The sequence below is a fragment of the Nocardia sp. CDC153 genome, from assembly GCF_035818515.1.
Classification (GTDB): Bacteria; Actinomycetota; Actinomycetes; order Mycobacteriales; family Mycobacteriaceae; genus Nocardia.
The window spans coordinates 755284-1673211 of the sequence record NZ_JAYKYU010000001.1 but is presented as its reverse complement, the minus strand read 5'-3'; the positions used below and the strand labels follow the sequence as shown (position 1 = coordinate 1673211).

Annotated in this window: 839 protein-coding genes, 10 tRNA genes, 1 other RNA gene, 9 pseudogenes and 3 riboswitches (1 of these 862 only partly in view); of the genes and pseudogenes, 378 read left to right on the top strand and 481 right to left on the bottom strand. The window is 67.8% G+C overall.

What is annotated here, in order from left to right; translation table 11 throughout:
* Positions 1-286 precede the first annotated feature (286 nt).
* The 3 genes from VMT65_RS07700 (at position 287) to VMT65_RS07690 (ending at position 2430) form a co-directional block, all read left to right on the top strand.
* On the top strand, positions 287-1072 hold the full coding sequence (locus tag VMT65_RS07700; RefSeq protein WP_326307254.1) for a class I SAM-dependent methyltransferase: 786 nt from the start codon (positions 287-289) through the stop codon (positions 1070-1072).
* Between the two features lie 85 nt (positions 1073-1157).
* Positions 1158-1811 carry a TMEM175 family protein gene (locus VMT65_RS07695; RefSeq protein WP_326307253.1) on the top strand — a complete coding sequence of 218 codons (654 nt, stop codon included), beginning with the start codon at positions 1158-1160 and terminating at the stop codon, positions 1809-1811.
* A gap of 70 nt (positions 1812-1881) precedes the next feature.
* On the top strand, positions 1882-2430 hold the full coding sequence (locus VMT65_RS07690; RefSeq protein ID WP_326307252.1) for a hypothetical protein: 549 nt from the start codon (positions 1882-1884) through the stop codon (positions 2428-2430).
* 143 nt (positions 2431-2573) lie between these two features.
* Here the strand turns inward: VMT65_RS07690 and VMT65_RS07685 are convergent, their stop codons facing one another.
* From VMT65_RS07685 to VMT65_RS07670, 4 genes are read right to left on the bottom strand one after another with little or no spacing between them, the layout of a single operon-like run.
* Positions 2574-2948: a hypothetical protein gene (locus VMT65_RS07685; protein WP_326307251.1), complete on the bottom strand. Its 375-nt coding sequence runs from the start codon at positions 2946-2948 to the stop codon at positions 2574-2576.
* Complete coding sequence (locus tag VMT65_RS07680) at positions 2948-8458, bottom strand: putative T7SS-secreted protein (protein WP_326307250.1); 5511 nt, start codon at positions 8456-8458, stop codon at positions 2948-2950. The genes VMT65_RS07685 and VMT65_RS07680 overlap by 1 nt, the downstream gene beginning before the upstream one ends.
* The gene (locus VMT65_RS07675) at positions 8459-9121 is read right to left on the bottom strand and encodes a hypothetical protein (protein ID WP_326307249.1); all 663 of its coding nucleotides are present in this window, start codon (positions 9119-9121) and stop codon (positions 8459-8461) included.
* A complete protein-coding gene (locus VMT65_RS07670) occupies positions 9118-9486 on the bottom strand; it encodes a hypothetical protein (RefSeq protein ID WP_326307248.1) in 369 nt (122 codons plus the stop codon). Before VMT65_RS07670 ends, VMT65_RS07675 begins: the two co-directional genes overlap by 4 nt.
* Positions 9487-9758: 272 nt before the next feature.
* Here VMT65_RS07670 and VMT65_RS07665 point away from each other — a divergent pair, with 272 nt between their 5' ends.
* On the top strand, positions 9759-12329 hold the full coding sequence (locus VMT65_RS07665; protein ID WP_326307247.1) for a helicase C-terminal domain-containing protein: 2571 nt from the start codon (positions 9759-9761) through the stop codon (positions 12327-12329).
* Between the two features lie 39 nt (positions 12330-12368).
* On the opposite strand, the gene VMT65_RS07660 is transcribed toward VMT65_RS07665, so the two are convergent.
* Together VMT65_RS07660 and VMT65_RS07655 are read right to left on the bottom strand one after the other, a co-directional pair.
* Positions 12369-12445: transfer RNA gene (locus VMT65_RS07660), tRNA-Val, on the bottom strand.
* 135 nt (positions 12446-12580) lie between these two features.
* Positions 12581-13225, bottom strand: a complete 645-nt coding sequence (locus tag VMT65_RS07655; protein ID WP_326307246.1) for a hypothetical protein — start codon at positions 13223-13225, stop codon at positions 12581-12583.
* A gap of 883 nt (positions 13226-14108) precedes the next feature.
* Between VMT65_RS07655 and VMT65_RS07650 the strand changes: the two genes are divergently transcribed.
* From VMT65_RS07650 to VMT65_RS07640, 3 genes are all read left to right on the top strand, one after another.
* Positions 14109-14651, top strand: coding sequence for an RNA polymerase sigma factor (locus VMT65_RS07650; protein ID WP_326307245.1), 543 nt, complete (start codon positions 14109-14111; stop codon positions 14649-14651).
* Positions 14651-15811 (top strand): hypothetical protein, encoded by a 1161-nt coding sequence (locus VMT65_RS07645; protein WP_326307244.1) that lies wholly within the window; start codon positions 14651-14653, stop codon positions 15809-15811. Before VMT65_RS07650 ends, VMT65_RS07645 begins: the two co-directional genes overlap by 1 nt.
* Positions 15812-16790: 979 nt before the next feature.
* Positions 16791-17777: a hypothetical protein gene (locus VMT65_RS07640; protein WP_326307243.1), complete on the top strand. Its 987-nt coding sequence runs from the start codon at positions 16791-16793 to the stop codon at positions 17775-17777.
* Between the two features lie 17 nt (positions 17778-17794).
* Here the strand turns inward: VMT65_RS07640 and VMT65_RS07635 are convergent, their stop codons facing one another.
* Both VMT65_RS07635 and VMT65_RS07630 read right to left on the bottom strand, forming a co-directional pair.
* Positions 17795-18118, bottom strand: coding sequence for a hypothetical protein (locus tag VMT65_RS07635; protein WP_326307242.1), 324 nt, complete (start codon positions 18116-18118; stop codon positions 17795-17797).
* Between the two features lie 275 nt (positions 18119-18393).
* Positions 18394-19065: a GAP family protein gene (locus VMT65_RS07630; protein ID WP_326307241.1), complete on the bottom strand. Its 672-nt coding sequence runs from the start codon at positions 19063-19065 to the stop codon at positions 18394-18396.
* Between the two features lie 408 nt (positions 19066-19473).
* On the opposite strand from VMT65_RS07630, the gene VMT65_RS07625 reads away from it, so the two are divergent.
* The 6 genes from VMT65_RS07625 to VMT65_RS07600 all read left to right on the top strand — a co-directional run bounded on the left by VMT65_RS07625 (position 19474) and on the right by VMT65_RS07600 (position 23891).
* Positions 19474-20163, top strand: a complete 690-nt coding sequence (locus tag VMT65_RS07625) for a DUF3159 domain-containing protein (protein ID WP_326307240.1) — start codon at positions 19474-19476, stop codon at positions 20161-20163.
* Positions 20160-20513 carry a YidH family protein gene (locus tag VMT65_RS07620; protein WP_326307239.1) on the top strand — a complete coding sequence of 118 codons (354 nt, stop codon included), beginning with the start codon at positions 20160-20162 and terminating at the stop codon, positions 20511-20513. The genes VMT65_RS07625 and VMT65_RS07620 overlap by 4 nt, the downstream gene beginning before the upstream one ends.
* Complete coding sequence (locus VMT65_RS07615) at positions 20510-20830, top strand: DUF202 domain-containing protein (protein ID WP_326307238.1); 321 nt, start codon at positions 20510-20512, stop codon at positions 20828-20830. The genes VMT65_RS07620 and VMT65_RS07615 overlap by 4 nt, the downstream gene beginning before the upstream one ends.
* A 55-nt stretch (positions 20831-20885) precedes the next feature.
* Positions 20886-22781, top strand: coding sequence for an alkyl/aryl-sulfatase (locus VMT65_RS07610; protein ID WP_442790185.1), 1896 nt, complete (start codon positions 20886-20888; stop codon positions 22779-22781).
* A gap of 415 nt (positions 22782-23196) precedes the next feature.
* On the top strand, positions 23197-23346 hold the full coding sequence (locus VMT65_RS07605) for a hypothetical protein (RefSeq protein ID WP_326307236.1): 150 nt from the start codon (positions 23197-23199) through the stop codon (positions 23344-23346).
* A gap of 248 nt (positions 23347-23594) precedes the next feature.
* Positions 23595-23891, top strand: a complete 297-nt coding sequence (locus VMT65_RS07600; RefSeq protein WP_326307235.1) for a hypothetical protein — start codon at positions 23595-23597, stop codon at positions 23889-23891.
* Positions 23892-24027: 136 nt separating this feature from the next.
* Here the strand turns inward: VMT65_RS07600 and VMT65_RS07595 are convergent, their stop codons facing one another.
* The 21 genes from VMT65_RS07595 to VMT65_RS07495 all read right to left on the bottom strand — a co-directional run bounded on the left by VMT65_RS07595 (position 24028) and on the right by VMT65_RS07495 (position 35315).
* Positions 24028-24234, bottom strand: coding sequence for a hypothetical protein (locus VMT65_RS07595; protein WP_326307234.1), 207 nt, complete (start codon positions 24232-24234; stop codon positions 24028-24030).
* Positions 24235-24245: 11 nt separating this feature from the next.
* Positions 24246-24572 carry a hypothetical protein gene (locus tag VMT65_RS07590; protein ID WP_326307233.1) on the bottom strand — a complete coding sequence of 109 codons (327 nt, stop codon included), beginning with the start codon at positions 24570-24572 and terminating at the stop codon, positions 24246-24248.
* Positions 24569-24757, bottom strand: a complete 189-nt coding sequence (locus VMT65_RS07585) for a hypothetical protein (protein WP_326307232.1) — start codon at positions 24755-24757, stop codon at positions 24569-24571. Before VMT65_RS07585 ends, VMT65_RS07590 begins: the two co-directional genes overlap by 4 nt.
* A complete protein-coding gene (locus VMT65_RS07580) occupies positions 24757-24963 on the bottom strand; it encodes a hypothetical protein (protein WP_326307231.1) in 207 nt (68 codons plus the stop codon). Before VMT65_RS07580 ends, VMT65_RS07585 begins: the two co-directional genes overlap by 1 nt.
* Positions 24963-25358 carry a hypothetical protein gene (locus tag VMT65_RS07575; protein WP_326307230.1) on the bottom strand — a complete coding sequence of 132 codons (396 nt, stop codon included), beginning with the start codon at positions 25356-25358 and terminating at the stop codon, positions 24963-24965. The genes VMT65_RS07580 and VMT65_RS07575 overlap by 1 nt, the downstream gene beginning before the upstream one ends.
* Positions 25355-25627 carry a hypothetical protein gene (locus VMT65_RS07570; RefSeq protein ID WP_326307229.1) on the bottom strand — a complete coding sequence of 91 codons (273 nt, stop codon included), beginning with the start codon at positions 25625-25627 and terminating at the stop codon, positions 25355-25357. The genes VMT65_RS07575 and VMT65_RS07570 overlap by 4 nt, the downstream gene beginning before the upstream one ends.
* Positions 25624-26226, bottom strand: a complete 603-nt coding sequence (locus tag VMT65_RS07565) for a hypothetical protein (RefSeq protein WP_326307228.1) — start codon at positions 26224-26226, stop codon at positions 25624-25626. Before VMT65_RS07565 ends, VMT65_RS07570 begins: the two co-directional genes overlap by 4 nt.
* 58 nt (positions 26227-26284) lie before the next feature.
* Positions 26285-26623, bottom strand: coding sequence for a hypothetical protein (locus tag VMT65_RS07560; RefSeq protein WP_326307227.1), 339 nt, complete (start codon positions 26621-26623; stop codon positions 26285-26287).
* A complete protein-coding gene (ssb, locus tag VMT65_RS07555; protein ID WP_326307226.1) occupies positions 26623-27102 on the bottom strand; it encodes a single-stranded DNA-binding protein in 480 nt (159 codons plus the stop codon). The genes VMT65_RS07560 and ssb overlap by 1 nt, the downstream gene beginning before the upstream one ends.
* A gap of 173 nt (positions 27103-27275) precedes the next feature.
* Positions 27276-28202: a hypothetical protein gene (locus VMT65_RS07550; RefSeq protein ID WP_326307225.1), complete on the bottom strand. Its 927-nt coding sequence runs from the start codon at positions 28200-28202 to the stop codon at positions 27276-27278.
* Entirely contained in the window at positions 28192-28578 is a 387-nt protein-coding gene (locus VMT65_RS07545) for a hypothetical protein (RefSeq protein ID WP_326307224.1), read from the bottom strand. Before VMT65_RS07545 ends, VMT65_RS07550 begins: the two co-directional genes overlap by 11 nt.
* 29 nt (positions 28579-28607) lie before the next feature.
* Positions 28608-29066, bottom strand: a complete 459-nt coding sequence (locus VMT65_RS07540) for a hypothetical protein (protein WP_326307223.1) — start codon at positions 29064-29066, stop codon at positions 28608-28610.
* Positions 29063-30007, bottom strand: coding sequence for a helix-turn-helix domain-containing protein (locus VMT65_RS07535; RefSeq protein ID WP_326307222.1), 945 nt, complete (start codon positions 30005-30007; stop codon positions 29063-29065). Before VMT65_RS07535 ends, VMT65_RS07540 begins: the two co-directional genes overlap by 4 nt.
* Entirely contained in the window at positions 30004-30867 is an 864-nt protein-coding gene (locus VMT65_RS07530; protein WP_326307221.1) for a hypothetical protein, read from the bottom strand. Before VMT65_RS07530 ends, VMT65_RS07535 begins: the two co-directional genes overlap by 4 nt.
* Before the next feature lie 2 nt (positions 30868-30869).
* On the bottom strand, positions 30870-31508 hold the full coding sequence (locus tag VMT65_RS07525) for a hypothetical protein (protein WP_326307220.1): 639 nt from the start codon (positions 31506-31508) through the stop codon (positions 30870-30872).
* Positions 31505-31681: a hypothetical protein gene (locus VMT65_RS07520; RefSeq protein ID WP_326307219.1), complete on the bottom strand. Its 177-nt coding sequence runs from the start codon at positions 31679-31681 to the stop codon at positions 31505-31507. Before VMT65_RS07520 ends, VMT65_RS07525 begins: the two co-directional genes overlap by 4 nt.
* Positions 31678-33756, bottom strand: coding sequence for a hypothetical protein (locus VMT65_RS07515; RefSeq protein WP_326307218.1), 2079 nt, complete (start codon positions 33754-33756; stop codon positions 31678-31680). The genes VMT65_RS07520 and VMT65_RS07515 overlap by 4 nt, the downstream gene beginning before the upstream one ends.
* Complete coding sequence (locus VMT65_RS07510) at positions 33756-33932, bottom strand: hypothetical protein (protein WP_326307217.1); 177 nt, start codon at positions 33930-33932, stop codon at positions 33756-33758. Before VMT65_RS07510 ends, VMT65_RS07515 begins: the two co-directional genes overlap by 1 nt.
* Position 33933: 1 nt before the next feature.
* Positions 33934-34689, bottom strand: a complete 756-nt coding sequence (locus tag VMT65_RS07505) for a hypothetical protein (protein WP_326307216.1) — start codon at positions 34687-34689, stop codon at positions 33934-33936.
* A complete protein-coding gene (locus VMT65_RS07500) occupies positions 34682-34927 on the bottom strand; it encodes a hypothetical protein (RefSeq protein WP_326307215.1) in 246 nt (81 codons plus the stop codon). The genes VMT65_RS07505 and VMT65_RS07500 overlap by 8 nt, the downstream gene beginning before the upstream one ends.
* A gap of 160 nt (positions 34928-35087) precedes the next feature.
* On the bottom strand, positions 35088-35315 hold the full coding sequence (locus VMT65_RS07495) for a helix-turn-helix domain-containing protein (protein WP_326307214.1): 228 nt from the start codon (positions 35313-35315) through the stop codon (positions 35088-35090).
* 127 nt (positions 35316-35442) lie between these two features.
* Between VMT65_RS07495 and VMT65_RS07490 the strand changes: the two genes are divergently transcribed.
* Positions 35443-36180 carry a 2'-5' RNA ligase family protein gene (locus tag VMT65_RS07490; RefSeq protein WP_326307213.1) on the top strand — a complete coding sequence of 246 codons (738 nt, stop codon included), beginning with the start codon at positions 35443-35445 and terminating at the stop codon, positions 36178-36180.
* Here the strand turns inward: VMT65_RS07490 and VMT65_RS07485 are convergent.
* Complete coding sequence (locus tag VMT65_RS07485; RefSeq protein ID WP_326307212.1) at positions 36177-37475, bottom strand: hypothetical protein; 1299 nt, start codon at positions 37473-37475, stop codon at positions 36177-36179. The genes VMT65_RS07490 and VMT65_RS07485 overlap by 4 nt on opposite strands.
* 172 nt (positions 37476-37647) lie before the next feature.
* On the opposite strand from VMT65_RS07485, the gene VMT65_RS07480 reads away from it, so the two are divergent.
* On the top strand, positions 37648-38748 hold the full coding sequence (locus VMT65_RS07480) for a tyrosine-type recombinase/integrase (RefSeq protein ID WP_326307211.1): 1101 nt from the start codon (positions 37648-37650) through the stop codon (positions 38746-38748).
* Positions 38749-38778: 30 nt separating this feature from the next.
* On the opposite strand, the gene VMT65_RS07475 is transcribed toward VMT65_RS07480, so the two are convergent.
* The 5 genes from VMT65_RS07475 to VMT65_RS07455 all read right to left on the bottom strand — a co-directional run bounded on the left by VMT65_RS07475 (position 38779) and on the right by VMT65_RS07455 (position 41492).
* Positions 38779-39390 carry an AlbA family DNA-binding domain-containing protein gene (locus VMT65_RS07475; RefSeq protein ID WP_326307210.1) on the bottom strand — a complete coding sequence of 204 codons (612 nt, stop codon included), beginning with the start codon at positions 39388-39390 and terminating at the stop codon, positions 38779-38781.
* Between the two features lie 234 nt (positions 39391-39624).
* Positions 39625-39696 (bottom strand) — tRNA-Val (locus tag VMT65_RS07470).
* A 62-nt stretch (positions 39697-39758) separates the two neighbouring features.
* Positions 39759-40223: a peroxiredoxin gene (locus tag VMT65_RS07465; RefSeq protein WP_326307209.1), complete on the bottom strand. Its 465-nt coding sequence runs from the start codon at positions 40221-40223 to the stop codon at positions 39759-39761.
* Between the two features lie 151 nt (positions 40224-40374).
* A complete protein-coding gene (locus VMT65_RS07460) occupies positions 40375-40797 on the bottom strand; it encodes a DUF3052 domain-containing protein (protein ID WP_326307475.1) in 423 nt (140 codons plus the stop codon).
* A 137-nt stretch (positions 40798-40934) separates the two neighbouring features.
* Complete coding sequence (locus tag VMT65_RS07455; protein WP_326307208.1) at positions 40935-41492, bottom strand: hypothetical protein; 558 nt, start codon at positions 41490-41492, stop codon at positions 40935-40937.
* A 205-nt stretch (positions 41493-41697) separates the two neighbouring features.
* Here VMT65_RS07455 and aceE point away from each other — a divergent pair, with 205 nt between their 5' ends.
* The 7 genes from aceE to dctA all read left to right on the top strand — a co-directional run bounded on the left by aceE (position 41698) and on the right by dctA (position 51757).
* Complete coding sequence (gene aceE, locus VMT65_RS07450; RefSeq protein ID WP_326307207.1) at positions 41698-44598, top strand: pyruvate dehydrogenase (acetyl-transferring), homodimeric type; 2901 nt, start codon at positions 41698-41700, stop codon at positions 44596-44598.
* Between the two features lie 45 nt (positions 44599-44643).
* The gene (locus VMT65_RS07445; RefSeq protein ID WP_442790020.1) at positions 44644-45945 is read left to right on the top strand and encodes a PucR family transcriptional regulator; all 1302 of its coding nucleotides are present in this window, start codon (positions 44644-44646) and stop codon (positions 45943-45945) included.
* A 128-nt stretch (positions 45946-46073) separates the two neighbouring features.
* Complete coding sequence (locus VMT65_RS07440) at positions 46074-46988, top strand: ACP S-malonyltransferase (protein WP_326307205.1); 915 nt, start codon at positions 46074-46076, stop codon at positions 46986-46988.
* Positions 46989-47086: 98 nt separating this feature from the next.
* Complete coding sequence (acpM, locus tag VMT65_RS07435) at positions 47087-47392, top strand: meromycolate extension acyl carrier protein AcpM (protein WP_326307204.1); 306 nt, start codon at positions 47087-47089, stop codon at positions 47390-47392.
* An 11-nt stretch (positions 47393-47403) separates the two neighbouring features.
* Positions 47404-48654 carry a KasA/KasB family beta-ketoacyl-ACP synthase gene (locus VMT65_RS07430; protein WP_326307203.1) on the top strand — a complete coding sequence of 417 codons (1251 nt, stop codon included), beginning with the start codon at positions 47404-47406 and terminating at the stop codon, positions 48652-48654.
* A gap of 161 nt (positions 48655-48815) precedes the next feature.
* Complete coding sequence (locus VMT65_RS07425) at positions 48816-50246, top strand: acyl-CoA carboxylase subunit beta (protein ID WP_326307202.1); 1431 nt, start codon at positions 48816-48818, stop codon at positions 50244-50246.
* A 137-nt stretch (positions 50247-50383) separates the two neighbouring features.
* A complete protein-coding gene (gene dctA / locus VMT65_RS07420) occupies positions 50384-51757 on the top strand; it encodes a C4-dicarboxylate transporter DctA (RefSeq protein ID WP_326307201.1) in 1374 nt (457 codons plus the stop codon).
* Here dctA and VMT65_RS07415 read toward each other — a convergent pair whose 3' ends face one another.
* The 4 genes from VMT65_RS07415 to VMT65_RS07400 all read right to left on the bottom strand — a co-directional run bounded on the left by VMT65_RS07415 (position 51758) and on the right by VMT65_RS07400 (position 55236).
* Positions 51758-52216, bottom strand: a complete 459-nt coding sequence (locus VMT65_RS07415) for a hypothetical protein (protein ID WP_326307200.1) — start codon at positions 52214-52216, stop codon at positions 51758-51760.
* 116 nt (positions 52217-52332) lie between these two features.
* Positions 52333-52866 (bottom strand): DUF3145 domain-containing protein, encoded by a 534-nt coding sequence (locus VMT65_RS07410; RefSeq protein WP_326307199.1) that lies wholly within the window; start codon positions 52864-52866, stop codon positions 52333-52335.
* Positions 52867-52988: 122 nt separating this feature from the next.
* A complete protein-coding gene (locus tag VMT65_RS07405; protein ID WP_326307198.1) occupies positions 52989-53801 on the bottom strand; it encodes a serine hydrolase domain-containing protein in 813 nt (270 codons plus the stop codon).
* Position 53802: 1 nt separating this feature from the next.
* Complete coding sequence (locus VMT65_RS07400; RefSeq protein WP_326307197.1) at positions 53803-55236, bottom strand: amino acid permease; 1434 nt, start codon at positions 55234-55236, stop codon at positions 53803-53805.
* A 140-nt stretch (positions 55237-55376) separates the two neighbouring features.
* Between VMT65_RS07400 and VMT65_RS07395 the strand changes: the two genes are divergently transcribed.
* A complete protein-coding gene (locus tag VMT65_RS07395) occupies positions 55377-56567 on the top strand; it encodes a serine hydrolase domain-containing protein (protein ID WP_326307196.1) in 1191 nt (396 codons plus the stop codon).
* Between the two features lie 5 nt (positions 56568-56572).
* On the opposite strand, the gene VMT65_RS07390 is transcribed toward VMT65_RS07395, so the two are convergent.
* Together VMT65_RS07390 and VMT65_RS07385 are read right to left on the bottom strand one after the other, a co-directional pair.
* Positions 56573-57151, bottom strand: coding sequence for a DinB family protein (locus VMT65_RS07390; RefSeq protein ID WP_326307195.1), 579 nt, complete (start codon positions 57149-57151; stop codon positions 56573-56575).
* A gap of 75 nt (positions 57152-57226) precedes the next feature.
* On the bottom strand, positions 57227-58294 hold the full coding sequence (locus VMT65_RS07385) for a phosphotransferase family protein (RefSeq protein WP_326307474.1): 1068 nt from the start codon (positions 58292-58294) through the stop codon (positions 57227-57229).
* A gap of 206 nt (positions 58295-58500) precedes the next feature.
* Between VMT65_RS07385 and pabB the strand changes: the two genes are divergently transcribed.
* Positions 58501-60699 (top strand): aminodeoxychorismate synthase, encoded by a 2199-nt coding sequence (gene pabB, locus VMT65_RS07380; protein ID WP_326307194.1) that lies wholly within the window; start codon positions 58501-58503, stop codon positions 60697-60699.
* Here pabB and VMT65_RS07375 read toward each other — a convergent pair.
* On the bottom strand, positions 60662-61213 hold the full coding sequence (locus tag VMT65_RS07375; protein WP_326307193.1) for a dihydrofolate reductase family protein: 552 nt from the start codon (positions 61211-61213) through the stop codon (positions 60662-60664). The genes pabB and VMT65_RS07375 overlap by 38 nt on opposite strands.
* A 30-nt stretch (positions 61214-61243) precedes the next feature.
* Positions 61244-61729: a hypothetical protein gene (locus tag VMT65_RS07370; RefSeq protein WP_326307192.1), complete on the bottom strand. Its 486-nt coding sequence runs from the start codon at positions 61727-61729 to the stop codon at positions 61244-61246.
* A gap of 87 nt (positions 61730-61816) precedes the next feature.
* Between VMT65_RS07370 and VMT65_RS07365 the strand changes: the two genes are divergently transcribed.
* Together VMT65_RS07365 and VMT65_RS07360 are read left to right on the top strand one after the other, a co-directional pair.
* The gene (locus VMT65_RS07365; RefSeq protein WP_326307191.1) at positions 61817-63415 is read left to right on the top strand and encodes a TerD family protein; all 1599 of its coding nucleotides are present in this window, start codon (positions 61817-61819) and stop codon (positions 63413-63415) included.
* 123 nt (positions 63416-63538) lie between these two features.
* Entirely contained in the window at positions 63539-64321 is a 783-nt protein-coding gene (locus tag VMT65_RS07360; RefSeq protein WP_326307190.1) for an SDR family oxidoreductase, read from the top strand.
* Between the two features lie 78 nt (positions 64322-64399).
* On the opposite strand, the gene VMT65_RS07355 is transcribed toward VMT65_RS07360, so the two are convergent.
* A complete protein-coding gene (locus VMT65_RS07355; protein WP_326307189.1) occupies positions 64400-65167 on the bottom strand; it encodes a hypothetical protein in 768 nt (255 codons plus the stop codon).
* Positions 65168-65278: 111 nt separating this feature from the next.
* Between VMT65_RS07355 and VMT65_RS07350 the strand changes: the two genes are divergently transcribed.
* The 3 genes from VMT65_RS07350 to VMT65_RS07340 all read left to right on the top strand — a co-directional run bounded on the left by VMT65_RS07350 (position 65279) and on the right by VMT65_RS07340 (position 68605).
* Positions 65279-66517, top strand: a complete 1239-nt coding sequence (locus VMT65_RS07350) for an MFS transporter (protein WP_326307188.1) — start codon at positions 65279-65281, stop codon at positions 66515-66517.
* 6 nt (positions 66518-66523) lie between these two features.
* On the top strand, positions 66524-66886 hold the full coding sequence (locus VMT65_RS07345) for an ArsR/SmtB family transcription factor (protein ID WP_326307187.1): 363 nt from the start codon (positions 66524-66526) through the stop codon (positions 66884-66886).
* Between the two features lie 111 nt (positions 66887-66997).
* Entirely contained in the window at positions 66998-68605 is a 1608-nt protein-coding gene (locus VMT65_RS07340; protein ID WP_326307186.1) for a flavin-containing monooxygenase, read from the top strand.
* A 62-nt stretch (positions 68606-68667) separates the two neighbouring features.
* Here VMT65_RS07340 and VMT65_RS07335 read toward each other — a convergent pair whose 3' ends face one another.
* Positions 68668-69672, bottom strand: coding sequence for an alpha/beta hydrolase (locus tag VMT65_RS07335; RefSeq protein WP_326307473.1), 1005 nt, complete (start codon positions 69670-69672; stop codon positions 68668-68670).
* A 236-nt stretch (positions 69673-69908) separates the two neighbouring features.
* On the opposite strand from VMT65_RS07335, the gene VMT65_RS07330 reads away from it, so the two are divergent.
* A complete protein-coding gene (locus VMT65_RS07330) occupies positions 69909-71279 on the top strand; it encodes a serine hydrolase domain-containing protein (RefSeq protein ID WP_326307185.1) in 1371 nt (456 codons plus the stop codon).
* A 95-nt stretch (positions 71280-71374) separates the two neighbouring features.
* Here the strand turns inward: VMT65_RS07330 and VMT65_RS07325 are convergent, their stop codons facing one another.
* Positions 71375-74524 carry a BTAD domain-containing putative transcriptional regulator gene (locus tag VMT65_RS07325; RefSeq protein WP_326307183.1) on the bottom strand — a complete coding sequence of 1050 codons (3150 nt, stop codon included), beginning with the start codon at positions 74522-74524 and terminating at the stop codon, positions 71375-71377.
* Positions 74525-74590: 66 nt separating this feature from the next.
* Between VMT65_RS07325 and VMT65_RS07320 the strand changes: the two genes are divergently transcribed.
* A complete protein-coding gene (locus VMT65_RS07320; RefSeq protein ID WP_326307182.1) occupies positions 74591-75007 on the top strand; it encodes a PaaI family thioesterase in 417 nt (138 codons plus the stop codon).
* A 17-nt stretch (positions 75008-75024) separates the two neighbouring features.
* Here the strand turns inward: VMT65_RS07320 and VMT65_RS07315 are convergent, their stop codons facing one another.
* On the bottom strand, positions 75025-75645 hold the full coding sequence (locus tag VMT65_RS07315; protein ID WP_326307180.1) for a TetR/AcrR family transcriptional regulator: 621 nt from the start codon (positions 75643-75645) through the stop codon (positions 75025-75027).
* A gap of 98 nt (positions 75646-75743) precedes the next feature.
* Between VMT65_RS07315 and VMT65_RS07310 the strand changes: the two genes are divergently transcribed.
* From VMT65_RS07310 to VMT65_RS07290, 5 genes are all read left to right on the top strand, one after another.
* On the top strand, positions 75744-76637 hold the full coding sequence (locus VMT65_RS07310) for a metal-dependent hydrolase (protein WP_326307178.1): 894 nt from the start codon (positions 75744-75746) through the stop codon (positions 76635-76637).
* Positions 76634-77695: a PDR/VanB family oxidoreductase gene (locus tag VMT65_RS07305; RefSeq protein ID WP_442790184.1), complete on the top strand. Its 1062-nt coding sequence runs from the start codon at positions 76634-76636 to the stop codon at positions 77693-77695. The genes VMT65_RS07310 and VMT65_RS07305 overlap by 4 nt, the downstream gene beginning before the upstream one ends.
* 16 nt (positions 77696-77711) lie before the next feature.
* A complete protein-coding gene (locus tag VMT65_RS07300) occupies positions 77712-79235 on the top strand; it encodes a flavin-containing monooxygenase (RefSeq protein WP_326307174.1) in 1524 nt (507 codons plus the stop codon).
* Positions 79235-80161 (top strand): short-chain dehydrogenase/reductase, encoded by a 927-nt coding sequence (locus tag VMT65_RS07295; protein WP_326307173.1) that lies wholly within the window; start codon positions 79235-79237, stop codon positions 80159-80161. Before VMT65_RS07300 ends, VMT65_RS07295 begins: the two co-directional genes overlap by 1 nt.
* A 66-nt stretch (positions 80162-80227) precedes the next feature.
* Complete coding sequence (locus tag VMT65_RS07290) at positions 80228-80776, top strand: hypothetical protein (protein ID WP_326307171.1); 549 nt, start codon at positions 80228-80230, stop codon at positions 80774-80776.
* Positions 80777-80864: 88 nt separating this feature from the next.
* On the opposite strand, the gene asnB is transcribed toward VMT65_RS07290, so the two are convergent.
* Together asnB and VMT65_RS07280 are read right to left on the bottom strand one after the other, a co-directional pair.
* Positions 80865-82703 (bottom strand): asparagine synthase (glutamine-hydrolyzing), encoded by a 1839-nt coding sequence (gene asnB / locus VMT65_RS07285; protein ID WP_326307170.1) that lies wholly within the window; start codon positions 82701-82703, stop codon positions 80865-80867.
* A 76-nt stretch (positions 82704-82779) separates the two neighbouring features.
* On the bottom strand, positions 82780-83682 hold the full coding sequence (locus VMT65_RS07280) for a tyrosine-protein phosphatase (protein ID WP_326307168.1): 903 nt from the start codon (positions 83680-83682) through the stop codon (positions 82780-82782).
* A gap of 255 nt (positions 83683-83937) precedes the next feature.
* Here VMT65_RS07280 and VMT65_RS07275 point away from each other — a divergent pair, with 255 nt between their 5' ends.
* The 3 genes from VMT65_RS07275 to VMT65_RS07265 all read left to right on the top strand — a co-directional run bounded on the left by VMT65_RS07275 (position 83938) and on the right by VMT65_RS07265 (position 85906).
* Positions 83938-84318: a hypothetical protein gene (locus VMT65_RS07275; RefSeq protein WP_326307166.1), complete on the top strand. Its 381-nt coding sequence runs from the start codon at positions 83938-83940 to the stop codon at positions 84316-84318.
* Between the two features lie 29 nt (positions 84319-84347).
* Positions 84348-84575, top strand: a complete 228-nt coding sequence (locus VMT65_RS07270) for a hypothetical protein (protein WP_326307165.1) — start codon at positions 84348-84350, stop codon at positions 84573-84575.
* 137 nt (positions 84576-84712) lie between these two features.
* Complete coding sequence (locus VMT65_RS07265; protein WP_326307163.1) at positions 84713-85906, top strand: MFS transporter; 1194 nt, start codon at positions 84713-84715, stop codon at positions 85904-85906.
* Between the two features lie 308 nt (positions 85907-86214).
* On the opposite strand, the gene VMT65_RS07260 is transcribed toward VMT65_RS07265, so the two are convergent.
* Positions 86215-86288, bottom strand: a tRNA-Ile gene (locus VMT65_RS07260).
* A 116-nt stretch (positions 86289-86404) separates the two neighbouring features.
* Positions 86405-86779, bottom strand: coding sequence for a DUF4234 domain-containing protein (locus tag VMT65_RS07255; protein WP_326307162.1), 375 nt, complete (start codon positions 86777-86779; stop codon positions 86405-86407).
* Positions 86780-86910: 131 nt separating this feature from the next.
* On the opposite strand from VMT65_RS07255, the gene VMT65_RS07250 reads away from it, so the two are divergent.
* From VMT65_RS07250 to VMT65_RS07240, 3 genes are all read left to right on the top strand, one after another.
* Complete coding sequence (locus VMT65_RS07250) at positions 86911-87339, top strand: nitroreductase family deazaflavin-dependent oxidoreductase (protein ID WP_326307161.1); 429 nt, start codon at positions 86911-86913, stop codon at positions 87337-87339.
* Between the two features lie 188 nt (positions 87340-87527).
* A complete protein-coding gene (locus VMT65_RS07245) occupies positions 87528-88568 on the top strand; it encodes a TerC/Alx family metal homeostasis membrane protein (protein ID WP_326307159.1) in 1041 nt (346 codons plus the stop codon).
* 3 nt (positions 88569-88571) lie between these two features.
* Positions 88572-89057: a hypothetical protein gene (locus VMT65_RS07240; protein WP_326307158.1), complete on the top strand. Its 486-nt coding sequence runs from the start codon at positions 88572-88574 to the stop codon at positions 89055-89057.
* Between the two features lie 525 nt (positions 89058-89582).
* Here the strand turns inward: VMT65_RS07240 and VMT65_RS07235 are convergent.
* The 9 genes from VMT65_RS07235 to VMT65_RS07195 form a co-directional block, all read right to left on the bottom strand.
* Positions 89583-91352, bottom strand: a complete 1770-nt coding sequence (locus tag VMT65_RS07235) for an SDR family oxidoreductase (protein WP_326307472.1) — start codon at positions 91350-91352, stop codon at positions 89583-89585.
* Positions 91353-91373: 21 nt separating this feature from the next.
* Positions 91374-92483: a PDR/VanB family oxidoreductase gene (locus tag VMT65_RS07230; protein WP_326307157.1), complete on the bottom strand. Its 1110-nt coding sequence runs from the start codon at positions 92481-92483 to the stop codon at positions 91374-91376.
* A 76-nt stretch (positions 92484-92559) separates the two neighbouring features.
* Positions 92560-93465 (bottom strand): metal-dependent hydrolase, encoded by a 906-nt coding sequence (locus VMT65_RS07225; protein WP_326307156.1) that lies wholly within the window; start codon positions 93463-93465, stop codon positions 92560-92562.
* 97 nt (positions 93466-93562) lie between these two features.
* Positions 93563-95518, bottom strand: a complete 1956-nt coding sequence (locus VMT65_RS07220) for an amino acid transporter (protein WP_442790183.1) — start codon at positions 95516-95518, stop codon at positions 93563-93565.
* Positions 95519-95654: 136 nt separating this feature from the next.
* Positions 95655-96437, bottom strand: coding sequence for an N-acetylmuramoyl-L-alanine amidase (locus VMT65_RS07215; protein ID WP_326307155.1), 783 nt, complete (start codon positions 96435-96437; stop codon positions 95655-95657).
* Between the two features lie 37 nt (positions 96438-96474).
* Positions 96475-96894 (bottom strand): MarR family winged helix-turn-helix transcriptional regulator, encoded by a 420-nt coding sequence (locus VMT65_RS07210; protein WP_326307154.1) that lies wholly within the window; start codon positions 96892-96894, stop codon positions 96475-96477.
* Positions 96884-98260 (bottom strand): MFS transporter, encoded by a 1377-nt coding sequence (locus tag VMT65_RS07205; protein WP_326307153.1) that lies wholly within the window; start codon positions 98258-98260, stop codon positions 96884-96886. The genes VMT65_RS07210 and VMT65_RS07205 overlap by 11 nt, the downstream gene beginning before the upstream one ends.
* A gap of 63 nt (positions 98261-98323) precedes the next feature.
* Positions 98324-99181, bottom strand: a complete 858-nt coding sequence (locus VMT65_RS07200; protein WP_326307152.1) for a hypothetical protein — start codon at positions 99179-99181, stop codon at positions 98324-98326.
* A 16-nt stretch (positions 99182-99197) separates the two neighbouring features.
* Complete coding sequence (locus VMT65_RS07195; RefSeq protein ID WP_326307150.1) at positions 99198-100187, bottom strand: zinc-binding dehydrogenase; 990 nt, start codon at positions 100185-100187, stop codon at positions 99198-99200.
* A 220-nt stretch (positions 100188-100407) separates the two neighbouring features.
* On the opposite strand from VMT65_RS07195, the gene VMT65_RS07190 reads away from it, so the two are divergent.
* The 10 genes from VMT65_RS07190 to VMT65_RS07145 all read left to right on the top strand — a co-directional run bounded on the left by VMT65_RS07190 (position 100408) and on the right by VMT65_RS07145 (position 108286).
* Entirely contained in the window at positions 100408-100623 is a 216-nt protein-coding gene (locus VMT65_RS07190) for a hypothetical protein (RefSeq protein ID WP_326307148.1), read from the top strand.
* 93 nt (positions 100624-100716) lie between these two features.
* The gene (locus VMT65_RS07185; RefSeq protein WP_326307147.1) at positions 100717-101076 is read left to right on the top strand and encodes a hypothetical protein; all 360 of its coding nucleotides are present in this window, start codon (positions 100717-100719) and stop codon (positions 101074-101076) included.
* Positions 101073-101753 (top strand): hypothetical protein, encoded by a 681-nt coding sequence (locus VMT65_RS07180; protein WP_326307145.1) that lies wholly within the window; start codon positions 101073-101075, stop codon positions 101751-101753. Before VMT65_RS07185 ends, VMT65_RS07180 begins: the two co-directional genes overlap by 4 nt.
* Positions 101754-101820: 67 nt before the next feature.
* Positions 101821-102489, top strand: a complete 669-nt coding sequence (locus VMT65_RS07175; RefSeq protein ID WP_326307143.1) for a TMEM175 family protein — start codon at positions 101821-101823, stop codon at positions 102487-102489.
* 193 nt (positions 102490-102682) lie between these two features.
* A complete protein-coding gene (locus tag VMT65_RS07170) occupies positions 102683-104449 on the top strand; it encodes a sensor histidine kinase (protein ID WP_326307142.1) in 1767 nt (588 codons plus the stop codon).
* Positions 104446-104859, top strand: coding sequence for a roadblock/LC7 domain-containing protein (locus VMT65_RS07165; RefSeq protein WP_326307141.1), 414 nt, complete (start codon positions 104446-104448; stop codon positions 104857-104859). The genes VMT65_RS07170 and VMT65_RS07165 overlap by 4 nt, the downstream gene beginning before the upstream one ends.
* Positions 104856-105209 carry a DUF742 domain-containing protein gene (locus tag VMT65_RS07160; protein WP_326307140.1) on the top strand — a complete coding sequence of 118 codons (354 nt, stop codon included), beginning with the start codon at positions 104856-104858 and terminating at the stop codon, positions 105207-105209. Before VMT65_RS07165 ends, VMT65_RS07160 begins: the two co-directional genes overlap by 4 nt.
* Positions 105210-105279: 70 nt before the next feature.
* On the top strand, positions 105280-105810 hold the full coding sequence (locus VMT65_RS07155; RefSeq protein WP_326307470.1) for a GTP-binding protein: 531 nt from the start codon (positions 105280-105282) through the stop codon (positions 105808-105810).
* Entirely contained in the window at positions 105807-107063 is a 1257-nt protein-coding gene (locus VMT65_RS07150) for a cytochrome P450 (RefSeq protein WP_326307139.1), read from the top strand. The genes VMT65_RS07155 and VMT65_RS07150 overlap by 4 nt, the downstream gene beginning before the upstream one ends.
* Entirely contained in the window at positions 107060-108286 is a 1227-nt protein-coding gene (locus VMT65_RS07145; RefSeq protein ID WP_326307138.1) for a cytochrome P450 family protein, read from the top strand. Before VMT65_RS07150 ends, VMT65_RS07145 begins: the two co-directional genes overlap by 4 nt.
* Before the next feature lie 66 nt (positions 108287-108352).
* On the opposite strand, the gene VMT65_RS07140 is transcribed toward VMT65_RS07145, so the two are convergent.
* Positions 108353-108700 (bottom strand): hypothetical protein, encoded by a 348-nt coding sequence (locus tag VMT65_RS07140; RefSeq protein WP_326307137.1) that lies wholly within the window; start codon positions 108698-108700, stop codon positions 108353-108355.
* Positions 108701-109006: 306 nt separating this feature from the next.
* Positions 109007-109207 carry a hypothetical protein gene (locus tag VMT65_RS07135; RefSeq protein ID WP_326307136.1) on the bottom strand — a complete coding sequence of 67 codons (201 nt, stop codon included), beginning with the start codon at positions 109205-109207 and terminating at the stop codon, positions 109007-109009.
* A 636-nt stretch (positions 109208-109843) separates the two neighbouring features.
* Between VMT65_RS07135 and VMT65_RS07130 the strand changes: the two genes are divergently transcribed.
* From VMT65_RS07130 to VMT65_RS07120, 3 genes are all read left to right on the top strand, one after another.
* Positions 109844-110095: a hypothetical protein gene (locus VMT65_RS07130; protein ID WP_326307135.1), complete on the top strand. Its 252-nt coding sequence runs from the start codon at positions 109844-109846 to the stop codon at positions 110093-110095.
* A gap of 333 nt (positions 110096-110428) precedes the next feature.
* The gene (locus VMT65_RS07125) at positions 110429-111109 is read left to right on the top strand and encodes a hypothetical protein (RefSeq protein ID WP_326307134.1); all 681 of its coding nucleotides are present in this window, start codon (positions 110429-110431) and stop codon (positions 111107-111109) included.
* A gap of 116 nt (positions 111110-111225) precedes the next feature.
* Positions 111226-111387 (top strand): hypothetical protein, encoded by a 162-nt coding sequence (locus tag VMT65_RS07120; protein WP_326307133.1) that lies wholly within the window; start codon positions 111226-111228, stop codon positions 111385-111387.
* On the opposite strand, the gene VMT65_RS07115 is transcribed toward VMT65_RS07120, so the two are convergent.
* The 8 genes from VMT65_RS07115 to VMT65_RS07080 all read right to left on the bottom strand — a co-directional run bounded on the left by VMT65_RS07115 (position 111354) and on the right by VMT65_RS07080 (position 124954).
* Positions 111354-112157 carry an IclR family transcriptional regulator gene (locus VMT65_RS07115; protein ID WP_326307132.1) on the bottom strand — a complete coding sequence of 268 codons (804 nt, stop codon included), beginning with the start codon at positions 112155-112157 and terminating at the stop codon, positions 111354-111356. The genes VMT65_RS07120 and VMT65_RS07115 overlap by 34 nt on opposite strands.
* A gap of 46 nt (positions 112158-112203) precedes the next feature.
* Positions 112204-113724, bottom strand: a complete 1521-nt coding sequence (locus tag VMT65_RS07110; protein WP_326307131.1) for a GMC family oxidoreductase — start codon at positions 113722-113724, stop codon at positions 112204-112206.
* Complete coding sequence (locus VMT65_RS07105; protein WP_326307130.1) at positions 113721-115262, bottom strand: APC family permease; 1542 nt, start codon at positions 115260-115262, stop codon at positions 113721-113723. The genes VMT65_RS07110 and VMT65_RS07105 overlap by 4 nt, the downstream gene beginning before the upstream one ends.
* A gap of 39 nt (positions 115263-115301) precedes the next feature.
* The gene (locus tag VMT65_RS07100; protein ID WP_326307129.1) at positions 115302-116801 is read right to left on the bottom strand and encodes an aldehyde dehydrogenase family protein; all 1500 of its coding nucleotides are present in this window, start codon (positions 116799-116801) and stop codon (positions 115302-115304) included.
* A complete protein-coding gene (locus tag VMT65_RS07095) occupies positions 116795-117931 on the bottom strand; it encodes an aromatic ring-hydroxylating oxygenase subunit alpha (protein ID WP_326307469.1) in 1137 nt (378 codons plus the stop codon). The genes VMT65_RS07100 and VMT65_RS07095 overlap by 7 nt, the downstream gene beginning before the upstream one ends.
* On the bottom strand, positions 117922-119061 hold the full coding sequence (gene solA, locus VMT65_RS07090; RefSeq protein WP_326307128.1) for an N-methyl-L-tryptophan oxidase: 1140 nt from the start codon (positions 119059-119061) through the stop codon (positions 117922-117924). Before solA ends, VMT65_RS07095 begins: the two co-directional genes overlap by 10 nt.
* A gap of 5 nt (positions 119062-119066) precedes the next feature.
* The gene (locus tag VMT65_RS07085; RefSeq protein WP_326307127.1) at positions 119067-121487 is read right to left on the bottom strand and encodes a GcvT family protein; all 2421 of its coding nucleotides are present in this window, start codon (positions 121485-121487) and stop codon (positions 119067-119069) included.
* Positions 121488-121684: 197 nt separating this feature from the next.
* Positions 121685-124954: a ferritin-like domain-containing protein gene (locus tag VMT65_RS07080; protein WP_326307125.1), complete on the bottom strand. Its 3270-nt coding sequence runs from the start codon at positions 124952-124954 to the stop codon at positions 121685-121687.
* Between the two features lie 225 nt (positions 124955-125179).
* Between VMT65_RS07080 and VMT65_RS07075 the strand changes: the two genes are divergently transcribed.
* Entirely contained in the window at positions 125180-125443 is a 264-nt protein-coding gene (locus tag VMT65_RS07075; RefSeq protein ID WP_326307124.1) for a GlsB/YeaQ/YmgE family stress response membrane protein, read from the top strand.
* A gap of 382 nt (positions 125444-125825) precedes the next feature.
* Positions 125826-127676 carry a long-chain-fatty-acid--AMP ligase FadD32 gene (gene fadD32, locus VMT65_RS07070; protein WP_326307123.1) on the top strand — a complete coding sequence of 617 codons (1851 nt, stop codon included), beginning with the start codon at positions 125826-125828 and terminating at the stop codon, positions 127674-127676.
* Position 127677: 1 nt separating this feature from the next.
* On the opposite strand, the gene VMT65_RS07065 is transcribed toward fadD32, so the two are convergent.
* Complete coding sequence (locus VMT65_RS07065; protein ID WP_326307121.1) at positions 127678-128655, bottom strand: zinc-binding dehydrogenase; 978 nt, start codon at positions 128653-128655, stop codon at positions 127678-127680.
* Between the two features lie 91 nt (positions 128656-128746).
* Positions 128747-129337, bottom strand: a complete 591-nt coding sequence (locus VMT65_RS07060; RefSeq protein ID WP_326307119.1) for a TetR/AcrR family transcriptional regulator — start codon at positions 129335-129337, stop codon at positions 128747-128749.
* A gap of 160 nt (positions 129338-129497) precedes the next feature.
* Between VMT65_RS07060 and VMT65_RS07055 the strand changes: the two genes are divergently transcribed.
* Complete coding sequence (locus VMT65_RS07055; RefSeq protein ID WP_326307118.1) at positions 129498-131012, top strand: cytochrome P450; 1515 nt, start codon at positions 129498-129500, stop codon at positions 131010-131012.
* Here VMT65_RS07055 and VMT65_RS07050 read toward each other — a convergent pair.
* The 4 genes from VMT65_RS07050 to VMT65_RS07035 all read right to left on the bottom strand — a co-directional run bounded on the left by VMT65_RS07050 (position 130991) and on the right by VMT65_RS07035 (position 134752).
* Positions 130991-131956: a helix-turn-helix domain-containing protein gene (locus tag VMT65_RS07050; RefSeq protein WP_326307117.1), complete on the bottom strand. Its 966-nt coding sequence runs from the start codon at positions 131954-131956 to the stop codon at positions 130991-130993. The genes VMT65_RS07055 and VMT65_RS07050 overlap by 22 nt on opposite strands.
* Positions 131957-131997: 41 nt before the next feature.
* Complete coding sequence (locus VMT65_RS07045) at positions 131998-132612, bottom strand: ParB/RepB/Spo0J family partition protein (RefSeq protein ID WP_326307115.1); 615 nt, start codon at positions 132610-132612, stop codon at positions 131998-132000.
* Positions 132613-132913: 301 nt separating this feature from the next.
* Entirely contained in the window at positions 132914-133921 is a 1008-nt protein-coding gene (locus tag VMT65_RS07040; protein WP_326307113.1) for a GAF domain-containing protein, read from the bottom strand.
* Positions 133922-133936: 15 nt separating this feature from the next.
* A complete protein-coding gene (locus tag VMT65_RS07035; protein WP_326307112.1) occupies positions 133937-134752 on the bottom strand; it encodes an SDR family NAD(P)-dependent oxidoreductase in 816 nt (271 codons plus the stop codon).
* A gap of 205 nt (positions 134753-134957) precedes the next feature.
* Here VMT65_RS07035 and VMT65_RS07030 point away from each other — a divergent pair, with 205 nt between their 5' ends.
* Positions 134958-135782 (top strand): DMT family transporter, encoded by an 825-nt coding sequence (locus tag VMT65_RS07030; RefSeq protein WP_326307110.1) that lies wholly within the window; start codon positions 134958-134960, stop codon positions 135780-135782.
* Here the strand turns inward: VMT65_RS07030 and VMT65_RS07025 are convergent.
* The 7 genes from VMT65_RS07025 to VMT65_RS06995 all read right to left on the bottom strand — a co-directional run bounded on the left by VMT65_RS07025 (position 135678) and on the right by VMT65_RS06995 (position 142677).
* On the bottom strand, positions 135678-136532 hold the full coding sequence (locus VMT65_RS07025) for an isocitrate lyase/phosphoenolpyruvate mutase family protein (protein WP_326307109.1): 855 nt from the start codon (positions 136530-136532) through the stop codon (positions 135678-135680). The genes VMT65_RS07030 and VMT65_RS07025 overlap by 105 nt on opposite strands.
* Positions 136529-137650, bottom strand: coding sequence for a phosphonopyruvate decarboxylase (gene aepY, locus VMT65_RS07020; RefSeq protein WP_326307108.1), 1122 nt, complete (start codon positions 137648-137650; stop codon positions 136529-136531). Before aepY ends, VMT65_RS07025 begins: the two co-directional genes overlap by 4 nt.
* Before the next feature lie 20 nt (positions 137651-137670).
* The gene (locus VMT65_RS07015; RefSeq protein ID WP_326307106.1) at positions 137671-138798 is read right to left on the bottom strand and encodes a pyridoxal-phosphate-dependent aminotransferase family protein; all 1128 of its coding nucleotides are present in this window, start codon (positions 138796-138798) and stop codon (positions 137671-137673) included.
* 29 nt (positions 138799-138827) lie between these two features.
* On the bottom strand, positions 138828-139652 hold the full coding sequence (locus tag VMT65_RS07010) for an EamA family transporter (RefSeq protein ID WP_326307105.1): 825 nt from the start codon (positions 139650-139652) through the stop codon (positions 138828-138830).
* A gap of 2 nt (positions 139653-139654) precedes the next feature.
* Complete coding sequence (locus VMT65_RS07005) at positions 139655-140782, bottom strand: TauD/TfdA family dioxygenase (protein WP_326307103.1); 1128 nt, start codon at positions 140780-140782, stop codon at positions 139655-139657.
* A 6-nt stretch (positions 140783-140788) separates the two neighbouring features.
* On the bottom strand, positions 140789-141583 hold the full coding sequence (locus VMT65_RS07000) for a methyltransferase domain-containing protein (protein WP_326307102.1): 795 nt from the start codon (positions 141581-141583) through the stop codon (positions 140789-140791).
* Positions 141584-141864: 281 nt separating this feature from the next.
* Positions 141865-142677 carry a PhzF family phenazine biosynthesis protein gene (locus tag VMT65_RS06995; protein ID WP_326307101.1) on the bottom strand — a complete coding sequence of 271 codons (813 nt, stop codon included), beginning with the start codon at positions 142675-142677 and terminating at the stop codon, positions 141865-141867.
* 80 nt (positions 142678-142757) lie between these two features.
* Here VMT65_RS06995 and VMT65_RS06990 point away from each other — a divergent pair, with 80 nt between their 5' ends.
* A complete protein-coding gene (locus VMT65_RS06990) occupies positions 142758-143786 on the top strand; it encodes an FAD-dependent oxidoreductase (protein WP_326307100.1) in 1029 nt (342 codons plus the stop codon).
* 73 nt (positions 143787-143859) lie between these two features.
* On the opposite strand, the gene VMT65_RS06985 is transcribed toward VMT65_RS06990, so the two are convergent.
* Together VMT65_RS06985 and VMT65_RS06980 are read right to left on the bottom strand one after the other, a co-directional pair.
* Positions 143860-144210 (bottom strand): ADP-ribosylation/crystallin J1, encoded by a 351-nt coding sequence (locus tag VMT65_RS06985; protein ID WP_326307099.1) that lies wholly within the window; start codon positions 144208-144210, stop codon positions 143860-143862.
* A gap of 68 nt (positions 144211-144278) precedes the next feature.
* A tRNA-Asn gene (locus VMT65_RS06980) sits at positions 144279-144351 on the bottom strand.
* Positions 144352-144538: 187 nt separating this feature from the next.
* Between VMT65_RS06980 and VMT65_RS06975 the strand changes: the two genes are divergently transcribed.
* On the top strand, positions 144539-144784 hold the full coding sequence (locus VMT65_RS06975) for a hypothetical protein (protein WP_326307098.1): 246 nt from the start codon (positions 144539-144541) through the stop codon (positions 144782-144784).
* Between the two features lie 93 nt (positions 144785-144877).
* Here VMT65_RS06975 and dnaG read toward each other — a convergent pair whose 3' ends face one another.
* On the bottom strand, positions 144878-146803 hold the full coding sequence (dnaG, locus tag VMT65_RS06970; protein WP_326307097.1) for a DNA primase: 1926 nt from the start codon (positions 146801-146803) through the stop codon (positions 144878-144880).
* 98 nt (positions 146804-146901) lie between these two features.
* Here dnaG and VMT65_RS06965 point away from each other — a divergent pair, with 98 nt between their 5' ends.
* The 3 genes from VMT65_RS06965 to VMT65_RS06955 are packed head-to-tail and all read left to right on the top strand — an operon-like array spanning position 146902 to position 148748.
* Positions 146902-147492 (top strand): energy-coupling factor transporter transmembrane component T family protein, encoded by a 591-nt coding sequence (locus VMT65_RS06965; protein WP_326307096.1) that lies wholly within the window; start codon positions 146902-146904, stop codon positions 147490-147492.
* A 33-nt stretch (positions 147493-147525) separates the two neighbouring features.
* A complete protein-coding gene (locus VMT65_RS06960) occupies positions 147526-148074 on the top strand; it encodes a biotin transporter BioY (protein ID WP_326307095.1) in 549 nt (182 codons plus the stop codon).
* Positions 148071-148748 carry an energy-coupling factor ABC transporter ATP-binding protein gene (locus VMT65_RS06955; RefSeq protein ID WP_326307094.1) on the top strand — a complete coding sequence of 226 codons (678 nt, stop codon included), beginning with the start codon at positions 148071-148073 and terminating at the stop codon, positions 148746-148748. The genes VMT65_RS06960 and VMT65_RS06955 overlap by 4 nt, the downstream gene beginning before the upstream one ends.
* Before the next feature lies 1 nt (position 148749).
* Here VMT65_RS06955 and VMT65_RS06950 read toward each other — a convergent pair whose 3' ends face one another.
* Genes VMT65_RS06950 through VMT65_RS06935 form a run of 4 tightly spaced genes read right to left on the bottom strand, consistent with a single transcriptional unit; the run spans position 148750 to position 152155 of the window.
* A complete protein-coding gene (locus tag VMT65_RS06950; RefSeq protein WP_326307093.1) occupies positions 148750-149454 on the bottom strand; it encodes a HalD/BesD family halogenase in 705 nt (234 codons plus the stop codon).
* 29 nt (positions 149455-149483) lie between these two features.
* The gene (locus VMT65_RS06945) at positions 149484-150752 is read right to left on the bottom strand and encodes a deoxyguanosinetriphosphate triphosphohydrolase (protein WP_326307092.1); all 1269 of its coding nucleotides are present in this window, start codon (positions 150750-150752) and stop codon (positions 149484-149486) included.
* A gap of 3 nt (positions 150753-150755) precedes the next feature.
* Entirely contained in the window at positions 150756-151415 is a 660-nt protein-coding gene (locus tag VMT65_RS06940; RefSeq protein WP_326307091.1) for a YdcF family protein, read from the bottom strand.
* 44 nt (positions 151416-151459) lie between these two features.
* Positions 151460-152155, bottom strand: a complete 696-nt coding sequence (locus VMT65_RS06935) for an MBL fold metallo-hydrolase (RefSeq protein WP_326307090.1) — start codon at positions 152153-152155, stop codon at positions 151460-151462.
* A gap of 61 nt (positions 152156-152216) precedes the next feature.
* Here VMT65_RS06935 and VMT65_RS06930 point away from each other — a divergent pair, with 61 nt between their 5' ends.
* Positions 152217-154211: a TPM domain-containing protein gene (locus VMT65_RS06930; RefSeq protein WP_326307089.1), complete on the top strand. Its 1995-nt coding sequence runs from the start codon at positions 152217-152219 to the stop codon at positions 154209-154211.
* A gap of 66 nt (positions 154212-154277) precedes the next feature.
* Here VMT65_RS06930 and VMT65_RS06925 read toward each other — a convergent pair whose 3' ends face one another.
* The 8 genes from VMT65_RS06925 to VMT65_RS06890 form a co-directional block, all read right to left on the bottom strand.
* Positions 154278-154883, bottom strand: coding sequence for a response regulator transcription factor (locus VMT65_RS06925; protein ID WP_326307088.1), 606 nt, complete (start codon positions 154881-154883; stop codon positions 154278-154280).
* Entirely contained in the window at positions 154880-156097 is a 1218-nt protein-coding gene (locus tag VMT65_RS06920) for a sensor histidine kinase (protein ID WP_326307087.1), read from the bottom strand. The genes VMT65_RS06925 and VMT65_RS06920 overlap by 4 nt, the downstream gene beginning before the upstream one ends.
* A 45-nt stretch (positions 156098-156142) precedes the next feature.
* Complete coding sequence (locus tag VMT65_RS06915) at positions 156143-156913, bottom strand: ABC transporter permease (RefSeq protein ID WP_326307086.1); 771 nt, start codon at positions 156911-156913, stop codon at positions 156143-156145.
* Positions 156910-157860, bottom strand: a complete 951-nt coding sequence (locus VMT65_RS06910) for an ABC transporter ATP-binding protein (RefSeq protein ID WP_326307085.1) — start codon at positions 157858-157860, stop codon at positions 156910-156912. Before VMT65_RS06910 ends, VMT65_RS06915 begins: the two co-directional genes overlap by 4 nt.
* An 81-nt stretch (positions 157861-157941) precedes the next feature.
* Positions 157942-159399, bottom strand: coding sequence for a molybdopterin-dependent oxidoreductase (locus tag VMT65_RS06905; protein WP_326307084.1), 1458 nt, complete (start codon positions 159397-159399; stop codon positions 157942-157944).
* Between the two features lie 90 nt (positions 159400-159489).
* Positions 159490-172815: a non-ribosomal peptide synthetase gene (locus tag VMT65_RS06900; RefSeq protein ID WP_326307082.1), complete on the bottom strand. Its 13326-nt coding sequence runs from the start codon at positions 172813-172815 to the stop codon at positions 159490-159492.
* Positions 172816-172825: 10 nt separating this feature from the next.
* Positions 172826-173533 carry a DUF6875 domain-containing protein gene (locus tag VMT65_RS06895; protein ID WP_326307081.1) on the bottom strand — a complete coding sequence of 236 codons (708 nt, stop codon included), beginning with the start codon at positions 173531-173533 and terminating at the stop codon, positions 172826-172828.
* Between the two features lie 192 nt (positions 173534-173725).
* A complete protein-coding gene (locus VMT65_RS06890; RefSeq protein WP_326307080.1) occupies positions 173726-175117 on the bottom strand; it encodes a glycine--tRNA ligase in 1392 nt (463 codons plus the stop codon).
* 215 nt (positions 175118-175332) lie between these two features.
* Between VMT65_RS06890 and VMT65_RS06885 the strand changes: the two genes are divergently transcribed.
* Both VMT65_RS06885 and VMT65_RS06880 read left to right on the top strand, forming a co-directional pair.
* Entirely contained in the window at positions 175333-175728 is a 396-nt protein-coding gene (locus VMT65_RS06885) for an ArsR/SmtB family transcription factor (RefSeq protein ID WP_326307079.1), read from the top strand.
* 3 nt (positions 175729-175731) lie between these two features.
* Positions 175732-176145, top strand: coding sequence for a Fur family transcriptional regulator (locus VMT65_RS06880; RefSeq protein WP_326307077.1), 414 nt, complete (start codon positions 175732-175734; stop codon positions 176143-176145).
* Between the two features lie 97 nt (positions 176146-176242).
* Here the strand turns inward: VMT65_RS06880 and VMT65_RS06875 are convergent, their stop codons facing one another.
* Complete coding sequence (locus VMT65_RS06875) at positions 176243-177436, bottom strand: hypothetical protein (protein WP_326307076.1); 1194 nt, start codon at positions 177434-177436, stop codon at positions 176243-176245.
* A gap of 103 nt (positions 177437-177539) precedes the next feature.
* Here VMT65_RS06875 and VMT65_RS06870 point away from each other — a divergent pair, with 103 nt between their 5' ends.
* Positions 177540-178169: a TetR/AcrR family transcriptional regulator gene (locus tag VMT65_RS06870; protein ID WP_326307075.1), complete on the top strand. Its 630-nt coding sequence runs from the start codon at positions 177540-177542 to the stop codon at positions 178167-178169.
* 18 nt (positions 178170-178187) lie between these two features.
* On the opposite strand, the gene VMT65_RS06865 is transcribed toward VMT65_RS06870, so the two are convergent.
* Together VMT65_RS06865 and VMT65_RS06860 are read right to left on the bottom strand one after the other, a co-directional pair.
* Positions 178188-178595 (bottom strand): hypothetical protein, encoded by a 408-nt coding sequence (locus VMT65_RS06865; protein WP_326307074.1) that lies wholly within the window; start codon positions 178593-178595, stop codon positions 178188-178190.
* The gene (locus tag VMT65_RS06860) at positions 178592-179395 is read right to left on the bottom strand and encodes an isoprenyl transferase (protein WP_326307073.1); all 804 of its coding nucleotides are present in this window, start codon (positions 179393-179395) and stop codon (positions 178592-178594) included. Before VMT65_RS06860 ends, VMT65_RS06865 begins: the two co-directional genes overlap by 4 nt.
* A 261-nt stretch (positions 179396-179656) precedes the next feature.
* On the opposite strand from VMT65_RS06860, the gene VMT65_RS06855 reads away from it, so the two are divergent.
* Positions 179657-180079 (top strand): YjdF family protein, encoded by a 423-nt coding sequence (locus VMT65_RS06855; protein ID WP_326307072.1) that lies wholly within the window; start codon positions 179657-179659, stop codon positions 180077-180079.
* A gap of 127 nt (positions 180080-180206) precedes the next feature.
* Here the strand turns inward: VMT65_RS06855 and recO are convergent, their stop codons facing one another.
* The gene (gene recO / locus VMT65_RS06850; RefSeq protein ID WP_326307071.1) at positions 180207-181016 is read right to left on the bottom strand and encodes a DNA repair protein RecO; all 810 of its coding nucleotides are present in this window, start codon (positions 181014-181016) and stop codon (positions 180207-180209) included.
* A 489-nt stretch (positions 181017-181505) separates the two neighbouring features.
* On the opposite strand from recO, the gene VMT65_RS06845 reads away from it, so the two are divergent.
* Positions 181506-182912 (top strand): amidase, encoded by a 1407-nt coding sequence (locus tag VMT65_RS06845; protein WP_326307070.1) that lies wholly within the window; start codon positions 181506-181508, stop codon positions 182910-182912.
* A gap of 77 nt (positions 182913-182989) precedes the next feature.
* Here VMT65_RS06845 and era read toward each other — a convergent pair whose 3' ends face one another.
* From era to VMT65_RS06820, 5 genes and pseudogenes are all read right to left on the bottom strand, one after another.
* Complete coding sequence (gene era, locus VMT65_RS06840) at positions 182990-183949, bottom strand: GTPase Era (RefSeq protein WP_326307069.1); 960 nt, start codon at positions 183947-183949, stop codon at positions 182990-182992.
* 149 nt (positions 183950-184098) lie between these two features.
* Positions 184099-184416, bottom strand: a pseudogene (locus tag VMT65_RS06835) (cytidine deaminase); the annotation flags it as partial.
* Positions 184409-185734: a hemolysin family protein gene (locus VMT65_RS06830; protein WP_326307068.1), complete on the bottom strand. Its 1326-nt coding sequence runs from the start codon at positions 185732-185734 to the stop codon at positions 184409-184411. The gene VMT65_RS06830 and the pseudogene VMT65_RS06835, both read right to left, overlap by 8 nt.
* Positions 185731-186288: an rRNA maturation RNase YbeY gene (ybeY, locus tag VMT65_RS06825; RefSeq protein ID WP_326307067.1), complete on the bottom strand. Its 558-nt coding sequence runs from the start codon at positions 186286-186288 to the stop codon at positions 185731-185733. The genes VMT65_RS06830 and ybeY overlap by 4 nt, the downstream gene beginning before the upstream one ends.
* Before the next feature lie 22 nt (positions 186289-186310).
* The gene (locus tag VMT65_RS06820; protein WP_326307468.1) at positions 186311-187372 is read right to left on the bottom strand and encodes a PhoH family protein; all 1062 of its coding nucleotides are present in this window, start codon (positions 187370-187372) and stop codon (positions 186311-186313) included.
* A 350-nt stretch (positions 187373-187722) separates the two neighbouring features.
* Between VMT65_RS06820 and VMT65_RS06815 the strand changes: the two genes are divergently transcribed.
* Positions 187723-188172, top strand: coding sequence for a hypothetical protein (locus VMT65_RS06815; RefSeq protein WP_326307066.1), 450 nt, complete (start codon positions 187723-187725; stop codon positions 188170-188172).
* Here VMT65_RS06815 and VMT65_RS06810 read toward each other — a convergent pair.
* The 6 genes from VMT65_RS06810 to hemW form a co-directional block, all read right to left on the bottom strand.
* Entirely contained in the window at positions 188156-188896 is a 741-nt protein-coding gene (locus tag VMT65_RS06810; protein ID WP_326307065.1) for a 16S rRNA (uracil(1498)-N(3))-methyltransferase, read from the bottom strand. The two genes, VMT65_RS06815 and VMT65_RS06810, sit on opposite strands and share 17 nt — an antisense overlap.
* A gap of 4 nt (positions 188897-188900) precedes the next feature.
* Positions 188901-190058, bottom strand: coding sequence for a molecular chaperone DnaJ (gene dnaJ / locus VMT65_RS06805; protein WP_326307064.1), 1158 nt, complete (start codon positions 190056-190058; stop codon positions 188901-188903).
* Positions 190059-190093: 35 nt separating this feature from the next.
* Positions 190094-191134 carry a heat-inducible transcriptional repressor HrcA gene (gene hrcA, locus VMT65_RS06800; protein WP_326307063.1) on the bottom strand — a complete coding sequence of 347 codons (1041 nt, stop codon included), beginning with the start codon at positions 191132-191134 and terminating at the stop codon, positions 190094-190096.
* An 88-nt stretch (positions 191135-191222) separates the two neighbouring features.
* Positions 191223-191810, bottom strand: a complete 588-nt coding sequence (locus VMT65_RS06795; protein ID WP_326307062.1) for a thioredoxin family protein — start codon at positions 191808-191810, stop codon at positions 191223-191225.
* A gap of 9 nt (positions 191811-191819) precedes the next feature.
* On the bottom strand, positions 191820-192614 hold the full coding sequence (locus VMT65_RS06790) for an alpha/beta fold hydrolase (RefSeq protein ID WP_442790182.1): 795 nt from the start codon (positions 192612-192614) through the stop codon (positions 191820-191822).
* Positions 192615-192675: 61 nt separating this feature from the next.
* A complete protein-coding gene (gene hemW, locus VMT65_RS06785) occupies positions 192676-193899 on the bottom strand; it encodes a radical SAM family heme chaperone HemW (RefSeq protein ID WP_442790181.1) in 1224 nt (407 codons plus the stop codon).
* Positions 193900-194048: 149 nt separating this feature from the next.
* On the opposite strand from hemW, the gene VMT65_RS06780 reads away from it, so the two are divergent.
* The 7 genes from VMT65_RS06780 (at position 194049) to VMT65_RS06750 (ending at position 200789) form a co-directional block, all read left to right on the top strand.
* Positions 194049-194906, top strand: coding sequence for an immunity 49 family protein (locus tag VMT65_RS06780; protein WP_326307061.1), 858 nt, complete (start codon positions 194049-194051; stop codon positions 194904-194906).
* 105 nt (positions 194907-195011) lie between these two features.
* The gene (locus VMT65_RS38390; RefSeq protein WP_353526446.1) at positions 195012-195104 is read left to right on the top strand and encodes an Ms4527A family Cys-rich leader peptide; all 93 of its coding nucleotides are present in this window, start codon (positions 195012-195014) and stop codon (positions 195102-195104) included.
* Positions 195105-195222: 118 nt separating this feature from the next.
* Positions 195223-197010, top strand: a complete 1788-nt coding sequence (locus VMT65_RS06770; protein ID WP_326307060.1) for a nitrite/sulfite reductase — start codon at positions 195223-195225, stop codon at positions 197008-197010.
* Between the two features lie 15 nt (positions 197011-197025).
* Complete coding sequence (locus tag VMT65_RS06765; RefSeq protein WP_326307059.1) at positions 197026-197736, top strand: phosphoadenylyl-sulfate reductase; 711 nt, start codon at positions 197026-197028, stop codon at positions 197734-197736.
* Positions 197715-198641: a sulfate adenylyltransferase subunit CysD gene (gene cysD / locus VMT65_RS06760; protein WP_326307058.1), complete on the top strand. Its 927-nt coding sequence runs from the start codon at positions 197715-197717 to the stop codon at positions 198639-198641. The genes VMT65_RS06765 and cysD overlap by 22 nt, the downstream gene beginning before the upstream one ends.
* Entirely contained in the window at positions 198641-199960 is a 1320-nt protein-coding gene (locus VMT65_RS06755) for a sulfate adenylyltransferase subunit 1 (RefSeq protein WP_326307057.1), read from the top strand. Before cysD ends, VMT65_RS06755 begins: the two co-directional genes overlap by 1 nt.
* 64 nt (positions 199961-200024) lie before the next feature.
* Complete coding sequence (locus VMT65_RS06750; protein WP_326307056.1) at positions 200025-200789, top strand: sirohydrochlorin chelatase; 765 nt, start codon at positions 200025-200027, stop codon at positions 200787-200789.
* A 7-nt stretch (positions 200790-200796) separates the two neighbouring features.
* On the opposite strand, the gene VMT65_RS06745 is transcribed toward VMT65_RS06750, so the two are convergent.
* The 3 genes from VMT65_RS06745 to VMT65_RS06735 are packed head-to-tail and all read right to left on the bottom strand — an operon-like array spanning position 200797 to position 203648.
* Positions 200797-202038 carry an FAD-dependent monooxygenase gene (locus VMT65_RS06745; RefSeq protein ID WP_326307055.1) on the bottom strand — a complete coding sequence of 414 codons (1242 nt, stop codon included), beginning with the start codon at positions 202036-202038 and terminating at the stop codon, positions 200797-200799.
* Between the two features lie 23 nt (positions 202039-202061).
* Entirely contained in the window at positions 202062-202931 is an 870-nt protein-coding gene (locus VMT65_RS06740; RefSeq protein WP_326307054.1) for an alpha/beta fold hydrolase, read from the bottom strand.
* Between the two features lie 9 nt (positions 202932-202940).
* On the bottom strand, positions 202941-203648 hold the full coding sequence (locus tag VMT65_RS06735; RefSeq protein ID WP_326307053.1) for a TIGR00266 family protein: 708 nt from the start codon (positions 203646-203648) through the stop codon (positions 202941-202943).
* A gap of 137 nt (positions 203649-203785) precedes the next feature.
* Between VMT65_RS06735 and VMT65_RS06730 the strand changes: the two genes are divergently transcribed.
* The 3 genes from VMT65_RS06730 to VMT65_RS06720 all read left to right on the top strand — a co-directional run bounded on the left by VMT65_RS06730 (position 203786) and on the right by VMT65_RS06720 (position 205917).
* On the top strand, positions 203786-204352 hold the full coding sequence (locus tag VMT65_RS06730; RefSeq protein WP_326307052.1) for a hypothetical protein: 567 nt from the start codon (positions 203786-203788) through the stop codon (positions 204350-204352).
* A gap of 37 nt (positions 204353-204389) precedes the next feature.
* Positions 204390-205037, top strand: coding sequence for an HAD family hydrolase (locus VMT65_RS06725; protein ID WP_326307051.1), 648 nt, complete (start codon positions 204390-204392; stop codon positions 205035-205037).
* 118 nt (positions 205038-205155) lie between these two features.
* Positions 205156-205917, top strand: a complete 762-nt coding sequence (locus VMT65_RS06720) for an SDR family NAD(P)-dependent oxidoreductase (RefSeq protein ID WP_326307050.1) — start codon at positions 205156-205158, stop codon at positions 205915-205917.
* Positions 205918-206311: 394 nt separating this feature from the next.
* Here the strand turns inward: VMT65_RS06720 and VMT65_RS06715 are convergent, their stop codons facing one another.
* From VMT65_RS06715 to VMT65_RS06685, 7 genes are all read right to left on the bottom strand, one after another.
* Complete coding sequence (locus tag VMT65_RS06715) at positions 206312-208573, bottom strand: Hsp70 family protein (protein ID WP_326307048.1); 2262 nt, start codon at positions 208571-208573, stop codon at positions 206312-206314.
* 675 nt (positions 208574-209248) lie between these two features.
* Complete coding sequence (locus VMT65_RS06710; protein ID WP_326307047.1) at positions 209249-210832, bottom strand: FAD-dependent oxidoreductase; 1584 nt, start codon at positions 210830-210832, stop codon at positions 209249-209251.
* Positions 210833-210848: 16 nt separating this feature from the next.
* A complete protein-coding gene (locus VMT65_RS06705; RefSeq protein WP_326307046.1) occupies positions 210849-211853 on the bottom strand; it encodes an AurF N-oxygenase family protein in 1005 nt (334 codons plus the stop codon).
* 157 nt (positions 211854-212010) lie between these two features.
* Positions 212011-213030 (bottom strand): Hsp70 family protein, encoded by a 1020-nt coding sequence (locus VMT65_RS06700; protein WP_326307045.1) that lies wholly within the window; start codon positions 213028-213030, stop codon positions 212011-212013.
* Positions 213031-213391: 361 nt separating this feature from the next.
* Positions 213392-215065: an N-acetylmuramoyl-L-alanine amidase gene (locus VMT65_RS38385; RefSeq protein WP_442790180.1), complete on the bottom strand. Its 1674-nt coding sequence runs from the start codon at positions 215063-215065 to the stop codon at positions 213392-213394.
* A 294-nt stretch (positions 215066-215359) separates the two neighbouring features.
* Positions 215360-215821: a QcrA and Rieske domain-containing protein gene (locus VMT65_RS06690; protein WP_326307044.1), complete on the bottom strand. Its 462-nt coding sequence runs from the start codon at positions 215819-215821 to the stop codon at positions 215360-215362.
* Between the two features lie 73 nt (positions 215822-215894).
* Positions 215895-216455: a sigma-70 family RNA polymerase sigma factor gene (locus tag VMT65_RS06685; RefSeq protein WP_326307043.1), complete on the bottom strand. Its 561-nt coding sequence runs from the start codon at positions 216453-216455 to the stop codon at positions 215895-215897.
* 134 nt (positions 216456-216589) lie between these two features.
* Between VMT65_RS06685 and VMT65_RS06680 the strand changes: the two genes are divergently transcribed.
* The 3 genes from VMT65_RS06680 (at position 216590) to VMT65_RS06670 (ending at position 218589) form a co-directional block, all read left to right on the top strand.
* Entirely contained in the window at positions 216590-216970 is a 381-nt protein-coding gene (locus tag VMT65_RS06680; protein WP_326307042.1) for a hypothetical protein, read from the top strand.
* A gap of 46 nt (positions 216971-217016) precedes the next feature.
* The gene (locus tag VMT65_RS06675; protein WP_326307040.1) at positions 217017-217766 is read left to right on the top strand and encodes an SDR family oxidoreductase; all 750 of its coding nucleotides are present in this window, start codon (positions 217017-217019) and stop codon (positions 217764-217766) included.
* A gap of 70 nt (positions 217767-217836) precedes the next feature.
* Positions 217837-218589 carry an alpha/beta fold hydrolase gene (locus tag VMT65_RS06670; protein WP_326307039.1) on the top strand — a complete coding sequence of 251 codons (753 nt, stop codon included), beginning with the start codon at positions 217837-217839 and terminating at the stop codon, positions 218587-218589.
* 5 nt (positions 218590-218594) lie between these two features.
* On the opposite strand, the gene VMT65_RS06665 is transcribed toward VMT65_RS06670, so the two are convergent.
* The 4 genes from VMT65_RS06665 to VMT65_RS06650 all read right to left on the bottom strand — a co-directional run bounded on the left by VMT65_RS06665 (position 218595) and on the right by VMT65_RS06650 (position 222924).
* Positions 218595-219968 (bottom strand): bifunctional lysylphosphatidylglycerol flippase/synthetase MprF, encoded by a 1374-nt coding sequence (locus tag VMT65_RS06665; protein ID WP_326307038.1) that lies wholly within the window; start codon positions 219966-219968, stop codon positions 218595-218597.
* A 144-nt stretch (positions 219969-220112) separates the two neighbouring features.
* Positions 220113-221099, bottom strand: a complete 987-nt coding sequence (locus tag VMT65_RS06660) for a DUF5996 family protein (protein WP_326307037.1) — start codon at positions 221097-221099, stop codon at positions 220113-220115.
* A 29-nt stretch (positions 221100-221128) separates the two neighbouring features.
* Positions 221129-221782 (bottom strand): FMN reductase, encoded by a 654-nt coding sequence (locus VMT65_RS06655; protein ID WP_326307036.1) that lies wholly within the window; start codon positions 221780-221782, stop codon positions 221129-221131.
* Positions 221783-221790: 8 nt separating this feature from the next.
* On the bottom strand, positions 221791-222924 hold the full coding sequence (locus VMT65_RS06650) for an LLM class flavin-dependent oxidoreductase (protein ID WP_326307034.1): 1134 nt from the start codon (positions 222922-222924) through the stop codon (positions 221791-221793).
* A 306-nt stretch (positions 222925-223230) separates the two neighbouring features.
* Between VMT65_RS06650 and VMT65_RS06645 the strand changes: the two genes are divergently transcribed.
* Both VMT65_RS06645 and VMT65_RS06640 read left to right on the top strand, forming a co-directional pair.
* On the top strand, positions 223231-223593 hold the full coding sequence (locus VMT65_RS06645) for a hypothetical protein (RefSeq protein WP_326307033.1): 363 nt from the start codon (positions 223231-223233) through the stop codon (positions 223591-223593).
* A gap of 172 nt (positions 223594-223765) precedes the next feature.
* The gene (locus VMT65_RS06640; RefSeq protein WP_326307032.1) at positions 223766-224407 is read left to right on the top strand and encodes a maleylpyruvate isomerase family mycothiol-dependent enzyme; all 642 of its coding nucleotides are present in this window, start codon (positions 223766-223768) and stop codon (positions 224405-224407) included.
* A gap of 212 nt (positions 224408-224619) precedes the next feature.
* Here VMT65_RS06640 and VMT65_RS06635 read toward each other — a convergent pair whose 3' ends face one another.
* The 5 genes from VMT65_RS06635 to VMT65_RS06615 all read right to left on the bottom strand — a co-directional run bounded on the left by VMT65_RS06635 (position 224620) and on the right by VMT65_RS06615 (position 229958).
* Positions 224620-225567 carry an ARPP-1 family domain-containing protein gene (locus VMT65_RS06635; protein ID WP_326307031.1) on the bottom strand — a complete coding sequence of 316 codons (948 nt, stop codon included), beginning with the start codon at positions 225565-225567 and terminating at the stop codon, positions 224620-224622.
* Between the two features lie 252 nt (positions 225568-225819).
* Entirely contained in the window at positions 225820-226074 is a 255-nt protein-coding gene (locus VMT65_RS06630; protein ID WP_326307030.1) for a hypothetical protein, read from the bottom strand.
* Positions 226071-227534, bottom strand: a complete 1464-nt coding sequence (locus VMT65_RS06625; protein ID WP_326307029.1) for a VWA domain-containing protein — start codon at positions 227532-227534, stop codon at positions 226071-226073. Before VMT65_RS06625 ends, VMT65_RS06630 begins: the two co-directional genes overlap by 4 nt.
* 123 nt (positions 227535-227657) lie before the next feature.
* Positions 227658-228782, bottom strand: coding sequence for an acyl-CoA dehydrogenase family protein (locus VMT65_RS06620; protein ID WP_326307028.1), 1125 nt, complete (start codon positions 228780-228782; stop codon positions 227658-227660).
* 9 nt (positions 228783-228791) lie between these two features.
* Positions 228792-229958, bottom strand: coding sequence for an acyl-CoA dehydrogenase family protein (locus VMT65_RS06615; RefSeq protein ID WP_326307027.1), 1167 nt, complete (start codon positions 229956-229958; stop codon positions 228792-228794).
* Positions 229959-230074: 116 nt separating this feature from the next.
* Here VMT65_RS06615 and VMT65_RS06610 point away from each other — a divergent pair, with 116 nt between their 5' ends.
* Both VMT65_RS06610 and VMT65_RS06605 read left to right on the top strand, forming a co-directional pair.
* Complete coding sequence (locus VMT65_RS06610) at positions 230075-231028, top strand: patatin-like phospholipase family protein (protein WP_326307026.1); 954 nt, start codon at positions 230075-230077, stop codon at positions 231026-231028.
* Positions 231025-231609 carry a QsdR family transcriptional regulator gene (locus VMT65_RS06605; protein WP_326307025.1) on the top strand — a complete coding sequence of 195 codons (585 nt, stop codon included), beginning with the start codon at positions 231025-231027 and terminating at the stop codon, positions 231607-231609. Before VMT65_RS06610 ends, VMT65_RS06605 begins: the two co-directional genes overlap by 4 nt.
* A 12-nt stretch (positions 231610-231621) precedes the next feature.
* Here the strand turns inward: VMT65_RS06605 and VMT65_RS06600 are convergent, their stop codons facing one another.
* Entirely contained in the window at positions 231622-232746 is a 1125-nt protein-coding gene (locus tag VMT65_RS06600; protein ID WP_326307024.1) for an alkaline phosphatase family protein, read from the bottom strand.
* A gap of 373 nt (positions 232747-233119) precedes the next feature.
* Positions 233120-233410 carry a hypothetical protein gene (locus VMT65_RS06595; RefSeq protein ID WP_326307023.1) on the bottom strand — a complete coding sequence of 97 codons (291 nt, stop codon included), beginning with the start codon at positions 233408-233410 and terminating at the stop codon, positions 233120-233122.
* Between the two features lie 162 nt (positions 233411-233572).
* Here VMT65_RS06595 and VMT65_RS06590 point away from each other — a divergent pair, with 162 nt between their 5' ends.
* Complete coding sequence (locus VMT65_RS06590; RefSeq protein ID WP_326307022.1) at positions 233573-233926, top strand: YciI family protein; 354 nt, start codon at positions 233573-233575, stop codon at positions 233924-233926.
* On the top strand, positions 233926-235155 hold the full coding sequence (locus VMT65_RS06585; RefSeq protein WP_326307021.1) for an RNA polymerase sigma factor: 1230 nt from the start codon (positions 233926-233928) through the stop codon (positions 235153-235155). The genes VMT65_RS06590 and VMT65_RS06585 overlap by 1 nt, the downstream gene beginning before the upstream one ends.
* Here the strand turns inward: VMT65_RS06585 and VMT65_RS06580 are convergent.
* Complete coding sequence (locus VMT65_RS06580; protein ID WP_326307020.1) at positions 235119-236567, bottom strand: DHA2 family efflux MFS transporter permease subunit; 1449 nt, start codon at positions 236565-236567, stop codon at positions 235119-235121. The genes VMT65_RS06585 and VMT65_RS06580 overlap by 37 nt on opposite strands.
* Positions 236568-236664: 97 nt before the next feature.
* Here VMT65_RS06580 and VMT65_RS06575 point away from each other — a divergent pair, with 97 nt between their 5' ends.
* Positions 236665-237324 (top strand): TetR/AcrR family transcriptional regulator, encoded by a 660-nt coding sequence (locus VMT65_RS06575; protein ID WP_326307019.1) that lies wholly within the window; start codon positions 236665-236667, stop codon positions 237322-237324.
* On the opposite strand, the gene VMT65_RS06570 is transcribed toward VMT65_RS06575, so the two are convergent.
* From VMT65_RS06570 to VMT65_RS06550, 5 genes are all read right to left on the bottom strand, one after another.
* Positions 237310-238242 carry a DMT family transporter gene (locus tag VMT65_RS06570; RefSeq protein WP_326307018.1) on the bottom strand — a complete coding sequence of 311 codons (933 nt, stop codon included), beginning with the start codon at positions 238240-238242 and terminating at the stop codon, positions 237310-237312. The genes VMT65_RS06575 and VMT65_RS06570 overlap by 15 nt on opposite strands.
* A 55-nt stretch (positions 238243-238297) precedes the next feature.
* A complete protein-coding gene (locus VMT65_RS06565; RefSeq protein ID WP_326307017.1) occupies positions 238298-238594 on the bottom strand; it encodes a hypothetical protein in 297 nt (98 codons plus the stop codon).
* 139 nt (positions 238595-238733) lie between these two features.
* A complete protein-coding gene (locus tag VMT65_RS06560) occupies positions 238734-239201 on the bottom strand; it encodes a hypothetical protein (protein WP_326307016.1) in 468 nt (155 codons plus the stop codon).
* A gap of 46 nt (positions 239202-239247) precedes the next feature.
* The gene (locus VMT65_RS06555) at positions 239248-239559 is read right to left on the bottom strand and encodes a hypothetical protein (RefSeq protein WP_326307015.1); all 312 of its coding nucleotides are present in this window, start codon (positions 239557-239559) and stop codon (positions 239248-239250) included.
* A gap of 83 nt (positions 239560-239642) precedes the next feature.
* The gene (locus VMT65_RS06550) at positions 239643-240284 is read right to left on the bottom strand and encodes a TetR/AcrR family transcriptional regulator (RefSeq protein ID WP_326307014.1); all 642 of its coding nucleotides are present in this window, start codon (positions 240282-240284) and stop codon (positions 239643-239645) included.
* Between the two features lie 109 nt (positions 240285-240393).
* Between VMT65_RS06550 and VMT65_RS06545 the strand changes: the two genes are divergently transcribed.
* The gene (locus tag VMT65_RS06545) at positions 240394-241116 is read left to right on the top strand and encodes an SDR family NAD(P)-dependent oxidoreductase (RefSeq protein ID WP_326307013.1); all 723 of its coding nucleotides are present in this window, start codon (positions 240394-240396) and stop codon (positions 241114-241116) included.
* A gap of 143 nt (positions 241117-241259) precedes the next feature.
* Positions 241260-241910, top strand: coding sequence for a double zinc ribbon domain-containing protein (locus VMT65_RS06540; RefSeq protein WP_326307012.1), 651 nt, complete (start codon positions 241260-241262; stop codon positions 241908-241910).
* A gap of 62 nt (positions 241911-241972) precedes the next feature.
* On the opposite strand, the gene VMT65_RS06535 is transcribed toward VMT65_RS06540, so the two are convergent.
* The 5 genes from VMT65_RS06535 to VMT65_RS06515 form a co-directional block, all read right to left on the bottom strand.
* Complete coding sequence (locus tag VMT65_RS06535; protein WP_326307011.1) at positions 241973-243295, bottom strand: serine hydrolase domain-containing protein; 1323 nt, start codon at positions 243293-243295, stop codon at positions 241973-241975.
* A 93-nt stretch (positions 243296-243388) separates the two neighbouring features.
* Entirely contained in the window at positions 243389-244705 is a 1317-nt protein-coding gene (locus tag VMT65_RS06530; protein ID WP_326307010.1) for a hypothetical protein, read from the bottom strand.
* A 46-nt stretch (positions 244706-244751) separates the two neighbouring features.
* On the bottom strand, positions 244752-246317 hold the full coding sequence (locus VMT65_RS06525; RefSeq protein WP_326307009.1) for a tetratricopeptide repeat protein: 1566 nt from the start codon (positions 246315-246317) through the stop codon (positions 244752-244754).
* A gap of 1 nt (position 246318) precedes the next feature.
* Complete coding sequence (locus tag VMT65_RS06520) at positions 246319-247389, bottom strand: hypothetical protein (RefSeq protein WP_326307008.1); 1071 nt, start codon at positions 247387-247389, stop codon at positions 246319-246321.
* Entirely contained in the window at positions 247386-248981 is a 1596-nt protein-coding gene (locus tag VMT65_RS06515) for a hypothetical protein (RefSeq protein WP_326307007.1), read from the bottom strand. The genes VMT65_RS06520 and VMT65_RS06515 overlap by 4 nt, the downstream gene beginning before the upstream one ends.
* Before the next feature lie 130 nt (positions 248982-249111).
* Here VMT65_RS06515 and VMT65_RS06510 point away from each other — a divergent pair, with 130 nt between their 5' ends.
* Together VMT65_RS06510 and VMT65_RS06505 are read left to right on the top strand one after the other, a co-directional pair.
* The gene (locus tag VMT65_RS06510) at positions 249112-249675 is read left to right on the top strand and encodes a lipoprotein LpqH (RefSeq protein ID WP_326307006.1); all 564 of its coding nucleotides are present in this window, start codon (positions 249112-249114) and stop codon (positions 249673-249675) included.
* Positions 249676-249753: 78 nt separating this feature from the next.
* Positions 249754-250542 carry a hypothetical protein gene (locus VMT65_RS06505; protein WP_326307005.1) on the top strand — a complete coding sequence of 263 codons (789 nt, stop codon included), beginning with the start codon at positions 249754-249756 and terminating at the stop codon, positions 250540-250542.
* Between the two features lie 83 nt (positions 250543-250625).
* Here the strand turns inward: VMT65_RS06505 and VMT65_RS06500 are convergent, their stop codons facing one another.
* The 3 genes from VMT65_RS06500 to VMT65_RS06490 all read right to left on the bottom strand — a co-directional run bounded on the left by VMT65_RS06500 (position 250626) and on the right by VMT65_RS06490 (position 253039).
* Positions 250626-251192 carry a YbhB/YbcL family Raf kinase inhibitor-like protein gene (locus VMT65_RS06500; RefSeq protein ID WP_326307004.1) on the bottom strand — a complete coding sequence of 189 codons (567 nt, stop codon included), beginning with the start codon at positions 251190-251192 and terminating at the stop codon, positions 250626-250628.
* A 46-nt stretch (positions 251193-251238) separates the two neighbouring features.
* The gene (locus VMT65_RS06495; protein WP_326307002.1) at positions 251239-252117 is read right to left on the bottom strand and encodes an alpha/beta hydrolase family esterase; all 879 of its coding nucleotides are present in this window, start codon (positions 252115-252117) and stop codon (positions 251239-251241) included.
* A 94-nt stretch (positions 252118-252211) separates the two neighbouring features.
* Complete coding sequence (locus VMT65_RS06490; protein ID WP_326307001.1) at positions 252212-253039, bottom strand: GNAT family N-acetyltransferase; 828 nt, start codon at positions 253037-253039, stop codon at positions 252212-252214.
* 210 nt (positions 253040-253249) lie between these two features.
* Between VMT65_RS06490 and VMT65_RS06485 the strand changes: the two genes are divergently transcribed.
* Both VMT65_RS06485 and VMT65_RS06480 read left to right on the top strand, forming a co-directional pair.
* Entirely contained in the window at positions 253250-253561 is a 312-nt protein-coding gene (locus VMT65_RS06485) for a hypothetical protein (protein WP_326307000.1), read from the top strand.
* Between the two features lie 40 nt (positions 253562-253601).
* Entirely contained in the window at positions 253602-254261 is a 660-nt protein-coding gene (locus tag VMT65_RS06480; RefSeq protein ID WP_326306999.1) for a TMEM175 family protein, read from the top strand.
* Here VMT65_RS06480 and VMT65_RS06475 read toward each other — a convergent pair.
* Positions 254200-255081, bottom strand: coding sequence for a helix-turn-helix domain-containing protein (locus VMT65_RS06475; protein ID WP_326306998.1), 882 nt, complete (start codon positions 255079-255081; stop codon positions 254200-254202). The genes VMT65_RS06480 and VMT65_RS06475 overlap by 62 nt on opposite strands.
* Positions 255082-255136: 55 nt before the next feature.
* Between VMT65_RS06475 and VMT65_RS06470 the strand changes: the two genes are divergently transcribed.
* On the top strand, positions 255137-255943 hold the full coding sequence (locus VMT65_RS06470; protein ID WP_326306997.1) for an alpha/beta fold hydrolase: 807 nt from the start codon (positions 255137-255139) through the stop codon (positions 255941-255943).
* On the opposite strand, the gene VMT65_RS06465 is transcribed toward VMT65_RS06470, so the two are convergent.
* On the bottom strand, positions 255921-256496 hold the full coding sequence (locus VMT65_RS06465; protein ID WP_326306996.1) for a TetR/AcrR family transcriptional regulator: 576 nt from the start codon (positions 256494-256496) through the stop codon (positions 255921-255923). The genes VMT65_RS06470 and VMT65_RS06465 overlap by 23 nt on opposite strands.
* Positions 256497-256590: 94 nt before the next feature.
* Between VMT65_RS06465 and VMT65_RS06460 the strand changes: the two genes are divergently transcribed.
* Positions 256591-257025 (top strand): DoxX family protein, encoded by a 435-nt coding sequence (locus tag VMT65_RS06460; RefSeq protein WP_326306995.1) that lies wholly within the window; start codon positions 256591-256593, stop codon positions 257023-257025.
* A gap of 3 nt (positions 257026-257028) precedes the next feature.
* On the opposite strand, the gene VMT65_RS06455 is transcribed toward VMT65_RS06460, so the two are convergent.
* Complete coding sequence (locus tag VMT65_RS06455; protein WP_326306993.1) at positions 257029-258012, bottom strand: cyclase family protein; 984 nt, start codon at positions 258010-258012, stop codon at positions 257029-257031.
* A gap of 107 nt (positions 258013-258119) precedes the next feature.
* Between VMT65_RS06455 and VMT65_RS06450 the strand changes: the two genes are divergently transcribed.
* Genes VMT65_RS06450 through VMT65_RS06440 form a run of 3 tightly spaced genes read left to right on the top strand, consistent with a single transcriptional unit; the run spans position 258120 to position 261177 of the window.
* Positions 258120-258554 (top strand): T6SS immunity protein Tdi1 domain-containing protein, encoded by a 435-nt coding sequence (locus tag VMT65_RS06450; protein WP_326306992.1) that lies wholly within the window; start codon positions 258120-258122, stop codon positions 258552-258554.
* Positions 258551-259975: a HEAT repeat domain-containing protein gene (locus VMT65_RS06445; protein WP_326306990.1), complete on the top strand. Its 1425-nt coding sequence runs from the start codon at positions 258551-258553 to the stop codon at positions 259973-259975. The genes VMT65_RS06450 and VMT65_RS06445 overlap by 4 nt, the downstream gene beginning before the upstream one ends.
* A gap of 44 nt (positions 259976-260019) precedes the next feature.
* A complete protein-coding gene (locus VMT65_RS06440) occupies positions 260020-261177 on the top strand; it encodes an alpha/beta hydrolase family protein (RefSeq protein ID WP_326306988.1) in 1158 nt (385 codons plus the stop codon).
* Positions 261178-261198: 21 nt separating this feature from the next.
* Here the strand turns inward: VMT65_RS06440 and VMT65_RS06435 are convergent, their stop codons facing one another.
* Positions 261199-262005: a LysR family transcriptional regulator gene (locus tag VMT65_RS06435; protein WP_326306987.1), complete on the bottom strand. Its 807-nt coding sequence runs from the start codon at positions 262003-262005 to the stop codon at positions 261199-261201.
* A 67-nt stretch (positions 262006-262072) separates the two neighbouring features.
* Here VMT65_RS06435 and VMT65_RS06430 point away from each other — a divergent pair, with 67 nt between their 5' ends.
* Positions 262073-262966: an NAD(P)H-binding protein gene (locus VMT65_RS06430; protein WP_326306986.1), complete on the top strand. Its 894-nt coding sequence runs from the start codon at positions 262073-262075 to the stop codon at positions 262964-262966.
* Between the two features lie 25 nt (positions 262967-262991).
* Here VMT65_RS06430 and hutI read toward each other — a convergent pair whose 3' ends face one another.
* The 5 genes from hutI to hutH are packed head-to-tail and all read right to left on the bottom strand — an operon-like array spanning position 262992 to position 269865.
* Positions 262992-264182 carry an imidazolonepropionase gene (gene hutI / locus VMT65_RS06425; RefSeq protein WP_326306985.1) on the bottom strand — a complete coding sequence of 397 codons (1191 nt, stop codon included), beginning with the start codon at positions 264180-264182 and terminating at the stop codon, positions 262992-262994.
* Positions 264173-265468: a formimidoylglutamate deiminase gene (locus VMT65_RS06420; protein WP_326306983.1), complete on the bottom strand. Its 1296-nt coding sequence runs from the start codon at positions 265466-265468 to the stop codon at positions 264173-264175. Before VMT65_RS06420 ends, hutI begins: the two co-directional genes overlap by 10 nt.
* Positions 265465-266679 (bottom strand): allantoate amidohydrolase, encoded by a 1215-nt coding sequence (locus VMT65_RS06415; protein WP_326306982.1) that lies wholly within the window; start codon positions 266677-266679, stop codon positions 265465-265467. Before VMT65_RS06415 ends, VMT65_RS06420 begins: the two co-directional genes overlap by 4 nt.
* A 4-nt stretch (positions 266680-266683) precedes the next feature.
* Positions 266684-268333 (bottom strand): urocanate hydratase, encoded by a 1650-nt coding sequence (gene hutU, locus VMT65_RS06410; RefSeq protein ID WP_326306981.1) that lies wholly within the window; start codon positions 268331-268333, stop codon positions 266684-266686.
* The gene (gene hutH / locus VMT65_RS06405; protein ID WP_442790201.1) at positions 268330-269865 is read right to left on the bottom strand and encodes a histidine ammonia-lyase; all 1536 of its coding nucleotides are present in this window, start codon (positions 269863-269865) and stop codon (positions 268330-268332) included. The genes hutU and hutH overlap by 4 nt, the downstream gene beginning before the upstream one ends.
* Positions 269866-269948: 83 nt before the next feature.
* Between hutH and VMT65_RS06400 the strand changes: the two genes are divergently transcribed.
* Both VMT65_RS06400 and VMT65_RS06395 read left to right on the top strand, forming a co-directional pair.
* Positions 269949-270872: an IclR family transcriptional regulator gene (locus tag VMT65_RS06400; protein WP_326306978.1), complete on the top strand. Its 924-nt coding sequence runs from the start codon at positions 269949-269951 to the stop codon at positions 270870-270872.
* A gap of 95 nt (positions 270873-270967) precedes the next feature.
* Complete coding sequence (locus tag VMT65_RS06395; protein WP_326306977.1) at positions 270968-271759, top strand: SAM-dependent methyltransferase; 792 nt, start codon at positions 270968-270970, stop codon at positions 271757-271759.
* A 37-nt stretch (positions 271760-271796) separates the two neighbouring features.
* Here the strand turns inward: VMT65_RS06395 and VMT65_RS06390 are convergent, their stop codons facing one another.
* On the bottom strand, positions 271797-272837 hold the full coding sequence (locus VMT65_RS06390; RefSeq protein ID WP_326306976.1) for a hypothetical protein: 1041 nt from the start codon (positions 272835-272837) through the stop codon (positions 271797-271799).
* Positions 272838-272960: 123 nt separating this feature from the next.
* Between VMT65_RS06390 and VMT65_RS06385 the strand changes: the two genes are divergently transcribed.
* Both VMT65_RS06385 and VMT65_RS06380 read left to right on the top strand, forming a co-directional pair.
* The gene (locus VMT65_RS06385; protein WP_326306975.1) at positions 272961-273314 is read left to right on the top strand and encodes a hypothetical protein; all 354 of its coding nucleotides are present in this window, start codon (positions 272961-272963) and stop codon (positions 273312-273314) included.
* 1 nt (position 273315) lies between these two features.
* Positions 273316-274329: an alpha/beta hydrolase gene (locus VMT65_RS06380; RefSeq protein WP_326306973.1), complete on the top strand. Its 1014-nt coding sequence runs from the start codon at positions 273316-273318 to the stop codon at positions 274327-274329.
* Positions 274330-274369: 40 nt separating this feature from the next.
* On the opposite strand, the gene VMT65_RS06375 is transcribed toward VMT65_RS06380, so the two are convergent.
* From VMT65_RS06375 to VMT65_RS06365, 3 genes are all read right to left on the bottom strand, one after another.
* Positions 274370-275875 carry an MFS transporter gene (locus VMT65_RS06375; protein WP_326306972.1) on the bottom strand — a complete coding sequence of 502 codons (1506 nt, stop codon included), beginning with the start codon at positions 275873-275875 and terminating at the stop codon, positions 274370-274372.
* Positions 275876-275954: 79 nt separating this feature from the next.
* The gene (locus VMT65_RS06370) at positions 275955-277388 is read right to left on the bottom strand and encodes an FAD-dependent monooxygenase (protein ID WP_326306971.1); all 1434 of its coding nucleotides are present in this window, start codon (positions 277386-277388) and stop codon (positions 275955-275957) included.
* Positions 277385-277960: a TetR/AcrR family transcriptional regulator gene (locus VMT65_RS06365; RefSeq protein WP_326306970.1), complete on the bottom strand. Its 576-nt coding sequence runs from the start codon at positions 277958-277960 to the stop codon at positions 277385-277387. Before VMT65_RS06365 ends, VMT65_RS06370 begins: the two co-directional genes overlap by 4 nt.
* Positions 277961-278157: 197 nt before the next feature.
* On the opposite strand from VMT65_RS06365, the gene VMT65_RS06360 reads away from it, so the two are divergent.
* Positions 278158-281808 (top strand): arabinosyltransferase domain-containing protein, encoded by a 3651-nt coding sequence (locus VMT65_RS06360; RefSeq protein ID WP_326306969.1) that lies wholly within the window; start codon positions 278158-278160, stop codon positions 281806-281808.
* On the opposite strand, the gene VMT65_RS06355 is transcribed toward VMT65_RS06360, so the two are convergent.
* The 4 genes from VMT65_RS06355 to VMT65_RS06340 form a co-directional block, all read right to left on the bottom strand.
* Complete coding sequence (locus VMT65_RS06355; protein WP_326306967.1) at positions 281774-282730, bottom strand: ketopantoate reductase family protein; 957 nt, start codon at positions 282728-282730, stop codon at positions 281774-281776. The genes VMT65_RS06360 and VMT65_RS06355 overlap by 35 nt on opposite strands.
* Before the next feature lie 122 nt (positions 282731-282852).
* Positions 282853-283980: an alpha/beta hydrolase gene (locus VMT65_RS06350; RefSeq protein WP_326306966.1), complete on the bottom strand. Its 1128-nt coding sequence runs from the start codon at positions 283978-283980 to the stop codon at positions 282853-282855.
* Positions 283981-284141: 161 nt separating this feature from the next.
* Positions 284142-284522, bottom strand: coding sequence for a cyclophilin-like fold protein (locus VMT65_RS06345; RefSeq protein ID WP_326306965.1), 381 nt, complete (start codon positions 284520-284522; stop codon positions 284142-284144).
* A gap of 58 nt (positions 284523-284580) precedes the next feature.
* Complete coding sequence (locus tag VMT65_RS06340; protein WP_326306964.1) at positions 284581-285363, bottom strand: MBL fold metallo-hydrolase; 783 nt, start codon at positions 285361-285363, stop codon at positions 284581-284583.
* A gap of 146 nt (positions 285364-285509) precedes the next feature.
* On the opposite strand from VMT65_RS06340, the gene VMT65_RS06335 reads away from it, so the two are divergent.
* Complete coding sequence (locus tag VMT65_RS06335; RefSeq protein ID WP_326306963.1) at positions 285510-286103, top strand: hypothetical protein; 594 nt, start codon at positions 285510-285512, stop codon at positions 286101-286103.
* A gap of 2 nt (positions 286104-286105) precedes the next feature.
* Here the strand turns inward: VMT65_RS06335 and VMT65_RS06330 are convergent, their stop codons facing one another.
* From VMT65_RS06330 to VMT65_RS06305, 6 genes are all read right to left on the bottom strand, one after another.
* A complete protein-coding gene (locus tag VMT65_RS06330) occupies positions 286106-286441 on the bottom strand; it encodes a hypothetical protein (protein ID WP_326306962.1) in 336 nt (111 codons plus the stop codon).
* A gap of 82 nt (positions 286442-286523) precedes the next feature.
* Positions 286524-287063, bottom strand: a complete 540-nt coding sequence (locus tag VMT65_RS06325; RefSeq protein WP_326306961.1) for a TIGR00730 family Rossman fold protein — start codon at positions 287061-287063, stop codon at positions 286524-286526.
* A 90-nt stretch (positions 287064-287153) separates the two neighbouring features.
* Positions 287154-287495 carry a nitroreductase/quinone reductase family protein gene (locus VMT65_RS06320; protein WP_326306960.1) on the bottom strand — a complete coding sequence of 114 codons (342 nt, stop codon included), beginning with the start codon at positions 287493-287495 and terminating at the stop codon, positions 287154-287156.
* 514 nt (positions 287496-288009) lie between these two features.
* A complete protein-coding gene (locus tag VMT65_RS06315) occupies positions 288010-288339 on the bottom strand; it encodes a helix-turn-helix domain-containing protein (RefSeq protein WP_326306959.1) in 330 nt (109 codons plus the stop codon).
* 25 nt (positions 288340-288364) lie between these two features.
* Positions 288365-289612 carry a glycosyltransferase 87 family protein gene (locus VMT65_RS06310; RefSeq protein ID WP_326307464.1) on the bottom strand — a complete coding sequence of 416 codons (1248 nt, stop codon included), beginning with the start codon at positions 289610-289612 and terminating at the stop codon, positions 288365-288367.
* A 41-nt stretch (positions 289613-289653) separates the two neighbouring features.
* Positions 289654-290289 (bottom strand): TetR/AcrR family transcriptional regulator, encoded by a 636-nt coding sequence (locus VMT65_RS06305; RefSeq protein ID WP_326306957.1) that lies wholly within the window; start codon positions 290287-290289, stop codon positions 289654-289656.
* Between the two features lie 141 nt (positions 290290-290430).
* Between VMT65_RS06305 and VMT65_RS06300 the strand changes: the two genes are divergently transcribed.
* From VMT65_RS06300 to VMT65_RS06285, 4 genes are all read left to right on the top strand, one after another.
* On the top strand, positions 290431-291366 hold the full coding sequence (locus VMT65_RS06300) for a metal-dependent hydrolase (RefSeq protein ID WP_326306956.1): 936 nt from the start codon (positions 290431-290433) through the stop codon (positions 291364-291366).
* Entirely contained in the window at positions 291366-292511 is a 1146-nt protein-coding gene (locus tag VMT65_RS06295; protein WP_326306955.1) for a hypothetical protein, read from the top strand. The genes VMT65_RS06300 and VMT65_RS06295 overlap by 1 nt, the downstream gene beginning before the upstream one ends.
* An 81-nt stretch (positions 292512-292592) precedes the next feature.
* Positions 292593-293378 (top strand): bestrophin-like domain, encoded by a 786-nt coding sequence (locus tag VMT65_RS06290; RefSeq protein WP_326306954.1) that lies wholly within the window; start codon positions 292593-292595, stop codon positions 293376-293378.
* 53 nt (positions 293379-293431) lie between these two features.
* Positions 293432-294412 (top strand): hypothetical protein, encoded by a 981-nt coding sequence (locus VMT65_RS06285; protein WP_326306953.1) that lies wholly within the window; start codon positions 293432-293434, stop codon positions 294410-294412.
* Positions 294413-294433: 21 nt separating this feature from the next.
* On the opposite strand, the gene VMT65_RS06280 is transcribed toward VMT65_RS06285, so the two are convergent.
* The 6 genes from VMT65_RS06280 to VMT65_RS06255 all read right to left on the bottom strand — a co-directional run bounded on the left by VMT65_RS06280 (position 294434) and on the right by VMT65_RS06255 (position 302230).
* Positions 294434-296107: a BTAD domain-containing putative transcriptional regulator gene (locus VMT65_RS06280; RefSeq protein ID WP_326306952.1), complete on the bottom strand. Its 1674-nt coding sequence runs from the start codon at positions 296105-296107 to the stop codon at positions 294434-294436.
* A 207-nt stretch (positions 296108-296314) separates the two neighbouring features.
* On the bottom strand, positions 296315-297301 hold the full coding sequence (locus VMT65_RS06275) for an AraC family transcriptional regulator ligand-binding domain-containing protein (RefSeq protein WP_326306951.1): 987 nt from the start codon (positions 297299-297301) through the stop codon (positions 296315-296317).
* A 57-nt stretch (positions 297302-297358) separates the two neighbouring features.
* Positions 297359-298267, bottom strand: coding sequence for a LysR family transcriptional regulator (locus tag VMT65_RS06270; protein ID WP_326306950.1), 909 nt, complete (start codon positions 298265-298267; stop codon positions 297359-297361).
* A gap of 83 nt (positions 298268-298350) precedes the next feature.
* Entirely contained in the window at positions 298351-300303 is a 1953-nt protein-coding gene (locus VMT65_RS06265) for a serine/threonine-protein kinase (RefSeq protein WP_326306949.1), read from the bottom strand.
* 87 nt (positions 300304-300390) lie between these two features.
* Positions 300391-301971 (bottom strand): AMP-binding protein, encoded by a 1581-nt coding sequence (locus VMT65_RS06260; RefSeq protein ID WP_326306948.1) that lies wholly within the window; start codon positions 301969-301971, stop codon positions 300391-300393.
* Between the two features lie 34 nt (positions 301972-302005).
* On the bottom strand, positions 302006-302230 hold the full coding sequence (locus VMT65_RS06255; protein ID WP_326306946.1) for a hypothetical protein: 225 nt from the start codon (positions 302228-302230) through the stop codon (positions 302006-302008).
* A 283-nt stretch (positions 302231-302513) separates the two neighbouring features.
* Between VMT65_RS06255 and VMT65_RS06250 the strand changes: the two genes are divergently transcribed.
* Entirely contained in the window at positions 302514-303683 is a 1170-nt protein-coding gene (locus tag VMT65_RS06250; RefSeq protein WP_326306944.1) for a YhgE/Pip domain-containing protein, read from the top strand.
* Here the strand turns inward: VMT65_RS06250 and VMT65_RS06245 are convergent.
* Positions 303668-304111, bottom strand: coding sequence for a hypothetical protein (locus VMT65_RS06245; RefSeq protein WP_326306943.1), 444 nt, complete (start codon positions 304109-304111; stop codon positions 303668-303670). The two genes, VMT65_RS06250 and VMT65_RS06245, sit on opposite strands and share 16 nt — an antisense overlap.
* 215 nt (positions 304112-304326) lie before the next feature.
* Here VMT65_RS06245 and VMT65_RS06240 point away from each other — a divergent pair, with 215 nt between their 5' ends.
* The gene (locus tag VMT65_RS06240) at positions 304327-304527 is read left to right on the top strand and encodes a hypothetical protein (protein WP_326306941.1); all 201 of its coding nucleotides are present in this window, start codon (positions 304327-304329) and stop codon (positions 304525-304527) included.
* An 88-nt stretch (positions 304528-304615) separates the two neighbouring features.
* Here the strand turns inward: VMT65_RS06240 and VMT65_RS06235 are convergent, their stop codons facing one another.
* Positions 304616-305956 (bottom strand): ammonium transporter, encoded by a 1341-nt coding sequence (locus VMT65_RS06235; RefSeq protein ID WP_442790200.1) that lies wholly within the window; start codon positions 305954-305956, stop codon positions 304616-304618.
* Between the two features lie 211 nt (positions 305957-306167).
* Positions 306168-306240: transfer RNA gene (locus VMT65_RS06230), tRNA-Ala, on the bottom strand.
* Between the two features lie 175 nt (positions 306241-306415).
* Here VMT65_RS06230 and VMT65_RS06225 point away from each other — a divergent pair.
* Genes VMT65_RS06225 through VMT65_RS06210 form a run of 4 tightly spaced genes read left to right on the top strand, consistent with a single transcriptional unit; the run spans position 306416 to position 311125 of the window.
* Entirely contained in the window at positions 306416-307534 is a 1119-nt protein-coding gene (locus tag VMT65_RS06225; RefSeq protein ID WP_326306939.1) for a serine/threonine-protein kinase, read from the top strand.
* Between the two features lie 9 nt (positions 307535-307543).
* Complete coding sequence (locus tag VMT65_RS06220; RefSeq protein ID WP_326306938.1) at positions 307544-307690, top strand: hypothetical protein; 147 nt, start codon at positions 307544-307546, stop codon at positions 307688-307690.
* 10 nt (positions 307691-307700) lie between these two features.
* Positions 307701-308921: a hypothetical protein gene (locus VMT65_RS06215; RefSeq protein WP_326306937.1), complete on the top strand. Its 1221-nt coding sequence runs from the start codon at positions 307701-307703 to the stop codon at positions 308919-308921.
* Positions 308918-311125 carry a hypothetical protein gene (locus VMT65_RS06210; protein ID WP_326306936.1) on the top strand — a complete coding sequence of 736 codons (2208 nt, stop codon included), beginning with the start codon at positions 308918-308920 and terminating at the stop codon, positions 311123-311125. Before VMT65_RS06215 ends, VMT65_RS06210 begins: the two co-directional genes overlap by 4 nt.
* Before the next feature lie 3 nt (positions 311126-311128).
* On the opposite strand, the gene VMT65_RS06205 is transcribed toward VMT65_RS06210, so the two are convergent.
* A complete protein-coding gene (locus tag VMT65_RS06205; RefSeq protein WP_326306935.1) occupies positions 311129-312460 on the bottom strand; it encodes a putative glycoside hydrolase in 1332 nt (443 codons plus the stop codon).
* A gap of 124 nt (positions 312461-312584) precedes the next feature.
* Between VMT65_RS06205 and VMT65_RS06200 the strand changes: the two genes are divergently transcribed.
* The gene (locus VMT65_RS06200; protein ID WP_326306934.1) at positions 312585-313586 is read left to right on the top strand and encodes a polysaccharide deacetylase family protein; all 1002 of its coding nucleotides are present in this window, start codon (positions 312585-312587) and stop codon (positions 313584-313586) included.
* Positions 313587-313591: 5 nt separating this feature from the next.
* Here VMT65_RS06200 and VMT65_RS38380 read toward each other — a convergent pair whose 3' ends face one another.
* The gene (locus VMT65_RS38380; protein ID WP_442790179.1) at positions 313592-314533 is read right to left on the bottom strand and encodes a ubiquinol-cytochrome c reductase iron-sulfur subunit; all 942 of its coding nucleotides are present in this window, start codon (positions 314531-314533) and stop codon (positions 313592-313594) included.
* Positions 314534-314657: 124 nt separating this feature from the next.
* On the opposite strand from VMT65_RS38380, the gene VMT65_RS06185 reads away from it, so the two are divergent.
* From VMT65_RS06185 to VMT65_RS06175, 3 genes are all read left to right on the top strand, one after another.
* Positions 314658-315707, top strand: coding sequence for a hypothetical protein (locus tag VMT65_RS06185; protein ID WP_442790199.1), 1050 nt, complete (start codon positions 314658-314660; stop codon positions 315705-315707).
* Between the two features lie 74 nt (positions 315708-315781).
* Entirely contained in the window at positions 315782-317155 is a 1374-nt protein-coding gene (locus VMT65_RS06180) for an FtsW/RodA/SpoVE family cell cycle protein (RefSeq protein WP_442790178.1), read from the top strand.
* A gap of 46 nt (positions 317156-317201) precedes the next feature.
* A complete protein-coding gene (locus VMT65_RS06175) occupies positions 317202-318269 on the top strand; it encodes an amidohydrolase family protein (RefSeq protein ID WP_326306931.1) in 1068 nt (355 codons plus the stop codon).
* 88 nt (positions 318270-318357) lie between these two features.
* On the opposite strand, the gene VMT65_RS06170 is transcribed toward VMT65_RS06175, so the two are convergent.
* On the bottom strand, positions 318358-319191 hold the full coding sequence (locus tag VMT65_RS06170) for a DUF559 domain-containing protein (RefSeq protein ID WP_326306929.1): 834 nt from the start codon (positions 319189-319191) through the stop codon (positions 318358-318360).
* A gap of 22 nt (positions 319192-319213) precedes the next feature.
* A complete protein-coding gene (locus tag VMT65_RS06165) occupies positions 319214-319954 on the bottom strand; it encodes a phosphatase PAP2 family protein (protein ID WP_326306928.1) in 741 nt (246 codons plus the stop codon).
* Between the two features lie 85 nt (positions 319955-320039).
* Here VMT65_RS06165 and VMT65_RS06160 point away from each other — a divergent pair, with 85 nt between their 5' ends.
* Complete coding sequence (locus VMT65_RS06160) at positions 320040-320750, top strand: response regulator transcription factor (RefSeq protein WP_326307463.1); 711 nt, start codon at positions 320040-320042, stop codon at positions 320748-320750.
* Here VMT65_RS06160 and VMT65_RS06155 read toward each other — a convergent pair.
* Positions 320676-322073, bottom strand: coding sequence for a sensor histidine kinase (locus VMT65_RS06155; RefSeq protein ID WP_326306927.1), 1398 nt, complete (start codon positions 322071-322073; stop codon positions 320676-320678). The two genes, VMT65_RS06160 and VMT65_RS06155, sit on opposite strands and share 75 nt — an antisense overlap.
* Before the next feature lie 35 nt (positions 322074-322108).
* Positions 322109-322708 (bottom strand): TetR/AcrR family transcriptional regulator, encoded by a 600-nt coding sequence (locus VMT65_RS06150; RefSeq protein WP_326306926.1) that lies wholly within the window; start codon positions 322706-322708, stop codon positions 322109-322111.
* A gap of 113 nt (positions 322709-322821) precedes the next feature.
* On the opposite strand from VMT65_RS06150, the gene VMT65_RS06145 reads away from it, so the two are divergent.
* On the top strand, positions 322822-323631 hold the full coding sequence (locus tag VMT65_RS06145; RefSeq protein ID WP_326306925.1) for a class I SAM-dependent methyltransferase: 810 nt from the start codon (positions 322822-322824) through the stop codon (positions 323629-323631).
* 3 nt (positions 323632-323634) lie between these two features.
* Here VMT65_RS06145 and VMT65_RS06140 read toward each other — a convergent pair whose 3' ends face one another.
* Together VMT65_RS06140 and VMT65_RS06135 are read right to left on the bottom strand one after the other, a co-directional pair.
* A complete protein-coding gene (locus VMT65_RS06140) occupies positions 323635-325116 on the bottom strand; it encodes a condensation domain-containing protein (protein WP_326306924.1) in 1482 nt (493 codons plus the stop codon).
* 255 nt (positions 325117-325371) lie between these two features.
* Positions 325372-326484 carry a cytochrome P450 gene (locus VMT65_RS06135; protein ID WP_326306923.1) on the bottom strand — a complete coding sequence of 371 codons (1113 nt, stop codon included), beginning with the start codon at positions 326482-326484 and terminating at the stop codon, positions 325372-325374.
* Positions 326485-326585: 101 nt separating this feature from the next.
* Here VMT65_RS06135 and VMT65_RS06130 point away from each other — a divergent pair, with 101 nt between their 5' ends.
* Entirely contained in the window at positions 326586-327398 is an 813-nt protein-coding gene (locus VMT65_RS06130) for an SAM-dependent methyltransferase (protein WP_326306922.1), read from the top strand.
* 52 nt (positions 327399-327450) lie between these two features.
* Here the strand turns inward: VMT65_RS06130 and VMT65_RS06125 are convergent, their stop codons facing one another.
* From VMT65_RS06125 to VMT65_RS06110, 4 genes are all read right to left on the bottom strand, one after another.
* Positions 327451-327855: a hypothetical protein gene (locus VMT65_RS06125; protein ID WP_326306921.1), complete on the bottom strand. Its 405-nt coding sequence runs from the start codon at positions 327853-327855 to the stop codon at positions 327451-327453.
* A 32-nt stretch (positions 327856-327887) separates the two neighbouring features.
* Positions 327888-328685: a hypothetical protein gene (locus VMT65_RS06120; protein WP_326306920.1), complete on the bottom strand. Its 798-nt coding sequence runs from the start codon at positions 328683-328685 to the stop codon at positions 327888-327890.
* Positions 328686-328947: 262 nt separating this feature from the next.
* A complete protein-coding gene (locus VMT65_RS06115) occupies positions 328948-329676 on the bottom strand; it encodes a polyprenyl synthetase family protein (protein WP_326306919.1) in 729 nt (242 codons plus the stop codon).
* Positions 329673-331826, bottom strand: a complete 2154-nt coding sequence (locus tag VMT65_RS06110; protein WP_326306918.1) for a terpene synthase family protein — start codon at positions 331824-331826, stop codon at positions 329673-329675. Before VMT65_RS06110 ends, VMT65_RS06115 begins: the two co-directional genes overlap by 4 nt.
* 215 nt (positions 331827-332041) lie before the next feature.
* Between VMT65_RS06110 and VMT65_RS06105 the strand changes: the two genes are divergently transcribed.
* Both VMT65_RS06105 and VMT65_RS06100 read left to right on the top strand, forming a co-directional pair.
* On the top strand, positions 332042-333250 hold the full coding sequence (locus VMT65_RS06105; RefSeq protein ID WP_326306917.1) for a UDP-N-acetylglucosamine--N-acetylmuramyl-(pentapeptide) pyrophosphoryl-undecaprenol N-acetylglucosamine transferase: 1209 nt from the start codon (positions 332042-332044) through the stop codon (positions 333248-333250).
* A 123-nt stretch (positions 333251-333373) separates the two neighbouring features.
* Positions 333374-333721 (top strand): ribosomal subunit interface protein, encoded by a 348-nt coding sequence (locus VMT65_RS06100; RefSeq protein ID WP_326306916.1) that lies wholly within the window; start codon positions 333374-333376, stop codon positions 333719-333721.
* Positions 333722-333777: 56 nt separating this feature from the next.
* On the opposite strand, the gene VMT65_RS06095 is transcribed toward VMT65_RS06100, so the two are convergent.
* Complete coding sequence (locus VMT65_RS06095; RefSeq protein WP_326306915.1) at positions 333778-334638, bottom strand: helix-turn-helix transcriptional regulator; 861 nt, start codon at positions 334636-334638, stop codon at positions 333778-333780.
* Between the two features lie 55 nt (positions 334639-334693).
* Between VMT65_RS06095 and VMT65_RS06090 the strand changes: the two genes are divergently transcribed.
* The 7 genes from VMT65_RS06090 to VMT65_RS06060 all read left to right on the top strand — a co-directional run bounded on the left by VMT65_RS06090 (position 334694) and on the right by VMT65_RS06060 (position 341666).
* Complete coding sequence (locus VMT65_RS06090) at positions 334694-336328, top strand: AMP-binding protein (protein ID WP_326306914.1); 1635 nt, start codon at positions 334694-334696, stop codon at positions 336326-336328.
* Positions 336325-338079 carry an AMP-binding protein gene (locus VMT65_RS06085; protein WP_326306913.1) on the top strand — a complete coding sequence of 585 codons (1755 nt, stop codon included), beginning with the start codon at positions 336325-336327 and terminating at the stop codon, positions 338077-338079. The genes VMT65_RS06090 and VMT65_RS06085 overlap by 4 nt, the downstream gene beginning before the upstream one ends.
* 41 nt (positions 338080-338120) lie before the next feature.
* On the top strand, positions 338121-338312 hold the full coding sequence (locus VMT65_RS06080; RefSeq protein WP_326306912.1) for a hypothetical protein: 192 nt from the start codon (positions 338121-338123) through the stop codon (positions 338310-338312).
* A gap of 79 nt (positions 338313-338391) precedes the next feature.
* A complete protein-coding gene (locus tag VMT65_RS06075; RefSeq protein WP_326306911.1) occupies positions 338392-339312 on the top strand; it encodes an AraC family transcriptional regulator ligand-binding domain-containing protein in 921 nt (306 codons plus the stop codon).
* Positions 339309-340208, top strand: a complete 900-nt coding sequence (locus tag VMT65_RS06070) for an AraC family transcriptional regulator ligand-binding domain-containing protein (protein ID WP_326306910.1) — start codon at positions 339309-339311, stop codon at positions 340206-340208. Before VMT65_RS06075 ends, VMT65_RS06070 begins: the two co-directional genes overlap by 4 nt.
* A gap of 9 nt (positions 340209-340217) precedes the next feature.
* The gene (locus tag VMT65_RS06065; protein ID WP_326306909.1) at positions 340218-341210 is read left to right on the top strand and encodes an AraC family transcriptional regulator; all 993 of its coding nucleotides are present in this window, start codon (positions 340218-340220) and stop codon (positions 341208-341210) included.
* Between the two features lie 264 nt (positions 341211-341474).
* Complete coding sequence (locus VMT65_RS06060; protein ID WP_326306908.1) at positions 341475-341666, top strand: hypothetical protein; 192 nt, start codon at positions 341475-341477, stop codon at positions 341664-341666.
* 29 nt (positions 341667-341695) lie between these two features.
* On the opposite strand, the gene VMT65_RS06055 is transcribed toward VMT65_RS06060, so the two are convergent.
* Both VMT65_RS06055 and VMT65_RS06050 read right to left on the bottom strand, forming a co-directional pair.
* Positions 341696-342208 carry a DUF3558 family protein gene (locus VMT65_RS06055; protein ID WP_326306907.1) on the bottom strand — a complete coding sequence of 171 codons (513 nt, stop codon included), beginning with the start codon at positions 342206-342208 and terminating at the stop codon, positions 341696-341698.
* Positions 342208-342711, bottom strand: coding sequence for a DUF3558 domain-containing protein (locus VMT65_RS06050; protein ID WP_326307462.1), 504 nt, complete (start codon positions 342709-342711; stop codon positions 342208-342210). Before VMT65_RS06050 ends, VMT65_RS06055 begins: the two co-directional genes overlap by 1 nt.
* A gap of 97 nt (positions 342712-342808) precedes the next feature.
* A riboswitch (M-box (ykoK) riboswitch) is annotated at positions 342809-342980 on the top strand.
* A gap of 311 nt (positions 342981-343291) precedes the next feature.
* Here VMT65_RS06050 and VMT65_RS06045 point away from each other — a divergent pair.
* The 3 genes from VMT65_RS06045 to VMT65_RS06035 are packed head-to-tail and all read left to right on the top strand — an operon-like array spanning position 343292 to position 347106.
* A complete protein-coding gene (locus VMT65_RS06045; RefSeq protein WP_326306906.1) occupies positions 343292-344017 on the top strand; it encodes a hypothetical protein in 726 nt (241 codons plus the stop codon).
* Positions 344018-344048: 31 nt separating this feature from the next.
* Positions 344049-345803, top strand: coding sequence for an ABC transporter permease (locus VMT65_RS06040; RefSeq protein ID WP_326306905.1), 1755 nt, complete (start codon positions 344049-344051; stop codon positions 345801-345803).
* A gap of 16 nt (positions 345804-345819) precedes the next feature.
* Entirely contained in the window at positions 345820-347106 is a 1287-nt protein-coding gene (locus tag VMT65_RS06035; protein ID WP_326306904.1) for an ABC transporter ATP-binding protein, read from the top strand.
* Between the two features lie 4 nt (positions 347107-347110).
* Here the strand turns inward: VMT65_RS06035 and VMT65_RS06030 are convergent, their stop codons facing one another.
* Entirely contained in the window at positions 347111-348076 is a 966-nt protein-coding gene (locus VMT65_RS06030; protein ID WP_326306903.1) for a DNA polymerase domain-containing protein, read from the bottom strand.
* A gap of 73 nt (positions 348077-348149) precedes the next feature.
* On the opposite strand from VMT65_RS06030, the gene VMT65_RS06025 reads away from it, so the two are divergent.
* The 6 genes from VMT65_RS06025 to murQ all read left to right on the top strand — a co-directional run bounded on the left by VMT65_RS06025 (position 348150) and on the right by murQ (position 354603).
* Positions 348150-349052, top strand: coding sequence for a TIGR03564 family F420-dependent LLM class oxidoreductase (locus VMT65_RS06025; RefSeq protein WP_326306902.1), 903 nt, complete (start codon positions 348150-348152; stop codon positions 349050-349052).
* A gap of 66 nt (positions 349053-349118) precedes the next feature.
* The gene (locus tag VMT65_RS06020) at positions 349119-350042 is read left to right on the top strand and encodes a BadF/BadG/BcrA/BcrD ATPase family protein (RefSeq protein WP_326306901.1); all 924 of its coding nucleotides are present in this window, start codon (positions 349119-349121) and stop codon (positions 350040-350042) included.
* Positions 350043-350115: 73 nt separating this feature from the next.
* Positions 350116-351645 carry a sodium:solute symporter gene (locus tag VMT65_RS06015; protein WP_326306900.1) on the top strand — a complete coding sequence of 510 codons (1530 nt, stop codon included), beginning with the start codon at positions 350116-350118 and terminating at the stop codon, positions 351643-351645.
* Positions 351645-352805 carry an anhydro-N-acetylmuramic acid kinase gene (locus tag VMT65_RS06010; RefSeq protein WP_326306899.1) on the top strand — a complete coding sequence of 387 codons (1161 nt, stop codon included), beginning with the start codon at positions 351645-351647 and terminating at the stop codon, positions 352803-352805. Before VMT65_RS06015 ends, VMT65_RS06010 begins: the two co-directional genes overlap by 1 nt.
* A 5-nt stretch (positions 352806-352810) precedes the next feature.
* On the top strand, positions 352811-353674 hold the full coding sequence (locus VMT65_RS06005; protein ID WP_326307461.1) for a MurR/RpiR family transcriptional regulator: 864 nt from the start codon (positions 352811-352813) through the stop codon (positions 353672-353674).
* The gene (gene murQ, locus VMT65_RS06000) at positions 353671-354603 is read left to right on the top strand and encodes an N-acetylmuramic acid 6-phosphate etherase (RefSeq protein ID WP_326306898.1); all 933 of its coding nucleotides are present in this window, start codon (positions 353671-353673) and stop codon (positions 354601-354603) included. Before VMT65_RS06005 ends, murQ begins: the two co-directional genes overlap by 4 nt.
* A gap of 453 nt (positions 354604-355056) precedes the next feature.
* Here the strand turns inward: murQ and VMT65_RS05995 are convergent, their stop codons facing one another.
* On the bottom strand, positions 355057-358140 hold the full coding sequence (locus VMT65_RS05995) for an AAA domain-containing protein (RefSeq protein WP_326306897.1): 3084 nt from the start codon (positions 358138-358140) through the stop codon (positions 355057-355059).
* 257 nt (positions 358141-358397) lie between these two features.
* Between VMT65_RS05995 and VMT65_RS05990 the strand changes: the two genes are divergently transcribed.
* The 3 genes from VMT65_RS05990 (at position 358398) to VMT65_RS05980 (ending at position 361836) form a co-directional block, all read left to right on the top strand.
* Positions 358398-358922, top strand: a complete 525-nt coding sequence (locus VMT65_RS05990; RefSeq protein WP_326306896.1) for a hypothetical protein — start codon at positions 358398-358400, stop codon at positions 358920-358922.
* Between the two features lie 548 nt (positions 358923-359470).
* Entirely contained in the window at positions 359471-360175 is a 705-nt protein-coding gene (mobF, locus tag VMT65_RS05985; protein ID WP_326306895.1) for a MobF family relaxase, read from the top strand.
* A gap of 392 nt (positions 360176-360567) precedes the next feature.
* A complete protein-coding gene (locus VMT65_RS05980) occupies positions 360568-361836 on the top strand; it encodes an ATP-binding protein (RefSeq protein WP_326306894.1) in 1269 nt (422 codons plus the stop codon).
* A 73-nt stretch (positions 361837-361909) separates the two neighbouring features.
* On the opposite strand, the gene VMT65_RS05975 is transcribed toward VMT65_RS05980, so the two are convergent.
* Positions 361910-361985, bottom strand: a tRNA-Ala gene (locus tag VMT65_RS05975).
* A gap of 129 nt (positions 361986-362114) precedes the next feature.
* On the opposite strand from VMT65_RS05975, the gene VMT65_RS05970 reads away from it, so the two are divergent.
* Positions 362115-363719, top strand: a complete 1605-nt coding sequence (locus VMT65_RS05970; RefSeq protein ID WP_326306893.1) for a DUF222 domain-containing protein — start codon at positions 362115-362117, stop codon at positions 363717-363719.
* A 100-nt stretch (positions 363720-363819) separates the two neighbouring features.
* On the opposite strand, the gene VMT65_RS05965 is transcribed toward VMT65_RS05970, so the two are convergent.
* From VMT65_RS05965 to VMT65_RS05950, 4 genes are all read right to left on the bottom strand, one after another.
* A complete protein-coding gene (locus tag VMT65_RS05965; RefSeq protein ID WP_326306892.1) occupies positions 363820-364560 on the bottom strand; it encodes a DsbA family protein in 741 nt (246 codons plus the stop codon).
* Between the two features lie 51 nt (positions 364561-364611).
* The gene (locus VMT65_RS05960; RefSeq protein ID WP_326306890.1) at positions 364612-365826 is read right to left on the bottom strand and encodes an MFS transporter; all 1215 of its coding nucleotides are present in this window, start codon (positions 365824-365826) and stop codon (positions 364612-364614) included.
* Positions 365819-367468, bottom strand: coding sequence for a phosphoglucomutase (alpha-D-glucose-1,6-bisphosphate-dependent) (gene pgm / locus VMT65_RS05955; RefSeq protein ID WP_326306889.1), 1650 nt, complete (start codon positions 367466-367468; stop codon positions 365819-365821). The genes VMT65_RS05960 and pgm overlap by 8 nt, the downstream gene beginning before the upstream one ends.
* Positions 367469-367676: 208 nt before the next feature.
* Entirely contained in the window at positions 367677-368021 is a 345-nt protein-coding gene (locus VMT65_RS05950; RefSeq protein ID WP_326306888.1) for a DUF190 domain-containing protein, read from the bottom strand.
* A 271-nt stretch (positions 368022-368292) separates the two neighbouring features.
* On the opposite strand from VMT65_RS05950, the gene VMT65_RS05945 reads away from it, so the two are divergent.
* Positions 368293-369462 carry a lipase family protein gene (locus tag VMT65_RS05945; protein WP_442790198.1) on the top strand — a complete coding sequence of 390 codons (1170 nt, stop codon included), beginning with the start codon at positions 368293-368295 and terminating at the stop codon, positions 369460-369462.
* Positions 369463-369532: 70 nt separating this feature from the next.
* Here VMT65_RS05945 and VMT65_RS05940 read toward each other — a convergent pair whose 3' ends face one another.
* The gene (locus VMT65_RS05940) at positions 369533-371029 is read right to left on the bottom strand and encodes an MFS transporter (protein WP_326306887.1); all 1497 of its coding nucleotides are present in this window, start codon (positions 371027-371029) and stop codon (positions 369533-369535) included.
* Positions 371030-371148: 119 nt separating this feature from the next.
* On the opposite strand from VMT65_RS05940, the gene VMT65_RS05935 reads away from it, so the two are divergent.
* The 7 genes from VMT65_RS05935 to VMT65_RS05905 all read left to right on the top strand — a co-directional run bounded on the left by VMT65_RS05935 (position 371149) and on the right by VMT65_RS05905 (position 377293).
* Positions 371149-371823, top strand: a complete 675-nt coding sequence (locus VMT65_RS05935) for a TetR/AcrR family transcriptional regulator (RefSeq protein ID WP_326306886.1) — start codon at positions 371149-371151, stop codon at positions 371821-371823.
* A gap of 33 nt (positions 371824-371856) precedes the next feature.
* Positions 371857-373155 carry a D-arabinono-1,4-lactone oxidase gene (locus tag VMT65_RS05930; protein WP_326306885.1) on the top strand — a complete coding sequence of 433 codons (1299 nt, stop codon included), beginning with the start codon at positions 371857-371859 and terminating at the stop codon, positions 373153-373155.
* Between the two features lie 70 nt (positions 373156-373225).
* Complete coding sequence (locus tag VMT65_RS05925; RefSeq protein ID WP_326306884.1) at positions 373226-373453, top strand: CsbD family protein; 228 nt, start codon at positions 373226-373228, stop codon at positions 373451-373453.
* 12 nt (positions 373454-373465) lie between these two features.
* A complete protein-coding gene (locus VMT65_RS05920) occupies positions 373466-373729 on the top strand; it encodes a hypothetical protein (protein ID WP_326306883.1) in 264 nt (87 codons plus the stop codon).
* A gap of 23 nt (positions 373730-373752) precedes the next feature.
* On the top strand, positions 373753-375258 hold the full coding sequence (locus VMT65_RS05915) for a BCCT family transporter (protein WP_326306882.1): 1506 nt from the start codon (positions 373753-373755) through the stop codon (positions 375256-375258).
* A gap of 49 nt (positions 375259-375307) precedes the next feature.
* Positions 375308-375703, top strand: coding sequence for a large conductance mechanosensitive channel protein MscL (gene mscL, locus VMT65_RS05910; protein ID WP_326306881.1), 396 nt, complete (start codon positions 375308-375310; stop codon positions 375701-375703).
* 72 nt (positions 375704-375775) lie between these two features.
* A complete protein-coding gene (locus VMT65_RS05905; RefSeq protein ID WP_326306880.1) occupies positions 375776-377293 on the top strand; it encodes an MFS transporter in 1518 nt (505 codons plus the stop codon).
* 6 nt (positions 377294-377299) lie between these two features.
* On the opposite strand, the gene VMT65_RS05900 is transcribed toward VMT65_RS05905, so the two are convergent.
* The 4 genes from VMT65_RS05900 to VMT65_RS05885 form a co-directional block, all read right to left on the bottom strand.
* Positions 377300-377899: a sigma-70 family RNA polymerase sigma factor gene (locus VMT65_RS05900; protein ID WP_326306879.1), complete on the bottom strand. Its 600-nt coding sequence runs from the start codon at positions 377897-377899 to the stop codon at positions 377300-377302.
* Between the two features lie 168 nt (positions 377900-378067).
* On the bottom strand, positions 378068-378778 hold the full coding sequence (locus tag VMT65_RS05895) for a GAF and ANTAR domain-containing protein (RefSeq protein ID WP_326306878.1): 711 nt from the start codon (positions 378776-378778) through the stop codon (positions 378068-378070).
* Between the two features lie 113 nt (positions 378779-378891).
* Positions 378892-379578 carry an ANTAR domain-containing protein gene (locus tag VMT65_RS05890; protein WP_326306877.1) on the bottom strand — a complete coding sequence of 229 codons (687 nt, stop codon included), beginning with the start codon at positions 379576-379578 and terminating at the stop codon, positions 378892-378894.
* Between the two features lie 98 nt (positions 379579-379676).
* The gene (locus VMT65_RS05885) at positions 379677-380969 is read right to left on the bottom strand and encodes a YhgE/Pip domain-containing protein (protein ID WP_326306876.1); all 1293 of its coding nucleotides are present in this window, start codon (positions 380967-380969) and stop codon (positions 379677-379679) included.
* A gap of 76 nt (positions 380970-381045) precedes the next feature.
* Between VMT65_RS05885 and VMT65_RS05880 the strand changes: the two genes are divergently transcribed.
* From VMT65_RS05880 to VMT65_RS05870, 3 genes are all read left to right on the top strand, one after another.
* The gene (locus VMT65_RS05880; RefSeq protein ID WP_326306875.1) at positions 381046-381624 is read left to right on the top strand and encodes a TetR/AcrR family transcriptional regulator; all 579 of its coding nucleotides are present in this window, start codon (positions 381046-381048) and stop codon (positions 381622-381624) included.
* Positions 381625-381701: 77 nt separating this feature from the next.
* Positions 381702-382301, top strand: coding sequence for a TetR/AcrR family transcriptional regulator (locus tag VMT65_RS05875; protein ID WP_326306874.1), 600 nt, complete (start codon positions 381702-381704; stop codon positions 382299-382301).
* Positions 382298-383464 (top strand): DUF4132 domain-containing protein, encoded by a 1167-nt coding sequence (locus VMT65_RS05870; RefSeq protein WP_326306873.1) that lies wholly within the window; start codon positions 382298-382300, stop codon positions 383462-383464. Before VMT65_RS05875 ends, VMT65_RS05870 begins: the two co-directional genes overlap by 4 nt.
* On the opposite strand, the gene VMT65_RS05865 is transcribed toward VMT65_RS05870, so the two are convergent.
* The 6 genes from VMT65_RS05865 to VMT65_RS05840 all read right to left on the bottom strand — a co-directional run bounded on the left by VMT65_RS05865 (position 383440) and on the right by VMT65_RS05840 (position 389671).
* Entirely contained in the window at positions 383440-384897 is a 1458-nt protein-coding gene (locus tag VMT65_RS05865; RefSeq protein ID WP_326306872.1) for an FAD-binding protein, read from the bottom strand. The genes VMT65_RS05870 and VMT65_RS05865 overlap by 25 nt on opposite strands.
* The gene (locus VMT65_RS05860; RefSeq protein WP_326307459.1) at positions 384894-385385 is read right to left on the bottom strand and encodes a VOC family protein; all 492 of its coding nucleotides are present in this window, start codon (positions 385383-385385) and stop codon (positions 384894-384896) included. The genes VMT65_RS05865 and VMT65_RS05860 overlap by 4 nt, the downstream gene beginning before the upstream one ends.
* Positions 385386-385431: 46 nt before the next feature.
* Positions 385432-386091: a TMEM175 family protein gene (locus VMT65_RS05855; RefSeq protein ID WP_326306871.1), complete on the bottom strand. Its 660-nt coding sequence runs from the start codon at positions 386089-386091 to the stop codon at positions 385432-385434.
* Positions 386084-386779: a VC0807 family protein gene (locus VMT65_RS05850; RefSeq protein ID WP_326306870.1), complete on the bottom strand. Its 696-nt coding sequence runs from the start codon at positions 386777-386779 to the stop codon at positions 386084-386086. The genes VMT65_RS05855 and VMT65_RS05850 overlap by 8 nt, the downstream gene beginning before the upstream one ends.
* 101 nt (positions 386780-386880) lie before the next feature.
* A complete protein-coding gene (locus VMT65_RS05845) occupies positions 386881-388254 on the bottom strand; it encodes an MFS transporter (protein WP_326306869.1) in 1374 nt (457 codons plus the stop codon).
* A 211-nt stretch (positions 388255-388465) separates the two neighbouring features.
* Complete coding sequence (locus VMT65_RS05840) at positions 388466-389671, bottom strand: DUF222 domain-containing protein (RefSeq protein ID WP_326306868.1); 1206 nt, start codon at positions 389669-389671, stop codon at positions 388466-388468.
* Positions 389672-389818: 147 nt separating this feature from the next.
* On the opposite strand from VMT65_RS05840, the gene VMT65_RS05835 reads away from it, so the two are divergent.
* The 3 genes from VMT65_RS05835 (at position 389819) to VMT65_RS05825 (ending at position 392667) form a co-directional block, all read left to right on the top strand.
* Positions 389819-390376, top strand: a complete 558-nt coding sequence (locus tag VMT65_RS05835) for an ArsR/SmtB family transcription factor (RefSeq protein ID WP_326306867.1) — start codon at positions 389819-389821, stop codon at positions 390374-390376.
* A gap of 23 nt (positions 390377-390399) precedes the next feature.
* Positions 390400-391809, top strand: a complete 1410-nt coding sequence (locus VMT65_RS05830) for an alpha/beta hydrolase family protein (protein WP_326306866.1) — start codon at positions 390400-390402, stop codon at positions 391807-391809.
* A gap of 63 nt (positions 391810-391872) precedes the next feature.
* Entirely contained in the window at positions 391873-392667 is a 795-nt protein-coding gene (locus tag VMT65_RS05825; RefSeq protein WP_326306865.1) for a VOC family protein, read from the top strand.
* A gap of 114 nt (positions 392668-392781) precedes the next feature.
* Here the strand turns inward: VMT65_RS05825 and VMT65_RS05820 are convergent, their stop codons facing one another.
* The 12 genes from VMT65_RS05820 to VMT65_RS05765 all read right to left on the bottom strand — a co-directional run bounded on the left by VMT65_RS05820 (position 392782) and on the right by VMT65_RS05765 (position 403941).
* Complete coding sequence (locus tag VMT65_RS05820) at positions 392782-393639, bottom strand: fumarylacetoacetate hydrolase family protein (RefSeq protein ID WP_326306864.1); 858 nt, start codon at positions 393637-393639, stop codon at positions 392782-392784.
* On the bottom strand, positions 393636-394808 hold the full coding sequence (locus tag VMT65_RS05815; RefSeq protein WP_326306863.1) for a glycerate kinase: 1173 nt from the start codon (positions 394806-394808) through the stop codon (positions 393636-393638). The genes VMT65_RS05820 and VMT65_RS05815 overlap by 4 nt, the downstream gene beginning before the upstream one ends.
* A gap of 12 nt (positions 394809-394820) precedes the next feature.
* Positions 394821-396599: a glyoxylate carboligase gene (gene gcl, locus VMT65_RS05810; RefSeq protein WP_326306862.1), complete on the bottom strand. Its 1779-nt coding sequence runs from the start codon at positions 396597-396599 to the stop codon at positions 394821-394823.
* A gap of 5 nt (positions 396600-396604) precedes the next feature.
* Positions 396605-397495 carry a 2-hydroxy-3-oxopropionate reductase gene (locus VMT65_RS05805; RefSeq protein ID WP_326306861.1) on the bottom strand — a complete coding sequence of 297 codons (891 nt, stop codon included), beginning with the start codon at positions 397493-397495 and terminating at the stop codon, positions 396605-396607.
* Positions 397496-397533: 38 nt separating this feature from the next.
* Positions 397534-398355, bottom strand: a complete 822-nt coding sequence (locus VMT65_RS05800; RefSeq protein WP_326306860.1) for a hydroxypyruvate isomerase family protein — start codon at positions 398353-398355, stop codon at positions 397534-397536.
* 168 nt (positions 398356-398523) lie between these two features.
* A complete protein-coding gene (locus VMT65_RS05795) occupies positions 398524-399927 on the bottom strand; it encodes a nucleobase:cation symporter-2 family protein (protein ID WP_326306859.1) in 1404 nt (467 codons plus the stop codon).
* Between the two features lie 31 nt (positions 399928-399958).
* The gene (pucL, locus tag VMT65_RS05790) at positions 399959-400864 is read right to left on the bottom strand and encodes a factor-independent urate hydroxylase (RefSeq protein ID WP_326306858.1); all 906 of its coding nucleotides are present in this window, start codon (positions 400862-400864) and stop codon (positions 399959-399961) included.
* Positions 400865-400870: 6 nt separating this feature from the next.
* On the bottom strand, positions 400871-401215 hold the full coding sequence (gene uraH / locus VMT65_RS05785) for a hydroxyisourate hydrolase (protein ID WP_326307458.1): 345 nt from the start codon (positions 401213-401215) through the stop codon (positions 400871-400873).
* Positions 401203-401700, bottom strand: coding sequence for a 2-oxo-4-hydroxy-4-carboxy-5-ureidoimidazoline decarboxylase (uraD, locus tag VMT65_RS05780; RefSeq protein ID WP_326306857.1), 498 nt, complete (start codon positions 401698-401700; stop codon positions 401203-401205). Before uraD ends, uraH begins: the two co-directional genes overlap by 13 nt.
* 117 nt (positions 401701-401817) lie before the next feature.
* On the bottom strand, positions 401818-403203 hold the full coding sequence (locus VMT65_RS05775; protein ID WP_326306856.1) for a nucleobase:cation symporter-2 family protein: 1386 nt from the start codon (positions 403201-403203) through the stop codon (positions 401818-401820).
* A 119-nt stretch (positions 403204-403322) separates the two neighbouring features.
* On the bottom strand, positions 403323-403709 hold the full coding sequence (locus VMT65_RS05770) for a helix-turn-helix domain-containing protein (protein ID WP_326306855.1): 387 nt from the start codon (positions 403707-403709) through the stop codon (positions 403323-403325).
* Positions 403702-403941 (bottom strand): thiamine-binding protein, encoded by a 240-nt coding sequence (locus tag VMT65_RS05765; protein ID WP_326306854.1) that lies wholly within the window; start codon positions 403939-403941, stop codon positions 403702-403704. The genes VMT65_RS05770 and VMT65_RS05765 overlap by 8 nt, the downstream gene beginning before the upstream one ends.
* A 50-nt stretch (positions 403942-403991) precedes the next feature.
* On the opposite strand from VMT65_RS05765, the gene VMT65_RS05760 reads away from it, so the two are divergent.
* Positions 403992-404756 carry an IclR family transcriptional regulator gene (locus VMT65_RS05760; protein WP_326306853.1) on the top strand — a complete coding sequence of 255 codons (765 nt, stop codon included), beginning with the start codon at positions 403992-403994 and terminating at the stop codon, positions 404754-404756.
* A gap of 1 nt (position 404757) precedes the next feature.
* Here VMT65_RS05760 and VMT65_RS05755 read toward each other — a convergent pair whose 3' ends face one another.
* Complete coding sequence (locus tag VMT65_RS05755) at positions 404758-406389, bottom strand: hypothetical protein (protein WP_326306852.1); 1632 nt, start codon at positions 406387-406389, stop codon at positions 404758-404760.
* Between the two features lie 89 nt (positions 406390-406478).
* Positions 406479-406898 (bottom strand): hypothetical protein, encoded by a 420-nt coding sequence (locus VMT65_RS05750; protein ID WP_326306851.1) that lies wholly within the window; start codon positions 406896-406898, stop codon positions 406479-406481.
* Positions 406899-407024: 126 nt separating this feature from the next.
* Between VMT65_RS05750 and VMT65_RS05745 the strand changes: the two genes are divergently transcribed.
* Both VMT65_RS05745 and VMT65_RS05740 read left to right on the top strand, forming a co-directional pair.
* Complete coding sequence (locus tag VMT65_RS05745) at positions 407025-407426, top strand: CD225/dispanin family protein (protein WP_326306850.1); 402 nt, start codon at positions 407025-407027, stop codon at positions 407424-407426.
* 131 nt (positions 407427-407557) lie between these two features.
* Complete coding sequence (locus VMT65_RS05740) at positions 407558-408151, top strand: hypothetical protein (protein ID WP_326306849.1); 594 nt, start codon at positions 407558-407560, stop codon at positions 408149-408151.
* Between the two features lie 5 nt (positions 408152-408156).
* Here the strand turns inward: VMT65_RS05740 and VMT65_RS05735 are convergent, their stop codons facing one another.
* A complete protein-coding gene (locus tag VMT65_RS05735) occupies positions 408157-408882 on the bottom strand; it encodes a GNAT family N-acetyltransferase (RefSeq protein ID WP_326306848.1) in 726 nt (241 codons plus the stop codon).
* Positions 408883-409044: 162 nt separating this feature from the next.
* Between VMT65_RS05735 and VMT65_RS05730 the strand changes: the two genes are divergently transcribed.
* On the top strand, positions 409045-409572 hold the full coding sequence (locus VMT65_RS05730) for a phenolic acid decarboxylase (protein ID WP_326306847.1): 528 nt from the start codon (positions 409045-409047) through the stop codon (positions 409570-409572).
* 42 nt (positions 409573-409614) lie between these two features.
* Positions 409615-410064, top strand: a complete 450-nt coding sequence (locus VMT65_RS05725) for a DUF4352 domain-containing protein (RefSeq protein ID WP_326306846.1) — start codon at positions 409615-409617, stop codon at positions 410062-410064.
* A gap of 186 nt (positions 410065-410250) precedes the next feature.
* On the opposite strand, the gene VMT65_RS05720 is transcribed toward VMT65_RS05725, so the two are convergent.
* Positions 410251-411426, bottom strand: a complete 1176-nt coding sequence (locus VMT65_RS05720) for a helix-turn-helix domain-containing protein (RefSeq protein ID WP_326306845.1) — start codon at positions 411424-411426, stop codon at positions 410251-410253.
* Positions 411427-411534: 108 nt separating this feature from the next.
* Here VMT65_RS05720 and VMT65_RS05715 point away from each other — a divergent pair, with 108 nt between their 5' ends.
* Positions 411535-411894, top strand: a complete 360-nt coding sequence (locus VMT65_RS05715) for a hypothetical protein (protein WP_326306844.1) — start codon at positions 411535-411537, stop codon at positions 411892-411894.
* 143 nt (positions 411895-412037) lie between these two features.
* On the opposite strand, the gene VMT65_RS05710 is transcribed toward VMT65_RS05715, so the two are convergent.
* From VMT65_RS05710 to VMT65_RS05680, 7 genes are all read right to left on the bottom strand, one after another.
* Positions 412038-413342, bottom strand: a complete 1305-nt coding sequence (locus VMT65_RS05710; protein WP_326306843.1) for a phage major capsid protein — start codon at positions 413340-413342, stop codon at positions 412038-412040.
* A gap of 265 nt (positions 413343-413607) precedes the next feature.
* The gene (locus tag VMT65_RS05705) at positions 413608-413898 is read right to left on the bottom strand and encodes a hypothetical protein (protein WP_326306842.1); all 291 of its coding nucleotides are present in this window, start codon (positions 413896-413898) and stop codon (positions 413608-413610) included.
* Between the two features lie 181 nt (positions 413899-414079).
* Positions 414080-414550, bottom strand: coding sequence for a hypothetical protein (locus tag VMT65_RS05700; RefSeq protein WP_326306841.1), 471 nt, complete (start codon positions 414548-414550; stop codon positions 414080-414082).
* Between the two features lie 65 nt (positions 414551-414615).
* On the bottom strand, positions 414616-415143 hold the full coding sequence (locus VMT65_RS05695; protein WP_326306840.1) for a hypothetical protein: 528 nt from the start codon (positions 415141-415143) through the stop codon (positions 414616-414618).
* 162 nt (positions 415144-415305) lie between these two features.
* Positions 415306-416646, bottom strand: coding sequence for an AAA family ATPase (locus tag VMT65_RS05690; protein ID WP_326306839.1), 1341 nt, complete (start codon positions 416644-416646; stop codon positions 415306-415308).
* A gap of 262 nt (positions 416647-416908) precedes the next feature.
* Complete coding sequence (locus VMT65_RS05685) at positions 416909-417115, bottom strand: hypothetical protein (protein WP_326306838.1); 207 nt, start codon at positions 417113-417115, stop codon at positions 416909-416911.
* 101 nt (positions 417116-417216) lie between these two features.
* Positions 417217-417396 (bottom strand): helix-turn-helix domain-containing protein, encoded by a 180-nt coding sequence (locus tag VMT65_RS05680; RefSeq protein ID WP_326306837.1) that lies wholly within the window; start codon positions 417394-417396, stop codon positions 417217-417219.
* Positions 417397-417522: 126 nt separating this feature from the next.
* On the opposite strand from VMT65_RS05680, the gene VMT65_RS05675 reads away from it, so the two are divergent.
* The gene (locus VMT65_RS05675) at positions 417523-418074 is read left to right on the top strand and encodes a hypothetical protein (RefSeq protein WP_326306836.1); all 552 of its coding nucleotides are present in this window, start codon (positions 417523-417525) and stop codon (positions 418072-418074) included.
* Positions 418061-419284, top strand: a complete 1224-nt coding sequence (locus VMT65_RS05670) for a tyrosine-type recombinase/integrase (protein WP_326306835.1) — start codon at positions 418061-418063, stop codon at positions 419282-419284. Before VMT65_RS05675 ends, VMT65_RS05670 begins: the two co-directional genes overlap by 14 nt.
* Before the next feature lie 37 nt (positions 419285-419321).
* Here the strand turns inward: VMT65_RS05670 and ssrA are convergent.
* From ssrA to VMT65_RS05610, 12 genes and pseudogenes are all read right to left on the bottom strand, one after another.
* Positions 419322-419694: a transfer-messenger RNA gene (gene ssrA, locus VMT65_RS05665) on the bottom strand.
* Positions 419695-419808: 114 nt separating this feature from the next.
* Entirely contained in the window at positions 419809-420285 is a 477-nt protein-coding gene (smpB, locus tag VMT65_RS05660) for an SsrA-binding protein SmpB (RefSeq protein ID WP_326306834.1), read from the bottom strand.
* Between the two features lie 32 nt (positions 420286-420317).
* Positions 420318-421004, bottom strand: coding sequence for a slipin family protein (locus VMT65_RS05655; RefSeq protein WP_326306833.1), 687 nt, complete (start codon positions 421002-421004; stop codon positions 420318-420320).
* A gap of 377 nt (positions 421005-421381) precedes the next feature.
* Positions 421382-421454, bottom strand: a tRNA-Glu gene (locus VMT65_RS05650).
* A 112-nt stretch (positions 421455-421566) separates the two neighbouring features.
* Positions 421567-421884 (bottom strand): hypothetical protein, encoded by a 318-nt coding sequence (locus VMT65_RS05645; protein ID WP_326306832.1) that lies wholly within the window; start codon positions 421882-421884, stop codon positions 421567-421569.
* A gap of 15 nt (positions 421885-421899) precedes the next feature.
* The gene (locus VMT65_RS05640; RefSeq protein WP_326306831.1) at positions 421900-422313 is read right to left on the bottom strand and encodes a hypothetical protein; all 414 of its coding nucleotides are present in this window, start codon (positions 422311-422313) and stop codon (positions 421900-421902) included.
* A gap of 397 nt (positions 422314-422710) precedes the next feature.
* A pseudogene (recQ, locus tag VMT65_RS05635) lies at positions 422711-424537 on the bottom strand (DNA helicase RecQ); the annotation flags it as partial.
* 109 nt (positions 424538-424646) lie between these two features.
* Positions 424647-425552 (bottom strand): permease-like cell division protein FtsX, encoded by a 906-nt coding sequence (ftsX, locus tag VMT65_RS05630; protein WP_326306830.1) that lies wholly within the window; start codon positions 425550-425552, stop codon positions 424647-424649.
* Positions 425552-426241, bottom strand: a complete 690-nt coding sequence (ftsE, locus tag VMT65_RS05625; protein WP_326306829.1) for a cell division ATP-binding protein FtsE — start codon at positions 426239-426241, stop codon at positions 425552-425554. Before ftsE ends, ftsX begins: the two co-directional genes overlap by 1 nt.
* 247 nt (positions 426242-426488) lie before the next feature.
* The gene (locus VMT65_RS05620; protein WP_326306828.1) at positions 426489-427349 is read right to left on the bottom strand and encodes a mechanosensitive ion channel family protein; all 861 of its coding nucleotides are present in this window, start codon (positions 427347-427349) and stop codon (positions 426489-426491) included.
* 4 nt (positions 427350-427353) lie between these two features.
* A complete protein-coding gene (gene prfB, locus VMT65_RS05615) occupies positions 427354-428478 on the bottom strand; it encodes a peptide chain release factor 2 (protein ID WP_326306827.1) in 1125 nt (374 codons plus the stop codon).
* Positions 428479-428542: 64 nt separating this feature from the next.
* Positions 428543-429400: a helix-turn-helix transcriptional regulator gene (locus VMT65_RS05610; protein WP_326306826.1), complete on the bottom strand. Its 858-nt coding sequence runs from the start codon at positions 429398-429400 to the stop codon at positions 428543-428545.
* 144 nt (positions 429401-429544) lie between these two features.
* On the opposite strand from VMT65_RS05610, the gene VMT65_RS05605 reads away from it, so the two are divergent.
* Complete coding sequence (locus VMT65_RS05605) at positions 429545-430138, top strand: NADPH-dependent FMN reductase (RefSeq protein WP_326306825.1); 594 nt, start codon at positions 429545-429547, stop codon at positions 430136-430138.
* 59 nt (positions 430139-430197) lie between these two features.
* The gene (hisN, locus tag VMT65_RS05600) at positions 430198-430983 is read left to right on the top strand and encodes a histidinol-phosphatase (RefSeq protein ID WP_326306824.1); all 786 of its coding nucleotides are present in this window, start codon (positions 430198-430200) and stop codon (positions 430981-430983) included.
* A gap of 1 nt (position 430984) precedes the next feature.
* On the opposite strand, the gene VMT65_RS05595 is transcribed toward hisN, so the two are convergent.
* Together VMT65_RS05595 and VMT65_RS05590 are read right to left on the bottom strand one after the other, a co-directional pair.
* Positions 430985-432466: a glycosyltransferase family 39 protein gene (locus tag VMT65_RS05595; RefSeq protein ID WP_326306823.1), complete on the bottom strand. Its 1482-nt coding sequence runs from the start codon at positions 432464-432466 to the stop codon at positions 430985-430987.
* 90 nt (positions 432467-432556) lie between these two features.
* Complete coding sequence (locus VMT65_RS05590) at positions 432557-432811, bottom strand: hypothetical protein (protein WP_326306822.1); 255 nt, start codon at positions 432809-432811, stop codon at positions 432557-432559.
* A gap of 234 nt (positions 432812-433045) precedes the next feature.
* On the opposite strand from VMT65_RS05590, the gene VMT65_RS05585 reads away from it, so the two are divergent.
* The 9 genes and pseudogenes from VMT65_RS05585 (at position 433046) to VMT65_RS05545 (ending at position 440806) form a co-directional block, all read left to right on the top strand.
* Complete coding sequence (locus tag VMT65_RS05585; protein ID WP_442790177.1) at positions 433046-434434, top strand: acyl-CoA dehydrogenase family protein; 1389 nt, start codon at positions 433046-433048, stop codon at positions 434432-434434.
* A 27-nt stretch (positions 434435-434461) separates the two neighbouring features.
* Positions 434462-435691, top strand: coding sequence for an acyl-CoA dehydrogenase family protein (locus VMT65_RS05580; protein ID WP_326306820.1), 1230 nt, complete (start codon positions 434462-434464; stop codon positions 435689-435691).
* A gap of 138 nt (positions 435692-435829) precedes the next feature.
* Positions 435830-436498, top strand: a complete 669-nt coding sequence (locus tag VMT65_RS05575; RefSeq protein WP_326306819.1) for a YdcF family protein — start codon at positions 435830-435832, stop codon at positions 436496-436498.
* Between the two features lie 62 nt (positions 436499-436560).
* Positions 436561-437043 (top strand): NUDIX hydrolase, encoded by a 483-nt coding sequence (locus tag VMT65_RS05570; protein ID WP_326306818.1) that lies wholly within the window; start codon positions 436561-436563, stop codon positions 437041-437043.
* 416 nt (positions 437044-437459) lie between these two features.
* Entirely contained in the window at positions 437460-437648 is a 189-nt protein-coding gene (locus VMT65_RS05565; RefSeq protein ID WP_326306817.1) for a hypothetical protein, read from the top strand.
* A gap of 149 nt (positions 437649-437797) precedes the next feature.
* Positions 437798-437890, top strand: a pseudogene (locus VMT65_RS05560) (hypothetical protein); the annotation flags it as partial.
* A 687-nt stretch (positions 437891-438577) separates the two neighbouring features.
* Positions 438578-439069, top strand: a complete 492-nt coding sequence (locus tag VMT65_RS05555) for a winged helix-turn-helix transcriptional regulator (RefSeq protein ID WP_326306816.1) — start codon at positions 438578-438580, stop codon at positions 439067-439069.
* 69 nt (positions 439070-439138) lie between these two features.
* Entirely contained in the window at positions 439139-439768 is a 630-nt protein-coding gene (locus VMT65_RS05550; RefSeq protein WP_326306815.1) for a flavin reductase family protein, read from the top strand.
* An 87-nt stretch (positions 439769-439855) separates the two neighbouring features.
* The gene (locus tag VMT65_RS05545) at positions 439856-440806 is read left to right on the top strand and encodes a serine hydrolase (protein WP_326306814.1); all 951 of its coding nucleotides are present in this window, start codon (positions 439856-439858) and stop codon (positions 440804-440806) included.
* A gap of 4 nt (positions 440807-440810) precedes the next feature.
* Here the strand turns inward: VMT65_RS05545 and VMT65_RS05540 are convergent, their stop codons facing one another.
* From VMT65_RS05540 to VMT65_RS05530, 3 genes are all read right to left on the bottom strand, one after another.
* On the bottom strand, positions 440811-441617 hold the full coding sequence (locus VMT65_RS05540) for an SDR family oxidoreductase (protein ID WP_326306813.1): 807 nt from the start codon (positions 441615-441617) through the stop codon (positions 440811-440813).
* A 92-nt stretch (positions 441618-441709) separates the two neighbouring features.
* Positions 441710-442084: a PIN domain-containing protein gene (locus VMT65_RS05535; protein ID WP_326306812.1), complete on the bottom strand. Its 375-nt coding sequence runs from the start codon at positions 442082-442084 to the stop codon at positions 441710-441712.
* Positions 442081-442341, bottom strand: a complete 261-nt coding sequence (locus VMT65_RS05530) for a hypothetical protein (RefSeq protein ID WP_326306811.1) — start codon at positions 442339-442341, stop codon at positions 442081-442083. The genes VMT65_RS05535 and VMT65_RS05530 overlap by 4 nt, the downstream gene beginning before the upstream one ends.
* A 185-nt stretch (positions 442342-442526) precedes the next feature.
* Here VMT65_RS05530 and VMT65_RS05525 point away from each other — a divergent pair, with 185 nt between their 5' ends.
* The 6 genes from VMT65_RS05525 (at position 442527) to VMT65_RS05500 (ending at position 450289) form a co-directional block, all read left to right on the top strand.
* The gene (locus VMT65_RS05525; protein ID WP_326306810.1) at positions 442527-443363 is read left to right on the top strand and encodes an SDR family NAD(P)-dependent oxidoreductase; all 837 of its coding nucleotides are present in this window, start codon (positions 442527-442529) and stop codon (positions 443361-443363) included.
* 357 nt (positions 443364-443720) lie between these two features.
* Positions 443721-445382 carry an acyl-CoA synthetase gene (locus VMT65_RS05520; RefSeq protein ID WP_326306809.1) on the top strand — a complete coding sequence of 554 codons (1662 nt, stop codon included), beginning with the start codon at positions 443721-443723 and terminating at the stop codon, positions 445380-445382.
* A 198-nt stretch (positions 445383-445580) separates the two neighbouring features.
* Positions 445581-447242: an acyl-CoA synthetase gene (locus tag VMT65_RS05515; RefSeq protein ID WP_326306808.1), complete on the top strand. Its 1662-nt coding sequence runs from the start codon at positions 445581-445583 to the stop codon at positions 447240-447242.
* Between the two features lie 131 nt (positions 447243-447373).
* Positions 447374-447895 (top strand): hypothetical protein, encoded by a 522-nt coding sequence (locus tag VMT65_RS05510; protein WP_326306807.1) that lies wholly within the window; start codon positions 447374-447376, stop codon positions 447893-447895.
* Between the two features lie 79 nt (positions 447896-447974).
* A complete protein-coding gene (locus VMT65_RS05505; protein ID WP_442790176.1) occupies positions 447975-449450 on the top strand; it encodes a PepSY-associated TM helix domain-containing protein in 1476 nt (491 codons plus the stop codon).
* Positions 449451-449566: 116 nt separating this feature from the next.
* Entirely contained in the window at positions 449567-450289 is a 723-nt protein-coding gene (locus VMT65_RS05500) for a hypothetical protein (protein ID WP_326306806.1), read from the top strand.
* Positions 450290-450382: 93 nt separating this feature from the next.
* Here the strand turns inward: VMT65_RS05500 and galK are convergent, their stop codons facing one another.
* Entirely contained in the window at positions 450383-451504 is a 1122-nt protein-coding gene (gene galK / locus VMT65_RS05495) for a galactokinase (protein WP_326306805.1), read from the bottom strand.
* 272 nt (positions 451505-451776) lie between these two features.
* Here galK and VMT65_RS05490 point away from each other — a divergent pair, with 272 nt between their 5' ends.
* Entirely contained in the window at positions 451777-453312 is a 1536-nt protein-coding gene (locus VMT65_RS05490; protein ID WP_326306804.1) for a GGDEF domain-containing protein, read from the top strand.
* A 69-nt stretch (positions 453313-453381) separates the two neighbouring features.
* Here the strand turns inward: VMT65_RS05490 and VMT65_RS05485 are convergent, their stop codons facing one another.
* Both VMT65_RS05485 and VMT65_RS05480 read right to left on the bottom strand, forming a co-directional pair.
* The gene (locus VMT65_RS05485) at positions 453382-454179 is read right to left on the bottom strand and encodes a DUF6319 family protein (RefSeq protein WP_326306803.1); all 798 of its coding nucleotides are present in this window, start codon (positions 454177-454179) and stop codon (positions 453382-453384) included.
* 200 nt (positions 454180-454379) lie between these two features.
* The gene (locus VMT65_RS05480) at positions 454380-454799 is read right to left on the bottom strand and encodes a hypothetical protein (RefSeq protein WP_326306802.1); all 420 of its coding nucleotides are present in this window, start codon (positions 454797-454799) and stop codon (positions 454380-454382) included.
* Between the two features lie 182 nt (positions 454800-454981).
* Here VMT65_RS05480 and VMT65_RS05475 point away from each other — a divergent pair, with 182 nt between their 5' ends.
* Positions 454982-456949: a molybdopterin-containing oxidoreductase family protein gene (locus VMT65_RS05475; RefSeq protein WP_326306801.1), complete on the top strand. Its 1968-nt coding sequence runs from the start codon at positions 454982-454984 to the stop codon at positions 456947-456949.
* Between the two features lie 3 nt (positions 456950-456952).
* Here the strand turns inward: VMT65_RS05475 and VMT65_RS05470 are convergent, their stop codons facing one another.
* The 3 genes from VMT65_RS05470 to VMT65_RS05460 form a co-directional block, all read right to left on the bottom strand.
* Positions 456953-457834, bottom strand: coding sequence for an SGNH/GDSL hydrolase family protein (locus VMT65_RS05470; RefSeq protein WP_326306800.1), 882 nt, complete (start codon positions 457832-457834; stop codon positions 456953-456955).
* Positions 457835-457944: 110 nt separating this feature from the next.
* Positions 457945-460413 carry an MFS transporter gene (locus VMT65_RS05465; protein ID WP_442790175.1) on the bottom strand — a complete coding sequence of 823 codons (2469 nt, stop codon included), beginning with the start codon at positions 460411-460413 and terminating at the stop codon, positions 457945-457947.
* A gap of 121 nt (positions 460414-460534) precedes the next feature.
* On the bottom strand, positions 460535-461194 hold the full coding sequence (locus VMT65_RS05460; protein WP_326306798.1) for a phosphate signaling complex PhoU family protein: 660 nt from the start codon (positions 461192-461194) through the stop codon (positions 460535-460537).
* Between the two features lie 174 nt (positions 461195-461368).
* Here VMT65_RS05460 and VMT65_RS05455 point away from each other — a divergent pair, with 174 nt between their 5' ends.
* A complete protein-coding gene (locus VMT65_RS05455; RefSeq protein WP_326306797.1) occupies positions 461369-462532 on the top strand; it encodes an AI-2E family transporter in 1164 nt (387 codons plus the stop codon).
* Position 462533: 1 nt separating this feature from the next.
* On the opposite strand, the gene VMT65_RS05450 is transcribed toward VMT65_RS05455, so the two are convergent.
* Positions 462534-463409 carry a DMT family transporter gene (locus VMT65_RS05450; RefSeq protein ID WP_326306796.1) on the bottom strand — a complete coding sequence of 292 codons (876 nt, stop codon included), beginning with the start codon at positions 463407-463409 and terminating at the stop codon, positions 462534-462536.
* A gap of 92 nt (positions 463410-463501) precedes the next feature.
* Between VMT65_RS05450 and VMT65_RS05445 the strand changes: the two genes are divergently transcribed.
* From VMT65_RS05445 to VMT65_RS05430, 4 genes are read left to right on the top strand one after another with little or no spacing between them, the layout of a single operon-like run.
* Positions 463502-464419, top strand: a complete 918-nt coding sequence (locus VMT65_RS05445) for an esterase/lipase family protein (RefSeq protein WP_326306795.1) — start codon at positions 463502-463504, stop codon at positions 464417-464419.
* 59 nt (positions 464420-464478) lie between these two features.
* A complete protein-coding gene (locus VMT65_RS05440; RefSeq protein ID WP_326306794.1) occupies positions 464479-465099 on the top strand; it encodes a TetR/AcrR family transcriptional regulator in 621 nt (206 codons plus the stop codon).
* 58 nt (positions 465100-465157) lie between these two features.
* A complete protein-coding gene (locus VMT65_RS05435; protein WP_326306793.1) occupies positions 465158-466726 on the top strand; it encodes an FAD-dependent monooxygenase in 1569 nt (522 codons plus the stop codon).
* Positions 466727-466782: 56 nt separating this feature from the next.
* Complete coding sequence (locus tag VMT65_RS05430) at positions 466783-467658, top strand: TIGR03621 family F420-dependent LLM class oxidoreductase (RefSeq protein ID WP_326306792.1); 876 nt, start codon at positions 466783-466785, stop codon at positions 467656-467658.
* A gap of 10 nt (positions 467659-467668) precedes the next feature.
* On the opposite strand, the gene VMT65_RS05425 is transcribed toward VMT65_RS05430, so the two are convergent.
* A complete protein-coding gene (locus VMT65_RS05425; RefSeq protein ID WP_326306791.1) occupies positions 467669-468799 on the bottom strand; it encodes a protein kinase family protein in 1131 nt (376 codons plus the stop codon).
* A gap of 49 nt (positions 468800-468848) precedes the next feature.
* Here VMT65_RS05425 and VMT65_RS38375 point away from each other — a divergent pair.
* From VMT65_RS38375 to VMT65_RS05395, 7 genes and pseudogenes are all read left to right on the top strand, one after another.
* Positions 468849-469055, top strand: a pseudogene (locus VMT65_RS38375) (MerR family transcriptional regulator); the annotation flags it as partial.
* 30 nt (positions 469056-469085) lie between these two features.
* Positions 469086-469760, top strand: coding sequence for a hypothetical protein (locus VMT65_RS05420; RefSeq protein WP_326306790.1), 675 nt, complete (start codon positions 469086-469088; stop codon positions 469758-469760).
* A gap of 124 nt (positions 469761-469884) precedes the next feature.
* Positions 469885-470580, top strand: a complete 696-nt coding sequence (locus VMT65_RS05415; protein WP_326306789.1) for a hypothetical protein — start codon at positions 469885-469887, stop codon at positions 470578-470580.
* A 35-nt stretch (positions 470581-470615) separates the two neighbouring features.
* Entirely contained in the window at positions 470616-471998 is a 1383-nt protein-coding gene (locus tag VMT65_RS05410; protein ID WP_326306788.1) for a DUF2252 domain-containing protein, read from the top strand.
* A gap of 153 nt (positions 471999-472151) precedes the next feature.
* Positions 472152-472403: a FeoA domain-containing protein gene (locus tag VMT65_RS05405; protein WP_326306787.1), complete on the top strand. Its 252-nt coding sequence runs from the start codon at positions 472152-472154 to the stop codon at positions 472401-472403.
* On the top strand, positions 472400-474499 hold the full coding sequence (gene feoB, locus VMT65_RS05400; RefSeq protein ID WP_326306786.1) for a ferrous iron transport protein B: 2100 nt from the start codon (positions 472400-472402) through the stop codon (positions 474497-474499). The genes VMT65_RS05405 and feoB overlap by 4 nt, the downstream gene beginning before the upstream one ends.
* A complete protein-coding gene (locus VMT65_RS05395; protein ID WP_326306785.1) occupies positions 474496-474774 on the top strand; it encodes a FeoC-like transcriptional regulator in 279 nt (92 codons plus the stop codon). Before feoB ends, VMT65_RS05395 begins: the two co-directional genes overlap by 4 nt.
* Here the strand turns inward: VMT65_RS05395 and VMT65_RS05390 are convergent.
* Together VMT65_RS05390 and hrpB are read right to left on the bottom strand one after the other, a co-directional pair.
* Positions 474764-475741 (bottom strand): quinone oxidoreductase family protein, encoded by a 978-nt coding sequence (locus tag VMT65_RS05390; protein ID WP_326306784.1) that lies wholly within the window; start codon positions 475739-475741, stop codon positions 474764-474766. The genes VMT65_RS05395 and VMT65_RS05390 overlap by 11 nt on opposite strands.
* Before the next feature lie 72 nt (positions 475742-475813).
* Entirely contained in the window at positions 475814-478279 is a 2466-nt protein-coding gene (gene hrpB, locus VMT65_RS05385) for an ATP-dependent helicase HrpB (RefSeq protein WP_326306783.1), read from the bottom strand.
* A 359-nt stretch (positions 478280-478638) separates the two neighbouring features.
* On the opposite strand from hrpB, the gene VMT65_RS05380 reads away from it, so the two are divergent.
* Together VMT65_RS05380 and VMT65_RS05375 are read left to right on the top strand one after the other, a co-directional pair.
* A complete protein-coding gene (locus VMT65_RS05380; protein ID WP_326306782.1) occupies positions 478639-478857 on the top strand; it encodes a hypothetical protein in 219 nt (72 codons plus the stop codon).
* Between the two features lie 37 nt (positions 478858-478894).
* Complete coding sequence (locus VMT65_RS05375; protein WP_326306781.1) at positions 478895-479389, top strand: carboxymuconolactone decarboxylase family protein; 495 nt, start codon at positions 478895-478897, stop codon at positions 479387-479389.
* A gap of 45 nt (positions 479390-479434) precedes the next feature.
* Here VMT65_RS05375 and VMT65_RS05370 read toward each other — a convergent pair whose 3' ends face one another.
* Positions 479435-481870, bottom strand: coding sequence for an ATP-binding protein (locus VMT65_RS05370; RefSeq protein ID WP_326306780.1), 2436 nt, complete (start codon positions 481868-481870; stop codon positions 479435-479437).
* A 135-nt stretch (positions 481871-482005) separates the two neighbouring features.
* Here VMT65_RS05370 and VMT65_RS05365 point away from each other — a divergent pair, with 135 nt between their 5' ends.
* Positions 482006-483046, top strand: a complete 1041-nt coding sequence (locus tag VMT65_RS05365) for a helix-turn-helix domain-containing protein (protein WP_326306779.1) — start codon at positions 482006-482008, stop codon at positions 483044-483046.
* A 10-nt stretch (positions 483047-483056) separates the two neighbouring features.
* Here the strand turns inward: VMT65_RS05365 and VMT65_RS05360 are convergent, their stop codons facing one another.
* The gene (locus VMT65_RS05360) at positions 483057-483677 is read right to left on the bottom strand and encodes a VOC family protein (protein WP_326306778.1); all 621 of its coding nucleotides are present in this window, start codon (positions 483675-483677) and stop codon (positions 483057-483059) included.
* A gap of 106 nt (positions 483678-483783) precedes the next feature.
* Complete coding sequence (locus VMT65_RS05355) at positions 483784-485004, bottom strand: DUF418 domain-containing protein (RefSeq protein WP_326306777.1); 1221 nt, start codon at positions 485002-485004, stop codon at positions 483784-483786.
* Positions 485005-485243: 239 nt separating this feature from the next.
* Here VMT65_RS05355 and VMT65_RS05350 point away from each other — a divergent pair, with 239 nt between their 5' ends.
* The 4 genes from VMT65_RS05350 to VMT65_RS05335 all read left to right on the top strand — a co-directional run bounded on the left by VMT65_RS05350 (position 485244) and on the right by VMT65_RS05335 (position 487811).
* On the top strand, positions 485244-485588 hold the full coding sequence (locus VMT65_RS05350; RefSeq protein ID WP_326306776.1) for a hypothetical protein: 345 nt from the start codon (positions 485244-485246) through the stop codon (positions 485586-485588).
* 87 nt (positions 485589-485675) lie between these two features.
* The gene (locus VMT65_RS05345; RefSeq protein WP_326306775.1) at positions 485676-486176 is read left to right on the top strand and encodes a hypothetical protein; all 501 of its coding nucleotides are present in this window, start codon (positions 485676-485678) and stop codon (positions 486174-486176) included.
* A 237-nt stretch (positions 486177-486413) separates the two neighbouring features.
* Positions 486414-487082, top strand: a complete 669-nt coding sequence (locus VMT65_RS05340; protein WP_326306774.1) for an MspA family porin — start codon at positions 486414-486416, stop codon at positions 487080-487082.
* A 63-nt stretch (positions 487083-487145) separates the two neighbouring features.
* Complete coding sequence (locus VMT65_RS05335) at positions 487146-487811, top strand: MspA family porin (protein ID WP_326306773.1); 666 nt, start codon at positions 487146-487148, stop codon at positions 487809-487811.
* Between the two features lie 56 nt (positions 487812-487867).
* Here the strand turns inward: VMT65_RS05335 and VMT65_RS05330 are convergent, their stop codons facing one another.
* Both VMT65_RS05330 and VMT65_RS05325 read right to left on the bottom strand, forming a co-directional pair.
* Positions 487868-488962 (bottom strand): sensor histidine kinase, encoded by a 1095-nt coding sequence (locus VMT65_RS05330; RefSeq protein ID WP_326306772.1) that lies wholly within the window; start codon positions 488960-488962, stop codon positions 487868-487870.
* The gene (locus tag VMT65_RS05325) at positions 488959-489684 is read right to left on the bottom strand and encodes a response regulator transcription factor (RefSeq protein ID WP_326306771.1); all 726 of its coding nucleotides are present in this window, start codon (positions 489682-489684) and stop codon (positions 488959-488961) included. The genes VMT65_RS05330 and VMT65_RS05325 overlap by 4 nt, the downstream gene beginning before the upstream one ends.
* Before the next feature lie 411 nt (positions 489685-490095).
* Here VMT65_RS05325 and VMT65_RS05320 point away from each other — a divergent pair, with 411 nt between their 5' ends.
* The 4 genes and pseudogenes from VMT65_RS05320 (at position 490096) to VMT65_RS05305 (ending at position 492754) form a co-directional block, all read left to right on the top strand.
* Positions 490096-490518, top strand: coding sequence for an Hsp20/alpha crystallin family protein (locus tag VMT65_RS05320; protein ID WP_326306770.1), 423 nt, complete (start codon positions 490096-490098; stop codon positions 490516-490518).
* 204 nt (positions 490519-490722) lie between these two features.
* Positions 490723-490944 (top strand): hypothetical protein, encoded by a 222-nt coding sequence (locus tag VMT65_RS05315; protein ID WP_326306769.1) that lies wholly within the window; start codon positions 490723-490725, stop codon positions 490942-490944.
* A gap of 4 nt (positions 490945-490948) precedes the next feature.
* Positions 490949-491170: pseudogene (locus VMT65_RS05310) on the top strand (cold-shock protein); the annotation flags it as partial.
* Between the two features lie 537 nt (positions 491171-491707).
* On the top strand, positions 491708-492754 hold the full coding sequence (locus VMT65_RS05305; RefSeq protein WP_326306768.1) for an alpha/beta fold hydrolase: 1047 nt from the start codon (positions 491708-491710) through the stop codon (positions 492752-492754).
* 53 nt (positions 492755-492807) lie between these two features.
* On the opposite strand, the gene VMT65_RS05300 is transcribed toward VMT65_RS05305, so the two are convergent.
* From VMT65_RS05300 to VMT65_RS05280, 5 genes and pseudogenes are all read right to left on the bottom strand, one after another.
* Positions 492808-494403 carry an ABC-F family ATP-binding cassette domain-containing protein gene (locus VMT65_RS05300; RefSeq protein ID WP_326306767.1) on the bottom strand — a complete coding sequence of 532 codons (1596 nt, stop codon included), beginning with the start codon at positions 494401-494403 and terminating at the stop codon, positions 492808-492810.
* Positions 494404-494618: 215 nt separating this feature from the next.
* Complete coding sequence (locus VMT65_RS05295; RefSeq protein WP_326306766.1) at positions 494619-495185, bottom strand: cytochrome b/b6 domain-containing protein; 567 nt, start codon at positions 495183-495185, stop codon at positions 494619-494621.
* Positions 495172-495408 (bottom strand): annotated as a pseudogene (locus VMT65_RS05290) (molybdopterin-dependent oxidoreductase); the annotation flags it as partial. The gene VMT65_RS05295 and the pseudogene VMT65_RS05290, both read right to left, overlap by 14 nt.
* A gap of 39 nt (positions 495409-495447) precedes the next feature.
* The gene (locus VMT65_RS05285; protein WP_326306765.1) at positions 495448-496278 is read right to left on the bottom strand and encodes an SDR family NAD(P)-dependent oxidoreductase; all 831 of its coding nucleotides are present in this window, start codon (positions 496276-496278) and stop codon (positions 495448-495450) included.
* A 35-nt stretch (positions 496279-496313) separates the two neighbouring features.
* The gene (locus VMT65_RS05280) at positions 496314-497165 is read right to left on the bottom strand and encodes an alpha/beta fold hydrolase (RefSeq protein WP_326306764.1); all 852 of its coding nucleotides are present in this window, start codon (positions 497163-497165) and stop codon (positions 496314-496316) included.
* 215 nt (positions 497166-497380) lie between these two features.
* Between VMT65_RS05280 and VMT65_RS05275 the strand changes: the two genes are divergently transcribed.
* Positions 497381-498235, top strand: coding sequence for an alpha/beta fold hydrolase (locus VMT65_RS05275; protein ID WP_326306763.1), 855 nt, complete (start codon positions 497381-497383; stop codon positions 498233-498235).
* A gap of 64 nt (positions 498236-498299) precedes the next feature.
* Here VMT65_RS05275 and VMT65_RS05270 read toward each other — a convergent pair whose 3' ends face one another.
* The gene (locus tag VMT65_RS05270) at positions 498300-499199 is read right to left on the bottom strand and encodes an alpha/beta fold hydrolase (protein WP_326306762.1); all 900 of its coding nucleotides are present in this window, start codon (positions 499197-499199) and stop codon (positions 498300-498302) included.
* 224 nt (positions 499200-499423) lie between these two features.
* On the opposite strand from VMT65_RS05270, the gene VMT65_RS05265 reads away from it, so the two are divergent.
* Together VMT65_RS05265 and VMT65_RS05260 are read left to right on the top strand one after the other, a co-directional pair.
* Positions 499424-500008 carry an ATP-binding protein gene (locus tag VMT65_RS05265; protein WP_326306761.1) on the top strand — a complete coding sequence of 195 codons (585 nt, stop codon included), beginning with the start codon at positions 499424-499426 and terminating at the stop codon, positions 500006-500008.
* Positions 500009-500087: 79 nt separating this feature from the next.
* Positions 500088-502820, top strand: coding sequence for a helix-turn-helix transcriptional regulator (locus VMT65_RS05260; RefSeq protein WP_326306760.1), 2733 nt, complete (start codon positions 500088-500090; stop codon positions 502818-502820).
* A 9-nt stretch (positions 502821-502829) separates the two neighbouring features.
* Here the strand turns inward: VMT65_RS05260 and VMT65_RS05255 are convergent, their stop codons facing one another.
* Positions 502830-503645 carry an alpha/beta hydrolase gene (locus VMT65_RS05255; protein WP_326306759.1) on the bottom strand — a complete coding sequence of 272 codons (816 nt, stop codon included), beginning with the start codon at positions 503643-503645 and terminating at the stop codon, positions 502830-502832.
* 99 nt (positions 503646-503744) lie between these two features.
* On the opposite strand from VMT65_RS05255, the gene VMT65_RS05250 reads away from it, so the two are divergent.
* The gene (locus VMT65_RS05250; protein ID WP_326306758.1) at positions 503745-506456 is read left to right on the top strand and encodes an AAA family ATPase; all 2712 of its coding nucleotides are present in this window, start codon (positions 503745-503747) and stop codon (positions 506454-506456) included.
* Here VMT65_RS05250 and VMT65_RS05245 read toward each other — a convergent pair.
* A complete protein-coding gene (locus VMT65_RS05245) occupies positions 506449-509184 on the bottom strand; it encodes an ATP-binding protein (protein ID WP_326306757.1) in 2736 nt (911 codons plus the stop codon). The two genes, VMT65_RS05250 and VMT65_RS05245, sit on opposite strands and share 8 nt — an antisense overlap.
* Positions 509185-509369: 185 nt before the next feature.
* On the opposite strand from VMT65_RS05245, the gene VMT65_RS05240 reads away from it, so the two are divergent.
* From VMT65_RS05240 to VMT65_RS05230, 3 genes are read left to right on the top strand one after another with little or no spacing between them, the layout of a single operon-like run.
* Positions 509370-510209: an oxidoreductase gene (locus tag VMT65_RS05240; protein ID WP_326306756.1), complete on the top strand. Its 840-nt coding sequence runs from the start codon at positions 509370-509372 to the stop codon at positions 510207-510209.
* Between the two features lie 54 nt (positions 510210-510263).
* Complete coding sequence (locus tag VMT65_RS05235) at positions 510264-511121, top strand: SDR family NAD(P)-dependent oxidoreductase (protein ID WP_326306755.1); 858 nt, start codon at positions 510264-510266, stop codon at positions 511119-511121.
* Positions 511122-511149: 28 nt separating this feature from the next.
* Positions 511150-511950, top strand: coding sequence for an SDR family NAD(P)-dependent oxidoreductase (locus VMT65_RS05230; RefSeq protein ID WP_326306754.1), 801 nt, complete (start codon positions 511150-511152; stop codon positions 511948-511950).
* Here VMT65_RS05230 and VMT65_RS38370 read toward each other — a convergent pair.
* Entirely contained in the window at positions 511934-512185 is a 252-nt protein-coding gene (locus VMT65_RS38370; RefSeq protein WP_442790205.1) for a hypothetical protein, read from the bottom strand. The genes VMT65_RS05230 and VMT65_RS38370 overlap by 17 nt on opposite strands.
* Before the next feature lie 202 nt (positions 512186-512387).
* Between VMT65_RS38370 and VMT65_RS05220 the strand changes: the two genes are divergently transcribed.
* Complete coding sequence (locus tag VMT65_RS05220; RefSeq protein ID WP_326306753.1) at positions 512388-513596, top strand: FAD-dependent oxidoreductase; 1209 nt, start codon at positions 512388-512390, stop codon at positions 513594-513596.
* 95 nt (positions 513597-513691) lie between these two features.
* On the opposite strand, the gene VMT65_RS05215 is transcribed toward VMT65_RS05220, so the two are convergent.
* The 5 genes from VMT65_RS05215 to VMT65_RS05195 form a co-directional block, all read right to left on the bottom strand.
* On the bottom strand, positions 513692-514654 hold the full coding sequence (locus VMT65_RS05215) for an MBL fold metallo-hydrolase (RefSeq protein WP_326306752.1): 963 nt from the start codon (positions 514652-514654) through the stop codon (positions 513692-513694).
* 43 nt (positions 514655-514697) lie between these two features.
* Positions 514698-515255: a TetR/AcrR family transcriptional regulator gene (locus VMT65_RS05210; protein WP_326306751.1), complete on the bottom strand. Its 558-nt coding sequence runs from the start codon at positions 515253-515255 to the stop codon at positions 514698-514700.
* A 154-nt stretch (positions 515256-515409) separates the two neighbouring features.
* Positions 515410-515541, bottom strand: a complete 132-nt coding sequence (locus VMT65_RS05205) for a hypothetical protein (protein WP_326306750.1) — start codon at positions 515539-515541, stop codon at positions 515410-515412.
* Entirely contained in the window at positions 515538-516482 is a 945-nt protein-coding gene (locus VMT65_RS05200) for an alpha/beta fold hydrolase (RefSeq protein WP_326306749.1), read from the bottom strand. The genes VMT65_RS05205 and VMT65_RS05200 overlap by 4 nt, the downstream gene beginning before the upstream one ends.
* Positions 516482-516910 (bottom strand): hypothetical protein, encoded by a 429-nt coding sequence (locus VMT65_RS05195; protein WP_326306748.1) that lies wholly within the window; start codon positions 516908-516910, stop codon positions 516482-516484. The genes VMT65_RS05200 and VMT65_RS05195 overlap by 1 nt, the downstream gene beginning before the upstream one ends.
* Positions 516911-517040: 130 nt before the next feature.
* On the opposite strand from VMT65_RS05195, the gene VMT65_RS05190 reads away from it, so the two are divergent.
* Positions 517041-519755, top strand: coding sequence for an AAA family ATPase (locus VMT65_RS05190; RefSeq protein ID WP_326306747.1), 2715 nt, complete (start codon positions 517041-517043; stop codon positions 519753-519755).
* 129 nt (positions 519756-519884) lie between these two features.
* Here the strand turns inward: VMT65_RS05190 and VMT65_RS05185 are convergent, their stop codons facing one another.
* The 4 genes from VMT65_RS05185 to VMT65_RS05170 form a co-directional block, all read right to left on the bottom strand.
* Entirely contained in the window at positions 519885-521327 is a 1443-nt protein-coding gene (locus VMT65_RS05185) for an aldehyde dehydrogenase (RefSeq protein WP_326306746.1), read from the bottom strand.
* Complete coding sequence (locus VMT65_RS05180; RefSeq protein WP_326306745.1) at positions 521324-522205, bottom strand: aldo/keto reductase; 882 nt, start codon at positions 522203-522205, stop codon at positions 521324-521326. Before VMT65_RS05180 ends, VMT65_RS05185 begins: the two co-directional genes overlap by 4 nt.
* A gap of 62 nt (positions 522206-522267) precedes the next feature.
* Positions 522268-523722, bottom strand: coding sequence for a dihydrolipoyl dehydrogenase family protein (locus VMT65_RS05175; RefSeq protein WP_326306744.1), 1455 nt, complete (start codon positions 523720-523722; stop codon positions 522268-522270).
* Between the two features lie 18 nt (positions 523723-523740).
* The gene (locus tag VMT65_RS05170; protein WP_326306743.1) at positions 523741-524187 is read right to left on the bottom strand and encodes a VOC family protein; all 447 of its coding nucleotides are present in this window, start codon (positions 524185-524187) and stop codon (positions 523741-523743) included.
* A 170-nt stretch (positions 524188-524357) separates the two neighbouring features.
* On the opposite strand from VMT65_RS05170, the gene VMT65_RS05165 reads away from it, so the two are divergent.
* Both VMT65_RS05165 and VMT65_RS05160 read left to right on the top strand, forming a co-directional pair.
* Positions 524358-524927 (top strand): DUF308 domain-containing protein, encoded by a 570-nt coding sequence (locus tag VMT65_RS05165; RefSeq protein ID WP_326306742.1) that lies wholly within the window; start codon positions 524358-524360, stop codon positions 524925-524927.
* 33 nt (positions 524928-524960) lie between these two features.
* Entirely contained in the window at positions 524961-525743 is a 783-nt protein-coding gene (locus VMT65_RS05160; RefSeq protein WP_326306741.1) for an SDR family NAD(P)-dependent oxidoreductase, read from the top strand.
* Positions 525744-525858: 115 nt separating this feature from the next.
* Here the strand turns inward: VMT65_RS05160 and VMT65_RS05155 are convergent, their stop codons facing one another.
* Genes VMT65_RS05155 through VMT65_RS05140 form a run of 4 tightly spaced genes read right to left on the bottom strand, consistent with a single transcriptional unit; the run spans position 525859 to position 529415 of the window.
* Positions 525859-526410 carry a hypothetical protein gene (locus tag VMT65_RS05155; RefSeq protein WP_326306740.1) on the bottom strand — a complete coding sequence of 184 codons (552 nt, stop codon included), beginning with the start codon at positions 526408-526410 and terminating at the stop codon, positions 525859-525861.
* Positions 526411-526452: 42 nt separating this feature from the next.
* Positions 526453-526860: a hypothetical protein gene (locus VMT65_RS05150; RefSeq protein ID WP_326306739.1), complete on the bottom strand. Its 408-nt coding sequence runs from the start codon at positions 526858-526860 to the stop codon at positions 526453-526455.
* Complete coding sequence (locus VMT65_RS05145; RefSeq protein ID WP_326306738.1) at positions 526857-527981, bottom strand: alpha/beta hydrolase family protein; 1125 nt, start codon at positions 527979-527981, stop codon at positions 526857-526859. The genes VMT65_RS05150 and VMT65_RS05145 overlap by 4 nt, the downstream gene beginning before the upstream one ends.
* 24 nt (positions 527982-528005) lie before the next feature.
* Positions 528006-529415, bottom strand: a complete 1410-nt coding sequence (locus tag VMT65_RS05140) for an APC family permease (RefSeq protein WP_326306737.1) — start codon at positions 529413-529415, stop codon at positions 528006-528008.
* Positions 529416-529520: 105 nt separating this feature from the next.
* Between VMT65_RS05140 and VMT65_RS05135 the strand changes: the two genes are divergently transcribed.
* Positions 529521-530540 carry a LacI family DNA-binding transcriptional regulator gene (locus VMT65_RS05135; protein ID WP_326306736.1) on the top strand — a complete coding sequence of 340 codons (1020 nt, stop codon included), beginning with the start codon at positions 529521-529523 and terminating at the stop codon, positions 530538-530540.
* Positions 530541-530704: 164 nt separating this feature from the next.
* Here the strand turns inward: VMT65_RS05135 and VMT65_RS05130 are convergent, their stop codons facing one another.
* The 7 genes from VMT65_RS05130 to VMT65_RS05100 form a co-directional block, all read right to left on the bottom strand.
* Positions 530705-531703, bottom strand: coding sequence for a hypothetical protein (locus tag VMT65_RS05130; RefSeq protein WP_326306735.1), 999 nt, complete (start codon positions 531701-531703; stop codon positions 530705-530707).
* Between the two features lie 46 nt (positions 531704-531749).
* On the bottom strand, positions 531750-532715 hold the full coding sequence (locus VMT65_RS05125; RefSeq protein ID WP_326306734.1) for an alpha/beta hydrolase: 966 nt from the start codon (positions 532713-532715) through the stop codon (positions 531750-531752).
* An 85-nt stretch (positions 532716-532800) separates the two neighbouring features.
* On the bottom strand, positions 532801-533454 hold the full coding sequence (locus VMT65_RS05120; protein ID WP_326306733.1) for a TetR/AcrR family transcriptional regulator: 654 nt from the start codon (positions 533452-533454) through the stop codon (positions 532801-532803).
* Between the two features lie 46 nt (positions 533455-533500).
* Positions 533501-533902: a hypothetical protein gene (locus VMT65_RS05115; protein WP_326306732.1), complete on the bottom strand. Its 402-nt coding sequence runs from the start codon at positions 533900-533902 to the stop codon at positions 533501-533503.
* Positions 533903-534074: 172 nt separating this feature from the next.
* Positions 534075-534148: transfer RNA gene (locus tag VMT65_RS05110), tRNA-Met, on the bottom strand.
* An 83-nt stretch (positions 534149-534231) separates the two neighbouring features.
* A complete protein-coding gene (locus VMT65_RS05105) occupies positions 534232-535461 on the bottom strand; it encodes a cytochrome P450 (protein ID WP_326306731.1) in 1230 nt (409 codons plus the stop codon).
* 8 nt (positions 535462-535469) lie between these two features.
* Entirely contained in the window at positions 535470-536507 is a 1038-nt protein-coding gene (locus VMT65_RS05100) for a TIGR03617 family F420-dependent LLM class oxidoreductase (RefSeq protein WP_326306730.1), read from the bottom strand.
* A gap of 159 nt (positions 536508-536666) precedes the next feature.
* Between VMT65_RS05100 and VMT65_RS05095 the strand changes: the two genes are divergently transcribed.
* Positions 536667-537362 carry an IclR family transcriptional regulator gene (locus VMT65_RS05095; RefSeq protein WP_326306729.1) on the top strand — a complete coding sequence of 232 codons (696 nt, stop codon included), beginning with the start codon at positions 536667-536669 and terminating at the stop codon, positions 537360-537362.
* A gap of 93 nt (positions 537363-537455) precedes the next feature.
* A complete protein-coding gene (locus tag VMT65_RS05090) occupies positions 537456-540746 on the top strand; it encodes a hypothetical protein (protein ID WP_326306728.1) in 3291 nt (1096 codons plus the stop codon).
* On the opposite strand, the gene VMT65_RS05085 is transcribed toward VMT65_RS05090, so the two are convergent.
* Complete coding sequence (locus VMT65_RS05085) at positions 540730-541494, bottom strand: PP2C family protein-serine/threonine phosphatase (RefSeq protein WP_326306727.1); 765 nt, start codon at positions 541492-541494, stop codon at positions 540730-540732. The two genes, VMT65_RS05090 and VMT65_RS05085, sit on opposite strands and share 17 nt — an antisense overlap.
* Positions 541495-541720: 226 nt before the next feature.
* Here VMT65_RS05085 and VMT65_RS05080 point away from each other — a divergent pair, with 226 nt between their 5' ends.
* Both VMT65_RS05080 and VMT65_RS05075 read left to right on the top strand, forming a co-directional pair.
* Positions 541721-542683, top strand: coding sequence for an alpha/beta fold hydrolase (locus tag VMT65_RS05080; protein WP_326306726.1), 963 nt, complete (start codon positions 541721-541723; stop codon positions 542681-542683).
* Positions 542684-542756: 73 nt separating this feature from the next.
* Entirely contained in the window at positions 542757-544238 is a 1482-nt protein-coding gene (locus VMT65_RS05075; protein WP_326306725.1) for a chloride channel protein, read from the top strand.
* A gap of 56 nt (positions 544239-544294) precedes the next feature.
* Here VMT65_RS05075 and VMT65_RS05070 read toward each other — a convergent pair.
* Positions 544295-544368 (bottom strand) — tRNA-Met (locus VMT65_RS05070).
* 535 nt (positions 544369-544903) lie between these two features.
* Here VMT65_RS05070 and VMT65_RS05065 point away from each other — a divergent pair.
* Positions 544904-545440 (top strand): transglycosylase family protein, encoded by a 537-nt coding sequence (locus VMT65_RS05065; protein ID WP_326306724.1) that lies wholly within the window; start codon positions 544904-544906, stop codon positions 545438-545440.
* 94 nt (positions 545441-545534) lie between these two features.
* Here the strand turns inward: VMT65_RS05065 and VMT65_RS05060 are convergent, their stop codons facing one another.
* Complete coding sequence (locus VMT65_RS05060; RefSeq protein ID WP_326306723.1) at positions 545535-546389, bottom strand: NAD(P)H-binding protein; 855 nt, start codon at positions 546387-546389, stop codon at positions 545535-545537.
* A 242-nt stretch (positions 546390-546631) separates the two neighbouring features.
* Entirely contained in the window at positions 546632-549631 is a 3000-nt protein-coding gene (locus VMT65_RS05055; protein WP_326306722.1) for a UPF0182 family protein, read from the bottom strand.
* Positions 549632-550192: 561 nt separating this feature from the next.
* Between VMT65_RS05055 and VMT65_RS05050 the strand changes: the two genes are divergently transcribed.
* Positions 550193-550801 carry a PPA1309 family protein gene (locus tag VMT65_RS05050; protein ID WP_326306721.1) on the top strand — a complete coding sequence of 203 codons (609 nt, stop codon included), beginning with the start codon at positions 550193-550195 and terminating at the stop codon, positions 550799-550801.
* Between the two features lie 4 nt (positions 550802-550805).
* Here the strand turns inward: VMT65_RS05050 and VMT65_RS05045 are convergent, their stop codons facing one another.
* Positions 550806-551831 carry a YlbL family protein gene (locus tag VMT65_RS05045; protein WP_326306720.1) on the bottom strand — a complete coding sequence of 342 codons (1026 nt, stop codon included), beginning with the start codon at positions 551829-551831 and terminating at the stop codon, positions 550806-550808.
* A gap of 85 nt (positions 551832-551916) precedes the next feature.
* Between VMT65_RS05045 and VMT65_RS05040 the strand changes: the two genes are divergently transcribed.
* From VMT65_RS05040 to VMT65_RS05030, 3 genes are all read left to right on the top strand, one after another.
* A complete protein-coding gene (locus tag VMT65_RS05040) occupies positions 551917-553320 on the top strand; it encodes a zinc-dependent metalloprotease (RefSeq protein WP_326306719.1) in 1404 nt (467 codons plus the stop codon).
* An 80-nt stretch (positions 553321-553400) separates the two neighbouring features.
* Positions 553401-554255, top strand: coding sequence for a TOMM precursor leader peptide-binding protein (locus VMT65_RS05035; protein WP_326306718.1), 855 nt, complete (start codon positions 553401-553403; stop codon positions 554253-554255).
* A gap of 86 nt (positions 554256-554341) precedes the next feature.
* On the top strand, positions 554342-555694 hold the full coding sequence (locus VMT65_RS05030; RefSeq protein ID WP_326306717.1) for an ABC1 kinase family protein: 1353 nt from the start codon (positions 554342-554344) through the stop codon (positions 555692-555694).
* A 221-nt stretch (positions 555695-555915) separates the two neighbouring features.
* Here the strand turns inward: VMT65_RS05030 and VMT65_RS05025 are convergent, their stop codons facing one another.
* The 3 genes from VMT65_RS05025 to VMT65_RS05015 all read right to left on the bottom strand — a co-directional run bounded on the left by VMT65_RS05025 (position 555916) and on the right by VMT65_RS05015 (position 559039).
* Positions 555916-556236: a WhiB family transcriptional regulator gene (locus tag VMT65_RS05025; RefSeq protein ID WP_442789997.1), complete on the bottom strand. Its 321-nt coding sequence runs from the start codon at positions 556234-556236 to the stop codon at positions 555916-555918.
* 139 nt (positions 556237-556375) lie between these two features.
* Entirely contained in the window at positions 556376-556732 is a 357-nt protein-coding gene (locus VMT65_RS05020; RefSeq protein ID WP_326306716.1) for a hypothetical protein, read from the bottom strand.
* 153 nt (positions 556733-556885) lie between these two features.
* Positions 556886-559039, bottom strand: coding sequence for an ATP-dependent DNA helicase UvrD2 (locus VMT65_RS05015; RefSeq protein ID WP_326307455.1), 2154 nt, complete (start codon positions 559037-559039; stop codon positions 556886-556888).
* 90 nt (positions 559040-559129) lie between these two features.
* Between VMT65_RS05015 and VMT65_RS05010 the strand changes: the two genes are divergently transcribed.
* Complete coding sequence (locus VMT65_RS05010; RefSeq protein WP_326306715.1) at positions 559130-560380, top strand: low temperature requirement protein A; 1251 nt, start codon at positions 559130-559132, stop codon at positions 560378-560380.
* Here VMT65_RS05010 and VMT65_RS05005 read toward each other — a convergent pair.
* Genes VMT65_RS05005 through VMT65_RS04995 form a run of 3 tightly spaced genes read right to left on the bottom strand, consistent with a single transcriptional unit; the run spans position 560377 to position 561685 of the window.
* A complete protein-coding gene (locus VMT65_RS05005; protein ID WP_326306714.1) occupies positions 560377-560847 on the bottom strand; it encodes a MarR family winged helix-turn-helix transcriptional regulator in 471 nt (156 codons plus the stop codon). The genes VMT65_RS05010 and VMT65_RS05005 overlap by 4 nt on opposite strands.
* Positions 560844-561266: an EVE domain-containing protein gene (locus VMT65_RS05000; RefSeq protein WP_326306713.1), complete on the bottom strand. Its 423-nt coding sequence runs from the start codon at positions 561264-561266 to the stop codon at positions 560844-560846. Before VMT65_RS05000 ends, VMT65_RS05005 begins: the two co-directional genes overlap by 4 nt.
* Positions 561263-561685: a hypothetical protein gene (locus VMT65_RS04995; protein WP_326306712.1), complete on the bottom strand. Its 423-nt coding sequence runs from the start codon at positions 561683-561685 to the stop codon at positions 561263-561265. The genes VMT65_RS05000 and VMT65_RS04995 overlap by 4 nt, the downstream gene beginning before the upstream one ends.
* A 109-nt stretch (positions 561686-561794) precedes the next feature.
* Here VMT65_RS04995 and VMT65_RS04990 point away from each other — a divergent pair, with 109 nt between their 5' ends.
* Positions 561795-562046, top strand: a complete 252-nt coding sequence (locus VMT65_RS04990) for a mycoredoxin (protein ID WP_326306711.1) — start codon at positions 561795-561797, stop codon at positions 562044-562046.
* A 76-nt stretch (positions 562047-562122) separates the two neighbouring features.
* On the opposite strand, the gene nudC is transcribed toward VMT65_RS04990, so the two are convergent.
* From nudC to VMT65_RS04970, 4 genes are read right to left on the bottom strand one after another with little or no spacing between them, the layout of a single operon-like run.
* Positions 562123-563049 (bottom strand): NAD(+) diphosphatase, encoded by a 927-nt coding sequence (gene nudC / locus VMT65_RS04985; protein WP_326306710.1) that lies wholly within the window; start codon positions 563047-563049, stop codon positions 562123-562125.
* A 23-nt stretch (positions 563050-563072) separates the two neighbouring features.
* Positions 563073-564134, bottom strand: a complete 1062-nt coding sequence (locus tag VMT65_RS04980; protein WP_326306709.1) for a potassium channel family protein — start codon at positions 564132-564134, stop codon at positions 563073-563075.
* A 27-nt stretch (positions 564135-564161) separates the two neighbouring features.
* On the bottom strand, positions 564162-567833 hold the full coding sequence (locus VMT65_RS04975; RefSeq protein ID WP_326306708.1) for an ATP-dependent helicase: 3672 nt from the start codon (positions 567831-567833) through the stop codon (positions 564162-564164).
* A gap of 44 nt (positions 567834-567877) precedes the next feature.
* Positions 567878-571561, bottom strand: a complete 3684-nt coding sequence (locus VMT65_RS04970) for an ATP-dependent helicase (protein ID WP_442790197.1) — start codon at positions 571559-571561, stop codon at positions 567878-567880.
* A 179-nt stretch (positions 571562-571740) separates the two neighbouring features.
* Between VMT65_RS04970 and VMT65_RS04965 the strand changes: the two genes are divergently transcribed.
* From VMT65_RS04965 to VMT65_RS04955, 3 genes are read left to right on the top strand one after another with little or no spacing between them, the layout of a single operon-like run.
* Complete coding sequence (locus VMT65_RS04965) at positions 571741-572526, top strand: alpha/beta fold hydrolase (RefSeq protein WP_326307454.1); 786 nt, start codon at positions 571741-571743, stop codon at positions 572524-572526.
* 1 nt (position 572527) lies between these two features.
* Positions 572528-572830, top strand: coding sequence for an MGMT family protein (locus VMT65_RS04960; protein WP_326306706.1), 303 nt, complete (start codon positions 572528-572530; stop codon positions 572828-572830).
* 57 nt (positions 572831-572887) lie between these two features.
* Positions 572888-573646: a VOC family protein gene (locus VMT65_RS04955; protein WP_326306705.1), complete on the top strand. Its 759-nt coding sequence runs from the start codon at positions 572888-572890 to the stop codon at positions 573644-573646.
* A gap of 49 nt (positions 573647-573695) precedes the next feature.
* Here the strand turns inward: VMT65_RS04955 and VMT65_RS04950 are convergent, their stop codons facing one another.
* Complete coding sequence (locus VMT65_RS04950) at positions 573696-573980, bottom strand: WhiB family transcriptional regulator (RefSeq protein ID WP_326306704.1); 285 nt, start codon at positions 573978-573980, stop codon at positions 573696-573698.
* Between the two features lie 67 nt (positions 573981-574047).
* Entirely contained in the window at positions 574048-574485 is a 438-nt protein-coding gene (locus VMT65_RS04945; protein WP_326306703.1) for a hypothetical protein, read from the bottom strand.
* A gap of 221 nt (positions 574486-574706) precedes the next feature.
* On the opposite strand from VMT65_RS04945, the gene VMT65_RS04940 reads away from it, so the two are divergent.
* Positions 574707-575531, top strand: coding sequence for an alpha/beta fold hydrolase (locus tag VMT65_RS04940; RefSeq protein ID WP_326306702.1), 825 nt, complete (start codon positions 574707-574709; stop codon positions 575529-575531).
* Between the two features lie 29 nt (positions 575532-575560).
* On the opposite strand, the gene VMT65_RS04935 is transcribed toward VMT65_RS04940, so the two are convergent.
* Positions 575561-576361 (bottom strand): MmyB family transcriptional regulator, encoded by an 801-nt coding sequence (locus VMT65_RS04935; protein ID WP_326306701.1) that lies wholly within the window; start codon positions 576359-576361, stop codon positions 575561-575563.
* 353 nt (positions 576362-576714) lie between these two features.
* On the opposite strand from VMT65_RS04935, the gene VMT65_RS04930 reads away from it, so the two are divergent.
* Positions 576715-578463 (top strand): NTP transferase domain-containing protein, encoded by a 1749-nt coding sequence (locus VMT65_RS04930; protein WP_326306700.1) that lies wholly within the window; start codon positions 576715-576717, stop codon positions 578461-578463.
* A 4-nt stretch (positions 578464-578467) separates the two neighbouring features.
* Here VMT65_RS04930 and VMT65_RS04925 read toward each other — a convergent pair whose 3' ends face one another.
* From VMT65_RS04925 to VMT65_RS04905, 5 genes are all read right to left on the bottom strand, one after another.
* The gene (locus VMT65_RS04925) at positions 578468-579250 is read right to left on the bottom strand and encodes an MmyB family transcriptional regulator (protein WP_326306699.1); all 783 of its coding nucleotides are present in this window, start codon (positions 579248-579250) and stop codon (positions 578468-578470) included.
* Between the two features lie 178 nt (positions 579251-579428).
* The gene (locus VMT65_RS04920) at positions 579429-581102 is read right to left on the bottom strand and encodes an ABC transporter ATP-binding protein (protein ID WP_326306698.1); all 1674 of its coding nucleotides are present in this window, start codon (positions 581100-581102) and stop codon (positions 579429-579431) included.
* Positions 581099-581914 (bottom strand): ABC transporter permease, encoded by an 816-nt coding sequence (locus VMT65_RS04915; protein ID WP_326306697.1) that lies wholly within the window; start codon positions 581912-581914, stop codon positions 581099-581101. The genes VMT65_RS04920 and VMT65_RS04915 overlap by 4 nt, the downstream gene beginning before the upstream one ends.
* A complete protein-coding gene (locus tag VMT65_RS04910; RefSeq protein ID WP_326306696.1) occupies positions 581911-582870 on the bottom strand; it encodes an ABC transporter permease in 960 nt (319 codons plus the stop codon). The genes VMT65_RS04915 and VMT65_RS04910 overlap by 4 nt, the downstream gene beginning before the upstream one ends.
* On the bottom strand, positions 582867-584453 hold the full coding sequence (locus VMT65_RS04905) for an ABC transporter substrate-binding protein (RefSeq protein ID WP_326306695.1): 1587 nt from the start codon (positions 584451-584453) through the stop codon (positions 582867-582869). The genes VMT65_RS04910 and VMT65_RS04905 overlap by 4 nt, the downstream gene beginning before the upstream one ends.
* 135 nt (positions 584454-584588) lie before the next feature.
* Between VMT65_RS04905 and VMT65_RS04900 the strand changes: the two genes are divergently transcribed.
* Complete coding sequence (locus VMT65_RS04900; protein ID WP_326306694.1) at positions 584589-586901, top strand: arylsulfatase; 2313 nt, start codon at positions 584589-584591, stop codon at positions 586899-586901.
* A gap of 449 nt (positions 586902-587350) precedes the next feature.
* Here the strand turns inward: VMT65_RS04900 and VMT65_RS04895 are convergent, their stop codons facing one another.
* Both VMT65_RS04895 and VMT65_RS04890 read right to left on the bottom strand, forming a co-directional pair.
* Positions 587351-588892 carry an HNH endonuclease signature motif containing protein gene (locus VMT65_RS04895; protein ID WP_326306693.1) on the bottom strand — a complete coding sequence of 514 codons (1542 nt, stop codon included), beginning with the start codon at positions 588890-588892 and terminating at the stop codon, positions 587351-587353.
* Positions 588893-588972: 80 nt separating this feature from the next.
* Complete coding sequence (locus VMT65_RS04890; protein ID WP_326306692.1) at positions 588973-589413, bottom strand: YdeI/OmpD-associated family protein; 441 nt, start codon at positions 589411-589413, stop codon at positions 588973-588975.
* A gap of 324 nt (positions 589414-589737) precedes the next feature.
* Here VMT65_RS04890 and VMT65_RS04885 point away from each other — a divergent pair, with 324 nt between their 5' ends.
* The 5 genes from VMT65_RS04885 (at position 589738) to VMT65_RS04865 (ending at position 596954) form a co-directional block, all read left to right on the top strand.
* Positions 589738-593424: a nitrate reductase subunit alpha gene (locus tag VMT65_RS04885; RefSeq protein WP_326306691.1), complete on the top strand. Its 3687-nt coding sequence runs from the start codon at positions 589738-589740 to the stop codon at positions 593422-593424.
* A gap of 11 nt (positions 593425-593435) precedes the next feature.
* Positions 593436-595142: a nitrate reductase subunit beta gene (gene narH, locus VMT65_RS04880; protein WP_326307453.1), complete on the top strand. Its 1707-nt coding sequence runs from the start codon at positions 593436-593438 to the stop codon at positions 595140-595142.
* Entirely contained in the window at positions 595139-595819 is a 681-nt protein-coding gene (gene narJ, locus VMT65_RS04875; RefSeq protein WP_326306690.1) for a nitrate reductase molybdenum cofactor assembly chaperone, read from the top strand. The genes narH and narJ overlap by 4 nt, the downstream gene beginning before the upstream one ends.
* Positions 595816-596550 (top strand): respiratory nitrate reductase subunit gamma, encoded by a 735-nt coding sequence (gene narI, locus VMT65_RS04870; protein WP_326306689.1) that lies wholly within the window; start codon positions 595816-595818, stop codon positions 596548-596550. The genes narJ and narI overlap by 4 nt, the downstream gene beginning before the upstream one ends.
* A 98-nt stretch (positions 596551-596648) precedes the next feature.
* Positions 596649-596954 carry a hypothetical protein gene (locus VMT65_RS04865; RefSeq protein WP_326306688.1) on the top strand — a complete coding sequence of 102 codons (306 nt, stop codon included), beginning with the start codon at positions 596649-596651 and terminating at the stop codon, positions 596952-596954.
* Positions 596955-596966: 12 nt separating this feature from the next.
* Here VMT65_RS04865 and VMT65_RS04860 read toward each other — a convergent pair whose 3' ends face one another.
* The 8 genes from VMT65_RS04860 to VMT65_RS04825 all read right to left on the bottom strand — a co-directional run bounded on the left by VMT65_RS04860 (position 596967) and on the right by VMT65_RS04825 (position 604798).
* A complete protein-coding gene (locus tag VMT65_RS04860; RefSeq protein ID WP_326306687.1) occupies positions 596967-597623 on the bottom strand; it encodes a hypothetical protein in 657 nt (218 codons plus the stop codon).
* A 133-nt stretch (positions 597624-597756) separates the two neighbouring features.
* Entirely contained in the window at positions 597757-599298 is a 1542-nt protein-coding gene (locus VMT65_RS04855; RefSeq protein WP_326306686.1) for an alkaline phosphatase family protein, read from the bottom strand.
* A 103-nt stretch (positions 599299-599401) separates the two neighbouring features.
* The gene (locus VMT65_RS04850; protein WP_326306685.1) at positions 599402-600724 is read right to left on the bottom strand and encodes a DoxX family protein; all 1323 of its coding nucleotides are present in this window, start codon (positions 600722-600724) and stop codon (positions 599402-599404) included.
* A gap of 141 nt (positions 600725-600865) precedes the next feature.
* A complete protein-coding gene (locus VMT65_RS04845; RefSeq protein ID WP_326306684.1) occupies positions 600866-602293 on the bottom strand; it encodes an acyltransferase family protein in 1428 nt (475 codons plus the stop codon).
* Positions 602290-602475 carry a hypothetical protein gene (locus tag VMT65_RS04840; RefSeq protein WP_326306683.1) on the bottom strand — a complete coding sequence of 62 codons (186 nt, stop codon included), beginning with the start codon at positions 602473-602475 and terminating at the stop codon, positions 602290-602292. The genes VMT65_RS04845 and VMT65_RS04840 overlap by 4 nt, the downstream gene beginning before the upstream one ends.
* Positions 602472-603404, bottom strand: coding sequence for an SGNH/GDSL hydrolase family protein (locus VMT65_RS04835; RefSeq protein ID WP_326306682.1), 933 nt, complete (start codon positions 603402-603404; stop codon positions 602472-602474). The genes VMT65_RS04840 and VMT65_RS04835 overlap by 4 nt, the downstream gene beginning before the upstream one ends.
* Positions 603405-603485: 81 nt before the next feature.
* Positions 603486-604397, bottom strand: coding sequence for an SGNH/GDSL hydrolase family protein (locus VMT65_RS04830; protein ID WP_326306681.1), 912 nt, complete (start codon positions 604395-604397; stop codon positions 603486-603488).
* Between the two features lie 17 nt (positions 604398-604414).
* Positions 604415-604798: a hypothetical protein gene (locus tag VMT65_RS04825; protein ID WP_326306680.1), complete on the bottom strand. Its 384-nt coding sequence runs from the start codon at positions 604796-604798 to the stop codon at positions 604415-604417.
* A 471-nt stretch (positions 604799-605269) separates the two neighbouring features.
* A riboswitch (cobalamin riboswitch) is annotated at positions 605270-605408 on the top strand.
* A 39-nt stretch (positions 605409-605447) separates the two neighbouring features.
* Here VMT65_RS04825 and VMT65_RS04820 point away from each other — a divergent pair.
* From VMT65_RS04820 to VMT65_RS04790, 7 genes are all read left to right on the top strand, one after another.
* Positions 605448-605660 (top strand): CbtB domain-containing protein, encoded by a 213-nt coding sequence (locus VMT65_RS04820; RefSeq protein WP_326306679.1) that lies wholly within the window; start codon positions 605448-605450, stop codon positions 605658-605660.
* A 22-nt stretch (positions 605661-605682) separates the two neighbouring features.
* Complete coding sequence (locus VMT65_RS04815) at positions 605683-606489, top strand: CbtA family protein (RefSeq protein WP_326306678.1); 807 nt, start codon at positions 605683-605685, stop codon at positions 606487-606489.
* Positions 606486-607058 (top strand): histidine phosphatase family protein, encoded by a 573-nt coding sequence (locus VMT65_RS04810; protein WP_326306677.1) that lies wholly within the window; start codon positions 606486-606488, stop codon positions 607056-607058. The genes VMT65_RS04815 and VMT65_RS04810 overlap by 4 nt, the downstream gene beginning before the upstream one ends.
* Positions 607059-607478: 420 nt before the next feature.
* The gene (locus tag VMT65_RS04805; RefSeq protein ID WP_326306676.1) at positions 607479-608363 is read left to right on the top strand and encodes a helix-turn-helix domain-containing protein; all 885 of its coding nucleotides are present in this window, start codon (positions 607479-607481) and stop codon (positions 608361-608363) included.
* On the top strand, positions 608360-608563 hold the full coding sequence (locus VMT65_RS04800) for a DUF397 domain-containing protein (RefSeq protein ID WP_326306675.1): 204 nt from the start codon (positions 608360-608362) through the stop codon (positions 608561-608563). Before VMT65_RS04805 ends, VMT65_RS04800 begins: the two co-directional genes overlap by 4 nt.
* Before the next feature lie 62 nt (positions 608564-608625).
* Entirely contained in the window at positions 608626-608991 is a 366-nt protein-coding gene (locus VMT65_RS04795) for a hypothetical protein (RefSeq protein WP_326306674.1), read from the top strand.
* A 111-nt stretch (positions 608992-609102) separates the two neighbouring features.
* Positions 609103-609561 (top strand): hypothetical protein, encoded by a 459-nt coding sequence (locus VMT65_RS04790; RefSeq protein ID WP_326306673.1) that lies wholly within the window; start codon positions 609103-609105, stop codon positions 609559-609561.
* Here the strand turns inward: VMT65_RS04790 and VMT65_RS04785 are convergent.
* Positions 609518-609997 (bottom strand): hypothetical protein, encoded by a 480-nt coding sequence (locus tag VMT65_RS04785; RefSeq protein WP_326306672.1) that lies wholly within the window; start codon positions 609995-609997, stop codon positions 609518-609520. The genes VMT65_RS04790 and VMT65_RS04785 overlap by 44 nt on opposite strands.
* A gap of 97 nt (positions 609998-610094) precedes the next feature.
* Here VMT65_RS04785 and VMT65_RS04780 point away from each other — a divergent pair, with 97 nt between their 5' ends.
* From VMT65_RS04780 to VMT65_RS04770, 3 genes are all read left to right on the top strand, one after another.
* Positions 610095-610946, top strand: coding sequence for an aldo/keto reductase (locus VMT65_RS04780; protein WP_326306671.1), 852 nt, complete (start codon positions 610095-610097; stop codon positions 610944-610946).
* A 72-nt stretch (positions 610947-611018) separates the two neighbouring features.
* A complete protein-coding gene (locus VMT65_RS04775; RefSeq protein ID WP_326306670.1) occupies positions 611019-612593 on the top strand; it encodes an FAD-binding oxidoreductase in 1575 nt (524 codons plus the stop codon).
* Positions 612590-613189 carry a TetR/AcrR family transcriptional regulator gene (locus VMT65_RS04770; RefSeq protein WP_326306669.1) on the top strand — a complete coding sequence of 200 codons (600 nt, stop codon included), beginning with the start codon at positions 612590-612592 and terminating at the stop codon, positions 613187-613189. The genes VMT65_RS04775 and VMT65_RS04770 overlap by 4 nt, the downstream gene beginning before the upstream one ends.
* Here VMT65_RS04770 and VMT65_RS04765 read toward each other — a convergent pair.
* Entirely contained in the window at positions 613186-615246 is a 2061-nt protein-coding gene (locus VMT65_RS04765) for a CocE/NonD family hydrolase (protein ID WP_326306668.1), read from the bottom strand. The two genes, VMT65_RS04770 and VMT65_RS04765, sit on opposite strands and share 4 nt — an antisense overlap.
* A gap of 160 nt (positions 615247-615406) precedes the next feature.
* Between VMT65_RS04765 and VMT65_RS04760 the strand changes: the two genes are divergently transcribed.
* Positions 615407-616465, top strand: coding sequence for an AraC family transcriptional regulator (locus tag VMT65_RS04760; RefSeq protein WP_326306667.1), 1059 nt, complete (start codon positions 615407-615409; stop codon positions 616463-616465).
* 5 nt (positions 616466-616470) lie between these two features.
* Here the strand turns inward: VMT65_RS04760 and VMT65_RS04755 are convergent, their stop codons facing one another.
* From VMT65_RS04755 to VMT65_RS04735, 5 genes are all read right to left on the bottom strand, one after another.
* Entirely contained in the window at positions 616471-617250 is a 780-nt protein-coding gene (locus VMT65_RS04755) for an SDR family NAD(P)-dependent oxidoreductase (protein ID WP_326306666.1), read from the bottom strand.
* Positions 617247-619025 (bottom strand): N-acyl-D-amino-acid deacylase family protein, encoded by a 1779-nt coding sequence (locus tag VMT65_RS04750; RefSeq protein WP_326306665.1) that lies wholly within the window; start codon positions 619023-619025, stop codon positions 617247-617249. The genes VMT65_RS04755 and VMT65_RS04750 overlap by 4 nt, the downstream gene beginning before the upstream one ends.
* A gap of 6 nt (positions 619026-619031) precedes the next feature.
* Positions 619032-620693, bottom strand: a complete 1662-nt coding sequence (locus tag VMT65_RS04745) for a class I adenylate-forming enzyme family protein (protein ID WP_326306664.1) — start codon at positions 620691-620693, stop codon at positions 619032-619034.
* A gap of 118 nt (positions 620694-620811) precedes the next feature.
* Positions 620812-621960, bottom strand: a complete 1149-nt coding sequence (locus VMT65_RS04740) for a serine hydrolase domain-containing protein (protein ID WP_326306663.1) — start codon at positions 621958-621960, stop codon at positions 620812-620814.
* 13 nt (positions 621961-621973) lie between these two features.
* On the bottom strand, positions 621974-623356 hold the full coding sequence (locus VMT65_RS04735; RefSeq protein ID WP_326306662.1) for a flavin-containing monooxygenase: 1383 nt from the start codon (positions 623354-623356) through the stop codon (positions 621974-621976).
* A 115-nt stretch (positions 623357-623471) separates the two neighbouring features.
* Between VMT65_RS04735 and VMT65_RS04730 the strand changes: the two genes are divergently transcribed.
* Entirely contained in the window at positions 623472-624113 is a 642-nt protein-coding gene (locus VMT65_RS04730; RefSeq protein WP_326306661.1) for a TetR/AcrR family transcriptional regulator, read from the top strand.
* A gap of 109 nt (positions 624114-624222) precedes the next feature.
* On the opposite strand, the gene VMT65_RS04725 is transcribed toward VMT65_RS04730, so the two are convergent.
* From VMT65_RS04725 to VMT65_RS04695, 7 genes and pseudogenes are all read right to left on the bottom strand, one after another.
* The gene (locus tag VMT65_RS04725) at positions 624223-624438 is read right to left on the bottom strand and encodes a hypothetical protein (protein ID WP_326306660.1); all 216 of its coding nucleotides are present in this window, start codon (positions 624436-624438) and stop codon (positions 624223-624225) included.
* A 143-nt stretch (positions 624439-624581) separates the two neighbouring features.
* The gene (locus VMT65_RS04720; RefSeq protein ID WP_326306659.1) at positions 624582-625430 is read right to left on the bottom strand and encodes a sirohydrochlorin chelatase; all 849 of its coding nucleotides are present in this window, start codon (positions 625428-625430) and stop codon (positions 624582-624584) included.
* Positions 625431-625930: 500 nt separating this feature from the next.
* Positions 625931-627076 (bottom strand): annotated as a pseudogene (locus VMT65_RS04715) (uroporphyrinogen-III synthase); the annotation flags it as partial.
* Positions 627073-627465 (bottom strand): nitrite reductase small subunit NirD, encoded by a 393-nt coding sequence (gene nirD, locus VMT65_RS04710; protein WP_326306658.1) that lies wholly within the window; start codon positions 627463-627465, stop codon positions 627073-627075. The pseudogene VMT65_RS04715 and the gene nirD, both read right to left, overlap by 4 nt.
* A gap of 65 nt (positions 627466-627530) precedes the next feature.
* Positions 627531-630095, bottom strand: coding sequence for a nitrite reductase large subunit NirB (gene nirB / locus VMT65_RS04705; protein ID WP_326306657.1), 2565 nt, complete (start codon positions 630093-630095; stop codon positions 627531-627533).
* 25 nt (positions 630096-630120) lie between these two features.
* The gene (locus tag VMT65_RS04700) at positions 630121-631614 is read right to left on the bottom strand and encodes a nitrate/nitrite transporter (RefSeq protein WP_326306656.1); all 1494 of its coding nucleotides are present in this window, start codon (positions 631612-631614) and stop codon (positions 630121-630123) included.
* Positions 631615-631803: 189 nt separating this feature from the next.
* A complete protein-coding gene (locus tag VMT65_RS04695) occupies positions 631804-632994 on the bottom strand; it encodes an MFS transporter (protein ID WP_442790196.1) in 1191 nt (396 codons plus the stop codon).
* A gap of 182 nt (positions 632995-633176) precedes the next feature.
* Here VMT65_RS04695 and VMT65_RS04690 point away from each other — a divergent pair, with 182 nt between their 5' ends.
* Both VMT65_RS04690 and VMT65_RS04685 read left to right on the top strand, forming a co-directional pair.
* Positions 633177-633860, top strand: coding sequence for a FadR/GntR family transcriptional regulator (locus VMT65_RS04690; protein WP_326306655.1), 684 nt, complete (start codon positions 633177-633179; stop codon positions 633858-633860).
* A gap of 173 nt (positions 633861-634033) precedes the next feature.
* Positions 634034-635494, top strand: a complete 1461-nt coding sequence (locus VMT65_RS04685; protein ID WP_326306654.1) for a nitrate/nitrite transporter — start codon at positions 634034-634036, stop codon at positions 635492-635494.
* Positions 635495-635596: 102 nt separating this feature from the next.
* On the opposite strand, the gene VMT65_RS04680 is transcribed toward VMT65_RS04685, so the two are convergent.
* The 3 genes from VMT65_RS04680 to VMT65_RS04670 all read right to left on the bottom strand — a co-directional run bounded on the left by VMT65_RS04680 (position 635597) and on the right by VMT65_RS04670 (position 638926).
* The gene (locus tag VMT65_RS04680) at positions 635597-636448 is read right to left on the bottom strand and encodes a TIGR02569 family protein (RefSeq protein WP_326307451.1); all 852 of its coding nucleotides are present in this window, start codon (positions 636446-636448) and stop codon (positions 635597-635599) included.
* 155 nt (positions 636449-636603) lie between these two features.
* A complete protein-coding gene (gene moeZ / locus VMT65_RS04675) occupies positions 636604-637788 on the bottom strand; it encodes an adenylyltransferase/sulfurtransferase MoeZ (protein ID WP_326306653.1) in 1185 nt (394 codons plus the stop codon).
* 181 nt (positions 637789-637969) lie between these two features.
* Positions 637970-638926 carry a sigma-70 family RNA polymerase sigma factor gene (locus tag VMT65_RS04670; RefSeq protein ID WP_326306652.1) on the bottom strand — a complete coding sequence of 319 codons (957 nt, stop codon included), beginning with the start codon at positions 638924-638926 and terminating at the stop codon, positions 637970-637972.
* Between the two features lie 290 nt (positions 638927-639216).
* Here VMT65_RS04670 and VMT65_RS04665 point away from each other — a divergent pair, with 290 nt between their 5' ends.
* On the top strand, positions 639217-640623 hold the full coding sequence (locus VMT65_RS04665) for a DHA2 family efflux MFS transporter permease subunit (protein WP_326306651.1): 1407 nt from the start codon (positions 639217-639219) through the stop codon (positions 640621-640623).
* A 27-nt stretch (positions 640624-640650) separates the two neighbouring features.
* On the opposite strand, the gene VMT65_RS04660 is transcribed toward VMT65_RS04665, so the two are convergent.
* Positions 640651-641772: a DUF3152 domain-containing protein gene (locus VMT65_RS04660; protein WP_442790174.1), complete on the bottom strand. Its 1122-nt coding sequence runs from the start codon at positions 641770-641772 to the stop codon at positions 640651-640653.
* 255 nt (positions 641773-642027) lie between these two features.
* Between VMT65_RS04660 and VMT65_RS04655 the strand changes: the two genes are divergently transcribed.
* Positions 642028-642687 carry a TetR/AcrR family transcriptional regulator gene (locus VMT65_RS04655; RefSeq protein ID WP_326306650.1) on the top strand — a complete coding sequence of 220 codons (660 nt, stop codon included), beginning with the start codon at positions 642028-642030 and terminating at the stop codon, positions 642685-642687.
* 124 nt (positions 642688-642811) lie between these two features.
* On the opposite strand, the gene VMT65_RS04650 is transcribed toward VMT65_RS04655, so the two are convergent.
* On the bottom strand, positions 642812-643039 hold the full coding sequence (locus VMT65_RS04650; protein WP_326306649.1) for a DUF3107 domain-containing protein: 228 nt from the start codon (positions 643037-643039) through the stop codon (positions 642812-642814).
* A gap of 101 nt (positions 643040-643140) precedes the next feature.
* Positions 643141-643821: a ferritin-like fold-containing protein gene (locus VMT65_RS04645; protein ID WP_326306648.1), complete on the bottom strand. Its 681-nt coding sequence runs from the start codon at positions 643819-643821 to the stop codon at positions 643141-643143.
* Between the two features lie 185 nt (positions 643822-644006).
* Here VMT65_RS04645 and VMT65_RS04640 point away from each other — a divergent pair, with 185 nt between their 5' ends.
* Positions 644007-645137 (top strand): SGNH/GDSL hydrolase family protein, encoded by a 1131-nt coding sequence (locus tag VMT65_RS04640; protein ID WP_326306647.1) that lies wholly within the window; start codon positions 644007-644009, stop codon positions 645135-645137.
* Here VMT65_RS04640 and VMT65_RS04635 read toward each other — a convergent pair whose 3' ends face one another.
* Positions 645138-646172: an alpha/beta fold hydrolase gene (locus tag VMT65_RS04635; RefSeq protein WP_326306646.1), complete on the bottom strand. Its 1035-nt coding sequence runs from the start codon at positions 646170-646172 to the stop codon at positions 645138-645140. It lies immediately after the preceding gene.
* A gap of 482 nt (positions 646173-646654) precedes the next feature.
* Here VMT65_RS04635 and VMT65_RS04630 point away from each other — a divergent pair.
* The 4 genes and pseudogenes from VMT65_RS04630 to VMT65_RS04615 all read left to right on the top strand — a co-directional run.
* Positions 646655-648184, top strand: a pseudogene (locus VMT65_RS04630) (DEAD/DEAH box helicase); the annotation flags it as partial.
* Positions 648185-649312: 1128 nt separating this feature from the next.
* Entirely contained in the window at positions 649313-650542 is a 1230-nt protein-coding gene (locus tag VMT65_RS04625; protein ID WP_326306645.1) for an Rv3212 family protein, read from the top strand.
* 34 nt (positions 650543-650576) lie between these two features.
* Complete coding sequence (locus VMT65_RS04620) at positions 650577-651194, top strand: acid phosphatase (protein WP_326306644.1); 618 nt, start codon at positions 650577-650579, stop codon at positions 651192-651194.
* Positions 651191-651670, top strand: coding sequence for a GNAT family N-acetyltransferase (locus VMT65_RS04615; RefSeq protein WP_326306643.1), 480 nt, complete (start codon positions 651191-651193; stop codon positions 651668-651670). Before VMT65_RS04620 ends, VMT65_RS04615 begins: the two co-directional genes overlap by 4 nt.
* 141 nt (positions 651671-651811) lie before the next feature.
* Here the strand turns inward: VMT65_RS04615 and VMT65_RS04610 are convergent, their stop codons facing one another.
* Positions 651812-652321: a hypothetical protein gene (locus VMT65_RS04610; RefSeq protein ID WP_326306642.1), complete on the bottom strand. Its 510-nt coding sequence runs from the start codon at positions 652319-652321 to the stop codon at positions 651812-651814.
* Positions 652322-652427: 106 nt separating this feature from the next.
* Between VMT65_RS04610 and VMT65_RS04605 the strand changes: the two genes are divergently transcribed.
* Both VMT65_RS04605 and VMT65_RS04600 read left to right on the top strand, forming a co-directional pair.
* Entirely contained in the window at positions 652428-653366 is a 939-nt protein-coding gene (locus VMT65_RS04605) for a diacylglycerol/lipid kinase family protein (RefSeq protein ID WP_326306641.1), read from the top strand.
* A 258-nt stretch (positions 653367-653624) separates the two neighbouring features.
* Entirely contained in the window at positions 653625-653879 is a 255-nt protein-coding gene (locus VMT65_RS04600) for a WhiB family transcriptional regulator (RefSeq protein WP_011211115.1), read from the top strand.
* Positions 653880-654204: 325 nt separating this feature from the next.
* Here the strand turns inward: VMT65_RS04600 and VMT65_RS04595 are convergent, their stop codons facing one another.
* Both VMT65_RS04595 and VMT65_RS04590 read right to left on the bottom strand, forming a co-directional pair.
* Positions 654205-655719: a sensor histidine kinase gene (locus VMT65_RS04595; protein ID WP_326306640.1), complete on the bottom strand. Its 1515-nt coding sequence runs from the start codon at positions 655717-655719 to the stop codon at positions 654205-654207.
* Positions 655720-655808: 89 nt separating this feature from the next.
* Positions 655809-656030 carry a biotin/lipoyl-binding carrier protein gene (locus VMT65_RS04590; protein WP_326306639.1) on the bottom strand — a complete coding sequence of 74 codons (222 nt, stop codon included), beginning with the start codon at positions 656028-656030 and terminating at the stop codon, positions 655809-655811.
* 84 nt (positions 656031-656114) lie between these two features.
* On the opposite strand from VMT65_RS04590, the gene VMT65_RS38365 reads away from it, so the two are divergent.
* Positions 656115-656189: a 50S ribosomal protein bL37 gene (locus tag VMT65_RS38365; RefSeq protein ID WP_153805149.1), complete on the top strand. Its 75-nt coding sequence runs from the start codon at positions 656115-656117 to the stop codon at positions 656187-656189.
* An 82-nt stretch (positions 656190-656271) separates the two neighbouring features.
* Here the strand turns inward: VMT65_RS38365 and rsrA are convergent, their stop codons facing one another.
* Complete coding sequence (gene rsrA, locus VMT65_RS04585) at positions 656272-656553, bottom strand: mycothiol system anti-sigma-R factor (protein ID WP_326307449.1); 282 nt, start codon at positions 656551-656553, stop codon at positions 656272-656274.
* Positions 656554-656621: 68 nt separating this feature from the next.
* Complete coding sequence (locus VMT65_RS04580; protein WP_326306638.1) at positions 656622-657368, bottom strand: sigma-70 family RNA polymerase sigma factor; 747 nt, start codon at positions 657366-657368, stop codon at positions 656622-656624.
* A gap of 240 nt (positions 657369-657608) precedes the next feature.
* Here VMT65_RS04580 and ybaK point away from each other — a divergent pair, with 240 nt between their 5' ends.
* The 4 genes from ybaK (at position 657609) to VMT65_RS04560 (ending at position 660913) form a co-directional block, all read left to right on the top strand.
* Entirely contained in the window at positions 657609-658103 is a 495-nt protein-coding gene (ybaK, locus tag VMT65_RS04575) for a Cys-tRNA(Pro) deacylase (RefSeq protein ID WP_326306637.1), read from the top strand.
* A 117-nt stretch (positions 658104-658220) separates the two neighbouring features.
* Positions 658221-658772, top strand: a complete 552-nt coding sequence (locus tag VMT65_RS04570; protein ID WP_326306636.1) for a MarR family winged helix-turn-helix transcriptional regulator — start codon at positions 658221-658223, stop codon at positions 658770-658772.
* Positions 658769-660469, top strand: coding sequence for an MDR family MFS transporter (locus VMT65_RS04565; RefSeq protein WP_442790173.1), 1701 nt, complete (start codon positions 658769-658771; stop codon positions 660467-660469). Before VMT65_RS04570 ends, VMT65_RS04565 begins: the two co-directional genes overlap by 4 nt.
* Before the next feature lie 171 nt (positions 660470-660640).
* The gene (locus tag VMT65_RS04560) at positions 660641-660913 is read left to right on the top strand and encodes a hypothetical protein (protein WP_326306635.1); all 273 of its coding nucleotides are present in this window, start codon (positions 660641-660643) and stop codon (positions 660911-660913) included.
* A gap of 27 nt (positions 660914-660940) precedes the next feature.
* Here VMT65_RS04560 and VMT65_RS04555 read toward each other — a convergent pair whose 3' ends face one another.
* Positions 660941-661708: an SOS response-associated peptidase gene (locus VMT65_RS04555; protein WP_326307447.1), complete on the bottom strand. Its 768-nt coding sequence runs from the start codon at positions 661706-661708 to the stop codon at positions 660941-660943.
* A 169-nt stretch (positions 661709-661877) separates the two neighbouring features.
* Here VMT65_RS04555 and VMT65_RS04550 point away from each other — a divergent pair, with 169 nt between their 5' ends.
* The gene (locus VMT65_RS04550; protein ID WP_326306634.1) at positions 661878-663386 is read left to right on the top strand and encodes an aldehyde dehydrogenase family protein; all 1509 of its coding nucleotides are present in this window, start codon (positions 661878-661880) and stop codon (positions 663384-663386) included.
* An 88-nt stretch (positions 663387-663474) separates the two neighbouring features.
* On the opposite strand, the gene VMT65_RS04545 is transcribed toward VMT65_RS04550, so the two are convergent.
* Positions 663475-663765 (bottom strand): hypothetical protein, encoded by a 291-nt coding sequence (locus VMT65_RS04545; RefSeq protein WP_326306633.1) that lies wholly within the window; start codon positions 663763-663765, stop codon positions 663475-663477.
* Between the two features lie 106 nt (positions 663766-663871).
* Between VMT65_RS04545 and aroA the strand changes: the two genes are divergently transcribed.
* The 4 genes from aroA to VMT65_RS04525 are packed head-to-tail and all read left to right on the top strand — an operon-like array spanning position 663872 to position 667024.
* Positions 663872-665173, top strand: a complete 1302-nt coding sequence (gene aroA, locus VMT65_RS04540; protein WP_326306632.1) for a 3-phosphoshikimate 1-carboxyvinyltransferase — start codon at positions 663872-663874, stop codon at positions 665171-665173.
* Positions 665170-666177: a ribosome small subunit-dependent GTPase A gene (gene rsgA / locus VMT65_RS04535; protein ID WP_326307446.1), complete on the top strand. Its 1008-nt coding sequence runs from the start codon at positions 665170-665172 to the stop codon at positions 666175-666177. Before aroA ends, rsgA begins: the two co-directional genes overlap by 4 nt.
* Before the next feature lie 60 nt (positions 666178-666237).
* Positions 666238-666471, top strand: coding sequence for a hypothetical protein (locus tag VMT65_RS04530; RefSeq protein WP_326306631.1), 234 nt, complete (start codon positions 666238-666240; stop codon positions 666469-666471).
* A 28-nt stretch (positions 666472-666499) separates the two neighbouring features.
* Positions 666500-667024, top strand: coding sequence for a nitroreductase family deazaflavin-dependent oxidoreductase (locus tag VMT65_RS04525; protein WP_326306630.1), 525 nt, complete (start codon positions 666500-666502; stop codon positions 667022-667024).
* 33 nt (positions 667025-667057) lie between these two features.
* Here the strand turns inward: VMT65_RS04525 and VMT65_RS04520 are convergent, their stop codons facing one another.
* Entirely contained in the window at positions 667058-669679 is a 2622-nt protein-coding gene (locus VMT65_RS04520) for an AAA family ATPase (RefSeq protein WP_326307445.1), read from the bottom strand.
* A 399-nt stretch (positions 669680-670078) separates the two neighbouring features.
* On the opposite strand from VMT65_RS04520, the gene VMT65_RS04515 reads away from it, so the two are divergent.
* A complete protein-coding gene (locus tag VMT65_RS04515; protein WP_326306629.1) occupies positions 670079-670396 on the top strand; it encodes a hypothetical protein in 318 nt (105 codons plus the stop codon).
* 20 nt (positions 670397-670416) lie between these two features.
* Here VMT65_RS04515 and VMT65_RS04510 read toward each other — a convergent pair whose 3' ends face one another.
* Entirely contained in the window at positions 670417-673038 is a 2622-nt protein-coding gene (locus VMT65_RS04510; protein ID WP_326306628.1) for a helix-turn-helix transcriptional regulator, read from the bottom strand.
* A 348-nt stretch (positions 673039-673386) separates the two neighbouring features.
* On the opposite strand from VMT65_RS04510, the gene VMT65_RS04505 reads away from it, so the two are divergent.
* A complete protein-coding gene (locus tag VMT65_RS04505; protein WP_326306627.1) occupies positions 673387-673806 on the top strand; it encodes a hypothetical protein in 420 nt (139 codons plus the stop codon).
* Between the two features lie 71 nt (positions 673807-673877).
* Here VMT65_RS04505 and VMT65_RS04500 read toward each other — a convergent pair whose 3' ends face one another.
* Both VMT65_RS04500 and secA read right to left on the bottom strand, forming a co-directional pair.
* Complete coding sequence (locus VMT65_RS04500; RefSeq protein ID WP_326306626.1) at positions 673878-674117, bottom strand: hypothetical protein; 240 nt, start codon at positions 674115-674117, stop codon at positions 673878-673880.
* Positions 674118-674417: 300 nt separating this feature from the next.
* Positions 674418-677252, bottom strand: coding sequence for a preprotein translocase subunit SecA (gene secA, locus VMT65_RS04495; protein ID WP_326306625.1), 2835 nt, complete (start codon positions 677250-677252; stop codon positions 674418-674420).
* 461 nt (positions 677253-677713) lie between these two features.
* Between secA and VMT65_RS04490 the strand changes: the two genes are divergently transcribed.
* The 6 genes from VMT65_RS04490 (at position 677714) to bluB (ending at position 684680) form a co-directional block, all read left to right on the top strand.
* Positions 677714-679135, top strand: coding sequence for a WS/DGAT/MGAT family O-acyltransferase (locus VMT65_RS04490; protein WP_326306624.1), 1422 nt, complete (start codon positions 677714-677716; stop codon positions 679133-679135).
* Complete coding sequence (locus tag VMT65_RS04485) at positions 679119-679706, top strand: DUF6912 family protein (protein WP_442790172.1); 588 nt, start codon at positions 679119-679121, stop codon at positions 679704-679706. The genes VMT65_RS04490 and VMT65_RS04485 overlap by 17 nt, the downstream gene beginning before the upstream one ends.
* A gap of 140 nt (positions 679707-679846) precedes the next feature.
* Positions 679847-681010: a ferredoxin reductase gene (locus VMT65_RS04480; RefSeq protein WP_326306623.1), complete on the top strand. Its 1164-nt coding sequence runs from the start codon at positions 679847-679849 to the stop codon at positions 681008-681010.
* 132 nt (positions 681011-681142) lie between these two features.
* Entirely contained in the window at positions 681143-682597 is a 1455-nt protein-coding gene (locus VMT65_RS04475) for a fatty acid desaturase family protein (protein WP_326306622.1), read from the top strand.
* Positions 682598-682692: 95 nt separating this feature from the next.
* On the top strand, positions 682693-683943 hold the full coding sequence (locus tag VMT65_RS04470) for a fatty acid desaturase family protein (RefSeq protein WP_326306621.1): 1251 nt from the start codon (positions 682693-682695) through the stop codon (positions 683941-683943).
* A 68-nt stretch (positions 683944-684011) separates the two neighbouring features.
* The gene (bluB, locus tag VMT65_RS04465) at positions 684012-684680 is read left to right on the top strand and encodes a 5,6-dimethylbenzimidazole synthase (RefSeq protein ID WP_442790171.1); all 669 of its coding nucleotides are present in this window, start codon (positions 684012-684014) and stop codon (positions 684678-684680) included.
* Positions 684681-684769: 89 nt separating this feature from the next.
* Here bluB and VMT65_RS04460 read toward each other — a convergent pair whose 3' ends face one another.
* From VMT65_RS04460 to VMT65_RS04415, 10 genes are all read right to left on the bottom strand, one after another.
* On the bottom strand, positions 684770-685309 hold the full coding sequence (locus VMT65_RS04460) for a hypothetical protein (RefSeq protein WP_326306619.1): 540 nt from the start codon (positions 685307-685309) through the stop codon (positions 684770-684772).
* A 244-nt stretch (positions 685310-685553) separates the two neighbouring features.
* Entirely contained in the window at positions 685554-685847 is a 294-nt protein-coding gene (locus VMT65_RS04455; protein WP_326306618.1) for a hypothetical protein, read from the bottom strand.
* 74 nt (positions 685848-685921) lie between these two features.
* Positions 685922-686368 carry a hypothetical protein gene (locus VMT65_RS04450; RefSeq protein ID WP_326306617.1) on the bottom strand — a complete coding sequence of 149 codons (447 nt, stop codon included), beginning with the start codon at positions 686366-686368 and terminating at the stop codon, positions 685922-685924.
* A 195-nt stretch (positions 686369-686563) separates the two neighbouring features.
* Entirely contained in the window at positions 686564-687856 is a 1293-nt protein-coding gene (locus tag VMT65_RS04445) for an acetyl-CoA C-acyltransferase (RefSeq protein ID WP_326306616.1), read from the bottom strand.
* A gap of 247 nt (positions 687857-688103) precedes the next feature.
* The gene (gene hpf / locus VMT65_RS04440) at positions 688104-688778 is read right to left on the bottom strand and encodes a ribosome hibernation-promoting factor, HPF/YfiA family (RefSeq protein WP_326307443.1); all 675 of its coding nucleotides are present in this window, start codon (positions 688776-688778) and stop codon (positions 688104-688106) included.
* Positions 688779-689006: 228 nt separating this feature from the next.
* On the bottom strand, positions 689007-689672 hold the full coding sequence (locus tag VMT65_RS04435) for a ComF family protein (RefSeq protein WP_326306615.1): 666 nt from the start codon (positions 689670-689672) through the stop codon (positions 689007-689009).
* Between the two features lie 16 nt (positions 689673-689688).
* Positions 689689-691533: an MtrAB system accessory lipoprotein LpqB gene (gene lpqB / locus VMT65_RS04430; protein ID WP_326306614.1), complete on the bottom strand. Its 1845-nt coding sequence runs from the start codon at positions 691531-691533 to the stop codon at positions 689689-689691.
* Positions 691530-693437, bottom strand: coding sequence for an MtrAB system histidine kinase MtrB (gene mtrB, locus VMT65_RS04425; RefSeq protein ID WP_326307442.1), 1908 nt, complete (start codon positions 693435-693437; stop codon positions 691530-691532). Before mtrB ends, lpqB begins: the two co-directional genes overlap by 4 nt.
* Positions 693438-693481: 44 nt before the next feature.
* Positions 693482-694159: an MtrAB system response regulator MtrA gene (mtrA, locus tag VMT65_RS04420; protein ID WP_033090495.1), complete on the bottom strand. Its 678-nt coding sequence runs from the start codon at positions 694157-694159 to the stop codon at positions 693482-693484.
* 78 nt (positions 694160-694237) lie between these two features.
* Positions 694238-694885, bottom strand: a complete 648-nt coding sequence (locus VMT65_RS04415) for a dTMP kinase (protein WP_326306613.1) — start codon at positions 694883-694885, stop codon at positions 694238-694240.
* A gap of 37 nt (positions 694886-694922) precedes the next feature.
* Between VMT65_RS04415 and VMT65_RS04410 the strand changes: the two genes are divergently transcribed.
* Complete coding sequence (locus VMT65_RS04410) at positions 694923-695975, top strand: glycerophosphodiester phosphodiesterase (protein ID WP_326306612.1); 1053 nt, start codon at positions 694923-694925, stop codon at positions 695973-695975.
* Positions 695976-696111: 136 nt separating this feature from the next.
* Positions 696112-696399, top strand: coding sequence for a hypothetical protein (locus VMT65_RS04405; protein ID WP_326306611.1), 288 nt, complete (start codon positions 696112-696114; stop codon positions 696397-696399).
* A gap of 86 nt (positions 696400-696485) precedes the next feature.
* Here the strand turns inward: VMT65_RS04405 and ahcY are convergent, their stop codons facing one another.
* From ahcY to VMT65_RS04385, 4 genes are all read right to left on the bottom strand, one after another.
* A complete protein-coding gene (ahcY, locus tag VMT65_RS04400; RefSeq protein ID WP_326306610.1) occupies positions 696486-697961 on the bottom strand; it encodes an adenosylhomocysteinase in 1476 nt (491 codons plus the stop codon).
* Between the two features lie 116 nt (positions 697962-698077).
* A complete protein-coding gene (locus VMT65_RS04395; protein ID WP_326306609.1) occupies positions 698078-699241 on the bottom strand; it encodes an alkane 1-monooxygenase in 1164 nt (387 codons plus the stop codon).
* Between the two features lie 196 nt (positions 699242-699437).
* Complete coding sequence (locus tag VMT65_RS04390; RefSeq protein ID WP_326306608.1) at positions 699438-700151, bottom strand: response regulator; 714 nt, start codon at positions 700149-700151, stop codon at positions 699438-699440.
* Complete coding sequence (locus VMT65_RS04385) at positions 700148-701704, bottom strand: sensor histidine kinase (RefSeq protein ID WP_326306607.1); 1557 nt, start codon at positions 701702-701704, stop codon at positions 700148-700150. Before VMT65_RS04385 ends, VMT65_RS04390 begins: the two co-directional genes overlap by 4 nt.
* A gap of 128 nt (positions 701705-701832) precedes the next feature.
* Here VMT65_RS04385 and VMT65_RS04380 point away from each other — a divergent pair, with 128 nt between their 5' ends.
* Positions 701833-703200 (top strand): cation:dicarboxylate symporter family transporter, encoded by a 1368-nt coding sequence (locus tag VMT65_RS04380; protein WP_326306606.1) that lies wholly within the window; start codon positions 701833-701835, stop codon positions 703198-703200.
* 80 nt (positions 703201-703280) lie between these two features.
* Here VMT65_RS04380 and VMT65_RS04375 read toward each other — a convergent pair whose 3' ends face one another.
* The 4 genes from VMT65_RS04375 to cofD form a co-directional block, all read right to left on the bottom strand.
* The gene (locus VMT65_RS04375) at positions 703281-703727 is read right to left on the bottom strand and encodes a 6,7-dimethyl-8-ribityllumazine synthase (protein ID WP_326306605.1); all 447 of its coding nucleotides are present in this window, start codon (positions 703725-703727) and stop codon (positions 703281-703283) included.
* Positions 703728-703804: 77 nt separating this feature from the next.
* Positions 703805-703972, bottom strand: a riboswitch (FMN riboswitch).
* Between the two features lie 50 nt (positions 703973-704022).
* The gene (locus VMT65_RS04370; RefSeq protein WP_326306604.1) at positions 704023-704541 is read right to left on the bottom strand and encodes an NUDIX hydrolase; all 519 of its coding nucleotides are present in this window, start codon (positions 704539-704541) and stop codon (positions 704023-704025) included.
* A 10-nt stretch (positions 704542-704551) separates the two neighbouring features.
* Positions 704552-705916 carry a coenzyme F420-0:L-glutamate ligase gene (locus VMT65_RS04365; protein WP_326306603.1) on the bottom strand — a complete coding sequence of 455 codons (1365 nt, stop codon included), beginning with the start codon at positions 705914-705916 and terminating at the stop codon, positions 704552-704554.
* The gene (gene cofD, locus VMT65_RS04360; protein ID WP_326306602.1) at positions 705913-706911 is read right to left on the bottom strand and encodes a 2-phospho-L-lactate transferase; all 999 of its coding nucleotides are present in this window, start codon (positions 706909-706911) and stop codon (positions 705913-705915) included. The genes VMT65_RS04365 and cofD overlap by 4 nt, the downstream gene beginning before the upstream one ends.
* 560 nt (positions 706912-707471) lie before the next feature.
* Between cofD and VMT65_RS04355 the strand changes: the two genes are divergently transcribed.
* Complete coding sequence (locus VMT65_RS04355; RefSeq protein ID WP_326307441.1) at positions 707472-707732, top strand: WhiB family transcriptional regulator; 261 nt, start codon at positions 707472-707474, stop codon at positions 707730-707732.
* Positions 707733-707880: 148 nt separating this feature from the next.
* Here the strand turns inward: VMT65_RS04355 and VMT65_RS04350 are convergent, their stop codons facing one another.
* Entirely contained in the window at positions 707881-708360 is a 480-nt protein-coding gene (locus VMT65_RS04350) for a metallopeptidase family protein (RefSeq protein ID WP_071812126.1), read from the bottom strand.
* A 173-nt stretch (positions 708361-708533) separates the two neighbouring features.
* Here VMT65_RS04350 and VMT65_RS04345 point away from each other — a divergent pair, with 173 nt between their 5' ends.
* The 5 genes from VMT65_RS04345 (at position 708534) to VMT65_RS04325 (ending at position 714019) form a co-directional block, all read left to right on the top strand.
* Positions 708534-708926, top strand: a complete 393-nt coding sequence (locus VMT65_RS04345; RefSeq protein WP_442790195.1) for a DUF3499 domain-containing protein — start codon at positions 708534-708536, stop codon at positions 708924-708926.
* A gap of 197 nt (positions 708927-709123) precedes the next feature.
* Positions 709124-710500, top strand: coding sequence for a phosphomannomutase/phosphoglucomutase (locus tag VMT65_RS04340; RefSeq protein ID WP_326306600.1), 1377 nt, complete (start codon positions 709124-709126; stop codon positions 710498-710500).
* A 73-nt stretch (positions 710501-710573) separates the two neighbouring features.
* Positions 710574-711752 (top strand): tobH protein, encoded by a 1179-nt coding sequence (locus VMT65_RS04335; protein WP_326306599.1) that lies wholly within the window; start codon positions 710574-710576, stop codon positions 711750-711752.
* Complete coding sequence (manA, locus tag VMT65_RS04330) at positions 711752-712984, top strand: mannose-6-phosphate isomerase, class I (protein ID WP_326306598.1); 1233 nt, start codon at positions 711752-711754, stop codon at positions 712982-712984. Before VMT65_RS04335 ends, manA begins: the two co-directional genes overlap by 1 nt.
* 72 nt (positions 712985-713056) lie before the next feature.
* A complete protein-coding gene (locus VMT65_RS04325; RefSeq protein ID WP_326306597.1) occupies positions 713057-714019 on the top strand; it encodes a cation diffusion facilitator family transporter in 963 nt (320 codons plus the stop codon).
* Here VMT65_RS04325 and VMT65_RS04320 read toward each other — a convergent pair.
* The 3 genes from VMT65_RS04320 to VMT65_RS04310 form a co-directional block, all read right to left on the bottom strand.
* Entirely contained in the window at positions 713981-714382 is a 402-nt protein-coding gene (locus tag VMT65_RS04320) for a DUF3052 domain-containing protein (protein ID WP_326306596.1), read from the bottom strand. The two genes, VMT65_RS04325 and VMT65_RS04320, sit on opposite strands and share 39 nt — an antisense overlap.
* A gap of 37 nt (positions 714383-714419) precedes the next feature.
* A complete protein-coding gene (locus VMT65_RS04315) occupies positions 714420-715901 on the bottom strand; it encodes a phytoene desaturase family protein (protein ID WP_326306595.1) in 1482 nt (493 codons plus the stop codon).
* 64 nt (positions 715902-715965) lie between these two features.
* Positions 715966-716547 carry a TetR/AcrR family transcriptional regulator gene (locus tag VMT65_RS04310; protein ID WP_326306594.1) on the bottom strand — a complete coding sequence of 194 codons (582 nt, stop codon included), beginning with the start codon at positions 716545-716547 and terminating at the stop codon, positions 715966-715968.
* Between the two features lie 90 nt (positions 716548-716637).
* Between VMT65_RS04310 and VMT65_RS04305 the strand changes: the two genes are divergently transcribed.
* Positions 716638-717075 (top strand): DUF4267 domain-containing protein, encoded by a 438-nt coding sequence (locus tag VMT65_RS04305; RefSeq protein ID WP_326306593.1) that lies wholly within the window; start codon positions 716638-716640, stop codon positions 717073-717075.
* A 64-nt stretch (positions 717076-717139) separates the two neighbouring features.
* Here VMT65_RS04305 and VMT65_RS04300 read toward each other — a convergent pair whose 3' ends face one another.
* The 3 genes from VMT65_RS04300 to rfbD are packed head-to-tail and all read right to left on the bottom strand — an operon-like array spanning position 717140 to position 720047.
* Complete coding sequence (locus VMT65_RS04300; RefSeq protein WP_326306592.1) at positions 717140-718231, bottom strand: NDP-sugar synthase; 1092 nt, start codon at positions 718229-718231, stop codon at positions 717140-717142.
* Positions 718232-718275: 44 nt separating this feature from the next.
* Positions 718276-719196, bottom strand: coding sequence for a glycosyltransferase family 2 protein (locus VMT65_RS04295; RefSeq protein ID WP_326306591.1), 921 nt, complete (start codon positions 719194-719196; stop codon positions 718276-718278).
* Positions 719193-720047: a dTDP-4-dehydrorhamnose reductase gene (gene rfbD, locus VMT65_RS04290; protein ID WP_442790170.1), complete on the bottom strand. Its 855-nt coding sequence runs from the start codon at positions 720045-720047 to the stop codon at positions 719193-719195. The genes VMT65_RS04295 and rfbD overlap by 4 nt, the downstream gene beginning before the upstream one ends.
* A 118-nt stretch (positions 720048-720165) precedes the next feature.
* Between rfbD and VMT65_RS04285 the strand changes: the two genes are divergently transcribed.
* The 3 genes from VMT65_RS04285 (at position 720166) to VMT65_RS04275 (ending at position 723773) form a co-directional block, all read left to right on the top strand.
* The gene (locus VMT65_RS04285) at positions 720166-721653 is read left to right on the top strand and encodes an LCP family protein (protein WP_442790169.1); all 1488 of its coding nucleotides are present in this window, start codon (positions 720166-720168) and stop codon (positions 721651-721653) included.
* Positions 721641-722357, top strand: a complete 717-nt coding sequence (locus VMT65_RS04280; protein ID WP_326306590.1) for a TIGR03089 family protein — start codon at positions 721641-721643, stop codon at positions 722355-722357. Before VMT65_RS04285 ends, VMT65_RS04280 begins: the two co-directional genes overlap by 13 nt.
* Positions 722358-722459: 102 nt before the next feature.
* Complete coding sequence (locus tag VMT65_RS04275) at positions 722460-723773, top strand: cytochrome P450 (protein WP_326307438.1); 1314 nt, start codon at positions 722460-722462, stop codon at positions 723771-723773.
* On the opposite strand, the gene VMT65_RS04270 is transcribed toward VMT65_RS04275, so the two are convergent.
* Positions 723767-725326, bottom strand: a complete 1560-nt coding sequence (locus tag VMT65_RS04270) for a carboxylesterase/lipase family protein (protein WP_442790168.1) — start codon at positions 725324-725326, stop codon at positions 723767-723769. The two genes, VMT65_RS04275 and VMT65_RS04270, sit on opposite strands and share 7 nt — an antisense overlap.
* Positions 725327-725416: 90 nt before the next feature.
* On the opposite strand from VMT65_RS04270, the gene VMT65_RS04265 reads away from it, so the two are divergent.
* The gene (locus VMT65_RS04265) at positions 725417-725638 is read left to right on the top strand and encodes an FmdB family zinc ribbon protein (RefSeq protein ID WP_326306589.1); all 222 of its coding nucleotides are present in this window, start codon (positions 725417-725419) and stop codon (positions 725636-725638) included.
* Here the strand turns inward: VMT65_RS04265 and VMT65_RS04260 are convergent.
* Positions 725635-725925, bottom strand: coding sequence for a SelT/SelW/SelH family protein (locus VMT65_RS04260; RefSeq protein ID WP_326306588.1), 291 nt, complete (start codon positions 725923-725925; stop codon positions 725635-725637). The two genes, VMT65_RS04265 and VMT65_RS04260, sit on opposite strands and share 4 nt — an antisense overlap.
* 334 nt (positions 725926-726259) lie before the next feature.
* Between VMT65_RS04260 and VMT65_RS04255 the strand changes: the two genes are divergently transcribed.
* The 6 genes from VMT65_RS04255 (at position 726260) to VMT65_RS04230 (ending at position 736955) form a co-directional block, all read left to right on the top strand.
* Entirely contained in the window at positions 726260-729172 is a 2913-nt protein-coding gene (locus VMT65_RS04255) for an SWIM zinc finger family protein (protein ID WP_326306587.1), read from the top strand.
* 2 nt (positions 729173-729174) lie between these two features.
* Positions 729175-730269 carry an ATP-binding protein gene (locus VMT65_RS04250; protein WP_326307436.1) on the top strand — a complete coding sequence of 365 codons (1095 nt, stop codon included), beginning with the start codon at positions 729175-729177 and terminating at the stop codon, positions 730267-730269.
* Positions 730266-732605 (top strand): DUF5682 family protein, encoded by a 2340-nt coding sequence (locus VMT65_RS04245; protein WP_326306586.1) that lies wholly within the window; start codon positions 730266-730268, stop codon positions 732603-732605. The genes VMT65_RS04250 and VMT65_RS04245 overlap by 4 nt, the downstream gene beginning before the upstream one ends.
* The gene (locus VMT65_RS04240) at positions 732605-733771 is read left to right on the top strand and encodes a VWA domain-containing protein (RefSeq protein WP_326306585.1); all 1167 of its coding nucleotides are present in this window, start codon (positions 732605-732607) and stop codon (positions 733769-733771) included. The genes VMT65_RS04245 and VMT65_RS04240 overlap by 1 nt, the downstream gene beginning before the upstream one ends.
* 97 nt (positions 733772-733868) lie before the next feature.
* The gene (locus VMT65_RS04235; protein ID WP_326306584.1) at positions 733869-735176 is read left to right on the top strand and encodes a serine/threonine-protein kinase; all 1308 of its coding nucleotides are present in this window, start codon (positions 733869-733871) and stop codon (positions 735174-735176) included.
* A gap of 468 nt (positions 735177-735644) precedes the next feature.
* Positions 735645-736955, top strand: coding sequence for a carbohydrate-binding protein (locus tag VMT65_RS04230; protein WP_326306583.1), 1311 nt, complete (start codon positions 735645-735647; stop codon positions 736953-736955).
* 83 nt (positions 736956-737038) lie between these two features.
* Here the strand turns inward: VMT65_RS04230 and VMT65_RS04225 are convergent, their stop codons facing one another.
* The 4 genes from VMT65_RS04225 to VMT65_RS04210 all read right to left on the bottom strand — a co-directional run bounded on the left by VMT65_RS04225 (position 737039) and on the right by VMT65_RS04210 (position 744098).
* Positions 737039-739567, bottom strand: coding sequence for an ABC transporter permease (locus tag VMT65_RS04225; protein WP_326306582.1), 2529 nt, complete (start codon positions 739565-739567; stop codon positions 737039-737041).
* On the bottom strand, positions 739567-740340 hold the full coding sequence (locus VMT65_RS04220; RefSeq protein WP_326306581.1) for an ABC transporter ATP-binding protein: 774 nt from the start codon (positions 740338-740340) through the stop codon (positions 739567-739569). Before VMT65_RS04220 ends, VMT65_RS04225 begins: the two co-directional genes overlap by 1 nt.
* Positions 740341-740462: 122 nt before the next feature.
* The gene (locus tag VMT65_RS04215; RefSeq protein WP_326306580.1) at positions 740463-742163 is read right to left on the bottom strand and encodes a serine/threonine-protein kinase; all 1701 of its coding nucleotides are present in this window, start codon (positions 742161-742163) and stop codon (positions 740463-740465) included.
* A gap of 78 nt (positions 742164-742241) precedes the next feature.
* Positions 742242-744098: a serine/threonine-protein kinase gene (locus VMT65_RS04210; RefSeq protein WP_326306579.1), complete on the bottom strand. Its 1857-nt coding sequence runs from the start codon at positions 744096-744098 to the stop codon at positions 742242-742244.
* A 258-nt stretch (positions 744099-744356) separates the two neighbouring features.
* Between VMT65_RS04210 and VMT65_RS04205 the strand changes: the two genes are divergently transcribed.
* The 4 genes from VMT65_RS04205 (at position 744357) to VMT65_RS04190 (ending at position 748718) form a co-directional block, all read left to right on the top strand.
* Entirely contained in the window at positions 744357-745127 is a 771-nt protein-coding gene (locus VMT65_RS04205; protein ID WP_326306578.1) for a deoxyribonuclease IV, read from the top strand.
* A 128-nt stretch (positions 745128-745255) separates the two neighbouring features.
* A complete protein-coding gene (locus tag VMT65_RS04200; RefSeq protein ID WP_326306577.1) occupies positions 745256-746221 on the top strand; it encodes a TauD/TfdA dioxygenase family protein in 966 nt (321 codons plus the stop codon).
* A 356-nt stretch (positions 746222-746577) separates the two neighbouring features.
* Complete coding sequence (locus tag VMT65_RS04195) at positions 746578-747795, top strand: CaiB/BaiF CoA transferase family protein (RefSeq protein WP_326306576.1); 1218 nt, start codon at positions 746578-746580, stop codon at positions 747793-747795.
* A complete protein-coding gene (locus tag VMT65_RS04190; protein WP_326306575.1) occupies positions 747792-748718 on the top strand; it encodes a hydroxymethylglutaryl-CoA lyase in 927 nt (308 codons plus the stop codon). Before VMT65_RS04195 ends, VMT65_RS04190 begins: the two co-directional genes overlap by 4 nt.
* A 12-nt stretch (positions 748719-748730) precedes the next feature.
* Here VMT65_RS04190 and VMT65_RS04185 read toward each other — a convergent pair whose 3' ends face one another.
* Positions 748731-748979, bottom strand: coding sequence for a hypothetical protein (locus VMT65_RS04185; protein WP_326306574.1), 249 nt, complete (start codon positions 748977-748979; stop codon positions 748731-748733).
* Between the two features lie 303 nt (positions 748980-749282).
* On the opposite strand from VMT65_RS04185, the gene VMT65_RS04180 reads away from it, so the two are divergent.
* On the top strand, positions 749283-749783 hold the full coding sequence (locus VMT65_RS04180; RefSeq protein WP_326306573.1) for a hypothetical protein: 501 nt from the start codon (positions 749283-749285) through the stop codon (positions 749781-749783).
* 33 nt (positions 749784-749816) lie between these two features.
* On the opposite strand, the gene VMT65_RS04175 is transcribed toward VMT65_RS04180, so the two are convergent.
* From VMT65_RS04175 to VMT65_RS04165, 3 genes are all read right to left on the bottom strand, one after another.
* Positions 749817-750914, bottom strand: a complete 1098-nt coding sequence (locus tag VMT65_RS04175) for a hypothetical protein (protein ID WP_326306572.1) — start codon at positions 750912-750914, stop codon at positions 749817-749819.
* Between the two features lie 196 nt (positions 750915-751110).
* Positions 751111-752238, bottom strand: coding sequence for an acyl-CoA dehydrogenase family protein (locus VMT65_RS04170; RefSeq protein WP_326306571.1), 1128 nt, complete (start codon positions 752236-752238; stop codon positions 751111-751113).
* A 9-nt stretch (positions 752239-752247) separates the two neighbouring features.
* On the bottom strand, positions 752248-753417 hold the full coding sequence (locus tag VMT65_RS04165) for an acyl-CoA dehydrogenase family protein (protein WP_326306570.1): 1170 nt from the start codon (positions 753415-753417) through the stop codon (positions 752248-752250).
* 161 nt (positions 753418-753578) lie between these two features.
* Between VMT65_RS04165 and VMT65_RS04160 the strand changes: the two genes are divergently transcribed.
* Positions 753579-754370 carry a hypothetical protein gene (locus VMT65_RS04160; protein ID WP_326306569.1) on the top strand — a complete coding sequence of 264 codons (792 nt, stop codon included), beginning with the start codon at positions 753579-753581 and terminating at the stop codon, positions 754368-754370.
* Between the two features lie 62 nt (positions 754371-754432).
* Here the strand turns inward: VMT65_RS04160 and VMT65_RS04155 are convergent, their stop codons facing one another.
* Complete coding sequence (locus VMT65_RS04155) at positions 754433-756235, bottom strand: DEAD/DEAH box helicase (RefSeq protein WP_326306568.1); 1803 nt, start codon at positions 756233-756235, stop codon at positions 754433-754435.
* A 272-nt stretch (positions 756236-756507) separates the two neighbouring features.
* Here VMT65_RS04155 and VMT65_RS04150 point away from each other — a divergent pair, with 272 nt between their 5' ends.
* Both VMT65_RS04150 and VMT65_RS04145 read left to right on the top strand, forming a co-directional pair.
* The gene (locus VMT65_RS04150; RefSeq protein WP_326307435.1) at positions 756508-757311 is read left to right on the top strand and encodes a carbon-nitrogen hydrolase family protein; all 804 of its coding nucleotides are present in this window, start codon (positions 756508-756510) and stop codon (positions 757309-757311) included.
* 44 nt (positions 757312-757355) lie between these two features.
* Positions 757356-757985 (top strand): phosphoribosyltransferase, encoded by a 630-nt coding sequence (locus VMT65_RS04145; RefSeq protein WP_326306567.1) that lies wholly within the window; start codon positions 757356-757358, stop codon positions 757983-757985.
* Here VMT65_RS04145 and VMT65_RS04140 read toward each other — a convergent pair.
* Together VMT65_RS04140 and VMT65_RS04135 are read right to left on the bottom strand one after the other, a co-directional pair.
* Entirely contained in the window at positions 757969-758496 is a 528-nt protein-coding gene (locus tag VMT65_RS04140) for a gamma carbonic anhydrase family protein (RefSeq protein WP_326306566.1), read from the bottom strand. The two genes, VMT65_RS04145 and VMT65_RS04140, sit on opposite strands and share 17 nt — an antisense overlap.
* A 39-nt stretch (positions 758497-758535) precedes the next feature.
* Positions 758536-759252: an alpha/beta hydrolase gene (locus VMT65_RS04135; protein WP_326306565.1), complete on the bottom strand. Its 717-nt coding sequence runs from the start codon at positions 759250-759252 to the stop codon at positions 758536-758538.
* Between the two features lie 390 nt (positions 759253-759642).
* Between VMT65_RS04135 and VMT65_RS04130 the strand changes: the two genes are divergently transcribed.
* On the top strand, positions 759643-763425 hold the full coding sequence (locus VMT65_RS04130; RefSeq protein WP_326306564.1) for a bifunctional RecB family nuclease/DEAD/DEAH box helicase: 3783 nt from the start codon (positions 759643-759645) through the stop codon (positions 763423-763425).
* A gap of 3 nt (positions 763426-763428) precedes the next feature.
* On the opposite strand, the gene VMT65_RS04125 is transcribed toward VMT65_RS04130, so the two are convergent.
* Positions 763429-764607: an amino acid deaminase/aldolase gene (locus VMT65_RS04125; RefSeq protein WP_326306563.1), complete on the bottom strand. Its 1179-nt coding sequence runs from the start codon at positions 764605-764607 to the stop codon at positions 763429-763431.
* 46 nt (positions 764608-764653) lie between these two features.
* The gene (locus VMT65_RS04120; RefSeq protein ID WP_326306562.1) at positions 764654-765136 is read right to left on the bottom strand and encodes a TetR family transcriptional regulator; all 483 of its coding nucleotides are present in this window, start codon (positions 765134-765136) and stop codon (positions 764654-764656) included.
* 446 nt (positions 765137-765582) lie between these two features.
* Between VMT65_RS04120 and VMT65_RS04115 the strand changes: the two genes are divergently transcribed.
* Positions 765583-766317, top strand: coding sequence for a tyrosine-protein phosphatase (locus tag VMT65_RS04115; RefSeq protein WP_326306561.1), 735 nt, complete (start codon positions 765583-765585; stop codon positions 766315-766317).
* A gap of 24 nt (positions 766318-766341) precedes the next feature.
* Here VMT65_RS04115 and VMT65_RS04110 read toward each other — a convergent pair whose 3' ends face one another.
* Positions 766342-767592, bottom strand: a complete 1251-nt coding sequence (locus VMT65_RS04110; RefSeq protein ID WP_326306560.1) for a class I adenylate-forming enzyme family protein — start codon at positions 767590-767592, stop codon at positions 766342-766344.
* A 331-nt stretch (positions 767593-767923) separates the two neighbouring features.
* Entirely contained in the window at positions 767924-768718 is a 795-nt protein-coding gene (locus tag VMT65_RS04105) for an enoyl-CoA hydratase/isomerase family protein (RefSeq protein WP_326306559.1), read from the bottom strand.
* Positions 768719-768789: 71 nt separating this feature from the next.
* On the opposite strand from VMT65_RS04105, the gene VMT65_RS04100 reads away from it, so the two are divergent.
* Entirely contained in the window at positions 768790-769815 is a 1026-nt protein-coding gene (locus VMT65_RS04100) for a glutathione S-transferase family protein (RefSeq protein ID WP_326306558.1), read from the top strand.
* Positions 769816-769840: 25 nt separating this feature from the next.
* Here VMT65_RS04100 and VMT65_RS04095 read toward each other — a convergent pair whose 3' ends face one another.
* Positions 769841-770260 carry a VOC family protein gene (locus tag VMT65_RS04095; protein WP_326306557.1) on the bottom strand — a complete coding sequence of 140 codons (420 nt, stop codon included), beginning with the start codon at positions 770258-770260 and terminating at the stop codon, positions 769841-769843.
* A 4-nt stretch (positions 770261-770264) separates the two neighbouring features.
* On the bottom strand, positions 770265-771104 hold the full coding sequence (locus VMT65_RS04090; RefSeq protein WP_326306556.1) for an AraC family transcriptional regulator: 840 nt from the start codon (positions 771102-771104) through the stop codon (positions 770265-770267).
* Between the two features lie 127 nt (positions 771105-771231).
* Between VMT65_RS04090 and VMT65_RS04085 the strand changes: the two genes are divergently transcribed.
* Genes VMT65_RS04085 through VMT65_RS04075 form a run of 3 tightly spaced genes read left to right on the top strand, consistent with a single transcriptional unit; the run spans position 771232 to position 773715 of the window.
* Positions 771232-771948 (top strand): hypothetical protein, encoded by a 717-nt coding sequence (locus tag VMT65_RS04085; RefSeq protein ID WP_326306555.1) that lies wholly within the window; start codon positions 771232-771234, stop codon positions 771946-771948.
* The gene (locus VMT65_RS04080; protein ID WP_326306554.1) at positions 771945-772889 is read left to right on the top strand and encodes an ABC transporter ATP-binding protein; all 945 of its coding nucleotides are present in this window, start codon (positions 771945-771947) and stop codon (positions 772887-772889) included. Before VMT65_RS04085 ends, VMT65_RS04080 begins: the two co-directional genes overlap by 4 nt.
* Before the next feature lie 40 nt (positions 772890-772929).
* The gene (locus VMT65_RS04075; protein ID WP_326306553.1) at positions 772930-773715 is read left to right on the top strand and encodes an ABC transporter permease; all 786 of its coding nucleotides are present in this window, start codon (positions 772930-772932) and stop codon (positions 773713-773715) included.
* Here VMT65_RS04075 and VMT65_RS04070 read toward each other — a convergent pair whose 3' ends face one another.
* Positions 773716-774246: a VOC family protein gene (locus tag VMT65_RS04070; RefSeq protein ID WP_326306552.1), complete on the bottom strand. Its 531-nt coding sequence runs from the start codon at positions 774244-774246 to the stop codon at positions 773716-773718. It lies immediately after the preceding gene.
* Between the two features lie 118 nt (positions 774247-774364).
* On the opposite strand from VMT65_RS04070, the gene VMT65_RS04065 reads away from it, so the two are divergent.
* Positions 774365-778069, top strand: a complete 3705-nt coding sequence (locus VMT65_RS04065) for an ABC transporter ATP-binding protein (RefSeq protein ID WP_442790167.1) — start codon at positions 774365-774367, stop codon at positions 778067-778069.
* A 112-nt stretch (positions 778070-778181) separates the two neighbouring features.
* Positions 778182-781955, top strand: a complete 3774-nt coding sequence (locus VMT65_RS04060) for a multifunctional oxoglutarate decarboxylase/oxoglutarate dehydrogenase thiamine pyrophosphate-binding subunit/dihydrolipoyllysine-residue succinyltransferase subunit (RefSeq protein WP_326306550.1) — start codon at positions 778182-778184, stop codon at positions 781953-781955.
* Positions 781956-782165: 210 nt separating this feature from the next.
* On the opposite strand, the gene VMT65_RS04055 is transcribed toward VMT65_RS04060, so the two are convergent.
* From VMT65_RS04055 to VMT65_RS04045, 3 genes are all read right to left on the bottom strand, one after another.
* Positions 782166-783122 (bottom strand): alpha/beta hydrolase, encoded by a 957-nt coding sequence (locus VMT65_RS04055; RefSeq protein ID WP_442790166.1) that lies wholly within the window; start codon positions 783120-783122, stop codon positions 782166-782168.
* Between the two features lie 111 nt (positions 783123-783233).
* Positions 783234-785273 carry a M3 family metallopeptidase gene (locus VMT65_RS04050; RefSeq protein WP_326306549.1) on the bottom strand — a complete coding sequence of 680 codons (2040 nt, stop codon included), beginning with the start codon at positions 785271-785273 and terminating at the stop codon, positions 783234-783236.
* Positions 785274-785282: 9 nt separating this feature from the next.
* Entirely contained in the window at positions 785283-785861 is a 579-nt protein-coding gene (locus VMT65_RS04045; protein ID WP_326306548.1) for a TetR/AcrR family transcriptional regulator, read from the bottom strand.
* A gap of 149 nt (positions 785862-786010) precedes the next feature.
* Between VMT65_RS04045 and VMT65_RS04040 the strand changes: the two genes are divergently transcribed.
* Complete coding sequence (locus VMT65_RS04040) at positions 786011-787474, top strand: MFS transporter (protein ID WP_326306547.1); 1464 nt, start codon at positions 786011-786013, stop codon at positions 787472-787474.
* A gap of 9 nt (positions 787475-787483) precedes the next feature.
* Here the strand turns inward: VMT65_RS04040 and VMT65_RS04035 are convergent, their stop codons facing one another.
* On the bottom strand, positions 787484-787606 hold the full coding sequence (locus VMT65_RS04035) for a hypothetical protein (protein ID WP_326306546.1): 123 nt from the start codon (positions 787604-787606) through the stop codon (positions 787484-787486).
* 209 nt (positions 787607-787815) lie between these two features.
* On the opposite strand from VMT65_RS04035, the gene VMT65_RS04030 reads away from it, so the two are divergent.
* Positions 787816-788508 carry a PadR family transcriptional regulator gene (locus tag VMT65_RS04030; protein WP_326306545.1) on the top strand — a complete coding sequence of 231 codons (693 nt, stop codon included), beginning with the start codon at positions 787816-787818 and terminating at the stop codon, positions 788506-788508.
* A gap of 88 nt (positions 788509-788596) precedes the next feature.
* Positions 788597-790093 carry a DHA2 family efflux MFS transporter permease subunit gene (locus tag VMT65_RS04025; RefSeq protein ID WP_326306544.1) on the top strand — a complete coding sequence of 499 codons (1497 nt, stop codon included), beginning with the start codon at positions 788597-788599 and terminating at the stop codon, positions 790091-790093.
* A gap of 76 nt (positions 790094-790169) precedes the next feature.
* Here the strand turns inward: VMT65_RS04025 and VMT65_RS04020 are convergent, their stop codons facing one another.
* The 3 genes from VMT65_RS04020 to VMT65_RS04010 form a co-directional block, all read right to left on the bottom strand.
* Entirely contained in the window at positions 790170-790790 is a 621-nt protein-coding gene (locus VMT65_RS04020; RefSeq protein WP_326306543.1) for a Uma2 family endonuclease, read from the bottom strand.
* Positions 790791-790939: 149 nt separating this feature from the next.
* Entirely contained in the window at positions 790940-792466 is a 1527-nt protein-coding gene (locus VMT65_RS04015) for a molybdopterin-dependent oxidoreductase (protein ID WP_326306542.1), read from the bottom strand.
* Between the two features lie 72 nt (positions 792467-792538).
* Positions 792539-793960 carry an MFS transporter gene (locus tag VMT65_RS04010; protein WP_326306541.1) on the bottom strand — a complete coding sequence of 474 codons (1422 nt, stop codon included), beginning with the start codon at positions 793958-793960 and terminating at the stop codon, positions 792539-792541.
* A gap of 77 nt (positions 793961-794037) precedes the next feature.
* On the opposite strand from VMT65_RS04010, the gene VMT65_RS04005 reads away from it, so the two are divergent.
* A complete protein-coding gene (locus VMT65_RS04005) occupies positions 794038-794937 on the top strand; it encodes a LysR family transcriptional regulator (RefSeq protein ID WP_326306540.1) in 900 nt (299 codons plus the stop codon).
* Positions 794938-794949: 12 nt separating this feature from the next.
* On the opposite strand, the gene VMT65_RS04000 is transcribed toward VMT65_RS04005, so the two are convergent.
* On the bottom strand, positions 794950-795510 hold the full coding sequence (locus VMT65_RS04000) for a CGNR zinc finger domain-containing protein (RefSeq protein ID WP_326306539.1): 561 nt from the start codon (positions 795508-795510) through the stop codon (positions 794950-794952).
* Positions 795511-795597: 87 nt separating this feature from the next.
* Here VMT65_RS04000 and VMT65_RS03995 point away from each other — a divergent pair, with 87 nt between their 5' ends.
* The gene (locus VMT65_RS03995) at positions 795598-796470 is read left to right on the top strand and encodes an alpha/beta fold hydrolase (protein ID WP_326306538.1); all 873 of its coding nucleotides are present in this window, start codon (positions 795598-795600) and stop codon (positions 796468-796470) included.
* A 90-nt stretch (positions 796471-796560) separates the two neighbouring features.
* On the opposite strand, the gene VMT65_RS03990 is transcribed toward VMT65_RS03995, so the two are convergent.
* The 4 genes from VMT65_RS03990 to VMT65_RS03975 form a co-directional block, all read right to left on the bottom strand.
* A complete protein-coding gene (locus tag VMT65_RS03990) occupies positions 796561-798357 on the bottom strand; it encodes an AMP-dependent synthetase/ligase (RefSeq protein ID WP_326306537.1) in 1797 nt (598 codons plus the stop codon).
* Positions 798358-798469: 112 nt separating this feature from the next.
* The gene (locus VMT65_RS03985; RefSeq protein ID WP_326306536.1) at positions 798470-799405 is read right to left on the bottom strand and encodes an alpha/beta hydrolase; all 936 of its coding nucleotides are present in this window, start codon (positions 799403-799405) and stop codon (positions 798470-798472) included.
* Positions 799406-799418: 13 nt separating this feature from the next.
* On the bottom strand, positions 799419-800249 hold the full coding sequence (locus tag VMT65_RS03980) for an SDR family NAD(P)-dependent oxidoreductase (RefSeq protein WP_326306535.1): 831 nt from the start codon (positions 800247-800249) through the stop codon (positions 799419-799421).
* A 30-nt stretch (positions 800250-800279) separates the two neighbouring features.
* On the bottom strand, positions 800280-801830 hold the full coding sequence (locus VMT65_RS03975; RefSeq protein ID WP_326306534.1) for a flavin-containing monooxygenase: 1551 nt from the start codon (positions 801828-801830) through the stop codon (positions 800280-800282).
* A gap of 86 nt (positions 801831-801916) precedes the next feature.
* Here VMT65_RS03975 and VMT65_RS03970 point away from each other — a divergent pair, with 86 nt between their 5' ends.
* Positions 801917-802555: a TetR/AcrR family transcriptional regulator gene (locus tag VMT65_RS03970; RefSeq protein WP_326306533.1), complete on the top strand. Its 639-nt coding sequence runs from the start codon at positions 801917-801919 to the stop codon at positions 802553-802555.
* Positions 802556-802557: 2 nt separating this feature from the next.
* Here the strand turns inward: VMT65_RS03970 and VMT65_RS03965 are convergent, their stop codons facing one another.
* The 3 genes from VMT65_RS03965 to VMT65_RS03955 form a co-directional block, all read right to left on the bottom strand.
* The gene (locus tag VMT65_RS03965) at positions 802558-804102 is read right to left on the bottom strand and encodes an MFS transporter (RefSeq protein WP_326306532.1); all 1545 of its coding nucleotides are present in this window, start codon (positions 804100-804102) and stop codon (positions 802558-802560) included.
* 19 nt (positions 804103-804121) lie between these two features.
* Positions 804122-804649, bottom strand: a complete 528-nt coding sequence (locus VMT65_RS03960; RefSeq protein WP_326306531.1) for a hypothetical protein — start codon at positions 804647-804649, stop codon at positions 804122-804124.
* A 117-nt stretch (positions 804650-804766) separates the two neighbouring features.
* Complete coding sequence (locus VMT65_RS03955) at positions 804767-805693, bottom strand: glycine betaine ABC transporter substrate-binding protein (RefSeq protein ID WP_326306530.1); 927 nt, start codon at positions 805691-805693, stop codon at positions 804767-804769.
* Between the two features lie 318 nt (positions 805694-806011).
* Between VMT65_RS03955 and VMT65_RS03950 the strand changes: the two genes are divergently transcribed.
* The 9 genes from VMT65_RS03950 to VMT65_RS03910 all read left to right on the top strand — a co-directional run bounded on the left by VMT65_RS03950 (position 806012) and on the right by VMT65_RS03910 (position 813627).
* The gene (locus VMT65_RS03950; protein ID WP_326307433.1) at positions 806012-806908 is read left to right on the top strand and encodes an ABC transporter substrate-binding protein; all 897 of its coding nucleotides are present in this window, start codon (positions 806012-806014) and stop codon (positions 806906-806908) included.
* A 14-nt stretch (positions 806909-806922) separates the two neighbouring features.
* Positions 806923-808068, top strand: a complete 1146-nt coding sequence (locus tag VMT65_RS03945; RefSeq protein ID WP_326306529.1) for an ABC transporter ATP-binding protein — start codon at positions 806923-806925, stop codon at positions 808066-808068.
* Entirely contained in the window at positions 808065-808706 is a 642-nt protein-coding gene (locus tag VMT65_RS03940; RefSeq protein WP_326306528.1) for an ABC transporter permease, read from the top strand. The genes VMT65_RS03945 and VMT65_RS03940 overlap by 4 nt, the downstream gene beginning before the upstream one ends.
* The gene (locus VMT65_RS03935; RefSeq protein WP_326306527.1) at positions 808703-809386 is read left to right on the top strand and encodes an ABC transporter permease; all 684 of its coding nucleotides are present in this window, start codon (positions 808703-808705) and stop codon (positions 809384-809386) included. The genes VMT65_RS03940 and VMT65_RS03935 overlap by 4 nt, the downstream gene beginning before the upstream one ends.
* A 103-nt stretch (positions 809387-809489) precedes the next feature.
* Positions 809490-809912 (top strand): CBS domain-containing protein, encoded by a 423-nt coding sequence (locus VMT65_RS03930; protein WP_326306526.1) that lies wholly within the window; start codon positions 809490-809492, stop codon positions 809910-809912.
* A gap of 76 nt (positions 809913-809988) precedes the next feature.
* Positions 809989-810660: a response regulator transcription factor gene (locus VMT65_RS03925; protein ID WP_326306525.1), complete on the top strand. Its 672-nt coding sequence runs from the start codon at positions 809989-809991 to the stop codon at positions 810658-810660.
* A 377-nt stretch (positions 810661-811037) separates the two neighbouring features.
* Entirely contained in the window at positions 811038-812381 is a 1344-nt protein-coding gene (locus VMT65_RS03920) for a sensor histidine kinase (protein WP_326306524.1), read from the top strand.
* A 122-nt stretch (positions 812382-812503) separates the two neighbouring features.
* A complete protein-coding gene (locus VMT65_RS03915; RefSeq protein WP_326306523.1) occupies positions 812504-812836 on the top strand; it encodes a hemophore-related protein in 333 nt (110 codons plus the stop codon).
* 218 nt (positions 812837-813054) lie between these two features.
* Positions 813055-813627, top strand: coding sequence for a GNAT family N-acetyltransferase (locus VMT65_RS03910; RefSeq protein WP_326306522.1), 573 nt, complete (start codon positions 813055-813057; stop codon positions 813625-813627).
* A 91-nt stretch (positions 813628-813718) separates the two neighbouring features.
* Here VMT65_RS03910 and VMT65_RS03905 read toward each other — a convergent pair whose 3' ends face one another.
* The 3 genes from VMT65_RS03905 to VMT65_RS03895 are packed head-to-tail and all read right to left on the bottom strand — an operon-like array spanning position 813719 to position 815835.
* Positions 813719-813973, bottom strand: coding sequence for a hypothetical protein (locus VMT65_RS03905; RefSeq protein WP_326306521.1), 255 nt, complete (start codon positions 813971-813973; stop codon positions 813719-813721).
* Between the two features lie 15 nt (positions 813974-813988).
* A complete protein-coding gene (locus VMT65_RS03900; protein ID WP_326306520.1) occupies positions 813989-814660 on the bottom strand; it encodes a response regulator transcription factor in 672 nt (223 codons plus the stop codon).
* Positions 814657-815835 (bottom strand): sensor histidine kinase, encoded by a 1179-nt coding sequence (locus VMT65_RS03895; RefSeq protein WP_326306519.1) that lies wholly within the window; start codon positions 815833-815835, stop codon positions 814657-814659. The genes VMT65_RS03900 and VMT65_RS03895 overlap by 4 nt, the downstream gene beginning before the upstream one ends.
* A 102-nt stretch (positions 815836-815937) precedes the next feature.
* Here VMT65_RS03895 and VMT65_RS03890 point away from each other — a divergent pair, with 102 nt between their 5' ends.
* Entirely contained in the window at positions 815938-816816 is an 879-nt protein-coding gene (locus tag VMT65_RS03890; protein ID WP_326306518.1) for a sterol desaturase family protein, read from the top strand.
* A 58-nt stretch (positions 816817-816874) separates the two neighbouring features.
* Here VMT65_RS03890 and VMT65_RS03885 read toward each other — a convergent pair whose 3' ends face one another.
* From VMT65_RS03885 to VMT65_RS03875, 3 genes are all read right to left on the bottom strand, one after another.
* On the bottom strand, positions 816875-818083 hold the full coding sequence (locus VMT65_RS03885) for an NAD(P)-dependent malic enzyme (protein ID WP_326306517.1): 1209 nt from the start codon (positions 818081-818083) through the stop codon (positions 816875-816877).
* Positions 818084-818561: 478 nt separating this feature from the next.
* A complete protein-coding gene (locus VMT65_RS03880; RefSeq protein ID WP_326306516.1) occupies positions 818562-820118 on the bottom strand; it encodes an FAD-binding protein in 1557 nt (518 codons plus the stop codon).
* 314 nt (positions 820119-820432) lie between these two features.
* On the bottom strand, positions 820433-821287 hold the full coding sequence (locus VMT65_RS03875) for a PHP domain-containing protein (protein WP_326306515.1): 855 nt from the start codon (positions 821285-821287) through the stop codon (positions 820433-820435).
* Between the two features lie 62 nt (positions 821288-821349).
* Here VMT65_RS03875 and corA point away from each other — a divergent pair, with 62 nt between their 5' ends.
* The gene (gene corA / locus VMT65_RS03870) at positions 821350-822429 is read left to right on the top strand and encodes a magnesium/cobalt transporter CorA (RefSeq protein ID WP_442790165.1); all 1080 of its coding nucleotides are present in this window, start codon (positions 821350-821352) and stop codon (positions 822427-822429) included.
* 80 nt (positions 822430-822509) lie between these two features.
* On the top strand, positions 822510-824141 hold the full coding sequence (locus VMT65_RS03865; RefSeq protein ID WP_326306514.1) for an alpha/beta fold hydrolase: 1632 nt from the start codon (positions 822510-822512) through the stop codon (positions 824139-824141).
* Positions 824142-824182: 41 nt separating this feature from the next.
* Here VMT65_RS03865 and VMT65_RS03860 read toward each other — a convergent pair whose 3' ends face one another.
* Genes VMT65_RS03860 through VMT65_RS03850 form a run of 3 tightly spaced genes read right to left on the bottom strand, consistent with a single transcriptional unit; the run spans position 824183 to position 826263 of the window.
* Positions 824183-824758, bottom strand: coding sequence for a suppressor of fused domain protein (locus VMT65_RS03860; RefSeq protein WP_326306513.1), 576 nt, complete (start codon positions 824756-824758; stop codon positions 824183-824185).
* A gap of 4 nt (positions 824759-824762) precedes the next feature.
* A complete protein-coding gene (locus VMT65_RS03855; protein WP_326306512.1) occupies positions 824763-825254 on the bottom strand; it encodes a general stress protein in 492 nt (163 codons plus the stop codon).
* Positions 825255-825306: 52 nt separating this feature from the next.
* Complete coding sequence (locus VMT65_RS03850) at positions 825307-826263, bottom strand: HpcH/HpaI aldolase/citrate lyase family protein (protein ID WP_326306511.1); 957 nt, start codon at positions 826261-826263, stop codon at positions 825307-825309.
* A gap of 61 nt (positions 826264-826324) precedes the next feature.
* Between VMT65_RS03850 and VMT65_RS03845 the strand changes: the two genes are divergently transcribed.
* From VMT65_RS03845 to VMT65_RS03805, 9 genes are all read left to right on the top strand, one after another.
* Entirely contained in the window at positions 826325-827650 is a 1326-nt protein-coding gene (locus VMT65_RS03845; protein ID WP_326306510.1) for a magnesium transporter MgtE N-terminal domain-containing protein, read from the top strand.
* Positions 827647-828234 (top strand): DUF1003 domain-containing protein, encoded by a 588-nt coding sequence (locus VMT65_RS03840; protein ID WP_326306509.1) that lies wholly within the window; start codon positions 827647-827649, stop codon positions 828232-828234. Before VMT65_RS03845 ends, VMT65_RS03840 begins: the two co-directional genes overlap by 4 nt.
* A 156-nt stretch (positions 828235-828390) precedes the next feature.
* Positions 828391-829821 carry a lytic transglycosylase domain-containing protein gene (locus VMT65_RS03835; protein WP_326306508.1) on the top strand — a complete coding sequence of 477 codons (1431 nt, stop codon included), beginning with the start codon at positions 828391-828393 and terminating at the stop codon, positions 829819-829821.
* A 187-nt stretch (positions 829822-830008) separates the two neighbouring features.
* Positions 830009-830875, top strand: a complete 867-nt coding sequence (locus VMT65_RS03830) for a lytic transglycosylase domain-containing protein (RefSeq protein ID WP_442790164.1) — start codon at positions 830009-830011, stop codon at positions 830873-830875.
* Positions 830876-830925: 50 nt separating this feature from the next.
* Positions 830926-832062, top strand: coding sequence for an Mrp/NBP35 family ATP-binding protein (locus tag VMT65_RS03825; RefSeq protein WP_326306507.1), 1137 nt, complete (start codon positions 830926-830928; stop codon positions 832060-832062).
* A 140-nt stretch (positions 832063-832202) separates the two neighbouring features.
* On the top strand, positions 832203-832790 hold the full coding sequence (locus VMT65_RS38360) for a DivIVA domain-containing protein (protein ID WP_442790163.1): 588 nt from the start codon (positions 832203-832205) through the stop codon (positions 832788-832790).
* Positions 832787-833380, top strand: a complete 594-nt coding sequence (locus VMT65_RS03815; protein ID WP_326306506.1) for a DNA-3-methyladenine glycosylase I — start codon at positions 832787-832789, stop codon at positions 833378-833380. Before VMT65_RS38360 ends, VMT65_RS03815 begins: the two co-directional genes overlap by 4 nt.
* 164 nt (positions 833381-833544) lie before the next feature.
* Complete coding sequence (locus VMT65_RS03810; RefSeq protein ID WP_326306505.1) at positions 833545-833712, top strand: DUF3117 domain-containing protein; 168 nt, start codon at positions 833545-833547, stop codon at positions 833710-833712.
* Positions 833713-833727: 15 nt separating this feature from the next.
* Positions 833728-834879: a methyltransferase domain-containing protein gene (locus VMT65_RS03805; protein ID WP_326306504.1), complete on the top strand. Its 1152-nt coding sequence runs from the start codon at positions 833728-833730 to the stop codon at positions 834877-834879.
* Positions 834880-834897: 18 nt separating this feature from the next.
* On the opposite strand, the gene VMT65_RS03800 is transcribed toward VMT65_RS03805, so the two are convergent.
* Positions 834898-835794 carry a LysR family transcriptional regulator gene (locus VMT65_RS03800; protein WP_326306503.1) on the bottom strand — a complete coding sequence of 299 codons (897 nt, stop codon included), beginning with the start codon at positions 835792-835794 and terminating at the stop codon, positions 834898-834900.
* Positions 835795-835863: 69 nt separating this feature from the next.
* On the opposite strand from VMT65_RS03800, the gene VMT65_RS03795 reads away from it, so the two are divergent.
* The gene (locus VMT65_RS03795; RefSeq protein WP_326306502.1) at positions 835864-836346 is read left to right on the top strand and encodes a GNAT family N-acetyltransferase; all 483 of its coding nucleotides are present in this window, start codon (positions 835864-835866) and stop codon (positions 836344-836346) included.
* Here VMT65_RS03795 and glgA read toward each other — a convergent pair.
* A complete protein-coding gene (gene glgA, locus VMT65_RS03790; protein ID WP_326307430.1) occupies positions 836327-837529 on the bottom strand; it encodes a glycogen synthase in 1203 nt (400 codons plus the stop codon). The two genes, VMT65_RS03795 and glgA, sit on opposite strands and share 20 nt — an antisense overlap.
* Before the next feature lie 147 nt (positions 837530-837676).
* On the opposite strand from glgA, the gene glgC reads away from it, so the two are divergent.
* Positions 837677-838891, top strand: coding sequence for a glucose-1-phosphate adenylyltransferase (gene glgC / locus VMT65_RS03785; protein ID WP_326306501.1), 1215 nt, complete (start codon positions 837677-837679; stop codon positions 838889-838891).
* Positions 838892-838974: 83 nt separating this feature from the next.
* Positions 838975-840159 carry a DUF7373 family lipoprotein gene (locus VMT65_RS03780; RefSeq protein WP_326306500.1) on the top strand — a complete coding sequence of 395 codons (1185 nt, stop codon included), beginning with the start codon at positions 838975-838977 and terminating at the stop codon, positions 840157-840159.
* A gap of 36 nt (positions 840160-840195) precedes the next feature.
* Here VMT65_RS03780 and VMT65_RS03775 read toward each other — a convergent pair whose 3' ends face one another.
* The 6 genes from VMT65_RS03775 to VMT65_RS03750 form a co-directional block, all read right to left on the bottom strand.
* Positions 840196-840687 (bottom strand): hypothetical protein, encoded by a 492-nt coding sequence (locus VMT65_RS03775; protein ID WP_326306499.1) that lies wholly within the window; start codon positions 840685-840687, stop codon positions 840196-840198.
* A gap of 72 nt (positions 840688-840759) precedes the next feature.
* A complete protein-coding gene (locus VMT65_RS03770; protein WP_326306498.1) occupies positions 840760-840978 on the bottom strand; it encodes a hypothetical protein in 219 nt (72 codons plus the stop codon).
* A 305-nt stretch (positions 840979-841283) separates the two neighbouring features.
* Complete coding sequence (locus tag VMT65_RS03765; protein ID WP_326306497.1) at positions 841284-842945, bottom strand: ABC transporter permease; 1662 nt, start codon at positions 842943-842945, stop codon at positions 841284-841286.
* Positions 842942-843877, bottom strand: coding sequence for an ABC transporter ATP-binding protein (locus VMT65_RS03760; protein ID WP_326306496.1), 936 nt, complete (start codon positions 843875-843877; stop codon positions 842942-842944). Before VMT65_RS03760 ends, VMT65_RS03765 begins: the two co-directional genes overlap by 4 nt.
* Positions 843878-843909: 32 nt before the next feature.
* Positions 843910-844551 (bottom strand): TetR/AcrR family transcriptional regulator, encoded by a 642-nt coding sequence (locus VMT65_RS03755; RefSeq protein ID WP_326306495.1) that lies wholly within the window; start codon positions 844549-844551, stop codon positions 843910-843912.
* A 251-nt stretch (positions 844552-844802) separates the two neighbouring features.
* A complete protein-coding gene (locus VMT65_RS03750) occupies positions 844803-845450 on the bottom strand; it encodes an O-methyltransferase (protein ID WP_326306494.1) in 648 nt (215 codons plus the stop codon).
* A gap of 240 nt (positions 845451-845690) precedes the next feature.
* Here VMT65_RS03750 and sigE point away from each other — a divergent pair, with 240 nt between their 5' ends.
* The 5 genes from sigE (at position 845691) to VMT65_RS03725 (ending at position 849820) form a co-directional block, all read left to right on the top strand.
* A complete protein-coding gene (sigE, locus tag VMT65_RS03745) occupies positions 845691-846404 on the top strand; it encodes an RNA polymerase sigma factor SigE (protein ID WP_326306493.1) in 714 nt (237 codons plus the stop codon).
* A 69-nt stretch (positions 846405-846473) separates the two neighbouring features.
* Positions 846474-846812 (top strand): hypothetical protein, encoded by a 339-nt coding sequence (locus VMT65_RS03740; RefSeq protein ID WP_326306492.1) that lies wholly within the window; start codon positions 846474-846476, stop codon positions 846810-846812.
* 10 nt (positions 846813-846822) lie between these two features.
* On the top strand, positions 846823-848394 hold the full coding sequence (locus VMT65_RS03735; protein WP_326306491.1) for a S1C family serine protease: 1572 nt from the start codon (positions 846823-846825) through the stop codon (positions 848392-848394).
* 70 nt (positions 848395-848464) lie between these two features.
* Positions 848465-848902, top strand: coding sequence for a Sec-independent protein translocase protein TatB (gene tatB / locus VMT65_RS03730; protein ID WP_326306490.1), 438 nt, complete (start codon positions 848465-848467; stop codon positions 848900-848902).
* A gap of 81 nt (positions 848903-848983) precedes the next feature.
* Complete coding sequence (locus VMT65_RS03725; RefSeq protein WP_033088195.1) at positions 848984-849820, top strand: hypothetical protein; 837 nt, start codon at positions 848984-848986, stop codon at positions 849818-849820.
* A gap of 92 nt (positions 849821-849912) precedes the next feature.
* Here the strand turns inward: VMT65_RS03725 and VMT65_RS03720 are convergent, their stop codons facing one another.
* The 6 genes from VMT65_RS03720 to dapE form a co-directional block, all read right to left on the bottom strand.
* Positions 849913-850836 carry a glucosyl-3-phosphoglycerate synthase gene (locus VMT65_RS03720; RefSeq protein WP_326306489.1) on the bottom strand — a complete coding sequence of 308 codons (924 nt, stop codon included), beginning with the start codon at positions 850834-850836 and terminating at the stop codon, positions 849913-849915.
* Positions 850833-851705 (bottom strand): dihydropteroate synthase, encoded by an 873-nt coding sequence (folP, locus tag VMT65_RS03715; RefSeq protein ID WP_326306488.1) that lies wholly within the window; start codon positions 851703-851705, stop codon positions 850833-850835. Before folP ends, VMT65_RS03720 begins: the two co-directional genes overlap by 4 nt.
* A gap of 74 nt (positions 851706-851779) precedes the next feature.
* Positions 851780-853549 carry a long-chain-acyl-CoA synthetase gene (locus tag VMT65_RS03710; protein ID WP_326306487.1) on the bottom strand — a complete coding sequence of 590 codons (1770 nt, stop codon included), beginning with the start codon at positions 853547-853549 and terminating at the stop codon, positions 851780-851782.
* A gap of 162 nt (positions 853550-853711) precedes the next feature.
* Positions 853712-854263 carry a TIGR00730 family Rossman fold protein gene (locus VMT65_RS03705; protein WP_326306486.1) on the bottom strand — a complete coding sequence of 184 codons (552 nt, stop codon included), beginning with the start codon at positions 854261-854263 and terminating at the stop codon, positions 853712-853714.
* Entirely contained in the window at positions 854257-855054 is a 798-nt protein-coding gene (locus tag VMT65_RS03700) for a TIGR00730 family Rossman fold protein (protein WP_326306485.1), read from the bottom strand. The genes VMT65_RS03705 and VMT65_RS03700 overlap by 7 nt, the downstream gene beginning before the upstream one ends.
* A gap of 68 nt (positions 855055-855122) precedes the next feature.
* Positions 855123-856229, bottom strand: a complete 1107-nt coding sequence (gene dapE / locus VMT65_RS03695) for a succinyl-diaminopimelate desuccinylase (RefSeq protein WP_326306484.1) — start codon at positions 856227-856229, stop codon at positions 855123-855125.
* A 109-nt stretch (positions 856230-856338) separates the two neighbouring features.
* On the opposite strand from dapE, the gene dapD reads away from it, so the two are divergent.
* On the top strand, positions 856339-857295 hold the full coding sequence (gene dapD, locus VMT65_RS03690) for a 2,3,4,5-tetrahydropyridine-2,6-dicarboxylate N-succinyltransferase (RefSeq protein ID WP_326306483.1): 957 nt from the start codon (positions 856339-856341) through the stop codon (positions 857293-857295).
* A gap of 20 nt (positions 857296-857315) precedes the next feature.
* Here dapD and VMT65_RS03685 read toward each other — a convergent pair whose 3' ends face one another.
* A complete protein-coding gene (locus VMT65_RS03685) occupies positions 857316-857684 on the bottom strand; it encodes a PPOX class F420-dependent oxidoreductase (protein WP_326306482.1) in 369 nt (122 codons plus the stop codon).
* A gap of 33 nt (positions 857685-857717) precedes the next feature.
* Entirely contained in the window at positions 857718-859127 is a 1410-nt protein-coding gene (locus VMT65_RS03680; RefSeq protein ID WP_326307429.1) for an acyl-CoA synthetase, read from the bottom strand.
* 135 nt (positions 859128-859262) lie between these two features.
* Between VMT65_RS03680 and VMT65_RS03675 the strand changes: the two genes are divergently transcribed.
* Positions 859263-860117, top strand: a complete 855-nt coding sequence (locus tag VMT65_RS03675; RefSeq protein WP_326306481.1) for an oxygenase MpaB family protein — start codon at positions 859263-859265, stop codon at positions 860115-860117.
* Positions 860118-860131: 14 nt separating this feature from the next.
* Here the strand turns inward: VMT65_RS03675 and VMT65_RS03670 are convergent, their stop codons facing one another.
* On the bottom strand, positions 860132-860764 hold the full coding sequence (locus VMT65_RS03670) for a TetR/AcrR family transcriptional regulator (RefSeq protein WP_326306480.1): 633 nt from the start codon (positions 860762-860764) through the stop codon (positions 860132-860134).
* A 147-nt stretch (positions 860765-860911) separates the two neighbouring features.
* Here VMT65_RS03670 and VMT65_RS03665 point away from each other — a divergent pair, with 147 nt between their 5' ends.
* Complete coding sequence (locus tag VMT65_RS03665; protein WP_326306479.1) at positions 860912-861775, top strand: oxygenase MpaB family protein; 864 nt, start codon at positions 860912-860914, stop codon at positions 861773-861775.
* On the opposite strand, the gene VMT65_RS03660 is transcribed toward VMT65_RS03665, so the two are convergent.
* From VMT65_RS03660 to VMT65_RS03630, 7 genes are all read right to left on the bottom strand, one after another.
* Positions 861772-862728: a proline dehydrogenase family protein gene (locus VMT65_RS03660; RefSeq protein WP_326306478.1), complete on the bottom strand. Its 957-nt coding sequence runs from the start codon at positions 862726-862728 to the stop codon at positions 861772-861774. The two genes, VMT65_RS03665 and VMT65_RS03660, sit on opposite strands and share 4 nt — an antisense overlap.
* The gene (gene pruA / locus VMT65_RS03655; RefSeq protein WP_326306477.1) at positions 862725-864359 is read right to left on the bottom strand and encodes an L-glutamate gamma-semialdehyde dehydrogenase; all 1635 of its coding nucleotides are present in this window, start codon (positions 864357-864359) and stop codon (positions 862725-862727) included. Before pruA ends, VMT65_RS03660 begins: the two co-directional genes overlap by 4 nt.
* A 102-nt stretch (positions 864360-864461) precedes the next feature.
* Positions 864462-866000, bottom strand: coding sequence for a GMC oxidoreductase (locus VMT65_RS03650; protein WP_326306476.1), 1539 nt, complete (start codon positions 865998-866000; stop codon positions 864462-864464).
* Between the two features lie 281 nt (positions 866001-866281).
* Positions 866282-866355: transfer RNA gene (locus tag VMT65_RS03645), tRNA-Asp, on the bottom strand.
* A gap of 71 nt (positions 866356-866426) precedes the next feature.
* The gene (dapC, locus tag VMT65_RS03640; protein ID WP_326306475.1) at positions 866427-867533 is read right to left on the bottom strand and encodes a succinyldiaminopimelate transaminase; all 1107 of its coding nucleotides are present in this window, start codon (positions 867531-867533) and stop codon (positions 866427-866429) included.
* A gap of 8 nt (positions 867534-867541) precedes the next feature.
* Positions 867542-867865, bottom strand: coding sequence for a ferredoxin (fdxA, locus tag VMT65_RS03635; protein ID WP_040812194.1), 324 nt, complete (start codon positions 867863-867865; stop codon positions 867542-867544).
* Between the two features lie 160 nt (positions 867866-868025).
* A complete protein-coding gene (locus tag VMT65_RS03630) occupies positions 868026-870632 on the bottom strand; it encodes a bifunctional FO biosynthesis protein CofGH (RefSeq protein WP_326306474.1) in 2607 nt (868 codons plus the stop codon).
* A 268-nt stretch (positions 870633-870900) separates the two neighbouring features.
* Between VMT65_RS03630 and VMT65_RS03625 the strand changes: the two genes are divergently transcribed.
* From VMT65_RS03625 to VMT65_RS03615, 3 genes are all read left to right on the top strand, one after another.
* Positions 870901-872364, top strand: a complete 1464-nt coding sequence (locus tag VMT65_RS03625; protein WP_326306473.1) for a hypothetical protein — start codon at positions 870901-870903, stop codon at positions 872362-872364.
* A 99-nt stretch (positions 872365-872463) separates the two neighbouring features.
* Positions 872464-872970, top strand: coding sequence for a PH domain-containing protein (locus tag VMT65_RS03620; protein ID WP_326306472.1), 507 nt, complete (start codon positions 872464-872466; stop codon positions 872968-872970).
* Complete coding sequence (locus tag VMT65_RS03615) at positions 872967-874634, top strand: PH domain-containing protein (protein WP_326306471.1); 1668 nt, start codon at positions 872967-872969, stop codon at positions 874632-874634. The genes VMT65_RS03620 and VMT65_RS03615 overlap by 4 nt, the downstream gene beginning before the upstream one ends.
* Before the next feature lie 7 nt (positions 874635-874641).
* On the opposite strand, the gene VMT65_RS03610 is transcribed toward VMT65_RS03615, so the two are convergent.
* From VMT65_RS03610 to typA, 6 genes are all read right to left on the bottom strand, one after another.
* Entirely contained in the window at positions 874642-875952 is a 1311-nt protein-coding gene (locus tag VMT65_RS03610; RefSeq protein ID WP_326306470.1) for an FAD-binding oxidoreductase, read from the bottom strand.
* Between the two features lie 92 nt (positions 875953-876044).
* Positions 876045-876533: a hypothetical protein gene (locus tag VMT65_RS03605; RefSeq protein ID WP_326306469.1), complete on the bottom strand. Its 489-nt coding sequence runs from the start codon at positions 876531-876533 to the stop codon at positions 876045-876047.
* Positions 876530-876688, bottom strand: coding sequence for a hypothetical protein (locus VMT65_RS03600; protein ID WP_326306468.1), 159 nt, complete (start codon positions 876686-876688; stop codon positions 876530-876532). The genes VMT65_RS03605 and VMT65_RS03600 overlap by 4 nt, the downstream gene beginning before the upstream one ends.
* Before the next feature lie 12 nt (positions 876689-876700).
* Positions 876701-877564 carry an N-acetyl-1-D-myo-inositol-2-amino-2-deoxy-alpha-D-glucopyranoside deacetylase gene (gene mshB, locus VMT65_RS03595; protein ID WP_326307428.1) on the bottom strand — a complete coding sequence of 288 codons (864 nt, stop codon included), beginning with the start codon at positions 877562-877564 and terminating at the stop codon, positions 876701-876703.
* Between the two features lie 35 nt (positions 877565-877599).
* Positions 877600-879333 (bottom strand): ABC transporter family substrate-binding protein, encoded by a 1734-nt coding sequence (locus VMT65_RS03590; RefSeq protein WP_442790194.1) that lies wholly within the window; start codon positions 879331-879333, stop codon positions 877600-877602.
* A 204-nt stretch (positions 879334-879537) separates the two neighbouring features.
* Positions 879538-881433: a translational GTPase TypA gene (gene typA, locus VMT65_RS03585; RefSeq protein WP_326306466.1), complete on the bottom strand. Its 1896-nt coding sequence runs from the start codon at positions 881431-881433 to the stop codon at positions 879538-879540.
* Positions 881434-881602: 169 nt separating this feature from the next.
* Here typA and VMT65_RS03580 point away from each other — a divergent pair, with 169 nt between their 5' ends.
* A complete protein-coding gene (locus tag VMT65_RS03580; protein ID WP_326306465.1) occupies positions 881603-881779 on the top strand; it encodes a hypothetical protein in 177 nt (58 codons plus the stop codon).
* A gap of 40 nt (positions 881780-881819) precedes the next feature.
* Positions 881820-882113, top strand: a complete 294-nt coding sequence (locus tag VMT65_RS03575; protein WP_326306464.1) for a 4a-hydroxytetrahydrobiopterin dehydratase — start codon at positions 881820-881822, stop codon at positions 882111-882113.
* On the opposite strand, the gene VMT65_RS03570 is transcribed toward VMT65_RS03575, so the two are convergent.
* Together VMT65_RS03570 and VMT65_RS03565 are read right to left on the bottom strand one after the other, a co-directional pair.
* Complete coding sequence (locus VMT65_RS03570) at positions 882055-883284, bottom strand: mannosyltransferase (RefSeq protein ID WP_326306463.1); 1230 nt, start codon at positions 883282-883284, stop codon at positions 882055-882057. The two genes, VMT65_RS03575 and VMT65_RS03570, sit on opposite strands and share 59 nt — an antisense overlap.
* Positions 883285-883436: 152 nt before the next feature.
* Positions 883437-884756, bottom strand: coding sequence for a mannosyltransferase (locus VMT65_RS03565; RefSeq protein WP_326306462.1), 1320 nt, complete (start codon positions 884754-884756; stop codon positions 883437-883439).
* Positions 884757-884990: 234 nt separating this feature from the next.
* Between VMT65_RS03565 and VMT65_RS03560 the strand changes: the two genes are divergently transcribed.
* Together VMT65_RS03560 and VMT65_RS03555 are read left to right on the top strand one after the other, a co-directional pair.
* Complete coding sequence (locus VMT65_RS03560; RefSeq protein ID WP_326306461.1) at positions 884991-885743, top strand: Rv1157c family protein; 753 nt, start codon at positions 884991-884993, stop codon at positions 885741-885743.
* A 111-nt stretch (positions 885744-885854) separates the two neighbouring features.
* Positions 885855-886220 carry a hypothetical protein gene (locus VMT65_RS03555; RefSeq protein ID WP_326306460.1) on the top strand — a complete coding sequence of 122 codons (366 nt, stop codon included), beginning with the start codon at positions 885855-885857 and terminating at the stop codon, positions 886218-886220.
* Between the two features lie 27 nt (positions 886221-886247).
* Here the strand turns inward: VMT65_RS03555 and VMT65_RS03550 are convergent, their stop codons facing one another.
* The 4 genes from VMT65_RS03550 to VMT65_RS03535 form a co-directional block, all read right to left on the bottom strand.
* Positions 886248-886976: a DUF1906 domain-containing protein gene (locus VMT65_RS03550; protein ID WP_326306459.1), complete on the bottom strand. Its 729-nt coding sequence runs from the start codon at positions 886974-886976 to the stop codon at positions 886248-886250.
* A gap of 279 nt (positions 886977-887255) precedes the next feature.
* Positions 887256-888476, bottom strand: coding sequence for a hypothetical protein (locus VMT65_RS03545; RefSeq protein ID WP_326306458.1), 1221 nt, complete (start codon positions 888474-888476; stop codon positions 887256-887258).
* Positions 888477-888633: 157 nt separating this feature from the next.
* Positions 888634-889290 carry a CHAP domain-containing protein gene (locus VMT65_RS03540; protein ID WP_326306457.1) on the bottom strand — a complete coding sequence of 219 codons (657 nt, stop codon included), beginning with the start codon at positions 889288-889290 and terminating at the stop codon, positions 888634-888636.
* 92 nt (positions 889291-889382) lie between these two features.
* Positions 889383-893081 carry a BTAD domain-containing putative transcriptional regulator gene (locus VMT65_RS03535; protein WP_326306456.1) on the bottom strand — a complete coding sequence of 1233 codons (3699 nt, stop codon included), beginning with the start codon at positions 893079-893081 and terminating at the stop codon, positions 889383-889385.
* 149 nt (positions 893082-893230) lie between these two features.
* On the opposite strand from VMT65_RS03535, the gene VMT65_RS03530 reads away from it, so the two are divergent.
* The gene (locus VMT65_RS03530) at positions 893231-893707 is read left to right on the top strand and encodes an MmyB family transcriptional regulator (RefSeq protein ID WP_326306455.1); all 477 of its coding nucleotides are present in this window, start codon (positions 893231-893233) and stop codon (positions 893705-893707) included.
* A gap of 10 nt (positions 893708-893717) precedes the next feature.
* On the opposite strand, the gene VMT65_RS03525 is transcribed toward VMT65_RS03530, so the two are convergent.
* From VMT65_RS03525 to VMT65_RS03500, 6 genes are all read right to left on the bottom strand, one after another.
* Positions 893718-894242 carry a hypothetical protein gene (locus tag VMT65_RS03525; protein ID WP_326306454.1) on the bottom strand — a complete coding sequence of 175 codons (525 nt, stop codon included), beginning with the start codon at positions 894240-894242 and terminating at the stop codon, positions 893718-893720.
* A 119-nt stretch (positions 894243-894361) separates the two neighbouring features.
* Positions 894362-895048: a GNAT family N-acetyltransferase gene (locus tag VMT65_RS03520; RefSeq protein WP_326306453.1), complete on the bottom strand. Its 687-nt coding sequence runs from the start codon at positions 895046-895048 to the stop codon at positions 894362-894364.
* Positions 895049-895062: 14 nt separating this feature from the next.
* Positions 895063-895263, bottom strand: coding sequence for a hypothetical protein (locus VMT65_RS03515; RefSeq protein ID WP_326306452.1), 201 nt, complete (start codon positions 895261-895263; stop codon positions 895063-895065).
* Between the two features lie 103 nt (positions 895264-895366).
* Positions 895367-895867, bottom strand: a complete 501-nt coding sequence (locus tag VMT65_RS03510; RefSeq protein WP_326306451.1) for a nucleoside deaminase — start codon at positions 895865-895867, stop codon at positions 895367-895369.
* An 18-nt stretch (positions 895868-895885) separates the two neighbouring features.
* Positions 895886-896965: a redox-regulated ATPase YchF gene (ychF, locus tag VMT65_RS03505; protein WP_326306450.1), complete on the bottom strand. Its 1080-nt coding sequence runs from the start codon at positions 896963-896965 to the stop codon at positions 895886-895888.
* A 61-nt stretch (positions 896966-897026) separates the two neighbouring features.
* Positions 897027-897656, bottom strand: coding sequence for a TIGR03086 family metal-binding protein (locus VMT65_RS03500; protein WP_326306449.1), 630 nt, complete (start codon positions 897654-897656; stop codon positions 897027-897029).
* Between the two features lie 100 nt (positions 897657-897756).
* Here VMT65_RS03500 and VMT65_RS03495 point away from each other — a divergent pair, with 100 nt between their 5' ends.
* On the top strand, positions 897757-898710 hold the full coding sequence (locus tag VMT65_RS03495) for a helix-turn-helix transcriptional regulator (protein ID WP_326306448.1): 954 nt from the start codon (positions 897757-897759) through the stop codon (positions 898708-898710).
* Positions 898711-898733: 23 nt separating this feature from the next.
* Here the strand turns inward: VMT65_RS03495 and VMT65_RS03490 are convergent, their stop codons facing one another.
* Together VMT65_RS03490 and VMT65_RS03485 are read right to left on the bottom strand one after the other, a co-directional pair.
* Positions 898734-899750: a S1 family peptidase gene (locus VMT65_RS03490; RefSeq protein ID WP_326306447.1), complete on the bottom strand. Its 1017-nt coding sequence runs from the start codon at positions 899748-899750 to the stop codon at positions 898734-898736.
* Between the two features lie 56 nt (positions 899751-899806).
* A complete protein-coding gene (locus VMT65_RS03485; RefSeq protein WP_326306446.1) occupies positions 899807-900709 on the bottom strand; it encodes a LysR family transcriptional regulator in 903 nt (300 codons plus the stop codon).
* A gap of 91 nt (positions 900710-900800) precedes the next feature.
* On the opposite strand from VMT65_RS03485, the gene VMT65_RS03480 reads away from it, so the two are divergent.
* Positions 900801-901142 carry an EthD family reductase gene (locus tag VMT65_RS03480; RefSeq protein WP_326306445.1) on the top strand — a complete coding sequence of 114 codons (342 nt, stop codon included), beginning with the start codon at positions 900801-900803 and terminating at the stop codon, positions 901140-901142.
* 28 nt (positions 901143-901170) lie between these two features.
* Here VMT65_RS03480 and VMT65_RS03475 read toward each other — a convergent pair whose 3' ends face one another.
* Genes VMT65_RS03475 through VMT65_RS03465 form a run of 3 tightly spaced genes read right to left on the bottom strand, consistent with a single transcriptional unit; the run spans position 901171 to position 904282 of the window.
* The gene (locus VMT65_RS03475; RefSeq protein ID WP_326306444.1) at positions 901171-902001 is read right to left on the bottom strand and encodes a carbohydrate ABC transporter permease; all 831 of its coding nucleotides are present in this window, start codon (positions 901999-902001) and stop codon (positions 901171-901173) included.
* Positions 901998-902891: a carbohydrate ABC transporter permease gene (locus VMT65_RS03470; protein WP_326306443.1), complete on the bottom strand. Its 894-nt coding sequence runs from the start codon at positions 902889-902891 to the stop codon at positions 901998-902000. The genes VMT65_RS03475 and VMT65_RS03470 overlap by 4 nt, the downstream gene beginning before the upstream one ends.
* Entirely contained in the window at positions 902888-904282 is a 1395-nt protein-coding gene (locus VMT65_RS03465; RefSeq protein ID WP_326306442.1) for an ABC transporter substrate-binding protein, read from the bottom strand. Before VMT65_RS03465 ends, VMT65_RS03470 begins: the two co-directional genes overlap by 4 nt.
* 366 nt (positions 904283-904648) lie before the next feature.
* Between VMT65_RS03465 and VMT65_RS03460 the strand changes: the two genes are divergently transcribed.
* The 5 genes from VMT65_RS03460 to VMT65_RS03440 all read left to right on the top strand — a co-directional run bounded on the left by VMT65_RS03460 (position 904649) and on the right by VMT65_RS03440 (position 909700).
* Positions 904649-906976 carry a carbon starvation CstA family protein gene (locus tag VMT65_RS03460; RefSeq protein ID WP_326306441.1) on the top strand — a complete coding sequence of 776 codons (2328 nt, stop codon included), beginning with the start codon at positions 904649-904651 and terminating at the stop codon, positions 906974-906976.
* Between the two features lie 27 nt (positions 906977-907003).
* Positions 907004-907243 carry a YbdD/YjiX family protein gene (locus VMT65_RS03455; RefSeq protein WP_442790162.1) on the top strand — a complete coding sequence of 80 codons (240 nt, stop codon included), beginning with the start codon at positions 907004-907006 and terminating at the stop codon, positions 907241-907243.
* 80 nt (positions 907244-907323) lie between these two features.
* On the top strand, positions 907324-908850 hold the full coding sequence (locus tag VMT65_RS03450; RefSeq protein WP_326306440.1) for an Ada metal-binding domain-containing protein: 1527 nt from the start codon (positions 907324-907326) through the stop codon (positions 908848-908850).
* Positions 908851-908867: 17 nt separating this feature from the next.
* Positions 908868-909365 (top strand): methylated-DNA--[protein]-cysteine S-methyltransferase, encoded by a 498-nt coding sequence (locus VMT65_RS03445; RefSeq protein WP_326307426.1) that lies wholly within the window; start codon positions 908868-908870, stop codon positions 909363-909365.
* 59 nt (positions 909366-909424) lie between these two features.
* Positions 909425-909700, top strand: coding sequence for a DUF2277 domain-containing protein (locus VMT65_RS03440; RefSeq protein WP_326306439.1), 276 nt, complete (start codon positions 909425-909427; stop codon positions 909698-909700).
* Positions 909701-909909: 209 nt separating this feature from the next.
* Here VMT65_RS03440 and VMT65_RS03435 read toward each other — a convergent pair whose 3' ends face one another.
* Entirely contained in the window at positions 909910-913077 is a 3168-nt protein-coding gene (locus VMT65_RS03435) for an SMC family ATPase (protein ID WP_326306438.1), read from the bottom strand.
* 272 nt (positions 913078-913349) lie between these two features.
* Positions 913350-914492 (bottom strand): annotated as a pseudogene (locus VMT65_RS03430) (exonuclease SbcCD subunit D); the annotation flags it as partial.
* 134 nt (positions 914493-914626) lie between these two features.
* On the opposite strand from VMT65_RS03430, the gene VMT65_RS03425 reads away from it, so the two are divergent.
* Positions 914627-915832: a DNA recombination protein RmuC gene (locus VMT65_RS03425; RefSeq protein WP_326306437.1), complete on the top strand. Its 1206-nt coding sequence runs from the start codon at positions 914627-914629 to the stop codon at positions 915830-915832.
* Between the two features lie 117 nt (positions 915833-915949).
* On the top strand, positions 915950-917122 hold the full coding sequence (locus VMT65_RS03420; protein ID WP_326306436.1) for a DUF6542 domain-containing protein: 1173 nt from the start codon (positions 915950-915952) through the stop codon (positions 917120-917122).
* 147 nt (positions 917123-917269) lie between these two features.
* Here the strand turns inward: VMT65_RS03420 and VMT65_RS03415 are convergent, their stop codons facing one another.
* On the bottom strand, positions 917270-917928 hold the 3' portion of the coding sequence (locus VMT65_RS03415) for a 4-hydroxy-3-methylbut-2-enyl diphosphate reductase (RefSeq protein WP_326306435.1). It continues 343 nt past the right edge of the window; 659 of the gene's 1002 nt are visible here — the last part of the coding sequence; its start codon lies beyond the right edge, outside the window; the stop codon is at positions 917270-917272.

The window sequence follows — 917928 nt, the reverse complement described above, 5'->3', positions numbered from 1 at the left end:
GCGAGTGCCACACCCGCACCGATCACCAATGCCGCGGTCGTACCGAAAACCATGCGCTTCATACCCTCACACCCCTCATCCCCGACCCTCATCAACAAAAACAGCGATTCCGATCGTAGGGTCGAGCCGACCGAGCCGTGGACGGCGCGCGGGAGGTGAATCAGGTTGTGAGAAACGCTATACCGCGGTGCGGCAGCGACTCGGGTTCGACACCCATGTGCGGTCGGCAAGAATGGCGTTGATGACGTGGCTTCGGTAATCGGCGATACGACAGCGAGGAGCGGGCGTGCTGGGTGACGAGCGTGTGTCCAGTGCCTATGCACAGAACGCGGAATTCTGGATCGGCATCATCCGCGACCGTATCGACCCGTATCAAACCCAGCTCACCGATCCCGCGCTGCTGGAGATGATCGGCGACTGCACCGGCCTGCGGATCCTCGACGCCGGATGCGGCGAGGGGTATCTGGCCCGCGAACTCGTCCGACGCGGAGCGGCGCACGTGCACGGTGTGGACACCTGCGAGCAGTTCATCGCCGCAGCCCGGTCCCATCCAGACTTCCGGCCCGACACTACGACTTTCCACCACGCCGACGTCGCGGCGATGCCGGTTGCGGATCACACCGTTGACCTCGTCGTGGCCAACCGACTCCCCAACGGCATCACAGACCCAGCCCGCCGCTTCACCGAATTCGCCCGCGTGCTGGCCCCTTCCGGACGACTGATCCTGCTCGGAATGCACCCCTGCTTCTACGCCGCTCGGGCCGAGCGAACCCCCACCACGCATACCACCGAGTTGTCCATGGACACCTACTTCGGCGTCCGATCCGTCGAACAGAACTTCAATGTCGCCGACCGAGTCTCCCCCGCCCCGTCGGTGCAACATTTCTTCTCCCTCGAGGCGTACATCCGCATGATCACCGCAGCGGGTTTCGCCATCACCGACCTTCGAGAGCCGCATCCCACCCCCGAGCAGCGGCGGGAAAACCCGTGGTGGGACGCGAATTTCGTTCGCCCGCTGTTCCTTCTCCTGGAATGTCGACCATGGCCGAACCAGCCCGGTCTCAGTAGGTGAGTCAGCCCCCGCGCCGGTCGCCTAGTGGATGGCATCCGGCGTGGCTGAACTCGCACAACGTAGTCGGTCTTTTAAAGTCCAGACCATGACCGACGCGTCGACCGAGGACGTCCCCGCTCGGCCGCTGAGCGCTTCTCGGGTGGAAGCGTTCAGCGATGGCATCATGGCCATCGCCATCACCCTGCTGGTAATCGATATCCGACTGCCAGAGGAGCGCGGCGACCTGCTGAAGCAATTGCTGGGCCTTTGGCCGAGTTACCTTGCCTACCTGGGATCCTTCGCCACCATAGGCGTGGTCTGGCTGACCCACCACAGCTTCTTCGCCGGCATCCGGCAAGTGAACGGCCAACTCCAGGTCGGAAACCTGCTGCTCCTGTTCTGCGTGGCCTTCCTACCTTTCCCCACCACGGTATTGGCACACCACCTCGAAGATGGTGGCCGCAATGCCGGTATCGCCACCGCCTTCTATTTCCTCACCGCCGCAGTTCAGGCCGTCGCATGGATCATCATGTGGACCGCAGTGCGCCGAGACCCATCACTCCTGAAGCACGACTGTCCACCCCGCACCTCCCAAACCGAGACCCGCCAAGCAGCCATCGCATGCATAGCCCTCACCGCCATCGCCGCCCTAGGCCTACTCCAACCAATCGCAGCCCTAACCCTCTACTTCGCCGCAGTAGCGACCTACACCTTCACAGGCACCGCATGGCCCCACCGATCCCACCCCCAAACCCCCTGACCTTCCATCCGACACTTCGACGAAGGCTGCTACAAACAAAGACGTCCAAACTCTGGCATGGAGTTTTCGGATGACCGATCGCACAACTGATTTTCAGCCACCGATCCCGTTCATCCCATTGTTCGGACAGTCCTGGTACGAGCGAGGTCTCGGGTACTGGACAAAGCGCGCTCTGATTTCGATCGCTCTCGGACTCCTGCTACTGTTGTCAATTGTCTTCATCTGGGCCGTTGTAGCAACGATCATCGATAAAGCAAATTTGTGGCCTCGAATTGCGCTGCTGCTGCTCGTGTCCGCAGGCATCTCATGGAGTCACTACATTGGCTTCAAACAGGTTCGAGCACGTCGTGTCAGCCAAACGTCGAACCCTGCTGCCAGATCACCAGGACTCATAACCGGTGCCGCCGCATACGGCGGGTCGGGCATAGCCGGAGCTCTCATTCTCATCGGCCAGATTTTTGTAGTCGGATGGGTCACCGCAAATTTCGTTTACTCGCTTCGACGCTACGTGAGCCCCTTCGAGGTTCGCGCGGTTCAGGAGATGCGGGAATGGTACACACAACACCCAGAATTGCCAAACAGCCAACGCCCCAAGCAATTTCGACAGCGCCCAGAATGAATCCCACCACGCCGTATCACTCGAACGCTCGGCAGCGTGTGTTCCGCACTGCATGGCATGAATTCGCACCAATGCCGGACTCACTCTGTTCGTCCGACGACGATCACTGACTATCGCAGTCGACTACCCGGTGGCACCCACGATCAGCTGCGTCGAAGCAGTAGCTGGTAGTCAGCTTGTCGTATGCGATACGGCGCTGCGACCACGTCGAGCCACACTTTCTTGTCACTGTCATTCATGGTATTCCATTTGGGATGCTTCTTTGAATAGCTTCGAACGAACTCAAAGCGTTCAGGATTGTCTAGGACATAGAGATCTTCCCAGTTCTTCGCCCGACGCTCGTCGCCGGATTCGCGATAGTTCTGAATGATCGTATTGAGCAGACCGTGGACACCGTCGGCGAACTGCGGACTGCCTGCATAGAGGTGGGATTCGCTTTGGCATTCGAACTTGAAGACAACCGCGGCCCGCAGTAGAGCCTCGACTGATTGAACAGTCGTAAAGACAGCTTCGATCATTAGAACGGGTTCCTTCCATGGTAGAGGACGTCCCCACTAGGTATTTTCAGACCGCCCTGGTGAATGAATTCGTTGGGCTGTTCTCCTGGCCGGAAGAATGCCCCCTCAGGTTTGGTGAATGCGATGACAAAATCACCCTTTCCGATGTACAAGGGGTTACCGATGAAGATGTTCATTTCGACTTCGGCGGGCGTCAGCATCTCTTGGGTGAAGAACAATTTTCCTACGTCATTGGCAACAAACCGGGCGCCGTTCTCACTCATGATCAAGTGGTAGGTTTCTTCGTTCGTGTAGTGGAAGTATGTGTTGTCATCGAGCTTCTCTATGAGATTCTCGTAGTCTTCACAAGGTGTGAGTCCGAGGGGATCGATCCATACCGTCGGATTATGGGGGTACAGGCTTGGGTTGGGGGCCGGTGCGAGACCGAGCGGATCGAGGGTCAGGAAGCGACCGGTCGCGGGGTCGTAGACGCGGTGCAGGTTGTAGTGCAGACCGGTTTCCGCGTCGTGTATCTGCCCAGGGAATCGGAGCGGCGTGCTGGCGCCGCCGCGCCACGATGTTTGGCCCCACAGGTCGGTTGTCGCCGTGGCGATGGTTTCGCCGGTGTCTGGATTGATCAGGTCGGTCGGGGTACCGACGAGGTCGGTGACGATGGCGTAGAAGGCCCGATCGATCGTGTCCTGATCGTCGGTTTGAGCGATCGGTGCGTACGAGTCGGGCCGGTATTGCCACCGTAGGGTCGAATTGCTCGTGGTCTGCTCGACCAGGTGGGTGTTGTCCCAGGTGTAGTCGATGCGATCGATAATTGTGCCGTCGTCGGCTCGACATACTTTGCTGGTGCGTCGACCGGCGGCGTCATAGGTGTAATGCCACCAGCGGTGATCGGGTGTCTGGACGGCTACGAGCTGGTCGAAAGCGTTGTAGCGATAGGTCCACACACTGGGTTTGCGTGAGATCCGGGTGGTGGTCTTGCGGATCAGGCGACCGGCGGCATCGTAGCTGTAGCGGGTGCGTCCGTCGCGGATAAGCAGGTTACCGCGATACTCGCGACCGGCTGCAGGTGGTGGATTATCTCGAACCGCGGCATCGCCGATGATGTTGCCGAGCGGATCGTACGCGTATGCCTCTGTCAGGTCACCGTTCTCAGTGATGGCGGTGACGCGGCCGACTGGGTCGAGGGCGAAATGCCGGGCTTCGGTTGTCTTGTCGAGACGGGCGAGGGCGTGGTCGACAGGGTAGCCGTCGGGGCGGTAGGTGAAGCTGTCGTGTCTGATCACCTGGGGTGCGGGCCGGGCGAACGAGCTAGATTCGAGATTCAGCGACGAGCCCGGAAAGGCCGTGACGCTTTGGGATATAAGGTTTCCCACCTCGGATCTGGTTCGAGTGATGGCGAGCTCACCAATGCGCCAACCGGTTTGACGTCCGAGTGCGTCATAGTCGAATCCGATGTGGTGCCCGTCGGCGGTCAGCGCGCTCACCCGATCGGCGAGGTTCCATTGCCACGTGGTGGTGGCACCGTTGGGCAGCGTACGGCGGATGCGACGACCGTATTCGTCGTATGCGTGCTGCATTGCGGGCTGATCGTCGAGCTGCTGCGAGGACAGTTGTCCGGACAGGTCGTAGGCGAATTCCAGTGTGTGAATAGAATGTTCGCCGTCTCCTGATATGGCTGTCAGGACGCGACCGAGCGGATCGTGGCGATAGCGCAGCCATTCACCGGTATCGGCCACGATTTCAGTGGTGCGGCCGAGGATGTCACGCCGGTGCCGACGCGTGACCCCGGTTGCGGAGGTGATGGTTGCGACACGTCCGGCCAGATCGTGGCTGTAACGGGTGGTGGCACCATTGAAGTCCGTTTCGGCGATCAAACGCCCCGCGGGGTCGTATTCGTAGACCCAGGTCTGGCCGAGTGCGTTGGTGACGGTAGTGAGGCGCCGTTCGGTGTCCCAGGTGTACCTGGTGGTCGAACCATCAGGATCGGTGCGAGATTCGAGCAAGTCGAACGCGCCGTAGGTGAAGGTTGTGATTCCGTCTGCGCGGTTGATGTGCGCGAGGAGGTTGCCTTCGCCATCCCAGACCCACGATTCGGTGTGCCCGTCGGGATCAATGCGGCACAGCGGTTTTCCCTGCGCAGACCATTCGTAACGGGTGATCGCGCCGAGCGGGTCGGTGACCGTGATCGGTCGACCGAATCCGTCGCGGCCGATTCGGGTGATCGCACCGTAGGGGTCGGTGACGGCGATAGGAAGTCCAGCGGGATCGACTTCGACCACCGTTCGGGCGCCTGTTGCGGCGACCACCGCGGCAACCGCGCCGTTGGAGTGGTAGGCGAATTCTCTGCGCCGGCCGCCAGCATCGACAACGGCTGCGAGGTCGCCGTTCTCATTCCATTCCTGCCGTCGCACACTACCGTCAGCATCGGTAACGACCGTCGGCCGGTTGCCCAGGACATAATCGACCGCGATCGTCGCACCGTCCGGACGCGTGATCTGGGCTACCTCTCCGGTGTCGGTGTAGGCATATGAGGTGGTAGCACCGTCAGGTGCAATAACTTTCAGGGGTTTACGAGCTGCGTTGTAGTCGGTGTGGGTGTGTCCCCCAGAGGGATCGATGATGTCGCGCAGTCGAAGGTCACGATCGAAACCGTGGGTGGTCACTCCGCCCACGGAATTGGTCATCGTGGTCAGATGCCCTGAGCCATCGGGGAAATCGAGATATTCCAGGTCGCAGTTCAGCACCCCGCCGCTGCCGCGTTGGCGAACTACGCGGCCGACTTCGTCGTAGGTGTTGACCATGCTGTTGTCGTTGGAATCGGTCCACGACAGCATCTGCGCCGAGTCGTCGTAAGTGTAGCGGGTGGTCGCGCCGACGGCATTCGTCACCGCGACCAGATTTCCGCTCTCATAGCTGAATTCCCGTACCAGGGTGTGCGATTCTCGGTCTTCGCCCTCGGTGACGACTGTCAGCGCGGTGATGCGCCCGTCGGCAGTGCCGATGTCGACGCGGTAACCGCCCGAGTGGGTCACCGCGGTTGGAATGCCATCGCTGTTGTAGTGAAAGCGCACACGGTTGTGGTTTCGGTCGGTGATAGCAGAGATCGCGAAGTTGCCCAGGCGCGTATCCAGGCCCAGAAGTCCGGGTTCGGGAGCGAAATGGAAGATCAAGTCTCGCATTGGATCCCACAGCTGGTAACCGCCGAACTCGGTGCGGGTCAGCGTCCACTCTCGAGTCCCTGCCACAGGCTCGACCTCGTCTCCGACACCGGCGTGCGGGAAGGCCAACATGACGGTGTCCTCGCCGAGAAAGGCCACACCGTCCTTGTCGATCACCAGACGCATGTCGAGCGTCGCGGACCAGGAGGGACCGAACCAGCGACCGAAGCGATAGTTGGAGCGATGAGTGCGACGCAGAACCAGCCCGAGCACACCGGGTAGCTCGAGGTCGGTCTGCGGGAGCAGGAACGCTCCGGTCGCAATATCGACCGGATCGTCGGTGCACGTCTTGTGCGCGAAATCGCTGGTGTCTTCGGGGTTTCCGGTACGCGCGTGGTCCGGTGCTTGTTGATCGGCACCGGCACGGTCTTCCAACGTGGGATGCGGCCCATCCGGCGCCGGCTCGGGCTTGTGTTCGTGTGACGGGGCTGCATGTTCCGGCTGTGTGTCGTGCTCGCCGGGATGAGTTCCGTTGTGGTCCCCGCCATGCGCGGGGTCGTGCTCGGCTGCGGGCTGCCGATCGCCAGCGGCAGTTGAGTGGGACGGCTCAGGCGTTTCACTGTGCGGTGCAGGAGAATTCGGGTCGCTGCGTGGAGCCGCGGGCGCGTCCGCATCCAAATGCTGATGCGCAGGTGTTCCGTCGCCAGGCGCACGCTCGGTGGCCAATCCTGGTTGGCCTGGCGGGTCAGTCGCAAGGCCCGGCTGTCCCGGCCGATCAGCGTGCGGACCCGCCGAGGACGGATCTCGGGCGGCATCGACAGGCCGGGGATCTGCGGAGGGATTGGGTTGCGCACCATCCCCACCGGGATGCGCCGGTGCGTCCGCGCGCCCTGGCGACGTACCCGATTCCACGGTGCCGGAGTGAGTGTCGGCCGGATGCGGCTGCGGCGCCGCACCGTCTGGATGGGGACCCGCCGCCGGGCCATTCTCGGGCACCCCGACAGAGGCGGGGGCCGCCCCGTCCGGCTTCGGTACCCCCGCACCCGGCGACTGCGGCGAAGTCGCACCCGGGTGCACAGCATCCGGTCGAGCCGCCGACGGATTCCCCGACCCTGGCGACGGTTCCACAGGGCGTTCGACCGCTGGCGCTCCGCGACCGGGCAGCGAGGGGGTCTCGACCCGTGGCAACCCCTTGGGCACCGCCCCAGGAGCGTCCTTGACCACGTCGGTGGCGACCTTGGTGAAACGGACGGCGTTGGTGGCCTCCTCCACCGTCTCGGCGGCAAGTTTCGGCGCGGTGCCTGCACCACCGGTCGCGATCGTGAGGATGATGTTGCCGGTGATCGCGCCGCCGGTCTCGAACGGATTCTTTCGTGCATCCGACAACATGGCATCGACCACCGCGCCGGGATCGGCGGCCGCAGTGACCAACCCTGTGCCCAAATCGGCCATGCTCGAGAAGTACTCGGCCGGATGCGACATGTTGTACGGATCGAGAATGTTGGTCGACCGCGCGAACTGCACGATCGAGGAAAACGAAGTCAGCAAACCCGTTTCGAAACTCAGCTTGCCATGGTCGTAGACGCCCTTCAGGTCGTCGAAGTCCGCACTCAACCGTTTCGACAACGGCGGCTCCGCCGGAGCCTCTTGCGTCTGGGCCTGTAAACCGGACACGACCTGAGAGGCGATGTTATCCCGTTGGGAACGAGCATTTTTCAGGATCGCACGCGCCTCGTTACGCATCGCAGTCCATGTGTCGACCAGCGGCGTAGACTTCTTATCCTTGTCCGACAACGCATTCCACGCTGCCTTCTTCGACTTCTCTTCCTTATCGGCCGCTTCCCACTTGTCGATCGCATCCTGCGCCTTGGCCTGTGCGGTCTCGAGCGCCCAGTACCAGTTGTCCAGGTGCGCAGCAGCTTTGGTGAACGCATCCCCGGCGGTGAACCACGCCTTGGGCTGCTTGTCGAACTCGGTGTGGAACGCGGTGGCGGCCTTGCCGGTCCAGTCCGCGACATCGATCGTGCGGAGCGCGTCGCCGGTCGACTCGATCGATGCCGACATCGACTTCAGCTTGCCGACGACGTCGTGGATGGCCGAGGGCTCGCCGTGGATCAGCTCCTTTTTGTCCTTGGTCTGGCCAAGTTCCTTCTCGACGATCTCCCCGCCGAGCACGTTGGAGATCTGGTCGCCGATCTCGTCGATCGCGTCGGCGATCCCGCCCGCGCCGTGGTCGCGCGCGAAATCCGCGACTGTGTGCGCGCCCCGATCGATGACCGAGCCCGCCTTCGTCTCCACGTCGTCGACGGCGTGCTCGATCGCGCCACCGACATTGTCGATCCAGTCCCCGATCCCCACCTACTTGCCCGCCTTGCCGCCGTTGGCACCGCCTGTCTCGGGAGTCAGGATCTGCGCCGCTTGCTGCAGCGCGCCCGTGTTCCACCCCGGCGCGGTCGTGCCGGGCGCCGGGGCCACGATGGTGGCAGGGTTGGCCAGAGCACTGACGTTGGCAGCGGCCTGCGGTGCGACGGTCTTGACGACCTGGGCGTCCAACTGCATCTGGTTGGACATCTTCTGGAACGACTCGGCACTGTAGTCCGGATGCGCGAGCGCGTTGAAGGGATTGTCGGACAAGGTTTCCGACAACGACCGCTTGTCGATCTGATCCTTGGTCAGGTGCGGGTTGGAAAACAGGTGTGAGTACACCTCTTTGAGCGCATTCTTGGCCTGCTCGTCCATCATCTGGTATCGGCCCGCCGCCAATCCGACCGCCTGGGCCATGGTGTTGGCAGACTGCACCAGCGAGCGCACACCCCACGACCACCGGTTGCAGAAGGTCTCGAAGGTCGACTGCACCGACGCCTTGCCCGCCTCCAACGGCGACAGCGCCAGCAGCGCGAACCCTCGCCCCATCGCGCCAGTCTCCTTGATCCCCAGATCCGACAACTGCCCGATGATCGAATTGATCCCGTTCGCGGCCTGCGTCAACACCGCCGGCTCGACCTTCAGCTCCTCGCTCACGCGCTGACCCCCTCGACATTGTCTTCCGACAATTCCGGCGGGAACGCCACCGGCTGATTCCCTACACAGTCGATCGATACGCCCGTCGGCTCTGATCTCGCACTCGCCCACTCGACCAGGCGGGACCCCAGCAGGCGCTGATACCGGTACGTCTCATCCGCCAGCACCCCACGAGCAACCTGATAGCGGGCGTACTCCTCCTCGCTGGTGAACGCGCATACCCAGTCGATCCCCCGGACACGTGATGTGTAGACCCGACCGCCATCGGTCAACGGCACCAGCAACACTGCATCATCGCACGCCCGACGCAATAGGTCCGGCTGTCCGAATCCGGCATAGAACGCTGCGATCTCCGACCGCAACACGGCCAGACCGTCCCCAATCTCAGTCAACGCGCCCCCTTGAACAGGCAACTCCCCGCTAACAGCAGCACGCCGAGATTACCCGATAAGCCCCAACTTGATCGACTCCTAGAAGGTCGAGCAATGGTTATCTACCTCCCGAGTCACTGTCGATCCACTTGCGCTCGTTGCGGATGCCCCCGCGTCACATCCCAAGGATTCGCCAGTCAAATTCCGCCGGTCACCTGGCACATAAGGGCATTGGCCGCCGGGCACGAGTAGGCGAGACTTGATCAATGACCGAGTTGAATTTCGCAGATCGCCTGGCTGGTCTCGGTTCGAAGCGGTTCTCGATGTTGCGTCCCGCGCAAGCTCACGTACTTCAACGGTTCGCCGAGGTGGACCATGGCGCTACTCCCGATATCGCCGTGGAGCTTCCGACCGGCGAGGGCAAGACGCTAATCGCCCTACTGATCGCAGACTGGGCGCTGGATAAAGGCCTGTCGGTCGCGTACCTGACGGGAAACAGACTTCTTGCCACTCAGGTCCAGACCGAGGCGTGTGCACTACCGGGCATCGACGTGCACAGATTCGAAAGTGGCTACTACCCGGGCGCTCACCTCTCCGACTATCACCAGGCACAGGCGGTCGGCGCGATGAACTACTGGACCTATTTCAATCACCGTCCCAGGGTCGAGCCCGCAGAGCTGGTGATATTCGACGATGCCCACTTGGCCGAGCAACCACTGGCCGACCTCTTCACGCTTCGAATACCGAGGGCAGCGGGCGGCGGAACCAGTCTGTACCGCGAGATCTGCGATCTGATCTTGCAACAGACTTCGGCCGCGTATCCGACGCTGCAGGCACTACGGGATGGAACAACCCCTCCCGGCAGCCCACCCGAACTCATCACGTTCAACGATTGGTCGGTCGTGTCCTCTAGCGCTGCCGACAGTATCGGTCAGTCCCCGATTGTGGCCACCGGTCCAGGCCACTTCGCCTGGCGGAGCATCGGTCCGTATCTCGAACGATGCGGTGTGCTGATCGGACCGACATCTATAGAGATCAGGCCGTACCACCCGCCTACACAGACCATTCCTGGTTACGCGAAATCCAAACTTCGGCTGTACCTTTCGGCCACGATCGGAGAGCCGGGCGACCTGCAGCGGCGCCTCGGAGTGCAAAGGATCACGGCGATCGAAACACCTGAAGAACTTCGGACAGCATCGACAGGTCGCCGCACCTTCCTGATCAGCCCGCTGACCGACGAGCCCTCCGAGAGCGAAGCCATGGAGTTCGCCCTCGACCAGGCGTCAGCCGCCCAATGCGACGGACCTGGTCGCGTTGCGTGGCTGTGCGCCAGTCATTACGAGGCCGACAAGGTCGAATCCCGTTTGGAGACAGAGAGTTCTGCGATATATCGCCTTCGAGCCGGCGATGACACCCAACTCGATGCATGGCGAGCTTCCGAAGGAGGACATCTTGTAACCGCTGGCCGGTTCGACGGCATGGACTTCCCCGACGAGGTCTGCCGACTGGTGATCATCCCCAGCGTCCCAGCCGCCTCAACCGAGTTCGAACGTTTCGTCGTCGCATACCTGAGTGACGCCACGTTCATGCGCCACCGTGTCGGCCAGCGAATAACTCAGGCGCTCGGCCGGGCGAACCGGACCGAAACAGATTCAGCCCTGTACATCGGACTCGACCCTGCCTTCTCGGGTGCATTGGCGGACAGCTCGATCAGTGCATCCTTTGGATCCGATGTCAGGGCGGTTGTCCGTACCGCACTTGATCTGCACGACTCCGGATGGGATGGAGTGAGAGCGGCCGCAGAAGAATTCTGGCGGACACACCGGACAGCCGGGCAACCGCCGCAGGGCAAGTCGGATCCTCAGCGTCGCCGACCGGGGCGAGCAGTCCGCGGAATGCACACCGAAAGCTCCAACGATGAAGTCGAAGCAGTGACCAGTCTTTGGATTGGCGACTACACGGGAGCCGCGCGCCAAGCCGGTGCCGCGGCAGAAGCGCTCGCGGCGTCCGGCGAGTCGGAGCACAGCGCATTCTGGCGCTACGTCCAGGCCCATGCCCTTTTTCTGCAGGGTGGGATTCGGGATGCCGCTGCGGCCATCTCGCAAGCGATGACGGCGGCACCACGAACTGCATGGTTTGTCCGCCTAGCTCGAACCGCTGACGAACTGACAGGCGAAACCCTGGCGCCAACGGTAAACGATGTGCTCTTCCTGCGGTGGGACCAATGGATCCGCGAAGTGGGCGCTGGCAAGCTGCCAGGGCGTGTTGCCCGTGCACGAGGCAAACTGCTCGGCAGCCACGACGAACGAGCCGAGGCACTGGAAGTGCTGGCACCGCTTTGTGGCGCAGAGGGAAGCAGACCAACCGGACAAAGCGCTAGTGATGCCCTGTGGGTCTGGACGACTCCCCGCAAGGGCCATCGACGAGTATGGGAGATCAAAACAGGGACTGGTCCCGACGCCGTGCCGCGCGAAGATATCAATCAGCTACTCGGACAAGTCAAAGCAGAAGAATCCAAGCACCCCGCAGCCAAGGTGATCGGATGCCTGCTGACCGTATTGACCGAGGTCGCTCCAGACGCGGCAGCAGCAAGTTCCGAGCTGGCTCTACTGCATATAGATGCCATCGAGACCCTTTTCGACGAGATGGCTTCCCGATTCACCAACTACGTGTCGGCCTATGGGAGGGGCAGCGCCAAGGAACGAGGTATGGCACGCGACGCCGTCGAGTCGACTCTGCCCCAACATGATTGGCTATCACAACTGCTCTCGCCAAGCCATGGCAAGCTTCGTCGACGCCAGGATGTTGTCGACCTATTCCGGAAAACCCGCGCTTGATCGGTACCGACGACCGCAGCTGCAATAGAACGATTGTTCTGGTGGGCGCAGACGGGATCGAACCGCCGACCGCTGGTGTGTAAAACCAGTTTTGCGACCTTGGTACGACCATGCCCGCTACCACGCGAAATCCGTCCTAAAGTACGTGCAGGTCAACCACTTCGACTACTCGGGCAACAGGGGCAGAAGTGGACTCAAAAACCCGCGTCCAGACACCTGTCTGCCCCACGTTCTGCCCCATGCCCGGCACGCTACTGCCCCACGTCCGATTCAATGAACGGTCCCCCGCAGAGCCCGCAGGAGATCGGACCAGCGTCATAGACGGTGCGGGAGACTCTGATCCTGCGACCGCAATCGCACTCAGCAGACACTCCGTTGTTGTTCGACTTCCGTCCGCCGCGCCGGTCAGGCTCATGTCGGCGATACGCAACGAGCGCAAACGCAAGTTCGTCCAGCTCATCACGGTAGCACTCGCGCGTCATGTCAGGGACAGTGGTAATCGACCATCCGATCTTTGGATGGCGGGCGACGTCGAGCCCGAGCTCCTTGCCTAGTTCGCGGTATCGCTCGTTGTGCCAGCGGCCCTGGCGGCTGGTGTCCTTGATACCGCGCACGACGGCAATGCCGTGGGCCGCCTCATGGAGCAGGGTGCCGAGCACGTCGATCGCGCCGCGCCGAAGCCCTTCCCCGCCGACGAACAGCTCGTGGAGCTCGTACTCACCACGGACCCATCGATTCGGCGCGAAGTGCCCAAGGGTCAAATCGCTACCGCCAGTCGATCCGGCCCCTACAGTGAGCACCACATCGGGTACGTCGGGGTGTCGGAATCGGATTGCCGCCCAGGCGTTTTCCACCGCAGTGACAAGCAGGCCGGTGATGGTGTCGGAGTCGGTCATGATCTCCGCGTCCTCTCGGATGCTTTGACACGTACGTGTCAACCGGCGGCCCAACGGCTTTGACACGTACGTGTCAACAGGAATGGGAGGCCCGGCAGAGCGTGGAATCCCTGGGCGCGCGCCGCGCTCTGTCCGGGGCAGGCCCGCGGCCTGCCCTCACCGCCTGCCCAGGGCGTCCAGGAGGCTCACGCTCAAGGGGCGAATTTCCATCACCGGGAAGAACCTCGAACAACCCAACCGATGGGAAATTCGCTCCTTGACGGGAGGTTGGACGCCCTTACCATGCGGCGCGCGCCCAGAGAATCCGCCTGCCGCACAGTGCTTCCGAGCTACACCCAGCACCGGGCTGGCAACCGCGATCATTTACGCCGGGCTCGGCCACTTCGACACAGCTCCTCACACCGGACAAGACCACCGCGGCGAATACATCCACCCGGGTCAACGATTCGGGCCCTTCGCCATGCACACACGACGTCATCCGGAGGCACGCCGCAGTAGTCCATTGGGCGAGTCGCCACTTATGTCCAAAATTTCGAGAGATTTGTCCGATTCCCGGCTAGGGTCCGGATAATTTCGCGACCATTTTCCGCTGCCAGTTCACGTTCGGAGGATCTGAAGCCTCTATACATACGAACGAAATAGCCTAGCCTGAAGGAAGGCCGTAGATGAGTCTGGTCGTCACAGTATTGACGTACAGCATGCCGACGCTCGTCGGATTGTGGGCGCAACTTCGTTGGCGGACGATCCTTCAACGCAGTCGAAGTCACTACCTCCTTGAACTCGCCCGAACACTTCCTCCGGGTAGCCAGGTCGAGGAGTTTTACTCAGATGGCGCGAATACAAGAATTAGTTTCGGAGCAGGCGCAGGAGTTTAGAGAAAATCGTGACCGCGAACGAACCAACTAAAGATAAGATACCACTTCAATCTAACGAAGATCCAAAAGGAATTGATGCGTACAAAAGTTTCTATCGCGATCACGCACCTTCATTAGTAAGATTTCTGATCTGCCAGGGAGCATCGCTGCCTGATGCAAACGAAATAGCCCAAGAGACGATGACGCTCCTATGGGAGCGCTGGATACAGGTCGAGTATCCCAAAACCTGGACATGGCGCGTCGCACAACGAAAACTGATCAAACGGAGAACCGAAAGACGGGAGAGATTGGTTGCGGAGATTCCAGAACACTCTGTTATTTATCGGGAAGATGCTGAAATAAAAGCTTGGGAGGAGCTATTTGACAGATACAGCGCGCTGGAGACACTGCCTCTAAGACAACGTCAAGTCTTCACTTGGTGGCTGGAAGGATACACCACAACAGAAATAGCCGAACAACTTGACATCTCGGCCGATGCTGCACGGGCAAATCTAGCGAAAGCTCGCCGTAGCTTCGCTAAAAATTGGACTGATATCAATAAGGCGCAATGATGGACTACAGCAACAATGAGAGCGAGCAGCTCTATCCAGAAGGCCCTTCTGACGATCAAATCCGCATGTGGTACCAGTCTCTCCGAGAAGATCTCTCCAAAGTTATCGATTTTGAAGCGAGTTTGAGATACATTCTCATACCCGCTGAGCATGACTGCTTGCTTGAGGGTATAAATCGAATTATAGATTTCGAGGCTGGCCTTGCAGCGATAGTATCCGAAAGCATAGTTCCAACAACCGATGCCGATATCCCAAAAGTTGACCTCGAAAAAGAGTTGAGCATCTTACCATTGCCCACAAAGTTCAGAGTACGCGAGACGTGCCTAAAGCCACTCGAGCGCGCAATAGGGGTGATGCGTCGCGCAACATTGCGATTCGAAGCGCTACTGCGCCGGAAACAACTCTTAACAATCGCGGACCGCATTTCGATAACTAGTGCTGAACCTGATGAAAGGTCCATTGTTGCCGTCCGTCCCGAGCTTTATGTCGCACTCGAAAGAATTACTCACTGCCTTGATGACGCCGTCTTCGACATGTTCCGAGACATAACTGAATGCATTGAACATCAGAAGCCAAACGAACTCGACATAGCTGTTGCCTGGATCAACAATGCCTATGACGAGTACTGGGAAGACGGGTCCGAAATTATCGCATCGATTAGACGCCTTGAGCAGTTCATGGATTTAAACACCGACGAAGTTGCTGAATGGTTCGAAGAGGTGCGTCTTTACTCCGCAATACTACATACCGAACTTATTGATTACACCAGAAGCTTGATGCATCTGGACGAGATCCTAAACGACTTCACTTGCGCCGATCTTCGAGATATTGACCTGGAAGGCGTATCGCTGACCAGGCTGCGCTGGTCCCTGGCAACAAAGTGGCCGCCCGAGCAGTTTGAGAACGTAAGGGTTAACTCAATTCGCATCGATGCAGAGACATTCGAAATCAAGAACAAGGGAGTAACAGCACTTAGCAACGATGAGTGTTTGCTCAATCGAGAGCGGGAAAGAGGGACAAAAGTTCCGAAGGTTCTATTTTGGGAAGGTACACGCCCGTTAGAGAGGTTCGTAGACTCTAAATCCCTTGCGGCAGCACTCCCAGCAGTTGCACGCGAATGGATGAAAGATGACAGTTCGACCAACATAAATTCCACATAATCAGCTTCAAACTACAGCTAGCACCGGACTGGCAATCGCCACCATACGCGCCGGGCTCGTCAACCTTGACGCAACTCCTCGTACCGGACGACACCACCGCGCCAGCGCTCCGGACTTCATCACCTACGCCGCCGTCACGTACGCAACCACCGTCACCCGACGCAACCCCTACCCAACAGCAACGCTTATTACCCAACGTAACCATTTACTTCTTACCCACCGAACCCCTTTACCTACCTGTCCATTACCCCCGGCCCGCCTCCTCATCTACTCAACTGCTCCCCTCGGAAGGATCACCATATACACATTGATGTGTGTATATGGTGATCCTTCCGAGGGGAGCGCATCACCGCTGGCCAGGAGGCGGGGCGGGGTGCAAAACGTGCGGAAAACTAGGTGAGTGATCTGTCAAAGCTTTCTGCACGTATTCCCGCGGTGTGGCGAAAAATCTGCCGGTTTTCTTCGTCGCAGGGCACGTTTTGCACGCATACGGCACGGGTTTTCCACCTCGAATCAGCATGGTCAACACCGGTTTTCGTCGAGCTGGCGTCGAGAACCAGCCCGGCGCATCGCCCTGTCCGGCGGGTCCGTACTGTCCGGGGTGGGATAGGGGCGCGTGATTTTAACGGTGCCGCCGCCCTGTCAAGCACGGCTTCCCGCGTGACGGTCCGGCGATCAGGGTGACGACCCGGAGATCGGAAAGCCGTGCTTGACACGGCGGAACCGCGGCACCAACCCCGGGCAGGTGACGGGCAGGCGGGGCCTGCCCGTCGTGTCCACGCGCCCCCACCCCACCCCTCCGCAAACATTCGGTATTGCCACAAATGCCAGTCATGTGACCTTGCGTGCCAGGTTCGCGAGCCTCGATGTTGCGCAATCGGTTCCGAGTAGGCTCCGGGACAGCGTGATCACCGCACGGTCCGGTTCCGCTCCAGAAGAACCGATCCGGCGGTACCCGGTCGGATCGAAGGGCGAATAAATGACCACGACACGCACATTCTCGGCCCTAGCCGTCCTACCATTTCTCGCCGTCGCCGGGCAGGGCATGGCTACGGCAGCACCAGGTCAGCCGGGCCTGGCGGTACCCGGCGACGGGCAGCCGGGCCTGAGCACCGCTCCCTCCCCTCCTAGTCCGCCCAGCGTCGCGGACTACATTCCGGACCCACCCGCACCTCCGGCACGGCCACGACCGCGCCAGCAGACCAGCCCGCAAGCCGACACGGTGATCCAACAACCGCAGGCCACCGAGCCCGACACCGAACAGCCCGCACCTGAGCCTGAGCCCGAGGCGGTTCCAACCGACCCGCACACCCTGCGGGCAGGCAATACGGTACTGGGAATTCCGGACTGGATCGATTCGAAGACTCGCGACAAGGCCCAGGCATACCTGGATTACACAGAGTGGGTAATCGCCGCCGGATACGACGCGCTGGGATTCTCGCGCGACGAGTCCGACCGGCGCGCGGCCTCGACCATCACCGGCGGGGCGCTGAGCGCGGTCGCGGGCGCGGAAATCGCCTCGGTGCCAGCGGCCGGAATCGGTTGCGGCATAGGGGCTGTCGTGGGTGGCGTCGCAGGCGCAGCGTTCGGTACCGCGGCGGCCGGGGTGGGCATGCCCTTCGGCGCGGGGATCGGGGCGGGCCTCGGCTGCGTGGCCGGAAGCGTGGTGGCTGCCGTACCCGCGCTCGCAGCGGGCGCGACCGCAGGAGCCGTGCTCGGGGGTGCCGCCGCCGGGGCGCTCGGTGGTGGCGTGGACGTGACGAAACCCGATCTGCCGCCGCTACTCGAAACAGCCGCGGCGACACCCGAATCCACCACCCCACCCGAAGACAAGGCCGTCGATCAGCCGCTTCCTGATGCGGTCGCCGTGGTTGGTGATCAGGTCGGCGCGGTCGTGGACTCGCTGCGGGCCGCTATCACCGCGATGCCCCCACTCATCCCGAATCCAGCCCCGGCCGAAAGCTAGACGGGTCTCACAGGGTTCTACGGACTCCGCGCCTGCCGGGACAAGGCCCGGGCGGGGGTCCATTGCCGGGTCTCTATCCGACCACGCTTGTTGGCGGTGGGGATGGCGAACCCGACCAGCCCGACCCACGAACTGTCAGTGCACTGCGCCCAGGCATACAGCAGACCGGGGACGGTCGCGGTCAGGTCGAGCGCACCGGACTTGATCCGCAGTGACACCGCGTCCCTGCGGAACGGGCCGAAGGTCGGAATCGCGACGCTCAGATCGACCAGTACCGGCATCGGCGGATCTACCACGCGCCGCTGCGACGCGGTGAACTCCTCACTCCAGTACTCGAACACGCGTTCGATAATGACACAAACTGGCCGTTCTCATGTCTAAGGGTCAGCCAGTAACGTGCTGCCGAACCTGATCTCTCGTTGCCCACGTCGGGAGTTGACTGATCTTGCACCGGGCACGCTGGCCGTTTCGGTTCGCGCGGTCAGCGGCATTACAGGGCGATGGGTATATCGACGCCTGATCTCGGACTCAGTACTGGGACCATCGGTGAGTCGCAACTGTAATCCCGTAGCTGGCCCCTTAATTGCTGCAGCACAGCGCAATCCACTGGGGCGGATCAGAGCAGGCCGCTGATGCCGTCGCCGAGGGTTTTTGCGCTGAGCAGGATGAACAGGACGGCCATGATGGCGTAGTGGTTGCGGATGGTCCAGTCTTTCCACCGTTGCAGGGTGTGGTGTGCGGTGGGGTGGCCGCTGAAATGCACCAGTAGTGGGATGAGTACGCCCAGGGAGGCGATGGCGACGAAGATGGCTTCGGCGGTGATGCGGCCGCTGGTGCGAGTGATCTCGGAGGCGACGCCGACTGCGCCGGTGGCTATTTGGGTGATGTTCTTCGGATTCGCCAGTGCCAGCACGATTCCCAGGGTGAGGCAGTTCGCGGGGGTGAATTGTTCGAGGTTGCGCAGGCGTGGTGGCAGCGCGCCTTCCTCGGCGGCGGCCGCCAAGCGGAGTTGGCGTAATGCCATGAGAGCCAGCAGGACTCCCAGCACGAGGCGAAACCACGACACCCAGGTGCCGGGGTGTCCGTCGTGGCGCGCACCGGTGCTCGCGCCCACCACGAGCAGCGCCGCGAACACCGCCACGACGGCCAGGATCCAGCCGAGGGCGAACCAGAGCGCGTTGGCGCGGCCACGCGGCGCGGTGAGGATCGCGATCACCGCGACGAGCGCGAGCGGGCTGATCGCGACCCCGACCGCGTGACTGAGAAATTGGCCAACGGCCTCGCCCATGGCATGCCTCCCGGTGTAGTAGCTGGTCGAGTGCTGTCGCCATTGTCGGCTACACGACAGGGCGGAGCGGCGATCTTGGCGGGTGGTTCGCAATCGGCGCACGCAAGAGGTGATCCAGGTCACGCATGAGGCGGTGGGTTGATCGAGTCATAGAGGCATTGCCTGCGGCCGGTCGTCTTTATTACAGTCAGACTGCAATAACGATTCGACGAAAGGCGCTCACCATGAATTTCCCGATCATCAACCTCGGCTCCGCCACTCTGGACCTGGCCGCCACGGTCACTCAGCTGGCGGCGAATGCCACCTACCTGCTGCAGTCCTGGGGCTCGATGTAGATCGAATCGATATCGCGAGTCGTCCACATCCGCGACTCGATCCATGAAAGCCTCTTATAGCTGGGAGATAGCTATGACTCTGGTGACTGGGGTGGCAATGCACGAATCCGAACAGCGGCGATCCACGGCGGCCGAGATGTGGGGAAAGTTCCGGGCGCTGGGCGGGCCGCACCACCTTCTCGACGGCGCGGCACCGGCGATCGGGTTCCTGCTCGGGTACGCCACGGTGAACGCCAAGATCGGTGTGCTGGTCGCGCTCGGGGTCGCCGGGCTGATCTCGCTGTACCGGTTGCTGAAGGGCGATTCGGTCAAGGTGGTGTCGGCCTCGCTGGCCACGGTCGTGGTGTTCTCCCTGTTCGTCGGCATCACCGGGGAGGGGCGGGGTTTCTATCTGCCCGATCTGCTCATCTGCGCGGTATGCACTCTCGCTTTCGCGATCACGCTGCTCACCGGTCGCCCGCTCAGTCATTGGGCGTGTCGGAAACTCGGTCTGGAACGCGGCCGTGAGCACGAGCGAGACGCCCGGGTCAGGTTGCACCGCAAGGTGTCGTTGGCCTGGCTGGTGTTCTGGGCCGCGCATCTGGTGATCATGGTGCCGCTGTATGTCGCGAACAAGGTCGTGGCACTTGGCACTGTCGCCTTGGTGCTCGGCAAACCCGCGCTGGTGGTCATGCTCGCGCTCACCTGGCTGTGGGTCCGCCGCCGGAGCCCGCAGGCGGGGGAACCCTCTCTTGTCACAGCGGACGAACGAGCGATCGGGTGAGCGGCGAGGCCCGGCCTGTGCCGGACGCCCCGGTCGACTACCGGTTCACCCTCGCCAACGAGCGCACCTTCCTGGCATGGATCCGCACCGCGCTCGGCCTGCTGGCCGGCGGCGTCGCTGTCCATACTCTCGTGCAGCCGTTCCATCATTCCGGCGTGCGGCGCGCCCTGGCCTTGAGCTGCATCGCGCTGGCGATCGTCGTCTCGATCGGCGCGTACAAGCATTGGAAGGACATCCGCGACGCCATGAATCGCGGTGTGCCGCTGCGGGATACCCGGATGGTGCCCATCCTGGCAATCGGTATCGCCGTGGTGTCGGTCTTCGCGGCATGGGCGGTGTTGTTCCGGTGACCGCGCCGACCGCGCCCACCTTCGCCGTGGAGCGGACCGCCCTGGCCTGGCGGCGGACCGCGGTCGCCTGCATGGGCACCGCGGCCCTGTTCCTCAATCACGCAGTGAGCAACGGATGGCGCGGCGCGAGCGCCGCACCAGCGGTCGCCGCGCTGACACTGACCGCCTTGGCGTTCATCGCCATGCGGCGCAACCAGATCCTGCTGCACGGACAGATCCGTGACAGCGCACTCCCGATCGCGGCGGTGACGCTGATGGTCGTGGGCGTAGCACTCGTCGCCGCCGCGATCGGCCTGACCGATCCGGTGGCTGTCTAAGAAGATTGTCGATCGCCGGTACCACCGGCGGAACAGGAGGCATGTGGTGAGCACGATGACCGATCCGAGTCAGTACATTCTCGACCAACAGCAGCGGGCCACCGCCGAGCTGCCCTTCGCCGACACCACCGATCAGCAGGACGCCGACCGCGGGTTCCTGGCCGCCCTGGAACCCGGCGTCGTCACCGACGCCGACGGGAACGTGGTGTGGGACAACGACTCCTACGGATTCCTCAACGGCGCCTGCCCCGCGTCGGTGCACCCGAGCCTGTGGCGGCAGTCCGGGCTCAACATCCGCCAGGGCCTCTACGAAGTCACCGAGGGGATCTATCAGATCCGCGGACTCGACCTGTCGAACATGACCCTGATCGAGGGCAAGACCGGCGTGATCGTCATCGACCCGCTCATCTCCGCCGAAACCGCCAAAGCCGGACTCGACCTCTACCGCGCACACCGCGGCGACAAGCCGGTGACCGGACTGATCTACACCCACTCCCACGTCGACCACTTCGGTGGCGCACTCGGCGTGACCACGCAAGAAGACGTGGACGCGGGCCGTTGCCCGGTCATCGCGCCCGCAGGATTCCTCGAACACGCTGTCGCCGAAAACGTCTACGCCGGAACCGCCATGGCGCGCCGCGCCGCGTACATGTACGGCGCGGCCCTGCCCCGCGGCCCCAAGGGACAGGTGGGAGCCGGTCTGGGACAGACCACCTCGACCGGCACCGTCACGCTCATCGCACCGACACTCGACATCACCGAGACCGGGCAGGAACACACGATCGACGGGGTGCGCATCGTCTTCCAGATCACTCCCGGCACCGAGGCCCCGTCGGAGATGAACTTCTACTTCCCCGACCATCGGGCCCTGTGCATGGCCGAGAACGCCACCCATACCCTGCACAACCTGCTGACCCTGCGCGGTGCGCTGGTGCGCGACCCGCACGTGTGGTCGCAGTACCTGACCGAGTCGATCAACCTGTTCGGCTACGACTCCGACGTCGTGTTCGCCTCTCACCATTGGCCCACCTGGGGCACCGAACGTCTGGTGGAATACCTTGCCCTGCAACGAGACCTGTACGCCTACCTGCACGACCAGACCCTGCGCCGCCTCAACCAAGGCTATGTCGGCTCCGAGATCGCCGAGACCATCCAACTGCCACCGGCGCTGAACGCGGCCTGGAGCACCCACGGCTACTACGGCTCGGTCAGCCACAATGTGAAGGCCATCTACCAGCGCTACATGGGCTGGTTCGACGGCAACCCCGCGCACCTGTGGGAACACCCGCCGGTCGAATCCGCCACCCGCCATGTGGAATTCATGGGCGGCGCCGAGGAGGTGCTGCGCAAGGCGCGGGTGGCCTTCGACAACGGCGACTACCGCTGGGTCGCCCAGGTCGTCAACTACATCATCTTCGCCCACCCGACCAACGAGGCCGCGAAGACCTTGCAGGCCAGCACCTTCGAGCAACTGGGCTACGGCGCCGAGAACGCCACCTGGCGCAACTTCTTCCTCATGGGCGCCTACGAACTACGCAACGGCAACATCGGCACCCCCACCAAACCCAACTCCCCGACCATGATGGCCGCCCTGACCATCGACCAGGTCTTCGACGCCATGTCGCTACGCCTCGACGGACCCAAGGCATGGCACGAAAAAGCCGTCAGCGACTGGATTTTCACCGACGAGAAACGCACCCACCGCCTCGAACTGCGCAACGGCGTGCTCATCCACTTCGACCGCCGCGACGGCGACAAACTGCCACCCGCCGACGTCACCTTCACCCTCACCCGCGCCACCCTCATCGGCGTACTGCTGGCCGGTGAGGACTTGGGCGCGGCCGTGCAATCCGGTGCGATCACCATCGACGGCGACGCCCAGAGCTTCGTCAAACTCGCAGGCCTGTTCGACGAACCCAACCCCGACTTCGCCATCGTCACACCCGACTAGCCGCGAAAGTCCTGGTCCCGACCACATTCGGGACCAGGACTCCGACATGACCGGTCACACCGGAACCATCGCCGATACCACTCCACGGACCAGCAAGGTCCTGACGAGCAGGCTCAACTAGCAATCCGCCGCACACTGATATGCACGCATCACCGGTACCGACGGCGCACTTTGGACCTATTCATCTGCACCCGGTTCACGTCCGGCACTCGGCAATACAGGGCGTCGCCAACCGTGCCGAGCTGACGCTGCGTACGGGTGATCGACGGTAAGCCCTGGGGCCGTTTCCGTGAACTGGCTTGTCAAGTGCACAGAAGTTGCGCGTACCCACGCATGGAGCACGCCCCGCAGGCGTCCCGCGAGGTTGAGACCGCGGGTGCGCGCCCGCAGCTAACCGACCGCTTAGGATCAGCCTGTGTCGGACGAACAGAAGATGTGCGGAATCTGCGGCGAACGTCCTGTCGGCGACGGTTACATGTCGCTGATGTGCCCGAAGTGCCGGGCGCAGATTGAGACGCAGAACGCCACCGACCCGTACCCGCTCGTGGCCGTTCGCGAGGACTAGTCCTACAGCAGCAGTTCGACTGCCTTGCGATCGACTGGATCACCGCGCACCAGGTAGCCGAGTTCGACTCTGCACTGGCACAACGCTTTCCCGCCTCTGCCAGAGGAGGAGCGATCATCGGCATTCCAGGGCGTCCTACAGCCGGCCGCCTAGGTGCAGTACTCGAACGTAGAGGGTGCCGGTGGGCTCCGTTAGTGTCTGAATCCGCTGGGGGGCAATCGTTCTCCACGGTGAGACAAGGACGTGTAATGGCATTGATTCGACGGATCGCAATCGTGATTTTGGCGGGGGGCGCGTTGCTGAGCGTCACGGGTACGGCGGGCGCGCAGTCATACAGCCCGGACACGGTCATCATGACCAACGAGAATCACTTCGACATCACCTACGCGGACGCGGTCCAGATGTTCACCCACTGGGCCGACGACATCCGACAGGCCGGAGGGTGCCCGGCATTCATCAATGCCAACATCGGGGCCGCAACAATCTTGCCCGTCGGCATGGAACCGGTCGTTGCCGCCTGCAACGAGGCGATTGCGGGACACTGATCCCGGCCCACGCACGCCGCCGTCGGGGAACCGATACCGCGAAGTGACGTACCTGGTAGAAAAAGGGGCGGAGCCCGTGCCTGGCTGTAACAGGCACGGACTCCGCTTTCTCAATATTCGGTTGTGTCCGGAGTGGTCAGTCGAACAAGGTCAACTGGTTCTGGTGGGCTCTCCGATCACAGTCTTGCCGGTAGAGCTTCGCGAGCTGCTTCACCTTGTACTCCGATAGATCGAAGTCCACGGCGATCACGGCCCAGCGAGCTCCATGGTCGTACTGTTCCTGGATCTCCCGCCCGAGCTTCAGCTTCATTCGCTGACTCATCGGTTTCTTGGCCTTGGCCATGATCGGACACCTCAGTTTCCGTAGGCGTCTTCTCGCTGGCACTCGCCGTTCTGGATCTCGCACCCTGCCTCTGCGCAGTCATCGCACAGGGTCAGCGTGCCGACTGTTCCGACCACGGTGTCGAAGCAGTCCCGGCAGCCGCACCACTGGTAGCCCGAACCGCGCACGGCCGGTTCTTCCGCGGGTTGGCTGTCACCAGTCGTGGGGTCTTCGTCGACGTCCCACGGTTCGTAGTGACCGCATTCGTAGCAGTACATGAGGTACTCGAACGGTGCGTCCTGGGGACGGGCCGGTATGAGACTCATTGGCGTACCGCAGCATTCGAGGTCGATGGTCATGCCGGAACCTCCTGGCTGTCGGTGAACACCGTCCACCGGGCCTGGATTGCCGTCACGATCTGTTCGTCTGCGACATCGATGTCGCCGACGATCACCCCGACCTCACGTAGGTATTCCAGCGCGGTCCCGATCACCGCATACAGCGCCGATCGGTCGATGACGTGAACCTCGGCCATCATGACCATCACGCCCTCCCCTGCGGGCGGGCTTGGTCCCACGTGGACGGCAGAATTCCGCCATTGAACAACCAGTCATCCAGGTCCTCCCACGCTTGGATGAGAAGAAACAACAACCGGTTGACCTTGAGATCCCATGACGGATCGTCCTCTAGGAGATCCGTGTACTCGTCGATGAGTTTGCGGATCTCTCGCACCGCGGCATTCGGGTCCATCACGCCCTCCCGGTGGCCGATTGTTGCGGGCACAGGTCGTGCTGTTGCTGGAGTGCACCGAAATCCCATTGCAGGCACTGCACCTGATCGAGCAGTTCCTTGCAGTGTTCTTTCAGTTCGTCGCGCTCCTTGATCAGCTCGGCCACCCACACCCCGAACGCCTTCCCGTCCGCGACAACCGGGTCGCTGTCGTCGACGGGCTTGCCGTCCTGAAGGGCAAAGGAGATGGCCTGCAACAGATCCGCCGTCCCCGACCGCGGCAGTTCGGCCGACACCGACCGGTACTGCCCGCCCAGGCAGTAGAGGAACGTGAACCGGAACTTCGCGCCCGGCTCCATCGTGATCAGCAGCCGCCCGAGCCGGTCGGACCGCTGGATCATCTGACTGGTGTTCATCGCGACACCGCCTCGCCAGTGGCTTTGGCGCAGAGGGCATCCCAGGTGGGCTGACCGGTCTGGACAGCCCCGCGCCGCTCGGCTTCGAGCAACGCCTCCGAGATCGCGGTGAGCACTCGACTGGCGAGATCCCCGGGGAGATCGGCAACCATGTAGCCGTATGCCTGGCCGTGGATGTAAGCGAGGTGCATACTGCCGTCCTCCTTCATCGCAGCCGCCATCCCGTAGATCTCACGGGTGCAGCGGGCCCGATATTCGGCATCCATCACGCCACCTCCTCGTCCGAGGAGACCGCAGCGGTCCACCCCGGGACGGCCTCATGGCCATCGGCGGGATGAGTGTTATGGACCCACCACAAGTCGATTCCGTCGTCCAGCAACTCGATCGCTCCGCCGCATCGTGCGCACGGCGTGCCCTGAGTCACCGGTTCGTGATCGTTGACCGAATGCGGTTCGTGGGTCCACCAGTAATCGGCACCGTTGAACACCAGCACGATCCGGCCACCGCAGTGACGGCAGTGGATCAGTTCGTTGTTCAGCGCCCGCGCGGTGCCGTCGACGTTGACGGGTACCGTGTCGCTGACTTCGTTGTCGATGACGCTGGAGATGCTGGGTTCGAGGCGCTCGATCGCCGCGGCCAGGTTGTCCCGCAGGGCGCGGGCTTCCCCGATCGAGAGATCGGCGAACATGCCCTCGTGGGCGGGCTGAAGCCGCCAACGGATCTCGATCACCCCGCGGATGTCGTTGACCGGAAGCAGTTCGACCGTGGCATCGGGCATGTTGTGCCAATGCAACTCGATCTCACCGCAGCCGCCACGACCGTAGTTCCCGTTCGAGACCGCTGCCGCTGTGGTTCCCAGATACGCCATGATCAGATTCCTTTCGTGGTGATGTAGTGAATGGCGTTGTGGCGCAGGAGGTTGTTCATCAGAACTCCTGTTCCTGCGGCCACGCTGCGGGTTTGAAGCCCGGCGACTTGGACTGCTGCGGGCCAGGTTCCCGGTCCGTGCCGGAGTCTTTGTCGTCGTGCTCGTTGCTGCGCCTGTGGTCCAAGATCAGCGCCGCAGTGAGGGCGTCGGCCAGTTCCGCGGCTTCGGCCAGCGACAGATACAGCCGTGCGCTCGGATCTCGCACAGGCAGCCAGTCGAGTTCGACTCGCGGCCCGTGCGGGGTCATCAGCAACGACACCTCGGTGTTGCTGCCGTGCCAGAAGAAGCGGCCTCCGAGACCGTCGTGCGTGTCATGCTCGATTTCCAAGCAGGCCATCAGAACGGCACCCCCTCGGAATCCTCTTCGGGCGTGGACGCGGCGAACGGGTCATCGCTGGCCCCGTTGCTGCGCCCACCCGTACCGTTGGGTCGGCCGCCGTTGTTGCGGGTCTTGTTCCGGATCGGCCGTGCCACCGCGTATTTCAGCGACGTTCCCACCTCGTCGGCGACCAGCTCCATGACCTGGCGCTTGACCCCGTCGCGGTCGGTGTATTCGCGCTGCTGCAACTTGCCAACCACGATCACCCGATCCCCCTTGGCCAGGGAATCTGCAACGTGCTGGCCTGCCTCGCGCCACTGGGTGCAGCGCATGAACAGCGCGGCCCCGTCCTTCCACTGCTTGGACTTCGAGTCGAAGACCCGCGGGGTGGAAGCGACCGTGAAGTTGACCACCGCATCCCCGGTGTCGTTCATGAAGCGAACGGTGGGTTCGGCGGTGAGGTTGCCGATAATGGTGAGAGTCGTCTCTCCGGACATGTCATAACTCCTGAAAGTTGTTGAAATAGTTCGGGTTTCCGAGAAACCGGTTCTCGGTGAGGTTGTCCAAGCCTCAAGAATGTGATGTCGAGACATCACGGGCGTTCAGCTGTCGTATTGATTGCTCCTTTCTGTGTTGTTGTTGAAAAACCTTGGGGGCCCAGCCGTTTCGGTCATGCCTCGGCTTGCATCTGGGCTTCGGCTTCGGGCGTGGCCCATGCTTCGTGCCACGCCTGATACATCTGCTCGGCCGCGGTCTGCCTCTGCCCGTTCGGCTGTTCGGGCTCAGCCTCTGCCTGCGCGGCAGAGTCGCCTTGCGTGGCGGCTTCGGCCTGCTGGGCCGCGCTGTTGCCGGGATCGGCTTCGGCCTGCTGACGGGCCTGATGATTGTTGCGAGCCGAACTGTGGCTACTGGCGGCTTTCGCGTTCGCGGTCTGCTCAGGGATCAGCTTGTTGATGCGTTCTTCGAGGACTTCCAGGCGTGTAGCGAGATCGTCGAACCGACGCGTGTTCTCCTGCCGCAGTTTCGTGATCTCCGCATTCGCCGGTTGAGCGGTGGCGTTCGCGGTCTGGGTGAGCTGTTCGCGATGCTGGGCCACCTTCTGCTCACTGGCCGCCGCCGCATACCGAGCCTGCACCGCCGCCCTGCCGCTGAGGGTTTCGAACACGTTGCGCGCCACCGGTTTCGCCGGATCGTTGTCGATGCCGTCGAGGGCTTGCACGACCTGACCGCGTTGCTCGGGCGTGAGTACGGTGTTGTGGATGGTGTGCTCGATGCTGGCGCGCAGCCCGGACAGGTAGGCGGCCGCCCTGGCTTGCTCTTCTGGGGAGGAACCGGCCGCGGCGCGGGCTTTGGCGGCGGCCGATTCGCGCTGATAGTCCTCGGTGCGGGCCTGATACCACGCCCGAGTCGTGGTGATCTCGTGGTTCAGCATCTTTTGGGCGTCGTGCAACTCGGTGACGAACTGCTTGTAGTCGGTGCGGGACAGACGGATCGAGCCATCGGCGCTGGCCCGCTGGATGCGCTGCAACAGTTGGAAAAACAGGGCCATGAGCTGTGGCCAGTTGCGGGCGGCCTCGTCGACTTCATTACCGGACATCGGACTCGGCCTCCGTCCCGGCGGCATGCATGTCCGCGGCCAGACCGCGCAGCATCATGGCCAGCTCGGTCACGATCGGTGGCTTGGCCGACTGCATCACCGCCACCTGTGCCGCGACCTCCGGATCGGTGGCCCACGCGCTCGGCAGCCAATCCGGGTCGACGCGCTCGATCAATTCCGACATCGACCGCGGCGGGCGGACGTCGGGAGCGGTGCAGGCCAGCCTGAGCACGAACGCGCGAGCATCGGCAAAGTACTGCCCCGCGAGATCGCGGGTGTGTTCGTCGAACATTTTCGCGAACTCCGCGGCCATGGCATGGCCGTCCAGGGTCCACAGTTCGTGGACGAATGTCGGGTCAAAGAAGTTGCTGGACATGGTGATTGATTCCTTTCTCGATGGGTTGATCAGGCGATGGTCGGCACCGAGGCGACCTCGGCACGGTCTCGATCACGGGCGGCCCGCCATGCTCGCCAGCGGGCACGTAGGGGCCGTGAATGGGCGAAGCAGAAGCGTGAGGTGGCGTGGAATCCGGCGGTGCCGAGATCGCGGGCGGTGTGGGCGGTGATGCTCCAGTCCGGGCGGCCCAGGCTGATCCACGCCCCGTAGCCGATCCAGCCCGCCAGCCACACCAGCACCGGGGCCACCGCCGCAGCGGGGGCTCCCGAGCCTGCGGTCACCCACATCAATGGCACTGTGATCGCGACGGCGGCCCCGACCGCGCGGGCGCCGCGAATCCGCCGCCATGCCCGCGTCTTCCAGCTCGGGCGGACCAGTTCGGCGAGTTTGATGCCCGAGGACTCCATGAGCATTTGCAGCTCGCCGTCCCAATCGATGCCCTTGCCACCGTTGTTGTTGGTGTTCATGCCGGTACTCCTTCGTGGTTGTCGTGATGGTTGGTTTCGACCGCGGTCAGCCAGTTCGGCGTGAACGGGTCGGAGCTGTCCGCAGTGACCGGGGTGGCCGCTGAGGTGGCCGCGGTCGTGTCCGCCTGGCCGCTGGTGTCCTCGGCGGTGTCCGTGCCCTGGGACAGGTAGCGGCGGACGGTGCGTTTGCTGACCGCGAGTTCGGTCGCGATACGGGCGTGAGTCCAGCCCTGGGCGTGCAACTCTTGTGCCCGCTGGCGACGGGTGGCCGTTTCGATGTCCTCCCCGCTGACCGCCTCCGGGATGACCGTGTCCGCCTGTCCGGACACCCTGGCCACCTCCCCTGCGACCGGGAGGACGGGCTCACCGAGAGCTTCGATCTGCGCCGCGAACGAAATTTCCTGCGGGACCGGATACGCCCGGGCCGTCACTGGTTCTCGGTGCGGTGCTGCGGGATTCGGTGCACTGCGACCGGCCGATTCGGTCGTGCCCTGTGGGGTCAGCGAGAGCAGTGCGAATCCGCACACCACCATCAGCCCGTCGAGGGTCAGTGGCCCGACCTCGGCGGCCGGATGCCCGTATCCCCAGGCCATCAGCACGTCTCGGACGTGGCTGTAGGAGATGACTGCTGATCCGATCGCGACCGTGCCCGCCCCGCCGAAGCGCGCCAGGCTCCAGCCGGGGCCGCGTCGCCAGGCCACTCGGGATAAGACCTCGATGCTCAGGACCAGCCCGATGGGCCAGATCGCGGACCCGAGCCGGGCGGCGATGGCGAGGACTACTCCGGTGGGCATGTGGACGGTCGGTAGGAAGGTGTGCAGGACGTTGGTGGCCACTGAGGTCAGCGATCCGAACACGAACCCGGTCCGGGCCACCGTCCGGCCGCCGATCCCGTCGAGCGTGGTGGCAGGTGTGCGGTCGGTGCCGCGCGGGCTGGTCATTTCGGCTCCGGGAAGGTCGCCACGGTCCATACCCCGCCCTTGGGTCCGGAGATCTTGGCCATTGCGCGGCCTTCGCGGAAGCCGTTCCACGCGGAGATGAAGTAGCCGATCATGTTGCGGTCGGGCACCCTTTGGCGGGTCTTGACAATCTGTTCCAACCGCGACCGCAACGCCCACACTGGCGAACCATCCGGTACCCCAACGGGTTTGAGGAGGCTATCGAAGAACACGTACGCACATTCCGGGTCGATCTGCGCGAGCCGGTAGGCGATGGCCAAGGCCACCGAGGGCGCGCATCCGGTGATGCGCCGGTACCCGCGGGCGGACAGTTCCCGCAGCATGTCGAAGCCGTCGGGGTTGGCCTTGGCCCAGGCCACCACGTCGCCGGTGGTGACGTCGGCGATTTTGTGGTCGATGAACAGCAGGCCCTCGTTCCAGCGGATCAGCACCCGCACGGCGGCGGCGAGGGTTTTGTCGGAGTCGATTCCGGCGATGGTGAGTTGTTCGAACGCTTGCCGTTTCATGCCCTGGTCCATGGTTTCCTGGGCTTCGGGCTCGAGTCCGAACACGATCAGCGCGGGTACCGGGACCGCCGGGTCGGCTTCCACGATCGCCGCGCATCGGTGCTGGCCGTCGCGCATGGTGCCGTGCCGATCGAATTTGATGGCCTCGCCATTGAACTGCCATTGGCCACCGTGCAGGACTCGCACGAGTTCGGCGACCTTCCCGGCGCGGAGGGTGCGGTTACCGATGTTGTGTTCGAGCAGCCGTAGCGCCAGGTAGCCGTCCAGTTCGGCGATGCCGGAATAGATTCCGGTGTACGGCGGGATCTCGACGAGGGGGATGTTTTCGAATTCCATTGCTACTCTCCAACACTCAAGTGGTCGATGACGCGCTGTAGGGCGTCGCGGGCGCGCAGCAGATCACCGAGGTTCATGGCCTCGATCTGGCGGGCGTTCTTGGCGAAGCGGTCATCACGGGTTTGTCGCTCCAGCGACTCGATCGCCTTGCGGGCATTCACCGCCGACGTCCAGAACGTCTCCGGCAACGGCTTGCGCGGCACCTTGCGGGCCTTGCCTTGTTCCCGCTCCGGCTGTGATCGCCGGGCCTGCGGTTCGGGGTAGACCTTGCCGTCCTTACCTAGAACCGGCTTGTCGCTGTGAGGTGCGAGATTTCTCGCACCTGCGAGGTCTTGGCGGACGGTGTGGTCACTGACTCCCGTGGCGGCGGCGATGGCGCGGGTGCTCATGCCGATTTCTCGCATCGAGGCCACGACCTCGGAGCGTTCCTCGCGGGGGATGCGGATGCGGGCACCGTCGAATTCGGTGGCGCAGTAGGCATCCCACGACTCGTAACCCAGCGCGGTCCAGGCCCGGATCACATACGCCTGCTTGATCAGCTCCCACGCTGTTTCGATGTTGGTTCGAATCCGGTCCGTCAACTCCCGCGCCGCTTCGGCGCTGACCACGACCGCGGCCGGGTCGGTGTGTTCGGTGGTCATCGTGTCCACCCCCTGTCCGCCCCGCTGTCCGGGGTGTCCTCGGTGGTGTCCACCCGACTGTCCGGGGCGGTCACACCGTCCGCGCTGGCCTGTCCGGGGCGGTCATTGTCGGTGTGGGAGTGGCCGTTCCAGGTGGCCACGTAGGCGGCCATGGGGCGCAGGTAGTCGGTCATGCGACCTCACCGCCCTCACCGTCGACACCGAAATCGGCGCGGCGCGCCCGCCCGGAATCCAGGTCCCGCACCGCCCGCAACGGCACCCGCGGGGTGGTGTTCGTGGCCCAGCGCTCCGGGTGCGGGTCCGCGGGCAAAGGCGTGATCTCGTCGAGGTCGACCGGGACCACATGTCCCCATTGGGCTTTCAGCGCGTGAACCCACACCACGTCGCCGCGTTCGAACTCGGTGAGCCGGTTCGGGTCGATGAAGAAGGTCTCCCGGTTGCCCAGGGTGCCCTCATCGCCGACCTTGCCACCCTTGGAATGCCGGGAGTTCTCGGTGATCGGGCGGGTACCGAACACCTCGCTGACCTTGCCCGCGCCCTCCTGCACCATCAGCAGGCCACCGGAGGGGCACCCTTCCATCAGACGGCGGCGCTCGTCGGGGGTGTTGCCAAGCCCGTATTGGTTCTGGGCGGCGAAGATCGCCACCACGCCCTGACCCAAAAGCCGCTCGGCGATAGTGAATTGATTGATGCCACCGGTCTTGTCCGAGACCGCCGACATCTCGTCGATGATCAAAATGATCTGCCGGTCATGCTCCCCGCACGCGAACTGCGAGATCAGGGTGGTGATCGCGGCGACCTGGGCTCGGGCGTACTCCCCTCGGACGGTGCCGGGCACGGTCGCATAGATGACATCAAAGGAATCCAGGGGTCGGCCGCCGTCGAATCCCTCGCCAATCGCGTTGAAGATGTTGCGGAACTTGCCCGCCACATCCCCGATCGCGGGCGGCTTGTTCTGCTGAAGATCCTTGATCTCGGCCAGAATCGCAGGATGGTCAACCCATGCCTTCTCCAGCCAATCCAGCGTTAGCCGTCGCAGGAAATCCTCTCGGCTGGTCGGCTTCCCGCACGGGGCCCCCACCGCCAGCTGCACAACCCGGATACGGTTCTGCTTGAAGTGCTCCGCGCCCGCATCGGTGGCCTGCACCGGGTTGATCATCGTTTCCAGCGTCGCGGTCTGATCGGCCTCGTCCATCGCCCACATGTCGAACCGATTCGTGATGGGCCACAACGCAATCCGCTGCGGCAACACCCCCTGCCGATGCGCGATCTTGACCACCTGACGGCCGGTCGCCAACCCCATCTTGCCGCCCTTACAGTCCACGAAGATCAGCAGCGGGCGTTTCTCCCCGGTCCGCACATACCGCCGCCAATACGCCTCGTACAAGCCCGTGCCATAGCGCACCAAAAGGGTTGTCTTGCCAGCCTTCTGGGACTTGCCCAGCACGAACATGTGCCCGAGATCCTCGATCGGGATCTCCAACTTCGCCGACCGCTTCGCCACCAACTCCGTGGTCGTGGTCGGCTGCGTCGCATCCGTACGCTCCGACAACGACCCGAGCACTACGCGGTTCTTCAACCAGCCCGTCACCAGCGGTGCACCGTACTTCGCCGCCCGCCGCGCCGCATGGGCCTGCCCCTGCTGCTGACGACGCAGCAGCCGCCGCGTCTTCCACGGCGAATCCACACCCTCGGTACCGGCCCGGGCCAGGAATCGCGCCCGATACACCGCGGCCACACCCCAGGCCATCGGCAGGCACCCGGCGGTCATCGCCACCAACGCCCCGGACCCGAGCCCGTCGTACACGAGTACCCGCGTGCCCTGCCACCACAGGGACGGGGCCGCGAACCAGGAATTCGCGACCAGCATCGCCCCAAGCGGCAGCACCAGTGTGCCGAGCGCGAAATTGCGGACCTGCCGGGCATCCCAGCGCCGCCAATGCGCGATCCGAATCATGGCCACCGCCAACGCGATCACGAACCCCACACCCAGCAGCAGCGTGCCGAGCCAGCCGAACACCTCAGCCACGCCGGGGATATGTAGGTGCCAGTCCGGGGCACGCCACCCGTTCGGCAGCGAGGAGTTCCCGAACCGATCCGGCGACGGAATCTGCGGCGCAACCGAATTCACCACGACATCCGAAGTCGGCGGCGGCTCGGGCACCGGAACAGTCGAGGTCGGCGTGGACGGGACCGTGGGAGTGGTGCCGCAGTCCTGCGGGGTGATCAGGGGGACGCATCCGTTCATCACTGCACCTCCCCTGCGGGCGGCTGCGGCTGATCGAGCAGGGCCTCCAGAGCAGTGCGGAGTTCGTCGGCGGACAGCATCCACAAGTCCAATGGCTTGGACTTTCCCCACGTCGCCTGTCCCGCGCAGAACAGCTCCAACCTGGCGGGATCGATGGAGAAGTCGAAGAGGTCCATGTCAGCGCACCCCCTTGCGCACCAAAGTGGCGTCGAGGTCATGAATTTCGAAGTTCGGAAGGTGATCGAGATTGCGCTGGTGCGCGATCCGAGTGGCGACACCCTTCACGGCCTTGCGGACACTGTCCCCGCGCACGAAGTACAAGACGCCGGCCAGATCGTTGCGCTCGGCGGCCTCCAGGGCAGCCGTCATGGTGCGCTGGAGACGGCCGTCGCCGAACTTGCGCGACAGCTCCACCTCGATCGCCCACACCTTGTCCGGATCGGTGAAGTCCCGGAACCAGGCATCATGAATATGGACATCGGGGCGGCCGGTATCGGTCTTCAGCCAACGCCGCAACAACCGCTCACTCGTCCACGCCTGCGGGTTAGTTTCCAAGCCGGTCAGCGCCAGCCGCAATTCCGTGACCGCAGTCAGATGCGCCGCCGTCGACGCCTTCGGCTCCCACTCACCAGGGTCGAATTCCAAATAGCCCCAAGCGATTTCCCGGGTCGGGTAGATCCATAACGGACCGTGAGGCACTACGTCGGGCTCATCGAAGGTCTTGGAGTTCCGCCACGGGCCCGACGACCCGTAGTCCACCCGCAGCACATGCGCACGGCCGGTCTTCTTCAACCGCTTCGCGACCTTGTACGCAGCCTTCGCTCCGCGACCAGCCGCCTTGATCAAGGTGTCGAACGACATCCCGTACTGCTGGCAGCTGAACTCCTCAATCAAGGTCTCCCACGGCTGCAACCGAATATCCGGATCACTCATGGCTCACCGCCTCACGCGGGCAGTCCTTCGGCCACACCGCCACCTGCTGCGTCCCCGGCGCAGGGCAGGTCACTACCGTCGACGGCAAGGCTTCGCGGGTGCCGAACAGCAGCACGCCCAGATACAGGCCCGACGCGAACACCAGACCCAGCACGAGCAACACCGCCAGCGCCATCGGGGAAATCGGCACGGCCGCCCGGTCACGGTCGCGGTAGCCGAACATCAGGTAGTCGTTCATCGCCGACCACCCCGCCGACGACAGTCGAACGGACCTCGATAGGTCCAGACAACACCCGCAGCGCCAAGAATGAAGATCGCGACCAGGAGGAACACGGCCACCTGGGGAACGAGGATCCCGATCGCTAGCACGATCCCGATCAGCAGGAACGAAGTGCGGATCATGCCGCACCACCAGGGAAGTTCGCCTCAACGGGCTTCGCGACCGCTAGCAGCTCGTTGCGTTCCACGCGCAGGAGTCGCGGCCCCATCCGGTATGCGGTGAGGTGTCCGCCGTCGATCCAGCGTCGAATCGTCTTGATGTCGACCTGGGCGAACGCTGCGGCGTCTCGCAGGCTCATCAACTGGCTGCTCGGGACTCGGGTGTCCGGAGTTCGTCTCTGTGTCATGAATGTGCCTCCTTGATCTGGCATGGCGTGAAATGCCTTGCCAGATCAGGAAACTCGCGATTGAAGAACGCAAACACGGCACATCGAAGGGCACATCTCGGCTCGACGGCACAAGTAGTCTGTGCAGGTGGCGGACGAACAGAGCTCAGAACCGATGATCAGAGACGCAAGATCGGGGACGTTCCCCCCGGCGCTTCCGGCGTCGCTGTCGGACCGTAGGTCCATCTGCGAGAACGATTGGGAAGCATTTCGAAAAGTCCCGCAGATGATTGATCATTGGGGACGTCGCGACTGGCCCGCCGATCACGAAACGTACTTCTGGTACCTGACGTTTCGCGATCCAGAACTGATCCAGCTAGCGCGACATTGCAATGACACACTCAACCTTAATGATGTGGACTTTGTGCCGCTCGACGGACTACACATCACCATGCTGCGAATCGCAGATCTGGACGAAGTCAAACCCGAGGACGTTGAGGCCATAGCAGATATCGCCAAGCCCAAATTGAACGAATTTGAGCCCTTCAGCCTAGAGGTCGGTCCGCTGGCGGGCTCCCGCGGCGCTATTCGCTTCACTGTGTCGCCGTGGACTGAACTGTTCAATCTGCATCAGATAGTTCGCAAGTCGACACGGCAAATTCTTCCCTCGATTCCCCTTGCAACTACCGAGAACTTCCGCCCGCACCTCGGCATCGGATACAGCAATCGGAAGCAGGATGCCAAACCGATTATCGATCAGATAAGCACAATCCGCGACTTGAAAACCGCTACGGTACAAGTTGATTCGATTAAGATCGTTAAGCTCCGTCGAGAGTCACAAGCATATCGATGGAATGATGCGGCAACCCTGGAACTTGGACGCTAGCTAGCTTTCGCTGGTGCCGAAAACTCCCTGACACGGTCCGACCAGTCACGAAGCACCATGTGATAATCCCGCACCTCGGATGCATCAAACGACTGCGTGGCGGCTCCAAATTCATGCGCACGCTGCCACACAGATCGTATCGGCCGCTCTTCGGAGAACGTCAGCGCCTCAGAGCCCAGGAACACTGCCTGCTCGACGTCCGGGCTGGATGACTTCACCAAGGCGGTGGCAATATCTAGCCTGACCAACGACCGGCTCCACACCGAATCAGACTCATCCACGAGCGATTCCACCTGATGCCCGTATTCGAGAGTCTTCTGGTAATCCCCCGCCGATAGGTAAGCCGTCGCAGCGTTAGCCGCAAACCGCGCATGGCTGTACGGCTCGAATGACAGCGCTGGCGTCAATCCATCTGGTATCGCCAAGGTCTCAGCGAGAGTGTTCGCCCGGTCGATTGCCGCATGGACTCCGTTGAGATCACCAACCTTGCCCAGTGCGCGCGCTAACCCGTTGGACAGCAGGCGAATTGCTTGCGGGCTCTCGGGCGCATAGCGCAACCCTTCTTCAGCCAAGGCAACCGCCATACCGTACTTGCCCATGTAGTACGCACAGAAACTCTCGGTCCCCTTGATCCAAGCCTGTAATTCAAAGTCATCGATCAGACTGGCCACAACCAAGGCCTCCTTGGCGTACATACGCGCATGAGGGAACCGACCACGATTTACAGCCATATAGCTCAGCATCCCCGAGAGCTGGGCCGCTAGACGATACAGACGTTCAAGCTGCTTCGGATGCTGCTTCTGTCGCGTGAGTTCGTCTATCCTGCGGCGAAGCGAAATCACTGCCGGGGAGAGCTTTTGCGGACCTTCAACCTCGTAGCGATCGACAATATCTTCGAGCGCGAAATCGACGATATCCAACACAGAGTCATCGACATCGATCTCCCCAAGGCGCTGAAGCCTTTCGGATATCGAGAGCGGATCTTCAAATGACTCCACGATCGCTAGCGTGGGCTTTTGGTCCAGCTTGATGTCCGGGTAGCCGATGTCCGCAGGCTTCAGATCTCGGCCTACCAATTCGCTCAGGACCTTCAGCATCACAGCACACTGGCGCACCATGGGCTGTCCAGTTGTGCCGTCCCTCCACTTCTGGACGATCGTGTGCGAAGTCTTCACAGGCTTGCCACCGTCGCGGAGGCTGGCCTCCTGCATCCGGTTCGCAAGCCCGTGGTTCTTGATGCCCGCCTCCTCCATGACAGCCATCAGCTTCCGGTTCGGTCGCGTGACTTCCGCCATTGATGGAACACCTCGATCCCCACCGCGAATTGGTCCTTCAAGTCAGTATACGGGCTCAAATGTCCACTGAGGCACCGTTTTTCACGCCCGAGCTGGACATCTTCGGACGATAATGACGAATGAAGTCCGGCTCTGAATTGCCAGCGATCGAGCGTCCAAAAGGGGGCCTGACATGGGATGGGCTGAGAAGCTTCCGAGCGGAAGATACCGCGGCGTCTACCGAGACGAGAACGGCAACAAGCGAAGTGCGGGCATTTACACGAACAAAGATGTCGCCAGGCGGAAGGCCACGGCGAAGGAGGATCGCGAGCGCGAGAACCCGTCGCATCCAGTACCGGCCACCACCTGGATGGAGTGGCGACCTCGCTGGGCGCTGCTGCGCACGGCTGAAGAGGGCACACAGAAGATCGATAACCACCGGATCGACAAGCACTTGGCACCGAAGTGGAATCCGTGGCTTCTGACTGAGATCCATCAACCTGATGTCCAAGAGTGGGTTGTCGAGCTGAGCAAGACCCTGGCGCCGACGAGCGTCGAGAAGTGCTATCGCCTCCTCAGTAGCTCGATGAAGGCCGCCCGCAAGGCCAAGCTGATCACCGAAACCCCCTGCGTTGATATCGATTTGCCGAAGCCTGGCCCATCCCCAGAGCGTCACCTCGAGGACGAAGAAGTTGCGGCACTTCGCGACCCTCTCGAACCCTTCGATCAGTTGATCCTCGATGTGCTGCTCGGTACGGGTATGCGCATGGGTGAGGCTCAGGGACTCCACCGCGAACACATCGACATCAAACGTAAGACGATCTCCATTGAGTGGGCCTGGGACAAGGCCACGAAGCGGATGAAGGCTCCAAAGGACCACGAGCGGCGCGTAATCCCCATCGGCGAGAGCCTGACCAAGATTCTCGCCGCTACGATCAAGAAGAACGGGCTTGGCGAGCCAGCCCCCGTCCGCTACGTGGACGACGGTCGAACGGTCCGAAGCGGCTTGCTGCTGGCGCACACCGACAATCGCCCCTTCGACCAAGACAACTTCAGGGATCGGTTCCAGGCCGCCGCACGAGTCGCCTGGGTCGGCGAAGGCGACGACCGACGGCGACTGGGAAAGGTCCGACCCAACGATCTCCGTCACACGTATGCAAGCCGCCTCGTGCGCGCCAAGGTCCCACTGGATCAAGTTCAGGTGCTACTGGGCCATGCCTCCGTGCGTACTACTCAGCGGTACGCCAGGTTCGGTGATAGTCAGTGGGCCGATGTTCGACGCACTCTCGGCTAGCCCAAGTTCGGACCACCCTCGGTTAGCCAGCTACTCCGTCCAGTCGGTCCAATGGCAGCGGTTGCACTCGATCCTGTAGTACACAGAGTCTGGTTCGTTGTGCGAGCTTCGCGTGAAGTCCCGCTCGCCGCAGTCTGGGCAGAACCCGATTCCAAATATTGGGTCCGGATCATCCTTCAGGTGTTTCTGATAGGCGCGTGCCAGCTGCCGGTAGTCGACCCGAACTAGATGTGTCGCAGCTCCTGAGCGCTGCCATCGGCAGTCAAATGCAAGGTATGGGCCGCCAAGATGGACCTCGGGAAGCACCTGCGCGACCATCAGATCCGGCGAGGAGAACGTCCAAATGACCGGAAGAAGAGGCTCCCCTGTTGTCATCGAGACAGTGACGGCCTTGATACTTCCTGACAGCTGCGCCGACGTCTCGCGACCTAGATGGAATCCTGGATGGAGGTTGCCGTTATCCCTCACTCCAAAAATGACCACACCACCTTGCGACTGACTGCCGAACGCAGCCAGTGTCTTGATGGCCGCTCGGGTGGTCGTGGTGCTGGCCGATTCTTTGAACTCGACCGTTTGCCCTTCACCCCGACCAATCCACTCAAGAACCTGATCTCGTTCCATGAACTCGTCGCCCTTCTTCACCGAGTGGTGGGCAGGTACTTCAGCGGTAGGTGCATGCCCAACGAACTACCAGTTCATCGCCAAGTTGCTTGGTTCTGTGACGTGAGAGCACCTGACGTCACCTATAGCGCTAGACGAGCGTTTCACCAGCTAGCGATCACAGAGCTATTCCCAACTGCCCCACGTTTGCCCCACGAATTCACCCATGGGGCAAAAGAAACCGGCAGATACCGTGTGGTACCTGCCGGTTTGGAGTGGGCGCACGCGGGATCGAACCGCGGACCGCTGGTGTGTAAAACCAGTGCTCTACCCCTGAGCTATACGCCCCAACCGGCCGACTGGGGCCGGGGTTGGATGTCGCCGGTGGACCGGGGAGTCCGGGCGACGGGTTATGAATCTAGTGTGGCTAGCGCTTTTTCCCAAGCCTGCTGGTCACGGGGCTCGCCGGGGCCGTTCATTTCCGAGAAGCGGATGATGCCGTCCTTGTCTATGACGAAGGTGCCGCGGTTGGGGTAGCCGGATTTTTCGTTGAAGACGCCGTAGGACTGGGCTACCGCGCCGTGGGGCCAGAAGTCGGAGAGGAGGGGGAAGGTGTAGCCCTGTTCGGCTGCCCAGATCTTGTGGGTGGGAGGGGGACCGACCGAGATGGCGAGGATTTCGGCGTTGTCGTTCTGGAACTTGGGGAGTTCGTCGCGGACCTTGCAGAGTTCGCCCTGGCAGATGCCGGTGAAGGCCAAGGGGTAGAAGACGATCAGGACGTTCTTCTCGCCACGGAAGCTCGACAGCGTGACGTCCTGGTTGTTCTGGTCCTTCAATGTGAAGTCCGGTGCGACCGTACCGACCTCGAGCGGCATACCTACCCCTCCATCCTCCGGCGCAGCGCCGGGCTCGACCAAGAGCAGCGCCGGACTCGCAAACGAGAGCCCAGCACCGAGCGACCCGTGGTGGAGGCGCGAGGCATCCACCCATGCCACTCGGTTCGAGCTGAAACCTTAGTGGAGGGTCTCAGCGCTGCTTGGAGGGCGTCTTGGGCTGGGTGAGCTTGGTGCCCGTCCAGGTGCCCAGGGAGACCGGTGTGGTCGAGGTGAGACCGGCGGGCGTGGCCGATTCGGCGATTTCGCTCGGGTCCACGTGGCCGGGCTGACCGGTTTTCGGAGTCAGGACCCAGACGATGCCGTCGTCGGCGAGCGGGGACACCACGTCCATCAGCTCGTCGACGAGATCCCCGTCCCCATCCCGCCACCACAGCAGTACGACATCGACGACCTCGTCGGTGTCCTCGTCAAGCAACTCGGACCCGATCGTTTCCTCGATACCCGCACGCAGGTCGTCGTCGGTATCTTCGTCCCAGCCCAGTTCTTGAACCACCATGCCGTGTGCAATGCCAAGCTTCTGAGCGTAGTTCTGCGCGTCCGCCGCGGCGACCACGGTGGTGTCCTCCTCAACTCCCGACAATAGGTAGTTGCAAGCGAACATGGTAAAAGCCCTCAGCGCAAGCCGATCGGCCGAAATCGCACCCTAAATGTCGTATGTGAGACCCGAGGGGCCACTCGGACACGGCGGGTTCACTTGGTCGGGCACGCGTTTCGGACCGCTGTCAGAGCGTCGTTGACCTTCTTGCTCGCGTCGTTGAGCGGCGCGACGGACGACCCCGCGGACATCTTCCGAATCTCCGCGGCCAACGCGCGCGCCGCGGTCACGTAATCGGTGAACTTGCCCGCCAGATCCGCGGGCAGGGCCGGGCCGGAGGCGCTCACCTGAGCCTCGATCGCCTTGGCCGCGTCCTCGAGCGCGCTCGCCGCGGCATCGCGCTTGGCGTTCTGGTCGGCGGCGCTCGCGTCGTGGGCGTCCACGAACTCGTTGTAGCGGTCGACCGCGGTGCCGGTGTTCTTGCGGAACGGATCGCAGTTGTCGGCAGTGGCTTTCGCGATGGCCGCCGCGGCCTTGGACGAGCTGGCCGCCGCCGAGGACGAGGCCACATCGGCCTTGTACGCCGTCACCTGGGCTTGATCCACGGTCGGGGTACCCTCGACCGTGTTGGCACATCCGGCCAGAACCAATCCCGCGGCCACGGCCGCGGATGCGCACACCAATCCGAACCCCCGGGGGTTCAGCAGCTTCACTTGGTTCCTCCCCGATCACAGCCCGGCGGTTCCCTGCGCAACCGTACTGGATTTCCGGCTGACATGATGACCTGGGCCGCATCATCGGCAAGGATGTGAGATGCGCCCCAGACCAATCGTTACGGGTATGCCGCCGACCAGCGGATATCCGGGGTATTGACGCCACACCAGATGTCCCACCCCATGTGTACGAGGAGCAAACGTCTTGACCGACTTGATGCACCCGACTTCGTCGAATTCCGCCAACGGTTCCCAGGAGCCGAACGCCGGATCGGCACGCAAAAGCCCGGCGGGGGGCCGGGTTCGAGTGATTCGCGAGGGGGTGGCGTCATACCTGCCGGACATCGACCCGGAAGAGACCAGCGAATGGCTCGACTCCTTCGACGAGATGCTCACCCGCGAGGGCCCCGGCCGCGCCCGCTACCTCATGCTGCGCCTGTTGGAGCGCGCCGGTGAGCGCCACGTCGCCATCCCCGCGCTGACCTCCACCGACTACGTCAACACCATCCCCACCGAGAACGAGCCGTGGTTCCCCGGCGACGAAGAGGTGGAGCGCCGCTTCCGCGCCTACATCCGCTGGAACGCCGCGGTCATGGTGCACCGCGCCCAGCGCCCCGGAATCGGTGTGGGCGGCCACATTTCGACCTACGCGTCCTCGGCGGCGCTCTACGAGGTCGGCTTCAACCACTTCTTCCGCGGCAAGGACCACCCGGGCGGCGGCGACCAGATCTTCATCCAGGGCCACGCCTCCCCCGGCGTCTACGCCCGCGCCTATCTCGAGGGCCGCCTCACCACCGATCAGCTCGACGGCTTCCGCCAGGAGTACAGCCACGGCGGCCCGGGTCACGGCCTGTCGTCCTACCCGCACCCGCGCCTGATGCCCGACTTCTGGGAATTCCCCACGGTCTCCATGGGTTTGGGCCCGATGAACGCCATCTACCAGGCCCGCTTCAACCACTACCTGCACGACCGCGGTCTCAAAGACACCTCGGATCAGCATGTTTGGGCCTTCCTCGGCGACGGCGAGATGGACGAGCCGGAGTCGCGCGGCCTGATCCAGGTGGCCGCCAACGAGGGCCTGGACAACCTGACCTTCGTCATCAACTGCAACCTGCAGCGCCTCGACGGCCCGGTTCGCGGCAACGGCAAGATCATTCAGGAGCTGGAGTCGTTCTTCCGCGGCGCGGGCTGGAACGTCATCAAGGTGGTGTGGGGCCGCGAATGGGACGCCCTGCTGCAGGCCGACCGCGACGGCGCGCTGGTGAACCTGATGAACACCACCCCCGACGGCGACTACCAGACCTACAAGGCCAATGATGGCGCGTACGTGCGCGAGCACTTCTTCGGCCGCGATCCGCGCACCAAGGAGTTGGTCAAGGGCCTGTCGGACTCCGACATCTGGAACCTCAAGCGCGGCGGCCACGACTACCGCAAGATCTACGCCGCCTACGCCGCGGCCATGGCGCACAAGGGCCAGCCGACGGTCATTCTCGCCAAGACCATCAAGGGCTACGGCCTGGGCAAGCACTTCGAGGCCCGCAACGCCACGCACCAGATGAAGAAGATGACCCTCGACGATCTGAAGGCGTTCCGCGACGTGCAGCGCATTCCGATCACCGATGCCGAGCTCGAGGCGAATCCGTATCTGCCGCCGTACTACCACCCCGGCCAGGACGCCCCGGAGATCCAGTACATGCTGGATCGCCGCAAGCAACTGGGCGGCTACCTGCCCGAGCGGCGCACGATGGCGAAGCCGCTGCCGCTGCCCGGAGACGAGGCCTACCGCAGCGTCCGCAAGGGTTCGGGCAAGCAGCCGGTGGCCACCACCATGGCCTTCGTGCGCCTGATGAAGGAGCTGTTGCGCGACAAGGAGATCGGCAAGCGCATCGTCCCGATCATTCCCGACGAGGCCCGCACCTTCGGCATGGACTCGTGGTTCCCGTCGTTGAAGATCTACAACCGCAACGGCCAGCTCTACACCTCGGTCGACGCGGAACTGATGCTCGCCTACAAGGAGTCGAGTGTCGGCCAGATCCTGCACGAGGGCATCAACGAGGCCGGATCGACCTCCAGCTTCACCGCGGTCGGCACCTCCTACGCCACCCACGGCGAGCCGATGATCCCGCTCTACATCTTTTATTCGATGTTCGGCTTCCAGCGCACCGGCGACGGCCTGTGGGCCGCGGCCGACCAGATGGCCCGCGGCTTCGTGCTCGGCGCGACCGCCGGCCGCACCACGCTGACCGGTGAGGGCCTGCAGCACAACGACGGTCACTCGCTGCTGCTGGCGTCCACCAACCCGGCGTGCGTCGCCTACGACCCGGCCTTCTCCTTCGAGATCGCCCACATCGTGCGCGACGGCATGCGCCGCATGTACGGCGGCGGGCTGGCCAGCGGTTTCCAGGAGGCGCTGCCCGGCACCGATCCCGAATCGCATTCGCAGCACCACGAATTCGGCGGCGAGGACATCTTCTACTACATCACCCTCTACAACGAGCCGTACGTGCAGCCGGCCGAGCCGGAGGGCCTGGACGTGCAGGGTCTGCTCAAGGGCATCTATCTCTACAAGCCCGGCGCCGCGGGCGACCTGCGCGCCAACATCCTGGTCGCGGGCGTCACCATGCCCGACGGTCTGCGCGCGCAGGAGATGCTGGCCAACGAGTGGAACGTGCAGGCCGACGTCTACTCGGTCACCTCGTGGGGCGAGCTGCGCAAGGAGGCCCTGGCCAAGGAGATCGCCAAACTCCGCCACCCGGACCAGGATCCGGGCCTGCCCTACATCACCGAGGTGCTGTCGCGGGCCCAGGGCCCGTTCGTCGCCGCGTCCGACTGGATGCGCGCGGTGCCGGACCAGATCCGCCAGTGGGTGCCGGGCGAGTACATCACCCTGGGCACCGACGGTTTCGGTTTCTCCGACACCCGTCCGGCCGCGCGCCGCGTGTTCAATGTGGATGCCGCGTCCATCGTGGTCGCGGCGCTGCAGGGACTGGCCGCCCAGGGCAAGATCGCGCCCGCGACGGCCGCCGAGGCGGCCCGCCGCTACGCCATCGACGATGTGAACGCCGCGCCGAAGGCGGCACCCGGTACCGAAGGCGGGGACGCGTAGCCCACCATAAATACCGTGGAACGTAAACCGCCGAGGCCGCGCCGGATCAATGAAGAGGGCACCTCTTCGCACGAGGTCTATCTCCCGACCGGCGCGCTCTCCCCGAATCGGCAGACGCGCGACCCGCTTCCGGACACCCTCCTGAAACGGGTCAAGCAGTTCTCCGGTCGCCTGTCGACCGAGGCCGTGGCCTCGATGCAGGATCGGTTGCCGTTCTTCGCCAATCTGGACGCCGCCCAGCGGGCCGGGGTGCAGATGCTGGTGCAGACGGCGGTGGTGAACTTCCTGGAATGGCTGCAGGACCCGGAGTCGGACATCCGATTCAGTCTCGATGCCTTCCAAGTGATTCCGGACGATCTGGCGCGGCGGCTCACGCTGCGCCAGACCGTCGACATGGTCCGGGTGGCCATGGAGTTCTTCGAGCAGTGGCTACCGGCGTTGGCGCGCAACGATCGTCAGCTGGTGGCCCTCACCGAGGCGGTGCTGCGCTACGGGCGCGAGCTAGGTTTCGCTGCCGCCTCGGTGTACGCCTCGGCCGCCGAGTCGCGCGGCGCCTGGGACACCCGATTGGAGGCCCTCGTCGTCGACGCCGTGGTGCGCGGCGACACCGGTCCCGAGATGCTCTCGCGCGCGGCCACTCTCAATTGGGATGCCACCGCGCCCGCCACCGTGCTTGTGGGAACGCCCCCCAAGGATCAGGTGGCCGTTGTCAGTTCCGTACATAGTGTCGCCGGTCGGCACAACCGAAACGCGCTCGCCGTGGTGCAGGGTTCGCGGCTCGTCATGGTAGTCAGTGGACATCTCGGCGACCCGTTGTATCCCTCGCAGTTCCTGGCCGACCTGCTTGCCGAGGCCTTCTCCGAGGGCCCGGTGGTGATCGGTCCGACCATGCGCACGCTGTCGGCCGCGCACGTCAGCTCGGTGGAGGCGATGGCGGGGATGGAGGCCGTGGTGGGCTGGCGTGGCGCGCCGCGCCCGGTGCACGCCTCCGAGCTCCTACCCGAGCGCGCGCTGCTGGGCGACCGGGCCGCGGTGGAGGCCCTGAACGAGCATCTCGTGCTACCGTTGGCCGCCGCCAGCGCCGATTTGTCCGACACCCTGGACGCCTATCTGGACTGCGGTGGAGCCGTCGAGACCTGCGCCCGTCAGCTGTTCGTTCATCCAAATACGGTGCGCTATCGGCTCAAGCGAATCGCCGACATCACGGGCCGGGATCCCATGAATCCGCGCGATGCGTATGTGTTACGTATCGCGGCCACAGTAGGTCGGCTGACTCGAACTCGTAACGAATCGCCCACTCCTGCCACTGATGTGACTCCTGTCACAGACCCTGCCGAGGGCGTGTAACAAGATTCGAGGATCGGGCGATCCGGGCAACCCACTTGGTCTTTTGTGGACTCCTCACAAAAGAGCCAAGCAAGCTTCATTCGCGCCGACATCTCGTGAGAGTGCAGTCACAGTGTTTTCTTAGACCCGTGATCGCATTGCTCGCCCCTGGACAGGGCTCTCAGACACCCGGCATGCTCACCCCTTGGCTCGAACTTCCCGGCGCCGCGGATCGCGTCGCGCTGTGGTCGAAGGCCGCGGGGGTGGACCTGCTGCGTTTGGGTACGACTGCGACCGCGGAAGAGATCGTGGACACGGCTGTCACCCAGCCGCTCGTCGTCGCGGCCGCTCTGCTTGCTTTTGCCGAAATCCCGCAGGACTCGCTGTCCGCGGATACCATCGTCGCCGGACACTCGGTCGGCGAATTCGCCGCCGCTGCCGTCGCCGGAGTCATCTCCGCCGATGACGCGGTGGCCCTGGCCGCCATCCGCGGAGCGGAGATGGCCAAAGCTTGCGCCCTCGAGCCGACCGGTATGTCCGCGGTGCTCGGTGGTGACGAAGCGGAGGTGCTCGCCCGCCTCGAGGAACTCGGACTCGCTCCGGCCAACCGCAATGCGGTGGGTCAGATCGTGGCAGCGGGTAAGCTCGAGGCGCTCGAAGCCCTTGCCGCAAACCCACCCGAAAAGGCCCGCATCCGGTCCCTGCCGGTCGCTGGCGCCTTCCATACCGCGTTCATGGCACCCGCCCAGGACGCCGTTGCGGAGGCCATCGCCAAGATCGCGCCCAACGCGCCGGTCCGGACCCTGCTGTCGAACTTCGACGGTCGGCCGGTCGAGTCCGGTCAGGATGCGATCGACAAGCTCGCTGCCCAGGTCACGCGCCCCGTGCGCTGGGACCTGTGCACCGAAACGATCCGTACGGCAGGGGTTTCCGCGGTGGCAGAGTTGCCGCCCGCGGGCACCCTGGTCGGCATCGCCAAGCGGGAGCTCAAGGGCACCCCGAACCTGGCGTTGAAGACCCCGGCGGATCTCCCCGCGCTCGCCGAACTCACCGCGGCAAGCTAGCTTGGCTCGCGGCCCGCTTCCTCAACGGCGAGGGAGCAATCTGGCCGCAAACTGAAAAACCCAACCCCTCCACCAGTAACAAGAAGGGAGCCACCACAGTGGCCGCTCTGACCCAGGAACAGATCGTCGAAGAGCTCGGCAAGATCATCGAAGAGGTGACCGGTATCGAGCCCTCCGAGGTCACCATCGAGAAGTCCTTCGTCGACGACCTGGACATCGACTCGCTGTCGATGGTCGAGATCGCCGTCCAGACCGAGGACAAGTACGGCGTCAAGATCCCCGACGAGGACCTGGCGAGCCTGAAGACCGTCGGCGACGCGGTGGCGTACATCCAGAAGCTCGAGGCCGAGAACTCCGAGGCGGCCGCCGAGCTGAAGGCCAAGTTCGGCGCCGAGGGCGAGTAGGAACCGACACCGTGACCACTCCTTCCACCTTGAACGGGAACTTTCCCAACGTCGTCGTAACGAGCATGGCGGCGACCACGTCGATCGCCGGTGACGTCGATGCGACGTGGAAGGGCCTCCTCAATGGCGAGAGCGGCATCGACACTCTCGAGGACGACTTCATTGCGGAGTACGACCTTCCAGTTCGAATCGGCGGCCACCTGAAGGTGTCGCCGGACACGCTGCTCGATCGGGTCGAGATCCGTCGCATGGCGTACGTCGAGCGTCTGGCGACCGTGCTCGGTCGCGAGGTGTGGAAGAACGCTGGCTCGCCCGAGGTTGACCCGCTTCGGCTGGGTGTGGCCATCGGCACCGGTCTCGGCGGCGGCGACGCACTGATCGATTCGGTGGACAAGCTGAAGAACGGTGGCTATCGCAAGATTTCGCCGCTGGCCGTTCAGATGGTCATGCCGAACGGTCCGTCCGCCGTCGTCGGTCTCGAACTCAAAGCCCGCGCTGGCGTGATCACCCCCGTCTCGGCGTGTTCGTCGGGTTCGGAGGCCATCGCCAACGCGTGGCGCATGATCGTCATGGGTGACGCCGACATGGTCGTGACCGGTGGTGTCGAGGGCTTCATCGACTCGGTGCCGATCGCCGCGTTCTCCATGATGCGGGCCATGTCGACCCGTAATGACGATCCGAAGGCGGCCTCGCGCCCCTTCGACAAGGACCGCGACGGCTTCGTCTTCGGCGAAGCGGGCGCGCTCATGGTCATCGAGACCGAGGAGCACGCCAAGGCGCGCGGCGCCACCATCCACGCCCGTCTCATGGGCGCGGGTATCACCTCCGACGGGTTCCACCTGGTGGCTCCCGATCCGGAGGGCAGCGGTGCGGCTCGCGCCATGCAGCGCGCGATGCAGACCGCCGGGTTGTCCCCCAAGGACGTCACCCACGTCAACGCTCACGCGACCGCCACCCCGATCGGTGACACCGCGGAAGCGAACGCGATTCACAAGGCTGGCGTGCAGCACGCCTCGGTGTACGCGCCCAAGTCGGCCCTGGGCCACTCGATCGGTGCCGTCGGCGCCCTCGAGTCGGTGCTCACGGTGCTCAGCATTCGCGACGGGGTCGTCCCGCCGACGCTGAACCTCGAGAACCAGGATCCGGCGATCGATCTCGATATCGTGCATGGCACCGCACGCCATCAGGACATCGAGTACGCGATCAACAACTCCTTCGGTTTCGGTGGGCACAATGTCGCGCTCGCCTTCGGCCGGTACTGACGGCGCACTCAGAAGAACCGCGCACTTCTAGAACCGGTCAGTAAGACAAGCGGTCCCGGCAGGGGATCTCGGGTCGAGATCCCAGACCCGTTCCCCTGCCGGGATTTTCGACATTTCGCAGCCGCTTCGGCGACCGCGTTTCCTTCAGAGGAGAGTTTGCGATGACCATCATGGCTCCCGCACACGCGGATACCACGACCGATCCGCGCGACCCGCTGGGTCGGTTGCAGCGGTTCTTCGATCCCGGAACCGTGCTGCCGCTGCACCCGCGCGACAAGTCCGGTGTGCTCGCCGCCATTGGTGAGATCGACGGTGTGCGCACCGTCGCCTACTGCTCCGATGCGACCGTGATGGGCGGCGCCATGGGCGTCGAGGGTTGCAAGCACATTGTCGATGCGATCGATACCGCCATCGAGTCCCAGATTCCCGTTGTCGGCCTGTGGCATTCGGGTGGCGCGCGACTGGCCGAGGGCGTCGAGGCGCTGCACGCGGTCGGGCTGGTCTTCGAGGCCATGGTTCGCGCGTCCGGCCAGGTCCCCCAGATTTCGGTGGTGCTCGGCTTCGCCGCCGGTGGCGCCGCCTACGGTCCGGCGCTGACCGACATCGTGATCATGGCCCCCGAGGGCCGGGTCTTCGTCACCGGTCCGGACATCGTGAAGACGGTGACCGGCGAGAGCGTCGACATGGAGACCCTCGGCGGGCCGATCACCCACGGCAAGAAGTCCGGCGTCTGCCATATCGTGGCCGATGACGAGCAGGATGCCATGCACCGCGCGCGCCGGCTGGTCTCGATGTTCGCCGAGCAGGGCGAATTCGATCTGGCCGCGGCCGCGCACGGCGATGTGGACCTCAAGGCCATGATGCCGGAGTCGGCCAAGCGCGCCTACGACGTGAAGCCGATCATTCACGAGCTGCTCGACAATGTCGACGGCGAAAGCACTTTCGAGGAACTGCAGGGCGGGTACGCGCGCTCGATGGTGGTCGGTCTGGGCCGTCTCGGCGGTCGCACCGTCGGTGTGCTGGCCAACAACCCGATTCGCCTGGGCGGCTGCCTCAACTCCGAAAGCGCCGAAAAGGCTTCGCGTTTCGTGCGCCTGTGCAATGCCTTCGGCATTCCGCTGATCGTCGTCACCGACGTGCCGGGCTACCTGCCGGGCGTCTCGCAGGAGTTCGAGGGCGTGGTGCGGCGCGGCGCGAAGCTGCTGCACGCCTTCGCCGAGGCCCGCGTCCCCCGCGTCACGCTGGTGACCCGCAAGATCTACGGCGGCGCCTACATCGCCATGAACGCCCGCTCCCTCGGCGCCACAGCGGTTTACGCGTGGCCGGGTTCGGAGGTCGCGGTCATGGGCGCGAAGGCCGCGGTCGGCATCCTGCACAAGAAGGCACTCGCGGCCGCCCCGGAGGAGGAGCGCGAGGCCATGCTCGAGCGGCTGACCGAGGAGCACGAGCGCATTGCCGGCGGCGTCGAGCGCGCCATGGCGATCGGGGTCGTGGATCAGGTCGTCGATCCGGCCAAGACCCGCTCCACCATCGCGGCGGCGCTCGCGGCGGCCCCGGCTCGGCCGCAGCACAACAAGAACATTCCGCTGTAGTCTCTTCGACACGGCACCGGCGGGCGGTCTCTTCGGAGGCCGCCCGCTCGCGTAGGTGGGCGTGTACAAAACTTACGAAATTTGGTTGACACGTCCCCGATACGAGGTGGACACCGCGGGTTTCTAGCGTGCGGAGCATGTCAGAGACGCTCGTAGCCGGGGCGACAACGGTCCGGCGAACACCGTGGTATCGGTCCATGTTCGCGCAACTGCTGATCGCGGTGGTCGCGGGGATCGTGGTCGGCAAGTTCTGGCCGTGGCTGGGAATGGATCTGAAACCGTTGGGGGACGGGTTCATCAAGCTGATCAAGATGGTGATCGCGCCGATCGTGTTCTGCACCGTGGTGCTGGGCATCGCGCACGTGGGGAATCTGAAGTCCGTGGGGCGCATCGGGGTCAAGGCGCTGATCTACTTCGAGGTGGTGACCACCTTCGCGCTGCTGTTCGGGCTGCTGGTCGGAAATCTGGTGAAGCCGGGCGCGGGCTTCAGCATCGACGCGCACACGCTGGCCACCGGTGCCGATCAGATCGCCAAGACGACGCAGAAGGCGGAACTGCCGCACACCGTCGACTTTCTGCTGAACATCATTCCGACGTCACTGGTCTCGGCGTTCGCGGAGAACAAGCTGCTGCAGGTGCTGTTCGTGTCGGTGCTGTTCGGGTTGGCGCTGGCCAAGTTCGGGGAGAACGGGCCGCCGGTGGTGCTGGAAGCCATCGATCACGTCAGCCGGATCCTGTTCATCGTGATCGGCTGGATCATGCGGCTCTCACCGCTGGGCGCGTTCGGGGCGATGGCCTTCATCATCGGGCAGTACGGGATGAAAACCCTTGGCACGTACGGGAAATTGATCGCCTGCTGCTACGGGGCGGCGGTGTTGTTCATTCTGGTGCTGGCGGCTATCACGCGGGTCTTCGCGGGGGCGAGTCTGTGGAAGTTCGTGCGCTACATCAAGAATGAGCTGTTCGTGGCCCTGGGTACCGCCTCGACCGAGGTGGTGTTGCCGCGCATCATGACCAAGCTGGTGGACGCGGGCTGTTCCCGCGCCACCACGGGATTGGTTGTGCCGACCGGGTATTCGTTCAACCTGGACGGCGCGACGCTGTATCTGGCGATCTGCGTGCTGTTCCTGGCGCAGGCGCTGGGCGTCGATCTGAGCGTCGGCGAGCAGGTGACCGCGCTGGCCGCGCTCATGCTCACCTCCAAGGGCATGGCCGGGGTGCCGGGCTCCTCCTTCCTGGCGCTGTCGGCGACGGTCAGCGCGATCGGCCACGGCTCGATTCCCGTTGCGGCCGTGGCGATTCTGTTGGGCGCGGATCGGCTCATGGACTCCATGCGGGTGACGGTGAACCTGCTCGGCAACTGCGTCGCCACCCTGGTGGTCGCCAAATGGGAGGGGCAGTTGGACACCGAGCGACTGCGTCTGGTGTTGGATCGGCAGCCGGTGGAACCGCTGGCCGATCCGGACCCCATGGCCGAGCCCGATCCGATGGCCGAGCCCGCGCGGGTGTGATCAGGAGAGCAGGCGGACCTTGTCGGCGGATTCGTTCTGGCTGGCGCATTCCTGGTAGGGGTTCGGGTTGCCTTGGCGCTCACCGCACACCCAGCGGATGGTGTCGACCACGACGGCGATGTCGCCGGTGGATTGTTTGGCGCGCTCGCCGGCGTAGGCGTTGACGACCGAGAGGGCGGTGGGGCAGAAGTCGGCGCCGTGGGCGGTGGAGACGACGACGGCGAGTCCCCAAGGGCCGGTACCGCATTGGACGACGTCGTGGCCCGCGGCGGGGAAGGGGGCCGCGGAGGTCGCGGCGGGCTTGGGTTGGGTGGTGGTCGCCGAAACGCCGGTGGACGAGTTGTCGTTGCAGGCGCCGAGGACCAGGGCGGTCGCGATGACCAGTGTCGCGCCCGCGATTTTCGCTGTCACACCGGCGATCTTGGCCGTGATGCCGGTGAACCTCGCTGTGGTCCGCACGAAACCCTCCTCGTCGGTACCCCTCCCCCCGGGCATTCTGCCCGGTTCGCGATGATCGCGAGGGTAGGCCCGCGTGGTTTGGCGCGCCGCGTCAGTAGCGAGTGGGAACCAGCGGGTCAGCCGACGTCGCGGCGCAGCCAGGTGACCTCCGCGCCGTCGCCGCCGAGGCGGTAGGGGTCGAGGATGTCGTCCCAGGCGGTGCCGAGCGCGCGGTCGATGTCGGCGGCGATCTCGGCGGCCGAGCCGCGGCCGTGAGCGCGGGCCTCGGCGACGATGGTCCGCAGGCGGTTCTCGCCGACCATGATGTCGCCGCTGGCGCTGGTGAGCCCGGACCACAGGCCGAGGCCGGGGACGAAGGAGAAACGTTCGCCGTCGACGCCCTCGCTGGGGTCCTCGGTGACCTCGAAATAGAGGACGGTCCAATCCCGCAAGGCTCTGGCTAATCTGCCGCCGGTGCCGACCGGGCCGAACCAATCGGTGGTGGCGCGCAGGTGTCCCGGGTCGGCGGGCTGGGCGGTCCAGCGCAGTTTCGCGGGGGCCTTGAGGGTGGAGGTGAGGGCCCATTCGATGTGCGGGCACAGCGCGGCCGGCGATGAATGGATATAGACGACTCCAGACGTCGCCTCCGCGAACTGACTAGACGCACGCACCACTGACACCTCCGGCTCGACGAGGGACGTCTTCCCCAACGGCCCCTGACGCGAGCTCGGCGTTGCCCGAGTTTACTGGAGTGCCCGGTGTTGCGTGTGTTACTTAATGCCCGTGTCGAGCATTACGCAAACTCCGCGATTACGGCGTCGCTGAACGGCGGCCACGCGGCGCGGGCCCAGTCCCCGAAATTTTCGTCCGCGAGCGCGAGACACGCCATGCCGACGTCCGGATCCACCCAGAGGAAGGTGCCGGACTGCCCGAAGTGCCCGAAAGTCCGGGGCGAGTTCGCGCCGCCGGTCCAGTGCGGTTTCTTGTGATCGCGGATTTCGAATCCCAGACCCCAGTCGTTGGGGCGCTGCGAGCCGTATCCGGGAAGCACGCCATTGCGATCCGGGAATTGCACTGTGCTTGCTTCGGAAACCAATTCCGCACTCACGACAACCGGTTCCAGCAATTCCTCGGCGAATCGCAGCAGATCTGCGACGCAGGAGCGACCGGCGTGCCCGGCGGGACCCACCAGCGCCGAGGAATTCATGCCCAGCGGCTCGAAAACCGCCTCGCGCAGATACTGGTCGAACGGGATACCCGTCTGTGCCGCAACGAAATCCGCGAGCACCTCGAATCCGGCGCTGGAGTAGATGCGCTTGGCACCGGGCTTGGCCAGCACGTCGGTGGTGTCGAAGGCCAGCCCGGAGGTGTGGGCCAGCAGGTGCCGGACGGTGGATCCGGGCGGCCCGGCGGGCTGGTCGAGCTCGATCGCGCCCTCCTCGACGGCCACCAGAACCCCGTATGCCACAAGGGGTTTGGTCACCGAGGCGAGGGGGAAGACCCGCGCGGTATCACCCTCGGTGTCCACCACGCCCTTGCCGCGGACGACGACACCCACCGCCGCGTTCCGCACCGGCCACTGCCGCATCTGATCGAGAGCTCGCACGTTACGAGCCTAGGGCAACCGAATCCGTGCGTGCGGCCCGGTTCAGCGCCGAGCGGCGGCGACCGTAGCCGAAGTACACGACCAGCCCGACGGCCGACCAGATCGTGAAGGCCAGCCAGGTCACGCCCGGCAGGTGGACGAGCAGCCAGACGCACATGGCGACGCCGATCACCGGCACCAGCGGCACCAGGGTCCGGAACGAGCGCGGCAGGTCCGGCTTGGTGCGGCGCAGCACCAGCACGCCGATGTTCACCAGCGCGAAGGACACCAGCGTGCCGATATTGGTGGCGTTCACCAGTTCTCCGAGCGGAACCAGCGCCGAGAGCACCGCCACCACGCCGCCGACAATGAGCGTGTTGACCGTCGGCACCCGCTGCTTGCCGACCCGCGAGAGGACCTTGGGCATGAGCCCGTCGCGCGACATGGCGACCAAGATTCGGGTCTGCCCGTACAGCACGGTCAGCACCACCGAGGCGATGGCGATGACCGCGCCGCCCGCGAGAATGGTGGCGGGCCAGCCCCGCCCGGTGACCTGTTCCAGCACGGTGGCCAGCGACGCGCCCGAGCTGCTCACCTCGTCGATGCCGACCGCGCCGACCGCGGTCAGCGCCACCGCCACGTACACCAGCGTCACGATGCCGAGCGAAATGATGATGGCGCGCGGCAGATCTCGCTGCGGGTTCTTGGCCTCCTCGCCCGCCGTGGAGGCGGCGTCGAAGCCGATGAAGGAGAAGAACACCATGGACGCGGCCGCGCCGACGCCGGAGACGCCGTAGGGCGCGAAGGGGTGCAGGTTCGAGGAGCTGAAGGCGGTGACGGCCACGCACACGAAGAACACCAGCACCGCGATCTTGATCAGGGTGGTGACGGTGGTGACGCGCGCGCTCTCGCGAATGCCGCCCAGCAGCACCGCGGTCGCGAGCAGCACCACGATGGCCGCGGGCAGATTGAACACCCCGCCCGCGCCGGGCGGCTGGGCCAGCACATCGGGAATGCGCCAGCCGATGGTCGAGCCGAGGAACTCGTTGAGGTACGCGCCCCAGCCGACGGCGACCGCCGCGACGGAGACGCCGTACTCGAGCAGCAGGCACCAGCCGCACACCCAGGCGATGATTTCGCCCAGCGTCGCATAGGTATACGAGTAGGCCGAGCCGGACACCGGCACGGCGCTGGCGAGTTCGGCGTAGGACAGCGCCGAGAACAGCGCGGCCAGTGCGGCGATGACGAAGGAGACGACCACGGCCGGTCCGGCCAGCGGTGCGGCCTCGCCGAGGACGACGAAGATGCCGGTGCCCAGGGTCGCGCCGACCGACAGCGCGATCAGCGGGATCAGGCCCATGCTGCGCCGCAGGGCGGTGTGTTCGCCGTCGGAGGCGAGCTGCTCCACGGGTTTGGTTCGCAGCAATGTCGAAGTAATCCGCTGGATTCCGGGCATGTACGGCCACGCTACCTGGTCAGAAGCGCATTCCGGACATCAGGGTGTCGTGTCGATGGGCATTCGCACTGCTCACAGCTATGCACCGGCGTCGCGGGCCGCCCGCGCCGTCGGTACGCCCGGTTACGATCGGAACCATCATGAGTGAGCAGGTCACGATCCACGGCGAGGTGGATTCGGGTTTCGGTCCGGTCGCCGACGCGTTCCGCCGCAATTTCCTCCGGCACGGCGAGATCGGCGCGGCCGTGGCCGTATTCGACGGAGATCGACCGGTGGTGGATCTGTGGGCCGGGCACCGCGATCGCACGCGGCGGGTGGCGTGGGAGCGCGACACCATGGCCCCGGTGTGGTCCTCGACCAAGGGCATGGCCGCGTTCGCGGTGGCCTCGGCGGTCTCGCGCGGCTGGCTGGACTACGAGGATCCGGTAGCGATGCACTGGCCGGAGTTCGCCGCGCACGGCAAGGAATCGATCACCGTGCGGCAGCTGCTGGATCACCAGGCCGGGTTGGCGGCGCTGGATCGGCCGTTCCGGCTCAAGGACATGGCGGATCTGGATCGCATGGCGGTGGTGCTGGCGGAGCAGAAACCGTTGTGGCGTCCGGGAACTCGGCACGGCTACCACCCGATCACGGCGGGGCTGTATCAGGGCGAGTTGCTGCGGCGGGTGGATCCGCGGCATCGGACGCTGGGGCGGATCTTCGCCGAGGACATCGCGGCGCCGTTGGGTGCGGAGTTCTATATCGGTCTGCCGGACGAGGTTTCGCTCGACCGGGTGGCGACCCTGTCGGCGACCGAGGGTCTCGACATCCTGCGCTACGAGCGAGATCTGCCGGTGCGCATCGGGATTCAGCTCTACAGCAAGCGCGGGCTGTCGTTCCGCGCGTTGAACAGCCCCCAGGTCGGCGCGCCCGCTCGCGCCGCGCGACGCGAATTCCTCTCCGTGGAGAGCCCGGCCGCCGGTGGCGTCGGCACCGCGCGGGCGCTGGCGCGGGTGTACGGCGCGGCCGCCAAGCAGACCGGCGAACTGCCCATCGACGCAACGGTGTTGGACCGTTTGGCCCTCGCCGAGACCGCCGACGATGTCCCCGCCGAGGATTTGGTGCTGCTCACGCCGAGCCGCTACCACCTGGGCTTCCGCAAGTCCCGCGGCAGCTTCCGGTTCGGGACCGACAAGCGCGCCTACGGCACCACCGGCTACGGCGGCTCGTTCGGATTCGCCGATCCGGCAACGGGTCTCGGCTTCGGCTATGTGATGAACCGCCTGGGCATGGCGGTGCTCGACGATATCCGCTCTCGCGATCTCCGGGAGGCGCTGCTGCGCTGCCGCTGAAGGGTTCAGCGCTCGACGTCGTGCACGTGGTGCACCACATCGTGAATGAAGTAGCGGGCCATGGAGTCGATGGTGAATGCCGAACCGTTGCTGCGCAGTGCCGCCCGATCCCGTTCGGCGAGCGGGACGGCCTCGAAGGCGAGGGCCACGGTTTCGGCGGCGGTCGCGAGTTCGGCTGCCACGGTGCCGGTTTCGGCGGCCGCGTAGTTCTCGGCGAGGGCGGTGGCGTCCTGATCCCAGTTGGAGAACATGGGAATGCCCTTGTCCCCCACCGTGACCGTGGTGTCGTAGGCGGCGATGACCGGTCCCGGCCGGGCCGCGCCGGTGCGGGCGATATCGAGGCGGTGGGTGAAGATGCGGCACACGTCGCGGACATGGGCCGCGTACTCCACGGTCGACCAGGTCGAGTCGTCGGGGCGCACGGCGGCGTCCGGTCGCTCCAGGGCGCGGGCCAGGCGCGCGGCGCTGTCGCGGGTCAACCCCGGCACCGCCTCGAAGGCGGTGGCGTCGGGGTCGAATCCGCATTCGGCGCAGGCGCGTTCGAGCACCCAGGTCCAGTCTTTGACGTCAGGAACGATCGGCATGGCAGACAACTTACGGTTGGCGCTAGTTTGCCGTCCACAAATATTCCGCCACTTGCCGCCAAGATGGCGACATGTTCACTCCATGAGCCGGTGCGCCTTCTCGAACAGTTCGAGGGTGATGGCGTGCAGGAAATCGCCGACCTGTTTGGGCGCCTTGCCCGCGAAGGCCCGGGCGTGCGTGCCCTCCAGCACGATCCCGAGCTTGAAGCAGGCCAGCACGGTGTACCAGGTGACGTGGCTCAGGTCGCGGTCGGAGAACTTCCCGTAGTGGGCGATCATCTCCTCGGGGGTCGGCAGGCCGCCGACCGCGCCGAGCGAACCGAGCAGGGCCGCGCCTGTTTTGCCGGGTTCCGGGCGGGTGGCGATCTGCCAGCCCAGATCCAGCAGCGGGTCACCGATGGTGGACATCTCCCAGTCGACCATGGCCACCACCTCGGGGCCGTCGAAGGAGAACATCATGTTGGCCAGGTGGCAGTCGCCGTGCAGGATGCCGGGTTTCGGCTGCACCGGGCGATTGCGGTCGAGCCACTCGCCGACCTGCTGGACACCCGGGATCTCCGGTCCCGGGTAGCCCTCGTTGACGCCGTAGGACTCGAGCTCCTTGAGCCAGCGCGGGACCTGGCGCTCCAGGAAGCCCTCCGGCTTGCCGTAATCGGCCAGACCGAGCGCCTCGTGATCCAGCGAGCCGAGGCGGGCGATGGCCTCGACGGCCGAAAGCCCCATCTGGCGGCGCACTTCCGGGTCACCGGCGTGCAGGGCGGGGAGTTCGTTCTGCGGGTTGAAGCCGCGGATCGGCTCCATGAGATAGAACGACGCGCCGCCGAGGACGGATTCGTTGGTGCAGGCCGCGATCACCTTGGGTGCGCGGATCTCGGTGTCACCGAGCGCGCCGAGGATTCGCGATTCGCGATTGATGACGGTGTTGCTGGCTTTGCGCAGATGCTTGGGCCCGCGCCGCAGCACGTAGTCGCGGCCGCCGCGGCGGAAGCGCAGCATGATGTTCTGGGTGCCGCCGCCGAGCGGGGTCACCTCCTCGAACGGCCCGCCGGGCAAGCCCTGCTCGTCCATCCATTTCCCGACGATCGCGAAATCGACGACCTCACGATCCACCTCGACCGGCTGCGCTACAGACATGCCGCCCATTGTGCCGTAGGCCACCCATTCAACTGAAGGCGGACGCCCGCAGTATGAATCAGCTATCAGTTCGCGGCCCGTCTCGTTCTGGACTGAGTGGAGCGGGGGAGCGAAGCGGAGGAGCGGAGGGAGGGAAGAACGAGACCTCGAGGGCCGCGAACCCGCCCGGAGCGAAGCGGAGGGCAAATTGGACACAGCGTAGTGTTCGTGCTCAAATGCGCACCCTGTTGATCGACAACTACGACTCGTTCACCTACAACCTGTATCAGCTGATCAGCGAGGTGAACGGGGTCGAGCCCGTGGTCGTGCGCAATGACGAGGTGGGGTCGATCGCGGAGCTGAGCCTCGGGACGTTCGACAACATCGTCATCTCGCCGGGGCCGGGGCGGCCGGGCGTCGCTCGCGATTTCGGCATCTCGGCGGAGTTGATCGCCCGGTCGGAGCTGCCGTTGCTGGGCGTATGCCTGGGGCATCAGGGCATTGTGCTCGCCGCGGGCGGGGCGGTGGTCGCCGCGCCGCGAGCGCGGCACGGGTATCCGGATCGCATCACCCACGACGGGCGCGAGCTGTTCGCCGATGTGCCGCAGGATTTCTCGGCGGTCCGGTACCACTCGCTGTGCGCCGCGCGACCACTGCCGGAGGAGCTGGAGGTGACCGCGACCACGCCGGACGGCGTGATCATGGGCGTGCGGCACCGGACTCGGCCGCAGTGGGGCGTGCAGTTCCACCCGGAGTCCATCTCGAGCGAGTACGGCGAGCTGCTGCTGCGCAATTTCGCCGACCTGACCGCCGAATGGCAGCGGCGGCACGGTGTTTCGCGAAAGTCCACCCTCCGTCATTCCGGCATGCTTTTGGCCGGAATCCACCACCCGGCTGTGGATCCCGGCCAAGAGCACGCCGGGATGACGAGTGGGGTGCCTATCCGCTATCGGGTCGAGCAAGTGGTGATCGAGCGGGCCGTCGACACCGAGGCCATCTTCGACGCCCTGTATTCCGCCTCCCCGCACGCCTTCTGGCTCGACAGCGAGCACGTGGAGCCCGGCCTGGATCGCTTCTCCTTCCTCGGCGACGCCTCCGGCCCTCTGGCCGAGGTGGTGCGCTATCGGGTCGGGAGCGGCCACGTCGAGATCGATTGCGCGACCGGTCACCGCACCGTGCCCGGCGGGGTGCTCGACTACCTATCCGGTGAGCTACGTCGGCGCGAGATCGACTTCCCGGACGTGCCTTTCGATTTCGTCGGCGGCTACGTCGGCTATCTCGGCTACGAGATGAAGGCCGACTGCGGCGCGCGGGCGGTGCACCGCGCGCCGACCCCCGATGCGCAGTGGGTCTTCGCCGACCGCCTCATTGTGGTCGACCACGAGGCGGGCCGGACCCATCTGCTCGCCCTGTGCGAACCGGAATCACCTGCCGCCGCACGGGATTGGCTCACCGCCGCCCGCGCCATCGTGGAAACCCTTCCGACGTGGGAGAATCCGCCACCGCTGGAGCTGCACGTGGACGAGGCCGCGGTGGCTCCGCTGTTGACGCGCGGCCGCGACCGCTACCTCGCCGATGTCGCCGCCTGCCAGGAGCAGTTGCTCGCGGGCGAGTCCTACGAGATCTGCATTACCGACAGCGCCTCTCCCCCGGGCGATGCCGACGGCCTCACCGTGTACCGCACCCTGCGCCGCTCGAATCCGGCCCCCTACGCCGCGTTCCTGCGTTTCGCCGACCTCGAGGTGGCGTGCTCCTCCCCCGAGCGCTTCCTCAAGGTGAACCGTTCCCGCACGGTCGAAACCAAGCCCATCAAGGGCACCGCGCCCCGCGGTCGCACCCCCGCCGAGGACGCCCGCCTCGCCGCCGACCTGGCCAGCAGCCCCAAGACCCGCGCCGAGAACCTCATGATCGTCGACCTGCTCCGCAACGACCTGGGCCGGGTGTGCGAGATCGGTTCCGTCCACGTCCCCCACCTCATGGCCGTCGAGACCTACACGACCCTCCACCAACTGGTCTCCACCATCCGTGGCACCCTGCGCCCCACCCTCACCCCCATCGACTGTCTGCGCGCCTGCTTCCCGGGCGGCTCCATGACCGGCGCACCCAAACTCCGCACCCTCGAGATCATCGACACCCTCGAAACCGAGGCCCGCGGAATCTATTCCGGCACCATCGGCTTCCTCGGCCTCGGCGGCACCGCGGACCTCAATATCGTCATCCGCACCGCGATCCGCCACCACAACCGTTGGCGAGTGGGCGCGGGCGGTGCTATCGTCCTCGACTCCGCCCCCGAGGACGAATACCGCGAAATGCTCTGGAAAGCCGCCGCCCCCTTGCGCGCGCTGCCCGGCCTGGGCGTCGCGCCGCGGACCCGGCCCGATCCGTTGGCCGACGAGCTCAGTCGGCGAGGTAGCGCAGCAGCACCACGGTCTTGAAGTGGCGCGTCTCGACCAAGCGGAGTCCGATGCGCTCGGTCAGGGACGGGAACATCGGTGTGCCGCCGCCGAGGATCACGGGTGCGACGTAGACCTGGTATTCGTCGATGAGCCCGTGCGGTATCAGTGATGCGGCGAGATTCGCGCCGCCGACCTCCATGACGCCGTCGCCCTCGGCCTTGAGCCTGCGGACTTCCTCGACCGCGTTCGCGCTGAAAAGCGTGCTGTTCCAGTGGACCTCGGTGAGCGTGCGGGAGAAGACGAATTTGGGCTTGGCCGTCCAGAGCCCGCCGAACTCGCGCATGATGTCCGAGGCGTCCGCGGGCACCTGGGGCCAGAAGTCGGCCATCAACTCGTAGAGCCGACGGCCGTGCAGGGAGATGTCCAGCGCGCGGTACCGGTCGTTGTGGAATTGGTGCAGTTCGTCGTCGGGCGCGGTCCAGTCGATCTTGCCGACGCGGTCATTGATGTAACCGTCCAGGGACACGGTGAACCCGTAGATCAGTTTCCTCATGCTCGGGTAGACCTCCCGGGCGCGCGAAACTCATCGCTTCTCATCGGATTTCTCGCGGCTACCGGCGAGGCGGCCCAGCAGCGAGACGCCGGGGAGTTTGTCCAGGCGGGTGAAGACCTCTTCGCCGAGGGCGGTGAGGGATTCGAGGCGGGTGAGGAGTTTGTCGTAGGCGACGAAGGCGGGTTCGGCCAGGGCCAGGGTGCGGTCGAGGCGGTCGATGGTGGAGTTGAGGCGTTCGACGGCGACCGTGAGGTTTTCGATGAGGTCGGGAAGCTGGGCCGCCAGCTGTATGGAGGCGGGTGGGAGGCGCACGGCGGTGTCGAAGGCCGTGGACGCGGTGACCTGGGCGGAGTCGAGGGCCTGACCGGCGGCGTTCTGGGCGGCTTGGGCGGCCGCCTGGGCGGCGGCGAGGATATCGCCCGCGGTGGGGACGCGCGGGGTCGCCGGTTTGGGGCGCGGGGTGGACGGTTTGGGTCGCGGCTCGGGCTGTCGGCCGGACCCCTTGGGGTTGCTCATGCCTCTACTGTGCAGGACGTTTTTCAGATTCCGATGCAGGGCCGGCCACGATCTTGTGTCGGTGGTGCGTGGCATCATTCGGGCACGATGAAACTGACCAAAGGCGGGCATACGGCGGTTCCGACATCGCTTCTGACGGTGGTGCTTTCGTGGCGGTCGGGGCGCGAGGTGCGGGCGCAGGCGGTGCTGGTGGCGGAGAACGGGCGGGCGCGGTCCGACCGGGACTTCGTCCGCTTCGACGCGCCCCGGCACGTGTCGCAGGCGGTGACGGTGGATCGCGAGCCCGAGCCGGGGACCGCGCGGCTGTCGGTGTCCCTGCCGCGCACCGAGGCCGAGGTGGCCGGGATTGTCGTCATCGGGTCGGTGGCGGGCGGTTTCGCCGAGGTGGAGGGGCTGCGGGTCACCGTCTTCGACCATGATCGGCCGGTGGCCGAATACGACGTGGCCACACCGGAATCGGTGCCCGCCATGGTGTTGGGAGAGTTCACCCGCACCGAGACCGACGACTGGGAGTTCCGGGCCGCGGCCGAGGGCGGCGTCAGCCTGGCCGGACTGGTCCGGGAGTTCGGGGTGCGGATGGATCCCGCGCGGGAGTTCGAGGAGCCGCGCCGCACCGCACCACCGCCGAATCCACAACGGGCGGACTGGCATCCGGACCCGCGCGATCCGGCCCGGCTGCGCTGGTGGGACGCCACCAGCTGGACGGCCGCGACACGCCCTGTGCCCCTGCAGGATTCCCGGCATTGCCCGCGCTGCGGCGCGGTTCGCCGCCGTCGGCTCTTCACGGCCACGAACCTGTGCCGCGAATGTGCCGCCGAGACTGCCGAATACCTCGACACCTGGCGCCCCCGCGCCGAACGCACCCTGCGCCGGGCCGCCCCGTACGACGAGTGGGACACCCTCTGGACCGCCCTGCGCTATCGGCGCATCGACCGTGCCGTCGCCCTCGACCTGCTGCGGCCGCTGGCGCACGAGCAGATGGAACGCCTGGTGGCCTTCGCTTTCGCCGACGGCGTGGTCGAGCAGGCCGATATCGAGGACTTCGAGGACACGGTCGAGGAGCTGTCTTTGACCGAACCGCTCATCGAGGACCTGCGCCGCCGCCTGCACCGCGGCCGCCTGCTCACCCGCCTGCGCTCCGGCGAACTCCCCCTGGCCCCCACCACCGGCCTGCATCTGGACCCCGACGAACGCGTGCACCTCAACCTGCCCGCCGCCCACATTCGACAACTGGCCCGCGGCCCCAAACGCACCGAGGGCCGCCTCATCGTCAGCAACCGCAAACTCCGCTTCACCGGATCCGACGCGGGCACCGAAATGCCCTGGGCCCGTGTCGTTTCGGTGACATCGTCGGACGGCCTGGTGGAGGTCTCGGCCACCTCGGCCCGCGGCGGCGCGCTGCTCGAGGTCGCCGATCCGGACTATGTGGCCGCCGCCATGGAGGGCGCGCTGCGCATCGCCAAACGCCTGGCCCTCACCCCCGGCCGCCGCGACACCCGCACCATCCCGCCGGATGTGAAGGCCATCGTCTGGCAGCGCGACGGCGGCAAATGCGTCGAATGCGGTGCGCGCCACTACCTCGAATTCGACCACATCATCCCGATCAGCATCGGCGGCGCGACCAGCCCGGCCAATCTGCAGATCCTCTGCCGCGCCTGCAACCGCGCCAAGGGCGCGCACCTTTAGCCACATCGACGCGCGGGTATCCACGGAATGTGAGGAATTCGACGGGATGCGATGAATCATGTTGAGGGGCAGTCGGTGTGGTTCTAGCGTCCGAGACAGGTTCGTCACGGAAGGGGATTCGACATGCAGGTGGCGGTTGTCGGGGGCACCGGGACGCTCGGGTCGTCGGTGGTGCGGGAGCTGGCGGCGCGCGGGCATGCGGTGCGCGTGCTGAGCCGGTCGGCCCCCGCGGATCCGGTGCCGGGCACCGAGCATTTCGCGGTGGATCTGGTCTCCGGGTCCGGGTTGGACGCGGCCATGGCGGGCGTGCACACGGTGGTGGATGCCGCGAGTCACCGCGGCGTGCGCAGCGCGCGGGTCATGGTCGAGGGCGTGCACACCCTGCTGGCCGCCGAGCAGCGCGCGGATGTGGGTCACCACGTGGAGATCTCGATCGTCGGCTGCGAACAGGTGCCCTTCAGCTACTACCGCACCAAGGTCGCGCAGGAGCGGGTCGTCACCCAGGGCCCGATCCCGTGGACCCTGTTGCGCGCCACCCAGTTTCACGAGCTCGTCGATGAAGTCCTGGGCGCGAGCGCGAAATTCCGCCTGGCGCCGCGCGGGAGCCTGCGCTTCCAGCCCGTCGACGTGAACGCGGTGGCGGCCCGCCTGGCCGACGCCGTCGAGGCCGGGCCGTCCGGCCGCGTCCGCGATATCGGCGGGCCGGTCGTGCAGACCCTCGGCGAGCTGGCCGATGTGCGTCGTCGCACGCTGCGCCAGACCCTGATTCCCGTGCCGGTGCCGCCGATCGGCCGGGTCGTGCGACGGGTGCGCGACGCTGCGCTGTGCCTCGACTCCGCTGGCGAGGCCGTGTCGTTCGACTATGCCGAGTGGCTGCACCGGCGGTATCCGAAGCCGGTGAGCTGACCTGTCTTCATGCTCCCGCCAGCGATGATCGGCCGGTATCGGGAACTTCCCTGAGGATTCCCGGATTCCACCGCCGCCTCAGCGGCGGACGCGCAGCACGGTCGGCTCGGCGCAGAACTGCGCGGTGGCCTGTTCCAGGCTGAGCCCCGTGCGCGCGAGTCCGCCGGTGTCGGTGACCGTGCACTGGCTGCCGCCGACGTGCCCGGTGCCGTCGTCGAGGAATTGGACCTGGGCGGTGACGAGCGGCTGCAGCTTGTCCGCGTCGAAGGTCCAGAATTCGACCTTCCACAGCTCGTAGCTGTCGCGGGCGGTGACGACGGTGTAGCCCGCCGCCGTGGTGTCGATGCCGATGCCCGCCAGTTCGCCCGCGCGTTGGAAACGCGTGCTGTCACCGGTGGTCCGGTAGATGACGTAGCGAGTATTGGCGCTGGCCAACATGATCGGGATGATCAGCTCGTCGCGGCCGTCGTTGTCGAGGTCGCGCAGTCGCGGCGTGGTGGTGCCGACGCTCTGCTCGGTGAGGCTCTGCACCTGCGCGCCGGTCGGATCGAGCACGGTGATGGACACCGAGGCGCGCTGCCCGGTGCCACTGTGGCGCACCTCGAAGGTCAGGCCCGCCGAATCCCGGGACTGCAGATAGCAGTCGGGAGGCGTTGCGGCGGACGCGATATCGCCGCAGGGCACCAGCGTGGACACGGGCGTGAGAGGTGCGGTGTTGGTCGGCGCGTGCTCGGTGGGCGGCTCGCCGAGATTGCCCGCCGTGGGCGCGGTGGCCGCGTGCCGGGCACAGCCGCCCGTCGCCAGCGTCGCGGCGGCCAGGACACCGGCCGCGAGTTTCCTCCCCATGGCACCGAGGATAGCGACGAATCGCCCAATGACCGCGAGTGGATCCGGGCAATCCAAAATATATCCGACACCATGTGCACAACTGCGCACCTATTGTCTTATAGTGGCGGTGTGCTCGCCGTGCTCCGCCATCCGTCCTTCCGCAAGCTCTACACCGCCCAGGTCGTCGCCCTGATCGGCACGGGACTGCTGACCGTCGCGCTCGGCCTGCTCGCCTACGAGATCGCGGGCGGCCAGGCGGGTGCGGTGCTCGGCACCGCGCTGGCCATCAAGATGGTGGCGTATGTCGCTGTGGCACCGGTGATTTCGGCGCTCACCCTGCGACTGCCGCGCAGGCTGGTGCTGGTCTCGGCCGACGCGGTGCGCGCGGCGATCGCGCTGGCACTGCCGTTCGTCACGCACACCTGGCAGATCTACGTGCTGATCGCGGTGCTGCAGTCGGCCTCGGCCACCTTCACCCCCGCGTTCCAGTCGCTGATCCCGTCGGTGCTGGTCGACGCGGAGGACTACACCCGCGGCCTGTCGCTGTCGCGGCTGGCCTACGACCTGGAGTCACTGCTGAGCCCGGTGCTGGCGGCCGCGCTGTTGACGGTGATCAGCTACCATTCGCTGTTCGTCGGCACCGCGGCCGGTTTCGTGGCCTCGGCGCTGCTGGTGGTCACCACGCGCCTGCCCCGCCTCACCCCGCCCGAGCGCACCGCCCCACTGCTGGAACGCATTACCGAGGGCGCGCGCCTGATGATGAGCCGCCCGGTCCTGCGCGGACTGCTGGCCATGAACATGGTGGTCGCCGCGGCCACCGCGCTGGTGATCGTGAATACCGTTGTGTACGTGCGCGATCGGTTGGGCGGCTCCAATACCGGGGTCGCGCTCGCGCTGGGCTGCTTCGGATTCGGTTCGATGGCGGTGGCGCTGTCGACACCGCGGCTGCTGCGCGTGGTCGCGGACCGCCGCGTCATGCTGACCGGCTGTGTCCTGCTGCCACTCGGCCTGCTCGCCGCCGCCCTGCCGCCCCTGCTCCCCCGCCCCGCCGGTGCGGTCGCGCTCGCGCTGATCTGGGTCCTGCTCGGCGCGGGCACCTCCCTGATCAACACCCCCTCGGCGCGCCTGCTGCGCGCGCAGTCCGAACCGGCGACGCGCACAGCCGTTTTCACCGCCCAGTTCTCGCTGTCGCACGCCTGCTTCCTCATCACCTACCCGATCGCGGGCAAACTGGGCGCGCTGGCGGGTTTGCCGACCACGGCGGTCACGCTGGCCGCGCTGGCTACACTGGCAGCTACGACGGCGGCCCGCGCGTGGCCCGCATCCGCTCCGGCGGGCATCGAGGCGGTGGCAACGGCAGGAAGGTGAGGCGAAGTGAGCAAGGCGAAACCGCTACCCTCCACGCCCAGCCTCACCCACCCCGCCGATCCGGATCAGGCCCGCCTCGACGCGGCCACCGCCACCTTCCGCATGCTCTCGGATTCGACGCGGCTGCACATCCTCTGGATCCTGGCCGACGGCGAGGCCGATGTCACCGCGCTGACCGAGGCCTGCGGCGCGTCCCGCACGGCGGTCAGCCAGCACCTGGCCAAGCTGCGCTTCACCGGTCTGGTCGACACCCGTCGCGACGGCCGCCGCATCATCTACCGGATTCGTGACGGTCACCTGGCCCGCCTGGTCCGCGAGGGTCTCAACCACGCCGATCACATCGTGACCGGCGAACCCGCGCACGAATAGCCGCGCGCTTCCTTCTCCTGGTCAGTGGGACCGATGGTCGCCGACTGCCCGCATTCGCCTCGACGATATGCCTATTCGAAATATCGCTGGACGAATGTTGAGAGGTCACGCATGCATCCCGAGCAGGGCAGCCCCTTCGATGTGATCATCATCGGCGCCGGATTCGCCGGACTCTACGGCGTCCATCGGGCGGCGCGGGCCGGACTGGCCGTGCTCGGCCTCGAGGCCGGGGCCGACGTCGGCGGCACCTGGTTCTGGAACCGGTATCCGGGCGCACGCTGCGATGTGGAGAGCGTCGACTACTCGTACTCGTTCGACGAGGAATTGCAGCAGAGCTGGACCTGGACCGAACGTTTCGCCGCGCAGCCGGAGATCCTGGCCTACATCAACCATGTGGCCGAGCGCTTCGATCTCAAGCGGCACTACCGATTCGGGCAGCGCGTGGTCGCGGCGCGCTTCGACGACGCGGCGGCGCTGTGGACGCTGCGCACCGAAGCGGGGGACGAATTCCGTTCGCAGTTCGTGGTTTTCGCCACCGGCTGCCTGTCCGCGCCGATCAAGCCGAATCTGCCGGGCATCGAAACCTTCGCCGGTGACGAGCTTTTCACCGCGCAGTGGCCGGAGGAGGGCTTCGCCTTCGCGGGCAAGAAGGTCGGCGTGATCGGCACCGGGTCCTCGGGCATTCAGGTCTCACCCATCATCGCGCGCGAGGCCGAGGCGCTGACCGTGTTCCAGCGGTCCGCCAATTTCAGTGTGCCGGTGCCGAATCGGCCGTGGACCGAGGAAGAGCAGGGGCAGATTCGCGCCACCTATCGGGAGCGGCGCGAGAAGTCCTACTACGCCGGGGCCGCCACCCCGCACGCCTCGCTCACCACCAAGGCCCTCGAGCTGTCGCCCGAGGAGCGCGAGCGGGCCATGGAGGAGCGCTGGAACGGCGGCGGCGTGCTGTTCAACAAGGTCTTCCCGGACCAGAACAGCGATCTGGCCGCCAATGAGCTGGTGCGCGAGTTCGCGGTCGCCAAGATTCGCGCCAAGATCGACGACCAGTCGGTGGCCGACGACCTGATCCCCTACGACCATCCCATCGGCACCAAGCGCATCTGCACCGACTCCGGGTACTACGAGATGTTCAACCGGGAGAACGTGTCGCTGGTGAATCTGCGCCGGGAACCGATCCAGGAGGTCACACCGACCGGCATCCGCACCGCAGAGCGGTTCATCGAACTCGACACGCTGGTCTACGCCACGGGTTTCGACGCCATGACCGGTGCGCTGCTGCGCATCGACCTCGAGGGTGCGCACGGTGCGCGGCTGCGTGACACCTGGGCCGACGGGCCGATCACCTACCTGGGCTTCGGCATTCCGGGCTTCCCGAACATGTTCAGCATCAACAGCGTCGGCACGCCCTCGGTGATGGCGAACATGGTGCTGCATTCCGAACAGCAGCTGGACTGGGTGCTGGCTCTGATACAGCACTGCCGCGCCAAGGGAATTCGCACCGCGCAGGCCCGCGAGGACGCCGCGCTCGAGTGGACCGACCACCTGCTCGAGGTCGCCGAGGGCACCCTGTTCGTGAAGGCGAACTCCTGGTACATGGGCGCGAACATCGAGGGCAAGAAGCGCGTATTCATGCCCTACATCGGCGGTTTCGGCAACTACCGCCGCTACTGCGACGAAGAGCGCGACAACGGCTACCCGAACTTCGAGCTCACGGCCTGACCGCACGACGAACGAAACCGGCTCGCTTCCCCTGGAGGCGTGCCGGTTTCGTCGTCACCGGATCAGGCGGGCAGGCCCAGTCCGGTAGCCAGCACCGGCCACGACGCCTTCAGCGCGTCCTGCCAGTAGCCCCACGAGTGGGTGCCGGTGGGGGTGAAGTCGTAGGTGGCCGGGATGCCCAGACCGTCGAGCTTGGTCTCGAGGTTGTGAGTGCAGTAGTTGGTGGCGGCCTCGAGGCCGCCGCCGACGGTCATCTGGTTGATCCAGCCGCCGGTGCCGGGCAGGGTGTGCGGGCCGTCGAGGGTGTCCCACTGGCCTGGCAGGCCGGAACCGCTGGAAATGAACAGATTCAGGCCGCGCAGCTGGTCGGCGTGCACGTAGGGATCGTTGGCGGCCCACATGGGATCGCCCTGGGGTCCGTACATGTTCTTGCTGTCGCCGCCGCCCGCGGCGACCACGGTATTGACGAAGTTGTAGCCGATGGGATCGCTGATCTGCGCGCAACCGCTGTAGGCGGCCACCGACCGGTAGAGCCCCGGCGCGGCGATGGGCAGCTGCAGCACCGAGGTGCCCGCCATGGACAGGCCCGCGATGGCATTGCGCCCGTTGGTGTTCAGCGCCTTGTCGATGAGCGGCGGCAGCTCCTCGGTGAGGAAGGTCTTCCACTTGTTCACGCCCAATGCGGGATCCGGTGCGCGCCAGTCGGTGTAGTAGCTGAAGCCGCCGCCGATCGGCTGCACCACATTGACGTTCTTGTCGGCCAGGAAGTTGAGCACATCGGTCTGCTTCTGCCAGGTCGCGGAGTCGGTGCCGCCGCCCGCGCCATTGAGCAGGTACAGCACCGGGGTGGGCTGGGAGGTGTCGGCGGCGCGCTGCACGTCGACCTCGATGTTCTTGTCCATGGCCGCGGAATAGACCTGCAGCTTGATGGTGCGCGCGTCGCTCACCGTGCTGGAGGCGATCTTGGAGCCGTCGGCGGAGGTGCCCGCGTAGTTCAACGAAGTGCCCGCGTCGGCCGAGGCGGTGCCTGCGGCAATCGGTAGCAGGACGGTAGCGGTCAACGCCATGACGGCGCCGCCCAAGATCTTCGTCGAACGCACGCCGTATCTCCTTCAGCAGGTTGTTTCCGTTTGGTAAGACTCAGCTCACCACCCTGCCGTCGCGCTCTGAGCAATTGCTGGCCCGAAGCTGAGCTCGGCCTGAGAGGCGACGTGAGCTGACTCACCGCCGGTGTCGGCGAGCTGTCGGTGGCTGTCGGCGCACTGTCGGTGGGCTGTCAGCGCGGGTCGGCATCGTCATGGACATGAACGACACCGCACTCACCGACTTCGTCGCCGCCACCGCCGCCAAGTACGACATGCCCGGCATTGCCGTGGGCATCTGGGTCGACGGCCGCGAGATCATCGCCAACTATGGGATGACCAGCACCGAGAACCCGGTGCCGATCACCGAGCACACCATTTTCGCCATCGGCTCGACCAGCAAGACCTTCACCGCCACCGCGCTCATGCGACTGGTCGCCGACGGGCGGGTCGATCTGGACGCCCCGGTGCGCACCTATGTGCCGGAGCTGACGCTGCTCGACGAGCAGCACGCCGCCACCATTACCGTGCGGCAATTGCTCAATCACACCGCCGGTTTGGAGTGGAACATCATCAACAACACCGGCGAGGGTGACGACGGCCTGGCCGCCTTCGTCGCGACCCTGTCGGAGCTGCCGCTCATCGCCGCGCCCGGCGAGCGCGCGTCCTACAGCCAGGCGGGCTTCAACCTGCTCGGCCGCGTCATCGAGAAGGTGACCGGCGAGCCGTTCGAAAAGGTCGTCGCCGACACGGTTTTCGCGCCGGTGGGACTGGAGGAGAGCTTCTACTTCCAGCGCGACATCATGACCCGCCGCTTCTCGGTCGGCCACGAACGCCAGGAGGACGGGACGCTCGCGGTCGCGCGGACCTGGAAGGGCAGCCGCGCCAACAATCCCGGCGGCGGACTCGGCACCACGGTGTCGGATCTCTTGCGCTGGGGCCGATTCCACCTGGGCGACGGCCACACCGCCTCCGGGGACACGGTGCTGCCGACCGAAGTGCTCCAGCGGATGCAGCAGCCGACCGTCAACCTGCGCGCCAGCACGCTGGCCGACGCCTTCGGCCTGTGCTGGATGCTGCGCGAGGTCGACGGCGTCCAGCTGGTCGGCCACGGCGGCTCGGGCTTCGGCCAGTTCGCGGACTTCCAGCTGGTGCCCGAACGCGACTTCGCCATCGTCGTGCTGTCCAATGCCAGTCCCGAGGGCATCCCGGTCAACCAGGCCATCGTCCGCTGGGCGCTGGAGCACTACCTCGGCGTGATCGACAAGGATCCCGAGCCGCTGCCCTTCGACGCGGAGCGCGTCCGGGAACTGTTGGGCGAGTACGAGATCGACGCCATGACCGCGACCTTCCTGGTCGAGGACGGCCAGCTGCTCCTGGACTGCAAGGTCAAGCCCGAGATCCGCGCCGCCGCCCCGGAAGGCGCCATCCCCCAGGACCACCCGGCCTTCCCAATCGGATTGCTGCCCAACGACGAGTACATCGTCACCGAGGGCTCCTTCCAAGGCCAACGCGGCTTCCTGACCCGCGACGACCGCGGCGAGATCACCGCCCTGGACCTGGCGGGCCGCGTCTTCACCCGCATCCCCTGACCCGCTGTACTCGGCCGGAATCCACTTCAGCACAGTGGATTCCGGCCAAAGGCATGCCGGAATGACGTGGAAGTGGGCGAGCCCCCACGCCTGGGTCAGCGGGCGGCCTCGTGGGCGAGGTGGTCCAGGGCTTCGGTGCGGGGGGTCTCGCTGCCGTGGCGGTAGGCGCGGCTGTATTCGGATTTGCCCAGGCGGTCGATGAGTTCGGCTGTGAGGGTGGCCAGTTCGGGTTCGCCGTGGTCGAAGATGCCGCGGAGGACCTCGCTCAGGCCGAGGGCGGTGGCGGCACCGGTTGGATCGTTCTCCAGGAAGCGGAGTTTCGCGAGGAATTCGGCGGCGTGGGCCACGGCCTGGGCGACCGAGGCGGAGTCGCCGTGGAGGAGAGCGCCCTCGATCACCTCGGGGAGGAGGGTGCGGGCGGCGTCGGCATTTCCTTCGGTGAGGCGGTTGCGGAGGCGGGCGAGCGCTATGTGGTTGGCGGCCATGGCTTCCGGGTAGGGCAGGCGGCGCATGCGGGTGGCCAGGTTGTCGAGTTCTCGGTCGGCGCGGGTGATGTCGCCGCGGCGGCGGTGCAATTCGGCGGCCGAGAGCAGGATGACGGCCGCCAGACGCGGGAGGCCCTGGTCGGCGGCCAAGCGCTGGGCGGCCTCGATATCCCGCTCGGCCTCGTCCGGATCACCCGCGCGCATGCGCTCCTCGGCCAGAGCGGTGCGCGCGGCGTACATGTCGTCCTCCGTGCCGAGCTCGGAGGCGAGGGTGACGGCGCGGCCGTAGGCGGCGAGCGCCCGATCGTGCTCGCCGCGCAGCGAGTGCGCGCGGCCGATGGCGAGCAGGGTCATGCCCAGACCCCAACGGTCACCGACGGTTTCGAAGCCGCTCAGGGCCTCACGCCGGGCTTCGGCCCCGGCGGGCAGCCGACCCTGCCCGGTCAGGGCGATATCGCGGGCCAGGTGCGCGCTGGCCCGCACCCAGGGGTCCGGCCAGGCCAGCGCCTGCTCGAGTTGGCGTTCGGCGAGCGGTTCGTCCTCGGCGCGGGCCGCCATCAGCGCGGCCCACAGCGGCATGGCCGGATGGAATTCCAGTCCGCCCGCGCGCACGCAGTCCTCGATCAGCGCCGACAGCGGACGTCCCGTCGTTGGCAGCCAGCCCATCAGCGCGATCACGCGGAATGCCGTGCGCGCCTGCGCCGTCAACCGATCCTCGAATCGCATCACCGCGCTCAACGCGGTCTCGAACTGGGTGCTCATGCCGCGAATTCCCCAGTACCAGAACATCGCTCGAACGATGCGGGACGCGGTGGCCACGTCGGGGTTCGCGGGCTCGCTCAGCGCGGCGCGCAGGGCGGCCGCCATATTGGCGTGCTCGGTATCGAATAGGGCCATGGCGTCGAGCTGTTCACCGGTCCGCAGGCGGGGTTCGAATTCTTCGGCGAGAGAGAGGAAATGGCCGGTGAACCGCGAAGTCAGATCCTCCCCGGAGGTCGCGAGCCGTTCGGCGGCATAGGCGCGAATCGTCTCCAGCATGCGGTAGCGCGGCGGATCCTCCGGCGTGAGAGTCACCAGTGACTTCTCGACCAGGGAGTCGAGCAGATACAGAATGTCGTCGGCCGGAAGTTCGGCGTCGGCGCAGACGGCTTCCAGCGCTTCGACGGTCGCACCCCCGGCGAAGACGGAAAACCTGCGGGCCAAAACCTTTTCGGGCTCCTCCAACAGATCCCAGCTCCATTCCACCAGGGCGAGCAGGGTGCGCTGCCGGGGCAGGGCGGTGCGGCTGCCGGAGGTGAGCAGCCGGAAGCGGTCACCGAGCCGACGCGCCACCTGGTCGACGCCCATGGCACGGAGTTTGGCGGCCGCGAGCTCCAAGGCCAGTGGGAGACCGTCGAGTTGGCGGCAGATCGACACCACCGGGACGACGGTGGTGTCGTCGAGTACGAAGTTCGGACGGATGGCGACGGCACGGTCGAGGAACAGCCGCACCGCCGAAGACCGTTGTGCCGCATCCGGATCCGTGGATTCGGATGGCAGCTCCAGGGGTCCGAGGTGGCAGAGCGCTTCGCCGGTGATGGCCAGGGGTTCCCGGCTGGTGGCGAGGACGCGCAGCTGGGGCAGCCGGTCCAGCAGGTGCTCGGCGAGCGCGGCGGCCGCGGCGATGACGTGCTCACAGTTGTCGAGGACCAGCACGGCGGGGCCGACATCCAGCAGTTCGATCAGGCGGGCCGTCCGGTCGGGGCGTTCGGCGGTGTCACCGTCCAGTGCGCCCGCCACCGCGTCGGCCAGCTGGTCCGGTGCGCCCAGCTCGGCCAGCGGCACGAAGAACACCGCGCCGGAGGCGTGGTGGTCCATCGCCTCGAGGGCCAGCCGGGTCTTGCCCCCGCCGCCGGGGCCGACAATGGTGACCAGCCGGGAATCGCCCAGCAGCCCGGTCAGCTCCGCCAGTTCGTCCTCGCGGCCGATGAAGCCGGTGAGGCGGGCCGGGAGCGCCCTGGTCACGGGTTCCGCACGCGGAGCCGGGATTTCGAGCTCGCCGCGCAGCAGAGCCAGGTGGGTGTCGCGCAGCATCGCCGACGGGTCGATGCCGAGTTCCGCATCGAGTCGCGCCCGCATCTGCTCGTACACGGCCAGCGCGTCCGATTGCCGTCCGGCCGCGGCCAGCCCGCGCATGCGCAGCGCGGCCAGCCGCTCGCTCAACGGATTGTCCCCCGCGGCCGTCTCGAGATCGGTGAGAACGTCGGCGTATTGACCCAATTGGAGCTCGGCTTCGAACCGGTCCTCGATCGCGGACGAGCGCAGATCGTCCAACCGGGTCGCGGTGGCCTGTGCGAAGGGCGCGTCCAACACATCACCCAGCGCGGGTCCCCGCCACAATCCGAGCGCCTCACGCAGGATTCGCGCGGCGGCCTCCGCGCGCCCGGCGCTCAGCTCCCCGCGCCCCTGCCGCACCAATTCCTCGAACCGATCGGCATCCACGGTGATGCCGGGCAGCCGATAGCCGCCGGTCCCGAATTCGACCGTCCCCACCCCGCGCAACGCCCTGCGCAGCCGCGACACCGCCGCCTGCAACGCACCCGCCGCATCCTCCGGCGGCTGCTCACCCCACAGCCCGTCGATGAGCGCCGACACCGGCACATCCCGGCCCGACTCCAAGGCCAGCCGCGCCAAGAGCATCCGCACCCGAAACCCCGGTATCTCCACCGGCGTCCCGTCCTCGGCATGGACCCGAACGGGCCCCAACACACCAACCTGCACGCGCCGAGTCTGCCATTACCCGCGAAGTAATCGACTCCGCTCGTTTCCTCGGGCACTGTTGATCTCATGACCGATACGGAGATCGCCATCGATTCGGTGGGTACGCAGTTGTTCGCCACCATGCCGTTCAGCACCGAACTGGGCATCGAGGTGCTCGAGTGCGGCCCGGAGCGGGTGCGCAGTCGGCTCGAGTGGCGCGAGAACCTCTGCACGCTGGGCGGATCCATGCACGGCGGGGCGCTCATGTCGCTGGCCGATGCGACGGCGGCGGTCTGCGCGTTCCTGAACCTGCCCGACGGTGCGCAGGGCACGACGACGGTGGAGTCCAAGACGAACTTCGTGCGCGCGCTGCGGTCCGGTCACGCCACCGCGACCGCCACGCCGCTGCACAAGGGGCGCAGCTTCATTGTCGTCGAGACCGAAATCCGGGATGACGCGGGCAAACTCGTCGCCAAGGTGACCCAGACCCAGGCCGTGCTCTAGCGCTATCCCGCGATGCTCTAGCGCTGTCCCGCGATCACCGGCACCAGATACGTGCGCGCGAATTCCGCGAGCTCATCGGGTGTTTCCAGGGCGGCCGCCCCGCCCTGGACCAGGATCAGCGAATGCACCACGCGGCAGGCGACTTCCGTGCGGGCCGCCAGATCTTTCGGGGCCTCGAAGATCCCCTGGCGCGCGGCCCGGTCGAAGATGTCCACGGTGGCCGCGACCGTCATGGCGAACACGGTCTCGCCGTCGACGGTCAGTTTGGTGATGATGCGCTCGGGCTCGAGCGCGAGCTGCCGCTCCACCAGCGGATGCGCCCGCCAACCGGTGATGACGGTGACGAAGATGTCCGCGATCAGATCCGCGAGATCGGTGTGGCGTTCCGGCATGCCCGCGAGCTCGGCGAGCAGGTTGGCGACCTCGCGGCTGACGACGGCCTGCACCAGATCGTCGCGTGAGCCCAGACGCCGGTAGACGGTCACCCGATCGACCCCGGCCTGCTTGGCCACATCCTCGATGGTCGTCTTCTTCACCCCGACCTTCTGGAATTGGGCCAGGGCCGCGTCCAGGATGCGGGTCTCGATGTCATCGGCGGCATCCGCGCGGGTCAGCGGGGTCTTCGGCGCGGTCGTCACCGGACCAACGCTAGCAGGCACGACGCCCGATGCAACAATCTCAGCCATTTTGTAGCTGCAACATTGCAATGCGAATTGTTGCGCTGTACGGTTCGTTCATGGCTGACAAGGTCGGCGCGTCGCAGCGCCACTACAGCGATGAAGCACATGCCATTTCCGCGCGCGATGTTCGATTCGATTTCGAATCCGTTCCGCTGCACTACATTCCGGGCGAGGTGCTGGCCACCCACATTGTCGACGTCATGCACCTGGTGCTGCCGGAGGGCGAACGGGCCATGGCGCAGGCGCTGTCGGAGGCCCTGCCCTACATCCGGGACGAGCGGCTGCGGGAGGAAGTCACGGGGTTCGTCGGGCAGGAATCCATGCATGCCAGCAGCCACGAGGCCGCGCGGCGGCATTTGCGAGATCTCGGGCTGGATGTCGATGGATACGTGAAAAGTGTTGCCTGGCTGGTGGATCGAATCCTCGGCGATCATGGGCTGACCGGGCGGGCCAAGGAGGAATGGCTCAAGGAACGGCTCGGACTCTTCGCCGGTATGGAGCACTACACGGCCGTGCTCGGCGAATGGCTGCTCAATGCCGACATTCTCGAGGCCAAGGGCATGCATCCGGCCATGCTCGACCTGGTCCGCTGGCACGGGGCCGAGGAGGTCGAACACCGCAGCGTGGTCTACGACGCCTACATGTATCTGGACGGCGGCTACCTGCGCAAAGCGCGCACGGGTGTACTCGCCAGCCTGACCCTGCTGCCACTGTTCATCCTCTCGGCGGGCTACCTCTACCGAAAGGACCCGTCGCCGAACAAGGGTCGATTCTGGGGCTGGCAGTTCCTGAACGCGACCCGACGCGGCGTGATCCCGAGCTGGACCGTCTTCTTCACAGAAATTCCGCGCTACCTACGCCCGGGATTCCATCCCTCCCAACTGGGCCCGATGGACACCGCCCTGCGCTACCTCGCCCACTCCCCCGCGGCCCGGGCGGCGGCCGAATGAGCATCGAACTTTCTCGAACCGGGCAAGGACCGGCTGGCCCGCCGTTGGGCCTGCGGGTGCTGGGTGGGGCGGTGGATGTCTACAAACGGGTGTTCGTGGCCGGTGCGGCGGCGCATGTGCTGTCGCCGTCGAAACCGGTGCGGCGCAGTGGGTTCGAGCTGGCGACCGTCGTCGAGAAGTTGGAGCTGGTCGCGCCCGATGTGCTTGCGGTGACGTTGCGGGCGGGCGATGGGCGGGCATTGCCGAGTTGGCGGCCCGGGGCGCATGTGGATGTGTTCCTGCCCTCCGGGCGGCAGCGGCAGTATTCGCTGTGCGGGGATCCGAGTGACCGCGAGCGGTATAGGATTGCGGTGCGGTTGATTCCGGACGGCGAGGGCGGGTCGCGGGAGGTCCACGAGGGGCTGTGGGTTGGCGATCGGGTGCGGATTCGTGGGCCGCGCAATGCGTTCACGCTGGTCGATGCGCCGTCGTATCTGTTTGTCGCCGGTGGGATCGGGATTACGCCGATCCTGCCGATGGTGCGGGCAGTCGGGGCACGCGGGCGGTTGGTGTACGCGGGGCGGTCGCGGGAGTCGATGCCGTTCCTGGATGAGTTGCCCGACGCCGAGATTCGGGCCGATGACGAGGTCGGAGCGCCCGATGTGGCGGCGATCATCGCCACGGCCGAGCCGGGCGCGGCGGTGTATGTGTGCGGGCCGCCCGCCATGATCGAGGCCGCGCAGCGGTGCCGGTTCGCGTTGGATCCCACGGGATCGCTGCATACGGAACGCTTTTCGGCCCGGCCGGTGGTCGACGGCCGCGGCTTCGATCTGACGCTGGCGCGCACGGGCCGGACCGTGCGTGTCGGCGCGGCCGAGACCGCGCTGGCGGCGGTCCAACGGGTGCTTTCAGATATCAATTACTCATGCCGCCAAGGCTTTTGCGGTACCTGCAAGGTCGCGGTCCGCGCCGGTGCGGTCGATCATCGCGATCGCCTGCTCACCCCCGCCGAGCGGGCCGACCACATGCTGCTCTGCGTCTCCCGCGCCGCGGGCGACACTCTCGTGCTCGATCTGTAGAACCTCGGGAACATACATGTCGATTGATACGGAAACACGTGCCGCCGAAGCCGATTCGGGTGCGGTCGAACACGTCGGAATCGCGGTCGTCGGGGCGGGTTTCGGCGGTATCGGCCTGACGGTCAAGCTGCGCGAGGCCGGTTTCGAGGATCTGGTGATCCTCGAGCGCGCCGACGACCTGGGTGGGACGTGGCGGGCCAATACCTATCCCGGCTGCGCCTGCGATGTGCCGTCACAGCTGTACAGCTATTCGTTCGCCCCGAATCCGGACTGGTCGCGGACCTATGGCAAGCAGCCGGAGATTCTGGAGTACCTGCGCCGGGTCGCCCACGAGCACGATGTGGTGCGGCACATCCGATTCGGCGCGGAACTGCTCGACGCCCGCTGGGACGATGAACGCACGGTGTGGCGGGTGCAGACCAGCCGCGGTGCGCTGACCGCCGACATCCTGATCTCGGCGGCGGGTATCTTTGCCGAGGCGAAGTATCCGGAGCTGCCGGGGCTGGATCGCTTCGAGGGCAAGGCCTTCCACTCGCTGCACTGGGATCACGAGCACGATCTGACCGGCGAGCGGGTGGCGGTGATCGGCACGGGTGCGTCGGCGGTGCAGTTCGTGCCGGAAATTCAGCCGCAGGTCGATCGGCTGCTGCTGTTTCAGCGGTCCGCGCCGTGGATCGTGCCGCGCCTGGACCGTCCCATTATCGGCCTGGAACGCATGCTGCTGCGCCGGATTCCCCTCGTCCAGAAGGCGATACGCTGCGGCTGGTACGCGGCCATCGAGGGCTTCGGACTGATATCTCTGGTGGACAAGCGCTTTCGTCACCCCTACGAGGCGCTCGGCCGACTCCAGCTGCGGCGGCAGGTACGGGACCCGCGGCTGCGCCGGACCCTGACGCCCGATTACATCATCGGCTGCAAGCGGGCCATCTTCTCCGATGCCTATCTGCCCGCGCTGGATCAGCCGAATGTGGATGTCCTCACCGAAGCCATCGCCGAGGTACGCCCGCACTCCATCGTGCTGCGCGACGGCACCGAGCACGCGGTCGACACCATCATCTTCGGCACCGGATTCACCTCCATCCCGTCGGCCTATCACCGCTACATCGGCCGCCACAAGCTGTCCATCGCCGATCTGTATCACCTGGAGCCGCAAAGCTATCTGGGTGCCGCCGTCGCCGGGTTCCCCAACTTCTTCTGCACGCTGGGGCCCTTCGGCGCGGCCGGGAACCAGTCGGCCATCTACATGATCGAGTCCCAGATCACCTACATCGTGGACGCGCTGAAGACCATGCGCGACAACGGGATCGGCCGCATCGAACTGCGGCCGGAGGTACAGGACGACTTCCTCGACGAGATGGACCGGCGCAGCGCCGACAGCGTCTGGCTGACCGGCGGCTGCCGCGGCTACTACACCACCGCCGACGGCCGCAATGCCGGACTGTATCCGAACTGGAGCTTCGAGTACCGCAGGCGCACACGGCGCTTCGATGCCGAGTCCTACGCCCTCACCCCCGCCGCCGTCACCGAAATGAGCCGTTGATGTCCACCCCGCGCTGCCTGCCCTGCCCGAGCTCCTTCCGGCCCGAGGGCCGGGTCGCGCTGATCACGGGTGCGGGGCAGGGCATCGGGCGCGCGCTCGCCGAGATCCTGTACCGGCGGGGCGCGTCGGTGGCCGTGGTCGATGTGGATGCGGAGGCCGCCACCTCGGTGGCCAGCGCGCTCGGCGAGCGCGCCCTGCCGGTCATCGCCGACGTGTCCGATCGCGCCGCCATGGCCGAGGCGATTCCACAGGTGGTCGCCTACTTCGGGCATCTGGATATCGTCGTCGCGAACGCCGGGGTGGTGCCTCGACCGGCGACCCTGCGGACCATCGATCCCGCCGACTTCGATCGCGTCCTCGATATCAATCTCACCGGCGTGTTCAATACCGTGCACCCCGCGCTGGACGACATCATCGCCGCCCGTGGGCATGTCGTGGTCGTGTCCTCGTGTGCCGCCTTCGCGCCGGGCATGGGCGGCGCGCCGTACATGATCAGCAAGGCGGCGGTCGAGCAGTTGGGGCGGGCGTTGCGGGTGGAGCTCGCGCCGCACGGGGCCTCGGCGGGAATCGCGTATTTCGGGATCGTCGAGACCGAAATGACGCATGCCACGCTCGATCGCGATGACCTCGGCCGTCGGATCGAGGCGCTGCTGCCGTGGCCGCTCAGTGCGCGCATCACCGCCGAGCAGGCCGCGCGCACCGTGGCCGACGCGATCGAAAGGCGTGCGCCGCAATCGATCTCACCGAGTCCCTGGATTCCGTACGCGCTGCTGCGCGGTCTGATCAACCGGGTGCTGGATTTCGGCCTGGCCCACGATCCGCGGGTGGCCGCGCTGCTGCGCGAAGTGGAGCGGCGCAGCCTCGAAAAACCGGTCTCATCAGCGGCTATGGCCATGGACACGGGCCGCGTTCGAGCGCATTATTGATCTCACATCCGGTGCCGTTCGTCGGGGGAACGTCAAAGGAAAACCCCGAACGGATGGGAAAAGGAAATGTTCACCAAGAAGATGATGGCGACCACCGTGTTCGCCATCGCAGCCACCGGAATAACCATGGCCACGGCGCACGGCGAGGCGGGGCTTGCCGATGTCACGGTCAACGGGGTGGATGGTTCGGTCGGATACTCCACCACATTGGCGGCCGACCACTCCAATGCCCTGGTCACCCTGGCCTCCGGCCACTTCGCACTCGCACCGGACTCGGTGCAGGTCGTCGCCGACGACGGCACGATCGTCGGGTCGATTCCGCTGACGCTCACCGCGAATACCGGTCAGGTCCTCCAGGTCACTCCCGCCTTGAACAGCGATACCTCGCTGACGCTCACCCCGGTGGGCGGGCCCACGGTGGCGGCGACCAGTTCGCAGGATCTGCCGTTCATGCACCAGGTCGACGCCGATGAGGGTGGCGCGATATTCGCGGGCGCGGTGATCGGCTGCGTCATCGGAATCATTATCGGCATCTGGTTCTTCCTGGTCGGCGCGATCGTCGGTTGTGCGGTCGGCGCGGTCATCGGTGCCTTCGTCGGCGCGGCGATCTCCTAGTCGCCCGCGCGAATACCGCCACGTCGAGGAGGCATCGGTAACCGGCGGGGCGATGGATCGGCAGCGTCCACCGCCCCGCCGGGCTCGCTCAATTCCAGTGCAGGTCGGGTGAATACAGATCCAGCCAGGTACCGAGATCGATGGCCCGGTCCAGGCCGATGCGGACCTGCGGTGCCATGCGGGCCGGATCCTGTTCCACCGCCAGCAGCAGCCATTCCCGGTCGAGGAGGTCGAACAGCGGCGAATCGTGGTCGGACAAGCGCTCTTTCACGAGTTGCTGAAGATTGGCGGCATAGCCCGGATCCTGCGTGGACGGGTACGGACTCTTCACGCGCTCCACGACCGATTGGGGGAGCACGTGTTTCGCGGCCGCCCGCAGCAGGCTCTTCTCGCGGCCGTCGAAGGTCTTGAGCGCCCAGGGGGTGTTGTACACGTATTCGACGAGGCGGTGATCGCAGAAGGGCACGCGCACTTCGAGTCCCACCGCCATGGACATGCGATCCTTGCGGTCGAGCAGCTGGCGGACGAAGCGGGTCAGGTGCAGGTGGCAGACGGTGCGCATGCGGTGCTCGACGTCGGATTCGCCGGGGAGGTGCTCAACCTCGGCCACCGCCGTGGCGTATTGATCGGCCACGTACTCGGGTAGTCGTAGGCGTGGGCGTAGCTCGGGATTGATGATCTCCCAGCGTGATTCGAGAGTGAGGGTCGGGCTGAAGGCCAGCCAGGGGAAGGTCTCGGCATTCAGGGCGACGCCGTCGTGGAACCAGCGGTAGCCGCCGAAGACCTCGTCGGCGGATTCGCCCGAGAGCGCCACCGTCGAATGCTCGCGGATCGCGCGGAACAGCAGGTAGAGGGAGCTGTCCATATCGCCGAGGCCGAGCGGGATGTCGCGTGCGCCGATCACGGCCCGGCGGACCGAAAGATCGGTGAGGTCGGCGGGATTCAGCACGACATCGCGGTGCTCGGAGCCCACCAGCCGGGCCACGTCGCGGACGAAGGGCGAGTCCGGGGTGTCGCGCATGTCGTCGGGGACGAAGTTTTCCTCCTGGTTCACGAAATCGACCGAGAAGGTGCGCAGCTGTTCGCCCTGGGTGGCGAGTCGGCGCGCGGCGAGGCCGGTGATGGCGCTGGAATCCAGTCCACCGGAGAGTAATACACAGCGGGGGACGTCGGCGATCAGCTGGCGGTCGACGATGTCGGTCAGCAGGTCGCGGACGTGATCGACGGTCCGATCGGTGTCCTCGGTGTGCTCGCGGGCGGTCAGCCGCCAGTAGGTGTGTTCGTGAATTCCCTTGCTGTCCACGGTCATCACGGTGCCCGGGAGCAGTTCCGACATGCCCTTCCACAGGGACCAGCCCGGGGCCTTGGTGAAGGCGAACAACTCTCGCAGGCCATCGGCGTCGACCGCCTTGGGCGCCAGCGGATTGGCGAGGATCGCCTTGGGTTCCGAGCCGAACAGCACGCCGTCCCGCGTCGGGTACACGTACAGCGGTTTGATTCCCATGCGATCGCGCACCAGCGTCAGGGTTTCGTCGCGCTGGTCCCAGATCGCGAACGCGTACATGCCGTTGAGGTGGTCGACCACCTCCCGACCCCATTCCAGGTAGCCGTGCAGCACGACTTCGGTATCGCTGTCCGTGCGGAACCGGTGCCCCAATTCCCGCAGGCGGGCCCGCAATTCGCGATAGTTGTACGCCTCCCCCGAGTACACGATCGCCACGTCACCCCCGAGCGCCGCCATCGGCTGCGCGCCGCCCGGCAGATCGATCACCGCCAGTCGGCGGTGCCCCAACCCCGCGTGCGTTCGGAGGTATGTCCCCCGGTCGTCCGGCCCGCGACAGGCCATGGTCTCGGTCATTGCGTCGACCACGGCCTGCCGCCGCGTCAGATCTTGATCGAACGAAATCCACCCTGCAATCCCACACATCCTGGGACCTCCAGATCGTTAGCAACGAGAACTACTCGTAATTCCGTTGTAACACAGGCGAACCCGTTCAGGGGGCTTACTGGATCAGCTTGTGGCGCAGCTGCTCGATGGTGTGGCCATTGAGGCCCAAACCGTCCTTGAGGTACTTGTCGACCGAGCCGTAATCCGCTGTGAGCTGGTCGATTCCGGCCTGCAGGTAGGTGCGGTCGACGCCCAGCAGCGGGGCGTAGATGGCCGCGGCCTGCTCGCCCTTGGCGGCCTTGATCTGGGCCAGGGTCGCGGCATTGCTGGCGGCCAGGTAATCGTTGCTGAGCAGGTAGTCGCTCATGATGTCGGCGTCGCTCACGCGGGCGATGCTCTGCAGCAGGTAGGCCGTCCAGCCGGTGCGGTCCTTGCCCGCGGTGCAGTGGAACACGGCCGGGCCCTGCTGTTCGGCCAGCTGGGTGAGCAGGTCGGCAAACTTGCCGCGTTCACCGGCGTCGGTGACGAAGGACTTGTTGATGTCCTGCATGAACTTCCGCGCGGCGTCGGGGGAGGTGAAGCTCGGCATGCCGGTCGACAGGTTTCCGGAGAAGATCGGAATGTTCACGTACGCCGCGCCCGCGGGCATCCGGTCGGCCTTCTGCGCGATCTCGTCGGCGCTGCGCAGGTCGAAGACCGAACTCAGGTGCAGGCCATCGAGGGTGGCCAGATCGGCGTCATTGGGGGTCAGCGCGTTCGAGCGGTAGAACACACCCTTGTTCAGGTGGTGGCTGCCCTGCGCCTGGTAGCCCTCGCCCGTTCCGGCCAGATCCCGGAAATTCACCACGCTCTGCAGCCGCGGCGCGTCCGCCGTCTGCCCCTTGACGGGCTTGGCCGACGCGACCGGCACGGCGATCGTCGCCGCATGCTCCGCCACCGCCGAACCCAGGAACGGGGACACGAGCAGACCCGCGGAGACCAGCACGACAATCCCGCTGCGCCGCATTGAAACTGACACCAACAAACTCCTCTTCACGCGTGCGGCACGCTTGTCACCGCGCGCCCCACAAATAGATCGCGAGTCGTTATATCGGCGGGATGTGAACCGGAGGCGATCAACCGGCGAACCTTCGGCGGCCCCCGGGCAACCCCCGAAAATTGGGGGCGATTTCCGAATCGGCGCTCGAATAGGGCATGTGCCCGATATAGCCAGAAGCTGTTATTTGGCAACATGACCGAAGTTCGCTTGAAGCTAACTGAGGAGTCGTTTGAGATGAGCAGTCTTCGGAACTCGGCGTCGGTCGCGGTCCTGCTGTCGGCCGCCGGGTTGATCCTGAACGCGCCGCAGGCGTCCGCCGAGATCGGCACCCAGGTCCTGATCGCCGGAGGCGGCCTGAGCAACGGCTTCGGCACCGGCTGCACCTACTCGGTCATCGCGAACAGCGGTTCCGGCGCGGGCATGAACTTCTTCGACAACGGCGTCTGGTTCGCCCGCACCGACGGCAGCCCGTCCCCGAAGACGCAGGTGGCCAGCTGGACCCCGACCACCGTGGGTACCCACACCATCCTGGTGACCCAGAACGACGACTCCAAGGCCATCGTCCTGACCGTCGGCACCGGCATCAACGGCGGCAGCTCCTGCCTGGTCATCTAGGCCGCTCCACGATTCCGAAAGGCACAACAATGCTCCGCAAGACCCTCCTGACCGCCGCGGCGGCCGTTCTCGTGGCCGCCCCCGCGACCGCGTCCGCCACGCCCCAGCCCGAAATCGCGTCCGCCCCTGCGACATCCGCGCAGAATGTGGCCTTCAACACCGGCTCGGCCGCCGCGGACGCGGTGATCAACGGCCTGATCACCATCATCTTCGGCCCCAACGACCCGACCAAATGCAAGTTCCCCTATTGCTTCTGAGCGGTCGCGAGAATTCACGCGGAACCCCGGGTCATCGACCCGGGGTTCTTCGGTGACGGTCGATCGCCTTCGACACGTGCACGGTAATGTCCAAATCGCGCCAGCCTCACGGGCGGTGGCGTTCGTAGCGTCGGGTCATGGAATCCGAACTTATTGCCGTCGAACGGGTTACCCGCCTGCGGACACCGGTGGTGTGGTTCATGGCCGTCGCCGCCGCGCTGGGCACCGCCAGCATCTATCCGCTGCAGCCCGCCATCGCGGCGGTAGCCGGTTCGCTCGGCACCTCACTCGCGGAGATCGGCACCGCGCTGGCGTGCGGACCGGTCGGCTACATGCTGGGCCTCGCCCTCCTGGTTCCCCTGGTGGACCGATTCCCGCCCCGCACGGTCGTATCGGCCCAATTCTGGTCCCTGGCAGCATCCTTGTCCGCCACGGCAGCAGTCGGCTCCCCCTGGCTCCTCGGCCTCACCACCGGCATCATCGGGGCCGGTTCCGCGGTAGGAGCCCAATTGAGCTCCATAGCAGCCCGATTCGCCGCCCCCACCCGCCGCGCCACCGTCCTGGGCATAGTCACCGCCGGCATCTCCGCCGGCGTCCTCCTGGGCCGCATCCTCGGCGGCTGGCTCACCGAATCCCTCGGCTGGCGCCCCATGCTCCTCCTCCTGGCCGCAGCCAGCACCGCAACCGCCATCGCCGCACGAGCGGTCCTACCCGCCGCACACACCACCCCGGATACCGGCTACCTCTCCCAACTCCGCAGCCTCCCAGGCCTTTACGCCCGATTCCCCGTGCTGCGCCTGGCCGCCACCCGCGGCACCCTATGGTTCTTCGCCTTCTGCACGATCTGGTCGGGCCTACCCGTAGCCCTCTCCGAGCCCCCATTCTCCTACTCGCCCGAACAAATCGGCCTCTACGCCTGCGCCGGCCTCCTCGGCATCCCCGCCACCCGCATAGCAGGCTCCTTAACCGACCGCATCGGCCCCCGCCAAGTAATCCTCACCGGCCTCACCCTCGCAGCCACCCCCACCCTGCTCCTGACCGCAACCCTCTCCAACCCCATCGCCACCCTGGTCTGCCTGGCCCTCTTCGACGCGGGCCTCTTCGCCGCCCAGGTCTCCAACCAAAGCACCGTCCTCGCCATCGACCCATCGGCCCCAGCCCACTTCAACAGCGCCTACATGCTCATCTACTTCCTCGGCGGCAGCGCAGGCACCGCCTTCGGCACCTCCGCCGCAACCTACTTCGGCTGGCCCACAACAACTCTCGCTTCCACCCTCGCCATAGCCGTCGCCACCGCAATCACCGTGTCGACCCGCAAAGCGAAACCTTGACCCTCGCGAGATACAGCTATGGGACCAATGCACTCCCAAACAATGGGTCAATCCCTGCACAAACCATCCGCGATGGACAGCTTTCTGCCAAACATCCCGCAATAGTGCACGTTTCGGCCCATCCTCCACCCGAAGGGCCCATCCAGCGAGACAGTCCACTGCCGCATGCGATATCACCGCACCATCGCGAGTATGAGCAACACGTACTCGCTTTATATCCATTGCGGTGGAGGTGATTCTCGACGCACCTGACGCTCGCCCCGACACCGGGCCATATGGGAGTACTGGTGACACCAGCAGGGAGTGTGTGGGGCGGGCGGGGCTCGAACCCGCGACCAATGGATTATGAGTCCACGGCTCTAACCGACTGAGCTACCGCCCCTGACCGCGGCTACGCGCGGGCGTCGCGATGTTACCGCGACCATGACTGGAATGCCTACTTGGGCTCGGGGAAGACTGTCGGAGTGTCCTGCCCCGGGAGGAGGGGCAGGACATGGGTTAGGCGAGGCGGGTGGCGATCTTGTTGAGTTCGAGCTGGTAGTAGAGGATGCCCAGGCCGAGGATGAAGTTGAGGAGGAAGCCCACCAAAGGGGAGCACGACGGGTCGAGGCCGGCGGATTCTTGGGATTGGCGGATTCGGGTGCCGGTGCGCCAGAAGCTGATGAGGGCGGCTATGCCGGTCCAGGAGAGGAAGAGCATTACTAGGAGGGGGCCGGCTACCGGGGCTTCGGGGTCGCGGCGGAGTTCGGCCATTTCTTTGTGGATTTTGTAGTACCAGACGAAGAAGTAGATGCCGAGGGTGATGAGGGGCCAGACCAGCCAGACGAGGACTGGGTTGCGGGGTTTTATGGGGGTGGTGAGGGTGGTGGTCATGGGTGTGAATCCTTTTGGTGGGGTGTGGGTTTCGCGGGGTGGGTGAGTCAACGCGGCGAAGGTATCCACGAGATCGTGATCGAATCGTGAAGCGTTAATGTTGGGGTGACCACGACGGCAGGAGGCATGGAATGGCGGGCTTGTTCGTGAAGGTGCTCGAGGGGCATCAGTGGATCTACGAGAACAGCAACGGGTTGGTGGGGCACCGGCTGCTGTTCGGTAACCCGACGCTGTTGCTACGGACGGTTGGGCGGAAGACGGGTCAGCAGCGGACGAACGCGCTGACCTATGCCAAGGACGGTGAGGATTATCTGGTGACCGCGTCCAATGGTGGATCGCCACGGCCGCCGGGGTGGCTGGCGAATGTGAAGGCCAAGGGGGACTGTGAGATTCAGGTGGGGACCAAGAGGATTCCGGTGACGGCGAAAGCCACCTATCCCGATGATCCGGAGTATGCGCGGCGCTTCGCGCTGGCCGACAAGGTGAACAAGGGTCGGTACGCGCAGTATCAGAAGATGACGAAGCGGCCGATTGCCGTGGTTGTGCTCACACCGCGCTGACGGACCCCGGCGCGGACGCGTGTCGAGTGGACCGGGCGGGTAAGGGTCGGCTATCCTGTCGCGCAGAGGGGAGTACTTCCCAAGAATCATTCCGGTCAGTACGGGCCGCGCCGTCGCGTCCCCCGGGTGGTTGCCCCAGGACAGGGTGAAGGAGACCTCGGCTGGTTTCCCATGCCCGAGGAGGTCCCATGAGTCCTACCCTGTCCGTTCTCGCGAGTTCCACCACCATCGACACCGTCGGCACGCCCTGGTTGTGGGGTGCGACCATCGCCGTGGTGCTGGCGCTGCTCGTCTTCGACTTCGCGCTCACCCGCCGCCCGCACGAGGTGTCCATGCGGGAGGCGCTCGGCTGGACCGTCTTCTATATCGCGCTGCCCATCGCCTTCGGTTTCCTCCTGTGGTTCCACAACGGCGGCACCCCGGCCATGGAGTTCTTCACCGGCTACCTGCTGGAGAAGTCGCTGTCGGTGGACAACCTGTTCATCTTCATGCTGTTGCTGTCGGCCTTCGCGGTCCCGAAGGCGCTGGCCCAGCGCGTGCTGCTGTACGGCATCGCGGGCGCGCTGGTGCTGCGCGGCATCTTCATCGCCCTCGGTGCCGCCGCCCTGGCCACCCTCGACTGGGCGTTCCTGCTCTTCGGCCTGATCCTGCTGGTCACCGCCGTGAAGCTGCTGTCGGACGCGCTGAGCGGACACGAACAGGACGTCGACGTCTCGAACATGAAGTCGGTGCGCCTGCTGCGTCGCTTCTGGCCGGTCACCGACGACTACCGCGGCACCAAAATGGTGGTGACCGAACCGGATCCGGACCGACCGAACGTCCTGCGCCGCGCCCTGACCCCGCTGGCCCTGGTCGTGGCCGCCGTCATGGCCACCGACCTGGTCTTCGCCGTCGACTCCGTCCCCGCCGTCTACGGCGTCACCGGCGACCCGTTCCTGGTCTTCGCCACCAACGCCTTCGCCCTACTCGGTTTGCGCGCACTGTATTTCGTTCTGCACGCCGCCCTGTCCCGCCTGGTGCACCTGGCCTACGGTCTGGCCGCCATCCTCGCCTTCATCGGCGTGAAGCTGGTCCTGCACTGGGCGCACGGCATCTGGAGCGGCGTCCCGCAGATCCCCACGGCCGCATCGCTGCTCGTGATCGTGGTGGTGCTGGCGACGGTCACCCTCAGCAGCCTGCGCGCCACCCGCGGCCAGCAGGCCGCCGTGGCCGACGCCGAGCTACCGTAAAGCATGCTGCTGCACCGCTTCCGGCGACCGGATATCGATCGGATCAATCGGGCCGCCGACGAGTTGGTACTGCCGGAAGCGGTGTTCAAGACCTGCCCGTGGCAGCCGCGGGAACTGGTGGAAACCGGTCTGCGGCAATGGTTGCGGTGCGCCGGGGCGGCCATGCGCGACGATCAGGTGATCGGGATGCCCTCGCACGCGGTGGACGAGGCCTGGCACGGGCTGATCCTGTGCACGAAGAGATATGCGCGGTTCTGTGAGGGCGCGTACGGCCGGTTCCTGCACCACTTTCCCGATGGGGAGGGCAGCGGATCGGGTGACCCGATGGCCGATCAGCTCGGGCGCACGGTGGTGGCCTGGTCGTTCGTGGCGCGGCCGGGTGAGGACTGCGTGCTGTGGGACCTGGACACCGTTGTGGGAGTGGACCATCCGTGGGGCATCCCCGCGAACCGGGTCCACTCCATCGAGGCGGCGCTGCGGGCGGACTAGCGGAGACTAGCTACTTCCCCCGCAACCACCGCCACCACCGCAGCTGCTCCCGCCGCCGCCACAACTGCTGCTCCCGCCACCACAACTGCTGCTCCCACCGCCGCACCCGCTGTGCCCACCACCACAACCGCTGTGCCCGCCGCCGGAGCCGTGACCGTGGCCGCCGCTGTCGCTGGAACCGCCGCTATCGCTGGAGCCATCGCCGCCGAAGGCCCACCCGCTGCCGCCGTTATCGCTCGAACCGCTGCCCCAGTCCGCTCCGACCGCACCGTGGCCCCAGCTCCGCCGCCGGTCACGGGGAACCTCGGGCGGCTCGTTCCGCATGGCCGCGAGCAACACCGCCACGATGACGGCCACCACCGCCAGAAAGATCAGTACGCCAACCACCGTCGGCCTCCTCCCCCGCCTCGCGGCCCCGCTGACCGCGAGATATAGCGGAAAGCTACGCGGCTCGAGAGCGGTAGGGCAAACCCGATTTCCGGGGGACCCACCCTCGGTGTGAGCCCCCGCGCCGATGGGTACCCGCTACGTCAGCTTGACACGCGCTGCGAAGAATCGGGCCACCGCCGGGGCGAAACGGTTGAACCGGTACTGCAGCCAGGCTTCCGGCGTCACCGGCACGACATCGCGATTGTTCTCGACCGCCTTGACGATCTGCGCCGCCACCTTCTCCGGTCCGTAGCGTCGCGCCGCGTACAGCTTGTCGTAGCGCTGCTGCTTGGCCGCCTCCTCCTCGGCCGAAACGCCCGAGAAGCGCGTGGTGGCAACGATATTGGTGTGCACGATGCCGGGGCAGATGGTGTGCACGCCGATGCCCTTGCCCGCCAGTTCCGCGCGCAGGCAGTCGGAGAACATGAACACCGCCGACTTCGAGGTGGAGTAGGCGGCGAACCCGCGCTGCGGGGTGTAGGCCGCCATGGAGGACAGGTTGACGATGTGCCCGCCCAGTCCGCGCTCGGCCATGGCCTTGCCGAAGGCCCGGCAGCCATTGATGACGCCGTGCAGGTTGATGTTCAGCACCCGGTCGAATTCGGCCGCGGGAGTGTCGAAGAAGTCGCCCGCCGCGCCGACGCCCGCATTGTTGATGAGGATGTCGGGCACGCCGTGGGCGGCGATGACGGCCGCGGCGTGCTCGGTGACGGCCGTCTCGGAGGACACGTCGAGCTGATAGGCGTGCGCCGTACCGCCTTCGCGCGCAATGAGTTCCGCCGTCTCCTTGGCCGAGTCCAGGTTGATGTCGCTGAGCACGACCTCGGCCCCGCCGCGCGCGAACGCCAGCGCGGTCTCGCGGCCGATGCCGCTGCCGCCACCGGTGATCACCAGCAGCTGATTCTCGAAAGTCCGCTGCCGCGAACCGACTTCGGCCCGGCGCAGCGCACGCGAGGTCTCCCCCGTGCGCAGCGAGTCGATGAGCTCGACGGTCGAGGTGGCCAGTAGTTCCGGATGCGAGAACGGCAGCCAGTGCCCGCCGTCGACCTCACGCCGGTACAGGTTGGGCGCGTATTGCTTGGTGTCGTCGTAGCCCGCGGGTCGCACCGCCACATCGCGGCGCGCGATGATCAACTGCACCGGCACCTCGGTGCGGCGCTCGCGCGGATCGGCCATGCGCTGCAGGATGTTCGCGCGGTAGATCCGCATGCCGTCGAAGAAGTCGCGGCGGAATTCCGGCCCGAGTTTGATGTTCTCCGGCGAGGTCTCGTTCATCAGGCCGACGAACCGCGACCACACCTTCTCGGTGCCGAGCGGCTTCAACACCACGCGCGGCACACCCGGGGTCATGAACAGCCCGGTGTACATCGAGGACAGCAGCTGCGTGAGCGGCCCCCACACCTTGCCGCGCGACAGGTTCGACCGCGCCCACGCGCCCAGGTGGTCCAGATTCGGCCCGGACACCGAGGTGAACGACGCGATCCGCTCGGCCGCCCGCGGCTCGCACACCGCCTCCCACATCTCCACCGAACCCCAGTCGTGGGCCAGAACGTGCACGGGCGTATCGGGACTCACGGCGTCGGCGACGGCGAAGAAGTCGGCCGCGAAGTGCTCGAGCCGGTAGTCCTCGGTGCGGTCGGTGCGGGTGGAACGCCCGTGCCCGCGGGTGTCGTAGGTGACCACGTGGAAGCGGTCGGCCAGCAGCGGCACCACGCGATCCCACAGGTGGTTGTCGTCGGGCCAACCGTGCACCAGCACAATGGTTTCGGCTGACGGCTCACCGTATTCGTACACGGCGATATCGAACTCGCCGCTGCGCACCAGGCGCTCCGCGGCCGGGATGACGGTGGGGTGATCGGTCACGATCTTCTCCTCATTGAGACGGCGCTAGAGATCCAGCACCAAACGTTCCCCGCCGCAACGGGATACACAGATGAGCATGTCGCCCGCCGCACGCTCGGCGGCGGTGAGCACGGTGTCGCGATGGTCGATCCCGCCGGAGCGCACCCGCACCACACAGGTGCGGCAGAAGCCCTGACGGCACGAATAGGAGCTGTCCGGACGGACCTTCAGCACTTCCTCGAGCACGGACTTGTCGGCGGGCACGTCGATGACCTCGCCGGTGCGGGCCAGCTCCACCTGGAAGGCGGTGCCGTTCACCACGGGAGGCGGGGAGAAGCGCTCGGAATACAGTTCGACGCCGGGCATTTCGCGAACGCGGTCGGCGATGAGCTGGGTCATCACCACCGGGCCACAGCAATAGACGGACGTATCCGAACCGACCCCCGCGAGCAGATCGGCAGCGGTCGGAATCCCGTGCTCGTCATCGGTGCGCACCGTCACCCGCGACCCGAACGACTCCACCTCCGACAGGAACGGAATGGTGTCGCGAGACCGCCCCGCGTACACCATGCTCCACTCCACGCCCAGCCGATCCGCCATCCGAATCATGGGCAGAATCGGCGTGATCCCAATGCCGCCCGCCACGAAATGCACTCGCGCGGCAGAGGATCCATAACCGGGCAGCACGAACGGAAAAGCGTTGCGCGGCCCGCGCACGGTCACCGAACTGCCGACGGTCAATTCGTCGTGCACCTCGAGCGATCCCCCGTTGCCGTCCGGAATCCGCCGCACCGCAACGCGATAAGCGTGCCGATCGGCCGGGTCCCCACACAGCGAGTACTGCCGCACCCGCCCCGACGGCAACTCCAGATCCAGATGCGCCCCCGGCCGCCACTCCGGCAGCCGCCGCCCGTCCGGCGCGGTCATGAGCAGGCTGATCACATCGGTGTCGTGCGCCTCCACCCGCCGCTCCACCACGACCAGCGGAATCCGCCACTCGTTCACCGGCGCTTCCGGCTCGCGCCGGTTCACGAAAGTGGTCCAGCGCAAACGACTTTCGGCAATGAAGTCCACCACACGGGTCGCCCGGTCCGCGCGCCCCTTGCCGAACAGGTCCTGTGGCGGCGCAGCCGGAATCGGCCGGATCGTATTCACGCCCGCACCTCGCCACACTCGGCTCCAGCGTGCGCGAAGCCTGCCGTATCCATACTCACGAACCTCAGCGCCGTCCTCACGAGGCCATCGCTCGCGCGGCCGGGGACTGCGCGAGGTATGCCACGGCCTGTGCGGTCGAGCCCACGGTCTCCGGGGTGTAGCCGGGCTTGAAGGTGGACAGCGCGCTGATCAGCAGCGAGGGCACCCCGGGGATCGAGCCTCGCCACATGCCCGCGAACACCCGCGCGATCAACATTGGATAACGATGGTTGGGCAGTGACGGATCCGCGTGCACCAGGAACTTGGTACCGCGCAGGATCAGCGCGATGAAGATCGGGAACACCATCAGCATGAGCGCGCCGCGGCGCACATACCCGATCTCGAAGTACTCGGCCACGTCGTGCGCGACCATGCGGTGCTCGACCTCTTCGGCACCGTGCCAGCGGAACAGGTCCAACATCTGCGGATCGGCGTCGAACTGCTCGAGATTCGCATTGAGGACCCAGTCGCCGAGCCAGGCGAAGAAGTGCTCGAGCGCGGCGATGACGCCGAGCCGCTCCACGAGTTGCTGCTGCTGCGCCGCGGGCGTCGCCATCTCGCGCGGGCCGAGCGTCTTGCGGAAGATGAATTCGGTCTGCCGCACATAGGGTTCGACATCGATCCCGTGGGTGGCGAGCACCTCTTCCAGGGCCCCGTTGTGGCTCTCGGCGTGCATGGACTCCTGCCCGATGAAGCCGATCATGGCTTCCCGCAGCTTCTCGTCCTTGACCAGTTCGAGGGCCTCGCCGAAGGTCACCAGGAACATGCGCTCGCCCTCGGGCAGCAGCATGCTCAGGGCATTGAGCACATGCGAGGCGATCGGTTCCTTCTTCATCCAGACCGGCTCGGTCCGGGACCAATCGAATCGCACGTTCCGGGCGTGCAGGGCTACCTCTCCGGGTTCGGTCACCGGTCGGCGGCCCAGCGTCGGAAGTAGCTTCATCGGTACTCCTGGTGTCATATCGCGTTTGCTGCGTGAGCGTAGCAATATTCTACCCATGTATGAAACCAGGAGTTACACCTAGATTTGCGACCCCGAATCAGCTATCGACGTGCACATGTGGCCGCTGCGAGCGGCGCGGGATGGCCCGGCGCAGGATCTCGCGGGTCACCGGCGCGACCTCGCCCTCACCGAAGAACATGAACCGCATCAGGTTGACCAGCGGGTTGCCCTCGGTCCATTCGAAGTACACGTGCGGGCACTCCCCGGTCCGGTCGCGAATGGCGATCAGGATGGAGGCGATGCAGTTGGGCACGGCCGCCGCCTCGACGGTGAGGATGTGGTAGTCCGCCACATCCACCTCGGTCACGTTCAGCGTGGTGCTGAACTCCGAAGGATCCTTGACGATGACCTCGAGGAAGAGAATCGGATCACGCTCGGGAATGTGGCTCTCGCGCCGCTGATCGGCTTCCTTCTCCGCGTACTCCTCGACCGAGCGCCCATCGCTGATGTCGTGGGTGACGATGCGGATCTCACCGTGCTCGGCCAGCAGATCGATCATGGCGCAGGCCTTCTCGTCGAAGATCACGTCCACGGCCCGCAGCTCGAAGGCCCGCCGCACACGGGAGGCGAAGGACACCACCATGATCGCGACCACGAACAGAATGGCCAGGTGCAGACCGGCGGGCTTCTCGATGATGTTGTCGATGGTGGTGTAGACGAAGATCAGCGACACCACACCGAAGCCGACCACCCGCGTGTACTGCTTCTTGCGCCACGCCGAAATCGTCACGGCCACGGCCGCGGAGGTGATGAGCACCAACACACCGGTCGCGTAGGCCGCACCCTGCGCGTCGACATTGGCGTCGAAGTACCAGGTGATGCCGAAGGCGATGAGCGCGAACACCAGTGTCAGCGGCCGAATCTGGCGCGCCCATTCGGGAGCCATGCCGAAACGCGGCAGGTAGCGCGGCACCAGATTGAGCAGACCCGCCATGGCCGACGCGCCCGCGAACCACAGAATGGCGATGGTGCTGACGTCATAGACGGTCCCGAACGCGTTGCCGAGGTACTCGTGCGCCAGATACGCCAGCGCGCGCCCGTTGGCCTGCCCACCCTCCTCGAATTCCTTCTCCGGAATCAGGACGGTGGTGATGAAGCTGGTGACGATCAGGAACCCGCTCATGATGAACGCCGCGCTGGTCAGCAGCTTGCGGGTGCCGACAATGCGGGTGCGCGGGAAGTCCTTGGGGTCGTTCGGATTCCCCTTGATCTGCGGCATGACCGCGACACCGGTCTCGAAGCCGGACAGACCCAGCGCCAGCTTCGGGAACACCAGCAGCGCCACGCCGATCATGGCGAAGATATTGCCGTGCTTGGCCGTCAGCAGATGCGTCCAGTCGGTCACCAGGTGCGGGGCCTGCAGCACCTTCACGATGCCGGTCACGGCCACCACCACATTCAGCGCCAGATACGCGCCGACCAAGGTGACCGCGATGCCGATGGCCTCGCTGAATCCCTTGAGGAACACCGCCGCCAGCAGCGCCAGCAGGACCAGTGTGATGGTCATGTTCTGGTCCTGCAGGAACGAGGGCACGTACGGGTTCTCGACAATGTGCGCCGCGCCGTCGGCCGCGGACAGCGTCATGGTGATGGTGAAGTCGGTGGCCGCGAAGCCCAGCAGCACCAGGATGAAGATCTTGCCCCACCAGTTGGGCAGGAACTTGGCGAACATGGCGATGGACCCGCCGCCGTCGTGACTCTCCTTGGCCACCCGGCGATACACCGGCAGCGCGCCCAGCAGCGTCAATGCCACCAGCACGATGGTCGCCATCGGCGACAGCACACCGGCGGCGAGCGCCGCGATGCCCGGCTGATAACCCAGCGTCGAGAAGTAGTCGACACCGGTCAGGCACATGACCTTCCACCAGGAATGCTGATGCTCCTTGGGAGCCTTCTTGGCCATCGGCCCCTGGATCTGCGAGTGGTGTTCGCCCGCATCCTCGAGTAGCCAGTTCGCGAAGCGCGAGCGCGGCCGTACGTCGGTCGTGGTCAAGGAGTCCTCCCCGGAACTCAGCGGTCCGGTTGCCTGGGGTTGCAGCCCGAAATATTCCGTAAATGACGTGAAGAATGTACTCACGGCAAACCGGGCGCGGATGCACCCCGCGCCGTGAGTCGATCAGTCCGATGTGCTAGCCGAGATAGGCCACGATGGCATTGGCGATGGCCTGCGCGAATCGAGCGCGGCCGTCGGGCGATTCGATGAGCGCGGCATCGCCGGGATCGCGCATATTGCCGCACTCGATGAGCGCGGTGGGCACCTCGGAGAAATTGAGTCCGGCCAGATCGGCGCGCGGGTTCATGCCGTCGGAACCGACATAGGTGGAGGTGGTGAAGCCCGCGCCGACCATGGTGTCGCGCAGGGTGGTGGCCAGTTGCACCGAGGGCCCGGACTGCGCGTCATTGAGCGCGGGCGAGGAGTAGGCGACATGGAAGCCGTGCGCGCCCGCAGACGCGCCGTCGGCGTGAATCGAGACCACGGCCGCCGCGCCGACACGATTGCCGAGGGTGCCGCGCTCGTCGACGCACGGGCCGACACCGTCGTCGCTGTCGCGACTCATGACCACGTGAAAGCCGCGGGCGGCGAGCAGATCCCGCACGCGCTGGCCCACATCCCAGTTGAATTCGTGTTCGGTGTACCCGTCGTTGCCGCTGGTGCCGGTGGTGTTGCAGGGCTTGGTGCCGCCGCGACCGTCGGGTACCTGGGCATTGATCTGGTCGGGATGCGCTGCGCCGCCGCCATTGTGGCCCGGATCGATGACCACGGTCCGTCCGGGCAGCGGAATCACCGGCTGGGCCGGGGCCGGGCGCGGTTCGCTCGCCGAAACCGGTGTGGCGGTGAGGCCTTGGCCGCAGCCCGCGATCAGCAGGGCGCCGCACACCTCCGCCAGGGACTTCCAGTGTCGGTGTCGCACGGGCCCAACGATAACGGTTCAATCACGAACGGGTAAGTCAGTGTTCGAGTTTGCTCAGGATCGTGCGGAGTGTGCGCAGGTCATCCGGGCTCAGGGCGTCGAATTCCGGTGGCGCCGGATCGGGCGTGGCGATGGCGTCGGTGACGACCTCGCGCCCGGCGTCGGTGAGCGAAATCAGTTTGGAGCGACGGTTCGTCGGGTCGATCTGGCGGACCACCAGGCCGCGATCCTCCAGATCGTTGACCGCGACGGTGGTGGCCGGCGCGTCCATGGTGGCGGCGGCCGCCAGCTGCTTGGCGGTGAGCGGACCGTTCAGCAGCCGCCGCATGATTCGAATTCGACTGAACGGCAGGCCGCTTCGATCCACGACGGCCCGTCGCCAGGTATCGCGGGTGTACCACGCGATGTGGCTGAGTTGCCGCCAGACTTCGTCCGGCGTGGGCGTGTCATCCGGCATGGGCGGGGACCTTCTGTTCCAGCAAGGGGGCGATGCGATCTCGCGAACGGTACGCCCAGTCGGTGTTGGCGGCGGCGCCCAGCGCGGTCACGGCCGCGGCGAAACCGGCAATGGTCCACCACAGGCCCGCACCCGTGAGCGCACCACACAGTGCCACACCGAGACTCACGCCGACCTGTCGGCTGGTGGAGGCCACCGCCGCGGCCGCCCCGGCCCGGTCGAGGGGCATTCCGCTCACGGCGGTGGTGGTGATGGGCGCGTTGACCATGCCGAAGCCGATGCCGAACACCGTGAAGGTGATGATGAGCTGCCAGATCGGGGTGTCGGCGCGCAGCATGGTCAGGCCGATCGCGCCCACCGCCATCAGGACCCCGGAGATGAGCAGCGACGGCTTGGTGCCGTAGCGCCCGACCAGGCGACCCGACAGCGGCGAGAAGATCAGCATGCCCAGCGCCATCGGCAGGTAGAGCAGGCCGGTGTGCACGGCCGAGAAGTGCCGTGTCCCTTGCAGATACAGCGACATGTCGAACAGGAACGCACCCAGCGCGGCGAACGAGCAGACCGCGATGACGGTGGCCGAGGAGAACGGGAAGCTGCGGAAGAAGCGCAGATCGATGAAGGGCGAGGGGTGGCGCGCCTCGTGCCAGAGGAATCCGGCCAGCGCCGCCGCCGAGACCACGAAGACCGCGGGTCGCTGCTCGATCAGCCCGAACACCAGGGTGAACAGCACGGCCATGGCCAGCAGCTGCCCGATCGGGTCCATGCTGCGCGGGGTGGCCGACTTCGTTTCCGGCACATAGACACTGGTGAGCGCGAAGGCGACCGCCACGATCGGCAGATTGATCCAGAACACCGACTGCCAGCCCAGGGTGTCGATGAGCACGCCGCCGACCATGGGCCCCAGGGCCGTCGAGATGCCGACCACCGCACCCCACACGCCGACCGCGCGGGCCCGCTCCACCTTGCCGGTGAAGACGGTCGTAATGATCGACATGGCAACGGGATTCAGCATGGAGCCGCCGATGGCCTGCACGAACCGCGCGCCGATGAGCACCTCGATGGTGGGCGCGAGGCTGCACAGCAGCGATCCGGCCGCGAAGGTGAGCAGGCCGATGCGGAAGACGCGCTTGCGGCCGAAGCGGTCGGCGGTCGCGCCCGAGAGCATGAGCAGGCTGGCGAGAGTCAGGGTGTAGACGTCGACGATCCACTGCAGTTTCGACAGTGGCGCGCCCAGATCGGTGCGAATGGCCGGGATGGCGACATTCACGATGGTCGCGTCCATGGAGGAGATCAGCAGGCTCAGGCAGCAGGTGACCAGGATGATCGTCTTCCGGCGCGCGGTCAGATCCTCGACAGTTGTAAGCACACAATAATTGTGGTTTCACAACCGTTCCGAATGCAAGGGGTAGCGCGAGTGGCACAGGTCACGTCAGTGCTTGGGCGGCCGCAGCTCCGCGATCACACCCCACAGCACGCCCAGCACGTCCTGGGTCTGATCCTCGGCGGTGCCGTAGGTGTGCGCGGCCACCGTGAAGCCCGAGCCGAAGGAGGCCGAGGCGACCTCGGGCTCGCCGAGATCCGACCACCCCCATTTGGTGCCGAGCACCTGCGGGAGTCGGGCGGTGCCCCAGTCCTGGCGGGTTCCGTCGGCGGCACGGTCGGCGGGCTCCTCCATCCACGCGAGGATCGGGCTGTCGGGTTCGTTGCGCACCTTGGCGGCGAGGAAATCTGCGACATCGGCGGTGCTGGTGGTCGAGAGTTCCCAGTCGCCCTGGCCGTGGGTGGCGGTGAGGCCGTATTCGGCGGCGATGGCGTCGATGGCGTTCGGGTATTTGACCTGCAATCGGTCGGCGGCGGCGTCGTCGGATTTGCGGATCATGCGCTCGCAGAGGTCGCGGTCGGCGGTGGAGCCGTCGCCGTGGCGGAGCGCGTAGTCGGCGATGTAGAGCTTCGAAATGGATAGGGCCGCACGCTCTTCGGTCTCGTTGGCAGTGCCCCAGCCGACGCCGGGGACCATGGTGCGCACCGAGAGCGAGGTGCGGTCGGGCACGTCCAAGGGCTGGATATCGGTCGGCACGGGCTGGTGTTCGTTGGGCACAGCCTGGTGTTCGGTGGGCACGGGTCGGCGTTCGGTGGGCACAGCCTGCGCGGCTTCCACGATTCCGGTTCCGCCCAGGCAGGTTCCGGCGATCAGTGTGCCGATCACTCCGGTCCGCCAGCCCATCGCCACCTCCATGTCCGATTCCGCCCAGTCCACCTTGCGCCGGGAGACTGGGCGGTTGTTCACGACACGCCGATGAGCATCAGACCGTGAGGATGGTCCGGCCGAGCGCGGTGCGGTCGCCGATGGCGGCATGCGCCGCGGCGGCCTCCTCGAGCGGGAACGATTGGCCGATGACCACTTCCAGGCGTCCGGCCGCGGCCTCCTCCTGGGCCCGGATCTGCAGGGCCAGCCAGTCGGTGTCCGGGGTCGCGATCTCGAACAGCGGAACGACCGTAATACCCTGGGCGGCAGCGGATTCCGCATCGACGGCGGCGAAGCCGCCCGCGGAATTGCCGTAGGCGATGAGCAGTCCGCCGGGAGCCATGGCCGACAGCGCCTGGCGACCGATCTCACCGCCCGCGCCATCGAGGACCACCTGGACTCCGCCGGTGAGTTCACGCACCCGCTCGGCCCAGTCGGATTGCGAGTAATCGACCACCTCGTGTGCGCCGAGCCGTTGCGCCAGCTCGAGTTTCGCCGCACCCCGCGCGGCGGCGACGACCCGGGCACCGGCGGCGCGCGCCAATTGCACGAACAGCGTGCCCAATCCGCCTCCGGCGGCGGTGACCAGCACCGTCTGGCCCGGCTCGATGCCGGCGCGGTCGATCACGGCCAGCGCGGTGCGCCCGTCGTGCGCGACGGCCACCGCCTGCTCGAAGCTCAACCCGTCCGGAATCGGGGCCAGCGTGGCGACCTTGGCCGCCGCCCGCTCGGCGTATCCGCCAATGGGCAGGCCGCCGCCGATACCGCTCGCCGCGGTCGGGGTGGCCACCCGCTTGCCGATCCACGCCGTGTCCACATCCGGACCGACCGATTCGACCGTGCCCGCCACCGCGCCGCCGGGCACGAAGGGTGGCTCGACGGGGAAGTAGTTGACGGCCCAGCCGCTGCGCAGCGTGGTGTCCAGGAACATCACGTCCGCGGCCGCGACCTTCACCACCACCTCACCCGGACCCGCGACCGGATCCGGGGCCTCGGTCACCGTGAGCACCTCGGGCCCGCCGAATTCCTTCGCCTGTACCACTCGCATGTCATTGCCTCCCTGTCGCTTTCGACTCCGCGTCGATGCCTCCACCTTCGAACCTCGACATATGTTGAGGTCAAGCGACAGGGATCGAATTTCTCCCACGGCGAATTTTTGTGTGATTCATTTTCGAGGCAAGCAGCCTTGACTCCGACTCACGAGACCAACTAGTTTGGAAAGCGCGGCGAGACCCGCCGCCCCCCACCGGGACGACGAAAGGTGTGACATGCCGACCCCGCTCCTCGATGAGATCCGCGAAGCGACCCGCGCCCGCGAGGCCGCCAAGCAGGCCGCTCAGGCCGCCGACGCGGTCTGGCGCGACAAGATCAAGGACGCCACCCAGGCCGGTGAGCGCGTCTTCCTCATCGCCAAGGCGGCCGGGGACATCACCACCTCCCGGGTGTACCAAATCCGAGACGGTGTTCGCACCGGAGGTCGCTAGCCCCACCCCCGCTCGGCAATCCGAGACACCACATCAACTCTGAAGTTGTGCGGCGTGTCTCGAAGATGGTTCGGATCGTGCGAGAATCAGCGCGTGCATGATCAGCTGAAACAGTGGATCGAGGAGCTGACGGGCGGGGACAGCACTCGGGCCATGGCGGTGGCGACCGGAATTCCGCAGGCCACCCTCGCGCGGCATCTGGCCCTCGCGACCCCGCCCGTGGAGACGCTGATCGAGATTGCCCGGGCCTACAGCGCCAATCCGGTGGAGGTGCAGGTGGTGGCGGGGATCATTACCGAATCCGAGGCCCAACGCGCCGGATCCGGCAGCGCCATTCGACAGGCCAGCACGCGGCAATTGCTCACGGAGTTGTTGCGGCGGGATAAAGAGGCGGAGGAAACGGCGCGGCGCAAACCCTCCCGCGGGGAGGCCGGCGCGAGGCTGTTCCGGTGAACGATCTCGTGCCGATCCTGGCCGCCGGGTGCGCACTCGCCGCCGCGGTGGCCCGATTACCGCGCTGGAAGGCCGCCGAATCGCGGCCGTTCACCATCGGATTGGCGCTGCTGGCGGTGTGGGCGGTGCTGCGCACCCCGGCGATCAATGGGTCGGCCAATGAAATGAGCCTGCCGAGCGGGCATTTCGAATCCATCCCCGGATTGATCGCGGATGTGGCGCTGGTCGGAGCGGGCGCGCTGATCGGGGTGACGGTCGCCGACGCGTGGGGCCGCGCGCTGCTGAAGCGGGCGTTCTACCTCGGACTGATCGCGGTGGAAGCGGCGCTGTTGCTCACCTACGACCCGCTGCATCCCTCGTATGTGACCATCCAGACCCACAACTGGATTCTGGCGCTGTCGGGTATCGCGGTGAACGGGGCGGTGCTGGTCGCGGCGGTACTGAGTTATCGCACCGTCCCCGCGCCGTTCCGATTACCGTTGTCGCTGTTCATGTTCGGCGGCCTGAGCGGTCTGGCGCTGGCGGTGATCCGGGTGGTGACGCTGTTGCGGCCGGAGGGGCCGCAGGTGAATTCGTGGTCGCCGATGGTGAGCATCCCCATCTTCGGCTTCGCCCTGGGATCGTTGATCGCCAGCGCGCGCATGCGCAAGCACGCGCTACAGGACATCGACGACTGACCGCCCGACTGCGCACGATGGCCGCCCGGCCGTACAGCATGACAGCCCGGCTGCGCACAATGCCGGTATGCACCACCCCGATTCCCTGACTTCCGACGGCGATTCACGCGCGCGCGACACACGGCTGACCGACACCACCCGGGTGGAGGCGTTCAGCGACGGCGTCATGGCCATTGCCATCACCCTGCTGGTCCTCGAGATTCGCCTGCCCGAGACCGAGGGCGGCGACCTCTGGCACGAGTTGACCGGGCTGTGGCCCAGCTATCTCGCCTATGCCGGTTCCTTTCTCACCGTCGGCGTGATCTGGCTGTGCCATCACCGGTTCTTCGCGCGGATTCGGACGATGGACGGGCTGTTGCACTGCGGCAATCTGCTGCTGCTGTTCGCGGTGGCGTTCCTGCCGTTCCCGACCGCGGTGCTCGCGCATCATCTCGAGGACGGCGGGTGGAATGCCAAGGTGGCCACGGCCTTCTACGGGGTGGTGGGCGCTTTGCAGGCCGCGGCCTGGTTCGTGATGTGGATGGCGCTGCGCCGCGATCCGGACCTGTTCGAACCCGGCTACGACGCGGCGTACGCGCGGCGCGAGAGCATGCAGGCCATTGTGGGTTTCGTCGTGTTCGACGTGATCGCGGCGATCGGCCTGCTGCTGCCCGCGGCGGCGTTGCTGCTGTATCTGGTGGCCGTGCTCGGCTACGGCTACACCAGTACCCGCAATCACGTGCTGTCGCGCGCCTGAATCCGTTCCCGGCCAGTGGGACCGGGGTTCGCCAGCGGCTTCGCGCTCGGGTAGCGCGCCCCGGCCGGTGCGCATATGCTCGTCCCGCAGATCCGAATCCGCCTGTCGGGCCGCGCATTCGGCACGGCACGCGGATCCGGTCGGGGGCATCGGGGCGTTCGGCCCCGGTGGACGGAATGCGGAAGTGCGGAGCGTGTCGGAATCAGTGAATCCGCCGAGCGGGGAGCCACATGCCGTTCGGCGTCAGCGCCTGCCGTATCCGATACTGGCGGGCTCGCTGGTGATCTCCGTGAGTGCGGTGGGGGCGGCGGTTTCGTTCGCCCCCACCGGCTTCCGGCTACCACTCGCGATCGGCGGGTTGGTGGTGGCGCTCTTGCTGACCGCCGCGCTGACCGCGGCTGCCTACTATCGGGCCGGAGTCGAGGAGGTTCGGCGGGAGGCCCTGGCCTATACGGCGCGGGCCGACGCACATGTGGCGGCCACGGTATCCGCCGCGCAGGCGCGAATCGTCGAGGCGGAGGCCAGAATTCACAGCCTCGGCGAGCAGGTCAGCGAGCGGGAGCGCGCGGCCAAGGACAGCGAGAACCGCCGGGCCGCCGCGCTGGCCGCCTTCGCCGGGGCGGCGGGGCGCATGCAGGCCATGAGCACCAGCATGTTGGCGGAGCTGCGTGAGATGGAGCATCGGCACGCCGATCCCAAGGTGCTGGCCGATCTGCTCGAACTCGATCACCGCACCGCGCAGGCCGGACGCCTGGCCGACAGCATCGCCGTGCTCAGCGGTGCGCGTTCGGGCCGTCGCTGGGCCAAACCCATTGCGATGGAATCGATTCTGCGCGGAGCCATGGGCCGGGTGGCCGGGTATCAGCGGGTGCGGCTGCGGGCCATCACCGAGATCGCCATCGCCGGCCACGCCGCCGAGGGCATCATGCACGCTTTGGCCGAGCTGCTCGACAATGCCTGCAACTTCTCCCCGCCCACCACCGAGGTGCACGTCTACGCCGCCGAGGTGCCGGCGGGCGTGGTGATCACCATCGAGGACAGCGGCCTGGTCATGAGCGAATCCGCGCTGCGCCGAGCCGAATCCGCCGTCTCCCGCGACAGCGACTCCGACCTCGCCTCCCTGTCCGGCACCCGCCTGGGCCTCGCCGTCGTGGGCCACCTGGCCCGCAAACACGACCTCACCGTCAGCTACCGACCCTCCGCCATCGGCGGCACCGCCGTCGTGGTTGTGGTCCCCCGCGAACTCACCACCCGCCTGGAACGCCAATCCGGGACCCTCAACCGCCTGACCCCGGTGAACACCGGCTCGACCCCGGTGGTGCTCCCGGTGTCGGCAAACGCCGCGACCGCGGCGGCGTATCCCGGCGAGCCGATCGGATCGGCCGATAGACCCTTTGGTGCGGCCCTCCCCACTCCCCCGCCGACGGATTCTCCCCCGCCCAAGGTCTCCCCTACGCCGACGGTCGATCTACCGTCCGCCGCTTCGCCGGAATCGACGGGTCCTGGTGAAACCGCCCAGGGCGCAGTGACTTCCGGCGGCCTGCCCAAGCGCCGTCGCGGTAGCACGCTCGCTGCCGTTCACCCGGATGGCTTGGCCGCGCCCGCCGCACCCGCTCCTGCCCGTCCCGCGTCGCCGCCCTCGGCCATGGCCGCATTCCAGCGCGCCGCCAGCGGTCGCGAAAAACCGGCGTCGCTCACCGAGCAGTACGCCGGACCGCACACGGGCGACTACCCGGGCGTGGCCACGCCCGCGCTCACCAATCTCGGCTCCAAGCCGGAGGACCTCCCCGCCCCCGACGACAGCGGCACCAGCCTGCTGCCCTCCTCCATCGCCGACGCCATCCGCCGTGGCGACCTGCGCCGCGAAAAGCTCAGCGGCACAGCGCCTTCCTCCTCGCCGCGCGAGTACCCGACCGGCGAGTTCCCCGCCCCCGCTACCCCTTGGGAGACCGATCGATGACAGCGTCCGCGACACAGTTGGGTTGGTTGCTGGAGCAGTTGCTGGTGCGTACGCCGCGGGCGCGGCATGCGCTGCTGCTGTCGGGGGACGGGCTGAAGATCTGTCATACGGCGGGGTTGTCGGCCGATAGCGCCGATCAGTTGGCGGCCATCGCGGCTGGGATGCAGAGTCTTTCACACGGGGCGTCGGTGGAGTTCGGGGATGGGCGGGGCGGGGTGCGGCAGTCCATGACCGAGTTCTACGGCGGGATTCTGTTCATTGTGGAGGCGGGGGTGGGGGCGCACATCGCGGTCGTCGCCGCCGAGGACGCCGATGCGGGGCTGGTCGGATTCCAGATGCGTGAGCTGGTCGAACAGCTCGGGGAGCATTTGGCCGCCGCGCCACGGGTTTCGGGGGCGAGCGTGTCGTGACCAGGCCAGACGAGGATCCGGATCGGCTCTACACGCTGACCGGCGGTCGCAGTCGACCGGATTCGGACGCGTTCGATCTGGTGACCCTGGTGGTCAGCGAGTGTGATCCGGTGCGCGGCATGCAATCCGAGCACGTCGCCATCCTCGATATGTGCCGCGCGCCGACCGCGGTGGTGGAGATCGCGGCCGAGCTGCGCCTGCCGGTCGGCATCACCACCATTCTGCTGTCGGACCTGCTGCACGCGGGCAAGATCACGGTGCGTCACCCGGATCACGCGTCGCGGCAATGGAATTGGACCCCCGACACCAACACGCTGGAAAAGGTGCTCGTTGGACTCCGCAAGCTCTGACACCCGATACCCCGCGGACACCCGTCCCGCCCGCGCCGACGCGCCCCTGCACGCCGATGCCCGCCACGGTCTGAAGATCGTCATCGTCGGCGGCTTCGGCGTCGGCAAGACCACCATGGTGCGCTCGATCTCCGAGATCCGGCCGCTGGACACCGAGGCCACCATGACCCAGGTCGGCCGCGGCGTCGACGATCTGGCCGGGCTGCCCGAAAAGACCACCACCACGGTGGCTTTCGACTTCGGCCGGATCACCATCGACAACGAGCATGTGCTCTACCTGTTCGGCGCGCCCGGGCAGGAGCGCTTCTGGTTCCTGTGGGATCGGCTGTTCGCCGGGGCGCTGGGTGCCATCGTGCTGGTGGATCAGCGCCGCATCGCCGACTCCTGGTACGCCATCGATCGCCTAGAGCATCAGGGCACGCCATTCGTGGTGGCGTGCAACAACTTCGGTCCCGGCTCGTCGCTGACCGAGGTGCGCGACGCGCTGGACCTGGACCCGCACATCCCGCTGGTCGACTGCGACGCCCGCGTCCGCGATTCCTGCAAGAACGTCCTGGTCACCCTGGTCGAATACCTCTATCAACCGGAGACAGTGTCATGACCTCGCCCGCGCCCGGCTGCCCCGTGCCCCACGAGGTCGGCGTCGTCCCTTTGAGCGGTCCCCGCTTCCACACCGATCCGCATTCCCTGTACCGCGAAATGCGCAGGGACCATGGGCCGGTCGCGGCGGTCGAGTTGCCGGGCGGTATTCCGGCGTGGCTGGTGTTGGGCTACCGGGAGATGCATCAGGTCACCAATTCTCCGGAGCTTTTTCCGCGGGATGTCGGCCTGTGGAATCAGTGGCCCAATATCCCGCCGGATTGGCCGCTGCTGCCCATGGTGGGATCGCCCATGCCGTCGATCTACTTCACGGCGGGTGCGGAGCACCGGCGGCATCTGGCCATGGTGGAACCGGCGTTGGAGTCGGTGGATCCGTTCGAATTGCGGCGTGTCTGTGAGGGTTTGGCGGATCGGCTGATCGACTCCTTCTGCGGGCGCGGCGAGGCCGATCTGGTGGCCGACTTCGCCGAGCCGCTGCCGGTGCTGGTGCTGGCCTGGCTGCTGGGCTTCCCCGACGCCGAGGGCCCCGGCCTGGCCCGGGCCATGAAGCTGCTCGCCGACGGCGGCGCGGACGCCCAGGCCGCGCATCTGCGGTTCATGCAGTACATGCAGCATCTGCTGGCGCGGAAAAAGGCCGCGCCGGGCGATGATCTGGTCTCGCGCATGCTCGCGCATCCCGCGCCGTTCACCGATGAGGAATACGTCAACGACCTGATGGCGGTCACCGCCGCCGGTCACCTGCCCACGGCGGACTGGCTGGTGAACTCGGTGCGCCTGATGCTCACCGACGACCGCTTCGCCGCCGCGCTGGGCGGTGGCCGCCGCAGTGTGGATCAGGCCATGAACGAGGTGCTGTGGGAGGACGCCCCCACCTCGATTCTGGCCGGGCGGTGGGCGGCGCGCGATACCCGCTTGGCGGACAAGACGATTCGCGCGGGTGACCTGTTGCTGTTGGGGCTGGCCGCGGCCAATACCGATCCGCATGTGCGCCAGTCGGTCGGCAATGCCACCCACACCGGCAACAGCGCGCATTTCGCGTTCAGCCACGGTGAGTACCGTTGCCCGTTCCCGGCGCAGCAGATCGCCGAGACGATCGCCCGGACCGGCATCGAGGTGCTGTTGGATCGGCTGCCCGATATCGATCTGGCGGTGCCCGCGCAGAACCTGGTGCGGCGGCCCTCGCCGTTCCTGCGTGGAATGACTTCTCTCCCTGTTGTTTTCACACCAGTTCGCGCCCTAGGGGGTTTCCAGTGAGTTCCGCATGCCCACACGCCATCGCCATCGATCCGATGGTGGGTGATCTCGCGGGAGAGACCGCGCGCTTGGCCGCCGCCGCGGCCGTCACCCGGATCGAGCTGTTGGGTGTTCCCGCCTGGACGATCACCGATCACACCGTGGCGCGCCAATTGCTCACCGACGCAAGGCTTGTCAAGGACATCAATGCCTGGAAGCTGTGGCGCGACGGTGTGGTGACCCGGCAGTGGCCGCTGATCGGCATGATCGACGCGGGCCGCTCCATGTTCACCGTGGACGGTCCCGAGCATCGCCGCCTGCGCATCAAGACCACCCAGGCGCTGACCCCGCGTCGCCTGGAGGAGTTGCGGCCCACCATCGAACGGCTCACCAAGGAGCTGCTCGACGATCTGGACGAGGCGAGCCGCGACGGCGCGCCCGTGGACCTCAAGCAGGTCTTCGCCTACCCGCTGCCCATGCGGGTGATCTCCGAGCTCATGGGTGTGCCGCGCAGCGATCACGCCATGCTGCTCGACTGGTACAAGAAGTTCTTCTCCATGGTGACCCCGCAGGACGAGCGGCTGCGGATCATCGACGCGATGGACGTCTACTTCACCGAGATGGTCCGCGCCAAGACCGCCGAGCCCACCGACGATCTCACCAGCGCGCTCATTCTGGCCGACGAGGGTGGTGAGCCGCTCACCGAGGAGGAGGTGGTCGGCAACCTCAAGGCCCTGGTGGCAGCCGGCCACGAAACCACCGTCAGCCTCATCCTGAACGCCGTGCGCGCCTTGCTCACCCACCCCGACCAGCTGGCCCAGGTGCGCGCCGGCGAGGTTGAGTGGAAGCAGGTCATCGAGGAAACCCTCCGCTTCGACGGCCCGGTCACCCACCTCCTCATGCGCTTCGCCACCAAGGACATCACGGTGGGCGACACCGTCATCGAACAGGGCGAGGGCGTAGTCATGTCCTACCGCGCCATCGGCCGCGACACCGCCGTCTTCGGCACCGACGCCGACGAATTCGACATCACCCGCCCCACCGCAAGCCGCAACATCTCCTTCGGCTACGGCCCCCACATCTGCCCCGGCGCAGCCCTCGCCCGCCTAGAGGCCGCCATCGCCCTCCCCGCCCTCTTCTCCCGCTTCCCCACCCTCTCCCTCGCCACCCCCGCCGACCAGATCACAAACCTCCCGGTCATGACCCAAAACGACATCGCCGCCCTCCCCCTACAACTGACCTGATCCGAGCGCCATCGATCGACGTACTCCCGCTGGACCTTCACGCAGAAGTACGTCGATCACCAATCGTCAAGCGATCCGTCGCAATCCAGCCAGCAATCGCTTCACCTCGGCTGCGGACACCGCGTAGTCCTGCTCATCCTCGCTGATGCCCTCATCAACCCAGCCCCGAATAAGCGAAGCCAAATCCACACCCCGCTTGGCCGCGATCTCCTCCGCCCTCCGTCGTTGCCTGACGGTGAGCCGCACAGTGGTCACGACAAGGGTGTCATCTGCGGAATCTCGAAGCGATTCGCGCGCAGGCAAGACCGCATCCGCGTCCACCGTTTCGCCGAAAATCAATTCGCCTGCCGCAGCGGCCGCCGCGAGCTCCTCGGCCTGAGCTAGCTCGCGAAACTCGCTGTCATTCATACTCATTGGTTTGCCTCCCATTGCTCGAACTCGGTCACCTGCTCTGACGTCATCGGCGCGGCATAAACAATCTGGTGATCGAATCCGCCCAGCGGTCGCAGGACGACCAGGATCGGCCGACCATCTGGGGTTCGTGTCCAAACAGCTAGCCCAGGAGCTCCTGTCTTGGTGGATACAGTCTGGACCCAGCGTCGGCGCGCATCCAACAGGGCCCTGATCACCATATCGGTAGTCAGGCCCCCGGTTAGGTTGGTCGCCGACGGCAGCCATTCATAACCCATACCCAGAGAATACAGCGAGCATCTCCGCAAGTCAGCAGCTTGCCGAGCTCTCGCAGTCGGTGTATCGTCGCGGCTCGCCCAAATTGCGGCCATGAACAATCCAGCCGGCGTCGTCGCGAGCGGCATCGCCGAACCAGGAGATACCACCTGCCACCATGGTCGCGGCGATGAAGACCCACCAGAACACATACCCGCAGCTACGTGCTGCGTGAAAGAGCTTGGAGCGAGTCATACACGGCAACCTAAGGCATTCCACCCCGGCCGGCGCTCTCCGCCCGTCGCGGGTCGCGAGCGTCGTTCTCGATGCCCGGGTCTGACGCAGATCGAACCGCACCTAACTGCCGCGTGGCGCACTGTTCAAGGCAGTCACGGAGCGCCGTGAACACTCCTCGCTCAGGGGCATTCATGATCGGGCCATGGCAAATGATGCTCCGCGCGACGAGCCGTTTCGGTTACCAGTTGAGGACGTATTTACGCTGACGGGCCGTGGGATCGCGGTCGTGGGACACGTCGAGTCGGGCGTTGCGGGGGTAGGTGATCGGCTCAGGGTGATCCACGCCGACGGTCGGCCAGGTCCGTCGGACACCTGCGTGGGGATAGACATGCCTTGCAAGGTCGGACAGCCACATGACGGATCGGGGCCTATCGGTCTCATCTTCCGCGAGCTTCGAAAGCTGGACTTCGAGCCCGGTGACGTCATCGTCGGCGAGACCCAACGCTCAGAGCCACTGCCCCCAAACTGAATGCGGAGTTCGAATCACGTGGTGCCCCCCACTGATCGGGGCACAGGAACATGTGGCTGGCTCCGGGGCAACGATCTTGGAAGGGTCGGTAGCGCTTTCTATTTCAGCAGAAGGGGATTCATATAATGACGACTGTTCGCACTGCTCTGCGCACCAGCCTGGTGGTCACCGCCGCAGCCGCCGCGATTGTGGGAGGATCCGCCGTCGCCGCAGCGTCGGGCGACGGGGTTCCCCTGGAACTCACCTCGCCCGCGAGCCAGCCGACTGCCGCCCAGCCGATTTACACTCCGGATAGCGGCAGTGCCGTGATCAACATCCTCAACCTCCTCACCGGCAGTGCTGATCGGCCGTGCAACAGCCCCATCACCTGCGGCTGACCCGATCTCGCCACGTGCCGCGCCGACCGACATCGGCCATCGGTAGGAATCGAAAGATCAACGTGCAGCGAACGCACGCTACTACCGCTGACCGCTCGGTTCCGGTCGGCCGCGGCTCCAGCGGACGAACGCACTGATCTGCCAACTTCTTGCGATGGCGCATGGCGGTCGTCCGCCGAGCACTTGGCGCATCCGGAGATGCTGTCCGGAGCGGTTGGAACGACATCGCTGCCCTCCCCCTACAACTGAGCTGAGATCGGTTCGGGCACCCGCGCGGGCGGGTGGTCGACAATCCCTGGCAAACTCTGGCGGGTGATGACCAAGGGAGTACTTGTGTCGGCGGCCGCGTGTGCGGTCGTGGTCCTTGCGGGATGTGGTTCGGGCGGCGGTTCGACCAAGTCCGACAGTGCCCCAAGCACACCGAGAGACCAGTTGGTCCTAGCGGAATCCGAATTCCCCGCAGGCACCAAGAAGATGGACATCCCGCAGGACAAGTTGCAGTCCACCCTCGCCGATCTCAATGGCACCATGGCGAACACGACGGTTAGTCCAGCCGAGTGCAAGGGGCCGCAGGTGGATGTGGCTGCGGGGGCTAAGGATATTTTGTCGAAGTCGACGATCGCGCTGGCTGCGACCGAGGACATGACCATGTATGTCGACTATGTCTCTGGTCAGGTCATGGATCTGTCGAAAATGGTGGAGAACTACGCGAAATGCCCGGAGGTGAAGGCCACCTCGACCGTCAGCGGTCAACAGGTCGACGGGACCACCACGGTCGCCAAGCTCTCCGTACCCGCCGCACTGGCCGGGACCAATGCCATCGCCTACAAGACCACCGGTGTGAGCACGGTCGGCGACGCCCAGCCGATCACACGCACCACCTACGAGGGTTACACCACCCTTCGTGGCCTGACAGTCGGCGTCCGCATCACCTCCATGAGCAACGCCCCCGACCAAGCCGCCTTCGATACCTTCTTCACCACCGCCGTTCAGAAGGTCCAGAACGCCAAGTAATCCAGAACGCCAAGTAATTCCGAGCGGCCCCACCCCGCGCCGCACCACCCGAACCGAAAATGGTACGTTTGAAATCAGACATGGTTCGGGTGCGTGGGGAAAGGGTTGGCGTAGCAATGGCTGGGCAACACAGGCGGTCGGTGGTGAATCCGGTGGTGCGGCGGGTGTTGATGATGGTGTGGGTGCCGTTGAGTTTGGTGGTGGCGATGGCCGTGGGGGTGATGGCGGGGACCCTGCTCGGGGTTTATGCGCCGGGGTCGCTGCCGCTGCCCAATTGAGGGTGATAGCCCAGGCGGCGCGAGATGGCCTGGGCGGAATCCATTGTCTGGCGGGCTATTTCGGGGAAGCGGGTGGCGGGGAGACGGTAGGTGGGGCCGGAGACGCTCAGGGCGGCGATGATGCGGGCGTCGCTGTCGCGGATGGGGGCGGCTACCGCGTTGAGGCCGATTTCGAGTTCTTCCTCGCAGCTGGCCCAGCCGTCGGTACGGACCTGGTGGAGTTGGGCCTGCAGGATCGACAGGTCGGTAATGGTGTTGGGGGCGAACGATTCCAGGCGCTTGCGCAGGCGGGAGCGCAGGTCGGCGGCGGGTAGCTCGGAGAGCAGGGCCTTGCCGCTGGAGGTGGCGTGGGCGGGGCAGCTCTGCCCGACCCAGGTGCGCAGGGCGATGCCCGCGGAGCCGACGGCCTCGGCGACATTGACGATGCGGTCGCTGTCGAGGATGGCGATATTGGTGGTCTCGCCGACCCGGGCGGCCAGGTCGGCGCAGATGTCCTGGCTCTGGCGCGGCAGATCCATGTGGGCGCTGGTGGATCCGGCGAGCCGGACCACGGTGAAGCCGAGCCGGTATTTGCCGCGTTCGGAGAGTTGCTCGACGTAGCCGCGTGCCTCGAGCACGGCCATGAGCCGCGACACCGTGGACTTGTGCACGCCGAGTTCGGCCGCGATCTCGGTGATCCCGGCCGAACCCAGCTTGGCCACGATCTCCAGTGCGGTCAGTGCGCGATCCACCGACTGGACTGGGATGCCGGACTCGGGTTGTTTCGCCATAACACGTCCAGTTTATGCGGCACAGCGTTTTCCGCGCGGCCGGCGTTCACCGGGCACCGCGGATCAGGTCGGCGCACTTCTCCCCCATGGCCATGATGGTGATATTGGGATTCACCGCGGGCAGCTTCGGCATGGCCGAAGCGTCGACCACCCGCAGCCCGCGCACTCCCTTGACCCGGAGTTCCGGATCGAGCACCGCCATCGGGTCGTCGGGCGCGCCCATGCGGGCGGTGGCGGCCGGGTGGTAGACGGTGTTGTGGGTCTTGTGCAGGTAGTCGAGGAGCTCGTCATCGGTGACGGCGTCGGGTCCCGGAGCCAATTCCCTTGCCACCCATTCCTTCAACGGTGCCTGCTCGGCAATGCGTCGGGCCAGGCGGACACCGTGCAGCATGACCCGTTCGTCGTGCCCGTCGGGATCGCTGAAGTAGCGGGGATCCACGCGCGGCTTGTCCCGGAAGTCGCGGGAGCGCAGCCGCACGGTGCCGCGTGAATGCCCTTGCGTCACATTGGGTGTGAGACAGAAGCCGTTCTCCGTGGTCGGATAGCCCCAGCGGACGGTGTTCATGTCGAACGGGACGCTGCCGTAGTGCATCATCAGATCCGGTTGGGACAGACCGGGTTCGGTGGTGGTGAACAGCCCGATCTCCCACCATTGGGTCGAGGCGGTGACCATGGGTCGCGCGGATTCCCAGAACACCAGGCCCTCGACATGATCGTCGAGATTGGACCCGACACCGGGCGCATCGACGCGAACCGGAATCCCCATGTCCCGCAGATGATCCGAGGGACCGATGCCGGACAACATCAGCAGCTTGGGCGTATCGATCGCCCCCGTGCTGATGACGACTTCCCGCCGCGCCCGCACGGTGTCGAACCCGGTGAGATCCGGACGCCGATACTTGGCACCGACGGCCGAATTCTGTTTGTCGAAAAGAATTTCCGACACCCAGCACCCGGTGCGAACCTCGAGGTTGTGCCGCGAATCCAGAATCGGATGCAGGTACGCGTGCGAGGAGGACATGCGCACGTTGTCGGCATCGGCATTGATCTGGAACCACCCGGCCCCATTGGTGACCGTGGTCCCGCGATTGAACGCGACCGTCGGCAGCCCGGCCAGCGCGGCCGCCGCCAGCACCGCGTCCCCGCACGGATCCTTCGGCAGAATGTCCCGAATCTCCACGGCCTGTTGGAGTTTGGGCAGATACGGCAGCAGTCCGTCGGCCCCCCACCCGGTCGCGCCCATGGCCTCCCACTCCGCCAGCCCCTCGGCGGGCGGATGGAACGCGATGCACGAGTTGTGCGAGGAACACCCGCCCAGCACCTTGGCCCGCGCGTGCCGCAGAAAGCTGTTGCCGCTGTCCTGCGGTTCCACCGGATAGTCCCAGTCGTAACCGGATTCGAGCAGCAGCATCCAATCCTCGAGACGCAGAATCCGGTCGTCGCCGACATCGCTGGGTCCGGCCTCGAGCAGGCAGACGGTCACGCCGGGATCCTCGCTGAGCCGCGCGGCCACCACGCATCCGGCCGAGCCGCCGCCGACGATCACGTAATCGAAGGTGTCGCTCATGACGCGGGCACCTCCGCGGCGTGCGCGGCGAGAATGCCGATGACGCGAACTCCGCGCAGCGCGTACCAGATCAGCCCGGCCAGGAAGATCACGCCGATGTAGAGGAACGCGCCCCACGTGTTGTACCAGGGCCCGCCGTAGACCGCCGTGCGCGGCCAAGCCAGGTTGATCGCCATGCCCAGTCCCCAGACCACGGCGACGATGTTCACCGGCAGACCCCAGCGCCCCATCGAGAAGTACCCGTTCGCGGCGAGGTCCGCGGGCGGCCAGCCGCCCTTGATCCGCTGCCACAGCATGGGTCCGGTGACCAGCAGGTACGCCAGGTAGATCATGATGACCGCGATGGAGGTCAGCACCGTGAACACCTGCGGCTGACCGATATTGATCACCAGGATGAGCGCCGAGAGCACCCCGATCACGACCGCGGGAATCACCGGCGACCGGTGCTTCTCGCTGACCCGCGCCAGCTTCTCCCCGAACGGCAGCGCATTGTCGCGGGCCATGGCGAAGGTGAGCCGGATGGCGGCGGTGTGCACGGCCAGCGCGCACACGGTCACCGCGATCACGATGCACACCAGGAACACCTTGCCCAGCCAGCCCCACATGACCTGTTCGACGATGTACTGCAGACCGCCGTCGGCCGTTCCGAGCTTCTCGTCGCCCAGATTCGGCGCGGACATGACCGCGAACACCAGGATCGCCCCGCCGATCACGAAGGACGCCAACAGCGCTCGCAGAATCGCCTTGGGCGCGGTGCGGCGCGGTTCCACGGTCTCCTCGCCGAGCGAGCTGGCGGTGTCGAAGCCGTACATGACATACCCGGAGGCGAGGGACGCGACGAGGAAGGCGCTCAGGTACCCGCCGCTCTGGCCCGCGCCATAGCCGTTGCTGGAGAAGAACACGCTCGGCCCGCGGGTCACGTGCACGCCGAGAATAATGGCGATGAGCACGGCGGCAATGAGTTCGATGAACACGCCCGCGCTATTGATCATGGCCATGAGCCGCACCCCGAACGCATTCACGACCGTGGTGAAGACAATGAGCACGGTGCCCAGCACCACCGCATTGGCGGCATAATCGTGGCTGCCGGTGCCGTCGCCCACGATCTGGAATCCGCTCCAGAGTTTGGGCAGGTTCAGCTGATACGCCAGCACCACCGCCGAGAGCGTGACAATGGACGCGGTGAGCATGAGCCAGCCCGCCGACCACCCGACGACCCGGCTGCCGAGCTTCTTCGCCCAGTTGTAGACCGAGCCCGCGACCGGGTATTTCGCCGAGAGTTCCATGAAGCACAGGGCCACGGCGAGCTGCCCGACGAACACCAGCGGCCACGACCATAGATAGCCGGGTCCGGCGGTGCCGAAGCCGAAATAGAACATTTGAAAGGTGCCGGTGAGAATCGAGATATAGCTGACGCCCGCGGCGAAACTCGAGAATTTCCCGATACTTCGGCTCAGGGATTCCCGGTAGCCGAATTCGGCGACACCGTGGTCGGGGGTGGATGCGCTGGTGGGTGCGGGGGGACGGGTAGTCGTCATGACGGCCCAACTTTCAGAAATTAACGCGCAGAACCATATTCAGTTGTGGGTGAACCAGCCACCGACCGCGGGCGCGGTGTTGAGCCAGATGTGTTTGGTTTCCTGGTATTCGGCCAGCCCGCTGGGACCGAGCTCCCGACCGATGCCCGAGCGGCCGAAGCCACCCCATTCGGCGGCGGGTGTGTAGTAGCCGAAGTCGTTGAGCCACACGGTGCCGTGGCGCAGCGCGCGGGCGAAGCGTTCGGCGCGCGCGGGGTCGGCGGTGCGCACACCGGCCGCCAGGCCGTAGGCGGTGTCATTGCCCAGCGCCAGGGCCTCGGCGTCGGTGGTGAAGCGTTCGACGGTCAGGATGGGGCCGAACGTTTCCTCCTGCACGATGCGCATGGACCGGTGACAGTGGTCGAAAATCGTTGGCAGGTAGAAGCTTCCGGCCTGCAGCGCGGGATCGTCCGGTCGAGCGCCGCCCGTGACGAGCCGCGCGCCGCCCGCGATGCCCAGCGCCACATAGGCTTCGACCTTGGCCCGATGCGCCTGCGACACCAGGGGTCCGGTCTCGCTCGCGGGATCCAGGCCGGGTCCGACCGTGATCCCCCGGGCCCGCACGGCGAGCGCCGCGACGAACTCGTCCGCGATGGACTCATGGACGATCAACCGTGTTCCCGCCGAGCACACCTGGCCCGAATGCAGGAACGCACCGGTCAGCACCGCGTCCACGGCGCTGTCGAAGTCGGCGTCCGGGAACACGATGTGCGGGTTCTTGCCACCGAGCTCGAGCGCGACGCGAGTGATGTGTTTGGCGGCATTCCCGGCGATGATCTCCCCGGTCGCCGCCCCGCCGGTGAACGAGATGAGGTCGACATCGGGGGTGTCGGTGAGCGCCGAACCGACCGTGGCACCGCTGCTCTGAATCAGATTCACCACGCCCGGCGGCACGCCCGCCCGGTCGATGAGCCGAACCAGCGCGATGGTGCTCAGCGGGGTGACCTCGCTGGGTTTGGCCACCATGGTGCAGCCCGCCGCGAGCGCGGGCGCGATCTTCCACGACATCTGCAGCAGCGGATAGTTCCAGGGCGCGATGAGCGCGCAGACGCCGACGGGCTCGCGGACCACCCGGCTGATGATGGCCGGGTCCCCGGTGTCGACGAGCCGATCCGCGCCGGTGGCGGCGAGGTGCGCGTAATAGCGGAAGACCGAGACCACATCGTCGACGTCGATGTAGCTCTCGCGCAGTGTCTTTCCGGTATCGAGGGTCTCGATGCGGGCCAGGTAGTCACGCTCGGCCTCGAGCAGTTCGGCAATGCGCAGCAGAAAGCCGATGCGCTCGGAGACCGGTGTCCGGGGCCAGTCGCCGGTGTCGAAGGCCGCCCGTGCCGCGGCCACCGCCGCGACCGCGTCGGCCCGATCCGCCTCGTCCACGGTGCCGATGACCGTGCCATCGGCCGGATTCACGATGTCGCGGGTCGCGCCGCCGAGCGCGTTGACCCATTTGCCGTCGATGTAAAGGTTCGGCGGACAACAGAGTTCGTCATCGGTCAACATTGCGGACCCTCGATTCGATCCCGGGCCCAGGCGTGGAATTCGGCGATGTGGTGCTCGGCCGGGACCAGCACTCCCCCGTGCCGATACGCCCGCGACGACATGGCGGGCTGGGTGCGCTCGCACGCGGCGAAATCCTGTTCGTTCACCCGATGGAACAGTTCCACCGAATGGTCCAGCGCGCCACCGGATCGCACCACATCGGGCGCGTAGAGCCAATCGCATTCGACGATGGTGCGATCGTGGGCCATCGGGTACATGCGGTGGAAGATGACGTGATCGGGCACCAGGTTCACGAAGACGGTGGGCCGAATGGTGATGGCGAAGTACTTGCGATCCTGTTCCGGCGCGAGCCCCGGCAGCGCCTCGAAGCCCGGGCGGCCGTCGACGGTGAAGCCGTCGATGCGTTCCCCGAAATCCGCGCCGTGCCCCACGAAGTATTGCGCCGCATAGCCTTTCGCGAATTCCGGAAGCACCTCGACCAGTTCCGGGTGGATGCTGGCGCAGTGGTAGCACTCCATGAAGTTCTCGACGATGAGCTTCCAGTTGGCGGCCACGTCGTAGACCACCCGCTTGCCCACCGCGAGCCGCTCCATCCCGTAGTGGTCGATGGCGGCGGGATCGCCGAGTCGGCCGGTGACCGCACCCATGACATCGGTCTCGAAGGACGGTGGCTCATCGGCCAGGCACACCCAGGCGTAGCCGAGCCATTCCCGCAGTGCGACCGGGATCAGACCGTAGGCGACCCGGTCGATCGGCGCGCCCGAATCATCCTGCAGGGTGGCGATATTGGGCGCCGCCACCAGCTTGCCGTCGAGCGCGTAGGTCCACGCGTGATAGGGGCAGCGCAGTGTCCGCCGCACCTGACCCTCGTTCTCGGTGCAGATCAGCGCGCCGCGATGGCGGCACACATTGAGGAAGGCGCGCAGTTCGCCGTCGTGGCCGCGCACCACCAGCACGCTCTCCCGGCCGATCTGGACGCGCCGGAACGCGCCCGGTTCGGCGAGATCGCCGGCGCGCACGGCGCAGAACCACATGCGTTCGAAGACGCGTTCCTGCTCCTTGGCGAAAATCGCCGGGTCGCAGTAGTACTCACCGCCGAGGGTGGGAATCAGAGCCGAACTCACAGGGATACCAGCCTTTGCGGGGCGAACAGGTCGATCGGGTGCGCGGTGGCGCCGGTCATGGCGAGGTCGGCGAGGATCTCACCGACCACGGGCACGAATTTGAAGCCGTGCCCGGAGAATCCGCAGGCCACGGTGACGCGATCGTGGGCGGGGTGGCGGGCGATGACGAAATGCTGGTCGGCGGTATTGGAGTACATGCAGGTGGCGGTGTGCACGGCCTTGCCGACCAGGGCGGGCAGCAATTCGCGGACCCGCGTGCGCATTTCGGTGATCTCCTCCGGATGCACCCGACGGTCGATCGTGTCGGGGGTGCAGGGGATGCCCTTGCGGAAGAAGGCCGTCTTGACGCCGCCTTCGGGGCCGTCGATGGCGGGGAAGCCGTATATCTGTGCACCGGAGTCGTTTTCGGCGATGTAGATGGGGTCGTGCTCGAATTTGGCCGTGCCGACGACCGGGTCGAGCCAGTACATGATCTGACGTTCGATCTCCAGGGCCACACCCAGGTCGGCGAGCAGGGCCGGTGCCCATGCGCCGGGGCAGATCACCAACTGGCCCGCAGTGTAGGTGGCCGAGCCGGTGGTGACGGTGACGCCCGAGCCCGTGTCCCGCCAGGACTCGACGGCCTCGCCGTAGCGCAGGGTCGCACCGTGGGCCGCCGCGAGTTCGAGGTGGGCGGCCACCGTGCGTTCGGGACGGGCGAATCCGGCCATCTCCTCGTAGAGGCCGATGTGATGCGGTTCGGGCGTGAAATTCGGGAAGCGCGTGTGGATTTCCTTCGCGTCCAGGAGATCGTGGGGCAGCGACCATTCCCGGCTGGCGCGGATGCTGCCCGCGACGGTCACGCAGTCGGGCGGTCCGACGTACAGGCCGCCGGTGAGTCGATAGACCTCGTCGTCGGCGTCGCGCGCCAGCTGCTCCCACAGTTCATAGGCACGCAGCAGCAGCGGCACGTAGGCCGGGTCCTCGAAGTAGGACTGCCGGATGATCCGCGAGCCGCCGTGGCTGGAGCCCCGATTGTGGGCGGGCGTGAACTTCTCCAGGCCCAGCACCCGGTGCCCGGCGCGGGCCAGGTGATAGGCGGCGGCACTGCCCATGCCGCCCAGGCCGAGGACGATGACGTCATAGGTTTCGGTCATGGCGGTCACCTCTTGATTCGGGCCATGTCGGGGTCGACCACCGGATCGGTGTGCACCCGTGCGGTGAATGTCTGTGTCAGATAGGCGATCTCGACTTCGTCGCCGGGTTGGACGGTCGCCGGGAGCCAGGCGTAGGCGAGGGTCCGGCCGAGCGTCGCGGAATAGCCCGCGCTCGTGGTGTATCCGACCACGGTGCCATCGACGCGGACCGGCTCCTTCCCGAGGACGACCGCGCTCGCCGCGTCGAGCACGATGGTGCGCAGCATGGTGTCCGGCGGCGGCGCGGATTCCAGGGCCTTCTTGCCGAGGAACTCCGGTTTGCTCATGCGCACCGCGAATCCGAGCCCCGCGGCGGCCGGGGTGTGCTCGGTGGTCATATCGGTCCCCCAGGACCGGTAGCCCTTCTCCAGTCGCAGACTGTTGAAGGCGAGCCGACCGGCCGCGATGACGCGCCGCGACCGCCCGGCCGCCCAGAGCAGATCCCACAGTGCCGCACCGTGTTCGGCGCTGGTGTAGATCTCCCAGCCGAGTTCGCCGACATAGGAGACGCGCAGCATCGTCACCGGGACGGTTCCGAGGTACGTGCGGATCGCCTTGAAGTAACCGAATGCCTTGTGTGACAGGTCATCCGGGCACAGCGGCTGCGCCACCTCCCGCGCCTGCGGCCCCCACAGGCCGATACAGCAGGTGCCGCCGGTGATGTCGCGCAGGACGACACTGCCATCACCGGGCAGGTGGCGGGTGAACCAGTCGAAGTCGAGCGGGCCGTTCGCTCCCACCTGGAAGTGTCGCTCGCCCAGCCGGGCGACGGTGAGATCGCTGCGCACCCCGCCGTTGGCGTCGAGCAGCAGCGTGTAGGTGACCGAGCCGGGTTTCTTGTCGACGTCGTTGGTAGTCAGCTCTTGGAGGAACGCCGCCGCACCGGGGCCCGAGACCTCGTAGCGGGTCAGCGGTGTCATGTCGTACATGGCGACATGCGTTCGCGTCCAGGCGGCTTCGGCAATGGAGATGGGCGAATAGAACCGGGCCGACCAGTCGTCGCGGACCGGGAATTCCACCCCGGTCGCGGCCACCTCGTCCAGCAATTCCGCGTTGGCCTCGTACCAGCCCGGCCGTTCCCACAGCCCGCCCTCGAAGAAGAACGCGCCGAGTTCCCGCTGCCGCGCGTGGAAGGGACTCGTGCGCACATTCCTGGGGGCGGCGCGGTACTGGTGGGGATGGATGATGTCGTAGACCTCGACGAAAGCCTGCACACTGGTGCGTTCGATGAACTCCGGGCTCAGCGCCGCCTCCTCGAACCGGTACAGGTCGGCCTCGTGCAGGTCGATCTCCGTGCCGCCCTGGACGATCCACTGCGCGACCGCCCGGGCCACGCCCGCGGAATGGGTCACCCACACCGCCTCGGCCACCCAGAATCCGGCCAGCTCTCGATGCTCACCGAGGATCGGGAAGCCGTCCGGGGTGAAGGAGAAGATCCCGTCGAAGGCCTCCGACACCTCGGTATCGGACAGTGCGGGTAGCAGTTTCGAGCTCTCGGCCCAGGCCGGAGCGAATTCCGCGGTGGTGAACGGCAGCATGGACGGCATGGGTTGGCCCGCGGTGTCCCGGGTGAGGGCGTCCATGTCCACCGGGCGCGGCGCGTGCCCGTAGTAGCCGATTCCGATGCGTTCGCCGTAGGTGCGGTAGTAGAGGTCGGCGTCCTGATGCCGCAGAATGGGCAGCCGCTCGTCCCCGCCGAGCGCGGGGACCGCACCCGTCTTGGCGAATTGATGCGCCATGGGCACCAGCGGCACCGTCAGCCCGACCTTGCGGCCCAGCCGGGCACCCCAGAAACCGGCGGCGCTCACCACGACATCGGCGGGTATCTCCTGCCCGTCGGCGGTCCGTACCCCGGTGACCCGACCGTCCTTCGACAGCACCTCGACCACTTCGCAGTACCCGATGAAGCGGGCTCCGCGCTCGGCCGCGATCTCCGCCTGCCGTTCGGCCGCGCGCACCGCGTGCGCGAGACCGTCTGTGGGAGTGTGTAATCCACCGAAGATACGGTCGGGGTCGAGCAGGGGAAACAGTCGAACACATTCCTCGGCATCGACCACCCGGGCGTCGATTCCCCACGCCCGCGCCCACCCGTGGCGGCGGTGCAGATCGGTCCAGCGCTCGACGGTGGTGGCGACCTCCAATCCGCCGACCGCGTCGAAGGCGTCCAGCTCACCGAATTTCCGCACGGTGTACCGCGCCAGATCGGCCATCGTCTTCGACGGATTGGTCTGGAACACCAAACCCGGTGCGTGCGAGGTGGATCCGCCGGTGCGGAACAGTGGCCCCCGATCGAGCACGGTGACATCGGTCCACCCGAGCCGAGTGATCTCCTCGGCCAGCCCGGTCCCGACGATTCCCGCACCGATGATGACAACCCGCGGCTGCATACCCGAGCCTCCAGACTGTTGCGTATTGCGCACCATGTGCCGTAATACGCAACTATGCTCCGCCGCGGTCGGACACCTGTCAACCGGAATGGAATTATTCGTATTCCCTTTGTTTCCCAGGTGTTTCCGGTATTTTCCAGCAACGAGAACGGCCCACCGGAATCCCGGTGGGCCGTCGTCGGGTCGGTCCAAGATCGTCAGGGAGTCATGCCGGATTCCGTCCATCGGCGGAAGACTTCGATCTGTTCGGCGGGCCAGGGGCCGTCGCAGGGCATGGTGCCCGCGGCCAGGCGGTCGAGGATCTCGGGGGCGTGTTTGGTGACGTCGTCGAGGGACCACAGGTCGAAGACGAAGCCCATGGAGCGTTGATCCTTTTCTCGGAAAAGGGGTTTGATGTGGGTCGCGAAACTGACGGTCTCGTCGGGGGCCGGGAGGACGACGGGTGTCGGCTCGGCGATCGATTCGGTGGGTTGCGGGGACGGGGTGCCCATCGGGCCCCAATCCCAGTCCGGGGCGGGCCCTTCGGCGGTCGCGGCCCATTCGGCGAAAGCGGCGAAGGCGGAACGGAATTCGGTCTCGGGCGGGAGGCCGGATTCGCGGGCGGCGCGCAGGAGCAGCTGGGTCCAGCGTTCGCGTTGCGCATCGCTCAGGATCGGGCGGATGCGGGGCTCGTCCGGGTTTCGGGGTGCGCCGAAGGCAACGGCCATCCATTCGGCCTCGCGGTCGGCGCGATCGGCGTCGGCAGCGGCGAAAACCGGTGCCAGCAGCTCGTCCTCGGGGATCAGCTTGTCGTAGAGCAGCGCCGTCACTCGACGCAGTGCCGGGTAGCCGCCGGACCATTCGAACAGGGTCGGTTCCTGTCCCGGTGCGGGTACCGGGTCCTGGAAGCCCACATACCAGTGCATTCCGCTGCAGAACGGCTTGTTCTGGGACTGGCCGCAACGACAGAGCGCATAGTGCTCGCGGGAAGCGCCTTCGGCGCGGTCGATATCGGTGCCGTCGGCCGCCGCGAGCGGGATCGAGCCGCGAATGCGGTAGGGGCCGTCCTTGGTCACCTCGATGACCGGTGCGCGGGTGCCGCTCCAGTCGGTGAGGTCGCGAGCCTCGATACCGTCGAAGGCCATACCCAGCGCACCGGACGGGCAGGCGCGGACCGCACGCACGATCTCGTCCATGCGGCCGCCATTGGGCGCGACGAAAGGCTCGGCATTGGTGCGGAACACCGTGGACAGCCGATCGGTGCACAGCCCGGAATGCTGGCAGATACCGCGATTGTCGAAAACCGTGATCTGCTCACCGACATAGGTGTCACGCCGGTCGGCGACCCGCGACGGATCCTTCGCGTCATTGAACCCGATGCGGGCATGACTGCCGTCGCAGAGCGGTTTGAGTGCCGAAGCACCGCAGCGGCACAGCGCGACGGTGGGGCACAGCTCGAGCGGCAGACCGAGGTGATCGACGACCGCCGCATTGGTCACCAGGTAGGGCCCGTTCTTCGCGGTCCGGATCGAGCTGCCCGAATCGGCCTGGAGCCGAGCGAATTCCGCGCGCAGGGCCGCGCGCTCGCCCCGCGGTCGGACCGCGCACGCCAAATCCTGAAGCGCGGCCGTCGCCTCGACGAGCTCGGGCAGGGCGAGGTGGCCGCCCAAACGGGTGGCCGCGGCGGCGAGGGCGCGCAATTGCTCGACCGGACCCGAATCCGCCGCGGCCGCATCGCCGATACCCGCTCTCGCACCCGACGGCTCGCGTCCATCTCGGGCAATCTCGGCGGCGCGTCCCTTCCCCGAGGATTCGGTCGTCGCGGCCCCGGCCTCGAGCCTCACCTCCGGCGGCGGAACCGTCTCATCGTCGCGCCCTTCGGTTGTCGGCTCAGCGTCGAGCCCTTGGCGGAACAGTGCTTCCGACAAGGGGCGCAGCACGCTGTCGGCCAGGCGCGGGAGAACGGCGGCCGGGGTGGTCTGCCGGGTGAGGGCGTAGGCCGCCACGAACAGGTCCGCGAGGTCACCGCGCGCCTCGATGCCCGCGACCCGCTCGGCGAATTCGTCGGCGCGCTGGCGGGCGGCGGCCTGGACGGCGGGATCGCTGCCGAGGATTTCGGGGCGGGCGTGGGCATTCCAGCTCGGGAAGTGGGCGGCCAGGGTGGCCTGAATGTCGCTGAAGGACTTGCTGATCGGGGCGAGCGGCTCCCCCACCGTCGCGGGGAGGTCGGCGCGGATGGCCTCGGTCAAGGCCACCGCCTCGCCGAGGCGCTCGGTCAGCAGTGCCCACGCGGCCTCGCGGTGCGGCATCAAATAGTCTGTCTCGTAGAACAATTCGAAGCTGGGGCCCACGGTGCGGCCGGGGTGGTCGGGACCGGCGGGCAGCGTCGTGATGAGTTCGCCCAGCGGTTGGATGACGCCGAACATGAGCGAGACCGTCGCGTCGGCCAGGGTTTGCAGCTGCGCGTCGGTTTCCTCGGTGTGGGCGAAGAAGCGTTCGAAGATCTGGAGCAGGATCTCGTAGCCGACATTGAACAGGTCGGTGACGCGGGCGGTATCCGGATCGCTGATCAGCGGGACCGGGAAATCCCGTTCCGGGGCACGGACATTCGCGGCCAGCACCGGACGCACCGGATCGAAGTTCGGATTGTCGCGCCGGGCCTGTTCGTACTCGTCGAGGATCTTGACGAACTGGCCGAAGTGGGCGTCCCGCCAGTCGCCGCGCGCGCCCTCGCCCTGTTCCAGAATGGTGTCGATGGCGCGTTTGGCGGAGGCCACATCGGTGACCGCCACCAATTCCGGCCAGCGGAAATGCTTTTGGGTCGCCTGGGCGCGCCGCGGACCGACGAACAGCCACTGCTCGCCGTACTTCTCGGCCAGATGCGCGATGCCGTTCTCGATCGAGCGGTACAGGTGCCCGACGGTGGCGAAATCCTGGAGCCGGGGCACGATCTCACCCTTTTCCATGTGCGCCGCCGCGCGCCCGACATTCGCTATGCCCTCGGCGTCGTCGAGATCCATGCCCTCGGGGCGTTCCAGGAACATGAAGTGCCGCAGCGCCTGTTCGCCGAACGGTAGCAGCGCCAGCTGCACCCCCGCCGGATAGTGCGCGGCCGGGAGCGGCAGATTGGGGCGGGCCATATGCGGTGCCGCGCCGATGGCGGAGAGCAGATTGTGCACCAGCGACAGGTGCAGCATCTCCTGGGTCGCCACATGCGAAACCAGTTTTCGCCAGCGCGTGACCTTGACCAGCTCGTCCGCGCTCAACCCCTCGTCGGCCGAGGTCTTGAGCGAGAATGCCGCGAACAGGTACTGGCACATGATGCCGTGCTCGAGTTCGGCGGCCTGGCAGAGCATGTAGATGAGCGCCTCGCGGTGCTCGATGACGAACGGCTGCTCGGGGGCGGCCAGCCCGCCGCGGGCGGCGATGGTGCGGGCCAGATCACCCTGGCCGCTGAGATTCGGGATTTCGGGCGCATTCTCGGTCATGCGCTGCGCCTTTCGAGGGGGCGGATCAGCAGGACTTCGCGGCCACGCTGCCATCGCGAAGTCGTCCGAAATCCATCATGAACCCGAAACCGGAGCGCCGGCGCACGTTTCACTGCCGGAGAAAGCGGTATCCGCTGTATTGCGACACGGACGCTGCGACACGCTCACCGGCGACCGCAGCCCTGCTACCTTCGACAAGCGGTATCTCAACGCAAGGAGCATGCCATGGGCATCATCACGATGATCATCATCGGCCTCATCGCGGGCGCGATCGCCCGCCTCCTGGTTCCCGGCAAGGAAGACTTCGGCATCATCTGGACCGCGGTCCTGGGCATTATCGGCGGCTACGTCGGCGGCACCCTGGGCAGCCTGGTCTTCGCGCCCCACCACTTCGACGTCCATCCCCCGGTCAAGCACGCTTTCATCGGCGCCATCATCGGCGCGATCATCGTGCTCGTCATCTACAAGTGGATCAGAGCCCGCGTCTGAGCGCCTGAACGCACCCACCGAACCCACCACTCCGGGGCGGGGCCGCTGACCTGCGGCCCCGCCCCCGGTGTGTCGGCGGTCTCGTGCGAGATGAGGGATCGCACCAACCCGCCGCCACGACGCCGGTCCCACGGCGTCCTCGGCCGCGGGTGGTCCACGGCCCGAGCTCTTCTACGGATCTACTTAGTAGATACGTAGAACCCTAGCCGATTGCCGGTTGATTGCGCAAGCGCGGCGGTCGGTGGTAGGGACATCCGCCCCGACCTTCGGATGGTTCCAATCACAGGCGGAGCCACCGTATTCGAGCACACTTTGCCTGCCCGGTTCGAGCAGTGAAAGCTTTTACTGCACACCCGAATTCATTCCGAGTAGGAGTAGGCATATGGTCGAAACCCCGTTCGCCTGTCGATCCGATATCGAGATTCCGCCGACGCTCACGCTCATGGATCTCATCGACCAGCGGGCCGCGGCGCACGGGGACGACGTGGTGTACCGGTACGCGGATTATTCGCGGGCGCTCGAGGGGGAATACCGTGAGCTCACCTGGTCGGAATTCCAGCTGCGCGTCTGCGCGGTGGCGGCGCGCGTGCAGCAGGTGAGCGCGCCGGGTGATCGGGTCGCGGTGCTGGCTCCGCACGGATTGGATTACGTGGTGGCGTTTTTCGGGGCCATCGCGGCGGGAGCCATCGCGGTGCCGTTGTTCACGCCGGACGAGCCCGGACATACCGATCGCCTGCACGCGGTGCTCGCGGACAGCGCGCCCGCGGTGATCCTCACGACGGTGTCCGCGGCGGCCGGGGTGCGGGACTTCTACGGCCGTCGACCGGGCCGGAAACGGCCCCGCATCATCGCGGTCGACGCCGTGCCGACGGTGCTCGAGGCGAGCTGGCGGCGACCGGACGCCACCGCAGATGCCATTGCGTACCTGCAGTACACGTCCGGGTCCACGCGAACGCCCGCGGGTGTGGAGATCACCCACCGCGCGGTCGCGACCAATCTCCTGCAACTGGCCGATGCGCTCGGCCTCGATGCCGACTGCCGGGGCGTGAGCTGGCTGCCGCTGTTCCACGACATGGGGCTGTTGTGCGTCATCCTGCCGATGGTGTGCGGGCGGCACATCACCCTGCTGTCGCCGAGCGCGTTCATTCGGCGGCCCTATCGGTGGATCAAGGAGCTCGGTGCGACCACCGACGGTGGCGGAGTCTTCTCCGCCGCACCGAATTTCGCGTTCGAGTACGCCGCCGAGCGCGGGCGGCCCGCACCGGGCACCCGGCTCGACCTGTCGAAGGTGATCGGCTTGATCAATGGCAGTGAGCCGGTGACGGTCTCGGCCATGCGCAAGTTCACCGAGGCGTTCGCGCCGTACGGGCTGGCTTCGAACGCGATCAAGCCCTGCTACGGCATGGCCGAGGCCACCGTGTTCGTGTCCGCCACGCAGGCCGAGGTGGCGGCGCGGGTCGTGCACGTGGATCGCGAGCGACTCAATGCCGGTCGCATGGTGCCGGTGACACCGGAGCGGGAAGACGCTGTGGCACAGGTCAGTTGCGGCTATCTGGCGCGGGCGCAGTGGGCCGTCATCACCGATCCGGCGTCCGGGCGGGAGCGACCCGACGGCACGGTCGGCGAAATCTGGCTGCACGGCGACAATCTCGGGGTCGGCTATTGGAACCGGCCGGACGAGACCATCAAGACGTTCCGGAACAGGCTGGTGCGCAGGCTGTTCAAGGACAGCCACGCCGAGGGCGCGCCCGCCGATGCGCGCTGGCTGCGCACCGGCGACTTCGGCGCGTACCTGGGCGGGCAGCTGTACGTGACCGGCCGCGTCAAGGATCTGGTGATCATCAACGGCCGCAACCACTATCCCCAGGATCTCGAACACTCCGCCCAGAACGCCAGCACCGCACTGCGACCCGGGTTCATCGCCGCGTTCTCGGTGCCCGCCAACGAACTTCCCCGCCACGCGACCACCGAACGTCCGGTCGAGCCCGACGACACCTCCGATCAACTGATCATCGTGGCCGAACGCGGCACGGGCATCGGCAAACTCGACCCCGACCTGATCGCCTCCCGGGTACGCGCCGCCCTGTCGAGCCGACACGGTGTCCTGGTCCGCGACCTGCTCCTGGTCCCCGCCGGATCCATCCCCCGCACCTCCAGCGGCAAGATCGCCCGGCGCGCCTGCCGCGCGGCCTACCTGGACGGCACCCTGGGCCGCGCGGCGGTCCGCCGCTGACCTAGCCGACCGCGACGGTCATCTTGCCGCCCGCGGTCCCGGATTCCATCACCTCGTGGGCCCGCACGATCTCGTCGAAGGCGAAGGTGCGCACCGGTTTCGCGTGGAAGACGTCCGCCTCGGCCTTGGCGATGAGATCGGAGAACGGGATGGAGGAGAGCGGGAAGTCCGGGGTGCCGAGGGTGAAGCTGCCGAAGAAGGACAGCTGGACGCCGCTGGGCAGATCGGCGATCGGGTTGAAGTCGGCGACCGGAGCCAGGCCGCCGAGGAATCCGGCCTGACAGACGCTACCGCGCGGGCGGACGGTCGCGAGCGAATCGCGCAAGACGGAGTTGCCGACCAGATCGAGAACGGCATCGACGGATCGGCCGTGAGCGTGGATTTGATCCGCGAGCTTGCCATCGTCGATGAGAACCTGTGCCGCACCGATCTTTTCGAGCAAGGCGGCATTTTGTTGCGACCGGGTGGTGGCGATGACCGTCGCGCCGAGGTCGGCGGCGATGTTCACCGCGGCCTGACCCAGCGCCGATGTCGCACCGCGGACCAGAACGGTCCGGCCGGGCTCGAGGGCGAGGTTGTCGTGCAAGGTCATCCACGCGGTCGCGTAGACCTCGGGGACAGCGGCGAGATCCGTCCAATCCAAACCGGTTTCGACCGGCACCACATTGCCCGCCGGCACGGTGACCAGTTCGGCGTACGCACCATTGCGAGTCCGGCCCATGCCGCCCATGATCGCCACGACCGCGGTTCCGGGTGCGAGCCTCCCGGCCGGATCGTCGGCCACGACGCCCGCGGCCTCGATCCCCGTGACCTGGGCGACTTCACCCCATTGACCGGAGCGCATATAGGTCTCGGCGTGATTGAGGCCGAAAGCCTTGACTCTCACCAGGATTTCACCCTCGGCCGGGATGGGGTCGGGTAGTTCGGTAGTGGTGAGCACCTCGGGCGCACCGTAGCGGGAGATGATGATCGCCTTCATGACAGAGCCTCATTCTTGAGTGAGTGTTCAACTATTGAGGAGAAAGAAGGGCCGTCCATACCGGACGGCCTCGCAACGGTTTTCGTCGCGGCTAGGAAGGTGTCAGTCCGGCGAAGGCATTGTCGACGATCGCACGCAATACCTGCTCGTCCGGATTGGCCTTGCCGACCACCATCAACCCCTGCGAGGTGGCTACCAATCCCTTGGCAGCCGCCACAGGATCGGTCGTTTCGCGGATTTCCTTGCGGCGCAGCGCGTTCTGGAGCGCGTCCCGCATGCGGTCCTCCAACCGCCGCAGATGCCCGCGCACCACCGCCGCGGCCGCGTCGTCGGTGGCGGCGTTCTCGATGGCGGTGTTCACCAACAGGCAGCCCATTCGACCCTCGGGCGAGAGCAGATCGGCCACCAGTCCGTCGAAGTAGCCGCGCACCTGTGCCACCGAGGCGTTCGGGTCGTCGAGCTCGCCGAGTTTGCGCGGCACGACGAGATCCGAATACCGGCGCAGCGACGCCAGGAACAGCGCGTGTTTGCCTCCCGGGAACGCGCTGTACAGACTGCCGGGCTTGACCCCGGTCGCCTTGACCAGCTCCTCCACCGAGGTGGCCCGGTAACCACGTTCCCAGAACCGGCGCATGGCGGCTTCCACCACGTCGTCGGGTTCGAATTCACGGGTGCGGGCCATGCGTCCAAGTTACTTGAACGGTTCTTCAAGAATCAAGCGGGAGAATGTGACGCAACCATGACGTCGTGACTCCCCACTCGGCTGCGCGAACTCCTACTGTTCAGTAGCATCCGACCGTAAGCCCTTCGGGGTGAACGACTTTCGATCTCGGGGATGGTCCATGACAGCGTCGGCCACAGGAAGCACCGAACTCCACCCGCCGCGGTGGCAGCCCGCGCCCATGCGCTGGCACAACACGCCGGTCACCTGGGGCGAGTCGTGGCGGCTGGCGCTGGGGCTGCCCAAGCGGGTGCGGGAGCGCACCATCATGCAGTATCTGGCGGCCGATCTGCCCGGACAGGACGATGTGCTGGTGGCCCGGCTGCCGATGGCCAAATTCGTGATCGTGCGCAGCCCGGAACTGGTGCGGCAGATCCTGGTGACCGAGCATCAGAAGTATGTGCGCGGGGCCGAGTTCGACATGCTCGCGGTGGTTTTCGGGCAGGGTCTGGTGACCCAGCGCGACGACCGGCTCTACCACCGCAACAAGCGGCTGGTGCAGCCGATCTTCGCGCGCAGCGCCATCGACCGGTTCGACGTGCCCATGGTGGAGGCCGCGCAGGAGACGGTGCGGCGGCTGCGGGCGGCGGGCGAACCGGTCGACGTGGGCGTGGAGATGACGCGGCTCATGCTGGACATCGTGGCGCGCACCATGTTCGGGACCGATGTGGACGGGCCGATCTCGACGTTCAAACTCGAGCGGCTGCTGAAGTTGTTCGGCGTGGGGGTGGCCACCAATGTGAGCCGCCCGCTGCGCGCCCTGTCCACGTGGCTGGTGCGCCGCACCGAGAAACCCGAGCGGCGGGCGGGCTCACGGCTGCCCGTGCACATCATGCGGCTCGGCTCCTGGATGATGGCCCCGCACATCATGTACGAGCTGCGCGGCATCGAGAAGGCCGTGGCCGGAATCATTTCCGATCACCGGGAAGGGCGCATCACCCGCAAGGACAATCTGCTCGGACTGCTCATGGCGGCCACCGATCCCGAGACCGGACACAGCTACACCGATCTCGAAATCCGCGACGAGCTCATGACTTTCATCGGCGCGGGGATGGAGACCTCGGCCACCGCGCTGACCTGGGTGTGGAAATTGCTCGACGAGCATCCCGAGGTGCGGGCGCGACTCTACGAGGAACTCGACACCGTGTTGTCCGGTCGCCCGCCCACGGCCGCCGATGTGGACAAGCTGGTGTGGACCAAGGCCATCTTCCTCGAGACCATGCGGCTGCACCCGCCGATCATGGCGCTCAGCAAGGTGGCGGTCGCGGAGGACGTGCTGGCCGGATACCGGATCAAGCCCGGGACCACGCTCATGATCAGCATGCACGGGGTGCACGGCAATCCCCGAGTGTGGGATCGCGCAAAGGAATTCGATCCGACACGGTACCTGCCGGAGCACATGACGCGGCCGCATCGCGAGGCGTCGCTGGCCTTCGGGGCGGGCAAGCGCATCTGCATCGCGCAGAACTTCGCGACCATGGAGGTGGTGCTGTCCATCGCCACCATCGCGCAGCAGTTGGATCTGCGGCTCGCCACGAACGAGCCCATCCGGCCGCAGCTTTCGTTCATCGGGGCGCCGGACAAGCCGCTGTTCATGCGGGCCGTGCCGCGTGATCAGGCGCCGGTCGCCCGGTAGGCGGCCGGGGTCGTGCCCCGCTCGAGGCGGAAGGCGCGGTAGAACTGGCGCTCGGTGGCGAAACCGGAGGCGTGGGCGACGGCCGTGATCGGCAGATCCGGTCGGGCGGTGAGCAATTGGCAGGCTCGCTCGATGCGCGTGCGCCGCAGCAGGGTGGCGGGGCCGTCCTCGAACTGCTCGAGCACGCGGTACAGGGTGCGACGCGACACCCCGCAGCCCGCGGCTATGCCGTCGACGGTGAGGTTCGGGTCCGCGCAGTGGCGGCGCAGGAACTCCACCACGCGGCGCATGGTCAGGGCCTCGGCGGTCTCACCCGGGATCGTGCGTCCGGCGGTCAACGCGATCGCGGAGGCCAGCAGGTCGACCGCCGAATTCGCCAGGGTCGCGGCCTGTTCCGGCGCGGTGTTCTGCAGGGTCGCCAGGTCCAGCAGGAAGCTCGAGACCAGGCCCGCCGGGCTGGTCCGGGTCACGGTCGTGGCGGTGGGGATGTCGTGGCCCGTGAGGCCCGCGCGGTCGCGCAGGCGGCCCAGGGTCACCTGGGCGGCGGCCATCTCCCAGTCGCCGTCGAATTCCCAGTGGTAGGGGCGGGTGCTGTCGTAGAACACCATGTCGCCGGGACCGACCTCGGCGACCCGATCGTCCTGGTACAGGCGGCCGCGACCGGAGATCTGGATGCTGGTGTGGAGGAGTTCGATGTCGGTGCGGGCGATGAGGGTTCTGGTTCGATCCACCCGCTGCCGGGTCGCGCCGAGGGTGGACAGCTCGACGTCCTGATACTTTCCGAGCGTGATCCAGCCGCGGAACTCCGGAGCGGTCTTCGGCGAAACCCCCAGCGGCACATACGCTTCGCTGAGTCCGGCTTCCCAGCGCTCGAACACCTCACCGGAGCGTTCGCCCTCCCCCGTGCGGAATTCGAATCGCTCAACCCCCGACAACCCAGCCACTCCAGACACCTTGCACCATGATCGATTGGTGCTTCAGTGTGTCACGCGGGGACGAACCCGTCGTCGGCTGTCCTGGTGGGCATTGACGCGGGGCGACGCTCGGAGCGGGCGCGGACGGGTGCGGCGGCCGATCGCTTGCGGATGCTCGCGACGGCGCGCTCGGACAGGCCGACCTCCTCGGCGAGGGTCCGGTTCGACCAGTCGGGGAAGTAGGACAGGGCCCGTGCGGCGGCGGCCTTGCGCTCGGCGGCCGACAGGGGCAGGCCGGGGCCGGAATTGAGACGGACGGCCAGTAGGAAGGCCTGGGCGTCGTCGCCGTCGAAGTACAGGGCGTCGATCCACTGGCCGCCCGCGGACTGGGCGGCGCGCACACGGTGCGCGCCATCGATGACGGTCATGGAGGGGCGGTGCACGACGACGGGCGGCAGGGCCGCGTAGACCTCGGCCAGGGCGTCGACATAGCGGGAGTTCTCCCCCGAGATTCGGACCGGGTTGTCGATGCGCAAGCGGTACAGCGGGATTCGCACGAGTTCGGCATCGGCCAGTTCCGGTGGCGTGGTGACCTCGCCCGGGCGTAGCAGCCAGTACACGAACCGTTCCCGCACCCTGTCGAACGCGCCGATCCCCCGCGTCGTCCACCGTTTCGGTTCGAACATGACAGCCGCCCTCCGTCCGTCGAGCAGCCCGAATTCCGGTGAACGCCACAGCGTTTCCGGACCAGGGCCTACCATCGACGCGCCAGGCGGCCTCACGGGGAGGACCGACGAGATTCCCGCTAGCGGGTGCGTGTGGGCGGAATTTTATCGGCAGGTTAATTTTGTCGGCAATCGAGCAAATTCGTTGGTCTACCTGGTATTTCGAGCATGATCGACGTGACCTGCGGCGGACGGTGCGCGGGGGTGCCGGCGGTGTTAGAAAGACAACAAACCTTACCGGCGGTTTGTTTGCTGGCCGGGGCTAGTCCCCGTCGGGCTCGCGAATGGTGACCAGGGCCGCCGTCGTGTGCTGGTCGAGGGCCATGAGCACGGCGCGGGCGTGCACGGGTTTCCAGCCGCCGTCCAGCGCGCGCAGCCGCAGGGTTCCGCTCGTGCGCTGGTGGGCGAGGTTGCGGCTCATCGTTTTCGCGATGTCGAGATCCTCCGGGTGGATTTCCGGCTCCGGCTCGCCCGCGAGCGACTGCCAGGCGATCTGCGGCATGGGCGGGCCCATCCAGCGCAGCAGGCGCAGGGTGCGCAGGTCCATGATGGCGCGGAACTCGCCCTCCTCCGCGGCGGCGTCGAGCACCCGGTGCTCGAGGATCACCGGCGGCGGGGCGGCGCTGACATTGGTCGCGTCGCCGATGTCGTGGGTGACGCCGCGGAAGAAGGTCTCCGAACCGCCTGCGGGACCGGGCTCTTCGAGCAGTCGGCAGGAGAAGTGCGCGGCACGCAGCGCGCCGTCGTCGCGGCGGACGGTCCACACCGCCTGGTGTTCGGTGCCCGGGGCCGAGCGGACGATCTTGGCGAGGGCGTCGGACTCGTCGCTATTGGTGATGACGCGCGTGAACACACCCGCGATGGCGTGCTCGCGCGCGCGGTTCTCCGGGGCGACGCCGTAGAGGTCCAGGAGGTCGTCGGACCTGGTCGACTTCGAGGTGGAGAGGTTGAAGTACCACGCGCCGACGGGATCTCGCGGCGGCACCGTCTCCTCGGTGGGACCGGACCACACCAGGACGGCGTGCATGCGCTCCGGGGTGATGAGCAGCGGATGGGTCAGGGTGCGGCGGCGGCCGTCCTCGCTCATCATCTCCACCGGCGCGAGGGCGGCCTGGGTGGCCGCGATCGCACTCCGCAGCGTCGCCAATGTCTCACGCTGCCGGAACATTTGGGCGAGTGGCACGAATTTCCTTGGCGCACTGCCGAGTCCGATCACCGAGGGCTCACCGCCCCCGAAGGTTTCGATCAGCAGCCATCGCGTACCGGCCATTCCGCCTTCCCCTCATCATCCCCTGATCACAAGCCGGAGCAGCCGCTCGTACTGGCCGCCCGCCACCCGGGCGACGGCGTCGGCGAGGATCGCGTCGGCACCTATGAGAACACGACTGTGGCCGCGCGCAATACCGTTCAGGATGATCTCGGCCGCCCTTCCCGGCTGGGTCCGCGCCACCTGTCGATCGAACCGCTCCGCCGCGCGGCGCGCGTCGATCCCCGCCGCCGCCAAGGCCGACCAGGCGATCCCGGTCTTGACACCACCCGGATAGACGCAGCTCACCGCCACATTCGGGTGTGTGCGCAGCTCGGATCGCAGCGATTCGGTGAACCCTCGGACCGCGAACTTGGCCGCCGTGTACGGCGCGGCCCCGGCCAATCCGATCAGGCCGTACGCCGAGGACAGATTCGCGATCCGCCCCCGCTCGGACTTCACGATGTGTGGCAGGAAGGCTCTCGTACTCGCCACGGCCGCACCGAAATTCGCCCGCATCGCCGTCTCGAAGTCGGCCATGTCGGACTCGGCCACACCCCCGTAGAACAGTCGGCCCGCATTGTTGATCAACACGTCCACACCCCCGAACTCCCGAACAGTCTCCCCCGCAACCTCATTCATCCGGTCCGGATCCGCGGCGTCCGCCACCATCGCCAATGCCCGCCCACTCGCGTCTCGAATCTCGCCCGCCACCTCGCCGACCCTCCCCTCATCGACATCCACCAGCACCGCCTTCGCCCCGGCCCGCCCCAACCGCACCGCCATCTCCCTCCCGATCCCGGCCCCCGCCCCGGTAACCACAACAACCTGTCCCGCATAAAAACCCAGATCCATACCCCCGAGTCTGCCTACCCCCCTTACTTTTTCGCGACACGAGGAATGGAACGGACCATGGTTCGGTTATGCGGCGGGACCCTTCGCGTCGGCATGGCGTCGCAGCTGCGTCAGGCGGTAGAATCTTCGAGCAAGATCGGCTCTGAACTTTTCGTTCGCACGCACTATCGGGACGCGAATGCGTCCTCATTGTTCGGCTATATCCGTGAACCGAGCGATTTGGTTGGAACTGGGAGCGCTCGCGGTGGAGCTGCCCGCGTTGATCCGGTGTCCCGGACGGGTTCTGGCGATCGGGCTGGTGCAGTCGACCGCGCCCTTGCTGCTGCTGACCTACGGGCTGCAATTCCTGTCGGCGGGTTCGAGCGCGATTTTGATCGGTTTTCAACCGTTGTGGATGGTCGTTCTGGCTCCCAATGAACGCCCACGCCACCTGAGCGGCCTGCTCGGGCTGGTCATCGGATTCGTCGGGCTCTCAATGGTTGTCGGATTCAACCTCGCCAGTTCGACTGGCGCTCTACTCGGCGGCGTCCTGGTGATCGGTGCCTCGCTCAGCTACGCCCTCGGCGCCCTGCTGGTCGAACGGCATCTGGCCCACATCCCACCCCTGAGCCTCGCGGCCACCACCATGACGATCACCGCAACGATCATGATCGTCCCCGGAATCCACCTGTTCCCCCTGAGCGGCCCACCACCGCCCATCGCCACCGCAGCCTTGCTCGCCCTGGGTTTGATCCTCACCTCCGGCCCTCTGGTCCTCTACTACCACTTGATATCTCGTTCGAACGCGTCGATCGCCGCCTTGGCCTGGTATCTCAGCCCGGCCGTAAGCGTCCTCTTCGGCTGCCTCTTCCTGAGTGAACCCCTCACCCGCCCCACCTTGATCGGCCTGATCGCCGTCTTCACCGGCTCCACCCTCGCCGCCCGCTCAGGGGGTGGTGGCGGGCTGGTCCATGCCGACCAGCGCGAAAAGCTCACCGAGCGAAGCGATTCGCGGCTCCATTTCGCTGGTGGAGCCGACCGCGGACAGTGACTCGAGGACAAGTTCCATGGCTCGCGTCGAGGCGCGGACGAGCTGGTTGGCGTAGACCACGGCGCTGATTCCGTAGGACCACAGCTGGTCGGCGGTGGTGGAGTGGTAGGTGGTCGGAATGCACACCAGCGGTAGGCGGATGCCCTCGGCTCGGACGCGGGCACAGTAGTCGGCCACCTCGGCGGGATCCTCGCGGCGGCTGTGGATCAGCAGCGCGTCGGCACCGGCCTCGCGGTAACGGTGGGCGCGGGCGACGGCATCGTCCAAACCGGCTCCCGCGATCATGGATTCCTGGCGTGCGATCACCATGAAGTCGTCACCGCGCTGCGCCCGCTTGGCGGTCTCGATCCGTCGGACCGCGATATCGGGGTGCTCCAAGTGATTGCCGTCCTGAAAACTGTTGCGCTTGGGGAACTGCTTGTCCTCGATGCAGACCGCGTCGATCCCGGCCTCCTCGTAGAGCCGGACCATGCGACGCACCACGGGGTAGTCGCCGAAACCCGAGTCCACGTCCGCGACGATCGGCAGCGAGCTGGCCTGACGCATTTGCACAGCGGCGGCATGGAATTCGGTCATGGTGAGCAGGCCCTCGTCGGGCAGGCCGTGTACGGCCGAGATGCCCAGACCGCTGGCCCAGGTCCCGTCGAAGCCGAATCGTTCGGCGAGCAATGCGGACAGGCCGTCGTGAGCGCCGATGAGGCGCAGGCGATTACCGGCGCGCAGGCTGTCGCGCAGCGTACTGCGGGTCATGGTATCGGTCCTTTTCGCTGGGCGGTGGTCGCGAATCGTGTGGCCAGGACGTCGGGCGCGGCGCTGCTGGTGGCCCGCGGCGGGGCCTGACCGATCCGTCGGCCGGTTCGGATCGCGGCCAGATGCGGGCCCGGGGCAGACAGCGCCGTTTGCAGGAAGCGCTCCAAATCGCCTGCGGCATGGCAGTTCACCGCCGTGCGGTAGCCCACGGCGGCCGCGACCGCGGCGAAATCCGTGGTGGCGGAGGTGGACGGCTGGCCGCCGGTCGATTCGTGGATTCCGTTGTCCAGCACCAGATGAACGAGATTGGCGGGGGCCTGATGCCCGATCACGGAGAGGGTTCCGAGGTGCATCAGCGCGGAGCCGTCGCCCTCGACCACGATCACCGGTCGATCCGGATCACCTTGGGCGAGGCCGAGACCGATCGCCGCCGCGTGGCCCATCGAGCCCTGCATGTAGAAATTGCCCGGGCGGTCCGCGACGGCGAACAACTCTCGTGCGGTGTAGCCCGTGCTGGCGACGAGCAGGCCGGGCTCACCGGCGGCTTGCGCGGCCGCACGTAAGACTTCGGCGCTGCTCAGCGCGTCGTTGTCCGGTGCCGAGGGCAGCGCGACCGAGCCGACCGCGCCCTTCTCGACGAGGATGAACGCGGGTCTGCCGACCGCGAGTTCGCGCTGCGCCGCATCCAGCAGCGAGCGAAAGCCCGATGGTTCGACATCGGCGCGCATGGTGTCGTGGTGGACGCCCAAGGTGTCCAGCAGGGCGTGCGTGGCGGGTCCCATCACCGCGTGCTGCGGCTCGTCGTGGGCCGGGTCGGGCCAGCCGCGCAAACTGACGAAGGCGAGGACCGGGATCCGGTAGGTCATCGTCAACGAGGTCAGCGGATTGACCAGGTTGCCCAGCCCCGAGTTCTGCAACATGAGATACGGTCGGCCGCCCGCCAAGGCGGCGCCCGCCGCAATCGCAAGGGCCGCACCCTCGTTGGCGGCCGGGATGTAGCGGCCCGCGCCGCTGCCGAGCAGCGCTATCGGACCGCCGAAGTAGGAGCAGGGGACACCGCTGGCCACGGTGAAGCCGCGCTCGTCGAGTTCAGCGCAAAATTCCGCTGCGGAGATCATGTTTCGTGCTTCTTCTCGTGTCAGTCCCGGGCCGCGAGCAGTGCGGCATCGAGCGCGAACTCCAGGGCTTCCAGCCGCTCCCACGGGATTTCCCCGAAGGTGCAGATTCGGAAATGCCCGGCCGCCAGCCCGCCCTGTCCCGCGTAGATGAGATAGCCGCGCTGGGCGAGCTCGTCGTGCAGGCGCCGGTAGGTGACATTCGCCGGAAGCCGCAGGGTGGAAACGGAATTCGCGCGATGCGGTGGATCCACCAGGATCTCGAGGCCGAGGCGCGCGAAGCCGGATCGCACCAGCACGGCGCGCTCCCGGTAGAGCGCGACGCGGGCGCGACGGCCACCGCGCTCGGCGAACTCCGCCAGCGCCTCGTCGAGGGCGTAGCAGATCTGCACCGCCGGGGTGAAGGGCACGTCGCCGCGGCGCTGACCCGCCAGATGGGTCGCGGCGTTGTTGTAGAACCCGCGCGCGGGAGCCTCGGCGATTCGGTCCAATCCTGCCGGTCCGCACAGCAGGAACGAGAGGCCGGGCAGCCCGTGCAGACCCTTGTTGGCTGTGCCGCACAGGATGTCGATGCCCACATCGGCGAGGTTCAGTTCCTCGTTGCCGGTGCTGCTGATCGCGTCGACCACGAACAGCGCCCGATGGCGGGCGACCACCTCGCCGATCTCACGGACCGGGTTGATCAAACCTGTGGTCGTCTCGTGGTGGACGCACACCACCGCGTCCACTCGCGGGTGCGCTTCGAGCGCGCGCTCGACCCACGCGGGATCGATCGGGGTGGTCCACCGGTGCAGTTGCGGGCCTTCGGGTCCCACCTCGTGGGCGGTGATGCCGTGGGCCCGCGCGATGGCGAGCAGTCGCTCGCCGTAGACGCCGTTGCTGAGGACCAGGAGCTCCCGGCCGGACCGCACCGCGCCGGTGACGGCCATTTCCATGGCCGCCGTCCCGGAACCGGTGACGAGCACCGACTCGTATGTCCGCGGAAAGTCCAGGGCCCGTGGCAGTTCGAGCCGCAGCCGATTCAGCAGCTCGGTGAATTCCGTTTCCCGGTGGCAGAGGTCGCCGCGAAGCAGTGCGTTCTTGACGCGCTCGGATGTACCCGCCGGACCGGGATTGAGCAAGACCGGACCGGCCGTTGCATCGCCGTACATACCGCTACGTACCTTCCATTTTCAATGCATCAACTCAGTAGGGCCGCGCCTGCCAGGATCACCACCGAGGCGCCGAGCCGGATCGCCGACAGCGACTCGCCGCGAAACCGCCAGCCGATCAACGTGGCCGCCACCACGCTGGTTTGCCGCAGCGCCGAGATCGGACCGAGCGGAGCGAGCGTGAAGGCCCAGATCACCACCGCGTAGGTGACGATCTGGATCACCCCGGCGAGCACCGCCGTCTGCCACTCCGGTGGATATCCCAGCGGCGAAAAGCCGCGCAGCGCTAGGAATGTCGCGCACATCAGCACACCGAAGACGAGGAAGATCCACACCGTGTAGGCGTGTGGATTGCCCGCCTGCCGGGCACCGATGCCGTCGATCACCGTGTAGAGCGCGATGATTCCGCCGGTGACCACGGCCAGCGTCATGGCCTGCGCGCCGCCGTTGTCCTTGCCGCTCAACATGGCCATGGTGCCGAACGACACCAGCCCAATACCCAGCAGCAGCCGCGGGCTCAGCTCCTCGCCGACCGCGATGGTCGCGCCCAGCGTGACGAACAGCGGGACGCTGCCCCGGATTACGGGATAGACCGAACCCAGATCGGCCACCCGGTATACCCGGACCAGAAAGAGGATGTACAGCACCTGCACCGCCGCGCTGATGATCAGACAGGGCCAGCTGGCCCGATCCGGCAACGGCAGCACGAGCGCGAACGGCACCGCGATGACCGCGGTGGCGATGCTCATCAGGGTGGCCATCCGCAGCCGGTCGCCGCCGCCGTGCAGAAGAGCGTTCCAGCCCGCGTGCAAGACGGCGGCGACCAGCACCAGTCCGACCACACCGGCCGACACCGTCAGCTGATCCGCTCGGCGACGAACCGGGCCCGGGCGGCGAGCTCGATTTCGCTGAAGTAGCCGCCGCGCAAGGTCCGGACGATGCCCGAAGCGCCGAACTCCCCGCGCCCGTGGAAGATTCGCCGATTGTCGAAGACGATCATGTCGCCCGGATGCCAGGAGTGGAAGTAGCACACCTCGTCGCCGAGCAACCCCTTGAACGTCGCGTACGCCCGGTAGAGCGGAATCGTCGACTCGAAGGGCACGGTGTCGAAGTACATTTTCGTCGGATTGTTGACCAGACCGACGACCTCGCCATTGTGGTCGGTACGGATTATCGTCGTCTCGTTCTCGTAGATCTTCTCGGCGGCCCGATATTCGGCTCGATAGGTGACGGGAATGGTGGACAGCACCCGAAATGCCTCGGGATCCGCTTCCCGCAACCGGTGTGCCGCGGCCAATCCGTCGGCGAATCGGGTGCGGCCGTCGGTGGCCGCGGTGGCTGCCGCATTGATATCGAGACCGTACAGGAATTGATAGTCCGGCGGGACGGTGTAGTACGGAATATCGGTGTGCATCGGCAGCTGCCGGGTGCTGAAGGAAATACTGTCCGTGGTGTCGTCGGGTTTGGTTTCCAGGTCGAAATATTCACCGAAATAGGAGCGGTCCACGAATCCGGCCAGGCGAGCGCACAGGGCATCCGAATCGGCATCGGTCTGCCCGTCGATCACCAGGATGCCGTGGCGGAACAAGCGGTCCAGCGCGGCGACCAGCATCGAATCGTCGGCCATGATGTCGCGGTAGGCGAAGCGGTGATCGGCGACCGCGGCGGGGGACGTCCACGGGATCCGACCGTCCGGTGCGGGCGGCCGCGCCAGGCGCTGGGCCTCGCGTTCGGCGAGCCAGCGCATCGGATAGTCGCTGCGATGTCCATCGGGCCAGATGATCTCGACCCTGTCCGCGGTCTGCCGGACGGCGCTGGCCGTGATGTCGGCCGGAATGGTCGCGGAGTCGAAGTACTTCTGCTTGGCGTGAATGTTGCGGCATTCCTCGCACGGGCAGGAGTCGCGCAGCCACACCCAGTGGAAGTGCGCGACGCGACCGGAAGGCAGTTCGGCGGACAGAAATTCGGCATGCCCCGTCGTCATCTCGCCTCACTCCGCGGGCGCGGTCGCCGCGAACAGGCCCTGGGTGAGGGCGCCCGCCGCGATGAAATCGATTTTCCGACGCCAACGTTCGACGACATGCGCGGCGTCCTCCGGCGCGATGGCGGGATCGGCGGCCGCCTTGGCCTCGTAGCGCGCCAGATCCGCGCGCAGCAGCTCGCCGGTCAGCTCGGACAGATCGGCCCCGGTCACATCGGTGAATCCGGCATCGGACAGCATTCGCGTGTATTCCTCGATGGTCGGCAGCGAGTATCCGGAGACGTCGATGTAGGCCTCGAACTCCGGTGTGCGCAGTCCGGCGCAGAAGTCACTGATGTGCAGGCGTCCCCCTGGTTTCAACAGTTCTCGACACCGCGCGAACAGGCTCGGCTTGTCGTGCTCGTAGAGCAGCGAGTCGCGCGAGTAGATGACATCGAACGAGCGCTCCGCCAACTCCTCGGCGAACGCGCTGCCCAGGATGAACCGCACACGGCCGCCCGAGTCGTCACCGGCGCGGCGCTCATCGGCCAGCTTCACCATCACCTCGGACAGGTCCACCCCCACGACCTCGGCGCCGGTGATGTCGGCGACATGGAACGCCGCCCCACCCAATCCCGAGCCGATATCCAGCACCCGCATATCGGCCGAAATCGTCATCTCCGACAACAGGATCTTCTCGAATCCGGCCAGACCACCCGGGCTCTGAAAACCATGCCCGTAAATCTCCTCGGACCGAATAATATTGTGCGGAACGGCATAACGAGCCTGCTCATACGCACGCAATTCAGTATCAGGCGAAACCATATCAACACCCTCGGATCAGCACGAAAATATGCGACTGCACCATTCTTACGCAATGCGAAAGCGCCCGAAATACGGCCGCTGAATTTACTTCCCTCGAAACTCGCCTGCGTCCAACTTGAATGTTCCAGTAACGCTAGCCGAGACGAACTCGGCTGTCCAGACCGGAGTTTGATTACCCCTATTCGATCCTCTAGAACTATGCAAATAGTCGAAAACAAATCCCAGAGAATCCAAGATTCTTTACATACCGCGAAGATCACTCCCCCGTGCGGGCGCGGGCTTCAGGCATGTAGCTCACCGTCGATCACCGTGACCGCTCGGCCGATCAAAAGCACACGGTCACTGACGATCTCGGTTTCCACGAGCCCGCTGCGGGCCGAGACTTGTAGTCCCGTCAAAGCCGACCGTCCGAAGCGGGCGGCCCAGAACGGTGCCAGCGCCGTGTGGGCGCTGCCCGTGACGGGGTCTTCCGGGATGCCCAGTTGAGGGCCGAAACAGCGTGAGACGAACGCGTATTCACCCGTGGGCTCGTCCGCAACGGCGGTGACGATCACCCCCTTGGCCTGCAACCTCATCAACGCCGCCATGTCCGGCTCGAGCGCGCGAACAACCCCCTCGGTGCTCAACTCGACCACAATGTCATCGAGCCCCTGCGCGTCGTAGACCCCCACCGGAGCCGCGCCCAACGCCTCGGCCAGACCCGGTTCGGCATCGATCCTGTCGACCGGGCTGGCAGGAAAGTCCAACTCGATCGCACCATCCGATCGCGGTCGCGCCGTGAGAACACCACTGAGAGTGTGGAATCGGACCATGCCGCCGACCGAGCCCGTCGACACCAGCACATGCGCCGCCGCCAACGTCGCATGCCCACATATCCGAATCTCCTGCGTAGGAGTGAACCACCGCAGATCCCACTCCCCACCACCCCCCGCGAAACTCGGCTTCACAAAAGCCGTCTCGGAAAGATTGACCTCACCCGCCACCGCCTGCATCCACCCCTCCGCAGGCCAAGCACCACCCAACACCAAACACACCCCGGCAGGATTCCCCCTGAACGGCCGATCGGCGAACGCATCAACAACCCGAATCCTCATGACCCAAGCCTAGGCAGCGCCCCGGCACCGAATTACCACCAAAGCCCCACCCACCACGCATGAAGCTAGGAGCACCTCAGATGGTCACGATCATCGGCGGCGGTATCGCCGGAATGGTTCTCGCCGGTTCGCTCGCCCGCCACGACCACCCGGTCACGGTCTACGAACGCCAGTCACCCACCGGCACCGGCGCATTCATGGCCCTCGACGGCCACGCCCAAGACGTGCTGGCCGAGCACGACGTCTCCCCCGACGATCTCACCGCCGCATCGCATCGGATCCACGGCTTTCGATTCCACTACCTGCCCGACAAGAACTACGTCCGCGCCCGCGGCCACCGCCTGTATCGGCGCGCCGATCTGATGCGCGTACTCACCCAATTCGCCTCCGCCACAAAGGCTCACATCCATTACGACATGCCGGTCACCGACATCGATCCCCGCTCCGGAACCCTCTACAGCGGCACCGAGATCCTCCCCAGCAGCGACCTCCTCATCGCCGCGGACGGAATCGACTCCATCGTCCGAGCCCGCATCGAACCCGATCGGACTCCCGAATACGCCGATCAGATAGTCATTTACGGCACCATCGACCACACACTCGACCTGCCCACCGAACCGGAAGTCCTCCACTTCCACGGCCAACTGGGCACCGGATTCCTCCCCACCACCACCTTCGGCCACCTGTGGAACGACACCGCCACCTTCTGGTTCGCCCGCCTCACCCAACCCCCGATCCCCACCTCGGACATCGGTTTCCACCCCGTACCCGCCTGGTCCGACACCGTCCGCGCAGCCGCCCCAGACGCCCCCGACCTCGTCAACACCCTCCTCGAAGCCACCGAAACCCTCCACGTCTCCAACGCCCGAAACGTACCTCTCACCCACGCGGCACCCCCACAACCCCGCGTAATCCTCTGCGGCGACGCCGACCACGCGATCACCCCCGCCGCCGCCCGCGGCGCCCGCGAAGCAATCGACGACGCCGCCGCCATCCACCACGCGATCCAGTCGGGCGACAGCGTCGCAGAGGCCATGACCCACCGCAGGCAACAGATTGTCGCCGAACGCGAAGAAGCCCAACGCACCTACACCCGCACAAGGTCGTAGACGATCCCCACGAATTGGCCCATCGCCCACAACCGCTTTGTGCCGCTATTGCGGTCGGCGGGTTGTTGTTTCGTCAGGGGAAGCGGTGGACGACTGTGATGGTGCCGATGATGTGGGAGTTGAATTCTTCGAGATCCTCTGCGGGGATCCAGTATTCGAGGATTTCTCGGCCACCTACCTGGTGGACCTCGTAGCGGTTCAGGTAGGTGGTGTCGACTTCGAAGCGGGTGACGAAGCCTGCGCCGGAGGCGGGGACGTTCCAGTCGCGGGCGATCATGATCGCGTATTCCTCGGTGAGGACCGGGTAGAAGATCGGCTGGTCGGGGAGACGGGGTGGCCATTCACGCCAACCCGATGCCGCGACCAGATCCAGTTCCTCCGGGCCGGTGGGGCGCCACAGGGTGGTCGTCGGGAGGTTGGTCACGATCGAACTCCGTACCGCTATATGGAATGAGAAAACCCCCGACCGGATGCACCGGTCGGGGGTTTGAGCTCCCCCATCTGGACTCGAACCAGAAACCTGCCGATTAACAGTCGGCTGCTCTGCCAATTGAGCTATAGGGGATTGTTTCCCTGGCTGGCCCTTCCGGACCGGCCGGAGAAAACTTTAGCGTATCGGTTGTACAGTTCCCAAATCGCGGCCCTACCTGCGGGAATAGTGGGGTGGGGCGTACGGGGTGCCGGATCGACAGGTGGGGGTGGGGTCGGGCAGGATGTGGGGGCGGACTTGCCTATGGGAGGAGCTTCTCGGGATGCTGCGGTTGATCATCGGTGTTGCGGCCGGGTATGTGCTGGGCGCTAAGGCCGGGCGGGCTCGGTATGAGCAGATCAGCAAGACGACCCGCGCGATCAGCGAGAGCCCTGTCACACGCAAGGTCGTGATGATCGGTCGCCAGAAGCTCGCGGACAAGCTGAGCACCCAACCCAAGCTGGAACCGATGGTGCCGCTGGACGAGCGCACCACCATCCTCGTGCCGCAGGATCAACTGCGCCGGTGAGGGATTGGGGCTCCGCCCCTTGCCCCCGGTGGGGCTGCGCCCCTACAGCCCTGCCGTAGGGCGGCGGGCTTCGCCGCCTGCCCACTGAGTTGGTCAGGCGGCTGAGCCGGGGCCTGCGAAGTCGCCGGAGTTGCCCATGGCTTGGGTCAACAGGCTCTTGCGGTATTGCTCCAACGCGACCAGGTCGCCGAACAAAGCCATGTAGGCGTCGGGTTGTTCGGTGGAGGAGATGCGCTGGAGTTTGGACTTCAGTTCGGCGATCTGGCGGCCTACCCAGGCTTCCTGGGTGCGGGCGAGGACGCCGGTGACGAAGCGGGGGATGTCGTCGGCGGACTTCACGGGGAGGGGTTCGGCGGCGAGTTCGGAGACCAGGGCGCGCAGGGTGAGGTCGTCGGTGTTGTCGGCGACGGCGCTGACCCATTCGGCTCCGGTGAGGCCCGCGGCGGCGCCGCCCGCTTCGGCGATGGCGGCGCGGACGGCGATGAAGGCGGGGTGGGTGAAGGCCTCGGGTTCGAGGGAGTCGAAGACCGGGCCCGCGTAGACCGGGTATTGGAGGGCCGCCGCCAAGGACTGGCGTTGGGGCAGCAGGGTCGGGTCGGCGGGGTTGGGGCGGGGCGCGGGGGCGGCCGAAACGTCCTGGCGGGCTTGACGTTCGGGGATGCCGGGCTTGGTGCCGGTGCGGGCGCCCTTGCGGGCCTCGTCGCCGACGCGGCGGACGACCTGTTGGATGTCGTCCCAGCCGACCCAGCCCGCGAGTTTGGTGGCGTAGGCCTTGCGGAGGGCGAAGTCCTTGATCTGGGCGACGACGGGGACCGCGCGGCGCAGGGCCTCGACCTGGCCTTCGGGGGAATCCAGGTTGTGTTCGGCGAGCAGGCCGCGAATGACGAACTCGTACAACGGGACTCGGCGGGCGACGAGGTCGCGGACCGCGCCGTCGCCATTGCGCTGGCGGAGTTCGCAGGGGTCGAGGCCGTCGGGGGCGACGGCGATGTAGGTCTGGCCCGCGAGTTTCTGGTCGCCGGAGAAGGCCTTGAGGGCGGCGGCCTGGCCCGCTTCGTCGCCGTCGAAGGTGTAGATGATCTCGCCGCGCCAGAAGTTGTCGTCCATCAGCAGGCGGCGCAGGATCGCGAGGTGTTCGTCGCCGAAGGCGGTGCCGCAGGAGGCGACCGCGGTCTTCACGCCCGCGAGATGCATGGCCATGACGTCGGTGTAGCCCTCGACGACCACGGCCTGATGGCCCTTGGCGATTTCGCGCTTGGCATGGTCGAGGCCGAACAGGACCTGAGACTTCTTGTACAGCAACGTTTCCGAGGTGTTGATGTACTTGGCGGTCATGGTGTCGTCGTCGTACAACCGGCGCGCGCCGAAGCCGATGACCTCGCCGCCGAGATTGCGAATGGGCCAGAGCAGGCGGCGGTGGAAGCGGTCCATGGGGCCGCGCTGGCCCTGCTTGGACAGACCGGCCGCCTCGAGCTCCTTGAATTCGAAACCCTTGCGCAGCAGGTGTTTCGTGAGCGTGTCCCAACCGCTGGGCGCGTAGCCGCAGCCGAACTGGCGGGCGGCGTTGTGGTCGAAGTTGCGGTCGGTGAGGTATTTGCGGGCCGCCTCGGCCTGCGGTTCACCGAGCTGCGCCATGTAGAACTCGTGCGCGGCGGCATTGGCGGCGACCAGGCGGGAGCGGGTGCCCCGGTCGCGCTGGACCGAGGTGCCGCCACCCTCGTAGGTGATCTTGTAGCCGATCTTGTCGGCCAGCTGCTCGACGGCCTCGACGAAGCCGACGTGCTCGATCTTCTGTAGGAAGGCGAACGCGTCACCGCCCTCACCGCAGCCGAAGCAGTGGAACACGCCATGATTCGGGCGCACATGGAAGGACGGAGTCCGCTCATCATGGAAGGGGCACAACCCCTTCATCGAGTCCGCGCCCGCACGCTTCAGGGCGACATACTCACCCACGACATCCTCGATCCGAACACGTTCACGAATCGCCGCGATATCGCGGTCAGGAAGTCGGCCAGCCACGGCACGAAGTCTAGCCTCGCGTAGCCGACACTCTCGACCGGGACGCACGGCTGGACGCCGGACCGAATGACCTTTCCACCGCATGCCAGGATCTATCGGTGCTCAGCCTGTACCACGACGCCCGGACGCCGGTGCATACCGTGCCCGCCGGGGCGAAGCTGCTGGTGTTGGCGGCGGCGGGGACGGCGCTGTTCTTCGTGCCGTCGATCATGTGGTTGGCGATCGCTCTCGCGGTGGTGCTGGGTCTGTATGGGCTGGCCCGGATTCCGTGGCGCACGACCGCGAAGCAAGTAGTCGGGCTTCTCCCGTTCCTCGCGCTGATCATGGTCGCCCAGGTGATCTTCACCGGCTGGCAGTCGGCGGTCCTGGTCGGCGAGCGGCTGCTCACCCTGGTGCTGCTGGCGAATCTGGTGACGCTGACCACACGCACCTCGGCCATGATCGACACCCTCGAGCGGGCGCTGCGGCCGTTGCGACCGCTCGGTGTGCGACCGGAGCGCGTCGGCCTGCTGGTCGCCATGACCATCCGATTCATCCCGGTCATTCGCGAACAGGCCGAACTCGTGCGCGCCGCCCAGCGCGCCCGCGGTATCGAACGCAGCACGGTCTTCCTGGTCCCGCTACTGATCCGCACACTGCGCATGGCCGATGGCGTCGGCGAGGCCCTCGACGCACGCGGCCTGGACTGACCCGTCCGAACCACACCCATTTAGGATGCCCCGGTGCGTAGTAGGGATTCGGCGCAGATCGCGCTGTTCGCGGCAATCATGGTGGTCCTGGGATTCTTTCCGCTGATCCAGCTGCCGGGAGCGTTCGCGCCGTTCACCTCGCAAACTCTCGGCGTCATCCTGGCCGGTTCGATTCTGGGCGCGAAGCGGGGCGCGCTGGCGATCCTGCTGTTCGATGTCCTGGTCTTCGTGGGCCTGCCGGTGCTGCCGGGCGGACGCGGCGGCCTCTCGGTGATCATGGGCCCGACGGGTGGGTTCGTGATCGCCTATCCGATCGGCGCATTGGTGATCGGTCTGCTCACCGAGCGGGCGTGGCGGCATTACAACCTGCCCATCGCCCTGGCGATCAACTTCCTCGGCGGCGCGATCGTGCTGTACGCCATCGGGATTCCGTGGATGGCCGCGGCCGCGCACATCTCGCTGACCAAGGCGTTCACCACGTCGGTGGCCTTCATCCCCGGCGACATTCTCAAGACCGTGATCGGTTCGCTGGCCGCGGTCGCGGTCCGCAAGGCGTATCCGATGATTCCGGCCCGCGCATGATCGAACTCGCGGCCGTGTCCCACCGCTTCGGTGAGCGCGAGGTCCTGCGCGATCTCGATCTGAGCTTGAGCGAGAAAAGGATTGCCGTCATCGGGGCCAATGGCTCGGGCAAATCCACCTTCGCGCGCCTGCTCAACGGCCTGCAGGTCCCCACCGCCGGTCGCGTCACGGTCGACGGCCTCGATACCCGCAAGCAGGGCCGGGCCGTTCGCAAACTGGTCGGATTCGTCTTCCAGGATCCGGACGTGCAGATCGTCATGCCGACGGTCGCCGAGGATCTGGCCTTCGGCCTCAAACACCACGGCGTCGCGAAATCCGAGATCCCGGACCGGGTCACGCGAACTCTCACCGACTACGGACTGGCCGAATTCCGCGATCACCCCGCGCATCTGCTCAGCGGCGGGCAGAAGCAGCTGCTCGCCATCGCGGCGGTGCTGTCGGTCCGACCCGAATACATCATCTTCGACGAGCCCACGACCCTGCTGGACCTGCGCAACAAGCGCCGCATTTCGCGTCTGCTGCAAGAACTTCCGCAGCAGCTGATCGTCGTCTCACACGATCTGGACCTGATCGCCGATTTCGATCGCGTGCTCGTCATCGACGAGGGCCGCATCGTCGCCGACGGCCCGCCCGCGACGAGCATCGCGCACTACGTCGCCCTGCACGAGAACTGACCTACTCCTCGCGCCCGAACAGATGCCGCCGCACATGCGCGTTCAACCGCTGCCCCGGCCGCGAGTTGAACGCCATGTGCACACTCACCCGCGGAATCTCCCCCTGCACCGGCGTCACCCGATGCCGGGACCGCCGCCCGGCGTGCAGCACCAGCATCCCCGGCACGGTCGGCAGCATTTTCACCATGTGCCGGTGCCGCATCGGCAGCCCGCCCCCGCGCTCGATGAAGGCACCCGGCAGTGGAATGTATTCGAGCCCGCCGCCGCGCTCGGGCGCGACAATGTGCAGCATCACCGTGTAGTCCGACATGTCGTAATGCCAGTCCTGCACATCCCCGCTCTCGTGGATCTGCACGGTCATCGCGCCCAATTCGTCGGCCGAACGGTACGCCTGCTCCCCCACCAGCCGGGACACGAACTCCCGCAACGGTTCCCAGTGATAGAGCTGCTTCAGGGGCGAGGAGTCCGGAATCCGGTCGCAAGCCACGGTGTATTCGAAGCGCATGGCGTCGCCGAGCCCGTCGGACAGCACGTCCGCGGCCATCTCGGTGACCGCGGCGGGGCGCAGGAAGTCGGGCAGCACAGTGACACCGCTGACCAGGAAGTCCGCCTGGGACCGTTCGACCACCTCGCGCAGCCGCGCGACCGACCGCCGGTCCAGCGGGTATCTGTCCAGGTCGACTATGCCGTCCACCTCGCGTGTCATCGCGCCCCCTGCCGCTGAATTCGCCGGATTCAGGGTATCGCGGCGGCGACGCGTTCCAGACGGCTCTCGGTGTAGGACGCGATCTGGTCGACGATCACGCGGACCCGGGCGGTGTCGTCGGCCGCGGTCTCCCACCACGGCAGCAGCAACCGGTCCAGCCCGCGCGGCGCGACCGAGAGCAACCGGTCGGCGACCATCAGAATGCGTTCGCGCTGCCCGGCCTGGCGCACCCGGTGGATCGGGTCGGAGAGCACGTAGCGCAGGGCCATGGTCTTGAGCACCGCGACCTCGGCGGCCACGACGCGCGGCACCTCCAGATCGGCGGCGTAGCGCGACAATTGGCGACCGCCCCAGGCCGAGCGGGTGGCCTCGACGGCGGCGGTGGCGAAGCGGCCCACCAGATCGCTGGTCAGCCGCTTCAGCGCGACCGAGGCGCGCAGCGAGCCGTCGTAGCTGAACACGTCGGCGACGACCGGCATCTCGGAGAGCCGCTGCGCCGCGGCCACCAACTCGTCCACGCTCAGCGAAGGATGCTGGCGCGCACCGAGTTCGGCCAGCGCGGCCTGTTCCATGGGATCGGCCAGGGCCCGCAGATCGATGCGGCCCACGATGACGCCGTCCTCGACATCGTGCACCGAGTACGCGACATCGTCGGACCAGTCCATGATCTGCGATTCCAGGCATTGGCGACGGTCCGGCGCGCCCTTGCGCACCCAGTCCAGCCGATCCACGTCGACGTCGTAGGCCCCGAATTTGGAGCTGGGACCCGTTCTGCCCCAAGGGTATTTGATGACGGCGTCGAGTGCGGCGCGGGTCGGGTTGAGCCCGAAGCTCTGGCCCTGTTCGTCGATCACCTTGGGCTCGAGCCGGGTCAGAATCCGCAGGTTCTGCGCGTTGCCCTCGAAACCGCCGTGCTTGTCGGCGAATTGGTCGAGCGCCTTCTCGCCATTGTGCCCGTAGGGCGGATGCCCGATATCGTGCGCGAGCCCGGCCAGATCCACCAGGTCCGGATCACAGCCCAGGCTGTCGGCGATGCTGCGCCCGATCTGCGCGACCTCGAGCGAATGGGTCAGCCGCGTGCGCGGGGTATCGCCGTCGCGCGGACCCATGACCTGCGTCTTGTCCGCCAGCCGCCGCAGCGCCGCGGAATGCAGCACGCGCGCCCGGTCCCGGGCGAACTCGCTGCGCCGCGCCGGACACGGCGACCAGCTCAGTCCGGCGGTCCGATCGGTTTCGGGCACCATGCGCTCCCGATCGGCCTCGGAGTAGACCCGGTCATAGTCGATGCGCGCGTTCATAGCTCACTGATCTGCCGTGTATTTGAAATCCGCCGAGTAGTGGGTCAGCTGATACCAGAGCAGGGCGAAGGTTTCGCGGAAGATGCCGTGCGCCTGGGATTCTCGGGTATAGACGGCCGGTCCGGTGCGGACCGGTGCGGTCCACGCCTTCAGCCCGGCGTCGCGGGCCATGGTGCGGGTGCGTAGGGAATGCCACGGGTCGCTGACCAGCACCACCGAGGTCTTGCCGCGCGCCAGCAGGGCCTGCGAGACCGCTTCCACGCTCTGCAGGGTGTCGGAACCGGTTTCGACGGCCAGGATCCGATCATCCGGCACGCCAAGGTTTTCCAGGTAGAGCTTGCCCGACGCCGCCTCGGTGTAGTTGTCGCCGACCTGCTTGCCGCCCACGGTCACGATCATCGGGGCGATCTGTTTGCGATACAGCTTGGACGCCTGGTCCAGGCGCGCCTGGAACACCGTCGACGGGGTGCCGTCGTATTGAGCCGCGCCCAGCACCACGATGGCGTCCGCGGGCGTGTAGTCGTCGATGCGGGCCACCTGCCAGACCCGCACGGCGGTGCCGCCCACTATCAGAACGCCCATGACGAGCGCACCGAGCAGCAGTCGCCGGGTCCAGCGCCAGGTGCCGCTGACGCACCCGGCCGCGGGGGTGTGGTCGGTCATATCGCGAACCAGCCAATCCGGTTCGGTAGGTTGGCTCCGGAGTTTTACCAACCGCGTCGCCGCCACTCGGGCAACTGTGGGCGCTCGACACCGAGGGTGGTGTCGTCGCCGTGGCCCGGGTACACCGCGGTGTCGTCCGGGTAGCGGTCGAACAGCTTGGTCTCGACATCGCCGAGCAGCGAGGTGAACTGCTCGGGTGTGAGGGTCCGGCCGACGCCGCCGGGGAACAGCGAGTCGCCGGTGAACAGGTGGGTGCGACCCGCGCCGTCGGTCAGGGCGAGAGCGACCGAGCCGGGGGTGTGACCGCGCAGGTGGATGGCCTCGAGTTCGAGGTCACCGACCCGAACCCGGTCGCCGTCGGCGAGCAGCCGGTCCGGCTCGACGGGTAGCGGCTCGGCGTCGAGCGAGTGCGCGGCGGTGGGAATCGCGGTCGCCGACACCACATCCGGCAGCGCCACCCAGTGGTCGCGATGCTGATGCGTGGTGACGATGAGCTCCACGTTGCCGTCGGCCTCCTGACCGATGAGCTCGAGAATCCGGTCCGCCTCGTTCGCGGCGTCGATGAGCAGCGTCGCGCCGGTGTTCGCACACTGCACCAGATAGACGTTGTTGTCCATGCCGCCCACGGACATCTTCACGATGCGCGCGCCCGGAACCTCACGCTGCTGCGGGTTGGAGCCGGGGCTGACATGTCCCGTGTAGGGGGAATCGATCGTGATCACGTCACCGATCGTAGTCATGGCGGCCGACACAGTGTGCGGAAGAAACCGACCCTCCGCGTTCCACAGTTAGATTCAGAGCATGCGGCTACCGAAGCGGCTGTGCCTCGTCCTGACCGGCTTGCTCCTGGCCTTGGCCCTGGTCGGCGGGCGCGCCGTGCCGGCGCTCGCCGAGGACCCGCAGCGGTTGCCCAGCTACGTGACCGACACCGCGGGTGCGCTCGATCGCGGGCAGACCGCGGAGCTGCAGCAGGCCATCGACTCGCTGTATTCGCGCGACCACGAGCGGCTGTGGGTGGTCTACGTGCGGAATTTCGGTGGGATGGGATCGAACTCGTGGGGTGAGCAGACCTCGCGCCTGTCCGGGTTCGGGGATCGGGACGTGCTGCTGTCGGTCGCGGTGGACGATCGGGCGTACGCGTTCACCGGGACGGTGCCGCCCTCGGTCAGTGACAAGGAACTGGATCGGCTGCTCACCGATCAGGTCGAGCCGAAGCTGCGGGCCGGGGATTGGGCCGGGGCCGGGCTGGCCACGGCGAACGGGTTGTCGGAGGCCATGAGCGGTTCCGGCGGCGGTCTCGGGATCGGAACGCTGCTGATCCTCGCGCTCATCGTGGTGCTGATCGCGCTCGCGATCTGGCTGTGGACGCGGCGGCGCAAGGCGCGGCGGGAGCGCGCCGTCATGGAATCCGCGCGCAAGACCGACCCCACCGACACCGCCGCCCTCGAGGCCCTGCCCCTGGTCATCCTGGACGCTCTGTCCAAAGAAGCCCTGGTCGACACCGACAATGCGATCCGCACCAGCACCGAGGAATTGCGTTTGGCCACCGACGAATTCGGGGCCACCGCCACCGCGCCCTTCACCGCCGCCCTCGAGGCCGCGAAAAGGGCGCTCGCCAAGGCGTTCTCGATCCGCCAGCAACTCGACGACGACATTCCCGAGACCCCGGATCAGCAGCAGAGCATGCTCATCGAGCTGATCAGCAGTTGCGGCAGCGCCGATCGCGATCTCGACGCCAAGGTCGGCGAGTTCGACGCCATGCGGAATCTGCTCATCAATGCCGGTGACCGACTCGACGCGCTCACCCGGGACGTCGTGGAATTGACGGCGCGCCTGCCCAAGTCGCAGGAGACGTTGACCCGGCTGGTCGCCGAGCATCCGGCGTCGGTGCTGGCGCCGGTTCGCGACAACGTGACCATGGCCGAGGAGCGCATCGGTTTCGCCGAGCAGACCATCGAGAGCGGTCGTGCCGCGATTGCCAAACCGGTCGGTCAGCAGGGCGCGGCGGTCGCCGACATCCGCTCCGCCGAATCCGCCGTGGACGCGGCCCGCACCCTCCTGGACGCGGTGGACACCGCCGCCACCGATATCGACCAGGCCCGCGCCGGACTGCCCGCCATGATCGAGGAACTGCGCCGCGACCTCGCCGCCGCGGCCGCACTGACCGAGCATGGCGGCACCGAATTGCCAACGGCCACAGCCGCCGCCCGCACCGCCCTGGACCAGGCGACCGCCGACGCCGCCACGAACCCCCTCGGCGTCTTCCGTCGGGCCGTCGCCGCCGACACCGCCCTCGACCAGGCCATCGCGAACGCCACCGACCGCAAACGCGCCGCCGACGAACTCCGCCGCCGCCTCGCCCAGACCCTGACGGCCGCCCGCAGTCAGATAAACGCCGCCGCCGATTTCATCAGCACTCGCCGCGGCGGCATCGACGCCGAACCCCGCACGCGCCTGGCCGAGGCCCAAAGAAGCCTCGACCAGGCCGAACAGCTCGAGGCCTCCGACCCCGGCGGGGCTCTCCAATCCGCCCAGCGCGCAGCCGAACTCGGCTCCCGCGCCCTCCTGACAGCCCAGGCGGCGGTCCGCGACTGGCAGGCGCAGCAGCAACGCCTGACCTCCCCGTCGGGCTCCCAATCCGGCGCGATCCTGGGCGGCATCCTGATCGACGGCATGCTCCGCGGCATGGGCAGCCAATATCGCGGCAGCGGAGGCGGTTTCGGCGGCGGCTACGGCCCCGGCTCCTACGGCGGCTCCGAAGGCTCCCGCCGCATCAGCCGCGGCGGCCGCTTCTAACCCCCACGAGCATGCAATTCGGCAGGCCTCTTCTCGACGTTTGCCTGCTGGATCGCATGCTCGTCGCTAGAGCCAGCCTTGGCGTTCGGCGGCTCGGACTGCTTCGGCTCGGGTGCGGGTGCCGGTTTTGCCTATTGCGGAGGAGAGGTGGTTGCGGACTGTGCCCTCGGAGAGGTGGAGTCGTTTGGCTATCGCGCCTGCCGTCGCGCCGTCGGCGGCGGCCGCGAGGACTTCGCGTTCCCGCGCCGTCAGGGGTGAGGTTCCGGCAGTGAGGGTTTCGGTGGCGAGGGCGGGGTCTACGACGCGCAGGCCCATATGGACTCGGCGGACGGCGTCGGCGAGTTCGCGGGCGGGGGTGTCCTTCACGACGAAGCCGCTGGCTCCGGCGTCTATCGCGCGGCGCAGGAAGCCGGGGCGGCCGAAGGTCGTGACGACCAGGATGCGCACCTCGGGGTGGGCGGCGTGGACCTGGGCGGCGGCCGAGATGCCGTCCAGGCCGGGCATTTCCACGTCCATCAGGATCACGTCGGGCGCGGTGCGTTCCACGGCGGCGAGGACCTCGTCGCCGCGGCCGACCTCGGCCACCACGTCGAGATCGGGTTCCAGGCTCAGCAGGGCGGCGAGGGCGCCGCGGACCAGGGCCTGGTCGTCGGCGAGCAGCAGTTTGATCATTCCGCCTCCTTGGTCGTCGCCGGAAAGCTTGCCAGCACCCGCAATCCGCCCTCCGGGCGATTGGTGAAGGTGAGGGTGCCGCCGGTGGCCCGCACGCGTTCGCGCAGGCCGTTCAGCCCGGAACCGGTTCGGGGCGCGGCACCGTCGGAGTCCTGCGAGCCGCGCATGCCGACACCGTCGTCGGAGACCTCGATGCTGGTGGGCGTCACCCGAACCCAGCAGTGCCGCGCCCCGCTGTGCCGCACCACATTGGTGACCGCCTCGCGCAATACCCAGCCGAAAATCACGTTGTTCCGGACCGGCAGGTCAGCGAAATCCGGGAGCTCGGCCGCGATTTCGGCGGCGCCGAGGGCGGTGCGGGCATTGGCGACCTCACCCGCCAGTGTTACCTCGCGCAGCCCACCGACAGTGTTGCGCACGCCCGCCAGCGACTCGCGCGCCAGCCTCTCGATATCGGCGAGCTCGGCGCGCGCCCGCTCCGGGTCGATATCCAGGAGGCGTTGCGCCAGTTCGGTTTTCACGGTGATGACGGTGAGCGAGTGCCCGAGGATGTCGTGCACGTCGCGGGCCACGCGATTGCGTTCCTCGATGATGGCCAACTCCGCGCGCTGCCGCCGGGCCGTGGCCTGCAGGCGCTGGGCGCGCACCCCCAGCTCACGACCCATCCACACCACGAGCGGGATGAAGGCCAGAAAGAACGGGGGCCCACCGGTCCCGACGGCCAGTAGGGTGGCGGCCAGCATGATGCAGACCATCAGCAGCACGACCACGACGGACTGCCGACTCGGAAGCACAACGGCCGCGACCACGCCCACATAGATGAAGGTCGGGATGCCATTGCCGCCCATCAGCACTGTCATCCCGGTGCTCAGCGCCGTCATGACCCCCAGCAGCAGCCACACCCGCGAACGGGCGGGGGCCGGTCGGTCCTGTTCGATCTCGGGATCGGGCTGCCGGAAGGCGACGAAGGCGAGCACGATCAGCGCACCGAACACCAGTACCGCGGCGACGGCCAGCACCGAGCGGAGGTGGTGGCCCTTCGTCCAGAGCTCGCTGACCGGCGCGATGAGGTAGATCAGCCACGCCATGGCGAGCACGCTGCTGAACAGTGCCCTGCGCATCTGGCTCGGGGCACCCGTGGTGCTCGCGCCGATATCGATCCCCGCGAGCCGGTCCAACGTCCTCGACACCCGTGCGTAGAGAGTGGCTCTCATCCGCGCCCGACCTCGTTCCACCTGTTCACGACCCCGGACGCTACCTCAGCGCGCCGTGTCCCGACGGAACAGCAACGCCGCCCCGCCCGCGAAAACCGCCGCCCACACCAGCACATTTACGATCGCGAGCAGGATCGATCCCGCGCTCGGCTCGGCGAAGGGCGCACGGGCCAACACCGCGACGCCATTGGTCGGGATCACCTTCGACACCGTCTCGAACCAGCCGTGCAGCGGCATGAACAGCCCGCCCGCGAACGACAGCAACGCCAGCACCGGGCCGAGCAGCTGCATGACGTTCTCCGATGGCAGCAGATAGCCCATGAACAGTCCGAAGGCGGCGAAGACCAGCGAGCCGATCCACGCGATGAGGAAGCAGCCCACCCACGCCGAGGCGGACAGGTGTGCGCCGAGGACCGAGCCGACGGCGAAAACCACTGCGACGGAGAAGAATCCGAGCACCATGGCGATAATGATCTTGGTGGCCACATACGCCAGCGGCCGCAGCGGGGTCAGCCGCAGCTGCCTGCTCCAGCCCACCGCCCGCTCGACCGCGACCATCGCGCCGCCGCTGGTGGTGGCCAGCATGGCCCCGTACACGGCCATCGACACCATGACGTAGCCGGTCACATTGCCGGATCCGAAGGATTCGCTGCGGTAGCCGGAGTTGGTGCCGAAGATGACGAAGAACAGCGGCGGCATGATCAGCGAGAAGATGACCGTGCGCCGATTGCGCAGCATGCGCATCAGCTCGATGCGCAGGAAACCGGTGCTCAGACCGCCCGAACGCAGCGCCGGGCGGGTGTCGAGAATGCTCATCGGTGCTCTCCCTCGGTGGTCAGGGCGAGGAACGCGTCCTCGAGATTGTGGGCGGAGATCTCCAGGTCGACGGCCGGGGTGGCGGTCAGCAGGTAGCGGGCGACGACGTCGGAGTCCTTGGCCCGCACAATGATTCGGTCACCACGCTGTTCGACCTGATCGACGCCGGGCAGGGTCAGCAGGTGCGCCGGATCGGCGTCGGGGAGGGTGGCGCTGACCGTGCGGCCCGCGGCCAGGTTCTTGATCTGCGCGGCGCTGCCGTCGGCGACGACCTTCCCGGCGCGCACCAGCACGATGCGGTCGGCGTAGGCGTCGGCCTCGTCGAGGTAGTGGGTGGCGAACAGCACGGTGCGGCCGCGGCTGCTGTCCTGGCGGATAGCGTGCCAGAAGTCGCGCCGCCCTTCGACATCCATGCCGGAGGTGGGCTCGTCGAGCACCAGCAGTTCCGGGTCGGGCAGCAGTGCCAGGGCGAAGCGCAGCCGCTGTTGTTGTCCGCCGGAGCATTTGCCCACCAGGCGGTCGGCGATATCGTCGATGCCCGCTCGCACCAGCACTTCCGAGACCGGTCGCGGGTTCGAGTGCAGGGTGGAGATGAGCCGCACGGTCTCGCCGACGGTCAGATCGGGCAGCAGCCCGCCCGATTGCATGACGGCCGAAACCCGGCCCGCCGCAATGGCATCCGACGGGGTGCCGCCGAATACCCGGATCTCCCCGGAGTCGGGGCGGGTCAGGCCGAGCAGCATGTCGATGGTGGTCGTCTTGCCCGCGCCGTTCGGGCCGAGGAAGGCGACGATCTCCCCCGGCCCGACCGTCAACTCCAGGCCGTCCACGGCCCGCACGGTCCCGCCGGGCGAGCCGAAGGTCTTGACCAGGCGCTGTATTTCGATGGCCGGGACCGCCGCGTGCCGGGCCCGACCGGCGGCGATGTCATGGGCGGTTGCGTTCATACCCCTACTGTCGGCCGCGCGGGCGCCCACCACCTCCCCCGTCCGTCATCACTCGGCCATGACAGATGTCATGGATCGAGGTCAGGCGGTGACGGTCACCGTGTGCAGCCCGCCCGGGCCGAGCGGGAACGGTGGCCGATCGTCGGCGTCCTGGACCTCACCGGAGCGTCCGGTCACGCGGGCCGCGATGGTGTGCGTGCCCGGCGGCAGATCCACGATGGTGCGCCAGCGCCGCCAGGCGGCCGGGGCCAGTTCGGAGCCGAGTTCGACCGGGAGCCAGTCGGTTTCGTCGACGCGGATATCGACGCCCGAGACGCCGTGCGGCGGGGCCCAGGCGACACCGGCCACGGTGAACTTCCCGGTGCCCGAACCGCCGTCATTGGCGACGTCGATGCGGGCCTGCGGGCGCACCCACAACGGTTCGGCGGGCCAGCCGCGCTTCCACCAGTAGTCGACGTGCGAGTCGTCGGCGAGCTCGAGTTCGGTGATCCACTTCGCGCCGGAGTACTGGCCGTAGATGCCGGGCACGAAAACCCGTGCCGGAAAACCGTGTTCGGGCGGCAGCGGTTCACCGTTCATGCCGATGACGAGGTAGCCGGGCCATTCGCCGGTGCGCAGCGGCTCGAGCGGCAGGGAGATGGTGTAGCCATCGACGGCGCGGGTGACCAGGCGGGTGGCCCCGCGCTCGGGGACGGCGTGGTCGAGCAGCGCGGTGAGCGGGACGCCGAACCAGCGGGCATTGCCGCAGCGCCCGGAGCCGACCGTATTGTGCACGCACACCATGACGGCGTCGAATTCCACCGCCTGCTCGGCCAGATCGGCCAGCGACAGGCGCAGCTGGTGGGCGACCTGGCCGCCGATGGACAGCCGCCACTGCCCGGGATCGATGCGCGGCGGACGCGAATTCACGTCCGCCACATAGAATTTGCTCGTCGGTGTGATCAGCGGCGTCAAGCCCGGCTCGATGCCCAGCCCGTCCTCGGGGACCGGGGCGTGCGCGCCCATCGCGCCGACTCGGCGGACGCGTTCCCGGTGCCGGAGGTCTTCGCGGCGGACCAGCGTCTCGGCCGCGGCCAGCAGACCGGTCCCCGCTGCCGCCCAGAGCAATTCGCCGCCGATGCCGGTGGGCCGGCGACGCAGTCCCGCGCGGAGCACGGCGGCCGCGGCGATGCCGCCGAGCGCACCGGGCACCGACCGGTTGGCACTACGCAGGGCGGCGGAGGCGGTTCCGGCACCGAAGCCGACCGCCGCGGGTGTCCACAATCCGCGCGGCAGCAAGCCGATTCCGGCCGCCGCCGCGATCCCGCCCAGGGCGACGCCGAGCCGGGTCATCTCCTTGTCGTGCTCACCGGCCCGCGCGACCATGGTCTCGACCACCTGCGTCGGCGCGTAATCGGCCGCGAACCGCCCCAGCCCGTCGAGCACGGATCCGCCCCGGACCGCGGCGAGCAACTCGCCCGCGCCGAGCGCACCCAGCCCGACCGCGGCCGCCCCCAACAGCCGCTTCTTCTGCATCGACACCCGCCCGTTCACCGCCACTTGCCCGAACCTTCCGTAGTCGACGGGGTTTCCGGGCCCATTGTTCCTCAGATGGCGGGGCGACCACCCGGCATTGCTCCCGGGAGGCCGCTATCGGGCCAGGTAGGCATTGACAGCCGGACCGATCAGGGCGAGCGCCTCGGCGGTGATCATCTCATTGTGACCGTAGGGCAGCGGACGGTCGTGGAGGGCTCCGGCGATATAGGGCCGCCAGGTGGTGACGTTCGGGTTGGGGTCCGGATTGTAGGCGGCGGCGAAGAAGAGCAGGTCGCCGTCGAAGACCTCGTGCTCGTGGGCGGCGATCTGGCGCAGCAGGTGTTGCAGGTCGCTGTAGAAGTTCTCCAGTTCGGTTGCGGTGAACGTGATTCCGGAGGCCGCCAGCAGGTCGGCGGCCTGGGCGGGGGTGAGGTCCTCGAGTTCGGGCGGGATGTCGATGCCGCCGAACTCCGACAGCAGCAGCGACAGCGGCGGCAGGGCGCTGTCGTCGGGCACGGCCACATCGGCGCGCGAATCGATCATGATCAGCGCGGGCACTTCGGCGCCGCGGCGGCGCAATTCGACGGCCATGGCATGCGCCAGCGGGCCGCCCGCCGAGTAGCCGAGCAGGTGATACGGCCCCTCGGGCTGCACACGCCGGATCTCCTCGACATAGCGCACGGCCAGATCGCGCACGGTGCGGTCGGCGGTGCCGCCGTCGGCGACGCCCGGCGACTGGAGGCCGTAGATCGGGCGCGCCCGGTCGATGTACTGCACCAATCCGCCGTAGCACCAGGCCAATCCGATGGCCGGGTGGACGCAGAACAGAGCCGGTGCGTCACCCTGCGGTCGCATGGGCAGCAGGACCCGCAGCGACGGGTCGAGGTCGGGCTGGTCGGCGGCCTCGGTCAGTCGCACCGCCAGGGCGGCGGGGGTGGGGTCGAGGAACATCCATTGCAACGGCATCGGGATTCCGGTCCGCTCGCGCACGAGGGTGACCAGGCGCACCGCGCCCATGGAATTGCCGCCGATATCGAAGAAGTTGTCGTCCACACCGATTCGCGGGGTTTCCAGGACGGACTCGAAGGCCGCGACCAAGGTGCGTTCGGCATCGGTGCGCGGTGCCCGGTAGACGCGACGCGCCGGGGTCGGGCGGGCCCGCACCGCGGCCTCGCCCTGAGGACCCACCGTGAGCGCGGGCAATTCGGCCCCCGACACCTCGAGGTTGCCGACCGCCGCCACGGGGTCGGCACTCGCCGCGTCCAGGAGCGCGAGGAAACCGTCCACCATGGCGGCGGCGGTGACGCGGTCGAACAGGTCGGTGGCGAAGGTGAGGGAGGCGGTCATGCCCGCCGGTTCCCCGGCCGCGCCGAACTGTTCGGCCAGCATCCATTCGAGATCGAATTTGGAGCCGGGTGCGGGAGCATCCAGCGGGCGAATCTCCAGGCCGGGCAGCGAGGTTGTCTCGGTGCCGACATTCTGGAAGGCCAGCAGCACCTGGAACAGCGGGTGGTGAGCCGTGGACCGGGTCGGGGCCAGGGCTTCCACCAGGCGCTCGAAGGGGAGGTCCATATTGCCGTAGACGGCCAGGTCGGAGCGGCGGACGGCGTCGAGGGTGTCGGCGAAACCGGCGGTGGGGTCGAGCCGGGTGCGCAGGACGACGGTATTGACGAACATGCCCACGAGATCGTCGAATTCGCCGTCGCCGCGGCCCGCGACGACCGAGCCGATGGCGATATCGGTGCGGCCGGACAGGCGGGCCAGCAGGACCGCCAGGGCCGTGTGCACGACCATGAACGGGCTCGCGCCGTGGCGGCGGGCCAGGATCTGGACGCGCTCGTGAACCGGTGCGGGAACGGTGAATTCGATGCGGTCGCCGTTGCCCGAGGGTGTGGTGGGGCGGGGACGGTCGGTGGGTAGGGCGTGGACCTCCGGGATGCCGTCGAGCTGGGTGCGCCAGAACTCGAGTTGCCGGTTGGCCAGGCTGTCCGGATCGTCGTCGGAGCCCAGCAGTTCGCGTTGCCAGAGTGCGTAATCGGCGTACTGCAGCGGAAGTGGCGTCCACCGCGGTGCCGTGCCCGCGGCGCGAGCGGCGAAGGCGTACATGACATCTCGGGCCAGCGGGGCCATGGACCAGCCGTCGGCGGCGATGTGGTGCACGGCCAGCGCCAGGACCGTACGTTCGGGCTCGATGCGGAGAACGCAGACGCGCAACGGGGTTTCGCGTGTGATGTCGAAACCGCGGGACAGCTGAGCGAAGATCGTCTCGCCGATCTCTGTTGCGTCGACCTCGATTTCGGTGATCGGCGCTGCGGCGACGGGCAGTATCCGCTGATACGGCTGCCCGTCCGGACCGGCCGGATACACGGTGCGCAGGGTCTCGTGCCGGGCCACCACATCGGCGATGGCGGCGCGCAGCACCGAAACATCCAGCGCGCCCGTGATTTCGAAGGCACCGGGGATGTTGTAGAGCGGTGAGCCCGGGTCGTAGCGGTTGAGGAACCACATGCGCTGCTGTGCGGCCGACAGCGGGATGCGGTCGGGGCGCGGGCGCGGTCCGGGGCGCGGGCGGTCCGATGCGCCGCCGGTGGCGACGAGGACGGCCAGCTCGGCCACGGTCGGGGCGTCGAACAGGGCGCGCACCGGGACGGCGGTGCCCAGCGCGGCACCGATTCTGGCCACGACGCGGGTCGCGATCAGCGAATTGCCGCCGAGGGCGAAGAAATCGTCCTCGCGCCAGACCTGTTCGATGCCCAGGACCTCGGCGAAGGCTCGCGCGACGGCGGTCTCCACGGGACCCTCGGGCGGCTGCTGCGCACCGGCCACCGGCCGCGGGGCGGGCAGGGCGGCCAGGTCCAGCTTGCCGTTGGCGGTGCGGGGCAGCTCGTCCAGCACCGTGATCGCGGTGGGGACCATGTAGGACGGGAGTCGTTGTGCCGCCGCTTTCTTCAGCGACGACGGGTCCGGTTCCGCACCGGGTGCGGCGACCACGTACGCGGCCAGCATGCCGCCGCGACCGTTGTCGCGGACCACGGCGACGGCGCGTGCGACCGCGGGTTCGGCGGTCAGCGCGGCCTCGACATCGCCGAGTTCGATGCGCAGGCCGCGCAGTTTGACCTGGGTGTCGGTGCGGCCCAGGTATTCCAGGTTGCCGTCGCGGCGGCGGACCAGGTCGCCCGTGCGGTACATGCGCTGACCGGGGCCACCGTGCGGGTCGGCCACGAACCTGCTCGCGGTGAGGTCGAAGCGGCCGAAATAGCCGCGGGCCAAGGCGATTCCGCCCAGGTACAGCTCGCCGACGACACCGTCGGGAACCGGACGCAGCCGGTCGTCGAGGACCAGGGCGCGCATTCCGGGGGCGGGGTGACCGATCGTGATCGGCTCGCCGGGGCGCACCGGCGCTCCGGCCGCCCACACCGTCGCCTCGGTCGGGCCGTAGTCGTTGAAGTGCTCGCGACCCGGGGCGGCCCACGCGGTGACCAGTTCGGGCGGGCAGGGTTCGCCGCCGGTGACGATCAGGCGCAGATCGTCGAGGCCGGTCGGGTCCACCGTGGACAACGCCGAGGGCGTCAGCGCGATATGCGAAACCCGTTCGCGAGAAAGGAGTTCCCTGAGTTCCGGTCCGGCGAACGCCGTGGGTGGCGCGACCACCAAGGTGGCGGCCGCGCCCACCGCCATGAGCAGTTCGACCACCGAGGCGTCGAAGCTGGGCGAGGCGACGTGCAGGACACGGGATTGCGAGGTGATCCGATCCCTATCCCGTTGCGCGGCGGCCAGGTTCGCCAGTCCGCCGTGCGAGACCACCACGCCCTTGGGCGCACCCGTCGAACCAGAGGTGAAGATGACGTAGGCCGGATGTGCCGTATTCCTGGGGATTTCGCGGATCGTGGCCGGGGCGTCGTCGCTGTACGGGTCGTCGACGCACCACCAGTCGACCGTGGCGGGCAGCAGGTCGTGTTGCGCGGTCACCGTCAGTCCGAGGCACACCCCCGAGACATCGACAATGCGGGCGATCCGATCGGGCGGATAGGCCGGGTCGATGGGCACGAAGGCCGCGCCGGTGCGCGCCACGGCCCAGACCGCCAGGACCGATTCGATGGAACGTGGAATGCCCACGGCCACCAGGGTTTCCGGTCCGGCTCCCGAGGCCGCGAGCCGTCGCGCCAGCCTCTCGGCACGGGCGTCGAGTTCCCGGTAGGTCAGGCTGCGGTCGCCGCACACCACCGCGACGCCGTCCGGGTTGGCCGCGACCGCCTCGGCCATCAGCTCGGCCAGTGTGCGCGCGGCGGCCACGGGGGCTGTCGCACCCCGCAAGTGGCCGCGCTCCGCGGCGGTCAGCAGATCGAGGTCGCCGACCGGCTTCGCGGGTTCGGCGGTGATCTCACCCAGCAGCCGGACCAGTCGATCGGTGAACGCCGACATGGTCGCGGCGTCGAACAGATCGGTGGCGTAGCAGCAGCGCAACTCCATGCCGTCGGTATCGCCGATGACCGTGAGGCTCAGGTCGAAACGGCTGTGGGTCTGCGGCAATTCGAGCGGCGACACCGTCAGCTCGGGGAGCCGCAGCTCCGGCATGGCCAGGTTCTGGAACACCAGCATGACCTGGACCAGCGGATGCCGGGCCTCCGAACGGGCCGGTGCCAACACCTCGACCAGGCGCTCGAACGGCACATCGGCCCGCTCGAAGGCCGCCAGATCGGTGTCGCGCACCCGATTCAGCAGGGCTCCGAAGCCTTCACCGGGCCGAATGTCGGTGCGCAGCACCAGCGTATTCACGAACATGCCGACCAGATCGTCGAGTTCGCGCACACCACGCCCCGCCACCGGGGTACCGATGACGACATCCCCGGTACCGGCCAGCCTGGCCAACAGCACCGCCAATGCCGCGTGCACGACCATGAACGGGGTCGCCCGATGCTCGCGGGCACACCGCTCGATGGCCTCGGCAAGCCGACGATCCACCCGGGCTGTGCATTCCGCCGCCCGGTGAGAGGCCCGCGCCGGACGCGGCCGATCCGTCGGCAGCTCCAAATGATCCGGCACCCCGGACAGCTGCCGTTCCCAGTAGCCGAGCTGCCGAGCGGCGAGCGATTCCGGATTATCCTCGTCGCCCAGCCGATCCCGCTGCCACAGTGTGTAATCCGCGTACTGCACCGGCAACGGCTCCCACACCGGCATCTCCCCTGCCGCCCGCGTGGCGTAGGCGGCAGCCACATCCCGAGTCAGCGGGGACATGGAGAACCCGTCCGTCGCAATGTGATGGGCGACCAGGATGACGACATGCTCCTCGGTACGCGAGTCCAGGTGGAATACACGGACCCGCAAGGGCACCTCGGCAGTGACGTCGAAGCCACGGCCGATCACCTCCGCGATGGCCTCGGGCAGCTGAGCGTCGGTCACCGGGACCGGAGCGAGGTCGAGCGGGACGTCCTCGGCCGCGAGCACCCGCTGCATGCCAACGCCGTCGATGTCGGGGTAGACGGTGCGGAGGGTTTCGTGGCGGGTGATCACGTCGCGCAGGGCGGCGTGCAGGGCGGCGTGGTCGAGATGGCCCGAAAGACGTAGGGCCACGGGCACGTTGTAGGCCGGGGAGCCGGGGTCGTAGCGGTTGACGAACCACATGCGCTGCTGGGCCGGGGACAGCGGGACCAGGTCGCGGCGTTCGCGTCGGGCGAGCGCGGGAGTGGATGCCTCGCGCTCGGTGGCCGTCAGCCGCACCGCCAGGTCGGCGACCACGGGTGCCTCGAACAGCAGCCGCACCGGGACCGCGTGGCCGAGGTGGGCGGTGAGGCGGGCGGCGACGCGGGTCGCGATGAGGGAATCGCCGCCGAGGGCGAAGAAGTCGTCGCGTGCGCCGACCCGGTCCAGGCCGAGGACCTCGGCGTAGGTCGCCGCGATGGCCACCTCTGAGCCGGTCGGCTCGACGTACTCCGCCTGGGCCAGTCGCGGTTCGGGCAGGGCGCGGAGATCGACCTTGCCGCTCGCGGTCCGGGGCAGTTCCGGAAGGATTTCCAGGCTCGCGGGCATCAGGTAGCGCGGCAGTCGACCCGACGCCCAAGCCAGCAGTTCCGACTCCGAAATGTGCGACGACAGCGCCACATACGAGCACAGGGTCATGGCCCCGGCCCGATTGCGGCGCGCGACGGTCACCGACGCATCCACGTGCGGATGCGTGAGCAAGATGGCGTCCACCTCGCCCGGCTCCACCCGGATACCGCGAATCTTCACCTGGAAATCGCTGCGACCCGCGTATTCGAAACCGGCTGCGGTGCAACGCATCAGATCGCCGGTGCGGTACATGCGCCCGCCGACCGCGAAGGGATCCGCGACGAATCGACTGGCGGAAAGTGGTGCGCGCCCGACATAACCGCGTGCCAGCCCCGGGCCTCGCACATACAGCTCGCCCACCGCGCCCGGGGGCACCGGCCGCAGCCAGCCGTCCAGCACCACCAGGCTCGCTCCCGGTACGGGCTCGCCCAGCAGCGCGGCAGTCTCGGTGGTCATCGGGTCGCCGAAACTCGCTGCGATCGTGGTCTCGGCCGGACCATACGAATTCACCAGTGTCCGGCCCACACCCAGCCGCGCCACCAGCGCGGGCGGGCAAGGCTCACCGCCGAGGACGACCGTGCGCACATCTCGCAAATCGCTCTCGTCCACCGTGGCGAGAACACTCGGGGTACAGGTCAGATGCGTCGCGCCCCCGGCCCGAATCGCCCGCGCCAACTCCGCCCCGGCACTCGCCTCCGGCGGCGCGACAACCAAGGTCGCCCCCGCTGCGAAGGCGGACATCCACACCAACATGGCCGCATCGAAAGCCGGGTTGAGACAGTGCATCACCCGTGATTCACGATCGATCCGCCCGCGCTCCGCCGTGGCCGCAACCATATTCGCGAGCCCGGCGTGCGACACCACGACGCCCTTGGGCGTCCCCGTAGAACCCGAGGTGAACACCACATACGCCGCATGCTCGACCCGCAATGGCGCGAGCCGATCCGCATCCGTCACCGGCTCGGACGACAGCACTGCACAGGCCGCGACCAGGGCTGGATCGTCGATCCGAAGCCATTCGACCTCGTCAATCGAGTCGACCGACTCGGCCGCGGACACCGACGACAGTTCCGCGGTAATCCCCAGCACCGCACCACATTCCGCCGCGATGGCAGCGGTCCGGCCAGCCGGTTGGGTGATATCCACCGGCACGAACGCCGCGCCACTCTTCGCAATGGCCCACACCGCAACCATGGCCGCCACCGATCGCGGCAGCGCCACCAATACGGCCCGCTCCGGCCCCACACCGGCCGCGATCAGCCTGCGCGCCAGCCGGTTCGAAGCAGACTCCAACTCCTCATAGGTCAGCGATCTACCCGACTCACCGCCGTGGATGATCGCCACCCCGTCCGGAGAACCATTGGCGCAGAGAAGATCCGGCAGCAGCTCTGCCTTGCGGGTCGCAGGTCCATGGCGGGTCGCGGTGGTGTCTTGGGTGTCTGTGCCGTGCAGGTTGACGGTTCGGCGAGTGGGGTCGCCGGTCAAGGACACCAGGAGGCGGGACAGCGATGCGGCGAGCGCATCGGCCTGCTGGGCGTCGAAATGGCGAGGGGAGCGGGTGAGTTCGAGGCGGAGGCCGTTATTGGCGTAGGTGGCCAGGGAGAGGGGGTAGTGGGTGCCGTCGTTGGCGCGCAGGCCGGTGATGGTGAGGTCGGCCTGGCGGGTGGCGGCGGTGAGGGTGGCGGCGTCGACCGGGTAGGACTCGAAGACGGTGGACGTGTCGAAGAGGGGGCCGAGGGCGGTGGTGGCCTGGATCTCGTCGAGGCCCACGTGTTGGTGCTCGGCGAGAGCGGCCTGTTCGCGTTGGACGCGGGACAGCAGGTCGGCGACGGGTTCGGCCGGGTCGAGGGTGATGCGGACCGGGACGGTGTTCACCAGCATGCCAACCATGCGATCGGAGCCGGGGAGTTCCGGCGGGCGGCCGGAAACCGTTGCGCCGAAGACGATATCGGTCGAGCCGGTCTGCTCCGCCAGCAGCAGTGCCCAGGCGACCTGGACCAGGGTGTTGACGGTGACCTGGCAGGTCGCGGCCGTACGGCGCAGGGCCTCGGGCAGATCCTCCGGGAGCGGCACCTCGTGGGCCACCGGGGTGGTCGGGGCGTCGGCGCGCGGGGCGGTGGGCGCGATGAGCGTCGGGCCGTCGAGGCCCGCGAGGGATGACGACCAGGCCGCGCGGGCACGGTCGGAATCGCGGGCGGCGAGCCATTCCAGGTGCGTGCGGAACGGGACCGGCCGCGCGAATCCGGTGTCGTCACCGGAGGTTTCGTAGAGACCGATCAGCTCCGCGAACAGCAGCGGCATGGACCAACCGTCGAGGATGAGGTGGTGGTTGGTGATGATCAACCGGACCCGCCGCTCCCCGGCCGCGACGCAGAGGAAGCGAATGAGAGGTGGGGCATCGACCGAGAACGGGGTGCGGAACTCCTCCGCCGCGATGGCGTCGAGCTCCTCGGCTGTCGCGCCGGGAGCCTCGCGATAGGCACACGGCACCACCACCCGCTCCGGAATCACCTGCACCGCACCGGTGTCCGTCGCGACGAATCCCGCACGCAGCACATCGTGGCGGCGGACCAGCGCCGCGGCGGCCGCGGTCAGCCGTTCGAAATCGAGATCCGCTTCGACGTCGATGATCGCCTGCACCGAATAGCCGTCGGGCCCGCCTTCGGCGAGTTGAGCCTGGAACAGCAGTCCACGCTGCAACGGCGTCAGCGGCCAAGCGTCGGTGAGTGGACCGAAATCCCGCTCCCACGAGTCGATTTCCGACTGGGATGCGCTCAGCAAAGGCAGATCCGAGGGTGTCAGCCCACCGGCATCGGGCCGCTGGACCAGCTCCGCGAGATCGGACACGGCCGAAAGCCAGTCCCGCGCCAGCGCTTCCACCGCGTCGGCGTCGATGGCCTCGGCGGCGTACTGCCACACGGCCTTGATCCGCGGCCCGCCCTCGGACTCCAGCACGACCGCATCGATCGAAACCACGGCTGCCAAGGGCATTTCCGGGTCCGCGAGCCCGCCCAGCCGATCCGCCATCGACACCGGCAGCCACTCCCCCTCGGCCGTCACATCGGGAATCTGGCCGAGATAGTTGAACCCGATCTGCGGTTCGGGCAGCGCCGCCAGCTCGGCGGCCGTGCGCGCGTTCAGATAGCGCAGCAGCCCGAACCCGAATCCGCCGCGTGGCACCGCGCGCAGCCGCTCCTTGGTCGCCTTCAGCACCGTGTCGATGACGGAGTCCTCATCGGAATCCCGTTCCACCGCAGCAGGTTCGAGTCGCACGGGCACCTGCGCGGTGAACCATCCCACGGTCCTCGACAGATCGGCTCCCGCCACCGCGGCCTCATCGCGCCCGTGCCGCTCCACCGCCACCCCGGTGCTCCCGACCGCCTCACCGCGCCGAGCCCGCCAGCGAGCCAACGCCAGCGTGAGGGCGGCCAACAGCGCGTCCTCGACACCGCAGCGATGGGTCGCCGCGATCCGGCCGACGAGCGCGGCCGAAACCCGCTCCGGCACTTCGATATCGATGGTTCGGGCGGTACGGCGCGTATCCAGCGCCTGATCGAGCCTGCGCCGCCCGATCAACGCGTCGTCCCGCAGCATCTCGCGCCAGTACGGCAGCTCGCTCACCGGCCAGGTCGCGGCACCGTCCCTAGCGGAACCCGACGCATCGGCCTGGTTCGCCAGGTCCGCCAGGGCGTAAGCCCAGGTGCGCATGGAGGTTCCGGTCTCCCGCACGATGGGCTCCGCGTCGAAGGACGCCTGTGCCCAGGCGGACATGAAGTCGGGCAGCAGGATTCGCCAGGATACGGCGTCACAGGCGAGGTGGTGCAGGGCGATGGCCAAACGACCCGAGCGCCCGGGCCCGGCGTCCAGCCAGGTCAGGGTGAGCATGACGCCCGCGCGTGGATCCAACCGGTCGACGGCCGCGGTCAGGGCACGATCGATCGTCTCACCGGAGATCTCGGTTGCGGTGCAGTCGATTCGGGTCAACAGCTTCGACGCATCGGTGAAACCCGATGGCGGAACCTCCAATTGCAGTCCCTCATCGGTTTCGACCACCCGGGCGCGGAGCATGTCGTGCCCGTCGAGCATCGCCTGCGCGGTGCGCACCAGCGCCTCCGGCTCCGCGCCGATCGGGACCTGCACCACCATGGACTGGGCGAAATGCTTCCACCCCGGCCGGCTCAACAGCCAAGCCGCGATCGGGGTCAATGGCATGCGGCCGACGCCCCCGCCGGGCAGCTCGGCCAGCCGCTGCGGGCGGTCCTCGACCCGCGTCACCACCGCGGCCAACGCGGCGGGCGTCCGGTGCTCGAAGACCTCACGCGCGGAGAAGACCAGACCGGCGGCCCGCGCCCGCGAGACCAGCGTGATGGCCATGATCGAATCGCCGCCGAGGGCGAAGAACGAGGTGTCGGGTCCGACCTCCGCGGTACCGAGCACCTCGGCGAACAGGGTGCACAGCAGCCGCTCGGTCTCCGACGCGGCGGCACGGTGAATCGGTTGCGCCACTACCGGTTCGGGCAGCGCTCGGCGATCCACCTTGCCATTTGCCGTCAGCGGCAGCGCGCCCAGCACGGTGACGGTGCCGGGCACCATGTACGGGGGCAGCCGGTGGCCGGCATGGTCGAGCAGCTCGGACTCGGTGATGTCGTGCCCGGCGTGCGGGACCACATAGGCGGCCAGCACGGTGCCGCCACCGGGGCCCGGGCGCGCCACGGTCACCGCGATCTCGACGGCCGGGTGGGCGTTGAGCACCGCGTCGATCTCACCCAGCTCGATGCGCATGCCGCGCAACTTGACCTGGAAATCACCGCGCCCGACGTACTCGAGCACACCGGATTCGGTCCAGCGCACCAGATCACCGGTGCGGTACATGCGGCTGCCCGCCGGACCGTCGGGCGCGGGCACGAAGCGTTCGGCCGTCAAACCCGGCCGACCCACGTAGCCGCGCGCCACGCCGGGCCCGGTCACGTACAGCTCCCCGGCCATGCCGATCGGCACCGGCCGCAGCCAGCGATCCAGCACCAGCATGCCCGCACCCGGAATCGGATCACCGATCCCGGCGTTCACGCCCGGCACCAGCCCCTTGGTGTAGGTGACCGCCACCGTGGTCTCGCTGGGCCCGTACGAATTCAGCAGCTCGCGCCCGATTCCGAAGCGCGCCACGAGGTCCGGCGGCGTCGGTTCGCCACCCGAGGACACCGCCCGCACACCGTCGAGCGCATCCGGTTCCAGCGTGGACAGCACCGCCGGTGTCGAACACATCTGGGTGATGCCGTATTCGCGCACCAGACCGGCCAATTCCGCGCCCACCACCGGGTCGGACTCGGCCACCACCAGCGTCGTGCCGGAGGCGAACGCCATCAGCCATTCCAGCACCGAGGCATCGAAACTCGGGTTCAGACACTGCAACACGCGCGCACCGGGCTCGACCCGATAGGCGTCCACGATCGCGGCGGCCAGCCCCGACAGACCGGCGTGTGTCACCACCACGCCCTTGGGCACACCCGTCGACCCGGAGGTGAAAACCACGTAGGCGGGATTCTCGATGCGTACCGTCCCACGCAATTCGTCGGCCGTCAGCGGTGCGTCGGACGCCGGTCGACTCTCGGTGACGTCGGACAACAGATCGTCGAGGGTGATCCACCGGATCGAATCGGGCAGCGCTCCTGTGTTTTCCGCGAAGCACAGGCCCAGCACGGCTCCGGATTCGGCCGCGATCCGCGCGACCCGATCGGCGGGCAGCGCGGTGCCCACCGGCACGAAGGCGGCTCCGGTCTTGGCCACGGCCCACAGCGCGACCATGGCCTCGATCGAGCGCGGAAGTGCCAGCAGCACGGTCGATTCCGGTCCGATGGCCGCGCCGGCACGCAAGAGGCTGCGCGCCAGTCGATTCGACGCGGCGTCGAGTTCCCCGTAGGTCAGGCGACGCTCTCCACCCATGACGGCAAGGGTGTCGGGCCCGGCCCGGCGCAGACCGTCCGCGAGAATCTCCGGCAGCAGCCGCGCCGCGGGCGGTGGCGCGCCGTGCACGCCCGCAAGCAGCGACTTCTCGTCCGCCACCGCGTATTCCAGCGCCCCGACCGGGGTGTCGGCATCCGCCTCGAGCAGCGAATCCAACAGCGTGAGGAATCTCCGATGATGCCTGCTCAGCGAATCCTCGTCGTACAGACGCGGATTCGCCGCGAAGTCGACGTGAATCGGCGCGTCCGAACCATGCTGGTAGAAGTTGACGAACAGGTCCTCGATCGGCCCCGACGTCAGCACGTGCAGGCTCGATTCCACCCCGTCGAAATCGATTCCGGCCGGGAACAGCATGATGTTGATGACCGGCCCGATCATGCCGCGGCCGAACTCCGACCGCTCGCTCTCGCCGCGCATGTCCTCGTGGCGGAAGCGCTGATGCCGCAAGGCCCCCGACGCGGCCACCCGCACGGCATCGAGCACCTCCCCCACCCGCCCGGCCCGCGGCACCGGCACGCGCAGCGGCACCACATTGGCGATCATGCCGCCGGAGCGGCGCAGCATGGCGGTGGTGCGGCCGGAGACCGGCAGGCTCAGCACCACGTCCTCGGTGGCGGTCAGCCGGGCGTAGTAGAGCGCGACCGCGGCCATGACCACGGTCGCCGAACTGGTGTCGAAGCGGCGGGCCGCGTCCGCCAGGCGCGCGGCCGTCGCCTCTCCCAATTGCGCGCGAGCCTCGCGACCCAGCGCGCTCGCGGGCGCGGTCGCCGCGACCAGACTGCACCGGTCGGGCATGCCCGCGGTGGCCTCGCGCCAGTAGCGCTCGTCGGTGGCGTACCGGGAGGACTCCCGGTACGCCATCTCCGCCTCGTGCACTTCCGACAGCGAGGCCGCGGTGCCGGGAGGCGCCGTTTGCCCGCGCACCGCGGCGTTGTACAGCTCGGCGACCCGATACAGCATGGTCACCGAACCGAATCCATCGATGAGGATGTGGTGTGCTCTGGTGTACCACAGGTGATGGAACTCCCCGACCCGGATCACCGTAGATACTCCAGCTTTCGCACCGAGCATGTCGATCGGTGCCGCCACATCCGCGCGCATCCACTCCAGCGCGTGTGAAACCGGATCGGGTCGGTCCCGGAAATCCAGGAACCCGATGGCCGGTTCGCTCTCGGGATCGACCACCTGATACGGCCGATGCTCGAGCTCGACGAATCGCAGTACGCCGGAACCGAATTCACGTCCCGCCCGCGCGGCCGCCCGGCGCAGGGCCGGCACGTCCAGTGGTCCGCGCATCTCGATGTACTGGGCCTCCGACAGCGGCACCGCCGGATCCAGTTGCTGCGCATACCACATCCCCAGCTGCGCCGGGGAGAGCGGGAAGGTTTCCTTCGAGACGGCGGTCGATTCCGCCGATAGTTCGCGCGTCATCACGCACTGCCTAACTGCTGGTCGAGCAGGATTCGTCGGGCACCGCCTCGTAGGCGGGCAACCAGGACGCGGGGCGAGATGTCAAGCGCCCCACCATCGCCGAGCGCACGTGCGCGGGCAGCATCGGTGCGAACTTGCGCACGAACGCGTCGGCCCATTCCGGCTTGTCGAGCAGGAACGCGAAATCGGTCGTCATCATGCTGCGCACCACCAACATTGGCAGCGGCGCGTCCAATGGCCGAAAATCCTTGTTCCACAAGCCCGGTTGGTCACAGCCCGGATAAAACTGCCCGAGCATGATGCCGCGTTCGACGAACTTGCTCTTGAATTCCGCGTGTATTTCGTCGATGAGCGTATAATCCTTCAAATTAGGAAATACGGTGATCATCGCGCGCAACACGGAAGTGGAACTGCCGTTCCCCGTGGGCAGTTCGGGATAAACCTCCAATGCGTCCTTGATGATGGCACGCACCCACATCGGACGCGGCTCTGCGGCGGGCACCTGCGCCAGCCACAGCAGATCACGTCGCATGGATGGTCGGACATACGGGCATACCGGCCCGTCTCGACCCAGTTCGTCACTGGGTTGGGTCAAAAAGGAATCAGCCCAAGATCGAAAAGCCGCCACCGTGGACTTGGCGGCGGGGCACGATGATCCGGTGTCCCCCAATGAGACCCATTGCAGCCCCGAGCGGGGGCCGATAACACGCTCGCTCATGACTCACCTCGGATGATCGAGCTACGGCAGAAGAAGGCGCCGTTGCCCATACACCTAAATAGTCCCCCGGTCATGGGCCGTTAACACGAGTAGTGCTGTACCCAATTTCTCTACAGCGCCCCGAATTTCGGGGGCAATGGCATAAAGAAAAGACCGGTCAGATGTTGACCGGTCTTTCCAATGGGGGCTGAATCAGGCGCCGATGAGGCGCGTAGCCAGGTAGCCCTCTACTTGATCGAGAGCGACGCGCTCCTGGGCCATCGAGTCCCGTTCGCGCACGGTGACAGCCTGGTCTTCCAGCGTGTCGAAGTCGACCGTGATGCAGTACGGGGTGCCGATCTCGTCCTGGCGACGGTAGCGGCGGCCGATTGCCCCGGCATCGTCGAAGTCCACGTTCCAGTTCTTCCGCAACTGCGCGGCGAGGTCCTTCGCCTTCGGCGAGAGGTCCGCGTTGCGGGACAACGGAAGGACAGCCGCCTTGACAGGGGCGAGCCGGGGATCCAGGCGCAAAGTGGTGCGATCCTCCACCCCGCCCTTGGCCGTCGGGACCTGCTCGACGTGGTAGGCATCGACCAAAAAGGCCATGAGAGAACGGGTCAGACCCGCCGCGGGCTCGATCACGTACGGCACGAAGCGCTCGCCCGTGGTCTGGTCGAAGAAGCTCAGATCCGTTCCGGAATGCTCGGAATGGGTCTTCAGGTCGAAGTCGGTGCGGTTCGCGACGCCCTCGAGCTCACCCCACTCGCTGCCCTGGAACTGGAAGCGGTACTCGATGTCCACCGTGCGGGTGGAGTAGTGCGAGAGCTTCTCCTTCGGGTGTTCGTAAAGGCGCAGGTTCTCCGGGTCGATGCCCAGATCCGTGTACCAGGCCAGACGGGTGTCGATCCAGTACTGGTGCCACTGCTCGTCCTCGCCCGGCTTGACGAAGAACTCCATCTCCATCTGCTCGAACTCGCGGGTGCGGAAGATGAAGTTGCCCGGGGTGATCTCGTTGCGGAACGACTTGCCGATCTGCGCGATGCCGAACGGCGGCTTCTTGCGCGCGGTGGTCTCGACGTTCTTGTAGTTGACGAAGATGCCCTGCGCGGTCTCCGGGCGCAGGTAGTGCATGCCCTCTTCGGACTCGATCGGACCCAGGTAGGTCTTCAGCATCATGTTGAAGTCCTTGGGCTCGGTCCACTGGCCGACGGTGCCGCAGTCCGGGCACACGATCTTGTCCATCGGGACCGAATCCGGGTCGTCGATCTTGTTCTTCTCGGCGTACGCCTCCTGCAGGTGGTCCTGCCGGTGCCGCTTGTGGCAGTTGAGGCACTCCACCAGCGGGTCGTTGAACACCGCGACGTGGCCGGAAGCCACCCACACCTGACGCGGCAGGATGATCGACGAGTCCAGGCCGACCACATCGTCGCGGCTGGTCACCATGGACCGCCACCACTGCCGCTTGATGTTCTCCTTGAGCTCCACGCCCAGCGGACCGTAATCCCAGGCCGACTTCGTTCCGCCATAGATCTCACCGCTCGGGTACACGAGACCCCGACGCTTGGCGAGATTGGCGACGGTGTCCACCTTCGACTTGGGTGCCACTGAACAGTTCTCCATCCGTGTCCGGAAGATTGAAAGGATTGGGTCAAGACTATCTGGAGCGTGCGAGCCCTTTTACACCGCCGCCCCACCCACTTCCCCTAGCCTTCGCGCCCCGCCGCCACCGCGGCGGGGCGCGAGAACGTCAGAGTGTCATGTTTGACATGCGCAACCTTGCATATAAGAATGGCATCGGTTTCCAATAAGGAGTTGGTTCGATGACCACCGAGAGCGGTGCGCCCCTGCGGCGCTCGCAGATCGCGACGGAGACCCCGGCCGCGATCCCTCACGACCCGTACCCGTACCGGTCACCACAGCCCCCGGCCGTGCCCTCACGCACCATTCTCGACTCCGCCGGAGAGCTACTGCGCGCGCTGGCCGCGCCGGTACGCATCGCCATTGTGCTGCAGCTGCGCGAATCACCGCGCTGCGTGCACGAACTGGTCGACACCCTGGGGGTGACCCAGCCGCTGATCTCCCAACACCTACGGATCCTCAAGTCCGCGGGCGTGGTGCGCGGTGAGCGCACCGGGCGCGAGGTCATCTACGAACTGGTCGACGAGCATCTCGCGCATATCGTGATCGACGCGGTCGCGCACGCCGAGGAAGGGTGATCCGTGGGAACTAGCGAGAAGACCGTCGGGGTCCGCAGCACGCGGCAGCGCAGCGCCATTGCCGCCCTGCTCGCCGACGTCGACGAATTCCGCTCCGCACAGGAACTGCACGACGAGCTCCGCAAACGCGGTGAGGGCATCGGCCTGACCACGGTCTACCGCACCCTGCAGTCGCTGGCCGACGCCGGACTGGTCGACGTGCTGCGCACCGACACCGGCGAATCGGTGTACCGCCAGTGCTCCACCGGCCACCACCATCACCTGGTCTGCCGCCAGTGCGGGAGCACCGTGGAGGTGGAGGGACCGACCGTCGAGGCCTGGGCCGATTCCATCGCCGCCGAACATGGCTTCACCGACATCTCCCACACCATGGAGATCTTCGGCACCTGCAAGGACTGCTGCCACGCCAAGGGCTGAGACCACGCAGAACGACGAGCGCGCCCCCGCGTAATACGCGGGGGCGCGCCCCATTTCGCCATCCCGGCGGCCTCTCGTCATCCCGGCGGGGTTCGGATCACACGGCAGGGAGCGCGTCGGCGGCGGGTGCAACCGCGGCCGGGCGCGAGGTGCGAGCGATGCCGATGCCCAGCAGCGCGAGAGCGGCTGCGGCCCAGCACAATAGGACGGTCAGCGGCCCTGCGATCGAGGCGTCGCCGAAGAAGGCGGCCGAGCGGAGCAGGGTGGCGGCGGCACCGGGCGGGAGCAGCTGGCCGATCGTGCCCCACGGCTTCGGCAGCAGCTCGGGCGCGGACGTGGCTCCGGAGAACGGGTTTCCGACCAGCAGCATGGTCAGCGCGGCCACCCCGATCCCCGCGGGCCCGATCGCGGCGGCCAATCCCGCCACGGTCCCGGCGACCGCGAACGACACCAGCCCGCTGATCGCCGCCATGGTGAGATACGAGCCCGGCAGCAGATGCAGCCAGCCCTGCACGATCGACATGCTCAGCAGCCCACCGACAATCGCGAAGGTGGCCAACCCGAGCACCCGCGCCCGCACCGACGGCACCACCAGGGTGAGCAGCACTCCCCCGGCGATCCCGGACATGACCAGCGGCAGAACCATTGCGCCGAAACCTGTTCCGCGCGGATCATGCGGATCGGCCGCGACCACATCCTGAGCCGGAGCGGCCCGCATCCCGCCCAACTGCTGCGCGAACCCCGAGAGCTGCTGCGCCACAATCGGGCTCGCGGCCGAGGCGATCAGGACGCGGGGCTGGCCGTCGGTCAGGATGGCCCCGTAGACATCTCGGTGCGCGATGGCGTCACGAGCCGCGGATTCGTCTGCGACGGTACGGATATCGAAGCCGCCGGGCTCACGGGCATTCAACTGCTGGGCGACCGCGGTGGCCTGCGGGCCGGTGACGGCAATGGGCAGATCCCGGGGTGCGATGCGGGCGGCGGGCCACGCGAACGCGATCAGCATCAAGGCCTGAATGGCGGCTGCGGCAAGCCCGAGCGCGAGGGCGCGGCGAGCGGCCGACCTCGGGCGAGGCGAATCACCCTGCTGCCGAGCGGAATCCGCGGACGATCCGGCGGATTCCGATACCGGCGGGGTGACATCCCCGACCGGGCGAACCGAATCCGCGAACGAAGACGCGGGACCGGCGGGCAGGGCGTCATCCTCGAGCTGCCTCGTAGCCCCTGCCGGTGGCAGGGCGGAGTTGGCGGCGGGGCGGGGGACTTGGGGTGAGCGGCGCGCTGTGTTCATGGCGAATCCCAAAGAAAGCGAAGGTTCGTTCTTTTAAGTTGGGACAAGGCTGACACCCAGCTGTCACCTTGTCAAGAACGGATATTCGTTTTACTTTGGGCGCATGCCCAGAGTCAGCGAGGAGCACCTGGAACGCCGCAGGCAGCAGATCCTCGACGCCGCCCAATCCTGCTTCGCCCGCAAGGGCCTGCACGCCACCACCATGCAGGACGTCTTCGCCGAATCCGGGCTCTCCGCCGGTGCGGTCTACCGCTACTTCAAATCCAAGGACGAGATCATCGCCGCCCTCACCTCCGAGGTGGCGACCGAACTCCACTCCGCCCTGTACGAGGCGGTGCACAGCGATCCCCTACCCCGCCCCGCCGAGCTGATCCGCACGGTCGCGGAGTCGATCGTCAAGCTCAGCACGCCGGGTGGTCCGGTCCGGCTCATTCCGCAGACCTGGGCGCTGGCGCTGACCGATCCCCAGATCGCCGACTATGTGCGCACCACGCTCGGCGGCGTGCGCCGACTATGGCACGACTACGCCCTGCGCATGCGCGAAAACGGCTGGCTACCAGCCGATTCCGATACCGACGCGGTCGCCAAGACCCTGTTCGGCATTCTGCCCGGCTTCATGCTGCAACACCTGATCATGGGCGACGTGGACCCCGACACGGTGTACCGGGGCATCGCACAGCTCTTCCCGGAGCAGCACGCCACGGCCACCGTCGTGGAAACCACGTCGTCCTGATCGGAATCCGCGAATCCCCTAGGGCAGCAAGCCCTGGCGGGCCCGGCTCGCACCCGAGAGCGTGAGCAGCAGGATGGTGGCGAGGGGCTCGTCCTCGAGTCCGGCGGCGGGGAAGGTGTAGCGCAGGATCACATCGGCGAGCTTTTCGCGGGAAACCACGGTGAGCGTGCCGAACTGGAGCGCGGCATTGCGTTCGGCGACGCGCTTGTGCAGCTGCGGTTTCACCGGACGATCCCAGGCCAGAATGCACATGAGCGCCAGCACATCCAGCCCCGGCGACAGGTTGACCCCGCGCAGCGAGCACAGTGCGCCCTCGTATTCGAAGCCGAGCGCGCCCTCCTCCTCGCGCACTTCCACGCCGTAGCGCAGCAGCAGGGCGCGGGCGCGGTCCTGGAGTTCCTCGGCGGGGGTGAGCTGATCGGTCATTTCACGCCTCCGAATCGGCGGTCGCGCTTGGCGTATTCGAGGCACGCGTCCCACAGGTTGCGGCGATCGAAATCGGGGAAAAGGGTTTCCTGGAAGACGAATTCGGCGTAGGCCGCCTGCCAGATCAGGAAGTTGGAGCTGCGCAGCTCACCGGAGGGGCGCAGGAACAGGTCCACGTCCGGCATATCGGGTTCGTCCAGGTAGCGGGCGACGGTCGCCTCGGTCACCTTCTCCGGATCGAGCTCACCGGCCGCCACCCGGCGCGCGATTTCCCGTGCGGCATCGGCGATCTCGGCGCGGCCACCATAGTTGACGCACATGGTGAGGGTCATCACCGTATTGTCCTTGGTGAGCTCCTCGGCGACTTCCAATTCCTTGATCACGCTGCGCCACAGGCGCGGTCGCCGCCCCGCCCAGCGCACCCGCACACCCATCTCGTGCATCTCGTCGCGGCGGCGGCGGATCACATCGCGGTTGAAGCCCATGAGGAAGCGCACCTCCTCCGGGCTGCGCTTCCAGTTCTCGGTCGAGAACGCGTACGCCGACAGCCACTTCACGCCCATCTCGATGCAGCCCTCGACGGTGTCCATGAGCACCGCCTCGCCGCGCTCGTGCCCGGCGGTGCGCGGCAGCCCGCGCTCCTGCGCCCAGCGCCCGTTCCCATCCATCACCAACGCCACGTGCTTGGGCACGAACTCCGCCGGAATGGCGGGCGGCTTCGCCCCCGACGGATGCGGCGACGGCGGCCGCACGACACGCTGCTCACTGGACGACTTCCGAGTACCGATCACGCCCCCCATCCTGCCCGACGGCCCCAACCCCCGAACGCCCCCCACGGCATTCCCCGCGAACCTCCACATTTCCTCCACCGCGCACCCGGGTTTCGAAAACTCGGTTTCGGATCGCACCGAATCTCACTAGGCTGCCCTCCCGGACGAGCGAAAACACGGTCCGGTCGGTAGTCCGGGCGCTCGCTGTGCGAGTCAGTAACCTCCCTCCCAGGGTGTCCGGTTCGTCCTCTCATCGCGGCATACGCCGCACCACAACCATGGGAGGTACAGATGCCGAGCACGTTCAGCGTGTTCTACGACGGCCAATTCTGGGTCGGGGTCCTGGAGATCACCGACGGCTCATTCGTGCGCGCGGCCCGCCACGTCTTCGGGGCGGAGCCGACCAATGCCGAACTCGAGGAGTTCGCGATCAAGCACTCCGGCCCGCTGTTCGACCGCGCCCTGGCCGCACCCGCCGTCCCCGCCGGGACCCGGCCCACCGCGACGGTGAATCCGAAACGCCTGGCCCGCATGGCCGCTCGCGAGCAGGCGGCCCGCCCCCTCACCTCGGCCGCCCAGGACGCCCTGCGCCTCGCCCACGAGCAGGCCGGACACGAGAACCGCGCCGCCGCCAAACGCCGCCGCGCCGAGGCAGCCGAACAACAGCGCGCGGAGGCTATTCGCAAGCGAAAGGCCAAGCGCCGCGGGCATTGACAAGGCCAACGGCCCGCCGCGCTCACAGCCCCACCGCACTCACAGCCGAATCGGCGGCCTCACCACGCTCGCGGCACAATCGGCGGCCTCACCACGCTCGTGGTCGAATCGGCGGCCCGCCGCGCCGTCAGCCGAGGACCGCTCGGGGCCGCTCGTCGACCGCGGCGCGGTCCACGGCCTCCACCCGCTCGACGGCGGCGTGGGGGCGGGTGCGTTCGATCAAAGGGAGGGTGCGCAACTGGCGTTCGAGGTGCCATTGCAGGTGGGCGGCGATGAGGCCGCTGGCCTGGCGGCGCAGGGTGGTGGGGATGGCCTCGACACCGGTCCAGTCGCCGCGATTGAGGGCGCTCATGTGGTCGAGGACGCCGAGCATCGGGGTGGCCGCGCCGGGCGGGCGACAGTGGACGCAGACCGCGCCGCCCGCGGCCACATGGAAGGCGCGGTGCGGGCCGGGGGTGGCGCAGCGGGCGCAGTCGTCGAGGGCGGGTGCCCATCCGGCGAAACCCATGGCGCGCAACAGAAATGCGTCGAGGATCAGTTCGTGCGGGCGACGGCCGAGCGCGATGGCGCGCAGTGCGCCCGCGGTGAGGGTGTGCAGGCAAGGGGCCGGTGCGCCCTCCTCGCCCGCCAGGCGTTCGGCCGTCTCGAGGACCGCGCAGGCGGTCGTGTAGCGCCCGTAGTCGGCGACGATATCGGCGGCGAAGGTCTCGACGGTATGAACCTGCGTGACGGTGTCGAGATTGCGCCCCGGATGCAGCTGCACATCCACGTAGGCGAAAGGCTCCAGGCGAGCCCCGAATTTGGAGCGGGTCCGCCGAACCCCCTTGGCCACGGCCCGAACCAGCCCGTGCTGCCGGGTCAGCAACGTGACAATGCGATCCGCCTCGCCCAGCTTGTGCTGGCGCAGCACCACCGCATGATCCCGATATAACCGCACCGCAACAGTCTCGCACGCGGGACCGACCGGGCGACGACGAGTCGATGGGCGTGGTGCCGATTAGAAGTTCGTTGGTGCGCGATTGGCGGCGGTCCGCATGCTGGGGACGACCCCGAGACACGGAGTCGGATCCCATTCCTCCGGAGGAGCTCCCGTGCGACAGACCCCCGCATCCCGGTTCCCCCGGACCTCCGCGCCCAGGTCCCTGACCTCGGGCCGGAGTGGGCGGCCCGTCGTGTGTCCTGTCGCCCGACCCCGGAGGGGTGGGCCGGACGACAGGTCGCACGATGGCGGGCCATCCAGCGATACGACCCGACCCTGAGGGCCGCCAAAGGCGCTCGGGCATTGGACACATCGGCCGCGTTCTGCTCTCCGCGGTGCCGATGAGGCGTGATCGGCCACTGCCCGGCCGATCACGCCGTTCCTACGTTGGACGTGTGACCAGAATCGCGCTAGGTTACCCACGGGTACGAAAGAGACGGGATTCACATGACTTTGGCGTCGGTTGGCGAGCTCGGGCTGGGGGAACTCGCGGCGGCACTGGCGGATGGCAAGCTCACCTCGGTCGAGGCGACGACGGCCGTGCTGGACCGGATCGAGGCGAGCCAGGGCGCGCTCAATGCCTTTCGGATCGTGCGCCGCACCGAAGCACTCGCGGAGGCCGCCGCGGCGGATGCCAAACTCGCCGCCGGGGAACGGGCGCCGCTGCTCGGCGTGCCGCTGGCCATCAAGGACGACACCGATTTGGCCGGCACCCCAACCGCTTTCGGCTGCGGCGGCGACTTTCCGGTGAAAACCGAGGACGCCGAGGTGGTTCGGCGGCTGCGCGCGGCCGGGGCCGTCATCGTCGGCAAGACGAATACCTGTGAGCTCGGTCAGCTGCCGTTCACCAGCGGAGAAGCCTTCGGGCACACCAGGAATCCGTGGGGCGCGGACCACACCCCCGGCGGCTCCTCGGGCGGCTCCGGCGCGGCCGTGGCCGCCGGATTGGTGCCCGCCGCACTGGGTTCCGACGGCGCGGGCTCGGTGCGCATCCCGGCCGCGTGGAACAACCTCGTCGGCATCAAGCCCCAGCGCGGCCGCATTTCGACCTGGCCGCTGCCCGAGGCGTTCTACGGCCTCACCGTGAACGGCCCGCTCGCCCGCACGGTCGCCGACGCCGCGCTGCTGCTGGACGCCGCCGCCGGACCCCACCCCGGTGACCTGCACACCCCGCCCGCCCTGCGCGTCTCCGATGCCGTCGGCCGCGATCCGGGCCGCCTGCGTATCGCGCTCTCGCTGCGAATCCCCTTCACCGCCACCAAGACTCGGCTCGATCGCGAGGTCGAGGCCCGCGTGCACGCCACGGCGAACACGCTGCGCCGCCTCGGCCACGAGGTGACGATCGCCGACGTCCACTACGGAATCCTCGCGGGCGCGAGCTTCCTGCCACGCTCCCTGACCGGCGTCGACCAGGCCTTGAAACGCCTCCCCGGCGCGCAGGTGGACCCCCGCACCGTCCACAATGCCGCCGTCGGCCGCCTGCTGTCCCCACTGCTCTTCGCCGCCCGGCAGGCAGAACCGTTGCTGCGCATGCGAATCGGCCGCATCTTCAACGACTTCGACCTGGTCCTGGCCCCCACCACGGCCACCCCGCCCCCGGGCGTCACCGAGATCGACGGCATCGGCAACTGGGCCACCGACGAACTCATCACCGCCGCATGCCCTTACACCTGGCCGTGGAACGTCCTGGGCTGGCCCGCGGTGAACGTCCCCTCCGGCTTCACCGCCACCGGCCTCCCGGTCGGCTCCCAACTGATGGGCCCCGCCAACTCCGAACCGCTCTTGGTTTCGGTAGCCGCCCAACTCGAATCCGAACTGTCCTGGCACAAAACCCGCCCCACCCCCTGGTGGTGAAACGCGAGTGGCACATCATGGAGGGGAAATCGGACAAATCCCCTCCAGGATGTGCCACTCGGCGGATGCTTCGCGGGTCAGAAGCCGAGCTTGCCGAGTTGCTTGGGGTCGCGCTGCCAGTCCTTGGCGACCTTGACGTGCAGGTGGAGGTAGATGCGGGTGCCGAGGATGTGTTCGATCTGCTTGCGGGCGTTGGTGCCGACCTCTTTCAGGCGCGCACCGCCCTTGCCGATGATGATGGCCTTCTGGCTCGGGCGTTCCACGTAGAGAAGGGCGTGGACGTCCAGCATGCCCTCGGTGGAGCGGCGGCCGTCGGTGTCGGTGTCCTCGTTCTCCTCGCGTTCGAGGACCTCCTCGATGACCACGGCGAGGGAGTGCGGGAGTTCGTCGCGCACGCCTTCGAGGGCGGCCTCGCGAATGAGCTCGGCCATGAGGACTTCCTCGGGCTCGTCGGTGAGCTCGCCGTCGGGGTAGAAGGCGGGACCTTCGGGCATCTGGGAGGCGATGACGTCGATGAGCACCTCGACCTGCTCACCCTTGACCGCGGAGACCGGAACCACCTCGGCCTCGGGGCCCAGCAGCTGGGAGACGGCCATAAGCTGGTGGGCGACCTGGTCGCGGCTCACCTTGTCGATCTTGGTGACCACACCCAGCAGGGTGGTCTTGGGCGCCATGGTCTTGACCTGCTCGACGATCCAGCGGTCGCCGGGGCCGATCTTCTCGTCGGCCGGAATGCACACCGCGATCACGTCGACCTCGGAATACGTATCGCGCACCAGGTCATTGAGCCGCTGACCCAGCAGCGTGCGCGGCCGGTGCAGGCCGGGGGTGTCGACGAGGATCAGCTGCGCGTGCTCGCGGTGCACGATGCCGCGAATGGTGTGCCGGGTGGTCTGCGGACGCGAGGAGGTGATGGCGATCTTCTGCCCCACCATGGCATTGGTCAGCGTGGACTTGCCGGTGTTCGGCCGCCCGACGAAACACACGAAGCCGGAACGGAATTCAGGCTGCTCTCGATCGGAACCCTGGCCGCTCATTCGAAAACCTCCGATTCGGTGTCGAGGTCGAACCCCGCCGGGACAGCGCCCTCCCCGGCCACATGGCGCTCGCCGGCCGCGTTGTCGGCCTCGGATCGCAGGGCCGAGATGGGATTCTCGACGCCGTAGGTGTCGGCCGCGTCCAGCACGTCGAACACCGAGCCCTTGGCATCGGTGAAAATGATTCGCGCGGAAGGCGATACCTCACGCACCGCCGAAACACCCGGATCCGACAGTTTGCCCGCGACCACCACGGCCGCTTCGAAACCCTCAGCGCCACTGGAGATCGCGGCCGCCACGGCCGCCTGCAGGGCGGTCAGCTTCAGCGCCGACAGCTCCACGGTCCCGGCCGCGTAGGTGCGCCCGTCGGTATCGCGCACGGCCGCGCCGCCCACACCGCCGGTGCGTCCCATGGCGCCGCGCGCGAGGACCGCCAGCTTGTTGTCCTCGGCATCCAACTCAATCATCGGCCTCTCCATCCTCGTGTGCGCCGCCGACCGGCTCATGTTCCGCGGGTTCGCTTCTCGACTTCTCGGCGGCCTTGCGCACCACCACGGTGTGGATGCGCATGCGGCCCCGGGCGTCGGCCCCGCCCTCCCCCTTCAATTGCAGGCCGTGAATGACGGCCTTGGAGCCGGGCAGCGGCACGCGGCCCAGCGCATGCGCGAGCAGGCCGCCGACGGTGTCGACGTCCTCGTCCTCGATCTGCATGTCGAACAGCTCGCCCAGGTCGTCCACCGGCAGTCGGGCCGAGACCCGGTAGCGGCCGCTGCCGATCTGCTCGATCGGCGCGATCTCGTCCTTGTCGTACTCGTCGGCGATCTCGCCCACGATCTCCTCGAGAATGTCCTCGATGGTGACCAGCCCGGCAATGCCGCCGTACTCGTCGACCAGCAGCGACATGTGATTGCGGCGACGCTGCATCTCGTCCAGCAGCGCGTCCAGCGGCTTGGAGTCCGGCATGAACACGGCCGGTCGCATGACCTGCCGCACCTTCACCTTTCGACTCCGATCCGCATACGGCACAAGGTCTTTCAGGTAGACGACGCCGAGAATGTCGTCGACGTTCTCGCCCACCACCGGAATTCGCGAGTGCCCGGACCGCACCGCCAGCGACATCGCCTGCGCGGCGGTCTTTTCCGCCTCGATCCACACCATCTCGGTGCGCGGCACCATGACCTCGCGGGCGGGGGTGGTGTCCAGTTCGAACACCGACTGGATCATGCGGCGCTCGTCGGCGTCCACGACACCGCGCTCGCCCGCCAGATCCACCACCTCACGCAGCTCGATCTCGGAGGCGAAGGGGCCGTTGCGGAATCCCTTACCGGGGGTGATCGCATTACCGATCAGGATCAACAGTCGACTGATCGGACCGAGCAGCGAGCCGATCGCCTGCAAGGGCAGCGACGCGCCCAGCGCCAGCGAATACGCGTGCTGGCGGCCCAGCGTGCGCGGCCCGACACCGATCACCAGATAGTCGACCAGCACCATGACCGCCGCGGTGATCAGCAGTGCCGGGGCCTCGTCGAGCCAGTCCATGAGCACCGCCGCCAACAGCACCGTCGCCGTGATCTCGCACGTGAGCCGCAGCAGCACCATGAGATTCACATAGCGCGGCCGGTCGGCGATGATGCGCGCCAGCCGCGCGGCCCCGGTGCGCTCGGCGCGCACCAGATCCTCCACGCGCGCGGGCGAAATGGTGTTCAGCGCCGAATCCAGCGCCGCGAAGACACCGCCCGCCGGGACCAGGACGATCGCCAGCAGGAGCAGAACGAATGAATTCACGCCGGGCCCAGCGGATCACCGGTCGAGTCGGTGAATCCGGTCTTGCCCAGCAGCTGCTGATCGCGGTCGGCCAGCTCGGCGCGGCGCATCTCCTGGCGGACATGCTCGTACCAGCCCTCCAGCAGGGAGGCCTGGAGCGCGAACATCTCCTTCTCCTCCTCCGGCTCGGCGTGGTCGTAGCCGAGCAGGTGCAGGACGCCGTGCACGGTCAGCAGCGCCAGCTCGTGATCCATGGAGTGCCCGGCCTTCTCGGCCTGCTGGGCCGCGAACTCCGGGCAGAGCACGATGTCGCCGAGCATGGAGGGACCGGGCTCGGCGGCGTCGGGCCGCCCGCCCGGTTCCAGCTCGTCCATGGGGAAGCTCATGACGTCGGTCGGACCGGGCAGGTCCATCCAGCGCATATGCAGATCCGCCATGGTGTCGAGATCGACCAGCACCATCGACAGCTCGGCCGCCGGATGGACGTCCATCTGACCGATCACGAAGCGCGCGACGCTGACCAGTTCTTCTTCGGATACCTCGATACCCGATTCGTTGGCGATCTCGATACTCACCCGAACAGCCTAGAGTGCGAGCTCAGTGTCGCTCTCCTCGGCTCGCGGCACGTCGCTGTGCGCGATTGCCCGGATAGTGGACCGCCGCCGGTGGCCGCGAGTCCGCCTCGTACCGGTCGTACGCGTCGACGATCGCCCCGACCAGGCGGTGGCGAACCACATCCGCGCTGGTGAGCTCGGCGATATGGATGTCCTCGATGCCGTGCAGGATCTCCGTCGCCGCCCGCAGACCCGAGCGCGAGCCGTTCGGCAGATCGATCTGGGTGATGTCACCCGTCACCACGATCTTCGACCCGAAGCCCAAGCGGGTGAGGAACATCTTCATCTGCTCGGCCGTGGTGTTCTGCGCCTCGTCCAGAATGATGAACGAGTCGTTGAGCGTGCGACCGCGCATGTAGGCCAGGGGTGCGACCTCGATGACTCCGGCCTGCATGAGCTTCGGGATCGCCTCGGGATCCATCATGTCGTGCAGGGCGTCGTAGAGCGGGCGTAGGTACGGGTCGATCTTCTCGTTGAGCGTGCCCGGCAGGAAGCCCAGCCGCTCACCCGCCTCGACCGCGGGCCGGGTCAGGATGATGCGGTTGACCTGCTTGGTCTGCAACGCCTGCACGGCCTTGGCCATGGCCAGATAGGTCTTGCCGGTACCGGCCGGGCCGACGCCGAAGACGATGGTGTGCGCGTCGATGGCGTCGACGTAGCGCTTCTGATTCAGCGTCTTGGGTCGGATGGTCTTGCCGCGCCGGGACAGGATGTCCAGGCTCAGCACCTCCGCCGGGGAATCCGAGGAGCCCTCGGTGAGCATGGAGTAGGTGTGCCGGACCGCCTCGGGGCTGACCACGCGATTGCGCGCGGTCAAGGCCACGAGCTGTGCCACCACGCGTTCCGCCAGCGCGACATCGGCGGGCTTGCCGGTCAGCGTGACGGAATTGCCGCGGACATGGATGTCGGCATCGAGGAGGCGCTCGAGTTCACGCAGGTTCTCGTCAGCGGAACCCAGGAATCCGAAGACCGACTCCGGTGCCAATTCGATGCTGGAACGAACGGTCCGCCCCGCCGGTCCGGAACCGTTGCCGCCGCCCCCGATGGCGGCAGTAGGGATGCTCTGATCGCCGATTTCGCCTGGGTTTCTCAAAAGTGCCTATGGCCTGCTTTCCGGTCTCGATGCCGTTTTCGTTGACAGAAGTTTACCGCCGCCCACCGACACCGCCCAGTGAATAAGCCGCTACCAGCAGGCGAAACGTCCCGACGCTATGCAACTGCCGCACCCCCGAATCCATTCCGTGCCGCAACCGGGCGATGCGCGGCACTGACCGTAGACTCCCGGCAGTGTCGGAATCCTGGATACCACTCCGCCGCGGAGGCGAAAGCAGGTACATCGACTGGATCGCGAGGCGTAGCGGACTCCTGCTGGGAGTGACCGCGACGCTCGGCGGCATGTTCACGCCAGTGTTCGGTGTCGAAGGTGCATGGAGCGACCACTGGTCGTTCACCATGCTCGAACTCGGGCGGGCGGGTGCACCATTCGCGCCCCTGCTGATCGTGGGCGCGGTGGCGATACTGGCGCTGACGCTGCTGCCGGACCGGCCCGACCCGGCGGGATCGACACCGCCGCCAATGCTGATCGGACGGTGCCTGATCGCGCTGGCACTGGCCGAGGTGATCGGTGTGGTGTTGGTCCTGTCCATTGGATTCGCACTGGCACAGTCGATTTACGGCAGTACCGGATATACGAAGAATTACACCTATCACGAACTCCGAGATGAGTTTCCGATCCGGACCACGACCGAGTACCACTTCGGGTTGCTGCTGCTCGCGGTCGGCATGGTGTTGATCCTTGTCGGTGCCTTCGACCGCTGGCGTAAGGCGGCTACCAGCGCGGAGTGAGTGCGCCCAGGGCTCCCAGGGCGACGGCGGCGGCCGTCGAGGTGCGGAGGACGGTGGGGCCGAGCAGGACTATGTCGGCACCGGCCTCGGAGAGGGACTTCAGTTCGGAATCGTCGAGGCCGCCTTCGGGGCCCACGATGAGGATGACTTCCGGGACGTCGGCGAAGGACAGGTCGGTCAGGCGGGATTCGCCCGACTCGTGGAGGGCGGCCACGATCGCGCCGGAAGCCTTGGCGGCGCGGACCAATTCGAGTAGGTCGCGGGTGGTGTGGAGGTCGGCTACGTCGGGGATGTAGGCACGGCGGGATTGGCGGGCGGCCTGCTTCGCCGCAGCGCGCCATTTCTCGACGCCCTTGCGGGCCTTGGCTTCCCAGTTGGAGACGCAGCGCAGGGCCTGCCAGGGGACGATGGCGTCGGCGCCCGCCTCGGTCATCAGCTCGACCGCGAGTTCGGAGCGGTCGGATTTGGGGAGGGCCTGGACCACCGTGACCTGCGGGGTCCAGGGCTCCGCGACGCGCTTGGTCAGGACCTTCAGTTCGAGGCGATCCCTCGCGGCCGCAACCACTTCCGAGTCGGCGAGGGTGCCGTGGCCGTCGGAGAGGGTGATGGGTTCGCCCACTCGGATGCGGCGGACCGTGGCGGCGTGGCGGCCCTCGGGGCCGTCGAGCACCGCGGTCGCGCCCGGCTCGGGGATGTCGTCGAGGTAGAAGACGGTGGCGGCCAAGGGATCAGCGTCCGCTGAAGGACGCGCGCAGGCGCGCGAACAGGCCCGAGTTGTGCTCGGACTGGGCGGTCATCACCTCGGTGTGCTCGTTTATCCGCATGCCCTTGTACTTGCGCAGCAGGTCGGCCTGCTTGGCGTCGAGCTTGGTCGGCACCACGATGTCGAGGTGCGCGATCAGATCGCCGCGGGAGCTGGCGCGCAGCTTGGGCATGCCGTGGCCGCGCAGCACCGACGCCTCGCCGGGCTGGGTGCCCGCGGGAATGGTGAGCTCGACCGGGCCGTCGAGGATGGTGTCGATGACGACGGTCGTGCCGAGCGCGGCGTCGACCATGGGGACGCGGATCGTGCAGTGCAGGTCGTCGCCGTCGCGCACGAAGGTGTCGTGCGGTTGCTCGACGATCTCGACGTAGAGGTCACCGGCGGGACCGCCGCCCGGGCCGACCTCACCCTGCGCCGCGAGCCGCACCCGCATGCCATTGGCGACACCGGCCGGAATCGGCGCGGCGATCTCGCGGCGCGAACGCACGCGGCCGTCGCCGCCGCACTTGCGGCAGGGATCGGGAATGGTCTCGCCCGCGCCACGGCAGGTGGGGCACGGCCGCGAGGTCATGACCTGGCCGAGGAAGGACCGCTGCACGGTCTGCACTTCGCCCGCGCCGCCACAGGTTTCACAGCGCACCGGCTTGGAGTTGCCATTGGTGCCCGCGCCCTGGCACAGATCACACAGGATGGCGGTGTCGACCGTCAGGTGCTTGGTGACGCCGACCGCGCACTCCTGCAACGACAGTCGCGTGCGCAGCAGCGAATCCGCGCCCGGCTGCACGCGTCCGCGCGGCTTGCGGGAGCCGCCGCCGGAGGCGTTCATGCCGCCGAAGAACGCCTCGAACACGTCGCCGAGGCCGCCGAAACCGGCTCCGGAGAACCCGCCGCCCATGCCGCCGCCGGACTCCAGCGGGTCGCCGCCGAGGTCGACGATGCGTCGCTTCTCCGGGTCCGACAGCACCTCGTAGGCGCTGGAGACCTCGCGGAACTTCTCCTGGGCCGACGGATCGGGGTTGACGTCGGGATGCAGTTCACGCGCCAACTTGCGGTAGGCGCGCTTGATCTCCTGGTCGGTCGCATTGCGTGCGACGCCGAGCAGTGCGTAGTAGTCCCGTGCCACGTGCGCTCTCTAGTCCTGTTTCGTCTCGTACTTGCTCACCGTTCGGCGAGTACTTCACCGATGTACCGGGCGACGGCCGCCACCGAGGCGATCGTCCCCGGGTAGTCCATGCGGGTCGGCCCCAATACCCCCATACCTCCGAGCACCGTACCGGGCATCCCGTATCCGGTGGACACCACGGCCGTCCCGCGCATCTGCTCGAGCTTGGTCTCCTCGCCGATCTGCACCGTCACCGTACCCGGCACCTGCGCGGCGGCCAGCAGCTTCAGCACGATCACCTGCTCCTCGAGGGCCTCCAGAACCGAACGCAGCGAGCCGGGGAAACCATTCCCGGCGAAGTCGGCCGCATTGCGGGTGAGGTTGGCGGTGCCGCCGAGGACGAGTCGCTCCTCCGGATGCTCGACCAGGGTCTCGACCAGCACGGTCGAGACCCGGATGAGGACGTCGCGGAGTTTGGGTGGGGCGTGCTCGGGCAGTTCGGCGACCGAGGCGGAGGCGGCGGCCAGGCGCTTGCCCTCCATGGCCTTGCCCAGCATGCCGCGCAGCGCAGCCAGGTCGTCCTCGCTGATCACGTTACCCAGATCGACCAGGCGCTGATCGACACGTCCGGTGTCGGTGATCACGACCAGCAGCAGCCGGGCCTGGTTCAGGGCCACCACCTCGATGTGGCGCACGGTCGAGGCCGACACCGTCGGGTACTGGACCATGGCGACCTGGCGGGTCAGCTGGGCGAGTAGTCGGACGCCGCGGCGCAGCACATCGTCGAGATCGACACCGCTCTCCAGGAATTCCATGATCGCGCGGCGCTCGGCGTTGGAGAGCGGCTTGACCTCGGAGATGTGGTCGACGAACTGGCGGTAGCCCTTGTCGGTGGGAATGCGACCCGAGGAGGTGTGCGGCTGGGCGATATAGCCCTCGGCCTCCAGCACCGCCATGTCATTGCGCACGGTCGCACTGGAAACGCCCAGGTTGTGCCGCTCTACCAGGGTTTTGGAACCGATGGGCTCCTTGGTCGCGATGTAGTCCGCCACGATGGCCCGCAGGACCTCTAGACGTCGCTGTTCGGTGCTCGACATGGCCCCACCTCCTCACTCGCCTTCGGGTTACCGGAGCAATTCACTCAAGTTTAGTGGCCCGTTAGCAAGTTGCTGCGCGACCGCCCGGTCAGGCGCGCGGGGTGACCCAGCCGCCCGGTGCCCCACCCGCTTTCCACTTGATGCCGCATCCGACGCTCGGAGTGTGCGGTTCGGGGACCGGTTGCCCGGCGAGCACCAATTCGACGGCGGCGCGCAGGGACGAGCCATCGACCGGCTCGTCGTTTCCGGGTGTGGCCGCGTCGAACCGGCCGCGGTAGGCCAGGCGGCGGTCGGCGTCGAACAAGAACAGGTCTGGAGTGCACGCCGCCTGGTAGGCCCGGGCCACCTCCTGCGACTCGTCGATCAGGTACGGGAAGCGGAAACCGGCCCGCCGCACTTGATCTCGCAAATGCGCGGCATCGTCGTCGGGATAGTTGACCGTGTCATTGCTGCAGATGGCGACCGTGGCCAACCCGCGCTCGGCCAGCTCCGCAGTGACAGCGGACAACCCGTGCTCGATGCGCCGCACGTAGGGACAGTGATTCGACAGGAACACCACCAGGAGCGCCGGTTCCTTGCCAAAGCTTTCCAGCGAGACCTCGGACCCGTCCACCGCGGGCAAGCTGAATTCCGGTGCGGGCGTACCGATGGGAACCATGAACGATGCGAGCGCCATACCCCATTCTCACCGCCCGGCGGCCGCCTCCACCACCGCGGCGACCTCGGCCGGATGCGACACCAGCCCGGCGTGCGAGGCGTCGATCGAGGAGATGTGCGCACCCATCCGCCTGGCCATATCCCATTGCGAGGCAGGGGGAATCACGCGATCGGCGGTGGAGACGAGATACCAACTCGGCGTGCCCGACCAGGACGGCGCACCGGAGGGTTCGAGATTCGCGGTGAGGGCGAGGGAGTGCTGGCGCGCGGCCATGTCGGCGGCGGTGGCCGGGTCGACATCCTGGGCGAACACATCGTGGAAGCTCGCGGGATCGACATACGCGTCGAGGTTCTTCCCGGCGATGCCGTGCGCATCGTCGACGACCTTGGGCCGCAAGGCCAACGTCAGCTGAGAGCCCGGATACCGAATCGGATTCAGCTCCTCCAACGCGAACTCCCCCTGCGTCGGCGCGAAAGCCGCGATATAGACCAGTGATTCGACCTTCGCATCGTGCACGTTGCTGATCACGGTGCCACCGTACGAATGCCCAACCAGCACAACGGGACCGGAGATGCCATCGATCGTGCGCTGGATCGCCGCCGCGTCAAAAGCCGGGCCGCGCAGCGGATTATCCGGTGTGACAACGTGATACCCGTCGTCACGCAGCCGCGAGACCACGCCGTCCCAGCTGCTGGCATCGGCGAAAGCGCCGTGCACCAGCACGATTGTGGGAAGTGGTGCGCCAGTTGCGGGTACGGCGGCCACCAGTGATCCAAGGACGAGAGCCATCGTCACGACGGCGGCACGCACCAACCGGAACATGGTGGTCAATTCTCCAGGACGTCCGCAACCGTGGAAAGGGCGTTCGGAATCTCCATACGACTCAGCTGAGGAGGGTGCGGACTACTCCGTCGGCCAGGAGGCGGCCCCGGTTGGTCAGGATGAGGTGGTCGTCGATGCCTTCGGCGAGGCCGTCGGCGATGACGCGGTCGGCGGCGCGGCGGCCGGCGGGGTCGAGGTCGGCGAGGGGGAGGCCGGTGCGGAGGCGGACGGTGAGCATGACTCGTTCGGTGTAGCGCTCTTCGGGGGTGAGGGACTCCCAGCCGGCGGCGGGGAGGTCGCCGGTGGTGACTCGATCCGCGTAGCGCGCGGGGTGTTTCACGTTCCACCAGCGGACGCCGCCGACATGGCTGTGTGCGCCCGGGCCCGCGCCGAGCCAGTCGCCGCCATCCCAGTAGCCGAGGTTGTGGCGGCAGCGTCCGGCGTCGGAGGCGGCCCAGTTGGAGACCTCGTACCAGTGCAGGCCCGCGGCTTCGAGGCGAGTGTCGATGCGTTCGTAGCGGGCGGCGAGCACATCGTCGTCGGGGGCGGGGAGTTCGCCGCGACGTACCCGGCGGGCCAGGGCGGTGCCGTCCTCGACGATCAGCGAGTACGCCGACACGTGGTCGACGCCCGCCGAGAGCACAGCGTCGAGGCTCGCATCCAGATCGGCGTCGGCCTCCCCCGGCGTCCCATAGATGAGGTCGAGGTTCACGTGGTCGAACCCGGCCGCCCGCGCTTCCCGCGCGGCGGCCACCGCACGTCCCGGAGTGTGGGTGCGATCCAAGATCTTCAGCACATGCTGGGCCGCGGACTGCATGCCCAGCGAAATCCGCGTGTACCCCGCACCCCGCAGCCGCTCGAAGAACTCCGGCGAGGTCGACTCCGGATTGGACTCGGTGGTCACCTCCGCCCCGGGCGCGAGCGTGAAGTTGTCGCGAATGGCGTCCAGCACCCCGGCCAGCCCGTCACCACCCAGCAGCGACGGCGTCCCACCCCCGACGAACACGGTCTCCACCGGCGGCGTATCCGACGGCAACGCATCGAATTCCCGTGCCGCCGTAGCGAGTTCCCCCTGCAACGCCTCGAACCACGACTGCGGCGAGGACGAACTACCCAACTCCCCCGCCGTATAGGTATTGAAGTCGCAGTACCCGCACCGCGTCGCACAGAACGGCACGTGCACATAGATCCCGAACGCCCCGCCCCCGAAATCACGCAGCACCGGCACGGGCGATTCGTCCGCCGCGGAGGTGCCGGAGGTCCGATCGGGAACAGTCGAGGTCACCCCTCCAGTGTGACCGGTTGCCCCCGTCACAGGTCACCCGCCCGTGCGGGCCCGCCCGCTCACACGGCGCGGCGGCTCGAATCCGGGTACATTCCAAGGGGTTTCGAGGGGCCGGGTGGAGGCTCCGGAGGCGGATTGGGGACGGTCCGATGATCGAGATACCGCGGCATGCCATTGACCCGAGGTCGATTCGGGAGGTGGACGAGGGGTCGGTGGCGGCGGTCGTCGGGCGGGTGCGGGTGCCGCCGCGGCCGGACGGGCCGAATTTCTCGCGGTCGATGGACGGGACGTTGCTGGCTCGGATGCTGATGGCGGATCCGGCGGCATTGCGCTCGCGGACCTGGTATTTCGCGCGGTCGACGGAGCGGACGATCACGCGGCGGTTCCGGGCGAGCGGGATCGAGCACGGGTTCGATCGGCACGATCGGGTGGCGGGGTGGCGGGCGGCGTTCTGGTGGACGCTGATCGCGCGGGACGCGGAGGCCATGCGGGAGTTGATCGACTATCCCGTCGATCGACTACGGGAGTACGGGGACGGGGCGTTCGACGACTTCCAGTACGAGTGGGTGCGGCTGCTGCAGAGCGCCTGGCGGTTCGGGCCGCGGAGCGTGGCGGAGGCGGCGTGGGGGTTGGACACCCGCAGCCGGGTGGGGGCGCAGCAGGTGACGGATCAGCTGATGCGCCCGGCCATCGAGGTGTTCGTGCGGTTGGCCGAGGGGGATTCCGAGGGGTTCGACCGGCAACTGGCCCATGCCCTGCGCCTGCATCGCGGCTTCTTCGACACCGCGACCTGGGGACACGACCCCGAGGGCGTCTTCTCGCTGCCGCTGCTGGCCCTGTCCTGTTGGGCGCGGGACCTGGGCTATCGCACCGCCGTCCGCTCCGAGTACCTACCGGCCGGATTCATCGATCGCCCGGACTGGATGTACTCCCCCGAGTTGGCCGACGAACTGAACCGAATCGAATCCGCCAAGGCGCGCCTCACGTCCAGCACCAGCGATCTATGACACCTGTCACAAAACAGAACATATATCCAGGGGATTTCCCGGGAAACTGAGGAAAATTCGATCCGGCAGTCGGAACGACCCTTCTGACGTGGCACAATAAGCCACATGACTGGACTTGGAGTACGACTCGTGGCGCGTCGCCATGTCGACTTCAAGCGCGTCTGCAGCGCGAGCTGTCTGCCGGAGAGCCTCCGGTAGATCGGCTTCCCTTCCCCGGAATCCAGCGTCCTTCTGACGCTGTAAGAGCCGGTTCTCTGATATCGGAGGCGTGAGCCAGCCCCTCCCGCCTGCCCGCAAGATCCCCAGGAGCGACCCCATGACGTCGAGCACCGACGCCACTTCCGATAACGCTCACTCCACCCGGCCCGAAAAGCCCGCCTCGGAGCGACGTGTGCGTCCGGACCGTCCGCGCTCGGAAGCGCCCGTCGCCCCGCGCGAGCGCACGGCCCGTCCGGTCAAGCGCAAGTCGGAGGGCCAGTGGGCGCTCGGCTACCGCGAGCCGCTCAATGCCAACGAGCAGTCCAAGAAGGACGACAACCCGCTCAATGTGCGGGCACGCATCGAGAACATCTACTCCAAGGCCGGATTCGACTCCATCGACAAGAGCGATCTGCGCGGCCGCATGCGCTGGTGGGGTCTGTACACCCAGCGCGAGCAGGGCTACGACGGCACCTGGACCGGCGACGAGAACATCGACATCCTCGAGGCCCGCTACTTCATGATGCGGGTGCGCTGCGATGCCGGCGCCCTGAACCTGAAGCAGCTGCGCACGCTCGCCGAGATCTCCACCGAGTTCGGCCGCGACACCGCGGACCTGTCCGACCGCGAGAACATCCAGTACCACTGGATCGAGATCGAGAACGTGCCGGAGATCTGGCGGCGGCTGGAATCGGTCGGCCTGCAGACCACCGAGGCGTGCGGCGACTGCCCGCGCGTGGTGCTGGGTTCCCCGCTGGCCGGTGAATCGCTCACCGAGATCATCGATCCCACCTGGGCCATCGAGGAGATCGTCAAGCGCTACATCGGCAAGAAGGAGTACTCCAACCTGCCGCGCAAGTTCAAGACCGCCATCTCCGGCCAGCAGGACGTGGTGCACGAGATCAACGACGTCGCCTTCGTCGGCGTCGTGCATCCCGAACACGGTCCGGGCCTTGACCTTTGGGTCGGCGGCGGCCTGTCCACCAACCCGATGCTGGCCCAGCGCGTCGGCGCGTGGGTGCCACTCGAGGAGGTGCCGGATGTGTGGGAGGCCGTCGTCTCGCTGTTCCGCGACTACGGCTACCGCCGCCTGCGCACCAAGGCGCGCCTGAAGTTCCTGGTGAAGGACTGGGGCATCGAGAAGTTCCGCGAGGTGCTCGAGACCGAGTACCTGAAGCGCAAGCTGATCGACGGCCCGGCCCCCGAGCAGCCGAAGCGGCCCATCGACCACATCGGCGTGCAGAAGCTGCGCAACGGGCTCAACGCGATCGGCTTCTCCCCCATCGCCGGTCGCGTCTCGGGCACCATCCTGACCAAGGCCGCCGAGGCCATCGAGCGGGCCGGTTCCGACCGGGTGCGGTTCACGCCGTACCAGAAGCTCATCGTGCTCGACGTGCCCGACGACAAGGTCGAGGAGCTCATCGCCGAGCTGGAACCGCTGGGCCTGCACGCGCGTCCGTCGCACTGGCGGCGAAACCTGCTGGCCTGCAGTGGCATCGAGTTCTGCAAGCTGTCGTTCACCGAGACCCGCAAGCGCTCGCAGGCACTCGCGCCGGAGCTCGAGCAGCGGCTGGCCGACATCAATGCCGAGCTGGACGTGCCGATCACGATCAATATCAACGGCTGCCCGAACTCCTGCGGTCGGTCGCAGATCGCCGATATCGGCTTCAAGGGCCAGCTGGTCGACGACGGCAACGGGAATCAGATCGAGGGCTTCCAGGTTCACCTCGGGGGCAGCCTCGGTTTCGATGCCGCCTTCGGCCGGAAGTTGCGCCAGCACAAGGTGACCGGCGAAGAGGTCGGCGACTACATCGAGCGCGTCGTGCGCAATTTCGTCAAGAACCGTGACGAGGGTGAGCGATTCGCGCAGTGGGCTGTTCGTGCCGATGAAGCAGATCTGCGGTAGGTAGGGGAATCAGCAATGACTACAACGAAACTCGCGGAAGACGAGCTGCGCGCCCTGGTCGAGAAGGGCAATGCCGAGCTCGGCCCGAACGCCACCGCGCAGGAACTGCTGCAGTGGACCGACGACACCTTCGGCTCGAACTACATCGTGGCGTCCAACATGCAGGACGCGGTGCTGGTGCAGCTGGCCGCCCAGGTCCGCCCCGGCGTGGACGTGCTGTTCCTCGACACCGGCTACCACTTCGCCGAGACCATCGGCACCCGTGACGCGGTCGAGCTGGTCTACGGCGTGAACATCGTGAACGTGACGCCGGAACACACCGTGGCCGAACAGGATCAGCTGCTGGGCAAGGATCTGTTCGCCCGGGACGCCGGTGAATGCTGCCGCCTGCGCAAGGTGGTCCCCCTGAAGAAGTCCCTCGTCGGATACAACGCCTGGGTGACCGGCATCCGTCGAGTGGAGGCGCCGACTCGCGCCAACGCACCCCTCATCTCCTACGACGAGGGCTTCGGCCTGGTGAAGATCAATCCGATCGCCGCCTGGTCGGACGACGAGATGGCCGCCTACATCGAGGCCAATGGCATTCTCGTCAATCCCCTTGTGGAAGAGGGCTATCCCTCCATCGGTTGCGCTCCGTGCACGCGGAAGCCGGAACCGGGATCCGATCCGCGATCCGGCCGCTGGGCCGGCCTCGCCAAGACCGAATGCGGGTTGCACGCGTCATGACCTCTCTCGAGACAGAATTCGACACTCTCGCGGCTCTCGAGTCCGAGTCCATCCACATCTTCCGCGAGGTGGCGGGCGAGTTCGAGCGGCCGGTGATCCTGTTCTCCGGCGGCAAGGACTCCACCGTCCTGCTGCACCTGGCGATCAAGGCGTTCTGGCCCGCGCCGCTGCCGTTCGCGCTGCTGCACGTGGACACCGGGCACAACCTGCCCGAGGTGCTCGCGTTCCGCGACAAGGTGGTCGAGAAGTACGGGCTGCGACTGCATGTCGCGTCAGTGGAGGACTACCTCGCCGACGGGCGACTGCAGGAGCGACCGGACGGCATCCGCAACCCGCTGCAGACCGTGCCGCTGCTGGACGCCATCAACGAGAACCGCTTCGACGCGGTCTTCGGTGGCGGTCGCCGCGACGAGGAGCGTTCGCGCGCCAAGGAGCGGATCTTCTCGCTGCGTGACGCGTTCGGCCGCTGGGACCCGAAGCGGCAGCGTCCGGAGCTGTGGAACCTGTACAACGGCCGCCACGCGCCCGGCGAGCACGTGCGCGTGTTCCCCATCTCCAACTGGACCGAGCTGGACATCTGGCGCTACATCGCCCGCGAGGACGTGGAGCTGGCCAGCATCTACTACGCCCACGAGCGCCCGGTCTACCAGCGCGACGGCATGTGGATGACCCCCGGCGTGTGGGGCGGCCCGGCCGAGGGCGAGGAGCTGCTGGTCAAGTCGGTGCGCTACCGCACCGTCGGCGACGGATCCACCACCGGCGCAATCATTTCCGACGCCGCCGACAATGACGCGATCCTCGCCGAGGTCGCCGCGTCCCGGCTCACCGAACGTGGCGCGACCCGCGGCGACGACCGCGTCTCCGAGGCCGCCATGGAAGACCGCAAGCGAGAGGGTTACTTCTGATGTCCGACCTATTGAGACTGGCCACCGCCGGATCGGTCGACGACGGCAAGTCCACCCTGGTCGGGCGGCTGCTCTACGACACGAAATCCGTGCTGGCGGACCAGATCGACGCCGTGACGCGCGCGTCGGTCGACAAGGGTCTGTCCACCCCGGACCTGTCGCTGCTGGTGGACGGCCTGCGCGCCGAGCGCGAGCAGGGCATCACCATCGATGTGGCGTACCGCTACTTCGCCACGCCCAAGCGGTCTTTCGTGCTCGCCGACACCCCGGGTCACGTGCAGTACACCCGCAACACGGTGTCCGGCGCGTCGACCGCGCAGCTGGTGATCCTGCTGGTCGACGCCCGCAAGGGCGTCATCGAGCAGACCCGCCGCCACGCCGCCGTCATGGCGCTGCTGGGCGTGCCGAAGCTGGTGCTGGCCGTGAACAAGATCGACCTGGTCGATGATCCGGCGGGCGTCTTCGAGAAGATCAAGTCCGAATTCGCGGAGCTGACAACAAAACTCGGCTGGGCGGCCGAGGACGTGCAGGAGATCCCGGTCTCCGCGCTGCACGGCGACAATGTGGCCTCGCGGTCGGAGAACACCCCCTACTACAGCGGTCCCTCGCTCATCGAGCACCTGGAGTCGGTTCCGGTGGACGCGGATGCGCACGGCCGCCACCAGGTCGGGCTGCGCTTCCCCGTGCAGTACGTGATCCGGCCGCGCACCGCCGAGTACCCGGACTACCGGGGTTACGCGGGACAGGTTGCGGCGGGCGTGGTTTCGAAGGGCGACGAGGTCGTGGTGCTGCCGTCGGGCACCCGCACCACCGTCGAGCGCATCGACACCCCGAACGGTGAGCTGGTCTCGGCGCAGCCGGGCCGCAGCGTCACGCTGATCCTGGCCGACGATGTCGACGTCTCGCGCGGCGATGTGATCGCCGCCGCCAAGGACGCCCCCGAGCCCATCGACACCTTCGACGCCACCGTCTGCTGGCTCGGCGACAAGCCACTGCGCCCGGGCGCGCGCCTGCTGCTCAAGCACGGCACCCGCACCACCCAGGCCATCGTGGGCGCGCTCATCGAGCGTTTCGACGAGCAGCACCTGTCGGCGGACCCGAACCCGGAATCGCTGTCGCTCAACGACATCGGCCGTATCTCGGTGCGCGTGGCCGACCCGATCGTGGCCGACGACTACAGCGTCAATCGCCACACCGGCTCGTTCCTGCTCATCGACCCGGCGGGCGGCAACACCCTGGCCGCGGGCCTGGTCGGCGACGCCCTCACCGCGGTCGAGGTCGGCACCGAGGCCGAGTTCGCCGCGGAAGCCGGGGTCTGAGATGAATCCGCCCGGCAACGGCGCAGTTCCGGCCGTCGCGCCGGTCGGTTCGATCACTCCCCGCATGCCCGTCTGGCGAGACGCCCCGGCGCTCATCGCCGTGGCACATGGCAGCCGTGACCCGCGCTCCGCTGCAACCATGCGGGCCGTGGTCGAACTGATCGCGGCGCAGCGCCCCGATCTCGATGTGCGACTGGCCTTTCTGGACCTGAGCACCCCCTCGGTGGATCAGGTCGTGGATGCCGTTGCCTCCGACGGGCATACGCACGCGATCGTGGTTCCGTTGCTGCTGGGCAGCGCATTCCACGCGCGGGTGGATCTCCCCGGCCTCCTGGACGAGGCCCGCTCTCGCCATCCGCGCCTGCGCCTGACCCAGGCCGATGTCTTGGGCCCCGATCCGCATCTGATCTTCGCCCTGCGCGATCGGGTGCTGGAAGCGCTGCGCGGCGACGCTGCCGCTTTCCATCCCAGCATGGCGAGGGGGTTGGGCATCGCGGTCGCCGCGGTCGGCTCCTCCTCCCCCGCCGCGAACGCCCGCACCGGCGATGTCGCACGCCTGCTCACGACCCTGACCGGCTGGGACACCGAAATCTGCTTCGCCACCACCGATCCCACACTCGACAAGGCGTTCACCCGCCTGAAGGCCCGGGGTGCGGAGCGGATTCTGGTCGCGCCCTGGTTCTTGGCTCCGGGTCTGCTGACCGACCGGTTGCGCGACTCGCTTCCGGATCTCACGCATGCCGAAACCATTGGCGCGCATCCGCTTCTGGCCGAGGTCGCCCTCGACCGCTACACCACGGCGACCCTGCCGCTCGAGCTCTCGGCCTGAGCTCGCATCAGTTTTCGACGGCGGGATAGTCCGGCAGCGGGTATTCGGCCTGCTTGCCGATCAGGCGAGTCAGCAAGGCGCGCAGGGGAGACAGGGGCCGCGACATCAGGGTCTCGATGAGGATGTGCATGATGGCGACGCCGCGGCGGGTTTCGGGGTGGCGCAGGCGGACCTGGGTTTCGGTGCCCTTCTGGATGGTGGTGACCAAGGGGCGCAGGAGTTCTTCGTAGCGGTCGAAGGCCCTGGGAAGATCGGTTGGGGTGGTCGCGATTTCACCTGCCAGCAGGTACGCGCCGATGATGGCGAGCGCGGTGCCCATGCCGGTCATGGGCGATCCGCAGCAGGCCGCGTCGCCGAGCATGACGACCCGCCCCTTCGACCAGTGCGGCATGCGGACGCGGGCCACCTCGTCGAAATAGAAGTCGGGAGCGTCGGGCATGGCGTCCAGGATGTCCGGGATCACCCAGCCGTATCCGGTCAGCCGTTCGCGGATGAGCCGCTGTTGCGCTTCGAGGTCGCCGCGCAGCGCGGGGTCGGCGGGGATGCGGGTGGAAATGATCGCCATGGAGGTCGCCGGATCCGGGTCCGGGCGCAGCGCGACCGTGCTGCCGGGAACGGGATACACACCGACCCAACCTGTTTCGACATTGGTACCGGGTGGGGTGGGGATGGTGAAGAACCCGATGTACGCGCCGAGGTACTCCACGAATTGCTCGCGCGGTCCGAAAACCTTCTCGCGCAGTGCGGAATTCAGTCCGTCGGCGCCGATCACGACATCGAACTCGGCGGCCGCGCCGGAGGCGAAGCGCGCCTTCACCGTCTCGGCGTCCTGATCGATGTCCTCGACCCACTCGCCGTAGCGGTAGTCGAGTGATCCAGATTCGGCTGGGAGCCCGGCGATTTCGTCGAGCAGGACCTGATTCAGTTCGCCCCGCGCGATCTCGATCTCGGCGACGAACCCCTCGCCCCCGAACATCTCGGCGGGCATGCGCGCCCGGCCGCGGCCGCGCTCGTCGATGAACACCATGCCGCGCTCGTGGAGCTGCCGCTTGCGAATGCCGGGCATGAGACCCATCCGCTCGGCCACCTTGCGACTGGGCCCGCGCAGGTCGACGGCCTGCCCGCCCGGCCGCGGCGCGGGCGCGCGTTCGACGACGGTGGTGTCGATCCCGGCCCGCAGCAGTTGGAGCGCGACGGCGTTGCCCGCGATGCCGCCCCCGCAGACCAGCACGCGAATCGGTCGAGACATGGTGAACCTCCGTGTTGAGCCGGTCAAGCCTGCAGAAATCGCGACAGCACATCCGTGGTGCGGCGCGGGGCTTCCTCGGGGAGGAAGTGTCCGCAGGGTAAGGCCGTCCCGGTCACCGTGTCACACCATTTTCCCCATACCCGCAGCGGATCTGTTGCCCCGTCGGCGATCCCGCCGGTCTCGCCCCAGAGCACGAGGGTGGGACACTCGATCTTCCGAATGCCCCGGTCGGCTTCGTCGTGCTCGCGATCGAGCGTCGCGGCGGCCCGATACTCCTCGCAGATGGCGTGCACCCGCTTCGGATCCCGGAACTGTGCCAGATACGCGGCGCGCACCTCGTCGGAGAACACTCCCGGAGTGCTCGACCACGAGTCGAGCATGTGATTCACCAACACCTCGGGAGAACCCGAAATCAGTTGCTCCGGAACAGGTTCCGGGGCAGCCAGGAACGACCACACCCAAAACCCGCTACCGAGCTCGGCCCGGAAAACCTCCGCCGTGGGGATCACGTCCAGTACCGCCAGCCGCCCGATCACCCCAGGATGGTCGAGCGCCATCCGGTAGGCGCACCGCGCGCCCCGATCGTGCCCGACCACCGCGAATCGTCGATGTCCCAGTGCCGCCATCACTTCCACCTGCTCCCGGGCGATCTCCCGCATGCTGTACGGCCCGTGATCCGGTGTGCTCGGTGGGGTCCCGCTGTCGCCGTACCCGCGCAGATCCGTCGCGATCACGGTGAACGCCTCGGCCAGCTCGGCCGCGACGTGATGCCACATCACGTGCGTCTCGGGAATCCCGTGCAGCAGCAGGACCGGCGGCCCGCTCCCCTTCACCCGCCCGTGAATGTGCCCGGCCGCCGTCGGGATGTCGAAGATCTCGAATCCGGTGAACATCGCGCCACCTCAACGGTTTTGGGAGCCGGGTTCGGGGAGCGGAAGATACGGAATCAGGGTGTGGGCGAGGTTGGTGATGGTCAGCGATTGCAGCCAGACTCGGCCGGGCCCGGTGAGCGCGGCGAGGAACAGGCCGTCGCCGCCGAAGAGAACATTGCGAATGCCCTTCACCATGGTGATGTCGAAATCGACGGAGGCTTCGAACAATCCGATGTGGCCGGGGTGCACGCGCAGGGTCTCACCGGGCGCGAGGTCGTAGCTGACGACCTCGCCGGAGAGTTCCACCCAGGCGTAGCCGTCGCCGGAGAGCCGTTGCAATGTGAAGCCGGTGCCGCCGAAGATGCCCGCGCCGAGGCGACGCTGAAAGCTCAGCGCCACCCGGACATCGCCTGCGGCACAGAGGAATCCGTGCCGGTGCACCAGGTATTCACGGTCCTTGGCGATCTGGACGGGCATGATCTGGCCGGGCAGCTTGGCGGCGAAGGACACTCGCCCGGGCACCCGGTGGGCGGTGTATTCGGTCATGAACAGCCCGGCTCCGGCCATCGCCCGCCGCACCGCCCCGAAGACCCCACCGGCCGCGCCCTTGGTCGAGGTATGGAGACGGATCGAGTCGGTCATCCACGACAGCTGCCCCGCTTCGGCAATGAGGCTGTCACCCGGTTCGAGGGCGACCTCGAGGACCGGCATGACGGTTCCCCGGATTCTGGCGTCCATCAGGTTTCCCCTCCCGTGCTTCGCAGCCTCACACCAGTGTGCCCCGCCTCCGGTCGCGGCGTAGTCGTCACCGACTTGCCACCGGCCCCACCTTCTTAGTAATTTAGGCTTCCCTTACCTAACAGAAGGCTCGACCCATGCTCCAGACCAGCAGTGCCCGGTATCGCACCGGGACGGCGGGGATACCGCACGATTCCTGGCGAATCGTGGCCGCCTACGCCCTGCTGGCCACCGGCACCCTCGCCGCGGCCGTCTGGATCGCCGCCCACGTCACCGCCAGCCCGGCCGTGCACACCGGCGGACTGTTCGTGCACCTCACCTCGCTGGTGGTGGGTTTCGGCGGGGTGCTCATGGCCGATTCCTTCGTCTTGCGCTGGGCCGCAGGACGTCTCACCCTCGCCGAGACTCTGCGCGCGGTCAGCCGATTGCACGTCCCCATTTGGTTGGGACTGGCCGGTTTGGTGGCCAGCGGCTGCGTGCTGGAGCCGAATCTGGCCTCGACCATGACGCGCACCAAGCTGACCCTGGTCCTGGTGCTGACGCTCAATGGGATTCAGGCCTGTGCGCTCGAGCGCCGACTGCGCGCCCGCGGCGACACACCGCTCACCGGCCGCCTGCTGGCCTGGGGCGCGGCGACCGGATTGGTGTCGCAGGTCTGCTGGTGGGGTGCCACGGCCATCGGCTTCCTCAACGCGCAGCGCTGATTCCCGATCGGAATCGACCGCCCGATACGCTGGGCGAATGATCAAGGCTGCGGTATTCGATGTGGGCGAGACGCTGATCGACGAGACGCGCATCTGGTGCCGGTGGGCCGACCGGCTCGATATCCCGCGCTTCGCGTTCCTGGGCGTCATCGGCGGAATGGCCGCCACCGGGCGGCCGCTCACCGACGCCTTCGAATTGGTGCGGCCGGGCCTGGATCTCGAGGCCGAGCAGTCGGCGTGGGCCGCCGAGGAGCCGGAGAGCCTGCGCAACAACTTCGACGGTGACGATCTGTACCCGGACGTGCGGCGGGCGCTGAGCGAACTGCGGCGGCGGGGAATCACCGTCATCATCGCCGGGAACCAACCGCCGCAGGCGAAATCGGCGCTGGAGCGGCTGCGGCTGCCGGTGGACGCGGTGTACACCTCGGCCGAATGGGATCTGGAGAAGCCGGATCCGAAGTTCTTCACGCGGGTGATCGAGGTGGCCGGTGTCGAACCCGCGGAGATCGCCTACGTCGGCGATCGGGTCGACAATGACGTGGTGCCGGTGGCGGCGGCGGGCATGCGGCCGGTGTTGATTCGGCGCGGACCGTGGGGTTATCTGACCGCCGAGCTGCCCGACGCGGCGCGGGCGACGGTGATCGACGGGCTCGACGAACTGCCGGATCTGCTGTCGCCCGCCTGATCTCACCAATACATGACGCATCAAATGTGACGGCGGTTTCCCGCCAGCGGCCATCCCTCGCGCGGCGTTGACTATGACATGTCAACGAAATCGGCACTACCGCAAGGGGAACGCAGTCATGGATGCTCGCTTCGCAGGAAAGGTCGTTCTGATCACCGGGGCCACCTCGGGGGTCGGGGCGGCCGCGGCTCGCCGCATTGCCGCCGAGGGCGGGAGCGTGGTGCTCGGCGCGCGCGGCAAGGAGGCCGGGGACCGGATGGCCGAGGAGATCCGCGCCGCGGGTGGCCGGGCGCTGTTCGTGCCCGCCGATGTCACCGTCGAGGCCGAGGTGGCGCGCCTGACCGATGCCGCGATCACCGAATTCGGGCGGCTGGACGCGGCTTTCAACAATGCGGGCGCGGTCAATGCCTTCGGCCCGGTGGAGAACATCGACGAGGCCGGATGGCGCGCCGATCTCGAACTCAATCTGACGGCCGTCTATTACGGTCTGCGCCACCAGGTTCCGGCGTTGGCCGCGAGCGGGGGCGGGGCGATTCTCAATAATGCCTCGAACCTGGGCGTGGTCGGCATGGCGCAGGTCGCGCCGTATGTGGCTGCCAAACACGGCGTGGTGGGCCTGACCCGGGCCGTCGCCCTGGAGGCGGCCGACCGGTCGGTGCGGGTGAATGCGCTGGTATCCGGCGCGGTCGACACCCCTGCCTTCCGCGACTCCATGGGCGCGACACCCGAGGGCGAGGCCGCCATCGCCGCCCTGCACCCCCTCGGCCGCATCGCCCAGCCCCACGAGATCGCCGCCTTCTGCGCCTATCTGCTCAGCGACGAGGCGAGTTTCATCACCGGCGCGGCCCTGACCATCGACGGCGGCTTCACCGCCCGCTGACCATCGCGACAGGCCCACCACCGCGCCCGGGCACTGGAAACGCGGGGTGGGCCGGTCACTTTCGACGATGGAACGAGGTTTGCAGGTCCCTCGCTCTCCCATCGCCGGTCCTGGTGAGCGCGTCGCGCTCGATATCGGGGACGAGGTGGGGCGGGTTGGTCAGGCCCGCCACCCACCTGCGTCGCCGTGGGGAGGGGACAGATGGTGGGACGCCACCGCCCCGCCTCCCCCGCCACCCGCGCCGGCGTGTGGGACAGCACGCCGCCTACGGGCCTCGCCGAAAATCCGCGCCCGACAACCGGATCCGGGTCGATGGGCCGCATCGCGGTGCAAGCGCTCGCTGATGATCAGCGCCGCCAAGGAGCACGAGCGTGATGTGCTGTACCGCATGGGGTCAGTGGTGGCCACCGCCGCCACCTCCGCCCTTGCCGCCGCCACCGGCTCCTCCGCCGCCGCCCATGCCGCCACCGCTCATGCCGCCGCCACCCATGGAACCGCCGCCCATGCCGCCGCCGGCGTGGGTGCCGCCGGGGCTGCCTGCGCCGCCGCCGGTTCCGGATCCGCCGCCGGTTGCGGCGCCGCCTTGGGAGCCGCCAGTGGGAGAGCCGCCTCCGGTGGAGGTTCCGCCCGAGGGAGAGCCGCCGCCTGTGCTCGCGCCGCCGGGGGTGGAGCCGCCGGGAGATGTTGCGCCGCCGCCTGTTCCGGCACCGGTGCCGGTACCTCCACCAGCACCCGTGCCAGCGCCGGTTCCCGTTCCGCCACCGGTGCCTGCACCGGCACCTATTCCGCCACCGGCACCTGCACCGCCACCGGTGCCAGTGCCGCCGGAGGTCGAACCTCCCGAGGTCGAACCGCCGGGCGCTTGGCCTCCGGTGTTGGCTCCGGCCGGGTCGCCGGTTGTGCCTCCGGAGGTCGCGCCGCCGCCTGCGGGGGTCGCGCTGCCCGGGTCGGATCCGCCGGATGGGGTTCCGCCAGTGGCGGTTCCGCCGCTGGTCCCCCCGGCGCTGGTTCCACCGGTTCCGGTTCCGGGGGTGGTACCGCCGGGGGCGGAGGAACCCGGGTCGCCTGCGGCGGGGGTTCCGGTTCCGGGGGTCGTGCCGCCCGAGGTGCCGGGTTGGGTGCCGCCCGTGGGGGTTCCGGGAGTCGTGCTGCCGGGTTGACCGGCGGCGGGGTCGGTCACGCCCGGCGTGCCGGGCTGAGTGCCGCCGGGTTGGCCGGTGCCGGGTTGCGTTGCGCCGGGGATGGTTCCGGGACCGCCGGGGAGGGTGCCCGAGATCGGTTGGGCGGTGTTGCCGGGGACGCTGACCGTGGGGACCTGGCCGCTGAAGGAGCCGATGTTCCACCCATTGAGGGCCGGGTTCTGGAAGGGCAGTGGGTTGGTGAACTGGGCCGGGTTGGCGTAGGTGACAACCGGGTCCGACAGCATGCGGGTTTCGCAGTGGGTGCCGCCGCTGGTGGTGTCGACCGGGCGGCCGTGGACCCAGGTCTGGGTGACCGTCGGGGCGATCGGCGCATAGGCGCGGACCGCGGCCACGGTGGCGATGGCGTGGGTGTGGGTGCCGGGCGGCGCGCCCTCGTCCTCGTAGACGATGACGTCGCCGGTGCCGAGCGCGGCGGTTCCCACCGGCTGGTCGGTCGGTTCCGGCGCGGCTTGCAGACCGGGTGGTCCGGCGACCGGTCCGCCGAGCACGGTGGCCGCCGACATGGCCAGCGCGGAAGCCACCGCGGCACCGGAGATCACGGCGGCGCGGGGCGCGTAGCGGCCGATGGCCGATCCGGTGTCGATGCTGCGAAACGCGGCGATGGCCGCGCCCACGGACACCGTGTGCGCCGGATCCGGCGACATGATCACCGGCCGCCCGAGATCGGCCAGCACCCGCGCCACCTCCGCGGGCCGGGCCGCGCCGCCGATGAGCAGAACCCGGTCGATCTCCTCCATGTGCAGCCCGGCCCGGTGCACCACCGACCGCACCAGCCGTAGCGAATTGCGAATGTGCCAGCTGCGCAGTCGATTCGTGTCGGAGGCGGGCACCACGGCCGAAACCGGCTGTGCCGCACCGGGTGCGATGCTGCGCGCGTAGCGAGCCAGCAGCGTGCCGAGCGGGCGGCCCCCATATTCGTGGGACCGTTCGGCCCGCCCGAGAATGCCGCGCTCGTCGCGGTCCGCCTCGGTGCGCACCACCGCGATGTCGAGGCTGTTGCCCCCGAGGTCGTAGACCAGGGTCAGCCCGGATTCGGAGATGCCGTACTCGTTGTCGAGCCACTCCACCGCGGCGACCGGCTCGGGCATGAGGGTGACGTCCGCGGCCCCGGACCAGTCCAGCGCCCGCCGCAATCGCGTGACGTGTTTGTCCGAATAGCAAGCGGGATAGGTGCTTACGGCGGGGGCTTCGGGCGCATTGGTCTCGATGAGCCCGTTCACCACGGCCGCCACCAGATCCGCCGGGGACCAGATGCGACCGTTGATGACCACCGGGTCCGGCTCGGTCGTGAGATCGGCGAAGTCGGTGACCACCGGGGCGAATCGGGGAATTCCCCCGATATGCGGCCCACCGGCGCTGTCGAAGGTGACGGCGGTCCGGCGAACGCGCACCGCGGGCCGGTTCCGATCACCGGCCGAGGTCGCCCATACGGAGTTCACTGTGCCGATGCTCATGCCAAAGCCAACTGTCATCGCTATCCCGTCAACGCACCGAGACCACGGCCTCCACGGGCGTACCAACCATGTGGTCGCGGTCGTTTTCCAAACAGCGCGTTCAGGTTAGCTGGCGTTAGCGGGGGATGAATATCGAATTGGGAGAAAAGATTTCGCGTCCAGTAGCGAAGGTGGCGAATCTACTGGTCAGGCAACGTTCCAAGCAAGATCGAATCCGACTGCGGGACAAAAGCAACCGAACAGTCTTTCTTGGTGGCTACAGCACAGCGAACAAAATATTCATACCAACCGGTAGGCAAAGAGTGTCCGAAAAACCAAACCGCATTGTCAGTATGGGAGTGCGGATTACCGATCACTGGTCGGTAGCTACCCGGGAATCCCCCACGCGGGCCGCTGCACCGTCCGTGATTCGCGACGAAATCTTCTCTACTACCGATCATGTCGTTTCGAGCAAACACGGCATTACAACTCACACAACAGCATCGGTACGGTGCGTACGCACGGGCGACGAAGATTCGCAGCCGACCCCCGACCGGATACGTTGCCCGGCACAAAAAGTCAGCCCCGCGGCACAGGAGCGGCACTCGGGAACGACGTCCGGAATGACGAAGGCCGCCGTACGCGCAGGGGGTTCGCGTACGACGGCCTCCGGTGGGCGTCACTGAAAGGGGTGGGTCAGCGACGCACCAATAGGGGTAGCTTGCGGCGGGGGCGGTTCACCGCGCCACCGCGAATGGCGTGCGGCTGGCGCTCACCGACCAGTCGGTCGAAATCGCCTGTGCCGCGGGTGGGTTGAGCCAACCGGCCGGCATTGAAATCGTCCACCAGCTGCCGCACCGTCTGCTGCGCGCACGACTTGTTGGTGCCGATGAATCCGGTCGGCCCGCGCTTGATCCAACCGGTGACATACGTACCGGGGACCACCGCACCGCCGGACTCCTCGGTCACCCGACCGTCCGCGTTCGGGATGATCCCGGCCCGCTCGTCGAAGGGCAGCCCCGCCAGCGCGACACCGCGATAGCCGACCGAGGCCAGCACCAGCCCGGTCTGGAGGGTCTCGACATCCTCGGTCGCGACCGCGTGCACGCCGCCGTCATCGCCGGTGACGAGCTCATTGCGCACCACCTCGACCCCGGTGACCCGGTCCACGCCGACAATGGCCGTGGGTGCGGACAGATACCGGAACACAATGCGCTTGCGCCCGAGAACCGGCCGATCCGCCAAGCCTTGCAATAGCTTCAGCTTGTGCTCGACCTTCTGCGACATGCCCGCGACCGGTTCGGGAATCTCACCCTCCACCACGATGTCGACATCCGCGCCCAGCAGGCCCACGAATTCCGGCACGGTGAAGGCGGATTCGGCCGGACCGCGCCGCCCGAGGATCACGACCTCTTCGATTGCGCTGCGCCGCAAGGCATTCAGCGCCCGCTGCGACATATCGGTGCCGACGAGCAGTTCCGGATCGGCGGTCAGCATGCGCGCCACATCGAGGGCCACATTGCCATTGCCCACGATCACCGCGCGCCGCCCCGACAGGTCGAAGTATCGCCCCGCCTGCTCCGGATGCCCGTTGTACCACGCCACGAAGTCGGTCGCGGAGGCGCTGCCCGGCAGCCCCTCCCCCGCGATCCCGAGCTTGCGATCCGAGGACGCGCCGACCGCGTAGATCACCGCGTGAAAGTGCGCCAACAGTTCCTCATGCGAAACATGTTCGCCCACATTCACATTCAGATACGACCCGAATCCGGGCTGCGCCGAGATCACGTCGAAGAGGTGGCCGACCTTGCGCGTCTTGGTGTGATCGGGCGCGACGCCGAATCGGGCCAGACCGTAGGGCGTGGTCACCTTGTCGAACACCGTCACGGAAACGCCCGGCTGCGTGAGCAATTCGTCGGCCGCGTACATGGCCGAGGGCCCGGACCCGATAATGGCCACCCGCAACGGTTCCCGCCCCGGCTTGACGGCCGCGGCCGGAACCGGCTTGGCCAGCAACGGCCGCGGCCGCTCCTGCCGGTAGAAGTCGGCATTGATCTCGATGAACGGAAGCTGTTCCGAGGTCAGCTTTTTCGACGAGGTGATGGCGTCCACCGGGCACGCGGTGGCACACGCCCCGCAGTCCACGCACGCCTGCGGATCGACGTAGAGCATCTCCGCGGTCAGGAAGTCCGGCTCATCCGGCGTCGGATGAATGCAGTTGACCGGGCAGGCGTAGACACACGAGGCGTCGCTGCAACAGGATTGGGTGACAACGTACGGCACTGGACGTCTCCCCTTCCTACGCGGCCTTGCCGGAGCGGATCGGCTCCGAGCGGTAGCGCGAGGCCGGGCCGTCGATGCGGAAAAGCTTCCACACCTGCTTGGCGATCGGGTTCATCAGCCCGATCTCGGTGGCCAGCGCGCGCACATCGATGAAGTAGTCGCTGAAGACCTGCTTGGCCTCCTTGGAGCCGTAGAACAGCTCCTTGCGCACCGTCTCGGGAATGTCGAACTCGCGGAAGAACTTCCGGGGCGGCGTCGCGATGGACCGGCCCAGGATGAACATGACGATCGGCATGGCGAGGGAGAGCACGAAGCGGTTGGCCACGTTCCCCTCCGGCACGTGCTGCTTCAGGAACTCGTGCGCGAAGGAGATGTGGCGCGCCTCCTCGGCCACGTGAATCGCCATGACGCCACGCATGATCGGGTGCACCTCCTCACCCGAGCGCAGGATCTGCTTCTGAATGTGGTCGATCGGCTCCTCACCGGCGAGCACCGCCATGAAGAACAGATTCGGGAACATGATCGCGACGGGCACGCCGAGGAAGCGCAGCTGGCGCACCAGCGGACCCATGCCGGGCACGTCCGCGCCGATCCGATTCACCATCTCCTGGAACATCAGGGTGTGGTTGAGTTCCTCGGACATCTCGTGGGTGCAGTACCGGAACTCCGGATCACCGTTGGGCAGCGCGAACGTGTGGTTGACCATGCCGCTGATCAGGATGGATTCGAACTGCAGGCCGACCTTGGCGATATTGGCCTGGCGGTACTTGCCGATCGCGATCTTCTGCTCGTCGCTCAGGCCCTGGTACCAGGGGTGGCGGCCGAGCGGGTCGGCGGACTCGGGCAGGATCCAGCGTTCGGGGCGGGCATCGGCGTCGAAGTCGGGGTTCTCCCAGTCGATGTCCTCGTAGGGGTCGAAGTTCTTGTTCACCGACCCCTCCGAGAGGAGCAGCAGCTTGTTGGCGTACTCCTGAGCTTCGGCAACCACGGGGTCGTCAACGGGCGTCGTGGTCGGAGACATCGTCGTCACCTCTCCAATAGGAAGCTTTTATCTGTTCCCCATGGTTACACCAAACCGGAAAGGCGTCAACAACCCGCTCGCAGAATGCTTGCACGAGCTAGCGCGGGTCAGCACACGAATCCAGGCCAACCCGCCGGTAGCAGGGCAAATGATCAGTTCAGAGCGCGGCCACCCGGGTGACACGCCGGAACAGGCCGGACAGCGAGTGATGGCGGTGATTCGAGGAATCGTGCTCGAGCAGGGACTGCTTGGCCGCGATGGCCGCGCCGTCGGCGATCGTGCGTTCCGGATCGGCGGCCACCACCACCGGGCGGGCCAGTTCCTTGGCCAGGACCTGCGCCACCTCGGGCGGGCGGGCCGCGCCGCCGACCACCAGGATGCGATCCACATCGGCCATGGTGACGTCCGCGATGCGCAGGCACTTGTAGACCAGGCCCAGTGAGCGCCGAATGTGCTCGCTGCGCAGCTCACCCGAATCCGCGTCCGAGAGTCCGCGCGGCACCACCTGCGATCCGGCCGTACGCCGCAGCGTGCGCGCCACCATGTCACCGAAGGCGCGGCCACCGTATTCGACCGAGTGCAGCGGCAATCCGACGACCGGATTGCTCGGCGCGCCCATGCCCACCCGCAGCAGGGTGATGTCCAGCCCGGACCCGCCGAGGTCGTAGACCAGCGCCAAACCCGGTGTGAGCGGCCCGCGTTCGGCCGCCAACCAGGTGGCGGCGGCGATCGGCTCGGCCACCAGGGCGGCGAGCGCGAGACCGACACCGTCGAGCGCGGTGCGCAGATCGGCGACCAGATTGGCGGAGTAACTCGCCGGGTGGGTCACCGCGATACCGACCTCACCGGTGTCGAGCGGTCCGGCCGGTGGCTGCCCGAGCACCTCGGCGACCACGCTGTGGGCCACGGTCGCCACCAGATCGGCGGCCGAGAGCGCACGGTGTCCGACCCGGGCGACCGGCGCGCCGCGCTGGGTGAGGTCGGCGAATTCGGTGATCACCCGCCCGTGCCGGGGAATCCGACCCACGCGCGCGGTACCCGAACTGTCGAAGGTGAGGGTGGTGCGCCAGGTGGTCGGCGGAGCGCCGACGCCGCCGCGGCGACCGGGCGGATGTTTCGCTGATCGATCGGCCGCCGTGGAGCAAACCGTATTGACCGTGCCGATAGACAATCCCACGCCGAACGCCATCATCCACCTCGATCTACAAGTCCCTCATCGGCTCGAGCCTGCTGTGAAATGACGACTGTCGCCAGCCATCGGACCCGACCCCAATTCATGCAACTCCTGCGCCGAATGCTTGCCAACCACCGGACACGAGGTTGTCCGCTCGTGCGCCGCCTTGTCCTTACAACCATGCTGTCCAGGCAGACGAGGGTGTCGGAGACCGCGCGCGTTCGGATCGCGCAATGTTTGCCCGTCTTCCTCGTTTCGCCGGGTACGGGACGGAAGGTGCCGGACGGTTCGGATGTGACGGGTGCCGACGAAAATCGCCCCCGCCCCGACGAATTCGGGGCGGGGGCGATCGGGCCGCGCGGACTCAGTTGACGGTGGTGGGCGTCTTCAACATGTTCGAGCTGAGCACCGACACCACGCTGTAGGCCAGATTGATCAGGTCCGGGGCGATACCGGTATTGCCCATGAGCATCTTGGCCAGCGGACCGAAGAACTTGATGGCCGACTGCACGAGCGTGCTCATGGTGTCCACGTCGAAGCCGTCGGACTTGGAGTTCTTGTCGGTCGACGGGGACTGGGCGCCCGGATTCGACTGCGCGCCGGGCGCGGCCGGGGACGGCGTCTGCGGAGCAGCCGAGGTGCCGGGCGATTGCCGCGGCGCGCGCTGATCGGCGACGGGCTTCACCGCCGGTGCCACACCGGGTTTCGCGGGCTGCGCCGGAACCGCCTGCGGCGCAGCGGGTTGCGGTGCGGCGGGTTGCGGTGCGGCGGGTTGCGGTGCGGCGGGTTGCGGCGCGACCTGGCCGCCCTGCTGGGCCTGCTGCTCCCAGTTCAGGAACTGATCGGCCAGCTGCTGGAAGACCTGCAGCCCGTCCGCGGGCTGCGGCGTACCCGCTCGCTCCGGGCTCACCTCGGCGGGAGTCGGCAGCTGCGGGGCCTGCGCCGGGGCCGAACCCGATTGCGCGGGAACCGATCCCGGCTGCGCGGGCGTCTGCGCCTGACCCGGAGTCTGGGCCTGCGGTTGCGTCTGCGGGAGCTGAGCCTGCGGAACCTGCGCCTGCGGCTGCGTCTGCGGAACCTGGGCCTGCGGAGCCGGAACCGCCGCCTGCGGCGTCTGCGGAGTCTGCGCCGGAGCGGGCTGGGCCGGAGCCGGAGCCGCCGGCGCGGGCACCTGCGCCTGCGCGGGCTCGGCCGGAACCTGCTGTCCCGGTTGGGTTCCCGGCTCCGAGGCGCTCTCGGCGGGCACCGGCACACCGAGCAGGTAGGACGCCAGCCCGGTCACAATGGTGACCGCGTGCTTGAGCTGTCCCTCCGGCGACTCCAGCTGCGCCGCGTCCTCGGCATTGGCGCCATTGCCCATTTCGAGGAACACGTCCGGCACGGAAGTCAGTGCGGGACCGGCGATATCGGAGCGGGTCTGCAGTCCGTCGACCGCGCCGTTGTAGGTGGCGGCCTGATATCCGCCCTGCACGTAGGCGTCCCGCATGGCCTTGGTGGCGGTCAGCCCGGCACCGGACTGGACCTCGTTGACCTTGGCGTCGGGCACCGGCAGCTGCGGCACGATGAGGTGGAAGCCGTGTCCGTCGGCGGGCCCGCTGTCGGCGTGGATGCTGAGGGCGACGTCCGCGCCGGAGGCATTGGCGGCCTTGGCGCGTTCGTCGATGCAGCCGCCCCAGCCGGTGTCGTCGGGGCGGCTCATGACGACCTTCGCGCCGAGTCCCTCGAGCGAGGTGCGCACGAGCTGGGCGACATTCCAGTTGATGGTGTGCTCGGCCATGCCGTGCAGGCTGGTCATGCCCGTGGTCTGGCACGCCTTGGTGCCGCCGCGGCCATCGCTGACCTGCTTGTTCACATCCTGAGTGTGGTTGGGGCCCTGATGGCCCGGGTCCAGGAAGACGGTCTTCCCGGCGAGTTTCTGCGGCAGTTCCGGCAGCGCGGGCGCGGCCAGGGCGGCGATCGGGACGAGCCCGGTCACGGTCGTGATGGCCGCCGCGGTGACGGCGGTACAGATTCCGGCCTTAGTGATGCTTGGCTTCATAAGCGGACGGCGCTCGGGGCGGAGCGCCCCTCCCTTCCCACTAGTAACACCAGACCCAGCTATTCACTTCGAGCTCACACAGCACTCTGGCAACATCAGTTACCTTCTGGCAAGCTCCGTGATGGAACCGTTACTTGTGGTCAGACGCCCAAACCCGCTGCTCAGGGCATCGCCGCACGCAGCGGGCAAACGACCACCGCGCCCACTATCTCGCAAGCGACCGCTGGGTCCGAGGCGACGCGCCCGAGAAATCCCCAGAAACTCGCCGGAATGATCCGACGAATACGTGACGAATCAGGCCGACACGATCTTGTCCCCGTCGACCTTGATGGCCTTCGAATCCAGGGCTCGCGGCGCGGGCCCACTCGCGACGGTCCCGTCCAGGTGGTAGCTGCTGCCGTGGCACGGGCACTTGATCAGCCCGTTGGTCACCTCGTTCACCTTGCAGCCCAGGTGGGTACAGGTCGACGAGAACCCTTGGAACGAGCCCGCGGTCGGCTGGGTGATGACCGTGTCTCCGCTGATGACACCGCCGCCGACCGGCACGTCCGCGGTATTGGCGAGCGCGTCACCGCCCTGATTCTTGGCCGGAACCGGGGCCTTGGCCGCGGTGGTGTCGGGCGCGGCCGAGGCCGGCTGGTTGGAGGTGCTGCTGCATCCGGCCACCGTCAGCGCGGTGGCGGCGACCGCGGTGGCGGCCAGGGCGGTGCGGCGATCCACGGCGAATCCGCCGGGGCCGGGGGAGGTGTCGGTCATCGGTAACTCCTCGCTCGGGCCGAGCCGGTGCGGCTCGGTCACAGTTGTTCGACGTGCGGGAGGCGCCACCGGTTCAGGCGCACACCGGCAGTCGGCGCAGCGACCGCAGCGCGTAGTGCACGCGAGTCTTGACCGTGCCCACCGGTATACCCAGTTCGGCGGCCACGTCCTGGTAGGCGCGATCGCGCAGGATGACCTGCACGACGGCATCCCGCTGGGCCGCCGGAAGCTGGGCCAGCAGCTCCGCCACCAGCAGCCCATCGGTCAGATCTTCCACGAAATCGGGCCGTGCGCAGTGATTTTCGGCCTGCTCCCCGATCTCGTCCCAGCTGCTGTCGCCGGGTCGGGCGGCCCGGAAGCGGGCGATGTCGGTGAGGACGTTGCGTTCGATGGTCAACAGCCAGGTGCGCACGCTGCCACGGTTCGGGTCGTAGCTGGCGCAGGCGCGCCAGCCGCGCAGCAGGGTTTCCTGGACGGCGTGCTCGGCCAGGCCCGGGTCGCCGAGGCGGCTCATGGCCCGCCAGTGCAGCAGGCCGCGATCGGCGGCGAGCACGGCCGCCAGCCCCGCCTCCGTACACAGCCGGGCGCAGTGCGGGGTGGCGCATCCGGTCGCGACCGGGCGAAGACTTCCCATGCCTGAATATCGTTGTGAAGCCCAAAAGGGCATCGCTCACGTTTGTGCATTTACTCGAATCGGTCCGATTTCCTGAAAACAGACCGCATTTTCTGATAGACCCCTCCCCGGGAGAGCTGCTCAGGGAGGACATTGTGCGTGCAGGCGCGCTCGTAGCCGCGGGAGCCTTCGCTTCCGCGCTGACCATGGCCGCATCCGGAATGGCGGCCGCCGAACCGGCCACCGATATCACGGTGGACGGCACCTATTTGGTCAATGTGGATATCAAACCTGGGATCTATATCGGTGACGGGACACCGGATCCCGCCGCGGGCGCCTGCTTCTGGCGGCGACTGTGGAAAATCCAGACCGCCCAGGATTATCCGGACCCGAACTACTACATCATCGCCAGCGACTTCACCCGCGTGAAGCCGATCACCGTGGAGATCAAGGCGACCGACGTGGGGTTCTCCACCGAGAACTGCGGCGCCTGGCACCTCACGCCCGCCCGGCCCAGTACCGGCTCGGCCGGATAACCCTTCTCCGGTGAAGGAATCGCCGCGACACCGCTAGGGTGACGGCATGACCAGGCGCAAGATTCTCATCACCGGTGCCAGCTCGGGTCTGGGCGCGGGCATGGCCCGCGAGTTCGCCCGGCGCGGGCGCGATCTCGCGCTGTGCGCCCGCCGGGTCTCGAAGCTGGAGGAGCTGCGGGACGAACTGCTGGCGGCCCATCCGGGGATCACCGTCGCGGTGCGCGGGCTCGACGTGGACGACCACGCCGCCATTCCGAAGGTCTTCGAGGAACTGCGCGCCGAACTCGGCGGACTGGACCGGATCATCGTCAATGCCGGGCTCGGCAAGGGCGCGCGCATCGGCACCGGCCGCGCGGACGCCAATCTCGCCACCGCCACCACCAATTTCGTGAGCGCCCTGGCCCAGGCCGAGGCGGCCATGAGCATTTTCCGGCAGCAGAATGCCGGGCATCTGGTGCTCATCTCCTCCATGAGCGCGGTGCGCGGACTGCCCGGCACGAAGACGGCCTATGCGGCCAGCAAGGCGGGCGTGACGGCCTTGGGCGAGGGACTGGCCATCGAATTGCGCGGCACCCCGCTGAAAGTCACCACCGTGCAGCCCGGTTTCATCGCCACCGACATGGCCGCCAAGGCCGGGGACGCGAAGCTGGTCGTGCCCTTGGACAAGGGCGTCGGCGCGATGGTTGCGGCCATCGAGCGGGAGGCCGTGCGCGCCTCGGTGCCCGAATGGCCTTGGCGAGTATTGGGATTGGTGATGCCTCTGCTGCCGCGCGCGGTCATGGCGCGCGTGGGCTAGGACCCGCCGGCGATCATGGATCCCGGCCAAAAACATGCCGGGATGCCGTGGGGCCCCTACTATCGCGGCCATGGCGAAGTTCACCACGTGGGACGGCTTGGAGCTCAACTACACCGAGTGGGCGGGCGAGGGCGTTCCGGTGGTGCTGCAGCACGGCACCGCGGCCGATACCAATGCGAATTGGATGAGCGTGGGTGTGGTGGCGGCGCTGCGGCGGGCCGGGCATCACGTCATCTCACTGGATGCGCGCGGACACGGGCGCTCGGAGAAGCCGCACGACGCGGCGCGATACTCGTGGCGGGCCATGGCCGACGATGTCCGAGCATTGTTCGACGAGCTGGGCTTGGATCGGGTCGCGCTGGTGGGCTACTCGATGGGCGGCATCATCTCGCTGCTGGTCGCCGATGCCGACAAGCGGGTGGAACGACTGGTCGTCGGCGGCATCGGCTGCGGTGTGGTGGACTGCGGCGGAATCGATTGGCGCGTCATCAATTCCTCCGACATCGTCGACGCCATGACCGCCGATTTCGAGCAGATCGTGCCGAACGCGCGCATGTTCCGCATCCTGGCCGACGCGCTCGGCCTGGATCGCGAGGCCATCGCCATGGTGGCGACCGGTCTCAACGAAGCGCCGATCAAAAGCCTGTCCGGCATAACGATTCCCACGCTGGTGCTGGCGGGCGACCGCGACCCGTTCGCCGCGGAACCCGAACGTCTCGCCGCCGCCCTGCCCGATGCCCGGTTCGTGGTCGTGCCCGGCGATCACCTCGCGGCCGTCGCCGCCCCCGGTTTCGCCGAGGCCCTGGTCGACTTCCTGAAGTGAGATCCTCAGTACTGCTTGCGATGCGGGACGAACTCCAGGCTGAGCAGCGCCAGCGCCACGATCACGATCTCGCGCCAGCGCAGCAGCACGTAGCGCTGATTGCCGAACGAGTTGAACTTGCGCAGGAACCGGTACAGCGATTCCAGCCGGATCAGCGGATCACCCAGCCGCACCGCCAGGTACACCGCCTGCATGGTCCGCGACCGCTGCTTGTCGGCGAAGATCTCCGGAAACGCCGCGAACGCCAGCGAGATTCGCTTGATCCCACGTTCGCGGGAGTACTCGACCAGATCCACGATCATGCGCTCGTCGAGCCCGTTCGGGGCGTCGTGCCGCCGCCACGGCACGTCCAGGCTCAGTTCCTGGCCATTGCCGGAGACGCCGTAGCGCTGGAATCCGACCACGCGCCCGTCCGCGTCGCGGGCCATGACCACCAGCATGCCCGGGTGCCGGCCGTCGAGCAGGTGGTCGAGGATCATGGAGAAGCCGCGGGTCTGCCGCCCGTGTCCCCACTCGTCGACGATGGCGAGCAGCGTCTCGCGCTGCGGCTCGGTGAGCGCGACCTCGGGCAGGATCTCGGTGGTGACGCCGAAGTTCTTGGTGCGGCTCACCGCCTGCCGCAGATTGCGGAACTTGCGGCCCACCATGTCGAAATGGCCGACCTCGATGACCACGTCGCGGCCGATGGCGATGGACCGCAGCCCGCGATGGTCCACCGCGCGCCGCTGCCAGGCCTGGGTGACCTCCGGGCTCGCGCCCAGCACCGCGATCTTCCAGCCGTGACTGCCCGCGAAAAGCGAGAATTCGGTGAGCAATTCGGGGAAGCGGTCGGCCTCGCCGATGGGATCACCGGAGACGACGGCGATTCCGAGGCGGGCGCGATAGGCCAGCGCGGCCGAGCCGTCGGCATTGAAGAAGTAGCTCTTGGACGAGTGGAGCGCGAAGGGAGCCAACGGATCCCCCTGGCTGCGCCGCACCAGATCGGCCACCCGCGGCAGCTGTTCGGGCTGCGGCTTGCTGCCCTGCGGCAGCACCAGGATCGCGCCGCTGGCCGCCAGGAAGACGAAACCGACGACCGGATGGTCGGTCCGGTAGCTGAAATTGGAGATCACCAGCGTCATGGCCGCGGCGGTCAGATGCGGCAGGGTGATGGGCCGACGCAGGTAGAGCCCGCGGGCCACGAACAGTCCGGCGAAGGACACGGCCACGAACCAGCCGTGGTCATTGCCCTCCCGGGAGGCGCGTTCGGCCGCCCACACCAGGATGACGCTGCCCAGTACCAGGGCACCCATCAGACCGACCCGAGTGTTCGGACCGGCGGTGAAGGTGGTCTCCCGGTACGCGGTCAGCGTCGGATTCGGTATGCGTTCCTCACGCATCTGGACCCCTCTCCTGCGCGCGCGAAAGCCTCATGGACCCTCTCCCCATGGTGAGCCTCCCGCATCTCCTCTTCGACACACTATGCCGGAGCAGCGATTCGGGGCATGTGGTTATTCCGGGCACCCCGCGCGCCCCGGGCGGGACTATTGCGGCCACCCCAGGCGCGGTGAGGTCAGCACGGGATCGGTGATGCCATTGTGGCAGGCCAGACCGACAGCATCCCAACCCGCGAGACGCGAGCCCGCGTCGTAGGCGGACTGGAAGAATTCCAGTGCCGTCGCGACCGGATCGGCGGCCGCGCGGACATCGTCGTAGGGCAGATAGGCGCTGTGACCGGAACCCGAGGCGACCCACCGGGCCGCGGCCGGGCGCAGCGGCTGCTCGGCGAGCCCGGCCGGTTCGGGCGCGGTGTAGGAGTAGAAGGTGGGCGCGGGCACCTTGTCGTCGCCGAACCAGAATCCGGCGCTGATCACCTCGCGGGAATAGGCTTCGCGCGTCACGGGATCCACGCTGTCGGGCATGTCGATCCGGCGGTCGGAGAAGCGCTGCACCGCCAGATCGAAGGTGTGCCAGAACACTTGGACCGGGGAGATCTTGCCCGAGTAGGTGGCGCTGAACTGCTCCAGGACGCGGCCCACCTGGCTCTGCACCTGGAAGGCGCGGCGCACGGCCCCGGGATCGTAGGTGCGATGTTCCTCGTCCTCGTCGAACGGCCGTCCGTGGTCGGGCAGGTCGAAGGGGGTCGGATGGGCCAGTCGCACGTCCACGCCGAGGTTGCGCAGGCCGTTCATGGCCTCGATGTAGAAGCTGGCCACCGACTGGTCGGTCAGCGGGATCTCCTCCTGCGTGCCGCGGTCGTCGGACAGCCGCAGCACGTGGTCGAAGAAGTCGAAGGCGCAAGTGAACACGGGCCCTTCGGACGCGGTGCCCAAGGGCACGGTGGTCCAGCCGCGGGCGGTCAGGCGGTAGGTCATGTGCCACCAGTGATTGCGCCTGATGCCCTTCGCGAGGGCCACCTTGCCGATGATCTGGGCGAAGCGGTGCAGGGTTTCCTTGGTCGGCCGCCAGGAATCGAGGGGAAGGGCGGGCAGGATATCGCCGGAATAGGTGGTTCCTGGGGAATCGGCCATATCGGTCATGCTACCCAGCTATCGATTGGTTACCTGCCATCGCCGGTGTGCCCGGCCAGCAGCTCGCTGAACGGGCGCACCGCGCCCACCCCATTGCCCGAGGTCCGGTGCCGGACCGGCTCGTCCTGCAGGAAGCCCTGCACGCCGCTGGGTTCGGCGACGATGAGCTGAGCCAGTTCGGCGGCCGCGCGGTGCACGCGCTCGGACAGTCCGGTGGAGCCGAAGTCCTCGGTGGCGGCGAAGACGCCGGTCGGGACGACGACTGCCCGCAGATAGCTGAACAGCGGGCGCAGGGCGAAATCCAGCACCATCGAATGCCGGGCGGTGCCCGCGGTGGCGGCGATCAGGACCGGCATGGCATTGAGCGCGTCGGTGTCGAGGATGTCGACGAACATCTTGAACAGGCCGCTGTAGCTCGCGGTGAAGACCGGCGTCACCGCGATGAGGCCGTCGGCGTCCGAGACCCGCTGCCGGGCCGCGGCCACGGCGGGCGTGGGCACCCCGGTGGTCATGGTGGTGGCGAGATCGCTTGCCAGTTCCCGCAATTCGATCACCTCCACGTCGAGGGCCTCCCCGCGACCGCCCACCGCCGCGGTGACCGCGGCGGCGAGCTGATCGGCGAGCAACCGGGTGGCGGAGGGTTGCGAGAGTCCGGCGGTCAGTACTACCAGTGTGCGACTCACGGTGGTCCTCAATTCTTTTCGGCGAGCACGCGCTCGCGGGCGGGCTCGACCAGGTGGTGCGGGGCGTCGGGTCCGGCGGCGACCAGCGACGCGTGGGTGGGCGGATCGCTGGGCACGTGCGCGGGGCGGCGCGCCTCGAATTCCTTGCGCAGCACCGGGACAACGTCCCTGCCGAGGATCTCGATCTGCTCGAGCACCAGGTCCAAGGGCAGGCCCGCGTGGTCCATCAGGAACAGCTGACGCTGGTAGTCACCGACATTGTCGGCGAAGCCCAGGGTGCGTTCGACGACCTGTTCGGGGGTGCCCACGGTGAGCGGGGTGAGCTCGGTGAAGTCCTCGAGCGAGGGGCCGTGCCCGTACACCGGCGCATTGTCGAAGTAGGGACGGAAGATTCGCTTGGCCTCGGCCTCGGTCTCGGCCATGAAGACCTGCCCGCCCAGGCCGACGATGGCCTGATCGGCCGCGCCGTGCCCGTAGTGCTCGAAGCGGCGGCGGTACAGGGTCACCATCTGCTTGGTGTGCTCGGCGTTCCAGAAGATGTTGTTGTGGAAGAACCCGTCGCCGTAATAGGCGGCCTGCTCGGCGATCTCGGGCGAGCGGATGGAGCCGTGCCACACGAACGGCGGGGTGTCGTCCAGCGGCGCGGGGGTGGCGGTGAAGCCCTGCAGCGGGGTGCGGAACTTGCCCTCCCAGTTGATGTTCCGCTCGCGCCACAGGCGGCGCAGCAGGTGGTAGTTCTCGACCGCGAGCGGGACGCCCTCGCGAATGTCCTTGCCGAACCAGGGATACACGGGTCCGGTATTGCCGCGGCCCATCATGAGGTCCACCCGGCCGCCCGCCAGGTGCTGCAGCATGGCGAAGTCCTCGGCGATCTTGACCGGGTCGTTGGTGGTGATGAGGGTGGTCGCGGTGGACAAGGCCAGACGGTCGGTCTTCGCCGCGATGTAGCCGAGCATGGTCGTGGGCGAGGACGGGACGAACGGCGGGTTGTGGTGCTCGCCGGTGGCGAAGGCGTCGAGGCCGACTTCCTCGGCCTTGAGCGCGATCCGCACCATGGCCTGGATACGCTCCGCCTCGCTCGGGGTGCGGCCGGTGGTGGGGTCCATCGTCACGTCGCCGACGCTGAAAATTCCGAACTGCACGGGTCCTCCTCGGGTCGCATCCACTGTTGGTGGATATGGCAACCACTTGAACATAGGGTGTTTCCGGGGTATTCCGGGGCCAGATAGGGGCGTGATTCACGCCACTCTCGCGCATCGCGGGCAACCTGTGTCGCGGGTGTGAAATTCCGGTGACACCTGGCGCATTCGGCCCACCGAGGACTGGGCAGTACCCGCAAACTACCTGTGGGTACAGCGAAAGACTCAGTAGTGCAAGATCTTTCGGCGTATCCTGAATATTCCCCGCGCAACGCCGGAGATGTCGAGCATGGACAGGGGGTAGTTCCAATGGCGGACAACACCGTCGGTACGGCATACGCCGTTGTCGTGACCGCGGTCGCCGATCCGATGCAGGTGGAGGGCCTGGAATGGGATCGAGCGGTGGAATACCTGCCCAGTATCGACTCCCGGATCATGCAGCGGTGGGTGCGCGCCCAGGAATCCGGCCCCGGCGCTCGCCGCGGTGTCGTCATTCCCGGATCGCATCGCCGCGTCGCGGCCCGGCACCCGTATCGCGAGGTCTGCGTGCCCTCTGCCGAGTATCAGCTCTTCAGTGCGGCGGTCCGCACCAATCGCCGTCGCGCCCTGGCCACCACCTGTCCCGAGGACGAGACCCGTCAGCGAACCACCCTGGTGTCCGCGGGCGGCTGATCCACGCCGCCGCGATCGGGGAGTGCAGGGGCTCCACCGGATTCGCGGCGGCCGATGCGGGTCATGGCGGCCGATGCGAGTTCGTGGCGGCCGATGAATTCGGGAGGCCGTCGCCGTCACCACAGCGAACGACGATCCGCGGCCCCGCCGCCGAGCCGAGAGGTCCCCTCTGGTGCCGAACGCTGTCTCCCCCGCCGACCTGTGGGCCATGGCTCACGCCGAACGTGCCGCCCTGGCAGACGATCTCGCCGACCTGACCGATGACCAGTGGGCGCAGCCGTCCCTGTGCGGGCAGTGGACGGTGGAGGAGGTCGTCGCCCACCTCACCGCGGGGGCGAGCAATACCCGCCTGAGCTGGCTGCGCAGCGCCATTGCCGCCCGCTTCGACTTCGAGAAGCACAATGCCCGCCAACTGGCGGAGCACCGCGGCGCGACGCCCGCGGAAACCCTGAATCGCTTCCGCGCCATCATCTCCAGCACCACCTCGCCCGCCGCCCGCCAGACCCTGGCCTGGCTCGGCGAGGTGGTGGTGCACGCCCAGGACATCCGCCGTCCCCTGGGTCTCCCCCGCACCCCCTCGGTAGAAGCGGCCACCGAAGTCGCCCGCTTCTACGCGTCTCGCGATTTCACCGTCGCCAGCCACAGTGTGATCAAGGGGCTGCGTTTGGAGGCCACCGACGGGCCCTTCGCCACCGGGGCGGGCCCGCTCGTCTCCGGTTCGACCATTGCTCTCGTCATGGCGATGGCTGGACGTGCCACCTACTGCGACGACCTCACCGGCCCCGGTCTGCCCACCCTCCGGAGTCGCTTGTAGGCCGTCGCGAATGCGAAAAAGGAAATGCCCGGCGAGTTTTGGCTCGCCGGGCATTTCGGAGTAAGGACGGGACAGGTGGCCGACGCGATGGCGGGGCGTTATTCGCTTAGCAGGCGATTCTGCTTGATCTGGAATCAAGGTGGATCCCGCCGTGCCCGGCTCAGTTCCCGTATTTGCTATTCAAGACCGTATTCAGTTGTGGTGCAACCTATTTAACGGACCGCGAACAGTGAGGCGTAGATGGGGCGGTCGTGTTCGGTGACCACCTGTCCGGCCAGCTCCACACCGGTGAGGGTGTGCAGCCGCAGATCCAGGTAGCGCTCCTGCTCGACGCTGTACATCTCGGTGTCGGCGGGCATGCGGTCGCGGAGGCTCTCCGCGTGTCGGTCGCGGGCGCGGTCCAGTTCGGCGCGCAGTCCGGCGAGGTCGTTCACCTCGAACGGCTCGGCGTCCGGGCGCGTCGGCTCGGCGCGCCAGGCGGCGACGCCGTAGGCGAAACACACCAGGGGCATCCACATTTCGGCGAAGTAGCGCGGGTCGGGCGCGATCTCGAGCCCCGCGAACTTCTCACCGACGAAGAACACCGCGCCCAGCTGACCCGGCAGCAGCTCGAGGCGGCTGCGGAACTGGGTGAGCACCGCCCGCTTGCGCGTGAGAATCTGCTCGAGGTGCCCTCGCGCGGGCAGCCCGTAGCGGTTGTTCACCGCCGAAATGTCCTGCCACAGCTTGGAATACCCCGGCTGCCCGCGCAGCGCCAGCGCCTTGGCCCGCAATTCCACCGGCAGCACGAAGAACCACTGATCGCGCCCCTGCAGATACCCGCCCTGCGCTGCCTGCACGCAGCATGCGTCCTCGAAGAGCCGGGTCTCCCCCGCCCCCATGAGCGCGGCCGAGCACAGCGCGTGATTCTGCGCGCCCTCCTGGATGTACCCGATGTGCGACGGCACGATGGCAACCCCCGCCCCGGCCCCATTGTGCAGCTCCACGCTGCCGTAACCCACCACGCGATTCAGCTTCAAACCCGACCGCGGCGGCACGATCCCGGGCCGCTCGGGCCCATGCACCGGCACCATGGTGAGCGCCCCCGCGACCTGCGGCACCCCCAGCCGGTATCCGGCCAGATTCACCGGCGCGCGTAGGAGAGTATCCAGACGAGTCATGGTGTCGCTCCGATCCGGTCAGCCGGACCGGCCGAGTGCATGAAAGCGTCGAGCTGGGTGATGAGGCCGCGCTCGAACCAGAGCGGTCCGCCTAGGCGGACGACAGTCTCGAGGGCCGAAGCGAATCCGCCGCGCGACGATGGATTCCGCGCGCGAACGAGCGTATCGAGACGAGTCATGGTGTGCTCCTTAACCGGTCGCATGGACCGAGTCCGCACCGAGCGCTCGAGCGGACCCACGAGGTGGGGTCGCCTACGCGCCAAGCGCATTGACATATGTGATGAGTGGTCGCTCGAACCAGAGCGGCTCGCCGAGCCGCACCATGGTGTCGAGCGCGCGCCAGATTCGTGCGGCGAATCCGGCCGAGCTGGCTTGGTGCACTGCGTGTTCCGCAGCAGCGCGTTCCAGTGGAATCTGCAATCCGGCCAACGGCGGAACGCCACTTCCATCAGCCGGTTGGCACCCATCGATACGCGCGGCGCGAATCTCGGCGTCGAGTCGGGTCATCCGGTAACTCCTTCGAGGTCGGCGAGGTAGCGGCGGGTGGCGGTGCGGATCCAGTCCGCGCCCGCCGGGGTGCGGGCGAACAGCCAGGGCAGCAGGGCGGCGAAATCGTCCTGGTGCCAGAAGCCGACGCTGGGCAGCGCCGGGGCCGGATCGCGCAGGGTGCGGTCGTCACTGCCGGTGAACATGGCCTGGCACACCACGATCGGGGTGCTGATGCCGATCGCGGGCAGGGTTGCCGCGACACGCGCCAGATCACCGGGAAGCCGGTTCTCATAGCCGTCGGTCACGACGACCACCAGGTCGGGCGCACCGGAGCGGAGGCCGCCACCGGTTGGACCATTCGCATCCAGACCCTCCGCCGCCCGGGCGACATCGGCCACCACCTCCTTATCGGCGGCACCGGCAATCTCACCGCCCACGGTGTCGGCTACTCGGCCTTCCCCGCCCTGCGTCTCCGTACGGCCGGCCGCGGTCGTACCGGCCGTCAAGGCGTCGAGGACGCCGGTGGCCAGGTCGGTCGGGGAGGTCTGGCCGGTGCCGACCTCGATCACGGTGAGCTGGGCGCACAGCCGGGTCAGGACCAGGCGCAGGGCCTCGGCCTGGGAGAGCAGGGCCCATTCGCGGTCGCCGTAGCCGCGCATGGACTCGGAGGTGTCCAGGACCAGGGCAAGGTGGCCGTGCAGTCGCGGCAGGGTGTCGGTGACGGCCTCGGTGTAAGCGGCCAGCACGGGGCCCAATTCGGCCGCCGAGCCGCCTCGGTAGAGGTGGACCAGGGTGGCCGCGATGTCGCCGCGGTTGGTGACGGTGACGATGGGCTCGCGCTCGCGTGCCGGCTCCAGCGGGGTGACCGGCTCGGTGAGCACGGGCACACCGTGGGTGCCGGGCGCATACAGCTGGCGCACGCGCTCGATTGCCCGGGCCGGATTCATGGTGAATCGCAGCAGCTTTCGACGCAGCTCCGGAGAGTCGGTGTCGCCCGCCTCGAGCTGGCGCAGGCAGCCGCGCGCGGTGTTCTTGCCGAGCGCGTGCTCGAAGCAGTCCACCAGGGCGGGTCGCCGCGCGGCGATCAGCAGCTCGGCGTCCGGGTGATCCAGCACGAAGGTGAGGATCGCGCGGGTGACGTGCTTGTGGTTGGCGCGCAGCCGACGAGCTGCCAGCAGGACGGTGATCACCTGCGTGGGAGGAAGTCCGAAAAGCAGTGCGCGCGTTGCCTTGTCGAGTACGGCCCGGGTGGGCGCGGGCAGATCGGCGCGCGAGCTCAGCAGCGTCTGGAGCAGCGCGCGGGCGCGCTGGTGTTCCGTCACGCCGGGGACCAGGGCGAGCAGCAGGTAGCGCTCCGGGTCGGCGGCGTAAGCGGTCCGGTGGAATTCCGCATCCTCCCACGCCACGACACCGGCCCGGGACAGCGTCAGGGGCGCGCCGTGGGTGCGGAAGTGGTCGAGAATTACTGCGGTGTTCACCCCTGCGAGTATGAAAGCGCCGCACCGGAGAATCCATTGATTTTCGGTGCGGCGCAGTCATTCTCAGCACATGGTCGCCAAAGAAATCAGTTGACGAATGGCACTATCATCCGAGAATGTTCGTCAGATTTCCACCATCTGGTGATCGGCGACATTGTCGCCGAGATAGCGCAGGTGGTCGGAGGAATCGCCGAGGGTGTGTTCGATGGCGGTGAGCCGCGCGGTGTAGTGGCCGACCGGGTATTCGTCGGTCATGCCGATGCCGCCGTGCATTTGAATGGCCTCCTGCCCGATGTGCTTGGCGGAGCGGCCGATTCGCAGCTTGGCGCGGGAGGCGACGATCGGGTCGACAATGCCGTCGGCCAGCGACATGGACGCGTACATGCTCATGCCGCGCGCCAGTTCGAGCGAGACGTACATGTCGGCGGCGCGCTGGGTGAGCGTCTGGAAGGTCCGCAGCGGCACACCGAACTGCTTGCGCGTCTTCAGATATTCGGCGGTGAGCCGCAGCGACTCCTCCATGGCCCCGATGGCCTCGGCGCACAGCGCGGCCTGCGCACCGGCGAGAGCGGCCTCGATGGCGGCGCTGGCGTCGCCGCCCTCGCCGAGGGGTTGGGCGGCGACACCGTCGAAGGAGATGTCCGCACCGCGCAGTCCGTCGTGGGTGGTGTAGGCGGCCCGGCGCACGGCGGGGTCGGCGGGGTCCACCAGGAACAGTCCGACTCCGTCTTCGACGGCCGCGCTCACGATCAGCAGATCCGCGCAATCACCGTGGGCGACAGGGTGTTTGCGTCCGGTCAGGCGCCATCCGTCCGCCTGTCGCACCGCCTGGGTGGCCGTCGTCGTCGCGGGCCAGCGCAGTCCCGGCTCACCGTGGGCGAAGGCGAGCTTCAACTCCCCCTCGGCAATGCGCGGCAGCAGCTCCTTGCGCTGCGCGTCCGCGCCGACGTTCGCGATGAGCCAGCCCGGCAGCAGGGCGCAGTCCAAGACCGGTTCCGGGGCGAGGCTGCGCCCGATCTCGGTCATGACCAGCATGGCCTCGATGGGACCCGCGCCCATGCCGCCGTCCGCTTCGGCGAAAGTCAGTCCGAGCAGCCCGATTTCGGCGAAGGTGGCCCAGATCTTGGGGTCCCAGCCGAGTTCGGTGCCGACCATCTCGTTGCGGCGCTCGGGGGTGTAGCCGCGCGACAGCACGTCACGCACGGTGTCGCGCAGCATTTCCTGTTCGGGGGTGAGATCGAAATCCATGTCGCTGCCTCACAGTCCGAGGATCGTCGAGGCGATGATGCCGCGCTGCACCTCGTTGGATCCTCCGTAGATCGATGTCTTGCGGTAGTTCAGATAGGTGGCGGTGCTGCGGCGGGCCCAGTCGGGCTGCGACTCGTCCTCGCGCGCAACCGAATCCGGTCCGGCGATGTCGACGAGCAGGTCGGTGACCGCCTGCTGCAGCTCGGTGCCGCGCAGTTTGAGGATCGACGACACCGGATTGGGCTTGCCGTTCGCCGAGCCGGACGCGACCCGCAGCTGCACCAGTTCCAGTGCCAGCAGCTCATTTTCGAGTTCGGCCAGACGGGTGGCGAACAGCTGATCGTCGAGCAGCGTCTTCGCACCCAGCCGGGTCTGGCGGGCGTATTCCTTGGCCAGCCACAGCTTGACCTTGGTCTGACCGACCGCGGCGATGCCGGTGCGCTCGTTGCCGAGCAGGAACTTGGCGTAGGTCCAGCCCTGATTCTCCTCGCCGACAAGCTGATTCGCGGGCACCCGGACGTTCTCCAGGAACACCTCGTTGACCTCGTAGCCGCCGTCGATGAGCTTGATCGGCCGCACGGTCACGCCCGGGGTGTCGAGGGGGAAGAGCAGCATGGAGATTCCGGCCTGCTTCTTGGGCGCGTCCGGGTTGGTGCGCGCCAGGCAGAACATCCAGTCGGCGGACTGGGCGGCCGTGGTCCAGGTCTTCTGGCCGTTGATCACGTAGTCCTCGCCGTCGCGCACCGCCACGGTGCGCAGTCCGGCCAGATCCGATCCGGCCTCGGGCTCGGAAAAGCCCTGGCACCACCAGATGTCGAGGTTGGCGGTCGGCGGCAGGAACCGCTGCTTGAGCTCCTGGGAGCCGAAGTGCGCGATGACCGGGCCGATCATATTGGTGTTGAAGGTGAGCGGTTCGGGCACCGAGGCCAGCTGCATCTCGTCGTGCCAGATGTGGCGCTGAATCGGGGTCCAGTCCTTGCCGCCCCATTCGACCGGCCAGTTCGGGGTGGCCAGCCCGTGCGCGTTGAGGATGCGCTGGGTGGTGACGATGTCGTCGCGGCTCAGGTCCTGGCCGTGCCGGTGTCGGTTGCGGATATCGGCCGGGATCTCGCTCCGATAGAACGCGCGCAGCTCGTCGCGGAAGGCGAGCTCGGCGTCGGTGAGCGCTAGTTGCATGCGTTGACCTCCAGTTTCAGGGCTATCCCCGCCATCGCCGGATATGATACACAGACACTTCAGTGTCTCAAATAGCATCGTATACTCGAACCACGTCAGCCTCGAAGGGAGCACTGGTGTCCGACCACGACCGCACGCTCGGCGTCGGCGAACTCATCGCCCGACGGCACCGCGAGGGCAGCACGCCCGCGGCGCGGTCGGACTCGCATCGACTGGCACTGGTGATCGAGGGCGGGTCCTCGCGCGGCGCGTATTCGCACGGAATGGCCATGGCCATCGAGGAATTGGGCGTGCTGCCGTGCTTCGACGCGGTGTACGGGGCGTCGGCGGGTGCGTTGAACGCGGCGTGGCTGCTGTGCGGGCGCGCGGTGGACGCGCGCCGGGCCTGGAATCCGGAGGTGATCAATCGGGTGATCAATCCGACCCGGGCCCTGCGCGGCGGCCGGGTGGTCGACACCGAATACCTGGTACACACCGTGTACGAGCGGCTCGTGCCGATGGATTTCCCTGCGATCCTCGCCAATTCGGTGACCTTTCACCCGATCGCCACCGACGCCGACACGGGCGCGGCCGTCGATCTGCATCCCGGCTTGAGTGATCCGCGCTCGGTACAGCTGGCCTTGAAGGCGTCGACCTGCCTGCCGATTCTGGCCGGGCGGCCGGTGCGGATCGGCGCGCGGCGCTTTGTCGACGCCGGTCTGTCCGAATCCGTCCCGGTGCGAACGGCTTTGGCGCAGGGCGCGACCCGCGTCCTGGTCCTGCGTACCCGTCGCGACGACGAAACCATGCGCCCGCCTTCGAGTTTGGAGAGCCGGGTGGTGGCGCGCTTCCTGGCCAAGCACGCGCCCGGCACGGTCGAGCCGTGGTTGGACCGCGTGCGGCGACACCACCGCGCCGAGCGCGAGTTCGACTCCGACCCGGCCGTCCTGCAGATTCGCCCGCCGCGCGGCGCGCCCGATATCGGCCGCATTGCCCGTGATCCCGCGGTCCTGGGGCAGGCGCTGACGCTCGGACGCGCGGTCACCGCGCGCACCTTGTCGGCGTTCCTGACCCCTAAGCTGTCGGCGTGACGCGCACGGAGGAAACCAGGGCGCCGGGTCGACCGGCGGCGGCCAGTCGAGACGATGTGCTCGAGGCCGCCATCGCCATGTTCCTCGACGGCAAACGCGTGGACGTGAACGCCATTGCCGCACGGCTCGGGGTGGGTCGGGCCAGCATCTACCGCTGGTTCGGTTCCCGGGACGGGCTGCTGGGCGCGGCGGTGGCGCGGCAGCTGGAGCGGGTGGTGGCCCACGCCGACCGGCGCAGTCGCGGCACCGGCGGCGAGCGACTCACCGCGGTGCTCAATCGCACCATCGACCTGCTCGTCGAAAACAATGCCCTGCGTTCGTATTTCGACAACGAGTCCACCGCGGCCCTGCGCCTGATCACCCGCGGTGACGGCACCGTCCACCAATCCGCGGTCGCCCTGGTGGAGCGATTCATCGAGCGCGCCGAGACCGAGGGCTACCGCCCGCCCATCGAACGCGACACCCTCGCCTACGCCCTGGTCCGCCTGTGGGAGGCCTTCCTCTACAACGACGCCGTAGCCGGTTTCCGCGGTGACGTCGACCGCCTGCGCAAGGTGCAGACCGCCCTCCTGCGCGCGTGAGCGCGACCGAGATCAGGCGGTGATGAGGGGGATGAGTTGTTCGGCGGGGGTGCGAGCGCCATGGTGGCCGACGAGGGCCGACTCGAGTGGTTCGAGGGCCGGGCGGATCAGGACCGTGCCGCCCTCGGCCACCGCGATCAGATCGCCGATTCGGGTGGCGATGACGGCGCTGGGCGGCGTGGGACCGAACCAGTGCTCGTCGAGGGCCTGTTCGCGGGTGACGACCGAGGCGTGCGGGCCCAGTTCGGCGGTCCAGGCGGCGAGCGCGTCGGAACGGGCCTCGGGGCGTTCCAGATACACGTGCCGGACGCGGGCCTCACCACCGATCAGCCGGACGTCGGTGTGCAGGCGCGAGCGGGTGTCGAGGTCGATGATGGTGTCCGCCTGAACCATTCCGTGATCGCCGGTGATGAGCAGTGTGCACGTGGGCGGCAGGTCGGTGAGCAGGTCGGCCACGAACGCGTCGATATCACGCAAAACCGCCAGCCACTGCGGGGATTCGGGGCCGTACAGGTGTCCGTTCGCGTCGAGGTCCGGATAGTAGGCGTAGGCGACGCGTCTAGCGGTATCGGAATGTGTTGCGACGGAATGGATTCCGGTACGCACCTCGTCGAGGGTCGCGGCCGGGTGGAGAGTACCCGCGGCGCGGAAGGCGGCCCGAGTCAAGCCGGACCCGTACTGATAGGCCGGGATCACATAGTGCACCTCCACCCCGTGCGCAGCCAGATCCTCGAGCCGACTGCGTTGCGGCTGTACCGATTCCGGCGGAAACTCCTCGCGCGCGTCGTCGCCGGTGGCGCTGTCGAGCTTCCAGCGCAGCGAATTCAACAGCCGCGGACCGTTGCCGCCGGGCAGGGCGAAGCTGTAGCCGATGATGCCGTGCGTCGCGCAGGGTGCGCCCAGCGCGAGGCTGGTGAGACTGGTCGCGGTGGTGGCGGGAAATCCGGCGGTGAGGGTCGCGGTGACGTGTGCGGTCAGGGTCGGCGCGATATCCGCGTGCCGGGCCAGCAGTTCGGATCCCAGCCCGTCGATCAACAGGACGACCACATCGCGATTCGGTGCGATCCCCAGGGGATTGGGCACCTCCAACCCGAAAGACGCGGCGACGGAGGGCAGGACATCGGCGAGGGTGGCCATTGCATCGACTGTATTGATCTTGGCGGCAGAATTCACCGGTGCGCGGTCCGGAAATACGAAAACCGCCCCCCGAGGAGGCGGTTTCCAGCGATGCCGGGGGCTGGTCAGGCCAGGCCCCACGCCTTCAACAGGTAGGTGATGTTCGCGGCAATACCGGTGAGGGTGTTGGCGAGGTTGATGGCGGAGGAACCGAGATCGATCAGGGGCATGAGTTTCTGTCCTTCGAGCCGGGAACATAATGCAGTTCGACTGTATTAGCGTCGACCGGTCCCGAGCATCATGAATCCACTCACCCCCCGGACTCGGTGTAGCCCAGACCACAACCGAGACGCCGGGCCCGACGGCCTCGGGCCCGGAGTCTCGGGGTCGGTGGTCACATGACGACGGGTTCGCCCACCTCCACCCGTCCGCCGTAGGTCAGGCCGGGGCAGCCGGAGGCCAGCTTCACCGCGGAATCCAGGTCGTCGGCGCTCACCGCGACATAGCCGGAGAGCTGGTCCGGGCTGGCGGGGTCGTCGCCGAGCATGACGGCGCGGCCGACCCGGCTGCCGGAATCGGTGATGTGCTCGCCGATCTCACCGAACCAGCTCACCCACGCCTGCTCCTGCTCGGCGGTGGGCTGGCGGGTCGGATCGTTGCGGAAGGTGAGGATGTAGGTGGACATGGCGTTCTCCTGTCGAATGGACGGCCCGGTCGGCCGACTCGTGAATCCGTCGCGTGGGCGGCCGCCGGAATCGACAATCGCGTCGAGAATCTTTTTGGCGGCGGTGTCGATTTCGCGGCGATCCCGAACGACGTACTGAGCGACGACGAAAGGAGCAGTGCCATGCCCGAATATCTGCTGCTGATCCACCACGACGAGCAGGCCTGGTTGGCCGCCGAGCCCGCCGTGCGGGAGCGCATCACGCGCGAGCATCGCGAGTTCATCACCGCCCACGGCGACCGGATCCGCGGCGGCAATCAACTGCGGCCGGTATCCACCGCGACCATGGTCCGACACGACGAGCACGGGCATCCGGTCATCACCGACGGCGTCTTCGCCGAGACGAAGGAGGTGCTGGGCGGCTACTACCTGGTCGAGGCCGCCGACCTGGACGAGGCCATCGCCATGGCCGCGGCGGTGCCGTCGCCGTTCGGCGGCATCGAGGTCCGACCGGTCCATCCGATGGAAGAGCACTGATGGACGCGGAGGTGGCCGCCGCGGTCGCCGACGCCCATCGCCGCGAGTGGGGTTTCGTGCTCGCGGCGACCGTTCGGGTGACCCGCGATATCGACCTCGCGGAGGAGGCGGTACAGGAAGCGTTCGCCCAGGCCCTGGGCACGTGGGCCGAGACCGGGATTCCGGAGCGGCCCGGGGCCTGGCTGACGACGGTGGCGCGGCGCCGCGCCCTGGATGCGCTGCGCCGCGACATCGCCTTCGAGCGTTCGATTCCACTGCTGGTGGAGGACGCGGTGCAGGATTCGGTGGCCGACGATGCGGTGGCCGACGATCGGTTGCGGCTGATCTTCATCTGCTGCCATCCGGCGCTGCCGATGGAGGCGCGCGTGGCCTTGACCCTGCGGCTGCTGTGCGGGCTGTCCACACCGGAGATCGCGCGCGCCTTCCTGGTGCCGGAGCCGACCATGGCGGCGCGAATCACGCGGGCCAAGAAGAAGATCGCCGAGGCGCACATTCCCTACCGGGTGCCCTCCGATCAGGAGTTGCCCGACCGTGTCGACGCCGTCCTGACCGTGCTGCACCTGCTCTACACCACCGGCCACACCGCCCCCGTCGGCTCCGACCTGATCCGCCCCGAACTGCTCGAACGCGCCCTCGACCTGGCCCGCATGCTGCGCCTGCTGCTGCCCAACGACCCGAATGTGGCCGGGCTGTACGCCCTGCTCCTGCTCACCGATGCCCGGCGCGGCACCCGCACCGACGACGCCGGAGCCTTCCTGCCCCTCGCGGAACAGGATCGCCGCCGCTGGGACCGCCGCGCCATCTCCGAGGGAATCGCCCTGGTACGCAAGTCATTACGAGGCCACGCACCCGGCCGCTTCCCCCTCATGGCCGCCATCGCCGCCGTCCACGCCGAGGCTCCCGAATTCGACGCCACCGACTGGCACGAAATAGCCGGACTCTACGACCACCTCATCGCCGTCTGGCCCTCCCCCGTGGTCGCCCTCAATCGCGCCGTTGCCCTGGGCCACGCCCTGGGCCCGCAACGCGGCCTCGACGAACTGGACCTGCTCTCCACCAACCCCCAACTGGCCGCCTACCACTACCTCCCCGCCGCCCGCGCCGAATTCCTCACCCGCCTGAACAGATTCGAAGAGGCCCGCCTCGCCTACCAGGAAGCCCTCCTCCTGGCCTCGAACACCGTAGAGGCCACCTACCTGACCACCCGCCTCCACAACCTCAACCCCTGAAACGGCATGCCACGATCGAGCACTGCCATCAGCAAGGTAGGCACCACGGCCACCCCCGAGGCCGCAAGAACCCAGCCGAAGGTCGAGGCAAACGCAGAACCCCCTGCCGCGCTTCCGTTCCCAGCACTCCCCAGGTGCTGTTGCAGGATCACAACAAAGATGGCCGTCCCGATCGAACCACCGATGCGTTGCATGACGGTGAGCTGCGGGGTGGCGTCGATGATCTGGGAGGGGTTCAGATTCCGCAGCGCGGCGGTCATGGCGGGCATGGCGGCCAGACCGATGCCCAGGCCGCGAAAGACCATGGCGCAGCCGAGTAGCCAGTAGGGCGTGTCGTCGGTGAGGAGCATGAAGGGGATGGTGGCCGCGCAGCCGAGCATCGTGCCGAGCAGGCAGGTCAGGGCACCGATGCGCTCGTAGAGGCGGGCCGATGCGACCATGGCCAGGGCCGCGCCGATGCCCTGCGGAGCCATGAGCATGCCGGTGTGCGCGGCATCTTGGTGACGGACCAGCTGAAAGTACAAGGGCAGCAGCACCATCGCGCCGAAGGTCACCGCACCGATGACGAAGGTCGAGACCGTGCCGGTGGCGAACAGGCCGTCCCGCCAGAGCCGCAGATCCAGGATCGGGTTCCGCGCACGCAGCGAGTAGACGACGAAGAAAGCCACCAAAACCGTTCCACCACAGAGTGTTACAAGGACGTAGAGATCCGTCACCCCACGCGACGCGGCCTCGGACAGTCCGTAGGTGATCCCCACCATCCCGACCGACACCAGAATCAACCCGAAAACATCCAGCGCCCTGGCAGATTCGTCCCGCACATCCGCGGGCAGCAGCCGCACCGCGAGCACCAACCCGACCACACCGATCGGCGCATTGATCAGAAAAATCCACTGCCACCCCAAGGATTCGAGCAACAGTCCGCCGATCGTGGGCCCGATCACCGGCGTCAGCACCATGGGAATCCCCGCCGCCACCATCGCGCGCGCCATCCCCTCCCGCCCGGCGGCGGCCAACAGAATCATCTGCCCGACCGGAATCATCACCCCGGCACCGACCCCCTGCTCGACCCGCGCGGCGACCAACTCCCCCACACTCCCGGCCGCCGCACACGCCACCGAGGCCAGCGTGAACGCCAGCAGCGCAACCACATACAGCCGCTTCGCCCCCACCCGCCGCGCCGCCCACCCGGTCACCGGCAGCACCGCGGCCTGCACGAGCAGATACGCGGTGACAACCCACTGAATCGCGTCCAGGCTGCCGCCCAAATCGGTGGCCAGCGATTTCAGAGCCACATTGACGACGGTCGCGTCGAGAAAGGCGAGTATCGCGCCGATCAGCACGACCACGACGGCCCGACGCGCTTGCGGTGTGAGAGTCGGCCGGTCGACGGCCAGTTCCGAGGAGGTCACCCGGCCAGTGTCATCCTGTTGGATAAATGTGTCAACCAGATGGATGACAAAGTATCCATTCGGATGACCCAGTCATCCGGCGCAGTACGATGACCCGATGACAGCCCAGCCCGAGCACACCGCGGACCCGACCCCACCCGCCTCGGCTCGTCGGCCGCGCCGTGCACCGAGCGCCGCCGACCGCCGTCGTGATGCCGAGCGCTCTCGGCAGGCGCTGCTCGATGCCGCGTTGGATGAGTTCGCCGCCAAGGGGTTCGACGGTGCGCGGGTGCAGGAGATCGCGGATCGGGCCGGGGTGAACAAGCAGCTCATCGCCTATTACTTCGGCGGGAAAGAAGGCCTCTATCAAGAGATTCAGCGCGGCTGGCCCGCCGCCGAGGCCGAGCGCGCGGATCCGGAGTTGCCGCTCGACGAGATCGCGGCGCGCTATCTGACGGCGGTGCTCGAAGATCCGCGCCCGGCTCGGCTGCTCGTGTGGCGCGGGCTCACCGGAAGCGGTACGGACAGCGACTATTTGGAGGGGTCCGGGACGGTCGCGGCGGATCTCGCCAATTTGGCTCGCGCGCAGGAGCGGGGGGAGATCGCGGGTGAGCTCGATCCGGCGTTTGTGCGTATGGCGGTCATGGGCATGATCCTGGCTCCGGTCATGTTGCCGGAGACGGCCTTGCAGGCGACCGGGAAGGAGCCTGGCTCAAAGGAATTCGAGGAATACTATGGCGCTCAGTTGCGGACGCTGATTCGGTTACTCGGCCGTTGAGGGGGCGGAGCTTGGGGTGGAGATCGGGGGGCGGGGGCGGGCCGGGGCGGAGCGGGCGATGGCTACGCCGGAGAGGCATAGGAGGCCGCCGAGCCAGGCCAGGGGGGCCGGGACTTCGCCCAGGGCCAGCCAGGACATGAGGATCACCAGGGCGGGGACGGCGTAGGTGGTGGCGCCGAGCTTTCCCGCGGTGGTGCGGGCCAGCGCGTAGGCCCAGGTGGTGAAGGCCAGGGCGGTCGGGAAGACGCCCAGGTAGACGAGGCTGAGGGTGGAGGTGGCGGGAGCCGCCGCGGCCTCGGTGATCAGTTGGCCCGAAAAGGGCAGGCACGCGATGGTTCCCACGACGCAGCCGCCGGTGGTCATTTGAAGTGCGGAGGCGTGGGCGAGCGCGGGCTTCTGCACGATGACCGAGATGGCCCAGCAGACGGCGGCGAGGACGCACAGGATGACGCCGAGCGCCGCCGCCGAGCCACCGTTGGAATTGGACAGTCCCACCACCACCGCGCCGGTGAAGGACACCGCGATGCCCGCCATGAGGCGAGGCGGAAAGCCCTCGGAGAGAAAGAATCCGCTCAGCAGGGCGATGAGGACCGGGCCGATATTGATGACCATGGCGGCGGTGCCGGCGTCCAAATGCCTTTCACCCCAGTTGAGGGCGACCATGTAGACGCCGAACCAGAGGATGCCGGAGATCAGGATGCCGCGGCAGGCGGGGCGGGCGGGGAAGCGCTCACCGGTGATCACCATGATGACGATCAGGGCGATCGAGCCGGAGAGCAGACGCCCCAGGGCCAGCGCGCCGGGCGAGAAGGCGTGTCCCGCACTGCGAATGAAGACGAAGGCCGAGGCCCACAGGATGACCGTGGCGGCCGCGGCCGCCATTGCTCGCCGATTCACGGCCTCGCTCTGCTGCGCCATTCACCGACCGTAGACCACCGGACCGACAGGATTCACGCCGATTTCGGACGCCGGACTAACGGCAGTACGAGGCGGTGTTGGGGCAAACCGTCCAGGAGCCGTCCGGATGCACCACCCGCACCCAGGTCTGCTCCGTTCCGCCCGCGCCGAGCCGGTTCGCGCCCGCCGGGTCGGCCGCGGGTTGCGGTGCGGGATCGGTGTACACGTAGTCGTACTGCGGATAGCCGTTGTCGTCGTAGGTGACGACCACGTGCGCCGTGCTGTTCGACCCGGGTGCCTGGGGTCCCGTCAGCGTCGGCTCCGCGGCGGCGACGCCGGCCGCGGTGGCGAGCATGGTTCCAGCAATGATCAAGCCAGACAACGGTTTCCGAATGGCGGTCGGGGCAAAGTGGATATTCATTGAACCTCCTCGTTCGCCCTAGATACGTCATCGGGTTACGTGGCGGTTCGGCCGAAGATCGAATCACGAACTCCGACAGGTGAATACGAGATCAGAAACCGGGACCGGGCGGCGGCGGCAACCGGCGCTCCCGCGGCACCAGCAGCAGAAGCAGCGACAGCACCAAGGCGCCACCCACCAGGTACAGGCCCCAGGTCCCGCTGAACAGGTGCCGCCAGTCATCGCGCAGCTCGTGATCGAACCGATCGTCCAGCCGCCAGGCCAGCAGCCCCAGCCCGGCCAGCCCGACGAGCACGCCGACCCAGCCGATGATCCGGGACCCGAACAGCGCGGCCAACAGCACCACCGCCGCGACGCCCAGCAGTCCGATGGCCAGCGAGGTCACGAACGATCCGGAATGCGACCCGATCTGATCCAGGGTCCGGCCCGACGCGAAACCGTTTCGGAGATCGTCGAATTGCACATTCCGCGCGTCGACCGAGCCGACGAGCGGACCGAAAACCCCGGCCGCCATCGCGATGGCGGCCGCGAACAGCAGCAGATGGACGAAAGTGCGCATACTCCACGGTATGGCCGCCCTTCGCGACGCGCCATGGGACAGGCGATCAGGAGCGCCGATCCACCGCGATGTAGGCCGCCGCCGCGACGACGCCCGACACGACCGCGACCGACGGCCACGCGCCGATCTTCTTGGCCAGCGGATGCGATGCGCCCATCGCGCCGATGGCGAGCCCGGTCAGCGCCGCGGCCCCGCCGGTCCCGACCGTCTTGCGCCAGCGCGGAAACGCCGCCGCGGTGCCCGCCGCGAACACCGCGCCGCCGAGCTGCCGCTTCTTGGTGGCCTGGGCGAGGGCGAAACCACCGGTGAGCCCACCGGCCGCGAGCAACGACGTCGGTACCGCGGGAATCCCTGCCATTTTCACTACCTCCAACGCACGAACGAACGAATGAACACCCTCGACGTTAACCGGAGTTCATTCCGCCGCTTCGCCGGGGCGGGTCAGGATCGATCCGGATCGGCCAGCAGCGAACGATTCAGCTGCTCCTCGGTGATCGGCGGAACCGGCAGCGGGTGAGCGGCTTCCGCCCGCAGCCCATCGAGCATCAGGGCCAGATTGCGCCGCCAGGCATCCGGTGCGATGCGCGCGGTCTGCTCGACCACCCGGGTGTGCGACCAGGTGATGAAGGCGATGTCCTCGAGCGCCCAATCCGCCCGCAGTACCCCGGCATCCTGTGCGCGCGTGATGATTTCGCGCATGATGGCATGCCCGCGATCGCGTTGCGCCGCGATCTCCGGACTCGGCGCGGCCCGCAGCGCGAGCTCGTTGAGCAGCCGGTCGTAAGCCTGTAGCTCACAGATCTTTTCGACCAAATAGACGAACGACTCCCACGGATCGTCAAGGGCCAGCGCCGCTTCCGCGATTCGCCCGCCCGCCTCGATCCGATCCTCGACGGCCGCGGCGATGAGGTCGTCGCGGGTCGGGAAGCGGTTGTAGAGCGTCCCGATGGCCACCCCCGCCCGGGCGGCGATCTCCTTGAGGGGCGCGTCGAGTCCGCGTTCGGCGAAGACCTCGCGCGCCGCGGTCACCAGCGCGTCGCGATTGCGGCGGGCGTCGAGGCGGAGGGGTTTCTGCGCGGGCATTCGCCGATCCTACAAATCGGGCATCGAATTTAAGTTGAGCATAGGTTCAACTTCGTGCTAGCGTCGCATTCGTAACTTGAACTATGGCTCAACTTAGCGAGGATCGACCATGAGCAAGACCATCGCCATCTTCGGATTCGGACCCGGACTGGGCATGGGCGTCGCCCGCCGCTTCGGTCGGGAGGGCTTCCGGGTGGCCGTCATCGGCCGCAAACCCGACAAGGCCGAGCAGCACGTCACCGATCTGAAGGCGGCGGGCATCGAGGCGGCCGCCTTTCCCGCCGATGTCACCGACCCCGCCCAGATCGACGACGCCATCGCGGCCATCCGCACGACCTTCGGCGAGATCGACGTGGCCTTGCACGGCGCCGCGGCCGAAATGTCGGACCGCGTCTCCTCCACGCTGGCCGTGGACGTGCCCGACCTGCGGCTTCCCATGTCACTGAAGCTGCACTCCCCCGTGCTGATGACCCGCGCCCTGCTGCCGGGAATGCTCGACCGCGGCGCGGGCGCACTGCTGTTCTCCTCCGGATCCACACCGCGCCTGGTGCATCCGTACCTGGCCAATATCGGCGTCGCGCTCGCGGCCCAGCGTGGCTACCTGCTGCAACTGGCCGAGGAGCTGCGCGGCACCGGCGTGTACGTCGGCCTGCTGAACATCGGTGTGCTGATCGGCGGCAGCGAGGCCGAGCGGGTCGTGGACGCGCATCCCGAGGTGGTCCCGCCCGGCGTCAGCATCCCCCGCATGAGCAATGACGAACTGGGCGACCACTATTGGGACATGTACGTCCGGCGCGGGGCCACCGAGCTGGAGGTCGGCTTCACCGACTGAGCCCCGGTCCGGTCCGGACGATTCGTGGGATGTGTTGCGGGCGGAGCGAGTCTTACGATAAGAACCTGACGAAACACGGTCCGGGGGGCTCCGGGCGCGTCGGTTCAACCAGTTCCGCTCAGCCGTAAAGGAATAACTCGACCATGACGGGTCCGGTCGTATTCACCAGCTACTACCACGACGAATCCAATGACGACGGATTCCAGTGGGAGTTCCGCTGCGATCGCTGCAGCACCACCTTCAAGTCGCCGTTCGAGCAGAACTACTTCTCCCGCGGGCGGGGTGCGCTGCGGGTGCTGCGCGACCTGTTCGGCGATCAGGTGCGGGCCATCGACAAGATCTCCAATGCCGCGGAGAGCTACTCCAATCACTGGGGCGGCTCATCCTCGAGCACCAAGGACAAGGCCTTCGCCCGCGCGGTCGAGCAGGTGCGCAACGACTTCCGGCTGTGCGGCGGCTGCGGCCGCTGGGTGTGCCACAGCGTCTGCTGGAACGAGCAGGTCGGCCAGTGCACGAACTGCTCCCCGCAGGTGCAGCACCAGATCGCGCAGGCGCAGGCCGACGCGCGCGGGTACCAGATCCGCGAGGCGGCCTACCAGCAGGACTGGGCCTCCCAGCACGACGTGGCCACCCCCGCCCGCGTCTCCTGCCCCACCTGCGGCGCGAACACCACCGGCGGCCGCTTCTGCTCCACCTGCGGCGGCGCCCTGGCCCTGCAATCCAACTGCCGAGGCTGCGGCCACCAACTCCACGTAGGTGCCGCCTTCTGCTCGAATTGCGGTCAGCCCCAATAACGATCCGCCGAGTGGCACATGCTGGAGGGGATTCGTCCCATTTCCCCTCCAAGGTGTGCCACTCAGCGAATGCCGGGGGTGGCTGGGTCGGGGCCGGCGCAGCCGAGGATGAAGCAGCCGGGGGGCCAGTCGCCGAAGGGCGGGTAGAGGGGTTTGCCCAGGCATTCCAGGACGCCGCAGCCGGGGTAGGACATCGGGCCGAGGCCGAGGGCGGCCATGGTGGCGTCGGGGTTGAGGAACATCGGATCGGTGAGGCTCGTGTCGGGGCGGTCTTCGTACGGCCCCGGATCCGGGAGAGTCGGGTTGCGGAACGCGCCGGTGAGGCCGCGGAGGAAATCGTGCGGGAAGCTCACCGCGCCACCGGGAACCGTGACGCCGGTCCAGCTCACCAGCAGCCCGAGGCTGGGCACGATGTAGTTGTCCTGGCGCAGCATGCCCGACATCTCGATCGCGTCCTTGGGCAGTCCCGGGAAGAGGTCCTCGCAGTCGGGGCCATTGACGGTGATCAGGAAGCCGTAGCAGGGGTTGACGCCGCCGGGTGTGGTGGCCTGCGCCAGGTAGTCGGTCGAGATCAGTTGGCGGCCATGCCAATTGCCGCGATTCACCAGTAGCAGCCCCAGCTTGGCGTAGTCGTCGGGCGGCAGCACCAGGTGGGCGTGACCGTAGGTGTTGCCGCTGCGATCGCGCGCCCAGAGGTAGTCGGAGGTGCGAATACCCAATGGGTCGAAGAGATTTCGCTGCGCGTACGCCTGAAAATCCTCGCCTACGGCCTGCTGGATCACGTACACCAGCAGATCGACGGCGCGCTGACTGTACTGCCAGGTTTCGCCTTGCGGGTGCACGATCGGCATGGCCAGCGCCTGGGCCACCACATTCGGGTCGAGCCGGAACAGCCCGGTGACACCCTCGGAGGCGATGGCGATCTCCATGCCGGAGGTCTCGGTCAGCAGACTGCGCACGGTGATCGCGCGGTGCTCGTCGTCGCCGAGCCCGGCGGGCAGATAGTTGCCGATCGGATCGTCCACGCGCAGTTTGTGTTCGTCGACCGCGATCCCCGCGACCAGCGACACCACACTCTTGGTGCCGCTCCACAGATTCCAGGCGATGCCGCCCGCGCGCTGATTGTTGGGTCCGCCCGCGATCAGGCAGTTGTTGCGAAAGACCTGGACGGTGAACCGGGTGGGATTCGAGGCGAAGGCCACGGCCTGCCGCACCCCGGCCGAATCCAGGCCCACCTCTTCGGGTGTCGCCGTCTCGGGCTGACGGCCGTCGCTGACTTCGCAGTGCCGCAACCCATCCGGTGCGGCGGTACCCATCGGGCCCGCGATCAATGCCCAGGCGATCGCCATGGTCGCTACGACTATGCCCGTCACGAATCGTGCCACTCGCCCTCCGTTTCCTGAACATCCGTTCAGCTCATCGGAGGGGCGTTGGGGCCGTTATCTTTTCGTGACCCCTGACTTCTGGGGGCGGTGGTTTCAGGGGCGGGTGTCGACGGTCGCGAAAGCGGCCCAGATCAACGGGGAGTGCTCGATCGCACCGGTCTCGCGCCAGGCGGCCAGGTGGGTGCGCTGCCAAGCATTGAGCGCCACCACCGGATCCTCGGATTCGTGGGCGGCGTCGATGGCGCAGACGGCCTCCTGGAATGGACGCGCGGTGACCGGCGTACCCGCGAGCCGAAGGAAGGCCAGATCGGTGGGCAGCGGCCAGCGCCCGGCGGTGACCAGTTCGGCACCGCCGGTGAGCATGGCGGCGACCAGGCCGAGGGGTTCGGCGAAGCGCAGATCGCCACCGCTCTCGCAGGCGATGAGGGCGACGCGGCTCGGAATGGGCCAGATCTCGGGGCCGGTGCGGGGAATCCCATTGCCTCCCTGCCCATTACCGGCGTCGCCGAGGTGTGCGTGGCCGCTGGGCACGGCGTGGGTGCCGAGCAACAGATCCCGCGCCGACAGCGGCCGGTGATCGCGGTACGCCGGAGCACACCCCGGACTGGCGGCCGTGCACGACAGGTGCAGCGTGGCCGATTCACTGCGACCGGACTCGGGCGCGGCCGCGGTCACGTGCCCGACGTACAGCAGTCGGGCCGCACCCGCGTGCAGCGCTCGGCTCAGCCAGGCGCGGTCGAGATCGGTGCGACGGAAGGCCTCCACCGCGTCGCCGACGGCGGGGACGAGCCGACCGGCCCCGGCATGCGCGGCCACCCGCTCCGCCAGCGGTGCGGCCGAATCCATCCGCCCCAGCACCGATCCCAAGGCCGAATCGGCCCGGAAACCGGGAACCCGCGGATCGAGTATCGCGACCACGGGCCGTTCATGGGTCTCCGCCCACGATCGAGCCACCCGCGCGGGCGCGTGCACGACACCCGGTGCGGCGAGCACGCTGACATCGGCGATCTCGACCAGCCGCACGTCCGCATCGGGCGCGATCAACTCCCACGGCAATTGCGCTGTCCGCGGCGAGGGTTGAATGCGGATATGCGGCCGCACTCCCTGGACGTAGAGTTCGTGCAGTACCACCGCCAGGTTGTACGGCAGAAATGTCGCCGAGAGATACTGCGCCAGCGCGTTTTCCGACTCGTATGACGCCAATTCACCGGCCGTGAGGGCGGATTCGAGTCCGCCGGGCTTTCCCGGCGCGGGCAAGGCCGCCGCGAACCGCCGCATCGCCGCTTCGACTTGCTCCTCCGGCACCACCCCAACCCCACCGGGCGCACTCTCCCCGGCCCACCGCCAGGTCGAATACAAATCCCCGGCATCCGCCATCCGGACGTAAACCGTCGGCCGATCCCCCGTCATCGCCGCCACCGTGGGCGCGCTCCGCCATCCCCGCCGTTTCCGGTCGTCATGCCGAGATCACCCGGTCCGTGCGCAGGCGGCGGCCGTAGCGTTGTTCGGCCGCGTCGAGCCAGGCGGCGAGCGCGATATGGCCGTCGGGCGGGACGGTGACGCGCGGGGGCGGGGTGACGGGCAGGCCCGCGCTGGCCGCCACCGCCGCGAGGGCGGTGCCGAGTTCCAGGGCGTCGCGGAGTGGGGAGGCGGAGTCGGAGGGTGGGTCGAAGGGTTCGAGGAGGTCGAGGGGCGCGGGCGGTTCGGTGGTGAGGCGATCGATGTCCAATATTGTTCCCGCGCACTGGTTTTCTATGAGGTCGGCGACCAGGCGGGCGTCACCGGCGAGGTAGGCGTAGCGGAAGGCCAGGCGCAGGGCGGGGTTCACGATGCGGCGGTTCCAGGTGTCGCGCTGTGCTCCGTCGGGGAGTTCGAAGCGCACGGCGTCCAGGGCGAGGGCGGCGGGCACCGCGAGATCGACGGCGCGCGCGAGCAATCCGGGAACCTGGGTGACGAGCGGTTCCAGCAGGCCCGCATGCCAGTAGTCGAGCTGGGCGCAGTGCAGGCCGAGGCCACGGACCGCGTAGGTGGCCCGGGCCGCCGCCAGCTCGGCCTCGCCCTCGTCGTAGTGTCCCGCGGCAAAGGCGGTGGCGGCCAGTCGAAGTCGTACGTCGGCGGCGTCGATGACCGCTCGCGACTCCTCGAACCGGTGCAGGGCCGCGCGATACCGGGCATTCGCGACGTCGAGCTCACCGCGATGCTCGGCGATGAAGCCCATGACCTTCAATCCGATCCCGGCCCGATGCGCCACCCCCGCCGCGTCGAAGTGCTCCTGCGCGGCGGCCAACAGCGGCTCCGCATCGTCGAAACACCCTGAGCGCGTGTACATCAGCGCCAGATTCTGTCGAGTCTCGGCCACCCCGGCCCGATCTTCCACCGCCTCGAAGGCCGCGAGCGCCTGCCCCGCGAAATCCTGTGCCAGCTCCCACCGCCCGGTCTCGAAATGCGCGGCGGCCAGATTCATCAGCGGATGCCCGGCCTGTTCCGGCCCGAACCGCCGTGCCGCGTCCAATGACTCCCCCGCCAAATCCAGTGCCCGCCACCACTGCTGTCGATGCAAGGCCACCGCCGTGGACGACACCAGGCACGCGAACCGCAAATCCCCCGGCGCGTCCTCGCCCGCCAGCGCCGCCCGAGCCCGCTCCAGCGCCGCCTGCGCCCCGTCCAGATCCCCCAGGTTCTGCAAGGCCTGCGACAGCCCGATCAACGCCCCCGGATACATCCGGGGCGCATCAACCCGCATCTCCCCCAATGCTTCCCGAAAACGCGCCACCGCCCCGGCATGATCTCCCAGCCGATCCGTCACCACCGCGACATCGACCAGCGCGCACAGCCGCAGGTCCCCTTCCTCGACGTCCACGGCCCGCTCGAATATCCGCAGCGCCTCCCACAGCTCCCCGCGGCCCACCGCCTCGGCCCCCGCCCGCAACAGCGGGCTTTCCGCCCCGGCGGCACCCTCCCGGTCGAGGTCGGGTGTTCCGGACGGCTCGGGAGCGTCGTCCACGGGCGCGGAGTCGGCCATGCTAGAAGTCCGAATCGCCAGCGGCGGCGGCTATTTCGGCGAGCAGCGGCGCGAAGGGGTCGCGATCGTCGGCGGCCGGTGTCGCCGCCAGCCGCAGCCGGGATGCGGCGAACTCGCGAATTCGGTCGCGCAGTGCCGCGGCGGCGGCCGCCGAGTCGGCTCCGTCGGCGAGCAGGTCGGCCGATTCGGGTAGCGGGCCGAAACCCGGCACGTGAATGGCGACGCGAACGGCGGAAGTCGGTGCGGTCACGGCCGATTCGCCGAGCCAGGTGTCATCGGCGGGACGCAGCGCGGCGTCCAGTTCGCCACGGCCGGTATCGATGCGGGCGTGGGGGCGCAGGTGGGACGGGAGGTCGGGCGGCAGGTCGGGGTGGGCGGCCACGCTGATGGCGACGGTGGTCTCGCCCGCGGCGCGGATCAGCTGCCAGGACACCGCCGATTCGGAGGCGTCGACGAGCCCGGGCGGGCAGCGCCGCCAATCCCAGCCGCCGGTGCCGCGGGCCAGGACCATGGTGCCCGTCCGCGATTCGTCACCGGCGGCCAGCGCGTAATCCGATGCCAGCGGCGGACTTTCGATGTAGGTCGGGGACAGCGGGGCAAGGGCGTCCGCGCCGTCCACCAGGGACTCGCACTCCTCGGTCAGCACCGCGATATCGCGGTCGAGCAGCACCTGGTCGAGGGCCGCGATGCCGTCCAGCGTGGAGGCGGGCCACCAGCGAGAAGCCCAGTGCGCGTAGGCGAGCCGCCGTGCGCTCACGGCGAGGTCGGGGCTCGCGGGGGCGGCTGTCGCCGCCACGGCGTCACCCGCGGATCCGCCCGCGCCGATGTCGTCCAGGGCCAGGGCGACCGGCTCACCGAAGAGCGCCCAGACCCACTCCTGCGCCAGATCGATATCGTCGATGAGCGCGGCCGGAAGTTCCTGTGCGGCAAGTGCATTCCAGACCAGGTGACCGCCGAACACCTCGAGCACCATGACGTCCGGACCGGCCGCCGCCTCCAGCGCTCCGGGATTGTCGTCCGGAACGATGCCGTACAGCCCGTCGGGATAGCGTCGAATCACCACCGTGGTCATCCCGCCCTCGATTCCCGCTCATCGAGTTCCATCACCGCACTCGCGGCCAATGCCCGCTTCACCCGCATCCGATGGTCCAGGATCACCGACCGCGCCACCCCGTCCAGCAGATCCCACAGCTCATCCGCCGCGTACACCGGGAACTCCCGCACGTCGCGCCCGTGCAGCCGAGCCCACAACCTCCGCAGATACGGCCGCCACGGCACCCGCAGGTCCGCCGCGATCGCCCCCAACGGCCCCTCGGTTGCGTCCACCCGAACGCCCATTCGCCGCGCCTGCAACACATACGCTTCGCGCTGCCACCGTCCATTGATCAATCGCGCCGCAACTCCACCACCCGTCGGCTCCCCGTCGCCTCGCGACCCGGCCGAACCCACCACAGCCTCCGCCAAACCGGCGGCAGCGCTGGTCGATCCGGCCACCGCGGCCGTTCCCGCGGCGCCATTCGTGGGGCCCAACAGCACGGCCGTCGTGCCGAGCAGACCGGCGGACGTGCCCGTCAGCCCGACCGCCGCTCCGAGTAGACCGGTGGCGGTGCTCGCCAGCGTGCGTGGCTGTACCTGAGCCGCGGACGGATTGGCAACCACCGCCAATCCGGTCGCGGCGGAGTCGCCGAGCGGCCGCAGAGTTACCGCCAGGGCGGCTCCGGCGGCAGCGGCCAGTCGCAGAGACTCGTCCAGCAGGGCCCAGGGGGCGCAGGCGCGGGCGATCTCGGCGTCGACGAGTTCGGGAATCGAGGGCAGGTCGGCGCGTTCGCCGGAGGCTTGCAGGACAGTGAATATGCGCTCGTGGATAGTGCGATCGAAGGGCAGACCGAGGGTGGCGGTGGAGGCCGAATCCCCGACCCGGGGCGGCTGCGGGAGCGGATGCAGCGTCAGGCCCAATTCCTGCGCACTACCTCCGCTCGACTCCTGGTCGGCCCCAACCTTGCTGCGCCACAGGCGGATTCCGGTATGCGTGCCCACCAGGGCGTCGATTGCGGCTTCGAGGTCGGCGGAATCGGCGGAATCGTCGAATCTGGTTGCGGCGCAGGCATTCAGGAGATCGGCCAGGGCGGTGGAGTGGTCGGGGACCTCGGTCAGGGGACGGCGACGCCAGGCGGTGTGGATGAGATCGGTGAGCTCGCCCGCGCGGGCGGGATCGGCCAGATAGTCCCGCAGGGCCTGGGTGGTGCGGCCCGCGCTGAGCCCGTGGATCTCGCGCAGCGCGGCCTCGGCGGCCACCCGATCGCGGGCGGCGTCCGGCATGCCGTGCGCGGTGGCCAGTTCGAAGCAGCGCTGGAAGTACAGGTCCTGGGCATTGCCCTCGGTGATGCGCAGCCCGCGCCGGGTCTGCTTGAGCAGGGTGAACCAGGCGGCTGTGGCGCGCAGGACATCCGCGGCGGCGTGAATGCGGGTGGCGAGCAGGACCGCGCCGTCGGCGGACAGCATCGACCCCGCGCACTGCGGATGCTGAACCGGTCGAATGACCAGCGGGTCGAGGATGAGTTTGACGGTGCGCCGCAGGGGTCCGCCGTGTGGTCCGCTCAAGGGTTCGACACCGTCGAGGCGGCGCCACACCTCATCCAGCACCATGGCCCGCGGTCGTCGCATTCGCCCAGGTTATCCCAGTTTCCGCACCCCGCAAGCGGCGGAAGTTGGGATCGGTAGGCGGGGTCTCGATTCCTACCGTTGCGTCATCGGTTCCACCCCGGAACCAGCTTCACGAGAACGAGGAAAGACCATGAACACCAAGCCGATCCGCCTGACCACCGCCATCCTGGCCGCCACCGCGGCCACCGCCCTGCTGGTCACCGGATGCAGCAGCAACTCCAGCAGCTCCAGCTCCACGACGACCAAGGCCACCACCGCCGCCCCGGCTGGCCCGCAGACCTCCGCCCCCGGCAATGCCTCCGGTGGCTCCTCGTCGGCATCGGTCGACGGCAAGCCCATCTCCGCCAAGTTCGACACCACCTGCGCCAAGCAGGGCGGCAACCTGGCCCTGGCCCTCACCGACCAGAGCAACGCCACCTACGGCACGCTGACCGCGAGCGCCACCATCACCGGCACCGACACCGTGCAGGCCGTCGGCATCGCGGGCACCAAGGGCGGCGCGAACGGCCAGCCGTACGCGCTGGGCTTCGGCAATGGCATGCCGGGCGGTTCGGCCACGGTGACCAAGAGCGGCAATACCTACACCGTCACCGGCGAGGGCGTCGGCGGGGTGGACATGTCCAACCCGATGGCCGGACCCAAGACCGAGAAGTTCGAGATCGTCTTCGCCTGCTCGACCGTCGTCGGCGGCTGACCAACCCCTGTTCCACCCCGCTCGTGCCATCGGGCATGAGCGGGTCCATCACCCACGTCTCCAAGATCGGGAAAGTACATGAAGAACCAGATCCGTTACGCCGCTCTCGCTTTCGGCGTGCTCGCCATCGGCTACTACCTGTGGCACGGCCTCACCTCCCACGATGTCTTCGGCTGGGTCGGCCCGCAGATGGCGCTGCCGATCATCGCCCTGACCGTCATCCCCATCGCCTTCGCCTTCACCGGCGACGGCATCCTGTCGGCTCTCACCGGCAACAACAGCTCCGAGTTCCGTCATGGTCTGATGGGCCTGGGCACCGTCGAGGGTGTCCGGCAGACCGGCGTCTACCTCAACGAACAGCCGCAGGTGCGCATCGACTTCCGGGTCGAGGGCTCCGACGGGAAGGTCTTTCCCTCGCACGCCAAGATGATCGTGCCGCTGACCCAGCTGGCGCTGCTGCGCCCCGGCGTGGTGCTGCCGGTCCGCTACCTGCCCGACCGGCTCGACAAGGTCGAGGTGGACCTGTCCGGCGATACCGCCGCCGCGCAGGATGCCATGAACGCGGCCATGATTCGCAAGGGCTTCACCACGCCGGCCAAGATCGATATCGCCCGGCGCGGCATCGCGGCCCAGGCGGTGGTGCGCTCGCTGAGCGTGCCGGGTGAGATCCGCGACGGCCACTCGCGCCTGGACCTGGTCCTGGTGGTGACCCGCCCGGACGGCAGCACCTTCGAGACCCGCACCGAGAAGTTCCTGGCCCCGGCCATGGTCTCGCTGGTCCAGGTCGGCCGCGTGGTGGGTGTGCACTACCTGCCCGAGAACGAGCAGGAGGTGGTGCTGTCGCTGCCGGTCAATTCCGCCAACTGATCATGATCTCCGAGAAACTCAGAGCCGCAGGCAGATTCCGCCCGCGGCTCTTCGTCATGTCCGGGTCTCACGCCGGGTCGGGGTCAGTCGCGTTCGTAGAAGCCGTCGATGCGACCGCGCCCGTGCGCCCGGGCGGCGGCGAGCACCTCCCGCGGCTTGGCCGAGGCGAGGGCCCGGCCCCCGGTCAGCACGACCGGTTCGGTCAGCGCGAACACCTGGAACACATAGCGGTGCGGCCCGTGTCCGCGCACCGGAGCCGGTCCCATGTAGCCGCGTCCCCAGCTCGAGCGCAGCATCGTGACGCCCTCCCGGGTGGCGTCCGAAGCCAGTGCGCCGCTGGGCAATTCCTTCACCTCCGGGTCCAGCAGGGCCAGCGCGTGCACGAACGGCCCACCGAAGGGCGCGTCCTGATCCTCCACGATCAGCAGCTGCTGCGCGGTCTGCGCGGGCACTCCGGACCAGGCCAGCGCGGGTGACACGTCCTGACCCCCGGCCCGCTTGTTGGCGTGGCGGAGGTCCAGCCGCGATTCATGGTCGAAGTCGGCGCTGGTCACCTCGAACACCCCGCCCTCGCCCAGATTCGGCCGGTACCAGGCCAGGTCCTCGGCGGCGGCCCGCCGGTTCCGCAGCAGCTTGCCGATTATCGCCATTCCATTCTCCTTGGCTGGTAGTGCATTTCCGACCTGATCCGTCTCTTCAGAGCTTGCGTGCGTCCGCCGGGATGAGCAGTGGCTGCGCGAATCGCCAGATCTCCTCGGCCGCATCGAATTCCAGGGACACGGCCGATCCCGGGGATCCGGCCCACTGCTCCGGCACCGGTGTCCCGGGCCAGGTGTGGCCACCGCCGAAGACCGTCCACTCCGAGACCACGGTGCCGCCCACCCCGTGGCTCACGGTGGTGCGGGACGATCCGGTGGTTTCGATCGTCTCGCCCGGCCCGGTGCACCCGTCGATGTCTCGCCAGTACCGCGCCGTGTCGACCAAACCCCTGGTGCCACCGCGCGGTTCGCCATTCGGCCCGCGACGCCGCGAGAACCCGCCCGCGATCGGCACCACCGGATCCGCGTCGCCGTTCATGAGCAGGGCCGACACCGCGTACCCCGGCCGAATCCCGGCCAGCGCCTCCGGAAGTCCGCCCGCCACGGCCGCGATCACCGCCACCCGGTCCCCGGCCGCGACCGCCATCCGGTGCGCCATGAACGCGCCATTGGAGATCCCCGCCACCACGGCGCGATCGGCCGGTGCCTCGAATCGTTCTGCGCACCAATCGATCACCGCGCTCAGGAACGAAACATCGTCGATGCCATCCTGATCGGCGCTCGTCACACCCCGCCCGTCCGCCCAACATCCACCGACACCGTGCGGATACGCGATCCCGATTCCCCACTCGTCGGCATGCCGCGCGAAACTGGTCCACCCGTACATGAGCGGTTCCGCGGGCGCGTCGGTCATCCCACTCTGATTCCCGTGCAGCACCAGCACGATCGGCGCGCCCGCCCGATTCGGCGGCCGTACCGAGAATGCCCGGGTCAGCCCATCGATTGTCACTGCCGCTTCGACCAGGTCACCGGTCACGAACGTTCCTCCTCGCGGTCACTCTCCGAAACCGCACCCACTGTAGGCAGCGCGAATCGTCCGCGCACATGCTGCGGTTTTGCCGCGAGGACCCTCAGCCGAAGGTGTAGTGCACCTGGTCGAAGACGGCCTCGAAACCGAGGGCCCGGTACACCTTGTTGGAAGTCGGGTTGGCGATGTCCGCGTACAGGCACACACCGGTTCCGGTGTCGAGCAGGAGCCGCGATACGTGGGCGACCAGGGCGGAGGCATACCCGTGGCTTCGATACTCGGGCGGGGTGTAGACCGGACCGATTCGGGTCCATCCGTAGGCGGGGACCTGGTGGGCGGTCAGGCTCACCGGCCGTCCATCGATTTCCCATAACCACCACCGGCCCTTGGTGATTCGCGCCCGCAGCGCCGATTCGCTCAATTCCACGGTGGCTTCGTGTATTTCGCGACTCATGGCCGCGGTCCACCGTCGGCAGAGTTCGATATCGGCCTCGGTGGCCGGGCGCGGGGCACCCGGCACGAGCGGAGTGCGCAGACTCCCGAGTCGGTAGAGGCGTTCCGCCTGCCCGGCGCGGGCCGTCGTGCCCCGGAGCCCCCGCCAGGCCGACGCGAAGGCGGCCGCCGTCGACGCGGAGCCGACGACATCGGGGATATCGGGCAGCACCTCGGCGAATCGCTCGGCCAGTTCCGGTACCGCGCCGTCGGGCAGCTCACCCAGCCAGACGCCACGCCCGCCGCTGCACATGGCCACGCCGACCACCTCGCCCGCGTGAACCGAAGCGAAGTACGAGGGCGGCTCGGTGGGCGCAAGGCCGCCGATCAGGTTCTCCACGACGGTGCACATGATGGTGTGGCGCAACGGGTCTCGGTTCAGGAATCCCGCGACCCGCCCCCGGAACGCGACCGGATCATCGGTGATGTCGATCCTCATGAGCCCACGGTATGGGCGAACGAGTGAAAGGGCGACTCCATGATCACGACTGAATAGCCCGGTGGTTACAAAATCAACGAAACGCGCATAAGCCCGGCACCCGGTGGTACGGATGGATTGGCTACATGGTTGCCCAGATCTATTCGCGACAGCACTTCTACCAGTACGGAAGAAGGAGCGATGTTAGTCAAACGATTGGCAGCAACCGCTGTGCTAGCGGTAGGAATCACGGCGCTGTCGGCCGGTGTGGCCGCGGCGGACCAGGGTCAGCCTGCCGGGATCGATGTCGATCCCGCGCCGAGTGCCACGGCACCGGCGGCACCTCAGCAGGTTGAGGATCCGGATATCACCATGCACCAGTGCAATGCCATTCTCGGTGCGCTCACGGGCGGCCTGATCGGCGGCACCTTGAGCGCGCTACCGGGCGCCGCGATCGGCGCGGGCCTGGGCGCGCTGATCGGATGGTCGCTGCTCTACCCGCCCGGCCCGCCGCTGGCCTGCTGGCAGCCGCCACCGGCCTGACCGGACGGCATGGGGCGCAACGCCATTAGGGTTGCGCCTCATGACGCGTTATCACCGCATCGCGGCGCAGGATCTCGGACGCCTGGGCGCGCTGAGCGACGGCATTTTCGCCGTCGCCATGACGTTGCTCGTGCTGGAACTGCACGTCCCGGCGGCCGAGGCCTGGCACGAGCGGCTGCTGTGGTCCGATGGCTCGGTCTCCGCCGAGGCACCCGTCTGGCATGCCCTCACGCATGTCGGACCGCAATTCCTCATCTGTTTTCTGGGTTTCCTGACCCTCGGGATGTTCTGGATCGGGCAACAGACCCAGCTGAATCTGCTGGCCCGGGCCGACCGGACGCTGGCGTGGATTCACCTGATGTTCCTGTTCGGCGTGGCCATGGTGCCCTTCGCCACGGCGTTGCTGGCGGCCTTTCCGCAGTCGCGGCTGGCCCTGCTGGTCTACTGGGTCGACCTGCTGTACCTGGGGCTGATCCAGCTCGCGAGTCTGCGGTACGCCCGGCGTGCGGGGCTGTTGGCGGAAACCACCACGCCGCAAGATGTTCAGGCGATTCGCCAGCGGATCGTCGTGGTGCAGATCCTCTACGCGGTGAGTGTCGCGCTGTGCCCGCTCAGCACCTACCTGAGCATCGGGCTGATCATCGCGTTGCAGGTGAATTCCGCTGTGTCACCGCGGATTCGGCCGCTGGATCGCTTCTGACGGGGAACAGGTCCAGGCGGAAGCGGGTGGGGGTGGTGGCCGTCTGGGTGCGGAAGAACTTCGTGAAGTTCGCCGGATCGTCGAAACCCAGGCGGCGGGCGCATTCCGCGGTGGTGAGCGGCTCGTGGGCGAGGAGTCGTTTGGCCTCGAGGGTCACTCGCGCGTTGAGGTACTGCTTGGCCGTGGTGCCCGTGGCGGCTTGCACGGCCCGCGCGAGCGTGCGCGGGGAGTAGCCGAGTTGCGCTGCGTACCAGGAGACTTCGCGGGTCTCGGCGTGATAGCGCTCGACCAGGCGAGCAAAGCGATCGAACAGGTCGGTGGGGTCCGGGAGGGCGGGCAGGCCGGTGGTGAGGCGCAGGGTGAGGGCGCTGAGCAGGTGCCGCAGGATGGCCGGATCGGGTGGGGCGGCGGCGTATTCGGCCGTCAGGTGGTCGAAGGCGGCGTCGGTGAGCGGAGTGCCGGGCAGGACCGGGGGCGTGGACGGTGAGGGCAGGTGGCCGAGAGCCGCGGCCGGAATGAGTTCGGAGCGCGCCAGAATCACGTAGCCGTCCATGCCGGTGATGTCGTCCCAGCGGTGGGTCCAGCCGGGGCGAATCCAGGCGATGGAGCCCGCGGTGAGCGGATGGGTGACGAAATCGACGGTCACGCGGCCGGTTCCGGTGCGGCAGCGGGCGAGCACGTGGAAGTCGCCGCGAATCACCTCGCGCCCGGCGACCGGCATGGGTCGCAGGTGCTCGAAGCTCAGCACTTCGAGACCGGTGGCGGAGCCGGTCTCGGGCGCGTACCGCAGGGTTCGAATCGGTTGTCCATTTTTGACCATGAGCGGTCATGAATCTACCTGGCCGCGACCGGTTTGGTCGCCATACCGTTTTGGCATGAGAAAAATTGCCGTGGCGGGCGGTTCACTGCCGATTCACCTGCACGAGGGAGACACCGACGCGCCGATGCTGGTGTTCCTGCACTATTGGGGCGGGTCGCACCGGACGTTCACGCCGTTGATCGATCAGCTCCGATATTCGGGGCGAATGGTCACTTATGACCATCGCGGCTGGGGCGAGTCGCGCCATCTGCCCGGACCCTACGACATCGCCCAGTTGGCCGCCGACGCCCAAGCCCTGCTCACCGAGCTCGCGCCCGAGCGGTTCGTGCTGGTCGGGCATTCGATGGGCGGCAAGGTGGCGCAGTTGCTCGCCGCGCGCCGCCTGCCCGGACTGGCCGGCGTGGTGCTCATCGGCCCGGCGCCCGCGCGCCCGGCCGTCACCGCGGAGGCGCAGCGGCAGCTCGTGCACGCCTACGATTCCGCCGACACCGTGGCCGGGGCGATCGACCAGGTCCTGACCGCCCGACCGCTCTCGAACGACCTGCGCGAGCAGGTGATTCGGGACAGCCTCGCCGGATCGACGGCCACCCACGAAGCCTGGGCGCTGGATTCGATCGCGCGGGACATCTCGGGCGTCGTCGCGCGCATCGAGGTCCCGGTGCTGGTGCTGGCGGGTGAGCACGACCGGGTGGAGCCGCCGGAACTGCTCGCCGAGCATCTGCTGCCCTACATCCCGACGGCGAGCATGCGCGTCATCCCCGACACAGGACACCTTTCGCCGCTGGAGAATCCGCGGGCCTTGGCCGAGCACCTGCGCGCGGCCATTCCCGAGCTGACGTCTATTTCTCCACTGCCCCGGTGAATTCGATGGCGGCGACCATGGCGCGGGCCAGCGTCTCCGGATCACCGTCGCCGAGTGCGGAATCCACCAGCGCCCCTTCGCGCCACAGCGTCGCGAAGCCGTGTACGAGCGACCACGCCGCCAGTTCGGCGGCGGGTCCGCCCGCCGGGGAAATGCCGAGTCCCACTACCCCGGAACGCAATTCCCCACCGGCGCGGGTCCTGGCGGCGATCAGCCGCTCATCGTCCGACCGCAGCAGATCGTGCCGGAACATCACGTCGAAATGCCCGGGGTGGTGGCGCGCGAACCGAATGTAGGCGACCGCGACCTCGCGGAAATCCCCCGTGGCCGAGCGCAGTTCGGCATCGAGCAGCTCGAATCCTTCGATGGCCAGTGCCGTCAGCAACCCCTGCCGGTTCCCGAAGTGATGCGCGGGCGCCGCGTGCGACACCCCGGCCCGCTGCGCCAGCGCCCGCAGCGAGACCGAGTCGATGCCCTCGGCCGCGATCTGCTCGGCGGCGGCGTGCAGCAGGGTGGCTCGCAGGTCCCCGTGGTGATACGCGCTCTTCGTCACTCCTCGATGGTCACTCAGAATCTAGACATTGACAAGTTCCCAGCTCCGGCCTATCTTGTCACTGTCTAGATTGCTCTCTCCCGAGGAGTCCGCGATGGCACCGCTCATCGTTCTCATTGTCGTCACCGGACTGGCAAGGGCCGCCGGTTGGCTGCACGCCACCGATTGGCTCGATTCCTGGCCGCACGCGGTGCGCATCGGCCTGGCCGCCATGTTCGCGCTCACCAGCTCGGCGCACTTCCTCCAGCCCCGGCGCGACGGCCTGATCGCCATGGTCCCGCCGCGTCTGCCCAACCCGGCCGCGCTGGTCACGCTGACCGGGGTGCTCGAATTGGCCGGGGCCATCGGCCTTCTCATCCCGTGGGCGGCACCGCTGGCCGCGATCTGCCTGGCCGTCATGCTGGTCTTCCTGTTCCCCGCCAATGTCCGGGCCGCCCAGGAAGGCAGCGGAATTCAGACCATGCCGCTACCCGCGCGCACACTGGTGCAGGTGGTCTTCATCGCGGCCTGCGTACTGGCTGCTTTCTGAAAGCTATTTGATAGCAACGGGACTGATCGGCGTGCCCACCGCTCCGGGTATCCGCAGGGCGGGCGCGCACAGCAGGAAGTCGTACACGCCGTCCTCGGCGCAGTCGTGCCCCAGCGCCTCCAGATCCCAGATCTCGCCGAGCGGCATCCCCATATCGCGCAGGGCGAGCATGTGCAGCGGCAGCATCACCCCGTCCTCGGGCCGCATCACCTCGACGGCCGGATTGTCCACCGCCACCGCCGAGATATCGTGGGCGTGCAGCCATTCCGCGCACCGCCAGCTCAATCCCGGACTGCCGCCGAACCATTCGCCGGATCGGCGGGTCTCGAGGAAGCGGGTCCACCAGCCGGTGCGCACCACCAGAATGTCGCCGGGTTCGATGGCGGCGCCCTGGGCCTCGATCACCGCGTCCAGGTCGTGCGGCCCGATGACGGTTCCCGCATCGAGTCGCGCCACGTTCCGGTGCCGTGCCACATCCACCAGCACCCCCCGCCCCACCACGCCGCCGCGTTCGGCGACGCGCTCGATGCCGAGCTTGCTCGCCCCGCGGCTGGTCACCGCGGCGGCCGGATAGCCGTTGTACAGCAGCCCGTCGTAGTAGACGTGCGAGAGCGCGTCCCACTGCGTCGCCGCCTGGAGCGGCATCATGATGTAGTCGTCGTTGAAGCGCATCGGTCCGCTGGCGTACATGCCCGTGACCTGCGCCTCGGCCGCACCGCCCCACCCGGACAGGTTGGCCGTCAGATCGGCGTCACCACCATCGACGGCCATCAGATGGATGGGATTGCGCCGGAAACCGCCGGAGCCCTGCGGCCCGTCCGCATCGAACGGCACACCGAGCGAGATGCTGCGCCCCTGGCGGGCGCGCGTGGCCGCGTAGGCGATCCGATCCGGGGTCAGCAGATTCAACGTCCCGAGCTGGTCATCCGCACCCCATCGTCCCCAGTTGCGCACGCGCTCAGCGGCTTTACGCCATTCTTCGGTCACCGGACGCCTCCACTCCGACGGGTCCGAACGATCTTCACCCACCCGCCGACCCCTGTCGAGACGCAGTCCCACCCAGCCGATCCCCACCGGTCTGGTTGGATGACTCGGTGACCAGCGTCCCCTTCCGCCTGATCCCCGAGCAACGCCTGGACCGGCTAATGCCCGCCTGGACCGACCGCTACCCCCGCTACGACACGGTCGTCGGCTACTCCGACCTCGGTCACGCCTTCCTCATGAGCACCCGCACCGGCGAATACGGCATCCTCGACCCATACAGCCCAGGCGTCAAAGACTACGGCGTCTTCACCGAGCTCACCGACTTCGTCAGCCAAGTCCTCTTCGCCCCCGACGTCATCACCTACGTCCTACAACCCCAGCACGTCACCGAAATCCGACGCCACCTCGGCCCCCTCGCCGAAAACGAGGTCTACATCGCCACCCCCTACCCCTTCCTCGGCGGCTCCGAAACCCCGGACGCCTACCAAAAGGGCGGCGTCTGGACCTTCTTCGACCTGGTCGCCCAGGAACACGACTTCGAATGACCCCCGAGGAATTCGACGAGCTGGCACGGCGGGAGGATTACCGGGAGATTCCGCGGCTGACGGCCATGGTTTTCGACACGGGCTTGCCGGAGCCGGTGCGCCGACGGGCCTCGGATGTCGTCGCCGGATTCGACGGCACGGTCACCGGCGAGCAGTGCCGAACCTGGTGGGCCAGTGGGGATCCCATTATCAAGCGACATGCGCTGCGTTTCATGCATCGCTCCGAGGCCGACATCGTCGTGCCCGTGGCCGAGGACGATACGAGCCCCTTGCAGACAATGGCCTTGAACGTCATGGGTTTCGGGTTCGACGCGCCCGAGTTCGTCCCGGTAATCGTTCGCGCGCTGACGCATCGCGATCCCAAGGTCCGCGAGACGGCCGCACTGGTCTTGGTCTGGGCCGAGCCGGTCGCAGCCGAGGAAGGGCTGCTCGCGGCCGCGCACGACGACGTATACGAGGTAGCCGCCGGTGCTCTCGACACCCTGCGGTTCTACCCGACACAACGGGTGTTGCGCGAGGTCGCGGCGCTTCGGGAACATCCGGACGAGGGGCGAAGGGCCGCCGCCACGGTCACTTTCGAGGATCTGCGCGAGAACTTCGAATCGACGGTCGTGTCCGGATATCCAAAAGCCATTGTGCGGCTGCGTGAATGGATGCTGCCGGTGCACGACCTGGTGCCCTGGCCCGACGAGATCGAGCCTCGCACACAGCCACATATCACCATCCGGCACCCGATCGACGCGCGTGGCGCACTCGACGCGGTTCCCGAATCCACCGTGTTGGCGCTGATCGACGATCCCGAAGTCGAACAAGGTGAGCTCAGACAGACGCTGAATCGCATCGATTGGACCTGCTACGGGCACGAGACGCGGACACGACTGGCCGCCCGATTGGTGGGTCATCCGAATCCGCTGGTTCGCGAGATCGCCTGTACCCCTCTGACCTACTGGGGTCGCGCCGCGGACTTGGTACGGCTGGCCGATGATCCCGACCTCGCAGTCCGCAAGTCCGCGATCTATGACCTGGGCGGTCTACCCGCCGATTCTGCGATCGCCGAATCGGTCTGGCGTCGCCTGCCCACCAAGTCCTCGACGGCCGCGCAGGAGGCCCTGCGGACCTACGTCGTCCACGCGGGCAGTGCGGCGACCGTAAGGCTCGTCGAACTAGTCAGGTCCGATCGTCGCGAAGGTGTTCGCCACGAGGCCGTACACAACCTGGTGAATCTGCGTGCGATCGAGGAGATTCGGAGCCTCGCCGACCTGCTGGCCGAACCTCCCCGGGTCACCTGGGTGGTCCATTCCGCCCTCCTGGACGGTTCCCGAGAACTCGGCATCACCGTGCCCGTACCGGCGGATATCGCCGCGGTCGACAACCTCTACCTCCAGCAGTCCGTCAGGAATTACCTGGCCCGCCAATCGTGATCAAGCGGCGGGCGCGGGTGTGGGGTGGGCGGTATGGTCTCGCCATGGTTGTTGGTCGTGGGTTCGCGGTTGCGGTTCGACGAGCGGCGTTGGCCGCGGGGGTGGTGGGTGCGTGCGCCGTGTTGGGTGTGACGGCTACGCCCGCGGTGGCCGATAGCGCTGATCTCGGTCGGCTCGAAAGTGTCGAATTGCTCAATGGGGCATGGTCTTTCGACAAGGCTGCGGTTTCGTTGGGGCTTACCTATATGACTACCGATCAGCGGGGTAATGCGGCTCGGGCTACGGCGGGGTTGTATTTGCCGGCGGGGTTGCCTCCGGCGGGTGGGTGGCCGTTGGTGGTTTGGGCGCATGGGACGATTGGGATTGGGAATGACTGTGCGCCGTCGCATCGGCCGCAGTCGGATCGGAATCGGAGTTACTTCAACCAGATTCTGGACAGTGGGTATGCCGTTCTTGCACCCGACTACCAGGGGCTGGGGACCGGGGGTAATTTCAGTTACTACAACACGGAAGTCGAGAGCCGGTCGATCCTCGATGCGGTGACCGCCGTGCGCGCGCTGCCCGTCCAGCTCTCACAGCACTGGGTGTTGATCGGGCAGTCCGAGGGTGCGCACGCGGTGATGAGTGCTGCCGCGCTGTATGCCCAAAACCCAAGGTATGCGGCCGGACTCACCGGTGTGATCGCGACCGGGTTGCGGACGAATCCGCCGAAGAGTCTGCGTGAGATGTTCCGGGCGAGTTCGACCGGGTCCGACAATCAGGTCGGGTACGCGGGCTACTATCTCGCCGCGCTGGAGGAGCTCCACCCCGGATCCGTTACCCCGTACCTGTCCGAATTCGGCAGGCAGTATGTGGAAAAGGCTGCGACCGAGTGCCTTTCGGATCTGGTCGCCGATGCTCAGGGTCGCCGACCCGCGGCATTGGTCGCCGATCCGGACAATCCCACACCCACCTTCGAGTCGGATATCAAGTCGCTGGTCGGCTACCAGGAAAACCTCGTCCCGGCCGATGTCATGATCGGCTACGGCACCGCCGACATCGACGTCCCGCCGGCCGACACGCCCGCCTACGGTCCGACGCTGCAGGCCCACAACCCGTGGGTGCACGTGACCGTCACCGCCTACCCGGGCAAGGATCACAGCGGGGCGTTCCTGGCCTCCCTCCCCGACGCCCTCGACTTCCTCCACACCCATCTGCCCTGACCGAGGGCTGGGGCGCGGAAATCATTGCCGCAGAGTCGTCATGGCGATGTCGAGGAATTCGCGCACGAGTTTGTCACGGTTGTCCGCGGCGACGACCAGGCAGGTCTCGGCCCCGGGGGCATCCCCGACGGGCACGTGGACCACGTCGGGTCGGAGGTAGGCGCGCGCGACGCTGAGCGGAACGAGCGCCAACCCGTGGCCGGAGGCGATGAGCTCGAACTTCTCTTCCAGTGTCGCGGTGCGCCGGTTCGCGAAATCCAGGATCTGCTCGCCCTCGAGATCGGCTACGGTGAGCTCCGGACGCGAGGCCAGCGGGTGTGTCACCGGCATGCAGAGCACCCGCGGCTCGTACCCGACGGGGATGGAGCGCATTCCGGTGTCGTCGAAAGGCTTACGCAGATAACCGATCTGGGCTCGCCCGTCGCGCAGCGGCGTATCCCGCTCCCGCCATTGCGCCGGAATCACATCGGTCTCGACCTCGGGATGGCGCGCCCCGAACTCGCGAATCGCCTCCGACACCCGCAGTCCGGGCGAGAAGGCGACCACCAGCCGCCGCACTCCGCTGTCGGCATCGCGCACACGCCGCAGGGCCGCGTCGATGGCGGCGAGAATCCCCCGCGACTCCTCGTACAGCTGCCGCCCGGCGGCGGTCAGCTCCACGGTGCGGGTGGTCCGGACGAACAGGTCGCACTCCAGCTCCTGCTCGAATGCCTTGATCTGACGGCTCAGCACGGGCTGGGCGATATAGAGCTTCTCCGCCGCCCGCCCAAAGTGCCGATGCTCGGCCACCGCGGCGAAGTAGCGGAGCTTGCGCAGATCCAGATCCATACCTTCACGGTATCAATCGCTGGAAAGGGTCTTGGACGTCGCGCCCGCGCGTCACGAGACTCGAAGCATGATCGTCATTACCTCCCCCACCGGCAACATCGGCAGTCAGCTGCTCACGCAGCTGCTCGAAACCTCCACTCGCAGTGAGGAATTGCGCGTCATCGTCCGTGACCCCGCGCGCCTCCCGGAGACGGTCCGCGCCCAGGTCGACATCGTCACCGGATCCCACGGCGACCCCGACGTCGTGGACCGCGCCTTCACCGGCGCGGACGCGGTCTTCTGGCTGGTCCCGCCCGACTTCCAGGCCCCCGACCTGGACGCCGCCTACTCCGGCTTCACCCGCGCCGCCGCGAAGGCCTTCACCGACCATGGCATCGGCCACGTCGTCGCCGTCTCCGCGCTCGGTCGCGGCACCCCCTTCGCCGCACGCGCCGGACACATCACGGCCTCGCTGGCCATGGACGACCTGATCGCCGGCACCGGCGTCACCTACCGCGCCCTGGCCAACCCGACATTCATGGACAACCTGCTCTGGCAGGCGGCCTCGATCCGCGACACCGGCGTCTTCACCGGCACCACACCCCCCGACTACGCGGCTCCCACCGTCGCCACCCGAGACATCGCCGCGGCCGCCGCCCGCCTTCTGCTCGACCGTTCCTGGACCGGCACCGCCGAGGTCCCCCTGCTCGGCCCGGAGGATCTCACGCCGAACGAGATGGCCCACATCATGTCCGAGGTCCTCGGCCGCACCGTCCACTACCGGCAGCAGTCCCTGGACGACCTCCATGCCAGCCTGATCGCCAGAGGCGTCACCGCCTCCATCGCAGACGGCTACATCGACATGATGAACGCCAAGAACCACGGGCTCGACAATGCCGTCCCCCGCACGCCCGCTACGTCCACTCCCACCACCTTCCGCCAGTGGTGCGAACAAACTCTGGCCCCGGCCGTCCGCGGATGACCGGGCCCGTCGACCGACGGGCCAGTCAGGATTCGACCGGTCCGTGGACCTGGCGGCCTCTATGCCAGACGGACCAGGTCAAGGGAACGCCGGGCCGGTAGGCGAGATGAATGGCGGACGGGGCGTCCAGGATGTGGAGATTGGCGGTGGAGTCGGGGCGGAGGACTCCTACGGCTCCCGGAGCGGTGAGGTCGTGGGCGAGGGCGAGGGCCGCCCCGGCGGTGGCGGCGTGTATGGCCTCGGCGATGGACAGGCCCATTTGGAGGACCGCGGTGCTCACGCAGTAGGGCATGGAGGTGGTGTACGAGCTGCCGGGATTGGCGTTGGTGGCCAACGCTATTCGGGCACCGGCGTCGAGGAGGCGGCGGGCGGGGGCGAGGGGCTGACGGGTGGAGAGGTCACAGGCGGGGAGCAGGGTGGCGACGGTCGTGGACGCCGCGAGTGCCTCGATGTCGTCGTCGGTGAGGTGGGTGCAGTGGTCGACGCTGGCGGCACCGTGCTCGACCGCCAGTCGGACGCCGGGGCCGGGGGCGAGTTGATTGCCGTGGACTCGCAGGCCCAGGCCTCGGGACTTACCCGCTTCGAGCACCCGGGCGGATTGGGCGGCGTCGAAAGCGCCTGTCTCACAGAAGACGTCGATCCAGCGGACGTGGTCGGCGACGGCGTCGAGCATGGGGCCGCAGACCAGATCGAGGTAGGTGTCGGCCGTGAAGTCCGGCGGGATGATGTGGGCACCCAGGAAGGTGACCTCGTCCGCGACCTCGGAAGCGATGCGGGCGCAGCGCTTCTCGTCGGCGACGGTGAGGCCGTAGCCGGTCTTGGTTTCCAGATATGTGGTGCCTTGGCGGAGGGCTTCGTGCCGAAGACGCACGAGGTTGACGGCAAGGGTTTCGTCGCTCGCCGCCCGGGTGGCCTCGACCGTCGTGCGAATTCCACCCGCGGAGTAGGGCTTTCCGCTCATGCGGGCTCCGAATTCCGCGGTCCGGTCTCCGGCGAACACCAGGTGGGTGTGGCTGTCGACCCAGCCGGGAAGCACCGCTCGGCCGCCGACGTCCACGCGGTGATCGGCGTCGGGTGCGGAGGCGGATGGCCCGAGCCAGCGCACCCGGTCGCCTTCGAGCACCAGAGCCGCGTCCCGCAGCACACCGAATTCCGCGGTGTTGGTGGTGAGTTCGCCTATCCCCGTGATGAGGGTGGCGGCTGGATTCACTGCCATAGCGCTCCGATCTCGGTGTCGAGGGCGGCGGCCGCATCGGGGACGGCGCGATGGGCGCGGTCTCGGACGATCCAGCGACCCGCGACCATCACGTCGGTGACATCGGAGGCCGTGGCCGCGAACAGGATTCCAGCGCCGTCCACTCCGGCCGTGCGCACGGAACCGGTGTCCACGCACACCAGATCCGCATCCCGGCCGGGCGCTATCTCACCCAGGTTGGACCACCCCGAGGCGGCGTGAGCCGTTGCCGCGGTGAGCAGTTCACCGGTCTCGAACCGTCCCCGCTGCCCGCTGGCGAGCCGTTCGTGAAACTCCAACGACCTCGCCTCGAACCAGGGATCGATGACGGACTGGCCGTCACTGCCCAGCGCAAGGCGAGTCCCGGCATCGGCAAGTGCTCGGGCCGGGCCGATGCCGTCCCCAAGATCAGCTTCGGTACTAGGACACAGGCAGACCCAGCTCCCGGACAGCTCCGCGATGTCCGCGGCGGTCAGGTGCGTCGCATGCACCGCCACCGTACGAGAGGTGAGAGCCCCTGCCGCCGAGAGCAATTCGGTAGGCGTGCAGCCATGAACTGCCAGACACTCCTCGTTCTCATGCGGCTGCTCCGAGACATGCACATGCAACGGACGCCCTGCGGCAGCGCGCACGACGACCGGAAGCTGCTCGACCGGCACCGCTCGCACCGAGTGAATGGCCGCACCCGTGATGACCAATTCACCTGCCGGGACGAAGGATTCGACCCGTCGCGCCCACGCCTCGGCATCCCCGTCGTCGAAACGCTCCTGCACCCCGGAGACCGGCTGCCCGAAACCCCCTGCCAGATAGCAGACATCGAGCAGAGTGAGCCTGATGCCCGCATCCACCGCCGCCGCGACCAGGGCATGCGAGAACTCATTCGGATCGGCGTACCGTTGCCCGTGCCCCGGATGATGCAGGTAGTGGAACTCGGCGACGCTGGTGTACCCCGCCAGCACCATCTCCGCGTAGACGGCCCGGGCCAGCCGGTAGTAGGAATCCGGCTCCAACCGCCGCGCCACCGCGTACATGCGATCCCGCCACGTCCAGAAGCTGCCCCGCTCCGCGTGGGTACGCCCGCGCAGGGCCCGGTGAAAGGCGTGCGAGTGGACGTTGGCGAAGCCGGGCACGACCATGCCGGAAAGCACGGTTCCACAGGGCTTCTCGCCCGCCGTAACCGCCGTGATGACACCTTCGGCGATATCGATCCGCACCCCCTCCGCCACCCCGCCCGGCAGCCACGCCCGCGCACACCAGTAGGTGCTCATTCGGCCAGGCTCCGCAGCACGCGCGCCAGTTCCGCCGTGCCGTGGTCGATATCCCTGGGCTCGGCGAATTCCTCGGGCGCATGACTGATTCCGCTGGGATTGCGCACATACAGCATGGCGGTCGGCACGAATCGCGCCAGCACGGCCGCATCGTGTCCGGCCCCGGTGGGCAGTACGGGCGGATCGCCGAGCAATGCCGCGAGTCGATCCCGCAGCGCGGCATCGAAACTCGCCGTGCCCTCGTAGGATTCCTCCCGCACCTCGACCGTGCAGCCCTCGAGCTTCGCCGCCGCCTCGGCCCGCTCGGTGATCTCGGCGACCAGGTCCCGCACCTTCCCGGGCTCCGGCAGTCGCGCGTCGAGCCACACGTCGACCTGTGACGCGATCACATTGGTGCCGCCGGGCGTGGGTACCAGCCGCCCCACCGTGGCGCGGGCCTCCGGCACGGCGGCCGCGCAACGTCGTACCGCGCCGATCATTTCGGCCGCGGGCACCATCGGATCGCGCCGGTCCGCCATGAGCGTCGTCCCGGCATGATTGCCCTGCCCACCGAACGTGAACCGCCAGCGCCCGTGCGGAATGATCCCGCTGCCCACCGCGAGCGGCGCGTCCAGCGGCGCCAATCCACGACCCTGTTCGACATGCAGCTCGACGAAAGTGCCGATGCGAGAAAGCGTTTCCTCGTCCGGACCGAAATGCGTGGGCTCATATCCGGCCGAGCGCGCGACATCGGCGAAGGTGTCCCCATCGCCATCCCGCAGCGCCAGCACCCGCTCGGCCGCGATCGTCCCGGTCAGCAGCCGCGACCCCAGACACGGCACCCCGAACCGCCCACCCTCCTCCTCGGCGAACACCACGATCGCCAGCGGCCGCCGCGGCGTAAACCCCTGCGCCCGCAGCAGATCGAACGCCGCCAACGCACTCACCACCCCCAACGGCCCGTCATAGGCACCACCGCCGGGCACCGAATCCAGATGGCTCCCGGTGACCACGGCATCCGCCCCGGGTCGCCCGAACCACGCCCACACATTGGCATTCCGATCCACCTGCACCTCGAGCCCCCGCGCCCGGGCCGCCCCCGCGAACCATTCCCGCAGCTCTCCCTCGGCGGAGGTGAACACATGCCGCGAATATCCCCCGCGCGCCCGATCCACCCCCACCCGCGCGAGCTCGTCCAAGAGCGCGTTGGCGCTCATCGGCCCACTACTCACGAATTCACCCTTCCCACAGCGGTATCCGGACACCGGTATCACGCGCGACAGCCTCGGCCTCGGCGTATCCGGCATCGACGTGCCGCAGCACGCCCATGGCCGGGTCATTGGTGAGGACGCGTTCGATCTTCTGGGCGGCCAATGGCGTGCCGTCGGCAACGGTGACCTGACCCGCGTGGATGGACCGTCCCATGCCCACGCCGCCGCCGTGGTGGATGGATACCCAGCTGGCCCCGGAAGCGGTGTTGACCAAGGCGTTCAGCAGCGGCCAGTCGGCGATGGCATCGGAGCCGTCGGCCATGGACTCGGTTTCGCGATAGGGCGAGGCGACCGAGCCGCAGTCGAGGTGGTCGCGGCCGATCACGATGGGCGCGGAAACCTCACCGCGGGAGACCATCTCGTTGAATCGCAACCCGGCCGCGTGGCGTTCGCCGTAGCCGAGCCAGCAGATGCGCGCGGGCAGCCCCTGGAAGGCGACCCGCTCGCCCGCCAAGCGAATCCAGCGGGCGAGGGATTCGTTCTCGGGGAACAGGTCGAGCATCGCGCGGTCGGTGGCGGCGATATCGGCGGGATCGCCGGACAGCGCGACCCAGCGGAACGGCCCCATGCCCTCGCAGAAGAGCGGCCGGATATAGGCGGGAACGAAGCCCGGAAAGTCGAAGGCGCGCTCATAGCCTGCGAGCTTCGCCTCACCGCGCAGCGAGTTGCCGTAGTCGAAGACCTCGGCACCGCGATCCATGAACCCGACCATCGCCCCGACGTGAATGGCCATGGAATCGCGTGCCCGACGGGTGAATTCATCGGGCTTCTTACTCGCGTAGTCGTCCCAGTCCTCGACAGCGACGCCGATCGGCAGATAGGTGAGCGGATCGTGCGCCGACGTCTGGTCGGTGACGATATCGACCTCGACCTCACGGCGCAGGAGCTCCGGCAGCACCTCGGCCGCATTGCCGATCAACCCCACCGACAACGCCCGCCGCGCGGCCTTCGCCGCCAGCACCCGGTCGAGCGCATCGTCGATGTCCTCGGCGATCTCGTCCAGATACCGCGTCTCGACGCGCCTGCGCGCATGCCGCGGATTGCATTCGATGCACAGCGCCACACCGCCGTTCATGGTGACCGCCAGCGGCTGCGCCCCACCCATTCCACCGAGACCGGCTGTGACAGTGAGCGTTCCGGCCAGGCTGCCGCCGAATCGCTTGGCCGCCACCGCGGCGAACGTCTCGTAGGTCCCCTGCAGAATCCCCTGCGTCCCGATGTAGATCCAGGACCCCGCCGTCATCTGCCCGTACATGGTGAGCCCGGCCGCCTCCAGCCGCCGGAACTCCGGCCAATTCGCCCAGTCCGGAACGAGATTCGAATTGGCCAACAGCACCCGCGGCGCCCACTCGTGGGTCCGCAGCACCCCGACCGGCCGGCCGGACTGCACCAGCAGCGTCTCGTCCTCCCCCAGCCCCAGCAGCGTCCGGGCGATGGCGTCGAAGCTGGGCCAGTCGCGAGCCGCCTTGCCGGTACCGCCGTAGACGACCAGATCCTCCGGGCGCTCGGCGACCTCGGGATCCAGATTGTTGTGCAGCATCCGCCAGGCCGCCTCGGTCTGCCAGCTGCGCGCGGTGAGCACGGCACCCCGTGCGGCGCGGACGGTTCGAGTCATGACGAAACCCCTACTTCGAGAAGGTGATCCGCCGCCCCCGACCGCACCAGGTCGGCGACGGCGGCGATATCGGGCGCGAGATGCCGGTCCGGTGCGGGCCCGGGCACCCGCTCGCGCACCAGGTCCCGCAGCGCGCCCGTCGCGGCGGCGGGCCGCAGCGGCTCCCGGAAGTCCAATGCCCGTGCCGCGGTGAGCAATTCGATGGCGAGCACGGTCGTCAGCCCGTCCACCGCGCGCCGCAGCTTGCGGGCCGCCGCCCAGCCCATGGAGACGTGATCCTCCTGCATGGCACTGGACGGAATCGAATCCACCGATGCCGGTACCGCGCACCGCTTCAGTTCCGACACCACCCCGGCCTGGGTGTACTGCGCGATCATGTACCCGGAGTCCACGCCCGGGTCGGCGGCCAAGAACGCGGGCAACCCGTGCGACCGGTGCACATCCAGCATGCGGTCGGTGCGCCGCTCGGCAATGCTGGCCACATCGGCGATGGCGATGGCCAGGAAATCCAACACGTAACCCACGGGCGCGCCGTGGAAGTTGCCGTTGGACTCCACCCGGCCGTCCGCCAGCACCACGGGATTGTCGATGGCCGCGGACAATTCACGCTCCGCGACGGTCTCGGCATGCGCCAGCGTGTCCCGCGCCGCCCCGTGCACCTGCGGCGCGCACCGCAGCGAATACGCGTCCTGCACCCGCGGGCAATCGTCCCCGCGATGGCTGGCCACGATCTCCGATCCGGCCAGCGCCGCCCGCATGCGCGCCGCCGCCACTGCCTGCCCTGGATGCGGCCGCAGTTCCTGCAGGTCCGCCGCGAACACCCGATCGGTGCCCAGCTGCGCCTCCACGCTCATGGCGGCGGTGAGATCGGCCAGATCGAAGAGCCTGCGCAGATCCGCGAGGGCCAGCACCAGCATGCCGAGCATGCCGTCGGTGCCATTGGTGAGCGCCAGCCCTTCCTTCTCCGCCAGCGTGATCGGCGTCAGCCCGTGCTCGGCCAGCAGCGGCGCGATGGGTCGCGGACCGTCCGGCCCGAGCACCGAGCCCTCGCCCATCAGCACCAGCGCCACCGCGGCCAGCGGGGCCAGGTCACCCGAGCAACCCAGCGAACCGTATTCCGGCACAACCGGAATCAACCCGCTGTCCAGCAGTCCGGCCAGCGCCCGCGCGGTCTCCGGCCGCACCCCGGTGTGCCCGGACATCAGGGTGCGCAGGCGCAGCACCATCATGGCGCGCACCACCTCGGGCTCCACCGGCGTGCCCGCCCCGGCGGCGTGCGAGCGAATCAGGGAGCGCTGCAGGTCGATTCGCCGATCGGGCGGGATGTGGCGCAGGGCCAGCGCGCCGAAGCCGGTCGACACCCCGTATACCGGTCGGTCGCTGAGTGCCAGCTCGTCGATGTGCCGCCGCACCCGCGCCAACGAGTCCAGGGCGTCCGGGGCCAGCTCGACCCGTGCACCGAAGCGGGCGACCGCCACCACCGCCGCCCGGCTCAGCGGACCCGCTCCGACCGGCACCCGCTCGGTTCCGATTCGCGTCATGGGAACCATTCCAGCGCCTCGGGCCGCCCGGATCGAGCACCCACGGCCGGGTTTCGTCTGGTATTTCAGACAGTATGGGTGGTGACATTCCCGCGCTGCGGCGTGGCCTGCGGGTGCTGGACCTGCTGGCCCAGCGTCCGCACCCGGTCCCCGCCGCGCTCATCGCCCGCGAACTGGACCTGCCCCGATCCTCGACGTATCAGCTGCTCAACGAGCTGCGTAGGGCCGGGTACGTCACCTATCTGGCCGACGAGCGCAAATACGGACTCGGCCTGGCCGCCTTCGAACTCGGTGCGGCGTATCGGCGCGGCGACCCCCTCGAACGGGTGGCCGCGCCCCTGCTGCGCGGACTCGTCGACACCGTCGGCGGCACCGGGCATCTGGGGATCCTGCACGGCAACGAATCGCTGTATCTGATCGAACAGCGCCCCGCGCGCCCGCAGACGCTGGTCACCGACGTCGGGGTGCGGCTGCCCGCGCACCTGACCGCCACCGGCCGCGCCATGCTGGCCCGACTGGAACCCGTGCACGTACGCGCGCTGTTCCCCGGCCCCGCCGCGTTCCCCATGCGCACCGCCCGCGGCCCGCGCGACCTGCGTCAGCTGCGACGACTACTGAAGACCGAGCGCGATCGCGGCTGGGCCGTCGAAGACGGCTATGTCACACCGGGTTTCGCCACGGTCGCGGCTCCGGTCTTCGACCACGGGGGCCGCCCGATCGCCGCCATCGGCGTCACCATCCGCCATCACTGCGCCGACCCGGTCCGCACCCTTACGAGCGACGAACCCACCATTTCGGGCGCACGTCGGCACCGAAGTGACGAAGTTTCACCCGGCCCTCGGGAACCCGCTGAATGCGGGCAGATCTGGCCGGAGCTGGCGGTGCCGGTGCGGGCGACGGCCGCGGCGCTGACCGCCACCATCGGCGGGCGGCCCACCCATCCCGAACGGTCGGCCGCGTCGAATCACCTGAGGCGACCGAACGGTCGAATTGTGTAGCGCGGCAATCCCTGGGAGGTTGCCGTCAAGCTGCGCGTTTTCCTCTGGCGAGCGCCCCGGATTGTTACGATCGGCGGGGATGTCGAGGAGGTGCGGTGTCTGAAGGCAATCGAGCACCGGTTGGCGTGGACCCGTTCCGGCCCAACCCTGCTCGTGTGTACAACTACATGCTCGGCGGCAAGGACAATTACGACGCCGATCGCCTGGTCGGCGATCGGATGCTTCAGGTCGCCCCGGATACCAAGGACACCGCCTGGCACAGTCGGCGTTTCCTGATGGAGGCGGTGCGCATCGCGGCCGAGTCCGGTATCCGCCAGTTCGTCGATATCGGTGCGGGCATCCCCTTCACACCCAATGTGCACGAGGTGGCGCAGGAGATCGAGCCGTCGGCGATCGTGGCCTCCATCGATTTCGACCCGGTGGTCTTCGCGCACAGCAACGCGCTGCTGTCCAGCGCGCCCGGGGTGACGCCCATCCTCGCCGACATTCGCGAACCCGACAAACTTCTCGAATTGGCGCAAAACGAAGCGGGAATCGACTTCTCGCAGCCGGTGATCTTCCTGATCGTGGGCGTTCTGCACTTCGTCATGGACGACGAGCAGCCCTTCGAGGCCGTTGCCCGCCTCCGCGATGCCATGGTGCCCGGCAGCCTGCTGGCCATCCAGCACGCCTCCACCAACACCCACCCGTTCTTCAAGAACACCTCGAGCAATGACACCGTCGGCAGCCCGTCCCAGGTCGACTTCCGCCCGCCGGAAGTGGTCGAGCGCTTCTTCGAGGGCCTGGAAATGCTGCCGCCCGGCCTCGCCCCCGCCAACGAATGGCTCGAAGGCGACCTACGCGCAACCAAACTCGTGGTCCTCTGCGGCATCGGCCGCAAGAACTGACCCGCCCGCGGTCTCAGCCCGCGAGGGGGTCGAGGACTCAGCCCGCGCTGGCGAGCAGATCGGCGCGGGCCACCAGCGCGTCGGCGATGGGGCGCGGGCGGCGGCCCAGCCCGCAGGCACTGGCCACGCCGTCGAGCGGGTGCCCGAGGACGGTCTCGATGAGGTGCAACGTCTCGATTTGCGCTGCCTCGGTGGGGCTTTCGTGGACCAACCCGGCGTAGAAGCGGGCGCCGGCGGGCAGTTCCAGACCCGCGAGGGGCGCGTAGAAGTCCGCACGCGTGGACGGCGGAATGTCACCGGCCGCGAGCGGGCCGTGGATGAACTCCAGGGTCCGCCCCGAAGGCCACTGCCGGGCAATGGAATTGGCCAGCGCCACCAACGGCCGGGTATCACGCAGGGTGGTCCGGGCCTTGTTCTTCATGCTGCCCAGGCACAGGTGCACGCCGATGCGCGTGCCCGGCGGGGTCGCCGCGGCCATCTCGGCAATGCCGCGGCCCAGCCCCAGTGCGGTGTCGCCCCAGCGGTGCAGCGGTTGCGTCCGAGCCATCAGCACCATTTCGGCGGTGGCCTCGAACTGCACCACCACATCGTCGCCCGCCAACTCGCGAATGGCCGCCACATCACGAATGCTGGCGTCCTGGAAGGCCTTCCGATGCCGCCGCACCCCGCGCACGCCCATGGCGATGAAGGCCAGGGTGAAGGCGGTGGGCATCCCGATCTGCAGCGCCAGCTCGGGCAGATCCCGTTCCGCACGCAGGGTCCGCAAGATCGGCAGCGCCTCCCGCGCCTCACCGAGGTAGCCCAATTCCATCATGTCGCCGGTCAGTTCGACGCCCCGCGCGGCCCGGTGGATGGTCCGCTCGTGGCTGGTCATCCACGAGCCCTCGCGCTTGACCTCCAGCGCCCCCTGCGCCACCAGGTCGTCGAGGATGGGCTGGATGTACCACTCGTAGCGGCGGACCTCCCCGGTCGGTAGCGTGCGCAGCCGCGAGCCCGCGCCATCCAGCATCGCCCGCATCGCATCGTCGGTGCTCTCGGCCGGAAAGCTGCCGACGAAGTGCACATTTCGCGCGCCCATGCCATGCATGTTAGATCTTCAACCACGTTCCCCAATGAGCAGGTCGCGGAACTTCGTGTGGGGTATCGTCATTCGCCAGAAGATGGCCGGAACTCAGAACCGCTCCTGGGAAGGGATTCGGTGATGAAGAAGCTCTATGCCCGTTTGATGAAGGCGTCATGTCCCGCCGATCCGGAGTTGCTCGCGGCCAGTCTTCCCATTATCCAGGGTGAGGTCGTCCCGTACGCCATGTCGGACCCGGGCGCCCGCCAAATCTTCTTCTTCCTCGACGAGCAGGACGGGACGATGTTCTCGATCACGCTGTACGACACCGAGAAAGACCTCGAGCACGCCATGCGCGACGCCGACAGCGAGCACCGCTACCGCACGCTGGCACGGCTGGGCTACGAGCCCGTCGACGCGCGCGCCCTCGAGGTGGTGGCGGGCGCGGTCGCCGACGATGTCGTGGAAGTCGACTTCAGCCAAGGGAATTCATAACGTGCGCACCTCGTTCCGGGCGCTCGCCGTCTGCGCGGCGACGACCCTGCTGTGCTTGTCCCCCGGTCTCGCCCAGGCCGATCCGGCACCGGCGGACCGCTGCCAGGACGTCACCTTCCCGGTGCCACAGGGCACCGTCGCGGGCACCCTGTGTCTGCCGGACGGTCCGACCGACACGGTGATGGTTCTGGAATCCGGCTCCAACTACAACCATCTGTACTGGGATTTTCCGTATCAGCCGGAGACCTACAACTTCCGGCGCGCCATGAATGCCGCCGGATACGCGACACTGGTGGCGGATCGGCTCGGTAACGGCGCGAGTAGCCGACCGCCCAGTTTCACCCTGACCGCCACCGAGACCGCGGAGTCCCTGCACACCATGGTGCAGGCCCTGCGCGGCGGCCTGGCGGGCAACGCGCCCTTCGCCAAGGTGGTCACCGCGGGTCACTCGCTGACCTCGGGCACCGCCATCATGGAGGCCACCAGCTACCACGATGTCGACGGCATCCTGCTCACCGGCTACTCGCACACCCTCAGCGTCCCCGACGTGCTGGGCGTCATCAGCACCTACTATCAGGCCGTCAATGATCCCGGATTCGCCGGGCGCGGTTACGATCCCGGCTATCTGGTGACCCGCCCGGGCACCCGCGCCGCCGACTTCTACGGCATCGATCCCGATCCCCAGGTGGTGGCACTCGACGAGGCCAACAAGGAAACCTTCTCCCTCACCGAATATCCCGACGGTCTGCTGTCCACCCTCCCGGGCATGTCCAGCTTCATCACCGTCCCGGTCATGATCGTGGACGGCAGCCGCGACCGCATGGTCTGCGGGCCCGGCTTCAGCACCTGTACCGATACGGCGACGCTGTACGACAAGGAGCACCCCTACTTCTCCCCCGATGCGAAGCTGCGGACCTACGTCCTGCCCAATAGCGGTCACGCCATCAACCTCGCGCCGAATACCCGCGACTATCACGCCCAGGTCGTCGACTGGATGAAGTCGGTCACGGGCTGAGATCGACTGCGGGCCTCGACCATTCGCGGACGTGCCGGGCTCACGTGGAGAACGGCGCGCCCGCCCCTTCGGCCCGGGTCGGTCCCTCGCGGCGGCGGGTGGAGGCCAGCGGCAAGGCGATGTCCTCGAGCGAGCGGCCCTCCGCGTCGACCGCCAGGAACTGCGCGATCAGCCCGCCCGCGATCATGACCGCCGCGCCGAGTAGATAGCCCAGGAACAGGCGCACCGGATGCGAGCCGTCACCGATGAGCGCGCCGTAGATAACCGGCCCCAGCGCGCCGAAACACTGTGCGATGGCGAAGAATACGGCGATCGCCTTGGCCCGCACCTCGAGCGGGAAGATCTCGCTCACGGTCAGATAGGCCGAGCTCGCGCCCGCCGAGGCGAAGAAGAAGATCACGCACCAGCAGGCGGTCTGGGTGATGGCATTGAGGACGCCGGTGTAGAACAGCACCGCCGAAATCGCCAGCAGGACACCGGAAAGGATGTAGGTGCCCGCGATCATGCGGCGGCGGCCGATGGTGTCGAACAGGTGCCCGATGGTGAGCGGCCCGACCAGGTTCCCGATCGCGAAGGCGATGAGGTAGATCGGCGTGGAGCCGGACGGCACGCCGTAGAACTTGCCCAGCACCAGCGTGTAGGTGAAGAAGATGGCGTTGTACAGGAACGATTGGCTGATCATGAGACTCGCGCCGAGGATGGCGCGGCGCGGATACTCACGGAACAGCACCCGGGTCAAGGCCACGTAGCCGATCTTGTCGGTCGGTTTGACGTCGATGGCGCGGGATTCGTCGATGGGCGGCAGTTCGACACCGGTTGCCGCCACGTCCCGCTCGATCTCCTCGATCGACGCCTCGGCATCGCGCGCCCGCCCGTGCATGATCTGCCAGCGCGGGCTCTCCGGCAGATGCCTGCGGACGAACAGAATGATCAGGCCCAGGACCGGGCCGATGAGGAAGCCGAGCCGCCAGCCCAGCGACAGACTCATGTGATTGAGCAGAATATAGGTGCCCAGGGTGCCGATAATCGCACCGGCCCAATATGTTCCATTGACCGCGATATCGACCCGGCCGCGATATCGCGCCGGAATCAGTTCGTCGATGGCGGAGTTGATTGCCGCGTATTCACCACCGATACCGGTGCCCGCGACGAATCGGGTGACATACAGGAATGCCACCCAGCCCGCGCCATTGCCCAAAGTGGCGGCGGTGAGACCGCTGCCGACCAAATACACGCCCAGGGTGACCAGGAACAGTTTTCGCCGGCCCAATCGGTCCGAGAGATTTCCGAATACCAGCGCGCCGACGACCTCACCGGCCAGATACACCGTCGCGATCAGCCCGACCGCGGTCGAGGACATGTGCAGCGTCTCGGACTTGGTCAACGTGTCGGCGACCGCGCTGGCCACCGTGATCTCGAGACCGTCCAGGATCCACGCCACCCCGAGCGCCGCCACCAGGCGGGTGTGGAATCTCGACCACGGCAACCGATCTATTCGCGCGGGCACCAGGGTCCGCACCGCTCCGCCGTCGAGCACCTCCGCCATCATGACTCCCGAAGTCCGATTCCGCGTACAGGGTCTACCCACCGAATGCCCGCTCAAACGATAGAGCACACCTCCCGATTCAGGCCTCAACTGCGCGGACGCGGGCGGGGCGACGGAGGTATTTCTCGATGACGGCCGCGGACTCGCTGATCGCGCCCACGTAGCCGTCGGGGCGGACCAGGACGTAGGTGCCCGCGGCGACGTCGTAGTCCTCGACGGTCGGCATCGGGACGACCGGCAGGGCCAGGTCCGGGGCGGGGGCACCGAAGGTCAGCAAGGTGTGATGCGGTCCGCGGAAGGCATCGAAAAGCCTTGTGCCGGAAGCCGAGAGGCCATCGGGGGCGCGGTCTCCGGCACGGAGCGCACCCTGGTTGTCGCGGTCGTCGAGTGCCAGGGGGCCGCCGCGGTAGGTGATGTCGAGTTGATGAATGGCCGGGGTGCCCGTGCCGCCGTGAAAGTCCTGGCGGTGCAGCTGCGTCGTCAACCCGAGGACCTGCGCGGCGACCGGCATGCGCTCGACCTCATAGGTTTCCAGCAGTTCGGGATCGGCACCGTCGTATACGGCAGCGAGCTTCCAGCCCAGGTTGTAGGCGTCCTGCACACCGGTATTGAGGCCCTGACCGCCCGCCGAGGAGTGGACGTGGGCGGCGTCACCGGCCAGCAGGACGCGGCCCACCCGGTAGCGGTCGACCATGCGGGCGCTGACGCGATAGAGCGAGATCCACCGCAGGTTGTGCAGGTGGATATCGGTGCGGCCGGAACGGTCTCGGCACAACTGTCTTACGGCGTCCAGGGTCAGTTCGGGCACCTGGTCGGTCGGCATGGACGCGACGAACTGGTAATAGTCGCTGCCGGGGAGGTTCCACAGCGAGAAGCGGTCGCCCACATTGCCATTGCCGGTGAGGATGTGGCAGAACCGGCCGTCGAGGCCGTCGGCGCGGACATCGCCGATGAGGGTGCGCTCGGTTTCGAAGGTGTCGCCCGCGAAACCGATATCGAGGGTCTTGCGGACGGTGCTGTGGCCGCCGTCGGCGGCGACCAGATAGTCGGCGCGCAGATCACCGTGTGCGGTGTGGGCGATGACGCCGGTGGAATCCTGTGTGACACCGAGGATTTCGGTGTTCCATTCGACTCGCACACCGAGTGACGTCAGATGGTCGTGCAGAATCTCCTCGGTGCGCCACTGCGGAATGAGCCAGGTATCGGGATAGGGCACGGCGGGCGAGGCGACCAGCGGCGGCGCACCGAGCATGTCGGAAACCGAACGCTCCCAGACGATGTCGTGTCCGCGGTAGAGACGGAATTTCGGGAACGGTTCGCCCCCGGCCAGGACGGCGTCGAGGACGCCGAGGTCGTCGAACACCTCGAGGGTGCGCGGTTGCAATCCCTTGGCGCGGGAGCCGGGGAAGACCCCGGCGGCCTTGTCGACTATGCGGCAGGGCACATTTCGGCGGGCGAGGTCGCAGGCCAGGGTCAGTCCGGTCGGACCGGCGCCGACAATGAGAACGGTCACGGTGGGGTTCCTTGTTCGGGGAGGAGGACGAGCAGCACGTCGTCGACCAGTCGGTTGATGAAGACGATGTCGAAGCCGCCGTCGAGCTGGAGCTGACGCAGGATCATGGCCTCGGCGACATCGTGAATGAGATCGGTATCGGTATCGGCGGATAGCTCGCCGCGGGCGATGGCGCGCTGCAGGGCGTCGTGGAACGGGGACAGCTCCTCGTTCTCGATGTGCTCGCGCAGCGCGGCCGCCAGCTCCGGATCGTGTTTCATGGCCGCGATCAAGCCATTGATCATGGCGGTGAAGCGGTCGGAGGACTTGTGGCGCAAGGCCTCCAGCACCGCCACCAGATCACCGCGCAGGGTGCCGGTGTCGGGGATCTCGGCGTTCTGCTCGGCGTCGTAGGCGTCCAGGGCGGCCTTGACCAACTCGGCCTTGTTGCGCCAGCGGCGGTAGATGGTGGCCTTGCTGGCATTGGCACGCGCGGCCACGGCGTCCATGGTCAGCGCCGGGTAGCCGCGCTCGGCGACCAACTCCATGGTGGCGGTCAGAATCGCGTCGACGCGCTGTTGTCCTCGAACCATGACCGAAGGGTACGAATCGGTTTCGTACACTTCAAACACCCCCGTCGCTCGGCATTCCCGATCACCTCCCGCCCAAAGTGTACGAAACCGTTTCGTACACTTCAAGCCTTTTCCTACCGCCTCGCGCCCTTCCCATACGAACCAGCCCGATTGTTCGGCGATGAGTTTCGGCGACGTTGTGGCTAGCATCGGCGTTCGTGCGTTCAGTTTCCGGGGGAGATTTCCGAATTCGACTGATCGCCCTCATCGCGGGGGTGCTCGGTGTTGTCCTGGCGGTGCTCACACCGTTGTTGCCGGTGCGGCAGGATCGGGCGAGTATCGATTGGCCGCAGGCGCAGACGGTCCAGATGACCGCGCCGCTGGTCGATTACGTGCCGCTGTCGCTGGATCTGAGCGTGCCGTGCGTGGTACTGCGGGACGTGCCGAGCGGCACCGTGCTCTCGACCATTCCGGCGCAGGCCCCCGGCGCGGACGCCAAGGGGCTGATCGCGAAGATCGAGGACAGGCCAGGCTCCGGGCGCACGCTGTCGGTCACCCTGCGCAGCATCCCCCTGCTGACCGCCTCGGTCTTCGAAATGACCGGCGTCGGAACGGCTTCCGATCCGGCCATCACCTCACCCTCGAGCCTCACACCGACTTCCACCCCGGCACCGAGCCCAACCCCCGCCCCGGCCGGGGCGACCCCCTCCGCCGGACCGACACCTCCGCCGAGCGGCGCTGCCCCACCCGCGGGCGCAACGCCTCCACCCGGTGCCACCCCGCCCGCGGGCGCGAAATCGCCTGAGGGAGCCGCGACCCCGCCAGCGGGCGCAACGCCTCCTCCCGGGGCCACACCGCCGCCGGGAGCCACTCCCCCGCCGGGCTCGACACCTCCGCCCGGTAGCACTCCTCCGGCCGATGCCCCGCCACCGCCCGCCAATAGCGGCGATCCCGATGCGAGCACGGCGATCGGCCCGGGTGCGGGTGCCGGTTCGACGCCCGCCAGCGCGCCGCGCACGGGTTGCGGTGCCCTCGTGGTGCATTCGACCGCCACCGCCACCACGGCCGAGCTGACAGGTCTGAAGCGCCCGGACGGCACCCCGCTGCGGACCACGATCGACAAGGACGTGCGACCCCAGATCGTCGGCGTCTACACCGATCTCGACCGCACGCGGCTCAGCGACGCCACCCTGCACGCCGACATCGACTCGCGGTTCTCCTCGAGTCCGAGCGCGCTGAAGCTGGCCGCCATGGCGGGTGCCGCGTTGTGCACTCTCATCGCCCTGGTCTGCCTGTACTTCCTCGACGCGGCCGACGGCCGACGCCGACGTCGGTTCCTGCCCGCGCGCTGGTGGCGGCTCACCCCCATCGACGCGGTCGTGCTGATCGTGCTCGGCGTGTGGCATGTGATCGGGGCCAACACCTCCGACGACGGCTACATCCTCACCATGGCACGGGCATCCAAGGCCGCCGGATACACCGCCAACTACTACCGCTGGTACGGCGTGGCCGAAGCGCCCTTCGGGTGGCCCTACGAGCTGCTCGCGCAGATGACCCGACTCACCGACGCGAGCCTGTGGATGCGGGTGCCCGCGCTGCTGGCGGGCATCCTGTGCTGGTGGGTGATCAGCCGGGAAGTGCTCCCGCGCTTGGGTTCCCGCGTGCGCACCGGGGCCGGGGCGCGCTGGACGGCCGCCCTGGTGTTCCTGGCCATGTGGCTGCCCTACAACAACGGCCTGCGACCCGAACCCCTCATCGCCCTGGGCGCACTGCTGACCTGGTGTTCCATCGAACGCGCCATTGCCACCCGACGCCTGCTGCCCGCCGCCGTCGCGGTGCTGATCGCGGCGTTCTCGCTGGCCGCCGGACCCTCCGGATTGATCTGCCTGGCGGCGCTTTTCGCCGGTTCGCGGCGGGTGCTGGCGATTCTCGTCACCCAGGTCCGCACCGAATCCGGGCGCGTGCTGGGCTATCTCGCGCGGATCGCGCCGGTGCTGACGGCGGGCACGCTGGTGCTCACGGTCGTCTTCGCGGACCAGACCTTCGCCTCGGTGCTGGAGGCCACGCGGGTGCGAAAGCTCGTCGGCCCCAATCTGTCCTGGCCGGATGAGCCCACCCGCTGGATCTCCCTCTTGTCGCTGACCCCCGACGGCTCGCTGTCGCGTCGTTTCGGCGTCCTGGCCATGCTGCTGTGCCTGGGCGTGTGTTTCGCCGTGCTGCTGCGCAAGGGCGGCCGGATTCCGGATACCGCACGCGGCCCGGTGGCCCGGGTGCTCGGCATCGCCGCCTTGTCACCGCTGCTCATGGCCTTCACACCGACCAAGTGGACCCATCATTTCGGCGTCTACGCCGGATTGGCGGCCGCACTTGCGGCGGTGACGGCGGTCGCGGTGGGCGGCAACGGTATTCGAGTTCGCTACCTGCGCTCCCTGTTCGCGGCCGCGGCGCTGTTCCTGGTGGCGTTCTGCTGCACCGGATCCAATGGCTGGTGGTACGTCTCGGGCTACGGTGTCCGCTGGCCCGATCGCGCGCCAGTCCTGGGCGGAATGAGCATCGCCTCGCTGATCTTCGGCCTGGGTGCGCTGTGCCTGCTCGTCGCGGCCTGGCAGTACTACCGGGAGCCGTACCGCCGGAAGGCCTCGGCCGCCCTGCCTTTCGACCGAATCGCCATCCGTCCGCTGACGGTGGCCGCGGCGGTCGTGGTGTTGTTCGAGCTGGGCACCATGGCCTCGGCGGCCTGGTCGCAGTACCCGGCGTACTCGGTCGCGCGGTCCAATCTCCGTGCGCTGCAGGGGCATCCCTGCGCCATGGCCGACGACGTCCTGGTGGAAGCCAAGCCCGAGGATTCCCTCCTCCAGCCCTACACCGGCATCCCCGCCGACGGACTCGCCGCCGACAACAGCGGCTTCACCGCCAATGGCGTCGGCGACCTCGCCCCCGAGGGCGCGGGCCCCGGCGGCGGCGGCCAAAAGCCAACTCCCCCACCCGGTGGCGGCCCCGCCGACAAGCCCAAGGCCGAGCCCGGAATCAACGGCAGCACCGTCGCCCTCCCGTACGGCCTGAACCCCAAACGCACCCCGATCCTGGGCAGCTACACCACCGGCCAACCCCAGCCCGCCCATCTGACCACCCAGTGGTACACGATGGATCTCGCTGCGACACAGCAGGATTCCAGCTACCACATCCTGGTCCTGACGGTCGCCGGACACATCGCCGCCCAAGACGGCGACCACAAGACCGAAGGCGCGCAACTCCGCCTGGAATTCGCCCACCGAGCCGACGACGGCGCGATCCAACCCCTCGGCGACCTGACCCCGCCGACCGTCGGCGGCGCACCCGGCTGGCGCAACCTCCCGATCCCCTTGGATCGAATCCCGAACGGCACCAATGCCATTCGCCTGGTAGCGAACACTGACGACCCCACCGGCAAGCAGTGGCTGGCCCTCACCCCACCCCGCCTACCCCACCTGTCCACTCTGGATTCGGTCGTCGGCCACGACACCCCCGTCCTTACCGACTTCCACGTCGGCCTGGCCTTCCCCTGCCAGCACCCCCTCGACCACCGCGACGGCGTAGCCCAGCTCCCGAGCTGGCGAATCCTCCCCGACAAACTCAACTCTCAGGTCTCCGAAACCTGGCAGGGCGACTCGGGCGGCGGCCCCATCGGCTGGACCAACCTCCTCCTGAAGTCCCAACCCATCCCGGCCTACCTGAACCACGACTGGACCCGAGACTGGGGCGAACTCCAGCGCCTCACCCCCTATGTCGACGCCCCCGCCGCCACCGTCGGTGTGCGCGTGGAGGATCGATGGGGATGGGTGAACGACCAACCCATCAAGGCCGAGGCGGACCCGACCCAGGATCGCTAGCGCCCACCCGCAGAAACGAGTCCAGCCCGGGAGCCGATCCGAGCGGCAGTAGCCGCGCCACATCGGCGCGCAGTGCGGCGATCTCGGTATCCCGGGCCGCACGGGCATGCGGCGCGAGCGCCACCGTTCCGACCGGACCACGCAGCAGGCGACTCCAGTACGCCGCCGCGAAACCGGTCGGCGTTCTGGTGAACAGGAAGGCCAAGGCCGCCGGTGTCACCACCGTGCCTCGCGCGCGCAAGCCCCGGAAACCGCTGCGTACCGCGTCCACCAGCGCGGACAGCACGGCAGGGTCATCGGCCAGCCCGGGTGCCGAATAGTCGACGCGATCCAATGCCTCGCACATGGCGACCACGAACACCGCGTGGGTGGCCAGCCAGTCCTGCATGCGGCCACTGGTTCGTACCTCGAATCCGCTGCGGCGCAGGGCCATTACCGCACCGGACTCCCGTCCCCCACGTCGTTCCAGCGTCGTCGGCTGCTGGCGGATCGGCACGTACTCGACGACCCCGTCGGCATCGAAACGGCCGCCGACACCGGGAAATCCGGCGATCACCCGATCACCGAGCCGCGCCCGCAACTCGGCCACGCCGAGCGGGCAGTTGCCGAGCGTGACCACCCGATCGCAGTCGACAGCTTCCAAACACCCCGCCGCAGAATCGATTTGATCCCGCCGCACCGCCAGCAGCACGGTGTCATAGCCGCCTTCGGGAACATCCACTACCGCTACCGGCTGCCGTAATGATCGGCCACCGCTACGGAGGGTGATAGGCCGCTCGGCGAGCTCGCGCAGAGTCGCTCCCCGCGCCAGTACCTCGATCTCGTTCCCCGCCGCCGCGAGTCGCGCCGCGTAAACGCGCCCGATCACTCCGGCCCCCGCCACCAGGATCCGTTCCCCCGGCCCACTTCTCGGCCTTCGCATTCCCCCATGCCACCATCCCGCCGAAACCGCGCCAAGGGCCGATGGTCACCTCCACGGCAGACAAAAAGAACCGCCGCCCACCGGAATGCCGGTGGGCGGCGGATCTTTCGCTTCAGCGACCGTCAGTTCTGCGGAGCGCCACCGGGGGCCGGGGCTCCGGCCGGTTGTTCGCCCGGTGCGCCGCCCGGGCCGTCGGCCGGGGGTTGGGGTTGTGCGCCCGGGGGGAGGGGCTTGCCGATGTGCTGGGCGATGTCGGGGAGCATGCGGTTGGCGACCTGTTCCCAGTTGCCCCAGTTGTGGACGCCGATGCTCGGGAAGTCGTAGCTGACGTTGTCGTAGCCCAGGGCTTGCAGTTTCGACTGGAAGGCCTTGGTGTTGGCCAGGGCAATGCCTTCCAGGGGCATGCCCTGGATGACGGCGTCGGCGGAGGACAGGTCCTGTTGGGCCGGGACCGCGCTGCCCGCGGAGATGTACATGCGGGTGTTGTTGGCGATCAGCTTGTCCACGAAGCCGTACGGGTCCATGCGCGCCCACTTGGCGCTGCCCGCCGGGGCCATCGAATCGATGTTGTAGCCGCCCGCCGCCAGCAGGGCCAGACGCAGCGCGTCACGCATGCCCGGTGCGGACATGTAGAGGTAGCCCGAGAGCGAACCGGCGTAGGTGAACTGGTCCGGGTGGTAGGCGGCCAGCAGCAGGGACGCGCTGCCGCCGCTGGACAGTCCGAAGACGCCATTGCGAGAGTCGCTGAAGCCCAGGCGATCTCGCAGTGCGTCGCGCAGATTCTGGGTGAGGAACGTCTCCCACTGGTAGGTGTAGGACTTGCCCGAGGTCTCGTCCCAGCCCGCGACCGCCGAACCGGAATCCCGGCTGGGGAACAGATTGGCGTCCGGATTGACGCCGCCGAAGCTGCTCGGCGCGTCCCAGTCCTGATAGAAGCTGGATTCGCCGCCGACCGGCATCACCACATTGATATTGAACTTGGCCAGTGCGGCCGGAATGCTGGTGTGGATCTCCCAGCCGTTGTAATCGTTCTGCGCGCGTTCACCGTCGAGCAGGTACACCACCCGGTCGGTATTTCCATCCGCCGCCCGCACGATTCGCGTCTTCACCGACCCCATGGACGAATCCACATAGAAGTCGAAGGCGTTCGGATTCGTATCCGCCGCAGCCGGACCGGCTACCACCCCGAACGGCAGCATCGCGGCCACCGCGGCGCCCAGCAGGCCCCGCTTGGCCCATCCTCCCCGCATATCCTGTTTTGCCCTTCCGTTGCGCGGCCGAGAACCCGGCCGCTCCCCTCGATCCTCCCCCGCTCCCCTGTTCCCGGCGCGGCGGTTCGTCCCGCAGCATAACGGGTGCGGATGCGGGGGTCTTATCGAATGGGGTTGCGGCCCAGGCGGCTAGCGCGAGATCAGGCCAGTTCGACGCGAATGGGGTCGCCCGGGCGGACGGTGGCGAGCAGGCGCGCGTCGCCGTCGAACGCGCCGAGCACATTGCAGGCGCTGGCCAGGCGGCATTCGTCGCCGTGGGAGATCGGGGTGGGTCCGTAGGGGAGGGCGAGGGAGTCGCCGTCGGTCCAGAAGGCGACCGTGCCCGGATCCACGATCTGGCGGGCGTCCAGTTCGCGCGGCACGCTCACGCCGGTGTCGAAGTAGACCTCCTCGCCCCAGGTGTTGGCGCTGGACGAGATCGGCAGCGCGGCGACCAGGGCCCGGGTGGTGGGGGTGTCTTCGAGGGTGGCGGTCAGCTGGTTGGCGGGCCAGGTGATGCGAATCCGGGTCGGGTTGGTCACGGGTCACATTCAACAAGACCCGGCCACCATATTCAACAAGTTGTTGAAATATATCGAATCACGCGGTGACGACGGCATGCTCGAACATGCCCCGGTCGTGGCCGCAGACGATCAGCAGATCCGGGCCGCTCGATTGGTAGAGATGCGCCAGCCGGGCATGGTTGTCGCGCACCAGGGCGCGGTCGTGGGCCAGCATGTTCTCCATGACGCTGTGCAACAGCGGAACCGGGGTCCGGCCGTCGACCCGCCCCGGATGCATGAAGGCGTCCCCGGCGTGCAGCACCCAGCGGTCACCGGCGTCCACGGCGACGGCGGTGTGGCCGCGGGTATGCCCGGGCATCGGGACCAGGACGATCCCCGGGCTGATATCGGTGAGCTCCTGGGCGGTGAATCCGCGCCAACTCTCCCCCTCGGCCCGATACTCGACGATCTTCGGAACATGCGCCCACAGCAGCGGATTGAACCGATAACGCTCGGCGCGCGTCGGGGGGCGCATCGCGCCCAGCGCCTCGGCCGCGGTGAGATGCAGTGTGGCATCGGGAAAGTCGGCCAGGCCGCCGATGTGGTCGGAATCGAGATGGGTGGCGATCACATGGCGCACATCGCCGGGATCCAGCCCGAGCTCACGAATCTGGTTCACCGCGGTCTCCGCCGGATCGAGCGCGGGCCGGTTGAAATAACGCGGCACCCCGAGCCGGGTCGCGGGATCAGCGATATCGCGCATCCCGAACCCGGCATCGACGAGCACCAACCCCTCGCCCGTCTCGACGACCAGCACATGACAGACCAGGGTCGCGAACGGCAGCCGCAGCGTGCCGCAATTCAGGTGGTGAACCTTCATGAAGAGCCGCTTTCGAATCGAGCCGGGGACCCGTCTCCCCTACCCGACAGCTAAGCAGACCGGTTACGACCGCGCCCCAAACATCCGTTAAGCGAACTGGAAGGTCGTTTACGAAAGCTGTCGGCAACCGACAGAAGGGAGCCCCGGTGGGAGGGTTCGCGTTTCCGATCATTTTCTTGATCGCCGTGATCGTGTTTCCGGTGTTCCAGGTGACCCCACGCGTGCGATGGCTGAGCCGAGTGCCCGGACGGCACCGACGGTCGCTCGGGGTCAGTCTGACCGCGCGCCTGGGCGGGCGCTGGGTGACGGTCACCGAGTATTCGTACGTGACGCGGTCCGGCTCAGGCGATTCCGAGACCACCACCAGGTATCACTACATCGTGGTAGTGGTCCAGATGGACCGCGCACACCCATGGCTGGCGGTCCACCAGCGCGGCCTGATGTCCCAGTTCGGACGGGCGCTGTTCGGTGACGCGCCGACGGCGACGGGCAATGTCCTGTTCGATTCCCGCTTCCGCATCGACGCGTTCGACGCGGGGCACGCCAAAGTCATGGTGTCCCCCGGGCTCGTTCAGGCCCACATCGCCGGAGCGGTGCCGCAGTGGAGTCTGGTCGGAAACGAATTGCTCACCTATGTAAGGACTTACGACAAGATTCGGGATCCGAATCAGGTTCCGTTGTACGCCGCGCAGCTGTTGCGGGTGGCCGATCTGATGGGGCCGGTCGATGCGGTGCGGTGATCTCAGTCGACGGTGAAGGTGGCGCTGCGGCCGCGGGCGTCGAGGCGGCCGTCGCCCCAGCTGGCGCTGCCGTAGGCGTCGATGTCGATGGCGTAGGTGCCCGACGGCAGGGCTTCCGGGAGTTGGATCGAGGTGCGGTCCTGCCAGTCGACCAGGCCGAGGTAGGTTCGGGTGGGCTCGTCGCGCAGGGCGACCAGGAAGATGCGGGCGGATTCGAATCGCTTGTCCGCGTCCGCGTCCAGGGACCAGCCGATGCCGAGCGAGCGGTGCGCCGGATCGGCGAAATCGACGGTCACGCGCAGCGCCGATCGCTCCTCGAGTCCTGTCTGGGATCTCACAACTGCCTCCCTCGACGCGCGTTCCCGCTGCCCTCCAGGCTGGCACGGACCCGCCCGGCTGGCAATGCGAATCCGCCGCCGATCAGGGCTTTCCCACCACGCTCTCGAGGTACTCGAGCGCGTGGGCCGGATTGTCGGCGAAATAGACCAGCTCCGCGAGCGGCACGGGCAGGAAGCCTTCGGCCTCCATGCGCTCGAACTGGGTCAGCAGGCCGTCGTAGAAACCGGCGGTGTTCAACAACACCACCGGTTTGCGGTGCAGCCCATGCTTTTTCATCTCGAGGATCTCGGTGGCCTCGTCGAGGGTCCCGGTGCCGCCGACCATGATGACGATCGCGTCGGCCAGCCCCAGCAGCTTGGCCTTGCGCTCGGCCAGGTCGGCGGCGATGACCATCTCGTCGGCGTTCACCCGAGCCTTGGCGCGCAGGAATTCCACCGACACCCCCAGCAGCCGACCACCGGACTCCTGCACCCCGTCGGCGACCACCTTCATCAGCCCCACGTCCGACCCGCCCCACACCAGCGTGTGCCCGCCCTTGCCGAGCAGCTCCGCGAATTCGCGCGCGGGCCCGGTGTAGCGCTCGTCGAGGTCGGCCGCCGACAGAAACACACAGATGTCCATGCGGCCACTGTATTGACGCGACTCACGCGGGCCCGAGGCGACCGTATGGATCTCAGGCGACGGTGTGGAACTCAGGCGACGGTGTGGAACTCAGGCGACATCGTCGAGCTTGACCCGCACGGTGACCCGGCCGTTGTCGCGGTCGGTGACCGCGTGCCCGGTGCGGTCGACGCCATTGAGGCGCAAGGAGATCGGCGCGCCCTCGCCCTGGAAATTGCGCCACCAGCTCTTCTTGTCGGGCATGGCGACACCGATGAGAATCTCGTCGCCCTTGCGTCGGTAGTTGACCGGGGTGCTGAAGGTCTTCCCCGAGCGACGACCCGTGTAGGTGATGACGACGAACCCGCGCCCCATGATCGGACCGATCACCGGCAGTTCGGTCAGCGCCACGATCGCGCCGTTGATCTGTGCCACAACGTTTTTCAGTGCCATGTACCCTCCTTGGTTCGGTGGGCACGGTAACACTCGAAACCACAGCCAGCGATCCGACCGGTCCGGATGGCGTTGCCCTGGCACCGGGGCGGCGCTCCCGCCCCGGGCCTGGCGATGCTACGGAACGAGCAGCATCCCGAGAACGCCGTTCACGATGGCGATGACGTCACCGATGAAGTGCGGAATCATGTGCCTGTCCTCCTTCGTGACTATACGAATTTCAATGACTCACCAGTCGGTTCGATCCAAAATCCGCACCGGTGCTGATCCTCTATTCGTAGCCAAAGACTGGACGGATGTCCCGGCGATGCCGTCCCCTCCACGGCACCGCGCGGATCACACTGTGTGGTTGCCGCAACCCGCACGACGACCCGACCCCGGTGGGGTGTCGGTACGCTGAAATACGAAGGGAGACCTACACATCCGCAGGCCAGGGCGGTTCCCGCAAGACTTGCGCCCGGCCGTGAATGAGTAAAGCGGACTTGATAGCTGCGGACAAGCTGACCGACTGACCCTAAATAGGGTCAACGCACTGGACCGGACCCGAATACGGGCGGACCACAGCGGTGAAGGTGTTCGCGGCCCGGCGCGGGAGGTGGACCCGGGTGAGGTCGTCGAGGTGGCGGAATTCGTCGGCGGTGGTGAGACCCAGCGCGCGGCCGAGGGATTCCTGGGTGGGGCGGCTCAGGCCGATCTGCTCGCCGCGCTCGAGTTTCTGAATGGTGCGGGCGGAGAGGAAGGCTCGCTGGCCGAGTGCCTCGCGGGTCAGCCCCAGGCGTTTGCGGTGGAACTCGACGTAGTCGCCGAGGGAGGGCAGGGGAAGTTTCAGCTCATCCGAAGACACGCGCGTTTCTCCAAGCCCTCGAAAACTACCTACAGCTACCGTTCAGCAGACTAGTCGTGGGCGCGGTGTGATCCAGACCTCGGTCCGCCCTTCGGATCACGTCCAGGCCGTAGCCCAGCGCCAGGAAGAACACGAGGACATGAGCGTTCTCGAGGATGGGCTCGGTGTGCCAGGGCTTGGGTAGGACGAAGACGCCGACCGAGGCGAAATCGGGGGTCCACTGGTAGGTCCAGGCACCGGTCGCGATGACCAGCAACGCTGCCGCGATCCACCACCCGGGTCGGGTCTGCGCCCGATGCACCAGGTGCACGAGCAGTGGGACGAACCAGACCCAGTGGTGTCCCCACGAGAACGGCGAGACCGCGCACGCCGTCATGCCGGTCAGCGTCACCGACAGCAGCCGCTCACCGCACCGGTACAGCGCCACGGCGATCGCGACACCCGCGCCCGCGACCATGCCCGCGAGCAGCAGCCACAGCCAGACCGGCGACCCACCCCCGCTGAGATGCGCGAGCACACCGCGAATCGACTGGTTGGCCGGTTCGGTGTCCGGCGCGATGCGCTCGGAATGAAAGAAGGTCGAGAACCAGTACTGCCGCGAATCACTCGGCGAAACCAGCCACGCCAGCGCGACCGTCGCCGCCAGCGCCGCGGTCGCCGTCACCGCCGAACGCCATTGCCGCAGCGCCAGATACTGCACGACGAAGAACGCGGGCACCAGCTTCACCCCGGCCGCCACCCCGACCCCGATCCCCCGCAGCCGAGACCCGGCCGGGCGCGAGAAATCCCAGAGCACCAACAGCATCAGCACCAGATTGATCTGCCCGTAGAACAGCGTGGTGCGCACCGGCTCGAGAAAGACGCAGGTGAGGGCAAGCAGCGCGGCCACACTAGCGAGCCGCGGGGTCAGCCGATACCCGAGCAGCCGCCAACTCATCAGCACGCAGGCGTACAGCACACCCAGGTTCACGAGGAGGAACGCATCGGTGATCCAGGCCGCGGGTACGACCAGACCCGGCATGAACACGATGGCCGAGAACGGCGTGTAGGTGTACAGCAGCCCGCCGACGGTCTCGTCCGCGTACAGCGAATGCCCGTGCAGCAACCGCCAGGCACCCTCGCGGTAGATGTGCACATCCAGCCCGCCCGCGAGGATCCCGGCCTTCTTCAGCCAGGGGTCGACCGTGGTGAACACCAAGGTCACCGCCACCACCGCGCTCAGGCTCAGAGCGAAAACCGTTGCACGGGAGCGAGGAATCTGCAAAGACCGCATGTCGGGCACGGCAGATGAGCCTAGCCATCGACTCCCCGCGATCACGCCCCGCGCTGTGGCACGCCGGTCACGGCGCTCGCCTGCGCGATGATGGCCGACCCCATCCAGCGCCGTAGATATCTGCGCAGTTCGTCCTCGCCGCGCGGCGGGCTCCCCGGCGAGATGAAGAACGACTGCATGGTCCGCAGCAGGAATTCGACCAGCTCACGCAGGGATTCGTCGTCGTAGCCGTAATGCCGCCAGTCCACGTCGAACCGTTTGATCATGGTGATGCCGAACGCCTGCGCCTCCTCGGAGGTGATTCCGGCCGGATCGGCATTGGAGGAGGTGGCCGCGAGCAGCAATCCCAGATGCGGCGTCCGGCGCACCTCGGCGAGCGTATAGACCACGCCCTCGGTCATGGCCTCGACCGGATCGGTGAGCCCGCGCACCCGCGCGGCCAGCCGATCCAGGAACCCGTCCACCGAGGCGATGGCCGAGGCCCGCATGAGCGCGTCGGCGCTCGGAAAGTACCGGTAGACGGTCTGCCGAATGACCCCCAGCGATTCCGCGACATCGGCGATGCTGATCTCCGCGCCGGTGCGCGCGATCAATTCGACTGCGGCGGCGACGATTCGACGGCTCGCCTCCTCATCGTTCTCCGGCGGACTCCCGCCCCACCCGCGCCTTCGTGCCACGGCCCGACCGTAACACGCACCGGCGTGTCAACCGGTATGGCAGGCCCACTGAGCAGGGCTTTCAAATCATACACTTGAACGCACCGATGTATGTTTGTATGTTCACCGGACCTACCCTCACGAAGACGAGGTATCTCCGAAATGACGGATTTGATCGTGCGGAAGCTGACTTTCGCGTTCGAACAACACGACGTGCCGTTCCTCTGGAATCCCGAGAACCCGGCCTTCTCGAGCATGGCCAACGCGGTCTCGTTCCTGGCCATCGGATTCGAGAAGATGATCGTGCAGATGATCACGCAGGCCAAGCCGATGTTCACCGATCCGGAGGTGGCCGAGGAGGCCGACGCCTTCATGCGGCAGGAGGGCCAGCATTCGACCGCGCACCGCCAGCACGTGCGGGGCCTGATCCGCGCCTACCCGGGCTTGCAGGAGACCCTCGACGAGGTGGTCGGCGAGTTCGACAAGCTCACCGCGAACACCCCGCTGAAGTACCGCCTGGCCTACACCGCCGATCTGGAGGCCACCTTCACCTCGGTCTTCAAACTCATGCTCGACAACGAGGCGACGCTGTTCCGCCCCGGCGACGATCGGGTCGCGTCGCTGTTCATCTGGCATTTCGTCGAGGAGGTCGAGCACCGCAGCTCGGCGCTGATCATCTTCGACTCGCTCGTCGGCAGCGATCTGTACCGGATGCGCGTCGCGCCGTCGATCTTCCGGCATGTGCTGCGCATGGTGCGCATTGCCTGCTCGGGGTTCAACAAGCATGTGCCACTGGAGGATCGGAAGATCGACGCGCTGTCGATGTTCGCGACCTACCGCTATCAGCAGCGCCTGGGCAAGGTGCTGCCGCGCTTCGCACTGCCCGACAACGGTCCCGGACCGCGCGCCTTCGACACCCTGCCGCTGGGCGAACAGCTCATCGCGCTGCGCGGAATCATTCGCAGCCAGTTGCCGAAACACAATCCCGCGCACGAGCAGACTCCCGCGTTGGCGGACGTGTGGTTCAAGCGCTATCAAGAAGGCTACGACGTAACCCGTTGGTACACGGCGGCATCGGCCGAGGCGGAGGCGAACTGATGGCCGAGCATTGCGCACCCACCTTCGACCAGCTGGCCCACTCGCTGGGGTTCTCGTGCGACAGCGCGGGCGGGCTGATCGAGGTGAGAAACCCCTTCGCACTGGAGAATTGGACGCTTCCGGTACTGGAGACGACCGTGATTGTCGGATCGGTGCTCGCCCTCGTGCTGGCCATCGTCCGGCTGCGCCGTCAGGGCGATCCGACGAATCTGGTGCTGTGGTTCGGCGCGACCGCGTACCTGTTCATCATCGAGCCGCCCCTGTATTTCCCTGCGGCATTCGGGATTTCGGGGCATGTGGACACGATGTTCGCCCACAATGTGTTCACGGTGGACTTCCTCTGGGGCCGACTGCCGCTCTATATCGTGGCGATCTACCCGTTCATGGCCACCCTCGCCTACGAAATCGTCCGCATGCTGGGCGTTTTCCGAACCCACGGCGCGGTGATCGGCGCGGCCTGCGTCGGATTCGTCCATCACGCCTTCTACGAGATCTTCGATCAGATCGGCCCGCAGCTGCGCTGGTGGGAGTGGTCGACCTCGAACTCGCTCAACCAGCCCATGTTCGATTCGGTGCCGCTGCCGAGCGTGGTGGTGTTCGCGGCGCTGTGGCCGATGTCGTTGGCGTTCTGCGTGTACCGGTTCGTGGGCCGTCACGAGGATCGCGGCGATCGGTTCTCCGGTCTGCAATTGGTGTGGCGCACAATCGTTATCGGACTGCTGGCTTCGCTGGGAACCTTCATCCTCCCGCTGCCGGCCACCGTGTTCGGCGCGGGCAGCACCACGGTTCGCGGCACCCTCTACGCCCTCGAACTGGTCGCCGTGACCCTCGTCGCGATCCCGACCCTGTACCGACGCTGGGTGAGCCTGCGCCGGGAGGGCCCCTCGGAGGCGATCTACACGAACGACTTCGTCCGCGCCTACAGCGTGGTCTACCTGGTCGTCATGGCGGTCCTGTGGCTCACCGCCCTGCCCGATTTCCTCGACGCGACCGACGGCCGCACCCACAACGGCGACCCCATCGGCAACCCCTGGTACACCCTCGCCTGCTTCGCCCTCGCGATCCTCTGCGCCGCAAGCGTTCTCACCCTGCCCCGGTCCGCACGCCAACCGACCAAACCTAGTCCGCACGCCGTGCCGAGCTGAGGTCCAATATTTGCCGATGATTTGCTATAGATTTTTCCTCTGACACGCAGTCCGATCCGCCTCGACCGAGAACGGAGCCAGATGGCCCGAGAGTTGTTGGTTGCCTGCGGTGCCGCGCTGATCGCGGTGGTGATCTTCCTGGTCGGGGATCGGCTGCGCCCGAAATCCTGGCGGCGAGTCAGCGACGAGTCCTCGGGCACGCTGCCCCTGGACCTGGCCAAGACCTTCTTCACGGCGGTCGTCGCCTTCGTCTTCGTGATTTGCTGGCAGCAACACCAGAGCGCCCACGACCACACCGTCACCGAGTCCAAGGGCCTACTAGACGCCTACCGGGCCACCGAGGTCATGCCGGCGGCGGAGCGGCAGCGGGTGCAAGCCCTGCTGCGCGACTACGTCGGCCAGGTGATCGACTCGGAGTGGCCGCTGATGCGGGATCAGGGCCGCCTCAGCGACACCGCCGACGGCACGCTCCGCACGCTGCGCGACACCGTGGTATCGCTGCGGTCGCCGGATTCGGTGGTCACCGACGCGCGGTCGCGGGCGCTGACGGGCCTGGATCAGGTCGCCCACGCACGTCATGACCGGGCCCTCGACCAGGATCGCGACATCCCCGTATTCCTCTACGTCGCAGTGTGTTTCGGTGCGGTGCTGGTACTGCTCAATCCGGTGCTGTCGGGCATCGTGTTCACCCGGCGCAGCGCCGTGATGACGGCATTGCTCGGCATCGTGGTCGGATCGGCGCTGTTGGCCCTGCACGAGATGGAGCGCCCGTACGCCAGCGTGGTCGGAGTCTCCGACGACGCGTTCGTCTACGCCCGATCCCAATGCCGGGACCTGCCCGGCACCCTGGGCAGCAGCACCGAATGAGGCCGCTTCGGTGTCGCGTTCCTCGAATGCGCGGCGCGGCAGCGGGTTTGGTAGTGGCGACCGTTTTCCTGGGCACCGCGGTGCTCTCCGGTGGCAGGTCGCATGCCGACCCGGCGATCCCGGATCCGTTCCTCGGCGAGATCGCGACCGGCAGCGCCGCCGCGCGGGACACCGCCACCGGCAGCGCCGCCGCGGCCATCCCGCTCGCGGTGGGCCCGGCCACCGGCGCTCTGCTCCTCCCCGAGACCGGTAGCGCCGCCTCGACTCTCGACCCCACGGCCGATCCGATCGCCGACCGCCCGATCGCACTCGGCCTCGACGACGGCGTCCTGCTGGCCGCGTGCGGCGGCGCGGCCGCGACGGGCGGCCTCGCGCTCGCGCTCGGCGCGGTCACGGGCAGCACCCTGCTCGGGCCCGCGGTGCTCGTTCCGGGTTCCGCCGGTTGGGGATTGGGCTCGGTCACGCCCGCCCTGCTGGGGTCGGCGGCGCCCGCGGCGACCGGCTCGGCCGCCGCGGCCCTGCTCGGGTCGGCCGGATCGGCGATGACCGGTTTCGCGGCGACCGCCCTGCTCGCCACGGTCGGTTCCGCCATGACCGGCTCGGCGTTGCCCGCCCTGCTCGGCTCGGCGGCAACGGCCACCACCGGTTCGGCCGCGCTCGCCTATTTCGGCGCCGCGGGCTCGGCCCTGACCGGCCCCGGCATCGGCAGCGCGGCCGTGGGCAGCGCGCTCACCGGCAGCGCACTGCTGCTGTGCCTGCTGGCCGCCCCTGTCGCTCCACCCACTCCCGGAATCCCCCTCATCATCCCGTCCCCGACCGCCGCCACACCCGCGGCACCGCAACTGCTCCCGGTCTCCGCCCCTGCGGCTCCGGTCTCCCCGCAACCGCTCCCCACCGCGATCTCCCCCATCCCCGCGGACGCCGATCCCGCCTCTCCCCTCCCGTGGGACACCCTCGAACTGATCACCGTCCTGATTCTGACCGTGATCCTCGCCGCCCCAACCCCTTCCCGACCCGGCCGGGCCCCGCGCTGAGCCGGTGCCGCCGCACCCGCCCTATGCCACCCGACGTTCCGAACTGAGGGTGGAGCCGACGAAGGCGTGAATCGTCTCGAGCATGCGATAGCGGCGGCCGTCGAATTCGATCAGCGACTTGCTGACGAGTCGACTGAGCGGCCCGACGGCATCGCCCGGGCAGACCTCCTCGAGGGCTTCCAGCGTGGCGCCCTCGGGGAACAGCCACAGCCGCTGTGCCATGCGACGTTCCGGTTCCCGCAGCGATTCCCAGCTCCATTCGATGGCCGTGTACAGCGAGCGATGCCGGGCGGCGGCGGCCCGATTGCCCGCCAACAGCCGGAAGCGGTCGTCGAGACGGGTCAGAATCTGGGCGGGCGTGAGGGTGTGGATCCGGGCGGCGGCCAGTTCCAGGGCCAATGGAATACCGTCCAGGCGACGGCAGATGGCGGCAATGGTCTCGTAGTTCTCGCCGGTCACCGTGAACCCGGGGCGGACCGAGCGGGCACGGTCCAGGAACAGGTGCACCGCGGCCGATCCCAGCGCCTCGGCGGGTGCCGCACCGGGCGCGGGCGCGGCCAGCGGGGCGACCGGGAACAGGGTTTCGCCGTGCATGCCCAAGGGCTCGCGACTGGTGGCCAGGACGGTGAGGTTCGGGCATCGGGCGAGCAGATCCGCCAGCAGCCCGGCGATCTCGAGGACGTGTTCGCAGTTGTCCAGGACGAGCAGGAGTTCCGTATCGGCCGGGACCGGACGGTGAATGGGGCAGGCGTGCACCGATTCCGGGCCGGTCGACAGGCCGAGTTCGGCGCGGATGAGCTCGACCGCGCCGACGGCATCGGACACCGCCGCGAGCTCCATGAATCGGCAACCGCCACGCCAGCGACCGGCCGCGCGGGTCGCGGCCTCCAGGGCGAGACTGGTCTTGCCGACGCCGCCGGGACCGGTGAGCGTCACCAGCCGCGTGTCGGACAGCATCTCACCGAGCCGCTTCAGGTCCGGCTCGCGGCCGATCAGACTGGTGAGCCGAACGGGCAGGGCGGGCACGACAACCGTTGTACCACTGCCGATGTGCTCTACCGCGGCCACGAGTTCCGGCGAGGGAGCCACGCCGAGCTCGGTGCGCAGCTGATCGCGGGTGACGTCGAAGACCTCCCGGGCCCGGGCCGCTTGGCCGGTCGCGGTGAACGCGCGAATCAACGTGACCGCCAGCGATTCCCGCAACGGCTCGGCGCGCAACTCCCGAACCAGGGACTCGATCACCTCGCGGCCGCGTCCCAGCGCGAGGTACGCGTCGGCCCGGGCCTCGACCGCGTCGAGCCGCAGCTGATTCAAACGGTCGGCGTGCCAATACAGGTCGGCGTTCTCGACCAGATCGGCGAACGGCTCGCCGCGCCACAGCTCGAGCGCGGCATCCAGTGCTCCGGCCGCGCGCTGCGCGGGCGCACCGACGCCCTCCTCGACCAGGCGCGCGAATCGATGAATATCGATGGCGTCGGCCGCGATTCGCAGCCGGTAGCCACCGGCCGCCGATTCCACGGCCGCCTCGGGCGGCAGCAGCGCGCGCACCCGCTTCACCAAGGTCTGCAGCGCGTTGGCCGGATCGGCGGGCCGGGCCTCACCCCAGATCCCGCAGATCAACGCGTCACAGCTGATCACCCGGCCTGGCTCGAGCGCGAGCAACGCCAGCAGCGTGCGCACCCGCGGTCCGCCCACCCGTCGCACCGTACCGTCTACCGAAATCACCGCTCCCCCAAGCAGTCCTACCTGTCCCACATGACCCTCGCTCGAACTCAACCCACTCGATCCGATTCCCCGTACCGCAAGTCTCACGGGATTTCCGGCGGGCCAGGAAGGGCGGAATGTGCCAGCCGCAAGACAAAAACGTGCCAACTTTGGCGCGTACATGTCAGGGGTGAGCGTTCAGGTGTTCCAACGCCGCACCGCGCGGCGGGCCGAGCGTTGATCCTTGTAGCCGAGCAGGACGGTCTGATCCTGGCGCGCCAGTGGACCATTGACCGTCGAGCGCTGATAGCGCTCCCGCCGCACCTGATCGAGTTCGGCGCGCCAGGTGGTCCCGTGCTCGGCGAGCCGGCGCTGCAGGGAGCGGCGACTCATGAACATGCGGGCCGCCACCCGGTCCACGGTGGCCGAATTGTCGTCCAGGGCGGCGGAAATGGTGGCGGCGAGGTGATCGGTCCACAGCGAGGCGCGTTGCGGCGCGACGGGTTGGGTGGCGGTCGCGTAGTCCCGCAGGATGGCCGCCAGGCGTGGGTCCGCGGTGTGCAGCGGCGTCTCCAGGTCGGCCTTGCGGAAGGTGATGGTGTCCACCGGCGCGCCGAATTCGATGGCCTGGGTGCCGAAGGTCTCGGTCATGCGGGCGTGGCTGCGCGGTGCGGACTGGCAGAAGGTGATGCGCGAAGGGCTCACCGGCGCGGTGGTCACCAGTCGGCCGCGCTGGACGATCGCCGCGAGTCCCCACTGCATGGCGAGTTCTCGGCCGCGGCCGTCGCCATTGATCATGGTGACTTCCCAGGTGACCTCCTCCTCGGTCTCGAGCCCGGGCTCGAAGAAGAAGTTCGTGGTGATCGCGCCGAGATACGGACCGCACTGGGCGAGCCCCTCGCCGAATGTCGGTGCGGTGGAGAACAGGTAGTCGTACAGGCCCACCTGGCCGAGGACGTACTGATCGGCGATTCGGCTGGCCGCGTCCGGATCACCCAGACCGTGCTCGATGACCTCCCAGGTGCGCAGGTACCCGGAACTGGGCACCCGGTATTCCTCGGTTCCGCTCAGCGACCAGCGGGGCAGACCCGATTCGCGTGCGAGCAGCCCGGGTTCGAGCCCCGCCCCCACCGCATGACGCAGCGCGGACTGGGGTAGCAACACATTGTCGGTGGCTTCTGACACCTACTCAGCTTGTGAGCCGCGGTGGGCGGGAACAAGATCGATACATGACATGAGCGTTTAACTGGGCTCAAGGATCGGCTGGCATTGCGCGGTGTCGCGGAACGGGACCTCGCGCGCGGCGTCGACGAAGCCCCGGATGACGTCGGTGTCGCGCTCGGTCAGCCAGGTGGGGGCCCATTCCACCGGCGGGGCATCCAGGATCGGGAGATAGCGGACGTCGGGTCGGCTGTGGAAGCAGACCACCTGCTGGCCGAAGACGTACGCGCCGCGATTCGCTCCGATCAGGCCCAATGCCTCGGCGAGGGTGTCGAATTGCGCGCCGGTGTCGCGTTCGCCGCGGTCGGCGCGCCAGCCGTTGGGGAAGTTGCCGGTGGGTGTCATGCGCAGCAGGTCGATCCCGGCGAGATCGTCCATGGTGACACTCGCGCGTCCGGCATACGGGTGCGCGGCGGCGACGGCCAGCACCCGGCTCTCGGCGAAGAGCACCGGACCGGTCACCATATCGGGCTCCTCGTGCGGCAGGGACACCAGCAGAATGTCGATATCCCGGTCTCGCAACACCTTCAGGCAGTCGGTCGGGGTGACCTCCTTGGGCTCGACCTCCCACCCCGGATACCGCTCCTCGAACAGCACGGCCGCCCGAATCGCCAACTGCCCGGTCGCCGAACTGACGAACCCCACCCGCAGCGCCCCGCACGCCCCGCGCGCGAACGCCCGAGCCTCCGCGAGCCCCGCCACGATCCCGTCGTACGCGGGCCGCAGCCGCCCGTACAACCGCGTCCCCAGCGGCGTGAGCTGTACCTTCCGACTGGTCCGCTCGAAAAGCGGTGCCCCGATATTCCGTTCGAGCTTCTGAATCGTCTGACTGATCCGGCCCGTGGTCACATGCAGGCGCTCCGCGGTCCGGCCGAAATGCAGTTCCTCCGCGAGAACCAGAAAAGCCTCGATCCCCAGCCGGTCGACCATGCGCACCAATCATTGAGCCGAACTAAACGCCGCCAGCATATTGGCCACCGGACCGAACGCGCCACCGGATTGCCGTTGGGCGGCTATCGGTCGATCACCGACAGCGAGCCGCTGCGGTTGTCGACGACGTAGGCGGTGTGGGTGGACGGGTCGACGGCGACGTCGAGTGGGGACTCGCCGACCGTGACGGTGGAGGTGACCAGGTGGGACGTGCCATCGATGATCGACACCGTGCCCTCGGTGACATTGGTGGCGTAGACGGTGTGGGTGCCGGGGTCCAGCGCGACTCCCATTGCGCCGATGGGTGTTCGGCCGAGGCCGACGGTCGCGGTCACGGTGTGGGAGGCGGTGTCGATGACCGAGACCGTGCCGTCGTCGTAGTTCGCCACATAGGCGGTGCGCAGGGCCGGGTCCAGCACCAGCCGCTTGGGGTTGTTGCCGACCTTGATCGTGGCGGTGACCGATCCGGAGGCCGCGTCGATCTCGGAGACCGAACCGTCGTGGTAGTTGATGGCGTAGATGGTGTGGGTGACCGGGTCCACCTCCATCTGCCTGGCGTACCTGCCGACCGCGAACGAGGCGGTCACCGCGCGAGATACGGTGTCTATCACCGCGATCGACAGCCCGTCGCTGGCGTAGAGCGCGTGCGCGGCGGGGTCCAGGGCGATGCCCTGCAGGGCGGAGTGGCCGACCGTGATGGTGGCCGTGACGGAGCGGGACTTCGTGTCCACCACCGAAATCGAGCCGACGCCGCTGGTGTAGAGGGTGTGGGTCTGCGGATCGAGCACCATGGCCGACAGCGCGGAGCGTCCGACCTGCACGGTGGCGGTGACGGTGTGCGACACCGTGTCGACCACCCAGATCGACCCGACGTCATTGTTGCCGACGTAGGCGGTGTGAGTGGACGGGTCCAGCACCACATCCTCGGGGTTGTTCCCGACCGTGAAGGAGGGGGCCTCCGGGAGGGTGGGCGATGCGGTGGTGGGAGTCGTTGCGGCACTGCTCGATTGCTCACTGCGTGTCGCGAACCACGAGGTCGTCGCCAGCACCGCGAGCGCGACGGACAGGATGAGCAGCGCCCGTCCGCGCCGCGGCTTCTTGCCTGCCGGGGTCGGGATCTCGGACTTCTCGGTCATCACGAGCGCCGCCGGTGGCGCTGGAACAGCCTGGGCGACTTGCTGTTCCGCGGGCTGCGGCATGTCGACGGATGCGACAGCGACGGGCTCGGCGAGCGCCTGTCGGGCCGCCTCCGCGAGTTCGGCGGCGGTCTGATAGCGCTTGTCCGGATTCTTCTCCATGCCGCGCGCGATGACCTCGTCGAACGCGGCGGGCACCTCGGGCCGGACCTGACTGGGCCGGGGCGGGTTGTTGACCAGGTGCGCGGTGATCTGGTGTTCCAGGCTGGTGCCGGGAAAAGGCTTTGTGGCGGTGAGGCATTCGTACAGCGAGCAGGTGAGCGCGTAGACGTCCGACCGGGCATCGGCGACCCCGGCCAGTCGTTCGGGGGACATGTAGGCGAAGGTCCCGATCGCGGCACCCGAACCCGTCAGCCCGGCCTGGCCCGCGGTGCGCGCGAGGCCGAAGTCGATCAAATAGACGAAGGCGTCCGCGCACAGCAACATATTGGAGGGCTTCACATCTCGGTGGACCAGCCCTTGCGCGTGCGCCGCCGTCAATGCCGACGCGACCTGGCTCACCACCGAGACCGCCGCCGCGGGCGACATCGGACCGCCCTGCGCGAGCACGGCATCCACGCTCACGCCCTGCACCAGTCGCATATCCAGATACAGCCGACCCTCGATCTCCCCGTACTGGTGAATGGGGATCACGTGTGGGTCGTTCAGTCCCGCGGCGGCACGGGATTCACGCCGAAATCGTTCGCGGAACTGTGGATCGGAGGCGGAATGCGAGGGCAGGACCTTCAGCGCGACCACTCGGTCGCTGCGGGTGTCGAACGCCTCGTACACCCGACCCATCCCACCCTCGCCCAGCACACGAAGCAGCCGATAGTGCCCGAAAGGAGTCCCCGTCTCCACGCCCGTCCACATCCCCCATTGCACTGCCTGTTACGCGCGCACATGGTAACCGAATCAGACAGCTGAGCGGGGCGAACCGAGGCGGTGTCACGCCATCTCGGCACCGGATGTCACGGAATGGCGCGCGGTGTACTCGGTCCGGAGCTGGCGCTTGTAGACCTTGCCGCTGTCGTCGCGGGGCAGGGAATCGACGATGCGGATGTGGGTGGGGACCTTGTAGTCGGCCAGTTGGGACGAGAGTGCTTCGCGGATAACGGATTCCGCGAGGTGTGCGCCGGGGCGCGGTTGGATGTGGGCGGCGACGGCCTCGCCCAGGTCGCCGCTGTCGGGGACACCGAACACCGCGACGTCCTCGACGTCTTCCAGGGCGATGATGGTGTTCTCGATCTCGGCGGGATAGATGTTGACCCCGCCTCTGATCACCACCTCGGAGTCGCGGCCGGTCAGGTACAGGTAGCCGTCGGCGTCGAGGTAGCCGAGGTCTCCGACCCACAGCATGCCGGGTACCGCCGAGGACGGCGCACCCAGGTTGAGGTACTCGAATCGCGGCCAGTAGTCCGCGCCGCGCACATAGACGCATCCGAGTTCGCCTGCGGGCAAGGGGTTTCCGTCTTCGTCGGCGATCGTGACCGCCGATCCGTCGGCGGGGCGGCCGACGCTGCCCGGGTGCGTGAGCCATTCGCTGGCGCTGATCCAGGTGATGGTGCCCGCTTCGCTACACCCGTAGAACTCCCACAGCGCATCCCCGAACAACTCGATGGCGGCCCGTTTGAGCGCGGGCGGGCAGGGGGCGGCGGAGTGGATGACGTGGGTCAGGCTCGACAGATCGTAGGTCGCGCGTTCTTCGGCGGGCACGCTCAGAATGCGGGAGATCATGGTGGGCACGATCTTCACCTGCCGAATGCGATGGGTGTCGACCAGTCGCAGGAACTTGCGCGCATCCCATTTGGGCATGATCACGATCTCCGCGCCCATGCGCAGGCCGAGCACGGCCAACGCGTTCGGACTGGTGTGGTACAGCGGCCCGGCCACCAGCATCGGCACGCCCGGCGCAAGGCCCGCGCGCTGCGCGTTCGCCCCGGCGATGGTGAGCAGCTGTTGCGGCGTCATCTTCTCGCGCGCAACACCTTTCGGCTTCCCGGTGGTACCCGACGTATAGATGACGCCCATGCTGTCGGCGATCGCGCCTTCGATGTGTCCGACCGGATCGGGTTGCGCCGCAATCAATTCCTCGAGCAGCTCGTGACGGCCGGTGGGCTCGGCCAACTTCCGATCCCATCCACCTTCGGCGAGCAACTCCACCGGCATGGCCATCTCGACGATCCGCGCGTCGCTCGCGGCGAGCTCACGCGCCGCCTCCACCACGGGCACGAATTCGGTGTGCGCGAAGATCATTCGCACCTTCGCGTCGGTCAGGACGTGCGCCACCTCGGGACCGGTCCAACGGGTATTGATCGGCAGCGGGTTCGCACCGGTGGACGCGATTCCGACCGACACCTCGAGAAACTCGATGTCGTTGCGCGCCATGATCACACACTTGTCCCCGCGCCCGACCCCCGCCGCCAACACCGCGGCACCCAGCCGCCCCGCTCGTTCGAGCGCATCGGGCTGGGCACGGCGGCGTCCACCGCAGATCAGGGTCGGCGTCTTCGACGCGGCATCGCTCACAGCCGCCAGTCTGCCATCGCGCCGACCCCGCGGATCAGTTGTCGTTGTGGAACAGCAAACGTCCGATCATCTCGCCGAGCGCGTGACCGGAACCCGCGGCACTCCCCGACCCGAACCCGCTGATGTCGGCATTCTGCTGGTTCACGGCGGTCGGCTCGAGCGTGATCTCGGCCGACGCGGTCCCCGCGGTGGCCACGATGGCCGCGGCGACAACGGCCACGCCCAGGCCGGTGCGAACGAGTGCGCTCTTGATGGTCATGGGTTTTCCTCCCCCTGCCGCTCACAGGCGACATAAGTGATCTTGACCACGGAATTCTGTACTGCCACAACAACTCCGCACAACCAACCCGTATCGGTCGCCGTATCGGTATCCAACCCTGGTCCGGCGCGAGTTCGCGAACACGCCGCGATTCTTCCCGCCGGACCAAGGTGGCCAGCTGTTAGCGTCACCAGCTGTGCTGCCGACGACCGACGAGGGGGCTGCGGATCACGGGGGCAGGAGCTGGGACCACAAGTTTTGGGCGGTTCCCCTGGTGGTGGCTATGGGGTTGCTGAGCCTGTTGGCGCTGTCGTATCTCGGGAGCGTTCTCGATCCTCAGCGGCATTTGCACGACTACCCGCTGGTCGTGGTGAACGCCGATCGGGGTGGGTACGGCGGACGAGTCGCGGATGCGGTCGTCGCGGGCCTGCCCACCGACCAGGTGCGGGTGCGGCTCGTCGAGGCCGCCGTCGCGGATGATCTGATGGCGGCCGGAAAAGTGTACGGCGCGATCCTGATTCCCCCGGATTTCACCGCCCGACTCAGCGCCCTCGACGGGCTCGCGGCCGGTGACGGCACCCCGCCACAGCTCGACATCCAGACCAACCCGCGGGCGGGCACGACCGCCGTCACCCTGACCGTGCAGCTCGTCACACCGATCCTCGATCGAATCAACCGGGACCTCGGCACCGAGTCGATCGGCCGCGCCCGAGCCAATGGCGTACCGCTCTCCGACGCGGCCCTGGCCGGTCTCACCGAACCAATTCGCGTGCAGGTCGGCCAGTTCCAGCCGCTGCCCGCGGGGACCGCCAACGGCATTTCCGCCTTCTACTACACGCTGCTGGTGGTGTTCGCCGGGTTCACCGCCAGCTCACTGATCAGCGGCGGCGTCGACGCCGCGGTGAAAGACGGTGGGTCGCCGTCGAAATGGCGGGTGCTGCTGTTCAAATGGGCACTCGCCGCGGTGGTCGCGCTGACCATGGCGGGCGTGTACCAACTCATCGCGCGATGGCTCGGCATGCCGATCACCCATCCGCTGATCCTGTACTGCTTCAGCACCTTCGCCTCCCTGGCCATCGGCATGACCGCACTGGCGAACCTGACGGTCGTATCCACCCTGGCCACCGCCCTGCGCGCCCCCACCCTGACCAACCTCGGCATGCCGATCAACATGCTGCTCTTCGTCGCGCTGGGCCTCCCCTCCTCGGGCGGCATCATCCCCATCGAGGCGGCCCCGCGCCCCTACGGCATCCTCGCCGCCTTCGAGCCCATGCACCAGGTCTTCCTGGGCATCCGGTCGATCCTCTACTTCGATGCCCGCGCCGACGCCGGCCTCACCCGCGCCGTCCTCATGTGCACCGCCGGAACGGCTTTCGCATTAGCGATCGGCATCCTCACCACCCTCGGCTACGACCGCCTGCACAACCACCACCGGCCTCAGCCCAACTCGTAGGACTCCCGGGCAATCCGGAACTTGTGACCGGTGGTGGCGTCGGTGCAGGTGATGCCCTCGGGCATGCTCAGGCAGGTCAGATTGCCCACGGTCGTGGAATGGTTGTAATACAGCGTGGGCAGCCCATCGGCCGCCACCGCGACACTGCCACAACCGAACGCGGGCGCACTGCCCTCGTTCAGCGCGATATGAGCACCCCAACTGCCGCTCTGGCACCAGTCCGGACGGGGCGGCGGGGTGTAGGTGTAATCGGCGACATCGCAGACAACGCTGTCGCCCCCACCGATGGCGGTGGTGAACTGACAGACGATATTGCCTGACGGCGAACGAAATTGAAGCAATTCGGCAGGCATGCCGTGCGCGCTGCCACCGACGGCCACCGCCATCAGAACGCCAGCGCCCGCCGCGAGAACAGATCTCCCTATCACCCGGCCATCGTCCCCACCCAACATTTCAACGGCCTTACAACGCCATTTGGGAGACGGGATAGTACGCGCCAACAAGCGGACAGATCACGCCACCATCAGAAGAAGTCCCTGCTTGCCACGCCCCAGACATTGGGGGACAACAGAATTCGCGGCAACCCTCGCCCTGCTCACCGCACTAGCGTCGGCTCCGTAATCCCCGATCAGAGGAGCGGAACTTGTCCATCGCACGCTTGGCAGCAGCAACACTCATCACGGGCGCGGCCATGCTCACCCTCGGCACGACCGCGGCCACCGCCGATATCCCCCTCGACCCGCCCGCACCCCAACTCCAAACCCCCCAGCCCATCTCCGGCTTCCCCTCCAGCGGCTCGTTCGGCGCCACCTGCACCCCCACCAACGGCGTCATCGTCTGCTGATCACCACGGGTACCCCGGTGACCGATCCTGTCCGATCGGTCACCGAACCCATCCGAGTCGATCTCGCGGACCATGTCCGGGTCGGCGATCACCAGTACTGGTCGCGGGGTCTTGGGGTTGGGCGGGGTGTGGGTTGGCGGCGCTGGGGTGGGGCCGGAGGGCGGGGGTGGGTCGGCGTGGCGACCAGGGTGGTGCCCAAGAAGGCGGCGTCGTAGGCGGATTCGGCGTGCTCGGATTCGTCGATGCCGTTCGCCTCCGCCTCGTGGTCGACGCGGAAGCCGAAGAGCTTGTGGATGATCCACGCCAGGAGCAGGGTGGCCAGGAACGAATACCCCATCACGGCGAGTGCGGCGATGGACTGTCGGAGCAGCTGGGTGATCCCGCCGCCGTAGAGCAATCCGTTGCCGCCCGCCGGATTCACCGAGGCGTCGGCGAAGATGCCGATCAACAGCGTCCCCACCAGCCCGCCGACCAGGTGTACGCCGACCACGTCGAGCGAATCGTCATAGCCGAAGCTGAATTTCAGGCTCACCGCGAGCGCGCAGCACACCCCCGCCGCGATGCCGATGACCAGCGCCCCCAGCGGACCGACGAAGCCGCAGGCGGGCGTGACGGCCACCAGCCCGGCGACCGCACCCGACGACGCCCCGATGGTGGTCGGATTGCCGTCGCGCACCTGCTCGACAATGATCCAGGCCAGCGCCGCCGCACCGGTCGCGATGGTGGTATTGGTGAACGCCAGCGCCGCGAGATCACCTGCGGTCAAAGCGGATCCGGCATTGAACCCGTACCAGCCGAACCACAGCAGCGACGCGCCCAGCAGCGTGAACGGCACATTGTGCGGTCGCGTGATGCTGCGCGGCCAGCCGTGCCGCTTGCCGATCACCAGCGTCACCGCCAGCGCCGCCGCGCCCGCGTTGATGTGCACCGCGGTGCCACCGGCAAAGTCGAATGCCTTGAGCCGGTTGACAATCCAGCCCCCGACATCCGACGAATTCCCCGACGCGTCGGTGTCGGTGAACCCGCTCGAACTGAAAACCCAATGCGCGACCGGGAAATACACGACGGTGGTCCACAACACGGTGAACCCCATCCACGCCCAGAATCGAGTCCGCCCCGCGATCGCCCCCGAGATGAGCGCCGTCGTGATGACCGCGAACATCAACTGGAACATCACGAACGCCATGGTCGGAATCTGGTGTCCCGCCGGCCCGGACACCGTCCCCTGCGTCATCCGCAACAGCGCATGCGACATCCCACCCACCAGCCCCTGAAAGACGTCATTGCCGAACGCCTCGCTGTACCCGTACAACAGCCACAGCGTGCCCACCACCCCCAGGCACATGAAATTCATCATCAGCATGTTCAGCACGCTCTTCCCGCCGACCATGCCCCCGTAGAAGAACGCCAGCCCCGGCGTCATCAACATCACCAGCGCCGCACTGGCCAACACCCAAGCGGTATCTCCCGAATTCACACTCGCACCTCATATCCAACGGGAATTGGGCCACAGCATCGAGAACCACTGTTTCCTCCAAAACCCACCGGCGTTTCAACCCGATGAATTCGCCACCCCATCGAACGCATCCGTAAAGAAACCGCCCGCGCCCTCTACTGAGGTCACGGGCGGTTCTGTTCGGTGGAGCTAAGGGGACTCGAACCCCTGACCCCCACACTGCCAGTGTGGTGCGCTACCAGCTGCGCCATAGCCCCGGATGGTTGCCGATCGGTTTCCGAGCGACTGGGAGAAGGTACACCATGGGGGCCCCTGTGATGCAAATCGGCTGGGCAGGGGGTGGGCGGGCGCGCGTAGACTCGCGGGTGATTCGTTGTCGTCCGGGGTGGGTCGCGGGTACGCGGGCCGCTTCGCGGGGAAGGTCGCACGCGGGTGAGGCTCATCAATGGCCGGTACGAGTTGCGGGGGCTCGTCGGCAAGGGCGGGATGGCCGAGGTCTGGGATGCCTGGGATCGGCAGTTGCGCAGGCAGGTTGCGGTCAAGGTGCTCGATGCCGGGAGTCTCGCGGTGCGGGCGCAGGACGAGCAGGTGGCCTGGCAGCGGTTCGAGCGGGAGGCGCGGATCGCGGCGCAGATGAACTGCTCCAACATTGTGATGCTGCACGACTCGGGGGTGTTCGACGAGAACGGGTGCAGGTCACCGTTTCTGGTGATGGAGTTCATTCACGGGGAGAATCTGCGGCAATACATGCGGGGGCGTGACACGTGGGCGCTGCCACAGATCGCGCGGATCCTGACCGATGCGCTCAGCGGGCTCGTCTACGCGCACTCCAAGCAGGTGGTGCACCGGGACATCAAGCCCGAGAACATCATGATCTGCCGCGACGGCACCGCGAAGCTGGCCGATTTCGGCATTGCCATCGAGATGCGCGAGAACATGCAGCGGCTCACGCGCGCCCATCAGGTGGTGGGCACGCAGAACTACTCCGCGCCCGAGTATCTCGAACACGGGCGGTTCACCCACCTCAGCGACGTGTACTCGTTCGCGGTGGTGTGCACCGAGGTGCTGGAGGCGGTCTTCGCTCCGGCGAACCTGCCGCCGCGGCTGAAATCGGTGCTGGATCAAGCACTCTCACCCGACCCCGCGCTACGTTTCCAATCGGCCGCGGAATTCCAGCACTACTTCCGCGACGCCGTGCATTCCGAGACCCGCGACATCACCCGAAAGGTCAACGGCCCCAGGCCCGACCCGACCACTGTCCCGGTGCGATCGCACACCAGCGTCCTCACCGGACCGGCCCCGCGCACCAATGGCACCGCCCTCCGACCCGCCGAGCACCCGGGCGTCCGCCTCCCCGCCACCGGTCTGTGGGGCATCTTCGTCCACCCGGCACTGGAATACCGACAACGAGTCCTCGAGGGACTCACCCGCGACGATCCCCGCTACATCGGCGGCGTCCTGCTCGGCGCGGCCCTCACCGGAATCGTGGCGGGCTGGCTGGTTTTCGTGCTGCTCGCCTGGGTGATCGTCACCCTCGCCAACCATCTCTGAGGAATCGCGATGAAACATCAACGGGCGGGCCTGGCCTGGCAGCAGTACGTGTACGCCGGATCCCGGGCCTGGCATTGGCTGCGGGTGGCGTCCGGGGTTGGGGCGGGTACTTTCCTGGTCACGCTGCTGTGGCTGACCTACACCGTGCTGCGTTGAGGTGCCCGCAGTGCGCATCGTCTGCCTGAACTGCCTGGCCGAATTCAAATTCGACTCCACCCGCCGCTCTTGGATCTGGGTGCTGCGCCAACCCAATGGCGGCTTCGCCACCCGCGTCGGCGACTATTCGCGGCGACTGGACCGACGCTGCCCCAACGGCTGCGAGATCGACGAGGAGATCCTCGACTACCCGACCACGGTGATCGGCTTCGTCGGCGAATCCGCCTCGTCCAAAACGCATCTCATCGTATCGATGATCTACTCGGTCATGAACGACCCGGTGCTGGCCCGGGAGTGGTCCATCGTGCCGTCCCGGCGATCCACGAAAATGCTTGCCGCGCTGGAGAACACGCTGATGAACCGGCAGGCCATCGGCTACACCCAGAAGCGGGGCTACGTCGGCGCGCCCGCGCACCGACAGGAGAACGGCATCGGCCCGCTCGGCGCACCGCAGCCGCCCCGCCCACCCCTGCCCCAGCAGCAGACCCAGCACGCGTGGAGCGGCTGGCAGGTCCGCGCGCCGATCCTCATCAAGTTCACGTCGCTGTCCACCAGGCGCACAGTGAATCTGGCGTTCGTGGACGTGGCGGGCGAGGACGTCGCCGACGCCGAGATCGCCGCCAAGGTGAGCCCGCATCTGGCCGTCGCCGACTTCATCTGGTTCGTGGTGCCCTCGACGCTGAACAAGCAGTACCTGGCCATGATGCGCGAGCACGCCAACCCGGCCAACGAGGACAGTCTGAGCAATAGTGTCGAGCATTCCCAGACGGTCGGCCGCACCAAGATGATGATCGATCAGATCGCGAAGCTGTGGCGCACCGCCAACAGCTATCCGCTGGATCTGCCGATCGAGCCGCCGCGCCTGCACGCCTCGACCATTATCGCCAAATCCGATCTGCTGTCGCTGATCAACCTGCCCGAGGTGGGGATCGTCGCACCGCCGGTGGACTGGGCCGACAGTCCCTACAGTCTCAACGGCGCGGGCAACCTGTATCAGCCCGGCCAGATCGACTACCGCTCCGACGCCACGAGATCACTTGTGCGCAAACTGTTTCCGGCCGTGGACGCGACCCTGTCCATTCACTTCCCGCACAACCGCTACTTCCCGGTCTCGGCCGTCGGCTGCGGCAAGCGGGCCGACAACACCTACCCGGTCTTCAAACCGTTCGCCGCCGTGGACCCGGTCATCCACATGCTCAATCGGATCGATCACCTACGGGTGGACAGATGACGGGTCTCGCGCAACTGCTGTGCGGTTGGGCCGTGGTGAATCTGGAGTCCTCCGGGACCGGCGTCGGCGTGGTGGCGCGCTCCGGAAACTGGCCTGCCGCACTGGGTTCCACCACTCGTGAGCTCGGAAAGCTCGTCACCTGGGACGGTGTGCCGACCTCGCCCGAGGCGTTCGCGCTGGAGTTCACGCTGGCGCGGGGCCTGGCGGTGGGCGTGTTGAAGACACCGTCCAACGCGCGGCCCGGCACCTGCGTGGCACATGTGGTCGCCGGTGAGCGCGGCGTGATGGACGGCGCGAAGACCTTGGCGCTCTACGACTCCGGCCGCTTCCTCACCACCTTGGACGACCCCGGCTACCCGACCGATCGCTGGGACACACTGCCGGATTCACCGCACGACAATGATTCCGGGTTCGACGCGGCGGCCGACGCCTACCTCGACCTGGACTGGCTGGCCCCGCTGCTCGGCTATACCCTCGCGCACCTGGCCGGTCGCGGTCCCGCCGTCGAACTGCGGGTCGAACACGCCACGGACGCGCTGGCCATGCTGCGGGCACTGTACGGCATACTGCCCCGGAACAGCCTGCGGGACTTGACCTTCAGCACGGCGAGCACACCGACCTCGCACCACGCGATCACCGCGGTGACCAGAGACAGCCACCACCCAGCCACGGGCGAACGCCGCATCGTCACACCGGGCGACCGCGGCGACGAGTCCGATCCGTTCGTGCAACTCGGTCGGCAGATCATCGGAAATCGCCGAGCGGGCGTCCGCCTGCCCGAAACACTTTCCACCGCAGAGGAAATCGGCACCTGGTGCTACCGCCGCCACCTGCGCGCCATGAGCCCGGTCGAGCTCGACGACGATCGGCTGGCCGAGGTGATCACCGACCCCGACCTGAGCCCGGACTGGTTCCAGGACAAGACCGTCGCCACCCGCGCCGTCCGCCTCGCCCTCGGAAGACCCGGCGTGGCACGGGCCCTGGCGCGGGTCGATCACCACCCCAGCGTCCGGAAGACCTTCGAGAAGGTCCTCACCGACACCGTCATGGCCGACACCCGAGATCGCGCCCGCACCGCCGAGGTCGCCCGCCAACTCGGCTTCGACCTCAGCGAAGCGGTGGTGGCCGCCGCTCGCCGCCGCTTGGAGACCGGGCCGCTGTCGGCGACGGACGCGGCGGCGGTGTGGCCGCGCCTGCACGACGACTGGGCGACCGGCAGTCACAAACGCCGCCAGGTGATCGCCGGATACCTGACCCGACACCGCACCTTGCGGGCGCACGCGCTCGGCTCACGGGATCGCGCCCTGCTGCACCGGGCGTTACGGGCCGAGGTCGACGATCCGGGCGTCCCCACCGCGAGCAGTCACCTGCTGCGCACCGCCATGCACTCCCAGCTCGCCATCGTCGCCCAGGTCGCCGTCGATGTGGCCTGCGACGGACGCGACCGCTACGCCCTCGACCAGATCCTGGCCTGCGCTCCCCCCGAACGGCTGCCCGCACTCATCGCCGAATGTGCCCGCTACCCCGCGCTCGATGCCATCACCCTGATGAAGGCCCTGACCCTGAGCCGCTCCGACCCGGCCGAACTGGTCGATGCCCTGTACCCGGCCTGGCGCGACCTGCGCCGCCGCCTCGGCCTCCCGGAACCGATCGAGGAACTCGTCGTTCTCGACGCCTCCGACTCGACACCGCGCCCTGCCGCAAGCCGATCGCGCCGTAGGGGATTCGGACGCCGCAACGGCCGCGACTGGTCGCACTCCGACCTGACCGCCCTGCTCGAATCCGCCGACGAGCCCCTCCTGTTCGAAGACGCCCGCGAAACCCTCAGCGCGGCCCTGCATTCCGACCTCGACTACGTCGTCGACCGTCTGATCGCCCGCACCCGAGCCGCCGACGGCCCGCAGGTTCTGCACCGCATTCTCGCCACCACCCCGCCCGACCAGCTGCCCACCCTGATCACGGCCTGCGCCCGCCAATGGGACCTGCCCCCAACCGTTCTCCTGCACGCGGTGGCCGCCCTCGACCTGCCGCCGGACGATCTGGCGCAGACCCTGTCCGGCGGCTGGCCCTGGCTCCGCGTCCGCCTGGACCTCCCCCAGTCGATCGCGCCGCTACTGACCCTGTCCCCGCCCGAGGATCGCACCGATGCGTGGAATTCCCTTCCCCGAGAACGGGAATCACCCCGCTGGCAGTTCTGGCGCTGACGGTCAGTCGGTGGGCAGCCCACCCCCGTGATAGCTCACGGCCGGATTCCACATGAAGTACCCGTTGTACCCGGCCGCGCGGGTCGCATCGATCTGCGCGCGCACCTCCGAGTCGCCGTAGGCCACCCCGAGGCTGAAGTCCTGCAACCACGGAATGATCTGCGCCGCGGTCCCTTCGGTGCGCGCCCGGAAGTCCTGCAGCGACCGGAAGACGATGTCGTAGGGCTGGGAGTTGGGATTGGCCACCTCGTATTCCCCCGCGTGCCAGTGCGAGGGATAGAGCATGGGCGCGAGATAGTCGACGTAGCGCGCCATCGCCGGAATGTCCTGCGCGATCTCGTCCGGCCGAGTCGCCGCGATTCCGAAGACGGCGGCTCCGAGCGACCCGCCCGCCGCGTGGATCGGCTCCCGAATATCGCGCAGGAAGCCCGCGATCGACTCCGAGGGCGTCTCGCTGAGCCCCGGGAACTGCATGCTCGACAGGCCGCCGTCGGGCCGCCGAATGTAGTCGTACATCACCCCGTCGAAGCCGAGCCGCGCCGCCTCCACCGCGAGATCCCGGTTGTAGGAACGGATCTCGGGGCTCGCGAAGTTGGTGAAGGCGATCGCGCCGTAGCCGCTGGAGTAGGGCTGTCCGCCCGGATTCTGGATCACCCAGTCGGGGTGCCCGTTGTGCCAGGCCCAACTCGCCAGCGTCGGATCGCGGAAGGCGACGATGCGCCCCACCACCTTCAACCCCATGTCGTGCAGCTGCTTCAGCGCCGCCCCGGCGTCGTAAATCGTACTGGCGGCTCCGGATTCGCGCGCCAACGGCACCTGCGAGTCGTACCCGACAATGCCGTCCTCGTCCTTGATATCGAGTTCGACGGTGTCGATGCGGCCCTCGCGCGCGAGGTCCAGCACGGCCTCGCGCATGGGGTCGTAGGCCCACGCGTAGGCGGTGACGTGCACGGCCCGAATCCGGGGCAGCGCCACCTCCACCTGCACCGGCGCGGTGGTCCGCTCGCCCACCTTGTTGGTCGCCACCAGCACGGTGTCGAGCGGGGCATGCGGCAGCGCGAGCTCGAAGCTGCCGTCCGCCCCGGGTTGTACCGACCGGTCGCCCACGGCCACCGTGGTCGCCCCGACCGCCTTGCCGCGCACCAGCACCGGATCGCGATAGGAGGTGGCGGCCGCCAGCGGCGCGAGCTCCAGTCGCGGCGGCTCGGTCTCGGCGGTGGCGACCGACGGGCGGCTGCGCCCGAAGACGAACACCGCGGCGGCGAGTATCAGCACCAGCACCGCGCCGACGGCGAGCAGGGCGGAGCGCCGACGGCGGATCGACCGGAGTCGCATGAGCAACGTACACACCAACTTCCACTGACGCCTGTTGGGCATCACTATTACCCGAGCGCGCACGTGTCGGCCGTTTTTCGCCGAGATCAACTCAAAACCGTTGTCGCAGCGTAGCGTTGCGGCGATGAAGGCGTGGACCATGCTGCGAATGGTCACGGCGGCGCTGCTGTGCGCGACCGCCACCGCGTGCGGGGGGACGACCGCCACCGCGCCGCCCCCGGCCACCACGCCACCGGCCCCGACCTCCCGGCCGCCGGACCCGGCCACGGTGGCCGCCAATGAGCTGGGCCAGATCCCGATCCTCATGTATCACCGGATCGAAGCCGAGCCGAGCGGCGAATACGACCAGACGCCAGCGAAATTCACCGCCGAACTGGACCGCCTGTACACGGAGAACTACCGGCCGATCACCATTGCCCAATACCTGACGGGCGGCATCGATCTGCCGGCGGGCACCCACCCGGTGGTACTCACCTTCGACGATTCCACCCGCACCCAACTCGCCCTCACCGATTCCGGCGACCCCACCCCGGACTGTGCGGTCGGCCTGCTCGAGCAATTCCATTCCCGCCACCCGGATTTCGCGGCCACCGCCACCTTCTACGTCAACAACGATCCCTTCGGCGACGACCCGCGCGCCCTGCCCTGGCTGGTCCGCCACGGCTACGACATCGGCGCGCACACGGCCACCCACCCGAATCTGGGTCAGCTGAATGCCACCGATGTCCAACGCGAACTTGTCGAGAACGTGCGAGCCATCACCGCCGCCGCACCCGGCACGCCCATCCGTTCGATGGCACTCCCGCTCGGCGTCTACCCCGCCGACAAGTCCCTGGCGAGCGCGGGGTCCTGGGACAACACCGCCTACACCTTCGACGCCGTTCTCCTGGTCGGCGCGAACCCCGCACCCTCGCCCATCGCAACGACCATGGACCCCAAGGCCCTCCCTCGAATCCGCTCCGGCCGCAGCCCGATCCCGTTCGACTCGACCTACTGGCTGGACTGGTTGGCCGCGAACCCGTCGGCCCGCTACACCTCCGACGGCGATCCGGGCCACGTCTCGTTCCCCCGCGCACTGGCCGAACAGTTGGGTCAGCGCTGGTCCACGACCGCTCAGCCGTACTGAGTCGTTCAGCAGCCGAGGCAGCCCGGCGGAATGATCTCGCACCACCAGGGTTTCGGCGGCGGGATAGGAGCGTTGGGGTCGCCCGCGCCCGAAACCACCCAGTCGCCTTGGACACTCACCTCACGGCCATCGAGAGGGCGGCTGGCAGGTCCCACGGCCACCGAGCCGTCGAGATTGAATTTGCTGCCGTGACACGGGCAGTTGATGGTGCCGCCCGAGATGTCGTTGACCGCGCAGCCCAGATGGGTGCAGATCACCGACAGCCCCACGTAGTTGCCGGAGTTGGGCTGCGTGACAACCGTATTGCCCACAATGACTCCGCCGCCCACCGGGATGTCCGAGGTCCGGGCGAGCGCGTTCTCCGGAGCGCCCTCCTCGGTGACCGTCACCGGCGCGGGCTCGGCCGCCTGCGGCTGTTCGGCCGCGGGCGCGACCGGCGGGGCGGGCGCGGGACCGGCGATCAATTGGCCGTCCCGCACACTGATCTCCCGCTCCGCGAGCCCCCGCGTGGCCGGACCCCGGACCAGCGAACCGTCCAGGGCGAATGCGCTGCCGTGGCACGGACACGAGATCACGCCGCCCGAAATCGCGTTCACCGCACAGCCCTGATGCGGGCACACCGTCGAAAAGGCCAGGTAATTACCGGCATTCGGCTGGGTGACCACGGTGTCCCCGAGAATCACGCCGCCGCCGACCGGGACCTGTGCGGTCCCCGCGAGCACGGTGCCGTCGACCGGAGCCGGACCGGGTTCGGCCGCGGGCGCTTCCGTGGTCTCCGGCGGTGACGCCACGCTCGTGGTGGTCGGCGCGACCGTGGTCGTAGCCGTCGCGGCGGAGGTGTCTGCGGCTTTCGGCGACGTCGCGCGCTGGGTCGTGCACGCGGCCGCCGCCATCACCACCCCCGCCGCGACGACGATCTCCCTGCGCCGCATGTGCTCGACACTCATCGTGACCTCGATTGCTCGGCACGCCGATGGTGTTGAAACGACCCAGCCACCTGTCCGGTTCGATACCCGCGGTCGCCGAATTCGTGCCACGGTGGATGCCGTGTTCGGTGAGCGTGTGGCGAAGATGAGGTGGCGGCCCGGATCCGGCCGATTGGTCACGATCATGGCCGTCTGTTTCGGACTGACCGTGGTGATCACCCGGCTGTACCTGATGGCCTCGGGATACCCGAAGATCGGCGGCAAAACCTATCACATCGCGCATGCGCTGTTCGGCGGACTCTTGCTGGTCATCGCCTGTCTGGTGATGTTCCTGTTCGCCGGGCGCGCGGCGCTCAACACCGCGGCGGCGCTGTCCGGGGTCGGCCTGGGACTGTTCATCGACGAGGTCGGCAAATTCATCACCTCCGACAACGATTACTTCTTCCCGCTGGCCGCGCCCATCATCTACCTGGCCTTCCTGCTCATCGTGATGGTCGCTCGCTATGCCGCCCGCAGCCGAGTGCGCCCACCCGCGCTGGTGCTGGCCGACGTCACCTCGCAGGTCGGCATGGATGTGGGCGCGCCGATCAGCGTCGAACAGCGGAACACCCTGCTGAACAGCCTCGATCGCGTGGACCGCAGCGGCTTCACCCCCGACACCGTCGCGCTCTGCGATGCCCTCGACACCTACCTGCGCACGACCCACGAACGCGCCCAGCCCTCCCGATTCACCGGAATCCGGCACGCGTTCCGGCGCTTCGAGGACACGGTGCTGCCGCAACGGGCACTCGCGGCCCTGCTGATCACCGTCCTCATCGGCCATGCCGTCTGGACGCTGCTGCGGCTGGTGCTGGCCGTCATCGTGATCTCCGGCTGGCATTCGCCGTGGACCGCGGTCAACCACTTCCTCGACGTCACCCAGAACCACGGGTGGAAGGCCTTGGTGGGCTTGGGCATCGCCGCGGCCGCCGAGGTCATGGTCGGGCTCGGCTGCGCGGTCGCGGCGGCGGCATGGATTCGCGGCCGCGCCGATATCGGTGTCCGGCTGGGCATCTGGTCCAGCGTCATCTCGCTGACCTTGGTGAATGTCCTCGCCAGTTATTTCAGCCAATTCCTGACCGTGTTCACCGCCATAGCCGAAGCCCTGCTGCTTTGGCTCCTCATCCGCTACCGGACGCGATACTGTTCGGTGTGAGCGCATTTCGGCACAGCCCTCCCCCGGCGAAGTCGAGAGGGCGTGTTCCGCGCAATGCCGAGTTGCTTCTCTGCGTGGCCGCACTGGCCCTGACCGCCTTCGCGTATCTGGCCATGACCTCGGCCACCGGCAATGGAATCGACGGCCAGGCCAGTCGGGCGCTGGCGGTTTTCACGGTGTTCGTGGTGGTGTCGCATCTGGCCGTGCGCCGCTGGGCACCCGCGGCCGATCCGGTGCTGCTGCCGTGCGTGGTGCTGCTCAATGGCATCGGGCTGGTGCTCATCGACCGGCTCGACCGCGCCGAGGCCGTCACCGCCAAGAACGCGGGCAAGGCCATACCGTCCTCGGATTCGGCGCATCAGCTGATCTGGACCGGGCTGGGCATGCTGCTGTTCGTGCTGGTGCTGGTGTTCGTCCCCGACCACACCAAGCCCGCGCGCTACGGCTACACCTGCGGGCTGGCCGGTGTGGTCGCCCTGCTCATCCCCGCGCTGCTGCCGTCGCGATTCAGCGAGGTCAATGGCGGCAAGAGCTGGATTCTGCTGAGCGGATTCTCGATTCAGCCCGGTGAGTTCGCGAAGGTGCTGCTCATCATCTTCGTGGCGGCCTTCCTGGTGGCGAATCGGGAGCTGTTCACCAGCGCCGGAAAACGCGTCGTGGGCATGACCTTCCCGCGCCTGCGCGATCTCGCGCCGCTGCTGCTGGTCACCTTCGTCGCGGTGATCGTGCTCGTCTACGAGAAGAACCTGGGCTTCTCGCTACTGGTCTTCGGCACCGTGCTGGCCATGATGTACATCGCCACCGGGCGGGCGGCGTGGCTGCTGATCGGGCTGGGCATGTTCATCGTCGGCGCGTTCATCGCGTATCAGCTGTTCGGGCATGTGCGGGTGCGCGTGGAGGTGTGGAAGGACCCGTTCGCCACGTATTACACGACGGGCTACCAGATCTCGCAGGGACTGTTCGGCATGGGGACCGGCGGGCTCGCCGGGACCGGGCTGGGCAGCGGGCGGCCGCAGGACGTGCCGTTCGCCAAGACCGACTTCATCATCTCGACCATCGGCGAGGAACTCGGGCTGATCGGGCTGGGCGCGGTGCTGGCGCTGTTCCTGATCCTGTGCGTGCGCGGCTTCAGCGCGGCCCTCACCACCCGCGACGCCTTCGGCAAGCTGCTCGGCGGCGGGCTGGCGTTCTCCATCGGCTGGCAGTTGTTCGTGGTCGTCGGCGGCGTCACCAAACTGATTCCGCTGACCGGTCTCACCACGCCGTTCATGTCCTACGGCGGTTCCTCGCTGCTGGCCAACTACATCATTCTGGCGCTGCTCATCCGGATCTCCGCGGACGCCCGCTCGGCCCCGCCGCCGCCCACCCGGCCCACGCCGACCGTCCCGCCCATCGCCGAGGCCATGACCGAGCACGTGTCCCGTCGCCTGCTGCCACGCCGCCGCTGACCTCGATTGAGCTGTCGCCCGTGCGGAATCGGAGCATCCTGGTCAGGTGACCTCTTCAAGCAACCGGACCGCCCTCGACAATGTCCGCGTCTTCGACGGCCGCACGCTCAGCGACCCGACCACCGTTGTCATCGACGGCGCGGTCATAGGCACCGATGATGGCGGCGCACAGCGCCTCGACGCGGGCGGGACGATCCTGCTCCCCGGCTTCATCGACTCCCACGTGCACGTCAACGACGCCGAAACCCCCGCCAAGCTGGCTGCCTTCGGCGTCACCACGGCCCTCGACATGGCCTGCCCGCCCGACACCGTCGCTCCCCTGCGAAACACCGTCGGCACCTGCGATATTCGCAGCGCGGGCCTGGCCATCGTCGGCCCCGAGGGCATGCACAGCAGATTCCTCGGCGAGGAGGCGATCATCCACTCGCCCGACCAGGCCGAACCCATGGTCGCCCAACGCCATTCCACCGGCTCGGACTACATCAAACTGGTCCTCGAGGCCCCCGGCGACGGCGGCCCCGACCCGGCCTCCGCCAAAGCCGTTGTCGCCGAAGCCCATGCCCGAAACCTCCGGGTCATCGCCCACGCCGCGACCGTCGGTGCCTACACCCTCGCCGTCGACGCGGGCGTCGACTTCATCACCCACATCCCGGTCGGAAATCTCCTGCCATCCACCGACATCGCCCGCATCGCCGCCGAATCCCGAGTAGTGATCCCCACCCTCACCATGATGGAAGCGATGACCGCCTTCCGCGGCGTCCCGGAGTCCTTCCCCGCCGCCCTCGACAATGTCCGCGCCCTCCACACCGCGGGCGTCCCCCTCCTCGCGGGCACCGACGCCAACGCCTCCACCGGCGTCCCCATCAACCCGACCTTCGGCGAAAGCCTCCACCACGAACTGGAACTGCTGGTCCGTTCGGGCCTCTCCCCCGCCGAGGCCCTCAACGCCGCAACGTCCCTCCCCGCCCACCACTTCGCCCTCACCGACCGCGGCTCCATCACCCCGGGCCTGCGCGCGGACTTGGTCCTCATCGAAGGCGACCCCCTGTCCAACATCACCGCCACCCGTTCGATCCGGCAGGTGTGGTCTGCGGGGATCCCTGTCGGCCGGTAGGAGCGAGAATGGGCCTATTCATCCCCAGACGGCACAGTTTTGGCAGAAACCTGCCAAAAACCCTTGGAAAAGGCGTGAATAGGCCCATTCATCCGCGCCGACTCCGCCGGCGCCGGCGCACGACCTCGACCACTTCCGTCGCCAACTCCTCCGGCCGTTCGAGCACATCCCCCGCCGCGTAGCGAAGCACCAACCAGCCATCGAGCACCAACTGATTCTGTCGACGCCGATCCCGCCGAAACACCCCTGGCGCGCTATGGAATTCGCGTCCGTCGATCTCCACGATCGTCCGTGATCGCTCATCCACGAAGTCGCACCTATACGGCCCGACCGGGTGGTTCGCCAGCATATTGAGCCCCCGACGTTTCAAGGCACGGGCGAAGATTCGTTCCGGCTCGGACGCCGCGTCGATCGCCGCTGCCCGCAACTGTTCTCGCAATGCCCTGCCGCCTCGCAGTCCGGAATCGCACAGGCGCAACACATCCTGCGGGTGGACGGAGCGGCAGACCTGCTCGTCGATCAGCGACTCGGCGTCCGGGGCGGGAAGCACGCTTAGGCAGTTCAGCAAGGTGAGCGCCGGATGTGTCGTCGGTAGATCGTGCGCTTCGGCGACCCAATCCGCCGGGATCACACCGCGATAGAAGTGCAGCCATGGCGGAGGCGTACGGTACCGCGGCTTGGGGACGGTTGCCTCCAGCCGGGCAGGTTCGGGAAGCATGCCCCACAGCCATGCGGCGGTCCGATGACTCAGGACGGCTTCGGGCAGCCAGGCGATGATTGCCCGGCATTTCGCGAGCGAATCCGGTGGCTCCGTGGACAGGACACCCGGAAGGAGGCGTTGATAGTCCCCGTTCCGGCACCGATTGTCGATGGTGCTGGCCGGAATCCCCGCCGCCAGCAATTCCGCCCGGGTTCGGATCATCGAACCAGGGTGGCAGAGCCCGCTAGTCGTCCTCGGGCGACGAACTGGGGATTTCCTTGGACTGTGGATAAGTCCGGAGCTGTGGAATTCGTAGGTAGGGCCGTGCGGTGAGGCAGATCGTAAGCCAGCAGAGGCCGACGAGCCACCCGGCCAGGATGTCGGTGGGCCAGTGGACACCGAGGTACAGGCGCGACAGGCCCACGGCAATGACGAACACGGTGGCGAGCACGAGTGCGAGGATGCGGGCCAGGCGTCCCAGGACGGGGAGGGCCACGGCCACCAGCACGCCGACCACTACCGTCGAGCCGAGGGCGTGGCCGGAGGGATAGGAGTGATTCGTCTCGGTCACCAGGTGGTCGACCACCGGCGGCCGATCGCGCCCGATCAAGAGTTTGCCGAAGAAGGTGAGCGCCCCCGCGCCGATCGCGGCCACCGCGATCAGCACCGCCTGCTCCCAATACTTCCGCCAGGCCAGCAGCACGCACGCCAGCGCCGAATAGATCGCGACCGACGTGGTGTCTCCGGCAATGCTGACCGCCTTGGCGACCGTCGTCAGCGTCGCCGTGCGATGGTCGATGAACCATTGCAACCAGGCCGAATCCGGGCCCGCCGGACCGTTGTAATACACCACCACGCAGGTCAGGACGAGGACGGCCGCCGCCAGCGCGAGCGCGATCAGGACGCCGGGGACAACGGAGTCCGGAGATCGATTCGGCCGGTTCGTCGTGGTCTCTGCTTCCTGTGCGGGTGGTGTGGACAGCATGTCATCGAGGTTGCCATGTCATCGCTGAGAGAACGTTGAGAGACCGCTGCCCGGGCCCGCGGCACCGTCCGGCATGCTGATGATCGTGCGAGTGCTGGTGGTCGAGGACGAGGTGCGGCTGGCACACACGATTCAGCGCGGGCTCGAGCTCGAGGGTTTCGTGGTGCAGCTCGCCCACACCGGGACCGACGGGCTGTGGGCGGCGGGCGAGCAGCGGTTCGACGTGATCGTGCTCGACATCATGCTGCCGGGCTTGAGCGGATACGAGGTGCTGCGGCGACTGCGGGCGCGCGACGTCACCACACCGGTCCTCATGCTGACCGCCAAGGATGGCGACTACGAGCAGGCCGACGCCCTCGACCTCGGCGCGGACGACTATCTGACCAAGCCCTTCTCCTTCGTCGTGCTCATCGCCCGACTGCGCGCCCTGCTGCGCCGCCGCGCACCCCAGCAGCCGTCGTTGCTCGCCGCGGGCGACCTGGTGCTGGATCCGGCCCGCCGGACCGTCCGGCGCGGCGACACCGCGCTGACCCTCACGCCGCGCGAATTCGGATTGCTCGAATACCTGTTGCGGTACAAGGGATTGGCGCTGACCAAGACCGAGATCCTGCGCAACGTCTGGGACGCACACTACGACGGGCCCGAGAACGTGGTCGAGGTGTACATCGGCTACTTGCGTAAGAAGATCGATACGCCGTTCGGGCGCAACAGCATCGAAACGCTACGGGGCGTCGGCTATCGGATGATCGATCCCGACGGGCAGGTCGACGACGAATCGGGCTCCGCCCCACGGTGATTCGCCGATCGTGACGGTGCCGCCGTGCGCCGCCACGATTTCCGTGACAATGGCGAGGCCGAGCCCGGATCCGCCGGTGGCGCGGGCGCGATCGGCCTCCAGTCGCACGAAGCGTCCGAAGACCCGCTCCCGATCGGCCACCGGAATCCCGGGGCCATCGTCATCGACGACGACGGTCGCGCGATCTCCGCTCTGCGCAACGCTGATGGCCACGGTCTCGCGCGCGTGCGCAGCCGCGTTGTCGACGATATTGCGCAGTGCCCGTGCGAGTTTGGGCCGATCACCCTGAATGCGCACGGCCGCGATATCGGTTCGCACCGTGTACCCGCCTCGGGCCCGTAGCGCCGCCGCCTGCTCGGCGGCCAGATCATCGAGATCCACATCCTCGCCGCGCACGTCGAGTCCGCTCTCGTCCGCGGTCGCCAGCGTCAATAGATCCTCGATCAGCTGCCGCATGCGTTCGGCCTCGGGAAGCAGTGTGCCGCCGATCAATTCGGCGTCCAGCACCTCCGGCCGGTCCCGCGCCAACTCCAGCGCCGCCGTGATCGCCGCCAGCGGACTGCGCAATTCGTGTGAGGCGTCGCCGACGAAGCGCTGTTGCGCCTCGTGTCCGGCCTCGATCCGCGCGAGCATATCGTTCATGGTGACGGCCAGCCGTGCGATCTCATCGCGCGCCACCGGCACCGGCACCCGCTCCGACAGTCCGGCCGAGCCGATGCCCGCCACCCGGCTGCGAATCTCCTCCACCGACCGCAGCGACCGCCCGACCAGCAGATAGGTGGCCAGCGCGGCCGCGGCCACCACGATCGGGCCGCCCACCGCGATCAGCGCCGCGACCCGTTTCACCGCATGCTCGGCCGGCTCGCTGTCACCCGCGACCAGAACCACGAACCGCCCCTCGGGCGTGGTGACCGAGCGCGCCGAAACCCGCAAGTCCTCGTCATACGCCGGAGCCGGACGACGCCCGCTCTCCGGCTGCTCCACCGTGGCCGGATCCAGCAGCGGCGCAGCCAGTTTCGGGTTCGACTCCCGGGCGATCCGACCCCGCGCGTCGACGATCTGCACCACGCCGATCTGCCCCGTCGCCTCCACCAGCGACTCGGGCAGATCGGCGAGCGAACCGCGTGTCAGCTCACCGGCGATGGCGTCGGCCCGCGTGCCCGCGGCCGCGTCGATCTCGCGCAGCAACGACCTGTTCAGCAGACCGAGCATGGCCCCGGCCGCCAGCAGCAGGACCGCGCCGACGGTCAGGGCGGCCGCGATGGCCGACCTGATCCGCAGTCCCCAATGGGACGGACGCAGCCAGTCGGGGATTCGACGCACGCCCCCATCATGGTCATTCGCCGGGCCGGACATCGTCACGGCCCGCCGTCGAGCAGACCGCGATTGATCAGACCGAGCACCTGCGATGCCGCGAAGTCGATCGCGGCGGGGGTGGCGGGCAATGAACCGTCGAGCAGCAGCTCGGCCAGACCGTGCACGGCGGCCCAGGCGGCGATCTCCGCGCCGGGACGGAGCCGCGGGTCCAGCAATCCGGCCGCCAGCGTCTCGTCGAGCACTTGGCCGAGGACGCGATGAGGATCGTCGTCGGCTTCGCCAACCGCCGAACGCACACCGAACGCACTGCGGAACAGCCCCGTTCGAGTCAGCGCGAAGTCGATATAAGACGTGCCAACCGCGTGCAGCCGTTCCCTGGGGTCAGCGGTGCGGCCGATCCGGCGACGCATTTCGGCGGCGAGCTCGCCGCGCGCGTGCCTTGACACCTCGGCCAGCAGCGCCTCCCGGTCGGCGAAGTGACGGTAGGCGGCGGAGTGGGAGACGCCCGCGGCGCGAGCCACCTCGCGCAGCACCACGCGCTCCGGGCCGCCCTGCTCGGCGAGCGCGATGGCGGCGTCGATGAGGGCCGAGCGGAGCGCGCCGTGATGGTAGGAGCTGCGGGACACCTCGGCCGGACTCATTCGGACAGGATCGCACGAAATGTTGACGGCGGTCACATCGGTGCGGATACTCGAAGATGTGACCAGTGGTTACTTTCTGGTCCGGTCCGAGTCTTCGAATGAAAAGTGCTGAAATGAACGACATTTCAATCAACACACCGTATGCATCGGGTGTCTCACGACTCGATATCGAGAAGGCCCTGATCGCGGCGGGCAAGGATCCGCAGCGGCTGGGACTTGCGGATCTCACCCTCGTGGAGGATTTCCACACCATGGGCCGGATCGCCACCGCCGGATTGGCGGAGCTGGCCGGCCTCACACCGGACAGCAGGGTTCTCGACGCCGGAAGCGGGATCGGTGGTACCGCGCGCTTCGTCGCGGACACGTACAAGTGTCGGGTGGACGCCGTCGACCTGACCGAGGACTACTGCGAGACGGCACGCTGGCTCGATGGCATGGTCGGGCTGGGCGACAGGATCAGCGTGCGGCAGGGCGATGTCACCGAATTGCCGTTCGGTGACGACAGTTTCGATGTCGTGTTCAGTCAGCACGTACAGATGAACATCGCCGACAAGAACGCGCTCTACGCGGAGGCGCATCGAGTGCTGAACCCCGGTGGTCTGCTTGCCCTTTGGGACATCACCGCTACGGAGACCGGCGCGCCGCGATTCCCGCTGCCCTGGGCGGACCGACCGGAACAGAGCCATCTGGCGACGCCGGACGCTCTCCGCACGACGATCGAACGGTCGGGATTCACCATCGAGCACTGGGACGATCTGACCGATCAGGCCGGCCAGATCATGCGGATGGTGCTGGCAGCACCTCCGAATCCCGTTGGACTGCAAGCCTTTGTCGCCAACTTCGCCGAGAAGGTCCAGAACCTGACGGCGGGCCTGGCCGACGGCCGGTTGCGGGCCATTCGGGGTATCGCCCGAAAGTCCTGACGGTCAGCGGGTTCGGCGGCGACCGCGGCGGCGCGGCTCGTGGTGCAACAGCGGCGTGAGCGGCCCCGTATAGCCCGAGGCCACGAGTTCGACCATGGTGCCGAAGGTTTCGACGAAGCGAGCGGCGGTAGACCGGTCGAAGCGGGCGGTCGGGTAGAGGAACGGGCCGGTGATGCCGGTGGGTGCGCCGGTGTGGTCGTAGTTCTCGGTGAGCCCGAATTCGAGGTCGTGCTTGGCTCGAACCACACCCGTCGGGAAGTCGGTGATGGAGATTCCGGCGGGTGACTGGGCCGGCGGGGCGGCGTCGGCGCGTTGCAGGATGAGGGTGGCCTGGAACAGCGGGTGCGCCGGATCCTGCGGAAGGCTGCGCCGCAGACGGGGATTCGGGGTGTCCGGGTGGGCGAAGGCAGCCAGCGCGACCCGGCGAACCTGGTCGATGAGATCGCTCATATCGGTGGCGCGGTCCACGCGAATACGCAACAGCACGTCATCGGCGAGATTGCCGACCAGGTCCGCGAGTTGCGGATCGTCGCGGCCGGAAACGGCCGTCGCGACGGTCACGTCCGGAGACTTGGCGAAGGCGGCCACACTGAGCGCGAACGCGGTCTGCAGCAACATGAACAGGCTGGCCCCGGCCTGTCGTGCCCGCCCGAGCAGCGCCTGATGCAGGGCCGCGTCGAAGCGCACCTGGATGATGTCCCCGGTGGCATCCGAACGCGCGGAACGCGGCCTGTCATAAGGCAATTCGAGTGGCGTGGGGCGGCCGACGAGATTGTTGGCCCAGTAACGCAGCTGCGCGCTCGCGCGACTGCCCGGGTCGTCGTACGCACCCAGGCACTCGTGCTTCCACAGCGTGTAATCGATGTAGTCGACCGGCAGCGGGGTGAACGCCGGTGCAACGCCCGCACCACGTGCCAGGTAGGCGGTGACCAGATCCCGCATGAGCGGCGGAATCGACTGGCCGTCCAGCGAAATGTGGTGAACCACCAACGCCAGCACCACATCCCGGCTGCCGAGCCGATAGATGCGGGCGCGGATCGGCAACTCCGACGCGAGATCGAAGGCCCGACTCGCGAATTCGGCGATCCGCTCGGTCAGCTCACCCGGAAAACTGTCGACGACCTCGACATCCACCCGCGCCACATCGGCGTCCATCACCATCTGGATCGGCCCGTCGGCGGTCCCCGGATAGCAGGTGCGCAAAGGCGCGTGCCGCCGCACCACATCATCGATAGCGGCCCGCAGCGCGGCGGTATTCACGACCGCGCCACGAATTCGAAATGCTCGAGCAACATTCCAGTCAGCGGACCGCCCGGCCGCCGCGGCGTCCCACATCCGCTCCTGCGCGGGTGCCAGGGGAATCCGCGGCGATCGCGGCATGCGCCGCAGCGGCTCCGGCTCCTCCACAACATGCAGGAATTCCGCCACGTCGGCGGGTTTGCGCCGCTCCAGTGGCCTAGTCCAGACAGCAACCGGCCCGACCATCGATGCCGCCCTCTCAGCTTTCGAACGATCTCACGCCGCCACCCGAGAGCCCGGCAGCACTACGAAGTGGCGACCGGGCACACCGTAGCAACGAGTTGGCAATTCCGCTGGCCGAGAAGTGAGACCCGGGTCACCCAGAGTCGCTTTCCGACCACCGGACCACTGAAAAGGCGTGAGCGAGTCACGGTCCCGTCTGAGCCCCGGAAACGCCTGCGGCCCCGGTGCATGCACCGGGGCCGCGAGGAGGGTTCGAGCTCAGCGCAAGGTGACAGTAGTCGGCAGCGCGGCGAATCCTCGGTTGTTCGACGCGTGAATCCGCTTCGAAGCGGAGAGGTCCACGTCGAAATCCGAGATGCGGGAGGCGATTTCGCCCAGGGCGGTGCGGAGTTCCAGGAGGGCGAGGTTGGAGCCGAGGCAGTGGTGGCGGCCGCTGCCGAAGACGAGGGAGGCGGAGGTGTCGCGGTTCAGGTCGAAGACATCCGGATTTTCGAAGACCTCGGGGTCGCGGTTGGCGGCGCCGGTGAGTAGGAGGATGCGGGCTTCGGCGGGGATCGAGACACCGTGCAAGTTGATCGGCTCCGTAGTGGTGCGGAGTTGGGCCTGGGTGGCGGGGTCCCAGCGCATGGCTTCGGCGATCCAGTCGTCGATGCGGCCGTCGAGGGCGGCGCGGCGCTGATCGGGGTGCTGCCAGGCCGCGTGCCAGGCATTGCCGAAGGTGAGCATGCTGGTTTCGATGCCCGCGCCGATGAGCAGGATGAGGACACCGACGATTTCCTCGGGGGTGAGGCGGTCGTCGCCGTCGGCGGCGTCGAGCAGGCCGGAGAGCAGGTCCTCCTGGCGGGACTTGCTGCGCTCGATGGTGAGTTCGGTGTAGTAGCCGACGAGCGCGCCGATGGCCTGCATGGCCTCGGGCCGCAGATCCGTCGACTCCTCCTCGGTGTACATGATCTCCATGCCGAGCTTGCGCAGCATTTCGCGATCGTTCTCCGGAACCCCGACCAGCTCGGAGATGACCTCGGTCGGGAACGGCCCGGCGAACTCGGCCATCAGGTCGAAGCTGCCGCGTGCGAGCAGCGGTTCCAGCAGGCCGACGGCGATCTCGCGCAGGCGCGGCTGCAGCGACTGCACCCGGTGCGCGGTGAAGGCGCGCGCCACCAGACCGCGCAGGCGGGTGTGCTTGGGCGGGTCCATGGCGACGAAGGAGAAGAACCGTTCGGCCTGCGGTCCCCAGAAGGCGGGTTCCATGCGCAGGCCGTTCTTGCTGGAGAAACGGTCGGAATCACGCAGCGCGGCGAGCACGTCGGCGTGGCGTGAGAAGGCCCAGAAGTCGTCGTCCTCGTTGCGGTAAACCGGGGCCTCGCTACGCAACCTGGCATAGTAAGGATACGGATCGGCGTGGACATCGAAATCGTATGGGCTATAGCGCAACTCCATGTTTCAGACACTAGCCGAAAAGAATTGGGAGCGAAGTGAACTCGGATTCAGCGGCGGAGCGGATCGACACCACCAAGCCACACCCGGCGCGTCGGTACGACTACTGGCTCGGCGGCAAGGACAATTTCGCCGCCGATCGCGAATCCGCCGACGCCGTGGCCGAGGCCTTCCCGACGGTGCAGCTGGCGGCGGTGGAGAACCGCAATTTCCTGCGCCGGGCCACCGCGTACCTGACCGCCGAGGCGGGCATCCGCCAGTTCCTCGACATCGGCAGCGGCCTGCCGACCGCCGGCAATGTGCACGAGATCGCCCAGGGCATCGCCCCGGAATCGCGCATCGTCTACGTCGACAACGACCCGATCGTGCTGCTGCACGCCCGCGACCTGCTCAACAGCTCCCCCGAGGGCCGCACCGCCTTCATCGACGCCGACCTGCGTGAGCCGCAGCGCATCCTCGAGCACCCCGATCTGCTCGCCACCCTCGACCTGAGCCAGCCGGTCGCGCTCATGGTGGTGGCGGTCATGCACTTCATGACCGACGACAACCGCCCCTACGAACTACTCCGGCAGCTGACCGAGCCGCTGGCCCCGGGCAGCTTCCTGGTCATGTCCCACGCCACCGGCGACTATCTCGACGAGGAGGATCTGGCCCGCACCAGCGAGGCCAATCAGCGCAGCGGCGTGCCCTTCCGGCTCCGGTCCAATGCCGAATTCGCCAAGTTCTTCGACGGATTCACCCTGGTGGCCCCGGGCATTACCGCGGTCACCCTGTGGCGACCCGAGGAGTACCGCCCGCACCCGCGCCCCGAGGCGGTCAGCATGCTGGGCGCGGTGGCCCGCATCCCCTGACCCGACAACGAACGGGCCGTAGGTGATACGGCCCCTTCGACGGTGCACCCCCTCAGAGTCGACCGATGTCCTTCAGCACCCGCCGCGTCTGCGCGAACAGCATCCCGACATTCACCGACTTGCGGCACACCACCACGATCACCACGTCCTCCCGGCTCTCGGTGCGGACGAACAGGTGGGTGAGGTTGTCGCTGTTGACCAGAATCTCCTGGAAGTAGTGGCGCTCCAGCCGGATTCCGCGCCGCTCCTTCCAAATGTTCTCGATCATGACCACATTGCGGCCCTGGAACAGTTCCAGCGTGGCCGCGGCCAGCAGATCGAGCACCTCCGTCGGATGGTTGTCCACGGTCTCGACCGAGAGCAGCATGCCGGTGGACATATCGATGGCCCCCGCGGCAATGCATTCGGGCACCTCCGAACGCAGCACCTTCACCAGGGTCGCGATCCGGTCGGTCATGCTGCCGGGTCCTCCCGGTCCGCTCGATGTGTTCATGTCGTCCTCTCTGTTCTTCTCGGGGTGAGGGTTCGTTGGCCGCGCGCGGGCTGGGGCGGACGCGGCGGCAGGGTGTCGTTGATGCCGCTCGCGCCGCGGCGGCGACGGGGCAGCAGGGAGCGGCCGATGCCGCGCACCGGTTCGGGAATCGGCGGATCGGGTGTCACCGGGGCAATGGCCAGCAGGTCGTCGTCGAGCATCCGCACCACCTCGACCGTGACCGCATACAGGCTGCGGCACAACAGCATCGAGATATCGCGGCAACTACGACGGCCGTTCGCCCAGAGCAGGATCTCGCGCCGCGAGCCGCTGCCGGGACCGCTCAGCATCGCCCGTCCGCGCTCGGTGAGCAGCAGGTGGTTGCGATGCGGCGAGACGCGCCCGTGGGCGAGCGCGCCCAGGCGCCGCTCGGTCTCCAGCAGCAGCCACCCGGGTTCGACGCCGGGCACCGGCGGCATCGCCTCCTCGGGTCGGCCCGCGGCCTCGGGCGCGTCCTGCCAGTGGCAGCCGCCGATCCAACCCGAGGCCATGGCGAAACAGCCGTCCACCGCGGCCATCATCGCGACGACACGGAGGTCGGCGACCCCCGTGGAGGTGCGCCCGGGGCGCGCGAGCAATGCGCGCACCCCGGGCGCGCCGGGCGAATCCACCGTGACCACCAGTCCGTGGACGACATGGAGGTCCCCGCCCGGCTCCCCGGTCACCCGCAGCACCCCGGTACGTGCGGCGACCGCGGCCCGTGCCAATTCCCGAGTCAGCTCGCCGCGGACCAACTCCGGGGCCGGTTCGGTCATGGGTGAGCTCCTGGAAATAGGCATGGCAAATCAGGCGTATTCGCAACGGAGTGTGAAAGTGGCACGCCTGCTTGATATTTCGACGGTGAATCGCACCGAACCCGCTCACCGCGTGTGGGATATCGTGGCAGCCCGGTTGTTTTGGAGCAATGGAATCCGGTGAATTGATTACTTTAGTCCCATGCCGCGCCGTTAAGCGCGCTTGACCGTTGCATCACGGAAAGATATTGCCGCGCAATATGAACCGTCCGGTCGAATTGATTTATGCGCGGGCAGCGCATTCCGCGAGCGCCAGCAGATCCGCGGTGGCATGCCCCGCCCGGGTGCTCGCCGCGGAGCGCGCGTGGCCGAGATCGCGTCCGAGCTGATCCATGGCGGCCACCGTTTCCGTGGGCGCGCCCGCGCACAGCGCACCCATGGCACACGCGCAACCCAGCAGCGCGGAATTGCGCTGCCGCACGGCTTCCGGACCCGCGGCACGGCCGCGGTGCTGGCCCAGGCACACCTCGATGACGGCGTCCTCGAGCCGCGCGATGGCATCCAGCGCGCCCGCCGGGGCGTCGGCCAGGGTCCAGATGGCCAGACTGTGCAGCGCGTCCCCGACCAACACCGCATCGTCGACACCCCAGAGCCGCCAGACCGTCGGGCGGCCGCGGCGCACGGTGTCGCCATCCATGACGTCGTCGTGAATCAGGGTGAAGTTGTGCACCATTTCGACCGCGGCGGCCGCGTGCAGGGCGGCGGTGGGCCGACCGCCCGCGGCCGCCGCGGCGGCGAGGACGAGGGCCGGTCGCAGTCCCTTCCCCGCCCGTGCGGTCGTGGCGGTGCCGTCGGCGGTGTACCAGCCGAGGTGATAGCCGACCATGAGTCGCAGCTCGCTCGGCAGGGTGTCGACCGCGACCCGCATGAGCGGCATGGTCAGCTGCCGGGCCCGGCGCAACAGTTCGGCGGCCCGGGAGACGGTGCGGTCGGCGGCGGTCGACGAACTCATGGCAACCTCCGGTGGGCGAACACGCTGACGAAGGGGTCGAGCGGGCCGCCGACCGGCGGCTTGGGACGCGAAGCCCGCAGGGTGGTCTCGGCGTAGCGGGGAGTGAGGCCGTGCCAATAGGCGTTTCCCGCCATGTGATTGCGGAGCCGCTCGATATGCGCGAGCATCGCGGCGCGCATTTCCTCGGACAGCTGGTAGTCGTCGAAGAACGCGGGAACCTGCTCGTGCACAATGAATTCGAACTGCCGGGCGCGTTCGTTGGCGAGATCGACGACGATATTCGCGGCGATCTCCCGGGAACAGCCCAGGAACGATTGGGTGAGGTACACCAGATTGTGCAGTTCGCGGTCGTACTCGATCTCCTTCTGATACGAATACAAGTCGTTCGCCAGCGCGGCATAGTCGTGTGCCGAATTCTCCAGCTGCCGAACGATACTGGCGTCCCCGAGATCCGCGATTCCGGCGACGGTGCCGGGCGCGGCCGGGGTGTCCAGGGCGCGGAACAGCGGGCCGCCGGAGGTCAGCCGCCGAATCTCGAGGTAGTCGACCGGATCGGGCATGCGTTGGCGAACCTCGTTCTCCAGCACGTACTCCCAGCCCTCGAACAGCTCGACGAGAACCGCCCGCAGTCGATTCCGGCGATCGAGGTCGAGACCGGGCGCGGTATCGCTCCACAGCCGCGACAGCGCGAGCTCGAGCGGTGAGACCGGTGCGGGCGGCGCGTCGGAGAGCTGAAGCGGCAAGCGCCGCAGCTGTTCTCGCCCCGACACCGGATCCGCCCGGAACACCCGCGTGGCCAGGTCATCGGCATAGGTGCCCCACACGGTCCAGCGGGTGCGCAGGATCAGCTCGGCCGCCTCGGCGCCCGGATCGACCATGGCCATGAGGGCGGCGAAGTCCGCGGCCCGCAGCGATTCGGCCGTCCAGCCCACGACCGGATCCAGCAGACCCAGCGACGCGGCCCAGCCCGGCGCGTCCGCCCGGGCGAGCTCGAGATGCGGATTCACGGCGACGGGATACGGCTGCGCGAGCCCGGAGACGATCAGCGGCCCGGGCGTACGGGGCGGCGGGACATGCTGACTCAGCTGTATCCGGAACCCGGGCACCAGCCGCGCCGCCGCGGTGCCCAGCCCGGTCGGCCCGCGGCTGACGCCGCGGTTCATGTATCGACTCGAGCGCAGGTGCCACTCGTGTCCGCCGGTCTGCCAGTCCTGCAGGCCCATCGCGTAGCGCGTCACCGCCGACTGTTCCGCCGGGGTGGCGGCGCGCTCGAGAAACAGCTGCGGCACATCGACCTCGGCGGTGTCCTCGAACTGCTTCAGCCGCGAGGTGAGCATGTCATTGGTGAGCTCGGCGGCGGCCTGGGTGGGCAGGCCCAGGAACCGTTCCAGGACCAGCACCAGATTCGCGTTCTCACCCTCCACGCGCACCTCGCGCTCGTAGGAGAACAGGTCGTTGCGCAAATGCACCGCGTCGGCGAAGGTTTCGCACAGCACCCGCAGCGGCCGCTCGGCCGCGAACCGCGCGGGCACCTCCGCGCCGCAGGCGAATTCCACCAGATTGGCCGACCAGGGCGCGCCGCCCACCCGCCGCCGCATCTCGATGTACTCGATGGGGTTGGACACCCGGTCCCGGGCGATATTGTCCAGCTCCCACAGGGATTCGACCATGAGGTTGTGGGTGGAGGTCCGCATGCGCGCACGCCAGCCGGGCGACATGACCGGAATGGTGCGGGCCCAGCAGTCGGCCAGCCCGGCCTCCGAGGGCGTCTCGGGTTCCGGTGCGGGGCAACCGGGTTCGGCCATGAACAGCTCGAGCCGCTGCAGATAGTTGATGGCCTCGGCGCGATTGCGGGTGGTCTTGTACTCCGAGAGGAACCAGTCGTCGAAGTAGAAGACCCAGATGTACCACTCGGTGAGCAGCGCCAAAACCTCGGCGTCGCAGTCGGGGTGGGTGTACGCGCACAGGAGCGCGTAATCCATGCGGTCCAATTTCTCGGCGTCCCAGATGGGTTGGCCATCGACCCCGAGTTCGCCGAGCATGCCCAGGCGCTGCGCCCAGGCAGCGGAGTGCGCACGGGCGTAGTCGTAGTGGGGATTGCGCCGGGCGGGGTGTGGGACATAGAAATCGGGCAGTGTGAAGGGCTTCAAGGCGGGGGCCCTCTCGCTGGGTCAGCGGACTCCGGTCAGAACTCTCACTGCGACAACGTGATCAGCGTCACAACCATGGTAGAGGTCGGTCGCCGTCTCGCCAACACCTCGCAATCGCACCGAACCGACCGGTACCGCCCGGAACGGCCGCGACGCCCCCGATCGCGATAGCCTGGGCGCTGCCCGCGTACCCGCCCCATCCAGGAGGATCGTCCATGTCGAATCCCGCCGCCGACCGCGCCCCGATTCTGCAGCGGCTGGGCGAGCGCGGCCGGGTCCGCGTCATCGTCGCCGGTGGCGGCACCGGCGGACACACCTACCCGGCGGTGGCGGCCGTGCGCGCGCTGCGCGATCTGGCGGCCGAGGCCGGGGCCGGCGCGGAGGTGCGGTGGGTCGGCGTGCCCGACAGCCTGGAGCAGCGGGTGGCGGCCGAGAACGACATCGAGTTCACCGGCATCAAGGCCGGAAAGCTACGGCGCGACCGCAATCCGCTCAAAATGCTCAACAAGGACAATGCGCGCGATGCGCTGCGGGTGCCGGTCAGCGTGCTGACCGCCCAGGGCGTGGTGGGCCGGTTCGCGCCGGACGCGGTGCTGTGCACCGGCGGCTACGTGTGCGCCCCGATCGGCATGGCGGCCGCGCTGCGCCGACGACCCCTGGTGATCCACGAGCAGACCACCGGCATCGGCAAGGCCAATCTGCTGCTGGCCCGCATGGCCGACCGCATCGCGCTCAGCTCCGAGGCCTCGATCGATCTGCTCCCGGCCAAGGTTCGCGCCCGCGCGCTGGTCACCGGCAATCCGATCCGCCCGGCCCTCACGACCGGCAATGCCGACGCTGCCGTCAAGGCCCTCGAGTGGGACGGCTACACCCCCGGCCTGCCGACCGTCTACATCACCGGCGGCGCGCAGGGCGCGGTGCAGATCAACGATCTGATCCGCGCGCTGCTGCCCGAACTCCTGCACTCCGCCAACGTGATTCACCAGTGCGGCCGCCTGTCCTACGAGCAGGTCCGCGATCACGCCGCCACCCTCCCCGAGGACGTGCGCGGTCGCTATCTGGTCCGGGAGTTCATCGGCCCCGAGCTCCCCGATGTGCTCGCTCTCACCGATGTGGTCGTATCCCGTTCCGGCGCAGGCACTCTCGCCGAGCTCACCACCTTGGGCAAGCCCTCGGTGCTGATCCCCTACCCGCATTCGGTCGGCGGCGAGCAGATCCGCAATGCCCGAATCCTGGCCGACCACAATGCCGCCCGCGCCCTCGTCGGCGAGGACGCCACGGTGGCGAATCTGCGGACGGCCCTGACCGAGCTGCTCGCCGAATCCGAGACCCGCGCAGCCGTTTCCGCCGCCGCCCGGGCCCTGGGGCATCCGCTGGCCGCCGAGCATCTGGCCCTCACGGTCCTGGACCTGGCCACCCGATAATTCCCGCCCCGCCACGGGATGAATCACACATGGCATTCTCAGCCTGAGTGAGTAAGGTCGGAGGTGTCAGCAAGTCCCCGGCAATTGCCCGGGACTTGCGATACCAAAGAGATTGGAGATGCCATGCAAATCCAGGTCTTCGCCGACAAGCACGTCGGCGGTGGCGCGATCGCCAAGCAAGCAACCGACTCCATTGCGTCGATTCTGGATCGATTCGCCGACCACCTCACCCGGGTAGAAGCCCACATCACCGATGTGAACGGCCACAAGGGTGGTTCCGAGGACAAGAAGTGTTCCCTCGAGGCGCGGCCGAAGGGTCAGCCGCCGGTCGCGGTCACCCACCGCGCGGAGACCGCCGAGGAGGCCTATCTCGGTGCCGCCGAAAGCATGGCGCACCTGCTCGACAGCAAATTCGGTCGACTCCACCACGCCAAGGGCGGGGAGACCATCCGCCATTTGGTAGCGGATTAGACGACTCTCGTAACTCTCAGGGGTAAACCCCGAAACCCCCCGAGAAGGTGAGAGTCTCAAGGCAGTAGCCCGAGGCGGCGTGCGCGCACGACCGCCTCGTGGCGATTGTGCGCCCCGAGCTTCGTCATGGCGCTGCGCAAATAGCTCTTCACCGTCTCCGCCCCGACCGAAAGTCGCTGCGCGGCTTCCAGATTCGTGCACCCCAGCGCCACCTGCGCGAGCACGTCCAATTCCCGCGGCGCGAGCGTGACCGCATCGTCGGGGGCGGCCACGCCCGAGACCAGCCGCGCCAACTTGTCCGTCACGCCCCGCAGCCGAGTGCGCGCCGTCGCGTCCGACACCGATTGGGTGATCCCCCGCAGTTCCGCGTGCAGATCCCGAAGCTGTTCGGTCACAACGGCATTGGCGCTGGCCATGGACTCCCGCGCCAGAGACAGCCGCAGCCGCCGATCCACCTCGTCCCGAATCGCCAACTCCATGGCCAGCCGCCGCCCGGCCTGCACCATCTCGTCGGCGATGCGGTCACCGATCACGCCCGAATCCCGATTCGCCACATAGATGACCGCCCGCGCCTCCCCCTTCACCACCACGGGCACTGCCACCACCGCGCGCAACCCCTCCCCCAGCACCGGGCCGTCGTAGTGATGGGTGATGGTCGAGGCCGAGCGATAGTCGGCGACCGACCGCGGCTTGCCCGTCGCCACGACCGACCCGCCCAGCCCCGAACTGGGCGCAACCACCAGCCCGCGCATGGCGTTGGTGCGGGTACCGACGAACTCGCTGAGCACCAGCGTGCCCGCGTGCACCGCGCCACCGAAGACGACCGGCAGGTCGGACACGGCGGCCAGGGCCCGCAGCTCGGCGCGCAGGGCATCACCGTCGCTCGGGCGCAGCAGCCCGTCGGTGGCCGGGGTCATCGGTCAGCCCCTTTCGGGGGTAGTCGGGGGTGAGTGTGACGTAGATCCTACTGGGGTGAGCGAGAGCACGGACCGCAGTTACACCCACGGGGTCTGGGACGCGCCCCTGCTGGGCGACACCATCGGGGCCAATCTGGATCGGACCACGGCCGCGCATCCCGAGCGCGAGGCGCTGGTCGACTACACCACCGGCATCCGCTGGACCTATCGCGAGTTCACCGCCGAGGTCGACGCGCTGGCGCTGGGCCTGCTGGCCGCCGGGATCGGCAAGGGCGACCGGGTCGGCATCTGGGCCCCGAACTGCCCGCAGTGGACGCTGACCCAGTACGCGACCGCCAAGATCGGCGCGATCCTGGTCAACATCAACCCCGCCTATCGGGCGCACGAGCTGCGATATGTGCTGCGGCAGGCCGGGATTCGCATGCTGGTGGCGGCACCGGCGTTCAAGACCTCCGACTACGCGGCCATGATCGAACAGGTCCGCCCGGAGTGTCCGGAACTGGAGCAGGTGGTGCTGCTCGACGGACTGAGGTGGCGCGAGCTGTTCGCCACCGGCCGGGCCGCCGATCGGGAACTCCTGGTGACGGCGGCGTCGCTACTGTCGACCGACGATCCGATCAATATCCAATACACCTCGGGCACAACGGGTTTCCCCAAGGGTGCGACGCTCAGCCACCACAATATCCTCAACAACGGCTACTTCGTCGGCGAGCTGTGCGGCTACACCGAGCAGGACCGCATCTGCATCCCGGTGCCCTTCTATCACTGTTTCGGCATGGTGATGGGCAATCTGGCCGCCACCAGCCACGGGGCGGCCATGATCATCCCGGCCCCGGCGTTCGACCCGCGCGCCACGCTGGAAGCCGTTGCGGCGGAACGCTGTACCTCGCTCTACGGGGTGCCGACCATGTTCATCGCCGAACTGACCGACCCGGAATTCGACACCTACGATCTGTCCTCGCTGCGCACCGGCATCATGGCCGGGTCGCCGTGCCCGACCGAGATCATGAAGCAGGTCATCGAGCGCATGGGCATGCGCGAGGTGAGCATCTGCTACGGCATGACCGAGACCAGCCCGGTCTCCACCCAGACCCGCCGCGACGACTCGTTGGTCCAGCGCACCGCCACGGTCGGGCGGGCCGGACCGCACCTCGAGATCAAGATCGTGGATCCGGTGACCGGGGTGACCGTGCCGCGCGGACAGGCCGGTGAGCTGTGCACCCGCGGCTATTCGGTCATGCTCGGCTACTGGGGCGAGCCGGAGAAGACCGCCGAGGCCATCAATGCCGGGCGCTGGATGCACACCGGCGACCTGGCCACCATGGACGCCGACGGATACGTCGCCATCACCGGTCGCATCAAGGACATGGTGATCCGCGGCGGCGAGAACATCTATCCGCGCGAGATCGAGGAATTCCTCTACACCCACCCGGACATCCTCGACGCCCAGGTGATCGGCGTGCCCGACGCCAAGTACGGCGAGGAGCTGATGGCCTGGATCCGAATGCGCCCGGGCGCAACACCTTTGACCGCCGAATCCCTACGCGAGTTCTGCACCGGGCAGCTCGCGCACTTCAAGATTCCCCGCTACGTCCACCTCGTCGACGAGTTCCCGATGACGGTGACCGGCAAGATCCGCAAGGTCGAGATGCGTGAGATCAGCGCTCGACTGCTGGAGGAGACAAAATGAGTTCAGCATCGCAAAGCGATTCCATCAGGGGCGGTGGTGGGGCGACGGGCGGGCGCAATACGGAGATCTACCGGGCGGCGCGCGACGGCCTGCTGGCCAGGGCCACCGACTACGACGCGGCCCTGCGGGAATTCGAATGGCCTCGACTATCCGGCCAATTCAACTGGGCCACCGACTGGTTCGACGCCATCGCCCGCGACAACGACCGCCCCGCCCTGTGGATCGTCGAAGAGGACGGCTCCGAGATCAAGATCGGCTTCGCAGAGATGGCCGCCCGCTCCGACCGTGTGGCCACCTGGTTGTCCGGGCACGGCGTCAGCAAGGGCGACCGGGTCATGCTCATGCTCGGCAATCAGGTCGAACTGTGGGAGGCCATGCTGGCGGTGGCCAAGCTGGGCGCGGTCATCATGCCGACCACCGGCGCGCTCGGCCCGGCCGACCTGAGCGACCGGATCGAGCGCGGCGAAGCACGTTTCGTCATCGCCAATCACGCCGACACCGCCAAGTTCGACGCGGTGCCCGGCGACTACACGCGCATCGTGGTGGGCGAGCCGGTGGCGGGCTGGCACGACTACGCGGACGCCGCGGCGGTCGAGTCCGCGGGTCCGTTCCGGGCCGTCACCGAGGTGACCGATCCGCTGCTGGTCTACTTCACCTCCGGCACCACCAGCAAGCCGAAAATGGTGCAGCACTCCCAGATCAGTTATCCGGTCGGTCATTTGAGCACCATGTACTGGATCGGCGTCCGCCCCGGCGACGTACACCTGGCCATCAGCGCCCCCGGCTGGGCCAAGCACGCCTGGAGTTGCTTCTTCGCGCCGTGGCTGGCCGAGGCGACCGTATTCGTCTACAACTACGCGCGTTTCGACGCCGCGGCGCTCATGGATCAACTGCGGCGCGCCGAGGTGAACACGTTCTGTGCGCCACCGACGGTGTGGCGCATGCTGATTCAGGCCGACCTCGGTGAGCGACCGGCCGGTCTGCGTGAAATCCTCGGCGCGGGTGAGCCATTGAACCCGGATGTCATCGCCCAGGTCGAGAAGGCGTGGGGCCTGACCATCCGCGACGGCTTCGGCCAGACCGAGACCACGCTGCAGGTGGGCAACACCCCCGGCCAGCCGCTCAAGCCCGGGTCCATGGGGCGGCCCGCACCCGGCGTCCCGGTGGTGCTGGTGGATCCGATCACCGGAAAGCCCGCCGAAGAGGGCGAGATCTGCTTGGATCTGACTGCGGCACCGGTGAATCTGATGACGGGTTATCTCGGGGATCCCGAGCGCAATGCCTCCGTGATGGAAGGCGGCTATTACCACACCGGTGACGTGGCCACGCGCGATTCGGACGGCTATATCACCTATATCGGGCGCACCGATGACGTCTTCAAATCCTCCGACTACAAGGTCTCCCCCTTCGAGTTGGAGAGCGTGCTCATCGAGCATCCGGCGGTGGTCGAGGCCGCGGTCGTGCCGCAGCCCGACGACACGCGCCTCGCGGTGCCCAAGGCGTACGTCGCGCTGGCGGCAGGATGGGAACCGAACCACGAAACCGCCCGCGCCATACTCGAATACGCTCGCGATCACCTGGCTCCCTATCTCCGCGTACGCCGCTTGGAATTCACCGATTTACCGAAAACGATCTCCGGCAAGATCCGCCGCGTCGACCTGCGCCGCCGGGAGGAGCAGGCCCACGCGGCGGGCGAGACCATCACCACCGAGTACCGCTACGAGGACGTTCTGAACGACAGCACCCGTTGAATCCGCACTGCCCCATGCCACTACGACAGATCGGAGTTCCTGTGTCCCACACCGTGGAAACCGCCACCGCCTACGTCATCGCCGCCCTGGAGGCCAAGGGCACCGCCACCCGCGAGGACTTCGACGTGCCGGGGATCGTCACCACCACCCACGGGCTCACGCAGACATGGGATTTCCGAGCCGTCGACACCCGGCGATTCTGGGGGATTGCGGCGACCTTCCTGCGGGCCTGATAATCCGCCCCCGAGCGGGGTCGCTCACAGTTCGGCGAATTCCCGGTTTCCGGCCGGGAATTCCCCGCACCATGGGGTGATGCACACCTCCGACACGGTCTCGCTGCCCCGGTTCGTCCTGCGCCACGCGGCGGGGACCGGGATCGATCCGCATCGGCTGGCGCACGAAGCCGGGCTGCCCGACTGGGCGGCCGCCGCGGGCAGTGCGCGGGTGGACAGCGGAATCTTTCCCCGGCTCTGGGAACTGCTCGCCCACGAAACCGGCGATCCGGACACGACATTCCGGGTGCTGGGCGAATATCGGCTCGGCGAGTTCGGGCTGTTCGACTATCTGATCTCCACCGCCGACACCCTGCACGAGGGGTTGACGGTGATCAATCCCTATATCGGCGCGGTGAGCACCAACTTCCGGTTCGAGGCCGGGGCTCGGACCGAGACCGAATCCACCTTCGACCTGCACATGATCAATGCCGAGGGCCTGGGCCGGGACCTGAGCGTGCAATCCGGTCTGGGCCTGGTGGTTTCGCGCGTCCGGCAGATGACCGGTCGCGCGGTCGATCCGGTCCGCATGACCTTCCAGCAGCGGGCCCCGCGCAGCCACGCCGCCTTCGTCGACTTCTTCGGCACCACCGATCTGGAGTTCGGAGCCGCCCGCAACAGCGTCACCTACCGCGTCGCCGATCTCGCGCTGCCGCACATCACCGCCGACCCCATGCTCGCGGCCGTCCTCCGCAGACACGCCGCCGCCCTACCCCCGCCGCCCCCGCGCGCCACCGAATGGCCCGACCGCGTGGCCGACGCCCTGGCGCAGGTGCTCACCGACTCCGATCCCCTGCTCGACGAGGTCGCCCGGCGGCTGTTCACCAGCCCCCGGACCCTGCAACGCCGCCTCCACGAATCGGGTACCACCTGGCGGCTCGAGGTCGACCGTGCCCGCAAACGCCACGTGGAGCTCTACGAATCCGACCGGGCGGCCGTCGGCGAGGACACGGTCCTATGACCGGTTCGGACAGCCCGTTACTGGCCCGATTCGTGCTGACCCGGGCACGATCGGCGGGCCTGGACCCGGTGGAGTTGGCACGGGCGGCCGGAATCGGGTCCGCCGCGCTGGACGGCCCGCCGGGAAGTGTTCCGGGACAGTGCTATCTGAGGTTGTGGGAGCTCTTCGAGCGACGGATAGAACTGCCACACGTCGGCCTGCGAGCGGCCGATCGGTATGGAATGGGGGAATTGGGGATGATGGACTATCTGGTGTCCACGGCGGCGACCGTGGGCGAGGCATTCCGGGCCGCGGCGGAATTCGGCTCCCGGCTGACCTCCACCCGACGGCTGGAAGTGGTGGCCGACACCGAGCACCACCTGACCGTGGCGGCCGGTACCGCCGTCGAGGGCCGGGGCGCGGAACTCGCCGCGCAGGCGAGTTTCGCCTTCCTGACCGCCCGCGTCCGCCTGGCCGCCCGGGCGCGAATAGTTCCGGTCGCGGTCACCTTTCGGCAAGCCGCGCCCCGCGACCACACCGCGTTCACCGCCTTCTTCGGCACCCCGGCCATCGAGTTCGGGGCCGACGCCGACACTCTCACCCTGGATCGCACCGATCGGGAACGCGTTCACCACAGTTCGGATCCGCGTCTCGCGGACGTCCTGCGGCGCGGTGCGACGGTGGCCAGCCTGTCCACCCCGCCCGCCCGCGCCTGGGTGGATCTGCTTGCGGCGGAGCTCGATTCGCTGCCACCGGAAACGACCTCGGTGCGGTCGACGTCATTGGACACGGTGTCGTTGGGGGAGATCGCCTGGCGATTGGGCACCAGCGCACGGACATTGCAACGGCGGCTGGCCGCCGCCGGGACGACCTGGAGTCGGGAGCTGGCCGGCGCCCGCATCCGGGCGGCGGGGTGATGGGCGCTCGTGACTTCTCGATCCAATTGCCACGACAGCATTCTCATGGCTCGCTTCCCCCTCGAACGGGCGGCGCGGGCCGGGCTGGATCCCGACCGGCTCGCCCGGCTGGCGGGTGTGCCCGCTTGGCGCGAGGGCGGTGAGAGCACCCGGGTGTCGTCGCGCTACTGCCTGCGGGTCTGGGAACTGCTGGAGTCGGAGACCGGGGATCCGGATGTGGCACTGCGCGTGTCGGAGGACAGCACCACCGGGGAGTTCGGACTGCTCGAGTACCTGTTCCTGTCGGCCCCCACGCTGGGCGCGGCCCTGGACACCTGTGTCCGCCACAGCGGCAGTCTCACAACGAGTTACAGTTTCCGCGTCGCCGAGCGCACCGAGAACGAGGTCTGCTACGAGGTCCTCTCCGCCGTCGACGACTGCCGCGGCCGGGAGTTGTTGGTGCAGGCCGCCTTCGCCCTGATCGTGACCCGGGGTCGGGCCGCCACGCGCGGCCCCGTGGTGCCGGTACGGGTGGACTTCCGACAGGCCGCGCCGGCCACCGCCGACGCGTTCGTCGAGCTGTTCGGCACCCGCGCAATCCATTTCGGGTGCGCCGCAGACACCCTGACCCTGCGCAGCACCGAATTGGCGCAGCCGATGAAGCAGGCCGATCCCGAATTGACCGCCGTCCTACTGTCCTACGCGGCCACCCTGCCCGCCACGCCCGAGTTCGGGTCGACCTGGCTGGATCAGCTCGGGGAGGTCCTCGACAGCGCCCTGGAGGAGGGTGCGGCCACCCTCGAGGTGGTAGCGCGGCGGCTGCTGACCTCACCAAGATCATTGCAACGCCGCCTGGCCGACGCCGGAACCACCTGGCGCCGCGAGATGGATCGCGCGCGGCGCCGCAGACTGCAACGGGCCGAACACCTTCCACGCGCTCAGCAGGCGGAATTCCTGGGATACGCCGATCCCGCGAGCCTGCGGCGGGCCGTCAACCGGTGGCGGGATCGCTCGGATTCGTAGTTAGCCGACCCTGCCCGCGGGCCGAAATCGCACCTACCGTACGGTATTCCGGCAACCACACAGCTAGGTTGGCGTGCCTTGGACCGGTTTGGCGTCTTCGGAACTCCCCTGTGGCGTAGCCGGAAACAAGACTGGTCGGATACGCCACGACGCGCCAGCCGCGAGGTTCGTCACGGCGTTGGGGTGTGTGGTCGCGGCCGACGCTGTCCTCGGCCACGCATCCGTGCACGATCCCTGGACCGGTTAATCGATTGGAGCTTCCTCGTGGCCCACACCGCTGAAACCGCCACCGCCTACGTCGTCACCGCCGTGGAGGCCAAGGGCACCGCCACCCGGCACGACTTCGACATCCCCGCGATCGTGAGCGCGACGCACAGCCTCACCGAGAGCTGGGATTTCCACAGCGTGGATCGAAACATGTTCTGGAACATCGTCGCAACATTCCTCGAGCACTGAGCGGGCTCTCCGAGGTCGCCGAACCTGATCTAGATGCCGTCGACCGAAAGGGTCGCGGTCATCAGCGCCATGGCCGCCGCGCAGGCATCGGGGTGCGCGGCGTGGTCGCGGTTCTGCACCCACCAGGTGACGGTGCCGGTATCGGCCACCGTCACCGCGCAGCTGCCCGGATCCCTCGGGTCGCGCCAGTACATGCCGCCGAAGTGCTTCACGACCAAACGCTCGATCTGGTAACCGAATTGGTCGGCGATCTGGACCTCGCGGGACAGGGTGTCATCGCGCAGCCAGGCGTAGGTGAGATCGACGGTGCCGCCACCGGCCGCGGTGGCGGTCCAGTTGCAGACGGTCGGCGAGCTCTGCCGCTTGATACCGGTGGCGGTGATGGCGGCGGCCAGCTTCTGATCCTCGAGCGGGCCGCAGTCCGCCAGGAAATTCGGGGCGGCGGAGGTCGGCGCGTCCGACGGCCGCGCGCCGTGCGAACAGCCCGCGAGGCTCGCGATCAGCAAGGCGGACACCGCGATTCGGGCGTGTAGTCGTGCCATCAGCCCTGTCCCGCCTGCTTCAAGGTGGCGGCCGCCAGCTGCTCGACGCCCTTACAGCCGACCCCGGCATGCCGCACGGTCCAGTCGATGAAGTCGGTGTCGCCGAACGCCACCGCCACCTCGCAGCTGGCCGTGTCCTGCCACTCGATGCCGGGCTGCCCCGCGACCTGCACGGTCGTCGGCTTTCCGGTGGTCACCTGGCCGCGACGCTCCTCCAGCGAGCTGCCCCGAAACCAGTGGAACACCACCGAGTAGTCGGTGCCCCCGGACGGCTGCCACGCGCAACTAATCGGATTCACCGAGACCCGCTGAAGATCGCCGACCCCGGTCTGCTGGGCGATATCGGCATCCGCGACGCCGCCGCAGAGCCCAATGGTGTTGGGGGACGGCAGGACCTTCGGCGCCACGGTCGTGCTCGGCGCCGCCTGCTGCGTCGAGGAGCCACAGCCGGCGACCGCCACTCCGATCAGGGCGATCCCCGCCGCCGCGCCCACCGCTCTCATCACGCCGACCAGCGTAGGCGAGCCGGTTGAATCCTGCGATCCACAACACTTCCGATTGCGGATTTTGACAATTCACAAGCCGGTAACTACGTTCGATATCGCACCTCGATAGGCGAGGCTCCTGTACGAACACAGGCCACTGATCTGACGACGTCGAGAGACGCCCAAGGTTAGGACAGATTTCCCCGGATTAAGGGGTAATCCAAAGTGGCTTCCCGCCCAGCGGAATACGTCGCACAGTGCCGAAGCTCTGACGAGAGGGGTGTCCGTCCCTCCAGGTTTCACCTGATCGACTTTCCCCCGTGTGCGCTGTCGTATCGCGTTCCACGAGTTCGAGGAGGTCTGGACAGCCAGATGACGCCCTCCGCTACACAGCACACCGACGCCGCGTCGGCTCGACGCGCATAATTCGCCGATATTCGACGCCGCCACCGCGGTGCCGTCGTATTCGCGCGCCAATTTCCGGGTCGATTCCCACGATCCGCAATTCATGACCGAACGTCCGCACCAATAGTGCGCGACGGAATTCGATGCTGCCCGCAATACCCGGCGGGCGGCGAGATGAGGGGACACAATCCCAATGAGAATTCGCATGTTCGCCTGGCTCGGCGCACTGACCAGCGTCGCGCTACTCACCACCCACGCCACCGCCCACGCCGAACCGGCGGCTATCCAGGCCACGGCCGCGATCGTCGACCACACGGTGCGACTCCACACCGACGCGGGCTCGCTGCGCGTGGATCACGACCAGCTACAGATCCTCGATCCCGCGGGCATGGTCGTGGGCTCACTCCCCTTGCTGCTGGCCCAACAGGACACCGCCTATCCGATCGATGCCCGAATCGACGGCGCCACCGCCATTCTCACGCCCCGCACCGACGCGGCCCGGCCGCTGACCGCCGACGAGCGGCAGCTGGCCACGCGGGCGGCGACGGCCCCGGTGCGGAATATCGACCTGCGGCCCATCGCCGACGGTGACAGCCCGGAGGATCGATTCAATTCCGCCATGGGCAATGTCAACAACGAGCTCACCGTCGCCCTCGCGGTGGGGACGCTGTTGGGCGCGATCGTCGGCGGCCCACTCGGCTGCGTGTTCACCGGCGCGATCGGCACCGCGGCGAGCGGCCCGCTCGGTGCGATCGTCGGCTGCCTGGCCGGAGCGGTCGCGGGCGCGGGCATGGGTGTCGTGGTCTTCAACCTGCTCATCGGCGTACCGGCGCTGATCGGATCGGCCGCCCACTTCCTGAGCGTGATGAGCGCGCCGCCCGCCGTCGACGCCGCTCCCGCCGCTCCCGTCAACGGCTGAGGTCGGCGGCACTCCCCATGAGGTATCTGTCATGACTGTTGAAATCGCAATTCCGCACGGCCCCAAGCCATCTCCGGAGATCCGGCGGGCACGCGGCGGGCTGCGGCCCGCGGACTACCTGCTGCTGACGGCGGGCGTGGTGCTGACGGTGGTGGTGGTCAAGCTCTTTCGCGACATCTCGGTGCCGTGGGTGCCGGGCGACAGCCCCGGCACCGTGTCCACCGATCCGTCGCATCTGCCCTACTACGCGGCCCGCACCACGCTGCGCATGTTCGTCGGGTTGGGTGCGTCGGTCCTGTTCACGCTCGTGGTCGGTCAGTGGGCCGCGCACTCGCGGCGGGCGGAGAAGGTGCTCATCCCGATGCTCGACATTCTGCAGTCGGTGCCGGTGCTGGCGCTGGTATCGATCACGGTGACCGCGTTCATCGCGCTGTTCCCCGGCTCCTACCTGGGAGCGGAGGCGGCGTGCGTGTTCGCCATCTTCACCGCGCAGGCCTGGAACATGACCTTCGCCTATTACCAGGCGCTGCGGAACCTGCCGCGCGAGCTCGACGAATCGGCGCGCATGATGCGGTTGACCCGCTGGCAGCGGCTGACCCAGCTCGAGATTCCGGCCGCCATGATCCCCATGATCTGGAACGGCATGATGAGCTTCGGCGGCGCGTGGTTCATGCTGGCGTCCTCGGAGGTCATCAGCGTCTCCGGCAATGATCAGGCGCTGCCGGGGATGGGCAGTTTCATCGCCGCCGCCACCTCCGAGGCCGCGGTCGGCAAGCTGCTGATCGGCGCGGCCGTCATGGTCGCCACCATCGTGCTGGTGAACGTGCTGTTCTGGCGGCCGTTCACGGCGTGGTCGGAACGGTTCCGGGTGGAGCACACCGAGGCGGCGCTCGCACCGCGCAGCCTGGTGCTGGATCTATTGCGGCGCAGCACGATTCCCGCTCGGGTCGCGGCGCGGCTGCGGCCGGTCGAGGAAGGGATCGACCGCCTCATGCGGATCTTCGGGCGGGCGACCCGCTCGCCGTACGAACGGCGCGGCAGCCGCGCCGGGGACGCGGTGTTCTTCGCGGCCCTGTTCGCGGCACTGTCCTGGGGTGCGTGGACGCTGGCCCGCTACTTCGAAAGGACCGTGGGCTTCGCCGAATTCGGGCCCGCGTCGCTCATGGGTCTGGCCAGTCTGAGTCGCGTGGTGGTGCTGCTGGTGGTGTCCACCGTGGTGTGGGTGCCGGTCGGCGTATGGATCGGGATGAATCCGCGCATCTGCCGGTTCGCGCAACCGGTCGTGCAGGTGATGGCCAGTTTCCCGGCCCAGTTCCTCTACATCTTCGTGGTGGCGGGGCTGACCTACACCGGCATCTCGCTGAACATCGGCGGCACCGTGCTCATGGCACTGGGCGCGCAGTGGTACGTGCTGTTCAACGTGATCGCGGCGGCCGGGCAGATCCCGACCGATCTGCGCGAGGCCATGGACGACCTGCGGGTGCACGGGTGGGAGCGATGGAAGTCGTTGATCCTGCCCGCGATCGCGCCCGGGTACGTGGTCGGCGCGATCACCGCGTTCGGCGGCGCGTGGAACGCCACCCTGGTCGGCGAGGTCGTCGACTCCGGCAACACGCATCTCGAGGCGTTCGGACTCGGCGCGTACATCACCAATGCGACCGGCAATGACCAATTCGCCAAGGTGCTGCTCGGCACCCTCGTCATGAGCGTGGTCACGGTCGCCATCAACCGGTTGGTCTGGCGTCGCCTGCAGCGCAAGGCCGAGACCCGTTTCGCATTGATCTAGAGAGGAGAACCACGCGATGTCCACTCCCGTCATCACCGTCGATCGCGTCACCAAGAACTTCACCAATCCCTCCGGCGAGCAGCTGGCGGTCCTGTCCGACGTCCGCATGGAGTTGCGCGAGGGCGAAATCGTCGCGCTGCTGGGCAAATCCGGGTCGGGCAAGTCCACGCTCATGCGGATCATCGCGGGGCTGGTGCGGCCCTCGGCCGGGACCGCGCGGCTGCGGGATTGCGAGATCACCGAGCCGAATGCCAGTACCGCCATGGTGTTTCAGACCTTCGCGCTGCTGCCGTGGCTCACGGTGCGGCAGAACGTCGAACTCGGCCTACGCGCACAAGGGATTCCGGCCTACGAGCGCGCCGAGCGGGTCACCGACGCCATCGACATGATCGGGCTCGACGGCTTCGAGAACGCCTATCCCAAGGAGCTTTCCGGCGGTATGCGCCAGCGCGTCGGGTTCGCGCGCGCCCTGGTGGTGCGGCCCGAGGTGCTGCTCATGGACGAGCCGTTCTCCGCGCTGGACGTGCTCACCGCCGAGAACCTGCGCGGCGAGCTCATTCGGCTCTTCGGGGAGGCCGCGTTCCCGACCAAGACCATGCTGATGGTCACCCACAATATCGAGGAGGCGGTGCAGCTGGCCGATCGAATCCTGGTGTTGGACAACAACCCCGGGCGGATCAAGGGCGAGATCAAGATCGGACTGGCGCATCCGCGCGATACGCGAGGCGCCCATTTCCAGAATCTGGTGGACCATGCCTACCGCATGCTCACCGATTCGCCCTACGACGGCGACCGGGAGACCGTCACGCCCACACCCACCAATCGCCCACTGCCAGATGCCACCGTCGACGGCATCGCGGGCATGCTCGACCTGGTGGCCATGAGCGGCGGGCGCGCCGATCTCCCCGACCTGGCCAGCGGGCTGCGGTTCGAACTCGACGACATCATGCCGCTGGTCGATGCCGCACGCCTGCTCGGGCTGGCCACCGCCGCCGACGGCGACCTGGAGCTCACGGTCGACGGGCGCATGTTCATCGAGGCCGATATCGACACGGCCAAGCAGATTTTCGCGCGGGTGGCTCGTGCGAAAGCCCCATTGGTCGGTGCCATCGACCATGCCCTGGCCGGTGCGCACAAGCAACGCATGCGCGATGGATTCTTCCTGGATCTCCTGCGGCGCAACTTCACCGAGGACGCGGCCCGTCGGCAACTGCGCACCGCCGTCGACTGGGGACGCTACGGCGAACTCTACGAATACGACGCCGACGAGCGGATGTTCCTGCGGCATCCGGTCCACGGCTGAGGGCTCAGTCGTCGCGTCGGGCCGCACGGGCGCGGCGTTTGCCCTCGTGCATGGCCTGTACGCGGGCGACGGGAATCGTGTGGCCCTCGGCGATCAGATCGCCTGGGAGGGTTTGCGGTTCGGGCATGAGCTCCGACCACGGATCGCGCTGGCCCAGCAGTTTCACGGCCGTGCGGATGGTGAAGTCGTGCGGGTCGACGCTCGGCAGGTCCGACCAGCTCACCGGGAACGACACGGTCGCGCCCGGCCGGATGCGTGGGCTGTATACGGAGACGACCGTGGCGCCACCCGCGCGCGTCGAATCCAGGAAAACCTTGCCGCCCCGGTCTTCTCGAATGAACGCGGTGGTGGCCAGCGCCGGATCGAGGCGCTCGGCCCGGGCGGCGATGGCGCGGGTGGCCGCGGCCGCGTCCTCGAGATCGATGCCGGGGACGACCGGGACGAAGATGTGTACGCCCTTGGAGCCACTGGTTTTCACCGCACCCGCGAGACCGTCGGCCTCCAGCGCCCGCCGAATCAGCTCGGCCGCACCTACCACCTGCTCGAACGGCTGGTCCGGAGCCGGGTCGATGTCCAACACCAAATGTGTTGGGCTGCCGGAATAGTCGACCAGCCCCTCCGCCAACAACAGCGTCACGTGGTACTCCACCGCTCGCTGATTCCCGAACCACAGCAGCGTCCGCACGTCATTGCACAGGGCGTAGGAGATCTCCCGCCGCGAACTTCCCGCCCACAGCGTCGCCCGTTGGACCCACTCCGGCGTGTACTTGGGCAGATTCTTCTGCATGAACGGTTCCTGCCCCGGCCGCACCCGCACCACCGACAGCGGCCGATCCCGCAACGACGGCACCATCCGCTCCCCCACGGCCTCCAGGTAATCGATCAGATCGCCCTTGGTGGCGTCGGCACCGTCGAACAAGGGACTGTCGAGACTGGAGAACTTCAACCCGGCCCGCGCATCATCGCCCATCGCCCCACCATAACCCTTGTGATCACCTTGATTTCGGGGAAAGAGGCCCGGGCGCGCACCGGTTGCCCATGGCATGACTCTCGGAATCGCACTCGCCGCGACGAATGCCGACAACTACATCGATGCGATCGTGGCCCAGGCGCGGACCGCGCACGAGGTGGGCGTCGAGTCGGTCTGGTTCGGCCAGCGCCTGGACTACGACTCGCCCGCCCTGGCCGCCATCGTCGGACGCGAGGTCCCCGGCCTGCAGGTCGGCACCTCCGCCATCCCGGTCCTCGGCCGCCACCCACTCCTCGTCTCGGCGGCGGCCCAAACCGCCCAAGCCGCCACCCACGGCCGCTACCACCTGGGCCTGGCCCTCGGCTCCACCCTGGTCGGCGACTCCTTCGGCATCCCCTTCGACCGCCCCATCGCCCGCCTCCGCGAATTCCTCACCGCCCTACGCCAACTGTTCGACACCGGCACCGCCGACTTCCACGGCGACCTCCTCACCACCACCCCCACCCTGCCCACGGCCCTCCCCGGCGCCCACCCCCGCCCCCCGATCCTCGTAGCCGCCATGGGCCCCCAAGCCCTCCGCGTCACCGCCGAACTCGCCGACGGCATCCTCCCCTACCTGGCGGGCCCGAAAACCCTGAGCTCCCACATCATTCCCACCCTCACCCGCACCTCGACCACCACGCCCCGCGTAGTAGCCTTCGTCCCCGCGGTAGTCACCGCCAACATCGAAGCCACCCGCGCCCAAGCCCTCGAAACCCTTTCCTTCTACGAAAGGGTCCCCTCCTACCGCCGAGTCCTCGACCAGGAAGGCGTCCGCCACGCCGCCGACCTGGCCCTCATCGGCGACGAGGAAACCATCGCCGCCGGCATCCACCGCTACCGCGAAGCCGGAGCCACCGAAGTAGTCCTCACCACCACCAACCTCAGCACCCCCGAAGACGAACTCCGCACCTGGTCCCTGGCCGCCCAACTCTGAGACCTGTGTCTCGGTCACGGCGACGACCCGGGCCGGGTCCGTCCCACCGTGCCACGATGGTCGCTCATGACCAGTCCTATCCTCGCGATCGATCTCGGAAAGACCGGCTGCCGGGGTTCATTGCGATTTGGGGGGCGGCAGATCCGGGGGGTCGAGGCGGCGGGTGCCCCCGGGTTGGCGAGTGCGGGCGGGGTGAGCGCGGCGGAGGATGCGATTCGGGCGGTTGTCGAGCGGGTCGCGCCGGCAACGGCTTTCGTCCTGTCCGTTGGCGCGGCCGGAGCCGCATCCGCGCCGGAGGCCGCGGCGCTGCTCGCTCGGCGGCTGGCCGAAGGCAGCGGCGCGAATGCGGTCGCGGTGACCTCCGACGCCGTGACCGCGCATGCCGGGGCGCTCGGCGGATCGGCCGGTGTCGTGCTCGCGATCGGTACCGGAGCCGTCGCGACGGCGGTCGACGACGCGGGGCGCTTCACCCGGGTCGATGGGTGGGGGCCGCTGCTGGGTGATGAGGGCAGTGGCGGGTGGATCGGGCTCGAAGGGCTGCGCGCGGTGCTGCGTGCGCACGACGGTCGCGGACCGCGTACGGCGCTGGTCGACGCTATCGGCGGATGCTATGGCGTCGGGCCGGAGGAACTGCCGAATCTGCTTGGACAGCAAGATAATCCGGCCTCGACCGCGGCTCGCTTCGCACCCGCCGTCGCCGCGGCCGCGGCCACCGACGAGACCGCCGCGGCCATCATGTCGGCCGCGGGCCATGCCCTGGGCCGGTCCGTTCTCGCCGCGGTCGAGCGGTCCGGCCTGCGCCCGCCGGTGCCCTGCGCGGTCACCGGCGGGCTCGTCAATCTCGGTGCGGCGCTGCTGGATCCACTCGATGCCATGCTCGAGAGGGTCGTCGATCGTCGCGCTCCCCTCGGATTGCCGATCGACGGGGCCGCCCTGCTGGCCGTCGAGGCGGGAACCGCCTTGGAGGGCTTGGTCACTCGGATCGGGTGAAAAATATTGACAGCTACTGTGTGACGACTGACACTAATTTGTAATCGATCCACCGCGTCACCGGGGAGTTGCGATGAACGCACTCAATCTCGCCGTCATCGTGCTCTACCTGGTCACCGTCGCCTGGATCGGCCTGCGGCTGTCCGGCAAGCAAAAATCCAGCACCGACTACTTCGTCGGCGAGGGCCGAATGCCCTGGTGGACCGTGTGTTTCTCGGTCGTCGCCACCGAGACCAGCGTGCTCACCGTCATCTCGGTCCCGGGCGGCGCCTACACCGACCAGGGCTTCGGCAATGTCGAGCTGGCCATGGGCTACATCATCGGCCGCACCGTCGTCGCCGCCGTGCTGATTCCGCTCTACAAGCGCGGCGGTTTCGTCAGCGCCTACCAATACCTCGAACTGCGCTTCGGCCGCTATCTCCAGGGTGTCGCGTCGGTGACGTTCGTCTTCACCCGGCTGCTCGCCGAAGGCGTGCGACTGTTCGCCTCCGCCATCCCGATCAAGTTGCTGCTCAGCGAGTTCGGCCTGACGATCGGCTACGACGCCATCATCGTCGCGCTGACCCTGCTGACCGTCGTCTACACCTACCTCGGCGGCATCAAGGCGGTCATCTGGACCGACGCACTGCAGATGGGCCTCTACCTCACCGGTGCGATCATCGCGATCTGCGTCCTGTCCGGCCACGTCGGAGCCACCGGCTACTCGAATGCGTTGCACGCGGGCAAGTTCCGCGTCTTCGATACCGACTTCGGCCTGGCGCACATTCTCACCAGCAGCTTCGCGCTGCCGACCGCGATCCTGGGCGGCGCCATCTTCGCGATGGCCTCGCACGGCTCCGATCAGCTGATCGTGCAGCGCATCCTCGCGACGCGATCACTGCGCGACAGCCAGCGGGCCATGATCGCCTCCGGTGTCTTCGTCGCCGTACAGTTCGCGGCCTTCTCACTGGTCGGGGCACTGCTGTGGTCCTACAACGGCGGCAAGACGCCCAAGCAGCTCGGCCTGTCCAGCGCCGACGGCCTCTACCCCGACTTCATCCTGCACGGGCTGCCGGTGGTGATCTCCGGGCTGCTGGTCGCCGGAATACTCGGCGCGGCCATGGGATCGCTGTCCTCGGCGCTGAACTCGATGGCGAATTCCACTGTCGCGGACATCATTCGCAGTTTCAGCACCAGGGTGCTCTCCGATGAGGCGATGCTGCGCCTGGCACGCGTCATGACGCTGGTGTGGGCCGTGCTGATGGCGCTGTTCGCCATGGGTTTCAGCGCGACGACCGGCAATGTGTACCTCACCGCGCTCACGATCGCCGGATACACCTACGGAGCCCTGCTCGGAGCGTTCCTGCTCGGCCGACTCGTCAAGGGCGCCAATCAGTTCGACGCGATCGTCGCCTTCGTGGTGACCGTGGCCGTGATGACCTTCGTGGTGCGGGTGATCAAGATCGACGTGACGGTGGCGGGCCAGGTGACCGAAAAGGGCATCGCCGCCCAATGGCTGGTGCCCATCGGCGTTTTCGTCACCCTCGTCGTCGGCGGGGTCACCTCCCGCTTCCATCCGGCACCCGCCGACTCCGAGCCGGACCCGGCGCAGGCGGTGGCGTGATGCGCGTCATCGGGCTGATGTCGGGGACCTCGCACGATGCGATCGATGCCGTCGGTGCGGAGATCGACCTGCGGGACGACACCTTGCGGGTCCGCGTCGTCGGCCTGCTCAGCCGCCCGTATCCCGACGCGCTGCGCTCCGAGCTCATCGCCGCGTTGCCGCCCGGGTCGGTCGACATGGCGGCGGTCTGCCGACTGGATACCGAGATCGGCCAGGCCTTCGCGGCGATCGCCGCCGAGGCCGTCCACGAATTCTTCGGCGGTACAGCAGATCTCATCGCCTCACACGGCCAGACCGCGTACCACTGGGTGCGCGAGGGAACCGCGCACGGCACCCTCCAGCTCGGCCAGCCCGCCTGGATCGCCGAGCGAACCGGAGTGCCGGTCGTCAGCGATTTCCGGGCCCGCGACATTGCCGCGGGCGGGCAGGGCGCGCCGCTGGTCGGCCTGTTCGACCTGTTGTGGCTGGCGGGGCGGCCCGGCCGGGCGGCCGCGCTCAATATCGGCGGGATCGCGAACGTGACCGTCACCGGTGACGCCCCGGTGGCATTCGACACCGGGCCGGGAAACGCGCTGATCGATGCCGCCGTCGCCATCGCCACCGACGGCGCCGAGCACATCGACCGGGCGGGCGCGCGGGCCGCGCGCGGAACCATCGACGCCGAGCTACTGAAACAGCTTCTGGCAGAACCCTATTACTCTGCGCTGCCGCCCAAGTCGACCGGCAAGGAACTGTTCAACCGCGCCTACCTCGAGCGCGTGTTGCGCGACCGACCGCTCGCGCCCGACGATATCGTCGCGACCGTGACCGCGCTGACCGCACACACCATCGCCGACGCTCTCGAACCCTTCGGGCTCACCGAGGTCATCGCCTCGGGCGGGGGCACCCGCAACCCGACACTGCTGGCGATGCTGCGCGACCGGCTGGGCACCGCGCGGCTGCGCACCTCCGACGAACTCGACCTGCCTTCGGCGGCGAAGGAGGCCACCGCCTTCGCCGTACTCGGCTTCCTCACCGTGCACGGCCTCCCCGGCAGCCATCCGGCGTGCACCGGGGCTACGCATGCCAGTGTGCTCGGCTCGCTCACCCCCGGGGCCGCCGGATTCGCCTGGCCCACCGCGTCTTTCGCGCCGCCTCGGCGACTGACGGTGACGGTGTGAGCGCCATGTCCGCCGGTGACGACGTCCGCACGCGGCTGCTCGCGGCGATCCCGCGGCTGTCCCCGAGCGGACTGAAGCTCGCGCGCGTGATCCTCGACGACCCGTCCGGCGTCGCGCAACTGACGGTCAACCAGCTCGCGGAGCGGTCCGGCACCAGCACCTCCGCGGTGGTCCGGCTGGCCAAGACGCTCGGCTACGACGGCTATCCCCGGCTGCGCCTCGCGCTCGCCGCCGTCGGAAGCGAGGACGGCGCACCGGTGTTCGCCACCGATATCGACGCCGCCGACGAGCTGTCGAAGGTGCTGCACAAGCTGACCGCCTTCGAGACCGAGGGCATGCTGGCCACCGCGGAACTCGCCGACCCCGCGACCATGGAGGCCGTCGTCGATGCCCTGGTCGGGGCGCGGCGCGTACAGCTCATCGGCATCGGCGCGTCCGGGCTGGTCGCGATGGATATGGCACAGAAACTGACGCGTATCGGAATGTGGTGCGGCGCATGCACTTCCGAGGATGATGCGCTCGTGCAGGCGAGCCTGCTCGAGGCGGGCGACGTGATCGTCGCCTTCTCGCACTCCGGGGAGACCGCGGGCATCGTCGAGGCGGTCGAGCACGCCGCGACCACACGCGCCACCACGGTCGCCGTGACGGCCGGGGCCGCATCGAAACTGGCGCGTGCGGCACGGCATACCGTGCTCGTGGCCGGACGCGAGGATGGTTTCCGCTCCGCGGCGTTGGCGAGTCGCATGAGCCAGCTGCTGGTCGTCGACACCCTCTACGTCGGTGTCCTGCAGCGCACTCCGGCCGCGCATGCCGCGCTGCACCGCACCTACGAGGCGGTCGTGAATCGCCGAGCGAAGGGAGTTCGATGAGCCGCGCCCAGCCGCCGCACGGGATCGCCGCGCTGACAACGGAACTCGCGAACCCGCGCACCGCGGACCTCGACTCGATGCCGATCGATGAGCTGCTGCGCACCATGAACGCCGAGGACGCGGGCGTGGCTTCCGCTGTGGCCCAGGCGATTCCCGCGATCACCCGGGCGGTCGAACGCATCGTCGATGCCCGGCGACGCGGCGGCCGGCTCATCTACATCGGAGCCGGCACCAGCGGCAGGCTCGGCCTGCTCGACGCGGTCGAATGCCCGCCGACCTTCGGCACCGACCCGGCGGAGGTACTGGGCCTGATCGCGGGCGGCGCCGACGCCTTCACCCGCGCGATCGAAGGCGCCGAAGACGATCCGGACCGGGCCGAACAAGACCTGGCCGCGGTACACCTCACCGCCGCCGACGCCGTCGTGGCGCTGGCCGCGAGTGGCCGCACCCCCTACGCCATCGGCGCCTTGCGCTACGCGCGCACGATCGGTGCCACCGCAATCGCGATCTCCTGCAACCGCAATGCCGAAACCAGCGCCCACGCCGACGTGGCCATCGAAATCGAGACCGGCCCCGAAATCCTGACCGGCTCCACCCGACTGAAAGCCGGCACCGCCCAGAAAATGGTCTGCAACATGCTGACCACCGCGACCATGGTCCGATCGGGCAAGGTCTACGGCAACCTCATGGTGGATCTGAACCCCACCAACGCCAAACTCACCGACCGCGCCCGCCGCATAGTCGCCGCGGCCACCGACCTCGACCTCCCCACCGCCGCAACGCTCCTCGCCGCCGCCGACAACCACCCCAAAATCGCCATAGTCATGCACCTGGCCGGTGTCGACGCCCCCACCGCCCGCACCCTCCTAGCCCAATCCCACGGCTTCGTCCGCCCGGTCATCGACGCTTCGACCACCTTGGAGCAATAGCCGCAACGACCGATGAGCGCGCGTCACCGGCCCACGCACTGCCACGAATACAAGAAAACCGCAGGTCATCGACCTGCTGTTGTCTCTTGTTGTGGACCTGACAGACCAGCATACGAACCACGCGGTGCTGGTCGACGGGCCGGACGTGATCATCCGAGCCGTGGGTTCCCGGCAACCGGCTCTGCTGAGGACGGAGTCGTGTCGAGTTCGGAGAATCACCTGCGTGAGCGGGCTACGCGGATGTTCGCTGAGGTTGAGACAAGCATGAGTCGGAGTGGGCGGCGGCGATGAGGGCGGTCGCGGACCGGCTCGGAGTAGTAACCCCGGAAACGGTCCCCAAATGGGTGCGCATAGGCCAGATCGACAAATGAGGCGGAGTCCTCTTGCCGTGTCGGCACAGCCGTGGCAGGACGCCCTGGAGTTAGGACCGCGATTATGGACCACGCTTCCAACTCAACGCAGCCAGCGTTTCGCGCGCTCAGGCGGTACGGTTGCGGCGTCGACGTGCCAGAGTTTGTTCTTCGGATCCCATTGCGCGCCTAGTTCACGCTTGGCTGTGTCCTTGTCCGCGAAGGGGACGTTGAGGTACATACGTCCATTTATCACCGTGCCGGGCGTGATCGTGTTGCCTGTGTTCGATTGCGCCGGTATGCCATTAGGGCGGTGCTGGTCGTTAGCGCTCTTCTGAGCGTTTGGTTGCCAGCTCGTCGGTCGCGCAGCCCGGTCTTTTCGGGCTTGCTCGATTACCCGGCTGACACGGGCGCAGGATTCCGGGTCGGTGAAACGCATCATCAGGTCTGTGGGACCGGTGTTGGCCAGGAGGTTAAGCGAGCCGTGCCAGAGGATGGCCGCATCGATGATGAGCACCTTTTCATGCATTCGTTCCCGGAACTTGACCTCGCAACCCGTCAGACGTAGCTGCTCGACCCGTTTCCGGTGCCGCTCGGCAGCGGCATCGTCACGCTGTTCTTTATCGGCCCTTGTGTAGACGACTACACGAACTCCTGCCGAGACCCGCTCACCAAACAGCCTCGACCATTTGCTGACCGGACCGGAGTCCAGGAACGGGCTGTGCAACTCGATGCTCGTAGCGGAACGACCGACATCCCACTCCACGGCCTTCGGAACCTCGTCGGCCGGAAAGAAGGCAGGACGACGAAGTTCTTCCTCGGACAAAGTCGACAGCTGGGCTGCTTCCCGGATCGGGATGAGCTGATCCGCCGACATGACCTGCGCGTGCTTTTCGAGGTGATCGAGCATGATTCGGGCCTCACTGAACCCCGGTAGGTGCTCACGGAGATGCTCGAGGTCAGCCACCACGACCAGGTGGTCTTGTGCCCGACTCAGCGCCACATTCAGGAGTCTGCACGTTTTTGAGTCGAGCCCAGATTCGGAGTAAAACAGACCGGGGCTCTTCCCTGCACCGACCGCTGTATCGAAGATCACGATGGGCCGCTGACTGCCCTGGAACCGATGGATCGTATCGACCAGTCCCTCATACTGATTGCCGAACCGGTACTTCAAACTGCCCTGCAACGCCCGCACCTGCGCTCGATACGGTGCGATGACCGCAAGCCGATCGGTAGGCCGGGAATTGGCAGCGATCTCCGATTCCTGCCACTTTCGACCGGGCAGCACACCTTCGTATTGAAGTCCACGAATAAGTTCGTGGACAACTGCCTCGTTGACCGTGTTCGCCTTGTTGTCGGGGCCCGGGATGCGCTGACGCGTCGTATCGATGAGCATGACAGCGGCGTCTACCAAGGGGTTCGGTGGGATACCGCTGATATCGCCGCGGCCTGTTTGTAGCGGTGCGTCCGGGTAGGCCACGGCATTGACGAGTTCGCATATCGGTGAACGCATGCGGTACTGGGTATCCAGCGGCACCAGCCGGTGATCGCGGATCACGCCACCCCGTTCGTCGACCAAGCCTGCCGCGCGGAAGGGGTCACTACAACCCCATCTGTCAGCGTGTGCGCGCTCGTCGGCGGTGGCCTTCCGATCGCTGTCGGCCTTAGTGATCGCGGGAAGCTGCCGAAAGTCGCCCGCTATGACGACTCTCTTCTGCGCGAGGGCAGCGACCAGCCAAGCCGATGGCAGGTCGACCATCCCGGCTTCGTCGATGACGACAACGTCGACACGGTCCATAAGCTTGCGGGTCTGGACCGCCTTGGCGACAGTCGTTCCCAGAACACGGCATCGGCTGCGTACGGTCTGCTTGATCTTCGACCGTTGCTGCTCGAGCTCACTCAAACCTTTTCGTAGCGCTTCCAATTGGCGACTGAGCTCGGAACATGGTGGCACCGACCTGAGCGTGGCTTTGACCGAATCGAGTTCTCCACTCACCAAGGCCATTTCGGTGCTTGCGTTGAAAAGATCCAGCTCCCCACTCCGCCGCTGGCGGCCGAACGCTTGCTTCCGCCCTTCCGCATCGGCCAGCTGAAGCCGAAGCGTCGCGTTTCGTGCGGCCTTGCGGTCCGCGAAGAAAGTGAGGGAATTGTCTGCCCGGTCGAGTTGCCGTTGAAGTTGTGCGATGTCCGCATTCGCCTTTTCCAACCCCCGCCTGGCATCGGCTATCGAGGTTGCGGCCGCGCTCTTTGCCTCGACTCTGCCCGCAAGCTGCACCTCGAGCTCTTGCGCTCGGCCGTGCATATCGATCCACACCTGAACGTGATTCACGGCGTCGGTGGCCTGGATAATTTCCGCGTCCAGTTTCTCGGCCATCCTGGCGATGATTTGCTCGGCATCTATCGCCGATCCGTAACGTGCACGGAGGGAAGGCAATTCGATGTCTCCGGCTCGCTGCACCATGCCGTCCATGAAGCCCTCGTCATGGGCCAGGAGACCACAAATTCGTTCCAGCGCTTGGTCGACTGCCACGCGCGTAGGTGCGAGAAACAGAACGTTGTGTCCCTGCCGGACGTTGCCTTCGACGATGTGACCGACCACGTCGGTCTTCCCGGTGCCTGGTGGACCCCACAGAAACAGGATCTCGCTCGCGAGCGACTGCTGAACCGCCAACCGCTGGCGCGGGTTCAGTTGCAGCCCCGGCCAATCGGCAATCCAGCGTCCCGGCCTATCGTCGTATTCGACGGTAGGGCTGCCCTGCGCGACAACCCATCCCCCGCTCTCGACCCGAAGCGCATCATCGTCGCCAACCGATTCCAGCCGCTCGACAAGAACAAGGAGGCCAGCCGAATCATCCTTTCGCAGTTGAACGTTCTCCGCCCGTTGTCCAAATGATTCGGATGTAACCAATCGGATGTTTCCGTCGGGCAGTCGGGACGCCTCCGCGGGAAACCATCCCTGTTTCGAGTTCGACGGCCGAGCCAACACCGGGCTACCGTCCAGCGACTCGTCCCACTTCTTGCAGGCGAACAGATACTCGTGACTGTCGGTCGCCGAGGTGATCAGCCTGCCCTTGGACAGTGACACCTTGGGAGTGTCCTTCGCATCGGAACGCCGCTCAGCGAGAATCTCCAACCGAACCGCCTCGAGCAACTCGGCTACCGGATAAGGCAGCTTCGCATCGCTCACACCCACCCCCAGACCCCTCACGCCGGTCGGCACGCAACCTGACAGTAGGTTGCCTCACGATGTTGCTTCTCGCACCCCGGCCAGCAGGGTTGGCACTATGGGTCATAGTCAATGTCATAATTCGGACCGTGTTCGTGGCAGCCGCTGAGGCTGGGCGTCAGACCAGCTGCAGATGCAGCGTAATACTCAGAGCCCCTTGCGATTCCGTAGACGCCGCACGCTCGCGGCTGTCCCCGTCGACCTCTATGGTGTGGTGCATGACACCTGAACCTCCGCCGCTTCTGGTCAACCCACCTTGTTGGCTGATTTTTGGATTGCCGTGGCCGGACAGTGCGACGGATTTCGCTGAGTCGGCGATAGCGGTCGCACCATCATCGGTGCCGCGTAACGTCGTGAGCCAGGCGGGCGCCGATGTACTCGATTTGGCGACCGCGATTGCCAGGGACAACGGCTACCGAGTCATATTCCTGTCGGATGTCACCAAATGGCTCGATGCTCAGCAACAACGCACGTGGGCAGATCTGGGAATCGACTCCGAGGACGTATCCCTCGAGCTCACGGAGACGCCGATCTTGCAGCTATACATGACGCTCAGCCAGTTGGGACATGCGCTCATTTGTGACGCTTCACGCCAGGGACTGACTGTCCACACCCCGAACGGAGCTTGGCAGACCGGGCCGCGTGAACGTGAGGATTTGCGCTCACATCTCACCATCAGCCTCCAGCGAGACTGGCCGCCATACGCCACCGACGTCTATCGGAATCAGCTGCGAACCAGATGACCCGGCTCGTGTTGGCATCCGCGCAGCAGAAAAGGACTGGCAGAGGAATCAACCGGGGAACTACGACCGCGGGGCGACCGACCAGATTCTGATCACGAGCGACGCCGCAATCCTCCACCTACGGATATCGACTGAGCGGCAGGGGAATTACCGCGGTTGATCTCGATCCGGATCGGCCATCGATCGCCTACGCAGCGGGAACGTGGTCTGGCGGCGGGTTCAGGGCTGGGCCCGATCGGCGGTGCCCAATGATCTCGACCGCTCCACATGCCCGACCACAACGAATTTCCTGCGGATCAAACTGCCGACTCACATGTCGAATCTCGTGGGAGCCGACGTGCGTAACTTGCTGCGTCCCAACGGCCGATTCGTTCCGCTACTGGAAGTATCAACAGCGTGGTGGGCTTAACCGCCTGTCCCCGATGGGGTTTGGCTAGCTGAATGCGCTAGTTCCCCGGGGTTGCGTGAACGGTTTTTCATTCAAGCCCATCGGCAGGCTCTCCGGCGCAGTATGAAGATCAACGACCCGCCACCGATGGAGGCAACCCATGGTCTTGATCATCAGCAATATCGCCGATCCTCGCTCTCCATGCGGCGGAGCGGAAGAACCAGGCCACTACGGTGGCGCGTTGGCCGCATCCCTCGATCTTCTGGATCGGCCGGTCACCCGCGCCGAGGCGCTGACCTTCTTCAGCCAAGGGCACAGTGGATCACGGATCGCCTACGAGATCGTCCTCTCCCCGCCGCGGTCTTGGTCGATCATCTGGGGGCTCGGTGACTCCGAGGTGAGGCAGTCATTGGAAACCTCCCATGCGGCTGCGTTGGTGTACGCAATGGCATACGTCGAGAAGGAGCTGTCTTACACCCGTCGGGGCCGTAACGGAATCGCACAGATCGACGCCAGCCTCTTGTGGGCGCAGTTCGACCATTTCTCCGACTGGCACGAACGGCCGGACCGTCATGCCCATGTTCTGATCAGCGCGCAGGTCCTTGGATCTGACGGGCAATGGGGTCAGCTCGATGTGCGCCCGCTCCGCCGCAACGCCGAGGCCGAAACATTTCAGGCGGCGTTCAGATCATCACTCGCACAACACACCCGTCGAGCCGTAGGTCTACGGCTCGAGAGCAGGCCACCTTTTGAGTTCGGCGAGGAACCACGCCTGGAGTTCGAAGGTGTACCTGACGAACTCATCATGAAGTTCTTTGGCGAGTCGGTATCGAGCTGGCGGGAATCAGACTGGAGAGTGCTATGAGTCATCGCAAACAAGATCGAAATCCAGCATCTTCGGACAGCGCCTGATGTCCCAACGACGAAGGCCCGATCCTGGTGGACCGGGTCTTCCGAAGCGGACCTGACGGACCACCATATGAACCGGGCCGTGCTGGTTGATGGGCCGGGCGTGATGATTCGAACGGATAGTTCCCGGTCAAGCCCCGTTGGCGGTGCCCGGTGATCGCCACTGCTCCCACTGCCCGATCGCAACGAATCATCTGCAGACGAAGGCGCCGGCACAATGACGCCGCTCTAGCTGAGCAGCAGCGGCAAGAAGCGCACGGTCATTGCGGCAGATCGCGCACATAAGTTGCGGCAAATCGCGCACCAGTTATGCGGCAAATCGCGCACGGGGTCTGCAATAATACTGCGGTGACCTCGTCGTTCTCATCATCACCGATTGGTCGGATCCTTCCCCGTCACACCCATTCTGCAGTGCATGAAGCTCTTGCGGATACTCGTGTCGTCCTGGTCAACGGAGCTCGCCAGTGTGGAAAGAGCACGCTGGTCTCTCGGATAGGCAGGGAGATCGGCGCGACCTGGCGCAGCCTCGACAATCCAGAGACTCGGCAGGCGGCCGGCTACGATCCCACGCAGTTCGTCCTCGACGATTCCCTCTTGATCATCGACGAAGTACAGCGAGTACCGGAACTGCTGCTGGCGATCAAGGAGACCGTCGACGCCGATGGACGACCCGGCCGGTTCCTGCTGACCGGCTCGGCTCACGTCATGGCACTTCGCAGCGTTCCGGACGTCCTCCCCGGACGCATGGAGACGATCGAACTCTGGCCGCTCTCCCAAGGCGAAATCGACGGCGCGCCAGACAGATTCATCGATTGTGCTTTCGAGCGCGGGCCCCAGCTACGGCACGATGGGGCCGAGAATCGCGATGATTACATCGAACGGATCGCACGCGGCGGCTTCCCCGAAGCCGTTGCGCGAGAGGGCAAACGGCGTTCCCGATTCTTCTCCTCCTACGTCGCCGATCTGATCAACCGAGACGTCATGCAGCTGTCGGAGATCGAACGATCCGCAGAGATGTTCACCCTGACCAACCTCGTCGCAGCCAGATCCGGTCAACTCCTGGTGCCCGGCGCCCTCGGCAATGAACTCGGCCTGCCCAAAGACACCGTCGCCCGCTATCTCCGCCTCCTGGAAGAGGTTTTCCTGATCAAGCGAATCCCCGCGTGGTCCCGAAACCTGACCACCCGGGCCGTCGCGACCTCCAAGGTGTTCATGGTTGATTCCGGTATCGCCACCTACTTGTGCGGTGCCGACCCGCGCGCGCTGCGGGCCGTGAACGGCCCGCTCGGGTCGCTTCTGGAGGGTTTCGTAGCCGCTGAACTCGCTCGTCAGCTCACCTGGTCCGACCAGGAGGCCCGCATGTTCCACTACCGCACCCGCGACGACGTCGAAGTCGACATCATCCTCGAGAACAACCGACGCGAGGTGATCGCCATCGAGGTGAAAGCCGCCGCCACCGTCAAGGGCGAAGACTTCCGCGGTCTCCGCCACCTCGCAGAACGCCTCGGCGATGACCTCCTCGCCGGATACGTGCTCTACACCGGCACCGAAACCCTCCCCTTCGGGCCGAAATTCCGCGCCCTGCCAGTCAGTGCCCTATGGAACTCACGCCCATGACCACCTCGAACGGTTCGCGCGCTGCCACGAAAACGGCAGAGCCGCAGATCAATTGACCTGCGGCTCTGCCGTTTGGTGGAGCTAAGGGGACTCGAACCCCTGACCCCCACACTGCCAGTGTGGTGCGCTACCAGCTGCGCCATAGCCCCGTGTTCAGTTCTGTGCTAGCGGGGCGGTGCCCTGCTTGCCTGAACGAAGTTACACGACGGGTGTCGAACAAACCAAATCGCCTGGATAGAGGCTGGCGGCGGCGATCTTCTCGAGCTAGGCTCGAACGCATGTTCGATAGCCGAGAGGTGGAGGCGATGGGCGACGAGGAGCTGATCGACGCGCTGCGGCGGGCACACGGGGCTGCGGCGTTCGCACAGGCGGCGGAAATCACAGCGGTGCGGGAGGTGTATCGGCGGCATCGGGCCGAGAACGCCGCGCCGGGGGCGGGCGGGGTGCGGGCCGGGGAGTTCGCCGCGGCGGAGATCGCCGTGGCGGTGCACGTGTCCGAGGCGGTGGCGACGGCGCTCGTCGATATCGCGCTGGCGCTGGATTCGCTACCGGACACCAAGCTGGCGTTCGCGGCCGGGCGCATCGATCTGTCGCGGGTGCAGGTGATCGTGGACAGTCTGCGCGGGCTCCCGCGTGAGATGCGAGATGTCTTGGAGCCCAAGCTGATCGAGGCGGCCTTGCGCTCGGATCCCGCTCGATTACGGCAGACCGCGCAGCGCTGGGTGACCCGGCTGGATCCGGACGGCGAGACCCGCAGGCGGCAGGAACGCGAGCAGGACCGCGACATTCGCATTCGCGCGGTCCAGGACGGCATGGCGGTTTTCGACGGTTTGCTCCCGGCCGCGGGCGCCCAGGCCGTCGCCATGCGGCTGCGCGAGATGAGCCTGCAGGTCTGCGATGACGATCCGCGCACGATGTCTCAGCGCCGCGCCGACGCCCTCATCGCCCTCGCCGATGGTTCCGGCCGCCTGATCTGCGGTTGCGGCAAGGGAACCGACTGCCCCAAGGCCACCGCGCCCGCCACCCCGCGCCGCCCGCTCATCCAGGTCGGCGTCTCCGCCGAATCCCTCCTCGGTCTGCGCGACGATCCGGCGTTCCTCTCCGGCTACGGCCCGGTCGACGCGACCCTCGCCCGCACCCTCGCCGAACATGCCCGCTTCCAAGTGATTCCGGAGTACTTCCCCGAACACACCGCGCCGAGCCCTCCGGCCAACGAACCTGCCGCCCCCATCGCACCGTGGGAACGCGCGGCGATGGCGCGCGAGCAGGTGGCGAGCGCATTCGACGACGCCGAACCCATACCCGGTGTCGACCGCGGCCGACTCGTGTCCCTCCCCGCGAGCGCCACCGGCCCCACGAAAATCGCTGCCGTGCGCCCATTCTCGGGCGCACCGGCCCGCGAGATCCGCGCCCTCGACGCCCTGTGCCGCTTCCCCGGCTGCACCATCCCCGCCGCCGAAACCGCCCTGATCCAATTCGATCCCCTCCCCGGCCAGACCACCGCGCAGCCGAACGCCGCCTACCGCGCCGTCCTGTGCACCCACCACCAACGCCTGAAGTCCCTGGCCGACAAGGGAAAACACCCCTGGCGCGTCTACCTGGCCGACAACGACCGCATGCGCTGGATCGACCCCAGCGGCGAACCCCACGAAACCTTCCGCGAAGGCGCGCGCTACCTCTTCCCCCACACCGACATAGACGCCCCCACCGTCCCCCGCCCGGCGCCCCTGCGCGCCGTCCCCGACCTCACCGAAATCCCGCCCGCCAGAGGCCATTTCACCACAGACCTGGCATACCCCACCGAATCCCACATCCTCATCCACCCCCAACTCTCCCGCACCACCCCAGACAACGACATCCCCGACAAAGCCGCCACCCGCTAATCCCCCACCCCCACTCCAAGGGACCGAGCCGCCAGCCCGGCCCCCTCCCCGGGGTGCGGCCCAACTCACCGTTCCCCCGACGGGCCGCACCCCACCCAGCCTATTTCGCCGCGTCGAGGACCCAGTTCTCGTTGTTCACATCGACTTTCTTGTCGTCGATGTAGACGGCGGGGGTGGCGGCTCGGCCGTTGAGTTTGTCGCTGAGGGATTTGAGGGCGGCTTCGGCGTGGGCGCGGGCGGTGTCGGCTCGGTCGCCCGAGGTGATGCATTTGGCTACGTCGTCGCCTGCGCCCGCTTGCTTGGCGATGTCGGCGAGGGCCTTGTTGTCGTGGTCCGAGCCGCCTTCGGAGGGCTGCTCGGTGGTGAACAACAGGGAGTGGAACCTCGAGTAGACCGGGCCGGTGCCCGCCTGGGCGACGCACTCGTTCGCGGCCACCGCGCGGGTCGAGTAGTCCTTGCTCTTCGAGCGCGAGTCGAGGAAGTTCACCAGCCGGTACCGGACGGCGATCTTGCCCAGATCGACCTGCTGCGCGATCTCCTGGCCATAGGTCTTTTCCAGCTGCCCGCAGGCCGGGCACAGCGGATCCTCGTAGATATCAATGGTTTTCGCGACATTCGGCTTGCCCAGCACAATCGCGCCATCCGAATCCAGCGCCACCGTCACCCCGGGATCGCGCACCGGCCCGTACCCGTCGTTGCGAACCGTCTCCCGGCCCCCGCGATTCCACAGATACAACGCCCCCACGATCGCGACGACCACCACCAAGGCCAACCCGGCCAGCGCATAGGTGGTCCTGCTCGAAACCGGCTGCGGCGTGTGCTTCGACGTCGGATTGCTCACCCGCACCACTCTGCCCCACGCCCCCGCCCCCACAACACCCGCCCCGCCGGACTAGGCGAGGCTGGCGGCCGGTTCCTTGCGGCGCAGGGTTTCTGGGGACAGGAGCCAGACGGCGGAGGCGGAGGCCAGGAGGGCGGCGGTGACGGTCAGGGCCACGCCGTAGGAGATGCGGTCGGCCAGCAGGCCGATGGCGTAGGGGCCGAGGAAGGTGCCCAGGTCGGCAGACATTTGGTAGCCGGCCAGGACGGGGCCGCCGCGACGGCCGGGGCCGATTATGTCGGCTACGGATGCCTGTAGTGCCGGGGAGAACATGCCGGAGCCGACGCCTGCCAGGCAGGAGGCGGCGAGGAGCCAGGGCAGGGTTGGGGACAGGCCGATGCCCGCGGTGCCGAGGGCGCAGATCAAGGTTCCGGCGATGAGGAAGGGCTTGCGGCCCAGTGTGTCCGACCAGCGGCCGGAGAGGAACAGGACCGAGGCGTTGCCCAGGGCGAAGGCGGTCAGGGCTACGCCCGCCAGGGCGGCGTCCTGTTTCAGGACTTCGACGACGATCAAGGGGACCAGGGCCATGCGGACGCCGAAAACGGCTGCGCCATTGCCGAAGTTGGCCCAGAGGGCGGCGCGGTAGGCGGGCTGAGCGAGGCCCTCGCGGAAGGTCATGGCGGCGGTGCCATTGGCCGCTTCGGGCAGGGCCAGGGGCGAATTGCGGAGGGCCGCATAGACGATCAGGCTGGCGATCAGCAGTGCCACACAGTAGATGACGAAGGGGGCGCGCAGGCCCAGGAACGACAGCGCGCCGCCGACCAGCGGGCCGCTGATCGATCCGATCAGGAAGCTGGTGGAGTACACACCGGACACCCGGCCGCGCTCGGCGGGCGGTGACATGCGGATCACCAGCCCCAGCGAGGACACCGTGAACATGGTCGACCCGATCCCACCGAGCGACCGCAAAACCAGCAGCTGCCAATAGCTTTGCGCCAGCGCGCACGCACCGGTCGAGACCGCCACGATCAGCAGCCCGGTCAAATACACCGGCCGCTCACCGAGCTTCTGCAACAGCCGTCCCGCCATCGGCGCGAAGATCAACCGCATCAACGCGAACGCGCTCACGATGAACGAGGCCGCGGCGACACCGACGTGAAAACTCCGCGCGAATTGCGGCAGCGCGGGCGCGACCAGACCGAATCCGATGGCGATCGTGAACGCCGACCCGACAAGAACCCAAATTTCCACCGGCAGCCGATGCCGCCCGGTCTGGCCATCATTCACTGGAAGTACCGGACAGCGCCTGCCCCACGATCTCTTCCGCCGCCGCCTGCACCTGCGCGAGATGCTCGGCCCCCTGGAACGACTCCGCGTAGATCTTGTACTTGTCCTCGGTCCCCGACGGCCGCGCGGCGAACCACGCGTTCTCGGTGGTGACCTTCACTCCGCCCAGCGCCGCGCCATTGCCGCGGGCGCGGGTCTGGATGCCGGTGATGGGTTCCCCGGCGATTTCGGTCGCGGTGATCATGTCCGGCGTCAACGCCGCGAGGCGCGCTTTCTGTTCCGCGGTCGCGTTCGCGTCGACGCGGGTGTAGGCGGGTGAGCCGTAGCGCTTTTCGAGTTCGGTGTAGCGGGTGGACGGGCTCTGCCCGGTGACGGCGGTGATCTCCGCGGCCAGCAGGGCGAGCAGAATGCCGTCCTTGTCGGTGGTCCACACGGTGCCGTCCATGCGCAGGAACGACGCACCCGCGGACTCCTCACCGCCGAAAGCCAGGCTGCCGCTGAACAATCCGGGCACGAACCATTTGAACCCGACCGGCACCTCGTACACGTCGCGGCCCAGCACCCCGACCACACGGTCGATCATCCCGGAGGTCACCACGGTCTTGCCGATCTTGGTCAGCGCGTCCCACCCCATCCGATTGGCGATCAGGTATTCGATCGCCACCGCCAGGTAGTGGTTCGGATTCATCAGTCCCGCATCGGGAGTCACGATGCCGTGCCGGTCCGCGTCGGCGTCGTTGCCGGTCGAGATGTCGTAATCGTCGCGAATCGCCACCAGCGAGGCCATGGCATAGCGCGAGGACGGATCCATCCGAATCCGCCCGTCGGAATCCAGGGTCATGAACCGCCAGGTCGGGTCCACGAACGGATTCACCACCTCGAGCTCGAGGTCGTAGCGCTGCCCGATCTCCTCCCAGTAGTCCACCGAGGCCCCGCCCATGGGGTCCGCGCCCAGCCGAATCCCAGCGCCCCGAATGGCGTCCAGGTTCAGCACGTTGGGTAGGTCCGAGATGTAGCGGTCCAGATAGTCGTAGCGCTCCACCTTGGTGGCCAGGGCGTGCGCGAGCGAGGTGCGCCGCACATCGGCGAGACCGGTTCGCAAGAGTTCGTTCGCCCGGGCGGCGATCGCATCGGTGGCGATGGTGTCGGCCGGACCCCCGTGCGGCGGGTTGTATTTGAAGCCGCCGTCGCGCGGCGGATTATGCGAGGGCGTCACCACGATGCCGTCGGCCTGATGCCGCGTCCCGCCCCGATTGTGCCGCAGCACAGCGTGACTCAGCGCGGGCGTCGGCGTGTACCGATCGCGCGAGTCGATGACCGCGGTGACGTCATTGGCGGCCAGCACCTCCAGCGCGGTGGTCCAGGCGGGTTCGGACAGCGCGTGCGTATCCCGCGCCAGATACACCGGCCCGGTAATCCCCCGGGAGGCACGGTATTCCACGATCGCCTGGGTGATGGCCAGGATGTGCGCCTCGTTGAACGCGCAGTCCAGACTCGACCCGCGATGCCCGGAGGTGCCGAAGGATACGAGTTGCTCGGGATCAGCCGGATCCGGAATTCGGCTGTAGTAGGCCGTCACCAAATGCGCGATGTCCTCGAGGTCCGTGGCCCGCGCCGGTCGTCCGGCTCGATCGTGGGCCATGCTCGCACCTCCCTTCCGTATCGCCTGTGCCCGGCTCGTCATGAGGATCACGGCCGCACCCGCTCCCCGAGATGAGCACCGATCACGACGTTCGCCACCGCATAGCTGTAAGCGCCCTCCTCGTCCGATCGAAACAGTGTGCCCAGAGGGAGAACACTATCGAATCGAGGGGCCACCGCGCGATCCACCAGATAACCGGGCACCGCCGTCACCGCCGGACCCCGTCGAAGACCTCCACCGGCGACAGCGCCACCGTCACCGAATCCAGCAGGTCCGCATTGCTTTCCACGAACGCGCGCAGGCGATCGGTGTCGTCGATGATCATCACCAGCACCGGCAGCCGCTCGGCCAGATCCAGCAGCCGCGCGGTGTGAATGTGGGAGGACACCCCGTACCCCTCCACGCCACGCCACACGCTCGCCCCGGCCAGTCCGGTATCCCGGGCGCGCCGCACGATCTCGTGGTAGCGGGGCCGATGCCGGTACAGGTCGTCCTCGCCCAGCAGCACCGTCAGCCGGGACGCCGGAACCCAGTGCCGAGTCTTCTCGCTCATCGCCTGCCCCCAATCGTCGTGCCGTTCGCCGATACCTGTCATAACGGTCCCCCCGAGGCACCCGAGTCCGCGGCCGATTCGGCCCGATTCGAGCAGTCTACGAACTTCCTGGCGCGGGTGGACACGCCTTACTAGTTAGCTAAATAGTTGCCATTCGGCGTGTTGCTGAGCCCGAACAACAGCCCGGAACTGCGAGGATAGTGCGGCTTGCCCGGTGTTGTCCCATCGGCCTCGAGGAGCCAAGTTGGCGGTGCGGCAGTCGATCAGAAAAATGCTGGTCCAGGGCTTCGGAATCGCCTCGGTACTGGTGGCCGTCATGGCCGCCGCACCCGCGGCCCACGCCGGGGCGATCTATCCCTTTCCGGACCCGGACGGGTTCTACTACGCCGCAGGCGATCTCGGCGGCGCCCAGAACGGCGACGTCCTCAATGCCCGACCGATGCCCAGCCCGTGGGCCGGTGCGACGGTGTGGCAGATCCTGTTCCGCTCCACGAATTCCGTCGGCGCGCCCATCGCCGCCGTGACCACCCTCATCTCCCCCGGCCCTGGGCCACGACCGCTGCTGTCGTATCAGCCGTTCGTGAATTCCCTGGGCATGCAATGCGCTCCGTCGCACAGCCTGTTCGACGGCAGCCTGAAGGAGGCCGCCGCCTTCCCGCTGCTGCTGGCCCGGGGCTGGGCGATCGCGGTGCCCGATCACCTCGGCCCCGACAGCGCCTACGGCGCGGCCCGCATGGGCGGGCAGATCACCCTGGACGGCATTCGCGCCGTGAAGCGTTTCGCCCCGGCGGGACTGGCCGATTCGCCGGTCGGTCTGGCCGGATACTCCGGCGGCGCGATGGCCACCGGTTTCGCGGCCGCCATCGCCCCCGACTACGCACCGGAGCTCCCCATCGTCGGTGTCGCCGAGGGCGGCGTCCCGGTGAACCCCGGCAAAATGGCCATCGAGGCGGGTGATTCGCCGCAGGCCCTGTTCGGACTCGGCTTCGCCGTGGCCGAGGGCATGGAACGCGAATACCCGGCCGAAATGCGACTCGACGACTCACTCACGCCGTTCGGCTTCTGGATGCGCGAGCGCATCGCGAATTCCTGTGTGGACGACATCATCTCGGTGGGCGCGAACCATCACATCAGCGAGGTCTTCCACGCGGGCGCGGAGAACGACCCGGTGCTGATCCGCACCTTCCACGAGAACGCGCTCGAGATCGTCCCCGAGCTCATCCACCAGCCGCTCTACGAATGGCACGGCGGCAACGACCAGGTGCCGCTGGATCTGGCCCTCTACACCGCGGGCCGCTACTGCGCCGCGGGCACCCCGGTCCAGTTCGACATCATTCCCGGCGCGGATCACGGCACCGCGATCTTCCCGGGCGCGATGAACGCCATGAACTACCTGTCCGACCGTTTCGCGGGCCTGGCCCCGCCGTCGAACTGCCGCTAGATCGCGGTAAGCCGAAAAAGAAGCGGCCCCTGCTCGTTTCGACGAGCAGGGGCCGCTTTCATGCCGAGACTCAGTGCGCGAGAACGGGTTCACCCTCGGCGGGCACGGGAACCTGGTTCGGCATGATCATCCCGGTGATCACCGCGCCGACCACGAAGATCGCGGCCGCCCACCAGAAGGTGGTGGTGTAGCTCTCGACCGCGGCGTGCGCCAGCACCGACGGCGACGGCGGAACGTGGTCGGACACATAGTTGTTGAAGGAGGTGGCGGCCAGCGTGCTCAGCAGCGCGGTGCCGATCGAACCGCCGACCTGCTGGCTGGTGTTCACCATGGCCGAGGCGACGCCGGCGTCCTCGTGGTCGATGCCGGAGGTCGCGCCGGTGAAGGCGGTGGACATCGCCATGCCCAGGCCCAGACCCATGAGAATCAGGCTGGGCAGGATGTGGCTGGCGTAGCCGGTGTCGACGCCGATACGGGTCAGCAGCACCATTCCCAGTGTGGCGAGCAGGAATCCGGACACCACGGTCACCTTCGGACCCACCCGCGGAATGAGCAGCGCGGGCACCGTGGTCGAGGAGGCGATCATGCCCGCGACCATCGGCAGGAAGGCCACGCCGGTGCGAATCGGCGAGTACCCCAACTGCTGCTGCATGTAGTAGGTGAGGAACAGGAACATGGCGAACATGCCGATGCCGATGGTGAACACGGTGACGTAGGACGCGCCGCGGGTCTTGTCCAGCACCACGCGCAGCGGCAGCAGCGGATGCGCGACCCGCTGTTCCAGCCACGCGAACACGCCCAGCAGCACCACGCCGCCGATCAGGAAGGCCAACGTCACGCCATTGGTCCAGCCGTCGGATTCGGCGTGCGAGAAGCCGTACACGATGGCGAACAACGCGGCGGTCACGGTCAGCGTGCCCGGCAGATCCAGCTTGGGCCGGTGCGCACTGGTGTGCTTGGCCAGCAACAGAACCGCGCCGACCAACGCGATGGCCGCGAAGACCAGGTTCACGTACATGACCCAACGCCACGAGGCCCACTCGGTCAGCGCACCACCGAGCAACAGCCCCAAAGCGCCACCGGCACCGGCGATCGCACCGAAAATACCGAAAGCCTTTGCGCGCTCGGCCACCTCGGTGAAGGTGACGGTCAGCAGCGACAACGCGGCCGGTGCCAGCAGCGCCGCGAACACGCCCTGCGCCACCCGGGACCCGACCAGCACCTCGAAGTTCCCGGCCGCACCGCCGACCGCCGACGCGACGGCGAACCCGACCAGTCCGGTAATGAACGTCGTCCGCCGTCCGAACAGATCCGACAGCCGCCCGCCCAGCAGCAGCAAACTGCCGAAGGCCAGCGCGTACCCCGTGATCACCCACTGCCGATCCCCATTGGAGAATCCGAGATCGGCCTGCGCGTGCGGCAGCGCGATGTTCACGACGGTCGCGTCCAGCACGACCATGAGCTGGGCGACGCCGAGCACGGCGAGCACCCACCAGCGCATGGCGTGCGAGCCACGCCGCGCGGCGGGGGCCCGCGCCGCCACGTCTTTCTCGAGAGCTGTTGTCATGGTGTTTTCCTCGTCCCCTAGGATTAACGGAGATAGCGCCTCCGGTTACTGGCTCAAAGCTACCAGACAAAACGGAGACTCAGTCTCCGGATAATCCCGATTCCTGTTAGGATTGGCCTGTGAATCACGTCACCACCGCGCCACCACCTCGGCGTCTGCGCGCGGACGCCGCCCGCAATCAGCAGCGCATCATCGCGGCCGCCCGCGAGCTGTTCGCCGACCGCGGCCTGGAGGTCACGCTCGACGATGTCGCCGAACGCGCCGGAGTCGGCGTCGGCACGGTCTACCGCCGCTTCGCCAACAAGCAGGAGCTCATCTCCGAGGTCTTCGACCACATGGTCACCGAACTGGCCGGGGCCGTGGACACCGCGCTGCACCATCCGGATCCGTGGCAGGGCCTGGTCGATCTGTTCGAGTACTCCTGCCGCCACATCGCGGTCAATCGCGGCTTCGGCGAGGTCATTCTCGAACTGCACGACAGCATGGACCGTTTCGTGTGCATGAAGGACCGCATCCGGCCCGGCATGCAGGCGGTCATCCAGCGCGCCAAGGACGCGGGGGCGCTGCAGCCCGATGTCGAGACGGGCGACTTCTTCGCCATGGTGAACATGGTCGACGGCATCGCCGGATTCGCCCGCCCGGTCAATCCCGATGTCTGGGAGCGCTACATGGCGCTGATTCTCAATGGCGTCCGCGGCGACGGCGTCCCGCGCATGCCGCTCACGCAACCGCCCTTGACCGAGGACGAGGTGGAACGGGCCAAGGCCGCGGCGTGCCCACCGCGCAAACGGTAGCGGACATCACACTCGCGGTTTAAAGTTGGTCGCATGACCAACTCTTGGGTGAACTGGGCCGGGGATCAGCGCTGCACCCCGGCAGCCATCGCCGAACCGAGCTCGCCCGAGGACGTCGCGGCAGTACTCGCACAGGCCGAGGCGAACGGACACACCGTCCGGGTCGCCGGATCCGGCCATTCCTTCACCGAGACCGTGCTCACCGACGGCACGCTGCTGCGGTTGAACAAGCTGGACAAGGTCCTGCACGTGGACCGCGCGAGCGGTCTGGTCCGCGTCGAGGCGGGTCGCACGCTCAATGCCACCAGCACCGCCCTGCACCCGCTGGGTCTGGCCTTCCCCAATCTCGGTGATATCGACGTGCAGTCGATCGCGGGCGCGACCGCCACCGGCACCCACGGCACCGGCTCCAAGCTGCAGAACCTCTCGGCCGCACTGCAATCGGTCGAACTCGTGCTGGCCGACGGCAGCCGGGTCGAACTCGACGAGCAGAGCGACCACGACGGCTGGCGCGCGGCACGGGTCAACGTGGGCGCGCTCGGCGTGGTCACCGCGGTCACCCTCCAGATGGTCCCGTCGTTCGTGCTCGAGGGCGTCGAGCGCCCGCTGCCGGTCGAGGACGTGCTGGCCGATCTCGATACCTACGTCGACGGCAACGAGCACTTCGAGTTCTACATGTTCGCCCACAGCCCGCTGGCGATGACCAAGTGCAACAACACCGTCGACCTCCCCGAGCAACCGCGCGGCAAGGCCGTGGACTGGTTCTCGGACATCCTGGTGACCAACTACGCCTTCGACGCACTGTGCCGCCTGACCCGCCGCCGCCCGAGCCTGATCCCGACCGTCCAGCGCGCCGCCGCCTACGCGGGCAGCTACCGCCGCCAGGTCGAGCGCTCCTACCGAGTCTTCGCCAGCCCCCGCCTGTTCCGCTTCACCGAGATGGAATACGCGCTGCCGCGCGAACATTCGGCCGCCGCGATCCGCGAGATCCGCGAGGTGGCGGCGCACTTCGAGACCGTGATGCCGATCGAGGTGCGCTGGGTCGCCCCCGACGACGCCTTCCTGTCCCCCGCGGGCGGGCGCGAGACCTGCTACATCGCCGTGCACCAGTACCAGGGGATGGAGTACGAGCCGTATTTCCGCGCCTGCGAAGCGGTCTTCGACCGCTACCACGGCCGCCCGCACTGGGGTAAGCGGCACTTCCAGACCGCCGAGACGCTGCGCGGACGCTATCCGGAGTGGGATCGGTTCGCCGAGGTCCGCCGCCGGTTCGATCCGAAGGGCCGGTTCACGAACGCCTATATCGAACGCGTACTTGGACCGGTGAACTGAAACAGTATTAGTATCGGTTGCTGAAAGATCGCTGTAACTGCCCGAGCGTGACCAACGTAGGGAGGTTCCGATGTCTTCTTTCGGCGACAGGATGAACGAGGCCGGCGACCAGGCGAAAGCCGCCGCCCAGGACATGGGCGACAAGGCGCGCGACGCCGCCGACAAGGCCGGTGACGATGTACGCGGCGCGATGGACGATGTGAAGGAGCGCCTCGAACACGCCGGTGAGGACGTGAAGGAGAAGGTCGGCGGCCTCCTCGGCAAGGTCAAGGAGAAACTCGGCGGCGGATCGAAGTAGGGGATCCGCGAGATGCCGACGAATGACAGTTTCGGCGACAGCACCGACCGGCTGGCCGAACGGGCCAGCGGGGCCGCCGCCGAACTCGCCGACCGGGCGCAGAACGCGGCCGCCGATCTCGCCGATATGGCGAAGGCATTCGCCGACAAGATCACTCCCGAGGATCTCCAGGGCACCCTGGAACAGGTGCGGGCCAATCTCGACCACGCCGCGCAAGATGTGCTCGCCGCGGTCAACGAGATCGTCACGGCCCTGAAGAACAGGACCGGCAAATAACGACGACACCCGATCACCATCGAATGGCCGTCGCGCCGCGGGTCTTCTGGCCCGCGGCCGTCGTCGTGGCCGCGTTCACGGTGTACGCCATCGTGTTCCGCGATACGGCCGCTCGGCAGGCGAAGGCCCTGCAGGACAATGTGATCGGCGGATTCGGCTGGTACTACATCGTGATCGTGAGCCTGTTCGTGGTGTTCGCGATCTGGTTGGGGCTGGGTCGCTTCGGCGGCATCACCCTCGGCGAGGATGGCGAGAAGGCCGAATACTCCCTCGGCGCTTGGCTTTCCATGCTGTTCGCGGCGGGCATGGGCATCGGCCTGGTGTTCTGGGGCGTGGCCGAACCGCTGTTCCACTACGAGGACCCGCGGCCGGGTGTCGGCACGACACCGGCGCAGCGCGCGGATTCGGCCATGGTGCAGACGTTTCTGCACTGGGGCGTCCACCCGTGGGCCATCTACGTGGTGGTCGGGCTGGCCATCGCGTACTCGATCCATCGCAAGGGTCGCCCGGTCTCCATCCGCTGGTCGCTGGAATCGCTTGTGGGCGACCGCATTCGGGGCTGGCGCGGGGACGTCATCGACGTCGTCGCGGTGATCGGCACCGTTTTCGGTGTGGCCACCTCGCTGGGGCTGGGCGTGCTGCAGATCTCGGCCGGGCTGAATTACCAAGGCTGGCTGCACGAACCGGGCAAGGGCCCGCAGGTGGTGCTGATCGTGGCGGTCACCGCGCTGGCCACGATCTCGGTGGTGACCGGCGTGGACAAGGGCATCAAGCTGCTCTCCCAGGCGAACATGGGCGTGGCCGGAACGCTGCTGCTCTACGTCCTGATCGCCGGGCCGACCCTGTTCATCGTCAACGACCTGGTGCAGAACATCGGCCAATACATCCAGACCCTGCCGAAGATCAGCCTCTACACCGGCGCGACCGAGGGCGCGGACGGCACCGCGTGGACGCGGCAGTGGACCGTCTTCTACTGGGGCTGGTGGATCTCGTGGGCGCCGTTCGTCGGCGTGTTCATCGCGCGCATCTCGCGCGGCCGCACCGTGCGCGAGTTCGTGGCTGGTGTGCTGCTGGTCCCGACCCTGCTGACCTTCGTCTGGTTCGCCGTGTTCGGCGGTGCGGGCCTGCATCGCGAAATGTTCGGCGGCGGTGGACTTGTCGGCCCGGACGGACCCGACCGCGACAGCGCGCTGTTCGCCCTGCTCAACACCCTGCCCGGCGGCTCGATCACGGCCGGCCTGGCGATCCTGGTGATCGTGTTGTTCTTCGTCACATCCGCGGACTCGGGGGCATTGGTGATCAACATGCTGTCCTCGGGCGGCAATCCGGAACCCCCGACCTGGAGTCGGGCCTTCTGGACCTGCGCGCAGGGCGCGGTAGCGGTGGCATTGCTGGTGGCCAGTGGCACCGGCACGTCGGCGCTCACGACGCTGCAGACGGTGGCCATTCTCATAGCTCTACCGTTCAGTCTCGTCATGCTCGCCATGTGCGTCGCATTGGTGCGAACCCTGCGCGCCGAAGCCCCTTAGACTCGTTCGGAACATTACGAATACGTCTCGGATTGGATCTTCGCGCGTCATGCTCAAGGGTTTCAAGAACTTCCTGATGAGGGGCAATGTCATCGACCTGGCGGTGGCCGTCGTGATCGGCGCGGCCTTCACCGCCATCGTCACCTCGGTGACCAAGGGGGTCATCGAACCGCTGCTCGCGACGCTGGGCGGCAATAAGGAATACGGTTTCGGCGTCCAGCTGATCGCCGACAAGCCAGCCACTTTCATCGCGCTCGGCCCGATCATCAGCGCCATCGTCAACTTCGTGTGCGTCGCGGCGGTCCTGTACTTCGTGCTCATCCTGCCGATGAACACGATCAAGAAGCGCTTCGCCAAGCCCACCGAGGTCAAGGCCGATCCGACCGAGTTGGAATTGCTCACCGAGATTCGTGATTTGCTGGCCAAGCAGAACGCGGACAAGTAGGACAAACTCCCGAGTAGGCTTAGCCAGGTTGTTGCCAATGGCCTGATTCGTCGCGCACTCGAGGAGCTGACCGTGCAGAACCAGGTGGCCCCGGCCCTCGCCAGTCGCTGGGCCATGCTCGCCGTGCTGTGCGCGAGCCTGCTGCTGGTGGCGATGGACGCGACCATCCTGAACGTCGCGCTCCCCTCGCTCATCGACTCCATGGAACCCAGTCCCATGGAACAGCTTTGGATCGTGGACCTCTACGGCCTGGTGCTCGGCGGCCTGCTCATCACCTGCGGCGCGATCAGCGACCGCTACGGCCGCAAGCGACTGTTCCTGGCCGGATTCCTCCTCTTCGGCCTCGCCTCGATCGTGGCGGCCACCGCCACCGCGCCCGCCCAGTTGATCGCGGGCCGGGCGTTGCTGGGCGTCGGCGGCGCCATGGTCATGCCGTCCACGCTGAGCCTGATCCGCAATATCTTCACCGACGACAAGGAACGCACCCTGGCCATCGGCATCTGGGCGTCGGTGGCCGGTGCGGGCGCGGCCATCGGCCCGCTGGTCGGTGGGCATCTGGTCGAGGCGTTCGGCTGGTCGGCGGCGTTCTGGCTGAACGTGCCGGTGGTCGTCGTCACCGTGGCGGCCGGACTGTGGCTGCTCCCGGAATACCGGGCACCCCAACAGGGCAGCGGCCTGGACTGGACCAGCGCGGTGGTCTCGGTATTGGGCATCGTGGCCCTGGCCTGGGGCATCAAGCATGTGGCCAAAGGCAATCCGGCCGCGATCGATCTGGTGATCCTTGTCGCCGCGTTCGTGCTGCTGGGTCTGTTCGCCTACCGACAACTGCGATCGCCGGACCCGCTGCTGGATGTCCGGCTCTTCACCAACCGCGCCTTCACCGCCGCGGCCCTGGCCACCCTGCTCGCCATGCTCGCCATCGGCGCGGCCCTGTTCCTGATCTCCTTGTGGCTGCAATACATTCACGGCTACACGCCCTCGCAGGCCGGTGTGCGCACCCTGCCCGCGGCCATCGCCACCCTGTTCGGCTCGCTGGCCACGCCGTGGCTCATGCAGCGCGTGGGCGTGCGCTTCCTGATGGGCTTCGCCCTGGGCGCGCTGGCCATCGGTTTCGCGGTGCTGGCGGCGGTGCCCGACACCACCTACCCGCTCGTGGCGCTGATCCTGGTCTGCCTCGGCATCGGTGACGGCATCGCCATCACCACCGCCGCCGCGGTCATGGTGGCCGCGGTCCCGCCCGAGCGCGCGGGTCAGGCGGGCGCGGTCGAGGAGACCAATTACGAGCTGGGCATCGGCCTGGGCGTGGCATTGCTGGGCAGCATTCACGGCCGCCTGTTCACCAGCCACATGACCGGATTGCCGCTGCAGGGCGACGATCTCGCCGACGCGCGGGGCTCGGTGGGCGGCGCGGCCCACGTGGCCCAGCAGATCGGCGGGCCGACCGGCGATCAGGTGCTGTCCATCGCCCAGCACGCCTACGACGCCGCGCTGACCACCACCTCCTGGATCTCGACCGCCATGGTGGGCACGGTCGCGGTGCTCACCGTGATCCTGGTCCCGCGCGGCTTCAAGGCGACCGCCGCACACTGAATTCGCTTATGCCAGAGACATTTTCAGCTGCGCCAGACCGGAGCGGATGCGCGCCTTGACCGCGGGCAACCCGATCCCCAACCGCGCCGCCACCTGCGCGTACGTGAGCCCCCCGTAGAACGCGAGCACCACCGATTCCCGCTGATACGGTGTGAGAGCGGCCAATCCGTTGCGAATGGCCCGTTCGTCCTGACGCCGCAGAATCTCCTCGGCCACCACATCGGTGGCGGGACGGTAATCGCAGACGCCCCAACGATGTTCGTGACCGGCCGCACTGCACTCGCGGCGCACGCGATCCACGGCCTGATGATGGGCCAGGGTGGTCAGCCACGTCAGCGCGTTGCCGCGGGCCGGGTCGAAGCCGGATGCGCTGCGCCAGACCTGGAGATACACCTCGTGACAGGTCTCCTCCGCATATCCGGTGTCGCACACGATGTTCAGGACGCGGGAGTAGATGAGCCCGCGGGTACGGCGGTAGAGGTCCTCGTAGGCGGCCCGGTCACCCTCGGCGATCCGGCGGACGAGCTGGTCGAATTCACTACCTCGCCGGGCACGGCGAGCGGAGATATGGGCAGGCGAATAATGCGGTGCACGTGAGGAATTCACGATTGCCCCCAGATCGACGAATATCGAGCATAGAATTGCCGTTAAATGAACGAGCCGTCGAGTGCTGGGACGGTCGCCATGCGCACGGAAACCGGCCGGGGACAGGGGCTTTCGGTTCCGCCAGCTGTCCAGGTTACTCCTGATTCACGAATGAAAACTCACAAGTACTCATATTCGCAAACCCAGCTCGACGATCCCGTGCGCGACGGCGTGCACGGTGACGCGATTTCTCCGGGCGTGGGCTCGAATCAGTTGGAAGGCCGCGTCCGGGGTGGTGCGGTGGGCATGGGCGATCACGCCCTTCGCCTGTTCCACCACGATGCGAGTGGTCAGCGCGTGTTGGAGCTGTTCGGTCATCCGCTGCTGGCGCTGCACCAGATTCGCGGTGACGATGTGGCCGGTCGCCATGCCCGCCAGCAGGGTGGCCACCGACAGATCCTTGCCGGTCCAGTGACGAGGATCACGCGAATACAGGCTCAGCACACCGGCTTCGGTCTCGTCGAGCCGCATGGGGATGGCCGCGACCGACGAGATGCGGTGCTGCCCGGCCAGACTCGTGTACTCCGGCCACATGTCGCCGTAGCCTTCGATATTCGTGACGGTCACCGCGGCGCCGCAGTCGTGCGCGACCACGCCGGGACCACGGGCGTAATCGCGTTGGCAGACCTCGAGATCCAGGAGGTTCTCGGGAATCCCGCCGAAAAGATCCGACCGGTTGGCTTGCAATTCGGGCGACAATGCCACCGTCACGCCGCCCGGTTCCAGCACATCGATGGCACTGCGCATCAGCTCGTCCAGAATGTGCGACAGCTCGTGAGCGGCCGGGAGCAGCCGCGCGAACCTCGCCAATACCGACACCAGCAACTCACTGTCGGACACCGCCATCACCCCGCATCGGCGGACCTGCGGAGTCCGCCACGTAAGTTTCCCGTGCCGCCCTTGTCGTTCAGCTCATGGTATTTGCCGGACCGGGCGTGTCGGAACAGTTGCGCTCATTCGGCCTCGAACCGCACATCGCGTTCGACCACCCGCCGCGCCACCTCGACGAGGGAGAGCCCGTGGGTGAAGGCGTATCCGCGCAGGCGGGCATAGGCGTCGGCGATCTCGATGCCCAGCTGGGCGCTGGTCATGCCCGCCGCCTGATGAATCCAGCGGCTGGACAACGGCTGTGCCCACTGCCGGGCCTCGTCGCCGGACGCCAGGACCAGACTGGCGGTCACCAGATCCGCGATGTGCAATGCCGCCGACAGCAGCCGCGGCCCGGGCCGCCCCATCGTCTCGCGGTACAGATCCACCGCACCGAGCCGAATCGAGCCCAGCCGCAAGGGCACCGCGAACATCGACCCGGACAGCGGCGCGGCGGCCAGCGCCTCCGCGAAGCCGGGCCAGTGTTCGCAGTCCGCGCGCAGATCGGTGACCACCACGGGCACACCGTCGACCACGGCCGTGACCGCGGGCCCCTCCCCCGCGGTGGCCTGCGCCAACTCCACTTGCTCGGCGAATTCGTCACTGGCACACCAGGGTTGCATGCCCGCGTCGCGTTCCTCCAGCACGATGGCGGCCCGGGTCACCGGCAGCACGCGCACGCACGCGGTGCACACCGCCCCGAGACCGCCACCGGCATCGCGCACTGCGCGCAGGAACTGTCCCGTCAGCTGATCGAACTGCGACGAAGCCATCACCATCGAACCGCCCCACAATCATCGCCCGGCGATGAGTTATTCGGTGCCCGGGGCCAGTATCTCCGTCACAGCTCGACAACGAACAGGGCCGAAAGTCACTGTGGGTGGCCGGGTTCCACCACGTGCGGCACGCCGAGCCGGTAGAGCCCGCGCAGATCGTAGGTGTGGGTCGCGATCGCGCCGAGCAGCAAACCGAAGGTCAACCCGAACAGCGTCATCCAAATGCCCGTGCTCAGACCGGCTTCCAGATGCCCGTCGAAGAACAGAATGGCGCGCACCGACAGATAGATCTGATGCATCGGCTCGAAGCTGGACAGCGCGGCGATCCACCGCGGAATCGCCTCGACCGGAATGGAACCCGACGACGAGGGCAGGCCCAGCACCACGAACACGACCATATTGACCAGCAGGCCCATGGTGCCGAAGGCGGCGAGTACCGACAGACCGGTCACCGAGACCGCGATGATGGCCAGTGTGCCATAGAGGAACAGCGGCAGCGGTTGATCGATCGGCATCCTGAACAGCGTCGCGATGCCCATGAACATGCCCGACAGCACCGGCGCGGTGACCGCGGCGATGGCCCACTTGGACAACAGGGTGCGCCAACGGCTGATGGACTGCGGCTCCGGGGCGCGGAACCACGGACCGTATTCGGCCGGAAGGTAACCCAGCACATTGTCGATCATGGAGTGGATGATCATCGCGCCACTGAAACCCGCGAACAGCAGGACGAGTGTGTAGAAGAAGGCCGAAAGCCCCTGCCCGGTGCCCGCGGGCAGCGGCCGATACGGGCTGACCACCACGTCGATGGGCTTGGCCAGTTGCAGCCTTGCGGCACCGGTCAACTCGGTGTTCACCTTCGCCTTGACCTGATCGGTCAACTGCGCACCCACGGTCGAATTCACCTGCGCCATGGCCCGATCGGTGACGCGCTGCATGATCGAGGAGGCGTAGGTGCCCGCGCGCGGATTGGTCTGCACGGTAATGGTCGGCCGCTCGATATCCCCCGGCACCACCGAGGCCGCCGCGAGAATCGACAGCCGCTTGGTGAAGTCCCCGGGAATGATGATCGCGCCGTAGACCTGGCCATTGCTCAGCTGCTGGCGGGCGTCGTTGATGCCGACCCGCCGCAGATCGATCTTCTCGCTCGGAATCTTCTGACTCAGCGCGTCGGCGATCTGATCGCCGATATTGACCGTCTTGCCGTCCATGACGTCGCCGACGTCCTGATTGACCAGGGCGACCGGGAAATCGTGCAGGTTCTTCTCCGGATCGGAGGTGTACCCGAGGTACATGGTGCCGATCAGCGCCGCGAGCAGGGTCAGCACCACCATCGGGCCGATCCAACCGCGCAGGGGAACGCTGGTCGGCGCACTCGTTTTCACCATGCGAACGAATGTAGGCAGCGACAACAAAGTAGTCAACGCCAACATAGCGAAGTGTGTCCGATATCCTGCTCTCACCATGCGCTCCTACCACCACGGTGACTTGCGCGCCGAACTCCTCCGCCGCGCCGAACAGACACTGAGCCGCTCCGGTGTCGACGGCCTGTCGCTGCGGCAACTCGCCCGCGACACCGGCGTCAGCCACGCCGCGCCCAGCCGCCACTTCCGCGACAAGCAGGCCCTGCTCGACGCGCTCACCGTCGCCGGTTTCGAGCGCCTGGGCGCTGGCTTCGAGCAGGCCGCAGCCACCGGCACCTTCCTCGAGCGCATGCGCGCCATGGCCGAGACCTACCTGCACTTCGCCATCGACAATCCGGCCCTGCTGGCGCTCATGTTCGCGCGCAAGAACAGTCCCACCCCCGCCATCGGCGAGGCCGCCGCCCGCGCCTTCACCGTCCCCATCGAAATGGTTGCCGACGGCCAGCAGCACGGCGAGGTGGTGCCCGGCGACCCGCGCCGCATCTGCCTGTCGGCGGTCGCCGCCCTGCACGGCCTGGCCGCCATTCTCGGCTCCGGCCTGGTCGATTCCGAGGAGGCCGACAGCCTTTTCGACGAGATGGTCACCCACATGCTCGACGGTTTGCGTCCACGTCGCTGAGTCGGCCGTAACCTTTCAGGCGTGACGATCGAGAAACGACAGTGACGATCGAAGGCAGGCAGTACGGCGGACGCGCCGTGACCGAACGAAAAGCCGAGCGGCGACAGCGATTCCTCGACGCCGCCATCCAGATTTTCGGCGAGCGTGGCTACGCCAACTGTTCGCTCGCCGACGTGTGCGCCGCCGCCGGACTATCCAAACGCCAGTTCTACGAGGAGTTCCAAACCCGCGAGGACGTCCTGGTCGCCGCCTACGACCAGATCCAGGACCAGTCCGCCGCGGCCCTGGCCAGCGCCCTGAGCGAGATGGGCCCCGACCCCGACCCGACCGAGACGGTCACCACGGTGCTGTCGGCCTTCCTGGACTCGGTGGGCTCGGACCCGTTCCGCGCCAAGGTCGCCTTCGTCGAGGTGGTCGGCGTGAGCGAACGCATGGAACAACACCGCCGCGAACGCCGCCACGCCTGGGTCGACATCATTCGTCTCGCACTGCAACCCCTCGCCGGTCCGAACGCCGCCATCCGCGGCAATCCGGATCTCGCGGGCAGCGCGCTGATCGGCGCGGTCAACGGCCTGGCCCACGAATGGCTGCTGTCGGATCCCCGGCCCCCGGTGAGCGACCTGGTGGATCTGCTGGTGCCCATGGCGGTTTCACTCATCGTCCGCGATCAGGTATGACCGAGGACGACCGGCGCTGGCCCGATCCGCACGCCACCGAAACCGTGCGGAAGTTCCTGCGCCGCCATCGACGGGCCGTGGACACCATCCTGACCTCGGCCCGACTGGACGGCCTGAACGAACTCGCCGACGCCGCAGCGGAATACGCGGCCGCGCCGGAGGGCCCGTGCAGCCCGGAGGCGGCCGCGGTGATCTTCGCCATCGCGCAGCACGCGGCGGTGGCGTATCGCACCGGGGCGCAACGGGAAAGGGAGTTCATCGACCGGTTCGTCGACAGCTGGATGATCGAGCACGGGCACGATTTCGTGACCGCTGTCGCAGAGGCGAGGCGCGGGGTTCGGGTGGAGGACCCCGACCCCCGGGCGGGACGGATGACACCGTGGCTGCGCTTGGCCGCGGCGGACGAGGATGCCTCGGCCGTAGACGAGGCCCTGGCCCGACGAGTTCGGGACCGACTCGGCGTGGTGGACGAGGAAGGCGCGTCCCGCGTCGTCACCGAGCCGAAATCCATTACCACCGACCAGATTCGGCGGTTCGAGGCGGCCATGGTGGATGGGCGGCGCTGGCGGGCGGCGGCGCATCGGCGAGTGGTCCTCGAGGATCCGGCGCTGGGTCAACTGGCGCGGCGCCTGGTGTGGGCGCGGTTCGACGACCGCGGTACGGTGGTCGGGACCTTTCGGATCGAGGCCGATCGATCGCTCATCGATGTCGCGGGCGGACCGGTCGAGTTGCCCGACGATGCGCTGCTGGGCATCGCCCACCCGATTCATCTGGGCGATTCGATCGACGCCTGGCGTAACAGCCTCGCCGACAACCGATTACGCCAGCCCTTCGAACAGCTGACCCGACCGACCTACGCTCTCACCGCGGCGGAGTCGGAGTCGACCATCCTGCACCGCTTCACCGATCGGCAGGTGCGCACCGACCGCTTGTTCGCGCTCCAGGAACTCGGCTGGGAGGTCACCCGCGAAGCCCTGTATCGCCGCTTCTCTCCGACTCGCGAAGTGACCGTCGCCCTCGATCCCGGCCTCGAGGGCGGTTACCGCTATGAGCCCGACCGGCAACGCATCCTGTCGGTGGAACTCCGCGGCGGCACCTTCGGCGTTCTCGACGCCGTCACCGCCTCGGAGCTGATCCTTCAGCTGGAGCGGCTGGCGGCGTGACGCCCCGCCCGGCGGCCGAAGAACGATCCGGACCCGAGCTGGGTGCCGCTCGAATAGCCCTTGCCGTCCTGTGCGAGGGTCGAGGAGGTGGCACCGGCCGCGTACAGCCCCGCAATCGGTGACCCGTTGTCGCGCAACACCTCTCCATCGACCGACGTCCGCAGGCCACCGAGCGTGAATCCCGCGTACAGCGCCTTACCCAGCGTCAGATCGAACGCCGCCCACGGCCCCTGATCCTGCGGCTCCAGCCATTCGGCGGCCTTGTGGAATTCAGGATCCTCTCCGCGCGCCGAGTGCTCGTTGTAGCTGTCCAACGTGGATCGCAGTGCCTCATAAGGTATTCCGAGCGCGTCAGCCATCTCCTCGACCGTCTCCCACCCGTCGATGAACGGTGCCAGTGGAAACATCGGCCGTTCCATATGCTCGGCATCCACGATCAGATAGGCCACCGCCCCGGGCTGCTCCAGCACGAAGGCCGACGTCCGCGCGTGATACGAATCCTCGGCCACGAACCGTTCCCCCTTGCGGTTCACAATGATTCCCGTCAACAGCTTCGACGGCGGGTACACCGGCGCGGTCACGAACGCCTGATCCATCATCCGCGTGGCCGCCCCCGCCGACACCCCCAGCCGAATCCCGAGCCCGTCATCGAACGGTGTCCCGAGCACGAACGGCTTTTCGGTCAGCCACGGGACGTGCTCGGCCACCATCTCCGAGTTCATCACAAACCCACCGGCCGCCAAGACGACCGATTTCGCCCGCACCACACCGGTTTTACCGAGATTCTTCCAACCGACGCCCACCACGGTGCCGTCCGCATCGGCCACCAGATTGATCGCCCCCGTCTCGTACCGCACCTCGACACCGAGCGTCGCCGCCCGCTTCACCAAGAGATCGATGATCATGGCCGCCCCCTGGGTATCCCCCGGCACCGGCACCTTGTGTCCACGCGGCGCCGGAGTCGCCTGTTCCCGATAGGGCCAAACCTTTTCGTTGCCGGTGTACATCAGCCCCTGTGTCCCCGGCTGAATCACCGCCTTCTCCGGGTAGTAACTACGCTCGAACTCGAACCCGAGACTCTCCAACCAGTCGAAATGCGACACGCTGCCGTCACAGTAGGCGCGAATCTTCTCGGGCTCCGGATCCCGCGCCACCGCGAGCAGATACTTGTACATCTCCTCGGCCGAATCCTGGTGCCCCGTAGCGTTTTGCACGGCCGTCCCGCCCCCGAGGTAGAAGTGCCCACCCGCCAACGCGGTGGTGCCACCCGCAACCCCCGCCCGCTCCAACACCAATACCCGAGCCCCCTGCGAGGCCGCCTCCACCGCCGCACACCCGCCCGCGATCCCGAACCCGACGACCACCACGTCGACCTCATCGGACCACGCGGTAATCGAGTCCGCCGCAAGGATTTCCGGTATCACTGTGCTCACTGTGCATCCTTCTTGATCTGCTCGAAGAACAGCCGCATGTTCGGCCCGATCTCCGCGAGTTCGACGAACGGCACCCCCGACGCCGCCCCGTCCAGATAGGCGAACCGCATCTGCCCACCCATATCGCCCTGCTGCACCACGTCGATCCCCTGCGCCGCAGCATCTTTCAGCGCAGCGTCGAAGTCCGGCGGTTCCAGACAGATGTGATGCAGCCCCGGCCCGCCGCGCTCGAGAAACTCGGTATAGATCGACGCCCCGCGCACAGGCTGAATGAGTTCGAGCTGGGTGTCCCCGCTGTAGCACAACGAGATGTGCGCCGTGAAATCCGCGGGCTCACCCCGATACACGGTGCTTTCGGGCCCGAACCGCACATCCGGCATCCGCATCCAACGACGCGCCCCCAGCACGGTCGTCAGGAACTTCTCGCCCGCCGCAATGTCCTCGACCACCCAGGCGATCTGAGTAACGGGCCCGCCCGCCACGCTCATGCTGTCCACCCAGGCAGTTAATCACAATCGCTTAAATTGGCAAGCCCTATGCTTCGTCCGGATCCGGGTCACTCGGCGACGACCACCCCTTGTTGCTCACCCCGTAGAACGTCGAGACCAGCAGGTACAACACCAAGGCCGTGATCGGCGACAGGAACCCGATACCAATGGTGACCGCGTAAACGAGAATCCCCGGCCAGGCCCGCCACCGCTCCCGCCGCGCGTAGTCCACCCCCAGCCCCGGCTTCAACATCTCCGGCCGCTGCTCCAGCCTGCGCCACATGGGAGCCCACGGAATCGTCATGATCACTCCCACGATCCCGTACAGAGCCACCGCCACGACGGCGTCACGCCGAGTCCCGTGCACCACATTGTCCGCGACCACGATCGTCGGAAACGGAACGAGCGAAACACCCAGCAGCAGCATCAGATTCCACCACCGCAGCACGTGGTCGATGCGCCGCAGCCGCCCGAAGAAGGTGTGGTGGTTCATCCACACCACGCCGATGGTCATGAACGAGGCCAGATACGCCAGATACGTCGGCCAGATGTGTCCCAGTTCCTGCAACAAATGCCCCGGCTCATGCGGGGGCACTTGGATATTCAAAATCAAAAGGGTGATGGCAATCGCCATCACCCCGTCGCTGAACGCTTCTACTCGAGCGGTTCCCGTCAATGTGCCGTTCGGAACCGAACCCTCACTCATGCACCGCAGCGTAGCCCCGCTGGCTGGCAGCGGCCTCGGATCGCCTGGCCCACTTGATGGTTTGCACCGTGATCATCATCAGGGTGGCGGTGACACCGATCATCAGCACGCTGGACAGCCACGCCATGGTGTGGATGGGCAGCCGGTAGGCGAGCACCACGCGCACCACGGACTCCCCGATCATGCCCACGCCCCACATGGCCGCGATCCGATTGTGAACCCGCCGAACCATGGGAATGTTGTCGAACTTGTACTCCATCTCGGCCAGCTTCTGCGGCGACCCCGAAAACGCCTTGCGAGCGGCGATATAGGTGAGCGGCTTCCCGACGAGCGCGCTGACCGTGAAGGCGACCCCGATGACCGCGGTGGTCAGCGAGTCCCGCACGATCATCATCCGAGCATCGCCACTGATCAGCGAGCTGGCGATACCGAACACGAACCCACCCAGCACCAGCGCCGACATGACGTCGATCCGCCGGGCCCGAACCACCTCGACCAGCACCATGGCCCCCGACACCAGCCCGCCCGCCAACAGCGCGGTGAAGTCGGAGTACCCGGCCCAGTGCAGGATGTAGTACGCCCCCAGCGGCACCGCGATATCGCGGATGGTCGGCGCGAGCATGCGCAGCAGATTCGGACGAGTCTCCGCCCCCTGCGGCGTGTTCACAGTGTTGGTGTGGTCGGCCATTTCGGAACTCCTGTAATCGGTCTGATCGCTACAGGAATGACGCTACGGACGCGCCGACCTCGGCGAATCTGCCAACCATCACCTCTCGACCATGACAGTTGTCATGCCGGTTCCGGCCGCGCCGCCCCGATCGGAACCGCCACCGTCGCAGCCGATTCCAGCCGGTGTCCCTTGGTCTCCGGGGCACCCCAGAGACAGATCAGGAACCCGACCGCGGTCAACCCCGCCGCGAACAGGAACGTCGGCCCCATCCCGAGATGGTCCAGCGACCAGGGCAGCAGATAGGTCCCGAGCGCCGCGCCCACGCGGCTGATGGAGGTGGCGAATCCGACCGCGGTGGCTCGAATATGCGTGGGGAACAACTCGTTCGGATACGTCCAGTCCAGAACATTCGGACCGCCGCAGAAGAACGCATAGAGGCACAACATGAGGAACGCCAGGACGGCGGGCATGGCGGGCCAGACGCCGATGAACAACACCGGAACGATCATCAGCCCGAAACACCAGACGATGGTCGGCCGTCGCCCGACGGTATCGATCAACCGCATGGCGGGCAGGCAGCCGATGAGGAACACCAGGCTGATCAGCGCGGTGCCGAGGGTGTCCATCCAGGTCCCCGCGGGCATGCCGAACGCCGCGAGAATCTGCGGCCCGAAGGTCAGCATGGCGAACAGCACCGCCACCTGGCACAGGAAGAACCCGCTACAGAAGATGGTCCGCTTGCGATAGGTCGGCTTGAACAGCTCCCGCAACGACCCGTGCTTGGCCGGATGCGCCTCGTCCCCCGCCTCCACCAGCGTTGCCGGATCCACTTTCACGTGCAGATACTTCTCGATCATCCCGGCGGCCTTGTCGGCCTTCCCGTGCTGCGCAAGCCACCGAGGCGACTCCGGCGCGGTGCTCTGCCGAATGATCAGAAAGAACGCACACAACACGGCACCGCTGGCCAACTGCCACCGCCAGCTCCCGTTGCCGAAGAACGTCAACATCAGATACCCCACCACATACGCGAGCACCGACCCCGCGTACCAGGCAACAATCTGGAATCCGAGCAGTTTTCCACGCTGTTTGAGTGGCAACCACTCGCCGAGCAACGATGTGGCGATCGGATAGTCGGCGGAGACCGCCATGCCCAAAATGAACCGCAAAACCACAATGAGCCAAATGGATTCGGCCCAGAAGGAGGCGATCGAACAGGCCCCCATCACCACAAGATCCGCGGTGTACATGACCTCCCGCCCGATCTTGTCCGTCAGCACCCCGAACAAGGCCCCACCCACGAACATCCCAACCAGCGCCGCAGCCCCGATCAACTGCGTATCCCCCGTACTCAAATCAAGTTCGGCCGTCATCCCAATGAGCGCGGTCCCAACAATGCTCAAGATGTACCCGTCCAACAGTGGCCCACCCGAACAAGCAACCGCCAACCGCTTATGAAACGAAGTGAACGGCGCATCATCGATAACCGAACTCACGCAGCCTCCTCGCACCCCGGAAACCCAGAAGCAATCAAGCAGCAATCAGCCCAAACCTACCCGCATCCAAACGCCCCCACCCCCTGACACGCCGCCCCCAACAGCAGGCAACCACGCAATCAAATTTCTCGTTTTGTCTTTCGGCTTTTGTCTTTAAAGGTGATCCGTGCAGTCCGTGGGCCCCCGCGTTACACGGCCTCGAGCATCCGAATCACATGTTGCGCCGAGCCCGCATCCGAGCCCACTGCTCCCGCCGCTGAGCCGGTGTCGCATAGACATGCAAAATCTCGGTCATCGCATTGACCGCATTCCCCGGATCCCACACCGACCCATGAGGTTCCGCATCGGGCACCCCGCCCGCAGTAACCGGCGGCACAACAGCCGTCGGAAACAAGAACTTCACACCCCCAGGCGTCGTACTAACCGATCCCCCACTGGGCGTGCGCCGTTCAACCCGCCGATCCGGGTGATGAACAACCTCCCAGTTATTGACCCCGTTGTCCGCATGAGTCTTGAGCCGATGATGCCGCCGACACCGAGCACCAAGATTCTCCTCGGTAGTGCGCCCACTCTCTCGAGGATTGTCATGATCGAACCGATCCTGATGATCCAGGTCGCAAGCCGCCGCCGAAACACCAACCTGCACCAGAGCTTTCCGAGCAACAGGCGCGGTCTCACCGAGCTCGGCACGCGGGCAGTCCGCCAGCCCACACTGACAGACGAGCCGCCCAGCGCCATCGGCCAGCGCGACCAGCGCATCAGCCCGACGCTGCGCGGTGGTCCGCGGGTCATGACGGCAAACCTGCCCAGAAGCCATCTCCCGCAACCGCTCATACAGCGTCTGCCCACCGGCCGCAGGCAACACCGCATCCATCACCGCCGTGCCATCATCCGCAGCAGCGATGTTCACATACCGATCCGCCTCGGCCGCCTTCCGTCGCCGCGCCTGCCCCTCCGGATCCCGCTCCAGCAGCCACCGCCGTGAAGTCCGCCGAACCCGTTGCGGGTCAGCGTTTTCCGCATAGGCCGCCACCTTGGGCTCCAACTCCGCAAGCAGCTCTTCCGGCACATTGGTCAACGTCTGACTGATGGCCCGAGCGCGAGCAAGGTCGATCCGCCCAGCCGCGAACGCCTCCCGGGTAGCCGGATACCGATTCTCCAGCCCCAGCCCGAGATCGATCAGCCCATCCGCCACCCGCTGCGAAACCTTCAACGCGATCCCGATCTCGGTAGCCGCATCCTCCCCCGCATGCAACAACCCAACCCCCAACTCCAACTGCTGCTCCCGCCGCCGCCGATACAGCAGGGTCATCAACGCAACCTCTTCGGCCTCCAGCGCAGCAATCTGCGAGTGCACCGCACGAAGCCGCTCCACCACCTCGGTGGAGAAGTACTCCTCAACAGCGATCTCACCCATACCACCGATCATACTTTCGAACCAATCGACACAACACCTAGATCGAATCAACACGCCGCGTAAATCTATGGCTACCAACATGTTTGATGACTATCAACATCGCAAAGACTATTTGCAAACGCCCTTTGCGATGTCTAGTCTTGGGAGATGGTCGATCAGCCCTCTCCTGAACGGATTTCCGATATCGCCGCGTTGCGGCTGCTCGCACACCCGCTGCGGAGGCGGATCGAGGAGGAATTGCGCGGCGGTCCCGTCAATGCGACGAGCTTGGCCGCCGCGCTCGGGGAGAGCAGCGGGCTGACCAGCTATCACCTGCGCCAGATGGCGAAATACGGGTTCGTCGAAGAGGTTCCGGAGCTTTCGAACGGCAAGGAGCGGTGGTGGCGGGCGGTACCCGGGGATCGGCGGTATCCGCGCTACAGCGAGATGAGCGACGAGGCGCGGGAAGTCGGGGCGGATATCGCACGGCAGCATGTCGGCGAGGTGGTCGAGCTGTACGAGAAGTTCGAACGGCGGGCCGGGGAGCTGGGCAAGAAGGCCGATACCTTCGCGTATTCGCGGGCGACCATTCGGGTTGACGCGCAACGGTTTCAGGAATTTTTCGAGGAGTACATCCAACTGGTCAAGCGCTACGGGGCGGACACCGAGGCGAGCGGCGACGAGCACGGCGTGCTGCTGAGGCTGTTCAGCTTTCCCGAAGGCTGAAACAACAACGGAGACAACCGAACATGCGAATCTCACCGACGGCACGGGCCGGGCGGGTTCTCCTCCCCTGCGCGTTTGTGGCCGTTTTCCTCGCCCTCTTCATTCCATACGCCCCCTACGCCGCCGCCACACCCGATCCCGCAGGCCAAGAGGCCAGCTTCGTCGGCGGCGCGGGACTCACCCTGCATGGCACCGTAATTCGACCGGCCACAACAACTTCGGATACCCCCGGAATCGTCCTGGTAGGCGGCTCCGGTCCGGGACCACGCGAGGAATATCGTCGCGAGGCGGAAGCGTTTGCCGCAGCGGGCATCACAGTCCTCATCTACGACAAGCGGACCGATGGATACTCCCTGACCCACAGAGACCTCGGCTTGCTGGCCGACGATGCGCTTGCCGCAGTGCGCTATCTCCGCGACCAGCCCGGCGTGCGCCGAGACATGGTGGGCCTGTGGGGTTTCAGCGAAGGCGGCTGGGTAGCCCCGCTAGCCGCCTCGCGATCCGACGACATCGCCTTCCTGATCACCCTCGGCGCATCCGGCTACCCTCCCCTGCGCACCCAGACCTGGTATCTGGCCAATCTGCTCCGGCAGCACGGTGACCACAGCGCGCTCATCGACGGCATATCCGGTCCCGCCGCCCGAATCATGGCCGCCACCGGCCTGTTCCCCGCCGCGGATTTCGACCCCGTGCCGGTGCTCCACCGTGTGCACGTCCCCGTCCTGGCCCTGTGGGGTGACCACGACGTCCAGGACCCGCCCGCCGAAAACGCCGCGATCCTCCGCCGGGCACTCGAAGCGGATCCCAGCGTCACCATCCGATTCCTCACCAATGGTTCGCACAACGGCCGCGCCACCACCACCGGTTTCGACCGAATCGGCCCCACCTACGCACGCCCCGTCCCATCCGGCGACTTCGCCCCCGGCTACCTCGACACCATGACCGACTGGCTGCACCGAGTAGCAGCCGGAAATCCCCCGGAATCCTCCGCCGCACCGTCCCCGACCCAGCAGGCCGAGTCCCGCGATCCCGGCCACGACCTGTGGACCTCCCCTGGTATCCAGGGAGCGGTAGTCGTCCTGCTAATCCTGGCGTTCCTCGCCTACCTACCAATCTCGTTGACCAGCAAAGGAATCCGTGGCGCACGCACGCTAGCCCTCGCCGGTCCGATCTCCCTGCTCGGCACAGTCGCCTACATCGTGTGGATCTACGCCACCGGAGCCAAGTCGCTCGGTCCAGCAGTCGTCGGCCGCCCCGTCCCATGGCTGATCCTGCAACTGCTCGCCCTCGCCACCGTCGCCGCCCTCGCCGTCACCCTCATCACCACCATCCGTACCCGAGCCACCACCCATCGACTCGGACTGGCCCTCCTGATCCCCGCCGGGTTCGTATGGTTGGCATGGGCCCTCACGTGGGGTCTGCTCGCCCGATGAGTTCCCGGGTCTCGGGCCGTCTCCATTCCCGGGGACGCACAAAAACCGATCCGAGGAGTCCACATGTCCTACACCACACGACCGGGCGATCCGGTCTGGACCGACCTGTTCACCACCGACACCGACGGCGCCATCGCCTTCTACGGCGAGTTGTTCGGCTGGACGGCCGAAGTCGCCCCCGAACACGGCGACTACATCACCTTCCGCAAGGACGGCAAGGCGGTGGCGGGCGGCATGCGCAATGACGGCAGCGGCGGCCCCAGCCAGTGGATGGTCTACCTGGCCACCCCCGATGCCGAGAAGACGGCCGAGGCGGTGACCGCGTCCGGCGGCATGGTCGTGGTGCCCCCGATGGCCGTCGGCGACCTCGGCAAGTTCGCCGTCTTCGGCGACAACGGCGGCGTCGGCGTGGGCACCTGGGAGTCCGGCACCATGACCGGTTTCGAGCTGCGCGGCACCGTCGGCGACGGCCACTGGGACGGCCACGTCGGCGCGCCCTCCTGGTTCGAACTGCACACCCGTGCCTACGACGACGCGCTGAAGTTCTACCGCGAGGTGTTCGGCTGGCAGGACCCCTTCACCATTGGCGACTCCCCCGAGTTCCGTTACACCACAATCCATTCCACCACCCCCATGCTCGGCGGCGTGATGGACGCGACCACCTTCCTGCCGCCCGGCGTGCCCGGCTACTGGACCGTCTACTTCGGCGTCGAGGACGTCGACGCGAGCGTGCGCAAGGTGGCCGAACTCGGCGGCACCATCCTGCGCCCCGCCGAGGACACCCCCTATGGCCGCCTGGCCGCCGTCACCGATCCGACCGGCGTGCAATTCAGCCTGGGTGGCAACAAGTCCGCATGACCTACCCTCGAACAGGACGAACGGCCCGGTCTCCACAGCGACCGGGCCGTTCGAATACTCCCGCGGCGACGTGCTGGCACCCCAGCTGCGCCTCGCACGCCGCCTCGGGAATCCTCACCCGCGCATGCCGGTGGCCAATGTCTGTTGCCGCCCCAACCCGGCAACCTCCGCGACGACCACATCCCCGTCGCGCAGATAGGGTTTCGGCTCCGGTCGGCTGACCGCGACGCCCGCCGGGGTCCCGGTCAACACCAGGTCGCCGGGTTCCAGGGTCATCAACGAGCTGAGGTACACCAGCAGCTCGCCGACGCCCGCGACCATGTTCCCGGTCGTACCCTCCTGCCGCCGTTCGCCGTTCACCCACAGCTGCAGGCTCAGCGACTGCGGTTCGGCGACCTCGTCCGGGGTCACCAGCCAGGGCCCGATGGGCGTGAAGGTGTCATACGACTTGCCCTTCACCCAGGTCGGTTCGCCCGCAATGCCATTGCGCTCGGTGACGTCGTTCGCGGTGACGTACCCGCCGACCGCCCCCAGCGCGGTGGCGGGATCCGGGCAGTCGCGCAAGTGCTGCCCGATCACCACGCCCAGCTCCACCTCGTGATCGGTGGCCTGGCTGCCGCGCGGGATTTCGATGGCGTCGTAGGGCCCGCTGACCGTGGTGCCCGGCTTGAGGAACACCACCGGCCGTTCGGGAATGGCCGCGCCGATGGCCGCGGCGTGGTCGGTGTAGTTGAGTCCGACACCGATCACCTTGCCGGGCCGCGCGATCGGGGCTCCGATGCGCTGCGCGGCGTCCACCTCGGGCAGACCGCCATTGGCGAGAGCACGCTGGACGGTGGCCAGCGTGGATCGATCACCCAGGAGCTGACCGTCGATATCGGCCACGAACGCCGACAGATCCCGGATCACGCCCGAATCATCGATGGCCGCAGGCTTTTCCGAGCCCTTGGCACCCACTCGCAACAGTTTCACGAATCGCCTCCTGTTTGGTCGGCCACCGCCGCCGCCACGCCCGGACCACCGGCCAGATGCTCATAGGCGATCCGAACGCCCAACTGCTGCAACAGCATCGCACCGGCGCTCAAGCACCGCTGCTCATCCGGCTCGATCTCGATGAGCGAGTACGCCGCCGCGAATCCGGTGTCGCGCAAGCGATCCTGCGGCAGGGTGTTGCGGCCGCAGACCGCGACCACCGGCACGCCCGCAGCGCGTGCGGCGGCCGCGACCCCGGCCGGTGCCTTACCGTGCAGGGTCTGCTCGTCGAGCTTGCCCTCACCGGTGATCACCAGGTCGGCACCGGCCAGCCGCGCCTCGAAACCGACCAGCTCCAGCATCAATTCGATGCCCGGCCGCAGCGTCGCGCCCAACACCGCGAGCGCGGCGAATCCGACGCCCCCCGCGGCGCCGGAGCCCGGAGTGTCACGCCGATCCGACCCGATCTCCGCGGCCAGCCGCTGCGCCCACTGCCCGAGCGCGGCGTCCAGCTCGGCCACCTGGGCCGGATCGGCGCCCTTCTGCGGTCCGTAGACCGCAGCGGCTCCGGTGGGACCGGTGAGCGGATTGTCGACATCGCAGGCCACGATGACCTCGACGCCGTCCATCAGCTCCCGCAGCGCCGTCAGGTCGATGGAGGCCACCCGGGTGAGAGCCGCCCCGCCGTCGCCGATGGGCTGACCATCGGCGTCCAGCAGACGGGCACCGAGCGCCTCCAACATGCCCGCGCCGCCGTCGGTTCCGGCGCTGCCGCCGATGCCGAGCACGATGCGGCGGCATCCCGCCGCGACCGCGGCCGCGATCACCTCGCCGGTGCCCCGGCTGGTGGCGGTCATCGGTCGCAGCAGGCCGTCCGGCAGCCGCACCAGGCCCGACACGTCCGCCATCTCGATGACCGCGAGGTCGTTGGAGCGGGCATAGGCGGTCAGCACCGGTTCCCCGGTCGGTCCCGACGCGGTCAAGGGAACCGCGTCGAAACCTGCCGCGAGAGCGGCGGCGACGGTCCCGTCACCGCCGTCGGCCACGGGCACGACCGACACCTCGGCATCGGGTCGCGCCCGCCGGATTCCGGCTCGCACGGCAGCTCCGACCTGCACCGCGGTCAGCGAGCCCTTGAATTTGTCGGAGGCGATCAGCACACGAGCCATGACGGAATCCCTCTAGTCCAGCGGAACGGTTGCGGTGGGGGCGTCGGCGAACGCGGAGGCCAGCTCCTCGAACTCCGTGATCGCGTCGATCCCGGCCGCACCCATGGAGACGTTGGTGACGCGCTCGAGGATGCACTCGACCACGACCGGCACCTTGTACTCGGCCATCAGCGACTTGGCCTTCTCGAAGGCCGGACCGATGTCCTCCGGGTTGAAGACGCGAATCGCCTTGCAGCCCAGGCCTTCCGCGACCTTGACGTGGTCCACGCCGTAGCCGTTGACCTCGGGCGAGTTGATGTTCTCGAAGTCCAGCTGGACGTAGTAGTCCATGTCGAACGCCCGCTGCGCCTGACGGATCAGGCCCAGGTACGAGTTGTTCACCAGCACATGGATGTACGGAATGTTGAACTGCGCGCCGACGGCCAATTCCTCGATCAGGAACTGGAAGTCGTAGTCACCGGACAGCGCCACGACCGGCTCGTCCTTGACCGCGGTGGCCACACCCAGCGCGGCGGGCAGGGTCCAGCCCAGCGGACCGGCCTGACCGGCGTTGATCCAGTGCCGCGGCTTGTACACGTGCAGCATCTGCGAGGCCTGGATCTGCGACAGACCGATCGTGGTCACGTAGCGGGTTTCCGGGCCGAACGCCTTGTTCATCTCCTCGTACACACGCGCCGGCTTCAGCGGCACGTTGTCGAAGTGCGTCTTGCGCTGACCGGTGGCGCGCTTGGAGCGCACCTCCTTGACCCACTGGCTGTGGTCGGTCAAACCGCCCACCTTGTCCAGGGATTCGGCGACCGCGATGAACTGCTCCAGCGCCGCACCGGCATCGGAGACGACGCCGTAGTCGGGCGCGAACACGCGACCGATCTGGGTCGGCTCGATGTCGACGTGAACGAACTTGCGGTCCTTGGTGTAGACGTCCAGCGCGCCGGTGTGGCGGTTGGCCCACCGGTTGCCGATGCCCAGCACGAAGTCCGCGGCCAGCAGCGACTCGTTGCCGTAGATGTGGGAGGTCTGCAGACCCACCATGCCCGCGTGCAGCTCGTGGTCGTCGGCGATGGTGCCCCAACCCATCAGGGTCGGGACGACCGGGACGCCGGTCAGCTCGGCGAACTTCACCAGCAGCTCGGACGCGTCGGCGTTGATGATGCCGCCGCCGGCGATGATCAGCGGGCGCTTGGCCTCGTTCAGCATCTGCAGCACCTTGGCGGCCTGCGCCGGGGTCGCGGCCGGGCGGGTGACCGGCAGCGGCTCGTAGGTGTCGATGTCGAACTCGATCTCGGCCAGCTGCACGTCGATCGGCAGGTCGATCAGCACCGGGCCCGGACGGCCTTCGCGCATGAGCCAGAACGCCTTCTGGAAGGCGCCCGGCACCTGGGCGGGCTCGAGCACGGTGGTCGCCCACTTGGCCAGCGGCTTCGCGATGGACGCGATGTCGACGGCCTGGAAGTCCTCCTTGTGCAGCTTGGCCACGGGCGCCTGGCCCGTGATGCACAGGATCGGAATGGAATCCGCAGAGGCGGAGTACAGACCGGTCACCATGTCGGTGCCCGCGGGGCCCGAGGTGCCGATGCAGACACCGATGTTCCCGGCCTGGGCACGGGTGTAGCCCTCGGCCATGTGCGAAGCGGCCTCGACGTGGCGGGCCAGCACGTGCTTGATGCCACCGTGCTTCTTCATGGCGGAGTAGAACGGGTTGATCGCGGCGCCGGGCAGGCCGAAAGCCTGTGTGGCCCCTTCCTTTTCCAGGATCAGGACCGCCGCGTCGACGGTACGCATGCGTGCCATGTTGGTCAGTTCTCCTTGTCCAGCTTGCCGCTCAGGCGCTCGACGCCGCGCAGCAGTGCAGAGTGGTCCAGGTGGCCGTCGCCGTTGGCGCGGGCCGAGGCGACCAGCTGCGCGATGAGCGAACCGGCCGGGGTCACCAGACCCGCCTCACGAGCGGCGGTGGTGAAGATGCCCATGTCCTTGTGGTGCAGGTCGATCCGGAAGCCCGGGGCGAATTCGCGGTTGGCCATCTTGTCGCGCTTCTGGTTCAGCACGGCCGAACCGGCGAGGCCGCCGCCGAGCACGTCGAGGGCAGGGCCCAGCTCGACGCCGTAGGCCTCGAGGAAGACCACGGCCTCGGCCACGGCCTGGATGTTGGTGGCCACGATGAGCTGGTTGGCGGCCTTCACGGTCTGGCCCGCGCCATTGGTGCCCACGTGCACGATGGTCTTGCCGACGGTGTCGAGAACCGGCTTGGCGACGGCGAAGTCCTCGGCCGAACCGCCGACCATGATCGACAGGGTGGCGTTGATCGCGCCCGGCTCGCCGCCGGAGACCGGGGCGTCCAGCAGGCGGAAGCCACGCTCGGCGGCCTGCTTGGCCAGCTCCTGGGTGACATCCGGGCGGATGGAGGAGAAGTCGATGATCAGCGCGCCGGGCTCGGCGGTCTCGAAAACGCCCTTCTCACCGGCGAGTACGGCCTGCACGTGCGGGGAGTCCGGAACCATGACCGCGACGACGTCCGCGCCGCGCACGGCGTCGGCGATCGAGGTGACGGCACGGCCGCCGGCGTCGACCAGCTTCTGCGCGTTGGCGGGGTTGAGGTCGAAGCCCTTGACGGTGTGGCCGGCGTTCTGCAGGTGGACGGCCATCGGGCTGCCCATGATGCCGAGGCCGATGAAAGCAATGGTGCTCATGATCTGTTCCTAAGTCGTTGGGGGTGAAAGTCTTTGGGTTACTTGGCGGCGCGACGCTCGCGCGGGAGCCAGCCGAAGGAGTCGACGGTCGAGCCGGACGGCTTGTACTCCAGCGCCGCCCAGCCGCGGTAGCCGTTGGCCTCGAGGGCGGTCAGCTGCTCGTCGATCGGAAGTTCGCCGGTGCCAGGCTCATTGCGGCCCGGGTTGTCGGCGATCTGCACGTGCGCGATGCGGGCGGTGTGCTCGGCGATCACCTTGTCCACGTTGTCGCCGTTCACGGCGAGGTGGTAGAGGTCCGCGAGCAGACCGATGTTCGATACGCCCGAGTGCGCCTGGACCTTGTCGATGACGCCGAGGCAGTCGGCGGCGGTCAGCAGCGGGTAGCGGGGCGCGCCGGAGACCGGCTCGACCAGGATGGTGGCACCGATCCGGGCAGCGGCCACGGCGGCGGCGGAGAGGTTCTCCACGGCCAGCTCGTCCTGCTGCTCGGCGGTGGCGTCGTCCACCCGGTTGCCGTACAACGCGTTGAAAGCCTTGATGCCCAAGCGCTCTCCGATGCCGACGGTCACGTCGATGTTGTCCTTGAACTCCGCGGCGCGCGCCGGCCACGACACCAGACCGCGGTCGCCGCCCGGCATGTCACCGGCGAAGAAGTTCAGGCCGATCAGCTGCACGCCCGCGTTCTGCACGGAGGCGACGAAGGCGTCCACGTCCTTGTCGGACGGCACGGCCTCGGCGAAGGGCCACCAGAACTCGATGGCGTCGAAGCCCGCCTCCTTGGAAGCGGCGGCGCGCTCCAGGATCGGGAGCTCGGTGAACAGCAGCGAGCAGTTCACGGCGTAGTTGAGCGAGTGCGTCATGGAATCCCTCCAGTCGTTTCCGCAGAGCGTCTTTCGAGCTTCTGCCCTATTTTCCGCAATGCGGAAATGTTTTTCTGGGATATGAAAATGCTAATGCTCCCAAAACAATCCCGTCAAGGAGTCCCGGGAGCTACTAGCCAGTACTGTGCGAGTGCACGAGGTGCGCGATCAGTGGATGTTGTCGTCCAGACGATCGCCCAAATCGTCCTTCGCGTCGTCAGCCGCCGCGAACACCGAAGCGCCGGGCTTGTTTCCGCGCCGGATCTCGTTGAACGCCAGGTTCAACACGATCGCCGCGATGGCTGTCGCCGAGATGCCGGAGTGCATGACCACCCCGATGCCGGTCGGGAACTTGTCCCAGAACGTCGGTGCCGCAATGGGAATCACGCCCATACCGACCGCCACGGCCACCAGGACCATATTCAGGTTGTCGGTGAAGTCGACCCGCGCCAGCGTGCGAATGCCGCTCGCCGCAACGGAACCGAACAACACGATGCCCGCGCCGCCGAGGACGGGATACGGAATCCCGGCCACCACCGCGCCGACCACCGGGAACAGGCCCAGCAGGGCCAGCACGACACCACCCGTCGCGACCACGAATCGGCTCTTGATGCCGGTGAGCGCGACCAGCCCCACGTTCTGCGCGAACGCACTGCACGGGAAGCTGCCGAACACCGGAGCGACGCCCGAGGACAGCATGTCGGCCCGCAGACCGGCCGCCACCCGCTTGGAATCGGCTTCGGTACCGACGATTTCGCTGATGGCGAGCACGTCGGCGGTGGTCTCCACCATGATCACCAGGATCACGATGGTCATGGACACGATCGCGCCGACCTGGAAGGTCGGGCTGCCGAAGTGCATGATCGGCGGCAGCGCGAAGATGTCGGCCTTGCGGACCCCGGAGAAGTCCGTGTGGCCGGTCGCCGCCGCGATGATCGTGCCGATCACCAGGCCGATGAGGATCGACAGTCGCGAGATCGCGCCCTGGAACAGGCGACTGATCACCAGGATGATGACCAGGGTCAGTCCCGCGAAGCCGATATTGCCCATCGAGCCGTAGTCGGCGGCCTTGGCATTGTTGCCCATCGCCCATCGGAAAGCGGTGGGCAGCAACGAGAGTCCGATCACCGTGATGATCGTTCCCGTTACCACGGACGGGAAGAAGCGCACCAGCTTCGCGAAGAAGCTGGAGAGCACCAACCCGATCGCGCCCGCGATGATGATCGCGCCGAAGACCGGCCGCAGCCCGCCCTCACTGGCGATGGTCACCATCGTCGAGACGCTGACGAACGAAATACCCTGCACGATCGGCAATCTGGAGCCGATCGGGCCGATGCCCAGGGTTTGGAGCAGAGTCGCCAGACCCGAGACGAACAGGCCCGCTGTCACCAGCAGCGCCATGTCGGTCGTGCTCAGTCCGGCCGCGCCTCCCACGATGAGCGGCGGTGCGATCACACCGCCGTACATCGTCAGGATGTGCTGAGTTCCGTAGACCAGGGACTGCCAGAGCGAATAACGCTGATCCTCCGGGCGAGTCACGGTCACTTCCACGCGGCTATGGTCGTCGCCCATCGCCGCACCTCCTACAAACTCAGCGATCGACTCAGCAAAAACCGGGGATGGCGGTCCAGGCGTTGCCCGCGTCACGGGCGTCGTCACGCTCGACGGTGGCCTCGATGAGGCCGTAGGGACGATCCGCGGCGATGAAGACCTCGCCCGGGTTCTCGACGTTGAAGGGGCTCAGGTCGACCAGGAAGTGGTGCTTGTTCGGGGCCGAGAACTTGATCTCCGCGACCTCGGTGAACTGCTCGAGCACGGCTCGGCCCATCGAGTAGAGGGTCTGCTGCAGCGCGTAGGAGTGCACCACCGCGAACTGGCGCAGCAGCACCTTCAGGATGGCGTCGTAGGTCTTGTCCCAGTCGACATCGGTGTGGTTGTAGCGCCACTTGGCCACCAGCGAGGTCGCCATGATGCGGTCGTTGGTCGGCTGCAGGGTGGTGTACTTGTCCTTGAAGAAGCCGTGGAACTCCGAGCCGGTGCTCTTGAGGAGTACGAGATCCTTCACGCCGGAGACCACGTGCGCGACGCGGTCCGGGCCGACGCCGTCGACGTTCACGACGGTGGTGCGCACACCCTGGCCCGACTTCACGAACGAGTGGTCGTGCGGCTGGCCGTCGACCTCGATGCGATCCCAGGAGTACTCCTCGACCTCGATGCGCGCACCGGTGGCGGTGGGGGCACGGGAGATGAAGTGATCGGCCAGGGTCAGGCCGTACTCCTCGATGGAGTGGATGCCCTTCTCCTTGGCGAAGGCGAAGGCGGTGTTCTTCTGGGTGTCGGTGGGCAGCACGTCGGCCTGGTCACCGGTGATGTGGGCGTCGGAGAACTCACCGCGCAGCGAGGTCGAGACGTTCAGGTCGCGGATCTGGTGGCGCGGGGTGTCGCGGTAGACGCGAACGACGCGGTTCTCGGCCTTGCCGTACTGGTTCTGTCCCAGCTTGATTGCCATGTGAGTTCAGCTTCCTCGGTAGGTGGAATAGGCGAAGGGGCTCATGAGCAGGGGCACGTGGTAGTGCTCGCCCGCTTCCCCGGCGACCTTGAAGGTGATCGAGACCGACGGGTAGAAATAGGTCTGATTCGTTGCGGCGGCATAGCTTTCGATGTCGAAGGTGAGGCGGTAGTTCCCGGCCTCGAGACCCTCGGGGCCCAGATCCTTGATCCGGCCGTCGTCATCGGTCTTGCCCTGGGCCACGTCCCGGGCGACCGGGGTGACCTGTTCCAGCCGCACCTCGACACCGGCGGCGGGCTTGCCCAGCGCGGAGTCGAGGATGTGCGTCGTAATGGTGCTCACGCGTCGAATACCTTTCGCAGGCGGAGAACGGCGATCTTGCGGAGTTCCTCGGCGACCACGGCCGCCTCGGTCTCGTCATCGTTGGTGAGGCGTTCGTTCAAGTTCGCCAGGATCTGCTCGGCCGACAGGCCGGTCGCGCAGATCAGGAAGACCCTGCCGAAGCGCTTCTCGTAGGCGAGGTTGCCTTCGAGCAGCTGCGCGGCCACGGATTCGTCCTGGCTCACGCCGGACTGTTCCTGACGCGACCACGCGGAGTGGGTGTCGCTGCCCTGGACCCGATCGCCGATGCGGGGGTGTGCTGAGAGTGCGCGGTCCACCTCGGGGGCCGGGAGACCGCGGGCCAGTTCGTCGGCCCGGTTCAGCACGCCGTCGACATCGGCGTAGGGCCGGGCCGCCAGCACGCCGTCCGCCCAGCTCGGGGCGTCACAGCAGGTCAGCAGGACCGGCAAGAGTTCTTCACTCGCTGTCGAATTGAATTCGACCAACGTCACCATTGGCGCTACCTCTCTCGGATAACGGAAGGGTGATTCCGCTAGAGGAGAGCGTGGCACGGGCCACACGACTTCGTCAACATTTTGTTGAAAATATACCGAAACTGCTGGTCAACGCACTCAACAAGCGGGTTTTTCAACAGCCGCGGGGGTTGCCGCCAGAACGTTGGCCGGACGGTTGCGGAAGAGCTGCTCGAGCACCAGGGCCGTGACGCAGCCCGCGCTGATACCGGAGGCCAGGATGATCGAGAACGGGCCGGGCAGGCCCTGATAGAAGGACGGGGCCACGGTCGGGGTCATGCCGATGAAGAGCGAGACGCCGACGATCAGCGAGTTGATGGGGTCGGCCAGATCTGCCTTGGCGAGGGTGCGGATGCCGCTGGCGGCGACCGTGCCGAAGAGGACCAGACCGGTGCCGCCCAGGGCCGGTTTGGGGACCAGTTCGACTACCGCGCTGGCCACGGGGAACAGGCCGAGTAGGACCAGGAGCGCGCCGCTGACGGCCACGACGTAGCGGCTGTACATCCGGGTGAGAGCGACCAGGCCGACGTTCTGAGCGAAAGCGCCACAGGCGAATCCGCCCATGACCGAGGCCAGCATGGTGCCGACGCCCGCGGCGCGTAGGCCACCCGCGATGTGGTGTTCCTCGGCGGGGCGCTCGACGATCTCGCCGAGGGCGATCATGGTGGCGGTGGATTCGGTCATGACCACGAGCATCACGATGCAGAGCGAGACGATCGCGCCGATTTGGAACTCGGGTGCGCCGAAATGCATTGGCGGGATGAATCCGACCAGTGCGGCATTGCGCACGGGACCCGTATCCAGCAGTCCCAGTGGCCATCCCAGCAGTGACCCCGCGACCAGCCCGATCAGCAAGGCGAGCTGCCGCCCGAAGCCTTTGAGGAACCGGTGACACAGCAGCACGACCACGAGCGCGAAACCCGCGTCGGCCAGGTTCTTCAGCGGTACGTGCGCCTCGCCCATCGCACCCTCGCCCGCGCCGCTGATCCAGCCCAGCGCGACCGGGAGCAGGGACAGGCCGATGAGCGAAATGACCGTGCCGCCGACGATCGGCGGGAAGAACCGGTGCAGCCGTGAGAAATACGGGGCCGCGAAGACCGCCATGGCACCGGCCACCAGCGTGGCGCCGAAGATGACCGGCAGCGCCCGACCCGGGGCGGCGTCCTTGGCAATGGCCAGGATCGGGCCGACCGCGGCGAAGGAGCCGCCATTGATCAACGGCAGGCGCGCGCCGAATTTCCACCAGCCCAGCGCCTGCAGCAGGGTCGCCAGACCGGCGGTGAACAGGCTCGCGGTAATCAGCATGACCGTCTCGCCGGTGCTCAAACCCACTGCGGCGCCGACGATCAGCGGCGGGGCGACGACGCCGGCGACCATGGCCGCGATGTGCTGCAGGCCACCCGCGAAGAGCTGGAGCGGCGGTGGAACGACGTCGACGGGATGTCGGCCGGGCGTGGATTCTGCTGCCTCGGGGCTCGTCTCCATTGGCGTACCTCTCTCGAACAGCGGAAGGGTCATTCCGCTAGACGAGAACAGTGGCACGGGCCACAAAGTAGGGTCAACAATCCGTTGAAATATATATCTGTCGGCCGATTCTATTTGGGCTAGGCCCGCTCTCGGTTGAGGTAGTTGTAGACCGTGAAGCGGGTGACGCCCAGCGCCGCGGCGACCGTCTCCGCGGACTTGCGGAAGGTGAACGCGCCGCGCTCCTCCAGCAAGCGCACGGCGCGCTGCTTGTCGACGCGGGGTAGGCCGGTCAACGGGCCGCCCAGTTCCGCGGCCACCTCGTCGAGCAGCTTCTCCAGGCCGCCGTGGGTGTCGGGCTCGGGTGCGCCGAAGCGCACGCAGGCCAGGGTCTCGCCCTCCCACACGACGGGGATGTCGTCGGGGGTCGCGTTTTTGGGCGACACCAGGCGGCCGCCGGTCTTCTCGAGAATCGGGGCGAGCGTGCGAAGGACCGGGTGCTGCTCGCCCGGCGAACGTTCAGTCATCGTGTTCGACCTGCATCGTCACTCTCGTCGCGCCGTGTGCGAAGGCGGCCACCATGATCTCGCCCAGCACCGGCAGTAGTTTGTCGTCCGACCCGGCCACCGAGGTGCCCAGCGGACCGAAATCGCATTCCAGACCGGCCGATTCGGCGAGCTCGAGGGCCGCCACCGCATGGGGCGGCGCCTCCCCTTCGCCATGGAACGGTTCGGTCGTGAACTCCGCGCGTAGCCGCATGGGGCTCAGGCTACTATTCCGGCATTCGGAAAAATGAAGGAGGACCGGGAGTGCCCGCAGCAAAGGGGCCCAAGGCCGGTGGCGGGGGCGTGCAGTCCATCGAGCGCGCGTTCGGACTGCTGGAGCTGATGGCCGACGAGGGCGGCATGATGGGGCTGTCCCAGCTGGCCACGGAATCGGGGCTGCCGTTGCCCACCATTCACCGGCTGGTCCGCACGCTGGTCGATCTGGGGTATCTGCATCAGGAGCCGTCGCGCAAATATGTGCTGGGGCCCAAGCTGATCAAGCTCGGGGAGAGCTCCTCGCAGATGCTCGCGGTGCTGGCGCGGCCGCATCTGCAGCGGCTGGTCGACGAGCTCGGGGAATCGGCGAATATGGCCATGCTGGACGGGGATCAGATCGTCTATGTGGCGCAGGTGCAATCGCGGCACTCCATGCGGATGTTCACCGAGGTGGGGCGGCGGGCGCTGCCGCACTGCACGGCGGTGGGCAAGGCGATCCTGGCGGGGTCGCCGCCGGAGCTGACCCGGAATCTGTTGCAGCGCACCGGGATGCCGCGCTACACCGACACCACGATCACCGATCCCGACGAGTTCGCGCGCCAGCTCGAGCAGACCGCGCGCAGCGGGTACGCCATGGACGAGGGCGAGCAGGAGCTCGGGGTGCGGTGCGTCGCCGTCGCGGTTCCCAAAGCCCCTGCCCGCCTGGCGATCTCGGTGTCCGGCCCGGTGGGTCGCATGACCGAGGATCTCGTGGATCGAGCCACCCCGTTGTTGACGGAGGTCGCCGAGGCGCTGTCGGCGGATCTGCAGTAGGTCAGGTCCGGCGCAGCACGAGCGGGCCGGTCGGCAGCTGCAGGGTCAGGTCACCGAGGGTCGCGCTCGCCTCGAGCTCGCGCAGGGTGGTTGTGCCGGTGAGGGTTCCGATGGCGGTGGCGAGGGCTGTCGGTTTGCCGGGCAGTGCGTCGAGAACCTCCTGGGGGACCTCGATCGCGCCGAGATACTCACGCGGGGTGCCAGTCAGTCCGTCGGCGGCGCGGAAGGTGCGCAGGGAATCGACCAGGCGCAGTCGCAGGTCGACGCAGTCGTCTCCGGCGCAGAGGGTGAGCGGTGCGGGTGAGGCGGCGTAGTCGAAATCGTTGACGCGCAAGGTCCATTGTGCCGGATCGGTGTAGGTGTAGTCGATGCCGGAGGGCGGGGCGAGGGTCTCGTCCGAATGGTCTCCGGCCGGGTTGTCGATCGTGTCGGCGGTGAGATCCGTGTCGGTCGCCTCGAACCGCCAGCTCGCCGCCGGGTCGATCGGCTTGTGCCAGTAGCCGTTTCGGCCGCCGCTGCGCCCTTCCACCCGCAACTCCCGATCGGCGGTGTCACCACCCGTCTGGTGAATGCTGATGGCAGAAGTGATCTCGCCGGGAATCTTGGGCTGCCGCACCCAATCCGGGGCGGGCAGCTGATAGGCGGCGTAGTCGTGCGGGCCGACCAGATTGTCCAGCACGGCCATGTTCACGTTGGGTGCCACGGGTTTTCCGCGTTGATCGCCATAGGAGTAGCGGAAGAAGACATTGTCCGCGCCGGAGATGTCGAAATCCCACAGGCGCGTGTACATGTCGCCGTAGCGGTTGATCACGAAGGTGGTCGAGCCCGCCGCGCTGAGGTTTACGGCTTCGAAGCGGCCGTTCCTCGGGCCCGACAGCTCATAGGAATAGTCGTCGGGCGCGGTGAGATCCCCGCCCGGCAGCCACGGATCCAGGATCGCGATCCGATTCCCTTGCGGGCTCAGCACATACACGGTGGTCACACCCGCACCGCCGACCGGCTGGCGGTTGTCGGCCGAGTCGTTCCAGAATCCACCCTGATCCCAGAAGCCCGGGCGGTTGGCCGGAATCAGCGAGGGAATCCGGTTGTCCAGCCAGGACAGGCTCCAGGCTCGCGAGCCGGTGCGGACCCGCTGACCGAACGGGCCGAACCAGACCGGTGCGCCGAATCGTGAAGTCCAGGCCCAGGTTTCGGGGTCGTGCGCGGCATTGCCCATGGTGTAGATGCGGCCCGTGGCGTCGGTGGCCATCAGCATATTGCCGTCCACCGAGAGGGCGGTGAGCTTTCCGGCCAGGCAGGCCGGGAGCCAGGCTTTCCGCCACGGGGAATCTCCCGCGGCCGTGGTGACGTACAGGTTTCCGCCGTCGAGGGCATAGGCCCATTCGTCGTTGAAGCCTTGGCTTTCGGTGCGCAGGTCGACGTGTCGCGGAAGTCGTGTCGACGTCGTTTCGTCCGCGACCGCCAGCGCGCCGAGCCCGCCGCCCGGATTGGGCGCGGAATAGAGCGAGTACGGCGGGCCCACCGGCCCGGGCAGGGCCAGCTGCGCACAGCTCTCCAACGGCCCGTCCGCACCGGCCACATCCGCCCGCGCCGGACCCGCGGCCACACACGCCGCGACCATCGCCAGGCTCACGCGCGTTATTTGTCGAATAGCAGTCCCCACAGCCAACGGACCGTACTCGCCGGTCCGTCGCGGTGGTCGGATTCCGGGGCTGTGTCGGATCAGGGCACGGGGAAGGTCGCGAAGCCCGGGGTGTAGGTACCGCCGGGTGCGAGCATGACGACCACCTGGCCGGCTCCCGTGTACAGCGTTGCGGCGGAGGGGATTCCGTTCAAGCCGTCCGACAGGGTCGCGACTCCGGTCGCGCCCGTGGACAGGTTGATCCAGTTGATCGGCTGAGAGTTGAAACACCCCCAGCCGCCCGGGTTCGCACCGGTGATCACCACCACACCGGGTTGGTCGCCGACCACGGCGGCGCAGCGGGCGGGGAAGGCGTCGAAACTTCCGCCCGGGTTTCCGAAGGGTGCGGCATTGATCTGAAAGGGGATGGTTACCGGGTCGGCCGCCGCGGTACCCACCGCGCACAGGCCACCCAACCCGACGACTCCGAGCAGAACAGCAAACGTACGAACGAATCTCATAACCCGCATCTCCTACGCAGCAATCTCACCGACGGTTCACGGCCAATTACCAGCCACAAGGCGCGTAATCGACCCCATACAGCTCGCGAAAACTCGCGGACCAGGCAATTCGAAAAGGATTACGCCATGACGACCCCCGAACCGGCCGCTACACCCGAAGAGCCCCGAACAGCCCCACTCTCCGAGGCTACCGCGGCTCCCGCAACCAGTCAGCCACCGACACCGGTCCGCCCGCCCAACAATATCGGCTGGGCCGTGGCGTCCCTGCTGTTGTTCTGGCCGCTGTCGTTCTCGGCATTCACCCACGCGCTCAACGTCTTTCCGCTCTGGAGCGAGGGGGACCTCGAGGGGGCCCGGTACGCCTCCCGTCGTGCCCGGTACCTGGGCATTCTTTCGCTGTGGATTGGCGGGGCGCTGTTCGTGCTGTTCGCCGTGCTGTACATCGTCGGGATGCTGGTGCTGGTGCACCACGGGCATCACGGTCATCACAACTGGGGCGGCCCGGGTCCGCGGATGCGCCAGGGCTGACCGGTTGGGGCCCGGAGGCGAAGGGGCTGGGCCCCAACCATTTTCACAATGGCGGATTCGGTACATATCCGAACCGCCGGCCGTTCCGAATCCGATGCGATAGGCATCGATGTTTCGGAATGAGGTTTCCTATGGGCACATACCGGCCCGCCCGACCGCTTCGCCGCGTGGCCCTGCTCGCCATTGCCGCGGCCCTGCCCCTCTCCCTCGCCTTACTCGGCGCACCGCCCGCGCTCGCCGAGGATCCGCCCGCGGTCACCCAGCCCGCCACCGACGTCCCCGACTCGTCGATCCGCATCGGGACCGTCCAACTCCAGCAACCGGTGTGGCTGACGGTCGAGCAGACCCAGCAGATCAATGCCGCCGCGGCGGGTGCGGAATCCGCGCTCACCCAATCCCTCGAGGCGGCGGGTCTCGATCGTGCGCGGGCCAGCCATATCTCCAGCGCGGTCATCGGGGACGCGGCCATCGGGACGGCGGTCGGGGCCACGGCCGCCGCGCCCATTGCCAGTTCGGGTGCGCTGATCGGTGTCGTGGCCGGGCTCATCGCGGGACTTCCGTTCGCGCCCATCGGCCTGGTGATCGTTCCGGTGGTGGGTGCGGCGCTCGGCTACGCGATGGTCGCCGCGCCCTTCGCCGCACTGGGCGCGGGTGTGGGCGCGGCGGTCGGCGCGGCCGACGGTCTGCTCAATTCGGTGAGCCAGGAGCAGCCCGCCAACGGCTGAGTCGATTACGCGGGAGCCTGTACGAGGGTCAGCGTGCCGCGCTTGCGCAGGGTGAAACCGAGCGTCTCGTACAGGCTGATCGCCGTTGCGTTGTGGGCGACGGCGTGGAGGAAGGGGATCTCGCCACGGTCGCGGATTCCCGCCCCGACCGCGCGCACCAGACGCGAGCCGAAGCCGCGGCCCCGGAACTCGGCGTCGGTGCAGACCGCGCTGATTTCGGTCCAGCCGGGCGGGTGCAGTCGCTCCCCGGCCATCGCGACCAACCGACCGCCGATCCGAATGCCCAGGTACGTGCCCATTTCGATGGTCCGCGGCGCGTACGGTCCCGGCTCGGTGCGGGCGATCAGTTCCAGGATCTCGGGGACATCGGCGGCGGTGAGCACCTCGAGGTCCGGGTCGTGGGCGACGCGCAGACCGCTGCCGTCCATCTGCACCGAGCCGAATCGGTCCAGGATCGTCCAACCCGGTGGCGGCTCGTGTCCCTCGCCGCGCAGTCCGGTGATGCCGCCCGGGCCCAGCAGATTCGCCAGATCCGCCCAGTCCTGCTCGTCCAGCACCGGCGGGTGACCCACGAAGCGGGCGACCTCCGGGTCATAGCGGCCGATCCGACCCGACCATTCGGCGAAGCGGTGATGCGCGCCGCGCAGCGAGGTCCGCACCGGGTCGTCGAGCGGGTGCAGCGGGGTTTCGAGGGTAGATAGTGCGGTATCGAGGGTCGATTCGGTCGTCACCAGAACTCCTCCACAGTCAGCGTCCGCCCAAGAACGTTAGCGAAGCGCATAACTGCCGCCACGGGTTGCGCTCACCGCGATTCCGCCGACCCCGTCGGGCCGTGGGATACGCTGGCCAGCGACACCCGGGTCTTGACGCAGGTCGGCCGAGAGGAGTTAGCGATGAGCGCCGAAGACGCCGCTGCCGCCCCCGCCCTGGCCGGGGATCTATCGGGCATCGTGGGGCGACACCTGATCTACGCGTACGAGAACGGCTGGAAATACGAACTCTACGTACGCAATTCACACACCGTGGCCTTCCGCTGCCTGCTGGGCCCCATGTTCGGCCGCTGGTCCACCCACCAGCCGGCCAAAATGCTCCAACTCAGCGGCGACATGTACAAAATCGCCTGGGTCGAACCCACCGGAACGGTCACCGTCCTGATCGCCTGGCTCCGCGAACGCCGCATCCACACCACCATCTGCTACCCCCAATGGATGCTCGACTATCCCGAGAGCACCCTCGCCCGCTACGAAGACAACCTCGACGCCATCACCGCCGAACGCGACAAGGGCCCCACCTACCCCCAAACCCTGGTCGCCTCCACCGGCCGCATCACCTTCCTCGAAACGCGCCCGCTCGACGACGACACGATCATCGACCGCCCACCGGGCAAACTCCCCCGCGACTACGCCGACCGCACCAATTGACTTGCCGCGCAATCGCTATCCCGAATAGGGCACAATCCAACGATGATCAAGCTCGCTTCGGGATTCGCGTTGTTGGCGTCCATCGCTTCACTTGTCGGCACTCCGACGGCCAATGCCGGAACACCGGTGCGGGACAACAACTTCGAGTACACGGTTGTCGATGCGGTCAACATCGGCCCGCGCTTGCAAACCCCCGACGCCTGGCGCGACGCCTATGGAATGTTCGAGGTGGTGACCGTCAAGATCACCAACATCGGCGGGAAACGGAATACATACTTCGGGTCGATGGAACTGGTCGATGATCAGGGCCGCGTGGCTCATGAGGATTCGGCCGCGTCCATCAAGCTGCCCACCCCCGACACCACGTTTCGTGCGATGGACGTCGGCGAGTCCACCACGATCCGAGCGGTATTCGACATCCCCACCGACGCCCACCCGTCCCACGTCGTGATGCAGGACTTGCTTTCCGACGAAGTGCACGTGCCCCTATGAGAAAAGCCCTTGGCCTGGGTTCCAGGCCAAGGGCTTTGGTGGAGCTGCCGGGAATCGAACCCGTTCCGGCCCTCTGGTGAGAGGACCGAAACGGGCTCTACCTGCGAAATCGCATCACTGTAATTCACTCGAAATCACCAGGTTTGACCACTAATTGTGGGCAAAATGTGGGCACGGTAGGCAGGTCTACAGCGAGGTTCCGAGCCAGGAGGCGAAGCCGAGCAGGCTGTCCGACTGCCGCCGCTGCGCCGCTGCGATCCCGTGCAGCGTCTCGCGCACGGACGGATGCAAGCGGGTCTGCTGCGGCGCGACGGCGCGGGCCTTGTTCAAAGCAATGAGGGCCTTGTCCGGCTTGCCGGACATCAGCCACGCACGCGCGTTGTCCTGCCAGTGATGGCCTGCACGCGGCGCGGCCATGTCCGCCGGGAGGTGCAGCGCTGCGCCGTCCTTGGCGGCCTTGCTCGGGTCTCCGGCCTCGAGCTCCACCGCGCAGGCGTGAATCTCGACGTTACCGGGTCCGAAATCCGTTGTGTACAAATTGCTTTCACGCTTCATTGGCCGCGCGATCACGCGGGCCTGGGTGATGTAGTCCTCGGCGAGGTCCAGGCGGAGGCCGCGGGCGGCGACGATCGCGCCGCGCAAGGTGCCGTACCCGCGCAAGGCCCGTTCGCCCTCACTGTCGCCGGGAACCATCTCGAGACCACGGTTCACCAGTGACAGCGCGACATCGGTGGATCCGTGGGCCATGAGCAGGCGAGAACGCTTCATCAGACTGCGCACGGCGTATCCAGGGTCGTCGACGTGCGAGGCGGCCCAGTCCAGCCGGTCCAGGACAAGGGCAGTGAGGGAGCTGTACCCGAGTCTGCAGCAAGCGTTTTCGGCGGCAACGTAGGTGGCGCACAGCAGCTCGTACGCCTCGGCGCGGTCGCTGTCGCTGGACTGCGCGATAGCGCCGTACAGCTGGCGGATGAGGGTGGGCAGCAACGCCATTGCGCGGCGGGTCCGGTCGTTGTGCAGCGCGGTCTCTACTGCGACCAGTTCGGAGCGGAGCTCCGCCCGGCTGGGCGGCTCGAGCGGTTGCACGTACGCGCCCTCGGCCAGCACGGCGCGCAGTTCCGCGAGCCCTTCGAGCGGGCCGTCCTCGGCGAGGGTGTCGAGATACGGTGTGCCCTGGAGCCGGTCGGGGTCGACGTGCAGCGCGTTCGCGACGGCCGCAATGAATCCAGGTGAGGCTACTTCGCGGCCCTGCTCCACCGCCTTGACCATGGAAAGGCTGTAGCGGGCGCGTGTGGCTAGTTGTCGCTGGCTGAGCCCGGCAATCTTGCGCTCCGACGCGATGGCCTGCCCCACGTGCTGATCCATGCGTCCCACGGTAGCCCTGTTTCTGTCCCTTCGCTGGCCCTCAGCGCCCTTGCGGGACGTGACCCTCATAGGCAGGCACCAACCCACAGCCCCGGAGGGGAAACCGCCATGAGGATCGACGCAATCGGCTACATCCGCACTGATGTCGCCGGACTCCAACAACCATGGAATGAATCCGAGATACGTTCTCTTGCAAAGCGATTGGGTTACAACCTGCGGAAAACAGTCACGTTCAGCGCGCAGACCGACAAACCGGTCTATCGCCTGAAAGTAATCCTCGAGCGTCTCGGCACCGTCGAAGCCGTGTTCACGCCGTCCGTCGCGCATTTCGACGGCGAGATCCCCGCCGAACTGGTCCAGGTGGCCGACGTGATCACAGTGCATCCCGAGCAGACGTTCGCTCGCTGGTCGGCCGGGGAGCTTCCGGACCTGTCCAGCGCGGGAAAGGAGGCACATACGCGCCGATGAAACGGTAACTTCACAAGCGACGCCCTCGGACGGCCCGGTAGCCACGGCCCCGAGGGCGTCGCCGTGTCACGTGACAGAGGGCCCCGGCTGCCTGAAGACCGGGGCCCGCTGCGTGTCTGAATCCGCGGAAGGCGGGCGCGGATTCAGAGGTTCGAAATCAAGCAGATCGCTTTCGGCCGCATCACACCGTACGACAGACGAGTCCGGGCCCGGAACGTCACGTAGTCGTGCGAGAAGTTATCGACAGGGCTACTCGACACCATGGACTGCCCATACATGGTCGACTCGATCACCAAACCCTCGCGGATGAATCCAAGGATCGCGGCATCGGAGTTCATCAGGATTCCGGTTCCCGCGGTGAGCTTGGTCGAGATCGCCACGCGGATACCGAAGACGCTCCACACCTCTTTCTCGCCAGGGACCGGGTTCAGGATGTAGCGGCCGAGGGTGTCCTTCAGCTGCCGCATCGCTTCCCAGTCGGCCGGGTTCAGGATGAGCAGGTTCGGATCGACGAACGCGGGACCGGTACGCAACGCGGTGGCCGCCAGCAACACGGCATCGATGGCAGTGGTACCGGCGGCGTCCGCGCTGTGGTCGTGCGTGAGCGTGGTCGTCAGGTTCTCGATACCGAGCAGGTTCACGCCGCTGCCGCTGCCCGCCAACACCTGAGCATTGATCGCGTCATTCACGGCGCGCTGAAGCTCGCTGTTGACGTACTGGGTAAGCCAGCTCGCGTCCGACAGGAGTTCGTAGCTCGCCGACGCCATCGCCGTGATCTTCGTCGGCGTCGCAGTGTGCGGGGTCCACGTCATACCGAGGTCCGGCATCAGGCCGCCCTCAGCGGTCGGCGCCGCAACGCCCGCGTTCGAATCGTGCGAGAAGTATTCGATACTCGGACCGGTGACGGCCGTCGAGTTGAACAGACTCCATACGTCGGTTGGATCGTAGGGCAGGTTCCGGGTCAGCCCGGGCTGAAGCAGCGACGGCAGACCGAAGCCGCCTTCGACGGACGGGTTCTTGGTGACGATCCCGTCCGCGAAGGTTCCGCCGGCACTTTTCAGGGGGACCTCGAGCCGGAAGTTTTGGCCGGCCTTCGACGCAGCGATCATCTGCTTCACCGCGGACTCGGGGATCTCCCCGACGCGCGGAAGACGAACAAGGTTCTTGGTCGCCATGCTCGCGAGGGTCACTGGGGTATCTCCTGTGCTCGGGTGGGGAAGGTGCATCTCGTCGTTCATGGCGACGTCGCTTCCGGCTCCAGCCATCTTGGAAACGAAGGCTTCGGAGTCGTTGAATCGCTTCATCTCCGCGGTATGCGCGTCGACGATGGGAGTGAGAACGTCCAACATCGCGGACTTCTGCACGCCGGACAGGTGACGGTCGTCCTCGATGCTCTTGATCTGCGCGGCTATCTCACGGCCGCGCGCGATGAGTTGCGCTCTATTCACAGCAATCTCCAGGGGGAAGCGCCTGCGACATGGACAGCAGGACGCAAGAAAAGGGGGATGCGAAACCACGCGCCGACAGAATGGCGCGGAATGTGAATGCCGAACTCTTCAGCGGCCTTTGGCGCAGTGTCCTTGCCGGGTCGGTGTCACCTGCGGCGGGGCCTTGCGGCGCGGCGGGAGGCGAGTAGCGAGCGGGCAATCCACCGGGGGTTAGGCGGGTGATCGTCAGCGAGATATGAAGTTGTGCCTCGAGTATGGCAGAGCGCTACGGGTTCAGGCTCATGTGGAAGTCCACTGCGCGTCGGAGCTCCTGCGCAGCCTCCGAAATCTCCTCCTGACCAACGGCGTACACAAACAGATCTTTCGCCGTACGGCCCACCTCCACCGCCGACGACAACGCCGGATCCGGCGAATCCGCATACTCGACCTCAGCCATACCAGCGAGTACCGCCAGACGATTTTGAGCAGCCAACGAGACCGGGAGAGTCCCCAAATTCACCAGGTCCCGGACGAAAACCAGCAGGTTCTTCGCCACCCACGGCGAAATTGAAGGCATTTCGGACATTTTCACCAACTTTCGTCGAAAAACGGCAGGTCAGAGGCATTTTCGATTTATTCGTAATGTGTCGAGACGGACCGGGGGAAGATATTTTGGTAATCCGTCGGTGGAGCAAGACTCCTGGGGCTGCGGTTCGCGAGGGCTTAGGCCCGAGATGGGACCCAATGACCCCCTCCCCTCAATCGAGGCTCTCCGGTTCCAGGGCGGCGAGGTCCTGAATGTCGTCGAGTACCACCACGTTGGTGCGGTACCGCTGTTTCAGTGCTGGGGCGAGCTGATGCTCTGGGGTGTAGATGGTGCCGGTGAGCCGTATCCACTGCACCGATAGGCATGTGTTGGCGTCGAGATTGGCGTCGGTGTCGTGGGCCATTGCGCGGCCGGCGGCGATGACGGGGACTGCGGCGACGGTGGGGCGTGACCATGGTCGTCCCCAGGGGTTGAATGCGGTGCGTCCGCGGAGTCGCCAGTATTCGGCGAGTGTGGCGGTGTCGCGTGTGATTCGGTAGCCGCAGCCGCAGCCTGCGACGGGCGGGTTCCAGTGCCCGATGAACCAGTGTGCGCAGGTTGCGGGGTCGCTCCATTCATTGCTGGGCAGGCAGCGCAGCGATGCGTCTGCGCTGTTGATGAATTCAATGCGCCAGCCAGCCACAGGCGCGTCGGCGGAGACCTTGAATACCTGGTTGTATGGCCTGCCCCATGGTGATTGCTACATGGTCATTCTCCTGCCGGGATGGCGTCGAAGTCGTCGACCACCAGCACTTCGGTGCGGTACCGGCGCTCGAGGGCGTAGGCGTGCTCGGCCGCGGTGGTGTAGATGGTGCTGCCTGCTCTGAAGCCGATGTATTCGACGCTCAGGCAGTTCGCATTGGTCATGTTGGCGTCTTCGTCGTGTGCCATCGCTTTGCCTCTCGCGGTGACAGGTACGAGCGCGACGCCTTCAGCAGGGCGCACCAGGTGAGTGAGAGTGAATGCGAGGTCGCGCCGTAGTCGCCAGTACTCGAGCGCAGAGGGGATGTCTCGGACGATGCGCCAGCCGCACCCACAGCCGGGAACAGGCGGCGACAGATGGAATGCGCCGAACTGGTGACATCGTGCCCGTGTGCTCCACTGGCCCGGGTTGGGCAGGCAGCGGAGATGTGTTGTCACGCCGTATCTGTCGATGCCTGTCAGTCGCCACGCGGTGACGTCCTCGGGCAGTTCGAAGGGCACGTTGTACGGGCGTCCCCACGGAGATTCGTCCACGGTCGTACTCCTGCGTCGAAGGTGTCGAACCAGAGCAGGGCGCGGACCATGCCTGTGTCTCTGCTCCCTGCTCCCTGGTGGTGTGTGCTCCCTGCTGCACCCTGTCTGACCTCACAGGGAGCGCAGGGAGCGCAGGGAGCACCGCATAGGGAAACGGTGTGCTCACTGCTCCCTGCTCTCTGTTCCGGTGGTGAACGCGGGCAGGCTCCAGAACCATGGGCCGGGGTTCTGTGGGCGCTCGGCCTTGGCCTTGATTCGGCGCTTGGCGCGCTTGACTTGGTCCTTGCTGAAGCCGTTGGCGTCGGCGGCTTGGAACACGTCGTTGGCCTTCACGCTGCCTTGCGACAGGTAGGCGGTGAGCCAGTCGTCTATTTCGTTGCGGTCCTCTGAGCCGTCGCCGTTCTCGGCCGCGGCGGCGTCGGCGAAGTAATCACGCGCCGACGATGTGGCGTCGCCCAACCAAACCAGCCGCGGAACGGTGCCGTCGCTGGCGTCGGTCGCTTCGAAGATCTGGACTGGTTCGATCCGGAAGCGTGAGGCGGCTACCGGTGCCGTGAGGTTGGTCTTTTCGGGGCCGACCACGAGCACGCCGTCCTCATCCGGATCCGGCTGCGCGAGGATCGTCATGCGGGCTTTCTTGCGGATCTCGCCCGTGAGTCCGTACGCGTTGCGGACGTTGCCGCCTTTCTCGCGGTTCGTGTGCCCGGTCAGCAGTACAGAGACGCCGGTGCGGGTGGCGAGTTCTTTCCACGGGTGCAGCGCGCGCCGTGCCTGCTGTGGATCCTTCACCGACAGGTTGCCGGGCAGGGTGTCGGCCCATGCGTCGACCACGATGAGGACAGCGTCCGCTGCTGCGTCGAGAACTATGTCCATGTCTCTCGGGAAGATCGGTGCGCCGGATCCGTCCGAGTCGGTGCAGACGACTCGGACGTTTTCGAGGTCCGCGCCAGCGACCTCGAGGCGAGGGCGTACGACGGTCGACCAGTCGTCCTCGGTCAGCACCAGGACGACCACCCGCGGCTCTCGCGGTGGAATCCCGAAGCCTTGGAAGGGCTTGCCGGTGGTGATGAGCGCGACCAGCCAGATAGTCCAGAGGGACTTTCCGATCCCTTCAGGGCCGAGCATGTAGCAGACGGACGCGAGCGGAAGCCGCTGAGCGGCAAGCCAGTCGACCCGCCTCGCGGCATCAAGCTCATGCGCATGCCAGACCTTCGGCCGGACCCATTCAGGTTCTTCGGCTTGGGGCTGTTCGGACGACACCGACAGGTCGACCTCAAACGGGTCCGGCGTCGCGTCTCGTTCCAGGCGTTCCTGTCGTTCCAGCTCGAGCTGTTCCCTGTAATACTCGCGACAGCCGAGACACGCCCTGTCGTAGTACTCATGCCGCGGGCAATGCGCTGGCGGTCGCACGCGGCCCGAAGGCGCAGCGGAAGTCGCTGCGCCTTCGGTGGTCCGGTGCTTCGCCACGATGGCGGAAGCCTCGGCCGGATTGGTGATTTTCAAGCCGCGTAACCCCCTGCTCGGTATATGCGTTCGGCCAGTTCGCGGCGTGCGCCGCCCTTGCCGTACAGAGCTCGGAGTACAGCTAGCGGCAGAATCGGCGTAATCCCCTCTACTGCAATGTAATTCGCTGCGTGAGCCCAAGCGTCGAGCTTTTTCGGTGTGAGCTCCGCATCTTCGGCGCGGAGGTCGGCCGTCCACGGGTCGCCACCGGGCAGTCGGCAGGCAACGGCGCGGCGATTGCGGAGTTGGCGCGGTATCGAGGTCATGCCGCCTCACCTCCCCGGTGGACGAGAAGGCCGATCAGGTCATCGACAAGCTGCTCCGCCTCGGCAACGCTGAGGTATGCGGTTTCCCCGGCGGCTTCGAGCTTGATCGGCTCGCCCGGATAGTCGGGGCTGTCTTCGTAGGTGACGGTCACGTCGCCGGTGATCCGTCCGTAACGAGGCCGGTCGGGGTGGGTTAGGCTCATTTCGGGAACTCTCTTCTTACGTGAGATGTGGGATTCCAAGGCCCGGAAGCGGTTGCACCCGCTCTCCGGGCCGCTTTCGTTCCGACTCAGCGGAGGCGATGTCACGCCGTAGCCCGCATATTCGTTTCGAGGTAGCGCTCAATATCCGACGCGCGGTAGAGGACGCGATTGCCGTGCTTGACGTACGGAACGCCGCGCCGGTGATAGCGGTCTTGGGCCAAAGTGGCCGTAGTGACGCGCAGATAGTCCGCCAGTTCGACGGGAGTCAGCAGCTTGTCCACTTCTATGATCCTCTCTTGACGCAGGTGCATCAACGGCAGTAAACCAGAGTGATGCATACGCGTCAAGAGAGGATCACGCGTCATCTATGCTTGCTTGTCAAAGCTGCATCACACAGACTCGTACCCGTGAACCAGCCGAACCTCCATCGCTCCCCCGAGTCCAGGGAAACCCAGGTAGCACCAGGCGTCTACCTGCCGATTCCGTCGCTACTCTCAGTCCCCGACCACCCCGAACCAGGCTTCGAAACCAAGATTGAGATCTTGTTCGACGGGGCGAAGGTGTACCCCGCTCAAGTCGCTGTCGAATCTCTCCAGCCGGGGCGCGCAGTCACCGGAACCGAGCTGCGCGCGGTCCGGGTGGCCGGACTAATCGCCGAGCACCTACCGGATCACGCCCACAACGCACTCGGCGCAAACCTGATGACGCGCGATCCAGCCGAGGTCACTGAGATCCGCGAGGCCGGCATACGCGATGGCCGTGCTCTCGAATTCGTGGCCAGCAGCTATCAGGTGGCCAGCGCCCTTGGATTGCCTCCCGCGAAGTACGTACAAGAGCGACTCGGACTTACTCGCCCCACAGCGACACGATGGATTCGGCAGGTCCGCGAAATGGGATGGCTCCACGACGGACCGATGAAAGACGAAGAGCAACAGGCGGTTTCAGATGGCGACGATTGAGCCGTACCCAACTGCGGCATGTAAGAAGCTGTGCGGCCCGGACATCGAAGAAGCGTGCCGGAAGAAGGACCACACGCTGTTCCGAGTGCGGTACCGCAAGCCTGATGGCAAACAGACCGACAAGCGCGGATTCCAGCGCAAGGAGGACGCCAAGACGTTCGCGGCAACAGTCGAGGTCAAGAAGCTGACCGGTGACTATGTCGCGCCAGCTATGGGGCGCATGACGGTCGCCGAGATCGGCGCAAGTTGGCTCGCTGGTCAGGTGTTCGACAAGGAGTCGTGGGAGACACGCGTCGAATCGATTTGGCGCGTGCACGTCGAACCGTTCTGGGGTGGACGACAGGTGATGTCGATAGACGGGACGGAAGTCCGGAACTGGATCACCAGTATCGATCGGTCCCCCTCCACGGTTGGCGACATACACTCAGTGCTCGTATCGATCTTGGATGACGCCGTTACTCAGAAGCGGATACCCGCGAATCCCGCGCGGGGCGTGAAGATTCCGAAGCGGACGCCCGTTGATCACGTCTATCTCACGCACGACCAGGTGGCCGACCTTGCGGCCGAATGCAGCAGGGGCAACGAGATCGTGATGCTACTGGCGTACTCGGGTCTGCGGTGGGGTGAGATGGCCGCGCTACGGCCGCGTGACGTTGACCTCCGGCGCCGAAGAATCCACGTGGTTCGATCGGCGTCAAAGGTGAACTCCCGTACCGTGATCGGCACCCCGAAGACGTGGGAGTTGCGATCGGTCGCGATCCCGGCCGAAGTTGCCGAACTGCTAGGCCCAGTAGTCGCGGCACAGCGCGATTCCGTAGGGCTGTTGTGGTCACGGCCGGACGGAACGCCGATCCGGCCGCCGACGACAACACATTGGTTCTCCAAGGCGGTCGAGCGGCGCATTGCGGCGTCCGCTCCGCTCAACGACAAGGGCGAGCCTGATGGGCCGCCGACGTTTCCGCGGGTGACGGCTCACCAGCTGCGCCACACTGCGGCATCGCTCATGATCGCCAGCGGCGCGCACGTGAAGACGATCCAACGCCAGCTCGGGCACAAGTCGGCGTCGATGACGCTCGACAACTACGGGCATTTGTTCGATGACGATCTCGACGGCGTGGCCGATCGGATGGGCGCTGGATTCCGAGCCGCGGCTGCCAAGTGTGGGCAAAATGTGGGCACCCGGCCCGATCTCCGGGTAGTCACTGCATGAAAAAGGCCCCCCACCTGCGTTAACAGGTGAAGGGCCTTGGTGGAGCTGCCGGGAATCGAACCCGGGTCCTCCGCCGCATTTTCAGGGCTTCTCCGTGTGCAGTTCGCTATGCCTCTACTTGGATCTCTCGGTCACGCGAACAAGCCGAGATGACGATCCCAGTCGCTGTTTGATGTCCCGTCCGGCCCCGCGACCGGGTCGGATGGTAGAGCCCTCTAGCTGATGCCAGGGACCGGGTCGAGGGCGAACCCGGGCTGACAGACACGCTTCGTTGCTTAGGCAGCGAGAGCGTAGTCGCGCTGATTGGAATCGGCGCTTATAGGGTTACAGCGACGCTTATACGGTGGTCTCCTGCCTGCACCGACACGCTTCCCCTGAATCAACGTACGCAGTCGAAACCGTTCAGCCCCGTCTGTGTTCAACGATTCAGATGAACAACCCGGCTCGCACCGGGCTACCTATCCTAACACCGAACAAACCTTGGTTCATTCCAATAACGCGCCCCCGACCGGCCGGACTCCGGATCAGCCGCGCATGCCCTTGATGCGGCGACCGAGTTCGCGGGTGACCTCGCGTTCGGCGTCGCGGCGGGCCAGGTCCTGGCGCTTGTCGTAGTCCTGCTTGCCCTTGGCGAGGGCGAGCTCGACCTTGACCTTGCCGTCGGAGAAGTACATCGACAGCGGGACCAGGGTCAGGCTCGACTCCTTGGTCTTGCCGAGCAGCTTGTCGATCTCGCGACGGTGCAGCAGCAACTTGCGGGTACGCCGGGGGGCGTGGTTGGTCCAGGTGCCGTGCCCGTACTCGGGGACGTGCAGGCCGCGCAGCCACACCTCGCCGTCATCGATGGAGGCGTAGGCGTCGACCAGCGAGGCCTTGCCCTCGCGCAGGCTCTTCACCTCGGTACCGACCAGCGCCACCCCGGCCTCGTAGGTCTCGAGGATCGAGTAGTTGTGCCGCGCCTTCTTGTTGCTGGCGATCACCTTGCGACCCTTTTCCTTCATAACGGTCAACTCTAATGACCACGGCCAGCGGTTTATTCCGCGACGGTGGCGTCTCGCTCCGCGACGGTGGCGTCGAGGACGACCTTGGTGCCCGGGACGGCGGCGACCTGCAAAGTGCGCAGGCGCAGCAGGGCCGGGTTCTCGGTGACCAGCTTGGCGGTGTTGGCCAGCGAGCGCAGGGCGGCGGCCTCGGCGCGGGCGCGCTCGAGCTCGGCGCGGCCGCGCTCACGAGCCAGGACCGTCTCGAGGGCGGCCTTGCGAAGCTCGCCCGGGAGCATGAGGTCCTTGGCGCGCAGGCTGTCGACACGGATGCCGAGGTGCTCGACCTGCGCGGCGACCGCGGCCTTGCCGGTGCCCAGCAGGGTTCGGTCGGCCACCAGCTCATCGAGGGTGTGCGCGGCGACGAGGTCGCGCGCGATCTCCTGGACCGCGCCGTAGAGGACGGTCTCGGAGTACTGGGCACCCGTGGTGAACGCGACCGGATCGGTGACGACCCAGTCGGCGGCGAAGCTCACGCGCAGCGAGAGGCCGTCGCGGGTCAGCAATTCCTGGCCGCCGACCTGGAGCACCCGCGGGCGCATGTCGACGGTGACCAGGGTGCAGCGCTCGGTGTCGTAGCGGTGGCGGCCCGGTTCCAGCACCTGCTGGAGAACGCCGTCACGGAACAGCAGTGTGCGCTGCCAGTCCATGACAGTGGTGTAGGTGGACTTGTTGAACATGCCAATCTCCTTCCGGTACTTGGTTTTCGGGCACGACCGGATACGCCCCGCCCGGCCACGGCGCACGGCGGGAGCCTCCCCCGTCCGTGCCATCGAAATGGCATCGGCCGGAGAGCTCGCAGAGCCGTGACACCGCCCACGACCGGGCAGGGCGCATCACGTCAAGGAGTCGAACCTCGGCAGATTTGGTCTGCGTCACCAGGAAAGGCCGCACCCGACGCGGGGAACGCGGTCCGGAGATTCCGGTGCGCCCCTTGGCAACGGCCGAGATCAACGGTAGCGAGCGCATCCGGCTGCGCGCCAATGATTTTCCGCGCCGGAGATCCGGGTATGAAATACGAAAAGGCCCTTCAGTTTTCACTGAAGGGCCTTCACAGTAGTCCCGACGGGATTTGAACCCGCGCTACCGCCTTGAGAGGGCGGCGTCCTAGGCCGCTAGACGACGGGACCAGGCCGCTTGCTGCGATCTTCGACCGCGGCAGCTCCGAAAGCTTATCCTGCCGCCGCCCAGCAACCAAATCCGCTGCTGAGCGCCGTGCGCGAGCTCACCGCGCCCGCACGATCACTCGGCTACCGGATCCCGCCAGCCACGTTCGGACATCACGGCCAGCTTGTCCGCGACCGCCGCATCGAGATCGATGCCCAGCTCGCCCGCGGCCAGCCAAGCGACGATCACCACATCGGCCAACTCCGCCCGCATCTCCTCGAATGTCCCCGTCCGCCGCGCCTGCCCGGACCACCGCCGATACGCGCCGACGAACTCCCCCGCCTCCTCGGCCAGCGCCAGCACGGACCGGTTCGCGGCCCCCTCCTCCGGAAACCCGGCATCCCCCAACCGCTCCCGAATCTCAGCGGCCACCTTCCGCATATCGATGCTCATAGGGCTGCCACCTGCCTATCGGTAGTCGGGCGGGAGATGATCGAAGTCCGGCGGGCGGGGGATCAGCTCGCCGGCCTGTACGGCACCGGCACGGTCGATGAGCACCGGAATGCCGGTCTCCCGCCACCAGCGCAGCGATACGGTTCCGTCGGACATGCCGGAACCCATTTCGAATCGCGGCACCTGGAGGTGATCGGTTCCCCGGCTCAGTTCCGTGTCGAGATCGACGCCGAGGATCTCCGCCATGCCCGCCTCGACGGCGTCGCGCACGTCCCAGAACTCGCGCGGTACCGGCTGTCCGCGGAACCGCTCGCGCAACGCGTCCCACAGGTGTGGATCACCACGCATGCCCCACTGCACCGGGGTGCGATGAAACAGGGCATCGAAGGTGATGTTGCCGGCATCCGGGGCGGGCTGGGGCTCACGCATAGTCGGGCGGGAGGTCGTCGAAGTCGGGTGGGGCCTCGTCGGGCCACGGGATCTCGTCGGCCGCAGCGAAATTCGATGGCGGTGGGGGCGAGACGGGGGCACTGTTCGCTGCCGATATCGCGCCGAAACGGGATGTATCTCGCGATTCGGACGCGGTGGATTTGGTGGCGGGCCCACGACCGGCGCTCCGGGACGACTGTGCGGAGGTACCGCGGTCGCTCGAGTCGGGAGCCTGACGGGCGGATCCCTCCGAGAAGCGCGAACCACTCGCCGACGAGCCGGACCGAGCCGTCGGGGAGGCCGCGGAAGTCGGTGGGGAGCTGAGTGTTTCGCGCAGGGCGCCGGCCAGACCGCCATCGCTGGCTCCCGCCGAGCCGCCCGCGGCGGTGCCTGTCGCGTTGGCGACGACCTCGAGTACTCCCTCGCCGTATTTGGCGCGCTTGTTCTCGCCGATGCCGGAGATGCCTGCCAGGTCGGAGAGGGTGGCGGGTTTGCGGGTGGCGATTTCTCGGAGGGTGGCGTCGTGGAAGACGACGTAGGCCGGGACGCCCTGTTCCTTGGCGGTGGCGGCGCGCCAGGCGCGGAGTTTTTCGAACAGGTCGGTGTCGGCGCGATCCAGGTCGGCGGCGGCGAGGCGGGAAGCCTTGGCGGGCTTGGGTGTTCGGGCGGCCTTGGCGCGTTCGGGTTCGCGGCGGAGCATGACTTCGCGCTTTTCGAACAGGACCTGGTTGCTGGCCTCGGTGAGGGTGAGGACGCCGTAGTCGCCGTGCACGGCGAGCAGGCCCTGGGCCAGGAGTTGGCGGATGACGCCGCGCCATTCGATATCGCGGAGTTCGGTGCCGATGCCGAAGACCTTGAGCTCGTGGTGGGCGTGCTGCTCCACCTTGGGGTTTCGCTTGCCGATGAGGATGTCGACGATGTGGCCCGCGCCGAAGCTCTGGCCGCGTTCGCGTTTCAGGCGCAGCACGGTGGAGAGCACCTTCTGGGCGGGCACGGTGCCGTCCCACGCCTCGGGTGCGTTCAGGCAGGTGTCGCAGTTGCCGCAGCGCTCGCCCTGCTGACCGAAGTAGGCGAGCAGCTGGACGCGGCGGCATTGGACGGTCTCGCACAGCGCGAGCATGGCGTCCAGGTGCAGTTGCAGCTGGCGGCGGTGCATGGCATCACCGTCGGAGGAGTCGATCATCTTCCGTTGCTGCACAACGTCACTGAGGCCGTAGACCATCCACGCGGTGGACGGCTGGCCGTCGCGGCCCGCGCGACCGGTCTCCTGGTAGTAGCCCTCGACCGATTTGGGCAGATCCAGATGCGCGACGAAGCGCACGTCCGGTTTGTCGATGCCCATGCCGAACGCGATGGTGGCCACCACGACCAGCCCGTCCTCGCGCAGGAAGCGCGCCTGGTTCGTCGCGCGGGTGCGATTGTCCAGACCCGCGTGATACGGCACGGCTTCCACACCATTGGCGGTCAGGAACGCCGCCGTCTTCTCGACGGAGTTGCGCGACAGGCAGTACACGATGCCCGCGTCCCCGGCGTGCTCGTTCCGAATGAACGAAAGCAGCTGGTGCTCCGGCCGATTCTTGGCCTCGATCCGGTACTGGATGTTCGGCCGATCGAAGCTGGCCACGAAATGCTTGGCCCGGGTGAGATCCAGCCGCTCGGCGATCTCCTTGCGGGTCGCCTCGGTCGCCGTCGCGGTCAATGCGATGCGCGGCACATCCGGCCAACGCTCGTGCAGCATCGACAGCCCCAGGTAATCGGGCCGGAAGTCGTGGCCCCACTGCGACACACAGTGCGCCTCGTCGATGGCGAAGACCGAGATCTTGCCGCGGTCCAGCAACTGCGCCGTCGAATCCAGCCGCAGCCGCTCCGGTGCGAGGTAGAGCACATCCAGCTCCCCCGCCACGAATTGCGCCTCGACCGTGCGCCGTTCGTCCGGGAACTGTGTCGAGTTCAGGAAGCCCGCCCGCACGCCGACGGCATTGAGCGCGTCCACCTGATCCTGCATCAGGGCGATCAGCGGCGAGATCACCACGCCCACGCCCGGCCGCACCAGCGCCGGAATCTGATAGCACAGCGACTTGCCGCCACCGGTGGGCATCAGCACCAGCGCGTCGCCGCCGGAGATCACCTGATCGACGATCTCCCGCTGCGGCCCGCGAAAACTGTCGTACCCGAAGGTCTTTCGCAAAACCTGGTGTGCCGGATCATTTCCGGCGTCACCCAGGTTTCCGACAGCTACGGTTTCGACCTCCGGCGCGCTCACGGCCGCAATCCTACGGACACCATCCGACAGCCTGAACCCCGTTGGCGCGTAATCGCCGAACTTCGCACCCTCACTCGCGGACGTAGTAGCGCAACGCGGCGTATGCCGTCAGCGCGGCGAATCCGACACCGATCGGTGTGACGATCATCGCAACGGCCGCAATGTCATCGCTCGTAATGCGTGGCAGCACCTGGTCATTGAACAGCGAGCCGAGCGCCCGGTTGATCACCAGCGGTTGCGCGACGAACAATCCGGCGATGGCCAACACCGAGCCGACCAAGGCGGCCAGCACCGCTTCCAACAGGAAGGGCAGCTGCGTGTACCACCGCGTGGCGCCGACCAGTCGCATGATGCCGACCTCGGTCTTGCGCGCCAACGCCGCCACCTGAACCATGTTCGCGATCAGCAGCAAGGCGGCGAGCGCCTGCAGCGCCGCCAAACCGAATGCGGCATTGCGCAATCCGACGAAGAAGCTGACCAGCCGGTCCACGATGTCCATATCGTTGAGCACCGTCATGACCCCGGGCCGCTTGGAGAAATCGTCATAGATGGACCGGTATTCGGTGACGTCGTCGAGCTTCACCCGGAACGAGGCAGGCAGCCCGTCCTTGCTCACCTCGTCGGCGAGCCCCGGCTGATCCTTGAAGGTGGTCTCCTTGACCTCCTTCACCGCGTCGGCGCTGTTGACGAACTGCACGCTCGCCACATGCGCGTGCTTCTTCAGATCCGACATGAGAGCCGCGCACGGCTGCCCGGTGCAGTCCGGATCGGTCTTCGACACCTGATCGTCGAGATAGAGCCGAATCTCGACGCGCTGAACGTAGTAGTCCTGGATCTTGTCGGCCATGCGCACCGCGAGCAGACCGCCGCCCAGCATGGTCAGCGACACCGCGGTGGTCAGGATCATGGCGATGGTCATGGTGACATTGCGCCGCAGGCCGGTGAAGACCTCGCTGAACAGGAATCCGACGCGCATTACCGGCCCACCCCGTAGACGCCCATCTCGTCGTCGCGCACGATGCGCCCGCGGTCGAGTTCGACCACGCGCCGGCGCATGGCGTCGACGATGGTGTTGTCGTGGGTGGCCATCACCACCGTGGTACCGGTGCGATTGATGCGTTCGAGCAAGGTCATGATGTCCGCGCTGGTCTCCGGGTCGAGGTTGCCGGTCGGTTCGTCGGCCAGCAGTACCAGCGGCCGGTTCACGAAGGCGCGCGCGAGCGCCACCCGCTGCTGTTCACCGCCGGAGAGTTCGCCGGGCAGTCGGTCGGCCTTGCCCGCGAGCCCGACCATGTCGAGCGCCTCGGGCACCGAGCGATTGATGAATGCTCGTGATTTGCCAATCACTTCCAACGCGAACGCCACATTCTGCTCGACGGTCTTCTGCTGCAGCAGCCGGAAGTCCTGGAACACACAGCCGATGCGCTGGCGCAGCTTGGGCACCCTGCGCCCGGGCAGCTTGTCGACCCGGAAGTCGGCGACCCACACCTCACCCGTGGTCGGCTTCTCGTCCTTGAGCAGCAGCCGCATGAACGTGGACTTTCCGGACCCCGAGGGGCCGATAACGAAGACGAACTCGCCTTTTCCGATATCAACGGAGACATTGTCCAGCGCCGGCCGCGTCGAGGTCTGATACGACTTGGTGACGTTGCGCAGGGTTATCACGGGGAGCCAGTGTAGCCAGCGCGGCCGCATGGCTGACTACACCGCGCGGAGGTCAACTCAATGCTTGGTCGGCTCGGAAGTGTTTGGCAGATAGTTGCTGAGCATGGTGTTCACGATCGGAGGGGTGGTCTTGGGCTCGTGTTCTGTGGGCTTGACGAAGATGTACAGAACGAACGTTCCCACCCACACGGCCATCAGGATCGCCGTGGACTTCCGTATTCTCAACGCCGTGGACTTCCGTGCTCTCTTAACTAGCTCCGTCACTGAGACCCTCCCGGCGTAGGGCCGCGGCCACTCGCACCCGCAGCTCTCGCCCGACTTCGAACTGTTTGCCCGGTAGCGTCCTTGCCACCATCTTGATGTTCATCTGGTTGACGGTGAGATCTTCGACACCCATCACGCTGGGCTCGTCCAACAGCAGGGCCTTCAGCTTGCGATCGGCGAAGGCCTTGGCGCCCACGTCGTGCAGGATCTCGTTGACCTTGTTGATGTCGGCGGTGGCGGGGACGGGCACGTCGATGGCGGCGCGCGCCCAATCCTTCGACAGATTGGTCACTTTCACGATCTGACCGTTCGGGACGATTATCACTTCACCGTCGGCGCTACGCAGAGTCGTGATGCGCAACGTGACGTCCTCGACCGTACCCTCGGCCTCGGTCGAGTTTCCAGTGACTGCGATCCGCACGACATCGCCGAAGCCGTACTGTCTTTCGGTAATCAGGAAGAATCCCGCGAGCAGGTCCTGCACGATGCGCTGTGCGCCGAAACCCAGTGCGGCACCGAGGACAGCGGCCGGAGCCACCAGACCGCCGAGCTCGAAACCCAAGCGGCGCAACACTTCCAGCGAGACCAGGAAGTACACGACCGACAGCAGCACCCAGGTGATGACCTGCGCCAACGCATGTCGGTGTTTGGCCGCCTCGGAACGCACCAGCGAATCGCTGCTGCGGAAGCCGGAGTCGATCTTGCGGGTGATGCGGTCGCGGACGTAGGTGGCGCCGCGACTGAACAGCATGGCGCCGACCACCAGCAGCACGATCTCGAGACCGCTGGATCGTAGCCAGTTCCCGAAATCGGCTCCGGTGCCCGCGGCGAGAATCGAATGCATGCGTCTACCCCTGGGTCGTGGACTGCTCCCGCATGCGCCAGCGGATGCCGGACTCGATGAAGGCGTCGATGTCGCCGTCGAGCACGGCCGAGGGATTGTTGACCTCGTAGCCGGTGCGCAGATCCTTCACCATCTGGTACGGGTGCAATACGTAGGAGCGCATCTGGTTGCCCCAGGACGCGCCCTCATTGGTCTTGAGCGCGTCCATTTGGGCGCGCTCTTCCTGTCGCTTGCGTTCCAGCAGCTTGGCCTGCAGCACGCGCATGGCCGAAATCTTGTTCTGCAGCTGGGATTTCTCGTTCTGGCAGGTGACGACGATACCGGTCGGAATGTGGGTCAGGCGGACCGCGGAGTCGGTGGTGTTGACCGACTGGCCGCCGGGGCCCGAGGACCGGTAGACGTCGACACGGACCTCGTTCTCCGGAATCTCGATGTGGTCGGTGGTCTCGACCACCGGCAGCACCTCGACCTCGGCGAAGGAGGTCTGGCGGCGGCCCTGGTTGTCGAACGGGCTGATACGGACCAGTCGGTGCGTACCCATTTCGACCGACAGCGTGCCGTAGGCGTAGGGCGTCTTCACCGTGAAGGTGGCCGACTTGATGCCCGCCTCTTCCGCGTAGGAGGTGTCGTAGATCTCGACCGGGTACTTGTGCGACTCGGCCCAGCGGATGTACATGCGCATGAGCATCTGCGCCCAGTCCGCGGCGTCCACGCCACCCGCGCCGGAGCGAATATTGACCAGCGCCTCACGCTTGTCGTACTCGCCCGACAGCAGGGTGCGGACCTCCATGGCCTCGACATCGGCGTGCAGACTGGCCCGCTCGGCATCGGCGTCGGCGAGGGCGGCGGCCTGATCCGCACCCTCCTCTGCCTCGGCCAATTCGTAGAGCACCGGCAGGTCCTCGAGGCGCTGACGCAGATCGCGCACGCGGCGCAATTCGCTCTGCGCGTGGGACAACTCGCTGGTCACGGCCTGGGCGTGTTCCTGGTTGTTCCACAGCTCCGGGTCCGCCGCCTGCTGTTCCAGCTCGTCGATGCGGCGCGCCAGCTCGTCGATGTCGAGCACAGACTCGATGGTCTTCAGAGTCGTGTCGAGTTCGGCCAAGTCAGCGGAAACGTCAGGATGCACGGTGTTCAAATCTACCGCCCCGGGACATAACGCTGAAACTTCGGCGGTCGAGCCGCGTTCGCGCTCAACCGGCGACGGCGCGCAGGCCGCCCGGGCGGCGGCCGACCAGGCGGTCCAAGGCTTGGGCGGTGGCGTCGTCGGCCGGGAGGTAGACCATGAGGAATTGGTCGTCGTCGGCCGAGAGGGTGAGGGTTTCGTAGGCCAGGCGCAGCGGTCCGGCCTCGGGGTGGGTGAGGCGGCCGACGCCATTGGTGTCGGGGAGGCCGGGGATGGTGTCCATGCGGCGGGTGAATTCGGGGCCGACGGTCGCGGTCAGCTCCTCGAACAGGGCGTTGACGTGGGGGTCGGCGCGGCCGGGGCCCTGTTTGAGGGTGGCGACGACCTTGTCGGCCTTGTGGTCCCAGTCGGGGTAGGCGATGCGGGCGCGCGGATCGGTCAGCACGTAGCGGGCGTAGCTGCCGGGCAGTCCGTCGTCGAGCAGGCCGATCGGGCCGAAGAGGGCGCGGTAGCCGTCGGTCACCGCGAGGATTTCGCTGAGGCGGTTCATGAGCGCGGCGGGTGCGGGTTCGAGCTGGTCGAGCATGGCGCGCACGGCCGGGCGAATGCGGCGGTTGGGTCCGGAACCGCCGCGGCAGTTGTAGTTCGGGTCCCCGGCCTTGGCGAAATTGAGCAGATGCACCCGCTGGGCCGGGGTCAAACGCAGCGCGTCGGCGAGCGCGATCAGGACCGGCGCGGAGGGATGCCGGTCGCGTCCCTGCTCGAGGCGGGTCAGGTATTCGACGGAAACCCCGGCGAGCGTGGCCAATTCGGCGCGACGCAGGCCGGGGGTGCGGCGGCGGGCACCGGTGGGCAGGCCCACCTCGGCGGGTGTGATCGCCTCGCGGCGCAGTCGCAGGAACAGTCCCAGCTCGTTCTCGCTCACGTATTCGACGCTAGCAACGGGCGCGATTCTTATGGTGTCCCTGGCACTACCACTCTCAGCGTGGTCTCCCTCGCGGTTTCGCCGGATCGCAGAGTTGATCTCGAGCGGCCGACCGGTCGCGGCGAATCTCGAAGGAGACCCACAATGAGCAGCACTCTGCGCCTCGCGGTGATCATCGGCAGCGTCCGGGAGGGACGCTTCGGACCGGTGGTGGCGAACTGGTTCGCCGAGCAGGCCCGCGCCCACGGGGCGTTCGAGGTGGATGTGATCGACCTGGCGGATTACCCGCTGCCGCACGCGCTCCCCGCGGTGTCGCCGCTGATGGAGCCGAATCCGGTGCGGCCCGGCAATACCGCGGAGTTGTCGGAGCGACTGGCCGCCGCCGACGCCATGGTCGTGGTGACGCCGGACATAAACCGCAGCTTCCCGGCGTCGTTGAAGACCGCGATCGACTGGCACTACACCCAGTGGGATCGCAAGACCATCGGTTTCGTCGGGTACAGCGGCAAGTCCGGCGGTCTACTGGCCATCGAAGGCCTGCGCGCGGTGTTCAACGAACTGAACGCGCACACGGTGAAGGATTACGTCTCGTTCCCCCGCTACTTCCTGCACTTCGGCCCGGACGGCCAGCTGCTCGATCCCACCGAGTTCGACCGCGCCGCGGCCGTGATGTTGGACCAACTCCACTGGTGGGCAACCGCTCTCACCGCCGCCCGCGGGGTGTCCGTTTCCGCCTAGTTCGATGTTGTGCCGGGAGGACACCCATCGTTAACTGGACTGGACTAACGTGCTGGGGCGTGACCCGATACTCCGCTGACCTGGAACTCGCGCTGCAGCTGGCCGACGCGGCCGACGTCATTACCCGTGAGCGGTTCGGAGCGCTCGACCTGAAGATCGATTCCAAGCCGGATCTGACGCCGGTCTCGGACGCCGATCTGGCGGTCGAGCGGAAGGTCCGCGAGATTCTCGGGGCCGAACGGTCGAGCGACCTGGTGCTCGGCGAGGAGTTCGGCGGCGACGTCGAATTCAGCGGGCGGCAGTGGGTCATCGATCCGATCGACGGGACCAAGAACTTCGTGCGCGGGGTGCCGGTGTGGGCCTCGCTCATCTCGCTGCTCGAGGACGGGGTGCCGGTGGTGGGCGTGGTCAGCGCGCCCGCGCTGGCCCGGCGCTGGTGGGCGGCCTCCGGGGCGGGGGCGTGGAGCAGTTTCGAGCAGGGCGAGCCGCGGGCCATTTCCGTCTCCGCGGTGGCCGAGCTCGGTGCGTCCAGTCTCGCCATCTCGAGCCTGTCCGGCTGGCGTGCCATCGGCCGGCGCGCCAAACTCATCGCGCTGACCGACGAGGTCTGGCGGGTTCGCGGCTACGGCGACTTCTTCGGCTACACACTGCTGGCCGAGGGTGCGGTCGATATCTGCACCGAACCCGAACTGTCCCTGTGGGACATGGCAGCGCTCGACATTCTGATTCGCGAGGCGGGCGGCACCTTCACCGCGCTCGATGGCAAGCCGGGTCCCCACGGGGGCAGCGCGGTCGCCACCAACGGGCATCTGCAGGACCAGGTGCTCGCCGCGCTGCAGGCCTGACTCAGCCGAGTCGCCGCATGGCCGACCACATTTCGGGCCAGGGGTGACGGGGGGTACGGCAGAGCGTGAGGGCGCGGCCCTGCTCGTTGTTGTGGATGTTCAGGCCATTGTCGATGCGGGCCAACGGTTGCGGGTCGGCGCAGAAGCGGGCGACCTGGTCGGCGGTGATTCCGACGATGAGTGCCTCGTGCGTGTCGGCTGGTGGACCCCACCACCAGTAGGCGTTGTGCACGCTGTGCGGTGTCGGCAGGTGGTATTGCGCTCCGTAGTGCTCGATGGCGGCGGCCTCGCCGTAGTTGGCGGTGAGGATGTCCGCGTCGGGGGCGGAATGGGCACGGACGTCGGCGATTTGGGCTACGAAGTGCGGCCAGCCGACCGTCTCCCCGGCCTCCTTGTTGATGGCGAGGATCGGTGACGGGTTGCGCAGGACGGACATGGGCAGGGTCGGTAGGAAGACGACCGCCGAGAAGATTGCGTTCAAGGCGATGGCGAAAGCCAGTGTCCCCAGGCGTATTCGGCGGGCCAGCAACCACGGCTCGGCTCCGACGGCACCGGCGGCGAGCAGGAGGGGGTACATTTCGCCCAGGTAGTAGGCCTTGCCGACCATGATCAGGTAGGCGACGAACAGGACCACGTAGGTGAGCGCGAACGCCCGATAGCGCTGCCACAGCCACCACAGGCCGAAGATCCACAGCGGGACCAGAAACACCCCGATCAGGCCGAATTGCAGGACTACGAACTGGATTCGGGTATTCGAGCTCCCCGACGACCCACCGGCGATCGCCCGGCTCAACGCCCACTGCGGCCAGCCATTGCGCGCCTGCCACAGCAGATAGGGAGCACTGATCAGCGCCGCGATGACGAGGGCGGCCGGGAAATACTTGGTGGCGAAGATTTCTCGCGGCCCGACGGCCAGCAGCGAGAGCGCCAGCACGGCAAGCGGTACCACGATCAGCGCCTTGTTCTGGACTCCGATTCCGGCCAGTACGCCGACGGCGAGCCACCAGCGTGGCTCGAAAGATGTTCGGAGCAAACGCAGCACGACCAGGACGATCATCGACCAGATGGCCAGGTCGAGGTCCGCGGTGCTCAGGGTGTGACCGGCTCCCGACAAGAGCGCCGCCGAGGCGACCGATCCGGCCGCGACCGCTCGGGCCACCCGCCCGCCACCGAGTTCACGGGCGTAGAGACCGCCGCAGACCACCACGATGGTCGCGGCCAGGGTCGCCGGAAGACGCAGCAGCATGACGGAATTCGGGTCGATCGCCGACATCGCGCGGGCCAGCAGCGGCACCAGCGGCGGCTGATCGGGGTATCCCCAGTCCAGTCGGTGTCCTGCGGCCAGGAAGTACAGTTCGTCGCGGTGGTAGCCGTACCGGCCGGATACGGCGGTGAGCGCAGCCGCGAAAATCGCCGCTATCCAGTAGATTTCGCCGCCCGTGGCAGGTTGCCACCGGGGAGCGTTGACCGGCCGCTGTTCCATTCCCCGCATCGTCGCATCTCCGGGGCGGCCGGGCCACCGGTTCAGCGGGTACCCGGCGCGGGCTGCGGTCCCGCCGCCGGGCTTGGCCTGTCAGCCGAGCGGGACGCAGACCGAGCCGAGGTCCAGGAACGGACCGCCGGTGGACGAGCCGACGCCCACCGAGCCCAGGCCGAGTTCGGTGCCGACGCCGCTGATGCAGCCGCCCGCGGCCGAGCCGGCGCCGATGCCGGATCCGGTGATGCCCACGTCGATCGGCTGCAGCTGCAGCGCGTCGGCGCTGGCATTCGGGGCGGCGAGGAAGAGACCGGCGGCAATCAGGCCCGCGGTTCCGAGCGCAATCTTCATATGTACGAACCTCCATCAGGAGCGAGTTATGCGCCGACACCCTAGCCCAGCCCGGCTTCTTCTGAAGCAGGTTTGTTTCACTAGAACTGGAGGGTACCGGTCGGTAAGTTCGAACCACCGCGCTGACCTGCCGATTCGACAACCCTCGACGACACTTCTTACTCTGAAGTAAGATAGTCTTACTCAGGAGTAAGATTGCTGGGCAGGATCACCCACCTCCTCGATAGAAAACTGGTGATTATGAGCACTCGAGACACCGCAACGAAGCGGGACACCTCCGCTGTTGGCCTGAACCCGGTCAAACGCGACTGGATGGGCGCGGCGATGCGGGTCATGACGACCATCACGGGGTCGGAACTCGCCGAGAAGTACAAGCTGCGCAAGCCGATCGAGCGCCTCACCTACGAGGGCACCAAGACCGGTTTCCGCACGCTCGGTGCAGCGACTCGCGTTTTCGAAAAGGTCGCCGGTGGCGGCGCGCCGAAGCGGCTGCCCGCCAACGAGTCTCGCAAGAAGGACTACTTCGACCTCACCCCGACCGACGAGCAGCAGATGATCGTCGAGACGGTGCGCGAGTTCGCCGCCGAGATCCTGCGTCCGGCCGCGTACGAGGCCGACAATGCCGCCAAGGCCCCGCGCGATCTGCTCGAGCGCGCCGCCGAGCTCGGCATCACGCTGATCAATGTGCCCGAGGAGCTCGAGGGCGCGGCGTCCGAGCGCGGCGCGGTCACCAATTCGCTGGTGGCCGAGGCGCTCTCGCACGGTGACATGGGCCTGGCGCTGCCGATCCTGGCGCCCAGCGGTGTCGCGGTCGCCCTGTCGCAGTGGGGCACCGACGCGCAGCAGAAGACCTACCTGGGCGCCTTCACGGGTGAGAACGTGCCGCAGGCGTCGGTCGTCATCTCCGAGCCGCAGGCGCTGTTCGATCCGTTCGCGTTGCGGACCAAGGCGACTCGCGCGCCCAGCGGGTACCGCCTCAATGGCGTGAAGACCCTGGTTCCGGCCGCCGGTGACGCCGAGCTGTTCATCGTGGCCGCCGAGCTGGATGGCCGACCGACCTTCTTCATCGTCGAGTCGAACACCGAAGGCGTTGTGGTCGAGGCGGATCCGAGCATGGGTATGCGGGCCGCGGGCCTGGGTCGCCTGCTGCTCAACAATGTCGCGGTTCCGACCAACGCGCTGCTGGGTGATTCCGAGGGCGCCGCACGCGCCGAGGAGTACGCCGACGCGGTGCGGCTGGCCCGGCTGGGCTGGGCCTCGCTGGCCATCGGCACCGGTCAGGCCGTGCTGGACTACGTGATTCCGTATGTGAAGGAGCGCGAGGCGTTCGGTGAGCCGATCGCGCACCGGCAGGCGGTCGCGTTCATGGTCGCGAACATGGCGATCGAACTGGACGGTCTTCGTCTCGTGACTCTGCGGGGTGCGTCACGCGCGGAGCAGGGACTGTCGTTCGCTCGCGAGGCCGCGCTGGCCAAGAAGCTGGCCACCGACAAGGGCATGCAGATCGGCCTCGACGGCGTGCAGCTGCTGGGTGGCCACGGCTTCACCAAGGAGCACCCGGTCGAGCGCTGGTACCGCGATCTACGCGGTGTCGGTGTTGCCGAAGGCATCGTCCTCATCTGACCCGACTTCTCAACGGAGAGACCACTCATGATCAATCTCGAACTCCCCAAGAAGCTGCGGGCCAGCGCCAACCAGGCCCACCAGGTCGCGCAGGAGATCTTCCGTCCCGTCTCGCGCAAGTACGACCTCGCCGAGCACGAGTACCCGGTCGAGCTGGACACCATGGCCGCCATGGTCGAGGGCCTGTCCGACTCGGGCACCGAGCAGATCTCCGGTGCCACCGGCGGCCGCTCGGCCGACGGCGAGAAGGACGCGCACGCCACCGAGCTGCTGGGTAACACCAACGGCGGCAATATGTCCGCGCTGATGAACGCGCTCGAGACCTCGTGGGGCGACGTCGGCCTGATGCTGTCGATCCCCTACCAGGGTCTGGGCAATGCGGCCATCGCCGCGGTCGCCACCGACGAGCAGTTGAAGCGTTTCGGCAAGGTGTGGGCCGCCATGGCCATCACCGAGCCGTCCTTCGGCTCCGACTCCGCGGCGGTCACCGCCACCGCCACCCTCGACGGTGACGAGTGGGTTCTCAACGGCACCAAGATCTTCGTGACCGCGGGTTCCCGCGCCACCCACATCGTGGTGTGGGCCTCGGTGGATCGTTCGAAGGGCCGTGCCGCCATCAAGTCCTTCGTGGTCCCCCGGGATGCCAAGGGCCTGACCGTGTCCCGCCTCGAGCACAAGCTCGGCATCAAGGCCTCCGACACCGCCGAGATCCGCTTCGAGGACTGCCGCATCCCCAAGGACAACATCCTGGGTTCCCCGGAAGTCAACGTGGAGAAGGGCTTCGCGGGCGTCATGCAGACGTTCGACAACACCCGCCCCCTCGTCGCCGGCATGGCCGTAGGCGTCGGCCGCGCCGCCCTCGAGGAGCTCCGCAAGGTCCTCACCGACGCCGGCATCGAAATCTCCTACGACAAGCCCGCCAACAACCAACACGCCGCCGCAGCCGAATTCCTCCGCCTGGAAGCAGACTGGGAATCCGCCTACCTGTTGTCCCTCCGCGCCGCCTGGATGGCCGACAACAAGAAGCCCAACTCCTTGGAAGCCTCCATGTCCAAGGCCAAGGCCGGCCGCATGGGCACCGACGTCACCCTCAAGGCCGTCGAACTCGCCGGCGCAACGGGCTACTCCCAGCGCACCCTCCTGGAAAAGTGGGGCCGCGACTCGAAGATCCTGGATATCTTCGAAGGCACCCAACAGATCCAGCAACTCATCGTCGCCCGCCGCGTCCTCGGCCTGTCGAGCGACAAGCTGAAGTAGTTTCTGGCACAACGTAAAACCGGTGCGAGCCTCCCTGGTTCGCACCGGTTTCTCGTTTACACATGTCGGAAACGGTCTTCGCGCGCACGCCGACTCCGGAGGAGACCCAGACCCTCGAACTGCCCGCTGGAGAACCGAATGCCGACAACGACCCTGCCCCCGCAACACCGCTCCGATGTCGAGATCCTCTGGAACTACAACCAACTGCACCACGAGCCGCACCCCGTCGATGTCGGCATCGGCCTCGGCGGCCACGACTTCGGAGTCGCCACTTACACAGCAGACCTCTATCGCGCGGGCACCTTCCCGCTGATCGTGTTCACCGGCGCAAACGCACCAACCACGGTGGACCGCTTCCCGCGCGGCGAGGCAGTACATTTCCGCGAGCGAGCTATCGACCTCGGCGTGCCCGCCGACGCGATCCTGGTGGAACCCAACGCCACCAACACCGGCGAAAACATCGACTTCACCCGCGCCTTGTTGAAAGAGCGTGGCTACCTCGATTCGATCAAGTCGGTAATGCTGATCTCCCGCCCATACCAGCAGCGCCGCAGCTACGCCATCTGCCGCAAACGCTGGCCCGAGGTGGAGGTAATCTGCGGATCCCTCCCCCTTGCCCTGGACGATTATGTCGCGAGCATTGGCGACGCCGAACGCGTGATCAACATGCTCGTCGGCGATACTCAGCGGATCTGGGTCTATCCCGCGAAAGGCTGGGCCATCGAGCAAGACGTGCCCGAGGCCGTACGGAACGCATACTCGCGCCTCGTGGACGCCGGATTCACCCGCCGCCTACTCCCCGCGTAGAAATGCGAACCAGCCTCTCGCGTTCGGGGCTACGCCCCCGTCAGGCCCAGTACCCTGCACCCATGGGCCGCCGTATCGATTACCACCAGGATCCGAACGCACCCACCGCCAATAGTGTCCGCCCGAGCGCCGGAGCTTTCGTCCGCCGCGGCAACGAAGTACTCCTGATCCGCCGCTCCGACAACGGCAACTGGTCGATGCCCGGAGGCGCACATGATCCCGGAGAATCCCTCAGCCGCACGGCAATCCGCGAGACCGCCGAGGAAACCGGAGTCAATATCCGACTGACCGGCCTCGTCGGAATCTTCACCGACCCAACACACGTCATCCACTACACAAGCAACGACGAAGTGCGGCAGGAATTCTCAATCATCTATCGCGCCGAGCCCATCGACGGCGAGCCAACAGCCAGCAGCGAAAGCACATCCGTCAAATGGGTCCCCCTCGACCAGATTCCAACCCTCACCATGGACCCAAGCCAACGCAAACGCATCGCCTGGGCACTCAACAACCCCGACCCCCACATCGACCCCGAACCTCACTAACTGGCCGTCGCCCCAAATCGCACCCTCCGCGCCTTCGGCCACCTGTGGTCGTTCACAGTTATCGACATTGCCTATCCAAGTTCAAGGGCTCCTCGAACAGCCATCCGCGCAACCACTTCGGTAGCTAGGCGCGAAGATCCAAAGCAGACGGCCCAGACAGGCACGCCACGCAATTGTGAAATGCACGAGATACGCCGGACGTAGGCACACTTCGGGCAAACTATGTGACGTCCCTGAGCGCTCGGGGATGGTCGGATACCGACGACCCACGCAGGAATCAAAGCCCCAGGGTTAAGGCAGGAATTGTCGACAGCTCGGGTTCCTGCGTGGGGCAGACCTCCGCCGGAAGTACCCCATCCATGGCAGAGCAGCCCCTATCTGCCGTAACAGCAAGCCTTCAGTGACGATTACATTGCATGGCATACTCCGTCACCACCCTGCTTGGAGGCTCGGGGACTAGCCGAGACTTCTACTTCAAGGATGGAGAATCCGTCAAGATCATTGACGGTATCCTCCATGTCCAGGACGTCAACACGGAGACCATCGCCGTGTTCGCCCGCGACCGCTGGCATTACGCCGAGCACAAGCCATCAGTCCCGCAGTAGGGGCAGCAGCAAGGCAGCGAATGAACCAGGCCGTCCGCAGGCCGTGGGAGTCCTGAAACACGGCAGAACCGGGTAGATGTCGAGAGATCCTCACCCAGCTCAGCACGCGTCGATCACGAACATCGATGGAGATCAACAGAATTGGCCGCGAGATGCTCGACATCTTCGAAGGCAACCAGCAGATCCAGCAGCTCATCGTGGCTCGCCGGGCGCTGGGGCTGTCGAGTGACAAGCTGAAGTAGTAAGTGCTGCAGCATGGGCCGGCGCGAACCGCAATTGGGTTCGCGCCGGGTTTTGTTTATCTGGACGGTCCGGTGCACCGGGTGTCGGACTGGTGTCAGGAGGGGAAGCGTTCGGCGCGGCTGGCGGATAGGCGTTGGGCTGCCAGGGCGGCGGCCTTGGCGGGGGTGTGGCCGCCGAGGCGGGTGAGGATCTCGTGGAGGGGGGGTGATGGTGCCGTTGCTGCCCCAGTGGCCTTCGGGGATTTCGGTGGGGAAGACCCAGATTCGGTTGGGGTCTTGGGGCCAGGCGCCGGATTCGGCGGCGAGGATCGCTTCGGTGACTTCGCGGATGACGCCTTCGCGGGCTTTGGCGTCGAGTTGGCCTTCTGGGATGGAGGGGACCACTTTGTAATACGGGGCGGAGGCGGGGACGCCGCCTATGTAGACGGTGGCGGGGCGGTGGAGGAAGGCCCACGAAACGGAGCGGGTTGTGGGGTCTGTTGGGTCGAAACCTTCGTGGCGGATGAGGATTTCGGTGATTTGGTTGATTAGGGCGGCTTCGCGGGCGGCAGGGAAGATGCCTTCGGGGATGTAGACGTCCAGCATGGGCATGGGGCTGGCCTCCTAGATTTAGTTTTTAAACTTAGGTGGGATCGACGCTACGGGGGCTGGGTGGAGGATGTCAACCTAGGTGGGTAGGGTTGGGGCGTGGAGGTTGAGCGGCGGATTGATCCGGTGAACTGTTCGGTGGCGCGGGCGCTGTCGGTGGTGGGGGAACGGTGGTCGTTGTTGATCGTGCGGGAGGCGTTCGATGGGGCCAGGAGGTTTGCTGAGTTTCGGGATCGGCTTGGGATTGCGAGCAATCTGCTTTCCAGTCGGCTCGAGAGTTTGGTGGAAGCCGGTGTGCTGCGGCGGATTCCGTATCAGGAGCCGGGGGCGCGGCAGCGGTACGAGTATCGGCTGACCGAGCGAGGGATTGATTTGCGGCCCACTCTGGTCGCTCTACTGGAGTGGGGGGACAAGTATCTGGCCGATCCGGAGGGGCCTTCGGTGATCATTCGGCACGAGTCCAGCGACGGATCGGAATGTGAGGAGCCGGTCCGGGTCGTCTTGGAATGTGCTGCGGGGCATACGCATCTGGCCCCTTCGGAGGTTCATCGCACGCCTGGGCCGGGCGCGCGGTTCATCGCGGCGAAGTAGATCACCCGGGCGGACGCGGTGTCTGTTTTCCGCCAGCAACCGGTCGCCGGGGGCTAGAGGGTGGAGGGCATGCATCGAGTTGTTGATTTGAAGGTTCTCTACTTCGGGACTCCGGTTGTTTTGATCAGCACCCGCAATCCGGACGGGTCGGCGAATCTCGCCCCGATGTCGTCGGCTTGGTGGTTGGGCGACCAATGCATGCTGGGCATGGGAACCTCGTCTCAAACTACGCGAAACCTGCTGCGCGAGCGTGAATGTGTGCTGAATTTGCCGTCTTCGGCCCTGGTGGGGGCCGTTGATCGACTGGCATTGCTGACCGGTTCGCAGGAGATGACCCCGCACCGAATCGAGAAGGGGTATCGGTACGAGCCGGACAAGTTCGGGGCGGCCGACCTCACGGCGGTGCCGTCCGATGTTGTTGGGGCGGTCAGGGTTGCGGAGTGTCCGATTCAACTCGAGTGCGAGTTGATCGACGCGCGGCCGTTCGACGAGGGCAATCACGCTACCGCGCATACCGTTCGGGTGGTGCGGGCGCACGTCGAGGAGGAGCTGATCGTCGCAGGTACGGACCACGTCGATTCTCTGGGCTGGGATCCGCTGATCATGAAGTTCTGTGAATTCTTCGGCGGCGGAGACCAACTCCAACCGTCCCGATTGGCGAAAGCCTGGCGGATTCCGCAGGCGATGCCCGCGCGCTGACCACCCGAGCTGGGAGTTTTCTGGATCTTGTTGCTGAAATGCGAGATACGCGGATAGGTTTCGGCGGTGCGTGGATTCAGTAGACGGATGCTATTGGGGGGCAGTGTTATCGCGGCAGGGGGGATGCTGCGCGCGGGCGGGGTGGCGCGGGCGGGGGTGCCCGTGGTGGGACCGGCGTTCGATGTGCAGTATCGGGCTCGGACGAAGTTGGCTGGCGGGCGGTGGCATTCGCTGGTGAGTGATCTGGGGTCGGGGAAGCCGGTGCCGGTGGTGGAGGAGGATGCCGACTTCGTCATCGAGGGGGCCAGTGTGCAGAAGCTGGCGGTGATGACGGCGGTGATGAGCGAGGTCGATGCCGGGCGACTACGGATGTCGGATACCACCACGTTGGATGCCGATATGGTGGCCGAGGGCAGTGGGCTGTATTTGAATCAGGCGGCGTTCGGGGACCAGCTGACGGTGGCGAATCTGCTGACCACCATGTTGCAGGTGTCGGACAACACCGCGGTGCGGTTGATGTCGCGGTTCGTGTCGGGGGAACAGATCAACGACACACTGGATCGGTTGGGGTTCAAGCAGACTCGAGTGGTGCCGATCGCCGGGGACAGCCGGTTCTACCTGGGGTATACGACGCCCCGGGAGAACAATGATCTGCTGTACCGATTGGCCTCGGGCTCACTGCTGTCGAAACAGTCGACGCAGGATGTGCTGCGGATCATGACGTGGTCGGCGGTCGGATACACCGACGGGGTGCGGCGGAACATGTCGTCGGACGAGCGGGCCCGGTTCGCCACGAAACACGGTGCGTCCGAGGACAAGCGGCACGATACGGGGATCATGTTCGACGAGGCGGGTGCGCCGCTGGTGGTGTACTCGTTCTTCGCCGATCAAGCGCCGGACGCCGACAATTACGGGGCCACGAATCCCATTGTCGAGGCGCACGCGACCTTGGGGCGGGCCTTGCTCGACACCTACACGCACCTGTCACCGCTGCAATCGTTCATCGACCCCAAGAAGATTGCCTCCGGCGGGCACTGAATCCCTACTCCACCAGCAGGTTTCGCATGGCGGTGAAGACCTCGGACGCACCGCCGAGGGACCACCCGCCATCGACGGGGATGATCGCGCCATTGACATAGGACGCCTGCGCCGAGGCCAGCCACAAGCAGCAGTCGGCGATCTCCTGGGCCGTGCCGTAGCGGCCCAACGGCACGGATTTGGCGACCAACTCGGCCAATTCGGGCGTGGGAGCCAGGCGGGACATGCCCTCGGTGTCCTCGATCGGCCCGGGCACGACGGCGTTGACGCGAATACCATCCGGTGCCCACTCCAGCGCCGCGACCTTGGTGAGCATGTCCACCCCCGCCTTCGCCGAACAGGCGTGCGCCTGCAGGCTCATGGGAATGCTCGCCTGCGGTGCGGAGATAGTGATGACCGACGCGCCCGGCGTGCGTAGGTGCTCGCGTGCCGCGCGTAGGACATTGAAGGTCCCCTTCAGATCGATATCCACCACCGCCGCGAACGCACGCGACGACATGGATTCCGCTGCGGCGGGGAAGTTCCCGGCCGCACCGGACACCAGCACATCGAGCTCACCCAACTCCTGACAGGTGGCGGCGATCCCCTGCGCGACCGCGTCGTAATCGCGCACGTCGGCGGCGAAACCCAAGGCGGTCACCCCGCACTCCCCCAGCGAGTCCACGGCCGCCCGCACCTTGTCCGGCGTCCGCGACAACACCGCCACCGACGCCCCCGCCCGCGCGAACGCCTGCGCCACAACGAGATTGATGCCACTGGTACCCCCGGCCACGAACACGGTACGCCCGGAGAAATCGAAGAGATCACTCATCATTCGATTCTGCGGCCGACGGGCGGGGCAGATGTCGGGATCGGCCGGTTCGATGCCACACCGGATGCCGCGCCTTCTCGCGCGGGACCCGGTCAGACCACGTGAAGCCTGAGGTGCGAATCCAGCGCGGTCAGATCATCGGGGTCGGAGGTGACCACCAAAGTCGCATGCAGCGAACGGGCGAGAACGACAACGTGCGCGTCGACCACATCGGCCGTGCCAGAGACGGCCAACAACGATCCAATCGCCAGCGCCTGCGCCTGGGTCAGGTCGGCGACCCGCACCGCGTCCGCCTTCAACAATCGCGACACCGCGTGCTGGCGCGGGCTGTTGCGCCAACACTGCGCCAATACGGTTGCGGGAATGACGACTTCGAGCTTTCGGGCCAGCGCTTGCCGAACGATCGCAACGGCTCTGGCATTGTCCTTCTCGAGGCCGATCAGCCCGCCGGAGTCGAGCACGATCACGCAGCACCCCCGCAGGAATCTTCGGCAACCGCACGTTCGGCGGCATCCAGCGCCGCATCGGCGTCGGCGAGATCCGCCTCGGACACTCCCGCCTGCGCGGATAGCTCGGCCAAAATCTGCTCAGCGGCCGCCCAGTCCGGTTCACGCTGCGCGAGCGCGGCGAAGTAGGCGGACACAGAACCCGCCAGACCTGCGGCAACGGCACGGTTGGCCTTCTCGGCGATCTCGTCGGGGATGCTGATCGTGATCTTTGCCATGCGACCATGATAGCTCAAAGTATGACCGAGTCATACCGAAGGCTCTCCTAGCTGCGATGCAACCCAATCATGATCTACGGCAATCTCTTTCGGCCACGGTAGGCAAACGATCGGGTCTGTGGGCATGCTGGCCATGGACACTCGACCGGGCCGTAGCGAGTCCGGTCCAGAACGGAGGATCGACCATGAGTGCAGAGAACACCCGTCGTTGGCTGATCACCGGGGCCAACAGTGGGTTCGGGGCGGCCTTCGCCAAGGCCGTGCTGGCCGCGGGCGACGAGGTGATCGCCGCCGTGCGACGGCCCGAGAGCATGGCCGACGTGGTTGCCGCGCACCCGGATCGAGTTCAGGTCGTGGCCCTGGATGTGCGGGACCCGGCCGCGGCGGAGCGGGCGGTGAAGGAGGCCGGACGCATCGACGTCCTGGTCAACAATGCGGGCTACGGCATTGTCGGCGCGATCGAGGAGACCACCGAGGCCGACCTGCGCGACGCCATGGAGGTCATGTTCTTCGGGCCGTTGCGCCTGACCCGGCTGGTCCTGCCCCAGATGCGGGAGCGCCGCGGCGGCACCATCATCCAGCTGACCAGCATGGGCGGGTTCATGTCGTTCGCGGGCGTCGGGGCCTACAGTGCGGCCAAGGGCGCGTTGGAGCTGGCCAGCGAAGCCCTTGCGGGCGAGGTGAATCCGCTGGGCATCCAGGTGCTGATCGTCGAACCCGGTGCGTTCCGTACCGGTTTCGCCAAGCCGGCCGCCCTGACGATCGGCTCGTCCATCCCCGACTACGTCGACACGGTCGGCGCGATGCGCGACGGCCTGCCCGCCTCCGACCAGCAGCAGAACGGCGACCCCGACAAGGCCGCGGCCGCGGTGCTGGCCGTGGTCGGCCAGCCGAATCCGCCGCTGCGGTTGGCCCTGGGCGCGGACGCGGTCGAGGCCATTCGAGGCAAGCTGGCGACCGTGGCCGCCGAACTCGACGCCACCGCCCACCTGGGTCTGGCCACCGACTTCGACGAGAACTGACCCGGAAACGCGGACAGCCCGCCGAACCCCCTCGGCGGGCTGTCGCGAGTGTCTGCCTACTTACGCGGCGAGAGCGGCGCTTCCGCTGCTCATGGCGGCGACGATGTTGGCGAGCACGGCAAGCAGTTCCATGGGGACGTTCCTCATCACTTCGGGGGTTGGAAGCTCGCAGCCTGGACGATCCGGATGACAGACGAGCGACGCCGAGGTTAACAGGGCCTGGGAATCTTTCGAATCGGGAGCAATGTCGCATCTGACCGAAATTCTGTAACCCGGCTCACACACCGCTGTTACGGTGGCGCTACCCCGCCGTCGGGTCCATGCGGCGGGTGGCTCGGATACTCGGAGGTGGTCGGCGTGGCCTCGGTAGTGGAGAAGGCGCAGCAGCGCGTGGCGCACACCGCGGAGGCGGTGCGCGGACTGCGACGGCTGCGGGAACTGGGGCTGACCGATCCCCGCAGGCCGGTCGACACGGTGCGAACGGCGTTGGAGGGCAGGGTCTTCGGGCCACCGGCGACCGCGGTGCGCCGGGCGGCGCGCATGTGGCCGGACCGGCCCGCGGTGGCCGACGAACGCGGCGAACTCACCTATCGGGAGCTGGACGAGCAATCCAACGCGGTGGCGCGCGGATTGCAGCGGCTGGGCGTGCAGCCGGGCACCGTGGTCGGTGTGCTGTCCCGCGATCACCGCGGCCTGCTGCTCACCATGGTGGCGCTCGGCAAGCTCGGGGCCCGATTGGCGCTCATGAACACCGGATTCGCCAAACCGCAATTCGCGCAGGTCTGCGAGCGCGAGAACGTGAAGGCGGTGCTGCACGACAGCGAGTTCCTCGGACTGCTCGACGCGCTGCCGCCGGACCTGACGCGCGTGCTCACCTGGGTCGACGAGGGCACCGAGATTCCCGAGGGCGCAACAACTCTGGACGCCCTGATCGCCGCCAATGCCAAGACCCCGCTGCCCGCGCCCAAGAAGCCCGGCGGATTCATCATTCTCACCAGCGGCACCACCGGCCTGCCCAAGGGCGCGCCGCGCGAACGCACCGGACCCCTCGCGACGGTGCAGATGGTGGATCGCATCGACTTCCCGCAGGGCGGGACCATGGTCATCGTCTCCCCCATCTTCCACTCCACCGGATTCGGAACCTGGCTCGCCGGAACGGCTTTCGGCAACAAGGTGGTGACCGCGCGCCGCTTCGACGCCGAGCGCACCCTGCGCCTGATCGCCGAGCACCGCGCCGACATGCTGGTGGCGGTGCCGACCATGCTGCATCGAATGGTGGAGCTGGACAAGACGATTCGCGACAAGTACGACACCTCCTGCCTGAAGGCCATTGTCATCGCCGGATCGGCGCTGTCCCCCGAACTGTCGGTCCGCACCGCCGAGGTGTTCGGCCCGGTGCTCTACAACCTCTACGGCTCCACCGAATGCGCGGTCGCCACCGTGGCCCGGCCCGAGGATCTGGCCATCGCCCCCGGCACCGCCGGGCGGGCTCCCACCACCTGCGAGGTCGCGCTCTTCGACGACGACGGTCGGCGCATTCGCGCCAAGAACGTGAAGGGCCGCATCTTCATTCGCTCCGGTTCCCCGTTCAAGGGCTACACCGACGGGCGGCACAAGGAGATCATCGACGGCTACATGTCCAGCGGCGACGTCGGCCACTTCGACGACCGCGGACTGCTGTTCGTCGACGGCCGCGACGACGACATGATCGTCTCCGGCGGCGAGAACGTCTACCCGCAGGAGGTGGAGAACCTGCTGCTGGAACGCTCCGACATCTTCGACGCCGCGGTGGTCGGCGTGGACGACGTCGAGTTCGGCAAGCGACTGCGCGCCTTCATCGTTCCCGAGCCCGGCGCGGAGCTGAAGCCCGACGACATCAAGGCGTACGTGAAGGCCAATCTGGCGCGCTACAAGGTCCCGCGCGACGTCTTCTTCCTCGAAGATCTGCCGCGCAACGCGACCGGCAAACTCCTGCGCCGCGTCCTGGTCGAATACGAGCCTCCAGCACCCGATAAATAGAGACCGACTGGTCCGCGACACGGTGGCAACCATGGGATCCCCGCCACGAGCTGCGACCTTTATTCGTTACCGCTGGTAACGGAGACCTCGGCCACACCGTGGCGGCCGGTGCTTGCTAGGGTTAGCACCGCACTGGATCTCGATGTTGCGGTCCGTCGGGCCGACTCGTCCGGTCCGGGATCGCGGAAGGTTGTACCCATGTCACTTGCCCTTCCATCGGCTGGCTCGGTTCTACGCAAGGCGGGTGATGCCGCGCTGAGCGTCAACGCCATGGTCCGAGGGGGACTGTTCAATCCGTTGCGGCCCGATATCGCGGCCAAGTCGGCGATCAGCATGCTGAAGTTCGGGCCCTTCGCGGGCGCGGTCGTGCATGGCGCCAATACCAATCCCAAGGGTGCGGCCATTGTCGACGAGGGCGGTCAGCTGACCTTCGAGCAGCTCGATCAGATGTCGAACGCCTTCGCGCGCGGGCTGGCGGCGCAGGGGCTGGGCCCGGGCGATGTGGTCGGCGTGCTCTGCCGCGATCACCGGGGCATGGTGTTGAGCCTGGTCGCCGCGGGCAAGCTGGGCGTGCGCGCGGTGCTGATGAACACCGGTTTCGCCAAGCCGCAGTTCACCGATGTGGCGCAGCGCGAGAAGGTCAAGGCGGTGCTGCACGACAGCGAGTTCTTCGACCTGATGTCGGCCATCCCGGCGGAGATTCCGCGCATTTTGACCTGGGTGGACGAGAAGGACAATGCCGACCCGTCGATCCCGACCATCGAGTCGGTCTCGGCCGGACAGCCCACCGACCCGCTGACCCCTCCGGAGAAGCCGGGCGGCATGGTCATCCTGACCTCCGGCACCACCGGCACCCCCAAGGGCGCGCCGCGCGACAAGGTCTCGCCGTTCATTACCGCGCAGTTCCTGGATCGAATTCCGTTGCCGCGCAACAGCACGGTGGTGATGGCCGCCCCGATCTTCCACGCCACCGGCCTGTCGCAGTTCACGCTGTCGCTGGCGCTGGGCAACCGGGTGGTGTTCCAGCAGCGGCGCTTCGATCCCGAGGGCACCCTCGCCAATATTCAGAAGTACCGCGCGCAGGGTCTGACCGTGGTGCCGACCATGCTGCAGCGCATTCTGGATCTGCCCGAGGAGACCCTGGCCAAGTACAACCCGGCCGAGACGCTGAAGGTCATCTTCGCCGCCGGTTCGGCCATCCCGCCGGACGTGGTCACCCGCACCCTCGACTACTTCGGCGATTCCCTCTACAACGTGTACGGCTCCACCGAGTGCGCGGTCATGACCGTGGCCACCCCGGCCGAACTGCGCAAGGCCCCGACCACCGCGGGCAAGCCGCCGGTCGGCATTCGCATCTCGCTCTACGACGAGAACCGGCAGAAGATCACCGCGCCCAATGTGACCGGCACGATCTTCATCGAGAACGGGCACTCGTTCAAGCAGTACACCGACGGGCGCACCAAGGAATACGTCGACGGGCTCATGTCCTCCGGAGACGTCGGTCACTTCGACACCGACGGGCTGCTGTTCATCGACGGCCGCGACGACGACATGATCGTCTCCGGCGGCGAGAACGTCTTCCCGCAGGAGGTCGAGAACCTGCTGTCCAACCGCCCCGACATTCTCGAGGCGGCCGTGGTCGGCGTGGACGACCGCGACTTCGGAAAGCGGCTGCGCGCCATTGTGGTTCCGGGCCCGGATTCCAAGCGCGACGTGCAGGAGATCAAGGATTATGTGAAGGAGAATCTCGCGCGCTACAAGGTGCCGCGCGAGGTGATCTTCCTCGACGAACTGCCGCGCAATGCCACCGGAAAGCTGCTGCGCAAGCCGCTGATCGAGATGGAAGTCACGGAGAACTAGCCAAAGCCGTTCGCGCCCCGCCGGATAACGGCGGGGTACGAATTCGCCGTGAAGTTACCCGTGGTTATTATCAGCGCGTGAATATCGGATCCGGTCGCTCTACAGCGCATTCCCGCAGTGATGCTGCGGTTTTGCGAGGTGGGGCGGCCGGTTCGGTTTCGGGGGCGCTCGCGGTCGCGGCGCACGGCTTCGTCTCGGGGGCCGCGCCCCTGGAGTCCGGGCCGTTGACGTTGCTGGTCGCCGCCTCGGCCGCGGTCGGCGCGGTGGTGAGCGGCGTGCGTGCGCTGCGCACGACCGCCCTCGGTCTGGTGGTGTCGTTGATCGGCGGCCAGATGCTGGGTCACTTCAGCATGATGTGGGGTTCGCCGGGGCACAGCATGCACTCCCATCACCATGCCTCCATGTGGAGTCCGGCCATGCTGGCCGCGCACATCGTGGCGGCCTGTGCGGCGGCCGTGGTGATTCTCGGCGCGGAGGCCGCCTATCGGATCGGCACCACCGTGCTGTCCTGGGCATTGCCGGTGCCCATCGCACTTCCCGTGCTCGGCGGGCCGCCGCTGTTGCCCATCGAGCACCGGGATCGAATCGTGCTGCGGGTCTTCGCGGCCGACGTCGGTCATCTGCGCGGTCCACCCGCGCTCGTTCGAGTCTGAATTCTTTTCCTTTTCACCCGGGCACGCGGACCTTTCTCGTCCGTGCCCGGGCGTTCGCTCGAACCCGAAAGACCCTTTGGTGACAATCACTGACAGCGGTGTCGATTCGACACCGCCGCCCTCCCCTGCCCGGGAGACGGAACCGCCGTCGCCCGCCGAGCAGGCTCCGAAACGCGGGCTGGGCAATGCCTTTCAGGCGCTCATGCTGCGGCTGCACTTCTACGCCGGTGTCTTCGTGGCACCGTTCATCCTGATCGCGGCCGTCACCGGTGCGCTGTACGCGATCTCGCCGACGCTGGAGAACATCACCTCCAGCGGTCTGCTGCACACCGATTCGACCGGACCGGCCAAACCGTTGAAGGAGCAGATCGCCGCGGCGCAGACCGTCGAACCGACGCTGGCTCTGGTGGCCGTGGCACCGGGTCAGCACACCGGCGACACCACGCGGGTGATCTTCAACGATCCGACGCTGGGCGAATCCGAGCGGCGGGCGGTGTTCGTCGATCCGGTCACCGCGCAGCCCGTGGGCGACAGCGTCGTCTACGGCAGCTCGGGTGCGCTGCCCCTGCGCACCTGGATCGACAAGCTGCACAAGGATCTGCACCTGGGCGCGTTCGGCCGCTACTACAGCGAGATCGCGGCCTCCTGGCTGTGGCTGGTGGCGCTGGCCGGACTGGTGCTCTGGTACCGGCGGGTGCGGGCGCGACGCGACAAGCGCTCGGCCGCCTGGCTGCTGCGGCCGGATAGGTCACGGCCGCGGGCGCGCACGCTGAATTGGCATGCGGTGGTGGGTGTCTGGATCCTGCCGGTGCTGCTCCTGCTGTCGGCGACCGGCATGACCTGGTCGAAGTACGCGGGCGAGAACGTGACCCAGCTGCGGCAGGCCATGAGCTGGACCACGCCCGCGGTCAGCGCCAAGCTGCCGGGCACCGACGGCCCGGCCATGTCGGCGGGCGGCGAGCACGACCACCACGGCGGCGGTGCGGCCATGGCCATGCCCTCGGCCGACAAGGCCGGACTGGTCGACACCGTCTACGGCGTCGCCCGGGCCAATGGTCTGACCGGGCCGCTGGAGATCGGCATTCCGGCCAAGGACGGCATGGCCTTCGTGGCGCAGGAGCTGCGCCGACCGGGTCAGTACACCCGCGATGCCATCGCGGTGGACGGCGCGACCGGCAATGTCACCGACAAGCTGCCGTACGCCGACTGGCCGCTCATGGCCAAACTCACCAACTGGGGCATCCAGTTCCACATGGGCCTGATGTTCGGGCTGCTCAATCAGCTACTGCTGCTTGCGGTCATGGTCGGCCTGGGCACGGTGATCGTGCGCGGCTACCTCATGTGGTGGCGTCGCCGCCCGACCAAGGAGTCCACGCTCTCGGTCGGCAAGGCCCCGCGCCGCGCGCTGGCACAGACCCCGCTGATCCTGCTCGTGCCGTTGGCAGCGGCCGGTGTGGTGATCGGCTGGTTCGCGCCCATGATCGGCATTCCGTTGCTGGCCTTCCTGGTGATCGACGTGCTGGTGGGTGTGGGAGCCCGCCTGCGCGCCGCCTAGCCATCCGAAAACCCTAGATATTCGAAAACCGCTGAGCGACACGGCCTCCGGCCGTGCCGCTGGCCGGTCACATCCTCGTGCGGCCCCTGACCCGCACTGACGAAAGACGAAACCTGATGAAGCTCAACAAGTTCGCCGTGTCCGCCGCCCTCGTGACGACCGCCCTGGGAGTCAGCGCCGGAACCGTGAACGCCGCACCCGTGTCGACCGACTCGGGTGTCGTGAACTACACCGCCACCACCGGTGAGCGGGACCTGACCATCCGCACCGATGCCGGGTCGCTGGTGGTGGACAACGGTGTGCTGAAGATCAAGGCCGCCGACGGCACCACCGTCGCGGGCACCGAATTGTCGCTGCGGGTGGACGATTTCGTCTTCCCCATCGCCGCCGACATTCACGACCGCGTCGCCGTCCTCACCCCGCAGGTCGATGCCGCGCACGCCGTGTACCAGCCGGTCGCCCTCCCCTTCGAGAACAGCGCGCCCTGGAAGTCGGACTACGACCGTGAGCAGGCCGCCTGGAACCGCATGACCAGCACCGTCTCCATGGGCGCCACCATCGGCACCCTCGCGGGCGGCCTCGGCGGCGCGGCGCTGGGCTGCCTGCTGGGCGCCGCGGGCGCGGCGGGCCTGGTCACCCTGGGTTCCGCGGGCGTGCTGGCCGCCATGTTCGTTCCGCTCCTCGGCGCGGCGGGCACCGGCTGCCTCATCGGCGCGGCCGCCGTCGGCTTCCTGGGCACCATTGCCGGACAGCTCTTCGTGACGGCCCCCGTGGCCATCGCCGCCGCCGTCCAGTACTTCACCACGATCAACCAGCCGTCCATCGCGGCCGTGAAGTAGGCGGAGCGTGCCCGGAGTCGTTCCGCCCGTGCGGCGGGACGACTCCGGGCCGCCGCGCCGGTCGACGCGGCGGTGCGGGACAGGCGATTTCGCTCAGTCGAGGCGGTGCGCACCGGCCGACGGGGCGACGGTGAAATCACGGGGTGCGTCGAAGCCCTTGGCCGCGAACGCTTCTCGCACCGCCCGGAGAACCGTGGCGGTGCGGTCGCGGTCGACCAAGGCGATGATGCTGCCGCCGAAGCCGCCGCCGGTCATGCGCGCGCCGTGGGCTCCGGACGCGAGCGACGCGGTGACGGCGAGGTCCAGCGGCGGCGCGGAGACCTCGAAATCGTCACGGAGCGATGCGTGGCTCGCGGTGAGTTCGGGGCCGATCTCGCGCGGATCCGCGCCGGTGCGCAATTGTTCGGCAATTCGCAGGACACGGGCGTTTTCGGTGATCACGTGCCGGGCGCGTCGCCGCAGCACCGGGTCGGCGAGGCGGTCGGCTTCGGCGGCGAGGGTGATGTCGCGCAGGTAGGGAACGCCCAGTGGTGCTGCGGCGGCGGCGCATTCGGCGCGGCGGTCGGCGTACGCGCCGTCCACGAGTTGATGCGGGCTGCCGGTGTCGAGCACCAGCAGGGACAATCCGAAGGCGTCGAGGTCGAAGGGGATCTGCTCGGCGCGCCCGGTGCGGGTATCGAGGAACAGCAGATGCCCGGCCGTGCACAGCATGGCCGCGGACTGGTCGAGCAGACCGGTCGGCACGCCCGCATAGACATTCTCGGCGGTCCGCGCGATATCGATGATCTCGGCGTCGGAGACGCTGGGCGCGAACAGGTCCCGCACCGCGATCGCCACCGCGCACGAGAGCGCGGCCGAGGAGGACAGGCCCGCGCCGATCGGGACCGTGGCGTCCAGATCGAGATCCACGCCGGGAATCTCGTGGCCGCGGCGCTCGAATTCGCGAATCACGCCGAGCGGATAGTGCGTCCAGGCGGGCAGCTCGGACCAGCCGCCGGTGGCGAGTACGGCGGTCGTGGTGGCGATCTCGGCGAGTTCGTCGCGCGGGGCCTGATGCGAGCGCACCCGCACCGCACCGTCCGGGCGCGCGGCCGCGGTGCAGGTCACGCCCAGTGGCAGGGCCAGCGGCAGCACGAAACCGTCGTTGTAATCGGTGTGCTCGCCAATGAGATTGACCCGCCCGGGGGCCCACCAGCGTCCCGCGCTCGATGCCATGTCGGCTCCTGTCCGCAGAGTCGTGCAGGCCGTCCGGTTCGATTCGCAGGGAGCATAGCGAGTCTCGCGGAAAGCGGTCCTACGGGTTCGCCGAACTCCGCTCCGGAGCGGGCGTTTTCATGTCATGATCGGTTCGGTTGCCCAAATCGTGGCAGCGCCTTTCTCGACCGGGCACTCTGCCACCGCTATGCGGGGACCTATGCTCGTACCGCAACACACACGGTTGATGATCGGCGGTGTCTTTTCGAGTACTGCTCGGACAAGGGGGGCTGGTGGGAACAGACGCACAACCGGCCGAACGGTCTGTCTCGAAGCGGGCCCCCTTGCGCCACCGAATCTGCTGGCGCACCGTGCTGTTCACCGGTGGCGTGCTCATTCTCGGTCTCCCCCTGCTGAGCCAATCCCGTGCGGTGACCCTCGGCACCCTGTTCGCCTCGGTGGCCATCAGCCTCACCATGATCGGCAGCGGCGTCCGCAAGTACCGGCCGCGCCATCCGCTGCCCTGGTATCTCCTCTCGGCCGCCGCCGTGCAATTCGCCATCGGCACCGCCCTGCGCCACGTCTCCGCATCCCAGCGACACCCCTTCGACGATCTGTTCACCCTGTTCGGATACTGCTGTGTCGGCGTCGCCGCCGTGCTGTGGCTGCGCCCGCGCCAGAACAGCACCGACCACGATCTGCTGCTGGACTCCGGGCTCATCGGCCTGGGCGCGCTGCTGCTGTCGTGGACCTTCCTCATCTCACCGGTGCTGCGCATGGCGCACGGCATCCACTTCGGCACCATCACCAGCATGGCCGATCCGGTGGTGGACGCCCTGCTGCTCACGGTGATCGTGCATTCGGTCATCACCTCGGCCCGCGCGGAAACCTCACTGCGGCTCGTGCACCTGGGCATGCTGGTCATTCTGGGTGGGGACCTGGGATACCACCTGGAAGCCGTCGGCTCGGCCGTGATCGGCCGCCAGATCCAGCTGCTGCCACTGCAACTGGGCTTCACGCTGATCGGCGCGGCCGCGCTGCACCCGAGCATGGTGGTGCTGGGCGGGCCGCGCGACATCCACCCGCACCGCTCCCGCCAGCGGGCCAGCATCATCGCCATCGTCATGATCGTGGCCTCGCTGGTGCCGGTGGTGGGCTCCACCCTCGACACCCTGGACCGGGTGGTGGTGTCCTCGCTGTTCGCGCTCCTACTCGGCGGCGTGCTGCTACGCAGCGAACGCGCCATCGAACGCAGCGCCCGCAGCGAACGGCGCGCGCAATATCAGGCGGACCACGACATGCTGACCGGCCTCCTGAATCGCGCCGCCCTGCTGCGGGCGCTGCATCGTAATCGGGACCGTTGGGCCGGACAGCCTTTGGCACTGCTGTTCATCGATCTCGACGGCTTCAAGCGCGTCAACGACAACTACGGGCATGCCGTCGGCGACGAGTTGATCGCCAATGCCGCGGCCCGCATCCGCCGCGTCATTCGCCGCGACGACGCGGCCGCCCGCTACGGCGGAGACGAATTCGTGGTGCTGGCCCCCCTCGCCCAGCAGCAGGCCCGCCAACTGGCCGAGCGACTCCTGGCCACCCTCGGCGAACCCTTCGAGCTGAGCGCGGCCGAGGTGCGCATCGCCGCCAGCATCGGCGTCGCCTGCACCCGGCCCCGGGAAACCGAGACCACCGTGTACGAGCTACTGCGCGAGGCGGATTCGGCCATGTATCACGCCAAGGAATACTCCCTGGGCTACATCTTCCACGACGATCTGCGCCGCAACCGCCCGGAATCGGGACCGCTCACCTGGCAACGGGAATCGGCGGTCTGAGCGCACGACCCGGCCGCCCAACCCCGGAAAGGGGTTGGGCGCTAAGCGTTCTCGGGACGGACCCGCGACTCAGGCCAGGTCCTCGAGTAGCCGACGGGCCGATTCGAGTTCGGCCTGCAGCTGCTCCACCTTGGCCTGCTGGGCCAGCCGGACGGCCTCGTGAATGGAGTCGACGACCTCGGCGAATTCGGGGTGCAGGATCTTGGCGGCCTGGGCGACAGCGGAACTCGCGACCGGCAGGCCCTTGATGGTGCGCTTCTTGCCGTTCACCACATCGAGGGTCCACTCGCCGTCGGCGGTGCCGCTCAGGGTGACCGTCACCTCGGCGGCCTTCGGCTTCTTCGCGGCCGCGGCGTTCGAGGCATTGCGGGCCGGGCGCGAGCCGGGCTTGCTGGGCTTGGCGTCGGCCGCCGAGTCCGCGGCGGGCTGCTGCGGCGCTTCGACTTTCGCCTCCGGCGCGGGCGGGGTGCTCGGGGCGCTCGGCACGCTCGGCGCGGTCGGGGACGTCACGGGCGACGACATCGTCACGGTGGATTCCTTCCTGGTTGCCGGTTTCGGGTTAGTTCCAGTCGGTTTCGCGGCCGATGACGCACTGGCCGTTTTGGTCGGGTTCTGGCGGGCCGGTTTGTTCAGGGTCACCTCGGTGGGACCGAAGGACAGCACATCCTTCGAGCCCGTGGGCTTCACCTGCAGGAAATCCCCCTCGGACGGATCACCGAGGGACATCACCTTTCCGGACCGACCTTCCGGTACGCCAACCGCCGCCGCGGTGAACCACACCATCGGTGGCCGACCCGCGTCGATGGCCGCGGCGATCTGCCGAATCTCGGTATCCGACAAGGGCTGTGGCTTGGTACGGGTCGACATGAGGGCACTCCGGGCGGACGGACGGACATCTGCGTGCCAAGAGCATGCACCATGGCACCGACAAATCCACATCCGGAGAATCCGTGAGACCACTGCCCCGCAGGTCAGTGAACGTTTGGCTATTCCGTGAGGTGCGGCCCAGCGAACACGACCGGCGCAGGAATCCTAAGCGTGCGCCCCTGTCCCCACGCAAGTTTCGCTCAGAGCTGTTCCACCCCGCGCAGCACACACCGCACGGTCTGTGGACGGGTCACCGGATCCAGCCGCGTCTCGGTGGTGAAGTCCTGGGTCGCGCCGGGAGCCACCAGCACCTCGGTGCGCGTGCGCTCGAGATCGCGCTCGTTGTCCGCGGACTCCGGCGTCATGAAACTGATGACCACCAGATAGGTGTGCTCGACCACATCGCGATTGCTCACCACCGCCGTCGCCTGCCAGCCCGCGGAGGTCCCCGCGCACCCGGTGACGAAGGCGCTGCGCTGCATCTCCTGGGTATCGCCCAGCACGGCACCGGACTGCTTGGCATGGACGGGATCGGCCGGGTTCGCATGCCCGCAGCCGGTCAGCAGCGCCACGCAACCCGTGACGACACCGACGATTCCTCGGCCGGGGGAGGTGATCATGAATCTCCGTTTCCACCGCGCACTTCCGCCCCCGCAATACTGTTGCGGCTGAATAGCCGCGCGCCGAGACTACCCCAGCCCATCCGCGTGTCGTCACACGGAGAGATTGGCGTGTCGCGTACCGAAACCGCTCGTAACGTCGGCCTTCGCGCCCGACAGGTCGCTTGCCTACGATCGAGTTCGTGAAGGTCTTGGGAGCGTGCCCGCTCGACTGCCCGGACGGCTGCTCCTGGGTCGTCGATGTCGAGGACGGCAAAGCGGTCGGTCTGCGCGGCAACAAGGAGCATCCGGTCACCCGCGGCGCGCTGTGCGTGAAAGTGAACCGGTACCTCGAGCAGGTGCACTCCCCCGAGCGCATCACCCATCCCCTGCGCCGCGTCGGCCCCAAGGGCGCGGGCCGCTTCGAGCGGATCACCTGGGACGAGGCCCTCGACGAGATCGCCACCCGACTGACCGGCATCGTCGACGAATTCGGCGGCGAGGCGATCTGGCCGTTCCACGGCACCGGCAGCCTCGGCTACCTGCAAGGCCTGGAAGGCTTTTCCGGGCGGCGCTTCTTCAATGCCCTCGGCGCGTCCCTGCACGATCCGACCATTTGCTCGATCGCGGGCAGCACCGGGCTGAAGTACACCCTGGGCACCGCGGGCGGCATGGATCCGGAGGATCTCGCGCAGTCGAAGCTGATCCTGTTGTGGGGTACCAATCCGCTCAGCTCGGGTCATCACGTGTGGAAGTTCATCCAGGACAGCGGCGCGTACACGGTGGCCATCGATCCGGTGCGCACCCGCACCGCCGAGCGCTGTGACGAGCACCTGGCTCCGCTGCCGGGCACCGATGCGGCGCTGGCGCTGGGACTCATGCACGTCATCGTGTCACTGGGCGCGCACGACAGCGAGTTCTTGGCCGCGCATACCGAGGGTTGGCCCGAATTCCGTTCGCGTGTCGAGGAGTACACGCCCGAGCGCACCGCCGAGATCACGGGTCTGCCGGTGGAACGCATTGTGGCGCTGGGCGAACGCATCGCCGGTACCCGACCGACCGCCATTCGGGTGTCGCAGGGCATCCAACGGCACGCGGGCGGCGGCATGGCGCTGCGCACCCTGGCCTGTCTGCCCGGGGTGACCGGCGACTGGGCGATTCCCGGTGGCGGGCTGCACTATTCGACCAGCGGCCACTTCCAGCTCGACGTTCCCGCGGTGGCGCGCTTCGACCTGCTGCCGCATCCGGTCCGCACCCTGTCCATGACGCGGCTGGGCGAGGCGCTGCTGGAGACCGACGATCCGCCGGTGAAGGCATTGTTCGTGATCGCCGCCAATCCGGTCGGTTCCAATCCGGATCAGCGCCGGGTGATCGAGGGGCTCTCGCGCGAGGACCTGTTCACCGTTGTCCTGGAACACTTTCCGACCGATACCGCCGACTACGCCGATATCGTCCTCCCGGCCACCATGCAGCCCGAGCACCTGGATGTCATTGCCGCGTACGGCAATCTCTACCTGGTCTGGAACGAACCGGCCGTGGCCCCGCCGGGCGAATGCCTGCCCACGACCGAGACCTTCCGCCGCCTGGCGCGGCGCATGGGATTGACCGAACCGGCGCTGTACGACTCCGACGAGGAGTTGGCGAATCAGCTGCTGAAGCAGTACGACATCGATCGGCTGCGCGCCGAGGGCTTCCTGAAGGTCGAGCCCGGCCCGGTGCCCAAGGACAAGCTGCGCTTCGTCTCCGACCGCGCCGCCAGGGCCGGTCACGATCCGCTGGCCGGATACACCCCGCCCGCCGATCCGGGCGACGGTCTGGTGCTCATCTCGGCCGCCTCGCACTACTTCCTCAACACCACCTTCGGCTCGAATCCCGAATTGCGCAGGCGCGCGGGCGAACCGCGCGTGACCATCCATCCGGACGACGCGGCCGCGCGCGGCATTGCCGACGGGGATGCGGTCACGGTGGCCAATGACCGCGGTTCGTTCGAGGCGCTCGCCGAGGTCTCCGACATGGTCCGGCCGGGTGTGGCCGCGACCCAGAAGGGCCGCTGGGCCAAGCACACCGGCGGCTCGACGGTGAACGCCACCGTCGCCGAACGGGATTCGGACTTCGGCGGCGGCGCGGTCTTCCACGACAACCGGGTGCGGATCACCCCGCGGACCCGGTAGGGCTCAGGCGCCGAGCGTTTCGAGGACCTTGCGGGCCTGGTAGTCCGCGCCGAGCTGGTTGGGGTGGAACGGCACGGCCGGGCCGACCGGGTTGCCGGAGAACGGCAGCAGGCCCTCGACCCAGCGGGTGCCGACGGGCTGGCAGGCGTCGTGGCCCGCGCTGCCGTCGTAGGTGTCGACGAACTCGACGCCGGTGCTGTCGGCCACCCGGGCAAGCATGTCGTGCAGCTCGACCAGCTTCTGCCCCAACCAGATCGCATCCGGATCGGAGATGGGGATCTCCGGCCAGCAGCCGCCGGTCAGGCCGATGCCCTCGAAGTAGTCCAGCAGCAGGATGTGCGCGTGCGGGGAGCGTTCGCGAATGCCCGCGATGGTGGCCGCCACCCGCGGTTCGGCATTGGCGATCTGCCGCGACATCTGGTCGACGCCGTCCACGACCAGCTTGTTCAGGCACGGACTGACGGCCGGGTCGAGGGTGATGCAGTCACTGACGGTGGCCGCTAGACCCGCGTCGTTGCCGCCGATTTCGAGGGTGACCAGGTCGGTGTTCTCGGTCAGCCGGTCGAACTGGGGCGGGTTGCCGCTCTGCGGCTGGGTCATGTTCGCGGTGACCGCGCCGCCGCAGGTGGCGTCGCGGAAGACCGGCACGTGCAGCGCCGCGGCGACCTGCTTGGCGTAGTTGTGGGCGCTCTGCACGCAGATCGCGGGGGTGAACGCGGTGGTGAGCTGGGTGACGGTGGCGTCGGCGGCCCACGAATCACCCAGGGCCACATATTCGTTGACGGCCGCCGGGCCGGCGTCCGGGGACACCGGTTCGGCCTGGGCGGCCGCGGCGGGGAGGACGGCGGCCAAGGCGGCGGTCAGCAGTGCGCGCGAGGTTCTCATCATTGTTCTTCCCTGGATCAGCCCAATACCGAATGCTGGACTGTTTTCAGTGCGAGAACCTAACAGCTGCACGACCATCCCGCCCGGCGAACTGGAACATTCTCAATCCACTACGACTCCACCCGCTCCAGGGACTCCACGCGCTCGTAGCCGAGCAGCACATCGTGCGCCACCTCGCCGTCGGCGACCGTCACCCGGCTGAACACGGCCGGATAGCCGCGGGCCATGACGGTGTAGCGGCCCTCGGTCAGATCGGGGACGACATAGCGGCCGCTGTCGTCGGTGCGGGTGACGGCCACCAGATCACCGGCCTCGTCGAGCACGGTGATCTGGGCGTCGGGCACGGTGTCGCCGCGCTCGTTGCAGGCCGAACCGGCCAGGACCGCGCGCGGGGCCAATTCGATGTCGTGGCGCAGCATTCCGCTGTCGGGGACGGTCAGCGACACCGCCGTCGGGCGCATGTGATCGGCCACCGCGACCAGGGTGTAGGTGCCCGCGAGCACGCCGCGGCAGACGAAATCGCCGTCGGGGGTGGTGACGGTCGAGCCGACCACGTCGCCGTAGGCGTCGGTGAGGGTGACCGTCGCATTGCCCAGGGGCGCACCGCGTCCCACCGCCCGCACCGTGCCCGACACCTCACCGGAACCGAGCAGGGACACGTCGAGCTGCTGGGGGCGACCGCCGACGGCGATGGTCACCGCGGCGGGCTGGTAGCCGAAGGCCGAGACGATGAGGACGTAACTGCCCGCGCGTGGGACGCCGATGAGGTAGCCGCCGTCGGGTTCGCCGATGGCCCGCGACACCTGGCGTCCGTGTTGGTCGATGAGGGTCAGGACGGCGTCGGGCACGGACTGGCCGTCCTCGCGGTGAACGCACCCGGATATCGACAGGCCGGTCGGTTCGATGAAGTGGAATTCCGGCTCGGGTTCGGGCTCGGGTTCGGCGGCCTCCTCGACGACCGGGGCGGGAGCCGGAACATCCTGCAGCGGAATCTCTTTCATGAACACCAGCACCAGTGCCGCCGCCACCGCGACCGCGGCGGCCACGAAGAAGACACCGCTCATGGCGTGCGTGAATCCGGTCAGGATCGGCGTGCGCAGCTGATCGGGCAGCGCCGCGATGCCGCTGGTATTGCTCTGGATTCGACCCAGCTGCGCCTCGTCGAACCCGGGCGGCAGCTGCCCGCCGAACGCGGCGAGGATCTTGCGCGGCAACAGGTTGAACAGGATGGTCAGGAAGATCGCGACGCCCAGCGTGCCGCCCATCTGGCGGAAGAACGTGGCCGAGGCCGTGGACACGCCCATGTCCGCGCGCGGCCCGGCGTTCTGCGCGGCGATGATCAGCGTCTGCATGCACCCGCCGAGCCCGAATCCGATGACGCCGCAGTACAACAGCGGCTGCCACAGCGGGCTGTCGTAGTGCACCAGCCCGAACAGCACCGAACCCAGGCCGATCACCAGCGATCCGAGCACCGGTAGCGCCTTGTAGCGTCCGGTGAATTTGGTGATGAGCCCGGACAATTGCGCGCCGATCATGATGCCCACCACCAGTGGCAGCATGAAAAGTCCGGAGCGCGTGGGCGAATACCCGCGCACCACCTGGAAGTACAACGGCACCAGCACGATCGCGCCGAACATGGCCACACCGACAATGAATCCGCCGAGGATGGCGATGCTGAAGGTGAGATTCCGGAACAGCCGCAAGGGAATCAGCGCGGCGTCCTTCATGAGGAATTCGACGATCAGGAATGCCACCAGTCCGGCCGCGGCGATGCCGTAGCAGAGCAGCGCGCGGTGGGACTGCCATCCCCATTCGCGGCCCTGCTGGGCGACGATGAGCAGCGGGACCGTTCCCGCCGCAAGGGTTATCGCGCCCAGCCAGTCGGTGCGGTGTGCGTGCCGCGCGAACGGCACGTCGAGCACCTTGCCGACGACCAGCAGCGCCAGCACCCCGATGGGCACGTTCACCAGGAACACCCAGCGCCAGCCCGACAGCCCCAGAATGTGGTCGGCATTGGAGAAGAAGCCGCCCAGCACCGGTCCCAGCACCGTGGCGATGCCGAAGCACATCATGAAATAGCCCTGGTAGCGGACTCTTTCCCGGGGCGGCACGATATCGCCGATGATGGTGAACGCCAGCGACATGAGCCCGCCCGCGCCCGCGCCCTGTACCGCGCGGAAGCCCGCGAGCTGGTACATGGAGGTCGCGAAGGTGCAGGCCACCGAGCCGAGCACGAAGACCCCGATGGCGATGAGATAGCAGGGTTTTCGGCCGTAGATGTCGGCCAGCTTGCCGTACAGCGGGGTGCTGATGGTGGCGGTGATGAGGTAGGCGGTGGTGGCCCACGCCTGTTTGTCGAAGCCGTGCAGGCTGTTGGCGATGCGGACGATCGCCACGCTCACGATGTTCTGGTCCAGCGCGGCCAGGAAGACGCCCAACAACAGACCGGACAGGATGGTCATGATCTGTCGGTGCGTCAGGGTCGCTGCGGCCGTGGTTCTTTCGGCCGGGGCGACCCGGACCGGTGCTGCCACCTTCGTCTGGGCAGCAGCCGGTGACGGAATAGAGCTGTTGGTCATGTTTGGGGCCCTTGTCGGAATTCGGCTGTCCGTGCGTGCGGTGCTACTCGAAAAGACCTCGCCATGAAGCAATTCGGGCAGCTTACTCCCGTATGTCGGAACCCCGTACAGCAGGTGGTGGTTACGCCTCCGTTTGTGCGTAGAGCGGAATGCCGGTGTGGAAGAAGCGAATGAGTCGACCGATGCGCACGCAATGGTCGGCCCCGCGTTCGAAGTGGTGGGCCAGCAGCGCGATATCGATGGCCATGGCCGAGCCGTGCTCCCAGCCGTCGTCGGCGGCCAATTCCACCAGCAGCACGCGCAGTCGCTCGACATTCTCGTCGCGCGGCACCAGGGGGCGGTCACGCGGCGGGTTCTGCGCCACAATGACTCTCACGGCGGTGTCGACCAGATGCGTGACGGCACTGGAGATTTCCCCCAGCAGCGCCAATACGTGCGGCGGGGCCGCGGGATTCGGGTAGCGGCGCACCACCACGTCGGCGACCCGGCTCAGCGCACGGCTCACGGCCAGCAGGTCGTCGGCGATCTGCATGGCGGTGACCACGTGGCGCAGGTCGCGGGCCACCGGGGCCTCCAGGGCCAGCAGGATGACCGAACGGTCCTCACACTTGGCGTGCTCGATCTCCACCTTCTCCTCGAGCGCGAATACCTCGTAGGCGGCCGTGAGGTCGCTACCGGCGAGCGCGGCCGCGGCCCGCTCGCAAGCCTCATGCGTCAGTCTCGCCATATGCGCGAGCTCATCGGTCAGCGCCATCAGTTCGCTGGAGAATTTCGTGCGCACTCGCATATCTTGGCCGCCCACCGACATACCTGCACACTATCGCGGGAAAAGCTTTCTCTCCGAATGCCTCTCGGTTCTTTTTGCTAGCTAAAAACAGACCGACCGGAATTTATGGCCGGGGTGAACACGGTGCGTCGCCCGGGAAAACGCGCATCGGTGCACGAGACTGGGCCCGTGGCCGCCGAAAAGCCTGCCGCCGAGCAGAACACCGACGCGACGGACGACACCGAGACGGGGACCCGGGCGTCGATGCCCGCCTGGCTGCCGCGGGCCATGGTGCTCGCCTTCGCCCTGCTGGGCCTGTTCGAACTCGCGAACTGGGCCGCGCATCAGCTCATCGGCATCGCCGTCATGATGACCGTCGCCTTCTTCGTCTCGCTGGCCATCGAACCGGCGGTGGACGGGCTGGCGGCGCGCGGGGTCAATCGCGGGCTGGCCACGGCGGTGGCGTTCGTCATCGTGTTCGCCTGCGCCATCGGCTTCATCGCGACGCTGGGCGTGCTCATGGTGGAGACCGTGGCCGATATCGTGGACGAATTGCCGCGACTGGTCGGCGAGGCGGTGGACTGGGTCAATCACACGTTCCATCAGAACTTCACGCTGGACCAGTTGCGGGATCGACTGTTCAAGGACTCCGACGTCATCAGCTCCTACGCCACCCGGGTCGCCAACAATGTGTGGGGGCTGTCGAGCACCGTGCTGGGCGGGATCGCCAAATTCGTCACCATCGCGCTGTTCAGCATCTACATGACCGCCGACGGGCCCAAGCTGCGGCGCGCGGTGTGCTCGCTGCTGCCGCCCGCGAAACAGGGTGCGGTGTTGCACGCCTGGGACCTGGCCATCGACAAGACCGGCGGCTACCTGTACTCGCGGGCGCTGCTGGCCGTCATCTCCTCGGTCGCGCACTGGGCCTTTCTGGCCCTGCTGGGACTGCCGAACGCGCTGGCGCTGGGCATCTGGTTCGGTGTGGTGGCCTCGTTCGTGCCGACCATCGGCACCTATCTGGCGGGGATTCTGCCGATTCTGGTGGCGCTCACCATCGATCCGCTCGACGCGGTGTGGATCATCATCTTCGTCGTGGTCTACCAGTGGATTCAGGACTACGTCCTGCAGCCGCGCATCACCGCCAAGACCGTGGACGTGAATCCGGCGGTCGCGCTGCTGTCGGTCATGGTGGGCGGGGCGCTGCTGGGCGCGGTGGGCGCGCTGCTGGCCATTCCGGCCACCGCGACCCTGCAGGCCTTCCTCGGGGAATACGTGCGGCGCTACGAGGTGGCCGAGGATCCGCGCATCGAACGCAGCGGACGAACTCGCAAGCAGCGCAAGAAGTCCCGGTGAGCTAGGCGGGGGCGGGCTCCTTGACCTGCGCCTTGGCCCGGGCGGTGCCGATGATCGAACCGACGATCACCAGCGGGAAGCCGATGGCCATGCCCGCGGTGAGCGGCTCGTCCAGCAGGCTGACGCCGATCAGCAGCGCCACCGCGGGGTTGATGTAGGTGATCACCGTGGCGCGGGAGGGGCCGACCTCGCCGATGAGGGCGAAGAAGACCACGAACGCCACCGCCGTGCAGACCAGGCCCAGGCCGACCACCGACCAGGTCGGCCCGGCCGGGAAGTGGGCGGGCATGCGCCACAGCGCGAACGGCAGGTAGATGGCGGCCGCGAAGATCAGCGAACCGGTCACCACGCCGATCGGCGGCAGGTCGGCGAGCTTGCGGTCGATGATGATCGGGCCCAGGGCATAGCCGATCACGCTCACGCCGATGGCGGCCATCGCGCCCAGGTTCGAGACGTCGATGTCCAGGCCGACCAGGGCGGTCACGCCCGCGAAGCCGATCACCAGGCCGAGAATGCGGCGCATGTCGAGGCGCTCGTGGCCCATGCGGGTGGTCAGGACGATGGCGATCAGCGGCACCGCGGCGATGAGCAGGCCGACGGTCGAACTGGTCAGCTTGGTTTCGGCGTGGCCGATGAGCAGCCACGGGCCGGTGATCTCGACGACCGTGTACACCAGCACCCAGCGCCATTGCCGCAGCGCGGGCATCAGGACCTTCATCGACAGCGCGACCGGCAACAACACCAGCGCGCCCAGGAAGGTGCGGCCGAAGGCCACGAACACGGGATCGAACTCCCGGACCGCGACCCGGATCATGGCGTACGGGACGCCCCAGATCACCCCCATACCCAGGAACAACAACCAGCCCCGCTTGCTCACGACACGCTCCTTCCCAATCACCCGGAGCGTATGCCACGCCGCCGACACGCTGAATCGGTCGTCCAAACGCCCGCGGCGTCCGAACTATTTCAGTGACGAATGCGAAGACCGCGGGCAGACAGTTGCGAAGATGGCGAGTTCGGGCCGGGATGGTGGCGGCGGCGGTGTTGCTGTCGCTGGGGGCGGTGCCCGCGGCGGCGACTCCCGACGGTGGCGATCCGCTCCCCGCCTCGGGGACGCTCGAACCCGCGCTGGACTGTCGGCCCGAGACCGAGCAGCCCAATCCGGTGGTGATTCTCGGGGGTTTCGGGGCGGTCGGGGATATTCGCGCGACGCTGGACAAGCAGATGGCGGGGATCACGGGCGGGATTCGGGACCTCGGGGGATGTCCGTTCATCTTCGGGTACGGGATCATCGGGCCGATGCAGGCGGCCGCGCCGGTGGCGGAGTCGGCGGGGCAGCTGCGGGATTTCGTGGCCAAGGTGCTCGCCACGACCAAGGCCGAGCGGGTCGATATCGTGGCGCATTCCTCGGGGGCGTTGATCGCGAACTACTACCTGAAGTTCCTGCACGGCGGGGCGTCGGTCGATCGCGCGGTGTATCTCGCGCCGGTGACCAAGGGGACGACGGCGGCGACGCTCATCGGCGGGCTGGATCTGCCGGGATCGCCCGAGGGGCTGGCGGGCGTGCTCAATGACGTGACGAATCCCTTGCGCGACAGCGTCTTTCGTGGGGTACAGGGTGCCTTGGACTGCCTGGCCGGGTCGAAGGTGACGACGGAGCTGCTCTCGGGCGGGATCACGGTGCCGGGGGTGACGTATTCGGTGTTGGCCACGCGCGGGGATCAGGTGTTGACGCCGCCGGGCGCGGCCTCGTTCATCGACGAGCCCGGGGTGACGAACGACTACTTCGAAGACCTTTATCCGCGTGCGGGATTGGCCAGTCACGCCGCTCTGCCGATGCAGCCGGACGCGGCGCGGTGGGTGGTGGAGCAGCTGCTCACCGAATAGGCGAAAATTTCCTTCCGGGAAACATTGCCCACTGGGCACGTTTCGTGCATACTGGGTGCATGCCCGAGGAACAGCTGGGACTCCGCGAACGCAAGAAGGCCGATACCCGAAGGGCTTTGAGCGATGCGGCGCTCGAGTTGATGTTCGAACGCGGGCTGGAGAACGTGGTGCGCGAGGACATCGCCGCGCGCGCCGGGGTCTCCGTACGCACCTTCAACAACTACTTCTCCGGCAAGTTCGACGCGCTCGCCTACCGGCAGCTGGACCGAATCCGCAGGGGCATCGAGATTTTGGGCAACCGCCCGGCCGATGAACCGCTGTGGGATACGGTAACGGCCGCCCTGGTCGAGCCCCTGGAAGCCGAACTGATGGATTCGTCGGGACCGCACATTCCCACGCGGGAACAGCTCGACGAGTCCAAGAAGCTGCTGGCCGCGCCCGAAATGCGGGCCATGCTCTCGCGCGGGGTCGAAGACGACCTGATCGCCGCGGTCGCCGCGCGCACCGGGATCGACCCGGAGCGCTCCATGTATCCGCGCCTCGTGGTCGGCGCGATGCTGACCGCCCAGCACGCCGCCCTCGAGGCGTACGTGCGCATGGACCCGCCCGAACCCATCACCGATCTACTCCGCCAGGCCCTCGCCGCCCTCGCGGCGGGCCTGCCGCAACCACCGGCGTAGCACTTCCGCTGCGGCCGGTCATTCCGAAATACCCTCAGTGACAAGAGGTTTATTCGTCATGCCCGAAAACATCGCAACCACCGACATCGTCATCGCGGGAGCCGGGCCGAACGGGCTCATGCTCGCCTGCGAACTCGCTCTCGCCGGAATCCGTCCGATCGTGCTGGACCGACTGCCCGCACCCAGTCTCGAACCCAAGGCCAATGGGCTGGCCGGACAGGTCGCCCGGGTGCTCGACATGCGCGATCTGTACGGCGCGTTCAGTGGTCGTTCCGGTGCGCCGGTTCCGGTGCCGCAGTACATATTCGGCGGCATGTCCCTGGATCTTTCTGCCGTGCGGCCGAATCCGGTGCATCTGGTGTTGAAGCCGCAGCCGGAGATGGTGGAGATCCTGACCAAACGGGCGGTCGACCTCGGTGTGGACCTGCGGTGGGGTCACGCGCTGACCGATATCGTCCGCGACGAGGATCGGGTCACGGTGTCCGTAGCGACGTCCGATGGCAGCTATGAACTTCGTCCACGCTTCCTGGTCGCCGCGGACGGGGGAAAGAGCCTGGTGCGCAAGCGACTCGGCATCGACTTCCCCGGCGTCACCGCGACCGGCCATGTCGCCCGCACCGGCCACGTGACCGTTCCCGCCGAGCTGCGCACCGGCGACGGCCGCATCACCATCCCCGGCGTCGGCACCTTCGGCCTCGGCCATCACCGCCTCGAGCGCGGCATCTTCGTCTACGCCGAACTGCAGCCGGACCGGCCGTTGATCGGAACCATCGAATTCCAAGGCGGAGAACAGTTCTCCGACGACCTGCCCATGACTTTCGACGAACTCCAAGCCAGCGTGGACCGAGTGCTGGGCACCCCGCTCCCCCTCTCCGCCCCCACGTGGCCCGGCCCCCACAATCTGCGCCGCACCATCGGCCAGAACACCCGCATAGCCGAGCACTACCGCAGCGGCAATATCTTCCTCCTCGGCGACGCCGCCCACGTCCACTCCGCCATGGGTGGCCCCGGCCTCAACCTGGGCCTGCAAGACACCGTCAACCTCGGCTGGAAACTCGCCGCCGCCCTCCAAGGCTGGGCCCCCGCGGACCTTCTCGACACCTACGAGTCCGAACGACACCCGGTCGCCGAACGGGTCATGATGTACACCCTCTCGCAATCAGCCCTGATCTCCCCGGGACCCGAAATCACTTCCCTCAGAGAACTTTTCGGCGAACTACTCCATCTCCCCCAAGTCTCCACCTACATCGCGAACCTCCTCGCCGGATCGGACGTCCGCTACGACGTCGGCGACTCCCACCCCCTCTCCGGCTACTTCGTCCCCGATGTCGAAATCGAAACCGACACCGGATCAACCCGAATCACGGAACTCCTCCGCCCGGCCCGCCCAATCCTCCTGAGTTTCAACGGCCTCACCGCCGCCTCCGCGGCCGCGGCGGGCTGGAGTGACCGGGTGACCCTCGTCCCCGCAACCTCCCCCGAACCCCCGGCCGCTGCCCTGCTGATCCGCCCCGACGGCTACGTAGCCTGGGCAACAGACGATTTCACCGCCATCTCCGAGCACACCCTCCACACCGCCCTCGAACGCTGGTTCGGCACACGCAAGGTCCGCGCAAGATCGGTGTAAGCGTCGACAGTGGCGGCGCGAGTACCTTCGATCGAGTGAACGATGATCGAAATAATGTGGCATCGCGGACGTTTCGGTTCTCTGTTGGGCTCGGGGGCGCGGCGTCGCGTGACGAGTGGCGGAAGAAGGCACAGCAGGCCGAGGATCTGGGCTTTGACGTGGTCACGGTTCCCGACCATCTGGGCATGATCTCGCCGTTTCCCGCGCTGATCACGATGGCTGAGGCGACGAATCGGGTGCGCGTCGGCACCATGGTGTTGGACGGGGCCTTCTATCGGTCGGCTTGGCTGGCTCGGGATGTCGCGAGCGTGGCGCAATTGACCGACGGACGATTCGAGTTGGGGCTCGGCGCCGGACCGGATTTCGCGAAACCGGAGTTCGAGGCGCTGGGCCTGCCGTTCCCCAGCGGTCGCCAGCGCATCGAGCACCTGCGCGACCTCCTTGTCGAGATGAAGGCGCTGTTCGCGGGCGATCACCAACCGCCGGTGCACGACCACATTCCGCTCCTGGTGGCCGGAGGCGGCGACCGCCTACTGCGGGTGGCCGCCGAACACGCCGACACGATATCGGTGGCCGGCATACCCGTAGACGCCGAGATCGACTCCGACGAAACCGGCGACGCCGCACTCGCTCGCCGCGCCCAGTTCGTCCGTGACGCTGCCGGCCCACGTTTCCCCGACATCGAACTGGGCCTAACGGTCCAGGCGGTAGAGGTCAAAGGCCACGGCGAGGTCGACCTGACCCTCCCCCGCATGTTCCAGCCCCACCTGACCGACCCCCAACTACGCCACCTCCCCGGCTTCCTCCACGGCTCCCCCCGCACCATCGCCGACACCCTCCGCCACTACCGCGCCGAATACTCCATCACCCACTTCTCCGTCAACGAAACCCAAATGACAGCCCTAGCAAAGGTCATCGAAGAGCTTCGATAAGCGGCGAGACCTACCGCCCGCGCAGTTCCAGCAGGTGGCGGATCTCACCGTCCGGATACGGAGCGCTCCGCCGCTGCTCCTGAAAGGCACGCATGAACCCGGACATTGCCGCGGCGACCGGGGCGTGTCGCGTGAGGACAGCGGCGGCCCCCTCTGGGATACCCTCCGGCCGATTACCTTCGGCGATGGCACACACCATCGCGGCGCGCTTCTCCCGACCTTCCACGCCAAGGAGCGCGGTGAGCAGCCAGTTCACCAAATACGTTGCGGTGAAGGCGTGGTCGTAGGTCTGGTTGCGGTCGAAGAAGTCCGCCTCCTGTGATGTGAGGTCGAAAGCGGAGGAGAGGGAGAGGCCGTAGTCCGCGAAGTAGAGGCGGCGGCCGTCGGTCAGAATGTTCCAGAAGTGGGCATCGACGTGAAGCAGGTTGCGGGCGTTCATGAACTCGGTACCGGCGGCCAACTCCCGCTCCACCATCGCGACGGCGCGGTCGGTGGACGCGTCGCCCGCTTCGATCTGGATGTTCAGCCAGTCGTGCAAAGTGTGCGGGATGTACTCGAGGAAGAGCGCGATGCTCGCCGTCGAGTCCCGGACGGCCTCGATGCGGTGGCGTACCTGCGGTCTGTCGTCCCAGTGGGCGACGGCGCGATCGATGTCTGCGAGTTCTTCTGGCAGCGGCGTCATGTCCGGCAGGACGCGCCAGTGGTACATCAGTGGGAAGCCCTCGTGCTCGGCCGCGAGCACCCAGTTGGTTGTCATGGTGTGCACGGCTAGCTCACGCCAGGCTCCGAATCCGGGGCCGCCGATGAGTCCGACGCCGTAGTGGCAGAAGAGGGGCAGGTCGAACAGGTTCGCGGTGGAGCGGACGTGGTCTGGCTTCAGCTCGAGGTCGGTGAGGGGGACACGCTTCATGAAGACCTGGGTGCCGGCGATTTCCAATAGTGCTGTCGTTCCGCCGATTCGGGCTCCGTTCGGCGTGGCCGCATCGATCAGCTCCCGCAATGCGTGATCGCTGTACAACGCCAGGGCCGTGGAGACGGCGGCGTAGGTGCGCAGCCGGAACCGGTGCGACGAGCGGGCGTTTGGGCAGGTGAATGCCGAGAGGGGGTCTGTTCCAGTGCATTCTGGTGGGTTGGGCGGCATAGGGTGGAGGCTCCGATCAGGGAGGGAGTTTGGTGTGGTGGAGGGGCGGATGGGTGGGATGGTGAGTATTGGGGAGTTGGCTCGGGGGACCGGGGTTTCGGTGCGGACGCTTCGGTTTTACTGTGATGAGGGGGTTTTGGAGGCTGGGCGGACGTCGGGTGGGCATCGGGTGTTCGAGGGGGAGAGCGCTGTTGAGCGGGTTTTGTTGATTCGGCGGTTGCGGGGGTTTGGGTTGGGGTTGGGGGCTATTGGTGGGGTGTTGCGGGGGGAGCGGTCGATTGGGGAGGTGATTGCCGAGGAGAGGGGGCGGGTCGAGGGGGAGTTCAGGGCGTTGGCTTGGCGGCGGGCTTCTTTGCGGGCGCTCGAGGGGGCGGGGGCAGGCGGGAGGGAGGAGCGGCTGGTGCTGTTGGCGGGGGCGCAGGATGGGGGTGCGGCGCATGATTGTGTGGTTCGGTTTTGGCAGCGGATTCTCGCGCCACTGCCCCGGCGGCATATCGATGCTTGGGTCTGTTGGAATGTGCCGGAGCCGCCTGCCGAACCGTCGGTCGAGGAGGTGGTCGCATATGCCGAGTTGGCTGCTCTTGCCGCCGACACCGAGGTGAACGAGGTTGTGCGACAGCAATACTGGCGGGATCGGCCGGAGCTGATTCGTGATCCTCGCAAGCTGTACTTGGAGGTGGGCGGGGTGATGACGGATGTGGTGCCGCTGGTTTCGGAAGGGGTGGGGCCACGCGCGGGGAGTGAGTTGGACCGGTTCGTCGCCGCTCATGCTCGAGCGCGCGGGGAGCGTGATTCGCCGCGGTTCCGCGCGCGATTGCTGACCAATGCGACCGACACCGATCATCGGATTCAGCGCTACTGGGCGTTGACCGGACGACTCTTCGGGCCGCGCATCACGATTGGGCTGGCGCACGACTGGATCTACCACGCACTTGCCCGCTCCACGCCCGCGAGTTCCTGAGAACTGTTCTGGGACTGCGTGATCCATACACATCATTGGACAATCATCGCGAGATCTATTGGGAATCATTGGCACTCCATTCGAGATAACCGCCGCCCTAGGCTGACGGCGGATGGGAGATCGAATGGAATTCAGGAGCACTACCGCGGCCGCCGCGCTGGTTGTCGGCGCGCTCACCGCGGGACTGGGAACCGCGCATGCCGAACCCGCGCCGAACGCGGCAATCAGGTACTCGCTCAAGGTGGTCGACAAGAGCGTTGTCGCTTCGGTGCGTGGGGCGAAGTTCGTATTGACCGAGCGGGACGAGACGACGCCGGGCGGGCCGAAGGTCTGGGTGGCCGAGATCGAGGACGAGGGCGGGGCGACCGTGGTGTCGATGCCGCTCGATTATCGGATCGGGGACGTGCGGGTTCCGATTCGGGCGGTGACGAAGAACGACGGCTCCGTTCTCGAGATCACGCCGACCAAGCCGGAGGGGCTGCCGATCGCCGATCCTGCGACCGCGCTGAAACCGATCGCCTCGCCCACCGAAGACCAGAAGGCGCTGAACGAGTTCAGCAGCAAGTTGTCGGTGGCCGGGCAGGTGGGCGCGCTGGTCGGCGGGATCGTCGGGTTCATCGCGGGGTGTGTGGTCAGCATCGCGATCGGATGCATTCCCGGCGGAGTCGCCGGAGTCCCCGCGGGCGGCATCATCGGCGGCCTGGTCGCGGGCGGCCCGACCTTGGTCGCGGCGGGGATCGATCTGCTGAATACCTGGCAGGCCGCGCCGGGGACCTCCAAGTGGGCCGATCCACAGCCACAGCCCACGCCGCAGAATTGAACGGGATTCGCGGATCCGCGCACTAGAGTCGTCACATGTCGACATCGGAATCCGGGGCGGGTGCCGTCGATGCTACGGCGGTGGAGCTCGGGCGGGCCGCGCGGAAGAAGGCGTCGCGGTCCTCGCTCGGCGAATGGAAACCCAGCGAGGATCGGGTCGACCCGGTGGCGGTGTTGGAGCGACAGGCCGCCACCCGGGTGCCCGAGCTGGTGACGATCAGGTACGCGCGGATGGCGGCGGGGCAGTTTCCGTTCTATCGGGGCGGGCCCGCGATCATGGCGGGAGATCTGGCTCGCAGCGAGAACACCGGGCTGACCGTGCAGCTGTGCGGGGACGCGCATCTGTCGAACTTCGGGTTGTTCGCCTCGCCGGAGCGCTCACTCGTCTTCGACGTCAACGACTTCGACGAGACGCTGCCCGGGCCGTTCGAATGGGATGTGAAGCGGCTGGTGGCGAGCGTGGCGGTCGCGAGCCGGGCCAATGGGTTCAGCGACGCCGAGGCGCAGACGGCGGCCGTCGCGGCGGCACAGGCCTATCGCGAGTCCATGGCCAACCTGGCCGGGCTCGGGGAGACCGAGGTCTGGTATCAGATGGTCGATGCCGAGCAGGTCCAGGAACTGCTGAAACCCAAGGATCGCAAGCAGACCGAGAAGGTGATCAACAAGGCACGGTCGCGGACCAGCCTGCAGGCCCTCGACAAGCTGACCGAGCCGGGGCCGGACGGCGTGCCCCACATCAAGGCCGACCCGCCGCTGCTCATGCCGGTGCCGAAAAACCTTCAGACCGAACTGGATTCGGTGCTGTCGGACTACCGCGCCACCCTGCCCGAGGAACGACGGGTCCTCTTGGACCGCTACGAATTGCGCGATCTCGCAATGAAAGTCGTCGGCGTGGGCAGCGTGGGAACGCGCTGCTTCATCGCCCTGCTGACCGGACGCAGCGTCGGAGACCCCCTGTTCCTCCAGGTCAAACAGGCCGAGGAATCCGTGCTGACCCCGTATCTGCGCGCCAGCCAGTTCAAGCACCAGGGACATCGGGTGGTGCACGGCCAGCGGCTCACCCAGTCGGCCGGTGACATCTTCCTCGGCTGGGCCACTGGGCCGGACGGGCTTTTCTACTACTGGCGGCAGCTGCGAGACATGAAGGGCTCCTTGGCCATCGACGAGATGAACCCGGCGCAGTTGCGGCAGTACGCGGCGCTGTGCGGGCACACCCTCGCACGCGGGCACGCGCGCTCGGGTGATCGCGTGGCCATCGCGGCCTACCTCGGCGACAACGACGTGTTCGACAAGGCCATGGGTGAATTCGCGCTCGCCTACGCCGATCAGACGGCCCGCGATCACGAATCCCTGCTCTCCGCCATCGATTCCGGCCGGATCGTCGCCGCCGAGGACGAGTCGGACAAGGACGCCGAGTAAAGGGGCAATTGTCCCGACCGGATGTGATGAGGACGCCATAGCTATCTCTCAGCACCTTCTTAAAATTGGTCATTAGGTTTCCCTAACGCAATCGACGGTCCACTTCGACGGGGGCCGTCCGGGGCAATCCCATGACCGGCGGAAAGAGGGCGGATGAGCTCGCTGATCGATAGCAAACCGGGAGAGAACTTCCGGATCGGACGGATCCGACTCCTGGGGCGACAGCGACGGCGACTGCTCGAGATGGGATTGATTCCGGGCGCTCCGGCCAGCGTGGCCACGGTCGGCGTGTGCGGCGGACGGATTCTGCGGGTCGGCGAGGCCCGCATCGCGGTGGACGCCGCCACCGCGCGGGCCATCGATGTTCATGCCGAGCACAGCGGTGGCCCGGGAGTGCGCGCATGAGTGAGTCCTGTTGCGGCACTTCCGGTTCGGGTGCGACCGTGACCCGCACCGGGGCGGCCGCCGTGGTGCTGGTCGGCAATCCCAATGTCGGCAAGTCGACGCTGTTCAATGCCGCCACCGGCGCGCGCCAGCGGGTCGGCAACTGGCCCGGCACCACCGTCGAAGTGACCGAGGGACCGTGGAAACTCGGCCCCGACCGCACGATTCGCCTGCTGGATCTGCCCGGCACCCACAGCCTGCTGCCCGCCGCGCCGGATGAGGCGGTCACCCGCGACGCCCTGCTCACCGACGGCGGGGATCGACCGGATGTGGTCGTCGCCGTGATCGATGCCGCGAACCTGGCGCGCAGCCTCTACCTGCTGTCGCAGGTGCTCGAGACCGGGGTGCCCACGGTGGTGGCCATGACCATGACCGATGTGGCGGCCGGTCGCGGCGCGCCCGTGGACGCCGGTCGCCTCGCCAAGGCGCTCGGGGTGCCGGTGGTGCCGCTGGTCGCGCGCGGCGGCACCGGCCTGCCCGCACTGGCCCGCGCCGTCGACGCCGCCCTGACCACTCGCCACACCCCCGTCGCCCCGCACCTGGGCGATGACGTGGAGACGGCCATCGACGCACTGAAACCCCAACTGCCCGAGGACTATCCGACCCGCTTCCTGGCCCTGGCCTTGATGGCGGGCGATACGCCGCCGGGTGTGCCCGCCGAACTCACCACCGCCGCCCGGACCGCCCTCGCCGAATCCACCGATGAGCCAATGGGTTCCGAGGACGACGGCGAGATCCTCATCGCCGAACGCCGCTACGCCTGGGCCCACGATGTGCGCTCGGCGGTGGTGACCGACGCGCAAGTGCACACCACGCTCTCGGACCGGGTGGATCGCATCGTCACCCACCGCTGGATCGGCGTGCCCGTCTTCCTGGCCGTCATGTGGCTGGTGTTCGAGCTGACCACCACCGTGGCCAAGCCACTGCAGGACGCGTTGGGCGGGTTCTTCACCGGCCCGGTCGCCGATGCCGCCGCGGACTTTCTGAGCACGCTGCACGCCCCGCGGCCGCTGATCGGGCTGGTCCACGACGGATTCATCAACGGCGTCGGCCAGGTGCTGAGCTTCGTCCCGCTCATGCTGATCATGTTCGTGCTGCTGGCCCTGCTGGAGGATTCGGGCTACATGGCCCGCGCGGCCTTCGTGGCCGACCGGCTCATGCGCACCATCGGCCTGCCCGGCCGCGCCGTGCTGCCGCTGATCGTCGGATTCGGCTGCAATGTGCCCGCCATCGCGGGCACCAGGGTGCTGTCCAATCCCCGACACCGGCTGCTCACCGCCCTGCTCATCCCGTTCACGAGTTGCAATGCGCGCCTGGTGGTCTACGTGCTGCTGGCCGGGGTCTGCTTCGGCTCGCAGGCGGGCACGGTGGTGTTCGCCATGTATCTGGCCTCCATTGTGCTGGTGGTCGGCATCGGATACCTGTTGCGCAACATCATGTTCCGCGACATGGCCGACGAGCCGCTGGTGCTCGACCTGCCGCCGTATCGCCGCCCCAGCCTGCGGGTGCTGGGCACGCACACCTGGCAGAAGATGCGCGGGTTCCTGACCACCGCCAGCGGCATCATCGTCGCCACCGTCACCGGCATCTGGCTGCTGGCCTCGATCCCGGTGGGCGGCGGCAGCTTCGGCGAGGTGGCCCCGGATCACAGCACGCTGGGCGCGGTGTCCTCGGCGGTGGCACCGGCCTTCGCGCCCGCCGGATTCGACGACTGGCATGCCGGCGCCGCGCTGATCAGCGGCTTCGTCGCCAAAGAGGCTGTGGTGGCGACGATTTCACAGTCCTACAGCATGGACGATCCCGGCGACGGCGCACCGAGCGCCTCACTCTCGGATTCGCTGCGCGACACCTTCCGCGATTCCTCGGGCGGGCACACCATTCCCGCGGTGCTCGCGTTCATGATGTTCCTGCTCGCGTACACGCCCTGCATGACCACCCTCGCGGTGCTGCGCAACACCATTGGCCTGCGCATGACGCTGATGAGCGTGGCCCTGCAATTGAGTGTGGCGTGGGTGCTGGCCGTGGCGGTCTTCCAGATCGGCAGGATCTTCTGGTGAGCGCCGCGACAACCAGCCCCCTGCGCCGGGTCCTGGCCGAGATCACCGAATCCCGAGGGGATTTCAATCTCGACCAGGTGGCCCGCACGGTGGGCGTCTCCGCCGACGAGGCCAGGGCCATGGTCGACTATTGGGTCCGCAAGGGACGGCTGTCGGTGGAGCAGATCGGATCGGGCTGCCCGACCACCGGTTGCGGCGGCTGCGTCCGGTCCGCCTGCCCGTCTGGCACGAAAGGCCCTGTCCTGCTGGCCATTACGCCCAGAATCAGGGATTGACGGCGATCACCAGCTTGCCGGTCGAGGTGCGGGCCCCCATCAGGCGGTGCGCCTCGGCCGCCTCCGCGAGCGGGAACTCGGCGGTGATGGGCAGCTGCACCTTGCCGGAGGTCGCCAATTCGAAGGCGTGCGAGGCGATCTCGTGCAGCACGTCCGGGGCCGCGATGCTCAGCCCGAGAATCGAGAACCCGGCCACCGAGCGCCCCTGCGGGTAGAGATCGTTGGGGCCGACCTGCCACGGCGTCTCGCCGCCCGCATTGCCGAAGGAGACCAGGCGACCGAAGCGGGCCAGTGATTCCATGGTCCGTCGCAGGGTTTCGCCGCCAATGGACTCCAGCGCCAGATCCACGCCCCGACCACCGGTGGCGGCCCGCACGTCGGCGTCGAACGACTCGGTCAAAAACGCGTCGTCATAACCGTATTCGCGGGCGTACTCGGCCTTGGCCGGGCTGGACACCACGCCGTACACGGCACCCGCGCCCGCGAGCTTGGCGATCTGCGCCACCACGGTGCCGACACCGCCCGCCGCGGCCTGCACGAGCACGCTCTCCCCCGCCTGCAGGCGGCCGACGGTGTGCACCAAGGCGTAGGCGGTGGGCAGGACCGTGGGAAGCGTTGCGGCGGTGCGCAAGTCGACACCCTCGGGCACCGGGAACACCGTCGCCGCCGAGACCACCGCGACATCGGCGTACGCGCCGCCGTCGGTAATGGCCGCCACCGACTGCCCCACGCTCAGCCCCTCGACGCCCGCGCCGACGGCCCGCACCCGGCCCGACAGCTCCAGGCCCGGCACGAACGGCAGCCCCGGCACCCGGTATCCCACCGCGCGCGCCTGCAGATCGGCGAAATTCACGCCCACGTAGGCCACGTCGATGGCCACCTGCCCCGCCCCCGGCTCCGGCACCTCCAATTCCACCGAATACAAGACCTCGGGCCCGCCGTATTCGTCGAATCGAATCGCACGCATGCCGCACACTCCCTCTTCACCGCGCACCGGCCATCGATGGCCGGTCGTCTCACGTCACCAATAATGCTGATTTCAGCCGCGCTTGGCATTGCGGGCGGTGCCGCGGTGGGCCGAGACGGTGGTGGGATCCTCGGGCCAGGAGTGTTTGGGGTAGCGGCCGCGCAGGTCCGCGCGGACCTGCGGCCAGCCATTGCGCCAGAACGACGGGAGGTCGGCGGTGACGGCGACCGGGCGCTGCGCGGGTGAGAGCAGGTGCAGCACGATCGAGACGCGACCGCCCGCCAGGCGCGGGGGCTCGGTCCAGCCGAAGATCTCCTGAACCTTGACCGCGAGAACGGGCGGGTCGGCCGAGTAGTCCAGGCGAATGCGGCTGCCGGAGGGCACTTCCAGGCGTTCGGGGGCGAGGTCGTCCAGGTGCGCGGCCTCGGGCCACGGGAGCCGGCGGCGCAGCGCCGATCCGGCGTCGATGCGTTCCAGGTCGGCGCGGCGGCGGGCGGTGGAAAGTTCCGGGGACAGCCAGGTTTCGGCCTGATCGATCAGGGTGTCGTCGTCCACGGCGGGCCAGGGCGCGCCGAGGGTGCGGTGCAGGAAGTCCAGGCGCTGGCGCAGGCCGCGCGCGTCCTCGTCCCAGCGCAGCAGGCCCAGACCCTCGGCGCGCAGCCCGCGCAGCAGGGCGGCCGTCACCAAGTTCGGTTCCGGGTCGGGTAAGGGCCGCTCCGACAGCGTGATCGCGCCGAGCCGCCGCACGCGGCGGGCCACCAGGGCGCCGTCGCGCCAGTCGACCTCGTCCACGGTGTCGAGCAGGGTCGCGGCGGCCTCGCGCGCGAGTCGTTCATCGGCCTTGGCCGCCAATCGGATTCGTCCCTCGGACTGCCCGGGATCACGCGAAGCGATCGCGATGGCCAGCCAGTCGGCGTCCGACAGACCGCTGCCCGGCGGCAGGGTGACGGCGGTGCCGCCCGCCATCAGATAGCTCGACGAACCGGGTGCGCGACGGCGGGCCAGGCGCTCCGGATACGCGAGCGCGGCGATGCGCGCGGGATCGTCCGCCCCACGCGAATCACTGTTCCCACCACCGGAATTCGAGCCGACCAGCTTCGCGAGCCGTTCCGCCTCCCGCACCCACCGCGCGGGCCGTTCCGCACGCAACGCGCGCATGGCGGCGACCAGATCGATGCCACCGGCGCTCGAGTCGTCGTCGAGCAGCGCGACGACCTCCGCCGCCGCCCGCGCCCCCGTCTCGCGCGCCCCGTCGAGCAGGGCGCGGGCCAGCCGGGGATGCAGGCCCACCGCCGCCATGCGCCGACCGCGCTCCGTCACTGCCCCGGCGTCGTCCACCGCGTCGAGCGCCCGCAGCACCGCGCGCCCGGCGGCCAGCCCGCCCGGCGGCGGCGCGTCCCACCAGGCCAGCCCCTGCCCGTCGACGGTCCCCCAGCACGCCAATTCCAAGGCCAGCCGGGTCAAGTCGGCGGTTCTGATCTCTGGCTCCGGATAGGCGGGCAGGGTCGCGTGCTCGTATTCCGGCCAGCACCGCCAGGCGTGACCGGGCCCCTCCCGGCCCGCGCGGCCCGCCCGCTGCTCGGCCACCGCGGCCGAAACCCGCACGGTCGCAAGGCCGGACAGTCCGCGTCGATGGTCGATGCGCGGCACCCGCGCCAGCCCGGAGTCCACCACCGCGCGCACCCCGGGCACGGTCAGGCTGGATTCGGCCACCGCCGTGGACAAGACGATTCGTCGCCGGGTCCCCGGGCGCAACGCCAGGTCCTGTGCGGCGGCGGACAGTCGGCCGTGCAGCGGCAGCACGTCGGCATCCAGCCCGGCGAGCAGGTCCGCCGTGCGCCGGATCTCGCCCGCGCCCGGCAGGAATACCAGCACGTCACCGGCGGTGTCCGCCAGGGCCGTTCGGGTCGCCCGCGCCACCTGCTGCTCGATCCGTTCCCGGGGCAGCGGTGGCACGTAGTCCATGGCCACCGGATAGGCCCGCCCGCGCACCTCCAATACCGGCGCGGCCGATCCGTCACCACCCAACAGCACCGAAAGCCGTTCCGCGGCAACGGTTGCCGAGGTCGCCAGCACCCGCAGATCCGGCCGCAGTCCGGCCCGCGCGTCCAGCAGCAGCGCCAACAGCAGATCGGCGTCGAGGTGGCGCTCGTGACATTCGTCGAGCACCACCGCATCGACGCCGCCCAGCTCCGGATCGTTCTGCAACCGCCGCACCAGCAGTCCCGAGGTCACCACCTCGATCCGCGTCCCGGGCCCGACCTTCCGGTCGCCGCGCACCGCGTAGCCGACGGTCTCGCCGACCCGCTCCCCCAGCAGCGACGCCATGCGCGCGGCCGCCGCCCGGGCCGCCAGCCGCCGCGGCTCGGCCACCACGACCCGTCCCGAGGTGGCGGCCGCCAGCGCCAAGGGCACCAGGGTCGTCTTGCCGGTGCCCGGCGGCGCGATGAGCACGGCGGTGCCGCGCTCGGCCAGCGTCACCGCGATCTCGTCGAGGGCGGCGCGAACGGGCAGGTCGGGGAGGTCGGGCAGCTTCATGACCGTCCCAGTCTGCCTGTTCTCGCGCCCGATAACCGACCCGGGCGGCCCGTGCCGCCGCAACCGATTGCGGTTCAGCGGATTTCATTCATCACAGGGACTTGCCAAAGAGCCGGGGTATATCCGTATGATCTTGCGCGGGCCACCTGTTCACTCCCCCCAGAACAGCGTGGGCCCACGTCGATGGCCCTCGCGGCCGTCTCGATAGCGACGTCGCCGGGCCAACTCCCCCCTTCGCCCGGCGACGTTGCTGTTTCCGCCCCCGGAAATCTCCATTCGGAAGCAGTGGCGTCGCAAACCAGCTTGTTGGCGCGAATCGTCCCCCGGCCCCGGCGGAAACCGGCCATATGGTCGTGGACGTGTCATCGATCAAGGCCTCCGAGCCGCTCGCCCTCCCCGTGCTCCGCAGTCTGCTGCGCAACGGAATCGTCCATCGTGCAGTGGCTCTGGCCGTCGCGACCGTCGTGTTGATCGCTGTCCACCATCCGACCTGGGTGCCCTATGCCGTCACCGGGTACGCCATCTGGAACGCCACGGCGGTCACGCTCACCGCGGCGCGTGCGGCGCGCGCCCGCTGACCGGCCTTCCATCACCGCTAGCAGAGAGAGAGAAACGATGCTCGATCCAGTGCAGGATCATCCGCTCTTCGACCAGGTGCGACAGCGCATGGGCCGGGTGCCGAACATGACGAAGGTGATGGCGAATTCGACGCCGGTGCTGGAGGGCTACCTCGGGCTGATGGGCGCGCTGAAGCGGTCCTCGCTGCCGGGCCCGACCTCCGAGCGCATCGCGCTCACCGTCGGCGCGTCCAACGACTGCGGATACTGCGTGGCCGCGCACACCTTCGCGGGCAAGCGGGTGGCCAAGCTCAGCGACGCCGAGATCGAGGCCGCCAAGCAGGGCACCTCCGAGGACGCCAAAGAGGCGGCGGCCGTGGCCTTCGCGCGCGAGCTGACCGAATCGCGGGGCAAGGCCGATCCGAGCGCGGCATTGGCCGCCGGATGGACCGAGCAGCAGGTGCTCGAGATCGTGGCCCTGGTCGCGCTGCAGACGCTGACCAACTACGTGAACAAGGTCGCTCAGACCGAGAACGACTGGCCCGCACCGTAATCCACCCCGTCGGACAGCGCCGCCGACCCGTTGAGTCGAGGGGTCTCAGTCGGTGGGTAACCGAATGTCCTTGCGCGAGCTGACCATCAGCTTGGACAGGATGGACGCGACCTGCGCGTCCACCGTGCGCGAGGAGGTTCCGCGGCGCTCCGCGATCGCGGTGTTCGTCAACCCTGCTACGACGAGCACCGCCACCTCCCGCTCGGCCCGTGTCAGTTCACCCCACAAGGGTGGCTCGCCGATCGCGGCAGGTGGGTGATCGGCTTGTCCGGCAATGGGATCGCCCGTTGCCGGACAAGTCGTGAGCAGGCGGTCCGCACCGGGCGCGGACTCGCTCTCCCGCAGGACCGCATCGAATTCCTTGTGCCCCAGCACTTTTGTCGCCACCTCGACGGCCTCGGCGGTGAGGTTCGCGAAGGGACGCAGGGCCGCCAGTTCGATGCTCAACCGGCGACGCATGGCCGCCGTGCCGCCGATGAGCCGGGCGATATCGAGGGCCCGGCGCCGCACCCCCGACGAATCCGTTTCCGGCAGAGCGGTGATCAGTCGACCCAGGATCCAGGCGCGGACCGTGAGTCCCCACACGCCGCCCCAGTGGTCGCGCATGGGGATCTGCCAGGCCAGGCCCGCATCGCAGAGCCGCAAGCCCGCGGCAGGGTCGCCGTGCGCGGAAACCGCTATGGCACGGGCGATTCGGGCCCAGGAGATCGCCCACTGCGGCCCGGCCGCGACCATGTCGTCCAGGTGTCGGCGGGTCACCGTCTCGGCTTCCTCCGCCGTGCCGTGGAAGGCCGCCGACAGGGCCGCGAACAGGGAGCTCATGGCCGCGCCACCGGAATCACCCACATCCGAGAAGCCGTTGCGGGCACGCGCCAGCACGAGTGTCGCGCGCGGATCGGCGTGCACCAGCCACAGCATGCCGCCCCACAGGTATTCCACGGGCGCGGGCAGACCGAGCTCGGCGGCCGGGTCGGCGCGCCAGCTCCGGCGGGCTTCCGGTGCGAGGCAGGCGGCGACGCATTCCTCCAACAGCCGGTCCGCGTCCTCGGGCAGACCCTGGCACAGGGCGACCCAGCCGATCGACGCCTTCGCGGCCACCTCGAGCTCGACCGGGCAGCGTCCCACCGCGCGCACGGCGGCCAGACTGCGTTCGGCCAGGCCGCGCGATTCGCGTAAAGAGCCGCGCAGGAACGGGATTCGCGACGAGACGAGCCCGAGGGCCATTTCCAGACCGATGGTCGCCGCCTCGGGATCGGCCAGGCTGCCGTCGATGGCGCAGAGCGCGTTGTCCCAGTCCGCGCGGCCGCGCGCCAGCAGCTCCTGCTCGTGCGGGCCGACCCAGCCCGTGGCCAGTTCCGTGACCCGGTCGCGGTAGAAGTCGCGATGCCGGGCGGTCATCCGCCGCTGTTCACCGTCGCCGGTCTCGCGCAGGCGTTCCCGCGCGAAGAGCTGAAAGCTCTCCAGCAGGGAATAACGGGCGGTGTCGGTGCCGAGGTGAATCGACACCAGGGAGCGGTCCACGAGTTGGCGCAGCAGCGGCTCGATGTCGTCGGTGGCGAGACTCTCACCGGCGCAGACGGCCTCGATCGCGTCGAGATCGGCGCCGAGGTCCGCGGCCCGGTCGCGGTCGGCGTCGTCCGGATGCGCGTCATGGCCGGTGGCGAAGACCGACAGTCGTGCGAACAGCAGTCGTTCCCGTGGTGCGCACAGGTCGTAGGACCAGCCGATGACCGCGTTGATATCGCGGTGGCGATCGTCGTGGCCCACCCGGAAGCCCGGCGACCAGCGCAGGCGGCGGTCGCTCGGCCCGTCCAGATCGCGCAGGATCATGGGCAGTGGCTGATAGCGCAGTCGTGCGGCGGCCAGGCGAATGTGCAAGGGATAGTTGTGCAGTCGCCGACAGATGGCGGCCACCAAGTCGGTGGCGTCGTCGGCGACCGGATGTCCGGCCAGTTCCGCACGCTGACGAAACAGGGTCGTGGCCTGGTCGCGGGTCAGGGGCGGGATGGCCACCAGGTGTTCGTCCACCCATCCGATCGGGGTGCGACTGGTGGCCAGCACGGCGAGGCCGGGGATCTCGGCGAGCAGGTCCGCGATCACCCGACCCGACCCTTCGAGGACGTGTTCGCAGTTGTCGAGGACGAGGACGCACCGCGACGGTCGCCCGGCCCGGTCGGTGCGGCCGAGGAGGTCGATCAGCGCCTGGCGCGCGGTCTTTCCGGAGAAGTCGCCGTCGAGGACCGCGCCGACGATCTCGTCGAGGACCGTGTCGGCACTCGCGTCCGCGGGGAGGCGGGCCAGCGGCACCCAGTGCACCGGCGGGCGCGCGGTCTCGCGCAGGCGCGCGGTCACCGCCATGGCCAGCCGGGTCTTCCCGATTCCCCCCGAACCGATCAGCGTGACCAGCCGCGCCGCATCCGCGAGCAGGCGCGCGACGCGTTCCAGTTCGCGTTCGCGGCCGACGAAATCCGCAGTACTCATCGGCATACCTACGCCACACAGTTCAGGTCCACCGACACGTCGAAAGAGCCTAGTGGTCGGGCATACCGATGCGTTCGGGCTACCTATTCGGCGAGGCTTGGCGGTGACAGCCGACTCACCTCCGGAAGGATCGCCATGCTCGCACCCTCGAGCGCCCCGCCGCTCGCGGGTACCACGCCCGCCCGCACGGCCGCACTGCTGCGGGCCGTCGCGGTGGCCGCCGGCGTCTCGCCGTCGGAACTGGCCGCGATCCCGCCGATGGTGGAGCCGAACGTGCTGGCCGACGACCGATTTCGGGTGCCGACCGAATGGGTGTGGCGGGTCTGGGAACTCCTCGACGCGGCGGCGGGTCCCGGTTCGGGGCTGCTGGCCGCCGCGGCCGCCGGGCAGCACGGTCTGCACGTCTGGGACTACCTGTTCACCAGCGCGCCCACGCTCGCCGAGAGTGTGCGCGGCGCGGTCGAACTGCGGGGTGTGGTGACCGATCCGGCGGCGGACTGGACCGTCGTCGAGGACGGTCGTCTGCTGACCTTCCGCGCGACACCCGCCCGCGAGCCCGCCGCGGTGCTCGCGCCCCTCGAGGAATTCACCCTCTCGATCCTGCTGCACCGCATGCGCGCGGCGGTCGGTCAGCTCGATCCGGTCCGAATCGTCTTCAGCCACACCGCGTCTCACCGCCGCCCGGCGCTGACCGGCGAGTTCGGCACCGGCCATATCGATTTCGGTGCGCCCGCCGCGGAGCTGACCTTCCTCGACGCGGGCCCGCTGCCCACGGGTGCCGACCCGCAGCTGGGCGCGATGCTGCGCGAACACGCCCGACTGCTTTTGACCGTGTCGCGCACCGTCCCGGATTGGCGGGAAACCTTGCACGACACCATCGGCCAGGCCCTCCGCACCGGTGACGCGAGTCTCGACGCGACGGCCCGACGCCTGGGCATGAGCCCGCGCACCCTCCAGCGCCGACTCCAGGCCCTGGGCACCACCTGGCGTCGGGAGGTCGAATCGGTCCGGCAGCAGAATGCCGTTCGCCTCATCCGCGACAGCGACCTGCCCGTGCATTCGGTCGCCACCCGCCTCGGCTACACCGACGCCCGGACGCTGCGCCGCGCCATCCGTCGCTGGACGGGTCACAGCGCCCTCGAATTCCGGCGTCAGGTCTTGGATCCGGCGAGCTGACGCGGTCGAGTCAGAGCAGAATGACGGGCTCGTCCTCGGTGCCGATACGCGCGACCAGAGCCGCGCGCGGGCCGGGGCGCACGGGGACGTCGATGGCCAGGGCTCGCAGGCTCGGCGTGATCAGGGCGGGTTCCGGGTGCACCACGTCGAGGCCGAGCAGCGGGACCTCCGGCAGTTCGTCGGCGGGATGATCGGTGTCGCCCCAGTCGATGAGGGCGGGGACGACCTGGGGGCCGCTGCCGCGCTGCGGAAAGGTCAAGCGCCAGCGCAGGGTACGGCCGTCGGGTGTCTCTCGGGCGAGCGGCGAAGGATCGCCGGGGTCGTAGCCCGCCGCGCGCGCCGCGGCCACGGCCGCGTCGATATCGTCGACCCGCACCAGCCATGCCGTCAGCCTGGTCTCGCTCAGATCGTCGATTCCGAAGGGCCGCGGCGACTCCGGCTCCGGCTGCTCGGGATCGGGTCCGATGATCTCCAGATACGCCCCGTTCCCCAACCCCAGCAGGTAGTTTCGCGTCCCCCGCCCCGGATGCGCGCCACCCGCGACGGGCTTCACCCCGACCAGTCGCCCCACCGTCTCCACCGTGCCCGCCAGATCCGGCGTGGCCAATACCAAGTGATCGAGTCTGCTCACCTGAATCACGGTAGGGGCCGCGCCGGACGGCGCGACACCGTTGCGCTCGAGCCGATTCGGTCCGCCCGCCGGCTCCGACCATGCGGCACCCCGATGGCCCAGGGCTTCAGCGGAGGTGCTTGGCCGGTTGGGTGGCCGTGTTGAGCAGGTATTCGAGTGGTCCGCGTCGGAAGAAGCGGAACCAGATCGTGGCGAACAGCACGGCCGCGAGAATAAAGAGGAGCAACGGCGTCCAGGAGGTCTGAGACGTCTCGTCGTCGGGCATCAGGGCCAGGGCGGACATTCCGACGAAATGGCCGACGTAGGCGGTCAGGGACATGGTGCCGACGGCGATGATCGGTGTCGCCAGGCGGCGCAGCCGTGGCAGGCGGTCCATCGCCGCCGTCGCGCCCACGATCACCAGGATGGCGACTCCCAGGCTGCCGACGATGTCGAAGGTCGTGCCGCTGTGCGGCCCGGCCATCAATAGCGAAGACACCGGCCCCTGAGCGGTGAACGCCCCGTCACCGGGTGGCGGCAACGATCCGCTGCCCGGGTCGGGCGGCCCGGATTCCGCCGTGCTCCGCAACGCGTCCGGACCGCCGAGCAGTCGGGACAGACCGTATCCGAGCACGGTGAGAGTGGCGCCGAGCGCGGCCACGCGCGCCCGCACGGTACCGAGAGCCAGATCGAGGCGGGCCAACGCCATGCCCGCGATCACGAACGGCATCCACGTGATCGTCGGGTACAGGCCGGTGAGCAGCAGATCGAGCACGCCCACACCGCTCAGCTGCTTCAGCGGGTCGTAGGCGTCGAAGGCCTGCTGAATCGGCTCGGACAGCAGTGATTTCAGCACGAACGCGAGCTGCGGTGTGGTGAGCGCGAGCGCGGTCGCGATGATCGCGAGCGTCTCGGCGCGCAGCCGGGTCAGCGGGATGGCCAGCAGGAAGTAGACGCCGTAGAAGGCGAGGATCACCACGTCCCCGTAGAAAATCGCCATCACCGTGCCCAGCGCGATGAGCACCACGGCGCGAATCGCGATGCGCGCCTTCGCCCGTCGGCCCGCCCGACCGGTCTTGGGCTGTCGGCGTCCCGCGATCAGCATCAGAGAGAACCCGGCGAGCGTCGCGAACAGGACCGAGGAGCGGCCGTCGGCCAGGTACCGAATCCAGCTGCCGACACCGTGAGTGGCCGACAATGGCGGGCCGACGTGCACGGTGTACATGCCGAACACGGCCAGCGCCCGAGCCAGATCCACCCCGACCAGCCGCCCCGTCGACGGGTCGGTCGAGGCACCCCCGGCGCGTTCGGGCGGCGACGCCTCCTGCGGCGGCTGTATCGAAGTCACACAGGCAATGTCGCAGTTACGGCCGGGACCAACCATCCGGCAGGCTTCGGTTTCCGCCCCGCCGATCGGCGTGTGCCCGGGGTGATCGGCTTGCCGATCCTGCCATCGAATCGGCCAGTCGGCGGGGCTGTTCCAGACGCCCGGCGGATGGTAGCCGCGGTCAGGCTCTTCTTACGTTGGTCGGACACCTGGCGACGGACCGAGCGTCCGCACCGCTCACGCTTTCTGGGGAAGACGACATGAAACGACACATCTTGATGCTCGCCGCGGGTGCGGCCACCGCCGTGATCGCGACCGCGGTCGCTGCCGCACCGGCGACGGCCACGCCCACCGTGACTGTCAAAGGGGCGAAAGACAATACGATCACCGCGCGCCTGTCCAGCGTGGCGGCCGACTCGGTGTGCACGCTGTTCGACATCTCGACCGGGAAGTCGGTGTCGGGAACGACCGCCGCGGACGGCACGGCCACACTCGTGCTGACGAAGATGCGCCTGGGCTCCCACGCGGTCAATGTCACCTGCGTCGCGCCCAACGGCGCCAGGCAGGTGCTGACCGACCACCGCCCCGCGCCGATCACCCGCTGAGCCGAACCGGGGTGCGACGGGCGGGCACCGGTGTCGCACGCCGCCTCGAGCAGCGCGGCGACACGGTGGGGATTACGCTCCGCAACCATGGAGCTACAGGCGAACGACATCTACGGCGGCGTCGTCGGGACCGTGATGGCCAGCGTCATCGTCGCGGCAATGCCGCTGGGTGAAAGCCCCCTGCACTCCGCGCTCTGGGTGGGCGTCAGCGTGGTCATCGCAGCTGTCACCCGAAGCTATGGGCAACATGTCTCCACCCACCGCAGCGATTCGCCGACGGGTTTCTGGTCGGACCTGGGCCGCAGTCTGCTGACCGGCATTCCACTGGTGATCGCCTGCGCCCCTACGGTTCTCGTTCTGGTGCTCGCACATTTCCAGCACTGGCCCGACGACGTCGTCCGCCCCGACGGTTCGGTGAGCAACGGATTCACCACCTGGACCTTGGGACTGAACATGGCCCTGCTGTTCGGCTGGGGCGTGCTGGCCGCGCGCAGCGGCGGCTACACCCGCTGGCGGGCGGCCGCGATCGGCATGGGCAACACCGCGCTCGGCCTGGCCGTATTCATGGTGAACATCCTCATTCGATAAAGCCCGATGACGCTGTGCGGTCGGCCGTTCGGCATCGGCTGACCCGGCCGTGCCGCCGGGCGGTGGGCGAATCCCGCCGAAAGACGGGTTGTTCCAACCGGTCGGCGGATATCTCGGCCGTCGAGCGCGGGCCTACGCTCGCTGCGAATCAACGCTCCGACAACGCCTTCGACGAGCATCGATTCGTCCCGTAGGTGCGCAGTACTCGCACCGTCTCAGCATCCGATGAGGGTAGAAATGAATAGTTTTCGCGCGGGCATCCGCGGGCTGCGAGCTGCCGGGCTCACTGCCGCGGTCGCCGTCGCAGTGGGTTTGTCGTCCACCGGTGCGGCGCATGCCGACACCTTCGTGCCGCTGCCGGACGGGGAACGGCTCGGCCCCGGGGTGACGATCACCCGCACCGGCGAACACGCGGTCATCTCGCCGTCCTTGGCCGCGAACGGAGCCGGGCGCGTGGCCTGGCTGTCGGGAACCGTGACCGCGAACATCACCGCGACCCCGGCGGGCGCCCCCGGCCCCAACAACGGTCCCAAGAACACCCCGGGCTCCAATAACTCCTCCACACACGGCGTTTCGCGGATCAGCGCCGGATACATCGTGGGCTGCCAGGTCAGCATCGGCGAAAGCGCCGTCTCCGCTGGCATCTCGGGCAGTGTCAGCCTCAACAGCGTGAGCGCGGGCGGATCCCTCGGTCTCAAACTCGGTCCGGGCCAGGTCGGCTTCGTCGGCATCGAGGGCAAGGACATCCCGAAACCGGGCGTCTATTCGATCCAGTATCGCGATGCCGAACTGCAGATTCAGGGCTGCGCGGGCTATGCCCAGGCGCGTTCGTACGCGGTGGTCGAGATCATCGGCGGCGACTACGCCAAGACCACCCTCTACGGGCAGCCGTTCAGCATCGGCTGAGTCGCCGATCGAATCTCCAATTACCCGCTCGCGCAGTCTTATTCACCAAATCAGGAAGTACCGATGATCACACGCGGCACTGTCGCGGGCCTGGCCACCGGCCTCGCGGCGACCGCGACCTTGGGGCTGTGCTCGGCCGCACCCGCCCACGCCGACACCTTCGTCCCGCTGCCCGGCGGCGAAATCACCCAAACCCTCTCCGACGGAACGGTTGTCACCGTCCGCCTGGTCGGCGAATCCGCCACCGTCAGCCCGTCCATGGGCGCCACCCCGGTGCACCGCAATGCCTGGGTCTCCGCGTCGGCGCAGGTCGAACTGTCGGGCCCGAATGCCAACGGCGGCAAGATCTATCCCGGATACGTCGTCGGCTGCCAGGTCACCCTCAATGGCGGCGGCGTGAACGGCGGGGTGGACGCCTCGAGTGACTGGGAGGGCAAGAAGCCCAATGTCGGCGGTCGCGCCGGTGGCAGCCTTTCCCTCGGCCCCGGCCAGGCCAGGGCCATGTATCTGCTCGATGAGGAAGAAGCCGACGACTTCGGCAAGGAATCGCACAACACCCGCAACAAGTTCAAGGGCACCGGCGGCAGCGTCACCTGGGCCGACTCCACGATCGGCGTCAAAGGCTGCGCCGGGTACGCCCAGGCCCGCGCCTTCGTCCGGGTGAAGGTCTCGACCACCACCGTCAACTCCGTCGTGACGCTGTGGGGTCAGCCGTTCAGCCTCGGCTGAGCCGAATTCGACGGTGACAGACCCCGGTGGCCCAGCGCAGTCGCCGAACTCGCGATTCAGGACCGCGGCAGCCGCAACTCGACACGGAACCCGCCGTCGGCGCTGCGACCGCTGAGCAACCGTCCCTGCAAGAGTTCGGCTCGCTCGGCCAGGCCGAGCAGGCCGTGGCCCGATCCCGGCAGGGGCAGAGCAGCACGGGTGGGCGGTGTGTTCGTGATGGTCACGCCCAGTTCCTCGGAATCCGACCACAGCCGGATGGTCGCGGTGGCTCCCGGGGCGTGCTTGCGGGCATTGGTCAGCGCCTCCTGGACCGTTCGGTAGATCGCGCGCTGGGCCGCACCGGTGACGTCGGCGGGCAGGGCGCCCTCGAATTCCACTGTGATGCCACTGGAATCGATGAGGGTGCGCAGATCCGCCAGGGTCGGCTGGGGTGTGAGTTCGGTGCCGCTGCCACCCGAGGCCCGCAGCAGCGTCACCAGATGCCGCAATTCCTCCAGGGTGGTGACGCTCAAACCCCGGATCGTGCGCGCCGCCTCCTTGGTGTCGGCGTCGGGGGCCGCGACCATCAACGCCCCCGCGCGCACCGCGATCAGACTGACCTGATGGGAGACGACATCGTGCATCTCCCGCCCGATCTGCGCGCGCTCGCGGGCCAGCACCGCCTGCGCGTGCAACCGGCGCTCGTGATCACGCGCCTGCTCGATCTCGACCAGCCGCCCGGCGAGTTCGTCACGGGTGCGCACCAATTGGCCGAACAGCACCGGCGCGGCCGCCCACCCCACCACATACGCGGCCGACACCACGGCGTCGCCGCGTGACACCTGCTCCATGAACGGGAACGTCGCCGCGGCGGCCACCGCGGTCACGATCGCACACGTCACGGGCACCCGACGATCCGCCGACTGCTTGGCCACGGTGTACAGGGCGATGGCGGGCGCGACCGAGAGATCGGTCAGCGCCGCCGCGGGCAACGTCAGCACGAACACCGCCAGCGGCCATCTGCGCCGCACCAGCAGTGCGGCACAGGCGATCACGGCCATGACCACGTCCTCGGGCGCGCTGTGATCACTGGCCAGCCAGGCGTCCAGCACCGCGAACACCACCGCTGCGATATCGATCACCCACGTCGGCGGCCGAACATGCGAGGTCATCGATCCCGCTTCCGCGCGGTGAGCAGCCCCGCCCGCTGTGCCACCAACGCGGCCTGTACCCGGCTGCCCACGCGCAGCTTGGTCAGGATCGCGCTGACATGGTCCTTGATCGTTCCGACGCTCAGGAAGATGCGCTGCCCGATCTCGGCGTTCGACAGCCCCTCGGCCAGCAGCACCAGCACCTCACGCTCCCGGTCGGTCAACGCGCCGACCCGCGCGACCTCGGCATCGGTGGCGGCCACCCGGCCCAGCGCGTTGTCCGCGTGCAACAGTGTCGCGGCCGCCTTCGGCGACATCACCACGCCCCCGGCCGCCAGCGTGCGTACCAGCTGCGCCAGTTGCTCGGGTTCGGTGTCCTTGAGCAGGAATCCCGCTGCGCCCGAACGCAAAGCGGTGACAATGTACTCATCGGTGTCGAAGGTCGTCAGCATCGCCACCACCGGCGGTTCGGGCATGGCCCGGACCTGCCGCAGCACCGTCAACCCGTCCACGTCGGGCATGCGGATATCCAGCAGCACCACATCCGGACGCCGCTCGGCGATAAGCTCGACCGCCCCGCCACCCGAGCTCGTGCCCACCACCTCGACATCGGGCGAAGCCCCCAGAATGAGCTCGAACCCCGAGCGCACCAACGCCTCGTCATCGACGATCACCACTCGAATCACGAAAAGACCCGCTTCGCTGTCGTTCCCGATGTGCTCATCGTGTGCTCGATTGGACACGACGGTACCGGGTCGGCAGCAATACACTCGGAGACCTCCACGTCACGACGGTAGGTTCACACGGACCGACGAGCCACCCACCGACCGGCCGGAATCACACCGTCCACCGACTGCTCCGGGATCGCCGAACTCTCCACCCGCCTGGGCTTTTCCCGAACCCAGCGCCTTCACCCGGGCCTTCCGCCGCTGTACCGGCACACCCCGCACCACTACCGCGCGACCGCCACGCACAACGCCCGTGTCGATTGAGTCGATCGACTCTGTCAACGGGGGTGTCGGTTTCGGGGTCAGATTACCTTGCCTCGAACCTTGCACTCACCTATGGAGAGTGCTAAATAATATCTATGTCAGATGACAGAGGTTATCTGATCACCCTTCGATCGAGAATGGAGTGAGTTGGAGGTGGCGACCATGCTGATGCGCACCGATCCCTTCCGTGACCTGGATCGTTTGACTCAGCAGGTGTTCGGCACACCGGCACGTCCGGTGGTGATGCCGATGGACGCCTGGCGCGAGGGCGACGAGTTCTTCGTGGAATTCGATCTGCCCGGCATCGACCCGGACTCCCTCGACCTGGACGTGGAACGCAATGTGATCACCGTGCGGGCCTCGCGTCCGGAACTGGACCAGAGTCGGTCGATGATCGCGGCCGAACGCACCCGCGGCGAGTTCAGTCGCCAGTTGTTCCTGGGCGAGAACCTCGATACCGAGCAGATCCGCGCCGACTACACCGACGGGGTGTTGCGTCTGACCATCCCCGTCGCCGAGCAGGCCAAACCCCGCAAGATCGAGGTCGCCCGCCATAACGGCAAGCACCAGGCCATTACCGCCTGACCCGACCCGTCGTCTCCCTGACCCGGAAGTCGGAGAAAGCGAGGTGATGCCTGTCGAAACACAGCGTTTTCCAGTGAGCTTTGGATCCCTTCCATGCGACGGGTGGGCCCGTTCAGCGGCGGGCTTGCGGGCCCACCCGGCCCTTTCATCGATACCCATCGACGCATCCGTGTCTGTCACGTTCGAGGAAGGAGGCGATTCGCCATGATCACCAGCTTTCCCAACGGCAGCGACCTCGACCGCGCCGAACAGGACATCCTCGTCTACGACGCCGACCACGACATCGGGCTGGACACCACCGCGCTGGACCCACCGACCGAACGACTACGCCCCGTACTCGACACCGCCGACCTCGCCGACCGTATCGACCAAGCCTGGATCACACCCACCCGTGAGGACGATGATGACGATTGCTTCGCAGGTTGACCCCGTGCACACCGAACCCGCGACCCAACCGCCCCGCTGGCGCACCGCACGCGTCGCCTGGTTCGACGCCGCCAAGGGATTCGGATTCCTCACCCCCACAACGGGACCCGCGGTATTCGTCGACTACAGCGTGATCGACACCCCCGGCTTCAAAACCCTCACCGCGGGCCAGCCGGTGGTCTTCACCGCCACCGACACTCCGCGCGGACCCGAGGCAACCCGCGTAATCGCCTACCGCCCCAACGATAAGACCGGCCAAGGCCGCCGCGGCGCCGAACGCGCACCACGAATGCCGCACCGCTGCATGGCCCGCGCCGCGTGACATTTCACGAACACCGAAACGGAAAGACCCCGTGACCATCGCCATCCCTGAAACCGACAGCCGCACAACGGTACCCAGCGAAGACAGCGAATCCGACCCCCAGGTGGTGCACTGGCCCGAACCCAGCCCACTCCACCCCTGGTGGGAGACGATCATGCAACCCGCCATGCCCGCCAACCCCGCAACCCCCCGCTCCCCCGACCCGCGCCACCCCCGCGCCGCAACCCCCATCTACCCAGAATCCGCCCCGCGAGAAGCGCCGCCTACGCCTGACCGCCCCCGCACCGCAGGTCCCCACCTGCGGTGCGGTTTTGGCGTGCCGAGATCACAGACATTGCGTGCCATCGGCGTGACGTAATTCTGTTTTCAGCGAAGTCGCCCCAGTGATTACGTCATTCGACGCTCGCGACGGCAGTCGGCCGGTCCATAGCGTCTGATGACATGAACATCAGCAGACGATTCTTCGGCGGAGCGATTGTGGCGGGTGTGGCGGCGGCATCGTTGACCGCGTGCGGCGCGGATACGAGCGGTGCTCCAGCGGCCGTGACCACCGCGCCGCCCGGCGCGGCGCTACGAGCGGGGTCAGGGGCGAACACCACGCTGGGCCCGATCAAGAAGATCGACGCGGGCGTCCTCAATGTCGCCTATGCCGAATTCGGGCCGAGCAGCGGGCAGCCGGTGATCCTGTTGCACGGCTGGCCCTATGACGCCTACAGCTACGCCGATGTCGGGCCGATACTGGCCGCGTCCGGATATCACGTGTTCGTCCCGTTCCTGCGCGGCTACGGTGAAACCCGTTTCCTGTCACCGCAGACCGTCCGTAACGGACAGCAGGCCGCCATCGCCCGCGACATCGTCGACTTCATGGACGCCCTGCACATCGACAAGGCGGTACTCGGCGGATTCGACTGGGGCGCACGCACGGTCGACATCATCGCCGCCCTGTGGCCGCAGCGCGTCAAGGCCATGGTCGCGGTGAGCGGCTACATCATCACCCAGCAGGCCGCCCAGCAGCAGCCACTGCCACCCGAGGCCGAACTGGGCTGGTGGTACCAGTACTACTTCGCCACCGAGCGTGGCCGTCTCGGCTACGACCGCAACCGGCACGACTTCAACAAGCTGATCTGGAAACGCGCCTCTCCCGCATGGAATTTCGACGATGCCACCTACGAGCGCAGCGCCGTCGCCTTCGACAATCCCGACCAGGTCGACATTGTCATCTCCAATTACCGGTGGCGCTTGAGCCTGGCTCCGGGCGAGCCGCAATACGACGCCTACGAGCAGCAGCTGGCCACCGGCCCGGCGATCTCGGTGCCCGCCATCACGATCGGCAGCGATTTCGACGGCGCGGCCAAGGACGGAAAGGCCTACCGCGGCAAGTTCACCGGGAAGTATGAACACCGCGTCCTCGACGGCATCGGACACAATGTGCCGCAGGAGGCCCCACAGCCCTTCGCCCAGGCCATCATCGACGCCGACCATCTCTGATCCACCCGATGACCGCCGGTCCCCGCGGGTGGCCGGGACCGGCGGTCGGCCGACTACAAGGCTCCCCGCTGCTGGAAACCGCCGTCGGACGCGAGTTCGATGACCGTGTCGATGCCGATCCGGTTCAGGAACGGATAGTCGTGGCTGACGACCAAGAGCGCACCACGGTAATCGCCGAGGGCCTCGACCAGTTGGTCCACGCTGCCGATATCGAGGTTGTTCGTCGGCTCGTCCAGAATCAGCAATTGCGCTGGCGGATCGGCGAACAGCAAGCGCGCCAGGGAAACTCGGAAGCGCTCACCTCCCGACAAGGAAGAGACCGGCCGTTCGACGCTGCTACCGCGCAGCAGCAGCCGGGCCAGCTGATTGCGGATCGTCGCCGGTGCGGTGTCCGGTGCCACCTCGTGAACGTTCTCGAGCGCGCCGACGCGCTCGTTCAGGCCGTCCAACCGCTGCGGTAGATATCCGACCCGATCGGTGAACAGCTCTGCGCGCTCCGGGGTTCGGCCATAGATCAGATTCTCGATCAAGGTCGATTTCCCGGCTCCGTTGCGGCCGATCAGCGCGACCCGCTCCGGCCCCTGGATGACGACACTGCGAACACCATCGCGTAGTTCCGCGATCCGGCGGCTGCGCGGCACATTCGGGTCGGGCAGGTTCAGGTGAATGTGCTCGTCTTGCCGGACCCGGCTCGATGCGGCGTCCAGTACCTCCTGTGCGGCACGGACTTTCGCGTCGAGCGTGGTCCGCATGGCTCCGGCGGAGCCTTGCGCCCTACTGGCCCGGTTGCCCGCGAGAATCCGCGGAATTCCGCCGTCGCGCTGCGTGGCGCGGGCGGTGCGCTCGCGCCTGGCGAGTTTGATCTCGGCCTCGACGCGCTGTCGCTTCTCGACCTTCAGCGCCTGCTCGGCGGTGCGCGCGGCTTGCGCGGCCGCGGCCTGTTCCTGGTCGAGGTGCTGTTTCCACGCGCTGTAGGGCCCGCCGAACACGTCCAACGTCCCGCCGTGCAGTTCCGCGGTGGAGTCCATGTGTTCGAGCAGTTCGAGATCATGACTCACCACCACCAGGGTGCCGGGCCAGGACTCCACGAATTCCGCCAGCTTGGTGCGTGTTTCACGGTCGAGGTTGTTGGTCGGCTCATCGAGCAAGGTGATCGGCGTGCGCCGCAGACGCAGCCCGGTGACCGCGATCAGCACGGCTTCACCACCGGAGACCTCCCCCACCGTCCGGCCCAGATCCGCCGCACCGAAACCGATTTCGTGCAGCGCCTCCTCGGTGCGGGCCTCGATGTCCCAGTCGTCGCCGATCGTCTCGAAATGCACCTCCTCGGTGTCACCGGATTCGATCGCGCGCAGGGCCGCGAGTTTGTCTGCGATGCCGAGCAATTCGGCGATCGTGGCATCGCGGCCGAGGGTGAGCGTCTGGGGTAGGTAACCGACTTCCCCGGTGGTTTCGATCCGTCCGCTCGTCGGTGTCAGGATTCCGGCGATCAACCGCAACAGGGTGGATTTGCCGGAGCCATTGCGTCCCACCAGGCCGGTGCGCCCGGTGGTGATGGTCCCGTCGAGCCGAGCGAGCGCGACGGTTCCGTCGGGCCATTCGAAGGACAGGTTGTGCAGGGTGATCGCAGATTGCATGGATGTGGACATGGGTCGTCGACTCTTTCCTGCTCGCGAACGAGCGGCCGCGTGATTTCCGAAGACAGCGGGAGCAGGCGAAGGCGAGAAGAGCGCGAAAAGGCCTCGGACCGTTTGCGATACGGGACCCCGAGTGAATGTGTACTCCGAGTGAATGTGTGAGGACAGCGCCGCCTTCGACCGGGCGGCTAGAGTCTGTCGACTTCCTCGATGAGCACGCAATCACCCTACCAGCGGGTCTCGGACGGTAACTCGTCGACCGGCCACAGCGGATGCTCCCGGGCTGCCCACGCTCGGGAGACGAAACCGGTGCGCATTCCGCGCCGTGCCTCCGGGTCCTGGAACGCTTTTCGGATGTGGCCCGCCAGGACGACCGCGATCGCCCAGGCGAGGACGTCGTGCACGAAGATCGCGCTGGTGCGGGAAATGCTCGGGAGCAGGTGGGTGAACCACATCAGCAGGCCCGTGCCGATCATCACCAGGACGGCTCCGGCGATCCAACCCGCGTAGAGCTTTTGGCCGACGTTGAACTTGCCCGCGGGCCGGTTCAGGCGGCGGAGATCCGCGCGGAAAGCCGGAGAGAACAGGCCCAGCAGCAGCGGCGTGGGCAAGAGCAGACCCGACCACTCGTGAATGGTCACCACCGTGTCGCGTCGCCCCACCAGCTGAGCCAATGGCGCGAAATACAGGCAGGCCGCGGCCGTCACGCACAACAGCATCAGGACTCCGGTGGCAGCGTGGACCAGTCGTTCGCCGGTGGTGAAGCGCCGCACCCGCGGTTCACTCGGCGCCATCGAGCCATCCGTCGACGTCGTACCCGCGCACCTCCCAGTAGCCGGGGATGACCCGGTCGGTGACCGATATTCCGGACAACCATTTCGCGGACTTGTAGAAGTACATGGGCGCGACGTAGAGCCGCACCGGACCCCCGTGCTCGTGCGTGATCGGCGCATCCTGCATGCGCAGGGCCACCAGTACGTCGGCGCGGCGGGCTTGGTCCAGTGTGAGGCTCTCGGTGTATGCGCCGTCGAAACAGCTCCCATCGCATGCTCGATATCAGTTGCTGAAGCCGCCGCCGCAGACGAGGGTCTGGCCGCTGATGAAGTCGGATTCGGGAATGCAGAGCAGGTAGACGGCACCTGCCGCTTCGATCGGGGTTCCGGCGCGACCGAGCGGGATCATCCGTTCCATGGCCGCGAACCGGTCCTGGTCCGCGCCGACCTTGACCTTGCGGCCCTCGATGTCGATGGTGCCGTCGCCGGCCGTCGATGCCTCGGTGAGCCGGGTCCTGATGAGGCCGAATGCCACGGAATTGACCGTGACGTTGTAGCGCCCCCACTCCTTGGCGGCGGTCTTGGTCAGGCCAGTGATGCCTGCCTTCGCCGCCGAGTAATTGGCCTGCCCCACATTGCCTCCCGTCCCGACGACCGAGGAAATGTTCACGACCTTGCGACACGGAACCGGCTCCCCCGCTTCCTCGGCCCGCCTCACCTGGGCCGCGATCACCGGCTGGGCGGCCCGCAGAATCCGGAACGGGGCCGTGAGGTGCACATCGAGGATCGCGTTCCACTGTTCGTCGGTCATCCGCTGAATCACCGAATTCCAGGTGTAGCCAGCGTTGTTCACGATGATGTCGAGCCCGCCGAAAGCGTCGACGGCGGTCCGCACGAAGCGTTCCGCGAAACCGACCTCGGTGATATTGCCCGCGCATTCGACGGCCCTTCCGCCCCCGGCCTCGATCGCCGCGACGGTCTCCCCGGCCGGTCCGGCGTCGAGATCGTTGACCACGACCGCCGCACCTTCGGAAGCGAGTTTCCGTGCGATCTCACGGCCGATGCCGCGGCCCGCGCCGGAAACAATGGCGACCTTGCCGTGCAGTGTTCCCATGGAGCTCAATACCTTTCAGCATTCGACGACGACGATCAGTGGGCCGAGTTCGAGGCGGCCCGCTCGATCACCGCGGCCACCTGATCGGGATGCGAGACGGCGACCGAGTGCGAGGCGGCGATCTCGGTGACCTGTGCATGCGCCCGTTCGGCCATGAAACGCTGTGCGGCGACCGGAATATTGAGGTCCTGGGTGGTGACCACGTCCCAGCTGGGCTTGTCGGTCCACGCGGCCACGGTCGCCTTCTCCTCGAGGGCGGCCTGCAGGATCGGACGCTGCGCGGCGGCCTCCAGCGCCGCGCGGTCGGCGGGGACATCGGCGGCGAACTGATCGTGGAACTTGTCCTGCTTGATGTACAGATCCGTTCCGGTACCGCCGTCGGCGTTGGTGAACGGCACCGGGTCGAGCGTGCCCGGAAGGGTGGATCCGGGGAACTTGTTGGTCAGCTCCAGGGCGGACTCACCCACGGCGGGCAGAAACGCCGCCACGTAAACCAATGCCTTCACTTGATCACTGCCCGCCGCGGCGGTGCTGATGACCGATCCGCCATAGGAGTGCCCGACCAGGACCACGGGCCCGTTGATGTGGCTGATCAGTCCGCGCAGCGTGGTGGCGTCGGACGCGGGTCCGCGCAGCGGATTCGCCGCCGCGACAACGGGATACCCGTCCTTGCGCAACTTGTCGACCACGTCGTTCCAGCTCGACCCGTCGGCGAAGGCCCCGTGCACCAGCACCACGGTCGGCTTGGGCGCGTCCTCGGTCGGCCCGGCGTGGGTGGTGGTGCTCGCGGTGCACGCGACGGCGAGACTACCGGCCGCCACCGCCGCCGTGACCGCGGCCACGGCCCGGCCCGCGCGCTGGAAACGGGAACGTCGAATGTCGTTCATGTGATTGTCCTTTCGTGCTTGTGGAGACAGCACAAAAGTAGGAATTCACCGGCGGCGATCGCGAGCGTCGAATGACGTAATCACCGGCGACAGCGGCGAATTGGATACACGGGCGGCATTACGTCGATATCAGCGTCACATGACCGATGCCCCCGGCACCTGCTCGGAACCAGACTTCGAACCAACATCCACTTCGACACCGAACAGGAATCGCCATGGCCAAGCTGACAGTGGGTCGCGAGAACAGCGACACCATCGACATCTACTACGAAGATCACGGCAGCGGCCGACCGGTCGTGCTCATCCACGGGTATCCCCTCAACGGCGCCTCGTGGGAGAAGCAGCAGCGGGTATTGCTCGAGGCCGGATACCGGGTGATCACCTACGACCGCCGCGGTTTCGGCAAATCCAGCCACCCGACCGTCGGCTACGACTACGACACCTTCACCAATGACCTGTACGCCCTGATCGAGCATCTGGACCTGACCGATGCCATTCTGGTCGGATTCTCCATGGGGACCGGCGAGGTGACCCGGTACCTGGGTCAGTACGGCTCGGCGCGCATCGCGAAAGCCGTTCTGATGGGCTCGGTTCCGCCGTATCTGCGCAAGGCCGACGACAACCCCGAAGGGGTCGATCCGGCGGTGTTCGACGGCATCAAGGCCGCTATCCTCGCCGACCGACCCGCCTACTTCAAAGACTTCCTCGACAACTTCTACAACGTCGACGTGCTCGGCGGCACCCGCATCAGCGAACAGGCCTGGCAGAACAGCTTCAATGTCGCCGTGTCCGGCTCGACCCACGCCGCCTACGCCTGCGTCGACACCTGGCTAACCGACTTCCGCGACGATCTGCCCTCGATCGATGTCCCGGTGCTGCTGATCCACGGCGACGACGACCGCATCCTGCCGTACTCCGCCACCGCGGCCCGGCTCCCCGACCTGGTCAAGGACCTGACCGTGGTCACCGTCGAGGGCGGCCCGCACAACATCGCCTGGACCCACCCCGAGATCGTCAATCCGGCACTGCTCGACTTCCTCGCGAACGACGGCGACACGAACGCACGCTGACCGCCGCACCAATTCGCCCTCGGGCCGCAGGAGCGGCCCGAGGGCGAAAGTCGTCTGTTGTGAGCTATCGGCCCGAGGCGGCGACGAAGGCTGCGACCGACTCCGCGAAAAGGTCCCCTTCCTCCAAATGCCCGAAGTGCCCACTGTGTTCGAGGATCACCAGGCGCGACCCCGGGATCAGTTTGTGGAGTTCCTCGGCCCAACGGACACCGCAGATCACATCGAAGCGGCCGCCCACGATCAAAACCGGTACCCGCAGTTCGGGCAGCGCGATGCGATCGTCGATGGGGTCGGGGGCACCGGATTCGTCCAGTCCAGAGATAAAGGTCGCCTGAGTGGCGTTCTGGAACTCGAGCCACGGGCTCGGGTCGGCCCAGTACGACGCGACATACGCCGGAATGATCCCCCGGGCCACCCGGACCATCGTCTCGTCGTCGGCGATGGTGGGGAGTTCGGCGAACGTCTTCATGACGCCGGGCAGCAACGGATGCCCGGCGTATCGCTCCGCGAGCTCGCCGACCTTGCGCTGGAGTTCGGCGCCGAATTCGGGGCCGGTGCTCGGCGCACTCTCGTACAGGATGACCCCGGCCAGCTGGTCGGGACGGTGAATCGCGTGGTACTGCGCGACGAACCCCCCGTACGAATGTCCGAGCAGGTGAACACGGGAGAACGGGAGATGGTCGATCAGCGCGGCCAGGTGCCGGCTGTACAGCTCCCTGGTGTAGCCGTTCGGGTGTGTGGCCAGCCTGCCGGAATCACCGGTGCCGGCGGGCTCCAGATAGACCATCGTCAGCCGCTGTTCCAGTGCCGCGGAACGCAGGTAGTTCCAGTGGATTCCGGGTCCGCCCGGATGGGCTACACACACCGGTCCGGTGCCGTGAACGTGGTAGCGCAGGGTGATGCCGTCGACGTCGAGGGTGCGCGAACCTTCGGCCAGTGCGTCGAAGGCTGAGGGGTTTGCCATGAGTTCGTCCGATCGTGATGGTGGCCGGTGGGTCCGGACACCCGTCGAGCCTCGCGTCCCGGACCGACCTACCGAATCAGTCAGATGACGCTGAATTCGGGCCAGTGCCGGACCCGTGCCCTGGCCCGGGAGACCAGGGTTCGACGCGGGGGCGATCGGGCGTTGATTCGGAGACCGTGGACGAGGGATGCCGTCGGGCGTCCGTCGCTACGAAGGAGCTGGAAGTGGTGGACCTGCACGGTCGCGCCCACGAACAGGCCGTGCTCGACCGCCTGTTGGTCGACGTGCGTTGCGGATACAGCCGTGCGCTGGTGTTGCGCGGGGATTCGGGCATCGGCAAGACCGCGCTGCTGTCGTATCTCGCCGAGCAAGTCCCGGCGGGTCATGTCGTCTCCACGGTCGGAGTCGAGAGCGAGTCGGAGATCACCTACTCGTCGCTGCAACAGATCTGCTCGCCACTGCTGGGCTATGTGGACCGATTGCCGACGGTCCAACGAGCCGCCCTGACAACGGCTTTGGGGCTCAGCGGCGGCGAATCGCCCGGACACCTGCCGACCGGACTCGGTGTACTGGGTCTGCTCGCCGAGGCCGCGGTCGACGAACCGCTGGTCTGTGTGGTGGACGACGTGCAGTGGATCGACCGGATGTCCGCGGCCATTCTCGCGTTCGTCGCCCGCCGACTGGACACCGAATCGGTGGCCCTGGTCTTCGCCATATCCAGCTTCGCCTCCGGGGTGGCACCTCCCAACGCCGAGTTCCTGTCCGGGCTGCCGGAGCTGGTGGTGGGCGCGGCAACCCGTTGGCGCTGATGGTGCTGGCAGCGCGAAACCGGTGAACACGTTCGTAGATAGGGAGAGGGCCTGTCGAATGGAATTGGGAAATACGACGATGGTCGGACGAGAGGCCGAGCGGGCAGCACTACTGGCCTTCGTCTCGTCCGCTCCGGGCCGAGCCCTCATCCTGAGAGGCGACGCCGGGATCGGCAAGAGTTCGCTGCTGAACCATGCGGCCGCGACAGCCGAGCAGGCGAGCCTCACCGTCATCCGGGCCGCCGGGGTCGAAGCCGAATCGCAGCTGCCCTACGCGGGGCTGCATCAGATCCTGCATCCGCTGCTCACCGAGATCGGGGGGCTGGACGACGGGAGCCGGGCGGTCCTCGACGCCGTCTTCGGTGTAGCGCAGAGCAATCCGCCGTCGGTCATGACGCTCGGCATCGCGGTCCTCGCCCTTCTTTCCCGAGCCAGCGCACGCCAGCCGATGCTGCTGATCCTCGACGACGGCCAGTGGCTCGACGATTTCAGCGCCGACGTCTGCGGTTTCGTGGGCCGACGCCTGGCCGGCAGCTCGGTGAAGCTGCTCGTCGCGATCCGCACCGATATCGGGTCGCGCTTCGACACCGCCGCCCTGCCCGAACTACCGATCGCCGCGCTCTCCGACGCCGACGCGGCACACTTGCTCGATCGGCGATACCCGAACCTGGACAAGTACATTCGCCGCACGGTGTTGGAGCAGGCACAGGGCAATCCCCTGGCGCTGGTGGAGATGCCCGCCTATCTGGCCGACCGGTCGGGCGAGCCGCCGTCGGACGATTTCGGCCCGCACCATGGGTCGTTGCCGCGTCGGCTCGAGCGCCTGTTCGGCGCGCGGATCGCCGCCCTCGACGCGGGCGTGCGGAACGAGCTGCTGATGGGCGCCCTCGACGGCGCCGGGACCCGCTCCGACTCCGACGCGATCACCGGTATCCGCTACCGAATGCGCGATGTCGACCAGGCCGTGGCCGCCGGGCTGCTGGACATCGATTCGGCCACCGGTGAATTCGTCTTCCGGCACCCGCTCGTGCGTTCCACGATCGTGCAACTCGCCACCCCCAACCAGCGCCGCGCCATGCACCGGACGCTGGCACAGATCCATCAGGGGAATCTCGAACGCCGGGCATCGCATCTGGCCGCGGCGACCGTCGATCCCGACGAGAAGGTCGCCGGTGTGCTCGAGGCGGCAGCCGAGTCGGCGACCCGCCGCGGGGGCGCCCTGGCGGCCGTGACCTGGCTGACCCGTGCGGCCGAGCTGAGCGAGAACCACGGCGAACGGTCACGGCGATTGGCCGACGCCGCGTTCGTGGCGAGTCACGCGGCCCGCCTCGGCCAGGCCGACCGCATCGTCCGCTCCGACCTCACACCCGGCGCGACGGAATCGCCGACCTCGGTGCTGGCCTACGCCTACCAGGCGCTGTACCAGGACGGGGATGTCCGCTCCACCCACCGACAGGTCTCCGCCGCGATCGTCAAGCTGCGCGACGCCGGAACGGGCGACTCCGGTGAGGTCCGGACCCGGTTGGTGATCCTGCTGCTGGCCATCAGTCAGTACGCCGGAGACCCGGCGATGTGGGAGCGCACGCACGAACTGCTCGCTTCGATGGGCGATTCCATCACCATCCCCGAGCGGATGTTCAGCGCCGTCTGGAGCGATGTGACCCGCCACGGAGCGGACTGGGTGGGACCGGTGGAACAGGCCACCGCGAACCTCCCGGACCTGGAACCGTGGGAAGTCGGCCGCCTCGCCGTGGCGGCCTATCACCTCGACATCCTGAACCAATACCGTCCGTACCTGCAGCACATCGTCGATCGGGAGTTGCGGACGGGAGCGGTGGCCAGCGGCATGATCATGCTGCACCTGGTGATGCTCGACCAGATGTCCGGCGGCGAATGGAACGCGGCGGAGGACACCGGGCGGCGGGTGCTGGACCTGGCGAAGGAACACGGACACGACCTGTTCGCCGCACAGACCCGCGCCTATCTGGCCCAGCTCGCGGCGCTGCGCGGAAACCCTGCGCGGGCACGCGATCTGCAAGCGGAGGCGGACGCCTGGGCGCGCCCCCGCGGACTCGGATTCATCACCCAGGTCGCCGATTCCGCGGGCACGATCGCCGGACTGAGCACCGGAGACTACGAGGCCGCGTACCTGTATGCCATCGGCATCACCTCCCCGGGAACGTTGCGGCCCTACGCCTATCAGGCCTCGCGGACGGTCCTGGATCTGGTCGAGGCCGCCCACCACACCGGCCGCGTCGACGAGGCCCGCGCGCATGCCCTGGCCGCGCGCGATGCCGGGCTGCCGGACATCTCGCCGCGCCTGGCGCTGATCACCTACGGTGCCCTGGCGATGACGGCCGAGAGCGAGCGCGAGGCCGAGGAGATGTTCGCTCGGGCGCAATCGCACCCCGATGCCGAGCGATTTCCCTTCGAGCTGGCCCGAATCCGGCTGGCGCACGGGATCCGGGTGCGCCACGTCCGAGGCAGAGCAGCGGCTCGGCACTGTCTGGCTTCGGCATTGGAGACGTTCGAGCGGCTCGGCGCGGCGGGCTGGGTGGAGCGCGCGCGAGCCGAGGTGCGCGCCACGGGCACGCCGACGCGCGCGTCGACCCTGAATCTGGCGGCGTTGACCTTGCAGGAACGCCGGATCGCCGACTTGGCCGCCGCGGGACTGACGAACAAGGAGATCGGAAAGCGGATGCATCTGTCCTCACGCACGGTCAGCTCGCACCTGTACCGGATCTTTCCGAAGCTCGGCATCACGACCCGGGCGGCTCTTCGCGACGCGTTGACCCGGACGGCCGAGGTCTGACGCCCGCCCTCATCCGGTCACTGCCGCAATGTCATTCGCGATCAGCCAGGTCAGGACGTAGTCGGCGACCGAACGCCAGCCGCTGTCGAAGGCGAGCGAATGGCCTCGATCGGCGAACTGCTTGAGAGTGGTCACGGCTGGGGAATCGCCGTAGAGCTTGTACACCGCGCGGGTGACCGCGTCCGGGACCGTCCGGTCCTCCTGGCCGGAGATGAGCAGCAGCGGTCCTCGCTCGCGGTTCGCGGTGTTCACCATGGTGGGATCGAGTCCGAGATCCGAAAGCAGCCGGGCCGGTATCGGGAAGGCGAACCGCTCGAAGAGTCGCCCGGCTTCCTCGTCGTCGACCGCATTGGCGACCGTGTTCCGGAAGTGCGCGCGAAACAGCAGTCCTGAATGTTGTTGCCCCGCTGCGAGATCGCATGTGTCGCCCATCGGTATCCCATTGACGGGCCACGGTGCGAGGGCGACCGCGGCACGGCCGAGGCCGACTCCGAGAAGTCGCTGGGCGATCAGACCGCCAACCGAGTGCCCCACGAGGACCGGCGGGTCCTCGTACGAACGGACGATCCTCTCGTAGTGAGCAAGGAGCGCTCCGAGCCCGAGGTTGTCCAGCGGGCCCGGGTTGTCGCGGACTCGGGCGGCGGTAGCGGCTTCGCCGGGCCAGCCCGGGACCCTGGCCGCGAAGCCGTGTGAGGTGAACTTCTCCACCCAGCCGTCCCATGACGACATGTGGAAACATGCACCGTGGATGAGGACTACATGGGTTTGATTCACGGACCGACCTTCCGGTGACAAACGGCGACCCCGCCGCTGGCGTAGTGGCATTCCGTCCAGGATCACCGAGTCGCGATTCGACGAAAACCGTCGAATGACTTAAGAAGTGACTCTCGAACATGCGCTTTTCCCACCCGCTGAAGGATCGTGATGTTGTTTGGCCGACGCGCCGAGTGCGCGAGACTGGACGCCCTACTGAAGGCGGCCCGAGACGGTAACAGCGCCGCGCTGATCCTGCTGGGCGAGGCCGGCGTCGGGAAAACCGCGTTGCTCGACTACGCGCTGCGCGCCGGTGCCGATGTTCGGATCCTGCGAGTCGCCGGGGTCGAGTCCGAGATGGAGCTGCCGTACGCGGCCCTGCACCAGTTGTGTATGCCGCTGCTGGACCTGGTCGACCAACTGCCGACGCCCCAGTCCGAGGCGCTGGCAACCACTTTCGGCTTGCGAGTCGGCGAGGCGCCCACCCCGTTCCTCGTCGGGCTCGGCGTGCTCAACCTGCTCGCGGAGTCGGCACGGGAGCAGCCGCTGCTGTGCGTGGTCGACGACGCGCAGTGGCTCGACGACGCGTCGGCGCAGGTGGTCGCCTTCGTGGCGCGTCGACTGCGAGCCGAGTCGACCCTCATGCTGATCGCGAGCCGAGAGCCGCTTCCGAGCATGCGCGGCCTGACCGAACTGACGGTCCGGGGCCTGGGCGCGGATGACGCTCTGCAAGTGTTGAATTCGGCGTTGCGCTGGCCGCTCGACGGCGGCGCTCGCGCCGCGATCCTCGCGGAGGCCCGGGGTAATCCCCTGGCGCTGCTCGAGCTCGCGCACGCCTCGCCCGACCGACTCGCGGGCGGTTTCGGCCTGTTCGCCGCTTCCGCGCTGTCGGGACGGATCGAAGCGAGCTTCCGGAATCGGATCGCCGAGCTGCCCGCCGACGCTCGGGAGCTGCTCCTGCTCGCGGCCGCCGACTCGACGGGCGATCCGGTGCTGATCTGGCGAGCGGCGGCGGCCCTCGGGCTGAGCCCACGGGCGGGGGACGCCGCCGAAAAGGCAGAGCTCCTGACCGTCGGAGTCCGGATCACGTTTCGCCATCCTCTGGTGCGCTCCGCCGTCTATCACGCCGCCGCCGCGGCCGCGCGGCGTCGAATCCACCGGGCCCTCGCCGAGGCGACGCCACGGGAGAGCGATCCGGACCGCCGGGCATGGCATCTCGCCCATGCCGCCGAGCACCCCGACGAGACGGTGGCCACCGAGTTGGAGGCCTCGGCGGACCGTGCCCTGGCCCGCGGCGGACTGGCCGCCGCGGCCGCGTTTCGCGAGCACGCGGCCGCATTGACGGCGGACCCGGCACTGCGCGCGCAGCGTGAACTCGCCGCGGCCAGAGACAAGTACCAGGCCGGTGCCCCGCAGGAGGCCCGAATCCTGCTCGACAAGGCGGAATCCGGCCCGCAGGACGAACTGCGCGCGGCCCATATCGGTCAACTGCGGGGGCTGCTGGCTTTCGCCGCCGGAGACACCACCCGGGCCGCGGCGCTGCTGCTGGAAACGGCACGGCGCTTCGAACGGCTCGACCCGGTCCTGTCCCGAGAGACGTACCTGGAAACGTTCGGCTACGCGCTGTTGACCGGGCGGTACGCCGACACCGCGACGGTGGCGCAAGTGGCCGCCGCGGCGGCGACCGCGCCTCGACCGTCCGGACCGCCTGGCGCGCAAGACCTTCTGCTCGACGCGTACGCGGTGCTGTTCACCGAAGGCCATGCCAAGGGAACCCCGCTGGTACGACAGGCGCTGGACGCGTTTCGCCGCGACGAACTACCGGGCGAGAAGGCGACGCGCTGGCTCATCGTCGCCGCGCACGGCTCGTACGAGATGTGGGATGACGCGGCCTGGGAAGCCATTGCCGAGCGGAACGTCCAGCACACCCGGGAGACAGGCGCGCTGACGATGTTGCCGGTGGTGATGACGCAGCGGATCGCCGCGCATCTGCACGCGGGCCAGTTCCGAGCAGCGGCCGACTTGCTCGCCGAGTCCGAAATCGTCGCCGAGGCAACCGGAATCTCGCGTCCCGCCTACGACACCGCGGCGGTAGCCGCGTGGCATGGTCGAGCCGATGCCCTCGACCTGATCACGGCTGCCGGACGAACCGCGGCCGAGCACGGCGAAGGCCTCGGATACACCCTGGTCAACTACACGAACGCGGTGCTGCAGAACAGCCTCGGCCGCTTCGCCGAGGCGAAGGACGCGGCCGTGCGGGCGACCGCTGATCCACGGGAAACAGCCTTCGCGGCTTGGGCTCTCGGTGAACTCGTCGAGGCGGCGGTCCGCTGCGGCGACCGGGACTTGGCGGAGCAGGCGATGGATCGACTGGCCACGACCACCACGCCCAGTGGGACCGATTGGGGCCTGGGTATAGAGGCCCGTTGCCGCGCCCTCCTCGCCGACGGTCCCGCGGCCGAGCGGCTCTATCGCGAGGCGATCGAACGACTCGAGCGCAGTCGTGGCGTGGTGGCGCTGGCCAGAACACATTTGCTCTATGGCGAGTGGCTGCGCGGGCAGGGTACCGACGCCGAAGCCCGCCGTCAGCTGAGCACAGCGTATGCGATGTTCGCGGAGATCGGTGCGGAAGCATTCGCGGCACGCGCACGCCTCGAACTCGCGGCCTGTGGTGTTTCGGTGTCGCGAACCTCCACGCGGCCCACGGCCGAGCTCACCGAGCAGGAACGCCGAATCGCCGAGCGCGCATGCGCCGGACGGTCGAATGCCGAGATCGGTGCGGAGCTGTTCCTCAGCGCGAGAACGATCGAATGGCACCTGCGCAAGGTGTTCACCAAACTCGGAATCGGTTCTCGTCGAGAGCTACCCGCGGTGCTCAGCTAGGCAGAGCGCCTTCGAGCTCACGCCGGGAGGAGACTCCCAACTTGGTGAATACCTTGCGCAGGTGCCACTCGACCGTGCGGGGACTGATGAACAGCTCGGCTCCGATCTCCGCGTTCGCGTGTCCCGCGGCTGCGAGCCGAGCGATCTGCGCCTCTTGGGGAGTGAGCAGCGGTGCGTCGACCGTCCGTTTGCGAACGGTCTCACCGGTGGCCAGCAACTCCCGTCGAGCGCGTTCCGCGAACGCCTCCATGTCCATGGTCACGAATGCCTCGTGCGCGGACCGGAGTTCGGTGCGGGCCTGCGCTCGTCGGTTCCGGCGACGCAGCCATTCACCGAGGAGGAGTCGCGTCCTGGCTTCGAGGACGCCGAGCCCACCGTGGCCGAAATGGTCGATGGCCTCGCGATAGCGTGCTTCGGTGCGCTCGGTCGCGCCCGCGGCTCCGGATTCGTCGGTGAGCGCCTCGGCAAGCGCGCGTGCGCCTTTCGCCCAGGGGGTCTCCGTCTCGGCCCACTCCGCCAGCAGCTCGCGAGCCTCGGCCGCGATGGCGTGCTCCCCGACGCGGGCCGCCGCCTCGACCAGCTCGCACAACGCCCAATGGTGCAGGGCGAAGTCCCGGAATTGGAGCGCGGACCGCGCGGCTTCCAGTGCGGCGGAATAGTTTCCGAGGCCGTTGTGCAGAACCGCGCGGGCACATCCGGCGACGCCGAGCAGTCGACCAAGCCCGCGTTGTCGACCATCGCGTTCCATCATCTCGATCGCGCTCAGCGCCTGTCGCTCACGTCCCCGGTACGCGCCGAGCATGGCCGGAGTGACGGTGGACGCGCTCGTTCGCATGGATTCCTCCGCGGCCGCCGCCTCGGCCAGCAAGTCCCGGGTCGCGGCGAAGCGGCCCGCGTGGATCAGGGCGATGATGCGATAGGTCAGCGAGGTCGGGATGAGCGACAACGTTCCGGTCGTTCGGGCGGTGGTGGCGGCACGCTCGGTGATGTCGAGACAGGTCTGGAGGTCGCCCAACTCCACCGCGGCGGCGACCGCGAGCCACAACACCCCGGCTTCGCCGTCGGCGACGTACCCGTCCAAGGCCTGCCGGAGAAAGGGAGCCGCGGCGGCCGAGCCATCGGTGGACCAGGTGACGAACGCGCGCAAGAAGGCCGCCGCCTGGTCGTCGCCGGGTGGCAGAGCGCGGGCCGTCTCCACCGTCAGACGCAGACCGTCCGGTTCGATTCGACCGGTCCACATGGCCGCGCCGAGCGCGGACAGGCATATCTCACGCGCGGAAGCCGGAGCGACATCCTGGATCTGGGCGGTCGCGGCAAGCAGCGACCGCACCGCACCGAGACCCGGTTTGGCCATGTACGACGCCAGTGCTCGCAGCCGCGTGGCCTCGGCCTGACGCAGCCGGTCCAGCGGGCTCAGCTCGGCGGCGGCCAGGAGATCGGGTACTTGGGAAGGCACGCCCGCCGCGAGGTAGGTCGCGGCGGCCGCCAGCGCACGACGCGCCCGCTCGTCCCGGTCGGGGCTCAACGCCGCGGCGCGTTCCAGAAAGCTCGCGGCGGCCGCCCGCCCGCCGCGGGCCAGGGCACGGTCGGCCGACCGCTCGAGCGCGGCGGCGACTTGCGCATCCGGCCCAACCGCGGCGTGGGCCTGATGCCAGGCGCGCCGGTCCGGATCGCGTTCCGCGTCGGTGGCCTCGGCCAGCGCCCGGTGCGCGGCGCGCAGCGTAGCGGCATCGGCGCCGCGCCACAGGGCCGAGCGCACCAGCGGATGGCGGAACCGCACGGGGGCGGACAGGGTGATCAGGTCGGCGGCCTCGGCCGGTGCCGCGGCTTCGAGTCCGATACCGAGCAGGCCCAGGGCACGCCACAGCAGCGGGCCGTCGCCGACCGGCTCGACGGCCGCGACCAGCAACAAGGTGCGGGTGTCGGGCGGCAGTGCGTCGATCCGCCGACGGAAGCCGTCCTCGACCCGCGTCGCCAGGGGCGCGCCGCCGGGACCGCCGAAGCCGAAGGCCAGCTCGGTCGGCGATAGGCCACGCGGAAGTTCCAGCAGCGCAAGCGGATTCCCGCCGGTCTCGGCGACGATCCGGTCCCGTACCCGAGCATCGATCGGTCCGGGCAGCACACTGTCCAGCAGTGCCCGGGCGTCGGCGTCGGCGAGACCGCGGACCGGAAGATCAGGCAGACCGGAAAACCCTTCATCCGCCGCCGCATCGGTTGCGCGCACGGCGAAAACCATTGCCACCGACTCGGTGTCGAGCCGCCGCGCGACGAACGCCAGGATCCGGTGCGACATCAGATCCAGCCATTGCGCGTCGTCGATCAGACACAGCAGCGGAACGTCGGACGCGGCCTCGGCGAGCAAACCGAGGACGGCCATCCCGACCAACAGCATCTCGGGTGGATTCCCAGCGCTCAGGCCGAAGGCGACCCGCAACGCATCCTGGTGAACCTGCGGCAGGCGGTCGAGGTGTCCGAGCAGTGGGGCGCACAGGCGTTGCAGGGCCGAATACGCGAAGTCGGCTTCCGCTTCGACTCCGACCGTGCGAACCGTCTGCATGTCGGCCGCGTGCGCGGCCAGGTGATCGAGCAGCGCCGACTTTCCCACACCGGCGTCACCGCGCAGCACCAGTACCGCGCTGCGACCGTCGCGCACCTCGCGCAGGAGCCGGTCCAGCGCGTCCAGCTCCCGAAACCGGCCGATCAGCTGGTGTCTCACGTCCTGCTGCATGTCACCCCCGGTGGAAGTTCCTCCCGGAGGAGCTTCGCCCATCCTACGAACTGCCGGAAGCCAGGTTGTCCAACCGTTCGCCGGGTGCCGTGGTGACTCAGCGCCAGATGACTGATGTGCGAGGGGCGCGATCGCGGCGACAGTGGTCCCGCTGGGTTATCGGCACACTTCGAAAGGGACCGAATATGTCTCGTACATGGATGATCACCGGCGCCTCGCGAGGCTTCGGTCGGCGCTTGGCGGAAGCGGTTCTGGCCGGCGGGGACCAGGTGCTCGCCACGGCGCGGCGACCGGAACAGCTGGCCGACCTGGTCTCTCGTTACGGACCACAGGTTCGTACCGCGGCGCTGGACGTCACCGACGCGGAGGCCGCCCGGGCCGCGGTGGACTGCGCGGTGGCGGCGTTCGGGCGACTGGATGTGGTGGTGAACAACGCCGGATACGCCAATAGCGCCCCCATCGAGGAGATGTCCGAGAAGGACTTCCGCGAGCAGTTCGAGGCGAACTTCTTCGGCGTCGCCAAGGTCACCCGGGCGGCGCTGCCGGTGCTGCGCAAGCAGCGGTCGGGAACCTTCGTCCAGTTCTCGTCCCTGGGCGGCCGCGTCGGTGGCACCCCGGGAATGGGCGCCTACCAGAGCGCGAAGTTCGCCGTCGAGGGCTACTCGGAGGTGCTCGCCAGTGAGGTGGCCCCGTTCGGGGTGAAGGTCATCATTGTCGAGCCCGGCGCGTTCCGAACCGACTGGCAGGGCTCGTCCATGGAACTGCATCCGGTGGGGCCCGACTACGAGGACACCGTCGGTGCCATGAACCGGTACCGACAGCGCAACAACGGCACGCAGCCCGGCGATCCGGCCCGTGCCGCCCGGGTGATCATCGACGTTGTCGGACAAGACGATCCGCCACGTCGGCTGCTGCTCGGCGCCCAGGCGGTAACGGCGGCCCTGAAGGCCGGCATCGACCGCGCCGAGGAGACCCGGAAGTGGGCCGAGGCCAGCGCCGCCGCCGACTTTCCGCCGGGTGAATAACGGCATCCCCCACTCACCGATCACAACCACTTCGCCTCGCAGGGAGTACTTTTCATGAATCGCAAGACCTGGTTGATCACCGGCGCCTCGAGCGGGTTGGGCAAGGCGCTTGCCGAATATGTCCTGGCCCGTGGGGATCAGGCGGCACTGGCCGCGAGTTCGACGGCCAGCACTACGGAATTGGCATCGCGTTATCCGGAAACCGCACTGGCACTCCAGCTCGACGTCACCGATGCCGAGCACCGGGTCGATGGAGTCCGGTCCGCCCTCGACCGCTTCGGCGCGATCGACATCCTGGTCAACAACGCCGCGATCGACTTCATCGGCGGCTTGGAGGAACAGGACGAATCCGATTACCGCAGGCTGTTCGAGGTCAACTTCTTCGGTGCCGTCGCGCTGACCCGCGAGGTTCTGCCCAGCATGCGTCGGCGTCGCGCGGGCGTCATCGTCAATGTGTCCTCAATGGACGGCTTCGCCAGTTTGCCCGCGAATGGTTACTACTCGGCGAGCAAGTTCGCACTCGAGGGCTTCACCGAGGCTCTCTGGCAGGAGATCGAACCGCTGGGACTGCACGCCATGGTGATCCAGCCCGGTTCCTTCCGCACCGGAATCGAGCATCGCACGAAATCCTCCGGCCAGCCGATCGAGGACTACGCGGCCACGGCCGGTGCCTTCCGACAGATCTTGGAAGGCATTACCCCCGAGATGTTTCCGGGCGACCCGAGGAAGGCCGCCGAGGCCATCTACGCGAGCGCGACATCGCCCGAGCCCCGGCATTGGGTCGTCCTGGGCAGCGATGCGCAGCGCCGGATCGGCGTCAAACTCGACCAGCTCCGAGCCGAATTCGACGCGGGCAAGGACATGGCGCTCAGTACCGACTTCCCGGGCAGCGCCGAGCACGCCGTCCTTTGAAATGGATCTCCAATAAGCAGGAGCAGCAATGGAATTGAATCTCGAGGGAAAGCGCGCACTGGTAACCGGCTCGAGTGCGGGCCTGGGCGCGGCGACCGCGAAACTGCTTGCGGCGGAAGGGGCGACCGTGATCGTGCACGGCCGCGACGAGGCCCGGGCCCGCCAGGTCGCCGACGCCATCCGCACGGCGGGTGGCGCCGCATCGGTAGTGCTCGGGGACCTCACCACCGACGCCGGTGCGGACAGGGTCGCGGAGGCCGCGCTCGCGGGCGGCCCGGTCGACATCCTGGTCAACAATGCCGGCTTCTACCGCCACCTGTCGTGGACCGATGCGACCGCGAAGGAATGGGTGTCCACCTATAACACCAATGTCGTGTCGGGCGTGCGCATGATTCAACGTCTCGTGCCGCAGATGCGCGCACGAAATTGGGGGCGGGTGATCACGATCGGCGGCGGTCTCGCTTCACAGCCGATGAACACCCACCCTCAATACAACGCGACGCTGGCAGCCCGACACAATCTCGCGGTCTCTCTCGCCCGCGAGCTGAAAGACACTCGGGTTACCTCCAATGTGGTTTCGCCAGGCGCGATTCTGGTAGAGGCGACAAAGGATTTGGTGACCGAGATCGGCCCCGCCCGTGGCTGGGGCGACACGTGGGAACAGATCGAACCCAACGCGGTGAATTCGCTCATCCCCAACGACCGCGGACGCTTCGGCCGGGCCGACGAGATCGCCGCGGCCGTCGCGTATCTGTGTAGCGACTACGCCGAATACATCAGTGGCGCAACAATTCGCGTCGACGGCGGCCTCATCAAGAGCGCCTTCTGAGGGCGAACCAGCGCGGGTTGTCATTCGCATACAGATCCGACAGGGTTCTCCCGCAGGTCTGCACGGTGCCGTCGGGGCGGACGAGCACGGCGGTGGCGCGGCTGCTGCGGAGCAGATCGGCGGAATCGGCGGCACGGAAGGCCGGACCGACGTCGGCATGGGCTCGTTCTACAACCACTTCTCCAGCCGCGAGAAACTCTTCCAAACCGCCGTCGAGGAGGCGCTCGACCGCCACGGCGCGCTACTCGACCTGCCGCCCGAGGCCGAAACCGTTGGCGCAGTGCGGACTTGACAGGTGCAGGTTCGGGGATATCGTTGAGGTGGATGTCGAAAGCCACGGCCCGGTAGGTAGTCCGGGTGGCGCGATGCGCTCGTACACACAGTTCTTGTGTCCAGAACATCCCTTTCTGTTGTGAAATCCAGAAAAGGGAAGAACTGTGAACACATCACCATTGCGTGTCATCGTGATCGGTGCCGGGCTGGGCGGACTGGCGCTGGCTCAGGGCCTGCGCCGCGACGGTATCGAGGTCACGGTCTATGAGCGCGACACCTCTCCCACCTCCCGCACTCAGGGCTATCGGCTGCGCATGAATCCGGATGGGCTCGCCGCACTGGAACAGCTACTGCCGCAACACCTCAACCAATTGGTGTCGGCGACCTGCTCGATTCAGCCCCCGAGTGCCTACTTCGATGCTCGGCTCGATCCGATTCCCAGCACCGATCCGGGTCGCGGGCACGATGGTGGCCGCAATGTGGCGGTCAACCGTTTGACGTTGCGGCAGATCCTGCTGGCCGGGCTCGGCGACGTGGTCTCGTTCGGACGCGAGTGCACGGGGTACAAGACCAATCCCGACGGCACCGTGACCGCTGTTTTCCGGGACGGCTCGCACGCGACCGGCGATGTGCTCGTTGCCGCAGACGGCGTGAATTCACCTGTGCGCCACCAATATCTGCCACACGCACGGGTGATGGACACCGGCGTGCGCACCATCTACGGCCGGTTCCCGCTCACCGAGGAGACCGTGGCAGCCATCCCCGAGCGGCTGTTCACCCTCTACAGCGGCGTCCTCGGCCCGGACCATCGGCATCTCGGATTGGCCCCGGTGCAATACCGTCCGCCGGTCCACGAAGCGGTGGCCGAACTCGGCGGTGCGGTCGAGTTCACCGATACCGAGGACTACATGATGTGCTTGTTCTCGGCACCGGCCGAACTACTGCCGCTCTCCGACGACGAATTGCATTCCGCGAGCGGGACACAACTACGAGACGTGGTTGTGGCTCAAACCCGGGACTGGAGCCCGCATATCGGCACGATCCTCGAAATGTGGGACCCGGCAACCGTATTCCCACTCACCATTCGATCCAGCGTGCCCATCGCACCCTGGCAGACAAGCACCGTCACCCTGCTGGGCGACGCCGCGCACGCCATGAGCCCGGCCGTGGGCGTCGGGGCCAATACCGCACTGCGCGATGCGGCCCTGCTCGCAACACAACTGGGCAAGGCCGCCCGCGGCGCCGAGCTCGTCCCGACCGTGCATGACTACGAAACCGCCATGATCGACTACGGTTTCCGAGCCGTGCGAACCTCGGCGAAGTTCGGACAGCAGCGAATGGGCCAAGCCCCACTACCGGCCGACGCACCGTAGGCCATCCGGCACAACGAAAACCCTGGTAGCTCAACCACTATTGGGCTACCAGGAGCGACACCTGGTCACCCGACCCCGCACCCACCTCAGTGTGATCACCGCGGTTGGGTCGGCGTAGAGCTGGCGTCGCCGGGCCGTTCGCTGCCGTGCTCGGCGAGCAGTCGGTAGCGGCCGTTCTCCCGGCGGACGGTTCCTGCCGTGGGCTGCGGGAAGTGAGTGCCGAGGAGTAGCGCGTCGGTGTCCGCCAGCGCGTCGAGCAGTCGCGCACGGGTGCGGACCGCCTGTGCGGAGTCGATGTCGACACAGCTGCTCACCCGGGGGTGGGACAGCTGCACGGGGTGATGGATGCTGTCGCCGGTGATCAGCGCTCGGCGGTCGCTGCCTCGCAGTTCAACGGCGACCTGTCCCGGGGTGTGGCCCGGAGCCGGGACCAGGAAGACACCCTGTGCCACCTCGTGCCCGCGCTCGGGCACGTCCACGAGGTCATACTGCCCGGCGTCGCGAACCGGGGTGATGGAGTCGCGAAACATCTGGCGGCGAGCCTCATCCAGGTCGGTGTCGGCCCAATGGTTCCATTCGGCGCGACTGGTGAGGTAGCGGGCGTTGGGAAAGGTAGGGATCCAATCGTTCCCGACGAGGCGGGTATTCCAGCCGACGTGATCGGTATGCAAGTGCGTGGTGATCACGAGGTCCACGGAATCGGGCGGGAAGCCGGCCGCCACCAGGCGCTCCAGGAAGTCGGTGTCGAGACCGTTCCAGGCCGAGTTGGTTCGGGGCTTGGCGTTGCCGATGCCGGTGTCGACCACGATCCGCAACCCGTCGACCTCCACGGCGAAGCTGTGGCTTGCCAAGCGGGGGACCTCGGCATCGGCGAAGTCGGGGCGCAGCCATGGTGCCTCGTCCAGGACTTCCTTGGTTGCGTCCGGCAGCAGCCAGGGTCCGGTCTGCCGCGGCAGCTCGATCTCGTCGACCCGATGCACGGTGATGTCGCCGAGGCTCCATCCCATGCTCGGGAGGGGGACAGTCCGCCGGGGCGGCAGGGCGGTGGCGTTGGTCATCGAGACATCCCGAGGTTAAGGCGAATATTTTGCTTTAAGCACTCTAGCGGCCGAGCGCCGCCGCCACCAGGCGGTTGGTGTAGGCCGCGGACAGGTCCGTGGGGCGGAACAGGATTCGGTACATCAGGGGGGCGACGACGAGGTCGAGCAGGGTCTCCACGTCTGGTACGGCCTCCCCGCGCCCGGCCGCGCGTACGCCGATGACCTTCAACTGCTCGGCGGCATAGTCGGAACAACGCGCCGCATTGCCCTGCTCGGGGTCGCCCAGCAGGGCGTCGCGAAGGTACGTGCGGCCCGGCGTCGAGGACATCTCCTCGGCGAACTGCCTCGTCCAGGCCTCCAGGTCCGCCCGCAGGCTGCCATGGTCGGCCGGCGGGATGTCGGGCCGCAACCGCTCGACGGCCACATCGGACAGCAGTTCCCGCAAGTCCCCCCAACGCCGGTAGACGGTGGACGGCGTGACCCCCGCACGCGCGGCAATCAGCGGCACGGTGAGCGCGTCCCGCCCCAACTCCGCCTCGAGATCTCGAACGGCCCGGTGCACGGACTCCTGGACACGGGCACTACGCCCACCGGGGCGTGCGGTCGCACGAGTACTCATGAAAACAGCTTAACGCTAAGAAATTGCGTCGATCGCCAAGCATTTCAGGTTCGAAGCAGCGAGCAAACCGGCTTGCCTACGCGCCCGTTTCACCGGGGACATGGTGCCGTCCCGCCGTGGCGGGGCGTCACCGACATCCTCGGGCCGTCGGGTGTCAGCCCATGAGCTCGCGTGCCGACGGTCCTCGACCGTGCAGCAGGGCGGTCTCCGACCAGATCAGCATCGCGATCGGGCCGCAGACGAAAAGCTCTGCGATCAGGTGGCTTTCGGGGGTTTGCCGCCTCATCTGCTGGCTCCTTCGGGTTTGCCGCCACGTGGTGCGGGCTCGGATTGCGCCGAGCGGACGAAGTCTCGGACGGTGTCGGTGAAACGTTCCGGTTCTTCCAGATGCCCCAGGTGGCCGCTGTTTTCCAGGATCGCCAGTCGCGAACCGGGGATGAGGTCGTGCAGTTCCTGTGCCCAGCGCGGTCCGCAGATGATGTCGAAGCGGCCCACGATGACCAAGGCCGGGACGGCCATTTTCGGCAGATCGGCTCGGTCGTCGATGATTTCGGGTTTGCCGAGCGCATCCAATCCCGAGATATAGCTGGCGCGCAGCGCATCTCGCACCGGAGCCCAGCGCTGCTCGTCGCCCCAGTAGTCGGCGATGTACGAGGGCAGGACGCCGCGGGCCACGGCGAGCGTCTGCTCATCGCTCGAAATGTCTTGCATCGCACCGAAGGCCGCGAGCACGTCGGCCAGTTCGGGCCGGTCGGCGTGCGCGGCGGCGAATTCCTGGAGCCGCCGTGCGGCCTCCGCGCCGTGCTCGGGCCCGGTCACCGGCGCGCCCTCGTAGAGGATGACGCCCGCGAGCCCGGCCGGGCGGTGGATCGCGTGGTAGGCGGCGACGAACGCGCCGTGCGAATGGCCCAGCAGATACACCCGCGGCACGCCGAGGTGGTCGATGATGCGTTGCAGCGCGATGCTGTAGCGCTCGCGGGTGTAGCCGTTGGGATGGGTTGGCAGGCGGCCGGATTCGCCGGTGCCCAGCGCCTCGACGTACACCATGGTCAGGTGCTCTTCGAGCGCGGGCATGCGCAGGTACTCCCAGTGGATTCCGGGCCCGCCGGGATGAACCAGACAGACCGGCCCACTGCCGAATGCGTGGTACCGCTGCGTGACGCGGTCGGAGTCGAAGGCGTGCGCACCGGGCGTGAGCACGCCGGAGGCGTGGTACGAGATCGACATCACGCGGCCTGTAGCGGTGCGGCGAAGGACTTGCGCAGCGAGGAGGGCCCGACCAGGGGCAGCAGCGCCGCCAGGATCTTGCCCTTGAGCGCCTGCGGGTTTCGGGTCAGCTCGACGTCGACGCGGCAGCCGGGCAGATCGGGCGTGATCTTGAAAACCCAGCCGCCGCCCCCGCCGAAGAGCTTGGAATCGAGAGTGGTGATGGCGACGGTGTCCCCGGCCGGGTCCCAGTCGTAGCGGGCGCGCTCCCAGGCGGCGGCGGTGCCCTCGGTGACCTCGGCCCAGTTGTCGCCGCGGGCGTGGACGGTGAAGTGTTCGGCGTCGATGGTCGGCCACACCTCGGGACGGGTGGGTCCGAAGTCGGTGAGCACGTGCATGACTTCGGCGGGAGACAGGGTGGACATCAGGTGGAATCGAACGGTAGCCATGGAAATACCTTCGCCGCCGGTGCCGGGCCGCCGAATCTGTCAGATGACGCTGACTTGACGTAATCCATTTTCGGTAGGGTCACGACCGGGCCCGCAGACCCTTTCGGGGCCCGGAGGAGGGTTCCGCACCATGCCGTTGTTCGGACGAGACACCGAACTGAAAGACCTGGCCGCGCTCGTGGACGGCCTGGGCGACCGCGGCGGGATCCTGATCGAGGGCGAGCCCGGCATCGGGAAGTCGACCCTCGTCGAGCAGACCGCCACCGCGGCGACCGCCGCCGGCCTGCGGGTGCTGCGCACTGCCGGGGTGGAGGCCGAGAGCAATCTCGTCTTCGCCGGATTGCATCAACTGCTGTACCCGTTGCGACGCGAGTTCCATACGCTGCCACCACGTCAATTCGACGCCCTGGCAACCGCTTTGGGTATGTCGGACGGCACGGACGAGCCGAGCGTTCACCTGGTCGGGCTCGCCGCCCTGACCCTGCTCGCCGATTCGGCGGCCGAGCGCGCGGTGCTGATTGTCGCCGAGGACGTGCACTGGCTCGACCTGGCCAGCGCCGAGGTGCTGGCCTTCGTCGCGCGCCGCCTCGACTCCGAACCCGTCGCCGTGCTGGCCACCCTGCGCGTCGACACGACCTCACCGCTGCGCGCCGCCGGACTCACCCCCATGCGGCTCGGCCCGCTGCCCGACGACGACGCAAGGGCGCTGCTCGACAGCGTCGCACCGGAACTGCCCGCTCAGCTTCGGCATCGGGTGCTCGAGCAGGCCCAGGGCAACCCACTGGCGCTGACCGAACTACCCACGGCCGCAGCGGATCTCACAGGTGCCGCCCCCGCCCTGCCGCTGACCGAACGGCTCGAACAGGCCTTCTCGGCGCGGGGCGCGACACTGCCCGCGCCGACCCGGTCGGCTCTGCTCGTCGCGGCCCTCAACGACGGCGACTCGACCAGCGAAACACTCACTGCCACAGCGATTCTCCTGGGCACCGCGGTGACCTCCGAGGTACTGGATCCCGCCGTAGCGGCCCGATTGGTCGCAACAGTCTCCGGCACGGTGACTTTCCGCCATCCGCTGGTCCGGTCCGCGCTCGTGACGGCGGCGACCGCCGAGGAACGCCGCCGCGCGCATCTGGCGCTCGCCGAAACACTGCGTGAGTCGCCGGATCGCCAGGTGTGGCATCGGGCGGCGGGTGCGGCGGGTGCCGACGAAGCGGTCGCGGCGGCCCTCGAGGACGCCGCCGAACGGTCCCGGCACCGTGGCGGCGCGGTCGTGGCGTTGGAGCGGGCCGCGGCCCTGAGCGTCAACCCGGGCCGCCGCGCGGCTCGCCTGCTGCGCGCGGCCGAGCTGGCCGTCGACTCCGGCCACCGCGATACCGTCGAACGGCTGGTCGACGCGGCGCGACTGCTCCCCCTCACGACCGAGCAAGAGGCGACCGCCAAGTGGGTGCTCAGCGGGTTCGACGACGGCATCCGCGACAGTCCTTCGCACATCGGTGAACTGGCCGCGCTCGCGGCTTCCGTTGCCGCCGACGGCTTTCCCGACGCCGCACTGCGGATACTGTGGGCCGCGGCCGCGCGGTGCTTCTGGTCCGAACCCGGGCCCGATACCCGTCGGGCGGTGCTCACGGTCGCCGACTCCTTCGGCCTGCCCGGCGATGATCCTCGCAAGCTCGGGATCGACTCGATCGTGGCTCCGTTCGAGCGCGGCGAACCGGTGCTGCGCCACCTGCGTGGGCTCGCCGCTACCACCGGCCGTGATCCGGAGGTCGATCACTATCTCAGCAGCGCGGCCTACCAGGTCGGCGCGTTCGACCTGGCGGCGCACTTCGCCGGCGCGGCCGTGCCCGGATTCCGTTCCTCCGGGCGGCTGGGGCTGCTGACGCGAGCGCTCGCGGTCCAGGGTTCGAGCCTGGCCAGGCTCGGCGATCTCGCCGCCGCCGCGCCCGTCACGGCCGAGTCCGTGGCCTTCGCCCTGGAGACCGGGCAACCGTTCATGCATGCGACGATGGTCGCGACCCAGGCCGAAATCTTCGCTCTGCGTGGTGATTACGAGCAGGCCGCGATGCTCGCGATGGACGCCGAACGGACCGCGCTCGCGGCGGGGGCGCGGCCCGTGCTGGCCAAGGTGCAGCTGGCCCGGGGGCTCGTCGCGCTCGGTGAGGGCCGGTTCGACGACGCCTTCACCGATCTGGCGCGGATCCACGATCCCCGCGACCCGTCGTATTCGCTGCCGCTGCGCGCGTGCTTCCTTCCCCTGCTCGCCGAGGCCGCGGTCCGCTCCGGACGCATCGACGCCGCGGCGGAACTGGTGCGCGGGCTGGAACCGGAGGCGGCGGCCACGCCGTCACCCGCCTTCCATATCGGAATGCGTTATGCCCGAGCAGTTCTCGCCGGTGAGGCGGCCGCGGAACTGTTCGACGCGGCCCTGGAGGCGGATCTCACCGACTGGCCCGCCGAACGCGGCCGCCTGCATCTGGCCTACGGCGAGTGGCTGCGCAGGCAGCGCCGAGTGGTGGAGTCGCGCACCCATTTGCGTACGGCCCGAGAGATTTTCGACGCACTTGGCTTCACCGCGTGGAGCGAACGCGCCCGGCTGGAACTGCGCAGCGCGGGCGAATCCAGCCCGAACCGCGACCCGGACGCGCGCGACCGGCTCACCCCGCACGAGCTGAGCATCGCGCAACTGGCGGCGCAGGGCCTGACCAACCGGGAGATCGGGCAGCGGCTCTACCTGTCGCACCGGACCGTCAGCACCCATCTGCACCGGATCTTCCCGAAGCTCGGCATCAGTTCGCGCGGTGACCTCGCCGCGCTACTGCCCACCCTGGATGAAAAGGCCAGTTGAGCCGGCCCTAATCGACCCCGGCCAGCTGTGACCGGGCAGAACCTGCTGCCGCACAACCGATCTCCGGCTCCGAGCACCCAGCGTGCCCGGAGCCGGAGCTCGGTCGAGGGAAATCGTCTGCCGGCGGCGTCAGACGGTGATCGTCTGATATTCGGTGTATTGGCCCAGCCCCACCGTGCCGTATTCGCGGCCGATCCCGCTGGCCTTGAATCCGCCGAAGGGGCCGTCGAATCCGACCGGTGCACCGTTGATGGTGACCGTCCCGGTCCGGATGCGGCGGGCGACGGCGATGGCCGTGTCCTCGTCCGCCGACCACACGCCGCCGGAGAGTCCGTACTCGGAGTCGTTGGCGATGCGGATGGCGTCGTCGATGTCGTCGTAGGCGAGGACGGCCAACACCGGGCCGAAGATCTCCTCCCGCGCGATGCGCATGTCCGGCGTCACGTCGGCGAAAACCGTTGGCGTGACATAGAAGCCGTCCCGCAGGCCGGGCGGGAGCTGCGGGCCGCCGCAGACCAGGCGCGCGCCCTCGCCGATGCCGATCTCGATGTAATCGCGGACTCGCTGCTGCTGATCGCCGCGGACCATGGGCCCGATGAAGGTGCGCGGGTCGCGCGGGTCGCCGACCGGCAGGGTTTCGACCAGCGCGGCCAGCGCCGCCACCACCTCCTCGTAGCGGGCGCGCGGTGCCAGGATCCGGGTCTGGGCGATACAGGATTCACCATTGTTCAGCAGCGCACCGAATTTCAGGCCGTCCATCACCGCGGTCAGATCGGCGTCGGGCAGGATCACCGCCGCCGATTTGCCACCCAGTTCCAGGCTCACCCGTTTGAGTCGCTCACCCGCGATGGCCGCGATCCGGCGACCGGCCCGGGTCGAACCGGTGAACGCGATCTTGTCCACCCCGGGATGGGAGATCAGGTACTCACTGGTTTCCCGTTCCGCGGGCAGCACGCTTATCACCCCCTCCGGCAGGCCGACCCGATCGATCAGCTCGGCGAGCAGGCCCATGCTCAGGGAGTTCTCCGGAGACGCCTTGAGCACCACCGAGTTTCCGGTCAGCAGTGCGGGCAGGATCTTCGAGGTCGCCGAGGAGAAGGGCGAATTCCACGGGATCACCGCCGCTACCACGCCGACCGGCTCGCGCCGAACCACACTGCGCACGAGCGCGTTCGGGTCCGACGGGGTGAGGGTGCGTTCCCAGTCGAAGTCCTCGGCGGCCGTCAGGTAGGCATTCGCCTGCCGGGTCAGAGCGGCCTGCCCGGCCTGGGTGAACCAGGCGGCGGAACCGTTTTCGGCGGTGATGAGCGCGGCGATCCGGTCGGCCTGCCGCTCGCGCAGCTCATTGAACGTGCGCAGCACCGCGATTCGATCGATCGGTGGGGTATCACGCCATTCTCGACCCTCGAAGGCCGCCTGCGCCGCCGACACCGCGCGATCCACGTCCGCGGGCTGAGCCTGCGCCGCCGCACCGAGGAGCGATCGATCGTGCGGCGAGAGAATCTCCAGCAGTGCCGGTTCACTGGGCTCGGTCCACACGCCCCCGATGTAGAGGCGATCGTAGGTGATCATTCGTGGGCTCCCGCCGTGAGAGCCGAGAGGCGTTCGAATTGGCTGTCGGACAATTCGATCCGTGCGGCGGCGATGTTCTCGTCGAGGTGCGTCGGGGAGGCGGTGCCCGGTATCGGCAGCATGGTCGGTGACCGGTGCAGCAGCCAGGCCAGCGACACCTGCACCGGCGTCGCGCCGAGTTCGGCGGCGACGTCGGCCAGGGGGCCGTCGGCGGTGGCGTGCGCACCCGCCGCTACGGGGAACCACGGGAGAAACGCGATGCCCTGTGCGGCCGCGTATTCCACTACGTCATCGGCCGCGCGATGGGTGAGGTTGTAGAGGTTCTGCACGCTGGCAATGGGAACGATCTCCGCGGCCGCGCGGATCTGGTCGACGCTGACTTCGGACAGGCCGATATGGCGGACCTTGCCCTCGGTGACGAGCCGGTGCAGCGCGCCGAGCTGATCCTCGAGCGGATATTCGGGGTCGACACGGTGCAGTTGCAGCAGGTCGATATGGTCCACCCGCAGTCGGCGCAAGCACAGTTCCGCCTGTTGCCTCAGGTAGGCCGGATGCCCCAGCGGTAGCCACTCGGTCGGACTCGGGTGCACCGCGCCGACCTTGGTCGCGATGACGACGTCGTCGCGGTACGGGGCCAGCGCCTCGGCGATCAGTTCTTCGATGTCGCCGAGCGCGTAGACGTCGGCGGTGTCGATGAGGTTCACGCCCGACTCGACCGCGCGGCGCAGCACGGCGATGGCGGCCCGCCGGTCGGCGGGGGCTCGCCAGACGTGGAACACCCCGGGGTCGAAGTCGGATTCTTGGGGAGCCAAACGCATTGTGCCGTAACCGATTCGGCCTACCTCGAGGTCGCCGCCCAGGCGAAGGGTTGTCGTCATGGTCGTGACGCTATGGGTCGCCCTACGCGGGCCGCGTGCGTCGGATGACGTAATCGCTGACGTCATCGCGGTTCCGCCCGCTGGTCACGATGGGTTTCGAGGAGGCGCAGCCATACCTCACTTATGGTCGGGAATGCGGGAACCGCGTGCCAGAGCCGGTCCAGGGGGACTTCGCCGGTGATGGCGATGGTCGCGGAGTGCAGCAGCTCGGCGACGCCCGGTCCGGCGAAGGCCGCGCCGACGATCACCCGGCGTTCCGGATCGACGAGGATGCGCGCCCGGCCGCGATAGCCGGGATCGTGCTGGAGCGCACCGGCGACCCGGCCGATGTCGTAGTCGACCACCTCGACGATCCGGCCCGCGCGGGCGGCGTCCTCGGTGGTGAGGCCGACCGCGGCGATCTCGGGATCGGTGAACACGACCTGCGGGACGGCGACGAGATCCGCGGTGCCCGTGTGCTTTCCCCACGGCGCGGTGTCGATGTCACACCCGGCGGCACGGTCGGCGATCACGGTACCGGCGACCCGTGCCTGATACTTGCCCTGATGGGTGAGCAAGGCCCGGCGATTGACATCGCCGACGGCGTACAGCCATTCGCCCTCGACGCCGGTCACCGTGAACGCGTCGTCGGTGGCGAGCCAGTCACCGGGGGTCAAACCGACTGTCTCCAAACCGATGTCGTCGGTGCGGGGCTCGCGCCCGGTCGCGAGCAGCAGCTCGTCGACCACGATTCGGGTGCCGTCGTGCAGGCTCAGGTGCAGACCGTCGTCGGGTCCGCCCGCCCGTTCCGCACTCGATACGCCCGAGTCGAAACGCAACTCGACACCCGCCTCCCGGAGCCGGTCGGCCACCAACTCGGCGGCGAAGGGTTCGACGCGGGCGAGCAGTCGCGGCTCCCGGGCGATGAGGACGACCTCCGACCCGAGAGCCCGCCAGGCCGTGGCCATTTCGACGGCGACCACGCCCGCGCCCAGGATGGCCAGGCGACCCGGCACCTCGGTGGCGCTGGTGGCCTCGCGACTCGTCCACGGCCGCACCGTGTCCAGACCCGGCAGCGGTGGCACCGCGGCCCGGGTGCCGGTGCAGATCGCGACCGCGTGTCGGGCGCGCAATCGCACCGTGCCGCCGTCGGGTGTCTGCACCGTCACCCGTCGGACCCCGTCGAGCCGTCCGTGCCCCCGAATGAGGGCTATGCCAGCGGATTCGAGCCATTCGACCTGGCCCTGGTCGTTCCAGTCGGCGACCATGCGGTCCCGGTGTTTCAGTACCGCTCGGGCGTCGAGCGGCCCGGTCACCGCGCTCGCGACACCGGGGAACCGGGCGGCCTCGGCGTACAGGAGTGCGGGACGCAGCAGGGCCTTGCTGGGTTCGCAGGCCCAGTACGAGCATTCGCCGCCGACCAGTTCGGATTCGACGACGACCGTGCTGAGACCCGCGGCTCGGGCGCGGTCGGCGACATTCTCGCCGACCGGTCCCGCCCCGAGGACTATGACGTCGTAGCTGTTCTCGTCAGACATGATGTGCTTTCGGGGGCGTCAGCGGCCGGGGGCGCGCTGGGTGACTTCCTGCAGGAACCAGGTGTTGCCGTCGGGGTCTTCGAACGCGGCGAAGGATCCGTAACTGCGGCGATCCGGATGCGTTCCGGGGACGCGGTCGGTGGTTCCGGCGTGGTGGAAGACACCGGTCGCGTCGCGAAACGGTCCGTCGACGGCGATGCCGCGTTCGGCGAGTTCGGCGACGGCCTTCTCGATGTCGGTGACGACGAGGTGCAGTCCGCGCAGGGTTCCGGGGGCGGCGTCGGTGACTCCGGCTCCGAAGATGATCGAGCATTCCGAGCCCGGCGGGGTCACTTGGATCACGCGGTAGCCGTCGTTCACGGTGAAGTCGGCGTCGAGCCGGAATCCGAGTCGGCCGGCGTAGAAGTCCTTGGCGCGATCGACATCCGCGACGGGCAGCACGACGACTTCGAGTTTCATGTCCATGACCGGGTTCTCCTGTGGTGGTTTCGGTGGTGGATCCCACTGTCGCCTCCGGAGCGGGGTGCCACATCCGTCAACTGACGCTGGTATCGACGTACCGTCCATGACCTACGTCGCGATCAGCGTCAGCTGACGGATGTGGGGACGGCGGTCCCGGCGCGAGGGTGGTGTACATGAACACCACTGCCGCACCACCCGTTTCGACATCCGAACGTTCGTCGCTGATCCGGCTGTATCTGACCCGCGGCGTCCTGGCGATCGCGTGGGCGATCGCCTTCGCCGCGTCCCACGACACCTTGGACGCGATCGCGGTGACACTCCTGGTCGTATACCCGCTGATCGACGCCGTCTCGTCGCTCCTCGACCAGCTCGCCGTGCCGGACGGCTCCGAGCGCCGCCTGATCGCCCTCAACGGCATCGTCAGCGCGGTCATCGCCGTCGCCCTCGGATTCGCCGGAACCGTCGGCAATGCGGCCGCCGTGCTGGGTGTATTCGGTTCCTGGGCAGTGCTTTCGGGCGCGGCGCAACTGATAGTCGGCCTGGCCCGACGAGGCCCCACCCTCGGCAAGCAATGGCCGACCCTGATCTCCGGCGGCCTGTCCTTCCTGGTCGGCGCGACCTACATCGCCCAGACCACCGCCGACTCCCCCTCGCTGGACGTCCTGGCCATCTACGCCACCGGCGGCGGCATCTTCTTCATCGCGCAGGCCGCCCTACTGGCCTGGAAGCACACCCGCCGCTGACCAACCATTCGATATCCCGAAGAAGGAACGCACATGTCCCAGAGACTGCACGGCAAGAAGACTCTGATCACCGGCTCCACCAGCAATATCGGCCGCGCCATCGCGTTCGCCTTCGCGGCGGAAGGAGCCCACGTCATCGTCTCCGGACGCGACCGGACACGCGGTGCGGCGGTCGTCGCGCAGATCCGCGCAGCGGGCGGCGAAGCCGACTATGTCCACGCCGATCTCGACGGCACCGCCGCCGCCAGCCGCGCACTCGCCGCGGCGGCATCCGACCGCCTGGGCGGACGCATCGACGTCCTGGTCAACAACGCGGGCATCTACCCGCCGGGAACCACGCTGACCATCGACGACGAGAGCTTCGACCGCGTGTACGCGGTCAATGTCAAAGCCCCGTTCTTCCTCACCCAGGCCGTCGTCCCCGGGATGATCGATACCGGGGAGGGCGTGATCATCAATCTGGGCTCCTGGGTCGCGCGCCTCGGCATCCCGGTCGGCGCGCTCTACGCTTCGACCAAGGGCGCGATGGAAACCCTCACGCGCGCATGGGCATCCGAATTCGGCGACCGCGGCGTCCGGGTCAACGCCATCTCCCCGGGCGTCATCATCACCCCCGACTGGGATCCCGCCGTCGAGCACCCCGCCGAGACGATGATGCTCGGCACCCCCGCCGGCCGCCCCGGTCACCCCGACGCCATCGCCGCAGCCGCCGTCTACCTCGCCTCCGACGCCGCCGCCTTCATCCACGGCACCGTCATCGATGTCGACGGCGGCCGAACGGGTGTCGCGGTCATCGCCGATCGCACCAGCGCCTGACACCGCAACCACAGGAGATCGATTCGATGTCGAACGAACCCACAGCCGTCCGGGCTGGTCGACGGCACGGATGTGCCGTCGACACAGTTGTCCGGCTACGGAATTGGCGGCATCGTCACTGCTGCGCGTCCGCGGGGGCCGAATCTGGAACGGTGGTCGCCGCCGGCGGTTGCGAGCCGAACACCTGGATCGCGGTGCCGATGCCGGCCGGAATGCCGAGGGCGGCAGCGCCGACCAGCGATCCCACGGCGATACCGAGTCCCATACCCACCAGGCAGCCGGCCGGGCCGGAGGCGAGGAAGAACTCGGGCACCAGCGCGGCACCGACGGTGCCGCCCAGCACGCACCCGGCGGCGGCGCCGATCAATCCGCCCGCGATGGTGCCCACGCTGGTCGCGATCCCCAGATTCGTTGCCACCACACCCATTCCGGCTTCGAAGGCGGCCTGTGGATCGGCCGGCGCGGCGTCGATGGTCTGCGCGGCCGGTGCCGCGGCGACCGGTGTGACCGCGGGCGCGGCGCTGTCCGGCGCCGGTGCGGACACGGCGGTGACGGGCACGAGGGCGGGTGTGGGGTCGTGCTCGGCTGCCACCGCGGGCCCGGCGGCGACGGAACAGGCGGTCACCGCGATGGCAGCGGCGGCGACGGCGCGGGATGTGAACTTCATGGTGCTTCCTCATCTGGGTGGAGAGATATTCGGTTGTGTTATTCAGTTGTGGGTCATGTCGCTCGCCACGGCGACGATCCGCCAGACCGCGCCGACGCGGGCCAGCAGGAACAGGTCGACGGCGGGCACATCGCGGTCGGCGAAGTTCATCGTGAATTCCTGCCGGACGGCGGCGACGTCACCGACGAGGGTGACCTCGCGTCGCCCCGGCGTCTCGCCGTAGCCCTGCGCGCCGAGTTCGTTCTCCAGCTGCGCGGCGGCGTAGCGGTCCAGCGTCAACACTCGAATCGCGGTGTCCTGCGGGAAGACTCGCAGCGCCAGCAGCGCCTCCGGCACGAATGCCGCATGGAACCTGTCCCACTCGGGTGCGCCGCCGGGGTCGAAGGCCAGCGCGCGATACGCCTCGTCCACGACCGCGCCGATCCGCTCGTTCTCGGTCTGTGCGGTCATCGGGCGGTATCTCGCATCGACCCGACGATGGTGCTGGTGGTGACACCGTGGTCGGCCAGGATCGCGTCGATCGGGCCGTGCACGATCGACAGCGCCTCGGCACGTCCCCGCAGATGCGCGTCCATGTGCGCGGTGATCAGGCCGCGCCAGGCCAGTTGCGCGTGCGCGCCGGGGCACAGTTCCTCGACCGGCACGACATTGAGCGCGGTGCGCTCCATGCTCGGGAACTCGGCGGCAACGCCTTTCAGGAACTCCGCCAGCCACGCCTGCCCCGCCTCGACATCGTCGACGAAGTGGTTGTGGTCGGCGTCGGCCAGCACCACCATGCGCTTGTCGGGTGTCGGGGCGAGGCGCAGCAGATCCAGCTGCGTATGCAGCGGCAGCATGCAGTCGCGGTCGGCCACCAGGAACAGCGTCGGCACCGGGCGCTGCCAATCCCAGCGCTGCTTGCTCGCCCAGAAGTCGTCCACCGGTTGCGCGGCGGCGGACCCGGCCCGGCCGCCCGCCGGGCACATCGGCGCTACTGCGGCGACGCGCGGGTCGACGGCCGGGGCGATGATCGAGCTGTAGCCGCCGAAACTGGCACCGGTGACCCCGACGTTCGCGGTGTCGACATCGAGGCGCTCGGCCGCGGTGGAGATCAAGAACGGGATGTCACCCTGACGTCCGTCGGCGATGCCCGAAAGATGTTCTGCCAGTGCATCGTTCGAGCCGCCCTCGGTTCCGGCCGTCAGGAACGCCATCACATCGCCGAAGGTGCTGCCCGGGACATCCGGCGACACCACGGTGTAGCCGTGGCTCGCCAGATGCGTGCCGAGGAATGTCGCCTCGCGGCGGTATCCCGCCCAGCCGTGGATGAGCAATACCAGCGGGGTGGTCTCACCGATCGCGGCAGCGTCGCGGACGGCCGACTGGCGCAACAGTTCCGACTCCACGCCCGCCACCGACCAGCCCGGCTCGAAGGCGTCCTGGGTGGCCGCGTCCAGGTCCTGTCCGGCGTGGGACGCGGCGGCGGGGTACCAGATCTCCACCGCCAGTTCACGATCGCGCTCGGTGTCGAGCCATGCGTCGGAGCGCACACCGACCGGGTGCGTGCCGCGGGTGAAGGGGTCGAAAGTCATGCGACTCTCCTTGTTCTCGTAGGGTCAGGGGTGTTGCGGCACCGCGTCGGCGGTGGCCGTGCCGCGGCGCAGGGCCAGTCCCGTACCGACGCCGACCAGCAAAACCGCCGGAATCACCGTCCAGGACAAGGTGTTCACGAATCCGGTGCGCCCGGTGAACAGGTCGATCCGATCGACGATGGCTGCCAGCACCAATGCCAGGGCGAGCGCGGCGAGTGTCGGCGCGACGATCGTGGCGACGATGCCGTGCCCGCGTCGATCGCGTAGGAAATAGGCGATGATGGCGATGCTCGCCAACAGTTCGAGCACGGGGATGCCGACCACCGCGGGCGTGCTGCCCAGAACGTACAGATCGTTGTAGGGGTCGCCGCCGAGCGCCAGGGTGAGCAATACGGCGGCGGCGGTCAACGCGGTGTGGGCCAGGCTGGCCCGTCCGGGTGCACCGGCGGCCGTGGCTTTCGCGAACCAGGACGGCACGAACCGGTCCCGGCCCATCGCGGCCAGGTAGCGCGCGGTGGCGTTGTGAAAAGCCAGGATCGACGCGAACAGACTCGACACCACGAGGGTTTCCAACAGCGCTTCCGCCCAGGTGCCGAGATACTTCTGCGCCGCGTTGAAGAACAGTGCCGTCGGATCGCTCATCGCGACCGAGGCCGCGGCGTCCGCACCGTAGGCGACGACGATGGCCCAGCTGACGAACGCGTACACCACGGCCATGACCACGATGGCCACGGCCGTCGCGCGCCGGATCGTGCGGGCGCGATCTCGGATTTCCCCGGAGTAGATCACCGTTGCCTCGAACCCGGCAAAGGCGGCGATGCCGACCGCGAGCATGGTGGCGACATTGCCGTGCAGGAACACGCTCGGCCGCAGCGGCGCGAGCGTCAATCCGCTCGCACCGCCGCGCACGACGATCGCCGCGGAGACCAGCATCAGCACGCCGACCTCCAGCATGATCACCACGCCCAGCACCCGCGCGCTGAGATCGATACTGCGCATCCCCAACACGCCCATCACCACGGTCACCCCCGAAGCCCATATCCACCACGGGGTATGGACCCCCAGTAGATCCTGGGCCGCCGTCTGGGCGAACACCGAGAACGAGCCGACCGCACCCGTCGCCGCGACGGCATAGATGACCAGGGCGACATAGGACGCGCCGACGCCGACCGCACGGCCCAACCCGGCGCGCACGAAGTCGTACAGCCCGCCGGGCGCGGTGAGCTGCGCGGCCATCGTCACGTAGCCCACCGAGAACACGCCCATGATGGCCGCCGTGACCAGGAACCCCAGCGCGAGGGCGATGCCGCCGCGGCCGATGGCCAGGGGGATCGCGCCGAGCGAGAAACCCAGCGGAGCCGCCGCGGCGATGACGAAGAACACCAGGTGCGGGGTGCCGAGCGAGCGCTGGTCGCCGCGTGTCTCTGCCGACATGCGGGTCTCCTTCCGAGGGGTGCGCATACAGTGCCAATGCGCATTGGCAGTGAGTGTGCCAATGCGCTTTGGCGCTGTCAATCGGAAGCCGTAAAATCGGCGGATATGCCCGCACCCACGCGCCCGACCATGGCCGATGTCGCCCGAGTCGCAGGAGTATCGCCGACCACCGTTTCGCATGCGCTCAACGACAAAGGGCGGGTCGACCCCGAGACTCGTGCGCATGTCCGCAAGATCGCGGGCGAGCTCGGCTACGCCCCGAGCCGGGCGGCGCGCAGCCTCGCACTGGGTCGTGCGGACACCATCGGAGTGTTGTTGCCCAGCTTCGCCGCGATGCCCGTCGAGGACCTGCTGGAGACGGACTGGTACGGCCGGATCGCGGTGGGGGCCAGCCAATCCGCTCTCCACCACCGGCGCGCCTTGGCCCTGCTGCCGGGCGACGAGACACCGGACTCCCTGCAACGCTTCGGATTGGAGGGGCTGATCATCCTCGACCCGTTCACCGACGACCCGCGCTGCGCGGCCGCTCACCGCGCGGGCCTGCCGTTCGTGCTGCTCGGGTACGACGCGCGGCATCCCGACGCCCGCCGCGTCGCCCCCGACACCCAGGGTGGGATGCGCGTTCTGCTCGAGCATCTGGCCGACGCGGGCGCGAGGTCGGTCGCGCTGGTGGCCACCGACCTCGACTGGAGTGCGGGCCGCGACGCCCTCGCCGCTTACCGGCGCTGGTGTGGCGACACCGGCCGCCCCGAACGGATCGCCGTGGCCAACCTCATCGGCTGCCGCTCACGCGACGAGGCGGCCACCGCCGCCCGGCACGCCGCCCACCAGCTGCTGACCGACGCCGACCGCCCCGACGCGATCATCGGCCTGTTCGAGGATTTCGGTCGCGGAATCACAGCCGCCGCAAGGGATCTCGACCTCGCCGTGCCCGAAGATGTGATGGTGGCCCAGGACGTCGACGGCATCAAGGCGCAGCTCAACCATCCGCCGATCACCGCACTGGACCTGCACCCGACCAGCCAGGTCGCCGCCGCGGTCGAGCTACTCCTGAACCCACACCCCGACCACACAACCGTCACCACACCAACCACACTGCGCGTCCGCGCATCCTCGACCAGGTAGCGAGTCAGCGGATTCGCGACACCGAACGCAAATGAAAAGGCCCTGGAACGTGACCAGCGATTTCCCGGCTGGCTATCCGGAGCACGAGTCGGCGGTGCTGAGAGGGTGATCGCTTGCCGTCGTCATGGGGCACACGGTCATTGGTTGCCGGGCCTGGAGCAAAATTACGAGTGGCTGCATGTCGCCGTGACGGTGAAGGTCATACTTCCGACGATGACTGCGCCGCCGGTCGCCAGCAGCAGTAGTCCCAGGGGCGTGTGTTCGGTGACATCGCCGAGCAGGGACCAGATCGCGTCGCGCAGGCCCACTGTGGCCGGTACTGCCAACGCGGCGGCCGTGGCAGCGGCACGGACTGCGCGATGTATCCGGTTCGGTCGCGGGACCGGGGCGGCGAAGACGAGGATGTGGTTGCCCAGCATTGCCATCCCGAAGAATCCGCTGGTTGCGACAACCATTGCGAAGACGACGAGCCGTGGGTCGGTCCACTCCTCACCGATGGCTTGCGAGGCTGTGACCGCTGCCCCCGCCGACACGGCCGTCGCCGCGAGGACGGCGATATCGTGACGGCGGATGAACGTCGCGACCGACCTGTAGTGGGAGGGGCGGACAATCGCCCGGCCGCCGGTGAGCAATGCTGCCAGGGGTTCGATGTCGTCGAGCCAATCACCATCGTGCACTCGCTGAGACACCATCAGTCGCAGCGCTTTTCGCTGCATCGTCAGCCCGGCCGCGGTGACGGCCGTGAGGACTGCGAGCGCGGTGATCAGCGCTGGCGTGATCGTCGCGGTCCAAGCCGTGCGATCGGCCTGGACCGCGACCGCGATCCAGTCCGTCGCCGCGGTCAACGCCACGAGCCCCGTGCTCGCGGCAGCGGTCCGTGCCAGCTGCGCGACGCGGAAGGCCGGTTGTGGTTGATCGTTGCGCCACAACAGCATTCGCAGCGCCATCAGCAACAGCACCGCCGGTACCACGAATTCGGTGAACGACACCACCACGTCGTACGGGTCGTCTTGCCACGGGCTGGCCGCCCGTACGGTCTTCGCCTGCGTTGTGGTCCACGCGAAGACGATGAACCCGCCCCCTGCCACGAAGGAGGCCATCAGCGCCGGCCCCACGGCAGCCCGGACCTGGCCACCGACCGATACACCCTGTTCATCCGCCACCGCTACCGCTCCTTATCCGAAATCTGCGCCGCGCGAGGACGGGCGGTTAGGACCCGATGCGGTCGCGGGCGGCGTCGGGATTCGAGTATGGGGAGTGCGGTCCGAGTTCGGGTGCGGCGTGCAGTACCCGCCGGCGAAGGAACGACAGTTCGGCTTCCAGTGCGGGCTCGTACTGGTCGAGGTAGGTCGCATAGTGTCCGCCGGGCAGACGGACCAACTCGGCATCCGGTGCGTGCCGAGCCGCCCGCAATGCCGGCTCGGTCAGCGCGGAGCGGTCCTGGTCGCAGGCGATGACCAGCAGCGGGCATCGGATGCGGGCCGCGTATCTGCCCGGCCGGTAGAAACCGGTGCGCAATGCCGAGCGCGCGGCCACCGTCTGCTGCCAGGCCGGACGGTCGTCACCGGCGATGAGGGCGCGTGGCATATCGAGGGCGTCGGGAGTGGTGAGGGCGGCGACCGTTCCGGGCTCGCCGACCAGCGGTACCAGCAACGGTTCGCGACCGAACATCCCGCCGAGGCAGTCGAGTACGGCGCGGCCGGCGAAGCGCAGCGACGCCGCCGGTCGCTGATGACGGGCAGCGTTGCGCGAGATTGCCGGACCGTCGGCATGCGGGGATCGGGCGATGGCCGCGGCCAACCCGGGGCGGTGCGCGGCTATATGCAGGACGTGACCGCCCGACAGCGAATGTCCCCAGATCACCAGGCGCGCCGGATCGACTTCCGGCAGTGCGGCCGCGCAGTCGATCGCGGCCCGCCAGTCGGCCAATTGCTCGCCGATCCGAACCACTTGCCGGGGCTGTCCGCCGCTTTCCCCGAGGTGGCGGTAGTCGAAGGTGAGAACGGTGAATCCGGCGTCGTGGAACCGCGTGGCGAACCGGTCGGTGGCGGGTTCCTTGGTGGCGGCGATCGCCCCCGCCATGATGACGCAGGCGCCGTTGCCGCCGGGGTAGTGCCATGCCGCGCATTCGGTGTCGCCGCTGGTGAAGTGAATTTTCCGCCGCTGAGTGGACATGATGACCGGCCTCTCGTTCGGTGTGCCACCCCAAGTGAACCACGTGGTTCACTTGGGGGCAACGGGGTCGGCGGATGCCCGGGCGTCAGGCGCGCGCGGCCTCTTCCCGGTCCAGGGCGCGGGCCAGGGCCGCGAATCCGGGGTTGGCGTCCGTCGATTCGCCGCTGATGAGCCAATCCACCAGGAAGCCGCGCAGCGCGGCCAAAATCATTGCGGCCACCTCGTGTTTGCGCCGATCGTCCCAACCGGCCGGGCAGATCGAAAGAAGAAGTGGCAGATACTGTTTCGACGCTTCGACGCCCAGCGGTGCGTTGCGCGCCGGGTCATACATCGCCAATCCGATCGCTTGGTCCAAGACACGCAGGCCGGACTCCGCTCCGGTCAGGATCGACCAGAGCGCACGAACTCGTTCCGACAGCCTCGCGTGATCTCGCCCGGCGGCCTCGAACGCGGCGGCGATGCGCTTCTCGCGCAGGAGCACGATCGCCTGCACCAGCAGATCGTCGGCATCGTCGAAGTGGTAGAGCATCACCTTGTGTGTGGTACCGGCCGCCCGCGCGGCCCGTCGCAGCGAAAAGCCCACCAGGCCGTTGGCCGCCAGATCATCGGCGACACTGTCGAGGAGTTGACGCCGCCGGGCCTCACCCCTCGCCGATCCCGTGGATCGGCGGTACCCGCCTCGCTCCGGCGTGGCGGTATGTCCGGCATCGATGTCGCCGGATTCGGAAGTTCGGGCCATTGCCGAAACATACCGGGACCACTGAAGGCCGGCGGTCCCGAGAAGATCACCACTCGAATCCGATCTCGCGGTCGGCAGCCTCGATCTGAGCGTGGAAGCGCTTGTGAACCCAATGTTGTTCCCCGAGCAGCATCACCCGCCCCCATCTGCCCGATACCGGACCAAGTCTGGTGCGGCGAGACATCGTGCCCAGCAGCTGTTGCGGTCTTGCGCCGCCGGAAAACTTGCTGCTGTCCAACACATAGATCGCCTCCCGCGTGACGGCCACACAGCGGTACTTGATCCAGAACATCGTGAGACCGGTGAGATAGGTGACCAGGAAGAAAGCAAAGCTGGGTGCGGCTTGCCCGATGAACACCTGCCGAATCTCGCTGCCGACAGGCAGGAACGGCATCGACCGCTCGACCAAATCCGCGCGTGGACGGCCCACGCTCGACTCACCACCCATGGCCACCCTCCGCCACTCATCCTATGGCTCGCGGCGCGAGTCCGCTGAATCCGCGCACTCCATTTCCCACATGCCTCGGCGGGCTAGCGGCTCGCTGAATCCGGCGAACTACCGAATGCCAAACCGACGCGAAAACGGCCCGGAACCTAATGGTTCCGGGCCGTTTGCCTAGTAGCGGGGACAGGATTTGAACCTGCGACCTCTGGGTTATGAGCCCAGCGAGCTACCGAGCTGCTCCACCCCGCGTCGGAGTGACTACAGCTTACGCAGAGGTTGTTGCTGGGACCTAATCGGCTGGCCAGGCGTGGTTTTCGGGCGGGGTTGGGCGGTTAGTCGGAGTAGGCGACCTGCCAGTGTTTGATGCCGTTGATCCAGCCGGAGCGCAGGCGTTGGGGGGCGGAGAGTTCGCGGAGGGTGGGCATGGTGTCGGCTATGGCGTTGAAGATGAGGTCGAGTTCGAGGCGGGCGAGGTTGGCGCCGATGCAGTAGTGGGTGCCGGTGCCGCCGAAGCCCAGGTGGGGGTTGGGGTTGCGGAGGATGTCGAAGGTGAAGGGGTCGGTGAAGGCGGATTCGTCGAAATTTGCCGAGCTGTAGAACATTCCGACTCGGTCTCCGGCGGCGATCGGTTGGCCGGACAGTTCGGTGTCGCGGGTGGCGGTGCGTTGGAAGGCGGTGACGGGGGTTGCCCAGCGGACGATTTCGTCGGGGGCGGTGCGGGGGCGTTCGGCGCGGAAGAGCTCCCATTGGTCGGGGTGGTCGACGAAGGCCTTCATGCCGTGGGAGATGGCGTTGCGGGTGGTTTCGTTGCCCGCGACGGTCAGCAGGATGACGAAGAAGCCGAATTCGTCGGAGCCCAGGGCCTCGCCGTCGAGGTCGGCGGTGACCAGGCGGCTGACTATGTCGTCGGCGGGGCAGGCGCGGCGTTGCTCGGCCATGTTCCAGGCGTAGCCGAGGATTTCGGCGGAGGCGACGAGCGGGTCGCCGTATTCGGGGTCGTCGTAGCTGAGCATCTGGTTGGACCAGTCGAACAGGCGGTGGCGGTCTTCCTGTGGGACGCCGAGGAGTTCGGCGATGGCCTGCAGGGGCAGTTCGCAGGCGACCTGTTGGACGAAGTCGCCGCCGCCGGTCTGCTTGGCTTCGTGGACGATTCGTTCGGCGCGCTCGGTCAAGGCGGCGCGCAGACCCTCCACGGCGCGGGGCGTGAAGCCCTTGGAGACGATGCGGCGGGTTCTGGTGTGCTTGGGCGGATCCATGTTCACCAGTGACGCGCGGTTGAGCTCGAGCTGTTCGGGGGTGGTGTCGGAGGGCATGCGGATGATCGCGCCATTGCGGTTGGAGGAGAACAGGTCCGGCTGTCGGGAGATCTCGCGGATGTCCTCGTGACGGCTCGCCACCCAATAGCCTTTGTCACCGAAAGGCGCTGCCTGCTCGGGGGTTTGAGCGTTCCACCAGACGGGCGCGGTCTTGCGCAGGGTGGTGAATTCCTCGACGGGACTGCGGGTCGCCCAGAGTTCCGGGTCCGTGAAATCGAATCCGGGTGGTAGCAAGGGATTCGGCATGACTGCTCCTAAAGAGACTCGGGTACAGCGGGTTCAGACATCTGATGCAGTGCCGACACCAGGTCGATGACGTGCTGGTCCGGCGGTGAGTAGCCGGGGAAGTAGACGCAGACCCGTCCCGCCACATCGCCGAAACGCCGACCGAGTTCCTCGGCGCACCGCTCCGGCGTCCCGCGCACCGCGATCTGCGACAGCAGCTCGTCGTCGATCAACTCGGTCATCTCCGCGACCGCGCCACGCTTGGACAACTCGTTCAGACGAGGCTGAAGCCCTTCCCGGCCCGCGGTTTTCAGCACCGGAAGGTAGGCGGGTGTGGAGCCGTAGAAGGCGATGAGCCGACGCACCGCCGCATCGGCGTGCTCCTGTTCGGCGGCGGTCCGCCCGATCGCGACCATCGCCTGCGGTATCACCGTGAAATCCGCCGGTTCCCGTCCGGCACGGTCGAGACCGGCCCGCACCGCGGCCATGGTGTGCGCACGGAAGTGCTCCTCGGTGTGAAAGGGCATGACCAGCAGTCCATCCGCGACCTCGGCGGCGGTGCGCACCATGAGCCGCCCCAGCCCACCCATCAGCACCGGCGGCACCCCGGCCGGATTGGGCCCGGGATCGAAGTTGGGCGGCATCAGCGTGTGCCGCGTGAACTCGCCCCGGAAGTTCAGCGCGGACCCGGACTGCCAGGCCGTCAGAATCGCCTTCACCGCCGCGACGAACTCCCCCATTCGCGCCGCCGGTCGCGACCACGTTGCACCGTACCGGTTTTCGATGTGCGGCCGGATCTGCGACCCGAGCCCAAGCCGGAATCGACCGCCGCTCGCCAGGTGCAGGTCGTAGGCCGCGTGCGCGACGTGCAGCGGACTGCGGGGGAACGCGATCGCCACATTGGTCATGAGGTCGGTGGGAACGGTCGGCGCGACCGCCGCCAAGGGCAGGAACACATCGTGCCGCCCCTCGAACGTGAACAGCCCGTCCACTCCCAGCGCGGCCAGTTCCGCCGCCCGCGCGACCACGCGGTCCGGCCGGGCGTCGAGATGCACATCAACCTTCATGCTCGCCACCCAAGCACCGCGCGGCCCCGGAAATCCGCCGCCGGTTCCACCCAGTGAAACTCCCCGCGCACCCGGGCGGCCGGGTCGATACCGTTGCCCCGGGAGGTCTTTCGCATGCACAGTGCCGTGACAGCGACCCGGTCGTCGATGCTCGAACGCATGACGGAGGTGCTCGACGCCTTCGCCACCGGCCCCGACCGGCTCACCCTCGACGATGTCGCCGCCCACACCGCCCTGCCCCGCTCCACGGTGTTCCGCATCATCCGGCAGCTGGTCCAGCTCGGCTGGCTCGACCACGACCCGCCCGGCTACCGCCTCGGCCCGCGCGTGTTCGGACTCGCCGCCCGGCAACGCGACTGCTCCGATCTGCGCGCCGCCGCCGGACCCGTCCTGCACGCGCTGCACGAACGCCTGGGCGCGGTCACCCATCTGGGTGTGCTCGAGGGCAGGCAGATTCGCTATCTCGACAAGGTCGGCGGGCCGGGCGCGGGCGTCCCCTCCGCGGTCGGCCGCCGCACCTCCGCCGCCCGCACGGTCCTGGGCTGGGCGGTGCTGGCCGCCATGCCGCCCGAACACGTGGACGCCCTGTTCGCCGAGCCGGACCCGGATTCGACTCCCCTGGATGTGAATCGGCTGCACGCCCGGCTGCACCGCACCCGGAGCGCCCACGGGGTGGCGGTGAGCGCCGCCGAGCGCTGCCCCATGGGGATCGCCAGCGCCGCCGCACCCATCTTCGCGCCCGACGGCACCATCACCGGCGCGATCTCGGCGGCGGGCCGGGGCCTGCAGCCCCGACACATCGCCCCGCTGATCTCGGCCGCCGCCCGCCGCATCGGCGAACGCTTGAACGGCTGACGCGCCGCGTGTCGTGACCCGAACACCAGGTCAGGCTGATTCCGAACGGAAATTGAATGGGCGGGCGGCGATCACGGCAGTAGCGTGACGCCCGTGACAGGAGCGGCGAAGCTGTTGGCGAAGGTGGCCCGGGCCTCGGTGCCGGAACGCGAGACCGAGATCGCGCGGGAGGCACGGCGGTTGGCGGGATCCGGCGCGCTGGGGCCGGTGCTGGCGGACCTGTCGGCCGGTGGGTGGTACGAGCGGCGCACGGCGGTGCGGATGGCGACCATCGGCGGTGACCGGGATTATCTGCTCCGACAACTGGATTCACCCGACCGCGCGACGGCCACCCGCGCACTGACGGGTCTGATTCGGCTGGGGGTCGAGCCGAAGATCGTGAGTGATCGGCTCCCACAGCTCTCACAGCTCGAGCGCACGAGTGTCTGGCGTGCGCTCGCCCGGTTCGGAAACACGGTGCTGGCCGACGAGATTCAGTCGACTGTGCGCTCGCTGTTCGGGGAGGCCGAGAGCGCGCGGATACTGCCGTACTGCTCCGCGGCGGTGGTCGCGCGGGAGTTGGAGTCGGTCGCCTACGCGGTGAACTGGGCCGTGCTGGGTCGCAGGCACATCGACGTGGTCTTCGACCATGTCGAGGCCCGCATCGGCAGCGCCGACCGCGAGGAGTGGCGCGAACTCTGGCATGCACTTACCGCGAATGTGGCTGCAGCGGCGCGGTATCCGTCGCGGCTACTCGCCGTGGCCGGACAGGCCGTCGAGTGGCTGTCCGTCACCGCTCTCACACCCGTGATCGGCGCGCTGGCCCGCCACGACGCCGAGGCGGTGGCCGGGTTGATCCTGCACGGCAGCGGCCACGGTCGCGGACTCGGCGGGACCACTCTGTGGCGTGCCATGCTGCCCTTGTCCGATGACCGGCTGCGCGAGATCTACGAGATCTGCCCGCCGAACGAACGCCGCCGACTGCTGCGGTGCCTGCCGCCCGGCCGTCGCACGGCCATCGCGAGTCCGCTGCTGATGCTGCCGGGTATCGCTCCCGCGCAGGCCGACACCGATGTCCTCGATGCCCTCCCCCGCCGCGAACGTGCCGCTCTCGCCCGTGAACTGCTGGCCCGTCCGGGCGGAGCGGATGTTCCCGATGTGGCCGAACGACTCTCGGCCCGCCTGCCCTGGCCGGAGGCGAAACCGATACTGGCCGAGGCGATTCGCCGTCCCACCGCGGACGAACGCGCTCGCGCCTATCCGCTGTTGGTGACCGCGGCCGCCGGCAGCCGCGATCCCGCCGTGGTCGGCGAACTCTTGGAGCTGTTGGCGCGCTTGCGCAATGAGCAGGATCCCGTCCGCCGCGCCGCACTGGAGGCGATCACCCGCCTCTCGCCGGATCTCCTGACCGCCGCGCACCTGCCCGGGTTGCTGCAGCTCGCCGAGGACGCACTGCGGGCCCGCGACCGGTCGTACTACACGACTCAGGCCGTCTCGACCCTCAACCAAATTCTCCTGCAACGCGGCGCGCGGACCGGCGACAGTGCCTTCACGGAGGCCGCGCTCGCTATGACCGGCCTGCTGGCCGAGGTGTCGTTCGCGCTGCATCTCTATGGGCTGCACAGGAATCTGCCCCACGGTGCCGAGCACCGCCTGTTCGAATCCCTGCGGCCACGTCTGGAAGCCGACGCCGCACGCGACCACTGGGATCTCACCCTCGAACTGGCCGCCGGGCTCGATCGCCGGGCCCACGGTGTCGCGGGTCTGCAGCGACTCGTGCTGCGCGCCTGCACCGCGTCCTCCGACTACACCGTGCGACGAGCCGTGGACCTCGCACTCGCGAATCCCGCCACCCGCGACGCCCACCTGAACGAGTTGCTGCGCCACGACCGTTCCGTAATGCTGCTGCCCACGGTGCAATTCATCGTGTCGCAGCGGCGCACCGATCTGCTCGACATCCTGTTGAGCGGGAAGACACCCGGCCGATTCCTGTCCGGCAAGGTGAGTTTCGTACCCGTGCATCTCGGTGGACTCGACCGTTGGACACCGGCCTCCCTCGACCGGTACGCCGAGCTCCTGGACGCCTGCGCGCGCTCGTCCAAGCCGTCGATCGCCGAACGTGCCGCTGCCGTCCGCCAATTGGGCAGGGTGCCGGGCAGTTTCGCGCGCATCCTGGCCTACACCGACGCCGCGGACCTCACGCTGGCCGAGGCGGCGCTCACCGCACTCGGGCGCAGCGACGAACCGGAGCGGGCCGGGGCCGAACTCGCCAGGTATGTGACAGGTGATCGGGCCCGGGTCGCGGTCTTCAGCCTCGCGTCCTGCGCCCGCGCGGTACCCCCGGACCGACTCGGCGCGATCCTCACGCCCCTGCTGGATTCGCCGAAGATCACCGCGGTCAAGGAGGGCGTGCGACTGCTCGCCACCCTGCCCGCCCCGGACGCCATGACCCGCATCGACCGGCTCTGGCAGCGCCCCGACCTCCACCGAGACATCCGGCGAGCGGCCGTGTTCGGCATTCGCGGGCTGTATCGCGACGAGCGCGCCTGGCGTCTGCTCGCGGAGGCGGCCACCGATCCGGCCGTCGCGGGCGCGCTCCTCGACATCTCGCCGACGACACTGCCGGTCCCCTACCGGGAACGCTTCGCCGCCCTGCTGCGGGATGTGGCCGCTGGCGACGATCCGCGCGTCGCCGCGCAAGCCCTTGCGGCCCTGGGCAACTGGTACCGCTGGGCGCCACCGGACACCGGCGACGTGCTGGTCGCCCGCCTCACCGATCTCTCCGAACTCGGCATGTGGCGCACCGCGCTGCGGGTACTGCTGATCAGCCTCGGCGTCTCCGGCGATCACGCCGCGCTCACGGCGGCGGTATCAGCGCTGCGCGACCACGACCGGACGCTGCCGGGACGCGATCTGCCCGCGCACCAACGCCTTTCGACTCTCGCGCAGCTCCTGCACCCGGTCTTGCGAAACAACGAGGTCGCCCGGCCGGCCGCCGCGGCCGTCACCGCATTGCTCGCCGCCGACCCGCTGTGGCATCCCCAGGTCGTCGATCTCACCCTCGCGGCGGTGCGCTGGACCGAACCGGAAGCGACCGTCGCCACCATCGACGGCCTGTCCGGTGTGGCGACCGGAACCCTGCTGGGATTCCCGGCGGAGCGTCTGGTCGCCAGGCTCGCGCACGATCTCCCCGCCCTGCCGTCCGAGGCGCTGGCACCGATCGCCACCGGCCTCGCCGCCCGCCCCGACATCCCGACGGTGCTGGCGGCGGTGGCTCTGATCGCCCAGTGCGGCAAGCACTTCGGCTGGGCCGAACCCTGGACGACGCTGTTGACCGGACTGCGCGCCCACGCCGATGTGAATGTGCGCCGCGCCGCCTACGCCGTTTTCACCGCGCCGGAATAGCGTCGATCACCAGGGCCGTGGTGTTGTCGGTGCCGCCCGTGGCCAGGGCGGCGTCGACCAGGGTCTCGGCGGTGGACTTTGCCGAGCTGCCTTCGGCCAGAATGGTTTTGATGGCGGGCATGCCCAGCCGCTTGCCGACGCCGTCGGTGCACAGCAGCAGGCGGCCGGTGCTGGAACCGGTGCTGGCGTGGCCGATCTCCTCGGGGCGGACCGTGCGGGCCGAGGTCGTGACGAGATGGTCCATGCCCGGCATGGGCTCGTGCCCACGCGCCCGGAAGTATTCGGCGACAGTGTGATCGGTGGTGACGCGGTGCAGAACGCGGCCGTTCCATCGATATAGGCGGGTGTCGCCCACCCAGGCGATGTCCGACGGCGCATCCGGCTGTCCGCCCGCGGGCAGCACGGCCACGACCACCACGCTGTCGGCACTCGCCTCCGGCAGCTCACGCAACAGTTCCCGCTGCGCCGCAAGGATTCCCGCCCGCGCACCCGAGTACACCGCGACCCGGGCCGCAGTCCTTGCCACCAGCCGCGCCGCCCGCGCCGCCGCCAAATGATCACCCACCCCGTCGGCCACCGCGAAAGCCGCACGCCCCACCCGATGATCGGTGAAGGTGGCGAACGCGTCCGCGTTGATGGTGCGCCCGCCCGGCTTGCTCACCGCCGATCCCGCCACCCGCCCCAGCCGCACCTCTCTTTCCATGGCGGCGGACTCCACGGCAGAGATATCAATGGCTTCGGTGTGCATGGGCCCGACCTCCTGGGACTCGGCCTCACGGGGCGTGCTGCCAACCAGCACTACCGATTCAACGACCGAAAACCGAACACCGCTCCCAAATTGCCTGTGCGATTGCTGTGGAGTAGGCACCGATTGTGTTACGACGGCCGACCCGTCTCGATACGACGCGGCGCGTAGCCCGAATGACGCCCCTGGACGGATGCCCGCTGTGGGCGGCGGGGCGTTCACTCGGGGCATGGATGTGATTCGCCATCGGACGATCGACGTCAACGGGCTGGACATGCACGTGGCGGAGGCCGGGAGCGGGCCACTCGTGGTGCTGCTCCACGGCTTTCCCGAGCTCTGGTACTCCTGGCGGCATCAGCTGCGCGCCCTCGCGGCGGCGGGCTATCACGCGGTCGCGCCGGACGCACGCGGACACGGGCGGACCCGGGCGCGGACCGAGCACCCCGACTACGGCATGGGCGCACACGTCGCCGACACGGTCGGACTGCTCGACGCGCTCGGCGCATCCACGGCCGCACTGGTCGGCCACGATTGGGGCGCGAATACCCTGTGGGCCGCAGCGGAACTGCATCCCGACCGCTTCCCCGCCCTCGTCGCGCTGAGTGTGTCGCGGCGGCCCAGAACACCGCGACCGCCGACCGAACAGCTGCGTGCGTGGTCGGACGGGCGGTTCAACTGGATGCTGTATTTCCAGGAGCCCGGCGTCGCCGATGCGGCCCTCGCGGCCGATGTCGACCGCTCGCTCCGCCGGATCCTGTACGGATTGTCCGGGGACGCGGGCGAATTGGGGACCCACCTGGTCGGCGGGCTCCCGGCCGACGCCGACCTGCTGGCCGAAATCCCCGACCCGCCACGGCCACTGCCCTGGCTCTCCGACGCTGACCTGGCCTACTACACCGCCGAATATCGACGCACCGGCTTCACCGGCGGCCTCGAGCGCTACCGCGCCGCCGACCACGACTGGTTCGAACACCCCACCCTCGGCACCCGCCCACTCCCGCAGCCGACCCTTTTCCTCGGCGGCGAACTCGAGCCCGCGGTGCGCTTCGGCAACCCGGCCGCCATGCGAGAACAGATCCCGCACCTCGCCGACCCGATCGTGCTGCCGGGCTGCGGCCACTGGGTGCAGCAGGAACGCCCCGACGAGGTGAACGCCGCCCTGATCGAATTCCTCGACGCCCACGGCACGTAGGACGCGGGTGGCGGCGCGCGATTCTGGGTCTCCGACGGCAAGGTGACGATCTGCTGACCCTATTGTGAGGATCGTGCCGCCGAAGCCTGGATCGGGTCGTCGACGTCCCCGCGACGCCGGGTTCACCGCGCGCATGGGTTGGCGGCGGCGGCCGGTGCGCAGCGAGCGACTGCGCACCCCCGCCCCGGTTTTCAAGACCCGCATGCCGTCCAAACGCGGTGCGATGGAACAGCCCAACGCGCGCCAGGACGGCGAGGGGCTGCTCACGCCGGTGTTCTGGCTGGTACTCGGGCTCACCGGGGTGGCGGCCGGACTGTCCGGGGTCGTGTTGATGAGTCTGCTGTTCCATGTCGAGGCGGCCGCCTTCCCCGGCTCGGGCAGCTATCTGGCCAATGTGGCCGACGCGTCCGGGATTCGGCGGGTCAACTCGCTGCTCATCGCCGGAATGCTGGGCGGGATCGCGATCTATCTGCTGCGGCGGTACACACCCGGTGAGAAGACCGATCTGGATGACATCGTGTGGACCGCCTCGGGCGAGCTCTCGTTTCGACGGTGTCTGGGCACGGCGGTCATCTCCGAGGTGGTGGTCGGGATGGGCGCGTCGCTCGGCCGGGAGGCGGCCACCAAGCTGATGGGCGGGGCGTTCGGCAGCGTGCTCGGCGGCCGCTTCGGGCTCACCGCCGAGCAGCGGCGACTGCTCATCGCCTGCGGGGGCGGGGCGGGCCTGGCCTGCGTCTACAACGTCCCGCTCGGCGGCGCGTTCTTCACCGCCGAGATCCTGCTGGGCACCACCTCGCTCACCACTCTGCTTCCGGCCCTGGCCTGTTCGGCGCTGGCGACCATGACGGCCTGGATCTACCTGCCCAACCGCGCCACCTACCTCGACGTCCCGGCCTATCCGTTCAGCGCCTCACTGCTGTGCTGGGCGCTCCTGGCCGGACCGGTCATCGGGCTGCTCGCCACCGGCTATATCCGGGTCATCGGCTGGATCTCCCATCACCGGGTGCCCGGCGCGGGCGTGCTGCTGGCTCCGATCGCCGCCTTCGGCGTGCTCGGACTCATCGGCCTGCGCTATCCCCAATTGTTCGGCAACGGCCACGGTCTCGCGGCGCCCGCCTTCCTCGGTCTGGGCAGCGCGGGCCTGATGTTGACCCTCGCCCTGCTCAAACCGCTCGTCACCGCCCTGTGCCTGGGCAGCGGCGTCTCCGGCGGCCTGTTCACGCCGGTGTTGAGCAGCGGCGCGGCCTTCGGCGCGGGCACCGGAATCCTGTGGACCCAGCTCTGGCCCGGGTCACCGGTCGGCGCGTTCGCCATGGTCGCGGCCGCGGCGGCCATCGGCTCCTCGATGCAGGCCCCGCTCACCGGTCTGGCCCTGGTCCTCGAACTGACCCACGGCGGGTTCGCCATCCTGGTCGCGATGATCGCCGCCACCGTCGCGGCCACCGTGGTCGTCCGCCGCCTCGACGGCTACTCCATCTACTCCGCCCGGCTACCCGCCCGCACGCACACGACCGCCACAACCACCCCGACCGAGCCGCCGGGTCTCGCGTCGTAGCGGTGGCAAAGACAAAAGTGGCCCGGAACCTGCTGGTTCCGGGCCACTTTCGCTAGTAGCGGGGACAGGATTTGAACCTGCGACCTCTGGGTTATGAGCCCAGCGAGCTACCGAGCTGCTCCACCCCGCGTCGGTGAACACAACATTACACACGAGCATGGAACAGAACCAAATCGACTGGTCAGAGACCGTTTATGGGGATAGGCAGGGCGACGGGGCGCGGGGCGGGCACAGCGAAGCGCGTCGGCGGGTGGGGCGTAAGCGGAGTGATCAGGTTGAAAATCTTCCGTTTGAAAGGCTCGCGCGCACGTTTGGCGGTCGGCATGGGCGGGAAACGTGACTCACATCACAAATTCGTAGTGAGTTGAATCACATCACGGGCATATAACAGACCGATCGGGATTCGCATTTACAGCATAGCCAACCTGCATCAACGCGGTTTTCGGCGTCATTCGCTTCATGCAATTCTGGAGTTATCAAGACGTGATCTGCCGAGATTTACTCGTTATCGTCAGTTCCGGCCCGGATCAAACCCGTGATGGGCACCGACCCGAACCGCTGCACTCCGGAAACCCTGTCCCGCGGTCGGGCACCCCGAGCTCCTGGGGACAGGGACACGGCCGAGCAAACGGGCCGGGCCGGTAGGCGCAGGGAGGGAAAACACCATGAAACAGAACCGGAAGATCAACACTCGCGCCCTCGGCCTCGCCGCCGTCACCGGCGCACTTGTTGCCGTCCCGTTCGGCTTCACCGCGACCGCCTCCGCCGCGACTCACGACTGGGACGGCGTCGCCCAGTGCGAGAGCGGCGGCAACTGGGGCATCAACACCGGCAACGGTTACTACGGCGGTCTGCAGTTCACCCAGAGCACCTGGGCCGCCAATGGCGGCACCGGCAGCCCGAGCAATGCCAGCAAGGCCGAGCAGATCCGCGTGGCCGAGAACGTGCTGGCCACGCAGGGTGCCGGCGCCTGGCCGGTGTGCGGCCAGTACCTGCGCTCGGGCGCTTCCGAGCCGGAGCCGGAGGCCGCGCCGGAGCCCGCCGCGCCCGCGCCCGCCCCGGCCGCTCCCACCGATCGCCAGGCCCTCATCGACCAGGCCAAGGATGTCGCCGGTGGGCTCGCCACGCAGTTCGGTGTGCAGGATCAGTACAACCAGATCCTCCAGGCCAATGCCGGTCTGATCGAATCGTGGGGCAAATAACCCAAAAACTCCTTCCCATACCGGAAGAAACGCAAAGGTGCTGCCATCAATGACGATGGCAGCACCTTTCGCTATTCAGGGGCAACAATTCTTATTATGCGGCAGTAAATTGTGCCCTATTTTCGAGCGCCCATTCTTGGAAGGTTCGCGGTGACCGGCCCGTGACGTCCGCGACCGTCGGATGCACCGTCGAGGTGAAGGATTCCAGCGCCGTGGCGCGCAGGGCCATGATGGCCGCGGCCAGCTCGGGGTCGACGCCGAAGCGCAGCAGATCGGCCTCCGCGTCCTCCGGCGAGATCTCCTCGAATCGCAGTGGGCGGCCGATGATTTCGGCGATGGTGGCGGTCTGCTCGCCCGGCGAGAGCGCCTCCGGACCGGTCAGGACGTAGACCCGTCCGACGTGCCCGGGCTCGACGAGCGCGGCCGTCGAGACCGCCGCGATATCGCGGGGGTCCACCACCGCGATCCGGCCGTGACCGAAAGGCGCACGGACGATGGATGATTCGCGCACCGAGCGCGCCCAGTGCAGGGCATTGGACATGAATCCCATGGGGCGCACCATGGTCCAGGCGATCCCGCTGGCGCGGATGGCGTCCTCGCCCGCGCGATGCCAGGCCGGAATCGGATCGGTCGCGGCCGGGTCCCCGGCGCGACCGGAGGACAGCTTCACGATGTGCTCGACCCCGGCCGTGACGGCCGCGGCGGCGAGATTCGCGTCGTGCCTTGGGATCTCGGTTCCGGTGGTGGACAAGAAGACCTTGCGGACACCGGCCAGCGCGGGCGGCAGGGAGTCCGGATCACCGAGGTCGGCGCGCACCACCTCGACACCGGCGGGCAGGTCGGCGGTTTCGGGGCGGCGGGTAATCGCCCGCACCGGCAGGCCCGCGGCCAGTAGTTGGTCGACCACGGCGCGGCCGACGGTGCCGGTGGCTCCGGTCACGAGATACATGGGTTACTCCGTTCATCGAGAGGAAGATCATTTCCTCCTCTCGATACTGCGATTGCCCATGCATCCAGAACAGCTGCCGACCAGTGGTGACGCAATACCTCCATGAGTTTCGCTCAGGATGCTGATTTCCTCCACCGACCGCGGGTAGGGAACGTGAGATCGTCCACGCCCCCACATCGCCCCGAGTACGCGAAAGGCGCTGTCACCCAAGGGGTGACAGCGCCTTTACGCGCGTGCGGCGGCTAGCCGCCCGGCTTCTCGTAGTTGTTCACCGCGTTCTGCAACTGCTCCAACGCCTTGCCCAGCTGGCCCAGATCGCCGGACTTCTGCGCGTCCTGAACCGCCTTCAAGGCATCGTCGAGCTGCTTGACCGCCGCGTCCTTATTGCTGGAACCGGTCGCCGCGGGCGGTGTCGGGGTCGGCGGCGGTGTGGTGGCACCACCCTGTGCCGGGGGCGTCACCGTCTGGCCCGGCACATCGATCGCGGCATTGGCGAGATCCGATGCACCGATACTGGCCAGCGCCTCCTTGACGGTCGAGCCGTAGCCGATCTTGTCGTTGTAGCTGACCAGCACCTTCACCAGCTGCGCGTAGGTCGGTGCGTTCGCCGACGCCGCGCGCTCCAGGTACCACGGCTCGACATAGAGAATGCCACCGTTGCCGACCGGCAGGGTCAGCAGGTTCCCGTATTTGAGCTTGTTGCCATTGGTTCCGGTCAACAGGGTTCGGAAGGTGGCCACCGAGCCATTGCTGGTCATCTGGCCGTGTGTCTGTCCCGGACCCTGTGTCGTCGAATCCTGCAATCGCAGCACGGTGAGCTTGCCGTAGTTGTCCGGATCCGAATGCGCCTGGATGTAGGCGGACAGGTAGTTGCGCTTGTAGCCGACCATCACGCTGGTCAGATTGAACTGCGCCTTGCCCGTCTTCGGATCGCCGATCAGCACGTAGTAGGGCGGCTGATGCGCGCTGGCGGCCGCGCCCTCCTGCGTCGGATCATTGGGCACCGACCAGAAGGCGTTGTTGGTGAAGAACTCTCGCGGATCGTCCACGTGGTACTTCGCCAGCATCTCGCGCTGCACCTTGAACAGGTCCTCGGGATACCGGAAGTGCTTGCGCAACTCCGGGCTGATGGACTCCTCCGGCTTGACCGTGCCCGGGAAGACCTTGCTCCACGCCTTCAGCACCGGATCGGTCTTGTCGACCTGGTACAGCGTGACGGTGCCGTCGTAGGCGTCGACGGTGGCCTTCACCGAATTCCGAATGTAGGAAACCTCTTTGCGCGGTAGTAGACGTCCCGTCGTCTGATCGATGCTGTCCTCGACCGCACCGTCGAGCGGAGTCTTCTGCGCGTACGGGTAGTTGTCCAGCGTGGTGTACGCGTCGACGATCCACAGGATGCGGCCGTTCACCACCGCCGGGTAGGCGTCGCCGTCGGCGGTCAGCCACGGGGCGACCTGGGTGACGCGGTCGCGCGGATTGCGATTGAAGATGATCTTCGAATCGGACCCGATCGCACCCGAGAATAGGATGTTGCGCTCGGCGTACTTCGCCGCGAAGGCGAGCCGGTTGAACCAGTTCCCGATCTTCACGCCGCCCGCACCGTCGTAGGTGAATTGCGAGTCGTTCGTGTCGAATTCGCGCGGCGGCTGGTTGTTCGCGCCGACGATGGCGTAGTCGGCGTCGGTCTTGGAGATCAGCGGACCGTAGTAGATGCGCGGCTGCGAGACCGGGATCGCCTCTTGGTTCTCGGGCGTGCCGAGGTCGCTGACGGTCTTCAGGTCGGTGCCGTTCGGTCCGGGCACGGAGAACACCGGGTACCCGTAGCCGCCGCCGCTGGCATCGCCCGCACTCTGCTGCGCCTGGTTCGGATCGTTCGGCGGTGCGGCGTTCACCTTGTTGGCGGGCGAGGCCACGAAACCGTTGCCGTGCGTGTACACGGTGTGCCGGTTGATCCAGTCCTTCTGGTTGTCGGCCAGATTGGCGGGCTGCAGCTCGCGCGCGGCCACCACGTAGTCGCTGGTCTGCGACCCGACCGAGTACCGGTCGATGGCCAGGGTCTCCGGGAAGCCGTAGAAGTTCTGCAGCTGATTGCGCTGGGTGAAGGTGGCGGTCAACAGGTTCGGATCCAGCAGCCGGACATTGCCAATGGTCTGCTGGTCGGCCACGGACTGCTGGGGCGAGACCTGGCCGCCGGTCTTGTAGTCGACGTACTCCACCTTGTCGGGGGTGAGCCCGTAGGCCGCGCGGGTGGCCTCGATATTGCGCTGAATGTAGGCGCTCTCCTTGGTGGCCGCGTTCGGCTTCACCGAGAACTGCTCCACCAGCAGCGGCCACACCGCGCCGACCAGCACCGAGGACAGCACCAGCAGGGCCGCCGCCATGGCCGGAATCCGCAAGTCGCGCAGCACGACTCCGGCGAAGAAGGCGACGGCGCAGATGACCGCGATGGACAGCAGGATGAGCTTGGCGGGCAGCACCGCGTTGATATCGGTGTAGGAGCCGCCGGTGAAGGTGGGCTCCTTGCGACTGCTCGACAGCAGCGAGTACCGGTCGAGCCAGTACGCGAGGGCCTTGAGCAGCACGAAGATTCCCGCGATCACCGCCAGCTGCACGCGCGCCGAGGTGGACAGCGCGCCCTCGCGCCCGGACAGGCGCAGGCCGCCGAACACGTAGTGCGCCACCAGGTTCGCGAAGAAGGCGATCACCACGGCGACGAACAGCCAGTTCAGGACCATGCGGTAGAACGGCAGGTCGAAGGCGTAGAAGCCGATGTCCAGGTGGAACTGCGGATCGGTCACCCCGAACGAGTCACCGTGCAGGAACAGCTGCACCGTGACCCAGCTGGACTGGGCGACCAGGCCGGAGAGAATGCCGATCAGCAGCGGAATGCCGATGCCGAACAGGCGCAGCCGTCCCATCACGGTGGTGCGGTAGCGCGCGATCGGATCGCCGGGACCGCTGACCGGCACGAACACCGGCCGCGACCGGTAGGCCAGCAGCAGGGCCGCCCAGATGATGAGCGCCACCACGATGGTGACCACCAGGAACAGCACGATCCGCGTGAACAGCACCGTGGTGTAGACGTTGCGGAATCCCACCTCGCCGAACCACAGCCAGTTGGTGTACGCGTCGGTGAGCCGGGGCCCGACCAGTAACAGGGCGGCCAGCACCAGGGCTGTGACGAGCAATATGCGGCTGCGTCGGGACAGCGAAGGTAAGCCGGTCGGGGGGCGCATGCCCACGATGCCACTCTCCCAGGGTCCGGCGGCATTCCACGCCGGGTCGACCGGCCCGGAGCACCGCAGTCCGATGATTCGAGTTGGTCCCCAGGGGACCGTTCGCGCCCCACTCTACGTAAAACGCCCGTCCTGCGGCCCGACACCTGCCGCCCAGCCCGAATCCGGACATGTCGGGCATGCGCGGGTGCGGCGCGAACCGGCTGATCACGTCGATGATCACCATCGCCGATCCGCCACCCGCAGCCGGACTTTCGCTCAAAGCGCAGCGCCGCATGCCCCGATCCCCACGCTTCCGAGCCCAGATCGACCTGCGCCACCGCACCCAGCCGGGACCGCCCCGAGGCAATCCCCCACGACGCGCTTCCGCTCGCTCGCACTCGTCCGGCCCCCGCACGCTTCCGCTCGCCCTGCGCTTCTTGGTCGCCCCGCGCTTCCGCTCGCCCCGCGCTTCTTGGTCGCCCCGCGCTTCTGGTCCCCGCGCCCGCGCTCGATGTGAGCGCCACGCTCTCCAGGCCGCCGCGCCCCGCGCTCCCCGGCAGGGTGCGGCGATGCGAGGATGGCCGGGTGAATCCAGAGCAGTGGGCGGCGTCGGCCCTGTACCGGTGTATTCGGGAAGTCGCGGAGTATGTCGACGGTGAGGGCTGGGATCGGCCGCCGCAGATGTTCGCGCTGGTGCCGACCGCCGATCTGGTGGCCGCCGAGCCCGCGCTGCTGGATCAGCTGGACGAGCAGGACGCGCTGACTCCCATTGCGCAGGAACCGTTCCCGGAGGACATCGCCGGGGAGGCCGACGCCATGGCCCTGGACGAGTTCCTGGGCACCACCAGTTGGCCGCCGTCGGTCGAGGGTTGCGTGCTGGTCCAGCAGATCGTGGTGCTGCCGCCCGATGCCGAGCAGACCCTCGACGAGGCCATCGCGCCACTGCTGGCCGATCGCGATGCCGCCGATCAGGCCGGTCGCCGCGCGGCCCTCACCCACGCCGAGCGCCGCGACGCCCGACTGTTCGTGGGCGTCCTACGCGACGGCACGTCCCTGTCGCTGCTGCAGATCCGGCCCGCCGAGGACGAGGAGGACCCGTTCGGCGATCTCGAGCTGCGCACGGCCCCGAACCTCGCCACCAATCTGGTCGAGGCCCTGCGCCACACCCTCGAGAACGACCCCGACGAGTTCTGACCCCTCAGCTGCAGCTCGGGACGTCCTTGCCCGCGTTCAGATCCTCGAGCGATTGCACTGCGCCGGACAGGTTTTCGACCTTGACCAGGCGCAGGCCCGCCGGGGTGCGCTGGGCGGCCTCGTTGCAGTTGGCGGCGGGGACCATGAAGGTCACCGCACCCGCGTCGCGGGCGGCGATCATCTTGTATTGAATGCCGCCGATCGGGCCGACCTTGCCGTCCGGGTCGATGGTGCCGGTGCCCGCGACGAACTTGCCGCCGGACAGGTCGCCGGTGGTGAGCTTGTCGATGAGGGCCAGGGTGAACATGAGACCCGCGGAGGGGCCGCCGATTTCGCCGAGATTGAAGTCGACCTTGATCGGGCCCTTGTTGATCTCGTCCGGGGTGACGCCGAGATAGCCCTTGCTCGAGTCGTCGGGGCGCGCGCCGACCGGGATCTCGACGGTCTGCTCCGCGCCGTCGCGGCGCACGACCAGATGCACGGGGGTGCCGGGCTTGGTCGAGGAGACCGCGGTGACCACGTCCTTGGTGGTGGCGACCGGCTTGCCGTCGATGCTGACGATCTCGTCGCCCTTCTTCAACAGCTCCTTGGCGGGACCGTCCTCGGCGACATTCGCCAACTGCACCGCGGTCGGCAGTTTCAGATAGTTGAGGGCCGCCAATTCGGCGGAATCCTCGGAATCCTTGAACTGCTGCTGATTGGATTTGTCTACCTCGTCACGCGACTGTCCGGGGGGATACACCTCCGCGCGCGGCACCAATCCGTGTTGACCGTCGATCCACAGGCCGATGGCCTCGAAGATATTCAGCTTGTCGCGAACGGACACCGTCGTCATATTCAGGTTGCCCGAGGTCGATTTCACCTCCGCGCCCTGCACGTCGACCACCTGTTTCCCCTCGACAACGCCCAGCGTATTGAAGGTGGGACCGGGTCCGAGCGCCACGAACGGGACGGTGACGACACTGCCCACGACGCCCAGCACCAGAATCGGGACCAGGGCGGCGAGCAGGGTGACAATGCGGCGGTTCACGCGGCCAAGGGTACTGGTCATCAAGGCCATTGCCGCGTTCCGCTCGGCGGTTCGCGTGGTCCGTGGCTCCAGTACCGTAGATGCCATGAGTGATTTTCCGTTCGGATTCTCGAATCGCGACGACGACCCGGAGCGCAAGCCCGGGGACGAGTCGAGCGGTTCTGGTGCGAACAACCCGTTCGGATTCCCCCTCGGGGGTGCCGGCGGCGGCGGATTCGATCCCTCGCAACTCGGTCAGATGCTGACGCAGCTGGGCGCCATGTTCTCGAGCATGGGGCAGCCGGGCGGGCAGAGCGGCGGACCGGTCAATTACGACATTGCCAAGCGTTTGGCCCGCCAGCAACTCGGTTCGACCATCGCGCCGATCGCGTCGGGCACCCAGAGCGCGGTCACCGACGCGGCGCGGCTGGCGGAACTGTGGCTGGATTCGGCCACCACCTTCCCCGCGGGCGCGACCAAGACCGTCGCGTGGACCGCCAACGACTGGATCGAGGAGACGCTGCCGACCTGGAAGCGGCTGTGTGATCCGGTGGCCGAACAGGTTTCGGGCATGTGGACCTCCACGCTGCCCGCCGAGGCCAAGGAATTCGCGGCCCCGATGTTCGGCATGCTCGGGCAGATGGGCGGGCTCGCCTTCGGCTCGCAGCTGGGGCAGGCCCTGGGCCAGCTGGCCAAGGAGGTGCTGACCTCCACCGATATCGGGCTCCCGCTGGGCCCGGACGGCACGGCGGCGCTGTTGCCCACGGCCATCTCGGAATTCAGCGCCGGGCTCGAACAGCCCGAGAGCGAGATCCTGGTCTACCTGGCCGCCCGCGAGACCGCGCATCAGCGGCTGTTCGTGCACGTGCCGTGGCTGCGCCAGCAGGTGCTGGGCGCGGTGGAGGATTACGCGCGCGGCATCAAGATGGACTTCTCGGCCATCGAGCAGGCCGCGCAGAACCTGGATCCGATGACGCTGGCGCAGGATCCGTCGAAGCTGGAAGAGCTGCTCTCACAGGGCACTTTCGAGCCGCAGACCACACCCGAGCAGAAGGCCGCGCTGGAACGGTTGGAGACGCTGCTGGCCCTGATCGAGGGCTGGGTGGAGACCGTGGTCACCGACGCGGTGGGCGATCGGCTGCCCGGCGCGGGCGCGCTGGCCGAGACACTGCGGCGCCGCCGCGCCACCGGCGGTCCGGCCGAGCAGACCTTCGCCACCCTGGTCGGGCTGGAACTGCGGCCGCGCAAGGTGCGCGAGGCGGCGGCGCTGTGGCGGCGGCTGACCGCCGATGCCGGGCTGGAGAAGCGCGACGGCGTCTGGGCGCACCCGGATCTGCTGCCCGACTCCTCGGATCTGGATTCGCCCGCGGGCTTCATCGATTCGGTGCTGGGCGGCGGGACGAGCGCGTTCGACGATCCGCTGGCGCAGCTGGCCGAGACGGAGGCCAAGGAGCGTGCCGAGAAGGAAGGCAAGGGCGAGGATTCCGACGGGGAAGACTCGAAGCAGTAGTTGTGGATAACCCGCGAAAGCGCTGATGAACAAGCGTTTTCGCGGGTTTTCGCTACGTGCTGGGCGCGCACGCTGGTGGCATGACGACGATCACCGCGAACCGTGGGCCCATGCTCCATCCTCGAATCAGCGTGCTGGTGCGGCGCAATGGCGCGGTCCAGCTGGGATGGCATCCGGAAAGTGCGGTCATCGTGCGGCCGCCGGGGCCCGTCGAGAAGGTGCCCGCGCTGGTGCGGCTGCTGGACGGATCGCGGACCGAGGCCGAGATTCTGTGGCAGGCGCGGGAATTGGGGTTCGACACCGCCGTCACGCGGGAATTGTTGGATCGGATGGCGGATGCCGATCTGCTGGCCGGTGCGGAGCCGCGGGCCCGGTTGCGGACGGTGCGGATTCACGGACGCGGGCCGCTCGCGGATGCCCTCCTGGCGGGCGTGCGGCGGATCGGGTTGCGCGCCAAGTATTCCCACGGGCGCTACCGCGAGGACCAGGCCGATGGTCTGGCCGTCGCGCGTCCGGATCTGTTGGTGCTGGCCGACGCCCTGGTTCCGGACCCGGGTCTGGTGGCCGAGCTCATGCGCCGCCGCATTCCCCATCTGCCGGTGCGCATTCGCGAGGGGCACGGCATGGTCGGCCCGCTGGTGTTGCCCGGCGAAACCGGTTGTCTGCGTTGCGCGGATCTGCACCGGACCGATTACGAGCCGGACTGGCCGCATCTGGCCGCGCAATTGCTGGGTCGGGTCGGGTACGCCTCCCCCGCGGGCGTGGCCATGACGGCGGCCCTGGCGCTGAAGGAGATCGAGACCGTGTGCTTCGGGCGGGCCGAGCGGCCACCGGCGAGCTTGAACACCACCCTGGAGTTCGATCTCGAGGTTCCGCACCTGGATCGGCGGGTCTGGCCCGCGCATCCGAGCTGCGGTTGTGGCGAAAGCGCATGACTGTGACGGAAACCACTATCGTTCGCGACCCAAACAAACACCCAATTACCGTGGCGCACCGTCTGGGACATCGGCATGATGGGAACGTGTCAGAGATTGTGAGCAAGCGCTCTTCCCGTAATGCCAAGCTGGCCAAGATTCCGCTCGGCATCGCAGGGCGGGCGGCCGTGGGTTTCGGCCGCAAACTTGCCGGGGGAGACAAGCAGGAAATCAATGCCGAACTGAATCAGAAGGCCGCCGAACAGCTGTTCGCCGTACTCGGTGAGCTCAAGGGCGGGGCCATGAAGTTCGGGCAGGCGCTGTCGGTGATGGAGGCCGCCGTACCGGAGGAGTTCGGCGAGCACTATCGCGAGGCGCTCACCAAGCTGCAGGCCGCCGCGCCGCCCATGCCCGCCGCGGCCGTGCACCGGCAGCTGGATCAGCAGCTGGGAACCGGTTGGCGGCAACGCTTTCGGGAGTTCGACGACGCGCCCACCGCCTCGGCCAGCATCGGGCAGGTGCACAAGGCCGTGTGGTCCGATGGCCGCGTGGTCGCGGTGAAGGTCCAGTACCCGGGTGCGGACGAGGCGCTGCGTGCCGATCTCAAGACGCTCAATCGTTTCGCGGGCATGCTGGGCACGCTCATTCCGGGCGCGGACGTCAAGCCGATCCTGGCGGAGATCAGCGAGCGCACCGAGGAGGAGCTGGACTACCGGATCGAGGCCGGATACCAGCGTCAGTTCGCCAAGGCCTTCGACGGGCACCCGCGGTTTCTCGTGCCCAAGGTCGTGGCCAGCGCCCCGAAGGTGATCGTCACCGAGTGGCTGGACGGCGGCACGCCCGTTTCCAAGATCATTCAGCAGGGCATGGCGGATCCCGAGGGCACCCTGGAGTTGCGCAATCGCGTGGCCACGCTGATGGGCGAATTCCATTTCAGCTCACCATCGATCGCGGGTCTGCTGCACGCCGATCCGCACCCGGGCAATTTCATGATGCTGCCCGACGGCCGGCTGGCCGTCATCGACTACGGCGCGTGCGCTCCCCTGCCCAATGGCTTCCCCAAGATCCTGGGCCAGATGGTGGCGCTCGAGGTGGAGAGCCGCTACGACGAGCTGACCGCACTCCTGCACGACAACGGCTGGGTCATCCCCGGAAAGACCCTGAGCATTCAGGAGATCCAGGATTACCTGCGCCCCTTCACCGACCCCATCAAGACCGAGACCTTCCACTTCACCCGCCGCTGGATGCAGCGCGTGGCGGGCAAGGCCACCGACATCTCCAACTCCGAGATGATGAAAACCGCCCGCTCCCTACAACTCCCCGCCGAACACGTCATGATCTTCCGAGTCCTCGGCGGCTCCGTAGGCATCTGTGCCCAACTCGACGCCGAAGTCCCCTTCATGAAACTCATGAAGGACTGGGTCCCCGGCTACGCCGAAACCCTCCGCGCCGCAAGCTGACACCCCGACAGCTCGCGGTCCTCGGACTTCTGGCGAACGGGCTTCAGGAGAAGGCCCCTGGGCTCTCGTGAAAGAGGTTTCAGGGGAAGGCCCCTGGGGTCTCGTGAAAGGGGTTTCAGGGGAAGCCCCTGAGAGTCCGAGAGTTGTTGTTACGCAAAACGACCCGCCTACCGTCTGGTAAGCGGGTCGTATGCGTTCTACTCCCCCGGATGCGGGGGTGTTCATGCCACCGCGACCTTGCGCGGGCGTCCACGGGGACGCTTGCGGGCGATCACGACACCCTGGTCGAAGATCTCGCCACCCCAGACGCCCCAGGGCTCAGCGCGATCCAAGGCGGCCGTCAGGCAGCCCTGGCGGATGGGGCAGGACGCGCAGAGCGCCTTGGCCTCTTCCAGCTGGGCGGGGGACTCGGCGAACCAGAGGTCGGGGTTGCCGACCCGGCAGGGCAGGGTGAGGGCGACGACCCGGCGGGTGCGGGCGGTCGTGTTGGCCACGGTGTTGCGGCATGTCACTCGTTCACGGATGACCGTGGTGGTAGACACGTCGGGCTCCTTCAGCTCGTGCTTCGGTCGTTCGGTGTGTTCGCGAAGACCGGTGCCGGTGGGCTGAGGGCCGAAAAAACATTGGCCACGGTATTCGCGCTTTTCGCGATCCGTGGCCAGGAGGTCTGGGAGGTATTCCCTACCTGAGTCGACTTCGGTGTCGACTCCTGATCACGGTCGCTGGGTCGGTGGTGTTGGGGCGGACTGCGTGCAGATGGACCGGACGCTCGATGGCGTCGGTCGGAACTGCCACGGTTTCGACGGCCGCATACACGGCTGCCGGTCGCCAGTCGCCCTTGGGCTTGTCCTGCTTGATCACGATCTGCTGATCCGCTTGGGCTTTGCTTGCAAAGACCTGAAGACCAAGATCGCCAATCACGCCGGACATACGAATCCCCTGGAACGCGAGGATCCCCCGGGAGGCGGACATGACAGTGGACGTCGCAAAGCTGCCGGCGGTCACGCCGGTTGCGTTGAGATTCAAGATTCCGTTCATTGGTCTGCCTCCCTCCTTCACTCGTATGCGATCAGTTTTTGGAACACGGGGTTCTCGCCCCGGGTACGAAGACCACACTAGGTAGTCATACGGATGTACACAACCTATTTTTGACCTGCGCTTTTAGGGGCTTGCGCACAGTCGCCGCGCACACTAGGAAGAGTCCCGAAGCCGCGAGCGGACGATGGCCAGCACATCCGCCCCGTAAGTCTGCAGCTTCTTGGCCCCGATGCCCGGGATCGCGACCAGTGCCTTGTCGTCGGCGGGCCGTTGTTCGGCGATGGCGGTCAGGGTCGTATCGCTGAACACCACAAAATGTGGCAGCTTCAGCTCATCGGCCTTCTCCCGACGCCATTCCTGCAGCGCCGCGAGCAGTTCGGTGTCCACGTCGGCCGGACAGCGCGAGCAGCGGCCGAGCATGGTGGCCTGGGTATTGAGCAGCGGGCGGCCGCAGATGCGGCAGGTGGGGTGCGCGCGCTTGGGGCCGGGGCGGCGATCGGTGGTGTGGGTGGCGATGCGCGAGGCCGGGGAGTCGTCGGGGACCAGGCCGATGAGGAAGCGCGAGCGGCGACGCACCTTGCGCCCGCCCGCGGATCGGGCCAGGGCCCAGGACAATTGGAGGTGCTCGCGGGCGCGGGTCACGCCGACGTAGAGCAGTCGGCGTTCCTCCTCCAGCGCGGACTCGTCGGAAACCGTTGCGTCCGGGCCCAATACATGCTGGATCGGCAGTGTGCCGTCGGCCAGGCCGACCAGGAACACGGCATCCCACTCCAGACCCTTGGCCGCGTGCAGCGAGGCCAGGGTGACGCCCTGCACGGTCGGCGCGTGCCGGGCCTCGGCGCGGGCGGCGAGTTCGCGCAGTAGGCCGTTGAGATCCAGCTCGGGCTCGTGTTCGGCGAGTTCCTCGGTGAGCTGGACCAGCGCCATCAGCGAGGACCACCGCTCCCGGGCCTGGACACCGATGGGCTCCTCCTTGGTCAGCCCGACCTGGGCCAGCGCGGCCCGGACCAGCGTGACCACCTGCTCGCCCCGGGCGTCGGGCAGATCGTCGCGATTGGCGGCCTGCCGCAGCGCCGACACCGCCTGGCGCACCTCGGGCCGGTTGAAGAAGCCCTCGCCGCCGCGCACCTGATACGGGATGCCGGCCTCGGTGAGCGCCTGCTCGTACACCTCGGACTGCGCGTTGATGCGGTAGAGGATCGCGATTTCGGCGGCGGGAACACCGTTTCCGAGCAGTTTGGCCACCGCCTTGGCGACGGCCGCGGCCTCGGCGGGCTCATCGTCGAATTCGGCGAAGACCGGTTCCGGCCCGTCCGCGCGCTGGCCGATGAGTTGGAGCCGGGTGCCCGCGATGCGCCCGCGCGCCGCGCCGATCACCCGGTTGGCCAGCGAGACCACCTGCGGCGTGGAGCGGTAATCGCGTTCCAGCCGAACCACCGTGGCGTCCGGAAAGCGACGGGAGAAGTCGAGCAGATAGGTGGGCGAGGCTCCGGTGAAGGAGTAGATGGTCTGATTGGCGTCGCCGACCACGGTCAGGTCGTCGCGATCGCCGAGCCAGGCGTCGAGCACCCGCTGTTGCAGCGGGGTGACGTCCTGATATTCGTCCACCACGAAACACCGGTAGCGGCCGCGGAACTCCTCGGCCACCGACGAATAGTCCTCGAGCGCGGCCGCGGTGTGCAGCAGCAGATCGTCGAAATCGAGCAACAACCCATCGGGGGTGGTCTTGAGCGCCTCGTAGTAGGTGTAGACCGCCGACACCTTCTTCGCCTCGAAGGGCACGTCGCGGTGGCGGCGGCCCGCCTCGCCCGCGTAGTCCTCGGGGGCGATGAGCGAGCCCTTGGCCCATTCGATCTCGCTGATCAGATCGCGCAGGCTGTCGGTGTCGGTGGGGAGCCCGGCCCGCCCGGCGGCCTGGGCCACGATGGGGAACTTGCCGTCGATCAGCCGCCACGGCACATCGCCCACGACCTGCGGCCAGAAGTATTTGAGCTGCCGGAGCGCGGCGGCGTGGAAGGTGCGCGCCTGCACCTGCCCGGCCTCCCCGCCCAAACCCAAGGCCCGCAACCGGTTCCGCAGCTCACCCGCGGCGCGGGCGGTGAAGGTCACCGACAGCACCTGATCGGCGCGGACGTGCCCGGCCGAGACCAGGTGGGCGATGCGGTGGGTGATGGTGCGGGTCTTGCCGGTGCCCGCGCCCGCCAGCACACAGACCGGTCCCCGGGGTGCGCGCACGGCCGCGGCCTGCTCGGCATCGAGTTCGTCGAGCCGGAGCTGGGAGTCGGTCGCGGCAGTCACGCGCTCCATCATGGCAAAGCCCTCCGACAGATGAGGCGGCCCTCGGCGTGGCGGCACGGAATCCTGGATCATGCCGGTCGGTCCGGTTACCGTGCGGATGTGGTCGATGAGACGCATGAGACGAGCAGCGCCGAGCCGCCGGAGACTCACGAGCGCCATGCGAGCTGGATGGAATTGTTCTTCGACCTGGTTGCGGTGGCGGGCATCAGCCAGCTGACGCATCTGCTGCACCGTGGGCCGTCACTGACCGACTTCGCGCTGTATGTAGTGCTCTACCTGGCCTTCTGGATGGTCTGGGCATGCATCACACTGTACGGCGATATCGCCCGGGATCAGGCGCGGGTGCCGCTGATGCTGGCAGCCATGGCGGGGCTGGGCCTGATGGCCGCGGCCGTGGCCGGCATCCCTGATCGGCACGCCACCACGTTCGCCGCGGTCTACGTCCTGGTTCGGCTGGGCTCCGAGCACCTGTGGGGCCGCGGCAAGATCGTGGTCGACTGGCCGGCCGTGCAGCTCACCGCCGGCGTGTACCCGTGGCTCATCTCACTCTGGGTGCCCGAACCGGCGAAGTACTGGTTGTGGGCGGCGGGCCTGGCGCTGGACCTTTGGATCATGTTCGCAATCAGCGCCGAGTGGATGATGGCCGAGGCCCATAAACACCTGGCCGCCCGGATACAGCGGATCGAACGGAGTCCGCGCTTCGATCCGGACCGCTGGGATCCCGAAAAGGTGCCGAAAATCGAAGCGGCGCACGCCGATCCGGCGCATCTCGGCGAGCGTCTCGGGCTGTTCGTCATCATCGTGCTCGGTGAGGGAGTCATCGCGATCATCACCGCTCTCGGCGGCGTCCAATGGAACGCCGGGGTCCTGACCCTCGCCTTCGCCGCCTTCGTGATCCTGGCCGGATTGTGGGCGCTCACCCTGCTGTACGGCTTCGTGCCGCGATTGATGACCGAGGGCGTCGCCGCCTCGAAGGAGCCTTGGCAGCGCATCATGCTCACCCACTGCGGCATCACCGGCGCGCTGGCCACCCTGGCCGCCGGGCTCGGCCTGGCCATGGATCACTCCCACGGCCACCTGAGCACGGGTGTCGGCTGGGCGCTGTGCGGCGGTACCGCAACCTATTTCGCGGTGGTGGGACTGAGCGGCATGCGCAGCGGGGTCGGCTGGCGCTGGCTCCTGGCCTGGCCGCTCCCCTGCGCGGTCCTCGCCGCCGCCCTCGGCGCGTTCGCCACCCACCTGACCGCCCTGCCCCTGGTGTGCGCGGTCGCGGCCCTGGTGGTCTGGCCGCTGCTCTGGCAGACCTGGTCGGCGGGCAAGTGGCGCAACGGTTCCGGGGTCGCGGTCTAGTCGGTCGATTCGCGGTCGCGGAGTTGGCGGAGGGCAGCGGTGAAGCGGGGGGTGCGGTCGCCGAGGGGGGAGAAGAATTCGCGGTCGCAGGCTTCCACCGCGACTATGGCGCGATTGACCAGGGCCGCACCGGATTTGGTGGGGACGAGGGATTTGGCGCGTTTGTCGGTGGGATGGTCGCGGCGTTCGAGGAGGCCCTTCTGTTCCAGGGTGCGCAGGACCTGGGAAGTCATCATGGGGTCGGTGGCGGCCTGGTCGGCGATGTCGCGTTGGGTGACGGGGTCGCCGCCGGACCGGCCGGTGAGCCAGGTCAGGGCGGCGAGCAGGACGAATTGGACGTGGGTCAGGTCGAAGGGGGCCAGGGCCGCGCGTTGGGCGGCCTGCCAGCGGTTGGTCACCTGCCAGAGCAAGAGTCCGGGGCTTTCGTCGGCGTGCTCGAATTCGGTGTGCAGTCCTGCATCCGTCACTGGCCGACCATAGCGCGGGAGATGACCTCGAAATCGTGGGCGCTGAGTTCGACCAGGCCGCGCCGCAGCACGATTCCCCAATTCGGGACGCTGGTCAGGTCGAGGTCGGTGCGCAGCTCGTCGATCGGGACCTCGCGGGCCGCGGGGTCGTAGTCGACCGCGCGCCGCCAGGGGCGGAAGCATCCGCCCGGTTCCTCGACCTGCCACGCCGGGCCCTCGGCGATGGTGCCGAGGGCGGTGAAGGACTTGATCGGTTCGCCCTCGCGCATGCCGGTGCGCGGCGAGTAGTAGACGAGCCCGTCGCCCGGGCTCATGCGTTCCACGGCCGCGCGCTTGCCGTGATTGGCCTGCGCGAAGCCGAGTTTCACACCCCGGCGGACATGATCGCGGGAGACGACTCCCAGCCAGTACCTGGTCATACCAGCACCGCCTCGGCGGCCGCGACCAGCGCATCGACATCGCCCGGCAGCGACTTGGCGAGATCCTTGCCCATGATCTTGGTCCAGAGTCCGCGCAGCGGGCCCTCCATGGTGATGCGGACCGAGACGGTGGTGACCCCGTCGACGGCGGTGACCTGGTGAGCGAAGACCAGCCGCGCGCCGATCAGCTTGGACGAGTCGATGAATTCGGTATCGGTGAGCTTGGTGACCACGAACTTGGTCTTGGGCCCGCCCTTGGGCTTGATGACGCCGGTCGCGCCCTGCTCGAAGGTGCCGTCGAGCCGAGCCCATTCGGTGTCGGAGTTCCATTCGTGCCAGGTGCCCATGTCGGCCCACTTGGCGAAGAAGGCGGCGGGAGCGGCGGTCGAGGTGGCGGTGGCTGCTGCGATGAACGTCATGCATTTAGTATGCGCGCTTACTATTCACTCGTCAACCCCTGAGTTTCGATCGGCTCACAACAGGCCCGGAGCAGGGAACATGATCGGGCCGGAGTATGTTGCACGACTCGTGACTGCCACTGACCTGACCATGTACTCGACCACCTGGTGCGGCTACTGCCGTCGGCTGAAGACCCAGCTCGACGAGGCCGGGATCACCTACGAGGTGATCGACATCGAAGAGCACCCCGAGGCCGCGGAATTCGTCGGCAGCGTGAACGGCGGCAACCACGTGGTGCCGACGATCAAGTACCGCGACGGCTCCACCGCCACCAATCCGAGCCTGGCTCAGGTCAAGGAAGCGCTCGCCGCCATCGGCTGAGCGCCGCGCATACGGTTGAAGCCGCACACCGAGGGGTGTGCGGCTTCACGTCGTCTTCGGACCGCGCGGCTACGGACTACGCGTCGGCGGCCCAGGATTCGACAATCGTGCGGGCGATCGAAATCGAGCCCGGCAGCAGCAGTTTCCGGTCCGTGGTCTGCAGGACCTCGCTGTCACGTCCCCACGCGCCCGCGGCCAGCGCCTCGCGCACTTCCGCGCGCGTGAACCAGTACGCCTCGACGATCTCCCCGTCGTGGAATGCCAAGGGCTGCTCCGGATCCGCGACCGCGGTGAAGCCGAGCATGAGCGAGCGCGGGAACGGCCAGGGCTGGCTGCCGAGGTAGCGGATCTCGCGGACGTCGACGCCGACCTCCTCCTTGATCTCGCGTTCGACGCAGCGCTCGAGCGACTCCCCCGCCTCCACGAATCCGGCCAGCAGCGAGAACAGTCCCTCGGGCCAGACGTTCTGGCGGCCGAGCAGCACGCGCTCTCCGGTCGGGTCGGTGATCAGGCAGATGACGGCCGGGTCGGTGCGCGGGAATTCCTCGTGCCCGGCCTCGCTGATGCGCGACCAGCCGCCATTGGCGGGGACGGTCGGGGTGCCGTCGGCGGAGCTGTAGCGGGCCTTGTCGTGCCAGTTCAGCAGAGCGATGGCGGTGGACAGCAGGCCGGTGCCGAAATCGTCGAGTTGCAGGGTGGTGCCGTAGGCGCGCAGATCGACGAGGGTGCCCTCGATGTCGTTGTCGCGCACGGCCCACAGGTGGGTGTCGCCGTCGACGCCGAGGAAGACGGCGTCGGGGGTGCGTTCGGCGGCGAGGTCGGTGGCGGGCTCGAGCAGTACGCTGCCGCCGTCGATGCGGACCTGGCCGCGTTTGTTCATTCGGAGGAGTTTCGCCTGGGCCCAGCCCTCTTTGAGGGCCTGCTCGTCGACGCGGAGGTGTTCCGCGCGGTCGAGAGTGGTACGGGAGAGCACCGGAACCGCATTCAGCTGAAAACCTGACACGGTTCGAGACTAGCCGGACCGGGTCATCCCGCCTGGACGCGGCGCAGATAGAGCAGCTTGTCGCGGGTCTCGAGGGCGTCGGTCTCGGGATCGCCGACGCGGATGAGCTGGCCGTCGCGGACCACGCCGAGCACGATATCGCGCAGGTGGCGCGGGGAGCCGCCGACTTCCTCGGGTTCCACCTCGCGTTCGGAGATGGCGAATCCGGCCTCGGGGGTGAGCAGGTCCTCGATCATGTCGACCACGGACGGGGTGGTGGTGGCGATGCCGAGCAGTCGGCCCGCGGTCTCGGAGGAGACGACCACCGAATCCGCGCCGGACTGGCGCAGCAGATGGGTGTTCTCGGCCTCGCGCACGGCGGCGGAAATCTTTGCCTTGGGGTTGATTTCGCGCGCGGTGAGGGTGACCAGGACCGCGGTGTCGTCGCGGTTGGTGGCGACCACGACGGCCGAGGCGTGCTGAACTCCGGCCAGCCGCAACACATCCGACTTGGTGGCCGAGCCGTGCACGGTGACCAGTCCGGCATTGGCGGCGAACTCGAGGACCTGCGGGTCGGTGTCGACCACGACGATGTCCCCGGCCTGGACGCCGTCGGCCAGCATGGCGTCCACGGCGGTGCGGCCCTTGGTGCCGTAGCCGACGACCACGGTGTGATTACGCACGGTGCGCCTCCATCGCTGAATCTTGAACGCCTGCCGGGACCGTTCGGTGAGCACCGCCAGGGTGGTGCCGACCAAGACGATGAGGAACATGATCCGCAGCGGGGTCACCACGAGAATATTGACCAGCCGCGCGGTGGACGTGACCGGTGTGATGTCGCCGTAGCCGGTGGTGGACAGCGACACCGTGGCGTAGTAGGCGGCGTCGAGCAGACCCATTTTGTCGCGGGCGTTGTCGTGGTAGCCGTCGCGGCCGAAATAGACCACCAGGGTGGCGAAGACCAGCAGGAACAGCGCCAGCGCGATGCGGCGCAGGAGCGAATACCACGGGCTGGATTGGGCGGTGGGGACCCGCAGGATGCCGACCAGGGCGAAATCGGGCCGATCGGTCAGATTTCCGAGACCACGCGACGAGTCACCGAACACAGCTCCGCAGCGTACCGGCCAGATGACCTACCACCCGGCATCCGGGGGCAGCGATTCCGGATCCGGCGGCGGTTCGAGGTCGAAGTCGAAGGGGATGTCGAACTCCGACGGGGGACGCAGCATTTCGGCGTCGGTGGGTTCGGGCGGGCCCGGGTCGTCGTCGTAGGGGTCCTCGAACGGGGGCAGCTGGGGCGGGGCCGGCGGGGTGCGGCGGGGAGCGGCCTCGGTGATGATGGCGGCGAGTTCGGTTGGGCCGGGCAGGTGTTCGGGGGCGATGGTGCGGCCGGTGCGGACGTAGTGGAAGGCGGCCACCGTGCGGTCGAGCACCTCGTCCTCGGCGCGGCCGCTGCGGGCGGCCTCGAGCCGGGCCCAGGCCAGCCGGTAGACGGCGAGCTGGATGGCGACCGAATCCTCCTCGGCGCGTTGCGGTTCGGCGCCGGTCTTCCAGTCGACGACCACCCAAGTGCCGTCGGGGCGGCGGAAGACGGCGTCCATGCGACCGCGGATCACGGTGCCCGCGAGCGTGGTCTCGAAGGAGATCTCGACCTCGACCGGGTTGCGGTCGGCCCACGGTGAGGCGAGGAACGCCTCCTGCAGGCGCATGAGTTCGGCGTCGGTGTCGGTGATGTCGGCCGCGCCGGGCAGGTCCTCGAAGCCGAGCAGGCGGGTGCCCGCGAACCAGCGTTGCAGCCAGGCGTGGAAGGCGGTGCCGCGGCGGGTGTAGGGGCTGGGCGGGTAGGGCAGCGGACGGCGCAGGCGCGCGGCCAGTTTCGCGGGATCGGCGCGCAGGTCGACCAGGGAGGTGGCGGCCAGCTGGCCGGGGAGTTCCACCTCGCGGACGGCCCGTTCGGCGGCGAGATGCTCGGCGAGGAGGGCATCCACATCCTCGGCCCAGCCCTCCGGATCGGCGTCGAGGTCGGAGTCGGGTGCTGCAGTCGCGGATTCGGGTGATGTCGCGTGTGTCGAATCCGGTTCGCCGGCGGCGGAGTTCGACGGGGATCGGCGGCTGGCGGTGGCTTTCGGCGCGGGGAGCTGGAAGTCGGGGCCGAAGTCGAATTCGGTTTGTTGCGGGCGGGATTCGGCGCGCAGGGTTTCCAGGGCGGCCTTGACCAGTTCCACGCCCTCCTCCACGAATTCACGACGCGAGCCGAGGGGGTCGCGGGGCCAGGTGGCGGTCGGGGGGTTGTCGGTGAAGGGGTTGGGGGTGTCGGGCAGGGGCGGGTCGTCCCAGCGGTCGATGCGCACGGTGCGGGACAGGGGCGAGTCCGGGGATTCGGACTCGTGTTTCAGCTCGAGCAGAAAAGCGGAGGGGCCCTTGGGTTTCGAGCCCGTCTCGGCCCAGTGGTGGGCGGAGACGAACAGGGCGCGTTCGGTGCGGGTGAGCGCCACGTAGAACAGACGGCGTTCCTCGTCCAGACGGCGGGCGGCGAGCGCCTTCTTGTGCTCGTCCAGGGCGCGTTCGAGGTCGGCGCGATCGTAGAGGTCGGCGAGGTCGAGGACCGGGACACCGTCGGTGGCGTCGTCCTGTTCGCGGTCGCCGCGCAGGGCGGTGGGCAGTTCGGCGAGCGCGCCCATCCAGGTGGCGGTGCCGGTGCCGGAGGGGAAGGTGCCGTCGACCACGTGCGGGACCGCGACCACCTCCCATTCCAGGCCCTTGGCGGCGTGCACGGTGAGCACCTGGACGCGGTCGTGGGCGACCTCGACTTCGCCCGGCTCCAAACCGTTCTCGACCTCCTCGGCGGCGGCGAGGAAGTCGAGCAGGCCGGGCAGGGAGGAGCGGTGGTCGGCGGAGTATCCGGCCACCACCTCGGCGAAGGCGTCGAGGTGTTCGCGCCCGGCGGCGGCGTGGGTGCGGCGGGCCTGGGTCTCCACGCCGACGCCGATGGTGCGCTCCACGTCGGCGACGAGTTCGGCCAGCGGTTGCCCGGCCCGCTCGCGCAGCGCGGACAGCTCCCGGCCCAGGGCGACGATGCGGGCGTAGCCCTGGGTCGAATACTGTTCAGGGTCACCGGGATCGGCGATGGCGTCGCCGAGTCCGGCCTTCTCGGCGGGCTCCGGGGCAACCTCGCGCAGCGCCTCGTCGAGGGTGGCGGTATCGGTGATGGCGTCGGTCTGCCCGGCGGGGCGTCGAATCGACAGCTCGCGCGCTCGCCGCGAGAGGGCGGCGATATCCGCGACGCCGATCCGCCATCGCGCGCCGGTGAGGATCCGGACCGCGGCGCTGCCGGCCGCCGGATCGGCGATCAGCCGAAGGGTCGCAACGATATCCGCGACCTCGGGGGTGTGCAGCAGCCCGCCCAGGCCCACGATCTCCACGGGTAATCCCCGCTCGCGCAAGGCTTCCGCCAGCGGGGCGGCGTCGGCATTGCGCCGCACCAGGACCGCCGAGGTCGGCGGCGGGAGGCCTTCGTCCGTGGCGGCCTCCCACTCGGCCGCGATTCGTTCCGCGACCCAATCGCGTTCCTCCACAATGGTTTCCGCCAATGCGAAGGCGACGGTCCCCTCCCCCGCGCCGGGCCGCGGCCGCAGCGCGTCAACGGTCACACCCCCGCCCCGGGCCGCCCGCTCCCGCAGCGGATCCGACACCAGATTCGCCAGATCCAATGCCTCGGGCGGATTCCGCCAACTGGTGAGCAGCGGCAGGATCGGCGCGGGAACCCCTGGTGCGCTGGGGAAGTCGGTCGCGAACCGCGGCAGGTTCGCCGCCGAGGCCCCGCGCCACCCGTAGATGGACTGCATCGGGTCGCCGACCGCGGTGACCGCCAGGCGCTGCCGATCACCCGGATCGTCCGTTCCGAACAGGGAGGAGAGCAGGATGCGCTGGGAGTGGCCGGTGTCCTGGTATTCGTCGAGGAGAACCAGGCGGAAACGGTCGCGCTCGGCGGCACCGACTTCCGGGTGGGTGGCCGCGAGGCGGGCGGAGAGGGACATCTGCGCTCCGAAGTCGAGTGCGCCGCGGCGGCGGAGCTCTTCGGCAAGACGCTCGACCAAGGGCAGCAATGCCACTCGTTCGTGTTGGGCCTCGAGGATGTCCAGCAGGGCCTTCTTGGGTCCGCCTTTCTGCCGCGGTCCGGCCGGAAGCGTGTGGACGAGACGCTCCAATTCCAGGTGGGCCGTGGCCAATTGGTGCGGTTCCACCAGGTGTTCGGCGAGTTGGCCGGACAGGGCCAGCACCGCCTCGGTGACACCGACGGGGCTGCGGTCGGTGTCGAGGTCGCCGTCCCAGGTGGAGACGACGCGGTAGGCGAGCTGCCAGAGCTGGGTCTGGGTGAGCAGGGTGGCGGTGGGTTCCACGGGCAGCAGGAGGCCGTATTCGCCGAGCAGGCGGCCCGCGTAGGAGTGATAGGTGCTGATCTCCGGTTCGGAGGAGGTGAGCAGGCCGCGCAGGCGTCCGGTGGGGTCGATATCGCGAATGACCGGTGCGCCCGCCAGGCGGGCCAGGCGGGTGCGGATGCGGGTGGTCAACTGTTGGGCGGCTTTTCGGGTGAACGTGAGGCCCAGCACCTGGTCGGGTTCGACCAGCCCATTGGCGACCATCCAGACCACCCGGGCGGCCATGGTCTCGGTCTTGCCCGCGCCCGCGCCCGCCACCACCAGGGTCGGACCCGCGGGTGCGGCGATGACGGCCGCCTGTTCGTCGGTGGGCGGCGGCAGACCCAGCGCGTCGGCGAGCTGACGCGGCGAGATCGCAGGTCTCACCCCGCCATCAGGCCCGACGGAATCGCCATGCGGCGGCACGTCCACTAGTCGGTCACCTGCCGACCGGTGTCCTGGACCGGGCAGCTGCCCGCCACCTTGCAATGGCGGCAGCCGTCATTGCGCATGGCCAGATAGCTCGGGCCCTTGGAGGCGTCGGCCGCGTCGTGGATGACGCCGCGCCAGGTGTCGATGCCCTCGGCGTCCAGCGGCGGCTGCATGCGCTGGGTCGCACCCTCCTTGGCATTGGGTTTGGCGACGTAGACCAGGCGCGCGCCGCCGGGCTCGCCCTCGCCGAGCGCGCCCTCGGCGGCCGCGACCTGGTAGGTGGCCAGCTGCGCGTGCTCCTCGGCGGCCTGCTTGGAGATGGGGGTCTTGCCGGTCTTCACATCGACGATGACGAAGCGACCCAAAGCATCTCGCTCCACCCGGTCCACGCGGCCGCTGATCCGGACCGGCTGTTCGTCGGGGCCGCGCGCGGGGAGCACGCAGTCGACCGGCACCTCCACGCCGATGGCGGTGAGTTCGTCGCGGGTATTGCGCAGCCAGGCCAGGAAGGTGTCGACCATGGTCTCGGTGCGGCGCAATTCCGCGCGGGAGTGCCAGTTCTCGCCGTCGCGGGCGCTCGGGTCGACCTTCTTCCACGCCTTCACCAGGGCGGCCTTCACCTGGTCCTCGCTGACCTGTCCGGCCAGCGCCTGCACCAGGGTGTGCACGAGATTGCCCTTGAGGGCGTGCTGGTTCTCGCCGTCCCCGCCGCCGTGTCGTTCCAGGGCCCAGCGCAGCGGACAGGTCTTGAGCTGGTCCACCGTGGACGGGGACAGCGCGATCGCCCCATCCGCGCTGTCCCACAGGGGATTCGAGGACGAGAGCTCGGCGGTGCCGTACCAGTCGTCGGGGTGCGCGCCCCGGACCCCGGCCTGCGCCAGCCGCGCCAGCTGCCGGGCCGCGCGCATCCGGCGCTCGGGGGTGGTCTCGGGATCGCAAGCGGCAGAGCGCAATTCGGCGATGAGCGCGTGCATGGCCAACGCCCGGCCCGGGTCCACCGGCTGCGGCACCCGCCCGGGTTGACCGTCGGCGGCGTCGGCGTCCATTTCCGCCAGGAATCGCGACGGCACCAGATCCTGATCGCCGGTGACCGATTCGACCGCCGTCACCAGCAGGGACCGCCGCGCCCGGCTGCACGCCACCAGCAGCAGTCGCCGCTCCTCGGCCAGCAGCGGGGCGGCGCGGCTCACCTTCTCCCCCGAACCGCCCACGCCCGCAAGCAGATCCACCAGCTCCTCGACACCCAGCAGGGTGCCGCGCGGGCGCAGGTTGGGCCAGATGCCCTCCTGGACGGCCGCCACCGCCACGGTGTCCCACTCGCGTCCGGCGGCCGCGTGCGCGCTGCAAATGGTGACGGCCTCCCCCGGATCGGTCACCGGCGCGTTGTCCTGCGGAATCTCCTGCTGCTCCAGGTATTCCACGAAGCCCTCGATGGTCGCGCGCGGCAGCCGGTCCACATACGACGCCGCCGCCTCGAACAGCCCGACCACCGCGTCCAGATCCCGGTCGGCCTGCATCCCGACCGCACCCCCGCGCTCGGACTGCCCGACCCACCGCCGCTCCAACGTGGAGGCGGTCCACACCCCCCACATCACCTCTTCCAGCCCACCCCCGTCGCGCCGCACCTTCCGCGCCCGACCCATGGCCTTCAACACCCGCCGCAGCGGCGCGGCCTCCACATCGGTGAGCTTCTCGAGCACCGCCCGATTCCCCACCCCCACAAGCAGATCCCGCAGAATCTCCGCCGACGACCGATCCAGATCCGCGTACCGCGCCGCCTCCTCGGACGATTCGACCTCGCGCGCGCCCCTGCCGGACTCGGGAGCCGATTGCCGAGCATCGGCCGCAACGGCATCGCCATGAGGCCCGGTGCCACCCGAATCCTGTTCCGCGACAGCGTCTTCGGCAGACCCCTCCGCTTCCTCAGCGCGCGCGCGGTCGGGCAGGCCGAGCTCGAGCACCGCCCGGCGAATACCGCGCCGCAACCGCCGCAGACTGATCTGATCCGCGCCGCCGAGCGGACCCGCGAGCAGATCCAACGCATCGTCGGCGGTGAACGCGATCGGCCGCGGATGCCGCACCGAGGTCGGATCCCCCGCCGTAACCGCCCGCAGCGCCAACAACATCCACATCGCACCCCGCCGCCGAGCCAACGGCACATCGGCCGGTGGCTGCCGCACCGGCACCCCGGCGGCCAACAGCGCCCGCCGCAGCGGCGCGAGCGACAACGGCACCGATCTAACGATCACCGCCATCTTCGACCAGGGCACCCCGTGCGTGAGATGCGCCCGCCGCAGATGATCGGCGATCAGCGCGGCCTCCTTCGCGGGCGTGGTGAGCACCTGCACCCGCACCTCGCCCGTGGATTGCGCACGCTCCCCGGGACTCTCGGCTACATCCGCAGACCTGGACCGCGCGGCACGATCCGTCATCCCGGCGTGCCTTTGGCCGGGATCCATATCCATGTCGTGGATTCCGGCCAAGAGCGCGCCGGAATGACGGGGTTGGTCGTGGCCGTTCGCGGTGGGGGCATCTCCGCTGGCGGGGGTGGCGTTGCCGGTCGCCAGGTCGTGGGCGATTTCGTGGAGGAAGTCGGCGGTGGCGGGGGTCCGGCGGAGGGTCGGGGGCGGGGTGCGGTGCGACGAGGAGCCGGGCAGGCGCGCCGCGATGCGGTCGGCTAATTCCTGGATAGCAGTGGCGGAGCGGTGGTTGCGGCGCAGGGTGATTCGGCGCGAAGGCGGCGCGTCCGGATCGGTGGCGAAGCGGGAGTCCGCGCCGCGGAAGGTGTAGACGGCCTGGTCCGAATCGGCGGCGATGACCGTGGTGGCCGCGCCGCCGCCGAGGGCGCGAATCAGGGTGGCGGCGTGGGGGTCGAGGTGTTGGGCGTCGTCGACGAGGATGCTGTGCAGTCGATTGCGTTCGGCGGCAAGGAGTTCCGGGTCGAGGTGGAAGGCGTCGAGGGCGGCGGTGACGAGTTCGGCGGCGTCGAGGGCGGGAGCGCTGGCCTCGGGGACGTCCATGCCGACCGACCAGCGCAGCATCATGATCTGTTCGTAGCGTTCGGCGAAGCGGCCCGCCGCGACCCATTCGGGATGGCGGTGGGTGCGGCCGAGTTCGATCAGGTCCTCGGGGCCGAGCCCACGTTCGGTGGCCCGGAGCATGAGATCCCGCAACTGCTCGGCAAATCCGGCGGCGGGCAGCGCCGGGTGCAGGCGCTCGGGCCAGTCGTGTGCGCCGTCGGCGAGGTCGCCGCGCAGCATCTCGCGAATCACGATGTCCTGCTCGGAACCGGTGAGCAGCCGCGGCGGCGGATTCCCGTGGGTGGCGGCGAAGGTCCGCAGCAGCCCGAAGGCGTAGGAGTGGATGGTGCGCACCAGCGGTCCGCGGGTGGCCCCGGGCACCCCGCCCAGGTCGGGATCGGCCTCGGCGATGCGGGCGGTGATGGCGGCGCGCACGGCGGTGGCGGCCCGCTTGGTATAGGTCAGCACCACCACCGATTCCGGTGCGGCCCCGGCCAGGATGCGCGCGGCGGCCAGATCCACCAGCAGCGCGGTCTTGCCGGTCCCGGGTCCGCCGAGCACCTGCCACGGCCGCCAGCCCGGATCCGCGCCCAGGTCGTCGAAGAGCGGCCGGAGCTCGGCGTCCCACTCCCGCGAGGGGGTCTCCGCCTGAGCCCGGCGCACCAACTGCACCGAGCTATCCGATCGCATCACGTCGGCTATTTCAACAGATCGCCCCGACAGTCCGCGTTTGCCATGAGTTGGCGGTGCCGTCGATCACAGTGCACACGATGGTCACGAACGCGGTCCGGCGCGGACGCCACGGGGTGCGCGAGGTGTTCTTCTCGAGCGCAGGCAGCAGAATGGGCGGGGTGGTGGAGCTGCATAGTCATCGTTTCGGTCCCTCGACCGGTCCGGTCGTCCTGGCATTGCACGGTTTGACGGGTCACGGCCGACGCTGGCAACGCCTGGCCGACGATCATCTCCCCGATGTCGCGATCCTCGCACCGGATCTGCGGGGACACGGGAGGTCGCCCGGCGTGCCGCCGTGGGATTTCGAAACTTTGGTCGATGATCTCGTCGTGCTGCTGGCGGCCGAGACCAGCGAACCCGTGGTGGTGCTCGGGCATTCGTTCGGCGCGGCCACCGCGGTGCACCTGGCGCACCAGCATCCGGAGCTGGTACGCGCGCTGGTGCTGCTGGATCCTGCCATCGGCCTCGAGCCCGAGCGCATGCTGCACATCGCGAATTCCATGCTGGCGGCACCGGATTACCCGAGCGTGGCGGCGGCCCGCTTCGACAAGCTGGAGACCTCGTGGGCCGAGGTGGATCCGGCGGTGCTGGACGAGGAGTTGACCGAGCACCTGGTCCCGACCACCGAGGGCCGGGTCGGCTGGCGCGTGACCATGCCCGCGATCATCTCCTTCTGGGGTCAGATCGCCCGCGAGTTCGTCCTGCCGCCACCGGATCTGCCGACCGTGCTGGTGCAGGCGATGAAGGTGAGCCCGCCGCTGGTGGCCCCGTCCTTCCGCGCCGCGCTCACCGAGCATCTCGGCGACAGCCTCACCGTCCACGAATTCGACTGCGATCACATGGTGGCCCAGGCCCGCCCGGCCGAGACCGCGGCCCTGGTCCGCGCGGTGCTCTGACATGGCGACCACCGACGCCGAGATCGAACGGGTCCGGGAATTGGTGGCGGCCATTCCGCCCGGCCGGGTCGCCACCTACGGCGATATCGCGGCCGCGGCGGGCCTGTCCACCCCGCGCACGGTCGGCTGGATCATGCGCACCGATTCCGCCGATCTGCCCTGGCATCGCGTGCTGCGCGCGAACGGCACGCCGGCACCGCATTTGGCGCACCGGCAATTGGCGGAACTGGCCGCCGAGGGGGTGCCGCTGCTGGACGGTCGGGTGGATCTGCGACGCGCGCGGCACAGCTTCGCCGAAAGCTGATCGGCACTGCTTCGGCGAAAGCTGATCGCCCGCCTCGCCGGCCGGTTACCGTGAATCATGTCCACCCGACTGGCGTGCGTGGTGTTCGATGCGGTCGAGCCCGGGTCGACGGCCCGCTTCTGGGCCGAGTTGCTGGGCTGGGAGGTGACGGTGGATCGGCCCGGTGAGGTCGAGATCGCCGCACCGGACCCGGACGGCCTGGACGTGGCGCTCACCTTCCTTCCCGCCCGGCGACCCAAGACCGCCCTGAACCGCATGCATCTGGACCTGTCCAGCCGCTCGCTGGATCACCAACGGCTGCAAGTGGATCGCGCGCTCTCGCTCGGCGCGCGCCGGGTGGACATCGGCCAGGGCGCGGTCCCCTGGACGGTGCTGGCCGATCCCGAGGGCAATGAGTTCTGCGTCCTGGAACCGCGGGAGGAATACGTCGATACCGGCGCGGTCGCCGCGATCGTGATGGATACCCGAGACCCTTTGCGGCTGGCCGAGTTCTGGTCCACCGCCGCGGGCTGGCCGCTGACCCATGAGCGGCCCGCCTACGCCGGTATCCGCTCGGCCACCGGGCAGGGCCCGTGGCTGGAATTCCTGCGGAGGCCGGACGCACCGACCAAGTGCGGCCGCCTCCATTTGGATCTCGTCGCCTTCCCCACCGACGATCCGCTGCAGGAGGCCGCCCGCCTGCGCGCGGCGGGCGCGGTGCCGCTCGGTCCCCAGGCCGCACCGCCCGGTTCCGGTGCCGCGACCAACGATCCGATCGCGGTGCTGGCCGATCCCGAAACCAATGAATTCTGTCTGCTACCAGCGACAGTCGATTGAACAGTCGCGCCGATCCGGCCCGCTTCCCCGCGGCGGATCAGCGGACCGGCTACGCCGCGCCGCGTTCGTAACGGCGGCGCTCCCGCGGTGACATGCCGCCCCAGATGCCGAAGCGCTGATCGTGGGCGAGCGCGTATTCCAGGCACGGCTGGCGCACCTCACAGGAGGAGCAGATGCGCTTGGCCTCGCGGGTGGAGCCGCCCTTGTCGGGGAAGAACGCCTCGGGATCGGTCTGGGTGCACAGCGCCTGCTGATGCCAGGATTCGGACTCGAATCCGTCGCGGCGGGCGAGGGTTTCGAACATGGCGTCGAAATTGGTGAAAAGCAGCTTCACTTCATCGATCCCTTCAATACGTTCAGTTCATTGCCCGAAAGTCTCAAAAAGAAACGCTTGGTATGTTTTACCGACCGAGGGAGCAATCCCCACTCACCGCGGCCAGCCGGGCCTGCTCGCCACCGCCGAAAATGCGGCGCGCGTGCACCGCGGCGGGCGCACCGGACCACGGCGCGAGCGCGGTGGTGAACATGAGTTCGCACCAGCTCAATGCGGGCACCTCACCACCGGCGAGGGTATTCAGCAACGAAAGCTCTTGATCGCTGTCGTTCCAGGCGGCGAACAGCCACGAGGCGTCCAATCGGCCCAGAAATTCCTCGGCGTCCTCCGGAACTCCGAGCGGAGCGTCGACCGCGAGGTGCACGACCGCGGAAATCGCATGCCGCATACGCGCGTCCAGACCGACTCCGTCGTGCAGCAGCAGCCCCTCGAGCGACTCTCGCAATCCCGCGCCGTGATCGATCCGGAAGTCGTTGCGGCGGGCCGCGGTGGTGACGTCGAACATTGTTTCCTCCCTTGAAATTGCGCTTGTCCCAAAAGCGCCACGGCCTGATTAAAAATGGATTCTGATCTTGTTGTCCAGTTTTGGGGCAATCTGGGGCAAACCCCTAGCAGTACTGACACTGGCCAGTGTGGGTACCCATCGGGAACCTCACCGGAGGGTGCCTGGCACCACGCGGGCAAACATCTGGGGAGCGACCACTTCCGCCGTTTAGGGTCTGGACCATGCCTTATGTGCAATCCGGCTCAGCCACAGTCCATTTCACGACCAGCGGGATCACTGGTCCGACCCTGCTGCTCGCCCACGGATTCTTCCTCGACGAGACCGTGTTCGAACCGATGCGCGAACCTCTGGCAGCCGCCGGCATCAATCTCGTCACGATTGATGCGCGCTGCCACGGACGCACCCAGTCACCCGATGGAGAACCGTTCAGCTATTGGGATCTGGCCGCCGACGGATTGGCGGTGCTCGATGAACTCGGAATCGAGCGGGCCGTCGTCGGCGGAATGAGCCAGGGCGGGTATGTGGCTTTGCGCATGGCATTACTGGCACCGGAACGGGTGCAGGGCCTGGCGCTGATCGATACCGAGGCGGGTGCGTGCACGCCCTCGGAATTGGCTTTCTGCCGCGAATTCTTCGACCGCTGGACCGGTTCGGAGCCGATGGCCCCGCTGGTGGCCGAATTGGCGCCGCAGCTCATCGGCGGCACCGATCCGCGGCTGTGGCGCGTGTGGACCAGCCGCTGGTACAGCTCGGATCGTCAGGCCATCGCGCCCGCCGCGCGCTGCCTGATGGACCGGCGCTCGGTGCTGCACCGACTACCGGAGATCACGGTTCCGGCGCTGGTGGCGCGCGGCAGCCACGATGCCGCCAGCACCGCGCAGAAGTCCGAGGCGATGGCCACCGGCCTCGCGGGCGCGGACGGTGTGGTCACCATTCCGGGGGCCGGGCACGGCGCGGCTTGGACGCATCCGGAAGTCGTTGCGCCCCTGCTGGTTCGGCTGGTGGAGCGAGCCACCGCACCGCACCGGCGCAAACTGGCCGTCTGATCGAACCCGCTAGGCCGTGCCCATGGCGGTCACGGCCGCTGGGACCCCTCGTCCTCGTGCCAGCTGGGGATGCCGAGGAAGATCTGAATCTGGCTGGGGTAGGCGGCGTTGAAGACGCTGAACAGCTGCACCGCGATATCGAAGCGGCGGCCGCTGTCCTTTTCGCGCAGCCGCATGGTGGCCCGGGGTCGCCCGTAGGCGGCAATGCCCTCGTCCCACATTTCCCGGAATAGCCCGAATCGTCCGAGTTCGGATAGGAATTCGACCGACCAAGCGGTGTCCCCCGAACTCGCGATCAGACCGCGCAGCCAGTGCACGGTGAGCCGGACCTCCTCCTCCCACTCGACCATCACGTCGCGGGCCGCCGCATTGCCCAGGAACCAGCGCAGGATATTGATATCGCGGTCCACCCCGGGGAAAGCGCGGGCGAAGCTCGCATTGCAGGCCAGCACATTCCAGCGGGTATCGATGTAGGCGGCCAGATTCGGCTCGTGCAGTTCGAGCGCGCGGTACATGTCCTCGGTGATTTCCTCCCGCAGCTGTTCCACCGAGGGGAATTCACTGACCCCGAGTCCGGCCAGATCCAGCAGATGACGGCGTTCGACGGCGGACAGCGGGGTTATTCGATCCAGGTATCGCAGCAGCGCATCCACCACTTCGCGGGTCGGATGTCCGCGATCCCCCTTCTCCAAATGACTGATGTAGCTGGCACTCACACCGGCATTGAAGGCCAGTCTTTCTCGTGATACGCCCCGCGCATCGCGCAGGCGGCGCAACAGGAGTCCGAATGTGGGCGGCTTCAGATCGTCGGAGTCCCTATCCGGTTTCACACCAAGGCCCACGCCGTTCCCTCTCCACAAACATTCAGCAAACCAACCTTCATCGCTCTGAGTCCTCCTGGTACCGGACAGTGGGACCCGGTGTGACGCCTGGTGTGAACTGTGGCGAACGCCCCGTACTCGCCAGTTCTCAGGTCGGATACTGCCATATGAGATTGTTCCGAAGGTTAAAACAAGACCATTTCTACTATGTGTCCTACCTCATCAGATTACGTAACGCGAATCGGCAATTGCTTAGCAAGCGGAGGTTTCCGGCGCGCCCGACAAGCCTTGCGGGGCCTGCCACTACGATCTTCAAGCATGTTCCGCCTATCCGCGACACACACCGCGCCGGGGACCGCCGCGTGACGCCCGTCGACGCCATCGTGCTGGCCGGGGGCAAGGCCAGCCGCATGGGCGGGGTGGACAAACCGGCCATCGTGGTGGGCGGGCAGTCCATGTTGGACGCGGCGCTGGCGGCGGTGGCCGGATGCGCGCGCACGGTCGTGGTGGGGCCGCATCGGCCCGAACTACCGCCGGAAATTCTTCAGGCGCAGGAGATTCCGGCCGGGGCCGGTCCGGTGGCGGCCATCGCGGCCGGACTGGGCGCGCTGGCCGGATGCGAATTCCCGGCCGGATTGATCGTGGTGCTGGCCGCCGACATGCCGTTCCTGACCGCGGCGGCGGTGAACGAACTGCTCTCGCACGCAAGGGAATCGGGCAGTGACGCGGTGTTCGCGGCCGATGCCTCGGGGCGGCCGCAGTATCTGGTCGGGGTGTGGCGGCGGGCGGCCTTGAGCGCGGCGCTGAGCGGCATGGAATCGCTGGTGAATCGGCCGATGAAGGCGCTGGTGCCGGTGGACACCGCCATGGTGCCGCTGCCCGGGGTCGAGGATTGCGATACCCCCGAGGATGTGCGGCGGGCCCGGACCGGGGCGGCACGCGCGGCCGAGCCGCTGTGGCTCGACGAGGCGCGGAATGTGCTGCGCACCAGTATTTCCCCGCTGGCCGCGCGAGAGGCGGTGCTGCGGTCGGCGCGGGGGGCCGCGTTGGCCGGTCCGCTGGTGGCCGGGGACGCCCTGCCGCGCTTCGACGTGTCGGCCATGGACGGTTACGCGGTGAGCGGTGACGGGCCCTGGCAGTTGCGGCGCGATATCGGGTTCGCGGGCGGTGAGCGGCCGGTCGGACTGTTGAACGGCGAGGCGGTGCGGATCGCCACGGGCGCGCACGTGCCCGACGGGACGACCTCGGTGGTGCGCGACGAGTTCGTCCGCATCGATGACGACGGCACGCTGTATCGCTTGCCCGACACCCCGATTCGCGAGGATGTGCGCCGCCGTGGCGAATACTGGCTGCCCGGTGACGAAGTCGCGGCCGCGGGCACGCCCGTCACGGCCGCGCTGATCTCCGTGGCCGCCAGCGCCGAGGTGCCCGCGGCCGCCGTGCGCGGTCCGGTGCGCGCGCGAATCGTCATGACCGGTGACGAGATTCGCGGTGACGGCCCGCTGCACACCGGGCAGACCCGCGACTCGATCGGCCCCATCCTGCCCGACATCCTGTCCTGGTACGGCGTGCGGACCATCGACCGAGTCCACCTACGCGACACCGCGAATGCCTTCGACGAGGTGCTGGCCGCCGCCACCGACTGCGATCTGCTGGTCATTGTCGGGGCGACCGGCGGCGGTGCGGCCGATCAGCTGCGCTCGGCCCTGGACCGCACCGACGCCGCCGTCCTGCTGCGCCGCTTGCGCCTGCGCCCGGGTGGTTCCACCGTGGCGGCCCAACTCGCCACCGGCGCGGTGGTTCTCGGGCTGCCCGGCAATCCGTTCGCGGCGACCGCGACCCTGTTGAGCCTCATTGCCGCGACCGTCGAGGGACTGACCGGGGCCAGCGAGTCCCGCCGCATCATGGGTCCGCTGGTGAATGCCGCGGAACTGACCGCGCCGGTCTCGCGCATCGTTCCGGCCCGCGCGCTGCCCGAGGGCGGCTTCCGGGGCGATCTGCGTTTGCACACCGCCCATCTGGCGGATCTGCTGCACCGCGACGGCGTGGTCATCGTGCCGCCGAATGCCGAGGACGGCGCCCTCGCCGAATTCATTCCGCTGCGCGGGTGATGATCTAGCCGGGGAGTCCGAGAATCGTGAGCAGCTGGCCGGGGTAGGCCGCGGCGTCCAATCGTCCGGTCTGGGCGTAGATCCGGCGGCGTAGACCGGTCACCGGATTGCGCAGGTGCAGGGTCCACACGTGCGGCGCGAACTCCACGACGCCATCCGACCACGCCTGGCGGAATTTCGGGAATTCCCCGAGTTCGCGAATGAGATCGGCGAATCCGTCCACATTGCCCGACCGCCCGATCAATCCGCGCATCCAGCGGGCGAGCTGGCGGGCGTCGCGCTCCCAGTTCACCATGACGCGGGTGGCCAGCTCGTTGCCGAAGAACCAGCGCAGCATATTGCCGTCCTCGCGGACGCCCGGGAACGCCTCGTCCCAGTTCTCATTGCTGGCGAGCAGATTGGCCTGCATGTCCAGCAGCGCGGCCAAATTCGGGCTGTGTAGTTCCAGGACCCCGATCATCTCCGGGGTGATGGCGGCGCGCAGCTCCTCCACGCTGGGCAGTTCGCCTGTTCCCAGGCCCGCGAGGTCGGTGAGCTGGCGGCGGTCCGAGGTGGAGAGGGGGTCCAGTCGGTCCAGATATCGGGTGAGGGCCTCGACGACTTCGCGGGTCGGATTGCCGCGGTCGCCTTTCTCCAAATGCGTTATGTAGCTTGCGCTTACACCGGCATTGAATGCCAGCCGTTCGCGGGAAACACCGCGATTGTCACGCAATCGGCGCAGCAGGTTTCCGAAGGTGGGTACTTCGAGTTCCGGAAGATCCTGTCCACATACCGCTCTCGCGCCCACCTGGTTCCCTCCTTCACGGAATCTCGGCGGCCCACCCGGCCTCCCCGTGGAGGCGGCACCGAGATCTCCTGCTGGACGGATACTTACACAGCTTTGGATACAAACCGTTCTGGAAGACAAATCCAATTAGTATCACCGGATACTCCAGTTGGTATATGGAATATCGGGACGGAAACCCTCATGCCCCCATTGCCAGGGGCACGGGCGCGGGTGAGATTTCGGCCCGCCTGGCACGCAGCGGGTCCGGGGCCGGAACCGCGTCGATCAGGCGGCGCGTGTACTCCTCGCGGGGGGCCTGGAATACCGAAGTGACCAGCCCGGATTCGACAATACGCCCCGCCCGCAGAACCGCCACCCGATCGGCCACCTCGTGCACGACGGCCAGGTCGTGACTGATGAAAAGGCAGGCGAATCCGTATTCGGCGCGCAGATCGGCGAACAGGTCGAGCACCTGCGCCTGCACCGAGACATCCAGGGCGCTGGTGGGCTCGTCAGCCACCAGCAGGCGCGGTGCGAGCGCGAGCGCGCGGGCCAATGCCACGCGTTGCCGTTGCCCGCCGGACAGCTCACCGGGGCGGCGGGTGGCGTAGTCGCGGGGCAGCCGGACGGAGTCGAGCAGATCGCCGACCTTGGCGCGCAGGAGTGCGCCGGAGGCGACGCGGTGCACGCGCAGCGGTTCACCGATCGAATCGGCGAGGGTGCGGCGCGGGTCCAGGGAGGCGGTGACGTCCTGATGCACCAGGGCGACGTTCTTGCGCAGGCCGCGGAGTTCCTTGCGGGAGAGACCGGTCAGGGAGACGCCGTGCAGGACGACCTCGCCCGAGGTCGCGGGGACGAGGCCGAGCGCGGTGCGGCCGAGCGTGCTCTTGCCGGAGCCGGATTCGCCGACGAGACCGACGACCTCGCGGGGAGCCAGGGTCAGGGAGACCCCGTGGAGCGCCTGGAAGTTCCTGCCGCGCTGACGGTAGACGACCGACAGATCGCTCACCTGCAGAACGGGTTCGGGTTCGGCCACCGGTTCGGCAGGGGTTTGCGGCACCGGTTCGACGGCCGCCACCGTGGCACCGCCTTCCGGCAGTGCGGGCACCGCCGCCAGCAGTTCGCGGGTGTAATCCTCGCGCGGATTCGCGAACAGCTCACGCACCGGCTGGGTTTCGACGACCTCACCGGCGCGCATGACGACGACCCGGTCGGCGATGGCAGCCACCACGCCCAGATTGTGGGTGATGAACAGCACGCCGGTGTTGTTGCGGCGCTGAATGTCTCGCAGCAGCCGCAGGATCTCGGCCTGGACGGTGACGTCGAGGGCGGTGGTGGGCTCGTCGGCGATGAGCAGGTCCGGGTCGCCGGACAGGGCCAGGGCGATGACCACGCGCTGCTTCTGGCCGCCGGAGAGCTGATGCGGATACCAGTCGACGCGTTTCTCGGGCTCGGGGATGTCGACCTGGGTGAGCAGGTCGATGGCCCGGGCTCGCGCCTGCGCCTTGCCGATTCGGCCGTGTGCGCGCAGGGCCTCGGCGATCTGGGTTCCGATGCGCTGCACCGGGTTCAGGGCGGTCTGCGGTTCTTGGAAGACCATGGCGGCGCGGGTGCCGCGCAGTGGGCGCAGGTCGTTCTCGGACGCGCCGATGATCTCGGTTTCGCCGAGTCGGATCGAGCCGGTGGCGGTCGCGCCGGTGGGGAGCAGGCCGAGGACGGCGCGGGCGGTCAGGGACTTGCCGGAGCCGGATTCGCCTACCAGAGCGACGGTTTCGCCGCGCGCGACTCGCACGGTGACGCCGTCGACTACCCTGCGGTCGCCGAACTGGATCGTCAAATCACTGATTTCCAAAAGCTTTTCGTCGGCGCTCATCCAAGCCTCCGGGCGCGGCCCAATGCCTGGGCGATCAATAGGAATCCGAGAGTCAGCGCCGACACCACCGTCAGCGGGCCGATCGCCATGGCCGGATTGGCGTCGAGATTGCGCATGGACTCGGCGATGATCGAGCCCAGCGACGGGTCCGGCGGTCGCACGCCGATGCCGATGAAGCTCATGGCGCTGTCCACGAACACGGCCAGCGACAGCGATAGCGCGAACTGCACCGCCAGCGGCTCGATCACATTGGGCAGCACGTGTTTCCGCAGCGTCCAGGCGGTGCTCGCGCCGATCACGTCGGCCGCCTCGACGAAGGGCTGTTCCCGCACCGCCAGCACCGCCGTGCGGATCTGCCTGCCGAAGATCGGGAGTTCGGCGGCGATGATCACGATGATCACCGCGTGCGCGCCGGGGCCGGTGACGGCGGTGAGCGCGATGGCGAAGATGAGCGCGGGGAACGCCAGGATCAGGTCGAAGATCCGCTGCGCCACCACATCCGCGTACGGGTTGACGGTGGCGGCCAGGCCGATGAGCGATCCCAACACCGCGCCGCTGGGGACCGCGACGAAGGCGATGAGCAGGTCGACCCGGATGCCGTAGAGCACGCGGGTGAACACATCGCGGTTGACCTGGTCGGTGCCCAACCAGTGCTCGCCGCTCGCGCCGAGCAGGTTCGCGCCCGGGATCTGTTCCAGCGGACTGTATTTCGTGAGCAGTCCGGCGGCCAACGCCGCGATGGCGATGACGCCGATCAGCAGCAGTCCGGCCAGGCCCTGTCCGCGCAGCAGCGCTTTCGGGAAGCCGGTCATGCGCGGCCTCCGATCCGAATGCGGGGATCGAGGTACGCGTGGACGAGGTCGGTGGTCAGCTGAATGGCCACGAAGACCGCCACCGAGAACAGCAGCAGCGCTTGGACCACCGGGTAGTCGCGGCGGTTGATGCCCTGTTCGATCAGCTGCCCGATGCCCGGCCAGGCGAAGGCGGCCTCCACCAGGACCGCGCCGCCGAGCAGGTTGCCGGTTTGAATACCGAGCGTGGTGAGCATGGTGGGCAGCGCGTTTCGCAGTGCGCCGCGGGTGACGATGCGACCGTGCGGGATGCCGAGCGCGCGGGCGGTGAGGACGTAGGGCTTGGACAGTTCCGTGCGCAGCGCCTCGGTCAGGAAGCGGGTGAGCGCGGCGGCGACCGGCAGGCCCAGGCAGATCGCGGGGAGCAGCAGGTACTGGACGGCTATGTCGGGTCGGGCCAGGAAGCCGTCCGGCGGGATGCCGCCCGCGGGCAGGACCGGGATGGCGACGGCGAACACCAGCACCAGGAGTACTCCGGTGACGAACACCGGGACCGCCACCGCCACCGTATTGGCCGCGGCCACAATCGCATTGAGCCAGCGCCGGTCCCACAGCACCGAGGCGACGGAGAGCACCAGGCTGACCGCGACCGCCAACAGCAGTGCGGCGGCGGCGAGGATCAGCGTGTTGGACAACCCGCGTCCGATGAGGTCGGCGATCTGGCCACCGATGATGTAGGAGCGGCCGAGGTCGCCGGTCGCCACGCCGTGCAGCCAGGACAGGTACTGGGCGGGGATCGAGCGGTCCAGTCCGAGCTGATGCCGGATCGCGGCGATCGTTTCCGGGGAGGCGTCGGGTCCGGCCAGGGTCGTCGCCGGATCGCCGGGCACCAGGCGCAATAGCAGGAAGATGAGCACCGACGCGCCGAAGAGCACCGCGATCGCGGAGGGCACCCGGCGCAGGAGATACGCGGTCATGCCAGGAACGCCTCGGTGAACAGATGCTCGCGGCGCTTGGTCCAGTTGAGGCCGTGCAGCTTTCGGGTCGCGGCGTCCTGCGAGTAGTGCACGCCGATCTCGATCAGGAACAGGCTGTCCAGCAGTTGGTCGTTGAGGGCCTGGTAGGCGCGGGTGGCGTCGGTGCCGGTCGCCTGGGGTAGCTGCCAGGCGGCGTCGGCGGCCTTCACATAGTCGGCCGACTCGTAGCGGGAGGCGTTCTTGCGGGCGTTGAACGGGTAGGCGCTGACCGTCAGCGTGGCGGGCGCGAACTGCGCCCACGAGTGGTCGGTGAGCCACAGGCCCGGGAACTGCGCGCCGATCAGCTGTTTGATGAAGGAGGCGTTCTCGGTGGGCACGAGCTCCACCTCGATGCCGACCTCGGCCAGGTTGGCCTGCACGATCTGCGCGGCACTCTCACCGCCCACGTAGGAGGTGTTGTAGGCCAGCGGCAGCTTGGGCGGTTTGGGCAGCTGCGCCAGAATCTGCTTGGCCTTGGCCACATCTCGCGTGTAGCGGGTGTTGCGCGAATCGTCGAAGGCGGGAGAGTTCTTGGGCCACGGCAGGTTCAGCGGGTAGCCAGCGCCGCGGAAGACGTCCTTGATGATGCGCTCACGGTCGAGGGCGTAGGCGATGGCCTGGCGCACACGGACATCGGCGAGGGTCGGGTCCTGGACGTTGGCCCCGACGTACACCTGTAGTTCCGCGCCTTCGAAGGCGATGACGCGGTAGCCGTCGGTCTTGGCCAGGTTCTCGTTGTCGCGGTAGGTGACGCCGTCGGCGAGGTGGATCTGGCCGGTCTTGAGCGCGTTGAGCTGGGCCTGGTTGTCGGAGATGACGGTGAACTCGATGCGGTCCAGGTAGGGGCGGTCCGGGACCCAGTACGCCGGGTTCTTCTCGAACACCAACTGCTGGTTGGGGATTCGCTGGGTGAAGCGGAACGGGCCGGTGCCGACGATCTTGTCGCCGGTGGCCAGCTGGTCGATCGTTTCGCTGTCCAGGATGGGGACGGTGTCCAGCAGATCGAACAGATTGCTCAACGGGTGGTCGAGGGTGAGCGTGATGCGGTGCGAGTCGCTGGTGTCGAAGCCGGTGACGGCGGCGGCGGTGCTCTTGAGCTGCGCGGACCATTTGGGGTCGGCGTAGGTGCGCAGCGAGAACTCGACGTCCTTCGAGGTGAAGGGGCGGCCGCTGTGGAACTTCACGTCGTCGCGCAGGTCCAGGGTGATGGACTTGCCGTCGGGGGCGACGGTCCAGCTCTTGGCCAGCAGCGGTTGGGGTTCCAGCTTGTCGTGCGGGTAGCGCACCAGGGACTCGAAGACCAGGCCGACCACATACGGCGTGGTGCCGGTATTGGTGAGCAGGTTGGCGGGCACGATGTCCACGAGCACGCCGTATTTCAGCGTTCCGCCGCGCACGGGCTGGGCATTGTCGTCGCCGCCGCGCTGCTGGCTCACCGCCGAGGTGCACGCGGCCAGCGCCCCGCCCCCGAAGATCGCCAGCGCGGCGACGGCGGAACTGCGCAGGAAAATACGGCGGTCGAGACCGCCGGGGGACGAAATCATCTGAAGAAACCTCGACTGTGGACCGGGCCTTGATTGTGTGGCGACGCTATCGGCGGGTGCATGACGGATCACCGGTTGCACGCAGCCAGAGTGAAACCCTGGTTCGGGAGTGGGCGCTCGACCTTTGCTGGGAGCATGTCAGTCCCCGAACATGCCCGTGGCTATGAGAATTTCACCGGTGAGATCGGCCGCACCACCGCCGCTTCGACCCCGGAATGGCTGTATCCGCCGGTCGCGCCCGCTGGCGCGCCCAATATCATCGTGGTGCTGGTCGACGATATGGGGTTCAGCGATATCGGGCCGTTCGGTTCGGAGATCGAGACGCCGACGTTGGATCGGTTGGCGGCCAATGGGTTGCGGCTCACCAACTTTCATACGACGCCGCTGTGCTCGCCGTCCCGCGCCGCGCTGTTGACGGGTATCAATTCGCATCGGGCCGGGTTCGGGTTCGTGGCCAATGCCGATCCGGGGTATCCGGGTTTGCGACTGGAGTTGGCCGACGATGTGCTGACCTTGCCGGAGATCTTGCGCGCCAATGGATATGCGACGTACGCGGTCGGAAAATGGCACCTGGTCCGCGATGCCACGCTGCATCCGGCGTCGCATCGCGATTCTTGGCCCACACAGCGGGGATTCGACCGGTATTACGGGTCGCTGGAGGGGTTGAACTCCTTCTACTATCCGAATCAGCTGATCTCGGACAGTTCGGCGGTGGATATCGAGGAATATCCGGAGGACTACTACCTCACCGACGATTACACCGACCGGGCGATCGGGTACATCAAGGAGCTGCGCGCGCACGATGCGAGCAAGCCGTTCTTCCTGTACTTCGCGCATACCGCCATGCACGGGCCCTTGCAGGCCAAGCCCGCGGATCAGGCGAAGTATCGCGGGAAGTATCGGGAGGGGTGGGATCGGTTGCGGCAGACCCGGTTTGCCGCGCAGATCGCGCAGGGGCTGTTTCCGGAGGGGACGCAGCAGAAGCCTCGGAATACCGAGCCGGGTTATGAAGCGCAGGAATGGGATTCGCTGAGCGAGGAGCAGCGGTCTCGGTTCGAGCGGTACATGGAGGTGTACGCGGGCATGGTCGACAGCATCGACCAGAGCCTGGGACGGGTGGTGGAGACGCTCGAGCAGTTCGGCGAGTTGGACAACACCATTATCGTGTTCACCTCGGACAATGGCGGTACCGCGGAAGGTGGGCCGGAGGGGACTCGGACGTACTTCGCGCAGTTCGCGCAGGTGGACGAGCCCGATTGGGAGCGGGATGTGCCGCACGACGACGAGTTGATCGGCACCGCCAAGCTGGGCGTGCACTACCCGCGCGGGTGGGGGCAGGCTTCGAATACGCCGTTCCGGTTCTACAAGGGGCAGACCTTCGCCGGTGGGGTTCGCGTGCCCTTCGTGCTCTCGTGGCCGAAGGGGTTGCCGCGGACCGAGGGTGACGAGGGGGTGCGGCAGGAGTACGTCTACATCACCGACCTGGCTCCGACGCTGCTCGAGCTCGCCGGGCTGCAGCGGCCGAGTGTCCGTAACGGCTTGCCCGCCAAGGACTTCGACGGCGTCTCGGCGGTGGAGGTGCTGCGCGATCCGGCTGCGATCTCCTCCCATGTCGAGCAATACTCCGAGATGACCGGCCACCGTGGCTTCTACCGCGACGGCTGGAAACTCCTGGCCCTCTACGAACCCGAACGCGGCATCGACAACCCGCGCTGGCAGCTCTTCGACGTCCGCACCGATCCCACCGAACTCCACGATCTGTCCGAGCAGCTGCCGGACAAGGTCGCCGAACTCGCCGCGGCCTGGGACGAAGCCGCTTGGCACAACACGGTTTTCCCGCTCGTCACCCGAAAAGACCTGGCCCGACGCCGCCCCGAGGAAGCCCGACTCGGCGACCAGGTCCGCATCCTCCCCGGCACCCCCACCCTCGAGCGCTACCGCTCCCAACGCCTGATCGCCTACCGCGACTTCACCATCACCATCGAACTGGGCTCCTACCGCCCCGGCGACGAAGGCGTCCTGGTCGCCCACGGCGACCCGCTCGGCGGCTATCTCCTCTACATCGAAAACGGCCGCCTGATCTTCGGTTACAACGCCTACGGCCGCTACACCACGGTCGACGCGGGCGAAATCCCCCACGGCAGCCAACTCCTCACCCTCTCCGCAACAGTCCAACCCCACCTCCGTTGGGACTTCACCATCGGCATCGACGGCGTCCGAGCCGCCTCCCTCCCCAACCAGGTCCAACTGGTAGGCATGTCCCCCTGGACCGGCATCTCCGTCGGCCTCGACGCCCGAGGCCCCGTCTCCTGGGACCTCCGCTCCCGCCACGGCGTCTTCCGCTACACCGGCAACCTCCGCTCAGTCACCTACCGCCCCGGCGCAATCGGCGTCCCGGAAGAAGCCCAAGAGGCTCTCGACACCGAAGCGGAGCTGATCGCCGAATAGGACCCCAAACCCGAAAGAACAAGAACCAAAAGAAGAAAAGAAAAAGAGAGAAAAGATAAAAGACGCCAGGAGGAGGGAGAGAGGGTGGCCGAGCTTGCGAGGCCCCCTCACTTACCAGCCCCCTCGCGGAAAGACAAAAGACAAAAGATGCCTGGAGGAGGGAGAGAGGCGGGTCGAGCTTGCGAGGCCCCCTCACTTACCAGCCCCCTCGCGGCTCGGCCGTTCTTCGTCTCTGTGGAATTGTCAAAGAGCCTGAAAGCTGTGGAGCTGTCGAACGATTCGGGTCTGTGTTTCTTGGGTTGTCTCGAGTAGGTGATGCGTGCAGTCCGTGGGCTGGGAGGTGAGGTGGCGGCTCCCAACTCGGCGTCAGCCCAAGTGCGGTAGGGCAGGCGAGGCGACCACGCTTCCCGTTGTTTTGCGCACGCCAGCCCTACACGAGCAGCCGGGTGTCACGCTGCCCGTGAACCCCACTTCCGGCAACTGGAATCGACTGCCGTGGCAACCCGCTCCCCTACGTGATGTTTGTCGTTGACGTGCGGGGTGTGGGAGGGGTCCAACGCCGCCGGGGCAATCCACCCCACCCGACCCGGGTGGGCGGAGTCCTTGCCCAACATCACCGTCTGCCAACCATTCTCGCTGTCGTTGACCATGGCGTGGTGGTGATCGCAGACGAGGGCGAGGTTGTTCAGGTCGGTGGGTCCGCCCTTGGCCCAATCGATCACATGATGGGCCGCGCACATGCTTGCGGGCACATCGCATCCCGGGTGGGTGCAGCCGCGGTCGCGGGCGATCAACGCCAGGCGTTGACCCGAGGAGGCGAGGCGTTCGCCGTGGGCGAGGTAGAGCGGGATCTCGTCCTTGTCGAGCACCGCGAGCACCGGGCGAGAGTTCTTGGCCAGCTTGAGGGCTTCGTTGATCGACAGGTGCCCGCCGGAGGCGGTGGTCGCGACACCCGCACCCTTTTCGAGGTCGGCCAGGCTCATGGTGACCACGACCTCCACCGGCAGGCCACGGTGCTTACCCAACTTCACCGGCTTACCGGCCTTCGCCGTAACGACACCAGCGGCACCGGCAGCAGCGGCGGCATCGACACCAGCCTCGGGAGCAGCGGTCTCGGTGACCGGCTGCAACGCGGTCACCAACGCGAACAACGCGTCGTGGGTGCGCTGGCCAGCGTCGCGACGATCCCGGCGCGCGGCGGCCTCCAACACCTTCGACTCGACCTTCGCAGTGGCGGCGAGGATCTCGGTGTCGGCGTCGTCGAGGTTGCACATGCCCGGACGGGCGAGCTTCGCGAAGATCGCGTCCAACAGGGCACGCAGTTCGGGGGTCAGCCAGCCTTCGATCTTCGACATCCCATCCACACCGGGACGGCTGATCGTGATCCCGCGACGGCGACGACGATCGGCATCGGAAATCACCGTGCCCTCCGGATCCAAACGCGCCAGGATCTCGCGCCCGATCTTGGGCAGGTCGTCGGGGTGCCCGGTCACGCAGTGCTCGACCAGCAGCGCCTCGATCTCGACCCGCGCCGGAGCGGGCACGTCGGCGGGCAGATGGGTCATGATGTCGACGATGCCGCGCACATGATCACGCGAAATCACCCCCGCTTCAAAGGCGTTCGCGGTGGCGGCCAAGGTGACCGGGCGCGGCGTGCCGTCGGCCCCGAGGAACTCCCCACACGCCCCAGCGATCTTCACCCGCATCGCCGCGTCATAGCGCGACAAACCGAGGGTTTGACGCAGGAACGGCACCACATCCTTCACCCCCGCCTTGCGCGGCAGATCACGCTCCGCAATCTCGATCACCAAAGCCGAATCCAGCGCAGCCAGTTGACGCTTGCAGATCTCCAGATCGCGCATGAATTCCACGGCATCGATATCGGTCCGAGCCTTGAGTTTGCCGTGCAGGACGGTGTCGGCGACGTTGGTGATCGCGGTCATCAGCGCGCCGATACCGGTGCTGTCGAGTGTTTCCCCCTTCGAATTCATGCTTCAATTCTACCGCTTTATCGATCACAATGGAACCCGAAATAGCAAGTACCCCTTGGTATTTCGAAAAACAGACCCTCCTATTTCGAACCCAGAGAATCAATAACTTTGGCAATCCGCCGCGTACGAGTTTCCGGCTTCTTGGCCTCGGCGACAGAACTAGCCGCTTCCTTGCGATTGGTATAGGAGAGCGCGTCGAACGCGGCCCGGAGCCCGGCTGCGGAGAGGGCGTCGGCCAGATCGCCGGGGACGGTGATGGTGCGTTCGGCGGTGTCACGTTCGATAGTGACCTTCACTTGGTCGCCTGGTCCCTTGCCCAGTTCCGATTGGATGGCCTTGAGGAGGCCGAGGCACGGTCCCGCGCCCATATTGGCGATGGACCCTTGGTAAGGGATGCCGTCGAAGGTGGCACGGACGGGGATGCGGCCACCGCCGCCCAGGGCTTCGATGATCTCCGGCGGTACCGGGATGTACGCACCGCCACGCTCGACCGACTGGATGACGCCTTCGAATCGCTGCATGAAAGCACGATATAGCGATCTTTCAGCAATCTGTGGATGTGTTAACAAATATTAAGTCACCGAGAACCGACCGTTTCGGAAGCTTCACCGTGCCCCTACGGAAACACCCTTCCGGGAACATGATTCGTACCCGATCGGAGGATTTTCCCAGGTCACTCCCCGGGCACGTGACCTCGGCCGCTACCCTCTGGTGACCGGAAGATTTCTTGGATCTCACAACTCACATTCACCCCGCGACTGATGTGAGCGAACCGTTTTGATGCCTCCCCCGACGTCCTTACAGTCGACCCAGCAGCCCGGTATTCCAGCTCGAAGGGGGCGTCAATGGCTAACTCGCAGAACGGACTCTCGTCCGCCGATGCGCTGCTTCGACTGGGGAAGTACTTCAACCGCGGCGAGGTTTCCGGCGATTTGCGCACCCTGCACAAGGTGGGTGGGCGTGAGGCCGACGAGTTCTATCGCGAACGCTGGTCGCACGACAAGGTGGTGCGCTCCACCCACGGCGTGAACTGCACGGGCTCCTGCAGTTGGAAGATCTACGTCTCCGACGGCGTGATCACCTGGGAGTCCCAGCAGACCGACTACCCGAGCGTGGGCGCGGACAAGCCGGAGTACGAACCCCGCGGCTGCCCGCGTGGCGCTTCTTTCTCCTGGTACACCTACTCCCCCGCCCGCATCCGCTACCCCTACGTGCGCGGCACCCTGCTCGAGCTCTACCGCGAGGCCAAGACCCGCCGCAAAGACCCGGTGCTCGCCTGGGAGTCCATCGTCGAGGACCCCGACCGGGCCAAAGCCTACAAATCCGCGCGTGGCAAGGGCGGATTCGTTCGCGCCGAGTGGTGGGAGGCCGCCGAAATCGCCGCCGCCGCACACGTTTACACCATCAAGCGGTACGGCCCGGATCGCATCGCGGGGTTCTCGCCGATTCCGGCCATGTCGATGGTCTCGCATGCTGTCGGGGCTCGGTTCATTTCGCTCATCGGCGGCTCCATGCTGTCGTTCTACGACTGGTACGCCGACCTGCCCGTCGCCTCCCCGCAGGTCTTCGGCGACCAGACCGACGTCCCCGAATCCGCCGACTGGTTCGACGCCGGATACCTGATCATGTGGGGCTCCAATGTCCCGGTCACCCGGACCCCGGACGCCCACTACATGACCGAGGCCCGCTATCGCGGACAGAAGGTCGTGGTGGTCTCCCCGGACTACGCCGACAACACCAAATTCGCCGACGAGTGGGTGCCCGCCCGACCCGGCACCGATGCGGCGCTGGCCATGGCCATGGGTCACGTTGTATTGCGAGAGTTCTTCGTAGACAAGCAGACTCCCTACTTCACCGATTACGTCAAGCGCTACACCGACCTGCCCTACCTCATCACCCTCGAGGACAAGGACGGCGTCGCCGTCCCGGGCAAGTTCCTCACCGCCGCCGACCTCGGCCATACCGGCGAAGGCGTACAGCACCAGACCGTTCTGCTGGATGCCGACGGTAATCCGCAGGTGCCCAATGGTTCTCTCGGCCACCGCTTCACCGAGGCGGGCAAGGGTCGCTGGAACCTCGAGCTCGGGGATGTCGATCCCCTCCTGACCCTGCACGGGCGCACCGATGATGTTGCGGCCGTGCGGTTCCCCCGCTTCGACGGGCCCGCCACCGAGGTCCTCACCCGTGGCGTGCCGACCACCGTCGTGGCGGGGCGACGGGTGACGACGGTGTTCGATCTCCTGCTGGCCCAGTACGGCGTGGCCCGGCCCGGCCTGCCCGGCAGCTGGCCGACCGGCTACGACGATGCGAGTGAGCCGTACACGCCCGCCTGGCAGGAATCGATCACCGGCGTCCCCGCCCACCAGGCCGAACGCATCGGCCGCGAATTCGCCGACAATGCCGAGAAGTCCCAGGGTCGGTCCATGATTTTGATGGGCGCGGGCACCAATCACTGGTTCCATTCCGATCAGATCTACCGCTCCTTCTTCACCCTCACCCTGCTCACCGGCTGCCAGGGTGTGAATGGCGGCGGCTGGGCGCATTACGTCGGACAGGAGAAGTGCCGACCCGTAACCGGCTGGGCTACATTGGCTTTCGCTTCGGACTGGCAGCGCCCGCCACGTCAGATGCAGGGCACCGTGTTCTGGTACCTGGCCAACGACCAATGGCGCTACGACCCGTTCACCAGCGAATCGTTCGCCTCACCCCTCGGCAAGGGCAGCTTCGCCGGGCGGACCGCCGCCGACAATATCGCTCTCGCTTCACGTTTGGGCTGGATGCCCTCGTATCCGACCCTCGACCGCAACCCCCTCGACCTCGTCGACGAGGCCGAGCAGGCCGGTAAGGCTCCCGCGGATTACGTTGTGGACGGCCTGAAGTCGGGTGATCTGCGTTTCGCGTGCGAGGATCCCGACGCCCCCGAGAACTTTCCCCGCGTGCTCACCGTCTGGCGCGCCAATCTGCTCGGCTCCTCCGGCAAGGGCAACGAGTATTTCCACAAGCATCTCCTCGGCGCGGATTCCAACCTCCAGACCGCCGAGGCGACCGGTGTCCGCCCGCAGGAACTGGAATGGCGGGAGGAGGCCGCGACCGGCAAGCTGGATCTGCTGCTGTCGCTGGACTTCCGCATGACGTCCACGACGCTGTTCTCCGACATCGTCTTCCCGGCCGCCACCTGGTACGAGAAGCACGATCTGTCCTCCACCGACATGCATCCTTTCGTGCACGCCTTCTCCCCGGCCATTTCCCCGCCGTGGGAAGCCAAGACCGATTTCGAGGCCTTCCACCGCATTGCCCGCGGCTTCTCCTGGCTGGCCGAGAAGCATCTGGGCAAGCGCAAGGATCTGGTGGCGGTGCCGCTGCAACACGACTCGGCCGACGCGTTGGCGCAGGCCGGAGGACGCGTGCTCGATTGGAAGAACGGCGAGTGTGAGCCCATTCCGGGTGTCACCATGCCGAAACTCGTTGTCGTCGACCGTGACTATCCGAACGTCGCGGAAAAGATGGCCGCGCTCGGACCGCTGGTCGAAACGCTGGGACTCACCACCAAGGGTGTCACCACCGTGCCCGATGCCGAGGTAGATTACCTGCGCGGCGTGAACGGCACCGTGGTTTCCGGTGTCGCGCAAGGCCGTCCGTCCCTGGCCAAGGACACCCACGCGGCCGAGGCGATCCTGGCACTGTCCGGCACCACCAATGGCCGACTCGCGGTGGAAGGGTTCCACGCGCTGGAACGGCGCACCGGAACCGAGCTGGCCGATCTGGCGGCCGAACACGAGGGTAAGCGAATCACCTTCGCCGACACGCAGGCCCGGCCCGTTCCGGTGATCACCTCACCGGAATGGTCCGGGAGTGAGACCGGTGGCCGCCGGTACTCGCCGTTCACCATCAATGTCGAGCGTAAGAAGCCCTGGCACACGTTGACCGGGCGGCAGCACTTCTACCTCGATCACGACTGGATGATCGAGCTCGGGGAGCAGTTGCCGATCTACCGTCCGCCGCTGGACATGTCGGCGCTATTCGCCGAACCGGGCATCGGCAATGTCGGCGGCAATGGCGTGACCGTGCGCTATCTGACGCCGCACTCGAAGTGGTCGATCCACTCCGCCTACCAGGACAACCTGCACATGCTCACCCTCTCGCGTGGCGGGCAGGCGATCTGGATGTCGGATAGGGACGCCGCGAAAATCGGTGTGGCCGACAATGACTGGATCGAGGCGATCAACCGTAATGGCATCGTGGTGGCGCGGGCGATCGTATCGCACCGCATGCCCGAGGGCACGGTGTTCATGTACCACGCCCAGGACCGCGCGGTGAACGTTCCGCGCATCGAGGGCGCGGCGGATACCAAGCAGGGCAAGGGAAAGCGCGGCGGTATTCACAATGCGCTCACCCGCATCATGATCAAGCCCTCGCATCTCATCGGCGGCTATGCCCAGCAGTCCTTCGCCCTGAACTACCACGGCCCCACCGGAAATCAGCGCGACGAGGTCACCACCATTCGCAAGCGCTCGCAGGAAGTTGAGTACTGATCATGCGTGTTATGGCGCAACTGGCCATGGTCATGAACCTGGACAAGTGCATCGGCTGCCACACCTGCTCGGTCACCTGCAAGCAGGCCTGGACCAACCGCTCGGGCACCGAGTACGTGTGGTTCAACAATGTGGAAACCCGTCCCGGACAAGGCTATCCGCGCCGCTACGAGGACCAGGAGAAGTGGAAGGGCGGATGGACCCTCGACAAGAAGGGCCGCCTGACACTGAAATCCGGGTCGCGGATGAAGCGGCTGCTCAATATCTTCGCCAATCCGGATCTGCCCACGGTGTCGGACTACTACGACCCGTGGAGCTACGACTACGACACGCTGTTGTCCGCGCCGCAGATGGACACCACCCCGGTGGCCAAGCCCAAGTCGCTGATCACCGGCGAGGACACCAAGGTCACCTGGGGTGCGAACTGGGACGACTCGCTGGGCTCGGGTCCCGAGCAGGTGGGCAGGGACCCGTTGCTGGCCAAGCTCTCCGAGCAGGTCAAGCTCGAGTTCGAAGAGACCTTCATGTTCTACCTGCCGCGCATCTGCGAGCACTGCCTGAATCCCTCGTGCGCGGCGTCGTGCCCGTCGGGGGCGATCTACAAGCGGGCCGAGGACGGCATCGTGCTGGTGGATCAGGACAAGTGCCGCGGCTGGCGGCAGTGCGTGACCGGCTGCCCGTACAAGAAGATCTACTTCAACCACAAGACGGGCAAGGCCGAGAAATGCACCTTCTGCTACCCGCGCGTGGAGGTCGGCATTCCGACGGTCTGTTCGGAGACCTGTGTGGGTCGCCTGCGCTACATCGGCGTCATGCTCTACGACGCCGACAAGGTTCTCGAGGCCGCCTCGGTCACCGATGACAAGGACCTCTACCCGTCGCAGTTGGGCGTGTTCCTCAACCCGCACGACGAGCGCGTCGTCGCCGAGGCCGAGCGCGCCGGGATTTCCCCGGAATGGATTGCCGCCGCGCAGGATTCGCCGGTCTACAAGTTGATCGTCGACTATCAGATCGCGCTGCCGCTGCATCCGGAATACCGCACCATGCCGATGGTCTGGTACGTGCCGCCGCTGTCGCCGGTGGTGGACACCCTCACCCGGACCGGCCACGACGGGGAGAACCACAACAACCTCTTCGGTGCGATCGACGCGCTGCGAATTCCCCTGGAGTACTTGGCCGAACTGTTCACCGCCGGTGAGATCGGCCCGGTCCGAGCAGCACTACAACGCCTGGCGGGCATGCGCTCGTTCATGCGCTCGATCAACCTCGGCCAGGAACCCGACCTGACCATCCCCGACGCCGTCGGCCTCGAACCCGAGGAAATCGAGGCCATGTACCGCCTGCTCGCCATCGCCAAATACGAACACCGGTACGTGATCCCTTCCGGCGCGACTTCCCGCGCCCACGAACTGGATTCACTCGCCACCGGCTGCTCCCTCGACACCGACGGCGGCCCCGGCATGACGGCCTTCGACTACATGGCCGACAAATTCCACCTCACCGATACGAATGGTGCCGCCCCCGACCAGAAGTCGAGCCGAGTCAACCTCCTCAACTGGGACGGCAAGAGCACCACGGGACTGGTGCCCACTTCCACCAACGGCAACGGCGCCGCTGGCAATGGCAACGGAGCCAACGGAAATGGGCACCACTCCCCCGCCGCCGCGGAAATCGCCCCCGAGACGATCGGGCCGGAACCGACCGGAGCCAAGCGATGAGCCTGCTGAAGATCCGGCGACGGCCCGAGCCCGCCGTTGCCATGAGCGAGCGTGAGCGGCGGCTGGTGTGGCGGCTCGGGGCATTGCTGCTGGATTATCCGGGGGAGCAGACGTTGGGGATGATGGATGAACTCGATTCTGCCGCAGGGGAATTGCCCGACTCGGTGCGCCCACTCCTGGCCGGATTCCTCACCTACCTGCGGACGACCGATCCGATCGAGCTGGCTCAGCGGTATGTCGAGACGTTCGATATGCGGCGGCGGGCCAGTTTGCATCTGACCTTCTACGCCTACGGGGACACTCGCAAACGGGGGATGGCGTTGTTGCGGTTCAAGCACGCCTACCGGCATGCGGGGGTGGAGCTTGGGGATGAGGAGTTGCCCGATCATCTGCCGGTGCTGCTGGAGTTCGCCGCGACGGTCGATCCGGTGGGCGGGGAAAGGCTGTTGGGGGAACACGTCCCGGTGTTGGAACTGCTGCGGTTGTCGCTTTCCGACAGCGGATCGCCCTATGCCGGGGTGCTGGCGGCGGTGGTGGCCACTCTGCCACCGGTCACCACCGCCGACCGTCGGCGCATTGCCGAACTCGCCGCCCAGGGACCGCCGGAAGAAGAGGTCGGGCTCGACCCGTTCGCCATGGATCCGCTCGCCTTCACCGGACAGGAGGCACGCCGATGAGCTCCGCGCTCTGGCTCATGCTGCCCTACATCGCGTTCACCTCGTTCGTGCTCGGCCACCTGTGGCGCTATCGCACCGATCAATTCGGCTGGACCACACGGTCTTCGCAGATCTACGAGTCGCGGCTGCTGCGGCTGGGCAGTCCGCTGTTCCACTTCGGCATGCTCGGGGTGATCGGCGGGCACGTGTTGGGTGTGCTCATTCCGGAGTCGTGGACGAACGCCGTGGGCATCTCCGAGGAGGCCTATCACGTGGTCGCCGTCTCGGCGGGATCGGTTGCGGGACTGGCGGTCATCGCCGGAATCGCCATCCTGCTCTACCGCCGCAGCACCGTCGGAGCCGTCCGCCAGGCCACCACCGCCAACGACAAGGCGATGTACATCCTGCTGGCCGCGGCGCTGATCACCGGCCTGCTCAACACCTGGGGCAGCAACTTGCTGTGGGGCACCTACAACTACCGCGAGACCGTCTCCCCCTGGTTCCGCAGCCTGTTCACCCTGCACCCACACCCCGACCTCATGGTCGGCACCCCCTGGACCTTCCAGGTACACGGCCTGATCGTGCTGGCGCTCATCGCCTTCTGGCCTTACACCCGCCTGGTCCACATGTTCTCGGCCCCGGTCGGCTACCTGATCCGCCCCTACGTCGTCTACCGCGCCAAACCGATCAAGTCGGCCGACAAAACCCGCTACGCCCGCGCCTGGGAAACTCCCGCCATTCCGCGCCAATAGGACCGCTTGTATATCAATGGCGCGCCGAGGTAGCCGGTGTTATGGTTCCGCCGCGGCCTGACCGACCGGTTGGGCTCGAGTTGTCCTCGGGGGATTTCGTGTTCAATTGGTATGTCGGCCTGCTCGCGGTCAGCGGCGTCATCATGCTCGCGCTGGCGGCCGTACGTCAGGGCCAGAGCCAGCTGTCGCGCGTGCTCAATGCCGCCTTCGGCGTCGGATTCATCGGCTACGCCTTTTATCTGGCGTTCCTTTTCGACGGCGGCTCGTATTTCATCTTCTTCCAGGCCTTCATCCTGCCGGTCATGATGGTGGTCAACTACTTCCGCAATCGCACCCCCAAGCCCAAGCTGACCGACACCCAGAAGGCCTGGCGCGAATACCAGAAGTCCACCGGCAGCCAATAATCCGGTGTCGGGCTACGCCGATCGGCTCGACAGGGTGCGGGCGCTCAGGTAGTCGACAGCGTCACAGGGCTGGTCGCCGGCGTCGCGCCGGAGGTTGTCGACGGCCGCGTCGAGCTCGGGGCTCGGGCCCTGCTCGGCGAGCAGGACGACGATGGCCTCCAGCACAGCGCGTCGCGGGTTCGGCTGGGCCAGTAGCTCTTCCAGGTACGTGTCCGGATCCGACAGGCGCAGGGCGCGACGGGCCGCGGCGTGCACGCGCCGGGCCAGTTCCGTGCGGATCTCCGTGACGTCCCGGGGGACGACGTGGCCCGGCTGGTACGGGTCCAGCCGGATCGTCCACAGCTGGGCCGGATCATCCGGGACACCCTCACCGGCGAGCAGGCCCGGACCGGTGGCGGCCTCGATCGCGATAGGCGACAGGCCCGCTCGCTCCCTGCGCCAATTGCAGAACTCCCACCACGCCACCGGCGTGCCCGCCGAACTCAGACCGAAGCTGAGCACCTGCTGACCCGCGGTGAAGGTCCGGAAGATCCGCGTGCGCTCCAGCCGGGCGGTGCCCGTCTCGGTCACGCACGCCCAGGTGGGCTCGGCCCCCTCAAACCCGTAGGGCTCCAGTAGCTTCCCCGTTTCGCGCATCAGGCGGCGCAGTGCTGAATCCGGTTTGACCACCCCCGCAGAGTAGCGGCGGGAACCGACAGGATCGCGGAGCTGCGCATCCGCCCAGTACGCGGCGCGTCGCGAAGGACACGCCGCGTCCGGGCGCGGTGAGCACGACGCTGTGCCTACCGTCTCGCAGCCGCGATCACTGCTTCGGGTTGGACCAGATGTCGTTCACCGTGGCCGCGTACGCGTCATTGTTGGTGAGCGGTTGCAGACCCAGAGCGGTGTCGATCGTCCGCAGCAGACCGTACTGATCGGTGCGCTGCGAGCTGGTGAAACCGGCCTTCACCGAGCCCTGCGAACCCAGCATGATGGTCGGCACCCGGTTCGGGTACAGCGGGCCGAACGCCTTCACCGCGCCCTCGTCGAAGGTCAGGATCAGCAGCGAGCGTTGCTGCTTCCACACCGGGGAATCGAAGATGACCGGCAGCGTGGTGCTCAGCCAGCTGTCACCCGACGCGACGCCGCAGCCCTCCATGTTGTGGCATTCATTGGCCGCGAACCACACGAAGTTCGGGGTCGTGGCCGCGGACTTCAGATCGGTCGTCATCTGGGTCAGCGGCTGCACATGCGCCGCGCAGTAGGCCGCGTCGGACTTGATGTTCTTGAAGTACAGGAACGGCAGGTCGTCCTGGTAGTACTGGCCGTGCGCGGTCTGATCGCAGTTGCCGTTCTCGTCCTCGGCGTAGCCCTTCCAGGTCTTGTGCGCCGCGTCCACCCGATTGCCGATATGGGTGGCGTCGATGGTGGTGGTGCCCACGCTGTTGTCGACAAGACCATAGAGACCACCCGCCGCCAGCGCGACATAGTTCGGATCGCTCGGATGGGTCGTGGCGTAGGACTGGCTCAATGTCGCACCCTGCGGCCGCAGGCCATTGATGTAGGGGGCCTGGGAATTTCCGATGATGCCGCTGACGCCGTCGTAGTCCTGGTTCTCCATGTAGACGACGAATACGTGGTCGTAGCCGGGCACCGAGGCGGCCGGCGCGGTCAGCTTCGGCGCGGGCAGGGACGCGCCGATGGTGAACGACAGATCGTCGGCATAGCCGTCATTGGTGTCCCCGGCGGTCCAGGTGAAATTGAGCGCGATCTTGACCGAGCGCGTGCCCTTGGGCAGCGTGCCCTTCGTATCACGCTGCACCATCCCGGTTTTCAGCCCGCGGTCGATGCTGCTGACATCGTCGCACTCGGCCGAACCGAGCTGCGCTCCCGAGGCGCTCAGGAATGTCGCGGTCATATTGACCCGGTCCAGCTGGGCACCGAAGCCGCCCAGCCAGCCGTTCAGGTCGAAGCTCACGTTCCCCTGGTCGATGGCCGAGCCCGCGGCCGCGACATTGACGGTCTGGTCCATCTCGGAATTGCCGGTGCCGCCGCCCGCGAAGAACTTCGCGCCCCGGTTCGACGGACCCGGCGAGGAGGCGTCCGGCCAGCCGGATTGCCCGTAGCACACCGCGTTCGGCTCGCCCTTGCCGATATTCCAGCCCGGCAGGGTCATGCCGTCCAGACCCCGCGGTGAGCACTGCGCGACCGCCTCGGCATCGCCGTCCACGATCAGATTCGGGCTCGTGACCCCGGCCTGCGCGGCGGTCGGCGTGAGGGCCGCACCGCCGAGCCAGACCAATGAGGCGGCGGCCGCGAGTGCGAGGGTCTTGCCGCGGGTGTTTCCACCGCCGTTGTGGCGCATACGTGTTCCTTTGCGAGTCGTCACCGAAATGCGGCTCGAATGAAACAGGTTGCAGGTATCCAGTTGGTCGTCTGACCATGACCAGCCGGTGAATGTGCCGGGGCTAGCGGAGGTACGGGGCGGGCTGGGTCCAGTGGAAGCCGCGCGAGAGCTGGCGGAAGCTGGCGAGGTCGACGCGGGACAGGACCAGGTGGACGGGGCGGCCGTAGAACTGGCCGTCGAGGATCAGCTGGTCGGGCTGGGGCTGTTGGTAGTTCAGGGTCGCCAGTTTCCAGACGTGGTCGAGGTCCTTGGTGATGGTGACGGTGCCGCGCTCGGTGTCGATCACGGCCGGGAGGTCCAGGAGCGAATCGTCCGGGCGTTGGGCGGTGACGGCCTGGGGGAGGTCGAAGATGAGGCGGCGGAAGCGGTCGGCCGCGGCGACCGGCTGGCCGTTCGAGGTCTGCTCGGTGACATTCCAGATCCCGTAGAGCGGTGAGTGGGGGCGGCCGTTGCCGTAGAACTGCCAGGCGTCGTGGCCCTCCATGACGGTGGTGATCAGCAGCCAGACACCCGCGATCGCCTGGCCCCACACCAGGATTCGGCGAGCGCGGGGCGTGGTCACCAGCGGTTCGGGGGCGCGCGGCGGCACCGCGCCGCCGGTCAGGGCCCGCACGATCCGGAGGATGTCCGGGGCGGCCAGCACCAGCGCGTACACCAGCAGTTGCAGCGCGAGCAGCTTCACGGGCACGTCGTAGGTGAGGTTCACCAGGAACACCTGCAGACACACGATCACCGACAGCACCGCGCCGAGCCCCGCCGTCATGGGCAGGATCAGCAGCAGGGCCGCCACGACTTCGGCTGCGCCCAAGGCGATTTCGTAGGGCTCGGAGGCGGCGGTCGAGGACCACAGCACCGCCATCGGGCTCATATCACCGAACGGCTCCACCAGACGCTCGAGACTGAAGGCCATCTGCGAGGGCAGCAGCTTGGTCATCCCGTACAGCAGCAGCGCGCTCACCAGCGCGAATCGCAGGGTCAGCCGGAACCAGCCGTAGAGTCGCGCGTAGTTCGGGCGGGCCCGGTCCAGCAGCGACCACACGGCGGTGACCGGCACCGCCACGAGCAGCAGAGTGCACACCGAGATCCAATTCGCTTGGGTGTCACTGCTTCCCGCGAACAGCCACCGCACCTCGGTGTCGAAGACGTGCTCGCCCACCCATTCGGTCAACGGATGCAGGCTCGTCCACTTCGAGGCCGCCTCCACGGTCGACTCCGGCACCCGTAGGGAACGCAGCAGCGAATGGAACACCAGCACCCCGGCCATGCCCACACCCAGCACCACGAACCCGTAGCGGAAGATGATCCGCGCCAACGGATTCCACCGCTCCACCGCGCTCGGTTCGGGCTCCTCCACCCTGACCTCAGCGACCAACTCCGCGACCACGCCGCTCCCTCCGAGCCCCGACCCGCAAACAAACTCCTTGCGGCGGTGAACGTTAGAGCGGCGCGAAGGGCGCGGGTACCCGGCAAATTCCTTGCCCCGATACTCCGCGCCCCGAGAGCTCGTGCCCCTCGAATGGGGGTGTCAGGCTCGTTTCGAACGGGCGAAGCGGCGCATGATCGGGTCGTCGACCCAGTGGTAGAGCGCCGCGGCGAGCACGGTCGACACCACCAGGCACAGCAGCGAGAAGCCCGCCCAACCGAGAACGCCGAACTCCCTGCCGCCGATGAGGTATCGCGTGACCAACACCATGACAGGGAACTGGATGAGATAGAAGGCGAAGGAGATATTGCCCAGCCAGACCATGCGCGGATGCGCGGTGATGCCCCGGACACCGTGCAGGTCCCGGGTCGCCATGGTGGCCACCACCGCGGTCATGGGGGCGAGCATGAGCACCGACATCTTGTAGTTCACCGGCACCACCCAGGTCGCCGCGTAGGAGATGGCCAGCGCGATCAGCGGCCACGCCATATTCGTATTGCGCCACCGGCCTTCGAGCACCATGCGCGCGGCCAGCACGCCGAGGAAGAACTCCGGCAGTCGAGAGAGCGGGAAGTTGTAGCTCAGCCAATACGACGGGGACACCGGGATATTCGGCTGCCGGAACCAGGCCGGGGAGGCGTGCAGCTCGTAGTAGGGCGAGGCATTGCCCGGAACCAGACGCGGCGCAAAGGCATTCGCGATGCCCTTGGGACCGTCCACCCACAGGAAGTACGAGGTGTGCAGCGCGACGATGCCCAGCATGAGCAGACCCATGGCGAGCAGCAGGCGGCGGGTCGGGATCTTCATGACCAGCGGCAGCACCAGCGGAAAGCTGAAGTAGAACAGGATTTCCGCGGCCAGCGACCAGGACGGGACGTTCAGCCCGCCCACCGTGGTCCACTTCGGCCACCAGGTGTGCACCAGCAGCAGATTGGGCACCCACACCACCGCCCGATGCAGCGGCACACTGGCCACCGCGATGAACGCGGCGGCCGCCAACAAATGCGTCGGCCAGATCTTCAATACGCGCCGACGATAGAAGGCGCGCAACGTCATTCCCGGCCGATACGACCAGTAGATGATGAACCCGGACAGCACGAAGAAGAAGGTGACCCCCGCGGCCCCGAGCTGCATCGGCACCCATTCGTGAATGTGCCGGAACATCTCCGACTTCTGAAACGGATACACCGGCAGAAACACCAAGGCGTGCAACACGAACACCGCGAACGCCGCCCACCACCGCCCACCGGTCAACGACGGCAGCGCGGGCCGCTCCCGCCGAGCCCGCTCGATCGCGGCGTCGGCCGCCTCGCTGGATTCGGTGACGTGCGTGGGTTCAATGGTGCCCGTGGACGAGGCCACCCTGGCGTAGTCGACCGACCCGGTGGATTCGGCGGGTCGGGTGAGCTCTGCGGTCCGTGCCGATCCGGAGGTTCGCGCGTCCAGGAAATGCTGTGCGGCAAGGGCTTCCGTTGGCTGCGCGACAACCGCCGCCGTCTCCTTGCCCGTGGCGGGCATGACCTCGGTCATCGTGCGTACCTCTCGTGCAATGCGGTGGCGATCACGGTGTCGCCCTGCGGTGCCGGGTGAATTCGGCGGCGCGTCGGTCCTAGGGTCGGATTCGCGGGGATGCGCTGCGCGGCAATGACTCCCACCGGTCGCGCGGCGACCGGTGCCGTCTCTCTGCCCGTGGCGGGCATGACCTCGGTCATCGTGCGTACCTCTCGTACAGTGCGTTGGCGATTACGGCGTCGCCCTGGGGAGCCGGGTGGAAGGGGAGGCCGTCGACCTTGACCAGGGGGTCGAAGACGCCGTTGATCCACTGTTGGGGGGTGCAGAGGCCGTGGCCGGCGGTGAGGGCGCGGGCGTCGAGGTAGTCCAGGTTCATGGTGGCGGCGGCCTCGCGTTCGGCCTGGTCCATGCGGTTGAAGTACTCGACCACCGTGCGGCCGTCGGGTTGGGTGACGGGGACGCCGACGATGTCGAAGCAGATGGATTGCTGGTCGGGGCGGAACAGCTCCGGATAGCCGACGATGACTATGCGCGCGTTGGGCGCGTAGTAGCGGATGTAGGTCACGACCTTGCTGATGCGCGCGGCGTATTCGGTGCCGGTGATATTGCGCGGATCGACCATGCGGCCGTCGGCCACCGCTTCGGGGCCGCAGCCGCCGGCGAGATCGTAGAAGCACGCCTCGGTGGAGCTCCACGGGGATTTGTCGGCCCCGCCCCAGTGATCGTTGAAGCCGAGTTGGATTGTCACCAGCTTGGTTCCGGGCCCGAACGCGCCCGCCTTGGCGGCATTGGCGGCCTGCACGGTCAGGGTGTAGCCGTCGCCGCCCTCGATGGTCGCGCCGGGGCAGGACTGATTCCAGACCTGATCGCCCGACACCCCCATGAGAGCGCTGAGCTGCACCGGCCAGGCGGTGTCGCCGTGATCGCACTTCTTCTCGTTGGAGAACGGGGCCCACCCGTTCGCGGTGTACGAATCACCCAGAATGACAAGCGGTTTGCCACTCGCCGCCGGATCGGTGGCGGCCAGCGGAGTATCGGCGTGCGCGCCCGCGGTCCCCGTCATGGCCGCTGCGATGGCCATGAAGGCGGCGCACAGCGAGGCCGATGCGCCTGGGAGACGGAACTTCATTTTCGAACCCTCGAATCGCAAATTGAACTATGAGTCTTCAGTTTTGCGCGGAGTGTGCTGAGCCGCGGGTCGCGGCATCGGTCAGCGGCCGTATCGGTCGTAGATCGCGTGCGCGACCACGGCGTCGCCCTGCGTGGACGGATGGAAGGGCAGGCCGTCGATCCCCGTGCGCGGATCGAGGATCCCGTTCAACCACGGCTGCGACGAGCAGAGGCCGTGGCCGGTGGTGAGGGCACGCGCGTCCAAGAACTCGATGCCCAGCAACTGGGCCGCCTCCTGCTGCGCGGCCTGAATCCGGTCGAGGTACTCCACCACCGCGCGCCCGCGCGGATTGATGAACGGCGCGACCCCGGCAATGCTGAGGCAGACGGTGCTGCTGCCCGGCACGAAAAGCTCCGGGTACCCGACGAAGACGATCTTCGCGTTCGGCGCGTAGTACTTGATGTAGGTGACGGCGTTGCTCATGCGCTTGGCCATCACCGCGCCGGAGACCCCGGTGTAGTCGGGTATCCGATGCTGTTCGATCGCCTCCGGATCACAGCCCAGGACGAGGTTGAACACACAGGGCTGCAAGGAATTCCACAGGGTCTGATCCGACGAGCCCCACTTGTCGTTCATCCCGAACTGGATGGTCACCAGTTTGGTGTTCGGTCCGAACGCACCCTCCTTGTCGGCCCGCTGCGCCTCCTGGGCCAGGCTCCACCCGGGCCCGCTGTCGATCGACGCACCCGGACACGACGGGTCGTCGACCCGATCGGTCCCGTACACGCCCATCAGCTGGCTCAGCTGCACCGGCCAGGCCGTGCGCCCGTGCAGATTGCAGTCGTCGCGGCCGGTGAAGTGGTCCCATTCGTTCGCGGAGAACGAATCACCCAGCACCACAAGGTCTTTGCCCGCGGGAGCCGGATCGGCACCCGCGCCGCCCGCCGCGGTCAGCGATGCCGCGAGCGCTACGACGGTGGCGCACAACCACCGCCCGCCATTGCCCAACACCTACTCGTCCAGTTCGCTCAGTACCCGGCGCGCGGCTCGAATCCCGGAGCGTCCAGGGTCGGGGGCGCGGGCTTCTCGGCCTGCTGGGTCTGCGGCGCGGGCTTGGGGGCGGGCTGCGGGGCCTGCGCCGGTTCCGGCGCGACCGGTTGCGGCGCTGCGGGTTCGGTGGCGGCGGGCTGGGGCGCGGGCGCCTCGGTAGTCGGAGCCGGGGCCGCGGTGGTGGTCGGGGCGGGCGCGGAGCTCACGGCCTGCGAGGTCGCGACGGTGCTGCTGGTCCCGCCCTGGGACCCGTCCGATGCTTTGTCACTGCCGCATCCGGTAGCCCCCGCGAGCACCAATGCCCCGCCGATCACAGCCGCCGCGGCGCGCGCAGCGAAAACCCCCGGTGTAGCAGACTTCATGTGTACCTCTAATCCCAGAACTGAAGTGTCAGATGTTCACTTCAGCGGGGAGTGTATTCAACCCATCCGGCCCGCCCACCCCGATTCGGAAAACTGCCCCAAATCTCCAGGGCAGACGGGCGAATAACAGCTGGTCAAAGCCGCTTCCGGGCGATAGAACAGGTTTCAATCAAAGATCGATTCGGACCCATTCCGGTCCATCGACAGCTCGGCGCGAGCCCACGGGCCACGAGTGCGAGCGCCCGCACCGAGAGGCACGGGCCCCCCGGCGGACGACAGGTGCCAGCCCCAGCTAGCGCGGCAGGGAGAGCTCCCACAGGCAGCGGGTCCGAGCCACAGGCGAAGCGAGCGAGCCGCCGTGGGCAACAGGTCCGTGTCGCGGGGCAACAGGTCCGTGCCCCCTCGGGCGATGAGAGCGAGCTCCGGCGGGCGATGGGAGCGGAGCCGTGGGTTCCAGAGTGTGGGCGGGTGTTTGACCTGTTCGTTCGGGGTCTCGTATCGTCATCTGATCGGCGATTCGTGGAATCCGGTGGAAATCCGGGACGGTCGCGCCACTGTGAGCACTCCGCGCGGGTGTGAGTCAGACCCCGGCCGCCGAGGTAGATATCGGCCGAGGGGCGCGTAACCCCCTCCCACCCTAGGAGTTCCCGTGGCGACGTCCTACGCTCCCCGTTCCGGCCTCGGTGCCGTCTCCATTTCCATCCCCACCCCGGTGTGGTTGATCGGCACCACCCTGTTGGCGCTGCTGGCGATCTACTTCATCGGGTTCGACCAGGGCGCGGTGTCGGTGTTCGGCAACGACATGCACGTGCACGAATTCGTCCACGACGGACGGCATCTCCTCGGTTTCCCCTGCCACTAGTCGCGGGAATCGGGTCGACACAATGGAAAAGCGAATCATCGGCCGAGGCGTCCTGCTGGGCGGGCTCGGTGGATTGCTGGCGTTCCTGTTCGCGCGGATCCTGGCCGAGCCCATCATCGATCGGGCCATCGACTACGAATCCGGGCGTGACGACGCGCAAATGGCGTTGGACAAGGCCGCGGGCAAGCCCATGGACCACGAGATGGGCGCCGAGCTGTTCACCCGCGGACAGCAGGCCAACATCGGGCTCGGCTTCGGCGTGATCGTGCTGGGGATGGCCATGGGCGCGCTGTTCGGGGTCGTGTACTACCTGGCGTTGCGGCGGGCCGGGAAGATCACCGCGCGGAATCTGGCGCTGCTGGTGTCGGGTGGGATGTTCCTGGCGGTGTACGCGGTGCCGTTCCTGAAGTATCCGGCCAATCCGCCGGGGTCCTCGGACGCGGACACCATCAAGGAGCGCACGGGGATGTTCGTGGTCATGATCGCGATCAGCGCCGTCGCCCTGCTGGCGGCGGTCTGGCTGGGGCGCAGACTGGCTGCGCGACTGGGGAACTGGACCGCTGCGGTGGCGGCGGCCGCCTCGTTCACGGTGGTCATGGCGGTGGTCATGCTCGCACTGCCCAGCTTCGCCTCGGAAACGCCGGAGGCGCTGAAGGATCCGTCGGGTGCGATCGTGTACCCGGGCTTCCCCGCCGCCGACCTGTACGAGTTCCGGCTGTATTCCTTCGCGGCCCAAGCGATTCTGTGGATCGTGATCGGCGTCGGCTTCGCCTGGCTGGCCCCGCGCCTGCTCGGCGAGCGCGCCGAGTCCGCGACCGCGGCGGCATGAGCGCGGTCACCCGGCTCACGCTGATCACGCACGCGATCACCGACGCGGTACAGGCCGCCCGCTTCCCCGCCGACGAACCGCTCAACCCACTGGGTGAGCGGTCCGCGACGAAGGCGGGCGGCCTGCCCGGCCTGGAACCCGGCCAGGTCCTGTGCGCACCTGAGCTCCGCACCGCGCAGACCGCGAAGGCCTTGGGCCTCACCGGAACCCCGGAACCCGCACTGCGCGACCTGGATTGCGGCACGTGGTCGGGCAAGTCCATGGATGAGCTGCCCCCGGAGCAGCTGATGGGCTGGCTCACCGACCCCGCACACCGCTCCCACGGCGGCGAGTCCCTCACCGACCTCCTCGCCCGCGTCGGCACCTGGCTCGACACCGTGGCCGGAACCGGCGACCGCATCATCGCCATCACCCACCCCGGCGTGGTCCGCGCGGCAGTCCTTTACACCCTGAACTCCCCCGCAGAGTCCTTCTGGCGCATAGACATCCCGCCGCTGACCGCCACCACCCTGCACCACCGCTCCCCCGCCTGGACCCTGCGCACCACGGCCCACCCCCTCGCCCCCTGACCCTCACCCCCGCTCGGTCCACAGATTCCACCCCGAGGACGCGGCCCGCCGCTTCGCCAACAATTCCAAATACGGCACCAACCCCGCGAAATACCGCCGCGCCTCACACTCCTTGCCACACTCCCGATGGGAATCCAACCCCCGCTTGGCGACTTCCAAATTCTGGACCGGATAGTCTGGAACCTCATGTGAAATAGGCTGTCCCACAGTTCATCTCCAATGACTCGTCGCGAACCGAAACGAAAAGGCCGAATGCCGCTGGCCTGCCACGAGTACACTCTGGATAAGCGGATGGCGGAACCTTGAAATGCCCGAATCCGCTTGCGGGATGGGGTTATTCCATTACAGAGGCCCCCGTGGCGAAGTCCACCGCGGTGGGGTCTTCCATATTTCGGAGCGTCCGATAGTGAGGCTAACGAGATGACAAGCGGATCGACCATGGCACGCAGGGCATTAGGGCGAGAGCTGAAGCGGCTGCGAGAGGCCAAGCGAATACGGCAATCCGAAGGTGGGCGCATTATCGGAGTCTCACCGCAGACCATCGGGCGAATGGAGGACGGGCTGCCAACGAAGGTGTCCGACCTCTACATAAATACCTTGTGCGATGCCTACGACGCCACCGCAGAAGAGCGCCGGATCCTGCTCGAATTGGCCTTCGAGGTGCGAGCCACACACAAGGCGGGTGGCGGCTGGTGGCGTGCATACGCCGATCAGATCCGAGAGGGTTTCGACCATTACATGGGACTGGAGGACTCTGCCCGGAGCCTGTCCGCATGGAGGCTCACACTCATCCCCGGGCTACTCCAAACGCCCGAGTATCGCCGCGCGATCGCATGGACCGAGACACCCAGCGCCCCAACGGAAGAGATCGAGAAGCGGCTCGAAGTGTTGGTGCGCAGGCAGACACGACTCAACGACCCCACCTTTGCCGTCGATGTTCTTTTGTCCGAAATGACCCTTCGTGATCAGATCGGAGGAGTCGGTGTCATGGCAGGCCAGCTGCTCAAGCTTCTGGAGGTCTCAGAACTTCCCAACGTCCAAGTCCGGGTGGTCCCCTTCGGCACGGGCTACCTGGGATCGCGTACAGGATCATTTGTGCTGCTGGAGTTTCCGAAGCTGCCAGCTTCCGGATTGCTCGAACCACCCGTGGTCTACGTGGAAGAATATGCTGGAGACCTCTACCTGGAACGGGAGGCCGAGGTGAAGCGGTACCGCGAGGCCTTCGCGGAGATCAGCCGGGTAGCGTTGGATCACGACACAAGCCGACAGTTCATCCTGTCGGTAGCGAAGGAGTACGGCGCGTGAGCATCGACCTATCTCAGGCCCAGTGGTTCAAATCGACTCGCAGTACCTCTCAAGGCGAATGTGTCGAAGCGGCGCATCTCGACGAGGGCATGGTAGCCGTTCGTGACTCCAAAAATCCTGGTCCCGCACTGGTTTTCGGTGCGGCGGAGTGGGATGCCTTCCTAGCTGCGACGCAAACTGGGCGGTTTGATCGGGCGTGAACGCAAGCCCCCGATAATCCGGGGCTACTGCCACCCCCGGTGCGGTCACCATGATCGAGTGCATGCGAATTCTCATGCTCCCGATCGCCATTGGCGCGACCATGATTGCCCTCGCACCATCCGCCTACGCCGACTACCAGCTCGACAGCGTCTCCGTCTCCGCCCCCGTCGGCAACTACGGCACCGGCTGCACCTACACCCTCACCGCCACCGGCATGTACGCCTACTACACCCGCTTCTGGGACAACGGCGTCCCCCTCCCCGACGACGCAAAAGTCAACGGCTCCACCGTCACCCAATCCTGGAAGCCCACCACCACGGGCCCCCACACCCTCGTGGCCCACGTCAACGGCGACCCCACCGACAAAACCATCGTCACCACCGTCTCCAACGGCCTCAACCTCGGCAGCACCTGCATCGGCCTCTAGCCCACGAGCATGCATTTCAGCAGCCAACCCCCGAGTAACCCCCTGCTGAAATGCATGCTCGTCGCCACGATCTGGTAGGAAGACTGGCAACGGATCGTGGGGAGGGTTGGGGTGGAACAGCCTCGGGGTGGGTGGGAGCCGATCGCACTGGCGCAGGACCAGGTTGGCTTCGAGCCGTCGACATATTGGGTCGGCAGCGGGAAAGCCGTGTGGGCGGCCATCATCGCCACACTTTTCGGAGCGCTCGGCATCTGGGCGATGGCGAGCGCAGTCGAGCGGCATGGTCTGTCCGGCCAATCGATGCTGGGCTACCTGCTGATCGGAATCCCGTTCCTGACGTTCGGTGCATTCCCAGTCGGCGCACTCCTGTTGCTCTGCCGCTCGCGGCTGGGCAAGGTCGTTACTCTCACGGCATCCGCCGTGATGGCCGTGCTCATACTCCTGGTAGTCCTGAAAGAGCGATTCTCCGGCCGGGTCGTCGGTTCGTTCATCCCGCTCGGCCTGATCGTAATGGCCATCGCAGGTCTCACCGCCAGCAAGTCGACAAAGCGGTGGCTCGCCCGGGGTTAGGAGGGAGGGAGTGGCCGTAGCCGCGGGTGGTGCCTTGGTGGGCGAGGGCGGTCAGGGAGGTTAGGACGCGCGGGGTGGAGATTCGGGTCCAGGCGAAGTTGATTAGGTAGACCAGCGCGACGAACGCCATGCCGAGGTCGCCGCTGTAGATGCCCTTGAATGCGGGGACTGCGATGCCGAAGACGATCACCCCGGCGCTCGCCAACCAGATCCACGCGGTGTTGCGGTCGCCCTGGCGGCGGCTTCGTTCGTAGACGATCCATTGGTTCCACTGGACGATCTCGTCGGGTGTGGTGAGGGTTGGCAATTGGCGGGTGCGGACGGCGTCGTCGAAGCGGCGCATCTGATCCCGGCCGCCGAAACGTTTGCGGGCCGATGCTTGGCCGAAGCCGACCACCACCATGCTGACCACGCACAGCGCTGCCCAGAAGGCCATTGAGAATCGGTCGATGCCCGTCAGTGCCAGCCATACCCAGCCGTATGCCGATGCGAGGCCGGAGGCGCGAGTGGGGTGGGGCGTAGTGTCGGGAGGCATGACCTTTCGAAACGAGAGCAGCTCAGTTCCGGTGACCGTTCTCAACGATGGGACGACGATTCCGTCGTTGGGGTTCGGGGTGTTTCTGGTGGAGGAGGGGGATACGTTCGCGTCGGTGACCGCGGCGCTCGAGGCGGGGTATCGGAGTATCGATACGGCGGCCATTTATGGCAATGAGGCCGAAGTGGGGCGGGCGATTCGGGAGTTCGGGATCGCTCGGGACGAGGTGTACGTCACCACGAAGCTGTGGAATTCCGAGCAGGGGTACGACTCCACATTGCGGGCGTTCGACGCGAGTATGGAGCGGCTGGGGCTCGAGCATTTGGATCTGTATCTGATCCACTGGCCGGTGGCTCAGGCCGATCGGTACGTGGATACGTTCCGGGCGTTCCAGAAGTTGAAGGCGGAGGGGCGGGTTACCTCGATCGGGGTGTCGAACTTCAATCGGGATCATTTGGAGCGGCTGATCGCGGAGACCGGGGAGACGCCGGTCATCAATCAGATCGAGTTGAGCCCCAATCTGATTCAGGCCGAACTGCGGGCCTTCCACACCGAGCACGGGATCGCCACCGAGGCGTGGAGCCCGCTCGGACGCGGTGCGGCGCTGCAAGATCCGACGATCGTCGGCATCGCGGGCGAGATCGGGCGCACGCCCGCGCAGGTGATCATTCGCTGGCATTTGCAGCTCGGGAATGTGGTGATCCCGAAGTCGGTGACGCCCAGCCGGATTCGGGAGAACTTCGACGTGTTCGCCTTCGAGCTCACCGACGATCAGATGCGGGCCATCAGCGCGCTCGACAGCGGCACCCGCGTCGGCCCCGATCCGGCCACCTTCACCGCCGGGCTCTGAAGACCATCGACTTTTGACCCCAGGGTAATTTACCCTGGGGTCAATTCATGGATCCGGCAGTGAGGGCAGTCGATGGGGACTCGGTCGTGGTGGGGTTGGGGCAATCTCGAGGATGCCGTCACGGGTGCCGAGCGGGCCGCCCTGACGCAACGGGTGGCGGCCCTGCTGCCCGATACCGATCTCACCGCCCATGAGCCGCCCGCTCTCGACGACCTGGACATTCCCGCGCCCCGGGTCCGGGTGCCGGAATCGTTGCGCCACCTGGCCTCCGAGGATCGGGAGGATCGGGTCGCGCACGGACATGGGCAGGCGTTCCGGGACGTGGTGCGAAATCTCCTGGGGCGCATCGACCATGTACCCGATCAGGTGCTGCGACCGCGCACCGAGCAGGAGATCGTGGATGTGCTCGACTGGGGTGCGAGGGCCGGTGTGGCCGTGGTGCCGTTCGGCGGCGGGACCTCGGTGGTGGGCGGTGTCGAACCGCGGTGCGCCGACGAGTACGCCGGGACCGTCGCACTGGACATGGGCCGGTTCGATCGCATCCTGGAGATCGACCACACCAGCCGGGCCGCGCGCATTCAGGCCGGAATCCTCGGTCCCGCACTGGAATCCGGGCTGCGACCGCACGAGTTGACGCTGCGGCACTTCCCACAGTCGTTCGAATTCTCCACCCTCGGCGGCTGGCTGGCGACGCGGGCGGGCGGGCATTACGCCACCGTGTACACCCACATCGACGACATGGTCGAATCGCTGCGCGTCGTAACACCCACGGGCACAAGCGAATCCCGACGCCTGCCCGGCTCTGGGGCGGGGCCGTCGCCGGACCGGATGTTCCTCGGCTCGGAGGGCATTCTGGGGGTCATCACCGAGGCCTGGATGCGAGTGCAGCATCGGCCGCGCTGGCGGGCCGGCGCGTCGGTGGTGTTCGACGACTACGAGCACGCGGTCACCGCGACGCGGACCATCGCGCAATCGGGTCTGTACCCGGCGAACTGTCGCCTGCTCGATCCGGCGGAGGCGTTCCTCAATGCCGGAACCGCTTCCGCCGGAGGCGTTCTGGTGCTGGCCTTCGAATCCGCCGATCATCCGGTGGACGAACCGATGCGCCGGGCGGTGGAGATCTGCGCGGACCACGGCGGGAAGGTGCCCGACGGCGTGAGTACATCCAACAGGTGGCGGTCGTCCTTCCTGCGCATGCCCTACCAGCGTGACGCGCTGGCGGCCCAGTCGATGATCGTGGAGACATTCGAAACCGCCTGCACCTGGGACCATTTCGAGGCTCTGCGCACCGCCGTCAACGCCGCGGCCGCCGAAGCCTTCCGCGCGACCGGTGTCACCGGCGTGGTCACCTGCCGCTTCACCCACGTCTATCCCGACGGCCCCGCACCATATTTCGGCATCTACGCGGGCGGACAGTGGGGCCGCACCGTCGAACAGTGGGACGAGATCAAGGCCGCGGTCTCGGAAGCACTGCACGCCAACGGCGGCACCATCACCCACCACCACGCCGTCGGCCGCGACCACCGCCCCTGGTACGACCGCCAACGCCCCGACCCCTTCGCCCACGCCCTGCGCGCCGCCAAGGCCGCCCTCGACCCCGCCGCCATCCTCAACCCGGGCGTCCTGCTCGACCCCGTCCGCCCATGACCGCGCGCACCGGAACCAAGGGCGTCCCCCGCGAACAGCGCGAGGAACAGCTCCTCGACATCGCCACTGAACTGTTCGGCGACCAGGGCTACGCGAACACTCCCCTACCCCAGATCGCCTCGGCCGCCGGCATTTCCAAGCCCCTCCTCTACGCCTACTTCGGCTCCCGCGAGGGCCTGCACCAGGCCTGCGTCCACCGCGCCGGACGTACCCTGGTCGAAGCGGTGGCCGCCGCCCAGTCGACCCCCGGTGCCCAAAACCGAGCCCTGGCAACCCTGTCCGCCATCTTCACCGCCCTCGATGGCCGCACCCAGAACTGGAAGCTCATCTACGACCCCACCCTCCCCCGCCCCAGCGCGGTCCACACGGTGGCCCGCGAATACCAGGACGCCCTCAACACCATGGGTTCCGAGGGCGTCGCGGAGATCCTCGCCCAGGCGGGGATCGCCGCGCCCCTCGATCATTCGCTGCTGCTGACCCTCTGGTTCAGCATCGTCTCCACCACGGTGTCCTGGTGGGCCGACCACCCCGACCAGTCACCGCGGGACATGACCGACCGCTGCCTGCGTCTGTTCACCGCGTTCAACGGCCCCTAGTCGGGAATCGAGCCGATCACGGGCACATTGGCCCAGCTGGGCGCGTCGGGGTCGAGGCGCAGATGCTGCGGCTTCAGGCCGGAATCGGCCAGGACGATCGTCGGCGGGAGGCCCTTCGGGAAGTTGCTGGCGTACAGGTCGATTCGCAGACGGTGGCCGGGTTGGAGGACGGCGTCGATCGGGGTCAGCGCGATGTCGAGGGTGAGCGGGACGCCGGGGATCGTCTGTTCACGTTTGGCCAGATCGAGGAAGTAGTGCGGTTCGGTGTAGTCGCCGTTGGGGGACTTCGTGCTGGCGTCCTCGTCGATCTGCCGCAGGGAGGCGACCAGCTGACCGGTGGCGATCTCCTGCGAATCGCCGGTGGGCGCGACGTCGTTCACGGTCGCCACCCAGTAGCCGTCGGCGGCGTCCTCGACCACGTTGAGGTGCACGTTGATCGGACCCGAGATCGTGGTCGGCGTGGCTACCGCGCCGCTGGTGAAGGTCAGGCCCTCGGTTTCCCAGATGCGCGAATCACCGGTGCAGGCCTGGATGATCGAGGTCGCGCCCGCGGTGATGCGGGCGGCGTCGCGGCTGCACAGGCTCGCCAGGCCGGGAGCGACGGTGAGGTCGTCGACCGCGAGCTGGCGCGAGTTCTCCGACAGGCCACCGTCGTATCGGGAGCCGGGGCTGGTGCCGGAGGGGATGTCATCGAGGTAGAGCCGCCGGTAGACCGCTTCGGAGCGCGGGAATTCGGGTGCGTCGGTCCAGCCGCCACCCTCCTGTTTGACGACCAGCGGGGTGTATCGGTCGATGCCGTTGTCGATGCCGCGCAGCCAGTGGTCGAACCAGGCTCGCTGCAACACATCCAGCCGCGGCGGCATGCCCGGATGACCGAATCCGCCTATGCCCGAACCGAGGTGGTAGCCGTCGCCCATGATCAGCTTCTTCTGATCCTCCGGCAGCGGAATGGCATTGAAGGTATCCGTGGGCGTGGTGCCGAAGATGTCGAACCACGCACCGACCATGAAGGTCGGCACCCGAATGTGGGAGACGTCGGCCTTCAGACCCTTGCGAAGCGGTGAGTTCGGGTCTACGAGTTGCTTTGTGCGCGCGGTCAATTGGTCCACGCTCAGGGCGGTGTAGCCGTTGACGACCATGTCGACCAAGGTCAGCGGGTCCGCGATCCGATCCTTCAACCACTGCAATTGCTGTGCGGGATCGAACTTCCCGACCAGGATCGAGGTGATGTCCGGAATCATCTTGAGCGCGTTCACACCGATCAGCCACGGCACCAGGAATCCCGCGCCGATCCCGCCGCCGGTGCCCGCGATATCGCCGAAGATATCGCCGCTGCCCTCATAGGCGAAGACGGATTTCAATCCCGGCGGCATCCGGTCGGTGGCCTCGAGCGCGCTGATCGCGGTGAACGAGATGCCCATCGTCCCGACATTGCCGTCGCTCCACGGCTGTTGGGTGATCCAGTCGATCACCTCGGCGATGTCCTGCTTCTCGCGATCGCCGAAGGTCTGCCAGTCCCCACCCGAGGTGCCGGTGCCGCGAATATCGACCTGCACCAACGTGTATCCGGCGTTCGCCAGCTTCCAATCCTGCAGGGCCGCCTCGATGGCACCGGCATCGGCCTGACGCGTGATGTCGAAGATTCCGTCCAGCGCGACACCGGGCAGATTCAGTGAGCCGACCCAATTCTCCAGCGGCTGTTTGATGCCCAGCCCGTCCGCCGCGCTCAGCACCGCCTGGCCGACCAGCATGGGCAGCTTGCCGTAACCCTGCATCTGCAATACCACCGGCCGCCGCCCCTCGGCCATGCGGCCGTTCTGCGCCGGATGGATGATGTCGGCCTTCAACACCGTGCCGTCGTCCATGGTGATCGGCACCGCCAGATCCGGTGCGACGCCGTTGTACGGCTGCGGGCCATCGACCGCCGCGGTCCACCCGGCCGCGTACCCGCCCCCGTCGATTCCGGTGAAAGGAGTATCGGACAAGGCCATTGGCGCAAGGAACGGGGTGCAGGCGAGGGCCACTGAGACGGCCACGATCCCCTTCTTGAAATCCATGGGCCAGATTGTTGCTACCAGCGAGTAATAAGGGCTCGCCCCTGGGCGACATCGTTTTACCCCGTGGCGACAGCCCGTCCGGTAGCCTTGCGTCCCAGACAATTGGCGGAATACGTTACGGTCCTGGCCGACAGTGGTAATCGGGGGAGGTGACCGGCCGATGGCCATCATGGCGCGCGCCGCGAGCATGCGCGGCTACCGCGAACTCGTCGACGAACTGGGCGGCGACGGCAAGGAACTGCTGGCGCGCTACGGCATCTCCCTCGACGCCGTGGCCAGTGACGACGCCCTGGTCCCGGCCGAATCGATGGGCTGGGCGCTGGAAGTCGGCGCGGTCGAACTGGATTGCCCGGATCTGGGGCTGCGGCTGGCGGCCCGCCAGGACAGCGAGATACTCGGACTGCTGGCGGTGGCGATCGCCAACTCGGCCACCGTCGGTGCGGGTATCGCCTGCGCGGCGCGGTTCCTGTCCATCCACCACGGCGGCGTCTCGATCACGTTGGTCCCGGATCCGGAGGGGCACACCGGGGTCGTCGCGCTGAACTATCGCGACAACGCCGAGGTCGCGGGCTTCTCCCAGGCCATCGACCACGGCGCGGGCCTGATCCACCGCTTTCTGCGCCAGGGCGCGGGCGACTACGGACTGCGATCGATTCACCTGCCGCATCCGGCCCGGGCCGCGACCGCGCGCTACACCGAATTCTTCGGCGCGGACGTCCATTTCGACAGGCCCACCACCGTCCTCCGCTTCGCCGCGGAGTTGCTGCACCGGCCGGTGCTGGGCAGCAATCCGATGCTGCACAAGCTCGCCATGGACTTTCTCGACCGCAACTACCCCGAGCCGGACCGCACCATGACCGCGCGCGTCCGCCTGGCCATCGACCGCGCGTTCCTGGAGTCCAAGGCCGATATCGAGACCGTGGCCCGCATGCTCACCATGCACGAACGCACCCTGCAGCGGGCCCTGGCCGCGGAGGGATCGACCTTCACCGGGGTGCTCGACGAGGCGCGCCGCGACGCCACCTACCGATTGCTGTGTGAGACAGATCTTCCGATGAGCCGCATCACCACCCTCATCGGCCTGCGCGAGCAGTCCGCACTGACCCGGGTGGTGCGCCGCTGGTTCGGCAGCACCCCGCAGCAATTGCGCACGGCCGCACGGGCCCGGAACGGGGCCCGGGCCCGGGTCTCGATCCCGGCGATCGAGGCCGAGGCCTGAGCGCCTCAGCCCGCGAGCTTCGCCAGGTTGGGGAAGTTGGACAGTTCCCAGCCGCCGTCGACCACCATGTCGATGCCGGTGATGTAGGAGGCGTCGTCGGAGGCGAGGAAGAGGCTGGGGGCGGCGATCTGTTCCGGGGTGGCGGCCGCGCCCATCGGAATGCGGTCCAGGAACATCTGTTTGGCGGGGTCGTAGCCCATGATGGCGGCGACCAGCGGGGTGTCGACCAGGCCGGGGAGGATGGCGTTCACGCGGATGCGGTGCTGGGCCAGTTCCAGGGCGGCGTTCTTGGTGAACATGACCACGCCCGCCTTGCCGGTGGAGTACGCGCTGCCGCCGGGCATGGGGACGCGGGCGTCGAGGGAGGAGATATTGACGATCGCGCCGCCGCCGGTCGACTTCATCAGGCGCGCTTCATGTTTGGTGCACAGGAAGACGCTCTTCTGAATCAGGTCGATGGTGAAATCCCAGTCGGCCTCCAGCAGGTCGGTGACCGCGCCGATGCGGGAAGCCCCGGCCGCGTTGAAGGCGGCGTCCAGGCGGCCGAAACGGGTTGCGGCCGTGCCGACTCCGGCCTCCACCTGCGCCTCGTCGGTGACGTCGGTGACCACCGGGACGAAGGACTCGCCGAGATCGGCGGCCTGTTTCTGGAGTCCGGCCTCGTCGATATCGAGGCCGACGACCTTTGCGCCCTCGGCGATCAGCGCGGCCGAGATGGCCGCGCCGATGCCGGAGGCCGCACCGGTGACGACGGCGACCCGGCCGTCGAATCGATTGGCGCTCATCGGGTTCCCTTCAGTTCGGTGACCTGGCCGCGGTAGCGACCGGCGCGCAGGAACTCGCCCGTCCGCTCCTTGCCCAGGGTGGCCGCCTTCTCGCCGAGACCGAAGACGTATTCGCCATTGACCAGAACCGCGGTGACGGTGTCGTCATTGCGGTTGACCATGCGGGAGAGATTGTCGAACTCGGGAATCGGGTTCTCCGCGTAGGCTTCCAGGCTGTCGTCGAGCCGGGCCGGATCGATGATCAGCACGTCGGCCCGGTCACCCTCGCGCAGGTGACCGGCGTCCAGGTCGTACCAGTCGGCCAGCTCGCCGGTGACGCGGTGCACGGCGTGCTCGACCGTCATGAACGGCCGCCCCGCCTGCTGCGCCCGGTGCACCCGCTTCAGGAACCGCAGCCCGAAGTTGTAGAACGCCATGTTCCGCAGGTGCGCGCCCGCGTCCGAGAAGCCCAGCTGCACACTGGGATCCGCGGCCAGCATGTTCAGCACCTCCGGACGATGGTTGGAGATGGTGGTGCGCCACCGCACCGCGGACCCGTGCTCGACCAGCAGGTCGAGGAACGCGTCCACCGGGTGGATGCCGCCGCGATCGAGCCCGACCTGTCCGAAGGTCTTGCCGACCACGCTCGGATCGGGGCATTCGGTGATCTCGGCGTCGAAGAAGTCGCGGTGCCAGACCCGGGTGCCCCACTTCTTGTCGTAGTCCTTGCGGAACCAGCGCCGATACTCCGGATCCGCGAACAGCTCGCGCCGCTCCTCGAGCTGATTCGACAGGTGCAAAGCCGCCGCGCCCGAACCGAATTCCTCGAACACCGGCAGGTCGATGCCGTCGGAGTACACCTCGAACGGCACCGGCAGATGCTGCCAGCGGAAATTGCCGCCGAGACCGTTGAGGATCTTGCCGATGATCGGAAAGACCTTCACCACGAACGGATTGGCCTTGATGTCGGCCGCCGACAGCAGGCTCACCTTCAGATTCGGCCGCAGAATGCCGAGACTGCTGACCGCCATGGCCACCAGGCTCTGCGGCCGGGTCACGTCGGGCCCGCCCTGCAACGCCCGTTTCCGGTCGCGCAGTACGCGATTCAGCCGACGCCGCTCCTTGGTGGTCGCGTACGTCGAGGGCAGGGTGCGCGAGCGGCACACCTCGCCGTCCAGCTTGTCGAACAGCAGCTGCTGCGAGGACATGCCGACGAAGCCCGCGTCGAGGGCCTCACGCAGCTTGTGCTCCATCGCCGTGAGCTCCGACTCGGTCGGCGCGACATCGGGATCGGTGGCGCGCTGCAAACCCAGCTGCGCCGTGCGAATATCCGAATGTCCGATGAAGGCGGCGATATTCGGACCCAGCGGCAGCGATTCGAGAGCCTGCACATAGCTGTGCGCGCTGTTCCAGGTCTTCAACCCGTCCACCGCCGCGACCACATGCTTGCGCGGAATCGCCTCCACCCGCCCGAACAGGTCGCCCGCGTCCGAGCCCGCCACATGCACGGTGGACAGCGAGCAGGACCCCAGCAGCAGTGTGGTCACGCCGTGCCGCAGGGACTCCGACAGCGACGGGTCCAGCAGCACCTCCACGTCGTAGTGGGTGTGGATGTCGATCATGCCGGGCATGACCCACCGCCCGGTCGCGTCGATCACCCGCGCGCACCCGGTTTCGTCCAGCGGCGTCGTCGAGACCGTCGCCACCCGCCCGTCGCGAATGCCGAGATTCCGGATGGCCGAGGGCGCGCCCGTCCCGTCGAACCAGCGCCCGTTCTTGATAATGGTGTCGTACACAGGAATTCACTCTCCGAGTGAAATAGCGCGGCGCAGCACCTTGCCGGTGGCATTGCGCGGCAGGGGTTCTGCGGTGACCAGCCAGCGGGCGGGCACCTTGAAGTAGGCCAGCTGCCCGGCCACGTGATCGCGCAGCTCGTCCTCGCTCACCGAATCCGGTTGGTCGACAACGACGATGGCGGCCACCTCCTGACCGAGATCCTCGTGCGGGACGCCGATCACGGCCGACTCCCGCACCGCCGGATGCTCGTCGAGGACGTTCTCGATCTCCTGCGGGTAGACGTTCTCGCCGCCGCGCAGAATCAGATCCGACCGGCGGCCGGAGATGTAGAGCTTGCCCTCGCGCAAGGTGCCGAAATCCCCGGTGCGCAGCCAACGGTTCTCGTCGATGGACGCCTTGGTGGCGGCCTCGTCGTTCCAGTAGCCGAGCATGACGTAGGGGCTGCGAATGCAGACCTCGCCCTCCTCGCCGTCGGGCACGACCTTGCCGTCGGGATCGCGGATCTCGAGCGAGACGCCGACGACGGCGCGACCCACGGTCTCATGGTCGGCGGCCAGCTCCGGCGGGGTGGCGACGGTCGCGGCGGTGCCGGACTCGGTGCAGCCGTAGCTGGTGGTCAGACCTTGCAGGGCGACCGGGAAGCGCTCGCGCAGGCGCTGCACCAGGGCGGGCGACGCGGGAGCCGAGTTCAGCGAGAACGCGGTCAGCGAGGACAGGTCGAACCGCGAAATATCCACCGCCAGAATGCGACTCGCCAGCGTCGGCACGGCGGCCCAGTTGGTGACGCGCTCGGTCTCGACCAACCGCAGCAGCGATTCGGCGTCGAACGCACCCGAGGACGGGAACACCACCGCGTCACCGGTGGTGAGCCGCGGGATCGACAGGTTGTGCAGGCTCGCGATGTGGAACAGCGGCATGGTGGCCAAATATCGGCGGCCCGCCGGGGAGCCGTCCCACACCTGACCCCGGAAACCGGCGGAGAGGGCGTCCATGAAGCGGTGGTAGTCGGCGACGGCCACCAGGTTCCGCTGGGTGTGCACCACGCCCTTGGGGCGGCCGGTGGTGCCGCTGGTGTAGAGGATGATCGCCGGATCGTCCTCGGTCAGTTCGGCGGACGGATGGCCGCCCGCGAACTCCGCGATCAGCGCGGGCAGGTCGTCCGCCATGGTGAGCACGGGGATGTCGGTGCCGGTCTCGGCGGCCAGCGCGGCGCGCTTGGCGTCGGCGACAACGACTTTCGGCGCGGTGTGCTCGAGCCCGTAGGCGATCTCGCGCGGGGCCCACCAGGCGTTGTAGCCGACCGGGATCGCGCCCAGCCGCTGCGCCGCCCAGAAGGTGAGCACCCATTCCGGATTGTTGGCGGCCAGGATGCCGACCCGGTCGCCCTTGCCGACGCCGTACTTCTGCGCGAGGGCCGCGGCCAGCGCGCCCGCGGCGGCGTAGTGCTCGGCGAAGGTGTAGCGGGTGCGCGCGGAGACCAGGTAGTCGCGGTCGCCCAGCTCGCGGGAGGCTTCGAGCAGTTCCAGCAGATTCGGGTGGCGGTTCTTGAACACCGGCAGCGGCGCGCCCAGCACGTGCTCGACCGTCATCTCGAACGGTCCGCCCGGGCCGGTCAGCTTCCCGGCGACCTGCGCGGCGAGCGCCTGGAGATCAATGGCATTGGTCATGAGTCGAGTCCTCGGGTGTCGATGCGCCAACCTTCGCAGCTTGCCGCAGGGGCACGGTGGCGCGGGCGCGAACCGCAAACGTTTGGTGCAGCCGTACCACTTTCTGGGATGGCTCGGATCATGCGCGCCCCCGGACCGCGTCGAAGGTGGCCTTCAGGTAGGCGTCCGCGCGCGGGGAGCCGATCAGGCCCGGTTCCATGCGGTTCATGGCGTAGGCGAAGGTGACCCGGTGGTCCAGGTCGTTGACGACCATCGAGCCGCCGATACCGGCCCACCAGCAGACCTTGCCGTCCGGCACGTGCGGGGCGGTCTGGGGCTGCGGCAGGCCGTAGCCGATGCCGAAGCGCAGCGGCACCATGATGGCCAGGTCCACGCCGTCGGACTGCTGCTCGAAGATGAGCTCGATGGTCTTGTCCGACAGGAACTTCCGGCCCGCCAGTTCGCCGCCATTGCTGATCAAGGACTGGAGGCGGGCGATGGAGCGGGCATTGCCGTGGCCGCCCATGCCGCCCAATTCCGCCTGCCGCCAGGCGGGGGTGCCGCATTCGGCGAAGTCCAGCAGCGGCTGGAACAGGGTCTTGAACATGATGCTGTCCTGCGGCAGCAGCGATTGGTCGAACTCGGGCAGCTCCGGCGGCACCAGATCGGCGATGCGGTCGAAATCCTTTGGTGCTGTGCCGATGTGGAAGTCGGCGTCCAGCGGGCGGGCCAGTTCCTCGGTGAAGAAGCCGGCCAGTGAGCGGCCGGTGATCCGGCGGATCACGCCGCCGATCAGGTGGCCGTAGTTCAGCGCGTGGTAGGCCGACGCGGTGCCCGGCTCCCACCACGGGGCCTGTGTCGCAAGCCGATTCTCGGCGGCCTCGGTGTCGTAGATGTCCGACAGCACGATCGGGGCCTCCCAGCTGGAGACGCCCGAGGTGTGCGAAAGCAGGTGCCGCACTTCGATATCCGCCTTGCCATTGGCGGCGAACTCCGGCCAGTAGTGCGACACCTTCTGGCGCACGTCCAGCTCACCGCGGTCGACCAGCAGCAGGGCGCTCAGGGCGACCATGGTCTTGGTGATGGAGAAGGTGTTCACCACGGTGTCTTCGGTCCACGGTCTCGTCTGCCCGGGATCGGCGTAGCCGCCCCAGAGATCGACCACCGGCTCGCCGTCCACGGTCACGCAGACCGACGCTCCCAGCTCCGCACCAGACTCCACCTGCTCGGTGAAAGCCGAACGCACAGCGGTGAATTCATCGGAACAGAATCCAGCGACGTTGCTCATCTGTTCACCCCTTTCAGACCTTGGCCGCCGCGCGCGGCCGCACCGGCAACGCGAACCCGTGCGCCTCGGCGCGCTTCGCGCCCCGCGCCATCTCCTTGTGGAGATCGCGCACGTACGGCTCGAATTCGATCTGAATGGTGTGCCGCGGCGAGTCGTAGTACCGCCCCGACCGCGACTCCTCGGCCTGCCGGATGGCCTCGTTCATCTCCGTCTCCGAGGGCAGCCGGTAATTGCCGGTCAGGTACGCGGCCACCAGCTTCGACTGCTGCTCGGCGAAATTCACCAGCGTCGGCATGGGCTGGGCCAGGCCCAGGAAGAACAGATTGTCCACACCCGGCTTCACCATCTGCCGATACAGCGGGAACCGATTGCGCTCGTCCGGCAGCAGTTCCGGATCGGAGAAGAACGGGAAGGAGATGTGATACCCGGTGGCGCACAACACCACATCCACGGCCTCGATGCTGCCGTCGGCGAAATGCACCTTGTCGCCGTCGAGTTTGGTGATGGCGGGCTTGAAGGTGATGTCACCGCAGCCCGCCCGGTGCAGGAACTCCTCGCTGGCCGAGGGATGCGCCTCGAACGGCAGGTGATCGGGCTTGGGCAGGCCGTAATCCTCCATGTGCCCACGGTTTTTCACCACGAACCGCTGCTTGAGCTTGAGCCCCAGCTTGGGCGGCATCCACGCGGGCATGGACCGCTTGTCGCCGACCTGGCCGTTGACGTACTTCGGCAGCACCCATACGCCCCGCCGGGCGGAGAGGAAGAACTTGGACGCGATGAAGCGCTGCGACAGCTCGGTCGCGATGTCCAGGCCCGAATTGCCCATGCCCACCACGACAATGCGCTTGCCGCGCATGTCGATCGGGTCGAACGGGTCGTTGTAGGCGTGCGAATGCATGAGCACGCCGTTGAATTCGCCCGGATAGTCGGGCATGCGGGGATCCCAGTGGTGGCCGTTGCACACCAGCAGGGCGTCGTAGGTCTCGGTCGTGCCCCGATCGGTGCCGACCACCCACAGGCCGTCGGCGTCCCGCTCGGCCGAGATCACCTTGTGGTTCAAGTGGATTCGATCACGCAGGCCGAAGTGCTCGACGTAGTCCTTGAAGTACTGGTGCAGCTGCGTGTGGTGCGGAAAGTCCGGCCACTCCTCGGGCGCGGGAAAGTCCTCGAACTGAAGCCGGAACTTCGAGGTGTCGATGTGCAGGCTCTGATAGCAGGCCGACATCCCGTTCGGGTTCTTGTAGTACCAGTTGCCGCCCACCTCGTCGGAGGCCTCGAAGCAGTCGAAGGGGATGCCGTACTCGGCGAGCCGTTTCGCGGCGGTGATGCCGGACGGGCCCGCGCCAATGATGGCGACCCGGGGCAATTCACGATTCTGGGCAGATAGCGCAGCCAATTCACTCTCCTGGTTCGGCGACGGGTCGAGTGCCCTGCCGGACGTGACGTGCCACACACGCTAACACTCGCTAGACAGAGTGTCTAGTGAGTCGACTTGCGTCTATTATTCAGGCGTGACCCGATCCGACGTAGACCAACCCGAAGCGACCCGCCGCACCTCACTGCGCGACGAGCAGAAGCGGCAGACCCGCAATCGGCTCATCGAGGCCGCCACCACCCTGTTCACCACCCAGGGCTACGCGCCGGTCCGCGTCGACGACATCGCCGCCGCCGTCGGCTGCAGCCGCGCCACCTTCTATCTGCACTTCACCGGGAAGCCGGATGTCTTGCGCGCCATTGCCGAACAGGGCACGCTGCCCAGCGTCCAGCACTTCTACGAGGATCTCGACCACGTGCTCGACACCGGCTCGCGCGAGGAGTTCGCCGCCTGGATGCGGCGGGCCATCGACTGGTTCCAGGAGTACAAGGATCTGCTGCCGGCCTGGGACGAGGCGACCACCCTCGAGCCCGAATTCCGTGAGGTGGCACGGGAAGGCATCATGGCGCTGCCCAATGTCATGAGCTCGTACCTGTCGCGCTGGCCCGCGGATCGGCAGGAGGAAGCGCGGCTGCGGATAGAGCTGCTGGTGGCGCAGTTGGAACGGTTCTTCACGCGCTGGGCCATGCAGGGCACCATCGACGTCTCCGCCGAGGAGGCGGCGAATGTGTTGACCGACATCTGGTTCCCGGCGCTGCAGACCCCGAAGAGCAAATAGCTACTCGACGGCTATTGCCGCGCGGCAGCCGGATACGACTCGGGCCGACGCGAATTCGCGTCGGCCCGGAATCTGAAATTGAATTGTTTAATTCAGCGTGCGGGTTGCCTCAGGAGTGGGAGGCGGCCGACCCCGTGTAGCCGAAGCCCGCACCCGTGTCGGTCGGCTGGGTGTTGTTCACCAGCGCCTGGCACTGATCGACCGTCTGACCCGACTGGATGCAGGCCTGCCAGGGGTCGAGCATGGTCGGGAGGTCGGCGGCCGCGGTGGCCATGGGGCCCGCGACACCACCGGCGATCAGTGCGGCGACGACAAACTTCTTCACGTGGAATCCTCCGAGTCTTTACCGAATCGCGGTAAAGGTTGCCACGCGAAAACGAAAATTGCCAAGCGGCAGCGGAATTCGGCGATTCCGGTCAAGGGGCGCAATCCGCGATTACGCCCCTCGATCCCCTATCGATCCCCTAATCAGGCGACGCGAACGGTGCTCAGGCTCTCGATGGCGGTGTAGTAGCGATCGGTCAGCAATCGGACGACGGAGGGGTGCACGCCGATCGGCTCGGCCACGCCGTCCGCACCCGCCTCGTGCAGGCGCTGATGGAACAGGCCGTGCGCGAGCAGGTACGAGGCGATGAAGACCCGGCGCGCGCCAGAGGCCCGCACCGCCGCCACGACCTCCGGCACCCGGGGCTCGCCGGTCGCGATGTAGGCCAGATGCGCGGGGAGGCCGATCCGGTCGGAGAGCAGGTTCGCGGCGCGCTGAACATCCTGGCGCGCACGCGAATCCGAGGAACCGGCGGCGGCGAACACCACCGCGTCACCGGGCCGCCAGCCCGCGGCGCGCAGCCGCAGCGCCATGACCTCGGCCAGCGCCGGATCCGGACCCATGGCCTGGGTGACCGCGACCGCACCATGGGCACTCGCGGCCACCTCTCGCGGCACATCCTGATACACGTGGTATCCCGACGCCAGAAACGCCGGAACCACCACGGCGGGAATCGAATCCAGATCCCGCAACACCTCGGCCGGGGAGGGCCCCAGCACATCCACGAACGCGGTCCGCACCCGCGGCGCGGCGACCACGGACGCGCCGGCGGAGCCAATGGCCGTACCGGCGTCGACCGCGACCGCCAACTCACGCAACGATGCCGATGCGGCCCCGAAATCGGCACCGGCACCTGTCTGTGTCCCGGCCGCGCGCGCGAACGCCACCGCGTTCAACTCGCGCCGGACGGCTCCCGCCAGTTCGGCGATCATTTCCACACCCCGCGCACTCCTGGTGCCGTGCGCCACCAGAACCAGGGCGGGCGCGCTCACCACGCACCCCGCGCGGGACGAATTCCCGGCTGCGCCACGCCAGTCGGACGCGCGGTGGCACCGGCCGCCGGAGCGGGCCGCGATGCCGCGACCGACTGCGCGAGCGAACTCGCCGGTCGGACTACACCATTCACCGGAGACCCATTGGCGGGCTGCGGATTCGACGACTGCGCCGAGGCCGGGCTGGACGCGGGCACGACCGGAGCCGGTCGCGCCACACCCGCCATAGGGACGGGTCGAGCCGGGGCGGCCGGTTGCGGCGAAGCGATCGGGCGGGCGGTGCCGGTGACCGGAGATCCGTTGGCCCGCAGGGGGTTCACCGGCTGGCCGACCTGGCGGGGTGCGCCGTTGGGCGGGGTGGCCGGGCGGCGGGCCGCGGACGGCGGGACCTCGGGTTGCGGGCGACTCGGGGCGATGCGCGGGGACGGGACCTCGCGACGCACGCCCAGGCCCTGGGAGTGGGGCGGGAAGCCCGGGCGCGCAGGCGGCTCCGGGTGGGGGTTGTCGATGCATTCGGCGGGGTCCAGGGCCAGGCGGTAGCCGCGCTTGACGACGGTCTGGATGGCCTTGGGGGTGCCGAGGCCCGCACGCAGGCGGGCGATGGCGGTTTCGACGGCGTGGGTGTCGTCGCCACCGCCGGGGAGGGCCGCGAGCAGGTCCTCGCGGGACACGACGCGGCCGGGCTGGCGAGCCAGGGAGCGCATCAAAGCCATTGGCGCGGGGGCCAATTGGCGGACCTGGCCGTCGACGACGACGCAACCGCCGCGGACGCTGAGAATATGACCGGCCGCCTGAATCCGATTGGCGCGGCGGGGAAGTTCCTCGGCGACGTGGCGGGCCAGCGCGCCCAGGCGGGCGCGGCCGGGCATGGACGTGGTGACGCCGAGCTCCTCGAGCGGGGCGGCGGTGATCGGGCCGACGCAGGCGGGCAGGACGCGGGTGCGGAAGGCGTGCAGGACCGCCTCCAGCAGCCCGGTTTCCTTGGCGCGCATGAGAAGTGAGGCCACGGCCGGGGCGCTGGTGAAGGTCACGCAGTCCAGTCCGGCGGTGACGATGCCCTCGATGAGGCGATCCATGGGGGTGCGGTCGTCCGGCGGAATCCACCGGTAGACCGGGACCGGGACCACGTCGGCCCCGGCCATGCGCAGCACCTCGCAGAAGTCCGGCACCGGCTCCCACTCGGTGGTCGCGCCGTGCAGCTGCACCGCGATGCGCACGCCCTCGACCCCTTGGGCCAGTAGGTGATCCAGCACCTCGGCACTGGATTCCGAAGCGGGAGACCATTCTTCGCGCAGCTCCGCCGCGCGAATCGCGCCCTTGGCCTTGGGGCCGCGGGCCAGCATACGGGTGGAGCCCAGCGTGGAGCGCAGCTCCTCGGCCAGACCCCAACCCTCCGCGGCCTCCATCCAGCCGCGGAAGCCGATTCCGGTGGTGGCCACCGCGATCTGCGGCGGGTCGGCGACCAGCTGCCGCGTCACGCGCTCCAGCTCGGTGTCGTCGGCCAGCGGAATGATGCGAATGGCCGGTGCGGACACCACATTCGCGCCCCGGCGGGCGAGCAGGGTGCCGAGCTCATCGGCGCGCCGGGCGGCGGTGATGCCGACCGTGAATCCAGCGAGCGGGGTACCGCCGTCGACCTCGGTCATGCGGTACCACCGACGAACCGCACGGGGTCGTTGGACACCGAGACCACACCGTCCACGACCCGGACCGCGTACACCGGCAACGAGATCGAGTCGTCGTCGAGGCAGTGCCCGTCGAGGAGCGAGAACGCCTGCTTGAGCAGCGGCGAGGCCACCACCGGAACGCCACCGCGGTCACCGACCAGGCCGCGCGACATGACCGCCGCCCGACCGAACGGATCGATATTGCCGACGGCGAACAGCGTCGCGCCCTCGGTGAGGAACAGGGCCGCCTGGCGGCCACCCTTCAACAGCACCGCCACGCCGCGGCCGGGAATCAGATAGTCCAGTCGGCAGGCCTGCGTCCAACCAGTGGTGGTCACTGCGGTGCCGGGTGTGTCGATCACGGTCATCGGTAACTCTCCTCCGAACGCCCTACCTATTGGTACCGACGTCCTGTTTCCAAGCGGTTAAGCAGTCATTTCCCGCTCGTGGCGGCTTCTGTGACCTGGGCAGACCCCACAGGAATGTCCGGAATTCCGAGCAGCACCGGCACCTTGCGCTCACCGCTGTCGTCGAATCCGATGGTCGGATCGGCCTGGTCGGGGGCGTTGACGAAGGACACGAAGCGCGAGAGCTTGCCCTCGTCCTCGAGCACCGCGGCCCACTCGTCCCGGTAGCCCTCGACGTGCTTGGCCATCGCGGCCTCCAGATCGGCGGCAATGCCCAGGCTGTCCTCGCAGACGACCTGCTTGAGGTAGTCGATGCCGCCCTCGAGGGCCTCCTGCCAGGGCGCGGTGCGCTGCAGGCGGTCCGCGGTGCGGATGTAGAACATGAGGTAGCGGTCGATGTAGCGGATGAGTGTCTCGTCGTCGAGGTCCCCGGCCAGCAGCACCGCGTGCTTCGGCGACAGACCGCCATTGCCGCCCACGTACAGGTTCCAGCCGTGCTCGGTGGCGATCACGCCGACGTCCTTGCCGCGCGCCTCGGCGCACTCGCGGGCGCACCCCGAGACCGCCAGCTTCAGCTTGTGCGGGGAACGCAAACCGCGGTAACGCTTTTCGAGCAGCACGGCCATGCCGACCGAATCCTGCTGGCCGTAGCGGCACCAGGTGGAGCCGACGCAGGACTTCACCGTGCGCAGCGACTTGCCGTACGCGTGGCCGGATTCCATGCCCGCGTCGACCAGGCGCTTCCAGATCAGCGGCAGCTGCTCGACGCGCGCGCCGAACAGGTCGATGCGCTGGCCGCCGGTGACCTTCACGTACAGGCCGAACTCCTTGGCCACCTCACCGATGGTGATGAGCTGCTCGGCGGTCACCTCACCGCCGGGCATGCGCGGGACCACCGAGTAGGTGCCGTTCTTCTGCAGGTTGGCCAGGAAGTGGTCGTTGGTGTCCTGCAGCGCGGCCTGCTCGCCGTCGAGAATGTGATCGCTCGAGGTGGAGGCCAGGATGGAGGCCACGGTCGGCTTGCAGATATCGCAGCCGGAACCCTTGCCGTACTTGGCGATCAGACCCGAGAAGGTGCGGATGCCGGTCGACTGGACGATGTGGAACAGCTCGGCGCGCGACTGCGTGAAGTGCTCGCACAGCGACTTGGAGACCTCCACACCCGACTGCTCGAGCAGCTTCTTGAGCATGGGAACGCAACCGCCGCAGGAGGTTCCGGCACTGGTGCAGCTCTTGATGGCGGGCACATCGCAGGCCCCGTCGGCGATCGCGCCGCAGATCGAGCCCTTGGAGACGTTGTTGCACGAGCAGATCTGCGCGTCGTCGGGCAGCGCGTCCGCGCCCAGTTCCGCACCGGCCGGGGAGATCAGCGCGGCCGGATCGGCGGGCAGCGGACGGCCCACCAGCGGACGCAGCGCCGAGTACTGGGTGGCGTCGCCGACCAGGATGCCGCCCAGCAGGGTCTGCGCGTCATCGGAGACGACGAGTTTGGCGTAGGTGCCCTTGGCGGCATCGTGCAGCACCACCGACAGCGCGCCCTCGGTGCGGCCGTGCGCATCACCGAAGGACGCCACGTCCACACCGAGCAGCTTCAGCTTGGTCGACAGGTCCGCGCCCGGGAATTCGCCCGCGCCGCCGAGCAGTCGGTCCGCGACCACCTCGGCGGTGCTGTAGCCGGGGGCGACCAGGCCGTAGCAGACGCCCTCGATGGCGGCGACCTCACCGATGGCGTAGATGTTCGGGTCCGAGGTTCGCAGGCTCAGGTCGGTGAGCACACCGCCGCGCTCGCCGACGTCGAGGCCCGCGCCACGGGCGATCTCGTCGCGGGGCCGCACACCGGCGGCGAAAACCACCAGGGCGGAACGGATTTCGCTGCCGTCGGAGAAGCTGACCTTGAGCCGCTCGGACAGCGGTGCGCCCTCGACGGTTTCGATGGCCGAGGTGCCGACACCGGTGTGCACGGCCAGACCCAGCTCGGTGACCAGCTTCTCCAGGATCGCGCCGCCGCCCTCGTCGACCTGGGCGGGCATCAGCCACCTGTTGAACTCGACCACGTGCGGCGTCATGCCCAGCAGACGCAGCGCGTTGGCCGCCTCCAGCCCCAGCAGACCGCCGCCGACCACGATGCCGACCGCACCCGGACCGGCCGCCTCGGCCGCGGCCCGAATGCCGTCGAGGTCCTCGAGGGTGCGGTAGACGAAGCAGCCCTGCGCGTCGTGGCCCGGCACCGGCGGCACGAAGGCGTAGGAGCCGGTGGCGAGAACCAGTGCGTCGTAACCGATCACCTCGCCGGTGGAGGTGGTGACCTTGCGGGCGGTCGGGTCGATGGCGTCGGCCTTCACGCCCAGGCGGACGTCGACGAGGGTGTCGCCCGCGTAGTCGTTGCCGGGTAGCGCCAGCGCCGACGCCTCCCAGGCGCCGACGTAGGAGGACAGGCCGACGCGGTCGTAGGCGGCCAGCTTCTCCTCGCTGAGCACGACGACCTGCCAGGTCCCGGCCTCGTCCCGGGAGCGCAGCGCCTCGACGAAGCGGTGGCCGACCATGCCGTGGCCGATCACGACGACGGTCTTGCGTTCGATGCTGTGGGTCATGACGGTCCCTTTCACAGTGATCGAGTCAGGCTCGCGCCGACGAGATGTCCACGGAATCCAGGCTTTCGCTCTCGGCCCGCAGCACCAAGGCCTCGGCTTCGACGATGACGAATGCCTCGTCGGTGTCGGTGCCCTCGGCGGTCGCCGAGCGCGAGCTCGGACGGCGCAGGAACACCGCCCAGCAGACGGCCGCGCAGAGGATGTAGAAGGCCATGAAGACCCAGAAAGCCGTGGTCGCGGACTTGGTGGAGGCGTAGGAGGAACGCAGCACCAGGTTGATTCCGACCCCGCCGAGCGCACCGATCGCGCCCACGAAACCGATCAGGGCACCCGAGGTATTGCGCGCCCAGGCCGCCTTGTCTTTCGAATCACCCGCAATACCACGTGATTTGGCCTCGAACACCGACGGGATGATCTTGGTGACCGCACCGTTGCCGATGCCGGAGATGACGAACAGCGCGGTGAACCCGACGATCATGGCCACCAGCACGCCGCCCTTCGGGTACCCGGCGTGATCGCCCATGGTGGACGACACCGCGACCAGCACGGCCGCCGCGGTCATGGCCACGAAGGTGTCGAGCGTGACCTTGCTGCCGCCGAGGCGGTCGGCCCACTTGCCGCCGTACGGGCGGGCCAGCGAACCCAGCAGCGGGCCGATGAAGGCGATCTGCGCGGCGTGCAGGGTGGCGGCGGGAACGCTCTCGCCACCGGCCTTGAAGCTGATCTGCAGGACCTGACCGAACGCGAAGCTGTAGCCGATGAACGAACCGAACGTGCCGATGTAGAGGAACGCGATCGCCCACGACTGCGGCACCTTCAGCGCCTTGATCATGTAGGACAGATCGGCCTGCTGATTGCGGACATTGTCCATGTACAGCGCCGCGCCGATGGCCGCGACCGCGATCAGCACCAGGTAGACCGCGCACACCACCGAGGCATTGCCGTAGGCGTTGCCGAGGGTCGCGATCACCGCCAGCCCGATCAGCTGCACGACCGGCACGCCGATATTGCCGCCGCCCGCGTTGATGCCCAGCGCCCAGCCCTTGAGCCGCTGAGGGTAGAAGACGTTGATATTCGACATCGACGAGGAGAAGTTGCCGCCGCCCAGGCCCGCGAAGGCCGCCACGACCAGGAACGTCGGGTAGGAGGTGCCCGGCCGGTTGATGAAGTACAGCGCCAGCAGCGTGGGAACGAGCAGCAGCAGCGCGCTCACGATCGTCCAGTTGCGGCCGCCGAACTTCGCGGTCAGCACGGTGTAGGGAATCCGCGCGATGCCGCCGACCAGGGTCGGGACCGCGCCCAGGAAGAACTTCCCGGCCGCGTCGATGTGGAAGACGTTCTGCGGCATGAACAGCACCATGACCGACCAGATCGACCACACCGAGAACCCGATGTGCTCGGCGAAGACCGACCAGATCAGATTGCGGCGCGCGATGTCCTTACCACCGGCTTCCCAAGCCTCGACATCCTCGGCATCCCAATGCTCGATGTCGCGCTTGCGGGTCAGCGTCTTCAACAAGAGGCCCTCCTGAAATCTGGATGGACCCCAAGGTAGGAAACCGGTATTGCGACGATGCTGCGCGGAATTGCCGTTAAATCAACGGTTGCTCACGAAATAGGAATGCCGGGCGTGAGAAGTGACAGCATCGCCCCAACCTCACGACCCGGCAACTCGAACAGTGAAATTACTTCGAATCGCGGAGAACCGCTAGTTCCAGGTGTCTTCCAGCATCTGCGGCTTGCACGCCAACCAGCCGCCGACCATCAGCACGACGACCGCGAGCACCAGGAAGCCGAAGGGGGCCACCCAACCGCCGGTCATGGTGTGCAGCGCGCCGAAGACCAGCGGACCCGTGCACGCCACCGAGTAGCCGACGCCCTGGGTGAACCCGGACAGCGCGGCCGAACCGGCACCCGTGCGGGTGCGCAGATTGATCAGCGTCAGGGCCATCGGGAACGTCGAGGGGCCCAGGCCCAATGCCAGCACCCACACCAGCGGCGCGGCCATGGGCGCGAACAGCAGCCCGGCGAAGCCGATGAAGAAGAACACCGCGCAGCCGATGATCACCGGGAACGGATTGGCCATGCGCCCCACCACGATCGGCGCGCCCAGCGCGGCCACCAGACCGATCAGCGCGAAGATGCCGACCATGCTGCCGCCGAAAGCCGCACTCGCACCGGCGTCGGCGAAGATCGTCGGCATCCAGGTGAACAGCGAATAGGTGATCAGCGAGGTCATGCCGAACATGAAGGCCATGCCCCAGGCCAGCGGCGAGCGCCACACCTTGCCGGTGGATTCGACTGTGTCCGAGGGCATTTCGGTGGTGTCGGCCACCGCGTGCGCGCGGCGCACCCGCAGCACGCCGATCCACGGCAGCGCGGCGGCCAGCGACAGCGCCGCCCACATGCCCAGCGAGAGCCGCCAGCCGTGCGCGTCGGCGACCGGCACCGTGATCAGCGCGGGCACGACCGTGCCCAGCTGCACCATCACGATGTAAACCGAGCTCAACAGCGCCAGACGGTCCGAGAAGTACCGCTTCACCAAGGGCGGGATGACGATATTGCCGACGCCCATACCGGCCAGTGCCAGCGCCGAGAAGGCCAGCAGCTCCCAGGTATCGGGCACGATCGCGCGGATCGCCGAGCCGACGGCGGTCATGAGCATGGCCACCAGCGCGGTCAGCTCCAGGCCGAGGCGGCGGGACAGGATCGGGGTCAGCAGCCCGCCGAGCGCGAACATGGCGGTCGGCAGCATGCCGAACACGCCCACCACCGCGGTGGAATAGCCGATGTCCTGGCCGATTCGGTTGGCGAGCGGGGTGAAGGCGGTGACGGCGACGCGGAGGGTGAGAGCGGAGAAGACGATGGCGACGAGGACCAGCAGGCGGCCCTCGAACAGGGCGCGTTTGGAGAGCTCAGGGTGGACCGGATCGGTGACGCGGAGGCCGGTCGTTGTCGTCGGGGTTTCGGTCAGGCCCCTCCCGGGGGCGTATGTCTCATCGATCGTCGCAGTCACCACGAAATCATAGGATGACCCGATGATGTGATGCAACGAATGTGAGGCAGGGTACGCTGTCACCCGTGCAACCAGTCCGGCGCACGAGCCTCATCGCCCAGGTGACCGAGCAGCTTCGTGCCGAAATCCGTTCCGGCCGTTGGGCCGTCGGCTCGCGCATCCCCACCGAGCCCGAACTCACCGAACTCACCGGCACCGGCCGGAATACCGTGCGCGAGGCCGTGCAGGCGCTCGTTCACGCGGGCATGCTCGAGCGCAGACAGGGCTCGGGCACCTACGTGATCAGCACCTCCAGCCTCGGCGGCACCCTGTCGGAGTACTTCGCCGACGCCCAGCAGCGCGATCTGCTCGAGCTACGGCAGGCCCTCGACACCACCGCGGCCCGCCTGGCCGCCACCCGCCGCAACGACGCCGACATCGCGACCCTGCGGCGACTGCTCGCGGATCGAACCCGGTTCTGGGACACCGACTTCGACGCCGCCATCGAGGCCGACGTGCAAATCCACCGCGCCATCGTCGTCGCCAGCCACAATGCGGTATACCTGGAGTTCTACGACTCGCTGCTGCCGGTCATCGCGGCCGGGATCCGCTTCCGCTCCGAACAGGACGGCGCGACCTACCACGACGAGCACGCCGAGCTGGTCCAGGCGGTGATCGAGGGCGATCCGGAACGGGCGGCCCGCACCGCCAACTGCTTCCTCGACTCGCTCATGGCCGAATATCGGTCACTTGATACGAATAGCGAGTAACCGAAAGGTCACCGCGGGCCGCACCGAAAAGTGAGCCCGAATTACCGTCTGTGTCACGGAAAAACACCCGGGCGTAAAACACGGTTCCTACGGTTGATCGCGACCGCAACGGCTCCCCTGGAACGGGATCCGAACGATGAGGGCGGTCGCGACAGCCGAGAGGACAGCTGCTCATGGCAACCGTAGTAGAGGCGCCCGACTCCGCCTTCACCTATCAGAGACGCGGACGGTGGATCGACCGGTGGGAACCCGACAACAATGAATTCTGGGAAAACGGGGGTAGACAAACCGCGCGAAAGAATCTGATCTTCTCGGTATTCGCGGAGAACCTCGGATTCAGCATCTGGGTCCTGTGGGCCAGCATCGTGACCGCGATGGGCTCGGCCGGATTCGCCTTCCTCGGCGCGAAGAATCCGGACGCGGTGAACAACGCCCTGCTGCTCACCTCCACCCCCACCCTGGTCGGCGCGGCACTGCGGGTGCCCTACACCTTCGCCATCCCGCGCTTCGGCGGGCGCGCGTTCACCGCCTTCAGCGCCGCCATGCTGCTGGTGCCCACGCTGGGCCTGGTGTACTTCATCAACCACCCGAGCACGCCCATGTGGGTGTTCATGGTGCTGGCCGCGCTCGCCGGTGTCGGCGGCGGCAACTTCTCCTCCTCGATGGCCAATATCAACTTCTTCTACCCCGAGGGCAAGAAGGGCGCGGCGCTGGGCATCAACGCCGCGGGCGGCAATCTCGGTGTGGCACAGACCCAGTTGTTCGTGCCGCTGCTGATCACTCTGGGCACCCACATCTTCGCCAAGAACCCGGGCGGCTACCGCTTCGGCATCACCCTCGCCGTGCTGGTGTGGATTCCGTTCATCCTGATCGCGCTGTTCGGCGCGCTGCGCTACATGGACTCGCTGTCCGGCGCGAAATCCGATGGCACGTCCTACAAGCGGGCGCTGGCCAACCGCCACACCTGGGTGATGGCCATCCTCTACATCGGCACCTTCGGTTCCTTCATCGGCTTCTCCTTCGCCTTCCCGACGCTGCTCAAGGCCAACTTCCCGAGCCTGGCCAAGATCGGCTGGATGGGCACGCTGGGCAACCTGGCCTTCCTCGGGGCGCTCGTCGGGTCCATGAGCCGACCCTTCGGCGGGTGGATCGCCGACAAGCTCAGCGGCGCGAAGATCACGCTGTACGTGTTCGGCGGCATGGCCATCGCCACCGCGCTCATCGTGGCGTCGTTGTCCGCCAAGAGCTTCCCGCTGTACCTGGCCTCGTTCCTGCTGCTGTTCGTGTTCAGCGGCATCGGCAACGGGTCGACCTACCGGATGATTCCGATGATCTTCACCGCCGAAGCGCGGCGGCACGCCTCGGAGACCGGGCAGGACATCAACGAGGCGCTGACCTCGGCCAAGCGGCAGGCGGGTGCGGCCATCGGTGTCATCGGCGCGATCGGCGCGGCGGGCGGCTGGATCCTGCAGCAGGCGCTGCGGCTGTCGAACACGCACTACCACAGCATGAATCCCGCGTTCTGGGGTTACGTGGTCGCGTACCTCGCCATGGGCGCGCTGTGCTGGTGGTTCTACCTGCGGTCTTCCTTCGCCGTCGGCCGCGCGCCCTCGCTGGCCCACGCCAACGTGTAGCGGGCGAACCAACTCTCGGAAGCTCTCAGGGGTTGACCCCTGAAACCCCAAAAGGCCGCCCGGATTCGTCGCCCGGTGCGGCCTTTTGGTTTCGAGACCGGGCTACAGCATCAGGCGAATCATGTCCGCGGTGCGGGACAGGCCCGGGAAGGCTTCCGGGGTCGAGCGCGGGTGCAGGGCGTGCACCGCGAGGCGGAACATGACCGCGCGCACCAGCATCTGCGGCCATTCGGGCAGTTCGCTCCAGCGTTCCAGCAGGCCGTCGTCGGCTCCGCCCCAGGACAGGGCGTCCACCACGATCACCGCGGCGGCCCACGGGGCGGGTCGCCAGTACGGGGTGAGGTCGGTGAGGCCGGGCGCGAAATTGCCGGAGAACAGGACGGTTCCGAACAAGTCGCCGTGCACCAGCTGCGCGGGGGTGGTGACCGGCTTGCGCAGGGTCGACAGCTGGGTGATCAGGGTCAGGCTGCGGTCGCCGTCGGGCGAGGTGGCGGGCAGCATGCCGCCCATCTTGAGACTGCGCAGCGGAACCGCTTCCCACGCAGCGCGATCGGCGGCGGCGAAGACGTCCACATCCACCCACGGGGCCACCGGCTGCGCCGCGAGAAACCGCGGCCGTTCGAGCCGCGCGGTCACCTGGTGTAGTCGCAGCGAAAGCGAGACGACCTCATCGTGGCGCGGCTCCGGAATCCCTTCGAGATACGTGTCCGCGCGCCAACCGGATACGACATACCGCCCATCGGTCGCCCGTACCGGCCGCGCCAACCGCAACCCGTCGACCTTGAGCGTCTCCCGCACCTTGGCCGACCAGGCCGCCCGTGCGTGATCGGTGACGGGACTCAGCACCACATCGCCGAGCCGCCAGCCACCGTCCCAGTTCCCCAGCGGAACCGGCGCTTCCTCGCGCAACCCGAAGGTCGAGCGCACATGCTCGGGAGGTTCCACAGCAGTCATGGTCACGCGCGTACGGTACCGCCGTAAAGAGACGGAAAACCGACGCCACGCGGTATAACCGACCACCTGGAACGAAGTCGATAAGTTGCCCGTGATTTTGCGGGTGACAACCCCGGTGCGGGGTCCGGAAGACGTACTCCCGGACCCCTATTCGCTCAGTACACCGGCAGGGACGGGTCAACCTGGTTGGCCCAGGCGATGATTCCGCCCTGGAGGTGAGTGGCGTCGGAGAAGCCCGCGTTCTTGAGGGCCGCGAGGGCTTCCGCGGAACGGATGCCGGTCTTGCAGTGCAACACGATCGGGGTGTTCTGCGGCAGCTCGGCCAGGGCCTCGCCGGAGAGGATGCGGTCCTTGGGGATCAGGGTCGCGCCCTCGATGCGGACGATGTCCCATTCCACCGGTTCGCGGACGTCGATGATGGCGACATCCTTGCCCGCGTCGAGCATGTCCTTGAGCTCGCGGGCGGTCACGGTGGAGCCGAGGGCGGCGGCCTGGCCCTCCTCGGAGACCACGCCGCAGAAGGCGTCGTAGTCGATGAGTTCGGTGATGGGCTGACGCTCCGGATCGCGGCGCAGCTTGATGGTGCGGTAGCTCATGTCCAGTGCGTCGTAGACCATGAGACGGCCCAGCAGCGGGTCGCCGATGCCGGTGATGAGCTTGATCGCCTCGGTCACCATGATCGAGCCGATCGACGCGCACAGCACGCCCAGCACACCGCCCTCGGCGCAGGAGGGGACCATGCCCGGCGGCGGGGCCTCGGGGTAGAGGTCGCGGTAGTTGATGCCGCGACCGTCCGGGGCGTCCTCCCAGAAGACCGAGACCTGGCCCTCGAAACGGTAGATGGAACCCCACACGTAGGGCTTGCCCGCCAGCACCGCCGCGTCGTTGACCAGGTAGCGGGTGGCGAAGTTGTCGGTGCCGTCGACGATCAGGTCGTATTGCCGGAACAGGTCGATGGCATTGTCGGGCTCGAGGCGAATCTTGTGCAGCTCCACCGTGATTCCGGAGTTGATCTCCAGGATCGAGTCGCGGGCGCTGTCGGCCTTGGAGCGGCCGATATCGGATTCGCCGTGGATGATCTGGCGCTGCAGGTTGGAGGCGTCGACCTCGTCGAACTCCACGATGCCCAGCGTGCCGACACCGGCGGCGGCCAGATACAGCAGCGCCGGGGAGCCGAGCCCGCCCGCGCCGATCACCAGCACGCGCGCGTTCTTCAAGCGTTTCTGACCGTCCACCCCGAGATCCGGAATGATCAGATGGCGGCTGTAGCGGGCGACCTCGTCCCGGGTCAGCTCCGCCGCCGGTTCCACCAGGGGCGGCAGGGAGGGATGCGATGACACGTCTTCGGACTCCTCAATCGAATTCGCCGGATACTCGCGGCCATTGCTTTCTTCGCGGCCACAGCTGCAACACCGGGACGGGTGGCGTTCTTCCCCAGCCTACGAGACCGGGCGGTCAGCGCCACCGGGGCCCGTCGACGCCCGGTCACGGCCGTACTGCCGGGGTCACAGCCAGGCGGGGTCACAGCCAGGCGGGCAGACCGAAGATTCGAAACAGCTCGGGTGCGTGGAACAGATCCATGCGGGCGACGCCGTCAGCATCGAGGGTGAGGACGTGCAGGTTGGCCGCCTCGAAGACCTCCCCGCCCGCGGAGCGGCGGTAGGCGGCCACGGCCGGACGGCCATTGGCGCGGGTGGACACCAGCCGGAAGGCCCCGCCGCGACCGAAGATCCGGGTCATGAAGGCCGCCACGGCGGCGCGGCCGTGGAACCAGGCCAGGAACGGCGGCATCTGCAGCAGCACGTCCTCGCGCAGGATGAGCTTCAACGCCTCCACATCCATGGCCTCGAAGGCGGCGACATAGCGCTTCAGGAACTCGCGCTGCTCGGCATCGGAGAGTTCGGCCGGGCCGGACTCGAGCCCGGACAGCTGGGCGTGCGCACGCTGCAGCGCGCTGTTCACCGCCGCGGTGCTGGTGTCGAGCAGCTCGGCCACCTCGGTCGCCTTGAGCGCCAACACATCCCGCAGGATCAGCACCGAGCGCTGCAGCGGCGGCAGATGCTGCAGCGCCGCCACGAATGCCAGGCGGACGCTCTCGCGCACCGTGACCACCGCGGCCGGATCACCCTCCCCGAGCAGCGCGTCCGGAAACGGCTCCAGCCAAGGAATTTCGGGCGATTTGTCGAGCAGCTCCGGCCCGTACACCGGATTCGGCTGTGACAGATCCACCGGCATGGCCCGCCGCTGGGCGGTCTTCAACGCCGTCAGACACACATTGGTGGCGATCCGATACAGCCACGTGCGCAGCGAAGCCCGCTGCGGATCAAAGGATTCCGCCGCCCGCCACGCCCGCACCTGAATCTCCTGTACCAGATCCTCGGCGTCGTGCATCGACCCGGTCATCCGATAGCAGTAGGCAAGCAACTCCGCCCGATGCGCCTGGGCACCGGCGACCACATCATCCACGGCAGCGGTCATCCCACCTTGCTAGCACGCCCCGCCCCCACCCGCCACACCCCCAATCCCCCACCCCCGAAACAAGATCAGGGAGCTCCCACAGCGGCGAACCGGACAAATCCCCGCAGCGAAAGCTCCTTGATCTTGATGTCTGGAGTCGAGAGCGCAAGCCACGGCGACAGCGATCGCCGCTCGCGCGGCGGGCCGCGATGGTGGCCGAGAGGCGAGTGTGGTGGAGCGATGAGTTTTCGCGGGGCGGTGAGTACGTATCTGCGACAGGTCGGATCATTCCCCGGAAGGGCCACATTCCCATGACTACGCATCAGCGATGGACGCTCGCGCTTGCTTCGGTGGCGTCCTTGATGGTGGGGCTCGACGCGCTCGTCGTGACCACCGCGCTCAATACCATTCGCGAACAGCTCGGCGCGTCGCTCGAGGCGCTCGAATGGACCTTCAACGCCTATACGCTCGCCTTCGCCGTGTTTCTGCTGACCGCCTCCACGGTCGGCGACCGTATTGGGCGTCGCCGCTTGCTCATCGCCGGGCTGACGGTGTTCACGCTCGCCTCCGCCGCGTGCGCGCTTTCCACCGATATCGGGGTGCTGATCGCCGCGCGCGCGATCCAGGGCGTCGGCGGAGCCATGATCATGCCCGCCGCGTTCACGCTGGTCGCCGTGGCGTTCCCGCCCGAACAGCGGGGGCGCGCCATGGGGATCTTCGCCGGGATCACCGGGCTCGCCATCCTCGGCGGGCCGGTCGTCGGCGGCGCGGTGGTGCAGGGGCTGACCTGGGAGTGGATCTTCTGGCTGAACGTGCCGATCGGACTGGTGCTCATCCCGCTGGTCGCGCGGTTCGCCGCCGAAAGCACCGGGCCCGCAACGAAGATCGATATTCTCGGCGTGGCGCTGTCCGGGCTGGGCGTGCTCGGGCTGGTGTGGGGTCTGGTGCGGGGCAATACGAGCGGTTGGAGCAGCCCCGAGATTCTCGGTACATCGATCGGCGGCGGCGTGCTGCTGGCGGCCTTCGTCGGCTGGGAACTGCGCACCCCATATCCCATGGTTCCCATGCGGCTGTTCACCCACCGCAGCTTCAGCGCCGCCAATCTGGCCGGTCTGCTCATGACCGCCTCGCTGTTCGGCATGGCGTTCTTCTTCGCCCAGTATCTGCAGGCCGGGCTGTCCTACAGCCCGCTCGGCTCGGGCCTACGCCTGCTGCCCTGGACCGCAACGCTTTTCGTGGTCGCGCCGATCGCGGGCGCCCGCATGACCCGGATCGGTGAACGTCGGCTGATCGTGGGCGGTCTGCTGCTCACGGCGGCGGGCGCCGTCTGGATCGCGTTGGCCGCCGGAACCGGAGCCGGGTACGCGGCGCTGATCGCGCCCATGGTGGTGGCGGGGGTTGGCGTCTCCGCCGCCATGCCCGCCATTCAGAACGCCGCCATCAGCACGGTCGGACCGGAATCCATCGGCACCGCCTCGGGCATCTACAACACCACCCGCCAGCTCGGCGGCAGCTTCGGAATCGCGGTCGCCTCGGCGGTTTTCACCGTCAACGGCGGATACACCACGACGACGGCGGTCGAGCACGGCTTCCGCGCCGCGGTCCTCGCCGCCGCGATCGCCGCGGCACTGGGTGCGGCCTCTGGCCTGGGAGTCGTTGTCCGGCAGCGCCGTTCGCCCACACCGACGACCGAGCCGGTCACCGTCGCCACGGCGTAGACGTCACGGTCGCCACGGCGTAGGCGGTCAGCCGCGCGGGTAGGGCCACGGGTTGAAGCGGCAGGTCTTGCCGTCCATGGGGACCACGCCTTCGGGGTCGAGCTTCGCGATGTCGTTGTTCTTGATCCCGAAGGTCTGCTGCATCATGACCGGGGCCAGGCCGCCGTCGGTTTCGCAGGGCTGGTGTTCGCGGTAGCCGATGGCATGGCCGACTTCGTGATTGATCTGGTACTGCCGGTAGGAGCCGACGTCGCCCTCGTCGGAGAGCGCGCCGCGCACCCAGCGCACCTCCGAGAGCACCACGCGGTCGAGATCGGCGTTGTAGCAGGAGGAGTCGACGGGAATCTCGAAGCCGCAGGACTTGCGGGTGGTGTCGCGGGAGGTGAGCGAGATGCGGAAGTCCGGGTTGCCGGTGTCGATACGGCGGAAGGCGAAGCGCGGATCATGGGTCCAGGACTTGGGATTCGCCAGCGTCGCGTCGATCATCTTGCCGATCGCGTCGTCCCCGCCGAGGCTGGCGGTGTCCACCCCGTCCTCGATCTCGACCGTGTAGTTGAAGACATGGTCGGAGCCGGTGCCCACCTGCCCGGTCGTGCCCGGCACCACATGCCAGGTGCCCTTGCCGGTGTCGGTGTACGGGCCGCCCGCGGGCACCGCGCCCGAAGGCAGGTCCAGGGCGTACTTTCCGTCCCCCTTGGGCCCGCCGAGAATGCCGCTGGGCTTGTCGCCGTGCTCGCTGAGGCGGCCGAAGCCGGGGAGTCCGGCGGTGCTGTCGCCGGTGTGCCGCACCGCGTCCACGGAGACGACGACGGTGATCACCAGCAGGACGGGCAGGGCGTAGGCGCGCCAACCGTAGGTGTTGACGAAGCGGCCGAGTCGGCTCTGCTTCTTGGTCTCGCGGTCGGGGCGTTCCCGATTGGGTCCGTCGGCGGGCGGGGCGGTGGGGTCCCAGCGGGCTCGCAGCGGCTGATGCGGCGATACCGACGGGCCGGTCTGCGATGCGTCAGTGTCGGAGTACAAACCGAGCGGATCGTAGATCGGCCCGCTGGGTCTTCCCCGTCGCTTGGTTCCGGCTGCTCGCGGCACACCGGCCCCCACGGGGCGGCGTGAATCGCGCCCGCCGGAATTGCTGCCCCCATGGTCGGTCACGTCTGACAGACTCTCACAGCGCGACGCCGAGCACTCGGGCGCCCGCACGGGCGCTGCTATTGCTGCGAGATATCTCACGTGAATGCGGCAGATCTCACAAATCGGAACATGTGCTACACAGTTGTGATCGGCCTCGCATAATCGACGCCACAATATTCGGAACCTGGATCGGCACCGGCCCCCCGAGCGAGTATCGTTCGGTGGATACCGCCCGGTGGACATCCTTCCCGCCGGGAATCAACTGGGAGATCGGAAATGACTGACCTCGTGGACCGGATGACTTCGCACCGCATGTCATCCGAGGCGACGAGCAAGCGCGGCACCCGCCTGCCTCGCGAGGCGCGCCGGGCGCAGCTACTCGCCGCAGCCAGCGAGGTCTTCGTCCAACGCGGCTATCACGCCGCGGGCATGGACGAGATCTCGCAGTGTGCCGGAGTGAGCAAACCCGTGCTCTACCAGCACTTCTCGAGCAAGCTCGAGCTGTATCTGGCGGTGCTGCAGAACTATGTCGACGCGCTGGTGTCGAGTGTGCGCCAGGCGCTGCGCTCGACCACCGACAACAAGCAGCGCGTGCGCGCCGCCGTGCAGGCGTACTTCGACTTCGTCGATCACGAAACCCAGGGCTTCCGACTGGTTTTCGAATCCGATCTGACCAATGAGCCGCAGGTGCAACGCCGCGTCGAGCAGGCCACCGAGGCGTGCGTGGACGCGGTCTTCGACCTGGTCGCACACGATTCCGGCCTGGACCCCTACCGCGCCCGCGTGCTCGCCGTCGGACTGGTCGGCGCGAGCCAGCTCAGCGCGCGGTACTGGCTCGAGGCAGATCGCCCGATTCCCAAGGACGACGCCGTCGACACCACCGTCGCGCTCTGCTGGGGTGGGTTGAAGCATGTGCCGCTGCACCCGATCGATTGAGAGATAAATTCTCTCAACTCTCGAGGCTCTCAGGGGTACCCCTGAAACCCCAAGAACTGCAAAAGAAATTGCCCCGCCGAGTTGCTCGGCGGGGCAATTTCTTTCGTCCGAAGATTGGTAAGGCTCAGACGGCGGCGAAGCCGACGCGGCCCGAGGACGGAGTGCCGATCTCGACGTAGGCGACCTTGGACGCCTGAATCAGGAACTTGCGCCCCTTCTCGTCGGTCAGCGCCACGACGCCACCCTCACCCTGCAGCGCACCGGTGACGAGGGCTTCGACCTCGGCGGGGGTCTGCGAGCTGTTGATGACGAGCTCACGCGGGCTATCCGAAATGCCGATCTTGACCTCCACGGCCAACCTCCGAACCTAGAGTCCTGTGCTGTCTCGATCAGGCTAATGCAGCCGCGTCGAGCCCCGACCGCTACGTCCTGCGCTGTCAGCGAACAGCGTGATCACGCCAGGCCGAGGACCCGCATGCGTTCGGCGTGGGAGTTCTGCATGTGCTCGAACAGGGTCGCGATGCCGTTCAGGTCGCCGGTGGCGGTGAGCACCAGCTCGGTGAGCTCGTCGCGCTGGGCCATGACGTACTGCGCCTGGGTGATGGCCTCACCGAGCAGGCGGCGGCCCCACAGCGCCAGTCGGTCGCGCTCGGAACGGTTCTGCGCGACCGCGGTCCGCACCTCCTCGATCACGAACTCGGAGTGGCTGGTCTCGGCCAGCACATCGCGCACCACGTCGGCGACCTCGGGAGGCAGGGCACCGGCGATCTCGGTGTAGAAGTCGGCGGCGATGCCGTCGCCGACATAGAACTTCACCATCGACTCCAGCCAGGCGGAGGGGTCGGTGGAGGCGTGATAGGCGTCCAGGGCGCGCACGAACGGGGCCATGGCGTCGAAGACGTCCACACCGCGATCGGCCAGCGCCCGCTCGAGGGTCTGGAAATGCTCCATCTCGTTGCCCGCCATCTTGGCGACGGCCACCCGGCCGCGCAGCGTGGGCGAGAGCTTGGCCTCCTCGGCGAGCCGATAGAAGGCGGAGATTTCGCCGTAGGCCAGCACGGCGAACAGATCGGTGACGCCGGGGTGTTCAGCGGAGATGCGGCCGTCGGCGGACGCTGCGAAAGGGGCTCCCATGGGACCCCACCCTAGCGGCAGAAAATGACGCGCATTCGGCAGTCGGGGACATGTCATCAGTCGTACGCTCGAAAAGCTCGAATGGCCTTGTGCCACTTAACTATTCACAAACCTACCGGTCGCTGTGCACAGTCAGCGCGCCGCGCTGGCGGAGGACCGGTGGGGAGCATCCCGCGGAGTTCGCCATGCCCACCGCAATTCAGAACCTCGTCATCCTCGGTGATTCCCTCTCCGACATCGGCATCAAACGCGAAGCGCCCGCGGGCATGTTCGCCCGCGCCGCCGGAATGATGCGCACCAATGAGGTCGGCCGCTACAGCGACGGCAAGAACTGGACCGACTTCCTCGTCGAATGGATCGGCGGCCAACCGCTGATCCGGGCCAACAAGAAGGAGACCGAGGACGCCACCGCGCCCCACCGCAAGCTCACCACCGATTCCCTCGTGCTGGGCACCACCGTCAACGCGCTGCCGTTCCCCGTGCGCTACGCCAACTACGCCGAGGGCGGCGCGGTCGCGGCCGACGACACCGCCGACAAGGGCGGCGCGCTCGGGCATTTGCGCGCCCAGGTCGACAAGTACATCGCCGCGCGCCGCGCGATGCAGGCCGCTCCCCCGCCCGCCGCCCGCGGACTCGCCCAGGACCAGTACCCCGGGCCGACGCTGCACATCATCTGGATCGGGCTCAACGATCTCGTCACCGCCGCCCGACCGGTGCCCGACGCCACCACCGAGAAACCCGGCACCGGAATCGGGCCGATGATTCGCGATATCCGGTCGCTGGTGAATCTGATCCCCAACTCGCTGCCGACCAACCCGGCCCTGGAGCACTTCCTGCTCATCGATCTGCCGAGTCCGATGGTCTCGGTTCGCTACCAGGACAAGGCGATCGACAAGGGCGAGGCCTCGGTCGAGCAGTTGGTGAAGAACGTCGCCAAGTTCAACGACGCGCTGCAGTATCTGGCCGCGCACTGGCCGCCGCCGGGCACCGGCGAGAAGGACGGCCCCGGCGCGAACCCGGGCAATATCACCTTCGTGCCGATGTCGCAGTTCATGCAGCATGTTTCGGACCACACGGAGGCGTTCGAGCTCACGCCGCTGGCCCAGGATCACGGCCCGGTGCCGTATCTCGGCATGACCGATACGACGCCGCGCGCCATTCGCCGCGCGCTCACCACCAGCGATCTCGCGCACCCGACGCAGGCCGTCTACGAGCTCATCGCGCGCGAGATCGTCGATGTCCTGATCCCGAAATACAGTGTGGGACGGCTGAATCAGGAGTCGTGGCGCGCACTGCGGCCGTACCCGAACGCCTGATCAGGACAGGTCGCGCAGGAACTTGTCCAGATACGTCCACGTGGTGTCGCGGGCGATGAGAATGCCGAGGTGAGAACCGGGTGCGGTCTCGTACCGCACCTCCGCCGACCCGGTCAGCGTCGTGGTGCCGTGCTCGACCGCGGCGGCCGCGGTGATGGCGTCGTTCGGGCCGCCGACCAGCAGCACCGGCTGGGTGATGTCGGCCAGCGCGATCTCTCGATCACCAAGGCGCACAACACCTTTACCGATGTCGTTGTTGAGAATGAAACGGCCCCACAGCTGGTTGTAGAACCGCCCCGGATAACCCGGCAGCGCGTTCTGGAACCGGTCGATGGTCTCCATTCGGGCCAGCGTCGCGGTATCGGTGAGATTGCTGGCGATGAAGAAGGGGCGCTTGAGTTCTCGATCCCAGGCGGTGGCCCGGTACGCGATGCGGGTCAGCCGCGAGGAGACCCCGCCCACGGCGCGAATGGCGGCGGTCGCGGTGCGGCCGCCGTCGATCCGGGCCAGGGTACGCAATTCGCGCGCGCCGACCATGTGGTCGTAGCTCAGCGGTGCGCCGACCGCGGTCACCGAGCGAATGGGCAGGGTCTGGTCGGCCGCGGCGGTCAGCAGGGCCAGGGTGCCGCCGATGGACCAGCCCACCAGATCCACCGGGCGGCCGCCGCGATCGGCGGAGACCTGGCGAATCGCCTCGGGCAGGATGTCGTCGATCCAGGCCTCGAAGCCCATGTGGCGGTCGTCGAAGGTGATGTCGCCGTAGTCGACCAGGTAGGGCGCGCGGCCGGACTCCAGCAGGAAGCGCGCGAGGCTCTGATCGGGGCGCAGGTCGAAGCAGAAGGCGGGCGCGGCCAGCGGCGGCACCAGCAGCACGGCCGGATCCTCGGCGCCCGCGCCGTCGTAGCGGCGGAGTTCGCGATGGGGTGCGTCGAACAGCACCGTCGACGGGGTCCGTTCGGGCGCCTCGATGCCGTCGCCGAAGGTCAGTGCCCACAGGTTCTGCGCGGCGGTTGTCACGGTGTCTGCCAAACTCACGCGAATACCTTCGCAGATAGTGGTACACGATGTATCACACATGTGAGCAACTCAACTGCTCGCCGTGCGGTCCGCGTGGTCGCCCCCGGACGAATTATGGTGCGCCACAGTCATTAACGACAATGCGAAACCCGGCGCGAGCGCCGCTTTCACCACCGATAAGCGCGCCTACCAGCGCAATAACGCCACACATTAGCGGTGCCGGAAATCAGGGCGAAGGCCGTATCACGCTACAATCTCCGCGGACGGCGGAAATTCATGCCCGTAGTCCAGGAAAATGTGCGCGCACTCCGATCCGCAGCACTGCACCGCCGCGCCAGGTCGACGCCCATCCACCGGAGAGGCATCCCAGCAGCGGCGAGAACTCGGATCAAGTGGTCGTCGCGGACCGTCCGGGTCCGCCCCACGCCTCGTGCGCGCGAGACGCGATATCGAGGAAAGGCAAGAACCTGAGCAAGATCACCGTAGAGCAGGAACCCGGCGTGGCCGACACACTGCTGACCGCAGAACTCGACGACACCCACCTCGCTCCCTCTTTCGCCGAATTGGGCGCACGGCCGGAAATCGTCCGGGCCCTCGCCGAGATCGGCATCGAACGAACCTTCGCCATTCAGGAACTCACCCTGCCGCTCGCGCTGGCCGGTGAGGATCTCATCGGCCAGGCCCGCACCGGTATGGGCAAGACGTTCGGCTTCGGTGTGCCGCTCCTGCACCGCATCGCCACCGCCGATTCCGGCACCATGATCCTGGACGGCACGCCGCGGGCACTGATCATCGTGCCGACGCGCGAGCTGTGCATGCAGGTCACGTCGGACCTGGAGAACGCCAGCAAGTACCTGAAGGACGAGACCGGCACCAAGGTGCGGGTCCACGCCATCTACGGCGGCCGTCCCTACGACTCGCAGATCGCGGCGCTGCGCTCCGGCGTCGACGTGGTCGTCGGCACGCCCGGCCGCCTGCTGGATCTGGCCCAGCAGAATCATCTGATCCTGGGCAAGGTCCAGGTGCTGGTGCTCGACGAGGCCGACGAGATGCTCGACCTGGGCTTCCTGCCCGATATCGAGCGCATCCTCACCATGGTTCCCGAGCAGCGCCAGACCATGCTGTTCTCGGCCACCATGCCGGGCCCGATCATCACCCTGGCCCGCACCTTCCTGAACCGGCCGACCCACATTCGCGCCGAGGAGCACCACGAGTCCGCGGTGCACGACCGCATCGCGCAGTTCGTCTACCGCGCGCACGCGCTGGACAAGACCGAACTGCTCTCGCGCATCCTGCAGGCCGAGACCCGTGGCGCGACAATGATTTTCGCGCGCACCAAGCGCACCGCACAAAAGATCGCCGACGATCTGGCCGAGCGCGGCTTCGCCGTCGGCGCGGTGCACGGCGACCTCGGGCAGATCGCCCGCGAGAAGGCGCTCAAGAAGTTCCGCGAGGGCAAGATCGACGTGCTGGTCGCCACCGACGTGGCCGCCCGCGGCATCGACATCGACGACGTCACCCACGTCGTCAACTACCAGTGCCCCGAGGACGAGAAGACCTACGTGCACCGCATCGGCCGCACCGGTCGCGCGGGCAAGACCGGCGTCGCGGTCACCCTGGTCGACTGGGACGAGCTGCACCGCTGGGCCTCCATCGACAAGGCCCTCGAACTCGGCATCCCGGAACCGGTGGAGACCTACTCGCGTTCCCCGCACCTGTACGAGGAACTCGGCATTCCGGAGGGCGTCACCGGCGTCATCCGCAAGCGCAAGCCCGAGCGCGACGAGGACGCGGTCGTCGTCGAGCGCGAGTCCCGCTCCCCGCGCAGCCGCAACCGTCGCCGCACCCGCGGCGGCAAGGCGGTCGAGGGCGAGGCCACCACGGTGGAGACCACCGCCGAAACCGTTGCCGCCGAGGGCGATTCGGCCGCCGGTGATCCGGAGAAGTCCGGCCGCCGCCGTCGCCGCCGGCGCCGCGGCAAGGGTGGCAACACCCCGGTCGAGGCCACCGCCGCCACCGCGTCCGAGTCCGAAACCGACGCCCCCGCAGAGGTTTCCGACAATGACAGCGGCGCGACGGAGTCCGAGGGCACCGGCCGCCGCACCCGCAACCGCACCCGCACCCGCCGCGGCAAGGGTTCCAGCGAATCCGCGCCGCGGACCGATGCCGCGCAGGCCGACGCGCCGCAGGCCCAGCAGACCATCGCCCCCGGGGTGCTGTTCTCGGACGCCACCGCGAATGGCACGGCCCCGGCGGTGAATGGCACGGCCCAGGCCGAGCCCACCCCGGTCGCCGAGGTCGGCGACGCGACCGCCGAGGCCCCGCGCAAGCGGACCCGCCGAAGCGGCAAGGCGGCGGAATCCACTCCGGCCGTTGCGGATTCGACCGCGACGACCACCGCCGAGGCGGCCGAGGTGACCGCCGCGGCGGTCGCGGAGGAAGCCCCGCGCAAGCGCACCCGCAAGACCACCAAGGCGGCCGCGAGCGACACCGCCAAGGCCGTGGACGCCGAGTCGACTCCGGTCGAATCGGCTGCCGCCGAAGGTGATTCGCCCGAGCCGGTGCTGAAGGCCCCGCGCAAGCGCGCCACCAAGGCCGCGAGCACGGCGGGTGCCGAGGCCGCCGCGGAGGAGGCCCCGAAGAAGTCGACCCGCAAGCGCGCCACGAAGTCCGCGACCGCGGCCACCGAGGGTGGCGAGGCCGTGAGCACTGTGGGTGCCGAGGCCGTGGCCGACTCCGCCGAGGCTTCCAAGCCCCCCGCCCGCAAGCGCACCCGGAAGGCGGCCGCCACCACGGAGGCCGTCAACGGCGCGAGCGAGGCGGACGCCGACCAGCCCGCTCCGAAGAAGCGCGTCCGCAAGGCGACCAAGGCCACCGTCGGCGGCAAGTCCACCGCCGCAAACGGTTCCGCCGACGCCGACGAGGCCGCCCCGGCCAAGCGAACCCGCCGCAAGGCCGACGCCGCCGACCCGGTGGCCGACGCGGTCGTGGCATCCGCGTAATCCCTCCGATCACCCCACCGCTCTGTCGTGATCGCCGCTCCGGCGGCGATCACGACAACGGTTGCGGCGCACGGTGCCGGATGGCCGATGCCTCCGACCGCGTGGTCGGGGGTCGGGGCCTCGGCGTGGTCGGGTGGATCGGCTAGTCTCGCTGTCGTGCTCGCACCCGAGCGGCGGACACGCGCCGATATTCTCACCGCTGTCGCGATCGCCGCTCTGGTGGCGATCGTGATAGCGGTCGTCGCGCTGACCAGTGGGGTGCGGGGTACGCACTCGACCACGGCCACCACGGATCTGCCCGCACCGAGTGCGGGTGGGGCGATTCCGGCTCAGGTCAAGGAGCTTTGGCAGCAGGCCGACGGGGCCGCCATGCGGTCGCTCGTGGTGGGCGGGGTGGCGGTCACCGCCGATGGCGGGACCGTGACCGGGCGCGATCCGCGCTCCGGCGAGCAGGTCTGGAAATACGAGCGGGATCTGCCGCTGTGCGCGGTGGAGGTGCAGTTCGGGACGGTCATCGCCACCTATCGCGATGATCGCGGATGCAGTCAGACCACGCTGCTCAACGCGCAGAACGGGTCTCGGGTGGCGGCGCGGTCGAGCTATATGGACAAGCAGGTCACGCTGTGGCCCGACGGCACCTATGTGCTCGCGCTCGGCGACGACCGGCTCGAGATGTGGCGTTCGGATTTGGTGCGCACCCTCGAATTCGGTTATGTGGACGCCCCGGTGAATCCGCACACCCAGCCGCGCGCCGACTGCAAGCTGCTGTCGGCCTCCTCCGCGCCCAGCCGCGTCGCGGTATTGGAGCGGTGCCCGAAGGACCCGGCGGATCGGCTGTCGATTCTCAATCCCGCGCCCAAGGACGGCACCGTGCCGGAGGAGTACAGCTCGCACGTGCTCAACGAGCCCGGCGGCGCGGTGGACGGGGCGCGGGTGATCGCGGTGTCCGACAGCCGGATCGCGCTGTACCTGCCCGGAACCCAAACCACCCCACCGGTTCTCACCGTCTACGACGTGCAGGGCAATCTGCTTGCCACCCACCAGCTTTCGGCCCCGCTGGCGGACACCGCCATGGTGGCGCGGCTGTCGACCGGCTTCTTCGTCTTCACCGGCGAGAACCTGATCGCGCTCAACCCCACCACCCTGGACCCGCTGTGGGGCACCCAGCATGTGCTCGGCACGCCCGCGCTCATGTCGGGCCAGCTGTTCGTCCCGGTTGCCGACGGCCTGGCCACGCTGGATCCTCAGACCGGCGCGCAGACCAGCCGAATCCCGCTGCAGCGCAGCGACTACCACAACGAGCCCATCTCCCTGGCGGTCTCCGGCACCGTGTTCCTGGAACGCCGCGGCACCCAGGTCTACGGCGTCGGCGCGCCCGCCTCCTGAAACCAGCGAACCGGGCGTCCGGCATGATCGACTCATGAGCGGTGGCGAATTCCGGCTGATATTGCTGCGACACGGTGAGACGGCCTGGTCGGCCGCGCGCCGCCACACCGGCCGCACCGACTGCCCGCTTACCGAGCACGGCGAGGCGCAGGCCCGCGCCGCCCGAAAGACCCTGGCGGATCTGGACTTACAGTCCCCGCTGGTGCTGACCAGCCCCCGGCAGCGCGCCGTCCGCACCGCCGAACTGGCCGGGCTCACCGGCGCGGTCATCGACGACGACCTGGTCGAATGGGACTACGGCGACTACGAGGGCCTGACCACGCCCGAGATTCAGCAGCGGTCTCCGGGCTGGACCATCTTCACCGGCGAGACCCCCGGCGGCGAGACCGCCGAGCAGGTCGGCAAGCGCGCCGACCACGTGTTGGCGCGAGTCATCCCCGAACTGTCCACTCGCGATGTCGTTCTCGTCGGCCACGGCCACTTCTCCCGCGTGCTCATTGCCCGCTGGTGCGAATTCGACGTCGTCGAAGGCCGCCGCTTCTTCATGTCCACGGCCGCGGTCAGCGTGCTGGGACACGATCACCAGGCGCGAACCGTGCTCACCCACAACCTGGTTCCGCCGCTCGACCCACAGGAAGGGGCCGCGCGATGATTCGCCGCGCCACACCCGCTGATATCCCGGCGCTCATCGAACTCGTCTACGACCTGGCCGAATACGAAAAGCTGCGTGACGAATGCGTGGTGACCGCCGACCAGCTCGAACAGGCGCTGTTCGGCCCGAAACCGGCGGTGTACGCCCATGTGGCCGAGAACGACCAGGGCATCGTGGGCTGCGCGATCTGGTTTTTGAACTACTCCACCTGGAAGGGCGTGCACGGGATCTTCCTCGAGGATCTCTACGTCAAGCCCGAGGCGCGCGGCCACGGTCTGGGCAAGAGCCTGCTCGCGGCGCTGGCCCGGGAGTGCGTCGAACAGGGTTATGCCCGCTTCGAATGGTCGGTGCTGACCTGGAACACCCCGAGCATCGACTTCTACGAATCCATCGGCGCGGTGAACCAGCACGAGTGGACCGGCTACCGCCTGACCGGTCCCGCCCTCGAGCGGCTCGCGACGCAGGCGGACGACTGAGCGTCACGAGCCGACCGAGCGCCACGAAAAGCGCCCGCTCACCGCTTGGTGGGCGGGCGTCCAAAAATCCGTCTGCGGGCCACTGAGGCACTCCTGGCGGCCGCTCCAACTCAACCGCCCAGTCCAGCCCGACCGAACCGACTACTCGTCGGCGATCCCGTACCCCGCGGCCATCCACCGGTTCGAGGCCGGAGCGAACAGCGACCCCAGCGCCGCCAGCGCCAGCAGTCCGAGCGGCGCGCCGAATTCGGGCCGGTCCGAGGTGAACATGTAGTATGCGACGCCCAGCAGCAACAGCTGCGTCAGCGTCGCGATGGCCCGCCCCCACCGCTTGCCGCGCATGAGCCCGATGCCCGCGGCCAGCACCGCGCCGCCGAGAATGGCCGCGTATCCGGCGGTGAGATAGCTGTTCTTCGGGCTCTGCGCCGAGCCGTTCGCCCCGACCACGATCAGCACGATCATCGCGGCCAAACCCAGCGCACCCTCCAGCGCGACCAGCGCCCCCGCCACCCGCACGGTCGTCGGCACCGCCTCCTGCGCGGTCGGCGACACTGCCTCGCGGGCGGTTGTCGGCATCGCCTCGCGCGGGGTCGGCGACACAGCCTCGGTCTCGCCCGACGGCTTCTGCTCGCCCTTGTTCTGCTCAGCCACGGTCCCAGCCTACGACCGAGCGTCGTTGCCGAATCCTGGACCCGCCCACGTCTTTCCGACGGGACTCGGCCAGCCGTGTCTCGACGGACCTAAGTAGGCTGCGGGGGTGCGGACCCTGCTGATCGTGAATCCGAATGCCACCTCGACCACCCGGTCCACTCGCGATCTGCTGGCCCACGCCCTGGAAAGCCGCACCCAGCTCACCGTTCGCCAGACCGAGCACCGCGGGCACGCCGCCGAGCTGGCGCGCTGGGCCGCCGACACCCGCATGGATCTGATCGTGGTGCACGGCGGGGACGGCACCGTGAACGAGACCATCAACGGTTTTCTGCCGCTGCCGGGTCGGCCGCAGCGCGAATGGGTGCCGCGGCTCGGGGTCATTCCGGGCGGTTCGGCGAATGTGTTCGCGCGCTCGCTGGGCATCGAGCCCGATCCGGTGACGGCCACCAATCAGCTCATCGATCTGGTCGCCGACGACGCGGACCGACGCATCGGGCTGGGCGTCGCCGACGATCGCTGGTTCTGCTTCAGCGCGGGCGTCGGCCTGGACGCCGATGTCTGCGAGGCCATCGACGACAAGCGCGCCAACGGCAAGGCCGCCACGCCGGCCCGCTATCTGCGCACCACGGTCAAGCAGTTCTTCCGCGCCAAACGCCATGCCCCGCAAGTGACCCTGGACATTCCAGGTCACGAACCGGTTACGGATGTCCATTACGCATTCGTGACCAATGCCAGTCCCTGGACTTTTCTCGACAACACGCCCGTCGTCACCAACCCCGGCACCGCCTTCGAATCCGGTCTCGGGGTGTTTGCCATGCGGACCATGGGCGTCCTGCCCACCCTCATGATCGCGCGGCAGTTGCTGACTCCCGATGGGGATCCCAAGGGCCACAATTTGTTTCGAGAAGACGATGTACCTGCGGTAACCGTCACCGCGGAGGAACCGATCGGCTTGCAAATCGACGGCGACTTCATTGGCCGACGCAACATGGTGAATTTCACAGCCGTCCCGGATATCCTCGATGTGGTCGCGCCGAAGCCCTAGCCGGTTCGACACACCTGAGAAACCTAGCTGTTGCGCTGCGAAAACCCGCTCGACCGAGTACAAATGACACGGCGGACCCCCATGTAGGGGTCTTACAGCGTGAGCTTCCCCACGGTGCACCAGGTATCTATTGACATCTACGGTGTTCGTGAAAGCATTCACAAGCAACCGTGCGGAAACATTCGAGTCGCACAAGTGAACGGACCACAAACCCGAAGGGGCAGCGCCATGCGCGCGCCCTAGCAAAGGAGCAGAGGAATGGACTGGCGCCACAAGGCCATCTGTCGCGACGAGGACCCCGAACTGTTCTTCCCGGTGGGTAACAGTGGTCCGGCGCTCGCGCAGATTGCCGATGCCAAGCTGGTCTGCGCTCGCTGCCCCGTCACCGCTGACTGCCTGTCCTGGGCCCTGAAGTCGGGCCAGGATGCCGGTGTGTGGGGTGGTATGAGCGAGGACGAGCGTCGCGCCCTCAAGCGCCGCAACGCTCGCACGCGTACGCGCACCGTCGTCTAACCAGCTAGACGACAAGGCGTTACGGCCCATCCCAGCCTCGGGGCCGCAACGCAATTCGGCCCGGCACCAACACAGGTGCCGGGCTTCAGTGTGTAAAGGCCCAACTCTCGGGAACTCTCAGGGGCTTCGCCCCCGAACCCCCAGGAGCATCTTGGGGGCTGCGCCCCCAAACCCCCGCACAAGAGCACCGCGAGACCGCAGGCCCCGACCCCGCACAAGAATCCCGGAGCAATTCCCGTTCAACGGGATTCACTCTTTTCGAACGAAAGTTCGGGCGCAGATTTTTCACTATGCCCGAACTTATGCGTGCGGCAATATATTTCGGTCAGCGGGCGGAGCGTCTGCCCAGGGGGACGCGCAGGACCGCGTCGGTGCCGACATCGGCTCCCGGATGAAGTCCGATGGAACCGCCCAATTCGGCTGTGACCAGTGTGCGGACAATTTGCAGGCCCAACCGGTCGGAAGCCTCCAGGCTGAAACCGTCGGGGAGGCCGCGGCCATCGTCGCTGATGATGACGTCGAGCCAGCGGGCCGAGCGTTCGGAACGGATTGTGACCGTACCGTTTTCGCCCGCGTCGAAGGCGTGCTCGATGGCGTTCTGCACCAGCTCGGTCAACACCATGACCAGCGGCGTCGCGCGTTCGGCGGAGAAGACGCCGAGCGAGCCCGCGCGGCGAACCTTGATGCGGGCGGTGTGGACGGTCGCCACGTCGGCCATGATCGGCAGCAAGCGGTCCACCACCTCGTCCAGATCGACCTCTTCGTCAACCGACATGGACAGCATTTCGTGCACCGAGGCGATGGAGGTGACACGGCGGACCGATTCGGTCAGGGCCAGGCGGGCCTCTTCGTTCTCGGTGCGGCGGGCCTGTAGTCGCAGCAGCGCGGCCACCGTCTGCAGATTGTTCTTCACCCGGTGGTGGATCTCGCGAATGGTCGCGTCCTTGGACAGCAGCGCGCGGTCGCGGCGCTTCACCTCGGTGACATCGCGGACCAGCACCGCGGCACCGGCGAGCTCACCGTGCGGGCGCAGCACCAGGGTGCGCAGCAGCACGGTCGCGCCGCGCGCCTCGACCTCCATGCGGCGACCGGCCTTTCCGGCCAGGGCCGCCTGGATATCGCCGACCACCTCCTGCGCGTCGAACGGGTCGGTGATGAGCGACCGCGTGGTCAGGGCCAGATCCTGGCCGACCAGATCGTTCTGCAAACCCATGCGGTGATAGGCCGAGAGCGCGTTGGGGCTGGCGTAGACCACGGTGCCCTCGGTGTCGAGGCGAATGAAACCGTCACCCGCGCGGGGGCTGGAATGCGCGCCGGTGCGGTCCTCGAGCGCGGGCCAGGTGCCGTCGGCGACCATCTGGCACAGGTCGTCGGCGCAGGACATGTAGGCGATCTCCAGGCTGGACCGCATCTTGCGGCGCTGGACATCGGTGTCGCGGCCGAGCACGGCGATGATGTCGTCGCCGACCCGCACCGGAATCGCCTCGCGCATGGCGTGCACGGGATGCGGGTGATAGACGCCGGTCAGCACGGTATCGGACTCGAAGCGAACGATATCGGCGTTCAGCAGCGCCTCGAAGACGTGCGGATTGGCCTCCTTGGTGGCCAGGGTGCCGACCAGGTCCTCCGGATGCACGGTCGGCGCGGTAGTGGGACGGCACTGCGACACGCACACCACCTCCGCGCCCTCGCTGATCGGGCCGGTACCCACCCACAGCAGCAGATCCGCGAAGGACAGATCCGCCAGCAGCTGCCAGTCCCCCACCACCCGCTGCAAATGGTCGACGGCCGCACCCGGTAGATCGGTATGTTCGGCCAGCAGATCACTCAGTGTCGACATTCACCCACGCTCCTCGGTTCCCACGTCGAGGGTATGTTCCCACGCAGGACGGGCGCGACGCGGCAGCGGCCGGTCTGGGGTTCGGGACCTCAGGAGATGACGGCGATGAGATCACCGGGCTGCAGCACATCGCCCGGCTTGACGTTGATCGAGGCGACGGTGCCCGCGGTCTCGACGATGACGGGGATCTCCATCTTCATCGACTCGAGCATGACGACCGGATCGTCGACCTTCACCTCGTCACCGACGGAGACCAGGATCTCCTGGACGGTCGACACCATCTCGGCCTTCACTTCCTCAGCCATGCACACCTCTCGCATCAATTGACCCGTAGCCCCTGACGGTACAGCCAACCACACATGAAAGAATGGCGGCCGACTGAAGGGAGAGTACCTATGGGTAAGCGTGGACGTAAGAAGCGTGGCCGCAAGAAGAACGCAGCCAACCACGGCAAGCGGCCGAACGCCTGAGCTGCGATAACTAGCTCGAAAACTGTTGAGCGGCACCACTTCCCACTGGGATGCGGTGCCGCTCGACTGTTATCGGTATATCTTATTCGGCGCGCTCGACCTTGGTCTCGACCGCGGTGTAGCTGGTCCGGATCTCCATGGTCAGGCGCTGGCGCAGCGAATCCGGTGCGCGGTCGCCACCGCACTTGCGGTTCAGCAGCGACTTGAGCTTCTCCTCGAGACCGTAGGCCTCGATGCACGGCGAGCAGCGGTCGATGTGTTCCCGCAGCCGCTGCTTGACGGCCTGATCGCACTCGTTGTCCAGGAGCAGCCAGACATCGGCCAGCACCGCCGAGCAGTCCAGATCTTCCATCTCGTCGCTCATGCCTCCGCTGCGCTCCGGCCCGAGCGACGAGTCGTCGGCTGTACCCATTTTTCGTTCGCTGCGCTCACTCACTGGGTTACCTCCTCACGAGCCGCGTCGTTGCCCGACCGGTTGAAGCCTCGGTCCCGCGCCACGTCCGCGAGCAGACCCTTGAGCTGCTTGCGTCCGCGGTGCAGTCGGGACATGACGGTACCAATGGGAGTGCCCATGATTTCGGCGATTTCCTTGTAGGGGAAGCCCTCCACATCGGCGTAGTACACCGCCATCCGGAATTCCTCCGGAAGCTCCTGCAGAGCGGCCTTGATGTCGTCGTCGGGCAGCGCCTCGAGGGCCTCCATCTCCGCCGAGCGCAGACCCGTGGAAGTGTGCTCGGCGGTGGAGGCCAGCTGCCAGTCGGTGATCTCGTCGGTCGGATACTGCGCGGGCTGGCGCTGCTTCTTCCGATACGAGTTGATGTAGGTGTTGGTGAGGATGCGGTACAGCCAGGCCCGCAGGTTGGTGCCCTCGCGGAAGGACTTGAAGCCCTGGTACGCCTTGGCGAAGGTCTCCTGCACCAGATCCTCGGCATCGGCCGGGTTGCGGGTCATGCGCAACGCGGCGCCGTAGAGCTGGTCCAGCAGCGGGAGCGCGTCACGCTCGAACCGCGCGGCCAGCTCCGCGACGGATTCGGTGCTCCTGGCACCGGATTCGTCCGCTTCGTCGTATCCATCAGTCCCCACGGGGAGGTCGACCGCTTGATCGTCACCGGCGTCGATGCCCTCGCTGTCCGAGTCGTCATCACGCAGGCGATCGACCATGTCGTCGTCGCTCGTCACGCTAATCCCTTCGATCGCCGTAGCACTTGAATCTACCGCGAACAGGAATTCGGCCAGGAAACCGGCCGGGGGCGCTTCGACCAGAACGGTCACCGACTCCTCCTTCAGAATTGGATGCCCACGCTCCTGCACCGTGGGCCCTGCGGTTGCTGTGAAGCGCGTATCGCTTGCAACAGACAGGGCGCGCACCCTGTTCCCAGCACGAGAAATCCGGTTGCGTTCGGTGATTAGGGTGAGCCCATGGCAGCTGCTTCGACCCCGGCGATCAAGGCATTGGTGCAGGCGAAAGTGGAGCATCGGGTACACGCGTATACCCATGACCCGCGCAGTGATTCGTACGGGGCCGAGGCGGTGGAGGCGCTGGCCGAGCAGCTGGGAGTTACCGCCGGGCAGATCTTCAAGACGCTGGTGATCGAGCTGGGTTCGGGCGCGCTCGCGGTGGCGGTGCTGCCGGTGCCGACCAAGCTGTCGCTGAAGGCCGCGGCCGCGGCGCTGGGTGGCGGCAAGGCCGCCATGGCCGACAAGGCGAAGGCCGAACGCACGACGGGTTATGTGCTCGGCGGGGTTTCGCCGCTGGGGCAGAAGAAGCGGCTGCCGACGGTGGTCGACGAATCGGCGCTGGGCTGGGATCGGGTGCTGTGCAGTGCCGGGAAGCGCGGGCTGGAGATCGAGCTCGCACCCGCTGACCTGGTGAAACTCACGAATGCGGTGGTCGCTCCGGTCGCGCAGGCGTGAGCGGAGACACAACCTCCGGAAAAAACTTGCCATTTACCAACTATCTGGGAATACTTGCGCCGTACAACTAGTTGACGCATACAAGCAGTTGCCTGATACAAGGAGGTGAGACCGACCGTGACCGACGATGACCCGGCGATTACCCAGCAGACCGACATCGACGACGGCCTCGTCGACGCCATCGCATTCGAGATCGCCCGTCTCACCAAATTGCGCGATCGCACCAACGCTCAGATCGCGGCCCTCACCTCGGGCGAGATCGAACCGGCGGCCTTCGCCATCCTGTTCCAGCTCATCCACTGCGGCCCGATGCGGTCGGGCGCGCTGGCCGAGGCCCTCTATTCCGATGCGTCGACCATCAGCCGCCAGGTGGCCAGCCTGGTCAAGCGCGGACTCATCGAGCGCCGCGCCGATCCCGCCGACGGCCGCGTCAGCGTGCTCGACGTGACCGAGGCCGGGCGCGCGGTGGCCGCCCAGATCCGGACCCGCCGCAACGACTCGCTGCGCCACATGCTCGAGGGCTGGACCCCCGAGGAACGGGACGTCTTCTCGAACCTGTTGCGGCGCTTCGTCGACGGCTACGAGGTGACCCGGCAGCGCATGCTCGCCGATATGGCCGCCCACAAAGACCTGCAGTCCTATTACGCACCCGCGGAGAACAATTCGTGACTACACAAACGGAAGCGGTGGAACCCGAAGTCAATTCGGCCGGATTCACCCACAAGCAGATCCTGGTCATCATGAGCGGCCTGATCATGGGCATGCTGCTGGCGGCCCTCGATCAGACCATCGTGTCGACCTCCATCCGCACCATCGCCGATGAGCTGCAAGGCTATTCGGCGCAGGCGTGGGTGACCACCGCCTACCTGATCACCTCGACCCTGGCCACGCCGCTCTACGGCAAGCTCTCGGACATGTACGGCCGCAAGCCGTTCTACCTGGCCGCCATCTCCATCTTCGTGGTCGGCTCGCTGGCCTGCTCGATGGCGACCTCGATGTACGAGCTGGCCGCCTTCCGCGCGTTCCAGGGCCTGGGCGCGGGCGGTCTGATGTCGCTGGCGTTGACCATCATGGGCGACATCGTCTCGCCGCGGGAACGCGCCCGCTACCAGGGCTACTTCCTGGCCGTGTTCGGCACCTCCAGCGTGGTGGGCCCGGTCATCGGCGGCGTGCTGTCGGGCACCGACCAGATCCTGGGCGTCACCGGCTGGCGCTGGGTGTTCCTGGTGAACGTGCCGATCGGCATCATCGCGCTGGCCGTGGTGACCCGGGTGCTGCGCCTGCCCAAGCGTCCCGTCACCAAGGTGCCGATCGACTGGATGGGCATCTCGGCGCTCATCGTCGGCTTGGTGCCGCTGCTGGTGGTGGCCGAGCAGGGTCGCGAGTGGGGTTGGACCAGTGGACATTCCGTCTTCTGCTACATCCTGGGCGCGATCGGCGTGCTGAGCTTCATCGCCGTGGAGGCCAAGCAGGGCGACGCCGCCCTGATCCCGCTGCGCATGTTCAAGAACTCCACCTTCGCGCTCGGCGTGGTCATCTCGGTGGTGGTCGGTGCGGCCATGTTCGGCGGCATCACCCTGCTGCCGCAGTACCTGCAGGTGGTGCAGGGCGCGAGCCCGACCAAGGCGGGTCTGCTCATGCTGCCGCTGGTGGCGGGCATGATGACCGGCTCGATCCTGGCGGGTCAGCTCATCTCGAAGACCGGTCGGTACAAGTACTTCCCGCCGGTCGGCGCGGCGCTGCTGACCTCGGGCCTGTTCCTGCTGCACTTCGTCTCGGCCGACACCAAGCTGTGGGTCGTCATGATCTTCATGGCCATCACCGGCTTCGGCCTGGGCAATCTGATGCAGCCGCTGACCCTGGCGCTGCAGAACGCCCTGCCGCCCAAGGACATGGGCGTGTCCACCGCGGCCGCGACCTTCTTCCGCCAGATCGGCGGCACGCTGGGTGTGGCGGTGTTCCTGTCCGTGCTGTTCACGCAGCTGGCCCCGAACATCACCACCTCGCTGGAGAACGCCGCCAAGCCGGGCACCTCGTTCTCGATCGCCGCCCAGAAGGCCGTGGAGGGTCCCGACTCGACCGATAAGAAGGTCGTGCTGGAACTGGCGAATCCGCAGACCGCCCCGGGGGTCGCAGGCCAGGTGCTCAATGACAGCTCGGTCGTCCAGAAGCTGGATCCGGCCCTGGCGCATCCCTTCAAGGAGGGCTTCGCCAACTCCATGGACAAGGTGTTCCTGTCGGTCACCCTCGTCTCGCTGATCGGCTTCGTCCTGGTGTTGTTCTGGAAGGAAGTGCCGCTGCGGACCGCAGGCGGCATCCAGGCCCGCAAGGAGGCCATCGAAGCGGCGGACGCCGCGGCATTGTGATCGGCCGCGGATAACTGAATAGGCGGTGCCCCCGTCGCAACGACGCGACGGGGGCACTGTCATTTCACATTTCGGGCGCTTGTCTGTGAGTTACTTGGGAGCGAGCAGTGAGCTTGTTGTGAACCCTTTGTCCGCAAGGTCCGATTCGAACCCGAGGATGTGATGAGGTTGATGTCTGCCCCCCGACTTGTCGCCGCAGCGGTACTCGTGCTCGCACTGGGCGCAGGCCCATTGACGATGGCCACCGCGACCGCCGGGCCGGTCAATCCAAGCTTCCCGAACCCGGGAGCGCCGGACAGCAACGGACAGCAGCCCAAGAAGGACGAGCACGTCGACAAGGCCGAGAAGCTCGGTGGCGGGTTGATCACCAAGCTCATCGACTCGGCCGCGGACACCCTCAAGTGCACGCTGAATATCCCGATCCCCACCGTGAAGTGCGGGTAGCGGGACGCGAATGAGCTTGCGGGCCGGTCAGATCAGGCTGATCTGACCGGCCTGTTCGTCTACCTTGCCCAATAGCTCGGGGCCATTGTTCTTCACGCTGTTCACCAGCGACGGCACCTCGCGCATGAGGATGTCCGAAACCGCCTCGGGCGAGGGGGTTTCCAGCAGCTCCTCCGGAGCCGGGTGGTCCGGGTCGAGCCAGGCGTCCCAGTGCTCGCGCGGCATGGGCAGCGGCATGCGGTCGTGAATCTTGGTCAGCTCGCCGACCGAATCCGTGGTCAGAATCGTGCACGACAGCAGCGGTTTCGCCTCCTCGCCCAGGCTGCGGTCGCGCCACACCGACCAGAGACCGGCCATGTAGAGCCGCCCGCCATCGGACTTGGACATGAAATACGGCCGCTTGACGGCCTTTCCGAGCGCATCCGATTCGGTCACCCACTCGTACCAGCCGTCCATCGGCACCAGGCAGCGGCGCTTCTTCACGGCGTCGCGGAAGGAGGCCGTGGTGGCGGCCTTGTCGGCGCGGGCATTGAACAGCGGCTTGCCCTTGACCGGGACGCCGGGCTCGGCGGCCTTGGTCCACACCGGGATCAGGCCCCAGCGCATGGCCCGGATGCGCAGCGTGGCCGGATCGTCCGGATGGTCGCGGTCGTGCCGCTCGACGACCGTGAGCACCTGATTGGTCGGGGCCACGTTGTAATTGGGGTTGAAGCCCTTGTCGTCGGTCTCGTCGATAGCGTCGAGCTCGACGGCCAGCTTCGCGGGATTCGTCGTGGTCGCATACCTACCGCACATGCCGACAATGCTCCCACCACCCACCGACACGCTCCCACTCCCCACCGACACCCGCAGCCGTGCCACGTCCGAGATGACTCGCGCACGATGTGATGGCAATTGACATCACTTGGGCGGTGTGAGACGTTCGTCTCATCACACTCTCATCCTCAAGGGATCGCCGCCAATCATGACTGCCACCGAAACCGCCCCGCTCGATCAGGCCGACACGCTGACGTCCGTCAACCCTGCCACCGGCGAGGCTCTCGCCACGTACAAGATCGATGATGAGGCGGCGGTGCACGCGGCCGTCGCCAAGGCCCGGACCGCGGCCGCCACCTGGGGTGCGCTGAGCTACGCCGAGCGCAAGAAGCATGTGCTGCGCTGGGGCGCCAAGCTGGTCGAGAAGGCCGATGAGCTCAGCGAGCTCATTCACGCCGAGAACGGCAAGCCGCTCGACGACGCGTTCCTCGAGCTCATGCTGGCCCTCGAGCACATCAAGTGGGCCGCCTCCAATGCCGAGAAGGTGCTCAAGCCGCGCAAGGTCTCCCCCGGCGCGTTCATGGCCAACTTCGCCGCCCACCTGGAGTACCGCCCGCTGGGCGTGGTCGGCGTGATCGGGCCGTGGAACTACCCGGTCTACACCCCCAACGGCTCCATCGCCTACGCACTGGCCGCGGGCAACTGCGTGGTCTTCAAGCCGAGCGAATACTCCACCGGCATCGGCAATTTCGTGGCCAAGGCGTTCGCCGAGGCGAATCCGGAACTGCCGGACGGCGTGTTCACCACCGTCAACGGCTACGGCGCGACCGGCGCGGCGCTGGTCCGCTCCGGTGTCGACAAGCTGGCCTTCACCGGGTCCACCGCGACCGGCAAGAAGATCATGGCGGCGGCCGCCGAGTCCCTCACCCCGGTGCTGCTGGAATGCGGCGGCAAGGACGCGGTGATCGTGGCCGCGGACGCCGACATCAAGGCCGCCGCCGACGCGGTCGCCTGGGGCGCGACGGCCAACTCCGGCCAGACCTGCGCGGGCGTCGAGCGGGTGTACGTGGACAAGTCGATCGCCGACGAGTTCATCGCCGAGGTCAAGCGCATCCTCACCGATATCAAGCCGGGCTCGGACGCCAAGGCCGCCTACGGCCCGATGACCATGCCCAGCCAGATCGATATCGTGCGCCGCCACATCGAGGACGCCATCAAGAGCGGCGGCAAGGCCGTGCTCGGCGGGCCCGAGTCCGTCAAGGGCCCCTTCATCGAGCCGGTCGTGCTGGTGGATGTGGACGAGTCCTCGGACGCGGTGTGCGAGGAGACCTTCGGCCCGACCGTCACCATTCGCACCGTGAACGGCATCGACGAGGCCGTGGAGCTGACCAACAAGAGCAAGTACGGTCTCGGGTCGGCGGTCTACTCCAAGAAGCAGGGCATGGAGATCGCCCGGCGGCTCGAAGTCGGCTGCACCTCGGTGAATTCGGTGCTGTCCTACGCCGCCATCTCGGGCCTGCCCTTCGGTGGCGTCCGCGACTCCGGCATCGGCCGCATCCACGGTGCGCCGGGCCTGCTGGAATTCGCGCGGCCGCATTCGATCGCGGTGCAGCGCTTCACGATTCCGGGCATGGCATTGCTGTCCTACACCCGGACCGATCGCACCATGAAGCTGCTGCGCAAGATCGTGCCGCTGGTGCACGGGCGCGCCAAGTAAGAAACCAACTCTCGGGACTCTCAGGGGTTCCCCCTGAAACCCCCACTGCCACAACGCCGGTCCCCAGCCAGGGGACCGGCGTTGTCGGCTACTGACTCGGCGGCAGGGGCGTCGGGGCGAAGAATTCCTCGAGCGGAGTCGGACCGGTGTAGCGCTGGCAGTTGCAGCGCGCCCAGCCCTTGAGGCCGTTGCCCAGCTTGCGGTAGTTCTCGGCGTGGCAGTGGCCCGCTTCGCGGTCGTGCAGGGCCAGGTCGTGCCCGCAGCCGCAGACCGCCGGACTCTGCTGTTCGGACTTGGTTCGGCGAGCGCTGACCCGGCCCGCGAGCCAGCCGCCGCCGACGAGCGCGCCCCCGATGACGAGGCTGATGGGATCGATCACCGGACCAGTATACGTAGTTTTATACGTATACGTCTAGCTCGAATCGACCTGCCCCGGAAAGGGACGCAACGCCCGCGACACCCCGATCGTTTGGGAGGATGGAGGGGTGACTTTCTGGCCCGCGCCCCATGTCCGAGTTCCCGTCCACGCGACCGTGACCCTGCCCGGGTCCAAATCCATTACCAATCGGGCCCTGATTCTCGCCGCGCTGGCGGATCGGCCGTCCACCCTGACCGGCGCGCTGCGCAGTCGGGACACCAACCTCATGATCGACGCGCTGCGGGCCATGGGCGTGGGCATCGAGGGCGAGGCGGAGACGCTGGTCGTCACGCCGCCGAGCGAATTCACCAGTGCCATGGTCGATTGCGGGCTGGCGGGCACCATCATGCGGTTCCTGCCGCCGGTGGCGGCGCTGGCGCACGGGGATGTGGCCTTCGACGGGGACGAGCAGGCGCGGGTGCGGCCGCTGGGCACGATCCTGGAGGCGCTGCGCGCGCTGGGCCTCGACATCGACGGCAATCAGCTGCCTTTCGTGGTGCACGGGATGGGGTCGCTGCGCGGCGGGCCGGTGACCATCGACGCCTCGGGCTCCTCGCAGTTCGTGTCCGGGCTGCTGCTGTCGGCGGCACGGTTCGAGCAGGGCGTCACGGTCAACCACGACGGCGGGCAGCTGCCGTCCATGCCGCACATCGAGATGACCGTGGAGATGCTGCGCCGCGCCGACGTGCGGGTGGACGCGCCGACGGATCCGCGCAAGGCGCAGACCTGGACCGTCGCGCCGGGCCCGATTCGGGCGGTGGACTGGGAGATCGAGCCGGATCTGTCCAATGCCACCCCGTTCCTGGCGGCCGCGGCCGTCACCGGCGGCGAGGTGAGCATTCCGCACTGGCCCCGCTACACCACCCAGCCCGGCGACGTGATCCGCGAGATCCTGGTGCGCATGGGCGCGGAGGCCCGCTTCTACGACAGCGTGCTCACCGTGCGCGGTCCGGAACGGCTGGCGGGCATCGACATCGACCTGCACGACGTGGGCGAGCTGACCCCGACCGTGGCCGCCCTTGCGGCACTGGCGGATTCGCCGTCGCGGCTGCGCGGCATCGCGCACCTGCGCGGGCACGAGACCGACCGGCTGGCGGCGCTGGCCACCGAGATCAACCGCCTGGGCGGCAAGGTGACCGAGAACGAGGACGGGCTGACCATCGTGCCCAATCCGCTCGGCGGCGGGCAGTGGCGCTCCTACGCCGATCACCGAATGGCCACGGCGGGCGCGATCATCGGGCTGGTGACGCCGGGTGTGGAGATCGAGGACATCGGCACCACGGCCAAGACGCTGCCGAACTTCGTGCAACTCTGGGACGGCATGTTGGCGGAGTCGAACCAGCCCGGCCAGCCGGGAGCAGACCACTGAGGCGGCGCGAGTACGACGAGTCCGATGTCCGGGTGCGCCCGGGCAAGGGCTCGCGCCCGCGCACCAAGACCCGGCCGCAGCATCTGGATGCCGAAGCGGCCATGGTGGTTTCGGTGGATCGCGGGCGCTGGGGGTGCGTGCTGGACGGCGATCCGGATCGGCCGGTGACGGCCATGCGGGCGCGCGAGCTGGGCCGCACCCCGATCGTGGTCGGCGATCGGGTGGATCTGGTCGGCGACCTGTCCGGCAAGCCCGACACCCTGGCCCGCATCGTGCGGGTGGCCGATCGGCGAACGGTGTTGCGCCGCACCGCCGATGACACCGATCCGTTCGAGCGGGTGGTGGTCGCCAATGCCGAGCAGCTGTTCATCGTGGTGGCGCTGGCCGATCCGCCGCCACGCACCGGATTCGTGGAGCGGGCCATGGTGGCGGCGTATGTCGGTGAGCTGGAACCGATTCTGTGCCTGACCAAACACGATCTGGCGGCCGACTCCGAATTCGCCTCGGCCTTTGAGGATTTGGATCTGACCATCGTCTACGGCGGCATCGAGGATCCGGTGGAGCCGGTGCTGGAGCTGCTCGACGACAAGCTCACCGCGCTCATCGGGCACTCCGGGGTCGGCAAGTCCACCCTGGTGAACCGCCTCGTCCCGGACGCGGACCGGGCGGTCGGCGAGGTGTCGGGCGTCGGCAAGGGGCGGCACACCTCGACCCAGTCGGTGGCGCTGCCGCTGAAGGACGGCGGCTGGGTCATCGACACCCCCGGCGTGCGGTCCTTCGGGCTGGCCCACATCACCCCCGACGATGTCATCCAGGCGTTCTCGGATCTGGCCGACGCCATCGAGAACTGCCCGCGCGGCTGCACCCATCTGGGCCCGCCCGCGGATCCGGAATGCGCATTGGACGAGCTACCCGGTAAGGAACCGCGGGTGGCGGCCATTCGGCGTCTGCTCACCGCCCTGAATTCGAACGACCCGTGGTTTCGCGGACACACCGAACCCTGAGTTAGCTGATAAATCGCCCATTCGATACCTTCTGTGCATAACCGGCACGAAGGGAACCTCATGGACGAGAAAATCCCCGAACCGCCGCCCGCCAGCGAGCGGCGGCACCGAACTGCCAAGGCCGCGCGGGGGGCCACGAAAGCCTCCGGGGACGCAGCCGGGGAATTGCCGAATCAGGGCAGCGAGGAATCGAAACGGCCCGCGGAATTGGCGCGCGAACACGAGGACGACCGTTCTCCGGCCGATCCGCACGATTGGCAGGACGAGTGGGATCGGGCACGTTGGGCTCCCTAGCGGCGAATGGGCAAACATAATCGGGGGCATGGCATTCGCTGAATGGCGTCGGCGGCCCGACGCGCCCGGCCGCTGGAATCCGCTGCCCCGACTCGGTCGCAGCCTGGCTCGCCGCCGCACGACGATGCGCACCGCACCGGCGGTGTTCGCGCTGGAGCGGTTCACACGCCGAGTCACCAAGGGGCGCAAGGGGATATTGGACGTGGCGGGGCTGCCCGCCTTGCAGGTGACGGTGCCCGGACGCCGCACCGGAATTCCGCGCACGGTCACCCTGCTCTATGTGCCCGATCTCTACGACGAGAAGAAGTTCCTGATCGTCGCGTCGAATTGGGGCAAGCACGAGCAGCCCGCCTGGTCGGCCAATCTGCGCGGCACCGATCGTGCCGAACTCCAGGTTCGGCAGGAACGGTTCCCGGTATCGGTGAAGCAGTTGACCGGGGAGGACCGGGATCGGGCCTGGCGCCGGGCAGTGGAATTCTGGCCGGGCTACGCGATGGAGCAGCGGCTCGCGGGCGATCGCCGATTCCGGATTTTCGAACTGACCCGCCTGTAGCTTGCGGAGAATTCGCTGGTCGGTGAATCGCGTTCAGCGCGGCCGGATCAGGCGCATGCCGTTGTCGAAATCAATGCCGCGCAATTCGGAACGGCCGGTGAGGCCGAGCTTTTCCAGAATCCTCGACATGTGGTGACCGATCGTGCGGGGGCTCAGGAACAATTCCGCGCCGATCTCACGATTGGTGAGCCCCTGCGCCGCCAACCGGGCGACCTGGGACTCCTGCGCGGTCAAGGGCGTCGCGCCCCCGGCGTGCTTGGCGCTGCCGGTGCCGGTGAGATCGAGTTCGACCCGGGCCCGAGCGGCCCAGGCGGTCGCGCCGATGAGGTCGAAAGCATCGGCGGCGGAACGCAATTGCTCGGCGGCATCGCGGCGGCGGCGGACGCGGCGCAGCCACTTGCCGTAGAGCAGTTGGCCGCGGGCGCGGGCGAAGTTGGTATGTCCGGCGTCGCTCCACGCCAGGGCGCGGCGGTAGTGGTGCTCGACGCGGTCCTCGTCGGCGAGCAGCGCCCGGCAGGTGTGGGCGGCGGCGATGGCCCAGGGGGCGCGCGAATGCCGGGCCCAGGCCACGATCAGGTCGGCCTGTGCGGCGGCCTCCTCGAAACGCCCCACCCGGCAGGCGGATTCGACCAGATCGACCACGGCCAGCCGGGCGATGGTCGGATGCGCGGCCTCGTGCCCGGGCTGATACAGCACGCGCAGGCGGCGGTAGGCGGTCTCGGCGTCACCGGCGGTCAGGGCGTGAAATCCGTGGTGCCAGTAGGCCCCCGCGATGAGCGACGGGATGCCGTGCGGGCGCGATACCGCCAGCGAGCGCTCGACGGCCCGCGCCACCACCTTCGCCTCCCCGCGCTGCGCGGCCAGCCGGGCCCGCAGGTTCCAGCATTCGGCGAGGATATTGTCCGCGCCCGCGCCGCGCGCCAGCTCGAACGCCTCGGCGAGCATCTGCTCCCCCGCTTCCCAACGGCCGCACGCGAATTGCACGATGGCCACCTGGGGCAGCAGGCCGACCGCGGCCGCGCGGGTGTCGCCCTGGCGCATGCCCGCGGCCACCGCCAGATACGGTTCGAGGGCCCGCTGGGCCAGCCCCCACTCCAGCAGCTGCGCGGCGGGCAGCAGCAGTCGGGCGGCGGCGGCGGGCTCGGTTTCGGCGTCGAGATCGTCGAGCTCGCGCACGATCGCGGGGTCCTCGTCGGTGCCCAGCACCCAGCTCACCCGGTCGATCAGCAGTCGTAATCCGTTCGCGGCGGCGGAATCCCGTTCCCGCACGGCCGCCGCGTCGCGCAACAGCAGGGTGCGCGCGACGGCGGGCTCACCGGCGAACAGCTCGAGCAGACCGGCCAGTCCGGCGGTGGCCAGGGCGGTCTCGGTAACGGGGGCACGGGTCTCGGCGAGGGCGAGCAGGCGGCGCGCGGACTCGAGATCGCCGCCCTCCCAGGCGTATCGGGACGCGGTGGCCAGGCGCACCCCGGCCAGGACCGGGTCCGGGGTGATGGCGGCCGCGCGGCGCAGCACGGCGGCCGCGGCCAGTGTTCCGGCGCGCGCCCGCACCCGTTCGGCCCCGTCCGAGAGCGCCTGGGCCAGTGCGGAATTCGTGCCCTCGACGACGGCGGCGAGATGCCAGGTGCGCAGTTCCTCGTGTTCGGGGCCCCGCAGAGCGTCGGCCAGGGCCAGATGCACCGCGCGGCGCAGGGCCGGTGCGGCGGCGTCGTAGGCCGCACCGCAGAGCAGGCGCTGGCGGCGCTCGACGTGGCCATCGGTGATCGCGAGCAGGCCGGTGGACAGCGCCGACTCCCAGTGCGCGGCGGTGACCCCGAGTCGGCCCGCCGCCGCGGTGACCGCGGACAGCATGCCGCTATCCTCGGCGGCCGCCACGGTGAGCAGGGTGCGCACCGGTTCGGCCAACTCGGCCAGCCGCCCGGCGAAGGACGCGCGCAGCAGCGGGCCGAAGGGCACCGGGCCCCAACCGATTCCCGCGAACTCCTCGGCCCCGATCGGAAGTTCCCGCAACGCCAGCGGATTCCCGTCGGCGACCCGCAGAATGCGGGCGATGCGCGGCGCGCCGAGCGCGCCCACCCGCTGGGACAGCAACTCGCGCGCCGGTTCGTCGGCCAGCGGGCCGATCGGGAGCACGGGCAGCGCGTGCCAGGCGGGCACGGCCGCGCAGTCGCTCACCGCCACCAGCAGCGCCACCCGATCGGCGGCCAGGCGGCGCAGGGCGAAGGTCAGGGCGCGGGCGGTGGCGGGGTCGACCCGGTGGGCGTCGTCGACGACCAGCAGCACCGGCCGTTCCGCGGCCACCGTCGCCAGCATCGTGACCAATGCCGCACCCACCAGGAACGGATCGGCCGGACCGGTTTCGCGGCCGAGGGCGGCGGCCAGCGCCCGGGCCTGCGGGGCGGGCAGTCCGGAGAGTCGGTCCACCAGCGGAATCAGCAGTTCGTGCAGGGCGGCGAAATCCATGACGGATTCGGCGGAATATCCCCGACAGGCGATGACGAGAAATTCGGTGGCGCGTCGTTGTGCATCCCGCAGCAGTGCGGTTTTCCCGATCCCCGGCGCACCCCACAGCACCAATCCGCCACCGCGTCCCGCGAGTGCTTCGCTCAAAACACGAGACAGTTCGGACTGTTCTCGTTCCCTCCCCCGGAGCACCTGAATCTCGCGCACATTGCAAGTTACCTCGGTTCGGGAAGCGTGAACAAACCTGCTCAACGACCCGTCCCAGCGGCTGAGATCGCATGTGGGATATGCGATTCCGAACCTTTCGACAATGACCTATACGGTGACCGATACGGCTACCGATTTCGAATGTGTTGTGCGCGACTATAATGCGGGCGCCAGGCTGCCACCCGAATTGGGGGGTAGCGGAAATCAACTCCCATTGCATTCCCAGAAGATCCCGTGATAAACATTCGGCCGCAGCGGAAAAGACCGCTGATCGCTCGGATCCCACGGGATTCCGGCTCCCCCGATCAGGATCGGTGTCGAAGGGGGACGTCGATCCTGATCGCAGGGGATGCGGGCGGTTGCGGAACTGGTTAGCCTGCGCGGGTGGAAGACCGTGAGCGCAAGGAATTCTCGCCGCTCCTCGACGACGCACTCGGCCCCGGCGCGCCCGTGACACCCGAGGTGCGCATCGGGCGCAACGACCCGCAGGACGGGTTACCCGAGTGCGTGCGCTGCGGCAAACCCGCCGCCCTGCAGCTGCGGGCGGTGTGGCTGTCCACCCGCGCCGTGCTGGCCGGTGACACCGATGTGGACAGCCTGATCCAGGTGCACGCCTGCGGCGGCTGCACCGGCAGCGTCGCGGGCATGATCCTCATCAACTGGGATCCGCGCTACTGGGGCGAATCGGTGCACCTGGAATAGGTCACGAGCACACGAAACCCTCAGCGCGGGCGCATGATCCGCATGCCGTTGTCGAAGTCGACGTCGACCAGATCGGCGCGCCCGCTCAGCCCCAGCTTGCCGAACACGCGCGAGAGGTGATGGCCCACCGTGCGCGGGCTCAGGAACAGTTCGGTCCCGATCTCCCGATTGGTCAGCCCCTGGGCGGCCAGTCGCGCCACCCGCTGCTCCTGGGCGGTCAGCACCGAGGTCTCGCCGTGCGCGGTGACCGGCGCGGCACGGCGTCCGGTGAGCTCCAACTCCTGCTGGGCGCGCAGCACCCACTGGTTCGCGCCCATCCGCTCGAACGCCTCGGCGGCCGCGCGCAACTGCTCGGCGGCATCGGCGCGACGGCGCACCCGGCGTAGCCATTTGCCGTAGAGCAGTTGGGTGCGTACGTGATTCAGGTCGTGGCGACTGCGGCGGACGGCCAGCGCGCGCCGGAAGTAGCGGTCGGCGCGCTCATCGGCGCACAGCAGCGCCCGGCAGGTGTAGGCGGCCGCGATCGCCCAGTCGGCGCGGGAGCGGATCGCCCAGTCGCGGATGTCCGCGTAGTACTCGAGCGCCTCGGCGTGGCGGCCCACGCGGGTGGCCGCCTCCACCAGATCCACCGCCGCCAGCCGGGAATAGGTGGGGTGGCGGGCGTCGTGGCCGGGCTGGGCGAGGGTGCGCAGGCGCAGGTAGGCGGTCTCCGGATCGCCCAGGCTGAGCGCGTGGAAACCCAGATGCCAGTGCGCGGAGGCGACCAGCGATTGCGCCCGGCGCGGACGCGCCAACGCCAGCGCGCGATCGGCGGCGTCCAGTACGGCATCCGAATCACCGCGCAGCGCTTCGATTTTCGCGCGCAGCGACCAGCAGTGGGCGAGCAGATTCTCCACGCCGCCGGCCTCGGCCAGTTCGAATGCCTCGGCCAGGGTCTGCTGCGCGGCCGGGAAGCGGCCATTGGCGAACTGGATGATGGCCAGCTGCGGCAGCAGCGACACCGCGGCCGGTGCGGCACTGCCGCGCAGCCCGGCGGCGGCCTGGGTGTAGGGCTCGAGGGCCCGATCGGCCAGGCCCCACAGCAGGACCAGGGGCGCGGGCGGCAGCGGCCGGATCATGGTGTGGAAGCGCGAAATTCCCTCTCGCACGGTGATTTCCGCGGGATCCAGGTCGAGGATGCCGTGTCCGGCGGCCCAGCGCGCCCGGTCGGCGTCCAGGCGCAGGTTGGCCGCGGTGTCCGGATCCACCAGCTCGGCATCGCGCAGCAGCAGGGTGGCGGCCCGTTCCGGTTCTCCCGCAACGTATTCCAGCAGTCCGGCCAGCCCGCGACTGGAGGTCGCGGCGCGTTCGGCACCCAATCGGGCGGTGGCACGGTCGAGCAGGCCGCGCGCCGAGGCGATATCCCCGGCGGCCCAGGCGAATCGACCGGCCGCGGCCAGCCGCTCCCCCGCCCGCTCCGGGTCGGGGCTGATCGCGGCGGCCTGGCGCAGCATGGCCGCGGCGGTGAGCGATCCGTGGTCGGCCCGCGTGGCGCGTTCGGACAGTGCCGCCGCGAGCCGCTCGTCGGGTCGATCGGAGGCCATGGCGCGGTGCCAGATTCGCAGATCCGCCTCGCCCGGCCCGGTCAGCGCGGCCGCCACCGCCAATTGCGCGGCGCGCCGCTGCGCCGGGGTGGCGGCATCGTGGACGGCCGCGCACAGCAGCGCGTGGGTGCGTTCCACCCGGCCGTCGCCGACCGTGAGCAGGCCCGCGGCGGTGGCGGCCTCCCAGGCGGTGGGACCGGCCCCGAGCGTGGCGGCGGCCGCGGTCACGGTGCCGAGCACGCCGCGCGTCTCGGTGGCGGCCACGGTCAGCAGCACGCGCACGTCGGCGGGCAGGGCCGCGACGCGCTCGCGGAAGGCGGCCCGCACACCGGGGCCCAGCGCCATGGGTTCGGGCGCGGTGCCCGCGAGATCCCCGACCACGCCCGGCAATTCGTGCAGCGCCAGGGGGTTCCCACCGGCGACGGCGAGGATGCGGGACAGCCGCAGCGCGCCCAGTGGCCCGTAGCGGTCGGCGATCAGTCGACGCGCCTGGGCGTCGGGCAGACCGCCGACGGCCAGGGCGGGCAGTTCACGCCAGAGCGTGTCCGCCGGGTCGTCGCGCAGGGCCACCAGCAGCGCCACCGGCACCGCGGACAGGCGGCGGATGGCGAAGACCAGCGCCTGCGCGGATTCCGGGTCCACCAGCCGTGCCTCGTCCACCACCAGCAGCAGCGGTCCCCGGGTGGCCAGCGCGGACAGTAACCGCACCAGCGCCGCGCCGACCAGGAAGACATCGGGGGTCGCCGATTCCAGGCCCAGGACCGCGCCCAGGGCCCGCGCCTGGGTCGGCGGCAGCATGCGCAGCCGGTCGGCGACCGGCAGCAGCAGTTCGTGCAGTGCGGCGTACCGCAGTTCCGATTCGGTCGAAATACCCTGACAGCGCAGCACCCGGAAGTCCGTCGCGCGGTCGACCGCGGCCCGCAGCAGAGTGGACTTTCCGATCGCGGGTTCGCCGTACAGGACGAGCCCCGCACCCTGTCCCGCGCGTACCGCGCCCAACACCCGATCCAATTGGATTCGTTCTCGTTCCCGCCCGTACAGCATTGACTCCTCCCACACACCCCGAAATTTAGACGAGCTAATAGCCTGCAACCAAGTCGGGTCCGGCAACTGGCACAAAATGTCTTCGAATGACACAGATCACAAAATCGAGGGGAGCAATTCACTTAACACTCGCGCATCTTCGGGCGATATCTTTGCCCATTTTTCACGCGCCCCAAGAAGTGAAATAGTTAGGAATAACATCCACGGCGAGTGCGCGCCGAATCGTCATGGGGGCGAAACATACGGAGCGCCAATCATTTTCGCTGCGCGCGAACTCTCCGACCGTACACCGCGGGGCTCGCGCAATCGGGGTCGGAGTGCGGTGGAACACATCCGCCACACACGAGCGGAAAGGTGCGGACGGTGAGCGCAACCGTGGACATCGTGGATCCGAACCGACCGAAGCGAGTCCTCATCGTGGCATCGAATCCCGCGGTGTCACGACAGACCGGATGGCCGATTGGATTCTGGTGGTCCGAATTGAGTCATCCTTATTGGGAATTCACCGAGCACGGATACGAAGTGGATATCGCCAGCCCCGAAGGCGGTGCGCTGGCGGCCGACGCCTGGAGCGACCCGCTGGACGAATCCGGCTACAGCGCACACGATCTCATCAGTCTCGGATTCAAGTCGTCGCCGAAACACCGTGCGCTGGTGGGGAATTCACGCAAACTCTCGGACGTCGACGCCGATTCCTACGACACGGTGTTCCTGGTCGGCGGGCAGCAGCAGTACTCCGGCGGGGCCGCCGCGCGGCTGGTGATCGAGGCGCTCGGCGTCTGATGAGCGACAGGTTCGACCGAAACGAGAAGCGCCCCCGGCGAATTCGCCGGGGGCGCGGTCGCTGAGACCGATCAGCGGAAGAGAGTCAGGTTGAAGGTGCCGTCGGCCTGCGGGTCGCAGCTGTACTGCCAGCCCTGGTTGCCGTCGATGGCGACGCCGTCCGGGGTGACCCACGAGCCCTTCGAGCCGTCGGCGACACAGGCGTCGATGGTGGCGTAGTTGCCGCCGTAGTAGGACTCGGCGTGGGCGACGCCGACACCGAATCCGGCGATGCCCAGGGCCATAGCGGTCACAGCGAGAGTCTTGCGCATGAGGTGTTTCCTTCTTCCTTCTCGGCCGCCCCTCGGCGACCGGACTGGAATCATTCCACCCCACCGTTCATGACTGTTTCATGACCGCGCAAAAGCGCTGCTCCCCAAGGGAAAACAAACGTGCCCCCGGGTGCAGGGCACCCGGGGGGCACGAAGTCGGTGGGAGTGGAGCGCCCGGAGCGCGAAGGTCGTGGAGGTCGAGCGCCCGGGGCAGGAGGCTCGAGGAGGTGGAAGTCCGCTGGGATGGAATGGGATGAGCCCCGGGTGTAAATGCCCGGGGCTCATCGGCTTTCGGTCTACCTAGTGCCGACGCTTGGTGCGCGGCGCGCGATCCTGCTTCTGCTGGGCGCGGGCGGCCTCGCGGCGCTCGCGGCGGGTGCCGGCCTGGCCGTCCTCGTTGCCGTACTCGTCGTGGTCGCTGCGGATGGCGGCGTGGCCGCCCTCGTCGGGACCGGAGTAGGACAGGCCGCGCGGGCCGGACTCGTCGATGCCCTTGGCGCGCAGGGCGGCCGGAGCCCCATTGCCCGCCTGGGCGGCGTCCTCCTCGGTGGGCAGCGGGCGGTTGCCGACCGGGGACTGCAGGCCCGCGGCCACGTTCACGCCGACCGGCTGCGGCTGCTGCACCTCCACCTGGAGGTTGAACAGGAAGCCGACCGACTCCTCCTTGAGGCCGTCGAGCATGGCCGCGAACATGTCGAAGCCCTCGCGCTGGTACTCGACCAGCGGGTCGCGCTGCGCCATGGCGCGCAGGCCGATGCCCTCCTTGAGGTAGTCCATCTCGTAGAGGTGCTCGCGCCACTTGCGGTCCAGGACGCTCAGCAGGATCTGGCGTTCCAGATTGCGCATGCTGCCCTCGCCCGCGAGGCCGTCGATCTCGTTCTCGCGGTTCTCGTAGGCGGCGTGGGCGTCGTCGAGCACGGCCTCGAGGAGTTCCTCGCGGGACAGCTCGCCGATCTCGCCGGTCTCGCTCTCACCGGTGAGGTCCTTGTAGTTGATGCCGATGGGGTACAGCGTCTTCAGCGCGCCCCACAGCTTCTCGAGATCCCAGTCCTCGACGTAGCCCTCGGCGGTGGCGGCGTTGACGTAGGCGGTGATCACGTCGGTGATCATCTCCTGGACCTGGCCCTCCATGTCCTCGCCGTTGAGGATGCGGGCGCGCTCGGCGTAGATCACCTTGCGCTGCTGGTTCATGACCTCGTCGTACTTGAGGACGTTCTTGCGGATCTCGAAGTTCTGCTGCTCGACCTGGGTCTGCGCGGACTTGATGGCGCGCGAGACCATCTTGGCCTCGATCGGCACATCGTCCGGGAGGTTCAGGCGGGTCATGATCGACTCCAGCGCAGCGCCATTGAAGCGCCGCATGAGCTCGTCACCCAGCGACAGGTAGAACCGGGACTCGCCCGGGTCGCCCTGACGGCCGGAGCGACCGCGCAGCTGGTTGTCGATGCGCCGCGACTCGTGGCGCTCGGTGCCCAGCACGTAGAGGCCACCCGCGTCGCGCACGGCCTCGGCGTCCGCCTCGACCTGTTCCTTGACCCGCTCCAGGGTCGGATGCCACTGGGCCTCGTACTCGTCGGGGGTCTCGACCGGGTCCAGGCCCTGACGGCGCAGCAGGATGTCGGCGATGATGTCCGGGTTGCCGCCCAACACGATGTCGGTACCACGGCCGGCCATATTGGTCGCGACGGTGACCGCGCCCGGGCGACCGGCCTCGGCGACGATCTGCGCTTCCTGCTCGTGGAACTTGGCGTTGAGCACGTTGTGCGGAATGCCGCGCTTGGTCAGCAGCTTGGACAGGTACTCCGAGCGCTCGACCGAGGTGGTGCCGACCAGGACCGGCTGGCCCTGCTCATGCTTCTCCTGAATGTCGTCGGCGACCGCGGCGTACTTGGCCTCTTCGGTCTTGTAGATCAGGTCGGACTGATCCTGGCGGATCATCGGCTTGTTGGTGGGGATCGGCACCACGCCCAGGCCGTAGGTCTGGTGCAGCTCGGCCGCCTCGGTCTCGGCGGTACCGGTCATGCCCGAGAGCTTGTCGTAGAGGCGGAAGTAGTTCTGCAGCGTGATGGTCGCCAGGGTCTGGTTCTCCGGCTGGATCTCCACGCCCTCTTTGGCCTCGATGGCCTGGTGCATGCCCTCGTTGTAGCGGCGGCCCACCAGGATTCGACCGGTGAACTCGTCGACGATGATGACCTCGCCGTTGCGGACGATGTAGTCCTTGTCCTTGGTGTAGAGCTCCTTGGCCTTGATGGCGTTGTTCAGGTAGCTCACCAGCGGCGAGTTGGCGGCCTCGTAGAGGTTGTCGATGCCCAGCTGGTCCTCGACGAATTCGACACCGGCCTCGTGCACACCGATGGTGCGCTTCTTGATGTCGACCTCGTAGTGCAGGTCCTTCTTCAGCAGCGGGGCGATGCGCGCGAACTCCGCGTACCACTTCGAGGAGGCGTCGGCCGGGCCCGAGATGATCAGCGGGGTGCGGGCCTCGTCGATGAGGATGGAGTCGACCTCGTCGACGATCGCGAAGTTGTGCCCGCGCTGGACCAGATCGTCCAGCGAGTGGGTCATGTTGTCGCGCAGGTAGTCGAAGCCGAACTCGTTGTTCGTGCCGTAGGTGATGTCCGCGGCGTAGGCCTCGCGGCGCTCGGCCGGGGTCATGCCGCCCAGGATCACGCCGACCTCGAGGCCGAGGAAGCGGTGCACGCGGCCCATCCACTCGGCATCGCGCTTGGCCAGATAGTCGTTGACGGTGACGACGTGCACGCCCTCGCCGGAGATGGCGTTGAGGTAGGCGGGCAGCACACAGGTCAGGGTCTTGCCCTCACCGGTCTTCATCTCCGCCACATTGCCGATGTGCAGGGCGCCGCCGCCCATGATCTGCACCTTGTAGTGCTTCTGGTTGAGCACTCGCCAGGAGGCTTCCCGCGCGGTCGCGAAGGCTTCCAGCAGCAGCTCGTCGAGGGTCTCGCCGTCCTCGTAGCGCTGCTTGAACTCCGCCGTCTTGGCCTGGAGCTCGGCGTCGGAGAGGGCGGCGAACTCCTCGTCGAGGGCGATGACCTCGTCCGCCAGACTCGCGAGCCGCTTGACCGTGCGACCTTCACCAATCCGTAGCAACCTTGAAAAACTCAGCGCAGGCACGGGTCTTGTAGTCCTCTGGTCGGTGTTGTCGGTAGCCCCCACCATGGCGGGAAGCCTGCGCGCGGGCGCGCAATCACTAGCCATGGTAATCCGGAGCCCATCGTAGGTGCTGAACTGCGCAGGCGATGGCCCGGGCGCTGAGGAGAAGCTGTGAAAACCCGCCTACCGGACGCCCGACTCGCACCCCTGGCGACCTCTCAGCGAATGGCATTGCGTCCGAGGCTGTTTCGTTACCCCTGACGTACGATGTAGGGGGTCCGGCACGCGAAGGCTTGCGCCCGCGCGCCCGGAGCAGGGGACGCCGACGACGGCGTGGGATCTCGGGCAGTGTCGCCCATCCATTCCCCCAGGTGATCGGATTGCGATAGCTTGCCTCTCGAACGGCGCATGCCGTGGACAGCCGACGCCTCGGCAGGGGGAAAACTGCGGGCGCAGGCAGGGACTAGGGAGTAGCGGGCAGCGTGATCACCAGACTGACGCCGCAGGACGCGTCGTTCTACCGGCTGGAATCCAGCAGCAACCCGATGCACATCGGCTCCCTGGCCATCCTGCGCAATCCGGCGCCGACCGCCAAGTCCGGGCCCGGACCGCTCGATTACGAGCGCCTGGTGTCACTGGTCGAGGCGCGGCTGCCGCTGGTGCCGCTCTACCGCCGCAAGGTGCGCGAGATCCCGTTCGCGCTGGGCCGCCCGGTGTGGGTGGACGACAGCCATTTCGACATCACCTATCACATTCGGCGCTCGGCGCTGCCCGAGCCGGGCACCGACGAGCAGCTGCTGGATCTGGTGGCGCGCTTGGCATCCCGGCCGCTGGACCACACCCGGCCGCTGTGGGAGATGTACCTGGTCGAGGGCCTGTCCGAGGGGCGCTGCGCCATCTTCACCAAGACCCATTCGTCGCTGGTCGACGGCGACAGCGCGCTCGAGATCGGGCATGTGATCCTGGACACCTCCACCGCGCCCCGCGAGGTCGCCGACGACGCCTGGGTCGCGCATCGCGAACCCGCCGACGTCGAATTGCTGGTCGGCGCGGTGCTGCACCTGGCGACCCAGCCGCGCGAGGGGCTCGAAGTGGCGCGCCATCACATGGCCGAGGCGTTCGCCATGGTCGACGCCACCGGCAAGGCGGTGCAGAAGCTGGTGTCCATGGTGCGCGCGGCGGCCATCGGCGCGCCCGACAGTCCCCTCAACACGCGAACCTCCCGCAACCGCCGCTTCGCGGTGGTGCGCACCGATCTCGAGGACTACCGCAAGATTCGGAAACGGTTCGACTGCTCCATCAACGACGTGATCCTCGCGGTGGTGACCGGCGCGCTGCGCAATTGGCTGCTCTCGCGCGGGCAGGTGCTCACCGAGGCCGATCAGCTGCGCGCGGTGGTGCCCATGTCGGTGTACGCCGACGGCCCGCACGGCGAACTCAAACCCGCGGGCGAGGTCACCTCGCTGCTATTGGATCTGCCGGTGGGCGAACCCAATCCGGTCATCCGCATGTCGCACATCAAGCACGCCACCGAAGCCCACTCCCGCCATCAGCGCGGGGTGCGCGCCCGGACGCTGGTGCACATGGCCGGATTCGCCCCGGCGAGCCTGCATGCCATGAGCGTGCGCTCGGCGAGTACTTTTGCAGAGCACACGTTCAATCTGGTGATCACCAACGCGCCGGGTCCGCAGCAGGCCATGTACATAGGCGGCGCGCGGATGCTGGAGATGTACCCGGTGTCGCCGCTGCTGCGCTTTCAGGCTCTGAGCATCGGGCTCACGTCCTACGACGGACGGGTGTTCTACGGACTCACCGCCGATCGCGACGCCATGGCGGACATCGCGGTGCTGACCGCTTCGGTGCACGAGTCGATGGAGGAGATGCTCGGTGCCTGCGTCCAGTGAGTCGTCCCGCGTATCGAAGAAGCTACGGGTCTACATCCCGGCCACCGTGCCGATGCTGCGGGAGCTCGTCGCGGACCGCGAGATTCGCGCGATCAACGACACCGCCTTCGCGGTGACCCCGGCACTGCGCGAGGCCTACGCCTCCGGGGACGACGACGAACTGGCCGAGGTCGCCATGCAGGAGGCCGCCCGCGCCTCGCTGCGCCTGCTGGCCGAGGAATCGGCCGCCGCGGATCTGGGTGGCGAGGACGCCGGCGACGACACCGATTCCGCGCCCAAGGGCCCGATCTTCCGCCGCGCGGTCATCGCCGCCGACGTGGACGGCGCGACCCTGCGCCCGGACCTCGACGACGCCGTGGTCCGGCTCTCCGCGGCCGTCCCCTACGAGCGCATCGCCTCGATCCACGTGGATCTGGCCGAGGCCGAATCCGAGGTCGCCAAGGCCGTCGAGGTCATCGACGCCGCCGACATGGGCGACGCCGACGCCGAATTCGTGCTCGGCGACGCCGAGGACCACCAGCTCGCCTGGTACGCCGCCCAGGAACTCCCGTTCCTGCTGGAACTGCTCTGAGCCCGGAACCCACAGCGGTTCGGGGACACGAGAGCCCCGAGAGGTAGTTCCGGCACCGTAACCTACGATGCCGTAACCTTGTCGTGACAGTCATCGATCACAGGGTGACAGGCGTACGACGACAGGAAGCGTTCCCAGATATGGCATCGAAGAGTGGTGGATTCTCCGTGCGCGGTTTGCGGAATTGGCTCGAGGCCCCCGTGGCCGAGGGCGGCACCGCCGGGCGGACTCCCCTCGACACGCTGCGCGGCGCCGCCGCGCGCATCACTACTCCCCTGCTGCCCGACGACTACGCGCACCTGATCAATCCGCTCTGGTCGGCCCGCGAGCTGCGCGGCCGCATTGTCGAGGTCCGCAAGGAGACCGCCGATTCGGCCACCCTCGTAATCAAGCCGGGCTGGGGTTTCGACTTCAAATTCCAGCCGGGCCAGTACATCGGCATCGGAGTCCTGGTGGACGGCCGCTGGCACTGGCGCTCGTATTCGCTGACCTGCCCGCCGGATTGGAGCGGCGACGGCACCCACAAGGGCAAGCGACTCATCTCCATCGCGGTGAAGGCCATGCCCGAGGGCTTCCTGTCCAGCCACATCGTCTCCGGCGTCCCGGCCGGGACCATCGTGCGCCTGGCCGCGCCGCAGGGCGGTTTCGTGCTGCCGGATCCGGCCCCGAGCAAGGTGCTGTTCCTGACCGCGGGCTCGGGCATCACCCCCGTGATGGCCATGCTGCGCACCATGGATCGCCGCAACGCGGTCCCGGATGTGGTCCACGTGCACTCCGCGCGCACCCCCGACGATGTCATGTTCGGTGACGAGCTGCGCGAATTGCACGACAACCACCCGTCTTTCACCGCGCACCTGCACCTGACCGGCGAGAAGGGCAAGTTCGCCCTGGCCGATCTGGACGAGGTCGTTCCGGACTGGCGCGAGCGCGAGGTCTGGGCCTGCGGTCCGCTCGGCATGCTCGACGAGATCGAGAAGCATTGGGCCGCCGCCGGTCTCGCCGACCAGCTGCACGTGGAGCGCTTCGAGATCGAGCGCAATGCCACCGGCGAGGGCGGCACCGTCACCTTCGCCAAGGCCGGGCGCACCGCCGAGGTGGACGGCGCGACCACGCTGCTGCAGGCCGGTGAGGGCGCGGGCGTGCGCATGCCGTTCGGCTGCCGCATGGGCATCTGCCAGACCTGCGTGGTGACTCTCACCGACGGCCACACCCGCGACCTGCGCAATGGCAAGGAACACCGCGCCGGCGACAAGATCCAGACCTGCATCTCGGTCGCCGCGGGCGACTGCAGCATCGACGCGTGACGCGACACCGGACGCGGCCTCCGCGCCCGGGAACGGCTACCCTCGATAGCAATCGAGCCTGAACGCGGTCCCGCTCGGGACCGCCCACCTCCGCAGCGGTGCGAGGCAGTTCAACCACGGAAGGACCCGCCGGTGGCCATCACCGACATCAAGGCGTTCGCCCATTTGACGGCCGCCGACATCGAATCCCTCGGGCATGAGCTCGACACGATTCGCCGGGATGTGGAGTCGTCGCTGGGCGAGAAGGATGCGCGCTACATCCGTCGCAGCATTGCGGCGCAACGCATTCTGGAGGCGGCGGGCCGCGCCACGCTGTTCGCCTCCAAGAAGCGCTGGGCCTGGCTCACCGGCACCGCCCTGCTCTCGGTCGCCAAGATCATCGAGAACATGGAGCTCGGGCACAACATCAGCCACGGGCAGTGGGACTGGATGAACGACCCGGAGATCCACTCCACCACCTGGGAGTGGGATATGACGGGTACGTCCGCGCAGTGGAAGGCCGCCCACAACTACTCGCACCACATGTACACCAACATCCTCGACATGGATGACGACCTCGGTTTCGGCATCCTGCGCATGACCCGCGACGAGGAGTGGAAGCCGATCAATCTGGCGCAGCCGGTGGCGAATCTGTTCCTGGCCGCGCTGTTCGAATGGGGCATCGCCCTGCACGATCTGGCGGCCACCAAGGAGCAGATGGGGATTCCGCCGGTGAGTTTCTTCCCGCCGCGCCACCTGCTCAACGAGCCGAACAAGGCGTTCTGGCGCAAGGCCGGAAAGCAGATCGCGAAGGACTTCGTGATCTATCCGGCGCTCACCGGCCCGGCCTGGAAGTCCACGCTCAAGGCGAACGCCACGGCGAATCTGATCCGCAATCTGTGGGCGTACGCGGTGATCTTCTGCGGGCATTTCCCGGACGGCGCGGAGAAGTTCACCGTCGACCAGTTCGACAACGAGACGCACGGCGAGTGGTACCTGCGGCAGATGCTGGGCAGCGCGAATTTCGACGCGGGCCCGGTCATGGGCTTCATGAGCGGCAACCTCAGCTACCAGATCGAGCATCACCTGTTCCCGGACCTGCCGAGCAACCGGTACCCGGAGCTCTCGGTCAAGGTGCGCGAACTGTGCGACAAGTACGACCTGCCCTACACCACCGGCCCGCTGAGCAAGCAATACCTGTTGGCGTTCCGCACGATTCACAAGCTGGCGCTGCCGGATCAGTGGCTCAAGCGGACCTCCGACAACGCGCCGGAGACCTCCTCGGAGCGCAAGTTCGCGGGCATCTCGCTGCCATCCATGCCGACCTGGAACGGCAGTGAGTGGCTGGCCGAGCACAGCGCGAGCGAGTGGCTGGCCGAGCATCAGCCGAAGTGGGGCCTGGACCCGGAGACGGGTGAGCGCCGGGGTCTGCGCTCGGCCATGCAGGAGGCCAAGGTGGCGCTCAAGGAGAAGGCGCGCCATGAGCAGGAAGTGCTGCGCGAGGCCAAGGCCGCGCTGCAGGAAAAGGCCCGGCAGGAGCGGGAGTTGCTGCGGGCGAAAGCCCAACGCGAGGGACGGCTTTCGCGTATCCTGCGTCGGAATCGCTAGCAGATCTCGGTCTCGAAAACAATGCGTTCTTAGACACGCCAGAGTTTCGATCCTCGCCAACCTACGGAGCCGTAACTTACGGTACTGTAACCACCATGGCGATCTCGGATGTCAAGGAATACGCGCACCTCACCCCGGAGGATGTCGAAGCGATCGGGGCGGAGCTCGACGCCATCCGCCGCGAGGTCGAATCGTCCCTGGGCGAGAAGGATGCCCGTTACATCCGCAATGTGATCCGTCTCCAGCGTGGCCTCGAGATCAGCGGCCGCGCAGTGCTTTTCGCGAGTCTGTTCCCGCCCGCGTGGCTGGCGGGAGTGGCCCTGCTGGGTACCGCCAAGATCATCGAGAACATGGAGATCGGCCACAATGTGATGCACGGGCAGTGGGATTGGATGAACGACCCGGAAATCCATTCCACCAAATGGGAATGGGACAACGCGGGCCCGTCCGAACACTGGAAGATCACCCATAACTTCCTGCATCACAAGTACACCAATGTGCTGGGCATGGACGACGACATCGGCTACGGCCTGCTGCGCGTCACCCGCGATCAGCGCTGGTCGCCGTTCTACCTCGGGCAGCCGGTGTACAACCTGCTGCTGCAGATGTTCTTCGAATACGGCGTCGCCATCCAGCATTTGGAGTTGGGCAAGGTCGCCAAGAAGAAGTGGCCCGCGGATTCCCCCGAGCGCAAGCAGTTCGAGGAAGACCGCCGGACCGTGCTCAAGAAGATCGGCAAGCAGGCCGCCAAGGACTACCTGATCTTCCCGCTGCTCACCGGCCCGGCCTTCCTGGGCACGCTGACCGCCAATCTGGCCGCCAATATCGTCCGCAATGTGTGGACCAACGCGGTCATCTTCTGCGGCCACTTCCCCGACGGCGCGGAGAAGTTCACCAAGTTCGACTGCGACAACGAGACCCAGGCCGAGTGGTACCTGCGGCAGATGCTGGGCTCGGCCAATATCTCCGGCGGCCCGCTCATGCACTTCATGACCGGTAACCTCTCGCACCAGATCGAGCACCACCTGTACCCCGACATTCCGTCGAACCGGCTGGCCGACATCGCGGTTCGGGTGCGGGCGCTGTGCGAGAAGTACGACCTGCCCTACACCACCGGCTCGCTGCCGGTGCAGTACGCCAAGTCGTGGCGCACCATCATGAAGCTGTCGCTGCCCAACAAGTACCTGCGCCGCGGCACCGACGACGCGCCGGAGACCAAGTCGGAGAAGGCCTTCGGCGGTGAGACCACCATCGATCCGATGACCGGACGCCGCCGCGGGCTGCGCACCGCGCTGCGCGAGGGTCGCCGCCGGCTCTCGCGCCGCGAACCGGCCATGGCGCGCTGAATGACCCGGTGAAAGCGCCGAATGCCCCCGCTGAAAATTCAGCGGGGGCATTTGGTTGTATGGACGCCGTGTGTTCCGCAGGTCCCGAAAGCCCCACCGAATGTCTCAGCGTCTACGACGCCATCAAATTGCGTCGTGACGTCCGCGCCGAATTCTCCGGCGAGGTGGTGGACGACGCCACGCTGCTGCGCATTCTCGAGGCCGCGCATCGGGCGCCCAGCGTCGGCAATTCCATGCCGTGGGACTTCGTGGTGCTGCGGGATCCGGGCACGCTGAGCAAATTCGCCGACCATGTGGCCGAAAAGCGGCAGCAGTTTCATGATTCGCTGCCCGCCGATCGCGCCGAGACCTTCAATCCGATCAAGATCGAGGGGATTGTCGAGAGCGGCACCGGCATTGTGGTGACCCACAACCAGGCCCGCGGCGGCACCCACATCCTGGGCCGCGCCACGGTCCCCGAGACCGGCATCTACTCGACCATCCTGGCCATCCAGAACCTGTGGCTGGCGGCCACCGCCGAGGGCGTGGGCGTCGGCTGGGTCAGCTTCTACGACGAGCCCTTCCTGGCCGACCTGCTCGACCTCCCCACCGGCGTCAAACCGGTCGCCTGGCTCTGCGTCGGCCCGGTCCACGAATTCCAACAGGTCCCCGACCTCGAACGCTTCGGCTGGCGCACCCGCCGCCCCCTCGAATCCGCCATCCACTGGGAGCAATTCACCCCGCGCGCCGACGACTGAGCACCGTGCCGCTCGGATCTACGGCGAAGCCCCGACCCGCGCTGGCGGATCGGGGCTTGTTCGTCAGAGAGGTTCGACGATCCCGCGGCTCAGTGCTGCGGGGCGGTGGCGTATCCAACGCCCGCCCCAATGGCGGCACCGACACCCGCACCGGCCAACGCGCCACCGGCCGCACCGACGGCCACCGGAATGGCCTCACCGGCAGCGAAACCGAGTCCCGCACCGGTCGCAATGCTCGCGGCGGTGAAGGGCAGCACGACGGGCGCACCGCCGACCAGCAGGGCCGGGCCGTCGACCGCGGCACCTACGGCGGCACCGGCACCCGCGCCGACGGCCGCACCGGCGATACCGACCGGCAGGCCGACCACGCCACCGGCCACTCCGCCCGCGACGCCACCGGCGACCGCGCCGACTCCGGCACCGATGGCCGCATCCTGGCCCATGCGGTTGAGGGTGTCGACCGGGATTCCGGTGGTGGGGTCGCGCGGGACGTCGGTATTGACGACCGGGGCGGGGGCGGGATCGGTGGAAACGGTTGCGGCGGCGGCGTTTCCGGCTCCGGCCAGGACCACGGCGGCGGCCACGGGAAGAGCGATGACGGAAGTAGCGACCAGCTTGCGAATAGACATCGGAGACACCGGCTTTCGTGGATACGTTCGTTTGTGGGAACTCATCCGGTGGGGCGGGGTATCGCGGTCGCACCGGATCCACTACCGACGCTAGGCCGATCTGGGCGCACGTCCAAAATGAGTGGACTCAGTAAATGCCGTGATCCAGGTCATGAAATCCGCCTCGACAAGCGGAGGACGGGCCGGTCACCGTCATGCGGGCGCGCGAATCTGCGCTGTCCGTCACATGTGATCGAGAGAGCACTCAGTCGGCCAGCCGCCGGGCCACTTCCGCCGCGATTTCCGCGCCGGTCGCCTCGCGCAACGCCTCCCGGATCGAGGCGCGCCGCAGGTCGGTGCGGGTGAGCAGGCCCGCCGCGATCAAGCCTTCGATCGGGCTCGCGCCGTAGGTGCGGCTGAAGGCGATGACGGTTTCCGCGACGGGCGAGTCGCCGCCGAGGTGGCGGGAGACGCGCATCTGATTGGTGCCCATGCGGGCGGCGATGGCGCGATCGCTGTCGCCGTGCGAGACCGTCTGCTTCCATTCCCGGAATGCCACAGGGAAATTGTGTACCGAAAGCCGGTGTGCGGAACCAAAGGACGCGGCGCGTCAGCACCAACTGACGCGGCGCGTCAGCGCAGCGGGTCGGTGGCGCGGTGGCCGATGACCGACACGTTCTCGAGCGCCACCACCGGATCCCCGGAATCGTGCTTGCCCGTAATGGTGATGGTGCCGGTGAAAACATCGCCCTGGGTGACGGTTCCGCTGGCCGGGCCGGTGAGCTCCACGCGCGAGCCGTCGATCGTGTAGTACTCCGACGGCGCGCCGCTCACGAAGGCCAGGGTCCATACGGCCGCATTGGAATACACCAGGCCGTACACGGGAATCCGCTCCCCCGCATGCTGTTCGGCATTGCGCAGGCGCAGATCCAGGTCGCGGTCGGCCGTCTGCCCGCTGTCGGATCCGGTCGATGGGAGTGGCATCGCCCCGGCACCACTCGCCACCGCGACGCCGCCCGCGCCGCCGAGTCCCGCCGCGATCACGATCGTCGCGGCACTGATCATCGTCCTGGTGAACACCGATCCGCCTCCGCTCATCTCGTTGTCCCAGGTATACCCAATCGACACCGTGTCCCTAACGCGCAATTCCCGGGAGCGGACCGGGGACCCCGGTTCGTGGACCCGAACCAGGGTCTTCACCTGCGGTGAGACGTGATCACGCCGATCGAGATCGCCGCGTCACATTCAGGTAACCGACGTACCGGTACCCACTGTTCAGACGCGCTCGAGCACCGCCGAGGCGCCAATGCCGCCCGCCGCGCAGATGCCGAGCAGCGCGGTGGACTTGCCGGTGAGGGCAAGTTCATTGGCCATGGTGGTGACCATGCGCGCGCCGGTCGCACCGAAGGGATGGCCCAGGGAGACCGAGCCGCCGTGCACATTGAGCTTGGCCGGATCGATCTCGCCGACGGCGGTGTCGCGATCCAGGCGGGTCTTGGCCCATTCGTGGCTGGCCAGCGCCGACACGACGGAGAGGGTCTGGGCGGCGAAGGCCTCGTGGATATCCACGAAATCGATGTCGGCCAGCGACATTCCAGCCTTGTCCAGGGCCCGGGGCATGGAGATGGCGGGCCCGATGAGCACCTGATCGCGCGGGTCGACGCTGACGAAACTCCAGGACCGGAACGCGGCCAGCGGTTGCAAGCCCAGGGCCCGGGCCTTCTCCTCGCTCATCAGCAGCACCGCCGACGCCCCGTCGGTGAGCGGGCTGGAGTTGCCCGCGGTGACGGTGCCGTTCTCGGCGAAAACCGGTGCCAGCTTGGACAGTTTGGCCAGGCTGGTGTCGCGGCGCACGAGGCCGTCGCGGGTGACGGCGACGCCGTCGGGGGTGGAGACGCTCAGCACCTCGCGGTCGAAGCGGCCCGATGCGATGGCCGCGGCCGCGCGGTGGTGCGAGGTGGCGGCGAAATTGTCCTGTGCCCCACGGGAAATGCCGTGGATGCGGGCCATCTTCTCGGCCGATTCGCCCATGACCTCGCCGGTGGTGCGCTCGGCGATCTGCGGTCGCCGCGGGATCAGGTCGAAGAAGGGCGCCAATTGTGTTGCGGCGGTGAGGTAGTCCTTGGCCTTGGGCTTGCCCAGGGCCAGCGGCGCGGCGGCGTGCACCAGCTTCTGCGGCAGCTTGACCTCGGCATTGCTGGTGGAGTCGCTGCCGCCCGCGATCATGATGTCGTACTCGCCGCGCTCGATGGCCGCGGCCGCCGACACCACCGCCTGCAGCCCCGACGCGCAGGCCCGCGTAACGGTGTAACCCTCACAGCCCGGGTCCATTTCGAGGTCGAGCGCGATCTCGCGCGCGATGTTGGGCGCGCCACTGGGCAGGATCACCCCACCCCACACGATCGCCTGCACATCCCCCTTCGGCAGCCCCGTCCGCTCCAGCAATCCGCGCACGGCGGTATCGGCGAGGTCGATGGAGTCCATCCGCGTGAAATCGGTGAATGCCCGCACGAACGGGGTCCGCGCCCCGGCGACGATGACAGCACGGCGAGCGCCCTTGATAGCCATGAGACCAGTTTTAACTGATACACAGCGTCACAGCAAGTGTGGTTCGTTCGAAACGCGACAACTGATTTCGCTGCGCCCGGGGTAACTCGTCGGGCACCCCCAAAATCGGTTCGGCACCCGACGTCGGTACGGGTGCGAAACTCCGACGGCTCTCAGCCGTCCGCCAAAGTCGCGGGGAGGCGGTATTGCGACCGGGGCCTTGTCCCGAGACCCCGGTCGAGAAGTGGATGTCCCTTAGAGCCGCTGACTACGCGAGCCGGATGAGGCCGTAGTCGAAGGCGTGGCGGCGGTAGACGACCGACGGTCGGTCGGTCTCCTTGTCCTGGAACAGGAAGAAATCGTGGCCGACGAGCTCCATCTGGTAGAGGGCGTCATCGACCGTCATGGGGATCGCGGGGTGCTGTTTGGTGCGCACCACATGGCCGGGACCGGCGGATTCGCCGTCCATCTCCGGGGCCGAATGATCATGTGCGGCGGATCCGTTCGAGTTGAACAGGGATTCGTCGATGAGACCGGCGGTCGCTTCCGACACCGAGATCGGCGTCTTGTCCCCATGATGCACGCGACGGCGGTCTTTCAGGCGACGCAATCGACTCTCCAGCTTCTCGACCGCGAGCTCGAGGGCCGCGTAGAAGCTGTCCGCGCAGGCTTCGGCCCGCACGACCGGACCCTTGCCGCGCGCGGTGATCTCTATCCGCTGGCAGTTCTTGCGTTGACGACGATTGCGTTCGTGGGTGAGTTCCACATCGAAGAGGTAGATGGTGGGGTCGAAGCGCTCCAAGCGAGAGAGCTTGTCCGCCACGTGAATTCGGAAATGGTCGGGTACTCCGCCCTCACCGAGGGTCCGTCCCTTGACCACGACGTCCGCGCTGGTGGCCCGAGTGGGTGAATCGTCGAGGGTGTCCTCGTCGTCGAGCAGCACCGCGGTGTCTGCGTTCTTCGCTGAGAGTCGTGAAGTAGTCGTCACGCGTACCTCCCGGATCTGGCCGCACAAGCCGCTCGTGCGGCGGGATTGAAACGTGTGCCGATCGAATGATTCGCTCGGCACATATGTCCGAGGCGCCACCTCCAAACTTGCGGTTCGGGTGTCTGATCGCCAACCTAATGCGCCAGCGACCTGTCCGCCAGTGTTCACGCAAATTTTCAAGAATCAAGCGGCGCAAGTAACCAGCACGGCACGAACAGTCACATCCGCCTCAGCGAGCGCACGCACCGATTCGCACATCGTGACGCCGGTGGTCAAGACGTCGTCGATGAGTACTACCTCGGCATTTGCCGGAAAAAGGACACCGGGTGGCCGGGTGGTGGCTACGATGATCCGCCCGCGCAGATTGTGCTGGCGATCGCTGTGCCCCAGGCCCACCGAGTCACGCACACCTGGCCGCATGCGCAACATACGTACCAGTCGGCAACCCGGCAGCCAACTCGCCGCGACGATCGCGGAACGCGTCACGGGATCGCCCCCGCGGGCGCGGGCGGCCGCCCGCCGAGTGGGCGCGGGAACCAGGACCAGCGGCCGCGCGGTGTCCCGCAAATGATCCAGTCCCCTGGCCATCGCGACACCCAACGGCTTCGTCAGGTCTCGCCGGAAATGCTCCTTGACGGCCAATACCGCCGCGCGCGGCGCACCCCGGTAGGCCGCCAACGCCCAGCACGGCACCCCGGGATCGGCGCGCGGGCGGATCCGCAGCGGCGGCCCCGACAGCGCCGCCGCGCAGTCGGCGCACCACGCGGTCCCCGCCCGCCCGCAGCCGCCGCACGAGTGCGGCAGCAGCAAATCCAGCAGCTCCCCCGGGCCCCGCGGTGTGTCCCCCATGCACCCCAGTGTGCGCCTAGCCGGGCAGCACCGGTACCGCGTTGGCCCCCAAACCCGGAACTTCGCGCCAGTAGTCCTCGCGCCCTTCGGGATTGCGGGTCAGCTCCAGCACCGCCCGCGAATCGGCCACGTACTCCTGATCCGGCGCGGCACTCACCACGCGCACCGGCGGGGTGAGGTTCTGGGAGGTCTGGGGCTTGAATTCGGAGCCGTCCACCAGCACGCCGGCGACCGGGTCCACATTGCCGTCGCGGGCCACGATGACCTTCTCGTCGGTGAGCCAGTCGATGGACACCGCGGCGGTGCTGAGCCCGACCGCCAGCGGCAGCGGTGAGGACAGCGAGTACTTGCCGTTCGGCTGCGGCACCACCACGGCCACGTACACCTTGCCGTTGGCGATGAGGGCCGCGCGCGCCCCGGACGGTGAGATGCGCAGCTCGGTGATGGGCGTGCGCGGCGAGCTCGAATTCGCCGCCGCCGCCATCAGTTCCGCGATGTCCACGTCCTGCACCGACACATTGCCGGTGGTGCGGTCGTGCACGGCCCGGATCACCCGGTCCCCGTCCACCACCGACCAGGCCGAGCTGCCGTCGGCGGGCCAGGACGGGCGGGTGAAGGTGCCGCCGGTGGCCACCGGAAAGCCCTGGCCGTCATAGGTTCCGATGATCAGCGTGCGTTCGGGCTCGGGATCGGGGCGACCGGATTTGGCGACCGCGGCCACCAGCTGCCCGTCCGGGGACAGCGCCACCGACTGCAGGGTGTGGGTGGTGCCGAAGAAGCCCGGCGCGGGGGTGATGGCACCGGAGTCGGTGAGCGCCACCAGCGAGCCGTCGCGCACGGCGTGCATCCCGGTGCGATTGCGGGCGATGGCGTCCGGGCTCTTGTTGTCCACGTCGGCGCGCTGCCAGCCGTTCGCGAACTTGTCGTTGAGCGGTTTGCCGTCGGCATTGAGCACGTACGGCCCGAGCACGTCGGCGCTGGACAGCGTCAGCACCACCTGCGCGGCCATCAAATCGCGGGTGGGCGGGTCCAGGGCGGCCGCGCCCGAGAAGTCCACGGCCACACCGCCGCCGCCGACCCCGACATTGTCGGGATCGCCATTGGCCTTGGTGATGGGCCCGCGCAGGGCCACCGGCTGCCCCATCGGGTTGTGCACCGCGGGCGAGAGCGCGGCCTGCGGTCCCTCGTTGAGCAGGCTCAACAGCCGCTGCGCCACCTGGTCCTTGCGCACCGAGATCCAGCGCAGGTCCGGTACCAGCGCCATGCCCGCCAGGTTGGGGAAGAACAGCGAATACCGGTGATACGACTTGGCGAAGGCCGCCTGTTCGACGATGACCCCGGCGGGCAGATCCTTGATCCGCCATTCGCCGTCGGTCTTCTCCATCTCGATCTTGGTTTCCAGGGTGCCGTCGGCGGCGCGATAGGACCCGTCGGAGGCCAGCTCGCCGATCTTGCGCGCCCGGATCACATAGGTGGCGGCGTCCCCGGTGCGCGACTCGCGCAGGGTGTTCGGCTGCGAGTCCACGATGGTGGTCCCGGCCGCGTCGTCCCAGGTCGCATTGGCCGCGGCCGAGAGGAATTGGCGCGCGGCCTGATGCCGATTCGACGGGTCGGCGGTGGCCTGCAGGAAGTCCAGCAGCAGCTGCTCGGGTTCGCGCCCGGCGATGGGCGGGGTGGGCGCGGTGCTGGTGGGCTGATGGTCGAGGCTGCCCAGCGCCTGCGGAGCCGAGGAGTCGGGCAGGCTCGCGCAGCCGCCGAGCAGGAGCAGACAGCCCACGGCGGCCAGCGCCCGGCGCAGGGCCACCGGTGTGCGGCGCAGAGCCACCGGTGTGCGGCGCAGAGCACAGACGGGTCGGGTCATGACTTGCCGTCCGCGGCGCCGTCGCCGGTGGTGGCGGAGGGGAATTCCGGTGCGATGGAGTCGAATCCGGCCTCCTCGGGAGACGCCGAGGACTCTGACGACTCCGATGGCTCCGAGGACTCCGATGGCTCGGACCCCGCCTCGCCGTTGCCGTTCGGCGCGGCGACCTCACCGTTGCTGTTCGCCGAGCTGACGAATCCCAGTGGCGCGGAACCCGGTTCGACGCCCACGGCCGGATCCGGGGTGGCGACACCGGATTCCAGCAGCGCCGCCGCGGATTCGATGGCCTCGGGCGTGGCGTCCGACGCCGCGATGTCGAGGGCCAGCTGTTCGGGCGAGACGGCCCCGCGAATCTTGGGCGGTTCCAACGACAGCGGGCTGGCGCCGAGCTTGCGCCCGCGGACCAGCGGCAGGGTGAGCCGGAAGCTCGCGCCCACGCCGATCTCGCCCCACGCCTCGAGCTTGCCCTCGTGCAGGTTGGCGTCCTCGACGCTGATGGACAGGCCCAGGCCGGTGCCGCCGGAGCGGCGCATGCGGGAGGGGTCCGAGCGCCAGAAGCGGTTGAACACCAGCTTCTCCTCGCCCGGGCGCAGGCCCACGCCCTGATCGCGCACGACGATGGCGACGGCATTGGCGTCCACGTCGCCGCGCATGCGCATGAGCACCGGCTTGCCCTCGCTGTGGTCGATGGCATTGGCGAGCAGGTTGCGCAGCACGCGCTCCACGCGGCGCGGATCCACCTCGGCGACAAGGGGTTCCTCGGGCATGTCCACCACGAGCTCGACGCCGGATTCCTTGGCCAGGTGCCGCACCGTGGACACCGCGGCCCGCGCGCACATGCGCACGTCCAGCGATTCCACCTGCAGCTCGGCCACACCCGCGTCGTGGCGGCTGATCTCGAGCAGATCGTTGAGCAGCCCCTCGAACCGGTCGAGCTCGTTGACCAGCAGTTCGGCCGAACGCGCCAGCGCCGGGTCCAGGTCGTCGCTGGATCCGTGGATGAGGTCGGCCGCCATGCGCACGGTGGTCAACGGCGTGCGGAGCTCGTGGCTGACGTCGGAGGTGAAGCGTCGCTGCAGATTTCCGAACTCCTCGAGTTGGGTGATCTGGTTGGACAGGCTTTCGGCCATCTCGTTGAACGACATGGCCAGCCGGGCCATGTCGTCCTCACCGCGCACCAGCATGCGCTCCTTGAGCCGTCCGTCGGCGAACCGACTCGCGATGCGCGCCGCGGATCGAATGGGCAGCACCACCTGTCGGGTCACCAGCGCCGTGATGGCGGCCAGCAGCACCAGCAGCACGATGCCGCCGATGAGCATGGTGCCGCGCATGAGCGACAGACTGCGCGCCTCATTGGTGAGCGGGAAGATCAGGTAGATCTCCAACGAGTCGATATCGGCCGAGGGGCTGCCGATGATCAGCGCCGAACCCTTGTAGCCGTCCGGGCTGGAGACCGTGGCGAACTGGTAGGAGACCTGCCGCTGCTTCACGAATTGGCGCAGCTCGCTGGGGATCTCCTGGATTGAGCCGGAGGTGATCTCCTGCCCGCTGTCCCCCGTCATGGCCAGCGCGGCCTCGTAACTGCCTGCCGCGCCGCCACTTTGGTTCCCGCCCGCGCTGCTGAACAGCGCGCGGCGGGCATCGTCCAAACGACTCTGCTGGGTGCCGGAATCGTGCACCCCGGTCAGTTGGTTCTGAACGGTATTGCGGGCGCGGCCCATTTCCTCGACGGCCGCGTTGATCTTCGCGTCCAACAACCGGTCGGTGATCTGACTCGTGAGCACGACGCCCAGAATCGTGATGACGATCAGCGACAGGGTGAGCGTGGACACGACAACACGCAACTGCAGCGAACGCCGCCAAACATGACCCAGTTGCTCGCCCAGATTGCGGAACCAGGCCACCACTACCGCCAGCCACCGCTGAACGCGGTTTCTGGAGCCAGCGATCACGGCGGTCCGGCCTTGTAGCCCACACCTCGGACGGTCAAGACGATCTCAGGGTTCTCCGGATCCTTCTCCACCTTGGCGCGCAACCGCTGCACGTGCACATTGACCAGGCGGGTGTCGGCGGCGTGCCGGTAACCCCAGACCTGTTCGAGCAGCACCTCGCGGGTGAACACCTGGCGCGGCTTGCGGGCCAACGCCACCAGCAGATCGAATTCCAGGGGAGTCAGCGAGATCTGGGCACCGCCGCGGGTCACCTTGTGCGCGGGCACATCGATGACGATGTCGGCGATGGACAGCAGCTCCTGCGGCTCCTCCTCGGTGCGACGCAGGCGTGCGCGCACCCGGGCTACGAGTTCCTTCGGCTTGAACGGTTTGACGATGTAGTCGTCGGCACCGCTTTCCAAACCCAGGACGACGTCGACCGTGTCGGTCTTCGCCGTCAGCATCACGATGGGTACTCCCGAATCGGCTCGCAGTACCCGGCATACATCGATGCCGTTCATGCCGGGCAGCATGAGGTCGAGCAACACGAGATCCGGGCGCAGCTCCCGGACCGCGGTGAGCGCCTGCGTGCCGTCACCGACGACGTGGGGGTCGAAACCCTCACCGCGCAAGACGATCGTGAGCATCTCCGCGAGAGCCATATCGTCGTCGACGACCAGAATCTTCGGCTTCATAACGTCTAGTTTGTCACCTCTCCGGCTCTGATTCGGCCGCCACGCCAACACTCGTGACCTGTCGGCGCACATCCAACCCTATCCAGCAACAATTTCCGCGATGCGCGTGGCCAATGTTGCCGGATCGTCACCGGTCCGATGCACCCACCACGGTCCGTGCCAGTTGATTTCGGCCAGCTCACGATAGACAGTACCGGTGCGGCGCTGCAGTCCCCCGTCTTTTTCGTAGGCGTCGAGTGCCCGGGCGCTGTCGGCCTCGCCGCGCAGCCGAGCCCGCTCCTCCGCCACGTCAACCGGGACATCCAGGAGAATTTGGACATCCGGGGCAGGCAGACCGAAGCGCTCGAACTCCAATTCCTCGACCCAGGCCACGATTTCACCGTGCGCGTCCTGCTCGCGGCGGGCCGCGGAGTAGGCGGCATTGGAGGCCACGTAGCGGTCGAGTAGCACGATGTCATTGTCCGCCAGCAGTTTCGACAGCTCGTCGCGCGCGTCGGCGCGGTCGAGGGCGAACAGCAGCGCCATGGCATTGACAGACTGGGCGGTATCTCCATGGCCGCCGCGCAGCGCCTCGGCGGCGAGGTCGGCGTGTACGGACACGCCGTAGCGCGGGAAGGCCAGGGTGGCGACGCGCAGGCCGCGCGCGGTCAGCGCGGCGACGACGGCATCGGTCAGCGTGCGCTTGCCCGCGCCGTCCAGCCCCTCGATCGCTACCAGTGCACCCATGCAGGGCAGACTACCCAATCCTCGCTATAGTCCGGCCATGACTACCACGGGCGTCACGTCGGTGCAGTTCAAACGTGCTTTCCTGGTCTTCGGACTGGCGGTTGCCGCGATCGGATCGGCGGCCTGCGGCAGTGGCTCGAGCGACAAGAGCACCCCGGCCGCGGCCACCGCCGACCCCCACCGCCGCTTCGACCTGCAGGCCCACCGCGGTGGTCGCGGCATGACGATCGAGGAGTCGCTGCCCGGCTTCGCCAAGGCCATCGAACTGGGTGTCTCCACACTGGAACTCGATATCGTCCTGACCAAGGACAATGTCCCGCTCATCTGGCACGACCCGACCGTCCAGGCCGAGAAGTGCGCCGACACCGCACCCGCTTTCCCCGACGACCCGCAATACCCGTACGTCGGCAAGGTGATCCACGACCTCACCGACGATCAGGTCCACACCCTCGACTGCGGCAAGAAGCTGGCGGGTTTCCCGGAGGCACAGGAACTCCCGGGCAACAAGATCGCCCGACTGCCCGAATTGTTCGATCTGGTGAAGACCTATCCGGGCGCGTTCGACACCCTGCGCTACAACGTGGAGACCAAGCTCGAGGCCGAGCACCCCGAACAGTCCGCCACCCCCGAGGAATTCGTCCGGGTCATCCTCGACACCGTCGCCACGGCCGCCGCCACCGACAAGGTCGAGATCCAGAGCTTCGATTGGCGCAGCCTGCCGCTGGTGAAGGCGAAGAACCCGGCCATCCCGACCGTCGCGCTGTATGACGACAGCACGTTCGAACCGAACAGCAAGTGGCTGGGCCCGGTTCGCTACGAGGACCACGTCGGTGATCCGCTGGGCGCGATCAAGGCGCTGGGCGCGAACATTTCGTCGCCGGACTACAAGACCGTGGGCAGCCCGGCCGAATACGTCCGCAAGGCCCACGATCTCGACCTCACCGTGGTCCCGTGGACGGTGAACGAGAAGTCCGATATCGCCGCGGTGCTGGACGGGGGCTTCGACGGCATCATCACCGACTACCCCAACCGCGCCCGAGAAGTCATGCGGGACAAGGGCTACCCGCTCCCGATGTCCTTCCACAAGTAGCGCGACCCGCTCTCCATCAAATGATTCGGCCCCGATCGCAGTGCGATCGGGGCCGAATCATTTGGTTTGAAACACATCCAGTTCATAGATGTGTAGGGTCCGAACAATCACTCCCCCTGCAAGGAGAGCAACCCTGATGAAGTCGCGCTTCACCTACCCCCTGGCCGCCGTCGCCCTCACCGCCGCCGCTCTTTCCACGGCGGGCACCGCGACCGCGGCCCCGGTCACCTTGGAACCCGCCGCGCCGGTGGCCAATTCCGGCTCGTCGCTCATTCCGTCGGGCTCGTCCGTGCCCTCGGGCTCGGGCGGTTCCGGGTCGAGCAATGTGCTCGGCACCGGTTCCAGCGCCAGCGAGCTGATCAACGCCACCCTCTGCACCCTGCAGGGCAAGCAGTGGGTTCCGGTGGTGGACCTCTGCCTCTGAGGCGCAGAGACTCACGGTCACAACGAGATTCGGCCGGTCACCCCTGGTGACCGGCCGAATTGTCGCTAACTACCGCGAGTTTCCGCTCAGTAGCGGTAGTGCTCGGGCTTGTAGGGGCCTTCCACGTCCACGCCGATGTACTCGGCCTGGTCCTTGGTGAGCTTGGTCAGGGTGCCGCCGAGGGCCTCGACGTGAATGCGCGCGACCTTCTCATCCAGGTGCTTGGGCAGGCGGTAGACCTCGTTGTCGTACTCCTGCGGCTTGGTCCACAGCTCGATCTGCGCGATGACCTGGTTGGAGAACGAGTTCGACATCACGAACGACGGGTGCCCGGTGGCATTGCCCAGGTTGAGCAGACGACCCTCGGACAGCACGATGATCGACTTGCCGCTCTCCTTGAACGTCCACAGGTCGACCTGCGGCTTGATGTTCAACCGCGTCGCGCCCGAACGCTCCAGCGCCGCCATGTCGATCTCATTGTCGAAGTGGCCGATATTGCCCAGGATGGCCTGGTCCTTCATGGCCTTCATGTGGTCGAGCAGGATGATGTCCTTGTTGCCCGTGGAGGTGATGACGATGTCGGCATCGCCGATCGCCTGCTCCACGGTGACCACGTCGAAGCCGTCCATGAGCGCCTGCAGCGCGTTGATCGGATCGATCTCGGTGACCTGGACGCGCGCGCCCTGGCCCTTCATCGACTCCGCGCAGCCCTTGCCCACATCGCCGTAACCGCAGATCAGCACCTTCTTGCCACCGATCAAAACGTCGGTGCCGCGGTTGATGCCGTCGATGAGCGAGTGGCGGGTGCCGTACTTGTTGTCGAACTTGGACTTGGTGACCGAGTCGTTGACATTGATCGCCGGGAACGCCAGCTCACCCGCGGCCGCGAACTGGTACAGCCGCAGCACACCGGTGGTGGTCTCCTCGGTGACGCCCTGCACCGACTCCGCGATCTTGCCCCACTTGCCCTTGTCGGCTTCGAGGCTGGCGCGCAGCAGGTTCAAGAACACCTTGTACTCGGTGGAGTGGGTCTCGTCCTCGGGCGGCACCACACCGGCCTTCTCGAACTGCGCGCCGCGCAGCACCAGCATGGTGGCGTCACCGCCGTCGTCGAGAATCATGTTGGCGGGCTCGCCCGGCCAGGTCAGCATCTGCTCGGCGGCCCACCAGTACTCCTCGAGGGTCTCGCCCTTCCAGGCGAAAACCGGAGTGCCCTTGGGCTCCTCGACGGTGCCGTGCGGACCGACCACGACCGCGGCCGCGGCGTGGTCCTGGGTGGAGAAGATGTTGCAGGAGGCCCAACGGACCTCGGCGCCGAGCGAGACCAGGGTCTCGATCAGCACCGCGGTCTGCACGGTCATGTGCAGCGAACCCGAGATGCGCGCGCCCTTGAGCGGCTGCACCTCGTGGTACTCGCGGCGCAGCGCCATCAGGCCCGGCATCTCGTGCTCGGCGAGGCGAATCTCCTTGCGGCCGAACTCGGCCAGGGACAGGTCCGCCACCTTGAAATCGATCCCGTTGCGGACGTCGGGGGTCATCATGCTGGACACAGCGGTCGTCATCTGCCTCTCCATGGTCGGCTGCTTGGCGCTAAGGCTAGTCGGTCGGGCTTGGTACCCCCACGCTGCGGCCGACGTGCGTACAGCGTACGCACATCGGTGGGGTTTGTCGATCCGACTCAGGCCGCCGCCGGGTAGTCGTAGGCGGCCAGGATCTTCTCCCGCTTGCGGGGTTGGATATTGGCCCGACTCACATCGCCCGAATAGTGCTCGAGCAGCCGCGGATCCATGACGGAGCGCCACAGCGGCGGGAACAACGCCAGCAGAATCATGGTGGCGTAGCCCGCCGGAAGCTGCGGCGCCTCCTCCGAGGTGCGCAGCGTCTGGTACCGGCGTCCCGGATTGGCGTGGTGGTCGCTGTGCCGCTGCAGATGGAACAGGAAGATATTGGTGACCAGTCGGTCGCTGTTCCAGCTGTCGCGCGGGGAGCAGCGCGCCCACGCGCCATTGGGTCGCCGACGCCGCAGCAGGCCGTAATGCTCGACGTAGTTGACGGTTTCGAGCAGCGCCGCGCCGATCACGGCCTGCAGCAGCAGATACGGCAGGATCGCCCAGCCGAAGATCGCCAACAGCGTCCCGAACAGGACGACCGTCATAGACCACGCTTGCAGGATGTGGTTGTGGACACTGAACCAGCCGTGCCCCTTGCGCCGCAGCCGCTCGCCCTCGAGGTGGATGGCCGAGCGGAAACCGCCGATCACGCTGCGCGGCAGAAACTCCCACAGCGATTCGCCCATGCGCGCGCTGGCCGGGTCGTCGGGCGTGGCGACACGGGCGTGGTGGCCCTTGTTGTGCTCGACGAAGAAGTGGCCGTACGCCGACTGCGCCAGCGCCATTTTCGACAGCCAGCGCTCCAGCCGCTCCACCCGGTGGCCGAGCTCGTGCGCGGCGTTGATGCCGATGCCGCTGACGAACCCGAGCGTGGCCGCCAAGCCCAGCTTGTTCGGAATGGACAGATCATGACCCGCCCACATGTAGGCGGCAATGATCAACCCGATCACCTGAACCGGGAGGAACATGTAGGTGCACCACCGGTAAAACCGGTCATTGGAAAGTAATTCGTAATCCTCGTCGCGCGGATTGGTCCCGTCTTCCCCGACGACCCAGTCCAGCACCGGAATGACGATCAGAACGATGATGGGTCCGATCCACCAGAACACCGTGAGCTTGGTGTAGAGCACCAGCTGCGACGGCAACAACGCCGACGCGGGTGCCACCAGGCCCAGCACCCACAGGCGGCGTTTCGGATCCGGCGAACCCGACCGTTTGCCGACCAATTGCACGTTTGCCCCGCTAATTAGAAACCTCTTCGAACCTCAACAACTTCGCGACTACATATCTTGAAACTTAGTCCCTGTTACAGCACCTGGTCGGACTCAAAGGTGGCAACCGTTACATCATGAGCAGTCGGTTCTCGGGCAACCACCCATGTGGCACCAGTCACCTTGACCCCATTGGCAAACCGGTGGCGTATCTCTTTCAGCGCAACCACACATAGCGCACCTGTGGTCGTCCCGTTCGACCGTAGTCGGTTCGCCGTTCCACCACGCCGTCTTCGGCCAGACGCTCGAGGTAGCGCCAGGCCGTCACCCGGGAAACGCCGACCGCGCGCCCGGCCTCACCCGCGGACAAACCGGCCGCCGCGCCCCGCACCGCGCGCGACACCTCGTCCATGGTCTGGGGCGCAATGCCTTTCGGCAAAGTGGCACGCTGGTCGGGCGTGCGCAGCACGCCGAAGGCGCGATCGATGTCGTGCTGCGAGACCGCCGCCTCGCCCGGGGGCAGCGCCGCCCGGTACTCGAGATAGCGATCCAACTTCTCGCGGAAGGCGGCAAAGGTGAAGGGCTTCAACAGATACAGCACCACGCCGTGCGAGACGGCGGCGCGCACCATGGCCAGATCGCGGGCGGAGGTGACGGCGATGACGTCGGGCCGCGGCCGCAGTCCGGCCAGCGCCGCGGCGACCGCGAGGCCGCTCATATCCGGCAAGCCGATGTCCATCAACACCAAATCAACGGGGACGCCGGAAGATTGTGACCGTTTCGCTATCGAAACCGCGTCACGTCCGGTGTGCGCCACGGCGACCACCTCGAAGCCCGGCACCCGGTCCACGTAGGAGCGGTGTGCCGCAGCAATTTTCGGCTCGTCCTCCACGATGAGGACGCGGATCGATTGCGGTGGCCGGGTCGTCATCGCGAAAACCTCACGATCACCGCGGATTCCGGTTCCCGCTGCGCCCGCAGCTCCCCGCCGTGCCGGGCCACCAGCCGCCGCACCAACGCCAGGCCCAGACCGTGGTGATCGGTCTTGGTGGAGTACCCGCGCTCGGTGGCCCGGGTGAACAGCTCCTCCGACATGCCCGGACCGCTGTCGGCCACCCGCACGAACAATTCCGAGTCGTCCCGTCGCACAGTCACTTCCACCCACGCGTCCTCGTCGTGCCCGACGGCCTCGAGCGCGTTGTCTATCAGATTGCCCAACAGCGTCACCATCTCGTTCGGGCTGAGCGGATCGGTGGTGTCGAGCAGCGTGTCACCGGTGACCGTCAGCTCCACACCGTATTCGGCGGCCTGCTCCACCTTGCCCAGCAGTAGCGCCACCACCGCCGGTTCGGCCACCGCGCCGGTGAGCCGGTCGATGAGCACCTGGGAGAGTTCGAGTTCCGCGGTCGCGAAGTTCACCGCCTCGCGGTGGCGGCCCAGCTCCACCATGGTGACCACGGTGTGCAGCCGGTTGGCCGCCTCGTGCGCCTGGGCCCGCAGGGATTCGGCGAACCCCCGCACGGAATCCAATTCGCCCAGCACATCCCGCAATTCGGTGTGATCGCGCAGGGTCAGCACGGTGCCGATGCGGCGGCCGTCGTGCTCGACCACGTCCTGGTTCACCACCAGCACCCGTTCCGGGGTCACGTGCATTTCGTCGCGCACCACGCCGGTTCCCAAGCGCTGCAACGATACCGGCAGATCCGCGCGTGTGATCGGCCCGTCGGGCAGGTCCAGCAGCAGCCGCGCCTGATCGTTGACCACCTCGGCGGTCTCGTCGGAGCGGTCGAAGACCAGCAGCCCCTCGTGGATCGAGTGCAGCACCGCGTCGTGGTGTTCGTACATTGCTCGAAGTTCGCCCGGCCCCAGGCCGTGGGTCTGCCGTAACAGCCTGCGCCGCAACAGGAACGAGCTCAGCATGGCCAGCGCCAGGCCGCCCAGCGCGGCGGCCAGGATGAGCGGCAGCTGATCGCGCACCTGCTCGCCGATGTGGGTCCGGGTCACGCCCGCCGACACCAGCGCGACGATCTTCCCGTCCCCGTCCCGCACCGGGGTCACCGCCCGGATCGAGGGGCCGAGCGTACCGGCGTAGGTCTCGGTGAAGGTCTCCCCCGCCAGGGCGCGATCGATGTTCCCGCTGAAGGGTTTTCCGATCCGGTCCGGTTCCGTGTGCGTGTAGCGGGTGCGGTCCGGGGCCATCACCACGATGAAATCCATGCCGGTGCTCTTGCGAATCGCCTCGGTCACCGGCTGCAGCAGGGCCGTCGGATCCGGGCTGCGCACGCCCGCCAGCGTGGAGGGCGATTGCGCCACCGCAACCGCGGTGTCGACGACCTCCGCCCGGGTGGCGTCGTCCTGGACGCGCCGCGTCTGCACCACCGCCAGCACCGCCCCCGCCGCGATCACCACGGCCAGCACCAGCACCTGCACCACGAACACCTGCCCGGCCAGCGTGCGCCGGGCCCGAGTTCTACGACGTGTCACGACTCCTCCGGGCACTTCATGAACATAATTTACGAAACAGTGACCGCCGTCACGTTGCCAACCATGATTCTTACCGATCACCCGTGTGGAGAACCGTCGCGCGGGCAGTAACCCGGAGGCACGACGAGATGAGCACGACGACAACACCACAGCGCCGAGACCGTACCCATTGGCTGTACCTGGCCGTCATCGCGGCCGTCATCGGGGGCGTGTTGGTGGGTTGGCTGGCTCCCGGTTTCGGCAAGAACGTCGGCGAGCTCGGCACGATCTTCGTCAACCTCATCAAGATGATGATCGCCCCGGTCATCTTCTGCACCATCGTGCTCGGCATCGGCTCGGTGCGCGCGGCCGCCAAGGTCGGCCGGGTCGGCGGCCTGGCCATCGGCTACTTCCTGATCATGTCGACGGTGGCGCTGGGCATCGGTCTGCTGGTGGGCAATCTGCTGCACCCGGGTTCGGGTCTGAACGTGGCCGCGCACGCCAAGGAGGTCACCAAGTACGCGACCGACGCCAAGGCGGCGGGCGGCACCTGGCAGTTCCTCGAGGACATCGTCCCGACCACACTGCTGTCCTCGCTCACCTCGGGCAAGGTGCTGCAGGCGCTGTTCGTGGCGCTGCTGGTCGGATTCGGCATCCAGGCCATGGGTTCGGCGGGCGAGCCGATCCTGCGCGGGGTGGCCTCGATCCAGAAACTGGTCTTCCGGATTCTGACCATGATCCTGTGGCTGGCTCCGATCGGCGCCTTCGGCGCGATGGCGAATGTGGTGGCGCGCACCGGACTCGACGCGGTCAAGCAGTTGGCGCTGCTGATGGTGGCCTTCTACCTGACCTGCATCGTGTTCATCTTCGGCGTGCTGGGCGTCCTGCTGCGCGTGGTGACCGGCAATTCCATCTTCAAGCTGGTTCGCTACCTGGCGCGGGAGTACCTGCTCATCTTCGCCACCTCCTCCTCGGAGTCGGCCCTGCCGCGGCTGATCGCCAAGATGGAGCACGTCGGCGTGGACCGCACCACCGTAGGTGTGGTTGTGCCGACCGGCTATTCGTTCAACCTCGACGGCACCGCCATCTACCTGACCATGGCCACCCTGTTCGTGGCCGACGCCATGGGCAAGCCGCTGTCGTGGAGCGAGCAGATCGGCCTGCTGCTGTTCATGATCGTCGCCTCCAAGGGCGCGGCCGGTGTCACCGGCGCGGGCCTGGCCACCCTGGCGGGCGGGCTGCAGAGCCACCGGCCGGAACTGCTCGACGGCGTCGGCCTGATCGTCGGCATCGACCGGTTCATGTCCGAAGCCCGTGCGCTGACCAACTTCTCGGGCAACGCGGTCGCCACCCTGCTGGTCGGCACCTGGACCAAGACCGTGGACCCCGAGCGCGTGACCGCGGTGCTCAACCGCGAGATCCCCTTCGACGAGACCCGCATGGTCGACGACCACCAAGCCCCGGAGGCACCCGAGCAGGACTCGGGCGCCGCCGAGAAGAACCTGGTTTCAGCCTGACCCCAACCCCCAGGCGGAACCGGGACCGCCGGAACATTTTCCCCCCGTATGTTCCGGCGGAACCCGCACAGACCCTGGTGCTAGACGCCGATCGCGTCCAGCGCCAGGGTCGCGGCGATGGCATGGGCCAACTCCGCGCCCTTGACCTCGAAATGGCGGGTGAAATAGGCCAGGTGCTCACCGTGCTCGTGGAAGTGGTGCGGCGTCAGCACCGCGGAGAACACCGGCACATCGGTTTCCAGCTGCACCCGCATGAGGGCGTCGACCACGGTCGAGGCCACGAAATCATGGCGATAGATGCCGCCGTCGACCACCAGCGCGACACCGGCGATCGCGGCGTAGTTCCCACCGGTGGCCAATCGCTTGACGCGCAACGGGATCTCGAACGCGCCCGGCACCTCGATCACGTCGATCTCGGTGTGGCCGCGCTCGACGAGCCCGGCCTTGGCGGCCTCGACGGCCTTGTCGACGATCTCACCGTGCCAGCGCGCGGCGACGAGGGCGATGCGATTCGAATTGGGTGACATGGGGATTCCTCCTGTTCGCGATGTCACCCAGGGCATAGACGCGAACAGACCCGACCGCGCGAGCGGACGTGCCGGTGCCGCGTTCTCTTTCATCCGGACTGTGACCGTCGGCTCCGGAATCACACCGGAATCTGCTCGACCCACGCCACCGTGAGGTGACCTGGCGCTCGCGGGCTCGTGCCGTCCGGATCGGTCCGGATGCCATTACCGCCGGTGGGGAATTCCACCCCGCCCTGAGAACGTGTACTACCGGACAGTAACACGCGCTCTCGGGGCGGGGAAGAAATGAATTCACTCAGCGCAATAAGACATCGGAGTCGGCCGGGAGACCGTCCACCGGCCACCAGCGCAGGTCGGTGGACTCCGAACTGCGCACCGGCACAGCGCCTTCCGGAGCCGTGATCTTGAACAGCAGATCCAGGTGCCGGGTGGGCACGCCCAGCGAGCAGGTGATCGGGTGGGCCTGCGCACCGTAGAGGCCCGGCGCCATCACCAGTCCGTCGATGCCGGATTCCTCGGTGGCCTCGCGCAGCGCCGCCGCGGCGACGGTGTCGTCGGATTCCTCGCAGTGCCCGCCCAATTGGATCCAGCGGCCCACGCGGGGATGCAGGGTCAGCAGCACCTTGCGCTCGTCGCGGGAGAACACGATGGCCGAGGCGGTGATGTGCCCGGCCGCATGCTCGCGCAGACAGCCGCGCGGGGCCGAACCCAGGAACGCCAGCATGGCCTCCCGGATCGACTGCTCCGGACCCGTTGGCGGGGACCAGGTTTCGAGCAGCTCGGTGGCCGACTTGTGCAGGGACTCGGCGCTCATGCCACCTCGCTCACAGCTCGACCAGGCCGATGCCGGGATCGCCCACCTCGCGGGGCGCGATCTCCTCGAGCGGATAGCCGATGGCGATGGCGCCCAGGGGGTTCCAGTCCGCTTCGAGGCCGAGCACCTCGCGGGTGACCTCGGGCGCGAAGATGGTGGAACCGATCCAGCAGCTACCCACGCCGCGCACGGCCAGGGAGACCAGCAGGCCCTGCACCGCCGCGCCCACCGCGACGGTGAACATGGTCTGCTCGGCGGCCGTGCGGGTTTCGTCCGGATAGTCGTGTGCGCCGTCGGGGACACAGAACGGGATGATCACCTCGGGGGCGTCGAAGAGGATGCGGCCGCGCGCGACTCGCTTCTCGATGCTCTCGGGCGTCTTGCCGTCGGCGGTCAGGTCGACGCGCCACTTGTCGGCCATGGCCTCGAGCAGTCGCTCGCGCAGCGCCCGATCACGCAGCCAGACGAAGCGCACCGGGCGGGTGTGGTGCGGGGCCGGAGCGGTCAGTCCGGCCGCGACGGCGGCGCGGACGATCTCGGGTTCGACCGCGGTGGGCGCGAACTGCCGCACCGAACGCCGCAGCGGCACAGCCTGTTTGCGGCCCAGCTCCAGGGCCTCCTCGGTCCCCAGCCAGAACAGATCGTCCGCGCCGCGCCGCAGCAGATCGGCGGCCGTCGAGCCGTCGTCGGTGTACTCGAACCCGCGCACCACCGCGATCGGGACGCCGCCCAGCTTGCCCTTCACCAGATCGGCGGCCGCGGCCAGTTCGTCGGCCACGGCGACCAGGGTCACGTGCAGTTCATTGCCCTGACCGTCCACGGCCCCGTTGTAGTCGTGCACGACCCGCAGGCCCGATGACCCGATGGCGGCGTCGATCTGGCCATTGCGCCAGGCCCGGCCCATGGTGTCGGTGATGACCACGGCCACCTGCACCCCGAGCCGCTCGGCGAGCGCGGCGCGCAGCGCCTTGGCCGAGGCGTCCGGATCCTGTGGCAGCAGCACCAGTTCGCCCTGCTCCACATTGGAGCCGTCGACGCCCGACGCGGCCTGCACGATGCCGAGCTTGTTCTCCGTGATGAGGGTGCGGTTCTTGCGCGCCAGCACCCGCACCGATTCCTCGAGCACCAGTCGCCGCCGCGCGGCGTCGCGCTCGTCCGGATCCGCGGGCACCGCGACAATCCGACCCTCGACCTTGGACACGATCTTGCTGGTCACCACCAGCACATCCCCGTCGCGCAGCCAAGGTGCCTGTGCCGCAATGGCTTCGGCGAGATCGTCGCCGGGACGGAATTCCGGCAGGCCGGCAATGGGCAGAATGCGCAGTTCGCCGCCGGCGGCGTGATCGCCGAGCACCGGCGTGGAATCCGTTGTCACGGTTTGACTCCCGCGATGTCGAGGGCCTCGCGCACCATTTCGGCGGTGGTGGCCGGATCGGTCATGAGCAGGGGCACGGCGCGCACCTCCACGCCCGGGACATCGGCGGTATCGCCGGTGTGGATGAGCCAACCGTCCAGGATTCCGGTGGTCGAGCGCGCACCGTAGTAGTTGCCCACGGCCTCGGCGGTGGTCTCCACGCCGATCACGGACAGACACTCATCGGCCATGCCGCGCAACGGTTTACCACCGATCACCGGCGAAAAACCGACAACCTTCGCATCCGAGGTGCGGATTGCGCCGCGAATGCCGGGCACCGAGAGGATGGCTCCGACGCTGACCACCGGGTTCGACGGGGCGAGCAGGATCACGTCGGCCGACTCTATGATTTCCGTCACACCGGGGGCTGGTTTCGCAGCATCTGCCCCAATAGTCACGAATCCATGGGTCTCGACGTTTGCTCGGTACCGAACCCACCACTCCTGGAAATGGATCGCGCGGCGTTCGCCAGGGTTCTCCGGATCCCCGATAACGACATGCGTTTCACACCGATCGTCGGTTGCCGGAAGCAGTTTCACACCCGGTTGCCACCGATTGCAGAGCGCCTCGGTGACCGCCGAGAGCGGGTATCCCTGACGCAGCATTTCGGTGCGGATGAGATGGGTGGCGATATCGCGATCCCCCAGTCCGAACCAATCGGGCTGAGCGTTGTATTTCGCCAGCTCCTCCTTGGCGTGCCAGGTCTCGTTCGCGTGCCCCCAGCCGCGTTCGGGATCGATGCCGCCACCCAGGGTGTACATGCAGGTGTCCAGGTCAGGGCAGATGCGCAGCCCGTGCATCCAGACGTCGTCGCCCACATTGACGATGGCCGTGGTGTCGGCTCCCGGCAGCAGCTCGCGCACACCCATGAGGAAGCGCGCGCCGCCGACTCCGCCGACCAGTACGGCGATTCGAAGGCCGGTGCCGGGCGCGGTGTCCGCTTGTTCTCGAGTCACATCCGCACAGCCTATGCGTTCGGCGGGGGATGCCCGATAACAGATCATTTGCTACAAATTTGCTGTCTGATCTGCAGGAACAGCGCAGAAGGGGGTCGGAGATGGTAACGGAATTGCCTCGGCAGCTTGACCATCGCCGCTCCCGGCGTGTCTAATCACAGGCATGTCATTCCGGGTCCGCGTGAGAGTGCAAGGCGCGGACGGGTTTTCGAACAACTGTTCGCACCGGGGTGACGCCAAGCTCGGGGATGGCCGCGGGACTACGTCGCGGTGTTGGGCCGTCGGTGGGATCGGCTCCGGCGGATTAATCATTCTGCGCTAACACACAGTGAGGAGGCGGAGCGATGGCCGATGAGCTGGCCCCGTCGGGCATTCCGGGCGGTGTATCGCAAACCGATTCCACAGCTGGCGCAGCACCTGGCTTCTGCGCCGACGAACGGAACGGGTACGAGGGGGGTGAACCGATGACGACTGCGCGGCCGGGGGGCGGACAGTGGGCGCGAGCCGCCTACCAGCCCGAACCACCGCGGCTGAGCCTGATCGTCACCGGTGCCGAGGATATGTTCGACACTTTCTCGCGCGGCGGTCGCATGATGACCGAAGCCGAACAATGGCAGGAACGGGCACTGTGCGCCCAGACCGACCCGGAGGCGTTCTTCCCGGAGAAGGGCGGCTCCACCCGCGAGGCCAAGCGCATCTGCATGGGCTGCGAGGTACGCGACGAGTGCCTCGAATACGCCCTCGCCAACGACGAACGCTTCGGAATCTGGGGCGGCCTGTCGGAGCGCGAACGCCGCCGCCTCAAGCGCGGCATCATCTGAAAATCGCTACGCGACAACTGATCTGGTGAGTCGAGGGTAACTCACCGGGTACGCCCGAGATTGTCGACGGCACCCAACCGTCGGCACGGGTTGCCCATTGGCCAAGGCTCCCTAGCCGCCCGCTGAGGTCGCGGGGAGGCGGGGAGCGCTACTCCGGTTCCGGGTCGATGATGTCCGGGTCCACACCCAAATAGGTCGCGATCTGTTGCACGAGCACCTCGCGCAGCAGGTCGACCAGATCGTCCGGGTCCTGTGCGCGTAGCTCCAAAGGCTTGCGGAACAACACGACTCGGGCACGCGTAGCCATGCCGTAGCGGTCCACGCCGGCCGGGATGAGGCGGGACAGCGGGACCGGGCCGTCGGCCACCACCTCGTCGGGCCAGGTCACCGAATCCGGGTGCAGCGGACGGATTTTCGGCACATCGTCGACGGCGATATCGAGCTTGGTGAGCTGTTCGTGCCAGCGGCTCTCCAGCGGCGCGAACGCCTCCAGCACCAGCCGGTCGAACTCCTGGCCGCGGGTCCGCCGGGCCGGGACCGTCGGCGGCAGCATCGGCCCGCGCACACCCCGCCCACGGCGGATGACCGACCGCGCGGTGGGCGGCCGCCTCTTACGGGAACGGGTCATACCTTGAATCTAACCCCTGCCCATCACAGGTGTGTGCACACGGTTAGCACAGCTACCCGAGGCCCTGTCGGCCCGTCGGGGGCCGGGTGCGCGGCGCGAGTGAGACCGGGTTCATTGAGCGTGTCTGTGTCCACGACGGCGTGAGGGGGGTTACCCTGCATGGCGTGATCCCCATGCGTCGTTGCTGCCGTCCAGGCTGCAAGAACCCGGCCGTCGCGACGCTGACCTATGTGTACTCCGACTCGATGGCAGTCGTGGGCCCGCTGGTCACGGTCGCCGAACCGCATTCCTGGGACCTGTGCGAAACGCACGCCTCCCGGATCACCGCGCCCAAGGGATGGGAGTTGGTCCGTCACGAGGGCGGGTTTTCCAGCTCCACCCCCGACGACGACGATCTGACCGCCCTGGCCGAGGCCGTGCGCGAGGCCGGATTGCGCCGCCGCACACCTGAACCCGATCCGCGCGGCTACGCCGACTACGCCCCCGCCCCGCAGCGCCCCGCCCGCCAGGGCCGCACCGGCCGCAGAGGCCATCTACGGGTGCTACCGGATCCCCCGGGGCAATGAAGAGCCTGCCCGCCTCCCCGAGCCTTCAGCGGGCGGCTGAGAGCCGCGGCCCATTGGCATTCCGTGCCGCCGGTCGAGTGCCGCCAACGATTTTGGACGTACCCGGCGAGTTACCCTCGCCTCACGAAATCAGGAGCCCGGACCGTACAGATGGGTGAGCTCCTCCTCCAACGGGCTCTGATACTAGGGTGTCCCTTATGACAGTCGCCCGGTCCGCCGAGTCAGTTCAAGCAGTCATCAAGGCATACGACGTTCGCGGGGTGGTCGGTGAACAGATCGATGCGGATTTCGTTCGGGATGTGGCCGGATCCTTCGCGCGGTTGATGCGCGCGGAAGGCGCGAAGCGCATCGTCATCGGTCACGATATGCGCGATTCCTCCCCCGCTCTGGCCGCCGCCTTCGCCGACGGCGTGCTCGCCCAGGGACTCGACGTGGTCCACATCGGACTGGCCTCCACCGACGAGCTGTACTTCGCCTCCGGCCATCTGGACTGCCCCGGCGCGATGTTCACCGCCAGCCACAATCCGGCCAAGTACAACGGCATCAAGCTGTGCCGGGCCAAGGCGCTGCCGGTCGGTCAGGACACCGGTCTGGCCACCATCACCGAGGAGGTCATCGCCGGGGTCCCCGCCTTCGACGGCGAACGCGGCACCGAGACCCGCGAGGATCTGCTGCAGGCCTACGCCGACTTCCTGCACAAGCTGGTCGACCTGAGCGGCTCGCGCCCGCTGCGCATCGCGGTGGACGCGGGCAACGGCATGGGCGGCTACACCGTCCCGGCCGTGCTGGGCGCGCTGCCGCAGTTCACCATCGAGCCGCTGTACTTCGAGCTCGACGGCACCTTCCCCAATCACGAAGCCAATCCGCTGGATCCGAAGAACCTGGTGGATCTGCAGGACTACGTCCGCAAGACCGGCGCGGACATCGGCCTGGCCTTCGACGGCGACGCCGACCGCTGCTTCGTGGTGGACGAGAAGGGCGACCCGGTCTCCCCGTCCGCGGTGACCGGTCTGGTCGCCGAGCGCGAGCTGGCCAAGGAGCCGGGCGCGACGGTCATCCACAACCTGATCACCTCGAAGGCCGTGCCCGAGTTGGTGACCGAGCTGGGCGGCACCCCGGTGCGCACCCGCGTCGGCCACTCGTTCATCAAGCAGCAGATGGCCGCCACCGGCGCGATCTTCGGCGGCGAGCACTCGGCCCACTACTACTTCCGCGACTTCTGGGGCGCGGACTCCGGCATGCTCGCGGCCCTGCACGTTTTGGCCGCTTTGGGCGAGAAGGATCGCCCGATGTCGGAATTGGCTTCCGCGTATGCAACATACGCGTCCTCCGGAGAGATCAACTCAACAGTGGCGGATGCCAAGGAGCGCACGCAGGCGATCCTGGAGGCATTCGGCACGCGAGCGAAATCGGTCGATCGGCTGGACGGCGTGACCGTCACGCTGGCCGACGGCGCGTGGTTCAACCTGCGCGCCAGCAATACCGAACCGCTGCTGCGGCTCAATGTCGAGGCGCGATCGCAGGAGGAAGTAGACGCACTCGTGACCGAGATCCTGAGCATCGTCCGCGCCTGACTGGAATAGTGGAATCACAGAGCTTGGATTCACCAGCGTCTGGTGACCCGATGAGGGGAGGTGGCAACGCCCGATGATCGCTGGGACACCGGTATTCGACCTCGATGACGTCGCCTCGCTGGAGGCGGCCGACGCCGGGGGCGCCTTGCGCTCCGCCGCGTCGGGGGGAGCCCAGATCAGGGCGACCGCCGCGGCACTGTCCGAGGACGCGTTGAGCCGATTGACCGATCTGCGACCCCGCAGCCTCGTCCTCGTTTCCGGCAGTGGACGCGCCGCGCGCGCCGCGTCCCTGCTGATCGCGGCGCTGGGGAATCACACGAGTATGCCTCTGGTACCGGCGACTTCGATCCCGCCGTGGGTCGGCCCGCTGGATGTGGTGCTGGTGGCGGGCGACGATGCGGGCGACCCTCGACTCGCCGAGGCCGTCGACAGCGCGCTGCGACGCGGCGCCGAAGTGGTCGTGGCCACCCCGGACGAGGGGCCCATCCGCGCGGCCGCCGCGGGCCGCGCCACCGTCCTCGCCCCGCGGGTGCGGGTGCTCGACCCCAATCGCATGCTGCGCTACCTGGCGGCCGGCCTGGCGGTGATCACCACCATCGACCCGCACCGCACCGGGCCGCTGGTACCCGAATTGAACGCTCTCGCAGACCTGCTCGACGAGGAGGCACTGCGCGACGGTCCCCAGAACGAGGTCTTCCACAATCCGGCCAAGACCCTGGCGACCCGCATGGCGCAGCGCAAACGCGTCGTCCTCGCCGGTGACACCCCGGCCGCGACCGTTGTCGCCGAGCATGGCGCCGAAGTGCTGCTGGCCACCGCCGGGCAGATCGCCACGGGCATAACGCTGTCGGAAGCCGTTGCCGCACACGGCCGGCTCATCGACGCCGCGGGCGTGGCCGCACCCGGATTCGATCCGCTCTTCCACGATGAGGAGCTGGACGGGCCCGCGCCGGTGGAACAGATCCGGATCTTCGTGGTGAGCGCCGACCTGGACGAAGTAGCCGCGCGCCGCCGCCTGGCGGTCTTCGGCTCCGACGCGGGGCTGGTGGACGCCGAACTGGTGACCGCCGATGGCGAGGTCTCCGCCCGCGCGGCCGGGGAAGAGGAGCAACCGGGGGCCGTCTCCCAGGGCAGCGAGCTGGAAAAGCTTGCCGTGCTGACCCTTCGGCTGGAAATGGCCGCCGCATATCTTCGACTACTCGGTTCCCGCCCGGCCACCGGACCGGGACACTACGACGGGGGCAATTACTAGTGCACGAACTCGTTGGTGCGCTGCGTTCCTACGCTTGGGGTTCGCGCACCGCGCTCGCTCAGCTGTGCGGCCGACCGGTCCCCTCGGCGCACCCGGAGGCCGAACTCTGGTTCGGCGCACACCCCGCCGATCCCGCGCGCGTGCAGATCAATGGACACAGCGAATCCCTGCTGGAGCTGCTGCGCGCCGACCCCAAGCGCGAACTCGGCCCCGTCGCGGGCGAATTCGGCGGTCGGTTGCCGTTCCTGCTGAAGATCCTGGCCGCCGAGGAGCCGCTGTCGCTGCAGGCGCACCCCAGCATCGAGCAGGCCCGGGCGGGCTTCGCGCGCGAGAACCAGACCGGGGTCGCCCTCGACTCCCCCATGCGCAACTACCGCGACGAGAACCACAAGCCCGAACTCGTGGTGGCGCTCGGCCGTTTCGAGGCGCTGGCCGGTTTCCGCGATCCGCGCCAGACGGTCCAGCTGTTGCGGGCCCTCGACGTTCCCGAGCTGAGCTCCTACGCCGAACTGCTGGGCGCCCAACCCGATTCGGCCGGGCTGCGCACGCTGTTCACCACCTGGATCGCGCTGCCCCAGGCCACGCTGAGCACGCTGCTGCCCAAGGTCCTCGACGGCTGCGTGCGATATCTGTCCGAGGCCGGAAGCGGCGGCAGCGGCAAGGAATTCGTGGCCGAGATCCGCACGGCGCTCGAGTTGGCCGAGGCGTATCCGGGCGATGCCGGGGTGCTGGCGGCGCTGCTGCTCAACCGCATCACCCTGGAACCGGGTGAGGGCCTGTTCCTGGACGCCGGGAATCTGCACGCGTATCTGCGCGGGGTGGGCGTCGAGATCATGGCCAACTCCGACAATGTGCTGCGCGGCGGCCTGACCCCCAAGCACGTGGATGTGCCGGAGTTGTTGCGGGTGCTCGACTTCGAGCCCCTGGATCTGCCGATCGTGGAGCCGGAGCAGGTGGCCGAGGGCGTCTTCCGCTACCACACCCCCGCGCCCGAATTCGCGCTCGCCCGTTTCGAATTGGAGCAGGACGCCGATCCCGTGCCGGCGGTCGGCTCGGGCCCGGTGATCGCGCTGGTCACCCACGGCCGGGTGCGGCTGCTGCAGGGCAACCACGATCTGGTCGTGGAGCGCGGGCACGCCGCGTGGATCTCGGCCGCCGACGGCGGGATTCGCGCGCAGGCGGTGGACGGGCCGGCGCAGCTGTTCTGTGCCGCGGTCGGCGAGGAGCAGTAGGCGAACTGTAAGCTCTCCCGATCGAACGCGTTTAGGACAAAACGGACATAGATTCGGGAAGGGGCGGTTGATTTGTCTGCGGGCGGCGGCAAGAAGGCGATCCTGGCGGCGCTGAGCGCGAATGCCGGTATCGCGGCGGCCAAGTTCGTCGGCGCGGCCATCACCGGTTCGGCCTCCATGCTGGCCGAGGCCGTGCACTCGGTGGCCGACACCTCCAATCAGGGACTGCTGCTGCTGGGTCAGCGCCGGGCCGAGCAGGAGGCCGACCAGCTGCACCCGTTCGGCTACGGCCGCAACCGCTACTTCTACTCGTTCGTGGTCGCGCTGGTGATCTTCGCGCTCGGCTCGCTGTACGCGATCTGGGAGGGCATCCACAAGATCCAGCACCCCGAGGAACTGTCCAATCCGATCGTCGCCATCGTCATCCTCGGACTGGCGATCCTGTTGGAGGGCTACAGCTTCACCACCGCCATGCGCGAGTCCGCTCCGCTCAAGGGCAATGCCAGCTGGTGGCGGTTCATCCGCAACTCCCGCAATCCGGAGCTGCCGGTGGTGCTGCTGGAGGACTCGGGCGCGCTGATCGGTCTGGTCATCGCCTTCGCGGCCATCGGGCTCACCATGATCACCGGCGATCCGGTCTGGGACGGCGTGGGCACGCTGGCCATCGGCATCCTGCTCGGCGTCATCGCCGTCATTCTCATCATCGAGATGCAGAGCCTGCTCATCGGTGAGGGCGCGACGCCGGAGGAGGACCGCAAGATCCGCACGGCCCTGGTCGACGGCCGCCGCATCGACCGGGTCATCCACCTGCGCACCCAGTACCTGGGCCCCGACGAGATGCTGGTGGCCGCAAAGGCTGCCATCGTGCCCGGCCTGGAGATCGCCGAGATCGCCGCCGCCATCGACGAGGCCGAGGCCCGTATTCGCGCCGAGGTCCCCGCGGCCCGCGTCATCTATATCGAGCCCGATCTCTACCGCACCCAGCCCGCGCGGGAATCAGCGGTCGGCGAGACGAATCACAAACCGCAGTCCTGACCAGGAGTCGTCGATGGCGGCGACCTTGTTGTCCACCAAGCCCTGTGCCAGACCGTAGGCGCGCACGGCGTTCTCACCGAGATCGGTGGGGATGCCGCTGGCCTTCTTGGGCCAGGCCAGCCACAGGCCACCGGCGGTCGCCAACTTCCCGCGCCACCCGGCGAACCGGCGCGCCAACGTGGCCTGGTCGGGGCAGAAGCCGAGAATCACGTCGTAGGGGTCACCGCCCGCGCGGCGATGCAGCTGCACCCCGGCCGGAAGCTCGCCGAGCTCGAAACCGGCTGGGGCCCCGGCCAACAGCACCCGGCTCTCTTGCTTGATACCGAGTTTGCGGGGCAGCGGCGTGCCCGAATATCCGGCCATGGCGCGCAGCCTACCGATCGAATACGCCGGTGCCGGATCAAATACGCCAGTGGTCGGTGAGCAGCTCGAGCGGATCGGTGAGGACGCCGAACTCCTTGCGCAGCGCGTGCCGGGCGGCGTAGTAGCCGTTCATGCCGTGTACCCCGGGCCCGGGCGGGGTCGCCGAGGAGCACAGGTAGACGCCCGACAACGGCGTCGAATACGGGTTCCAGCGCGGAGCGGGCCGGAAGACGGTCTGGCGGAACGTCATCGCGCCCGCGGAGATGTCCCCGCCGACGTAGTTGGCGTTGTAGGCCGGCATCCTCGCGGCCGTGCGCACGTTACTGGCGAGAATGAGATCCCGGAATCCGGGAGCGAACCGCTCGACCTGCGCGGTGATCGCCTCGGTCATGTCCTCGGTGGAACCGTTGGGGACGTGGGCGTAGGTATAGAAGGTCTGCTGTCCCTGGGGGGCTCGCGTCGGGTCGACGACGCCCGGCTGAATCGACAGCACATAGGGCCGATCCGCGAGTTTCCCGGCCGCGACGGCCTTCTCGGCCGCTACCGCCTCCTCGCGGGTCCCGATCAGATGCACCGTCCCCGCCCGCTCGGTCCCGTGCGCCGCCCATGGCACCGGCCCCGAGAGCGCGAAGTCCACCTTGCATGCCGCGCCACCGTATCGAAACCTGTTGAGCGCGAAGTTGTACCGGGCCGGAAGCCGGGCGATCCGCTGCAGTTCCGCCGGTGCGGTATCCAGGAGAACCGCGCGGACATCGGCGAACTCATCGAGCGAATCGACCCGGTGCCCCGTGAAGATCCGTCCCCCATGCGTTTTCAGGTCATCGGCCAGGGCGTCCACGATCGCCTGACTGCCACCGCGCGGAACCGGCCACCCACGCACGTGCGCCAGTGTTCCGAGCAATATCGAAACCCCCGCGCCCGCGATGCTGCGCGGCGGCCGAATCGCGTGCGTGGCGATCCCCGTCAACATCGCGGGTGCGATGTCCTCGCGAAATCGCGCATTCCACAACGCCGTCGACTGTTCGATCATCCGCCGCGCCAGCCGCAATTCGATGCCCGGATCCACATGGAGCAAGCCCGTCGGGTCGAGCGGCAGATGCCGCGTATCCGACATGATCAGCCCGACGAGGTCCTCCCATTTGCGCACCAGGGGACCGAACAGCCGTTTCCAGGCTCGCCCGTCCCGCCCCAATCCATCGACGGTGCGCTCCAAATCCTGCCAGGCCAAGCCCACCCGGCCGCCGTCGAGGGGATGCGCGTAGGACACCTGCGGGGTGAGCAGCTCGACGCCGTGCGCCTTCAGGTCGAACGCCCGGAAGAAGGGTGAGGCCACCGCCATGGGATGCGCGCCCGCGCAGAGGTCGTGATGGAATCCGGGTAGCGTCACCTCCCCGGTGCGGCACCCGCCGCCGATGGTGTCGGCCGCCTCGTACACCTCGACCTCGAGTCCCGCCCGCGCCAGGATCACCGCCGCCGCAAGCCCGTTGGGACCCGATCCGACCACCACAGCGTCAGCCATGAATTCAGACTAGGCCGGTCCGCCGACACTGCGGCGCAACCGTGACGAAGCCGACCGGTGCGGATTATCCGTCGCCGCGAACCCATTGGGCGACCAGGATTTCCAGTCGCTGGGCACGAAAGTCCGGCCGCAGCCGACCACCCCGGTCCAGGGTGGCGAGTCCGTGCAGGGTGCTCCAGGCGACCTCGGTGAAGGTCTCGACATCGTGCGGCGGCGCGAACGGCGCGAAGGTGAGCAGCAGTTCCATGAAGGTGTCCTTGAGCACCTGCGGCGCTTCCGGACCGAACTTCAGGTCGGTGCGCAGCAGGAACATGGCGTCGTAGAGCGCCGCGCTGTCGCGGGCGAAGTCGAGGTAGCCCTGGATGACCGCGCGCAGCGCGCCCTCGGGCGTCTCGGCCGATTCCCGCAGTTCCCGCACGATGACGCCCAATTCGCCGATCCCGACCTCGGCCACGGCGCTGACAATGGCGTCCTTGCCCGCGAAGTGGCTGTAGAGCACCGGCTGGCTGTACTCGATCCGGTCGGCCAGCTTGCGGACGGTGACCGCGTCCCAGCCCTCGGTCTCGGCGATCTCGCGGGCGGTGTCGACAATGCGCTGCCGGCGCTCGGCCCGCTCGCGTTCCTTGCGGTTCTGAATGGCGCTCATGCGAAAACTCTAGCACCGCTAGACAAACTATCCACGCCTCAGTTAGCGTTGCTTCATCAGTTAGCAACGCTAGATCCTGGAGCAGCAGCCATGATGACCACGCGCCTCGCCACCCGCACCAACACCGACACCGCCACCCGCACCAACCTGGCCACCCGCGTCAATACCGCCCTCGCCCTCGTCGGCGCGGCCTTCATCACCTACATCGGCGTCCGCTACCTGACCGTCCCCGCGGCCGAGGCCCCCGGCTTCGGCATGCCCGTCGCCCCCACCGGCGCGGCCGCCGACTTCCTCAATGTGAAGGGCGTCCGCGACCTCGCCTCCGCCCTGCTCATCGTCACCCTGCTCGCCACCCGCCAGCGCCGCGCCCTCGGCACCGCCCTCCTGGTGACCGCGACCATCCCGGTCGGCGACATGCTCACCATCCTGCGCCACGGCGGTTCCACCGCAATGGCTTTCGGCGTCCACGGCCTCACCGCCGCCCTGGTCGCCGCCACCGGCATCCTGTTCCTCCGCGAGCGCCGATGAAACTCCCTGCCGCGCAGACGAAATCGGCCCGCTCCTGCTGGAGCGGGCCGATTCGGGTAGCTGATCAGACGTCCGTCGAGAAACGGATGCCGCCGTCGGGGATGTCCACGCCGGGCCAGACGCGGGCGCCGCGTAGTAGTTCACAGCGGGCGCCGACATTCGCGCCGTCGCCGATCACGGCGTCGCGGACCAGGGCGCGGGGGCCGATGCGGGCGCCGAAGCCGATGATCGAACGTTCCACGGTGGCACCGGCTTCCACGCGCGCGCCGTCGAAGAGCACCGCGCCGTCCAGGCGCGCGCCCGCGCCCACCTCGGCCCCGCGGCCGACGACGGTGCCGCCGATCAGCAGGGCGCCGGGTGCGACGCCCGCGCCCGAGTGGACCAGGAATTCGCCGCGCTGGCCCGGCAGGGCCGGGGACGGGGCGATGCCGCGGACCAGGTCCGCGGAGCCGCGCACGAAGTCCTCGGGGGTGCCCATGTCACGCCAGTAGGAGGTGTCGACGTGGCCCTGGATGTGCGCGCCCTCGGCCAGCAGCGACGGGAAGGTCTCCCGCTCGACCGAGACCGGACGGCCCGCCGGGATCTTCTCGATGTACTCGCGCCGGAAGACGTAGCAGCCCGCGTTGATCTGATCGGTGGGCGGATCCTGGGTCTTCTCCAGAAACGCCGTGACGCGCCCGGTCTCGTCGGTGGGCACGCAGCCGAAGGCGCGCGGGTCGCCGACGCGGACCAGGTGCAGCGTCACATCCGCGCCCGAGGCGTGGTGGGTCTCGAGCACCCCGCCCAGATCGGTGCCGCCGAGCACATCGCCGTTGAACACCATGACGGTGTCGGCGCGCAGCTTGGGCAGGACGTTGCGGATGCCGCCGCCGGTGCCCAGCGGCTCGGTCTCGGTGACGTATTCGATCTCGAGGCCCAGGTCGGCGCCGTCGCCGAAGTGCTCCTCGAACACCTCCGCCTTGTACGAGGTGCCGAGCACCACGTGGGTGATGCCCGCATCGGCGATGCGGGCCAGCAGATGCTGCAGGAACGGCAGCCCGGCGGTGGGCAGCATCGGCTTGGGGGCGGACAAGGTCAGTGGACGCAGTCGGGTGCCCTGGCCCCCGACCAGGATCACCGCGTCCGTAGACCCGGCGGTAGTACCGCTGTTCGCCATTTTCTCCCCTGTTGTGAGGTTGTCAGGAATGCGCGCCCACGAAGTTAAACACCATTGTTTTGATCGCGTTCGCGCAATGCGGATCGAACCGCAAGCCTGCAACGAATCGCAAGTCCAGCCTTGAGCGCGACCCGCAGCGGAGCCTGCCACCAGTGCGGATGCCGGTCGGCCTGGAAACGGTAGGCGCTGGCGTGATGCGCCGGAAGCATCGTTTCCGGGTGACGACCCGCGGCGTGCCCCTTGGCGTGCGTGACCTCCGCGGACGGCACGAACACATTGTGCCAGCCCGCCTTGCCCATGCGGTCACCGAAGTCGACATCCTCCATGTACATGAAGTAGCGCGAGTCGAAGCCGTCGATGGAGTCGAAGGCGGCGCGGCGCACCAGCAGGCAGGAACCCGACAGCCAGCCGACGCTGCGCTCGGTGGCCGCCTCGTTGTCCTGGCGGTAGCGCAGGGTCCAGGGGTTCTTGGGCCAGATGGTGCCGAGGATGGCGTGACCCGCGCCGTCGGCGATGCCCGGCACCGAGCGCGCGGACGGGTAGCGGCTGCCGTCCGGCTCGAGCACCATCGGGCCCAGCGCCCCGGCCCGCGGCCAGCGGCGGGCGGCGGCCAGCAGTTCGTCGATGGAGTCGGTGCCCCAGCGAATGTCCGGGTTGGCGATGACGATGAATTCGATCTCCGGATCGATCTCGGCGACCGCGCGATTGATGGCGCCGCCGTAGCCGATATTGCCGCCGGTGCGCAGCAGGCGCACATGGGCGTTGGCCTCGGCGGCCAATTCCGGCGCGCCGTCGGTCGAGCCGTTGTCGGCCAGAATGACCTGCGGCTTCTCACCGGTCGCGGTGGCCAGCGTGCTGATGAAGTGTTCCAGGTGCTCGCCGGGCGAGTAGGTCACCGTAACGACGGCCAGCTGCGGTTTTTTCGCCGCGGCGGGGGGCTGTCCGACAGAATCCGAGGGGCTCACGGGGGCCCAGGATAGTCGGAGATGGCGGCCAGTGCGTCGTTCAGTGCCCGCTTCCAGTGCCGCAGCGGCGACAGGCCCGCGGCGGCCCACGAATTGCCCGAAAGGACCGAATATGCCGGGCGCGGAGCGGGTCTCGGGAAATCCTCGGTGCCGCAAGGCCGTACGCGGTCGGGGTCCGCGCCGAGACCGGCGAAGACGGCCTGGGCCAGATCGAACCAACTGGCTTGTCCGGCGTTGGTGGCGTGCAGGATTCGGCCGGGCCCGTCGACAGCGGGCTTGGCAGCGAGTTCCAACAGCGCGGCCGCCAGATCGGGGGCGTAGGTGGGTGAGCCGATCTGGTCGTTCACCACGGAGATGATGTCGCGCTCGCGTTCCAGGCGGCGCATGGTGGCAACGAAATCGGTGCCCACGCCGGTGTAGACCCACGCGGTGCGGACGATGCGCGCGTCCGGCGCGAATTCCAGAATCGCTTGTTCCCCAGCGAGTTTCGAGCGCCCGTAGACCGTGGTCGGGCCGACCGGGTCGTCCGGTTCGTACGGCCGCGAGGCCGTACCGGGGAAGACGTAGTCGGTGGAGACGTGAATGAGGCGTGCGCCACGTTCGGCGCAGACCCGCGCCAGCACGCCCGGCCCGGTGGCATTGACGGCGAAGGCGGCGGCCTCGTCGCTTTCGGCCCGGTCGACGGCGGTGTAGGCCGCGCAGTTGATGAGAATGTCGCCCGGATTCACCAGCTTGCGCACGGCGTCGGCGTCGGTGATGTCCAGATCGGTGTGCACCAGACCACGCGCCTCGGGCGCCAGGGCGGTCAGGGCCCGGCCGAGCTGTCCGCGACCTCCAGTTATCAGCAGCACGGCTGCCAGTCTGGCACGCACCCGCACGACTCACGGAGTCGGCGATACTGCAACATTTTGGTTACCGCCACTAGCCTGCACATCGGGGGATTTCATCGCTTTCGAAAGGACAGTCGGGTTGCCAGAGAGTTCCTGGGCATCCGTGCCACTACCGCGCCGACGCCGCGTCGCCAGTCCGGGGCGGGTGCTGGCGGCCGTGGTGTCGGTGCTGGTGCTGGCGGCGACCGGACTGGGCTGGCACAGCGTGGACCAGCTGGTGTCGAGCATCGAGCGGATCGGCAACCTGGGGCTGGGCGGCGACAAGTCCGACGGCGCGACCGACATTCTGATGGTCGGCATCGACTCCCGGACCGACGCGCATGGAAACCCGCTCACCCAGGACGAATTGGCCATGCTGCACGCGGGCGACGACGGCGAGGGCGGGCTCAATACCGACACCATCGTGCTCATTCGGGTGCCCAACGACGGCAGTTCCGCGACGGCCATCTCGATTCCGCGCGACTCCTACGTGGACATTCCGGGTCTCGGCATGGGCAAGATCAATTCGGCGTTCGGCTCCACCAAGTTCCTCACCCAGCAGAAGCTGCTGGACAAGGGCGTGGCCCCGGCCGACGCCGAGAAGCAGGCCACGCAGGCCGGGCGGCAGGCGCTGGTGAAGACGGTCGCCAATCTCACCGGCATCACCGTCGACCACTACGCCGAGGTCGGGCTGCTGGGGTTCGTGCTGCTCACCGACGCGGTGGGCGGGGTCGAGGTGTGCCTGAACAACGCGGTGGACGAGCCGCTCTCGGGCGCGGACTTCCCGGCCGGGCCGCAGAAACTCAATGGCGCACAGGCTTTGAGCTTCGTGCGGCAGCGCCACGAGCTGCCGCGCGGGGATCTGGACCGCATTGTGCGCCAGCAGGTGTACATGGCGCAGCTGGTGCATCAGGTGCTCAGCGCCAAGGTGCTCACCAGCCCCACCCGGCTGAAGGAGCTCAGCGACGCGGTCGGGCGCACGGTCGTGCTCGACGACGGCTGGGACGTGCTCGGCTTCCTGCACCAACTGCAGGACCTGACCGGCGGCCAGGTGAAGTTCGAGACCATTCCGGTCAAGGACCTCAACGGCTGGACCGACAATGGCGAATCGGTGGTGCGGGTGGATCCGCCCGCGGTGCAGAAGTTCGTGGCCAAGGCCGTCGGCGAGGACGACGGCGGTGACGGCGGGATCGATCCGTCCAGCGTCACCGTCGACATCTACAACGCCTCGGGCACCGGCGGGCTGGCCGCACAGGCGGCACAGGCGCTGGCGGCCAAGGGATTCCGGACCGGGACGGTGGACAACTGGATCGGCGGCCCGGTGCAGAGCAGCCGGGTGATGGCGGCCTCGGCCGGGGACGAGAAGGCGCGGGCGGTGGCGCAGGCGCTGGGCGGGCTGCCGGTCTTCGGTGAGCAGGGTCTGCCGCCGGGCGCGGTTCGCGTGGTGCTGGCGAGTGACTACTCTGGTCCGGGTTCGGCGACCGGCGGTTCCACGTTCGACTTCTCGGGAAGCAGTACGACGGCGACTCCGGTGCCGCCCGCCCCACCCATCGACGCCGGTACGAATGGACCGAAATGCGTGAACTGAACGAGACCCTCACCGAAGCGGTGCTCGACCCCATCCTCGCCCGCGATCCCGCGGGACCGCGTATCACCTTCTACGACGACGCCACCGGCGCGCGCATCGAGCTCTCGGCGCTGACGCTGGCCAACTGGGCGGCCAAGACCGCCAATATGATTCGCGACGAATTCGGGCTGTCCTCCGGGGCGCGGGTGGCGGTGCTGCTGCCCGCGCACTGGCAGACCGCGGCGGTGCTGCTCGGGTGCTGGTGGGCCGGTGTCGAAGTGGTGCTGCACGCCGATCCGGACGCGGAGCTGGCCCTGGTGACCGCCGATCGGATCGACGAGGCGGACGGCATCGCGGAAGTGGCGGCGCTGTCGCTGGATCCGATGGGCATGCCGGTCAAGGACCTCCCGGTTGGTGTCACCGATTACGCGACCTCGGTGCGGGTGCACGGGGATCAGTTCCGCCCGGGCGGCATCGGCTGCGCGCTGGACGGATCGTCGGTGTCGGAGGTGCTGGAGGAGGCACGGAAATCGGCCGCGCGCCAAGGGTTCACCAGTGCGGACCGGGTGCTCTCGACCGGATCCTGGGACACCCCGGCCGAGCTGATCGACGGTTTCGTCGCCGTGCTGGCCGCGGGCGCGTCGCTGGTGCAGGTGGCCAATCCGGATCCGGCGGCCCAGCAGCGCCGCATCGCCTCCGAAGGGGTCACCGTCGAGCGTTCCTGACTCCTACCCCGGTAGGAGCCGCGTTTCCCTCCGCGGCATGTTCCTCCCGCGCACCGGCTTCCGTACCGTGGAAACATCCGACGAGGGAGGGAGCCCGCGATGATGGGTCCACGGTATTGGGCGCGGTGGGTGGTCGAGCACGGCGCGGCGCGCTGGGCCCTGCGCCTGCAGGCGCGGCGGGGCAATGCCTTCGCCCAGCTGCTCACCAGCCCGGACGCCCTGCGCGATCCCTACCCGCAGATCGAGGCCATGCGGGCGCGCGGGCGCCTGGTGCACAATCCCTACACCTGGGCCACGGCCGACTACGAGCTGATCCGAACCATGCTGCGGGACAGCCGATTCGGCGCGTTCGGGCCGGACGGCATCGATATGCCGCGGTGGCTGCGCAATCGGCTGAAGAACGCCGTCACCCCGCCCAATCCGGTGGAGCCGCCCTCACTGCTCATGATCGATCCGCCCGATCACACCCGGATTCGCAAATCGGTCTCGGCGGCGTTCACCCCGCGGGCCATCGGACGCCTGCGCGACCGCGTGGAATCGGTCACCGCGGAACTGCTGGACGCCCTGCCGCCGAACGGCTCGGCCGATCTCATCGCCGACTTCGCGCAGCAGGTGCCGATCGCCATCATCAGCGAAATGCTGGGCTTCCCCCAGGAGAAGCGTGCGGAGTTCCTGGCCTGGGGCGACTCCGCCACACCGCTGCTGGACATCGGCATCTCGTGGCGGGCCTGGCGCGACGCCTACCGTTCCATGGGCGTGATGGACCGCTATCAGGACGAGCACCTGGCACGGCTGCGGCGCGAGCCCGGCGAGGACATTCTCAGCAGCCTGGTCACCGCGGGCGAACTCGACGAGCGGGAGTTGAAGGCGACCGCGAGCCTGCTCATGGGGGCCGGGTTCGAGACCACCGTGAATCTCATCGGCAACGGCATCGTCCAATTGCTGTCCAACCCGGAGGAATTGGCGAAGCTGCGCGAAGATCCCGACCTGTGGCCGCAGGCCGTGGACGAGATCCTGCGCTTCGATCCGCCGGTCATGATGACCGGTCGAATCGCCCTGTGCGACATCGAGATCGACGGCATGTCACTGCCCGCGGGCACCGTGGTCGTCATGTCGCTGGCGGGCGCGAATCGGGATCCGCGAAAGTTCGCCGACCCCAATCGATTCGATATCACCCGGCCGAATGCCAAGGAGCACCTGACCTTCTCCAGCGGCATCCACACCTGCCTCGGCTCCAGCCTGGCCCGCATGGAGGGCACGTACGCGCTGCGCTCACTCTTCGAGCAGTTCCCGGATCTGGCGCTGGCCGGTGCGCCCGAGCGCCGACCGCTCTACAACCTGCACGGCTACGCGCACCTGCCCATTCGGCTGGGCCCGCGGATCACCGCACCCGTGGAACCCGTTGCCGCTCAGTAGAACCCGACGACGTCGTCGCCCCAGACGCTGTTGCGGTCGTGGTCCGGGTCGTCGACGACCCGGTCCACATTGTCGATGACGAGGGTGCGCCGCGTCGCCGCGCTGTAGGGCGGCCAGTGCTTGGAGCCGTCGATGGCGGCCGGGACGCCGTAACCCGCGAAGGCCAGCCACCGGCGCATCATGCGGCCCGAAACCTCCTGTGCCGCTTTGCGTCCGCCCAGCCAGAAGGTGGGGTCGTAGTCGAAGGAGCCGAAATTGCCGAAGACATAGGGCAATTCGGTGGCGTGCCCCGCGCCGACCCGGGCCGCCTTGAGCATCGGGGTGGCGTGGTCGAAGCGGTACATCCAGGTCGGCGAGTGCGCGGAGTGCGCGTCGGCGACCCAGTGCGAGGGCATGCGGAAGGCGGCGTCGGTGGACATGGTGAGCGCGCCGCGGGGCGTGCTGGATTCGTAGGCCGCCGCGATCTCGGCCAGCCGCTCCGGCGACATGCCCGGGTGCTCGGCCGCGACCCCGCGCAGCATGGCGTTCACCGCGTCGGGCGTGACCGGCATGATGGGCGAACGGAACAGCCGGAACAGCGACGCCTCGTCCTTGTTGGTGCCGATGATGAGCGGCACCCGGTGCGAACGGCCCTGTTGGAAGCGCTCGCTCGGGTAGGCGGGCAGCAGATTGCCGTCCACCACCGGCGCGGCGGCCAGGCGGCCGGGTTCGCGACTGGGCACCTCGTCGAGCAGGATGCCCGCGGCGGTGATCATGCGTTCCACGGGCATGGTGAGCAGTTCGGTGGCCTGGTCGGCGGTGATGTCCAGCAGTTCCAGGTAGCGCTTGGCCACCACCGCGGCCCGCTCCGGACCGAAAACCGTGGTGGCGGGCGGGGATTGGGCGATGGCGCGATGGAACAGGCCCGCCGAGAGCGGGGAGGTGAGCAGGGCGGTCACACAGCCCGCGCCGGAGGATTCGCCGAAGATGGTGACATTGCCCGGGTCGCCACCGAAAGCCACGATATTGTCGCGCACCCACTTCAGGGCGGTGATCTGATCGTGCAGGCCCAGGTTCGGCACGAATTCCTCACCCAGGGAGGACAGGTCCAGGAAGCCCAGCGCACCGAGCCGGTAGTTGACCCCGACCACGATGACGTCGCCGACCTCGGCCAGGCGCTTGCCGTCGTAGATGGCCTGGGCGGCGGTGCCCAAGCAGAACGCGCCGCCGTGCAGCCAGACCATGACCGGGCGCAGTTCGTCGGTGGGTGCGACCGGGGCCCAGACATTGAGCCAGAGGCAGTCCTCGCCCATGCGCAGGCTGCCGTCGACCGGGACGAAGCCCGGGGACTGGGGTGCGACGTCGCCGAACTCGACGCAGGGCCGCACGCCGGTCCAGGACTGCGGGGGCTGGGGCAGGCGGAAGCGGTTGGGCCCGGCCGTGCTCGCGGCATAGGGAATGCCGCGCCACACGGCGATCTGACCATCGACCACCCCGGAAACCTCGCCGTTTCCGGTTCGCGCAATCGGCGCGCCGCCTTGTTCCGACAGCGTGTCGAAGAACCGAGTGCTCACACCGACCTCCTCGTACTCCGTAAATCGAGGGTACCGAGTGGGCCGCGGGATCCTCGTCAGCGTGCCGCGAGCGTCGTTTAGGCTGTCGGCGTGCCGAGTTACGCGTTTCGGTGCCGCGAGTGCGGCGACACCTTCGAATTGACCCGTCCGATGGCGGAGTCGTCCGCGCCCGCCGCCTGCCCGGCCGGGCACGGCGACACGGTCAAACTCTTGACCACCTTCGGGACGATCAAGGGCGGCGGCTCGGCCGCCGCGCCCGCACCCGCGCCGTCGGGTGGCGGCGGTTGCTGCGGTGGCGGCTGCTGCGGCTAATTCGCCGCTTCGGTGTCCTTCTTGTCCGCATGACCGAGTGATCTGCCCGGGGCCACGCGGTCGCGCACGCGCTGCTTGAGGATGGCGATATCGGGAAAACCGCCGTCCGCCTTGCGTTCCCAGACCTGCTCGCCATCCACGGTGATGCGAAAGACGCCGCCCTCGCCCGGAATCAGCGCCACCTCGCCGAGGTCGGTGGCGAAGGTGGTCAGCAACTCTTGGGCCATCCAGCTGGCACGCAGCAGCCAGCGGCACTGCGTGCAGTATTCGATCGCGACGCGGGACATGCCCGCGACCTTACCGTCGTGCTACATGAACAGGCGGAACAGGCCGAGGACGTCGCTGCCGAGGCCGAGAATGTTCTGAGCGAAGGCCGAGCCGAGGCTCAGGGCGTTGAGAATGAAGTTCAGCGAGGTGTTCATGTCCGGCTCCTTCGATCACACGAGGTTCCGAGCTACACACAGGCAACTGTAGATCGGCACGCCTGCGGCGGCGCTCGAATCGGCGGCGGCAGAACAATTTTCACATCACGATTCAGCGCGACGATCCCTCTCGGTGGCCTGGAGATCTCTGTCGGTGCCCTCCGATACAACTGTTCTCAACCGAGGAAGGGGGGTAAGGATGACCACCGCTTGGACCGCCGATCACATCGGCTCGCTCGCACCCGATGCCGCGTCGTTGACCGCGGCGCGCAAGCTCCGCGGGAAGTGGAGCGGCACCGGAATTCACGACACCGCGCTCTGGGGACTGTGCCAGGGCAGCGGGAGTCGGCCGTATCAGACCATCGTGGATCTGTCGGGGCCCGCGTACAAATGCACCTGCCCGAGTCGCAAGTTTCCGTGCAAACACGCACTGTCGCTGCTGCTCTCGTGGAGTGCGGGCGAGATCGTGCCCGCGGCTTCGATCGCGGATTTCGCCGCCGACTGGCTGGGTGGGCGGGCCGCCAAGGCGGCCAAGGCCGCCGAGAAGTCCGGGCCGGAGGCCAAGCCGTCGCGCGGCGGCGGCGCCACGGCGGATCAGCGTCGGGCCCGGGTCGGCGCGGGGCTGATCGATCTCGACACCTGGCTCACCGATCAGGTGCGCACCGGCCTCGCGCAGGCCGACCGGTCCCCGCGCGCCTTCGAGACGGTGGCCGCCCGCATGGTCGACGCGCAGGCGCCCGCCATCGCCGCGACGCTGCGCCGCCTGCCGCTCGCGACCACGCATTCCGACTGGCCCCGGCTACTGCTCCGCGAATACGCCCGCCTGCATCTGCTCGCCATGGCACACGCCCGTCTGGATGAGCTCTCGCCCGAGTTGCGGGCCAGCGTGCGGACCCACATCGGGTACCCGACCCCGGCGGAGACCGTGCGCGCCGAACCCGCGGTCCGCGAGCACTGGCTCGTGCTCGGCGTCCGGACCACCGTGGAGGACGCGCTGTACACGCGCCGAGTATGGTTGCGCGGCCGCGCTTCCGGCCGCTGGGCGCTGGTGGTGGACCACCACTACGGCAGCCCCGCGTTTCCGAACGACACCCCGGCCCCCGGCTTCCAGGTCGACGCCAGCGTGCACTTCTATCCGAGCGCCACGCCATTGCGCGCCATGTGGGGCGAGCGCCACCAGATCCCGGAACCCTTCACCACCATCCCGCTGACCAGCGGTGACGATTCCGCGCGGAGTGATGCCGCCGCGCGCCCGGGCAGCATCGCGGCCGCACTGGCCGAGCAGGCGCGCGCGGTGGGTGCCGATCCTTTTCTGCGGTCGTGGCCCGTGCTGCTGGCCGATGTCGTGCCCGTGCGGGGCGAAAACGGTTGGTATGTAGTGGAATCCGAGGGGGACGCGCTGCCGATCTCGATCGCCGAGGGTGAGCCGTGGCGGTTGCTCGGGTTGTCCGGCGGGCATCCGGTGACCGTGCTCGGCGAGTGGACCGTGGACGGGTTGGTGCCGGTGGCGGCGCTCGCGGGCGGCACCATGGTGGATATCGGTGTGGCGCAGGGGAATCCAATGCCGCTGTGCGGCGGTGTCGAGGATGGCGCGAGTGCCGAGCTGGTGTCGGCGGCCCTGGTCGGGACGGCGCGGCGGCAGGCCGACGTGTCCGGATTGGCCGCGCCCGTGGCCGGTGCCGCCGCCGGACTGAAGGGTGATGCCGCGGCCGTTCTCCTGGAATCCATTGCGCTGCAGGACTGTTTCGCACGCGGCGGCGTGGCCGCAGGCTCCGCGGAACGCAGTGCGGTGGCCGCCGATGACGAACGGCCGCTGCTGCCCGCCGCGGCCGGTGCCCGCCTCGGCGATCTGCTCGCCGACAACTCCCCGTTCCTGGACGAGTGGTTCGCACTGGTCGCGCCGCGCGACTTCCGGGCCCCCGACAGTCTGGTCAGCACGCTGTTGGATCGAGCGAAAGCGCTTGCCCCGCATCGGGAACCGCTGCTGCGCCTGGCCGGTGCGCGCGGTCGCTGGCTGGCCGCCCAGCATCCCGGCTGGCGTTCGCTCGTACGGGCCGCCGCGGACGACGAGAGCGTGTGGTCGCACGGCCGGGCGGCCGAGCGCCGCAGCTGGCTGGCCCAGCTGCGGCACCGCGATCCCGCCGCCGCCCGGGCGGCGCTGGCCGGGTCCTGGGCCAAGGAGTCCGGGCCGGGCAAGGCCGAACTGTTGGCCGTGCTGGCGGACGGGCTCACCCTCGAGGACGAGCCGCTGTTGGAGGCCGCGCTCGACGATCGTCGGGCGGAAGTCCGGCGGTTGGCCGCGGATCTGTTGGGGCAGCTGCCGGATTCGGCCTTCGCCCAGCGCATGGCAGAGCGGGCCGCAACCTGGCTGAGCTTCGAAACAGGCCTGGTCCGCGCGCAGTTGATCACCACCGGGCCGGGTGTGCTCGACGATGCCGCGCGCCGGGACGGTGTCGGAGATTCGTTCGGCTACACCGCCTATCGCGCCGACGGTGCACCGGACCTGTCGACCGAATGGCTGCACCGCGTGGTGGCGGGCACTCCGCTGCGGTATTGGGAGCGACTGCTCGGGTCGGCGCAGCAGGCCGTGCGGGTCTCCATGACCGAGGGCGTGCGTGGCCCCATGCTGGCGGGCTGGACCGATGCCGCACTGGCCCAACGTGATTCGGCGTGGGCGGCGGCCCTGTTCGGCGTGCTGTCCGACGCGCGGTCCCGGGACGCCGACGGCGAGAAGCTGCGCGAGCTGTTCGCGCTGCAGCCCGAGGCGGATCAGATTCGACATCTGCGCGGGCTGGATTCCAGCTGGCTGGCCGAGATCGAATCGCTGCTGCGCGCCATGCCGCATCCGTGGCCGGAACCCATGGCCGAGCACGTGCTGCGGCTGCTCTTGGAACGCGCCAAGCTCTCCGCCGACCGACCGGGCGCACCGAGCCTGGTGCCCGGCTCCTATCGGACGCTGTTCCGCGCAGCGTCCGCACACTTCCCGGTCCAGGTGGCCGAGCGGGTGACCAACGCCGCCCGCTGGTGCGCGGATCCCTACTGGGAGCAGGCCTTCGACCAGCTCGCCCATGACCTTATCGAACGCAAGACGATGCTCGAGGAGTTGCAGTGACCATGCCTCAGGAACGGGACGCCCTGCTGCGCCCGCACGCCGAACAAGCCTTCGCCGATGAACTCAAAGCCCTTGCCGCCGCGGATGATCGGCCGCGTCCGCCCTCCTGGAAGCTGTCGCCGTGGGCGGTGGTGACCTATCTGCTGGGCGGGACCCTGTCCGACGGAACCGTCATCACGCCCAAGTACGTCGGGCCGCGGCGGCTCATGGAGGTGGCGGTCGCCACCCTGGCCACCGATCGCGCGCTGCTGCTGATCGGCGTGCCCGGCACCGCGAAAACCTGGGTATCCGAGCATCTTTCGGCTGCCGTCGCGGGACATTCCACACTGCTCGTGCAGGGCACGTCCGGCACCGCGGAGGAGGCCATCCGCTACGGCTGGAACTACGCCCGGCTGCTGGCCGAGGGTCCGAGCGAGGCCGCCCTGGTGCCCTCGCCCATCATGACCGCCATGCGCACCGGGTCGATCGCCCGGCTCGAGGAGCTCACCCGCATTCCCTCCGATGTGCAGGACGCGCTGATCACGGTGCTGTCGGAGAAGACGCTGCCGGTGCCGGAGCTCGGGCTCGAGGTGCAGGCGGCCAAGGGCTTCAATGTGATCGCCACCGCCAATGACCGCGACCGCGGTGTCAACGAGCTGTCCTCCGCGCTGCGGCGGCGCTTCAATACCGTGGTGCTGCCGCTCCCGGCCGGGGAGGACGAAGAGGTCTCCATTGTGACCCGCCGCGTCGAACAGCTCGGCACCGCACTGGAATTGCCCGCCGTGCCCGCGGCGGCGGAGGAGATCCGGCGCGTGGTGCGGGTGTTCCGCGAGCTGCGGTCGGGCATGACCGAGGACGGGCGGACCAAGCTCAAGTCGCCGTCGGGCACGCTGTCCACGGCCGAGGCCATTTCGGTCATCACCAATGGCATCGCGCTGGCGGCGCATTTCGGCGACGGCGTGCTGCGGCCCGCCGATATCGCGGGCGCGGTGCTGGGCGCGGTCATCAAGGATCCGGTCGCCGACCAGGTGGTGTGGACCGAATACCTGGAGGCCGTGGTGCGCCAGCGCAACGACTGGGCCGACTTCTACCGGGCCTGCCGCGAGGTGAACGGATGACCGCCGCCGTCACGGTGTCGACGGATTCCGCGGATTCCGCGGCGGCGACGCCGACCGCGGGACCGGCCGAGACGCGGGTGTTCGGGATTCGCCACCACGGCCCCGGGTCGGCGCGCTCGCTGGCCCTGGCCTTGGAGCGGTTCCGGCCGGACGCGATTCTGATCGAGGGACCGGCCGATGCCGATCCCTTGGTGGGATACCTTGCGGCCGAGGGGATGTCGCCGCCGGTCGCCCTGCTCGCCTATCAGCCCGACGAACCCGCCAAGGCCGCGTTCTGGCCCTTCGCGACCTTCTCGCCCGAATGGGTGGCGCTGCGGTACGCGACGGACAACGCGGTGCGCGTGGGGTTCTGCGATCTGCCCGCGGCGATCGCGCTGGCCGTGCCCGAGGAGCCGGGCGATCGCACCGATCCGCTGGGCATCCTCGCCGCCGCGGCCGGATACGACGACGCCGAGCGCTGGTGGGACGCCATTGTCGAATCCTCCTCGGACGCCGATATTTTCGAGGCCGTCAACGAGGCCATGGGTGCACTGCGCGAGCACGCTGAGCATCCGGACGAGCACGCGGGGCACCCCGCCGAATCCGAATCCGCTGTCCCGGTCGAGGGGTCCGGGACAGCCGAGGACGACCCGGACGGGATGCGGATCGTCGTGGACGCGCACACGCTGCGGCGTGAGGCGCACATGCGCCAGGTCATGCGGAAGGTGTTGAAGGAGGGGGCGCGCCGGCTGGCGGTGGTCTGCGGTGCGTGGCACGCGCCCGCGCTGGAGGGCAAGCTCGGTCCGGCGGTGGCCGATGCCAAGCTGCTCAAGGGGATGCCGAAGGTCAAGGCCACGCTGACCTGGGTGCCGTGGACGCACTCGCGCCTGGCGAGTTCCTCCGGCTACGGCGCCGGGGTCACCTCGCCGGGCTGGTATCACCACCTGTTCACCGAGACCGAGCAGCCGATCGCGCGGTGGCTCACCCGGGTCGCGGGCACGCTGCGCGCCCACGATCTGCCGGTGTCCAGCGCGCACATCATCGAATCCGTCCGGCTGGCCGAGACTCTCGCGACACTGCGCGAGCGACCGCTGGCCGGGCTGTCGGAAGTCACCGAGGCCACGCGAGCGGTGCTCTGCGACGGCGACGAGACCATGTTGCGGCTGGTCAGCACCGAGCTGGTGGTGGGCGAGGCGCTGGGCACGGTGCCGGACGGGACCCCGACCGTGCCGCTCGAGGCGGATCTGCGCGCGCAGATCAAAACGCTGCGGCTCAAGCAGCAGGCCCTGGAGAAGACCCTGGACCTGGATCTGCGGACCGACGGCGGGTTGGCGAGATCGCGTCTGCTGCACCGGCTTCGGCTGCTGGGCATCGAGTGGGGGCGATTGACCGACTCCCAGGTGCGCAATACCGGGACGTTCCGGGAGACGTGGACGCTGCGGTGGCGGCCCGAGCTGGCCATCTCGATCGTCGAGGCGTCGCGCTGGGGCACGACCCTGCGGTCGGCGGCCGAGGCGAAAATCCTGGACATCGCCGCGGATTCGGCGGCCACGGTCGGCAAGGTGGCGGGCGCGCTGGAGGAGGCGTTGCTCGCCGATCTCGGCGGGGCCACCGACGGGCTCATCGCCCGGCTGGAATCGGTTGCGGCACTGGATCACGACGTGACGCACCTGATGTCGGCGCTGCCCGGACTGCTGCGCATCGTCCGCTACGGCGATGTGCGCGGCACCGACAGCGCGGCGCTGGCGCGGGTGGCGGACAGCCTGCTGGTGCGCAGCTGCGCCGGATTGCCCGGGGCGGTCACCGGATTGGACACCGACTCGGCCAATGCCCTGCGCGCCCAAATCGACGCGGTGCACCTGGCCCTGTCGGCCCGCGACAACGAATGGGCCACCGCCACCTGGCTGTCCGTGCTGGAGACCCTCGCCGATCGCGACGACGTCAATGGCGGCATCGTGGGCCGGGCCGTGCGCCTGCTCTGCGATGCCGAGCGCATCGACTCCCGGGAGTCCGGACGCCGACTATCCGCGGCGCTCTCGGTCGGCCGGACGGCACCGGACAAGGCCGCCTGGATCGACGGGTTCCTGGGCGGGCGCGGTCTCCTACTGGTCCACGACCGAAACCTGTTGTCGCTCATCGACGCCTGGCTGTGCGGCCTCGACGAGGCGCAGTTCGTCGCCACCCTGCCGCTGCTCCGCCGCACCTTCGGCGCGTTCGAATCCGGCGAGCGTCAGGCCATCGGCCAGGCCGTACGCCACGGCGCGCCAACGGCTTCGATCCAGAGCACTACCGAATACGACACCGTCCGCGGCGCAGTGGCCATGCGGGCGGCCGCACAGATCCTAGGAGTCGCGTGATGACGAACGAGATCGATGAGGCGCGGGCGCGGCGGTGGCGGCTGGTGTTGGGCAGCGCCGGGGAATCCGGGCTCGGGGGCGGCGGCTTGGGGAACGCCGACGACCAGGCCATGGATCGGGCGTTGGGGGCGCTCTACGACTCGGGCGGGCAGGCCGGGGGCGGGCGGCGGTCCGGGGGACTGGGCGGTTCCGCTCCGCAGGTGTCGCGGTGGTTGGGCGATATTCGCCGGTACTTCCCCTCGACAGTGGTGGAGGTGATGCAGCGCGATGCGGTGGATCGGCTCAACCTCACCGAATTGCTGCTGGAGCCCGAGCTTTTGGAGGCGGTCGAGCCGGATGTGCATCTGGTCGGGACGCTGCTGAGCCTGAATCGGGTGATGCCGGAGACCACCAAGGCCACCGCGCGCATGGTGGTGGAGAAGGTGGTCCGCGAGATCGAGCGGCGCATCGCCGCGCAGACGGTCGCGGCCGTCGGCGGCGCCTTGAACCGCGCGGCGCGGGTGTCGCGGCCCAAACTGCGAGACATCGACTGGGACCGCACGATTCGCAAGAACCTGGCGAATTACCTCCCCGAGCATCGCACCGTGGTGCCCGAACGGCTGGTCGGCTACGGCCGCAAGGCGCAGGCGGTGAAGCGGGATGTGGTGTTGGCCATCGACCAGTCCGGGTCCATGGCGTCCAGCGTGGTTTACGCCTCGGTGTTCGGCGCGGTGCTGGCGTCCATGCGGTCGCTGCGCACCTCGCTGGTGGTCTTCGACACCGCCGTCGTGGATCTCACCGAGAAGCTGACCGATCCGGTGGAGGTCCTGTTCGGGACGCAACTGGGCGGCGGCACCGATATCAACCGGGCCATCGCGTATTCGCAGTCGCTCATCACCCGGCCCGCGGACTCGCTGTTCGTGCTGATCTCCGACCTCTACGAGGGCGGCGTCCGCGCGGAGATGCTGCGTCGCATTCGCGCCATGAAGGAGGCGGGCGTTCAGGTGGTGGTGCTCTTGGCGCTGTCCGACGACGGCGCACCGGCCTACGACCGCGACAACGCGGCGGCCCTGACCGCGCTGGGTGTCCCGGCTTTCGCCTGCACGCCCGACCGGTTCCCGGACCTGTTGGCGGTGGCATTGGATCGCGGTGACGTGCAGGCTTGGGCGCATCTGAACGCGGGGTGACGCCAAGTCGGCGACAATTGAGCGTCATGCGACGCTGATAGGCTGCCTGCGGATTTGGTCTCGTGGCGGTCTGGTTTTCGGGAAGCGGGTGCTCGATTTGCGCTCAGGTGATGTGTTCGCCGGTTACGTCATCGAACGCGAGCTGGGTCGCGGCGGTATGGGCTCGGTGTATCTGGCCAAACATCCGCGGCTGCCGCGCATGACGGCACTCAAGCTGCTCAATCAGGAGATGTTCGCCGACGACGAGATTCGCGCCCGCTTCATTCGCGAGGCGGATCTCGTCGCCCGGCTGGATCACCCGAATATCGTCACCGTCTACGACCGCGGTGACGAGGGCGAGCAGCTGTGGATCTCCATGCAGTACATCGACGGCGTGAACGCCTCCTCCATCGCGCCCGGCACCCTGCCGCCGCTGCGGGCCGCCCAGATCATCGCCGAGACGGCCAAGGCCCTCGACTACGCCCACGGCCTCGGTGTCCTGCATCGCGATGTGAAGCCCGCCAATATCCTGCTCGCCCGTTCCTCCTCCAAAACCGGCGCGGCCGAACGGGTCTACCTCACCGACTTCGGTATCGCCCGGCTGCGTGACGACACCGGCCATCTCACCCAGACCGGCACGGTGACCGCCACCCTCGCCTACGCCTCCCCCGAACAGCTCACCGGCGCGTCCCTCGACGGCCGCTCCGACCAGTACTCGTTGGCCTGCACGCTGTTCCAACTCCTCACCGGCGCGGTCCCCTTCGAGGGCACCAGCCCCGCCGCCGTCATTCGCGGCCACCTCCAGCAGCCGCCGCCCCCGGCGAGCCCGCTGCGCCAGCATCTCCCCCCGGCCATCGACGCGGTCCTCACCAAGGCCCTGTCCAAGCGCCCGGCCGAGCGCTTCCGCTCCTGCGTCGAATTCGCCGCCGCCGCCGAACGAGCCCTGCAGACGCCGCGCCCGGTCACCCCGCCGCGCCCGCCGACCCCCGCGCATCCGCAGCCGATCGTCGCGCCCCGCCCGCCCACGCCGGTGCGTCCCCAGCCGGTGATCCAGCCGCCGCCCAACCCGACGCCGTCCGCCCCACGCCCGCTGGTGGGCCCCGGCCCGGCGTACCCGAATCAGCGCCCGGCCTCCGGCCCGGCCCCGACCTATCCGGTACCCCCGGTCTCGGGCCCGTCCTACCCGAACCAGCAGGTCTCGACCCCGGCCTACCCGAACCAGCCCGCGCCGCAAACCTTCTCGAACCCCGCGGTCGCCCCCACCCCGAACTACAACGTCCCCACCTACCCACCCCGTACCACTCCCCCACCGACTTACCCACCCCCGCAAAAGAATTCGAACGCCACCGCCTGGCTCATCGCCGCCATCGTCGCGGTCCTGGTAATCGTCATCATCGTGATCGCGGTCATCGTAAGTTCTCTCTGACCCCGGCCCACGCCTTTCGGCACCGCGACATATTCACCCGGCTGTTTCGCACGGCGGATCTCGTGGGCTGGCCTCGGCGCAGCGGCTCTCGGCTGCGCTTCGCCAATGCCGGAGTGGTCGGCAACGCGCTGCTGCTCGCCTTCCTCACCTCCGGACCGGAGCTGGCCCCGTGAACGCATCGGCGGAATCGGCCCAACGGAACCGTTGTCACATTTACGTCGAATATATTTGCGGGAACAGCACGACAATCGATCCGGAATATGCATCGGATGCGCCGGCGAATCATCTTGTACCGTACAAGAATTAAATCTCGCGGCGAATTATGTTGTGCGACAATAGTTTCCGGTGCATTTCTCCAATCTACTGACTATCGGGTGTTTCACAAGTAGGCAACGGTGTGATATCTGTCTTGTTGCTAGCAAAACGGACCGGTCCGATCCCAATTGTCCGAATGCAAAGGCAAGCAGATTGACCAGCACAGTTGATAACCGCGCCAGGAAATGGCTGGCGATCGCCGTTGGCGCGTGCGCCGTTTCGGCTTTCGCCGCCGGACTGTCCGGAGGGGGCGCGGGCACCGCCGCGGCCGCACCGGGCGGCGGCCTCTCGCCCTATGTGGACACTTCGCTCTATCCGGCCTTCGACCTGCTCGCGAACAGTAAGGCCACGGGCGTCAAGCAATACAACCTCGCCTTCGTCACCGACGGTGGATCGTGTGTGCCGAAGTGGGGCGGGGTGACCGAGATCGGGCAGGACGCCGCGGCCAATCAGATCGGCGATTTCCGCAAGGCGGGCGGTGAGGTTCGGATCGCCTTCGGCGGGCAGACCGGAAGCGAGCTGGCCACCACCTGTTCCTCGGAATCGGCGCTGCAGTCCGCCTACGAGAAGGTGATCACCCAATATCAGGCCACAAAGCTCGATTTCGACATCGAGGGCGGCGCGATCGCCAATACCGCGGCGAATTCCCTGCGCGCACAGGTCATCGCGGCCCTGCAGCGGGCGCATCCGGGCCTGGCGGTCTCGTTCACCCTGCCGGTCATGCCGAGCGGGCTCACCCAGGACGGCATCAACCTGCTGTCCAATGCGGCGAGCAAGGGCGTGGATGTCAACGCGGTGAACATCATGGCCATGGACTACGGCTCGTCGTTCAATGGCGACATGGGCGAGTACGCCATCCAGGCGGCCACCGCCACCGAGAGCCAGGTCGATCAGGCACTCGGGCTCTCCAACTCGTGGAACAAGATCGCGGTCACCCCGATGATCGGCGTCAATGACGTCCAGGGCGAAACCTTCACCCTGGCCGACGCCGCCAAACTCGCCGACTTCGCCGCCGGCAAGGGCCTGGCCTGGACGTCCATGTGGTCGGCCACCCGGGACAAGCCGTGCCCCAACGGCGGCAGCTACGCCGATCCCACCTGTTCCGGGATTTCCCAGCAGGCCAATGCCTTCCAGCAGGCCCTGGGCGGCGGATCCGGATCGGGCGGCGGCACACCCACGACCGCGCCGACGACGACGAAGCCGACGACCACCACGGCCGCACCGACCACGACGCCGCAGCCGACCACGGTCCCGCCGACCACGACGACGAAGCCGACCACCACGGTCCCGGTCGTCACCACGACGGGCAATTCCTCGGCCCAGGCCTGGAAGGTGGGCGCGACCTACAAGGTCGGCGATGTCGTCACCTACGAGAACGCCACCTACCACTGCCTGCAGGCGCACACCGTGAACGACCCCACCTGGACCCCGGCCGCCACGCCCGCGCTCTGGGAAAAGGTGTAATCACCTGTGACGCGCGAAATCCGGCCGTCCGATCGCTCGGCATTCCCGAGCGGCCGGACGGCCGGGTCACGTGAACCTCGAGGTCAGAGGTCGGCGATGGCAGCCAAAGGTGGCGTCCGGGCGGCCCGGACCGCGGGCCACAGCGCGGCCAGCACGCCGACCACGCCGGAGGCGAGCAGCATCAGCACGATCTGCCCCCACGGCACCGCGATGGTCGCCAGGCCCAAGTCCTTGAGGGTGCGCAGGAATCCGACACCCAGGCCGAGACCCAACAGCACACCGACCACCGCGCCGAAGATCGCGATCAACATCGACTCCAGGTAGATGCTGCGGCGCACCTGCGGTCGCTGCATGCCCACCGCGCGCAGCATGCCGATCTCGCGACGCCGTTCCACCACCGAGAGCGCCAGGGTGTTCACGATGCCGAGAATGGCGATGACCACCGCGAGCGCGAGCAGGCCGTAGAGGATGGCCAGCAGGGTGTCGATCTGCTTGCCCTGCGCGCCCTTGAAGTCATTGCGGTCCTGGACCTGAACGATCACGTACTGCTCGGTGGCCTTCTCCAGATTCGTCCGCATGGCGGGCAGGTCCGCACCCGGCTGGCCGGTCACCAGCACCAGGAAGCTGGACTGGTAGCTGACCGGAACGGTCTTCTGGTACAGGGCCATCGGGGTGACCATGTTCTGCAGCAGCTGGGTGTCCTTGTAGATGCCGGCGATGTTCACCTTGAACTTCTTGTAGTCCATGGAGGTGATGTCGACGCTGTCGCCGACCTTCCAATCATGGTCTCCGGCAAAGGTTTCCGAGACCATGACGTCGTTGTCGCCGAGCTGGTCGGTGCCCTGCTTCATGGTGTAGTTGAGCACCTTGCTCATCTGCCCCTCGGGCGCGGTGCCGATCACCTGCTTGCCGTCGACCTTGAGCGCCACGCCGTGGAAGGCCACCACGTCCTTGACCTGCGACACCTGCTTGATGGTGTCGGTGGCCGCGAGCGGAACGCCGATGATGCCGCCGGGCGGTCCCGCCAGAATGTAATCGGCCTTCACACCCTTGTCGACCAGCTCGCTCACACTCGCCTTGGCCGAGGAGCCCAGCATGCCGATGGCCGACACCAGCATCAGGCCCAAGGTGAGCGCGAAGGCGGTGGCGGCGGTCCGGCGCGGATTGCGAATCGCGTTGTTGCGCGCCATCTTTCCGACCGGACCGAACGGCCGCACCAGCACGCTCAGCCCGGACACCACCGGCCGCGACAGCGCCGGGGACGCGAACAGGACCGCGAGAATCAATGCGGCGGCACCGATTCCGACCACCGAGGCCGCCCCGCCGCCGGTGCCGCGCGCACCCAGCACCACCAGCACCACACCGGCCACCGCCAGCACGGCGCCGATGATCGTGCGCACCCGCAGCGACTCACCGGACGAATTCGATTCCGAGCGCATGGCTTCCACCGGCGGCACCTTGGCCGCCCGCCGCGCCGGGGCGTACGCGCTGAGCACCGTCACCAGCGTGCCGACGCCGATGGCCACCAGCACCGTGCGCGGTTCCAGCGACATGGTCCCGGTGGGCAGACCCAGCTTGAACGCATTGAGCAGCCCGGACAGTCCGAACGCCAGGCCCACGCCCGCGGCCAGACCCAGTGCGCTGCCGATCAATCCGACGACCAGCGACTCCCCCACCACCGACCGCGAGATCTGCTGGCGGCTCGCGCCGACCGCGCGCAGCAGCGCCAGCTCGCGCAGCCGCTGGGCGACCAGCATGGAGAAGGTGTTGTAGATGATGAACGTGCCCACGATCAACGCGATGGAGCCGAAGGCGAGCAGGAAGTAGTTGATGAACTTCAGCGCATTGCCCAGCTGCGCCTTGAAGTCCTCGCGCACCTGATCGGCGTCCTGCACCTTGTAGTCGGGCAGCGCCTTCTTGATTTGATCGCGCAGATCATCGGCTTTCACACCGGGATTCGCGGCGATGTCGACGTAGGCGACGTGCAATCCGTCGGTGAACAGCTGCCGGGCCTGGGAGTCCTCGAACTGCAGGGCGATGAACCCACCGGTGTTCGAGGCGGCGATGCTGTAGATGCCCGACACCGTGACATCGATATTGCCCTTGGACGGGATCAACACCTTGGTCTTGTCGCCGACCTTCAGCCCGGCACGATCCGCACCGCTCTGATTGATGGCGATCTCACCGGGCTGGCTCGGCGGAGCGCCCGCCACGAATTTGTCCGGCTCGGCCACCGACTTGCCCGGGGGCAGATACGACTGGCCGATGGTCGGCGCGCCACCGGTCTGCACGGCGTGCCCGTCCTTCAACAGCACCACCGGCCCATTGACGCTGGGCGCCACCGTCTTCACGCCGTCGGTGTGGGAAAGCTTGTCCACCACATCGTTCGGGACGCCCAGCGACTGCTGCTCCTTCGGCGACACCCGCACGTCCACGCCCTTGGCCTGGGTGGCGAAAATGCCGTCGAAGGTGCTCTGCAGGGTGTCGGTGAAGATGAAAGACCCGGAGATGAAGGCGGTTCCGAGCACCACCGACAACACGGTCAGCACCAGGCGCACCTTGTGCGCGGCGAGATTGCGCAAGGCGACCTTGCGCATGGGATTGGTTGCCATCAGAGCGTCTCCAGCGACTTCATCTTGTCGAGCACAGAATCCGCTGTGGGCTCACGCAATTCGTCGACGATCCGGCCGTCGGCGAGGAACACGACGCGGTCGGCGTAGGAGGCGGCGCGCGGATCGTGGGTCACGATGACCACGGTCTGACCGAACTCGTCGACGGCCGCGCGCAGGATATTGAGCACCTCGCCGGAGGAGTGCGAGTCCAGATTGCCGGTCGGCTCGTCACCGAAGATGATGTCCGGCTTGCCCGCCAGCGCGCGGGCGCAGGCCACGCGCTGCTGCTGACCGCCCGACAGCTCGCTGGGTCGGTGGGTGAGCCGATCGCCCAGACCGAGCCGCTTGATCACGGTGGACAGCCACTCCTCATCGGCCTTGCGGCCCGCGATGTCCAGCGGCAGCGTGATGTTCTCCAGCGCCGTCAGGGTGGGCACCAGGTTGAAGGCCTGGAACACGAAGCCGATGCGGTCGCGCCGCAGCGCGGTGATCTGCTTGTCCGAGAGCCGGGTGAGATCCGTGTCACCGATGTGGACGGTGCCGCCGCTGGCCGCGTCCAGTCCGGCCAGGCAGTGCATGAGCGTCGACTTGCCGGAGCCCGAAGGGCCCATGATGGCGGTGAACTCGCCCTTGGCGAACTCGGCCGTCACCCCGTCCAAGGCCCGGACCTGCGTGTCACCCGATCCGTAGGTCTTCACCAGGTCGGTCGCGCGAGCGGCGACCGCGGCCGCGCCCTGGTCCAGGGTGACGGGATCCGAGACGTTCGAAGTCATGGTGTCCAGTGTGTCGAGCTTCGATGGCTCGTGCCATCCGGGAGGTCCCCCATGGGGTACTCCTCACAGACTCCACACAATTCGCCCGCGCGGCGAGCCCTCAATTGATTGGGGGCGGAATCTCAGTTGACCGGGGCCGAGCGCCACCAATCCAGCAGCTGGTCGTCGGTGGCCAGAAAGGCGGTGCTGTACATGAGGAAGGCGTGCTTGCCGTCCTGCGAGTGGAATTCGGTCACCAGCCGCGGGCGCAGCAGTGCACTGCCGCTGAGCTGGTAGTTCGTGTACAGATTGCCGTGCGCCTTGACGTCGGAGCGAGTGGCGGACAGCCCGTTGAGGGCCTCCTCGGCGTCGGCGGCCGAGCGGTACATGACGAATCGGTAGGTCGGGTGGCCGACGGTGCCCGCGCAATTCCATCCCACCGCGAAACCGCCCAGGTCGGGATCACCGGACCCGGTGTCGGGCGGCAGCGAGGAACGCTGGAAGGTCGTGCAGACCGCGCCCTGGTAGCCGGTGCCGGAGTTCGAGTCGGAATTCGGGTCCGCCTGCGGCAGCATCTGCGGGAAACGCTGGCTGAGGACCTGGGCGTCGGCCCCGGCGCTCTCGGGCAGGCCCGCGGCGGGGCCGGTGGTCTCGGTCTCCGTGGACTGGTCCGGGGCGGCCGGGGCGGGCGCCGCGGAGGTGACCGCCGGGGTGCGCGAGGTCCCGTGCTCATCGAGCCAGGCGACGACGCCGCCGATCGCCACGATCGGCAGCACCACGATGGCCGCCGCGCCGAGCAGACAGCCGCGCAGCCGGGAACGCTTGCGCTTGCGCGGCGGCGGCACGGGCCGGGGTGGCGCGGCGACGGGCGCGGCCGGAGCCAGCGCGGTGTACCGCGCGGTCCCGGGCCGAACCGCCGCGGTGTAGGGCGCGGTGCCGGGCCGAGCCGGGTACGGCGCGGTGCCCGAAGGCGATTGGGCGGGAGCGTAATTCGGCACGACCACGGTCGGGGCGGCCGGATTCTCCAGCGCGTGCTGGGCGGCGTTCGCGAACGCGGTGCACGAATCGAACCGTCCCTCGGGATGTTTCGCGAGGGCGCGCACCAGTACCGCGTCCAGCGACGGCGGCAGCCCCGGCCGCAATGTGCTGACCGGCGGCGGAGTCTGATTGAGGTGGCCGTGAATGATGCCCACCGGGTGCTCGGCATTGAACGGCACATCACCGGTGAGCAACCGGAACAGGGTGCAGGCCAGCGAGTACTGGTCCGAGCGCGGGTCCAGGGGCTGACCCGAAAGCTGTTCGGGCGAGGCGTAGGTCAGCGTCGCGGTGAACGACCCGGTCTGGGTGAGCTTGGTGCCGTCGTCGCGCAGCCGGGCGATGCCGAAGTCCGCCAAGAAGACTCGCGGCTCGTCGTCGGCGTATTCGAGCAGGATGTTGGCGGGCTTCACGTCCCGGTGCAGCACCCCGCGCCGATGCGCGAAATCCAAGGCCCGCGCGACCTCGACGATAATCCGAATCGCCTGGCGCGGAGGCAGATTCGCCGCCTCCAGCTGGGAGGCGTCGGGGCCGTCGATATAGCGCATGGCGATCCACGGCTGCGCGTCGTCGATGCCCCGGTCGTACACCGGCACGATGTTCGGATGCTCGAGCCGCGCGATCAGATCACCCTCGCGCTCGAACCGCTTGCGCACCTCGATATCGCCGAACACGTCCCGGCTGAGCAGCTTGAGCGCGATCAGCCGGGGTAGTCGAGGATGCCGGGCCAGATAGACCGACCCCATGCCGCCGCGCCCGAGCTCCCGTTCGATCTCGTACCCCGCGAACAACTCCCCGCTGCGCAGCACAAAGACCCTTTCGACCGACTCTCCTTCGGTTCGCGACCCTACGTGCCCGACGCGGGACTGTCATCCGCGCAGGTCAGCTCATGTGAGCGGGGCGCTCTTCCACCACTTGAGGACCGTGTCCATGGTGCCGGTGATGCCGTCGGTGTACATGAGGTACTGGGCGCGATTGGTGTCGCCGGTGAAGGCGGTCACCAGGCGCGGGTGGCTGTCGCCGGTGAGCTGGTAGTTGGTGTAGGCCTTGCCGCCGATCGGGTCGGTCGATTTGGCGTCCGGGTTCAGGCCGCCGATCACCGACTGCACATCGCTGGCCGAGGCGTAGGCGAAGATGCGATAGAACGGGTCAGCGTTGTCGCTGCCGCCGTAGCAGCGCCACTGGACCGTCCAGTCGCCGAAGTCGGGGGTGCCGTCGGTGGCGTCGGAGGAGACCGGCGAATCGGCTACCCAGCAGGTCGCGCCGTTGTAGCCCTTGCCGCCGGTCTTGGTGGCGGGCAACAGCTTCGGGAACTCCTTGGACGCCGCGGACCAGTCGATCTGCTTGGCGGCCGCGGGTGCGGCATTCGCGGAGGTGGTGACGACCGTGCCCTTGGCGGTGCTGGACTTGCCGCTGCCCGCGGCCACCACCACCGCGACCACCACGATGAGCAGCACCACCACGGCCAGGATGATGCCGATGATCAGACCGGTATTGGACTTCTGCGGCGCGGACCGATGCGCGCCGACGGGTGCCACCGGCGGACGCTGCGGCTGCGCCTGGGTCGGGTAGGTGTAGGACGGCGGCTGCGTGTACTGGTTGGTGCCGCGCCCGGTGTAGTTGCCGGTCACCGGCTTGGGCGGGGCCGGATTGACCTGTGTCGGAGCCGGATACGACAGGGCCGGGCCGGTGTGCGGGCGCGGCGCGGCGGTCGGCAGCTGACCACCGGTCGGCGGCATCCCCGTCGCCATCGGGCCGCCCGTCGGCATGGCTCCACCGGTGTACATGGGCATGCCGGTCGGCATCCCGCCGCCGGTCACGGGCGGGGCCACCTGGCTCGGGCCGCTCGTGTGCGGCAGGACCGGGATCGGCGGCGAGGTGCGACCGACCAGCGGCATCCCGGGCGCGCTCGGCTGGGCCAGCGCCCGGCGCGCGGCGGCCGCGAACTCGCCGCAGCTGGCGAAGCGGTCCTCGGGACGCTTGGCCATGGCCTTGGCGATCACCAGATCCAGCGACGGCGGCAGCCCGGCGCGCGCGGTGCTCAAAGGCGGTGGCGGGCTTTGCAAATGGCCCTGGATGACCGCCGCCGGGTTGGTGGCCGAGAACGGGCCGTTCCCGGTGAACAGCCAGAACAGCGTGCAGGCCAGCGAATACTGATCGGAGCGACCGTCCAGCGCGGACCCGGTCAGCTGCTCGGGCGAGGCGTAGGCCAGGGTCGCGGTGAAGGTGCCGGTCTGGGTGAGGTGACCGCTGTCGTCACGCAGTCGCGCGATGCCGAAGTCGGTCAGGTAGACCCGCTCGCCCTTACCGCCCGTGGACCGGGCCAGCAGGATATTGGCGGGCTTCACATCCCGGTGCAACACCTCGTTGCGATGCGCGTAGTCCAGCGCGTCGGCCATCTCGGCGACGATCTGCACCGCCCGCTCCGGCGGCAGGGTCTGCGGGTTCACGCTCGCGGCGTCGATGCCGTCGATGTACTGCATGGAGATCCACAGCTGACCGTCCTCGAGCCCCCGGTCGTAGACCGTCACAATATTGTGGTGGTCCAGCTGGGAGACCAGATCGGCCTCGCGCTCGAAGCGGGCGCGGACCTCCTTGTCGAAGACCATGTCCCGATTCAGCAGCTTGAGCGCGGTCAGACGCGGCAGCCGCGGATGCTTGGCCAGATAGACCGATCCCATGCCACCCCGGCCGAGCTGCCGTTCGATGACATACCCTGCAAAAACGTCACCTTCGGACAGCATGACGATCTCCCACTTTCCACTCCGCGTGCCGGGACCCACCAGCGCGCGAGGTACTACAGACGATCGGCGTGATCGTGAGGGCCGATCCGAAAACACCGAAACTGTAGCCGATTCGCGGCCTACCGAACTATCTACGCGCAGGCCGCTAACGCAACACTGAACGTTCGCTTGTAATCGGCAACCGGACTTTTGCTTGCGATCGCCGAGCGCCGCGGTGACCGCGCACGGGCTGTCGGGGGTCGGCGATACGCTGGCCCAATGCGTATTGGTGCTCACGTTCGTTCCGACAGCGACCCGATCGGCTTCGGGGAGAAGCTGGGGGCCGATGTCATTCAGATGTTCGTGGTGGATCCGCAGAGCTGGGACAAGCCCACCCCGCATCCCCGGGCCGAGGAGATCAAGGCCAGCGAGATCGACGTGGTGGTGCACTCGTCCTATCAGATCAATGTGGCCAGCCTGAACAACCGGCTGCGCATGCCCTCCCGCAACGCGGTGGCGCAGCAGGCCAAGGCCGCCGCCGAGCTGGGCGCGTTCGGGCTGGTGGTGCACGGCGGGCACGTGCGCTCCGACGCCGAGATGGTGGAGGGCTTCGTCAACTGGCGCAAGCTGTTCGAACGCCAGCAGGACAAGGGCGGGTTCGCGGTGCCCATCCTGATCGAGAACACCGCCGGCGGAAACCACGCCATGGCACGGTATTTCGACGATATCGGGCGGCTGTGGGACGCGGTCGGCGACTTCGGGGCCGGATTCTGCCTCGACACCTGCCACGCCTGGGCCGGGGGCGAGGAACTGGTCGGGATCGTGGAGCGGATCAAGGCCATCACCGGGCGCATCGATCTGGTGCATTTGAACTCCTCGCGCGACGCGTTCGATTCGGGCGCGGACCGGCACGCCAATTTCGCCGACGGGACCATCGATCCGCAGCTGCTCGCGGAGGTGTGCCGGACCGCGGGCGCGCCGGTGATTCTGGAGACCCCGGCCGAGGGTGTCGCCGAGGACCTGGCCTACCTGCGGGAGCACGTCGGGTAGGCGGTCCGCCGCCGAGGTCGCGCAGCCGTTTCGATCCGGCTGATCCTGAACCTGTTTCGGCGGGCATGACGCTGGTGTCCTGATGGGGGCCCGAATCCGGGCCGTTCCATTCGGGCGAAAGGCTTTGCATGTCCGTCGATTACGCAGCCGTCGATTACACCACGTCCAACCTCACTGTCGTGCAGCTCGGCAGCAAGATCGGCGCGCGCATCGACGGCGTCCGGCTCGGCGGTGACCTGGACTCGGTCACCGTGCAGGCGATCCAGGACGCGCTGCACAAGCACAAGGTGATCTTCTTCCGCGGCCAGGAGCATCTGACCGAGGACGGGCAGTACGAGTTCGCGCAGCTGCTGGGCGCGCCGACCACCCCGCATCCGACCGTCACCTCCAAGGGCGTCAAGACGCTGCCCATCGACTCCGAGTACGGGCGCGCCAACAGCTGGCACACCGATGTCACCTTCGTGGACCGGATTCCGAAGGCGTCGATCCTGCGCGCGGTGCACCTGCCGCCCTACGGCGGGTCCACCACCTGGGCCTCCACCGTGGCGGCCTACGAGTCGCTGCCCGCGCCGTTGCGGGCGTTGGTGGAGAACCTGCGTGCCTGCCACACCAACGCCTACGACTACGCCGCCGACCGCACCGAGGTGGCGCGCGGTGAGAACTCGCAGGTGACCGCGAACATCAAGGCGTACCGCGAGGAATTCGAGTCCACCTACTACGAGACCGAGCACCCGGTGGTGCGCGTGCACCCGGTGACCGGCGAACGCGCCCTGCTGCTCGGCCATTTCGTGAAGAACTTCGTCGGCTTCTCCGCCGCCGAATCCCAGGCCCTGTTCCAGCTGCTCCAGAACCGGGTCACCCGCCTGGAGCACACCACCCGCTGGAACTGGCAGCTCGGCGATGTCGCGATCTGGGACAACCGCGCCACCCAGCACTACGCCATCGACGACTACGACGGCCAGCCCCGCCGCCTGACCCGCATCACCCTGGCGGGCGACGTGCCGGTCGGCGTGAACGGCGATGCCAGCACCATCATCACCGGCAATGCCGAGCACTACTCGATCATCGAGGAGGTCGCCCCTCGCGCCGCCTGAATCCCGGCGCGGGATACCGCGATTCGTGTGGGCCCGGGTGTCTGCCACTCACCCGCCCCACCGAACACCGCGGAACGACCCGACTCGATGCCGCCGATCGCGGTGCACTTGCGCACACCGTGACCGACGGCGACAGCCGGTGCGACGGCCCCACCTCTCTCGGGCCTCGCGCCGGCTTTGTCGTCTCACGCGGTCGATCGCCCTCGAGCCGACAACGTCGCATACTCCGCCATAATGGTTCGCGGCCCGTCTCGTTCTGGACTGAGCGGAGCGGGGGAGCGAAGCGGAGGAGCGGAGGGAGGGAAGAACGAGACCTCCAGGGCCGCGAACCCGCCCGTAGCGAAGCGGAGGGCAAATTGGACACGGCGATTCGGCCGCTGGATGGTGTGCGGGTATTGGAGCTTGGGAACTATGTCGCCGCGCCGACGGCCGGGCGGATACTCGGGGACTTCGGGGCCGAGGTGATCAAGGTCGAGCGGCCGAAAACCGGTGATGAGCTGCGGAATTGGCGGCTGTACGGCGGGGATACCTCGATGCTGTACCGGACGGTCAACCGCAACAAGAAGTCCATCACGCTGGACCTGCGGACCGAGGCCGGGCGCGGGATCGTCCTGGATCTGCTCGGGCGCTGCGACGTGCTACTGGAGAACTTCCGGCCCGGCATGCTCGAGAAGTGGGGGCTCGGGCCCGAGGTCCTGAACGCGGCCAATCCGAAGCTGGTGATCACGCGCATCTCCGCCTACGGACAGACCGGTCCGCTCGCGCAGCGGCCGGGCTTCGCGGCGGTGGCCGAGGCGGTCGGCGGATTGCGCGAACTCGTCGGCGATCCGGATCGCCCGCCGGTACGGACGGGCGTGTCCATCGGCGATTCCATCGCGGGGATCTACGCGGCCTTCGGCACCGTCATGGCGCTGTTCCAGCGCGAGCGGGTGCAGCGGGTTCCCTTGGAGCAGCGCATCATCGACGTGGCGCTCAACGAATCCATCCTGTCGGTCATGGAATCGCTGGTGCCGGACTACCTCGCCTACGGCATCAACCGCGAGCGCGTGGGCGGCCGCATGGAGGGCATCGCGCCCAGCAACGCCTACCCGACCAGCGACGGCTACAGCATCATCATCGGCGGCAACGGGGACGCCATCTTCCAGCGGTACATGCAGGTCATCGACCGCCCGGACCTGGCCGCCGATCCGGAACTGCAGGACAATGCGGGACGCTGGCGCAATCGCGAACGGCTCGACGCGTCGATCGCCGAGTGGACGCGCACGCATACGCGCGAGGAGGCACTGAAGATCCTCGAGGCGGCCGCGATTCCGTGCGGTCCCATCTACACCGCCGCCGATATCGTCGCCGACGAGCAGTACAAGGCGCGCAATATGATCCAGCCGTTCCCGGTGGACGTGGGCGAACCGGAACCCAAGGAGGTCGGGTTCCCCGGCATCGTCCCGGTGATCGGCGGACAGTCGCTGCCCATTCGCAATGTCGGCCCGGATCTCGGCGAACACACCCACGAAGTCCTGTCCGAATTGCTCGGTATGTCCGAGGCGGAAATCGCTGCGCTGGAGGCGAACTCATGAGTCTGCGGGATGTCACGCTGCGCGACGGGCTGCAGCTCACCGGGAAGGTGCTGCCCACGGAGCGCAAGGTCCAGATCGCGCGGGAGTTGCTGGCGGCGGGGGTGCCGGAGCTGGAGATCGGATCCATGGCACGACCGGATCTGGTGCCGCCCATGGCCAATACGCTCGAGTTGGTCGCCCGGTTGACGCCGGAGGAGTTGGCGCGCTGCTGGGTGTGGGTGGCCACGCCGCGGCACGTGGCCAAGGCCGCCGAGGCGGGGGTGCGCAATTTCCAGTACTGCTTCTCGGTGTCGGACGCGCACAACAAGGCCAATATCGGGCGCAGCACCGAGGACAGCCTGGCCGCCATGCCGGAGGCCATTCGGCTCGCCGACGCGGCGGGCGGGCGCATTCAGCTGTGTCTGGCAACGGCTTTCACCTGCCCGTTCGATGGGCCCGTGGATCCGGCGCGGGTGCTGGCCATTGCCGCCGACGCGCGGGCCGCGGGGTCGGCGGACATCGTCATCGCCGATACGCTCGGGCAGGCGTACCCGGGTCAGGTCGCGGCGCTGATCGGTTCGGTGGCGGCGACCGGGCGCTGGGGGACGCCGGAGCACCGCATCGTGTTCCACGGGCACGACACCTGGGGCATGGGCGTGGCGAATTCGCTTGCCGCGCTGGACGCGGGCGCGGACGTGGTGGACGGCTCGCTCGGCGGGCTGGGTGGCTGCCCGTTCGCTCCGGGGGCCTCCGGCAATACCTCGAGCGAGGATCTGCTCTTCGCCACCCGGCCGGAATGGTTCACGCCGCCCGTATTGTCGGATCTGGTGAAGATTTCCGAGAATTTGCTGGCCGAACTCGGGGAACCCAATCGATCGCGCGCGGCCGAGGGCGCACGCTCGAAAGCTACAGCATTCGAATGGACAATTGGGGCGAAAGAATAAATTCGCGGAATATTAGCCAGCGTGTGCGTCGGCGCGCAATTTGAGCAAAACCAGGCCCGCGGTGCAGGCGAGAATGAGTCCCGCCACGGTGATTTCGACCCGCAGTCCGGCAATGCCGAGCACCGCGCCGGTGAGTCCGCCCAGGAAGATCAGCCAGGCGACGACGCGGGCCAGGATCGCCGACATCCGCAGGGTCCCGGGGGCGGCGGGCTCCCCGGTGCGCAGCGACGCGCGCAGCGGAGAGGTCGAGAATGCACCCATCATCCACTCCTCGATGACGCCCGCGGGGTCTCGCGATTCTTCGGCGCGTCCCTCGGCTAATTTCGAGCGTCTCACGTGTAACTTTGGACACACATTACGGCTCTGCAACGGAAAGTCCATACGACACTTAGGCAAAACGCGCTGAGTTTACTAATTCGATATCTGAATCATCGCTGTTTGAGATATTCCCGAGGCCTGAGGAATCGCCGTGGCCGTCGCGTCGGAGAACCGACCACCCGCCTGGCCCAACCCCGCAGCCTCCGTTAGGGTGAGCCCACTCGACACGAATCAGGAGTGCCACCAATGGACGGCAGCAACGCGCGCGCGGACGAGCGCGTGCTCACCCCGCTGCGCCACCTGCCCAAGTCTGTGCAGGGCGCCGCCGCCGCGGTCGGCGCCGTCTCGGCGGGCCTCATCCTGCTCGGCGCGTGCGGCCTGGGCCACCAGGACACCTACGTTCCGCCCCCGCCCATCAACGCCGATCTCCAAGCGGCCCCGGTGAGTTCGACCAAGGCCGGCACCACCACCCCCGCCGTCGTCATCCCGCCCTCCCCCTCCTGGCGCGTGGCCGCCGACCAGCCCTCCCGCCGCGCCCCCATTTCCACCATCACCGCCACCCCCGACGACCCGGCCGCCGACCCCAGCACCACCCCCCGAACCACCCTCAGCCGCCCCACCTCCACGCGCCCCACCACCACCGAAAGTCCGCGCCCCACAACGGAACCCCCGGCAACCACCACCCCGCCGGAAACCCCTCCCCCATCAACAACCGACCACCCGGCCTCCGACAACTCCGACGGCTGACCCCACCGCGCGCCGTCCGCCCCGAACCAGCGATTACCAGTCGCCGTCGTCGACGGGTTTGCCTTTCTTGTCGCCCAGGTGGTGGATTTGGGCGGGGGTGGGGTTTTGCCAGGGGTCGTGGTCGTTGCCCAGCCAGTCGCCGACGGGGATGACGTTGGTAAGGGGGGCGGCGGGGGTGAGATCGGTTGCGTCGGAGTCGAAGTAGTCGAACCAGGGGAGGCCGGCGGCGGTGTAGGCCTCGCGGTTGATCGGGGACGGGGGTGGGGCTTCGCCGGTGATGCGGTGCCAGTCGGGTGGGGTGACCAGGTGGATGAACAGGCGGGCGGAGGGGTGGAGGGACCAATCCGCCAGGGGGCGGTCGTCTTTGTAGATTTCCTGGCGCATGGTGCCGCCGACGCCGAGGCCCATGGCGGTGGGCTTGTGGGCGGCGGGAGCGGAGCCGGGAACCGCGCGTGGGGCGCTGCCCGGTGCCGGTGGGGCGGCGTAGGAGTGGGGCAGGCCCGCGGGAGCGCCGAAGGTCGGGGGCGGGGCGGCCAGCGGTGCCGAGGCGGTGATGGCGCGGACCCGGTCGGCCTCGGCGCGGCGGCGTTGTTCCTCGGCCTTGCGCCAGCGGGCGAGTTCGGTGTCGTTGAGGGCGAAGTTCTGGAGTTGGATGCCGCCCCAGGTTTCCGCGCCGGTGATCTGGCCCTCCACCGTCGCGCCCAAACCCAGTGGCACGGCGACGAATTGACGGATGGTGCCCGCGCCGGAATTGATGCCGTCCAGCCAGGGCTGTTTGGGCAGGACCACGTAGTTCTGTGGATCCCGCCCGAGTCGATCACTCCACGGCTCACCCGATACGGCGCAGACCTTGCCCACGCCGATCTGCAGTGCCGCAGGCTCTTTCGCGGAGAACGACAGCCACATCGCCTCCCGCAGATACATGGGCAGCATCACCCCGCCGCGCGCGGCCCACTCCGGCGGCACCGAGTCCGCGTAGTCCGCCACGCGCCGCACCGGAAACTCCCCGAGCCCGGGCGGCAGCGGATGCGTGCCCTCCTCGGGCAAGCGCAGCGTGCGAATGAACCGCACCCCCACCCCACCGGGAAGCACCAGGGTGTTCCCGTCCAGCCGTACCGATTCTCCTCCCATGCCTTCGACCCTACGCCCGCCGATCGCCGCGCCCCACCCAATTCCCAACTCCGCACCCCCGCGCGATCCCGAGCATGCACCCCAGCAAGCAAACGCCGAGATGCGTTCTGCCACAATGCATTCGCGTGATCGACGCGCCCAACCGGCGCGCGCCCCGTCCGGTCCGGAACCGGGCGCGCGCCGAGCGTACGCGAGCTCAGAACTCCACGAGGGTGTAGTCGCCGACGCGGTCGGCGAGCACGCGCAGATGCTCCAGATCACTGCCCAGCGTCCGCGCGATCGCGGTCAGCCGCGCCACATAGTGGCTGACCGGATACTCGGTGGTGATGCCGATCCCACCGTGCATCTGAATGGACTCCTGCCCAATGTGCCTGGCGGAGCGACCCACCTGGAGTCGAGCGCGGGAGGCGGCCACCTGATCGACCGAGCCGTCCGCCACGGCGGCGGTGACATACAGACTCATGCTGCGCGCCAATTCCAGCGACACGTACATGTTCGCCGCACGCTGGGTGAGCGTCTGGAACTTGGACAGCGTGACCCCGAACTGCTTGCGCGTCTTCAGATATTCGGTGGTCAGCCGCATCGCCTCTTCCATCGCACCCAGCGACTCCGCGCACAGACTGGCCTGCGCGGCCGCCGTCACCGCATCGATCACCGGCCGCGCGTCCCCACCGGCACCGAGCAGTTCGGCCGCCGCGGAGGCGAATTCGATCTGCGCGCCCCGCCGCTCGTCGAAGGTGCGGTACGGGGTGCGCGTGACGCCCTCGGCGTCGGCGGCGATCAGGAACAGGCCGATGCCGCCACCCGGCAATGCCGCACTGACCACGAGCCGATCGGCACAGTCCCCGTGCCGCACCGGATTCTTGACGCCGGTGACGCGATACCCGTCCCCGTCCGGCACCGCCGCGGTAGCCAGCTCGCTTGCGGGCCAACGGCTTCCGGGCTCATCGTGCGCGAAGGCCAGCAGGCTCTCCCCGCCCACCACCGCGGGCAGCACCCGCTGCCGCTGCTCGGCGGTACCCGCGGCCGCCACCAGCCCGCCCGGGATCAGCACGGCGTCGAGGACCGGCTCGGGCGCATTGCGCCGCCCGATCTCCTCCATGACCACCATGGTCTCCACCGGCCCCGCGCCGACCCCGCCGTCCTCCTCGGCGAAGGCGAGTCCGAGCACGCCCAGTTCGGCGAGCTGTCGCCACACCTCGCGGCTCCAGCCGAGTTCGGTGTCGGTGACCTTCAGCAGCTTCTCCGGGTCGTAGGCGCGGCCCAGCAGGTCCCGGACCGTCTCGCGCAGCATGACCTGTTCATCGGTGAGTTCGAAATCCATGGCGGCGGCTCACAATCCGAGGATGGTGGAGGCGATGATGGTGCGCTGCACCTCGCTGGAGCCTCCGTAGATGGTGGTCTTGCGGTAGTTGAGGTAGCCGGGGCCACTGCGCTGCGCCCAGCCGGGCGAGGCGATGTCGTCGGCGTCGACCGGCAGCGCGTCGGGTCCGGCGATGTCGAGCAGCAGTTCGGTGGCGGCCTGCTGCAGCTCGGAGCCGCGCAGCTTGAGCACCGAGGAGGCCGGATTCGGCTTGCCGTCACTGGAGTTCGAGACGACCCGCATCAGGGTCAGTTCGAGCGCCAGCAGCTCGTTCTCGATCTCGGCGATCCGCGCGGCGAACACCGGATCCTCGAGCAGCGTCCCACCGCCCGAACGAATCTGGGCCGCATACTCTTTCGCGACACCCAGCTTCACCTTGGTGCGCCCCACGCCGGTGATGCCGGTGCGCTCGTTGCCGAGCAGGAACTTGGCGTAGGTCCAGCCCATGTTCTCCTCGCCGACCAGCTGATCGGCCGGGACCCGGACGTTCTCGAAGAAGACCTCGTTGACCTCGTGGTGGCCGTCGATGAGCTTGATCGGCCGAATCGTCACGCCGGGCGATTTCACGTCGAAGAGCAGCATCGAGATGCCCGCCTGCTTCTTGGCGGCCGGATCGGTGCGCACCAGGCAGAAGATCCAGTCGGCGTACTGCGCGAGGGTGGTCCAGATCTTCTGGCCGTTGACGATGTAGGAGTCGCCGTCGCGCACCGCGGTGGTGCGCAGCGAGGCCAGGTCCGAACCCGCGTCGGGCTCGGAGAAGCCCTGGCACCACCAGATGTCGAGGTTGGCGGTCGGCGGCAGGAAGCGCTGCTTCATCTCCTCCGAACCGAATTGAGCGATCACCGGCCCGATCATCTGGGCATTGAAGGTGAGCGGCTCGGGCACCGAGGCCAGCTGCATCTCGTCTTCCCAAAGGTGACGCTGCATGGGCGTCCAGTCCTTGCCGCCCCACTGCACCGGCCATTTCGGCACGGCCAGGCCGTTCTCGTTGAGGATGCGATGGGTGGTGACGATGTCATCGCGCGAGAGTTCGAGACCGTACTTCACGCGGTCGCGGATCTCCGCCGGGATCTTGGTCCGATAGAACTCGCGCAGTTCGTCCCGGAATTTCACCTCATCGGGTGATAGGGCCAGCTTCATTGCTTCTCCCGAGCGTCGCTGTGATGTCGCCAATAAACTTACCCCCCGGTAATGAATCGGGTGTCGGCCGGATCACACCGAGCGACCGATGCAGCGCGGCGGCTCTCGAGTGGAGCTGGTACGTTGCCGTGGAATCCGGTTTCCGATGAGGAGCAGCACGAGTGAACGGTTGGAACCTGTCCCGGCGCGCCCTCGCGGTCGCGGCCCTTACCGCGACGGCGACCCTCGGCGCGAGCACCACGGCCACCGCCGACCAGCCCAAAACCCCGGCCGAGCTGGGCATCGAGCAGCTCACCCAGGCCGTCGGCACTGACATCGCGGGCAAGACCGCGGTCGCGAACATCGCCCGGGCCGACCAGTTGGTCACCGCCGCGAAGCTGGAAAACGTTCAGTTCACGCCGTTCTCGTACCTGGCTCCCACGCTGGGCTGCGGCTTCAACATGCCCTTCAGCCTGACCAATGCCATGGCGGTGACCGGCGTCTCGGGCGCGAACGGCGTCTCCTCGCTGCCGCCCGGCAGCGTCAGCTTCCAGGCGATGGCCCAGCAGAACGGCTTCCCGCTCGCCTCCGGTCTGACGGTGGCCTGGCTCAATGTGAACAACGGCCGCAGCGGCATCACCGCCCTGGACGACCAGACCGAGTACAACCTCCCGGCGCTGTCCAAGACCGCCGACACCGGCGCGGGCACGGTCATCGCCTCCCTCTGGGGCACCATCGACTACCCGAACGCCCGCTGTGTGGTCCTGCCCACCGTCGGCCTGTTCACCGTGACCGACACCCCGCCCGCCCCGCAATCCGCCCCGGCCCCCACCGATCCCACCAAGCCGGACTCCTCGACGCCGACGACCACCCCGGACGCCTCGGCCCCCACCACGTCGGCCGCGCCCGCTCCGGCCGCGCCCACAACTCCGGCCCAGGCTCCCGACGCCGGTTCGGCCACCCCGGCCAACTGATCCTCGAAAACACAACGCCCGCATTCCTTCTGGAATGCGGGCGTTGGTTTGTTCGAACCGCCTCAGGCGCGCGGCTTGCGGCGCTCGTAGCGCGGCTTGCTGTCGCGGAACTCGCGGCGCGGGGCGCGGCTCATGGAGCGCTGTCCGGGCGGGCCCTGATCCAGCTGGAGCTGAATGAGCTGGCCGCTGATGCGGGTGCGGCTCAAGGCGTTCAGGGTCTCGTCGGACAGGTCGGCGGGCAGCTCGACCAGCGAGTGGTCGGGCCGAATGCTGATGTGCCCGAAGTCGCTGCGGCGTAGGCCGCCCTCATTGGCGATCGCGCCCACGATCGCACCGGGAGCGACCTTGTGCCGCTTGCCCACCGAGATCCGGTAGGTGGCCAGCTCCGCACCGGTCTGGCGATGCTTGGACGGCTCGCGGCGCTCGCGCGGCCCGCGATCGTCGAAGGAGCGCGGCGTGCGCTCCCGATCGCGGTCGCGGCGCTCACGCGGCGCGGGCTCCGGATCGGGCTCCATGAAGAAGGTGTCGCCCTCGTGGCCGCCGACCGCGAGCGCCGCCGCGATGTCCACCAGCGGAATATTGTGCTCGCGCTCGTATTCCTCGATGAGCTTGCGGAACAGCGGCACGTTCGCCGAGTTCAGGTTCTCGGTGATGGCGTCGTGGAACTTGGTGACGCGCTGGGCGTTCACGTCCTCGACGCTGGGCAGCTGCATCTCGGTGACCTGCTGGCGGGTGGCACGCTCGATGGCGTCGAGCAGGCGGCGCTCGCGCGGGGCCACGAACAGCAGCGCGTCACCGGAGCGGCCCGCGCGGCCGGTGCGGCCGATGCGGTGCACGTAGGACTCGGTGTCGTGCGGGATGTCGTAGTTCACCACGTGCGAGATGCGTTCCACGTCCAGGCCGCGCGCGGCCACGTCGGTGGCGACCAGGATGTCGAGCACGCCCGACTTGAGCTGGCCGATGGTGCGCTCACGCTGCGCCTGCGCGATGTCGCCATTGATGGCGGCCGCGGAATACCCACGCGCGCGCAGCTTTTCGGCCAACTCCTCGGTGGCCTGCTTGGTGCGCACGAAGATGATCATGGCCTCGAAGGGCTCCACCTCGAGGATGCGGGTCAGCGCGTCCAGCTTGCGCTGATACGACACCAGCACCCAGCGCTGGGTGATGTTGGTGTTGGTGGAGGTCTTGGTCTTGACCGTGATCTCGACCGGTTCCTTCAGGTACTGCTTGGAGATCTTGCGGATCGCCGTCGGCATGGTGGCCGAGAACAGCGCCACCTGCTTGTCGGCGGGCGTGTCGCGCAGGATGCGTTCCACGTCCTCCTGGAAGCCCATCTTGAGCATCTCGTCGGCCTCGTCGAGCACCAGGTACTGCAGCTCGGTGAGATCGAGGGTGCCGCGCTCGAGGTGATCGATGACGCGCCCCGGGGTGCCGACCACCACCTGCGCGCCGCGCCGCAGACCCGACAGCTGGACCGCGTAGTTCTGCCCACCGTAGATGGGCAGCACGTGCACTCCGGGCATGTGGGTGGCGTACCGGCCGAACGCCTCCGCCACCTGGATCGCCAGTTCGCGAGTCGGGGCCAGCACCAGCGCCTTCGGCGCCTTGCCGCGCTCGTTCAGCCCCTGGAGCACGGGGATGGCGAAGGCGGCCGTCTTGCCGGTACCGGTCTGGGCCAGACCCACCACGTCACGACCCTCGAGCAGCGGCGGAATCGTCGCGGCCTGAATGGGCGACGGCGATTCGTAGCCGACATCCGCGATGGCCCGCAGAATGCGGTCATCGAGGCCGAGATCGGCGAAGGACGGGCCGGAAACGTCCCTCTCGTCGTCAGTGGGAACGCTGTCGGCCGGTGAGGTACTCATTGCGGAGGATTTTACTGCCTGCTAGCTGCGGGGTTGACCATCGGGTGAATACCCTGGGAGTCGTGCATCCGGACAACTCGCCCGCGCCCTCCGTCTCGACCACCGTCGGTTCCCCTTCCGGACTCGGCAATTCCGAACCCACACCCGTGCGCAATTACGTCACCGGAACCCTGGCCACCGACGATGCGGGCAGCTCGGGAGCCGTGGCGACGGCCGTTCACGAGACCGCCGCGCAGGCCGGGCGCGGCGGCACACCCGAACCCGCGGGCGCGGTGGACGTGGCGGTGGTGCAGTTCGATCCCTACACCGACACCGTGGCCAATCTCACCGCGCTGCGCGCGGAGGTCAAGGCCGCCAGCGAACTCGGAGCGAAGGTGGTGGTGGCGCCGGAGTATTCGATGTTCGCCACCAAGGTCCTCGACGAGCGGGCGGTCGCCGCGGCCGAACCGCTGACCGGACCGTTCGTCACCGGATTGCGCGGCATCGCAGCCGAATTCGGTGTGCACGTGGTGGCGGGCATGGTGGAGACCGGCGGCCCGGACCAGCCCGCCGGGCACGTCTACAACACCCTCGTCGCCGCCACGCCCGACGCCGAATTCGCGGCGGTCTACCGCAAGGTGCATCTCTACGACGCCTTCGGCGCGAAGGAATCCGACCTGCTCATTCCCGGCCCGCTGGACCAGTCACCTACCTTCACCGTGGAAGGTGTCGTGTTCGGCATGCAGCTGTGCTTCGATCTGCGGTTCCCCGAGGGCATTCGACGCCTGGCCGCGGCCGGGACGCAGGTGCTGCTGTTGCCCGCGCAGTGGATTCCCGGGCCCGGCAAGGTCGATCAGTGGACGACGCTGCTGCGCGCCCGGGCCATCGAGAACACCATGTACGTGGCCGCCGCCGACCAGGCCGCGCCCCGCGGCGCGGGCACCTCCATGATCGTCTCCCCCACCGGCGCGGTGCTGGCCGAACTCGGTGACCAGCCGGGCATCGCCACCGCCCGCATCGATCTGGCACACCTGCGCGAGGTCCGCACCACCAATCCGAGCCTGTCCCTGCGCCGCTACACCATTCGCGGCGAGTAGCGAGCGGGCTCCGACGGGGGGTCGGACGCCTAAACTGGATGGCGATGATCTATCCGGATCGGGGGGCCGCCGGACGCGCGCTGGGTGAACGACTCGAGCACCTGCGCGCGGCGGATCCCTTGGTGCTGGGGCTGCCGCGCGGCGGGGTTCCGGTGGCCGCGGCGGTGCGGGAGGTGATCGGCGGGGATCTGGATGTGCTGTTGGTCCGCAAGCTCGGGGTGCCGTGGCAGCCGGAACTGGCCATGGGCGCCATCGGCGAGGACGAGGTGCGGGTGCTCAATTACGACGTCATGCGGCACACCGGGGTGAGCGACGACCAGCTGGCGGCCATCGAGGACATGGAGCGCGCCGAGCTGGAACGGCGGCGGCGCATCCTGCGGGCGAGCCCGCCGCTGCCATTGAAGGACCGGACCGTGATCATCGTGGACGACGGCATGGCCACCGGAGCGACCGTGGCCGCCGGCTGCGAGATCGCGCGGCTGCACGAGCCGCGCCGGGTGGTGGTGGCCGTGCCGGTGTCGAGTGTCGAAGCGCTGCACCGGATTCGGTCGGTGGCCGACGAGGTGGTGTGCCCGCTGGTGCCCCGCGCCCTGGGCGGGGTCGGCGGGGCGTATCGGGACTTCCACCAGCTCACCGACGCGGAAGTGGTCGAGCTGCTCAGCGAATCTCGGTGAGGCCCTTGCGGTGTCGCTGGGCCAGCTCGGCGTAGAAGCCGGGGTTGGTCTTGACCCACAGTTCGGCCGGGGTGCCGTCGAGCGGCTTCTTGACCTGCGCGGGCGAGCCCGCGGCCAGCACACCGTCCGGAATCTCCTGGCCGGGACCCACCAGCGAGTGCGCGGCGATCATGACGCCGCTGCCGATCCTGGCCAGATCCAGCACCGTACTGCCGTTGCCCACAATCGATTCCGCGCCGAGCGTGGCGCCGTGGAACACCACCGAGTGCGCGATGGTCGAGCCCGCGCCGATCTCCACCGCGACGTCCTGCGGCACGTGGATCACGGCATTGTCCTGCACATTCGCGCGCTCGCGCAGGATGATGGGCGCGAGGTCGGCGCGCAGCACCGCGCCGTACCAGACCGAGGCTCCGGCCTCGACCCGCACATCGCCGATCAGGGTGGCGGTGGGTGCGATGAACGCGGTCGGATCGATGGTCGGGCGCTTGCCTTCGAATTCATAGAGGGGCACGGGTCCACCGTAGTTCCGGCACGCGGTCGAGGGGCGGCGTCAGACCAGCGAACGGGCGTGCACGAATTCGACGATCTCCGCGGTGACCTCGGCGTGCACCGGTTCGTGCAGCAGGTCGTGCCCGGCGTGGGGGTAGGTGGTGAAGCGCGCGCCGACCTGGGCGGCCCAATCACGGACCGGGTCGAGCGGGGCGCGGCGGTCGTCCTCGCCGTGCACGATCAGCACCGGCAGGCCCTCGGGCAGGCGGGGGCCGGGCCAGTCCGAATCCCGCTCGGTCGCGACCGCGGCCCGCGAGCGGGGACCGGCGGGGGCGCGAACGGGTGTGTCGGCACCGCGCGCGGACTTCGGGGACTTGCCCTCGAGCACCGCCTTCGGCGTGCCGGACAGCACCAGGCCCGAGAATTCGCCCGGCTCCGCGTCCCGCAGCACCGCCAGCGCGGTGGCCGCGCCCAGCGAGTGGCCCAGCAGGAAGGGCGTGGAATTCGCTTGGGCCCGTACCTGTTCCAGGAACAGTCTGGCGTCGGCCGCCAATTCGTGGATATTGCCCGGCCGGTCCGGATCCCCCTCACTGAGGCCGTGGCCGGAGGTGTCCAGGGCCCAGAGTTCGATTCCGCGGGCGGCGAGCGCCCTGGCGAACCGGTGGTAGTGCGCGCTGTGCTGGCCGATTCCGGGTAACAGGGCCAGCGCGGCCTGTGCATTGTCGAGCTGCCATCGTCGGTAGTGAAGGCGGCCGCGAGCGCCCGCGAGGTAGAGCATCGGCAGATTGTGACAGACCGGGCAGGGTTGCGGGGCTACTCCGCGGAGGCGACTGACGAGTAATGAGGAGGAGCCGGCGAACCGCGCGTGACCGGCGACACGCCGGACCCGGCGGTGGGGTTTCTCACCCCCGACCGGCGGATCGGCGCCAACCTGCCGAAGTGGGGCGGCCGAGTCGTGTTGTCCCCCAACAACGCCCGCGCACCGCCCGCGAACTCGGCCGCTGCGGGCGCGGCTCCCGGCCCGAATCGGCCGCACCTGCCGACACACCACGGGCCCCGCAGTCACTACGCTATGGCGCGACTCGGCCGCGCGCGGACACTTCCCGCGAGGACCATTTCGGCCGGGTGCGGGTGTCGGCGGAGGAGAGGCACAGGAGGGCCGCGATTGATGCTGTTCGGTGATCGTGTCGTGTGCAGCACCGGTGACCTGGTGACGGCGGCGCGCTGTGAGTTCGCGCTGCTGCGCGCGCTCGACGCCGAACTGGGACTGGTGACGCCGTTGGACGCCCCGTCCCCCGGCGCGCTCACCCGCACCCCCGACCCGGCCGTCGAACACCGCCTCGCCGATCTCCGCGACCGCCACGGCTCCGCCGTCACCCGCATTCACCTACCCCCACCCGCCCACCTCGCCCTCGGGCTGGCCGCACCGACCCCGCGCCCCCACGATCTCGCGGCGCGGCCGCAGGACCATGCGCCGCAGCCGAGCGGGGTTACGCCACGTGATGATGCGGCCGCGCTATCGGGCGGCTCGGGCGAATCGGGTTCGAACGCATCGGCGGCGGCACGGCAGGTCGCGGATCGCCGCGGACCGACCCCGGTGCTGGCCGAGGATCTGCGGGCGGAAGCGCTGGCCGGATTGCGGGCGGCGCATGAGGAGACGCTCGCGGCGTTGCGGTCGGATGCCGAAGCGGTGGCGGGGGCCGTCGCGTTCGACGGCGACTTCGTGGCTCGATGTGACTTCCTGGTGCGCGACCATTCGCCGGAGACGCACGACTACGTGGTGACCGGGGTGGCGGGTCGGCGGGATCGGATCGCGACGCTGCTGGGACTGGCGGCCATGGCGGAAGCGCTGCGGCGCAACGGGTTCCGGGCCGCGCCGCACGCGCGAATCTGGGAGGACGGGGTCGCGGTCGGGCATCCGCTGGCCGATATGGCGGTGGTGTACCAGGCGCGGCGGGCACGGTTGAACCTGATCGTGGACACCAAGCTCGGTGAGCTACTGCCGGTGCAGTGGGGCGACCGCCGGTTCCTGGCCTGCGGCCACTGCCCCACCTGCACCGCCGAACTCGAGGCCCGCCGCGACCTGCTGCTGGTGGCGGGCATGCGGCCGGCCACCCGGGCCCACCTGCGCGACGCGGGCATCACCACCCTGGACCGACTCGCCGTGGCCGACACGGTGGTCACCGGCATTCCGACCGCCACCCTGACCACCCTGCGCCTGCAGGCCGAAGTCCAAATCCTGCGCGAGCGCACCGATCGCCCCGTACACGGTCTCATCGACCCGGCCGCCCTCGCCGCCCTGCCCGCCCCCACCCGAGGCGACCTATTCGTCAGTGTCACCCCCGCCTGCGCCCCCGAGTCCGGCTTCCTCCGCTCCCCCTCCGGAATCGCCTGCGCCACCGGCGATCTCGTCGTCACCATCCGCTCGGCCACACATCCGGTCGGCCCCACCACCGCCCGCGCGCTCGAGCTCTCGGACACGCGCGCGGAGGACCTGGTCGGCACGCGCCCGACCGCTGCCGCCGAGGCCGCCGCTCACCCGGGTGCGATCAGCGAATCGGCCAGTGCCGCAGTCGAACAGCGCGCCCAGGACGCCGCGCACGCGGCGGTGACCACCGTGGATCCGGGGCCGGTGCCCGGGGTGAGCACGGTGGCGTTGGGGTTCGTGGCCGAGCCGGCCGCGCCGAAGGTGGAGCGGGTCTTCGTGATTCGGGTCGACGAGCGGGACGGGGTCGGCCGGGCAGCGCGGCGGCGCGATGACGCCGAGGAGCTGTTGGGGTTCCTCCAGGAGCGGCAGCGCGAGTGCAATGACTTGCGGATTCACCATTATCGGGGCGATCTGCGCGGGCTGCTGCACGCGATCGGCGAGCGGGATTCCGAGGGCGAGGATGTGGTGGCGGAATTGCTGCCCGCGCTCGTGGATCTGTACCCGATCGTGCGCGCGGCGCTGGTGGTCGGCGAGCGATCCTACGACCTGCATCAGCTGCCCCCGAATCAAGAGGAGTGCGAGAACGGGGCCGAAGCCGTACTGCGACTGCGGGATTGGCTGCTCGAGCTGGCCGACGAGCACCGGGTGGCCCCGGCGCGACGCTGGTCCTACGACTACGCCGAGACCGGACCGGACGACATCGAGGCCGCGCTGCGGGAATTCGCGGAGAGCGACGGCATCGAGCGCGGCGAGGCGCAGGAGGCGGCGGGGCTGACGGCCGCGGCCCTGGGCTATCACCGACGCGAACGGCGGCCGCTGCGCTGGGCGCACGATGACCGGCTCGACCACCCGGTGGCCGAATGGGCCGACACCGCAGGGGTTCTCGTCGCCGACTCCGGATCGGTGGACACCGACTGGCACAGCACCGGACAGCGCCCCATGCGGCGCTATCTGACCCTCACCGGACGCCTCGGCACCGGTAACGCACCGCCGCCGGGTACCCAGGTGCTCACCCTCTACGACCGGCCCGCGCCCGGCATGGCCGTCACCCCGGGCCTGCGCGCCACCGCCTGCGCCACCGTGCTCGGCTGCGCGCTGGACACGAATTTCGAAGACGTCGTGCGCGTGGTGGAGGAACTGCCGGAGGGCTGCGAGCCCTACGGTGAGCTGCCCACCGCCATCGCGCCCTGCCCGCCCGGCCACGACGTGCACCTGTCGGAAGCCTTGGAGGACACCGCGCATCAGCTGCTGGTCACCCTCCCCCAGGTGCCCGAGACGGCCGTCTTCGACATCCTCTGCCGCCGCCCGCCCCGCCTGCGCACGGGCGACGCGCTGCCCGAGGTGTTCGGCGATCACGCCGCCGCCGTCACCGCGGCCGTGCTGGATCTCGACAATTCCTATGCGGCCGTGCAGGGCCCGCCCGGCACCGGCAAGACCGACACCACCGCCCGCGCGGTGGAAAGGCTGGTGACCCGGTACAGGTGGCGGGTCGGCGTGGTGGCGCGCTCGCACCAGGTGGTCGAGCACGTGCTCGACGCCGTCGTCCAGGTGGGTGTGTTGCCGGAGCTGGTGGCCAAGGCCGATACCCGCTCGGTGGCGCCGGAATGGCTGCCCATCGAGGCCTCGCGCTATCCACGATTTCTCGACAATGCGGTGAACGGCTGTGTGGTGGGCGGACTTTCGAGCGACTTCACCGATCCCGAGCGCATTGCCCGCGACAGCCTGGATCTATTGGTCATCGTGGACGCCGGGAAGTTCCCGCTGGCCGAGGCGATCGCGGTGGCGGTGTCCGCGCGCAATCTGCTGCTGGTCGGCGATCCCGCGCCGCCGTCGGGGCGCGGGGCGCATCCCGAGCCCATCGCGCAGTCCGTGCTGGGCCGTCTGCTCGGCCCGCACCGCACGCTGCCCGCCGCCTACGGCTACTTCCTGGACCGCACCTGGCGCATGCACCCGCGCATGTGCGGCCCGGTGTCGCGGCTGCGCTACGACAACCGGCTGCGTTCCAATGAAACCGTCACCCTGGCACGGGAACTCGACGGCATTCCGCCCGGCGTGCGCACGGTGCCGGTGGAGCATCACGGCAACAGCACCGAATCCGCCGAGGAGGCACGCGAAATCGTGCGTCAGGTGCGCACGCTGCTCGGCTTGCCGTGGCACACCGGCGCGCTCACCCGCCGCCTGCACCCGCACGACATTCTGGTGGTCGCGCCCTACCACGCCCAGGTGGCGCGCATTCGAACCCTGTTGTCGCGGGCGCGCATCGAGGACGTCCTGGTCGGCACCCCCGACCACTTCCAGGGCCGCGAGGCCGCGGTGGTGCTGGTCTCCATGACCACCTCCGCCCCTGAGGACGCCCCGCACGGCATCGGCGCACTGCTCTCGCGCCACTGGCTCACCAGCGCGATCTCGCGCGCCATGTGGTCGGCCATCATCGTGCGCTCACCGCTGCTGACCGAATACCTCCCGGCGACCACGGCCGAACTCTCCGACCTGGCCGCGGTCCTCCAACTCGACCGGGTCTAGCACTCAGCCGAAGCTGTGCCCTTCGCCGCGGTAGGTGGGCACCGTCGTGCGGGTGCCGTCCTCGTCGACGAGATGCACTTCGTTGAACCGCTCGCACAGTTCACCGGCCTTGGCGTGCCGGAACCACACGCGATCGCCGATGGCCAGGCCGTCCGCACCCGTGAGCGGGGTCTGCACCTCGCCCGCGCCCTCGGTGCCGATGAGCTTCAAGCCCAAGGGCCACACCGGCTTCGGGACACGCGAGGCTCCCGCCGGACCGGAGGCGATGTAGCCGCCGGAGAAGACGGTGGCGATGCCCGGCGCGGGATGCCGCAGCACGGGCGTGGCGAAATACATGGACGGTCGCGGGGCGAGATTGCGGTAGCCGTCGAAAAGGGTCGGCAGATAGAGGCCGGAGCCGGCCGTCACCTCGGTGACGTCCGGATCGGAGATGCTGACCTCGATCGACCCGGTGCCGCCGCTATTGACGATCTCCAGCTCGCCGACCGCCGACCGCACCGCGTCCAGCACCCGGCGGCGGCGCTTGCCGATCTCGTCCGCCGAGAGCTTCTTCACCAGTCGCACAGCGGGATTGGTGTCGGGCAGACCCGCGATCTGCGCCTCGTAGGTCATGACGCCGACGACTCGGAAACCGCGCGAACGGGTTTCGGCGGCCAGCCGGGCCGCCTGCTCCGGGGTCCGAATCGGCGAGCGCCGCACACCCAGGTGCAGTGGCCCGATGCGCAGCGAGGCATCCACATCCAGACACACACGCGGAGCGATCTTTTCGCTGCCGACGGCCGCGCGAATCAGATCCAGCTGATCGGTGTCGTCGATCATCAGCGTGATGGAGTCCAACAGCAGCGGGTCGGCGGCCAGTTCGGCCAGCGCGTGCCGGTCGGCGGTGGGATAGCCCAGCAGCACATCGCGCGCGCCCTCCCGCACCAGCCAGATGGCTTCGCGCAGTGAGTAACCCATGATGCCCGCGAACCCGCCGGCGGCGGTCAGCTTGGGGCCCAGGACTTCTTCGAGCACCGCGCGGCAGCGCACGGATTTACTGGCCACCCGGATCGGCACGCCGCGGGCGCGGCTCACCAGGTCGGCGGCATTGGCGCGCAGGGCGGTCAGGCTGACCGCGGCCAGCGGCGGGTCCAGGTCGGCGGTGGCCGCGTGCAGCCCGCTGATCGGCGACGGATCGGTCACCAGATCATTCGACCACGAACTTGGTCAGGCGTCCAGCATTTGGCGCTCAGGGCAGGTCGACGGCCTTCGTGGACAGGTAGGACACCAGATCGTCGAGCACGACGAGCGAGATCTCGTCATCGCAGTCGGCGAGCCAGCGCAGCACCATGCCCTGGATGACGGCCAGCAGATAGGCGGCGATGGCGTCGACCGGCTCCAGCCACTGGGTGCCCGAGCGACGGGCACACAGGTCCAGGAAATCGGTGACATCGGCGTCCAGGTCCCGGAACATGGCCGTGGCCACCGGGTCCGGCACACACGCCGCCTGATTCTCCCAACGCGCCCGCAGCACGGCCAGGGTGGATTCATAGGCGCGCAGCTGACGGTCGGGCGAGGCTTTCAAGATCGGCCACAGCGTGCTGACACCGGCGTGCAGCAGGATGCGCAAGGCACGATTACCGGTGATGTCGAGCGACGCGGCCGTGCTTTCGATGGCCTCGGTCATGGCCGGACGAAGTCCGACCTGGGTGATTTCTCCACTTGCGCTCAACGACAACTCCCTTTGGCGAAAGAACTCGCGCGGGCGGCTCGCGACCGTGGGTCGCGACGCAGCTAGCGCGGTTCGCTCAACGGGTTGCGGATCGGCATTGATCTCCGGTCAGTACACCGGCGTACCCGTTCAACGGGTATCGATGGTACGTCGTTTTCTGGCTCGACAACCAGCTTTGATAGCCGATTCCGTACCGGAAGAATGTTTTGTTACCTAATCGGAACGGAGCTGCGATCCGATGGGAATGATCAAATTGAACGATCGCCTGGTAAAGCCGTTGATAGGACCAATCGGTATATTACGGACGCTTGTGCGGTGAAACATAGAACGTGTGCGCGAGCCCACACTCGCGACACGCATTCGCGCCCCGTTCACCGACCACGAATTCGCCGGTTCGATCGATCGCCGACACCGTGCCGATACCCGCTCACCGATAGCCTGACGGGGTGACTTCAGCGCGCCACGACCAATTCCTGATCTCCGGCACCTTCAATTTCCGCGACCTCGGCGGTGCCCGCACCCTCGACGGCCGGACCGTTCGCGAGGGCGTGCTCCTACGGTCGGCCCAGCTCAGTCGCCTGGACGAGGCCGGGCTGGGCACGCTCGCGGAACTGGGCGTCACCGATGTGCACGACCTGCGCGGGTTCGCGGAGATCGACTTCATCGGCCACGACGTGGTGCCGGACGGGGTTCGCCTGAAGGTCACCCCCTTCGACTCGCGCATGGGCGAGACCCCGCCGCACGAGGCGCGCCGCCACACCACCGCGTCGAGCCACATGCTCGAGGTGTACCGACTCTTCCCCGCGCTGCCCGAGGCGCACGTGGCGATCCGGTCGCTGGCCGAATCGGTGTTGACCGGCACCGCCCTGGTGCACTGCGCGGCGGGCAAGGACCGCACCGGCTGGGCCGTGGCCACCCTGCTGCGCACGGTCGACGTCACCGAGGAGGACGTCTACGCCGACTATCTGCTCAGCAATGACGCCGTCCCCACCCTGCGCGCCTTCATGACCGCGGACTCCGACGAGGAACTCTCCGACGACCTGCTCGGCGTCAAGCCCGAATACCTGGAGTCCGCGACCAATTCGATGAACGACATGTACGGCGGCCTCGCGGGCTACCTCGACGAAATCGGCATCACCCCGGGCCTGCGCGACGCACTGAAGGCCCGCCTGTTGCAGTGACCCAAGGCCCGCCTGTTGCGGTGATCAGTCGGCGGCGGCCTGGCGGACCAGGCCGTCCTCGTCGATGCTCACCTGGTTTCCGGTGTGGAACCAGCTGCCGGTGAAGCGGGATCGTGTGGTCTGGGGGTCTTTCCAATAGCCGGGGGTGATGTTGGGGCCGCGGCAGAGGAGTTCGCCGTGGCCGGTGTCGGCGCGAGGACCCCAGAGGGCGAGTTCGGTTCCGCCGAAGGCGAATCCGAGGGTGTCACAGGCGCTGCCGTCGCGGGCGGCGGTGTCGTCGCGGGCCAGGCCGATGCCGGAGGTCTCGGTCGCGCCCCACACCGACCACTGGCGCGCGGCCGGAAAGACTTCGCGCAGACCGGCGGTGACCGCGTCGGCGGTGGTCCGGTCGGCGGCGGCCAACTCCGCGCGGTGCCCGGCGCTGCACACCTGGCGCACCTGCTCCACGCGCAGCCCGGCCAGTTCGGGCAGCAGTCCGGCGAAGATGCGCGGCGTGGCCGAGACCATGTCGATGCGTTCGGCGACAAGGGCTTCCGGCACCGCGGACCGGTCGGGGGTGAGCACCACGGTGCCGCCGACCGCGAAGGTGGGCAGCAGCTGATCGACGCAGCCGCTGGCGTGCGCGAGCGGCAGCAGCACCAGATTGCGCAGGCCGTCGGTGGGCAGGTCCAGCGCGCCGACCACGGAATGGATTGCGGAGAGCAGGTTCTCGTTGGTCAGCTCCACCCCGCGCGGACCCGCGCCGGGGCCGAAGGTGGTGTAGCAGAGCAGCGCCAGCTCGCCGAGCGACGCGCCGTCGTCGATGAAGGCCGCGGCATCGGGCAGCGCCTCGCCGAAGCCCGCCGCGCGACCGCCGCCGTCCAGCACGAAGTCGGCGCAGGCGTCGCGAATCACGCGGTCCGCCACCGCGTCCGGGAGTCCGTCGTGCACCAGGACCGGGACCGCGCCGGACAGCAGCGCGCCCAGGAAGGCCTGCACCCAGCGCGCGCCGACGGGCATGCGCACCGCCACCCGGTCGCCGTAGCCGATGCCGTGCTCCTGCAGGCCGCCCGCGATGCGGGAGGCCGAGTACCAGAGTTCGCGGTAGGTGAGCCGGGGGCCGCCGATCTCCACCACGGCCTCGCGGGCGGCGAAGGTGTGCACCTGGATGTCGAGTAGCTCGGTGAGCGCCGGGGTGAGATTGCCGTAGCGCAGGATGCCGTCCGCGGCGCGCGCAAGGGGATTGTCGCGCCAGCTGTTTCGCGACAGCGGATATTCCACGAGTAACTGCGACATCGTCCCTCCGAGTGCCTCGTTCGCCCTGCCAGGCATGAGTGACTATATGATGCAGATCACAGCCATGGGCGGATTGTCGGCAAACGGATGTCAGGGTTTGACACGACGGAAACAGACGGCCGCCCGGTGAACCTTCTGTTCCCCCTGGCGAGCCTGCGGAAACGTCGTAATTGCGGTGCCTTTCGCAGAGCCACACCGAGTTTCCCCACCGAGCGGTCTCGGTATCCCCCCAATCTCACACCAGTGCAGGTCGGGGGCTTGACACGCCCGAAATACACCGACACACCCGGCCGCCCAAGGCGACCGAGCGGTCGACATCCGGGGTTGCCGCCTACTTGCCTGTGTACGTGGCCTTTCCGGGCCCGACCTCGAGGAAGCTCCGCACGGCGTTCCGCAGATCCTCGGTGCCGAAAAGTTGCCCGGACACCTCGGGGGTCACCGAATCCGCGTGCGCCACACCGCCGGAACGCCAGGCCCCGATGATCGCCTTGGTGGCGGCGTGCGCCCGGGTGGGGCCGTCGGCGAGCTTGGTCAACAGGGCCCGGGCCGCGGCGTCGACATCCTCGTGAACGGCGTTCACCACACCCCACTCGGCCATGGTGGCGGCGTCGTAGAGGTCGGCGGTCATGACGAACTCGCGGGCGCGGCCGGAGCCCGCGCGCTCGGCCAGCCGCTGCGGGCCGCCCATCGAGGGGGTCAGGCCGACCACGGTCTCCACCAGCCCGAACTTGGCCTTCGGGGCGGCCAGAATGATGTCGCAGGCCAGCGCCATCTCGAAAGCCGCGGTGAGGCACAGCGAATGGGCCGCGAAGACGACCGGGCAGGGCAGCGCCTCGAGCGGATGGATGATGCGCGCGAACAGCGTCTGCCACAGCTGCGCACCCTCCTCGACCGTCAACCCCTGGAAGGTGTGCACATCGACGCCGCCCGACACCAGCTTGCCGTCCGCACGCAGCAGCAGCGCCCGCGGCGGATTGGCCGTCAGCTCCTCGAGATCGGCCGAGAGCGCCTCCAGCAGAGCCTTGTCGAAGAGGTTGAGCGGCGGGTGGTCGATGGTGAGAATCGCCGCGTCCGCGCCGCCCGCGGTGACGATGCGTTCCAGGCGGGTGGGCTTCGAGTCAGTCATGAAAGCGAATGTATGCGCCCGCTCACTTTCGGTACAGACCGGGCATGGACGTTTTCTGACAGACTGGCCAGGTGACCACCTCGAAATCCGAGCCGGGCAGTTATGTGGAACCCGGCGAATTCAAGCGGGACACGAACTACATCCAGACGCGGATCACCGCGGACGGGCGGGACGGGTATCCCGTCGAGGCCGGGCGGTATCGGCTGGTGGCGGCGCGGGCCTGCCCGTGGGCCAATCGCACGCTCATCGTGCGCCGGCTGCTCGGGCTGGAGTCGGCGCTGTCGCTGGGGTTGTGCGGGCCCACCCACGACAAGCGCAGCTGGACCTTCGATCTGGATCCGGGCGAGGTGGATCCGGTGTTGGGCATTCACTTCCTGCGGGACGCGTATTTCAAGCACTTCCCGGACTATCCGCGCGGCATCACCGTGCCCGCCATCGTGGACGAGCGCGACGGCGCGGTGGTCACCAACGACTACGCTCAGATGACCCTGGACTTCTCCACCGAGTGGACCGAATTCCACCGACCCGGAGCACCGCGGCTGTATCCGGAAGACCTTCGCGCGGAGATAGATTCGGTGAATCGGCGGGTCTACACCGAGGTCAACAATGGCGTCTACCGCTGCGGTTTCGCCGGTGGGCAGCAGGCCTACGAGGCCGCCTACGATCGGCTCTTCGCGGCGCTGGACTGGCTCTCGGAGCGGCTGTCCACCCAGCGCTACCTGGTCGGCGACACCATCACCGAGGCCGACGTCCGCCTGTTCACCACCCTGGTCCGCTTCGACCCGGTGTATCACGGCCATTTCAAGTGCAACCGGGACAAGCTCACCGAACTACCCGTGCTGTGGGCCTACGCCCGAGACCTGTTCCAGACCCCGGGCTTCGGCGACACCGTCGACTTCGTGCAGATCAAGCAGCACTACTACATCGTCCACACCGACATAAACCCGACCCGCGTCGTCCCCAAGGGCCCGGAACTGGCCAACTGGCTGACCCCGCCCGGCCGAGAAGCCTTGGGCGGCAGCCCCTTCGGCAATGGCACCCCGCCGCCCCCGCCGCTCGAGGCCGAACGCGTCCCCGCGGGCCACGGCGCTGCCTGAGGATTTACACGGCGCGGCCCGTGGGCTATTCGCCCGTCACGCCCGGGTAGGTGCCGAAGCTCCAGTAGACGCCCTCCGGGTCGCGGCAGGTGAAACCTCGTGACTCGTAATCGGTTTCGTCGCGCAGTTCGCGAGTGATGTTCACTCCCGCGGCCTTCGCGCGGGCGTACAGGGCGTCGGGATCGTCGACGACGATGTAGGCGGAGCCGACGCCGGGTGGCTGGCATTCGAGCACCATGCCCTCGCGGACGCCGCCGAGCATGATGCCGCCGCCCCCGGGCCAGGCGAGTTCGGCGTGGTGGACCAGGTCGCCCTCGCCGTAACAGGCCTTGGTCTCGAAGCCGAAGGCCTGCTCCAGAAAGGTGATCGCGGCCTTGGCATCGCGATAGACGAAGGTCGGCCAGATGACCGTGCGGGTCGATACGGAGGTTGTCGATTCGCTCATGCGCCTAGCCTCCCGCCGGAGCGCCCTGTTGGTCTTGGACGAATGGGAACTCCTCGCGTTCCCGCCACACCGAGGGCGGCATGCCCGCCAGCTCGCGCCATTCCCGGGCCATGTGCGCCTGGTCGTAGTACCCGGCGGCCGCGGCCACCTCGGCCAGCGACGGCGCGGTCGGCTCGCGCAGCAGCCGGTGCGAGCGTTCGAAGCGGGCCACCCGCACGGCGTCCTTGGGGGTGATGCCGAACTCGGCGGCGAATCGATTGCCGAGATGCCGTCGGCTCCAGCCGATCTCGTCGGCGACGGCGGCCACCCGCACCCCCGGATCGGGGCCCGACAGCAGATTCCAGGCATGGGTCAGTTCGGGGTCCCAGGGCACGGGCGTCACCCGCCGCAGCAGGATCTCGTCGATGACGGCGAACCGCTGCGGCCAGGTCGAGGCCAGCGACAGCCGTTCCCGCAGTTCGATCGCCCGCGGACCGAGCACATCGGTCAGATCCACGATCCAGGAACCGAGGGCGGCGGCGGGCATGCCGAACAACGCGCGACAGCCCTGCGGCGTCAGGTCGAGCTGCACCCCATGCTGGAACCCGTTGTGCGCGATCACCGCCGGACGCACGGTGAGCCCGCTGGCCAGCATGTCCCAGGTGCCGCCCGCCTGATCGGGATGCGAGGACACCGGCACCTCGATCGGCTCGTCGATGGTGACGATCACCGTCAGCCCGACCCCCGGCATGCCGATGTGCTCCCCCGGCGCGAAACCGTGCAACAGGTAACCCTCGTACCCGTGCACATAGGGGCGCAGTCGCGGATCGGGAACCCCCGACGCGCCTTCCGACACGCCTGACACGCACCCCACCCTAGGCCGATCTCGCGCCACGCGGGACCCTCCCATCCGGAACCGGTCCATCTCGCGAATCGTTGTCGAGGTGCCATAGAGTTTCGGGTCGGAGGACCGCACGGAGAAGGGGTTGTCGATGTTCAAGGCCGGGCTCGAGAAGGCTGTCGTCTCCCTGCTCGACAATGGGTCGCAGGTGCAGGCTCCGGCCGTCACGAAATATGTCACCAAGCTGCGGGACGCGCATCCGGGCGAGTCGCCCGCGCAGATCATCGCGCGCATCGAGAAGCTGTATCTCACCACCGTCACCAGCTCGGGCACGGCGGTCGGCGCGACCGCGGCGGTGCCGGGCGTCGGGACGGTCGCCTCGCTGGCGGCCATGAGCGCCGAGACCGCGTTCTTCCTGGAGGCCTCGGCGGTGTTCACCCTCGCCGTGGCGGCCGTGCACGGGGTCGCGCCGGAAGACAAGGAGCGCCGCCGCGCACTGGTGCTGGCCGTGGTCCTCGGCGAGTCCGGTATGGAGATCGTGCAGAAGAGCGTCGGGCATTCGGCCAAGAACTGGGGCGGGCTGCTGGCCACCAAGATCCCGGGCATCAGCGCCATGAACGATTCCCTGCTCAAACGGTTCCTGGTGCAGTTCATCGCCAAACGCAGCGCGCTCATGGTCGGCAAGATCATTCCGGCCGGAATCGGCGCGGCCATCGGCGGATTCGGCAACCGGGCGCTGGGCCACGGTGTGATCGACAATGCCCGCAAGGCCTTCGGCGCGCCACCGCTGACCTGGCCGCAGCCGCTGGTCATCGATGCCGACCCGCTGCCCGCCGTGGAAGCGCCGAGCCCGGGCAAGCAGCCGTGACGCGGCCGCTGGCCTTCGCCGCGGGCGGGCTGACCAAGACCTTCGACACCGTGACCGCGGTCGACGATGTGAGCTTCGTGGTGCCCGCGGGCACCGTGGCCGCGCTGGTGGGTCCGCACGGGGCCGGGAAGTCGACCGTGCTGCGCATGCTGCTCGGACTGCTCACGCCCACCTCCGGCACCGCGAGCGTGGGCGGACCCGGGTCGGGGGCAAAGCCCGGACGGCAGGTCGTGGGAGCGATGCTGACCCCGCGCGGCCTCCATCCGGCACGGAAGGTGCGCGCGCAGCTGCGCGTGTTCGCCTCCGCCGCAGGGGTTTCCGATGCCCGCGTCGAGGAACTGCTGACGCTGGTCCGACTCACCGATGTCGCCGATCACCGCATCGGCGGCCTGACCGAGGGCATGCGGACCCGGCTGGCGCTGGCCGTCGCCCTGCTCGGCGATCCCCCGCTGCTGGTGCTCGACGATCCGACCGCCGGACTCGATGTGCGGGAAGCCGCCTGGCTCAACGACTTCCTACGTGGCCATGCCCGCCGCGGCGGCACCGTGCTGCTCACTTCCCGCACCCTGAGCACCGTGCTGCCCATCGCCGACGAGCTCATCGTCCTGGACCGCGGCGCCATCGCCTACCAGGGCAGCCCCGCCCGCCTGCGCCGCAGCCACCCGGATCGCCTGCTGGTCAAGGCCTCCAGCCCGATCGCCCTGGCCACCACCCTGGCCTCGCGCGGCTTCACCGACGCCGTCATGCGCCCCGACGGCCGACTGGCGATCGCGGAAGCCTCGCTCTCCCAACTGGAATCGGCCGCCTCCACCGCGCGCGTCCAGCTGACCGAGATCACCCAGGAACACATCCACCCCGACCAGGTCCTGGCCGCCCTCACCCACACCGGAGCCCCGAACCCGGGCTATCCGCCCTCGGCCGTCTACGGCACCTATCGTTGACGCCGTTGTCCCCCAGCCTGGTTCGACGAGAGGACGCTCGATGAAGCTCACGGTGCCGCCGGCGGTGGCGCGGGCCGCGAATTCCGAAGTGCGGAAGGTGACTTCGGTGCGGATCAACCGGGTGATCGGCGGCGGGGTCGTGCTCGCGGGCATCGCGGCGTTCGTGGCGCTGGGTATGGGTTTTCAGCCGGGCGGGGAGCACGAGGAGGGGTTCAGCACCGGGTCCGGCTGGGCCGCACTGCTGACCACCTGGGTGCTGGTGCTCACCGTGGCGGCGGCCGCCGCGTTCGGGGCGCTGGGGTCGGCCTCGGAGTTCCGGTACGGGTCGATGGCGATCGGTGCGCTGTTCACCGACCGCACCCTGCTGCTCGGATCGAAACTGGCGGTGGCGGGGGCCTTCTCGCTCGGCACCGTGCTGTTCATGGAGGTGCTCGGCGGGGCCGCCATGCGGATCGCGGGCGGCTCGCGGGTGCCCATGGACAGCGGATTCTTCGGCGTGCTCCTCGGCGTCCCGCTGGCGGCGCTGTGCTGGGCCGTGATCGGCACCGCGCTGGGCTTCGTGCTGCGCTCGCCCACCCAGGCGCTGGCCGCCGTGCTGGGCTGGGCGGTGCTGGAGCCGCTGATCTGGATCACCGCGCGCGCCATCGGAATCGGCGGGCTGGCGGCCGTGCTGCCGGTCGCCTCGACGGTCGGGGCGATCAGCGGCGGACGCTACGCCAAGAGCGCGCTCATCGCGCCCACCCCGGCCGCCATGGCCCTGCTGGTGCTGTGGACCGCCGCCGCGGGCGCGGCGGGCTGGTGGTTGTTCACCCGCCGCGATATCTGATCAGGCCCGGTCGAACACCCGCCGCCACACCTCGTGATCGGTGCGCGGGCCGCCCGGGGTGTCCGCGCCGTACTTCTCGATGAGCGCGGGCAGGTCCAGCGGGACGCTGGGCGCGGTCATGGCGGCGAGCTCGGCCTCCACCGCCGCGTCGGGAACCAGCCAGCAGACCTCGAATTCGATGCCGTCCGGATCGGCGGCGTAGAGCGCCTTGGTGGTGGCGTGATCCGACGCGCCGGTGAGCGCGCCCGCCGCGGTCAAAGCCGCACGCACACGCCGTAATTCGGCAAGCGTGTCCACCTCCCACGCCAGGTGGTAGAGACCGACCCGGCCGGTGCGGTGCGCGACCGACGGATCCGGCGACTGGAACAGCCCCAGATCGTGGTCGTTGGCCGACCCCGCCGCCTGCAGGAACACCGCGCCCGGGAAGCCGCCGGGCAGTCGCCGGAAGCCCAACACCTCGCTATAGAAGGTGGCGGAGCGCTCCACGTCGGAGACGAACAGGACGGCGTGATTGAGACGCTGAATCGGCATGCGTCCAGCCGACCACGCCCGTCCGCCCGGCACAAGGTGTCGTCCCATCCCGGCACACTGGAGGGACGGGACGAAGTCGGGAACAAAGCGGGGGTGGGAAGACTTGTGTTCATCCGGAATGAATTCGATGGATGCGCAGAGAAACAACGGCTGGTTGCGTCGGCTGTGGCAGCGGTGCACGGGGCATCCGTGGATGCTGACGGGGCTGGGGCTGGCCATCACGCTGGGCGCGATCGTCGAGGTGACCGGGCCATTGCTGGCCAAGCACGCCCTCGACGGGGCGACCGCCGGGAACACCGGGATCATCGCGGCCATGGCCGGGGCGCTGGGTGTGCTCGCGGTCGGACGGTTTCTCGCCTCCTTCGGACGCCGGATGCTCGCGGGGCGACTCGCCCTGGACGTGCAGCACGAACTGCGCGTGGATCTGCTGGGCGCACTGCAGCGGCTCGACGGTCCCGGGCAGGACGCCCTGCGGACCGGGCAGGTCATCTCGCGCTCCATCAGTGATCTGACGCTGGTGCAGGGTCTGCTCGCCATGGGTCCGTGGTCCTCGGTGGCGGCCCTGCAATTCCTGCTCGCCGCGGGCGTGATGCTCTGGCTCTCACCGCCTTTGGCGCTTGCCGCGCTGCTGGTGGTGCCGGTGCTGGCGCTGGTCGTGTACCGGGTGCGGCCCCGGCTGTACGCGGCCACCTGGTCGGCGCAGCAGCGGGCCGCCGATCTCGCGCAGCACGTCGAGGAGACCGTCACCGGCGTGCGCGTGGTGAAGGGCTTCGGGCAGGAAGCCCGCATGGTCGACGTGCTGGAGAAGCACGGACGCAAGCTGTACGCCGAGCGCATGCGCGCCGCCCACATCGACGCCCGCTTCAGCCCGACGTTGGCGTCCATCCCACAGGCCGGGCTGGTGGCGGTGATCGCGGTGGGTGGGCTGCTCGCCTTCCACGGCAGCATCGGGCTGGGCACCTTCCTGGCCTTCGTCGCCTACGTCTCCACCATGACCAATTCGACGCGGATCGTGTCGTACGTGGTGGTCATGGCGCAGCTGACGCGGGCGGCGGCCGAACGCGTGCACCAGGTCATCGACAGCGCGCCCGACCGCATCGATCCCGAGCATCCGGTGGCGGTGCCGCGCGGACCGCTGGGCATCGAGATCGAGGATCTGAGCTTCGGATTCGAACCCGGGCGGCCGGTGCTGCGGGACTTCTCGGTGAAGATCGAGCCCGGCGAAACCGTGGCCATCATCGGGCCCGCGGGGTCGGGCAAGTCGACGCTGAGTCTGCTGCTGCCGCGCTTCTACTCCCCCGACTCCGGGCGGATCAGCCTGTACGGCAAGGATTCCCGCGCCGATATCGCCGACCTGCGGGCCGCCGAGCTGCGGGAGGCCGTCGGGGTGGTGTTCGACGAGGCGTTCCTGCTCTCCGACACCATTTCCGCGAACATCGCGCTCGGGCGACCCGATGCCACCGAGGCCGAGATTCACGCGGCGGCGAAACAGGCCGCCGCCGACGAGTTCATCAACGCGCTGGCCGACGGGTACGACGCCGTCGTCGGTGAGCGCGGCCTGACGCTCTCGGGCGGTCAGCGCCAGCGCATCGCCCTGGCCCGTGCCCTGCTCGCGGACCCGCGCATCCTCATCCTCGACGACGCCACCTCCGCGGTGGACGCCGTCACCGAGGCCGCCATCTTCGCCTCCCTCCCCACCGGTTCGGGCCGCACCACCCTCATCCTGGCCCACCGCGAATCCACCCTCGCCCACGCCGACCGCGTAATCCGCCTCCCCGCACCCGAATCCGCGGCCGTGGAGTCCCTGCCCGCCGGGGTGGTGACCGCCACCGACGAGGAACCGGATCGCGATACGCCCGAGGAAGTGCGGCGCGTGCTGGGCGATCTGCCGCCCGCCACCGAGCGGCCCGGGCTGGACGCGGCCGAGCTGCGGGAGCCGGATCCGGGATTCAAGCTGCGCCACGCCCTGCGGCTGGTGCGGTGGTTGGTCGCCGGAACCATGGTGTTGCTGGCCCTGAACGCCCTTGTCGGCGTGGGCTTCCCGTCCATCGTGCGGTACGCGGTCGACTCCGGTGTGGGCAGGCACGACGGCGCGGCGCTGGTGCGCGCCACCGTGATCGGGGTGGCGCTGGTGCTGCTCGGCTGGCTGGTGGCGGCGACCTCGCTGGTGTGGAGCAACCGGGCCGGCGAGCGGGTGCTGTTCGGGTTGCGGGTGCGCAGCTACGCCCACCTGCAACGGCTCGGCCTGGACTTCTACGAGCGAGAACTGTCCGGCCGCATCATGACCCGGATGACCACCGACATCGACGCCCTGTCCACCTTCATGCAGACCGGGCTGCCGGACGCGCTCGTCGCGCTGCTGACGGTGGCCGGAATCGCGGTGGCGCTCATGGTGATCGACATTCACCTCGCGCTCATCGTCTTCGTGACGCTGCCGCCGCTGCTGCTCGCCACCTGGTGGTTCCGCAAGGTCTCCGACGCCGCCTACAGTGCGGCGCGCGAGCATTCGGCCACCGTCAACGCCGACTTCGCCGAGAACGTGGCGGGCCTGCGGGTCATTCAGGCCAACCGGCATCAGGCCGTGTCCGCCCGCCGCTTCGCGGGCTACTCCGACGACTTCCGGGTCAGCCGCATGCGGGCGCAGCGGGCCATCGCCACCTTCTTCGCCTTCGTCGGCATGTGGGCGGATCTGGCCTTGGCGTCGGTGGTGTTCACCGGCGCGTGGGCGGTGGCGCACGGGTCGACCACGCCGGGCACGCTGGTGGCGTTCGTCCTCTATCTGCAGCTGCTGTTCGGCCCGATCATGCAGCTCTCGCAGCTGTTCGACGGATATCAGCAGGCGCGAGTCGGGTTGCGGCGCATCGGGGAACTGCTGCGCACCCCGTCCTCCATCGCCCCCGATCCGGCCACCCCGGCCGTGATCGACGGACGCCTGCGCGGCGAGGTCGAGTTCGACCGTGTTCGCTTCCAATACCCGGGCGCCAACCAGCCCGCGCTCGACGGCGTCAGCCTGACCATTCCGGCGGGCGGCAGCCTGGCGCTGGTCGGTGAGACCGGCGCGGGCAAGTCCACCATCGTGAAGCTGCTGGCCCGTCTCTACGACATGCCACGAGAACCGGTGTCAGGTGATCGGAATCACGAAATTCCGCGTGCTGTTACCCCGTTCTCCATAGCGGAAACGCATGACGCCGACCACGATTCGAGCCTTACCGGCGCAATCCGCGTGGACGGCGTGGATATTCGCGACTATCGCCTCACCGAGTTCCGTTCCCGACTGGGTGTGGTGCCCCAGGAAGCTCACTTGTTCACCGGTGACATCGCCAGCAACATCGCATTTGGCAAACCTTTTGCCAGCCCCGCCGAGATCGAGGCGGCGGCCGCGGCGGTGGGCGCGCTGGCAACCATCCGGGCATTGCCGCACGGCATGCGGCAACCGGTTGGGGAACGCGGGCGCGGCCTCTCGGCCGGGCAGCGTCAGCTCATCGCCCTTGCCCGCGCCGAGCTGGTTCGGCCCGACCTACTCCTGCTCGATGAGGCCACCGCCGTACTGGATCCGGCCGCCGAGGCATCGGTGCTGGTCGCGAGCGAATCCGTGACGCGCGGCCGGACCTCGGTGATCGTCGCGCACCGGCTCGCCACGGCCGCGCAGGCCGATCGGATCGCCGTCGTCGAGCACGGCACGATCAGCGAAATCGGCACGCACGAGGAACTGCTCGCGGCCCGCGGCGCGTACTACCGACTGTGGGCTGCGGCCCAGGCGATGGAAGGAATATTCTCGGCTGAGGACGAGTCGTCACGAGAGAATGTGTCCGCTCGGTGGTAGCCATGCCCAAAGGCGAACAGGGGTGGGCATATCCTCAGTGGGGGCGCATCGGCGCGCATCCGCCGATTACCCGTGCCGGGCACGTCACAAACGTCGCAGCGCGAAGAACGAAATGAGGCGAACACCTGCTGTGAGCAGCTCAACAGACCAGTTCGGACAGAACCAGTGGCTTGTCGACGAGATGTACCAGAAGTACAAGCAAGACCCCTCGTCCGTCGACGAGAGCTGGCACGAGTTCCTGGCGGATTACACGCCGGAGAACACTGCCGACGGTAACAACAGCCAGGCGGCCACCGCCGTCGCTCCGGCCCCCACCGCCGCCGCGGCCCCCGCCGTGAACTCCACCCCTGTAGCTCCCCCCGCTCCCGCTCCGGCCGCCCCCGCTGCGCCCGCCCCGGCTCCGGCTCCCGCTCAGGTTCGAGCCCCCCAGACCACCCCCGCCCCCACCTCCAACGCGGCCCCGACCTCCGGCGGTCCGAAGCCCGCCGCCGAGGACGAGACCAAGGTGCTGCGCGGCCCCGCCGCGGCGATCGTCAAGAACATGTCGTCGTCGCTGGCCATCCCCACCGCCACCTCGGTGCGCGCCATCCCGGCCAAGCTGATGATCGACAACCGTCTGGTCATCAACAACCACCTCGCCCGCACCCGCGGCGGCAAGATCTCCTTCACCCATCTGCTCGGTTACGCGATCGTGCAGGCCATCAAGGCCTTCCCGAACATGAACCGGCACTTCGCGGAGATCGACGGGAAGCCCAACGCGGTCACCCCCGCGCACACCAACCTCGGCCTGGCCATCGACCTCAAGGGCAAGGACGGCAACCGTTCGCTCGCGGTCGCGGCCATCAAGAACTGCGAGACCATGACGTTCGCGCAGTTCCACAGCGCTTACGAGGATGTCGTGCGGCGCGCCCGCGACGGCAAGCTCACCAATGACGACTTCTCCGGCGTCACCATCTCGCTCACCAACCCGGGCACCATCGGCACCAACCACTCGGTGCCGCGTCTGATGCAGGGCCAGGGCGCGATCATCGGCGCGGGCGCCATGGAGTACCCGGCCGAGTTCCAGGGCATGAGCGACGCGCAGCTCGCGGAGCTGGGCATCGGCAAGCTGATGACCCTGACCTCGACCTACGACCACCGCATCATCCAGGGCGCGGAGTCCGGCGACTTCCTGCGCACCATCCACAACCTGCTGATCTCCGACGAGTTCTACGACGAGATCTTCCACGGCATGGGTGTGCCCTACGAGCCGGTGCGCTGGCGCAAGGACATTCAGGAACGCGGCATCGACAAGTCGACCCGCGTGCAGGAGATGATCAACGCCTACCGCAGCCGCGGCCACCTGATGGCCGACACCGACCCGCTGCGGCTGGTGAAGGACAAGTTCCGTTCGCACCCGGACCTGGACGTCACCCAGCACGGCCTGACCCTGTGGGATCTGGACCGCGAATTCAATGTCGCGGGCTTCCACGGCCAGGAGCGCATGAAGCTGCGCGACGTGCTGTCCATCCTGCGCGACGCCTACGCCCGCCACGTGGGTGTGGAGTACACCCACATCCTGGATCCCGAGCAGCTCAAGTGGATTCAGGAGCGCGTGGAGCAGAAGCACGCGAAACCGTCTGTGGCCGAGCAGAAGTACATCATGTCCCGGCTCAACGCGGCCGAGGCGTTCGAGACCTTCCTGCAGACCAAATACGTTGGCCAGAAGCGCTTCTCGCTGGAAGGCGCGGAGTCGGTCATTCCGATGATGGACGCCGTGATCGACCAGTGCGCCGAGTACGGGCTCGACGAGGTCGTCATCGGCATGCCGCACCGCGGTCGCCTCAATGTGCTGGCGAACATCGTGGGCAAGCCCTACTCGAAGATCTTCACCGAGTTCGAGGGCAACATGAACCCGGCCGCCACCCACGGCTCCGGCGACGTGAAGTACCACCTCGGCGCGCGCGGCACCTACCTGCAGATGTTCGGCGACAACGAGATCGAGGTCTCGCTGACCGCCAACCCGTCGCACCTCGAGGCCGTGGACCCGGTCCTGGAGGGCCTGGTGCGCGCCAAGCAGGATCTGCTCACCAAGGAAGACATCGTCACCAAGGGTGAAGAGGCGCGGTCGTTCTCGGTCGTGCCGCTCATGCTGCACGGTGACGCGGCCTTCGCGGGTCAGGGTGTCGTGGCCGAGACGCTGAACCTGTCGAACCTGCGCGGCTACCGCACCGGCGGCACCGTGCACATCGTGGTGAACAACCAGATCGGCTTCACCACCGCGCCGGAGTTCTCCCGCTCCACCGAATACTCCACCGATATCGCGAAGTTCATCGGCGCGCCGATCTTCCACGTGAACGGTGACGATCCGGAAGCCTGCGTGTGGGTGGCCAAGCTGGCCGTCGACTACCGCCAGAAGTTCCAGCGCGACGTCGTGATCGACATGATCTGCTACCGCCGCCGCGGCCACAACGAGGGCGACGACCCGTCGATGACCCAGCCGGGCATGTACGACGTGATCGACACCAAGCGCTCGGTCCGCAAGGCGTACACCGAATCGCTGATCGGCCGTGGCGATATCTCCATGAAGGAAGCCGAAGACGCCCTGCGCGACTACCAGGGTCAGCTGGAGCGGATCTTCAACGAGGTGCGCGAGCTGGAGAAGTTCCCGCCGGAGGCGTCGGAGTCGATCGAGGAAGAGCAGCAGCTGCCGCCGAACCTCGTGACCTCGGTGGACAAGACGGTGCTGCAGCGCATCGGCGACGCGTTCGTCAATGTGCCGGAGGGCTTCACGGTCCACCCGCGCGTCAAGCCGGTGCTGGAGAAGCGCCGCGAGATGGCCTACGAGGGCAAGGTCGACTGGGCCATGGCCGAGCTGCTGGCCTTCGGCACGCTCATCGACGAGGGCAAGGCCGTCCGTCTGACCGGTCAGGACTCGCGTCGCGGCACCTTCTCGCAGCGCCACTCGGTCATCATCGACCGCAAGAACGGCAACGAGTACACGCCGCTGCACAACATCGGGTCGAAGAACCCGGGCTGGTTCGCGGTGCACGACTCGGCGCTGTCGGAGTACGCGGCGGTCGGCTTCGAGTACGGCTACTCGCTCGGTAACCCGGACGCACTTGTCCTGTGGGAGGCGCAGTTCGGCGACTTCGTCAACGGCGCGCAGTCCATCATCGACGAGTTCATCTCCTCCGGTGAGGCCAAGTGGGGTCAGCTCTCCGAGGTCGTGCTGCTGCTGCCGCACGGTCACGAGGGCCAGGGCCCCGACCACACCTCGGGTCGTATCGAGCGCTTCCTGCAGCTGTGTGCCGAGGGTTCGATGACGGTGGCGGTCCCCTCCACCCCGTCGAACTACTTCCACCTGCTGCGCCGCCACGCCCTGGACGGCATCCGCCGCCCGCTGGTGGTCTTCACCCCGAAGTCCATGCTGCGCAACAAGGCTGTCGTGTCCGAGGTCGAGGACTTCACCGACAACAAGTTCCGCACCGTGCTCGAGGAGCCCACCTACGAGTCGGGCAATGGCGACCGCTCGAAGGTCAAGCGGGTGCTGCTCACCTCCGGCAAGATCTACTACGAGCTGGTGGCGGAGAAGAACAAGCACAACCGCGACGACGTGGCCATCGTGCGCGTCGAGCAGCTGTACCCGATTCCGAAGTTCCGCCTCAACGAGGCCCTGGAGCAGTACCCCAACGCCTCCGATCTGGCGTGGGTCCAGGAGGAACCGGCCAACCAGGGCGCCTGGCCCTTCTTCGGCCTCAACCTCCCGGAGATCCTCCCGGCCCGCTTCGGCAAGCTGCGCCGCATCTCCCGCCGCGCCATGTCGGCCCCCTCCTCGGGCTCCTCCAAGGTGCACGCCGTGGAGCAGGCCGAAATCATCGAAGAGGCCTTCACCCCCACGGCCTAACCACCACGAATCCCCCTGCGGGGCCGGATCTCTCACCGAGATCCGGCCCCGCGCCGTTTCAGCGACGTATCTTGATGCAATGCGTGAGTCCGATACACCGGAGGCGATACGCGTCGAACGCCAACGTGCTGCCCTCGCTCGATTGAAAGCGCTGGACCACAACCCTTTCCTGAGTGCCGAGGAAATCGCGGCCCTCAACCATCAAGCTGGTTAGTGGGCGGAGAGGGCGTCGAGGATCATGGGGCGGGCGGTGCGGAGGGCTTCTTGCCAGTAGGGCCAGGTGTGGGTGCCGGGGCCGATGTCGACGCGGGCGGGGATGCCCAAGGACGCGAGGCGGTTTCGGAGGATTTGGGTGGCGGTTTGGGTCATGGCTTCCAGTGCCATGGCATTGACCGTGTTGCCGACGCCGTTGGGGAGGTCCGCGGCGGTGGGGACGCCGTTGCCGCTCCAGATGTACATGGGCAGGCCGCGCAGGAGTTCGGCCTGGACGGTGGCGTCGTTGCGGGCCCAGGCCGGACTGGTGATCGGGCCCCACATGTCGTCGAGGTTGAAGTTGCCCTCGTCGCGCATGGCGGCGCGCATGCCCTCGTTCCACAGCGGGAAGGTGGGATTCACGTAGCCGGAGAATGATCCGGCGAAGCGGAACTGGTCGCGGTGGTGGGCGGCCAGGACCAGCGCGGCGTTGCCGCCCATGGATGGGCCGACAATGGCGTCGTTGGTGCGTGAAACACCGTAGCCCGCAAGGAAGTTGGGCAGCTCCTCGGTGAGGAAGGTCTCCCAGCGGTAGGTGATGGTCTGGCCGTTGGTGCTGCTGGGCCGCAGCCAGTCGGTGTAAAAGCTGGAGTGCCCGCCCACCGGGAACACCAGAGTGACGTCGTCGCCGACGAATTGGCGCAATGCGTCGGTGTCGGACGTCCACTGGCTGTGGTCGCCGGGAGCCCGCAACCCATCCAACAGATAGAGGGCCGAACTGCCGCCGTGGGCGGCCCACTGCACCTGCACCTTGATCGGCCCCATGCTCGAAGGCACCCACAGTTCCTCGTACCCGCCCGACGGCGCGGCCACGGCCCGTCCGCTGCCGACCGTGGCCTGCGCCGCCCCAAGGGCCGACACCATGGCGGCCGCCGCGAGGACGGTAACGGCCCGCTTCAGCACACCGCGAAACATCCGGTGCCCCTCGGATCGCAAGACGCTCAACATCCGCGCACCCCTCCCACTCAGTCTCCGATCAATAACCGTAACCCCGCGTGGGAATCGGCTGTGCGGCAATCGGGTTTGCTAGTGAGCCAGGCCTCGGCGGGTCAGGAGGGGGGCGATTTGTGGGGCGCGGCCGCGGAAGGTGGCGAAGGCTTCCAGGGGGTCGACCGAGCCGCCGCGCGACAGTAGGTCGGCGCGGAAGCGGTCGCCCTTCTCGCGGAGGGAGAGGTCGCCCTCGTCGAACCATTGCACGGTGTCGGCGTCGAGGACTTCGCTCCAGATGTAGGAGTAGTAGCCCGCTCCGTAACCGCCGGCGAAGATGTGTGCGAAATAGCCGGTGCGGTAGCGCGGCGGGATGGTGGCGAGAGCGATGCCGGCCTTGTGTAGGGCTTCGGCTTCGAAGGTCTCGGGATCGGTGTCGGCGGTCGCGTCGGGGTGGGTGCGACGATGCCAGGCCCAGTCCAGCAGGGCCGCGGCCAGGTATTCGACCGTGCGGAAGCCCTCGCCGAAGCGTTCCGCCGCGGCCATGCGCTCGACCAGTTGGGTGGGCATCGGCTCGCCGGTGTCGATATGGCGGGCGTAGTTGGCCAGCACTTCCGGTCGCGCCATCCACATCTCGTTCACCTGCGACGGGAATTCCACGAAGTCGCGCGGCACCGCGGTGCCGGAGAAGAACGGGTACACCACATCCGAGAACAGCCCGTGCAGGGCGTGTCCGAACTCGTGGAAGAGGGTTCGGACATTGTCCCAGGTCAGCAGGGCCGGTTCGTCCTCGGCCGGTTTCACGATATTGAGGTTGTTGACCACGACGGGCCGCTGCCCCAACAGTTTCGACTGGCGGACCAGCGAATTCATCCACGCGCCACCGCGCTTGGACGGGCGCTTGAAGAAGTCGCCGAGGAACAGCCCCAGGGCGCTGCCGTCGGCGTCGAACACCTCGAACACCCGTACCTCCGGGTGATAGCCGACCAGGTCCGTGCGCTCGGTGAAGGTGAGCCCGTACACCAGACCGGCCGCGTGGAACACGCCGTCCCACAGCACCCGCTCCAGCTCGAGGTAGGGGCGCAGTACTTCGCCGTCCACCGAGAATTGTTCGGCCCGAAGCCTTTCCGACCAGTACAGCCAATCCCACGAGCGCAGTTCGGCATTCGGGTCGGCACCGCGCAGGGCGGCGGTGAGCTCATCCGCCTCCCGCTCGGCATTGGCCACCGCGGGCGGCACCAGTCGCGCGAGCATATCCTCCACCGCCGCAGCGGTTTTCGCGGTCTGATCGGCCACCGCGTAGGAGGCGTGATCCGGATAGCCCAGCAGCTCGGCCCGTTCGGCGCGCAAGGCCGTCATGCGGGCGCCCAGCTCGGCATTGCCATTGTCGAAACCGCGAGCCAGTGACGCCGCCATCATCCGTTCCCGCACCGCGCGATCGGCCAGGTCCGCCAGAACCGGCTGATTCGAAACGTTCTGCAGGCTCAGTGCCCATTTGCCGGGATGGCCGAGGGCGCGGGCGTTCTCCGCGGCGGCGGCCACCGCCGCGGGCGCGAGCCCGGCGAGTTCGTCCTCGCTGTCGAGGATCAGGGTGGCCGCGTTCATGGCCGCCAGATTGTTCTGCCCGAATTCCGTTGACGCCGTGGCGAGCTCCGCGTTGAGCTCCCGCAGTCGAGCCTGCTGCGCCGCGTCCAGTCGCGCACCGGCGCGCACGAAGCGCAGATGGTATCGCTCCACCAGGCGCGTCTGTTCGGCATCCAAACCGAGTTCGCCCCGCCGCTCGTACAGCGCGTCGATCCGCCCGAACAGCGCCGGGTCCAAATGGATGGCATCCGCGTGCGCGGCCAGCCGCGGTGAGACCTCCGCCTCGATCGCCTGAATGCGCTCGTTCGTATCCGAGGACACGAGGTTGAAGAACACGTTCGACACCCGTGTCAGCACTTGACCCGAACGCTCCAGCGCCGCAATGGTATTCGCGAACGTCGGCACCTCATCCGAGGCGGTGATCGCCGCGATCTCGGCCAGCTGCTCCGCCATCCCCCGCTCGAAGGCGGGCAGATAGTGATCCTCGTGGATCTCGGCGAACGGCGGCAGCTCGTAGGGCAGCGGACTGCGTTCGAGGAACGGGTTGTTCGTCATTCGGCCACCCTATTCGGGCCGGGGCCAGAACAATCGGTCGACCAAACCGTTGATGTATTCCGGAGTCAGGGGGACCAGGCCGAACAGCACGCGGATGTACATCGGGGCCAGGATGTGGTCGAGGACCTCGGATGCGTCGAGGGCGGGCTCGCCGCGGTCGTGGGCGCGATCGAGCATGGCCTGCAGTTGCCGTGTGCGTTCGACGAGCAGGTGCTCGCCGGCCTGCAGGCCCTGGCCGTCGCCCGACAGGGCGACGGCCAGGCGCACCACCGCCAGCCCGTCGGGTCCGGTGATCTCGCGGGCCACCTGGTCCGCATACGTGCGCAGGTCGCCCTCCAGACTCCCGGTGTCGGGCATCGGCGACTGCGCGTTGAGCCGGGTGAGCGCCACGTCGCCGAGCAGGTTCTCCAGGTTGCCCCAGCGGCGGTAGATGCTGCTGTCGGCCACGCCCGCGCGGGCCGCGACCTCACCGACGGTGAAGTTGCCGTAGCCGCGTTCGCTGATCAGGTCGGTGACGGCCCGGTGCACCGCCGCGCCGACGCGGGCGGCGCGCCCGCCGGGCCGCCGGACTGGCTCTCGATCGTTCACACCCGCCACCTTAACGCAGTCGATACTTGCGTTTAGACGGCACCACCCCTACAGTCTCTTAACGCAGTCATTGACTGCGTTAGCTCGACGGCGGGAGCGCCATGCGCGTCAACCTTGTTCGGGCGCAGATCGATTGAGAGGAATCCCCCTTGGCCCCCTCGCAGACATCCGCGGGCAGTCGCTCGAGCCGAGCCGTCTTGCTGGCGGTGACCGGCCTCGGCCAATTCATGGTCCTGCTCGACAACACGATCGTCGGAGCGGCACTGCCCGACATGCAGCAGCGGCTGCACACCCAGCTGACCGGTCTGCAATGGATCGTCGACGCGTACGTCCTACTGGTCGCCATGCTGCTGCTGTCCGGCGGCATCTTCGCCGACCGGTTCGGCCGCAAGCGGGTGTATCTGATCGGTGTCGTGGTGTTCACCGCCGCGTCGCTGCTGTGCAGCCTGGCGCCCTCGCTCGGCTGGCTGATCGCCGGCCGGGTGCTGCAGGGCATCGGCGCCGCGGCGCTGAGTCCCGCCTCACTGGCCCTGCTCGCCGCCGCCTATCCCGTTGCGGGGGAACGGATCAAGGCGATCGGCCTGTGGGCCGGTTTCAGCGGCATCGGTCTGGCGGCGGGTCCGGTGGCCGGCGGTGTGCTGACCGATGCCTTCGGCTGGCCCGCCATCTTCCTGGTGAATCTGCCCATCGGCGCGATCCTGCTGCTGGTCGGACTGCGCAGCCTCGAGGAAACCCGCAATCCGAACGCCCTCACGATCGATGTCCCGGGCACCGTGTTGTCCATTCTGGGAGTGGGTTCGGTGACCTACGGCCTGATCGAGGGCGGCGCGCGCGGCTGGACCGCACCGGTGATCCTGGGCAGCTTCGCCGCCGGGGTGCTCGTCCTGGCCGCCTTCGTCGCCGTCGAAGCACGTCGGTCCGCGCCGATGCTGCCGCTGCGACTGTTCCGGGAGCGCCTGTTCACCGTGTCCAACACCGCCATGGTCGTGGTGGGGTTCGCGCTCATGGGTGCGTCGTTCTTCTTCTCCCAGTTCTTCGTCTCCGTGCAGGGCAGCTCGATCCTGCGCGCCGGACTGCAAACCCTGCCGGTCTCGGTGGCCATGGTGGTCGTCAGTCCGTACGCGGGTCGGCTCGCCGCCCGCTACGGCTTTCGAATCGTCGTCACCGCGGGTCTGACCCTGGCCGGGCTGGGACTGCTGGCATTGGGCATGATGCACGCCGACACCGGCTACGAAACCGTGTGGTGGCGACTGGGAATCGTCGGCACCGGCTTCGCCCTGACCATGTCTCCGCTGACGGGAGCCGCCATCGCGGCGGTCAGCCCGCAGGAAGGCGGCCTGGCCTCGGGCATCAGCAGCACCACCCGCCAGATCGGGGCGGTCCTCGGCGTCGCGGTCCTGGGAGCCATCGTCCGCACCCGCCAATCCGGCGGCGCGTCGTTCGAAACCGGCCTCGACAGCGCGTTCGTGGCGGCCGGTGTCATCACCCTGGCCGCCGTCGTGTTCACCGGCCTGTGGCTGGTGCGGTCCGAGCCCGCGAAAAGCGCTGCGGCACAGCCGATGACAATGGCCACCGCCTCGCCCGAGGACGTCGCGATTCAGGCGAGGCGGTAGCCGAGGCAGCTACTTCTCCGGGGCGTCCCCGTCGGCCTTGGCCTCGTCCGAGCCCTTGATGTCCCAGGCGGCCATCATGGCGGCGATGCCGGCCGCGGCGGCGTCCTGGGTGTTCGAATCCTGATCGGACATGGCGGTTACCTCTTTCTGCTACTTCCCTAGCGAAAACTGATGGTACCGACCAGTTTTGGATGCGGCTCACCGGGAACCGCTCCACGACAAGGCATTTCACTGCCCAGTGACCGGTCTCACAGTTCGACGGACGGGACCGGGGTGGGGTTGTGCCGGAATCCTCCGCGTCGTATATTCCACGTGGAATATTTGGTACGGAGGAGGCGGCGATGATCAGGAAGCAGGCGGTGCCCACGCTGACGCCCTTGGCGATCGCGGTGCTGGCCCTGCTGGAGGAGGGCCCGATGCATCCGTACGAGATGTATCAGGTGCTGCTGCACCGTCACGAGGACGAACTGGTCAAGATCAAGCCCGGCTCGCTGTACCACACCGTGGCCCGCCTGGCGGAGCAGGAACTGGTCGTCGCCGAGGGCACCGACCGCGCCGGAAACCGCCCGGAGCGAACCATTTACCGCATCGAATCCGCAGGTCGAGAGGCTTTGCGTGCCCGCGTCGCGGAGATCCTGCGGCAACCGGTGAACGAGTACCCGATTTTTCCGGTGGCATTGGCCGAGGCGCACAATCTCCCCGTGGACGATGTCGTCGCGCTCATGCGCGAACGCGTCACCTGGATCGAAAGCCGCATCGCCGAGCTCGACGCGCTGCGCGCGATGGTCTCGGCCCGGCAGGTGCCCCGGCGCTTCTGGATCGAGATCGACTACGTGCGCGCGGTGCAGGCCGCGGAGGTCGAATGGCTGCACAGCTTCATCGCCGAATTGCGCGGCGGCGAGCTGGACTGGGAGGACTTCTGCCCCGAGACCGGCGAACGCCGCACGCAGCCCGCCGCGACCATGGGCTCCGATTGGGCCGCGGCCCTCACCGACGAGGACATCGCCGCCGTCCGGAGGGGTGGTGCCAGATAACTCACCACCGCCGCCCCGGCGGTTCGCCCATCACTGACCTTCCCGGTGGCCCTCTTCGGTCGCCCTTCCGAGACAGGAATCGGAATCCATGACTACTCAACGCAATCCGTGGCTGGCGCTATACGCGCTGGTCGTCGGGTTCTTCATGATCCTGCTGGACATGACCATCGTCGCGGTGGCCAATCCGGCGATCATGAAGGACCTGAACGCCGATGTCTCCAGCGTCATCTGGGTGACCTCGGCCTATCTGCTCACCTACGCGGTGCCGCTGCTGGTCACCGGTCGACTCGGAGATCGCTTCGGCCCCAAGAACGTCTATCTCGTCGGCCTGGCCGTGTTCACCCTGGCCTCGCTGTGGTGCGCCGAGTCGACCAGCATCGACATGCTGATCGCGGCGCGCGCCGTGCAGGGCCTGGGCGCGGCGCTGATGACGCCGCAGACCATGGCCGTCATCACCCGCACCTTCCCGCCCGACAAGCGCGGCGCGGCCATGGGCCTGTGGGGCGGCGTGGCCGGACTCGCGACGCTGGTCGGCCCGATCCTGGGCGGCGTGCTGGTGGACTGGCAGGGCTGGCAGTGGATCTTCTACGTGAACGTGCCGATCGGCATCATCGCCTTCGCGCTGGCGTTCTGGCTGGTCCCGTCGCTGCCCACGCACGAGCACAAGTTCGATCTGGTCGGCGTGGCACTCTCGGCCATCGGCATGTTCCTGTTGGTCTTCGGCATCCAGGAGGGCAACACCCACCACTGGAACGCCTGGATCTGGTCCATGATCATCGCCGGTGTGGTGGTGCTGGGGCTGTTCATCTGGAACCAGGCCACCAATACCGGTGAGCCGCTGGTGCCGCTGAGCCTGTTCAAGGATCGCAACTTCGGGCTGTCGAACCTGGCCATCGCCGCCATGGGTGCGGCGGTGACGGGTGTGTTCGTGCCCGCCTACTTCTATCTACAGCAGGTGCACGACATGTCACCGACGCGTTCGGCGCTGGTGTTCGCGCCGATGGCGATCCTGACGGGTGTGTTCGCGCCGATCATCGGCAAGATCTCGGACAAGGTCGCGCCGCGGGTCATTCCGACCGTCGGATTCGCGATCTTCGCGGCGACGCTGTTCGGGTTCGCGGCGTTGATGAAGCCGGACGGGTCGATCGCGATCTTCATGATCGTGGGCGGCTTGGCCGGTATCGCGAACGCCTGCATCTGGGCTCCGTTGGCTTCCACCGCGACGCACAACCTGCCGGTGCAGCAGGCCGGTGCGGGCGCGGGCGTCTACAACACGACCCGACAGGTCGGTTCGGTGCTGGGTTCGGCCGCCATCTCCGCGCTGCTCACGGCGCGCATCTCGGCGCAGGGCCTGCAGAGCGGTCCGATCGGCGAGGGCGCAGGCGGCAGGAGCCTGCACGATCTGCCCGCCGAGGTGCGGGATCCGTTGCTGGAGAAGATCAGCACCGCGCTGAGCCAGTCCATGTATCTGCCCGCGGCGATCCTGCTGATCGGCGTCGTCGCCTCGGCGCTGTTCGTCGGGCACGGCAAGTCGGCGGGTGGTCGGACCGACGATATGGCGAAGGCCGATATCGGCGCGCACTGACCTGCCGCTTCGATGAAAAGCGCTGTCCGCCCGGATCTCCCGGTGGGCGGCGCTTTTCGAGTGTCGCGGCGGAGTGTCAGAGAATCAGCCCGATGAGGCGCGTCCAATCCACGCGGATCTCGATGGGCATGTCGACCAGCGTCTCGCCCACGAACGACGTCAGGCGGCGGTGCAGGCGGTACTGGCCGAGCACCAGCACATGGGTCTGGATGGCGTGCACCCGGTCGCGATCCATGTAGACCAGCCAGTACCAAGGGATTCCGGCCAGCGCGTACTCGGCCAGCTTGTCGGCGGTGTCGACGCGCTCGGTGGCCGGGGACACCACCTCGATGGCGATCTTCACCCGCGGGGCCTGCAGGGGCCCGACATCGGCTGGGGCACAGGAGAACAGCACCACGTCGGGACGGCGGACGGTGACCCGCGGGTGTTCCCACAGCAGCACGTCCTGGTCGACGCCGACGTAGAGCCACCCGTCGTTGTAGCGGCTCATGTGGTGTTCCGCGGCGGCCTCGAGCATGGAGGCCAGGCGGCGGGCGGCATTGCGGTGCGCGAGCGGTTGCGATTCGGCGCGCACCACATCGCCGTTCACGACCTCCACCAGGCGGCAGAAGTCGCGGGGTAGCTTCTTCCAGACGTCGAGCGTGATCGGTTCGGGCTGCAGGTTTTCCGCCCGCGCCCACTCGAGTACTCCGGTCATGCGCGCTCCCTCGGCTCCTGGACGGGCGAACTGGGCGACGTGCCGCGCCGATCCTAAACCGCCCGCGCCGACAAACGAGCCGTTCGGAACTTTCCCCCGCGCACCATCGGCGCGCCGTGCGCGACCGGCCGCGCGGCCGGGGTGGGTTCTCAGCCGATTCGCACTGTGAGGGAGGGGTATCCGGTCGCGCCGTCGGGGACGACGTCCTGCTGTTTGTCGGTCTGCGTCGCGCCGGTGCCGTCGGTGGCGCGGGCCCAGATGGTGTGCAGGCCGCTGGCGGTGGCGTCCCAGTCGTAGGACCACTGCACCCAGGTGTCGATGGAGGGGGCGACGGCCAGGCGGGCGGGCTGCCAGTCGCCTTGGTCGACGCGGATTTCCACGCCCTTGATGCCGCGGTGCTGCGCCCAGGCCACGCCCGCGATGGTGATCTTGCCGGGCGGGGTGGTGATGTGGTTGCGCGGCACGTCGATGCGGCATTCGGTCTTGATGGGCCCGTAGGCGGACCAACCGCGCCGGGTCCAGAACGCCTCGGCGCGATCGAATCTGGTGATCTCCAATTCGGATACCCACTTGGTGGCGGAGACGTAACCGTAGAGCCCGGGCACCACCAGGCGGGCGGGATAGCCGTGCGCGGTGGGCAGCGGTTCGCCGTTCATGCCGACGGCCAGCATGGCGTCGCGGCCGTCGGTGAGCACGGCCAGGGGGCTGCCCGCGGTGAAGCCGTCGACGCTGCGGGAGAGCACCATATCGGCGTCGGGATGCGGTCCGGCCGCCTCGATCAGCTCCTTGAGCGGGTATCCGAGCCAGCGGGCATTGCTGATCAGGTCGCCGCCAACGGGATTGGAGACGCAGGCCAGGGTGACCAGTCGCTCGATGGGGGTCTTGGCGGCGAGATCGGCGTAGGTGAGCCGGATCTCGCGATCGACCATGCCGTGGATGCGCAGCGACCAGTCGTCCTTGCTGACCTGCGGCACGGTGAGCGCGGTGTCGATGCGGTAGAAGTCGGAGTTCGAGGTGAGGTAGGGCGTGAGGCCCGGAATTCTCAGGTCCGCACCGGGTTCCACCGACGGCTCCGGTTCGCTCGGGGTCGGCAGTCGCACATCGGCGCGCTCGGCCGAGACGTCGCGGGACCGCAAGCCGATGAGCCGCCCGGCGACACCGCCGACCAGCGCCGCCCCGCCCGCGACGAGCAGCCCGCGCATGACCTGCCGCCGTTCGACGGACATGTCCTCCCCGGCCCCCGCGTCGAGCCGGGTGATCTTCTCGATCAGCCCGCGCAGCAGCAGGATTCCGGCGATCATGCCGAGCAGCGCCGGCAGCGCCCAGGTCCACGCGGCATTGGGCCGCCCCAGCGCGGCGAGCATGGACAGCAGCCCGAAAACCGCGAACAGCACCGACCCGAACGGCCGCCGCTCGCGTTCGACGACCCCGGCGATACCGGCCAGCACGAAGGCGACCACACCCATCGAGACGAACAGCAGCAGTTTGTCATTCGTCCCGACCAGCCCGATCACCCATTCGCGGAACCCGTCGGGGGTGTGGTCGACGATCCACGCCCCGACCGCCTGTAGGGGCGTGCTGTCGGGGCTGACCAGCACCGACACCACTTCGGCCACGCCGAGCGTGACCCCACCGGCGACTATTCCCGCGGCAATGCGCAATTCCCGATCGGCCACGAATCCGACCCTACTGCGCGGGTCTGCCCGTGAACCCGATCGGGAAATTACGGAACCGTGACGCCCGGTCGGTCAGGGTCGTTCCGCTCCGGCCGCGTCGCCGCGCAGCGCGATCGCCGCGATCACGGCCATGACCAGCAGACTTCCACCCGCCAGCAGGAACGCATTGTGGAGTCCGCCCATGGCCGGCGCGGGTCCCGTGTAGACCAGCGTCCCCAATACGGCGACGCCGAGCACCTGTCCGAGCTGTCGCAGCGCGTTGTGCACCGAGGACGCCATGCCCGCCCGGTGCGGGTGCACGGCGGCCAGCGCGGTCGCGGTCATCGGTGTCAGGCACAGCCCGATGCCGAAGCCGCCGAGCGCCAACAGCCACCAGATCGAACCGAGCCCGGTGTCGGCATGCACGCTGAGCAGGCCGAGGGTGGCGAGGCCGGCCACCGCGAGCCCGGCCACCATGGGCGGGCGCGCACCGACCCGGCCCACCAGGCGTCCGGAGATCGGGGTGGCCGCGGCGAAGGCGACGCCGATGGCGCACACGTCGAATCCGGCGCGAACCGCCGAATGTCCCTGCACCTGTTGGAAATACGCGCTGAGGTAGACGATCAGTCCGATGAAGGCGAAGAAGGCGATCAGGCCCGCCGAGTTCGCCGCGGTGAAGTGGCGGCTGCGGAACAGGTCGAGGTCGACCAGCGGGTCGGCGTGGTGTCGCTCCCAGAGCGCGAAGGCCGCGAAAGCGATTGCCGCGCCGAGGAATGCGGCCAGGATCGGGGTCGAGTGCCAGCCGCGTGCCCGGCCCTCGATCAGGCCGAACGACAGCGCCGAGACGGCGACCATGGTCAAAACCGCTCCCTGCCAATCGAATCGGCCACTCACCGACGGACGCGGCAGGCGCGGCACGACCAGCACCGAGACCGCGGCGAACACGGCGACCAGCGGCACATTGAGCAGCAGCACCCAGCGCCAGCCGAGCCCGTTCACCACGATGCCGCCGATCACCGGCCCCAGGGCCAGCGACAGGCCCGACGCGGTCGAGAAGGTGCCGATCGCCATGGCCCGCTCCCGCTCGTCCGGGAACGACGCGCGCAGTATGGCCAGCCCCGTCGGCACCAGGAGCGCGGGGCCGATGCCCTGGATCACTCGGCCCGCCACCAGGATCGGCAGGTTCGGCGCCAACCCGGCGACGAGTGCGCCGAGCCCGTAGACGACCATGCCGGTGAGGAATACGCCCTTGCGGCCGTAGCGGTCGCCGAGGCCGCCGCTGAGCATGAGCAGGCTGGCGTAGACGAGCACGTAGGAGTTGACGATCCATTCGGTGGCGGTCGGGCTCGCGTGCAGGTCACGGCCGATGGTCGGCAGGGCCACGCTGATCACGGTGGTGGACAGGACGGCCAGGAATTGGCCGCCGGTAATGGCGATCATGGTGAGCCACGGGTTGCGCGCGGCCGGGGCCGCGGCGGCGGTGGTCACCGGTTCGGCGGGGTGCAGAGCGGTCATACTCGAACGGTAGGAGCGTTGATTGATAGCTTCCACGACCAAAATCGCTATACCGCAATGCCTCTAGAGTTATATGTATGGACCTGTTGCAGCTGCGGTACTTCCGGCTGGTCGCACGCACCGAGAACATCACCCGGGTCGCCGAGGAACTGCGGGTCGCGCAGCCGTCGCTGAGCCGCACCATCACCCGGTTGGAGAGCGAACTCGGGGTGCCGCTGTTCGATCGACAGGGTCGCAGGCTGCGGCTCAATCGATTCGGGACGGCCTTCCTGGCGCGGGTGGACCGCGCCCTGGACGAACTCGACAGCGCGCGTCGGGAACTCGCGGATCTCGCCGAGGAGGAACGGGGGTCGGTGGCGGTCGGCGCGGAGAATCTGATGGTCGTTCAGCATGTGGTCGCCGACTTCGTGCAGGCGTATCCGGGGGTGCGGGTGCAGCTGTTCTCCGGCACCACCGAACAGGTCGTGGCCCGGCTCATGGCGGGAGAGATCGACCTCGGACTGGTGTCGCGGCCGATCGCCGAACCCGGCATCGCCGTCCGCGAACTGCTGGACGAGGAAGTGCTGCTGGCGGTTTCGCCCCGGCACCCGCTCGCGCAACGGGATCGGGTCAGCGTCGCGGAGCTCGCAGACGAGCCCTTCATCACCACGTCGCCCGACTATTGGCAGCGCCGGGTCCTCGACCGCGTCTTCTGCCGGGCCGGGCTGCGCCCGAACATCGCCTGCGAGGGCGACGAACCGGCGGCGATCCGCAATCTCGTCGCCACCGGATTCGGCGTCGGCCTGCTGCCGAGCATGGCCAGCGAGTACCCGGGGCCGCCGGTCGCCTGGCTGCACATCGACGACGTCTACTGCCGCCGCACCCTGCACGTGTGCTGGCGCGAGGACGCGTATCTCCCGTTGGCGGCCGGTCGTTTTCGCGAGATGGCGGCCGAGCGGTTCGCGCGCAGGCAACCGGGACGCCCCGGGCCGGAGTGATTCACCGCGCTATCAGTCGGCCGCCTTGTGCCGCTGGTAGTAGCGCGCCACGCGGACGCGATTGCCGCAGCGATCGGGTGAGCACCATTGGCGTCGGGGATGGGCGGGCAGAAACAGCATGACGCAGTCCTGCGCAGCACACTGTCTGATTCGGGCGACCGCGGGATCGGTGAGCAGGGTCGCGGCGGCGTCGGCCAGGTGAGCGGCCAGGCGGGTGCCCGGATCACCAAGACGCGCAGTGGTTTCGACGATGGTGTCGCCGTTCCAGTCCAGGCGGCGGATGGCGGGGGCGGCCGATTGCGCGGCGGTGAGTCCGCGCAGCGCGGCGGCGGGCGGGCGGCGGCCGTGCAGGAGGGCGTCCAGGGCCGCGGAAAGGTGTTCACGCACATCGCGGACGGCGGCCAGATCGCGGGCGGTGGGGTGGGCGGGCGGCGGCTCGGGCAGCCGGTCGGCTTCCCGGCGCAGCCAATCCGCCAGCTGCGCGGGGGTTTCCAGCAGGTCGGCACCGAGGGGCCGGGTGTTCACCAGGTCCAAGGCGAGGGGTTCACCGATCAAGGGTTCGAGATCAGCCACGCTTCTAATGGTACATGAGGCCATTGACACGTTAGTCAAGGTTGTCGTAGAACTAACGCATCATCGCCTACTGAAAGCATGTGAGCCATGAGCAGCCTGCCCCGCGTCCAGCACCGTCGCCTCGAGGTCGACGGCGTCGAGGTCTTCTACCGCGAGTCCGTCCCCACCCGCCCGGACGCTCCGGTGCTGTTGCTACTGCACGGTTTTCCCACCGCCTCGCACCAGTTCCGCCGCCTCATCGACGCGTTGGGCGACCGCTACCGGCTCATCGCCCCCGACCATCCGGGCTTCGGAAACACCATCGCGCCCGCGGATTTCGACTACGGCTTCGACCGTCTGGCCGATATCACCGAGGGCTTCGTCGAGCGTCTGGGCCTGTCCCGCTTCGCCATGTACATCTTCGACTTCGGCGCACCCATCGGCCTGCGCGTGGCCACCCGTCACCCTGAGTGGATCAACGGCTTGGTCATCCAGAACGGCAATGCGTACGAGGCCGGATTGTCCGAAGCCGCACGGGGTTTCGTCGCCCTACGCCCCGACCACGAGGGCGATGAGGATGTCGTACGCGGCCTGCTCACGCTGGAAGGCACGCGCGGCCAATACGAAACCGGCGTCCCCGACCCCACCCTCCTCGACCCCGACGCCTGGACCCTGGACCAGCACTACCTGGACCTCCCCGGCCGCAAGGAGGCCCAGGTGGCACTGGCCTTCGACTACAAGTCCAATGTCGCCCGCTACCCCGAATGGCAGTCCTGGCTGCGCAAATACACTCCCCCGACGCTCATCGCCTGGGGCTCCAACGACCCCTTCTTCCCCGAGCCCGGCGCACACGCCTACCTGGCGGATCTCCCCGATGCCGAACTGCACCTGTTCGGCACCGGCCACTTCGCCCTCGAAACCCACGTCTCCGAAATCGCCCCACTCATCGCCGATTTCCTCGACCGCCTGCCCACGGCCTGAATGGCGAAGGGGCGCACGGGAAACCCGTACGCCCCTCATGATTTCACCCGGGGGTTCGGGGGCTGGGCCCCCGAATCCTCCGCAACTCCCTCAGGAGTTGTAGATCGCGTCGACGTCCGCCGCGTACTTCTTCATGACCACCGCCCGCTTGAGCGAGAGCTTCGGCGTCAGCTCGCCGCCCTCCTCGGTCCAGTCGACCGGCAGGATGCGGATCTTCTTGATCGCCTCGGCGTGCGAGACCAGCTTGTTGGTGGCCGCGACCGCGTCATTGATCTCGGCGACCAGGGCCGGGTTCTCGATGACGTGCTCGATCGGGGTGTCCGCGCCAATGCCGTTGCGCTCCAGCCACGCCGGGAGGGTGTCCTGGTCGAGGGTGATGAGCGCGCCGATGAACGGCTGCCCGTCGCCGACCACCATGACCTGGCTGATCAGCGGGTGCTGGCGCAGTGAATCCTCGAGCATGGTCGGGGAGACGTTCTTGCCGCCCGCGGTGACCAGGATTTCCTTCTTGCGGCCGGTGATGGAGATGAAGCCGTTGTCGTCGATGGCGCCCAGGTCGCCGGTCTTGAACCAGCCGTCGGCGTCGAAGGCGTCGCGGGTGGCGTCCTCGTTCTTCCAGTAGCCGGCGAACACGACCGGGCCGCGGATCAGCAGCTCGCCGTCCTCGGCGACCTTCGCGCCGTGGCCGGGCAACGGGCGGCCGACCGAGCCGACCTTGATGAACTTGGGCGTGTTCACACTGACGGCAGCGGTGGACTCGGTCAGACCGTAGCCCTCGTAGATGGTGACGCCCGCGCCCCGGAAGTAGTGGCCCAGGCGCGAACCCAGCGGTCCGCCACCGGAGACGGCCGAGGAGCACTGTCCGCCCATGGCCTCGCGCAGCTTGCTGAACACCAGCTTGTCGAGCACGGTGTGCTGCAGCTTGAGCAGCAGGCCGGGGCCGCCCTTCTCCAGCGACTGGCTGTACTGGATGGCGATCTCGGTGGCGTAGTCGAAGATCTTGCCCTTGCCGCCGTCGTGCGCCTTCTGCTTCGCGCCGTTGAATACCTTCTCGAACACGCGCGGCACCGAGAGGATGAAATTCGGCTTGTACTGGCCGAACTGGTCGACCAGCGTGGACCAGTCCGAGGTGTGGGCGACGGTGACACCGGCGTCGAAGGCGGCCAGCGCGACCGCGCGGGCGAAGACGTGGGCCAGCGGCAGGAACAGCAGCGACTTGCGGCCGGGCTGCAGGAACTCGCTCATGGCGGAGCGGTCCGCGGCCGATTCGGCGTAGAGGTTGGAGTGCGAGAGCATGACGCCCTTGGGGCGTCCGGTGGTGCCGGAGGTGTAGATGAGGGTCGCCGGGGAGGCGGCCTGCACCTGGGCGCGGCGCTCGTGCACGACGGCGTCGTCGAGGTCCTTGCCGCGGGTGACCAGTTCGGCGATCGCCTGCTTGTCGATCTGCAGGACTTCCTTCAGATCCGGCAGTCCGCCTTCGATTTCCGCGACGGTGGCCCGGTGCTTGTCGTTCTGGACGACGATGGCCTTGGTGCCGGAGTCCGACAGGATCCAGCGCACCTGCTCGGCCGAGGAGCTGTCGAAGATGGCGACGGTGCAGCCGCCCGCGGCCCAGATGGCGAAGTCCAGCACGACCCACTCGTAGCTGGTGGCGGCCATGATGGCGACGCGGTCACCGAGTTCGATGCCCGAGGCGATGAGACCCTTCGCCACGTCGGTCACGGCCTTGGCGAATTCGGTCGCCGTGACGTCGTTCCAGCCGCCCTTACCGTCCGGGGTGTTGAAGACGACCAGATCGGGCGTCTGCTCCGCATGCCGGAACGCGCCGTCCGACATGTTCGCGGTTTCCGGGATGGTGTAGGTAGCCGGGACTTCGAACTCTCGCATCGCTGCCCTTCCACAGTGGGTTTACTCGCCGGTAATTTACGCCACGCGCACAGGTACCTCCCGGCGGACCGTCCGAATCGGTTTCCGCACCGCCCCGCGTTGTGTGTTGTCCCTATCCTATTGACCGGCTTTGCGCAGGTCGAAGGGCCCGTCGCAGAAACTCGCCGAGCTCGATCGTGATCCGCGCGGCCGAGCCGACCAGGCCGGCCTGCAATTGGGACACATGCCAGAGACCCTCGGTCTCGGTGAATTCGGTGGGCACCCCGGCCGCCCGCAGTCCGGCGACCAGGCGGGTGCACTGGTCGTGCAGCAACTCGTCTCGATCGGCCTGGACGTAGGTGGGCGGCAGGCCGTGCAGGTCGCCGAGCAGCGGGGCGTAGCCGGTGTCCGAACCGTCGCCCGCGCCCAGGTAGGCCGCGGCGCAGGCCCGCGACCACGGCCGGTTGATGACCAGATCGCGAGCGCGGGCGGGCACCTCGTTGGGGTCGCCCCACGGTGCGATCAGCCCGAGCGCGGCCGGGATCATGGCGTGCCGGTCCCGCAGCCGTTCGGCCAGGGCGAGCGAGAGCCCGCCCCCGGCCGAATCACCCGCCACCGCAATGCGTTCCGGCCGGTAGCCCAGGGAAACCAACTCCAGGAATGCGGCCTCGGCGTCCTCGAGGGCGGCCGGGAACGGATGCTCGGGAGCCAGCCGGTAGTCCAGAACCTGGACGGCGCAACCGGTTTCGCGGGCCAGGAAGGCGGCGAGGGCGCGGTGGGTGGCGGGTGAGCCGACGGTGTAGCCGCCGCCGTGCAGGTACAGCACGGTGGCGGCATCCGACACCGGACCCACCGTCACGCGCTCGGCCGGGCGACCGCCCAGTCGAAAGCGCTCCACGTGGACGCCGCGGGGTCCGCGCTGGGCCGGTGCGCCCCAATTCATCAGTGCCCGTTGGACACTGAACGGCAGGCGATGGTTGAGCATGATCCGGAAGACCGGACCGAGCGCGGCGCGAGCCACCGGCAACGGCAGCGTCAGATCGAACGGCCGCGGTGTCACATCGGGCATGACCGGGAAATCCTTACGGCAGGAAGCGCTTCTGCACCACGGCTGAAATGCGCTGATAGTACGAGGCGGTGGTGCGCACGAACAGGTCCAGCGCCTTGGCCTCCCAGCCGATCAGCACCCGACCATGGCCCTTGCGGACCGCCTCGGTAATGGTCTGCGCGGCCATTTCCGGGGTGTGCATGGCCAGCTTGGAGTCGAACAGGGCGGCCAGGTTCTGCTGGTTGAGGCCCTCGGCGACGGTGGCATTGCGGGCCACCGCGGTCTTGATGCCGCCCGGGTGCACGCAGGTGACCTTGACCGGCGTGCCGTTCATGAGCATCTCCTGGCGCAGCGCCTCGGTGAAGCCGCGCACCGCGAACTTGGCCGCGTTGTAGGCGCTTTGGCCCGGCACCGCGATCAGGCCGAAGAGGCTGGAGATGTTCACGACGTGGCCCGCACCGGATTCGATGAGGTACGGCAGGAAGGCCTTGGTGCCGTTGACGACTCCCCAGAAGTCGACGTCCATGATGCGCTCGACGTCCTTGAAGGAGGTGTCGAGGACATCGCCGTGGTGGGCGATACCGGCGTTGTTGTAGATCTGGTTGACCTTGCCGAAGTGCTTGTTCACCTCGTCGGCGTAGAGCAGCACCGATTCCCGCTCGGCCACATTGAGCCGATCGGACTTGATCTTGCCGCCGTACTTCTCGCACCGCTTCACGGTTTCAGCGAGACCCTCGGCGTCGATGTCGGACAGCGCCAGGTGCGCGCCGCGCCGGGCCAGGTTCTCCGCCAGCGCGCGGCCGATGCCGGAACCCGCGCCGGTGATCACGCAGACCTTGTCCTTGAAGTAAGCGTCGTTGCTCACGATTACCGCTTTCGGTCGATGGGGTTTGGACTAGACGGCCTGGGCGACACGCTCGGTGGTCGTGTCGTAGGCCGAGACGTCGAAGTGTTCGAGCAGGCTACGGAACCGGAAGGTGAAGTCCGGCCACAGGGTGGTGTTGTTGCCGTGCTTGTCGAGATACCAGGAGGCGCAGCCGCCGGTGCTCCACACCGCGCCCTCGAGCTTGCGCTGCAGTTCGGTATTGAATTCGTCCTGCACGTCCTTGCGGACTTCGACGGTGCGCAGGCCCAGCTTGTCGAACTGCGCGATCGCGTCGGCGATGTAGTTGATCTGCGATTCGATCATGAAAACCATGGAGGTGTGGCCCAGACCCACGTTCGGCCCCAGCATGAAGAACATATTGGGGTAGTTGTGGATGGCCGAACCCTTGTAGCCCTGCTGCCCGATGGCGTCGAAGACCTCGGCCAGGGTACGGCCGTCGCGCCCGGAAACGGTGTCGTAGACCGGCGAGTCGGTGACGTGGAAGCCGGTGGCCACGATGATGGCGTCGACCTCGCGCTCGGTGCCGTCCTTGGCGACCACGGAATTCGCGCGGATCTCCTTGATGCCGTCGGTCACCACATCGACATTGTCGCGACTCAGGGCCGGGTAGTACTCGTTGGAGATGAGCATGCGCTTGCAGCCGATGCGGAAGCTCGGGGTGACCTTGCGACGCAGCTCCGGATCGCGCACCTCGGCGAAAAGCTTGGCGCGGGCGATGGATTCGAGGATCAGCATGGCGGGCGGGAATTTGGCCAGGCCGATCACCTGGGTCTCGCGGGAGGCGTAGATGCCCGCGCGGTAGAGCGCGCGCAGCGCCGGAATGTGCTTGAGCGCGAACTTCTCCGGGCCCAGGTATTCGCGGTCCACACGCGGCAGCAGCCAGGGGGCGGTGCGCTGGTAGACGTCCAGGTGCGCGACCTTCGGGGCAATGCTGGGGACGATCTGGATGGCGGAGGCGCCGGTGCCGATGACGGCGACGCGCTTGCCGGTCAGGTCGGAGTCGTGGTTCCAGCGGGCGGAGTGGAAGATCTCGCCCTGGAAGTCGTTGATGCCCTTGATGTCCGGCAGGTTGGGCTCGCACAGCGCGCCGACCGCGGAGACCAGGATGTCGGCGGTGAAGGGCCCTTGGCTGGTCTGAATCTCCCAGCGGGCGGCCTCGGCGTTCCACTGCGCGCCGGTCATCTCGCAGTCGAAGATGTGCTTGTCACGCACCTGGTACTGGTCGGCCACGCCCTGGATGTAGCGCTGGATCTCCGGCTGCTTGGAGAACGAGCGCGACCATTCCGGATTGAGTGCGAACGAGTACGAGTACAGCTGCGAGGGCACGTCGCAGGCCGCGCCCGGGTAGGTGTTGTCGCGCCAGGTGCCGCCGACATCGTTCCCGCGCTCGAGCACGAGGAAATCGGTGCGGCCCTGCTGGCTCAGCCGAATGGCCAGGCCCAGGCCCGAGAATCCGCTGCCGACGATGATCACGTGGGCGTGCCGAGCGTCCCGAGCAGCACCATTGGCTTCCCGAGCAGCGCCGTTGCGGACAGCATTGTCTGTAACCTTGCGACTCATATAACTCAGCGTAGGGTCTTATTGAGCACCAGTCAACAGTATTGACTCATGTTCAGTAAAGTGGACCCGTGACCAAGGAGCGCAGCGTGAGCAGACCGGACGACTCGGCTCCAGCGCCGAATGGCAAACGCGTGCGCCTGAGCCCGGCCGAGCGCCGCCAGCAGCTCATCACACTCGGGGTGGAAATGCTGCGCGAACGCGATCTCGACGACATCTCCGTCACCGAGATCGCCGACCGCGCGGGCATTTCGCGCGGCCTGCTGTTCCACTACTTCTCCTCCAAACAGGACTTCCAGGTCGCCATCGTGCGCCAGGCCAACGCCGACTTCCTCGAACGCACCGCCCCCGACCGCAATCTGGACCTGTTCTCCATGCTGCGCGACGCCATCGAGCGCTACATCGACTACGTCAGCGAGAACAGCTCCGGCTACCACGCCCTACTTCGCGGCCCCGTCAGCGCCCGCCCCGAAATGGCCGAACTCGTCGCCGACGCCCGCCAGGCCACCGCCGACCGCATCCTCTCCGAAGCCCCCATCCCCCCGGACGACCCCGACCACCCCCGCCTCTCCCTGGCCATCCGAGGCTGGATCGCCTTCGTCGAGGAAGTAGTCCTCACCTGGCTCCACGACCAACCCATAACCCGCGAAGCCCTCGTAGACATGCTCGTAGCCTCCCTCCCCGCCCTAGCCCTCAACGCGGATTTGACTGCGGCCCTGCAACAGTGACGCTAGGTCTCGTATTCGTAGCCGGAGTGGTCGCCGCGGGAAGTGATCAGGGTTAGGAGGGCGGCCAGGAGGATCAGGGCGGCGGAGACTTCCAGGGCTACGTCGAGGCCTCGGTGGAAGGCGGCGTAGGTGGCGTGGATGACGTTGTCGACTATGGGGCCGTAGGCGGCCGAGGCGGCGGCGTCGCCGCCGGTGGGGACCTTGCCGGTTTCTATGGCGTCGATGACTATCGATTGGAAGTTGGCGGGGATGCCCAATTGGTTGAGGCGGTCGGTGAGGTCGGAATTCAGGAAGGAGTTCACCAGGGAGCCGAGGGCGGCTACGCCGACGACCGCGCCGACCTGGCGCATGGTGTTGGTGGCGGCGGCGGCCATGCCGGAGTGTTCGGCGGGGACGCCGGAGAGGACCGCCGAGGTCAGGGGGACAACGGCTATGCCGAAACCCAGTCCGGCCAGGGCCAGCGCGAGGGCCAGGGGGCCGAATTCCGGTGTGACGCTCAGCATTTGGCGGGTCAGGAGGATGCCTGCCGCGCCGAGTAGGCAGCCGGTGACCATGGGGGTGCGGGAGCCGCGGCGGGCCACCCAGTAGCCCGCGTAGAGGGCGCCGAGGATGATGGCGGCGGCCATGGGGGCGAAGACCGCGGCGGTGCGCCAGCCCGAATAGCCCACCACCTCTTGGAGATACAGCGCGGTGAAGAAGAAGATGGAGAAGATGCCGAAGTAGACGGCGAAGGCGACGATCAGGGCGCTGCGCACCATGGGGCGTTTCAGGTAGTGGAAGTCGAACATCGGGTTGCGGGCACGCGATTCGATGACCAGGAAGGCGGCGCAGGCGATGCCGCCGAGGACGAACAGGGTGACCACCGAGGCCGCGCCGTAGCCGGACTCCTCCCCCGAGATGCCCGCGTAGATCACGCAGCCGAGAAACGCCGAGCCCGTGACGAATCCGGCCAGATCGACCGGACCCGGCTGCGGGTCGGCGGATTCGGGCACGTAGCGCAGGGCGGCGGCCAGCACCACGGCGGCCACGGCCAGGTTGAACCAGAACACCGAACGCCAGCCGAAGGCCCCGACCAGGACGCCGCCGATGACCGGTCCGAGCGCGAGCGCCAGACCTGACACGGCCGCCCAGGCACCCAGTGCGCGAGCACGTTCGGCGCGATCCGGAAACACGTGCCGGATCACCGACAGCGTGCCCGGCTCGGAGGCCGCCGCGCCCAGACCCATGACCGCCCGGCCCGCGATGAGCACCGCCACCGTCGGCGCGAGCGCGGACAGCACCGAGCCCGCCGCGAAAACCGCCAGCCCCGTGATCATTACGCGTTTGCGCCCCCACCGGTCGCCCAGCGATCCGGCGGTCAGCATGAGGCTCGCGAACACCAGCGTGTACGCGTTCACGACCCACTGCAGCGACACCACGCCCGCGTGCAGATCGGACTGGACGTTCCCGAGCGTGACACTCACGACCGTGGTGTCCAGGAAGGTCACGAACAGCACCGCCGTGACGGTGGCCAGGGCGATGCGCGGCCTCTGCGCGGTCCTTAGCATGTCAGGCCGTTCCAGCAGGTCAGCTGGTCGGCACGACCGACCCGGCCGCGCACGGTGCGGGTGGTTTGCCCTGCGTCTCGAGCGAGAGCAGATTGCAGAAGGTCGCGGCCGCCACCTTCCACGTCCCGGCGGCGAGCACGGCGCTGCCCGGCTGATCCTGCAGTGCCGGAGTGCCGTTCAGCGACACCGTGAACACCACGTCCGCGTGATCGGAGCCCGCGGCGGTCACGCTCGACACGGTCGCCTTGGTGCCCTTGGCAATCGGCGTATCGGCCTGCGCCTTGATGGTGTCGGCGAACGCCTGCCCGTTCTCCAGCAGCGCGATCTTCTGATCGGCGGACGTGCCGCCGTCGAAGAACTTCTGATAGACGTCGGTGACGGCCTGGGTGAGCGCGGTGTCCGCTCCGGCGGCGGTGGTGACGTGGGTGGTCTTGGGTTCCTTGCCCGAGACCCCGCACGCGCCCACCGCGAGCACCGTAAGTGCGCACAGCGCAAGGGCTTTCAGTGCCCAGGGGGTAATCGATCGGTAGCGAATACGCTTCGACATGCCTCGTCCTCCCCGGATCGACGGGACGGCATGGATGATCAGTTCAGGTTACCCGTCCGAACCGATCGGTGTGCCCCGATCGGGGAGCCCTCCCCCGGTTCGAGGAGAAGCGAGGGCTCAGAGCGCATGCGCGTCGAGCCAGTCGCGGGCGACCGAGGCCGGCACCGCGCCCTGATCGCGCACCTGGTGCACCATATCGGCGAAGTCGGTCGTGGTGAGTTCGCCCGCAACATAATTGAGCTTGCGGATCTGCTGGTCGGTGAGCGCGCCCTTGCGCAGGACCGGGAGCACGCTCGCGGCGCGGAAGGCGTAGTCCGGGTCGGCGAGCGGGGTCAGATCGACGCCGCCGTCGGGCAGGAACGACGGCGGCCCGGCCAGCACGGCGAGCTGGATCTCCCCGTCGGAGAGCGCCTTTCGCAGCGTGGCGTCGGTCGAATAGGTCACCGCGTGCGCGAACTCGCAGTGATACACGCTGCGCAGGGGGTTCAGGACGTCCCGGATGGGATCCAGCGGCGCGCGCAGGGCGTCCAGCGGCGGCCCGGTGGTGATGCCGATGGTCAGTCCCTCGCACCGCGGTCCGAGATCCTTCAGCGAGGACGGGAGGTCCGAACTGGCGGAGGCGGCGACCACGGTGGGCCGCAGGTCGGTGCCATCGGCGGGATCGGAATCGATCACACCTTCCGGAAGCGCCTTGGACACCGCCGCATTGACCTCCTCCGGCTTGGTGACCATCGAGGTGGAGTCGAGCGCGGCCAGCAGGTCGCCGCTGACATCCCCGAACAGCGCGATGGCGTTAGAGTCCAGTCCCGCGAACAGCGCGGTGCGCTGCCCCATCCGCTCCTTGGTCTGGGTGCGCAGCCCGGTCCGCGCCAGCGCGCCCGCGTAGATCTCGGCGATCATCATGGACTCGGCCGAGTCCCCCGCCCCCACGGTCAAAACCGGCCCGGTCTCGTGACTTCCGCAGGCGGCGAGGGCCGCGGTCACCGCGATGGCCAGCAGTGGACGCGAGAGGCGACGCGCGAGGGAGTCAGTTCGGGCGGACACGCGCAACAGTCTGCCGCAGGCTGATCCCAGTGCTTCCGCAGGGTGGCAGCGCTTATGGAAAGTGATGACCCCGGCAGGATGGCGCGGCACCATCCGCCAAATGCCGAAACCAACCCCGGGTAGGCAACGTTCGAGGAATGGAACAGGCAATATGGACAGTTAGGTCTGTTTCGGGGTGGAAAGTAGCCCCGCTCGCCTGGCCGCACACCGCTCGGAAGGACGACAGTGCACACGCTCACCACCACGCGCGCCGACGGCAGGCGCACCGCCCGAACCCTCGTCAGGATTCTCGCCGCCTCCGTCGCGCTGGCCGCGGCCATGACGCTGTCCGCCTGCGGGGGCTCCAAATCGAATCCGCTCGGCGGCGGAGGCGACTGCGGCGGCGACACCAATAAGCTCACCGTCGGCTCGGCCAACTTCCCGGAATCCGAGACCGTCGCCGACGTCTACGCGGAAGCCTTGCGCGCCAATGGTTTCGGCATCGACACCAAGCTGAACATCGGCAGCCGCGAGGCGTACGTGCCCGCGCTGAAGCAGTGCTCGATCTCCCTGATCCCGGATTACACCGGCAACCTGCTGCAGTACCTGGACAAGTCCAGCACCGCCACCACCCCCGACGAGGTGAACGCGGCGTTGACCAAGGCACTCGGTGATCAGCTCGCCATCGGCGCCCCCGCGCCGGGTGAGGACTCCGACGCGGTCGTGGTCACCAAGGCCACCGCCGACAAGTGGAATCTGAAGAGCATCGCCGACCTGGCCCCGCATTCGGCCGAGGTGAAACTGGCCGCGCCCGCGGAGTTCTCCGAGCGTCCGGGCGGCCTGCCGGGTCTGAAGAAGAACTACGGCCTGGACATCTCCACCGCCAACTTCGTGCCGATCGCCGACGGCGGCGGCCCCGCGACCGTGAAGGCGCTGGTCGACGGCCAGGTCACCGCGGCCGACATCTTCACCACCTCCCCGGCCATCGCCACCAACAACCTGGTGGTGCTGACCGATCCGAAGCACAACTTCCCGCCGCAGAACGTGGTGCCGCTCTACAACAGCGCCAAGAAGAGCGACAAGCTGACCAAGGTGCTGGGCGCGGTCTCGGCGAAACTGACCACGGCCGAACTGATCTCGCTGAACACCGCGGTGTCCGGCAGCAGCAAGACCGAGCCCGCCGCGGCCGCCAAGCAGTGGGTGAGCGCGCAGGGGCTCGACAAGCCGATCGCCTGACGGAGGGGAACACGGTGTCCGACATCGAATTCAGCGGCGTCAGCAAGACGTATCCGGACGGCACCACCGCCGTCCACCAGCTCGATCTGCGCATCGAATCCGGCTCGTTCACCGTGTTCGTCGGGCCGTCGGGCTGCGGCAAGACGACCTCCATGCGCATGATCAACCGCATGATCAGTCCGACGGCGGGCACGATCACCGTTGGCGGGCAGGATATTTCGCGTATCGACCCGGTCAAGCTGCGGCTCGGCATCGGTTATGTGATCCAGAACGCGGGGCTGCTGCCGCACCGCACGGTGGTCGACAATGTGGCCACCGTGCCGGTGCTGCGCGGGCAGTCCCGGCGCGCGGCCCGCAAGGCGGCATTGGAGGTCATGGATCGCGTCGGGTTGGATCGCGGGCTGGCGGGGCGGTATCCGTCGCAGCTCTCGGGTGGTCAGCAGCAGCGCGTGGGTGTGGCCCGGGCGCTGGCGGCGGATCCGCCGATCCTGCTCATGGACGAGCCGTTCAGCGCGGTCGACCCGGTGGTGCGCACCGAACTGCAGAACGAAATGCTGCGGCTGCAGGCCGAATTGCGCAAGACCATCGTCTTCGTGACCCACGATATCGACGAGGCGATCAAGCTCGGCGACCACATCGCCGTCTTCGGGCCCGGCGGATTCCTGCAGCAGCACGATGTGCCGCAGACCGTACTCGCCCAGCCCGCAACCGATTTCGTGGCCGGATTCGTGGGACGTGATCGCGGCTACCGGGAGCTGTCCTTCCGGCCCGCCGATGCCGTTCCACTGCACGAGCTTTCGACGATCACGGCGGAGGAGGTGCGCGGCACCCGGCTGGAGAAGGGCGAATGGCGGCTGGTCATCACCGAGGCGAAGAAGCCCCTCGGTTGGATCGACACCACCGGTGTGGAGGGCGTGCGCGCCGGGCATGAGCTCGCCGCCAGCGTGGCCGCGGGCGGCTCGCTCTTCCCGCCCGGCGGTGATCTGCGCCAGGCGCTCGACGCCGTGATCTCCTCGCCCTCGGAAATCGGTGTGGCCATCGATGATTCGGGCGCGGTGCGGGGCGCGCTCTACGCCCGCGACGTCCTCGAACAGCTGCACCGCCAGCGCGAGGCCGAGGACGCCGAGCGCAATCGCGTCTTCTTCGAGGAGTCGAGGTGAGGTACCTCCTCGACAATTTCGACGAGATCGCCGGATACGCGCGCACGCACTTGTATCTGGCGCTGGTGCCGCTGCTGTTGGGGCTGGCCATCGCGATTCCCGCCGGGGCACTGGCGCATCGGGCGCGGTGGTTGCGGCGGGTCACCACCACGGCGGCCAGCATCGCCTACACGATTCCGTCGCTGGCGTTGTTCGTGATCCTGCCGCCGCTGTTGAACATCGGCGTCATCGATCCGCTGAATGTCGTTATCGCCCTGACCATCTACTCGGTGGCGCTGCTGGTGACAGCGGTGCCGACGGCGCTGGATTCGGTGCCCGCGGACACCCTGGACGCGGCCGACGCCATTGGCTACACCCGGCTGCGGCGCGTGCTCACCGTCGACTTTCCGCTCGCCCTACCGGTTTTCATCGCCAATCTGCGCGTCGTGGCCGTCACCAATATCTCGATGGTGACCGTGGGCGCGCTGATCGGGGTCGGCGGGCTGGGCAAGCTGTTCACGCAGGGCTATCAGCGCGACTATCCGGACGAGATCGTGGCGGGCATCATCGTGGTGCTGGTGCTGGCGCTGATCGTGGACCGATTGCTGTACGTGCTGGGCAGATTCGCGACGCCGTGGCTGAAAGGTCGTGCGGCATGAACCTTTTCCTCGATGCCTGGCATTTCCTCACCGACGGCGCGAACTGGTCCGGGCCCACCGGAATCGGTCGGCGGCTGCTCGAGCACCTGTACTACAGCGCGCTGGCCGTGGGGCTCTCGGCGCTCATCGCGGTGCCGATCGGCCTGCTCATCGGGCATACGCGACGCGGGTCGGCGCTCATCGTCGGGTTCGCCAACTCCATGCGGGCGCTGCCGACGCTGGGCGTGCTGACCTTCGTGGTGCTGCTGCTCGGGCTCGGCCTGACGCCGCCGCTGCTGGCCCTGCTGACCGTCGGCATCCCCCCGCTGCTGGCCGGCGCCTACGCCGGAATCGCCAATGTGGATCCGCTCGTGGTGGACTCCTCGCGGGCCATGGGGATGAGCGAACCCCGCGTGCTGTTCCAGGTCGAACTGCCCAATTCGCTGCCGGTGCTGTTGAGCGGGCTGCGCGCGGCCACGCTGCAGGTGGTGGCGACCGCGACCATCGCGGCATATGTGAATCTCGGTGGGCTGGGCCGCTACATCTTCGACGGGATCAGCCTCTACCGCTACGACAAGGTGCTGGTGGGCGCGATTCTGGTGGCCGCGCTGGCATTGCTCCTGGACGGTCTGCTGGCGTTCGTCGTGTGGCTGAGCGTGCCGGGGACCGGGCGGTTGCGACGGGTGGCGGGCCGCGCCTGAATCCCCGTCGCGGGCGGGTTCGAAGCACCCCGCATTGACCTCCGATTGTGACCGGGGTCACGATGTCTGGTGGCACATCCACCCGAGACAGGAGGTCGATGCTGTGAAGGCTCGCGACATCATGCACCGGAGTGCGGAATGTATCCCCGCCGATGAGACCCTCGATCGCGCCGCCCAGCTCATGCGCAATATGGATGTCGGCGCGCTGCCCATCTGCAATGGCGAGGAGTTGATCGGCATGCTCACCGATCGCGACATCGTCGTGCACTGCGTGGCCATGGGGCACGATCCCAGCCGGGTGCGCGCCGGCGATCTCGCCCAGGGGCGGGTCTGGTCGGTGGATGTGGACACCGAGATGAACACGGTCCTCGACGTCATGGAACAGAACCAGATCAAGCGCATGCCGGTGCTCGATATGCGCAAGGGCAATCGGCTGGTCGGCATGATCTGCGAATCCGACCTGGCCAAGAACCTCAGCGACAAGCAGCTCGCGGAATTCATCACCGCCGTCGCGGTGCCGCACTGAGTTCGTCCCGCTTCGCAGCGTCGGTAGGCGTCCCGGTTCGCAGCCAATTCACAGCCCGGGCCCGCATGATTGCCGGGTGCAACCGGGACGCATTCTCGTGATCGAAGACGCCGAGGCCATTCGGGCCGCGGTGGGAGCCGGACTGTCCGCCGCCGGGCACGAGGTGCTCGGGCGCGCGGACGGCGGACTACTGGAACAGGACCTGGCCCAGTTCCGGCCCGACGTGGTGGTCCTGGACGTCATGCTGCCCGGACGGGACGGCTTCGCCCTGCTGGAATCGGTGCGGGCCCGCTCGGCGGCGGGTGTCGTCATGCTCACCGCCCGCGACGGGGTCGAGGATCGAGTGCGCGGCCTGCGCGCCGGATCCGACGACTACGTGGTGAAACCCTTCGACCTCACCGAACTCGTGGCGCGGGTCGAAGCGCTGCTGCGGCGCATGGGAAAACTCCAGAGCCGCATAGTGATCGGCGACCTCGAGGTGGACGTGGACGCCGCCACCGCCCGACGCGCGGGCCACGAACTCACCCTCACCGCCACCGAATTCAAACTGCTGTCCTACCTGGCCGCCCAACGCGACCGAGTACTCACCAAAACCCAAATCCTCACCGCCGTCTGGGGTTACGAGGACTACGACCCCAACCTCGTCGAGGTCCATGTCAGCGCGCTGCGCCGCAAACTCGAAGAGCACGGCGACCGCGTGGTCCACACCGTCCGCGGCCTCGGCTACACCCTTCGGACGCCACGATGACGGCCGAGAACAACCGGGCCGAGGCTGCGGGAGACATCGCGAACGCCGCAGGTCGCCGGGCGAGCACCACGGATGCGACGGCGAACACCGGAGACACGGCAGCGAACATCCCGGGCGCGGCAGCGAACCCAACGGGCGCGGCAGCGAACCCAACGGGCGCGGCAGCGAACCCAACGGGCGCGGCAGCGAACACCACCGACGCGGCGGCGAAAACCACGAGCGCGGCGGCGAAAACCGCAGGCAGGACTGCGAACACCACAAGCGCAATGGCAAACACCGGAGGCAGGACGGCGAACGCTACGGGCGGGACGGCGAGGGTTGCGGGGTCGGCGATGCGGACGGTGTCGCTACGGGGGCGTGTGACTCTCACGGCCGCAATGGTTTCCGGGGTCGTGCTGGTGTTGGTTGCGTTCCTGGTGCATGGCCTGTTCGGGCTGGTGGTGACGCACAGCGAGAACACTGTGATGAACGACCGGGTGCAGTTGGCGAAACAGCTGGCGCAGGAAGGGGTTTCGCCGGAGGATTTGGTCGCGCGGGTGGATACGCATTCAGTGCGGGCGCGGCTGGTGCTGTCGGATGGGCGGACGTTCGGAAGTCTCGACCATCGGCTTGCGGAGGACAGCACCACCAAGACGCGGTTTCTGCGGCTCAGCGGGCCGGGAGCGATCAACGATTCGCGGCTGACCATGCAAATCGACACGCCGCTGCTGGCTCGTGTGCAGTCCCGCCTGGCATTTTTGCTCGTGCTGGCGACCGCGGGTGCGATCGGCGTAATCGCGGTCGGTCTCTGGTTCCTCGTGCGGCGAGCCCTCGCCCCGCTGGACACCATGACCCGCCTGGCCCGCGATATCGCCCGCGGCCACCTCGGCCGCCGCCTCAACCCGTCTCGCACTGACACCGAATTGGGCCGCACCGCAGCCGCTTTCGACGAAATGCTGGATGCCCTCGAGGGCGCATTGCGCGATACCGCGGCCGCCGAGGCCCGCGCCCGGGCCTCCGAGCAGCAGATTCGCGTCTTCGTCGGCGATGCCGCCCACGAATTGCGCACCCCCATCACCGGCGTCCGCTCCCTCGCCGAAGCCGTCTTCCAGCAGCCCGCCGACACCGATCCCGAAGACCGGCAACGCATGCTGCTCCTGCTGGTCCGCGAAACCCAGCGCGCGGGCCGCCTCGTGGACGACCTGCTCGACCTGGCCCGCATCGACGCCGGACTCCACCTCCGCCGCGCACCCGTCGACCTGCGCGCCCTCACCGCCACCCACCTCGACCGCATGCGAATCCTGCACCCGCACATCGACTTCCAACTCACCGGCGACCCGCCGCCGGTCTCCGCCGACCCGGTGACCGTCTCAGCTGACCCGGTGCGCATCACCCAAATCCTCACCAACCTGCTCACCAACGCCTGCCAGGCCATGAAGGACCACGGCACCATCACCGTCGCCCTTCGCCCCATCCAGCCCGAATCTCCCCTGCCCTCGAGTGTCGAACTCACGGTCACCGACACGGGCCCCGGAATTCCCCCCGAAGACCGCGAACGCATCTTCGACCGCCTCGTCCGCCTCGACCAGGCCCGCGACCACCGCCCCGACGGCTCCGGCCTCGGCCTGGCCATTGCCCGCGGCCTGGCTCGCGCCCACGGCGGCGACCTGACCTGCGACGAACCCCCACCCGGCCGGTCCGGCGCGGTCTTCACCCTCCGCCTCCCCATCGCACCGAACTGACCGACGGCCTGGTTTGCTGGAGCGTGGCTGAAGATCGGCTGAAGATGGCCGCGGGATTCAGGGCAACTTCAGCCAGCGCGGGCAGATTCGATGGGGAACCAACCCCCGAAGATGGAGTGAGCATGAAACGCCCCCTCGCCGCGACGCTGATCGCCGCCGCCGGAGCCGCCACGATCGCCCTCGCGATCCCCGGCACCGCCTCCGCCGACACCCCCACCTGCGGCCCCGCGGCCGCCGCCGCGGCCCGCGCCGACTCCGCCCCCAAGGTGGCCGCCTACCTCGCCGCCCACCCCGATGTCGCCGCCGAACTCGCCAAGGTCAAATCCCTCCCCAAGGACCAGCGCCGCGCCGAACTGAAGTCCTGGCGCCAGGCCAACCCCCAAGAGGCCCAAGACCTCAAGTCCGCCCACCAGTCGGTCATCGACTACCACAAGGCCTGCGGCAAGCACAAGTAACGCCGCCCGCGTAGGGGGTCCGGTCGATCCGACCGGACCCCCTACGCATATCGCCACCATCACCCTCACACCCAACCCAATGGGCCAATCCCTGCACAATCCACCCCCACCCAACAGTTTCCTGCCCAACCCCCCGCGATAATGCAGGAATCGGCCCACCCGCCCGCCACACCCTTAATGGGTTGCTGTGCTCACCCGTGATCGGCAGTATCGGAAACATGGAGGGCGATGGATTGGCAGCCCTGCGGCCGGGAATCGCGCCGCCGCAGCGAATCGATCTGGGGGATCTGCTGATTCGCAGGTGGGAACCAGCGGACTCGAGCGCGCGGTTCGAGGCCATTGCAGCGTCATATGAGCACCTTCGGCTTTGGATGGACTGGGCCGCGCAGCCGATCACCCTGGCGCACCAGCAGGCATTCGGCGAGACCGTGGCCAAAAGTTGGCCCACCGCGAACGGCAGCTTCAACTACGGCATGTTCGACAGCGACGGAACGATTCTCGGCGCACTCGGGTTGCATGATCGGCTCGGGCCCCCAGCGGTCGAGATCGGCTACTGGTGCCACACCGCACACACCGGCCGAGGGGTGGTAACCCGCTGCGCGGGTGCCCTGACCGAGATCGCGTTAGCACTGCCGGGCGTCGAGAGGGTCGAAATCCACTGCGACGCAGCCAACATCCGCAGCGCCGCAGTTGCGCAGCGCCTCGGCTACCACCTCGACCGCATAGCCCCCCGCCCAAAGCGCGCCCCCGCCGAATCCGGCCGCGGCATGTTCTGGTTCAAACACCGGTAGCCACCCACGAGCATGCAATCCTGCAGGCAAACGCCGAGAAACCGCCAGCCAGAATGCATGTTCGTGAGTTTCGGGACGCCTGGCCGCGGGCTCAGCGGAGTAGGAGGCGGGCCATCCGGGAGCGGGGAGGATGTTTGCGCTGGTAGGCGGTGGCTTTGAGGCTAGGGCCGAGGAAGTCGGTGACGTAGAAGTAGTCGCCGCCGATTTCGGCTGCGGCTCGGGCGAGCTCCTCGATCGAGGCGTGAAAGTCATACGCCCCGAAGCCACTCAGCGCCATCTCTACCGTGCCCACCGGATCGAAGTCCTGGCCCGGTGCGCTGTCTAGTTCTTCCGCGGGTCTTCGCATGGGACCACTGTCGCACTATGGGCGCGGCAGTGGGGGTTGGGTGGGGTGGGTTAGGCCGTGTTGGTGGGCGTAGACGACGGCGTGGATGCGGTCTCGGACGCCTAGTTTGGATAGGACTCGGGAGACGTGGGTTTTGATGGTTTCTTCGCCTACGCCCAGGGCGGCGGCGATTTCGGCGTTGCTGCGGGCGTCGGCTACCAGGAGTAGGACTTCGCGTTCTCGGGCGGTTAGGTGGGAGAGTTCCGGGGGGTCGGGGGGTGGGGCGATGCCGGATACCAGGCGGGCGGCCAGGCGGCGGGTCATGGAGGGGTCGATGATCGCGTCGCCTCGGACCGCTACCCGGATGGCGGCTACGAGTTCTTCTGGGGGAAGGCTTTTCAGGAGGAAGCCGCTGGCTCCGGCGGAGAGGGCGCGGTGGAGGTTGGTTTCGCTGTCGTAGGTGGTGAGGACCAGGACCCGGGTGCCGCCCGCGGCGACGATGGCCTCCGTGGCGGCCAGGCCGTCGAGTTTCGGCATGCGCACATCCAGAATCGCCACATCCGGGTGGGTGCGGGCGGCGGCCTCGATGGCCGAGCGGCCGTCGCCCACCTCGGCCACGCACTCGAGATCGGGATGGGCGTCGACGACCGCGCGGAGGCCCGAGCGGAAGACGGTGTGATCGTCGGCGATGAGGATGGTGATGGTCATGCGGCTCCGATCGGCACGGAAACCCGGATGGTCCAACGGGTTCCGGTTGGGTCGGCACCGTATTCGACGGTGCCGTCGAACAATTCGACGCGGCGGCGAATGCCGTCCAGTCCGCGGTGTACGTCCCCGGTCGGGTCGCGGTGCACGTCCTCGCCAGCACCGAGCATGGGGTTGGTCTCGCGGATCTCGACCCGCCCCGGGCGGTAGACGATCTCCAGGTCCGCTGGATCGCGCCCGTGTCGCAGAGCATTGGTCAGCAGTTCCTGAACCACCCGGTAGAGCATCACGTCCAGCGACTCCGGCAGCACCGGCGGCTCACCCGAAACCGTCACGCGCACAGTCAATCCGGCATCCCGGACCCGCTGCACCAGATCCTCGATATCGACCAGCCCGGGCTGCCGCTCCCCCGCCTCGTCGCGCCCGTGCAGCAGATCCAGCTGCCGGCGCAGATCCACCATGGCCGCCCGACTGCTCGACTCCACCGCCGTCACCGACCGCACCGCCGTCTCGGTATCGGTGCGCGACAACGCCATTCGCGCCACCCCGGCATGAATTCCAATGGCGCTCACATGATGTGAGATCACATCGTGCAGATCCCGCGCGATGGCCTCCCGCTCATCGGCCAGCGCCCGATCCAAGGCCGCCCGATGCTCCTGCTGCCGCAGCCTTTCCCGCTGCTCCAACTCCGCGATATAGGCCCCGCGCGCCGCCGTGTACCGACCCACCAGCCACGGCACCACCCCCGCCCCGAGCGTGAAGACCACCAACCGCACCGGCTTGTTCGTCCCCGCCAACGCCGCCGCCAGATTCACCGTCACCGACCCCCCGGCCAGCAGCGCCACCGTCAGCACCGACACCGCCCCGCTCAGCCACGCCCCCGCCTGATACCCGGCCACCAGGTACCCGACATCGAAAACCCGTGCGGTGATCCCGTAGTGGTGGGCGAACCAGGCCACCGACACCTTCACCACCACCTGCGCCACCACCACGGCCGCCGCCGTCGACGCGGGCGCGGCCAGGGCCAGATCCGCGGCCACCGTCGCCACCGTGAGCACCGTGGCGAGCACCGGAGCCAATCCGAATGCCCCGCACATGACCATCTGCGCGCCGTCCAGTACCGCCGCCACGACGGCCACCAGCAGCGACTGCCGAGCCAGCGACCTGGTCACATCCATGGCCGCACGCTACCGCGCGGCACCCCCGTCCCCCATGTGGGGGACGCGGAATCCCCCGTCGGCGCGACGATTCGACCCGTGCCCCGAACTAGCGTCGAAACCATGTCCGACCTGTTCATCTACGCTCTGCCGGCGTTCGCGCTCCTGATGGTGATCGAGTGGATCGACAACCGCCGCGACCCGGACCGCCCGGCCAATGGCATCGACCGGCGCGACACCACCTCCAACATCGCCACCTTCGTGCTCGGTCGCATCGCCAAACCACTGCTGGCGCAGGTGATCCCGTTCTCCGGCGTGGTGCTGGCCGCCCACTTCACCCCGCTGCACCTCTCCCCGCGGCACTGGTGGGTGTGGGTGCTGGGCCTGATCGTCACCGACTTCTGCTACTACTGGGCGCACCGCGCCGACCACCGCATTCGCCTGCTGTGGACCTCGCACAGCGTGCACCACTCCAGCCGGTTCTTCAATTTCTCGACCGCCATCCGGTTGCCCTGGGCGCATCCGGTCGCCAATATTCTGCGCGGCCTGTGCTGGGTGCCGGCGGCGCTGCTGGGCTTCCCGGCGTGGATGATCTTCGTGCTGCAGTCGATCGGCCTGCTGTACCAGTTCCCGATCCACACCCAACGGGTGAACACCCTGTGGCGGCCGATCGAATTCCTGTTCAACACCCCGGCGCACCACCGCGTGCATCACGGCTCGAACCAGCCGTACCTGGACACGAATTACGGTGGCGTCCTGATCATCTGGGATCGCCTGTTCGGCAGCTTCGCCGCCGAGACCGAGCCGATTCGCTACGGATTGACCAAGGACATCGATACCGACAATCCCATCAAGGTCAATTACACCGAGTTGCTGGACCTGGTCCGAGATGTGCGTTCCGCGCGCACCTGGCGCGGTCGCGTCGGATATATCTTCGGCCCGCCCGGCTGGTCGGAGAATCCCGTCACGCCAGACCCGGAAAAGGCCCCCGCGATAGCGTGAGAGAAAAAGCGAAAGGGCGCTTCATCTTTCGATGAAGCGCCCTTTCGAGTTCGAGCTACTACGCGACACCCTCGGCGCGCGCGGCATTGCCCACGGCCTCGGCGACGGCCGGAGCCACGCGCGGGTCCAGCGGGCTGGGGATGATCTTGTCCGCGGACAGCTCACCCGCCACCACATTGAAGATCGCCTCGGCGGCGGCCACCTTCATGCCCTCGGTGATCCGACGCGCACCGGCGTCCAGCGCGCCCTTGAAGACGCCCGGGAAGGCCAGCACATTGTTGATCTGGTTCGGGAAATCGCTGCGCCCGGTGGCCACGATGGCGGCGTACTTCTTGGCCACCTCGGGGTGGATCTCCGGGTTCGGGTTCGACATGGCGAACACGAAGGACCCGGGGGCCATGGACGCGATGAGCTCCTCGGCGATGGTGCCCGCCGACAGACCCAGGAACACGTCCGCGCCCGCCAGCGCCTCGGCCGCGCCACCGGTCACGCCGCGCGGGTTGGTGCGCGCGGCCAGCGCGGTCTTGTACTCGTTCAGGTCGCCGCGGTCCCGGCTCACGATGCCCTTGGAATCGAGCACCACGATGTCGGAAACGCCTGCGGCCAACAGGATGTCGGTGCACGCGACACCGGCCGCGCCCGCACCCGACACCACGACCTTCAGGCCGGACATGTCGCGGCCGGTCACCGCGGCCGCGCCCTTGAGGGCGGCCAGCACCACGATGGCGGTGCCGTGCTGATCGTCGTGCATGACCGGGCAGTCCAGCGCCTCGACGACGCGCTTCTCGATCTCGAAGCAGCGCGGCGCGGAGATGTCCTCGAGGTTGACCGCGCCGAAGCTCGGGCGCAGCCGGATCAGGGTCTCGACGATCTCGTCGGGGTCCTTGGTGTCGAGCACCAGCGGAATCGAATCCAGCCCGGCGAACTTCTTGAACAGTGCCGCCTTGCCCTCCATCACGGGCAGCGAGGCGCGCGCGCCGATATCGCCCAGGCCCAGCACGGCGGTGCCGTCGGACACGACCACGACCAGCCGCTCGGCCCAGGTGTAGGTCTTGGCGAGGGACTCGTCCTCGGCGATGCCGAGGCAGACCTTCGCCACGCCCGGGGTGTAGGCGATGGACAGGTCGCGCTGGGTCTCCAGCGGAGCGGTGAGTTCGACCGAGAGCTTGCCGCCAAGGTGCCCGGCGAAAATTTCTTCGTTGGTGATGTCGGACAGGTTCGCCCCATTGGACGCGGGGGCCTCGGTGGCATTCACTGCTTCAGTCACGGGTGACACGATTTCACTCCTGATCGGTTCGGACTCAACCGTTTGACGGTTACCGTTCGGTAATAGCGGAATTTATGGTTTCGGTGCTCATATATCTTTTGCCGCAGCCGTCCCGCCACCTCATCGTGGCAACGCACACAAAGTATTACGACATTGCGTGGCAGGCATGGCGACAGCGCAGATCGTCGAGCGAGAACCGGAGGGGTGTGTCCGATACAGCGGGGTGATCCCGTGCGGACCCACGAGTCGGGGTGCGTGATCACCGAGTGTCCCGGGCCGGGCGGTGGCGACGGCCAGGATCGGATCATTCTGCCAGTCGCTGCGACGGCCTGCCAAATCGCCCCCGGGTCCGTCGCGTCGCCACCACATCGTTGAAGCGTAGGGCACCCGAATCACACCGAGATGAACGAAAACTCCCTGGTGGGGAAGAGAACCCGGAGAACTGTCACAACCCGGTCGCACCGGGCGCGGTGAGCTGTCAAGCCGGGCGGGCGGGGGCGGGTGTGAGGTCCGGTCGGACCCAGACGCTTTCGAGTCCGCCCGAGATCAAACGTACTCGCCAGTCACTTCCCGCACTGGGGTGATCGGTGCGCCGATGCATGCCGCGGGTCTCGGTGCGGGCCAGCGCCGAGTACTTGGTCCAGCGGGCCACGGCCAGCAGCGCGGCGGCCTGACGGGCGCGCACCCGGGCGGGACCCTTTCCGCCGAGCGCCAATTCGGCCCCGGGCCAAATACCGTCCAGTTCGGCGATGCTGTCGCGCAGACTGCCCTCGCTGCGCCAGTAGCTGCGCCGCAGCGGCAGCGTGTGCTCCTGCACCAGCCCGACCACCGCGCGCGGATCCAGCCGCGCCTTGTCGCCCAGCCCCGCGCCGGGCACCGGACGCGCCTTGCCGACCTTGCGGCGGGCCGCCGCGAAACCGGCCGCGCCCGCGCCCGCCCACACGCCCGAGGAAATCGCCCACGCGCCGTTCTGGCCGCCGAAACCGCTGACCGCCCCGGTGATCGGCTCGCGGGTGGTGACGTCGCCCGCGCCGTAGAGCCCGGGAACCGTGGTGGCGCAATCGGGTCCGGCCAGCCGCAGGCCGCCGGTGCCGCGCACGGTGCCCTGCAGCACCGCCGACAGCGGCACCCGCCCCGAGGGGCTGGGCCCGAGCCGCCGCAGTTCGACCCGCACCGATTCGGGCAGCTCGTCCAGGGCGGCGTAGACCCGGTGGCCGTCGGCGATGGCCGCGAAAGCCTGTGCCCGCGAACCGCATCCCTGCCCCCACAGCACCGCCCGCGACTCGTCGTAGAGCGTCGCGAAGTGCATGACCTGGTCGGAGGCGAAGACCGCCGCCACCGGACGGCCGCCCCACTGCGGTGAATCCGCCACGGGGGCCAGCGAATACGCGTTGGAGAACTCCATGCCCGACAGTTCGGCCCCGACCTCGGCGCCCATGAGCAGACCGTCACCGGTGTCCACATCGGTGCCCGCGCCGCCGGAGAGGAACGCGCAGCCGCCGGTGGCCAGCACCACCGCACGGGCCTTTACGGTCCAGCCGCGGGCCTCCCCCTGCACCGCCACACCCGACGCGCCCGAGACGACACCGTCGCCGTCGGTGAGCAGTTGCAATGCCGGATGGTGGTCGAGGATCCGCACCCCCGCTACGACCATGCTGCGCCGCATTCGCCCCAGATACTTGGCCCCGTCGAGGTAGACCCGGGCGGGGCGCTCGGCGTGTTCGCCTTGGAATCGGAATCCACCCTGCACCAGCTGACCGACGCGCCGATGCGTCTCCTCCAGCACCCGATACATCCACTCCGGATCCCCGAGCCCGCCGCCGTGCGCGAGGGTCTGCCGCACCGCCTCCTCGCGCGCCGCGCCCGCGGGCAGATTCCACAGGGTGACCCCGCCGCGCGCGGTCGGACCGCTGGTCCCGCAGCGGGCCTTGTCGACGACCACGACCCGCGCGCCCGCGGCGGCCGCGGCAAGGGCGGCCCAGGCTCCGGCCGGGCCACCTCCCAGCACCAGCACATCGGCGTCGAATTCGGTCATATCGACAAATGTTCGACGACAGTTCAACTGCCCGCAACCGTTATGCGTATTTCAATTCCACCACTGTGCCCAGAGCAGATATCCGGCTACCAAGAAAACGACCATGCATCCGAAAAATGCGGTCAAACCGTGACGCCTATCCGCATATATCTGGGCCGTAACAACCGCTACCGCCGCACCCACATGCCATGTCACATCCAGCCATCCGGGGCCCGGAAACCCACGCCGAGCACCCATGATGGCGGCCCCGACGACCGTGGCCGCCAACACCGCGGTGCCCCCCGCGACGATCCCGCTCAGACCCCGGAGCACCCTCATACAGTGACCACCGGGACCCCCGTTGCTTTGCCCACGATTTCCTCGAATTGCGTTGGGTCGGTGGTGAATTCACCGAGCTGAATGGTCTTGTTGGTGCCGTGGTAGTCCGAGGAGCCGGTGGTCAGCAAACCCAGCTCGGCGGCCAGGTCGGCCAGGATCGCGCGGTCGGCCGCGCTGTGGTCGGGGTGGTCGAGTTCCAAACCGCCCAGCCCGATCTCGGCCAGCGCGCGAATATCGTCGAGGGCCAGCAGCCGGCCGCGCTTGCGGGCCCGGGCGTGCGCCACCACGCTCACCCCACCCGCCGAAGCCACCATTTCCACCGCGCGCCGCAGCGGCGTGTCGGCCTTCTCGACGTAGTAGCGACCGTGCGGGGCGAGCAGATCCTGGAAGGCCGCGTCCACCGTCGGGACCACACCGGCCTTGACGAGCGCCCGCGCGAGATGCGGGCGGCCCGCGGACAGGCCGACCGAGGCCATCACCTCGTCCGGATCGATGGGCAGCCCGTCGGCGGCCATCTGTTCGGCCATGGATCGCAGCCGCACCACGCGCTCGCCGCGCAGCCGCTCACGCTCCTGGGCGAACGACTCGTCCTCGGGATCGAACAGGTAGGCCAGCAGGTGCACCGGCACCGGGTACCCGTCCTCCCCCAAACCCACACAGGACATCTCCATGCCCCGCACCAGTGTCAGCCCCGGCGGCAGCGCGGCCACCGCCTCCGCCCAGCCGGAGGTGGTGTCGTGGTCGGTGAGGGCCACCACGTCGAGGCCCGCGGCGGCGGCCTTCGCGATCAGCTCGGCCGGGGTGTCCGTGCCGTCGGACGCGGTGGAATGGGTGTGGAGATCGATACGCACGCCCCCTATATTGCCTGCGCCGTGGCCGATCACCGGGGGCCGGGACGATTAGCATCGCTGAGGTGTCGTCCAATTCGCCGCTGCCGTCCTTCCACTGGCCCTCCTGGTCGGGCACCCGGCCGGAGCCATCGAAGCCCGCGCACCCCGAGGGCCGCGTGGTCGACTGCGCGGTCTACGTCGACGGCGAGCGGCTGTGGGACCAGTGCACCTACAAGAACGGGCTCGACGAGGTGCGCGAGCGCAAGAACGGTTTCGTCTGGCTGGGCCTGCTCGAGCCCGGCAAGGAACTCATGACCGATGTGGCCAAGACGTTCGGGCTGCACGCGCTGGCCGTCGAGGACGCGGTGCAGGCGCGGCAGCGACCGAAACTCGAACGCTACGACGACGTTCTGTTCGTGGTGCTGCGCACCGTGCAGTATCTCGAGCACGAGTTGACCACGGTCTCCGAGATCGTCGACACCGGTGAGGTCATGGTGTTCACCGGACCCGACTTCGTGATCACCGTGCGCCACGGCGAGCACACCGGGTTGGCCAGTGTGCGAAGGGATTTGGAGTCCGACCCGAAACGACTGGCGCTCGGCCCGACGGCCGTGCTGCACGCAGTGGCCGACCATGTGGTGGACAACTACGTCTCGGTGACCGCGGCCATCGAGGCGGACGTGGACGCCATGGAGGAGGCGGTCTTCACACCTTCCAGCAAACTCCAGATCGACGCCATCTACCAGTTGAAACGCGAAGTGGTGGAACTGCGCGGGGCCGTGAAGCCGCTGGCCCTGCCCCTGCAGCTGCTCACCCAGGACACGGCATTGCCGCTGCCGAAGGAGATTCGCCGCTACATGCGGGATGTCACCGACCATCACACGGCGGTGACCGAACAGATCCTCGACTTCAACGAATCGCTGTCCGCGCTCATCAATGCCGCGCTCGCGAAGGTGAGCGTGCAGCAGAACACCGATATGCGCAAGATCTCCGCCTATGCCGCCATGGCCGCGGTGCCGACCATGATCGCGGGCGTCTACGGCATGAATTTCGAACACATGCCGGAACTTTCGTGGACCTTCGGCTATCCCGCCGTGATCGCCATCATGCTCGCGCTGTGCGCGCTGCTGTACGCGAATTTCCATCGCAACAACTGGCTCTGAGCAACCCCACCCACCTGGGGCGTTGCCGAGCGGCTCGACTCGCGGACATTCGGGTTGCTATGAATGCCGGTGTGTTCTCGATGAGGAACTCACCGGCCGCGCGCCGGATGGGTTGGTGGACAGCAATATTCGGGCTCCTGCTCGCCGTGCCGGTACCGGCGTCGGCGGACACCGCGGCCGCGGCGATCGACCCCTATGTCGACGCCCTCGCCGACGCGGTGCCGACCCCGACCTTGCGGTGGACGGACTGTGAGTCCGGATTCTCCTGCGCCACAGCACGAGTGCCCCTGGACTACACCCATCCCGAGGCGCGCTCGATCGATCTGGCCGTGATCAAACTCCCGGCCGCCGATCCCGCGCATCGCCTCGGCACCCTCTTCGTCAATTTCGGCGGCCCCGGCCGCTCCGGGGTGGACCGACTGCGCCAGCGCGCGCACTGGCCGTGGCTGTTCTCCGACGCCCTGCGCGAGCGCTTCGACCTGGTGTCCTGGGACACCCGCGGCGTCGCGAACAGCGCACCGGTGCACTGCTTTCCGGACGCGACCGTGCAGCAGCAGTTCTTCACCACCTATCCCGCCATGCCCGGCGCACCCGGTACCGAAGCGCCGTTCTTCACCGCCGCCAAGACCCTCGCCGACAACTGCGCCCAGCGCGCGGGCGATCTGCTGCCGCACCTTTCCACCGAGAACACCGCCCGCGATCTCGACCTGCTGCGCCGGGCCGTCGGCGACGACAAGCTGACCTATCACGGGATGTCCTACGGCACGTATCTGGGCGCGTTGTACGCCAACATGTTTCCCGGCCGGGTGCGCGCCATGGCATTGGACGGGTCGATGGACTTCCGCGGCAATGCCTTCGGCGCGGCGGGCGCGGACCTGCCCCTCGACACCCGCCAGGACGTCGCCACCGGAATCGCGGGCACCTTCGACGCCATGCTGGACGCCTGCGTAGCAGCCGGTCCCGAATGCGCCTTCTCCGAAGGGAATCCGCGCGAGAAGTGGCAGCAGATACTCGAACGCGTTCGGCGCGAACCGATCTCGTGGGACGGCAAGCGCTACGACTACGGCACCGTGGTCGCCGTGGCCGGAGAGCTGTCCAATCCCGCGGCCTGGCCGCGGGTCGCCGCCACCCTCCAACAGCTCTACGACCTGCGCGAGACGCCCTACCTGCCGACCGATGTGCTCGCCGAGGCCGCGGCCCTGGTCCGCCAGGTCGCCGAGATCGGCACCGGCAGCGCCGAGGGTCTGGGCGGCACCGGCGCGAACACCTACGACGACAACTACACCGAGGCCTTCTACGGCACCCAGTGCGCCGACAGCACCGTCCCGCGCGACGAGCGCCGCTACAGCACCCTCGCGGTGACCGAGGACCAACGTGTGCCCGCCTTCGGCCGCCTCGGCGTCTTCGACACCCTCTCCTGCGCCTATTGGCCCCAGTCCGCCGTCCACCCCTACACCGGCCCGCTGAACCGCCCCACGGCCCCGATCCTGATCATCAACAGCCGCAACGACCCCGCCACGCCCCTGGCCGGAGCGGCCGCGGGCGCAGCGGAATTGGCCAACGCCCAGCTACTCGTCGTCGAGGGCGCGGGCCACACCAGCATGTACGTCCACAGCACCTGCGCCGAGGCGGCCAAGCGCGAATACCTCACCACGGGAACGCTTCCCGCCTCCGGCGCGACCTGCCCGACCGACGGCAACCCCTTCGCCTAGCGCTCCCTCGCCCAGACCCCTCTCGAGGTGGGAGCGCGGCGTCAGAGCTGGGCGGCGGAGCGGGCGGGGTCGCGGATGTCGATGCCCGCCTCGGCCCAGGCTTCGCGCAGGGCCGCCGCGCCGCGAATGCGGACCCAGGCGGCCTCGGTGGCCGTGATGGGGACGACCGTCAGAAAGCGCACGGCCTCGGCGGGTTCCGGCAGATCCACGGCCGGAATCTCGCTGTCGCCCAGCAGCACCGCGGTGAACGGCGCGTTGGCCCACAGGGGTTCTCCGAGGTCGAGCAGCGCATCCGCCTGCAGCACAACGCCTTCCACCGACGGAGCCGCCACCAGCACGCCCAGGGTGCGAGTCAGCCCCGACCCCGCGCCCACGCCGCCGCGCAGCGTCAGCACCAGTTCCGCGCGCGGCCCGCGCACCGGATCGGCCAGCGCGGCAGCCGGATCCGTCATCGGGTGCCGGGAGCCGCCCAGCGTCGCGTAATGCACGAATTCCCCGTCGGGGATGCGCAGGATGTCGATGGGCTCCAACCCCAGGAACGTCACCGACGCCGCGTCCGCGGATTCCACACCGAAATGGCCGAGCACCCCGGCTCGGACCTTGTCCACAACATTCATGAATCTAGATGGCCAACCTGGCGAGCATGTCCCGCGCCTGCTCGGCGGTCTTGGGATCGCACAGCACGTCGTAGCGTCCGGCCACCAACTGCATGGTGGACGCGAAATCGCGCTGGCCGCGGGTGGCCGCGTACGGGATGGTCGCGGAGATGAGTCCGAAGATGATGCCGCCGACCAGACCCACCACCAGCGGGCCGATGGCCCCGCCGGAGGTGAACATGCTCAGCAGCAGGCCCAGGAACAGGCCGAGCCAGGCGCCCGAAACCATGCCGCCGCCAATGACTTTGCCCCAGGTCAGCCGGTACAGCACGCGCTCGACCTGCATGAGGTCCACGCCGACGATGGTCACGCCCTCCACCGGGAACTGGTTGTCGGCCAGATAGTCGACCGCCCGCTGCGCCTCCGCATAGGTCGGGTAGGAGCCGATCGGCCAGCCCGACGGTGGCGTCGGGAGGCCCGGGCGGCCCCGGTTCGCATTCCCCATGGGATTTGTCATGACTCCATCATGCTATTTCGCGTCCACCTTCGGCGCTTCGCCGTGCCGGATTTCAAAGAGCAGGCGTGGTTCGCACCATTCCCGCGGCGCGTCCCTTCTCGGCTATGACCTGCGCCATTTTCGCGCTGGCCTCGTCGATCATCTCGTCGCCCAGCATCACCGCACCGCGCGCCCCACCGTCGACCGAGGTGTGGAAGGCATACGCGTCCAGAATCTCCTCGGCCCGGTCGTAATCGCTCTGACGTGGGCTGAAGATCTCGTTGCAGGCGGTGATCTGATCCGGGTGCAGCACCCACTTGCCGTCGAAACCCAGTGCGGCCGTACGGGATGCGTTGCGGCGGAACCCGTCGATGTCGCGCACCGCCAGGTACGGCCCGTCGATGGCCTGCAGGCCGTGCGCCCGCGCCGCGAGCAAGATCGTCATATAGATGTGGTGATAAGCGTCACCCGGCTCGTAGCCCTCGGGCTGCTCGCCCACCACCAGCGTCCGCATATTGATCGACGCCATGAAGTCGGCGGGCCCGAACACCAGTGTCTGCACGCGCGGGCTCGCGGTGGCGATGGCGTCGATATTGCGCAGCCCGAGCGCGTTCTCGATCTGCGGCTCGATCCCGATCCGACCGACCGGCAGGCCGTTGGCCTTCTCCAGCTGCGTCAGCAGCAGATCCAAGGCCCGCACCTGCCCCGCGTCGGTCACCTTGGGCAGCAGGATGGCGTCCAGCTCCGAGCCCGCACCCTCCACCACCGTGATGACATCGGCGTAGGTGTACTCGGTGCTCCAATCGTTGACCCGCACAACGCGAATCTGAGCACCCCAGCCGCCGGAGTTCAGCGCGGCCACGATGTTCGCGCGCGCCGCCGCCTTGGCCGCGGGCGCGACCGCGTCCTCGAGGTCCAGGAACACCTCGTCGGCGGCCAGTCCCTTGGCCTTCTCGATCATGCGCGGGTTGCTGCCGGGTACGGCCAGCACCGATCGGCGCACCCGAATATTCGGCCCGGTCGATGTCATGGGTCACTCCTTCACGTGGCGCGACATTTCGGACGCGTTCAACCCACTAGCCTTATCAAACATGGCAGCGACGAAGGTTTTCGCCGCCCGGTTGGCGGGCTTGGTAGTACTGGGACCGGACGGCGAGTCTATCGGCCGCCTCCGGGACATAGTGATTTCGATACGGTACGACCGGCAGCAGCCCAGGGTCCTGGGCATCCTGGTCGAACTGCCAACCCGCAAGCGCATTTTCGTGCCCATGCTGCGCGTGCAGGCCATCGAGCCGGGCGCGATCACCCTCACCACCGGGACGATCAGTGTGCGCCGCTTCGAGCAGCGCCCCGGCGAGTTGCTGGCCGTCGCGCAGATTCTCGACTCCACCGTCCGCGTCGCCGATCCCGAGCTGCCGCAGCTGACCGACGCCGACGTGGTGGTGGTCGACCTCGGCATCGAGCAGGGCCGCACCCGCGACTGGGTGGTCTCGCGCGTCGCGGTGCGCGAACGCCGCCGCCTCGGCGTGGGTTTCGGTCGGCGCGGCGCGGTGCACGTGGTCGACTGGGCGATGGTGCGCGGGCTCACCCAGACCGAACTCAACCTGCCCGGCCAGGACGTCACCCAGCTGCTCGAGCAGTTCGAGGGCATGCGACCCGCCGACGTCGCGCACATGCTGCGCGAACTGCCGCGCAAGCGCCGCATCGAGGTGGCCTCGGCCTTCGACGACGAGCGACTCGCCGACGTGGTCCAGGAGCTGCCCGAGAACGACCAGGTCGAACTGCTCGAACAGCTCGGTGTGGAACGCGCCGCCGACCTGCTCGAGGCCATGGACCCCGACGACGCCGCCGACCTGCTGGGCGAGCTGCCCGCGGGCGAGGCGGAATCGCTGCTGGCGCTGATGGATCCGGAGGACTCCGAGCCGGTGCGTCGCCTGCTCGAGCACGCGCCCTACACCGCCGGCGGTCTGATGACCCCGGACGCGGTGGTGCTCACCGCCTCCACCACGGTGGCCGAGGCGCTGGCCCGGATTCGCGATCCCGAGCTGACCCCGGCGCTGGCGTCCATGGCGTTCGTGGTGCGCCCGCCCACTGCCACACCGACCGGTCGCTATCTCGGTTGTGTGCACTTCCAACAATTGCTGCGGGAACCGCCCGCGAACCTGGTCGGCGGCATTGTCGACACCGATCTGGTGCAATTGCGGCCCGACGCGCCCCTCACCGCGGTGACCCGCTATTTCGCCACCTACAACCTGGTGTGCGGACCGGTGGTGGACGCGGAGAATCATCTCTTGGGAGCCGTCACCGTCGATGACGTGCTCGACCACCTGCTGCCCGAGGATTGGCGCGAGCAGGACGAAGACCAACACGATGTGCACGGCTTGCCCGTGGTCGAGGGGACGGGAGGCCGCGCATGAGCGAACGGCTCGAGAAACTCAGCGCCCGCCAGCGCCTGGAGACCCCGGTCGAGAGTCGCTTCCGCGGCCTGGACTGGGACGCCGAGGCCATGGCCCGCACCAGCGAACAGATCGCACGCTTCCTGGGCACCGGCCGCTACCTGGTGATCCAGACCGTGATCGTGGCGGTGTGGATTCTGCTCAATGTCTTCGCCGTCAGCCTGCAGTGGGACCCGTACCCGTTCATCCTGCTGAACTTGGCCTTCTCCACCCAGGCCGCCTACGCCGCGCCGCTGATCCTGTTGGCGCAGAACCGGCAGGACAATCGCGACCGCGTGTCGCTCGAGGAGGACCGCACCCGGGCGGCCCAGACGAAGGCCGATACCGAATTCCTGGCCCGGGAATTGGCCGCGCTGCGCCTGGCCGTGGGTGAGGTCGCCACGCGCGACTACGTGCGCAGGGAACTGGACGACATCAAGGAAACCCTGGTCAGATTGGAGAAACTGGCCGTCGGCGGCGAGGTCGCCAAGGTCAAGAAAACCAAGAAGAGTACCGATCGAAAGGCCCCCGAGGTCGCAAATTTGGCACAAAATGATGGCGACTGACCACTGAAGTTGTACCGAACGAGCTGACTCATGGGTAACCTGGATCACGTTGTTCCGAGCGACCGACCCAGACACTGCCGCAGTATGAGTGTCACTCCCGGGAACCGGCCGCACGACTGAGGGGATTGTGTGGTGGCGAAGAGAATATCTGCACCGGTGACAGCGTCGGCGCTCTTGATCGCGGGCCTGGTCACCGCCGGTTCGACCACCAACACGACCGTTCACACCGCTGCCCCGCAGGCCGCGCCGGACGCGTTGCTGGCGGCCGCCCAGGCCCACAACGCGAGCCTGAACAGCTCCGCCGACACCGCCTCGGATCAGACCGTGGGCCTGGTTCCGGCGGCTCCGGAGGCCCCCCGCAAACTCAGCGCAATGACCCCGCCCGCGGACGGCAATCCGCTCTTCGGCGGCACCGTCCCACTCCAGGACATCGCGCTGCCCGGCGGCAACGGCGTGCTCGGCATTCCCGAGATCGTGCTGGCGGCCTACCGCAATGCCGAACTGGCGCTGCAGTCCTCGGACCCGAACTGCCACCTGCCCTGGTACCTGCTGGCCGGGATCGGCCGCATCGAGTCCAATCACGCCAACAACGGCCGCACCGACGCCGCGGGCACCACGGTCACCCCCATCTACGGACCGGCCCTGGACGGGACGCTGCCGGGCAACGAGATCATCAAGGCCGCCGACGGCAACTACGTGCGCGCCATCGGGCCCATGCAGTTCCTGCCCAGCACCTGGTCGGTCTATGCCGCCAATGGAAAGGGCAGCGGCACACCGGATCCCAACAATGTCTTCGACGCCGCGCTGGCGGCGGGCAAGTACCTGTGCTCGGGCGGCATGGACCTGTCGGATCCACAGCAGCAGCTGCGGGCCGTGCTGCGCTACAACAACTCGGTCTCCTACGCGGCCAATGTGCTCAGCTGGGCCAATGCGTACAAGACCGGCGGCACGCCGCAGCAGGTGAGCATTTCGCCGGATCTGGTGGGCAACAACTACGTTCCGGTCAGCGGCCCGGACATCACGGTGGCCTCCACCCAGATTCCGGCCAGCACCGAGCCGGAGACCACCACCCAGCCGGTCACCACCACGCCGACGCCGACCCAGGTGATGATCACCATCCCGGGTCTGCCGCCGATCCCGTGCGGCATCTTCTGCCCGGCCCCCGCGCAGCCCGCGAATCCCTGTGCGCAGGCGGCGGTTCCGGCGCAGCCGGATCAGCAGCTGCCCGAGAGCGGTCAGCCCGGCGAGCAGGTGCTCGGCTCCGACGGTCAGCCGATCATGACCGCCGAGGGCAAGCCGATCATCTTCGGTCCCGACGGCAAGCCGATGGTCAAGGATCAGACGGCGGCCGGGTGCAGCACCCAGGCGGGGCAACAGGATCCGAAGCAGGATCAGCCTCAGCAGGCGGTCCAGCAACCGCAGGATCAGCAAATCGTCACGCCGACCAAGACGCCCGAAGCCGAGCCGATGGCCCCCGCGGAGAACACCCCGGAGACCGCCGACACCACCACTCCGGCCCCGGGCATCACACTGCCGTTCGGCATCACCATTCCGCTGCCCGCTCCGGCCCCCGCGCCCGCTCCGTAACGATTGTGTGTTTCGCGAGTTTCGGAGCGCCGCTCCGGAACTCGCATTCCGCGACGTTTTGACTAGGGATTCCTTCTAAACCTGAGAGTTGGTCACGAAGGGGTAACGGGAAGGTCTCGGATAAGGTAACGTGGCCCTCACTGCATCACCCCGGTATCAACCGATGGCAATGGAGGGTCACCACACAGTGGGTCGTCACCGTAAACCCCCGGTCCTGAAAGTTCGCCGTGGATCGGTCATCGCATTAACCGGGCTGGTGCCCGCCGGTCTGGCCACAGTTACCGGAGCGGGCGACGGGAGCATCGCCGACAAGCTGACAGCGACTGTCCAGCAACAACTATCGAACGACGCCGACGAGCAGCTACCCAGACCGGAGGCGGCCGCACCCGCCGCCGCCCCCGAACCGCTGCTGCACGAGGCCAAACAGGTTGCGCCCGTGGGGCCGCCGGAAGTCAAGACCATCGCCCAGCCCGAGGGCCGCGTCCCATCGGCGCGTCCCGCCGGACCGCTCGGCATGCCGGGCGTGGCCTACGACGCCTACCAGAACGCGGAAAAGGTTCTGGCGGTGGAGAATCCGACCTGCAATATGCCGTGGAACATGCTGGCCGGAATCGGCCGGGTCGAATCCACCCACGGTTTCGGCAAGATCGACGACAACGGCTACCCGCTGCAGAACGTCTACGGACCGGTCCTGGACGGAAGTCTGTACGGCAACAACGTGGTCGCGACCGCCGAGGGCGGCGACCTGGACGGCCTGTCCGGCAGCTACCGGCGCGCCGTGGGCCCCATGCAGTTCCTGCCCGAGACCTGGCGCAAGTACGCGGCCGACGGCAATGGCGACGGCGTCGCCGACCCGCAGAACATCTACGACGCCACGCTCACCGCGGGCAAGTACCTCTGCGAGGGCGGGCTCGACATGCGCGATCCGGGCCAGCAGACCCGGGCCATCCTCCGCTACAACAACTCCATGGCCTACGTGGCGAACGTCATGGCGTGGGAAACCGCCTACGGCTCCGGCATCTCGCCCTCGGCGGCTGCCCTCCCCCGCATCTGAGGCTCTCCCCCGCATCCGAGGTCCGCCGCGGTCGCTCCTAGACTGGCCGCATGCCAGTGGTAACGGAATCGGATGTGCGGGGCGCGCTCGCGAAGGTGAACGACCCGGAGATCCGGAAACCGATCACCGAACTGGGCATGGTGAAGAGCGTCGAGGTCGGCGCGGATAGCAGTGTCCACGTTGTGATCTACCTGACGACGTCGGCGTGCCCGATGAAAACCGCCATCCAGGAACGGGTCACGAAGGCCGTGGCCGATGTGGCCGGGGTCGGCGCGATCACCGTCGAGCTCGACGTCATGAACGACGAGCAGCGCACCGAACTGCGCCGCAAGCTGCGCGGCGACGCCGCCGAACCGGTCATCCCGTTCGCCCAGCCCGGCTCGCTGACCCGCGTGTACGCGGTCGCCTCCGGCAAGGGCGGCGTCGGAAAGTCTTCCGTCACCGTGAATCTCGCGGCCGCCATGGCCGCCAAGGGTCTCTCGGTCGGCGTCCTCGACGCCGACATCTACGGCCACTCCGTGCCGCGCATGCTGGGCACCGATCAGCGCCCCACCCAGGTCGAGCGGATGATCATGCCGCCCATCGCGCACGACGTGAAGGTCATCTCGATCTCCATGTTCACCCAGGGCAACACGCCGGTGGTGTGGCGCGGCCCGATGCTGCACCGCGCGCTGCAGCAGTTCCTGGCCGACGTCTTCTGGGGCGACCTCGACATCCTGCTGCTGGACCTGCCGCCCGGCACCGGCGACGTGGCCATCTCGCTGGCCCAGCTCATCCCGAACGCGGAGATCCTGGTGGTCACCACCCCGCAGCTGGCCGCCGCCGAGGTCGCCGAGCGCGCGGGCTCCATCGCCCTGCAGACCCGCCAGCGCATCGCCGGTGTCATCGAGAACATGTCCTGGCTGGACCTGCCCGACGGCTCCCGCATGGAGCTCTACGGCTCCGGCGGCGGCCAGACCGTGGCGGACAACCTGACCCGGGCCATCGGCGCGAATGTGCCGCTGCTGGGCCAGATCCCGATCGAGCAGCAGCTGCGCGAGGCGGGCGACGAAGGCACCCCCATCGTCCTGCGCGCCCCGGAATCCGCCTCCGGCAAGGCTCTCCTGGAAATCGCCGACAAGCTGGCGGTCCGCCGCCGCGGCCTCGCGGGCATGTCCCTCTCCATCGACACCACCCGCCACCTGTAATCCATTCCTCCAGGTCGGCCCGGCGTGCGATCGCACGCCGGGCCGACCTGTTGTCCCTTTGCGGGAGCACGTAATTCGAGGGCGGGTTTCCGCCAGGGTGCGGGCGGACCCGAGCGCGTGCTCCGCCTAAGCTCGGACGCATGCTCACGATGCTGCTGTACGTGCTGATCGTCGGATTGGTGGCCGCGCTGCTGTTCCTGGTGGCCAGTGCGATCTTCGGGCGGTCCGAGGAGCTCGGGCCGCTACCGGAGGGGACGACCGTCACCGTGCTGCCCGCGGCGGGCATCAGCGGCTGTGACGTGCGCGCGCTGCGCTTCCAGCAGGTCTTCCGCGGCTACAAGGCGGGCGAGGTGGATTGGGCGCTGACCCGGCTCGCGGCCCGCATCGACGAACTCGAGGGCCAACTCGCCCAGGCGACCGCCGGGACGGCCCAATCCGCGACCGCGGCCGCGCCCACGGCACTCGCGACGACCGGAACCCAGCCCGCGCCGGCGCAATCCGGGACCGCGCCGAATCCCGAGGCGGGGGTGGGCGGTCCGCTGGCCGGGGTCGTCGCCCAGGCGTCGCCCAACGGTGCCGCCCAACATCCACAGCTCACGCCGCTGGGCACCGGCGACACGCCGCAGCCGCGTCGAGTCGGGACCGATGGCGACGCGCCCATTCCCCAAGTTCTACCCGGAGAGTCGGCCGCCCCGGCCGAGAGCGGCGACGAGCCGGGTGCGCGATGAGCCTGGATTCGTCGGCCGCGAAGGCCGAATCGAACGGCGACGGCCGGATTCGCTGCGGTTGGTCGGAGGGCTCCCAGCTTTATCGGGATTACCACGATCTGGAGTGGGGACAACCGCTGCACGGCGATGACGCGCTTTTCGAGCGAATGTGCCTGGAGGCGTTTCAGTCGGGTTTGGCGTGGATCACGATTTTGCGGAAGCGGCCCGCGTTCCGGACGGCATTCGAGGGGTTCGCGATCGAACGGGTCGCGGAGTTCGGCGAGGCCGATGTGGAACGCCTCATGGCGGATCCGGGCATTGTTCGCAATCGTGCCAAAATACTGGCCAGCATCCACAATGCGCGGGTTGCCCGGGACCTCGGGGAGAGCCTGGACACCCTGCTCTGGTCCTACGCCCCGACCCGGCGCAAACGGCCCCGAACCCTGTCCGATGTGCCCGCTGTCACAGCCGAATCCACCGCTCTCGCAAAAGAACTCAAGCGGCGCGGGTTCAAATTCGTGGGGCCCACGACCGCCTACGCACTCATGCAGGCGACGGGGATGGTAGACGATCACATCGCCGATTGCTGGGTGAATGTGAGTACTCGCTGAACGCCACGTCGGTCGGTTTTTGGAACTCAGGTACCCGCCCCGATCCGCGATAGGGAAGAATGGGCATGGTGCGGCCCGCCACATACGGCGGGCTGCCTGGTTGGTGACAACTGGAGTTCCATGAAAGTGCGCAGCAGACCGCGCAGATCTGGAGGGAGCAGAGGATGGCGGCCATGAAGCCCCGCACCGGGGACGGTCCCCTCGAGGCAACCAAGGAAGGGCGTGGAATCGTCATGCGGGTTCCACTCGAGGGTGGCGGGCGTCTGGTCGTCGAGCTCACCCCGGACGAGGCCGCGGCACTCGGCAAAGAACTCACCGAAGTCACCAGTTAGCACTCTGACCTGCCCGTGCCGGTGAGCCGCCGCACCGAACCGGTGAACCGGCTCACCGGCACCTCGGTGAAGACAACCCGATCCTCTCTCGGCCCGGCCGAGCCCTCCCCCGCGGAGCGGCTGTTGGCCTGCGCCGATATACTGGCCTGCCCGCAGTGCGGCCATCCTCTCGCATGCCCCGTCGCCGACCCGACCGTCGGCGACACTCCCGCCCGGGCCCTGCGCTGCCCCGGGGGCCACAGCTTCGACCTGGCCAAACAGGGCTACGTCAGCCTCCTCACCGGCGCGTCCACCAAAATGACCGGCGACACCCCGGCCATGCTCGACGCCCGCGCCGCCTTCCAATCCGCAGGCCACTTCGCCCCGATCGCCGAGGCCCTGGCCAGAACCGTCGCGGAATCCACACCGCCACACCCCGACACAGCAGTATTCGGAGACACAGCAGTATTCGGAGCGAAGTCGCCCGCGGCTGCCACCACGACCACGCACACCGGAATCGCCGCTCCCGGACGATCCGTCGCCGCATCCTCCGCAGCACACCTCATGGCAACGCTGCTGGCCGCGGACGCGGTCCCGACAGCTGTCTCCGGGTCGGCGATGCCGAGCGTGCTCGAGATCGGGGCGGGGACCGGGTATTACCTGGCGGCGGTGTTGGATGCGGTGGCGGGGGGTCGGGGGATCGCGCTGGATGTGTCGAAGGCGGCGGCGCGGCGGGCGGCGCGGGCGCATGTGCGGGCGGGGTCGGTGTTGGCGGATGCGTGGCGGGGGTTGCCGGTTCGGGATGGGGTGGTGGATGTGGTGGTGTGCGTGTTCGCACCGCGGAATGCGGAGGAGGTGGCGCGGGCGTTGCGGCCGGGTGGGCGGTTCGTGGTGGTGACGCCCACCTCGCGGCATTTGGGGGAGCTCATCGGGCCGCTCGGGATGGTGAGTGTGGATGAGGGCAAGCAGGATCGGCTGGCGGAGTCGCTCGGGGGGCGGTTCGAGTTGGTCGGGCGGGAGTCGGTCGAATACTCGATGCGGCTTTCCCGAGCAGACGTGGCGAATGTCGTGGGGATGGGGCCGTCGGCGTTCCATGCGGCCGAGCGGCGGCTGGAAGCGATTGCGGCGCTGCCCGATCCGATGCCGGTGACCGCGTCGGTCACGGTCTCGGTGTATCGGCCGCGCTGAACCCGCTGGCGCGCCGGGTTATTCGCGGGATCGGTTCGGGAGCAGCTCGAGCAGGTTGTGGACGAGGGGCCGATCGTCGCCCGCCCGGGTGGCGAGGTAGATCGTGGTGTCGGCGTCGGTGTCGGCGACCGGGATGATGCGGACCGAGGCCGGGGCGGTGAAGGTGGCGCTGCGCGGGGCGATGGTGACGCCCAGGCCCGCGGCGACCAGGTACAGGATGATCGTCCAGTTGGTGGCCTCCTGGACGATTCGGGGACGCCGACCCGATTCCAGCAGCGGGGCCAGGTTCTTCTCGTGGGCGAGTCCACCGGCCGCGCGGGGGAAGAAGACCAGCGGATTGTCGGCGAGTTCCGCGCCGGTGATCGAATCCCGTTCGGCCAGTGGATGATCGGCGGGCAGGACCGCCATGAACGGCTCGGTCATCAGGGGCACGGTGCCGGTGCCCGGCAGCGGGTCCGGATCGCGCACGATGGCCATGTCCAGGGTGCCGCTGGCGAGGCGTTCCATCAGGTGGCTGGTGAAACCCTCCACCAGATCCACATCGACCAGCGGATACCGATCACGGAATTCGCGGACGCCGCGCAGGGGTTCGAGCGGCAGCACCGAGGGCACGAAGCCCAGGTGCAGTGTGCCCTGGCTGCCCCGACCGATGCGAGTGACCTCGGCGAGGTCGCGGTCCGCGTGTCCGAGCAGGGCGATGGCGCGGTCCCGCAGCACGACACCGGCCGGGGTGAGGGCGACCGTGCGCGAGGTGCGGTCGAAAAGCCGGGTCTCGAGCAGGGATTCGAGCCGCTGGATCTGCTGGGTCAGCGCGGGCTGCGCGATGTGCAGGCGCGCGGCGGCCCGCCCGAAGTGCAGTTCCTCGGCGACGGCCAGGAAATAGCGCAGGTGCCGCAGCTCCACCCCGGGGTTCATAAGCTGATCATATCGATCGCAGTTATCAAGTATTGGACGTTATGGTTCGATGTCCGACATGCTTTCGGGGTGACTCAGCAGACGGAAGCGATCGTGGTCGCGCCCATGTCCTCGCCCGCCGACGCCCGGGCCTTCAAAGACCTCAATATGGAGTGGATCGAGAAGTTCTTCTCGGTCGAGCCCGCCGACCTCGCCACCCTCGACCATCCCGAGAAGATCGTCGACGGCGGCGGCGAGGTGCTGATCGCCCGCATCGACGGCGAGGCGGTCGGCTGTGTCGCCCTCGTCCAGGAGCATCCCGGCGTCTTCGAGCTGTCGAAAATGGCGGTGTCGCCGCGCTTTCAGGGCCGCGGCATCGGCCGGGTGATCCTGACCGAGGCCATCGAGCGGGTCCGCGGGTTGGGCGCGAAGGAGCTGTTCCTGGCCAGCAATGCCCGCTTGGCTCCGGCCGTGCACCTCTACGAGTCCATCGGTTTCACGCACGTCCCGCCGTCGGAGCTGCCGCCCAGCCCCTACGACCGCGCCGACGTGTTCATGCGCTATCCCCTCTGACGGGCGCGCTCGGCCAACCCTTGCGAACCCGGTCGTAGATGCCCGCGGTCTGGGCCGCGATCCGGTTCCAGTCGAACGCGCCGATCGCCCGGTCGCGGCCCGCCGCACCCATCGCGGCGGCCGTGACCGGGTCGGCGGCAACCACATTCACCGCCCGCGCCAGGGCCCGCTCGTAGTCCTGGGGCGCGGTCCGGTCGTAGTGGACCAGCTGCCCGGTTTCCCCGTGCACCACCACCTCGGGAATCCCGCCCACATCCGAGGCCACCACCGCGGTGCCGCACGCCATGGCCTCCAGATTCACGATGCCCAGCGGCTCGTACACCGACGGGCACACGAAAACCGTTGCGGCGGCGAGCACTTGGCGCACCAGCTCGGTGGGCAGCATCTCCTTGATCCAGAACACGCCGTCCCGCTCGGCCCGCAGCGCGCGCACCGCGGCGGCCACCTCGGACTCCATGGCGGGCGTATCGGCGGCCCCGGCGAGCAGCACCAGCTGAATGTCGGGATCCAGATACCGGGCGGCGGCGAGCAGATGCGAGACGCCCTTCTGCCGGGTGATGCGCCCGACGAACGCCGCGATGGGCCGCCCCGGCGACACCCCCAGCTCGCCCAGCACGTCCCGCACGCCGGGCACCGGCCCGCCGGGATGCCAGACCTCGGCGTCGATACCGTTGTGCACCACATGGACTTTCGCCGGATCGATGTCCGGGTAGGCGGCCAGCACGTCGGCGCGCATGCCCTCGCTCACCGCGATCACGGCGTCGGCGTAGGTCACGGCATTGTGTTCCGACCAGGACGAGAGCCGGTATCCCCCGCCCAGCTGTTCGGCCTTCCAGGGCCGTCGCGGTTCCAGCGAATGCGCGGTCAGCACATGCGGAATCCCGTAGAGCTGGGCGGCCAGATGCCCGGCCAGCCCGGTGTACCAGGTGTGCGAGTGCACCACGTCGGCGAAGCTCGCCGCGTCGGCCATGCGCAGCTGCGCCGACATCATCTGCAACGCCGAGTTGGCGGCGTAGAGCATCGGATCCGGTTGCTGCACCACGGCATCCGTGCGCGCCACACCCATGCAGTGCACGGTGACGTCGCACAGCTGCCGTAGTCGCGGCACCAGTTCGGTGACGTGCACGCCCGCCCCGCCGTACACCTCGGGCGGGTATTCGCGGGTCATCATGGCCACTCGCAGTCCGCGAGTTCCGTCCGCGCGGTAACTCACGGCTTCAAACTAGACGTTAGCCCGGCGGCTAACCAATCGACGGGGCCCGCAAGATCGCGATGAACACGGCACATGCTGGACATTCCGGGTTCGCCCGCACCCGGTAGTTTCAAGGGTGTGAGGAGCCAGCCGCACGTACTCGGGATCGTGCTCGCCGGTGGCGAGGGCAAGCGACTCTTCCCGCTCACCAAGGACCGCGCCAAACCCGCGGTTCCCTTCGGTGGCGCCTACCGCCTCATCGACTTCGTGCTGTCGAATCTGGTCAACGCGGGCTATCTGCGCATTTGCGTGCTGACGCAGTACAAGTCGCATTCGCTGGACCGCCACATCTCCCAGACCTGGCGACTGTCCGGATTCGGCGGCGAGTACATCACCCCGGTTCCGGCGCAGCAGCGGCTGGGCCCGCGCTGGTACACCGGCAGCGCCGACGCCATCATGCAGTCGCTGAACCTGATCTACGACGAGGACCCCGAGTACATCGTGGTGTTCGGCGCGGACCACGTGTACCGGATGGATCCCGAACAGATGGTGCAGGCGCACATCGAGTCCGGGGCGGGTGTCACCGTGGCCGGGATCCGGGTGCCGCGCAGCAGCGCCAGCGCCTTCGGCTGCATCGATTCCGATGAATCCGGCCGCATCATCGGCTTTCTGGAGAAGCCGGTGCACCCGCCCGGCACCCCCGACGACCCCAACGTGACCTTCGCGTCCATGGGTAACTATGTGTTCACCACCAAGGTTCTGGTGGACGCCATTCGCGCCGACGCCGACGACAACGACTCCGACCACGACATGGGCGGCGACATCATTCCGGGCCTGGTGCGCGCGGGCGCGGCCGCGGTCTACGACTTCTCCACCAATATCGTGCCCGGCACCACCGACCGGGCCCGCGGCTACTGGCGCGACGTCGGGACCCTGGACGCCTTCTACGAGGCGCACATGGATCTGGTGTCGGTGGACCCGGTCTTCGACCTCTACAACAAGCACTGGCCGATTCGCGGTGCGGCCGAGAACCTTCCGCCCGCCAAGTTCGGGCGCGGCGGGCTGGCCCAGGAGTCCATCGTGGGCGCGGGCAGCATTCTGTCGGCGGCCACGGTGCGCAATTCGGTGCTGTTCTCGAATGTGATGGTGGAGGACGGGGCGACGGTGGAGGGCAGCGTGCTCATGCCCGGCACCCGCATCGGCCGCGGCGCGGTGGTGCGCCACGCCATTCTGGACAAGAACGTGGTGGTGTCCGAGGGCGAGATCATCGGCGTGGATCTCGAGCGCGACCGCGACCGGTTCGCGGTCAGCAATGGCGGCGTGGTGACCGTCGGCAAGGGCGTCTGGGTTTAGGGGTGGACAGTCCGCCGATATCGGTCGGAAAATCTTGTGCATCTGGAGCGCCGCCGCACCCGGGCCGCGCGGGAGGGATCATCATGGGCCATCCGGCACGTGTCGCTACCGCCATCACCTGCCTCGCACTGACCGCCCTACTCGCCGGATGCGGCAAGTCCGGCACCGCGGTGCCCGGTGAAATGGATGTGCGCACCCTCGACACCGGGTCGTATCCGGTGAATCGCTATACCTACGACAGCAACAACAACGGCAAGGGCAACATCCTCGAGGGCATTCGCATGGCGGCGGCCGTCGCCCCGACGGTGAACATCGACCCCTCGTTGAACATCGGTCGCGGCGGCGTGGTGCTGTCCACGGTCGACGATGTGTTGAATGTCAGCCACCTGTCGACCGCGGTCAAGGGCGTGCTGACCAATCGCGGCTTCGTGACCGGCTACGCGGCCAGCGGCTCGGATCGCACCGATATCAATGACGAGCCGGATCCCAAGGGCACCACCATCACCACCCGGGTGCTGCGCTTCCCCACCACCGACAGCGCCAAGCTCGCGGCCCGCGAACTCGAGGACGCCGACTTCAATGTGGCGCTGAACGTGAATCAGAAGCTCAGCCTGCCGGACTATCCGGACGCGTACGCGCACTGGCGGCAGGGCGTGCCGAATATCGGTGTGACCATGGCGCGCAAGGACTTCGTGATCTCCCTGTTCATCATTCGGCCCAGTGCCGATCAGCAGGACCTGCTGTCCTGGGCCAAGAAGACCCTGGACGCGGACGTCCCGATGGTGGACGCCTTCCAGGAGACCCCGGCCGACAAGATCGCCGGGCTGCCGGTGGATCCCGATCGCATGCTGGCCCGCACCCTGGTGTCCGACCGCGACAAGCTGACCCCCGACCAGGACAATTTCGCGGTGTTCCCGGGCAACTGGCAGGTGCTGTTCGCCGATGACATGGGCTACTGGGTCAAACTGGTGGCCGATACCGGGGCCGACGAAACCGCTTCCGCCGACGGCAATTTCGTGACACGGGTGCGCGACGCCAAGGCGGGCGAGGACTACGTGACCCGCATGAGCAGCAATCTGCAGGAGACCGCCGCGCCCGCGCCGGACAAGGTGCCCGACGCCAAGTGCGTGCACCGGCAGTCGGACAAGACGCCCAGCCGCTGCTACGTGCGCTACAAGCGCTACGTGGGCGTGGTGAACGGCACCAGCGACGCCGACGCTCAGAAGAAGGCGGCGGCGCAGTACGCGCTGTTCGCCAACAGCTTGTAGCGAATCAGGATGCGGTGCAGTGGGATCCGCGGCGTCTCAGAAATGGATGGTGTCCGCGTCCAGGACCCGCCACGCGGCGGGCCTGGTCGACGGATGACGCCGGGGTCCGTCCTGGGCCGATCGCCCCTCGTCGTACCCACCGCATTCGGATTCGCCTGCCGCCCAGTCGCTCTCACCGAGCTCGCGGCTCACGACGGGCGTGCTCCGCGACAGTGCGTGACCGGTGCGGGTGAATCCGCTGCGCGGTGAGCTGTCGTCGCGGAACCAGTAGTCGCGAAAACCGAACGGCTGCAGCAGCGCCCGCAGGAAGGCCGCGCCCTCGCTCGGCAGGACGGTGCGGTTCTCACCGAGAATGTCGACGCCCTGGTGGTACCAGACGCGGGCGACCAACCCTTCCACCGGATCGACCGCCCGGAAGGTGGCGTGCCCCTCCGCCGTCAGCCGGAACTCGGCAATGCGCCGCCACTGCGCACCCTGTCCGGCCTCGCGGAAATACAACCCGACCACGGCCGGGACCCGCTGCCCCATGGGAACCCCCACTCGTCGAACCACTCCCGTGGAGTAACCGCGTACGCGGTCCGGAAACCTCGACGCGACCGATCAGTTCGGGTAGCCCGGCACCGGAGTGCGGGCACCGCAGAACGGTTCACAGGTGCCGGTGGTCGTCGGCACGTAATGCGACGCGCCGTCGTCGAATCGAGCCCCGCTCACCAGCAGCAATACCAGTAAGGCCCCGAAAATGATGAGGCCGAAGAAAATCAATGTCGGCCACAGCCACCCCGCGGGCAGATGAATACCGAGGGCAAGCCCCTCGTACATGTCCCCCACCTCCTCGCTGAAAAATCGATCCTCTTACTGAGTTACCACCCCCGCACCCCCGAATCCACCCCCCACCACTGCCCCTCCACCGCCCCCTCCGCCCACACCCCGCCCCCACACCGAAAACCACGAATTCGCCACCCCGCCTTCACTTTCCCACCCGCCCCATCCATCACCCCGGCACCGCTCACACCACCGCCCGAGCACCCCGCGTGCCAGCCCGACGAGCCACTGCCGGACCCGCGCCGCAGGATGCAAACGGCCCGCACCGACGGGTCGGTGCGGGCCGTTTGCGGTGGGTCGGGTCAGGCGGAGCGGAGATCGCGGCGGCGGAAGGCGATGAGGCCCACGGTGATCAAGGCCACGTCGACCAGCAGCAGGATGATCAGCGGAGTGGCCGTGAAGGCCGCGCCCGGCACCTTCGGCGCGTGCTCGAAGGGGTTCAGATCGCGGAACCACTGCGGCGAACCGGACAGCGAGCCGAGCAGGAACACCGCCACCGCGGCGCTCAGCAGCCCCCACGCGACGGTGGTGAAGCGCGGCAGCAGTCCGAACAGCACGACCGTCAGTCCCACGAAGGTCCACACGGCGGGGACCTGAACCAGCGCGGCCCCGAGCGTCCAGCCCACCTTGCCGCCGACATCCCCCGCCGCGCGGCCGTAGACGAGACCCGCGAGGAGGCCCGAAACCACCAGCGCCACTAACGGACCGAGCAGCGCGAAGATCAAATGTGACGCCGCCCAACGGGTTCGGGAGACATTCCCGGTGAGCACCGCCTCCGCATGGGCGGTGCTCTCCTCGGCGTGCAGCCGCAGGGCCGCCGAGACCGCGTAGGCGGCCGCGCCCACCGCGACCATGGTGAAGGCGTAGCTGATCAGCGACTTCTCCAGCGAGGCCGAACCGCCCATGCGGGTGATGAGGTCGCGGATGGTCTGACTGCTGCCCAGCTGATCGCCGACACCGTGGGTGATGCTGCCGATCATCAAGCCGTACAGCCCGAGTCCGACCGTCCAGGCCAGCAGCGTCCCGCGTTGCAGCCGCCACGCCAGCCCCAGCGGACCGGCCAGCGCGGGCCCGGCGGCCAGCGCGCCCGGCCGTTCCGCGATCAGCCCGGCACCGGTATCGCGGTGTGCCAGCAGGTAATACGCGATCACGGTCAGCACGACGGTGGTGAGCACGTGCAGCCACAGCACCGCGAAGTGGTCGCCAGCGAACGGCCGCACCTGCAGCGACCACCCCTGCGGCGCCATCCAGGTGAGTGGGCTGGTCGGCCCCGCGCCGGCGCGCACGTCCCCGATGGCGCGCAGCGTGAACGTCACGCCCAGGACCGCGAAGGCGATGCCGCGCGCGGTGCGGGCGCTGGCGGACAGCTGGGCGGCGACCGCCGCCACCGACGCGAAGACGATGCCGGACCCGGCCATGGCCAGCCCGAAGGCCAGCGAGCCCGCCTTCGGCACCGAAGTGGCGGCAATGCTGGCGTATCCGATCAATCCGGCGAGCAGGGCGCCGCCGTAGGCCACGATCAGCGTGGCGGTCAGCCCGGCGAAGCGCCCGACCCGGGTGGAGGCCAGCAGTTCGCTGCGCCCGGTCTCCTCGTCGGCGCGGGTGTGCCGGATGACGGTGAGGATGGTGGCGATGGCGATCAGCGTGTAGAACATCCCCGCCTTCCAGATGCCCGCCGCGCCGAGGCTGTTGTCGTTGTAGATCGGCCCGTACATGGCCAATTCGGCCGGGTTGGACAGCACACCGGCGGCGAAGTCGTGGAAGTCCGACGGCTGGTGGTAGAGCTTCTGGATGCTCTTGACGTAGACACTGCCCAGCGGCAGCGAGAGCACCAGAATCCACAGCGGCAGCACGATCCGGTCGCGCCGCAGATACAACCGCAGCAGCTTCCCGGTGCCGGTGAAATCCGCTGCGAAGGCCGGTGTTTCGAAGCCACGCGGCGCGGCGGCGGTGACGGCGGTCATTTCGACACCTTCTCCCGCGCGTCGGCCGGTGCCTCGCCGTCGAGCGAATAGTGGCGCAGGAACAGCTCTTCCAGGGTCGGCGGCTGGCTGACCAGGCTGCGCACCCCGGCATCGCCGAGCACCCGGATGAGCTCGCCCAGATGCTCGCTGTCCACCTGGCAGTGCAGGGTATTGCCGTCCACGCTGATGTCCTCGACCCCCGGGATCCGACTGAGATCGCCTGGGCTGCCCAGCATTTCGGCGGTGATGGAGGTGCGCGACAGATGCCGCATCTCGGCCAGCGTGCCGGACTCCACGGTCTTACCGGCGCGAATGATGGTGACCCGCTGGCACAGTCGCTCCACCTCGGACAGGATGTGGCTGGACAGCAGCACGGTGGTGCCGCGCGCCACCGCCTCGGCCACACACTCGTTGAACACCTGCTCCATCAGGGGATCCAGGCCCGAGGTCGGCTCGTCCAGCATGAGCAGCCGCGCGTTCGACGAAAACGCCGATACCAGAGCCACTTTCTGCCGATTGCCCTTGGAGTAGGTGCGCGCCTTCTTGCTCGGATCCAGCTCGAAGCGCTGGATCAGCTCGGCGCGCCGGTCGGTGTCGATGCCGCCGCGCATGCGGGCCAGCAGATCGATGGTCTCGCCGCCGGACAGCGACGGCCACAGCGTGACATCGCCTGGGACATAGGCGATATCGCGGTGCAGCGCCACCGCGTCCGACCACGGGTCCCGCCCCAGCACCACCGCCTCACCGGAGGTGCGCGACAGGATGCCCAGCAGGACGCGAATGGTGGTGGACTTCCCGGCACCGTTCGGCCCGAGGAAGCCGTGCACCTCCCCCTCGGCGACCTCTAGATCGAGGCCGTCCAGGGCGCGCACCTGCCCGAAGTGCTTGTGCAGATTCCGGACCTGAATCACCGGGGTGGCAGGAACGTTCATCGAATCTCCTTGGAGGAAAACGACGGTGGTGGTTATTGCTCGGTCTGTGTCTGTGCGGCGAGTGCGTCCAGGGCCGTGGAATCGGTGAGCAGGCCGTTGGTGTAGATCTCCAGGGCGGGCAGCATCATGCGATCGGCGTACTCCCGCAGGGCCTTGCGGAAGTCCATCGGCCCGGGCTGCTCGGCCGCGTAGAGCTGCAGGAACATCATCATGCCGCCGCCATTGTTGGTGGCGATGTAGCGCGCCATGGCGGGCACGTCGCGCAGCGGTTTGATGCTGCCGCCCGCGATCCCCGCCCGCAGGTAGTGCTCGGTGTCCTCGACCATGTGCTCGAAGAAGGTCCGCATCAGCGGCCCGCCGGACTGGAAGCTGCGCATGACGTAGGCCATGAGCGGCGCGAACTCCTCGATCTCGGCCAACTGCCGCATGAGCGCGCCCGGCGAGGGGTTCTCGACGTACTGCATCTTGGCGGTCCAGATCGTCTCCCGGACCCGCTCGTCGCAGGCCTCCCGCAGGCCGTCCTTGGACCCGAAATGGTGATTGACCAGCCCCGGAGACACTCCCGCGGCGGCCGCGATGGCACGCACGCCGACCCCGAACCCCTGCTCCCCGAACACGGTGATCGCGGCATCGCGAATCCGGGCCCGGGTCGTGAGATCGTCGGTTGAACGCATGTTTAATAGCTTAAACACGTGTTCAGTCCGAGGGCAAGGGTCCTTGGTCCCCGGGTCGCGGGAACGACGAAATCAGGGGGCGGGCCATTCGGACATCGGCAACTTTCCGCACGCGGAAAACCAGCCCGGCGCAATGATTGCGACGCGGACCATCCCCGGGAGGACCACTCCCGGCGAACCGAAACAGAAACCAGGACTTGCTAATTCACCCGCGCGAAGCGCAGCACCTCACCCACGCGAAGCGCAGCACCTCACCCGCGCGAAGCGCAGAGCAGCCCATCCCCCACCGGGATCAGCACGCTGGTCAGATCCGGATCCTCGGCGATGGCCCGGGTCGCGGCCCGCACCGCCACGGTCTGCGGATCACGCTGCGCCGGATCGGGCACCCGACCCCCGAGCAGCGCGTTGTGCAACAGGATCGCCCCGCCCTCGCGTAGCAGGCGCACGGCCTGCACCACGTACTGCGGATGCTCGAGCGGCGCGGCGTCGATGAAAACCAGGTCGTAGGCCCCATCGGCCAAGCGCGGCAACACATCCAGCGCCCGCCCGTTGATGAGCCGGGTGCGCGCGGGCGCGATCTCGGCCGAACGGAACGCCTCCCGCGCCGCGCGCTGATGCTCGGGTTCGGAGTCGATGGTGGTCAGCGTCCCGTCCTCGCGCATGCCGTCCAACAGCCACAGCCCGCTGACCCCGGCCCCGGTCCCGACCTCGACCACGGCCCGCGCCCCCAGCAGTTGGGCGTACATGCTGAGCAGCGCGCCCACCGCGGGCGCGATGGGCGCCGCCCCGAGTTCGAGGGCGCGTTCGCGCGCGCCCACGAGGATGTCGTCCTCGGCGACGGATTCCTCCACGTAGGCGAGGTTGCGCTGCAGGTTCTGTGCCGCGGGAGTCTGGCTCACGAAGTAGAGGCTAATGGCGATACACCGGTAAGGCGTGGCGGTGACCGGCCGTGGTGGCGATTTTTCTCAGGTGTCCCTCAGCCTCCCCATACGGATGGCTCATCACGACCGACGAGAGTAAGCCTCACGCCAGGCCAGCGATCGTGAACCAGGCACCGGGAACAGCTGAACCAACCGAGTGGTTGTCACTGTCATCGGTACCGACGTCAGCGGTCCCGAGTAGGAGGTAATCCCATCCACATGGTCGACGCGGCGCGTGAACACGCCAACACTCTGCACCCGCAGATCCAGCCGCTGGACAGCGACACCCCGCTGCACGGTGAGCTCTTCGTGTCCCCCGAGGTTCCGTCCACCGACGCTACCGACGACGAGGGCCCCTTGACCGGAACCGCGGCCTTCGACGCCACGGGTGACCGCTCCGTCATGCCGACCTGGGACGAACTGGTCCGCGAACACGCCGACCGCGTGTACCGCCTGGCCTACCGCCTCACCGGTGATCCGCAGGACGCCGAGGATCTGACCCAGGAGACGTTCATCCGGGTCTTCCGTTCCCTGCAGAACTATCAGCCCGGCACCTTCGAGGGCTGGCTGCACCGCATCACCACCAACCTGTTCCTGGACATGGTCCGCCGCCGCAACCGCATTCGCATGGAGGCGCTGCCGGAGGACTACGACCGCGTCCCGTCCGAGGGTCCCGGCCCGGAGCAGGCCTATCACGACGCCAACCTGGATCCGGATCTGCAGTCCGCGCTGGACGCGCTGGCTCCGGAGTTCCGCGCCGCGGTCGTGCTCTGTGACATCGAGGGTCTGTCGTACGAGGAGATCGGCGCGACGCTGGGCGTCAAACTGGGCACCGTGCGCAGCCGCATCCATCGTGGACGTCAGGCACTGCGTGAGCACCTCGAGCATAATGGGGTGGAGCGGCGTTTCGCCGCCACCGAAAAGGTCGGGTGAGCCCGCGGACTTCGTGTCCGCTCGCGGGCGCAGCCCGTGGCTCGAATCGTCCGGAAGGGTGTGCAGCGTATGAGTGGCGAGGACCGACCGCACCGTCGTCCCCCGCGTTTCGCCCCCACCGAGCATCTGGCCAGTGAGGCCATCGCCGCCTATGTGGACGGCGAATTGCGCATGAACGCCTACCTGCGTGCCGCCCACCACATTTCCGTGTGCCGGGAGTGCGCCGCGGAGGTCGACGCCCAGCAGCAGGCGCGGATCGCGTTGCGGCAGTCCTCCGATCAGATCTCCGCGCCCCTGAGCCTGCACGACACGCTCAGCCGGATTCCGCGCTCCCTCATTCAGGAATGCGGCAACCACCCGGCTGATTCGTTCGACAGCAGACGGTGGACCTCGTGGTGGCGCAAGTAGAGTCCATAGCGTGACCACCGAATCGAAGAACACGGGTCCCGGCAAGGACAGCGGGCCCGCGGCGAATTCACCGTTGTCCGGGGAATCCGATTCGGCGGCCGATCGGGGGAACCTGAGGCCGTCGGACGCACCGGTGCTGGGACCGCGCCCGGTCTACCGGCCGCACGTCGACAATCACACCGCGCGCGCCTTCCGCCGCCCGAACGGGCAGCACGGGTCCTTCGCCGCACGTCCCGCCGGTGCCGCCACGCAGGTCGCGCCGGGGGAATCCGAGATTCAGAATCGTCCGCCCGACGCGGTGCTGGCCGAGGCCTTCGGCCGCCCGGAGGGTTCGACCGAAGTCCTGCAACGGGATCCGGATGCCAAGGGTGAGGCGGCGGCCCCGGCCGTGCCCGCCGATCCGTGGCGGGACCCGAATTCGGCCGCGCGGCTGGGCACCCCGGCCGTCGAGCAACCGCGACCGCAACCGCTGACCCCCGGCCCGAAACTGGGTGCGCGCGAGGTGCTCTTCGGCGGCCGGGTGTCCTGGAAGGCGCTCGCGACACTGGCCGCGATCGCGGCGGTGATCGGGTTGCTGGGTGGTTTCGTCGGCGCCTTCACCGGTTCCTCGGCGTCCGCGCTCACCTCCCGCAAGGTGACGCTGCAGTCCGCGCCCGCGGGCAGCGCGGGGCACAACCAGCTCACCAAGGTGGTCAATGCCGTCATGCCCGCGGTGGTCACCGTGCGCGCGTGGCTGGGCGACACCGGATCCACGGGTTCGGGCGTGGTCATCGACGGGGCCGGATACATCGTCACCAACAACCACGTGATCTCGTTGGCCGCCAACGACAAATCGGGCAAGGCGAAGCTGGACGTGGTGTTCTCCGACGGCCAGCGGGTGCCGACCCAGATCGTCGGCCGCGACACCAAGTCGGATCTGGCGGTGCTCAAGGTCGATGTGAAGAACCTGTCGGTGATTCAGCTCGGCAATTCCAATGACGTGCAGGTCGGCGACGACGTGGTGGCGCTGGGTTCGCCGCTGGGCCTGGAGAAGACGGTCACCTCGGGCATCGTGTCGGCGCTGCACCGGCCGGTGAAGGTCGGCGGCGAGGGCACCGACACCGACGCCACCCTCGACGCGGTGCAGACCGACGCGGCCATCAACCACGGCAACTCCGGTGGCGCGCTGGTGGATATGCAGGGTCGGCTGATCGGCATCAACTCGGCCATCAAGTCCGAGAGCGGCGGTTCGGTGGGTCTGGGCTTCGCGATTCCGGTGGATCAGGTGAAGCGGATCTCGCAGGCGCTGATTCGGGACGGGTCGGTGCATCACCCGCGGCTGGGTGTGAGCGCCAAGACCAAGATCGTCGCCAATGATGTGATGAGCGGTGCGGCGGTGGCCGACGTGCAGGCCGGGAGCCCGGCCGCCAAGGCGGGCATCGTCGAGGGCGATGTGATCGTGAAGGTCGGCGACCGGGATGTGTCGGGGCCCGAGGAGCTCACGGTCGCGGTGCAGTCGCACGAGATCGGGCAGACGGTGACCGTGCGCCTGATTCGCGACGGGCGCGAGGTGGATGTGCCGGTCACGCTGGAATCCGACTAGCCGGTAAACAATGGTTCAACGCAGGTGCGGCGGCGAAAACGCCGGAATCGGACAAAGGTAGCCTGGATCCGTGTTCAGCAATATCGGCTGGGGCGAGATGTTGATTCTGCTCGTCGCCGCACTCGTCATTCTCGGCCCGGAGCGACTGCCCGGTGCCGTGCGCTGGACCGCGCACGCGTTGAAGCAGGCCCGCGATTACGCCACCGGGGCGACGCAGCAATTGCGCAATGAGCTCGGCCCGGAATTCGACGAGATCCGGAAACCGTTGGAGCAGTTGAACGAACTGCGCAGTATGAATCCGCGGTCGATGGTCACCAAACACCTGCTCGACGGCGACGATTCGGTGCTGAACAGCTTCAGCGATCTGACCAATTTCGACAAGCCGCTCAGCTCTCCGAGCAGCGGAAACGGTTCCGCCAATACCGGATCCGGCCCGATTTCGATGCCCAAGGAACAAAAACCGCTGGAGCGCAACGAGCGTCCGCCGGTGGATCCGGACGCCACCTGAGGGCAATCGGGGCCGGGCCCGAGATCAATTCTGTCGAGCGGACTTGACGCATGATGCTGTCCAGCTATCTAGACTGCGCACATGTCGGCCGACGAGGTGGCACGGGTATTCGCGATCGAGGACAAGGTCGAACGCCTGAAAGCCGCCACCGAAGGCGTGGCCGCTGCGCAGCAGCAGATCAATGAGCTGACTCGCATCCGCCGCGCCGTCATTCGTGAACTGCATGCCGAAGGGTGGACGTTCGCGAGAATCGGTGCGGCCGCGGGGCTTTCCCGCGCGCGCATCCATCAGGTCAGTACCCAGGGCCCGGTACCGGAGGGTCTGTTCTTCGGACACGGGCCGCTGACCATCCTCACCCCGGACGTGCGCAGCACCACCCGCGCCATCGCGCTGGTGGGCGCGCCGGATGCCGCAGCGCCGCACCGGCTCGTAGAACTTCTGCGTGAACTCGGCTTCACCGCCAATGTCCAGCGGTTCCTACCGGGCCGCCCGCTCGACCTCGACCGCGACGGCCTGATCGTGCTCGGCGGGCCCGAATTGTCGCCCAGTTTGCGCTATTTGGTGGCCGCCGACCCCCGCCTGCGCCGCACCGTGGCGCGCGCGGGCCGGGTGCGCCGCGGCATCGAGGACCGGGCCGCCCGCCGCGTCTACCGACCGGGCGGCACGGAACCCTACGACATCGCCTACCTGGCGCGTCTCCCCCGCCCCGACGGCAAGGGCAGCGTCCTGGTCATCGACGGCCTGCACCCACCGGCCTCCCTGGGCGCAATCCGCCTGCTGGCAACGAGACTCGCCACCTTGCACGAACGCGCGGGCACCCACCCCTTCTCGGCCGTGGTGGGCGTCCGCTACGACCGATCCACGGGCGAACCGATCGAGGCGGATCTCCTGACCCCCATCTACCGCCACGATCGCTGACCCCCTCGTCATCCCGGCATGCTTTTGGCCGAGATCCACAGCGGCATGGTGGATTCCGGCCAAAAGCGCGCCGGAATGTTGGGGTGGAGCGGTCAGGCGGCTGCCTCTTCGGGGCGGAGGGTGTTCATGGGCGGACGGTCCGCCAGCGACACCTCCGTCGCGTGGGCGATGAATTCGCCTGCCACCAGCGGGAATTGGGTCAGCGCCGCGCCGGAGTCCTGAATTCCGCTGCGGCCCAGGACGGTGCCCAGGATTTGGCGGCTCATGACGCCGAGATCGGCCAGGGGGCGGTTGCGGTGCTGGCGGACGCCGAGGTTGACCTGGGCGATGCTGGACAGGCCCAGCAGGTCGTAAGTGTCGAGGAGCAGGCCGATTTCGACACCGTAGCCGGGGGCGAAGGGGACGGAGGTGAGCAATTCGCGGGTGCCCGCGTACTCACCGCCCAAGGGCTGCAGGACATTCGAGAGTTCCGGGCGCAGCGCGGCCAGCAGCGGGCGGGCCACCAGCTCGGTGACGCGACCGCCGCCGTGATGGTCGACCGACTCGCCGGTGCGCAGCGGGCGGCGGTAGTACGCCTTCACCAGGTGCGTGCCGTCCACGGTCAGCAGGGGGCCCAGCAGCTTCGGCACGAAGTTCGGGTCCGGGTCGATGAGGTCGGAGTCCACGAAGGCGATGATGTCGCCGGTGGTGACGGCCAGTGAACGCCACAGGCACTCACCCTTGCCCGGGACGGGTTCGAGTTCGGGGACGGCTTGTTCGCGGGTCACCACGTCGGCTCCGGCGGCCCGTGCGCGGGCGGCGGTCGCGTCGGTGGAACCGGAGTCCAGGACGACGAGTTCGTCCACCAGCGTTCCGACCAGGGGTCGGATGCTGGCCACCACCGCGGCGACGGTGGCTTCCTCGTTGAGGGCCGGAAGAACCACGGAGACGGTGCGGTCACCCTTGGCCGCGATCAGTTCCTCGACGGTCCATTCGGGGCGATCGAAGGTGTTGGTATGCACCCAGTCTGTTTTCATGCGAGACCTCGCAGGGTACGGGCGGGTGGGCGGAGACCCTGGATGGCGGCGATCATGTCCACCACCCGGCGCGTGTGGGCGACCTCGTGCACACGAAAGACGCGAGCACCCGCGGCGGCCGACCAAGCAGTCGCTGCCAATGTGCCCTCCAATCGTTCGGTCAGTCCGACACCAAGAGTCTCTCCGATGAAATCCTTATTGCTCAGCGCCATCAAGACGGGCCATCCGGTTTTCACAAGAACGTCTATCGCACGCAACAATTCGAGCCCGTGATACGTGTTTTTGCCGAAATCATGGGTCGGATCGATCAAAATCGAGTCCTTGGCCACCCCGGCCGCCGCAGCATTTTCGGCCGCGGCCACCACCGTCTCGGTGACCTGGGTCACCACATCGGCGTACCGCACCCGGTGCGGACGAGTCCGCGGAATCGCACCCCCGGTGTGGGAGCACACGATTCCTGCGCCCAGATCGGCAGCCACGCTCACTAGCTCGGGATCCGCTCCCGCCCACGTGTCATTGATCAGATCCGCGCCCTCGGCCACCGCGGCCCGCGCCACCTCGGCCCGCCAGGTGTCGATGCTGATGAGCAGATCCGGATACCGCTCGCGAATGGCCGCCACGAACGGCACCACCCGCCGCGCCTCCTCGGCGGCATCCACCTCCGACCCCGGCCCGGCCTTCACCCCGCCGATATCGACCAGATCCGCCCCCTCGGCAACGGCCCGGTCCACCGCGCTCATGGCGGCCTCGTCGGTGAACGTCGCGCCGCGGTCGTAGAAGGAATCCGGCGTCCGGTTCACGATCGCCATGACCAGCGCCCGATCCGTCGCCACCGGCTTCCCGCACAATGTCGGCAACGGCGCACACATGCCCTCGACTGTACCGAGCGCTGTCACACTCCTGCTGGGCAGCCGACCGGAACCGACGTCCGACCGGCTGCTGTTCAGTTTCCGGGCGCGCGGCCCGCGGCGACCTCGGAGGGGTAGTCGGGGTAGGCCGGGATGTAGCCGTCGGTGCGGCTCGCGAGGACGTAGAGGGTGCCCTCGGCGTCGGGGTCGTAGCCCTGTTTGCGGAGTTCCACCTTGCGGCTCTTGAAGGTGGAGGTTTGTTCGAGTTCGTCGACGACGCGGATGAACAGCGGGACGGCGTAGGTGGGTAGGCGCTCGTAGAGGGCCTTGGCGGCCACCTTGCCGTCGAAGGTCGCGCCCTCGTGCAGGGTCACCGCGGCCATGCCCGCCTTGCCGTCGGCGCCAGGGATGTCGACGCCGAAAACGACCGCCTGCGTGACGGAATCGATGCCGCCGAAAGCGCCCTCGACCTCCGTGGTGGCCACGTTCTCGCCCTTCCAGCGGAAGGTGTCGCCGAGGCGGTCGACGAAGGCGATGTGGCCCCAGCGCTGATCGCGCACCAGATCGCCGGTGTCGAACCAGCAGTCGCCCTTCTTGAAACCGTCACGCACCAGCTTGGATTCGGTGGCCTCGGCGTCGGTGTAGCCGTCGAACGGCGAGCTGTCGGTGACCTTGGCCAGCAGCAGCCCGATGCCGCCGGGGGCGACCTTGCGCAGTCGGCCGTCGGACCCGCGCCGCGCCTTGCCGGTAGCGTCGTCGTATTCCACGATGGCGAAGGGCAGCGGGGTGAATCCGGCGGTCTTGTCGATGCTGAAGGCGTTGATGAAGGCGACGTTTCCCTCACTCGCGCCATAGAATTCGACGATCCGTTCGATGCCGAAACGGCTCTGGAACTCGTCCCACAGCTCGGGCCGCAAACCGTTGCCGACGCACAGCCGGACGCTGTGCGCGCGGTCGGAGCGCCGGGGCGGCTGATTGAGCAGATAGCGGCACAGTTCGCCGATGTAGACGAACGCGGTGGCCTGGTTGGCGATGGCCTCGTCCCAGAAGCGGGTGGCCGAGAACTTGCGGCCGAGCGCGAAGGTCGCGCCGCCCGCGATGACCGAGGACAGCGCCACCGTGAGCGCGTTGTTGTGATAGAGCGGCAGGCAGCAGTACAGGGTGTCGCGGCCGTTGAGCCGCACCCCGAGACCGCCGATCCCGGCCATGGATTTGGTCCAGCGCTGATGGGTCATCACGCTGGCCTTGGGCAGGCCGGTGGTCCCGGAGGTGAAGATCAGGTAGGCGCGCTCCTTGGCCGTGATCTGTTCGGTCACAGCCGGATTCGCGTCGTCAACGATGCGGGCCTGCGCGGCCAGCTCCTCCGACCAGAGCAGCTTCGGCCGCGGTTCGTCGAGCGTCTCGAGCGCGTCGGCGCATTCCTCGCCGATCACGTCGAGCACCGAGTTCAGCAACCCGAAACTGTGCTGCAGCACCGTATCTCGCTGATTGTGATTGAGCAGCCCCGCGGTGGCACCGAGTTTCACCGTGGCCAGCACCGTGAACAGCGCCTCGGGCCGATTGGCCAGCAGGATGCCGACCACGTCGCCACGGCGGACGCCGTGCGCGGCAAGCACATTCGCGTACCGGTTGACCTCGGCATTGGCCTCGCCCCAGGTGTACTGCCGCCCGTCGAATCGCAGGAAGGGCCGATCCGGATGCTTGGCCGCGCCGCGTTGGAAGAACAGTCCGATGGATGCCTTGTCACCGGATTTCACCAGCATGTGAACGGCATTGCGGATCATGCCGGGGGCGGCCGTCGCCATGCCGGGCAGACTGCGGGCCAAGTCGAACAGGCTCACGGTCGAACGGGCATCCGTATTCACTTGCTGTGCTCCTCACGGGTCGTGCTCACGCCGTACGCCCACCCTTGTCGATCCACCCGATCTTGTCGAGTGAAACCACTTGGTTTCGCTTGGTTCGACGCGAATTCTGGCGATATCGGCGGATTCGGTCAAGAACCGTCGCCGAAATACCCGCCCGGAAGATCAGTAACCGGGCCGCAGCGCCGCGAAGGCGGCATCGAAGTCCGCGGTCACCAGAGCCCGGTCCACGGCTTCCCGACCGGCGTACCCGCGCTGCCCCAATTCCTCGATCCAGGCGAACAGCCCCGCGTAGTGCTCGAGCGGATCCAGAATCACCACCGGCTTCTCGTGCACGCCCAGGTAGGCCCCGGTCCAGGTTTCGAACAGCTCCTCGAGGGTGCCGATGCCGCCGGGCAGGGTCAGAAAGGCGTCGGCGCGATCGTCCATGATCTGTTTGCGCTCGCGCATGGAGTCGGTGACGATCAGCTCGTCGGCGTCGGTGTCGGCGACCTCGCGGTGCACCAGCTTCTTGGGGATGACGCCGACGGTCTTGGCCCCGGCTGCCCGCGCGGCCCGCGCGACCGCGCCCATCATGGAGACGTTTCCGCCGCCGGACACCAATTGCCAACCGCGACGCCCGATTTCGTCGCCCACCCGGGCGGCCAGCTCCAGCGCCCGCGGATCGTCCACGGACGCTGAGCAATACACGCAGACCGAATACGGCTCGCTCACCACTGATCCTCCACGCCCCCGGCCGCGTCCATCTCGTGGCGGGCCTGCGCGGCGGCGGTGACGATCCGCACCACCTCGTCCACGCTGTCGGTCAGGTGCAGCAGCCCGAGGTCGCCGGGCGCGATCTTGGCCGAGCCGAGCAGCGAGTCGCGCATCCAATCCATCAGTCCCGCCCAGTATTTGGTGCCGAACAGGATGATCGGAAAGCGGGTGATCTTGTGGGTCTGCACCAGGGTCAGCGCCTCGAACAGCTCGTCGAGGGTGCCGAAACCGCCCGGCATGCAGACGAAGGCCTGGGCGTACTTCACGAACATGGTCTTGCGCGCGAAGAAGTACCGGAAGTTGATGCCGAGATCGACCCACTCGTTGAGATGCTGCTCGAACGGCAGCTCGATGCCCAGGCCGATGGAATAGCCGCCCGCCTCGGACGCGCCGCGGTTGGCCGCCTCCATGGCCCCCGGGCCGCCGCCGGTGATGACCGCGAAACCCGCACGGGCCAAGGCACTTCCGATGGCCATCCCGGCCTGATACTCGGCCGAGTCGGCGGGCGTGCGCGCGGAGCCGAATACCGCGACCGCGCGCGGCACCTCCGCCAAAGCGCCGAAGCCCTCGACGAATTCGGCCTGGATGCGCAGCACGCGCCAGGGGTCGGTGTGCACCCAGTCGGCCTGGCCGCGCTCGTCCAGCAGATGCTGATCGGTCGTGCCTATCCCCTTCTTGCGATCCCGCCGCAGCATGATCGGTCCCCGGAATCGCGGAGTCTTTGGCGAACGTACTTCTTCGTCAGCAGACATGCAGCCAACCGTACAGGGCACCGGTTACCCGCGCCGGTCGCTTGACCAGCGTGGTGCTGAACATCCGATCAGTCTTTGGCCCCGGTGAGGTAACTGCGCAGCATCGACGCGACCTGCGTGATCTGATCCACCGGCAGGTGCTCGTCGAGCTTGTGGGCCAGGTTCGGGTCGCCCGGGCCGAGGTTTACGGCCGGGATACCGCGCGCGGCGAATCGCGAGACATCGGTCCAGCCGTACTTGGCGCGGACGCCGCCGCTGCCGTGCGCGTGCACGATCTCGATCAGGTCCTTGGCGGCCGGATTGGACAGGCCGGGCAGGGCCCCGGGCGCGCCGTCGGTGCGCTCGAAATCCAGTTCCAGCCCGGCGAATACCTCGCGCACGTGCTCGGTGGCCTGATCCAGGGTGCGGTCGGGGGCGAAGCGGAAGTTCACGTCCACCGAGGCCACATCCGGCACCACATTGCCCGCCACGCCGCCCTCGACGCGGACCGCGGACAGACCCTCGCGGTAGGTGCAGCCGTCGATCTCGACCTCGCGCGCCCGGTAGTTGGCCAGCCGCTCCAGAATCGGGGCCAGCCGGTGAATCGCGTTGTCCCCCAGCCAGGCTCGCGCGGTGTGCGCGCGCACGCCCGCGGTGGTGAGCCGCACCCGCAGGGTGCCCTGGCAGCCCGCCTCGATCCACCCGCCCGACGGTTCACCGAGAATGGCGAGATCGCCCTCGAGCCATTCCGGCAATTCCCGTTCGATGCGGCCGAGGCCATTGAATTCGGCGGCGATCTCCTCGCAGTCGTAGAAGATCAGCGTGAGATCGTGCACCGGATCGGCCACGGTGGCGGCCAGGTGCAGGAAAACCGCGTCGCCGGACTTCATATCGACGGTGCCGCAGCCCCACAGCTGCCGTTCGCCGTCCGGGGCGGTCTCGAAATGGCTGGGCACATTGTCGGCGATGGGCACGGTGTCCAGGTGCCCGGCGAGAATGACCCGCGTCGGCAGCCCCCGGTTGGTGCGGGCCAGCACGGTATTGCCGTGGCGCACGATCTCGAATCCGGTGGTTTGTTCGCGCAGCGCCTTTTCGACGATGTCGGCGATGACCTTCTCGTCCTTCGACACGCTCGGAATGTCCACGAGCGCGGCGGTGAGTGAAATGGGGTCGGCACTCAGATCGATGGTGGTCACTTGATCCACCTTAAGGGAGGTTTTACCTCCGCTCTTCGCACGGTGGTTGCTCTGGCACGAATAGGCACCGCATGCGGTACGAATTCACAGCCCGGTAACGTTATGGGACGTGAGTACTCAGGGAGCAACAGCAGTCGGCCTCGCCACCATCACCGCGAACGGGACGGTGCTCGACACCTGGTATCCGTACCCGGAGCTCGGTGAATTCAGCGATACCGGCTCCAAGCGCCTGGATCCCTCCGATGTCGAATACGCCAAGTTCGCCGATGCGGTCGGCGTCGACGAGGCCCGTCGGGTCGAGGTGGTCGTGGTCCGCACCACCATCGCCGACCTGTCCGCCGCGCCGGTCGACACCCACGATGTCTGGCTGCGCCTGCAGCTGCTCTCGCACCGGCTGGTGCGCCCGCACGGCCTGAGCCTGGAGGGGCAGTTCGGTCTGCTCGCCAATGTGGTGTGGACCAACTACGGCCCGTGCTCGACCGAGGAGTTCGAGCTGACCCGCATGAAGCTGCGCGCCCGCGGCCCGGTCGCCGTGTACGGCGTGGACAAGTTCCCGCGCATGGTCGACTACGTGCTGCCCTCGGGTGTCCGCATCGCCGATGCCGACCGCGTGCGCCTGGGCGCGCACCTGGCCTCGGGCACCACGGTCATGCACGAGGGCTTCGTGAACTTCAATGCCGGCACGCTCGGCAATTCCATGGTGGAGGGCCGCATCTCGGCCGGTGTGGTGGTCGGCGACGGCTCCGACGTCGGCGGCGGCGCGTCGATCATGGGCACCCTGTCCGGCGGCGGCAAGCAGGTCATCTCGCTGGGAGAGCGCTGCCTGCTCGGCGCGAATTCGGGCCTGGGCATCTCGCTCGGCGACGACTGCGTGGTCGAGGCGGGCCTCTACGTCACCGCGGGCACCAAGGTGACGCTGCCGGGCGGCGAGGTTGTCAAGGCCGGTGAGCTGTCGGGCAAGTCGAACCTGCTGTTCATCCGCAACTCGGTGACCGGTGCGGTCGAGGTCCGGCCCCGCAAGGGCACCGGCATCGAACTCAATGCCGCCTTGCACGCCAACGACTAGGCCGCCCTGCACGCCAACGACTAGATACCGAACCCGATGACCCGTTCCGGGGTGATCCGGATGAGTTCCGGCGACAGCCCCGGGTAGAACGGTTCGACATCACGCAAAGCCTGTGCGGTGCCTCGGATTTCGAGGCACCGCACTTCCCATGGCTGGACGGATTTGATGTCGTCGACCACGAAGGCGACACGCTCTTCTTTGAGCAGATTGCGGAACTTCTGGCTGGCGCCGAGGTCGCGCCCGCCGATATCGATGGTGCCCAGCGCCGCGTTGTAGCGGAAGCCGACCGGGTTGTTCTGTGGGGAGCCGTCGGGGCGAATGGTGGCCAGCCGCCCCAATCGCTGACTGTTCAGGTACTCGATCTGGGCGGGCGACAGGGATGCGGTCATGGCTTCACCGTAGGACCTCGAGTGCACTCGAGGTCAAGACAGCAGTTTCTTCTGGACCTTGCCCATGGCGTTCCGGGGCAGGGAGTCGACCACGCGCACCTCGCGCGGACGCTTGTGGGTCGAAAGTTCGCCCGCCACATGGGCGATGAGGTCCTCGGAGATCGACCGCGGTGCGCCCTCGCGCAAGACGACGAAGGCGACGATGCGCTGGCCCAGATCCGCGTCGGGCACGCCGATGACGGCGGTCTCGGCCACCGCCGGATGGCCCAGCAGTGACGTCTCGATCTCGCCCGCGCCGATCCGGTAACCGCCGGACTTGATGAGATCCACCGACTCCCGGCCGACAATGCGGTGGAAGCCCTCGGGGTCGATGACGGCCACGTCACCGGTCTTGAACCAGCCGTCGCGGGTGAAGTTCGCGGCAGTGACCTCCGGCTTGTCCAAGTAGCCGTCGAACAGCATGGGTCCGCGAACCTGAAGTCCGCCAACGCTTTCCCCGTCGTGCGGGACCGGATGACCCGCCTCGTCGCGCAGTCGCGTCTCGACACCGGCGACCGGGAGTCCGACCCAGCCCGGGCGGCGCTCGCCGTCCGGGCGGGTAGAGATGGTGATCATGGTCTCGCTCATGCCGTACCGCTCGATCGGGGCGTGCCCGGTGAGTTCGGCCAGCCGCTCGAACACCGGCACGGGCAGCGGCGCGCTGCCGGAGATCAGGATCCGCGCCTTCGCCAATTCCCTTGCCGCCGCGGGCTCTTCGATGACCCGCGACCACACCGTCGGCACCCCGAAGTACATGGTGCCGCGCGCCCGCGCGTACGCCTCGGGCGTCGGCTTGCCGGTGTGCACGAGCGGGCTGCCGACCCGCAGCGGGCCGAGCACGCCGAGGATCAGGCCGTGCACGTGGAACAGCGGAAGCCCGTGCACCAGAACATCTTTGTAGGTCCACTGCCACGCCTCGATCAAGGCGTCCAGACCGGCGGCAATGGCGTCGCGGCTGAGCACGACGCCCTTGGGCGCACCGGTGGTACCCGACGTGTAGAGAATGAAAGCCGTTGATTTGCCGGACGGTTCGGCGTATCGATGCCACGACCGCGCGTGCTTGCGCACCGGCACCACCGGCAGCTCGGTCCCTTCGGGAGCCTTGCCGAGCCAAGCCTGCGCACCCGAATCCTTCAGGATGTGCGCCAGTTCCGCGCTGCCCGCGTCCGGCGGCACCGGCACCACGGTCACCCCGGCGAGGAGGCAGCCGACCACCGCGAGCACGGTGGTGACGGTCGGCTCGGCCAGCACCGCCACCCGCCGCGCCTGGGCGATTCGTTCGGCGACGGAGGTGGCCGCGCCGAGCAGATCACTGCGCGAGAGCGTCTCCCCATCGATGGTGACGGCGTTCGGAATATCGTCCCCGGCGGCAATGGCGGCCGGGTTCAGCGAGCTCAGCAACAACGGCGACACGGCGGCCACGCTACCGGAGGGCCACCGGCAACGAATCGCTTGCGAACCTGCCAAGTCGGTTGACAGGCGACCCGAGCGGGTAAGAAAGTTTCTGTATAACCTTCTCACCAGAGGATGTGGTCAACGATGACCAGGCCGCTTCACGATCCGTTCGACCGGCACGCCCCCGAACCTGAGATCGATATCCGGCAATACCTCGACGGCGCGGCCGGATTCTTCGGCGCGGCCGCGAATGTGATCATGCAACTCGCCAATCGCCCGGTAGGGTACGGCGTGGTGGAGAGCCCGGTGGAATCCGGGAACGTCATGGTCCATCCCCTCAAGCGGCTGCGCACCACCCTCACCTACCTGGCGGTCGCGCTGCTCGGCAACGAGGAGGACCGCGCGGCCTATCGCGAGGCCGTCGACTCCGTGCACAAGTACGTCCGCTCCGGCGTGGGCAGCACGGTGAAGTACAACGCCTTCGACCCCAAACTCCAGTTGTGGGTGGCGGCCTGCCTGTACTGGGGCGCGCGCGACCTCTACGAGCGCATGCACGGCCCGATGGACGAGTTCGACGCCGACGCCTTCTACCACTACGCCGCTCGGCTCGGCACCACGCTGCAGATGCGCCCGGACATGTGGCCCGCCGATCGCGTTGCCTTCGACCGCTATTGGGACGAGAACCTCGCGAAGACCCGCATCGACCCCAAGATCAAGGCGTATTTCGAGGATCTGATCGATCTGAAGATGCTGCCCCGCCCGTTCCAGCTCGCCTTCGGCGGCGTGCACCGCTTCTTCGTGACCGGCCTACTGCCGCAACACCTTCGCAACGAGATGGGCATGACGTGGACACCGCGCCAGGATCGCGCGCTGGCCCGCATGCTGCGGGTGGTCGGCGCGGCCGAGAGCGTGGTGCCGACGCCGATCCGGGCATTCCCGCTCAATGCCTATCTGCTGGATATGCGCCTGCGTCGCAGGTTGGGCCTGCGGCTGGTGTGAATCCCTGTGCCGGATCAGAGGATTCGGAATCCCGGGATGACGTGGTCGCGGGCGAACCGCCGCAGCGCCTCGGGATCGCCGAGCGGAATGACGGTCTGCGGAGTCAGCGCCAGCGACAGTGCCGCGCGGGCGATCATCTCGGCCAGCGGCAGCGGATCGTACTGCGGCAGTTTGCCTTCCGCCTGCAGTCGGGTGATGAATTCCGCCAGATAGTCGCGCCCCAGCTCGATGACCGGGGCACCCTGCACGGTGAGGTAGGGCAGCACGATCTCGGGTTCGGTCTTGAGCAGACGGTGGAGCAGCTGATTGCCGCGCAGCCCCTCGATGAACGCGACGAACAGGACGGTGATCTGCTCCTCGGCACTGGCGTCGGCCTCGATCGGGCCCTGCACGGCGGCGTCCACATCGGTGATGAACTGCCGCGCCTGGCGCAGGCCGACGGCCTGGATGAGGTCGTTCTTGCCCGCGTAGCGGCGGTAGAGCGTGGCCAGGGAGAGTCCGCCGCGCCGGGCCACCTCCACCATGGACGTCCGTTTGATGCCGAAGTCGAGGAAGGCCATGAGCGCGGCGTCGAGGACCTTGGCCTGATTGCGGTCCTCGGGGCCGGATCCGCGGACGAGCGGCAACAGTTTGGCCAACTTGGCCATGGTCCGAGCCCTTTCCGGTCGCGGTGAAACGGTGAGGCACTAATCTTCGCACATTGACAGCACCATGCGGCGATGAGAAGGTGATCGTAGATCTTTCTCACACTCTCCTCATGGGCGAGGAGTGACCGACGAGGAGCCGAGTCAACGATGACCGCACCGCTTCGCAAGTTCGACGAGTTCGCACCGGCCTACGAGCCGATGACCCCGGAAACCGTGCGCGAGCACCTCGACGGCGTCGCGGCCTTTCTCGGCGGCGCGGCCAATGTCGTCATGCAGCTCTCGCTGCAGCCCGTCGGTCACGGCGTGATGGAGAGCGATGTCGACAGCGGCAAGGTGATGCTGCATCCGATCAAGCGGCTGCGCACCACCCTCACCTACCTTTCCGTGGCCCTGATCGGCACCGAGGACGACCGGCGGGACTACCGCGAGGCCGTGAACCGCTCGCACCGCTCCATCCGCAGCAAGCCGGGCAGCACCGTCAAATACAACGCCTTCGACCCCAAGCTGCAGCTGTGGGTGGCGGCCTGCCTGTACTGGGGCCTCGACGACCTCTACCACCGCATGCGCGGACCCATGAAACCCGAAGTGGCCGAGGGGTTCTATCGGTACTGCGCCCGCCTCGGCACCACCCTGCAGATGCGGGAGGACATGTGGCCAGCCACCCGCGACGATTTCTACGCCTACTGGGAAGAGCACCTCGCCACCAAGCGGATCGACGAGCCGACCCGCAAATACTTCAACGACCTCATCGATCTGAAGATGCTCCCGTGGCCGCTGCGGATCGCCTTCGGCGGCCTGCACCGCTTCATCGTCACCGCCCTGCTGCCCCCGCACCTCCGCGATGAGATGTCCATGACCTGGTCCGCCCGCGAGGAGCGCACTTTCGCGCGCTTGCTGCGGATGATTTCCGCGGTGTGGACCCGCATGCCCACGCCGATCCGCCTGTTCCCCTTCAACTTCTATCTCGCCGACATGCGCCTGCGCCGTCGCCTCGGGCGACCGCTGGTCTAGCGTTCGGCCAGGGCGCGCAGGAAGAAGCCGAGGTTGGCGGGGCGTTCGGCGAGGCGGCGCATGAGGTAGCCGTACCACTGGGTGCCGTAGGGGACGTAGACGCGCAGGTTGTGGCCCTCGGCGACCAGGCGCTGTTGTTCGGCGTCGCGGATGCCGTAGAGCATCTGGAATTCGAAATCGCCGGGGGCGCGGTTGTTTTCGGCGGCCAGGGTGAGGGCGGCGGCGATCATGCCCGGGTCGTGGGAGGCGACCATGGGGTACCAGGCAGTGCGCATGAGGACGTCGAGGCAGCGCAGGTAGGACGCGTCGACATCGGAACGGCGCTGATAGGCGACGGTGGCGGGTTCCTGGTACGCGCCCTTGCACAGGCGGATTCGGGTGCCGTCGGCGGCCAGGTCGCGGGCGTTGACCTCGGCCTGGTGCAGGTAGGTCTGCAAAGCCACGGCCAGCCAAGGAAATTCCGCGCGAGCGGCGCGGACGGCCTGCAAGGTGTCGGCCGTGGTGGTGTGATCCTCCGCGTCCACGGTGACCCACACGTGGCGTTCGACCGCCTTGGTGCACAGCTTGTGCAGGTTCTCCGCGGCGATGGCGGGCCCGTCCCGATCCAGGAACTGCCCGAGCGCGGACAGTTTGAGCGAGACCTCCACACGCGGGATGTCGGTGTGGGATCCGGGCACGGCGAGATCGACCTCGGCGAGATCGTCGATGAGCGAAAGATATTCCGTCACAGCGGCATCGGCTTGCGCGCGCTCGGTGGTGTACTCGCCCAGGAAGTCGACGCTGACACAGCGGCCGCTCTCCAGCAGCGCGGTGGCCACGGGCAGCAGTTCGGCCCGGGCCTCACCGGCCACGAAGCGGCGCACCACGGCCGCGGTGACCGGAATCCGGGTGACGGCGTTCTTCATCCGGGCGGATCCGGCCGCGGCCAGGATCGCGGGACGTAGCGGGTTCATCGCACCTCCATGTGGGGGTAGCGGAAATCGGTTGGGGGGACGAAGGTTTCCTTGAGCGTGCGCGGGGCCACCCAGCGGAGCAGGTTGAGGTAGGAGCCCGCCTTGTCGTCGGTGCCGGAGGCGCGCGCACCGCCGAAGGGCTGCTGGCCGACGACGGCGCCGGTGGGCTTGTCATTGATGTAGAAGTTGCCCGCGGCGAATCGCAGTGCGGTGGCGGCGGTTTCCACGGCCCGGCGGTCGCGGGCGAAGATCGCGCCGGTCAGGGCGTACGGCGAGGTGGAGTCGACGATATCGAGGATGTCGGTGAACGAGTCGGGCGCGGTGTCGTCGTAGACGTAGACCGACAGGATCGGACCGAAGTACTCGGTGGCGAACGCCTCGTCGCCCGGATCATCGCCGAGCAGCACGGTGGGGTGGACGAACCAGCCCTCGCTGTCATCGCACCGGCCGCCGATGATGTCGATTCCGGCCCCTTTGGCCCGGTCGATGGCGGCCTCGCATTTGGTGTAGGCGCGGCTGTCGATCACGGCCCCACCGAAATTCGACAGGTCGGCCACATCGCCGAAGGCCAGGGATTCGACCTCGGACAGGAAGTCCTGGCCCATTCGCCGCCACACCGACTTGGCGATATAGGCCCGCGAGGCGGCCGAGCACTTCTGGCCCTGATACTCGTAGGCCCCGCGAATCAGGGCCGTGCGCAGGGCATCCGGGTCGGCCGACGGGTGGGCGAGGATGAAGTCCTTGCCGCCGGTCTCCCCCACCAGTCGCGGATATCCGTGGTAGCGGCCGATATTCGACCCGACGCTCTGCCACAGGAATTGGAAGGTGCGGGTGGATCCGGTGAAGTGGATGCCCGCCAACTTGGGATCGGCCAGCGCCACCTCGGACAGCTGCGCGCCGTCCCCGGTCACCATATTGACGACCCCCGGCGGCAGGCCCGCCTCCTCGAGCAGCTTCATGGTGTAGTAGGCCGAAAGCGTCTGCGTCGGTGAGGGTTTCCACACGACGGTATTGCCCATCAACGCGGGCGCGGTGGGCAGGTTCCCGGCGATGGCGGTGAAATTGAACGGCGTGATGGCGTAGACGAAGCCTTCCAACGGCCGATAGTCCATCCGATTCCACACGCCCGCAGCCGATTCCGGCTGCTCCCGCAGAATCTGCCGGGCGAACGCCACATTGAAGCGCCAGAAGTCGACCAGCTCGCAGGGTGCGTCGATTTCGGCCTGCTGCACCGATTTCGACTGCCCGAGCATGGTGGCGGCGGCAAGCGTCTCCCGCCACGGCCCCGCCAGCAGGTCGGCGGCCCGCAGCAGCACCGCCGCGCGCTCCTCGAAGGGCATCCCCCGCCAGCCGGGTGCGGCGGCCGTGGCGGCGGCGATCGCGGCGCGGGCCTCGTCGTGGGTGGTATTGGTGTATGTCCCGAGCACGTGCCGGTGCCGGTGCGGCATCACGATCGGCAGCCGTTCCCCGCCACCGGGCTGATGTTCGCCACCGATCACCAATGGCACATCGATGGATTCGGCGGCGAGTTCGGCGAGCTTGCCGGTCAGCACCTCACGTTCGCGGCTGCCCGGTGCGTAGGTGTGCACCGGTTCGTTGCCGGGAGCAGGGACAACCGTGACAGCGTCCATATCCCAGGCTAACGCGAGCGCCTGGGCCGGGGCGGAGGGACACGCCCCGGCCGGGCCAAGGGCGGCGGAGCACACCGGACCGCCCTCGGGTCTGGGACCCCGTCAGTGGAAGTCGTTGGCGATGATGTTCTCGATATTGCGTTCCGCCAGCGCGGTGATCGTCACGAACGGGTTGACGGTGGTGAGGCCCGGGATCAGCGAGCCGTCGATGACGTACAGACCCGGGTAGGAGGTGAGCCGCCCGTAGTTGTCGGTGGACACATTGATCACGCAGCCGCCCAGCGGGTGGTAGGCGAAATCGTCACCCCAGGTCTTGTACTCGCCGAACAGGTCGGTCCGGTAGATGGTGACCTCTTTGCTGTTGATCTTGTCGAAAATGCGCTTGGCGCAATCGATGCTGGGCTGGTTCCAGGCGGTCTGCCAGTTCAGGTCCACGCCGCCGGTGCCCGAGTTGTAGGTGAAGGTACCGCGGTTGGGGTTCTTCGTGATCGCCAGGTACAGGCTCGCGAAGGTCTCGATGCCCGCCGGGAACGGCGAGATCTCCGCGAAGGCCGGACCGCCGCTGTCGGACCAGTTGTCGATGCCCACGGTGGGGATGCAGGACTGCAGGCTGCCGGTGGCATCCCACGCCTGATTCTGCCGGGCCACCATGACATTGCCGTTGTTGCCCCAGCCGGTGCCGACCGAGTCGGGCAGGTTGGGCAGCTTGCCGGTGGCCTTCTGCGTGACCAGCAGCTTGCTGGTGCCCACGCTGCCCGCCGCGAAGAAGACCTTCTGCGCCGTAACGGTTTTGGTCTTCACGGTATTGCCGCTGGTGTCGATCTGGTTCATGGACACCGAGAATCCGCCGCCATTGGCGGGGGCCACCGTGGTGACATTGTGCTGCGGCACGATGGTCACCTTGCCGGTGCCCGACGCCGCCGCCAGATACGTCTTGTCGAGGGAGTTCTTGCCGTAGTTGTTGCCGTAGATGACCTCGGCGTTGAGCGCGGAGCGCGGCGCGGTGTTGGCCTGCTCCTGCTTCATGTAGTTGAAGTCGTAGACATTCGGCACGAAGGTGGTCGAAAACCCGGAATTCTCAGCGGTTTTCTTCCCGACCCGCGCGAACTGATAGCAGTCGGCGGATTGCCACCAGCTCTGGTCGACGTTGTTCACCTTCAGCCCGGCATTGGCGCGCGGGTAGTAGGTGCTGTACATCGAGGCCGCGTCGACCGAGGGCAGGATGCTGGCGAAATTCTCCTGTTTGGGCGTCACCGCCATCCCGCCGTTGACCAGCGAGCCGCCGCCGACGCCGCGGCCCTGGTAGATGCGAATCCCGCTGAACTGCTCGGCATCGAGCACACCGGTGTACTTGGAGATGGACTTGTCGTAGGGCGCGCCCATGAAGTGGTTGATGGGCTGCACGGTCTCGGTGCGCAGCCAGAAGGACCGGCCGTCCGGGTTGAGCATGTTGCAGAAGACCTTGCCGTCGGAGCCGGGCTGGGTCCAGGACATGCCCTTCTCGACCATGACGACGTTCTGCCCGGCCTGCGCCAGCCGCAGGGCAGCGACCGCACCGCCGTAGCCGGTGCCGATCACCAGCACCGGCACCTTGTCGCCGTCATTGATCGAGCCGGTGGGTAACGCGCGCGCCGATGGCATCTTCGGTAGTAGCGCAGCCGCCCCCAGAATGACACCTGTTGCAGCTAGGAACCCGCGCCGGCTGACATTGCTGCCATAGACACTCTTACCGGGGGTTTCATAAGACAGACCACGCACTGAAAGACTCCTCATCGAGATGCGATGAGAACCTGTTATAGGCGGTGTGAAGTACCTACGGGTCAGTTTCGGGAAAGATCGAGTTCAGCCGCGTGGGAGACGGAATGATTCGGGACTCGAAGAAAAAGAAAAAGCCCTCCGCGAGGAAGGCTTTGACAAAGAGGCGACCCTGACGGGACTCGAACCCGCGACCTCCGCCGTGACAGGGCGGCGCGCTAACCAACTGCGCCACAGGGCCTTGCATTACCGCTCGGCCACCGGGCCTTGCAACGTCGTAGACGCTATCACGGGCCCGGTGGTAACGGGAAATCAGCTGGTCAGGCGATCAGCGGCGGTCGCGATGCGCTCGTCGGTGGCGGTAAGGGCAATGCGCACATGCTGATTGCCGCGCGGGCCGTAGAACTCGCCCGGCGCGGCCAGGATGCCGCGCTCGGCCAGCCAGTCCAGGGTGGTGCGGCACGGTTCGCCGCGCGTCGACCACAGGTACAGTCCGGCCTCGGAGTCGTCGATGCGGAATCCCGCGCGCCGCAGCGCATCTCGCAGCACCGCCCGCCGCGCCCGGTAGCGGTCCTTTTGCTCGACTTCGTGCGCGTCATCGCCGAGGGCCGCGGTCATGGCCGCCTGGATCGGGTACGGCAGCATCATGCCCGAGTGCTTGCGCACCTCGAGCAGCTCGGCGATCAGCTCCGGGTCGCCGGTCACGAAACCGGCCCGGTAGCTGGCCAGATTCGAGGTCTTGGACAGCGAGTGGATGGCCAGCAGGCCGGTGTGGTCGCCGTCGCACACCTCGGGATCGAGGATGGAGACCGCGCGCCCCTCCCAGGCCAGGCCCAGGTAGCACTCGTCGGAGGCGACGATCGCGCCGCGCTCGCGGGCGAAGCGCACCACCTTGCGCAGGTGGTCGACGCCGAGCACCTTGCCGGTCGGGTTGGACGGCGAGTTGAGGAAGATCAGCGCGGGCCGCTCCGGACCGAGCTGCACGGTGCTGTCGGCGCGCAGGTAGCGCGAACCCGAGAGCAGCGCGCCCACTTCGTAGGTCGGGTAGGCGACCTCGGGGATGACGACCAGATCCTGCGAGCCCAGGCCGAGCAGCCGCGGCAGTCCCGCGATCAGCTCCTTGGTGCCGATGGCGGGCAGCACGGCGGCCGGATCCACGCCGGTGATCCCGAAGCGCCGCTTCAGCGCCGCGACAACGGCTTCGCGCAATTCGGGCGTGCCGTGCGTGGTCGGGTAGCCGGGCACCTCCGCCACCGACGAGAGTCCCTCGCGGATCAGCGGATCCACCGGATCGACCGGGGTGCCCACCGAGAGATCGACGATGCCGTCCGGGTGCGAGGCGGCCTTCGCCTTCACCGAAGCGATGGTGTCCCAGGGGAAATCGGGCAGCAGTGCGCTGACCCGGCCACGCGCGGTCAAATCTCGTCCTACTCGCTGGCCATCGGCGGTAGCGCGGCGATGAACGGCGGGTCGTAATCGACCTTGCCGACCTTGGTGGCGCCGCCCGGGGAGCCCAGGTCGTCGAAGAAGTCGACGTTCGCGTTCACGTAACCGGCCCACTGATCCGGGGTGTCGTCTTCGTAGAAGATCGCTTCCACCGGGCAGACCGGTTCACATGCACCACAGTCCACGCACTCGTCCGGTTGGATGTACAGCATGCGGCCGCCCTCGTAGATGCAGTCCACGGGGCATTCCTCGATGCACGCCTTGTCCTTCACGTCAACGCACGGTTCAGCGATGATGTACGGCACTGCCGCTCTCCTAGTCTGTCCTCACATGCGGGATACTCCGCCCGGCGAAACCCTATCCCGGCCAGCCAACATTACTACCGCACAGCCTGCCCTAACTCACGGCCGCCACCCTGCGGCCATATTCGCGGCCGATGCCACGATCGGATCGCCCGAATCCGGTCTATCCCAGAGCGAGCGAACCCAGGGGCGCTCGGTGGGCGGGCACACCGTAGGTGGTGGTGCGCTGCCGTACCGGGCGGCCGATGCCCGACGCGATCTCCGTCAGTTCCTCGACCGTCTTGGCGGATCCGTGTTCGGAACCGGCCATGCGGGAAATGGTCTCTTCCATGAGGGTGCCGCCGAGGTCGTTGGCGCCACCGTTCAGCATGAGTTGGGTTCCCTTGATTCCCAGTTTGACCCAGCTGGTCTGAATATTCTCGATACGGCCGTGCAGCATGATCCGGGCGAGGGCGTGCGCGGCGCGATTGTCGCGAATCGTGGGGCCGGGGCGGGACGCGCCCGCCAGGTAGAGCGGGGCGCTCTGGTGCACGAACGGCAGCAGCACGAATTCGGTGAAACCGCCTGTCTCGTCCTGGATTCCGCGCAGCACGCGCAGGTGGCCGACCCAGTGCTTGGGATTGTCCACGTGCCCGTACATCATGGTCGAGCTGGAGCGAATGCCCAGTTTGTGCGCGGTGGTGATGACATCGATCCAGGCCGAGGTGGGCAGCTTGCCCTTGGTGAGCACCCAGCGCACCTCGTCGTCGAGGATCTCGGCGGCGGTGCCCGGAATCGAGCCCAGCCCGGCCTCTTTCAGCGCCGAGAGCCAGTCGTGCACGGACTGGCCGCCGCGGGATGCGCCGTTCACGATCTCCATCGGGCTGAAGGCGTGCACGTGCATCTCGGGGACGCGGTCCTTGATGGCGCGCACCAGATCCGCGTACCCGGTGACCGGTAGCTCCGGATCGATGCCGCCCTGCATGCAGATCTCGGTCGCGCCCTCGACCCAGGCCTCCCAGGCGCGGTCGGCGACCTCGGTGGGACTCAGGCTGAAGGCGTCGGCATCGCCCTTGCGCTGCGCGAACGCGCAGAAGCGGCAGCCGGTGTAGCAGATATTGGTGAAGTTGATGTTCCGGTTGACGATGTAGGTGACGTCATCACCCACGGTGTCGCGGCGCAGCTGATCGGCCAGGGCGGTGATCGCCTCCAGGGCCGGGCCGTCGGCGGTGGCCAGGGCCAGGTACTGGTCGTCGGAGAGTCCGGCCGGATCCTTCTCGGCGGCGCGCAGGGCGGCCATGACATCGGCGTCGAAGCGCTCGGGCGCGGCGGCGGCCAGCTCGTGCACCTGCTCGCGGATCGACTCCCAATCGCCGAAGGCACCTAGCGAATCATCGGCAATGCCGGAGTCGCTGCGGGATTCGGTGAGGCGGCCCTCCGAGTCGATGGCCGTGTTCAGATCGATGCGGCCGACCGACTCCCAGTCGTGGTCCGGTTCCTGCCACGGCAGGCCGACCGGCTTCACATCGGCGGCCAGGCCGGTCTTCGGATCCATCAGGGCCGCAACATGTTTGGAGACGCGCGGATCGATCCACGGGTGGCCCGCCAGCACATACTTCGGGTGCGCGGTGATGCGCTCGGTGAGCACGTATCCGGCCTCGGCGGTGACCTGGGCGAGGGTCTCCAGATTCGGCCAGGGCCGTTCCGGATTCACATGGTCGGGGGTCAGCGGGGAGACCCCGCCCCAGTCGTCGACGCCCGCCGCGAGCAACGCCCGGCACTCCTCCAGCGACACCAGATTCGGCGGGGCCTGAATGCGCATCTTGGGACCCAGCAGCAGCCGGGCCACCGCGATGGTGGCCCGGAACTCCTCCAGGTCCGCGTCCGGGGTGTCGCGCATGGCGGTGTTCTGCTTGGCCAGGAAGTTCTGGATGATGACTTCCTGCACGTGCCCGAACGCCTTGTGCACCTTGCGAATCGCCAGAATGGACTCGGCGCGCTCGGTCAGGTTCTCGCCGATGCCCACCAGGATGCCCGTGGTGAACGGCACCGACAGGCGTCCGGCGTCGGTGAGGGCGCGCAGGCGCACGGCCGGATCCTTGTCCGGCGAACCGTAGTGCGCCCGACCGGGTTCGGTGAACAGCCGGGTGGAGGTGGTCTCGAGCATCATGCCCATGGACGGGGCCACCGGCTTGAGCCGGGACAGCTCCTCCCAGGTCATCACGCCCGGATTCAGGTGCGGCAGCAGGCCGGTCTCCTCCAGCACGCGAATCGCCATGGCGCGCACGTAATCCAGGGTGGAGTCGTAGCCGCGCTCGTCGAGCCACTGCCGGGCCTCGGGCCAGCGCTCCTCGGGCCGGTCACCGAGGGTGAAAAGGGCTTCCTTGCAACCCAATTCCGCGCCCTGGCGGGCGACCTCGAGAATCTCGTCGGGCTCCATGTACATGCCCTTGCCCTGCGCGCGCAGCTTGCCGGGCACGGTGACGAAGGTGCAGTAGTGGCACTTGTCGCGACACAGGTGGGTAATGGGGATGAACACCTTGCGCGAGTAGGTGATCGGGAGCGTCTCCCCCGCGTACCCGGTCTCACGCAGCCCGGCGTCGCGCACCCGCGCGGCCGAGGCGCACAGATCCTCGAGGTGCTCGCCACGGGCGTGCAGCAGCACGACCGCCTCGTCGAGGTTGAGCGTCGCGCCGTCCCGCGCCCGGCGCAGCGCGCGGCGCATGGCCGAGTCGCTCGGCGGTTTCGGCGGCAGGCTCGGGTTCGCTAGATCCGTCACGCCATCGATCATGCACTGTACCGCCTCTCCGTATCTTCAGCGGGCGGCTAAGAGCCGCCTACCGCTGGCAACCCGTGCCGGCGGCCGGGAGCCGAACCGATTTTGGACGTACCCCACGAGTTACCCCGGTCGCAACGAAATCAGTTGTCACTTTCTTCCCACGGTCGCAAGGTCTTCCGATGCAATTACTCGCATCGGCGAGTTCATCTATTCAAATTTCAGTCTCCGTGCAATAGCCTCGCGTGATCACTTCGCAGGAGAAGAAAGAGGAGACCCCCACGTGCTCGGGAAACTCCGCCGCGCGGCCGTCGTCGCCGGACTGGGCGCCACCGCCGCGCTGACCGTCGTCAGCGGAACCGCCACCGCCTACGGGCCGGTGCCGCCCGTCAATCCCTATCTGGGACCGGAGGGCACCGCGACCATGCACGGTGATGCCGAGGCGTCCGACACCACGCCGCTGCCCGGCGTCGGCACCGGCGGCGTGCACGCGGACTTCCACGAGGAGGGCGCGGCCTGCCCGACCATCCTGCAGGGCGCGGACGGACTCCCGCAGGCGCTGTGCACCAAGGTGACCGACCGGTCGCCAGAGGTGCTGCTGCTGGATCCGAGCAACGGCAATACCCTCGCCCGCCTCGACCTCACGGCGGGCAGCCTGCTCGGCGGGGTGTACGCCTACCTCGACAACAACGACCGCATGGTCACCGTCGACGGGTCCGGGAACCTGCTGCGCATCGGGCACCAGCGCGGGTCCGACGGGTCGTGGTCACTGTCGATCGCCGCGAAAACCGATGTGTCGCAGGCGGTCACCGGGCATTGCGGCGGCGGCAGCTGCGATGCGGTCAGCTCGGTCTCCCCCGACTATCAGGGCCGGGTGTGGTTCGCCACCGACGCCGCGGCGGCCGGATTCGTCGCCACCGACGGCAGCGCGCACTCGATCGTGCTCGCGCCCGGGGAGAACGTGGCCAACAGCATCGCCACCGCGCCGCAGGGCATGGCGGTGGCCACCGATCACGCGCTGTACCTGCTCACCGTGGACGGCAGCGGCAATCCGCAGATCGCCTGGCGGCAGGCCTACGACCGCGGGCCCGCGCGCAAGCCCGGCCAATTGAGCTGGGGCACCGGCGCGACGCCGACCTTCTTCGGGCCGGGCAATGGCACCGAGTACCTGGCCATTACCGACAATGCGGCGACCAAGGAGAACCTGCTGGTCTTCGATACCGCGACCGGACACCAGATCTGCTCGGTGCCCGCCATCGACGGCACCGAGAACTCTCCCATCGGGTCGGGCAACAGCGTGTTCGTGGCCAGCACCTACGGCTACCCTTACCCGGCGCTGCCGCCGAACGCGGGCACCAGTCAGCCCGCCAGCGCACCGATTTCGGGCGGGATGACGCGCATCGACGTGACCGGCTCCGGCTGCACCGTCGTCTGGACCAATAGCGTCCCGTCCTCGGCGGTGCCGCGACTGTCCGTGGCGGACGGCAAGATCTATACCTTCACCCGGCATTCCCTGCTCGGCAGCGGGAGCGCCAGCGGCAGCAGCGGCCTGGGCAGCGGCAGCGCGGCCATCACCGACAACTACAGCTTCGCCGTGATCGACGCCAATACCGGCCACCTCGATACCGAACAGTTCGTCGGCGCGACCACGGTGAACGACACCCTCGAAATGGTCGGCACCATCGCTCCCGGCCGAATCCAGTACCAGGGCACCACGACCGGCCTCTACCGCATCACCCCGAAGTAGTCGCGCCCCGCGGGACCGGTCAGGGCCGTGGGACTGGACGGCTGGTTGGGCCGGTGGATCAACCGCCTCCGCGGGAGTTTTCATGGAAGCATGGGCGGCATGTCCCAGCCTCTCACTTCCGGCGGCATTCTCGCCGACCCGGCCCGGCGGCCCAGTCCGCGCGCCAAGTTGTTGTGGGCGCTGAGTGCCGCGCTGTCCTGGGTGGTGCCGGTGGTGGGGGTCGGGATCTGGGCGCTGTTCGACTCCCAGCGGCGTGGGATTCAGGGCTTGGTGCTCGGAATCGTGCTGCTGGCAGCGATTTTCAGCATTGTGGTGATACCGCTGTGGCGGTACGCGGTGCATCGTTGGGAAATCACCGACGAGGCCGTGTACACGCGAACCGGGTGGTTCACCCAGGAGAGCCGGGTCGCGCCGATCACCCGCGTGCAGACCGTGGACACCTATCGGGGGCCGCTGGAGCGGCTGCTGGGGCTGGCCACCGTCACCGTCACCACCGCATCCTCGGCCGGGGCCGTGCACATCAGCGCGCTGACACTGGCCGATGCGCGCGACACCGTCGCCCAGCTCACCGCCATCGCCGCGCAGCATCGGGGGGATGCCACGTGAGCCAGACACCCGAACCCGGGTCCGAGGTCTTCTCGGATTCCTATCCGACGGAAGTGCTTTCACCGATCACCGGGCCCCTGGGCACCGAGAGCTGGCAGCGGCTGGACCGGCGCATGCTGCTGGTGCACCCCGTCACCGAACTCATTCGCTACATCCCGGTGCTGATCGCCTCGCTGATCGCGGGGGCGCGCGCCGACAATCCCACCTGGAGCCTCGCGGTCGTCGCGGTCATCGTGGCCTTCGCGCTCACCCGCTGGTTCACCACGACCTATCGCATCACCCCCGAGAACGTGGAACTGCGCACGGGATTGATTCAGCGCAAACGGCTTTCGGTGCCGCGCAACCGGGTGCGGTCGGTGGACGTGCAGGCCGACCTGCTGCACCGGGCCCTCGGGCTGGCGGTGCTGTCCATCGGCACCGGACAGCACGCGGAGAAGGGCGATCAGTTCAAACTGGATTCGCTGGACGCCAAGCTGGTGCCGCAGCTGCGGGCCGACCTGCTGGCGCACACCCGGGAGGGATCGGAATCCGCTGCCGCCCAGTCGGCTACCACGCCCGGCGCGGCGACCACCGCGGCGGCCGAGAGCCGTCCGGGCGTGGAAATCGCGCACTGGCAACCGGATTGGGTCCGCTACGCCCCACTGTCCTTGACCGGCTTCGCCATTGTCGCCCCCCTGGTGGGTTTGGCCTTCCAGTACGGCTTCGCCCAGATCTTCCTGAAGTCCGGCACCGTCCAGGACGTGGGCCACCGTGGCGCGGGCGTCATCGCCGCCGTCATCGCCCTGCTGCTGGTGGTCCTGGTCATCGTGGTCAGCATCGCCGCCTGCGCCCGCTACCTCATGACCTGGTTCGCCCTGAACGTCCACGACGACGGCAAAACCCTCACCATCCGCCACGGCCTGTTCACCACGCGCCAAACAACTCTCGACCTGGCCCGCCTCCGCGGCGCCACCGTCAACGAACCCCTCCTCCTCCGCCTGGCCGGTGCCGCCGAACTCGAGGCCATCATGGTCGGCACCAGCCCCCGCCAAAAGATCCTCCCCCAGGCCCCCCGCCCCGCCATCGACCGCACCCTCGCCCACCTCCTCGGCACCTCCGCCGGTCATTCCGGCGCGCAGTTGGCCGGAATCCACGACGGCACAATGGATCCCGGCCAAGGCCATGCCGGGGTGACACCTGTACCGCCGCCTGTCGCCGTGCCGCTGGTGGCGCACGGTGTGGCCGCTCGGCGTCGCCGGTATACCCGCGCGCTGGGGCCGCTCGCGGCGGTCGCGGTCGTACTGCTGGCGATTTCCCTTGCGGGCGGCCACATTCCATCGTGGGTGTGGATCGTGCTCGCGGTCGCCGTGCCGATTGCCGTCGCGCTGGGGTGGGACCGGTATCGGGGGCTCGGGCATGCCGTCATTCCCGCCACGGAGGGCAATCCGGCCTGGTTGATCACGCGCAGTGGCTGTCTCGATCGCGATCGCGACTGCCTCGAAGCGCCCGGGGTCATCGGGTGGACGGTGCGGCAAACCTTCTTTCAGCGTCGGGTGGGGGTGGCGACCGTGGTAGCGGCCTCGGCCGCGGGCAAGAAGCGCTACCACGTCATCGACCTGCCCCTCGATCAGGCCTGGGCCCTCATCGAGGCGGTGACTCCCGGCCAGCTCGGCACGCCGCGCTGAACGTCGGTCAGTCGAGCACCGGGTAGTTGGAGCGAATCACGTTCCGCGGGTCCCGGTCTCGCTTGACGGCGCGCAGCCGATCGAGGGTCGCCGCGCCGAAGGCCGCGGCGGCCGATTCGCCCGGGGCCAGGAAGGTGAACGGCTTCTTGCCGGTGGCGTGGTCCGCCAGCTCCGCCGACACGGCATCGAGCTTGGCGCACACCGCCTCTCGCAGGTGCGGTAGCCCGATTCCGAGGGTGGAGACCAGATAGCGCTCGGACAGCGCACCCCGCGCACCCGCCGCGGGCCGGGCCAGGGCACCGCCGAGATGCCGGACCTGGATGCTGGTGATCGGCGCGAGCGTCTCACCGAGCAGGATCTTCTCGGCCTCCGGGGTCAGATCGGCGAGTAGCTCGCCGCGTGTGATGGCCGGACTGGGATCGGTCGGTTCGGTGGTGATGTCGCCGAGATCGGCCACCGACATGACGGTCCGCTTGTCGGCGATCGCATCCCCGATGCCATCCAGCACGGACACCAGGGCCCGCCCCTGCTCTGGATCGCCGAGATAGGCCAGATCCAGCCCGACCATCTCCGGTGCCTGCGGGAACTGGAATCGGCTGAACCACACCGACAACTCGTCGGGAGCCCCGGAAGTCAACTCGCGGAACGCATCCCACACCTCCGCGAGCCGCGCGGCGGGCCACATGATGCGGCCACCGTAGAGCCCCGGCGCGGGGAAGAGCTCGAACTCCAAACCGGTCACCACGGCGAAATCGCCGCCGCCACCGGAAAGCGCCCAAAACAGATCAGGATCGCTGTCCGCGGTCACCCGCGTCGGCCGCCCTTCGGCATCGACGATCTCGAAGGCGCGCACCGCATTCGAGGCCCAGCCGTACTTGCGCGCGAACCACCCCTTGCCACCGCCCAGCGTGTACCCGGTGACACCGACCACCGGATTGCTGCCCGCCAAACCGGTCAGCCCGTACCCGGCCGCCGCAGCCTGCACCTGCCCCCACTGCACGCCCGCGCCGACCCGGGCCACCCGACCCACCGGATCGATCTCCAGCCCGTTCAACGCCCCGGTGCGCAGCAGGATCGCGTTCTCGACCCCGCCCGCGGCACCGTGCCCGGTCGGCTGCGTCACCACCGGCAGCCCCGCGCCACGCGCATAGCGCACCGCCGCCGCCACATCCGCGGCATCGGCGACCTCGACCACGGCCGCCACCGGTTGCGTCACCGCCAGGCTCCACGGGCGCGCGACCTGCTCGAATTCGGCGTCGCCGGACGCCAATACACGCCCCCGGACAGCCTTGCGCAGTTCGTCGAATCCCATCGTCATCCCTCGCTCGTCATCGGTGATCGTTCACTGTGATGACGAGACGGAACGGAAAAAGGTGACAGCCGACGGGCCACCTCGGGCCGTGATCTAGGTCACGCCCCCGTGGCGGCCAAACGCGCGGTGGCCCGGTAGTACAGATACATGCCCGCGGGCAGCAGACCGCAGATGAGCAGCAGCATGGTGGGCCAGTCCCCCATGAGCAGCGCGTAACCGCTCGGGCTGAACCCCGCGCACACCAGGAATCCGACCGCCCACACCAGCAGCGGCGACGCCATCACCGGAATCCGCTGTGTCACAACACCCATGCCCATCACGAGCAGCACATTGATCACCGCCGCGGCCAACGCCGTGAACGGCAGCGCGATCGCACCCGAGGTCGTGCCCGAAGCCGCCGCCATCACCGGCGACACCTCCGGCAGATGCGCGCGCCCGGCGTAGATCGGCAGGAACAGCACCTCGAGCCCGAGCGTGATCACCGTGTCGATGAGCAGCAGCCCCACGATCACCGCGTTGAACACGGTGCGCGCCGGATGCGGCTCGATCGCCACCTCGCCCGCGTGGGCGCCGACGGCCGCCGTCACGGCACCGGCGGGAATCCGAGCAGGGTCAGCAGCTGACTCTGCATGTCGACGAAGCCGTACAGCACCGACAGATACAGCTCGTGCTGCCACTCGAAGTAGGGCCGCTGGCTCTCGACGAACGCCGCGATGGCGTTCTGGAGGTCCCAGTTGTACATAGCCTCAGTCTCTCATTCCAGCCCGGCGAAGAGATCATGTTCGCGCCCGTCCGGACCGACCGGGCCGCGCTCACCGCGCACCAGAATGTAATGCTCCTCCGGCAGCACCGGCTGGGCGATATCGTTCGACAGCGCGAACTCCCGCCCCGACGGGGCCACCGTCACCTGGGTGGCGTGCGCCCGCAGCGCGGCGCGCTTGGCCGCCAGCACATCGGAGACGTCGACGGTGGTGGTCACGGATTCGGCGGGGACACAGGCCAATTCGCCGGTGTGCGGCAGCCGCCAGCCGCGCGGCAGCGCACCCGGCAGCTGATCGACGGTGCGGCGCTTGAGCGCCTCGGTGTGCATGGCCAGCACCCCCGCGTCGGTGACGGTCCAGTACACCTTCGGCACCGTCCAACCCCAGTCCGCGGCGGCGTCGACCGCGGCCATGGTGATCTCGTGCGCGCGAATGTGATCCGGATGCCCGTAGCCGCCGTGCGGGTCGTACCCGACCACCACGCGCGGACGCAGCTCGAGGATCACCTGCACGAGCGCGTCGACCGCGGCGGTACCGGAATTGACGAACGCGCGCGGATTGCGCGCCGACGGCGTCCCGGCCATGCCGGAGTCGCGCCAGCGGCCCGCGCCGCCCAGAAAGTGCGGCGGCCCCGCGTCCAATTCGGCCAGGGCCCGGGTCAATTCGAGAATCCGATAGCCGCCCAGCTGATCGGCCTCCCCGGCCACCAACCGCGCGTACTCCTCGCCGATGACCTCGCCCTCTTCCCCGAGCGTGCAGGTCACCACGGTGACGGGCACACCGCGCCGACGGTAGTGGGCGATGGTGCCGCCGGTGGTGATGGACTCGTCGTCGGGATGCGCGTGCACCAGCAGCATGCCGTGCGTCGCGGCGCCCGGGAACGCGGGAAGGCTCACGGCAGCCTCCGCCAGTTCGCGGCGTCACCGAAGATGCCGGTCTGAATGGCACCGCTCAGTGACGCGCCGTCCACGCGCGGTCCGGCCGCCGCGACCTGGGTGTCCTGCACGATCGGCAGCACGGTGGCCAGGTCCCACAGCTTGGGCTCGGCATCGGCGATGATCTTGCCCACATCGATACCGCGCAGGGCCGCGTCGATGGCGGGCTGCAGGGTCGGATCGCACACGCCGGACAGGTTCGACGGTGCCTTCTTCGCGCCGTCCACCACGGTCGAATCATTGCCGTCGCCGGGCAGTGGCACCGGCGCGCACCCGTAGCGCGAGGCCAGCACGGTCGCCGGATCCTCACCGGTGCGCTCCCAGCCGACCACCGCGTCGATCCCGACGTCGGTCAGCTCCTTGCCGTACAGCTGCGCGGCGGTCACGCTGCGCACGATCACATCGATTCCGGCACTGCGCAATTGGTCCGCCGCCGTATTGGCCACCGCCAACGTGGTGGTGTCGCCGTCGACCGCGCCCAGCCGCACGGTCAACGATTTGCCGTTCTTGGCCAGCGAACGCGGTTGCGGCGCGGGCGAAGTCGCCGACTGCGCGGCGGGAGTCTCTGCCGCACGGGCGAATCCGGCCTCGGCCAGCAGCCCGAACGCCTCCTCCTGGCTCAGGCGCGGCGGCTCGGTGGCCGCGTAGCCGGGATCCGAGGGCGCGAGCACCTGCGCCCGCACCGGCTCCACCCAGCTGCCGGTCTGCGCGCCGACCGTGGCCAGCAGCACCGGATCCAGCAGCCCCAGCACCGCGCGCCGCACCCGCACATCGGCGAGATCGCCGCTGCGGCCATTGAGTACGAGCTGCATTTCCCGCGCCTGCGCCATCATGGCCGTGCGCACCGACGGAATCGCGCCCAGCTGCGCCTGCAAGGCCACACCGCCGTGCACCAGCGCCATCTGCGCGTCCCCGACCCGCAGCGATTCGGCGATCTGCGCGGGAGTTCCGCCGCGGCGCAACAGAATCTGATCCGGCACCGCGGGCTGACCCCAGTACCGGTCATTGCGTTCCAGCAGGATCTCCTCGCGGCCGCGATCGGCCTGCTTGATGCGGAACTGGCCGCCGGAGATGCGAATGGTGTCGATGAGCCCCTGCTCGAAACCGGAGTCCTTCACCAGATGCTGGGGCAGCAGATCCGAGAACAGTTGCCGCCAGGCCGGATACGGCTGCGTCATGGTGACGGTCACGGTCTTGCCGCCCGCCGACGAACTGATGTCCGAGATGAGCCGGTAGCCCGCGGGATCCACCGCGCCGGGCTGCGTGATCATCTGCTGCCACAGGTATTTGAAGTCCTCGGCCGCGATGGGCGCGCCGTCGGACCAGGACGCCTCGTTCTTGATCTGATAGGTGACCGTGAACGGCTCCTGCGCCGTCACATCCGCCGACACCATGAGCGCCGGATCCAGATTCCAATCGGTGCCGCCCGGCACACCCGGCGTCGGCGCGGCCCGGAACGGACTCGGCAACACCATGGACGCGACCGCCGCCGTCGCGGGCGACTGCTGCGACCGCAGATGCGGATTGAACCCGATCCCGATGTCGTCGACCGCGACCGTGACCGAGTTCTTCCCCGGCTTCGCGGGCTGCGTCTTCGGGCTGTCGGTGGATTCGATGGGCGGCGGCGGATTGGCGGTGCACCCGGTAGCGACCGCCAACAGGGTCGCTACCAGAACCAACACCGCGCGCAACGATGCGCGCCTCCGGTCCCCTGCTCTCACGTTCGGCACCTTACCCGCCTCTCCGCGCCTCTTGCGCGCAGCTAAGAGCCGCAGCCCGTCGGGCACGCGGCCAGCGGTTGGGAGCCAAACCGATGCTGGGCGTACCCGACGAGTTACCCCGGTCGGCACTAAATCAGATGTCGCGTTTCGAACGATCACCCAAGCGGCGTTCGCCTACTGGGCGGCCCGATCCCGCGCCTTGCGGCGGGAGATCTCGCGCTGACGGTCGTTGGCGTTCAGGATGACCTTGCGCACACGCACGATCTCCGGCGTCACCTCGACGCATTCGTCGGCGGCACAGAACTCCATGGCCCCTTCGAGATCCAGCTGCAGTGGCTTGGCCAGGGTCTCGAGCACGTCACCGGTGGCGGACCGCATATTGGTCAGCTTCTTCTCGCGGGTGACATTGATGTCGAGGTCCTCGGCACGCGGGTTGATGCCCACCACGTGACCCTCGTAGGTGTCCGCGCCCGGCTCCACGAAGAACTGACCGCGGTCGGCCAGCTGGATCATGGCGAACGGGGTGACCGAACCGGCACGGTCGGAGACCAGCGAGCCGGTGTGGCGGGCGCGGATCTCACCGGCCCACGGCGCGTAGCCGTCGAACACGGCGTTGGCGATGCCGGTGCCGCGGGTCTCGGTGAGGAAGTCGGTGCGGAAACCGATCAGACCGCGCGAGGGGACGATGAACTCCATGCGCACCCACCCGGCCGAGTGGTTGCTCATCTGGACCATCTTGCCCTTGCGGGCGGCCAGCAGCTGGGTGACGGCGCCGAGGTACTCGTCCGGGCAGTCGATGGTCAGCTCTTCGAAGGGCTCGTGCACCTTGCCGTCGACGGTCTTGGTGACCACCTGCGGCTTGCCGACGGTCAGCTCGAAGCCCTCGCGGCGCATCTGCTCGACCAGGATGGCCAGCGCCAGCTCACCACGGCCCTGCACCTCCCAGGCGTCCGGGCGGCCGATGTCGAGCACGCGCAGCGAGACGTTGCCGACCAGTTCCTGATCCAGGCGCGACTTCACCATGCGGGCGGTCAGCTTGTGGCCCTGGACGCGGCCGACCAGCGGCGAGGTGTTGGTGCCGATGGTGACCGAGATGGCGGGCTCGTCGACGGTGATGCGTGGCAACGCGACCGGGTTCTCCAGATCGGCGAGGGTGTCGCCGATCATGATGTCCGGGATGCCCGCGACGGCGACGATGTCACCGGCCACGGCCTCCTCGCCGGGCTGACGCTCGACGCCGATGGTCTTGAGCAGCTCGGTGATCTTGACCTGCTTGACGCCGTCACCGTGCATCCAGGAAACGCTCTGCCCCTTGCGCAGGGTGCCGTTGTGGATGCGCACCAGGCCGATTCGGCCCAGGAACGGGGAGGCGTCGAGGTTGGTGACGTGCGCCTGCAGCGGCGCGGTGGCGTCGCCCTTGGGGGCGGGCACGTACTTCAGGAGGACCTCGAACAGCTCGTCGAGGTTCTCGGCGTCGGGCACCTGGCCGTTGTCGGGGCGCTTGGTGGACGCGACACCGGCACGGCCGGAGGCGTAGAGCACCGGCAGATCGAGGGCCAGCTCGGCGGCTTCGGAGGCCTCGTCGTCGAGGTCGGAGGCCAGGTCGAGCAGCAGGTCGTGCGATTCCTCGACGACCTCCTCGATGCGGGCGTCCGGGCGGTCGGTCTTGTTGACCACCAGGATCACCGGCAGCGAGGCCGCCAGGGCCTTGCGCAGCACGAAGCGGGTCTGCGGCAGCGGACCCTCGGACGCGTCGACGAGCAGCACGACGCCGTCCACCATGGACAGACCGCGCTCGACCTCACCGCCGAAGTCGGCGTGGCCGGGGGTGTCGATGACATTGATGACGGTGACCGAACCATCGGCGTTGTGCCGGTGAACAGCGGTGTTCTTGGCGAGAATGGTGATGCCCTTCTCGCGCTCGAGGTCACCGGAGTCCATCACTCGGTCGACGAGTTCGGCGCGTTCGGCGAACGCACCGGATTGCCGGAGCATGGCGTCGACCAGTGTTGTCTTGCCGTGGTCGACGTGCGCCACGATGGCGACGTTGCGGAACTCGACAGACGACACGTTTGATTCCTCCTGGTGAAAAAGTCTGATGCCGACCCGGGTGGGTCTCATGCGTGGGTTTGCCTACTTCGAGACATGGCGAACTCCACCGGGCATGCGGCGAGCTACACATTACCGGGAGTACGAAGTCACACGTTCAACGGGCTGAGGTTAGGTTAAGCTAACCAACATGGGCAAGGTGAAGGCGAAGGACGTTTCGGGTCTGAAGCCGAAGAAGAAGTGCTGCCGCAAGAAGACGCGGTGCGTGAAATGCCCCGTCGTCATCATGCGCATGAAAAAGGCCGAGGCCCAGGGCTGCTGCGGCAAGGAGCTCAAGAAGTGCCTGAAAGCCGCTCGCGCTGCCTGAAATTCCCCCGCGCCGCCCGAATCCGGAGTAGACCGGGGTTATGAGTCCCGCGCTGCTCTCCGAAGACGACATCGCCAAGGCCCTCACCGAACTGCCCGACTGGACCCGGGAGGGCGACGCCATCACCCGCACCATCGAGGCCGCCTCGTTCCTGGCGGGCATCGAACTGGTGCGCCGGGTGGCCACCGCGGCCGAGGCCGCCGACCACCATCCCGATATCGATATCCGCTGGCGGCGGGTCACTTTCACGCTCTCGACCCACTCCGCCGGCGGCCTCACGCCACTGGACTTGGCTCTAGCTCGCGAGATCGATCGACTGCACGCTCAGGGCTGACCCGCCGCAGTCGGCCGACCGCGATGATCCAGACGAACAGGGCCAGCACGCCGAGCGCGTTGGCCGCGCCCAGCCACGCCAGGTACCACGGACGCGAGATGTCCCACATGGACTTCTGCAGCGTCCCCAGGAACCAGGAGATGCCCATCACGGTGTTGAACAGCCAGAACGCGGCCATCAGGCGCGCGCCCACGGCATCCTCGAGCGGACCGTAGCGCAGCCACAGCACCAACGGGATGAGGCAGATCCAGTGGTGCGACCACGAGATCGGCGCGGCCATCATGCCGAACAGCTGCACGATGATCAGCGCGCCCAGCCGGTCGTCGGAACGCAGTGCGCGCCAGGCGAAGAAGGCCAGCACGGCCGTGACCAGCACCGCCGACTTCCACAGCAGCCCGGAGCCGATATCGTGCCCGGCCAGGCGGGTGAGCGCGCCGCGCAGCGACTGGTTGATCACCGAGCCGACCGGTCCGATGCGGTGCGGGTCCTCGACCAGCTCCCCGAAGTACCTGTTGGTCTCCTTCGGCACGAGCAAGTAGGTCAGGCCGATGCTCGCGAGGAAGGCCACCACCGAGGCCACCACCGCGAGCCACTGCCGACGGGCCACGAAATACAGCCCGGTCACCGCCGGGGTCAGCTTGACGCCCGCGGACAGACCGACCAGCAGGCCCTGCACCCACCAGCGCGCGCTGCGCGCCGCGAGCATGGCCGGGAGCACCAGGAACACATTGACCTGGCCGTAGTCGAGGGTGGATCGCACCGGCTCGAGCCACATTCCGGCCGCGGTCCAGGCGACCGCGGCGGTGCGCCACTTCTGTTCGCGCATGGCGTCGCGGCCGACCATCAGCTCGAGCGCGATCCACACGATGCCGAACAGTGCCGCGGCGGTCGCGATCAGCCATCCCGCGGCTACCACGTCGAAGGGCAGGAAATGCAGGGGATACAGCAGAAATGCTGCGAAAGGGGGATAGGTGAACGGCAGCGGAAATTGTGGTGACCGACTCGAATCGGTCCAGTCGTAGAGGTTTCCGTTGAAAAGATTCGCCGACCCCTCCACGTAGACGTGCAAGTCCACCAGGATCAGGTTGCTCGGCCAGAACAGCGCCCACGCCACGCGGACCAGCACCGAGAAGACCAGCGCGGCAACGGCAAGGTGGAAACGTCTGTTCACAGCATGGACTTTCGAGTCGGATGGATCACCGACCGGAGTTCACGGCTGGCGAATGCGGCTTGCGGAGTGTCGACAACCGTAGTCGCACAATGGATTACCCGCTTCACCCCAAAAATGAGGGCATCGCGGAACCCCCCGCCCGAATACTTATATCACCGGCCGGAGGACTGATGGTCATATGACCGATTCAGTGACCGATTGAGGCGCGCCCGTCCGACCCGGATGATCCACAGGTAGAGCGCCAGCACACCCAGCACATCCACCGCGCCCAGCCAGGACAGGATGCCAGGGCGGGAGATGGTCCAGATCGACTTTTGGAAAAATCCGAGCACCCACGGCACCCCGACGAGTGTCACCACCAACCAGTACCCGGCCAGCACCCGTGCGCCCGCGGCCTCCCGCAGCGGGCCGTAGATCAGCCACAGGATCACCGGGATGAGCCAGATCCAGTGGTGGGACCAGGAGATGGGCGACACCATGAGCCCGAACAGCTCCACGATGATGAGCGTGCCGAGGCGGTCGTCGGAATCCAGTGCGCGCCAGGCGAAGAAGGCGAGCACGGCGGTGAGCAATACCGCGGCAATCCACGGTGGGCCCGACACCACGTCGTGGCCGAGGATGCGGCTGAGCGCGCCGCGCAGCGACTGATTGGTCGAGGAGGCGACCGGGCCGATGCGGCGCGCGTCGCCGAGCAGCTCCTTGAAGTACTTGTTCGTCTCGTCCGGCGAGATCAACCAGGTCAGCAGAATGGTCGCGACGAACACGACCGCCGCCCAGACCGCGTCGAGCCAGCGCCTGCGCGCCAGGAAATACAGACCGGTGACCGCCGGGATCAGCTTGACCCCCGCCGCGATGCCTACCAATGTCCCGCCCACGTACCAGGCGCTGCGCACCGCGACCATGGCGAGCAGCACCAGGAACACATTGACCTGGCCGTAGTCGAAGGTGGACCGCACCGGTTCGAGCCACATGGCGATCGCGGTCCACGCGATCGCGGCGGTGCGCCAGTTCGCCTCGCGCATGCCCTCGGTCCCCACGAGCATCTCGAACGACAGCCACACCACACCGAACAGCGCCGCCATCGTGGCCAGCAGCCAACCGATGGCAACCACCGTGAACGGCAGGAAGTGCAGCGGATAGAAGACGAGCGCCGCGAACGGTGGATAGGTGAACGGCAGCGGAAAGTCCGGCGTCTTACTGGAATCGGTGTAATCGTAGAGGTGGCCGCTGCCGAAGTTCGCCGAGCCGTCGACGTAGACGTGCAGGTCCACGAAGTTCATGCCATTGGGCAGCAGCAGCACCCAGGCCAGGCGGGCCAGCACCGAGAGTGCGAGCGCCGCGACCGCCAGTCGGCGGTTTCGAAGCATGGGATTCACAGGACGTGTCGATTCACGGCACGGACTTTCGGCTCGGGCGGACCGCGGGCAGGACTGAGCGTAGTCGTACCGCCGAGCGACTCGCGCAGCTCCCATGTATCACCGCTCACATCCGGTAACATTTGCATCAACGACCACAGGAGTAACACCTCTTCTGGTCGCCTGTTCGATACCGTCAGCTGATCTAGTTCGCCAAGATCGCACCGTGGCTGTACAACTTGGCAGCCCGGTCCCTAGAGTGGCGCGGAGCGATGGCTCCATCGCCGCTAGATGTCCCTGAAGGTAAGGACGGCTACACCAGTGCTTCGCACCCGAGGATCGCGGTTCGCAATGTCCGCGCTGGCCCTGGCGGCCTGCGCCACCGTCGCCGTGCCGACGGCCTACGCGAAGCCCGCGACGGCACAGCCCATCTCGTCGATTCCCATGATCCCCGAAGGGGTTCCGGTCGACGCCTTGGCCTCGCTGGTCCCCGCCATCGTCGGCGCGGCCACCGGTCCCGCCGATATCGCCGATCCCGGCCCCAAGAACGCCATCCTCGCTCAGGCCAAGCAGCTGCTGGAGAACAGCAACCTGCCCGCGCAGGTGAAGACCACGCTGCTCGCGGTCATCACCTTCCTCGACGGCAGCGGCGGTGGCGGCCCGGACATTCCGAAGGACGGCCCGGTCATCGCCCAGTTCCTGTGGCCGACCATCGGCAAGGGCTGCATCTCCTCCTCCGCCGACTCGGTGGGTACCGCGCTGGCCGTCCCCGGCCCGGCGCAGCTGCCCCCGCCCGGACCGGCCCAGGGCCAGGCCGGTTTCGTGTTCACCGCGCTGGGCACCAAGCAGCCCACCGATGTTCAGCCCACCCCGATGACGGTGCAGTGGCTGAACCTGGACACCCGCGCCAGCGGCACCATGAACCTCACCAATGAGCAGCACATCAACCCCGATGGTCCGGCCACCCTCTCGGCCATCGCCAATACCGGCACCGGCCGCGTGGTCGCCGTGGTCTCGGGTTCGCTGACCACCCAGGCCGACCCGGAGTCGCAGCCCATTACCTGCTCCTTCCTCCCCACCATCGGCTTCTTCACCGTTACGTAGCGGTCGGCCGCCGATAGCGAAGAGTTTCGCCCCCGTTCTCCCCCATGATCATCGGGGAAGGCCGGGGGCGAAATCGTTGGTCGAGGCGTTGGGCTGTGGTAGACCGGGGCTATGGCCGCTGTGACTCACCCTGTGCGGGGACTGCATTCGCGCCGATCGATCCTCTCGATTCGTTCGGAGGGATCGATCCTGTCGATCGGCTCGGCCTATTCGATCCTGTCCATCGGCAGCGTGGGTTCGGTGCTGTCGATCGGGTCGGTGGGCTCCTTCGGCTCGATTATTTCCTCGGCCTCGTTCGGCAGCCTCGGGTCTGCCTTCTCGGGCTTGTCCCGCTGGTCCCTGTTCTCCTGGGCCGGTGACCGTCAGAGCTTCAGCGACGGCCGCGACGAGGACGAGGCCGACCGCCACTTCACGCTGCGCGTGGTCCCCGAGGAACCGGATCTGGCGTTCGACCCGACCTGCCACTGCCAGACCTAACCCACCTCTTGCTCCGAAAGGTGCGAATTACCACCACTGGCCGTACTGCGGGGCCAGGACGGAGTTGACGTCCACCGAGATGCCTCCCACCTCGCGCTTGTCGATCTCGAACTGGTGCAGGTGGGCGGCGGGGTGGACGTAGCCCTTCGGGGTGCCCCAATTGTGTTGCCAGTAGTACGAACCCAGCCCGACGTCGCGAATATTGTCGATGGTCGGCGAGTTGGCGTAGACGCCGGTGCGCGCCCGGCCGATGACCGTTTCCCAGCCCCGCAGGTACGGGTCGATCAGCTTCTCGAATTCCTCGTCGCTGGGGTTGTCGTCGATGGAGGCGTAGATCGGCGCGCTGTCGGGCCCGCCGGCCGCCTTGTGCAGCACCAATCCCCGTGCGGCGTGCCGCAATCCGGCCTCGTAGCCGCCGCGCCAGTCGGCGGTCGGGCCCTTGCCGAACTGGTAGCAGGAGACCACGGACAGGCCCGCGGCGCGCAGCGCGTCGACCTCGCGGGCCTGCAGGGGTTTGCCTTCCATCCATTCCGCGCCCGGTCGCCGGTCCGAGACGTAGCGAATGACGCCGACATGGCCGTCGTCGCTGATGGATTGGGCCGAGGGAACTCCTCCGGCGTAGTCGAGCAGGGTGCCCAACGATTGCTTTTTCGCGCTGGCGGTGGCGGGCGGGAGGGTCAGTCCGGCGGTGATTCCGGTGGCGAGAACCGCTGCGCCGGATAGGAAGTTCCGTCGATTGACATGGACAGCACACATCGCAGGCTCCTTCGCAACACACTCGCTGGTCGATCCGTTTGGAACATGAGCCATCAAGAGCGAAGCGGCGTGCCCGGCGCACCTTCCCCGATGAACAACAAGATCATCCGTGCGCCGGGAGCCCTGAACGTGCCCTCATTTCACCATATTCACATTGGAATCGCCAGACTCATCGAACACAGCGGCACCATATGTCACATCGCGGCAAAACCGGGCAGCCGCGCCGAAGCAGCGAATGAACAGCTATCGAGTCACTCGGGCCAAGGGCACCCGGGTCACTCAGACCCGGGTGGACTCCAGACGCGCGCCCACGTCGATGGTCCGCCGCGACACGTCGGCGACCTCGGTGCGCACCACCCGCGCCACCTGCGAGGCGATCTGCTTGCGCATCCCGGCCAGCTTGCCCAGCGCGGCGGCCCGCCAGCCCTCGGCGGTCATCTCCAGATCGATATCGCCCGCGCGCGGCGGCACCGCGTCGATGACGATCAGCAGCGGGTCCGCGGCGCGCGCCGTGAGCGCCACCGGCACCTGCACCTCGGCGCGATAGCGATTGGTCTTCAGCACATCCACGGCAATGTCGAGGCTCACCGGAATGGTGAGATCGAAGCGCACCAGGGCGGGATCGTGGTCGTGCGCGTTGGCCGCGGCGGCCTGCGCCGATTCGGCTGCGGCCTTGGGCAATTCGGCGATGCGCGGCTCGGGTGGCGCGATGGCGGTCAGGGGCGCGGCCTCGGCCACCCGGGGCAGCCGCACGCTGCCCTGCACGCGCACCTCGGCCTTGTCGCCGGGTCCGGTGCGCAGCGGCCCGACCTCGATGGTCTTGCCCGCCATGGACTCGACCACCTCCTGCACCCGTTCCGCGGTGACGATGCGGGTGAAGAAGCGGCGGCCGAACTCGTCGTAGCCGATCCAGTCGTGGGTGGGCCGCCCGCGATAGGGCGAGCGGGTGTTGTTGAGGATGGCCTCCACGTCGAAGGTGCGGCCGCGCTGCGAATCCGGATCGGCCAGAATGCCGTTGATGCGGTTGGCGACCTCGCGCTGCACCAGCTGCGCGATGGGGTTGAGCAGCAGTTCCCAGGCGGTGCCGATGGCCTGCGCGCGCATGACGAAGCTGACGTCGCGGGAGGTGACCGGGGGAATGTCGATGACGATGAGCAGCGGGTCGGCGGTGCGCGCGTGCATGGTGAGGTCGATTTCCACGACCGCCTCCAGCCGCAGGCGCTGACCGCCCAGGGTCACATCGACCCGCAGTTTCACCGGGAGCATGACGTCGAAGTGCACGTGCGGCCCGCGCCGGATGACGGTGGGTTTGCCGATGCTGCCCTTGGCCACGAAGCGGGCGAGTCCGGCAGGTCCGATTCCGAAGGGGCCGATGGTGATACCGCGCCCGGCCACGCTGGAGACCGCCGATTCGATCCGGGATTCCGTTACCGCCGCCGCCACGAAACGTTCGCCGAATTCGGCGTAATCGATCCAGGTCGGTTCGTCGGACGGCGTCATCCAGCTTCTTTCGTCGGGCGGGGACCCCTGTCCTGCCGATGAGGGGGCAGCAGGACAGGGATCGATCGACGACGCTGCCGGGCGCCGCCGAAACCCATCGTAAGCGGAAGATGCGCCCAGGAGTACACCCCGCCCCGCGTGTTTCCAGAATGTGGAATCAGCGTGTTCCCAATCGCCCGAATCCGACCAGCCCCGTTGTGCCGGATGGGCGGAATTTGTGGATGGCGACACCACCGGATTCTCCGGCCTCATTGCCACCTACCGTGGTGATGATATCCGAATCTACGGCAATCACAATATTCGTGTGTTGATGGAAGACACTGGAATCCGCGTACATGACCACGTCCCCGACCCGGGGTAGATATCCGTTGTTCGCCTGCTCGAAACGATGTTGGCCCCGGTAGTACTCCTCCAAGGTGTATACACCGGGGATTCGCCAGGATCCGGAATTCGGATTGCTCAAAGGTTGTCCGGAGGCGCGCATCACCCAGCTGACGAAGTCCGCGCACCAGGGCTCGTCATTGCCCTCGGAGTATTTGTCCCGTCCGCTCTGTTCGTCGAATTGCTGACGCAGCACCTCGACCACCCGGGCCTGTTCGGGACCCAGAGCGGCGGTGTCGATGTCCGGAAAGTCGTGCAGCAGCCGCCCGTCCATGGCCCGGGGACCGTAGGGCTCCTCGTGCCGGTGGTGCTGCCACCAGCGCACCCCGACCACTCCCCCACCGGTCAGCGCCGAAATCACCACCAGCGCAACGGTTCCCATCATCAGCCAGCGGCGACGACGGCGCGGCCCACGCTCCGGTTCGACTGTCATACGGTCAGCCTCGACTGTCATACGGTCCTCCCCCGTTCCGGCCGTCCCTCGGCCCTACCCAGTAGGACGCGCCAGCGGACCGTGAAGTTCCCTCAGGATCGGCGCACCAGGCGGCTGCGGCCCATCGGCCCCAGGCGGCTGGCCCGCATGAGACCCACGCCGGGCGGAGCGAGTTCGATCAGGTCGGCCTGCAGCCGGGCCTGCAGCGCCTCGGCCTCGGCCCGGTGGTGGGCGGCCTGCTCGTGGTCGCCGAGGTAGCTCGCCAGCTCGGCCAGGACGTAGTCCATGGGTCCGAGCACCGCCGCCCCGGTCTCCAGACCGCAGACCGTGCCCGCATAGGGCAGCAGCTGCCGGTAGACGGTCAGCGCGGCCGCCGGATCCTCGAGGGCGATGGCCAGCCGGGCCTTCACCGCGGTGAACGTCGACCAGAACTGCGGGGCCAGCGCGGGCGCGGCGGCCAGCACCCGCCGGGCCTCCTCCGCCCTTCCCGAATGCACCAGGGCCAGTGCGTAACCGTGGACGAACAGTTCGGGTTTGAGCGCGGTGCGTTCGCGCAGGTCCACGAGATATTCCGACATGTCGTTGCGCAGCCAGCCGATGGAGACGGCGATGCCCACGTGCAGCGCGTTCGGATCGCGGGTCGGTTCGGCCGCGCCCTCGCCGGAGTGCGCGACCAGATCGTCCAGATCCGCCGCGCCCTCGGCGAGCAGGCGCATGACCTCGTCGGTATTGCCGCGCAACAACTCCAGCACCATTCCGAACGGCGCGATGGCGTCGAGCAGATGCCGCAGTTGGCCGTCGGTGGCGTATTCGCTGGCCTTGCGGGCGTGTTCGGCCGCATCGACCAGGTCGGCGTCGGCGAGGCTGGCGCGGAACAGCAGATAGTGCGCCAGCGCCCGGAATTCGGTGAGCTCGGCCTGGGTCGACACCCGGAGTAGTTGTTCCGCATGCCTTTTCAGGTCGTGCGCCCGCAGGAATCCGCCCGCGGCGAAGGCGGCGAAGGCCTGCGCGTTGAGGACGGTGCACAGCAGATCCGGGTCGCCGAGCCCCTCGGCCATGGTCATGGCGGTGGCGGCGATGATCCGGGCCGTGGAGGGGTCCTCGATGGCCCGATCGAAAACGGCGGTGACCAGCAACTGAATTCGGGTCCGCGCCGGTAGGTCCGGGTCCGCGGAGGCCACCCGCAGCGGCTCCCGAATCCGTGGATCGGGGGTGTGCCAGTCGTGCACCGACCAGATCAGCGGTGTCGGCCAGCAGGTGGCCGCCCGGGCGAGCAGCTCCGCGCCGCCGATCGATTCGGCCAGATCCAGGGCCTGCTCCCGGGCCGCCCGCGCGGCGATGTGCTGTCCGTCGTAGGCCAGCGCCACCACCAGTTCACACCGCGCCTCGAGCACCGCCAGCCGATCCGCGAGCGCGGCACCGCCGCCGGCGTGCCCGGCCAGATCGTGCAGCGCCAGCACCGAACGCCACCGGCGCACCGCATCGGCGCGCATCCGCCGCTCCACACACCGCCGGGCGGCGGCCCGCACGTAAGGCAGTGCCACGGTGGCGGTTTCGGCATCCGCACCCAACGCCGCATGGTGGGCCAGCGCATCGATATCACGACCGCGCGGAACATACACTTCCTCGTGGACCGAACCCACGCCCGCGAGGGCGAGTTCGGACCCGGCGGCACCGGCCTCGTCGGGCGGCGTGCTCGGGTCCGTCGCGACCTCGTCTGCTCCGCGCAGCGCCGACAATGCCCGATCGTCGCGGTGGATTACCGCCGGTCGCGGCGAACCGAGTAGGGCCGCGACCAGATGGTCCGCGCCCCACAGCGCGTTGAGCACCCGATTCTCTACGCGCGCGGCGTCTTCCGCGGTCGCGGCGGCATTCGCGTCGGACGCGGCGGCGGATCGGCTCGCATGCCGCCCGCTCGAATCGGATCGGTCGCTCGCTTCGGTTGCGCGACGCAGATATTCGAAGGCGGCCCAGTGCATTCGAGTTCGGCGCAGGGTGGGTACGTCGTAGTAGACCGCCTCGCGGACCAGGGCGTGGTCGAAGGTGACCCGGCCCGCGCGGTCGGTGCGCAGCAGGCGCGCGGACTCCGCGGTGGCGATGAGGTCGATCACGGTGTCGGCGGGGAGGTCGGCCGCGGCGGCGAGGGTTGTGATATCGCTGTCCTCGCCCCAGACCGACAGGTGGCGCAGCAGATCCACGACGTCGTCGGGGAGTTGGGCGATGCGGCGGCCGAGCAGATCGCGGACGCTGTCGGGGAGGGCGTCGGTGGTGCCCTGGGTGGCAACGAGTTTGGCGAGCTCGCGCACGAACAGCGGATTGCCGCCGGTGCGGCGGCGCAACAGCTCGACGGTGCGGTCGTCGAGGGTGGTGAGTCCGGCGGCGGCCGCGGCCCGTCGGGTGCCGGCCATGTCCAGGCCGTCGAGGTCGATGCGGTCGGCGGTGAAAAGCGCCAGGGCCGCGGCGGTGTCGCGGACGCCGGGGCCCGCCTCGGTGCCGCGCAGGGTGGCGACGATGAGGATGGGGCGGTCCCGCAGCCAGTTCACCACCTGGCGCAGCACCTGCAGGGTGGCGGTGTCCGCGCCGTGCACGTCCTCGAGCACGATGGCGATGGGTGTGCCCGCCGAGCGTTCGCGACAGGACCGGACCACGCGCCGGGCCAGGGTGAAAGCGTCGGCGGCGGTGAAGGTTTCGGGGTCGGCGGCGTCGAGTCCGGTGAGCACTTCGGCCCAGGCCCAGGCGGGCGGCGCGGATTCGACCTCCGGGCAGCGTCCGAACACGGTGGTCCAGCCGCGCTCGCCCAGGTGCCCGGTGATGCCGGTGGCGAGGGTCGTCTTCCCGGCACCGGCCTCGCCGGACACCCAGACCAGGCGCACCTGCCCCGCGCCCGCGGTCTCGGCGGCCGCCAGGATGGCCTGCCGCTGCGGCCCATATCCGGTGTCCGGCACGGGTTCCGGATCCGGCCGGGGCTCGGGTTCGGGCGGCCGGACCGGTGCGAGCGGGACGACGGCCTCGGTGTCCACCGAGTGGGTGAGGATGGCCGTCTCCAGATCCCGCAGTCCCGGACCGGGATCCACGCCGAACTCCAGCGTCAGGAATTCGCGGCTGCGGCGGACGGTGGCGAGCGCGTCCAGCGACTGTCCCAGTCGGTACTGGGCGACGGCCAGCAGCCGCGCGCACTCCTCGCGTCCCGGATGCTCCTCGAGAATGGGCCGCAGCGCCAGCACCACCTCGGCGGGCCGGTTCAGCTCCAGCGCCGCCTGGGCCCGCAGTTCGGCCGCGGTCAGGCGCAGGGCCTGTAGTCGAGCGGCTTCCTGTGCCGCCCACGGCATTCCGGGGAACGATTCGAATCCGGTGCCGTGCCAGCACGCCAGGGCGGCGTCGAGCACCCGCACCTGTTCGAGGGGGTCGGGCCGCCCGGCCGGGTCGCGCATGGCGGCCTCGTGCCCGTGCAGCAGTTGTTCGAAGTGCCAGGAATCCACTTGTGACGGCTCGAGATTGAGCGCGTACCCGTGGGATTCGGAGACGATGACGCGCGAATGCGCGCGCCGCGGCCGGTCCGGTTCGAACACCCGGCGCAGATTGTGGATGTAGACCTGGAGCGCGGCAACGGCTTTGGCGGGCGGGTCACCGTGCCACAGATCGTCGATGAGCCGTTCGGTGGGCACCACCCGGCCACCGGCCGCGACCAGCCGTCCCAGCACCGCGCACTGCATGGGCGCGCCCGGGGGCACGCGCTGTCCGTCGATGCTGATGTGCAGTGGGCCCAGCACCCCGATCCGTATGAGTGCCATGCCGCCGTGCGACCCCCAAAGCCCACTTCGAATAAAACCAAACAGGATCCTCTCAATATGGCAGAAATTCTGCTAGATCGCCCTGTCTTGTGATCCGGCTTAACTCGATACGAAGTCGCTGTGAAGAGTTGTCCCGCACACTGCCCAGGGTGTTCGAATCCACTCCGCCGCCGGACGCCGATCTCACGGTGTTGCACAGCCTTCCGCATCCGGCCTGCCTGCACGACGGCGGCTACGACGTGGTCGCCGCGAACGAACCCTTCCGCAAACTGTTCCCCGGGACGGGCGCGGGCGCGAACCTCATGACGGCGATCCTGCTCGAGCCCATGGCCCGCTATCGGCTCGGCGACTGGGAAGCCGAAGCGCAGGTGATGGTTTCGACCTTCCGCGCGGCCGCGCCCGGACTGCGGCCCGAGCGAGTGGAGGAGATCGTCAATCTGGCCCGCCGCTCACCGGACTGGGATCGACTCTGGCACAACGAGGGCGTGGCGGTCCTCCCGCGCGAGCGCACGGTGCTGATGAACGATCCGGTCACCCGCAAGGAGCGCCGGATGTACGTGCAGACCTTCGAGTTTCAGGCGCCGCGACGCCCCTGGTGGATGTTGACGGTCGTGCCGTTCGACTGACGGGCGTCGTTCAGGCCTGGGCGGCAGGCACTTCGAACCACCCGTCCTCGGGCGCGGCGAAGCCGTGGTACATGAGCGGGATGCGGCGGTCGACGCCGAAATGCCGGTACACCGCGAGCATGGCGGTGCGCACGGCGTGATCGTGGAAGTCGTCGATGCGCCGCGCCCCGAGCCAGTGCTCGGGCAGCAGGGCCAGGCGCGTCATCTCGTCCGGGTCGTCCATGTCCAGACCGACCGGTCCCGGATCGACGATGAAGTGATCGTGCAGCACCGCGTGCACGGTGTGCGGATCGTGCTGCCCGGCGCGCAGCGCCAGGAACCGGACGCGGATGGCGGGTGAGCCGTGCGCCTGCAACCAGTCCACGTGATGCGGGTTGCGGCGCGGAATCGACCTGCCGGACAGCGGCGTTTGCTCGACCACGTGCAATACGCTCGCGCCGGGCACCCGGGGTTCAGGGACGAGGAACAGGCTGAGCACCGGGGAGCCGGAGTCGCTGTCGCAGAGGCAGACCTTGGTGCGCATGGGGTCGGGCATGCGCCGCTCCTTATCGGGGGAGGGTTGCTGGCGTCGTCATCCGAGTTGTGCCGCGGCGTCGAGTTGGCAGACTCGGACAGATCTTTCCTCGACGCCCGACCGTTGCAACACTCGGAATTCTACGCCCCGACCAGCCTGCCGCGACTGCCCCGCCGGGCCGGCTGTGCCGCCAGCTGGCCCTCGATGGTGGCCCGGACAGTCGGCCACTCCTCGTCCAGGATCGAGTAGAAGGCGGTGCTGCGCACCTCGCCGTCCAGCCCGCGCGAATGCGCCCGGCGCACCCCGTCGCTGGTGGCGCCCAGCCGCTCGATCGCCATGCGGGAGCGCAGGTTTCGCACATCGGCCCGCATGGCGATGCGCCGGACCCGCCACACCTCGAAGGCATGCTGCAACAGCAGCAGCTTGGACTCCAGGTTGATGCCCGCGCCGCGGGCCTCCCGGGACAGCCAGGTATTGCCGATCTCGGCGGCGTCGGGCACCGCGAGCAGCGGATCGCCGTTCGGGGTGCCGTGCACCAGCGGCCACACCACCGGACCCTGCCAATAGTCGAAGCGGGTGAACCGGGTGGACCCCAGCACCCGCCCACCGGCGACCGCGATGATGGCGAAGGCCAGCGAGGTGCCCGAGGCGTGCCCGGACAACGCCTGGGCCACATATTCCAGCGCCTCGTCCACTCCGTGCGGGACAGGCGTGAACGCGTAGTCGTCGCGATTCCCCGCAGCAGCCTCCGCGAGCCCCGAGGCGTGCTGCGGCGCAAGGGGTTCCAGCCGTACCAGACGGCCGGTCAGAGTTACGGGTACGGGCACGTTCCCTCGATCTTTCAGAGACGGTCGGGGGCTCGCGTCAGGCAATGGCCGCCCCGGCCACACACTCCGGAATCGACGAACCAGCCCTGGCGCGCCAGTAGCAGCATCGGATAGTGGGATGAACGATAGCGGAACACCAGCGCACCGCGCCGCAGGCGGCATGTAAATTTCATGCGCTCCGCCCGCGCGTCGCGCACTTGTTTCACAGGTGTCATTCAGCCACCTCCGCCGACCACCCCCGCAACCCCCTGGCGACCGCCGCCCGGAACGCCGTCGAGGCGAATACCTATGCGCTGGAAGGTATTCCTACGCCGCGGTTCAGTTCCAGAAGCCGTCGTGCACGGCGCGCGCCTGCGCGAGCTCGACCGGACCGATCACCGGCACCGCGCGCTGCCCCGCCGCGAAAACCTCCCGACACGGCAGGGCCATGGTCGGATTCTCCGGATTCGCACCGGTCAGCGCCAACAGCTCGGCCTCACCGAGGGCATAGACCACCCGCCCGATATTTCCCCAATAGATGGCCCCGGCACACATGGCACAGGGTTCGGTACTGGTGTAAAGCGTGCAGCCACGCAGAAACTCGGGCTCGAAGGCGGCCGTCGCCGCCCGCACCAGATTCGTCTCCGCGTGCCCGGTCGCATCCCGAGCCGTCACCACCGTGTTCTCGGCTTCCAGCAACACCCTGCCGTCGGGCCCCGCGAGCACCGCCCCGAAGGGATGATTCCCACCCGCACGCGACCGCCGCGCAATGGCGACGGCCGCCACCAGATTTCGGATATCGGCCTCGGTCGGCACGACCTCGTCCGCCCCGACACTCATCCCCGAATTCCCACCGACTCAGACGTTGAAGCGGAATTCCACGACGTCGCCGTCGGCCATGACGTAGTCCTTGCCTTCCATGCGGACCTTGCCTGCGGCCTTGGCGGCGGCCATGGAACCCGCCTCGACGAGGTCGGTGAAGGCGACGATTTCGGCCTTGATGAAGCCGCGTTCGAAGTCGGTGTGGATGACGCCGGCGGCCTTGGGGGCGGTGTCGCCCTGGTGGATGGTCCAGGCGCGGGCTTCCTTGGGACCGGCGGTGAGGTAGGTCTGCAGGCCGAGGGTGTGGAAACCGGCGCGGGCCAGGGCGTGCAGGCCGGGCTCGGTCTGGCCGATGGACTCCAGGAGTTCGAGGGCGGATTCCTCGTCGAGTTCGAGGAGTTCGGCCTCGACCTTGGCGTCGAGGAAGACGGCGTCGGCGGGGGCGACGGCGGCCTTCAGCTCGGCCTTGCGGGCCTCGTCGGTCAGCACCGACTCGTCGGCATTGAAGACGTAGAGGAACGGCTTGATGGTGAGCAGCGAGAGTTCCTTCAGCAGCTCGGTATCCACCTGGGCGCGCGCGGCGAAGAGGGTCTTGCCGCTGTTGAGGATCTCCTGCGCCTGCTTGGCGGCGTCGGCGACCGGCTTGCGGTCCTTCTTGACCTTGGCTTCCTTGTCGAGCCGGACGACCGCCTTCTCCAGGGTCTGCAGGTCGGCCAGGATGAGTTCGGTCTCGATGACCTCGATATCGGAGAGCGGGTCGACCTTGCCGTCGACGTGGATCACGTCGTCGTCGGCGAAGACACGCACCACCTGGCAGATGGCATCGGCCTCACGGATGTTCGCCAGGAACTTGTTGCCCAGGCCCGCGCCCTCGGACGCGCCCTTCACGATGCCCGCGATATCGACGAACGACACCACGGCCGGAACGATCCGCTCGGAACCGAAGATCTCGGCCAGCTTGTTCAACCGCGAATCCGGCAGCGGCACCACGCCGACATTCGGCTCGATGGTGGCGAACGGGTAGTTCGCGGCCAGCACGTCATTGCGCGTCAGGGCGTTGAACAGCGTCGACTTTCCGACGTTGGGCAGGCCGACGATTCCGAGGGTGAGACTCACGAGAGTGGGAGTCTACCCGGACCGCCGGCCCGCTCCATCACCGCAGGTCCGGGCGCTGGATTCAGAACCGGGGCGTGCGACCGAGGTAGGCCAGCAGTTCGGCGACCACCGGGGTGTCGGTCGCGGGGACCTCGGTGACGATCGGGGCGAAGACGCCGTAATCGCGCAGCGGCTCGATGAGTCCGCGAGCGGCGGTCAGCAACTGACCCGCCAGCTCGTCGGTCAGCGGGGAGGGCTGGCCGGTGCCGATGGCGATGTCCCAGGCGTGCACGGCGGCGTCGAGGGCGCACATGACCGCGGCGACGGGGGTCGGCAGCTCGCCGTGCGGCAGCGGGGTGGGCACGGATTCGGTGTCGTCGGAGACGGTGGCCCAGGCGGTCTCGGTGGGTTCGATTGCGGCGGTGACCAATTCGACCGCACCGCCCTCGATGACGCCGGACGGCTCGAAGGGGTTGTAGGACGGGCCGTCCCCGATGCCGAGGAACTTGGCGTAGGCCAGCTGATCGCCCGCGGCGTGCTGAACCACCTGCGCCACGGTCCATTCCGAGCAGGGGGTGGGGTTGTTCCACTGGTCCGCGCCGACCCCGGCGACGACCTCGGCGAGCGCACGGTGGGCGGCGGCGACCGCTTCGCGCCAGACCGGGGCGAGGGCGACGGCGGGGGTGGTCTCGGTCTGCGGGTTGGTGCTCATTGTTCTTGCCTCTCAGGTCGTTTCGATCCGTTGAGATAAAGGTATGGCCCAATTAGGCTTGTTTTCTTCCTAATAGACCCGCCGATCGAAGGGCGTAGCTGTGACCTCCACCACAACGCGGCTGCTGCGCCTGCTCTCCCTGCTTCAGAACGGCACCCACACCGGTCGTGACCTGGCCGAACGCCTTTCGGTCAGCGATCGGACCCTGCGTCAGGACATTGCCCGGCTGCGCGAACTGGGCTATCCGGTCCAGGCCGCCCGCGGCCCCGTCGGCGGCTACCGGCTCGGGCACGGCGCGACCATGCCGCCGCTGCTGCTCGACGACGAGGAGGCGGTGGCCGTGGCGGCGGCCATGAACATCGCCGCCGACGGGAGCACCGGAATCGCGGATATCCACGCCAATCTCGAGCGCGCCCAGGCCAAGATGGACCGCATCCTCCCGAAACGCCTGCAACGCAAGGTGACCGCCCTCCGCTCGGTGACCGATCTCGGCCCCGCCGTCACCGGCTCCCGGGAACCCGACGCCCCGGTCCCCGCCGAAACCCTCGCCACCTTGGCCACCGCCATCCGCGCCACGACGACCGTCCGCGCCGACGACCACGACCTCGAGCCCTACCGCCTGATCAGCTGGCAACGCCGCTGGTACCTCGTCGCCTACTCCCTCGACTCCCACACCTGGCGGGCGCTGCCGGTGGCCAACCTCACCCGAATCACCTCGGGCGAGCGCCATTTCGCGCCGCGACCGCTCCCGGATTCCGACCTGGTCGCCTTCGTGCTCCGCGAAATCGCCTCCACCGGTTGGCAAGTCCACGCCCGCGTGACCATCCTCGCCCCCGCCGACACGGTCATCGCCCACATCAACCCGACGGTCGGCGTGGTGGAGCCCCTCGACGAGAAATCCTGCCTCCTCCTGACGGGAGCCGACCGCCTCGAGACCATCGTCATCTACCTGTCCATGCTCATGATGGACTTCCGCGTCGACGATCCCCCGGAACTGGTCGCCCACATCCGCACCCTCGCCCGCCGCTACACCGCCGCCACCGCTCCGGAGTGAAAGTCCCTCGGGTACAGCAACTCTCAACCGAACCGGATCTGGAATCCCGGATTCTCGGCGAGAACGTCGGCGACCGATTGGGCGATCATCGTGAGTTGGGGGTAGGCGCGCATGATCGCGTCGACCAGGGGCGCGAGACGTTCGAAGGCGGGGCGGCCGTCTCCGGCCAGGAAGCGCTTGCCGATCTGATCCAGCGGCGGCGGGAGGGGTGCGGTGTGGACGGGATCCGGTTTGTCCGTGGGGAATTGGTACGGGTCGTCGGTGTAGCCGCCGCGGCTGACGATGCCCATCGCGAGCGTGCCCGAGAAGAGCGCTCCGCCACTGTCTCCGGGGAGGGACAGCGCGGTGTGCGTGAAGCGGATCGGTGGGCGGTGCGGGTCGGGCTGGTCGACGGCGAGGATGATGCCGCAGGTGAATCCGGTGGTGGAGCCGTACTTGCACACCGGTTCGCCGACCGCGGGGATGCCGACGCCGGTGATCGGTATGGCACCGTCCGGGGTACGAACCATGTTGTTGCGGAACGAGTCCCGCTTGCCGTCGGCGATTCGCACGATGGCGTAATCGCGCACCCCGTCCATTACCGACTTCTCGAACACGCCGACTTGCGCACCGGTCTTCATCGCGGGCGTGGCCTCGAAGGTGCGGCCCTCCGCGGTGCTCGGCGGATGGTCCTCCGTCGCGGCATCGCAGTGCCCCGCCGTCAACGCGGCCGAATTGCCCTCCGCGTCAACGGCATTGAACGCCCATGAGCACGCGTACCCCGCATCGGTGACAAATCGATCACCCCCATCGACCGGAACGGCCGAATCCGCGGCGTCATCCCCCACTTCGACCCCCGCCACCCGCTGCGTCGACTCCGACCACCGCGAATACTCCCCCACATCCACCCCCAAATCCCGCTCGATCGCCGCGACCAACCCCGGCGGCATCCCCGCGCCGGGTTCCGCGACCGCATGCCCCGGCCCGGCCGCCAGTACCCCCACCACCGCCACCAAGGCGAAACCCGCGCACCCAACCCGCCGCCCCACACAGTTGGCCATACGAACCAACGTAAACCCGGACAGACCGCCCGAAGCGGAATTCGTTCGGGCGCGTGTCAGTCCGGGAGCCAGTGCAGCTCGTCCGCCAGGGTTCTGGCGACGGCGCGGAGGCGGCGGTGTGGTGGCGACTGCACGCGCGGGAGGACCAGGTGGATGGTCAGCGGAGGTGCGCCCCGCAGCGGCCGCCAGGTGAGACCTGCCGGTTGTGTCGTCAGCGCGGTCTCACCGGCCGGGGCGAGCGTGAGCCCGTCGCGTAGGTCGTGTTGCGACAGGTCGAAAGAGACCGCGAGCGTGCGGAATCGGGGGTTCGGCCGGGCGTCGCGGAACAGTGCGGAGAGCTGATCGTGGATCACGGGGTTGGCCGCACGGTCGGGAAGTCGCAGCGGATACGCGGCCGCCGCGGCGATCTCGATCTCCGGACGGTCGGCCAGCGGATGATGCGCCACCATTTGGACCCCGAGGCGCACCCGCCGCAGCGGGAACCGGCGCACGCCGCGACCCGGCTGTTCACCGCGGGTGATCCCCGCGTCGATGCGCCCGTCGGCGACCGCGGCGGAGATCTCCGGCGTCGCCATCGGAACCGCGCCGACCTCGAGTCCCGGGCTGCTGCGAATCAGCCTGTCCACCAGCGTCGGTACGGTCTCGGCCCCGGCGCTGAGGCTGTATCCGAGGCGCAGCGTGCCCAGCGCCCCGGCCCCCGCGTTCCGGGCGGTGTCCCAGGCCCGGTCCAGCGCCGCCAGCGCGGGCGGCGCGGACTCCGCCAAAGCCGCACCGGCCGCGGTCAATTCGACGCTGCGCGTATTACGAACCAGCAGGGCCGTACCGAGTTCGGCCTCCAGTCGGCGCATTCGGGCACTGAGCGCGGGCTGCGCGATACCGATCCGGGCGGCCGCGCGGGTGAAGTTCAGCTCCTGCGCCAGCACCAGAAAGTACCGCAGGCTCACGGTGTCCGGTGCCACGCGCCCTCCCCACCGATTGATAACGAACCGTTCTGAGTCTATCGCGTCCCGGTCTTTCCCTCGACCACGCATCGGGCCCTAACCTGCGCATATGACGATTCAACCGACCGCGGTGGCGGCGGGGCACAGGCTGCTGGTCCTCTATCCCAGGCCCGTCGACCCCGACCACTTCCGCGACTACTACGTGACCAAGCATCTCCCCCTGGTCCGGGAGATGCCCGGACTGCTCGCGTGCCGCTACAGCTTCGACGTGGCGGCGACCAATGGAGCAGCGCCCTACTTCGCGATCTTCGAAGCCGATTTCGCCGACGCCGACGCCCTGGCCGCGGCTCAGGCGTCGCCGCAAGGCAAGCGGGCGGGCGCCGATGTCGTCAACTACGCCACCGGCGGTGTGGTCGTTCTCGACTACCCGCTGCGAGACGGCACCCGCTGAGGCGCAACGGCATGCTCTCCGGCCGGGTCTAGCGACCGCCGAGGCCGGAGAGCGCTATGCCCCGAATGAAGGCGCGTTGGGCTATCGCGTAGATGACGAGCAGGGGAAGCAGGATGACCGTCGCCGCGGCCATCAGCAGCGGCCAGTTGGTGGTGTATTGGCCTTGCAGACGGATGAGGCCGAGGGTGGCGGTGGCGTAGGAGTTGCGTTGGATCATGATCAGGGGCCAGAGGAAGTCGTTCCAGACCGTGATCCAGGTGAGGACGGCCAAGACCATCACGGCGGGCTTGGTGTGGGGTAAGAGGACACGCCAGTAGATCTGCCACGGGGTGCATCCGTCGAGGGTGGCGGCTTCCTCCAATTCCATTGGGAGGGTTTGGAAGAACTGGCGCATGAGATAGGTGCCGAAGGCGCTGCCGAACATGCCGGGGACAATCATCGACCAGGGGGTGTCCATCCAGCCGAAGGCCCGCATGAGCAGGAACTGCGGGATGACGGTGACGGTGAGCGGGACCATGAGGGTCGCGAGATAGCCGAGGAAGAGAGCCTCGCGGCCGGGGAAGCGGAGGCGGGCGAAGGCGTAGCCCGCCAGGGAGCAGAAGAAGACCTGGCCCGCGGTGACGCAGGCGGCGTAGAGGACCGTATTGAGCAGCATGCGGCCCAGGGGGATGACCTCGAAAGCCTCACGGTAGTTCGACCATTGGGGGCGGGACGGGAGGGGCGCCGCGTCGAGCAGTTCGCCGTCGGGTTTCAGGGAGGCCGAGATCGACCAGAGGATGGGAGTCAGCGCACACCAGGCCACGGCGATGAGGGCCAGGTAGGTGAGCGCCCCGACGACCAGGCGACGCGACGCGCTCACCGGTCGGCCTCCGCCCGGCGCGCGAGCCATTGCTGGATCACCGTGAACGCCAACAGGATTGCGAAGATCACCCAGGCCAGGGCCGAGGCGTAGCCGACCTCGTAGAAGCGGAAGGCGTTCTGGAACAGCATGATTCCCAGGACGTAGGTGCCGGTCTCCGGGCCGCCGTTGCTTCCGGTGAGGGCGTAGGCCTGGTCGAAGGCCTGCACGGCATTGATGATGGTGATGACGAGCACGAACGACAGGGCACCGCGAATCAAGGGCACGGTGATCGACCGGAAGCGGCGCCACGCGCTCGCACCATCGATTTTGGCTGCCTCGTAGAGGTTTTCGGGGACGCCCTGCATGGCGGCCAACAGAATCACGGTGGCGAAGGGCACCGACTTCCAGACCGTGACCAGACTCAGCGAGACCAGGGCCCATTGCGGATCGGTCAACCAGGGCACCGGACCGAGGCCGATCCACCCCAGCACGATATTGGCCAGGCCGTCGTCACTGGCGAAGATGAAGCGGAACACCACCGCCATGGCCACGGTCGAGGCCACCAGCGGTAGGAACGCCACGGTTCGAAACAGGCCGATGCCGCGCAGTTTTCGATTCAACAGCCCCGCCACCGCGAGGCTGACCGCGATGGTCGGCACGAGAGTGAGCAGTGTGAAGACCGCCGTGTTCCGCAGCGCGATATAGAACAACGGGTCATCGGAGAACAGTCGCCGATAGTTGTCGATCCCGACATAGCGGGGTGGACTGAACAGATCCCAGGAGTGAAAGCTCAAATACAGCGAAAACCCCAGCGGAAAAAGCAGAAACACCAGAATCGACGCCAGATTCGGTGCGACGAACAGTCTTCCGGCGCGAGCCCGCCGACGATCCAGCGCCGATCCCCTCATACCGCCGCCCCCAGCAGCTGATCGATGTCGGCGCTGGTCTGCCCGCCCAGCGATACCGCCGTCGCCGCACCGCGCAGCACCCGATTGCACCCGCGCTCCAACAGCGCCTCGACCTTGCCCCACAGGGGCGTCACCGCGAGCGGCCGCGAATTCTCCGGCCCCTCGGTGAACACCTCGAGATTGCGCAGCCCCGGATGCGCCGCGGCGAAACCGGGCGAGCCCATGGCCGACCGCAGCACCGGCACGAACAGCCCGGACTCGGCGATGATCGCCTGCCCCTCCGGCCCGGTCGCGAATTTCACGAATTCCCAAGCCTGTTCGCGCCGCGGACTGGCCGCCGCGATGGCCAGCCCGGTACTGCCGATATCGGTGATCGCCCCGGGCCCGCCGTGCGGCCCGACCGGCAGCACCGTCACGTCGACATCCAGATCGTCGCGCCCGGCGAATTCCGAATACAGCCAATGCCCACCCATGAGCATGGCGGCGCGCCCGCTCCGGAACAGGTCCTGCGCCGAAACCGATTGCCGGTCACCGACACTGGGCGCGACACCGTGCCGCACCGCCAGGTCGGCATAGAACTGCAGCCCCTCCGCGAACCGCGCATCACCGAGATTGGTCCGGGTGGGCCGCACCGGCGGGCTGAACCATTCGCAGCCATTGTTCATTCCGAAGCAGGCCGCGGAGAAATACGGCACCCAGGCGTCGACGAAACCCCACTGCCGGGTTCGCCCGTCCGGATCGCGATGCGTCAATCGCTGTGCGGCCGTGAGGAATTCGGAGAACGTCCAAGCCTGCGACCAGCGGACCGGCGGCCGAATCCCCGCCTCGTCGAACAGCTTCCGGTTGTAGTAGACGAACACCCCCGACCACTGCTCCGGCAACGCGTACTGCCCGCCGTCCCACACGAACGTATCGCGCAGCGTCGCATACCCGTCCGCCCGGAGGCGGGCGGCGTACTCCGGATCCCGATCGAGGAATTCGCGCAGGTCCACCAGCACACCGCGATCCGCGAGCCCGGCGTACAGCAGCTCCCACGCCATCAGCACGTCCGGGCACTTCCCCCCGGCACAGTAGGTCAGCATCTGCTGCAACGGATCCGGCCCCGACATGATGGTGCGAATTCGGATATCGGGTCGCCGCCGCTGGAATTCGTCGATGATGCGCAGCCGCGCCCGGGCCTCCTCGGGCCGCGCCTGGAAGAAGAACGTGACCGCGTCGTCGTCCCCGCCCGCGCATCCGGTCGCCCCGAGGCCGCCGGAGACCCCGAACAGCCCCGCCAGTCCGGCCGAGCGCAGCAGGGTACGCCGATCGAATCCGCCGCGCGCGCCGTCGTTTTCCCGCCCGGGGCCGCCGCGCTCCCGCGCGAGCGTGGAGCGGAACGGCTGCGGCATCGCGTCTCCTCAGGTCGCGGGTGGTCGCGGCGGACGCGACGGGGCGATGGGGCGGCGACGGCGGCCGAAGAAGATATATCTCCGTGAACTAAATGAACTAATCACACTCGCCGTGACCTGGATCTCGAACAGCATGGCAGCATACGGGGAGCTACCCGCGACACGTGGAGAACACGCGAACTCGCGGGTGCCTTTCCGGACCGCACCACCCCGTCGCGCCCGGCGCAGCGTCCCCCGGGCCACCCGTACCCGGCGGTCCGATACGTACAGATCGGCTGTTTCAAAGCCGATTCGGGCTCGTGTCGGTTGAGCTACGTTGTCCACAATTCAGTTAGAAACCGCTGTACCGCACGGGAGAGTTGTCGCATGGCGACCATTGAATATCTCCGGACGGATCCCGACCTACCTCCGGTAGGCGTCGTGGACCGGACGCCCCTGTCGCCCAGGAAGAAGGGCATCTTCGCCGCGATCGCGGTGATCGGAGCGATCGCCTGGGCGATCCTCGCTTTCGCGCGCGGGGAGAACGTCAACGCGGTGTGGATCGTGGTCGCCGCCATCTGCACCTATGTGCTCGCGTATCAGTTCTACGCCCGGCTCATCGAATTCAAGATCACCAAGCCGCGCGATGACGTCGCCACTCCGGCCGAGGCCATGGAGAACGGCAAGGACTACATGCCGATGGACCGCCGGGTCCTGTTCGGCCACCACTTCGCCGCCATCGCGGGCGCGGGCCCGCTGGTCGGCCCGGTGCTCGCCGCACAGATGGGCTACCTGCCCGGCACCATCTGGATCATTGTCGGCGTGGTGCTGGCCGGCGCCGTCCAGGACTACCTGGTGCTGTGGGCGTCGGTGAAGCGCCGCGGCCGCTCGCTGGGCCAGATGGCCCGCGACGAACTCGGCGTGGTCGGCGGTGTCGCGGCCATCATCGCGGTGCTGGTGATCATGATGATCCTGCTCGCGGTGCTGGGCATCGTCGTGGTCAATGCCCTCGCGGCGACGCCGAATCCGAAGACCGGTGTGCTCGAGGGCGGCAGCCCCTGGGGCGTGTTCTCGATCTCGATGACCATCCCGATCGCCCTGTTCATGGGCCTGTACCTGCGCTACCTGCGCCCCGGCAAGGTCGGCGAGGTGTCGATCATCGGCTTCGCACTGCTGTTGCTGGCCATCATCTCCGGCAACTGGGTGGCCGGATCCGGTTGGGGCCGTGACGCGTTCACGCTGTCGGGCACCACCATCTCCTGGATGCTGATCATCTACGGCTTCATCGCCTCGGTGCTGCCGGTGTGGATGCTGCTCGCCCCGCGCGACTACCTGTCCACGTTCATGAAGATCGGCACCATCACCCTGCTGGCGCTGGGCGTCATCGTCACCATGCCGGTGCTGAAGGCCCCCGCGGTCTCCCAGTTCGCGAGCAACTCCAACGGTCCGTCCTTCGCGGGCAGCCTGTTCCCGTTCCTGTTCATCACCATCGCCTGCGGTGCGCTCTCGGGCTTCCACGCGCTGGTGTCCTCGGGCACCACGCCCAAGCTGTTGGAGAAGCAGTCGCAGGCGCGCATGATCGGCTACGGCGGCATGCTCATGGAGTCGTTCGTGGCGGTGATGGCGATCATCGCGGCCTCGATCCTCGACCAGCACCTGTACTTCGCCATCAACAGCCCGAACCTGACCTCCGCGCAGGCCGCGGCCGACAGCGTGAACAAGCTCGGGCTCAGCGGTGACCCGGCCACGGCCCAGTACTTCACCGATGTCGCGCAGGGCGTCGGCGAGTCCAAGGTCTACTCGCGCACCGGTGGCGCGCCGACCCTGGCCATCGGCATGACCGAGGTGATGCACAAGTTCATCGGCGGCAACAGCCTCAAGGCGTTCTGGTACCACTTCGCCATCATGTTCGAGGCGCTGTTCATCCTCACCACCATCGACGCGGGCACCCGTGTCGCGCGGTTCATGCTCTCGGATTCGCTGGGCAATCTGGGCGGCGCGGCCAAGAAGTTCCGTGACCCGTCGTGGTGGCCGGGCGTGTTCATCTGCTCGGGCATCGTGGTGGCCGCGTGGGGTTCGGTGCTGCTCATGGGCGTCACCGACCCGCTGGGCGGCATCAACACCCTCTACCCGCTCTTCGGCATCTCCAACCAGCTGCTGGCGGCCATCGCATTGACCGTGGTGCTGGCCATCGTGGTGAAGAAGGGCCTGGTCAAGTGGGCCTGGATTCCGGCGTTGCCGCTGGTGTGGGACCTGATCGTCACCATGACGGCCTCGTTCCAGAAGATCTTCTCCGGCGACCCGAAGATCGGCTACTGGACGCTGCACCACAACACCATCAAGCAGCACGACACCTATGTCGCCGCGCGCGACGCCGGGCAGCTGCCCAAGGGCATCGCGAGTGTGGATCTGCTGAACACCCAGATCCACAACACCGAGAAGATCATTCGCAACACCTTCATCCAGGGCACCCTGTCGATCGTGTTCGCGGTGATGGTGTTGATCGTGGCCCTGGTCGGCGTGTGGGTCTGTGTCAAGGCCATCCGCAATGGCGGCGGCGAGACGACCGAGTCGCCGGAGGAGCCGTCGAAGATCTTCGGCCCGAGCGGATTCCTCGCCTCCAAGACGGAGAAGGAAGTCCAGCAGCAGTGGGACGACCTGATCGCCGAGGGCAAGGTCAAGGCACCCGGCTCGGCCTCGGTGTTGAGTCACTGAGATGCCCAAGAGGTCACTGACGTGCCGATGAGCACCTTCGACGCCCCGCCGACCGCAGGCCCCCTGCGGTCGGCGGGGCTCGCCCTGGTTCGGGCCCTGAAAGCCCTTGTCTGGTGGTTCAACTCGATCCTGGGCGGCAACGACTACCGGCGTTACGTCCAGCACCTTCGGCTGCGACACCCCGGCTGCGAAATCCCCTCCGAGCGGGACTATTGGCGCGACCGCCACGATGCCGCGGCCCGAAATCCGGGCAATCGCTGCTGCTAGGCCGGGGTAGCGGTTTTCGGCCGACGGTCATGGCGGATTTCCGCTAGCGGCGCGTGCTCACGGCTGACAAGGTGGTATCCGTGAGTGCGAACGAATTGGATTTCGAGCGTTGCTACCGCGCCGTGGCGACCCGCGATGCCAGGTTCGATGGGCATTTCGTCACCGCGGTGCGCACCACCGGAATTTATTGCCGCCCTTCCTGTCCGGCCATTACCCCCAAACGAACCAACGTCACCTTCCTGCCGACCGCCGCGGCCGCGCAACAGAGCGGTTTCCGTGCCTGCCGTCGCTGCCTGCCCGATGCCGCGCCCGGGTCGCCGCTCTGGAACACCCGCGCGGACCTGGCGTCGCGGGCCATGCGACTGATCGGCGACGGCGTCATCGAACGCGGCGGGGTGCCCGCGCTGGCCGACGCGCTCGGCTACTCGCAGCGGCAGCTGACCCGCGTGCTGACCAGCGAACTCGGCGCGGGCCCACTGGCTTTGGCGCGCGCCCACCGCGCGCACACCGCGCGACTGCTGATCCAGACCACGCGATTATCGATGTCGGACATCGCCTTCGCGGCGGGCTTCGCCAGCATTCGGCAGTTCAACGACACCGTGCGCGAGGTCTTCGCGGTCAGCCCGACCACCCTGCGCGAGGAGTCGCGCCGCCGCAATGGCGATACGCTGCCGGCCACCAATGGGCTGCTCACCCTGCGCCTGCCCTACCGCGAGCCGCTGGACCAGTCGTGGCTGGAATGGTTCCTGGCCGCGCACACCGTGCCCGGGCTGGAGCTGTGGGAGAACGGGATCTACACGCGCAGTCTGCGAACGCCGCACGGCCACACCATGATTCGGCTGTCGATTCAGCCCGGGCACGTGCGCGCCTCGCTGTCGCTGCAGGACATGCGCGATCTCGCGCCCACCGTGGCGCGCATTCGGCACTTCCTCGATCTGGACGCCGACCCGGTCGGCATCGACGAGGCCCTGACGGCGGGCATGGCGGGAAGTCCGCTGCGCCCGCATGTCTCGGGTGACGCGGATCCGGGGATCACGCTCCCGGCCGGGATTCGCGTGCCGGGCTGCCTGGACGGCTCGGAGTTGTTGCTGCGCACCATGATCGGTCAGCAGATATCGGTGGCGGCGGCCAATACCCACACCGCGCGGCTGGTGCAGGGCCTGGGCGAGACCATCACCGGGCCGATCCCGCACCTGTTCCCCACCGCCGAGACGATCGCCGAACGCGGGTCCGAGGTGCTGACCGGGCCGGGGCGGCGCGTCGACGCCATCGTCGGCGCGGCCAAGGCGCTCGCCACCGGCGATCTGGTCCTGCACTCCGGGCGCACCGCGGCCGATCTGCGGCGCGATCTGCTCGCCCTGGACGGCGTGGGCCCGTGGACCGCCGACTACGTCACCATGCGCCTGCTCGCCGACCCGGACGTGCTGCTGCACTCCGACCTGGTGGTGCGCCGGGGCGCGGGACTGCTCGGCATCGATCTCGCCGACGCGGCGCGCTTCTCGCCGTGGCGCTCCTACCTGACCATGCACCTGTGGAAATACGCTCTCGCCCACCCGGCCGAGGGCGGACCCAAGCCAACCACCCAGAACCGGAGGACACCGCGGTGAGTTCCGAAAACCGGCACCTGACAGCGGATTTCGCCACCCTCGAGACGCCCGCGGGACCGTTCACCGCGCTCGTGGACGCCGACGGAGCGGTCCTGGCCTCGGGCTGGATCGCCGACCCGGAAGCGTTGCGCGTCCTCGTGCACCCGAGCATCCGGCCCGCCACGCTGCGCGCACGCGATGCGCTGGGACCGGTCACGCGGGCCGTGGCGGCGTATCACGAGGGCGATCTCACCGCCATCGACGCCATCACCGTCCGACAGGTCTCCGGCCCCTTCCTCACCCACGCCTGGGAGGTCCTGCGCAAGGTCCCCGCCGGAGATCCGATCACCTACACCGAGTTCGCGGCGGTCTCCGGCCGCCCGGCCGCGACCCGCGCCGCCGCCAATGCCTGCGCCCGCAACGCCGCCGCCCTGTTCGTCCCGTGCCATCGCGTGCTGCGCACCGACGGCACCCTGGGCGGCTTCCGCTACGGCCTGCCCGTCAAACGCTGGCTCCTCGACCACGAGACCGCCTGACCCGGCGCTGACCCGCGCGAACCCGGGTGCCGTCGGTGCCCGGGCGTACCCTCGCAACCATGTGCCGCAATATCCACACCCTGCACAACTTCGAGCCGCCCGCCACCCCGGACGAGGTGCACGCGGCCGCCCTGCAATACGTCCGCAAGATCAGCGGAACCACCAAGCCCTCCCAGGCCAACCAGGAGCCCTTCGACCGCGCCGTCGAGGAGATCGCCGCCGCCACCACCCGGCTCCTGGCCGGTCTCACCACCACCGCTCCGCCCAAGGACCGCGAGGTCGAAGCCGCCAAGGCCAAGGCCCGCGCCCAAATCCGCTACGCCCGCCTGAGCTAGGACGCACCGGGCCGAAGTGGGCCCCTACGGCAGGACCGCCCGGAGACCGGGGTCGCGTAGCCGGTCACCTCCCGGCGGCCGAGGGCCGCGAAGCCCATCACGCCCGGCGATCAGGGATCCAAGGCCACCACACCCGACCGGGCCCGGGTGCCATATGCCTCGCCGCGCCGTTCGGCGCGCCAGGACTCACCATCTCGGCGAGCGAAATGCTATGCGCCGACCGAGGTTTCGAGGCGGGAGCCGGTTCGGCCGCGGATGACGTGGAGGCGGCTGGGGATGCGTTGGCGCATTTCGTCGACGTGGCTGACGACGCCGACCACGCGGCCGCCGGAGCGGAGTTCGTCGAGAACGCCCATGACGGAGTCGAGGGTGTCGGCGTCGAGGCTGCCGAAGCCCTCGTCGATGAACAGGGTGTCCATGACCAGGCCGCCGGATTCGGCCGAGACCACATCGGCCAGGCCGAGGGCCAGGGCCAGGGAGGCCATGAAGGTTTCGCCGCCGGAGAGGGTTTTGGCGGGGCGGATGGCGCCGGTGTAGTCGTCGCGGATGTCGAGGCCCAGGCCGCCCCGGCGACCGCGCGGGCCCGCCGCGTCGGTGTGGACGAATTCGTAACGGCCACCGGACATCCGGCGCAGGCGCACCGAACCGGCCACCGCGACCTCTTCCAGGCGGGCGGCCAAGACGTACGAGCGCAGCGACATGCGGCGGTTGTTCTCACCGCGACCCGCCACCACCTCGGCGAGGCGGGCCAGTTCTTCGTGAGCGCGCTGCAGCGGGGCAATGCGGTCCACGGCCGCCCACAGCTGTGAGCACAACTTTTCGAGGTCGTCGACGCGACGGGTGGCCTCAGCGTGGGCGGCGACAGCCCGGTTCAACTCCGATTCCGCCTGTGCCACCGCCTTTTCCAGCTCGGCGAGAGCGCCGGGCTCGGCCTCGCCCGCGGCCTGGATCTCGGGTTCGGCCAGCACCGCCTCGGCGTGGGCGCGAGCCCGGTCGGCGGCGACGAGTTCGTCCTCGATGGCCGCTTGCTCCGCGGCCGTGCGCGAGGCCGCGTCCACCGCGCGCGCGTATTCGGCGAGCACGCCGTAATCCGGCCCGGACTCCCCCATGACCGGCGGCGCGGAATCCACCAGACCCGCGTCGTAAGAGAGCTTTTCGACCCGCATGGCCGCCGCGGCCACCTGTTCGCGGGCGGTGGCCGCCTCGACCCGGGCGGTGCGCACCGCCGTGGCCTCCTCCACCAACGCCACCAGCCGCGCACGCCGCCGCTCCACGGTGCCGTCCGCACCGGCCGCCGCCAGCAGCCGCTCCGTGAGCTCGGCCAGCCGCCGATCGGTGGCGACAATCCGCTCCAGCGTTGCGCTGCCGCGACTTTCGCACTCGCGCGCCTCTTCCTGCACGCGCGCCTGATCCGCCCGCAGCGTGTTCAGCTCGGCGGTGAGCGTGTCGACCAGTCCGGCCGCCTGCTGCGCCTCGGTGTATCGACGAGTCGAATCATTCAGCGCGGCAGCGAGTTCCGCCTTGTCCACATCGCCGCCCCGCTCGACCAGCACCTCGATGGCCCGCTCCAACTCGGCCACCTGCTGCCCGGCCCGTTCACGCTCGGCCTCGGCCTTGCGCTCGGCGGCCAATGCCGCGTCCTCATCCTCCTTGGACACCGCGTGATCGGTCGGCTGCGCCGGATTCGGATGCGCGACGGACCCGCACACCGCACACGGCTCACCGTCCACCAGCGCACCCGCCAACTCCGCCGCCATCCCGGCCATGCGCTGCTCCCGCAGCGCCTGCGTCCGCTTCCACGCCTCCGCGTGCGCCGTGCGCGCCCGCTCGAACGCGGTTGCGGCCCGCGTCAACGCGATTCGTTGCTTGCCCAATTCGACGGCGGCCTCGGCCGACGTCCGCAACCGCTGACACTCGGCCTCCAGACCGGGCAGCGCGGCGGCGGCATCGGCGGCCCCGCGCAACCGCGCCTCGACCCCCGCAACGGCTGCTGGCAACTCCTCCAGCCGCTTGGCAAGCTTCGCCTTTCGAGTGTCCAGTTCCGCCTGCTCGGCACGCAACCCGGACAGTTCGCGAGTCAACCGCGTCGCCGACTCCGCATCCGCGCGCACCTCATCGAGCGCGCCCATCTGCGCACTCCACCGCTGCACCGCCAGCTCCAGCCCGAAGACCCGGTCGGCCACCACGTCACTCTCGGCGGAGTCGTCGGCTCGAACGGGGTCGGCTGTCGCGAGATCGTCGAGATCCATGGCGAAGTCGGTGTCGGCGAGCTCGGCGGCGGCGAGATCGGCTGCGGCCCAGGATGTTCCGGGGAGCTCCGCGCTGGCGGGTTCGAGGAGGCGGTCGGCGAGTTGTTCGGCGGCGCGGGTGGCCTCGTCGGTGCGGCGGCGGAGGGTGACGGCGGCGGCGCGGGCCTCGGCGAGGGCGGTGGCGACCGGTTCGGCGCGGCGGGCGCGGTCGAGTTCGGTGTGGCGGGCGGCGCGATGGTCGGCGTTGGCGGCGAAGTCGGCGAGTTGGGCGCGGGCCGCGGTGCGGCGGCGGTACAGGTCGTGGCGGCGGCGCTCGGCCTCGGCGGCTGCTCGTACGCGGGACGAATCCTGTTGGCGCTGAGCCAGATCGGCGGCGGTGTCGGTGACATGGGTGCGGGCGGCGGCCAGCAGGGACTGCGACCAGCCGACCGATTCGAGGGAGCTGACGGTCTCGGTGGCGGGCAGGCCCGCGGCGGTGCCGACCTGGGCGATGAGGCGGTCGATGCCGTGTTTACGGGTGTCGAGGTCGGCGGCTCCGCTGCGGCGCTTGTCGATGAGCCACTGCTCGGCGGTGCCGAAACGCTCGGTGTCGAAGAGCTTTTCGAGCAGCTTCTCGCGATCCTCGTTGTCGGCCCGCAGGAATCGCGCGAAATCGCCCTGCGGCAGCAGCACCACCTGGAAGAACTGGTCGGCGCTCATGCCGAGCAGGCGCAGCACCTCCTCGCCGATATCGGGAATGCGGGACAGGTTCTGACCGCGCCCGTCCAGCCACTCCAGCGTGGCGACCGAATTCTCCTTGACCCACCCGGATTTGGCCCGCTTGCTCGGCCGCTGAAACTCCGGCGACCGAATCAACCGCAGCCGCCGACCGCCGATCGTGGCCTCCAACAGCACCCGCGGCGGCGTCTGCTCATCCGCGTGATCCGAATGCAGCCGCTTGCTCTCCCCCCGCGCCCCGGGCACACTCCCATACAACGCGAACGCGATCGCATCGAGCACCGTGGTCTTCCCCGCCCCGGTCTGCCCGTGCAACAGAAACAGCCCATCCGCCCCGAGCTCATCGAAGTCCACCACCGCGGTCTCCGCGAACGGCCCGAACGCCGTCAACTCCAACCGATGCAGCCTCACGCGGTCAGCCCGCCCACCGCACCGTCCGATTCGCCGGAGTCCAGCCCGAACTCGTCCATATCGAACAGGCCGAGTGCGGCATCGGCCTCCGCCGCATCAGGGCCGCGAACGGAGCCGTCGAAGCCCGCGGCGCTGACCACCCGCGCCGCCTCGACCGCGCCGACGGCGGTCGAGGTCGTCTCCTCCGCGGTCGGCGCGTCGGCGATCGCCGCGGTCTGCGGGTTCGCGGTCGAGATGAGCGCGGATAGCGGGTCCTCGGATGCGGACATTCGTGCTGGCGCGTCCTTTTCGCGAGTGGCGGCGGAGAGGGCGCGTTCGAGCCAGGTCATCTCGCCCGGGGTGGGGGTGCCGCGGACGTCGGTGAGGAAGCTCTGGGCGATCTCGGTGTCGCGGCGGCCGTGCACCCGCTCCCGGTAGCGGAGTTCCGGATTGCCTTCGGGGCGCTGCCATTCCACGTGCACGGCGTGCGGGAATCGCTCGCGCAGGCGGCGCAGGGCGTCCACGGGGCGCGCCGCGTCGGTGAGGGTGGCCGAGACATAGTGGGATTCGGCCTCGGCGTGCTCCGGGGACTCCAGGAGGTCTTCGAGGGGGCCGACGAGTTGCGACAGGCCGCGCACCACGGGGAGCTCGTGCCGCCGCACCTCGGCCAGACCCGAGCCGTCCAGATCGACGATCCAGACCGCCTTGCGATGCGAGCGCTCACCGAACGAATACGGCAGCGGCGAACCGGAATACCGCACCGCATCGGACAGCGTCTGCGGTGAGTGCAGATGCCCGAGCGCCACATAGTCGATCCCGTCGAAGGCCGACCGCGGCACCGTCTCCACCCCGCCCACCGAAATGGACCGCTCGGATCCGGTGGCCTCCCCGCCCACCACGAACGCGTGCGCGAGCACCACCGAGCGCACCCCGGCCCGCTCGGCCAGATCCGCACGCACCCGCCCCATTGCCGCGTCCAGGATCTCGGCATGCGAACGCGCCTGCGGCACGCCCAATTCCACCCGGGTGATCTCCGGCTCCAGATACGGAATCCCGTAGAACGCGATATCCCCGAACTCGTCGGCGAGCACGACCGGCCGCGCCACATCCGCGATCCGACACCGCAAATGCAACCCGCCCGCCGCCGCGAAACTCCCGAGCGCCCCCAACCGAGTCGGCGAGTCGTGATTGCCGGATGTCGCGACAATCACGGCCCCCGCCGCCCGAATTGCCTCGAATCCCCGATTACACACCGCAATCGCATCCGCACTGGGAATGGAACGGTCGTACACATCCCCCGGCAACACGACCACATCCACCCCCTCGGCCCCCACCAATTCCGCAATGGCCCGCAACGAGCACTCCTGATCGGCCAACAGGTCGACACCATGAAAGGTGCGCCCGATATGCCAGTCGGAGGTGTGCAGGATCCGCATGCCGAAGAACGCTAGGCGATTGCCCTGACAAAATCACCCGGCATCGGCGCGTCAAGGGGAACTTCGCACCCAAAGACGCCGCACCGGTGCCGTATTCGGCGCTTTGTCGGTGGCATACGGCACTATCTCCTGCCATGACCGCACCGATGCTGTTCGCGCTGCTTTTGGTGTTCGTTTCCGGGCTGGCCGTGGGGTGGCTGGGGCATGCCGCGCGGGCGGGGCAGCGGGCGGCGGTGGCGGAGGCGAGATTGGCGGCCATGCGGGACAACGAGCGATTGTTGCGGCAGTCACTCGGGGCGGCGAGTGAGGATGCGGCACGTCGGCAGTCGCATGCCATCGGCTCGCTGGTGGAACCGCTGCGGGAGGCGGTGGGGAATTTGAACCGGCACATCCAGGAGGTCGAGCACAACCGCATCAACGCGTATTCGGGCCTGCGCGAACAGGTTGCGGGCATGCAGCGCACCTCGCACCAGTTGTCCACGCAGACCGGCCAATTGGTGGCGGCGTTGCGCGCGCCCCAGGTGCGCGGCCGCTGGGGCGAGATCCAGCTCGAGCGCGTGGTGGAGCTGGCCGGTATGACCAAGCACTGCGATTTCGACACCCAGGTCACCCGCCGCGGCGACACCGTGGTGCGCCCGGATCTGGTGGTGCGCCTCTCCGGCGGCCGCCAGCTCGTGGTCGACGCCAAGGTGCCGTGCACCGCCTACCTGGACGCGGCCGCCACCGAGGACCCGCGCGAGCGCGAGGGTCACCTGGCCCGCCACGCCCGGCACCTGCGCAATCACGTGGATCAGCTCGCCGCCAAGGAGTATTGGGCCGCCTTCGAGCCCTCCCCCGAATTCGTCGTCCTGTTCGTCCCCGGCGATCCGTTCCTGGACGCCGCGCTGAACACCGACTCCGGATTGCTCGAATACGCCTTCGGGCGCAATGTGGTCCTCGCGACGCCGACCACACTCATGGCCCTGCTGCGCACGGTCGCGCTGGGCTGGCGGCAGGAGGCGATCTCGGAGGACCTGGCGCTGGTACAGCAGTTGGGCCGCGAGCTCTACACCCGCCTCGGCACCACGGGCCGCCACCTGGACCGGTTGGGCTCGCAGCTCGGCAAGGCGGTCGACGCCTTCAATCACACCGTCGCCTCGGTCGAATCGCGGGTCATGGTGACCGCGCGCAAGCTCCACGAGCTGGACATCGCCGACGCCCCGGTGCCGGAGATCCATCCGGTCGAATCATGGCCGCGCGCGGTCGGCTTCGCGGGCGAACAGCGGTTCGGTGCCGGCGGCGAACAACGACTCGGCCGCGAAGCCGATCATCGCTTCGGAGCGGACGGAGGTGATGCCTGAGCAACCGCTTGGTCTCCGCGCAGTTGCGCAATAGCTATCGCCGGGTTCGTGCGATTCCGCATACCCGCGTGATGTCGCCTGCCTCGCGAAACACCGATATGCCTTAGTGTGCTTGACGTGGCAGTTACCCAACGCGAGCGAACCGAGGTGCCCCCGTCGCACCGTTCGATCCTGCCGTCGGTTCCCGGCGTCCCCGCCGGAGCCGCGGTACTGATCGCCGTGACGTGCACGTTCATCGGGTTCCTGATCGATGCTCACGGTGGTGACGACCTCACCGGTACCTTCGCGACCCTGTACGTGATCGGCTGTGTGCTGGCCGTGCTCGCGGTCCGCTACCGGGGTCTGTTCACCACGCTGGTGCTGCCGCCGCTGCTGCTGTTCCTCGCGGTGCCGCTGTGCTACCAGCTCCTATTGGGGTCCGCCGGAAGTCTCAAACTCAAGGACATCCTGCTGAACCTGGCCATCCCGCTGGTGAATCGGTTCCCCACCATGGCCGTGGCCACCGTCCTGGTACTGATCATCGGCGCGGTCCGCATCGCCCTGCACCGCCGCGAGAGCAAGGCCACCGGCGGCGAGCCGCGCAAGCCCCGCGCCCGCACCACCCGCCCGGCCGCCGCCCGCGGCCAGCGCACCCGCTCCGCCGATTCCAAGGACCCGGCCAGACGACGCTTCCGTCCCGCCGCGGACACCGCCACCGACACGCCCGAGCCCGATGCCGCCCGCACGTCCCGCCGCGCCACCGGCCGGGTCGCCGCCGGACCGCCGCGGGTAGGCGCGGATCGACAGCCCGGCACGGGCCGTCGCCGTCGCAGTCAGGATCCGGATCAGCCCGCCGCCGACCGCGTCCCCGGCGCGCCCGAGGGCCGCCGTCGCCGCGCGCCGAATCCCGACCAGAACGGCAGTGCCCCGGCCGGTGGCCGCCGCCGCGCCCAGTACGGCGATCCGGTCCCCAATGGCGAACGCCGCGCGGCGCCTACCGGTGAGCGTCGTGCCGTCCCCGCCGACCGTCCGCGCACCGGTGAGCGCCGGGCCGTCCCGACCGACCGCCGCGCCGCCCAGCCCGACGCACCCGCGCCCGAGGGCCGCCGTCGTCGCGCCCAGAGCCCCGAGCAGGCCGCCGCCCGCGGCACCGAGCGGCACGCCGCCCCCGAACGCCCCGCGGCCCCCGAACGCACCGCGGCCCAGCCGGAGGGCGGCCGTCGCCGTCGCCCGCAGCCCGGCGAGGTGCCGCCCCACCCCCGCCCGAATGTGCGCTATCGCGAACGCGATTCGGGTCGCATCGAGCGCTGAGCTCGAAAAGACGACCGGCGATTCGCGAGCATTACACACCGTAGATTTCCGGCAATCCGGCAATTCCACACGAAATAAGATCACCCGGACAGCAATTCGCGCCCTCCACATCGAATGTGGAGGGCGCGAATGTGTTCGCAGGGCCCGCTAGGCCCGCGCGGCCCGCAGCTCCCGCGGCAGCGCGAAGACCAGCGTCTCGTTCGCGGTGGTCACCGGCACCACCTCACCGAATCCGTGCTCGGCCAACAGTTCCAGCACGCCCTCCACGAGAATCTCCGGAACCGACGCGCCGGAGGTGACACCGACCGTGCGCACCCCTTCCAGCCACGCGGTATCGACCTCGCGCGCGAAGTCCACCAGATGCGCGGCCCGCGCACCGGCGCTGAGCGCGACCTCGACCAGCCGCACCGAATTCGAGGAGTTGCGCGACCCGACCACGATCACCAGATCGCATTCGGGAGCCATGGCCTTCACCGCGGTCTGCCGGTTGGAGGTGGCGTAGCAGATGTCGTCGCTGGGCGGATCCTGCAGCTTCGGGAAGCGCTGGCGCAGCCGTTCGACCGTCTCCATGGTCTCGTCCACCGACAGCGTGGTCTGCGAGAGCCAGATCACCTTGTTCTCATCGCGCACGGTCACGTTGTCCACGGCGTCCGGACCGTCCACCAGCTGCACGTGCTCGGGCGCCTCGCCCGCGGTGCCCTCGACCTCCTCGTGGCCCTCGTGCCCGATGAGCAGGATGTCGAAGTCGTCGCGCGCGAAGCGCTTGGCCTCCTGGTGCACCTTGGTGACCAGCGGGCAGGTGGCGT

What these genes read in the sequence shown, in the direction of transcription:
- VMT65_RS07695 (WP_326307253.1), top strand. Translation starts at nt 1,158, where the DNA reads ATGACCGACGCGTCGACCGAGGACGTCCCCGCTCGGCCGCTGAGCGCT.
- VMT65_RS07690 (WP_326307252.1), top strand. Translation starts at nt 1,882, where the DNA reads ATGACCGATCGCACAACTGATTTTCAGCCACCGATCCCGTTCATCCCA.
- VMT65_RS07685 (WP_326307251.1), bottom strand. Translation starts at nt 2,948, where the DNA reads ATGATCGAAGCTGTCTTTACGACTGTTCAATCAGTCGAGGCTCTACTG.
- VMT65_RS07665 (WP_326307247.1), top strand. Translation starts at nt 9,759, where the DNA reads ATGACCGAGTTGAATTTCGCAGATCGCCTGGCTGGTCTCGGTTCGAAG.
- VMT65_RS07655 (WP_326307246.1), bottom strand. Translation starts at nt 13,225, where the DNA reads ATGACCGACTCCGACACCATCACCGGCCTGCTTGTCACTGCGGTGGAA.
- VMT65_RS07645 (WP_326307244.1), top strand. Translation starts at nt 14,651, where the DNA reads ATGGACTACAGCAACAATGAGAGCGAGCAGCTCTATCCAGAAGGCCCT.
- VMT65_RS07640 (WP_326307243.1), top strand. Translation starts at nt 16,791, where the DNA reads ATGACCACGACACGCACATTCTCGGCCCTAGCCGTCCTACCATTTCTC.
- VMT65_RS07630 (WP_326307241.1), bottom strand. Translation starts at nt 19,065, where the DNA reads ATGGGCGAGGCCGTTGGCCAATTTCTCAGTCACGCGGTCGGGGTCGCG.
- VMT65_RS07625 (WP_326307240.1), top strand. Translation starts at nt 19,474, where the DNA reads ATGACTCTGGTGACTGGGGTGGCAATGCACGAATCCGAACAGCGGCGA.
- VMT65_RS07610 (WP_442790185.1), top strand. Translation starts at nt 20,886, where the DNA reads ATGACCGATCCGAGTCAGTACATTCTCGACCAACAGCAGCGGGCCACC.
- VMT65_RS07600 (WP_326307235.1), top strand. Translation starts at nt 23,595, where the DNA reads ATGGCATTGATTCGACGGATCGCAATCGTGATTTTGGCGGGGGGCGCG.
- VMT65_RS07595 (WP_326307234.1), bottom strand. Translation starts at nt 24,234, where the DNA reads ATGGCCAAGGCCAAGAAACCGATGAGTCAGCGAATGAAGCTGAAGCTC.
- VMT65_RS07590 (WP_326307233.1), bottom strand. Translation starts at nt 24,572, where the DNA reads ATGACCATCGACCTCGAATGCTGCGGTACGCCAATGAGTCTCATACCG.
- VMT65_RS07585 (WP_326307232.1), bottom strand. Translation starts at nt 24,757, where the DNA reads ATGGTCATGATGGCCGAGGTTCACGTCATCGACCGATCGGCGCTGTAT.
- VMT65_RS07580 (WP_326307231.1), bottom strand. Translation starts at nt 24,963, where the DNA reads ATGGACCCGAATGCCGCGGTGCGAGAGATCCGCAAACTCATCGACGAG.
- VMT65_RS07575 (WP_326307230.1), bottom strand. Translation starts at nt 25,358, where the DNA reads ATGAACACCAGTCAGATGATCCAGCGGTCCGACCGGCTCGGGCGGCTG.
- VMT65_RS07565 (WP_326307228.1), bottom strand. Translation starts at nt 26,226, where the DNA reads ATGGCGTATCTGGGAACCACAGCGGCAGCGGTCTCGAACGGGAACTAC.
- VMT65_RS07560 (WP_326307227.1), bottom strand. Translation starts at nt 26,623, where the DNA reads ATGGCCTGCTTGGAAATCGAGCATGACACGCACGACGGTCTCGGAGGC.
- ssb (WP_326307226.1), bottom strand. Translation starts at nt 27,102, where the DNA reads ATGTCCGGAGAGACGACTCTCACCATTATCGGCAACCTCACCGCCGAA.
- VMT65_RS07550 (WP_326307225.1), bottom strand. Translation starts at nt 28,202, where the DNA reads ATGTCCGGTAATGAAGTCGACGAGGCCGCCCGCAACTGGCCACAGCTC.
- VMT65_RS07545 (WP_326307224.1), bottom strand. Translation starts at nt 28,578, where the DNA reads ATGTCCAGCAACTTCTTTGACCCGACATTCGTCCACGAACTGTGGACC.
- VMT65_RS07540 (WP_326307223.1), bottom strand. Translation starts at nt 29,066, where the DNA reads ATGAACACCAACAACAACGGTGGCAAGGGCATCGATTGGGACGGCGAG.
- VMT65_RS07535 (WP_326307222.1), bottom strand. Translation starts at nt 30,007, where the DNA reads ATGACCAGCCCGCGCGGCACCGACCGCACACCTGCCACCACGCTCGAC.
- VMT65_RS07530 (WP_326307221.1), bottom strand. Translation starts at nt 30,867, where the DNA reads ATGGAATTCGAAAACATCCCCCTCGTCGAGATCCCGCCGTACACCGGA.
- VMT65_RS07525 (WP_326307220.1), bottom strand. Translation starts at nt 31,508, where the DNA reads ATGACCACCGAACACACCGACCCGGCCGCGGTCGTGGTCAGCGCCGAA.
- VMT65_RS07520 (WP_326307219.1), bottom strand. Translation starts at nt 31,681, where the DNA reads ATGACCGACTACCTGCGCCCCATGGCCGCCTACGTGGCCACCTGGAAC.
- VMT65_RS07515 (WP_326307218.1), bottom strand. Translation starts at nt 33,756, where the DNA reads ATGAACGGATGCGTCCCCCTGATCACCCCGCAGGACTGCGGCACCACT.
- VMT65_RS07510 (WP_326307217.1), bottom strand. Translation starts at nt 33,932, where the DNA reads ATGGACCTCTTCGACTTCTCCATCGATCCCGCCAGGTTGGAGCTGTTC.
- VMT65_RS07505 (WP_326307216.1), bottom strand. Translation starts at nt 34,689, where the DNA reads ATGAGTGATCCGGATATTCGGTTGCAGCCGTGGGAGACCTTGATTGAG.
- VMT65_RS07500 (WP_326307215.1), bottom strand. Translation starts at nt 34,927, where the DNA reads ATGAACGACTACCTGATGTTCGGCTACCGCGACCGTGACCGGGCGGCC.
- VMT65_RS07495 (WP_326307214.1), bottom strand. Translation starts at nt 35,315, where the DNA reads ATGACACAGAGACGAACTCCGGACACCCGAGTCCCGAGCAGCCAGTTG.
- VMT65_RS07485 (WP_326307212.1), bottom strand. Translation starts at nt 37,475, where the DNA reads ATGGCGGAAGTCACGCGACCGAACCGGAAGCTGATGGCTGTCATGGAG.
- VMT65_RS07480 (WP_326307211.1), top strand. Translation starts at nt 37,648, where the DNA reads ATGGGATGGGCTGAGAAGCTTCCGAGCGGAAGATACCGCGGCGTCTAC.
- VMT65_RS07465 (WP_326307209.1), bottom strand. Translation starts at nt 40,223, where the DNA reads ATGCCGCTCGAGGTCGGTACGGTCGCACCGGACTTCACATTGAAGGAC.
- VMT65_RS07425 (WP_326307202.1), top strand. Translation starts at nt 48,816, where the DNA reads ATGACCATCATGGCTCCCGCACACGCGGATACCACGACCGATCCGCGC.
- dctA (WP_326307201.1), top strand. Translation starts at nt 50,384, where the DNA reads ATGTCAGAGACGCTCGTAGCCGGGGCGACAACGGTCCGGCGAACACCG.
- VMT65_RS07400 (WP_326307197.1), bottom strand. Translation starts at nt 55,236, where the DNA reads ATGCCCGGAATCCAGCGGATTACTTCGACATTGCTGCGAACCAAACCC.
- VMT65_RS07395 (WP_326307196.1), top strand. Translation starts at nt 55,377, where the DNA reads ATGAGTGAGCAGGTCACGATCCACGGCGAGGTGGATTCGGGTTTCGGT.
- VMT65_RS07390 (WP_326307195.1), bottom strand. Translation starts at nt 57,151, where the DNA reads ATGCCGATCGTTCCTGACGTCAAAGACTGGACCTGGGTGCTCGAACGC.
- VMT65_RS07385 (WP_326307474.1), bottom strand. Translation starts at nt 58,294, where the DNA reads ATGGGCGGCATGTCTGTAGCGCAGCCGGTCGAGGTGGATCGTGAGGTC.
- pabB (WP_326307194.1), top strand. Translation starts at nt 58,501, where the DNA reads ATGCGCACCCTGTTGATCGACAACTACGACTCGTTCACCTACAACCTG.
- VMT65_RS07375 (WP_326307193.1), bottom strand. Translation starts at nt 61,213, where the DNA reads ATGAGGAAACTGATCTACGGGTTCACCGTGTCCCTGGACGGTTACATC.
- VMT65_RS07370 (WP_326307192.1), bottom strand. Translation starts at nt 61,729, where the DNA reads ATGAGCAACCCCAAGGGGTCCGGCCGACAGCCCGAGCCGCGACCCAAA.
- VMT65_RS07365 (WP_326307191.1), top strand. Translation starts at nt 61,817, where the DNA reads ATGAAACTGACCAAAGGCGGGCATACGGCGGTTCCGACATCGCTTCTG.
- VMT65_RS07360 (WP_326307190.1), top strand. Translation starts at nt 63,539, where the DNA reads ATGCAGGTGGCGGTTGTCGGGGGCACCGGGACGCTCGGGTCGTCGGTG.
- VMT65_RS07355 (WP_326307189.1), bottom strand. Translation starts at nt 65,167, where the DNA reads ATGGGGAGGAAACTCGCGGCCGGTGTCCTGGCCGCCGCGACGCTGGCG.
- VMT65_RS07340 (WP_326307186.1), top strand. Translation starts at nt 66,998, where the DNA reads ATGCATCCCGAGCAGGGCAGCCCCTTCGATGTGATCATCATCGGCGCC.
- VMT65_RS07335 (WP_326307473.1), bottom strand. Translation starts at nt 69,672, where the DNA reads ATGGCGTTGACCGCTACCGTCCTGCTACCGATTGCCGCAGGCACCGCC.
- VMT65_RS07330 (WP_326307185.1), top strand. Translation starts at nt 69,909, where the DNA reads ATGAACGACACCGCACTCACCGACTTCGTCGCCGCCACCGCCGCCAAG.
- VMT65_RS07320 (WP_326307182.1), top strand. Translation starts at nt 74,591, where the DNA reads ATGACCGATACGGAGATCGCCATCGATTCGGTGGGTACGCAGTTGTTC.
- VMT65_RS07310 (WP_326307178.1), top strand. Translation starts at nt 75,744, where the DNA reads ATGGCTGACAAGGTCGGCGCGTCGCAGCGCCACTACAGCGATGAAGCA.
- VMT65_RS07305 (WP_442790184.1), top strand. Translation starts at nt 76,634, where the DNA reads ATGAGCATCGAACTTTCTCGAACCGGGCAAGGACCGGCTGGCCCGCCG.
- VMT65_RS07300 (WP_326307174.1), top strand. Translation starts at nt 77,712, where the DNA reads ATGTCGATTGATACGGAAACACGTGCCGCCGAAGCCGATTCGGGTGCG.
- VMT65_RS07295 (WP_326307173.1), top strand. Translation starts at nt 79,235, where the DNA reads ATGTCCACCCCGCGCTGCCTGCCCTGCCCGAGCTCCTTCCGGCCCGAG.
- VMT65_RS07290 (WP_326307171.1), top strand. Translation starts at nt 80,228, where the DNA reads ATGTTCACCAAGAAGATGATGGCGACCACCGTGTTCGCCATCGCAGCC.
- asnB (WP_326307170.1), bottom strand. Translation starts at nt 82,703, where the DNA reads ATGTGTGGGATTGCAGGGTGGATTTCGTTCGATCAAGATCTGACGCGG.
- VMT65_RS07275 (WP_326307166.1), top strand. Translation starts at nt 83,938, where the DNA reads ATGAGCAGTCTTCGGAACTCGGCGTCGGTCGCGGTCCTGCTGTCGGCC.
- VMT65_RS07270 (WP_326307165.1), top strand. Translation starts at nt 84,348, where the DNA reads ATGCTCCGCAAGACCCTCCTGACCGCCGCGGCGGCCGTTCTCGTGGCC.
- VMT65_RS07265 (WP_326307163.1), top strand. Translation starts at nt 84,713, where the DNA reads ATGGAATCCGAACTTATTGCCGTCGAACGGGTTACCCGCCTGCGGACA.
- VMT65_RS07255 (WP_326307162.1), bottom strand. Translation starts at nt 86,779, where the DNA reads ATGACCACCACCCTCACCACCCCCATAAAACCCCGCAACCCAGTCCTC.
- VMT65_RS07250 (WP_326307161.1), top strand. Translation starts at nt 86,911, where the DNA reads ATGGCGGGCTTGTTCGTGAAGGTGCTCGAGGGGCATCAGTGGATCTAC.
- VMT65_RS07245 (WP_326307159.1), top strand. Translation starts at nt 87,528, where the DNA reads ATGAGTCCTACCCTGTCCGTTCTCGCGAGTTCCACCACCATCGACACC.
- VMT65_RS07240 (WP_326307158.1), top strand. Translation starts at nt 88,572, where the DNA reads ATGCTGCTGCACCGCTTCCGGCGACCGGATATCGATCGGATCAATCGG.
- VMT65_RS07225 (WP_326307156.1), bottom strand. Translation starts at nt 93,465, where the DNA reads ATGAAGCTACTTCCGACGCTGGGCCGCCGACCGGTGACCGAACCCGGA.
- VMT65_RS07210 (WP_326307154.1), bottom strand. Translation starts at nt 96,894, where the DNA reads ATGCCGGATGACACGCCCACGCCGGACGAAGTCTGGCGGCAACTCAGC.
- VMT65_RS07195 (WP_326307150.1), bottom strand. Translation starts at nt 100,187, where the DNA reads ATGCGAGTGGTACAGGCGAAGGAATTCGGCGGGCCCGAGGTGCTCACG.
- VMT65_RS07190 (WP_326307148.1), top strand. Translation starts at nt 100,408, where the DNA reads ATGCCGACCCCGCTCCTCGATGAGATCCGCGAAGCGACCCGCGCCCGC.
- VMT65_RS07175 (WP_326307143.1), top strand. Translation starts at nt 101,821, where the DNA reads ATGCACCACCCCGATTCCCTGACTTCCGACGGCGATTCACGCGCGCGC.
- VMT65_RS07165 (WP_326307141.1), top strand. Translation starts at nt 104,446, where the DNA reads ATGACAGCGTCCGCGACACAGTTGGGTTGGTTGCTGGAGCAGTTGCTG.
- VMT65_RS07150 (WP_326307139.1), top strand. Translation starts at nt 105,807, where the DNA reads ATGACCTCGCCCGCGCCCGGCTGCCCCGTGCCCCACGAGGTCGGCGTC.
- VMT65_RS07140 (WP_326307137.1), bottom strand. Translation starts at nt 108,700, where the DNA reads ATGAGTATGAATGACAGCGAGTTTCGCGAGCTAGCTCAGGCCGAGGAG.
- VMT65_RS07135 (WP_326307136.1), bottom strand. Translation starts at nt 109,207, where the DNA reads ATGACTCGCTCCAAGCTCTTTCACGCAGCACGTAGCTGCGGGTATGTG.
- VMT65_RS07130 (WP_326307135.1), top strand. Translation starts at nt 109,844, where the DNA reads ATGACGACTGTTCGCACTGCTCTGCGCACCAGCCTGGTGGTCACCGCC.
- VMT65_RS07120 (WP_326307133.1), top strand. Translation starts at nt 111,226, where the DNA reads ATGGCTGGGCAACACAGGCGGTCGGTGGTGAATCCGGTGGTGCGGCGG.
- VMT65_RS07115 (WP_326307132.1), bottom strand. Translation starts at nt 112,157, where the DNA reads ATGGCGAAACAACCCGAGTCCGGCATCCCAGTCCAGTCGGTGGATCGC.
- VMT65_RS07110 (WP_326307131.1), bottom strand. Translation starts at nt 113,724, where the DNA reads ATGAGCGACACCTTCGATTACGTGATCGTCGGCGGCGGCTCGGCCGGA.
- VMT65_RS07105 (WP_326307130.1), bottom strand. Translation starts at nt 115,262, where the DNA reads ATGACGACTACCCGTCCCCCCGCACCCACCAGCGCATCCACCCCCGAC.
- VMT65_RS07100 (WP_326307129.1), bottom strand. Translation starts at nt 116,801, where the DNA reads ATGTTGACCGATGACGAACTCTGTTGTCCGCCGAACCTTTACATCGAC.
- solA (WP_326307128.1), bottom strand. Translation starts at nt 119,061, where the DNA reads ATGACCGAAACCTATGACGTCATCGTCCTCGGCCTGGGCGGCATGGGC.
- VMT65_RS07085 (WP_326307127.1), bottom strand. Translation starts at nt 121,487, where the DNA reads ATGCAGCCGCGGGTTGTCATCATCGGTGCGGGAATCGTCGGGACCGGG.
- VMT65_RS07080 (WP_326307125.1), bottom strand. Translation starts at nt 124,954, where the DNA reads ATGACCGAGAATGCGCCCGAAATCCCGAATCTCAGCGGCCAGGGTGAT.
- VMT65_RS07075 (WP_326307124.1), top strand. Translation starts at nt 125,180, where the DNA reads ATGGGCATCATCACGATGATCATCATCGGCCTCATCGCGGGCGCGATC.
- fadD32 (WP_326307123.1), top strand. Translation starts at nt 125,826, where the DNA reads ATGGTCGAAACCCCGTTCGCCTGTCGATCCGATATCGAGATTCCGCCG.
- VMT65_RS07065 (WP_326307121.1), bottom strand. Translation starts at nt 128,655, where the DNA reads ATGAAGGCGATCATCATCTCCCGCTACGGTGCGCCCGAGGTGCTCACC.
- VMT65_RS07060 (WP_326307119.1), bottom strand. Translation starts at nt 129,337, where the DNA reads ATGGCCCGCACCCGTGAATTCGAACCCGACGACGTGGTGGAAGCCGCC.
- VMT65_RS07055 (WP_326307118.1), top strand. Translation starts at nt 129,498, where the DNA reads ATGACAGCGTCGGCCACAGGAAGCACCGAACTCCACCCGCCGCGGTGG.
- VMT65_RS07045 (WP_326307115.1), bottom strand. Translation starts at nt 132,612, where the DNA reads ATGTTCGAACCGAAACGGTGGACGACGCGGGGGATCGGCGCGTTCGAC.
- VMT65_RS07040 (WP_326307113.1), bottom strand. Translation starts at nt 133,921, where the DNA reads ATGGCCGGTACGCGATGGCTGCTGATCGAAACCTTCGGGGGCGGTGAG.
- VMT65_RS07035 (WP_326307112.1), bottom strand. Translation starts at nt 134,752, where the DNA reads ATGGATCTGGGTTTTTATGCGGGACAGGTTGTTGTGGTTACCGGGGCG.
- VMT65_RS07025 (WP_326307109.1), bottom strand. Translation starts at nt 136,532, where the DNA reads ATGACCCGCAGTACGCTGCGCGACAGCCTGCGCGCCGGTAATCGCCTG.
- aepY (WP_326307108.1), bottom strand. Translation starts at nt 137,650, where the DNA reads ATGATCTCCGCAGCGGAATTTTGCGCTGAACTCGACGAGCGCGGCTTC.
- VMT65_RS07015 (WP_326307106.1), bottom strand. Translation starts at nt 138,798, where the DNA reads ATGTACGGCGATGCAACGGCCGGTCCGGTCTTGCTCAATCCCGGTCCG.
- VMT65_RS07005 (WP_326307103.1), bottom strand. Translation starts at nt 140,782, where the DNA reads ATGACGACGGGGCATGCCGAATTTCTGTCCGCCGAACTGCCTTCCGGT.
- VMT65_RS07000 (WP_326307102.1), bottom strand. Translation starts at nt 141,583, where the DNA reads ATGGTTTCGCCTGATACTGAATTGCGTGCGTATGAGCAGGCTCGTTAT.
- VMT65_RS06995 (WP_326307101.1), bottom strand. Translation starts at nt 142,677, where the DNA reads ATGAGGATTCGGGTTGTTGATGCGTTCGCCGATCGGCCGTTCAGGGGG.
- VMT65_RS06990 (WP_326307100.1), top strand. Translation starts at nt 142,758, where the DNA reads ATGGTCACGATCATCGGCGGCGGTATCGCCGGAATGGTTCTCGCCGGT.
- VMT65_RS06975 (WP_326307098.1), top strand. Translation starts at nt 144,539, where the DNA reads ATGCTGCGGTTGATCATCGGTGTTGCGGCCGGGTATGTGCTGGGCGCT.
- VMT65_RS06955 (WP_326307094.1), top strand. Translation starts at nt 148,071, where the DNA reads ATGATCGAACTCGCGGCCGTGTCCCACCGCTTCGGTGAGCGCGAGGTC.
- VMT65_RS06950 (WP_326307093.1), bottom strand. Translation starts at nt 149,454, where the DNA reads ATGACACGCGAGGTGGACGGCATAGTCGACCTGGACAGATACCCGCTG.
- VMT65_RS06945 (WP_326307092.1), bottom strand. Translation starts at nt 150,752, where the DNA reads ATGAACGCGCGCATCGACTATGACCGGGTCTACTCCGAGGCCGATCGG.
- VMT65_RS06940 (WP_326307091.1), bottom strand. Translation starts at nt 151,415, where the DNA reads ATGACCGACCACACCCCCGCGGCCGGGTGCGTCAGCGGCACCTGGCGC.
- VMT65_RS06935 (WP_326307090.1), bottom strand. Translation starts at nt 152,155, where the DNA reads ATGACTACGATCGGTGACGTGATCACGATCGATTCCCCCTACACGGGA.
- VMT65_RS06930 (WP_326307089.1), top strand. Translation starts at nt 152,217, where the DNA reads ATGCGGCTACCGAAGCGGCTGTGCCTCGTCCTGACCGGCTTGCTCCTG.
- VMT65_RS06925 (WP_326307088.1), bottom strand. Translation starts at nt 154,883, where the DNA reads ATGATCAAACTGCTGCTCGCCGACGACCAGGCCCTGGTCCGCGGCGCC.
- VMT65_RS06920 (WP_326307087.1), bottom strand. Translation starts at nt 156,097, where the DNA reads ATGAGAGCCACTCTCTACGCACGGGTGTCGAGGACGTTGGACCGGCTC.
- VMT65_RS06915 (WP_326307086.1), bottom strand. Translation starts at nt 156,913, where the DNA reads ATGAGCATTCTCGACACCCGCCCGGCGCTGCGTTCGGGCGGTCTGAGC.
- VMT65_RS06910 (WP_326307085.1), bottom strand. Translation starts at nt 157,860, where the DNA reads ATGAACGCAACCGCCCATGACATCGCCGCCGGTCGGGCCCGGCACGCG.
- VMT65_RS06900 (WP_326307082.1), bottom strand. Translation starts at nt 172,815, where the DNA reads ATGACGCGCGAACTATCGGCGGAATCGACCGCCGTCTCGAAGGAAACC.
- VMT65_RS06895 (WP_326307081.1), bottom strand. Translation starts at nt 173,533, where the DNA reads ATGAGCGAGCGTGTTATCGGCCCCCGCTCGGGGCTGCAATGGGTCTCA.
- VMT65_RS06885 (WP_326307079.1), top strand. Translation starts at nt 175,333, where the DNA reads ATGACCACCGAGAGCGGTGCGCCCCTGCGGCGCTCGCAGATCGCGACG.
- VMT65_RS06875 (WP_326307076.1), bottom strand. Translation starts at nt 177,436, where the DNA reads ATGAACACAGCGCGCCGCTCACCCCAAGTCCCCCGCCCCGCCGCCAAC.
- VMT65_RS06870 (WP_326307075.1), top strand. Translation starts at nt 177,540, where the DNA reads ATGCCCAGAGTCAGCGAGGAGCACCTGGAACGCCGCAGGCAGCAGATC.
- VMT65_RS06865 (WP_326307074.1), bottom strand. Translation starts at nt 178,595, where the DNA reads ATGACCGATCAGCTCACCCCCGCCGAGGAACTCCAGGACCGCGCCCGC.
- VMT65_RS06860 (WP_326307073.1), bottom strand. Translation starts at nt 179,395, where the DNA reads ATGGGGGGCGTGATCGGTACTCGGAAGTCGTCCAGTGAGCAGCGTGTC.
- VMT65_RS06855 (WP_326307072.1), top strand. Translation starts at nt 179,657, where the DNA reads ATGCCGAGCACGTTCAGCGTGTTCTACGACGGCCAATTCTGGGTCGGG.
- VMT65_RS06845 (WP_326307070.1), top strand. Translation starts at nt 181,506, where the DNA reads ATGACTTTGGCGTCGGTTGGCGAGCTCGGGCTGGGGGAACTCGCGGCG.
- era (WP_326307069.1), bottom strand. Translation starts at nt 183,949, where the DNA reads ATGAGCGGCCAGGGTTCCGATCGAGAGCAGCCTGAATTCCGTTCCGGC.
- VMT65_RS06815 (WP_326307066.1), top strand. Translation starts at nt 187,723, where the DNA reads ATGTTCACGCCAGTGTTCGGTGTCGAAGGTGCATGGAGCGACCACTGG.
- hrcA (WP_326307063.1), bottom strand. Translation starts at nt 191,134, where the DNA reads ATGTCGAGCACCGAACAGCGACGTCTAGAGGTCCTGCGGGCCATCGTG.
- VMT65_RS06795 (WP_326307062.1), bottom strand. Translation starts at nt 191,810, where the DNA reads ATGGCGCTCGCATCGTTCATGGTTCCCATCGGTACGCCCGCACCGGAA.
- VMT65_RS06790 (WP_442790182.1), bottom strand. Translation starts at nt 192,614, where the DNA reads ATGTTCCGGTTGGTGCGTGCCGCCGTCGTGACGATGGCTCTCGTCCTT.
- VMT65_RS06780 (WP_326307061.1), top strand. Translation starts at nt 194,049, where the DNA reads ATGATCGAGATACCGCGGCATGCCATTGACCCGAGGTCGATTCGGGAG.
- VMT65_RS38390 (WP_353526446.1), top strand. Translation starts at nt 195,012, where the DNA reads ATGACTGGACTTGGAGTACGACTCGTGGCGCGTCGCCATGTCGACTTC.
- VMT65_RS06770 (WP_326307060.1), top strand. Translation starts at nt 195,223, where the DNA reads ATGACGTCGAGCACCGACGCCACTTCCGATAACGCTCACTCCACCCGG.
- VMT65_RS06765 (WP_326307059.1), top strand. Translation starts at nt 197,026, where the DNA reads ATGACTACAACGAAACTCGCGGAAGACGAGCTGCGCGCCCTGGTCGAG.
- cysD (WP_326307058.1), top strand. Translation starts at nt 197,715, where the DNA reads ATGCGGGTTGCACGCGTCATGACCTCTCTCGAGACAGAATTCGACACT.
- VMT65_RS06755 (WP_326307057.1), top strand. Translation starts at nt 198,641, where the DNA reads ATGTCCGACCTATTGAGACTGGCCACCGCCGGATCGGTCGACGACGGC.
- VMT65_RS06750 (WP_326307056.1), top strand. Translation starts at nt 200,025, where the DNA reads ATGCCCGTCTGGCGAGACGCCCCGGCGCTCATCGCCGTGGCACATGGC.
- VMT65_RS06745 (WP_326307055.1), bottom strand. Translation starts at nt 202,038, where the DNA reads ATGTCTCGACCGATTCGCGTGCTGGTCTGCGGGGGCGGCATCGCGGGC.
- VMT65_RS06740 (WP_326307054.1), bottom strand. Translation starts at nt 202,931, where the DNA reads ATGTTCACCGGATTCGAGATCTTCGACATCCCGACGGCGGCCGGGCAC.
- VMT65_RS06735 (WP_326307053.1), bottom strand. Translation starts at nt 203,648, where the DNA reads ATGGACGCCAGAATCCGGGGAACCGTCATGCCGGTCCTCGAGGTCGCC.
- VMT65_RS06730 (WP_326307052.1), top strand. Translation starts at nt 203,786, where the DNA reads ATGCTCCAGACCAGCAGTGCCCGGTATCGCACCGGGACGGCGGGGATA.
- VMT65_RS06725 (WP_326307051.1), top strand. Translation starts at nt 204,390, where the DNA reads ATGATCAAGGCTGCGGTATTCGATGTGGGCGAGACGCTGATCGACGAG.
- VMT65_RS06720 (WP_326307050.1), top strand. Translation starts at nt 205,156, where the DNA reads ATGGATGCTCGCTTCGCAGGAAAGGTCGTTCTGATCACCGGGGCCACC.
- VMT65_RS06715 (WP_326307048.1), bottom strand. Translation starts at nt 208,573, where the DNA reads ATGAGCATCGGCACAGTGAACTCCGTATGGGCGACCTCGGCCGGTGAT.
- VMT65_RS06705 (WP_326307046.1), bottom strand. Translation starts at nt 211,853, where the DNA reads ATGTCTCCGACCACGACGCCCGTTGACGACCCCGTGGTTGCCGAAGCT.
- VMT65_RS38385 (WP_442790180.1), bottom strand. Translation starts at nt 215,065, where the DNA reads ATGAAGCCAAGCATCACTAAGGCCGGAATCTGTACCGCCGTCACCGCG.
- VMT65_RS06690 (WP_326307044.1), bottom strand. Translation starts at nt 215,821, where the DNA reads ATGACCGACACCTCCCCCGGCCCCGGCGGATTCGCCGTGGATCGCCGC.
- VMT65_RS06685 (WP_326307043.1), bottom strand. Translation starts at nt 216,455, where the DNA reads ATGGGAAGTCTTCGCCCGGTCGCGACCGGATGCGCCACCCCGCACTGC.
- VMT65_RS06675 (WP_326307040.1), top strand. Translation starts at nt 217,017, where the DNA reads ATGACCAGGCGCAAGATTCTCATCACCGGTGCCAGCTCGGGTCTGGGC.
- VMT65_RS06670 (WP_326307039.1), top strand. Translation starts at nt 217,837, where the DNA reads ATGGCGAAGTTCACCACGTGGGACGGCTTGGAGCTCAACTACACCGAG.
- VMT65_RS06665 (WP_326307038.1), bottom strand. Translation starts at nt 219,968, where the DNA reads ATGCGTGAGGAACGCATACCGAATCCGACGCTGACCGCGTACCGGGAG.
- VMT65_RS06660 (WP_326307037.1), bottom strand. Translation starts at nt 221,099, where the DNA reads ATGGCCGATTCCCCAGGAACCACCTATTCCGGCGATATCCTGCCCGCC.
- VMT65_RS06645 (WP_326307033.1), top strand. Translation starts at nt 223,231, where the DNA reads ATGGCGGACAACACCGTCGGTACGGCATACGCCGTTGTCGTGACCGCG.
- VMT65_RS06635 (WP_326307031.1), bottom strand. Translation starts at nt 225,567, where the DNA reads ATGACTCGTCTGGATACTCTCCTACGCGCGCCGGTGAATCTGGCCGGA.
- VMT65_RS06630 (WP_326307030.1), bottom strand. Translation starts at nt 226,074, where the DNA reads ATGACCCGACTCGACGCCGAGATTCGCGCCGCGCGTATCGATGGGTGC.
- VMT65_RS06620 (WP_326307028.1), bottom strand. Translation starts at nt 228,782, where the DNA reads ATGGATTTCGATCTCACCCCCGAACAGGAAATGCTGCGCGACACCGTG.
- VMT65_RS06615 (WP_326307027.1), bottom strand. Translation starts at nt 229,958, where the DNA reads ATGCAACTAGCGCTCACCGACGCCGAGCTCGCCTTCCGCGACGAGCTG.
- VMT65_RS06600 (WP_326307024.1), bottom strand. Translation starts at nt 232,746, where the DNA reads ATGGCCACCCTCGCCGATGTCCTGCCCTCCGTCGCCGCGTCTTTCGGG.
- VMT65_RS06595 (WP_326307023.1), bottom strand. Translation starts at nt 233,410, where the DNA reads ATGTCCACCTACATCCTCACCTTCCGCAACGATCCGACCCGCCAGCCC.
- VMT65_RS06590 (WP_326307022.1), top strand. Translation starts at nt 233,573, where the DNA reads ATGCCCGAATATCTGCTGCTGATCCACCACGACGAGCAGGCCTGGTTG.
- VMT65_RS06585 (WP_326307021.1), top strand. Translation starts at nt 233,926, where the DNA reads ATGGACGCGGAGGTGGCCGCCGCGGTCGCCGACGCCCATCGCCGCGAG.
- VMT65_RS06575 (WP_326307019.1), top strand. Translation starts at nt 236,665, where the DNA reads ATGACAGCCCAGCCCGAGCACACCGCGGACCCGACCCCACCCGCCTCG.
- VMT65_RS06570 (WP_326307018.1), bottom strand. Translation starts at nt 238,242, where the DNA reads ATGGCGCAGCAGAGCGAGGCCGTGAATCGGCGAGCAATGGCGGCCGCG.
- VMT65_RS06560 (WP_326307016.1), bottom strand. Translation starts at nt 239,201, where the DNA reads ATGCGCACTTTCGTCCATCTGCTGCTGTTCGCGGCCGCCATCGCGATG.
- VMT65_RS06555 (WP_326307015.1), bottom strand. Translation starts at nt 239,559, where the DNA reads ATGGCAGGGATTCCCGCGGTACCGACGTCGTTGCTCGCGGCCGGTGGG.
- VMT65_RS06550 (WP_326307014.1), bottom strand. Translation starts at nt 240,284, where the DNA reads ATGCCCGCGCAGAAACCCCTCCGCCTCGACGCCCGCCGCAATCGCGAC.
- VMT65_RS06545 (WP_326307013.1), top strand. Translation starts at nt 240,394, where the DNA reads ATGAGCAAGACCATCGCCATCTTCGGATTCGGACCCGGACTGGGCATG.
- VMT65_RS06540 (WP_326307012.1), top strand. Translation starts at nt 241,260, where the DNA reads ATGACGGGTCCGGTCGTATTCACCAGCTACTACCACGACGAATCCAAT.
- VMT65_RS06530 (WP_326307010.1), bottom strand. Translation starts at nt 244,705, where the DNA reads ATGACGGGGGATCGGCCGACGGTTTACGTCCGGATGGCGGATGCCGGG.
- VMT65_RS06525 (WP_326307009.1), bottom strand. Translation starts at nt 246,317, where the DNA reads ATGGCCGACTCCGCGCCCGTGGACGACGCTCCCGAGCCGTCCGGAACA.
- VMT65_RS06520 (WP_326307008.1), bottom strand. Translation starts at nt 247,389, where the DNA reads ATGACCACGGTGGTGATTCGACGCTATCCCGACGGGCTGTACGGCATC.
- VMT65_RS06515 (WP_326307007.1), bottom strand. Translation starts at nt 248,981, where the DNA reads ATGCGACGACCGCGGGCCATGGTGCTGGATGAGGTGTGGCGCCGCCTC.
- VMT65_RS06510 (WP_326307006.1), top strand. Translation starts at nt 249,112, where the DNA reads ATGAACACCAAGCCGATCCGCCTGACCACCGCCATCCTGGCCGCCACC.
- VMT65_RS06505 (WP_326307005.1), top strand. Translation starts at nt 249,754, where the DNA reads ATGAAGAACCAGATCCGTTACGCCGCTCTCGCTTTCGGCGTGCTCGCC.
- VMT65_RS06500 (WP_326307004.1), bottom strand. Translation starts at nt 251,192, where the DNA reads ATGGCGATAATCGGCAAGCTGCTGCGGAACCGGCGGGCCGCCGCCGAG.
- VMT65_RS06490 (WP_326307001.1), bottom strand. Translation starts at nt 253,039, where the DNA reads ATGAGGATCGACATCACCGATGATCCGGTCGCGTTCCGGGGGCGGGTC.
- VMT65_RS06480 (WP_326306999.1), top strand. Translation starts at nt 253,602, where the DNA reads ATGACGCGTTATCACCGCATCGCGGCGCAGGATCTCGGACGCCTGGGC.
- VMT65_RS06475 (WP_326306998.1), bottom strand. Translation starts at nt 255,081, where the DNA reads ATGGTCAAAAATGGACAACCGATTCGAACCCTGCGGTACGCGCCCGAG.
- VMT65_RS06470 (WP_326306997.1), top strand. Translation starts at nt 255,137, where the DNA reads ATGAGAAAAATTGCCGTGGCGGGCGGTTCACTGCCGATTCACCTGCAC.
- VMT65_RS06460 (WP_326306995.1), top strand. Translation starts at nt 256,591, where the DNA reads ATGGCACCGCTCATCGTTCTCATTGTCGTCACCGGACTGGCAAGGGCC.
- VMT65_RS06445 (WP_326306990.1), top strand. Translation starts at nt 258,551, where the DNA reads ATGACCCCCGAGGAATTCGACGAGCTGGCACGGCGGGAGGATTACCGG.
- VMT65_RS06440 (WP_326306988.1), top strand. Translation starts at nt 260,020, where the DNA reads ATGGTTGTTGGTCGTGGGTTCGCGGTTGCGGTTCGACGAGCGGCGTTG.
- VMT65_RS06435 (WP_326306987.1), bottom strand. Translation starts at nt 262,005, where the DNA reads ATGGATCTGGATCTGCGCAAGCTCCGCTACTTCGCCGCGGTGGCCGAG.
- VMT65_RS06430 (WP_326306986.1), top strand. Translation starts at nt 262,073, where the DNA reads ATGATCGTCATTACCTCCCCCACCGGCAACATCGGCAGTCAGCTGCTC.
- hutI (WP_326306985.1), bottom strand. Translation starts at nt 264,182, where the DNA reads ATGGCAGTGAATCCAGCCGCCACCCTCATCACGGGGATAGGCGAACTC.
- VMT65_RS06420 (WP_326306983.1), bottom strand. Translation starts at nt 265,468, where the DNA reads ATGAGCACCTACTGGTGTGCGCGGGCGTGGCTGCCGGGCGGGGTGGCG.
- hutU (WP_326306981.1), bottom strand. Translation starts at nt 268,333, where the DNA reads ATGACTCGAACCGTCCGCGCCGCACGGGGTGCCGTGCTCACCGCGCGC.
- VMT65_RS06400 (WP_326306978.1), top strand. Translation starts at nt 269,949, where the DNA reads ATGGGTGGTGACATTCCCGCGCTGCGGCGTGGCCTGCGGGTGCTGGAC.
- VMT65_RS06390 (WP_326306976.1), bottom strand. Translation starts at nt 272,837, where the DNA reads ATGGGCGCGCGAAATGTGCACTTCGTCGGCAGCTTTCCGGCCGAGAGC.
- VMT65_RS06385 (WP_326306975.1), top strand. Translation starts at nt 272,961, where the DNA reads ATGAAGAAGCTCTATGCCCGTTTGATGAAGGCGTCATGTCCCGCCGAT.
- VMT65_RS06375 (WP_326306972.1), bottom strand. Translation starts at nt 275,875, where the DNA reads ATGGCGGAGGTGCTCGACGGCGGAGCGGTGCGGACCCTGGTGCCCGCG.
- VMT65_RS06365 (WP_326306970.1), bottom strand. Translation starts at nt 277,960, where the DNA reads ATGGTTCGAGGACAACAGCGCGTCGACGCGATTCTGACCGCCACCATG.
- VMT65_RS06355 (WP_326306967.1), bottom strand. Translation starts at nt 282,730, where the DNA reads ATGCGAAGGCCGAGAAGTGGGCCGGGGGAACGGATCCTGGTGGCGGGG.
- VMT65_RS06350 (WP_326306966.1), bottom strand. Translation starts at nt 283,980, where the DNA reads ATGCGGGGAGGATGGGCCAAGCGGGGCCTGCTGGGCGCCGCGGTGGCC.
- VMT65_RS06340 (WP_326306964.1), bottom strand. Translation starts at nt 285,363, where the DNA reads ATGAAGGTTCACCACCTGAATTGCGGCACGCTGCGGCTGCCGTTCGCG.
- VMT65_RS06325 (WP_326306961.1), bottom strand. Translation starts at nt 287,063, where the DNA reads ATGGACATCTGTGTGTTTCTGTCGGCGGCCGACCTCGACGAGCGCTAC.
- VMT65_RS06320 (WP_326306960.1), bottom strand. Translation starts at nt 287,495, where the DNA reads ATGGCACTGAAAAACGTTGTGGCACAGATCAACGGCGCGATCGTGGCG.
- VMT65_RS06310 (WP_326307464.1), bottom strand. Translation starts at nt 289,612, where the DNA reads ATGCGGTCTTTGCAGATTCCTCGCTCCCGTGCAACGGTTTTCGCTCTG.
- VMT65_RS06300 (WP_326306956.1), top strand. Translation starts at nt 290,431, where the DNA reads ATGACGGATTTGATCGTGCGGAAGCTGACTTTCGCGTTCGAACAACAC.
- VMT65_RS06295 (WP_326306955.1), top strand. Translation starts at nt 291,366, where the DNA reads ATGGCCGAGCATTGCGCACCCACCTTCGACCAGCTGGCCCACTCGCTG.
- VMT65_RS06290 (WP_326306954.1), top strand. Translation starts at nt 292,593, where the DNA reads ATGGCCCGAGAGTTGTTGGTTGCCTGCGGTGCCGCGCTGATCGCGGTG.
- VMT65_RS06270 (WP_326306950.1), bottom strand. Translation starts at nt 298,267, where the DNA reads ATGGTCGACCGGCTGGGGATCGAGGCTTTTCTGGTTCTCGCGGAGGAA.
- VMT65_RS06255 (WP_326306946.1), bottom strand. Translation starts at nt 302,230, where the DNA reads ATGACCATCAAGAGCGCACTCGTTCGCACCGGCCTGGGCGTGGCCGTT.
- VMT65_RS06250 (WP_326306944.1), top strand. Translation starts at nt 302,514, where the DNA reads ATGGGGTTGCTGAGCCTGTTGGCGCTGTCGTATCTCGGGAGCGTTCTC.
- VMT65_RS06235 (WP_442790200.1), bottom strand. Translation starts at nt 305,956, where the DNA reads ATGTTGATGACGCCGGGGCTGGCGTTCTTCTACGGGGGCATGGTCGGC.
- VMT65_RS06220 (WP_326306938.1), top strand. Translation starts at nt 307,544, where the DNA reads ATGAAACATCAACGGGCGGGCCTGGCCTGGCAGCAGTACGTGTACGCC.
- VMT65_RS06210 (WP_326306936.1), top strand. Translation starts at nt 308,918, where the DNA reads ATGACGGGTCTCGCGCAACTGCTGTGCGGTTGGGCCGTGGTGAATCTG.
- VMT65_RS06205 (WP_326306935.1), bottom strand. Translation starts at nt 312,460, where the DNA reads ATGCGACTCCGGTCGATCCGCCGTCGGCGCTCCGCCCTGCTCGCCGTC.
- VMT65_RS06200 (WP_326306934.1), top strand. Translation starts at nt 312,585, where the DNA reads ATGAAGGCGTGGACCATGCTGCGAATGGTCACGGCGGCGCTGCTGTGC.
- VMT65_RS38380 (WP_442790179.1), bottom strand. Translation starts at nt 314,533, where the DNA reads ATGAGTGTCGAGCACATGCGGCGCAGGGAGATCGTCGTCGCGGCGGGG.
- VMT65_RS06185 (WP_442790199.1), top strand. Translation starts at nt 314,658, where the DNA reads ATGAGGTGGCGGCCCGGATCCGGCCGATTGGTCACGATCATGGCCGTC.
- VMT65_RS06170 (WP_326306929.1), bottom strand. Translation starts at nt 319,191, where the DNA reads ATGATCCGAACCCGGGCGGAATTGCTGGCGGCGGGGATTCCGGCCAGC.
- VMT65_RS06165 (WP_326306928.1), bottom strand. Translation starts at nt 319,954, where the DNA reads ATGCTGTCCACACCACCCGCACAGGAAGCAGAGACCACGACGAACCGG.
- VMT65_RS06150 (WP_326306926.1), bottom strand. Translation starts at nt 322,708, where the DNA reads ATGAGTCCGGCCGAGGTGTCCCGCAGCTCCTACCATCACGGCGCGCTC.
- VMT65_RS06145 (WP_326306925.1), top strand. Translation starts at nt 322,822, where the DNA reads ATGAACGACATTTCAATCAACACACCGTATGCATCGGGTGTCTCACGA.
- VMT65_RS06140 (WP_326306924.1), bottom strand. Translation starts at nt 325,116, where the DNA reads ATGGTCGGGCCGGTTGCTGTCTGGACTAGGCCACTGGAGCGGCGCAAA.
- VMT65_RS06125 (WP_326306921.1), bottom strand. Translation starts at nt 327,855, where the DNA reads ATGACCGACCGGATCGCGACCCTGGTGAAGGTGCTGCGTTCGGAGGTG.
- VMT65_RS06120 (WP_326306920.1), bottom strand. Translation starts at nt 328,685, where the DNA reads ATGACCGAACCGGCCCCGGAGTTGGTCCGCGGCGAGCTGACTCGGGAA.
- VMT65_RS06115 (WP_326306919.1), bottom strand. Translation starts at nt 329,676, where the DNA reads ATGAGTTCGTCGACCGCCGCCGACCGCACCGTCTCCCGGGCCGCCGAA.
- VMT65_RS06105 (WP_326306917.1), top strand. Translation starts at nt 332,042, where the DNA reads ATGTCGAATCCCGCCGCCGACCGCGCCCCGATTCTGCAGCGGCTGGGC.
- VMT65_RS06100 (WP_326306916.1), top strand. Translation starts at nt 333,374, where the DNA reads ATGCAAATCCAGGTCTTCGCCGACAAGCACGTCGGCGGTGGCGCGATC.
- VMT65_RS06095 (WP_326306915.1), bottom strand. Translation starts at nt 334,638, where the DNA reads ATGACCCCGGCCACCGACGGGCTGCTGCGCCCGAGCGACGGTGATGCC.
- VMT65_RS06085 (WP_326306913.1), top strand. Translation starts at nt 336,325, where the DNA reads ATGAGTTCAGCATCGCAAAGCGATTCCATCAGGGGCGGTGGTGGGGCG.
- VMT65_RS06075 (WP_326306911.1), top strand. Translation starts at nt 338,392, where the DNA reads ATGCACACCTCCGACACGGTCTCGCTGCCCCGGTTCGTCCTGCGCCAC.
- VMT65_RS06070 (WP_326306910.1), top strand. Translation starts at nt 339,309, where the DNA reads ATGACCGGTTCGGACAGCCCGTTACTGGCCCGATTCGTGCTGACCCGG.
- VMT65_RS06055 (WP_326306907.1), bottom strand. Translation starts at nt 342,208, where the DNA reads ATGGCACGACTACACGCCCGAATCGCGGTGTCCGCCTTGCTGATCGCG.
- VMT65_RS06050 (WP_326307462.1), bottom strand. Translation starts at nt 342,711, where the DNA reads ATGAGAGCGGTGGGCGCGGCGGCGGGGATCGCCCTGATCGGAGTGGCG.
- VMT65_RS06045 (WP_326306906.1), top strand. Translation starts at nt 343,292, where the DNA reads ATGAGAATTCGCATGTTCGCCTGGCTCGGCGCACTGACCAGCGTCGCG.
- VMT65_RS06040 (WP_326306905.1), top strand. Translation starts at nt 344,049, where the DNA reads ATGACTGTTGAAATCGCAATTCCGCACGGCCCCAAGCCATCTCCGGAG.
- VMT65_RS06035 (WP_326306904.1), top strand. Translation starts at nt 345,820, where the DNA reads ATGTCCACTCCCGTCATCACCGTCGATCGCGTCACCAAGAACTTCACC.
- VMT65_RS06030 (WP_326306903.1), bottom strand. Translation starts at nt 348,076, where the DNA reads ATGGGCGATGATGCGCGGGCCGGGTTGAAGTTCTCCAGTCTCGACAGT.
- VMT65_RS06025 (WP_326306902.1), top strand. Translation starts at nt 348,150, where the DNA reads ATGACTCTCGGAATCGCACTCGCCGCGACGAATGCCGACAACTACATC.
- VMT65_RS06020 (WP_326306901.1), top strand. Translation starts at nt 349,119, where the DNA reads ATGACCAGTCCTATCCTCGCGATCGATCTCGGAAAGACCGGCTGCCGG.
- VMT65_RS06015 (WP_326306900.1), top strand. Translation starts at nt 350,116, where the DNA reads ATGAACGCACTCAATCTCGCCGTCATCGTGCTCTACCTGGTCACCGTC.
- VMT65_RS06010 (WP_326306899.1), top strand. Translation starts at nt 351,645, where the DNA reads ATGCGCGTCATCGGGCTGATGTCGGGGACCTCGCACGATGCGATCGAT.
- VMT65_RS06005 (WP_326307461.1), top strand. Translation starts at nt 352,811, where the DNA reads ATGTCCGCCGGTGACGACGTCCGCACGCGGCTGCTCGCGGCGATCCCG.
- murQ (WP_326306898.1), top strand. Translation starts at nt 353,671, where the DNA reads ATGAGCCGCGCCCAGCCGCCGCACGGGATCGCCGCGCTGACAACGGAA.
- VMT65_RS05990 (WP_326306896.1), top strand. Translation starts at nt 358,398, where the DNA reads ATGACACCTGAACCTCCGCCGCTTCTGGTCAACCCACCTTGTTGGCTG.
- mobF (WP_326306895.1), top strand. Translation starts at nt 359,471, where the DNA reads ATGGTCTTGATCATCAGCAATATCGCCGATCCTCGCTCTCCATGCGGC.
- VMT65_RS05970 (WP_326306893.1), top strand. Translation starts at nt 362,115, where the DNA reads ATGTTCGATAGCCGAGAGGTGGAGGCGATGGGCGACGAGGAGCTGATC.
- pgm (WP_326306889.1), bottom strand. Translation starts at nt 367,468, where the DNA reads ATGGCCCACGATCGAGCCGGACGACCGGCGCGGGCCACGGACCTCGAG.
- VMT65_RS05950 (WP_326306888.1), bottom strand. Translation starts at nt 368,021, where the DNA reads ATGAGCGAGAAGACTCGGCACTGGGTTCCGGCGTCCCGGCTGACGGTG.
- VMT65_RS05945 (WP_442790198.1), top strand. Translation starts at nt 368,293, where the DNA reads ATGCTGGTCCAGGGCTTCGGAATCGCCTCGGTACTGGTGGCCGTCATG.
- VMT65_RS05940 (WP_326306887.1), bottom strand. Translation starts at nt 371,029, where the DNA reads ATGACAACAGCTCTCGAGAAAGACGTGGCGGCGCGGGCCCCCGCCGCG.
- VMT65_RS05930 (WP_326306885.1), top strand. Translation starts at nt 371,857, where the DNA reads ATGACCAACTCTTGGGTGAACTGGGCCGGGGATCAGCGCTGCACCCCG.
- VMT65_RS05925 (WP_326306884.1), top strand. Translation starts at nt 373,226, where the DNA reads ATGTCTTCTTTCGGCGACAGGATGAACGAGGCCGGCGACCAGGCGAAA.
- VMT65_RS05920 (WP_326306883.1), top strand. Translation starts at nt 373,466, where the DNA reads ATGCCGACGAATGACAGTTTCGGCGACAGCACCGACCGGCTGGCCGAA.
- VMT65_RS05915 (WP_326306882.1), top strand. Translation starts at nt 373,753, where the DNA reads ATGGCCGTCGCGCCGCGGGTCTTCTGGCCCGCGGCCGTCGTCGTGGCC.
- mscL (WP_326306881.1), top strand. Translation starts at nt 375,308, where the DNA reads ATGCTCAAGGGTTTCAAGAACTTCCTGATGAGGGGCAATGTCATCGAC.
- VMT65_RS05890 (WP_326306877.1), bottom strand. Translation starts at nt 379,578, where the DNA reads ATGGCTTCGTCGCAGTTCGATCAGCTGACGGGACAGTTCCTGCGCGCA.
- VMT65_RS05885 (WP_326306876.1), bottom strand. Translation starts at nt 380,969, where the DNA reads ATGGTGAAAACGAGTGCGCCGACCAGCGTTCCCCTGCGCGGTTGGATC.
- VMT65_RS05880 (WP_326306875.1), top strand. Translation starts at nt 381,046, where the DNA reads ATGCGCTCCTACCACCACGGTGACTTGCGCGCCGAACTCCTCCGCCGC.
- VMT65_RS05870 (WP_326306873.1), top strand. Translation starts at nt 382,298, where the DNA reads ATGACCGAGGACGACCGGCGCTGGCCCGATCCGCACGCCACCGAAACC.
- VMT65_RS05860 (WP_326307459.1), bottom strand. Translation starts at nt 385,385, where the DNA reads ATGAGCGTGGCGGGCGGGCCCGTTACTCAGATCGCCTGGGTGGTCGAG.
- VMT65_RS05855 (WP_326306871.1), bottom strand. Translation starts at nt 386,091, where the DNA reads ATGAGTGAGGGTTCGGTTCCGAACGGCACATTGACGGGAACCGCTCGA.
- VMT65_RS05850 (WP_326306870.1), bottom strand. Translation starts at nt 386,779, where the DNA reads ATGGCCGACCACACCAACACTGTGAACACGCCGCAGGGGGCGGAGACT.
- VMT65_RS05840 (WP_326306868.1), bottom strand. Translation starts at nt 389,671, where the DNA reads ATGGGTGAGATCGCTGTTGAGGAGTACTTCTCCACCGAGGTGGTGGAG.
- VMT65_RS05835 (WP_326306867.1), top strand. Translation starts at nt 389,819, where the DNA reads ATGGTCGATCAGCCCTCTCCTGAACGGATTTCCGATATCGCCGCGTTG.
- VMT65_RS05830 (WP_326306866.1), top strand. Translation starts at nt 390,400, where the DNA reads ATGCGAATCTCACCGACGGCACGGGCCGGGCGGGTTCTCCTCCCCTGC.
- VMT65_RS05825 (WP_326306865.1), top strand. Translation starts at nt 391,873, where the DNA reads ATGTCCTACACCACACGACCGGGCGATCCGGTCTGGACCGACCTGTTC.
- VMT65_RS05815 (WP_326306863.1), bottom strand. Translation starts at nt 394,808, where the DNA reads ATGGCTCGTGTGCTGATCGCCTCCGACAAATTCAAGGGCTCGCTGACC.
- gcl (WP_326306862.1), bottom strand. Translation starts at nt 396,599, where the DNA reads ATGGCACGCATGCGTACCGTCGACGCGGCGGTCCTGATCCTGGAAAAG.
- VMT65_RS05805 (WP_326306861.1), bottom strand. Translation starts at nt 397,495, where the DNA reads ATGAGCACCATTGCTTTCATCGGCCTCGGCATCATGGGCAGCCCGATG.
- VMT65_RS05800 (WP_326306860.1), bottom strand. Translation starts at nt 398,355, where the DNA reads ATGACGCACTCGCTCAACTACGCCGTGAACTGCTCGCTGCTGTTCACC.
- VMT65_RS05795 (WP_326306859.1), bottom strand. Translation starts at nt 399,927, where the DNA reads ATGGGCGACGACCATAGCCGCGTGGAAGTGACCGTGACTCGCCCGGAG.
- pucL (WP_326306858.1), bottom strand. Translation starts at nt 400,864, where the DNA reads ATGGCAATCAAGCTGGGACAGAACCAGTACGGCAAGGCCGAGAACCGC.
- uraD (WP_326306857.1), bottom strand. Translation starts at nt 401,700, where the DNA reads ATGGTGACGTTGGTCGAATTCAATTCGACAGCGAGTGAAGAACTCTTG.
- VMT65_RS05775 (WP_326306856.1), bottom strand. Translation starts at nt 403,203, where the DNA reads ATGGAGACGAGCCCCGAGGCAGCAGAATCCACGCCCGGCCGACATCCC.
- VMT65_RS05770 (WP_326306855.1), bottom strand. Translation starts at nt 403,709, where the DNA reads ATGACTGAACGTTCGCCGGGCGAGCAGCACCCGGTCCTTCGCACGCTC.
- VMT65_RS05765 (WP_326306854.1), bottom strand. Translation starts at nt 403,941, where the DNA reads ATGCGGCTACGCGCGGAGTTCACGACCGAACCGTTCCATGGCGAAGGG.
- VMT65_RS05750 (WP_326306851.1), bottom strand. Translation starts at nt 406,898, where the DNA reads ATGAGATTCGTTCGTACGTTTGCTGTTCTGCTCGGAGTCGTCGGGTTG.
- VMT65_RS05745 (WP_326306850.1), top strand. Translation starts at nt 407,025, where the DNA reads ATGACGACCCCCGAACCGGCCGCTACACCCGAAGAGCCCCGAACAGCC.
- VMT65_RS05740 (WP_326306849.1), top strand. Translation starts at nt 407,558, where the DNA reads ATGGGCACATACCGGCCCGCCCGACCGCTTCGCCGCGTGGCCCTGCTC.
- VMT65_RS05730 (WP_326306847.1), top strand. Translation starts at nt 409,045, where the DNA reads ATGAGCGCCGAAGACGCCGCTGCCGCCCCCGCCCTGGCCGGGGATCTA.
- VMT65_RS05725 (WP_326306846.1), top strand. Translation starts at nt 409,615, where the DNA reads ATGATCAAGCTCGCTTCGGGATTCGCGTTGTTGGCGTCCATCGCTTCA.
- VMT65_RS05720 (WP_326306845.1), bottom strand. Translation starts at nt 411,426, where the DNA reads ATGGATCAGCACGTGGGGCAGGCCATCGCGTCGGAGCGCAAGATTGCC.
- VMT65_RS05715 (WP_326306844.1), top strand. Translation starts at nt 411,535, where the DNA reads ATGAGGATCGACGCAATCGGCTACATCCGCACTGATGTCGCCGGACTC.
- VMT65_RS05705 (WP_326306842.1), bottom strand. Translation starts at nt 413,898, where the DNA reads ATGCCTTCAATTTCGCCGTGGGTGGCGAAGAACCTGCTGGTTTTCGTC.
- VMT65_RS05685 (WP_326306838.1), bottom strand. Translation starts at nt 417,115, where the DNA reads ATGAGCCTAACCCACCCCGACCGGCCTCGTTACGGACGGATCACCGGC.
- VMT65_RS05670 (WP_326306835.1), top strand. Translation starts at nt 418,061, where the DNA reads ATGGCGACGATTGAGCCGTACCCAACTGCGGCATGTAAGAAGCTGTGC.
- smpB (WP_326306834.1), bottom strand. Translation starts at nt 420,285, where the DNA reads ATGAAGGAAAAGGGTCGCAAGGTGATCGCCAGCAACAAGAAGGCGCGG.
- VMT65_RS05655 (WP_326306833.1), bottom strand. Translation starts at nt 421,004, where the DNA reads ATGTTCAACAAGTCCACCTACACCACTGTCATGGACTGGCAGCGCACA.
- VMT65_RS05645 (WP_326306832.1), bottom strand. Translation starts at nt 421,884, where the DNA reads ATGAGCATCGATATGCGGAAGGTGGCCGCTGAGATTCGGGAGCGGTTG.
- VMT65_RS05640 (WP_326306831.1), bottom strand. Translation starts at nt 422,313, where the DNA reads ATGCGTGAGCCCCAGCCCGCCCCGGATGCCGGCAACATCACCTTCGAT.
- ftsX (WP_326306830.1), bottom strand. Translation starts at nt 425,552, where the DNA reads ATGCGCGTCGGATTCCTGTTCAGCGAGGTCTTCACCGGCCTGCGGCGC.
- VMT65_RS05620 (WP_326306828.1), bottom strand. Translation starts at nt 427,349, where the DNA reads ATGCATTCGATTCTCGCCGCGGGCACCGGAGCCGATTTCGGGAACTGG.
- VMT65_RS05605 (WP_326306825.1), top strand. Translation starts at nt 429,545, where the DNA reads ATGAGCAGCACTCTGCGCCTCGCGGTGATCATCGGCAGCGTCCGGGAG.
- VMT65_RS05595 (WP_326306823.1), bottom strand. Translation starts at nt 432,466, where the DNA reads ATGGAACAGCGGCCGGTCAACGCTCCCCGGTGGCAACCTGCCACGGGC.
- VMT65_RS05590 (WP_326306822.1), bottom strand. Translation starts at nt 432,811, where the DNA reads ATGAAGATTGCGCTCGGAACCGCGGGCCTGATTGCCGCCGGTCTCTTC.
- VMT65_RS05580 (WP_326306820.1), top strand. Translation starts at nt 434,462, where the DNA reads ATGATCAATCTCGAACTCCCCAAGAAGCTGCGGGCCAGCGCCAACCAG.
- VMT65_RS05575 (WP_326306819.1), top strand. Translation starts at nt 435,830, where the DNA reads ATGCCGACAACGACCCTGCCCCCGCAACACCGCTCCGATGTCGAGATC.
- VMT65_RS05570 (WP_326306818.1), top strand. Translation starts at nt 436,561, where the DNA reads ATGGGCCGCCGTATCGATTACCACCAGGATCCGAACGCACCCACCGCC.
- VMT65_RS05565 (WP_326306817.1), top strand. Translation starts at nt 437,460, where the DNA reads ATGGCATACTCCGTCACCACCCTGCTTGGAGGCTCGGGGACTAGCCGA.
- VMT65_RS05550 (WP_326306815.1), top strand. Translation starts at nt 439,139, where the DNA reads ATGCATCGAGTTGTTGATTTGAAGGTTCTCTACTTCGGGACTCCGGTT.
- VMT65_RS05545 (WP_326306814.1), top strand. Translation starts at nt 439,856, where the DNA reads ATGCTATTGGGGGGCAGTGTTATCGCGGCAGGGGGGATGCTGCGCGCG.
- VMT65_RS05540 (WP_326306813.1), bottom strand. Translation starts at nt 441,617, where the DNA reads ATGAGTGATCTCTTCGATTTCTCCGGGCGTACCGTGTTCGTGGCCGGG.
- VMT65_RS05530 (WP_326306811.1), bottom strand. Translation starts at nt 442,341, where the DNA reads ATGGCAAAGATCACGATCAGCATCCCCGACGAGATCGCCGAGAAGGCC.
- VMT65_RS05525 (WP_326306810.1), top strand. Translation starts at nt 442,527, where the DNA reads ATGAGTGCAGAGAACACCCGTCGTTGGCTGATCACCGGGGCCAACAGT.
- VMT65_RS05515 (WP_326306808.1), top strand. Translation starts at nt 445,581, where the DNA reads ATGTCACTTGCCCTTCCATCGGCTGGCTCGGTTCTACGCAAGGCGGGT.
- VMT65_RS05500 (WP_326306806.1), top strand. Translation starts at nt 449,567, where the DNA reads ATGAAGCTCAACAAGTTCGCCGTGTCCGCCGCCCTCGTGACGACCGCC.
- galK (WP_326306805.1), bottom strand. Translation starts at nt 451,504, where the DNA reads ATGGCATCGAGCGCGGGACGCTGGTGGGCCCCCGGGCGGGTCAATCTC.
- VMT65_RS05485 (WP_326306803.1), bottom strand. Translation starts at nt 454,179, where the DNA reads ATGTCGACCCGTACCAAGCCACAGCCCTTGTCGGATACCGAGATTCGG.
- VMT65_RS05480 (WP_326306802.1), bottom strand. Translation starts at nt 454,799, where the DNA reads ATGATCACCTCCCCCGGCCGAGGAATCGTCGGTGTCGTCACGGGTTGC.
- VMT65_RS05470 (WP_326306800.1), bottom strand. Translation starts at nt 457,834, where the DNA reads ATGAGAACCTCGCGCGCACTGCTGACCGCCGCCTTGGCCGCCGTCCTC.
- VMT65_RS05465 (WP_442790175.1), bottom strand. Translation starts at nt 460,413, where the DNA reads ATGACCAACAGCTCTATTCCGTCACCGGCTGCTGCCCAGACGAAGGTG.
- VMT65_RS05440 (WP_326306794.1), top strand. Translation starts at nt 464,479, where the DNA reads ATGCCCGAGGAACAGCTGGGACTCCGCGAACGCAAGAAGGCCGATACC.
- VMT65_RS05435 (WP_326306793.1), top strand. Translation starts at nt 465,158, where the DNA reads ATGCCCGAAAACATCGCAACCACCGACATCGTCATCGCGGGAGCCGGG.
- VMT65_RS05425 (WP_326306791.1), bottom strand. Translation starts at nt 468,799, where the DNA reads ATGCCGCCCAACCCACCAGAATGCACTGGAACAGACCCCCTCTCGGCA.
- VMT65_RS05415 (WP_326306789.1), top strand. Translation starts at nt 469,885, where the DNA reads ATGGAATTCAGGAGCACTACCGCGGCCGCCGCGCTGGTTGTCGGCGCG.
- VMT65_RS05410 (WP_326306788.1), top strand. Translation starts at nt 470,616, where the DNA reads ATGTCGACATCGGAATCCGGGGCGGGTGCCGTCGATGCTACGGCGGTG.
- VMT65_RS05405 (WP_326306787.1), top strand. Translation starts at nt 472,152, where the DNA reads ATGAGCTCGCTGATCGATAGCAAACCGGGAGAGAACTTCCGGATCGGA.
- feoB (WP_326306786.1), top strand. Translation starts at nt 472,400, where the DNA reads ATGAGTGAGTCCTGTTGCGGCACTTCCGGTTCGGGTGCGACCGTGACC.
- VMT65_RS05390 (WP_326306784.1), bottom strand. Translation starts at nt 475,741, where the DNA reads ATGCGTGCGATTCGATTCGACGAATACGGCGGGCCCGAGGTCTTGTAT.
- hrpB (WP_326306783.1), bottom strand. Translation starts at nt 478,279, where the DNA reads ATGAAGCTGCCCGACCTCCCCGACCTGCCCGTTCGCGCCGCCCTCGAC.
- VMT65_RS05375 (WP_326306781.1), top strand. Translation starts at nt 478,895, where the DNA reads ATGCTCGATCCAGTGCAGGATCATCCGCTCTTCGACCAGGTGCGACAG.
- VMT65_RS05370 (WP_326306780.1), bottom strand. Translation starts at nt 481,870, where the DNA reads ATGAGTACTGCGGATTTCGTCGGCCGCGAACGCGAACTGGAACGCGTC.
- VMT65_RS05365 (WP_326306779.1), top strand. Translation starts at nt 482,006, where the DNA reads ATGCTCGCACCCTCGAGCGCCCCGCCGCTCGCGGGTACCACGCCCGCC.
- VMT65_RS05350 (WP_326306776.1), top strand. Translation starts at nt 485,244, where the DNA reads ATGAAACGACACATCTTGATGCTCGCCGCGGGTGCGGCCACCGCCGTG.
- VMT65_RS05345 (WP_326306775.1), top strand. Translation starts at nt 485,676, where the DNA reads ATGGAGCTACAGGCGAACGACATCTACGGCGGCGTCGTCGGGACCGTG.
- VMT65_RS05340 (WP_326306774.1), top strand. Translation starts at nt 486,414, where the DNA reads ATGAATAGTTTTCGCGCGGGCATCCGCGGGCTGCGAGCTGCCGGGCTC.
- VMT65_RS05335 (WP_326306773.1), top strand. Translation starts at nt 487,146, where the DNA reads ATGATCACACGCGGCACTGTCGCGGGCCTGGCCACCGGCCTCGCGGCG.
- VMT65_RS05330 (WP_326306772.1), bottom strand. Translation starts at nt 488,962, where the DNA reads ATGACCTCGCATGTTCGGCCGCCGACGTGGGTGATCGATATCGCAGCG.
- VMT65_RS05320 (WP_326306770.1), top strand. Translation starts at nt 490,096, where the DNA reads ATGCTGATGCGCACCGATCCCTTCCGTGACCTGGATCGTTTGACTCAG.
- VMT65_RS05315 (WP_326306769.1), top strand. Translation starts at nt 490,723, where the DNA reads ATGATCACCAGCTTTCCCAACGGCAGCGACCTCGACCGCGCCGAACAG.
- VMT65_RS05305 (WP_326306768.1), top strand. Translation starts at nt 491,708, where the DNA reads ATGAACATCAGCAGACGATTCTTCGGCGGAGCGATTGTGGCGGGTGTG.
- VMT65_RS05300 (WP_326306767.1), bottom strand. Translation starts at nt 494,403, where the DNA reads ATGTCCACATCCATGCAATCTGCGATCACCCTGCACAACCTGTCCTTC.
- VMT65_RS05295 (WP_326306766.1), bottom strand. Translation starts at nt 495,185, where the DNA reads ATGGCGCCGAGTGAACCGCGGGTGCGGCGCTTCACCACCGGCGAACGA.
- VMT65_RS05285 (WP_326306765.1), bottom strand. Translation starts at nt 496,278, where the DNA reads ATGGGAACACTGCACGGCAAGGTCGCCATTGTTTCCGGCGCGGGCCGC.
- VMT65_RS05280 (WP_326306764.1), bottom strand. Translation starts at nt 497,165, where the DNA reads ATGAACGACATTCGACGTTCCCGTTTCCAGCGCGCGGGCCGGGCCGTG.
- VMT65_RS05275 (WP_326306763.1), top strand. Translation starts at nt 497,381, where the DNA reads ATGGCCAAGCTGACAGTGGGTCGCGAGAACAGCGACACCATCGACATC.
- VMT65_RS05270 (WP_326306762.1), bottom strand. Translation starts at nt 499,199, where the DNA reads ATGGCAAACCCCTCAGCCTTCGACGCACTGGCCGAAGGTTCGCGCACC.
- VMT65_RS05260 (WP_326306760.1), top strand. Translation starts at nt 500,088, where the DNA reads ATGGTCGGACGAGAGGCCGAGCGGGCAGCACTACTGGCCTTCGTCTCG.
- VMT65_RS05255 (WP_326306759.1), bottom strand. Translation starts at nt 503,645, where the DNA reads ATGCCACTACGCCAGCGGCGGGGTCGCCGTTTGTCACCGGAAGGTCGG.
- VMT65_RS05250 (WP_326306758.1), top strand. Translation starts at nt 503,745, where the DNA reads ATGTTGTTTGGCCGACGCGCCGAGTGCGCGAGACTGGACGCCCTACTG.
- VMT65_RS05245 (WP_326306757.1), bottom strand. Translation starts at nt 509,184, where the DNA reads ATGCAGCAGGACGTGAGACACCAGCTGATCGGCCGGTTTCGGGAGCTG.
- VMT65_RS05240 (WP_326306756.1), top strand. Translation starts at nt 509,370, where the DNA reads ATGTCTCGTACATGGATGATCACCGGCGCCTCGCGAGGCTTCGGTCGG.
- VMT65_RS05235 (WP_326306755.1), top strand. Translation starts at nt 510,264, where the DNA reads ATGAATCGCAAGACCTGGTTGATCACCGGCGCCTCGAGCGGGTTGGGC.
- VMT65_RS05230 (WP_326306754.1), top strand. Translation starts at nt 511,150, where the DNA reads ATGGAATTGAATCTCGAGGGAAAGCGCGCACTGGTAACCGGCTCGAGT.
- VMT65_RS05215 (WP_326306752.1), bottom strand. Translation starts at nt 514,654, where the DNA reads ATGACCAACGCCACCGCCCTGCCGCCCCGGCGGACTGTCCCCCTCCCG.
- VMT65_RS05210 (WP_326306751.1), bottom strand. Translation starts at nt 515,255, where the DNA reads ATGAGTACTCGTGCGACCGCACGCCCCGGTGGGCGTAGTGCCCGTGTC.
- VMT65_RS05205 (WP_326306750.1), bottom strand. Translation starts at nt 515,541, where the DNA reads ATGAGGCGGCAAACCCCCGAAAGCCACCTGATCGCAGAGCTTTTCGTC.
- VMT65_RS05200 (WP_326306749.1), bottom strand. Translation starts at nt 516,482, where the DNA reads ATGTCGATCTCGTACCACGCCTCCGGCGTGCTCACGCCCGGTGCGCAC.
- VMT65_RS05195 (WP_326306748.1), bottom strand. Translation starts at nt 516,910, where the DNA reads ATGGCTACCGTTCGATTCCACCTGATGTCCACCCTGTCTCCCGCCGAA.
- VMT65_RS05190 (WP_326306747.1), top strand. Translation starts at nt 517,041, where the DNA reads ATGCCGTTGTTCGGACGAGACACCGAACTGAAAGACCTGGCCGCGCTC.
- VMT65_RS05185 (WP_326306746.1), bottom strand. Translation starts at nt 521,327, where the DNA reads ATGATCACCTACGATCGCCTCTACATCGGGGGCGTGTGGACCGAGCCC.
- VMT65_RS05180 (WP_326306745.1), bottom strand. Translation starts at nt 522,205, where the DNA reads ATGACGACAACCCTTCGCCTGGGCGGCGACCTCGAGGTAGGCCGAATC.
- VMT65_RS05175 (WP_326306744.1), bottom strand. Translation starts at nt 523,722, where the DNA reads ATGTCTGACGAGAACAGCTACGACGTCATAGTCCTCGGGGCGGGACCG.
- VMT65_RS05170 (WP_326306743.1), bottom strand. Translation starts at nt 524,187, where the DNA reads ATGGACATGAAACTCGAAGTCGTCGTGCTGCCCGTCGCGGATGTCGAT.
- VMT65_RS05165 (WP_326306742.1), top strand. Translation starts at nt 524,358, where the DNA reads ATGAACACCACTGCCGCACCACCCGTTTCGACATCCGAACGTTCGTCG.
- VMT65_RS05160 (WP_326306741.1), top strand. Translation starts at nt 524,961, where the DNA reads ATGTCCCAGAGACTGCACGGCAAGAAGACTCTGATCACCGGCTCCACC.
- VMT65_RS05155 (WP_326306740.1), bottom strand. Translation starts at nt 526,410, where the DNA reads ATGAAGTTCACATCCCGCGCCGTCGCCGCCGCTGCCATCGCGGTGACC.
- VMT65_RS05150 (WP_326306739.1), bottom strand. Translation starts at nt 526,860, where the DNA reads ATGACCGCACAGACCGAGAACGAGCGGATCGGCGCGGTCGTGGACGAG.
- VMT65_RS05145 (WP_326306738.1), bottom strand. Translation starts at nt 527,981, where the DNA reads ATGACTTTCGACCCCTTCACCCGCGGCACGCACCCGGTCGGTGTGCGC.
- VMT65_RS05140 (WP_326306737.1), bottom strand. Translation starts at nt 529,415, where the DNA reads ATGTCGGCAGAGACACGCGGCGACCAGCGCTCGCTCGGCACCCCGCAC.
- VMT65_RS05135 (WP_326306736.1), top strand. Translation starts at nt 529,521, where the DNA reads ATGCCCGCACCCACGCGCCCGACCATGGCCGATGTCGCCCGAGTCGCA.
- VMT65_RS05125 (WP_326306734.1), bottom strand. Translation starts at nt 532,715, where the DNA reads ATGTCCACTCAGCGGCGGAAAATTCACTTCACCAGCGGCGACACCGAA.
- VMT65_RS05120 (WP_326306733.1), bottom strand. Translation starts at nt 533,454, where the DNA reads ATGGCCCGAACTTCCGAATCCGGCGACATCGATGCCGGACATACCGCC.
- VMT65_RS05115 (WP_326306732.1), bottom strand. Translation starts at nt 533,902, where the DNA reads ATGGGTGGTGAGTCGAGCGTGGGCCGTCCACGCGCGGATTTGGTCGAG.
- VMT65_RS05105 (WP_326306731.1), bottom strand. Translation starts at nt 535,461, where the DNA reads ATGCCGAATCCCTTGCTACCACCCGGATTCGATTTCACGGACCCGGAA.
- VMT65_RS05100 (WP_326306730.1), bottom strand. Translation starts at nt 536,507, where the DNA reads ATGAAGGTTGATGTGCATCTCGACGCCCGGCCGGACCGCGTGGTCGCG.
- VMT65_RS05095 (WP_326306729.1), top strand. Translation starts at nt 536,667, where the DNA reads ATGACGGAGGTGCTCGACGCCTTCGCCACCGGCCCCGACCGGCTCACC.
- VMT65_RS05085 (WP_326306727.1), bottom strand. Translation starts at nt 541,494, where the DNA reads ATGCACACCGAAGCCATTGATATCTCTGCCGTGGAGTCCGCCGCCATG.
- VMT65_RS05080 (WP_326306726.1), top strand. Translation starts at nt 541,721, where the DNA reads ATGGATGTGATTCGCCATCGGACGATCGACGTCAACGGGCTGGACATG.
- VMT65_RS05065 (WP_326306724.1), top strand. Translation starts at nt 544,904, where the DNA reads ATGAAACAGAACCGGAAGATCAACACTCGCGCCCTCGGCCTCGCCGCC.
- VMT65_RS05060 (WP_326306723.1), bottom strand. Translation starts at nt 546,389, where the DNA reads ATGTATCTCGTGACCGGAGCCACCGGCACCGTCGGCCGCGCCGTGGTC.
- VMT65_RS05040 (WP_326306719.1), top strand. Translation starts at nt 551,917, where the DNA reads ATGAGTGATTTTCCGTTCGGATTCTCGAATCGCGACGACGACCCGGAG.
- VMT65_RS05035 (WP_326306718.1), top strand. Translation starts at nt 553,401, where the DNA reads ATGACGACGATCACCGCGAACCGTGGGCCCATGCTCCATCCTCGAATC.
- VMT65_RS05020 (WP_326306716.1), bottom strand. Translation starts at nt 556,732, where the DNA reads ATGAACGGAATCTTGAATCTCAACGCAACCGGCGTGACCGCCGGCAGC.
- VMT65_RS05015 (WP_326307455.1), bottom strand. Translation starts at nt 559,039, where the DNA reads ATGGAGCGCGTGACTGCCGCGACCGACTCCCAGCTCCGGCTCGACGAA.
- VMT65_RS05000 (WP_326306713.1), bottom strand. Translation starts at nt 561,266, where the DNA reads ATGACCAGGTACTGGCTGGGAGTCGTCTCCCGCGATCATGTCCGCCGG.
- VMT65_RS04995 (WP_326306712.1), bottom strand. Translation starts at nt 561,685, where the DNA reads ATGACGTTCATCGCAGCAGCCACCGCCACCTCGACCGCCGCTCCCGCC.
- VMT65_RS04965 (WP_326307454.1), top strand. Translation starts at nt 571,741, where the DNA reads ATGGGCGGGGTGGTGGAGCTGCATAGTCATCGTTTCGGTCCCTCGACC.
- VMT65_RS04960 (WP_326306706.1), top strand. Translation starts at nt 572,528, where the DNA reads ATGGCGACCACCGACGCCGAGATCGAACGGGTCCGGGAATTGGTGGCG.
- VMT65_RS04955 (WP_326306705.1), top strand. Translation starts at nt 572,888, where the DNA reads ATGTCCACCCGACTGGCGTGCGTGGTGTTCGATGCGGTCGAGCCCGGG.
- VMT65_RS04945 (WP_326306703.1), bottom strand. Translation starts at nt 574,485, where the DNA reads ATGTTCGACGTCACCACCGCGGCCCGCCGCAACGACTTCCGGATCGAT.
- VMT65_RS04940 (WP_326306702.1), top strand. Translation starts at nt 574,707, where the DNA reads ATGCCTTATGTGCAATCCGGCTCAGCCACAGTCCATTTCACGACCAGC.
- VMT65_RS04920 (WP_326306698.1), bottom strand. Translation starts at nt 581,102, where the DNA reads ATGAGCGCCGACGAAAAGCTTTTGGAAATCAGTGATTTGACGATCCAG.
- VMT65_RS04915 (WP_326306697.1), bottom strand. Translation starts at nt 581,914, where the DNA reads ATGACCGGCTTCCCGAAAGCGCTGCTGCGCGGACAGGGCCTGGCCGGA.
- VMT65_RS04910 (WP_326306696.1), bottom strand. Translation starts at nt 582,870, where the DNA reads ATGACCGCGTATCTCCTGCGCCGGGTGCCCTCCGCGATCGCGGTGCTC.
- VMT65_RS04905 (WP_326306695.1), bottom strand. Translation starts at nt 584,453, where the DNA reads ATGATTTCGTCCCCCGGCGGTCTCGACCGCCGTATTTTCCTGCGCAGT.
- VMT65_RS04900 (WP_326306694.1), top strand. Translation starts at nt 584,589, where the DNA reads ATGTCAGTCCCCGAACATGCCCGTGGCTATGAGAATTTCACCGGTGAG.
- VMT65_RS04895 (WP_326306693.1), bottom strand. Translation starts at nt 588,892, where the DNA reads ATGAATTCGAAGGGGGAAACACTCGACAGCACCGGTATCGGCGCGCTG.
- VMT65_RS04890 (WP_326306692.1), bottom strand. Translation starts at nt 589,413, where the DNA reads ATGCAGCGATTCGAAGGCGTCATCCAGTCGGTCGAGCGTGGCGGTGCG.
- VMT65_RS04885 (WP_326306691.1), top strand. Translation starts at nt 589,738, where the DNA reads ATGGCTAACTCGCAGAACGGACTCTCGTCCGCCGATGCGCTGCTTCGA.
- narH (WP_326307453.1), top strand. Translation starts at nt 593,436, where the DNA reads ATGGCGCAACTGGCCATGGTCATGAACCTGGACAAGTGCATCGGCTGC.
- narJ (WP_326306690.1), top strand. Translation starts at nt 595,139, where the DNA reads ATGAGCCTGCTGAAGATCCGGCGACGGCCCGAGCCCGCCGTTGCCATG.
- narI (WP_326306689.1), top strand. Translation starts at nt 595,816, where the DNA reads ATGAGCTCCGCGCTCTGGCTCATGCTGCCCTACATCGCGTTCACCTCG.
- VMT65_RS04855 (WP_326306686.1), bottom strand. Translation starts at nt 599,298, where the DNA reads ATGCGCCACAACGGCGGTGGAAACACCCGCGGCAAGACCCTCGCACTC.
- VMT65_RS04845 (WP_326306684.1), bottom strand. Translation starts at nt 602,293, where the DNA reads ATGACCGAGGTCATGCCCGCCACGGGCAAGGAGACGGCGGCGGTTGTC.
- VMT65_RS04840 (WP_326306683.1), bottom strand. Translation starts at nt 602,475, where the DNA reads ATGACCGAGGTCATGCCCGCCACGGGCAGAGAGACGGCACCGGTCGCC.
- VMT65_RS04835 (WP_326306682.1), bottom strand. Translation starts at nt 603,404, where the DNA reads ATGAAGTTCCGTCTCCCAGGCGCATCGGCCTCGCTGTGCGCCGCCTTC.
- VMT65_RS04825 (WP_326306680.1), bottom strand. Translation starts at nt 604,798, where the DNA reads ATGAAGTCTGCTACACCGGGGGTTTTCGCTGCGCGCGCCGCGGCGGCT.
- VMT65_RS04815 (WP_326306678.1), top strand. Translation starts at nt 605,683, where the DNA reads ATGGAAAAGCGAATCATCGGCCGAGGCGTCCTGCTGGGCGGGCTCGGT.
- VMT65_RS04810 (WP_326306677.1), top strand. Translation starts at nt 606,486, where the DNA reads ATGAGCGCGGTCACCCGGCTCACGCTGATCACGCACGCGATCACCGAC.
- VMT65_RS04805 (WP_326306676.1), top strand. Translation starts at nt 607,479, where the DNA reads ATGACAAGCGGATCGACCATGGCACGCAGGGCATTAGGGCGAGAGCTG.
- VMT65_RS04795 (WP_326306674.1), top strand. Translation starts at nt 608,626, where the DNA reads ATGCGAATTCTCATGCTCCCGATCGCCATTGGCGCGACCATGATTGCC.
- VMT65_RS04785 (WP_326306672.1), bottom strand. Translation starts at nt 609,997, where the DNA reads ATGGCCTTCTGGGCAGCGCTGTGCGTGGTCAGCATGGTGGTGGTCGGC.
- VMT65_RS04780 (WP_326306671.1), top strand. Translation starts at nt 610,095, where the DNA reads ATGACCTTTCGAAACGAGAGCAGCTCAGTTCCGGTGACCGTTCTCAAC.
- VMT65_RS04775 (WP_326306670.1), top strand. Translation starts at nt 611,019, where the DNA reads ATGGGGACTCGGTCGTGGTGGGGTTGGGGCAATCTCGAGGATGCCGTC.
- VMT65_RS04770 (WP_326306669.1), top strand. Translation starts at nt 612,590, where the DNA reads ATGACCGCGCGCACCGGAACCAAGGGCGTCCCCCGCGAACAGCGCGAG.
- VMT65_RS04765 (WP_326306668.1), bottom strand. Translation starts at nt 615,246, where the DNA reads ATGGATTTCAAGAAGGGGATCGTGGCCGTCTCAGTGGCCCTCGCCTGC.
- VMT65_RS04760 (WP_326306667.1), top strand. Translation starts at nt 615,407, where the DNA reads ATGGCCATCATGGCGCGCGCCGCGAGCATGCGCGGCTACCGCGAACTC.
- VMT65_RS04755 (WP_326306666.1), bottom strand. Translation starts at nt 617,250, where the DNA reads ATGAGCGCCAATCGATTCGACGGCCGGGTCGCCGTCGTCACCGGTGCG.
- VMT65_RS04745 (WP_326306664.1), bottom strand. Translation starts at nt 620,693, where the DNA reads ATGACCAATGCCATTGATCTCCAGGCGCTCGCCGCGCAGGTCGCCGGG.
- VMT65_RS04740 (WP_326306663.1), bottom strand. Translation starts at nt 621,960, where the DNA reads ATGAGCAACGTCGCTGGATTCTGTTCCGATGAATTCACCGCTGTGCGT.
- nirD (WP_326306658.1), bottom strand. Translation starts at nt 627,465, where the DNA reads ATGACCGTGATCGACACACCCGGCACCGCAGTGACCACCACTGGTTGG.
- nirB (WP_326306657.1), bottom strand. Translation starts at nt 630,095, where the DNA reads ATGACCCACAGCATCGAACGCAAGACCGTCGTCGTGATCGGCCACGGC.
- VMT65_RS04685 (WP_326306654.1), top strand. Translation starts at nt 634,034, where the DNA reads ATGGCAACCGTAGTAGAGGCGCCCGACTCCGCCTTCACCTATCAGAGA.
- VMT65_RS04680 (WP_326307451.1), bottom strand. Translation starts at nt 636,448, where the DNA reads ATGACTGCTGTGGAACCTCCCGAGCATGTGCGCTCGACCTTCGGGTTG.
- VMT65_RS04670 (WP_326306652.1), bottom strand. Translation starts at nt 638,926, where the DNA reads ATGACCGCTGCCGTGGATGATGTGGTCGCCGGTGCCCAGGCGCATCGG.
- VMT65_RS04665 (WP_326306651.1), top strand. Translation starts at nt 639,217, where the DNA reads ATGACTACGCATCAGCGATGGACGCTCGCGCTTGCTTCGGTGGCGTCC.
- VMT65_RS04655 (WP_326306650.1), top strand. Translation starts at nt 642,028, where the DNA reads ATGACTGACCTCGTGGACCGGATGACTTCGCACCGCATGTCATCCGAG.
- VMT65_RS04645 (WP_326306648.1), bottom strand. Translation starts at nt 643,821, where the DNA reads ATGGGAGCCCCTTTCGCAGCGTCCGCCGACGGCCGCATCTCCGCTGAA.
- VMT65_RS04640 (WP_326306647.1), top strand. Translation starts at nt 644,007, where the DNA reads ATGCCCACCGCAATTCAGAACCTCGTCATCCTCGGTGATTCCCTCTCC.
- VMT65_RS04620 (WP_326306644.1), top strand. Translation starts at nt 650,577, where the DNA reads ATGAGCGGTGGCGAATTCCGGCTGATATTGCTGCGACACGGTGAGACG.
- VMT65_RS04615 (WP_326306643.1), top strand. Translation starts at nt 651,191, where the DNA reads ATGATTCGCCGCGCCACACCCGCTGATATCCCGGCGCTCATCGAACTC.
- VMT65_RS04600 (WP_011211115.1), top strand. Translation starts at nt 653,625, where the DNA reads ATGGACTGGCGCCACAAGGCCATCTGTCGCGACGAGGACCCCGAACTG.
- VMT65_RS04595 (WP_326306640.1), bottom strand. Translation starts at nt 655,719, where the DNA reads ATGTCGACACTGAGTGATCTGCTGGCCGAACATACCGATCTACCGGGT.
- rsrA (WP_326307449.1), bottom strand. Translation starts at nt 656,553, where the DNA reads ATGAGCGACGAGATGGAAGATCTGGACTGCTCGGCGGTGCTGGCCGAT.
- ybaK (WP_326306637.1), top strand. Translation starts at nt 657,609, where the DNA reads ATGGCAGCTGCTTCGACCCCGGCGATCAAGGCATTGGTGCAGGCGAAA.
- VMT65_RS04560 (WP_326306635.1), top strand. Translation starts at nt 660,641, where the DNA reads ATGTCTGCCCCCCGACTTGTCGCCGCAGCGGTACTCGTGCTCGCACTG.
- VMT65_RS04555 (WP_326307447.1), bottom strand. Translation starts at nt 661,708, where the DNA reads ATGTGCGGTAGGTATGCGACCACGACGAATCCCGCGAAGCTGGCCGTC.
- VMT65_RS04550 (WP_326306634.1), top strand. Translation starts at nt 661,878, where the DNA reads ATGACTGCCACCGAAACCGCCCCGCTCGATCAGGCCGACACGCTGACG.
- VMT65_RS04530 (WP_326306631.1), top strand. Translation starts at nt 666,238, where the DNA reads ATGGACGAGAAAATCCCCGAACCGCCGCCCGCCAGCGAGCGGCGGCAC.
- VMT65_RS04525 (WP_326306630.1), top strand. Translation starts at nt 666,500, where the DNA reads ATGGCATTCGCTGAATGGCGTCGGCGGCCCGACGCGCCCGGCCGCTGG.
- VMT65_RS04500 (WP_326306626.1), bottom strand. Translation starts at nt 674,117, where the DNA reads ATGCGCAAGACTCTCGCTGTGACCGCTATGGCCCTGGGCATCGCCGGA.
- VMT65_RS04480 (WP_326306623.1), top strand. Translation starts at nt 679,847, where the DNA reads ATGGCATCGAAGAGTGGTGGATTCTCCGTGCGCGGTTTGCGGAATTGG.
- VMT65_RS04470 (WP_326306621.1), top strand. Translation starts at nt 682,693, where the DNA reads ATGGCGATCTCGGATGTCAAGGAATACGCGCACCTCACCCCGGAGGAT.
- VMT65_RS04460 (WP_326306619.1), bottom strand. Translation starts at nt 685,309, where the DNA reads ATGTCTATTCGCAAGCTGGTCGCTACTTCCGTCATCGCTCTTCCCGTG.
- VMT65_RS04445 (WP_326306616.1), bottom strand. Translation starts at nt 687,856, where the DNA reads ATGGCTATCAAGGGCGCTCGCCGTGCTGTCATCGTCGCCGGGGCGCGG.
- VMT65_RS04435 (WP_326306615.1), bottom strand. Translation starts at nt 689,672, where the DNA reads ATGGGGGACACACCGCGGGGCCCGGGGGAGCTGCTGGATTTGCTGCTG.
- lpqB (WP_326306614.1), bottom strand. Translation starts at nt 691,533, where the DNA reads ATGACCCGACCCGTCTGTGCTCTGCGCCGCACACCGGTGGCTCTGCGC.
- mtrA (WP_033090495.1), bottom strand. Translation starts at nt 694,159, where the DNA reads ATGAAGCCGAAGATTCTGGTCGTCGACGACGATATGGCTCTCGCGGAG.
- VMT65_RS04415 (WP_326306613.1), bottom strand. Translation starts at nt 694,885, where the DNA reads ATGGGTGCACTGGTAGCGATCGAGGGGCTGGACGGCGCGGGCAAGCGC.
- VMT65_RS04410 (WP_326306612.1), top strand. Translation starts at nt 694,923, where the DNA reads ATGACTACCACGGGCGTCACGTCGGTGCAGTTCAAACGTGCTTTCCTG.
- VMT65_RS04405 (WP_326306611.1), top strand. Translation starts at nt 696,112, where the DNA reads ATGAAGTCGCGCTTCACCTACCCCCTGGCCGCCGTCGCCCTCACCGCC.
- ahcY (WP_326306610.1), bottom strand. Translation starts at nt 697,961, where the DNA reads ATGACGACCGCTGTGTCCAGCATGATGACCCCCGACGTCCGCAACGGG.
- VMT65_RS04390 (WP_326306608.1), bottom strand. Translation starts at nt 700,151, where the DNA reads ATGACGACCCGGCCACCGCAATCGATCCGCGTCCTCATCGTGGAGGAC.
- VMT65_RS04380 (WP_326306606.1), top strand. Translation starts at nt 701,833, where the DNA reads ATGAGCACGACGACAACACCACAGCGCCGAGACCGTACCCATTGGCTG.
- VMT65_RS04375 (WP_326306605.1), bottom strand. Translation starts at nt 703,727, where the DNA reads ATGTCACCCAATTCGAATCGCATCGCCCTCGTCGCCGCGCGCTGGCAC.
- VMT65_RS04370 (WP_326306604.1), bottom strand. Translation starts at nt 704,541, where the DNA reads ATGAGCGCCGAGTCCCTGCACAAGTCGGCCACCGAGCTGCTCGAAACC.
- VMT65_RS04355 (WP_326307441.1), top strand. Translation starts at nt 707,472, where the DNA reads ATGTTCGACACTTTCTCGCGCGGCGGTCGCATGATGACCGAAGCCGAA.
- VMT65_RS04350 (WP_071812126.1), bottom strand. Translation starts at nt 708,360, where the DNA reads ATGACCCGTTCCCGTAAGAGGCGGCCGCCCACCGCGCGGTCGGTCATC.
- VMT65_RS04345 (WP_442790195.1), top strand. Translation starts at nt 708,534, where the DNA reads ATGCGTCGTTGCTGCCGTCCAGGCTGCAAGAACCCGGCCGTCGCGACG.
- VMT65_RS04340 (WP_326306600.1), top strand. Translation starts at nt 709,124, where the DNA reads ATGACAGTCGCCCGGTCCGCCGAGTCAGTTCAAGCAGTCATCAAGGCA.
- VMT65_RS04335 (WP_326306599.1), top strand. Translation starts at nt 710,574, where the DNA reads ATGATCGCTGGGACACCGGTATTCGACCTCGATGACGTCGCCTCGCTG.
- VMT65_RS04320 (WP_326306596.1), bottom strand. Translation starts at nt 714,382, where the DNA reads ATGGCCGGATATTCGGGCACGCCGCTGCCCCGCAAACTCGGTATCAAG.
- VMT65_RS04315 (WP_326306595.1), bottom strand. Translation starts at nt 715,901, where the DNA reads ATGGCTGACGCTGTGGTGGTCGGATCGGGTCCCAACGGGCTTGCGGCG.
- VMT65_RS04310 (WP_326306594.1), bottom strand. Translation starts at nt 716,547, where the DNA reads ATGAGCGCCATTCAGAACCGCAAGGAACGCGAGCGGGCCGAGCGCCGG.
- VMT65_RS04305 (WP_326306593.1), top strand. Translation starts at nt 716,638, where the DNA reads ATGATGACCACGCGCCTCGCCACCCGCACCAACACCGACACCGCCACC.
- VMT65_RS04300 (WP_326306592.1), bottom strand. Translation starts at nt 718,231, where the DNA reads ATGGCGAACAGCGGTACTACCGCCGGGTCTACGGACGCGGTGATCCTG.
- VMT65_RS04280 (WP_326306590.1), top strand. Translation starts at nt 721,641, where the DNA reads ATGCGTGAACTGAACGAGACCCTCACCGAAGCGGTGCTCGACCCCATC.
- VMT65_RS04275 (WP_326307438.1), top strand. Translation starts at nt 722,460, where the DNA reads ATGGGTCCACGGTATTGGGCGCGGTGGGTGGTCGAGCACGGCGCGGCG.
- VMT65_RS04260 (WP_326306588.1), bottom strand. Translation starts at nt 725,925, where the DNA reads ATGTCCCGCGTCGCGATCGAATACTGCACGCAGTGCCGCTGGCTGCTG.
- VMT65_RS04255 (WP_326306587.1), top strand. Translation starts at nt 726,260, where the DNA reads ATGACCACCGCTTGGACCGCCGATCACATCGGCTCGCTCGCACCCGAT.
- VMT65_RS04250 (WP_326307436.1), top strand. Translation starts at nt 729,175, where the DNA reads ATGCCTCAGGAACGGGACGCCCTGCTGCGCCCGCACGCCGAACAAGCC.
- VMT65_RS04245 (WP_326306586.1), top strand. Translation starts at nt 730,266, where the DNA reads ATGACCGCCGCCGTCACGGTGTCGACGGATTCCGCGGATTCCGCGGCG.
- VMT65_RS04240 (WP_326306585.1), top strand. Translation starts at nt 732,605, where the DNA reads ATGACGAACGAGATCGATGAGGCGCGGGCGCGGCGGTGGCGGCTGGTG.
- VMT65_RS04225 (WP_326306582.1), bottom strand. Translation starts at nt 739,567, where the DNA reads ATGGCAACCAATCCCATGCGCAAGGTCGCCTTGCGCAATCTCGCCGCG.
- VMT65_RS04220 (WP_326306581.1), bottom strand. Translation starts at nt 740,340, where the DNA reads ATGACTTCGAACGTCTCGGATCCCGTCACCCTGGACCAGGGCGCGGCC.
- VMT65_RS04210 (WP_326306579.1), bottom strand. Translation starts at nt 744,098, where the DNA reads ATGCTGTCCGAAGGTGACGTTTTTGCAGGGTATGTCATCGAACGGCAG.
- VMT65_RS04205 (WP_326306578.1), top strand. Translation starts at nt 744,357, where the DNA reads ATGCGTATTGGTGCTCACGTTCGTTCCGACAGCGACCCGATCGGCTTC.
- VMT65_RS04200 (WP_326306577.1), top strand. Translation starts at nt 745,256, where the DNA reads ATGTCCGTCGATTACGCAGCCGTCGATTACACCACGTCCAACCTCACT.
- VMT65_RS04190 (WP_326306575.1), top strand. Translation starts at nt 747,792, where the DNA reads ATGAGTCTGCGGGATGTCACGCTGCGCGACGGGCTGCAGCTCACCGGG.
- VMT65_RS04185 (WP_326306574.1), bottom strand. Translation starts at nt 748,979, where the DNA reads ATGGGTGCATTCTCGACCTCTCCGCTGCGCGCGTCGCTGCGCACCGGG.
- VMT65_RS04180 (WP_326306573.1), top strand. Translation starts at nt 749,283, where the DNA reads ATGGACGGCAGCAACGCGCGCGCGGACGAGCGCGTGCTCACCCCGCTG.
- VMT65_RS04175 (WP_326306572.1), bottom strand. Translation starts at nt 750,914, where the DNA reads ATGGGAGGAGAATCGGTACGGCTGGACGGGAACACCCTGGTGCTTCCC.
- VMT65_RS04170 (WP_326306571.1), bottom strand. Translation starts at nt 752,238, where the DNA reads ATGGATTTCGAACTCACCGATGAACAGGTCATGCTGCGCGAGACGGTC.
- VMT65_RS04165 (WP_326306570.1), bottom strand. Translation starts at nt 753,417, where the DNA reads ATGAAGCTGGCCCTATCACCCGATGAGGTGAAATTCCGGGACGAACTG.
- VMT65_RS04155 (WP_326306568.1), bottom strand. Translation starts at nt 756,235, where the DNA reads ATGAGTACCTCACCGGCCGACAGCGTTCCCACTGACGACGAGAGGGAC.
- VMT65_RS04145 (WP_326306567.1), top strand. Translation starts at nt 757,356, where the DNA reads ATGATCTATCCGGATCGGGGGGCCGCCGGACGCGCGCTGGGTGAACGA.
- VMT65_RS04135 (WP_326306565.1), bottom strand. Translation starts at nt 759,252, where the DNA reads ATGCTCTACCTCGCGGGCGCTCGCGGCCGCCTTCACTACCGACGATGG.
- VMT65_RS04130 (WP_326306564.1), top strand. Translation starts at nt 759,643, where the DNA reads ATGCTGTTCGGTGATCGTGTCGTGTGCAGCACCGGTGACCTGGTGACG.
- VMT65_RS04110 (WP_326306560.1), bottom strand. Translation starts at nt 767,592, where the DNA reads ATGTCGCAGTTACTCGTGGAATATCCGCTGTCGCGAAACAGCTGGCGC.
- VMT65_RS04105 (WP_326306559.1), bottom strand. Translation starts at nt 768,718, where the DNA reads ATGACTGACTCGAAGCCCACCCGCCTGGAACGCATCGTCACCGCGGGC.
- VMT65_RS04095 (WP_326306557.1), bottom strand. Translation starts at nt 770,260, where the DNA reads ATGAGCGAATCGACAACCTCCGTATCGACCCGCACGGTCATCTGGCCG.
- VMT65_RS04085 (WP_326306555.1), top strand. Translation starts at nt 771,232, where the DNA reads ATGTTCAAGGCCGGGCTCGAGAAGGCTGTCGTCTCCCTGCTCGACAAT.
- VMT65_RS04075 (WP_326306553.1), top strand. Translation starts at nt 772,930, where the DNA reads ATGAAGCTCACGGTGCCGCCGGCGGTGGCGCGGGCCGCGAATTCCGAA.
- VMT65_RS04070 (WP_326306552.1), bottom strand. Translation starts at nt 774,246, where the DNA reads ATGCCGATTCAGCGTCTCAATCACGCCGTCCTGTTCGTCTCCGACGTG.
- VMT65_RS04065 (WP_442790167.1), top strand. Translation starts at nt 774,365, where the DNA reads ATGAATTCGATGGATGCGCAGAGAAACAACGGCTGGTTGCGTCGGCTG.
- VMT65_RS04060 (WP_326306550.1), top strand. Translation starts at nt 778,182, where the DNA reads ATGAGGCGAACACCTGCTGTGAGCAGCTCAACAGACCAGTTCGGACAG.
- VMT65_RS04055 (WP_442790166.1), bottom strand. Translation starts at nt 783,122, where the DNA reads ATGTTTCGCGGTGTGCTGAAGCGGGCCGTTACCGTCCTCGCGGCGGCC.
- VMT65_RS04050 (WP_326306549.1), bottom strand. Translation starts at nt 785,273, where the DNA reads ATGACGAACAACCCGTTCCTCGAACGCAGTCCGCTGCCCTACGAGCTG.
- VMT65_RS04035 (WP_326306546.1), bottom strand. Translation starts at nt 787,606, where the DNA reads ATGTCCGATCAGGATTCGAACACCCAGGACGCCGCCGCGGCCGGCATC.
- VMT65_RS04030 (WP_326306545.1), top strand. Translation starts at nt 787,816, where the DNA reads ATGATCAGGAAGCAGGCGGTGCCCACGCTGACGCCCTTGGCGATCGCG.
- VMT65_RS04025 (WP_326306544.1), top strand. Translation starts at nt 788,597, where the DNA reads ATGACTACTCAACGCAATCCGTGGCTGGCGCTATACGCGCTGGTCGTC.
- VMT65_RS04020 (WP_326306543.1), bottom strand. Translation starts at nt 790,790, where the DNA reads ATGACCGGAGTACTCGAGTGGGCGCGGGCGGAAAACCTGCAGCCCGAA.
- VMT65_RS04010 (WP_326306541.1), bottom strand. Translation starts at nt 793,960, where the DNA reads ATGACCGCTCTGCACCCCGCCGAACCGGTGACCACCGCCGCCGCGGCC.
- VMT65_RS04005 (WP_326306540.1), top strand. Translation starts at nt 794,038, where the DNA reads ATGGACCTGTTGCAGCTGCGGTACTTCCGGCTGGTCGCACGCACCGAG.
- VMT65_RS03995 (WP_326306538.1), top strand. Translation starts at nt 795,598, where the DNA reads ATGAGCAGCCTGCCCCGCGTCCAGCACCGTCGCCTCGAGGTCGACGGC.
- VMT65_RS03990 (WP_326306537.1), bottom strand. Translation starts at nt 798,357, where the DNA reads ATGCGAGAGTTCGAAGTCCCGGCTACCTACACCATCCCGGAAACCGCG.
- VMT65_RS03985 (WP_326306536.1), bottom strand. Translation starts at nt 799,405, where the DNA reads ATGCCCGATGTGACACCGCGGCCGTTCGATCTGACGCTGCCGTTGCCG.
- VMT65_RS03975 (WP_326306534.1), bottom strand. Translation starts at nt 801,830, where the DNA reads ATGAGTCGCAAGGTTACAGACAATGCTGTCCGCAACGGCGCTGCTCGG.
- VMT65_RS03965 (WP_326306532.1), bottom strand. Translation starts at nt 804,102, where the DNA reads ATGCTAAGGACCGCGCAGAGGCCGCGCATCGCCCTGGCCACCGTCACG.
- VMT65_RS03960 (WP_326306531.1), bottom strand. Translation starts at nt 804,649, where the DNA reads ATGTCGAAGCGTATTCGCTACCGATCGATTACCCCCTGGGCACTGAAA.
- VMT65_RS03950 (WP_326307433.1), top strand. Translation starts at nt 806,012, where the DNA reads ATGACGCTGTCCGCCTGCGGGGGCTCCAAATCGAATCCGCTCGGCGGC.
- VMT65_RS03935 (WP_326306527.1), top strand. Translation starts at nt 808,703, where the DNA reads ATGAACCTTTTCCTCGATGCCTGGCATTTCCTCACCGACGGCGCGAAC.
- VMT65_RS03920 (WP_326306524.1), top strand. Translation starts at nt 811,038, where the DNA reads ATGGTTTCCGGGGTCGTGCTGGTGTTGGTTGCGTTCCTGGTGCATGGC.
- VMT65_RS03915 (WP_326306523.1), top strand. Translation starts at nt 812,504, where the DNA reads ATGAAACGCCCCCTCGCCGCGACGCTGATCGCCGCCGCCGGAGCCGCC.
- VMT65_RS03910 (WP_326306522.1), top strand. Translation starts at nt 813,055, where the DNA reads ATGGAGGGCGATGGATTGGCAGCCCTGCGGCCGGGAATCGCGCCGCCG.
- VMT65_RS03905 (WP_326306521.1), bottom strand. Translation starts at nt 813,973, where the DNA reads ATGCGAAGACCCGCGGAAGAACTAGACAGCGCACCGGGCCAGGACTTC.
- VMT65_RS03900 (WP_326306520.1), bottom strand. Translation starts at nt 814,660, where the DNA reads ATGACCATCACCATCCTCATCGCCGACGATCACACCGTCTTCCGCTCG.
- VMT65_RS03895 (WP_326306519.1), bottom strand. Translation starts at nt 815,835, where the DNA reads ATGGATGTGACCAGGTCGCTGGCTCGGCAGTCGCTGCTGGTGGCCGTC.
- VMT65_RS03890 (WP_326306518.1), top strand. Translation starts at nt 815,938, where the DNA reads ATGTCCGACCTGTTCATCTACGCTCTGCCGGCGTTCGCGCTCCTGATG.
- VMT65_RS03880 (WP_326306516.1), bottom strand. Translation starts at nt 820,118, where the DNA reads ATGACCGAATTCGACGCCGATGTGCTGGTGCTGGGAGGTGGCCCGGCC.
- VMT65_RS03865 (WP_326306514.1), top strand. Translation starts at nt 822,510, where the DNA reads ATGAGGAACTCACCGGCCGCGCGCCGGATGGGTTGGTGGACAGCAATA.
- VMT65_RS03860 (WP_326306513.1), bottom strand. Translation starts at nt 824,758, where the DNA reads ATGAATGTTGTGGACAAGGTCCGAGCCGGGGTGCTCGGCCATTTCGGT.
- VMT65_RS03855 (WP_326306512.1), bottom strand. Translation starts at nt 825,254, where the DNA reads ATGACAAATCCCATGGGGAATGCGAACCGGGGCCGCCCGGGCCTCCCG.
- VMT65_RS03850 (WP_326306511.1), bottom strand. Translation starts at nt 826,263, where the DNA reads ATGACATCGACCGGGCCGAATATTCGGGTGCGCCGATCGGTGCTGGCC.
- VMT65_RS03845 (WP_326306510.1), top strand. Translation starts at nt 826,325, where the DNA reads ATGGCAGCGACGAAGGTTTTCGCCGCCCGGTTGGCGGGCTTGGTAGTA.
- VMT65_RS03840 (WP_326306509.1), top strand. Translation starts at nt 827,647, where the DNA reads ATGAGCGAACGGCTCGAGAAACTCAGCGCCCGCCAGCGCCTGGAGACC.
- VMT65_RS03825 (WP_326306507.1), top strand. Translation starts at nt 830,926, where the DNA reads ATGCCAGTGGTAACGGAATCGGATGTGCGGGGCGCGCTCGCGAAGGTG.
- VMT65_RS38360 (WP_442790163.1), top strand. Translation starts at nt 832,203, where the DNA reads ATGCTCACGATGCTGCTGTACGTGCTGATCGTCGGATTGGTGGCCGCG.
- VMT65_RS03815 (WP_326306506.1), top strand. Translation starts at nt 832,787, where the DNA reads ATGAGCCTGGATTCGTCGGCCGCGAAGGCCGAATCGAACGGCGACGGC.
- VMT65_RS03810 (WP_326306505.1), top strand. Translation starts at nt 833,545, where the DNA reads ATGGCGGCCATGAAGCCCCGCACCGGGGACGGTCCCCTCGAGGCAACC.
- VMT65_RS03800 (WP_326306503.1), bottom strand. Translation starts at nt 835,794, where the DNA reads ATGAACCCCGGGGTGGAGCTGCGGCACCTGCGCTATTTCCTGGCCGTC.
- VMT65_RS03780 (WP_326306500.1), top strand. Translation starts at nt 838,975, where the DNA reads ATGGGCCATCCGGCACGTGTCGCTACCGCCATCACCTGCCTCGCACTG.
- VMT65_RS03775 (WP_326306499.1), bottom strand. Translation starts at nt 840,687, where the DNA reads ATGGGGCAGCGGGTCCCGGCCGTGGTCGGGTTGTATTTCCGCGAGGCC.
- VMT65_RS03770 (WP_326306498.1), bottom strand. Translation starts at nt 840,978, where the DNA reads ATGTACGAGGGGCTTGCCCTCGGTATTCATCTGCCCGCGGGGTGGCTG.
- VMT65_RS03765 (WP_326306497.1), bottom strand. Translation starts at nt 842,945, where the DNA reads ATGACCGCCGTCACCGCCGCCGCGCCGCGTGGCTTCGAAACACCGGCC.
- VMT65_RS03760 (WP_326306496.1), bottom strand. Translation starts at nt 843,877, where the DNA reads ATGAACGTTCCTGCCACCCCGGTGATTCAGGTCCGGAATCTGCACAAG.
- VMT65_RS03755 (WP_326306495.1), bottom strand. Translation starts at nt 844,551, where the DNA reads ATGCGTTCAACCGACGATCTCACGACCCGGGCCCGGATTCGCGATGCC.
- sigE (WP_326306493.1), top strand. Translation starts at nt 845,691, where the DNA reads ATGGTCGACGCGGCGCGTGAACACGCCAACACTCTGCACCCGCAGATC.
- VMT65_RS03740 (WP_326306492.1), top strand. Translation starts at nt 846,474, where the DNA reads ATGAGTGGCGAGGACCGACCGCACCGTCGTCCCCCGCGTTTCGCCCCC.
- VMT65_RS03725 (WP_033088195.1), top strand. Translation starts at nt 848,984, where the DNA reads ATGTCGGCCGACGAGGTGGCACGGGTATTCGCGATCGAGGACAAGGTC.
- VMT65_RS03720 (WP_326306489.1), bottom strand. Translation starts at nt 850,836, where the DNA reads ATGAAAACAGACTGGGTGCATACCAACACCTTCGATCGCCCCGAATGG.
- folP (WP_326306488.1), bottom strand. Translation starts at nt 851,705, where the DNA reads ATGTGTGCGCCGTTGCCGACATTGTGCGGGAAGCCGGTGGCGACGGAT.
- VMT65_RS03700 (WP_326306485.1), bottom strand. Translation starts at nt 855,054, where the DNA reads ATGTCTGCTGACGAAGAAGTACGTTCGCCAAAGACTCCGCGATTCCGG.
- VMT65_RS03685 (WP_326306482.1), bottom strand. Translation starts at nt 857,684, where the DNA reads ATGACCGCATCCCTGTCGCCCGCCCAGATCGAGTACCTGAACAGTCAG.
- VMT65_RS03675 (WP_326306481.1), top strand. Translation starts at nt 859,263, where the DNA reads ATGACCAGGCCGCTTCACGATCCGTTCGACCGGCACGCCCCCGAACCT.
- VMT65_RS03670 (WP_326306480.1), bottom strand. Translation starts at nt 860,764, where the DNA reads ATGGCCAAGTTGGCCAAACTGTTGCCGCTCGTCCGCGGATCCGGCCCC.
- VMT65_RS03665 (WP_326306479.1), top strand. Translation starts at nt 860,912, where the DNA reads ATGACCGCACCGCTTCGCAAGTTCGACGAGTTCGCACCGGCCTACGAG.
- VMT65_RS03660 (WP_326306478.1), bottom strand. Translation starts at nt 862,728, where the DNA reads ATGAACCCGCTACGTCCCGCGATCCTGGCCGCGGCCGGATCCGCCCGG.
- pruA (WP_326306477.1), bottom strand. Translation starts at nt 864,359, where the DNA reads ATGGACGCTGTCACGGTTGTCCCTGCTCCCGGCAACGAACCGGTGCAC.
- VMT65_RS03650 (WP_326306476.1), bottom strand. Translation starts at nt 866,000, where the DNA reads ATGCCATCGGCGCGCGCGTTACCCACCGGCTCGATCAATGACGGCGAC.
- VMT65_RS03630 (WP_326306474.1), bottom strand. Translation starts at nt 870,632, where the DNA reads ATGATCGATGGCGTGACGGATCTAGCGAACCCGAGCCTGCCGCCGAAA.
- VMT65_RS03620 (WP_326306472.1), top strand. Translation starts at nt 872,464, where the DNA reads ATGTCCCAGCCTCTCACTTCCGGCGGCATTCTCGCCGACCCGGCCCGG.
- VMT65_RS03610 (WP_326306470.1), bottom strand. Translation starts at nt 875,952, where the DNA reads ATGACGATGGGATTCGACGAACTGCGCAAGGCTGTCCGGGGGCGTGTA.
- VMT65_RS03600 (WP_326306468.1), bottom strand. Translation starts at nt 876,688, where the DNA reads ATGTACAACTGGGACCTCCAGAACGCCATCGCGGCGTTCGTCGAGAGC.
- mshB (WP_326307428.1), bottom strand. Translation starts at nt 877,564, where the DNA reads ATGCTGCTGGTGCACGCGCATCCCGACGACGAGTCCATCACCACCGGC.
- VMT65_RS03580 (WP_326306465.1), top strand. Translation starts at nt 881,603, where the DNA reads ATGGGCAAGGTGAAGGCGAAGGACGTTTCGGGTCTGAAGCCGAAGAAG.
- VMT65_RS03575 (WP_326306464.1), top strand. Translation starts at nt 881,820, where the DNA reads ATGAGTCCCGCGCTGCTCTCCGAAGACGACATCGCCAAGGCCCTCACC.
- VMT65_RS03565 (WP_326306462.1), bottom strand. Translation starts at nt 884,756, where the DNA reads ATGGGAGCTGCGCGAGTCGCTCGGCGGTACGACTACGCTCAGTCCTGC.
- VMT65_RS03560 (WP_326306461.1), top strand. Translation starts at nt 884,991, where the DNA reads ATGTCCGCGCTGGCCCTGGCGGCCTGCGCCACCGTCGCCGTGCCGACG.
- VMT65_RS03555 (WP_326306460.1), top strand. Translation starts at nt 885,855, where the DNA reads ATGGCCGCTGTGACTCACCCTGTGCGGGGACTGCATTCGCGCCGATCG.
- VMT65_RS03550 (WP_326306459.1), bottom strand. Translation starts at nt 886,976, where the DNA reads ATGTGTGCTGTCCATGTCAATCGACGGAACTTCCTATCCGGCGCAGCG.
- VMT65_RS03545 (WP_326306458.1), bottom strand. Translation starts at nt 888,476, where the DNA reads ATGACGCCGTCCGACGAACCGACCTGGATCGATTACGCCGAATTCGGC.
- VMT65_RS03540 (WP_326306457.1), bottom strand. Translation starts at nt 889,290, where the DNA reads ATGACAGTCGAACCGGAGCGTGGGCCGCGCCGTCGTCGCCGCTGGCTG.
- VMT65_RS03535 (WP_326306456.1), bottom strand. Translation starts at nt 893,081, where the DNA reads ATGGCACTCATACGGATCGGGGTGCTGGGCCCACTGCACATCAGCATC.
- VMT65_RS03525 (WP_326306454.1), bottom strand. Translation starts at nt 894,242, where the DNA reads ATGCCCGACCCCATGCGCACCAAGGTCTGCCTCTGCGACAGCGACTCC.
- VMT65_RS03515 (WP_326306452.1), bottom strand. Translation starts at nt 895,263, where the DNA reads ATGACACCTGTGAAACAAGTGCGCGACGCGCGGGCGGAGCGCATGAAA.
- VMT65_RS03510 (WP_326306451.1), bottom strand. Translation starts at nt 895,867, where the DNA reads ATGAGTGTCGGGGCGGACGAGGTCGTGCCGACCGAGGCCGATATCCGA.
- VMT65_RS03500 (WP_326306449.1), bottom strand. Translation starts at nt 897,656, where the DNA reads ATGAGCACCAACCCGCAGACCGAGACCACCCCCGCCGTCGCCCTCGCC.
- VMT65_RS03490 (WP_326306447.1), bottom strand. Translation starts at nt 899,750, where the DNA reads ATGGCCAACTGTGTGGGGCGGCGGGTTGGGTGCGCGGGTTTCGCCTTG.
- VMT65_RS03480 (WP_326306445.1), top strand. Translation starts at nt 900,801, where the DNA reads ATGACGATTCAACCGACCGCGGTGGCGGCGGGGCACAGGCTGCTGGTC.
- VMT65_RS03470 (WP_326306443.1), bottom strand. Translation starts at nt 902,891, where the DNA reads ATGAGGGGATCGGCGCTGGATCGTCGGCGGGCTCGCGCCGGAAGACTG.
- VMT65_RS03465 (WP_326306442.1), bottom strand. Translation starts at nt 904,282, where the DNA reads ATGCCGCAGCCGTTCCGCTCCACGCTCGCGCGGGAGCGCGGCGGCCCC.
- VMT65_RS03460 (WP_326306441.1), top strand. Translation starts at nt 904,649, where the DNA reads ATGGCGACCATTGAATATCTCCGGACGGATCCCGACCTACCTCCGGTA.
- VMT65_RS03455 (WP_442790162.1), top strand. Translation starts at nt 907,004, where the DNA reads ATGAGCACCTTCGACGCCCCGCCGACCGCAGGCCCCCTGCGGTCGGCG.
- VMT65_RS03440 (WP_326306439.1), top strand. Translation starts at nt 909,425, where the DNA reads ATGTGCCGCAATATCCACACCCTGCACAACTTCGAGCCGCCCGCCACC.
- VMT65_RS03425 (WP_326306437.1), top strand. Translation starts at nt 914,627, where the DNA reads ATGACCGCACCGATGCTGTTCGCGCTGCTTTTGGTGTTCGTTTCCGGG.